This window comes from Mycobacterium sp. Root135, assembly GCF_001426545.1.
Lineage (GTDB): Bacteria > Actinomycetota > Actinomycetes > Mycobacteriales > Mycobacteriaceae > Mycobacterium.
Genome location: NZ_LMEZ01000001.1, coordinates 808,034 through 1,523,872, shown reverse-complemented (window position 1 = coordinate 1,523,872; position 715,839 = coordinate 808,034). Strand labels below are relative to the sequence as shown.

695 protein-coding genes, 7 tRNA genes, 1 other RNA gene and 3 pseudogenes are annotated in these 715,839 nt (G+C 67.8%); 461 read left to right on the top strand and 245 right to left on the bottom strand.

The window, feature by feature from the left end:
* A partial coding sequence (locus ASD37_RS07380; RefSeq protein WP_156720729.1) for a DUF222 domain-containing protein occupies positions 1-572 on the bottom strand: 572 nt, incomplete at its 3' end.
* Positions 573-606: 34 nt separating this feature from the next.
* Here ASD37_RS07380 and ASD37_RS07375 point away from each other — a divergent pair.
* On the top strand, positions 607-1,014 hold the full coding sequence (locus ASD37_RS07375; protein WP_056550053.1) for a PPOX class F420-dependent oxidoreductase: 408 nt from the start codon (positions 607-609) through the stop codon (positions 1,012-1,014).
* Positions 1,015-1,024: 10 nt separating this feature from the next.
* Here ASD37_RS07375 and ASD37_RS07370 read toward each other — a convergent pair whose 3' ends face one another.
* Entirely contained in the window at positions 1,025-2,389 is a 1,365-nt protein-coding gene (locus ASD37_RS07370; RefSeq protein ID WP_056549521.1) for an FAD-dependent oxidoreductase, read from the bottom strand.
* A 122-nt stretch (positions 2,390-2,511) separates the two neighbouring features.
* On the opposite strand from ASD37_RS07370, the gene prfB reads away from it, so the two are divergent.
* From prfB to ssrA, 10 genes are all read left to right on the top strand, one after another.
* Complete coding sequence (gene prfB / locus ASD37_RS07365; protein ID WP_056549520.1) at positions 2,512-3,618, top strand: peptide chain release factor 2; 1,107 nt, start codon at positions 2,512-2,514, stop codon at positions 3,616-3,618.
* Entirely contained in the window at positions 3,608-4,579 is a 972-nt protein-coding gene (locus ASD37_RS07360; RefSeq protein WP_056549518.1) for a mechanosensitive ion channel family protein, read from the top strand. The genes prfB and ASD37_RS07360 overlap by 11 nt, the downstream gene beginning before the upstream one ends.
* Positions 4,576-5,115 carry a hypothetical protein gene (locus tag ASD37_RS07355; RefSeq protein WP_235567989.1) on the top strand — a complete coding sequence of 180 codons (540 nt, stop codon included), beginning with the start codon at positions 4,576-4,578 and terminating at the stop codon, positions 5,113-5,115. Before ASD37_RS07360 ends, ASD37_RS07355 begins: the two co-directional genes overlap by 4 nt.
* 41 nt (positions 5,116-5,156) lie before the next feature.
* The gene (gene ftsE / locus ASD37_RS07350) at positions 5,157-5,846 is read left to right on the top strand and encodes a cell division ATP-binding protein FtsE (RefSeq protein ID WP_056549516.1); all 690 of its coding nucleotides are present in this window, start codon (positions 5,157-5,159) and stop codon (positions 5,844-5,846) included.
* Entirely contained in the window at positions 5,847-6,743 is an 897-nt protein-coding gene (ftsX, locus tag ASD37_RS07345; protein WP_056549514.1) for a permease-like cell division protein FtsX, read from the top strand.
* Positions 6,744-6,745: 2 nt separating this feature from the next.
* On the top strand, positions 6,746-7,246 hold the full coding sequence (gene smpB / locus ASD37_RS07340; protein ID WP_056549511.1) for an SsrA-binding protein SmpB: 501 nt from the start codon (positions 6,746-6,748) through the stop codon (positions 7,244-7,246).
* A gap of 8 nt (positions 7,247-7,254) precedes the next feature.
* Positions 7,255-8,088, top strand: a complete 834-nt coding sequence (locus ASD37_RS07335; RefSeq protein WP_082569966.1) for an EamA family transporter — start codon at positions 7,255-7,257, stop codon at positions 8,086-8,088.
* A 51-nt stretch (positions 8,089-8,139) separates the two neighbouring features.
* Positions 8,140-9,372, top strand: coding sequence for an AAA family ATPase (locus tag ASD37_RS07330; RefSeq protein WP_056549509.1), 1,233 nt, complete (start codon positions 8,140-8,142; stop codon positions 9,370-9,372).
* Entirely contained in the window at positions 9,369-10,400 is a 1,032-nt protein-coding gene (locus tag ASD37_RS07325) for a tetratricopeptide repeat protein (RefSeq protein WP_056549507.1), read from the top strand. Before ASD37_RS07330 ends, ASD37_RS07325 begins: the two co-directional genes overlap by 4 nt.
* Positions 10,401-10,504: 104 nt before the next feature.
* Positions 10,505-10,873, top strand: a transfer-messenger RNA (tmRNA) gene (gene ssrA / locus ASD37_RS30850).
* A gap of 50 nt (positions 10,874-10,923) precedes the next feature.
* Here ssrA and ASD37_RS07320 read toward each other — a convergent pair.
* Positions 10,924-12,108, bottom strand: a complete 1,185-nt coding sequence (locus ASD37_RS07320; protein WP_056549503.1) for a 4-hydroxybenzoate 3-monooxygenase — start codon at positions 12,106-12,108, stop codon at positions 10,924-10,926.
* Between the two features lie 70 nt (positions 12,109-12,178).
* Entirely contained in the window at positions 12,179-14,242 is a 2,064-nt protein-coding gene (locus tag ASD37_RS07315; RefSeq protein ID WP_156720776.1) for an FUSC family protein, read from the bottom strand.
* Between the two features lie 135 nt (positions 14,243-14,377).
* Here ASD37_RS07315 and ASD37_RS07310 point away from each other — a divergent pair, with 135 nt between their 5' ends.
* On the top strand, positions 14,378-15,151 hold the full coding sequence (locus ASD37_RS07310) for an SDR family NAD(P)-dependent oxidoreductase (protein ID WP_056550048.1): 774 nt from the start codon (positions 14,378-14,380) through the stop codon (positions 15,149-15,151).
* A 32-nt stretch (positions 15,152-15,183) separates the two neighbouring features.
* On the opposite strand, the gene ASD37_RS32500 is transcribed toward ASD37_RS07310, so the two are convergent.
* Genes ASD37_RS32500 through ASD37_RS07300 form a run of 3 tightly spaced genes read right to left on the bottom strand, consistent with a single transcriptional unit; the run spans position 15,184 to position 17,136 of the window.
* Complete coding sequence (locus ASD37_RS32500; protein ID WP_255354807.1) at positions 15,184-15,306, bottom strand: hypothetical protein; 123 nt, start codon at positions 15,304-15,306, stop codon at positions 15,184-15,186.
* Positions 15,307-15,364: 58 nt separating this feature from the next.
* Positions 15,365-16,060, bottom strand: a complete 696-nt coding sequence (locus tag ASD37_RS07305; RefSeq protein WP_056549499.1) for a helix-turn-helix domain-containing protein — start codon at positions 16,058-16,060, stop codon at positions 15,365-15,367.
* Positions 16,051-17,136 (bottom strand): substrate-binding domain-containing protein, encoded by a 1,086-nt coding sequence (locus ASD37_RS07300; RefSeq protein ID WP_082569965.1) that lies wholly within the window; start codon positions 17,134-17,136, stop codon positions 16,051-16,053. The genes ASD37_RS07305 and ASD37_RS07300 overlap by 10 nt, the downstream gene beginning before the upstream one ends.
* Positions 17,137-17,346: 210 nt before the next feature.
* Between ASD37_RS07300 and ASD37_RS07295 the strand changes: the two genes are divergently transcribed.
* From ASD37_RS07295 to ASD37_RS07260, 8 genes are all read left to right on the top strand, one after another.
* Positions 17,347-18,399, top strand: coding sequence for an autoinducer 2 ABC transporter substrate-binding protein (locus ASD37_RS07295; RefSeq protein WP_056549495.1), 1,053 nt, complete (start codon positions 17,347-17,349; stop codon positions 18,397-18,399).
* A gap of 30 nt (positions 18,400-18,429) precedes the next feature.
* The gene (locus tag ASD37_RS07290; protein ID WP_056550045.1) at positions 18,430-19,941 is read left to right on the top strand and encodes a sugar ABC transporter ATP-binding protein; all 1,512 of its coding nucleotides are present in this window, start codon (positions 18,430-18,432) and stop codon (positions 19,939-19,941) included.
* A complete protein-coding gene (locus ASD37_RS07285; RefSeq protein ID WP_082569964.1) occupies positions 19,938-20,960 on the top strand; it encodes an ABC transporter permease in 1,023 nt (340 codons plus the stop codon). Before ASD37_RS07290 ends, ASD37_RS07285 begins: the two co-directional genes overlap by 4 nt.
* The gene (locus tag ASD37_RS07280) at positions 20,957-22,039 is read left to right on the top strand and encodes an ABC transporter permease (RefSeq protein ID WP_082569963.1); all 1,083 of its coding nucleotides are present in this window, start codon (positions 20,957-20,959) and stop codon (positions 22,037-22,039) included. The genes ASD37_RS07285 and ASD37_RS07280 overlap by 4 nt, the downstream gene beginning before the upstream one ends.
* 25 nt (positions 22,040-22,064) lie before the next feature.
* On the top strand, positions 22,065-22,832 hold the full coding sequence (locus tag ASD37_RS07275; RefSeq protein ID WP_056549493.1) for an SDR family NAD(P)-dependent oxidoreductase: 768 nt from the start codon (positions 22,065-22,067) through the stop codon (positions 22,830-22,832).
* Between the two features lie 128 nt (positions 22,833-22,960).
* The gene (locus tag ASD37_RS07270; RefSeq protein ID WP_200959755.1) at positions 22,961-25,090 is read left to right on the top strand and encodes an alkaline phosphatase family protein; all 2,130 of its coding nucleotides are present in this window, start codon (positions 22,961-22,963) and stop codon (positions 25,088-25,090) included.
* 113 nt (positions 25,091-25,203) lie between these two features.
* Entirely contained in the window at positions 25,204-25,425 is a 222-nt protein-coding gene (locus ASD37_RS07265) for a hypothetical protein (protein WP_056549489.1), read from the top strand.
* Between the two features lie 41 nt (positions 25,426-25,466).
* Positions 25,467-25,727, top strand: a complete 261-nt coding sequence (locus ASD37_RS07260; protein WP_056549488.1) for a hypothetical protein — start codon at positions 25,467-25,469, stop codon at positions 25,725-25,727.
* A gap of 4 nt (positions 25,728-25,731) precedes the next feature.
* Here the strand turns inward: ASD37_RS07260 and ASD37_RS07255 are convergent, their stop codons facing one another.
* Complete coding sequence (locus ASD37_RS07255; protein ID WP_235567987.1) at positions 25,732-26,559, bottom strand: aminoglycoside phosphotransferase family protein; 828 nt, start codon at positions 26,557-26,559, stop codon at positions 25,732-25,734.
* A gap of 97 nt (positions 26,560-26,656) precedes the next feature.
* Here ASD37_RS07255 and ASD37_RS07250 point away from each other — a divergent pair, with 97 nt between their 5' ends.
* From ASD37_RS07250 to ASD37_RS31945, 7 genes are all read left to right on the top strand, one after another.
* Positions 26,657-27,415, top strand: a complete 759-nt coding sequence (locus ASD37_RS07250; RefSeq protein WP_056549483.1) for an SDR family oxidoreductase — start codon at positions 26,657-26,659, stop codon at positions 27,413-27,415.
* A gap of 66 nt (positions 27,416-27,481) precedes the next feature.
* Positions 27,482-30,265 (top strand): AAA family ATPase, encoded by a 2,784-nt coding sequence (locus ASD37_RS07245; RefSeq protein ID WP_056549481.1) that lies wholly within the window; start codon positions 27,482-27,484, stop codon positions 30,263-30,265.
* Between the two features lie 102 nt (positions 30,266-30,367).
* Positions 30,368-31,036 (top strand): nitroreductase family protein, encoded by a 669-nt coding sequence (locus ASD37_RS07240; RefSeq protein WP_056549478.1) that lies wholly within the window; start codon positions 30,368-30,370, stop codon positions 31,034-31,036.
* Between the two features lie 115 nt (positions 31,037-31,151).
* Positions 31,152-31,739, top strand: coding sequence for a sigma-70 family RNA polymerase sigma factor (locus ASD37_RS07235; RefSeq protein WP_056549476.1), 588 nt, complete (start codon positions 31,152-31,154; stop codon positions 31,737-31,739).
* Positions 31,740-31,782: 43 nt separating this feature from the next.
* Positions 31,783-32,274 (top strand): MarR family winged helix-turn-helix transcriptional regulator, encoded by a 492-nt coding sequence (locus ASD37_RS07230; RefSeq protein ID WP_056549474.1) that lies wholly within the window; start codon positions 31,783-31,785, stop codon positions 32,272-32,274.
* 20 nt (positions 32,275-32,294) lie between these two features.
* The gene (locus ASD37_RS07225) at positions 32,295-32,711 is read left to right on the top strand and encodes a DUF5313 domain-containing protein (protein ID WP_056550035.1); all 417 of its coding nucleotides are present in this window, start codon (positions 32,295-32,297) and stop codon (positions 32,709-32,711) included.
* Positions 32,712-32,750: 39 nt separating this feature from the next.
* Positions 32,751-32,897 (top strand): hypothetical protein, encoded by a 147-nt coding sequence (locus ASD37_RS31945; RefSeq protein WP_200959754.1) that lies wholly within the window; start codon positions 32,751-32,753, stop codon positions 32,895-32,897.
* A gap of 13 nt (positions 32,898-32,910) precedes the next feature.
* Here ASD37_RS31945 and ASD37_RS07220 read toward each other — a convergent pair whose 3' ends face one another.
* Positions 32,911-34,005 carry a spore photoproduct lyase family protein gene (locus ASD37_RS07220; protein ID WP_056549472.1) on the bottom strand — a complete coding sequence of 365 codons (1,095 nt, stop codon included), beginning with the start codon at positions 34,003-34,005 and terminating at the stop codon, positions 32,911-32,913.
* 74 nt (positions 34,006-34,079) lie between these two features.
* On the opposite strand from ASD37_RS07220, the gene ASD37_RS07215 reads away from it, so the two are divergent.
* Positions 34,080-35,426 (top strand): APC family permease, encoded by a 1,347-nt coding sequence (locus ASD37_RS07215; protein ID WP_370072432.1) that lies wholly within the window; start codon positions 34,080-34,082, stop codon positions 35,424-35,426.
* 4 nt (positions 35,427-35,430) lie between these two features.
* Here ASD37_RS07215 and ASD37_RS07210 read toward each other — a convergent pair whose 3' ends face one another.
* Genes ASD37_RS07210 through ASD37_RS07200 form a run of 3 tightly spaced genes read right to left on the bottom strand, consistent with a single transcriptional unit; the run spans position 35,431 to position 37,807 of the window.
* A complete protein-coding gene (locus ASD37_RS07210) occupies positions 35,431-36,102 on the bottom strand; it encodes a S9 family peptidase (protein WP_056549468.1) in 672 nt (223 codons plus the stop codon).
* A gap of 18 nt (positions 36,103-36,120) precedes the next feature.
* Entirely contained in the window at positions 36,121-36,627 is a 507-nt protein-coding gene (locus tag ASD37_RS07205; RefSeq protein WP_056550032.1) for a nuclear transport factor 2 family protein, read from the bottom strand.
* Between the two features lie 25 nt (positions 36,628-36,652).
* Positions 36,653-37,807, bottom strand: a complete 1,155-nt coding sequence (locus tag ASD37_RS07200) for an LLM class flavin-dependent oxidoreductase (protein WP_056550029.1) — start codon at positions 37,805-37,807, stop codon at positions 36,653-36,655.
* 159 nt (positions 37,808-37,966) lie between these two features.
* Between ASD37_RS07200 and ASD37_RS07195 the strand changes: the two genes are divergently transcribed.
* Positions 37,967-38,905, top strand: a complete 939-nt coding sequence (locus ASD37_RS07195; RefSeq protein WP_370072430.1) for a PHB depolymerase family esterase — start codon at positions 37,967-37,969, stop codon at positions 38,903-38,905.
* Positions 38,906-38,911: 6 nt separating this feature from the next.
* Here the strand turns inward: ASD37_RS07195 and ASD37_RS07190 are convergent, their stop codons facing one another.
* Positions 38,912-39,409, bottom strand: a complete 498-nt coding sequence (locus tag ASD37_RS07190) for a DUF302 domain-containing protein (protein ID WP_056550021.1) — start codon at positions 39,407-39,409, stop codon at positions 38,912-38,914.
* An 89-nt stretch (positions 39,410-39,498) separates the two neighbouring features.
* On the opposite strand from ASD37_RS07190, the gene ASD37_RS07185 reads away from it, so the two are divergent.
* The 3 genes from ASD37_RS07185 to ASD37_RS07175 all read left to right on the top strand — a co-directional run bounded on the left by ASD37_RS07185 (position 39,499) and on the right by ASD37_RS07175 (position 42,240).
* Complete coding sequence (locus tag ASD37_RS07185; RefSeq protein WP_056549466.1) at positions 39,499-40,038, top strand: TIGR00730 family Rossman fold protein; 540 nt, start codon at positions 39,499-39,501, stop codon at positions 40,036-40,038.
* 15 nt (positions 40,039-40,053) lie between these two features.
* On the top strand, positions 40,054-40,935 hold the full coding sequence (locus ASD37_RS07180) for a LysR family transcriptional regulator (RefSeq protein ID WP_056549464.1): 882 nt from the start codon (positions 40,054-40,056) through the stop codon (positions 40,933-40,935).
* A gap of 90 nt (positions 40,936-41,025) precedes the next feature.
* Positions 41,026-42,240, top strand: a complete 1,215-nt coding sequence (locus ASD37_RS07175) for an MFS transporter (RefSeq protein ID WP_056549462.1) — start codon at positions 41,026-41,028, stop codon at positions 42,238-42,240.
* Positions 42,241-42,242: 2 nt separating this feature from the next.
* Here ASD37_RS07175 and ASD37_RS07170 read toward each other — a convergent pair whose 3' ends face one another.
* On the bottom strand, positions 42,243-43,799 hold the full coding sequence (locus ASD37_RS07170) for a PTS transporter subunit EIIC (protein ID WP_056549460.1): 1,557 nt from the start codon (positions 43,797-43,799) through the stop codon (positions 42,243-42,245).
* 115 nt (positions 43,800-43,914) lie between these two features.
* Here ASD37_RS07170 and ASD37_RS07165 point away from each other — a divergent pair, with 115 nt between their 5' ends.
* From ASD37_RS07165 to nagA, 3 genes are read left to right on the top strand one after another with little or no spacing between them, the layout of a single operon-like run.
* Positions 43,915-44,385 (top strand): PTS glucose transporter subunit IIA, encoded by a 471-nt coding sequence (locus tag ASD37_RS07165; protein WP_056549458.1) that lies wholly within the window; start codon positions 43,915-43,917, stop codon positions 44,383-44,385.
* On the top strand, positions 44,386-45,171 hold the full coding sequence (nagB, locus tag ASD37_RS07160) for a glucosamine-6-phosphate deaminase (protein WP_056549456.1): 786 nt from the start codon (positions 44,386-44,388) through the stop codon (positions 45,169-45,171).
* Complete coding sequence (gene nagA, locus ASD37_RS07155) at positions 45,172-46,317, top strand: N-acetylglucosamine-6-phosphate deacetylase (protein ID WP_056549454.1); 1,146 nt, start codon at positions 45,172-45,174, stop codon at positions 46,315-46,317.
* On the opposite strand, the gene ASD37_RS07150 is transcribed toward nagA, so the two are convergent.
* Positions 46,255-47,598, bottom strand: a complete 1,344-nt coding sequence (locus tag ASD37_RS07150; RefSeq protein WP_056549452.1) for an MFS transporter — start codon at positions 47,596-47,598, stop codon at positions 46,255-46,257. The two genes, nagA and ASD37_RS07150, sit on opposite strands and share 63 nt — an antisense overlap.
* A gap of 142 nt (positions 47,599-47,740) precedes the next feature.
* Between ASD37_RS07150 and ASD37_RS07145 the strand changes: the two genes are divergently transcribed.
* From ASD37_RS07145 to ASD37_RS07105, 9 genes are all read left to right on the top strand, one after another.
* On the top strand, positions 47,741-49,108 hold the full coding sequence (locus tag ASD37_RS07145) for an acetamidase/formamidase family protein (protein WP_056549450.1): 1,368 nt from the start codon (positions 47,741-47,743) through the stop codon (positions 49,106-49,108).
* Between the two features lie 82 nt (positions 49,109-49,190).
* Positions 49,191-50,459 (top strand): hypothetical protein, encoded by a 1,269-nt coding sequence (locus ASD37_RS07140; protein WP_235567986.1) that lies wholly within the window; start codon positions 49,191-49,193, stop codon positions 50,457-50,459.
* Positions 50,456-51,418 carry a glutamate ABC transporter substrate-binding protein gene (locus tag ASD37_RS07135; protein WP_056549448.1) on the top strand — a complete coding sequence of 321 codons (963 nt, stop codon included), beginning with the start codon at positions 50,456-50,458 and terminating at the stop codon, positions 51,416-51,418. Before ASD37_RS07140 ends, ASD37_RS07135 begins: the two co-directional genes overlap by 4 nt.
* Positions 51,419-51,423: 5 nt before the next feature.
* Positions 51,424-52,563 carry a hypothetical protein gene (locus tag ASD37_RS07130; RefSeq protein WP_056549446.1) on the top strand — a complete coding sequence of 380 codons (1,140 nt, stop codon included), beginning with the start codon at positions 51,424-51,426 and terminating at the stop codon, positions 52,561-52,563.
* Positions 52,560-54,776 (top strand): serine/threonine-protein kinase, encoded by a 2,217-nt coding sequence (locus ASD37_RS07125; protein WP_056549444.1) that lies wholly within the window; start codon positions 52,560-52,562, stop codon positions 54,774-54,776. The genes ASD37_RS07130 and ASD37_RS07125 overlap by 4 nt, the downstream gene beginning before the upstream one ends.
* Entirely contained in the window at positions 54,773-55,798 is a 1,026-nt protein-coding gene (locus tag ASD37_RS07120; protein ID WP_056549442.1) for a PP2C family serine/threonine-protein phosphatase, read from the top strand. The genes ASD37_RS07125 and ASD37_RS07120 overlap by 4 nt, the downstream gene beginning before the upstream one ends.
* Positions 55,795-57,099 carry a VWA domain-containing protein gene (locus ASD37_RS07115; RefSeq protein ID WP_056549440.1) on the top strand — a complete coding sequence of 435 codons (1,305 nt, stop codon included), beginning with the start codon at positions 55,795-55,797 and terminating at the stop codon, positions 57,097-57,099. The genes ASD37_RS07120 and ASD37_RS07115 overlap by 4 nt, the downstream gene beginning before the upstream one ends.
* Positions 57,099-57,710, top strand: a complete 612-nt coding sequence (locus ASD37_RS07110) for an FHA domain-containing protein (RefSeq protein ID WP_056549438.1) — start codon at positions 57,099-57,101, stop codon at positions 57,708-57,710. The genes ASD37_RS07115 and ASD37_RS07110 overlap by 1 nt, the downstream gene beginning before the upstream one ends.
* 123 nt (positions 57,711-57,833) lie before the next feature.
* Positions 57,834-59,186, top strand: a complete 1,353-nt coding sequence (locus tag ASD37_RS07105; RefSeq protein WP_056550013.1) for a cell wall metabolism sensor histidine kinase WalK — start codon at positions 57,834-57,836, stop codon at positions 59,184-59,186.
* Between the two features lie 467 nt (positions 59,187-59,653).
* Here ASD37_RS07105 and ASD37_RS07100 read toward each other — a convergent pair whose 3' ends face one another.
* Positions 59,654-60,118, bottom strand: a complete 465-nt coding sequence (locus tag ASD37_RS07100; protein ID WP_056549436.1) for a hypothetical protein — start codon at positions 60,116-60,118, stop codon at positions 59,654-59,656.
* Between ASD37_RS07100 and ASD37_RS07095 the strand changes: the two genes are divergently transcribed.
* On the top strand, positions 60,111-62,816 hold the full coding sequence (locus ASD37_RS07095) for an Ig-like domain-containing protein (protein WP_156720727.1): 2,706 nt from the start codon (positions 60,111-60,113) through the stop codon (positions 62,814-62,816). The genes ASD37_RS07100 and ASD37_RS07095 overlap by 8 nt on opposite strands.
* A gap of 31 nt (positions 62,817-62,847) precedes the next feature.
* Here ASD37_RS07095 and ASD37_RS07090 read toward each other — a convergent pair whose 3' ends face one another.
* A complete protein-coding gene (locus ASD37_RS07090) occupies positions 62,848-64,161 on the bottom strand; it encodes a carboxylesterase family protein (protein WP_235567985.1) in 1,314 nt (437 codons plus the stop codon).
* A gap of 78 nt (positions 64,162-64,239) precedes the next feature.
* On the opposite strand from ASD37_RS07090, the gene ASD37_RS07085 reads away from it, so the two are divergent.
* Positions 64,240-65,661 carry a DUF2252 domain-containing protein gene (locus ASD37_RS07085; protein ID WP_056549432.1) on the top strand — a complete coding sequence of 474 codons (1,422 nt, stop codon included), beginning with the start codon at positions 64,240-64,242 and terminating at the stop codon, positions 65,659-65,661.
* Between the two features lie 10 nt (positions 65,662-65,671).
* On the opposite strand, the gene ASD37_RS07080 is transcribed toward ASD37_RS07085, so the two are convergent.
* Positions 65,672-65,971 carry a DUF4193 domain-containing protein gene (locus ASD37_RS07080; RefSeq protein WP_056549430.1) on the bottom strand — a complete coding sequence of 100 codons (300 nt, stop codon included), beginning with the start codon at positions 65,969-65,971 and terminating at the stop codon, positions 65,672-65,674.
* Between the two features lie 356 nt (positions 65,972-66,327).
* Here ASD37_RS07080 and ASD37_RS07075 point away from each other — a divergent pair, with 356 nt between their 5' ends.
* Positions 66,328-66,822, top strand: coding sequence for an RNA polymerase sigma factor (locus ASD37_RS07075; protein ID WP_056549428.1), 495 nt, complete (start codon positions 66,328-66,330; stop codon positions 66,820-66,822).
* Positions 66,815-67,375: a methylated-DNA--[protein]-cysteine S-methyltransferase gene (locus ASD37_RS07070; protein ID WP_056549426.1), complete on the top strand. Its 561-nt coding sequence runs from the start codon at positions 66,815-66,817 to the stop codon at positions 67,373-67,375. Before ASD37_RS07075 ends, ASD37_RS07070 begins: the two co-directional genes overlap by 8 nt.
* Here ASD37_RS07070 and ASD37_RS07065 read toward each other — a convergent pair whose 3' ends face one another.
* Together ASD37_RS07065 and ASD37_RS07060 are read right to left on the bottom strand one after the other, a co-directional pair.
* Positions 67,376-67,975 (bottom strand): 3'-5' exonuclease, encoded by a 600-nt coding sequence (locus ASD37_RS07065; RefSeq protein ID WP_056549424.1) that lies wholly within the window; start codon positions 67,973-67,975, stop codon positions 67,376-67,378. It lies immediately after the preceding gene.
* Positions 67,976-68,030: 55 nt separating this feature from the next.
* On the bottom strand, positions 68,031-69,863 hold the full coding sequence (locus tag ASD37_RS07060) for a putative nucleotidyltransferase substrate binding domain-containing protein (RefSeq protein WP_056549422.1): 1,833 nt from the start codon (positions 69,861-69,863) through the stop codon (positions 68,031-68,033).
* 162 nt (positions 69,864-70,025) lie between these two features.
* On the opposite strand from ASD37_RS07060, the gene treS reads away from it, so the two are divergent.
* Positions 70,026-72,254 carry a maltose alpha-D-glucosyltransferase gene (gene treS, locus ASD37_RS07055; RefSeq protein WP_056549420.1) on the top strand — a complete coding sequence of 743 codons (2,229 nt, stop codon included), beginning with the start codon at positions 70,026-70,028 and terminating at the stop codon, positions 72,252-72,254.
* Positions 72,255-72,257: 3 nt separating this feature from the next.
* On the opposite strand, the gene ASD37_RS07050 is transcribed toward treS, so the two are convergent.
* Genes ASD37_RS07050 through ASD37_RS07040 form a run of 3 tightly spaced genes read right to left on the bottom strand, consistent with a single transcriptional unit; the run spans position 72,258 to position 73,633 of the window.
* Positions 72,258-72,752 carry a hypothetical protein gene (locus ASD37_RS07050; protein WP_056549419.1) on the bottom strand — a complete coding sequence of 165 codons (495 nt, stop codon included), beginning with the start codon at positions 72,750-72,752 and terminating at the stop codon, positions 72,258-72,260.
* Positions 72,753-72,774: 22 nt separating this feature from the next.
* Positions 72,775-73,422: a hypothetical protein gene (locus ASD37_RS07045; protein ID WP_056549417.1), complete on the bottom strand. Its 648-nt coding sequence runs from the start codon at positions 73,420-73,422 to the stop codon at positions 72,775-72,777.
* A 7-nt stretch (positions 73,423-73,429) separates the two neighbouring features.
* Positions 73,430-73,633 (bottom strand): hypothetical protein, encoded by a 204-nt coding sequence (locus tag ASD37_RS07040; RefSeq protein ID WP_056549415.1) that lies wholly within the window; start codon positions 73,631-73,633, stop codon positions 73,430-73,432.
* Positions 73,634-73,669: 36 nt separating this feature from the next.
* Here ASD37_RS07040 and ASD37_RS07035 point away from each other — a divergent pair, with 36 nt between their 5' ends.
* From ASD37_RS07035 to ASD37_RS07005, 7 genes are all read left to right on the top strand, one after another.
* The gene (locus tag ASD37_RS07035) at positions 73,670-74,095 is read left to right on the top strand and encodes a hypothetical protein (RefSeq protein ID WP_056549407.1); all 426 of its coding nucleotides are present in this window, start codon (positions 73,670-73,672) and stop codon (positions 74,093-74,095) included.
* 42 nt (positions 74,096-74,137) lie between these two features.
* Positions 74,138-74,620: a CrcB family protein gene (locus ASD37_RS07030; RefSeq protein WP_056550010.1), complete on the top strand. Its 483-nt coding sequence runs from the start codon at positions 74,138-74,140 to the stop codon at positions 74,618-74,620.
* Positions 74,617-74,985: a fluoride efflux transporter CrcB gene (gene crcB, locus ASD37_RS07025; protein ID WP_056549405.1), complete on the top strand. Its 369-nt coding sequence runs from the start codon at positions 74,617-74,619 to the stop codon at positions 74,983-74,985. Before ASD37_RS07030 ends, crcB begins: the two co-directional genes overlap by 4 nt.
* 56 nt (positions 74,986-75,041) lie before the next feature.
* Positions 75,042-76,703: a phosphoglucomutase (alpha-D-glucose-1,6-bisphosphate-dependent) gene (pgm, locus tag ASD37_RS07020; RefSeq protein ID WP_056549403.1), complete on the top strand. Its 1,662-nt coding sequence runs from the start codon at positions 75,042-75,044 to the stop codon at positions 76,701-76,703.
* The gene (locus tag ASD37_RS07015) at positions 76,700-77,965 is read left to right on the top strand and encodes an MFS transporter (protein ID WP_056549401.1); all 1,266 of its coding nucleotides are present in this window, start codon (positions 76,700-76,702) and stop codon (positions 77,963-77,965) included. The genes pgm and ASD37_RS07015 overlap by 4 nt, the downstream gene beginning before the upstream one ends.
* Before the next feature lie 54 nt (positions 77,966-78,019).
* Positions 78,020-78,092, top strand: a tRNA-Ala gene (locus tag ASD37_RS07010).
* 90 nt (positions 78,093-78,182) lie between these two features.
* Entirely contained in the window at positions 78,183-78,620 is a 438-nt protein-coding gene (locus tag ASD37_RS07005) for a hypothetical protein (protein ID WP_056549399.1), read from the top strand.
* Between the two features lie 49 nt (positions 78,621-78,669).
* Here ASD37_RS07005 and ASD37_RS07000 read toward each other — a convergent pair whose 3' ends face one another.
* Positions 78,670-79,317, bottom strand: a complete 648-nt coding sequence (locus ASD37_RS07000) for a CYTH domain-containing protein (RefSeq protein WP_056549397.1) — start codon at positions 79,315-79,317, stop codon at positions 78,670-78,672.
* 95 nt (positions 79,318-79,412) lie between these two features.
* Positions 79,413-80,360: an alpha/beta fold hydrolase gene (locus ASD37_RS06995; RefSeq protein WP_056549395.1), complete on the bottom strand. Its 948-nt coding sequence runs from the start codon at positions 80,358-80,360 to the stop codon at positions 79,413-79,415.
* Between the two features lie 149 nt (positions 80,361-80,509).
* On the opposite strand from ASD37_RS06995, the gene ASD37_RS06990 reads away from it, so the two are divergent.
* From ASD37_RS06990 to ASD37_RS06980, 3 genes are all read left to right on the top strand, one after another.
* Complete coding sequence (locus tag ASD37_RS06990) at positions 80,510-81,391, top strand: cutinase family protein (protein ID WP_056549393.1); 882 nt, start codon at positions 80,510-80,512, stop codon at positions 81,389-81,391.
* Positions 81,392-81,625: 234 nt separating this feature from the next.
* Positions 81,626-82,375, top strand: coding sequence for a phosphatase PAP2 family protein (locus ASD37_RS06985; RefSeq protein WP_056549391.1), 750 nt, complete (start codon positions 81,626-81,628; stop codon positions 82,373-82,375).
* A 509-nt stretch (positions 82,376-82,884) separates the two neighbouring features.
* Positions 82,885-83,997: a hypothetical protein gene (locus ASD37_RS06980; RefSeq protein WP_156720726.1), complete on the top strand. Its 1,113-nt coding sequence runs from the start codon at positions 82,885-82,887 to the stop codon at positions 83,995-83,997.
* Between the two features lie 370 nt (positions 83,998-84,367).
* On the opposite strand, the gene ASD37_RS06975 is transcribed toward ASD37_RS06980, so the two are convergent.
* Both ASD37_RS06975 and ASD37_RS06970 read right to left on the bottom strand, forming a co-directional pair.
* Complete coding sequence (locus ASD37_RS06975) at positions 84,368-84,712, bottom strand: heme-binding protein (protein ID WP_056550007.1); 345 nt, start codon at positions 84,710-84,712, stop codon at positions 84,368-84,370.
* 44 nt (positions 84,713-84,756) lie between these two features.
* Complete coding sequence (locus ASD37_RS06970; protein ID WP_056549387.1) at positions 84,757-85,056, bottom strand: hypothetical protein; 300 nt, start codon at positions 85,054-85,056, stop codon at positions 84,757-84,759.
* Between the two features lie 277 nt (positions 85,057-85,333).
* On the opposite strand from ASD37_RS06970, the gene ASD37_RS06965 reads away from it, so the two are divergent.
* Genes ASD37_RS06965 through ASD37_RS06955 form a run of 3 tightly spaced genes read left to right on the top strand, consistent with a single transcriptional unit; the run spans position 85,334 to position 88,241 of the window.
* Complete coding sequence (locus ASD37_RS06965) at positions 85,334-85,894, top strand: hypothetical protein (RefSeq protein WP_056549386.1); 561 nt, start codon at positions 85,334-85,336, stop codon at positions 85,892-85,894.
* Positions 85,895-87,214: a hypothetical protein gene (locus ASD37_RS06960; protein ID WP_056549384.1), complete on the top strand. Its 1,320-nt coding sequence runs from the start codon at positions 85,895-85,897 to the stop codon at positions 87,212-87,214.
* 10 nt (positions 87,215-87,224) lie between these two features.
* A complete protein-coding gene (locus tag ASD37_RS06955) occupies positions 87,225-88,241 on the top strand; it encodes a hypothetical protein (protein ID WP_056549382.1) in 1,017 nt (338 codons plus the stop codon).
* A gap of 30 nt (positions 88,242-88,271) precedes the next feature.
* On the opposite strand, the gene ASD37_RS06950 is transcribed toward ASD37_RS06955, so the two are convergent.
* Positions 88,272-89,063 carry a DUF4239 domain-containing protein gene (locus tag ASD37_RS06950; RefSeq protein ID WP_056549380.1) on the bottom strand — a complete coding sequence of 264 codons (792 nt, stop codon included), beginning with the start codon at positions 89,061-89,063 and terminating at the stop codon, positions 88,272-88,274.
* Between the two features lie 652 nt (positions 89,064-89,715).
* Positions 89,716-90,078 (bottom strand): hypothetical protein, encoded by a 363-nt coding sequence (locus ASD37_RS06945; protein ID WP_056549378.1) that lies wholly within the window; start codon positions 90,076-90,078, stop codon positions 89,716-89,718.
* A 557-nt stretch (positions 90,079-90,635) separates the two neighbouring features.
* Here ASD37_RS06945 and ASD37_RS30845 point away from each other — a divergent pair.
* A complete protein-coding gene (locus tag ASD37_RS30845) occupies positions 90,636-91,913 on the top strand; it encodes an EAL domain-containing protein (protein WP_162253227.1) in 1,278 nt (425 codons plus the stop codon).
* Between the two features lie 55 nt (positions 91,914-91,968).
* Here the strand turns inward: ASD37_RS30845 and ASD37_RS06935 are convergent, their stop codons facing one another.
* A complete protein-coding gene (locus tag ASD37_RS06935; protein WP_056549376.1) occupies positions 91,969-93,591 on the bottom strand; it encodes a CdaR family transcriptional regulator in 1,623 nt (540 codons plus the stop codon).
* Between the two features lie 122 nt (positions 93,592-93,713).
* Here ASD37_RS06935 and lysA point away from each other — a divergent pair, with 122 nt between their 5' ends.
* From lysA to ASD37_RS06915, 4 genes are read left to right on the top strand one after another with little or no spacing between them, the layout of a single operon-like run.
* Positions 93,714-95,015, top strand: a complete 1,302-nt coding sequence (lysA, locus tag ASD37_RS06930; RefSeq protein ID WP_200959753.1) for a diaminopimelate decarboxylase — start codon at positions 93,714-93,716, stop codon at positions 95,013-95,015.
* Positions 95,016-95,073: 58 nt separating this feature from the next.
* Entirely contained in the window at positions 95,074-96,018 is a 945-nt protein-coding gene (locus ASD37_RS06925; RefSeq protein WP_200959752.1) for an ABC transporter substrate-binding protein, read from the top strand.
* Positions 96,005-97,006 carry an amino acid ABC transporter permease gene (locus tag ASD37_RS06920; protein ID WP_082569959.1) on the top strand — a complete coding sequence of 334 codons (1,002 nt, stop codon included), beginning with the start codon at positions 96,005-96,007 and terminating at the stop codon, positions 97,004-97,006. The genes ASD37_RS06925 and ASD37_RS06920 overlap by 14 nt, the downstream gene beginning before the upstream one ends.
* Positions 97,003-97,800: an amino acid ABC transporter ATP-binding protein gene (locus ASD37_RS06915; protein WP_304438703.1), complete on the top strand. Its 798-nt coding sequence runs from the start codon at positions 97,003-97,005 to the stop codon at positions 97,798-97,800. Before ASD37_RS06920 ends, ASD37_RS06915 begins: the two co-directional genes overlap by 4 nt.
* Positions 97,801-97,922: 122 nt before the next feature.
* Here the strand turns inward: ASD37_RS06915 and ASD37_RS06910 are convergent, their stop codons facing one another.
* The gene (locus ASD37_RS06910; RefSeq protein WP_056549374.1) at positions 97,923-98,294 is read right to left on the bottom strand and encodes a hypothetical protein; all 372 of its coding nucleotides are present in this window, start codon (positions 98,292-98,294) and stop codon (positions 97,923-97,925) included.
* A 110-nt stretch (positions 98,295-98,404) separates the two neighbouring features.
* Here ASD37_RS06910 and ASD37_RS06905 point away from each other — a divergent pair, with 110 nt between their 5' ends.
* Complete coding sequence (locus ASD37_RS06905) at positions 98,405-98,629, top strand: hypothetical protein (RefSeq protein WP_056549372.1); 225 nt, start codon at positions 98,405-98,407, stop codon at positions 98,627-98,629.
* A gap of 117 nt (positions 98,630-98,746) precedes the next feature.
* On the opposite strand, the gene ASD37_RS06900 is transcribed toward ASD37_RS06905, so the two are convergent.
* The gene (locus tag ASD37_RS06900) at positions 98,747-99,715 is read right to left on the bottom strand and encodes a polysaccharide pyruvyl transferase family protein (RefSeq protein WP_235567983.1); all 969 of its coding nucleotides are present in this window, start codon (positions 99,713-99,715) and stop codon (positions 98,747-98,749) included.
* Between the two features lie 70 nt (positions 99,716-99,785).
* On the opposite strand from ASD37_RS06900, the gene ASD37_RS06895 reads away from it, so the two are divergent.
* From ASD37_RS06895 to ASD37_RS06880, 4 genes are all read left to right on the top strand, one after another.
* Positions 99,786-100,730 (top strand): glycosyltransferase family 2 protein, encoded by a 945-nt coding sequence (locus ASD37_RS06895; RefSeq protein WP_082569958.1) that lies wholly within the window; start codon positions 99,786-99,788, stop codon positions 100,728-100,730.
* A gap of 101 nt (positions 100,731-100,831) precedes the next feature.
* Positions 100,832-101,404, top strand: a complete 573-nt coding sequence (locus tag ASD37_RS06890) for a TetR/AcrR family transcriptional regulator (RefSeq protein WP_056549370.1) — start codon at positions 100,832-100,834, stop codon at positions 101,402-101,404.
* Positions 101,405-101,531: 127 nt separating this feature from the next.
* A complete protein-coding gene (locus ASD37_RS31355) occupies positions 101,532-101,900 on the top strand; it encodes a hypothetical protein (protein ID WP_056549368.1) in 369 nt (122 codons plus the stop codon).
* Positions 101,900-102,322 carry an ester cyclase gene (locus ASD37_RS06880; RefSeq protein ID WP_056549365.1) on the top strand — a complete coding sequence of 141 codons (423 nt, stop codon included), beginning with the start codon at positions 101,900-101,902 and terminating at the stop codon, positions 102,320-102,322. The genes ASD37_RS31355 and ASD37_RS06880 overlap by 1 nt, the downstream gene beginning before the upstream one ends.
* Positions 102,323-102,345: 23 nt before the next feature.
* On the opposite strand, the gene ASD37_RS30840 is transcribed toward ASD37_RS06880, so the two are convergent.
* Positions 102,346-102,501 (bottom strand): hypothetical protein, encoded by a 156-nt coding sequence (locus ASD37_RS30840; protein WP_235567982.1) that lies wholly within the window; start codon positions 102,499-102,501, stop codon positions 102,346-102,348.
* 150 nt (positions 102,502-102,651) lie between these two features.
* Here ASD37_RS30840 and ASD37_RS06875 point away from each other — a divergent pair, with 150 nt between their 5' ends.
* Positions 102,652-102,891 (top strand): hypothetical protein, encoded by a 240-nt coding sequence (locus tag ASD37_RS06875; protein ID WP_056549363.1) that lies wholly within the window; start codon positions 102,652-102,654, stop codon positions 102,889-102,891.
* Positions 102,888-103,898 carry a hypothetical protein gene (locus ASD37_RS06870; protein WP_056549361.1) on the top strand — a complete coding sequence of 337 codons (1,011 nt, stop codon included), beginning with the start codon at positions 102,888-102,890 and terminating at the stop codon, positions 103,896-103,898. Before ASD37_RS06875 ends, ASD37_RS06870 begins: the two co-directional genes overlap by 4 nt.
* On the opposite strand, the gene ASD37_RS06865 is transcribed toward ASD37_RS06870, so the two are convergent.
* On the bottom strand, positions 103,876-104,562 hold the full coding sequence (locus ASD37_RS06865; protein ID WP_056549359.1) for an HD domain-containing protein: 687 nt from the start codon (positions 104,560-104,562) through the stop codon (positions 103,876-103,878). The two genes, ASD37_RS06870 and ASD37_RS06865, sit on opposite strands and share 23 nt — an antisense overlap.
* 98 nt (positions 104,563-104,660) lie before the next feature.
* Here ASD37_RS06865 and ASD37_RS06860 point away from each other — a divergent pair, with 98 nt between their 5' ends.
* On the top strand, positions 104,661-105,662 hold the full coding sequence (locus ASD37_RS06860) for a GlxA family transcriptional regulator (protein WP_056549356.1): 1,002 nt from the start codon (positions 104,661-104,663) through the stop codon (positions 105,660-105,662).
* On the opposite strand, the gene ASD37_RS06855 is transcribed toward ASD37_RS06860, so the two are convergent.
* Complete coding sequence (locus ASD37_RS06855) at positions 105,634-106,260, bottom strand: hypothetical protein (RefSeq protein ID WP_156720725.1); 627 nt, start codon at positions 106,258-106,260, stop codon at positions 105,634-105,636. The two genes, ASD37_RS06860 and ASD37_RS06855, sit on opposite strands and share 29 nt — an antisense overlap.
* Positions 106,261-106,408: 148 nt before the next feature.
* Between ASD37_RS06855 and ASD37_RS06850 the strand changes: the two genes are divergently transcribed.
* Positions 106,409-106,909, top strand: a complete 501-nt coding sequence (locus ASD37_RS06850; RefSeq protein WP_082570011.1) for a hypothetical protein — start codon at positions 106,409-106,411, stop codon at positions 106,907-106,909.
* A complete protein-coding gene (locus ASD37_RS06845; RefSeq protein ID WP_056549353.1) occupies positions 106,906-108,276 on the top strand; it encodes a hypothetical protein in 1,371 nt (456 codons plus the stop codon). The genes ASD37_RS06850 and ASD37_RS06845 overlap by 4 nt, the downstream gene beginning before the upstream one ends.
* Before the next feature lie 7 nt (positions 108,277-108,283).
* Here ASD37_RS06845 and ASD37_RS06840 read toward each other — a convergent pair whose 3' ends face one another.
* Positions 108,284-109,945, bottom strand: a complete 1,662-nt coding sequence (locus ASD37_RS06840) for a sigma-54-dependent Fis family transcriptional regulator (protein ID WP_304438702.1) — start codon at positions 109,943-109,945, stop codon at positions 108,284-108,286.
* Between the two features lie 331 nt (positions 109,946-110,276).
* Between ASD37_RS06840 and ASD37_RS06835 the strand changes: the two genes are divergently transcribed.
* From ASD37_RS06835 to ASD37_RS06800, 8 genes are all read left to right on the top strand, one after another.
* Entirely contained in the window at positions 110,277-111,902 is a 1,626-nt protein-coding gene (locus ASD37_RS06835) for a methane monooxygenase (protein ID WP_056549349.1), read from the top strand.
* 73 nt (positions 111,903-111,975) lie between these two features.
* Positions 111,976-113,022, top strand: coding sequence for an FAD-binding oxidoreductase (locus ASD37_RS06830; RefSeq protein WP_056549347.1), 1,047 nt, complete (start codon positions 111,976-111,978; stop codon positions 113,020-113,022).
* 24 nt (positions 113,023-113,046) lie between these two features.
* Complete coding sequence (locus ASD37_RS06825) at positions 113,047-114,153, top strand: aromatic/alkene monooxygenase hydroxylase subunit beta (protein WP_056549345.1); 1,107 nt, start codon at positions 113,047-113,049, stop codon at positions 114,151-114,153.
* Positions 114,150-114,506: a propane 2-monooxygenase effector subunit MimD gene (mimD, locus tag ASD37_RS06820; RefSeq protein ID WP_056549343.1), complete on the top strand. Its 357-nt coding sequence runs from the start codon at positions 114,150-114,152 to the stop codon at positions 114,504-114,506. Before ASD37_RS06825 ends, mimD begins: the two co-directional genes overlap by 4 nt.
* A complete protein-coding gene (locus ASD37_RS06815; RefSeq protein WP_056549341.1) occupies positions 114,503-115,549 on the top strand; it encodes a zinc-binding dehydrogenase in 1,047 nt (348 codons plus the stop codon). Before mimD ends, ASD37_RS06815 begins: the two co-directional genes overlap by 4 nt.
* 35 nt (positions 115,550-115,584) lie before the next feature.
* On the top strand, positions 115,585-115,848 hold the full coding sequence (locus ASD37_RS06810) for a hypothetical protein (RefSeq protein WP_056549339.1): 264 nt from the start codon (positions 115,585-115,587) through the stop codon (positions 115,846-115,848).
* A gap of 32 nt (positions 115,849-115,880) precedes the next feature.
* Positions 115,881-117,527, top strand: a complete 1,647-nt coding sequence (gene groL, locus ASD37_RS06805; protein WP_056549337.1) for a chaperonin GroEL — start codon at positions 115,881-115,883, stop codon at positions 117,525-117,527.
* A 369-nt stretch (positions 117,528-117,896) separates the two neighbouring features.
* Positions 117,897-119,480 (top strand): Na+/H+ antiporter, encoded by a 1,584-nt coding sequence (locus ASD37_RS06800; protein WP_056549335.1) that lies wholly within the window; start codon positions 117,897-117,899, stop codon positions 119,478-119,480.
* Between the two features lie 9 nt (positions 119,481-119,489).
* On the opposite strand, the gene ASD37_RS06795 is transcribed toward ASD37_RS06800, so the two are convergent.
* Together ASD37_RS06795 and ASD37_RS06790 are read right to left on the bottom strand one after the other, a co-directional pair.
* Positions 119,490-120,926: a DHA2 family efflux MFS transporter permease subunit gene (locus tag ASD37_RS06795; RefSeq protein WP_056549333.1), complete on the bottom strand. Its 1,437-nt coding sequence runs from the start codon at positions 120,924-120,926 to the stop codon at positions 119,490-119,492.
* 58 nt (positions 120,927-120,984) lie between these two features.
* Positions 120,985-123,717 carry an AAA family ATPase gene (locus ASD37_RS06790; protein WP_235567981.1) on the bottom strand — a complete coding sequence of 911 codons (2,733 nt, stop codon included), beginning with the start codon at positions 123,715-123,717 and terminating at the stop codon, positions 120,985-120,987.
* Positions 123,718-123,772: 55 nt separating this feature from the next.
* Here ASD37_RS06790 and ASD37_RS06785 point away from each other — a divergent pair, with 55 nt between their 5' ends.
* The 7 genes from ASD37_RS06785 to ASD37_RS06755 all read left to right on the top strand — a co-directional run bounded on the left by ASD37_RS06785 (position 123,773) and on the right by ASD37_RS06755 (position 129,778).
* Positions 123,773-124,225 (top strand): helix-turn-helix domain-containing protein, encoded by a 453-nt coding sequence (locus ASD37_RS06785; protein WP_056549329.1) that lies wholly within the window; start codon positions 123,773-123,775, stop codon positions 124,223-124,225.
* Between the two features lie 62 nt (positions 124,226-124,287).
* Entirely contained in the window at positions 124,288-125,151 is an 864-nt protein-coding gene (locus ASD37_RS06780; protein WP_056549327.1) for an alpha/beta fold hydrolase, read from the top strand.
* A 10-nt stretch (positions 125,152-125,161) separates the two neighbouring features.
* A complete protein-coding gene (locus ASD37_RS06775) occupies positions 125,162-125,881 on the top strand; it encodes a hypothetical protein (RefSeq protein WP_056549325.1) in 720 nt (239 codons plus the stop codon).
* Between the two features lie 14 nt (positions 125,882-125,895).
* On the top strand, positions 125,896-126,729 hold the full coding sequence (locus ASD37_RS06770; protein ID WP_056549323.1) for an alpha/beta fold hydrolase: 834 nt from the start codon (positions 125,896-125,898) through the stop codon (positions 126,727-126,729).
* Positions 126,726-127,592: an MBL fold metallo-hydrolase gene (locus ASD37_RS06765; protein ID WP_056549321.1), complete on the top strand. Its 867-nt coding sequence runs from the start codon at positions 126,726-126,728 to the stop codon at positions 127,590-127,592. The genes ASD37_RS06770 and ASD37_RS06765 overlap by 4 nt, the downstream gene beginning before the upstream one ends.
* Before the next feature lie 13 nt (positions 127,593-127,605).
* On the top strand, positions 127,606-128,997 hold the full coding sequence (locus ASD37_RS06760) for an FAD-dependent oxidoreductase (RefSeq protein ID WP_056549319.1): 1,392 nt from the start codon (positions 127,606-127,608) through the stop codon (positions 128,995-128,997).
* Positions 128,998-129,061: 64 nt separating this feature from the next.
* Positions 129,062-129,778, top strand: coding sequence for an MgtC/SapB family protein (locus tag ASD37_RS06755; RefSeq protein ID WP_056549316.1), 717 nt, complete (start codon positions 129,062-129,064; stop codon positions 129,776-129,778).
* 39 nt (positions 129,779-129,817) lie between these two features.
* Here ASD37_RS06755 and ASD37_RS06750 read toward each other — a convergent pair whose 3' ends face one another.
* The gene (locus tag ASD37_RS06750; protein WP_056549314.1) at positions 129,818-131,437 is read right to left on the bottom strand and encodes an alkaline phosphatase D family protein; all 1,620 of its coding nucleotides are present in this window, start codon (positions 131,435-131,437) and stop codon (positions 129,818-129,820) included.
* Between the two features lie 126 nt (positions 131,438-131,563).
* Between ASD37_RS06750 and ASD37_RS06745 the strand changes: the two genes are divergently transcribed.
* Entirely contained in the window at positions 131,564-131,761 is a 198-nt protein-coding gene (locus ASD37_RS06745) for a three-helix bundle dimerization domain-containing protein (protein WP_235567980.1), read from the top strand.
* A 3-nt stretch (positions 131,762-131,764) separates the two neighbouring features.
* Here the strand turns inward: ASD37_RS06745 and ASD37_RS06740 are convergent, their stop codons facing one another.
* Complete coding sequence (locus tag ASD37_RS06740; RefSeq protein ID WP_056549310.1) at positions 131,765-132,667, bottom strand: hypothetical protein; 903 nt, start codon at positions 132,665-132,667, stop codon at positions 131,765-131,767.
* A 97-nt stretch (positions 132,668-132,764) separates the two neighbouring features.
* On the opposite strand from ASD37_RS06740, the gene ASD37_RS06735 reads away from it, so the two are divergent.
* Positions 132,765-133,574 carry an adenylate/guanylate cyclase domain-containing protein gene (locus ASD37_RS06735; protein ID WP_056549308.1) on the top strand — a complete coding sequence of 270 codons (810 nt, stop codon included), beginning with the start codon at positions 132,765-132,767 and terminating at the stop codon, positions 133,572-133,574.
* On the opposite strand, the gene ASD37_RS06730 is transcribed toward ASD37_RS06735, so the two are convergent.
* Complete coding sequence (locus ASD37_RS06730) at positions 133,541-135,091, bottom strand: AMP-binding protein (RefSeq protein ID WP_082569956.1); 1,551 nt, start codon at positions 135,089-135,091, stop codon at positions 133,541-133,543. The genes ASD37_RS06735 and ASD37_RS06730 overlap by 34 nt on opposite strands.
* Before the next feature lie 29 nt (positions 135,092-135,120).
* On the bottom strand, positions 135,121-135,429 hold the full coding sequence (locus ASD37_RS06725) for a WhiB family transcriptional regulator (RefSeq protein WP_082569955.1): 309 nt from the start codon (positions 135,427-135,429) through the stop codon (positions 135,121-135,123).
* Between the two features lie 98 nt (positions 135,430-135,527).
* Here ASD37_RS06725 and ASD37_RS31815 point away from each other — a divergent pair, with 98 nt between their 5' ends.
* Positions 135,528-136,157, top strand: a complete 630-nt coding sequence (locus tag ASD37_RS31815; RefSeq protein ID WP_056549306.1) for a TetR/AcrR family transcriptional regulator — start codon at positions 135,528-135,530, stop codon at positions 136,155-136,157.
* Between the two features lie 4 nt (positions 136,158-136,161).
* Here ASD37_RS31815 and ASD37_RS32160 read toward each other — a convergent pair whose 3' ends face one another.
* From ASD37_RS32160 to ASD37_RS06700, 5 genes are all read right to left on the bottom strand, one after another.
* Positions 136,162-136,512, bottom strand: a complete 351-nt coding sequence (locus ASD37_RS32160) for an EamA family transporter (RefSeq protein ID WP_235567979.1) — start codon at positions 136,510-136,512, stop codon at positions 136,162-136,164.
* Positions 136,509-137,009, bottom strand: a complete 501-nt coding sequence (locus ASD37_RS32155; protein ID WP_235567978.1) for a DMT family transporter — start codon at positions 137,007-137,009, stop codon at positions 136,509-136,511. The genes ASD37_RS32160 and ASD37_RS32155 overlap by 4 nt, the downstream gene beginning before the upstream one ends.
* 29 nt (positions 137,010-137,038) lie before the next feature.
* Positions 137,039-138,163, bottom strand: a complete 1,125-nt coding sequence (locus ASD37_RS06710) for an acyl-CoA dehydrogenase family protein (protein WP_056549304.1) — start codon at positions 138,161-138,163, stop codon at positions 137,039-137,041.
* The gene (locus ASD37_RS06705; RefSeq protein ID WP_056549302.1) at positions 138,163-139,395 is read right to left on the bottom strand and encodes an acyl-CoA dehydrogenase family protein; all 1,233 of its coding nucleotides are present in this window, start codon (positions 139,393-139,395) and stop codon (positions 138,163-138,165) included. The genes ASD37_RS06710 and ASD37_RS06705 overlap by 1 nt, the downstream gene beginning before the upstream one ends.
* A 77-nt stretch (positions 139,396-139,472) precedes the next feature.
* Positions 139,473-140,123, bottom strand: coding sequence for a ScbR family autoregulator-binding transcription factor (locus ASD37_RS06700; protein ID WP_056549299.1), 651 nt, complete (start codon positions 140,121-140,123; stop codon positions 139,473-139,475).
* Positions 140,124-140,653: 530 nt separating this feature from the next.
* Between ASD37_RS06700 and ASD37_RS06695 the strand changes: the two genes are divergently transcribed.
* The gene (locus ASD37_RS06695) at positions 140,654-141,619 is read left to right on the top strand and encodes a hypothetical protein (protein WP_056549298.1); all 966 of its coding nucleotides are present in this window, start codon (positions 140,654-140,656) and stop codon (positions 141,617-141,619) included.
* Here ASD37_RS06695 and ASD37_RS06690 read toward each other — a convergent pair.
* The 3 genes from ASD37_RS06690 to ASD37_RS31345 all read right to left on the bottom strand — a co-directional run bounded on the left by ASD37_RS06690 (position 141,566) and on the right by ASD37_RS31345 (position 146,314).
* Positions 141,566-143,359, bottom strand: coding sequence for an EAL domain-containing protein (locus tag ASD37_RS06690; protein ID WP_056549296.1), 1,794 nt, complete (start codon positions 143,357-143,359; stop codon positions 141,566-141,568). The two genes, ASD37_RS06695 and ASD37_RS06690, sit on opposite strands and share 54 nt — an antisense overlap.
* A 67-nt stretch (positions 143,360-143,426) precedes the next feature.
* On the bottom strand, positions 143,427-145,577 hold the full coding sequence (locus ASD37_RS06685; RefSeq protein ID WP_056549294.1) for an Rv1355c family protein: 2,151 nt from the start codon (positions 145,575-145,577) through the stop codon (positions 143,427-143,429).
* The gene (locus tag ASD37_RS31345; protein WP_056549293.1) at positions 145,574-146,314 is read right to left on the bottom strand and encodes a hypothetical protein; all 741 of its coding nucleotides are present in this window, start codon (positions 146,312-146,314) and stop codon (positions 145,574-145,576) included. Before ASD37_RS31345 ends, ASD37_RS06685 begins: the two co-directional genes overlap by 4 nt.
* A gap of 376 nt (positions 146,315-146,690) precedes the next feature.
* Between ASD37_RS31345 and ASD37_RS06675 the strand changes: the two genes are divergently transcribed.
* Positions 146,691-147,143 (top strand): MaoC family dehydratase, encoded by a 453-nt coding sequence (locus ASD37_RS06675; protein ID WP_056549291.1) that lies wholly within the window; start codon positions 146,691-146,693, stop codon positions 147,141-147,143.
* Between the two features lie 9 nt (positions 147,144-147,152).
* Here the strand turns inward: ASD37_RS06675 and ASD37_RS06670 are convergent, their stop codons facing one another.
* Entirely contained in the window at positions 147,153-148,334 is a 1,182-nt protein-coding gene (locus ASD37_RS06670) for an acyl-CoA dehydrogenase family protein (protein WP_056549289.1), read from the bottom strand.
* A gap of 99 nt (positions 148,335-148,433) precedes the next feature.
* Here ASD37_RS06670 and fabG point away from each other — a divergent pair, with 99 nt between their 5' ends.
* From fabG to ASD37_RS06640, 6 genes are all read left to right on the top strand, one after another.
* Positions 148,434-149,174 carry a 3-oxoacyl-ACP reductase FabG gene (gene fabG / locus ASD37_RS06665; RefSeq protein ID WP_056549287.1) on the top strand — a complete coding sequence of 247 codons (741 nt, stop codon included), beginning with the start codon at positions 148,434-148,436 and terminating at the stop codon, positions 149,172-149,174.
* On the top strand, positions 149,174-150,400 hold the full coding sequence (locus tag ASD37_RS06660; RefSeq protein ID WP_056549285.1) for an acetyl-CoA C-acetyltransferase: 1,227 nt from the start codon (positions 149,174-149,176) through the stop codon (positions 150,398-150,400). Before fabG ends, ASD37_RS06660 begins: the two co-directional genes overlap by 1 nt.
* Positions 150,397-151,590 (top strand): acyl-CoA dehydrogenase family protein, encoded by a 1,194-nt coding sequence (locus ASD37_RS06655; protein ID WP_056549283.1) that lies wholly within the window; start codon positions 150,397-150,399, stop codon positions 151,588-151,590. The genes ASD37_RS06660 and ASD37_RS06655 overlap by 4 nt, the downstream gene beginning before the upstream one ends.
* Positions 151,574-152,281, top strand: a complete 708-nt coding sequence (locus tag ASD37_RS06650) for a GntR family transcriptional regulator (RefSeq protein ID WP_056549281.1) — start codon at positions 151,574-151,576, stop codon at positions 152,279-152,281. The genes ASD37_RS06655 and ASD37_RS06650 overlap by 17 nt, the downstream gene beginning before the upstream one ends.
* 63 nt (positions 152,282-152,344) lie before the next feature.
* Positions 152,345-153,106, top strand: coding sequence for a crotonase/enoyl-CoA hydratase family protein (locus ASD37_RS06645; protein ID WP_056549279.1), 762 nt, complete (start codon positions 152,345-152,347; stop codon positions 153,104-153,106).
* 1 nt (position 153,107) lies between these two features.
* Positions 153,108-154,151 carry a TIGR03857 family LLM class F420-dependent oxidoreductase gene (locus ASD37_RS06640; protein ID WP_056549277.1) on the top strand — a complete coding sequence of 348 codons (1,044 nt, stop codon included), beginning with the start codon at positions 153,108-153,110 and terminating at the stop codon, positions 154,149-154,151.
* Here the strand turns inward: ASD37_RS06640 and ASD37_RS06635 are convergent.
* The 6 genes from ASD37_RS06635 to ASD37_RS06615 all read right to left on the bottom strand — a co-directional run bounded on the left by ASD37_RS06635 (position 154,126) and on the right by ASD37_RS06615 (position 160,350).
* Positions 154,126-154,368: a sigma factor-like helix-turn-helix DNA-binding protein gene (locus tag ASD37_RS06635; RefSeq protein ID WP_056549276.1), complete on the bottom strand. Its 243-nt coding sequence runs from the start codon at positions 154,366-154,368 to the stop codon at positions 154,126-154,128. The two genes, ASD37_RS06640 and ASD37_RS06635, sit on opposite strands and share 26 nt — an antisense overlap.
* Positions 154,369-154,411: 43 nt before the next feature.
* Positions 154,412-154,915: an isoprenylcysteine carboxyl methyltransferase family protein gene (locus tag ASD37_RS06630; protein WP_056549273.1), complete on the bottom strand. Its 504-nt coding sequence runs from the start codon at positions 154,913-154,915 to the stop codon at positions 154,412-154,414.
* Between the two features lie 6 nt (positions 154,916-154,921).
* Entirely contained in the window at positions 154,922-156,025 is a 1,104-nt protein-coding gene (locus tag ASD37_RS06625) for a 3-oxoacyl-[acyl-carrier-protein] synthase III C-terminal domain-containing protein (RefSeq protein WP_082569953.1), read from the bottom strand.
* A 220-nt stretch (positions 156,026-156,245) separates the two neighbouring features.
* Positions 156,246-156,377 carry a CstA-like transporter-associated (seleno)protein gene (locus ASD37_RS30835; RefSeq protein ID WP_370072393.1) on the bottom strand — a complete coding sequence of 44 codons (132 nt, stop codon included), beginning with the start codon at positions 156,375-156,377 and terminating at the stop codon, positions 156,246-156,248.
* Positions 156,377-158,686: a carbon starvation CstA family protein gene (locus ASD37_RS06620; protein WP_056549271.1), complete on the bottom strand. Its 2,310-nt coding sequence runs from the start codon at positions 158,684-158,686 to the stop codon at positions 156,377-156,379. Before ASD37_RS06620 ends, ASD37_RS30835 begins: the two co-directional genes overlap by 1 nt.
* An 83-nt stretch (positions 158,687-158,769) precedes the next feature.
* Entirely contained in the window at positions 158,770-160,350 is a 1,581-nt protein-coding gene (locus ASD37_RS06615) for an ATP-dependent DNA ligase (protein WP_056549269.1), read from the bottom strand.
* Positions 160,351-160,476: 126 nt separating this feature from the next.
* Here ASD37_RS06615 and ASD37_RS06610 point away from each other — a divergent pair, with 126 nt between their 5' ends.
* On the top strand, positions 160,477-161,478 hold the full coding sequence (locus ASD37_RS06610; protein WP_056549977.1) for a VWA domain-containing protein: 1,002 nt from the start codon (positions 160,477-160,479) through the stop codon (positions 161,476-161,478).
* On the top strand, positions 161,475-162,485 hold the full coding sequence (locus tag ASD37_RS06605; RefSeq protein WP_056549267.1) for a VWA domain-containing protein: 1,011 nt from the start codon (positions 161,475-161,477) through the stop codon (positions 162,483-162,485). Before ASD37_RS06610 ends, ASD37_RS06605 begins: the two co-directional genes overlap by 4 nt.
* A gap of 10 nt (positions 162,486-162,495) precedes the next feature.
* On the opposite strand, the gene ASD37_RS06600 is transcribed toward ASD37_RS06605, so the two are convergent.
* Positions 162,496-164,040 carry a molybdopterin-dependent oxidoreductase gene (locus ASD37_RS06600; protein WP_056549265.1) on the bottom strand — a complete coding sequence of 515 codons (1,545 nt, stop codon included), beginning with the start codon at positions 164,038-164,040 and terminating at the stop codon, positions 162,496-162,498.
* A 134-nt stretch (positions 164,041-164,174) separates the two neighbouring features.
* Here ASD37_RS06600 and poxB point away from each other — a divergent pair, with 134 nt between their 5' ends.
* The 4 genes from poxB (at position 164,175) to ASD37_RS06580 (ending at position 169,367) form a co-directional block, all read left to right on the top strand.
* Positions 164,175-165,911: a ubiquinone-dependent pyruvate dehydrogenase gene (poxB, locus tag ASD37_RS06595; protein ID WP_056549263.1), complete on the top strand. Its 1,737-nt coding sequence runs from the start codon at positions 164,175-164,177 to the stop codon at positions 165,909-165,911.
* A 48-nt stretch (positions 165,912-165,959) separates the two neighbouring features.
* Positions 165,960-167,327 (top strand): neutral zinc metallopeptidase, encoded by a 1,368-nt coding sequence (locus tag ASD37_RS06590; protein WP_056549260.1) that lies wholly within the window; start codon positions 165,960-165,962, stop codon positions 167,325-167,327.
* Positions 167,328-167,550: 223 nt separating this feature from the next.
* Entirely contained in the window at positions 167,551-168,234 is a 684-nt protein-coding gene (locus ASD37_RS06585; protein ID WP_056549259.1) for a cutinase family protein, read from the top strand.
* 77 nt (positions 168,235-168,311) lie between these two features.
* Entirely contained in the window at positions 168,312-169,367 is a 1,056-nt protein-coding gene (locus tag ASD37_RS06580) for a phosphotransferase family protein (RefSeq protein ID WP_156720724.1), read from the top strand.
* A gap of 22 nt (positions 169,368-169,389) precedes the next feature.
* On the opposite strand, the gene ASD37_RS06575 is transcribed toward ASD37_RS06580, so the two are convergent.
* Positions 169,390-170,142, bottom strand: coding sequence for a sulfite exporter TauE/SafE family protein (locus tag ASD37_RS06575; protein WP_200959751.1), 753 nt, complete (start codon positions 170,140-170,142; stop codon positions 169,390-169,392).
* A 190-nt stretch (positions 170,143-170,332) separates the two neighbouring features.
* On the opposite strand from ASD37_RS06575, the gene ASD37_RS06570 reads away from it, so the two are divergent.
* From ASD37_RS06570 to ASD37_RS06560, 3 genes are all read left to right on the top strand, one after another.
* Complete coding sequence (locus ASD37_RS06570) at positions 170,333-170,839, top strand: hypothetical protein (protein WP_056549255.1); 507 nt, start codon at positions 170,333-170,335, stop codon at positions 170,837-170,839.
* A 50-nt stretch (positions 170,840-170,889) separates the two neighbouring features.
* A complete protein-coding gene (locus ASD37_RS06565; protein WP_056549253.1) occupies positions 170,890-171,468 on the top strand; it encodes a TetR/AcrR family transcriptional regulator in 579 nt (192 codons plus the stop codon).
* A gap of 76 nt (positions 171,469-171,544) precedes the next feature.
* On the top strand, positions 171,545-172,114 hold the full coding sequence (locus tag ASD37_RS06560) for a hypothetical protein (protein WP_056549251.1): 570 nt from the start codon (positions 171,545-171,547) through the stop codon (positions 172,112-172,114).
* Here ASD37_RS06560 and ASD37_RS06555 read toward each other — a convergent pair.
* A complete protein-coding gene (locus ASD37_RS06555) occupies positions 172,111-173,592 on the bottom strand; it encodes a cytochrome P450 (RefSeq protein ID WP_056549242.1) in 1,482 nt (493 codons plus the stop codon). The two genes, ASD37_RS06560 and ASD37_RS06555, sit on opposite strands and share 4 nt — an antisense overlap.
* Positions 173,593-173,715: 123 nt before the next feature.
* Here ASD37_RS06555 and ASD37_RS06550 point away from each other — a divergent pair, with 123 nt between their 5' ends.
* Entirely contained in the window at positions 173,716-174,360 is a 645-nt protein-coding gene (locus tag ASD37_RS06550; RefSeq protein ID WP_056549971.1) for a TetR/AcrR family transcriptional regulator, read from the top strand.
* Here ASD37_RS06550 and ASD37_RS06545 read toward each other — a convergent pair.
* Positions 174,357-174,800: a helix-turn-helix domain-containing protein gene (locus tag ASD37_RS06545; protein WP_056549241.1), complete on the bottom strand. Its 444-nt coding sequence runs from the start codon at positions 174,798-174,800 to the stop codon at positions 174,357-174,359. The two genes, ASD37_RS06550 and ASD37_RS06545, sit on opposite strands and share 4 nt — an antisense overlap.
* Before the next feature lie 58 nt (positions 174,801-174,858).
* Between ASD37_RS06545 and ASD37_RS06540 the strand changes: the two genes are divergently transcribed.
* Together ASD37_RS06540 and ASD37_RS06535 are read left to right on the top strand one after the other, a co-directional pair.
* Positions 174,859-175,728, top strand: a complete 870-nt coding sequence (locus tag ASD37_RS06540) for an NAD(P)H-binding protein (RefSeq protein ID WP_056549239.1) — start codon at positions 174,859-174,861, stop codon at positions 175,726-175,728.
* 10 nt (positions 175,729-175,738) lie between these two features.
* On the top strand, positions 175,739-176,605 hold the full coding sequence (locus ASD37_RS06535) for an SDR family oxidoreductase (protein WP_056549237.1): 867 nt from the start codon (positions 175,739-175,741) through the stop codon (positions 176,603-176,605).
* On the opposite strand, the gene phoA is transcribed toward ASD37_RS06535, so the two are convergent.
* From phoA to ASD37_RS06515, 4 genes are all read right to left on the bottom strand, one after another.
* Positions 176,592-178,061, bottom strand: a complete 1,470-nt coding sequence (phoA, locus tag ASD37_RS06530; RefSeq protein WP_056549968.1) for an alkaline phosphatase — start codon at positions 178,059-178,061, stop codon at positions 176,592-176,594. The two genes, ASD37_RS06535 and phoA, sit on opposite strands and share 14 nt — an antisense overlap.
* Positions 178,062-178,202: 141 nt before the next feature.
* Positions 178,203-179,351: an AAA family ATPase gene (locus ASD37_RS06525; protein WP_056549235.1), complete on the bottom strand. Its 1,149-nt coding sequence runs from the start codon at positions 179,349-179,351 to the stop codon at positions 178,203-178,205.
* A gap of 10 nt (positions 179,352-179,361) precedes the next feature.
* On the bottom strand, positions 179,362-180,414 hold the full coding sequence (locus ASD37_RS06520) for a DNA polymerase IV (RefSeq protein ID WP_056549233.1): 1,053 nt from the start codon (positions 180,412-180,414) through the stop codon (positions 179,362-179,364).
* 6 nt (positions 180,415-180,420) lie between these two features.
* Complete coding sequence (locus tag ASD37_RS06515; RefSeq protein ID WP_056549231.1) at positions 180,421-181,029, bottom strand: TetR/AcrR family transcriptional regulator; 609 nt, start codon at positions 181,027-181,029, stop codon at positions 180,421-180,423.
* A gap of 94 nt (positions 181,030-181,123) precedes the next feature.
* Here ASD37_RS06515 and ASD37_RS06510 point away from each other — a divergent pair, with 94 nt between their 5' ends.
* The 4 genes from ASD37_RS06510 (at position 181,124) to nrdE (ending at position 185,102) form a co-directional block, all read left to right on the top strand.
* Positions 181,124-181,666, top strand: a complete 543-nt coding sequence (locus ASD37_RS06510; protein WP_056549229.1) for an NAD(P)H-dependent oxidoreductase — start codon at positions 181,124-181,126, stop codon at positions 181,664-181,666.
* Positions 181,667-182,245: 579 nt separating this feature from the next.
* Positions 182,246-182,488, top strand: coding sequence for a redoxin NrdH (locus ASD37_RS06505; protein WP_056549227.1), 243 nt, complete (start codon positions 182,246-182,248; stop codon positions 182,486-182,488).
* 35 nt (positions 182,489-182,523) lie between these two features.
* The gene (nrdI, locus tag ASD37_RS06500) at positions 182,524-182,967 is read left to right on the top strand and encodes a class Ib ribonucleoside-diphosphate reductase assembly flavoprotein NrdI (protein WP_056549218.1); all 444 of its coding nucleotides are present in this window, start codon (positions 182,524-182,526) and stop codon (positions 182,965-182,967) included.
* On the top strand, positions 182,937-185,102 hold the full coding sequence (gene nrdE / locus ASD37_RS06495; protein WP_082569951.1) for a class 1b ribonucleoside-diphosphate reductase subunit alpha: 2,166 nt from the start codon (positions 182,937-182,939) through the stop codon (positions 185,100-185,102). Before nrdI ends, nrdE begins: the two co-directional genes overlap by 31 nt.
* Before the next feature lie 85 nt (positions 185,103-185,187).
* Here nrdE and ASD37_RS06490 read toward each other — a convergent pair whose 3' ends face one another.
* Positions 185,188-185,574 carry a DUF5997 family protein gene (locus ASD37_RS06490; RefSeq protein WP_056549214.1) on the bottom strand — a complete coding sequence of 129 codons (387 nt, stop codon included), beginning with the start codon at positions 185,572-185,574 and terminating at the stop codon, positions 185,188-185,190.
* 29 nt (positions 185,575-185,603) lie between these two features.
* Between ASD37_RS06490 and ASD37_RS06485 the strand changes: the two genes are divergently transcribed.
* The 3 genes from ASD37_RS06485 to ASD37_RS06475 all read left to right on the top strand — a co-directional run bounded on the left by ASD37_RS06485 (position 185,604) and on the right by ASD37_RS06475 (position 188,029).
* Positions 185,604-186,326 (top strand): LysR substrate-binding domain-containing protein, encoded by a 723-nt coding sequence (locus tag ASD37_RS06485; protein WP_056549212.1) that lies wholly within the window; start codon positions 185,604-185,606, stop codon positions 186,324-186,326.
* Positions 186,327-186,393: 67 nt separating this feature from the next.
* Entirely contained in the window at positions 186,394-187,227 is an 834-nt protein-coding gene (locus ASD37_RS06480) for a GNAT family N-acetyltransferase (protein WP_056549210.1), read from the top strand.
* A gap of 34 nt (positions 187,228-187,261) precedes the next feature.
* A complete protein-coding gene (locus ASD37_RS06475; protein ID WP_200959750.1) occupies positions 187,262-188,029 on the top strand; it encodes an SDR family NAD(P)-dependent oxidoreductase in 768 nt (255 codons plus the stop codon).
* Between the two features lie 79 nt (positions 188,030-188,108).
* On the opposite strand, the gene ASD37_RS06470 is transcribed toward ASD37_RS06475, so the two are convergent.
* The gene (locus ASD37_RS06470) at positions 188,109-189,293 is read right to left on the bottom strand and encodes an NAD(P)/FAD-dependent oxidoreductase (RefSeq protein WP_056549206.1); all 1,185 of its coding nucleotides are present in this window, start codon (positions 189,291-189,293) and stop codon (positions 188,109-188,111) included.
* A 131-nt stretch (positions 189,294-189,424) separates the two neighbouring features.
* On the opposite strand from ASD37_RS06470, the gene ASD37_RS06465 reads away from it, so the two are divergent.
* From ASD37_RS06465 to nrdF, 3 genes are all read left to right on the top strand, one after another.
* Positions 189,425-190,162: a TetR/AcrR family transcriptional regulator gene (locus ASD37_RS06465; RefSeq protein ID WP_056549204.1), complete on the top strand. Its 738-nt coding sequence runs from the start codon at positions 189,425-189,427 to the stop codon at positions 190,160-190,162.
* Positions 190,163-190,197: 35 nt separating this feature from the next.
* The gene (locus ASD37_RS06460; RefSeq protein ID WP_056549201.1) at positions 190,198-191,712 is read left to right on the top strand and encodes an NAD(P)/FAD-dependent oxidoreductase; all 1,515 of its coding nucleotides are present in this window, start codon (positions 190,198-190,200) and stop codon (positions 191,710-191,712) included.
* A 113-nt stretch (positions 191,713-191,825) separates the two neighbouring features.
* On the top strand, positions 191,826-192,788 hold the full coding sequence (gene nrdF, locus ASD37_RS06455; RefSeq protein WP_056549964.1) for a class 1b ribonucleoside-diphosphate reductase subunit beta: 963 nt from the start codon (positions 191,826-191,828) through the stop codon (positions 192,786-192,788).
* Here nrdF and ASD37_RS06450 read toward each other — a convergent pair.
* The 4 genes from ASD37_RS06450 to ASD37_RS06435 form a co-directional block, all read right to left on the bottom strand.
* On the bottom strand, positions 192,785-193,312 hold the full coding sequence (locus ASD37_RS06450) for a cytochrome b (RefSeq protein ID WP_056549199.1): 528 nt from the start codon (positions 193,310-193,312) through the stop codon (positions 192,785-192,787). The two genes, nrdF and ASD37_RS06450, sit on opposite strands and share 4 nt — an antisense overlap.
* The gene (locus ASD37_RS06445) at positions 193,309-194,400 is read right to left on the bottom strand and encodes a catalase family peroxidase (protein WP_056549197.1); all 1,092 of its coding nucleotides are present in this window, start codon (positions 194,398-194,400) and stop codon (positions 193,309-193,311) included. Before ASD37_RS06445 ends, ASD37_RS06450 begins: the two co-directional genes overlap by 4 nt.
* A gap of 83 nt (positions 194,401-194,483) precedes the next feature.
* Complete coding sequence (locus tag ASD37_RS06440) at positions 194,484-195,503, bottom strand: Gfo/Idh/MocA family protein (protein ID WP_056549195.1); 1,020 nt, start codon at positions 195,501-195,503, stop codon at positions 194,484-194,486.
* 12 nt (positions 195,504-195,515) lie between these two features.
* Positions 195,516-196,421, bottom strand: a complete 906-nt coding sequence (locus ASD37_RS06435) for a sugar phosphate isomerase/epimerase (RefSeq protein WP_056549193.1) — start codon at positions 196,419-196,421, stop codon at positions 195,516-195,518.
* Between the two features lie 127 nt (positions 196,422-196,548).
* On the opposite strand from ASD37_RS06435, the gene ASD37_RS06430 reads away from it, so the two are divergent.
* From ASD37_RS06430 to ASD37_RS06425, 3 genes are all read left to right on the top strand, one after another.
* The gene (locus ASD37_RS06430) at positions 196,549-197,547 is read left to right on the top strand and encodes a LacI family DNA-binding transcriptional regulator (protein ID WP_056549960.1); all 999 of its coding nucleotides are present in this window, start codon (positions 196,549-196,551) and stop codon (positions 197,545-197,547) included.
* A gap of 111 nt (positions 197,548-197,658) precedes the next feature.
* Positions 197,659-197,790: a hypothetical protein gene (locus tag ASD37_RS32495; protein WP_255354801.1), complete on the top strand. Its 132-nt coding sequence runs from the start codon at positions 197,659-197,661 to the stop codon at positions 197,788-197,790.
* Positions 197,790-197,999: a hypothetical protein gene (locus tag ASD37_RS06425; RefSeq protein ID WP_056549191.1), complete on the top strand. Its 210-nt coding sequence runs from the start codon at positions 197,790-197,792 to the stop codon at positions 197,997-197,999. Before ASD37_RS32495 ends, ASD37_RS06425 begins: the two co-directional genes overlap by 1 nt.
* Positions 198,000-198,011: 12 nt before the next feature.
* On the opposite strand, the gene ASD37_RS06420 is transcribed toward ASD37_RS06425, so the two are convergent.
* Positions 198,012-198,770 (bottom strand): YoaK family protein, encoded by a 759-nt coding sequence (locus ASD37_RS06420; RefSeq protein WP_056549189.1) that lies wholly within the window; start codon positions 198,768-198,770, stop codon positions 198,012-198,014.
* Positions 198,771-199,004: 234 nt separating this feature from the next.
* The gene (locus ASD37_RS06415; protein ID WP_056549187.1) at positions 199,005-200,603 is read right to left on the bottom strand and encodes an APC family permease; all 1,599 of its coding nucleotides are present in this window, start codon (positions 200,601-200,603) and stop codon (positions 199,005-199,007) included.
* 157 nt (positions 200,604-200,760) lie between these two features.
* On the opposite strand from ASD37_RS06415, the gene ASD37_RS06410 reads away from it, so the two are divergent.
* Entirely contained in the window at positions 200,761-201,114 is a 354-nt protein-coding gene (locus tag ASD37_RS06410) for a DUF3349 domain-containing protein (RefSeq protein WP_056549958.1), read from the top strand.
* Positions 201,115-201,165: 51 nt separating this feature from the next.
* Here ASD37_RS06410 and ASD37_RS06405 read toward each other — a convergent pair whose 3' ends face one another.
* Complete coding sequence (locus ASD37_RS06405; RefSeq protein WP_056549185.1) at positions 201,166-202,215, bottom strand: NAD(P)-dependent alcohol dehydrogenase; 1,050 nt, start codon at positions 202,213-202,215, stop codon at positions 201,166-201,168.
* A gap of 377 nt (positions 202,216-202,592) precedes the next feature.
* On the opposite strand from ASD37_RS06405, the gene ASD37_RS06400 reads away from it, so the two are divergent.
* The 4 genes from ASD37_RS06400 to atzF are packed head-to-tail and all read left to right on the top strand — an operon-like array spanning position 202,593 to position 209,531.
* Positions 202,593-203,474 carry an urea amidolyase associated protein UAAP1 gene (locus ASD37_RS06400; protein ID WP_156720722.1) on the top strand — a complete coding sequence of 294 codons (882 nt, stop codon included), beginning with the start codon at positions 202,593-202,595 and terminating at the stop codon, positions 203,472-203,474.
* Entirely contained in the window at positions 203,471-204,130 is a 660-nt protein-coding gene (locus ASD37_RS06395; RefSeq protein WP_082569949.1) for an urea amidolyase associated protein UAAP2, read from the top strand. Before ASD37_RS06400 ends, ASD37_RS06395 begins: the two co-directional genes overlap by 4 nt.
* Entirely contained in the window at positions 204,127-207,792 is a 3,666-nt protein-coding gene (gene uca, locus ASD37_RS06390; protein WP_056549179.1) for an urea carboxylase, read from the top strand. The genes ASD37_RS06395 and uca overlap by 4 nt, the downstream gene beginning before the upstream one ends.
* The gene (atzF, locus tag ASD37_RS06385) at positions 207,792-209,531 is read left to right on the top strand and encodes an allophanate hydrolase (protein WP_056549177.1); all 1,740 of its coding nucleotides are present in this window, start codon (positions 207,792-207,794) and stop codon (positions 209,529-209,531) included. The genes uca and atzF overlap by 1 nt, the downstream gene beginning before the upstream one ends.
* Here atzF and ASD37_RS06380 read toward each other — a convergent pair.
* A complete protein-coding gene (locus tag ASD37_RS06380; RefSeq protein ID WP_056549955.1) occupies positions 209,501-210,190 on the bottom strand; it encodes a TetR/AcrR family transcriptional regulator in 690 nt (229 codons plus the stop codon). The two genes, atzF and ASD37_RS06380, sit on opposite strands and share 31 nt — an antisense overlap.
* A gap of 216 nt (positions 210,191-210,406) precedes the next feature.
* Between ASD37_RS06380 and ASD37_RS06375 the strand changes: the two genes are divergently transcribed.
* From ASD37_RS06375 to ASD37_RS06330, 10 genes are all read left to right on the top strand, one after another.
* Complete coding sequence (locus ASD37_RS06375; RefSeq protein ID WP_056549176.1) at positions 210,407-212,422, top strand: ABC transporter ATP-binding protein; 2,016 nt, start codon at positions 210,407-210,409, stop codon at positions 212,420-212,422.
* Entirely contained in the window at positions 212,422-213,297 is an 876-nt protein-coding gene (locus ASD37_RS06370) for an ABC transporter permease (protein WP_056549174.1), read from the top strand. Before ASD37_RS06375 ends, ASD37_RS06370 begins: the two co-directional genes overlap by 1 nt.
* Before the next feature lie 120 nt (positions 213,298-213,417).
* Positions 213,418-214,422, top strand: a complete 1,005-nt coding sequence (locus ASD37_RS06365) for an ABC transporter permease (RefSeq protein WP_056549172.1) — start codon at positions 213,418-213,420, stop codon at positions 214,420-214,422.
* Positions 214,423-215,070 carry a cysteine hydrolase family protein gene (locus ASD37_RS06360; protein ID WP_056549170.1) on the top strand — a complete coding sequence of 216 codons (648 nt, stop codon included), beginning with the start codon at positions 214,423-214,425 and terminating at the stop codon, positions 215,068-215,070. It begins immediately after the preceding gene.
* Positions 215,067-216,647 (top strand): ABC transporter substrate-binding protein, encoded by a 1,581-nt coding sequence (locus ASD37_RS06355; RefSeq protein WP_056549168.1) that lies wholly within the window; start codon positions 215,067-215,069, stop codon positions 216,645-216,647. The genes ASD37_RS06360 and ASD37_RS06355 overlap by 4 nt, the downstream gene beginning before the upstream one ends.
* Complete coding sequence (locus tag ASD37_RS06350) at positions 216,647-217,492, top strand: N-acyl homoserine lactonase family protein (protein ID WP_056549166.1); 846 nt, start codon at positions 216,647-216,649, stop codon at positions 217,490-217,492. Before ASD37_RS06355 ends, ASD37_RS06350 begins: the two co-directional genes overlap by 1 nt.
* Positions 217,493-217,504: 12 nt before the next feature.
* Positions 217,505-218,023 carry a hypothetical protein gene (locus tag ASD37_RS06345; RefSeq protein WP_235567977.1) on the top strand — a complete coding sequence of 173 codons (519 nt, stop codon included), beginning with the start codon at positions 217,505-217,507 and terminating at the stop codon, positions 218,021-218,023.
* Positions 218,020-219,066 (top strand): isopenicillin N synthase family oxygenase, encoded by a 1,047-nt coding sequence (locus ASD37_RS06340; RefSeq protein ID WP_056549162.1) that lies wholly within the window; start codon positions 218,020-218,022, stop codon positions 219,064-219,066. The genes ASD37_RS06345 and ASD37_RS06340 overlap by 4 nt, the downstream gene beginning before the upstream one ends.
* A 52-nt stretch (positions 219,067-219,118) precedes the next feature.
* The gene (locus ASD37_RS06335; RefSeq protein WP_056549160.1) at positions 219,119-220,699 is read left to right on the top strand and encodes an ABC transporter substrate-binding protein; all 1,581 of its coding nucleotides are present in this window, start codon (positions 219,119-219,121) and stop codon (positions 220,697-220,699) included.
* Complete coding sequence (locus tag ASD37_RS06330) at positions 220,699-221,535, top strand: N-acyl homoserine lactonase family protein (RefSeq protein ID WP_056549158.1); 837 nt, start codon at positions 220,699-220,701, stop codon at positions 221,533-221,535. The genes ASD37_RS06335 and ASD37_RS06330 overlap by 1 nt, the downstream gene beginning before the upstream one ends.
* Before the next feature lie 8 nt (positions 221,536-221,543).
* Here ASD37_RS06330 and ASD37_RS06325 read toward each other — a convergent pair whose 3' ends face one another.
* Complete coding sequence (locus ASD37_RS06325) at positions 221,544-222,614, bottom strand: ABC transporter substrate-binding protein (RefSeq protein WP_056549156.1); 1,071 nt, start codon at positions 222,612-222,614, stop codon at positions 221,544-221,546.
* 221 nt (positions 222,615-222,835) lie between these two features.
* On the opposite strand from ASD37_RS06325, the gene ctaD reads away from it, so the two are divergent.
* Positions 222,836-224,581, top strand: coding sequence for a cytochrome c oxidase subunit I (gene ctaD / locus ASD37_RS06320; RefSeq protein ID WP_056549952.1), 1,746 nt, complete (start codon positions 222,836-222,838; stop codon positions 224,579-224,581).
* 27 nt (positions 224,582-224,608) lie between these two features.
* Complete coding sequence (gene serB, locus ASD37_RS06315) at positions 224,609-225,844, top strand: phosphoserine phosphatase SerB (protein WP_056549154.1); 1,236 nt, start codon at positions 224,609-224,611, stop codon at positions 225,842-225,844.
* Positions 225,845-225,848: 4 nt separating this feature from the next.
* On the opposite strand, the gene ASD37_RS06310 is transcribed toward serB, so the two are convergent.
* Positions 225,849-227,303 carry a PLP-dependent aminotransferase family protein gene (locus ASD37_RS06310; RefSeq protein ID WP_056549151.1) on the bottom strand — a complete coding sequence of 485 codons (1,455 nt, stop codon included), beginning with the start codon at positions 227,301-227,303 and terminating at the stop codon, positions 225,849-225,851.
* A gap of 86 nt (positions 227,304-227,389) precedes the next feature.
* On the opposite strand from ASD37_RS06310, the gene ASD37_RS31810 reads away from it, so the two are divergent.
* From ASD37_RS31810 to ASD37_RS06275, 8 genes are all read left to right on the top strand, one after another.
* Positions 227,390-227,530 carry a hypothetical protein gene (locus ASD37_RS31810; protein WP_162253204.1) on the top strand — a complete coding sequence of 47 codons (141 nt, stop codon included), beginning with the start codon at positions 227,390-227,392 and terminating at the stop codon, positions 227,528-227,530.
* Positions 227,527-228,225 (top strand): YitT family protein, encoded by a 699-nt coding sequence (locus ASD37_RS06305; protein ID WP_056549150.1) that lies wholly within the window; start codon positions 227,527-227,529, stop codon positions 228,223-228,225. The genes ASD37_RS31810 and ASD37_RS06305 overlap by 4 nt, the downstream gene beginning before the upstream one ends.
* Positions 228,162-229,028, top strand: coding sequence for an ABC transporter ATP-binding protein (locus tag ASD37_RS06300; protein WP_056549148.1), 867 nt, complete (start codon positions 228,162-228,164; stop codon positions 229,026-229,028). Before ASD37_RS06305 ends, ASD37_RS06300 begins: the two co-directional genes overlap by 64 nt.
* A gap of 50 nt (positions 229,029-229,078) precedes the next feature.
* Positions 229,079-229,870, top strand: a complete 792-nt coding sequence (locus ASD37_RS06295) for an NUDIX hydrolase (protein ID WP_056549949.1) — start codon at positions 229,079-229,081, stop codon at positions 229,868-229,870.
* Entirely contained in the window at positions 229,867-230,514 is a 648-nt protein-coding gene (locus tag ASD37_RS06290) for an enoyl-CoA hydratase-related protein (RefSeq protein ID WP_056549145.1), read from the top strand. The genes ASD37_RS06295 and ASD37_RS06290 overlap by 4 nt, the downstream gene beginning before the upstream one ends.
* A 10-nt stretch (positions 230,515-230,524) precedes the next feature.
* Positions 230,525-231,499: a class I SAM-dependent methyltransferase gene (locus tag ASD37_RS06285; RefSeq protein ID WP_056549144.1), complete on the top strand. Its 975-nt coding sequence runs from the start codon at positions 230,525-230,527 to the stop codon at positions 231,497-231,499.
* Complete coding sequence (locus ASD37_RS06280) at positions 231,433-232,686, top strand: class I SAM-dependent methyltransferase (RefSeq protein ID WP_162253226.1); 1,254 nt, start codon at positions 231,433-231,435, stop codon at positions 232,684-232,686. Before ASD37_RS06285 ends, ASD37_RS06280 begins: the two co-directional genes overlap by 67 nt.
* Before the next feature lie 62 nt (positions 232,687-232,748).
* Positions 232,749-233,444, top strand: coding sequence for an esterase (locus tag ASD37_RS06275; protein ID WP_056549142.1), 696 nt, complete (start codon positions 232,749-232,751; stop codon positions 233,442-233,444).
* A 3-nt stretch (positions 233,445-233,447) separates the two neighbouring features.
* Here the strand turns inward: ASD37_RS06275 and ASD37_RS06270 are convergent, their stop codons facing one another.
* A complete protein-coding gene (locus tag ASD37_RS06270; RefSeq protein WP_082569948.1) occupies positions 233,448-234,749 on the bottom strand; it encodes a PQQ-binding-like beta-propeller repeat protein in 1,302 nt (433 codons plus the stop codon).
* 112 nt (positions 234,750-234,861) lie between these two features.
* Here ASD37_RS06270 and ASD37_RS06265 point away from each other — a divergent pair, with 112 nt between their 5' ends.
* Positions 234,862-235,599 (top strand): acyltransferase, encoded by a 738-nt coding sequence (locus ASD37_RS06265; protein WP_056549138.1) that lies wholly within the window; start codon positions 234,862-234,864, stop codon positions 235,597-235,599.
* Here ASD37_RS06265 and ASD37_RS06260 read toward each other — a convergent pair.
* The 3 genes from ASD37_RS06260 to ASD37_RS06250 all read right to left on the bottom strand — a co-directional run bounded on the left by ASD37_RS06260 (position 235,596) and on the right by ASD37_RS06250 (position 239,324).
* The gene (locus ASD37_RS06260; RefSeq protein ID WP_056549943.1) at positions 235,596-236,822 is read right to left on the bottom strand and encodes a glycosyltransferase family 4 protein; all 1,227 of its coding nucleotides are present in this window, start codon (positions 236,820-236,822) and stop codon (positions 235,596-235,598) included. The two genes, ASD37_RS06265 and ASD37_RS06260, sit on opposite strands and share 4 nt — an antisense overlap.
* A 106-nt stretch (positions 236,823-236,928) precedes the next feature.
* Entirely contained in the window at positions 236,929-238,470 is a 1,542-nt protein-coding gene (locus ASD37_RS06255; RefSeq protein ID WP_056549136.1) for a glycoside hydrolase family 57 protein, read from the bottom strand.
* A 56-nt stretch (positions 238,471-238,526) separates the two neighbouring features.
* Positions 238,527-239,324, bottom strand: a complete 798-nt coding sequence (locus ASD37_RS06250) for a bifunctional 2-polyprenyl-6-hydroxyphenol methylase/3-demethylubiquinol 3-O-methyltransferase UbiG (protein WP_056549134.1) — start codon at positions 239,322-239,324, stop codon at positions 238,527-238,529.
* A gap of 207 nt (positions 239,325-239,531) precedes the next feature.
* Between ASD37_RS06250 and ASD37_RS06245 the strand changes: the two genes are divergently transcribed.
* The 7 genes from ASD37_RS06245 (at position 239,532) to ASD37_RS06215 (ending at position 246,242) form a co-directional block, all read left to right on the top strand.
* Positions 239,532-240,326: an electron transfer flavoprotein subunit beta/FixA family protein gene (locus ASD37_RS06245; protein ID WP_056549132.1), complete on the top strand. Its 795-nt coding sequence runs from the start codon at positions 239,532-239,534 to the stop codon at positions 240,324-240,326.
* A 52-nt stretch (positions 240,327-240,378) separates the two neighbouring features.
* The gene (locus ASD37_RS06240) at positions 240,379-241,335 is read left to right on the top strand and encodes an electron transfer flavoprotein subunit alpha/FixB family protein (RefSeq protein ID WP_056549130.1); all 957 of its coding nucleotides are present in this window, start codon (positions 240,379-240,381) and stop codon (positions 241,333-241,335) included.
* Between the two features lie 155 nt (positions 241,336-241,490).
* Positions 241,491-242,234 carry an SDR family oxidoreductase gene (locus ASD37_RS06235; protein WP_056549128.1) on the top strand — a complete coding sequence of 248 codons (744 nt, stop codon included), beginning with the start codon at positions 241,491-241,493 and terminating at the stop codon, positions 242,232-242,234.
* Positions 242,231-242,962: an SDR family NAD(P)-dependent oxidoreductase gene (locus tag ASD37_RS06230; RefSeq protein WP_056549126.1), complete on the top strand. Its 732-nt coding sequence runs from the start codon at positions 242,231-242,233 to the stop codon at positions 242,960-242,962. The genes ASD37_RS06235 and ASD37_RS06230 overlap by 4 nt, the downstream gene beginning before the upstream one ends.
* A 19-nt stretch (positions 242,963-242,981) precedes the next feature.
* Complete coding sequence (locus ASD37_RS06225; protein ID WP_082569947.1) at positions 242,982-243,401, top strand: cupin domain-containing protein; 420 nt, start codon at positions 242,982-242,984, stop codon at positions 243,399-243,401.
* Positions 243,402-243,430: 29 nt separating this feature from the next.
* Positions 243,431-244,909 (top strand): FGGY-family carbohydrate kinase, encoded by a 1,479-nt coding sequence (locus ASD37_RS06220; protein WP_056549124.1) that lies wholly within the window; start codon positions 243,431-243,433, stop codon positions 244,907-244,909.
* A gap of 28 nt (positions 244,910-244,937) precedes the next feature.
* Entirely contained in the window at positions 244,938-246,242 is a 1,305-nt protein-coding gene (locus tag ASD37_RS06215) for an HNH endonuclease signature motif containing protein (RefSeq protein ID WP_056549122.1), read from the top strand.
* 37 nt (positions 246,243-246,279) lie between these two features.
* Here the strand turns inward: ASD37_RS06215 and ASD37_RS06210 are convergent, their stop codons facing one another.
* Complete coding sequence (locus ASD37_RS06210) at positions 246,280-247,272, bottom strand: Lrp/AsnC family transcriptional regulator (RefSeq protein WP_056549120.1); 993 nt, start codon at positions 247,270-247,272, stop codon at positions 246,280-246,282.
* Positions 247,273-247,370: 98 nt separating this feature from the next.
* On the opposite strand from ASD37_RS06210, the gene ASD37_RS06205 reads away from it, so the two are divergent.
* Complete coding sequence (locus ASD37_RS06205) at positions 247,371-248,123, top strand: SDR family oxidoreductase (protein ID WP_056549117.1); 753 nt, start codon at positions 247,371-247,373, stop codon at positions 248,121-248,123.
* Entirely contained in the window at positions 248,120-248,977 is an 858-nt protein-coding gene (locus ASD37_RS06200; RefSeq protein ID WP_056549115.1) for an LLM class flavin-dependent oxidoreductase, read from the top strand. The genes ASD37_RS06205 and ASD37_RS06200 overlap by 4 nt, the downstream gene beginning before the upstream one ends.
* Positions 248,978-248,984: 7 nt before the next feature.
* On the opposite strand, the gene ASD37_RS06195 is transcribed toward ASD37_RS06200, so the two are convergent.
* Positions 248,985-250,013: a sugar-binding transcriptional regulator gene (locus ASD37_RS06195; RefSeq protein WP_056549113.1), complete on the bottom strand. Its 1,029-nt coding sequence runs from the start codon at positions 250,011-250,013 to the stop codon at positions 248,985-248,987.
* A gap of 131 nt (positions 250,014-250,144) precedes the next feature.
* Between ASD37_RS06195 and eltD the strand changes: the two genes are divergently transcribed.
* The 13 genes from eltD to mnmA all read left to right on the top strand — a co-directional run bounded on the left by eltD (position 250,145) and on the right by mnmA (position 264,789).
* Positions 250,145-251,233 (top strand): erythritol/L-threitol dehyrogenase, encoded by a 1,089-nt coding sequence (gene eltD / locus ASD37_RS06190; RefSeq protein ID WP_056549111.1) that lies wholly within the window; start codon positions 250,145-250,147, stop codon positions 251,231-251,233.
* 38 nt (positions 251,234-251,271) lie between these two features.
* Entirely contained in the window at positions 251,272-252,720 is a 1,449-nt protein-coding gene (locus tag ASD37_RS06185) for an extracellular solute-binding protein (RefSeq protein ID WP_056549109.1), read from the top strand.
* 14 nt (positions 252,721-252,734) lie between these two features.
* Entirely contained in the window at positions 252,735-253,691 is a 957-nt protein-coding gene (locus ASD37_RS06180) for a carbohydrate ABC transporter permease (RefSeq protein WP_056549107.1), read from the top strand.
* A gap of 3 nt (positions 253,692-253,694) precedes the next feature.
* Entirely contained in the window at positions 253,695-254,594 is a 900-nt protein-coding gene (locus ASD37_RS06175; RefSeq protein WP_056549105.1) for a carbohydrate ABC transporter permease, read from the top strand.
* A complete protein-coding gene (locus ASD37_RS06170; RefSeq protein ID WP_056549103.1) occupies positions 254,594-255,721 on the top strand; it encodes an ABC transporter ATP-binding protein in 1,128 nt (375 codons plus the stop codon). The genes ASD37_RS06175 and ASD37_RS06170 overlap by 1 nt, the downstream gene beginning before the upstream one ends.
* Positions 255,718-256,860: an ABC transporter ATP-binding protein gene (locus ASD37_RS06165; protein ID WP_056549101.1), complete on the top strand. Its 1,143-nt coding sequence runs from the start codon at positions 255,718-255,720 to the stop codon at positions 256,858-256,860. The genes ASD37_RS06170 and ASD37_RS06165 overlap by 4 nt, the downstream gene beginning before the upstream one ends.
* Positions 256,857-258,602: a dihydroxyacetone kinase family protein gene (locus ASD37_RS06160; protein WP_056549098.1), complete on the top strand. Its 1,746-nt coding sequence runs from the start codon at positions 256,857-256,859 to the stop codon at positions 258,600-258,602. The genes ASD37_RS06165 and ASD37_RS06160 overlap by 4 nt, the downstream gene beginning before the upstream one ends.
* Positions 258,599-259,069, top strand: a complete 471-nt coding sequence (locus tag ASD37_RS06155) for a ribose-5-phosphate isomerase (protein ID WP_056549096.1) — start codon at positions 258,599-258,601, stop codon at positions 259,067-259,069. Before ASD37_RS06160 ends, ASD37_RS06155 begins: the two co-directional genes overlap by 4 nt.
* Positions 259,070-259,388: 319 nt before the next feature.
* Entirely contained in the window at positions 259,389-260,678 is a 1,290-nt protein-coding gene (locus tag ASD37_RS06150) for a hypothetical protein (protein ID WP_056549094.1), read from the top strand.
* Positions 260,679-260,793: 115 nt separating this feature from the next.
* A complete protein-coding gene (locus ASD37_RS06145) occupies positions 260,794-261,639 on the top strand; it encodes a GNAT family N-acetyltransferase (RefSeq protein ID WP_056549936.1) in 846 nt (281 codons plus the stop codon).
* Entirely contained in the window at positions 261,636-262,487 is an 852-nt protein-coding gene (locus tag ASD37_RS06140) for a 1-acyl-sn-glycerol-3-phosphate acyltransferase (protein ID WP_235567976.1), read from the top strand. The genes ASD37_RS06145 and ASD37_RS06140 overlap by 4 nt, the downstream gene beginning before the upstream one ends.
* Before the next feature lie 33 nt (positions 262,488-262,520).
* Positions 262,521-263,705, top strand: a complete 1,185-nt coding sequence (locus ASD37_RS06135) for a cysteine desulfurase family protein (RefSeq protein WP_056549090.1) — start codon at positions 262,521-262,523, stop codon at positions 263,703-263,705.
* A gap of 1 nt (position 263,706) precedes the next feature.
* Positions 263,707-264,789 carry a tRNA 2-thiouridine(34) synthase MnmA gene (gene mnmA, locus ASD37_RS06130; RefSeq protein WP_056549087.1) on the top strand — a complete coding sequence of 361 codons (1,083 nt, stop codon included), beginning with the start codon at positions 263,707-263,709 and terminating at the stop codon, positions 264,787-264,789.
* Here the strand turns inward: mnmA and ASD37_RS06125 are convergent.
* Positions 264,786-265,424 carry a sensor domain-containing protein gene (locus tag ASD37_RS06125; RefSeq protein ID WP_056549934.1) on the bottom strand — a complete coding sequence of 213 codons (639 nt, stop codon included), beginning with the start codon at positions 265,422-265,424 and terminating at the stop codon, positions 264,786-264,788. The two genes, mnmA and ASD37_RS06125, sit on opposite strands and share 4 nt — an antisense overlap.
* Positions 265,425-265,470: 46 nt before the next feature.
* Between ASD37_RS06125 and ASD37_RS06120 the strand changes: the two genes are divergently transcribed.
* From ASD37_RS06120 to ASD37_RS06110, 3 genes are read left to right on the top strand one after another with little or no spacing between them, the layout of a single operon-like run.
* Positions 265,471-266,481 (top strand): methionine synthase, encoded by a 1,011-nt coding sequence (locus ASD37_RS06120; RefSeq protein WP_056549084.1) that lies wholly within the window; start codon positions 265,471-265,473, stop codon positions 266,479-266,481.
* A 37-nt stretch (positions 266,482-266,518) separates the two neighbouring features.
* Positions 266,519-267,400, top strand: coding sequence for a hypothetical protein (locus tag ASD37_RS06115; RefSeq protein ID WP_056549083.1), 882 nt, complete (start codon positions 266,519-266,521; stop codon positions 267,398-267,400).
* A 54-nt stretch (positions 267,401-267,454) separates the two neighbouring features.
* A complete protein-coding gene (locus ASD37_RS06110) occupies positions 267,455-267,751 on the top strand; it encodes a hypothetical protein (protein WP_156720721.1) in 297 nt (98 codons plus the stop codon).
* Here the strand turns inward: ASD37_RS06110 and ASD37_RS06105 are convergent.
* Positions 267,740-269,344, bottom strand: a complete 1,605-nt coding sequence (locus tag ASD37_RS06105; protein ID WP_056549079.1) for a 4-coumarate--CoA ligase family protein — start codon at positions 269,342-269,344, stop codon at positions 267,740-267,742. The two genes, ASD37_RS06110 and ASD37_RS06105, sit on opposite strands and share 12 nt — an antisense overlap.
* A 655-nt stretch (positions 269,345-269,999) precedes the next feature.
* Positions 270,000-270,425 (bottom strand): MmcQ/YjbR family DNA-binding protein, encoded by a 426-nt coding sequence (locus tag ASD37_RS06100; protein ID WP_156720720.1) that lies wholly within the window; start codon positions 270,423-270,425, stop codon positions 270,000-270,002.
* 143 nt (positions 270,426-270,568) lie between these two features.
* On the opposite strand from ASD37_RS06100, the gene ligA reads away from it, so the two are divergent.
* Positions 270,569-272,635 carry an NAD-dependent DNA ligase LigA gene (ligA, locus tag ASD37_RS06095; protein WP_162253225.1) on the top strand — a complete coding sequence of 689 codons (2,067 nt, stop codon included), beginning with the start codon at positions 270,569-270,571 and terminating at the stop codon, positions 272,633-272,635.
* A 50-nt stretch (positions 272,636-272,685) separates the two neighbouring features.
* Positions 272,686-272,943: a hypothetical protein gene (locus ASD37_RS06090; protein WP_056549075.1), complete on the top strand. Its 258-nt coding sequence runs from the start codon at positions 272,686-272,688 to the stop codon at positions 272,941-272,943.
* A gap of 4 nt (positions 272,944-272,947) precedes the next feature.
* Here the strand turns inward: ASD37_RS06090 and ASD37_RS06085 are convergent, their stop codons facing one another.
* Positions 272,948-273,607, bottom strand: a complete 660-nt coding sequence (locus ASD37_RS06085) for a hypothetical protein (protein ID WP_056549929.1) — start codon at positions 273,605-273,607, stop codon at positions 272,948-272,950.
* 111 nt (positions 273,608-273,718) lie between these two features.
* On the opposite strand from ASD37_RS06085, the gene gatC reads away from it, so the two are divergent.
* The 4 genes from gatC to gatB all read left to right on the top strand — a co-directional run bounded on the left by gatC (position 273,719) and on the right by gatB (position 278,191).
* Complete coding sequence (gatC, locus tag ASD37_RS06080; RefSeq protein WP_056549927.1) at positions 273,719-274,015, top strand: Asp-tRNA(Asn)/Glu-tRNA(Gln) amidotransferase subunit GatC; 297 nt, start codon at positions 273,719-273,721, stop codon at positions 274,013-274,015.
* Complete coding sequence (gene gatA / locus ASD37_RS06075; RefSeq protein WP_162253224.1) at positions 274,015-275,499, top strand: Asp-tRNA(Asn)/Glu-tRNA(Gln) amidotransferase subunit GatA; 1,485 nt, start codon at positions 274,015-274,017, stop codon at positions 275,497-275,499. Before gatC ends, gatA begins: the two co-directional genes overlap by 1 nt.
* 43 nt (positions 275,500-275,542) lie before the next feature.
* Positions 275,543-276,574, top strand: coding sequence for an ATP-dependent 6-phosphofructokinase (locus ASD37_RS06070; protein ID WP_056549073.1), 1,032 nt, complete (start codon positions 275,543-275,545; stop codon positions 276,572-276,574).
* Between the two features lie 105 nt (positions 276,575-276,679).
* Positions 276,680-278,191: an Asp-tRNA(Asn)/Glu-tRNA(Gln) amidotransferase subunit GatB gene (gatB, locus tag ASD37_RS06065; protein WP_056549071.1), complete on the top strand. Its 1,512-nt coding sequence runs from the start codon at positions 276,680-276,682 to the stop codon at positions 278,189-278,191.
* A 45-nt stretch (positions 278,192-278,236) separates the two neighbouring features.
* Here the strand turns inward: gatB and ASD37_RS06060 are convergent, their stop codons facing one another.
* Positions 278,237-279,358 carry a PQQ-dependent sugar dehydrogenase gene (locus tag ASD37_RS06060; RefSeq protein WP_056549070.1) on the bottom strand — a complete coding sequence of 374 codons (1,122 nt, stop codon included), beginning with the start codon at positions 279,356-279,358 and terminating at the stop codon, positions 278,237-278,239.
* A gap of 137 nt (positions 279,359-279,495) precedes the next feature.
* On the opposite strand from ASD37_RS06060, the gene ASD37_RS06055 reads away from it, so the two are divergent.
* Positions 279,496-280,329: a DoxX family protein gene (locus ASD37_RS06055; protein WP_056549068.1), complete on the top strand. Its 834-nt coding sequence runs from the start codon at positions 279,496-279,498 to the stop codon at positions 280,327-280,329.
* A 3-nt stretch (positions 280,330-280,332) separates the two neighbouring features.
* Here ASD37_RS06055 and ASD37_RS06050 read toward each other — a convergent pair whose 3' ends face one another.
* Entirely contained in the window at positions 280,333-280,674 is a 342-nt protein-coding gene (locus ASD37_RS06050) for a PH domain-containing protein (RefSeq protein ID WP_200959775.1), read from the bottom strand.
* 364 nt (positions 280,675-281,038) lie between these two features.
* Between ASD37_RS06050 and ASD37_RS06045 the strand changes: the two genes are divergently transcribed.
* From ASD37_RS06045 to ilvC, 3 genes are all read left to right on the top strand, one after another.
* Positions 281,039-282,898 carry an acetolactate synthase large subunit gene (locus ASD37_RS06045; RefSeq protein ID WP_056549066.1) on the top strand — a complete coding sequence of 620 codons (1,860 nt, stop codon included), beginning with the start codon at positions 281,039-281,041 and terminating at the stop codon, positions 282,896-282,898.
* Positions 282,898-283,404 (top strand): acetolactate synthase small subunit, encoded by a 507-nt coding sequence (ilvN, locus tag ASD37_RS06040; RefSeq protein WP_056549064.1) that lies wholly within the window; start codon positions 282,898-282,900, stop codon positions 283,402-283,404. Before ASD37_RS06045 ends, ilvN begins: the two co-directional genes overlap by 1 nt.
* A gap of 64 nt (positions 283,405-283,468) precedes the next feature.
* Positions 283,469-284,470: a ketol-acid reductoisomerase gene (gene ilvC / locus ASD37_RS06035; protein WP_200959774.1), complete on the top strand. Its 1,002-nt coding sequence runs from the start codon at positions 283,469-283,471 to the stop codon at positions 284,468-284,470.
* 56 nt (positions 284,471-284,526) lie between these two features.
* Here ilvC and ASD37_RS06030 read toward each other — a convergent pair whose 3' ends face one another.
* Complete coding sequence (locus ASD37_RS06030; RefSeq protein WP_056549060.1) at positions 284,527-285,192, bottom strand: alpha/beta fold hydrolase; 666 nt, start codon at positions 285,190-285,192, stop codon at positions 284,527-284,529.
* Positions 285,189-286,619 carry an NAD(P)/FAD-dependent oxidoreductase gene (locus ASD37_RS06025; RefSeq protein ID WP_082569944.1) on the bottom strand — a complete coding sequence of 477 codons (1,431 nt, stop codon included), beginning with the start codon at positions 286,617-286,619 and terminating at the stop codon, positions 285,189-285,191. Before ASD37_RS06025 ends, ASD37_RS06030 begins: the two co-directional genes overlap by 4 nt.
* A 30-nt stretch (positions 286,620-286,649) precedes the next feature.
* Between ASD37_RS06025 and serA the strand changes: the two genes are divergently transcribed.
* The 7 genes from serA to ASD37_RS05990 all read left to right on the top strand — a co-directional run bounded on the left by serA (position 286,650) and on the right by ASD37_RS05990 (position 293,441).
* The gene (gene serA, locus ASD37_RS06020) at positions 286,650-288,236 is read left to right on the top strand and encodes a phosphoglycerate dehydrogenase (RefSeq protein WP_056549055.1); all 1,587 of its coding nucleotides are present in this window, start codon (positions 286,650-286,652) and stop codon (positions 288,234-288,236) included.
* Positions 288,233-289,240 (top strand): 3-isopropylmalate dehydrogenase, encoded by a 1,008-nt coding sequence (locus tag ASD37_RS06015; protein WP_056549053.1) that lies wholly within the window; start codon positions 288,233-288,235, stop codon positions 289,238-289,240. The genes serA and ASD37_RS06015 overlap by 4 nt, the downstream gene beginning before the upstream one ends.
* 90 nt (positions 289,241-289,330) lie before the next feature.
* Complete coding sequence (locus ASD37_RS06010) at positions 289,331-290,053, top strand: GNAT family N-acetyltransferase (RefSeq protein ID WP_056549051.1); 723 nt, start codon at positions 289,331-289,333, stop codon at positions 290,051-290,053.
* Positions 290,054-290,058: 5 nt separating this feature from the next.
* Entirely contained in the window at positions 290,059-291,015 is a 957-nt protein-coding gene (locus tag ASD37_RS06005; protein ID WP_056549921.1) for an amino acid ABC transporter permease, read from the top strand.
* Positions 291,012-291,776, top strand: coding sequence for an amino acid ABC transporter ATP-binding protein (locus tag ASD37_RS06000; protein WP_056549049.1), 765 nt, complete (start codon positions 291,012-291,014; stop codon positions 291,774-291,776). Before ASD37_RS06005 ends, ASD37_RS06000 begins: the two co-directional genes overlap by 4 nt.
* 33 nt (positions 291,777-291,809) lie before the next feature.
* Positions 291,810-292,778: an ABC transporter substrate-binding protein gene (locus tag ASD37_RS05995; protein ID WP_056549046.1), complete on the top strand. Its 969-nt coding sequence runs from the start codon at positions 291,810-291,812 to the stop codon at positions 292,776-292,778.
* 51 nt (positions 292,779-292,829) lie between these two features.
* Complete coding sequence (locus tag ASD37_RS05990) at positions 292,830-293,441, top strand: hypothetical protein (RefSeq protein ID WP_235567975.1); 612 nt, start codon at positions 292,830-292,832, stop codon at positions 293,439-293,441.
* Here ASD37_RS05990 and ASD37_RS05985 read toward each other — a convergent pair.
* Both ASD37_RS05985 and ASD37_RS05980 read right to left on the bottom strand, forming a co-directional pair.
* A complete protein-coding gene (locus tag ASD37_RS05985; protein ID WP_056549038.1) occupies positions 293,423-294,628 on the bottom strand; it encodes an MFS transporter in 1,206 nt (401 codons plus the stop codon). The two genes, ASD37_RS05990 and ASD37_RS05985, sit on opposite strands and share 19 nt — an antisense overlap.
* Positions 294,629-294,748: 120 nt before the next feature.
* A complete protein-coding gene (locus ASD37_RS05980; RefSeq protein WP_056549036.1) occupies positions 294,749-296,194 on the bottom strand; it encodes a hypothetical protein in 1,446 nt (481 codons plus the stop codon).
* Between the two features lie 392 nt (positions 296,195-296,586).
* Here ASD37_RS05980 and ASD37_RS05975 point away from each other — a divergent pair, with 392 nt between their 5' ends.
* The 4 genes from ASD37_RS05975 (at position 296,587) to ASD37_RS05960 (ending at position 299,228) form a co-directional block, all read left to right on the top strand.
* The gene (locus tag ASD37_RS05975; protein WP_056549034.1) at positions 296,587-297,378 is read left to right on the top strand and encodes a fumarylacetoacetate hydrolase family protein; all 792 of its coding nucleotides are present in this window, start codon (positions 296,587-296,589) and stop codon (positions 297,376-297,378) included.
* A gap of 23 nt (positions 297,379-297,401) precedes the next feature.
* The gene (gene gltX / locus ASD37_RS05970) at positions 297,402-298,880 is read left to right on the top strand and encodes a glutamate--tRNA ligase (RefSeq protein ID WP_056549032.1); all 1,479 of its coding nucleotides are present in this window, start codon (positions 297,402-297,404) and stop codon (positions 298,878-298,880) included.
* Positions 298,881-298,997: 117 nt separating this feature from the next.
* A tRNA-Gln gene (locus ASD37_RS05965) sits at positions 298,998-299,072 on the top strand.
* A gap of 83 nt (positions 299,073-299,155) precedes the next feature.
* A tRNA-Glu gene (locus tag ASD37_RS05960) sits at positions 299,156-299,228 on the top strand.
* Positions 299,229-299,286: 58 nt separating this feature from the next.
* On the opposite strand, the gene ASD37_RS05955 is transcribed toward ASD37_RS05960, so the two are convergent.
* Entirely contained in the window at positions 299,287-299,988 is a 702-nt protein-coding gene (locus tag ASD37_RS05955; protein WP_056549028.1) for an IclR family transcriptional regulator, read from the bottom strand.
* A 104-nt stretch (positions 299,989-300,092) separates the two neighbouring features.
* Between ASD37_RS05955 and leuC the strand changes: the two genes are divergently transcribed.
* The 3 genes from leuC (at position 300,093) to ASD37_RS05940 (ending at position 303,063) form a co-directional block, all read left to right on the top strand.
* On the top strand, positions 300,093-301,535 hold the full coding sequence (leuC, locus tag ASD37_RS05950; RefSeq protein WP_082570010.1) for a 3-isopropylmalate dehydratase large subunit: 1,443 nt from the start codon (positions 300,093-300,095) through the stop codon (positions 301,533-301,535).
* Positions 301,536-301,544: 9 nt separating this feature from the next.
* Positions 301,545-302,138 (top strand): 3-isopropylmalate dehydratase small subunit, encoded by a 594-nt coding sequence (gene leuD, locus ASD37_RS05945; protein ID WP_056549023.1) that lies wholly within the window; start codon positions 301,545-301,547, stop codon positions 302,136-302,138.
* Between the two features lie 202 nt (positions 302,139-302,340).
* Positions 302,341-303,063 carry an HU family DNA-binding protein gene (locus ASD37_RS05940; protein ID WP_056549019.1) on the top strand — a complete coding sequence of 241 codons (723 nt, stop codon included), beginning with the start codon at positions 302,341-302,343 and terminating at the stop codon, positions 303,061-303,063.
* A gap of 74 nt (positions 303,064-303,137) precedes the next feature.
* Here ASD37_RS05940 and ASD37_RS05935 read toward each other — a convergent pair whose 3' ends face one another.
* The 3 genes from ASD37_RS05935 to cofC all read right to left on the bottom strand — a co-directional run bounded on the left by ASD37_RS05935 (position 303,138) and on the right by cofC (position 306,996).
* A complete protein-coding gene (locus tag ASD37_RS05935) occupies positions 303,138-304,073 on the bottom strand; it encodes an NUDIX hydrolase (RefSeq protein WP_056549017.1) in 936 nt (311 codons plus the stop codon).
* 66 nt (positions 304,074-304,139) lie between these two features.
* The gene (locus ASD37_RS05930; protein WP_056549917.1) at positions 304,140-306,302 is read right to left on the bottom strand and encodes an RNA degradosome polyphosphate kinase; all 2,163 of its coding nucleotides are present in this window, start codon (positions 306,300-306,302) and stop codon (positions 304,140-304,142) included.
* Positions 306,303-306,336: 34 nt separating this feature from the next.
* Complete coding sequence (gene cofC / locus ASD37_RS05925; protein ID WP_156720719.1) at positions 306,337-306,996, bottom strand: 2-phospho-L-lactate guanylyltransferase; 660 nt, start codon at positions 306,994-306,996, stop codon at positions 306,337-306,339.
* Positions 306,997-307,050: 54 nt separating this feature from the next.
* Between cofC and ASD37_RS05920 the strand changes: the two genes are divergently transcribed.
* Genes ASD37_RS05920 through ASD37_RS05910 form a run of 3 tightly spaced genes read left to right on the top strand, consistent with a single transcriptional unit; the run spans position 307,051 to position 310,273 of the window.
* A complete protein-coding gene (locus ASD37_RS05920) occupies positions 307,051-308,031 on the top strand; it encodes an NAD(P)H-dependent glycerol-3-phosphate dehydrogenase (protein ID WP_056549013.1) in 981 nt (326 codons plus the stop codon).
* Positions 308,032-308,035: 4 nt separating this feature from the next.
* Positions 308,036-309,139, top strand: a complete 1,104-nt coding sequence (locus ASD37_RS05915; protein ID WP_056549011.1) for a cystathionine gamma-lyase — start codon at positions 308,036-308,038, stop codon at positions 309,137-309,139.
* A gap of 18 nt (positions 309,140-309,157) precedes the next feature.
* Complete coding sequence (locus ASD37_RS05910) at positions 309,158-310,273, top strand: D-alanine--D-alanine ligase family protein (protein WP_056549010.1); 1,116 nt, start codon at positions 309,158-309,160, stop codon at positions 310,271-310,273.
* On the opposite strand, the gene ASD37_RS05905 is transcribed toward ASD37_RS05910, so the two are convergent.
* Positions 310,270-310,857, bottom strand: a complete 588-nt coding sequence (locus ASD37_RS05905; RefSeq protein ID WP_056549915.1) for a DUF3515 domain-containing protein — start codon at positions 310,855-310,857, stop codon at positions 310,270-310,272. The genes ASD37_RS05910 and ASD37_RS05905 overlap by 4 nt on opposite strands.
* A 9-nt stretch (positions 310,858-310,866) precedes the next feature.
* Positions 310,867-311,109, bottom strand: a complete 243-nt coding sequence (locus ASD37_RS05900; RefSeq protein WP_056549007.1) for an Lrp/AsnC ligand binding domain-containing protein — start codon at positions 311,107-311,109, stop codon at positions 310,867-310,869.
* Positions 311,110-311,208: 99 nt separating this feature from the next.
* On the opposite strand from ASD37_RS05900, the gene ASD37_RS05895 reads away from it, so the two are divergent.
* Both ASD37_RS05895 and ASD37_RS05890 read left to right on the top strand, forming a co-directional pair.
* Complete coding sequence (locus tag ASD37_RS05895) at positions 311,209-312,165, top strand: thiamine-phosphate kinase (protein WP_056549005.1); 957 nt, start codon at positions 311,209-311,211, stop codon at positions 312,163-312,165.
* A 28-nt stretch (positions 312,166-312,193) separates the two neighbouring features.
* Complete coding sequence (locus tag ASD37_RS05890) at positions 312,194-312,877, top strand: uracil-DNA glycosylase (protein WP_056549003.1); 684 nt, start codon at positions 312,194-312,196, stop codon at positions 312,875-312,877.
* A gap of 97 nt (positions 312,878-312,974) precedes the next feature.
* On the opposite strand, the gene rpmB is transcribed toward ASD37_RS05890, so the two are convergent.
* Positions 312,975-313,169 (bottom strand): 50S ribosomal protein L28, encoded by a 195-nt coding sequence (rpmB, locus tag ASD37_RS30830; RefSeq protein ID WP_079926245.1) that lies wholly within the window; start codon positions 313,167-313,169, stop codon positions 312,975-312,977.
* 215 nt (positions 313,170-313,384) lie between these two features.
* Here rpmB and ASD37_RS05885 point away from each other — a divergent pair, with 215 nt between their 5' ends.
* Genes ASD37_RS05885 through ASD37_RS05875 form a run of 3 tightly spaced genes read left to right on the top strand, consistent with a single transcriptional unit; the run spans position 313,385 to position 317,985 of the window.
* Complete coding sequence (locus ASD37_RS05885; RefSeq protein ID WP_056549001.1) at positions 313,385-315,025, top strand: DAK2 domain-containing protein; 1,641 nt, start codon at positions 313,385-313,387, stop codon at positions 315,023-315,025.
* Positions 315,026-317,275 (top strand): ATP-dependent DNA helicase RecG, encoded by a 2,250-nt coding sequence (recG, locus tag ASD37_RS05880; protein WP_056548998.1) that lies wholly within the window; start codon positions 315,026-315,028, stop codon positions 317,273-317,275. It begins immediately after the preceding gene.
* Positions 317,272-317,985 carry an HNH endonuclease family protein gene (locus ASD37_RS05875; RefSeq protein WP_056548996.1) on the top strand — a complete coding sequence of 238 codons (714 nt, stop codon included), beginning with the start codon at positions 317,272-317,274 and terminating at the stop codon, positions 317,983-317,985. The genes recG and ASD37_RS05875 overlap by 4 nt, the downstream gene beginning before the upstream one ends.
* On the opposite strand, the gene ASD37_RS05870 is transcribed toward ASD37_RS05875, so the two are convergent.
* Both ASD37_RS05870 and ASD37_RS05865 read right to left on the bottom strand, forming a co-directional pair.
* On the bottom strand, positions 317,982-318,818 hold the full coding sequence (locus tag ASD37_RS05870; protein ID WP_056548994.1) for an aldo/keto reductase: 837 nt from the start codon (positions 318,816-318,818) through the stop codon (positions 317,982-317,984). The two genes, ASD37_RS05875 and ASD37_RS05870, sit on opposite strands and share 4 nt — an antisense overlap.
* Before the next feature lie 5 nt (positions 318,819-318,823).
* Positions 318,824-319,681 carry an aldo/keto reductase gene (locus ASD37_RS05865; protein WP_056548993.1) on the bottom strand — a complete coding sequence of 286 codons (858 nt, stop codon included), beginning with the start codon at positions 319,679-319,681 and terminating at the stop codon, positions 318,824-318,826.
* Between ASD37_RS05865 and ASD37_RS05860 the strand changes: the two genes are divergently transcribed.
* The 19 genes from ASD37_RS05860 to ASD37_RS05770 all read left to right on the top strand — a co-directional run bounded on the left by ASD37_RS05860 (position 319,680) and on the right by ASD37_RS05770 (position 342,975).
* Positions 319,680-320,834, top strand: coding sequence for an alpha/beta hydrolase (locus ASD37_RS05860; RefSeq protein WP_056548991.1), 1,155 nt, complete (start codon positions 319,680-319,682; stop codon positions 320,832-320,834). The genes ASD37_RS05865 and ASD37_RS05860 overlap by 2 nt on opposite strands.
* A 47-nt stretch (positions 320,835-320,881) precedes the next feature.
* Positions 320,882-321,703 carry a thioredoxin domain-containing protein gene (locus ASD37_RS05855; RefSeq protein WP_056548989.1) on the top strand — a complete coding sequence of 274 codons (822 nt, stop codon included), beginning with the start codon at positions 320,882-320,884 and terminating at the stop codon, positions 321,701-321,703.
* Positions 321,700-322,329, top strand: coding sequence for a vitamin K epoxide reductase family protein (locus ASD37_RS05850; protein ID WP_056548986.1), 630 nt, complete (start codon positions 321,700-321,702; stop codon positions 322,327-322,329). The genes ASD37_RS05855 and ASD37_RS05850 overlap by 4 nt, the downstream gene beginning before the upstream one ends.
* Before the next feature lie 36 nt (positions 322,330-322,365).
* On the top strand, positions 322,366-325,755 hold the full coding sequence (locus ASD37_RS05845) for a pyruvate carboxylase (RefSeq protein ID WP_056548984.1): 3,390 nt from the start codon (positions 322,366-322,368) through the stop codon (positions 325,753-325,755).
* A complete protein-coding gene (gene rsmD, locus ASD37_RS05840; RefSeq protein ID WP_082570009.1) occupies positions 325,752-326,324 on the top strand; it encodes a 16S rRNA (guanine(966)-N(2))-methyltransferase RsmD in 573 nt (190 codons plus the stop codon). Before ASD37_RS05845 ends, rsmD begins: the two co-directional genes overlap by 4 nt.
* Positions 326,325-326,335: 11 nt before the next feature.
* Entirely contained in the window at positions 326,336-326,815 is a 480-nt protein-coding gene (gene coaD, locus ASD37_RS05835) for a pantetheine-phosphate adenylyltransferase (RefSeq protein WP_056548980.1), read from the top strand.
* A gap of 191 nt (positions 326,816-327,006) precedes the next feature.
* Positions 327,007-327,744: a cell division protein SepIVA gene (sepIVA, locus tag ASD37_RS05830; protein ID WP_056548977.1), complete on the top strand. Its 738-nt coding sequence runs from the start codon at positions 327,007-327,009 to the stop codon at positions 327,742-327,744.
* Between the two features lie 66 nt (positions 327,745-327,810).
* Complete coding sequence (locus tag ASD37_RS05825) at positions 327,811-328,449, top strand: DUF177 domain-containing protein (RefSeq protein WP_056548976.1); 639 nt, start codon at positions 327,811-327,813, stop codon at positions 328,447-328,449.
* Complete coding sequence (rnc, locus tag ASD37_RS05820; protein ID WP_056548974.1) at positions 328,446-329,192, top strand: ribonuclease III; 747 nt, start codon at positions 328,446-328,448, stop codon at positions 329,190-329,192. The genes ASD37_RS05825 and rnc overlap by 4 nt, the downstream gene beginning before the upstream one ends.
* Complete coding sequence (gene mutM, locus ASD37_RS05815; protein ID WP_056548972.1) at positions 329,185-330,048, top strand: bifunctional DNA-formamidopyrimidine glycosylase/DNA-(apurinic or apyrimidinic site) lyase; 864 nt, start codon at positions 329,185-329,187, stop codon at positions 330,046-330,048. Before rnc ends, mutM begins: the two co-directional genes overlap by 8 nt.
* A 28-nt stretch (positions 330,049-330,076) precedes the next feature.
* Positions 330,077-330,484, top strand: coding sequence for an OsmC family protein (locus ASD37_RS05810; protein ID WP_056548970.1), 408 nt, complete (start codon positions 330,077-330,079; stop codon positions 330,482-330,484).
* The gene (locus tag ASD37_RS05805; protein ID WP_056548968.1) at positions 330,481-330,759 is read left to right on the top strand and encodes an acylphosphatase; all 279 of its coding nucleotides are present in this window, start codon (positions 330,481-330,483) and stop codon (positions 330,757-330,759) included. The genes ASD37_RS05810 and ASD37_RS05805 overlap by 4 nt, the downstream gene beginning before the upstream one ends.
* Positions 330,760-330,785: 26 nt before the next feature.
* Entirely contained in the window at positions 330,786-334,382 is a 3,597-nt protein-coding gene (gene smc / locus ASD37_RS05800) for a chromosome segregation protein SMC (RefSeq protein WP_056548966.1), read from the top strand.
* A 36-nt stretch (positions 334,383-334,418) separates the two neighbouring features.
* Positions 334,419-335,825 carry a signal recognition particle-docking protein FtsY gene (gene ftsY, locus ASD37_RS05795; protein WP_056548964.1) on the top strand — a complete coding sequence of 469 codons (1,407 nt, stop codon included), beginning with the start codon at positions 334,419-334,421 and terminating at the stop codon, positions 335,823-335,825.
* Positions 335,826-335,983: 158 nt separating this feature from the next.
* Positions 335,984-337,318 (top strand): ammonium transporter, encoded by a 1,335-nt coding sequence (locus tag ASD37_RS05790; protein ID WP_162253223.1) that lies wholly within the window; start codon positions 335,984-335,986, stop codon positions 337,316-337,318.
* 51 nt (positions 337,319-337,369) lie between these two features.
* Positions 337,370-337,708 carry a P-II family nitrogen regulator gene (locus ASD37_RS05785; RefSeq protein WP_056548960.1) on the top strand — a complete coding sequence of 113 codons (339 nt, stop codon included), beginning with the start codon at positions 337,370-337,372 and terminating at the stop codon, positions 337,706-337,708.
* A 90-nt stretch (positions 337,709-337,798) separates the two neighbouring features.
* Positions 337,799-340,306 (top strand): [protein-PII] uridylyltransferase, encoded by a 2,508-nt coding sequence (locus tag ASD37_RS05780; protein WP_056548958.1) that lies wholly within the window; start codon positions 337,799-337,801, stop codon positions 340,304-340,306.
* A 24-nt stretch (positions 340,307-340,330) separates the two neighbouring features.
* Positions 340,331-341,905: a signal recognition particle protein gene (gene ffh / locus ASD37_RS05775; RefSeq protein WP_056548957.1), complete on the top strand. Its 1,575-nt coding sequence runs from the start codon at positions 340,331-340,333 to the stop codon at positions 341,903-341,905.
* Between the two features lie 2 nt (positions 341,906-341,907).
* Positions 341,908-342,975 carry an amidohydrolase family protein gene (locus ASD37_RS05770; protein ID WP_056548955.1) on the top strand — a complete coding sequence of 356 codons (1,068 nt, stop codon included), beginning with the start codon at positions 341,908-341,910 and terminating at the stop codon, positions 342,973-342,975.
* Here the strand turns inward: ASD37_RS05770 and ASD37_RS05765 are convergent.
* Complete coding sequence (locus ASD37_RS05765; RefSeq protein WP_056548953.1) at positions 342,972-344,591, bottom strand: sulfite reductase flavoprotein subunit alpha; 1,620 nt, start codon at positions 344,589-344,591, stop codon at positions 342,972-342,974. The two genes, ASD37_RS05770 and ASD37_RS05765, sit on opposite strands and share 4 nt — an antisense overlap.
* A 108-nt stretch (positions 344,592-344,699) precedes the next feature.
* Positions 344,700-345,299 carry a TetR/AcrR family transcriptional regulator gene (locus tag ASD37_RS05760; protein WP_056548952.1) on the bottom strand — a complete coding sequence of 200 codons (600 nt, stop codon included), beginning with the start codon at positions 345,297-345,299 and terminating at the stop codon, positions 344,700-344,702.
* A gap of 104 nt (positions 345,300-345,403) precedes the next feature.
* Between ASD37_RS05760 and ASD37_RS05755 the strand changes: the two genes are divergently transcribed.
* Both ASD37_RS05755 and ASD37_RS05750 read left to right on the top strand, forming a co-directional pair.
* Entirely contained in the window at positions 345,404-346,840 is a 1,437-nt protein-coding gene (locus tag ASD37_RS05755; RefSeq protein ID WP_056548951.1) for an APC family permease, read from the top strand.
* A complete protein-coding gene (locus tag ASD37_RS05750) occupies positions 346,837-348,531 on the top strand; it encodes an amidohydrolase (protein ID WP_056548950.1) in 1,695 nt (564 codons plus the stop codon). Before ASD37_RS05755 ends, ASD37_RS05750 begins: the two co-directional genes overlap by 4 nt.
* 8 nt (positions 348,532-348,539) lie before the next feature.
* On the opposite strand, the gene ASD37_RS05745 is transcribed toward ASD37_RS05750, so the two are convergent.
* Together ASD37_RS05745 and ASD37_RS05740 are read right to left on the bottom strand one after the other, a co-directional pair.
* On the bottom strand, positions 348,540-349,364 hold the full coding sequence (locus tag ASD37_RS05745) for a D-alanyl-D-alanine carboxypeptidase family protein (RefSeq protein WP_056548949.1): 825 nt from the start codon (positions 349,362-349,364) through the stop codon (positions 348,540-348,542).
* A 146-nt stretch (positions 349,365-349,510) separates the two neighbouring features.
* The gene (locus ASD37_RS05740; RefSeq protein WP_056548943.1) at positions 349,511-350,398 is read right to left on the bottom strand and encodes a D-alanyl-D-alanine carboxypeptidase family protein; all 888 of its coding nucleotides are present in this window, start codon (positions 350,396-350,398) and stop codon (positions 349,511-349,513) included.
* Positions 350,399-350,531: 133 nt separating this feature from the next.
* Between ASD37_RS05740 and ASD37_RS05735 the strand changes: the two genes are divergently transcribed.
* The 8 genes from ASD37_RS05735 to trmD all read left to right on the top strand — a co-directional run bounded on the left by ASD37_RS05735 (position 350,532) and on the right by trmD (position 357,971).
* Positions 350,532-352,343 carry an N-acetylglutaminylglutamine amidotransferase gene (locus ASD37_RS05735; RefSeq protein WP_056549913.1) on the top strand — a complete coding sequence of 604 codons (1,812 nt, stop codon included), beginning with the start codon at positions 350,532-350,534 and terminating at the stop codon, positions 352,341-352,343.
* A 2-nt stretch (positions 352,344-352,345) separates the two neighbouring features.
* Positions 352,346-354,046: an N-acetylglutaminylglutamine synthetase gene (gene ngg, locus ASD37_RS05730; RefSeq protein ID WP_056548940.1), complete on the top strand. Its 1,701-nt coding sequence runs from the start codon at positions 352,346-352,348 to the stop codon at positions 354,044-354,046.
* An 89-nt stretch (positions 354,047-354,135) separates the two neighbouring features.
* Complete coding sequence (locus ASD37_RS05725) at positions 354,136-355,353, top strand: osmoprotectant NAGGN system M42 family peptidase (protein ID WP_056548938.1); 1,218 nt, start codon at positions 354,136-354,138, stop codon at positions 355,351-355,353.
* A gap of 40 nt (positions 355,354-355,393) precedes the next feature.
* Positions 355,394-355,810 (top strand): nuclear transport factor 2 family protein, encoded by a 417-nt coding sequence (locus ASD37_RS05720; protein ID WP_056548936.1) that lies wholly within the window; start codon positions 355,394-355,396, stop codon positions 355,808-355,810.
* A 199-nt stretch (positions 355,811-356,009) separates the two neighbouring features.
* A complete protein-coding gene (gene rpsP, locus ASD37_RS05715) occupies positions 356,010-356,486 on the top strand; it encodes a 30S ribosomal protein S16 (protein ID WP_056548934.1) in 477 nt (158 codons plus the stop codon).
* Complete coding sequence (locus tag ASD37_RS05710; protein ID WP_056548932.1) at positions 356,483-356,725, top strand: RNA-binding protein; 243 nt, start codon at positions 356,483-356,485, stop codon at positions 356,723-356,725. The genes rpsP and ASD37_RS05710 overlap by 4 nt, the downstream gene beginning before the upstream one ends.
* A gap of 22 nt (positions 356,726-356,747) precedes the next feature.
* The gene (gene rimM / locus ASD37_RS05705; RefSeq protein WP_056548930.1) at positions 356,748-357,278 is read left to right on the top strand and encodes a ribosome maturation factor RimM; all 531 of its coding nucleotides are present in this window, start codon (positions 356,748-356,750) and stop codon (positions 357,276-357,278) included.
* A 9-nt stretch (positions 357,279-357,287) separates the two neighbouring features.
* The gene (trmD, locus tag ASD37_RS05700; RefSeq protein ID WP_056548928.1) at positions 357,288-357,971 is read left to right on the top strand and encodes a tRNA (guanosine(37)-N1)-methyltransferase TrmD; all 684 of its coding nucleotides are present in this window, start codon (positions 357,288-357,290) and stop codon (positions 357,969-357,971) included.
* A 6-nt stretch (positions 357,972-357,977) separates the two neighbouring features.
* Here trmD and ASD37_RS05695 read toward each other — a convergent pair whose 3' ends face one another.
* On the bottom strand, positions 357,978-358,919 hold the full coding sequence (locus tag ASD37_RS05695; protein ID WP_056548926.1) for a hypothetical protein: 942 nt from the start codon (positions 358,917-358,919) through the stop codon (positions 357,978-357,980).
* Positions 358,920-359,226: 307 nt separating this feature from the next.
* Between ASD37_RS05695 and rplS the strand changes: the two genes are divergently transcribed.
* The 8 genes from rplS (at position 359,227) to ASD37_RS05655 (ending at position 365,097) form a co-directional block, all read left to right on the top strand.
* Positions 359,227-359,568: a 50S ribosomal protein L19 gene (gene rplS / locus ASD37_RS05690; protein ID WP_056548924.1), complete on the top strand. Its 342-nt coding sequence runs from the start codon at positions 359,227-359,229 to the stop codon at positions 359,566-359,568.
* A gap of 86 nt (positions 359,569-359,654) precedes the next feature.
* A complete protein-coding gene (gene lepB / locus ASD37_RS05685) occupies positions 359,655-360,467 on the top strand; it encodes a signal peptidase I (RefSeq protein WP_056549911.1) in 813 nt (270 codons plus the stop codon).
* Between the two features lie 8 nt (positions 360,468-360,475).
* Positions 360,476-361,159, top strand: a complete 684-nt coding sequence (locus ASD37_RS05680; RefSeq protein ID WP_056548922.1) for a ribonuclease HII — start codon at positions 360,476-360,478, stop codon at positions 361,157-361,159.
* 41 nt (positions 361,160-361,200) lie between these two features.
* The gene (locus ASD37_RS05675; protein ID WP_024450376.1) at positions 361,201-361,506 is read left to right on the top strand and encodes a DUF2469 domain-containing protein; all 306 of its coding nucleotides are present in this window, start codon (positions 361,201-361,203) and stop codon (positions 361,504-361,506) included.
* Position 361,507: 1 nt separating this feature from the next.
* The gene (locus tag ASD37_RS05670) at positions 361,508-362,311 is read left to right on the top strand and encodes an SDR family NAD(P)-dependent oxidoreductase (protein WP_056548920.1); all 804 of its coding nucleotides are present in this window, start codon (positions 361,508-361,510) and stop codon (positions 362,309-362,311) included.
* A gap of 4 nt (positions 362,312-362,315) precedes the next feature.
* Positions 362,316-363,089 carry an HAD-IIA family hydrolase gene (locus ASD37_RS05665; RefSeq protein ID WP_056548919.1) on the top strand — a complete coding sequence of 258 codons (774 nt, stop codon included), beginning with the start codon at positions 362,316-362,318 and terminating at the stop codon, positions 363,087-363,089.
* Positions 363,086-364,294: a CoA transferase gene (locus ASD37_RS05660; RefSeq protein ID WP_370072477.1), complete on the top strand. Its 1,209-nt coding sequence runs from the start codon at positions 363,086-363,088 to the stop codon at positions 364,292-364,294. The genes ASD37_RS05665 and ASD37_RS05660 overlap by 4 nt, the downstream gene beginning before the upstream one ends.
* Positions 364,291-365,097, top strand: a complete 807-nt coding sequence (locus tag ASD37_RS05655; protein WP_056548915.1) for an acyl-CoA thioesterase II — start codon at positions 364,291-364,293, stop codon at positions 365,095-365,097. The genes ASD37_RS05660 and ASD37_RS05655 overlap by 4 nt, the downstream gene beginning before the upstream one ends.
* Here the strand turns inward: ASD37_RS05655 and ASD37_RS05650 are convergent.
* The 4 genes from ASD37_RS05650 to ASD37_RS05635 are packed head-to-tail and all read right to left on the bottom strand — an operon-like array spanning position 365,075 to position 371,201.
* The gene (locus tag ASD37_RS05650) at positions 365,075-367,558 is read right to left on the bottom strand and encodes an AMP-binding protein (protein WP_056548913.1); all 2,484 of its coding nucleotides are present in this window, start codon (positions 367,556-367,558) and stop codon (positions 365,075-365,077) included. The genes ASD37_RS05655 and ASD37_RS05650 overlap by 23 nt on opposite strands.
* The gene (locus ASD37_RS05645) at positions 367,558-368,610 is read right to left on the bottom strand and encodes an ABC transporter ATP-binding protein (protein ID WP_056548911.1); all 1,053 of its coding nucleotides are present in this window, start codon (positions 368,608-368,610) and stop codon (positions 367,558-367,560) included. The genes ASD37_RS05650 and ASD37_RS05645 overlap by 1 nt, the downstream gene beginning before the upstream one ends.
* Positions 368,607-370,169 (bottom strand): iron ABC transporter permease, encoded by a 1,563-nt coding sequence (locus tag ASD37_RS05640; RefSeq protein ID WP_056548909.1) that lies wholly within the window; start codon positions 370,167-370,169, stop codon positions 368,607-368,609. Before ASD37_RS05640 ends, ASD37_RS05645 begins: the two co-directional genes overlap by 4 nt.
* Positions 370,170-370,181: 12 nt before the next feature.
* Complete coding sequence (locus ASD37_RS05635) at positions 370,182-371,201, bottom strand: iron ABC transporter substrate-binding protein (protein WP_056549903.1); 1,020 nt, start codon at positions 371,199-371,201, stop codon at positions 370,182-370,184.
* A 172-nt stretch (positions 371,202-371,373) separates the two neighbouring features.
* On the opposite strand from ASD37_RS05635, the gene ASD37_RS05630 reads away from it, so the two are divergent.
* Positions 371,374-371,766: a heme-binding protein gene (locus ASD37_RS05630; protein ID WP_056548907.1), complete on the top strand. Its 393-nt coding sequence runs from the start codon at positions 371,374-371,376 to the stop codon at positions 371,764-371,766.
* A gap of 10 nt (positions 371,767-371,776) precedes the next feature.
* Here ASD37_RS05630 and ASD37_RS05625 read toward each other — a convergent pair whose 3' ends face one another.
* Positions 371,777-372,370, bottom strand: coding sequence for a TetR/AcrR family transcriptional regulator (locus ASD37_RS05625; protein WP_056548904.1), 594 nt, complete (start codon positions 372,368-372,370; stop codon positions 371,777-371,779).
* An 88-nt stretch (positions 372,371-372,458) separates the two neighbouring features.
* On the opposite strand from ASD37_RS05625, the gene ASD37_RS05620 reads away from it, so the two are divergent.
* Complete coding sequence (locus ASD37_RS05620; RefSeq protein WP_056548902.1) at positions 372,459-373,505, top strand: aldo/keto reductase; 1,047 nt, start codon at positions 372,459-372,461, stop codon at positions 373,503-373,505.
* A gap of 108 nt (positions 373,506-373,613) precedes the next feature.
* Positions 373,614-374,687, top strand: a complete 1,074-nt coding sequence (locus tag ASD37_RS05615) for a hypothetical protein (protein WP_056549900.1) — start codon at positions 373,614-373,616, stop codon at positions 374,685-374,687.
* 15 nt (positions 374,688-374,702) lie between these two features.
* On the opposite strand, the gene ASD37_RS05610 is transcribed toward ASD37_RS05615, so the two are convergent.
* Entirely contained in the window at positions 374,703-375,317 is a 615-nt protein-coding gene (locus ASD37_RS05610; protein ID WP_056549898.1) for a hypothetical protein, read from the bottom strand.
* Between the two features lie 110 nt (positions 375,318-375,427).
* On the opposite strand from ASD37_RS05610, the gene ASD37_RS05605 reads away from it, so the two are divergent.
* The 9 genes from ASD37_RS05605 (at position 375,428) to ASD37_RS05565 (ending at position 385,754) form a co-directional block, all read left to right on the top strand.
* Positions 375,428-375,799, top strand: a complete 372-nt coding sequence (locus tag ASD37_RS05605) for a YraN family protein (protein ID WP_056549897.1) — start codon at positions 375,428-375,430, stop codon at positions 375,797-375,799.
* Positions 375,799-377,310 (top strand): YifB family Mg chelatase-like AAA ATPase, encoded by a 1,512-nt coding sequence (locus tag ASD37_RS05600; RefSeq protein ID WP_056548899.1) that lies wholly within the window; start codon positions 375,799-375,801, stop codon positions 377,308-377,310. The genes ASD37_RS05605 and ASD37_RS05600 overlap by 1 nt, the downstream gene beginning before the upstream one ends.
* Positions 377,307-378,431, top strand: coding sequence for a DNA-processing protein DprA (gene dprA, locus ASD37_RS05595; protein WP_056548897.1), 1,125 nt, complete (start codon positions 377,307-377,309; stop codon positions 378,429-378,431). The genes ASD37_RS05600 and dprA overlap by 4 nt, the downstream gene beginning before the upstream one ends.
* Positions 378,432-378,547: 116 nt before the next feature.
* Complete coding sequence (locus tag ASD37_RS05590; protein ID WP_056548895.1) at positions 378,548-380,413, top strand: fatty acyl-AMP ligase; 1,866 nt, start codon at positions 378,548-378,550, stop codon at positions 380,411-380,413.
* 24 nt (positions 380,414-380,437) lie between these two features.
* On the top strand, positions 380,438-381,478 hold the full coding sequence (locus ASD37_RS05585) for a cellulase family glycosylhydrolase (protein WP_056548893.1): 1,041 nt from the start codon (positions 380,438-380,440) through the stop codon (positions 381,476-381,478).
* A 66-nt stretch (positions 381,479-381,544) separates the two neighbouring features.
* Entirely contained in the window at positions 381,545-382,393 is an 849-nt protein-coding gene (locus tag ASD37_RS05580; protein ID WP_056548891.1) for a siderophore-interacting protein, read from the top strand.
* Between the two features lie 23 nt (positions 382,394-382,416).
* Positions 382,417-383,595 carry an alpha-hydroxy-acid oxidizing protein gene (locus ASD37_RS05575; protein WP_056548888.1) on the top strand — a complete coding sequence of 393 codons (1,179 nt, stop codon included), beginning with the start codon at positions 382,417-382,419 and terminating at the stop codon, positions 383,593-383,595.
* Positions 383,592-384,749, top strand: coding sequence for a zinc-binding dehydrogenase (locus ASD37_RS05570; protein WP_056548886.1), 1,158 nt, complete (start codon positions 383,592-383,594; stop codon positions 384,747-384,749). The genes ASD37_RS05575 and ASD37_RS05570 overlap by 4 nt, the downstream gene beginning before the upstream one ends.
* 117 nt (positions 384,750-384,866) lie before the next feature.
* Positions 384,867-385,754 (top strand): tyrosine recombinase XerC, encoded by an 888-nt coding sequence (locus ASD37_RS05565; protein WP_370072474.1) that lies wholly within the window; start codon positions 384,867-384,869, stop codon positions 385,752-385,754.
* Here the strand turns inward: ASD37_RS05565 and ASD37_RS05560 are convergent.
* Positions 385,702-386,226, bottom strand: a complete 525-nt coding sequence (locus ASD37_RS05560) for a M23 family metallopeptidase (protein ID WP_056548884.1) — start codon at positions 386,224-386,226, stop codon at positions 385,702-385,704. The genes ASD37_RS05565 and ASD37_RS05560 overlap by 53 nt on opposite strands.
* 310 nt (positions 386,227-386,536) lie before the next feature.
* On the opposite strand from ASD37_RS05560, the gene rpsB reads away from it, so the two are divergent.
* The 8 genes from rpsB to ASD37_RS05520 all read left to right on the top strand — a co-directional run bounded on the left by rpsB (position 386,537) and on the right by ASD37_RS05520 (position 395,963).
* A complete protein-coding gene (gene rpsB, locus ASD37_RS05555; protein WP_056548882.1) occupies positions 386,537-387,376 on the top strand; it encodes a 30S ribosomal protein S2 in 840 nt (279 codons plus the stop codon).
* A gap of 10 nt (positions 387,377-387,386) precedes the next feature.
* Positions 387,387-388,202, top strand: coding sequence for a translation elongation factor Ts (gene tsf / locus ASD37_RS05550; RefSeq protein ID WP_056548880.1), 816 nt, complete (start codon positions 387,387-387,389; stop codon positions 388,200-388,202).
* A gap of 114 nt (positions 388,203-388,316) precedes the next feature.
* Complete coding sequence (locus ASD37_RS05545; protein WP_056548878.1) at positions 388,317-389,759, top strand: amidase; 1,443 nt, start codon at positions 388,317-388,319, stop codon at positions 389,757-389,759.
* Positions 389,760-389,909: 150 nt separating this feature from the next.
* Complete coding sequence (locus tag ASD37_RS05540) at positions 389,910-391,073, top strand: ABC transporter permease (protein WP_235567974.1); 1,164 nt, start codon at positions 389,910-389,912, stop codon at positions 391,071-391,073.
* Between the two features lie 2 nt (positions 391,074-391,075).
* Positions 391,076-391,642, top strand: a complete 567-nt coding sequence (locus ASD37_RS05535) for an FtsX-like permease family protein (RefSeq protein ID WP_056548874.1) — start codon at positions 391,076-391,078, stop codon at positions 391,640-391,642.
* A 3-nt stretch (positions 391,643-391,645) separates the two neighbouring features.
* Positions 391,646-392,386 carry an ABC transporter ATP-binding protein gene (locus ASD37_RS05530; RefSeq protein WP_056548872.1) on the top strand — a complete coding sequence of 247 codons (741 nt, stop codon included), beginning with the start codon at positions 391,646-391,648 and terminating at the stop codon, positions 392,384-392,386.
* Between the two features lie 90 nt (positions 392,387-392,476).
* Positions 392,477-393,943 (top strand): APC family permease, encoded by a 1,467-nt coding sequence (locus ASD37_RS05525; protein ID WP_156720766.1) that lies wholly within the window; start codon positions 392,477-392,479, stop codon positions 393,941-393,943.
* 4 nt (positions 393,944-393,947) lie between these two features.
* Positions 393,948-395,963 carry a primary-amine oxidase gene (locus ASD37_RS05520; RefSeq protein WP_056548868.1) on the top strand — a complete coding sequence of 672 codons (2,016 nt, stop codon included), beginning with the start codon at positions 393,948-393,950 and terminating at the stop codon, positions 395,961-395,963.
* Between the two features lie 13 nt (positions 395,964-395,976).
* Here the strand turns inward: ASD37_RS05520 and ASD37_RS05515 are convergent, their stop codons facing one another.
* Positions 395,977-396,393 carry a MarR family winged helix-turn-helix transcriptional regulator gene (locus ASD37_RS05515; protein ID WP_056548866.1) on the bottom strand — a complete coding sequence of 139 codons (417 nt, stop codon included), beginning with the start codon at positions 396,391-396,393 and terminating at the stop codon, positions 395,977-395,979.
* Between the two features lie 46 nt (positions 396,394-396,439).
* On the opposite strand from ASD37_RS05515, the gene ASD37_RS05510 reads away from it, so the two are divergent.
* From ASD37_RS05510 to ASD37_RS05495, 4 genes are all read left to right on the top strand, one after another.
* The gene (locus tag ASD37_RS05510) at positions 396,440-397,126 is read left to right on the top strand and encodes a class I SAM-dependent methyltransferase (protein ID WP_056548862.1); all 687 of its coding nucleotides are present in this window, start codon (positions 396,440-396,442) and stop codon (positions 397,124-397,126) included.
* A gap of 75 nt (positions 397,127-397,201) precedes the next feature.
* Positions 397,202-397,942: a UMP kinase gene (gene pyrH / locus ASD37_RS05505; RefSeq protein WP_056548859.1), complete on the top strand. Its 741-nt coding sequence runs from the start codon at positions 397,202-397,204 to the stop codon at positions 397,940-397,942.
* A 36-nt stretch (positions 397,943-397,978) separates the two neighbouring features.
* A complete protein-coding gene (frr, locus tag ASD37_RS05500; RefSeq protein WP_056548857.1) occupies positions 397,979-398,536 on the top strand; it encodes a ribosome recycling factor in 558 nt (185 codons plus the stop codon).
* A gap of 33 nt (positions 398,537-398,569) precedes the next feature.
* Positions 398,570-399,448, top strand: coding sequence for a phosphatidate cytidylyltransferase (locus ASD37_RS05495; RefSeq protein WP_056548854.1), 879 nt, complete (start codon positions 398,570-398,572; stop codon positions 399,446-399,448).
* On the opposite strand, the gene ASD37_RS05490 is transcribed toward ASD37_RS05495, so the two are convergent.
* Positions 399,359-400,300: a DMT family transporter gene (locus ASD37_RS05490; RefSeq protein WP_200959771.1), complete on the bottom strand. Its 942-nt coding sequence runs from the start codon at positions 400,298-400,300 to the stop codon at positions 399,359-399,361. The two genes, ASD37_RS05495 and ASD37_RS05490, sit on opposite strands and share 90 nt — an antisense overlap.
* Before the next feature lie 176 nt (positions 400,301-400,476).
* Between ASD37_RS05490 and ASD37_RS05485 the strand changes: the two genes are divergently transcribed.
* The 3 genes from ASD37_RS05485 to ASD37_RS05475 are packed head-to-tail and all read left to right on the top strand — an operon-like array spanning position 400,477 to position 403,889.
* Positions 400,477-401,328 (top strand): LysR substrate-binding domain-containing protein, encoded by an 852-nt coding sequence (locus ASD37_RS05485; RefSeq protein WP_056548852.1) that lies wholly within the window; start codon positions 400,477-400,479, stop codon positions 401,326-401,328.
* Positions 401,329-401,342: 14 nt separating this feature from the next.
* Complete coding sequence (rlmN, locus tag ASD37_RS05480) at positions 401,343-402,434, top strand: 23S rRNA (adenine(2503)-C(2))-methyltransferase RlmN (protein ID WP_056549891.1); 1,092 nt, start codon at positions 401,343-401,345, stop codon at positions 402,432-402,434.
* A gap of 15 nt (positions 402,435-402,449) precedes the next feature.
* Complete coding sequence (locus ASD37_RS05475) at positions 402,450-403,889, top strand: wax ester/triacylglycerol synthase family O-acyltransferase (RefSeq protein WP_056548850.1); 1,440 nt, start codon at positions 402,450-402,452, stop codon at positions 403,887-403,889.
* Here the strand turns inward: ASD37_RS05475 and ASD37_RS05470 are convergent.
* Together ASD37_RS05470 and ASD37_RS05465 are read right to left on the bottom strand one after the other, a co-directional pair.
* The gene (locus ASD37_RS05470) at positions 403,886-404,140 is read right to left on the bottom strand and encodes a DUF2631 domain-containing protein (RefSeq protein WP_056548848.1); all 255 of its coding nucleotides are present in this window, start codon (positions 404,138-404,140) and stop codon (positions 403,886-403,888) included. The genes ASD37_RS05475 and ASD37_RS05470 overlap by 4 nt on opposite strands.
* Before the next feature lie 61 nt (positions 404,141-404,201).
* Positions 404,202-405,494, bottom strand: a complete 1,293-nt coding sequence (locus ASD37_RS05465) for a deoxyribodipyrimidine photo-lyase (protein ID WP_056548846.1) — start codon at positions 405,492-405,494, stop codon at positions 404,202-404,204.
* A 90-nt stretch (positions 405,495-405,584) separates the two neighbouring features.
* Here ASD37_RS05465 and puuE point away from each other — a divergent pair, with 90 nt between their 5' ends.
* The 3 genes and pseudogenes from puuE to ASD37_RS31940 form a co-directional block, all read left to right on the top strand.
* The gene (gene puuE / locus ASD37_RS05460; RefSeq protein ID WP_056548844.1) at positions 405,585-406,505 is read left to right on the top strand and encodes an allantoinase PuuE; all 921 of its coding nucleotides are present in this window, start codon (positions 405,585-405,587) and stop codon (positions 406,503-406,505) included.
* Between the two features lie 202 nt (positions 406,506-406,707).
* Positions 406,708-407,367 (top strand): annotated as a pseudogene (locus ASD37_RS32150) (DUF222 domain-containing protein); the annotation flags it as partial.
* A 1-nt stretch (position 407,368) separates the two neighbouring features.
* On the top strand, positions 407,369-408,382 hold a 1,014-nt coding region (locus tag ASD37_RS31940; RefSeq protein WP_235567973.1), incomplete at its 5' end, for an HNH endonuclease signature motif containing protein.
* A 65-nt stretch (positions 408,383-408,447) separates the two neighbouring features.
* On the opposite strand, the gene ASD37_RS05445 is transcribed toward ASD37_RS31940, so the two are convergent.
* Together ASD37_RS05445 and ASD37_RS05440 are read right to left on the bottom strand one after the other, a co-directional pair.
* Positions 408,448-409,059, bottom strand: a complete 612-nt coding sequence (locus ASD37_RS05445) for a fasciclin domain-containing protein (protein ID WP_056548839.1) — start codon at positions 409,057-409,059, stop codon at positions 408,448-408,450.
* A 105-nt stretch (positions 409,060-409,164) separates the two neighbouring features.
* The gene (locus tag ASD37_RS05440) at positions 409,165-409,857 is read right to left on the bottom strand and encodes a fasciclin domain-containing protein (protein WP_056548837.1); all 693 of its coding nucleotides are present in this window, start codon (positions 409,855-409,857) and stop codon (positions 409,165-409,167) included.
* A gap of 161 nt (positions 409,858-410,018) precedes the next feature.
* On the opposite strand from ASD37_RS05440, the gene dxr reads away from it, so the two are divergent.
* The 11 genes from dxr to ASD37_RS05385 all read left to right on the top strand — a co-directional run bounded on the left by dxr (position 410,019) and on the right by ASD37_RS05385 (position 424,085).
* Complete coding sequence (gene dxr, locus ASD37_RS05435) at positions 410,019-411,191, top strand: 1-deoxy-D-xylulose-5-phosphate reductoisomerase (RefSeq protein ID WP_056548835.1); 1,173 nt, start codon at positions 410,019-410,021, stop codon at positions 411,189-411,191.
* A complete protein-coding gene (locus ASD37_RS05430) occupies positions 411,188-412,417 on the top strand; it encodes an RIP metalloprotease (protein WP_056548832.1) in 1,230 nt (409 codons plus the stop codon). The genes dxr and ASD37_RS05430 overlap by 4 nt, the downstream gene beginning before the upstream one ends.
* A 19-nt stretch (positions 412,418-412,436) precedes the next feature.
* Positions 412,437-413,588: a flavodoxin-dependent (E)-4-hydroxy-3-methylbut-2-enyl-diphosphate synthase gene (gene ispG / locus ASD37_RS05425; RefSeq protein ID WP_056548830.1), complete on the top strand. Its 1,152-nt coding sequence runs from the start codon at positions 412,437-412,439 to the stop codon at positions 413,586-413,588.
* Between the two features lie 50 nt (positions 413,589-413,638).
* Positions 413,639-414,493: a GNAT family N-acetyltransferase gene (locus ASD37_RS05420; RefSeq protein WP_056548828.1), complete on the top strand. Its 855-nt coding sequence runs from the start codon at positions 413,639-413,641 to the stop codon at positions 414,491-414,493.
* An 85-nt stretch (positions 414,494-414,578) separates the two neighbouring features.
* A complete protein-coding gene (locus ASD37_RS05415; protein WP_056548825.1) occupies positions 414,579-416,402 on the top strand; it encodes a penicillin-binding transpeptidase domain-containing protein in 1,824 nt (607 codons plus the stop codon).
* Between the two features lie 35 nt (positions 416,403-416,437).
* Positions 416,438-417,028, top strand: coding sequence for a DUF1707 domain-containing protein (locus tag ASD37_RS05410; RefSeq protein WP_056549890.1), 591 nt, complete (start codon positions 416,438-416,440; stop codon positions 417,026-417,028).
* A gap of 13 nt (positions 417,029-417,041) precedes the next feature.
* The gene (map, locus tag ASD37_RS05405) at positions 417,042-417,902 is read left to right on the top strand and encodes a type I methionyl aminopeptidase (RefSeq protein ID WP_056548823.1); all 861 of its coding nucleotides are present in this window, start codon (positions 417,042-417,044) and stop codon (positions 417,900-417,902) included.
* A complete protein-coding gene (locus tag ASD37_RS05400; protein ID WP_056548820.1) occupies positions 417,899-419,389 on the top strand; it encodes a cobyric acid synthase in 1,491 nt (496 codons plus the stop codon). The genes map and ASD37_RS05400 overlap by 4 nt, the downstream gene beginning before the upstream one ends.
* 13 nt (positions 419,390-419,402) lie before the next feature.
* Positions 419,403-420,065: a hypothetical protein gene (locus ASD37_RS05395; RefSeq protein ID WP_056548818.1), complete on the top strand. Its 663-nt coding sequence runs from the start codon at positions 419,403-419,405 to the stop codon at positions 420,063-420,065.
* A gap of 63 nt (positions 420,066-420,128) precedes the next feature.
* Entirely contained in the window at positions 420,129-420,689 is a 561-nt protein-coding gene (locus ASD37_RS05390) for an alpha/beta fold hydrolase (RefSeq protein ID WP_056548817.1), read from the top strand.
* 45 nt (positions 420,690-420,734) lie between these two features.
* Entirely contained in the window at positions 420,735-424,085 is a 3,351-nt protein-coding gene (locus ASD37_RS05385; RefSeq protein WP_056548813.1) for a DEAD/DEAH box helicase, read from the top strand.
* Between the two features lie 83 nt (positions 424,086-424,168).
* On the opposite strand, the gene ASD37_RS05380 is transcribed toward ASD37_RS05385, so the two are convergent.
* The gene (locus tag ASD37_RS05380; protein WP_056548811.1) at positions 424,169-425,737 is read right to left on the bottom strand and encodes an amino acid permease; all 1,569 of its coding nucleotides are present in this window, start codon (positions 425,735-425,737) and stop codon (positions 424,169-424,171) included.
* A 184-nt stretch (positions 425,738-425,921) separates the two neighbouring features.
* On the opposite strand from ASD37_RS05380, the gene ASD37_RS05375 reads away from it, so the two are divergent.
* From ASD37_RS05375 to ASD37_RS05345, 7 genes are all read left to right on the top strand, one after another.
* Positions 425,922-427,274, top strand: coding sequence for a glutamine synthetase family protein (locus tag ASD37_RS05375; protein WP_056548810.1), 1,353 nt, complete (start codon positions 425,922-425,924; stop codon positions 427,272-427,274).
* Positions 427,255-428,016, top strand: coding sequence for a gamma-glutamyl-gamma-aminobutyrate hydrolase family protein (locus ASD37_RS05370; protein ID WP_056548808.1), 762 nt, complete (start codon positions 427,255-427,257; stop codon positions 428,014-428,016). Before ASD37_RS05375 ends, ASD37_RS05370 begins: the two co-directional genes overlap by 20 nt.
* Positions 428,013-429,377: an aldehyde dehydrogenase gene (locus ASD37_RS05365; RefSeq protein WP_056548805.1), complete on the top strand. Its 1,365-nt coding sequence runs from the start codon at positions 428,013-428,015 to the stop codon at positions 429,375-429,377. Before ASD37_RS05370 ends, ASD37_RS05365 begins: the two co-directional genes overlap by 4 nt.
* A complete protein-coding gene (locus ASD37_RS05360; protein ID WP_056548803.1) occupies positions 429,378-430,151 on the top strand; it encodes a 3-oxoacyl-ACP reductase in 774 nt (257 codons plus the stop codon). It begins immediately after the preceding gene.
* Between the two features lie 5 nt (positions 430,152-430,156).
* A complete protein-coding gene (locus tag ASD37_RS05355; RefSeq protein WP_056548802.1) occupies positions 430,157-430,915 on the top strand; it encodes a FadR/GntR family transcriptional regulator in 759 nt (252 codons plus the stop codon).
* Positions 430,916-430,947: 32 nt separating this feature from the next.
* Positions 430,948-431,274: a helix-turn-helix transcriptional regulator gene (locus ASD37_RS05350; protein WP_056548798.1), complete on the top strand. Its 327-nt coding sequence runs from the start codon at positions 430,948-430,950 to the stop codon at positions 431,272-431,274.
* 83 nt (positions 431,275-431,357) lie between these two features.
* On the top strand, positions 431,358-432,467 hold the full coding sequence (locus ASD37_RS05345) for a HoxN/HupN/NixA family nickel/cobalt transporter (RefSeq protein ID WP_370072472.1): 1,110 nt from the start codon (positions 431,358-431,360) through the stop codon (positions 432,465-432,467).
* On the opposite strand, the gene ASD37_RS05340 is transcribed toward ASD37_RS05345, so the two are convergent.
* From ASD37_RS05340 to ASD37_RS05325, 4 genes are all read right to left on the bottom strand, one after another.
* Positions 432,452-433,246, bottom strand: a complete 795-nt coding sequence (locus tag ASD37_RS05340; protein ID WP_056548795.1) for a phosphodiesterase — start codon at positions 433,244-433,246, stop codon at positions 432,452-432,454. The genes ASD37_RS05345 and ASD37_RS05340 overlap by 16 nt on opposite strands.
* Positions 433,247-433,320: 74 nt before the next feature.
* On the bottom strand, positions 433,321-433,941 hold the full coding sequence (locus ASD37_RS05335) for a superoxide dismutase (protein WP_056548793.1): 621 nt from the start codon (positions 433,939-433,941) through the stop codon (positions 433,321-433,323).
* A gap of 196 nt (positions 433,942-434,137) precedes the next feature.
* The gene (mtr, locus tag ASD37_RS05330; protein ID WP_056548791.1) at positions 434,138-435,541 is read right to left on the bottom strand and encodes a mycothione reductase; all 1,404 of its coding nucleotides are present in this window, start codon (positions 435,539-435,541) and stop codon (positions 434,138-434,140) included.
* Positions 435,542-435,545: 4 nt separating this feature from the next.
* The gene (locus ASD37_RS05325; protein WP_056548789.1) at positions 435,546-436,592 is read right to left on the bottom strand and encodes an alpha/beta hydrolase; all 1,047 of its coding nucleotides are present in this window, start codon (positions 436,590-436,592) and stop codon (positions 435,546-435,548) included.
* A 147-nt stretch (positions 436,593-436,739) separates the two neighbouring features.
* Between ASD37_RS05325 and mqo the strand changes: the two genes are divergently transcribed.
* Genes mqo through ASD37_RS05290 form a run of 7 tightly spaced genes read left to right on the top strand, consistent with a single transcriptional unit; the run spans position 436,740 to position 445,541 of the window.
* Positions 436,740-438,245, top strand: coding sequence for a malate dehydrogenase (quinone) (gene mqo, locus ASD37_RS05320; RefSeq protein WP_056548787.1), 1,506 nt, complete (start codon positions 436,740-436,742; stop codon positions 438,243-438,245).
* A 10-nt stretch (positions 438,246-438,255) separates the two neighbouring features.
* On the top strand, positions 438,256-438,723 hold the full coding sequence (locus ASD37_RS05315) for a GNAT family N-acetyltransferase (protein ID WP_056548785.1): 468 nt from the start codon (positions 438,256-438,258) through the stop codon (positions 438,721-438,723).
* Between the two features lie 6 nt (positions 438,724-438,729).
* Positions 438,730-440,673, top strand: a complete 1,944-nt coding sequence (locus tag ASD37_RS05310) for a magnesium chelatase subunit D family protein (RefSeq protein WP_056548782.1) — start codon at positions 438,730-438,732, stop codon at positions 440,671-440,673.
* 22 nt (positions 440,674-440,695) lie between these two features.
* Positions 440,696-441,310 carry a cob(I)yrinic acid a,c-diamide adenosyltransferase gene (cobO, locus tag ASD37_RS05305; RefSeq protein ID WP_056548780.1) on the top strand — a complete coding sequence of 205 codons (615 nt, stop codon included), beginning with the start codon at positions 440,696-440,698 and terminating at the stop codon, positions 441,308-441,310.
* Entirely contained in the window at positions 441,307-442,686 is a 1,380-nt protein-coding gene (locus tag ASD37_RS05300; protein WP_056548778.1) for a cobyrinate a,c-diamide synthase, read from the top strand. The genes cobO and ASD37_RS05300 overlap by 4 nt, the downstream gene beginning before the upstream one ends.
* Before the next feature lie 35 nt (positions 442,687-442,721).
* Positions 442,722-443,930: a uroporphyrinogen-III C-methyltransferase gene (cobA, locus tag ASD37_RS05295; RefSeq protein WP_056548776.1), complete on the top strand. Its 1,209-nt coding sequence runs from the start codon at positions 442,722-442,724 to the stop codon at positions 443,928-443,930.
* A gap of 33 nt (positions 443,931-443,963) precedes the next feature.
* Positions 443,964-445,541, top strand: a complete 1,578-nt coding sequence (locus ASD37_RS05290) for an MFS transporter (RefSeq protein ID WP_056548774.1) — start codon at positions 443,964-443,966, stop codon at positions 445,539-445,541.
* Here the strand turns inward: ASD37_RS05290 and ASD37_RS05285 are convergent.
* A complete protein-coding gene (locus tag ASD37_RS05285; protein ID WP_056548772.1) occupies positions 445,538-446,458 on the bottom strand; it encodes a LysR family transcriptional regulator in 921 nt (306 codons plus the stop codon). The two genes, ASD37_RS05290 and ASD37_RS05285, sit on opposite strands and share 4 nt — an antisense overlap.
* A gap of 129 nt (positions 446,459-446,587) precedes the next feature.
* Between ASD37_RS05285 and ASD37_RS05280 the strand changes: the two genes are divergently transcribed.
* Genes ASD37_RS05280 through ASD37_RS05265 form a run of 4 tightly spaced genes read left to right on the top strand, consistent with a single transcriptional unit; the run spans position 446,588 to position 451,440 of the window.
* On the top strand, positions 446,588-447,424 hold the full coding sequence (locus ASD37_RS05280; RefSeq protein WP_056548769.1) for an SDR family oxidoreductase: 837 nt from the start codon (positions 446,588-446,590) through the stop codon (positions 447,422-447,424).
* A 10-nt stretch (positions 447,425-447,434) separates the two neighbouring features.
* Positions 447,435-448,940, top strand: a complete 1,506-nt coding sequence (locus tag ASD37_RS05275) for an MFS transporter (RefSeq protein ID WP_056549888.1) — start codon at positions 447,435-447,437, stop codon at positions 448,938-448,940.
* A gap of 37 nt (positions 448,941-448,977) precedes the next feature.
* Positions 448,978-449,655 carry a VOC family protein gene (locus tag ASD37_RS05270; RefSeq protein ID WP_056548767.1) on the top strand — a complete coding sequence of 226 codons (678 nt, stop codon included), beginning with the start codon at positions 448,978-448,980 and terminating at the stop codon, positions 449,653-449,655.
* A 27-nt stretch (positions 449,656-449,682) separates the two neighbouring features.
* Positions 449,683-451,440, top strand: a complete 1,758-nt coding sequence (locus tag ASD37_RS05265) for a proline--tRNA ligase (RefSeq protein ID WP_056548766.1) — start codon at positions 449,683-449,685, stop codon at positions 451,438-451,440.
* On the opposite strand, the gene ASD37_RS05260 is transcribed toward ASD37_RS05265, so the two are convergent.
* On the bottom strand, positions 451,441-451,914 hold the full coding sequence (locus ASD37_RS05260) for a ferritin-like domain-containing protein (protein WP_056548764.1): 474 nt from the start codon (positions 451,912-451,914) through the stop codon (positions 451,441-451,443).
* Positions 451,911-452,441: a hypothetical protein gene (locus tag ASD37_RS05255; RefSeq protein ID WP_056548762.1), complete on the bottom strand. Its 531-nt coding sequence runs from the start codon at positions 452,439-452,441 to the stop codon at positions 451,911-451,913. Before ASD37_RS05255 ends, ASD37_RS05260 begins: the two co-directional genes overlap by 4 nt.
* 166 nt (positions 452,442-452,607) lie before the next feature.
* Here ASD37_RS05255 and rimP point away from each other — a divergent pair, with 166 nt between their 5' ends.
* The 7 genes from rimP to ASD37_RS05220 all read left to right on the top strand — a co-directional run bounded on the left by rimP (position 452,608) and on the right by ASD37_RS05220 (position 460,350).
* Positions 452,608-453,156 carry a ribosome maturation factor RimP gene (gene rimP / locus ASD37_RS05250; protein ID WP_056548760.1) on the top strand — a complete coding sequence of 183 codons (549 nt, stop codon included), beginning with the start codon at positions 452,608-452,610 and terminating at the stop codon, positions 453,154-453,156.
* Positions 453,153-454,196 carry a transcription termination factor NusA gene (gene nusA / locus ASD37_RS05245; protein ID WP_056548758.1) on the top strand — a complete coding sequence of 348 codons (1,044 nt, stop codon included), beginning with the start codon at positions 453,153-453,155 and terminating at the stop codon, positions 454,194-454,196. The genes rimP and nusA overlap by 4 nt, the downstream gene beginning before the upstream one ends.
* A 160-nt stretch (positions 454,197-454,356) precedes the next feature.
* The gene (locus ASD37_RS05240; RefSeq protein ID WP_370072313.1) at positions 454,357-454,611 is read left to right on the top strand and encodes a YlxR family protein; all 255 of its coding nucleotides are present in this window, start codon (positions 454,357-454,359) and stop codon (positions 454,609-454,611) included.
* Positions 454,612-454,685: 74 nt separating this feature from the next.
* Positions 454,686-457,499 carry a translation initiation factor IF-2 gene (gene infB, locus ASD37_RS05235; RefSeq protein WP_082569940.1) on the top strand — a complete coding sequence of 938 codons (2,814 nt, stop codon included), beginning with the start codon at positions 454,686-454,688 and terminating at the stop codon, positions 457,497-457,499.
* A gap of 31 nt (positions 457,500-457,530) precedes the next feature.
* Positions 457,531-458,046, top strand: a complete 516-nt coding sequence (rbfA, locus tag ASD37_RS05230; protein ID WP_056548753.1) for a 30S ribosome-binding factor RbfA — start codon at positions 457,531-457,533, stop codon at positions 458,044-458,046.
* Positions 458,021-459,022: a bifunctional oligoribonuclease/PAP phosphatase NrnA gene (locus tag ASD37_RS05225; protein ID WP_056548751.1), complete on the top strand. Its 1,002-nt coding sequence runs from the start codon at positions 458,021-458,023 to the stop codon at positions 459,020-459,022. Before rbfA ends, ASD37_RS05225 begins: the two co-directional genes overlap by 26 nt.
* A 17-nt stretch (positions 459,023-459,039) precedes the next feature.
* Positions 459,040-460,350, top strand: coding sequence for an MATE family efflux transporter (locus ASD37_RS05220; protein WP_056548749.1), 1,311 nt, complete (start codon positions 459,040-459,042; stop codon positions 460,348-460,350).
* A 3-nt stretch (positions 460,351-460,353) separates the two neighbouring features.
* On the opposite strand, the gene ASD37_RS05215 is transcribed toward ASD37_RS05220, so the two are convergent.
* On the bottom strand, positions 460,354-462,033 hold the full coding sequence (locus ASD37_RS05215) for a sulfatase-like hydrolase/transferase (RefSeq protein WP_056548747.1): 1,680 nt from the start codon (positions 462,031-462,033) through the stop codon (positions 460,354-460,356).
* Complete coding sequence (locus ASD37_RS05210; protein WP_056548745.1) at positions 462,034-462,801, bottom strand: enoyl-CoA hydratase; 768 nt, start codon at positions 462,799-462,801, stop codon at positions 462,034-462,036. It lies immediately after the preceding gene.
* Positions 462,802-462,840: 39 nt separating this feature from the next.
* On the opposite strand from ASD37_RS05210, the gene ASD37_RS05205 reads away from it, so the two are divergent.
* Positions 462,841-463,107: a DUF2277 domain-containing protein gene (locus ASD37_RS05205; protein WP_056548744.1), complete on the top strand. Its 267-nt coding sequence runs from the start codon at positions 462,841-462,843 to the stop codon at positions 463,105-463,107.
* Entirely contained in the window at positions 463,104-463,652 is a 549-nt protein-coding gene (locus tag ASD37_RS05200) for a DUF1802 family protein (protein ID WP_056548742.1), read from the top strand. The genes ASD37_RS05205 and ASD37_RS05200 overlap by 4 nt, the downstream gene beginning before the upstream one ends.
* Here the strand turns inward: ASD37_RS05200 and ASD37_RS05195 are convergent.
* Both ASD37_RS05195 and ASD37_RS05190 read right to left on the bottom strand, forming a co-directional pair.
* Positions 463,641-465,293 (bottom strand): CocE/NonD family hydrolase, encoded by a 1,653-nt coding sequence (locus tag ASD37_RS05195; RefSeq protein ID WP_235567972.1) that lies wholly within the window; start codon positions 465,291-465,293, stop codon positions 463,641-463,643. The two genes, ASD37_RS05200 and ASD37_RS05195, sit on opposite strands and share 12 nt — an antisense overlap.
* A 31-nt stretch (positions 465,294-465,324) precedes the next feature.
* Positions 465,325-465,948, bottom strand: a complete 624-nt coding sequence (locus ASD37_RS05190) for a DUF3558 domain-containing protein (protein ID WP_056548740.1) — start codon at positions 465,946-465,948, stop codon at positions 465,325-465,327.
* 104 nt (positions 465,949-466,052) lie between these two features.
* Between ASD37_RS05190 and ASD37_RS05185 the strand changes: the two genes are divergently transcribed.
* Genes ASD37_RS05185 through truB form a run of 3 tightly spaced genes read left to right on the top strand, consistent with a single transcriptional unit; the run spans position 466,053 to position 468,603 of the window.
* Entirely contained in the window at positions 466,053-467,012 is a 960-nt protein-coding gene (locus ASD37_RS05185; protein ID WP_233165165.1) for a metallophosphoesterase, read from the top strand.
* On the top strand, positions 467,009-467,674 hold the full coding sequence (locus ASD37_RS05180) for a 4'-phosphopantetheinyl transferase (RefSeq protein WP_056548738.1): 666 nt from the start codon (positions 467,009-467,011) through the stop codon (positions 467,672-467,674). The genes ASD37_RS05185 and ASD37_RS05180 overlap by 4 nt, the downstream gene beginning before the upstream one ends.
* A complete protein-coding gene (gene truB, locus ASD37_RS05175) occupies positions 467,671-468,603 on the top strand; it encodes a tRNA pseudouridine(55) synthase TruB (protein WP_082569939.1) in 933 nt (310 codons plus the stop codon). Before ASD37_RS05180 ends, truB begins: the two co-directional genes overlap by 4 nt.
* Here the strand turns inward: truB and ASD37_RS05170 are convergent.
* Complete coding sequence (locus ASD37_RS05170) at positions 468,584-469,567, bottom strand: Brp/Blh family beta-carotene 15,15'-dioxygenase (protein ID WP_082569938.1); 984 nt, start codon at positions 469,565-469,567, stop codon at positions 468,584-468,586. The genes truB and ASD37_RS05170 overlap by 20 nt on opposite strands.
* 336 nt (positions 469,568-469,903) lie before the next feature.
* Here ASD37_RS05170 and ASD37_RS05165 point away from each other — a divergent pair, with 336 nt between their 5' ends.
* Complete coding sequence (locus ASD37_RS05165) at positions 469,904-470,911, top strand: bacteriorhodopsin-like (RefSeq protein WP_235567971.1); 1,008 nt, start codon at positions 469,904-469,906, stop codon at positions 470,909-470,911.
* A gap of 62 nt (positions 470,912-470,973) precedes the next feature.
* Here the strand turns inward: ASD37_RS05165 and mntR are convergent, their stop codons facing one another.
* Entirely contained in the window at positions 470,974-471,669 is a 696-nt protein-coding gene (mntR, locus tag ASD37_RS05160; protein WP_056548732.1) for a manganese-binding transcriptional regulator MntR, read from the bottom strand.
* An 82-nt stretch (positions 471,670-471,751) separates the two neighbouring features.
* Between mntR and ASD37_RS05155 the strand changes: the two genes are divergently transcribed.
* From ASD37_RS05155 to bla, 6 genes are all read left to right on the top strand, one after another.
* Positions 471,752-472,735, top strand: a complete 984-nt coding sequence (locus ASD37_RS05155) for a bifunctional riboflavin kinase/FAD synthetase (RefSeq protein WP_056548731.1) — start codon at positions 471,752-471,754, stop codon at positions 472,733-472,735.
* A 117-nt stretch (positions 472,736-472,852) separates the two neighbouring features.
* Complete coding sequence (gene rpsO, locus ASD37_RS05150; RefSeq protein WP_056548729.1) at positions 472,853-473,122, top strand: 30S ribosomal protein S15; 270 nt, start codon at positions 472,853-472,855, stop codon at positions 473,120-473,122.
* A gap of 49 nt (positions 473,123-473,171) precedes the next feature.
* Positions 473,172-473,618, top strand: a complete 447-nt coding sequence (locus ASD37_RS05145; protein WP_082570006.1) for a hypothetical protein — start codon at positions 473,172-473,174, stop codon at positions 473,616-473,618.
* Between the two features lie 300 nt (positions 473,619-473,918).
* Positions 473,919-476,222: a polyribonucleotide nucleotidyltransferase gene (locus ASD37_RS05140; RefSeq protein ID WP_056548727.1), complete on the top strand. Its 2,304-nt coding sequence runs from the start codon at positions 473,919-473,921 to the stop codon at positions 476,220-476,222.
* Positions 476,206-477,534: a pitrilysin family protein gene (locus ASD37_RS05135; RefSeq protein ID WP_056549877.1), complete on the top strand. Its 1,329-nt coding sequence runs from the start codon at positions 476,206-476,208 to the stop codon at positions 477,532-477,534. Before ASD37_RS05140 ends, ASD37_RS05135 begins: the two co-directional genes overlap by 17 nt.
* On the top strand, positions 477,534-478,445 hold the full coding sequence (gene bla / locus ASD37_RS05130; RefSeq protein WP_056548725.1) for a class A beta-lactamase: 912 nt from the start codon (positions 477,534-477,536) through the stop codon (positions 478,443-478,445). The genes ASD37_RS05135 and bla overlap by 1 nt, the downstream gene beginning before the upstream one ends.
* Here the strand turns inward: bla and ASD37_RS05125 are convergent.
* Together ASD37_RS05125 and ald are read right to left on the bottom strand one after the other, a co-directional pair.
* A complete protein-coding gene (locus tag ASD37_RS05125) occupies positions 478,442-479,008 on the bottom strand; it encodes a DUF4334 domain-containing protein (protein WP_056549875.1) in 567 nt (188 codons plus the stop codon). The two genes, bla and ASD37_RS05125, sit on opposite strands and share 4 nt — an antisense overlap.
* 86 nt (positions 479,009-479,094) lie before the next feature.
* Entirely contained in the window at positions 479,095-480,210 is a 1,116-nt protein-coding gene (ald, locus tag ASD37_RS05120; protein WP_056548723.1) for an alanine dehydrogenase, read from the bottom strand.
* 93 nt (positions 480,211-480,303) lie between these two features.
* Here ald and ASD37_RS05115 point away from each other — a divergent pair, with 93 nt between their 5' ends.
* Genes ASD37_RS05115 through ASD37_RS05090 form a run of 6 tightly spaced genes read left to right on the top strand, consistent with a single transcriptional unit; the run spans position 480,304 to position 483,925 of the window.
* A complete protein-coding gene (locus ASD37_RS05115; protein WP_056548721.1) occupies positions 480,304-480,819 on the top strand; it encodes an Lrp/AsnC family transcriptional regulator in 516 nt (171 codons plus the stop codon).
* Positions 480,816-481,724 carry a hypothetical protein gene (locus ASD37_RS05110; RefSeq protein ID WP_235567970.1) on the top strand — a complete coding sequence of 303 codons (909 nt, stop codon included), beginning with the start codon at positions 480,816-480,818 and terminating at the stop codon, positions 481,722-481,724. Before ASD37_RS05115 ends, ASD37_RS05110 begins: the two co-directional genes overlap by 4 nt.
* A 30-nt stretch (positions 481,725-481,754) precedes the next feature.
* Positions 481,755-482,489 carry a 4-hydroxy-tetrahydrodipicolinate reductase gene (dapB, locus tag ASD37_RS05105; RefSeq protein ID WP_056548718.1) on the top strand — a complete coding sequence of 245 codons (735 nt, stop codon included), beginning with the start codon at positions 481,755-481,757 and terminating at the stop codon, positions 482,487-482,489.
* A gap of 53 nt (positions 482,490-482,542) precedes the next feature.
* Positions 482,543-482,962: a hypothetical protein gene (locus tag ASD37_RS05100; protein ID WP_056549873.1), complete on the top strand. Its 420-nt coding sequence runs from the start codon at positions 482,543-482,545 to the stop codon at positions 482,960-482,962.
* Positions 482,963-483,012: 50 nt separating this feature from the next.
* On the top strand, positions 483,013-483,414 hold the full coding sequence (locus ASD37_RS05095) for a flavodoxin family protein (RefSeq protein ID WP_156720761.1): 402 nt from the start codon (positions 483,013-483,015) through the stop codon (positions 483,412-483,414).
* Positions 483,415-483,472: 58 nt separating this feature from the next.
* Positions 483,473-483,925, top strand: coding sequence for a hypothetical protein (locus tag ASD37_RS05090; protein WP_056548714.1), 453 nt, complete (start codon positions 483,473-483,475; stop codon positions 483,923-483,925).
* On the opposite strand, the gene ASD37_RS05085 is transcribed toward ASD37_RS05090, so the two are convergent.
* The 3 genes from ASD37_RS05085 to ASD37_RS05075 form a co-directional block, all read right to left on the bottom strand.
* The gene (locus ASD37_RS05085) at positions 483,919-484,833 is read right to left on the bottom strand and encodes a CoA ester lyase (protein ID WP_056548712.1); all 915 of its coding nucleotides are present in this window, start codon (positions 484,831-484,833) and stop codon (positions 483,919-483,921) included. The two genes, ASD37_RS05090 and ASD37_RS05085, sit on opposite strands and share 7 nt — an antisense overlap.
* Positions 484,834-484,887: 54 nt before the next feature.
* Entirely contained in the window at positions 484,888-485,628 is a 741-nt protein-coding gene (locus ASD37_RS05080; protein ID WP_056548710.1) for a dienelactone hydrolase family protein, read from the bottom strand.
* Between the two features lie 81 nt (positions 485,629-485,709).
* Positions 485,710-486,549, bottom strand: a complete 840-nt coding sequence (locus ASD37_RS05075) for an endonuclease domain-containing protein (protein ID WP_156720717.1) — start codon at positions 486,547-486,549, stop codon at positions 485,710-485,712.
* Positions 486,550-486,692: 143 nt separating this feature from the next.
* Here ASD37_RS05075 and ASD37_RS05070 point away from each other — a divergent pair, with 143 nt between their 5' ends.
* Genes ASD37_RS05070 through ASD37_RS05060 form a run of 3 tightly spaced genes read left to right on the top strand, consistent with a single transcriptional unit; the run spans position 486,693 to position 489,174 of the window.
* A complete protein-coding gene (locus ASD37_RS05070) occupies positions 486,693-487,493 on the top strand; it encodes a thymidylate synthase (protein WP_056548708.1) in 801 nt (266 codons plus the stop codon).
* On the top strand, positions 487,490-487,972 hold the full coding sequence (locus ASD37_RS05065) for a dihydrofolate reductase (protein WP_056548706.1): 483 nt from the start codon (positions 487,490-487,492) through the stop codon (positions 487,970-487,972). The genes ASD37_RS05070 and ASD37_RS05065 overlap by 4 nt, the downstream gene beginning before the upstream one ends.
* Positions 487,969-489,174 carry a winged helix-turn-helix domain-containing protein gene (locus ASD37_RS05060; RefSeq protein ID WP_056548703.1) on the top strand — a complete coding sequence of 402 codons (1,206 nt, stop codon included), beginning with the start codon at positions 487,969-487,971 and terminating at the stop codon, positions 489,172-489,174. The genes ASD37_RS05065 and ASD37_RS05060 overlap by 4 nt, the downstream gene beginning before the upstream one ends.
* Positions 489,175-489,286: 112 nt before the next feature.
* On the opposite strand, the gene ASD37_RS05055 is transcribed toward ASD37_RS05060, so the two are convergent.
* The 3 genes from ASD37_RS05055 to ASD37_RS05045 are packed head-to-tail and all read right to left on the bottom strand — an operon-like array spanning position 489,287 to position 492,200.
* A complete protein-coding gene (locus tag ASD37_RS05055; RefSeq protein ID WP_056548701.1) occupies positions 489,287-489,874 on the bottom strand; it encodes a nucleoside deaminase in 588 nt (195 codons plus the stop codon).
* Between the two features lie 20 nt (positions 489,875-489,894).
* Positions 489,895-491,292: an APC family permease gene (locus tag ASD37_RS05050; protein ID WP_056548699.1), complete on the bottom strand. Its 1,398-nt coding sequence runs from the start codon at positions 491,290-491,292 to the stop codon at positions 489,895-489,897.
* Positions 491,293-491,300: 8 nt separating this feature from the next.
* The gene (locus ASD37_RS05045; protein WP_235567969.1) at positions 491,301-492,200 is read right to left on the bottom strand and encodes a proline iminopeptidase-family hydrolase; all 900 of its coding nucleotides are present in this window, start codon (positions 492,198-492,200) and stop codon (positions 491,301-491,303) included.
* 89 nt (positions 492,201-492,289) lie between these two features.
* On the opposite strand from ASD37_RS05045, the gene ASD37_RS05040 reads away from it, so the two are divergent.
* From ASD37_RS05040 to ASD37_RS05030, 3 genes are read left to right on the top strand one after another with little or no spacing between them, the layout of a single operon-like run.
* Complete coding sequence (locus ASD37_RS05040) at positions 492,290-493,057, top strand: FadR/GntR family transcriptional regulator (RefSeq protein ID WP_056548695.1); 768 nt, start codon at positions 492,290-492,292, stop codon at positions 493,055-493,057.
* A gap of 46 nt (positions 493,058-493,103) precedes the next feature.
* A complete protein-coding gene (gene dapA, locus ASD37_RS05035; RefSeq protein WP_056548693.1) occupies positions 493,104-494,006 on the top strand; it encodes a 4-hydroxy-tetrahydrodipicolinate synthase in 903 nt (300 codons plus the stop codon).
* Entirely contained in the window at positions 494,003-495,679 is a 1,677-nt protein-coding gene (locus tag ASD37_RS05030) for a ribonuclease J (protein WP_056548691.1), read from the top strand. Before dapA ends, ASD37_RS05030 begins: the two co-directional genes overlap by 4 nt.
* A gap of 5 nt (positions 495,680-495,684) precedes the next feature.
* Here the strand turns inward: ASD37_RS05030 and ASD37_RS05025 are convergent, their stop codons facing one another.
* From ASD37_RS05025 to ASD37_RS05015, 3 genes are all read right to left on the bottom strand, one after another.
* On the bottom strand, positions 495,685-496,503 hold the full coding sequence (locus tag ASD37_RS05025; RefSeq protein ID WP_056548689.1) for a mycofactocin-coupled SDR family oxidoreductase: 819 nt from the start codon (positions 496,501-496,503) through the stop codon (positions 495,685-495,687).
* A 2-nt stretch (positions 496,504-496,505) separates the two neighbouring features.
* A complete protein-coding gene (locus tag ASD37_RS05020; RefSeq protein WP_056548687.1) occupies positions 496,506-496,820 on the bottom strand; it encodes a putative quinol monooxygenase in 315 nt (104 codons plus the stop codon).
* 75 nt (positions 496,821-496,895) lie between these two features.
* Positions 496,896-499,109, bottom strand: coding sequence for a SulP family inorganic anion transporter (locus ASD37_RS05015; RefSeq protein ID WP_370072297.1), 2,214 nt, complete (start codon positions 499,107-499,109; stop codon positions 496,896-496,898).
* A 141-nt stretch (positions 499,110-499,250) separates the two neighbouring features.
* Between ASD37_RS05015 and ASD37_RS05010 the strand changes: the two are divergent.
* A pseudogene (locus ASD37_RS05010) lies at positions 499,251-501,898 on the top strand (DNA translocase FtsK 4TM domain-containing protein).
* Positions 501,899-501,998: 100 nt separating this feature from the next.
* Positions 501,999-502,838 (top strand): hypothetical protein, encoded by an 840-nt coding sequence (locus tag ASD37_RS05005; protein WP_056548681.1) that lies wholly within the window; start codon positions 501,999-502,001, stop codon positions 502,836-502,838.
* Positions 502,839-502,889: 51 nt separating this feature from the next.
* On the opposite strand, the gene ASD37_RS05000 is transcribed toward ASD37_RS05005, so the two are convergent.
* Entirely contained in the window at positions 502,890-503,405 is a 516-nt protein-coding gene (locus ASD37_RS05000) for an amino-acid N-acetyltransferase (protein ID WP_056548679.1), read from the bottom strand.
* Between the two features lie 42 nt (positions 503,406-503,447).
* Here ASD37_RS05000 and pgsA (ASD37_RS04995) point away from each other — a divergent pair, with 42 nt between their 5' ends.
* The 4 genes from pgsA (ASD37_RS04995) (at position 503,448) to ASD37_RS04980 (ending at position 506,295) form a co-directional block, all read left to right on the top strand.
* Positions 503,448-504,029, top strand: a complete 582-nt coding sequence (gene pgsA / locus ASD37_RS04995; protein WP_056548677.1) for a CDP-diacylglycerol--glycerol-3-phosphate 3-phosphatidyltransferase — start codon at positions 503,448-503,450, stop codon at positions 504,027-504,029.
* Between the two features lie 113 nt (positions 504,030-504,142).
* Positions 504,143-504,478, top strand: a complete 336-nt coding sequence (clgR, locus tag ASD37_RS04990) for a transcriptional regulator ClgR (protein ID WP_056548668.1) — start codon at positions 504,143-504,145, stop codon at positions 504,476-504,478.
* Between the two features lie 162 nt (positions 504,479-504,640).
* Positions 504,641-505,453 carry a phage shock protein PspA gene (pspA, locus tag ASD37_RS04985; RefSeq protein ID WP_056548666.1) on the top strand — a complete coding sequence of 271 codons (813 nt, stop codon included), beginning with the start codon at positions 504,641-504,643 and terminating at the stop codon, positions 505,451-505,453.
* 20 nt (positions 505,454-505,473) lie between these two features.
* Positions 505,474-506,295 carry a hypothetical protein gene (locus tag ASD37_RS04980; protein WP_056548663.1) on the top strand — a complete coding sequence of 274 codons (822 nt, stop codon included), beginning with the start codon at positions 505,474-505,476 and terminating at the stop codon, positions 506,293-506,295.
* Between the two features lie 2 nt (positions 506,296-506,297).
* Here ASD37_RS04980 and ASD37_RS04975 read toward each other — a convergent pair whose 3' ends face one another.
* Both ASD37_RS04975 and ASD37_RS04970 read right to left on the bottom strand, forming a co-directional pair.
* The gene (locus ASD37_RS04975) at positions 506,298-506,714 is read right to left on the bottom strand and encodes a DUF5313 domain-containing protein (protein ID WP_056549869.1); all 417 of its coding nucleotides are present in this window, start codon (positions 506,712-506,714) and stop codon (positions 506,298-506,300) included.
* A gap of 8 nt (positions 506,715-506,722) precedes the next feature.
* Positions 506,723-507,160 carry a limonene-1,2-epoxide hydrolase family protein gene (locus tag ASD37_RS04970; protein WP_056548661.1) on the bottom strand — a complete coding sequence of 146 codons (438 nt, stop codon included), beginning with the start codon at positions 507,158-507,160 and terminating at the stop codon, positions 506,723-506,725.
* Between the two features lie 89 nt (positions 507,161-507,249).
* Here ASD37_RS04970 and ASD37_RS04965 point away from each other — a divergent pair, with 89 nt between their 5' ends.
* The 4 genes from ASD37_RS04965 (at position 507,250) to recX (ending at position 510,362) form a co-directional block, all read left to right on the top strand.
* The gene (locus ASD37_RS04965) at positions 507,250-508,425 is read left to right on the top strand and encodes a glycosyltransferase (RefSeq protein ID WP_056548659.1); all 1,176 of its coding nucleotides are present in this window, start codon (positions 507,250-507,252) and stop codon (positions 508,423-508,425) included.
* 10 nt (positions 508,426-508,435) lie between these two features.
* Entirely contained in the window at positions 508,436-508,630 is a 195-nt protein-coding gene (locus tag ASD37_RS04960; RefSeq protein WP_056549867.1) for a DUF3046 domain-containing protein, read from the top strand.
* 156 nt (positions 508,631-508,786) lie between these two features.
* Positions 508,787-509,842 carry a recombinase RecA gene (gene recA / locus ASD37_RS04955; protein ID WP_056548657.1) on the top strand — a complete coding sequence of 352 codons (1,056 nt, stop codon included), beginning with the start codon at positions 508,787-508,789 and terminating at the stop codon, positions 509,840-509,842.
* Entirely contained in the window at positions 509,808-510,362 is a 555-nt protein-coding gene (recX, locus tag ASD37_RS04950; protein WP_056548655.1) for a recombination regulator RecX, read from the top strand. Before recA ends, recX begins: the two co-directional genes overlap by 35 nt.
* Here recX and ASD37_RS04945 read toward each other — a convergent pair.
* A complete protein-coding gene (locus ASD37_RS04945) occupies positions 510,359-511,192 on the bottom strand; it encodes an oxidoreductase (protein ID WP_056548653.1) in 834 nt (277 codons plus the stop codon). The genes recX and ASD37_RS04945 overlap by 4 nt on opposite strands.
* A 142-nt stretch (positions 511,193-511,334) precedes the next feature.
* Between ASD37_RS04945 and ASD37_RS04940 the strand changes: the two genes are divergently transcribed.
* Positions 511,335-512,156 carry a helix-turn-helix domain-containing protein gene (locus ASD37_RS04940; RefSeq protein WP_056548651.1) on the top strand — a complete coding sequence of 274 codons (822 nt, stop codon included), beginning with the start codon at positions 511,335-511,337 and terminating at the stop codon, positions 512,154-512,156.
* A gap of 13 nt (positions 512,157-512,169) precedes the next feature.
* Here ASD37_RS04940 and ASD37_RS04935 read toward each other — a convergent pair whose 3' ends face one another.
* From ASD37_RS04935 to ASD37_RS04920, 4 genes are read right to left on the bottom strand one after another with little or no spacing between them, the layout of a single operon-like run.
* Positions 512,170-513,057 (bottom strand): amino acid ABC transporter permease, encoded by an 888-nt coding sequence (locus ASD37_RS04935; protein WP_056548649.1) that lies wholly within the window; start codon positions 513,055-513,057, stop codon positions 512,170-512,172.
* On the bottom strand, positions 513,054-513,734 hold the full coding sequence (locus ASD37_RS04930; protein ID WP_056548648.1) for an amino acid ABC transporter permease: 681 nt from the start codon (positions 513,732-513,734) through the stop codon (positions 513,054-513,056). Before ASD37_RS04930 ends, ASD37_RS04935 begins: the two co-directional genes overlap by 4 nt.
* A 28-nt stretch (positions 513,735-513,762) precedes the next feature.
* Positions 513,763-514,593 carry a glutamate ABC transporter substrate-binding protein gene (locus ASD37_RS04925; RefSeq protein ID WP_056548646.1) on the bottom strand — a complete coding sequence of 277 codons (831 nt, stop codon included), beginning with the start codon at positions 514,591-514,593 and terminating at the stop codon, positions 513,763-513,765.
* 28 nt (positions 514,594-514,621) lie between these two features.
* Positions 514,622-515,350, bottom strand: a complete 729-nt coding sequence (locus ASD37_RS04920; RefSeq protein WP_185934816.1) for an amino acid ABC transporter ATP-binding protein — start codon at positions 515,348-515,350, stop codon at positions 514,622-514,624.
* A 150-nt stretch (positions 515,351-515,500) separates the two neighbouring features.
* Between ASD37_RS04920 and ASD37_RS04915 the strand changes: the two genes are divergently transcribed.
* Both ASD37_RS04915 and ASD37_RS04910 read left to right on the top strand, forming a co-directional pair.
* Positions 515,501-517,084 (top strand): MiaB/RimO family radical SAM methylthiotransferase, encoded by a 1,584-nt coding sequence (locus ASD37_RS04915; protein ID WP_056548642.1) that lies wholly within the window; start codon positions 515,501-515,503, stop codon positions 517,082-517,084.
* Positions 517,081-517,701 carry a hypothetical protein gene (locus tag ASD37_RS04910; RefSeq protein WP_056549865.1) on the top strand — a complete coding sequence of 207 codons (621 nt, stop codon included), beginning with the start codon at positions 517,081-517,083 and terminating at the stop codon, positions 517,699-517,701. The genes ASD37_RS04915 and ASD37_RS04910 overlap by 4 nt, the downstream gene beginning before the upstream one ends.
* Here the strand turns inward: ASD37_RS04910 and ASD37_RS04905 are convergent.
* On the bottom strand, positions 517,698-519,032 hold the full coding sequence (locus ASD37_RS04905) for a DUF349 domain-containing protein (protein WP_082569937.1): 1,335 nt from the start codon (positions 519,030-519,032) through the stop codon (positions 517,698-517,700). The genes ASD37_RS04910 and ASD37_RS04905 overlap by 4 nt on opposite strands.
* A 191-nt stretch (positions 519,033-519,223) precedes the next feature.
* On the opposite strand from ASD37_RS04905, the gene ASD37_RS04900 reads away from it, so the two are divergent.
* The 5 genes from ASD37_RS04900 (at position 519,224) to ASD37_RS04880 (ending at position 524,851) form a co-directional block, all read left to right on the top strand.
* Entirely contained in the window at positions 519,224-519,928 is a 705-nt protein-coding gene (locus tag ASD37_RS04900) for a hypothetical protein (protein WP_056548640.1), read from the top strand.
* 2 nt (positions 519,929-519,930) lie between these two features.
* Complete coding sequence (gene miaA, locus ASD37_RS04895) at positions 519,931-520,845, top strand: tRNA (adenosine(37)-N6)-dimethylallyltransferase MiaA (RefSeq protein WP_056549861.1); 915 nt, start codon at positions 519,931-519,933, stop codon at positions 520,843-520,845.
* 4 nt (positions 520,846-520,849) lie between these two features.
* On the top strand, positions 520,850-521,728 hold the full coding sequence (dapF, locus tag ASD37_RS04890; protein ID WP_056548638.1) for a diaminopimelate epimerase: 879 nt from the start codon (positions 520,850-520,852) through the stop codon (positions 521,726-521,728).
* Positions 521,729-521,779: 51 nt separating this feature from the next.
* Entirely contained in the window at positions 521,780-523,177 is a 1,398-nt protein-coding gene (gene hflX, locus ASD37_RS04885) for a GTPase HflX (protein WP_056548636.1), read from the top strand.
* Positions 523,178-523,456: 279 nt separating this feature from the next.
* Positions 523,457-524,851: a DEAD/DEAH box helicase gene (locus ASD37_RS04880; RefSeq protein WP_056548633.1), complete on the top strand. Its 1,395-nt coding sequence runs from the start codon at positions 523,457-523,459 to the stop codon at positions 524,849-524,851.
* Between the two features lie 3 nt (positions 524,852-524,854).
* Here the strand turns inward: ASD37_RS04880 and ASD37_RS04875 are convergent, their stop codons facing one another.
* Positions 524,855-527,170, bottom strand: coding sequence for a molybdopterin guanine dinucleotide-containing S/N-oxide reductase (locus ASD37_RS04875; protein WP_056548632.1), 2,316 nt, complete (start codon positions 527,168-527,170; stop codon positions 524,855-524,857).
* Between the two features lie 133 nt (positions 527,171-527,303).
* On the opposite strand from ASD37_RS04875, the gene ASD37_RS04870 reads away from it, so the two are divergent.
* Entirely contained in the window at positions 527,304-528,464 is a 1,161-nt protein-coding gene (locus tag ASD37_RS04870; protein ID WP_056548630.1) for an acyl-CoA dehydrogenase family protein, read from the top strand.
* Positions 528,465-528,613: 149 nt separating this feature from the next.
* Complete coding sequence (locus ASD37_RS04865) at positions 528,614-530,632, top strand: LGFP repeat-containing protein (RefSeq protein ID WP_056548627.1); 2,019 nt, start codon at positions 528,614-528,616, stop codon at positions 530,630-530,632.
* Positions 530,633-530,642: 10 nt separating this feature from the next.
* Here ASD37_RS04865 and lexA read toward each other — a convergent pair whose 3' ends face one another.
* Entirely contained in the window at positions 530,643-531,311 is a 669-nt protein-coding gene (gene lexA / locus ASD37_RS04860) for a transcriptional repressor LexA (RefSeq protein WP_056548626.1), read from the bottom strand.
* 199 nt (positions 531,312-531,510) lie between these two features.
* Between lexA and ASD37_RS04855 the strand changes: the two genes are divergently transcribed.
* Both ASD37_RS04855 and nrdR read left to right on the top strand, forming a co-directional pair.
* Positions 531,511-531,966, top strand: a complete 456-nt coding sequence (locus tag ASD37_RS04855; RefSeq protein WP_056548624.1) for a LysM peptidoglycan-binding domain-containing protein — start codon at positions 531,511-531,513, stop codon at positions 531,964-531,966.
* Between the two features lie 86 nt (positions 531,967-532,052).
* Entirely contained in the window at positions 532,053-532,514 is a 462-nt protein-coding gene (gene nrdR, locus ASD37_RS04850) for a transcriptional regulator NrdR (protein WP_056548623.1), read from the top strand.
* Positions 532,515-532,518: 4 nt separating this feature from the next.
* Here the strand turns inward: nrdR and ASD37_RS04845 are convergent, their stop codons facing one another.
* The 3 genes from ASD37_RS04845 to ASD37_RS04835 are packed head-to-tail and all read right to left on the bottom strand — an operon-like array spanning position 532,519 to position 535,315.
* The gene (locus ASD37_RS04845) at positions 532,519-533,217 is read right to left on the bottom strand and encodes a PhzF family phenazine biosynthesis protein (protein WP_056548620.1); all 699 of its coding nucleotides are present in this window, start codon (positions 533,215-533,217) and stop codon (positions 532,519-532,521) included.
* A gap of 48 nt (positions 533,218-533,265) precedes the next feature.
* Positions 533,266-534,288 (bottom strand): alpha/beta fold hydrolase, encoded by a 1,023-nt coding sequence (locus ASD37_RS04840; RefSeq protein ID WP_056548618.1) that lies wholly within the window; start codon positions 534,286-534,288, stop codon positions 533,266-533,268.
* 43 nt (positions 534,289-534,331) lie between these two features.
* Positions 534,332-535,315 carry a proteasome assembly chaperone family protein gene (locus ASD37_RS04835; RefSeq protein ID WP_056548616.1) on the bottom strand — a complete coding sequence of 328 codons (984 nt, stop codon included), beginning with the start codon at positions 535,313-535,315 and terminating at the stop codon, positions 534,332-534,334.
* Between the two features lie 149 nt (positions 535,316-535,464).
* On the opposite strand from ASD37_RS04835, the gene ASD37_RS04830 reads away from it, so the two are divergent.
* Positions 535,465-536,286, top strand: a complete 822-nt coding sequence (locus tag ASD37_RS04830; RefSeq protein WP_056549860.1) for a serine protease — start codon at positions 535,465-535,467, stop codon at positions 536,284-536,286.
* Here ASD37_RS04830 and sthA read toward each other — a convergent pair whose 3' ends face one another.
* Positions 536,287-537,693 (bottom strand): Si-specific NAD(P)(+) transhydrogenase, encoded by a 1,407-nt coding sequence (gene sthA / locus ASD37_RS04825; protein ID WP_162253237.1) that lies wholly within the window; start codon positions 537,691-537,693, stop codon positions 536,287-536,289.
* A gap of 169 nt (positions 537,694-537,862) precedes the next feature.
* Between sthA and ASD37_RS04820 the strand changes: the two genes are divergently transcribed.
* The gene (locus ASD37_RS04820; protein WP_056548614.1) at positions 537,863-538,909 is read left to right on the top strand and encodes a DUF4192 domain-containing protein; all 1,047 of its coding nucleotides are present in this window, start codon (positions 537,863-537,865) and stop codon (positions 538,907-538,909) included.
* Here ASD37_RS04820 and ASD37_RS04815 read toward each other — a convergent pair.
* The 3 genes from ASD37_RS04815 to ASD37_RS04805 all read right to left on the bottom strand — a co-directional run bounded on the left by ASD37_RS04815 (position 538,906) and on the right by ASD37_RS04805 (position 541,240).
* On the bottom strand, positions 538,906-539,595 hold the full coding sequence (locus tag ASD37_RS04815) for a metal-dependent transcriptional regulator (RefSeq protein WP_056548612.1): 690 nt from the start codon (positions 539,593-539,595) through the stop codon (positions 538,906-538,908). The two genes, ASD37_RS04820 and ASD37_RS04815, sit on opposite strands and share 4 nt — an antisense overlap.
* A gap of 136 nt (positions 539,596-539,731) precedes the next feature.
* Positions 539,732-540,721: a sigma-70 family RNA polymerase sigma factor gene (locus tag ASD37_RS04810; RefSeq protein ID WP_255354794.1), complete on the bottom strand. Its 990-nt coding sequence runs from the start codon at positions 540,719-540,721 to the stop codon at positions 539,732-539,734.
* 120 nt (positions 540,722-540,841) lie between these two features.
* Complete coding sequence (locus ASD37_RS04805) at positions 540,842-541,240, bottom strand: DUF3099 domain-containing protein (RefSeq protein WP_156720714.1); 399 nt, start codon at positions 541,238-541,240, stop codon at positions 540,842-540,844.
* 77 nt (positions 541,241-541,317) lie between these two features.
* On the opposite strand from ASD37_RS04805, the gene ASD37_RS04800 reads away from it, so the two are divergent.
* The gene (locus ASD37_RS04800; protein ID WP_056548608.1) at positions 541,318-541,554 is read left to right on the top strand and encodes a DUF3039 domain-containing protein; all 237 of its coding nucleotides are present in this window, start codon (positions 541,318-541,320) and stop codon (positions 541,552-541,554) included.
* On the opposite strand, the gene ASD37_RS04795 is transcribed toward ASD37_RS04800, so the two are convergent.
* Both ASD37_RS04795 and ASD37_RS04790 read right to left on the bottom strand, forming a co-directional pair.
* Complete coding sequence (locus ASD37_RS04795) at positions 541,544-542,542, bottom strand: YihY/virulence factor BrkB family protein (RefSeq protein WP_056549854.1); 999 nt, start codon at positions 542,540-542,542, stop codon at positions 541,544-541,546. The two genes, ASD37_RS04800 and ASD37_RS04795, sit on opposite strands and share 11 nt — an antisense overlap.
* A 60-nt stretch (positions 542,543-542,602) precedes the next feature.
* Positions 542,603-542,794, bottom strand: a complete 192-nt coding sequence (locus ASD37_RS04790) for a hypothetical protein (protein WP_056548606.1) — start codon at positions 542,792-542,794, stop codon at positions 542,603-542,605.
* Positions 542,795-542,927: 133 nt separating this feature from the next.
* Between ASD37_RS04790 and ASD37_RS04785 the strand changes: the two genes are divergently transcribed.
* Positions 542,928-543,296, top strand: coding sequence for a DUF952 domain-containing protein (locus ASD37_RS04785; protein ID WP_056548604.1), 369 nt, complete (start codon positions 542,928-542,930; stop codon positions 543,294-543,296).
* Here ASD37_RS04785 and ASD37_RS04780 read toward each other — a convergent pair.
* Complete coding sequence (locus tag ASD37_RS04780; RefSeq protein ID WP_056548602.1) at positions 543,263-543,652, bottom strand: RidA family protein; 390 nt, start codon at positions 543,650-543,652, stop codon at positions 543,263-543,265. The two genes, ASD37_RS04785 and ASD37_RS04780, sit on opposite strands and share 34 nt — an antisense overlap.
* Before the next feature lie 21 nt (positions 543,653-543,673).
* Complete coding sequence (locus ASD37_RS04775) at positions 543,674-545,101, bottom strand: RNA polymerase sigma factor (RefSeq protein ID WP_082569936.1); 1,428 nt, start codon at positions 545,099-545,101, stop codon at positions 543,674-543,676.
* A gap of 345 nt (positions 545,102-545,446) precedes the next feature.
* Here ASD37_RS04775 and ASD37_RS04770 point away from each other — a divergent pair, with 345 nt between their 5' ends.
* Positions 545,447-548,209 (top strand): AAA family ATPase, encoded by a 2,763-nt coding sequence (locus ASD37_RS04770; protein WP_056548596.1) that lies wholly within the window; start codon positions 545,447-545,449, stop codon positions 548,207-548,209.
* Between the two features lie 9 nt (positions 548,210-548,218).
* Here the strand turns inward: ASD37_RS04770 and ppgK are convergent, their stop codons facing one another.
* Entirely contained in the window at positions 548,219-549,007 is a 789-nt protein-coding gene (gene ppgK, locus ASD37_RS04765; protein WP_056548594.1) for a polyphosphate--glucose phosphotransferase, read from the bottom strand.
* Between the two features lie 67 nt (positions 549,008-549,074).
* Between ppgK and ASD37_RS04760 the strand changes: the two genes are divergently transcribed.
* Positions 549,075-549,941, top strand: coding sequence for an inositol monophosphatase family protein (locus ASD37_RS04760; protein WP_056548592.1), 867 nt, complete (start codon positions 549,075-549,077; stop codon positions 549,939-549,941).
* 5 nt (positions 549,942-549,946) lie between these two features.
* Here the strand turns inward: ASD37_RS04760 and cei are convergent, their stop codons facing one another.
* Positions 549,947-550,597, bottom strand: coding sequence for an envelope integrity protein Cei (gene cei, locus ASD37_RS04755; protein WP_056548590.1), 651 nt, complete (start codon positions 550,595-550,597; stop codon positions 549,947-549,949).
* A gap of 171 nt (positions 550,598-550,768) precedes the next feature.
* On the opposite strand from cei, the gene ASD37_RS04750 reads away from it, so the two are divergent.
* The gene (locus tag ASD37_RS04750; RefSeq protein ID WP_056548588.1) at positions 550,769-551,071 is read left to right on the top strand and encodes a DUF4193 domain-containing protein; all 303 of its coding nucleotides are present in this window, start codon (positions 550,769-550,771) and stop codon (positions 551,069-551,071) included.
* Positions 551,072-551,075: 4 nt separating this feature from the next.
* Here ASD37_RS04750 and ASD37_RS04745 read toward each other — a convergent pair whose 3' ends face one another.
* On the bottom strand, positions 551,076-551,561 hold the full coding sequence (locus ASD37_RS04745; protein ID WP_056548586.1) for a DUF3093 domain-containing protein: 486 nt from the start codon (positions 551,559-551,561) through the stop codon (positions 551,076-551,078).
* 25 nt (positions 551,562-551,586) lie between these two features.
* On the opposite strand from ASD37_RS04745, the gene dut reads away from it, so the two are divergent.
* Positions 551,587-552,051, top strand: a complete 465-nt coding sequence (gene dut, locus ASD37_RS04740) for a dUTP diphosphatase (RefSeq protein WP_056549850.1) — start codon at positions 551,587-551,589, stop codon at positions 552,049-552,051.
* A complete protein-coding gene (locus ASD37_RS04735) occupies positions 552,051-552,818 on the top strand; it encodes a DUF3710 domain-containing protein (protein ID WP_056548584.1) in 768 nt (255 codons plus the stop codon). The genes dut and ASD37_RS04735 overlap by 1 nt, the downstream gene beginning before the upstream one ends.
* Before the next feature lie 7 nt (positions 552,819-552,825).
* Here ASD37_RS04735 and ASD37_RS04730 read toward each other — a convergent pair whose 3' ends face one another.
* Positions 552,826-553,524 (bottom strand): hypothetical protein, encoded by a 699-nt coding sequence (locus tag ASD37_RS04730; RefSeq protein WP_056548582.1) that lies wholly within the window; start codon positions 553,522-553,524, stop codon positions 552,826-552,828.
* Positions 553,525-553,698: 174 nt separating this feature from the next.
* Here ASD37_RS04730 and ASD37_RS04725 point away from each other — a divergent pair, with 174 nt between their 5' ends.
* The 3 genes from ASD37_RS04725 (at position 553,699) to ASD37_RS04715 (ending at position 556,240) form a co-directional block, all read left to right on the top strand.
* On the top strand, positions 553,699-554,070 hold the full coding sequence (locus ASD37_RS04725) for an OB-fold nucleic acid binding domain-containing protein (RefSeq protein ID WP_056548580.1): 372 nt from the start codon (positions 553,699-553,701) through the stop codon (positions 554,068-554,070).
* Between the two features lie 92 nt (positions 554,071-554,162).
* Complete coding sequence (locus ASD37_RS04720; protein ID WP_082570004.1) at positions 554,163-554,774, top strand: DUF3159 domain-containing protein; 612 nt, start codon at positions 554,163-554,165, stop codon at positions 554,772-554,774.
* Positions 554,771-556,240, top strand: a complete 1,470-nt coding sequence (locus ASD37_RS04715) for an MFS transporter (protein ID WP_255354812.1) — start codon at positions 554,771-554,773, stop codon at positions 556,238-556,240. The genes ASD37_RS04720 and ASD37_RS04715 overlap by 4 nt, the downstream gene beginning before the upstream one ends.
* Before the next feature lie 4 nt (positions 556,241-556,244).
* Here the strand turns inward: ASD37_RS04715 and ASD37_RS04710 are convergent, their stop codons facing one another.
* A complete protein-coding gene (locus tag ASD37_RS04710; RefSeq protein ID WP_056548576.1) occupies positions 556,245-556,904 on the bottom strand; it encodes a TrkA family potassium uptake protein in 660 nt (219 codons plus the stop codon).
* 18 nt (positions 556,905-556,922) lie between these two features.
* A complete protein-coding gene (locus tag ASD37_RS04705; RefSeq protein ID WP_082569935.1) occupies positions 556,923-557,597 on the bottom strand; it encodes a TrkA family potassium uptake protein in 675 nt (224 codons plus the stop codon).
* A 98-nt stretch (positions 557,598-557,695) separates the two neighbouring features.
* Between ASD37_RS04705 and ASD37_RS04700 the strand changes: the two genes are divergently transcribed.
* From ASD37_RS04700 to dxs, 5 genes are all read left to right on the top strand, one after another.
* Positions 557,696-559,687 carry an APC family permease gene (locus ASD37_RS04700; RefSeq protein WP_056548566.1) on the top strand — a complete coding sequence of 664 codons (1,992 nt, stop codon included), beginning with the start codon at positions 557,696-557,698 and terminating at the stop codon, positions 559,685-559,687.
* Between the two features lie 8 nt (positions 559,688-559,695).
* The gene (locus ASD37_RS04695) at positions 559,696-560,889 is read left to right on the top strand and encodes a class I SAM-dependent RNA methyltransferase (protein WP_056549845.1); all 1,194 of its coding nucleotides are present in this window, start codon (positions 559,696-559,698) and stop codon (positions 560,887-560,889) included.
* Positions 560,886-561,344 (top strand): AAA family ATPase, encoded by a 459-nt coding sequence (locus ASD37_RS04690; RefSeq protein ID WP_056549843.1) that lies wholly within the window; start codon positions 560,886-560,888, stop codon positions 561,342-561,344. Before ASD37_RS04695 ends, ASD37_RS04690 begins: the two co-directional genes overlap by 4 nt.
* A gap of 93 nt (positions 561,345-561,437) precedes the next feature.
* On the top strand, positions 561,438-562,709 hold the full coding sequence (gene nhaA / locus ASD37_RS04685) for a Na+/H+ antiporter NhaA (protein WP_056548565.1): 1,272 nt from the start codon (positions 561,438-561,440) through the stop codon (positions 562,707-562,709).
* 36 nt (positions 562,710-562,745) lie between these two features.
* Positions 562,746-564,659 carry a 1-deoxy-D-xylulose-5-phosphate synthase gene (gene dxs, locus ASD37_RS04680; protein WP_056548562.1) on the top strand — a complete coding sequence of 638 codons (1,914 nt, stop codon included), beginning with the start codon at positions 562,746-562,748 and terminating at the stop codon, positions 564,657-564,659.
* Here dxs and ASD37_RS04675 read toward each other — a convergent pair.
* Positions 564,640-565,593 (bottom strand): LysR family transcriptional regulator, encoded by a 954-nt coding sequence (locus ASD37_RS04675; protein WP_082569934.1) that lies wholly within the window; start codon positions 565,591-565,593, stop codon positions 564,640-564,642. The genes dxs and ASD37_RS04675 overlap by 20 nt on opposite strands.
* Before the next feature lie 60 nt (positions 565,594-565,653).
* Between ASD37_RS04675 and ASD37_RS04670 the strand changes: the two genes are divergently transcribed.
* Both ASD37_RS04670 and ASD37_RS04665 read left to right on the top strand, forming a co-directional pair.
* Positions 565,654-566,427, top strand: coding sequence for an SDR family oxidoreductase (locus ASD37_RS04670; protein WP_056549838.1), 774 nt, complete (start codon positions 565,654-565,656; stop codon positions 566,425-566,427).
* A 33-nt stretch (positions 566,428-566,460) separates the two neighbouring features.
* A complete protein-coding gene (locus tag ASD37_RS04665; RefSeq protein WP_056548560.1) occupies positions 566,461-567,363 on the top strand; it encodes an alpha/beta fold hydrolase in 903 nt (300 codons plus the stop codon).
* Between the two features lie 8 nt (positions 567,364-567,371).
* On the opposite strand, the gene ASD37_RS04660 is transcribed toward ASD37_RS04665, so the two are convergent.
* Genes ASD37_RS04660 through ASD37_RS04650 form a run of 3 tightly spaced genes read right to left on the bottom strand, consistent with a single transcriptional unit; the run spans position 567,372 to position 569,960 of the window.
* A complete protein-coding gene (locus ASD37_RS04660; protein WP_156720713.1) occupies positions 567,372-568,037 on the bottom strand; it encodes an NIPSNAP family protein in 666 nt (221 codons plus the stop codon).
* A gap of 20 nt (positions 568,038-568,057) precedes the next feature.
* Positions 568,058-569,377 carry a ribonuclease D gene (locus ASD37_RS04655; RefSeq protein WP_056548558.1) on the bottom strand — a complete coding sequence of 440 codons (1,320 nt, stop codon included), beginning with the start codon at positions 569,375-569,377 and terminating at the stop codon, positions 568,058-568,060.
* Position 569,378: 1 nt separating this feature from the next.
* Positions 569,379-569,960: a DUF3000 domain-containing protein gene (locus ASD37_RS04650; RefSeq protein ID WP_056548556.1), complete on the bottom strand. Its 582-nt coding sequence runs from the start codon at positions 569,958-569,960 to the stop codon at positions 569,379-569,381.
* Positions 569,961-570,038: 78 nt separating this feature from the next.
* Here ASD37_RS04650 and hemE point away from each other — a divergent pair, with 78 nt between their 5' ends.
* From hemE to ASD37_RS04630, 4 genes are all read left to right on the top strand, one after another.
* Positions 570,039-571,100 carry a uroporphyrinogen decarboxylase gene (gene hemE / locus ASD37_RS04645; protein WP_056548554.1) on the top strand — a complete coding sequence of 354 codons (1,062 nt, stop codon included), beginning with the start codon at positions 570,039-570,041 and terminating at the stop codon, positions 571,098-571,100.
* A complete protein-coding gene (locus ASD37_RS04640; RefSeq protein ID WP_056548552.1) occupies positions 571,097-572,467 on the top strand; it encodes a protoporphyrinogen oxidase in 1,371 nt (456 codons plus the stop codon). The genes hemE and ASD37_RS04640 overlap by 4 nt, the downstream gene beginning before the upstream one ends.
* A gap of 4 nt (positions 572,468-572,471) precedes the next feature.
* Positions 572,472-573,164 carry a hydrogen peroxide-dependent heme synthase gene (hemQ, locus tag ASD37_RS04635; RefSeq protein WP_056548550.1) on the top strand — a complete coding sequence of 231 codons (693 nt, stop codon included), beginning with the start codon at positions 572,472-572,474 and terminating at the stop codon, positions 573,162-573,164.
* A gap of 117 nt (positions 573,165-573,281) precedes the next feature.
* Entirely contained in the window at positions 573,282-575,597 is a 2,316-nt protein-coding gene (locus ASD37_RS04630; protein ID WP_056548549.1) for a bifunctional diguanylate cyclase/phosphodiesterase, read from the top strand.
* On the opposite strand, the gene msrB is transcribed toward ASD37_RS04630, so the two are convergent.
* The 4 genes from msrB to ASD37_RS04610 are packed head-to-tail and all read right to left on the bottom strand — an operon-like array spanning position 575,560 to position 579,671.
* Positions 575,560-575,967 carry a peptide-methionine (R)-S-oxide reductase MsrB gene (msrB, locus tag ASD37_RS04625; protein WP_056548546.1) on the bottom strand — a complete coding sequence of 136 codons (408 nt, stop codon included), beginning with the start codon at positions 575,965-575,967 and terminating at the stop codon, positions 575,560-575,562. The two genes, ASD37_RS04630 and msrB, sit on opposite strands and share 38 nt — an antisense overlap.
* Entirely contained in the window at positions 575,964-577,253 is a 1,290-nt protein-coding gene (gene aftC / locus ASD37_RS04620) for an arabinofuranan 3-O-arabinosyltransferase (RefSeq protein WP_056548543.1), read from the bottom strand. Before aftC ends, msrB begins: the two co-directional genes overlap by 4 nt.
* 20 nt (positions 577,254-577,273) lie before the next feature.
* On the bottom strand, positions 577,274-578,842 hold the full coding sequence (locus ASD37_RS04615; RefSeq protein WP_056549834.1) for an alpha/beta hydrolase: 1,569 nt from the start codon (positions 578,840-578,842) through the stop codon (positions 577,274-577,276).
* Positions 578,843-578,867: 25 nt separating this feature from the next.
* Positions 578,868-579,671, bottom strand: a complete 804-nt coding sequence (locus ASD37_RS04610) for a pyrimidine reductase family protein (protein WP_056549832.1) — start codon at positions 579,669-579,671, stop codon at positions 578,868-578,870.
* 25 nt (positions 579,672-579,696) lie between these two features.
* On the opposite strand from ASD37_RS04610, the gene zapE reads away from it, so the two are divergent.
* The gene (gene zapE, locus ASD37_RS04605; RefSeq protein WP_056548541.1) at positions 579,697-580,731 is read left to right on the top strand and encodes a cell division protein ZapE; all 1,035 of its coding nucleotides are present in this window, start codon (positions 579,697-579,699) and stop codon (positions 580,729-580,731) included.
* On the opposite strand, the gene ASD37_RS04600 is transcribed toward zapE, so the two are convergent.
* The 11 genes from ASD37_RS04600 to ASD37_RS04550 all read right to left on the bottom strand — a co-directional run bounded on the left by ASD37_RS04600 (position 580,728) and on the right by ASD37_RS04550 (position 585,732).
* Positions 580,728-581,264, bottom strand: a complete 537-nt coding sequence (locus tag ASD37_RS04600) for a GNAT family N-acetyltransferase (RefSeq protein WP_056548539.1) — start codon at positions 581,262-581,264, stop codon at positions 580,728-580,730. The two genes, zapE and ASD37_RS04600, sit on opposite strands and share 4 nt — an antisense overlap.
* Positions 581,265-581,271: 7 nt before the next feature.
* A complete protein-coding gene (locus tag ASD37_RS04595) occupies positions 581,272-581,772 on the bottom strand; it encodes a hypothetical protein (RefSeq protein WP_082570003.1) in 501 nt (166 codons plus the stop codon).
* Positions 581,773-581,820: 48 nt separating this feature from the next.
* A complete protein-coding gene (locus ASD37_RS04590; protein ID WP_056548535.1) occupies positions 581,821-582,243 on the bottom strand; it encodes a PPOX class F420-dependent oxidoreductase in 423 nt (140 codons plus the stop codon).
* 28 nt (positions 582,244-582,271) lie between these two features.
* Complete coding sequence (locus ASD37_RS04585) at positions 582,272-582,997, bottom strand: Clp protease N-terminal domain-containing protein (RefSeq protein ID WP_056548532.1); 726 nt, start codon at positions 582,995-582,997, stop codon at positions 582,272-582,274.
* A gap of 57 nt (positions 582,998-583,054) precedes the next feature.
* Positions 583,055-583,531: an SRPBCC family protein gene (locus ASD37_RS04580; RefSeq protein ID WP_056548529.1), complete on the bottom strand. Its 477-nt coding sequence runs from the start codon at positions 583,529-583,531 to the stop codon at positions 583,055-583,057.
* A 30-nt stretch (positions 583,532-583,561) separates the two neighbouring features.
* A complete protein-coding gene (locus ASD37_RS04575) occupies positions 583,562-584,062 on the bottom strand; it encodes a hypothetical protein (protein ID WP_370072271.1) in 501 nt (166 codons plus the stop codon).
* Between the two features lie 10 nt (positions 584,063-584,072).
* Positions 584,073-584,336, bottom strand: a complete 264-nt coding sequence (locus tag ASD37_RS04570; protein ID WP_056548527.1) for a hypothetical protein — start codon at positions 584,334-584,336, stop codon at positions 584,073-584,075.
* 141 nt (positions 584,337-584,477) lie between these two features.
* Positions 584,478-584,648 carry a CsbD family protein gene (locus ASD37_RS04565; protein ID WP_056549829.1) on the bottom strand — a complete coding sequence of 57 codons (171 nt, stop codon included), beginning with the start codon at positions 584,646-584,648 and terminating at the stop codon, positions 584,478-584,480.
* Positions 584,649-585,472: 824 nt separating this feature from the next.
* A tRNA-Val gene (locus ASD37_RS04560) sits at positions 585,473-585,547 on the bottom strand.
* A gap of 11 nt (positions 585,548-585,558) precedes the next feature.
* Positions 585,559-585,632, bottom strand: a tRNA-Cys gene (locus tag ASD37_RS04555).
* A 27-nt stretch (positions 585,633-585,659) separates the two neighbouring features.
* Positions 585,660-585,732: transfer RNA gene (locus ASD37_RS04550), tRNA-Gly, on the bottom strand.
* 558 nt (positions 585,733-586,290) lie between these two features.
* Between ASD37_RS04550 and ASD37_RS04545 the strand changes: the two genes are divergently transcribed.
* Positions 586,291-586,365, top strand: a tRNA-Val gene (locus tag ASD37_RS04545).
* Between the two features lie 110 nt (positions 586,366-586,475).
* Here the strand turns inward: ASD37_RS04545 and ASD37_RS04540 are convergent.
* Positions 586,476-587,387 (bottom strand): sterol desaturase family protein, encoded by a 912-nt coding sequence (locus tag ASD37_RS04540; RefSeq protein ID WP_056548525.1) that lies wholly within the window; start codon positions 587,385-587,387, stop codon positions 586,476-586,478.
* A gap of 434 nt (positions 587,388-587,821) precedes the next feature.
* On the opposite strand from ASD37_RS04540, the gene ASD37_RS04535 reads away from it, so the two are divergent.
* Positions 587,822-588,139, top strand: a complete 318-nt coding sequence (locus ASD37_RS04535; RefSeq protein ID WP_235567965.1) for a glyoxalase — start codon at positions 587,822-587,824, stop codon at positions 588,137-588,139.
* A 266-nt stretch (positions 588,140-588,405) separates the two neighbouring features.
* Here ASD37_RS04535 and ASD37_RS04530 read toward each other — a convergent pair whose 3' ends face one another.
* Positions 588,406-588,852, bottom strand: coding sequence for a MarR family winged helix-turn-helix transcriptional regulator (locus tag ASD37_RS04530; protein ID WP_235567964.1), 447 nt, complete (start codon positions 588,850-588,852; stop codon positions 588,406-588,408).
* 234 nt (positions 588,853-589,086) lie between these two features.
* Between ASD37_RS04530 and ASD37_RS04525 the strand changes: the two genes are divergently transcribed.
* Both ASD37_RS04525 and ASD37_RS04520 read left to right on the top strand, forming a co-directional pair.
* A complete protein-coding gene (locus tag ASD37_RS04525) occupies positions 589,087-589,632 on the top strand; it encodes a VOC family protein (RefSeq protein ID WP_056548522.1) in 546 nt (181 codons plus the stop codon).
* Between the two features lie 14 nt (positions 589,633-589,646).
* Positions 589,647-590,078, top strand: a complete 432-nt coding sequence (locus ASD37_RS04520; RefSeq protein WP_056549827.1) for a DoxX family protein — start codon at positions 589,647-589,649, stop codon at positions 590,076-590,078.
* Between the two features lie 226 nt (positions 590,079-590,304).
* Here ASD37_RS04520 and ASD37_RS04515 read toward each other — a convergent pair whose 3' ends face one another.
* Positions 590,305-590,979 carry a trimeric intracellular cation channel family protein gene (locus ASD37_RS04515; protein WP_056549825.1) on the bottom strand — a complete coding sequence of 225 codons (675 nt, stop codon included), beginning with the start codon at positions 590,977-590,979 and terminating at the stop codon, positions 590,305-590,307.
* A 124-nt stretch (positions 590,980-591,103) separates the two neighbouring features.
* Here ASD37_RS04515 and ASD37_RS04510 point away from each other — a divergent pair, with 124 nt between their 5' ends.
* The 6 genes from ASD37_RS04510 (at position 591,104) to ASD37_RS04485 (ending at position 597,614) form a co-directional block, all read left to right on the top strand.
* Positions 591,104-592,039 (top strand): AEC family transporter, encoded by a 936-nt coding sequence (locus tag ASD37_RS04510; RefSeq protein WP_056548520.1) that lies wholly within the window; start codon positions 591,104-591,106, stop codon positions 592,037-592,039.
* Positions 592,040-592,175: 136 nt separating this feature from the next.
* Positions 592,176-593,600 carry a GntP family permease gene (locus ASD37_RS04505; protein ID WP_056548517.1) on the top strand — a complete coding sequence of 475 codons (1,425 nt, stop codon included), beginning with the start codon at positions 592,176-592,178 and terminating at the stop codon, positions 593,598-593,600.
* A gap of 24 nt (positions 593,601-593,624) precedes the next feature.
* Positions 593,625-594,833: a CaiB/BaiF CoA-transferase family protein gene (locus ASD37_RS04500; RefSeq protein ID WP_056548515.1), complete on the top strand. Its 1,209-nt coding sequence runs from the start codon at positions 593,625-593,627 to the stop codon at positions 594,831-594,833.
* Entirely contained in the window at positions 594,830-595,804 is a 975-nt protein-coding gene (locus ASD37_RS04495) for a hydroxymethylglutaryl-CoA lyase (protein WP_056548513.1), read from the top strand. The genes ASD37_RS04500 and ASD37_RS04495 overlap by 4 nt, the downstream gene beginning before the upstream one ends.
* Complete coding sequence (locus ASD37_RS04490) at positions 595,794-596,789, top strand: D-glycerate dehydrogenase (RefSeq protein ID WP_056548511.1); 996 nt, start codon at positions 595,794-595,796, stop codon at positions 596,787-596,789. Before ASD37_RS04495 ends, ASD37_RS04490 begins: the two co-directional genes overlap by 11 nt.
* Positions 596,790-596,828: 39 nt before the next feature.
* Positions 596,829-597,614, top strand: a complete 786-nt coding sequence (locus ASD37_RS04485) for an IclR family transcriptional regulator (RefSeq protein WP_056548509.1) — start codon at positions 596,829-596,831, stop codon at positions 597,612-597,614.
* 74 nt (positions 597,615-597,688) lie between these two features.
* On the opposite strand, the gene ASD37_RS04480 is transcribed toward ASD37_RS04485, so the two are convergent.
* A complete protein-coding gene (locus ASD37_RS04480) occupies positions 597,689-599,446 on the bottom strand; it encodes a chloride channel protein (protein WP_056548507.1) in 1,758 nt (585 codons plus the stop codon).
* A gap of 117 nt (positions 599,447-599,563) precedes the next feature.
* Here ASD37_RS04480 and ASD37_RS04475 point away from each other — a divergent pair, with 117 nt between their 5' ends.
* A complete protein-coding gene (locus ASD37_RS04475) occupies positions 599,564-600,079 on the top strand; it encodes a hypothetical protein (RefSeq protein WP_056549824.1) in 516 nt (171 codons plus the stop codon).
* Positions 600,080-600,364: 285 nt separating this feature from the next.
* Here ASD37_RS04475 and ASD37_RS04470 read toward each other — a convergent pair whose 3' ends face one another.
* The 4 genes from ASD37_RS04470 to ASD37_RS04455 all read right to left on the bottom strand — a co-directional run bounded on the left by ASD37_RS04470 (position 600,365) and on the right by ASD37_RS04455 (position 604,449).
* Entirely contained in the window at positions 600,365-601,678 is a 1,314-nt protein-coding gene (locus ASD37_RS04470) for a DUF2254 domain-containing protein (protein WP_056549822.1), read from the bottom strand.
* 24 nt (positions 601,679-601,702) lie between these two features.
* On the bottom strand, positions 601,703-602,155 hold the full coding sequence (locus ASD37_RS04465; RefSeq protein ID WP_255354811.1) for a nitroreductase family deazaflavin-dependent oxidoreductase: 453 nt from the start codon (positions 602,153-602,155) through the stop codon (positions 601,703-601,705).
* 248 nt (positions 602,156-602,403) lie between these two features.
* Positions 602,404-603,324: a serine/threonine-protein kinase gene (locus ASD37_RS04460; protein ID WP_056548505.1), complete on the bottom strand. Its 921-nt coding sequence runs from the start codon at positions 603,322-603,324 to the stop codon at positions 602,404-602,406.
* A 129-nt stretch (positions 603,325-603,453) separates the two neighbouring features.
* Entirely contained in the window at positions 603,454-604,449 is a 996-nt protein-coding gene (locus ASD37_RS04455; RefSeq protein ID WP_056548503.1) for a cytochrome c oxidase assembly protein, read from the bottom strand.
* A 60-nt stretch (positions 604,450-604,509) separates the two neighbouring features.
* On the opposite strand from ASD37_RS04455, the gene ASD37_RS04450 reads away from it, so the two are divergent.
* Both ASD37_RS04450 and ASD37_RS04445 read left to right on the top strand, forming a co-directional pair.
* The gene (locus ASD37_RS04450; protein WP_056548501.1) at positions 604,510-605,001 is read left to right on the top strand and encodes a MarR family winged helix-turn-helix transcriptional regulator; all 492 of its coding nucleotides are present in this window, start codon (positions 604,510-604,512) and stop codon (positions 604,999-605,001) included.
* Positions 604,994-605,443: a hypothetical protein gene (locus tag ASD37_RS04445; RefSeq protein WP_156720711.1), complete on the top strand. Its 450-nt coding sequence runs from the start codon at positions 604,994-604,996 to the stop codon at positions 605,441-605,443. Before ASD37_RS04450 ends, ASD37_RS04445 begins: the two co-directional genes overlap by 8 nt.
* Positions 605,444-605,468: 25 nt before the next feature.
* On the opposite strand, the gene ASD37_RS04440 is transcribed toward ASD37_RS04445, so the two are convergent.
* Positions 605,469-606,818 (bottom strand): MFS transporter, encoded by a 1,350-nt coding sequence (locus ASD37_RS04440; RefSeq protein WP_082570001.1) that lies wholly within the window; start codon positions 606,816-606,818, stop codon positions 605,469-605,471.
* A 293-nt stretch (positions 606,819-607,111) separates the two neighbouring features.
* Between ASD37_RS04440 and cysK the strand changes: the two genes are divergently transcribed.
* Genes cysK through ASD37_RS04420 form a run of 4 tightly spaced genes read left to right on the top strand, consistent with a single transcriptional unit; the run spans position 607,112 to position 610,476 of the window.
* A complete protein-coding gene (gene cysK / locus ASD37_RS04435; RefSeq protein WP_056549817.1) occupies positions 607,112-608,047 on the top strand; it encodes a cysteine synthase A in 936 nt (311 codons plus the stop codon).
* 7 nt (positions 608,048-608,054) lie between these two features.
* A complete protein-coding gene (epsC, locus tag ASD37_RS04430) occupies positions 608,055-608,639 on the top strand; it encodes a serine O-acetyltransferase EpsC (protein WP_056548496.1) in 585 nt (194 codons plus the stop codon).
* 14 nt (positions 608,640-608,653) lie between these two features.
* Entirely contained in the window at positions 608,654-609,826 is a 1,173-nt protein-coding gene (locus tag ASD37_RS04425; RefSeq protein ID WP_056548494.1) for a sensor histidine kinase, read from the top strand.
* Positions 609,823-610,476 (top strand): response regulator transcription factor, encoded by a 654-nt coding sequence (locus ASD37_RS04420; protein ID WP_056549815.1) that lies wholly within the window; start codon positions 609,823-609,825, stop codon positions 610,474-610,476. The genes ASD37_RS04425 and ASD37_RS04420 overlap by 4 nt, the downstream gene beginning before the upstream one ends.
* On the opposite strand, the gene ASD37_RS04415 is transcribed toward ASD37_RS04420, so the two are convergent.
* The 4 genes from ASD37_RS04415 to ASD37_RS04400 form a co-directional block, all read right to left on the bottom strand.
* Positions 610,461-611,960, bottom strand: a complete 1,500-nt coding sequence (locus ASD37_RS04415; RefSeq protein ID WP_056548492.1) for a multicopper oxidase family protein — start codon at positions 611,958-611,960, stop codon at positions 610,461-610,463. The two genes, ASD37_RS04420 and ASD37_RS04415, sit on opposite strands and share 16 nt — an antisense overlap.
* Positions 611,961-612,111: 151 nt before the next feature.
* Positions 612,112-615,480 (bottom strand): ATP-binding protein, encoded by a 3,369-nt coding sequence (locus ASD37_RS04410; RefSeq protein ID WP_056548491.1) that lies wholly within the window; start codon positions 615,478-615,480, stop codon positions 612,112-612,114.
* Positions 615,473-616,195, bottom strand: coding sequence for a DUF4194 domain-containing protein (locus ASD37_RS04405; RefSeq protein ID WP_056548489.1), 723 nt, complete (start codon positions 616,193-616,195; stop codon positions 615,473-615,475). Before ASD37_RS04405 ends, ASD37_RS04410 begins: the two co-directional genes overlap by 8 nt.
* Positions 616,192-617,673, bottom strand: a complete 1,482-nt coding sequence (locus ASD37_RS04400; RefSeq protein ID WP_056548488.1) for a DUF3375 domain-containing protein — start codon at positions 617,671-617,673, stop codon at positions 616,192-616,194. The genes ASD37_RS04405 and ASD37_RS04400 overlap by 4 nt, the downstream gene beginning before the upstream one ends.
* A gap of 519 nt (positions 617,674-618,192) precedes the next feature.
* Here ASD37_RS04400 and ASD37_RS04395 point away from each other — a divergent pair.
* Complete coding sequence (locus ASD37_RS04395) at positions 618,193-618,900, top strand: TMEM165/GDT1 family protein (protein WP_056548485.1); 708 nt, start codon at positions 618,193-618,195, stop codon at positions 618,898-618,900.
* A 6-nt stretch (positions 618,901-618,906) separates the two neighbouring features.
* Here the strand turns inward: ASD37_RS04395 and ASD37_RS04390 are convergent, their stop codons facing one another.
* From ASD37_RS04390 to ASD37_RS04365, 6 genes are all read right to left on the bottom strand, one after another.
* Positions 618,907-620,775 carry a potassium transporter Kup gene (locus ASD37_RS04390; protein WP_082569999.1) on the bottom strand — a complete coding sequence of 623 codons (1,869 nt, stop codon included), beginning with the start codon at positions 620,773-620,775 and terminating at the stop codon, positions 618,907-618,909.
* A 146-nt stretch (positions 620,776-620,921) separates the two neighbouring features.
* The gene (locus ASD37_RS04385; protein WP_056548480.1) at positions 620,922-622,295 is read right to left on the bottom strand and encodes an NtaA/DmoA family FMN-dependent monooxygenase; all 1,374 of its coding nucleotides are present in this window, start codon (positions 622,293-622,295) and stop codon (positions 620,922-620,924) included.
* Positions 622,296-622,304: 9 nt separating this feature from the next.
* Positions 622,305-623,474 carry an LLM class flavin-dependent oxidoreductase gene (locus ASD37_RS04380; RefSeq protein ID WP_235567962.1) on the bottom strand — a complete coding sequence of 390 codons (1,170 nt, stop codon included), beginning with the start codon at positions 623,472-623,474 and terminating at the stop codon, positions 622,305-622,307.
* Positions 623,475-623,608: 134 nt separating this feature from the next.
* Positions 623,609-623,995 (bottom strand): DUF2237 family protein, encoded by a 387-nt coding sequence (locus ASD37_RS04375; protein WP_056548478.1) that lies wholly within the window; start codon positions 623,993-623,995, stop codon positions 623,609-623,611.
* A gap of 25 nt (positions 623,996-624,020) precedes the next feature.
* Positions 624,021-624,806 carry an MBL fold metallo-hydrolase gene (locus ASD37_RS04370; RefSeq protein ID WP_056548477.1) on the bottom strand — a complete coding sequence of 262 codons (786 nt, stop codon included), beginning with the start codon at positions 624,804-624,806 and terminating at the stop codon, positions 624,021-624,023.
* Positions 624,807-624,828: 22 nt separating this feature from the next.
* On the bottom strand, positions 624,829-625,326 hold the full coding sequence (locus ASD37_RS04365) for a DUF1990 domain-containing protein (RefSeq protein WP_056548472.1): 498 nt from the start codon (positions 625,324-625,326) through the stop codon (positions 624,829-624,831).
* Positions 625,327-625,363: 37 nt separating this feature from the next.
* Between ASD37_RS04365 and ASD37_RS04360 the strand changes: the two genes are divergently transcribed.
* The 12 genes from ASD37_RS04360 to pdxT all read left to right on the top strand — a co-directional run bounded on the left by ASD37_RS04360 (position 625,364) and on the right by pdxT (position 636,259).
* Positions 625,364-626,230, top strand: coding sequence for an aldo/keto reductase (locus tag ASD37_RS04360; protein WP_056548467.1), 867 nt, complete (start codon positions 625,364-625,366; stop codon positions 626,228-626,230).
* Between the two features lie 45 nt (positions 626,231-626,275).
* Entirely contained in the window at positions 626,276-626,902 is a 627-nt protein-coding gene (locus ASD37_RS04355; protein ID WP_056548465.1) for a PaaI family thioesterase, read from the top strand.
* A complete protein-coding gene (locus ASD37_RS04350; protein ID WP_056548463.1) occupies positions 626,899-627,321 on the top strand; it encodes a TIGR02611 family protein in 423 nt (140 codons plus the stop codon). Before ASD37_RS04355 ends, ASD37_RS04350 begins: the two co-directional genes overlap by 4 nt.
* 75 nt (positions 627,322-627,396) lie before the next feature.
* Positions 627,397-629,439 carry a threonine--tRNA ligase gene (gene thrS / locus ASD37_RS04345; protein ID WP_056548461.1) on the top strand — a complete coding sequence of 681 codons (2,043 nt, stop codon included), beginning with the start codon at positions 627,397-627,399 and terminating at the stop codon, positions 629,437-629,439.
* Positions 629,436-630,002 carry an HIT domain-containing protein gene (locus ASD37_RS04340; RefSeq protein WP_056548458.1) on the top strand — a complete coding sequence of 189 codons (567 nt, stop codon included), beginning with the start codon at positions 629,436-629,438 and terminating at the stop codon, positions 630,000-630,002. The genes thrS and ASD37_RS04340 overlap by 4 nt, the downstream gene beginning before the upstream one ends.
* Positions 629,999-630,673, top strand: coding sequence for a phosphatidylinositol phosphate synthase (gene pgsA, locus ASD37_RS04335; RefSeq protein WP_056549813.1), 675 nt, complete (start codon positions 629,999-630,001; stop codon positions 630,671-630,673). The genes ASD37_RS04340 and pgsA (ASD37_RS04335) overlap by 4 nt, the downstream gene beginning before the upstream one ends.
* Entirely contained in the window at positions 630,670-631,584 is a 915-nt protein-coding gene (locus tag ASD37_RS04330; protein ID WP_056548457.1) for a phosphatidylinositol mannoside acyltransferase, read from the top strand. The genes pgsA (ASD37_RS04335) and ASD37_RS04330 overlap by 4 nt, the downstream gene beginning before the upstream one ends.
* Positions 631,585-631,586: 2 nt before the next feature.
* On the top strand, positions 631,587-632,816 hold the full coding sequence (locus ASD37_RS04325) for a glycosyltransferase family 4 protein (RefSeq protein ID WP_082569932.1): 1,230 nt from the start codon (positions 631,587-631,589) through the stop codon (positions 632,814-632,816).
* The gene (locus tag ASD37_RS04320; protein ID WP_056548455.1) at positions 632,813-633,841 is read left to right on the top strand and encodes an NUDIX hydrolase; all 1,029 of its coding nucleotides are present in this window, start codon (positions 632,813-632,815) and stop codon (positions 633,839-633,841) included. Before ASD37_RS04325 ends, ASD37_RS04320 begins: the two co-directional genes overlap by 4 nt.
* A 78-nt stretch (positions 633,842-633,919) precedes the next feature.
* Entirely contained in the window at positions 633,920-634,819 is a 900-nt protein-coding gene (gene pdxS / locus ASD37_RS04315) for a pyridoxal 5'-phosphate synthase lyase subunit PdxS (RefSeq protein WP_200959747.1), read from the top strand.
* 10 nt (positions 634,820-634,829) lie between these two features.
* Positions 634,830-635,678, top strand: coding sequence for an acyl-CoA thioesterase II (gene tesB, locus ASD37_RS04310; RefSeq protein ID WP_056548450.1), 849 nt, complete (start codon positions 634,830-634,832; stop codon positions 635,676-635,678).
* Entirely contained in the window at positions 635,675-636,259 is a 585-nt protein-coding gene (pdxT, locus tag ASD37_RS04305) for a pyridoxal 5'-phosphate synthase glutaminase subunit PdxT (protein WP_056548448.1), read from the top strand. The genes tesB and pdxT overlap by 4 nt, the downstream gene beginning before the upstream one ends.
* On the opposite strand, the gene ASD37_RS04300 is transcribed toward pdxT, so the two are convergent.
* Positions 636,254-637,873 carry an HNH endonuclease signature motif containing protein gene (locus ASD37_RS04300; RefSeq protein ID WP_056548447.1) on the bottom strand — a complete coding sequence of 540 codons (1,620 nt, stop codon included), beginning with the start codon at positions 637,871-637,873 and terminating at the stop codon, positions 636,254-636,256. The two genes, pdxT and ASD37_RS04300, sit on opposite strands and share 6 nt — an antisense overlap.
* A 226-nt stretch (positions 637,874-638,099) precedes the next feature.
* On the opposite strand from ASD37_RS04300, the gene ASD37_RS04295 reads away from it, so the two are divergent.
* The gene (locus ASD37_RS04295) at positions 638,100-638,855 is read left to right on the top strand and encodes a YebC/PmpR family DNA-binding transcriptional regulator (protein ID WP_056548445.1); all 756 of its coding nucleotides are present in this window, start codon (positions 638,100-638,102) and stop codon (positions 638,853-638,855) included.
* A gap of 3 nt (positions 638,856-638,858) precedes the next feature.
* Here the strand turns inward: ASD37_RS04295 and ASD37_RS04290 are convergent, their stop codons facing one another.
* Complete coding sequence (locus ASD37_RS04290) at positions 638,859-639,515, bottom strand: NAD(P)H-binding protein (RefSeq protein WP_056548443.1); 657 nt, start codon at positions 639,513-639,515, stop codon at positions 638,859-638,861.
* Complete coding sequence (locus ASD37_RS04285; RefSeq protein ID WP_056548441.1) at positions 639,515-639,958, bottom strand: VOC family protein; 444 nt, start codon at positions 639,956-639,958, stop codon at positions 639,515-639,517. The genes ASD37_RS04290 and ASD37_RS04285 overlap by 1 nt, the downstream gene beginning before the upstream one ends.
* Positions 639,959-640,095: 137 nt before the next feature.
* Between ASD37_RS04285 and ruvC the strand changes: the two genes are divergently transcribed.
* Genes ruvC through ASD37_RS30820 form a run of 4 tightly spaced genes read left to right on the top strand, consistent with a single transcriptional unit; the run spans position 640,096 to position 642,721 of the window.
* Positions 640,096-640,650 carry a crossover junction endodeoxyribonuclease RuvC gene (gene ruvC / locus ASD37_RS04280; RefSeq protein WP_056548440.1) on the top strand — a complete coding sequence of 185 codons (555 nt, stop codon included), beginning with the start codon at positions 640,096-640,098 and terminating at the stop codon, positions 640,648-640,650.
* Positions 640,647-641,237: a Holliday junction branch migration protein RuvA gene (gene ruvA / locus ASD37_RS04275; protein ID WP_056548439.1), complete on the top strand. Its 591-nt coding sequence runs from the start codon at positions 640,647-640,649 to the stop codon at positions 641,235-641,237. Before ruvC ends, ruvA begins: the two co-directional genes overlap by 4 nt.
* Before the next feature lie 3 nt (positions 641,238-641,240).
* Entirely contained in the window at positions 641,241-642,308 is a 1,068-nt protein-coding gene (ruvB, locus tag ASD37_RS04270) for a Holliday junction branch migration DNA helicase RuvB (RefSeq protein WP_056548432.1), read from the top strand.
* Positions 642,309-642,334: 26 nt separating this feature from the next.
* Complete coding sequence (locus tag ASD37_RS30820; protein ID WP_082569931.1) at positions 642,335-642,721, top strand: DUF1304 domain-containing protein; 387 nt, start codon at positions 642,335-642,337, stop codon at positions 642,719-642,721.
* A gap of 32 nt (positions 642,722-642,753) precedes the next feature.
* Here ASD37_RS30820 and ASD37_RS04265 read toward each other — a convergent pair.
* A pseudogene (locus ASD37_RS04265) lies at positions 642,754-643,584 on the bottom strand (GGDEF domain-containing protein); the annotation flags it as partial.
* Positions 643,585-644,209: 625 nt separating this feature from the next.
* Here ASD37_RS04265 and ASD37_RS04260 point away from each other — a divergent pair.
* Positions 644,210-644,890: a hypothetical protein gene (locus ASD37_RS04260; protein ID WP_082569998.1), complete on the top strand. Its 681-nt coding sequence runs from the start codon at positions 644,210-644,212 to the stop codon at positions 644,888-644,890.
* Between the two features lie 8 nt (positions 644,891-644,898).
* Here the strand turns inward: ASD37_RS04260 and ASD37_RS04255 are convergent, their stop codons facing one another.
* Positions 644,899-646,332 (bottom strand): aminobutyraldehyde dehydrogenase, encoded by a 1,434-nt coding sequence (locus ASD37_RS04255; protein ID WP_056548430.1) that lies wholly within the window; start codon positions 646,330-646,332, stop codon positions 644,899-644,901.
* A 2-nt stretch (positions 646,333-646,334) separates the two neighbouring features.
* Positions 646,335-647,675 (bottom strand): 4-aminobutyrate--2-oxoglutarate transaminase, encoded by a 1,341-nt coding sequence (gene gabT / locus ASD37_RS04250; protein ID WP_056548428.1) that lies wholly within the window; start codon positions 647,673-647,675, stop codon positions 646,335-646,337.
* Positions 647,676-648,010: 335 nt separating this feature from the next.
* Between gabT and yajC the strand changes: the two genes are divergently transcribed.
* The 6 genes from yajC (at position 648,011) to ASD37_RS04220 (ending at position 656,233) form a co-directional block, all read left to right on the top strand.
* Positions 648,011-648,403: a preprotein translocase subunit YajC gene (yajC, locus tag ASD37_RS04245; protein WP_056548426.1), complete on the top strand. Its 393-nt coding sequence runs from the start codon at positions 648,011-648,013 to the stop codon at positions 648,401-648,403.
* A 69-nt stretch (positions 648,404-648,472) separates the two neighbouring features.
* A complete protein-coding gene (gene secD / locus ASD37_RS04240; RefSeq protein WP_056548424.1) occupies positions 648,473-650,311 on the top strand; it encodes a protein translocase subunit SecD in 1,839 nt (612 codons plus the stop codon).
* A 4-nt stretch (positions 650,312-650,315) separates the two neighbouring features.
* The gene (secF, locus tag ASD37_RS04235) at positions 650,316-651,599 is read left to right on the top strand and encodes a protein translocase subunit SecF (RefSeq protein ID WP_056548420.1); all 1,284 of its coding nucleotides are present in this window, start codon (positions 650,316-650,318) and stop codon (positions 651,597-651,599) included.
* A gap of 6 nt (positions 651,600-651,605) precedes the next feature.
* Positions 651,606-653,261 (top strand): ABC transporter substrate-binding protein, encoded by a 1,656-nt coding sequence (locus ASD37_RS04230; protein WP_056548419.1) that lies wholly within the window; start codon positions 651,606-651,608, stop codon positions 653,259-653,261.
* A gap of 10 nt (positions 653,262-653,271) precedes the next feature.
* On the top strand, positions 653,272-653,823 hold the full coding sequence (locus ASD37_RS04225) for an adenine phosphoribosyltransferase (RefSeq protein WP_056548411.1): 552 nt from the start codon (positions 653,272-653,274) through the stop codon (positions 653,821-653,823).
* A 103-nt stretch (positions 653,824-653,926) separates the two neighbouring features.
* The gene (locus ASD37_RS04220) at positions 653,927-656,233 is read left to right on the top strand and encodes a bifunctional (p)ppGpp synthetase/guanosine-3',5'-bis(diphosphate) 3'-pyrophosphohydrolase (protein ID WP_156720755.1); all 2,307 of its coding nucleotides are present in this window, start codon (positions 653,927-653,929) and stop codon (positions 656,231-656,233) included.
* An 85-nt stretch (positions 656,234-656,318) separates the two neighbouring features.
* On the opposite strand, the gene ASD37_RS04215 is transcribed toward ASD37_RS04220, so the two are convergent.
* A complete protein-coding gene (locus ASD37_RS04215) occupies positions 656,319-657,512 on the bottom strand; it encodes an MFS transporter (RefSeq protein ID WP_056548409.1) in 1,194 nt (397 codons plus the stop codon).
* A gap of 72 nt (positions 657,513-657,584) precedes the next feature.
* Between ASD37_RS04215 and ASD37_RS04210 the strand changes: the two genes are divergently transcribed.
* Positions 657,585-657,944 carry a helix-turn-helix transcriptional regulator gene (locus ASD37_RS04210; RefSeq protein ID WP_056548407.1) on the top strand — a complete coding sequence of 120 codons (360 nt, stop codon included), beginning with the start codon at positions 657,585-657,587 and terminating at the stop codon, positions 657,942-657,944.
* Here ASD37_RS04210 and ASD37_RS04205 read toward each other — a convergent pair.
* Both ASD37_RS04205 and ASD37_RS04200 read right to left on the bottom strand, forming a co-directional pair.
* On the bottom strand, positions 657,941-658,969 hold the full coding sequence (locus tag ASD37_RS04205) for a peptidylprolyl isomerase (protein WP_156720754.1): 1,029 nt from the start codon (positions 658,967-658,969) through the stop codon (positions 657,941-657,943). The two genes, ASD37_RS04210 and ASD37_RS04205, sit on opposite strands and share 4 nt — an antisense overlap.
* Before the next feature lie 27 nt (positions 658,970-658,996).
* Positions 658,997-659,893 (bottom strand): peptidylprolyl isomerase, encoded by an 897-nt coding sequence (locus tag ASD37_RS04200; RefSeq protein ID WP_056548401.1) that lies wholly within the window; start codon positions 659,891-659,893, stop codon positions 658,997-658,999.
* A 102-nt stretch (positions 659,894-659,995) separates the two neighbouring features.
* On the opposite strand from ASD37_RS04200, the gene ASD37_RS04195 reads away from it, so the two are divergent.
* From ASD37_RS04195 to ASD37_RS04180, 4 genes are read left to right on the top strand one after another with little or no spacing between them, the layout of a single operon-like run.
* Complete coding sequence (locus ASD37_RS04195; protein ID WP_056549809.1) at positions 659,996-660,658, top strand: MBL fold metallo-hydrolase; 663 nt, start codon at positions 659,996-659,998, stop codon at positions 660,656-660,658.
* Between the two features lie 16 nt (positions 660,659-660,674).
* A complete protein-coding gene (gene hisS, locus ASD37_RS04190) occupies positions 660,675-661,934 on the top strand; it encodes a histidine--tRNA ligase (protein WP_056549806.1) in 1,260 nt (419 codons plus the stop codon).
* Positions 661,935-661,948: 14 nt separating this feature from the next.
* Positions 661,949-662,380 carry a D-aminoacyl-tRNA deacylase gene (gene dtd / locus ASD37_RS04185; RefSeq protein WP_056548398.1) on the top strand — a complete coding sequence of 144 codons (432 nt, stop codon included), beginning with the start codon at positions 661,949-661,951 and terminating at the stop codon, positions 662,378-662,380.
* A gap of 48 nt (positions 662,381-662,428) precedes the next feature.
* On the top strand, positions 662,429-662,857 hold the full coding sequence (locus ASD37_RS04180) for a hypothetical protein (RefSeq protein ID WP_056549804.1): 429 nt from the start codon (positions 662,429-662,431) through the stop codon (positions 662,855-662,857).
* A gap of 159 nt (positions 662,858-663,016) precedes the next feature.
* Here ASD37_RS04180 and ASD37_RS04175 read toward each other — a convergent pair whose 3' ends face one another.
* Entirely contained in the window at positions 663,017-663,220 is a 204-nt protein-coding gene (locus tag ASD37_RS04175) for a cold-shock protein (RefSeq protein ID WP_056548397.1), read from the bottom strand.
* A 138-nt stretch (positions 663,221-663,358) separates the two neighbouring features.
* Between ASD37_RS04175 and ASD37_RS04170 the strand changes: the two genes are divergently transcribed.
* Together ASD37_RS04170 and ASD37_RS04165 are read left to right on the top strand one after the other, a co-directional pair.
* Positions 663,359-664,384, top strand: a complete 1,026-nt coding sequence (locus ASD37_RS04170; protein WP_056549802.1) for an Rv2578c family radical SAM protein — start codon at positions 663,359-663,361, stop codon at positions 664,382-664,384.
* 107 nt (positions 664,385-664,491) lie between these two features.
* Positions 664,492-664,695 (top strand): hypothetical protein, encoded by a 204-nt coding sequence (locus tag ASD37_RS04165; protein WP_056548395.1) that lies wholly within the window; start codon positions 664,492-664,494, stop codon positions 664,693-664,695.
* A 21-nt stretch (positions 664,696-664,716) separates the two neighbouring features.
* On the opposite strand, the gene ASD37_RS04160 is transcribed toward ASD37_RS04165, so the two are convergent.
* Together ASD37_RS04160 and ASD37_RS04155 are read right to left on the bottom strand one after the other, a co-directional pair.
* Positions 664,717-665,301: an RNA polymerase sigma factor gene (locus ASD37_RS04160; protein ID WP_056548392.1), complete on the bottom strand. Its 585-nt coding sequence runs from the start codon at positions 665,299-665,301 to the stop codon at positions 664,717-664,719.
* Positions 665,302-665,461: 160 nt separating this feature from the next.
* Positions 665,462-666,301, bottom strand: a complete 840-nt coding sequence (locus tag ASD37_RS04155; RefSeq protein ID WP_056549800.1) for a helix-turn-helix transcriptional regulator — start codon at positions 666,299-666,301, stop codon at positions 665,462-665,464.
* Positions 666,302-666,401: 100 nt separating this feature from the next.
* Between ASD37_RS04155 and ASD37_RS04150 the strand changes: the two genes are divergently transcribed.
* Complete coding sequence (locus ASD37_RS04150; protein WP_056548390.1) at positions 666,402-667,124, top strand: SDR family oxidoreductase; 723 nt, start codon at positions 666,402-666,404, stop codon at positions 667,122-667,124.
* Between the two features lie 42 nt (positions 667,125-667,166).
* Positions 667,167-667,922 carry an alpha/beta fold hydrolase gene (locus ASD37_RS04145; RefSeq protein WP_056548388.1) on the top strand — a complete coding sequence of 252 codons (756 nt, stop codon included), beginning with the start codon at positions 667,167-667,169 and terminating at the stop codon, positions 667,920-667,922.
* On the opposite strand, the gene ASD37_RS04140 is transcribed toward ASD37_RS04145, so the two are convergent.
* Genes ASD37_RS04140 through ASD37_RS04120 form a run of 5 tightly spaced genes read right to left on the bottom strand, consistent with a single transcriptional unit; the run spans position 667,919 to position 672,351 of the window.
* Positions 667,919-668,746, bottom strand: coding sequence for a mycofactocin-coupled SDR family oxidoreductase (locus tag ASD37_RS04140; protein WP_056548386.1), 828 nt, complete (start codon positions 668,744-668,746; stop codon positions 667,919-667,921). The two genes, ASD37_RS04145 and ASD37_RS04140, sit on opposite strands and share 4 nt — an antisense overlap.
* Positions 668,743-670,290 carry an NAD(P)/FAD-dependent oxidoreductase gene (locus tag ASD37_RS04135; protein ID WP_056548385.1) on the bottom strand — a complete coding sequence of 516 codons (1,548 nt, stop codon included), beginning with the start codon at positions 670,288-670,290 and terminating at the stop codon, positions 668,743-668,745. The genes ASD37_RS04140 and ASD37_RS04135 overlap by 4 nt, the downstream gene beginning before the upstream one ends.
* Positions 670,287-670,886, bottom strand: coding sequence for a TetR/AcrR family transcriptional regulator (locus ASD37_RS04130; RefSeq protein WP_056548384.1), 600 nt, complete (start codon positions 670,884-670,886; stop codon positions 670,287-670,289). The genes ASD37_RS04135 and ASD37_RS04130 overlap by 4 nt, the downstream gene beginning before the upstream one ends.
* Positions 670,887-670,927: 41 nt before the next feature.
* On the bottom strand, positions 670,928-671,455 hold the full coding sequence (locus ASD37_RS04125; protein ID WP_082569930.1) for a DinB family protein: 528 nt from the start codon (positions 671,453-671,455) through the stop codon (positions 670,928-670,930).
* Positions 671,452-672,351 carry a neutral zinc metallopeptidase gene (locus tag ASD37_RS04120; RefSeq protein ID WP_056549797.1) on the bottom strand — a complete coding sequence of 300 codons (900 nt, stop codon included), beginning with the start codon at positions 672,349-672,351 and terminating at the stop codon, positions 671,452-671,454. The genes ASD37_RS04125 and ASD37_RS04120 overlap by 4 nt, the downstream gene beginning before the upstream one ends.
* A gap of 75 nt (positions 672,352-672,426) precedes the next feature.
* Between ASD37_RS04120 and ASD37_RS04115 the strand changes: the two genes are divergently transcribed.
* Entirely contained in the window at positions 672,427-673,914 is a 1,488-nt protein-coding gene (locus ASD37_RS04115) for a carboxylesterase/lipase family protein (RefSeq protein ID WP_056548378.1), read from the top strand.
* On the opposite strand, the gene ASD37_RS04110 is transcribed toward ASD37_RS04115, so the two are convergent.
* Both ASD37_RS04110 and ASD37_RS04105 read right to left on the bottom strand, forming a co-directional pair.
* On the bottom strand, positions 673,883-674,407 hold the full coding sequence (locus ASD37_RS04110) for an SRPBCC family protein (protein WP_056548376.1): 525 nt from the start codon (positions 674,405-674,407) through the stop codon (positions 673,883-673,885). The two genes, ASD37_RS04115 and ASD37_RS04110, sit on opposite strands and share 32 nt — an antisense overlap.
* Positions 674,408-674,444: 37 nt before the next feature.
* Positions 674,445-675,344: an oxidoreductase gene (locus ASD37_RS04105; RefSeq protein ID WP_056548374.1), complete on the bottom strand. Its 900-nt coding sequence runs from the start codon at positions 675,342-675,344 to the stop codon at positions 674,445-674,447.
* Positions 675,345-675,410: 66 nt separating this feature from the next.
* Here ASD37_RS04105 and aspS point away from each other — a divergent pair, with 66 nt between their 5' ends.
* Positions 675,411-677,186: an aspartate--tRNA ligase gene (gene aspS / locus ASD37_RS04100; RefSeq protein ID WP_056548372.1), complete on the top strand. Its 1,776-nt coding sequence runs from the start codon at positions 675,411-675,413 to the stop codon at positions 677,184-677,186.
* Positions 677,183-677,635 (top strand): nitroreductase family deazaflavin-dependent oxidoreductase, encoded by a 453-nt coding sequence (locus tag ASD37_RS04095; RefSeq protein WP_056548370.1) that lies wholly within the window; start codon positions 677,183-677,185, stop codon positions 677,633-677,635. The genes aspS and ASD37_RS04095 overlap by 4 nt, the downstream gene beginning before the upstream one ends.
* A gap of 65 nt (positions 677,636-677,700) precedes the next feature.
* Here ASD37_RS04095 and ASD37_RS04090 read toward each other — a convergent pair whose 3' ends face one another.
* Together ASD37_RS04090 and ASD37_RS04085 are read right to left on the bottom strand one after the other, a co-directional pair.
* Entirely contained in the window at positions 677,701-678,120 is a 420-nt protein-coding gene (locus tag ASD37_RS04090; protein ID WP_056548369.1) for a hypothetical protein, read from the bottom strand.
* A 70-nt stretch (positions 678,121-678,190) separates the two neighbouring features.
* Positions 678,191-679,375, bottom strand: coding sequence for a thiolase family protein (locus ASD37_RS04085; RefSeq protein ID WP_056548368.1), 1,185 nt, complete (start codon positions 679,373-679,375; stop codon positions 678,191-678,193).
* Positions 679,376-679,471: 96 nt separating this feature from the next.
* On the opposite strand from ASD37_RS04085, the gene ASD37_RS04080 reads away from it, so the two are divergent.
* Positions 679,472-679,939: a helix-turn-helix domain-containing protein gene (locus tag ASD37_RS04080; protein ID WP_056548367.1), complete on the top strand. Its 468-nt coding sequence runs from the start codon at positions 679,472-679,474 to the stop codon at positions 679,937-679,939.
* On the opposite strand, the gene ASD37_RS04075 is transcribed toward ASD37_RS04080, so the two are convergent.
* The 8 genes from ASD37_RS04075 to ASD37_RS04040 form a co-directional block, all read right to left on the bottom strand.
* Positions 679,936-680,757 carry a BtpA/SgcQ family protein gene (locus tag ASD37_RS04075; protein ID WP_082569929.1) on the bottom strand — a complete coding sequence of 274 codons (822 nt, stop codon included), beginning with the start codon at positions 680,755-680,757 and terminating at the stop codon, positions 679,936-679,938. The genes ASD37_RS04080 and ASD37_RS04075 overlap by 4 nt on opposite strands.
* A 43-nt stretch (positions 680,758-680,800) precedes the next feature.
* The gene (locus ASD37_RS04070) at positions 680,801-681,574 is read right to left on the bottom strand and encodes an SDR family NAD(P)-dependent oxidoreductase (protein ID WP_056548365.1); all 774 of its coding nucleotides are present in this window, start codon (positions 681,572-681,574) and stop codon (positions 680,801-680,803) included.
* Positions 681,574-682,659, bottom strand: coding sequence for an ABC transporter ATP-binding protein (locus ASD37_RS04065; protein WP_056548363.1), 1,086 nt, complete (start codon positions 682,657-682,659; stop codon positions 681,574-681,576). The genes ASD37_RS04070 and ASD37_RS04065 overlap by 1 nt, the downstream gene beginning before the upstream one ends.
* 21 nt (positions 682,660-682,680) lie before the next feature.
* Entirely contained in the window at positions 682,681-683,496 is an 816-nt protein-coding gene (locus ASD37_RS04060; RefSeq protein WP_056548362.1) for a carbohydrate ABC transporter permease, read from the bottom strand.
* A complete protein-coding gene (locus tag ASD37_RS04055) occupies positions 683,493-684,344 on the bottom strand; it encodes a carbohydrate ABC transporter permease (protein WP_056548361.1) in 852 nt (283 codons plus the stop codon). Before ASD37_RS04055 ends, ASD37_RS04060 begins: the two co-directional genes overlap by 4 nt.
* 62 nt (positions 684,345-684,406) lie before the next feature.
* Positions 684,407-685,732, bottom strand: a complete 1,326-nt coding sequence (locus ASD37_RS04050) for an ABC transporter substrate-binding protein (protein ID WP_056548357.1) — start codon at positions 685,730-685,732, stop codon at positions 684,407-684,409.
* 32 nt (positions 685,733-685,764) lie between these two features.
* Positions 685,765-687,246, bottom strand: coding sequence for an FGGY-family carbohydrate kinase (locus tag ASD37_RS04045; protein ID WP_056548356.1), 1,482 nt, complete (start codon positions 687,244-687,246; stop codon positions 685,765-685,767).
* The gene (locus tag ASD37_RS04040; RefSeq protein WP_200959746.1) at positions 687,243-688,058 is read right to left on the bottom strand and encodes a DeoR/GlpR family DNA-binding transcription regulator; all 816 of its coding nucleotides are present in this window, start codon (positions 688,056-688,058) and stop codon (positions 687,243-687,245) included. The genes ASD37_RS04045 and ASD37_RS04040 overlap by 4 nt, the downstream gene beginning before the upstream one ends.
* Positions 688,059-688,214: 156 nt before the next feature.
* Here ASD37_RS04040 and ASD37_RS04035 point away from each other — a divergent pair, with 156 nt between their 5' ends.
* The 5 genes from ASD37_RS04035 to ASD37_RS04015 are packed head-to-tail and all read left to right on the top strand — an operon-like array spanning position 688,215 to position 697,197.
* Positions 688,215-689,144: a DUF389 domain-containing protein gene (locus ASD37_RS04035; protein WP_056549792.1), complete on the top strand. Its 930-nt coding sequence runs from the start codon at positions 688,215-688,217 to the stop codon at positions 689,142-689,144.
* A gap of 53 nt (positions 689,145-689,197) precedes the next feature.
* Positions 689,198-692,554, top strand: a complete 3,357-nt coding sequence (locus tag ASD37_RS04030; RefSeq protein ID WP_056548354.1) for a DUF2126 domain-containing protein — start codon at positions 689,198-689,200, stop codon at positions 692,552-692,554.
* The gene (locus ASD37_RS04025) at positions 692,554-695,235 is read left to right on the top strand and encodes a circularly permuted type 2 ATP-grasp protein (protein ID WP_082569928.1); all 2,682 of its coding nucleotides are present in this window, start codon (positions 692,554-692,556) and stop codon (positions 695,233-695,235) included. The genes ASD37_RS04030 and ASD37_RS04025 overlap by 1 nt, the downstream gene beginning before the upstream one ends.
* Positions 695,232-696,143, top strand: a complete 912-nt coding sequence (locus tag ASD37_RS04020) for a transglutaminase family protein (protein WP_056548347.1) — start codon at positions 695,232-695,234, stop codon at positions 696,141-696,143. Before ASD37_RS04025 ends, ASD37_RS04020 begins: the two co-directional genes overlap by 4 nt.
* Complete coding sequence (locus ASD37_RS04015) at positions 696,136-697,197, top strand: putative zinc-binding metallopeptidase (RefSeq protein ID WP_056548346.1); 1,062 nt, start codon at positions 696,136-696,138, stop codon at positions 697,195-697,197. Before ASD37_RS04020 ends, ASD37_RS04015 begins: the two co-directional genes overlap by 8 nt.
* Here ASD37_RS04015 and ASD37_RS04010 read toward each other — a convergent pair.
* Together ASD37_RS04010 and ASD37_RS04005 are read right to left on the bottom strand one after the other, a co-directional pair.
* Positions 697,194-698,219, bottom strand: coding sequence for an aldehyde reductase (locus ASD37_RS04010; protein ID WP_056548345.1), 1,026 nt, complete (start codon positions 698,217-698,219; stop codon positions 697,194-697,196). The genes ASD37_RS04015 and ASD37_RS04010 overlap by 4 nt on opposite strands.
* Complete coding sequence (locus tag ASD37_RS04005; protein WP_056548344.1) at positions 698,212-698,694, bottom strand: MerR family transcriptional regulator; 483 nt, start codon at positions 698,692-698,694, stop codon at positions 698,212-698,214. Before ASD37_RS04005 ends, ASD37_RS04010 begins: the two co-directional genes overlap by 8 nt.
* Positions 698,695-698,805: 111 nt before the next feature.
* Between ASD37_RS04005 and ASD37_RS04000 the strand changes: the two genes are divergently transcribed.
* From ASD37_RS04000 to ASD37_RS03990, 3 genes are read left to right on the top strand one after another with little or no spacing between them, the layout of a single operon-like run.
* The gene (locus ASD37_RS04000; protein ID WP_056549788.1) at positions 698,806-699,642 is read left to right on the top strand and encodes a DUF3097 domain-containing protein; all 837 of its coding nucleotides are present in this window, start codon (positions 698,806-698,808) and stop codon (positions 699,640-699,642) included.
* A gap of 37 nt (positions 699,643-699,679) precedes the next feature.
* Positions 699,680-700,096 carry a TM2 domain-containing protein gene (locus tag ASD37_RS32665; protein ID WP_082569927.1) on the top strand — a complete coding sequence of 139 codons (417 nt, stop codon included), beginning with the start codon at positions 699,680-699,682 and terminating at the stop codon, positions 700,094-700,096.
* Between the two features lie 17 nt (positions 700,097-700,113).
* Positions 700,114-701,445, top strand: a complete 1,332-nt coding sequence (locus tag ASD37_RS03990; protein ID WP_056548340.1) for a replication-associated recombination protein A — start codon at positions 700,114-700,116, stop codon at positions 701,443-701,445.
* Positions 701,446-701,506: 61 nt separating this feature from the next.
* Here ASD37_RS03990 and ASD37_RS03985 read toward each other — a convergent pair whose 3' ends face one another.
* Entirely contained in the window at positions 701,507-701,794 is a 288-nt protein-coding gene (locus ASD37_RS03985) for a GlsB/YeaQ/YmgE family stress response membrane protein (protein ID WP_056548339.1), read from the bottom strand.
* Positions 701,795-701,918: 124 nt separating this feature from the next.
* On the opposite strand from ASD37_RS03985, the gene ASD37_RS03980 reads away from it, so the two are divergent.
* The 11 genes from ASD37_RS03980 to aroQ all read left to right on the top strand — a co-directional run bounded on the left by ASD37_RS03980 (position 701,919) and on the right by aroQ (position 712,004).
* Positions 701,919-702,308 (top strand): secondary thiamine-phosphate synthase enzyme YjbQ, encoded by a 390-nt coding sequence (locus ASD37_RS03980; RefSeq protein WP_162253236.1) that lies wholly within the window; start codon positions 701,919-701,921, stop codon positions 702,306-702,308.
* A gap of 96 nt (positions 702,309-702,404) precedes the next feature.
* Positions 702,405-705,095, top strand: coding sequence for an alanine--tRNA ligase (alaS, locus tag ASD37_RS03975; protein WP_056548337.1), 2,691 nt, complete (start codon positions 702,405-702,407; stop codon positions 705,093-705,095).
* A gap of 5 nt (positions 705,096-705,100) precedes the next feature.
* Entirely contained in the window at positions 705,101-705,616 is a 516-nt protein-coding gene (gene ruvX, locus ASD37_RS03970; RefSeq protein ID WP_056548336.1) for a Holliday junction resolvase RuvX, read from the top strand.
* Complete coding sequence (mltG, locus tag ASD37_RS03965; RefSeq protein WP_056548329.1) at positions 705,609-706,862, top strand: endolytic transglycosylase MltG; 1,254 nt, start codon at positions 705,609-705,611, stop codon at positions 706,860-706,862. Before ruvX ends, mltG begins: the two co-directional genes overlap by 8 nt.
* A gap of 9 nt (positions 706,863-706,871) precedes the next feature.
* A complete protein-coding gene (locus ASD37_RS03960) occupies positions 706,872-707,660 on the top strand; it encodes a shikimate dehydrogenase (protein ID WP_056548328.1) in 789 nt (262 codons plus the stop codon).
* A gap of 9 nt (positions 707,661-707,669) precedes the next feature.
* Positions 707,670-708,107, top strand: a complete 438-nt coding sequence (locus ASD37_RS03955) for an A24 family peptidase (RefSeq protein WP_056548326.1) — start codon at positions 707,670-707,672, stop codon at positions 708,105-708,107.
* Between the two features lie 22 nt (positions 708,108-708,129).
* Positions 708,130-708,624: a GNAT family N-acetyltransferase gene (locus ASD37_RS03950; protein WP_056548324.1), complete on the top strand. Its 495-nt coding sequence runs from the start codon at positions 708,130-708,132 to the stop codon at positions 708,622-708,624.
* Between the two features lie 42 nt (positions 708,625-708,666).
* Positions 708,667-709,863 (top strand): chorismate synthase, encoded by a 1,197-nt coding sequence (gene aroC / locus ASD37_RS03945; RefSeq protein WP_056549786.1) that lies wholly within the window; start codon positions 708,667-708,669, stop codon positions 709,861-709,863.
* Positions 709,863-710,507, top strand: a complete 645-nt coding sequence (locus tag ASD37_RS03940; protein WP_056548322.1) for a shikimate kinase — start codon at positions 709,863-709,865, stop codon at positions 710,505-710,507. The genes aroC and ASD37_RS03940 overlap by 1 nt, the downstream gene beginning before the upstream one ends.
* Positions 710,500-711,579: a 3-dehydroquinate synthase gene (aroB, locus tag ASD37_RS03935; RefSeq protein ID WP_056548316.1), complete on the top strand. Its 1,080-nt coding sequence runs from the start codon at positions 710,500-710,502 to the stop codon at positions 711,577-711,579. Before ASD37_RS03940 ends, aroB begins: the two co-directional genes overlap by 8 nt.
* Complete coding sequence (gene aroQ / locus ASD37_RS03930; protein ID WP_056548314.1) at positions 711,576-712,004, top strand: type II 3-dehydroquinate dehydratase; 429 nt, start codon at positions 711,576-711,578, stop codon at positions 712,002-712,004. Before aroB ends, aroQ begins: the two co-directional genes overlap by 4 nt.
* Before the next feature lie 11 nt (positions 712,005-712,015).
* Here aroQ and ASD37_RS03925 read toward each other — a convergent pair whose 3' ends face one another.
* Positions 712,016-712,585: a B-4DMT family transporter gene (locus tag ASD37_RS03925; RefSeq protein WP_056548311.1), complete on the bottom strand. Its 570-nt coding sequence runs from the start codon at positions 712,583-712,585 to the stop codon at positions 712,016-712,018.
* A 33-nt stretch (positions 712,586-712,618) separates the two neighbouring features.
* Here ASD37_RS03925 and ASD37_RS03920 point away from each other — a divergent pair, with 33 nt between their 5' ends.
* Genes ASD37_RS03920 through nusB form a run of 3 tightly spaced genes read left to right on the top strand, consistent with a single transcriptional unit; the run spans position 712,619 to position 714,777 of the window.
* Positions 712,619-713,710 (top strand): aminopeptidase P family protein, encoded by a 1,092-nt coding sequence (locus tag ASD37_RS03920; protein WP_056548305.1) that lies wholly within the window; start codon positions 712,619-712,621, stop codon positions 713,708-713,710.
* A gap of 21 nt (positions 713,711-713,731) precedes the next feature.
* On the top strand, positions 713,732-714,295 hold the full coding sequence (gene efp, locus ASD37_RS03915) for an elongation factor P (RefSeq protein WP_056548303.1): 564 nt from the start codon (positions 713,732-713,734) through the stop codon (positions 714,293-714,295).
* Positions 714,296-714,297: 2 nt separating this feature from the next.
* The gene (gene nusB, locus ASD37_RS03910; RefSeq protein WP_056548301.1) at positions 714,298-714,777 is read left to right on the top strand and encodes a transcription antitermination factor NusB; all 480 of its coding nucleotides are present in this window, start codon (positions 714,298-714,300) and stop codon (positions 714,775-714,777) included.
* Positions 714,778-714,808: 31 nt separating this feature from the next.
* Here the strand turns inward: nusB and ASD37_RS03905 are convergent, their stop codons facing one another.
* On the bottom strand, positions 714,809-715,813 hold the full coding sequence (locus ASD37_RS03905; RefSeq protein WP_056548297.1) for an HNH endonuclease signature motif containing protein: 1,005 nt from the start codon (positions 715,811-715,813) through the stop codon (positions 714,809-714,811).
* Between the last annotated feature and the right edge of the window lie 26 nt (positions 715,814-715,839).

Sequence of the window (715,839 nt, the reverse complement as noted above, 5' to 3'; positions counted from 1 at the left end):
ACGCCTTGGGGCATGGGCAGCAGGGCGGTCACGTAGGTCATGTTGTCGGGGGCGGGTCGGACCCACACCGAGCGTTCGGTTTCGGCGCGGGCGGCGCGGTCGACGACGGCGTGGGGGTCGAGTTCGTAGGCGATGGCCTTGGCGTCGGCCTCGATGCGTTTGTCGCCCTTGCCCTCCAAACTGTTCTGATCGGCGCACATCCGGGCGTCCAACACCCGGCGGTCGGCGACGTCCAGACACGCCGATTCGCGCACGATCAGGGTGGCCCGCCATTCCGACAGCAGTCCGGCTTTCAGGGCGGCCAGGGTGTGGGGCATTTCGTTGACCAGGGCGCGGGCGAAGCCGAGATGCCGGCCGCCGCGGTTGGGGGAGTCACGCCGCGCCAGGGCGATTTCGCTGCCCAATCCCTTGCCGCGTGTGGCGGTGGGTATCCCGGCGGCGGCTTCCCGGGCCCGGCGGGTGGTGTCGAGTTGGGCGGTCAGGACTGCTTGTTCGGCGGCTGCGGTGGATTTGGCGCGTTCGAGCACGGCGATGCGGTCGATCAGCCCCGCCTCATCCATCGCGTCGAACATGTGTTCGATGGTACTCCGGGTGTATGACAAGTGCATGTCCCAACCACTTCCCGAAGGCCTGCTCGAACTCCTGCGCAAGCCCAGCCCGTGTTTCATCGCGACCCTGATGCCGGACGGGTCGCCTCAGCTGACCGAAACCTGGGTGACCACCGACGGCGAGAACATCGTCATCAACATCGTCGACGGCATGCAGAAGGCGCGAAACATCGCTCGGGATCCGCGCGTCGCCGTCAACGTGGTCAACCCCGAGAACGTGTACGGCTACTACGCCGTTCGTGGCCGCGTGGTGAAGACGACCACCGAGGGCGGGCGCGAGAGCATTGAAGAACTGTCGCAGAAGTATCTCGGCATTCCGTACCCCAACTTCAGCGGGAACCCGAACGAGACCCGGGTGGTGATCACCATCGAGGCCGATTCGGTGAACTCACCCCAGCGGGGCTAGCTGATCGTCGTCAGCCGTGCCCAATCCGCAAGAACTCCGCCACATTGCTCAACTTCACCCGCGGCCGACCCAACGGCCCGCCGGTGTTCCGTTCGTGGGCGTCGATCAACTTCCAATGGTCGTTGGTGACGAGGTGAGGCTGGCGGGACAGCAGCCATTCGAGCGTGTCCTCGCGATCGTCGGCCAGGTCGACCGCCGCAAGATCTGCCAGCAGGGTCTCGACGGTCGCCGCCGAGTCCTTCTTGTTGCTCCCGATGACACCTGACGGACCACGCTTGATCCACCCGACGACGTAGGAGTTGCGAGTCCCGTCGACGCGGCCGTCGGTGTGCGGAATGGTGCCCGACCGCTCGTCGAACGGCAGCCCCGGCGTGGGAACGCCGCGGTAGCCGACGGCACGGACCACCAACTGGGCGGGGAGTTCCTCACGCGCGCCCGTGTCCTTGGCCACCCGGCGACCCCCGTCGTCCACCAACTCGTTGCGGCCGAGCACGATCGAGGTGACCCGGTCGTCGCCCTTGATCTCGATCGGCGAGGTGTGGAACCGGAACACGATGCGCCGCTTGGCTCCGCGCGGAGCCTGGTCCGCATACGAGCGCAATACCTTGACGTTCTGCCTGACGGTCTTGCCCGCCGCCTCGAGGTCCTCGTCGGAAATGGCTGCGAAGTCCGCCGGGTCGACGATCACGTCCACGTCGGCCATCGCCTCGAGATCACCGAGCTCCCGCAACTCCAGCGTGGTGAAGGTGGCCTGCAGCGGACCGCGGCGCCCGAGCACCACCACCTCCTCGACGCCCCGCGCGTGCAGCAACTCCAACGCGTGGTTGGCGATGTCGGTGTTGGCCAGCGCGTCGGGATCGCTGACCAGGATGCGGGCGACGTCGAGTGCCACGTTGCCGTTGCCGACCACCACGGCGCGCCCGGTCGTCAGGTCCGGTGTCATCTCCTCGAAGTGCGGGTGGGCGTTGTACCAACCGACGAAGTCGACCGCCGCGACGCTGCCGGGCAGGTCCTCGCCCGGGATGCCGAGCGGGCGATCGGCCTGGGCGCCCACGGCGTAGATGACCGCGTCGTAGCGGTCGGCCAACTCCTCGGTCTGGACGTCCTCACCCACCCGGATGTTGCCGAAGAAGCGGAAGCGAGGGTCGCTCGCCACCTTCTCGAACTGGGCACTGATGGTCTTGATCTTCGGGTGGTCGGGGGCCACCCCGGACCGCACCAGGCCCCACGGGGTCGGCAACATTTCCAGCACGTCGACGCGTACGTCCCTGGGATCGTCGCCGTCTGCCGTGGAGTCCGCGAACTTCAGCAGCGACGCGGCGGCAAAGTAGCCAGAGGGGCCGGAACCCACGATCGCCACGTGATATGGACGCATCTAATAGTCCTCCAAGAGGAAGCCGGGGAGGCCCGGAAACGCGCAAGGGGCTGTCGCGTCGTCACCGGGCTGGTTACCAAGCCGATGCTAGACCCGGACAGCTGTCGGTAACCTGATCTCCCGTGGATCCCGACCGGCAAGAAGACATCGCCTCGCTCGACACGACTCTGACGACCGTGGAGCGGGTGCTCGACGTCGACGGGCTGCGCGACCGCATCACCACGTTGGAGGACGCGGCGTCCGATCCGAAGCTCTGGGACGACCAAACCCGCGCCCAAAAGGTCACCAGCGAGCTGTCGCACGCGCAGAGCGAACTGCGCCGCGTCGAGGAGTTGAGGCAGCGGCTCGACGACCTCCCGATCATGTACGAACTCGCCGCCGAGGAGGGCGGGGAGGACGCGTTGACCGACGTCAACGTCGAGCTGGACAAGCTGCGCGAGGACATCGCCGCGATGGAGGTCCGCACCCTGCTGTCGGGGGAGTACGACGAGCGCGAGGCCGTCGTGACCATCCGATCCGGTGCCGGCGGCATCGACGCCGCCGACTGGGCGGAGATGCTGATGCGGATGTACATCCGCTGGGCCGAGAAGCACAACTACGGCGTCGAGGTCTTCGACACGTCCTACGCCGAAGAGGCCGGGATCAAGAGCGCCACGTTCGCGGTGCACGCGCCGTACGCCTACGGCACGCTCTCGGTCGAGCAGGGCACGCACCGACTGGTTCGGATCAGCCCGTTCGACAACCAGAGCAGGCGTCAGACGTCCTTCGCCGACGTCGAGGTGCTGCCCGTCGTCGACACCGCCGACCACATCGACATCCCCGACGGTGACGTCCGCGTCGACGTCTACCGGTCCAGCGGCCCCGGCGGGCAGTCGGTCAACACCACCGACTCGGCCGTTCGACTGACCCACATCCCCAGCGGTATCGTCGTCACTTGCCAGAACGAGAAGTCGCAGTTGCAGAACAAGGTGTCGGCAATGCGAGTTCTCCAGGCAAAGTTGCTGGAGCGCAAGCGGCTCGAAGAGCGCGCCGAGATGGACGCGTTGAAGAACGACGGCGGCAGTTCGTGGGGCAACCAGATGCGCTCCTACGTCCTGCATCCGTATCAAATGGTCAAGGATTTGCGTAACGACTACGAAGTCGGCAATCCGGCCGCGGTACTCGACGGCGACATCGACGGATTCCTGGAGGCGGGAATCCGTTGGCGCAATAGGAAAGATGACGACTAAAACGTATTTGGCAATCAGTTGGGCCAACAGTTGGCACGACTTCTGGCGCGGTGACATCGGCGAGTGGATCATCACGCGCGGTCTCCGGATCGTCATGCTGGTCCTCGCTGCGATCTTGGCGGCCCGGTTCGTCCAGTGGACGGCACGAAGGATCACCCGCCGCATCGACGCCGACTTCCGCGAGAGCGACGCTCTGGTGCGGTCGGAGACCACCAAACACCGCCAGGCCGTCGCCTCGGTGATCTCCTGGGTCACGATCGCGCTGTTGTGCGTCGTCGTCATCGTCGAGATCACCGACATCGTGGCGATACCGGTGGGGTCACTGGTCGCTCCCGCGGCCGTCCTCGGCGCCGCGCTGGGTTTCGGCGCGCAACGCGTGGTGCAGGACCTGTTGTCGGGGTTCTTCATCATCACCGAGAAGCAGTACGGCTTCGGCGACCTGGTCGCCCTGACCGTCGCCGGGATCGCGCTGCCCGCCGAGGGCACAGTCGAGGACGTCACGCTGCGGGTCACGAAGCTGCGGTCGAGTGAGGGCGAGGTGTTCACGATCCCGAACGGTCAGATCGTCAAGACCGTCAACCAATCCAAGGACTGGGCCAGAGCCGTCGTGGACATCCCGGTACCGACCACTTCGGACCTCAACAAGGTCAACGAGGTGCTGCACCACGTCTGCGACGAGGCGATGCAGGACAAGCAGATGGCCGCGTTGATGCTCGACAAGCCGATGCTGATGGGCGTGGAGAGCATCGAGTTGGACACGGTGAATCTGCGGATGGTGGCGCGAACGTTGCCGGGCAAGCAGTTCGAAGTGGGTCGGCAGCTGCGCGTGCTCGTCGTCGCCGCCCTACGTCGCGCGGGCATCGCCAGCCCTGCCGAATCGTCTCCCACGGTCGGCGCGCTGTCGCCGACGGCGACGTCGGCGATCGCCGAAGACCCACAGAACGGGGGTCGCGACAAGTGAAGTTCAACTTCCACTTCCGCAAGGAGGGCGAGGGCCGCGAGTGGCCGGCGTACCTGCCTGGAGGTCGCGTGCGCACGTCGACTGCCGCCCTCATCGTCGCCTTCTGCTTCACCTGGTGGCTGCATTCGACCTACGCCCCGCCGCCGCCGGCAGCCTCGGAGCCCACCCAGGTGGTGCCGCCGGGTTTCGTCCCCGACCCGGAGTACACCTGGGTGCCGCGCACCAACGTCGAGCGCCCGAAGACGACCTACAGCACGCCGAGGACCTCGAGGACCGAGACGTCGACGACGGTGTCAACGTCCCCGACGGAGACCACCAGCGGCACGGAGACCCCCACCACGACCGCACCCGAGACGGCGACGACCGTCGTCGACCCCGACGGGCCTGGTCCGCTCCCGGCGACGACCCTGACACAGACCCCGATCACGTCGCCGGGGCAGCCGGTGCCGAACCGTTCGGGCACGTCCACCACCACGACGACGGAGATCCTGCCGGGCATCACGCTGCCCGTTCTGGTGCCCCCGCCACCCGGGTAGTCGGGGGCTCCAACTCGACACGGCTACACTGGCGTGCCGTGATGATCACCCTCGACCACGTGAGCAAACAGTACAAATCCTCGGCACGGCCAGCTCTGGACAACGTCTCGCTCAAGATCGAAAAAGGTGAGTTCGTCTTCCTCATCGGGCCGTCCGGATCGGGCAAGTCGACGTTCATGCGGCTGCTGCTCGCCGAGGACACCCCGACGCACGGCGACATTCAGGTCTCGAAGTTTCACGTCAACAAGCTGTCCAGCCGGCACATCCCCGGTTTGCGCCAGGTCCTCGGATGCGTGTTCCAGGACTTCCGCCTGCTGCAGCAGAAGACGGTCTTCGAGAACGTCGCCTTCGCGCTCGAGGTGATCGGCAAGCGGGCCGACGTCATCAACCGGGTGGTGCCCGACGTCCTCGAGATGGTGGGTCTGTCCGGCAAGGCGAACCGCCTGCCCAGTGAGCTGTCGGGTGGTGAACAGCAGCGCGTCGCCATCGCGCGCGCGTTCGTCAACCGGCCGCTGGTGCTGCTGGCCGACGAACCGACCGGCAACCTGGATCCCGAGACCAGCAAGGACATCATGGATCTGCTCGAGCGGATCAACCGCACCGGGACGACCGTGTTGATGGCGACCCACGACCATCACATCGTCGACTCGATGCGCCAGCGAGTCATCGAGCTCGAGCTGGGACGACTGATCCGCGACGAACAGCGCGGTGTCTACGGAATGGATCGCTAAGTGCGCTTCGGCTTTCTCGTCAACGAAGTCCTGACAGGGCTTCGTCGCAACGTCACCATGACGGTCGCCATGATCTTGACGACCGCCATCTCCATCGGTCTGTTCGGCGGCGGCCTGCTCGTCGTCCGCCTCGCCGACAGCTCGAAGGGCATTTACCTGGACCGCGTCGAGAGTCAGGTCTTCCTGACCAACGACATCTCGGCCAACGACCCGACCTGCGACGCGGATGCGTGCAAGGCGGTACGCAAGCAGATCGAGGACCGCACCGACGTGAAGTCGGTTCGGTTCCTCAACCAGAGCGACGCATACGACGACGCAATCAAGAAGTTCCCGCAATATAAAGACGTTGCGGGTAAGGACGCCTTTCCCGCATCATTCGTGGTGAAGCTCGACAACCCCGAGCAACACAAGGACTTCGACGACGCCCTCAAGAAACAGCCCGGTGTGCTCAACGTGCTGAATCAGAAGGACCTCATCGACAGGCTCTTCGCGGTGCTCGACGGGTTGAGTGCGGCGGCGTTCGCGATCGCCTTGGTTCAGGCCGTCGGTGCAATTCTGCTGATAGCCAACATGGTTCAGGTCGCGGCCTACACCCGAAGAACGGAGATCGGCATCATGCGCCTGGTGGGTGCAAGTCGCTGGTACACGCAGCTGCCGTTCCTCGTCGAGGCCATGCTCGCCGCGTTCATCGGCGTGGTGATCGCGATCGCGGGGCTGATTCTGGTGCGAGCGTTGTTCCTGGAGAAGGCGCTGCGGCAGTTCTACGACGCCAACCTGATTGCCCAGGTCGACTACAAGGACGTCCTCTACTTCAGCGCGCCCATCATGCTGTTCCTCGGTTTGGCGATGTCCGGCGTCACGGCCTACGTCACCCTGCGGCTGTACGTGCGGCGCTAGCTGTGGCCAAGAAGTCGGCCGCCGAGGTCAAGAAGCACCGCAACAACCAGGTGGTGGCCACCAATCGCAGGGCGCGGCACAATTATTCGATCCTCGAGACGTTCGAAGCCGGGGTGGCGCTGGTGGGCACCGAGGTGAAGAGCCTCCGCGAGGGCCAGGCCTCGCTGGCCGACTCCTTCGCGACGGTCGACGACGGTGAAGTGTGGCTCCGCAACCTGCACATCCCCGAGTATCACCACGGCTCGTGGACAAACCACGCACCGCGGCGTAACCGGAAACTGCTGATGCACCGCACCCAGATCGACAATCTGATCGGCAAGATCAGGGACGGCAACCTCTCGCTGGTGCCCCTGTCGCTCTACTTCACCGAGGGCAAGGTCAAGGTCGAACTGGCCTTGGCGCGAGGCAAGCAGGCGCACGACAAGCGTCAGGATCTGGCGAGACGTGACGCCGATCGGGAAGTGATTCGTGAACTAGGCAGGCGCTCCAAAGGCATGACCTGATCGGGGTCCTGTTAGCCCTGGTGTCCGGAATCGGATACGGGGTGAGCGACTTCGTCGGAGGTTTGGCGTCACGGCGGGTCGCCGCGCTGCGCGTGGTGCTGGTGTCCTACCCCGTGGCGCTGGTGTTGTTGACCTCGATCTCCTTCGTCGTCGGTGGGCACGTGACGACGCCCGCAATCGTGTGGGGCGGTCTGTGCGGTCTCAGCCAGGCGTTCGGGGTGTGGTGGTTCTACGCCGCGCTCGGGGCCGGTCCAATGTCGTTGGTGTCACCCCTGACGGCGATCCTGGTTGCCGGAGTGCCCATCGTCGCGGGCGTGCTGCTTGGGGAGCGGCCAAGCCTGCTGGCCTACACGGGCATCGGGCTGGCGTTGATCGCGGTCGTGTTGGTGAGTCGCGAAGAGCGCGGCGAGGATTCGACCGCCCAGCGCTTCACCGCGAAGGTGGCGTGGCTGACTCTCGGCGCCGGCCTCGCGTTCGGGCTGAACTTCGTGTCGATCGACCAGGCGCCCCATGACGCGGGGCTCTGGCCGCTGGCGTTCGCCCGGCTGTCGGCGACTCTGATGGTCGTCGCGATAGCGGCGGTGTCGAGGAACTTGGCCGTGCCGTCCGGGGTGCCGCTGCGGTTGGCCTTGGCGGCCGGGGTGTTGGACACCGTCGCCAACGTGGCGATGCTCCTTGCGCTGCAGGCGTCGTTGCTGTCGCTGACCAGTGTTCTCATCTCGTTATATCCCGCGGGCACGGTCCTGCTCGCGCTGGTGGTATTGAAGGAGAAGGTGACGCGGTGGCAGGCGGCGGGAATGGTGCTGGCCCTCGCCGCGGTCGGCTTGATCGCCGCAGGGTAGGGCGCGTCGCGGTCAGTAGGATCGAGCGTGCGCGAGCGAAGGGGGTGCGGGATGGCGAGTGACGCCGTGATCCGCGAGTTGACGGCGGCCGTTCAGCGAAGCCCCGAGGCCGTCGAACTGAGACTGCACCTCGTCGACCTCCTGATTCAGCAGGGCAATGTCACCGAGGCGCTCACCCACTGCAGCGCCGCCCTGGCGCAGGATGCCTCCAACGCCGCGGCGCTGACCCTGCTGCAGCGGTGCACCGCCGCACTGGCGACGGGCAGCGCACCCGAGACCCCGGCGGTACGCCCGAATTCGGAGTTCAACTGGTCGGCTGCCGAGGAAGAGGTGTCCGACATCATCGGCCCCGCCTTCGTCGACGGTGCCGCCGAGACCGTCGACGGTGAGTCCGACGCCGACTTCGACGTCGTCCGGCGCAGCGACGTCACCCTCGCCGACGTCGCGGGGATGGAGGCGGTCAAGCAGCGGCTCGACGTGTCACTGCTCGGTCCGATCCGCAATCCCGAACTGATGCGCGCCTACAAGGTCAACGCCCGCGGTGGGTTGTTGATGTACGGCCCGCCCGGGTGCGGCAAGACGTATCTGGCCAGAGCGGTGGCAGGTGAGCTCGGGGCCAACTTCTACGCCGTCGGCATCGCCGACGTCCTGCAACATTGGCTGGGCGACAGCGAGCGGGCGCTGGCCCGCATCTTCGACACCGCCCGCCGAAATGCGCCGTGCGTGTTGTTCTTCGATGAAGTGGACGCCCTCGGACAGCGGCGCGCGGCGTTGAGCAACAGCTCGGGCCTCCGCGTCGTGGTCAATGCGCTTCTCGCCGAACTGGATACCGCCACGTCCGCCAACGACGGGGTGTACGTCCTTGCGGCGACGAACATGCCGTGGGACGTCGACCCCGCCCTGCGCAGGCCGGGCCGTTTCGACCGGATGATCTTCGTGGGTTTGCCGGACGCGGAGGCGCGCGCCGCGATCGTGCGGATGAATCTTCGCGACCGGCCGGTCGAGCGCATCGATCCGGCCTCCGTCGCGAAGCGGACCGACGGCTTCTCGGGAGCCGACATCGCCCACGTCTGCGACACCGCAACGCAACTGGCGATGGCGGCCTCGTTGCGCGCCGGAGAGGTGCGTCCGGTGCGCATGAGCGACGTCGACGCGGCGCTGCTGCAGATCCGCCCGAGCGCGGGCCCATGGTTCGACACCGCCCGAAACGTCGTCGAATTCGCCAACGGTGACGGTACCTACGACGAGTTGGCGAACTACTTGCGCCGCAAGAAGATGCGTTGACCGCTGCCGGTGACACCGATGGGGCGGTCGCTCTGGCCACCGCCTACGCCGATGCCCGCAACCACGCCCGCGCCGAACAGGTCTTGCGGGACGCACTCGTCACGTCCCCCGACAACGCGGTGCTGTTGGCCAACCTGGCAAGGGTCCAGGTTCTCTCCAAGCAGTACGACGACGCCGCCCGGAATGCCTATGCCGCACTGGCCATTTCGCCCGAGTACGGCTTTGCCATCCGGATCTACGCGATCGCGCTCGACGCGATGGGGTGGGTGGACCAGGCGCTCTACATGGCCTGGCGCGGGGTTGCCCTGCAGCCGCACGACCGCGTCGCCCACTTCGTCTACGCCGAGCTGCTGCTGAAGGTCGGTCGACCTCAAGACGCCCTGGTGGTCGTGGGAGAGGCGTTGCGGCTGGACCCAACCAGCGCGGACAGTCATGTGCTGCGCGGCCAGATCCTGGCCAGGCTCGGGATGTCCGAGGAGTCGACGGCTGCGTACGAGGAGGCGCTGCAACTCGATCCGACCAACGCGTCGGCCGTCCACAACATCGGCGTCAACCGACTCGCCCGCAGCAAGTGGTCGGCCGCGATGAGTGGTTTCCTCGGGGCGGCGAGGCTCGACCCCGGTCTCGGCGACCTGGCGCGCCGCAACATCGGCATCGCCCTGGCCCGACTCCTCCGGTTCGCGACGGTGGGTGTGCTGGCGCTGGGCTGGCTGATCCTGGTGAGCACCCCTGCCATTGGTCAGGGCGCCACATTGACTGTGGGACACCGCATTGCGATCGGCGTTGGCACATTGGCGTTGACGGTGTATGCGGGATGGTTGAGCCGCGTCGTACCGATGCGCACGTGGCGCTCGACACTGCGAACCCAGCACTCGCTCGCGCTCCGGGTGGCGTTGCTCGCCTGTGCGATCCCGCTCGGCCTCGTCGCGGTATTCGGTGACGGGTTGACGGTGCCCGGGGTCGTCGGCACGGCCCTGGTCTTGGCAGCCGTCGTCGTCGCCGTGATCGGGCGCTTCGCGGGAGGCTAGTGCCCGATCCCACCTCAAGGCGGCGACTGGCGGGAATTAATCGCTGGGCATCCGCGCTGAAGGCGGTACGATGAACGTCCTGCTGAAGTCCGGCAGGGGTGCGAGGGGCTGAACGGTTTCGACATCGCGCATCGAATCAAGGGAAGCGTGCCGGTGCAGGCAAGAGACCACCGTAAGCGTCGCTGCAACCAATTAAGCGCCGATTCCAATCAGCGCGACTACGCCCTCGCTGCCTAAGCGACGGTGTGTCCGTCAGACCGAGAGAGCCCTCGACTCGGACCCTGGCGTCATCTAGAGGGACAAACCCATACGTCCGGTCGCGGGATGTACGGGGACATCAAACAGCGACTGGGATCGTCATCTCGTCTTGTTCGCGTGAACGAGAGATCCAAGTAGAGACATAGCGGACTGCGCACGGAGAAGCCTTGAGGGAATGCCGTTGGACCCGGGTTCGATTCCCGGCAGCTCCACCGGAACGACGAACGGGCCAGGACGAAAGTCCTGGCCCGTTTTCGTATGGTCGTCACGTGCTCGGCCAGCCCGTGTACCCCTCGGCGAGGTAGGTGCGACCGGCCTCCGAGGACACCAGGGTGCGAAGCTCGCCGAGTTGGCGTTGCTCGTCGAAGTCCGAGGCGTCGGCGGCGTTGTGGAGCATCGTGGTCATCCAGTAGGAGAAGTGCTGGGCCTTCCACACCCGAGACAACGCACGCTCGGTGTAGGTGTCCAGTGCGTCGTCGCCGCCGTCGCCCAGGGCGCGTTCGACGACTTCGGAGAGCAGGCGGACGTCCGACAGCGCGAGGTTGAGACCCTTGGCTCCGGTGGGTGGGACGGTGTGGGCGGCGTCGCCGGCGAGGACGAGGCGGCCATGGCGCATCGGCGTCTGCACGAAGCTGCGAAATGGCAACACCGTGCGCTGGAGGACCGCCCCCTCCTTGAGCTGGAAGCCGTCCGTTCCGCGTAGGCGGGTCTGAAGTTGATCCCAGATGCGGTCGTCGGACCAGTCGTCGGGATCTTCGGCGGCATCGCACTGGAAGTACATGCGCTGCACCTCCTCGGTGCGCTGGCTGATCAGCGCGAAACCCTCGGGTGCACGGGTGTACACGAGTTCGGATGCACTGGGCGGGGCCTGAACAAGGATGCCGAACCACGCGAATGGGTACTCGCGAACGTATTGCCGGGCACCGGCGATCATGGTCCGGCAGATGCTGCGAGACCCGTCGGCCCCCACGACGAGGTCGGCGGTGATCTCGTGTCGCGTGCCGTCGGCGTCGACGTAGCGGACGGTGGGAGTGTCGAGGAACCCCGTCACCTCGGTGTCGGAGACCCCGTACCGCAGATCACCGTGGTCGCGGGTGCGGGCGCGGTGGAGGTCGACGAACACCTCGGTCTGCGGATAGAGCCAGCACGACGCGCCGACGAGGTCCTGGAAGTCGATCCGGTGGCTCGCGCCGTCGAAACGCAGCTCGATGCCCTCGTGCTCCGACCCTTCGCGCAGCACCCGGTCGGAGACTCCGGACTCGACCAGCAGGCGCACGCTGTCCCGCTCGAGGATGCCTGCGCGGTGGGTGGTGGCGATGTGGTCGACGGTCCGGTGGTCGACGACGACGCTGTCGATGCCCGCGACGTGCAGCAGGTGGGACAGCATCAGCCCGGCGGGGCCACCGCCCACGATCGCCACTCGTGTTCTGGTGGTGTCGAGCTTGGTCATGGCGCCTCCGTTTCGACGTGACTACCCGGGACGGTGCCAGGCGAAGCGCCCCCAGGTCGACGCTGGCCCGTCACACCCGCGCCGTCACCTCGAGCAGGGCGCGGTCGAGGTTGCTCAGCGCCCGGATGGCGCCACGGACCGGTCCCGGCGGGACGTCCGCCGTGCCCGCCACGCTCAGGACCACCGCGTTGGTCGACTTCTCCGTGCGCTCGACTCCGGCGCCGTCGACCACCCGCTTCACCGAGTCGATGGTGTCGCAGACGTGCGCGGCGGCCTCGTGCAGCGCGGCCACCGTCGCCTCGGGAGGAGTGGTGTCGGCGTCGGCCCGGGCCGCGTTGACGCCCGCTCGGGCCAGCGCATGGGCCGAGCGGTTGCTCACCTGCAGCCCGCGCAGCAGGCGTTGGACGCCGCGCCGGCTGCGTACGGCGGGTCCCATCTGCAGCGGCTTGCCCGCCGTGACGACGGCCTGCAGCGCGTTGTCGAGCCGTCGGGTCTCGGCAACCAGGTCGGTGTCGCCGCCGGGGGCCGCCACCGACGCGATCGCCACGTCGATCAGGTCGGTCATCTTGTGCAGGTAGTCGTCGACCTTCTCCACGAATGTGGAGCGCGTGCCGGTGGAGAAGATGAAGTACGCGGACGCGATGCCGACCACGCCGCCGACCGCGGTCTCGGCGATGCGCAACTCCAACACTTCGACGCTGAAGTCGCCGAGCAGTCCGTACAGCATCGCCAACAGCACGGTGACGAAGAACGTCAACCACGCATAGGCCACCGTGACGAGGTAGAACGCGCAGAACACGCACGTCACCAGCAGCAGCATCTGCACCAGCGGGTGGTGCCCGACCAGGGTGGCAAGCAGGACGCCCGCCACGACGCCGGCGATGGTGCCCACGATGCGGTGCCCGACGCGGGTCAGGATCTCACCGCGCGTCGACACCCCGGTGAACACCAGGAACGCTGTCAGCACCGCCCAGTACCACCGATCGGGGGAGACCAGTTCACCGAGGATGGTCGCCGCGCTGGTGGCCACCGCGACCTGGATGGCCGCCTTGGTGCTGGGGTTGAGCCCGGTGTCGGCGTCGTCGTCCGGTGTCTCGGGCTCGGGTTCGACGGGGTCGGAGGCGCCGAGCGCGTTGGTGGTGATGTGGTGCAGCGCCAGGTGCGCCTGGGCGACGCGGAAGGCCACGACGGTCGCGATGCCTTCGGTGCCCGACAGGTCGGCGCGGTCCGACGCGGCCGCCGCACTCTTGCGGGCGGCCCGGAGTTGCTCCTCGGAGGGGTGGGTCCAGAGGCACACCCGCACGGCGGCGACCGCGTCCTGGAGGCCGCGGGGCCACGAGCTGGCGGGGCCAAGCGACCACAGCATGCTCGCCAGTTGTTCCATGGCGATCTGCGCGTCGAACACCTTCAGGGCCAGATCGTCACTGGTGACGTTCAGCGACTGGGCGGCGTCGTGACGGTCGAGCCAGTCGTCGATCATCAGCGCGGTCTCACCCAGGCGGTCCAACCGGCGGCGCAGCACCACGAGGTCGAACTCGTCGCGGTCGGTGGCGACGTCCAGCACCGCCGTCGACGCGCCGCGCAGCGCCCGCACCAGACGGCGCACCTCGACGGCCGGCCGGTCCGGCAGGATCAGCGTGCGCACCAGCAGGGTGGATCCGATGCCAATCGCGATCGCGACGGCGAGCACCGGAATCTGACTCGGCGTGGCGCGCAGGAACAGCGCGAAGAAGTACGAGATGAACGCGACCATTCCCAGGGCGTTGCCGCGGGGTCCGAAGCGGCGGACCCATACCGCGCCGAAGAGGACGGTGATGAAGCCGACGTCGGCCACCTTGCCGAAGTGGCTCAACGTCGCCGCCAGCGACACGGCGGCCACGGCCGGGAAGAAGAGCAGCAGCGTGGTGACCACCCGGCTGTGCTGCTGACGGTCCTTGACCGCGGCCGCGGACTGCATCGCCACGATCGTGCCGAGCATGGCCACCGTGATCGGCTGGCCGGCGAGAGTGATGAATCCGTAGGACGCGCTAAGGGCCAGGACGAGCGCCAGTGTGGTCGTCGCGGCGCTGCGGAACCGCAGGCGACCGGGATCGGAGTCGACCAGCAATCTCCTGACGGCGCCTCGAACAGCCATCAGGTGCATCGGTCGATTGTGCGGCACGCACCTGTTCATAGTGCGAGGGGCAAAGCACGGACACCGCGGGCCTGCGGTGACACGATGGCGTACCCCAACGCGACCAGCGATGGACCGACCGCGATGGGACACCCCGTGACACGACGACAAGGCCGCCTCAGTGGGAAGTCCGCCGTGATCACCGGCGCAGCGTTCGGCATCGGTCGGGCGACCGCCGAGCTGTTCGCCCACGAGGGCGCGCGGCTGACCCTGACCGACATCCAGGGCGACCCGCTTCTCGCGCTGGCCGACGAACTGCGCAACGCCGGTGTCGAGGTCGAGACCGTCGTCGGCGACGTCTCGGTCGAGGACGACGCGCGGCGAATGATCGGGGCGGCGACGGACCGCTTCGGACGGCTCGACGTGCTGGTGGCCAACGCCGGCGTCATCCCGCTCGGCGACGTGATGGAGATGACCGCCGCCGACTGGGACCAGGTGATGGCCGTCGACGGCCGCGGCATGTTCCTCACCTGTAAGTACGCAATCGAGGCCATGCTGCGGACCGGCAGCGGTGCCATCGTCTGCCTCTCGTCGATCTCCGGTCTGGCGGGGCAGAAGCGCCAAGCCGCCTACGGGCCTGCCAAGTTCATCGCCACCGGCCTGACCAAGCACCTGGCCGTCGAGTGGGCCGACCGAGGAATCAGGGTCAACGCCGTCGCCCCTGGCACGATCCGGACCGACGCGGTCAAGCGCATCCCGGAGCTGCCCGGCGGCGCGGAGTACCTCGCGGAGATCGAAGCCATGCACCCGATGGGCCGCCTCGGCGAACCGGGCGAAGTGGCAAGCGCCATCGTCTTTCTCGCCTCCGACGAGGCCTCCTTCATCACCGGCGCCGTGTTGCCGGTCGACGGGGGATACCTCGCGCAGTAGGGGTTGTCCTGCGCCTGGTCGTCAACGAGCCGTCACGACGACGTCGTCGTGGTGGTGGGCATCTGCTCGGTCGTGGTCGTGATCCCACCGCCGGAGCCGTCGCCACACGCGACCAAGGTCATCGACGCGATGAGCGCCACCAGTGCCATTCGCATGGAATGGACGCTATCGGGGAGCGGCCAAGATCACTACGGGCCACCGCTCGATCGCGCGTCAGTAGGCGTTCGTCGCGGCGTTGAGCGCTCGGGCAGCCTTCAGCGTCGACGGTTCGGGCCAGCGGTCGGGCACGTGCAGCGTCAGCGCAAACCCGGTGCCGGGCACCGAACAGGCGAGCTGCCGCCCCATCTGAGGGGACTGCGACTCGTAGACCTTTCGGCGGTGGCGGTGTCGCAACTGTAGGCAGCGCTCGACGTCGCCGTCGGTCAAGCCGAGATGGGCTGCCGCTGCGGACACGGCGTCGGTCGCCCCCTCGGGTGACATCGCCGAGAGGATGGCGGCCGCACCGGCACAGCTCGCGGCAGGGGCGCGTTGCCCCGGCCGCGGCGTCAACGGCAGCGGCAGCCGTCCGAGATGGACGTCGACGAAGACGACCTGATTGCCGAACAGTCGCACCAGTGAGATCGTGTGCCCGTCGAGATCCGGGGTGGCACAGGCGCGAAAGAGGTTGTGCGCGAGGGCATTGGGATCGGAGAGGTCCGACCACCGCTTACCCATGTGAAGGTCGCCGTCGGCTCCTCGGGCGACGAAGCCCACCTCCTCCAGGGTGCTCAGCAGATCGGCGATCGAACTCTTCGGCAGGCCGAGCAATCCGATCAACGCCGCGGGGGTGGTGGCGGCGCCCGAGGAGACGGCGTCGAGGATGCGGGCGCCCCGGTGTACCGCCGGGGTCCGTGAACCGTCTATCCCCACGGTTGGTACCTCTCGACGTTGTGCGCGTCGATCAACTTCGGCGCGAGGTAGCGCGACCTCCTGGCGACGTGCGCCCCACTGTGCAGCGCGACGCCGATGTCCATCGCGGTCCGCACCAACGCAGGCGGATCCTGGGTGGCGGTGGCGATGATCGGTCCGCCCGAGCGGATTTCGTCGATGGCCCCCTTGGCTCCGTCGACCCCGACGATCGGCACGGACAGCTTGCGACCGCGCAGCACGCCCGAGATGCCGATGGCGATCTGGTCGTTGGCCGCGAAGAAGCCGTCGACCGTGGCGTGGGCAGCCAGGATCTCCTTCGCGGCTCGTCGGCCCGACCTGGCATCCAGCTCGCCGTAACTCGTTGCCACCACGTCGATTCCGGGATGTTGCCCGACGGCGGCGAGGAAGCCGGCGATGCGGTCGGAGTTGGCGGTGATCGATATCCCGCCGACCACGGCCACGCGGCCCCGCCCGTCGAGGGCGGTCGCCAGGGCGGACCCGGCGAGGAAGCCCGCCTTGGTGTTGTCGGTCGCCACGACGGCGTCCGCGCCCCTGACCGCCGACCCGAGGGCCACCACGGGGATGCGCGCCGCGCGGGCCTGCGCGCACGCCTCCTCGAGGCCGTCGGTGGCCACCGGCTCGATGAGTACCAAATCCACACCGGCGCTGACGAAGTCGAGGATCCGCTGCGACTGGTTGGCCGTGCTCTCCTTCGCGGTGTGCACGTGGAGCCGCGCGCCGAGCCGGTCGGCCTCGGTGTGCAGGGCGTCTATCTCGGCGAGGAAGAAACTCTCGTCGACCGGATAGCTGAACCCGATGTCGTGGATGGGCCAACTGTGCGCCCGCGCCGCCGACGCCAATTCGAACAGATGGGGACCCAGCGCGTAGGTGCCGTCGACGCCACGCACCAGCAGGGCCTCATGAGTCAGGGCATGGCAGATGCCCATCACGCTGCTCTTGGGGAACCCCGTCCGGGACGCCAAGTCGGCAAGCGTCATCGGTTGACCCATGTCGCTGATTGCTTGGAGGACGACCGCGGCACGGGCCAACGCGGGCACGCGTCCTGGCTCCGCCATCGGCTCACCATAAGCGATGTGGCACTGGCGAAGACCGCAAATCACGATGCGGCTGCGCTGCTGGGAAGTTGTTGACAACGCCACGAGGCGGTGCTTAGTGTGTGTTTCATCACTCGACGCTGAGTTCGATATATGAAACGGCGCCGGTGTTCGCCTGCCCGGGTAGGTCTCGGGCGAGGTGGTTCTCGCCCCAGGCCGAAGGATGAGTCGATGCCGATTTCCCAGCGTTTCGTCGGAGTGATCAGCGTGGCCTTGGCCATGGCGATGGTCACCGGCGGTTGTACGAAGAAGAACGACGAGCCGGCGCCGGCAACGGGTGGCGGCAGCTCGTCGCAGGCCGCCTCCGGTGACAAGGTCAAGGTCGCCTTCGTACCCAAGCTGCAGGGATCGCCCTACTTCGAGGCGATGGACACCGGTGCCAAGCAAGCCGCCGCCGACTTGGGCAACATCGAATGGCTGTACCAGGGCCCCACGTCGGCCGACGCCGCCGCCCAGGCACAGATCGTCCGGTCCTTCATTCAGCAGAAGGTCGACGTCCTCGTCGTCGCACCGAACGACCCCGACTCGATGGCACCGCTGATGAAGCAGGCCCAAGATGCCGGCATCAAGGTCATGACCGCCGACACCGACGCGCCCAACTCGGTGCGCGAGGCCTTCGTCAACCAGGCCACCGCCGAGGGCATCGGCAACAAGACCGCTGAGACGCTGATGACGGCGATGGGCGGAAAGGGCAAGTGGGCCATCGTGTCCTGCGGCGAGACGGCCGAGAACCTGAACTCCTGGATCGCCGCCGAGAAGGCCTACGTCTCGGCCAAGTACCCCGAAGCCGAACTGGTCGACGTCGTGTACTCGGGTGAGGATCAGGCCAAGGGAACGCAGATGGCCACCGACCTGATGAGCGCACACCCCGACCTCAAGGGTCTGCTCGGGCAGTGCACCACCTCCGCCGTCGGTGTGGCGCAGGCGGTCAAGGACGCCGGCAAGATCGGTCAGGTCTTCTCCGTCGGAATCGGCACACCGAAGTCGATGGCGCCGTACCTCGCGGACAAGTCCTCGTCCGGTTCGATTCTGTGGAACGTGGCAAACCTGGGCTACCTGACCGCATGGGCCGGCCAGCAGCTCGCCAGCGGCAAGACCTTCGAGGCCGACAACAAGGTCAACGACCAGATGACCGACGTCAAGTGGGACGAGGCCAGCAAGACCCTCGTGCTGGGTGAGCCGCTGCTGATCACCACCGAGAACGTCGGTCAGTTCGATTACTGACCTGCCGATCCTCGCCCCCGGGAGGCGTTGATGTCGCAGGAGTCGCGACTGAGCCTCACCGGGGTGGTCAAGAGCTACGGTGCGGTCAAGGCCATCAGGCACGCGGACTTCGAGGTCCAGGCCGGCCAGATTCACGCCCTGGTGGGGGAGAACGGCGCAGGCAAGTCCACGCTGATCAAGATCATCTCCGGCGCCACGATGCCCGACGCCGGCTCCGTCACCTACGACGGTGAGGCGGTGACGATCGCGTCCACCAACGACGCGATCGCACTGGGCATCGCGACGGTGTACCAAGAGCCCCAACTGTTCAGCGAACTCACCGTCGCGGAGAACGTGTTCATGGGCCGCGAGATGGTCACCCGTGGCCGGGTCGACTGGGCGGCCCAGAACGAGAAGGTCGTCAACCTGCTCGAGGCGCTCGGCTTACCCGCCAAGCTCTCGACCGCCGTCGTCGGCAACCTCTCGGTGGCCACCCAGCAGCAGGTGTCCATCGCGAAGGCGTTGGCGGGCAAGTGCGGTGTTCTCATTCTCGACGAACCGTCGGCCATTCTGACCGACGCCGAGATCGACGTGCTGTTCGAGATCATCCGGCGACTCGCCGCCGACGGCGTGGCGATCATCTACATCTCGCACCGGCTCGACGAGATCGTCAAGATCGCCGACCAGGTCACCGTGATGCGCGACGGCAGCACCATCGGCACCCATCCCATCCAGGACATGTCAGTGCGGCGCATCGCCGAACTGATGGTGGGAGAAGCTCTTTCAGATCACGCAGGTCCCAGAACCGTGCCTCGGGGCGAACCCGTCCTCGAGTTGAAGTCCCTCGCGCGAGCCGGGGCCTTTCACGACGTGAGCCTGCAACTGCGGTCCGGCGAGATCCTCGGCCTGTACGGGCTGGTGGGCTCCGGCGTCGCCGAGATCGCCGCGTGCATCTACGGACTGGACAAGGCCAGCGCGGGCGACATCGTGATCGAAGGTCGTGCGGTGGCGCCCAAGTCACCGCGCGAGGCGGCCGAGGCGGGAATCGCGCTGCTGCCGGCCAACCGCAAGACCGAGGGGATGTTCTCCTTCCAGTCCATCGCGTTCAACGTGTCGATCGGTCACCTGCAACGCTTTTCGTGGGGCAAGGCGTTCGTCGACCGACGTCGTGAACGCACCACGGTCAAGGACCTGATGAAGCGGCTCGCGGTTCGCGCTTCGGACGAGAACCAGAACGTCGGAGACCTCTCGGGTGGCAACGCGCAGAAGGTGATGCTGGCCCGACAACTGGTCGAACGGCCCAAGCTGCTGCTGTTGGCCGAGCCCACCCAGGGTGTCGACATCGGGGCCAAGGAGGAGATCCACCGCATCATCACCGATCTCGCCGACAACGGCACCGCGGTTCTCGTCGTCACCTCCGATCTGCAGGAGGCGCTGCGCATCGCCGACCGACTGCTGGTGGTGCGCACGGGTTCCATTGCCGCGGAGTTCGGTCCGGACGCCAAGCAGGTCGACGTCCTGGCCGCAGCCGCAGGCGACCGCGAAGGGACGGCCACCGCGTGACCACCTCGACCGACCCCCACGCCGACCCGACCGCCGCCCCCCTCAAGACCCGTGGGCGGGTGCTTCCCTCGCCGGTGACCCCCGCCGAGATCGCGCTGGTAGCCGTCATCGTCGTGCTGTGGATCGGCCTGGCCTTCGCGACCCCCGCATTCCTCAGCGCAGGCTCGATCGTCCCGCTCCTCGTCGAGATGGCGCCGGTGGCGCTTATCGGCATCGGCATGACGTTCATCATCATCACCGGCGGCATCGACGTCTCGGTCGGCGGCGCGATCATGGTCTGCTCGGTGATCACCGGAAAACTGATGCGGGACCACGCATTACCCGTGTGGTGGTGCCTGGTCGTGGCGATCGGCACCGGAGCCGTCCTCGGTCTGGTCAACGGTGCCCTCATCGCCTACGGCCGAGTGCACGCCATCATCATCACCTTCGGCACGGCGAATCTGTTCCTCTTCATCGGCCTTCAGATCTTCGCCTCACAACCGATTTCCGGCATGCCCAACACGCTGGCCTGGTTCGGGCGGGGAGTCGACGGCCGAACACTCGCCATCCCACACAGTTTCGCGATCACCGTCATCTTGGCCGCCATCGCCTGGTGGTACCTGCGGCATACCCCGGGCGGCCGGCACTTCTTCGGTGTCGGCGGCGATCCGGTCGCCGCTCGACTGGCCGGCATCCGGGTGCAGCGCCGCATCCTCGTCGCCTACGTGATCACCGGCGTCCTCGTCGGCCTCGCGTCGATCTTCACATTGGCCAAGGGCACCTCGAACCTCGACCAGTCGGTCGGGTCGGGCCAGGAACTCGCCGTAATCGCCGCCGTGGTCATCGGCGGAACTTCCATCATGGGCGGCCGCGGTTCAGTGCTCGGGACGGTGCTGGGTGCGCTCCTGGTGCAGACCGTGAAATCGGGTGTCACCCAGTTGGGTTGGCCCTCACAGCTGTCCGACCTGTTCGTCGGGATCTTCATCGTCGTCGCGGTGGGAACCGATCTCGTCCGCCGACGTGCCAGGAGAGACCCATGAGCGTCGAGACACCCGCCCCGGCCGCGGAGAAGCCCGCGACGCGCAGTCCCGTGGACCGGATCGTCGAAGCGGTTCTGACGCAGCGCATCGTGTTGCTCGGCGTCCTTATCGTCGTGGTCGTCGCGTGGTTGTCGTACATGAGCGCCAACGGGTACCTCTCCGGCGACTACGACTTCGACTACATGTCGGCCACCCTCATCGACGCAGTTCCGTTGGCGCTGCTGGGATTCGCCGAACTCGTCGTCATCGTGTCCGGTCGCGGCGGCATCGACCTGTCGGTCGGCGCCATGGTGTCGTTGGTCGGAATGATCTTCGGCTTCGCCTACGGCAAGTGGGGTTGGCCCCTGCTGGCCGCCGTTCTGCTGGCCGTCGTCGCCGGTGCCGTGCTGGGCGCTGTCAACGGATTCCTGGTGGCCCGCATCGGCTTTCCCGCGCTGATCGCGACGTTGGCGACTTATTACGCATACAAGTCCATCGCCCTGGTGATCAACGACCAGAAGCCGATCAACAGTCCGCAGATTCAGGACCTCTACACCCTCACCGGTTCGGTGAGCGTTCCGATCATCGGCGACTACGTCCCCGACGTACCCCTCGGCGTGTTCACCTTCTTGGTTCCGGTCCTGGTGGTGTTGTGGTTGGCGTTGGGCCGCGGCACGTTTGGCCGGCGACTCTACGGTGTCGGAACCAACGACGTCGCCGCCCGCTGGGCCGGGGTCGACGTTCCAGGCACCCGGATGCGCGCCTACGTCACCTCCGGAGTGTTGTCCGGCCTGGTGGCGGTCTACATCACCGCCGAATTCGCCTCGGCGCGGCCCGATTCCGGCACGGCGGGCAACGGGCTGGCCCTGCCTGCGATCACCATCGCCGTCCTCGGCGGGGTGGCCATCACCGGCGGCGTCGGGCGGTTGGCCGGTGTCCTGCTCGCCACGCTCCTCATCGTGTGGCTCAACGCCGGCATCATCCTGTACTTCGAGGGCAACACCGGCACCCAGTTCCAATTGCTCGCCCTCGGTGTCGTCCTCATCGTGGCCGCTCTGCTCAACGGACTGACCACACGACGATTCCGCGGCGGCGATTAGCTCGCCAAGAAATGGAGAAGACCACATGACCGTTCTCGACGCATTCTCGTTGACCGGCAAGCGCGCCCTGGTCACCGGGGGCAACCGCGGCCTTGGGCTGGCATTCGTGCGCGGCCTCGCCGAGGCGGGTGCCGACGTCGTGTTCGTCTCTCGCGACGCCGACCGCAACGCCGCCGCCGTCGCCGAATTGGCTCGGGACGGCCTCGACGTCAAGGCCTTCGAGGTCGACATCACCGCACAGGACGGTCCCGACGCGGCCATCGAAGGCGCCGTCGAGCGGCTGGGTGGGCTCGATCTGCTGCTCAACAACGCCGGTCTTGCCCTCCACAAGCCTGCACTGGAGATCACCGACGACGAGTGGGACTTGGTCTTCGACGTGAACACACGGTCGCTGTGGCGGCTCAGCCAGCGCGCGGGTGCGTACATGAAGGACCACGGCGGCGGCAACATCCTCAACGTGGGCTCGATCAGTTCGCTCATCGTCAACCGGCCGCAGTGGCAGCCGTCGTACAACGCGTCTAAGGCCGCGGTGCATCAGCTGACCAAGTCGTTGGCCGCCGAGTGGGCGCCGTACGGCATCAGGGTCAACGCGATCGCCCCCGGATACGTCAAGACCGAGATGGCGCCGGTCGACAAACCCGAATTCCGTCAGCACTGGATCGAGGACGCGCCGATGAAGCGGTACGCGCTTCCCGAGGAGATCGCGCCGACGGTGGTCTACATGGCATCCGACGCCTCGTCGTTCATGACGGGTTCGGTCGTCGTCATCGACGGCGGCTACACCGTTTACTGACCCACGTACGACTTCCTCGATTCCGGGGTGGTCGGCAGCCCCACTCGCGTAATTTTCGCCACAGTGAATTGACGGCGAAGGCGCAGCAAGTTGGCAGCCGACGCCGCGGCGAAACGGAGGACACCGTCGTGGGTCATGCCAGGTACATCGGCCGGGTCGGAGCGCTTGCCGTCACGCTCGGGGTGGGAGTGGCGATGGCCACCACCCCGGGACTCGCCTACGCCCAACCAGCCTCGGACTCGTCGTCGTCGAGCGAATCCCCGCCCTCGGCAAGCGCCGGCGCACCGTCGACCAAGGAAACTACCGGTCCGGGTACCGCGACGGGGCCCAAGAAGCCGACGTCGGTCACCGCGGGCACCGGCAAATCTGGGACGCACGGTAATTCGACGGCGGACGACCCCAAGGCCGACGAGCCGAAGGGCGACGACGCCAAGGGTGACGAGCCCAAGGCGGCCGAACCGAAGGCTGACGAGCCGAAGGACGTCGACCCCAAGCCCGTAGACGACAGCCCGCCAGTCGTCGTCGACGACGACGATCCGGAAGTCGTTCCGGCGCCAGAGGTTACGGTCGGGCAGCCGGCGTCGACCGGCTCGAAGAACGAGCACCAAGTCGTCACTTCGACGAAGACCCGCGACGTCACGACGGCCGTCGCCCCGGCAAGCGCGGCCCACCAGCAGTCGAAGACGGTGAGTCGCACCGCCGCGGTCGACACTTCCACGCCGGCCTCCACCACGAGGGCGTCGCTCGTGTCGGCACCAACCCCGACTGTCGCCGCGGCGGCGGTGACGGCCCTCGCGCCCGTCGTCGCACCACGACCGCAGACCCTGGTGACGGCGATCGCCGACTTCGTCGACGCACTGTTCCGACCGCTGCTCAATCCGGTCAACGGTTCGCCGTTCCAGATTCCCATCCTGTCAGCGGTGTTGTCGTTGGTGCGCAACGAGTTCGAGCGGGTGTTCGCCCCGCGCCCCGCGCGGGTGAGCTCGCAGCCGGTGGTCACCCAGGTCGACCCCACCACGCAGCACGTCCTGGTCATCGGCGTCGACGGGACCAACCTGAGCAGAATCCTGGCCGACCCCGAGAACGAGAACTTCCTCGACCTGATGCAGCACAGCACGACTGCCGCGTCGAGCATCGTCGGGCACACCACCATCTCCAACCCGTCCTGGACGTCGATCCTGACCGGGGTGTGGGGTGAGCGGACGGGCGTGATCAACAACGTCTTCACGCCATGGACCTACGACAAGTGGCCCACGGTGTTCGACCAACTCGAGGGGATCGACCGCGACATCAAGACGATGACCGTGGCCAACTGGAACGTCATCAACGCCATCTCGGGCGCGGGCAAGTATGGGGCCGACGTCAACACCTTCGTGTCGCAGGTCCCAGGCGACAAGAACTGGATCGACACCGACGACGCCGTGGCCAACGAGACGATCGCCGCGCTGACGGCCGCCGACACGCCCAACTTCCTCTTCTCCTACTTCGTCGGGGTCGACGAGAACGGGCACATGTACGGCGGCGCGTCGGAGGAATACAAGTTGGCCATTCAGAACATGGATGACAACCTCGGTCTGATCCGGGCCGCGATCGCCGCCCGAGAGGCAATGGGGGAGGACTGGACCGTCATCGTCGTCACCGATCACGGTCATCAGCCTCAGGTGGGCTTCGGGCACGGCTTCCAATCACCGGACGAGACGGCGACTTTCGTCATCGCCAACGGCGGCGCCTTCGCCGAAGGCAACGTCAACTCGGAGTACGAGATCGTCGACACGACGCCGACAGTGGTGAGCCTGTTCGGTGGCACGCCGAGGCCGGGGTCCGACGGTGTGCCCCTGACGTCACTCGGCGGCGGAAGCACGCATCCGGACGACGTGAAGGCGGCGTTGCTCGCCGCGATCGCGCAGAACGACTACCCCGACCTCGTCACCAATCTGGCGCTGGGGATCCGCACGATCTTCGCCACGATTCCGTACTACGTCTACACGTTTGGCAACGACAGCGCCGCGGGCGTGCCGGGTTTCCTGGTGGTGCCGGTGAAGGTCTTCTTCGACGGTCTGTACGTGATCACCAACGTTCCCGCCCAGATCGTCGCCTTCCTGACCGGTGTCAGCGGCGCCCGAATCTTCCCCATCCTGCCGCCTGCCCAGCCGATGTTCCCGCCGTCTGAGGGGGCCACCCTGGTGGGCGCACTGGTCTGCGGCGGCGGGTCGGGAGTCCCCGCGGACGCCTGGTGCGGCGCAGAGAGCGTTGCGTAAAACCCCACTGGTAGAAAGCGCCTCGGGTGAACGGGTTTGAAGCGAGCGCTTACGTGGAACCTACTTACCTAGAGTAACGAACTGTTGCTCGACGACTCTAGGAGAAGCCACACATGAAGATCTTCGCCGTCATCGGAGGAAGCGCCGCCGTCACCGCCGCCGCCATCGGAATCGCCGTCCTGCAGGGGCCCGCGAGCAGCGGCGCCGTCGCAGGCGACATGGAGACCGGAGTGACCATGACCCAGTCCTCGCCTGCGCCGACGCAGATGTCGGTCGCCCCCCAGATCACGGGTCCGGCCGCGCTGCCGCCCGAGGAGCAGGGCCTTCCCGGCTGATTCGGTCGATACCGCGGGCGCCATGCGGTAGGCAGTAACGCATGGACGCACGAAGCGAATTGACGGTGTTCGGTCAGCAGTACGACACGCCAGACGGCGCGACCGTCATCGCGGTGTCGAAACCCGTCGGCGTCTTCGTCGTCAAGGACGGCAAGCCCATCTGGTCACCGGCGACGGACGACACCCGCATGGCGATGATGGGAATCCTCGTCGGGTTGCTCGCAACGCTGCTGGCCGGGGTTGCCATGGTCCGCAGGCCGCCGTGGCCCGACCTGCACGGCGAGGTGTCCAAGCACCTCTAGCCGGTCAATCCTGAACGGCCTTGGCGAGCGCGACGTACTTGGTGAGTTCGGCTGGGCCGGAAGTGGATTGGCCGACGAGCGCGCGCACCGCCTGATGGACCACGCGGACCAGGACCCACGCCCGGGCGCGCGCCTCGTCGAGACCCGCCGCTTCGACGAGAGCGTAGAAGCGCGTGCGAACACCGGCGCGGACGTATCCCTCGAGCTCGTCCCAGCGGTGCCACAGCATGGGGGCGATCTCGAAGTGCGGGTCACCGTTGAGGGGTTTGGGTCCGATCACCGACCACGGTTCCCGATCGCCGGCGAGCACCTTCCGGTAGTGCAGATCGCCATGCAGAACGACGCCGGCGTCGTGGTCTGACGTCAGCTCGCGCGCCGCGGCGATCGCCTGCTCCACCAGCCGATGAGGGATGGGCGCGCCGCGCGGCAGGTCCTCGAAGTCACGAACCCACTGTTCGACAACGGTTGCCAGGGAACGCAATTGGGGCAGAGCTGGAACGTGAATTCGCCGGTACAGTGCCGCCACCACCTCGCAGGCCTCGACGTCCCACAGGGTGTCGAGGCTCTGTGTGCTTAGCCGCTCCACCAGCAGGGCGCGGCGATGCGGGTCGGCCCGTAGCAGGCGAACCGCCCCGACACCGCCCCAGCGTCGAAGCGCGAGGTGCTCGTGTTCGGACTCGACGTTGGGCGAGGCGAGCTTGAGGACCGCTGGCGCGCCATCCGACGTGCGCACGGCCACCACGGTTGACGCGGACCCCTGCGTCACCGGTCCGTCGACGGTGAGCTCCCATTCGTCGAACTGGCTCTGGACGCCGGGTGGGAGGTCGGTCACCCTCGAATGGTGGCACGGGTGGCGGGATGAATCCGCGTCGTCCCATCCGTTCTGACGGTCGAACACGTGTCGTCGTCGGACCAGGAAGAGGCCCATTGTGAAGATCGTCGTCGTCGGAGGAACCGGGCAGGTGGGCTCGAAGCTGGTCAAGACGTTGACCGCCGACGGCCACGAGGCCGTGGCCGCCGCGCCGTCGACCGGCGTCGACTCCCTGACCGGTGAGGGCTTGGCGGAGGCGCTTGCCGGCGCGGCGGCGGTGGTCGACGTGTCGAACTCGCCGTCCACCGAAGACGACGCCGCGATGGACTTCTTCCGCCGGTCGACCACCCACCTGCTGGAGGCGGAGGCCGACGCGCGCGTCGGCCATCACGTGATGTTGTCGGTGGTGGGCACCGACCGCTTGGCGCCGCAGAGCGGTTACTCCAGGGCGAAGTCGACGCAGGAGGGTCTCGTCGCCGCGGGTCCGATCCCGTACACGATCGTGCGGGCGACGCAGTTCTTCGAATTCCTCAGGACCATCGCCGACTCGGCGACGGTGGACGCGACGGTGCGGTTGCCTGCCGTGCTGATTCGGCCGATGGCCGCCGTCGACGTCGCACGCGCGCTCGCCGTCGCCACGCTCGGCGATCCGCGCAACGGCATCCTGGAGGTCGGAGGACCGCGGGAATTCTTGCTGCCGGACCTGATTCGGACGGCGCTCACCGCACGCGGCGACGCCCGTCAGGTGATCGCCGACGCCACGGCGACGTACCTGGGGCTCGCCGTCGACGAGCGGACGCTGCTACCCGGCGAGGCGGCCGTCGCCCACGACGTTCGCTTCGAGGACTGGATCATCGAAACGGCGGCCAAGGGTTAGTCGGTCCTCGACGCGTCGCTACGATCGGCGGGCAAGAGGGTTCACTCGAAACAGACGCGGTGATAGATGTCGGGCAAGGATCTGCGCGGGCGCGCCGGTGAATGCGCGACGCTGCGGCAGGTGTTGTCGAGCGTCCGATCCGCGGAGAGCCGGGCGCTCGTCATTCGCGGCGAGGCGGGGGTTGGCAAGTCGGCGTTGGTGGACTTCGTCATCGGTGAGGCCGATGGCTTCCAGCTGGTCCAGGTGGCCGGTGTGGAATCCGACATGGAGCTTGCGTACGCGGGGCTGCAGCAGCTGTGCGCGCCCCTGATGGATCGCGCCGACGAAGTGCCAGAGCCGCAACGTGAGGCGCTCTCGGTGGCCTTCGGCAGAGGAGTCGGACCCGCGCCCGACCGCTTCCTCGTCGGGTTGGCGGTGCTCAGTCTGATGGCGGCGGCGGCCACCGATCGACCGGTTCTCTGTGTCGTCGACGACGCGCAGTGGCTCGACCAGGTGTCGGTCCAAACCCTCGGTTTCGTCGCGCGTCGCCTGATGGCCGAGCCGGTCGCCATGATCTTCGCGGTGCGCGACGGCGTCGCCGACGTCCTCGAGGGTTTGCCCGAACTGAGGGTCGGCGGCCTCTCCGACGCCGAGGCGCGCGAGCTGCTCGAATCGGTGGTCATCGGCAAGATCGACGCGCGCGTGCGCGACCGCATCGTGGCGGAAACGCGTGGCATTCCGCTGGCGCTGCTGGAGGTGCCGCGCAACGTCTCCGCCGCCGAGCTGGCCGGCGGCTTCGGGACGACGGTCCGGCGGGCGTCCGCTGGTCAGATCGAAGACGGCTTCCTCAGACGCATTCAGGCGTTGCCCGCGTCGACGCGGCGGCTGCTGCTCGTCGCCGCGGCCGAGCCGGTGGGGGATGCCGCCCTGTTTCTTCGCGCTGCGGCGCGGCTGGGGATCCCAGTCGACGCCCTCGCGCCTGCCGAAGCTGCGGGCGTGATCGAATTCGGCAGGCGCATGCGGTTTCAGCATCCGTTGATGCGGTCGGCCGCCTACCGTGCCGCCGACCTGACCGAGCGTCGGGAGATCCACGGGGCGCTGGCCGATGCCACCGATCCAGAGGCGGCGCCCGACCGTCGGGCGTGGCACGCCGCGAACGCCGCGTCGGGACCGGACGATGCCGTGGCCGCCGAACTGGAGACCTCCGCGGGGCGCGCCCAAAGCCGAGGCGGTGTGTCGGCGGCCGCCACGTTCCTGGAGCGTGCGGCGGTGCTGACCTCCGATCCGGTCCTGCGCGGCGCGCGGGCCATCGCCGCCGCCCAGGCCAAACGGGAAGCGGCGGCACCCGACGCGGCCTACGAGCTGCTCGCGATCGCCGAACTGGGACCGCTGACGGCGCTCCAACGGGCTCACATCGCCCGGATGCGCGCCCAAATGGAGTTCACCAGCAGTCGCGCCGGTGAGCCGGGTGCGTCGACGGCGGCCGACGCCGCGTCGCAACTGCTCAGTGCCGCAACACGACTCGACGGCCTCGCCGACGACGTGGCGCGGGAGACCTACTTCGAGGCGCTCACCGCGGCCATGTACGCGGGTCGGCTCGGTGAGCCGGGCATGCTGTCGACGGTGGCGCGGGCGGGCCGGGTCGCCGTCGGCCGCGTCGCGGAGCTGCAGCGTCCGATCGACTTCCTGTTGAGCGGCATGACCTCTCGAATCCTCGACGGTCCCGGTGCCGGTGCCGAACACATGCGGTCGGCGCTGGAGTTATGGAACGTTCACGGCGGCAACGACACTGGGCAGGCCGTGCAATGGCCGTTCCCGATCGCCCAGGAATCTGCCGCGCACGAGCTGTGGGACGACGCGGTGCTTCAGCAGATTGCGACCGACACGGTGCGCCGGGCCCGCGACACCGGCGCGTTGGCCGTGCTGCCGCCTGCGCTCGTCTATCGGGCCGGTGTGCACGTGTACACCGGTGAATTCGGCATGGCTCAGACGCTCATCGAGGAGGCCAACGCCATCACCGCGGCCACGGGTTACACGCCGGTGAAGTACCACTCCCTGAACCTTGCGGCGTGGCGGGGCGACCCCGACGAAGCCGTCGGCAGGTTGGCCGCCGCCGCTGCGGACGGAATCGCAAGGGGCGAAGGGCGACTCGTCGGCGTCAGCCGGTTTACCTCCGCGGTCCTCTTCAACGGGCTCGGACGCTACGAAGAGGCGCTGGCCGCGGCCCGCGAGTGCTGCGAGTACGAAGACCTCGGGTTCTACGGGTGGAGCCTGTTCGAATTGGTCGAGGCGGCAGCGCATGTGGGTGATCGCGAATCCGGTTCGTCGGCTCTGGCCCTCATCGAGCAGAGGCCAGGTGTCAGTGGCACCGACTGGGGATTGGGCATGGTGGCTGCCGCCCGGGCGCTCTTGGCCCCCGACGAGCATGCCGAAGGGTTCTTCGAGGAAGCCGTCGAGCGCCTCGACCGCGCCAGCGCATCGCTGCACGGTGCGCGGGCCAGGTTGTCCTACGGCGAGTGGCTCCGGCGGGCGAATCGCCGCATCGACGCCCGCAAGCAGCTGAACGTCGCGCACGCGGCGTTCACCCGGATGGGTGCCGCGGCCTTCGCCGAGCGGACTCGGCGCGAGCTGGTCGCCACCGGGGAGAAGGTGCGCAAGCGCAGCCCGAGCGACAAGGCCAGCGCCAGCGGCGAGTTGACGGCCCAGGAAACGCAGATTGCCAGGTTGGCCGGCGACGGGCTCACCAATCAGGAGATCGGCGCCCAGCTGTTCATCAGCACCCACACCGTGGAATGGCATCTGCGCAAGGTGTTCGTCAAGCTCGACATCTCCTCGCGTCGGCAGTTGCGGACCATCTCCTGGGCGAGCTAGACCCGGGTCCGTAGTCCGCCGGGAACCACGAATCGCCAAGGGTTCGCCCCCGCCCTCGCCGAGCCACGCTGAAGTCAGTCTCCACGAGGAAGGGCGATTGCGATGGACGTATACGAGGCGGTCACCAGCCGACGGTCGGTCCGCGGCTTCACAGACCAACCCGTTTCCAGGGACGTGCTCGAACGAGTCCTGAACGCGGCGGCATGGGCGCCGTCCGGGTCGAACATTCAACCGTGGCACCTGTACGTGGTGACTGGCGAAACGCTGACCTCCTTGAAGAAGGCTGCGACCGAGCGGGTGGCCGCCGGCGAGCCCTGGGACGAGCGCGAATACGTGATGTACCCGCCGGCGCTGCACTCGCCGTACCGGGAGCGACGGGCGGCGTTCGGCAGGGAGCGCTACAGCGCACTCGGGGTAGCCCGTGAGGACTGGGAGGCCAGGGCCCGGGCGGCGATCGCCAACTGGGACTGCTTCGGCGCGCCGGCCGCGTTGTTCTGTTACGTCGACCGGGAATTGGGCCTGCCGCAATGGTCGGACCTCGGGATGTACCTGCAGACGGTCATGCTGCTGCTGAGGGCCGAGGGGCTGCACAGTTGCCCGCAGATGGCGTGGTCACAAGTTCGGACCACCGTGGCCGACGTGCTGTCGCCGCCACCGGAGCTGGTCTTGTTCTGCGGCATGTCGATCGGCTACGAGGACCAGGCGGTGACGTACGTCAGGACGGGCCGAGAACCCCTCGAGACCACGGTGACGTTCGTCGACCCCTGGTAGTTCCACCACGGACGGTGACGCGGTGCGACTACGGGGTTTCAAGGGTTCGGTTCCCTCTCCCGACCGTGATTCTGAGGATGCACCTTCAGCGACACCGAACAGGGGACCTCTCGTCATGACCATTGCCACCGCCGAAGTTCGCGAGGAGTCCGACGCGGAACTGGCCGAGCGCTTCGCCCGCGACGCGCTCCCTCTGTTCGACGCCCTTGGTCGACGCGCGCGTCGGCTGACGCTGAGCGACGCCGATGCCGAAGATCTGTTGCAGGACACGCTGTTGCACGGCTACCGGGGGTTCCGGTCGTTTGAGCCCGGCACCAATCTGAAGGCGTGGCTGTTCCGTATCCAGTACCACCGGTGGATCAGTGCGCACCGCTACAAGCAGCGGCGCCCAATGGAGGTGACCGTGGACGACGTGGGCGAGTACGAGTCGGCCACTGGTCTGCCCTCGGCCGAGGACGACGTCTTGGAGATGCTGTCGGACAACGACATTCGACGTGCACTTGCGGCGTTGCCGGACGGTACTCGCACGGTCATGTATTACGCCGGGGTCGAGGGGTACACGTACGCCGAGACCGCGGCGATGATGAACATCCCGATCGGCACCGTGATGTCCCGGGTGTCGCGCGGCAGGCAGCGCCTGCGCGTTGCGCTCGCTCATCTCGATCACGGTCAGGCGGCATACGTGCAGCGGCGGAGTGCTTGACGACACATTGTTAGTGCCCTAACTATTTGTGTACGATTCAAATATGAACTCTCCGGCCACGGTGGACGTCGACCCGCTGGCGCTCGAACGCCAGGTCTGCTTCGCACTGGCCGTCACCAACCGCGCCGTCCTGGCCGTCTACCGACCGCTTCTGGAGCCGCTCGGTCTGACCCACCCGCAGTACCTGGTGATGCTGGCGCTCTGGGATCACCAGAAGGCGGCGTCGGGGGAGGCGCCCGCCCTGTCGGTGAAGCGGATCGCCGCGGCGCTGCAGTTGGACTCGGCCACGCTGTCGCCGATGCTCAAGCGCCTCGAGGCCATCGGCCTGGTCACCCGCAAGAAGAGCGCGGTCGACGAGCGCGCGACCGACGTCGAGCTGACCTCGGCCGGCGCCGCACTGCGGGCGAGGGCGCTGGAGATCCCGCCCGCGGTCGTCGCTCGACTCGGGGTGGAGCTGCCCGAATTAGAAGAACTTCACCGCGTCCTGACGCGAATCAACGTGGCCGCGTTGGCGGCCGGCGCGCTCGACGCCTGAACCGAAAGATGGGAGCCACCATGAACGACGCCCGACCGACGCCGTTGCAGTACGTCGCCTATTCCTACGGGCGGCGCCTACCACCGTCCATGCGCAACTGGGTGGCCGAGGACCTCGCGGGCGAGGGCGCAGTTCGCAGGCACGTCCTGCGGATGGCGATCCCGCCGCTGCTCGTGCTCGCCCCGCTGTGGCTGCTGCCCGCGTCGCTCTACGTGCACCTGGAGATGACGGCGCCGATCTACATCTGGGCCATCCTGATGTCACTGGCGCTGAACAAGGTGTGGCGCCGCCACCGCCTCGTGCAGCACGACCTGGACCCGACGTTGGTCGACGCGCTCAGGCGCCGCAAGGACTCCCGTCTCCACGAGGACTACGCCGCGCGCTTCGGCCCTCGGCCGGACTCCGCGAAGTGGCAGTCCAACAGCAGCCCCTTCTAGGCGCGGTTGAAGTTCGGTCGGCAGGGGCATCTGGTTCTCATGGCCGAGAAGCACGAGAAGAACGACGACCACACCGACGCGGCAGAGCCGCCGCCGGGACCTGCCGACCATGGTCGCACCGGCGGCATGGCCACCCGCGAGGTGGCCCCGGACGTCGTGAAGCGGTCGGACGAATCGGCTGAATGATGGCCTGGACGTCCTACGTCCAGTACAGGATTCGGGCCATCGGCAGCGTTTCGGCAAGCGCGGACCCGAACCACGACCGCAGCTCTGCCATGGTGTCCTTCGGATAGACGTACTTCGCGGAGCCGTACTTGCCGAACTTGCGCGTGCGGGCCTCCTCGTCCATCTCCAACTTGGTGCGCGGGTACCACCCCAGGAGCACGTCCTTGCTCGTCTCGGTGAAGCGGTGCGTGATGCACTCCACCGTCAGGTCGAGGTCGGGGACGTCGGCCACGGCGGCGGCGACGTCGCGCAGCAGTGATCCGTAGGCCTCGCGCCAGTCGGGCACCGGCATGATGGGAGCGATTGTCAGGCCCACCCGGTAGCCATGGCGGGCCAGCTCCTGGAGCGCCGAAATGCGTTGCGGCAGACGCGCGGTGCCGCCTTCGAAGCGGTTGGCGACCTCCTCGGCGTTGACCGAGATCCGAACTCGCGTGCGGCCGGCGTGCGGCAGCGCGAGAAGGGGTGCGACGTCGTCGTACTTCGTGGTGAACCGCAGCCCCACCGGGCCCGGCCAGTCGTGGGTTCCGACATGGGCGATCGTCGTCGACAGCGACCCGGTGAGGTGTTCGATCGCGAGAGGGTCGGTGTAGCAGGAGGCTTCGAACGTAGTGCCCTCCGCCGAGCGCTCCGTCGAGGCCGAGGTGACGGTTCCGTGCCCGACCTTGTCGTCCATCGCGGCGAGGATCTCGGGAAGGTTCGCATACACCCGGGTGATCGGCGGGCCCGAGAGCGAGCCGGCCAGATAGCAGTACTGACAGTGGCCCGGGCAGCCTTCGGCCAGGTCGATCCGCCAGTCGGCGCTCGGCGGAATCGGTTGCAGCCGGCGCTTGCTCGGCGGTGCCACGACGACGGCGAGCGTTCGCTTGGCCAGTGCGTAGGTGGCGCGGTCGTCGTCTGCGCGCAACGACGGCAGCCGGTCGCCGGAGAGCACGTCGACGTCGGCCACGCCCGCGGCCTCGCATCGCGCGATGATCGCCGCGCCGTGCGGCAATTCGGAGGCCGACCGGGTCACCAGCACGCGGGCTGGGGTCCAGAGGGTGGGTGTGGCAGATGCGGTCTTCGTCGCCATCCCGCCCACGGTAACCCGACTTTCCGCAGGGGCGAACATGCTTGCGCGGCGCGCGAGCGGGTATCACGCCGAACATGACTGAGCGGATGACCGAGACCCGGGCGGGTGACGACGATCTGGACGGCGGGCCGCTCAAGCGCGGCATCACCGGGCCGCTGCTGTTCCTGTTCATACTCGGCGACGTCCTCGGTGCCGGCATCTACGCCCTGATGGGGGTGCTCTCCAAAGACGTTGGCGGTGCGCTGTGGGCGCCCCTGCTGGTGGCGCTGTTGCTGGCCCTGCTCACGGCCGGGTCCTATGCCGAACTGGTCACCAAGTACCCGAAGGCCGGCGGCGCCGCGGTGTTCGCCGAGCGGGCCTTCCGCCGGCCGATGGTGTCGTTCCTCGTCGGTTTCAGCATGCTCGCCGCCGGCGTGACCAGCGCCGCTGGTCTGGCGCTGGCCTTCGCCGGTGACTACCTGCGCACGTTCGTCGACGTGCCCGCGGTGCCTGCGGCCATGGTGTTCCTGCTGTTGGTCGCGGCGCTCAACGCCAGGGGCATCAGCGAAAGCGTCAAGAGCAACGTCGTCATGACGGTCATCGAACTGTCCGGTCTGCTGATCGTGATCGTCGTGGTGGCGGTCATGGTCGGCGGCGGCCGCGGTGACGTCGGGCGCGTGACGGAGTTCCCCGACGGCGCCACGCCCGCGCTGGCGGTGCTGAGCGGAGCGATCGTGGCCTATTACTCCTTCGTCGGATTCGAGACGTCGGCCAACGTCATCGAGGAGGTCCGCAACCCCCAAAAGGTCTATCCGACGGCACTCTTCGGGGCGCTCCTCACCGCGGGCGTCGTCTACGTACTGGTCGGGATCGCCAGTGCGACGGCCCTGTCGCCCGACGAACTGGGCGAGTCCTCGGGCCCGCTGCTGGCCGTCGTCGGCGCCTCGGATGTCGGCATTCCCGATTGGGTGTTCAGCGCCATCGCCCTCGTCGCCGTCGCCAACGGAGCGCTGCTCACCATGATCATGTCGAGCCGGCTGTCCTACGGGATGGCCGAGCAGGGGCTACTTCCCGCCGTGCTGGCCAGAGTGCTGCCCAATCGACGGACGCCGTGGGTCGCGATCGTCTCGACGACGGTGGTCGCGATGCTGCTGACCCTCGCCGGTGACCTGTCCACGCTCGCCGAGACCGTGGTGCTGCTGCTGTTGTTCGTCTTCATCTCGACCAACGTGGCGGTGCTGGTGTTGCGGCGAGACACCGTCGAGCACGACCACTTTCGGGTGTGGACGGTGGTACCGGTGCTCGGCGTCGGGTCGTGCATCCTGTTGCTCACTCAGCAGGACGCGAAGGTGTGGCTGTTCGGCGCGATACTGCTGGCGGTGGGTGCGGTGCTCTACCTGGTGGCACGGGTGGCCACCCGGCACTCGGGGACGAGGGCGTAGCCGGTCAGCGTCCCGCCGCGAGGGCGATTCGCGCGGCGACGTCGGCGGCAACGCCCAGCGTCGAGGGATCGTCGGACGGTTCGTAGCGGTCGTGGGTCGCGTCGTAGCGGGCACCGGCGATCGATCCGTGGTCGGCGTCGAGCTCCACCACCTCTGCGGGCCAACCGAATTCGCCGAGCTTGGCCGCGAACGTCGTCGAGACGGTGATGGGCACGACGTCGTCGTGCAGGCCGTGCAGCAGCGTGAAGGACCCGGTCGGTCCGCCGTCGAGACCGTCGAGGAGGGAGCCGCCCGAGATCGGGTCGGTGGCACCGAAGGCGCCGGCGAGGCAGACGGTGTGGCCGACGCGCATGCCTACGGCATTGGACTGGATCGTCAACCCGGCCGCGGCGAGACCTCCCATCGACCATCCGACCACCACCAAATCGTCGGCATTGGTGGCGCTGTCCCGCGCAAACGCTGCCGAACCGAGCAGGTCGGAGCGGCCGCCGTCGTCGGCGTGGGAGTTCCAGTCGGGGACCACGACGGCGAGGCGGTGGCTGGCGATCGCCTCGGCAAGTGGCCGCAGCGCGGCCCGTGAGTCGGTCTGCATGCCGTGCCACAGCAGGACGGTGGGGTCTGACGGGTCGCCGTATAGGTCGACCGAACGCCCCGGCGCGTATTCGACGGTTCTCATGGGGGTGGTGTTCCCCGCTCAGCGAGAGCCAAGCAGCGAGAAGAATTGGTGCGACGGGTCGTTGGGGCCGGGGCTGCCGCGCGGGGTGTCCCTGGTGATCGGGTGACCGAACTCCACCGGTGACGGATCGTCGACGCGTGCCCAGTCGGTGACGATGACCCGTTCGGAGATCCGCCACGTGCCGTCGCGCTTGCGGTACTTGTCGAGATAGCGGCCGCCGACGGTGACGTCGACGTCGCGGGCACCGGCGATCAGCGTGTGGGTCGCGACCGTGTAGATCTCACCCTCGGCCGTGTCCCCGCTTACGGCGAAGTTCACGGTGGTGACGTGGTGCTGCATGGCGCGGAGGTGGGGACGCGCGGCGGCGAGCCCGCCGATGAAGTCGTCGACCGACCCGGTCGAGAACGCGCCGTGGGCGTCGGTGGCGTCGTGGCGATAGAGGTCCCTCAGCGCGTCGAGGTCGCCGCGGTCGACGGCGCGGCAGTAGGCGTGGACGAGCCGGGTGAGCTGGTGCTCGTCGAGCATCTCCTGCAGCAGTGGATCCACCTGGTCAGGCTTGCTTGGCGGATTGTTCGGCGGCGTGGTCCTCGATCGCCTTGCCGATCGCGTGCGCGGCGCGGTCCATGAACTCCGTCCCGCTGGACAGCACCCAGTCCCGGGAGGCGACCGGGGCGGCGAGTTGACCGGTGAAGTGCGGCATCACGTACTCGGCGAAGAGTTCGTAACTCTTGAGCTTCGCCGCGGGTGGCGCCCAGTCGTGGTCGAAGAGCAGGAACGCCCCGAACCCGCCGTCGCTCGCCTCGACGAGTTCGGAGATCTTGGCCACCGCGTCCTCGGGCGTGCCGATCACCGCGAAGCCGGACTCCCGGTTGTTGGCGAGGATCTCGGCGACGGTGTCGCCCTGCACCGGGCCGGCGGGCAGCAGATGCTTGAAGTACTGGGAGAACTCGACGATGCCGTGCTCGACGTCGCGCTCGGCCTGCTCGCGGGTTTCAGCCAGGTGCATCGGCCCGACGAGGCGCCACTTCGACCGATCGGCGACGTGACCATGTTCGAGGGCGACGTCCTCCCACGTCTTCCAGTGTTGGGCAAGCAGATCCATGCCCTGGCGCGCCGTCGCGGCGATCGACAACATGCCGACGCCGTGCTTGCCTGCGCCGCGCGGTCCGGTCGGTGAGAACGACGCCGCCACCGCAACGTCGAAACATGGCTCGCTGTAGGGCTTCAACTGAAGGCGTGCGTCTTGCAGGGTGAAGCCGTCGGTGTGCATGGTGACCGTTTCGCCGCGCAGCAGTCGCATGATCGCGTCGAGGCTCTGCTCCATTCGCGGGCGCTGCGCGTCGGCGGGAATGCCGAGCATGTGGGCATCGGAGGTCAGCTGCCCCGGCCCGCATCCGAGCATCACCCGGCCGCGGGTCAGGTGGTCGAGCAGGACCATCCGGTCGGCCAGCATCAAGGGATGGTGGTACGGCAACGAGCTGACGCCGGTGCCGAGTTTGATGTGCTTGGTTCGCTCGGCGGCGACACCGATGAAGACTTCGGGGGAGGAGATGATCTCGAACCCGGCGGAATGATGTTCGCCAATCCACGCCTCGGCGAAGCCCAGTCGGTCCATCGCCACGATCAGGTCGAGGTCCCGCTCGATGGCGAGCGTCGGGTTTTGCCCGACCGGGTGGAAGGGGGCCATGAAGCTTCCGAAGCGCATCGGCCCATTCTTGCCCGACGGCACCGGCCTCACGTGGGGTTTCGGGCCGCCCGGCCACGGTCGACGTTTCAACGTCGTTGCTGGCGGTAACGCGAGGCGGTGCCGAATTCCGGCCAGGTCCCTCAAGTTCACCCGTCGTCCAACTTTGCCATCGACACTGTGCAGGTGCTCGCATCGACCAGGACGGCCCTCGTACGTCTGACAGCCATCGCATCCGTTCTCGGCTGCGCCCTCCTTGGATTCGTCGGGACCGCGTCGGCGTTCCCCGGTGGCGACGTCCGGGGTGACATGTCGTTCGGTGGGCTGCAGCGGACCTACCTGGTGCACGCCCCGAGCGGTGTCGACCGGCCCGCCGGGCTGGTGATCAACCTGCACGGCGCCGGCAGCGACGGGGCGGGCCAGGCGGCGAGCACCAACTACGGCGCGGCGGCCGACGCGCTCGGCTTCGTCGTCGCGTACCCCGACGGCGTCGACCAGAGTTGGGCCGACGGGCGCGGTGCCTCGATCCCCGATCGTCAGGGGGTCGACGACGTCGGATTCCTGACGGCGCTGGTCGACCGGCTCGCCCGTGACTACGGCATCCCGCCGGGGCGCGTGTTCGCCACCGGAATGTCGGCCGGCGGCTTCATGGCCACCCGGCTCGCGTGCGACCGGGCCGACGTCTTTTCGGCGGTGGCACCGGTGGCGGCCACGCTGGGGTCCGGCGTTGCCTGCAATCCGTCCCGCCCGGTGTCGGTGCTGGCCTTCAACGGCACCGCCGATCCCGTCGTGCCGTTCGCCGGCGGTGGCATGGTGGGCCGCGGCGGACCCAGCGACATCCTCGCCGCGCCTGCGTTGTCGGCGCGCTTCCGTGACGTCGACCGCTGCGCGAGCGCCCCGGTCGAGGACGAATTGCCCAGCGTTGGTGACGGCACGTCGGTGCGACGGTTCAGCGCGGTCGGATGTGCCGACGGCACCGCCGTCGTCCTGCTGCAGATCAACGGCGGCGGGCACACCTGGCCCACCGGCAACTTCGCCCTGCCCGGCGCGGGGCCGACCACCACGGCGACCAACGCGTCGCTGGCCAGCGCGCAGTTCTTCGCCGCCCACGGCAGGTAGGTCGGTTTAGGACTCCGTGATCGACGCGGCCAGGGCCGCGAGCTTCGTGTCGAGTGCGACGGCGGCCTCGAGCAGCGGCGGATTGGGTTCGATCACCATCAACGAGGACGGGCGGACGTAGGTCAGGGCGCTGCGGTCGCCTTCTTCCTCGGTGAGCAGCAGTTCGACCGGGGCGAACAGACCAGCCGTGACGTCGTGTCGAATCATCGTGATGGCGATCAGCGGATTCCCGATGATCACGCGCAAAACGTGGCGGTCGATTCCGGCCTTCGTGATCCACCCACCGTGGTCGAAGGACGCGAAGAGCATGAAGCCGTGGGGTCCGACGAACTCTTGGACTTCTCGTTCGTAGGACGCCCAGTCGTCGTGGCGCTGCGCAATGGCCTCGATCGGCACGGGTTGGCGGCCCACGTCGGCCAGCAGTGCGTCGACCAGCGAGGCGAAGTTCCTCGTGCTGTCGAAGCGCAATCTCACTCCGGTGAAGGGGATCTCCACTCCGGTCATGTCGGCCACCTCTCGTTCGTCGTGCTCAGTCTAGGTATGGTAGACAATATTCAGCTGTGAAGTTGGTGTATGCCCGGCATACTGGGCCCGTGAAGATCTGCGTCTTCCTCTCCGCCGCCGACCTCGACGAGCGGTACACCACCCCGGCCCGGGAATTCGGCGAGCTGATCGGGGCGGGCGGTCACACCCTGGTCTGGGGTGGCTCCGACACCGGGCTGATGAAGGTCGTCGCCGACGGCGTGCACGCCACCGGCGGCCGGCTTGTCGGCGTGTCCGTCGAGTTCCTGCGCGCCAAGGCGCGGGCCGACGCCGACGAGATGGTGTTCGCCGCCGACCTCGCCGAACGAAAGGCGTTGCTGCTGGCCGGATGTGACGCCGTCGTCGTGATGGTCGGCGGGCTGGGGACACTCGACGAGGCGACCGAGATCCTGGAACTGCGCAAGCACGGCTTCCACGCCAAGCCGGTGGTGCTGCTCAACACCGCGGGCTTCTACGACGGGCTCGCCCAGCAACTCGCGAGGATGGACGCCGACGGATTCCTGCCGATCCCGTCCGCCCAGCTGGTCTACGTCGCACCCGACGGGGCCAGTGCGATTGCCCATCTCGAGGAGTCCGTGGAGGCGCCGTAAGGCTATCGTCGGGCGGTGCGCCTCGAGGAACTGCAGTGGTTCGTCACTCTCGCCGAGACCGAACACGTCACGGAGGCGGCCGCCGAGCTGAGGGTTAGTCAGCCGACGCTGTCCCGTGCCCTGGCCCGATTCGAGGACCAAGCCGGCACACCCCTGTTCGACCGCGTCAACCGGCGCCTGCGGCTCAACGCCTACGGGCAGATCATGCTCGAGCACGCGCAGCGCAGCATCGCCGAAATGCAGTCGGCGCGCGATCGCATTGCCGCACTGCGCAACCCGGACAGCGGTCGGGTGCGGCTGGCCTTCCTGCATTCCCTCGCGAGCTGGTATGTGCCGGAACAACTTCGACGGTTTCGGGATGCCGTGCCCGGAATTGGCTTCGACCTGTTCCAGGGACCCGCGCACGAGATCACCGACCGCGTCCTCACCGGTCGAGCCGACCTCGCGATCACCGCCCCACGCCCCGACCCCTCCGACTTCACCTGGCGGCGGCTCTACGTGGAGCGACTGTGCCTAGCCGTCCCGCCGGGGCACCGGCTCGCCACCCGAACCAGAATGCGGCTCTCGGCGGCGGCCGGCGAGCCGTTCGTGGCCCTGGCCGAGCAGTACGGGCTGCGTCAGGTCACCGACGAACTCTGCGCCGAAGAGGGGCTGACCCCGGACATCGTGTTCGAGGCCACCGAGATTCCGACGATGGAGGGGCTGGTCGCCGCGGGGTTCGGCGTCGCCGTGGTGCCGGTGCCTCGCGACGACGCGGGTTCGACCAAGACCGTCCACGTGGCGCTGACCAACGGGGGAGCCAAGCGTGAGGTGGGGCTGGTGTGGGAGCGCGACCGCCCGTTGTCTCCGCCGGCCCGTCGATTCTCGGACTTCCTCGTCGCCTGGGAGCAGCCTTGACCCGCTGACGAGCGATGATGTGTTCGACGTATGGAGTTGACCAATTACATGCATTGGACACATGGCACGGGCGTTCCTACGGTAGTTCGAGTGTCTATCGAACAATGCGCCGCGCCGCGATGGGCGGGACATAGCCGCGGCTCGGCCGAGTACGGGCGACTGTTGGCCGCGCTCTTCTTCGCCGGGGTGGCGACGTTCGCACAGCTCTACTCGCCGCAGGCGGTGCTGCCGCTCATCGCGGGCGGGCTGCACATCGGTGCCGCCGACGTCGCGCTGACGATCTCGGCGTCGACCGTGGGATTGGCGCTCGGCGTCATTCCCTGGTCGACGCTTGCCGACCGCATCGGGCGGGTCAAGGCGATGACGATCTCCGTCAGCGTCGCCACCACCGTCGGGCTCCTGGTTCCCTTCGCGCCGACCTACGAGGCGTTGCTCGCCGGGCGCTTCGTCGAGGGACTGTTCGTCGGCGGGGTGCCCGCCATCGCGGTCGCGTATCTCACCGAGGAGATCGACCCGGCGCACGCAGCGCGGGCCGCCGGAACCTTCGTCGCAGGCACCACCATCGGCGGTCTTCTCGGACGACTGGTGGCCAGTCCCGTGGCGGAATTCGCCGGCTGGCGTGGGGGAGTGTTCACCGTCGCGGCGCTGTGCGGTTGCGCCGCACTGGCATTCGTCAAGCTCGCGCCCGCACCACGCGGCTTCGTTCCCCGTCGAGGAACGGGACCCGAGGGGACGCTCGTCCACCGGTTGGCGGCCAACCTGCGCTCACCCCGTCAGCTCGCCCTGTTCGCCCAGGGATTCCTGCTGATGGGCGGCTTCGTCGCGCTCTACAACTTCCTGGGGTTCCGGCTGACCGGTGCGCCGTTCTTCCTGCCGTCGTTCCTGGTCAGCCTGGTGTTCCTGGCCTACCTGGCCGGCACCTGGGCGTCGTCTCGCGCCGGGGCCGAGGCCACCCGCTTCGGCCGCAAACGCGTCCTGCTGGTCTCCGTCGCGATCATGGTCACCGGCGTCGCAATCACCCTGAGCGACAACGTGATCGCGGTCCTCGTCGGTCTGGTGGTCGCGACGGCCGGGTTCTTCGGGGCGCATTCCATCGCCTCGGGGTGGACCGGGCAGTCGGCACCCGTCGGCAAGGCGCAGGCGTCCTCCCTCTACAACCTCTTCTACTACGGCGGCTCCAGCGTCATCGGCTGGTTCGGCGGAGTGGCGTTCGACCGGTACGGCTGGACCGCCGTCGCCGCCACGATCCTGGCGCTGGCGATCGCCGCAGCCGCCATCGCCGCGCTCGTCCTGCCCAAGGACTAGCGCTAGAGCACGTCCTTGATGTCGTTCTTCAGCGCCTCGGCCTGCGTGCCGAACACGGCCTGGACGTTGTTGCCGACCTCGATGACACCGGCGGCGCCGAGAGCCTTCAACTGCGCCTGGTCCACCTTCGACGGATCGGCCACCTCCATCCGCAGCCGCGTGATGCAGGCGTCGACGTTGACCAGGTTTTCCCGGCCGCCGAACGCCGTGATGAGCTTCTCGGCCGTGCTCTCGGTCGTGGCAACCGACCCGCCCGCCGTCACGGTCGTCGCGGAAGTGTCACCCTCCCCGAGGTTGGCGCGCTCCTCCGCCTCGAACTCGAGCTCCGGCTCGCGACCGGGAGTCCGCATGTTCCACTTCGTGATCGCGAACCGGAACAGCACGTAGTAGAGGACGAAGAACACCACACCCATGCCGATGAGCAGCGGAATGTTCTTCGCCGCGGGAGCCGTGCCGTAGAGCAGCAGGTCGATCAACCCCGCGGAGAACGAGAAGCCCAGATGGATGTCGAGTAGGTAGGCGATCGCCAGGGACAGCCCGGTGAGGACGGCGTGCACGACGTACAGCGGGAACGCCACGAACATGAACGCGAACTCGAGCGGTTCGGTGACGCCGGTCAGGAACGCGGTCAACGCGGCTGCCGACAGGATGCCGACCGCGACCTTGCGTTGCTTCTTGTTTGCGACGTGGATCATGGCAAGTGCCGCCGCGGGCAGGCCGAACATCAGGATGGGGTAGAAGCCCGACGTGAGGAGCCCCGCCGACGGGTCGCCTGCCGCGAAGCGAGTCAGCTCGCCGGTGACGACCTTTCCGTCCGGGGTCTGGTAGTCGCCGTAGATGAACCAGACGAACGAGTTGACGATGTGGTGCAAGCCAAGGGGAATCAGCATGCGGTTGGCGAATCCGTAGATGAATGCGCCGATGGCTCCCGAGCCGCCGATGAACTTGCCAAGACCGGTCAGGCCCGCGTCGAACAGCGGGTAGCAGTAGCTCATCGCGAAGGCGAGGAACAGGCAGGCCAGGGACACCACGATCGGGACGAAGCGCCGACCCCCGAAGAAGCCGAGATACGAAGGCAATTGGATGGTGTGGTACTTGTCGAACAGATACGCGGTGAGCAGGCCGACCAGGATTCCGGCAAACACGCTGTAGTTGATCTGTGCTTGCTCGCCCGCCTTGTCGACCTCACCCGCCAGCACGATCGGCGACATCGTCTTGAACACCGCCTGCACGACCAGGTACCCGACGACGGCGGCCAGCGCCGTCGACCCGTCGGCCTTCTTGGCGAACCCGATCGCGACGCCGACTGCGAACAGCAGCGGCAGGTTGCTGAAGATCGCGTCGCCCGCCGCGGTCATCGCCTGGAAGAACGGTCCGATGACCGGAGCCTTGATGCTGCCAAGCAGGTCGTCCTGGCCGAGACGGAGCAGGATGCCCGCCGCGGGCAACACCGCGATGGGAAGCATCAAACTCTTGCCGAGTCGCTGCAGTTGCGCGAAGCCGGGGATTCGCATACCCGACTTCGTTTGTGATCCTTGGGATTTCGTCGTACCGCTCATGTCAGGTCACCCTCCTCTGCCGGCCATGCCGGCCACCGCCAAAGCTGCGGGGAAGCCTAGACGAGAACGCATGAACACGAGACCCGGTTGCGCCGGTACTCGTATTGTTGAGCAGATGAGCACCACACACGTCCTCGCACCGGTCGCCGGGCGCGCGGTATCCCTGCAGGATGTTCCCGACCCGGTCTTCTCCCAGGGCATGGTCGGATACGGCGCCGCCGTCGAGCCACCGCACGAGGTCACCGAGGCGATCGCACCGGTCGGCGGCAAGCTGCTGAAGTTGCTCCCGCACGCCTTCGTCGTCCTGACGCCGGACAACGTGGGCGTCCTGGTGCACCTCGGCCTGGACACCGTCGCTCTCAAGGGCGAGGGCTTCACGGCGCACGCCACCGAGGGCGACGTCGTCACCGCCGGTCAACTCGTCATCACCTACGACGTCCCGGCGATCGTGGCCAAGGGACTCAACCCGATCGTCCCCGTCGTGATCATGGACGAACGCGAAGCGGACAACGTCGTCGCCGCGGAAGCCGTCCTGGAAGGCGCCGACATCCTGGCCGGCGCACACCTTTTCACCGCCAACAAGTAAATGGAAGTCGTCATCTGCCGCGACGCCACGGAGATCGGTGGCATCGCCGCCGACGCGATCGGTGCCCTGCTGACGAGGAAGCCCGAGGCCGTCCTCGGGCTGGCCACCGGATCGTCGCCACTGGCGATCTACGACGAACTGGCGGTGCGCTGCGACGGCGGGCTCCTGTCGTTCGCCCGCGCTCGCGGGTTCACCCTCGACGAGTACGTCGGCCTGCCCGCCGACCACCCCGAGCGGTACCGCAACGTCATCGACCAGGTGTTCACCTCCCGCGTCGACTTCGCGCCCGGTGCCGTGTCGAGTCCCGACGGCGGGGCGGACGACATCCCGGCCGCCTGCGCGGCGTACGAGGCCGCGATCGCGGCTGCCGGCGGGGTCGACCTGCAGATCCTCGGAATCGGCACTGACGGGCACATCGCCTTCAACGAGCCGGGATCGTCGTTGGCGTCCCGCACCCGTATCAAGACGCTGACCCGGCAGACCCGCGTCGACAACGCGCGGTTCTTCGGTGACGACGTCGAATCGGTGCCGACGCACTGCCTGACCCAAGGGCTCGGGACCATCATGGAGGCCCGGCACCTGATCCTGGTGGCGACGGGTCGCAGCAAGGCCGAGGCGGTCCACCATCTGGTCGAGGGTGCGGTCAGCGCCATGTGGCCGGCGACCATCCTGCAGCACCACCCGCACGTCACGGTGCTTCTCGACGACGCCGCCGCGCGCCGGCTCCAATTGGTCGACTACTACCGCGAGACGTACCGCTCGAAGCCCGGATGGCAGGGCATCTGAGTGCTGATCACCGCCGACACCCTGCTCACCGGCCGAGAGCTGTTGCGGCCCGGCTGGATTGACGTCTCCGAAGGAGTGGTCCTGGCCGTCGGCGGTGGTCCGGCGCCGCGAGCCGCCGACTACGACCTTGGCGCGGCCACGGTGGTTCCCGGCTTCGTCGACACCCACCTGCACGGTGGCGGGGGAGCCAACTTCACCTCGGCCACCCCTGAGGAGACCGCGACCGCCGTCGGGGTGCATCGCCGGCACGGCACCACCGCCGTCGTCGCGTCTCTGGTCACCGCCGGATCCGACGAATTGCTCAGGCAGGTAACGGAATTGGCCGGCGACGTCCGGTCCGGCGTGATCGACGGCATCCACCTCGAAGGCCCATGGTTGTCGACCAAGCGGTGCGGCGCCCACCAGCCGTCGTTGATGCGCGACCCGGATCCCGACGAGATCGACCGCGTGCTGGCGGCGGGCGGAGGAGCCGTCCGGATGGTCACCATCGCCCCCGAGCGCGACGGTGCGCTGGCGGCCATCGGTCAGCTCGTCGCGGCGGGGGTGGTGGCCGCGGTCGGTCACACCGAGGCGACCTACGAGCAGACACGGGCCGCGATCGCCGCCGGGGCGACCGTCGGCACCCACTTGTTCAACGCGATGCGTCCCGTCGACCGCCGCGAGCCGGGGCCCGTCGTCGCGCTCCTCGAAGATCCGCGTGTGACCGTCGAGCTGATCACCGACGGCGTCCACGTCGCCCCCGCGATCTACCGCCACGTCACCCGCAGCGTCGGACCCGACCGGGTGTCGCTGGTGAGCGACGCGATGGCGGCGACCGGAATGGCCGACGGCCGCTACCACCTTGGGCCGCTGGCCGTTGACGTCGTCTCTCGCGTCGCGTCGGTGGCGGGCACGGACACCATCGCCGGAAGCACGGCGACGATGGACCGGGTGTTCCGATTTGCCGTCCAGCACTGCGGGTTACCGCGAGACGAGGCGCTTGAGCTGGCCGTGCGGCAGTCCTCGCTCAATCCGGCCAGGGCGCTTGGCCTTTCAGTCGACGGGCTGGTCCCCGGCGCGAAAGCCGATGTGGCGGTCCTTGACTCAGATCTTCGGGTGGTCGGGGTGCTGTACCGGGGCTCCTGGGCCCTCGACCCCGCTTGCTAGCGGCCGGTTCGCCGTCTCCCGCATGGTGAGCACCGTCGCGAGGGTCACCACCGCTGCCACGATCACGTAGTAGGCCGGTGCGACGGCGTTGCCGGTCCGGTCGGTCAGCCAGGTCGCCACATACGGTGCGGTGCCGCCGAACAGGGCGACCGAGACGTTGTAGCCGATCGAGTAGCCGGTGGACCGCACCCGGGTGGCGAACAACTCGGCGCCCGCGGCCAGCGACGCCGACACGAACACCGCCTCCAAGGCGGCCAATCCCGCGTGGGCGGCGATGGCCGCCCCCAGGGAGCCGGCGTTGAGCAGGATGAACAGCGGGTAGGCGAACACCGCGAATCCGACGGCGCCTGCGATCAACAACGGTTTGCGGCCGATCCGGTCCGACAATGCCGCCAGCGGCAGGATCAGCAGCAGCGCCGCGACGCTGGCCACGGTGATCGAGACGAAGGCGTCGGTCTTGGTGAACCCGAGGGTCTTCGTGAAGTAGGTGGGCAGATACGTGAACACCACGTAGAAGCCGACGTTGTGGACGACGACCAGGCCGATGATCTGCAAGATGGGCCGCCACGCCGTCCGCACTGCCTCCCGCAGTGGGGATTCGGCAACGTCGCCCGAGTCCTGCAGCCGTTCGAATTCGGGGGTGTCCCGCAGGCGCAGCCGGATGTACAACCCGACGACGCCGAGGACGCCGGCGATGAGGAACGGAATGCGCCACCCGTAGGCGTTCATCGCATCCTCGGACAGGATCGCCTCCAGCGCGGTGACGGTCACCGATCCCAGCAGGAAGCCGACCACCACCGACCACACCAGGAAGGCGACGACGAGCCCGCGGTGCCGCGTCGGGGCGAATTCGGCGAGAAAGCATGCCCCACTGCCGTATTCGCCGCCAGCGGAGAACCCTTGCACGCAACGCAGCAGCACCAGCAGCACCGGCGCCGCAACCCCGATCGTGTCGAAACTCGGTATCAGACCGATGCCCAAGGTGGACAACGACATCAGGACCACCACGATCGCCAGCACCCGCTTGCGACCGATCCGGTCGCCGAGCGGGCCGAAGAAGAAGCCGCCGAGGGGGCGCATGAAGAAGGCCACCGCGAACACCGCGAACGTGCTGAGCAGTGCGGCGGTGCCGTCGACGGACGGAAAGAACTTCTCGGCGATGTAGGTGGCCAGAAAGCCGTAGATCGCAAAGTCGTACCACTCGACGGTGTTGCCGATGCCCGCTCCGACGATGGCCTGACGAAGCGAGCCCGGCTCGACCTCTCGTGTCGCTGTGCTCATGCTCCTTGGTTCCCACGCGCGGCGTCGGATAACCCCCAACCGAGGGTCGTCGCGAGTCGTTACTTCCCAGCAACTTCCCAGAAACGCACCCGGGGAACCCGTACCGGTAACGCTTCGCCCTTCGACGAGCTGGGAGCTCTACATGACCGATTCACTGGCCGAACACGCCGCCGAGACCATCGCCCGCGGCATCGGCCGTAGGGGGTTCGCGCAGGCGGTGGCCGGAGTCTTCGCCGGCGTGGGCATCGCAGGCACCGCGGCAGCGTGCTCGTCGGCGAGCGGGGGTGGCAGCGGTGGCACACCGTCGAGCCCGGCGGCGCAGGGCAACGGTCCGATCCTTCAGCCGGGCAGCGGGGACAGGCCCGGCGACCACTATCTGAGCTCAGAGGTCGACCAGGTGCTGTGGGGCTACGTGCCGACCGTCGAGTCGCGGCCGGTGCTGCAGATGCGCTCCGGTCAGACCGTCACCGTCGACACGGTGTCGCACGAGGGAATCCTCGAGGACCAGGGCCGAAATCCCGTCGAGTACTTCGGTTCTCACGGCGTTGCGGAGGCCGACGTCCTTCGTGACGCGGTGGACATCGCCTCGGGATACGACCGCACGCCCCGAAACTTCGACGTCGACGGCCCGCACGTCGTCACCGGCCCGATATTCGTCGAGGGCGCCCGACCGGGCGACGTGTTGAAGATCGAGACCCTCGAAGCGACCCCCAGAGTCCCATACGGCGTGGTGTCGAGCCGCCACGGCAAGGGTGCGCTCGGAGCGACCGCCGGCGGGGCGGCGCCGGCGGGCATCTCACTCGAGGAGGTCATGCCACCCCCGGCCACCGATGGGAGGAAGACCAAGAACCCGGCCGAGTACGGCAACGTCTCCACCTTCACCGCCGTCGAGGACGGCCACGGTGTCATGCCGTTCGGCAATGCCGCCGTTCGCTTTCCGCTTCGGCCGTTCATGGGGATGATGGGCGTCGCCTACGCCAGCGCTCCCGGCCTGACGTCGCCCAATGCCAACTCGATCCCACCCACCCTCGGTGGCGGAAACATCGACATCGGTCTGCTCGGTCCCGGCTCGACGTTCTATCTGCCCGTGTTCGCCGACGGCGCGCTGTTCTACGTCGGCGATCCCCACCTGGCAATGGGCGACGGAGAAGTCGCGCTGACGGCGATGGAGGGGGCCCTGCGCGGCACCTTCCGGTTGACGGTCTGCAAGAAGGGCAGTGGCGATGCCCCGTCGGTCGCCTACGGGTACCCCTTCGCCGAGAACGCGGATGCCTGGATCCCGATCGGATTGTCCGATCCCGACGGTGCGGTCAACGGCCAAGGCAACGACCTGAACGTCGCGATGCGACGCGCCGTCGTCAACGCGTTGAACTTCCTCCAAGACGACCGGGGCATGGATCGTCCGACCGCATACGCCTACCTGTCGGCCGCGGCGAACTTCTCCGTGAGCCAGGTGGTCGACAAGACCGTCGGTGTTCACGCGCAGATCCTCAAGGCCCACTTTGGATAGCTCGCGTTGACGACGGCGAATATCGTTCTACCTCCGAGCCGCTGACCGCCTGCGGTTACGATCGCGGCTGGGGGTGAACGACATGACCACGACGCACACACCGGCGCCCATGCTGGACGCCCAGACGTCCGAGGGATGGCTGCGGCGCTTCGCCCGCACCACCCCCGGCGTGATCGGTCTGATTGCCGTGATCGTCGCGGCATCGTGTGTCGTGGCCGGCGTGGTTCTCGGCGGCCAGCTCGACAGCCGGATCGCGAAGGGCAACGCCGTTCTCGACCATTCCGAGCCATTCGCCTACAACGCGCAAAAGCTCTACGCCGCACTTTCGGCCGCCGATGCCGCCGCGGCGACCGAGTACCTTTCCGGCGGGCTCGAGACGGCGCCGATGCGGTCGCGCTACCAGCAGGCCCTCGCCGACGCCGCCGAGGCGTTGACCGACGCGACGCTGGGGGCCAGTGACGGGCAGACACGTACCGCGTTGGCGCAGATTTCGGCTGAATTGGCCGCATACACCGGTCAGGTCGAGTCGGCGCGGGCCAACAACCGGCAAGGCTTCGCGGTCGGGGCCGCGTACTTCCGGGAGGCATCCTCGTCGATGCAGACCTCGATGCTTCCCAGTGCCGAGCGGGTGTACACGGGAGCCCTTGCGGCGGTCGACGAGGACCAGAAGGCGGTGGCGTCGCTGCCGGTCGTCGGGCTTGTCCTGCTGCTGATCGTGTTGGTGCTGATCGCCGTCGGCTCGCTGATCCTGGTCGGGCGCACCAACCGGCAGTTCAACAGGGGTCTGATCGCCGCGACGATCGCGGTCGTGTTGGTGGCGGCGTGGGTCGTGGTGGCCAACGTGTTCGTGGCCAACAGCATCGAGGCAAGCCGAACGCAGGGGACGGCGCGATTCGAGCAGCTAGCGAACGCCCGCGTCATCGCCCAGAAGGCCAGAACCGAGGAGACGCTGCAGTTGATCTCGCGGGGTGACATCACCGCGGGGGAGAAGTCCTTCGGCGACCGCATCGGCCAGCTGACCGCCTTGCTCGAGGACGAAAACGCGGCTGGCAGCGTCGCCGCGTGGACCGCCAGTCACGGCAAGCAGGTCGAGCTCTACCAGGGCGGTGACTATCCCGGCGCGCTCGCCCAGGCGATCGGACCCGATCCGAGCGCGTCGGCCGCGTTGTTCGCGAGCATCGAGACCAGCCTGAACGACGCCATCGAACAGACCCGCACCACGCTGCGCGACGACGTCTCCGCCGCGGGAACTCGCCTGTCGTGGAGTCCCACCGGCACATTGGTGCTGATGGTGATCGCCGCGGCGGCCGCCGTCGTCGGGCTGTGGCCGCGGCTCAAGGAGTTCCTGTGAAGGCGCGGATCGCCGTGGCGCTCGTCGTGCTCGCGCTCACCTCTGGCTGCGGATCTCCCGAGGCGCCGCAGGCGGTCACCGTCACGCCCGTCAACGCCATGCCGGGCGGTGCCGAGGAAATCGACACCGCGCCGGCCGCAGGCAACGCGGACTGCGACAGGGAGGCGAGCCTTCGCCCCGGTCCGCAGCCCGCGCCTGGCGCGATGCCACCGGGCTCGACGATGGCGAACATCCTTGCGCGCGGCCGTCTCATCGTCGGCGTGGACCAATCCACCAACCTGTTCGGCTCCCGCAATCCGGCCACCGGTCAGCTCGAGGGTTTCGACGTCGACCTCGCTCGCGAACTGGCTCGCAGCATCTTCGGCGACCCCAATCGGGTCGACCTGCGGGTGGTCACCGCGGCACAACGGGAGACCGCGCTGCAGGAGGACCAGGTCGACCTGGTGGTCCGCACGTACTCGATCACCTGCGACCGCAAGAAGAAGGTCGCCTTCTCCACGCCCTACTACGTCGCCAAGCAGCGGATCCTCGCGACGAAGAACTCCGGGATCCGAACTGCCGCAGACCTTTCCGGCAAACGGGTGTGCGCGGTGAAGGGGACGACGTCCCTGGCCGCGTTGTTCGGCCTCGACCCGCGGCCGACGATCTACGGCGTCGGGCAGTGGACCGACTGCCTCGTGATGGTGCAGCAGGGCCAGGTCGACGCGATCAGCACCGACGACGTCGTGCTCTCCGGATTGTTGGCGCAGGACCGAAGGAACCTGGAGTTGGTCGGCGCCAGCATCGGCGACGAGCCCTATGGGGTGGGCGTCAAACTGGAGAACCAGGACCTGGTGCGCTTCGTCAACGGTGCGCTGGACCAGATGCGCGAGGACGGCACGTGGGAGCGGCTCTATCAGGCCAACCTGCAACAGGTCGCGCCCTCGCCTGGCCCGCCGACCGCGCGGTATCAGGACTGACGACGATGCTGACCACCGAGGAGATCGACCGCGAACTCCGGGCGCGCACCGATGAGGTGACCGCGGCCTCGGCGACCCTGCTCGAGCTCGACAACCACCCCGGCCTGCAGCACGTCCGGCGCTATCCGCCTGCCGGCGAGACGGCCCGGCGGTGGGCCGAGGTGGAGACGTCCCTCGACGGGTTGTGGCAGGACGTGGGACGGATGACGTCGATTCTGGACTCTGCCAAGGCCCTGCGGGCCCGACGGTCCAAGCTCGACGATGACGAGCGCCGCGAGTTGACCAGATGGCTGATGGACCGCCCGCTGGAGGTCTCCCGCGAGCGAATCCCCTTGGCGCAGCGCGTGATCACCGGACCCGGTGAGACCGTCGACTGCGTCGGACTCGCCGACATGGCAGCCCACCTGCGCGACGCATACCCCGCGGTCGTGGAGTTCCTCGACGACGTCGACGGCGTCAACGCGCTGATCGTCGACCGGCTGGCGCCGTTGCAACAGCGCCTTGACGAGGCGGGTGCGACCTTCCCGAAGGGGGTCGCCGACCTGTTGGCGGTGTCGGCGACGGACCCGCTGTCGCTGCGCCCCGAGGACGTCGAGGCGCGCATCCGGGTGATCGCCACCGAGGTCGACCGTAGATCGTCCGAGCTCACCGAACTGGCTGCGCTGCGGTCCAATTGGGCCACGGCACTCGGCGAGACCGCAGCGCAACTCGACACGTTGCGAGAGGGGGTCGACCGGCTGGCGGAGGTGCGCGCGAAGGTCGAGCGCGACGTGATCTCTGGTCCGCTCCCGGTGCACGCCGACGTGGAGCCGACCCTGCGCGCGGAGTTCGGTGCGATCACCTCAGAGGACCCGGCCGCGCTGCGGTCGCTTCGAGGGCGAATCGCGGCAGCGCTACGAGTCGTCGCCGAGGAGGAGGAACTGGCCCAGGGACTGTTGGACCGCCGCATGGAACTGAAGGGCCGGCTCACCGCCTATCAGGCGAAGGCCGCCAGGCTCGACCTCGGCGAGGATCGAGACCTGTTGGCGTGCAGCCGAATCGCCTCCGGTTTACTGCACAGGCAGCCGTGCGACCTGCGCGAGGTGACCAGGGCGGTCGCGGCCTACCAGGAGCTGCTCGTCGAGAAACAGGGGAGCCTGAGATGACCTGCACCGAACCTGGCTGCACCGGCACCGTGGTCGACGGGTACTGCGACGTCTGCGGTACCGCGCCGCCCGCACCGGGATCCACTCCCGCGCCACCGCCCGTGCAGTCGAAGGCCACTGCGGCGAGTCGGCCCACCGCCAGGTCGAAGGGCACGGCTCGGACCGGATCGTCTCGGTCGTCAAGCACGCGGGGCCGCCTCGGCGCCGGCGTGGTCACCATCCCGAGGATTCCGAAGGGAGACCCGGCCGCAGCCATCCTGGCCGACCCCAAGGTGCCCGAGGGCAGCCGGTTCTGTGGCAACACCGACTGCGGCAAGCCCGTCGGCCGCAGCGCCGACGGTAATCCGGGTCGGGTCGAAGGCTTCTGCACCCAGTGCGGCACCCGATACTCGTTCGTACCCAAGCTGTCTCGCGGCGACGTCGTCGGTGGTCAGTACGAAGTGCAGGGTGCCATCGCACACGGTGGTCTCGGCTGGATCTACCTCGCCGTCGACCGCAACGTGCACAACCGCTGGGTCGTCCTCAAGGGCCTGATCAACTCCACCGACGCCGACGCGATGGCCGCTGCCGCCGCCGAGGTCCTCACGCTGTCCGAGGTCGAACATCCGAACATCGTCCGGATCTACAACTTCGTCGAACACCTTGACGTGGGGGCCACGGCCCCCGTCGGGTACATCGTCATGGAGTACGTCGGCGGCACGTCGCTCAAGCAGATCCGCAAGGCCCGCAACGCCCCACTGCCGCCAGACCAGGCCGTCGCCTACCTCGTCGAGATCGCCCCCGCCGTCGCCTACCTGCACGCCCAGGGCCTGGCCTACTGTGACTTCAAGCCGGACAACGTGATGCAGACCGACGAGCAACTGAAGTTGATCGACCTCGGTGCCGTCATCGCGATGGACGACGAGGAGAGCGCCATCTTCGGCACCGCCGGCTATCAGGCGCCGGAGATCGCCCAAACCGGCCCCACCGTCGCAAGCGACGTCTACACCGTCGGGCGCACCCTCGCCGTCCTGGTGATGGACGTGCCGCAGGAACACGGCCGCTTCGTCGACCAGTTGCCGGGTCCCGCCGTCGTGCCGGTACTTGCGAAGTACGAGTCGCTGTACCGCGCCATCCTTCGGGCGACCGACGTCGACCCGCTGCGCCGGTTCTCCTCGATGGAGGAAATGGCCGACCAACTCACCGGCGTCCTGCACGAAATCGCCTCCACGGACACGGGAATCGCGCAGCCGCGGCAGTCGACCTACTTCAGCCCCCAGCGCGAGGTCTACGGCGCCGGTCGGGACGTGCCGGTGAAGCCGGCCAGGGTCATCGCCGCGCTGCCCGTCCCCGTCGTCGACCCGACCGATTCGGGTGCCGCGCTGCTCGCGACCACCAGCGGAACCCCGCCCGCAAAACTCGAATACGCCCTGGACCTCGCCCGCGGTGGCACCAATCAGGGTCAGAGCACGTCGGTCGAGATTCCGCTGCGCCTGGTGCGCGCGTCGTTGGAGCTGGGCGCCCCCGACAAGGCCAGGGCCCGTCTCGCCGAGCTCGAGCCGGTCGTCGCAGGGGACTGGCGGCTGCTGTGGTACAGCGCGCAGTGCGCCCTTCTCGAAGGCGAATTCGACAAGGCCGCAGCCGATTTCGACACCGTCCTGGCCACGCTGCCTGGCGAACTGGCACCCAAGTTGGCGCTCGCCGCCACCGCCGAGCTGCGCGGCGCCCGCGAGGACGCCCAGCGGTACTACGAGATGGTGTGGCGGACCGACCACGGCTACGTCAGCGCCGCCTTTGGTCTGGCCAGGCAGCGAGAGCTGGCCGGTGACCGGGCCGGCGCCGTCGCGGCCCTCGATCAGATACCCGCTGCCTCTTCACATTTCACCGATGCCGGTGCTGCCGCGATCGAGATCGTGCTCGAGGGACGCACCGCGAAGAATCTCGACGAGCAGACATTGGTCGACGTCGACCGGAGGGCCAGCGCCCTGAACCTGGAATCCACCGCCAAGCGGGCGCTGATCCGGCTGCGCGTGCTCGGCGCGGCCCTCGGATGGCTGGAGGATGGCCAGCACACCACGATCCCGCGTCTGCTCGGCGCGGACTTCACCGTGGCGGGGTTGCGCGCCGGGATGGAGCGCTGTTATCGCGATCTGGCCCGCGAGTCGTCGGGGATGTGGGAGCGCATCGAGTTGGTGGAGAAGGCCAACGCGATCAGACCGAGGACGCGGGTATGACTGGGGCGCCGGGGACGTGCTCCGCGTGTGCGGCACCGGTGGGGGCGTCGGACCGGTTCTGTGAGGGTTGCGGCGGGCCACTCTTCGAGGTGCCCAAGCCGATCTTCGACCGCGTGGCCATCCCGCGACCGGTACCGCTCGAGGGAGCGTGCGCCGACTGCGGCAACGACGCGTTCTCCGACGGTTACTGCACCGCGTGCGGTCACCGCCGCGCCGCACCCGACCGCGACGAGGCGCAGCTGGGGGCGATGGCGCTCGTCACCGACCGCGGCCTGCTCCACTCGCGCAACGAGGACGCCGCGGCGGCGGGAACGGTCACCGGCGTTCCCGGCCGACTGGAGGCGTTCGCGGTCGTGGTATGTGACGGCGTCTCGACCTCCGGTGAGCCGCAGGTGGCGTCGGCTGCCGCGTCCAAGGCGGGCGTCGAGGGCATGCTGGCGGAGTTGGCCGACGCGGGCACGACCCGCGCGGCGGTCGTCGCGGGGCTCGCCGCCGCGACCAGGGCGGCCGCCGACGCCGCGACGGGCCTCGACCCGCAGAATGCCCCGTCGTGTACCTACACCGGTGCGGCCGTCGTGTCGAAGGGCGAACGTGCCGTGGAGATCACGGTGGGCAACGTGGGGGACAGCCGGGCCTATTGGCTGCCCGAATCGCCGGGACCGGCGCGGCAGCTCACGCTCGACGACTCGGTGTCCCAGGAACTGATGACGGCTGGCGCCGCACCCGATTCGGAGCTGGTGCAGCGGGGCGCGCACACCATCACCCGATGGCTGGGCGCCGACGCCGAGGCGCAGCCGTGGGCGGAGTCGAGCGTGCAGACCCTCACCGTCACGGGCCCAGGAACGCTGCTGCTGTGTTCGGACGGATTGTGGAACTACCTGCCCGACGCCGCCGACATCGCCCGATTCTGCTCGGGCGTCGACCCGGCGGCGGCGGCACGCGCACTCACCGACTTCGCCATTCAGGCCGGCGGCAACGACAACATCACCGTCGCAGTGATTCCGATCGGAGCAAACACATGAGTTCAGCTGGGCAAGAGGGCGTCCCGGGATTTTCCGTAGACGTCGACCACAACCCGTACCTGCCCGAGGGGTCCGGAACGGTCGACGCGATCGTCAGCATCACCGTGGGCAGCGACACCGCGGTCGACGCCGCCCCCACCGAACGCGTCGAGGCGATCATCGTCGACTGCTCGACGTCGATGCTCAAGCCCGCGGGCAAGTTCGACGGCGCCAAGCGCGCCACCGTGGCCGCAATCGACGAACTCAGCGACGGGACGTACTTCATCGTCGTCGCCGGAACCGCAAGCGCCGCACCGGTCTACCCGCTGGACGGGGTGCCGACGCAGGCGAACGCGGCGACCAAGGCGGAGGCGGCCAGGGTGGTCGACGGTCTGTGGCCCAACGGCGGCACCGCGATGGGCACCTGGCTCGCCTACGTCCGCGACATCGTCGGCCAATACCCGGGAGCGCTCACCCACGCGATCCTGTTGACCGACGGCAAGGACGAGCACGAGACGCCGGAGCAGCTACAGCAGGAGATCGCGCTGAGCGTCGGGCGGTTCACCTGCGACTGCCGTGGAGTGGGAACCGCATGGCGCGTCGACGAATTGCGTTCCATCTCCTCGGCGTTGATGGGCACCGTGGACATCGTCGCCGACGCCGACGACCTCGCCGAGGACTTCGCGGCGATGATGCGCACGTCGATGGGCAAGTCGATACCCGACCTGACCCTGCGGGTCTGGACGCCCGCGGGCGCCACCGTCGAATTCGTCAAGCAGGTCGCCCCGACCGTCGAGGACCTGACCCACCGGCGGGTGGAGGTGAGTGCGCAGATCGGGGAGTACCCGCTCGGCTCGTGGGGAGCCGAGGATCGCGACTACCACGTCCAGGTCGCCGTCGAACCCGCTGCGGCAGGCAAGGAGAAGCTGGCAGCCAGGATGACCGTCGTCGCAGGCGACCAGGTCCTCGGGCAGGGTCTCGTCAACGCGTTGTGGACGGCCGAGGTGGCGTTGTCGGCGAGGATCAACCGTCGGGTGGCGCACTACACCGGGCAGGCGGAGTTGGCCGACGCCGTGCAGCAGGGTCTGGCGGCGCGTCGTGACGGCGACGTGGCGACCGCGACGGCCAAACTGCAACGCGCCATGGAGTTGGCCGTGGAGTCGGGCAACGACGACAAGGTGGCCGAACTCGGCAAGGTCATCGACGTCGACGAGCGGACCGGAACGGCCCGGCTCAAACGTGAGGTGGCGGCGGCCGACGAGATGGCGCTCGACGCGCGGTCGACGAAGACCGCCCGAGTGCGGAAGGAGAACCCCGCCTGATGGCGATCTGCGCAGAGGGACATACCTCGACTGCCCAGGACTACTGCGACGTGTGCGGGGCGCCGATCGGGTCGCCTGCCGCGCCGGCGCCCGCAGCCGGGGCGAAGACCTGCCCCGCGTGCGGGGCCTCGGTCAGCGGACGGTTCTGCGAGACGTGCGGCCACGACTCGGCGCTGCCCGCTCCTGCGACGCCCGTCCAGGGGGCGGTGAGCTGGACCGCGGTCGTGACGGCCGACCGGGCGTTCTACGACCGCGTGGTGGCCCGCGGTGGGCCCGACACCGTCGACTTCCCGCAGTTCTTCCCCGAACGCCGGATCGCCCTGCAGAACGACACCGCGTTGATCGGACGGCACAACCGCGACCAGGGCGTGACGCCGGAGGTCGACCTCGGGCTGCAGCCCGCCGACCGTGGCGTGTCCACCCAGCACGCGGTGCTGCGGATCCGTGACACCGGGCCGACGATCACCGACCTCGGCTCCACCAACGGCACCAGCCTCAACGAGAGCGAGGATCTGCTGGGTGAGGGCGTGGAGACTCCTCTCGCCGACGGCGACCGCATCCACGTCGGCGCCTGGACCACCATCACGATCACGACGGACCCGGGTCAGTAACCTGGTGCACGTGTTGATCGACGATCTGCCTGCCCGACTAACCCCGCAGGTCACCGCAGGGCTTGTCGTGCGGCTTCGCTAGTGGAACTCAACGACCGCGTCTACCGGCTGCTTGGGCCACTGATTCGCGTGCTGTCGCTGCGCGCGATCGTCGTCACCTCGGCCCTGTCGGTCATCATCCTGGTCGTCGTGCTCGGCACCTGGGTGTGGGTGGGCGTGACCGACGACCAGTACAGCCAGCTCGACCGTCGGCTCGACTCGGTGAGCAGCCTCGGCGACGTCAGCAATCTGCTGAGCAGCACGCCCAACACCGACGTTCGTCAGCCCAAGCCCGACGGCAACGTGGTCCGCACCGCTCGCATCGGCGGCATCACCGTCTCGGTGCCGAACGACGTCGTCCTGCCCGAACTCGCCGACGGGTACGCCACCACCGAGATCGACGGCGTGCAGTACCGGGTGCGCACGTTCGCGGCGGGTGTCGGCTCGATCGCGCTTGGTGCGCCGCTGGCCGAGACGCAGCACCGGATCGACGAACTGCACCTGAGAGTCCTGCTGATCTGCAGTGGCGTGATCGCCGGAACCGTGTTGGTCGGCTGGGTGATCTCGTTGCTGATGATCGTGCCGTTCCGGTTGCTTGCCCAGCAGGCCCGCGCCATCAACGCCCAATCGATGCCCGACGAGGTTCAGGTGCGCGGCGTGCGCGAGGCCGTCGAGATCGCCGAGGCGGTGGAGGGCATGCTCGCCCGCATCGGCACCGAGCAGCAGCGGACCAAGGCCGCGCTGGAGTCCGCGCGCGACTTCGCCGCCGTCGCGTCCCACGAGCTGCGGACCCCGCTGACGGCGATGCGCACCAACCTGGAGGTGCTGTCCACCCTGGACCTCGCCGCCGAACAGCGCGACGAAGTCATCAGCGACGTGGTGCGCACGCAGGGCAGGATCGAGGCGACGCTGACGGCTCTGGAACGCCTGGCCCAGGGTGAGCTCACCACGGCCGACGACTTCGTCTCCTTCGACGTCACCGAGATGCTCGACCGCGCGGCCCACGACGCCCAGCGCGTCTATCCCGACCTCCGCGTCACCCTCGCGCCGTCGCCGTCCAAGCTGATCGTGGGGCTGCCCGCCGGTCTTCGTCTGGTGATCGACAACGCGATCGCCAACGCCGTCAAACACGGTGACGCCACGGAGATTCGCCTCAGCGTGGTGAGCTCGGTGGCGGGAGTCGAGATTGCCGTCGACGACAACGGCGCCGGTGTTCCCGAGGACGAGCGCGCCGCGGTGTTCGAACGCTTCGCCCGCGGCACCACCGCCTCGAGGTCGGGCTCGGGACTGGGTCTGGCCCTCGTCGCCCAGCAGGCCGAATTGCACGGTGGCTCAGCGGAACTCGACGTCAGCCCACTCGGCGGTGCCCGGTTGTTGCTTCGGTTGCCGAGCCAGGAGTCGAAGTGGGACGGCGTGTTGACGCCGTCGCCGGCCTAGTCCTCGACCTAACCGGTGGCAAGAGGGATCCCAAGTGGCCGCAAGGAGGATTGAGTGGGGCGGCAAGTGCACGCGCTCACGTCCCTGGCGGGACACCGTCGGGGACGGTTCAGGTCGACGACGATGTCCGAGATCGACTGTCTGAGAAGAACCTTGAGTGCCGCGCGCAGGACCCCTGAATGCAGTGAGGTCGCCGCACTGCTCGACGTGATGGCGGGCATCCATTCCCGGCACCTAAGCACGACTGCCACCTGAGGCTCCACAGCCCCACGACAGTTTCAGTCGGAGCTGGACGAGAGCCGACACCACTGGCGTCCCGCCGGAAGGAGTCGATGCGGATTGGGTGTTTGCTGCGCGCCCGCCGAGAGCTTTCGCTATCGTCAATTAGTCCCGGGGGGATCCGGGGAGGTGTCGGCCGCGAAGCCGACCTGGTGATCGTCGTGGACGTCGGGGGAGCTGTCGGTGAACTACGCCCAGTATGTGGGTCGTGTCGGTGCGTTGGCCGTCGCGTTGGGAATCGGGGCGGCCGTGTCTGCCAGTCCCGTCGCCTGGGCTGACGGAGATGCCCCGTCGGTGAACTCGTCTGCGTCGTCGGATGCGTCCTCGCACACCGCGTCGGGTTCGGGGGCCGGTGCGACGTCGGCGGCCGGACAGGGGGGACGACCCACAGGTGGTACGTCCGCTGCGTCCGGCACGGCCACTCGATCCGACACCGCAGGAAGGGCCAAAACGCCGCGGGCGGAATCGAAACCGGTCTCCGAACCTGCCACCGCCCACCCAAGGACCGCGGCCGACACCGACGACGACGACGCTCCCGCTCCACGGTCGGAGTCGCCGAATCCACCGAATGACCGCCCGGTCAGCACCGGGTCGACGCCGGTCACCGCCCCCGTCGTCGCGGTGACCCCGTCACCCCCCGATCCCGTGCTCACACCCTCGACACCCGTTGTGCAGCCCGTCGACCCCAAGGCCCCGGGGACCGAGGTCGTCGACCCACCCGTGGCACCCATTCCGGAGACAGTGCACACCGAACCCGTGGTCGCGGCGACCCCCAACCGGGGCCTGCACGACGAAACCCGACGCGAAGCGCAGACGCCCGCGACGTCGACCCGTGCGCTGACGGGTTCTCCCGCGGCGTCGACGAACACCGACACGCAGCCACGTACCGCGGCCGCGTTCCGTGCGGGTGTGACGTCGGAGGGTCAGCTCGCCGCGTCGTCGTCGGCCGTCCAGGTGGCGGCCGCCGCGATCGGTGTCGCGGCCGTGACGCCGGCCGCGGTGACACCACAGGTGCCGTCGCTGCCCCAGATGGTGCTCGACACCGTCCGAGGTGTGGTCGGTGCGATCTTGGCGCCGTTCGCCAATCCGCTTCCCGTCACGCCCGACTCGTCCCCGCTGCTGCTGATGGTGGAGTGGTTCAGGCGGACCGCGGTGGGGGCCTTCTACAACCGGGCACCGGTGGCCTCGCCGCTGCAGATCGGTGAAGACGCCGGCGGCCGGGTGACCGGCGTCGTCGGTGCCACCGATCCGGACGGCGACCCGCTGACCTATGCGCTGGCCCAGGGGCCCACACATGGCAGCGTCGTGGTTCACCGTGACGGCACCTACACCTTCACGCCTGATGCCGCGTTGGCGCGCGACGGCGGCACCGACACCTTCACCGTCACCGTCAGGGACCAAGGTGTGCGGCTGTTGAGTCAGGCCGGGGTGACGACGGTCTCGGTGGGCGTGCAGGTTGGCGCGGGGGATGCCTTGGGCGTCAACGGAACACCTTTCGCGGTGGCGGTGAGCCGGGACGGGAAGCGCGCCTACGTCACCGACACGGCCAACAGCCGCGTCTCGGTGCTCGACATCGCGACCCGCTCGGTGATCGGCTCCATCGCGGTGGGCGGCGGCCCCGCGGGCATCGCGGTCGCCGACGACGGCCGCGCCTACGTGGTCAACTCCGCCGACGGCACCGTCACGGTCTTCGACACCGCGACCAACGCCGTCGTGCGCCCGTACGTGTACGTCGGCAGCGGCGCCACCGGCATTGCGGTCAACGCCACGGGGACCCGCGTCGTGGTGGCCAACGGCAACGAAGACTCGGTGTCGGTGATCGACACGGGCACTTACGGCGTCACCCGTGTGGTGGTCGGCGACGGACCCTACGGTGTCGCAATCAGCGGAAACCGGGCGTTGATCACCAACGAATACGACGACACCGTGAGCGTGCTGGATCTGACCACCAATACCGTGACCGCGACGATCGCCGTTGGGGACGCTCCCACCGGGATCGCCGCGGCAGGCAACCGCGCGGTGGTCACCAACGCCGGCTCGACGATGACCCCCGATGACGGCACCGTCTCGATCATCGACCTGGACACCCTGACGGTGATCGGTTCGCCGATCGCGGCAGGGGATTCGCCGGTGGCGGTGGTCATCGACGCCACCGGAACCCGCGCCTACGTCGCGGACATGGAGAAGTCGACGGTCTCGGTGCTCGACATCGCCACCGGCGTGTTCGCCGACGACGAGTTGGCCGTCGCCGGTGGCACAACGGGTTTGGCGCTGGGCGGCGACGGGAGCCTTTACACCGCGGGTTACCTCCAGGGCGCCATCGACCCGGTCGACGTCGGCGCACCCCACACGATCGTCGTCGACACCGCAGCCCTCGCCTCGGCCACCGCCGCGACGCCGACCGCCGCCGCGCAGGAATGGTCCACGGTCACCAAGGGATTCGACCTGTTCAACGACACGTCCCAGAACGTGGTCCTCACCTACGAGGGTGACGGTCGCCCCAATGGTGGTGGCCCCGCCGAAGGCACCGTCCTGGCCCCCGGAGCCCACCTGCACCTGGAAATACCGGGGAACTTCTTCGCTAAGAGCGTCAGGGTCGTCCTGACCAGCCCCACCCAGGAAACCTGGACGATCCACATGCCTGCTCGAAACTTTTTCGGCTACATCGCCCACCACGTTTGGATCACGCACTCCGGCGGCACGGGCACATATGAGCCAATCGACCCCTACGACCGGACCGCCTGGCAAGCCGTAGAAAAAGGCTTGTTTGATCTAGTGGATTTCTCTGACAGGACGACAGCCCGGGTCCTCGACGCGCCGAACACCACGAAGACCCTCGACGCCGGTGATCCCGACGCGGCGTCGATCCTCGGCGCGTGCGCCAAGGATTCGCGGGCGACCTGCGCGTTCACCCCGGTCGGCAACCCGACCTCCGAGTGGTCGCAGTGGCAACCAGCCCTCACCCGCGACGGCACGCCCGCCCAGTACGTCAACGGGGGCCAGCAGAACACGCCTCGCTCCTTCGACGTCGTCCACACTGCCGTCTCCCACGCATCGGACGGACTCGGGGTGAGAACCGGTCTGGCGTTGGCGAACTCCGTCGCCACCATCAAGACCCCAACAGGCCAACCACTTTCGACAACCAACACCTATACCGGGACCACCCCCACATACGACGTCCCTGCGAACACCTCGGTGCAAGTGCTGACCCGGGCACCGCTGCTGCGCTACGTCGGCAGTATGACGGTCACGGTGGGCAACTCCGTCATCACCGTCACCAACATCACCTACGACGTCCCCGATCCCAGTCGCGCACTGGACTTCTCGACGAAACTCACCCCCACGAGATGAGCCCATCGGCGTGACGTCCGCGTGTCCTGGCTTAGTTGCAGGCGAGGTCGCCAGGAAGCCGTAGGTCCTCGTCGACGTCGTCACGCCTGCCCTTGGCGAAATCGCACCAGAGCCGGCGCATCCGCGGCCCTAGCTCGCCGAGTGCCCGCCGGGGATCGGCGCCGAGCATGGGAGCGCGGGACCAGGCGTCGAATGTGCCCATCAGAAAGGGAAGTTCGATGCAATGGCACGCTCCGAGGGGGCTGCCCTTTGGGTGCCAATCGAACACGTAGGTCGTGGCGCGACCGCCGTCGAGCCGGTGCTGTTTGGCGAAAGCCGCAGCCGGACCGGCGAATAGACGAGCGGTGGCAGTGGCTCCGAGCGCTCGCTGCGCCGTCGAGCCGACCAGCGGTGCGTCAATCCGTGGGTTGAGCATCACGAAGGGTCGGGCGTCGTCGGTCGTCGTGCCGATCATCACGGGGATGCGCCCGGCCACCTCGCGGCGCCGCGCGTCCACCTCGTCTTCGGACGGCAGTGGGTGATGTCCCGACTGCGGTCCGAACGGCATCTGCGCACTCGTCCCGAAGGCGGCGGCTGCCGCGGCGACGGTGCCCTGGGCGACCAGCAGATCCTGAGTGGCAAGAGTGTCCGGCCGGGGCCCGAGCGCGCCGCGTCCGGCCTCGCCCATGGCGCTGCTCATCGCCGCCCGGCCGCGCTGCACGCCCAGCGGCGCGCTCTGCAGGATGGCCCGACGGAACAGGTCCTCGACGCCGTCGGCGACCATAAGCCATGAGACCGAGTCGGCTCCGGCGGATTGGCCCACGATGGTCACGTTCTCCGGATCGCCACCGAAGCCGCCGATGTTCTCCCTGACCCACCGCAGTGCGGCGATCTGGTCGAGCAGGCCCAGGTTCGCCGGTGCCACGCCGTCGATCGCGAGGTAGCCGAAGATGCCGAGCCGATAGTTCACCGTGACGGTGACGACGTCGCCCTCGTCGGCCATGGCCGTCATGTCGTAGATGGACTCCTGGCCGCTGCCCGTGACGTAGGCGCCGCCGTGGAAGAACACCATCACCGGCTTGGCGGTGCCGTCGGGCAGCGGTGCGACGACGTCCAGCACCAGACAGTCCTCGTCCTGTGCCAGCACGGGTGCCGGCGGTCCGACGACGAACACGAGCCGCGACGGCAGCTGCGGGCAGGCCGGTCCTGCCGTCGTCGCCTCGACGACCCCGTCGGACACCGGCACCGGAACGCACGGCTCGAAGCGGTGCGCCGTGGCGTACCGCAGTCCGCGGGCGCGAATCGTCCTGCCGTCGCGGAGAACCCGAAAACGTCCACGGGGAAGCGTGACTACCTGGTGATCCACTGAGTCGTCCATAGCCGTGCCCGAGCCTACGGGGCATCTCGCCACCTCCGGTGCCCAGCGGTCGTACGATTCCTACCAATGGACGGCGTGGGAACGACCAGTGGGCACACCGTCCTGGCGCAAGCCGACGGTGCCATGTATCGATCACTGCGCCAGCAGTCGGTGACCAGAGCCGAGCGCTACGCCCTCGGCAAGAGTCTGCGAAAGTCCGTGCCGCGCAGTTCGTTGGCCGACTGGTCGGTGCCGCCGAACCGACCCGACCCCGTCGACCTGATCAACGCCAGCCACCGCGGCAGGGTCGACCGCCTGATTCCGGTACGGGTTGGCCGCATGGTCGAGTCGCCGTACGGGTTCCTGCGCGGCACGGCGGTGGTGATGGCGGAGGACGTGGCCCGGCTGCCGTCGACCGGCATCATGCCCGTCGTCTGTGGCGACTCTCACCTCGGCAACTTCGGCTTCTACGCCTCCCCGGAGCGGGACTTGGTGATCGACCTCAACGACTTCGACGAAGCCCACCCCGGTGGGTGGGAGTGGGATCTGCGCCGATTGGTGGCCAGCATCTGGGTCGCCGGTCGGCACAACGGCACCTCCGAGGAACACTGCGGCGCCTCCGCCCAATCGTGCGTGGCGTCCTATCGCCAGGAACTGCGCCGGCTCGCCGACCTGCCACTGTTCACCCGGTCGTTCGAGCGGCTCGACGTCGACCGGCTCGCGGCCCAGACGGAGGGACCTCTCCAGGCGCAGGTTGCCAGGGCTGCGCAGCGGGCGCGCCACCGCACCGGGGACCGCGCCCTGCCGCGCTTCACCCACCAGGTCGAAGGCAAGCGCCGAATCGTGGAGGAACCGCCCCTCATCACGCGGCCTGAACCGCTGGAGGCCGAACTGCTGGCCGAGGCGCTCGACCGGTACCTGGAGACGCTGCCGTCGTATTGGCGGCGCGTCCTCGGTGGATACACGCTGGTCGACGTCGCGCACAAGGTCGTCGGGGTGGGCAGCGTCGGGCTGCGCGCCTACGTGGCCCTACTGGAGGGATCCTCGGCCGAGGACGTGGTCTTCCTGCAGCTCAAGCAGGCTCGCCGGTCGGTTCTCGCGCGCTACGTGCACGGTGATTCGGCCTGGCACGCGCATCAGGGCCAGCGCGTCGTGGAGTACCAGCAGTCGCTGCAGACCGTCAGCGACCCGTTGCTGGGCTGGACGACGATGGGCGGACTGCAGTACTACGTCAGGCAGTTCAGGAACATGAAGGGACGAATCCCGCTGGATTCGATGGACGCGTCCGCACTCACCGACTACGCGGGAGTGGTGGGCCAACTGCTGGCCAAGGGACATGCGCGGACCAGCGGTGCGTCGATGATTGCCGGGTACATGGGAAAGTCGAGCCGGGTGGACGACGCGTTGTGCGCGTTCGCCAGGCGCTACGCGGATCAGACCGAAGCGGACCACGCCACGCTGGTCGCCGCGGTCGACCGGGGACTGCTCCCCGTCGAGCGCGGCGTCTAGCGAAGGTAGCTCAGGCGCAGTCGGCGCAGATCATGTTGTCGCCGACCTGGCGGGCCAGGCGGTGACTGTGCTGAACCAGGAAGCAACTGGAGCAGGTGAACTCGTCGCGCTGCTTGGGGACGACCCGAACGGTGAACTCCTCACCGGAGAGATCGGCGCCAGGAAGTTCGAAGTCCTCTAGTTCCTCGCCGTCGTCGACGTCGAGCACGGCGGTCGCGGCGTCATTGCGACGTCCGGCCAGCTGCTCGAGCGATTCGTCTGCGACGTCATCGGTTTCCTTCTGGCGGGGTGCGTCGTAATCAGTGGCCATTTTTGTCCTTTCGAGTCCAGTGCCGGCGTCACGACAACGTGGACGGTGGGCAGCTTGTTCCCGTCTCCCGACGGGATCAAACGCCCACCTTCTATTTCACCTCGACGCAGGTACATACATCAGCTGATTCTCGGTGCGGGCTCGGGCTCGCGCCCTGCTCGTCGAGTTCAGTTCGAGGACACAGTACGGTCCGATCGAACGGATCGTTGCACGCCGCGTCGAAACAGACGGTTACGTCTGTCCGAGTGACGCCATCGCACGGCTCGACCTCACGTTCCCGGGGCCGCGAACGTCTTCCCTCTGAGACCGATTTTCGAGGAGGGGACCATGCCAGCCGCAGATCAGAACCCGTCACCATGGGACGCGTGACGGGGAAGCGGGCCTTCGAAGCGGTCGTGGTCGAACACGGGCCGACGGTCCTGCGCGTGTGCCGGGCGGTCGTGGGGTTCGCCGAGGCCGACGACGCGTGGTCGGAGACCTTCCTGTCGGCGCTGAAGGCCTACCCGGACCTGCCGGTCGACGCCAACGTGGAGGCCTGGTTGGTGACGATCGCCCACCGCAAGGCCGTCGACGCCGTTCGCTCCAGGGCGCGCCGCGCCATCCCGACCGATCAGGTGCCCGACCGGGCCCGCCCACCGGAGCCGGACCGCGACGACGATCTCGCCGCCGCGCTGGCACTGCTGCCCGACAAGCAGCGGCACGCCGTCGCCTATCACCACCTGGCCGGTCTGCCCTATGCGGAGGTGGCCGCCATTCTCGGCGGCAGTACCGATGCCGCCCGACGAGCCGCCGCCGACGGTATTGCAGCGCTCAGACGAACCTATCCACTGATGGAGAACCGCGATGAATGACATGTCCGCCCTGCACGCTCGACTCGCCGCCGCTGCCGAACGCGACGGGGTGCTCGACGTCGCCTATCGAATCGTCGACGGCCCCGTGGGCGCCCTGCTGGTCGCGGCCACCGAGCTCGGTCTCGTCCGGGTCGCCTTCGCCGTCGAGGACCACGACGCCGTGCTCCAGGGTCTTGCCGATCGGGTGAGCCCACGCATCCTGCGCACGCCCCGCCGGCTCGACGCCGTCGCCCAGCAGCTCGACGAGTACTTCGCCGGTGCCAGGACGAGCTTCGACGTGCCGCTGGACTGGCGGTTGTCGGCGGGGTTCCGCAGCACCGTCCTGCACCACCTTCCCGAGATCGCCTACGGGCACACCGCCAGCTATGCCGCGGTGGCCCAGCTGGCGGGCAACCCCAAGGCGGTTCGCGCGGTGGGCAGTGCGTGTGCGACGAATCCGCTGCCCGTCGTCGTGCCGTGTCACCGCGTCGTGCGCAGTGACGGTGCCATGGGCGGTTACCTCGGCGGTACCGACGCCAAGCGCACTCTGCTCGCCCTGGAGGGTGCAGCCTGATTAGCTTGGGGCCGAGGACATCTCGAGCAGGGTCGCGGTGGTCAGGGTGCGGCCGTTCTCCAGCTGGCTCGCCAACGCGATGAACAGGCTCGCCGTGGTCACCGCGTCGCCGAGTGCGTGATGAGGTGAGTGGACGGGAAGTCCGAGCGCGGTGGTGGCGTACTCCAACGAAATCGACTGTCCGCGTTCGAGTTCGACGTCCAGGACACGCTGGGCCAGCGCCGCGGTGTCGACGATCGAACTGGTGAACGGCAGATAGGAATGCCGGAATGCCTTGCGCAGGAACGAGCGCTCCACCCAGGCGCAGTGCGCCACCACGGGATGGTCGCCGATCAACGCGTCGAGGGTGGCCACGCAGTCCAGTAGGGGAGGGGCGCCCTCGAGGTCCTGAGTGCGAAGACCGTGGAACTTCACCGAGGTTCCCGGCACGTCGTGCGGCACGTTGACCAGCCCGTACACCGATTCCGACGTCCGGACACGGCCGCCCCGGACGGGCACCGCGCCGTAGGACACGATGTGGTCGTGGCGTGGATCGAGGCCGGTCGTCTCCAGGTCGATCACGACGAACGAGTCCGTGCGCCAGTCGACGTCGGCGGGCATCGACCGTCGTGGTCGGTGCGCGCGGAACCGACGGGTCCACTCGATCACCGTGGCGTCACAGCCCCTCGTACCCAAACCACTTGCGGCTCAGCCGGTCCTGAATGCCGTTGATCGTCCGGAACGCGGCGCGGAGGTGGCGTCGCTCCAGCGGGTCGAGCGTCGCGGGGTCGATGGCGGACGCGACCGGCCGGCCCGCCTTGATCGCGGCGACCTGACTGTCGAACACCAAGTGGTAGAAGAGGCTGAACGCACCCGACAGCGCGTCTGCCTCGTCGGCGGTGAGGAGCCCACTGCGATGAGCCCGTTCCAGCCGTTGCGGCGTGGAACCCGTTGGATCACCGGTGCGTTGGGACAGCGCACGGGCGAGCGACGCCACCGGGCGCAGGCCGGCCTTCTTCAGATTCAGGTGGTTCTTCTGCTCGCCGAAGTGCTCGACGACGAACCCCCTGACGAATCCGCTCGGCGGACGGTCTTGCATGGAGAAGCGGCTCAACGCTCGGGTGAAGGCGTCCCTGCCGACACCGCCGACCAACGCGGCGCGCAGCGGTCGAATTAGCACCGGCCGGGTGATGGGGCGGGCGTCGAGGACGGTCGAGGCCATCAGCAGGTAGTCGACGTTGTCGGGGTTGGCGCGCCACAGGTCGGCGATCTCGCGCCACTGCCGCTGCGATCGGTTGAACAGCGGCGTCGACGCATTCAGGCCCTGTGGGCACGGTGCGAGACCGCACCGGCCGAGCGCGTCGACCAGCGGCACGGTGGCGGCGGCGACCTCGTCGCGCGTCGGCACGGGGTTCCCAGCCTCCCGGACCGCCCACGCCAGCGCGGTGTCGACGTCGGAGTTGGGCAACGGCTCGCGCCTGCCCAACGAGCCCATCAGCATCCACGAGCAATCTAGGTCCGCCAAAGGCGATGTGGTGGTGTGCAATTCGACCACCTTGCGGAAGATCGACTCGATCATCGCCGACAGCAGCGCGCCGAGGTGTTCGACGGGCACGCCGGCGTCCCACAGTTCGACCGTCGTGGGGGTCAGCAGTCGGCACGCATCGACGAGGTCGTCCATCGTGGATGCCGCGGCGACGGCCGAGCGGATCACCAACGGGTTGCGCACTTCGGCGGCCGCCATGTCGACCACCCGGACCACCCCGATCGCGGTGCCGACGGCGTCGACGACGACGAGGTGGTGGATGTCGTGCTCGACCATGAACAGGTACGCGGTGCTCACGGTCCGGTCGACGCTCATGGCGATCGCCGGGGTGCTGGCGATGGCCGAGATGGGCGCGTCCACGCCGACCTCACCGGTCGCGACCCGGCGGCGGAAGTCGTCGTCGGTGACGATGCCGATCTGCCCGCCCCGCCGGAACAGCGCGCACGACCGGCCCGCAGCGGTCATCAGTTCGGCGACGGTGCGGATGGTGTCGTCGGCGTCGCACCACGTGATCGGGTGGGCGACGTCGCCGATCGGGCGCTCCAACCGGGCGAACGACTCACCCGAGCTGAACAGCCGCTCCCTGGCGACCAGGCCGCCGTAGTGCGCGAACCGAAGCCGGTCGGGGTGGGCAAGCAGGGTGCGGGGGTCGGGGAGTCGGTAGCAGAGGGTGTCCTCGACGGCACGGACCTGCAGCGGTGGCGGCAGGCCCGAGAGCACCGAGATGTGGCCGAAGGTCTCACCGGCGCCGAGCACGTCGGTGCTGCGGCCGCGGTCGACGATCTCGACGGCGCCGACCCTGATGACGTACAGACAATCGAGGGGCGCCGCGTCGGCTTCGACGATCACGGTGCCCGCGGTGAAGTACTCGACGTCGACGGCACTGGCGAGCCGGTGCAGATCGTCGTCGTCGAGGCGGTCGTACGGCGACTGCTCTCCGAGGAACTCGAGGAACTCCTTCACCGGGGGATCGTTGCACGGTTGGTCGGCCGGGGCGCCGCAGTCGGCTGCGCCGCCTAGATTGGGGGAGCCCTAGTTTCAAGATTCGGCCAACGGCTATACGGCGGCAGGCGGGCCACGGTGTGCGTCACGGGTCCAGGCAGTCAACGAGTGGTGAGGAAGTAGATGACGGACACAGCAAGTGAGGATCCGACGCGCGAGCCAACCGAGATCACCTACGACGAACACTTGCACCCGGCGCGGCCACGCACGCTGCGCTTCCGCCCCCGCGTCAAGGCCCCCTTCGCGCGGCATTCCGTTGCGCGGGACGGCGAAGCGACCGCCGACAACCCGGCCTATGTGAAGTGGCTGTTGTCAGAGTCGATGCTGTCGGACGCCAACGAGATCAGCCAGCAATTCTCCGGCCAGGGGTCGATGTGGCAGAACCCCTTCGCCAACCCCAACCCGCGTGGCGCCGTGACCGCGGCGTCGGTGTGGTTCACCGCGTATCCGCTGTCGCTGATCACCCGGCCGGACGAGTCGTTCCTGACGGCGATGGCCGACGAGGAGATGTGGAAGGCGTTCGCCGAGATCGGCATCGACGGCGTGCACACCGGGCCCGTCAAGCGCGCGGGCGGCATTTCGGGGTGGGAGTACACCCCCAGCGTCGACGGTCACTTCGACCGCATCAGCACCCAGATCGACCCCGCATTCGGAACCGAGGAAGAGTTCCGCAAGATGTGCGCGACGGCCAACTGGTACGGCGGCACCATCATCGACGACGTCGTGCCTGGTCACACCGGTAAGGGTGCCGACTTCCGGCTGGCCGAGATGCACTACGCCGACTACCCGGGGATTTACCACATGGTGGAGATCGACCCGAGGGACTGGCACGAGCTGCCGGAAACCCCCGAGGGTGCGGATTCGGTGAACATCGACGCGGCAACCGAGGAATGGCTGGACAAGGCCGGGTACATCATCGGCCGGCTGCAACGGGTGATCTTCTTCGCCGAGGGCGTGAAGGAAACCAACTGGAGCGTCACGCGGCCCGTCGTCGGCGTCGACGGCGTCGAACGTCGCTGGGTGTACCTGCACTACTTCAAGGACGGGCAGCCGTCGATCAACTGGCTCGACCCCACGTTCGCGGGCATGCGGATGGTGATGGGCGACGCCCTGCACTCGCTGACCGACCTCGGAACGGGCGCGCTGCGACTCGACGCCAACGGATTCCTCGGAGTGGAGAAGAGCGCCGCCGAGGGCAGCCCGGCCTGGTCGGAAGGGCACCCGCTGTCGGAGGCGGCCAACCACCTGATCGCCAGCATGGTGCGCAAGGTGGGTGGGTTCACCTTCCAGGAGCTGAACCTGACCATCGACGACATCCGCGAGGTCGGGGAGGCCGGCGCCGACCTGTCCTACGACTTCATCAACCGCCCCGCCTACCAGCACGCCCTCGCGACCGGCGACACCGAGTTCCTGCGGTTGACGCTGCGGACGTCGATCGAGCTCGGCGTCGACCCGGCGTCGTTGATCCACGCGCTGCAGAACCACGACGAGCTGACCTACGAGCTGGTCCACTGGTCCACCGGGCACCGCGACGACGTCTACACCTACAAGGGCGAGGAGATCACCGGCGAGGAGCTCGGCGAATCGGTTCGCCAAGACCTCCTCACCGCGCTCACCGGCGAGAAGGCCCCGTACAACCTGGTCTTCACCACCAACGGCATCGCGTCGACGACCGCCACCGTGGTCGCCGCGGCGTTGGGCGTCACCGATCTCGACGACATCGTCGACGTCGACCCGATCCGCCGCGCGCATCTGCTGCTGGCCATGTTCAACGCCCTGCAGCCGGGAGTGTTCGCGCTGTCGGGGTGGGACATGTGCGGCATGTTGACGTTGCCGTCGAGTGAGGTCGCAGAGCTGATGCGCGGCGGCGACACCCGATGGATCCACCGCGCCGGGCACGACCTGATGGGCGTCAACGAGCGGGCGACACGGTCGATGGCGGGGATGCCGCGCGGCCGGAGCCTGTACGGGTCCATCCCCGAGCAGCTCGCCGACGAGACGAGTTTCCTACGCCAGCTGCAGGCGATCCTGCGGGTGCGTTCGCACTACGGCATCGCGACCAGCGTGCAGGTCGACATCCCCGAGGTGTCGCAAAAGGGCATGCTGGTGCTCGTCCATCAGCTCGAGGACCCCAGCCAGCATCAGCTGACGATCCTCAACTTCGCCAACGAGGACATCGCGGGCACCGTGCGGTCCGAGCACCTTCCGCCCGGCAGCCACGTGATGGACATGTTCACCGGCAAGACCGTGGGAACGGTCGACGACCTGCACAGCTTCGCGCTGGAGATGCCACGACACCACGGCATGTCGCTGCTGGTCGAGGCGGCCGTGGTGGAGGACGACGCGCAGTAGGGGTCAGCGCCGGGCGGGCACCGTCAGAGCGCTGCCGTCGGAGGCTTCGAGCAGGCAGATCACGGTACTCGGATTGGGGTTCGACGACGTCCGGTTCTGGTTGGAGTCGACGAGGTAGGTGACGCCGAAGGTGCCGCTGCCGACCGGTTCGCCGGTGTACTCGGTGAAAGCCTCGTTGCACTTGCGACCGGCGACGTCCGTGATGGCGGTGTTGACGGCCAGCGGCGCCCGCAGGTAGACCTCGGCGTGGTGTGGCGACGAGCAGTCGACGACGGCGACGACGATCACGGTCGGGTCGACCGGTGGCGGGTCGGCCAGACAGTCACCGGCGTCGAGGTCGAACCAGTTCACGGGGCGCGCGGCCGGTGGGGAGGTCGTGGTCGTGCCCGTGGTGCCGGTGGCCGGTGGCGCCGACGGCGTGGCGACGGGCGGTTCGGCGGGCGGGGAGCACCCGGCGAGGAGTGCGACGGCGACGAGGCAGCCGTACCGAACGATCACGTCGACCTCCTTCGCGCCGAGATTACGTAATGCAGGCGTCGCTCGTGGCGGGCACGCCGCAGGCGGCGGCGAACTGCCGAGGGGTGAGGCCGTCCGCCGAGTTCATGTCGCAGGCGCCGAAGGGCGGCGCACCGTCGGGCAACGTGGTCCCGTTCCCGTATCGCTCACCGTTCGTGTACTGGTGGGCGACCTTGCCGGGGTAGTCGGGGTTGCTTCCGTAGGCGGCGACCACCAGGCGGATTCCCTCCGGCTTCACCGGCCACAGCCGGTTCAGGTCGCCGACGTTGCCGTATCCGATGACCCGTCGTGGGCTGCCCAACCAGTCGGCGACGGCCCAGTAGGCCCGGTTGACGCCGTCGGATTGGTCGCCGGTGATCTGCCCGCCCCAGGTCTCCACGTCGACCATCACGGCCATCCGCGGGTGCGGTTCGCCGACCATGTCCTTCAGCACGGCGACGGTGCGGCGCCAGTTGGGCCGCCAGACGAAGTAGACGATGAAGAACTCGAGTTCGCGTGCATCGCAACGCCTTCGGCACCACGGGTAGTTCACGTGCCAGTTGCGGTCGCGATGGTCGCCGTCGTTGGAGCGGATGCAGAGGACCCGGTGCGGATAGCCGTCGTCGACTGGCACCTGCCATTCGGACACGTCGGCGTAGACGGTGTCCGGCATGGGGCGTTCAGACCCGACCGTCGCGGACGAATTCGAGCAGGCGCTCGTCGTCAGAGGTGAAGCGGTCGACTTCCTCGCCGCCGTCGCACCTCAGCAGCGCGATCGTGACGCCCTGAGCCGTCCGCGCCACCACGTCCCAGATGGCGCCGGCGTCCTGCCAGCGAATGAACTCGGCCACGTAGTCGCGGTCCTTGGCGGATCCACCATGCATCCCTCCACCATCGCATCCCTGTCGTAGGCTGCCGCGGTGGACACGGGCACCAGGTGGGCGATCGCGGCGGCGTTCGTATGGCTTGGCATGGTGTTGGCGATCTCGTTCGTCGAGGCGCCGCTGAAGTTCCGTGCACCCGGTGTCACCCTGCGCATCGGCCTTGGCATAGGCCGGTTGGTCTTCCGCGCGCTGAACGTCTTCGAGTACGTCTTCGCCATGGTGATCGCGGCGGCGCTCTTCAGCCACGAGACCTCGACGTCGCTCAACATCGCGCTGTGCGTCGCGGTGGGCGCGTTGCTCACCCAGACCATCGTCGTGCGGCCGCTGCTGTCGCGTCACAGCACGGCCGTGCTGGAGGGGGACGAGGGGCGGCGGTCGAAGGCGCACCTCGCCTACGTGGCGCTCGAACTCGTCAAGGTGATCGGCCTGGTCTGGACCGGCGTCGTGCTGGTTGACGGATGAGTTGTACTGTGGCGCTGTGCTTTCTGGCGGGTGGGTAGGGTCGTGAACCGTCCGGACTCGCACTCCGAGCTGCCGTCTGACCCCGACGTCGCAGCGCGATCGAGCAGGCCGCTGCACCTGCGCCCGTCGTCGTTGGCGTGGGTGTTCGCCGGTGGTGTCGTCGGTACCGCGCTGAGGTACTACGGCGAACTGCTGCTGCCGCACGACGGGGCGGCGTGGCCGTGGGCGACCTTCCTGATCAACCTCGCCGGGGCGTTCGTCTTGGGGGCCCTGCTGGAAGCGCTGGCCCGGCTGGGCGACGACTCGGGCTGGCGGCTGCGGGCCCGACTCTGCGCAGGGACGGGAGGGTGCGGTGCCTTCACCACCTACAGCACCTTCGCCTTGGAGGCGGTGCTATTGACCAGGCACGGGCACCTCGGCACGGCGATCGCCTACGGCGTGGTCAGCGTCGTCGGCGGACTCCTCACCGCGTGGCTTGGCATCGTGGCCTCCTCTGCCGTGCACCACCGGCGGGCACGGTCGTGATCGTCGCGCTCACCCTCCTCGCCGGGGCCACCGGAGCCGTGACGCGGTTCCTGCTCGACTCGTCGGTCAAGCGCCGGTGGAAGTCGACGTTCCCGTGGGCGACGGTGTTCATCAACGTCACCGGGTCGCTGTTGCTTGGAGTGTTGGCGGGCCTCGTGCTCTTCGCGGGGCAGCCGGCCGTGTGGCAGACCGTGATCGGCACCGGATTCTGCGGCGGCTACACGACTTTCAGCACCGCGAGCTTCGAAACGGTTCGGTTGGTGCAACAGAAGCGGGCCGGCTTGGCCCTGGTCAACGCGTTGGGTTCGTTGGTCTTGTCGGTCGCCGGGTGCGCCGCAGGCCTCCTGGCGGTGTGGGCGCTCTAGGCGAATTCTTGGCGACGCGGACGTGCGCGGCCCAGCGAAGGGGCAGAATCACATTCATGGCTGCCAACCCCCGTGCCGGACAACCGGCGCTTCCCGAAGACCTGATCGACGTGGCCCAGGTGGTCACCGCCTATTACTCGGTGGTGCCCGACCCCGAGGACGTCAACCAGCAGGTGACCTTCGGGACGTCGGGGCATCGTGGGTCGAGCCTCGACGCGGCGTTCAACGAAGCGCACATCCTCGCCACGACGCAGGCCATCGTCGAGTACCGCGCGTCGCAGGGCACCACGGGACCGCTGTTCATCGGCCGCGACACGCACGCGCTGTCCGAGCCGGCCTGGGTGTCCGCGCTGGAGGTGCTGGCCGCCAACGACGTCGTGGCGATGATCGACGGTGCCGACCGGTACACGCCGACGCCGGCGGTCAGCCACGCGATCCTGCAGTTCAACCGGGGTCGCGGCTCCGGTAGTTCGTCCTCCTCGCGTGCGGGTGACCTCGCCGACGGCATCGTCGTCACCCCGTCGCACAACCCGCCGCGCGACGGTGGTTTCAAGTACAACCCGCCCAACGGCGGTCCCGCCGACACCGATGCGACCGGGGTAATCGCCAAGCGCGCCAACGAGATTCTGCGTGGCGGCCTCGTCGACGTGAAGAGGGTCCCGCTCGCGCAGGCGCTGAAGATCGCCGAGCGTCACGACTACATGAACGCCTACGTCGACGACCTGCCGAACATCGTCGACATCCACGCCATCCGCGCCCAGGAGATCAGGATCGGTGCCGACCCCCTCGGTGGCGCCAGCGTCGACTACTGGGGCGCCATCGCCGAGCGGCACAAGTTGAATCTCACCGTGGTCAACCCACTGGTCGACGCCACGTTTCGGTTCATGACGCTCGACACCGACGGCAAGATCCGGATGGACTGCAGCTCGCCGAATGCGATGACGAGTCTCTTGGGCAAGATCGGCGACTACCAGATCGCCACCGGTAACGACACAGACTCCGACCGGCACGGCATCGTCACCCCCGACGGCGGCTTGATGAACCCGAACCACTACCTCGCCGTCGCGATCGATTACCTGTACACGCACCGGCCGAACTGGCCCGGGTCCACCGCCGTCGGCAAGACCGCGGTGAGCAGCTCGATCATCGACCGGGTGGTCGACGGCCTCGGTCGCAAGCTGGTCGAGGTGCCCGTCGGGTTCAAGTGGTTCGTCGACGGATTGATCGGCGGCACAATCGGATTCGGTGGGGAGGAGAGCGCGGGTGCGTCGTTCCTCCGCAACGACGGGTCGGTGTGGACCACCGACAAGGACGGCATCATCCTGGCGCTGCTGGCCTCGGAGATCCTCGCCGTGACCGGGTCGACCCCCTCGCAGCGCTACGCCGAGATTGCGGAGAAGTACGGGGCGCCGACCTACGCCCGCGTCGACGCCCCCGCCAATCGGGAGCAGAAGGCGCGCCTGGCCAAGCTGTCGCCGGAGCAGGTGAGCGCGACCGAATTGGCCGGCGAAACGATCACCGCGAAGCTGACCACCGCACCGGGCAACGGAGCCCCGCTTGGCGGGCTCAAGGTCACCACCGAGAACGCGTGGTTCGCGGCGCGGCCGTCCGGCACCGAGGACGTCTACAAGATCTACGCCGAGTCGTTCAAGGGCCCGGAGCATCTGGCCGAGGTGCAGGAGGCGGCCCGCGAGGTGGTGAATACAGTCATAGCGTGAGTTCCGACGCGGAGGCAGACTGTCAGACTCCCGTAAAGGAGAAGCTCCCAAGCGAAGTCTGGGTGCTGATCTTCTGCAACGTGATCGTCGCCCTCGGGTACGGGGTGGTGGCGCCGGTCTTGCCGCAGTACGCCCGCAACTTCGGCGTCAGCATCAGCGCGGCGACGTTCGTGATCACGGCGTTCGCCCTGATGCGCCTGGTGGGCGCGCCGCCCGCGGGTCTGCTGGTGCAGAAGCTGGGGGAGCGACGGGTCTACGTCTCCGGGCTGCTGATCGTCGCGCTGTCCACCGGCGCCTGCGCGTTCGCCCAGACCTATTGGCAGCTGCTGGCGTTCCGGTCGCTGGGTGGGCTTGGCTCGGCGATGTTCACCGTCTCGTCGCTCGGCCTGATGATCAGGATCTCCCCGGCCAACGCGCGAGGCCGGGTGTCGGGGATGTTCACCTCGGCCTTTCTCGTCGGCTCGGTCGGTGGGCCCGTGTTGGGCAGCCTGACGGTCGGTTTCGGACTGTCGATGCCGTTCGTCATCTACGGCGTCGCGCTGCTGATTGCGGCCGGTGTCGTCCTGGTGGTGCTGCGCACGTCGTCGCTCGCGGTGGCGAACGAGCAGACCGAGGCGGCCCTCAGCGTCCGCGCGGCCCTGCGCAACCCCGCCTACCGGGCCGCCCTGGCGTCGAACTTCGCGACCGGATGGTCGGCGTTCGGCCTGCGGGTGGCGCTGGTCCCGCTGTTCGTCGTGGAGGTGTTGCACCGAGGCGCCGGGATCGCCGGGCTGGCGCTGGCGACCTTCGCCATCGGAAACGTGTCGGTGGTGATCGTCAGCGGCTACCTGTCCGACCGGGTGGGCCGACGCATCCCGCTGTTGATCGGGCTTCCGGTGGCCGCGGTGACGACCGTCCTCGTCGGCTTCACGACGTCGCTGCCGCTGTTCCTGGCCGCCGCCTTCGTAACCGGAGCGGCAACGGGCATCTTCATCGCGCCGCAGCAGGCGGCGGTGGCCGACATCGTGGGCAGCAAGGCGCGCGGCGGGACGGCCGTGGCGACGTTCCAGATGACGTCGGACTTCGGGGCCATCCTCGGCTCGCTGGCGGTCGGCCAGATCGCGCAGTACCTGTCCTACGGGTCGGCGTTCGCCTTCAGCGGCGCCATCCTGCTGGCCGCGGCGGTGTTCTGGATCTTCGCGCCAGAGACCCGGCCGAGGACCAATGCGGAGCACACCGAGGCCCGGCCGCTGGGTCCCGACGCTGGTGGCGACGTCCCCTGACGTGCCGTTTTGAACCTGAAGTGCTCATTGGTGTACCGTCGACCAGCACGACGAGGGGCTATGGCGCAGTTGGTAGCGCACCACACTGGCAGTGTGGGGGTCAGGGGTTCGAATCCCCTTAGCTCCACAGTCAAGAAGCCCGTTCCGACTCAGGTCGGAGCGGGCTTTTTCGTTTCCCCGGGCTAACGTCTGAGCCGCGGCAGGCGATGGTTGGGTCATGCGGCCCTTTCGTTTTGCCTGCGCGCTTGCCGTCGTCCTGGTTGGCTCGTCGCCGTGGATGGCGTCGGCCCACGCCGACGCCTTCGCAGAACTGCCCCGGGTGCCGGTGGCGGCCTCCCAGAGCTGCGGCGGTGACGTCGGGGCCGAGGCCGAGGTGGCGTTGGTGCAGACCGGTGACCGCGTCGAGAACGGAGTGCGTGCGGTAATCCACTACGACGCTGGGGTCTACGACGGCTCGTGCGCGCTGACTGTGACGGCGGCGTGGACGAATCTGGACACCGGCGCGTCGGGAAGCGGTCCCATCCGCGCGGTCTCGACGATCGACGGGCACTACGGTTTCATCGGTTATGCCAACACCACGTTCGCGACGGGTCGCGGCACCGTCGTCGTCACCTTCAGTTCGCACCCGGGTGCCGAATTGACGATCACGACCTGAGTGCCGTTGCAGGCGGACTCGTGGAGCGAGGCGCAGGCTGGCACGATCCTCACAGCCTCGGCTGGCTGCCCTCGACTTCGTTGATGCCGAGGTTGTCGACGAATCGGGGCCCGCTCTGCGACAGCTCTTTACGGTAATTGGCGGCCCAGTCGCCGAATGGGTGATGCGCGAGATACTCGTTGCGAAACCGGTCGTCCTCGGAGACCTCGGTGACGCAGAACGCGGGGATCGTCAGGTCGACCACCGGGGCGTTGCGCTCGACCTCGGCCAGCAAGAGAGGAGCGTTGCGGCCGAGGAACCGGTCGACGATCCAGCCGTCCTCGCCGAGCCACGCCGAGTAGCGAATCTTGGTGATGACATGGTCTGCGCGCGAGATGATCTGACCGGCGACGACCGGGTCGAGTTCGCGTTCGGCTTCGTAGCGGGTGCCGCCGGCGGCCGGGCCCTTGGCGGTCATGGTTCCGATCGCGTCGGCGTCGTCTGAAAGGCTCGTGGCGTCGACGAGACCGTTCGGAGAAGCATCGAAGTCGACGGGGGCGGGGCACTGCAGTCGTACGCGCACCGCGTATCCGTCGGCGGCGAACAGGTAGGCCTGCACGATCAATTCGGGCTGCGGATCGAGGGCAGTGACAGCGGGCATCTCGCGGACGTAGAACTTCCGCTCGAATTCGAAATCGCCGACATCGGACTCTGACATCTCCCGACGTTAGCGCCTTGACACCCCGATCGTTCGCAGGCAGTGCCGTGGCCACAGGCGAATAGTCTTGCGCGGCAACGCGGCCACCTCGCGAATTAGGTCGGCGTCGGCGCACCGATGAACTCCACACCGGCAGTGATCGCGGGTCGGTGGCGAAGGATCCGGTAGTGAGCCAACCGCCCGAGTCCCTTCGTCGTCAGCAGTCGCGCGTCCGGCCACGTCGCAGCGAGTCGCTGGCTGGCCGCGTACGGCGCATCGGGGTCATCCGGATCGTGAATGACGAGCAGCGGCGGGTAGCCGGCGAGGCGGCCGACGTGCTCCATGTTGGTCTCGTGCAGCGGCATTCCGATTCGCTTCTCCAAGCGGCGCTGCAGCCCGGCCCGAATACGGCGGCCGAAGTCGTGCCGCGCCGCGAACAAATCCAAGTACAGGGGGAAGTCGCCCATCGGTGAGAGCAGAACCAACCGCCCGACGCAGGCGCCTTCGGCCGCCGCGCACACCGTGGCATTTCCGCCGAGCGAATGGGCCACCACCGCATGGGCCGACCCGTGTGCCTCGATCACAGCCTTGATCGCCGCAGCGCACTCGACCGACGTGGTCCGTCCCGGCGCCAGCTCGCCGGGGTCGGATTCGTTGTGGCTCGGCAGGTCGAACGCGATGACGCGGTACCCGGCTGCCACCAGTGGCTTGATGAACATGGCCAGATGCGGACGGCGGCCGCCCCAGCCGTGGACCAGATAGACCGGCGGTCCCTCGCCCCATTCCTCGCCGACGACCCGGTGCCCATCCCAGGACGCCTCAAGCGGCTTGCCCGGCGGCACACCCGGCGGCAGCCGTAGAGCCGACTCCATGACGGGCGGTGTGCACCACAACTCCACCGCCCATCGAGAGCCCAGGCCGGGTGCGAGCCGTTCGAGCACGCGGAAACGCCTACGGACGTCGTCGGCGACCGGAGGAAGAATCTCCGAGCCGACGACGTCAAGTGGGGGTATCGCACCCTCCGGGGCCGACTCCGAGGCTCGGCCGGATTTCCGTTCAGTCATGGCCGACGATTGGGTCGAGTGGTGGCACGCGGCGACCCTAGCAGCGTGCCGAGGCGGCTCTGGTCTCACGGGGCGCCTCAAGTTCGCTGAGGCGAACGTCAATTGTTGGAAGTAACGCATTCCCGCTGACAGCGCGTATTATCTGCCGGATGCGAAACTATCGCCGGCGTAGCTCGCAGACGACGAAATCCCGTTTGGCGGGTGGCGGCGCTGCGGCGCTGGTGATTGCTGCGGCACAGCAGTGGATTCCCGGTGCCGCGCCAGTTGCGTCCGCCGCCGACTGCGCCGACGCCGAGGTGGTCTTTGCCCGGGGCACGGACGAGCCGAAGGGCATCGGCCAGGTCGGCTCTGCCTTCGTCGACTCGCTGCGCGCGCAGGCCGCCGGCATGAACATCACGACGTACGCGGTGGATTACGACGCGGGCAAGCTCCAGCTGGGCAGCGGCGACGGCGCCAAGGACGCGATCAAGCACATCAAAACCATGGCGGCCTCGTGCCCCGACACCAAGATCGTGTTGGGTGGCTACTCCCAGGGGGCGAACGTCGTCAACATCGTCGCCGGCAATCCCATCGTCGGAATCGCGTGGGGGCCAGCTCTCCCGTCGTCATTGGCGGAAAACGTCGCAGCGATTGCGACCTTCGGCAATGTCGCCAACCGCTCGGGTACCAAGCTGCCGTCCCAGTCTGCGATGTTCACCGGTAAGGCGATCGATCTGTGCAACCCAACGGATCCGATCTGTCACGCGGGTGAGGGCAATGCATGGAGCGGGCACACCGATGGCTACGTCCCGGTGTACACCACGCAGGCTGCGGTATTCGCGGCGTCGACGTTGGTGGCCGGGTCGAGCTTGGCCGTGCCGGGGTTCGGGCCACCCACGGCTAATGGGCAGCTGCCGGGGTCTGACGCGACCCCGCCCGGGTACGGCGTGCCGGCCCCAATTTACGCGTCGCAGCCGCAGGGTTCAGACCACCTGCCGCCCGGCTACGTCCCGTCTGCGCCCGACCCCACCTTCGTGAGCGGCTTGCCGTGAGGCTCTGCTCTCACCGGAGAACTGATGCCACTGTTCGACCTTCCGACTGCACAGAGATCTGAAGTCGACGGCCTGGAAGTGACGCCAACTCTTCGAGGTCTTTGACTATTTCGTGGACCCGCACGGACTATGCCCAGAATTCAGGTCCGGTCCGTTTTGTCGTGCCCGTCGAACGGGGCTGTCTCGGTTGGTGGCAGAAGCGAGCGAGGCCGGGCCACGCCGCGATCGTGCACAATGATCGCCATCAACATCATCGAGACCGCACTGATCGTTGCGGCTGCAATTCTCATCGCCGCGGCCCTTCGTAGCAGGGGCAGTGCGGGGATGTTGCTGCTATCCGCAGGACTACTCAGCGTCCTGATAGTGCTGGCGCTGCAGATCAATTCGGAGTGGATGACCGATCTCGACACGTCGGTCCGGAAGTGGTTCACCACCCATGAGGGAAGCAAAGGTCCGCGAAACGCGGCGCGACAACTCTTCGCCTTCATTGGACGGCCACTACATGTCGCGATTGCCGCAGTAGTAAGCGGAATGCTGCTGGCCTGGAGAGCGCGATCCCCCTTGCGGGCCGTTGTCGTCATCGGAGTGGTGGGCACGGGAGCTGTCCTCGAGCGGGTATTCAAGGCGCTGGTCACACGGACACCCGACAACCTCTCCAAGCTGTACGACGCGTCACCGCAAGACTTGGCACAGATCGCTGAACACGCTCACACCTTCCCATCGGGCCATGTCATTGGTGCCGCAACATTGCTGGGCATGATTGCGGTGTGCGCTTCCGTTGGGCGTCGGCTCGCTGTGAGAACGACATGGGCTGCCTTCGTTCTGTTCGGTGTGCTGTTCGTTGCCGCACTTACGCTCTTCGTTCGCGCGCACCTTTTCGCCGACGTCATCGGAGGAATGGCCCTCGGTGGGTCAATAGTCGCCGCAGGCGCTGCCCTCATCAGTGCCCTGCATCCAATCGAACGTAGAACGCACCCACACTAGGTAGGTGACCGCATGTCCAGGGACGAGGCTTACCGTTCTGACCACGGAGTACACCCACCGCGTCCCCGCCGTCCGCGCGCCGTCGGCCCGCCGGGTGCTGATTGGTCGTCGCACGACGGGGCTAGCCGTTGCCGTCCCGGGTTTGGCGCTTGGCGGGAGCTCGGTTCAGGTGCGACCCGTCGCGTTCGCAAAGTCGTGCGCCTCTACGGCTTTCGCGAGCGAATTTGGGCGCGTAGCGTCAATTAACTAGCGGATACGCCACTTCTCTTCAATGGAGCAGCAGAATGGCCGACCTCATTTACATCACCATCCCGCGGCAACGATTCAGGGACGGCCTCGCGTGCGTCGCGGTGAGCGGACTGCTTGCCGGAGCCGCCTTCGGGTTGGCGCCCCCGGCAAACGCGACCTGCGCGTCGTTCTTCGGCCTCGGAAACAGCGCGGAATGCACGAGCACCTTGTTCAGCGTCGCATTCGCCATCGGGAACGGTGCGACCGCCCACGCCGACGGGGTGTTGGGTGCCTCGTTTGCCATTGGTACCGCTGCGGCAGCAACCTCGAGTGGCGCGCTCACCCTGGCGTCCGCCGTTGGCAACAACGTCACCGCAGATGCCCAGGGGTTGTTTGGCACCGCCTTGAGCCTCGGCGGCGACGGCAACAACGTGCAGGCCGGTGCTGCGGGATCGATATTCACCGTGGCGGCCAACATTCTCGGCAGTAACAACAACGTGTCGGCGTTGGGCGGCTTTTCCAACCGGGCGATCAACATCGGCGGTGACGACAACACCGTCACGACGCAAGGCAGCTCATTCAACTTTGCTCGCAACATCTTTGGCAGCAACAACACCGTGGCCACCACGGGGGGTTACGGAAACGCGGCTCAAAACATCCTTGGGAATGGCAACACCGTCACGCAACAGGGCGGCGAATTGAATACGGCCACGAACTTCCTCGGCAACGGAAACAGCGTGTCCACTACCGGCGGCTACGGAAACCTGGCGCGAAATCGGTTCGGTGACGACAACGACGTGTCCACTCAGGGCGGATATGCAGACCTCGCCAGCAACCTGCTGGGCACCGGCAACACCGTTACGTCCCGCGGCGGTTACTTCAACGGCGCACGAAACATCGGTGGCAACGGAAACACGCTGACCGTCGGTGGCCCCGGGAGCAACCTGAATCTCGTCGTCAACGTGGGAGGTGGCGGCAACACCATCACCGCCGGTGGGCCCGGCAGCTTGAACGCTGGATTCAACGTGCTTGGTTCCAACAACCAAGTATCAGCGGGTCCTGGGCCGTTCGCACTTGCAGGCACGATCTTGCGGGATGGGCTCTCCGTCACCAAGAACGGCCCTGGCATCGCGATCAACGACGTTCGGGTGGGTGGAGCGTCCGCGACAAGGAGCCAGACCGGTGCCAGTACGAACGGGGCACGTACCAACGGCGCGAGTGCGAACAGCACGCGCGCCGACAGCGCGAGCGCCAACGGGCCGGCAAAGCCGAAGAACAACAAGCAGACAACGACGAAGAGCAACAAGCAGCAGGCGAACAAATCATCCGGGGGGACAAGGGCAACCGGAGGAAGCGGTAACACCGGGGGACCGCGGGGGCATCGGGAAAAGTAGCGCGAACGAGGGTCCACGACCTATGCGGACCAACTGAGAGCGGTCGCGGTCTCTGCCGTCATTCGCCATCCGGGAATCACTCGAGATTGGCCAATGAATGGGTTTCAACGTCCAATCCGCATACGCAGCAAAAGGATTCACCAAAGCTAGCCCGATTCACGTACGGAATCCGATGTACAGATCGGCCTAGCCCACACTGATGATTCGCGTGTTGCGCATTGTGGTCAGAATTAACCGTCCCGCTTGGCCGTCCGGCCGCGTTTGATCGCCCCTGCGGTTCAACTGCATTCAGGGGCTCGGGATGGCCCACCGCGTCCTGTAGTCGTCCTGCGCGATCCAGGCTTCAAGTGGCGGCCTGGGCGTCGAGGTACTAGCCCATGGGCATCTCGGGCATGGGCGCATTACAGCGATCGCGGAAGTCCGCCGCTGCCTGTCGAACAGCCTTGAGCTCGTCGCTCACCTGGGGGTTCGCCTGGAAGTAAGCCTCGACTTCCGAGGTCATTTGATCGCGCGGCTTGCCCTTGAGTCCGGTGAAGAATGCGTTCACGTCAGGGTGGGTGAAGAGGTAGGACGACGTGCCGGCCGAGACGCCGGACATGACGCCGGCGAGGTCGGCTGCCGTGCAGTTGGGCGGATCTGCCGCGGCGACTGCCGACGTCCCTGCGAGCACTGCTCCGGCGATGACGCCGGCGCTGATGATATGACGGATGAACATGGTGGGCTCCTTCTCGATTCGGTTGCGGGACAAGGGTTCTGGTGTCATCGGCGAGGTCCGATACCGCCTGGACGCCCCGGGCCACCCGGGCCACCGATGCCGATGCCCGGATCCCAGATCACGTCGACGCCCCAGTCGTCGTCGCAGTACCACGGATCGGCGCAGTACGAGGGGTAGGCCGCCGAGGGCGGCGTCGGGCCGCCACCGCGAACGTCGCCCTGGGCGCAGACGGTGGCGTAACCGGCGTTGGTGCAGTCCGCCACGGCGGGTGATGCGGAGAGCACGCTGACGGGTATGAGGGCCATGGCCAGCCCCAGGCATGGATAGTGGCTCAACGATCGCATGGTTACGCCTCCAGAACTGGTGGCCCGCCGTTTGCCGTCGTCGTTGTCGGTACGACCGAACCGCTGTCGCGGAGATTAGTCCGCTCTCCAGGCGTCGGGGCGTTATTGAACACTTCGGTGCGCTCGTCGAATTCCGTTGGTGTTCATTCAAGATATGTGCATCGGTAATGGCGCCGAATTACGACGACATTCGTTCGGTGCCTCGTGTCGAAACCCAACCACAGCCCGTCAGCCCGGTGCTACCGTCGCTCGTCTAATCCGTGAAGGGAGCCCGGAAATGGCGGCACACGAGCAGGCATGGACGTCACCGGCGGCCCTGGCAATTCCTCGGGAAGGCTACTTCGAGTTGGAACGGGGCCGGTACGGCCCAACGTATCCGAGGACGCCTGCCTGCCACGGGTTCTCCATCATCGCCAAGGTGAAGGACGGTGAAGAAGACGCAATCCGGGCTTACGGTAAAACGATCGAAGAAACCATCGCGGCAAGCCCGGAGGCGTTGGCACCGCTCAAGTTGCATTACTTGCGCTGGAATCTCTTCGACGTCGGTTCGGGCCTTCACTTCCAGTACATGGGCATCTTCGACACCGACTTCGACAAATACACCGAGGACGCGGTTCAGCTGTTCAGCGCCACGGGCATCACGACCATCTTCACCAAACTCGAGGGATTCCCCGAGGACTGGAAGGAAAATCCCGAGGCCTTCATCAAATTCGTCCGCGATCACCAGGTTCCCAGCTTCCTGGAATACGGCGAGTACCCGTACGTCACCGCCGACGAGATCAAGAAGGCTCTGCGCTTGAAGGCCGCTTTCTCCACCATGCTCGATCAGATGCAATAGATGCTTGAAGTCAACGACATTCAGCACCTTCTGCTGACGCGGACTCCGGCCATCACCGGTCGCTACGAGTTCTTGACATTCGACACTCCCGAAGGCGGCCGCGCATGGTTGTCGGTGATGGCGGGATTGGTCCAGTCCGCCGCGGACGTGCAGGCCACCGTCGAGGAGGCCGATCGTTGGATCAGCGTGGCGTTGACGTGGAATGGGCTGCGTGCGCTGGGGCTACCCGAGGAGTCGCTCACAACGTTCCCCGACGCCTTCCGGGAGGGCATGACGTCGCGGTCGAAAATTCTCGGCGACACCGGCCGCAACGCCCCCGAAAACTGGGTTGGCGGTCTCGCCGGCGATGACGTGCACGCCATCGCCATCCTGTTCTCCCGCACCGACGAACAGTGCCGCATCTCCATCGCCAACCACGATGAGCTACTCGCCCAGACGGACGGGGTTCGTAGTTTGTCGCATCTCGACCTCAACGCGAGTCCACCGTTCAACTACGCGCACGATCACTTTGGCTACCGGGACCGTCTGTCGCAACCGGTGATGAAGGGCTCGGGCGAGGAGCCCACTCCCGGCTCGGGCGCGGCGCTGGAGCCGGGTGAGTTCATCCTCGGGTATCCCGACGAGAACGGTCCGGTGGGCGACCTTCCGCAGCCGGAGGTCTTGGCGCGCAACGGAAGCTACATGGCGTACCGGCGCCTGGAGGAGCACGTCGCGGTGTTTCGCGAGTATCTGCGCGAGAACTCGGAAACGTCGGCGGACGAAGACTTGCTCGCGGCCAAGTTCATGGGCCGCTGGCGCAGCGGCGCTCCGCTGGTGCTGGCGCCCGAGGCCGATGATCCGGAGTTGGGCGCAGACCCGATGCGCAACAACGACTTCAACTACAAGGAGATGGATCCCCACGGCTATGCGTGTCCACTCGGGTCGCACGCCCGAAGATTGAACCCGCGCGACACCGCGCACTACATGAACCGGCGACGGATGATCCGGCGGGGAGCGACTTACGGACCGGCGCTGCCGGAGGGTGCCCCCGACGACGGCGAGGCGCGCGGCATTGCGGCGTTCATCATCTGCGCCGATCTGGTTCGCCAGTTCGAATTCGCGCAGAACGTGTGGATCAACGACAAGGCCTTCCACGAACTCGGCAACGAGCACGATCCGATCGCCGGTGCCCAGGACGGGGCGCTGGACTTCACCGTCCCGAAGCGGCCGATTCGCAAGGTGCACAAGGGCATTCCTGCCTTCACCAGCCTGACGGGCGGGGCCTACTTCTTCCTGCCGGGGTTGAGCGCCATCCGGTACCTCGCTGCGCTCGGAGAATGAAGGACCCATCATGACGGCTCTCCCGACGGCGCGCACCTACAACCAAGCCCACCTAGGCCGTCCCCACAATGGGGGCAGGCGCGTCAGCATCTATTGGACGTGGAGTTATCCCTGGGAGTCGCAGCGCGATCCGGCCTCGATGGAGAACCGGTTCTCCACGATCACCGAAGTCCGCAACGTGCTGTGGCCGGTCTACGAGACGCCCGAGTACGACGCGGCGCACTTCTTGCAGGGCATCGCGGGAACGTTGGAACTGTTCCATCGGTCCACCCTTGCCTTTCAGGACTTGGCGGAGGAAACCACGGGCCATCCCGTCGCGGTTTTTCAGCGCATCGATCAAGCGGGTTACAAGCTACCCATCGACGAACGCATCCTGGCCGACACCGACACCCTCTTGGTCTTCGGTCTCGATCACCTACTGGGCCAAGAGGACGCCGCGCCCGAGGAGATCGCGGCGATCACCGAGTGGCTCAAGCGCGACGGCACCTGCCTGCTGCTGGCACCGCATCACGACGTCGGCTTCACCGACGACTTCGCGCAACGTCAGATGGAGTATGAACACCACGGCGACCGATTGGTGCCCCGTCAACAGCGGTTCAGCGCGTACACCCGGTCCCTGATGAAGGCGCTCGACGTGCCCGTGCACAACGTCTGGGGACTTCGGCCCGCCGTGGTCAACGGCACCAAGGAGATCGCGCCGCTCACCGGCTTTCGCGATCTCGACGGTGCCCAATTGTTGAACGACGTCACCACCTTCAACTTTCACCCCCACCTACCGCACTATGAACTCACCGCACCGGAGAGCGACGACTTGCGGGTGCTCGGACGTCAACTGGTCGACCCGGACCGGCCGCACCCCTTCACCGAGGCGGGCAACACCGAGTTCAACGCCTTGATCTGGATGCCACCCAGGGGCGCTCGTGCCGGTGACATGGTCCTGATCGACTCGACGCACTTCACCACGTTGTTCGGCGGCACCGACAGCCTGCGAAGCTTGTGGCGCAACCTTGCCACGATGCGCAAATAGCGATGAGTGCGCGACTGAGGCTGGGCGTGATCACGTACGACGGTCGATCGCGTCGAAGACGCTTAGTGCTTGGCTGAACGGGGCGGAGGTGACGCCTAGCTGGTTCCCGAAGGGGTGGTCGAGCCAGAAGACGATGAACAGCAGCAAGCCGAGCAGGACGGCGACTGCGCTCAGCAGTCCAAAGTGTGCACGCAGGCTCCCCAACCGCATGAAACCGCCGAGCCCCAGCAGTACGACGCCGCCGAAAATCAGTCCCGTCCACAGCAAGCCGGGTATGCGCGGTTGGGCGTCCAAGATTCGCTCACTGCGCTGCGACGCCAATGTGCTCAGCTGGTCGAGGAACTTCTGACTCATCGGATTGGACGCCACGGTGGACGACTGGCCGCCGAGCACCCTGTACATGTCGTCGAGGGCGCTGCCCGCGCCTTCGGTGGTCATGCCGGCGCGGATTGCGTCTTCCCATTCGGGGCCCTGGACTGCCTTTGCGTATGCGCGGAGCATTTCCCGCATCTGTCCCTGCTCGGGGGCTGGCATTCCGATGGTCTGCCGGTACATCGTCGTAAGCGTCGACGCCTCGTTGGAGACGTTGGTGGCCGCGGAGGAGAACTGTTCCCACCCGACCACGATTGTGAATCCGAGCAACGCGCCGTAGACGAGCCCGACACAGGTCATGAACGGCGACAGCGCCCCGTTGTGGCCTTCGTTCACCGATTTCGGAAGGGTGCGATTCGCCAGCCACATACTGGCTGCCGCGATGAACATGGACGCGAAGAGCGCCAAGCCCAGTAGAAACCAAAGCCCGGTCGTGCCGAAGTCGCCCATGAGATACCCCCACCTGTCGGACGCCAGACACATGCCGTGGATGGCCGCCCTCTCTGGCAGCGGATACCCGATAAGCGCGACGAATTCACCTCAGCCTCAACGGCCTTCAAACTTGGGTAGTACTGCCCGTCGGCCACGATGTCTGCGCATGCCGCGAGCGCGACCGACGCGGCTGGCACTCGTTTTGCGGGATTCTTGGATGGCTTGCCGAACAGTTGCTCGATAGCAGTCTTCGCAGTGGGGTCAAGTCCGGGTGTCCCCAGCAACCAGTCACGCAGCTCGAACGCGTGTCGGCAAAACTGTCGTAGTGGGTCGGTGGATTCCAGACGATCACTGATGTTGGTGTCCTCCACGGTTGCTCGGAGGTCCACGAAGGAACGCCATAGGCGTTCGCTCTCGTCCCGCCAAGTCTCGTCGAGCACTTCGCGAGCATATGTCGGACGTTGACCACATTTCTGACGACGACGCTGACGGCAGTTGCGCGCTGAGCTACCTCCACAACACGACGTCCGGACTGCTCAACAGCGTGTTCACGTGGCAAGCCCGCTCCTGGCAGTGTGGGGGTCAGGGGTTCGAATCCCCTTGGCTCCACTCCGGCGCGCCGACGAGAAGGCCGGGCCCGTCACATACGCCGACTGATTGCCGTCGGGAACTACTGGCCGTAGGTGTAGCGCAGGTTTGCGTGGATCAACGTGTTGATCCGCTTGCGCATGTGACCGGTCAAGCTGTCGTCGGGCGCCGGCTCGTCGACGGTCAGCGTCCAGCGGAGGTTGGTGCCTTGACCAGTACCTTCCTGCAGCACGTCGAAGGTGATCCGTGCGTCCGGCCGCCGCGGCCACAACGAGGACCACCTCACGTAAGTCGGCTTCCGGGATTCCTGCACGACGGGCGGCATCTCGTCGTCGAGTAGGTTCAGCCATGGCCGGGCGGCACTGCGGTTCGGCACGGTGAGATCTTCGAACACCACGTGCGGCGGTGCGGGAAGGCCCCGCCTCCGGGATCCGACCTCGGTCATCGACCCAGCGTGGCACTGCGTCGCGGCGGGCGCGAGCGAGTTTCGTCGCGGTGCCAGCGAAACGAAAGTTTGAGCGGCCGGTGCACCACCTGCCTTTGTGGTCGGTTCACGGTGGTGAAGGTCCGACGGTACTTAGTCCCAATGATTCAGTGCGAGTGTCGAATTGACGCTGGCGGTAGCTTGGCACATCGGTGATGCGCAGACGCGAGTCGCTCGCCAAGCACGGGTGGCGCGGAAGCTGCTGCAGCCTTGGGGATTTCGAGGTTTCAACCCGTCGCGCTGGGGCGGCGTCGCCCGTGATCAAGGCAGTGCGGGTCACCCCGGGGTAGTCCACAGTTCGTCCGGGGTGTGACGGCGCGCTGCGCGCCGCCCGTTGCTGCAGCGTCCTTCACGGGCCGAAGGCTGTCGTTTTACAAGGTGATTTGCTTGTTGCACGACGTTGCCGCCGACGAATTGCGTAACCTGAGTGAGACCTGTGACGCCGCGGGCTTCGCTAAACCTCGGCTCACAACAGCACTACTTCCAGCGGGTCGTGGCCGATGTGGAGGAATGGCGCAATGGATCAGCTGGTACGCGCACTGACCACCTCGATGGATCCAGCGGCTTTGATGGTTCGCGTCGCCGAGCAAGCGTGTGCGTTCATGGCCAATGCCGATGGCGCAGCGATAGCCCTGCTTCGCGCCTCCGACAATGCCTACGTGACGGTGTCCGCCAGCGGCGTGCTGGCGCCCGCCATGGGCTTCGTAATCTCGAAGGACCATAGTGTGCAAGGCATTGCTGCGCAGGAGAAGCAGCCGCTCCTGGTGCACGATTCGTCGACCGACACCCGGCTGTCGCACGGCGTCCGGGCGCTCAACAAACAGTGGGGCACTCGATCATGGGCGGTGATTCCGTTGATAAACAACGACCAAGCCATGGGTTCTCTGATGCTCGCCGCGACAGACCCGGGTGCCTTCACTGCGACGGACATCGATCCGATGGTTGCGGTCAGCGACTTTGTTTCGGCGTTGATCGTCAGCCAGTCGGAGCTCTCGACACTGCTGACCCACGCGATGGTCGACGGCCGAGACCGTGCGGAGCGAGCCTTCACGGCTCGTTTCGTCACATCGGTGATGGTGCCGGAGGCAGTCGAGACCGAGGGACACCAGGTTCGACTGGACGCCCTGCTCGCGCAGCCCGACGTCCTTCGCGTGGCGTTCCAGCCCATCGTGCACCTGGCGAGTTGCGCGACGATCGCCTACGAAGGGTTGGCGCGCTTTCCGGCACCGTCGGAGCTGACCCCGGCGCAGTGGTTCAGCACGGCGCGCCGCCTGGGTCGGGGCCTCGATCTCGAATATGCGGCGCTGCGTGCGGTCGTGGCCGCCGCTCGCGGCATCCCGATCGATTGTCCGGTCGCGGTCAATCTGAGTCCAACTGCTGCACTGGACGAGTCGATCCAGGAGTTCCTGCTAGCCCAAGATCGAAGATTGGTCGTTGAAATCACCGAACACGAGCCGTTTCCCGACGGCCTTGCCGCGGGCCTGACACGCCTGCGCGAACACGGTATCGGCCTAGCGGTCGACGATGCAGGTGCCGGTTATGCCAGCTTCACTCAATTGCTACGACTCCGCCCTGACTTCATCAAGATCGACGGTGAGCTGATTGCCGACATCGACAATGATCCGGCCAAGCGAGCCATAGCCACCGCGCTCACCTCGCTTGGTGTGGAGATGAACGCGACGATGGTCGCTGAAGCGGTGGAAACCGCAGGCCAGCTCCAGGCCCTGATTCATCTCGGTATCGAGTACGGCCAGGGCTATCACCTCGGCATGCCCAAAAGCCTTGATAAGCAATAGCATCGGAGATCGTCGTGGTCCAAGGGCCTGCCGACGGAAACCGTTGGCGGACTTCCTACGGCCTACCGTCGCGGCCGTCTTGACTGGGTGCGAGACGCAGCTGGAGCCAGGTGGTGAGGATGTCGTCGGGGTATCCGAGAGGTACGCCGAAGCCAACTGCGGCCCGTCGTAGTCGATAGCGCAGCGTGTTGGGGTGAATGTTGAGTTGTCGGGCGGTCTCGGCGACGTCGCCCAATGCGCCGAAGTAGGTACACAGGGTCGACCGGTACTCCGTGCCTCGAGCTCGGTCGTGGTCGAGCAGAGCCTGGACTCCGGAATGGAGCGGAGTCTCGTTGCGGGCGAACTCGCGGCCGAGAGTGGTCAGCAGTATCTGGGCGTAGATGTCGGTGGCGGTGGCAACGGACGGCGCAGAGTCGACGGATCCGATGACGGCGAGTATCTGGTCCACCTCGCGGCGCAGTCGGTGTAGCGCGGAGGGTCCTCGCCCCGCGGAACTGATGGCGGCGTGAGCTGGATGGCCGAGGCGCGCCTCCACCGCCTTCGACGCACCGGTGGCCACCCGGCGGGGCGTCTCGTCGTCGCGCACGGAGGGGAACAGCACGTAGACGGTGCGGCCGATGGCGACGCAGGAGACGTTCGTCAAGAAGACGCCGCAGTACTGCTCTACTGCCGTGGTCAGCTGGGGGAGCAGGGGCGGGGGCCCGCCTCCGGCGGGGAAGGTGAACCCCACCACGACCGATGGCACGTCGGCGGCCATGCCGAACCGAGTTGCCGTTGCGGCGAGCGAACCGTGCCCCTCGAGCAGCGACCTCAGCCATTCCGCCCGCAACTGCCGTTCGACGTCGACCGCGCTTTGGGCTTGGAGGATGTGAATGGCCGCGAGCCGGCACGCGTCCTGCAGCGCGGTCTCACCCTCGGGTCCGACGGGCTGGTCGGCCTCGATCACCCAGATCGACCCGACCGGTTGACGGCCGGCCCGGACCGCGACCGCGCACCGTGGCAACTCTCCGTCGGTGTGGTCGTAGGGGAAGTGGAGCACCCCGTCGGCGAGTAGGAGTTCGCGGTACTGCCTGATGTTCTTGTCCATGTCGGGGACGCGGCGGGCCAGGATTCCGATCCGGCGCATCCGGTCTACCTTGTGCTCCTCCAGGTTGGAGTAGGCCAGCACGTTGCGATCGAGGTCCTCGATCGCGACCGCTCCCTTCAGTGCCGTGGCGATCGCGTTGGCGAGTACGAACAGGTCGCCACTGCCGGCGGCGTTGGGGTGGTCATTCCGCGAGTGGCTGCTGGTCACGGACACGATCAGCCGGTCCAGGTGCCGCCAGGAAACCGCCTCGTCGACGACCAAGAGGGCGATGCCCGCGGTCCTTGCTGCGTCGGCGACATCGTGGAGCGGTTGCTCTCTCGCCTTGACCACCAGGGCCGAGTAACCACGCTTGGCGGCAGCCGGCATCGTGGTGCTGACCTGCGGGGAATCGGGTGCGAGGCCCACCATGAGCAGCACACCGCCGGGGCTGTCGGGTAGTTCGTCCATCGGGTCGAAGATCACCGGCCCACTGGCGATGTTCCCGAGCCCGACGGCGGTGGGCACGGCACGAATCACGACGGTGCCCAAGGTGTGAACCAAGTCCCCGACGGTGAGTGCCGACGGTCCTCGGCGCCCGGGAAGCTCATCCATTCGGCCAGATTAATCGAGCTGGACTTGGCCGAACGCACAACTGTCTCCCGGAGTTGCGGCGCACAGACTTCTCACAGCAGGTCGAGACCACCCCGTCGACGCCCGAGACACCGAAGGACATCGTGAGCACCACCGAATCACCCCGTCTTACCCCCGCTGACGTCCTTGGCGTCTTTCCCGAGGAATCGGGCCTCACCGAGACAGGTGAACTCACCATCGGCGGCTGCAGTGTCAGCCAACTGGCCGAGGAATTCGGCACCCCCGCCTATGTCGTCGACGAGCAGGGTCTGCGTCGCCAGGTCCGACGTTTCGTCGACGGGTTGGCCAGCCGCTGGCCGCGTTCAACGGTGCTGTTCGCGTCGAAATCGCTTCCGGCCGTTGCCATGTACGCGATCGCCCAGTCCGAGGGACTCGGCGTCGACGTCGCCGGCGGCGGCGAGCTGATGATGGCGCTGGCGGCAGGTGTCGACCCGGCCCGCATCTACATGCACGGGAACGCCAAGTCCGATGCCGAGATCGACATGGCACTGCAGGCGGGAATCCGATGCATCATCGTGGACAACCTGGACGAGCTCGCGCGACTGGAGGCACTGACCACCCGGCCGCAGTCCGTGATGATCCGGTTGACGCCGGGAATCGACCCGCGGACCCACGCCTCACAGGCCACCGGCGGCACTGACTCGAAGTTCGGGCTGCCCCGCGAACAGGTGGAGTTGGCGGCGAAGCGCATTGCGGCGCACCCCTTTCTGAGCTTGGAGGGCATCCATGTTCACATCGGTTCCCAGGTGCTGGAGACCGAGCCGTTCGCCGACGCGGTGAAGACGGTCGCCGATTTGGGGCCCTTCGAGACCTACGACATCGGCGGCGGATTGGGTGTCCAGTACACCGAGGACCAACCGGCGCCGAGTGTGGAGCAGTACCTCGACGCCGTGGTGGACGCGGCACGCGCACATCTGCCGGCCGGGGCACGGTTGATCATCGAGCCAGGGCGCTCCCTGGTCGCTCGTGCTGGCGTCTCCCTCTACCGCGTCAACGCGGTCAAGCACACCGGTAAGACGTTCGTCGCCGTGGACGGTGGAATGGCGGACAACTTGGACATCGCGCTGACGGGCCAGCGCTATCACGCCGTCGTCGCGACCACCATGGACCGCGTACCGGACACGGTCTGCGACGTCGTCGGCCGCCAGTGTGAATCCGGGGACCTGATGGTGGGTGGAGCCAAGTTGGTCGACCCGAAGGTCGGCGACCTCGTGGTCATTCCCGTGACCGGGGCCTACAGCTACACGATGGCCAACCACTACAACGGCGCCCCGATCCCGCCGATCGTCTTCTGCGCGGACGGCAAGGCCTCGCTGGCCGCCCGTCGAGAGACCTACGAAGACATGTTGCAAACACACCAACCGGCCTTCACCCGCCAATGGTGAAGTCTCTCAGCCGATTACATGTCCGAACCGCGAACCATCACCATGAAGGAGACCGACCATGACGACAACGAAGAGATTCCGCACCCGTTTTCTTGGCAGCACCGTGTTGATGGGTGCCGCGACCGCGCTCGTCTTGTCGGGGTGCTCCGGTGGCGGATCGAGTCCGGCGACCAGCACGGAAACTAGTTCGAGCACGTCGGCCCAAGTCGACGCCGCGGCGGCGGCGCTGTTGCCCGCCAAGTACAAGGAGTCGGGGATCAACGTCGCCGCCGACATGCCCAACCCGCCGATGGAGATGCTGGACGAGAACCAGAACCCGACGGGCTTCGACTACGACCTCGCCCAGGCACTCGGTGCCAAGCTCGGGGTGAAGTTCACGTTCGTCCAGCAGACCTTCGACACCGCGGTGCCTTCGCTGCAGGCAGGCAAGCACGACATCATCATGGCCGGCATGAACGACACCGTCGAGCGTCAGAAAGTGCTCGACTTCGTCGACTACTTCCACGCTGGATTCGTGATCGTGGTGCAGAAGGGCAATCCGGAGAACATCACCCGGATTCTGGATCTCTGTGGCAAGAACGTCGCGGTCCAGAAGTCGACCGTGCAGGGGGAGCTGCTCGAGGGCTATGCCGACAAGTGCAAGGCAGCGGGTGCCGGACCGATCAACCTCGTCCAGCTCCCGACCGAACTGGACGCCCAGACCGCCGTGCGTTCCAACAAGGCGGTCGCCGACGTCGTCGACGCCTCGGTGGGGACCTATGCAGCCGAAACTGCCGGTGATGGTCAGATCTTCGAGCTCGTCAAGGACGTAGAGCACCCGGGTGGATACAACCCCGTCTACACCGGAATCGGGCTGCTCAAGGGCAACGACGACCTGGCAAAGGCCCTCAACATGGCTCTGCAATCGGTGATGGACGACGGCACGTACGCGAAGCTCCTGGACAAGTACAAGCTGTCGGACTTTGCGATCGACAAGGCCGGGATCAACCGTGCCTCGGAGTGACCTCACCGACTACGGCACCTCAGGAAAACCGCCACCGGTAGACCTCGGCTCGCTACCGGCGGCCGACGGTGAGGACGACGACGACATCGTCGCGCTACCCCTGCGACACACGTGGCGGTGGGTCGCGGCCGGTGTGTTGGGGCTTGGGTTCGTCTGGTTGGCGTCGTCGCTGTGGAACAACGAGAACGTCGACCACGGCACGATCGCCAAATTCATGTTCAGCGATCAGATCGTGCACGGCGCCGTGTTGACGATCGTCCTGACCTTTCTGGCGATGGTGCTGTCGACCATCCTCGGGGTCGTCCTCGCCCTCATGCGGCTCTCGAGCAACCCGGTGTTGAGTGGCCTGGCTTGGCTCTACATCTGGGTATTCCGCGGCACCCCGCTGCTAGTGCAGATCGTCTTCTGGGGTTACTTGGGCTTGTTGTACAAACAGATCAGCCTTGGCGTGCCGTTCACCGACTTCACGGTGTTTGCCATCGACACGAACACCCTCATCCCCGCGTTCGTCGCCGGTGTCATCGCGTTGACGACCAATCAGGCCGCATACACCGCCGAAATCGTGCGGGCGGGAATGCTTTCGGTAGACCCGGGGCAGAAAGAAGCCGCGTACTCCCTGGGCATGACGCCGTTGTTCTGTCTGCTCAAGGTCGAACTTCCCCAGGCGATGCGAGTGATCATCCCGCCAATGGGCAACGAAACCATCTCCATGCTCAAGGACACCGCGTTGCTGAGTTTGATCGCGGTACTCGAGCTCTACACCGTCGCCGAGCGCATTTCGGCACAGAACCTGCGCCAAGTCGAGTTGTTGGTGGTGGTCAGTTGCTGGTATCTGGTTTTGACATCTGTGTTGTCGGTCCCGCAGTACTACCTGGAGCGGCGCTTCGGCCGCGGAAGCCGCGTGCTCGGCCCGACACCGGTCGGACGTGTCGTGGCCCTTCTGCGCCGGCAGCCCAAGCCGCGGGTAACAGACAAGGAGTCGCTATGACCGTCACCGACAGCGGCAGCGTGCAGGCGCCTGAAGAACCGCTGCTCACCGCGCGGCGGGTGCGCAAGCGCTTCGGCAAGGTCGACGTCCTCAAGGGCATCACCCTGAGCGTGGCCAAGGGGGAGGTGATGTGCCTGCTCGGCCCCTCGGGATCAGGCAAGTCGACGTTCCTGCGCTGCATCAACCACCTTGAAACCATCGACGGTGGGCGCATCAACTTCGACGGTGAGTTGATCGGCTACACCCAGCGAAAGGGGGCACTGCAGGAGATGACTCCGCGCGAGGTCGCCCGGCAGCGGCGTGGAATCGGCATGGTGTTCCAGCGGTTCAACCTGTTCCCTCACCTGACCGCGCTGGAGAATGTGACCGCGGCACCGATCGGCATCCGCAAGATCCCGAAGACCAAGGCGATCGCCGAAGCCCGGGAACTGCTCGACCAGGTAGGACTGGCCGACTTCGCTCACGCGCACCCTGCGCAACTGTCCGGAGGACAGCAGCAGCGCGTCGCGATCGCCCGGGCCCTTGCCATGGAGCCGAAACTGATGCTGTTCGACGAACCAACCTCGGCGCTGGACCCCGAACTGGTGGGGGACGTGCTCGACGTCATGCAGAAACTGGCCAAGAGCGGGATGACCATGGTGGTGGTCACCCACGAGATCGGGTTCGCCCGCGGTGTCGCCGACAGCATCGTCTTCATGGACGAAGGCGTAGTGGTCGAGTCCGGCCCGCCGAGCGAGATTCTCCGCAGTCCACGACATCAGCGCACCAAGGCATTCCTCGACAGCGTGATGTAGTGGTCTGGCCGGCGGACTGACCTGGGAGCGCGCTGCCGAGTCGCTGAATGGCGTGTCAACGGATGGTCTGTCGGACGGGTAACCTCCAGCCGCGTGGGGATGCGGATCAGTAAGTGGCAGCACTACATATCCGTTCGAGGGTTGTTGATGACCGCACTGGTCGTCGCGACGGCGGCCATCGTGGCGGTGACCATCTGGTACCCGCGAAGCGCGCCGACCGATGCGCCCGATGAGAAGTACCCACCTTCGGCGACGTCCGCGCCCCAGATAACGCCATCGCCTGAGGTGGCGCCGCCAGCAGCGCCGATCGCCGTGTCGACGCCCGCCCCTGCGGTCGAGGTTCCCACCACCACTGCGTCGGAGACGTACACCCCGACATATGTTCCGCCGCCGGTGGTGAGCGAGGCCCCCACGACCACCGCGCCGTCCACCACCGGCACCCCGTCGCCAAGTGCGGCACCGACTACTCGATCGCGCCCAAAGACGAACGTCACACGTTCCGACAATCCTTACCACGTGCCGACGTTCACCGGTGTGCCCAAACCGTAGGTCGGCCCCCAACCGAAAACGTTTGACCATAGGTGTTCTCGGCTAAGTTTCATTCATGCGAAACCTGCTGAGCCGTTCGACCTTCTTGGCCATTCCCATCGTCGCGGTGTCCTTGCTGAGTGCAGGCACCGGTTCGGCGGATCCCCTCAACTGTGTGAACGGACAGTTCTGGGATCCCATCACCAACACCTGCCAGACGCCGCGTCCGGCGGAAGACTGTGCGCCCGGTCAGTACTGGAACGCGCTGTCCAACGTCTGCCGGCCGCTGGGTCAGCTTTAAATCAATCGAAAACCGGCGCTACTCTTGCCCGTTCGTGAAGCGCCCGACGTACGGCCCGTGTGTTGCGTCGTGAATTTCACACGCGAGACCGGCGCCGGTGGCTGCCAGCCACTCGGACTAGGTAGCGGACCGACGGTTCGTCAGATCGGCCAGGGCAGCCTCGGCGTCACGCCAGGTCGGGACGAACGTCGCCGTCGGCGACTCATGTGTCCAGGCGTCCCAGAGCGCACGCACCTTGCCGTACCGGTCGTTGACGACAATGTGCTCGATCCCGCACAGCGTGGCAATGACATGGCCGTGCAGTCGGTCGGTGACCAGGATGCGCCCTCGAGAAAGCATCTGAATTGCCCATTGCAGGTTTTGCTGCGCAAACCGATTCGCCATCGTCGGGCCGAGGCTGCGCGCCGGTAACTTGTCGGCCACGGTCACCGCGGTCCGCATGACGTTGCGACGACTGAGGACAGCCGTCTTGTTCCAGTCGACCGTTGGGCGTCCCGACTCCCGCTCGGCCGCGGCCTCGTCGTCCTGGCGCGCCTGCAGCACAACGTCTTCGGACGGGGCATCCCGCTCGAGTCTTCCCAGCGCGAAGGCAGTGTCCGGAACGAGTGCGATTCGGCAGTCGAATTCGCTCTGCGCGATCGCCAGCGACCGGTGGTCGCGGACGAGAAGGGTGAAGTCGGGGTGGCTCCCGATTGCCCGCTTCATTCGCTCGACGATGTTCGAATTCGCTAGTTCTAGCGATTGAGGCATCTGCACGATCGGTCGATTGGGAAAGTCGTTCAGAATTTGAATTCGCAATTCGTCGTGGTGCGGGTAGAGACCGCCAAAATTGCCGCCGCCATTGATGACAATCGGGCCTGCCGCATTCAACTTGTCGCGCCGATACGTCGACGACGACGTCGTCGATCTCACCTCGATGTCGAACGCCTCCGCGACTTTGAGGCATCCGAGCCAGATCGCATGATCACCGCAGTTGAAGTGGTGCGGAAAGTCGGCCAGATCCCACTCGGGTGCGTCGGCGAAGATCGGCTCTAGGCCATTGAGCAGGGTGCTCCGAGTTCGCTCGACAAGATCAGTCAAGATCAACCTTTTCCATTCGCAGAGATATCACCCGTAGGTCGGCGGACAGCAGGTTCACATTGTATTCTCACTTGCCATGGAGGGTGGGGTGGACATCAGCGTGGTCATACCGGTCCGCAACGGGGGGGATTACATAGGGAAGCAGCTCAACGCGCTATTGGCGCAGAAGTCATTCGCAAAGTTTGAAGTCGTGGTTGCCGACAACGGCTCGACGGACGACACCGCTCAGATCGTGCAGAAGGTCGTGAGTTGCGACACGCGGGTGCGCCTGGTGGACGCCTCTCGCGGCGTCGGAGTCAACGTCCCCCGAAACGTGGGCGTTCGGGCCGCCCGAGGCAGCCGCATCCTGCTGACCGACGCCGACGACGTAGTCCATGCCGGCTGGATCCAGGCGTACTGGAAGGCGTTCCGCAACGGCGCTCACACGGCTGGCGGCTCACTGCACCGCGTTCTCGCCGACGGCACGGTGTTGGCCAAGGAGTCCAAGCTCTACACGTGCAGAATGTCGGAGAGCGCCTACGCGAACGGTACGAACTGCGGGTTCACCCGCGAGGCGTATGACGCCGTTGGCGGCTTCGACGAGAACTTGGCCGGCGGCGGCGACGAGATCGACTTCTTTGCGCGCACCTCGCGAATCGGCTACCGAATGACCCTCGTCCCAGACGCCGTCGTCGACAAGCTGCAGCACACCGACCTGTCGAAGGTCTTCCACCAACACTTCAACTTCGGCCGTGGCGAGGTCAGCGTGGCCAAGAAGTTCCGGCCGCGGATGGTCTGCTCGCCGGTCGCTGCGGTCGCGGGCGTGCAAGCCGCCATCTGGTTCCTGCTGTGGGCCACTGTCGGACGAGTGCCTCGCGTGCGGCGCAAGGCCGTCATGATGTTGGGACTGTCCTTGGGAATCTTGGTCGAGGAAACCCGCGCCCTTTCCGAGGTGGCGGAGCAGCACGTGTCGCGTCCTCCTGCACCAGGAGGCGCGATCGCCCCTTGGGCGAATCGGTCGCAGAGTTCACAGATCGCCTGATCGTCTCCTCCTATGTCCTGGAATCGGCCGACGTGGCCCGTGTGTCGAGTCGCGATTCGCACACGCGGGACCAATGATGTCCTGGTCCGTACCATGACCCCATGGCACGACCGCCGGAGTTCGACCGCGCACAGGCGTTGGTCAAGGCCCTACATCTGTTCTGGGGCAAGGGCTATGAACGCACGACGGTCCGCGATCTGACCGAAGCGATGGGCATCTCTGCGCCCAGTTTGTACAACTCCTTCGGGGGCAAGAAGGAGCTGTTCGACGAGGCCGTCGCCGAATACACCGATTCGCCGATGCGCGTCATCCCTCCTGGCCTGCAGGAACGGACCGCACGGGCCGTCTTCGCCAAGATCCTCGACATCGCCATTCGCGAGTACTGCAGCGACACTCAACCCCGCGGGTGTCTCGTCATCTCCGACCCGGTGCTGATCGACGAGCGCGAACTGGGCCGCGAGGCGATCCGAAAGCGCTTGCAGCAGGCCCACGATGACTGCGATCTGCCCGCCGACGCCAGCGTGGGCGCACTCACCGACTACGTCGACGTCGTCCTGCGTGGGTTGTCCGCCATCGCGCGTGACGGTGCCGACGCCGACGCCATGCGCGCCGCGGCGGACGTGGCACTGCGGGCGTGGCCGCGAGCACGGCGCCGGGCGACGCGCGACTCCTGAGTCGACGCGGACTGCCCGCCCCGCCCTGCCGACGCCCGCAGGGTATGGTTTTGTCAGTGTTGTTACAGAACTCGTCGGGCGCCGCTCGTGCCTCGTCCGCCACCATCGCAGGAGGACCGCAGAACCCATGACCGCCTCTATCGAAGAGCTCATGCACGACAACCTCCTTGCGGTATTCAACGAGCGTGACGACGCCAAGCGCCAAGCCGCCGAGCGGCGAACCTACGCGGCCGACGTGAACTGGACCGACGCCGAAGGTGTCATCACCGGTCACGACGCCTTGGAAGCCAAATGCGTTGGCCTGCAGACGGGTATCGGCAGTCTCCAGTTCGAATCCGTCGGCCCGGTCCACGTTTTGCCCGGTTTCGGCTACCTCGCCTGGCAGCTCGTCGACCCCGCCGGGGGCGATCCGGCGATGACGGGATTCGACGCCGCGGTCGTCAAGGGCGGGGTGATCACCGACCTGTGGACAGTTCTGATCCCAACGCAGCAGTAGTGAGTGGCCCAGCCGACGTCGTCCGCCGCAACGTCGAGGCGGTGCAGAACGGCGGTGACTTCGCCGTCTTCGACGAGATCTTCGCCGACGACTTCGTCGACCACACGCCGCAACAGGGGGTACCGGCCGACAAGGACGGCGTCCGAATGCTCTACACCGGACTACGCGCCGCCTTCGCCGACTTTCATGCCGAAATCCATTGGCAGACAGTCGAGGACGACGAGGTAACCACATTCAAGACCTATCATGGTACTCACGCCGGCGACTTCCTCGGGGTGCCCGCCACCGGCCGGAAAATCCAGTTCGACACCATCGACGTCTTCCGCGTCCGTGACGGCAGACTCGTCGACCACTGGCGTATCGCCGACTTGCTCGGACTGCTGATCCAGCTCGGCCGGCTGTCGGCCGACACCGCCCTCTGACCGCGCAGTGTGTTTGGGTTCCTTTAGGTGAGCTGATCGTCGCTCGCGCGGTGGGCGCCTTGCGTGTCGGGGAGTTCGTGCCTTCCGTTACTGACGCTACGCCGACGCCACCACAGCGTGATCGCGCCGAGCGCCACCACCCCGGACAGCACCAGCGCCGGCCCCACTAGCGCCTGCACCAGCCAGATGCGTCGCTGAGTTCTTGTGACCGTTCATCGAGCGTTCCGCAGTCGGGTCAGCGATTCCATGCGTCGCGTGTTGCCCGTCTTGGTCATGGGGAAACCTAGCCGGACCATGACGACGCCCGGCGACGATGGTAGGAATCTGACGTGACGGAGACGAATGCAGACGGTGGCGCGGTGGCCGCTCAAGCCCTTGCCGAGACGCTCGGCGAGGAGCCGCCCGCCGCGGTCGGCGCCCTCCCGGACGAGGTTCTGACTCGGCTGGCCGGTCAGATCGAGGACGCCAGCCGCCGGCAGGCCGCGGCGATGGAGGCCGGGGTCAAGTCGGCGCTCAAGGGCGTCCCGCTGCCGTTGCGCCGCGTGGTCCGCAAGGCGCTGCTCGGATGACGGCGCCGCGTCCCGAGCTGGTCGCCATCGGCCGGGTCTTGGGCGTCGAAGTCGACGAGTTACACGGTCTGGACGGGGTTTCCGAAGACGACCTGCGCGTGCTCCACGGCCAGATCGCCAATCGCCTGTCCGCCGACAAGCGTCGGAGATTCGCCCGCGTTGCCGCGCTTGCGCAGTCGATTCCCGGTCCGATCGCGGGGCGGCTGGCCGAGAAGTTTCTGCCACCGGCGGGGGGTGCGCTTGCCGCGGAGTTGCTCGAGCCTGCCAAGGCGCGCGACCTCGTCGGGCGGGTGTCTCTTGCCTACCTGGGGGACCTGGCGATCGCGTTGGACCCGGTGCGCGCGCAGGACGTCGTGCGGGCGATCCCGGCGGCGCGGGTCGGTGAGGTCGCGCAGGAGCTGTTCAGTCGAAAGGAGTACGCGGCGATGGCGCGATTCGTCGGGGCCGTCGAGGTGGACGCGCTGTTCGCGACCCTCGGCGTCGCGACGCCCCACGACCTCCTCGCCGTGGTGCCGCTGTTGACCTGGAACGACAACCTGGATCGGGTCATCGCCGAGCTCCCCGAGGAGCAGATCCAGCAGATCGCTGCCGACCTCGACGCCGGCGAACTCGCCGAGTTGGCGCTTGCGCTGGACCCACACCGGTTCGGGCCCATCGTGTCGGCTGTGCCGGTGGGCACGGTCGCCGACATCGCGAGCGCTCTGCTCGAGCGCGGCGAATACGCGGCGATGGCTGGATTCGCCGGTGTGATAACTCCCGAGATGCTTTGTGCCGCAGTCGATCAGGCCACCGACGGTCAACTCGCCGGTGTGGTGGCCGCGGTCGCCTCCGGGGAGATGTGGGCGGAGTTCGACCACCTCGTCGAGGGGCTCGACGACCGAGGTCGCGGCCGACTGCGCACCGTTCTCGGGGCCGCACCGCCCGACGCGTTCGCCCGGCTGCAGGCAGGTGGCCCACTCGGCGCCGAGGCCACCGAACTGGTCATCACTGCGGCCGCTCTGCGCTGACCGCGGCGCGATCGTTCCACCCCGCCGCCTCGACGAGGTCCCACCAGCTGACTGGCGCCTTCTCCGGATACACGAGTGCGTGCACCTGGGCCGGGAAGGTCAACGGGGGAGCCTTGGCCGGATTGCGATCCGCTTGCCGGGCAATGATTTCGACGAGCGCGGAGCCGAGGTCGTGACGCGGCCAGGCGGCGTGCACGCGATCGGCGAAGCCCGCGGGAAGCGCGTCGCGGAGGGTGCCGACGATGTCGGTTGAGATGCCCATCTGTGCGGCGGCCGGAATGGGTCCGAACCGGTGGGCCATCCCGACGCTGGTGTGCAGCGCGATGGCCGTCCAGACGGCCTCGATCCGAGTCGCGTCGACGTCATGCGTTCTGAGGAACCCTGCGGCAGCGTCCGCCCCGTCGACCTCGAAGCGCTGATCGCCGTTCGCGTGATCGGTGGCGCCGAGGTCGTGCAGGACGCAGGCGAGGAAGAGCAATTCGTCGTCGTGATCGTCGGGTATTGCGCTGGTGCTCAACAACTCCCGGGCGAAGAGGTAGCTGCGGACGGTGTGGTTGTAGACGACGTCGGGGGAGACGTCGTACGACAGTTGGCGCGCCGCGACTGCGACTGCTGAATCGGGCAGTCCGAAGCCTGCGGCGGACGTGTCGTCGGGGATGGTCACGTGGGGCCTCTCGTCGATGGCGTGCTGACCCAACTGTGCGGTGCCGCGGCAACAATGGCGAGTGGCCAGATAGCCTCATGTCGCTAAGATCTGGCCACATGATCGTCTGCGTCCTGGGAAGCGAGCAGGTACTCGGCTTCGAGCTGATGATTCCCGGGCAGGTGTTCGGGATGGCCAACGTGGCGTTGGCCGAACTCGGGTGCGAGAAGCCGCGCTACGACGTCCGCATCTGCGCCGAGAACCGTGCGTTCAGCACGACCACGGACTGGGGTGCGGTCGACATCCGGACACCGTTCGGCCTCGAGGAAGTCGCCACCGCCGATGTCGTCATCGTGCCGGGCACCAAGAACTTCCTCGAACCGCCCGCTCCCGTGATTCTGGAGGCGCTGCGCGCGGCATTCGACGGCGGGGCGCGCATCGGCGCGATCTGCGTCGGGGCGTTCGTCCTCGCCGCCACTGGACTTCTCGACGGGAGACGGGTCACCACTCACTGGCAGTGGGCCGACCACTTGGCGCGACGCCATCCCGAGATCGACGTCACCCCTGCCGCGATGTTCGTCGACGACGGACGCATCCTTTCCTCTGCCGGCGTGGCCGCTGGCCTGGACCTGTGCCTGCACCTCATCCGTCAGGACGCCGGACCCGAACTGGCGGGCCGCACCGCCAGGCGGTTGGTGTTGCCCAGCTGGCGCGCGGGAGGGCAAGCCCAGTACGTGGAGTCGACGGTGCCACAAGATGATTCGCTGCCGCTTCGGGCAACCATTCGGTGGATGCAGGAGAACGCGTTCGAGCCCCTAGATCTTCAGGGCATCGCGCGCCACGCCTCGATGAGCGTGCGTAGTCTCAACCGGCACTTCCGCGATCAACTCGGAACCACTCCGCTGACGCTGCTGCTGCAGATGCGGGTCGACCGCGCGCGCCACTTGCTCGAATCGACGACGCTACCGATGAACCGCGTCGCCGAGCAGTCCGGATTCGCCTCGCATGCCTCGCTGCGCCACCACTTCGTCCGCGCCGTCGGAGTCCCGCCGCACAAATATCGGTCCAGCTACGTGAGCGACGACGCCGCCGTCAGTCGACGGCGGGCAGGCCCGCTCTGAGGGCAACGGTCTGCTTCTGTCCGATGTCGATCACCGTGTCGAGCGGCGTCACCGCCCCGAGCGTGGAGTAGAAGTCGATGCGGACGAGCGCCCGGTCCTGCCGAAAGACCAGTGCCGTGGCCGATTTGGTGCCGTCGGGGGTGACGCCGCTGACCGCGACCCCGGCGTCTCCGACGGGGACCGGCACGGGAGGTTCGCTCGAGGTGACGGTCTTGAGGTTGGCGATCGCCTTCGGAAGCTCGACGGGTGCGGCTGACGCCTCGTCGAGCAGGACGATCGTGGTTCCCACGGCGTTCGTGCCGTCATTGCTCGTGAGCATCACCTCGGCACCCGGAATGCCCGAGGGGTTCAGCGTCGCCGGCTGAGGCACCGAGTAGCCCGCGTTGGGGAGCACCATGTCTTGGGGCTGCAGCAGCAGGTCGCGATAGTCGTAGGGCTTCGGGGCGGCGGTCGTCGTGGGTGTGGTCGTCGTGGTGGCGGCCGTCGGCAGGCCGACTGGCGACGACACCGGTGGTTGACCGGCGCAACCGGCGAGGAGTGCGACGGCCGCAATCGGCGACGCGGCGAGCCCAATCCATGGGGCTTTCGGCGGGATCACGGTCGCCAGCATCGCACGTCGGGTGGTGGCGCGCCGCCTCGGTCCACGAGCGGTTGCCACCGGGATTGCCGTCACCGCACCGGCGAAGCAGTGCGAGACTTACACGGTGCAGTACGTGCCGCCTATCGGCGTTTTGGGAGATCTTCCGGTGCGCGACTTCGTCGTCTCGCCTGGCTTTGCCGGGCTCATGGCATTGGTGGCCGCGATCGTCGCGGGCGGTGCCGTCCTCCATTCGTCGAGACGAGCCCGTCAGCGATTCGAGCAGCGGCGTGACGAGCAGGACCGCCGCCACGATCGCGCCCGCGACGAGGCGGACAAGGCTCTGGCGTGGGAGCGGTGGCAGTGGGTGGTCGAGAACGCAGGGCTCGAGCCCGCGGTGAGCGAGGGCGCCACCCTCGGGCTCGGGCCCGCGGTGACCCTGGAGCTGCTGGGTGGTTTGCTCCGCGACGCCGACCGGCTCGGCGACGAGACCCTGGCCAGGGCGGTGGCGGTCTACCAGGAGCAGCTGGTGCTGGTGCTGGCACAGCAGGCAGGTCCGGTGTCCGACGTCGCGGCGACTACCGCGCCGACGTCAGAGCCTGAAACAACCGCCCTTCCAACGCAATCCGAACCGGTACGGGAAAGTAGTGGAGGTCGTCGACGCCGATGACGACTACTCGTCAACACATCGAGGACCTCGACGTCGACCGGTGGGCGACGTTGACGCGACGCGCGGCGGCGGACGCAGTCGCAACCGCCGAGCGGCTGGGGATGCAGCCACGCGCCGAAACGGTCGCCTTGGCTGCGATGAGTGAGCGTGACCTGGTTCGACACCGTGAGCGCAACGGGACACCCGTACCTCGCAGGTCGCTCGCGATGCAGGTCGTCGAGGCCGATCATCTGCGCAGCGTGGCCGAGGAGCGGGCGCGCGTGGCGCATCAGGGCCGGCTGGACGCCGAGGCGGCGGCCTCGCTCGCGCGCGCCGAAGCCGAGGAATCGGCCCGCGCTGCCGCGGTTGCGGGTGAGCGGGTCCGCGCGGTGGAGGCGGAGTCCGCACGCAAGGACGCCGAAAGCAGGGCGGAGCGGGCGGCCGATCAGAAGGCGACCCTGCAGGCGCGAACGGAAGTCGAACGGGTCCACGCTGCTGCGGCGGCGGAGGCGGTTGCGGCGGAGGAGAAGGTTCGCGCCGCGGAAACGCGTGCCGCCGAGCGGAGCGCCGAGCGGACGGCCGAACGAGCGGCCGGCGAGGAAGCCGCCCAGCTACTGCACGCCGAGATCGAGCGCGCCCGCGCCGATGCGGCGGCCGAGGTGGCGGCAGCCGAGGAGAAGGCTCGAGCGGCGGAGGCACGTGCCGCTGAACGGAGCGCCGAGCGGGCTGCCGAGCGGGCGACGGCGGAGGAAGCCGTGCAGCGGGTGCGCCACGAGTTGGAGAAGGTGCGCTCGGAGGCGGCCGCCGAGGTGGCGGCGGCGCGCGGGAAGGCGACCGCTGACGTGGCCGCCGCGCGCGAAGTTGCCGAAGCCGAGACCGACGCCGCGCAGAAGGCTGCCGCCGCCGAAGTCGCCCGCTGGGAGGAGCACGCCCGTGACATGGAGCGGTGGGCGCGAGCCGAAGTGTCGACCCAGCTGTTGACGATTCCCGTCCCGCCGTTCGAAGTGCGGTCGCGCGCCGGGTCCGTCGAGAGCACCATCGACACGCTCTATCAGATCGACCACGTGCTGGAGGTCGCACTGAACGGCGGCAAGTCGTCGTTCGTGCCCGACCGCGACTTCACGCTGAACCTGATCTTGAAGGTGCAGGAGCAGGCCGAGGAGGTACCGCGTGAATTGGCGGCCTTGATCACGCGGTACTCCGATGAAGCTCAGGTGGCTGCGGCCGCCGGCTATGCCGTGGCCGCCGGGGACGCCTTTCGCGCGCTTCTTCAGCGCGTCGACGCCGCCGTCCACCGGCTGGGAACGCGCTTCCGCAGTCCCGATGCGGAGATCATCGAGGGTGCGACCGCCATGCTCGCCGACCTACGGGCGAAGGGCGTGTACTAGACCGCGGTCACACGTCGATGCCGAAGTCCTTGATCTTGCGGTAAATCGTCGCGCGGGACATGCCGAGGGCCTTCGCGGCTTCGGCCTTGTTGCGGTCGTTCTCCGAGAGGCTTCGTACGATCGCGTCGCGTTCGATTGCTTCGAGGCGGGTGAGCTTGCGCCTGCTCACCGAGCGGCACTCGTTGGGGAGCTGGTCGATGCCGATGACGCCGGAGCGTTGACGGGTTACCGTCTGCGCCAATACGTTACGCAACTGTGCGATGTTGCCAGGCCACGGCAGCCGGCTCAGCTGCCGCATCGCCGCGGAGTCCAGGCGGGCCTGCCCGGGCGTCAGGTCCGCAAGCAGCATGGGGACGAGTTGTTCGAGATCTTCGATCCTGTGGCGCAGGGCCGGGATCGTCACGGTGTGGGTGAAGAACGGCAGCACTAGCGCGTCCACGAGTGGTGAGTTCCGCTCGGAGCTCGTCGTGGCGGCGATCCACCCTCGGCCCGCGCGCGCCTGCATCACGGCGGCCAGCGGCTCGAGCACCTCGTCGCCGAGCTCGTCGACGTTGGCGACGATGACCGCGAAGTCGGAGGAGTCGGTCTCCGATTCGAACGCGGCGACGAAGTCGTCGGCGCTGCCGAAGTCGTCTTCGCGCAGGATGGCGACACTGCGCTCGGGGGAGACGAACTGTGCGACCGATTGCCCGAGTTGCGTTCTCCCCGAGCCCCGTTCTCCTTCGAGCACCACCCATTCCCGGTCGCGGTAGCACCGTTCGACCTGCTGACAGCTACGGCGGAACGAGCTGCTTCGCCCGGCCAGACCGGGCACCGACTGGCCGCCTCCTCGGACCGGGGTGCTCGCGGTGACGTGCACCGAGACGTGGAACACCACGCTGTCGTTGCGGATCCCGACGGCGATGCGGTCGGCCACCGATATCTTCACCGACACACCGCTGGGCAGGGAGGCGACGGTGGTCGACGTCAACGAGGCGCGGGTCATGTCCGCCGCATGGTCGAGAAGCACCGTCTGATCGGCCGCGTCGAGCGTTTGGCGGAGGTAGGGATTCATCAGCACGACGTCGCCACCGATCGCCAGGACTCCGGCGGGATAGCGACGACTCTGCTTGAGATAGGCGTCGAGCAACGCCGTCTCGGTTTCGTTCTTCGCCGCATTCATGCGGTCCTCGATCTGGCTGCCCGCGCTCTTGGCGAGGACGAAGAGCAGCGGATCGGCCTTGTCCGCCCAGCAGGTCAGGTCGATGACGCCGACGATGCGCCGGGTGATGGGTTCGCGGATGGGCGAGCCGGCACATGCGAGGCGACCCAGGGTTCCTACGTAGTGCTCGCTGCCTTGGATAAACGCCGGCCGCCCGGTCTCCAGGGCGGTTCCGATGCCGTTGGTGCCGGCGAATTCCTCGGCGTAGCTGTATCCCCGTGCCAGGCGCACGTCGTCGAGCATTCGCTCGATGGTGGAATTCGGCGCGATTCGGTCGAGGATGAGGCCGTCGGCCGAGGTCAGGACGACGCTCACCGCCTGCTCGGAGAGATCGTCGGCGATGCGCCGCAGAATCGGTGCCGCGGCATGTGCCAGCGGGGTGTCGGTGTCGGGGTCACGCAGGTAGGGCAACTCGACACGGTCGGGGTGGACGTGGAGCTCGCGCGACCGGCGCCACGAACTGAGCACGTTCGGCCTTACGGCGTCTTCGTTCAACGGTCCGGCGGTTAGGAACTGTTCTCGGGCTCGGCTGGCGTCTAGCACGATGTCGTCATCTTTGACCACGGTGGCTGTACCTCGGTCCTGCTTTGGGCTGCATCGAAGTCTATGGACGATCGCAGGTCATGGCGTCTCATTTTGAGATTTCTCGTCCGCCGCGGGGGCCGGCGTCGGGTGCTGCTCACGCCGATGTGATCTGAGTCTCAAAGTGAGACCCATATGGGGCTCGTCACAGGGTTCCATCGGTGACGCGTCGTCCCCAGCCCGGCGGATGACTGGCCCATCTATCAGGAGACTCACGTTGAGTAGACAAAGCCTGACCAAGGCACACGCGAAGATCAGTGAACTGACCTGGGAGCCGACGTTCGCCACGCCGGCCACCCGTTTCGGCACCGACTACACCTTCGAGAAGGCTCCGAAGAAGGATCCGCTCAAGCAGATCATGCGGTCCTACTTCTCGATGGAGGAGGAGAAGGACAACCGCGTCTACGGCGCGATGGACGGCGCGATCCGCGGAAACATGTTCCGGCAGGTGCAGCAGCGCTGGCTGGAATGGCAGAAGCTGTTCCTGTCGATCATCCCGTTCCCCGAAATCTCGGCGGCGCGGGCGATGCCGATGGCCATCGACGCGGTACCCAACCCCGAGATCCACAACGGGCTGGCCGTGCAGATGATCGACGAGGTACGGCACTCGACGATTCAGATGAATCTCAAGAAGCTGTACATGAACAACTACATCGACCCGGCCGGGTTCGACATGACCGAGAAGGCCTTCGCGAACAACTACGCGGGCACCATCGGCAGGCAGTTCGGTGAGGGGTTCATCACCGGTGACGCGATCACCGCGGCGAACATCTACCTCACCGTCGTCGCCGAAACCGCCTTCACCAACACCCTCTTCGTGGCCATGCCCGACGAGGCGGCGGCCAACGGCGACTACCTGCTGCCGACGGTGTTCCACTCGGTGCAGTCCGACGAGTCCCGGCACATCTCCAACGGCTACTCGATCCTGCTGATGGCGTTGGCCGACGAACGCAACCGTCCGCTGCTGGAGCGCGATCTGCGCTACGCCTGGTGGAACAACCACTGCGTGGTGGACGCCGCCATCGGCACGTTCATCGAATACGGCACCAAGGACCGTCGCAAGGACCGTGAAAGCTACGCCGAGATGTGGCGACGCTGGATCTACGACGACTACTACCGCAGTTACCTTCTGCCGCTGGAGAAGTACGGCCTGACCATCCCGCACGACCTGGTCGAGGAGGCGTGGAAGCGCATCACCGAGAAGGGCTACGTGCACGAGGTCGCCCGGTTCTTCGCGACCGGCTGGCCGGTCAACTACTGGCGCATCGACACGATGACCGACACCGACTTCGAGTGGTTCGAGCACAAGTACCCGGGTTGGTACTCGAAGTACGGCAAGTGGTGGGAGGCCTACAACCGCCTCGCCTACCCCGGCCGCAACAAGCCCATCGCGTTCGAAGAGGTCGGCTACGAGTACCCGCACCGCTGCTGGACGTGCATGGTGCCCGCACTGATCCGCGAGGACATGATCGTCGAGAAGGTCGACGGGCAGTGGAAGACGTACTGCTCGGAGACCTGCTACTGGACCGACGCCGTCGCCTTCCGTAGCGAGTACGAAGGCCGCGACACCCCGAACATGGGGCGTCTCACCGGCTTCCGTGAGTGGGAGACGCTGCACCACGGCAAAGACCTCGCCGACATCGTCTCCGATCTCGGTTACGTCCGTGACGACGGAAGGACACTCGTCGGTCAGCCGCACCTCAACCTGGATCCGTCGAAGATGTGGACCCTGGACGACGTGCGCGGCAACACGTTCAACAGCCCCAACGTGCTGCTGAACCAGATGTCGGACGCCGAACGCGAAGCACACGTCGCGGCTTACCGCGCCGGCGCAACGGTCTAATCCACACGATTTGTGGAGTGTGAGCCGCGCTCCCCGCGGCTCACACTCCACAAATCCCCGCAAAGGAGCCTTCATGGCGGATTCACACAAGATCACGTTCGAGCCCGTCAACCTCGAGATGGAAGTCAACGAGGACGAGAACATTCTCGACGCCGCCTTCCGCCAGGGCATCCACCTCATGCACGGGTGCCGCGAAGGCCGCTGCTCGGCCTGCAAGTCCTACGTTCTCGACGGCGAGATTCAGATGGAGAACTACTCCACCTTCGCCTGCAACGACTCCGAGGTCGACGACGGCTTCGTGCTGCTGTGCCGCTCACATGCGTTCAGCGACTGCACCATTGAGCTGCTCAACTTCGACGAGGACGAGCTCCTCGGCGGGATCCCCATCCAGGACGTCCGCACCCAGGTGCTGGCCGTGGAGGCCATGACGCGCGACATCGTGTCGCTGCGGCTCAAGCCGGTCGAACCCGGCAAGTTCGACTTCAAGCCCGGCCAGTATGCCGACGTGCACATCCCCGGCACCGACGAGCACCGCTCTTTTTCGATGGCCACCACGCAGGCGTCGACCGATCAGGTCGAGTTCCTGATCAAGAAGTACCCCGGCGGCAAGTTCTCCGCGCTGCTGGACGGCGACGTCAAGGTCGGCGACGAGATCGCCATCACCGGCCCCTACGGTTCGTTCACGCTCAAGGACGGCCACGTGCTTCCGGTTGTCTGCATCGGCGGCGGCGCAGGCATGGCCCCGATCCTGTCGCTGCTGCGCCACATGCACGAAACCGAGAACACCCGGCCGGTGCGGTTCTACTATGGCGCACGCACCGCCACCGATCTGTTCTACCTCGACGAGATTCTGGAATTGGTCAAGGGGCTCAACGACTTCCGGTTCATCGCCTGCCTGTCGGAATCCGCCGAGGGAACCGTGCACGACGGTGTCACGGTGGAGGAGGGCATGGTCACCGACGTCGTCGCCCGCCACGAAGAGGCGATCGCCAAGACCGAGGTGTACCTCTGTGGCCCGCCGCCGATGGTCGACGCGGCGCTGGTCTTCCTCGAGGCCAATTCCGTCCCCAAGGACCAAGTCTTCTACGACAGCTTCACCAGCCCGCTCTTCGATCAGTAGACAGCCCACCCGAAAGGAATTTTGATGTCAGCCCCCGAAAAGCCCAAGGAACGCAGCTTTCCCAAGATCGAGTTCACCGACTCCGAAGCCGGAGCCAAGGTGTTCCCAAGTTCCAAGAGCCGCAACTACTCCTACTTCAAGCCGGCCAAGCTGCGCGCCACCATGTACGAAGACGTCACCGTCGACGTGCAGCCCGACCCCGACCGTCACCTCAGCCAGGGCTGGGTCTACGGCTTCGGTGACGGCCCCGGGGGTTACCCCAAGGACTGGACCACCGCCAAGTCCTCCAATTGGCACGCGTTCCTCGACCCGAACGAGGAATGGAATCAGACGATCTTCCGCAACAACGCCGCGGTCGTGCGTCAGGTCGAGTTGTGCCTCAAGAACGCCAAGCGGGCGCGGGTGTACGACAGCTGGAACTCGGCCTGGTTGACCTTCATCGAACGCAACGTCGGAGCGTGGATGCACGCCGAGAACGGGCTGGCGCTGCACGTCTTCACCTCCATCCAGCGATCGGGTCCGACGAACATGATCAACACCGCGGTGGCCGTCAACGCCGCACACAAGATGCGCTTCGCCCAGGACCTCGCGTTGTTCAACCTGGACCTCTCCGAGGCCACCGACGCGTTCGACGGAAGCGCCCACAAGGCGGTGTGGCAGGAGGCGCCCGAGTGGCAGCCGATCCGCAAGGTCGTCGAAGAGCTGACCGCAGTGGGGGATTGGTGCCAACTGCTGTTCGCCACCAACATCGTCTTCGAACAGCTGGTCGGTTCGTTGTTCCGCAGCGAGCTGGTCATGCAGATCGCGGCCCGCAACGGCGACTACATCACCCCGACCATCGTGGGCACCGGTGAGCACGACTACGACCGCGACCTCAACTACACCCGGAACCTGTTCCGGCTGCTGACCCGCGACGAAGAGTTCGGTGCCGCGAACAAGGCCCTGTTCGCCGAGTGGCTGGACATCTGGGTGCCGCGCTGCCTGGAGGCCGCCCGTGCGCTGCAACCGATCTGGTCGACTCCGGCCGACAAGGCGGTGACCTTCGCCTCCAGCTTCGACGCCGCGATCGCCAAGTTCACCGCCCTGCTGCAAGAAATCGAGCTCGACATCCCCGAGGAGTTGTCCAAGTGACCATGCAATTCGGCTCAGCCACCGAGTTTTCCAACATGTGCGGCGTCACCCTGATGAACACGCCGATCGGCCGTGTCGTCGCCGAGGTGATGGGCGCCAAGGAAGGCGTCGAACTCACCGAATACCCGTCGATGATCCGCGTCGACGGTGTGAAGCTGCTGAACTTCGACTACGACGAACTCACCGAGGCCCTCGGCGAGGAGTTCGACGGCTCGATCTTCGAGGAGATCAGCTCCACGCACTACGGACGGATGGTGCATCTCGACGACAAGACCATCCTGTTCGCCAGCCCCGAGGACGCCGCCGAGTACATCGGCTTCGACCTCACCGCGACGTCGGGCGAATCTTCGTGAAGGCGCTGGTGTTCCACGGCCCGGGTTCGAAGTCGTGGACCGACGTTCCAGACGCGCAGTTGGTCGACCCGACCGACGTCGTGGTCCGCGTCGACACGACGACGATTTGTGGGACCGACCTCCACATCCTCAAGGGCGACGTCCCGGCGGTCACCGCCGGGCGCGTCCTTGGACACGAGGCCGTGGGAACCATCACCGAAATAGGTTCGGCCGTAACCGATTTGAAGGTTGACGACCGGGTTTTGGTGCCTGCCATCACCACCTGTGGCAAATGTGGACCGTGCCGCTCCGCGATGCCGTCGCACTGTGCGACGGTCGGTGGGATCGGCTGGATCTTCGGTCACCTGGTCGACGGCACTCAGGCCGAGCTGGTGCGGGTGCCGTATGCCGAGACCAGCGTGCACGTGCTGCCCGAGACGGTGACCAACGAGGAGGCGATCTTCCTGGCCGACGTCCTTCCCACGGGCTTTGAAATGGGCGTGCAGAATGCGGCCGTCAAGCCGGGGGACTCGGTCGTGGTGGTCGGCGCCGGGCCCATCGGGCTGGCCGCGATCAAGACGGCCGGGTTGTACGGTGCCGCAACGGTCATCGCCGTGGACATCTCGGAGTCCCGGCTCAAGCGGTCGATCTCGTTTGGTGCGGACATGACGATCAACAGTGAGCGTGAAGACGTTCGGGCGCGTGTCCTGGAGATGACCAACGGCCTCGGCGCGAACGTCGCCATCGAAGCCGTCGGCATACCCGAGACGTTCGACGTGTGCACCGAGTTGGTGCGTCCCGGCGGTCGCATCGCCAACGTCGGTGTTCACGGAAAGCCGGTGACGTTCCACCTGGAAGACCTGTGGATCAAGAACATCACGTTGACGACCGGTCTGGTCAACGGAACCACGGTGGGCACCCTCCTGGAACTGTTGGCGCACGGGAAGATCGACGCCGGAGCATTCGGCACCCATTCCTTCCAACTCGACCAGATGGTCGACGCGTACGAGGTGTTCGCCAATGCCGACACCCACGACGCCTTGAAGGTCGTCATCTCCCGGTAGCCCGTCACAGTCTCGCCACGAAGGAACAGCCCATCATGAACGCACGTGACGAATGCTCCGTCGACGACGAGTCGTCCTGGCTCTCTATGCACGCCGCGGCGATGGAACGAGCCATCACGGAACTGCTGAGGCAGAAACCCATGGACGTCGACCGCATTGGGCACCTGCTGCTGCGCGACCTACCCGAGGGCGGCGAGAAGGTGGCACTTCTGCGTTGCCGGTTTGCGATCGGGTTGAGCAACTGTCCCAACAGCAGGGTGCTGATAGGCGACCGCGCCCGCGCCATCCTCACCCCCTGACATACCCCTCAACCGAAAAGGAATTCATCGCCATGGCCAAGGAACTTCGCTTCAACTCAGACGCCCGTGCCCGGCTCGAGCAGGGCGTCAACGCCCTCGCCGACGCGGTCAAGGTCACCATCGGACCCAAGGGCCGCAACGCCATCCTCGAGAAGCTGACCGGTCCGCCCACCATCACCAACGACGGTGTCACGATCGCCAGGGAGATTCAGCTGCGCGACCCGTTCGCCAACATGGGCGCCCAGTTGGTGAAGGAGGTGGCGATGAAGACCAACGGACGGGTCGGCGACGGCACCACCACCGCAACGGTTCTCGCGCAGGCCATGGTGCGGGAGGGGCTGCGCGCGGTGGAGGCCGGGGCCAACCCGATGCGGGTGCGACGCGGCATCGAACGTGCGGTTCCGGTCGTCGTCGAGGCGTTGCGCGAGAACACCGTTCAGGTTCGGGTCGGCGATCTGCATCGCATCGCCTCCCTGGCCGCCAGCGACGACGAGGCCATCGGCGACGTCATCTCCCGCGCCATCGAGCACGTCGGACTGAACGGTGTGGTCACCACCGACGAAAGCGACGTCCCGGGCATGGACGTCAGCGTCGTCGACGGCATCGGATTCGACCACGGCTACATCTCCGGCTACATGATCACCGATCAAGAGCGCATGGAAGCCGTGCTCGACAACCCGTTGATCCTGTTGACCAACAAGAAGATCAGCCAGGTTCAAGAGATCATGCCGACCATCGAGGTGGCCAAGCGCGCTGATCGACCGCTGCTGGTCGTCGCCGAGGACGTCGACGGTCCGGCGCTGCAACTCCTCGTCGGCGGGAACATGCACAAGACCATGCAGTCGGTCGTCGTGCGCGCACCCGGCTTCGGTCATCGTCGCGTTGCCGAGCTCGAGGACCTCGCGGTGGCGCTTGGCGGGCACGTCATCGCCAAGGACACCGGCATCGAACTCAGCGAGATCACGCGCGAACACCTCGGGTCGTGTGACCGGGTCACCGCCACCGAGGACGACACCACCCTCATCGGAGCGCACGGCGAGCAGCACATGGTCGACGCGCGAGTCGCCCAACTCGAGATGCAGCGTGAGCGCGCCAAGCTGGACGCCGATCAGGACATGCTCGACGTCCGCATCGCACGGCTGACCGGCCGGGTCGCGGTCATCCGCGTCGGCGGTGCGACGAGCGTGGAGCTCAAGGAACGCATGCTGCGCGTCGAAGATGCGCTGGCGGCCACCCGGGCCGCCCTGGAGGCGGGCATCGTCGCCGGCGGTGGCACCGCGCTGGCTCAGGCGCACCGCGCGTTGAGCATGACGGAGCTGGTCGGGGACGAGGCCGTCGGGCGTGACGTGGTGCGCCGCGCCTTGGCCGAGCCCCTGCGGTGGATCGCCATCAACGCGGGATTCGAAGGTGACGACGTCGTGGACGTCGTCGTCGACCTCCCGCTCGGACATGGCTTCAACGCCATGTCGGGCGAATACGGCGACATGTTCGACGAGGGCATCATCGACCCGTTCAAGGTCACCCGCGCGGCGCTGGAGAGTGCGGCATCCATTGCCGCACTGCTGATCACGACGGAGACCGCGATCGTGGAGGAGATCATCGGCCAACCCGGCTCGATCATGGCCCCCGGGTTCGGGGACCTCGCAGAGGGCATGGTCCGCCCGTCGAACATCTACTAGGCGGCGGTGCCGATCTCCTAGAAGGGGACGGCGCTGGCCAAAGAACCTGAGGTGCACCCCGCTGCCCTGCCTGGCTCGCGGGGTGCACTTCGGCATGGGTCCGTCCAGCTCTCCGGACCGCGCGATCTTGGCTGATGCCTGGCTACAGGTCTGCCTAGAGACAGTTTGATGCCGACATCCGTCATGGGAAGGGGGCGTACGGGCCGCGATAGCGCTTGTCCGCGAACGTGATTCCGTGGGTTCGACCCGGCCATCGGGTGTCGCCGTCCCTCAGAGGGCCTGCGATATCTGGCTGTTCCGAGCGCTTCAATGCCGCGTGCACGATGATGCCAAGGAAGACCTTGCCGGATCGCTGGAAAGGGGCATGCCGTGAACCACGTCGAGGTGTTCGTCACCGGATTGCTGCTGGTCGTCGCGGCACTGGGGGCGCTGGCCTGCAGGCTCTCGGTGCCGTACCCCATCATGCTGGTCATCGGGGGTGCTGCGATCGGGTTCATCCACGGGTTGCCCGAGATCACGCTCGACCCGGAACTCGTTCTCGCGTTGTTCCTGCCGCCACTGCTGTACAAATCGGCGATCTACGCCAACTTCGACGACTTCCGAACCAACCTTCGTGGCTTGACGTTGAGCACCGTGGTTCTGGTGCTCGTCACGATGGCCGGTGTCGCGGCGGCCGCGCACGCGATGATCCCCGGGATGTCGTGGCAAACCGCGTTCGTGTTGGGCGCCATCCTTTCTCCAACGGATCCGGTGGCGGCCGCGACGATCATGCACCGACTCAACGCCCCCCGCCGGCTCGTCAGCAGCATCGAGGGCGAGGGGTTGTTCAACGACGCGACCGCGCTGGTCGCCTATCGCGTTGCGGTCGCCGCCACTGTCGCGGGGGCGTTCTCGCTCGCCGAGGCCGGCCTGCGATTCGTCTTCGGGGTGGTCGCCGGTGTGGCCATTGGCGTGGCGGTTGGATTGGTGTCGGCGTGGGTCCGTCGGCACATCAGCGACCCGCAGATCAGCGTCACCATCTCGTTGCTCACCGGCTACGCGGCGTTCCTCCCGGCCCAGGCCGTCGACGCGTCGGGCGTGCTCGCGACGGTCGCCGCCGGCATCGTCATGGCGATTCGCAGCCCGGAGGTGCTCGACGCCCGGCCACGACTGCAGGGTTATTTCGTCTGGGACATCGTCGACTTTCTCATCAACGCAACGCTATTCGTGATGACGGGGCTCCAGCTTCGGACGATCGTCGCGGGCCTCGACGACTATCCAGTTGGCGCGCTCGCCGGGTACGCCCTAGTCGTGACGGCGGCCGTGGTGCTCATTCGGCTGGCATGGTTCTTCGCCGTTCCCTCGATCACCGGCGTCGTCGACCGTGGGTCGGGGTCTCCGCAGCGGCGCCTCAGTGCGTCATGGCGAATGATCATGGCTTGGAGCGGCATGCGTGGAGCGGTGTCGCTGGCCGTCGCGCTGGCCATCCCGCTCACCGTCGGCGACGGATCGGCATTTCCACAGCGCGACCTCATTCTGTTTCTGACATTTGCGGTCATCTTCTTCACCCTCGTCGTACAAGGGCTCACGCTGCCCGCCCTGGTCCGCCGCCTCGACTCGGACGACGACGAGCCGGACACCGAGGAAGAGATCAGAGCCCGGTTGGTAGCCGCCAAGGCGGCGCTGTCCCAGATCGACGCGCTCGGCGCCGAGGAGTGGACCAGGGACGACACCACTCAACGCATGCGGGGCGTCTACGACTACCGGGCCCGCCGCTTTGCCGCCCGACTCGGCAAGATCGAAGACGACGGCTACGAGGATCGGTCGCAGGCGTACCAGGAGATGGTGCGGCTGGTCTTGCAGGCGCAGCGGGACGCGCTCCTGACGATGCGCCGGGAGGGGCGGCTGTCCAATGAGACCTTCAACCGCATCCTTCGAGATCTCGACCTAGAAGAGTCGCGACTCGAGGCCTGATGGACCCTCCTAGTGCGTCGGGGTACCGGTAGCGGGCAACGGGCGCGTCGCGGTGAAGAACGACAGCACGACGGCGACGGCGCCGATCGCCGCCGCGGTGACGAAGGCGGCGTGCACGCCGGGCATGTCTGGCGCGCCACCTGAGGTCGACGCCTTGGCCATCACCGTCACGAACAACGCGGTGCCCGCGGCGCCGGCGACCTGTTGCAGGGTCGTCATGATGGCGCTGCCGTGCGAGTACAAGCGGTCGGGGAGTGCGCTGAGCGCGTCCGTCATCAGCGGGGTGAACATTGCCGACAGTCCCACCATCATGACGGTTTGCAGCGCGACGAGTTCCCAGACCGGCGTGGCCGCGGACATCGTTGCGAATCCACACAGCGACAGGAACAGCATGATCGAACCGGGGACGACGAGTCGTCGAGCGCCGTGCCGGTCGAATATTCGCCCGACCAAGGGCCCCGCCAGGCCCATCAACAGTCCGCCGGGCAGGCTCGTCAGGCCGGCAATCAACGCGCTCTTGCCCAGCACGTCCTGCACGTAGAGCGGCACCATGATGATCGCGCCGAACAGCCCGGTGAAACCGATGACCACCAGGGCCACCGACACCGAGAACCGGCGGTAGGTGAACGGCCGCAGATCGAGGAACGCGCGGTCGACCCGCTGCAATCGCAGCTGCCGCGCGCCGAACAACGCCATCGCGACCGCACCGGCGCAGAGCGGCACCCACGCCGGAACTGCCGGGCCGTCGGCACCGGAGGCCCCCAGTTCGGACAGCCCGAACACCAAGCCCGCGAACGCGATCGCCGACAGCGGCACCGAGACGGGATCGATCGGGGTGGGATGCTCCCGGTCGTCGGCGACGCGCAGCCACATCCACCCGGCGAGAAGCCCCAGCAACGCGATGGGCAGCACGATCCAGAACATCCACCGCCAGTTCAACGATCCGAGGATGAAACCGGACAGGGTAGGCCCAACGGCGGGTGCTACGGCGATGACGATGGAGATGGTGCCCATGGTCTGCCCGCGTCGGTCGGCAGGGATCAGCTTCATGACGGTCGTCATCAGAAGCGGCACCATGACGGCGGTACCGCATGCCTGCACGATGCGGCCGCCCAGTAGAACGGTGAAACCAGGTGCCAGCGCCGCGACCAGGGTGCCCACGCAGAACAGCGACATCGCCGCCATGAAGATGTTCCGCACCGGGAAGCGCTGCAGTAGCGATCCCGACATCGGGATCACCACGGCCATGGTCAGCAGGAAACCACTGGTCAGCCATTGCGCGGTTCGGGCGGCGATGTCCAGGTCGACGATCAACACGGGCAGCGCGACGCTCATGATCGTCTCGTTGAGGATCATGACGAATGCGGAGAACACCAGCAGCGCGATGACGACACCCGCACTGGGCAGCGCCTTCGGCCGAACCACGGATCGTTCTCGGGTACTCACTGCACACTCCCTGGATGACGGCACGTTGGTTAGTGCGGCTACCCAGGGTAGGCGTGGATCATCGCTCGGGGCCAACGGCCGCGTCGGCGCGGTCGCCGAGCGCGGCGGGCAACTGATTGCGGCGCGTGATCCCCAGCTTCGGAAACACCTTGTACAGGTGGGCCGCCACGGTGCGGTGCGACAGGTAGATGCGGTCGGCGATCTCCCGGTTGGTCATGCCCGAGGCGGCCAGATGGGCGATCTGCAGTTCCTGGGAAGTCAGGATGCCCGCCGCCCCGCTGCCGGCCCGAGACGGCGACGCGGCGACGCCGGCCGCACGCAGTTCACGCGCGGCACGGTCGGCGAAGGGCGTCGTCCCGGCGGTGTCGAAGGCGGTGAAGGCGACCGAGAGGTGCGCACGGGCATCCACGATGCGACGGCGGCGACGCAGCCATTCTCCGTAGAGCAGATGCGAGCGGGCCACCTCCAGGTCGGCTGCGGGGCCGTGGGTGGCGGCCAGCGACGCGGTGAAGTGGTCGTCGGCCTCGGAGTCGGTCCGAGCGACCAGCGCGTGGGCTCGGTGAACCAGGAAGCTTTGCACACCAAGCGCTTTGGCTTGCTCCGCGGTGTCGGCGACCAGTGCTCGGACCGTCTCCTGGCGGCCGCACCCGGCCGCCGCCTCGGCGACGTCGGCGATCGCCCAGCGCTTGCTGGTGCGATGTAGCGACATCTTCGACAGATGGTCGACGGCTTCGGCGTGGTTCCCCTCGCACAGCGCCGCAAAGCCGGCTGCCCAGTGGACGTCGTCGTGCCACAGCATCGTGGGGTCCCCGGCCAACCATCGGCGGGCACGGTCGAGCGTGTGTCGCGCCCGCTCCTGCTGCCCCTGCCACGCCTGGGCCCGGGCGAGAATCGCCGCGGCCGACCCGGACGTCATTGGAAGATTCATTGCCTCGGCCATGTGTAGAGCGTTCTCCGCGCTCGTCGCGGCCGCCCGAATCCTGCCCTGTGTCAACAGAATGTTCGCTTCACCGCGCAACCCCTCGCACTCGTTGGCCGGTGAGCCACTCGTGCGAGCCAGCCGTTGCACGTGGCCGTAGCAGCGCAGTGCGCTGTCCCGATCGGCGACCGCCTCGGCGGCCATCCCCAGCGACAGCAAGAGCAGCGGCTGGTCTTCGACCTCGGTGATCAGTTGCGGCAGTCCCGCTCGAATTCGCGCGCCGTGGCCGACGTCGTCGACCAACGCCAGACCGATGGTGAGCAGTGGGTCCGAAGAATCGGCGACGCGTCGAATGGCGGCGACGACGTCCAGGCGCGATTCTTCCGACAAGCCGTGCATTCGGCATTCGATTGCCGCCGCCCACAACAGTTCCCGCTGCCGCGAATCACCGTCGACCTGCTTGCCGGCCAGCGAGACCAGTTCGCTCGCCGCCGGCCCGGGGATCGCGGCGGTCGCGTTGAGGACGAACCGGGTGATCGCCAGCTGGGCGTCGACGGCGCCCGACGCGATGAGCGGTTCGGCCTCCTGCAGGATCCTGATGGCCTCCTCGATGAGACCCGCACTGCGCGCCACGTCTGCGGCGGTGGCCAAGCGTTCGACGCGACGGTCCAGGTCGGGGGTCAGGATCGCCGCGCGCCGCAACGCCGCAGCGGCCTCCGCGCCGGCACCGCGGGCCCTGGCGCGATCCGAGGCCCGCTCGAGGTCGGCGGCCACGTGCTCGTCCGGCCCGAACGCCGCCTCGGCCCGATGCCAGGCCGCGCTGGTCGGATTCGTCACCGCGCCGGCCAATGCCCGGTGCACCAGCGACCGCGACGACAGTGTTGCGGCGCCGTAGGCGGCGGACCTGATCAGAGGATGGCGCACCCGAATGACGCCCCCGCGCAGCGCGATCAAGCCGGACGCCTCCAACGGGACGAGGGTCTCGGCGAAGTTCATTCCGAGAGACGTTGCTGCGCCGTCGATTTCGGTGACGAGGCCGTCGCTGGCCGAGATCAGCAGCAGAAGCAGCCGACTTTGGTCGGACAGGGTCTCAAGCTGGGTCAGGAAGGCGCGCTCCACGCGACGGCTGGTTGGCAGTGGCTCGCCGGCGAAGAGCGCGCCGTCGGCGCCGTGCTCGCCGAGCGTCGCTGCCAGTTCGATGACTGCAAGGGGATTGCCGTCGGCCTGTTCGAGGACGCGCCGTCGGGCGTAGGCGTCGACCACCCGAGGCGCCGCCTCCAGCGTCGTGGCGAGCAGCTCGGCGGCCTGGTCGCAGGGGAGCGGCCCCAACGACAGGCGGGGCAACCCGTCCAGCGGCGGTGTCGAACCGTCCAGCGGCGTTCGCACGGCGCACAGCATCATCAGCGGGGCGTTGGTCAGCCGGCGGGCGACGAAGGTCAGCACGTCGAGGGTCGACTGGTCCAGCCACTGGGCGTCGTCGACGATCAGCAGGAGGCGTCGGCGACTGGCCGCTTCCTCGAGAAGTCCGAGGACCGCCAGGCCGACCAGGAGCCGGTCCGGCGCAGGACCGTCCGCGAGCCCGAAGGCGGTCAGCAGGGCCGACTTCTGGCGTGGTGGCAGGGCGGAGACGTCGGTCAGCAACGGATGGACGAGTTCGTGCAGCCCGGCGAACCCGATCTCGGTGTGGCTCTGCACCCCGGAGCAGCCGAGCCGGCCGTACCCGTTGACGCTGGCCCAGCGGGTGGCCGCGTCGAGCAGCGTTGACTTGCCGATCCCGGCGTCGCCGTCCACGACCAGTGCCGCCCCACGGGTGGAGACCGCCGCGAGCGACTCGGTGACCTCGGCGAGTTCGGTCGCCCGGCCCACTGTCACCTGGCCGAAGTTACCAGAGCTGAGTTTGGCGTGCCAACCCAGTTAGGATGCGGAGATGCGACGTGACGCCTGGTCTGAGAACGTGTGTCCGATCGCGCGCACGATGTCGGTTCTGGGGCAACCGTGGGCCATCCTGATCCTTCGCGAGGCGTTCCTGGGGCGATCCCGGTTCTCGGAGTTCCGCGAACAGCTCGGAGTCGCGTCCGACGTCCTGAGCGCCCGACTGGGCGAGCTGGTGGCCGCCGACGTCCTCGAGGTGGTCGACTACCAGGTGGCCGGTGACCGCAGGCGCAGCCGGTACGTGCTGACCACCGCGGGGCAGGACCTGATCTCCGTCGTCGCCGCGATCGGGCAGTGGGGACACGTGCACCGCGCCAGGGCCGACAGCAGCGACTACCGCTTCGTCGAGGCCGACACCGGCGAGCCCGTCGGTGTCGCATTCCGCCGCCGGGACGGTCAACGCGTGCGATCCTCCGACGTCACCCTGGTGGACCGCACCACCACCTAGCGCGCTCGACGACAGTCATCTGACGGATACCCGCCGCGGGCGTGACCCGTCATCGTCGTCGTATGACGATTACGACTGAACGCACCACCACGGCGGACGCGCCCAACCTGCGCGTCGACGTCGCCGGTGACACCTTGGCGTACCGACGCTTCGGCACACCGTCGACGTCCCTTCCGCCCTTGGTGCTGCTGCAACACTTCCGCGGCAACCTCGACTACTGGGACCCCGCGCTGCTCGACGTCCTCGCCGCCGACCGGGAAGTGATCACCGTCGACCTGCCCGGCGTTGGAGGATCCACGGGCACCACGCCGGTCGACGTCGGAGACATGGCCCGCGACGCACTGCGATTCGTCGACGCCCTGGGCCTCAAGACCATTGACGTGCTTGGCTTTTCCCTTGGCGGGCACATCGCCCAGGAGATTGCCCTGGTGCGGCCCCGGCTGCCTCGCCGCCTCGTGCTGGCAGGCACCGCACCGCAGGGCGCCCCGGATCTGCACCGCTGGTCCGACGACGTCTACGAATACGCCTGCGGCGACGGGATCACCCCGGAGAACTTCCTGGCGCTGTTCTTCTCCGGCTCCGAGACCAGCGTCCAGCGGGGCTGGGAGTACCTGGCCCGCACCCATGCCCGCACCGACGACCGCGACCCCGAGACCACGCTGGCGTGCCGCGACGCCCAGTATCAGGCGCTGATGACATGGGGGATTCCGGAAAGCTCCAAGCTCGAACGGCTTTCGGCCATCACGCAGCCGACGCTGGTCGCCAACGGCGACAACGACACCATGATGTCGACGAAGAACAGCCACCTGCTCGCCGAGCGGATCCGCGGGGCGCAACTGCGCATCTATCCCGACTCCGGCCACGGCTTCCTCGACCAATACCCGGCCGACTTCGGCCATCACATCCGCCAGTTCCTCGGACGCTGAAGGGCTCGTCATGACAGACCTACTCACCAAGACGCTGCAGGCCTACGGGGGCCGCGACCGCTGGAACCAACTGACGTCGATCAGCGCGCACAAGCGCTTCGGCGGTGCGATCTGGGACATCAAACAGGTCCCGGGAATCGTCGACGACGGTGAGGTCACGGTGTGGGTGAAGGACCAGCGCACCTCGCTGCGACCGTTCACCGCGCCCGACCTCAAGACCGCCTACACCCCGGACCGGGTGGGCATCGAGACGCTGGACGGCGACGTCGTCGAGGCACTCGAGGACCCGCGCTCCTCGTTCGACGGCCATGCCCTCGAAACACCCTGGACCACATTGCAACTGGCCTACTTCACCGGATACGCCATGTGGACGTACACGGTCGAGCCGTTCAACCTGCTGCTGCCCGGCGTACACACCGAAGAGGGCGAGCCGTGGACCGAGGACGGCAAGCGGTGGCGACGGTTGCACGTGGACTACCCCGACACCGTCGCCACCCACAGCCCGCACCAGGTGCTCTACGTCGACGACGACGGCTTGATCCGGCGCCGCGACTACCAGGTCGACATCGCAGGCGGATCGCCTGCAGCGCACTATGTCTCGGACTTCGACGAGGTCGACGGCGTCGTCATACCGCGTACCCGGATGATCTACGTCCGCGACCAGGACAACCACCCGATCCCCGAACAACTCGTCGTTTCCATCGAACTCACCGACCTCGTGGTCGACTAACAAGGGACTCCAGCATGTCCAGCCTTCTCTCGGCCCAGGCCGAGGACCGTTACGTCGACGGACCCCTCGGCGAGCGCTTCCACTACCGCCGCTTCGGCACGGGCGGCGACGTGCCGCTCGTGCTCTGCATGCGGCTGCGCGGAACCGTCGACCACTGGGACCCCGAGCTTCTCGACGCCCTCGCGGCCACGCGAGAGGTCGTCGTCTTCGACAACCGGGGGACCAACGCCTCCACCGGCACCGCGCCGACCACCGTCGGCGGGCTCGCCGAGGGCGGCATCGCCTTCATCCGGGCGCTCGGTCTCGACCGGGTCGACGTCATGGGCTGGTCGCTCGGCGGCATCGTCGCTCAGGGCATCACCCTCGGTGCGCCAGAATTGGTGCGCCGCTTGATCGTCGCCGGCAGCACGCCGGCGGGTGTGCCCGACCAGCCCAAGCCCTCGGCGAAGGTCGGCGAGATCCTCACCCACGCCGTCAACGACGACGAGGACTACCTGCACCTGTTCTTCCCGGAGACCGAGCGTGCCAGGGCAGCTGGCTTGGCGTCGTTGCGGCGCTTGGACGTTCGGCTCGACGCGTCGGGCGCCGCGGTTCAGGACGACACCTACCGTGGCCAACTCACCGCCGTCGCCACGTTCGCCGGATTCTACGACCGCCTCGGTGAGCTGACGCTGCCCGTCCTGGTCGCCAACGGCGCCCACGACGTGATGATCAACTCCCATGCCACGTACGTCATGTCGCAGAAGCTGCCCGACGCCAAGGTCGTGCTCTACAGCGACGCCGGCCACGGGTTTCTCTTCCAGCACGTCGAGGACTTCGCCCACGAAGTCGACCGCTTCCTGCGATGAGCACCCCCGAAGCGCTGACCCTCGACGTCTTCACGTCGGACTACAAGCCAATCTCGCACGGCGGGGTCACCGGCTGGGACCCGAGCCGGCAGGCCACCTGGCCGGCGACCACCGCCACGCTGATCAGCGGACCGCGTACCGCGGTGCTCGTCGACGCCCTGCTGACCACCTCCGAGGGTGAGCGCTTGGCCCGGTGGGTGCCGGAGACGACAGCGGCGGACCTCGACCTGGTCTACGTCACGCACGGCCACGCCGATCACTTCTTCGGCGCCGGGCCGCTGCTCGCTCGGTTCCCTGCGGCCCGCCTGGTGTCGCGGCCCGAGGTCGTCGACGAGGCTCGACTGCAGACGACCGACGCGTCGATTGCCACCTGGAATTCGTGGTTCGACGGCCAATTCGACACGACGGCAACCGTTCCCGAGGCATACTCCGGCGACGCCGTCGACCTCGACGGCCACCCGTTGCGACTGATCGCCGTCGGCGGCGCCGACGGCGTCACCGGAACCGTCGTCCACGTCCCGGACCTGGACGTCGTCGTCAGCGGGGACATCGCCTACAACGGCGTCCACATGTGGCTGTGGGGGTCGACGCCCGAGAGTCGCGCCCGATGGCTGGCGTCTTTGGACGCATTGGAGGCACTGAGACCGCGGACGATCATCGCCGGGCACCGCGACCCCGGGGCACCCGACGATGACGCCCACCGCATCCTCGACCAATCCCGCCAGTACCTCCACGACTTCGACCGCGCCGTCACCGAGGCGGGTACACCCGCCGGCGTCGTGGACGCCATGCTGGCGACGTACGCCGATCTCGGCAATCCCTACACGCTGTACGCGGCAGCGATGACACAGTTTCCGTCATGACCAGGAGAGCAGCATGAGCGAAGACGACGACCGTTCCATCACGGCCGACCTTGCCGTGATCGGATTCGGCAAGGGCGCCAAGACCCTGGCCTCCACCCTCGGACGGCAGGGCAAGCGCGTGGTGATGATCGAGCAGTCCGCGCAGATGTACGGCGGCACGTGTATCAACATCGGCTGCGTCCCGACGAAGTCCCTTGTCTACCAAGCTGAACAACTCACTGAACGCAGCCCTGCCGCCTACCGCCGGGCGGTGGAGAACGAACTCGCCCTGACCGCCAAGCTCCGGGCGGACAACTTCGCCATGCTCGACGGCATCGAGTCGGTCTCGGTGCTCACCGGCCGGGCCGAATTCGTCGACCCGCACACCGTGAAGGTCACCCTCGTCGACGGCGGCGGCGCGGTGGTCGTCTCCGCCGAGCACCTCGTCGTCAGCACCGGGTCCGAACCCCGCATCCCGGACGTTCCCGGCCTGGCGGACAGCGGCGTGATGGTCACCAGCACCGATCTGCTCGCGACGCCGGAACTGCCCCGCCGTCTCGTGGTCCTCGGTGGCGGCTACGTCGGTCTCGAGTTCGCGGCCATGTACGCCGCCTACGGCTCGGAGGTCACGGTGCTCGAACGCCACTCCGAAATCCTGGGCCAGGAAGACGACGACGTCGCGGCGTGCGCCCGGGACCTGTTGCGCGAGAACGGCGTCACCGTCGTCACCGACGCCGAGGTCCACGAGGTGGGCACGGGTGGGGACGCACCGGCGACGGTGACCTATTACCGCCACGGTGCACTCGAAACGGTCGACGCCGACGTCATCCTGGCCGCCGCGGGTCGGCGGCCGGTCACCGACGGGCTGCGGTTGGACGCGGCGGGTATCGACGTGACCGACGCCGGGGCGGTGGCAGTCGACGACCACCTGCGCACCAGCCAGCCCCACGTCTTCGCGATGGGCGACGTCAACGGCGGACCGCAGTTCACCTACGTCTCCCTCGACGACTACCGCATCGTGCTCGACCAACTCGTCGGATCCGGCACCCGCAGCACGACGGATCGAAAGGCGGTGCCCTACACGCTCTTCATGACGCCGCCGCTGGCGCGAGTGGGCCTCACCGAACACGACGCCCGTGCGTCCGGGCGGCGGGTGCGCGTCGCAGCGTTGCCCGTCGCGTCGATGGCGACGGTGCCGCGGGCGCGCATCGTCGGCGAGGCCCGCGGAATGATGAAGGTCGTCGTGGACGCCGACGACGACGCCATCCTGGGCGCGGCCCTGCTCAGCTACGACTCCCACGAGGTGATCAACGTGGTGTCCCTGGCGATGCGCCACGGCATCACCGCCACGCAACTGCGCGACGAGATCTACACCCACCCGTCCATGACCGAGGCGTTCAACCAGCTCCTCGGCGCACTCGCCTGAGCCGTCGACTGCCGCCGTGCGTGTCCCACCGCCGAACGGCCGTCAGGGGTGAAGAATTCGACGCATGTTGGCCGTCGACTTGTTGACCAGGGTGGGATTGGCGACGGTGCTCGGTGTCGCGATCGGCTTCGAACGGCAGTGGCGCTCGAGGATGGCCGGTCTGCAGACGATGGCGTTGGTCAGCATGGGGTCGGCGCTGTTCTTGATCCTCAGTGCCTACAGCTTCGACCAGACCGGTGACCGACTGCGCGTCGCGGCGCAAATAGTCTCGGGGGTCGGGTTTCTCGGCGCCGGCGTCATCATGAAACAGGGGCTGTCGGTGACGGGACTCAACACCGCCGCGACCTTGTGGGCGACCGCAGCGGTCGGGGCGTTGGCAGGAGCCTGGATGTGGCGAGAGGCCCTCGCGGGCACCGCCATCGTCGTGGCCGGAAACTGGTTCCTGCAACCACTGGGCGCGAGGATGGACCGCGCACACTCGAAGCGGCGTGACGCGACTCCCGCCGACTACGTCCTCGAGGTCGTGTGTCAACGGGCCGTGGAGGAGGAGCTCAGAGTCCTCATCTCCGAGGCGCTGCCGCCGAACGAGTTTCAACTACGCGGGATTCAGGTGAGCCGGGCGCAGGGCCCGGACACGGTGCAGTTGCAGGCCGAGTTCGCGACCGCGGCCCGTGACGACGACAGTGCCGTCGCCGCCGTTCGCGCACTGAGCGGGCAGTCGGGAGTCACGTCGGTGCGCTGGAGCATCGCCCATGAAGGCGCGGCCGACTGGACACGGTGACGTGGTCGCCATTCAGCCGGTGTGAGGTCGGTCGCCACCTCATCCAGTGAGAGAGACCCGCGCGACCTCGTCGAGTGAATCCGAACCGCGGGGTTGTTCGAAGACGGCTTCCGCGTCGCGGCCCGACGTCTGCAGAGTGGCGAGGGTGTTGCCGAACAGGGGTCCGTTGACGTCACGCCACGCGAACGGCAATGGGGGACAACCGTTGCGCCGCGCCCAACGTCTGGTGAGGCGGGCAAGTCGTTGCGACCAACCAAGTTTGAAGACGGGCTTGACGAACCACGGTACGTAGTTGTGCACCGGTGAGCACACCAGCTGATGGACGCGCGCGTGTGCGGCCGGAATGTCGGCGCGTGCCACGTAGCTGTGGTGGACGTCGCCGGAGAGCACTGACACCGTCGCCGGGGCACCCGAGTCGCGGGTGGCGACGTCGACGATGAGGTGGCTCAGGTCCAGAAAGGACTGAGCGAACGCCGCCCAGTGTTCGAAGTCCGCCGTCTGACGCACGGTTTCGCCGAGCTTGCCGCGCCAACCCGGCCGGTTGGCCGCGCGCTCGTTGACCATCTGCATGTCACCGATCGCAGGCGGCAGCAGCCACGGCAGCGACGACCCGATGATCAGGTGGTCCACTGCGTCGAGCCCGTCGTTGACGTGCTCCTTCAGCCAGGCGAACTCTCTGTTGCCAAACATCTTTCGGTCACCGGAATCCAGGATCCGGGCGTTGCGGGAATCGACCATGATCAAGCGGCTGCGGCCCAGGTCCCACCGGTAGCTGAAACGCAGACCCTTGTCGTCGTCGACCTCGGCGTCGGCTCGGTCGGCGAGGTCGACCAGGAGCGGCCAGACGTCGCCCTCGGCGGCGAGCACCTTCTGAAAGTCCTCGTCGTCCGCCAGCTCGCTCGGGCTGAGATTGCCGAGGTGTTGGTAGACCCAGTACGACGCCAGCCCCGACCGGATCCGATCCCGCCACCACGGCTTCGCGTTGACCTCCTTGCGCCAGGCGCCGGAGGTGTTCCAGTCGTCCCTGATGTCGTGGTCGTCGAAGATCATCGCGGTCGGGATCGTCGACAGGATCCACCGGATCTCCGGGTCGCCCCAGGTGTGCCGGTAGAGGCCTTCGTATTCGTTGAAGGTCACCACCTCGTCCGGGGGGCGGTGACCGCCGGACCGGCGCCCGGCCAGGTGACGGCGAGCCTCGGGGGTGAGCTCGTCGGCGTAGACCTGGTCACCCAACAGCACCAGCGCGTCGGGCCACTCGTCGGTCGGTATGGACGGCAACCTCGAGGCGTAGCAGTCAAGGGCGTCGAGGCCCAGCTTGTCGTCGAGCTTGGCGTCGCCGGTCTTCGGATAGCGGCATGACCCGAAGATGATGCGCAGACCATCGTTCGCGGTGTGCCCCCGCGTCCTGATGACACTTGGCGGGAAGGTGGCGTCCGGCTCCGGCCAGACCTGTTCACCGTCGACGTGGACCTGGTACTCGTTGACCGAACCCGACTCGAGACCGTCGACCATGACCATCGCGTAGTGGCAGCCCTGCACCTCGAACGTCTCGGCCGTACACCCGAGCACTTCCACCACGCCCGACGAGTGTGTTTGAACCCACACGGTCGCAGTCGTCTCGCCAACGTGGCGCAGGACCGGGCCCAGCAGCAGTGACATCCGACCAGCCTAGGCGCGCACCGCGACACGGCCCTCGTCAGCAGGCTGAAGCGTCACCTGTCAATGTGATGTGAAACGTTTCAACGCAGTTGACCGGCGGGTGAACGCAGTGCCAACATTGCGGGCGTGGAGTCGAATGAACGGGCCGTCATTTCGCAGCTGGTCGACCGTCTGAGGGCCAGTTACCCGGACGTGTCACCCGAGAGGGTGACGATGGTCGTCGAGCACCAGCACGCGGAGTTCGACGGCAGCCGAGTTCGCGACTTCATTCCCCTGTTCGTCGAGCGCCGCGCACGTCGCGAGCTCGCCACCGCGCGCGGCTGACCGTCAGCGCTGCTCCAGAACTGGGGCCGCCTGGTCGCTCTCGGCCGCACCGAACAGCGCCACCGCGATCGCTCCGCCGACTGCGCCAACGAACGCGATGACCACCAGCCAGCCCAATCCTGGCGCCGAGCTGTCACCCAGAAGCAGCACGCCCACGATGCCGGGCACCACCGTCTCGCCGGCAACCAGCGCGGCGGACGCGCCGGTGACCGAACCGATCTGCAACGCGACGGTGAACAGGTAGAAGCCGCCAACCCCGGCGATCACGGCCGCCCACGCAGCGGGGTCGGCCAGGACGACTGTGGGTTGGAACGGGTCGACTCCTGCCACGACGCGTACCGCGACGGCCATCGCCCCGAACAGAACGCCTGCGACGAGGCCGGCGGCGACCGCCCCGCGGGCGCCGAGCACACGGATCAGACCGAGACCGATGGCGACCATCACGACCGAAAACGCCAACACGCCCCAGTGCACTGCCGCGCCGGGCACGTCCTCGCCGATGTGCCCGGAGGTGAATCCCAGCACGCACAGGGAGATGACCACCGTGGCGATTGCCACCCAATCACGCAGGCGCAGGCGAACTTTCAACACGATGACACCGAGTACGGCCGTCACGACGAGGTTGGCGCTCATGATCGTCTGGGACAGGAACAGCGGGATCAGCCTCGCCGAGACCACGCTCCCCACGAAGCCGAGGCCGTCGAGTGCCATCCCGGCGAGGAACGCAGGCGTCAGCGCGGCACGCACCGTCGCGGCAAGGGAGGGCGCACCGGTCGCCGTCGTCGAGCCGACCGTTCCGCGAGCGGCGTCCTTGGCGGCGGCACTGCGGGCGCCGTAGGCCTGCAGCACCGACGCCGTGCCGTAGCCGAAGCACGCGACCAGCGCCGCCACCAGACCGATCAGCACCGGTCGCCTCCGTTGATAGCAGTCACCCGTGCAGTATCCAGCAGCGAGCCCCGCCGCCGCGCCGATTGGGAGGCCTCGCGACGGCTACCATCGCGCAGTGACGCAACTCGCTCTGTGGATCGCCCTTGGAGTCGCGCTCTCGGCCGTCGTCACCCTCGGGGTCCTGCTCATCGTGTCGTCGCGCCGGCTCTCGGACGTTCGACGGAAGCTGGAGCGCGCCCAGCGGGCCACGCCGAGGGTTCGGCGCAGGCGCAAGGGTCTGGCGCCATTCGCCATCCGCACGACGTGGAAGACCGCGGAGATGTTGCGCACCAAGGGTGTTGGTGCCGTCGTTCGCAACTCGATCGAAGATCTGGCGGGGTGGGCCAGCGTCGAGCGGCCCGACCTGGCACGGCTCGCCGCCGACGGACACGTCGTCGTGGTGTTCTCCGACATCGAGGGGTCGACGGAGCGAAACGAGGCCTTGGGGGACCGCGAATGGGTGGCGCTGCTCCAACGTCACGAACGCCTGGTGCGCAGGTCGGTCGACGAGCACCGCGGTCACGTCGTCAAGAATCAGGGCGACGGCTTCATGCTCGCGTTCGCCGACCCCACCGGTGCGCTGCGCTGTTGCATCGACGTGCAGCGGGAGCTGGCCCGGCATCCAGATCGATGGCAGAACATCAAGGTGCGCATGGGGATTCACATGGGGGAGTCCGTGCGGCGGGGCGACGACCTGTTCGGTCTCAACGTCGCGATGGCGGCCAGAATTGCCGGGCACGCGGACGGCGGCGAAATCCTCATCAGCGAGGTCGTCCGCGACGCGGTCGCACACACCGACGGCATCGGCGTGACGTCAGCCGAGGTGGTGGAGTTCAAGGGCTTCAGCGGCACCTACGAGGTGTTCCCGGTCGTAATCGCCGATTGACCCGAGTCGCCGTGCGCGCCCACCTCGCGACGTGCGTGGGTCCGGACGACGTCCTTCGCGACCTTCCCGTTGGGCGTCAGTGGCAGCGATTCCACGAACAGAACGTGCCGTGGTCGTTTGAACGCCGCCAGATTCGCGCGGACGTGGGCGACCAGTTCGTCGCGGGTCGGCGCGCTTCCGCGCCGCGCCACCACGACCGCGCAGACCGCCTCACCCCAGTACTCGTCGGCGACGCCCACCACCGCGACCTGGTCGACGTCCGGGTGGCCGGACAGCACGTCCTCCACCTCACGGGATGAAACGTTCTCGCCGCCGGTGATGACGACGTCCTTGCTGCGGTCGACGACCACCAACCGGCCATCGGCGTCGACGCGGCCCACGTCGCCGGTGGGCAGCCAGCCGTCGACCGTCGCCGGCGTGAGCCCCGGCCAGTAACCGGCCGTGACCTGCCCGCCGCGGACCAGGATCTCACCGACCTCGCCGCCCGCGATGCGAACCTCGACCTCGTCGTGCGGCCGGCCTGCGGTCGCGAGGATCGAGGTGTCCCCGCTGGCACCGGCGCGGTGGTCGGCGGGACCGAGAAACGTTATGTTGCCTGCGGTTTCGGTCATGCCGTAGCCCTGGTGGAAGTCGACGTCGAGCCGGGCGAGCGCGCGTCGCAGGAGGTCGGCGGGGATGGCCGCGGAGCCGTAGGACACGTCGCGCAACGTGGGTAGCTGCGTTCCCGTCTCCTCGAGGTGGGCGAGCAGCGAATGCAGCATCGTGGGAGCCAACGAACACGACGTCACGCGATGGGCGAGAACCGCGGCGACGAACTCGTCGGCGCGGAAGGTGGCGACGGGCAGCACCGTGGAACGCGCATGGTGGTGGACCAGCATGTTGTAACCCGCGATGTGGCACATCGGAAACGGCAGCAGGTAGACGCCGCCTGGTCGGACCGACCGGCCCGCGACGGTGCCGCGCACCGCGGTGGTGACGGAGCGGTGCGTGTGCAGTACGCCCTTCGGTGTTCCCGTCGAGCCACTGGTGAACAGGAGCCACGCGGGGTCGTCGGGGTGGACCCGCTCCTCGGCTGATAACGAGTCATGAACGGCGCGTTGCCAACTCGGGTCGTCGAACGTCACCACCTCGCTGACCGACGGCACTTTCCGGGTCAGCGGTGCCAGCGCGTCGAGGTATCGGGCGTCACCGACGAGGATCGTCGGTTCCGCCGATGCCAGTTGCCCGATCTGCTCGCGCGCGCTCAACCGTTGGTTGATCAGCGTCAGCACGCGTCCTGACCGGGGGACGCCGTAGTACAGCCGGGCGTAGGACGCGCCGTTGTCCGCGATGACGGCCACCCGGTCGCCGCGGTGGGTACGTTCGCTCACCCAGGCGGCCACCGACCGGACCTGGCGGTCGAACTCCTCGAACGTGACACCGCCGCCGTCAAGGGTGACGATCGCCCGCCGGTCGGGTGTGGCGGCAGCGGCCGACGACACCAATTCGTGAATGAGGTCGATCCGCGCGCCAGTCATCGCGCCGAAGGATATCCGCGTCGGCGCCTCTACCCGGTGCGGACCGGGAAACCGTGCCGAGTGGCCAGGGAGCCCAGCTGCTTCAGGGCGAACCGGCGGCCGCGCCCCTCGCCGGGGATCAGCACGCCCGCCCACACACCCTCGGCGCCAGGGGTCCGGCATGCCTCCTGAGCGCACAACCAGCGCCGCGGGCAGGCCCGACACAGCGCCTTTGCGCCGTCGTCGGGTGCGGTGGTCCACCGGTCGGGGTCGTCGGCGCACGGGAATCCTGAATGCGGAGCGGTCGCCCCCCGCTCGCGCAGCCCCACTTCGGCGATGGGTCGTCCATATGTCTGCATGGTTTGGCCCTCCGTCTCGTACCTATTGCCCGCTTACCCATTCGTGACAATACGTATGTATTGGTCTGACGATACATACGTATTGCTACGGTTGGCCAGTGACGTCCGTCTCGGAGACCGCGGAGATCGGCCACGTCGGCCCGTCGAGTGCCGAACGGATCCGGGAAGCCGCCCTGGCGAACTTCGCGGTGCACGGCACTGCGTCGACGTCGTTGCGGTCGGTCGCCGCCACCGCGGGGGTCTCCCTCGGGATGGTGCAGCACCACTTCGCGACGAAGTCAGGCCTGATACAGGCAGTCGACGACTACGTCGTGTCGCTGGTGATCGGAGGGATGGCGCAGCCCATTCCGGAACCGCCCGCCGACTCGATCACCGACATCGGATCGAGGGTCAGCAAGCTCATTGCCGAACATCCCGACGTCGCCGCCTACGTCAGCAGGGCGATGGTCGACGGCAGTCCCCTCGGGGTGACGCTCTTCGACGCCCTGATGGAGGTCGGCATGGCCCGGTGGAAGCTGCGAGCCGAACGCGGCGAGGTGCGTCCCGACGTCGACCTGACCTGGGCGACCATCAACGCGGTCGTACTCGCGGTCGGCGGGATCAGCCTCCGCGCCCACGTGAACCGCCACCTTCCCGAGCCGCTGACCTCACCCAACCAACTGCAGCGGTGGCAAGCGGCCACCGACGACCTGCTGCGTGAGGGACTGGCCAAACGCGCCGACGAATGACGTCTCAGCGCGGCGCCGCCGGCTCGGCCGACGGGCCCAGTCGTCGGGTGGCCAACACCGAACCACCGAGGATCAGCGCCAATCCCGCCAGATTCCACGGCGTGAGCGGTTCGTCGAGCACGATGACCCCCGCCGCCAATGCGACGGCGGGGTTGACGTAGGTGAACACCAGCGCGCGGGTGGGCCCGACCTCCCTGATGAGCGCGAAGAAGACGATGAACGCGAGAGCCGTGCAGACGACGGCCAGGGTCGCCAGGGCAAGCAGCACTCGCGTGGACGGCATCTCCGAGGGCCAGGTCGCGGCCGCGGGGCCGGCGTACACGACGGCCGCGACGCCGAGGCAGGCCGCGGTCATGGGCAAGGCCGGGACGTCGGCGAGGTGGCGAGCCGCGACGAGGGGGCGATCGCGTAACACGTTGCCACCAAGAGGACTTCGACGACGGGCCACGCGCTACCGCCGGTCATCTCCGGCCCGGCCAACACCGCGACACCCGCCAATCCGACGCCGAGCCCGGCAATTCGCTTGCCGCCAAGTCGTCGTTCGCCCCCGGTCAGCCTGTCGAGCACCGCGGCGATGATGGGGGAGGCCGCGATGAGAAGACCGGTGAGGGAGCTGGAGATGTGCCGTTCGGCGTCGGAGAGCATCAACCAGGCCGCCACGATTTCGAAGAAGGCGAAGACCAGCACCGGTTTCCAGCATCGCAGCACCGGTGTCCACGCCGCACGGGACAGCGCCAGCGGAATCAGCACGACGGCACCAATGGCGGTGCGCGCGAAGACGAGAACGGGCGCCGAGACGCCCTCGACCGCAATCTTGATCAACAGATACGGAATTCCCCAGATCACGCTCATCGCTGCGAAGAGCAGCCACCCCCGGGCAGTCACCGCCGCGTGAGCTGGGCGTAGCGCGTGACGTGGTGATCGGTGGTGCCGTATTCGAACTGCACGGCGGTGAGGCGCTTGAAGTAGTGCCCGATCGCCAACTCCTCCGTCATGCCCATTCCGCCGTGCAGCTGTACGGCGTTCTGACCGACGAACCTGGCCGCTCTGCCGATGGTGGCCTTGGCCGCCGACACGGCCCGCGCGCGCGTCGCCGGCTCGGCGCCGAGGTTGAGTGTCGCGAGGTACACCGCCGCGGCGGACTGTTCGAGCTCCATGTGCATGTCGACCATGCGGTGCTGCAACGCTTGGAAACTTCCGATCGGCTGGCCGAATTGGTGGCGCTGCTTGGCGTAGTCGACGGTGTCGGCGACCACGCGCCGCATGGCGCCGACGGCCTCGGCGCACACCGCCGCGGCGCCCTCGTCGCGGGCCTGCGCCAGCGACGGCCAGGCCTGCCCCTCCTGACCGAGCAGCGCGTCGTCCGGAAGCCGCAGATCGTCGAGGACGAGGTCCGCCGCGCGGCGGTCATCGACGGTTCGGAAGGCGTGCATCTCGAGGCCACGCTCGACGGCCGCGACCTCGGCGAGGAACAGTGACACGCCGCTTTCCGTGCGCGCCGTGATGACGAGGTGCGTCGCGATGGGTGCGCCGAGCACCATCATCTTCGTCCCCGAGAGCGTCCAACCGGTTCCGTCGCGGTGCGCGGTCGTCGCGACGTCGAGCCATCGATCACCCGACTGCTCCTCGGCTGCGGCGAGGCCGACGACCGCCTGGCCGGCGGCGATGCGTTCGACCACCTGGGTGGCCGCCTGGCCGCCCGCCCTGAGCAACAGTCCGGCGGCGACGACGGCGGTGTCGACGTAGGGCTCGACGACGAGTGCGTGGCCAAGCGACTCGGCGATGACCATGACCTCGACGGGTCCGCCGCCGCTACCTCCGACCCGCTCGGGCAAAGCCGCGCCCAGAATGCCCAGATCGTCGGCGAAGGCGCGCCACATGTCGGGCTGCCAGCCGGCGCCGGTCTTGGCGGCCGCCCGGCTCCGGTCGAGGTCGTAGCGGGTGGCGAGGAACCTGTCGAGACCGGTGCGGAGCATCTCTTGTTCGTCGGAGAGTCTGAAGTCCATTACAGCCCCAACGCTGCCTTGGCGAGGATGTTGCGCTGAATCTCGTTGCTGCCGGCGTAGATCGAGCCGGCTCGGTCGTTGAGGTAGCGCAGTGGAGCCACGGCCTGCCACGGTTCGCCGCCGACGTAGCCGTCGGGTGGTGGTTCGTACTGGGCGATTGGTCCGCCCGGTCGGGTGGCGTGAGGTTGGTAGGCGCGGCCCCGCGGGCCGGCGGCCTCCATCGCCAACTCGGTGAGTGTCTGACTGAGTTCGGTCGAGAGGATCTTCAGCATCGAGGACGCCGAGCCGGGATGGCCGCCGTTCGCCAGGGTGGCCAGGACGCGGTATTCGAGTACTTCCAGAACGTCGATGCGGATGCGGGCCTCGGCGAGCTTCCGTGAGAACGCGGGATCGTCGACCAGCCAGTCACCGTCCGGGCCGGGCTGCGCGGTCGCGGCGGCGGTCACCTCCTCGGCCATGACCTGCAGCGCTGGCGCGCTGGCACCGCCACCCCGCTCGAACTCGAGGAGGTACTTGGCGACGGTCCAGCCGTCGTCGATCTTGCCGACGACGTTGGTCTTGGGCACGCGGACCTCGTCGAAGAACACCTGGTTCTGTATCTCTTCACCGGACGTCATCACCAGCGGCCGGACGTCGACGCCGGGGGAGGTCATCTCGAGGAGCACGAACGTAATGCCCTGCTGCTTCTTGCCGCTACGCGAGGTGCGTACGAGGGCGAACATCCAATTCGCCTCCCTGGCATGCGTCGTCCAGATCTTGCTGCCCGTGCAGACGAGGTCCTCGCCGTCGTCGACCGCCGACATGGACAGGGCGGCGAGGTCGGATCCGGCCTCCGGTTCCGAATAGCCCTGGCAGAAGAACACCTCGCCGGTGAGGATGCGGGGCAGGAAGTAGTCCTTCTGGGCCTCGGTGCCGAACTTGACGATCGCATGCGCCACCATCCGAATTCCCATGGGCGACAACGGTGGAGCTCCTGCGAGGGTGGACTCGCGACTGAAGACGTAGTGCTGGGTCAGGCTCCAGTCGCACCCGCCGTACTCGACGGGCCACGCTGGCGCGGCCCAGCCGCGGTCGTGCAGGATTCGCTGCCACGTGAGGCTGGCCTCGTGGTCGCTGTAGACACTGGTCATCAGGCGCCCGGACTGTCGTAGCTCCGGGGTCAGCTTCTCGTCGAGGAAGTTGCGCACCTCGTCGCGGAAGGCGATGTCGGTTGGCGACCACAGAAGGTCCACTGCTGTCCTCCGTCGTTGGATGAGGTTCAGCAGACAGTAAACCTAGTTACCCAACTACGGTCGTGCCCGGGTATGCGTCAGGGCGTCTGAGGCTGCCGCGCCGCTTGGCGGGCCAGGAACTCCCGGTAGTAGCCCAGCGACTCGTCGGTGATGATGGCGGGCAACAGCAATTCCCAGTTCCGAACGAAACGGGTGCGTAGATCGGTCCCGTCGGCCAAGGCGCTCGACAACAATTCGCCGCCCATCATCCCGGCGACGATGCTGTTGCTGGTGGACTCGGGGTCGAGGTCTGCCCGGAGGTCGCCCTCCGCCGTGGCTGCCCTGAGTCGTTCGGTGAGTTCGTCGACGAACAATTTCAGGGTGCTCTTTGCGGCGGGATTGAAGCTGCCGAAGGTGCGCAGGAGACGTGCCCCCGCCCTGGCAACTCTGTCGTTACTCAATACATCAGTCATCACGAAGGACCCGTGGAGGATGTTCTCCATGCCGGGCGACCCCGAACGTCCCGCTTCGCGAAATGCGCCGACGAGGCTTTCCGAACCCTCTTCGATGATCGCGGTAGCCAAGGCTTCCTTGGAATCGAAGTGGTAGTAGAGAGCGCCCTTGGTCAGTTCGGCACGTTCGATGATGTCGCCCAAGCCGGCAGCCGGATATCCGATCTCGTTGATCAGGTCGACGGCCGAGTCGATGATCTTCCTACGTGTCGCCTCGGATCGAGCCTGGCGCACCATGTTTCTTGAACTCCTCCGTCGATCCGTCCAGCCCGTGAGCGCTGGACGGGATCATAGTTCGTTCGCCTCCGACTGGTCGGCATCCCCATCTGAGGTGCCGCCCGGCCATCTGGAAAACGCCAGTCAATCGAGTGTGCGAGTCGGTCCGGGATCACGAGGCCCGTGAGGGCCGGAGTCATCCGATGATCTGCTCGGCGCGTTAGAGATTACCCGTCTGGCGCCGTTCGACGGACATCTCGGCGCCGCGTGGTGGGTTCTAGCACGGTTCGCGGGCGGCCGGGCCGTGTCGTTCAGACCGGGTGGGCAAACTTCTTCGTCGTACTGCATTTCGTTACAAAAGTATGTAAAGTACGGGCCGTGGCGACTTTCGGTCTGAATTTTGCGCTCCGTGTTTCCGGTTCCGCCGGACACGCGCAACCGTCGTGCCAGGGAGTTCCAACTCGGAAAGTGTGTGCTCCAGAAGACCGTCTCCGGCGAGGCGTGGCACATCTTCAGCCAACCGACCAGCCAATACGGAGTATGTAACGCCTATGTGGGATTTGGAAGTCGACATCGCGGTCATCGGAGCGGGCATCGGGGGTCTCGCCAACGCCATTGCGGCAGTGGACGCAGGGGGCGAGGTACTGGTGGCCAACTCCGTTCCAGAGAGATCAGCTGTTCCAGGCGCACGACCCGTTCCACTGGCGCCCCAACTGGGTCACTCACCCGTTGCGCTGCGTGAGCGCGTCGCCGCCGGTTGGCTGCTGCGCGACACACTCGACCTCGAGACCAACGAGTACCTCGCCGCAGTCGGTGAAGACATCACCGATTCCGCGATCGATCCTGGCAACGGAGCGGTTCCTCGTCGGAGCGCCCGCAATCTGTCGTCCGACGAGGCCTACCGTCAACCCGTCGAGACGTTCGTCGGGGCGCGTCTGACGGGATGGGCCGCGCAGTGCGTCGCCTCCCCGTACGGCTTGCTCTACACGAGCATGCGTGATTGGCGCTCCACCACCATGAAGTCCGCCAACGGCGAGTCCGTCGAGGCGTTGTCGATCGGCGCGATCGATTGGGCCGACGGTTTCGGCGACGGCGCGCTTCGGCAGTGGCTGACGGCGGAAGCGTTGAAACGTGACATCGAGGTCGAGGCCGAGACCCGGTTCGAGAGAATCGTGTTCGAGGAGGGCGTCATCGCCGGCGTGGTCTTGTCGACCGAGGACGGCCCGCTCGCGGTGCGGACCCGGGCGGGAATCACCTTCGCTCCCAGCGACCAGGACCCCGCCGCGGGTGAGCTCGTAGGAGTCCCCGAGGAGCGACTGCAGGTGTGCCTCGTCGGTCGGACCGCGAGTCGGTTCGGGCGCGTCGAGCTCTTGGACACCGAACCTGCCGCGCCGTCACGCCCGACGTGTACCGGTTCACGTCGTCAGGTGCGCGACGGCTTGCACGACGCGAGGCAACAGGCTCTAGAGGGTTGGCGGTGCGGGAAAGTGCACGGCTACCCGCCCCTTGGCCAGTAGCGAGGCCATGTCCTCGCCGCTGAGCGGTCGGGAAAGAAGGAAGCCCTGCGCCCGGTGACAGCCGTGGCGTAGCAGCGTCTCTGCGGCGGTGACCGTTTCCACGCCCTCGGCGACCAGCTCCAGTTCGAAGGCCTCGGCGAGAGCGATGACCGCGCGGACGATCGCAAGGTCGTCCGGATTCTCCCCGAGGTCCGCGACGAAGCTCCGATCGATCTTCAGGACGTCGACCGGCAGGGACTTCAGGTGGGACAGCACACTGAAACCGGTGCCGAAATCGTCGATCGCCACCTTCACGCCGACGTCTCTGAGGGCCGCCAGAGTGATGCTCGTCGCTTCCAGGTCCTGAACCACCACGGTCTCGGTGATCTCGAGACATACCGACCCGGGATCGAGACCGAACTCTCGCATCACCGCCGCGACGGTCTCCGCAAACCCGTCGGTGACCAGCTGGACCGGTGAGACGTTGACCCTCAGGACGATTCCCTCGGCGACACCGAGAGCGCGCCACCTGGCGAACTCCTCGCATGCCGTTCTGAGTACCCAGCGCCCCAAGTCGCCGGCCAGGTTGATCGACTCGGCGACGGCGATGAAAACGGCGGGGGACAACAACCCGCGGGTGGGGTGATTCCACCGGACCAACGCCTCGGTCGCGAGGATGTCGCCGGTACGCATGTCGACCTCTGGGAGGTACTGGAGGAACAGCGCGCCGTTCTCGATCACCTCCTGCAGGTGGAGTTCGATGTCGTTGCGGTAGTCGGTGCGTAGGGACATCTCGTCGGAGAACACCGCGACCTGGTTGCCACCGGCCGCCTTCGCCTCGAGCACCGCTTGATCGGCCCGGCGGAGCAGATCCGACGTGGAGTCCCGGCCCGGTTCGCCAAGCGCGACGCCGATGCTGACGGTTCTGGTCAACATTTCGCCGCCCACCGGGACGCGTTCGCCGACGATCGTCAACAACTGGTTCGCGAGCTGTTCGGCGTCGACCGCCGACATCGGCGTGGAGGGTATGACGACGAACTCGTCACCGCCGAGGCGTGCGATCACGCCGGCGTCGTCGATGCAGCGCTGCAACCGTTCGGCGATCACCCGGATGAACCAGTCGCCGACGTTGTGACCGAGGTAGTCGTTGACTGTCTTCAGCCGGTCGAGATCCAGGTACAGGGCCGAAACCGGGCCAGGCTGGCCGGCTTTGAGCCGTTCTTCGAGATGGTCGAGAAGCGCGCGGCGATTGTGGAGGCCAGTGAGGTCGTCGTGTTCGGCCAGATACCGAAGGCGCTCCTCGGCTTGCACCCGGGCCTGCACCTGGGCGAAGAGCGACGCTATCGCCTCCAAGGCGTTGAGCTCGGCGGGGTTCCACTCCCGATCGCCGATCTTGACGAACCCGAGAACCCCGGTGGTGACGTCGCCCGACCAGAGGGGCGCGGCCGCCATCGAGGTCTGGGGGATGTTGCGCCCCTCCTCGATCCGCTTCTGGTAGTCGTCGTTCTCGGGTCGGAAGACCATCGGCGTCTTGACGTGCTCTGCCAACGCGAACACCGGATCGGCGTCCTTGTAGTAGACGACCCGCAACGGGTCGGGATCGGGCACGTCCGGTCGAACCGGCCACTCCGCGATCAGGATCGACGCGCGAATGGAGTGGTCGTTGTACCGCAGGAAGCTGATGTCGACGTCGAAGTACTTCACCAGGACGGCGAGCACTTCCTGAGACACAAGGGGCGAGGTCGCCGCGTTCGCCGCCATCAGCCGGACGGCAACAGTCGTCACCAGCCGTTCAAGGCTCAGGGGCGTACTTTCGGCGGACACTGGATCAGGGTAGCGGTGCCCCGTCGAAATCGATGGAGCGCCGGCGGCTCCGGACCGTCGCGGGTCCCGCGATCGATAGCCGAAGAACCAAGATCAACGATTCGTCCGGGTCGCCGTCGCCGTCGACCACCCTGCGGAACCGGGCTTGCAGCGCTGCCAATTCCTTGGCGTGCTTGGGCGAGACGTCCTGCAGTTCCTCGTCGTTCGTCGCGTAGATGAATGGCGGTGAGATCGGCTGAACCGCGAGCCCGAGTTCCTGGGCGGTGATCCACGTCGCCTCCACCGCCGAGCCGCCTCGTGCGTAGTCGGCGAGGTCGCGCCCCTGCACGGAGACGACCGCCACCGCCGAACTCGCCTTGAGGCCAGCGGCGGTGTCGTCGCCGAGGATGGCTCCGGCATCCCACTCCGACAGTTCCGCCATGACGTCTGGCCGGCGGACGATCTCGAGGGCCAGGTCGCCCCTGGCGCCCAGTTCGAGGCTCGTCACGTCGATACCCGTGTCGGGGTCTGCGTCGCCCGGCCACCTCAGCTCGGACACCATCTCCTCGTGCAGTCTCGAGGTCAGGTAACGAATCCGGTCGGCCGAGGCGAAGACGTCCGCGATCTCGTCGATCTCGGCGCGTGACACGACGACACGCAATTGGGCGCCTTCACGCCGCGCACTCTCGGCCAACTGGTCGACGACGTGCGGGGGCAACGGCGTTCCCGTGCCGCGGACGCGGTTGGTCTCGCGACGGAGCATCGCGTCGTAGGACACCGCCGGTGTCTCGGCGGCGCCTTCGGTGAGCCGGATCCGCGCCACGAGCGGGGCTTCCGGTGCGGTCGTGGTGAAGTCGACCTCACTCTGGAATCCGCGCGCCGCTGCGGCGACCCGAGAGTTGTATGCGGCGGCACCAACGGCGACTGCGCTGCCGCGCATTCCGACGTCGATGGTCGACGTCCGCTCGGGATCCAGTCGGATGGTGACGGCGTCGTCGGCCGCATGCATGGTCCACGGCTGGACGTTGCCACCCGACGGTGCGCGGGACGCGGCCGTGAGAATCGAGGTCAGCAGATCACCGTCGTGCACAGAAATCGATGCGGCGGAATGCGTTTCGCGCTCGGCATTCTCCGGCGGTGGCAGGGCCTTGCCAAGGCCGTCGAGGGCGGCGGCGGCGTCCAAGCGAACCCGTCCCGACGAAAGCGGTTCGCCGAGGCCGATTCTCCGCACGGCTTCGGCGATTGGACCCGCTCCAAGGGTCACGTCGCCTGCGACCTGTGGCCAGGTGGCGACGGCATGGCCCACCTCGAGCAGCGATGCGGCCGCGCGCGCGGACAGCCCGCTGACCTCGATGAGGCGGAGTACGTAGGGAACCTTGTCGTGAGAGCTCAAGCCCGTCAGCATGTCTGGGTCGACGTCGCCGAGTAGGCCGTGGAAGACGGGTCGGTCGGGTTCGAGATCGAAGCGTTCGACGTCGACGAGGCCCCGGTCGCTGGTTGCCATGAGGACGGGCAAACGATGGGCCTTGGCCGCCTGCCGGATGCGGACCTTCAGGTCGAGTGAGTCGCATTCCTCGACGACGACGTCGAGCCCGTCGAGGAAGTGCTCGAGGTTGTCGGCGGTGACGCCCTCCTGGGCCGTGCGCACCGCGAGATACGGGTCCAGTTCCGCGATCCGGCGCGCGGCCACGACGGTCTTGTTCACCCCGAGGTCGAAGAGACTGGCTGGTACGCGGTTCAGATTGGACAGCTCGAGCTCGTCGAAGTCGGCGAGGCGCATCTCGCCGCACAGGCCCTGCATGGCGAGGGTGTGTGCGATGACGTGACCGGCACTGAGTCCGACGACGCCGACCACCAAGTGGCTCAACCGATCTTGTTCCTCGGAGGTGATCAGGTTTCGGTTGCGGTCCAGTCGAAGTCGACGGAACGACCGAGGGCCAAGGATCTTCACCACCGCGCGACGCCACGGGTAGTAGGCGAACCGAGGTGCCTCGGCCAGGATCTCGGAATCCAGCGGGGGCCGGAGCCGGTTCAGCGACGCGCTCTGATTCGGCCAGGAGTCCACGAACTCGACGGTCGGGTCGGCGCGGAGCTCGGCCAGCAGGCGGGCGTCCCCATCCTGCGTGGCATCCAGGATCTGGGCGGCACTCGAGGAAACGTCGGCTACGTCCGTCACAGGGCGGCCGCGCGGCCGACCAGCTGCGCCTCGGCCTGTGTCGACACGATGCTCATCTCCCGGAGGATCTTCGGAATCTGATCGGGGGCAGCATGATTGGCGAACGTTCGCCGGTCGTACCACATCATCTTCGTACGGTACCTCTCGTCGGGATACGGTGTGGCCGGTATGGGGGCAACCACGGCTCCCGAGGTACGCCACCTCTCCAGGATGTGCGGGGCGGACGTCGCCATGCAGAACTGGATCTCCAACAATGTCATGGCGTGGAACGGCGTGCGCGCCAGTGCCGTGGAAATGCGTCGCGCCTTGTCGCGGTCGTCCGTTGTCCACGCCGTCTTCATCTCCAGCACGCCGAACGGAACGCGGTCGTCGATCATCTTGCGGACGGCGGCGAGGCCCGGCTGCCCGGCCCATTCGACCGTGGCGTGCGAATCGTCAGCGGACAGGAGCGGCCCCTTGGCGCGCAGCCCGCCGATGACCCGTCCCGTCGAGTCCAGCGTCGCCCAGAACATGGCCGTGTCGGAACCCTCCTTCACGGCGTCGACGTCGATGGCGCGCTCGACGCCGTGGCGTCGGTAGCTCTCGACGGCGCCGCGAAGGTATTCGTCCCAGAGCTCGGGATCGGTATCCGGTCGCGACAGCACGGTGGTGACTTCGGCGTCGGAGTCCCACCAACTGATGTTGTCGGTGATTCCGCAGTCGGCCGTGATGCCGAATTCAAGCGGCTGGGGGTGCATTTTGGCCTCATTCGTTAGGCGACCTACGAGGGGGATATCGTTGCTGGCCGCAGTACGTGCAGTGGGGGATTTTGAGAAACTCGAATTAAGTATCAGTCCCACGATGTCGCTATCCCAGCTAGGTTTTCGAAGTTTTCTGAAGATCGCCGCGACGGCGCTTAGCTGGCAAAACGCGTGGCTAATCGTGCCCGTATAACGGCAGAATCAAATATTGACGTCCGTGCTGGCCATCGGCGGGAGATGACGATTTTGCGGAATTGCTGATCAATTCTGGGCAACTAACTGCGTATCTTTGCCATTGTCTTCGGGTGGGGTAGAACGTATTGGACAATGGGTGCCGGCTTTCGCCGGGTGAGCCCCGGCAAGAGGAGAGAACGTGAAAGTCTTCCAAGATCTCGACGAGTTTGCGGCGGCTCAGGGGAGTCAGTTCGGACCCACGGAGTGGTTACGGATCGACCAAGACCGTGTGGACCTATTCGCTGACGCCACAGACGATCACCAGTGGATTCACGTGGATCCCGAGCGGGCGAAGGACGGCCCGTTCGGCGCGACGATCGCCCATGGCCTGCTGACGCTGTCGCTGTTGCCGCACTTCTCGCATCAGCTCTACCGGGTCGACAACGTCAAGCTGGCCGTGAACTACGGCTACAACAAAGTGAGATTCATCACTCCGGTCAAGGTGGGGGCGAACATCCGGGCGCGCGGCGAGATCACGGTGATCGATCGCCTCGAGGGAGCCATTCAGGCCACCACCACGATCACGGTCGAGATCGAGGGTACGTCGAAGCCCGCTGCGGTGGCCGAGTCGATCGTTCGCTACGTGGCTTGACCTGGGGGCCTATGGCTTTCGTTGCGCGGCCTTGACGAGGCCGCCGCCGATGATCAGGCGCTGAATCTCGCTGGTGCCCTCGTAGAGGCGTAGCAGTCGAACGTCCCGGTAGATTCGCTCTACCGGGACGTCGCGCATGTAGCCGGCCCCGCCGTGCACCTGCACGGCGATATCCGCCACCTTGCCCACCATTTCGGTGCAGAACAGCTTCGCCGTCGACGGCGCGATCCGGCGGTCCTCGTCGGTCAGCCACATCCTGGCGGCATCGCGAACGAGCGCGCGGCCCGCCATGACGCCGGTCTGCATGTCCGCGATCATCGCTTGGACGAGTTGGAACGTGCCGATCGGCGTACCACCCTGAGTTGCCGTGGCGGCGTAGGAAACCGACTCGTCGAGGGCTCGTTGGGCGGCGCCGACGGAGAGCGCCGCGATGTGAATGCGACCGCGCGCAAGAGATGTCATCGCGGCTCGATACCCCACGTCGACTGCTCCGCCGACCAGCGCGTCGTCTCCGACCCGCACCCCGTCGAGGGTGACGTCGGCCGTCCAAGCCCCCTCTTGGCCCATCTTGGCGTCCTTGGCGCCAACCTCGACGCCCGCCGCGTCGGCGGGTACCAGGAACACCGCGATTCCCGGGCCGTCGTCGTCGGCGGGGCGGGTTCGAGCGAAGACGATGAACAGGTTGGCCGTCGGCGCGTTGGTGATGTACTGCTTGGTTCCGCTGATCACCCAGGCATCGCCGTCGCGAATGGCCTTGGTGCGCAACCCCGCCGGGTTCGATCCCGCTCCCGGCTCGGTCAGCGCGAAGGACGCGACGACGTCACCAGAAGCGATGTCGCCGAGCCAGCGCGCCTTCTGGTCCTCGGTGCCGAAGCCGACGAGGACTTGCCCCGCAATGCCGTTGTTGGTGCCGAACATCGACCGCAACGCCAACGTGGTGTAGCCGAGCTCCATCGCCATCTCGACGTCCTGGGCGATGTTCAGTCCGAGTCCGCCCCACTGCTGGGGGATCGCGTAACCGAAGAGTCCCATGGCCTTGGTCTGGTCGCGGATGTCGTCTGGTATCCGGTCGGCGTTCATGATCTCGAGCTCGCGGGGCATCACGACGGATCGGACGAATTCGCGGGTGGCGTCGAGGATGTCCCGGAAGTCGTGATCGCCGACCTCGGGGGTGATCGCCGGATCTGCCATGCGTCGTCGTCTCCTGGCCGGGGTGGGTGCGTTGCCTCAACAAATATCATATTTTATGTTTGACATCTGGACCGGCTTCACGACAGGACGGGGCATCGAATGCCATTGCTCGACGGACGAACCGCGGTGGTCACCGGCGGCGCACAGGGAATCGGCTTCGCCATCGCCGAGCGCTACGTGGCCGAAGGTGCCCGGGTGGTGCTCGGCGACCTCGACCTCGCGGCGACCGAGGCCGCCGTCGAGAGACTCGGTGGTCGCGACGTTGCCGCCGCGGTCCGGTGCGACGTCACCGACGCCGCCTCGGTCGAGGGGTTGATCAACACCGCAGTGGCCGTGTTCGGCGGTCTCGACGTGATGGTGAACAACGCGGGCATCACCCGCGACGCCACGATGCGCAAGATGACCGAGGAGCAGTTCGACCAGGTGATCTCCGTGCACCTCAAGGGCACCTGGAACGGAACCCGTAAGGCCGCAGACGTGATGCGGGAGAACAAGAGTGGTGCCATCGTCAACATCTCGTCCATCTCCGGCAAGGTGGGACTGGTGGGTCAAACCAACTACTCGGCAGCCAAGGCGGGCATAGTCGGCCTGACCAAGGCCGCGGCCAAGGAGGTCGCGCACCTCGGCGTCCGGATCAACGCCATCCAGCCCGGCCTCATCCGCTCGGCGATGACGGAGGCCATGCCGCAACGCATTTGGGATTCCAAGCTCGCCGAGATCCCCATGGCGCGGGCCGGGGAGCCGGCGGAGGTCGCCAACGTCGCCCTCTTCCTCGCCTCGGATCTGTCGTCGTACATGACCGGCACCGTGCTCGAAGTCACCGGAGGCAGGCACATCTGATGGTCACCGTCGCCGGCCAGGCCGTGATCTGCGAACCCGTCCGCACCCCGATCGGACGCTACGGCGGCATGTTCGCATCCCTTACCGCGGTCGACCTCGGTGTCGCCGCCCTGCGCGGTCTGCTGGAGCGCACGGGCGTGGCGCCCGACGCCGTCGAGGACGTCATCCTCGGGCACTGCTATCCGAGCATGGAAGCACCGGCCATCGGCCGCGTCGTGGCACTCGACGCTGGTCTGCCGGTGACGGTGCCCGGCATGCAACTCGACCGGCGTTGTGGATCGGGCCTGCAGGCAGTGATCCAGGCCTGCATGCAGGTGGCGACCGGGCAGAACGACCTCGTTGTCGCCGGCGGCGCCGAATCGATGAGCAACGCGGTGTTCCACTCGACCGACATGCGGTGGGGCGGAGCGCGTGGCGGGGTGACGGTGCACGACGCCCTCGCTCGGGGCCGGACCACCGCCGGTGGCCGGGACCATCCGGTGCCCGGCGGCATGATCGAGACCGCCGAGAATCTGCGCAGACAATACGGAATCGGCCGCGAGGAGCAGGACGAGTTGGCCGTGACATCGCATCGGCGGGCCGTCGCCGCGCAGCAGTCCGGCCTGCTGGCAGAGGAGATCATCCCGGTCACCGTGACCAGCCGCCGGGGTGTGCAGGTGGTCGACGCCGACGAGCATCCGCGGGCGGACACCTCGGTGGAGTCGTTGGGAACGCTGAAACCGATTCTGGTGAAACATGATCCAGAATCCACCGTGACGGCGGGCAACGCCAGCGGGCAGAACGACGCGGCGTCGATGTGTGTCGTCGCGACTGCGGAGAAGGCCGCCGAGTTGGGGTTGAGGCCGTTGGTGCGACTGGTGTCCTGGGGCGTCGCGGGAGTGCCGCCACAGCTGATGGGGATCGGCCCGGTGCCCGCGACGGCAGTGGCGCTGGCCAAGGCCGGCCTCACCCTTGCCGACCTCGACCTCGTCGAACTGAACGAGGCGTTCGCCGCGCAGGCGCTTGCGGTGATGCGCGAGTGGAGCTTCACCACCAAGGATTTGGAGCGAACCAACGTCAGGGGCTCAGGAATTTCGCTCGGCCACCCGGTGGGGGCGACCGGAGGCCGCATGCTCGCGACGCTCGCCCGCGAGCTGTACCGGCGCGACGGGCGATACGGGCTGGAGACCATGTGCATCGGCGGGGGACAGGGCCTCGCCGCCGTCTTCGAGAGGGTCCCGGCATGACGCGCATTGCACAGACGGCGGGACTCACCGACGTCCAGGCTGAAATCGTCTCGACCGTACGCGAATTCGTGGACCGAGCGGTCATCCCCAACGCCCAGGCACTCGAGCATGCCGACGCCTACCCCCAGGCCATCGTCGACGAGATGGCCGAGATGGGCCTGTTCGGGTTGATGATCCCGGAGGAATACGGCGGCCTCGGCGAGTCACTGCTCACCTACGCACTGTGCGTCGAGGAATTGGCCCGCGGCTGGATGAGCGTGTCCGGCGTGGTCAACACGCACTTCATCGTCGCCTACATGATCCGCCAGCACGGCACCGACGAGCAGAAGCGGCGCTTCCTGCCGCGGATGGCGACGGGAGAGGTGCGCGGAGCGTTCTCGATGTCCGAACCGGAACTGGGCTCCGACGTCGCGGCGATCCGCACCAGGGGGGTTCGCGACGCCGCCGGTGGCTACACCGTCACCGGGCAGAAGATGTGGCTGACCAACGGCGGCAGCTCCACTCTCGTTGCGGCGCTGGTGAAGACCGACGAGGGGGCCGACAAGCCGCATCGCAACCTGACGGCATTCCTGATCGAGAAGCCAGCAGGCTTCGGTGAGGTGCTGCCCGGTCTCGTCATCCCCGGCAAGCTCGACAAGATGGGCTACAAGGGCATCGACACCACCGAGTTGATCTTCGACGGCTACCACGCCGACGACGCCGACGTGCTTGGTGAGCTACCCGGTCAAGGCTTCTTCCAGATGATGGACGGCGTCGAAGTGGGCCGCGTCAACGTGGCTGCCCGGGCCTGCGGGGTCGGCATCCGAGCGTTCGAACTCGCCATTCGGTATGCCCAGCAGCGCCGCACCTTCGGCAAGCCCATCGCCGAGCACCAGGCCATCGCGTTTCAGTTGGCCGAGATGGCCACCAAGGTCGAGGCCGCCCATCTGATGATGGTCAACGCCGCCCGCCTGAAGGATTCCGGCGAGCGCAACGACGTCGCGGCGGGAATGGCGAAATACCTTGCCAGCGAATACTGTTCGGAGGTGACCGAGCAGAGTTTCCGGATCCACGGCGGCTACGGTTACTCCAAGGAATACGAAGTCGAGCGGTTGATGCGCGACGCGCCCTTCCTCCTGATCGGCGAGGGCACCAGCGAAATCCAGAAGACCATCATCAGCAAGAGCTTGTTGCGTGAGTACGAACTCTGAGCCGCACTTCGCGCCCCGTCCGCAATTGTCCGACGACGTCGCGCGTTTCGTCCGGCGACGAATCTTCGACGGCACGTGTCGTGCGGGGGAGTACCTGAGGCTCGACCAGCTGGCAGCCGACCTCGGCATCAGCGTGACGCCGGTGCGTGAGGCTCTACTGAACCTTTGTTCCGAGGGGCTGTTGGTGCAGCAGCCGCGACGGGGGTTCATGGTGCTGGAGTTGACGGCCCGCGACGTGGCCGACGTGGCCAACGTGCAGGCCTTCATCGGCGGTGAACTCGCGGCCCGTGCCGCAGAGAACGTCACCGGCGAACAACTCGCCGAGTTGCGGGCCATTCAGGGCGAACTCGAAAGGGCTTATCTGGGAGTCGATTTGGAGCGGACGGTGCGGCTCAACCACGAGTTCCACCGGTTGGTCAACGTGGTCGGCGATTCGCCCAAGCTCACCCAGTTCATGTCCGGCATCACGCGGTACGCACCGGAGTCGGTCTTCCCGACCCTGTCCGGGTGGCCCAAGCAGTCCACGAAGGATCATCGCCGCGTCATCGCCGCGTTGGAGCGGGGCGACGGCGACGCCGCACGGTCGGCCATGGCCGAACACTTCACCGGCGGCGTCACGCCGCTGACCGAGCACCTCGTCGAACGCGGGGTCATCGTGGCGGTCGACCCCGACACGGAGAACGCCACCTGACCGTCGATTGCTCGTGTTTATAGTGACCGTGTAGATCGCTTTCCAAAGGACAAGAGGGGCAACGTGGCCGACGAAGTTCTGACCGAGCGCCAAGGGCGCACACTCGTCATAACGATCAACCGGCCCGAGGCGCGCAACGCCTTCAACCTGGCGGTCGCCCAGGGCCTCGCGGACGCAATGGACCAATTGGACGACACCGCCGAACTGTCGGTCGCCATCGTTACCGGAGCCGGCGGAAACTTCTGCGCGGGAATGGATCTCAAGGCCTTCATGGCCGGCGAGGTACCGTCGATCCCCGGCCGCGGCATCGGGTTCACCGAACGCCCGCCTCGCAAACCGGTGATCGCGGCCGTGGAGGGTTACGCGCTCGCCGGCGGTACCGAGATCGTGTTGGCGACCGACCTGGTCGTCGCCTCGAAGGTCGCGAAGTTCGGCATCCCGGAAGTCAAGCGCGGCTTGGTGGCCGCGGGCGGCGGTCTGCTGCGACTGCCGCACCGCATCCCGTATCAGAAGGCCCTCGAGCTGGCGCTCACCGGCGAGAGCTTCACCGCCGAGCAGGCAGCTCAGTGGGGTTTCGTCAACGTGCTCACCGAACCCGGTGAGGCCCTCGCGGGGGCGTTGGCGCTCGCCGAACGCATTTCGGCCAACGGGCCGCTGGCCGTGGCGGCGACCAAGGAGATCATCGTCAAGTCCGCCGGGTGGACCGAAGAGGAGATGTGGTCCAAGCAGCGGGAGCTGATCAAGCCGGTGTTCGCGTCCAAGGACGCCATGGAGGGCGCTACGGCGTTCGCCGAGAAGCGGGCGCCGAACTGGACCGGCGCCTGAGGTGACCGATCGGGTACTGGACGAACTGGGCTACTACCTGTTGGCCGGTGCCGGCGGGGTAGGTCCTGCGGCACTGATGGACGAGGCCCGCCGCGGAGAGGAACTGGGCTTCGGAACGGCGTTCATCTCCGAGCGGTGGAACGTCAAGGAAGCCTCGTCCCTGGTCGGTGCGGCATGCGCGGTGACCAGCCGCATGCAAATCGCCACGGCGGCAACCAATCACAACACCCGCCACCCGCTGATCACCGGATCTTGGGCGACCACCATGCACCGATTGTCCGGCGGGCGCTTCACCCTCGGCATCGGTCGTGGGATCGCGGCGATGTACGACGCGTTCGGTGTGCCCGCGGTGACGACGGCCCAGATGGAGGACTTCGCGCAGGTGATGCGCAAGCTGTGGCACGGCGAGGTGGTGCTCGACCACGACGGTCCGATCGGCAAGTATCGCGTTCTCTTCCTCGACCCCGACTTCGACGAGGACATCAGGCTGGGCCTGGTGGCCTTTGGCCCGCAGACGCTGGCCCTTGGGGGACGCGCGTTCGACGACGTCATCCTGCACACCTACTTCACGCCCGAAACCCTGCAGCGCAGCGTGCGGACGGTCAAGGACGCCGCCGAGAAGGCCGGCCGCGACCCGGACACCGTCAAGGTGTGGTCGTGCTTCGCCACCGTCGGTGATCACCTTCCCGAGGAGTTGCGGCTGAAGAAGACCGTGGCGCGACTGGCCACCTACCTTCAGGGCTACGGCGACCTGCTGGTGTCCACCAACGGGTGGGATCCTGCTGTGCTGAAACGTTTTCGAGAAGATCCGGTCGTGACGTCGGTACCCGGTGGGATCGACCACAAGGCAACGGCCGAACAGATCGAGCACATCGCCACGCTCCTGCCCGAGGAGTGGCTCGAACCGTCGGCGACCGGTACGGCGCAACAGTGCGCCGACCGGATTCGCAAGGAATTCGACTACGGCGCCGATGCGCTGATCATGCATGGCGCCACTCCCGACGAGCTGGAGCCGATCGTCACGGCATACCGGGCGGGCAACTAGCGGCGTGCCCGAGCAGGCGCCGCATCGCGTCGTGCAGGCGAAGCTTCACCACCTCGGACGACAGACCGAAGTCGCCGGCAATCCGCTCGACCGACCACCTCAGCGACGACGCGCAGAACAGGATCTCCCGCTCGTCGACCGGTAGGCCTGTCATCGCCGTGGCGAGTCGTCGTGGGTCCATGCCCTTCAGCGTGCCCGCCGATGCGAGCCGCGTCATGGGGGCTAGCCGCCATTGTCGAACGTCACACCGTCGGACCCGGTCATGCGTAGCCGAGTGCCTTGTTCTCGATTCGGATCCTCGTGTTGAGCATCAAGGCGTTCGCCGCGGTGAACACGACCGCGGTGACCCAGGCCGAGTGCATCAGGGGAAGCGCCGCCACTTCGGCCACCACCGCCGTGTAGTTGGGATGGTGCAACCACTTGTACGGTCCCCGTCGCACCAGCGGAGCGCCGGGGATCACGATGACACGGGGATTCCAGTGCTTGCCGAGGACCGTGGCGCACCACCAGCGGGTGATGGTGCTCGCGACGACGACGAGCAGCATCGGCCAGCCGAGCCACGGGATGAACGGGCGGTGCAGTGCCCACACCTCCGCGACGCAACAGACCAGAAGCAGCGTGTGCATCGTCGTCATCACCGGGTAGTGGCCGCGGCCGAACTCGCGGCCGCCCTGAGCGAGCGACCATTCGGCGTTGCGGCGGGAGACGATCAGCTCGACCACTCGCTCGAGCGCGATCGCCAGAATGAACAGGTAGTAGTACATGGCCGCCTACCAGCTCAGCAGGAGCAGTTCGAAGCTGAAACCCGGCCCCATCGCCAGCATCACGCCCAGCGAGCCCCTCGACGGTGGTGCGGCGAGGGTACGCCCGAGCACGTCCAAGACCGACCCCGACGAGATGTTGCCGTGCTCCCGCATCGAATCCCAGCTGTGGTTGAGCGCTTCAGACGGCATGCCGATCGCGTTCCCGATCGCGTCGATGACCCGTGGGCCACCGGGGTGGCAGATCCACGTGGAGATGTCGTCGGTCGACAGGCCATGGTCGGCGAGGAAGCGTTCGACCTCGTCGCGCAGATGGAGGTCGGCCATCTTGGGCACGTCCTTTGACAACACCAGCCCGAATCCGCTGGAGCTGATGTTCCAGCCCATGACGTCCACCGTGTCGGGGATGAGCCTGCTCCTGGTGGCCAGGACCGCCGGGCCCGATCCGACGGTCGGCACGTGGCGCGCGTGGTTGGCGCCGGTCGCGATCACCGATGCGGCGCCGTCGCCGAACAGACACACTCCGATCAGGGCAGGTATCGAGGTGTCGTCGTGCTGCAGTGTCAGCGAACACAACTCGACTGACACCAGGGCGGCGACGTGGCCGGGAAAACCGCGAAGGTAGTCGTGGACGCGGGCCATTCCCGCTGCCCCGGCAACGCAGCCGAGGCCGAACAACGGGATGCGCTTCACGTCGGGCCGCAGACCGACCTTCGTCGCGACCCTGGCGTCGATCGTCGGCACCGCCACCCCTGTGCTCGACACCATCACGATGGCGTCCACCTCTTCCGGTCGGAGGTCCGCGGCCTCGAGCGACGACAGCAGTGCCTGCGCGGCCAACTCCGTGGCGACCTCGACGTAGGCGTCGTTCGCCTCGGTGAAGCCACTCATCGTCGGATAGCGGGACAGGGGGATTGCGAGGTTGCGATGGCTCACTCCGCTCGTCTGCGCGAAGCGCATGAACTCGGGGCCGTTGACCTTGGTGAGCTCGCGCGCCACGTCCGCCTGGTCGTAGCGGTACGGCCCGAAGGCGACGCCGGTTCCCGCGATCGTCGGTGCGCCAATCCTGCTGACGCCGAGAAGGTCTGATTCGAATTGCGTTTCATTGGTCATACACGTCTTCACGTAGCCCATGCACTCGCCGGTTCGACGGCAGCGGCCATTGTGAAGCTAAACACCATCGCGCCCGAGCGGGAATAACGGCGGCGCTGACGAATCCAATTCCTTTGCAAGGTAACCGAATTCGAGGGCGCACCATAGCCGCTTCGCCACTGCGCGCACTGGCATTGGGCTGCCGGTTTCATCGGAGTACGCTGGTGTGTCGCTGTGGGTTTCAGCAGCAGCGCGGTTCTACTGCGCTGGTGCGATACCGCATCCGCCAGTAGTCGCGCTCCGACATCACCGGTTCCCCGGGATGGGTGCGAGACCGATGCGCCACGTAGCGCCGATAGTGGTTGTCGCCCATCAGTGTGCTGCAGTACCAACCGATCTGACGGCCGGTCCGTGTGACCCGGGAGGTAAGGCGTCCCATTGCTTCTGCACCTCCTTCTCGGCAGCGGTCGGGATCATGCCCGACGGTGCGAAGATCCGCGACGGCACCGGCTCGTCGGCACTGAGGGGTGAGCCACCGCCGCGGATGGCCTTGAGCGCCACGACGACTCCCGCGGCCACCACGATGACGACCAGCACGGCGAAGACGATGGACAGCGTGCCCTGGATGAACGTGTTGCGGATGACGGCGTCGAGCTGGTCGGAGTTCTTCGCCGCGCCCAGTGCCGTCTTGCCCGCGTCCCTGGCGTCGCGGTACTGGAAGTGCTGCGTCCAGTAGCCCAGCTTCGGGTCGCTGGAGAAGATCTTCTGCCACGACGCGGTCATCGTCACGATCAGGTCCCACGCCAGCGGAACGCCGGGAATCCACGCCCACTTCAGCAACCCGCGTTTGATCACCACCACGGTGACCAACGTCAGGGCGATGGCGGCGAGCAACTGGTTCGCGATGCCGAACAGCGGGAAGAGCGTGTTGATTCCGCCGAGGGGGTCGGTGACACCCATCAGAAGAATGCTGCCCCAGGCGGCCACCACGATGACGCTGCAGCTCCATGCGCCGATGCGCCAGCTCGGATTGCGCAACTTCTTCAGCGGCCCACCGAGATTGGCGAGCCCGTCGGACAACATGAACCGGGCGACCCGAGTGCCTGCGTCCACGGTGGTGAGGATGAACAGCGCTTCGAACATGATCGCGAAGTGATACCAGAACGCCTTGAGGCCCGTGCCGCCGAAGACCTGGTGCAGCACCTCGGACATGCCGAACGCCAGCGTCGGCGCACCGCCCGTGCGCGACACGATCGACTCCTCGCCGACGCTCCTGGCCGCCTCGTTGATCTCGTCACCCGTGATCGGGGCACCGGACAGTCCGAGACCGTTGACGTAGTCGGCGGCCGTTTGAGCCGTGGTGCCGGTCTGCGCGGTGGGTGCGTTGATCGCAAAGTAGAGGTGCTGGTTGAGGATGGCCGCGGTGATGAGCGCCATGATCGCGACGAACGACTCGGTGAGCATGCCGCCGTAGCCGATCAGCCGCATCTGGCTCTCCTTCTCCAGGAGCTTGGGCGTGGTGCCCGAGGAGATCAGGGCGTGGAAGCCCGACAGTGCGCCGCAGGCGATCGTGATGAACAGGAACGGGAACAGCGACCCGGCGAACACCGGTCCGGTGCCACTGGAGGCGAACGTGGATATCGCCGGGGCCTCCATGATGGGGCGGGCAATGAGGATGCCGACCGCCAACAGGACGATCGTGCCGACCTTCATGAACGTCGACAGGTAGTCGCGCGGCGCCAGCAACAGCCACACCGGCAGCACCGATGCGGCGAGTCCGTACGCGATGATGCACCACGACAACGTCACCTTGGACAGGGTGAACCAGTCCGTGCCCCAGGCGGTTTCGGCGACCCAGCCGCCGGCCACCACCGCGAGCAGCAGCAGCACGACACCGATCAGGGACACCTCCGACACCCGGCCCGGTCGCAGGAAACGGAGGTAGATGCCCATGAAGAGGGCGATCGGAATGGTCATCGAGATGGAGAACACACCCCACGGGCTCTCCGCCAGCGCCCCGACCACGACGAGGGCCAGGACGGCCAGCAGGATCACCATGATCACCAGCACGCCGACGATCGCGGCGACGCCACCGACGGTGCCCAGCTCGTCACGCGCCATCTGCCCGAGCGAGCGGCCGCGGCGGCGCACCGAGATCGACAGCACCAGATAGTCCTGCACGCAGCCGGCGAAGACCGCGCCGACGATGATCCAGATGGTGCCGGGGAGATAGCCCATCTGCATGGCGAGGACGGGACCGACCAGGGGGCCCGCACCCGCGATCGCCGCGAAGTGATGACCGAACAGAACCCGCCGATCGGTCGGCATGTAGTCGGTGCCGTTCTCGAACACCTCGGCCGGGGTCGCGTTGTCGTCGCGCGGCGTCACGATCTTCATTTCGATGAGCCGGGCGTAGAACCGGTACCCGATGACGTAGGTACACACGGCGGCGACCACGAACCAGACCGCGCTCACCGTCTCGCCGCGGAAGAAGGCGATCACCGCCCAGGCGACGGCTCCGAGCAGCGCAATGATCGCAAAGACGATCTTGTGCTTCGTCGTGATGGGGGACCGGTCGACGATCGCCACGGGCGGCAGATCGGCTTCGGTGCGGACGTAGGTGATGTTGCCGTCGGTGTCCTCGAGGCGGCCCGAGGCTGCGGGTACGGGGGGTGAGGCCATGGGTCGATCCTTTCACCGTGGGGAGCGCGGTTTGGCGGAATGCCGCCATTGGGTCGGCTCCGGAGTGTTCTACGTCTGCGCGCTCAAATGCGTTCGTGCAGCATGCGCACGGCGTCTACCGTGTCGGCTTCGGCGGCGGTCTTGTCGTCGCGGTACCTCAGCACGCGCGCGAAGCGCAGTGCCATTCCGCCGGGGTATCGGCTGGAGGTCTGTACGCCGTCCAGGGCGATCTCGACGACCTGTTCGGGGCGCAGCTTGACGACGCCGCTGGCGGAGCCGGCAATTCGGCCTGAGTCGTCGGTCGGGCCGTCCGCCAATTCGAGGAATCTTGCCGTCTGCCAGGCCAGCATCTCGTCGGTCATGCCCTTGAAGGTCTTGCCGAGCATCACGAAGCCGCCGGTGGCCGGGTCGCGGGCGCCGAGGTGGATGTTGGACAGCTTGCCCGAGCGCCGGCCCGAGCCCCATTCCACCGCCAACACCACGAGGTCGAGGGTGTGCACCGGTTTGACCTTGAGCCAACCCGCCCCGCGACGCCCCGCCTCGTACGGCGCCGTCGGCGACTTCGCCATCACCCCCTCGTGACCCGCGGCCAACGTCGCCGCCAGAAAGTCCGCCGCGGCCGCACCGTCGGACGTCACGAGCCGGTCGACCCGCTGTGCGGCGGGAACGATCGCGTCGAGGGCGGCGTGGCGCTCGACCGTCGGCAGGTCGAGCAGGTCGTCGCCGTCGAGGTGCAGCAGGTCGAAGAAGAACACCGACAGCGATTGGGCGGCCCGCTCCGCGTCGAGCCCGGCCTTGCCCCCGCCGCGCCCGAACCGCGACGCCGTCACCTGGAAGCGGTGGGGCCTGCCGTCGGGCCGCAGCGCGATCGCCTCGGCGTCGGCGATGAACGAGGTGACCGGCAGCGCGAGCGCCGCCGCCACGACCTCCGGCAGGCGGGCGGTGACGTCGTCGAGGCTTCGGGTGTAGACCGACACGGCGTCGCCCGCGCGGTGGATCTGGACGCGGGCGCCGTCGAGCTTGGCTTCGAAGATCGCCGTCCCGCCGAGCCCGCCGAGGGCGTCGTCCACGCCGGTCGCAGGCTGGGCGAGCATCGGACCAACCGGGCGGCCGACCTGGAGCACGAACTCCGCGAGTGCGGCCCGTCCCTCGGTCAGGACGGCCGACGCGACGATCGGCAGGTCGCCGCTCAGCATCGCGGCGCGCCGCACGTCGGCGGCGGGGACCCCTGCTGCCTTGGCCACGGCGTCCGCCATCACGCCGACCAGGGCGCCCTGGCGCAACTCGCCGCTGAGTAGGCGCTTCAGGAACGTTTGCTCGGTGTCGGTGGCGGCGGAGAAGAGTGCGGACAACGACTCCGACCGTCGGCCCTGCGAGCCCTTTCCGGAGACGAGTCCGATCTCGGTGAACGCGGCGTGCACACCGGACACCGTCAGGGACGCCTCCGCGGCCGGCGGCGGCAAGGACCGCAGCGCGGCCCAGCCGACCCCGATCTGGCGCTGCGGCAAGTCACCGGACAGCCAGGCGACCACGACGGCGACGAGCGTGGGATCGCCGTCTGCGGCAGCGGCGGTCAGCACGTCCGCGATGCGGGCGATCTTGGCCGTTCGCGCCGAGACGGCCCCAACCTCGGCGGACGTGACGGCGACCTCGACGAGCAACACGTGACCAGCCTGACACGCGGGTATGACACCGCCACACTTTCGTCCAAGCAACATCGCAGCCGACGGTCAGGAAGCCACGCCACACTCGCTGCTACTCGACCGACTCCCGACCGAAGGACGCCCGTGCTGACCTTGCCCGTGATTGGCGTGATCACGTGGACGGGGTTCGAGCACCCCTGGCTGTTCCTGTTCGCTCTGGTACCGCTGGCCCTGCTGGCGCTCTACGTCGTGACGCAGGCGCGGAGGCGACGGCGGGTGGCTCGCTTCGTCGGCGCCGCACCCACGGCCGCGGCGTCGGTGCGGTGGCGCCACGTGCCGCTCGGTCTCACACTGGTTGGCCTGGTGGCGTTGACCGTCGCACTGGCCGGGCCGACCCGTGACGTCCGGATACCGCGCAACCGGGCCGTCATCATGCTCGTCGTCGACGTGTCGCAATCCATGCGGGCCACCGACGTCGACCCCACCCGGCTCGTCGCCGCGGAACAGGCGGCCAAGCAGTTCGCCGGCGGCCTGACACCGGGAATCAACCTGGGGCTCATCGCCTTTGCGGGCAACGCCAACCTGCTGGTGGCGCCAAGTCCCGACCATCAGGCCACGATCACCGCACTCGACAAGTTGCAAACGGCCGACCGGACGGCGACGGGCGAGGCCATCTTCACCGCGTTGGAGTCCATCGCCACGGTCGGGGCCGTCCTCAGCACCGACGGCGACACCTCGCCGCCGCCCGCCCGCATCGTGCTGCTGTCCGACGGCGACGAGAACGTCCCCGGTGACCCGAGCGACCCGCGCGGCGCCTACACGGCGGCGCGCTACGCGAAGGACCAGGGCGTGCCGGTCTCGACCATCGCCTTCGGCACCTCCGGCGGCTACGTCGACCTGAACGACGAACGACTTCCGGTCCCGGTTGGCAAGGAGACGATGACCCAGATCGCGCAGCTCTCGGGCGGTCAGACCTACACCGCCACCAACGTCGAGCAACTGAACCAAAGTTACGAATCGGTCCAGCGGCAGATCGGCTTTCAGGTCTTGCCAGGCCCGGCCGGCGACGGTTGGGTGCGCCTGGCGGTGCTCTTCGCGACCGTCGCCGCCGTGCTCGCCCTCGTGGTCAACCGGCGGCTTCCGACATGACGCTGCCGTTCCTCGGTCCGCTGGCCCTCTCGGGGTTCGCGCACGCCTGGTACTTCCTCTACCTGCTGGTCGTACTCGGGCTGGTCGCGGCCTACGTCGTCGTCCAGTTCGGTCGTCATCGCCGCGTGCTGCGGTTCGCCAACATGGAACTCCTGCAGCGCGTTGCGCCCGCGGCACCTCGCCGCCGATGGCGTCACGTCCCGGCGATTCTGTTGGTGATCTCGTTGGCCACGTTGGCTGTTGCGCTCGCGGCGCCGACCCGCGACGTGCGGATCCCGCGCAACCGGGCGGTCGTGATGTTGGTGATCGACGTGTCTGAGTCGATGGTCGCCACCGACGTGCCGCCCAGCCGGTTGGCCGCGGCCAAGGAAGCGGGCAAGCAGTTCGCCGAGGAACTGACACCCGGAATCAGCTTGGGGTTGGTCGCCTTTGGCGGAAGCGCGACACTGCTGGTCTCGCCGACGACGAACCGTGCCGCCATGACGGCGGCGATAGACGGTCTGAAACCCGAGGAACGCACCGCGACCGGTGAGGGCATCTTCACGGCGCTGCAGGCCATCGCCAGCGTCGACGCCGTGATGGGTGGCGGCGACACGCCCGCACCCGCCCACATCGTCTTGGAATCCGACGGGGCGGAGACGATTCCGCGAAACCCCGACGAACCCCGCGGTGCCTACACCGCGGCCCGTTCGGCCAAGGATCAAGGCGTGGCCATCTCGACGATCTCCTTCGGTACCCCCGACGGCGTCGTCGGCATCGACGGGGAACAGGTTCCGGTACCGGTCGACGACGCGACGCTGCAACACATCACCGACATCTCCGGCGGTCAGACCTTCCACGCGGGCAACCTCGACGAGTTGAAGAAGGCGTATGCGGCCCTACAGCAGCAGATCGGCTACGAGACGATTCGCGGTGACGCCAGCCAAGCGTGGGTCCGCCTCGGGGCGTTGTTGATGGCGGCCGCCGTGCTGGCTTCGGTGCTCACCAATCAGCGGGTGCCGGTCTGACCGGTCGGTCTCACTGCACGTCGAAGGACACCGTGTGCCAGCCGGTCGCGCCGTCGGGTACGACGTCTGCTTCGTCCGGGGTCTGGACCGTGCCGGTGGAATCGGTGGCCCGCACGGCGATCTCGTGCGGTCCCGGGGTCTCGGCCTGCCACGGAAAGCTCCACAGCCGCCACGTGTCGTTCGAGTAGCTCGCCCCGAGTTGGGCAGGCTGCCATGGTCCGTCGTCGACGCGCACCTCGACGGCCTTGATGCCGCGGTGCTGGGCCCACGCCACGCCGCCGAACGTGGTGGCGCCCCTTGGCACTTCGGCACCCTGGCGGGGTACGTCGATCCTCGACTCGGTCTTGATCGGTCCGCGGGCCGACCATCCGAGCTTGGTCCAGTACGCCTCGGCGCGGTCGAAGCGCGTGAGTTCCAGATCGGCCAGCCACTTGGTCGCCGAGACGTAGCCGTAAAGGCCGGGCACCACCAGGCGGGCGGGGTAGCCGTGCTCGGTGGGCAGTGGTGCGTCGTTCATGCCGATGGCGAGCAGGGAATCACGCTGATCGGTCAGCGCCTCGACCGGCGTCCCCGCGGTGAAGCCGTCGATTGAGGTCGAGAGCACCATGTCGGCGTCGGCGTGAATGCCGACCTCCGCCAACAGGTCTCGAACCCGGTATCCGGTCCACTTGGCGTTCGAGATGAGATCGCCGCCCACCGGATTGGACACGCACGTCAACGTCACGATCTGTTCGACGAGCTGGAATCGCTGCAGGTCGTCGAAGCTCAGCGTGACCTCGCGGTCGACCATCCCGTGGATCCGCAGCCGCCAGTCGCCGCGGCTGACCTGGGGCACGCTCAGCGCGGTGTCGATCCGGTAGAAGTCTGCGTTCGGCGTGATGAACGGGGTCTGGGTGAAGCCGGCGGGCTGCACGCCGGGCGGAATCACCGGCGCGGGTGTGCCCTTCGGTGTCGGAAGCGTGAAGGCGGTGCGATCGTCGGCCACCGACGAGTTCAGCCGGTTGAGCAGGGCGCCCGCGACGCCCGTCACGGCGCCGGCGCCGATCAGCCCGAACGTCACCATGGACAGGCGTCGGCCGCGGTCGGGCTCGGCCGATGACGATCCGTCGGCGGCGTCCGGCGCGGCGAAGTGGCCTGCGACCAGCCAGCGCAACACCAGCACGCCGCACACGGTGCCGATCAGTGTCGGCACCACGTCGACCGGCGTGGCTCCGGCACGGCTCACCACGGCGGCACATCCGAGCACACCGGCCACCACGATCGCGACGCTGCCGACCGGTCGTCGGCGCGTCTCGTACTGCGCCGTGATGGCCGCGATCACCGCGACGACCACCAGCACGACGATCGACAGCGCCAGTTTGTCGGACGTGCCGAACGACTGGATCGCCCATTCCTTGACGGGGCCTGGCGTGAGGTCGACGACCGCGGAGCCGACTGCGGTCCGCGAATCGGCATGCGGGCCGAACGCCACCGCGGTGAGCTGGGCCACGCCCAGAGCGACCGCCGCGGCGGCGACACCGATCCAGGGGCTTGGACGTGTTGCCGTTTCGACCATCCCGCCAAGCTACCGACTGCGCCGCCCATGGGTCTTACCGCGCCGTGACGTCCCCCCGCTAGGGTGATTTTTGGCGCGGAAACCGTGGCCGCGCGAACGTTTCCGCGCCCGAAATCGTAGGGGGAAGGGGCCCGATGGCCACCATCGCGACTCAGATCATCACCGCATTGGTACGCAGCGGTGTGCGACGCGTGTACGGGCTGCCCGGGGACAGCCTCAACGGGTTCACCGACGCCATTCGGCGGAACGACGACGTCAGCTGGGAGCACGTGCGCCACGAGGAGACGGCCGCGTTCGCCGCGGCCGCGGACGCCGCACTGACCGGTCAGCTGGCCGTCTGCGCGGGTAGTTGTGGACCCGGCAACCTGCACCTCGTCAACGGGCTCTTCGACGCGCAGCGCTCACGGGTGCCCGTGCTGGCGATCGCCGCCCACATTCCGCGCAGCGAGATCGGCTCGGAGTACTTCCAGGAGACTCACCCGCAGGACCTCTTCTCCGAGTGCAGCGTGTACTGCGAACTCGTCAGCACGCCGGAGATGGCGCCCCGCATCATCGAGATGGCGATGCGCGCCGCGATCGAGGAGAACGGCGTCGCAGTCGTCGTCGTCCCCGGTGAGATCTTCCTCGCCCACGCCGTCGAGTCCGGGTGGCTGACCAAGCCGATGCTGCCAACCCGCTCAGTGGTGCGACCCGACGACGAGAGTCTGCGTCGGGCCGCCGACATCCTCAACGCGGGGGAGCGCGTCACCATCCTGGCCGGCGCGGGCGCCGCGGGCGCGCACGACGAGCTCGTCCAGCTGGCGAGCACGCTGAACGCTCCGGTCGTCCACGCGTTGCGAGGCAAGGAATTCGTCGAATACGACAACCCGTACGACGTCGGCATGACGGGCCTGCTGGGATTCACCTCGGGGTACAAGGCGATCAAGGAAGCCGACACCCTGCTGATGCTGGGCACCGACTTTCCGTATCAGCAGTTCTATCCGGACCATGCCCGCATCGTGCAGGTCGACGTGCGTGGCCGAAACCTGGGTCGCCGCACGCCAATCGACCTCGGCTTGGTCGGAACCGTCGCAGACACGGCGACCGCCTTGCAGCCGCTGCTGACCACGAAGACCTCGCGCGAGCACCTCGACCGGTCGCTCCGTCACTACGCGAAGACGCGCAAGACGATGGACGGGTTGGCCGTCAACGACCGCGACAAGACCCCCATCCGACCGGAATATCTTGCCGCTCTTGCCGATCGGCTGGCGACCGACGACGCGGTGTTCACCGTCGACGTCGGCTCCCCGGTGGTGTGGGCGGCCAGATACCTCCGGATGAACGGCAAGCGCAGACTCGTCGGCTCGTTCAACCACGGCACCATGGCGTGTGCGTTGCCGCACGCCATCGGCGCACAGACCGCGTTTCCAGATCGGCAGGTGGTGGCGTTCGCCGGCGACGGCGGCCTGACCATGCTGTTCGGTGAGCTCATCACGCTGTTGCAGAACCGCCTTCCGGTCAAGGTCGTCGTCTTCAACAACTCCTCCCTCAACTTCGTCGAGCTCGAGATGAAGGCGGCGGGCATCGTCAACTACGGCACCGAGCTCGTCAACCCGGACTTCGCCGCCGTGGGCCGTGCGATGGGGGCCTTCGGTCGCAGGGTCGAGCACCCCGGCGAACTGGAGCAGGCGTTGACCGACGCCTTCGCCCACGACGGCCCGGCGATCGTCGACGTCGTGACGGCTCGCCAGGAGCTGTCCATTCCGCCCGCCATCAGCGCGGAACAGGCCAAGGGCTTCTCGCTGTATGCGATTAGGACGATCATGGCCGGGCGTGCCGATGAGTTGCTCGACCTGGTCACAACGAACGTGTCTCGACGTCTCCTGGACTGATCAGGCTGGGGTCTTCCGGAAATGGCGCACTGCCGCTAATGTTTGCGCATGTTCAAGATCGTGATGTCTGCGGCGGCTACGGTGATGCTGGTCGCGGGGTGCGGCGGTGGCGTGAAGCCCGAGGTTCCCAGCCCGACGGCGGGCGCGGTGAAGCCGGACGCCAGCAGCATCACGATCGAGGGCGACTCGTCGGCTGCGGTGAACAAGCTCGCCATGGAGGCCATCGCAGACCTTCAGACGTATTGGTCTGAGGAGTTTCCGAAGCTCTACGGTCAGGACTACAAACCCGTCGAGGGTGGGTTGTACGCCCTGACGCCGGATTCGGAGTCGGGGCCCGCCTGCGCCGACAACTACGGCGACGTCGAGGGCAACGCGTTCTACTGCAAACTCGACGACTCGGTGGCGTGGGACGCCGCCGGCCTGTTGCCCGACCTGCAGAAGAAGTACGGCGACTTCGTCATCCCGGTGGTTCTCGCGCACGAGTGGGGCCATGCCATGCAGCAGCGCTCGGGCTTCTTCGATCAGAACGAACTGACGGTCAGTTCGGAGCTGCAGGCCGATTGCTTCGCCGGGGGTTGGGCCAAACATGCCCAGGCCGACAAGGTCTTCGAGGTGACGGGCGCGGACTTGGACAAATCGCTGGCGGGCATCCTGGATCTGCGCGACACCCCGGGTACCAACGCTCAAGACCCGTCGGCGCATGGCAGCGGCTTCGACAGGGTCAGCGCGTTCCAGGACGGCTACGACAACGGCGCCGAGAAGTGCAAGGGGTACGCGGACGGTGAACCCATGGTGCTCGAGCTGCCCTTCAACGACGCCGAGGACGAGGCGAGCGAGGGCAACGCCCCATACGACACCATCGCCAACGGGGTGCCCTACGACCTCGAGGACTACTGGAGTCAGGTCTACCCCGAGCTGACCCAGGGCAAGGCGTGGACGCCCCTGGCGCCGCAGCAGCCCTTCGACCCGTCGAGCCCACCGACGTGCGGCGGGCAATCGGCGGAGGGCTACGCGTTGTTCTATTGCGTACCAGAGGATTACGTCGGTTGGGACAACATGGACGCGATGCCCGCGATCTACGACGAAGGCGGCGACTATGCGTTCGCGACGTTACTCGCCACCCAGTGGGGGCTGGCGGCGCTCAGCCGGCTTGGCGACGAGTCCGACGAGTTGACCTCGACCGCACGCGGTGATTGCCTCGCCGGCTCGTACACCGCGAGCGTCATCCTCTACAACCGCGAGGCCACCAGCACCTATCACATTTCACCGGGTGACCTCGACGAGGGAATCAAGGCGCTGCTGCTCTTCCGCGGTGAAGGCGACGTCGACCGCCAGGGAGCGGGATTCGACCGGACCCGGGCGTTCCGGGCCGGCGTCATCGACGGCGCGGAGGGCTGTCTTTCCTACCAGGCGTAGCGGATCGGCCTAGACCGGGCGGGACCAGCACGCTGCCGTCGACGCCTATCCGACGTCGCGCTGCAGCGGTGCCCGGTCAAGTGGCAGTATCTCCTGGTGGTCGCCACGAGGCTGTGAGTTCTCGCTCACACTTCCCGCCGTGATTACCGGTATGGAATTCGGTGCGCGATTATGAAGTTCTGCTAAATAATTGCGTGACCGAAGACCATCTAAGGGGGACTCCATGTCCGTTCAGTCGAAGTCGTACGTGCTGCTGGCGGGCATGGCCACGGGAGGGCTCGTCGGCGCCGGCCTGATCGGACTCGGCGTTCCGACCGCGTCGGCCGCGCCGCGATGCTCCGACGTCGAGGTGGTGTTCGCCCGCGGCACCGACGAACCCGTCGGAGTCGGTCGCGAGGGTCAGGCGTTCATCGACTCGCTCAAGGGCAACCTCAGGGGCAAGACGGTCGGCGTCTACGCCGTGAACTACCCGGCCGACCACGACTTCTTGCAGGCCACCGCCGGCGCCGCCGACGCCGCCGCGCACGTCCAGTTGACGACGTCGACCTGTCCGAACACCAAGATCGTGCTCGGCGGCTACTCCCAGGGAGCCGCCGTGATCGACGGCATCACCGGTGATCCGGCCCGGTTGTTCGGGCTCGGCCAGCCGATGCCGCCCGAGGTGGCGGATCACGTGGCCGCCGTGGCCGTGTTCGGCAACCCCCTCAACCGTTTCGGCGGTCCGCTCACGGCGCTGAGCCCGCTCTACGGCGCCAAGACCATCGACCTGTGCAACGGTGCCGATCCGGTGTGCTCGCCGGGCGAAGACCGCCCCGCGCACAGCCAGTACGTCGAGGCCGGATTGACCAGCCAGGCAGCGGCATTCGCCGCCGATCGGGTCAGGTCGTTCGTTCCCCCTGGCGTCTAGGCGTGTAACACGCAGCGGTGCAACGACTTCGGCCGAATCGCTGGTAAGACTGGGGCGGGGCGGCGACGATGTCAGGCATGGCCGACGACGTCCCGACCCTGACCGACGCCGACCAGCTGGCGCTGCGGGACTGGGTTCGGCGGACTGGCCTCGGCTCCCGGGTGACCGACGTGGAGCCGCTGACCGGGGGCAGTCAGAACATCGTGGTGCGCCTGCGAGTCGACGATCGTCCGATGGTGCTGCGGCGCCCACCCCTGCACCCGCGTCCGACGAGCGACAAGACCATGCTGCGCGAGATCGCCGTCTTGCAGACTCTCGCCGACACCGGGGTCCCGCATCCGGCATTCATCGCAGGCTGTGAGGATCTCGACGTTCTCGGCGTCGTGTTCTACCTCATGGAGGAGGTTGACGGCTTCAACCCCGGCAACGAGATGGCGCAGCCCTACGTCGACGACCCGGCGTTTCGGCACGACGTCGGGCCCGCCTACGCCGCCAGCCTGGCCCGGCTCGGCAACGTCGCCTGGGAGGGCAGCCCGCTTGCCGCGCTGCGCAGGCCCGGTTCCTTTCTGGCGCGCCAGGTTCCACAATTCCTCGGGCTGCTGCAGAGCTACCGTCACGACGCCTACGACCCAGCGTCGCTGGCCGACGTGCCTCGGTTGGCGACGTGGCTGGAGGACAACCGGCCCGACGACGGCGAACCGGGCGTCATGCACGGTGACGCCCATCTGAACAACGTGCTGTTGCGTCGGGACCGGCCCGAGCTGGCGGCGTTCATCGATTGGGAGATGTGCACGATCGGTGAGCCGTTGCTCGACTTGGGGTGGATGCTGGTCTGCTGGCCGGCCGAGCCCAACACCATCGACGCGGGCTCGGAACTGGCTGCCCTCGGGGGCCTCGCGAGCCGCGCGGAACTGGTCGAGGCCTACGCCGCGGCGGGTGGTCGGCGCACCCCCCGGCTGGACTGGTTCAAGGCCCTGGCCTGTTTCAAGCTCGGCGTCGTCATAGAAGGCACGTGGTCGCGGTATCTGGCCGGGCAGGCCAGCTTGGAGGCCGGACAGCGGCTGCATGCGTCGGCGGAGTCGCTGATCGAGCTCGGCGTCCGGGTGAGCAAGGGTGACGACCCATTCGTGTGACGGCGGCGTGTGACGCCGGCGCCTAGCGGTAGGCGTCGACGCCGAGCTTGACGGCCAACGCCATTCCCGCGACGGCGATGGCGAGACGCAGCGGCCGCGACGGTGCCCGTCGCACGATGGGTGGGCCCAACCGCGAGCCGAGGAGGCAGCCGAGGCCGAGCGGAACCACGGCCAGCCAGTAGACGGGTGCAAACACGATGAAGATCAGCGCCGCAACGCCGTTGGCGACCCCGAGGACGACGTTCTTGGTGGCGTTGGCCTTGGCCAGCGACTCACTGCCCGTGCGCAGGAACAGGGCGAGCATCAGCACACCCGCCGCGGCGCCGAAGAATCCGCCGTACAGGCAGATGGCCAACAGGGCGACGCTCTCCACCACGACCCGGGCGACGCCACGACGAGGTTCGGCGACGCGGTCGCGCTGGGGCAGGGCGATCACGACCGCCGACACCGCAAGCAGGATCGGCACGACGTCCTCGAAGCCTTCGGCAGGCACCGACAGGAGCAGCGCCGCACCACCCGCGCCGCCGAGCACCGCCAGCGGGACGAGCCGCAGCAGGGCCGACCGTTGGCCGCGCAGTTCGGGTATCGACCCTGCGACGGACCCGACGCCGTTGAACACCAGGGCCACGGTGTTGGTGACGTTCGCCGTCACCGGGGGCAACCCAATCAGCAGGAGCGCGGGATAGGTGGTGAGGGACGCCAACCCGGCGATGCTGCCGCACAGCCCGCCAACGACCCCGGCCGCGAAGAGCACCACGGCATGCCACCAACTCATATGGTCATCGGCGATGAACCTTAGTAGACGACGAAAGGGCTTGCGTCCCACGGTGGGGGAGGCCTAACATCGGCTCCGTGCCGAAGCGACTCGTAGTAACAACCCGCAGCGGGGTCTGATCCAGACCGACCCCTCGCTGTGGGTCGTTGTTACACCGTCGGTCGATTCCTCGCATCAGAGAGACCGGCACATGTCCACCAAGTCCTTCACCGCTTCGTCCTTCACCGCTTCCGCTCTGCCCGCGCCGTCGTTCGCGGCGCACGTTCACATGCCGTTGCCTCGGGAGTTGCGCGACGACGCGGCGTCGATGACGCATGACGCCTTCCTCGCGCGGTACGCGCCGTCGTCGGGCCCAGTGCGGCTCGGCCACTGGCAATGCACCGACCTCGACCGGCCAGCCAGCCTGCTGGGTGCGCAGGCACGGAACTTCCAGGCCACGATGGCCGTCGGCGATCGCATCGGCACGTCCACCGCCGCAGCCAGCGGTCCCATCTCCGCACTGACCGCGATGCTCCACGGGCGTGGCGTCTCACTCGAGATCGAGGCCTTTCATCAGCTTCCCGCCATGGGCGGCACGGCGACGTTCATCCGTGGCACCGACGGTGTCGGCGAGGAGTGGGCCATGGGCTGGTCGGACGACGCCACCCAGTCGGCTTTGCGCGCAGTGATTGCGTGCGCCAACCTGCTCTCCGCGTGAAGCGGGCCGACGTTTGACGTGTCTATCTACTAGTAGGTAGATTGACGGTCATGACGGCGACCACCGAGGACGACATCCTGCGCAGTGCCAGGGCCCTGCTGGTCGGTGGTGGTTACAACGGCTTCAGTTACGCCGACGTCGCCACGTCGGTCGGCATCCGAAAGGCCAGCATTCACTACTACTTTCCGACCAAGGTCGACCTGGTCAGCAGGTTGGTAGCGCGGTATCGGGAGGAAGCCGAGGCGGGGTTCGCCGACATGGCAAGCCAGCACCCCGACCCGCTCGACCAGTTGCGGGCCTACGTCGGATTCTGGTCGGACTGCATTCTCGACGGCACCAACACCTTCTGCCTTTGTGCGCTTCTCGCCACCCAGATCCCCGTCTTGCCGGAGGCGGTCGTGGCCGAAGTGCGTGCGTACTTCGCGATGCTGTCGACGTGGCTCGCCGCGGTTCTCGACAACGGTTGCAGGCAAGGAACTTTCACACTGAACGACACCCCGGCAGCCGAGGCCGAGAAGTTCATGGCCGCCGTCCACGGTGCGATGCTCTCCGCCCGTGCATACGGCGACGGCAAGGTCTTCGCCTTGGTCACCGAGCCCCTGTTGGACGGGCTGACGGCACGCCGCTGAGCTAACCCCGCACCACCCGAACCGACCGCCCTCGTCGCCGACGCATGGCGCGACCCCGCATGGAAGGAACACGCCAATGACCGAACGAGTGCTCGAGGACCGTAGGACCGACGGACGGCGCTGGCTCACCACGTATTACCTTGCGCGAGCGGCATTCTCCGTCGTCTGGGTGGCCGTCGCCTTCACCGTGGCCGCCGACATGCCGGTGCTCGCCGGTGTGCTCCTGGTGCTCTATCCCGCCTGGGATGCCGCGGCCAACGTCGAGGACGCCCGACGCAACGGGGGATTGCGGCACAACCCCACCCAATCCCTCAACGCGATCGTCAGCGCCGCGACCACCGCCGCGGTGGCAGTCGCGCTCGGGATGAGCATGTACGCGGTCCTCGGCGTGTTCGGAGTCTGGGCCACCCTCTCGGGCCTCTTCCAGCTCGGCACGGGACTGCGCCGCTGGAAAACCGTTGGCGCCCAATGGGCGATGGTGCTCAGCGGGGCCCAGTCCGCCGTCGTCGGCGGTACCTTCCTCGTCAAGGCCAACGGGTCCGTCGTCCCCGGTATCGCCGACGTCGCACCCTATGCAGGCTTCGGCGCGTTCTACTTCATGGTGTCGGCGCTCTGGATCGTGGTGTCCGACCGCCGGCGCGGCTAGCGCAGCGGCCGCAGGATGATCGGCATGCCGTCCATCGGCACGGGCATGCCGCCGTAGTCCCACCTCTGCTCGCGACCGGGGTGCGCCAGCTCCAGCTGGTACTTGCGCAGCAGCCGGTGCATGATGACCTTGACCTCGAGCTGACCGAACATCATGCCGATGCACTTGTGCGACCCGCCGCCGAAGGGCGTGAACGCGAACCGATGCTTCTTGTGTTCGTTGCGGGGCTCGGCGAACCGGTCGGGGTCGAACTTCATCGGGTCGGTCCAGAACTCCGGAAGCCGGTGGTTCAGTCCCGGGTACGCAATCACGTTGGTGCCCTTGGGAATGTGGTAGCCGAGCAGATCGGTGTCGCGGACCGCCCGTCGCATGGCCCACTGCACCGGCGTCACCAACCGCATCGACTCGTTCATGACGAGGTCGAGCGACTCGAGCTTCTCGAGCGATTCGATGTCGACTGGTCCGTCGCCGAGGCGGTCGGACTCGTCGCGGCAACGGTCCTGCCACTCGGGGTTGGCGGCCAGGTAGTAGGCCATGGTGGTTGCCGTCGACGTCGAGGTGTCATGGGCGGCCATCATCGTGAAGATCATGTGGTTGACGATGTCCTCGTCGGAGAACTTGTTGCCGTCCTCGTCCTCGGTCTGACACAGGACGGTCAGCAGATCCGAACCCTCTGCGCCGCGACGTTCCTTCACTCGGGCCGCGAAGTAGTTCTCCAGCAGCTTGCGCGCCTGCAGGCCACGCCACCAGGTGAAGGGCGGGACGCCGGTGCGGATGATCGCGTTGCCGGCGCGGACGACCGTGGTGAAGGCGTTGTTGACCTTGGTGACGAGTTCGTGGTCGGTGCCCGGCTCGTGGCCCATGAACACCATCGAGGCGATGTCGAGGGTCATCTGCTTCATCGCCGGGTAGAGCAGGAAACGCGGGTCGTTGGCCACCCAGTCGTTGGCGATCACCTTGGAGACCACCTTGTCGACCTGCTCGGTGTAGCCAACGAGACGGGTGCGGACGAAGGCCTCTTGCATGATCCGGCGGTGGAACATGTGCTCTTCGAAGTCGAGAAGCATCAGGCCGCGGTGGAAGAACGGCCCGATGACCGGGACCCAGCCCTCCTGGGAGAAGTCCTTGTTGCGGTTGGTGTAGATCGCCTGCGCGGCGTCGGGTCCCAGTGCCGTGACCGCGGCCAGGGCCGGGGAGTCGGCGTAGTAGATCGGACCCTTGTTCTTGTAGATGTGCATGAGGTATTCGGGTCCGCCGCGGAACATCTCGATGATGTGGCCGACGACCGGCAGCCCTCCGTCACCCATCACGGGCTTGAGGCCGCTGCCTACGGGCGGCTCCGCCAGGGGCTTCTGCGGAAAGTCGGTGCGGAGCAGCTTGCGCTCGAGTGCGCCCATCCCAGGGAAGTTGTTGATCGACGGCGTGAAGCGGCGCTTCGCTTGATCTCGCAAGTACTCCGGGGTGCTGATGGTCGCCATTGGCATGCTCCTGGGCTGAAGGACGTCTGTGGTCGATGTCACTGACCTAACTCATCCTGTCCGTCCTACTTGACGCATGTCAAGTTTTGATCTGGCGTGGCGTCGGTGCAAAGGTTGTACGCGATGACCGCCGAATCCGCCCCCAGTGAGGCCCGCAGAAGCCGCGGTGACCGGCAACGTGAGGCCATCCTCAACGCCGTTCACGAGTTGCTGCGCGAAAAGCCGTTCTCGGAGCTGTCCGTCAGCACCATCAGCGACCGCGCCGGCGTGGCCCGATCGGGCTTCTACTTCTACTTCGACTCCAAGTACTCGGTGCTCGCGCAGATGCTCGCCGAGGCCATGCAGGAACTCGAGGAGCTGACCCACTACTTCGCTCCGCGGGGCGCCGACGAGTCCACCGCCTCGTTCGCCAAGCGGATGGTCGGCAGTGCCGCACTCGTGTACGTCCACAACGATCCGGTCATGTCGGCCTGCAACTCGGCCCGCAGCACCGATGCCGAGATCCGCGAGATCCTCGATCAGCAGCTGGGGTCGGTGATCGACCAGATCGTGAAGATCGTCGAGGACGAGGCGAAGGCGGGGACGGCGCACCCGATTTCCGACGACGTGCCGACGTTGGTGAGAACTCTGGCCGCCACGACCGGCTCCACCCTGTCTGGTGACACGGCCTTCGTCGGCGCCGATCGCGACATTCCGCGCGCGGTCGAGGTCCTCGAACGGCTGTGGCTGTACTCCCTGTGGGGCGGCGGGAGCCTGTCCGGCGGCTAACCGTCGTTCGGCTGGTCGTCCAGTGCGTCGTACTCTCGTCGTGCCGACGCGACGTCGGACGCGTGTGTGAACGACCACGTCGTCAGTTCGGTGAGAACGCCCTGCAGGCCGTGGCCCAGTGCCGTCAGCTCGTAGTCGACCCGCGGCGGCACCACCGGATGGACCGTTCTGGTGATCAACCCGTCGCGTTCCAGTCCGCGCAGTGTCCTGGTGAGCATCCGCTGTGAGACCAGCCCGATGGAGCGCTTGAGTTCCATGAACCGCATGGGCCCGGCGCCCAGCAGCGAGATGACCAGGACCGACCACTTGTCGCCAATGCGGTCGAGAACGTCGCGCACCGGACACGCTCCGAACAGTTCGTCCGGCGGCAACTCCAGCAGAGCGGCAAGGGACCCGGTTACTTCCGTGTGCCGGACTGACGCCAAAGTGCCTTCTTGCATCCCGACTCCCGGTCTCAGACGATGTGGTCAGTATCAAACGATAACCGAGGAGCAACCAATGACCACGATCGGAATCACCGGAGCCGCAGGCGCGTTGGGGCGGCGCACGGCTCAGTACGTCCTCGCGTCCCACCCCGCCGATCAGGTGGTGTTGTTCAGCCGGTCACCCGACGCGCTCGCCGACGCCGGCGCGGCGACCCGGTTCGCCGACTTCGACCAACCCGACGGCCTGGCGGACGCCTTCGTCGGCGTCGACGTCCTCCTGTTGATCTCCACCGACGCGGTCGGGCGCAGACGCGCGCAGCACGAGGCGGCCGTCGCGGCGGCCGCCAAGGCCGGGGTGACGCGCCTGGTGTACACCTCGATGCCGAACGCGGACGGTGACTTTCCCGCGAGGCTGCGTCCGCTGTCCGACGACCATGTGGCGACCGAGCGCGCATTGCACGCGGCGGGCCCCGCCTGGACCATCCTGCGAAACGCGCTCTACCTCGAAGCGGTCGGCACCGGCTGGGCGCAGGCCGTGGCAACTGGAAGCCTGGTCACCAACAACGGCACGGGCAGACACGCCCCCGTCACCCGCGACGACTGCGCGGCGGCCGCTGCCGCGGTCCTCCTCGGCGACGGCCACGACGCCAAGTGCTACGACGTCGCCGGAGCGCGACTGCTCGACGACCGCGCGATCGCGACGGCGCTCGGCGAACACCACGGTCGACCGGTCGACGTCGCGACCGTCTCAGACGAGGCCTACCGCGACGGACTCGTCGCCGCCGGTTTGCCCGCCGAACTCGCCGACGTGCTGACCGGATTCGGCGAGACGATCCGCGCTGGCCTGCTGGAGACGCCACTGGGCGACTTCGAGGCGTTGACCGGCCGTCCGCCCGTCACGATCGAAGAATTCCTCGCCGGGACCGAACGGGGTAGCCGGTAGGGTCGCCACCATGGTTCACAGCTACGCGGGCAAGCGATGTTTCCTTACCGGCGCAGCGAGTGGAATCGGTCGTGCGACGGCGCTGAAGCTGGCCGCCGACGGCGCTGAACTCTTCCTGACCGACCGCAACGCCGAGGGGCTCGCCGAGACGGTCGCCGACGCGCGTGCGCTCGGCGCCACGGTGACGGCTCATCGTGCACTCGACGTCTCCGACTACGACGCGGTGGCCGCGTTCGCCGCCGAGGTCCACGAGGCCATCGGTGGACCGACGCCCGCAGTGGACGTGGTGATGAACATCGCCGGGATCTCCGCATGGGGCACCGTCAGCCACCTGACCCATCGGCACTGGGAGTCGCTGATCTCGGTCAACCTGATGGGGCCCATCCACGTCATCGAAAGCTTGGTTCCCGCAATGGTTCTCGCCCGTCGGGGCGGGCACGTCGTCAACGTGTCCTCGGCCGCCGGGTTGGTGGCCCTGCCGTGGCACGCGGCCTACAGCGCCAGCAAGTACGGCCTCCGCGGTCTGTCGGAGGTGCTGCGGTTCGACCTCGCCAGGCACCGCATCGGGGTGTCCGTCGTCGTCCCAGGAGCGGTCAAGACACCCATGGTGCAGAGCGTCGACATCGTGGGCGTAGACCGCGACCATCCGCAGGTGCAGAAGTGGGTGGAGCGGTTCAGTGGCCACGCGGTGTCGCCGGAGGTGGTCGCGGACAAGATCCTTCGCGGCGTCGCCCGCAACCGGTATCTCATCTACACCTCCGCCGACATCCGCGCGCTGTACGCGTTCAAGCGGGTGGCCTGGTGGCCGTACAGCGTCGCCATGCGCCGGGTGAACGTGATCTTCACCCGAGCGCTGCGACCCTCTAAGGCCGGTTGAGGCCAAGCGCGTCGGTCATGGTGAAGAAGAGGTCCGTCTGATCGGTCAGAGCCACGACGTTGGCAGCGCGTGGGCCGAAGGCGGCGATCCGCAACTGCGTCCCGGTGTGACCCTGGTCTTCGATCCCCACGTCGGCTGACGTGCCGTAGCTGACCAGCATCTCGGCGTCGTCGGCGGTGGTGAGAAGGCGGGTGAGGCCGGGATACATGATGTCGCGGACTCTTTCGACGGGCTGCTTGGTGTCCTCGGCGATGCCCTGCAGATCCTCCTCGGTGTACGGCTCGGCGATCTGACTGGTGTGGGCGTGGTCGGCCGTCGCGATCACCAGCGTGTTGCCGTCCTTCTTCGCGAACTCCAGCGCCGCCTGCACGGCTTCGTCGAAGGCCACCGTCTCGCCGATCTGGCCGCACGGGTCAGCGGCGTGGTCGCGCTTGTCGATCGACGCGCTTTCGACCTGGAGGAAGAAGCCCTTGTCCTTGCCCTTGTCGCTGCCGGAGAGCAGATCGATCGACTTGTTCGTCATGGCAGCCAACGTGGGCACCTCGGCGCCGCGCTCGGGGTTGTCGGTGCACCTCGCCGCGGGCTGAAGGTAGCCCTGCCGGACGGCGGCGGGACCGGTCCAGCTGACCGGCAGGTTGCCGTCGGCGAACAGGCCCAGCAGCGGGGCGTCCTTGTCGGCCTTGGTGATCGAGTTCAATTCGTCTGCGGTGCGGACCATGTGGAAGCCGCGTTCCTTCGCCTGCGCCTCAAGGGTCTTGCCCTTGAAGTCGCCACCGTTGGCGGTTTGGGCGAAGGTCTCGGCGCCGCCGCCCATCGTGATGTCCGGTCGCGTCGCCAGCAATTGTTCGGTCACCGAGCCGAGCCCGCCCCTTTCGAGGGCCTCCGACTTGCAGTCCTCGGCTATTTCCTTGGGGCCGTAGCAATCTCGTTCGGTGATGTGCGAGAACAACGCCGCGGGGGTGGCGTCCTGGATCTCGGACGTGGTGATGTCGCCGGTCGCACGACCCTGAGCGATCGCGAGTTCGAGGATGGTCTTCTGCGGGGCACCCTTGACGTCGATTCCGAGTGCGCCGTTGTACGTCTTGGTTCCGGTGGACCAGCCCGTTGCGCTGGCCGCGGAGTCGGTGACGTAGTTGGGCTTGCCGTTCTTTTGCAGCGCGTAGGTGGTGTACTGGCCCGTCAGCGGCAGCGCGTCGAGTCCTGCGAAGAAGCCACCCGCCCCCTTCTCGTAGTTGCGTGCCAGGGTGATCTCCGAGTCGCCCATGCCGTCGCCGATCAACAGGATCACGTTCTTTGCGCCGGAGGCGTTCACCGCGTTGCGGATGGCCTCACTCTGGTCGCCGTCGACCCGGCGGGCGCCTCCGTTGGTCGCAAGATCTCCGGTGGCGGCGCGCGTGACTCCATCGCCGTTGGACGCCTTCTCGGTGTCGCTACTGCAGGCCGCCAGTGGCAACATCGCCACCGCACCGACCGCCAGTGCCACCTTGAGAACAACTCTCTTCGCCACCCGTGTCTCCTCGTTCGCCGTGTAGTGCCTGGCAGATTGAACGGGACCCCGGTTAACGGACGCTTATGCCGTGACGAACAACGCGAGCCGTCAGCGCTTGCCCCATTCCCACGGCGGCGTGGTGAGCAGCGTCTGGCCGGCGACGCGCGTCTCACCCCACTCCTTGTAGAGCTCGATCTCGCTGGCGTCGTCGACGTCCAGATGTCGGCGCATCATCTGCGAGTGTGTGACGACCACGACCTGGGTGGCGGCCGCCGCGGCGCGGATCATCGAGGCCAGCGGCGCCACCAGGTCGGGATGCAATGAGGTCTCCGGCTCGTTGAGCACCATCAGCGAGGGCGGCCGCGGGCTGAGAAGCGCTGCCCCCCAGAGCAGGAAACGCAGTGTGCCGTCCGACAATTCGGCCGCGCGCAGCGGTCTCAACATGCCGGGTTGGCGCAGTTGCAGCTCGAAGAGCCCGTCGTGCACCGCGACGGACACCTCGGCCCCGTCGAAGGCGTCGGCGACGGCCCGCTGTAGGTCGCCGGAGCCCAGCTCGAGGATCGTCTGGACCGCGGCAGCCAGATCGCCGCCGTCATCGGACAGCACCGGCGTCCTGGTGCCGATCCGTGGTCGTCGCGCCGGTGCGTCGGCGTCGACGCGGAACCCGTCGTAGAACCGCCAGTCGCGCAGTCGATCGCGTACGGCGGCGAGCTCGGGTAGCGCGTATTCGGCGAGGACACTTCGGTAGGTGGTCAGCGCGCGCGTGAGCTCGGTGAAGCCGCGCCCGGCGTCGTCGGCAACCTCGGCGTAGTCACCACCCCGACGGACCAGTGCGGCGCTTGGTCGCAGTCGTGGACCGGCGAACACGATCTCCCGCTTGATCTCGGGATCGCGCGCGAACAACGACTTGGGGCCGGCGTACTGCGGCAGGCCGAGGTCGATCAGATAGCCGAGATCGTCTGAGGAGAAACCGAGTTCGAGGGCGACGGGCCGCATGCGCGTGGTGCCCTGCACTTCGCCGGCACGTCGCGCGCCGGTGGGATTCTCCGGGCCTGCCCACAGCACCGACTCCAGCCCGCCTTCGCGGGCCAGCGAGCCGATCACCTCCCCGCGGCCGCAGTCGGCGAGGAGTTTCAGCGCCCGGTACACCGAGGACTTGCCCGTGCCGTTCGCGCCGGTGACGACCGTCAAGCCCGTCAGGGGGATCACGACCTCGCGCATCGAGCGGTAGCCCCGGATGGCGACGGTGTGCAACATGCTGACGAGGTTAGGTGGGGGCGGTGACGTTCGTGGCGTCCGGCATCGTCAGTTCGAGGCGAACACCGAGCAGACGTACGGGCCGATCCAGCTCGAACCGGTCGAACACCGAGAGTGCGGTGTCGCGGATGACGGACTCGTCGGTGCCCGGGGCTGCGAGCTTGCGGATCTTGGTTCTGGTGAAGAACGTCGAGGTGCGCACGGTGACGGCGACCCTGGCCACCGTGCGGCCCTGCTCGACGACCTCGGCGAGGGTCTCGCGGGCCAGTTCGACGATGGCCGCGTCCATCTCGGCGCGTTCGGTGAGGTCCTCGGCGAAGGTGACCACGTGGCTGCGCGACCTGGGCACCCAGGGTTCGGTGCTGACGGTGGCGTCTCCACCGCCCTTGGCCAGCAACAGGATCCACAACCCCGTGCTGGGACCGAACGTCGACACCAGGAGCTCCGCGTCGGCGGCGGCAAGGTCGCCCACGGTGATGATGCCAAGGGCGGCAAGTCGTTTCGCGGTCTTGGGGCCGACTCCCCAGAGTTGGTCGACGCCCCGATCGCCCATTACGGCCATCCAGTTGTCGTCGTCGAGGCGGTAGACCCCCGCCGGCTTGCCGAATCCGGTCGCGACCTTGGCCCGTTGCTTGTTGTCGCTTATCCCGACCGAGCACGAGAGGCCCGTCTGCGCCTCGACCACCTGGCGGATATTCATCGCGAGCTCGTGGGGATCGGCGACGTCGGCGCCGAGGTACGCCTCGTCCCAACCCCACACCTCGAGGGGATGACCGAGGTCGCGGAGCAGTCCCATCACCTCGTCGGAGGCCGCGTCGTAAGCGGTGGGATCCGACGGAAGGAACGTCGCCTCGGGGCACTTGCGGGCGGCCACCCGCAGCGGCATGCCCGCGTGCACGCCGCGCTCGCGCGCCTCATAGGACGCGCAGGTGACCACCTTGCGCGGTTCGGTCGGGTCGCCGTTGCCGCCGACGATCACCGGCAGGCCGACGAGCTCGGGGCGCCGCCGCAGTTCGACCGACGCGAGGAACTGGTCGAGGTCGACGTGTAGCACCCACGCCATGGGGCACTAGCTCCCGCAGAGCTTGCGCGCCAAGCTCTCCCACGCGTCACCCTGTCGATCGAGATCGTGCCCGACATCCTCGACCTGATGGGTGACGTAGTCGGGGTCCAGAAGCGACAGCAGCGCCTGTGTTTGCGCGTCGAGATCGCCGGTGGTGCCCGCGGAGGCGAGAAGCATGCGGACGTGGGTGCGGTGCAGGGTGGCGGGTGCGTTGAAGCGCATGTGCGGATCGGTGTTGGCGTCGGCGAGCAGGACGCGGTGATGCCAGACGAACCGCAGTCGGTCGCGTCCGTAGGCGATCAGCCTGGTCAGCGGGGGAGCGCCGGGCCCCAGCGGCGGGGGACCGAACATGAAGGCCGCTTGTTCGGTCTTCTCGGCCTCGTCGAGGAGTACGACCATCAGACCGGCGCGGCTGCCGAAGCGGCGGAACAGGGTGCCCTTGCCGACGCCCGCGGCATTGGCGACGTCGTCCATGGTGACGGTGTCGGCGCCGCGTTCTTCGATCAGGCGGCGGGCGGCGGCCAGTAGCAGCGCGCGGTTGCGGGCGGCGTCACCGCGCTCGACCGGCGCCGAATCGGTGACCGGTAGTCCGATCAGGCCGTCGCCGATGCTCATCCCTGCACTTTACGTCAGCCGGAATCAATCGGACTGCGGTCCAGTTGAGCTGTGAGAGGATCGTGGCGAATCAACCGAAGGGAGCTCTACGGACATGACAGACGTGAAGGTTTTGGTACTGGTCGGCAGCCTGCGGGCGGCCTCGCTGAACCGGCAATTGGCCGAAGTGGCGAGCGAGACGGCTCCAGCGGGTGTGTCGCTGCAACTGTTCGACCGGTTGGGCGACCTGCCGTTCTACAACGAGGACGTCGACGGCGACGGCGTGGCCGAGGTCGTGCAGGCGCTGCGCCTGGCCGCGGCGGAAGCGGATGCCGCGCTGGTCGTGACGCCGGAGTACAACGGCAGCATCCCGGGTGTGCTGAAGAACGCGATCGACTGGCTGTCGCGGCCCTACGGTGCCGGGGCGCTCAACGGCAAGCCGTTGGCCGTCATCGGCACGGCGCTCGGCCAGTACGGCGGAGTCTGGGCGCACGACGAGACGCGCAAGTCCTTTGGCGTGGCGGGACCCAAGGTCGTCGAGGACGTGAAGCTGTCGCTGCCGGCGGGGATCTTCGACGGCAAGCACCCGCGGGAGAACGCCGACGTGGTCCAGCAGGTCCGTGAAGTGGTGGAGAAGTTGACCGCCGAAGTCGGCTGACGGCGCTTCACCACGACCAGGCCGCCGGCGAGCCCCGAAAGGGGTTCGCCGGCGGTTTCGTCGTCTACGGGTGTCCCGTGGTGTGCTCGCCCGGGGTGGACATGGCCACTCACCTTGCATCCACTGACTCCGTGGTGGCCGTTTCTCGCGCTTTGCTACTCGACTGAGGAACCACCCCCGTTTCCGGACCGCTGAGGGAGAGCGTTCGCTTCGCGTCTGCCGGGACGCGTTCGACTAACAGGGAGGGGCGTTCCACTAACAGGAACGGGCGTCGTTGTGAATAACACGCCGGAAATTCCGCGACACACCGCAACGACCAGGCGAAATTTCATTTGTGTCATTAGGGCCATCTTGTATGTGCTCTACTAGTTGGACACAACATCTAGTGCCAAGCAACGAAGCGTCACAGGCTCAACTCAGGACTAGTTCATCCGCCCCAGCCGGGAAGTCATCCCTTCGGTGAGGTGTTGAACATATTGATGATTGCGCCAAGATGAGGTCTTGTCGGTGCCGTGCGAGACGCTTGTGTAGGAGACACGCCACATGCTTGATCATCGTTTCGCTGAGGGGAGCCCACCAATGACCGTCACCGTCTACACCAAGCCCGCATGCGTCCAGTGCAACGCCACCTACAAGGCGCTCGACAAGCAGGGCGTCGCCTACGACGTCGTGGACATCACCGAGGTGCCCGAGGCGCGTGACTACGTCATGGCGCTGGGTTACCTGCAGGCCCCCGTCGTGGTCGCGGGCAACGACCACTGGTCGGGCTTCCGTCCGGACCGGATCAAGCAGCTGTCCGGCGCCGTCGCAGCCACGGCGTAACAGAGAAGAACCCGGCGGGTAGGAGAGGAGACGTGATGGGGAGTCTCGTCTACTTCTCCAGCGTCTCGGAGAACACGCACCGCTTCGTCGAGAAGCTGGAGCTGCCCGCGATCCGCATCCCGCTCCGCGACCGCATCCAGGTGACCGAACCGTACGTGCTGGTTCTGCCCACCTACGGCGGCGGACACGCCAACGGACCCGATCCGGACGCCGGCGGTTACGTCCCCAAGCAAGTCATCGCCTTTCTGAACGACGAACACAACCGATCGTTGATCCGCGGCGTCATCGCCGCGGGCAACACCAACTTCGGTGCCGAATTCGGCTACGCCGGTGACGTCGTCTCACGCAAGTGCGGCGTCCCCTACCTCTATCGCTTCGAACTCATGGGCACCACGGACGACGTCTTCGCCGTCCGCGCGGGGCTTGCCGATTTCTGGAAGGACCAGACGTGTCACCAACCGTCACTGCAGAACCTGTAACCACCGGAGTCCACGCACTCCCGGGCGAGACCGACTACCACGCGCTCAACGCGATGCTGAACCTGTACGACAAGGACGGCAAGATCCAGTTCGACAAGGATCGCGAAGCCGCCAACCAGTACTTCTTGCAGCACGTCAACCAGAACACCGTCTTCTTCCACAACCAGGACGAGAAGCTCGACTACCTGGTGCAGAAGGAGTACTACGAGCGCGAGGTGCTCGACCAGTACTCGCGCAACTTCGTGAAGTCGCTGCTGGACCGCGCGTACGCCAAGAAGTTCCGCTTCCCGACGTTCCTCGGCGCGTTCAAGTACTACACGTCCTACACGCTGAAGACGTTCGACGGTAAGCGCTACCTCGAGCGTTTCGAGGACCGCGTCGTCATGGTGTCGCTGACGCTGGCCGCCGGCGACACGACGTTGGCCGAGCAGCTCGTCGACGAGATCATCGACGGCCGATTCCAGCCGGCCACCCCGACGTTCCTCAACTCCGGCAAGAAACAGCGCGGCGAGCCCGTCAGCTGCTTCCTGCTGCGCATCGAGGACAACATGGAGTCCATCGGGCGTTCCATCAACTCGGCGCTGCAGTTGTCCAAGCGTGGTGGCGGAGTTGCGTTGCTGCTGAGCAACATTCGCGAGCACGGTGCACCGATCAAGAACATCGAGAACCAGAGCTCGGGTGTCATCCCGATCATGAAGCTGCTGGAGGATTCGTTCTCCTACGCCAACCAGCTGGGCGCCCGTCAGGGTGCCGGCGCGGTGTATCTGCAGGCGCATCATCCCGACATATACCGCTTCCTCGACACCAAGCGTGAGAACGCCGACGAGAAGATCCGCATCAAGACGCTGTCCCTCGGCGTCGTCATCCCGGACATCACGTTCGAGCTGGCGAAGAAGAACGAGGACATGTACCTCTTCTCGCCGTACGACGTCGAGAAGGTCTACGGCGTTCCGTTCGCCGACATCGCCATCACCGAGAAGTACTACGAGATGGTCGACGATGCACGGATTCGCAAGACCAAGATCAAGGCGCGGGAGTTCTTCCAGACCCTCGCCGAGCTGCAGTTCGAGTCCGGTTACCCGTACATCATGTACGAGGACACGGTGAACCGGGCCAACCCGATCGAGGGCCGGATCACCCACAGCAACCTGTGCTCGGAGATCCTCCAGGTGTCGACGCCCTCGGAATTCAACGACGATCTGTCGTATTCCAAGGTGGGCAAGGACATCTCGTGCAACCTCGGGTCACTCAACATCGCCAAGACGATGGACTCGCCGGACTTCGCCCAGACCATCGAGGTCGCGATCCGCGGACTCACCGCGGTCAGCGACCAGACCCACATCTGGTCGGTGCCGTCGATCGAGCAGGGCAACAACGACTCTCACGCCATCGGGCTGGGGCAGATGAACCTGCACGGGTACCTGGCTCGCGAGCGGATCATGTACGGCTCCGAAGAGGGCATCGACTTCACCAACATCTACTTCTACGCGGTGCTCTTCCACGCACTGCGGGCGAGCAACCGCATCGCGATGGAGCGCGGCACGCGCTTCGGTGGGTTCGAGAAGTCGAAGTACGCGTCGGGGGAGTTCTTCGACAAGTACACCGAGCAGGCGTGGGAGCCGGCGACCGAACGTGTGCGGGAGTTGTTCGCCAAGGCCGACATCCACATCCCGACCCAGGACGACTGGCGGAGCTTGAAGGAGTCGGTGCAGACGCACGGCATCTACAACCAGAACCTGCAGGCCGTGCCGCCGACGGGGTCGATTTCCTACATCAACTACTCGACGTCGTCGATCCACCCGGTGCCGTCGCGGATCGAGATCCGCAAGGAAGGCAAGATCGGCCGGGCGTACTACCCGGCGCCGTATCTGACCAACGACAATCTCGAGTTCTACCAGGACGCATACGAGATCGGCTACGAGAAGATCATCGACACCTACGCCGCGGCCACCCAGCACGTGGACCAGGGCCTGTCGCTGACGCTGTTCTTCAAGGACACCGCCACTACGCGTGAGGTGAACAAGGCCCAGATCTACGCCTGGCGCAAGGGCATCAAGACGCTGTACTACATCCGCCTACGCCAGATGGCGTTGGAGGGGACTGAGGTGGAGGGTTGCGTCAGCTGCATGTTGTGACGCACCACCGCCGAAAGTGAATCTGGCGACGCATCTCTCGCGAGTTGCGTCGCCATTTTCACGTTCGGGGGTCGACCAGTTGGGATCAGCCCTCGCGCGCCTGATCCTCGTGCAGCGCCTTCACGCGTCGCTCCTCGCGCAGCACGGCCTGGAAGCTCTCGCGTTCGGCGACCAGCCAGTCGGGCTTCTCCTCGAGCAGCGCGGTGATCTGCTCGGTGGTGAGCGCCTCGGTCACGCCGCCGCGCGCCAGACCGGCGATCGAGACACCCAGCTTCAGGGCCACCAAGTTCTTCGGGTGCGGCCCGTTCTTGCGGAGATCCTTGAGCCACTGCGGCGGATCCTCCTGCAGGGCGGCGAGCTCGGACCGGGTGATCGCGTTCTCCTGGAACTCCGCGGGCGTCGCCGGCAGGTACACGTCGAGCTTCTTCGCCGCGGTGGCGGGTTTCATGGATTGCGCGTTCGGCCTGCTCATGATGCAGAGCCTATCGGTAGCCTGAGGCCGTGGCTTCATCCTCGCCGTCCTCGCTCACAGTGGGGTACGTCCCCGGTGTGACACCTGCGAAGTGGGCCCGAACCTGGGCGGACCGCCATCCCGACATCCGGTTGCAACTGCAGACCGTCGACGCGGCCGGCGCCGTCGATGCTGTGCGGTCCGGTGACGTGGACGTGGCGTTGCTTCGGCCGCGGGTCGACACGTCCGGCGTGGCCCTCATCGGTCTCTACGACGAGACGACCGTCGTCGTGGTGCCGACCGATCACCTGCTCACCGCCGCGGACACGGTCACCGTGGCGGACCTCGACGGCGAGCCGGTGCTTCGCCCGCTCGACGACGTCGTCACCTGGCCGACGCCGCCGGGCGTCCCGGTCGAGCACCGGCCCGAAACCGTACAAGACGCAACGGAACTGGTGGCGGCCGGCGTCGGAGTGCTCGTCGTCCCACAGTCGCTGGCACGGCTACACCACCGCAAGGACCTCACCTACCGCCCGATCGCCGACGCGCCCACCTGTCCCGTGGCCCTCGCCATCCCCGAGGGCGAGCAGTCGGCATTGGTGGCCGAGTTCATCGGCATCGTGCGCGGCCGCAAACCCAGTTCGTCGCGCGGGCAAGCCGAACCGGCGCCGAAGCGCACCGCGCGGGAGAAGACGCTCGCCAAGCAGGCCGCGCGCGCCGCCGCCGGCAAGATTGCCCGCAAGCCGGGTCCGACCAAGCGCGGTCGAGGCTGACGCGCGGCGCGCCAAACGGCCGATAAATCAGTGGAATTAGCGCGCCGAGTGCTTCACCCTCGTAGGCATGAACGTTCACCTGTACGCGACGCCGGACGGCTTCGGCCCGGTGGCCCGCTGGGTGTACCGCCGGGACCCGGTCCGGTTCACCACCGAGCTGACCACCCTGCGCACCTCCGCGTGGCCGGCTGGTCACCTGCTGCTGGCCGCTCATGACTGCGACGGTGCCGTGGGCGCCGCTCTGCAGATGAGGGATTCGGTGCTGCTGGTCAACGGGCTGCCGCCCACCTTGGCCAAGGAGTCGGCCGCCGCGCTCGCACCCGTGCGCAGCGATCTGCCCGCGATCCGCGGAACACCAAGTACCGCAGCGGCATTCAGTCAAGCATGGGCTGAAGCCACCGGCGCGACCGTCACGACCTCGTTCGAGGAGACGCTGTACCGCCTCGGCGACCTGGTCCCACCGGTCGGTGTCGCCGGTGAGCCGCGGGTTGCCGACGACCATGACACCGACCTGCTCGCCGGGTGGTTCGACGCGTTCTTCGTCGAGGCGTTCGACGCGACGCCCGATCCAGCGGCCCGGCGCGGCGTGTTCCGCGATGTCGCCGACGCGGGCTGGCGGGTGGTGCTGTGGACCGTCGACGGTGAGCCGGTCGCCATGGCTCGCGTGCACGGTTGCCTGATGGGGATGTCGCGGATCGGTCCGGTGTACACCGCGCCGCAGCACCGGGGCAACGGCTACGGCGCCGCGGTCACCGCGCAGGCGGTGCGGCAGGCCTGGAGTCGGGGTGCGCGTGACGTGGTGCTGTTCGCCGACGACGCCAACCCGGTGTCCAACGGGGTCTACCGGCGGCTCGGCTTCGTGCCCGTCGGGGAGAACGTGCAGTACGCGTTCACGGCGTAGCCCGTACCACGGCACGTCGGCCAAGATGGGTTCAATGGACTCCACTTTGGCAGGACGCGTGGCACTGGTGACCGGAGGCGGGCGCGGCCTCGGCCTGGCGATGGCCGAGGCCGTCGCCCGGGCGGGGGCCAGGGTCGCCCTCCTCGACGTGCGCGACGAAGTCCACAACGCGGACGCCCAGCTGGGCGCCGCCACCGGCACCGACGTCGTCGGGGTAACCGCCGACGTCACCGACGAGGCGTCGGTCGAGGCGGCCTTCGCCGAGGTCGCCGATCGCCTGGGGGTCGTCGACGCCTTGGTCAACGCGGCTGGGGTGGCGGACACCACCAGCGCCATGGACATCACCCCCGAGCGGTTCCGTTGGATCGTCGACGTCAACCTGACGGGGACGTTCCTGGTGTGCCGGGCATTCGCGCGGCGCCTGGTCGACGCCGGTCAGACCGGCTCTGCCGTCACGATCGCCTCGATGTCGAGCCTGCGGGTGAACCGCCCGCAAGACCAGGCCGCCTACAACGCGTCCAAGGCCGGCGTCGCGATGCTGACCAAGAGCCTCGCGGTGGAGTGGCTGCCGCTGGGAATCCGGCTCAACTCGATCTCGCCGGGCTACTTCGCATCGGAGCAGACGCTCGGCGTGCCGCGGAACTCACCGGAGCAATTCGCCGAGTGGATGGCGCACACGCCGGTGGGCCGGATGGGGGAGCCGCACGAGCTCGGCCCGCTCGCGGTCTACCTGCTAAGTGACGCGTCGGCGTACGTCGTCGGCCAGTCGATCGTCATCGACGGCGGCTACACCGCCCTCTGACGCGTCGCGGTGTGACTCCCGCGACGCGTCATCGGAGTGTCGCGTCGTGAAATTCACACTCGGCGGGACGGACCCAGGCTTACTTCACCTTGTGCTGCGGGCCCTGTTCCTTCTTGTACAGCGACTTGAGCATGCGGTCGCGGAAGAACGCGTTGTCGATCAGCTTGATGCCGTTGTTCGCAACGGCGGGGATGCCCGCGAGCTTGTGGAAGTAGCGGCCACGCCGGTACTCCTTGCCCCAGGCGGCTTCCATCCGCTGCGCGTAGTTGGTGAAGTCGTCCGGCCCACCGTTGGTCAGGGCCGCGATCGCACACTCACCCGCGGCGAGGCCTGATTCGAGCGCCTTCGAGATGCCCGCACCCGAGGCCGGCTTGCCCGCACCGAGCGAGTCGCCGGTGAAGAGGACGCCCGGACGCCACGGCGGCCACGCGGTGAAGCCCATCGGCAACCGCCAGGCCCGCACCAACTTGTCCTTCTTGAGCTCCTCGATCGGCGGCAGGCCCCACTCGCGGGGCAGCGTCTGCATGAACTCGCCCATGAACTGGGTGGCGTTGATCTTCTGCCAGTCCTTGTAGCTGTTGACGTAGCCGAGGCCGATGTTGATGCGGCCACCACCGAACGGGAACACCCACGCGTAGCCCGGCAGTTGGTCGCCGTTGAACTTGAGGTTGAGATAGATGTCGAGGGAATCGGAGTCTGGCTTGTTGGCCGGCATCTCGGCGCGGATCGCGATCGCCGAATAGCCGTTGTACTCCGAGTCGATCTTCAGGGCTCGCTTGATGGGGGAGTAGGCGCCGTCGGCCGCGATGACCGCGTCGCCGTAGACCTTCTCGCCGCCCTTGAGGACTACGCCGACGACGCGCCCGGTGGCGTCGAGCTCGGGACCCGTCACCTCACATGACTGCCGGATCTCGGCGCCTGCGTTCTCGGCGTGCTTAAGCAGCAAAGTGTCCAGGACGGGCCGGGGTGCGACGTAGCCGTGGTTCGGCATCCCGGGGCGGGTCGGGAACGACAGCTCCCACTGCGACGGGCTGAAGACCGTCACCCGGTTGACCCGGTGGAACTTGTCGACCTCCTCGGCGAGGCCCATCTTCTGGAGGTAGCTGACCGCGCGAGCGGTCAAACCGTCGCCGCACGGCTTGTCGCGCGGGAACTCGGCCTTGTCCAGGACGACTACCTTGGCACCCGTCTGGGCTGCCTGCCATGCTGCGGCGGCGCCGGACGGCCCTCCGCCGGCAATCACCAGGTCGTACCGCTGCGTCATGAGTCTCGTCTCGTATAGCTGGGGTATATCGGCTCCAGATGCTACCCGCGCGGGGCGGCTGACACGTGCCGCGCGCGGGGCGACGGCGCGGTCTTGGCAGGTCAGCACCGTTCAGCTTGTACAGTGAGTCCGTGCGCAGACCCTCTCGGCCCGTTCCGGGCACCCCGCCGGGAGTGAAGGTCGACGCCCGTAGCGAGCGTTGGCGTGAGCATCGCAAGAAGGTCCGCGCCGAGATCGTCGACGCGGCATTCCGCGCGATCGACAAGCTCGGTCCCGAGCTGTCGCTGCGCGAGATCGCCGAAGAGGCGGGCACCGCCAAGCCGAAGATCTACCGGCACTTCACCGACAAGGCCGACCTGTTCCAGGCGATCGGTGAGCGACTGCGAGACATGTTGTGGGCGGCCATCATTCCCGCGATCGACGTCGGTACCGATCCGGCCCGCGAGGTGATCTTCCGCAGCGTCGAGAAGTACGTCCACCTGGTCGACGAACATCCCAACGTGTGCCGGTTCCTGATCCAGGGGCGATTCGCCGAGCAGACCGAGGCGATGCGGGCCCTCAACGAGGGGCGCGACGTCACCTTGGCGATGGCTGCGATGTTCAACGACGAACTCCGCGAAATGGAACTCGACGGGGCGGCGATGGAATTGGCCGCGTTCACGACGTTCGGCTCCGCTGCGGCGGCCACCGAGTGGTGGCTCGGTCCCGGGCCGGACAGCCCCCGACGGATGCCGCCGGAGCAGTTCGTGGCGCACATGACGACGATGATGATGGCGGCCATCTACGGCACGTGTGAGCTGATCGGCATCAAGATCGATCCCGCCCTTCCGCTGCACGAGGGTGTCCGCCGCCGCGAGACTGTGGCCTGATACCCGGTACCTGCGTTCCCAGGTATCGTGGCGGCATGACCATTGCCGAAGAGGCGGGCGCCGTTGCGGCGCAGAAGAGCCCCGTCCGCACCCGTGCCGTCATCATCGGCAGTGGCTTCTCCGGCCTCGGGATGGCGATCGCGCTGCAGAAGCAGGGCTTCGGCTTCGAGGACTTCGTCATCCTCGAGAAGGCCGACGACATCGGCGGCACCTGGCGGGACAACACCTACCCAGGCTGCGCCTGCGACATCCCGTCGCACATGTACTCCTTCTCGTTCGAGCCCAAGCCCGACTGGACCCACATGTGGTCCCTGCAGCCCGAGATCTTCGACTACCTCAAGGGCGTCGCCGAGAAGTACGGCTTGCGCCGGTACGTCCGGTTCAACTCCCGGGTCGAGCGGGCCACGTGGGACGACGCCGAGATGCGGTGGCACGTGTTCACCGCCGACGGGCAGGAGTACGTCGCCCAGTTCCTCGTCTCGGGGGCCGGCGCGCTGCACATCCCGCTGATCCCCGAGATCGAGGGCGCCGACGAATTCAGCGGCGCCGCATTCCATTCCGCGCAGTGGGACCACTCGGTCGACATCACCGGCAAGCGGGTTGCCGTCATCGGCACCGGCGCCAGCGCCATCCAGCTCGTCCCCGAGATCGTCAAGGACGTCGCCGAACTTCAGGTCTACCAACGCACGCCACCATGGGTGATGCCGCGCCCCAACAACGCACTGCCGGAATGGGTGCGGCGGACGTTCACCGAGGTGCCCGGTACCAGGGCCGCGATGCGGGTGGCGATCTACTGGCTGCACGAGGTGGTCGGCTTCGGCATGACCAAGCAGCCCGAGTTGCTCAGAATCGGTGCGCTGCTTGGCAAGTGGAACATTCGACGGTCGGTCAAGGACAAGGCGTTGCGCCGCAAGCTGACTCCCGACTACCGGGCCGGGTGCAAGCGAATCCTCAACTCCGACACCTACTACCGCGGCATCGCCAACCCCAAGACCCAGGTGATCACCGAACGCATCACGAGGATGACGCGCGACGGCATCGTCACGTTCGACGGCGTGGAGCACCCGGTCGACGTGGTGGTGTTCGCGACCGGCTTCCACGTCACCGACTCGTACTCCTACGTCGACGTCACCGGGCCCGGCGGCGAGGACCTGGTGGACCGGTGGAACCGCGAGGGCGTCGAGGCGCACCGCGGCGTGGCGGTCGCCGACATGCCGAACTTGTTCTTCCTGCTCGGTCCCAACACCGGCCTCGGCCACAACTCGGTGGTGTTCATGATCGAGGCCCAGATCCGGTACGTCGCCCAGGCGATCGCCGCGGTCGACAAGTCCGGTGCCCAGGCGGTGGCGCCGACACGCGCCGCGCAAGACGCGTTCAACGGCGACCTGCAGGACGGCCTGGCCAAGACGGTGTGGAACACCGGGGGGTGCCGCAGCTGGTACCTGGACTCCCACGGCGTCAACCGGGTGCTGTGGAGCGGCATGACCTGGCAGTACTGGCTGGCGACCAGGCGGTTCAAGCGCTCGGAGTACCGATTCATCGGACGCTGACCACGACACGCCAACCACAAGTGGTTGTGCTGCCACGCGTTGTCACACCCCAGTTGTAGTGTCATGGGAGCTCATCGCAACGCATCGAATTGGGGTTCACAGTGTCTGATGGAATCAAGTTGATCGACCGGGTCTCCGCCATCAACTGGAACCGCGTTCCCGACGAGAAGGACGCCGAGGTCTGGGAACGCCTGACCGGCAACTTCTGGCTGCCGGAGAAGGTTCCGGTGTCCAACGACATCCCGTCCTGGGGCACGCTGAACGAGCACGAGAAGCAGCTGACCATGCGGGTGTTCACCGGCCTGACGCTGCTGGACACCATCCAGGGCACCGTCGGCGCCGTGAGCCTGATCCCCGACGCGATCACGCCGCACGAGGAAGCCGTCTACACCAACATCGCGTTCATGGAGTCGGTGCACGCCAAGAGCTACAGCAACATCTTCTCGACGCTGTGCTCGACGGTCGACATCGACGAGGCGTTCCGCTGGTCGGAGGAAAACCCGAACCTGCAGCGCAAGGCCGAGATCGTGATGAACTTCTACAAGGGCGACGATCCGCTCAAGCGCAAGGTCGCCTCCACACTTCTGGAGAGCTTCCTGTTCTACTCCGGCTTCTACCTGCCGATGTACTGGAGCAGCCGCGCCAAGCTCACCAACACCGCCGACATGATCCGGCTGATCATCCGCGACGAGGCCGTGCACGGGTACTACATCGGCTACAAGTTCCAGAAGGGTCTGGCGCTGGCCGACGAGGCGCGCAAGGCCGAGCTGAAGGACTACACCTACGAGCTGCTCTTCGAGCTCTACGACAACGAGGTCGAGTACACCCAGGACCTGTACGACGGGGTCGGGCTCACCGAGGACGTCAAGAAGTTCCTGCGCTACAACGCCAACAAGGCCTTGATGAACCTCGGCTACGAGGCGCTGTTCCCCAAGGACGAGACCGACGTCAACCCGGCGATCCTGTCGGCGTTGAGCCCCAACGCCGACGAGAACCACGACTTCTTCTCCGGCTCGGGGTCGAGCTACGTCATCGGTAAGGCCGTCAACACCACCGACGAGGACTGGGACTTCTAGCCCCGACCGAACGTCATCCGCGAGAGCATCCGGTCTCGCAGCGTCAGCGTGTGAAGTAGCACGGCGCTGACGTGCGCGATGATGACGACCACCAACAGGTACGCCAGTACCGAATGCGTCTGCCGCAGCAGGAAGAACGTGTCGGCGTCGGCGGGTGCGATGCGCGGCAGCCGCAGCGAGCCGAACACCTTCACGGGCAGGCCCTCCGCGGACACCATCGCCCAGCCGACGAGCGGTTGCGCCAGCAGCAGCGCGTACATCGACAGCTCCGACCCGACGACGAGTTTGTGCTCGAACCCGCTGACGGTGTCCGGCAGCGGGGGAGTGCGATGGGTGAACCGGTTGGCCGCGCGGATCACGACGATCGCCAGGATGGCGACGCCCAACGTCATGTGCACGCCCACCAACGCCGCGTAGGACCCCAGCGAATTCACCATCACGAACCCGACGAGCAGCGCGGTGAACACCAGAATCGCGGTGAGCCAGTGCAACACTCGCGTTCGGAGCGGGAAGCGGGTTGTCATGACACGTCTCCGACCTGGATGGCTGACGCCGACTTCGGTTCGCCGGTGCGAGCCCGGTAGGACGCCGCGTACACCGAGGACCGGGCGCTCAGCAGCGGGTCGTCGGTGGGTTCGATGCCCGGCGGGAGGACCAGGGGGTCGAAGTTGACGTCGCGGGCGTTGCCCGGCGCTTCGGTCTCCGCAGCGGTCAGGGTGAGTGTTCCGGCGTCGACGACCCGCCGGTCGGGCGGCCACGGCAGCGTGGCGTCCGTCAACGGGTCCGACGGTTCGCCGACCACCAGGTGCAGTCGCCAACTGAGTGGGCCCGCCCGCAGTTGACGAACCAGCGCGTCGAACAGCCCGTCGTCACCCGCCTTCGAGGGCAGCGCCGCTTGCATCGGCTGGAACGACCACCGCACCGGGGTGCGGTGGCCGGCGGCGTCGACGAGAAAGAACGCGTTCAGGCTCGAGAAGGTGCTGTCGGCGAAACCCGTTGTCGGAGGGTGCTTCTTGATGACGGCCATCGCGGCCGCGGTCTCCGGGTGCTCGGCGAGGAAGGTGGCCATCGCCGCGGGATCGGGCTTGCCGGTGCCGGCGACGGTCTTCGACGCCAGGGTCCGGTCGTAGAACCCGCGTGGCGTATTGTCCGGAAAGACAGGCAGATTCAGCATGGCGGTGCGCCATTGGCCGGGGCCTGGCAGGCCGAATGCCAACCCGAGACCGCGCCCAGTCGACGGCGCATCGGCCATGAACGGGTTGCCGCCGGCCAACGAGAACCGGCCCGTCACGACCGTCCGTCCCGAGCCGAAGACCGCGGCCGACGACAACTCGGCCCCGTTGCCGTTGCCGTCGAAGTAGCCGGTGACGGCCACGCCCTTGGCATGGTTCTTGCGGAAGCCGGGATGATTGCCGTAGACGGTGCGGAACGCGTCGATGAACGTCTGCCGGGTGAACGCACCGCCGCCGCCGACCCACCCGTTCGCGAATGCGACGGAGCCGAGGTCGACGGCGACGAACGCGCCGACGGCACCGAGCCCGGCCACAATCGAACGCCGGGTGACCGTGGTGCCGCGCCAGTTCACCACGGGTTTGGAGCGATCTCCAGCCATTCCCTCATCATTCGAGCCCGCCGCCGCGCTGTAATCACCGCTAGCCGCCGCCCCGCCCCCCTGCTAGCAGGGGGGTCTCGAGGTCAGGCGCCCGTGATCGAGTCGCGCGACACCATCTCCACGGCGACGGGCAGGCCCGACTCGAGCGAGGCGACGCCGGCCGCGCACACGGCCGCCGCGGCGTACCCGTCCCACGCGCCAGGGCCATCGACGTTCACCCCGGAGCGGACGGCGTCGACCCAGCGTTGGATCTCCACGTCGTAGGCCGGGCCGAACCGTTCCTTGAAGCTGGGCGTGATCTGACCGCCCCAGTGCCCCGGGGCGCTCTTGCGCACCAACCCGACGTCGAGACCGATCATGGCGCTGCCACGCTCGCCGACGACCTCGGTGCGGACTTCGTAGGCGACGCCGGTGGTGACGAACACCTCGACGTCGACGTGCTTGCCGGAGGCGGTCTGGAAGATGGCGATCTGTGGATCTTGAAGACCCTGGGGCGCATTGGGATTGGCGGCGGGCTTGATCACCTGGATCGAGGTGATCTCCTCGTCGAACAGAAAGCGCGTCACGTCCACCTCGTGCACCAGTGAGTCCTTGACGATCATCGAACTGTCGAAGTTCGGCGGCACCTCGGCATTGCGGTGCACGCAGTGCATGACCAGTGGCGTGCCGAGCTCGCCACCGCCAAGCAGTCCCTTCAGCGCCACGTACTCGGCGTCGAAGCGGCGCATGAAACCGACCTGGATCAACCGCTTTCCGAGCTCGGCCTCGCGCTTGACCACCTCCAGTGACGTCGCCACGTCGGTGGTCAGCGGCTTCTCGCACATCACCGGCTTGCCGTGTTCCAGGCAGGCGAGCAGCTGCTTCTCGTGGGTGGTGCCGGGGGTGGCGAGGATGACGGCGTCGACGTCTCCGTCGGCGATCGCGTCGAGGGGATCGGCGACCGCGCGGCAGCCGGGGATGGTCGCGGCGAGCCGCTCGGCCTTCTCGGTCACGAAGTCGTTGACGACGGTGACCCGGGCACCGGCGATTCTGGAACCGATGCGTGCGACGTGGTCGGCACCCATCATTCCGACGCCGAGGACGGCAATTCTCAAGTCAGACATGCTCTTGCACTCCTAGCTGAAGCGAACGGACGGTACGCCACACGACCCGAGATAGTTCCGGGTGCGCTGCGCGATGGGGAGGGGTGCGTCGACGGCGCAGGGGTACATGTCCTGCTCGACGATCGCGAACACGTCGATGCCGAGGCGGTCGATCGCGGCCAGCAGCGGCGGCATGTCGGGGATGCCCAGTGGCGGCTCGGTCATGGCGCCGAGTTTGACGGCCTCGCCGAACGGCAGATCCTCGGCCTCGACCTTGGCGCGCACCACCGGGTCGACCTGCTTGAGGTGCAGGTAGCCGATGCGCTCGGGGGCCCGTTCGATGATGGCGATGTTGTCACCGCCGCAGTAGCTGATGTGCCCCGTGTCCAGGCACAGGTTGACGAACTCGCCGTCGGTGCCGTCGAGGAAGCGGTAGACGTTCTCCTCGGTGTCGACGTGGCTGTCGGCGTGCGGATGGTATTGCGCACGGACGCCGTACTTTTCGAACATGGCCTTGCCCAGCTCGTTCATGCCGGTGGTCTTCTTGGCCCACTGCTCTTCTGTCAGGTTGCGGTCCTCGAGCACGGCGCCGGTGGCAGGGTCGCGCCACATCTCGGGGATGACGACGACGTGCTTGCCGCCGACGGCCGCGGTGAGCTTGGCGACGTCCTCGATCTGCGTCCACACGGAGTCCCACGAATCGTCCTGGTGCAGGTGCTCGAACACCGTGCCGGCCGACAACTTGAGGTTGCGCGCGGCCAGTTCGTCGGACAGCTTCGCCGGGTCGGTGGGCAGATAGCCGAAGGGGCCCAACTCGATCCATTCGTAGCCCGAGGCGGCGACCTCGTCCAGGAAGCGGGTGTAGGGGGTCTGGTTTGGGTCGTCGGGAAACCAGACGCCCCAGGAGTCGGGGGCCGATCCGACCAGGATGCTGCTCATCGTGGTGCCAGTCCTTTCGGTGCTAAAGCGCGTTAGTAACGCGCGTGAGGTCTACTATGAACGCGACGACCGAGACGTGTCAAGCGTCACAGTGAGGGGACTGCCCGTGGCCACCCAGCGACCGACCATGGCTGACGTCGCCGTGCGCGCCGGGGTGTCACGGACGTTGGTGTCGTTCATCCTCAGCGGCAAACCCGGCGCGAGTGAGGACACCCGTCGTCGGGTGCTCGAGGTCGCCGACGAGATCGGCTACCGCCCGGACTCGGCAGCGCAACTGCTGGCCCGCGGCCGAAGTCGGACGGTCGGCGTCCTGATGGACATTCGGCAGCCATTTCACGCCGAGATGGTCACCGACGTCTACCCGGCCGCCGAAGGCGTGGGCTACGACGTCCTGTTGACGGCCAACTTGCCCGACCGTGACGAAGGGGAGTCCGTCGAGTCCTTGATCAGCCATCGGTGCGGCGGGCTCATCCTCCTCGGTCCGACGTCGGATCGCCTTGCGCTGCAGCGCTTCACCGAACGTCTGCCCGTGGTCGTGGTTGGCGCCGACGTGACCGGCAAGCCGCTGGTTCGCGGGATGAGTTCGGTGCGCACCGCCGACGCCAAGGGGATCCGTCAGGCCGTGGACTACCTGGTGGAACTCGGTCATCGCGACATCGCCCACGTCGACGGGGGCGGCGGCCCAGGTTCGGCCGAGCGGCGACGTGCCTACCGCGCCGCGATGCGCAGTCACGGGCTGGATGCCGTCGCCCGGGTGGTCGCCGGCGCCCACACCGAGGAAGCCGGTGCCCACGCGGCGCGGACGATGCTCGCGGAATCGCCGCTGCCGACGGCGATCCTGGCGAGCAACGACCGATGTGCGCTCGGCTTGCTCGACGTGTTCACCCGGTCCGGGGTGCAGGTGCCGTCGGAGCTGTCCCTGATCGGGTTCGACGACAGCCGCCTGTCGGACTACCCGCTGATCGACCTGACGACGGTGCATCAGGACGCGTCGGGCCTCGCCAAACACGCGGTGCGACTGGCGGTTCAGATGATGGAGGACGAGAGTGGCGACCTTCACGACGACGTCGTCCTCGAACCGAAGTTGGTGGTGCGCGGCACCACCGGAAGTCCTCGGGCCTCGTAACCATGGCTGGTGAGCTCGCGTGGCGGCCGGGCGTGTTCGGCGGCGCAGTGGTCGGCGGACTGTTCTGGGGTTTGGTCGCGGCGGTGACGGTCGGCGCGCCAGGGGGCGACGTTGGCCACGTTCGGTGGCCACCGCATCCCGCGCACGGTCGGCCTGATGCTGCTGGTCGGACCAACGGGCGGGTGGCTGGTGTTCGCGTCGCTGGTCGTGCAGAGCCAGCTGTTCGGCTGGGGGATGGTCTGATGTCGTATGAGGTCGACCGCGCCATGTCTCGTCGCGGCAGGGAGCCCGGAACGCCGTTGACGCTACTGGGATTCGGGCTCGGCTTGCTGGCGATGTCGCCGGGTGCGGTGCTCTACTACCGGATCTTCGCGCCGGTGGCCGAAGGGGCGTTCGCGGCGGCGCTGTTCGGCATCGTCGCGGTCGTCGTCTTCGCGGTCGGGATCAGCTGAGTCCGGCCGGGCCTAACGGCGGGGCTGCCCTGCCGGGAGCACCACCGTAGGCGGGGCGTCGGGAGCGGCGTCCGGTTGGGGTGCCGAGTCGTTGAGCACCAGTGGGCTGGTGGGCCGCAGCAGCGTCATGACAAGAGCGATCCCCGCCAGGGCGCCGGCGAGAGCCGCGGGCGCCAGGAACGCCGCCTCTCCGAAGTGGTGTTGCAGCACGCCGCCGCAGACCGCGCCCGCCGTGAGGCCCGCCCACAGCGGGCCTTGAATCCAGAATGACGGCGCAGGCTTGTGCAGGAGGATGTTCGCCAGCCCGGCGCCGAACCTGATGACTGTGCCGGTCACGTAGGTCAGTGCCAGGCTTCGGCCTGCCTCGTCCTGGAGGGTCGCGTTCTGCAGGCCGAGGGCCAGCACGACGGGGTAGGCGTGCAGCGGCACGGCGTCGGGGCCTTGGGGCATGACGAGCCCGACGGTGAGCAGCAGCGCCGTGATGACCAGCAGAGTGGACAGCCGCCACGGCCCGGACCACGCGGCAATCAGGGTGCCGAGAAAGGCGCCGAAGCAGAACAGCGCGATGACCGAGCCGAAGCGGGCCACGCCCACCCAGTCGAGGGAGCTGGCCGCCTCGCCGAACCGAGTGGTGTTGCCGCTCATGAAGGACATGAACAGCTGGCCGTATTCGAGGAAGCCGATGGTGTCCGCGACACCGGCGACCACGGCGAGGCTGACGGCGAAGAAGATTCTCGTCGTGTCGTCGGCCGGAAATGCCTTGCTTGCCATGGTGTCCTTTGGTCGAGACGTGCGGGCACCCAGTCGCGCCGAGACCCCTGTAGCCGATCCCGTGCAGACGGAAACATAGAGCGGCGCCGGACAATTGGCAGCACCTGTCATTTGAGGTCTCGAAAGGGGTTGCGCACCAACGTTTGACGCCGACGGCAATTGTGGTGAAACCAGAGATCCCCGCACGCCGCGGCGTGCGGGGATCTCGGTTGGAGCGATGTCAGGTCAGGCAGGTCAGGCGTCGCTGCGCTCGTGCGCATCCTCCATGACCGTGCGGCCGATCTCGGCGTACACGGCCGGCTTGGTGGTACGCAACCACACCGCGTACCCGAGGCCGATCGCGAAGACCGCCAGGATCATGTACGGAGCTGCCTTGAACACGTCGGACTTGGCGGCGAGTCCCGCCGCGAATTCACGGTTGTCCCAGAGCAGCCACACCACGTACAGCATCGCCAGACCGCCGACCAACGGGCACAGCAGCGTGGTGATCACGTTGCCGCGGTGGGTCTTCTTGACCCAGAAGAACCAGATGACCGCCGCCGAGCAGATGGCCTGCACCAGCAGGATCGCCGCGGTGCCGATCAGTGCCAGCAGACCGTAGACGTTGACGTAGGGCACCAGGGTGGGGGTGTCGACCGGCGTGCCGTCGGCGTCGGGAACCTGGACCGCGGTGAAGAACGCGAACGACAGCACGATCAGCAGCGTGATGACGCTCTGAATCGTAGAGGCGATGTACGGCGAGCCGTGCTTGGGGTGCGTGCCGCCGACGGTTGCCTTGATCTTCTCCGACGGGACCTCGCGGCCAAGTGCGTACAGGTAGCGCGACGCGGCGTTGTGGAAGGCCAGCGCGCAGGCGAAGGAGCCGATCACCAGCAGACCCTTGTAGACGTCGAGCAGTACGCCACCGAGGTTGGTCTGGACCAGGTTGAAGAACAGGTCGAGAGGCGAAGCGCTGATGGAGGTTTCGACGGACGTCTTGGCGCCGTTGCCGGCGATCACCATGGCCGAGATGAACGTGTAGAACAGGCCGAGACCGACCACCGCGATGATGGTGGCCCTCGGGATGATCTTCTTCGGGTTGCGCGACTCCTCGCCGTACACCGCGGTCGTCTCGAAGCCGACCCACGACCAGAATGCGAAGAACAGGCCGATGGCCATCGATCCCGCCGCAGCGGCCGTGCCGAACGCACCGGCCGGCAGGCTCTCGAAGGCGTTGTTGAGAAGCACCGTCTGGTCCAGCATCATGCCGTCGGGACCGCCGCCGGAGAAGATGACCGAGAACGCGAGGGCGAGCAGGATCAGCACCTCGGCGGTGAGCGTGATGCCGAGAATGGCTGCGGTGAGGCTGATGTCGAAGTAGCACAGCGCGGCGATGGCGACGATCGCGATCACGGCGATCACGGCCCACGGGACGTCGACGTTGAAGATGGTCTTGAGGGCGTCGTTGGCGAAGTACGCGCAACCGCCGATCAACGACCCCTCGAACACCACGTAGGCGAACGTGGCGAGCATTCCGCTTGCCATGCCCCACGTCTGCCCGAGGCCGTGGGAGATGAAGCCGTAGAACGCGCCCGTGGTGGTGATGTGGCGAGCCATCGCGACGTACCCGAGGGCGAACAGGGTCAGGATGATCGTCGCGAACAGGAATCCGGCCGGTGCGCCGAGCCCGTTGCCAAACCCGACGGCAATGGGCACGTTGCCCGTCATCGCGGTGATCGGCGCGGCATTGGCGACGGCCATGAAGATGACCGCGACGATGCCGATGGACCCCTTCTTCAGGCCGGTTGCCCGGACCTCCGCCGGATCATCGGTAGTTGCGGAATCGGCACCCACTAGGGCCTCCAAGCTTCGGAATCAACGCAAAATGACGTCCGCGACGCTGCGGTCTGTTCCAGAGCGTCGCACCCACCACCGGATCCGACAACTCGAACGGCGAAGTCGACCGTCGAGAGTGCTGGTGATCGAGGGTCTCAGCCTCGAGACTGGGGCCGTGACAATCACCAATCTGCTGACGTCGATTCTGAATTGGCTCCGGGCCGGCTACCCGGAAGGGGTGCCGGGGCCCGACCGGGTGCCTTTGCTGGCGTTGCTGCGCGCGACGCCGCTCACCGAGGAACAGATCAAGGAGGTCGTCGGCAACCTCACAGCCGCGCACTCGCCCGCCGTCACGGACGGTGGCATCGCGGTCGACGAGATCGAGCACTTCATCACCGACGTCACTCACCACGACGCGGGCCCGGAGAACGTGCGCCGGGTCGCCGCCAAGCTCGCGGCGGCGGGGTGGCCGCTGTCCGGCATCGGCGATTCGGCACCGGACGACGAAGCGGCCCAAGCCCCGGGATGACATCCGGAGGGCTTGGGCCGCAACGTGTGTGGAGCTAGTTGACGCCTGCGATCACAGGGTCGAGGTGTCGATGACGAAGCGGTACCGCACGTCGCTGGCGAGCACGCGCTCGTAGGCCTCGTTGACGTAGTCGGCCGCGATGACCTCGATCTCGGGCGCGATGTCGTGCTCGGCGCAGAAGTCGAGCATCTCCTGGGTCTCGGGGATGCCGCCGATCATCGAACCGGACAGGCTGCGGCGCTGCGCACCGAGAGGGAAGAACGGCACCACCATCGGCTTCTCCGGCGCACCCACCTCGACCAGCGTGCCGTCGGTGGCCAGCAGGCCCATGTACGCGGCGAGGTCGAGAGTTGCCGACACCGTGTTGACGATCAGGTCGAACTTGCCCGCCAGCTTGGTGAAGGTGTCCGGGTCGCTGGTGGCGTAGTACTCGTCCGCGCCGAGGCGCAGGCCGTCCTCCATCTTCTTGAGTGACTGGCTCAAGACCGTGACCTCGGCGCCCATCGCGTGCGCGATCTTGACGCCCATGTGGCCGAGGCCGCCGAGTCCGACGATGGCGACCTTCTTGCCGGGTCCCGCGCCCCAGTGGTGCAGCGGGGAGAACAGTGTGATGCCGGCGCACAGCAGGGGAGCGGCCTTGTCCAGCGGGATGCTGTCCGGGATGCGCAGGACGTAGTTCTCGTCGACGACGATGGCCTGGCTGTAGCCGCCGTAGGTCGGGGTGCCGTCACGCTCGGTCGCGTTGTAGGTGCCGACCATGCCGCCCTTGCCGGTGCAGTACTGCTGCAGACCGGCCTGGCAGTTGTCGCACTCACGGCAGGAGTCGACGAAGCAGCCGACGCCGACGTGGTCGCCGACCTTGTACTTGGTGACCTCGGGGCCGACCTCGGTCACGACGCCGGCGATTTCGTGGCCCGCGACGACCGGGTAGTTGGGCTGGCCCCACTCGGCCTTGACGGTATGGATGTCGGAGTGACAGATACCGGCGAACTTGATGTCGAATGCCACGTCGTGCGGGCCGACGTCACGGCGCTCGATGGTGGTCTTGGTCAGCGGCTCGGTCGCCGAGGTGGCGGCGATGGCGGAAACAGTCGTAGTCATCTTTTCTTCGTACCCTCTTGTCGTCTCGTGCAAGCGTTCGTCGCCGCCAGTCGTGGCGGCGGCACCAGAATTGGGCGCGCCGTTGCGCCCCCGTGAGTGCCAACCGGGTCCGGCGATGGATTAATCCTCAGCCCGAGTAATTCACAGCTGGGGATTCTCCGCGGCGGGTTTTCCGATGCTCGGCACCCACCTCGATCCAACCATGTCGCGGGGGCGACCCGGTACTCGTCACACGCCGGTCACATGCGCAGCCTGTTGTTAACCAGCCACCTGGGATCGGTTACACCGCGGCAACCACCAACGGCGGCAGGCCGAGAAAACTGTCACCTGACAGATATGTCGGTGGACGACCGACGCCACGAGCCCATGGAGTAGCAGTGACCAGCCACGTGCGCGACTCGCACCACAGCGACCATCCGGATACCGCCACGACCGCGGGCGCCAAGGCGCACGCGAGGGCCCAGCACGGCCGGACCGCCGACGCCATGCGCCACGTCCCGGCGACGAGCAGTCCGACGACACCCGGAGAAGTGCCGGCAACCAGCCTGCTGTGGTCGGAAACGGTTGCGCCAGGCGGATATTCGACCGCCGTACTGGCCCGTGGCACGCGCATCCGGTTGACCGACCTCGACGGCGACGCATGCGCACACCTCCTGATCCACCGCGCCGACGGTCCGCACGAGCGCCTCAACGTCGCCGACACCGTGAAGGTGCCCTGGCAGGCCTACCTCGGAACGGGACATCCCTTGCTCAGTGGGTTCGGACGGGTGCTGGCGACCGTCGTCGCCGACACCTCCGGACGCCACGACGCCCTCGCAGGCACCACCACTCGCGACGGAAACCACGCACGCTACGGCGCGGGGGCTCCCGAATCCGCGTCACCGGCAGGGCGTGAGCTGTTGCTGCTGGCGGCCCTCAAGAACGGCCTCGGACCGCGTGACCTGCCGCCGTCCCCGTCGTTCTTCAAGGGGGTGCGGGTGAATTCCGACGGTGCGTTCGAGTGGCAGGGCTCCGCGGGCGCCGGCGCCTACGTCGACCTGCTCCTCCACGTCGACGCGATCGTCTCCCTGGCCAATACGGCGCATCCGTTGGACCCACGTCCTGAGTTCACGTGTTCGGCCCTGCGGATGCACGCGTGGCCCGCCGAGGACGATCTCGACCTGCTGATCAGCGGTGACCTGGTGGGGCCCCTGCGTCCCGAGCACCTGCAGGCCGCCGCCAACACCGACGCCGACCTGACCGCCCGAGGAGTCCTGTGAACGCCCCTACCGCAGTGGAGTACGCCCCCCTGGTGGCCGGCCCCGTCGTCCTCGACGAAGAGGTCGACGCGCGCGCCGCGTGGTCGGCCGTCGTCGCCGCCGGTGACGTGCTGACGATCGTCGACCTCGCAGGCAACCAGGCCGTCGACTGTCTGCTCTACTCCGCCGCCGACACCAGCGTCCGCTACAGCGCCTCGGAGACCATCGCCCGCCAGGGCGGCATCGTGCTGACCACCGGATCGGTGTTGCGGGCCGACACCGGGGCCGCGTTGATGACCGTCGTCGGCGACGAGGTCGGCGTGCACGACACCCTCGGCGGCGCCTGCTCCAAGGAGTCCAACACGCTGCGCTACGGCCAGCACACCCGCGCCCAGCACGGGTGCATGGAGAACTTCCTGCTCGAGGGCTCCCGCCACGGACTCGGCGCGAAAGACCTTGCCAGCAACATCAACTGGTTCATGAACGTCCCGGTGGACCCCGACGGCGCACTCGGCATCGTCGACGGACTGTCGGCACCTGGCAAGCGGGTCGCCCTGCGCGCGGACGTCGACGTGCTGGTGCTCGTCTCCAACTGCCCGCAGGTCAACAATCCGTGCAACGCGTTCAACCCGACGCCGGTCCGCATGATCGTCACCCGGCCGGGTGAGGCGGCGTGACCGACAGCGTTCTGATCGCCAACCGCGGCGAGATCGCCGTCCGCCTGGTGCGCTCCGCGAAGCTGCTGGGCCTGCGCACGGTCGCAGTGTTCTCCGACGCCGACCGCGGCGCCCCCCACGTGCGCCTCGCCGACGACGCTGTCCGGTTGGGTCCCGCGGCGCCCAGTGAGAGCTACCTCCGCGTCGACGCGCTGGTGGCCGCCGCGTCCGCGACGGGTGTGGACATGATTCACCCCGGCTACGGATTCCTCTCCGAGGACGCCGATTTCGCGACGGCGGTCGAGGCGGCAGGCATGGCCTTCGTCGGGCCGACCCCGCACCAACTGCGCATCTTCGGCACCAAGCACACCGCAAGGGCCGCGGCCCGCGCCGCCGGGGTTCCCGTGTTTCCGGGGTCCGAATTGCTCGACGACGCCGCGGCGGCCCGTGCCGCTGCGGCCGAAATCGGCTACCCAGTGATGCTGAAGGCGACCGGCGGTGGTGGTGGCATCGGCATGCAGGTGTGCCGGGACGACGCCGAACTCAGGGCGGCCTTCGACCGGGTGTCCCGGCTGGCCGCCCGCAGCTTCGGCTCCGCCGGGGTGTTCGTCGAACGCTTCGTCGACGACGCCCGCCACGTCGAAGTCCAGATCTTCGGCGACGGTGCCGGCCGCGTGGTTTCCCTCGGTGACCGTGACTGCTCCCTGCAGCGTCGGAACCAGAAGGTGATCGAAGAGGCGCCAGCGCCAGCACTTCCGGAAGCGGTTCGCGCCCAGCTGCATTCGTCCTCACGGGCGCTGGCAGCCTCGGTGGACTACCGCTCCGCGGGCACGGTCGAGTTCGTCTACGACCCGCGCCGCGAGGAGGCGTCCTTCCTCGAGGTCAACGCGCGTCTCCAGGTCGAGCATCCCGTGACCGAGGCGGTCACCGGCGTCGACTTGGCGGCGTGGATGTTTCGGCTCGCCCGCGGTGAGGCCGACGTGCTGGCACCGCACCTCGAGCCGGGCGCCAACGTCGGGTCCGTGCCGGTGCGCGGTCACGCGGTGGAGGCGCGGGTGTACGCCGAGGACCCCTCGCGCGACTACCGCCCGAGCACCGGAACCCTCGTAGCCGTGCACTTTCCCGACGCCGTGGCGGGTGACCCCGCGCCGCGCGTCGACGCCTGGGTCGAGTCGGGCACCGAGGTCACGGCCTCCTATGATCCGTTGCTGGCGAAGGTAATCACCGCAGGCACCGACCGCGACGAGGCATTCGACCGGCTCGGCAGGGCTTTGGACACCACCGTCCTTCAGGGCATCGAAGTCAACGTCGGACTTCTTCGCGCGGCGCTGACGCTGGCCGACGTGCGGGCCGCCCGGCACCACACCGGGACGCTGGCCGGCGTCGTCGACCCGCGGCCGCGCATCACCGTCGAGAGCCCCGGACTGTCGACGACCGTGCAGGACCTCCCCGGACGGGTCGGCCTGTGGAGCGTCGGCGTCCCCCCGAGCGGACCGATGGACGACGTCTCCTTCCGGCTGGGCAACCGCGCCCTCGGAAACGCCGAGGGCGCACCGGGTCTGGAGTGCACCGCGTCGGGACCGACGCTGCGCGTGACGCATCCGACGACGTTCTGCGTCACCGGTGCCGACTGCCCGGTCACGGTCGACGACGCGCCCGTGCCGATGTGGGAGCCGGTCGACGTCCCCGCCGGCGGAGTGCTCACCATCGGCGCCGCCGAGACCGCCGGACTGCGCACCTACGTCCTCGTCGAGGGCGGGTTCGACGTGCCGGCCTACCTCGGCAGTGCGTCGACGTTCACCCTCGGACGCTTCGGCGGTCACGGCGGCCGCCACCTGGTGGTCGGCGACGTCCTGCGCGCAGTTCCGGTCACCTCGGCCGACCCGAAAGGTGCCGTCCCGCTTGACCTTCGGCCAGCCATGCCGTCGGAGTGGGAACTGGCGGTCACCGAGGGCCCGCATGGCGCCCCGGAGTTCTTCACCCGCGAGGACATGGACACGCTGTACTCGGCCGACTACGTGGTGCACTTCAACTCGGCCCGTACGGGGGTTCGGCTCGAGGGACCCCGCCCGAAGTGGGCGCGTCCCGACGGCGGCGAGGCGGGCCTGCACCCCTCCAACATCCACGACACCGCCTACTCGGTCGGCGCTCTCGACTTCACCGGGGACACCCCGATCCTGCTGGGTCCGGACGGGCCCAGCCTCGGCGGGTTCGTGTGCCCGGTGACGGTGGTGGCCGGCGAGCGGTGGAAACTCGGGCAGCTGCGGCCCGGGGACACGGTCCGGTTCGTTCCGATCCGGGCGGTCGACGCGCCGTCCCGAGCGGAGGTGGGCGCCGAACGCCTTGCCGCGAACCCTCGGGTTCGGCGCACCGAACGCGACGGTGACGACGGCGTCCTGCGCCGCCGCGACGGCGGGGACGCACCCGCCGTCACCTATCGCCGCAGCGGTGACGACAACGTGCTGATCGAATACGGGGACATGGTGCTCGACCTCGCGCTGCGTGCCAGGGTGCACGCACTCGAGGAGCGCCTCCAATCCAGTTCCGTGGCAGGCATTCTCGACCTCACCCCGGGGATCAGATCCCTTCAGGTGCACCTGAATCCCGACGTCCTCTCGGTGGACCGGCTGCTCGGCCTGCTCGCCGAACTCGAGGACGACCTTCCCGCGACGTCGGAACTGGTGGTGCCGAGCCGGTCGGTACGGCTGCCGCTGAGCTGGGACGACCCCGCGACCAGGGAGGCCATCGCGCGCTACACCTCCGGGGTGCGCGACGACGCCCCGTGGTGCCCGTCCAACATCGAATTCATCCGCAGGATCAACGGTTTGGCGAGCCAGGACGACGTCATGGCGACGGTGTTCTCGGCCGAGTACCTCACCCTCGGCCTCGGCGACGTCTACCTCGGCGCGCCCGTCGCCACCCCGCTCGATCCGCGACACCGGCTGGTGACCACCAAGTACAACCCGGCCCGCACCTGGACCGCGGAGAACTCGGTCGGCATCGGTGGCGCCTACCTGTGCATCTACGGCATGGAGGGGCCCGGCGGATACCAATTCGTCGGCAGGACCACCCAGGTGTGGAGCCGCTACCGGCACACCCCGCCCTTCGAGCCGGGCAGCCCGTGGTTGTTGCGGTTCTTCGACCGCATCTCCTGGTACCCGGTGACGGCAGAGGAGCTACTGGACCTGCGGGCGGACATGGCCGCCGGGCGAGGGTCGGTCGACATCACCGACGGCACGTTCTCCCTTGCCGACCACGAGCGGTTCCTGGCCGACAACGCCGACTCGATCGCCGAGTTCCGCGCCGTCCAGGCCACGGCGTTCGCCGCCGAACGCGCCGCGTGGACGGCGGCAGGGGAGTTCGACCGGGCCGAGCGCGCCGAGTCCCGGGTTGCGGTGACGACGACCGACCTCGTCCTCGACCACGACGAACGACGGGTGGACGCGCCGTTCTCGTCCAGCGTGTGGAAGGTCGACGTCGCCGTCGGCGACCACGTGGTGGCAGGTCAGGCGCTGCTCGCATTGGAGGCGATGAAGATGGAGACCGTGCTGACCGCACCCGCGGACGGGATCGTGACGCGGGTATTGGTCGAGGCGGGAAACCAGGTCGACCCGGGAACTCCGCTCGTCGTGGTGGGAGACCAGGCCCCGGTCGAAACTACGGTGACGGGAGTGCCGGCGTGATGAGTGCAGTGCAACGGGTTCGGGCGGCCTACGCCGCGATCGAGGCGGCCGACCGGCCCGAGGTGTGGATCTTCCTGCGCCCCATCGCCGATGCTCTCGTCGACGCCGAAACCGTCGACGCGGCGGTACTTGCCGGCGCAGACCTTCCGCTCGCCGGACTCACCGCCGCGGTGAAGAACAACGTCGACGTGGCGGGCCTGGCCACCACCGCCGGCTGCCCGTCGTTCGCGACGACACCCGCGACCGACGACGCGGTCGTCGTCGCCAGGTTGCGCGCCGCGGGTGCAGTGGTGATCGGCGCGACCAATCTCGACCAGTTCGCCACCGGCCTGGTCGGCACGCGCAGTCCCCATGGCGCCGTTCGGGATTCGCGGCGGCCAGACCGCATCTCGGGTGGATCGAGCTCGGGGTCCGCCGTCGCGGTCGCCCTAGGTCTCGTCGACGTGGCCCTGGGCACCGACACCGCCGGGTCGGGTCGGGTGCCCGCCGCGCTGCAGGGCATCGTCGGCATCAAGCCCACCTACGGCGTCGTGCCGACCGACGGAGTCGTCCCCGCCTGTCTGTCCTACGACTGCGTGACGGTGTTCGCGAGGAATCTCGACACCGCGGACGCGGCGATGGGCGTGATCGCCGGTGCGGCGCGCCCGTTTCCGCCCGACGCACCACTGGCCGCGCGGGAGATCCCGACGGTCGCCGTGCCCCGCGAACTTCCCGGTCTTTCGGCGCAGTGGCAGGAGGCGTTTCGCGCCGCCAGGGCCCGGCTCGAAGCCCGCGGCGTGGTGATTCGGGAGATCGACCTCTCGGCGTTCCTCGCTGCCGCCCGACTGCTGTACGACGGGGGACTGGTCGCCGAACGCCACGACGCCGTCGGTGAGTTCGTCGACGCCCACCGCGCGGAGGTGGATCCGACCGTCGGAGCCATCATCTCGGCGGCGGGTGACGTGTCGGCGACCACGCTGCTGCGGGACCGCCGCCGACTCGCCGAGCTCACCGAGGTCGCGTCGGCGACGCTGGGTGACTGCGACGCGCTCCTGATTCCCACGACCACCGGGCACCCCACCCTCGCCGAGGTCGCCGCCGACCCGGTCGGCGTCAACTCCCGGCTGGGTACGTACACCAACTTCTGCAACCTGATGGACATGTGCGCCGTGGCGGTGCCGTCCGGGACCGCAGGCGACGACCAGTTCGGCGTGTCGGTGATCGCCCGATCGGGTGCCGACGCGGTTGCCCTCGACGTCGCCCGGCTGGTCGTGTCGCCGACGCCGTCCGTCGCGCTCCCCGGAGCGGCGTCGACGGCGGGCCCGTCGACCGACCGACCGTGGCCGACGTTCGCCGGCGCCGACGCGACGATCCTGATGGTCGTCGGCGCTCATCTTCGCGGACAGCCGTTGGCATTTCAGCTGGAGGACCGCGGTGCCCGGTGGCTGGGAGCTGCGTTGACCGCCCCGGTGTACCGGCTGGCACGCCTGGACACCAGTCCGCCGAAGCCCGGCCTGGTGCGGGTCGGGGCCGACGAGGGCGCCAGCATTGGCGGCGAGCTGTGGTTGGTGGGCACGGCGATGCTCGGCGACTTCCTGGCCGCTCTGCCTGCGCCGATGTCCCTGGGCCGGGTCGCGTTGGCCGACGGCACCGAGGTCGTCGGCTTCGGATGCGCGCTGGAGGCATGGCGAGCCGGCGAGGACATCACCCACCACGGCGACTGGCCGACCTATCTGAGCAGTGTCTCCGCGCTGGTGTAGCGCTCGATGAGCGCACTGGTGCGCTCCCGCAGCGCCGGCGTGTCCCGGTCGGATACGCCGAGGACGCGCAGGCAGGCGTCGGCCACGTGGATCGGGAGTTCCACGCGTTCGTCACCTGGCGGCACCGACCACATGTTGACCAGGGACTCGACCAACCGAAATGGCAGGTCCGCGGCGGCCACGTGCACACCGGTCGCGGCAATGACGGCCTGACTCAACGCCAGGTAGTGCAGCCGTAGCCGCTCGCGGTCCGACCAGAACGACTCGAGGCCGGCTCCCCGGAGTTCGGGCAGCAGGTACAGCGCGCCGAGGTTCCAGCGACCGGCGAGCAGTTGGTCCCCGTCGAAGGCGGCCAGGGCGTGCAGGTGTTCGTTGGCACTCAGCGCCGGCTCGGCGCCGAGCAGGCTCGGGATGAATGCCAGTGTGGGACTGACGGTTTGCCCGAGCAGCGCGCAGAGGATGTCGTCCTTGGTCTTGAAGTAGTGGTACAGCGACGCCTGGCGGATTCCGACCGACTCCGCAATGGACCTCGTCGAGGTGGCGGTGTACCCCAGGGTGGTGAAGAGTTCACCTGCGGCGTCGAGGATCTCGTCACGCGCGGTGAGGCCGGGACGCTTCTGGTCGTGATGGCGGGGGCGACCGGCCCTGGCGAGCGGCATGACCCCATCGTGGACCATCGCGAGCCGAAATTGGGCATGTCCCCATGTTTCTGTCACACGACAGAAACGCGCGACACCCATCGGTTACCTACGCCGTCGTTTGGTTACGCCAGCGACACCCACGGGGATGGCGCGACCGGAAAACTGTCAGTTGACAGGCGAGTGGCCCACGGACGTGCCGCTGTACCGCCGACCTCGACACCTACTGGAGCTCACATGGGCATCGCTGTTTCCGAAGGGGCTGCCATCACCGACGTCGCCACACCGACGGTGCCAACGATGGCGAATCCCGTCGCGGCCGTCGACGACCTTCACGTGACCTTTCGGCGCAACGGCCGCGACGTGCACGCCCTGCGCGGGGTGTCGTTGCAGATCGCGCCGGGAGAGATCCTCGGTCTGGTCGGCGAATCGGGTTCGGGTAAAAGCGTTCTCGGGTTCAGCATGCTTGGGTTGCTGCCCGCCCACACCCAGATCGACGGCACCGTCACCGTCGCCGGATCCGACATGGTCCACGGCGACGACAAGGCCATCCGCAACGTTCGTCGCCTCGACCTCGGCGCGGTGTTCCAGGATCCGATGACCTCACTGAACCCCACCATGCGGATCGGCAAGCAGGTCGCCGAGGCGGCGGGCAGTGACGAGGAGGCGCTGCGACTGCTCACCGCCGTCGGCATTCCAGAACCAGGACGACGGATGCGGGCCTACCCGCACGAACTCTCCGGTGGCCTGCGTCAGCGCGTGATGATCGCGATCGCGATCGCGGGTGATCCGGATCTGATCATCGCCGATGAACCGACCACGGCACTGGACGTCACGGTGCAGGCCCAGGTGCTGCGACTGCTGGCGCGGCTTCGCGACGAGATCGGCTGCAGCATCGTGTTCATCACTCACGACCTCGGCGTCGCCGCGCAGATCTCGGATCGCATCGCCGTGCTCTATGCGGGCCGCATCGCCGAGATCGGGCCGACGGCAGCGGTTCTCGGCGCGCCGGCGCATCCCTACACACACGGACTTCTTCGGTCACGCCTCACCCTGAATACGGCACGCGACCGCAAACTGGCCGCACTCGCCGGTTCGGTGCCAAGCGCGGTGTCTCCGCTGCCCGGATGTGCGTTCGAACCCCGGTGCACGATCTCGCGCGAGGAATGCACGACCGCACCTCCCGACCCGGTCTCGGTCGCAGACGACCGCACCAGCGCATGCATCCTCCCCCTGGAGGAGATCGTGAAGGATCTCGGCGCCGTGTCCACCACCTCTCCTGCGACCCACGGGCCCTTCCCCGAGGCCGACGAGCGCGAGGAGATGCCGCCCTCGGTGGTGCTGCGCGACGTCACCAAGACGTTCTCGGTGACGAAGCGCTGGCTGGATCGCTCCGCAGGAGGGGGCAAACTCCAAGCGCTGCGCGGTGTTTCGCTGCGTGTCGCACACGGCGAGTCGGTGGCCCTCGTCGGCGAGAGCGGTTCGGGAAAGTCGACGCTGCTGCGCGCAATTGCCGGTCTCGAGAAGCCGACCTCCGGTCAGGTGGAACTGGTCGAGGGGCAGCGGCCACAGATGGTGTTCCAGGACGCCGGCGCCTCGTTGACGCCGTGGCTGTCGGTCGGTGAACTGATCTCCGAACGGCTCAGCGGGTCGGGCCTGTCACGGTCCCAACGGCGCGACGCGGTCGTCGAGGTGCTCGAGCGGGTCGGCCTGCCCGCCGAGGTCGCCAAGTCCAGGGCAGGTCAACTGTCCGGTGGTCAACGGCAACGAGTCTCGCTGGCGCGGGCCACCGTGGTACCGCCGTCGGTGCTGCTGTGTGACGAACCGACCAGCGCGCTCGACGTGTCGCTGGCCGCCTCGGTGCTGAACCTGATCGGAGATCTACGACGCAGCCTCGACATGTCGGTGGTCTTCGTGACCCACGACCTGTCGGTGGCCCGCGTCGTCGCCGACCGGATCGCCGTGATGTATCTGGGCAGGATCGTCGAGATCGGACCGGCCGAACGGGTCATCGGCGATCCTGCGCATCCGTACACGCAGGCACTCGTCGACTCGATCCCGGACCTCGGACGCGAATCCCGCGTCCTGCCAGGCGAACCCGCCAGTCCACTGTCACCCCCGACCGGATGTGCGTTCCATCCCCGGTGCTCGATCTCAGTCGACGCCTGCAGCGGATCCGAACTCGACGTCCGGCTCGAAGGTGTCCCCGGCAACCCGCACCAAGTGGCGTGCATCGAAAGGCGAGCGGTCTGATGGCAATTGCGACGGCGGCTCCACCGTCGGTACCGCTGGTGCGTGGGCGCCAGCGCAGGATCCTGTCCCTGCAGTCCCGCTCGACGGTGCTCAACTGGGCCGGTTTCTCCCTGATCTTCGTGGTCACGCTCGTCGCGATCGCCGTACCGCTGCTGGCTCCGCACGATCCGCTGGTCCCCGTCGGCATGCCGCTGCAGGCACCCGGCAAGGAGGGCTTCCTCCTTGGCAGTGACAGCATCGGCCGCGACATCCTGTCGCGAGTGCTCTACGGCATCCGCTCGAGTTGGTTCGCAGCGTTGGTCGTGGTGGCCGTCGGGCTGCTATTCGGCGGTCTGATCGGCTTGATCGCCGGCGCGACCGGAGGCTGGGTCGACTCGGTGCTCATGCGCATCACCGACGGCTTCCTGTCGCTGCCCGCCCCGGTGCTGGCCATCGCCGTGGTCGCCGCGCTCGGTCCAAGTTTCGTCCACACACTGGTGGCGGTGTCGATCGTGTGGTGGCCGTTCTACGCGCGGCTGGTCCGCGGCGAGGTGGCCAGGCTGGCCGCCCGTCCCCACGTCGAAGCCGCACGACTGGCTGGCGTCAACCGCTTTCGGCTCGCACGACGACATCTGCTTCCCGGTGCGGTGCCCAATGCGGTAGTGGCCGCCAGCCTAGACATCGGCACGCTGATCCTCACCCTCGCCGCGCTGTCGTTCCTCGGCCTCGGGCAGTCCGCCCCGGCGGCCGAACTCGGCGCCGACTCGGCCCGCAACCTGAGTTACTTCCTCCAGCAGTGGTGGATTCCGGTGATGCCCGGGTTGGGCGTCCTGGTGCTGGCACTGATCGGAAACATCGCGGGTGACAGCCTGCGCAACCTGATGAAGACGAGTTAGGCCAATGAACGCATTCGAACCGTTCCGGGGCTCCTCGCGTCGTGCCGAACGTGACACCACTGCGACTTCAACGGTCGATTCTCGCAATGGCGTCACGTTGGGCGCGGCAGGAGGTACCCGATGAAGACCTTCATCGCGGCACGCATCGGTGCCACGGCGGCGATCCTGATCGCCCTGACCGGGGTGATGTTCCTGCTGCAGCACATCTCCCCGATGGATCCGGTAAAGGCGCAACTTGGCGCGCAGGCGTCGGCGCAGGCCGTGGCCGCCCGGCGGGAGGCGCTCGGACTCAACGAGCCTGTGTTGGTGCAGTTTTGGCACTACCTGACCGGCGCCATGACTGGCGATCTCGGCACGTCGTTCCGCACCCGCCACGGCGTCGCGTCCGACCTCGGCACGTTCTTTCCGGCCACCCTGGAGCTGGCGCTCTACGGCCTGGCCTTCGCGTTGGTGCTGGCCGTGCTGCTGGCCTTCAGCACGACGTTGAAGTGGCGTGGCGCAGGCATCCTGCGCGCCGTCCTGTTCACCGGGTCGTCGGCGCCGATGTTCCTGCTCGGCATCCTTGGGTTGATCGTGTTCTACAAGGAGTTGGGCTGGGTACCGGCCAACGGTCGGATCGCCATCGCCAACCCGCCCACCGGGCCGACCGGACTGCTCACCGTGGATGGCTTGCTGCACGGGCGATTCGACGTCGCAGCCGACGCCTTCCATCACCTGATCCTGCCGGCACTGGTCATCGCGATCGGCCCCGCCGTCGCCATCGGGCGTGTCCTGCGCAGCAGCCTGCTCGGTGACATCGACAGCGACTACGCCAGGACGGCCCGGGCCAAGGGATTGCCGGAGGGCAAGATCCTGGCCCGCCACGTGCTGCGCAACTCCGTCGGTTCAGCGCTGTCGATGACGGGTCTGCAAGTAGGACTGATGTTCTCGGGCGTGCTGGTCGTCGAGCAGGTGTTCGGCTGGCCGGGCATCGGGCAGTACATCGCCCAGAGCATCCCCGTCGCGGACTTCCCGGCCATCGCCGGTGTGACCCTGATGCTCGGGGCCCTCTACGTCTTCATCAACACGGCGGTGGACCTCATGCAGGCCGCAGCTGATCCACGTATCGCCACAACAGGAGGTTAAGTGCCGAAACAGCCACTCATCGTGGGAAACCCGGTGTTCGTCGTCGTCGACATGCAGGAGGGCGGTGGCCTGCCCGCAGACGAGATGGGAATCGCCGTCATGCCCGGGAACGCCGAGCGCGTCGCGGTCGCCGAGCGGCTGCTCGCCGCGGCGCGCGCCGCGGACATCCCGGTGGTGTTCTTCCAGGAGGTGCACCGGCCCAACGGCGTCGACTTCGGCCGCGAGCTCGACGGCGTCGAGGGCGTGCACTGCGTGGAGGGACAGCGCGGCACCGACCTCGAGCCGACGCTGCGACCGGTGCTCGACGGATCACGGAACGAATTCCACCTCGTCAAGCGGCGCTACTCCGGGTTCATCGGCACCGAATTCGACATCGTGCTCCGCGGCCTCAAGGCCGACACGCTGATCCTCGTCGGCGGTCTCACCGACGTCTGCGTGCACTACACCTTCGCCGACGCCCACCAGCGCGACTACTACGTACGCGTGGTCACCGACTGCGTCGGCGGGTCCTCGCAGTACCGGCACGACGCGGCACTGGACGCGATGGAGTATCTGCAGACCGGTGCGCTCCGCACCAGTGACGAGATCCTCACCGCGTTCCACGAGCTGGCCGCTCACGCTCCCGCACTCGAAGACGCCACCCGATGACCACCAGACTCCGCGCCATGGCGGCCGTCGCCGCGGTGGCCGTGGTCGCGTTGACCGCCTGTGGCGGTTCGGATTCGGGCACCAGCACACCGAATGCCGCGCCGACCGACAAGGTGCTGCACCTGTCGTTCCTGCAGGATCCGGGGCAGCCGCCGGACCCCGACATCTTCTACGCGGGGCAGGGCCTGCTGCTGACGACCAACACCTACGAGGGTCTGCTGCAGTACAAGGCGGGCACCGAGAAGCCGGAACTGGAACCGCTTCTCGCCACCGAGTGGACCGCGTCCCCGGACAACAAGGTGTTCACCTTCAAGCTGCGCGAGGGCGTGAAGTTCCACGACGGGACGCCGTTCACCTCGGCGGCGGTGAAGGCGTCGTTCGACCGTCGGCTCGCCGTGAACCAGGGTCCCGCCTACATGGTGGCCGACGTCGAATCGGTTACCACCCAGGGTGATTACGGCGTCACCGTCACGCTGAAGGCGCCGAACTCGGCGTTCCTGGACTACCTGGCCTGCGCGTACGGGCCGCGGATGCTCAGTCCCGAGGGGCTGAAGAAGAACGCGGGCACCGACAACGCTCAGGGCTATCTGACCAACCACGACCTGGGCACCGGGCCGTTCACGCTGACCGCGGCCGAGGTCGGATCGCGTTATGCGCTCGAGGCGTACCCGGACTACTGGGGCCCCAAGCCCTACTTCGAGAAGGTCGAGATCCCGGTCATCACCGACGTCTCGGCGCAGCAGTTGCAGTTCAACAACGGTCAGGTCGCCGCGATCCTGCACGACCTGCCGTCCTCGGCCGTGCAGTCCTATCTCGACAACAAGTCGTTCGCGAACTACTCACTGCCGACCATGATGTCGAACTACCTGTACGTCAACCCGCACAAGGGGATGATGACCGACGCCAAGAACCGCACCGCCGTCCTGCAGGCGATCGACGTGGACGAACTCGTCAAGCAGACGTACTTCGGGCGCGGCAAGGTCGCCGAGCAGATCTACCCGCCCAACGTGATGGACCCGCAGTACGCGAAGCAGTCCGTGCCGCATGACCCGTCGTTGCTGACGGCTCTGGCGGCCAGCCTGCCGGCCGACCAGAAGAACGTCAGCATCGGCTACGACTCGAGCAACCCCGACAACCAGTTGGTGAGCAACCTGATTCAGACTCAGCTGGCCGCGGCCGGCCTGACGGCCAAGGTGCAGGCGTACCCGACGTCGGAGACCTTCGGCTGGGTCGGAACCGACGGCCAGACTGCTCCGGAGATCTTCGTGGCGTTGGCGTGGCCGGATGCGCCGTCGCCCTACACCTGGGGTCACATCTCTTGGGACGCGACGGGCGGGTTGAACTACCTGGGCTGCTCCGCGCCGCCGGTGACCGAGGCGCTCGCCAAGGGTCTGCCGGACGGGTCGCCCGATGCGTTCTCCCAAGCCGGCCTCGAGGCGGTCAAGACGGGTTGCTGGCTGAACATCGCCAGTGTCAACGACTTCGTGGTGGCCCAGCCGTGGCTCAAGGGCGTCGAGCAAGCCCACGTCGTGACCAATCCGAACTCGCTGCGCCTCGCCGCGCTGTCGGTGGGCTGATGGCCGGGCTGACGCGCAAGAGCGGTGTCCGCAGGATAGTGCTATTCACGCTGGGCTGGGAGGATCTGCCGAAGTCGGTGTCGGTGTACGGCGCCCCGGAGGAGCAGTTCCGGTGCCCCGTGCCCGGGGTGCTGCTGCAGACCGACGGCGGTTGGGTGCTGCTCGACACCGGGTTCAACACCGCGTTGATCCGTGATCCGGCCCTGCACCGAAGGTACTTCCCCTCGATGGAGTATCAGCCGCTGCTACCCGGTCCCGGTGAGCCGATCGAGGAGTCGCTGCTCGAGATTGGCGTGGACATCGACGACATCCATCTCGTCGCGCTGTCGCACCTGCACGTCGACCACGCTGGGGGACTGAAACTGTTCGCCGGCAAGGTGCCCGTGCACGCGCAGCGTCGTGAGTTGGAGTACGGACTGTCGAATCATCCAGAGCCCGAACGCAATGCGATCTTCCGGGTGGACTTCGACGATCCGAGCATCGACTGGCGTCTGGCGGACGGGGAGGCCGAGATCGCACCAGGCATCACCGCGGTGCCGACCTACGGGCACACCCCTGGCCACCAGAGCTTCGTCGTGGAACTCGACGAATCGGTGACCGGGGGTGAGGGTGCAGAGGGGTATGTGTTCGCCTTCGATGCCGCCGACCTGACGGAGAACATCGAGCACGAGCGGGCCATCGGCGGTTACATCGACGTGGAACCGGAGGAGACCATCGAGCCGATCCGCCGGCTCAAGGAACTCGCGGCGCGCAAGGGGTATCCGTTGATTCCCGGGCACGACCCGCACGTGTGGCCGGAGATGACGACCCACTTCCACGAGCGCTTCGGCCCGGTAACGGCGTAGATGGACGTCTTGATGGCCGAGTGCACCGGGCTGTGGCGGCGCACCCTTCTCGTCGGCGCCGACGGATCGCGGGACTCCGGCGGCGACGTTCGGTGGCTCCAGGGCATCACCGCCTACGTCGACTCCCGGGGTTTTGCCGGCCCACTTCACCAGCGTGACAACGTCTTCGAGTGGCATCGTGACGTCGACCTCGAACCGCCGGGCCCGTTTCCCGACGCCGGGGCCATGCACTGGGACGGCGACGTCCTCGTCGAGACCGGCGTTCACGAGGACTACTCCGAACACTGGGTGCGCGACGCGGACTCGGCCGGTCCGTGCGCAGCGGCCTTCCTGCGATCTCCCGACGGCGCACGCGGACTGCTGATGCGCGTCGGAGATCTCTTCGGTTGGGCAGGTGCGGGTTCGGTGGTGATCGGTGCGCTCGGCGGGGTGGAGTGGACGAATCTACGAATAGCGCCATCGGATGACCACGTCGACGCCGTCGGCCAGCGATGGAGCGTCGAACTACGCGAAGGGAAGTCAATCTCATGACCGGCATGACCTCATTCACCTCGGTGCCGATCGTCGACGTCGGCGGCCTGCGATCGCCGGACCCGGCCGAGCGTGACCGGGTATCGGCCGAAATCGGTCGGGCGGCAGGCGAAGTCGGGTTCTTCTACGTCAGTGGTTCCGGCATCGACGAGTCGATGTTCGACCGCATGCTCGACGCCACCAAGGAGTTCTTCGCGCTGCCGTTCGAGGAGAAGATGCGAAGCTACATCGGCCTTTCCCGCTGTCATCGCGGCTACGTGCCGATCGGCGAGGAGGGCGTCGAAACCGCCGCGGACGCCGTGCCCGACCTCAAGGAGGCGTTCGACACCGCGCTCGACCTGCCCGCCGACGATCCCGACTATCTCTCGGGAAACCCGATGCTCGGTCCGAACGCGTGGCCGGACCTGCCGGGCTTCGCCAAGGCCGTGACCGACTACTACGAGGCGGTGCTCGAGGTCGGGCATCTGCTGCTGCGGGCGTTCGCCGTTGCCCTGGGGGAGGATCCGGAGGTTTTCACCCGGCACGCCACCAAGACCCCGAGCCAACTGCGACTGGTGCACTATCCGTACAACCCCGACGCACGGGACGGACTCGGCATCGGGGCTCACACCGACTACGAGTGCTTCACGCTGCTGAAGCCGACCGCACCCGGGCTCGAGGTGCTCAACGGGGCCGGGCAGTGGATCGACGTCCCTCCGGTGCCGGGAACCTTCGTCGTGAACATCGGCGACCTGCTCGAGTTGTGGACCAGCGGTGCGTTCGTCGCGACCAGCCACCGCGTCCGGAAAGTCGCCGAGGAGCGCTACTCGTTCCCACTCTTCTTCAACGTCGACTACGACACCGAGGTGAAGCCACTGCCGCAGTTCGTCTCTCCCGGCACGCCGCAACGCCCGCCGTTGAAGGCGGGGGAGCACCTGTTCGCCCAGACCGCACAGAGTTTCGCGTACCTGCGGCAGCGCGTCGAGAGCGGTGAGCTGGTGCTGCCCGAGGGGTCGCTGCAGCTCAATCAGTTCGGCCAGCAGGCGCTGTTGGGAGTGGAGTGACCCGCGTGCCCTACCCCTTCACCGCCGACCACATTCTCGAAGGAGCCATCCGATGACCACCAAGTTCCGCGCCATTGCAGCCATCGCCGCAACCGTCGTCCTCGGACTGACCGCTTGTGGCGGTTCGGATTCCGGCAGCGGCACACCGAATGCCGCACCGACCGACAAGGTGCTGCACCTGTCGTTCCTGCAGGATCCGGGGCAGCCGCCGGACCCCGACGTGTACTACGCCGGGCAGGGCCTGCTGCTGACCACCAACACCTACGAGGGTCTGCTGCAGTACAAGGGGGGTACCGACAAGCCGGAACTGGAACCACTGCTGGCCACGGAGTGGACGGCCTCACCCGACAACAAGGTGTTCACCTTCAAGCTGCGTGAAGGGGTCAAGTTCCACGACGGCACGCCGTTCACCTCGGCGGCGGTGAAGGCCTCGTTCGACCGCAGGCTCGCCGTGAACCAGGGTCCCGCCTACATGGTGGCCGACGTCGATTCGATTACCACACAGGGTGATTACGGCGTCACCATCAATCTGAAGGCGCCGAACTCGGCATTCCTGGACTACCTGGCCTGTCCCTACGGGCCGCGGATGCTCAGCCCCGAGGGACTGACGAAGAACGGCGGCACGGACCACGCGCAGACGTACCTGACCAACCACGACCTCGGCACCGGACCGTTCACGCTGACCGCCGCCGAGGTGGGCTCCAAGTACGAACTGACCGCCTTCGGCGACTACTGGGGCACCAAGCCCTACTTCGAGAAGGTCGAGCTCCCGGTCATCACCGACGTCTCGGCGCAGCAGTTGCAGTTCAACAACGGCCAGATCGCCGCAATTCTGCACGATCTACCGTCCTCGGCGGTGCAGTCCTACCTGGACAACAAGGCCTTCACCAACTACTCGCTGCCGACGATGATGTCGAACTACGTCTACGTCAACCAGCGCAAGGGCATGATGACCGACGCCAAGAACCGCACCGCCGTGCTGCAGGCCATCGACGTCGACGAACTCGTCAAGCAGACGTACTTCGGGCGCGGCAAGAGAGCCGAGCAGATCTACCCGCCGAACATGATGGCAGCCGAGTACGGCAAGCAGTCGATCACCCACGACCCGTCGGTGCTGACCGGCATCGCCGCGAACTTGCCCGCCGACCAGAAGACCGTCACCATCGGCTACGACTCCAGCAATCCCGATAATCAGTTGATCAGCAACCTGATTCAGACGCAGCTGGCCGCGGCCGGGCTCGACGCCAAGGTGCAGGCCTATCCGACATCGGAGATCTACGGCTGGGTCGGCGGCGACGGACAGGGCGCGCCGGAGATCATGACCTACCTCGGCTGGCCGGACGCACCCTCGCCGTACACCTGGGGCCACATCTCGTGGGACGCCGACGGTGGCCTGAACTTCTTCGGATGCTCGGCACCGGCGGTCACCGAGGCCCTCAACAAGGGTCTGCCCAACGCCACCGCTGCGGACTACTCGACCGCCGGACTGGAAGCCGTCAAGACCGGCTGCTGGTTGAACGTCGCCGACGTCAACGACTTCATGGTGGCCCAGCCCTGGCTCAAGGGGATGGAACAGGCCCACGTGGTGACCAACCCGAATTCGCTTCGGCTCGCCGCGCTTTCGGTAGGCTGATGACGACGCTGGTCCGCCCGAGCGGTGTGCGCCGGATCATCCTGCTGACGTTGGGCTGGGAGGAACTGCCGAAAGCGGTGTCGGTGTACGGCGCCCCGCCAGAGGAGCGGATGCGGGAACCGGTGCCAGGGGTGCTGTTGCAGACCGACGGCGGCTGGGTGTTGCTCGACACCGGGTTCAACGCCGCCCTGGTGCGGGATCCGGCGTTCCACCGGAGGTTCTTCCCGACGGTCGAATACCGCCCGGTGCTGCCGGGTCCCGGSGAGCCGATCGAGCAACGGCTGGCCGAGGTGGGGGTGGACTTCGACGCCATCCACACCGTGGCCGTCAGCCACCTGCACCACGACCATGCCGGCGGACTCAAGCTGTTCGCCGGCAAGGTTCCCGTGCACGCGCAGCGCCGTGAACTCGAGTACGGGTTGTCCAATCACCCAGAGCCCGAACGCAATGCGATCGTCCGGGTGGACTTCGACGACCCGAACATCGAGTGGCGTCTGGCCGACGGGGAGGCCGAGATCGCGCCGGGGATCACCGCGATACCGACCTACGGGCACACCCCTGGCCACCAGAGCTTCATGGTGGAAATCGACGAAACTTGCGGCGGTGACGGGTTCGTGTTCGCGTTCGATGCCGCCGACCTCACCGAGAACATCGAACACGAACTCGCCATCGGTGGATTCATCGACGTCGAGCCGGAGGAGACCGTTGAGCCGATCCGCCGGCTCAAGGAACTCGCGGCGCGCAAGGGGTATCCGTTGATCCCCGGGCACGATCCGCACGTGTGGCCGGAGTTGACGACCCACTTCCACGAGCGCTTCGGCCCGGTCACGGCATAGGTGACCAGTTAGTTGATCGGGGCGTTGACGACCGCGAGGTCGGCCAAGATGCCGCGGGCGGCGACGATGCCCTCCCCGGTCTGCCACACCTCGTCGTTCACGATGAACACGCGGTTGTCGCGCACCGCGGACAGCTTCTTCCACGCCTCGCTCTCGAGAACCTCCGGAGCGCGAGCCTTGGCCGCGGGTGAGTCGAAGGACAGGAAGACGACGTCTCCGTCGGCGGCCGAGAAGTCCGTCGACTTGGACACCTCGGACGTGCCGACCTCGACGTAGGGCTTGTCCTTGAACCGCTGCGTCGCCGGACGGTCGGCACCGACGGCGCCGAGCACGGCCGCCGGGAAGTCGTCGATGCCGAAGATCCGCAGGGTGTTCTCCGTCAGCTGCACGACCGACACCTGATAGTGGGTGGCGTCGTTGTCGGCGCCGGTCTTGTCCGCGGCCCGTTCGAAGTCGTCGACCAGCTGGTTGGCGGCGCCGGCGCGGCCGGTGGCGGCACCGACGGTGCGCAGGGTGTCCTGCCAACCGGGGCCGGGAGCGCCGGTGAAGACGGTCGGGGCGATCGCCGACAGCTCGCCGTACGCCTCCGGCGTCAAAGCCTGCGAACCGAGGATGAGGTCCGGGTTCGCGGCCTTGACCGCCCCGAGGTCCGGTGCCGAGCTGTTGCCGGCCGCAGGGACGTCGTGGACCACCGTACCGAGGTAGGACGGCTGGCCAGTTGACCCGTCCCGCGGGGCGGCGACCACGATGCGCGATTGAAGGCCAAGCGCACACAGGGCGTCGAGCTGGTCACCGGAGAGCACGGCGATGCGCTGCGCGTCCGGAGGTACCTCGGTGGTTCCCGCCGCGTGCCGAACCTCGCGCGTCGGCGGGTCGTCGAGGGGAGCCGGATCGGGGGCGCACGATTCGTCGGGTCGGCGTTGATTGCCCAGGACGCCGGCCCCGGCGATCCGCGTCGTGCTGGTGACCAGAGACGTGGCGTCCGTATTGCCAGGTTGCTCGGGCGAGTCCCCGCAGCCGCTGGCCAGCGTCGCCACGAGTGCCGTGGTGACAGCTGCTGCGGCCGCGATCGGACCCATTCGCGAGCTCAGGAACGCCACGCCGCAGACGGTACCAAGTCGCGGGCCGCATGCCCGCCCACCGACCGCTTCCAGGGCGTTCGAGCCTGGTCACGCGACGTCGGCCGGAGAGTTCTTACCAAATACGACACTTTGTAGGACCCATGGCGCGACACCGCCCGGCGGGGGATAAGATTGCCAACGAACCTTCGGGTTCGCCCGTCGATATTATGGAGGACCTGTTGGTAGCCGAAGCGCCCCCAATCGGAGAACTCGAGGCACGCCGTCCGTTCCCGGCGCGAATGGGTCCCAAGGGCAACCTGATCTACAAGCTGGTGACCACCACCGATCACAAGTTGATCGGCATGATGTATTGCGTCGCCTGCTTCATCTTCTTCTTCATCGGTGGACTGATGGCGCTGTTCATGCGCGCCGAGCTGGCGATGCCCGGCCTGCAGTTCCTCAGCAACGAGCAGTACAACCAGCTGTTCACCATGCACGGCACGGTGATGCTGCTGTTCTACGCGACCCCGATCGTGTTTGGCTTCGCCAACCTGGTGCTCCCGCTGCAGATCGGCGCGCCCGACGTGGCGTTCCCGCGGCTCAACGCCTTCTCGTTCTGGCTGTTCCTGTTCGGTGCGTTGATCGCCATCGCCGGGTTCATCACTCCCGGTGGTGCCGCTGACTTCGGCTGGACCGCGTACTCGCCTCTGACCGACGCCATCCACTCGCCCGGCGCGGGTGGTGACCTGTGGATCATGGGTCTGGCCGTCGGTGGTCTCGGCACCATCCTCGGTGGCGTCAACATGATCACGACCGTGGTGTGCATGCGCGCCCCCGGCATGACGATGTTCCGGATGCCGATCTTCACCTGGAACATCCTGGTGACGTCGATCCTGGTGCTGCTGGCCTTCCCGCTGCTGACCGCGGCGCTCTTCGGTCTGGCTGCCGACCGCCACCTCGGCGCGCACATCTACGACCCGGCCAACGGCGGTGTACTGCTGTGGCAGCACCTGTTCTGGTTCTTCGGTCACCCCGAGGTGTACATCATCGCGTTGCCGTTCTTCGGCATCGTCTCGGAGATCTTCCCGGTGTTCAGCCGCAAGCCGATCTTCGGATACACCACGCTGATCTACGCGACGCTGGCCATCGCGGCCCTGTCGGTCGCCGTGTGGGCGCACCACATGTACGCGACGGGTGCCGTACTCCTTCCTTTCTTTTCCTTCATGACGTTCCTGATCGCCGTTCCGACGGGCATCAAGTTCTTCAACTGGATCGGCACGATGTGGAAGGGGCAGTTGACCTTCGAGACCCCGATGTTGTTCTCGGTCGGCTTCCTCGTCACGTTCCTGCTCGGTGGCCTGTCCGGCGTGCTGCTCGCCAGCCCGCCCCTGGACTTCCACGTCACCGACTCGTACTTCGTCATCGCGCACTTCCACTACGTGCTCTTCGGCACCATCGTGTTCGCCACCTACGCGGGCATCTACTTCTGGTTCCCGAAGATGACTGGCCGCCTGCTCGACGAGCGCCTGGGCAAGCTGCACTTCTGGTTGACGTTCATCGGCTTCCACACCACCTTCCTGGTGCAGCACTGGGTGGGCGACGAGGGCATGCCCCGTCGCTACGCCGACTACCTGCCCAGCGACGGCTTCACCACGCTCAACATCGTCTCGACGATCGGTGCGTTCATCCTCGGCATCTCGACGATCCCGTTCGTCTGGAACGTGTTCAAGTCGTGGCGCTACGGAGAGCCCGTCGTGGTCGACGACCCGTGGGGTTACGGCAACTCCCTGGAGTGGGCCACCAGCTGCCCGCCGCCGCGGCACAACTTCACCGAGCTGCCCCGGATCCGTTCGGAGCGACCGGCATTCGAGTTGCACTACCCGCACATGGTCGAGCGGATGCGGGCCGAGGCCCACATCGGTGGCGGACCGCACCCGTCGGGTGGTGACGTCACGGAGATCGACGACGTCCAGGTCCGTACCTGATCGAGTCGTAGAGCGCCGTTCGCAAGAATGACTACGTCAAGTGTGTCGGTGTTGATCACCGTCACCGGAGTCGATCAGCCAGGTGTCACGTCGGCCCTCTTCGAGGTGTTGTCGCGCCACAAGGTCGACCTGTTGAACGTCGAGCAGGTCGTAATCCGCAACCGGCTGACCCTCGGTGTGCTGGTTGCCGGTCCCGACGACATCGCCGGGGGAGCGCAGCTTCGCGACGAGGTCACCTCGGCGATTCAAGCCGTGGGCCTCGACGTCACCATCGAACGCAGTGACGACCTTGCGGTGCTCGAGGAGCCGTCGACGCACACCATCGTCGTGCTCGGTCGACCGATCACGGCCGAGGCCTTCGGGGTGGTGGCCAGAGAAGTCGCCACGCTTGGGGTCAACATCGACTTCATCCGCGGCGTGTCCGACTATCCCGTCACCGGCCTGGAACTGCGGGTCTCGGTACCGCCGGGTGGCGCCTACGGTCAGCTGCAGACGGCGTTGGCGCGGGTGGCCGCTGCCGAGGGCGTCGACATCGCGCTCGAGGACTACAGCCTGTCGCGACGGGCCAAGCGGCTCATCGTGTTCGACGTCGACTCGACGCTGATCCAGGGTGAAGTCATCGAGATGCTCGCCGAGCGGGCCGGTGCGCTGGCCGCGGTGGCCGAGGTGACGGAAGCGGCGATGCGTGGCGAACTGGACTTCGCCGAGTCGTTGCACAAGCGTGTGGCGACACTGGCCGGGTTACCCGCCTCGGTGCTCGACGAGGTCGCCGATCAGATCGAGCTGACCGCCGGGGCGCGGACGACGATCCGCACGCTTCGCCGGCTGGGTTACTACTGCGGCATCGTCTCCGGTGGCTTCCGTCAGGTGATCGAGCCACTGGCACACGATCTGATGATGGACTTCGTGGCCGCCAACGAACTCGAGATCGTCGACGGCAAGCTCACCGGGCGCGTCGTCGGCGAGGTGGTGGACCGGCCGGGAAAGGCCAAGGCGCTGAGGAACTTCGCCCAGCAGGTCGGCGTCCCGATGGAACAGACCGTGGCCGTCGGCGACGGCGCCAACGACATCGACATGCTCGCCGCGGCGGGCCTCGGCGTGGCGTTCAACGCCAAGCCCGCGCTGCGCGAGGTGGCCGACGCGTCGCTGAGTCACCCGTACCTCGACACCGTGCTGTTCATCCTCGGGGTGACGCGCGGGGAGATCGAAGCTGCCGACGCGGTCGACGGGACACTGCGCCGCGTCGATATCCCCGACGACTAGAACGTCAGACCACCACCGCGCCGACGTCCGCGCCCGCCGGCCCCGTTCCGGTCACGCTGCGCCAGGCCCTGGCGAGAAGTTCGACGGCTTCAGTGAGTTGGTCATCGGGCAGCGTGTAGGGCACCCGGATGAACCTCTCCAAGGTGCCGTCGACCCCGAACCTGGGGCCAGGCGGAATCTCGAGACCCATCCGCGAGGCCGCCGCCGACAGCGCCGTGCTCATGGGCGCGGGCAGCCGTACCCAGAGCGACATTCCGCCCCGGCTCGGATCGGGCCGCCAGTCGGGTAGGTGCTCCTCGAGCAGGTCGAGAAGAAGCGCCCGTCGCCCGCGCAGGATGTCGCGCCGTTCGGGAAGCAAGTCGTCGGCCATGGCGAGAAGCCTTGCGGCGGCAAGCTGTTCGACGATCGGGGTGCCCATGTCGACGGACGGTCGCATCGCGCCGATGGTGGTCAGCGCACTACGTTCGGCGCGAATCCAACCGATGCGCAGACCGCCCCAGCACGACTTCGACATCGAGCCGACGGTCAGCACCAGATCGCGCCGCGTGGTCATCGACGCCGCGAACGGCGGCGGCACCGCTTCGTCGAGCCACATGTCGGTGATGGTCTCGTCGACGATGGTCCGGGTGCGTGTTTCGGCGATGATCTGAGCAAGGCGTCGTCGGCCCTCGGGGGGCAGCGTCATCCCCGTCGGATTGTGGTTGTCCGGAATCAGGTAGGCGAGGTTCGGTGAAAGTTGGCGCACCGCAGCGTCTATCGCGTCGAGCTCCCAGCCGTGATGGGTCATCGCCACCGGGACGGGTCGTAAACCCTTGGTGGCCATCGTCGCAAGCGCTCCGTGATAGGTCGGCTGCTCGACGAGCACCCTGTCGCCCGGCTGGGTGTAGGTCGCCATGATGAGCCCGATGGCGTGTAGCGCACCCGTGGTCACCACGATCTCGTCGGGATCGGTGGGAAGACCTCGCCGACAATATCTTTCGGCGATGGCCTCACGCAGGGGCGTGACGCCGACGAGTTCGATGCCGATGTCGTGCAGGTACGGCGTGACCTGTTCGGCGGCCTCGACGAACGCGCGGGACACTGCGGCGGCCGGTGCGGCAAGGGTCGCGGCGGCCAGGTTCGCCGACGCCGTTCCGACGATGGTGGGCGTGGTGACCGCCGCCGACACGGGCAGCGCCGTCGTGCTTCGCGCGCCCTGACGGCCCCTGAGGTAGCCGTCCTCGCGCATCTGGGTGTACGCCGCGGTGACCGTCGTCCGCGACACGCGCAGGGCGTCGGCGAGTGCCCGCTCGCTGGGCAATTGCGCGCCGACCGGGAGTCGGCCGTCGACGATCAGCATCCGGAGGCCGTCGGACAGGCCCTGGTAGGCAGGTCCGCTGGCGCTGGAGGTACGCCAGTTGCCCAGTTCGCGGGCCAAGAGGTCCACATTGAGCCGTCGCCGCGCCAGTTCCACACTCATCGGAGCCAGTTTGCCCCAACTGGATATTGATGGCAAGGCCAGTTGTGGTCGAACATTGGCGTATGGCACAACACTGGACCTCAAGAATGACCCGCAAAGCACGTGAGTTGGGCCGGGTCTACCGCAACTCGCCACGGATCGGCGACTTCGTCGCGGAGGACTCGGACTCGCGCCGGATCCGCGCCGACCTCGACGCCATCCGCGCCCGATTCCCCGACCACGCGTGAAGCGCGGCTTCGCGCGTGGGGCGGCGCTGCTGGTCGGCCTGATCGGGTACGGCTTCTCGATGGCCGTCATGGTGCGCTCCGGGCTCGGCCTGGACCCGTGGGACGTGTTCCACCAGGGCCTGGCCAACCGCACCGGCATGACGATCGGGATCGCGACGGCCGTGGTCGGCGTCGCCGTGCTACTCGCCTGGATCCCGCTGCGGAACCGGCCGGGCGTCGGCACCGTCGCCAACGTCGTCGTCATCGCGATCACCGTGGACGCCGCACTGGCCTTCCTGCCCGAGCCGACCGGCTTGCCGGCTCGCATCGCGATGATGCTCGGCGCGGTGCTGCTGAACGCCGTCAGCACCGTCCTCTACATCGGCGCCGGCCTCGGACCAGGACCGCGTGACGGTCTGATGACGGGCCTGGTCGCCCGCACGGGGCTCTCGGTCCGACTGGTCCGCACGTCCATCGAGGCGACCGTCCTGGTCATCGGGTGGCTGCTCGGCGGCACCGTCGGCATCGGCACCGTCGTGTACGCATTCGGCATCGGCCCGCTGGTGCAGGTGACCCTGCGGGTCACACCGCAACGGTGGCTCGCCGTGAGCGGTTGGGCCGTCGTCGCACCTGGCCTGACTACGATGGGCGAGTGCCAGCCGACCCCAGCGACCGAGAAGGCTCCGCAGAACCCCAGGTCGACCCAGACCTGCTGATCGACTTCGCCAAGATCACGCTGCGACGCGGCGGGAAGACCCTCGTCGGACCCGTCACCTGGGCAGTCGAACTCGACGAGCGCTGGGTCGTCATCGGCCCCAACGGAGCGGGGAAGACGTCGCTGCTGCGCATCGCGGCCGCCATGGAACACCCGTCCACCGGCACCGCGTACGTGCTCGGCGAGCGACTTGGCAGGACCGACATGTCGGAGCTTCGGGCCCGCGTCGGGCTGAGCAGCTCGGCGCTGGGGCAACGGATCCCCGACGACGAGGTGGTGCGCGACGTCGTGGTGTCCGCCGGGTACGCCGTGCTCGGGCGCTGGCGTGAGAAGTACGACGACGTCGACTACGCGCAGGCCGTCGACATGCTGGAAAGCCTTGGCGCAGAACATCTCGCGGAACGCACCTACGGCACCCTCTCGGAGGGCGAGCGCAAGCGGGTGCTGATCGCACGGTCGCTGATGATCGATCCGGAACTGCTGCTGCTCGACGAACCGGCCGCCGGTCTCGACCTCGGCGGGCGCGAGGAACTGGTCTCCCGGCTCACCGATCTGGCCGCCGACCCCGACGCCCCCGCCATCGTGCTCGTCACCCACCACGTCGAGGAGATCCCGCCGGGCTTCAGCCACTGTCTGCTGCTGTCCGAGGGTGCGGTCGTCGCGTCGGGGCTGCTGACCGACGTGCTCACCTCCGACAATCTGTCCAAGGCGTTCGGGCAGTCGATCGCGCTCGACGTGATCGACGGCCGCTACTTCGCGCGCCGCACCCGCAGTCGCGCAGCGCACCGAAGGAGAGCCTTGTGAGCCCCGTGGCTGACGCCGATCCGCTCGTTCCGAGACCGGCAGCCACGGTCATGCTCCTTCGGGAGGGCCGCGACGCCCACGCCGACGGCATCGAGGTCTTCCTGATGCGCAGGCACGCCGCGATGGAGTTCGTGGCCGGCGTGATGGTGTTTCCGGGAGGCGGGGTCGACGAGCGCGACCGCGGAGCCGACATCGCGTGGTTCGGCCCCGAACCGTCGTGGTGGGCCGAACGCCTCAACGTCGACGTCGACCTGGCCGAGGCGCTGGTCTGCGCCGCCGCCCGCGAGACGTTCGAGGAGTCGGGCGTCCTGTTCGCGGGGCCGGCCGACGATCCCGACCAGATCGTCGGCGACGCCTCGGTCTACGGCGAGGCCAGGGCCGCGCTGGCCAACAATTCACTGTCGTTCGCCGACTTCCTTCGCGCGGAGAACCTGGTCCTTCGGGCCGACCTGCTTCGGCCGTGGGCCAACTGGGTGACGCCCAAGGAGGAGCGCACCCGGCGTTACGACACCTACTTCTTCGTCGGGGCCCTCCCCGAGGGGCAGCGCGCCGACGGCGAGAACACCGAGACCGACCAGGCGGCGTGGGTGACCCCGCAGGCAGGTCTCGACGACTTCGCGCAGGGCCGGTCCTTCCTGCTGCCGCCCACGTGGACCCAACTCGACTCGCTCAACGGGCACACCGTCGCCGAGGTGCTGGCGGTGGAGCGCACGATCGAGACCGTCGAGCCCCACCTCGCAGCGGACAAGGACACCGGCAACTGGCAGATCGAGTTCTTCGACAGCGGCCGCTACAACGCGGCACGCAACCAACGAGGACCAGCCGGATACGACAAGTCGTGAGGGAATTCGTCAGCGTGCACGCCACGGACGGCGTCGGCACGCTGGTGCTGTCACGGCCGCCGACGAACACCCTGACCCGACAGATGTGCCGTGAGATCGGCTCGGCCGCAGCCGAACTCGGTGAGCGCACCGACGTGGCCGCCGTCGTCGTCTTCGGGGGACACGAGATCTTCTCGGCCGGGGTGGACGTAGGAGAGGCGCGCACCATCGGCGCCGATGCAGCCGCCGTCGCCGCGGCGGTGGCACTGCGCGCGGTCGCCGACGTCTCCAAACCCACGGTCGCCGCCGTCACCGGCTACGCGCTCGGCAGCGGGCTGACCCTTGCCCTCGCCGCGGATTGGCGCATCGGCGGTGACAACGTCAAGTGGGGCGCGACGCAGATCCTCGACGGGCTGGCACCGTCGCACGACGACGCGGAGCTCCTGGCACGGGCGATCGGCGACGCCCACGCCAAGGAACTGGCGTTCACCGGGCGCTTCGCTCACGCCAAGGAGGCCCTCGAGCTCGGTCTGGTCGACGAGTTGGTGGCCCCCGACCACGTCTACGACTCCGCCGTGGCGTGGGCCCGGAGATTCGTGGACGTGCCGCCCGAGGCGCTGGCGGCCGCCAAGGCGGCATTTCGCCCGGCCTCACCGGGCCGTTAGGCTGCCCTACATGACGAGTACCGACCGCGAGCCGGCCCCCAACCCGCACGCCACGGCCGAGGAAGTCGAGGCGGCCCGCCACGACACCAAGCTGGCGCAGGTGCTGTACCACGACTGGGAAGCCGAGACCTACGACGACAAGTGGTCGATCTCCTATGACCAGCGCTGCATCGACTACGCACGGGGTCGCTTCGACGCCATCGTGCCCGACGAGCTGCAGCGCGAACTGCCCTACGACCGGGCGCTCGAACTCGGCTGCGGAACCGGTTTCTTCCTGCTGAACCTGGTGCAGTCCGGGGTGGCCCGCCGCGGCTCGGTCACCGACCTGTCGCCCGGCATGGTCAAGGTGGCGGTTCGCAACGGTCAGGGACTCGGGCTGGACATCGACGGCAAGGTCGCCGACGCCGAGGGCATCCCCTACGAGGACGACACGTTCGACCTGGTGGTCGGCCACGCCGTGCTGCACCACATCCCCGACGTGGAGCTGTCGCTGCGCGAGGTCGTGCGAGTGCTCAAGCCCGGCGGACGGTTCGTCTTTGCGGGCGAGCCCACCACCAAGGGCAACGTGTACGCGCGCAACCTGTCGACGCTGACCTGGCGCGCCGCCACGACCGTCACGAAGCTGCCGGGGCTCGACGGGTGGCGCCGCCCCCAGGAGGAACTCGACGAGTCCTCGCGCGCGGCGGCCCTCGAGGCGATCGTCGACCTGCACACCTTCGAGCCGGGCGACCTGGAACGCATGGCCACCAACGCCGGCGCAGTCGACGTGCGCACCGCCAGTGAGGAATTCACCGCGGCGATGCTCGGCTGGCCGATCCGGACCTTCGAGGCGTCAGTGCCTCCCGGCCGATTGGGTTGGGGCTGGGCGAGGTTCGCGTTCAAGAGCTGGACCTCGCTGAGCTGGGTCGACGCCAACGTGTGGCGTCACGTCGTGCCGAAGGGCTGGTTCTACAACGTCATGATCACCGGGGTCAAGCCGTCCTGAAGGGTGGCGGCCTTGGCTTCACCCTCGACGACGTCGCGTACCTCGGTGGCGACGAGGGCGGCGCAGCGCTCGCCGAGGTCGACGCGCTCGCGCTGACCGACGCCAGCCGTATCTCCGACATCGCCTCCGCGCGTGCGCGTTTCGGTGACCGGGCGGCCGTCCTGGTCGAGACGACGTTGCTGCGACGCAAGGCCAAGGTCAAGTTTCCGCACGCGGGTCAGTGGCTGTTCACCGGCGAGGCGCTCGAGCAGTCCACCGCCGCCGCGGTGGCCGCGCACCGCGCCGACCGGCTGACGGGTCGCGCCGTGCACGACGTGACGTGTTCCGTCGGAACCGAACTCGCCGCACTGCGCGACCGCGCTGACCAGGTCGTCGGCAGCGACCTCGACGAGGTGCGCGTGGCCATGGCCCGGCACAACGTCGGGCGGGACGGCTCGACGGTCCTGCTGTGCCGCGCCGACGCGCTCGCCCCCGTCACCCGTGACACCACCGTCGTCGCCGACCCGGCGCGACGCAGTGGTGGACGTCGCACGTTCGACCCACGCGACTACACCCCGGCCCTCGACGAACTGCTCGAGGTCTACGCCGACCGCGACCTCGTGGTGAAGTGCGCGCCGGGAATCGATTTCGACCAGGTCCGCCGATTGGGCTTCGACGGCGAGATCGAGGTGACGTCGCTGGGCGGCGGAGTCCGGGAGGCGTGCCTGTGGTCGCCGGGGTTGGGCACGCCGGGGGTGACCCGCCGCGCCACCATCCTGGACCGGGCCGAGGAGATCACCGACGCCGAGTCCGACGACTGTGCGGTCGCCGTGCCGGGCCGCTGGATCGTCGACCCCGACGGCGCGGTGGTCAGGGCGGGACTCGTGCGGCACTACGGCGCGCGGCACGGACTGTGGCAACTCGACCCGGCGATCGCCTACCTCTCCGGTGACGAACTACCCACCGGCGTCCGGGGATTCGAGGTGATGGCCGAATTCGGTCTCACCGAACGCACCCTGCGACAAGAACTATCGGCCCGTGACGTCGGCGCGCTCGAGATCCTCGTCCGAGGCGTCTCGGTGGACCCCGACGAACTGCGTACCCGGTTGCGCCTGCGGGGATCGCAGCGGCTCTCCCTGGTGATCACCCGAATCGGCGCAGGAAGCGCAAGCCGGTCGGTGGTCTATCTGTGCAGGCCGTCCCGGTGAGGCCGCGGGTAGGGTGGCGTCGTCGGCGCCAGTGCCGCACATCGACGGAGGGTTCTCGACAGATGCGCATGTCCACACTGGCGGTGTCCATTTCGGCGGCCGCCGTGCTCGGTTGGTCGGGCATTGCGGTTGCCTCCGCGGCGCCGCCTAAGTGCACCGACCTCAACGGTGTCGTCGACGCCAACCAGATCTGTCAGATCCAGGTCACCGACCCCGGATACTCGGTGAACATCAGCTACCCGGTCGACTATCCGGATGCACAGCCAGTGTTCGACTACGTCAAGCAGACCCGCGACGGTTTCCTCAACGTGGCCAAGATCCCCGACTTCCGGATGATGCCGTACGAGTTGGACACCACGGAAACGAAATTCACGTCGGGCGTCCCGCCGAAGGGCACTCAGAGCGTGGTGTTCAAGACCTACCAGGGCGTCGGCGGCGCCCACCCGACGACGTACTACAAGTCCTTCAACTGGAACACCGGCGCTGGCAAGCCGATGACGATAGACAACCTCTTCAAGGCAGGCACCGCGCCCTACCCGGTCATCCTTCCGCTGGTTCAGGCCGAAGTGGACAAGCAACTTGGCCAGCCGGTGACGATCTCACCCGGGGACGGTCTCGACCCGTCGAAGTACCAGAACTTCGCCGTCACCGACGACTCGCTCATCTTCTTCTTCAGCCAGGGTGACGTGTTGCCAGAGGCCGCCGGCGCGTTGCAGGTCGCGATACCCCGCGGCCCGGTCGACGCCATGATCGCCTGACGCTCAGGCAGGGGCGAAGCCGAACACCCGACCGTCACTCGTGGCGGCGACGACGCGGCGGTCATGACCGATCGACACCCCGACCGGGTACCCGGACGCGCCGGGCATTGGATAGCTGTTGAGCGTGTGGCCGTCGGCGGGGTCGAACACCAGCAGCGCCATGCCCTCACCGTCGCGCGTCACCGTGTACGCGGCCGACGCTCCGCCGAGGCTGGACGTAGAGAGCGGTTCGACGTCGTCACGCGTCCACGCCACCTCCCCGCGGTCACCGTCGTCCTTGACGGCGACCAGCTTGGTTTCCGGGCCACCGCCGGACACGATCAGGCCGTCCGGTGACACCGACGGCGGGGTCTGCGGCTGGAAGTTCAGCGGCACCGACCACTTCGCCGTGCCGTCCTCGGTGTTCAGCGCCCACAGACGTCCGTCGCGTCCGTTGACGTAGGCCGTTGCGCCGTCGGCCGACAGCACCGGGCTGCCGAGCGGGCCACCGGCAACCGCGGTGCTGGTCCAGTCCCTCGCCAGCAGCGGCGTCTGGCCCGGCCGATAGCGCAGGCCCACCACTTCTGGGGCGGGGGCGTCGGGCTGCCACAGCGTCATCACCACGGCGCCCGTCGCAGCCGAGAACGCCGGCGCGGCCGCCACCGGGCACAGCGGCCTACCCGCCTGACAGTCGGCGAGCCCGCGTTCGGAATCCTTCGGGTCGACGCCCTCCACCAGATCCAACGCCGTGCCGACGACGTTGCCGCGGTGCGCGTCGTAGACCAGAACCTGCCCGAGGTGCGTCACCACCAGCAGTTCGCCGGGGGACAGCAGTCGCGGCGTCTGCGGCAGCCCGATCACCGGGTTGCGCCAGCGGATCCACTGGGTCGACGGGAAGGACATGATGGCGCCGGGCTGCCCGACGTACAGGTTGTCGAAGCCGTCGAACAGAGGGCTGGAGATGCCGCCGCCCTGCCAGAGCCTGCTGCACCAGCGTTGGCGTGCCCTGTTGTCGTTCTCCCAGACCATCAGCGAGCAGCCGCCCGCGGTCTGGGCGTTGACGGCGAGGTAGTCGCCCGAGCCGATGGCGACCTGTGACTCCACCTGCCCCTTGACCGACCGGATCCAGTCGAGGCGGAGTGTCCCCGCACCGTCGACCGGCGAATAGCTGCTGTTGGCCGCGTTGCCGTATTGGGCGGACCAGCCGTCGGCGGGATGGGCTTCCACCCACGCGTCGGTGTTGCCGCACGAGCTCGTCCCAAGCGTCACCAGTACCGCTACCGCCACGGCTGCGACGCGGCGCACGGTCATTCCAGGAGCAGACATCGAGTCCCGACACTATCGGAGAGCAGCCAGCGGACGCCGCGAGCGGAGCACCCCGGGAATGTCGCACGGAGGCCAGCAGCCCAGATGAGGTGCTCAAGTAGGCTGTGCCGCCATGACCACGATGTGGGGCGCCCCCATCCACAAGCGCTGGCGGGGCTCGCGATTGAGGGATCCCCGCCAGGCCCGGTTCCTCACGATGGAGTCGCTGCGGTGGGTGCTCGCAAACAAGGCCTACTCACCCTGGTACCTGGTGCGGTACGTCCGACTGCTGAAGTTCAAGCTCGCCAACCCGCACATCGTCACGCGCGGCATGGTGTTCCTCGGCAAGGGCGTCGAGATTCAGGCGACTCCCGAGCTCTCCTACATGGAGATCGGGCGATGGGTCCACATCGGAGACAAGAACACCATCCGCTGCCACGAAGGCTCGTTGCGCATCGGCGACAAGGTGGTCCTCGGTCGTGACAACGTCATCAACACCTACCTCGACATCGAGTTGGGCGACTCGGTGCTCATGGCGGACTGGTGCTACGTCTGCGACTTCGACCATCGGATGGACAGCATCGAACTGCCGATCAAGGACCAGGGCATCGTCAAGGCGCCGGTGCGCATCGGGCCGGACACCTGGGTCGCCACCAAGGTGACGGTGCTGCGCGGCACCAGCGTCGGCCGCGGTTGCGTGCTGGGCGCCCACGCGGTGGTCAAGGGCGAGATCCCGGACTTCTCCATCGCGGTCGGCTCGCCGGCCAAGGTCGTCAAGAACCGCAAGCTGTCGTGGGAGACCTCGGCCGCGCAGCGCGCGGAACTGGCGGCAGCGCTCGCCGACATCGAACGCAAGAAGTCGGCGCGCTAGCCTCTGTCGGGCAAGGGGTGCTCGACGATGAGCGCTCGCCGATGTGGTTCTCGCTCACCGCGTTTCGCCGCGAGGTAGACCTGTGCGGTCTCGGCGGCCACCGTGTGCCAGTCGAACGCCGAGTCGAGGCGTTTGCGGGCTGCCACGGCGTGCCGCTGGGCGGCTCTGGGATCGTCGAGCACCGCGCGGACGGCATCGGCAAGGGCCGCCACGTCACGCGGTGGGAAGGACCGGCCCGTCTTGCCGTCGATGACCGCCTCGCCGAGTCCGCCGACGTTCGACGTCACCAGGGGAGCGCCGGTCGCGGCCGCTTCCAGTGCGACGATGCCGAACGGTTCGTAGTGGCTGGGCAGCACGGCGGCGTCGCAGGCGTGGAGGAGCGCGACGAGTTGCTCGTGGTCGACGCGGCCGACGAAGTCGACGGCCTTGAGCACCTTGTGCTTTCGCGCCTGCTCGAGTAGCCAGTCCTGCTGGGTGCCGTCCCCGGCGATGGTCAGCGTGGTCCCGGGATGAGTCTTCCTGATGCGCGGCAGCGCGGCGATGGCGTCGTGCACGCCCTTCTCGTACTCCAGGCGGCCGAGGTAGAGCAGCCGGGCAGGACCACGTCGAGCGGTCCGGCGCGCGAAGGGCCACAGGCCCGCGTCGATGCCGTTGCGGATGACCCGCGACTCGGAAAGGCCGGGGCCGAACAGTTCGGTTATTTCGTCGCCCATCGACGCCGAACACGTGATGAGCGAGTCGGATTCGCGCACCAGCCACGACTCCACCGCGTGCACCTGGCGGCTGATCTTGCCCGACACCCAGCCCGAGTGCCGCCCCGCCTCGGTCGCGTGGATCGTCGAGACCAGCGGCACGTCGAAGTGTTCGGCCAGTGCGATCGCCGGATGGGCGACCAGCCAGTCGTGCGCGTGGACCACGTCGGGGCGCCACTTCAGCGCCAGCCCGGCGCGCACCATCGAGTGACCCATCGCCAGCGTCCACGCCATCATGTCGGTGGCGAACACGAACTCGTGGGGGTCCTCGGCCGCGGCGATTACGCGCACGCCCTCGCTGACGTCGTCGCCGGTGGGGTGGGTGCTGGGGTCGGTGCCGGTTGGCCGCCTGCTGAGGACGACGACCTCGTGGCCAGCCTCTGCCAACGCGGTAGCGAGGTGGTGGACGTGGCGGCCGAGACCGCCGATGACCACCGGGGGGTACTCCCACGAGATGAGAAGGACCTTCACGACGGCCCCACCCACCGCGCGAGCGTGAGCAAAGTGGGATTCCTGGACGGCGTGTCGGCCGCAGACACGCACGCTCGCGGAAGGCGCGGGAGAAGGAAGCGGGCGGTCATCGGGGGAGTCGTCTGGCGTCGAGGGCACCGAACAATCCGTCGGCCCGATTCCAGTTGCCCGCAAGGCGTTCGGCGTGCTCGCGGCGGCCCGCCGCCAGTGCGTCGGCGATCTCGCGGGTGGCGTGGGCGTGAAGATGCGCACGGTAGCGGGCGTACTCGGCGGCGGTGTCCTTGCTGACCATGAACGGCCAGTCGCTGGACACCGTGAGCAACGCCTCGCGCAGGATCTGGTCGGCGACGACGTCGCGCGGAGTCGGCGCCCCGACGACCGCGTGCTGGGTCAGCGCCTTGTCCACCGTCGCAAGGGCGGTGTCGACGACTTCGGCGTTGAGCCGAACCAGGTCCGACACCTGCTCGCCATTCCACACCTGCCAATTCTTGCCGGAACCCCAAGAGCTGGGCGGCAATTCGACGGACTCGCCGACGAAGCCGTCGGCGATGGCGTCGGACAGCGTGCCGACGCGGATCCCGGCCTCTGGCAGGGCCCGCAGCACCCGCTCGAGCCACACCGGGCCCTCGTGCCACCAGTGCCCGAAGAGTTCGGTGTCGAACGCCGCGACGACGTGGGCCGGTCTCCCGATGCGCTCCGATTCCGAGGTCAGCCTGCGGCGGACCGCGTCGACGAAGTCGGCGACGTGGACGTCGACGGCGTTATCGGCACGCTCGGGCTCGTAGGCGGCCTTGTCGTCGGACGGCACCGCGCGCCCGGTGACCCGGGCCGGCTTGAGACCGGTGAGGTGGTCGTAGGTGTGGAAGTCGCGGTATGCGGCGTGGCCCGGATAGCCCGACTTCGGTGACCACACCCGGTAGCTCACCTTGAGGTCGCGTCCGAACGCGACGACACCCGAGTCGGTGACCGGCCGGCCAAGCGCGGTGTCGCCGTGCAGCGTTGGACCGTCGACCATGAAGTGGGTCACCCCGGCGGCGGCGTACTCGTGCTCGAGCCCTGGTGCATACGCACACTCGGGTGCCCAGATGCCCTGGGGGACATGGGCGAAGCGTTGTCCGGCGTCGGCAAGACCCTCGCGAAGGGCGAATTCGCGCAACCGCGGGTGCAGCAGCGGTTGGAACGGATGGGCCAACGGCCCGCCGAGCAGCTCGACGGCGTCGGCGTCGACGAGTTGGCGCAGCAACGGGCTGCCGCCGTGTCGCCAGTTTGCCGAGAAGTCTTCGAGCGCCCGGCCGGCTTCCTCGTATTCACGAATGCCGAAGGCACGTAACGCGTCCGGTGCCGCGTATCCGCTTCCGCTTCCGCTTCCGCTGCGTCGAACCGCTGCCTCTTGGCCGCGGAGCTGCCAGTTCGCCAACCAACTCTGCATGCCGACCAGCGAGTAGGGGTCGTCCAGCTGCGCGGTGACCACGGGCGTCATGCCGAGGGTGAGCAGGTGGCTGCGTCCTTCGTCGGACAGTCGGCGCAGCAGGCCCATCAGCGGCAGATAGGCGGTGGCCCAAGACTGGTAGAGCCATTCCTCGCCGACCGGCCACCGACCGTGGTGTGCCAGCCAGGGCAGGTGAGTGTGGAGGACGAGCGTGAACATGCCCGGGACGGGCTCCGGAGGGCAGGAGCGAAGCGACCCGGGAAGGGGCTCTGCGCTCACGGTCGCACCGCGATGGCCACCAGATCCAGGCTCTCGTCGATCGCGCGCTCGTTGGCGTCGAGCAGGTCGAAGTCGTCGCTGCGGACCGCCGCGACGTCGGCCAGCAGGTCGGCCGGCCACGGTGCGTTGGCGACGGCCCTGGCGATCTGCGCGTCGATGATCGAGCCGCCGTGCCGGGCGTCGAGCTCGACGAGACGGGCGCCGTGGAAGACGCCGAGCATCGCCTCGACGCGGAAGCCGGACGCGGTCAACAGTTCGGTGAGCTCCGCGGCGTTCAGTTCGCGGGTGTGGAACGGGTTGATCGGGGTGTCGCGGCCGGGGGAGAACGTGATCCGGTTGGGCGTCGACATCAGCAGCATCCCCGACGGACGCAGCACGCGAGCGCACTCGTCGACGAACTGGCCCTGGTCCCAAAGGTGTTCGATGACTTGGAAGTTCACCACGACGTCGACGGAGCCGTCCTCGAGCGGCAATTCGGCCAGGTTTCCCTGGCGCATGTCGACGCGGGGGTAGCGCGCGCGGACGTGCGCCACGGCGGAGTCGTCGTAGTCGAGACCGATGACATGGGTGGCCACGATGGCGATCAGGTCGGCGCCGTAGCCCTCACCGGAGCCGGCCTCGAGTACGACGCGGTCGACGCAGCGATCCAGCAGCCGTTGGTACACCACTTCGTGCCGGCGGAACCAGTAATTCTCCTCGGCCAACCCGGGGATGGTGCGCTCCCCGGTCAGAGGAAGCGAGTCCACGTTCGGTAGCGCGGAATCGGATGGTTCGGGCTGGGTAAATGTGCTCATTGCCAACGCAGGCTAACCCAGCTATGGCCATTGTCACTTGTTCGCAAGGTTCATAAGCCGGTGGGAGGGGGCAGAAGGTTAGACAACACCAGTTAAGGTGAGGGTGCATACCGCCCCAAGTTACTGACTAGTAACCTGATGGCTGTTGTATCAATCGTGATATGGGCAGGCCGGCTGAGGCCTCATCGAGGAGGACGAACCACACTCATGACGAACATCGTGGTCCTGATTAAACAGGTTCCTGATTACGAGGATCGGCATCTCACCGACGGTGACTGGACCCTTGACCGGGCCGGCAGCGATCCGGTGCTGGACGAGATCAACGAGAAGGCCGTCGAGGTCGCGCTGCAGCTCAAGGAGAAGCACGCGGACGCCGACTACAAGGTGGTCGTGCTGACCGCGGGCCCGGCCAGCGCCGAGACGGCGATCCGCCGGGCACTGTCCATGGGTGCCGACTCGGCCTACCACCTCGTCGACGACGGGCTGCACGGCTCCGACATCGTCCAGACGTCGTGGGCGCTGGCGCGGTCGCTCGGCCAGATCGAGGACATCGGCGTTGTCATCGCCGGCAACGAAACCAGCGACGGCGTCGGTGGCGCCGTTCCTGCGATCCTCGCCCAGTTCCTTGGTCTGCCGCAGCTGACGTCGATGCGCAGCATCGACATCGCCGACGGCAAGGTCACCGGCGAGCGTGAGACCGACGACGGCATCTTCGGTCTCGAGGCGACGCTTCCCGCGATCGTCAGCATCAACGAGAAGATCGTCGACGACGCCCGCTTCCCCTCGTTCAAGGGCATCATGGCGGCCAAGAAGAAGCCCGTCGAGAACCTGTCGCTGGCTGGCATCGGCGTCGAAGCCGACGAGGTCGGTGGACAGTACGCCGGGTCGACCGTGGTGTCGGCCACCCCGAAGCCGCCGAAGACCGCAGGCGAGAAGGTCACCGACGAGGGCGAGGGCGGCAAGCAGATCGCCGACTACCTGGTCGCCCAGAAGCTCCTCTGAGCTCCGTCGACCCGTCCCAGACCCACACTTCCTAGAGAGCGATCGAGAACCAATGGCTGAAGTACTCGTGCTCGTCGAGCACGCTGAAGGAAATCTGAAGAACGTCACCGGAGAGCTCATCACCGCGGCCCGTGCGCTGGGTGAGCCCTCTGCCGTCGTCATCGGTGCGCCGGGAACGGCGGACAAGCTGACCGATGCGCTCAAGGCGCTCGGCGCGGCGAAGATCTACGTCGCCGAGTCCGACGTCGTCGAGCAGTACCTCGTCACCCCCAAGGTCGACGTCCTCAACTCGCTCGTCGAGTCGGCGTCGCCGGTGGCGGTCGTCGTGGTCGCCAGTGCCGAGGGCAAGGAGGTCGCCGGACGCGTCGCGGCCGAGACCGGCTCGGGCGTGCTCATGGACCTGATCGGCATCAAGGAAGGCCCCATCGGGGTCCACTCCATCTTCGGCGGTGCGTACACCACCGACGCGAAGGCCGAAGGCGACGGACCCGTCCTCGCGCTGCGTCCGGGTGCCGTCGAGTCCGAGCCCGTCGCCGGTGCAGGTGAAGTGGTCACCGTCGAGGTGCCCGCACCTGCGGAGAACGCCACGAAGATCACCTCGCGTCAGCCGGCGCAGAAGAGTGCGCGTCCCGAGTTGAGCGAAGCCAAGATCGTCGTCGCAGGCGGCCGTGGCGTCGGCAGCAAGGAGAACTTCAACGTCGTCGAGGAACTCGCCGACGCGTTCGGTGGCGCCGTCGGTGCCTCCCGCGCCGCGGTGGACTCCGGCTTCTACGAAGGTCAGTTCCAGATCGGCCAGACCGGCAAGACGGTCTCGCCGCAGCTGTACCTGGCCCTCGGCATCTCGGGTGCCATCCAGCACCGCGCGGGCATGCAGACGTCGAAGACCATCGTCGCCGTGAACAAGGACGAGGAAGCTCCGATCTTCGAGATCGCCGACTACGGCATCGTGGGCGACCTGTTCAAGGTCTCCCCGCAGCTGACCGACGCGGTCAAGGCTCGCAAGGGCTAAGTTCCCAACGCTCTACGCAAACCCCGGTGCACCTGGTGCACCGGGGTTTTGCGTTGTCGGGACCCGTGCGTTCCCAGGACTACGGACTTTCCAGGGCTCGAGTGGCGTCGGCCGGTGCGAGAGTCGACTCATCACATCGAGAGAGGGGTTCGGCAATGAGGGTCACAGTCATCGGGGCCACCGGCCAGGTCGGTTCGAAGGTCGTCGAGCTGCTGCGCGAGCAGGGGCATGACGTCGTCCCGGCATCCCGGGAGACTGGCGCCGACGTACTCACCGGCGCCGGACTGGTCGAGGCGCTCACCGGCGCCCAGGTGTTGGTCGACGTGGTGAACTCGCCGTCGTTCGACGACGATCCGGTGCTGAAGTTCTTCACCGCCTCGTCGGCCAACCTGGTCGCCGCGGCGAAGGAGACCGGCGTCGGGCACTACGTCGCACTGTCGATCGTCGGCGTGGACGGATTGCCCGACAGCGGATACATGCGCGCGAAGGTGGTGCAGGAGAAGACGATCACCGCATCGGGTCTGCCCTACACGATCGTGCGGGCCACCCAGTTCCAGGAGTTCGCCGAAGCCATCACCGGATCCCTGGTCGTCGACGGCGAGGTGCGCGCGCCGGACGCACTCATTCAGCCGATCGCGGCCGCCGACGTCTCGGACGCCGTCGCCAAGGCCGCGGTTGCCACGCCAGTCGACGGGATCGTCGACGTCGGAGGACCCGAGAAGCTGTCGTTCGCCGACATGGCGCGGGCGGTCCTCGCGAACCAAGGCGCCGACACCCCCGTCGTCGTCGACCCCTCGGCCACCTACTTCGGCACCCACGTCGAGCAGGACAGTCTGGTCACCGGATCGGGTGCGACCCTGGCTCCAACCCACTTCGCCGACTGGCTTGCCTCCCGATGAGCCAGGGGGAGCTCAGCGGCCGGACGGCGCTGGTCACCGGCGGCACCGCCGGCATCGGGTTGGAGTCGGCCCGGCTGCTCGCCGAGGCGGGCGCCGCGGTGACGATCACCGGCCGCGACGTCGAGCGCGGAGAGAAGGCACTCGCCGCCATCGGCCTCGGTGTCCGGTTCGTCGCCGCCGACCTTTCCGACCTGGACTCGGTGGCATCGCTGGCCCGGCAATGCGGTGACGTCGACGTCCTGGTGAACAACGCCGCGAGCTTTCCCGGCGCGTCGACCGTAGACCAGGACCCGGCTTCCTTCGAGCGGACGTTCGACACCAACGTCCGTGGGGCGTACTTCCTGGTCGCCGCCGTGGCGCCGGGCATGCTGGCCCGCGGCAGCGGCAGCATCGTCAACGTCACCTCCATGGTCGCCTTCAAGGGGGTGGCCGGGGCCTCGACCTACAGCGCCTCGAAGGCGGCCCTCGAATCGCTGACCCGAACGTGGGCCGCGGAGTTCGGGTCTCGTCACGTCCGGGTCAACAGCGTCGCACCAGGGCCGACGGCCACCGAGGGCGTCGTCGCCGAATGGGGCGAGACCAACGAACAACTCGGCCGCGCCCTGCCGCTGGGCCGGACCGCCGACCCGCGCGAGATTGCCGAGGCGGTGTTGTTCCTCGCATCGCCGAGGTCGAGTTTCGTCACCGGTTCCACCCTGCACGCCGACGGCGGCGGCGCAGCCGTCTGACCCTCCGAAGGAGACCACCATGCACGACATGACGACGTCCGACGGGACCACGAGTCCCCTTACCGTGATCCAAAGCGTCACACCGCCGTTCATCCCGCAGAACGCCGACGTGATGACCGTGATCATCGAATGGCCGGCCGGCAGCCCCGGGGCCCGACCTCACCGTCACCCCGGTGGTCCCGCCTTCGGATACGTCCTCGAAGGCGAGATGCTGTTCGAGCTCGAGGGTGAGGCGCCGCGAGTGATCAAGGCGGGCGAGGCCTTTTGGGAGCCGGGTGGTGACGTCATCCACTATTCGGACGCCAACAACCGCACCGATGGACCGCTGCGCTTCGTGGTCAACATGCTGTGCGTACCGGGCCAGCCCATGCTCGTCTACGTCGAGCCCGAGGAGCTCGAACGGTTGAAGGACCGGCGGGTGCCCCGCGCACTGCCCTGACCATTCGGGCGCAGACGTAGGGTTGCGCCGTGGACCTGCTTCTCGGAATCGACATGGGCACCGGAAGCACGAAGGGCGTCCTGGTGGACACCGCGGGGGTCGTGCTGGCCTCGGCCACGATCACCCATTCGATGAGCCTGCCCCGGCCGGGATGGGCCGAAGTCGACGCCGAGGCGACGTGGTGGCGCGAGGTCTGCGAGATCAGCAACCGGCTGGTGCGCGAGATGCCCTCGGGGTCGAGCCTGGCCGCCATGTGCGTCAGCGGAGTTGGCCCGTGCCTCGTGCTCTGCGACGACGATCTGAACCCGCTCCGGCCGGCCATCCTCTACGGAATCGACACCCGGGCGACCGCCGAAATCCAGGCTCTGACCGAGGAATTCGGTGCCGACGAGATTCTGCAACGGGCGGGAACGCTGCTGTCGAGTCAGGCGGTGGGGCCCAAGCTGGAATGGGTGCGACGCCACGAGCCGGAGGTATTCGGCCGGGCGACGGGGTGGTACGGGTCGAATTCCTACATCGCGGCCAAGCTCACCGGTGAATATGCGATAGACCATCACACGGCCAGTCAGTGCGATCCGCTCTACGCGACCAGTGCCTTCGAGTGGAACGTCGAATGGGCCACCCGGATCTGCGGGCACCTGCCGCTGCCCCGCTTGGTGTGGCCCCACGAGGTGGTCGGACGCGTGCAGGGCGACGCCGCGGCCGCCACCGGCGTCCCACGGGGCACACCGGTGGTGGCCGGCACCGTGGACGCCTACGCCGAGGCGTTCTCGGTCGGTGTCCGCAACACCGGCGACCAGATGCTGATGTACGGCTCGACGATGTTTCTGGTGCAGATCATCGACGAGTACCACAGTGATCCCGCGCTGTGGACGACCGCGGGCATCGACCGTGGATCGTTGGCGTTGGCGGCGGGAACGTCGACGGCGGGCACCATGATCGGCTGGCTGCAGTCCGTCACCGGCGGTGCGCCGTTGGACGAACTGACGGCCGAGGCGGCGGCGGTTCCCGCGGGCTGTGAGGGCCTGATGGCACTGCCGTACTTGGCGGGGGAGCGGACCCCGGTGTTCGACCCAATCGCGCGGGGACTGTTCGCCGGTCTGACGCTGCGCCACGGCCGCGGGCATCTGTTTCGGGCGGCCTACGAGGGAATTGGCTTCGGGGTCAGGCAGATTCTGGAGATGTTCGACGACGCGCACACCGGACGCCGCACCGTGGCCGTCGGAGGCGGCCTGCGCAGCCCGATCTGGGCGCAGGCGGTCAGCGACATCACCGGCCGTCCGCAACTGGTTGCCGAGCAGGGGATCGGCGCCAGCTACGGCGACGCCCTCATGGCAGCGATCGGCGTGGAACTGGTTGCACCGGAGACGGATTGGGCCAAGATCACCCACGAAATCACCCCGAACCCGGCCAATCGCGGGCTGTATGACGAGCTGTACGGCACGTGGCGCGGGCTGTATCCGGCCACCAAGGATCTGATGCACGCGCTTGGCGAGCTCGGGAGTTGATGTCGGACCCCGCTTCTATGATGGTGGTATGTCCACGGCGACAGCGTCTTTGAGCTCGAAGGAGCGCTTGGACGTGTTGTTCTCCGAGATGGAAGAACTCGCTGGGCAGCGCAATGCGATCGACAGTCGGTTGGTGGAGATCGCCGCGGAGATCGAGGGTGACGGGATCTGGGGTGCGACCGGCTGCCGGTCGGTCCCGGCGTTGGTGGCCTGGAAGTTGGGTGTGTCCCCGCACAACGCGGAGACGATCGTGACTGCCGCGCGGCGGTTGGAGGAGTTTCCGCGTTGTGCGGCGATGATGCGCGACGGCCAGTTGTCGTTGGATCAGGTCGCTGTGATTGCCGAGCGGGCCGGGGCGGGGTCCGACGAGCATTACGCGCAGTTGGCGTCGGTGGCGACGGTGACGCAGCTGCGGATGGCGATCAAGTTGGAGCCGCGGCCCAAACCGGACCGCAAGCCTGAGCCGGAGCGGTCGGTCCGCAAGACCGTCGGGGAGACCCACACGACGTATCGGATCACGCTGCCGAAGCTCGAGGCCGCGAAGTTCGACACCGCCATGGATTCGCATCGCGACGCCTTGGTCGCGGAGTGGAAGCGCGACCACGCCGGCGATGCTGATATCGCTACCGATATCGAAGCTGGCGAGGTGTTCGGCGGGGCCCGGCATGGCGAGAACCCCGAGGGTCCGTCGGTGCAGGTGACGCCGTTCCCGAACGCCGCGGATGCGTTGATGAGTCTGGTGGAGGCCGGGTGGGACGCCGATGTGGCACGTCGGCCGCATGGGCAGCACACCACCGTGGTGGTGCATCTGGACGTCGAAAGCCGCAACGCTGCTCTGCATCTGGGGTCGTTCCTGTCCGAGGAGGACCGCCGGTATTTGATGTGTGAGGCGGACTGCGAGGTCTGGTTGGAACGCCACGGTCAAGTGATCGGGTCCGGGCGGGCGACCCGCCAGATCAGCCGCCGGCTGCGCCGCGCGCTCGAGCATCGGGACCGCTGCTGTGTGGTCCCCGGGTGCGGGGCGACCCGCGGATTGCACGCCCATCACCTCCGGCATTGGGAGGACGGCGGCGCGACTGAGCTCGACAACCTGGTCCTGCTGTGTCCGTTCCATCACCGGTTGCATCACAGTGGCGGCATTACCGTCACCGGGCCGGCCGGGAACCTGGTCGTGACCGACGCCGACGGCAAGACCCTCCACCCGGGATCACTGGCCCGGCCACCGACTCAACCCCGGCCATCGGTGAAGCCATGTCGCGGCCCGTTGGGGGAACGGGCTGAATGGTGGTGGTGCACACCGTTCGAACCGCAACCACCACCGTCGGACGACTGACGGGTCACGTGCCAATGGCGTTGGTGGACAACGTCGGTCACGCGTACGCGTTCATCAGCCGCCCGCGCGAGATCAAGGACGCCGTCTGCTTGAGACGTTGGGCGCGAATGCTCACGTCGTAGCCGCCCACGTGCTCCACGGCGGCGAACTCACCGGACAGATAGCCGTAGAGATGTTGGACGTCGCGGCAAATGGCGATGGCCATGAGGTTGTTTCGACCGCTGATGGCGGCCACGGACGCGATCTCGGCGTGTGCCGCGATCTGCTGCCCGACGCTGTCGAGGTGTTGCGGCGTCGTCGTCAGCCAGATCATCGCGTTGAGCTCGAAGCCGAGGCGTTGGGGCAGGACGTCGAGGTCGTAGGTCAGCGTGCCCGCGGCCTCGAGTGCGGCGAGGCGGCGTGCGACGCGAGGCGTGGACCAGCCGGTCTCCTGGGCCAGGCGCGAGTGGGGTGCGCGGCCGTCTGCGGCCAGCGCGTCGAAGAGCGGCTGATCCTCGGCTGTCGGCGCGGCGGGTCGAACGGTGGGCGACGGCGGGGTGGATCGCTGCAGGATGTGATGAACCTGGTCGGCGTCCAGGGTGTGGCCGTATGCGGTCCACGGTTCGGTGCCCGCCTCACCGAACGTGTGGAGGATCAGGTCGATGTCGAGGTCGATCACCGACGTGGTGCGCGGCAATCGCCCGAGTAGTCCCTCGGGGCCCTCGGTCAGCGGTGCACGCACGACGAAGACCAGTTCGCTCCAGCCCGAAAGGATGTTGGCGTGAGTCACTTCTGGCCGCCGTACCAGCGCCTCGGCGAGGCGGGGGATGTCATCGGGCTTGGCGTGGACACGGACCACCCACTGGGCCTCACCGTGCACCCTCGGGTTCAGCAGGCCGACGACCCGCAACGCCCCGTCGCGCCGTAGCCGGTGGTAGCGGCGGGCGACCGTCTGTTCGGGTGCGTCGACCGTGTCGGCGACGAGACGGAACGAGGCCCTTGGTGACAATTGCAGGGCGTGAATGATTTGGCCGTCAAGCACGTCGATCATGCGGATAACACTACGGGCGCTGCGCCATCGTGAAGATTGTCGGCCATTCTCCGGCTATCAGTCGCTGATCGTCACCCCACCCGGCCATTCTCGAGAGCATGCGTCTAACGAACAACACGATCCTCATCACCGGCGGCGGCAGCGGTATCGGTGAAGGTCTCGCCGTCGCCCTGCATCGGGCAGGCAACCAGGTCGTCATCGCGGGTCGCCGCCAGGACGCACTGGAATCCGTTGCCCGTCGGCACCCAGGTATCGCGTGCCTTCCGGTGGATCAGAGCGACGCGGGTGCCGTTCGCGACTTCGCCGAGGAGGTCGTGCGGCGACATCCGCGGTTGAACGTGTTGATCAACAACGCGGGAATCATGCGTACCGAAGATCTGCGGGCCCCGGATCCCGATGTCATCGGCGACGTGATCTCGACGAACCTGCTCGGCCCGCTTCTGCTGACCGCGCATCTGCTGCCCGCGCTGAGGCGCAGGCCGTCCGCGTTGATCGTGAACGTCACCTCGTCCCTTGCCTTCGTACCGAAGGCTGGCCTCCCCACCTACTGTGCCACCAAGGCGGCGATGCACTCCTACACAGAATCCCTGCGATTCCAATTGCGGGACAGCCCGATTCGGGTGATCGAGATTCCTCCTCCCCGGGTCTACACCGACGGGACCGCGGACGACGACTACGGGGTGGGGGTCGAGGGGTTCGTCCGCGACGTCGTTTCGCTGCTGGCCTCGCGTCCCGAGGCCGATGAGGTCGTCGTCGACGCAGCTACGCCGCTGCGGTTCGCCGAACGCCGTGGTGACTACCAAAAGGTCTATGCAGCAGTCAATTGCGAGGAATCGAAGGGAACCCAATGAAGATTGGAATCGGATTGCCCAACCACGTCGCCGGAGTCGACGGCACGCTGGTCGTCGAGTGCGCGCGCCGGGCCGAGCAGCGCGGATTCGACGCCGTGACGACGATCGACCGTTTGATCTACCCGAGCCTCGACTCGGTCACCACGCTGGCGCTGGCCGCAGGTGCCACCTCGACAGTCGGCCTGGTGACCAACATTCTGCTGGCCCCGCTCTACCCGCCGGTCCTTCTCGCCAAGCAGTTGGCGACCCTGTCGGACGCCTCCGGCGGCCGGCTCGTTCTCGGGGTCGGAGTCGGTGCGCGACCCGACGACTACCGCGGCGCGGGGGTCGAGTTCGATTCTCGCGGAGCGATTCTCGACGACGCCGTGACCGTCTGGCGGGAGGTCTGGTCGGGTGCGCCGTTCGACGGTGGGGCGGCGCTGTGCCCGGCTCCGGTGACCATCCCCGTGCTGTTCGGCGGGAAGGGGAAGCCGACGTTGCGGAGGGTGGCCACGCTCGGTGACGGCTGGGCCGGTGGCGCGGTGCGTGACTACGAGACCCAGGCGTCCTTCGCCGAGCAGCTTCGCACTCGTTGGCACGAGGCGGGCCGCGCGGGCCGCCCTCTGATGCAGACGTCGGTGAACTTCGCGCTCGGTGACGGTTCCGTCGTGGCCGACGGTCGGCGAAACCTGGGCGCGTACTACGGAAACAAGCCGGATTACGCGGCGCTCAACGTCGCGGACATGGTGGACACGCCCGCGGATGCCCACGGCACCGTGCAGCGGTATCGCGACATGGGCTTCGACCAGTTGTTGTTCCATCCGAGTGTGGCCTCGCTGGATCAGGTCGACCGGCTCGCCGACGCCGTGCTGTAGCCGACAATCAGTCGGCGAGCGTGGGACTGGTCAGGATGTCGTTGGCCGTTCCGGGGTCGGTGACCAGGCGGTTGAAGTAGCCGCCGCGAGCGCCGGCGATGATGGAGTCGACCTTCTCCTTGCCGATGGCCACGGCGATGGTCGCCGGAATGTGGCGCAGCACTTCGAGTTCCACGGCGATCAAGCGGTCGCCGTCCTCGAACTCGACCGGCCGACCGTCCCGGTCGTAGAAACGCGAGCAGACGTCGCCGACGGCGGAGCGCAGCGACGTCGAACCCGTCGGGACGAATCGGGGGATGTCCGAGCGCGTCAGCGGTGGTGCGCCGATGCCCATCAGCGCACACCGGGCGTGAGGCCAAAGATGCAGCACCCGTTGAATACTCGGATCGTTCAGCAGCGACTGGTACAGCTCGACGCCGGGCAGGCCGGGGGCGAAGAGGTAGTTCGCCCGGCCGCCGATGCGGTTGGCGACCAGGCGGGTGATCTCGTTGGTCTGATACCACTCCTCGGGCTGATCATTGCCGCCGACGGTCGGAGCGACCACGACGCCGGGCAACGGGGTCAGCTCGCACTGGGCGACCTCGTACACCGTGCGCCCCGACGACACCAGGAGCACGTCGCCCGGTAGGAGCCCTGCCTCGCCGAGCGCCCTCGCCACCGCCGGTGCGAGTACCCGCCCCATGACGTCGACGACGGAGCGACCGGAGGTGGGGGTCGGGAGCTGCGCGCTGAGGTAGACCGACGTGATGTTGAGCGCGCGGGCCAGCCGATCGGCCAGGTCGCCCGTGCGCGCCTCGGCGGGCGGCACCACCTCGATGCGGACGATGCCCTGTCGCTTGGCTTCGGACAGCAACCTGCTGACGGTGGCGCGGCTAGTGCCGAGTTGTTCGGCCACCTCGGCCTGGGTGGCGTCGTCCTCGTAGTACAGCCGGGCGGCCGCGTAGAGAAGCGAGGCCGCGAAGTGACTGGCCTCGCCGTCCTGCGGGCTGGCGTCGACCGATTGGTTCGCCGGCATGGGCTGAGCCGACCTGGGCATGCAGGAAGTATGGCACCGCTCTCGCAACCCTGCACATATGTTCTGAAGGGAATCTTGCTGAACATTCGTTCTGGACAAATGTGCACGCTCTCGATAATGTGACCTCAGCCACAGCCGAAGGAGCCTTTGACATGCCCGAACAAATCCCCGAGAAGATGCAGGCCGTCGTCTGTCACGGACCGAACGACTACCGACTCGAGGAGGTCGCGGTTCCGGAGCGCAAGCCAGGCGAAGCGCTCGTCCGTGTCGAGGCCGTCGGCATCTGCGCCAGCGACCTGAAGTGCTACCACGGCGCCGCCAAGTTCTGGGGCGACGAGAACCGCCCCGCCTGGACCGAGACGATGGTCATCCCCGGCCACGAATTCGTCGGCCGCGTCGTCGAACTCGACGACGCAGCGGCAAGCCGGTGGGGCATCGCCGTCGGCGACCGGGTGACCTCCGAGCAGATCGTGCCGTGCTGGGAGTGCCGCTTCTGCAAGCGCGGCCAGTACCACATGTGCCAACCCCACGACCTCTACGGTTTCAAGCGCCGCACCCCCGGCGCGATGGCCGGGTATATGACCTACCCGGTGGAAGCGTTGGTGCACAAGATCTCCGGCGACATCCCGCCCGCACACGCCGCCTTCGTCGAGCCGCTGTCCTGCTCGCTGCACGCCGTCGAACGCGCGCAGATCACCTTCGAGGACACCGTCGTGGTGGCCGGTTGCGGACCCATCGGACTCGGCATGATCGCCGGGGCGAGGGCCAAGAACCCGATGCACGTCATCGCGCTGGACATGGCGCCCGAGAAGCTCGCGCTCGCCAAGAAGTGCGGTGCCGACATCACGATCAACATCGCCGAGGAAGACGTCGAGAAGATCGTCAAGGATCTCACCGACGGCTACGGGGCCGACGTGTACATCGAGGGCACCGGGCACCCGTCCGCCGTGCCGCAGGGGCTCAACGCGCTGCGCAAGCTGGGCCGCTACGTCGAGTACGGCGTCTTCGGCAGCGACGTCACGGTCGACTGGAGCATCATCAGCGACGACAAGGAACTCGACGTCCTCGGCGCCCACCTCGGGCCGTACTGCTGGCCGGCCGCCATCAAGATGATCGAGTCCGGCGTGCTGCCCCTCGACGAAATCTGCACCCACCAACTTCCGCTGAGCGAATTCCAGAAGGGCTTGGACCTCGTCGGCAGCGGCAAGGAGTCGGTCAAGGTCTCCCTGATCCCGGCGTAGTCCGACATCCCCCGCAGGATCCCACGAAGGACACGAAGATGAGTCGAGATCGCAGCGCAGGCATTTTCCGGGCCGGCCCGGGTGGCCCCCAGATGTCGCGACGAAACATGTTGGCGGCGTTGGGCGTTGCCGGAGCCGCCGCGGCCAGCCTGCCCGTGCTGAGCGCCTGCGGCGTCGGCGGCAAGGCCAGCGCCCCCAACGGGGCGTCGGCGGTGACCGGTGGCTTCGACTGGAAGAAGGCGTCCGGGCAGACGCTGAACATCCTTCAGACGCCGCACCCGTATCAGCTGTCGTATCAACCGCTGCTCGCGGAGTTCAGCGAGCTCACCGGGATCACGGTGAACGTCGACCTGGTGCCAGAGGCCGACTACTTCACCAAGCTGAACACCGAACTGGCCGGCGGCTCGGGTAAGCACGACGCGTTCATGCTCGGCGCCTACTTCATCTGGCAGTACGGCCCCCCTGGCTGGATCGAAGACCTCAACCCGTGGCTGCAGAACAGCTCGGCCACCAGTGCCGAGTACGACTTCGAGGACATCTTCGAGGGTCTGCGAACCTCCACCCGATGGGACTTCGTCAACGGCAACCCGTTGGGGACCGGCGGTCAGTGGGCCATCCCGTGGGGGTTCGAGAACAACGTCGTCGCCTACAACAAGCGCATCTTCGACGAGAAGGGCATCACCAAGCTGCCCGACAACCTCGACGACTTCATCCAGCTCGCCGTAGACCTGACCGATCGCTCGGAGAACCGCTACGGAATCTCCACCCGCGGCTCGAAGTCCTGGGCCACGATCCACCCCGGCTTCATGACGCAGTACAGCCGCGAAGGTGCGGTCGACTACACGTTCAACGGTTCGGAACTCATCGCCGAGATGGACAGTGACAAGGCGATCGACTTCACCAAGAAGTGGATCGACATGCAGCACCAGGCCGGGCCGACGTCGTGGACGACCTACGACTACCCCAACGCCACCGGCGATCTCGGCGACGGCAAGGCGATGATGGTGTTCGACGCCGACAGTGCCACCTACCCGAAGAACAAGCCGGGGGCGAGCAAGGAAGCGGGCAACATCGCCTGGTATGCCGGGCCCGCCGGAGCGGACGGCAACTACAAGACCAACCTGTGGACGTGGAGTTGGGCGATGAGCGCCAACTCCCGAAACAAGCTGCCCGCCTGGCTGTTCATCCAGTGGGCCACCGGCAAGGAGGCGATGAACAAGGCCGTCGAAGGCGGCACGTACGCCGACCCGGTGCGAAAGTCGGTGTTCGACACCACGTTCAAGCGGGTCGCCGCCGACCAGTTCGGTTACCTGGAGGCCTTCGAGACCGTGATCGGTCAGTCGAAGATTCAGTTCACCCCGCAGAAGAAGTTCTTCGACACCACGCAGAACTGGGCCGTAGCCCTGCAGGACATCTACGGCGGTGACGACGCCGCGTCGCGCCTACGCAGCCTCGCCAAGACCAACACCTCCAAGGTCAACCTCTAGGAGTTCTGGCAGTCATGACCACGCAAACCCCCAAGGCGCCGGCGACTTCGCCGGAACAGCCTGCCGCCGCGCAGCGGCGCAACGTGCCCGAGGTGCCGACCTGGCGCCGCAAGCTCCGTCCCTACCTCCTGTCGATTCCCGCGCTCGTGATCGTCGTCGGAATCCTCTACCCCTTCTTCGTGGGCGCCTACTACGCCTTCCTCAACTACGCGGCGGTCAACCCGAACCCGCACTTCGTGTGGTTCGACAACTTCAAATCCGTTCTCGGTGACCAGGTGTTCTGGTACAGCGTGCGCACGACGGCCATCTTCGCCGTCCTCGCCACCTTGGTCGAGACCGTGCTCGGAGTGGGCCTGGCGCTGCTGCTGAACCGCTCGAGCATCATCGGCAAGATCTTCGAGAAGGTGTTGATCCTGCCCTTGATGATCGCCCCCGTGATCGCGGGCGTGATTTGGAAGCTGATGTTCAACCCGCAGTTCGGCGTCCTGAACCACGTTCTGGGACTTGGCAACACCTTCGACTGGTTGTCCAGCGGCAACGCCCTGTTCTCGGTGATACTGGTCGACTTGTGGATCTTCACGCCGTTCGTGGCGATTCTGGTGCTGGCCGGCATCCGGTCCCTGCCGAAGGAGCCGTTCGAGGCGTCCGAGGTCGACGGAGCCAGTTGGTTCTTCATGTTCCGCAAGCTGATGCTCCCGATGCTGTGGCCGTACATCCTGGTCGCCGTCATCTTCCGGTTCATGGACAACCTCAAGGTGTTCGACCACATCTACGTGCTGACCGCCGGCGGTCCCGGCGTGGCCACCCGGACCCTGCAGATCGGCGCGTTCGAGGACTCGATCATCAACCTCGACTACTCCCGCGGCAGCACCTACATGCTGCTGCTCTGGATCATCGTGTTCATCACCGCGCGCTACCTCGTAAGCGTGCTCGGCAAGGCGCAGCGTCGTGCTGCGGGAGCGGAGTCCTAGCTCATGGCACCCAAGACACTCACGAAGTTCAAGCCCACCCGAACCGAACTGCTGCCCGGGCAGAAGCGCCTCGGTGTCGGGTCGGTGGTCGCCGACGTCGCAGTGGTCGGCTGGTTCGTGTTCTCGTTGTTCCCCATCGTGTGGATGGTCATCCTGGCGTTGAAGAACGCCGAGGAGCAGACCACCACGTACTTCCAGTTCAGCCCGAGCTGGTCGAACTTCGCCACCGTGTTGTCGGACAAGGGAACCCAGATGACCAGCGTCGACTTCAAGTCGGCGATGCTGACCAGCTTGATCAACTGCGGCGGTGCCGTCATCGTCTCGCTGGTCATCGGCATCCCTGCGGCGTACGCGGCGGGCCGCTGGAAGTACAAGGGCAGCAACGACCTGATGTTCCAGATGCTGTCGTTCCGGTTCGCGCCAGAGCTCATGGTCATCGTCCCGCTGTTCGTGATCTACAACCAGATCGGACTCTTCGACACCAAGGTCGGAATGATCTGGGTGCTGCAGCTGGTCACCATGCCGCTGGTGGTGTGGATCCTGCGGTCCTACTTCGAGGACCTGCCGGAGGACTTGGAGCAGGCGGCACTGCTCGACGGCTACAGCCGCACCAGGGCATTCGTCATGGTGGCGCTGCCGATCGTGCGTCCGGGTATTGCGGCTGCTGCCCTGCTCGCCTTCATCTTCGCCTGGAACAACTACGTCTTCCCGCTGATCCTGGCCGACAGCAACGCGGGCACCGTGACCGTCGCCATCACCAAGTTCCTCGGCGGCGGCGGACAGGCGTACTACAACCTCACCGCGGCGGCAGCCATCATCGCCGCCCTGCCACCACTCATACTTGCGCTCACCATCCAGAGATATCTGGTGCGGGGCCTGTCCTTTGGGGCGGTGAAAGCCTGATGGCCACCGTATCGCTCAACGGTTTGTCCAAGTCCTACGGAAGGACGGAGGCGGTGCGCGACCTCTCGGTCGACATCGCAGACGGCGAGTTCTTCGTCATCCTCGGCCCCAGTGGGGCGGGGAAGACGACGACGCTGAAGTCGATAGCCGGCCTGGTCGACGTCGACGGCGGGTCGGTGACGATCGGCGGCAACGACGTCACCCTGGTGGAGCCCTACCACCGCAACGTGGCGATGGCCTTCGAGAGCTACGCGCTCTACCCGCAGAAGACGGTCAGCGAGAACCTCGCCTCGCCGTTGAAGTCGGGGCGGACGGGCAAGTACACCGACGCGCAGCAAAAGGAGCGCATCGACCAGGTCACCACCACCCTCGGAATCAACCATCTGCTCAAGCGTTTTCCGCGGGAACTGTCCAACGGTCAGCGGCAGCGGGTGGCGCTTGGTCGGGTGCTGGTGCGGCCCGCCGACGTCTACCTGCTCGACGAACCGCTCAGCCACCTCGACGCGAAGCTGCGGGCGGCGATGCGGGCCGAGCTCAAGCAGCTCGGCGCCATGTCGAAGACCACGACGGTCTACGTCACCCACGACTACCAGGAGGCACTTGCCCTTGGGGACCGCATCGCGGTGCTGCGGGAGGGTTCGCTGGTTCAGATCGGCACGCCGGAGGAGATCTGGCGTAGTCCCGCCGACACCTTCGTCGCCCGTGCGCTCGGTCAGCCGGAGATCAACCTGTTCGACGGTGAGGTCGAGGACGGCCGAATCCGGCTCGGCGGCGGCGCGTTCGACGTGCCGGTGCCCGCCGGGGTCGACGTCCGTGGGGGAGACCGCGTGCGAGTCGGTCTGCGGCCCTGCGACATTCACGTCATCGGGAGTGCCAGCCAGGACGGCTCCGCGCCGAGGCTGACTGGCACGGTCACCCTCGCCGAGCGGCTCGGTCGCAACATCGAGCTGACGGTGGACATGGGAGGCGAGCAGCTGATCGTGCTGTCCTCCGGACGCGAGGGCGTCGAGGAGGGCGGCCGGGTCTCGATGACCATGGCCGAGCAGGACGTTCACGTGTTCGCCGCGGGTGAGGGCGACACGCGACGATTGGGCGCGGATAACGAGAGCTTGGAGACAGCACGGTGACTACCAAGACCACGACCACCACGACGGCGGCCCCCGAGACCACCACCGCCCAAAGCCTCACCCTGACCGACCTGGTGAAGACCTACATGGCCAAGGGCCGGGAGAGCTTCGCCGCGGTGAAGGGGATCAACCTCGACATCGCACCGGGTGAGCTGATCGCCCTGCTGGGGCCCTCGGGCTGCGGCAAGACCACGACGCTGCGGATGATCGCCGGGTTGGAGACCGTGACCAGCGGCTCCATCAAGATTGGCGATCGGGAGATCTCGCAGTTGCCGGCGTCCAAGCGGGGAATCGGCGTCGGCTTCGAGAGTTATGCGCTGTACCCGCCGATGTCGGTGCGCGAGAACCTGCTGTACGGACTGAAGGCCCGCAAGGTCAAGGGTGCCGAGCAGATGGTGTCGTCGATCAGCACCCGGCTGGAGATGGACGATCTGATGGACCTGCGCCCCGCGGGGCTGTCCAGCGGCCAGAAGCAGCGGGTGGCGCTGGCCCGTGCGCTGGTGCGCAACCCACCGGTCCTGCTGCTCGACGAGCCGCTGAGCCACCTGGACGCCTCCGCCCGCCAGCGGGTGCGGCGGGAATTGAAGGTACTGCAAAGGGAATTCGGCTACACCACGATCGTGGTCACCCACGACCAGGTCGAGGCGCTGTCGTTGGCCGATCGCCTCGCCGTGATGGATGCCGGCGTGGTTCAACAGTTCGGCACCCCCGACGAGGTGTTCGACGACCCGGCAAATCTGTTCGTCGCCCAGTTCGTCGGCGAACCGCAGATCAACGTGGTCCACGGTGTGGCGAGATCCGACGGTGGCCGGGTCAGGGTCGAGATCGGCTCGGGCGCAGGGTCGTTGGAGACGACGGTGACCGGTGTGGCCGACGGCACCGAGGTCGCGGTGGGCATTCGCCCGCAGGACGCCACGATGTCGGCCGCTCAGGGGACGGGGTTGCAGACCACCGTGGCGTACTTCGAGCACCTCCTCGAGTTCGGCCTCGCCACCACCACGGTGGCAGGCGTCGAGGACGGCATCGTCGTACAGACGCCCGCCCAGGAACGCTACGAGCCCGAGCAGAAGGTCGTCATCGGTGCGCCGCCGGAGCGGGTGTACCTTTTCGACACCGACACGGGAGAGCGATTGCGATGACGAAGCTGTTCAACGACCCTGCCCGGTTCACCGAGGACATGCTGGTGGGGTTCCTCGACGCCAATTCCTCGTACGTCACGGGTGTCCCCGGTGGAGTGGTACGGGCGAACCAGACTCCGCCGGGCAAGGTCGCCGTCGTGATCGGCGGCGGGTCCGGGCACTACCCGGCGTTCTGCGGGACGGTCGGGCCGGGCTTTGCCGACGGTGCGGTGGTCGGCAACATCTTCACCTCGCCGTCCGCCGAGGACGCCGCGTCGGTGGCGCGCGCCGCTCACGGTGACGCGGGCGTTCTGCTCACCACCGGCAACTACGCCGGCGACGTGATGAACTTCGGCCTCGCCGTCACCCAACTCCGCGGTGAGGGAATCGACGCACATTACTTCGCGGTGACCGACGACATCGCCAGTGCGCCGGCGGGGGAGGAAGCCAAGAGGCGCGGTATCGCAGGCGATTTCACCGTGTTCAAGTGCGCCTCGGCGGCCGCGGAGGACGGCCTGGACATCGCAGGCGTCATCCGTGTCGCGGAGGCCTCCAACGCCGCCACCAGAACCCTCGGCGTCGCATTCGACGGGTGCACGCTGCCCGGCGCGGACTCCCCGCTGTTCACGGTGCCCGACAAGCAGATGGGCGTCGGCCTCGGCATCCACGGGGAGCCGGGGGTGCGCGACGAGCCGATGCCGTCGGCCGCCGACCTCGCGGTGACCCTCGTCGACGGCGTGCTCGACGACCAGCCGAAGACCGATTCCCGGCGAATTGCGGTGATCCTCAACGGACTTGGCCGCACGAAGTACGAAGAGCTGTTCGTCGTGTGGGGCACGGCGTCGCGACTGCTGCGGGAACGCGGCTACGAGATCGTCGACCCCGAGGTCGGCGAACTGGTCACCAGCCTCGACATGGCCGGCTGCTCGCTGACGGTGATGTGGCTCGACGACGAACTCGAGAAGTACTGGACGGCACCCGCCGACAGCCCGGCATACCGCAAGGGCGTTGCGGCGCAATCGGGTTCCGGTGAGCGACGCAGCGATGCCGCCGCGGACGCGGCCGCCCCCGAGCGGGACGTGTCGGCGCTCGCCGACGACGACGGACGGTCTGGTGGGCGTTTCGTGGTCAAGGCGCTCGACGCCGTTGCGGGCATGCTCGCCGGTGTCGAAGACGAACTGGGTCGCATCGACGCCGTGGCCGGTGACGGCGACCACGGTCGCGGCATGGTCAAGGGATCGTCGGCGGCCCGCGCCGCGGGGTCCGCTGCCGCCAAGGGTGGAGCGGGCCAAGGTTCCGTCCTCGCGGCGGCGGGTCGGGAGTGGGCCGCGAAGGCGGGCGGCACGTCCGGAGTCTTGTGGGGCGCGTTGCTGACTGCCGTCGGTGCCCGCGTCGGCGACACCGGCCGGCCGGACTCGGAGACCGTCGCGGCGGCCATGCGCGACGGGTACGACGCCCTCATCCAGCTCGGCGGTGCCTCGCCGGGGGACAAGACGATGCTCGACGCCATGCTGCCGTTCGTCGAGGAGTTGCAGCGTCGGGTCACCGACGGCGAGTCGTGGCAGACTTCGTGGCGGGCCGCCGCCGAGAAGGCCACGGACGCCGCTCGCGCGACCGCAGAGATGCGACCGAAGGTCGGCAGGGCCCGACCGCTCGCGGAGCGCAGCGTCGGAACCCCCGATGCCGGTGCGACGTCGTTGGCGATGATCGCCCACACCGTCGCCGATTGCTTCGCACGTAAATCCGAGGGAGAGACTCAATGACCGGACTACGGATCGTCGTCGGTTGCGACGACGCGGGATCTGAATACAAGGAAGCACTCAAGGCGGACCTGCAGGCCGACGACCGCGTGTCCGAGGTCGTCGACGTCGGTGTCGGCACCGACGAACACACGGCGTACCCACACGTCGCAGTCGCCGCGGCCCGGCTCGTCGCCGAGGGCAAGGCCGACCGTGCGCTGCTGGTGTGCGGGACCGGTCTGGGCGTGGCGATCAGCGCCAACAAGGTGCCAGGAATCCGGGCGGTCACCGCACACGACGGGTTCTCCGTCGAGCGGTCCGTGCTGTCGAACGACGCGCAGGTGCTGTGCTTCGGACAGCGGGTGATCGGGCTCGAGCTGGCCCGCCGACTGGCCCGCGAATGGCTCGGCTACGAGTTCGATCCGACCAGCGCCTCGGCCGACAAGGTCAACGCGATTTGCGGATACGAATCCGAGTCCGTTGCGCGCTGATTTCCGTCGCTGGCAGTTTGCGCCCAAATTGGCTACGGCAGTCACGGGCCGTTTTGACTTTTTCCCGACGTCTAGCTGGACTTTCGGTGCCGCGGTCGAAACTCAGCGACCAACGGCGACGCTGACGTGCGGAACGGTCTGCCGAAGCGGCAGGCAACTCGGCGGGGCAAGCGTGAACGAGTTGTTTGCCGACGGTAGTCACGGCAGCCAATTCACGGCACAATCACGGTAGCTGGCCTCAATGATGTGGAACGATTGTCGTTGATTGCCCAACATGCGGGCGGCTAGCTGCGAAGGGGAGGTCGCTTTGTCAACGCACATGCGCATTGCAGCGACCCTTGGCGTGCTCTCGACCAGTTTCATGATCGCCGGCGCGGGTGGCGCGGTCGCGTCAGCCGACACGGAAGCCGCCAGCACGACCACCGGCACGTCCGCCGGCCCCACCCGCGACCCGGTCAGGACGTTCGCCGACAACGTGCGCAAGGCCGTCGAGAACTCGCTGCACGGCACGGTTCAAGGGGTCACCGGCACGCTGAGCACCTTGACCAAGCCGGGTCACCTCCCGTCGAGCATCCCCGCGTCGCCCAAGACGACGTTCGGCGGCAGCCCCACGGTGTTCGGCAGCAGCCCGGAAACCACCCCGGTTACCGAGGCCACGACGGAGACCCCGTCAGACGTCCCGGCCGTAGATCCCGCACCCACCCAGGAACCGGCTCCGCCCGTGCCGGCGCCCGTCGTCACGGTGCCCACCATCCCGACGGCGCCGACGGCACCCGCCGTCGACCCCAAGCCGGTGAAGCGTCCAGTCCAGCCCGTCACGAAGGCCGTCACGTCCGTCACGTCCTTGGCCACCTCGGTCTTCGCGGTGCCCGGCGTCGTCGCGTCGCTGCCCACCTCGGCCACGCCGGTGACTGACTTCCTGGCCTCGATCCAAAACGTGTTCACCTCCGCCGGTGACGCGGGCGCCTCACTCACCGCGCTCCCGTCCGACCTCGCAGGACTCCTCCTCCCCGGTGTCTACGGGACGACCCCGTCCATCGGTGCGTCGACCGGCCTGAGCCGGCCGAACAGAGTTCCTGCGCCCACGCCAGGGACGCCCGTGTGGTCCGCGCTGCCCGAACTCCCAGGGCTGGCCCTGGCGCCGAGCCAACCCGACGTGACCGCACCCGCCGCTCCGGTGACTCCGATGGACGTGGTCGCGATCAGCGGCCCGGTCATCAGCCCCGTCGCCGAGACACCGCCGGCGAGCATCCCGGAGCCGTCCGGCAAGAGCGACGTACTGACGCAGGTGGAACACGCCATCGGCGCGTTCGTCGCCACGGTGTCGTTGACCGCGCTGGCCGCCGTCGCGCTACCAGGGCTCCTCGGACTGCTCACCACCTGCGCCGCCGGCATTCGAGTTGGCTACCGGCAAGCCAAGGTGGCGTCGACGCTCCCGCACACGGCCATCTCGAGGTTCGTCGGCTCCGGGCCAATCGGTGTCGTGCGCTCCAGCTCCCAGGTCGAGATGCGTTCGCGCGTACCCCGTGTCGTCCGTCGCGCCCCGGTTCCCGCGGAACGCACCACCGAGCGCACCGGCACCCTGCGGCTGCTCGACAAGGCCGTCTGACCGCCGCCTCGCGGCCCATCGGCACCACCCCCGAGGACAACTCGTCACCTGGCGTGCATTGACACGTCACGCTGTGATTGCTCAGCCGCTGTCCAGCTGAAGCACCGTGGCCGCCATGAGCACCGCCTCCGTACTCATCGCCGCTGATCAACCCACCGCCGGATCGTCCAACGCCTCGGCGACGACGCCGCGCTACACCCTTCTGCTGTCCACCGACCCCGCCCTCGTCGACGACGCCCAACGCCTCCGTCACGAGGTGTTCACCTCCGAGCCGGGGTTCGACCTCGTCGGCGGCGTCGACGGCCGGGACTCCGATCGCTTCGACGAATACTGCGACCACCTCCTGGTCAGGGAAGACCACTCCGGCGAACTCGTCGGCTGCTACCGGATGCTGCCGCCGCCCGGTGCGATCGCCGCCGGCGGGCTCTACAGCGCCACCGAGTTCGACGTCGGCGAGCTCGACGCGTTGCGCCCGTCCCTCGTCGAGATGGGGCGCGCAGTGGTGCGCGAGGACCACCGCAACGGCGGCGTCGTCCTGCTGATGTGGGCGGGCATTCTGGCCTACCTCGACCGCAGCGGATACGACTACGTCACCGGCTGCGTGTCGGTGCCCGTGCAGGGCACCCCCGAGGAAACCCCTGGCTCCCACATCCGCGCCGTTCGCGACTTCGTGCGCAAGCGCCACGCGTCGCCCTTCACCGTCCACCCGCATCGACCGGTCGTCCTGGACGGCAAGGGACTCGACGACATCGAGCCGCCCGCGCGGACCACCCTCCCGCCGCTGATGCGCGGCTACCTCCGACTGGGCGCCGAGGTGTGCGGAGACCCGGCCCACGACCCCGATTTCGGCGTCGGCGACTTCCCGGCGCTGCTCGACAAGCGCAACGCCGACGTCCGCTACCTGCAGCGGCTGCGCTCGGTGTCCCAGGCCAGCGAGATGTCCGACGGGATGGGCCGATGAGCAGTCATATGGTCGTCGAAAGTCCCTGGCTGCCAAGGGCGTCGTGCGACGCGTCGTGCGTCCGCTGCGACACGGTCCAGGGGGCCCGCCGCATCGTGGTGGCCGTGCGCACGTCAGTCCGCGTCGTGTGCGCGCTGCTGGTGCTGCCCACCGCGGTCCTGCTCGCGCTGCCCCTGCCCGGCAAGGCGCGGGCCCAGCGCCTGTACTGCCGGCTGATGCTGCGCTGCCTCGGCGTCCGGGTGAGCACCTCGGGCGGTCCCATTCGCAACCTCAGTGGCGTGCTGGTCGTCAGCGGTCACGTGTCCTGGGTCGACGTATTCGTCATCGGCGCGGTGCTGCCCGGCTCGTTCGTCGCCAGGGCGGACTTGGTCGAGTGGCCCGGGCTGGGCGCGCTCGCCCGCCTCATGAAGGTGATCCCGATCGAGCGAGCCAGCCTGCGTCGACTGCCCGAGGTCGTCCGCACCGTGGCCGACCGGCTGTCCAGCGGGCAGACGGTCGTCGCGTTCCCCGAGGGGACGACGTGGTGCGGCGTCGCCTACGGCACCTTTCGACCTGCGATGTTCCAAGGGGCCGTCGACGCCGGACGGCCGGTACAGCCGCTGCGGCTGACCTATCACCACCGGGACGGGCAGCCGTCGACCATCCCCGCCTTCATCGGCGACGACTCGCTGCTGGAGTCGGTGCGACGGGTCGTCACCGCCCGCCTCACCGTGTGCCAGGTGCGGGTCCAGTCGTTGCAGCTGCCGGGGGACGATCGTCGCGACCTGGCGGCCAGATGCGAGGCCGCGGTGCGCGGGGAAACGCTGCTCGAGGCCCGGCCGGTCCACGGGCGTGCGCTGGTCGCCTGACACCTACCGCCCTGCCGGTATCCTTGACGGGCCATGACCGCCGCCTACCTGGATCACGCCGCCACCACCCCGATGCATCCCGCCGCCGTCGAGGCGATGACGGCGGCCTTGGCGACGGTCGGCAACGCATCGTCGCTGCACACCACGGGTCGAGCGGCCCGGCGCCGGATGGAAGAGGCGCGCGAGACGCTGGCCGGGCTCCTCGGCGCACGGCCGTCGGAAATCATCTTCACCGCGGGCGGCACCGAGAGTGACAACCTCGGGGTCAAGGGCATCTTCTGGGCCCGCCGCGACGCCGAACCCAAGCGTCGGCGGATCATCACCTCACCGGTCGAGCACCACGCGATCCTCGACGCGGTGGAGTGGCTCGTACAGCACGAGGGCGCCGAAGTGACCTGGCTGCCCGTCAACGCCGACGGAGCGGTCGCCACGACCGCACTCCGGGAGGCGTTGGAGACTCACGACGACGTCGCACTTGTGACGGTCATGTGGGCCAACAACGAAGTCGGCACCATCATGCCGATCGCCGAATTGGCCGCCATCGCCGCCGAATTCGACGTACCGATGCACAGTGACGCCATCCAGGCCGTCGGTCAGCTGCCAGTCGACTTCGCGGCCAGCGGACTGTCGGCGATGAGCATCGCCGCCCACAAGTTCGGCGGCCCGACCGGTGCCGGCGCCCTGCTGCTGCGTCGCGACACGGCGTGTGTGCCGCTGCTGCACGGCGGCGGCCAGGAGCGCGACGTCCGCTCCGGCACCCCGGACGTCGCCGGTGCGGTGGCGATGGCCGCGGCAGCCCAGGTGGCAGTCGACGGCCTCGACGCCAACCGTGCGCGGATATCGGCGTTGCGGGACAAGCTCGTCGACGGCGTGATGGCCTCGATGGACGACGTCGACCTCAACGGCGCCGACGGGGACGCGCGACTGCCGGGCAACACCCACTTCACCTTTCGCGGCTGCGAGGGAGACGCGCTGTTGATGTTGTTGGACGCCAAGGGAATCGAGTGTTCCACCGGTTCGGCGTGTACGGCAGGCGTCGCGCAGCCGTCACACGTCCTGATCGCCATGGGCGCCGACCCCAAGATTGCGCGCGGTTCTCTCCGATTCTCGTTGGGGCACACCAGCACTGACGCCGACGTCGACGCCGTCCTGGCCGTCCTACCCGCGGCGGTGGACCGGGCTCGACAGGCCGCGTTGGCCAGTGCGGGACGGAAGTAGCATGCGCGTCCTCGTTGCGATGAGCGGTGGCGTCGACTCCTCGGTGGCCGCCGCGCGGATGGTCGACGCCGGCCACGACGTCGTCGGGGTCCACCTGGCACTGTCGTCGGCGCCCGGCACGCTGCGCACCGGCTCCCGCGGGTGCTGCTCGAAGGAAGACGCGGGTGACGCCCGGCGCGTCGCCGACATCCTCGACATCCCGTTCTACGTCTGGGACTTCGCCGACCGCTTCAAGGAAGACGTGATCGACGACTTCGTCGCGTCCTACGCGCGCGGCGAGACCCCGAACCCGTGTGTGCGGTGCAACGAGAAGGTCAAGTTCTCGGCACTCTCGGCCCGCGCGCTCGCGCTGGGCTTCGACGCGCTGGCCACCGGCCACTACGCCCGCCTCGGCGACGGCCGCCTGCGCCGCGCCGTCGACGGCGACAAGGATCAGTCCTACGTCCTCGGCGTGCTCAACGCCGACCAGCTGGCGACGGCCATCTTCCCGATCGGGGACACCCCCAAGCCACGCATTCGTGAAGAGGCCGCCGAGCGTGGCCTCGCCGTGGCAGGCAAGCCGGACAGCCACGACATCTGCTTCATCCCGTCGGGGGACACCAAGGCGTTCCTCGGCGCGCGGATCGGCATCCGTCGCGGTTCCGTCGTCGACGCGGGCGGCACCGTCCTCGCCGAGCACGACGGCGTGCACGGGTTCACGATCGGGCAGCGCAAGGGTCTCGGCATCGAAGGACCCGGTCCCGACGGCCTCCCCAGATACGTGACGGCGATCGACGCGGAGAGCGGCACCGTGCACGTCGGCGGCGCGAGCGATCTCGACGTGTGGCGTCTGGTCGGCGAGCGGCCGGTGTTCACGTCCGGGTCGCCGCTGGACGGACCCGTGGAGTGCGAGGTTCAGGTCCGCGCACACGGGGGCATCGCGGAGGCCGTCGTCGAGGTCCGCGACGGCACCCTGGTCGCCGCCCTGCGTAGCCCACTGCGGGGTGTCGCGACCGGTCAGACGATGGTGCTATACCGCCCGGACCCCCAGGGGGACGAGGTCCTCGCGAGCGCGACGATCGCCGTCGCCGACCGGCAGCGCTAGCCGGGGATTCGTTCCAGGATGTTGGTCATCACGATGTCGGGCACGGACGGCGGATACGCGCAGAACGTGACCTCGACGAGTACCACCGACTTCAGCCGGTAGTCGCGGCCACATTCACTGCTGGTTCGGGTGCGGATGGCATCGGGTTCCGCCGTCCACTCGCCGACGTACCCGGCGGTCGACGATCCGCACGCGTCGACCCGTTCGACAAGGCCGTCGAAGGCCCCGCGTGCCGTCGCGACGTCCCGGTACGCCCCCGCGCCCTGCGAGATCAGTGCTCCCTCTGGCGGGTTTTGGTAGGTCGTCTTGTGGAAGTCCTCGAGTTCGGGTCCGAACGTCTGCGTCTCGGCGAAGAGCCATGCGCACTGGGGTGGGACGCGGTCGGCCAGCACGCCGACGTCGACCGGGAACCTGCCGTCCATGCTGGGGACGACCGTGAGATCGTCGCCGCCACCGGTGATCGCCCGCATCCGGGTCTTGTCGAGCAGCACGTCGTCCGCGTCGACGGGGGACCGTGACGGTTCGTCGAAACCCGGCGCAGAGGCCACGGGGGCGCCGGCGACGGTGGTGGTGCACCCGACCGCGAGCACGGCCGCGCAGAGCGTCAGCAGCACCTTCGGGGGAGACGCGGACATGCTCGACGGTAACTCGTCCACACGGCGATCGAATAGTGTTGGCCGCGTGAGCGTTTTCGCCGCGGCAACCGGCATCGGATCTTGGCCAGGCACGACGGCGCGTCAGGCCGCCGAAGTGGTGGTCGGTGAGCTGCACACGCTGACCCACCTCGTCGAGTTGCCCGCCCGCGGGGTGGGCGCCGACCTGATCGGTCGTTCCGGAGCCCTGCTCGTCGACGTCGGCATCGACACCGTGCCCCGCGGTTACCGGCTGGCCCCCGGTCGAAGCTCCGCCCTGCGCCGCGCGGTGAGCCTGCTCGACGAGGACGTCGACGCCCTCGAAGAGGCTTGGGAGCGGGCCGGTTTGCGGGGCGGTTCGCGCACCGTCAAGGTGCAGGCGCCTGGTCCGATCACGTTGGCGGCGCACCTCGAATTGCCCAACGGACACCGCGCGATCACCGACCGCGGTGCAGTGCGCGACCTTGCGGCGAGTCTCGCCGAAGGCATTGCGCTGCACCGGTCCGAGCTCGCTCGTCGGCTCGACGTGCCGGTCGTGGTCCAACTCGACGAGCCGACACTGCCTGCCGCACTGGCCGGCCGCCTGACCGGGGTGACGAGCTTCTCGCCGGTGCATCCAGTCGACGAAGCGGTGGCGCAGAGCCTTCTCGACGGGTGTGTCGAGAGGATCGGCGGCGACGTCGCGCTGCACTGCTGCGCTCCGGACCTTCCGTGGAAGATGTTGCAGCGCAGCGGTTTGGCTGCCATCTCGGTCGACGTCGGCACACTGACCGCAGCGGACCTCGACGGTATCGGCGAGTTCGTGGAATCGGGTCGGGTGGTGATGCTGGGGGTGATCCCGGTGCAGGCGCCGGACCGCCCAACCTCGCCGCAGGCGGTGGCCAAGGCGGCGGCGTCGATCACCGACCGACTGGGCTTCTCCCGCGAGGTGCTGCGCGACCGCACCGGCGTCACCCCGGCGTGCGGCCTCGCCGGCGCGACCGAGGAGTGGGCACGTACCGCCGTCGAGTTGGCGCAGAAGGTTGCCGATGAGATCGACCAGGATCCCAGCGCGGCGTAAGGTTTGCTCAGTTACACCCGATCGGTCGAGGAGAACGGTGGCCAAGTCGACGATGCGCCTCGCGGCCGGTGTTGCCGTCGCGTTGGCGATCACCGTGGCCGGTGGTCCCGGCGCGGTCCTTGCCGCTGCGGCTCCCGGGTCGTCGGGGTCGTCCCCTGGCCACTCGCGCGACGGTGGTCATTCGCGGTCGGATTCTCGCGGTGACGGCGGTGGCTCCCGCGGCCCTCGACACGACCCGGGTTCCCGGCACGACTCAGGCCCTCGACACGACTCAGGCCCTCGACACGACTCAGGCCCTCGACACGACTCAGGCCCTCGGCACGATCGCGGCCCGCGCGGTGGCGATCCGCGTGACCGAGACGAACGCGGCTACCCCCGCGGCGAGCGCCCAGAGGACGTCCCCGACGTCGTCGAGACACCGGTCCCCAACGTCAACGAGACACCGCCGCCGACGGTGTCGCGCGGAGTCGCCCCCGCTCCGTCACTCGCTCCCGAGATCGAAGCGACCGCGCCCCAGAAGCCCGTGCGAACGGGGCGTGCCGGAGTCCGGCCCGTCGCGCCCGCGGCGGCGGTCGTCGCGCCGCGCGTCGTCTTCGGCAACGGACGGACACCGGAGGCACACGTCGAGCCGAGTCTCGCGCCCAGACAACGGCTTTCCGCGGCGGTGATCCCTCGGCCACTCACGCCGGTTGCCCCGCCCGCTGCGGCGCCTCAGCCCATGACCGAGCAAGCCGTGTCCGTACCGGAGCCACGATCCAAGCCGCCAGCGGCGGTGCTGTGGGCGACGGTGAAGCCGACCTGGCCCACCGGCGCGATCTTCGGCATCGCCGGCTTGCTGCTGGCGCCGATCGCGGGGATGTGGCTGGGACGCCGACAGGCACACGCGGCCAAGTCGGCGTCACAGCTCGTCAGTCGCTAGCCGCCCAGTTCGGAACGAACCTTCGGTGTTGCCCCGTTGGGTACGGTCGTGGACGTGACCGACACACAGGACCCGTCATCGCCGTCCACCTGGGTCAGGCGAGCCCTTGAGTTCCGTGCATCGGGCGACGTCGAGAACGCCAAGATGACGAGCCTTCGAGGTGCGAAGCGGGCGCGAAACGACCCCAAGATCCCAGAGCGCTGGGCTGCCGCGCTGTCCACCTTGGACCAGGCCGAGTTGGATCAGCATCTCCACGACGACGCCACGAGCCAGCAACGTCTCGACGACGCGTTGACTGCGGCACTCGAGGGGCTAGACGAGGCCGCCGAGGTGTACGGCCTACTGTCTTAGATCCTTCCGCAGGATCTTGCCCGACGCGGACTTCGGAATCGCGTCGATGAACGCCACCTGCCGAACCTTCTTGTAGGGGGCGACGTGCTCGGCGACGAAGTCCATCACCTCGCGTTCGGTCAGCTCGGCGCCGGATACCTTGACCACGAACGCCTTTGGGATCTCTTCGCCCGACGCCGAGTCGGTGACGCCGATGACGGCGGCATCGGCGACGGCGGGGTGGGTGAGCAGCATCGCTTCGAGTTCGGCGGGCGGCACCTGATAGCCCTTGTACTTGATGAGTTCCTTGAGCCGGTCGACGATGTAGACGCACCCCGACGAGTCGACGCGGGCCACGTCGCCGGTGTGCAGGAACCCGTCGTCGTCGATGGTCGACCGAGTGGCCTCCTCGTTGCCGAGATACCCGGGCATCACGTTGGGACCCTTGAACCAGAGCTCACCGGTTTCGCTGAGTCCCGATGCGGGCGGGTCGATTTCTGCGCCGGACTCGTCGACGATCTTGCTGACGGCGTTCGGCACGGTCCACCCACACGAGCTCAACGGAGCCACGGTGCCGATGAGCTCCTTGCCGCCGTCGAAGGGGGTGACGTGGCTGACGGGGCTGAGCTCGCTCATCCCGTAGCCCTGCACCACCTGGCAGCCGAGCCGCTTTCGGACGGCGCTGCCGAGTTCCTCGTCAAGCGGTGCCGCGCCCGACATGATGCCGCGCAGACTGGACAGGTCGTATTGCTCGACGAGTGGATGCTTGGCCAGCGCGACGGCGACCGGGGGAGCGATGAAGGCGTAGGTGCACCGGTGCGTCTGGATGTTGCCGAGGAACTCCGTCAGGTCGAAGCTCGGCATGATGACCAGGCGCGCGCGGGCATGCATCGCCGCATTGAGAAGCACGGTCATGCCGTAGATGTGGAAGAACGGGAGCACCGCGAGGATGCGGTCGTCGGCGCGCATTCCTTGGAGCGGACGGATCTGCGCGACGTTGGCCGCGAGATTGCGGTGGGTAAGCATCACGCCCTTCGGATTGCCCGTCGTCCCCGAGCTGTAGGGCAGGACCGCCAGGTGGGTCGACGGGTCGAAGGTCACCTCCGGCGCGGGCAGTGCGGGGCCGAGCAGGTCGTCGGCGTTGGGATGGCCGTCGGCGGCTTCTCCTGGACCGTCGAGCACGACGACCCTGTCGGCGGTCAGTCCGATCGAGGCGGCGCCGTCGGCTGCCTGGGCCACCAGCGGTGTCACCGTGACGAGCATCGACGCCTTCGCGTCGGTCAGCTGCTTGGCGATGTCCTTCGCGGTGAACAACGCATTGATGGTGGTGGCGGTGGCGCCGGCCCGCAGAATCCCGTGAAACGCGATCGCGAACGCCGAGCTGTTGGGGGCCAAAAGACCGACGACGTCGCCGACGCCAACGCCGCGGGCAGCAAGGGCTCCGGCGAACGCGTCGACGCGCGAAGTCATCTCGCGGTACGTCGTCTCGACACCGGTCTTGGCGTCCACCAAGGCGATGCGGTCGGCGTCCGCGTCGTCGAGGTCGGCGAACAGGTAGTCGTAGAGGCTGGTGGTGGGAACGTGGACCTGGGGGAAGGGGCTCGAGAAACTCATCGTGCCTCCGATCGAACCACGGCCAGCTGCGAACCGGTCGGCGTTCGGTGCGCCACGGCGTGCCCAACCCGGGAGGCCCGTGACAGTGGACCCTCCCCCCAGAGGCCCACTGCCACGGAGGTCGGCTCGGAAAGCGAATCCTCCGTGCGCTGAAGCTACCCGAGGAAAAGGCGCGTCACCAAGACTTTTAGATGACGAATTTCCGGTGCCAGAAATTCGGCGGAATGGTCGGTTTTTTTTAGATCTTGATTGAATTCGCCGGGTATTCATGGTGTTTGACACCGGCAATGTCCACGGAACTCGAATGGGTGCCGTCACCGCTCGGTTACGGCGAATCATCCGGTGCCGCGCGCGTGTCATTCAGAACATAACTGCCCAGGCTGCCTTCAGGCGTCGTGCCTGCGTGGGCTTGTGTCCTACGCACGGCGGATTTGCGAATCGGGCTCGCATTGGTCGACGCGTCGACACAGCAATCGTGGTCTCGTCGTCGCAGTGGCGGAAGAATCCGCGCCGCTGTGATCGCAGCACTTACCTGACACGGAGTGCATCATTCGCCATTTCGTCGCGTTGCGGCGACGGCGTTCGGCGCCGGTCAGACATCGCTGCCAAAGAATTTCCACCGACGAAACAATCGACGTACGCAATGGTGTCGCAATCAGCGGCGGCGACGCCATTCTTCGGTGATCGGTCGCTCGTCGAGGGCGGCGATCATGCGTTTCGGCGCGACGAGCCGATAGGACGCGTCGACGAGCTCGCACACCTCGTCCCAGTCGACGGACGCCACGGTGAAGTCGAGGCCGAGCCAGCCAGCCACCCCCACGTAGGCCGGGTAGAAGAACCGCTCGTCGCGCAGAAGTGCTGCGCGGTCGGAATCGTCGACCTTGACCATCACGCAGTGGGGGACGGTGACCATGTCCCCGGTCTCCTTCGAACTGCCGCCGTACATCGCGAACATCTTGGTGACGAAGAACGCCGGCCTGCCGTGCGAAACCTTCTCGTTGGCGCCGGGGAACGCGAGCGCAATCGCGCGCAGCTCGGCGAGTCCCGGATCGTCGTCGTCGAACACGGGCGGGTGCGGCACGCCGCCAGCCTATCGCCGGAACAACGCCCTGGGGCTTGATTCACGTTGTCCGACAACACGTTCCCCGCGGCACGGTGACACGGTTGGCCAGCGTCGCCCCGAGTGGGGCGGACGTGTCGGAGCTCTCCGATAACCTCACCAAGGTGAGCTCACCTGATGCCGACGTCCGTCGCGAATGGCAACAGCTGGCCGACGACGTACGCGGTCACCAGTTCCGCTACTACGTCAAGGACGCACCCATCGTGTCCGACGGGGAGTTCGACAAGCTGCTCGGTGAACTGAACGCCCTCGAGGAGCGCTACCCCGAGCTGCGGACACCCGATTCCCCGACACAGCTCGTCGGGGGCGCGGGTTTTGCGACCGACTTCAGTGCGGCCGACCACCTCGAACGAATGCTGAGCCTCGACAACGTATTCAACCCCGAGGAACTGGTGGCCTGGGCGGCACGGTTGACCAGTGAAATCGGCGCCGACCCCGAGTTTCTGTGCGAACTGAAGATCGACGGCGTGGCGCTCGCGTTGGTGTACCGCGACGGCGTGCTGGTCCGCGCCGCCACCCGCGGTGACGGACGCACCGGCGAGGACGTGACGCTGAACGCACGCACCATCACCGACATCCCGGAACGGCTGACGCCAAGCGACGAGCACCCGATCCCGAAGGTGCTCGAGGTGCGTGGCGAGGTGTTCTTCCGCCTCACCGACTTCGAAGACCTCAACGCCGGGTTGGTGGCCGACGGCAAGGCGCCGTTCGCCAACCCGCGCAACAGTGCCGCCGGTTCCCTGCGGCAGAAGAACCCCGCGGTGACGGCGCGGCGCAAACTGCACATGATCTGCCACGGTCTCGGACGCATCGAGAGCACGGCGGGTTTGCCGTTCACCACCCTTCATGGCGCGTACCTCGCGCTGAAGGCCTGGGGACTGCCGGTGTCGGACCACACCACGCGCGTCACCGGCATCGACGCGGTCGCCGAGCGGGTCGTCTACTGGGGTGAGCACCGCCACGACGTCGAGCACGAGATCGACGGGTTGGTCGTCAAACTCGACGACGTCGCGCTGCAACGGCGGCTTGGTGCGACGTCACGCGCGCCGCGGTGGGCGATCGCCTACAAGTATCCGCCGGAGGAAGCCACCACCAAGCTGCTCGACATCCGGGTCAACGTCGGTCGCACCGGGCGCGTCACGCCGTTCGCCTACATGGAACCGGTGAAGATCGCCGGGTCGACGGTCGGGCTGGCGACGCTGCACAACGGCTCCGAGGTCAAGCGCAAGGGCGTTCTCATCGGAGACACGGTGGTGATCCGCAAGGCGGGCGACGTCATCCCCGAGGTCCTCGGCCCGGTGGTGGAGGTGCGGGACGGCACCGAGCGCGAGTTCGAGATGCCGACGAACTGTCCCGAGTGCGGCACCACGCTCGCCCCCGCCAAGGAGGGCGACGCCGACATCAGGTGCCCCAACTCGAGGACCTGTCCGGCGCAGCTCCGTGAGCGGGTGTTTCACGTGGCCGGACGCGGCGCATTCGACATCGAAGGACTCGGCTACGAAGCCGCGACCGCACTGCTGCAGTCGGGCGTGATCACCGACGAGGGCGACCTGTTCGACCTGACCGAGGACGACCTGCTGCGCACCGAGTTGTTCAACGTCAAGGGCGGGGTGATCTCGGCCAACGGAAAGCGGTTGCTCGCCAACCTGGACAAGGCCAAGCAGCAGCCGCTGTGGCGCGTGCTGGTGGCACTGTCGATCCGGCACGTCGGGCCGACCGCGGCCAGGGCGCTGGCCGGGGAGTTCGGCAGCCTCGAGGCCATCGAGGCCGCAACCGAGGAGCAACTGGCGGCCAGCGAGGGCGTGGGTCCGACGATCGCCGCCGCGGTGATCGACTGGTTCACCGTCGACTGGCACCGCGCCATCGTCGACAAGTGGCGCGCGGCTGGCGTGCGGATGCAGGACGAACGCGACGAGAGCGTCGTGCGGACGTTGGAGGGCCTGTCGATCGTGGTGACCGGATCGCTGCCGGGGTTCTCGCGCGACGAGGCCAAGGAAGCCATTCTGGCGCGTGGCGGCAAGGCGGCCGGCTCGGTCTCCAAGAAGACCGCCTACGTGGTGGCGGGCGACGCGCCGGGCTCCAAGTACGACAAGGCGATCGAGCTCGGTGTGCCCCTGCTCGACGAGGACGGTTTCCGACGACTGCTGGAGAACGGTCCCGACCAGGATTGATCGCGGGCGTCCGGGGAATGTCTTCGGAAACGACGACGAGAGGACCGACGATGGCGGCGATTTGCGACACCTGCGGCAACCACTACGACAAGGCGTTCACCGTGACGTGGGCCGACGGCCGCACCGCGACGTTCGACAGCGTGGAATGCGCCGCAGCTCGACTGGCTTCCGAATGTGCGCACTGTGGGTGCCGCATTCTGGGCCACGGCATCGAGACCGAGGACGCGATCTTCTGCTGCGCGCACTGTGCTCGCAAGGACAGCAACGCCGACGTCAACGACCGCTATCCCGTGCCTGCCGGCGGCTGACGCCCTAGCGCAGGATCGTCGCGACGATGCCGCTGAGGTAGCCCAACCGGGCCACCTCGGACGGCCGGAAGGCGGGCCCGCCGGGGCGGCCGAGGACGACCGCGGTGTCGTGGTCACCAAGGGGTGCGGCGGCCAACGTGGTGTCGAAGTCCCGCCACACCTGCGGAATCCACTCGGCGGTGCCGTCGAGAGCCTCGGCGTGCTGTAGCGGAAGCCACGGCGCGGAGGTGGCCACGGTCTCGGGGACGCCGTGGCTGCCCGCCACCATCTGAACCCCGTCGGCACCGAGTCGCATGACCATGCACCAGCCGACGCGTAGGACCTTGGGAGCCTCGTCCACCAGAACCTGCAGCTTGCTCTGCTTGCCGGGTGCGGCCGCGATGTGGTCGATCAACTCCAGCTCGCGGTGGGCCTCCAGCAGACCGGTGTGCGGTCGGATGCTGTCGACGTAGACACCGGTGAGCTTCTCGGCGGCGGTGATGAGCATGTCGGGCATGGCGCCCAGCGGGAGCTCGACGACCAGGTCGTCGACGGCGTAACCGGCGGTGCGTTCCACGACGTCGAGGGACAGAATGTCCGCACCGACCGAGCCCAGCGCCACGGCGAGGGACCCCAGGCTGCCCGGCCTGTCCTCCAACTCGACCCGCAGCAGATATGACGGCACGGGCAACACTGTTTCACGGAGGGCGGGAGCGGAGCGACTCGAAAGCCGTACCGTGGCGCTCCCGGCAGGCTCCGGCGCGGCCGTGCACCGCGATGACTAGGCTTCGGTGTCGTGTCGCAGATCTCGCGGGACGACGTCGCCCACCTGGCACGTCTGGCCCGTCTCACCCTGACCGACGGCGAACTGAGAAGTTTCGCCGGCCAACTCGACGCCATTCTGGAGCACGTCGGCCGGATTCAGGCGGTCGACGTGACCGGCGTGGAGGCCACCGACAACCCACTGAAGGACGTCAACGTGACCCGGCCCGATGCCGTCGTGCCCAGCCTCACCCAGGAGCAGGCGCTGTCGAGTGCTCCCAACGCCGTCGACGGCCGGTTCGCGGTACCGCGCATCCTCGGGGAGGAATAGTGAGCGACTTGATTCGCCTCGACGCGGCCACCCTCGGCGCCAAGATCGCCGCCAAGGAGGTCAGCTCGACCGAGGTCGTCACGGCGCACCTCGAGCAGATCGCCAGCACCGACGGCGAATACCATGCGTTCCTGCACGTCGCGGGCGATGCCGCCCTGGAAGAGGCGGCCAAGGTCGACGCCGCGGTGGCCGCCGGCGACACGTTGCCGTCGCCGCTGGCCGGCGTCCCGCTGGCGCTCAAGGACGTCTTCACCACGGTCGACATGCCCACCACCTGCGGTTCGAAGATCCTCGAGGGCTGGCGTTCGCCGTACGACGCGACGGTCACCGCGCGGCTTCGGGCGGCGGGCATCCCGATCCTCGGCAAGACCAACATGGACGAGTTCGCGATGGGCAGCTCGACCGAGAACTCCGCCTACGGTCCGACTCGCAACCCGTGGGACGTCGAGCGCGTGCCCGGCGGCTCCGGCGGTGGCAGCGCCGCGGCGCTCGCCGCGTTCCAGGCGCCGCTGGCCATCGGCTCCGACACCGGCGGCTCCATCCGTCAACCGGCCGCCCTGACCGCCACCGTCGGCGTCAAGCCGACGTACGGAACGGTCTCGCGGTACGGGCTCATCGCCTGCGCCTCGTCGCTGGACCAGGGCGGACCGTGCGCGCGCACCGTCCTCGACACCGCGCTTCTGCATCAGGTCATCGCCGGCCACGACGCCCGCGACTCGACCTCGGTCGACGCCAAGGTGCCCGACGTCGTCGCCGCGGCACGGGCGGGTGCGGTGGGTGACCTCACCGGTGTCCGCGTCGGCGTCGTCAAGCAGCTGCGCAGCGGCGAGGGTTACCAGCCCGCGGTGTTGGATTCCTTCAACGCCGCGGTCGAGCAGCTCACCGCACTGGGTGCCGAGGTCAGCGAGGTCGACTGCCCGAACCTCGACTATTCGATGGCGGCCTACTACCTGATTCTGCCGTCGGAGGTCTCGAGCAACCTCGCCCGCTTCGACGCGATGCGCTACGGGCTGCGCGTCGGCGACGACGGCACACACAGTGCCGAAGAGGTGATGGCCATGACCCGGGCCGCCGGTTTCGGTCCAGAAGTCAAGCGCCGCATCATGATTGGCACCTACGCCCTGTCGGCGGGTTACTACGACGCCTACTACAACCAGGCGCAAAAGGTACGCACGCTGATCGCCCAGGATCTGGAGCGGGCCTATCAGAGCGTCGACGTCCTGGTCTCGCCGGCGACACCGACGACGGCGTTCCGTCTCGGTGAGAAGGTCGACGACCCGCTCGCGATGTACCTCTTCGACCTGTGCACGCTGCCGCTGAACCTGGCCGGGCACTGCGGAATGTCGGTCCCGTCGGGGCTCGCCGCGGACGACGGATTGCCCGTCGGCCTGCAGATCATGGCGCCAGCACTCGCCGACGACCGGCTCTACCGCGTCGGTGCGGCCTACGAGGTGGCCCGCGGTGCGCTGCCGTCGGCGATCTGACGGGGGAAGATAGGGGCATGCGCACGCGAGGAGCAGTGAGTTAATGCGGATTGGAGTGCTCACCGGAGGTGGCGACTGCCCCGGGCTGAACGCCGTCATCAGGGCCGTCGTGCGGACGTGCGACGTCCGGTACAACTCGTCGGTCGTCGGGTTCCTCGACGGTTGGCGGGGTCTGATGGAGGATCGCCGCATTCAGCTCGCCAACGACGATCGCAACGACCGTCTGCTCACCAAGGGCGGCACCATCCTCGGAACCGCACGGGTCAACCCCGACAAATTGCTCGCCGGCCTGGACCAGATCAAGCAGACGATGGAAGACAACGGGATCGACGTGTTGATCCCGATCGGCGGCGAGGGCACGCTCACGGCGGCGCACTGGCTGTCGGAGGAGAACGTGCCCGTCGTCGGCGTCCCGAAGACCATCGACAACGACATCGACTGCACCGACGTGACCTTCGGTCACGACACGGCGCTCCAAGTGGCTACCGACGCGATCGACCGGCTGCACAGCACGGCGGAATCCCACCAGCGGGTGATGCTCGTCGAGGTGATGGGCCGCCACGCGGGGTGGATCGCGCTGAACGCCGGGTTGGCCTCCGGCGCGCACATGACCCTCATCCCTGAGCAGCCCTTCGACGTCGAAGAGGTCTGCCGGCTCATCAAGCAACGCTTCGTCCGCGGTGATTCGCACTTCATTTGCGTGGTCGCCGAGGGGGCGAAGCCAGCCGAGGGCACGATGCAAATTCGTGACGGCGGAATCGACGAGTTCGGCCACGTGAAGTTCACCGGCGTGGCGCACCAGTTGGGCGTCGAGATCGAGAAGCGGATCAAGAAGGAAGTACGGACGACCGTGCTGGGCCACGTCCAGCGCGGCGGTACCCCGACCGCCTACGACCGGGTGCTTGCCACCCGGTTCGGCGTCAACGCCGCCGACGCAGCGCACTCCGGTGAGTACGGGATGATGGTGTCGCTGCGTGGTCAGGAGATCGGCCGGGTCCCGCTGGCCGAGGCCGTCAAGCAGTTGAAGCTGGTGCCGCAGGGCCGGTACGACGACGCCGCCGAGTTCTTCGGCTGACCTCGCCTTCCCCGCGAGCAGACATAAATGGCCCTCGATGAGCCATTTTCAGGGCCTCTTGTGTCTGCTCGCGAGGAGAGCCGACCAACTAACTAGGATCGAATCATGACTGTCGCCACCGCCGAACTCATCGACTACGACGAGGTCATCTCGCGCTACGACCCCGTGATGGGCATGGAGGTCCACGTCGAACTGTCGACGGCGACCAAGATGTTCTGCGGGTGTGCGAACAACTTCGGCGCCGAACCGAACACCAACGTCTGCCCGACGTGCCTCGGACTGCCAGGCGCGCTGCCGGTGGTCAACGTCGCCGCCGTGGAGTCCGCGATCCGCATCGGCCTCGCGCTGAACTGTTCCATCGCCCCGTGGGGCCGCTTCGCGCGCAAGAACTACTTCTACCCGGACCAGCCGAAGAACTACCAGATCAGCCAGTACGACGAGCCCATCGCCGTCGACGGCTACCTGGACGTTCCCCTCGACGACGGCACCACGTGGCGGGTGGAGATCGAGCGCGCGCACATGGAGGAGGACACGGGCAAGCTGACGCACCTCGGCAGTGCCACGGGCCGCATCGCGGGCGCCACCACGTCGCTGCTCGACTTCAACCGGGCCGGTGTTCCCCTTGTCGAGATCGTCACCAGGCCCATCGAGGGTGCGGGTGAGCGAGCCCCCGAGATCGCCCGCTCGTATGTGACGGCGCTGCGAGATCTGTTGCGCGGCTTGGACGTATCCGACGTCCGGATGGATCAGGGTTCGATGCGCTGCGACGCGAACCTGTCCCTCAAGCTCACCGGCGCCCCCGAATTCGGTACCCGCACCGAGACGAAGAACGTCAACTCGCTCAAGAGCGTCGAGGTGGCCGTCCGCTACGAAATGCGCAGGCAGGCAGCCATTCTCGACGCAGGCGGCGAGATCATCCAGGAGACCAGGCACTTCCACGAGGACGGGTACACCAGCGCCGGACGCCGCAAGGAGACCGCGGAGGACTACCGGTACTTCCCCGAGCCCGACCTCGAGCCGGTCGCGCCGAGCCCCGAACTCGTCGAACGGCTGCGGGCCACCATCCCCGAGCTGCCGTGGCTGCAACGCAACAGGATTCAGCAGGACTGGGGCATCTCCGACGAGGTGATGCGCGACCTGGTGAACAACGGCGTCATCGATTTGGTCACCGCGACGGTCGCCGAGGGCGCCTCGAGTGAGGCCGCAAGGGCGCTCTGGGGCAACTTCCTGGTCGAGAAGGCCAACGAAGCAGGGGTGACGGCAGCCGAATTGGCCATCACGCCCAAGCAGGTCGCCGCGGTGGTGAAGCTGATCGACGAGGGCAAGCTGTCGAACAAGTTGGCGCGTCAGGTGATCGAGGGCGTGCTCGCCGGCGAGGGTGAACCCGAGCAGGTGATGACCGACCGCGGATTGGCCGTCGTGCGCGACGACTCGGTGATCCAAGCCGCCATCGATCAAGCTCTCGAGGCGCACCCCGACATCGCGGACAAGATTCGCGGCGGCAAGGTGCAGGCTGCCGGCGCCGTGGTCGGCGCCGTCATGAAGGCCACCAAGGGTCAGGCCGACGCGGCGCGGGTCAGGGAACTGGTGCTGGCCGCCTGCGGCCAGCAAGGCTGACGGACGCGCCGGCCCCAGTGCCGGGGCCGGGGCCGACCCGGCGGCTCAGGTGTTCTCCGCGTTGGTGCGGGGGAATCCGCCACCCTGCGGGAAGAGCGGGAACACGACGTCGTCGACCTTGTCGGCGTCACCGGAGGTCCGGTTGATCGTGCCACCCCAGACGTTGCCGTCCGGTGAGAGCTTCAGGGCCCACGCGTGCCCGTGCGTGTCCTGACGGACCACCTCCGGGTCGCCGGTGACGGCGCCGGTGTCGGGTGCCATGCGGATGGCGACGGTCTGCTTGGTGTTGACCATGTTGACCAGGACGCTGCCGTCGGTGACGGCGCACCCGGCGATCCCCGGCTTGTCCGGCCACGTCCACACCGTGGACACGACGGAGTCCTTGGTGATGCGCTGCAGCCGGTCACCGGTCGGTGTCCGATCGGTGACGTATTGGGAACCGTCCGCCCGGTCGATGCAGAGCCCGCCGGCGCCGCCGATTCCGCTGAGCGCGGTCGTCGGGGGAGCCTGGTCCACGGTCGTCGGCTGTTCGATGCGGATCAGCTTGCCGGCCAGCGAACTTGGATCCGATGCCTGGGCGGGGTCCCCGGCGTCGCCGGTGAGCAGTTCCAGCGTCGTGGGGCTGGTGAACATCAGCGCGCCCATGTTGTTGGTGGCGCCCTTCGGGATGCCGGTCAGAATCGGCTTGGGGACGTCGCCGTCGGCGATGCGCACGATGCGGTTGTCCGACGGCGTGCTGACGTAGGCGTACATCAGCTTGTCCTGCGAGTACGTGGGGGAGAGCACGATGTCCATCAGCCCGCCGTCACCGGACGGGTCGACGGGAATCACCAGCTTGACCTTGGGTTCTGCGTTGGTGGCGATCTCCTTGACCGCGCCGGTCGTCCGCTCTGCCACCAGTGCCGACTTGCTGTCCGGGCCCATGATCAGACCGCTGGTGCTCTCCAGGCAGCCCTGCATCACGCCCTTCGCGTCGCAGACCTTGGGGAAGGGCTGCGCGGGTAGCGGCGGCGGTGGGGGTGGCTCCTCGCTAGGGGGAGGACCCATCTCGGGCTGGGTGGTGAACGGTTGGGACTGGTTGTCGTCGAACCGGGCGCAGCCCGACCCGACCAGCAACGCCGCACACAGCAGCACCAGCACACGTCGCGTCGGCCGCTGCACACTCATGCCCGCCAGATTACGGATCGCCAGGCAGTGCGCGCCACGTCGGTGGTCGGTCGCGTGGTCACGGCTTGGGCAAGATCGGTGCAAATGCGCCGCGCCAATCCACGATTCGCAGGTAACTAGCACTTACGCTGGGAAACGTGACCAGTACTTCTCACGATCCGCGCGCGTGGCAGAGACCTGAAGACTCCGCCGCGCGTCCTGCGTCGGCGCGCCTGGTCGACCCGGAGGACGACCTCCCCTCATCGACCTATGCGGGCGACTTCGAGACCACCGCCATCCCGCGGTACGACTCGAACACGCCCAACCCCGAGCATTCCGGCTACGGACTGCTCAACGACCCCGAGCCGCTGCCGTATGTCCAACCCGCGAACAGGCACCCGGCGCAGCCGGCCGAGCCGACCGAGATCGAACCGGACACGGGCTTCGGCACGTCGGAGCAGGCGGGCCGCCGGGGTACCCAGGACCTCGGCTTGATGGTGCTCCGCGTCGGCCTCGGCGCCCTGCTGATCGCACACGGTCTGCAGAAGGCGTTCGGGTTGTGGGGTGGCCAGGGCCTCAACGGTTTTCAGCAGTCACTGGTGGACATGGGCTACCAGCACGCCAACATCCTGACCTACGTCGGCGTCGCCGGCCAGATCGGCGCCGGCGTGCTCTTGGTACTCGGACTGTTCACCCCGGTGGCCGCCGCCGGAGCGGTCGCCTACCTGATCAACGCCCTGCTGGCCGCCGTCGCGGCGCAACCGGATCGCGGCTACTTCACGTTCTTCCTGCCCGACGGGCACGAGTACCTCGTCATGCTGCTGGTGCTCGCCGCCGCCCTGGTGCTGACGGGACCGGGCAAGTACGGCTTCGACGCAGGTCGTGGCTGGTCGCGGCGCCCGTTCGTGGGATCGGGCGTGGCCCTGGTGCTCGGCATCGGCGTCGGCATCGGCGTGTGGGTGCTGCTCAACGGCGCCAATCCGCTCGCCTGAGACCTACTCGTACGGGTTGGGCACCCGGCCGTCGGTGGCGGCCGTCAACTGCGGCAGCGTCGCGAACGTGACCGCTGGCAGTCTGACGTCGGAGCCGTCCTTGAGATGCGCCGACGCCCATGCGCTGCGGTCGAAGCGCAAGCCGTCGACGTCCTCCCATTGAACCGTCTTGCTGCTGACCAGCGAGCGGGCGGTGACGGTGTCGCGGTCCGCGGTGGTGCGGTACCGGGCGACCGCGAACGACGCCGCGATCGGTAGAACCAACAGCACGGCAAACCACGTGGGATTGGCGAGCACCATGGCCATGACTCCCAGCGTCAGGAAGCCGACCGCGAAGTGGGCCATCGGCGAAATCCTGATGACGACCGGGGCCGGGGACGCGGAAGCGGAGGAAGGGCTCACGTGGTCATCTTCCCAGTCATCTGCGGACCGGTGACCGTCGCCCCGTTCCTCGCCCACGGGCGGAGACGACGGAATTTGACCTTTGAGCAGTATGGAGGCTACCGTCGCGGGTATGAAGACCGTCTCGATTCTCGTAGTACTTGGTTCGCGCGTTGGAGCGTAACCCGACTGAGTAACCAGTCAGAGCCTACGAGCCGACGCGCAACCCTCGTGCAGCATCCGCTGACGGGGGTTTTTTGTTGCCCGAGAACATGATTAGAACCGCACCCCAGACCCGCACCACCCCAATGAGGACGTAGAGGACATCGTGAGCGCACCGACCACGCGACCACCGGAACCGGGCACCCGAGCCAACGGCACGCCGGCAGTTGCAAACCCGCCCGCACCGCAGCCCAGAAAGGTTGCCCCGGAACAGATGACGGGCGCTCAGGCCGTCATCCGCTCGCTCGAAGAACTCGACGTCGACGTCATCTTCGGCATCCCCGGCGGCGCGGTTCTGCCGGTCTACGATCCGCTGTTCGACTCGGTGAAGCTCCGGCACGTGCTGGTCCGTCACGAGCAGGGCGCCGGACACGCGGCCAGCGGATACGCCCACGCCACCGGCAAGGTCGGCGTGATGATGGCCACCTCGGGTCCCGGTGCGACCAACCTCGTCACCCCGCTGGCCGACGCGCAGATGGACTCCATTCCCGTCGTCGCGATCACCGGTCAGGTCGGCCGCGCACTCATCGGCACCGACGCCTTCCAGGAAGCCGACATCTCGGGCATCACGATGCCGATCACCAAGCACAACTTCCTGGTTCGCAACGGCGACGAGATCGCCCAGCAGATGGCCGAGGCGTTCCACATCGCACGGTCGGGCCGTCCCGGCGCCGTCCTGGTGGACATCCCCAAGGACGTGCTGCAGGCGCAGTGCACGTTCAGCTGGCCGCCGAAGATCGACCTGCCCGGCTACAAGCCGAACACCCGGCCGCACAGCAGGCAGGTGCGCGAGGCCGCCAAGCTGATCGCGGCGGCCAGCAAGCCGGTGCTGTACGTCGGCGGCGGCGTGATCCGCGGGGAGGCCTCCGCCGAACTGCTGGAGCTCGCCAACCTGACCGGCATCCCGGTGGTCACCACGCTGATGGCGCGCGGCGCGTTCCCCGACAGCCACCCGCAGAACCTCGGCATGCCGGGCATGCACGGCACCGTGGCGGCCGTCGGCGCCCTGCAGAAGAGCGACCTGCTGATCGCCCTTGGCACGCGCTTCGACGACCGCGTGACCGGCAAACTGGACTCGTTCGCCCCCGACGCGAAGGTGATCCACGCTGACATCGACCCGGCGGAGATCGGCAAGAACCGCAATGCCGACGTGCCGATCGTGGGTGACGTGAAGAACGTGATCTCCGATCTGCTCGACGCGCTGCGGCGCGACGGCACCTCTGCGGACACGTTGGACCTGGACGACTGGTGGACCTACCTCAACGGCGTCCGGTCGACGTTCCCGTTGAGCTACGGACCGCAGAGCGACGGCAGCCTAAGCCCCGAGTTCGTCATCGAATCCCTCGGCCGGATCGCCGGGCCGGACGCGGTGTACGTGGCGGGCGTTGGGCAGCACCAGATGTGGGCCGCTCAGTTCATCAAGTACGAGAATCCCAAGACGTGGCTCAACTCCGGTGGTCTCGGCACGATGGGGTACGCCGTGCCCGCCGCCATGGGTGCGAAGTTCGCCCGGCCCGAGGCCGAGGTGTGGGCCATCGACGGTGACGGTTGCTTCCAGATGACGAACCAGGAGCTGGCGACCTGTGCCGTCGAGGGCGCACCGATCAAGGTGGCGTTGATCAACAACGGCAACCTCGGCATGGTGCGGCAATGGCAGACGCTGTTCTACGAACAGCGCTACAGCCAGACCAACCTGTCCACGCACAGCCATCGCATCCCCGACTTCGTCAAGTTGGCCGAGGCGTTGGGTTGCGTCGGATTGCGTTGTGAGCGAGCCGAAGACGTCGAGGACGTCATCAACCAGGCGCGGGCGATCAACGACCGTCCGGTGGTGATCGACTTCATCGTCGGCGCCGACGCCCAGGTGTGGCCGATGGTGGCCGCGGGCATGAGCAACGATCAGATCGAAGCGGCCAGGGGAATCCGGCCGTTGTTCGACGATCAGGGCAACGAGGGACACGCCTAATGGCCATCAAGACCCACACGCTTTCGGTGCTCGTCGAGGACAAGCCGGGCGTGCTCGCACGCGTGGCGTCGTTGTTCTCGCGGCGCGGCTTCAACATTCAGTCGCTGGCCGTCGGTGCCACCGAACAGAAGAACCTGTCCCGGATGACGATCGTCGTCTCGGTCGAGGACTTCCCGCTCGAGCAGATCACCAAGCAGCTCAACAAGCTGATCAACGTGATCAAGATCGTCGAGCAGGACGAGGACAATTCGGTCTCTCGGGAACTGGCGCTGATCAAGGTCCGCGCCGACGCGGCCACCCGCGGGCAGATCATCGAAGCGGTGAACCTGTTCCGGGCCAAGGTCGTCGACGTGTCGGCCGAGTCGCTGGTGGTCGAGGCCACCGGAACGCCTGGCAAGCTGGAGGCGCTGTTGGCGCTCCTCGAGCCCTACGGCATACGAGAGATCGCACAGTCCGGCATGGTGACGCTCGCCCGCGGACCCCGCGGCATCTCAGGCGTCAAGTAGTCAACCGTTCGCAACGAAGTACAGACCAGGAAGAGCAAGGTGGCATTACACAATGGCAGTTGAGATGTTCTACGACGACGACGCAGACCTGTCGATCATCCAGGGACGCAAGGTCGCCGTCATCGGCTACGGCAGCCAGGGGCATGCGCATTCGCTGTCGCTGCGTGACTCGGGCGTCGAGGTGAAGGTCGGCCTCAAGGAGGGCTCCAAGTCCCGCGACAAGGTGACCGAGCAGGGCCTCGAGGTCGACACGCCCGCCGAGGTCGCCAAGTGGGCCGACGTGATCATGCTGCTCGCGCCCGACACCGCGCAGGCAGAGATCTTCAAGAACGACATCGAGCCGAACCTGGTGGCGGGCAACGCCCTGTTCTTCGGTCACGGCCTGAACATCCACTTCGACCTGATCGAGCCGTCCGACGACATCACCGTCGGCATGGTCGCCCCGAAGGGACCGGGCCACCTGGTCCGCCGTCAGTTCGTCGACGGCAAGGGCGTGCCCTGCCTGATCGCCGTCGACCAGGACCCCACTGGCGAGGGCCAGGCGCTCGCGCTGTCCTACGCCGCAGCCATCGGCGGTGCCCGGGCCGGCGTCATCAAGACGACGTTCAAGGAAGAGACCGAGACCGACCTCTTCGGTGAGCAGGCCGTATTGTGCGGCGGCACCGAGGAATTGGTGAAGGTTGGCTTCGAGGTCATGGTCGAGGCGGGCTACGCCCCCGAGATGGCCTACTTCGAGGTGCTGCACGAGCTCAAGCTGATCGTCGACCTGATGTACGAGGGCGGCATCGCCCGGATGAACTACTCGGTGTCCGACACCGCGGAGTTCGGCGGCTACGTGTCCGGTCCCCGTGTCATCGACGCCGACACCAAGGAGCGGATGCGCGGCATCCTCAAGGACATCCAGGACGGCACGTTCGTCAAGGCGCTCGTCGCCAACGTCGAAGGTGGCAACAAGCGGCTCGAGAAGCTTCGCGCGGAGAACGCCGAGCACCCGATCGAGGTCACCGGCAAGAAGCTGCGCGACCTGATGAGCTGGGTCGACCGGCCGATCACCGAAACCGCTTAGCACCACACGATTTCGGCGCGCTCAACCGCGATCCAGCGCGGTTGAGCGCGCCGAAGTCATGTCGGGGCCAGGAGGCGGTCGGTCAATTCGACCGGATGCGACAGCATCGCCATGTGCCCGCCGGGGGTGCGCTCGGGTTCGACGCCCAACCGGTCGGCGACGACGCCGGCCATGAAGTCCGCAGGGAAGAACCTGTCGTCGGCGAACAGCACGAACCGTGTCGCGATCCGGGGAAGCTCCGACGCCGGCCACGGTGCGACCGTCGGCGTATCCGACTGGCCGCGTGGCACTTCCTCGGCGACGACCGCGGGGTCGACGCCGTTGTAGTACAGCTCGTTCTCGTCGTCGAGGTCGTACCCGCCGGCCAGGGCCGCCGCTCGTTGGGCGGCAACGCAATTGGTGGCGCCCCACCAGTCGGCGGGCCGCTCGCCCGGCCGGGGAATCATGGCCGAGACGTAGATCAGCGCCGACGCCCCCACCCGGGTGCACGCGAGCGCCCCGGTGAAGCCACCGAAGGAATGGGCGACGACGACAGGCGGCTCGCCGTCGTCGAGATGCCGGGCCAGCACGGCGTCGGCATAGGTGTCGAGGTCGGCCGAATCGTCCTCGCATGGCAGGTCGACGGCGATCCCGTGATGCCCCCGACGGTCCAGCTCGTCGACCACGAAGCGCCAGCACGACGGATCGCACGCGGCACCGGGCACCAGAAGGAAGGTCGTCACGGCGCCAGGCTGGGAAGCGTCGTGAGTCCGAACTCGCGGCGCAGCACGGTGCGCGCCGCGTAGTAGCCGGCCATGCCGTGCACGCCCGTCCCCGGCGGCGTGGCCGACGAACAGAGGTACGCCTTCGGGATCGGCGTGGTCCACGGGTCGAGGCGCAGCGTCGGGCCGATCATGGCGCCGAACAGCGTTGCGCCGCCGACGATGATGTCGCCGCCGACGTAATTGGCATTGTGGCGCGACATGTGGGCGGCCGGAACACAGCGCGCCGCCACCACCAGGTCCCGGAAGCCGGGCGCGGCCCGCTCGAACATGGCGGTGATCGTCTCCACCAGATCGGCCGTCGACCCCGACGGGACGTGCGCGTACGTCCACAGAGGCCGCCGTCCCTGCGCGTCGACGCGGGACGGATCTGACACGTGCGGCAGGGACGCCAGCGTCATCGGCCACTCGGCATGGCGACCCGCGTTGACCTCGCGTTCGGCCAAGGCCATCTGTGCCCGGCTCCCACCCATGTGCACCGTCGACGCCTGCCCGACGCGCTCGTCGAGCCACGGAATCTCACCGGAGAGGACGAAGTCGACCTTGCACACGCCGGGTCCGAACTTGTAGCGGCGCAACGCCTTTGCGTACCGGGGCGGAACGGCGTCCCCGTAGACGTCCAGCAGAGCCGTCGGCGCGGTGTCGTAGACGACCACACCCGCCGGGGGAGTGGTCACCGGCTCGCCGACCACCACCTCCCCGCCATGTGCGCGCAGGTCGGCAATGAGTGCGTCGGCGATCGTCTGGGTGCCGCCCACCGGCACGGGCCAGCCCGCCGTATGCGCCACCGTGCCGAGCATCAACCCGGCCCCGCTGTTGACCGGGGACGGCATCGGCGAAATGGCATGCGCGCCAACCCCGGTGAACAACGCCCGCGCGTCCTCGCCGCGGAGCACCCCCCACGCCGGGCTGCCCTGGGCCAGCACCCTCAGCCCCGTGCGAACCGTCGTCACCAGGTCCGGCGGCAGCGAGCGCTTGTCGCCCAGGAAGAAGCCGAGGACGCCGTCGGCGTGCTCGACCAACGGGCCGAACAGCCGCCGCCACGACTTGCCCTCGTCGAGTTCGGCGCACGTCCGGTCCAGGGAGCGGTAGGCGACCGCCGCGGGCCTGCCGGGCAGCGGATTGGCGTAGGAGATCTCGGGGGCCGTCAGCTGCACCCCGCGCGCCGCGAGGTCGAACTCGGCGAAGAACGGTGACGCGACCCCCAGCGGGTGCACGGCCGAGCAGACGTCGTGACTGACGCCGGGATATTCGGGATCGGGCATCGTCCGCGCCCCGCCGCCAGCGGTGGGTTGCGCCTCCACGACGCGGACGCGCAGGCCGGCCCTTGCGCAGATGACCGCCGCGCTCAGCCCGTTGGGTCCACTACCGACGACCGTGACGTCCATCAACCAATTAGAGCCCACTACTCTGTTCGCGTGAGCCTGCCCGTTGTTTTGATTGCCGACAAACTTGCCGAATCGACAGTTGCCGCCCTGGGAGACCAGGTCGAGGTCCGCTGGGTCGACGGCCCCGACCGCGAAAAGCTGCTTGCCGCGGTCCCAGAAGCCGACGCCCTGCTGGTGCGCTCGGCGACGACGGTGGACGCCGAGGTCATCGCCGCGGCCCCCAAGTTGAAGATCGTCGCCCGCGCCGGCGTAGGGCTCGACAACGTCGACGTCGACGCCGCGACCGCACGTGGCGTGCTCGTCGTCAACGCACCGACGTCGAACATCCACAGCGCCGCCGAGCACGCGATTGCCCTGATGCTGGCCGCAGCCCGGCAGATTCCCGCCGCCGACGCGACACTGCGCGAGCACACCTGGAAGCGATCCAAGTTCTCCGGTGTGGAGATCTTCGGCAAGACGGTCGGTGTGGTCGGGCTCGGCCGCATCGGACAGCTCGTCGCGCAGCGGCTAGCCGCGTTCGGCGCTCACATCACCGCGTATGACCCCTACGTCTCGCAGGCCCGCGCCGCGCAGCTCGGCATCGAGCTGCTGACGCTCGACGAGCTGCTCGGACGCGCCGACTTCATCTCCGTGCACCTGCCCAAGACCAAGGAGACTGCCGGCCTGATCGGCACCGAGGCGCTGGCCAAGACCAAGCCCGGCGTCATCATCGTCAACGCCGCCCGCGGCGGACTGATCGACGAGCACGCCCTGGCCGACGCGATCAAGAGCGGCCACGTCCGCGGCGCCGGACTCGACGTCTTCTCCACCGAACCGTGCACCGACAGCCCGCTGTTCGAGCTGCCCGAGGTCGTCGTCACCCCGCACCTCGGGGCGTCCACCGCCGAAGCGCAGGACCGCGCGGGCACCGACGTCGCGGCCAGCGTGCGGCTGGCACTGGCAGGCGAGTTCGTTCCCGACGCCGTCAACGTCGGCGGCGGCGTCGTCGGCGAGGAAGTCGCCCCATGGCTGGACCTGGTGCGCAAGCTGGGGCTGCTGGTGGGCGCGCTGTCCGCCGAGCTGCCCACCAACCTGTCCGTCCAGGTCCGCGGCGAGCTGGCGTCCGAAGAGGTCGGCGTCCTGAAGCTCTCGGCGTTGCGCGGGCTGTTCTCCGCCGTCATCGAAGACCAGGTGACGTTCGTGAACGCGCCGTCGTTGGCCGCCGAGCGCGGTGTCGAGGCCGCCATCACCACGGCCCCGGAAAGTCCCAACCACCGCAGCGTCGTCGACGTGCGTGCAGTCGCCGCCGACGGGTCGATCGTCAACGTGGCAGGCACCCTGTCGGGCCCACAGCAGGTGGAGAAGATCGTCCAGATCAACGAGCGCAACCTCGACCTGCGCGCCGAGGGCGTGAACCTCATTGTCAACTACAGCGACGTGCCAGGGGCGCTCGGCACCATCGGTACCAGGTTGGGCAGTGCCGGGGTCAACATCCTCGCCGCGCAACTCAGCCAGGACGCCGACGGTGACGGCGCGACGATCATGCTGCGGTTGGACCGCCAGGTGCCCGGCGACGTACTCGCCGCGCTCGGCGCCGACGTCAGCGCCACGACGATGGAATTGGTGGACCTGTCATGAGATTGGCCGTCATCGCCGGCGACGGCATCGGACCCGAGGTCGTCGACGAAGCGCTCAAGGTGCTCGACGTCGTCACCCCCGGGGTGGACAAGACCACCTACGACGTCGGCGCCCGCCGCTACCACGCCACGGGTGAGGTCATGCCCGACGGCCTGGTCGACGAACTGCGCACCCACGACGCAATCCTGTTGGGCGCCATCGGCGATCCGTCGGTGCCCAGCGGCGTGCTCGAGCGCGGGCTGCTGCTGCGCATGCGGTTCGAGCTCGACCACCACGTCAACCTTCGCCCGTCGAAGCTGCACGCCGGGGTCAGCAGCCCGCTGGGTGAGGTGGACCTCGACTTCCTGGTCGTCCGCGAGGGCACCGAGGGCCCGTACACCGGCAACGGTGGTGCGATCCGCGTCGGCACGCCGCACGAGGTGGCCACCGAGGTCAGCCTGAACACCGCGTTCGGCGTCGAGCGCGTGGTGCGCGACGCGTTCGCGCGGGCGTCCAAGCGGCGCAAGCACCTGACCCTGGTGCACAAGACCAACGTGCTGGCGTTCGCCGGCAAGCTGTGGTCGCGCATCGTCGATGAAGTGGGCCGGGAGTTCCCCGACGTCGAGGTCGCCTACCAGCACGTCGACGCCGCCACGATCCACATGGTCACCGACCCGGGGCGCTTCGACGTGATCGTCACCGACAACCTGTTCGGCGACATCATCACCGACCTCGCGGCAGCGGTGTCCGGTGGCATCGGGCTGGCCGCCAGCGGCAACATCGACGCGACGGGAACCAACCCGTCGATGTTCGAGCCGGTGCACGGCAGCGCGCCGGACATTGCGGGCAAGGGCATCGCCGACCCCACCGCGGCGGTCATGTCGGTCGCCCTGCTCTTGGCGCATCTGGGCGAGGACGCCGCGGCAGCACGGGTCGACGCCGCGGTGGCCAAGCACCTCGCCACGCTCGACGGCGCGAAGCTCTCCACCTCCGAGACCGGCGACCGCATCGTCGGTCTGCTCTGACCTGATGGCCAGATACTCAGGCTGATCCAAAGGGTGGCTGTGGACCATCCCTGCTCCTAACGTCGACGTGTCCGACGCGAGGAGTATCGATTGACCACGGAAACCGTTCGCACGTACCGCGATTCGGCGCTTCACCCGCTCGACGACCCGATCCGGTCGTCGTTGCGGGGTGCGCACGCACGGTTTGCGGTCTGGTCCGGCCGCATCGCCAGGTACGACCAGGAGGTGGCGGGCTTCATCGGCCATCCGCCCCACCTCGACGAGGGGGACTGGGCCGATCTGGCGGCGTTGACCGGTCCGTCGGCCGAGGCGTCGCTGCGCGGTGCGCACGTGCCGCCCGCCGACTGGGAGGTGCTCGACCACATCGGGTCGGTGCAGCTCGACGGCACGAACGTCGACGTGGCTACCGACCCGGACGTGGTGGTCCTCGGATCCGACGACGTGCCGCAGATGTTGGACCTGGTCGCCCGCACCGAACCCGGTCCGTTCCGTAAGCGGACGATCGAGATGGGGACCTATCTCGGATTCCTCGACGAGGGCCGGCTGGTCGCACTGGCCGGTGAACGCATGCACCCCGACGGGTGGACCGAGATCAGCGCCGTGTGCACCGACCCGCGGTACCGCAAGCGTGGTCTGAGCACCCGGTTGGTGCGGGCGGTGGGACATGGAATCCGCGCTCGAGGGGAGATCCCGTTCCTGCACGCCAGGGCCGACAACCACACGGCCATCAGGCTTTACGAGTCGTTGGGCTTCACCCTTCGGCAGCGTTCGGTGCTGACCCGGGTTCGCACTCCAGGGGACGGTCGGCAGTGACCGCCGTGGCTCCGAGCGCGACCGGCACGGCGGTCGACGACGATCGGGGGATCGTCGCCGAATCCCTTCTCGTGGCCCGCACCTGGCATCCCTGGCGCTGGGTGATCGGCACCGCGACGCTCGTGGTCGTCGCCCAGTTCGTCCACGGTCTGGCCACCAATGCGGGGTGGGACTGGGGCACGTTCGCGCAGTACTTCACGGCGAAATCGGTGATGGCCGCACTGTGGCTGACGATCCAGCTGACGTTCTGGGGCACCCTGATCGGCTTCGCGCTGGGGATCGCGCTTGCGGCCGCCCGGTTGTCGCACAACCCCGTGCTGCAGGTGATTTCGTGGTTCTACGTGTGGGCGTTTCGCTCCATTCCGCTGATCGTGCAACTGCTGTTCTGGTTCAACATCGCCTACCTGTATCCGACGCTGAGCGTCGGAGTCCCGTTCGGGCCCGCCTTCTTCACCGTCGACGTCAACGGCGTCATCAGCGGTTCGACGGCGGCCATCATCGGCCTGGCCTTGCATCAGGCCGCGTATTCGGCCGAGATCGTCCGCGCCGGGATCATCTCCGTGGACCAGGGGCAGCTCGAGGCAGCGGCTGCGCTCGGCATCCCCAAGCGCCGAGAGTTCTTCAAGATCGTTCTCCCGCAGGCCATGCGGGGCATCCTGCCCAACGCGGCCAACGAGGTGATCTCGTTGTTCAAGGGGACGTCGATCGTGTCGGTGATGGCGATTGCGGAACTCTTCTATCAGGTTCAGGTGATCTACGGGCGCAGCGGCCGAGTCGTGCCGCTGCTCATGGTGGCCACCGTCTGGTACATCGTCCTCACGTCGCTGCTGTCGATCGTGCAGTTCTACGTCGAGCGCCACTACGCCAGGGGCGCGCTGCGGACGATTCCGCTCACCCCGGTCCAGAAGCTACGCAGGAGGCTTGCGGCCCTTCCCCTTTCGCCGCGCGGAGCGACCCGATGACCGGCTTCGCGGTCGAGGCGCGTGGCGTACGTAAGTCCTACGGCACGCTCGAGGTCCTCAAGGGTGTGGACCTGACCGTCCGTCCCGGCGAGGTCACCGCGATCCTGGGGCCGTCGGGTTCGGGGAAGTCGACGCTGCTGCGCGTGCTCAACCACCTCGAGAAGGTCGACGCGGGTCTGGTGCGGGTCGACGGCGAACTGGTGGGCTACCGGATCAAGGGCCGCAAGCTGCACGAGCTCGCACCGCGCGAAATCCTTCGACAGCGCAGTCAGATCGGCTTCGTGTTCCAGAACTTCAACCTGTTTCCACACCTGACCGTGCTCGAAAACGTCATGGAGGCGCCCGTTTCCGCTCAGCGGCGGCGCCGCGACGAGGTCGAGGCGGAGGCCCTCGAGTTGCTCGAGCGCGTGGGCGTGGGGGACAAGGCCCACGATTATCCGCGGCGGCTCTCGGGCGGCCAACAGCAGCGGGTGGCGATCGCCCGCGCACTCGCGTTGCGCCCCAAGGTCATCCTCTTCGACGAACCCACCTCCGCACTCGATCCCGAGTTGGTCGGGGAGGTGCTCGAAGTCATCCGCCAACTGGCCGGCGACGGCGCGACGCTCGTCATCGTCACCCACGAGGTCGGCTTCGCACGGGAGGTCGCCGACACCGTCGTGTTCATGGACGGCGGCCTCGTCGTCGAGCAGGGCTCACCCGAGGCGGTCTTCGACCGTCCCTCCAACGCCAGGACCAGAGAGTTCTTGTCCCACGTCCTCTGATTCTCCAGATCGGTCACTCCAGAAAGCAGAACCTTGAGAACATTTCGCGCTGCCACCGCCGTCGCCGCCGCGTTGGCGGCCGTCACCTTGCTGGCCACCTCGTGCAGCGAGCCGACCGTCGGCGACACCGTGACCGCGGACAACGGTCAGACGTTCGACCTCACCCCGGAGCAGAAGGGGCGCATCGAGACCGACAAGGTGGACTCGATCGCGGCGCTGGTTCCGGCGGCGATCCGCGACCGCGGCGTCCTGCGCGTCACCGCCAACGTCGGGTCGACTCCGCCGCTGGACTTCTACGCCAGCGACAACGCCACCATCGTCGGCAGCGAGGTGGACGTCGCGCATCTGGTCGGGGACGTCCTCGGGTTGAAGGTCGAGAACACCAATGCCGACTGGGCGCAGAACTTCGTGCGGATCGACTCGGGGGAGGCCGACGCGTTCATCTCCAACGTGACGGTGACCGAGGAGCGCAAGGAGAAGTACGACTTCGCGACCTACCGGTTGGACAACCTCGCGCTGGAGGCGTCGGCCGACTCGACGTGGACCTACCACGACCGAAAGGACATCGCGGGCAAGCGGATCGGCGTCACCTCGGGCACCAACCAGGAGCAGTTGTTGGTCGACTGGAACGCCCAGAATGCGGCCGACGGGCTGAAGCCGGCGGAGATCGTCTACTACCAGAACAACGCCGACTACTACCTCGCGTTGGCCTCCAAACGACTCGACGGGTATCTGGGCCCGAACCCGTCGGCGGTGTATCACTCCGCCAGCGCGAAGGAGACGAAGATTCTCGCGACGTACTCCGGTGGCGGTGACGCGCTCCAGGGCGAGATCGCCGTTCTGACCAAGAAGGACAACGGCTTGATTCAGGCGGTCAACCAGGCCGTCAACCACGTGATCCAGAACGGCACATACCGCAAGGCCCTCGATCGTTGGGGTCTCGGCGGTGAGGCGGTCCCGCAGTCGGAGATCAATCCGCCGGGGCTGCCGAAGAAGTCGTGACGACGGTGACTGCGCACCGGTTCGCGGGGAGTGCGATGTAGGTTCGGCGTCATGGTGACGCCCAGGCTGCCGTCGATGGTGACGCTCACCCACCAATGCTGGCTGTTCGTCGTCGGATCGGCGTTCTTCGCAGCCGCCACGATGCCCGGCGTGGCCGCCGTGGCCGGTGCCGGTGCGGCCAACGCGCTCTGCTTCGTCGGCTCGTGGTTCTTCACCAGCGCGGCGTGGATTCAACTGGTCCTGTCTAGGCCCGAGGGCAGTCCCGAGTGGCGTTCGGCCGCCGTCCAATTCGGCGGCACCGTCCTGTTCAACGTCAGCACCGGCGCGTCGGTGTGGGCGCACGAGGTGATGGCCGAGCGACGGCTGGTGTGGGCGCCGGACGCGACGGGATCGCTGGCCTTCCTGGTCAGTGCCGCGATCGGGGTCGTCGCCGTCACGGCGAGCGTCGGTGGCTGGCAGCCGGCATCCCGTGACTGGCAGGCCCAGTGGGTCAACATGATCGGCTGCATCGCCTTCGCCGCGAGCGCGGTCGGGGCGTTCGTCTACCGGACCGGAAGCGTCGCCGACGTGGCGCTCGCCAACCTCGGCACGTTCCTCGGGGCGCTGTGCTTTCTGGCCGCCGCGCTGCTGGTGCTGCCGCGACGTCAGGTGGTCGGCGGCTGATTCCGCAGCGGGTCGGCGGCGACGGGCACGAGAGGTAGTGCAATCAACGGGAAGAGCGCGCACACGGCGAATGCCAGCGGGTAACCCGCCACGGTGATCAGGGCGCCGAACGCCGGGGGCACGATCCCCGTCGTCAGCAACTGGGCCGTGTTCTGGGTGCCTAGCGCCCGGCCGCTCCAGAACGGGCCCGCGATTTCGGCGATCGCGGTGAACGCGAGGCCGTTGTCGGACACCGTGACAACCGATGCGATCACGATCAAAGCGACGGACAGCGGTGAGTGCATCAGGTCCGTGACGGCGAGAAGACCCATCGCAACCGATGCCCCGATGGCGATGGTCCGGATCGGCTGCAGGCGTGATCCGCTCGTGTCGGACCATCGGCCCGCGGCGATCCGGCCTGCGGCGCCGAGCACCTGAGCGACGGTGACCAATGCGCCTGCGGACACCGCTGACCATCCGCGGTCCGCCATCAACCACACCAGGGTGAACGTCCACACCAGGCTTTGCGGCGTGACGAGCAACACGGATACGGCATGGATGCGCCACAGCGTCGACGAGCCGCGATAGGGATTGGCAAGCGTGTCGGCGTGTGCTTCCGCGCGCGGAGGCCGTGGTGGATCGAGCACGCCGATCGCGCTGACGACCGCCGCCGCGGCGCAGGCGATCGCAGGGAACAGCAGAGCCGCTGAGACTCCCTTGGCCTCGGCCAGCTGGGGAATCACCAACGCTCCCATGCCAACTCCGAGTGGGGTTGCGGTCTGGCGGATGCCCATCACGAGGCCGCGTTGGTGTGGCGGGAACCACCCGACCACGAGACGACCGCTGGCGGAATTGCTGCTCGCCGCTGCCATGCCCCCGATGAACAGGAAGATGCCGACCGTGACCAGCGAGTGCGAGAGGGCGGCGGCGAAGGCGGCGGCCGCGGTCAGTGCCGAACCGACGCCGAGCACGAGGCGTTCGCCGAACCTGTCGACGACGTAGCCCCACGCGATCAGAGTGACGACCATGCCGAAGCTGGGCAACGCGGAGACCAGGCCCGCTTCTGCGAGGTCGAGGCCCTGTTCGGTGTGCAGCGTCGGGATCAAGAACGCCACCCCGTTGATGAAGATGTTGGCGCACAAGGTCGCGGTCAGAGCGATCACCAACATCGACCATCGGCGTGCGGTCCCGAGCGTGGGTGCGGACATGTCCCCATCGTGGCACGGCAATCTCACGATGCCGAATCACCATCTCACTTGATGAGATTAGGAAATGAGAATGCCCCTCCTCCGCTGGCTGCGGAGAAGGGGCATTCGGTAGGCGTGAGGTCAGCTCGCGCTGGACGCTCCCGAGCCCTCAGAGCCCGAGCTGGCTGATCCCGCAGAGGAGTCCTTCTTCGAGCTGGCTGGCTTGCCGGTGCTGCCGGTCGACGCGGACGTCGACGTGGTGGCGTCGGACGAGGCGCTCGAGGACGACGAGCTCGTGGCCGACGCGCTGGAGGACGACGGTGCCTTGTCGTCATTGGACGACTTGGTGCTCGTCGGCTTGGTGCTCGGCTTGGAACTCGTCGAGGTGCTCGACTCGGTGCCGGCCGACTCGGTGCTCGACGAGGTACCGGCCGATTCGCTTTCGCCCTTGGTGGTGTCGCCAGCCGATTCGGCAGGCGTGCTTGCCGCCGGTTCCGTCGCGGCGGTGACCGGCTCGGTGGCCGTCGTCGGCTCCGTGGTCGGCTCGGTGGTGACCGCGACCGGTTCGGTGACGACGGGTGCCGTCGGGGCGGTCGTGACGTCGGTCGCGGCCTCCGTGGCGGGTTCCGTCGTGACGCTGGCCGTCGTCGCGCCGGTCTTGGCTGCCGTGTCGCCGACCTGAGCTGCGTCCGTCGGTGCTTCCGCCAGGCTGATCAACTTGGCGGAGCTCGGCAGGCTTGCCGCGGATGCCGCGGGTGGCACGGCCGAACTCAGAGCCGCGGCGAAGGTCTTCCGCACGTCCAGCAGGGCGGCAATCAATCCCGAGCCGAACCCACCCTCGACCAAGGGGCTGAAGATCCCGGTCGTGAACTGGGGCGGGTACCCGTTGAGGAAGGCGTTCGTCACGATGGCGGGGATGTTGGCGAGGGCGCTGAGTGCACCCGCCACGTCTCCCTTCCTGGCCGCGTCGATGACGGCCTGGCCGGCATCTCCAAACGAGTAGACCGCGCCGGCGATCGGAGAGATCGCGGCAAGGCCGATTGGCAGGAGTGCGTTCGGAATGGCGGCGACGACGTTGGCGAAGCGCTGGGCGCCGTCGGTGATGATCGACGTCGCCCCGATCAGGCTGATCGCCGGCCCCAGGATGAGCCCGATCCCGGCCTGGAAAAGGGTGCCGACTGCTGCGCTGAACTGCCCGGCGGCGAGCTGTTGAGCTGCCAGCAGAGTGGCCGCCGGCAGCGCGGCGACTTGGGACCCGAGTACGCCCACCGTGCCCTCGAGGGCCGTCGCCAGAGTGGAGGCGTTGGCCAGTTGGTTCTTCAGGAGCTGCGCCAGGATCGGGGCCGGATCGTCCTGGAACTGCGTGCCGAGCGCCGCCACGTTGGCGAAGGTGGTCTGGACGACGGTCACCCATTCGGCGATCGGGTTCGCCAGCGCCGCGAGCTGTACCTCGGCCGAGGATACGTGGATCGCCGGCAGGTGGATCTCTGGCGGCGGCACCGCGAGCGGTGCGGCGATGAGGGCGCTGGCGCCCACCACCGCGACACCGGCCGTGAGGTAAGACCGAACCGCTACGTGCACTGACATTTTTCTCCCTTTGTCGAACGGACCCCCGTGGCCAGGACCGTAGCGGAACTTACCAACGAGTAAGCACGAAATGGGCGACCAATTTTTTCTGCGAATTGATTGCATGTGATCGTTCCGTGATTGGCGAGATGCCCGTTCATGTAGCTGGTAGAGGTGGCGTGGATGCCTGTATCCCGACGCTGAATGGTCTCTTCTACGAGGTTGTGGGCAGTCCAATTGGCGGCGAACTTACTCGGCGGTAATGAGGGCGGGTTTGCTGGAACTGTCGCCGACGATAATTTAGCCGCAGGTTTCTGCGCGAGATTCTGGCGAAGATTCCGGCGGCCGGACGGATCCGTGAACTGGCTCGCGACGATGCGGGCCGCGGTGGCCGGTGTCCTAGGCTGTGAAAAATGCGCCTCGGTCGAATTGCCAGTCCAGACGGGGTCGCCTTCGTGAGCATCGAGGGTGACGTCGAGAACGGTGCCTTGGAGGCACGAGCCCGCGAAATCGCGGAGCATCCGTTCGGCACTCCCACCTTCACCGGGAGGTCGTGGCCGCTCGCCGACGTGCGACTTCTCGCCCCCATCCTCGCCAGCAAGGTGGTGTGCATGGGCAAGAACTACGCCGCCCATGCCGCCGAGATGGGCGGCGTGGCCCCGGAGGACCCGGTGATCTTCCTCAAGCCGAACACCGCGATCATCGGGCCGAACGTGCCCATTCAGCTGCCCGCCGACGCCCATCCCGTGCACCACGAGGGGGAGTTGGCCGCCGTCATCGGCCGGCCGTGCAAGGACGTTCCCGCGTCGAAGGCCGCCGAGAACATCCTCGGCTACACCATCGCCAACGACGTTTCGGCGCGTGACCAACAGAAGAAGGACGGCCAGTGGATGCGTGCCAAGGGGCACGACACCTTCTGCCCGGTCGGGCCGTGGATCGACACCGACGTCAACCCCTTCGACCTCGATCTGCGCACCGAGGTCAACGGCCAGGTTCGGCAACACAGCCGAACCTCGTTGATGATTCACGACATCGGCGCCATCATCGAGTGGGCCTCGTCGGTGATGACCCTGTTGCCCGGTGACCTGATCCTGACCGGGACGCCCGAGGGCGTCGGGCCCATCGAAGACGGTGACACGGTCAGCATCACGATCGAGGGAATCGGAACTCTCACCAATCCCGTTGTCCGCAAGGGTAAGTCATGACACCGCGGACGCGAGGAGCAGAGATGACCTCCGTCGGTGGTGAGGTACGGGTCCGGTTCTGCCCCTCGCCGACGGGCACCCCGCACGTAGGGCTGGTGCGGACGGCGCTGTTCAACTGGGCCTATGCGCGCCACACCGGGGGCACGTTCGTGTTCCGCATCGAGGACACCGATGCCGCGCGGGACAGCGCGGAGAGCTACGCCGCCATCCTCGACGCCCTGCGGTGGCTTGGACTCGACTGGGACGAAGGCCCGGAGATCGGCGGACCGTATGCGCCGTACCGGCAGTCCGAGCGCAGCGAGCTGTACCGCGACGTCATCGCCCGCCTGCTCGCCGCCGGTGAGGTGTACGAGGCCTATTCGACGGCCGAGGAGGTCGAGGCCCGCCACGTCGCCGCAGGCCGAAATCCGAAGTTGGGCTACGACAACCACGATCGCGACCTCTCCGACGAGGACCGGGCCCGCTTCACCGCCGAAGGGCGCAAGCCCGTCCTACGGCTCCGGATGCCCGACGAGGACATCACGTGGACCGACCTCGTGCGGGGCCCGACGACGTTCGCCGCGGGCGTCGTACCCGACTTCGCGATCACCCGCGGTAACGGGGATCCGCTGTACACGTTGGTCAACCCGGTGGACGACGCGCTGATGAAGATCACCCACGTCCTTCGCGGGGAGGACATTCTGCCGTCGACTCCTCGGCAGATCGCGTTGTACCGGGCGCTGATTCGCATCGGAGTCGCCGACCGCGTTCCCGAATTTGCGCACCTGCCAAGTGTTCTCGGTGACGGAAACAAGAAGCTGTCGAAGCGCGATCCGCAGGCGAATCTCTTCCTGCACCGCGATCGGGGCTTCATCCCCGAAGGCCTGCTGAACTATCTGGCGTTGTTGGGCTGGGGAATCGCCGACGATCACGACCTCTTCAGTCTCGACGAGATGGTGGCCGCCTTCGACGTCGCGAACGTCAACTCCAATCCGGCTCGCTTCGACCAGAAGAAGGCCGACGCGATCAACGCCGAACACATCAGAATGCTCGACGTCGCAGACTTCACCGCTCGGCTCCGCGACTACTTCGTGGTGCACGGCCACGACACCGGTTTGGACGACGCCCGCTTCGCCGAGGCAGCCGCTCTGGTGCAGACGCGCATCGTGGTGCTCGGCGACGCGTGGGATCTGTTGAAGTTCTTCGACGAGGCGTCCTACGGGCTCGACGAGAAGTCCGCCGCCAAGGAATTGCGTGCCGAGGCCGTACCGGTGCTCGACGCGGCGCTGGAAGGGCTGCAGGCCGTAGGTGACTGGACCACCGCGGGCATCGAGGCGGCGTTGAAGGCGGCGCTGCTGGACGGCCTCGAACTGAAGCCGCGCAAGGCGTTCGGCCCGATTCGGGTGGCGGTCACCGGTTCGTCAGTCAGCCCGCCGCTGTTCGAGTCGATGGAATTGCTTGGTCGAGACCGCAGCCTGGCGAGGTTGCGCGGCGGGCGCGACCACGCTGCCGCCCAGGCGTGAAATCGAGCGCCGAAATCTTTGGTAGTGTGCTCGTCGGTCGGTGATTGCACACGCTGGTTCGCCCCAGCGGGTGTTTGACGGCCACGACGTCTATGACCAGCGGTTATGGACGGCAATTGGGGTATGGTGTAATTGGCAACACAGCGGTTTCTGGTACCGCCATTCTAGGTTCGAGTCCTGGTACCCCAGCCAATTCCGGTAGCTCCGGAGTCGGTGTCGGCTGATTAGGTCGACGTAGTCACCTGAGCTATGCTGACCAACCGGAATTAGTTCTAGCCCCCGTCGTCTAGCGGCCTAGGACGCCGCCCTCTCACGGCGGTAGCGTGGGTTCGAATCCCATCGGGGGTACACACGATAAAGGCGCCTACCTTGGTAGGCGCCTTTCGTCGTCCTCGGGTGTCGGCGCTTACAGCCGACGGGTGAGCGCCTCGGATGCGGCGAGTAGGTCCGCCGCCCACCGCGCGCCGGGCCGCCGTCCCATTCGGTCGATCGGCCCCGACACCGAGATGGCGGCCACCACGTCGCCGCGGGCGTCACGCACCGGCGCCGAGACGCTCGCCACGCCGGGTTCTCGTTCGGCCGCGCTCTGCGCCCAGCCTCGCTTGCGCACCTCCGTCAGGGTGCGGTCGGTGAACATGGCCGTTGGGAGCACGGCCTGCTGGGTCGCGGGGTCGCTGTAGGCGAGGAGCACCTTGGCTCCCGAGCCCGCCGTCATGGGCAGGCGGGTGCCGACGGGGACGGTGTCGCGCAGGCCGGCAGGCGGCTCGAGAGCGACCACACAGACCCGCGACAGACCTTCCCGTCGGTACAACTGCACGCTCTCGCCGGTGATCTCGCGAAGCTTGGGCAGGACGGCCGTGCTCGCCGCGAGCAGTGGATCGTCGACCCGCCCGGCGAGTTCGTTCAGTGCCGGACCCAGACACCACCTGCCGTCGGCGTCGCGGGCCAGCAGTCGGTGGACTTCGAGGCCCGCGGCGAGTCGGTGGGCGGTGGCCCGTGGCAGTCCCGTGCGGTCGCACAGATCGGCGAGCCCACAGGGTGACTCGGCGATGACGTGCAGTACGCCCACCGCTTTGTCGAGCACGCCGATACCGCTATCCTGTCTCATAGGGAGATACTAGCGTCTCGAATAATGAGATGCCCCGCAACTGAGATCCAGTGCGACGGCCGCAGCGCCCTCTGCGACGTCGCCCGGAGGGATGAAAGATGGTCATGACTGGAACCCCAGGCACACCACGCACCATGGCAGAGAAGGTTTGGGCCGACCACGTCGTGTCCGCCGGCGCGGGAGAAGACGCCGCGCGTGAGCCCGACCTCATCTACATCGACCTGCACCTCGTCCACGAGGTGACCAGTCCGCAGGCGTTCGACGGACTTCGGTTGGCGGGACGGCCAGTTCGCCGCACCGACCTGACCATCGCCACCGAGGACCACAACGTCCCGACGCTCGACATCGACAAGCCGATCGCCGACCCGATCTCACGCACCCAGGTCGAGACGTTGCGCCGCAACTGCGCCGAATTCGGCGTCCGCCTCTATCCGATGGGCGACGTCGAGCAGGGCATCGTGCACATCATCGGCCCGCAGCTCGGCCTTACCCAACCGGGTATGACGGTCGTCTGCGGCGACAGTCACACCTCGACCCACGGTGCGTTCGGCGCGCTCGCGATGGGCATCGGCACCTCCGAGGTCGAGCACGTGCTCGCCACGCAGACGTTGCCGCTGCGCCCCTTTAGGACGATGGCGGTCAACGTCGACGGCGTCTTGCCGCCCGGCACCAGCGCCAAGGACGTCATCCTGGCCGTGATCGCGAAGATCGGAACCGGCGGCGGCCAGGGCTACGTCATCGAATACCGCGGCAGCGCCATCGAAGCCCTGTCGATGGAGGGCCGGATGACGATCTGCAACATGAGCATCGAAGCTGGCGCGCGGGCCGGCATGGTCGCGCCCGACGAGACCACGTTCGCCTATCTCGAGGGCCGCCCGCACGCCCCCGTGGGCGCCGACTGGGACGCCGCCGTCGAGGCGTGGAGGCAGTTGCGCACAGACGACGGAGCCGAATTCGACACCGAGGTGTACCTGGACGCAGCGGAACTGAGCCCGTTCGTCACCTGGGGAACCAACCCCGGCCAGGGCGTCCCACTGAGCGCTGCGGTCCCCGATCCAGAACTGATGTTCGACGATGGCGAGCGCCAGTCGGCCGAGAAGGCGTTGGCCTACATGGATCTTCAGCCGGGCACCGCGATGCGCGACATCGCGATCGACACCGTCTTCGTCGGCTCCTGCACCAACGGACGCATCGAAGATCTTCGGGTCGTCGCCGACATCCTGCGGGACAGGAAGATCGCCGACGGGATGAGGATGCTCATCGTGCCGGGATCCATGAAGGTCCGCGTTCAGGCGGAATCCGAAGGCCTGGGCGAGATCTTCACCACTGCGGGTGCCGAGTGGCGACAGGCCGGCTGCTCGATGTGCCTTGGCATGAATCCCGATCAGCTTGCGCCGGGGGAGCGTTGCGCTGCGACGTCGAACCGAAACTTCGAAGGGCGCCAAGGCAAGGGCGGCCGCACCCACCTGGTGTCGCCAGCGGTGGCCGCGGCGACAGCCGTGCGCGGAACCCTGTCCTCGCCCGCCGACCTTCCCCAGAATCGCTAGGAGACAGTCATGGAAGCCTTCCGTACCCACACCGGGATCGGCGTTCCCCTGCGTCGGACCAACGTCGACACCGACCAGATCATCCCCGCGGTCTACCTGAAGCGGGTCACCCGAACGGGTTTCGAGGACGGCCTGTTCGCCGCGTGGCGCAACGACCCGTCGTTCGTCCTGAACCTCCCACCCTTCGACAAGGGCTCGGTTCTGGTGGCGGGCCCCGACTTCGGCACCGGGTCGTCCCGCGAGCACGCCGTGTGGGCGCTCATGGATTTCGGATTCCGGGTGGTGATCTCGTCCCGGTTCGCCGACATCTTCCGCGGGAATTCGGGCAAGGCGGGCCTTTTGGCCGCCGAAGTCGCCCAAGACGATGTGGAAATCCTGTGGAAGTTGATCGAGCAGCAACCGGGGCTGGAAATCACTGTGAACCTGGAAGATCGAAGCATCCACGCGGGAACGGTCATGGTGCCGTTCAGGATTGACGACTACACCGCATGGCGACTGCTCGAGGGCCTCGACGATATAGGCCTTACGCTGCGGAAACAGGATGACATTACGGCGTTCGAGGAGCGGCGGCCGAGCTGGAAGCCGCGCACCGTTCCGGTGTAACGGAGGGCTGGGCGGGGCCGAAATCCTGCCCAGCAAGCCCGTTTTGGGACCGCCGTACCACCGGTGGTGTGGGGCAACCCGATTGCCGAATTTGATGCCAGCTATTCCTGAAATTGGGCGTGGCTCTTGGAAATCAGGCGTCCGAAGGATTACCGTAGCTCTCAGTTGGCTCAAGGTGGGCCACAGGCTTCGGAGGTTTTGCATGAACAAGGCAGAGCTCATCGACGTCCTCACGGACAAGTTGGGCACCGATCGTCGGCAGGCCACTGCCGCCGTGGAGAACGTCGTCGACACCATCGTGCGTGCCGTCCACAAGGGCGACAGCGTCACCATCACCGGCTTCGGCGTGTTCGAGCAGCGTCGCCGCGCCGCCCGTGTTGCGCGAAATCCGCGCACCGGTGAGACCGTCAAGGTCAAGCCGACGTCCGTCCCGGCATTCCGCCCAGGGGCACAGTTCAAGGCCGTTGTGTCTGGCGCACAGCGTCTCCCGTCGGAAGGCCCCGCCGTAAAGCGCGGTGCCACAGCTGCACCCGCGAAGCGGACTGCGGCCAAGAAGGCAGTCAAGAAGGCTGCCACCAAGGCTCCGGCCAAGAAGACCGTCGCCACCAAGGCGGCTCCGGTCAAGAAGGCCACCGCCACCAAGGCGCCGGCCAAGAAGACCGCTGCCACCAAGGCTCCGGCCAAGACCGCCGCCACCAAGGCGCCGGCCAAGAAGACCGTCGCCACCAAGGCGCCGGCCAAGAAGACCACCGCCACCAAGGCGTCGGCCAAGAAGGCCACCGCCACCAAGGCGCCGGCCAAGAAGACCACCGCCACCAAGGCGGCTCCGGTCAAGAAGGCTGCCGCCACCAAGGCGCCGGCCAAGAAGACCGTCGCCACCAAGGCGCCCGCGAAGAAGGCCCCCGCCAAGAAGGGCCGTAAGTAGCAGCATTTCCGGAATCAGTTCCGGTACAAGGCACGCCGTGGATCGCTCAGATCCACGGCGTGTCTGCGTGTGGACTACCTGTCGGCGGCCAAGGGGCTGCCGATGTGATCGGCGGCAATCAACGTCTCGCCCACCAGCGACAGCACCCACGTGCTGCCCTTGCGGTTGCGTGACTTGTCCGGTCGCACCCCGTCGCGGTCGCACCACCACGCGATGAGATCCGGAATGACCTTGCCCTGCGAGCAGATCACCGGCGTGCCGTCGGATGTCGCGATCTCGAGAAGGCGCCGTCGCGCCGGCCCGTGACCGTCGGCGTACGCCTCCTCGGTCAGCGTGGGCTCGTCGTGGATCGGGACGCCCAACTCCTCGGCCAGCGGGCCGACCGTCTGGTGACAGCGCACCCTCGGGGCGGCGTGAACCTCGGTGGCGCCGAACGCCAACAGCTGCCCCACCAGAGACTCAGCCTGCGCGCGACCGTGCTTGTCCAGTGGCCGGTTGCGGTCGTCGCCCTTGTACCTGGCCTTGCTGCCCGCGGTACCGTGCCGGACGACCAACACCGTGCGGGTGTCGGCGGGCTTCTTGGCGAAGCAGCGCAGCACCTTCCGATCATGGGGATACTGCAGTCGTTTGAGCGCCTGCGCGGGGGACAACCAGACGAGCTCGTCGACCTCGTCGTTCGGGGCGAAATCACCACCCACGGCGCGGGCGGCCCAGTACCGCACGTGCTTGACGCCGGACTCGAGGGGATAGCTGACCGCCGCGAGTCGCCGACCCAACTCCGATGCGTACCCGGTCTCCTCGAGGACTTCCCGCACCGCGGTCACCGGTTCGGTCTCACCGGGATCCACCTTGCCCTTGGGCAGCGACCAGTCGTCGTAACGCGGTCGGTGCACCACCGCGACCAGTGGCGCGGCGACGTCATTGGAGCCGTCCACGTCCGGGCGCCACAACACCGCGCCCGCCGCGGACGTCACCTTCGTGGCCGCCGACGACGGCGATTTCTTCGTCACCTCAACTCCTGCAACTCATTCGGGGACGCGACGGTCAGAAGGTGGCCCTCGGGTGACCAGTCGACGTCACGGATGCCGGTGACGTTCCATCAGCGACACCTGGTGGTCCCGCACCGTCTGACCCGCGTGCGGCGACGCGGTCCAGTGACCGTCGGAACCGAGTTCCCAGCACCTGGTGGTCGGATCCATCGCCGACTCGAAGACGTCGTTGAGTTGATCGGCCAACCTCGGATCCTTCACCTGTGCCATCACCTCGACGCGACGGTCCAGATTACGATGCATCATGTCGGCGCTGCCGATCCAGAATTCGTCGATGGCGCGGAAGTGAATAATCCGTGAATGTTCAAGGAACCGCCCGAGAATCGACCGGACCGTGACGTTCTCCGAGAATCCCTGGACGCCTGGCCGGAGCGCACAAATTCCGCGGACCACGACCTCCACCGGCACGCCGGCCTGCGACGCCCGGTAGAGCGCGTCGATCACCTGCTCGTCGACGAGCGCGTTGGCCTTCACCCTGATCCGCGCGTCGGCCCCGTCCCGGTGTGCCGCGATCTCCCGCTCGATGCGCTCGACGATGCCCCGACGGACGCCGTACGGAGCGACCAGGAGGTTGCGGTAGGACACCTTGCGGGAGTAGCCGGTAAGGGAATTGAAGAGATCGGTGAGATCGGCGCCGATGTCGGGCGACGCCGTCAACAACCCCACGTCTTCGTAGAGTCGAGAGGTCTTGGGGTTGTAGTTGCCCGTCCCGATGTGGCAGTAGCGCCTGATGGTCGAGCCCTCGCGGCGCACGACGAGGCATGTCTTGCAATGGGTCTTGAGGCCGATCAGGCCGTACACCACGTGGACGCCCGCCTGCTCGAGTGCGCGGGCCCACTTGATGTTGGCCTGCTCGTCGAAGCGGGCCTTGATCTCGACCAGCGCCACGACCTGCTTGCCTGCCTCGGCGGCGTCGATGAGCGCACTGACGATCGGCGAATCACCGGACGTCCGGTACAGCGTCTGCTTGATGGCGAGCACATTCGGATCCGCGGCCGCCTGCTCGATGAAGCGCTGGACCGTCGTGGAGAACGAGTCGTACGGGTGGTGGACCAACACGTCGCCGTCACGCAGCGTCGCGAAAATGCTCTTGGGCGTTTCCCGCTCGCCGAACGCGGGAGGCGTCGCCGGCACGAACGGCGGGTCCTTGAGCTTGGGTCGGTCCACTCCGTAGATCTGCCACAGTGACGACAGATCGAGGAGGCCGGGCACCTCGATCACGTCACCGGGGTGGACGTCGAGCTCACGCAGCAGAAGCTCGAGCATGTTCTCGGTCATGTCGTCGGCGACTTCCAGCCGCACGGGCGAACCGAAGCGGCGACGCGCGAGTTCGCGTTCCAGGGCCTGAAGGAGATCTTCGTCGCGGTCCTCTTCGACCTCGAAGTCGGCGTTGCGCGTGATGCGGAAGGCGTGATGCTCCACGACCTCCAGCCCAGGGAACAGCACCGAGAGGAAGGCCGAGATGAGCTCCTCCATCGGAAGGAACCGGATGGCCGCGCCACCTTCGCGAGGACCGAGTTCGACGAACCGGTCGACGTTGTCGGGAACCTTGACTCGAGCGAAGTGCTGCGTGCCGTCCTCGGGCTGTTTGACGGTGACCGCGAGGTTCAGGCTCAACCCGCTGACGAAGGGGAACGGGTGCGCGGGGTCGACGGCCAGCGGAGTGAGGACCGGGAAAACCTGTTCGTGGAAGTACACCGACAGCCGCGCGCGTTCGTCGTCGTCGAGCTGAGCCCACGTCACCACGATGATGCCCTCGTCGGCGAGCGCGGGTCGCACCGCTTCCATGAACACCTTGGCGTGCCTGCTGGCCAACTGCTGCGTGCGCTCGCCGATGCGGCGTAGCTGCTCGCGGGGCGACAACCCGTCAGCCGAGCGAACCGACAGTCCCATCTCGTCGCGGCGCTTGAGGCCGGCGACGCGAACCATGTAGAACTCGTCGAGATTCGACGAGAAGATCGCCAGGAACTTGGCCCGCTCCAGCAGCGCCAGAGAGGGATCGGCCGCGAGGGCGAGAACGCGCGAGTTGAAGTCGAGCCAACTCAATTCGCGGTTGAGGTAGCGGTCGTCGGGCAGGGCCTCCGACCCCGAGGGGTCGACCGAGCCCGTGGTGGTGGCCGGCGGGGCGTCGGGCGTGTTGCCGTCCGATGTCCAGCCCGCGTTGGAAGGTCGTGTCTCGGCTTCGGTCACAGAGGAGATCATCCCCTATGTCCGGTCGGGCGTGCTAGGTGCCGCCGACTGTGTTCTTCGTGAGCGCCCCCACTCCGAGGCCGAGGGCGGTCGCGAGATCGTCGGGTGTGTCGATGTCGCAGCGCAGCCCCGGCCACCGGCCCGTCAGCTCGACTGCTCTCGAATCCTTGTGTCGCCGTGCGGAATCCGTGCCCAATACCGATGCCAGCGGGACGCCGAATGCGAAGAGAGCCGAGGTGCCCGTGCCGTGCCGGTCACTGACGAAGCTGCGCTGGTGGTGGCGAGCCTGTGCGATGGCCTCGGCGAGCTCGCGTGGTTGCAGCGCAGGCAAATCGCCTTGCAGCACGCCCACGTTCGGGGTCTCGGCGCGGATCGCCGCCTCGGTGACCGAGATCGCGTTGTTCAGCGGGTCGGGGTGGCCCGCGGGGGTCGGGTCGACGAAGACGTGGGCGCCGAGCTCGCGGACGGCCTCGGCGGCGACGGGGTCGGGGGTCACCACGGTGATGGTGCGCACCGCCATCACCGACGACGCAGCGGTGATGGTGTCGAGCAGCATGGCCAGCACGACGCCCTCACGGTCGCCGGGGGAGAACGCCGAGGCGAGGCGCGTCTTCGCGTCGCTGAGTCGCTTGACGGCGATGATCAGCCCGAGGTTGGCCGTTCGCACGCTGCTGGGACCGCTCATGCCCGTCATCCTGCCAGCAGCGCAAGTCAGGCTAGATTTGTTCCCGTGGTCAAAGCAGCGGTGATGGGTGCTGGCGCGTGGGGCACCGCGCTGGCCAAGGTGCTCGCCGATGCGGGCAACGACGTCACGCTGTGGACGCGGCGGACCGAATTGGCCGACGAGATCAACGACACCCACCGCAACACCGGCTACATCGGTGACGTCCAACTGCCCGCGTCGATCCGCGCGACCGGTGACGCCGCCGACGCGCTCGACGGTGCCTGCACCGTCCTTCTGGCCGTGCCGTCGCAGACGCTGCGCGTCAACCTCGAGCCGTGGCGCGAGCACATCGGCGCCGACACCACGCTGGTGAGCGTCGCCAAGGGCATCGAGTTGAACACCCTGCTGCGGATGAGTCAGGTAATCGTCCAGGTGACCGGTGTCGACCCGTCCCGGGTCGCCGTCGTGACCGGTCCCAACCTCGCCAGCGAGGTCCTCGACGAGCAGCCCGCCGCCACTGTCGTCGCCTGCACCGACTCGGGCCGCGCGGTCGCGCTGCAACGGGCCTTCTCCACCGGCTACTTCCGGCCGTACACCAACTCCGACGTCGTCGGCGCCGAGATCGGCGGTGCGTGCAAGAACGTCATCGCTCTGGCCAGTGGCATGGCGGCGGGCGTGGGACTGGGGGAGAACACCGCGGCGGCGATCATCACCCGCGGGCTCGCCGAGATCATGCGACTCGGACTTGCGCTGGGCGCCAAGGGCGCCACACTCGCCGGCCTCGCCGGTGTCGGCGACCTGGTGGCCACGTGCACCTCGCCCCAGTCCCGCAACCGGGCGTTCGGCGCGCGCCTCGGCCGGGGTGGAACGATGGAGTCCGCGCTGCGCGACGCGGGCGGGCACGTCGCGGAGGGCGTCACCTCCTGTCAGTCGGTGCTCGCGCTGGCCGACAGCTACGACGTCGAGATGCCGCTGACCGACGCGGTGCACCGGGTCTGCCACAAGGGGCTTTCGGTCGACGAGGCGGTGGCCCTGCTGCTCGGTCGAAGCACGAAACCGGAGTGACGCCATGAACGGTCGATACGGAGATTCCACTCGCAGCGTCAGAGCCGCTGCCTCCCAGCATGTTCCGGGCCAGCCCGTGGCGTCCCCGCCGGTTCCCGTCTCGGCCTACCACCTGTCGGCCGACGAATCCCAGCCCATGGACACCTACGGCCGCAGCTCCAATCCGACCTGGCGGCAACTGGAGTCGGCGCTCGCGGAGCTCGAGGGCGCGACCTCGGCGCTGTCGTTCGGGTCGGGGATGGCGGCCATCACCTCGGTGCTGCGCGTCGTCGTCAAGCCGGGCATGACCCTGGTGGTTCCCTCCGACGGCTACTACCAGGTGCGCCTCTACGCAACGGAGTACCTGGCCCCGCTCGGCGTCACGGTTCACCAGGTTCGCGCCGCCGACATGTGCGCGGCGGCCGAGTCCGCCGACGTCGTCGTCGCGGAGACGCCCGTCAACCCGACGCTCGACGTCGTCGACCTGCATGCACTGGGGATCATCTGCCGCAGCCGCGGCGCCACCCTGGTCGTCGACAACACCGCACCGACTCCGCTTGGGCAGCAACCGCTTTCACTCGGAGCCGACCTGGTGGTCGCCAGCGCCACCAAGGCGCTCTCCGGGCACAGCGACCTGCTCGCCGGGTACGTCGCGAGCTGTCACGCCGACGTGATGGCGGCCGTCGAACGCGAACGGCTGTTGGCCGGCGCCATCCTCGGCCCGTTCGAGGCGTGGCTGGCGCTGCGCAGCCTCGGCAGCGCCGGGTTGCGCTTCGAGCGTCAGTGTCACAACGCCCTCGCGATGGCGCTGATGCTGCGCGACCATCCCGCGGTGCGGTCGGTGCGATACCCCGGGCTGCCAGAAGACCCGGCCCACGCGGTGGCGTGCACGCAGATGCGGCGCTTCGGTGGCCTCGTCTCGTTCGAACTGTCCGACGCCGCCGCCGTGCACCGGCTGGTCGAACGCAGCGCCCTGGTGGTCGCCGCCACCAGTTTCGGCGGTCTCCATACATCGGTGGACCGGCGGGCACGCTGGGGCGATCCCGTTGCCGACGGGTTCGTGCGGATGTCGCTCGGCATCGAGGACACCGACGATCTGATCGCCGACATCACCGCTGCACTGGCCTAGCGGTAGCCTCTCTAGGTTGTGACTTCCAGCTCGAGCCCCCGTGTCCGCGTCGCCGTCGTCTACGGCGGACGAAGCTCAGAGCACGCCATCTCGTGCGTTTCGGCTGGCAGCATCCTGCGCAACCTCGACCCGGACCGCTTCGAGGTGGTCGCCGTCGGCATCACACCCGAGGGATCGTGGGTGCTCACCGACGGTGGGCACGAGTCGCTCGCCATCACCGACGGCCAGCTCCCCGAGGTCACGGCTGCGACGGGCACGGCCCTTGCGCTTGCCGCCGACCCGGGCCGGCGCGGCCAACTGGTGTCCCTCGGTGAGGGGCCTGGTGACGTCCTCGCCTCCGTCGACGTCGTCTTCCCGGTGCTGCACGGTCCGTACGGCGAGGACGGCACGATTCAGGGGCTGCTCGAACTCGCCGGGGTGCCTTACGTCGGCGCAGGCGTCCTGGCCAGCGCGGCAGGCATGGACAAGGAGTTCACCAAGAAACTCCTCGCCGCCGAAGGATTGCCCATCGGTGACCAGGTGGTGTTGCGCGCCCACGACGAGACGCTCGACCTGGACGCCCGTGAGCGGCTCGGCCTGCCGGTGTTCGTCAAACCCGCTCGCGGCGGTTCCTCGATCGGCGTCAGCCGGGTCACCGAGTGGGACGACCTCGACGCGGCCATCGCCAACGCGCGCCGCCACGATCCCAAGGTGATCGTCGAGGCCGCGGTGCCCGGTCGCGAATTGGAGTGCGGCGTCCTGGAATTCCCCGACGGTCGCGTCGAGGCCAGCACCGTCGGCGAGATCCGGGTGGCCGGTGTCCGTGGTCGCGAGGACGCGTTCTACGACTTCGCCACCAAATACCTCGAAGACGCGGCCGAGCTCGACGTGCCAGCCAAGATCGACGACGACATCGCCGACGAGATACGGCAATTGGCGATCAGGGCCTTCCGCGCCATCGACTGTCAGGGGCTGGCCCGCGTCGACTTCTTCCTGACCGACGACGGTCCGGTGATCAACGAGATCAACACCATGCCGGGGTTCACCACCATCTCGATGTACCCGAGGATGTGGGCCGCCAGCGGCGTGGACTACCCGACGCTGTTGGCCGCCATGGTCGACACGGCGGTGGCACGGGGCATCGGACTGCGCTAGCGGACCGGTCCAGGATCGGGCACGACCGCGGGCATCGCCTTGGCCACCGCCCTCGAGAGAAGTTGGATCGGCGTCGGCCCCGACCCCTCGGGCAGCGTCAACGCGACGTAGACCGGCCGATCCACGGCAACCCAGGTGGTGCGGTCGACCCCGGGAATGCGGAACCAGAGCACGTCGTCGACCGCCTGCAGTGGCGCGCTCGCCGAGAAGTCGTCGGGCCTGCCGATCCCGCACCGCAGGACGACGAGATCGCTGCCTGGTTCGCTCTGCCACGCCGCCGCACTGGCGGGCGCGGGTGCCATCGCCTCGGCCCGATGGTAGTCGTCGAGGTCGTCGGGAAGGTCCTTCATCAAGGCCTTGCAGCCGTCGCTGTCGGCTTGGGGGGCCGGCGCCGCGGCGATGGCGACGGGACCCGGTACGGGAGCCGCCTCCCTGGTGGCCGCAAACGCGAGAACGGCGACGACCGCCGCGACCGCGACGGCGACCGCCGCGATGATGACCCGACGGGACGGACCGTCGGAGGCAGCCTCGGGTGCCGGCTGCTGATCGGGCGTCGGATCGGGCGTCGAATCGGGCTCGGTCACCACTGCACTCTAGGAGTGCGCCCCGTCGGCGATTGGACAGGTCAGGGTGCGGGTGATCCCGGTCACCCCTTGCACACTGGGAACCACCACCGACTGCAACTCCGACGCCGTCGCCGCCGCCACGCGCACCACGACGTCGTAGGGGCCCGTCACGTACTCCGACGACGACACCCCGGCCAACGCCGCGAGTTGCTTGGCGACGACCTCGGCGCGACCCACCTCGGTCTGAATCAGCATGAATGCCTCGACCACTCGCGCCGTCCTCCGTTCGGGCTGCATAGACTCCACGCCGCAGGGACCAAACGTACCGCAGGTCGCGCCGGTGTTCAGGACACGCAACCAAGGGGTGACATGGCTGACGACGAGCGCGCCGAGACGCTGGCCGACCTCGGCGAGTTCACGGTGATCGACCGCCTCGTCGAAGGACGCGTGCACCCGCCGAGCGTCCTCGTCGGTCCCGGTGACGACGCCGCGGTGGTGACGGCGCCCGACGGTCGCGTCGTGGTGTCGACGGACATGTTGGTCGAGGGCAGGCACTTTCGGCTGGATTGGTCGACGCCGCACGACATCGGGCGCAAGGCGATCGCCCAGAACGCCGCCGACATCGAGGCGATGGGAGGCACCGCGACGTCGTTCGTCGTCGGCTTCGGCGCTCCCGGCGCCACCCTCGGGGCCGACGCCGAAGCGCTCTCCGACGGGCTGTGGACGGAGGCAGGCACGTTCGGGGCGAGCATCGTCGGAGGAGATCTGGTCGCCGCGCCGCAGTGGGTCATCTCGGTGACCGTGCTCGGTGACCTGGAGGGCAGGCCGGCCGTGCTGCTCAGCGGCGCCCGACCGGGCGACACCGTGGCCGTCGTCGGCGACCTCGGGCGGTCGGCGGCCGGATACGCCCTCCTGCGCAACGCAATCACCGACTTCGCCGAACTGCGGCGCAGGCACCTGGTCCCGGCGGTGCCCTACGGGCAGGGGCGGGTTGCCGCCGACGCCGGCGCGACCGCGATGACGGACGTCTCGGACGGGCTGCTGGCCGACCTGCGCCACGTCGCCGACGCGTCCGCGGTCGGTATCGACGTGTCCCGAGACGCACTCGGTGCCGATCGCGACGCCGTCGCGTCGGCCGCCGCGGCGACGGGGGAGGACCCGTGGAGTCTGGTGCTCGGCGGGGGCGAGGACCACGCGCTCGTCGCGACGTTCCCCGCGGCCGTGCCCGACGGCTGGCGAGAGATCGGCGTCGTCATCGAGGGGCCGCCGCGGGTGCTGGTCGACGGGGCCGAGTGGACCGGCCAGGGGGGCTGGCGGTCGTTCTGACCCCGCCAGCACGCTAGGTTGACCTCTCGTGACTGCGCGCCCCCTCTCAGAACTCGTCGACCCCGGCTGGGCCACTGCCCTCGAGCCAGTCGAAGACCAGGTCGCCCAGATGGGCGAGTTCCTCAGATCCGAAATCGCGGCCGGACAGCGCTACCTGCCCGCCGGGGAAAACGTGCTGCGCGCCTTCACCTTTCCCCTTGACCGGGTGCGCGTGCTCATCGTCGGCCAGGACCCGTACCCGACTCCCGGGCACGCCGTTGGCTTGAGCTTCTCGGTGGCGCCCGACGTACGTCCGCTGCCGCGCAGCCTCGACAACATCTTCAAGGAGTACGCCACCGACCTCGGCCATCCCGCGCCGAGTTGCGGTGACCTGTCGCCGTGGGCGGACCAGGGCGTGATGATGCTCAACAGGGTGCTGACGGTGCGATCGGGTACCCCGGCGTCACATCGTGGCAAGGGCTGGGAAGCGGTCACCGAGTGCGCGATTCGCGCCTTGGTGGCCCGACCCACGCCCATGGTGGCGGTGCTCTGGGGCCGGGACGCGCAGACGTTGAAGCCGATGCTGACGGGTACGCATTGCGCGATCATCGAGTCGGTTCATCCGTCGCCGCTGTCGGCGTCGCGTGGATTCTTCGGCTCGCGGCCGTTCAGCCGCGCGAACGAATTGCTGGCCGAGCTCGGCGGAGAGCCGATCGACTGGCGCCTGCCCTAGAGCGACGCAGCACACGATCGAGTGTGCTGCGAGATCGCGATCCGACGGGTCGGGACGATCTCACCGCACACTCGACGGTGAAGTGGTGGAGCGGCAATCAGCCGCGCGCGACCTTGCCTGCCTTGATGCAGGAGGTACAAGCGTTGATGCGCTTCTTGTTTCCGCCGGGGCGGGAGACGGCGTGCACCGTCTGAATGTTCGGGTCCCACCGACGGTTCGTCCGACGATGGGAGTGCGACACCGACTTACCGAAGCCGGGGCCCTTTCCGCAGACATCGCAAACCGCAGCCATGTGAAACTCCTTGATCGGAACTGGGGGCCAACAACCGCAACCGCGGGTGACCCAACAACCTGACCAGGATACCGGCCGCCCCTGGTATCGCCAAAACGGTGTCCACCGACGCGGTTCCTCGTGCATGGCGACGACGGCGTCGGGGGCTCGTCGGACACACTGGCTAGGCTGACGCGCACGTGGCCGCGTTGGGTCGAGGGAGAGGCGGTTGGGGCATGTCCGCACGCCGGCTCGACGCCACCGCGTTGAACGAGTGGGCGCACACCGCCGTCAACCACCTCATCGCCAGGACCGACGAAATCAACCGCCTCAACGTGTTCCCCGTCGCCGACGCGGACACCGGAACCAACATGCTGTTCACCATGCGGGCGGCCGGTGCCAGGGCAGAGTCGCTGCGCACCACCGACGTGGCGGGGGTCGCGGCCGCCCTGGCCGAGGGCGCGCTCCAGGGGGCCAGGGGCAACTCCGGGGTGATCCTCTCCCAAATTCTGCGCGGTCTTGCCGACGTCGCGGGCGGTGCCGCCGACGAGCGAGACGGGGTGCTGGCCGACGTCGACGGACCGCTGCTCGCCTCGGCGCTACGGCACGCGGTCGTGCTCGCCGACGCCTCCGTCGGCCAGGCGGTACCCGGCACCATCGTCTCGGTTCTCGCCGCCGCCGCGAGCGCAGCGGAGGGCGCCGCCGACTCGGGAGCTGGGGGCGCGGCCGACGTCGCCGACGTGGTCGCCACCGCCGCCGACGCCGCGGTGGTCGCGCTCGAGAAGACCACCGAGCAGCTCGACGTACTTGCCGACGCGGGCGTCGTCGACGCCGGCGGTCGCGGACTGCTCGTCCTGCTCGACGCCATGACCGCCACCCTCACCGGGCACACTCCGCACCGCGCGACCTACGAACGTTCCGGCCCCGACGTCGCGCCCACCGACGTTACGGCCGCAGCCCCACCTCAGTTCGAGGTGATGTACCTCGTCGACGGCTGCGACCAGGACGGCCTGGACGGTCTCCGCCTGCGCCTCGAGCAGCTCGGAGATTCGGTGACCATCGCCGCGTCCGGAACCGACGGCCGCTATTCGGTGCACGTACACACCGACGACGCCGGCGGTGCCGTCGAGGTGGGCCTTGGTGTCGGCACCCCCAGTCGAATCCAGATCACCGCGCTCTCCGGCTCGGGGTCCCACCCGTCCGGTGGCTGGACCCGCGACCGGGCAGTCCTCGCCGTCGTCGACGGCGACGGCGCGTCGGCCCTGTTCGAGGGCGAGGGCGCCCACGTCCTTCGCCAGGACGCCGACGCTGCGATCAGCGCCAAACAACTGCTTCGCGCGCTGATCGACGCGGGAGCCGCTCAAATCCTGGTGCTGCCCAACGGCTACGTCGCCGCCGAGGAACTGGTGGCAGGGTGCACCGCGGCGATCGGTTGGGGCATCGACGTGGTGCCCGTGCCCGCGGGCTCGATGGTCCAGGGGCTGGCGGCGCTGGCCGTCCACGACGCCACCCGGCAAGCCGTCGACGACGGTTACACGATGGCCCGCGCAGCTGCGGGGGCCAGAAGCGGATCGGTGCGGGTGGCAACTGAGAAGGCCTTGACGTGGGCTGGCGCGTGCCACCCCGGCGACGGCCTGGCCATCTCCGGTGACGAGGTGCTGATCGTCGCGCGTGACGTGACCGCCGCTGGCGCGGGTCTGATCGACCTGTTGCTCGGGGCCGGAGGCGAACTCGTCACGGTCCTCACCGGCGACGGGGTCGACCCCGCGGTGGGCGCCGCGCTGCGGGACCACGTGCACCAACACCACCTCGGTGCCGAGCTGGTGACCTACCAGACGGGCCACCGAGGCGACGCGCTGTTGATTGGAGTGGAGTAGATGGTCGCCCTCACCGACAAGCTGGACCGCGTCATCGGCGCCAAGTCCGCCAAGCCGCTGGAGGAGCACCTCGGCCTCCGTACGGTCGACGACCTGTTGCGGCACTACCCGCGCGCCTACAGCCACGGCATGTCGGTGCTCGAGGAGGGCTGGGAGCCCCCGCAGGAGGGTGACCACGTCACCTTCGTCGACGAGATCGCCAAGGCCGACGTCCGCTGGACCAACCGGCAGCCCAAGCGCGAATTCCTGGTCGTAACCCTGGCGAACCGCAAGCCCAAGGTCACCGCCACCTTCTTCAACGCGAAGTTCAGCAAGAACATCCTCGTCGCGGGCACCCGGCTGATGCTGTCCGGCGAGGTCGGATTCTTCAACGGCATGATGCAGTTGACGCATCCGGCGTTCCTGGTGCTCGAGGGAACCGGCCAGGGCAAGGGCAGCAGGTCGCTCGCCAAGATCGCCGAGACCTCGCGCGCGACCGACGGGGACGTGCTGCTGTCGGCCTTCGAGCGGGACTTCTTTCCCATCTACCCGGCCTCGGCCAAGGTGCAGAGCTGGGACCTCTACGCGTGCGTTCGTCAGGTCTTCGACGTGCTGGACCCCATCGAGGATCCGTTACCGGAATCCGTTCGAGAGCAGTGGGGTTTGATCTCCGAGGACGAGGCGTTGCGGGCGATCCACCTCGCCGAGCGCGAAGAGGACAGGGAGTTCGCCCGCGAGCGGCTGGCGTTCGACGAGGCCGTCGGGCTGCAGTGGGCGTTGGTGGAACGTCGGCACGGCGAGCTGAGCGAGACCGGGCCGTCGGCGCCGCCGCGGGCCGGGGGAATGGCTGACGCACTCGGTCGGCAGTTGCCATTCGATCTCACCGAGGGTCAGCGCGAGGTTCTCGACGTCCTCACCGTCGAACTCGCCGACACCAAGCCGATGCACCGGATGCTGCAGGGTGAAGTCGGCTCTGGCAAGACGATCGTCTCGGTGCTGGCAATGGCGCAGATGGTCGACGCCGGATATCAGTGCGCGCTGTTGGCTCCCACGGAAGTGCTTGCCGTTCAGCACTTCCGGTCGATCCGCGACGTACTGGGTCCGCTGGCCTCGGGTGGGGAGCTCGGCGGGCTGGACGGCGCGACCAGGGTGGCGCTGTTGACCGGGTCGATGACCGCGGCACAGAAGCGCGACGTGCGCAACGAGGTGGCCAGCGGCGAGGCGGGCATCGTCATCGGCACCCACGCGCTGCTGCAGGACGCCGTCGAATTTCGAAATCTGGGCATGGTCGTCGTCGACGAGCAGCACCGGTTCGGCGTCGAACAGCGAGATCGACTGCGCGCCAAGGCGGTCGCCGGAATCACCCCGCATCTCTTGGTCATGACGGCGACGCCGATTCCGCGGACGGTCGCGCTCACCGTCTACGGCGACCTCGAAACGTCGGTTCTCCGGGAGCTGCCACGGGGTAGGCAACCGATCGCCACCAACACGGTCTTCATCGGCCAAAAACCTGCGTGGCTGCAACGGGCGTGGCAGCGCATCATCGAGGAGGTCGACGCCGGTCGGCAGGCCTACGTCGTCGCGTCGCGCATCGACGAGAATGACGGTGCTGCAAAGGATTCCGGAAAGAAGAAACGGGCGGCCAGTGAGGCGGGCCCGCCGGTCACCTCCGTCGTCGAACTGTTCGAGAAGCTCGGCGCCGGCCCGCTGAGCGGCCTGCGGCTCGGACTCATGCACGGCAGGCTCCCCGCCGAGGAGAAGGACGCCGTGATGATGGCCTTCCGCGCGGGCGAGGTCGACGTGCTGGTGTGCACCACCGTGATCGAAGTGGGCGTCGACGTGCCCAACGCCACCGTCATGGTCGTGATGGACGCCGACCGGTTCGGCATCAGCCAACTGCACCAGCTGCGAGGCCGGATCGGCCGCGGCCAGCACCCCAGCCTCTGTCTGCTGGCGACCAACGTCGGCGAGGAGTCCAAGGCGGGCGCGCGACTGAAGGCCGTCGCCTCCACCCAGGACGGCTTCATACTCGCCGACCTCGACCTGCAGGAGCGGCGCGAGGGCGACGTGCTTGGGCTCAGCCAGTCGGGCCGGCCCATCACGTTGAGGATGCTGTCACTGGCCGAGCATCGCAACATCATCGAAGCCGCCCGGGCGTTCGCCGAGACCGTCTACGACGCCGACCCCAAACTTCTCGACCACCGCGGAATCGCCACGCTGGCAGCGCCATTCGCCGAGACCGAGCGCGTCGAGTACCTGGACAAGGCGTGAAGAAGCCCGCCTGGCTGATCGTCGCGGTGGCGCTGGCCGTCTTCGTCGCCGTCCAGGTCAGGACCGCAGCCGACCGCGAAGACCGGTTCGTCGCCGGAGCCGACGTGCCCACCGTGGCGGCCGGGGTCGACGTCCTCGTGGGTATTCCGCTGATTCCCGAACGCGTACGCGGACAAGACTATCGGCGAGCGGCCTTCGGCGACGCCTGGACCGACGACACCACCGCACCCGGTGGTCACAACGGCTGTGACACCCGCAACGACATCCTCGACCGCGACCTCGTCGACAAGACCTTCACGGCAATCTCGCGCTGTCCCACCGCGGTCGCCACCGGCACGCTGTACGACCCGTACACCAACCAAACCGTGGCGTTCACCAGAGGCAACCAAGTAGGGGCATCGGTGCAGATCGACCACATCGTCCCGCTGGCGCTGGCCTGGGACCTCGGCGCCCGCGGCTGGACCGACGACATGCGCCGACGGTTCGCCAACGATCCCGCCAATCTGCTTGCGGTACAAGGCAAGGCGAACCAGGACAAGAGCGACTCCGAACCAGCCGACTGGATGCCGCCGAACCACGCGTTCTGGTGCCAGTACGCGGTGCAGTTCGTCGCCGTGCTCCGGGGTTACGCGCTGCCGATCGACGATCGGTCGGCGGTGGTGCTGCGCGACGCGGCGGGAACGTGCCCCGTCGGGCCAGCTCCTGCCTAGGTGCCGGTGTAGGTGGCCGGGTCGGGCCGGAAGCGGGTGCCCTCGTCGAGCCCGTTGAGCGCGTCCATGTGCTTGGTCGTGAGCTCGAACTCGAACACGTCGGCGTTCTCCACGATGCGCTTCGGCGTGGCCGAGCGGGGGATCACGACGTTGCCGAGCTGCAGGCTCCACCGGATCAGCACCTGGGCCGGTGACTTGCCGTACTCGGCGGCGATCGACGTCACGGTCGGATTGTCGAGCAGGCGCCCGACGCCCAGCGGCCCGTAGGCCTCGGTGACGATGTCGTGCTCGGCGTTGGTCGCGCGCAGCGCCGCCTGGTTGAGCAGCGGATGCAGCTCGATCTGGTTGATCGCGGGCGCGACGTAGGACAGCTCGATGACGTTGGACAGGTCCTCTGCGGAGAAGTTGCAGACGCCGATCGACTTGGCGAGGCCGTCCTCGCGCAGCTTCAGCAGACCGCCCCAGCTGTGCATGTACACGCCGGGGTCCCCGCCAGGCCAGTGAATGAGGTAGGCGTCGACGTAGTCCGTCCCGAGGCGCTCAAGGCTGGCCCCGCACGCGTCCACCGCGGCCCGGAAACCCTGGTCGGCGGTTGCCAGCTTCGTCGTGACGAAGATCTCCGCGCGAGGGATGCCCGATGCGGCGATGGCGCGCCCCACCGCCGCCTCGTTGCCGTAGGCCGCCGCGGTGTCGATCAGCCGCACGCCGATCTCCAGCGCGGTCGACACGGCGCGTTCGGTTTCGGCGTCGTTCAACTCGCCGACACCGATCCCGAGTGCCGGGATGCTGTTCTCGTCGTTGAGTGCCACCGCTGGAATTGCCGCCGAGGTCATGTCACCTACCCTGTGAAGTTGAAAGTCCGTGGATCGGGACCCAGTCGAGTCCCGTCTTCGAGCGATGCGATGGACGCCATGTCCGATTCGTCGAGTGCGAAGTCGAACACGTCGAAGTTGCTCGCAATCCTGTCGGGGTTCACCGATTTCGGGATGACGATATTACCGAGCTGGACGTGCCACCTAATCAGCACCTGCGCTGGCGTTTTTCCCTTGGCGTCGGCAATGCCGACGACGGTCGCGTTCTCCAGCAGAGATCCCTGGCCCAGCGGGCTCCACGCCTCGGTGGCGATTCCCAACGTGGCGTGCACCTCACGCAGCTCCTGCTGCGGGAGAAGCGGATGCAATTCGATCTGGTTGACCGCAGGCACGATGCCGGTCGCGTCGATCAGGGTGCTCAGGTGTTCGGGCTGGAAGTTGCTCACGCCGATCGAGCGAATTCGCCCCTCGTCACGCAGGTGGGCGAAGGCCTTGAACGTGTCGACGAAGGCGTTGACCTCGGGAAGCGGCCAATGCACGAGGTAGAGGTCCAGGTAGTCCAGGCCCAGCTTCTCCATGCTCGTGTCGAACGCCCGCAGCGTCGTGTCGTACCCCTGGTCGGCGTTCCACAGCTTGGTGACGACGTAGACGTCGTCCCTGGCCAGGCCCGCGCTCGCCGCGCCGGCGAGCGCGTGGCCCACCTCCGCTTCGTTGCCGTACGCCGCGGCCGTGTCGACGTGCCGATAGCCTGCGTCCAGCGCGGCGCTGACGGCGCGTTCGGTCTCACCGGCCGGGGTCTGCCACACTCCCAGGCCGATGGTGGGGATCGAATGCCCGTCGTTGAGCGCGACCGAGGGAACCGACGTGTTCGAAGGAGAAGCCATGACGGGAAGTCTGCCAGCCGTACCTGTGCCGCACGCGGAGGCTGCGCGTCCCGGGCCGGCCCGGCTGGCGTTCACCAACGCCTCCAGTCGGGTGATGCTGCGGCTTCTGCCGCACCTCCCGGACGTCGTCAAGCGGCTCCTGCTGGGGCGTCGGACCATCACGATCGACGGCAACACCCTGGACACGACGCTGCAGTTCATGCTCGCTGCGCAGCGTTCGGCGGGCATCAACGGTCTGGTGGCCAGCAGCGACGTCCTCGTCGCCCGGTCCCAGCTACGCACGCTGTCGGCGATGATCGACGCCGGCATCACCGTCGGCGTCCGCGACGATGCGATCCCGGGACCGGCGGGGCCGCTGCCGGTGCGGCACTACACCCCGGTCGACGTGCCGACCGGTGCACCGGGGTCGGATGGCTCCTCGCGCGAGCGCTCGTCGGCACCCCTGCTGGTCTTCTATCACGGCGGCGGCTTCGTCGTCGGCGACCTCGACACCCACGACGCGCTGTGCCGGTTGCTCTGCCGCGACGCCGGCGTCCACGTGATGGCGGTCGACTACCGGCTTGCCCCCGAGCATCCCGCACCCGCCGCAGTCGACGACTGCTACGCCGCGTACCGCTGGGCGCTGGACCACGCCGCCGAACTCGGCGCCGACCCCTCCCGGGTGGCCGTCGGCGGCGACAGCGCCGGCGGCAACCTCTCGGCGGTGGTGTCTCAACTGGCACGCAACGACGGGATCGCCCTACCCGCGTTGCAGGTGCTGCTCTACCCGGCGACCGACTTCAGCAGCGACACCAGGTCCAAGACCCTGTTCGCGGACGGCTTCTTCCTGACCAAGACGGACATGGACTGGTTCAGGGACAACTACCTGGCCGGGTCCGCCCTCGACGTGGACGACCCGCGCATCTCGCCGCTGCTGGCCGAGGACCTGTCGGGACTGCCGCCGGCGATGGTCCTCACGGGCGGGTTCGACCCGCTGCGCGACGAAGGCAACCAGTATGCCGAGGCGCTCGCCGCGGCCGGCGTCGCCGTCGACCATCGACAATTCGGCCCCGTGGTGCACGCCTTCGCCAACTTCTTTCCGCTCGGTGGCGCCAGCGCCACCGCCACCGCGGAGGTCGTTTCGGCTGTTCGGGCGCACCTGAGCCGGGCCTGACGGAGCAGCTGAGTCCGACCGCTAAAGAGCGCCGGTACCCTAGTGCCGTGTCCACGAAACCGAAGAAGACCGCCAGCTACGACCTGAAGGCTGCCGACCGCAAGCGCAACGTGATGATCCAGGTCGGACTCACCGCGGTCGTGGTCATCTTCGCCGTGGCTCTGGTCGCCTACATCGTCACCTCCGGCAGTACGAAGCCCGCAGGTGGCGAGGCGAAGTCGATCCGCGTGGCGACCAGCAACGTGATCACCAAGGAGGGCACCACCGAGCCGAAGGCCGTGGTGTCGTTGTACGAGGACTTCCTCTGCCCGGTGTGCGGTCGATTCGAGCAGCAGTTCGGGCCCACCATCAGCAAGCTGATCGACAGCGGCGCGATCGCCACCGACTTCTACATGGTCGCGATCCTGGACCGCCCGGCGAACCAGAACTACTCGTCGCGGTCCGGTGCGGCCGCCTACTGCGTCGCCGATGAGGACACCACCCCGGACAAGGAGGTGTTCCGGCGCTTCCACGCGGCGATGTACGCCCAGCAGCCGAGTGAGACGGGCACCACCTTCCCGACCAATGCGCAGTTGATCGAGACCGCTCGCCAAGCCGGAGTCGTCGGCAAGGTGCCGGAGTGCATCAACAACGGCCGCTACCTCGACATGGTGAAGGGGCTGGCCTCCGCGACCACCGTCACCGGCACGCCGACGGTGCGCATCAACGGCGAGGACTACAAGTTCTCGACGCCCGACGCCCTGGTGGCGAAGGTCAAGGAAATCGTCGGCGACATCCCCGGCGTCACCGCCGCACCTGCCGCGCAGGCCCCGATTCAGCCGGCCCCCGCGCCCGCCCCGGCGCCGGCGACCCCCACCACCACCAGATGACGGCGACCGCTGCGGACGAAACCGCGTCGGACCTGCCGGCGGGGTCCGGATCCGGTGTGCGGGTGAGAACGCCAAGCGCAATCTGGGTGCTGATCGCCGGAGCCGTGGGCCTCACCGCGGCGCTGACGCTGACGATCGAAAAGATCGAACTGCTCATCGACCCCGCGTACGTCCCCTCGTGCAGCATCAACCCGGTGCTGTCCTGCGGTTCGGTGATGGTCACCCCGCAGGCGTCGGAATTCGGTTTTCCGAACTCGTTGCTCGGCATCGTGGCCTTCAGCGTCGTCGTCGTCGCCGGCGTGCTGGCGGTCGCCAAAGTGCGGCTGCCGCAATGGTTTTGGGTAGGCCTCGCCGTCGGAACGTTGCTCGGCGCCGTCTTCGTCCACTGGCTGATCTACCAAAGCCTGTACGTCATCGGGGCGCTCTGCCCGTACTGCATGGTGGTGTGGACGATGACGATCCCGCTGTTGGTGGTGGTGTCGTCGATCGCCCTGCGGCCGCTGGCAGGCAACGCCTTTGCGCGTGCCGTGTATCAGTGGCGATGGTCGCTGGTCGCGTTGTGGTTCACCGGACTGATCCTGCTGATCGTCATTCGATTTTGGGCGTACTGGTCGACGTTGATCTAGACCGGCGCCGGCGGGTAGCGCGTTAGGGTATCGCGCGTGATCTCCAAACTCCTGGTAGCCAATCGCGGTGAGATTGCCATTCGGGCATTCCGTGCGGCGTATGAAATGAACATCGCGACCGTTGCGGTGTACGCCTACGAAGACCGCAATTCGCCTCACCGGTTGAAGGCCGACGAGTCCTATCAGATTGGCGAGCCGGGACACCCCGTGCGCTCGTATCTGTCGATCGACGAGATCATCCGCGTCGCCCGCCACGCGGGTGCCGACGCGGTGTACCCGGGGTATGGCTTCCTGTCGGAGAACCCCGAACTCGCGGCCGCCTGCGCCGAGGCGGGCATCACCTTCGTCGGCCCCGGTGCCCACGTGCTGGAGCTGACGGGAAACAAGTCCCGCGCGATCGCCGCGGCGCGCGACGCGGGCCTGCCCGTGCTTGCGTCGTCGGTACCGTCGGCCTCGGTGGACGACCTCGTCGCCGCGTCGGCCGACATGGCATTCCCGCTGTTCGTCAAGGCGGTGTCCGGAGGCGGTGGCCGCGGCATGCGGCGGGTGACCGATCCCGATGCGCTGGCCGAGGCGATCGAGGCCGCCAGCCGCGAGGCCGAGTCGGCGTTCGGCGATCCGATGGTTTACCTCGAGCAGGCGGTGCTCAACCCCCGTCACATCGAGGTGCAGATCCTTGCCGACACCAAGGGCAACGTCATCCATCTCTACGAGCGTGACTGCAGCGTGCAGCGGCGGCATCAGAAGGTGATCGAACTCGCGCCGGCCCCCAACCTGCCAGAAGAGTTGCGCGACAAGATGTGTGCGGATGCGGTCGCCTTCGCTCGGCAGATCGGCTACACGTGTGCGGGCACCGTGGAGTTCCTGCTCGACGAGCGCGGCAACCACGTGTTCATCGAACTGAACCCGCGGATCCAGGTGGAACACACCGTCACCGAGGAGATCACCGACGTCGACCTGGTCGCCAGCCAGTTGCGCATCGCCGCGGGGGAGACGCTGGCCGACCTTGGGCTGAGCCAGGATTCGATTCGAGTGCGGGGTGCGGCCATGCAGTGCCGTATCACCACCGAGGACCCGGCCAAGGGTTTCCGGCCCGACACCGGACGCATCACCGGTTACCGGTCGCCGGGTGGCGCGGGCATCCGGTTGGACGGCGGCACCACCCTCGGTGCGGAGATCGGCGCGCACTTCGACTCGATGCTGGTCAAGATGACGACCCGGGGTCGCGACTTCAGCACCGCGGTCACGCGTGCCAGGCGAGGGCTTGCCGAATTCCGGATTCGCGGGGTCTCGACGAACATCCCGTTCCTGCAAGCGGTCGTCGACGATCCCGACTTCCGCGCGGGCCGGGTCACCACGTCGTTCATCGACGAACGCCCCCAGTTGCTGACCGCTCACGTCTCAGCCGACCGCGGTACGAAGATGATCAACTACCTCGCCGAGGTGACGGTCAACTCGCCCTACGGCAGCCGGGACCGGGTCTACCCGCAGGACAAGTTGCCGGACGTCGAGATCAGGGACACCGAGTCGACTCCACCCCCCGGCAGCAGGCAACGGCTTCTCGAGTTGGGCCCGGAGGGCTTCGCGGCGTGGCTGCGGGACTCGCCTGCGGTGGGCGTCACCGACACCACCTTCCGCGACGCCCATCAGTCGCTTCTCGCCACCCGGGTGCGGACCTCCGGTCTGCTGGCGGTGGCACCGTACATCGCGAGGATGACCCCCGAGTTGCTGTCGCTGGAGTGCTGGGGTGGCGCGACCTACGACGTTGCGCTGAGGTTCCTCAAGGAGGATCCCTGGGAGCGGCTGGCGGCGCTGCGCGAGGTGGTACCCAACATCTGTCTGCAGATGCTGCTGCGGGGTCGCAACACCGTCGGGTACACGCCGTACCCGGAGACCGTGACCGCGGCCTTCGTCGAGGAGGCCACGGCCACCGGCATCGACATCTACCGAATCTTCGACGCGCTCAACAACGTTGAATCGATGCGACCGGCGATCGACGCCGTCCGGGAAACCGGCACGGCGGTCGCCGAGGTGGCGCTGTGTTACGCCGGTGACCTGTCCGATCCGGGTGAAACGCTGTACACGCTGGACTACTACCTGAGGCTCGCCGAGCAGATCGTCGATGCCGGTGCGCACGTGCTGGCGATCAAGGACATGGCCGGTCTGCTGCGGGCACCCGCGGCGACGACGTTGGTCTCGGCGCTGCGCAGCCGGTTCGACCTGCCGGTGCACGTGCACACCCACGACACGCCAGGTGGGCAGTTGGCGACCTACACCGCGGCGTGGCAGGCGGGCGCCAGTGCGGTCGACGGCGCGGCGGCGCCGTTGGCGGGCACCACCAGTCAGCCGGCGCTGTCCTCGATCGTCGCCGCGGCGATGCACACCCCGTACGACACCGGACTCGCGCTGCGCAACGTATGCGACTTGGAGCCGTACTGGGAGTCGCTGCGAAAGGTGTACGCGCCCTTCGAATCTGGGTTGCCGGCTCCGACGGGGCGGGTGTACAGCCACGAGATCCCCGGCGGTCAGCTGTCCAACCTGCGCCAGCAGGCCAACGCGCTCGGCCTCGGCAATCGGTTCGAGGACGTCGAAAACGCTTATGCCGGCGCCGACAAGGTGCTGGGCCATCTGGTCAAGGTCACGCCGTCGTCGAAGGTCGTCGGCGATCTGGCGCTCGCCCTCGTCGGCGCGGGCGCCACGGCCGAGGAATTCGCTGCCGACCCGGCCACGTTCGACATCCCCGACTCGGTCATCGGATTCCTGCGCGGCGACCTCGGTGATCCGCCCGGCGGCTGGCCGGAGCCGTTGCGCACCAAGGCGTTGGCCGGACGTTCGCCCGCCAAGCCGGCCGAGGAACTCAGCGCAGAGGACGAGGCACTGCTTGCCGAGCCGGGCGCGGTCCGCCAGCGGACGCTGAATCGACTGCTGTTCCCCGGGCCGACAAGGGAATTCGAGGAGCACCGCGAGGTGTACGGCGACACCTCGCGGTTGTCGGCCAACCAGTTCTTCTACGGCCTGCGCTACGGCGACGAGCACCGCATCCAGATCGACCGCGGCGTCGACCTCATCATCGGGCTGGAGGCCATCTCCGAGCCCGACGAGCGCGGGATGCGGACCGTGATGTGCATTCTGAACGGGCAGCTGCGACCGGTCGTGGTGCGCGACGAGAGCATCGCCGACACCGTGCCTGCCGCCGAGAAGGCCGATCGGAAGAACGCCGACCACGTCGCGGCGCCGTTCGCCGGCGTGGTGACGATCAACGTCGAGGCCGGTGCCTCCGTCGAGGCGGGGGAGACGATCGCGACGATCGAGGCCATGAAGATGGAGGCGGCGATCACCGCCCCCAAGGCGGGTACCGTCGAACGCGTGGCGGTCTCGGCGACGGCGCAGGTCGAGGGTGGGGATCTGTTGGCGGTGATTTCCTGACGCGGATCATCGGCGGTCGGTTCGGAGGGCGTCGGCTGGCGGTGCCGCAGGGGCGTTCCGGGACGGGCACCCGACCCACCACCGACCGAGTCCGCGAGTCGTTGTTCAACGTGCTGGCGGCTCGGCTCGACTTCTCGGGCCTGACGGTTCTCGACCTGTACGCGGGGTCGGGTGCCCTTGGGCTGGAAGCGCTTTCGCGTGGCGCGACGACCGCCGTCTTCGTCGAGGCCGACCGGCGCGCGGCAGCCGTCATCGCCGAGAACGTCAAAGCCCTTGGTGCGACGGGTGCCGCGGTGCGGTGCGGCTCCGTCGCGTCGGTGCTCGCCGCCGGTGCCAACCGATCGGCCGACCTGGTGTTCGCCGATCCGCCGTACGAGGTGTCGTCGGCCGACGTGGCGGCGGTGCTCTCGGCGTTGACCGACAAGGGCTGGGTGGCGCCCGGCGCCGTCGCGGTGCTCGAGCGCCCGGCGTCGGCGGCCGCGGTGGCGTGGCCGGCCGGCTGGGTGGCAGGGCGGGAGCGCCGCTACGGAGACACCCGCCTTGAGTTCGGCGAAGTCGAGATCGCGTAGCGTCGTCGCACATGAGTGGCGCCGTATGCCCAGGCTCGTTCGACCCCGTCACCCTCGGCCACGTCGACGTGTTCGAGCGGGCGGCAGCGCAGTTCGACGAGGTCGTCGTCGCCGTGCTGGTCAACCCCAAGAAGTCGGGGATGTTCACCGCCGACGAGCGCATGGAGTTGATTTGCGAGTCGACGACGCACCTGCCGAACGTGCGGGTGGAGAGCGGCACCGGGCTGGTCGTCGACTTCGTGACCTCGCGTGGGATGTCGGCCATCGTCAAGGGGCTGCGGTCGGGAACCGACTTCGAATACGAGCTGCAGATGGCGCAGATGAACAAGCACGTCTCAGGGGTGGACACGTTCTTCGTCGCCACCAACCCGCGGTTCTCCTTCGTGTCGTCGTCGCTTGCCAAGGAGGTCGCGGCGCTCGGGGGCGACGTGTCGGAGTTGCTGCCGGAACCGGTCAACGCCGCGTTGCGGTCCAAGCTCGCCGCCCGCTGACCTGACGGCACCTTCCGCCGCGCCGAGTGTGCGGCCAGATCGCGCACTTCGGCGTGATCGCGATCTCACAGCACACTCGACGGGGGAAGCGGCGTGGCGGTGAATGCGCAACTCACCGGCGTGGCGTACCGAGTCACACGAGTAACACCAGGCACACTGGTAACGACCAACTAGGCCGGGAGGGTATTGCCGTGTACCGAGTATTTGAGGCGCTTGACGAGCTCGGAGCCATCGTCGAGGAAGCCCGCGGTGTGCCGATGACGGCTGGCTGCATGGTTCCCCGAGGCGACGTGCTCGAGCTGCTGGACGACATCAAGGACGCCATCCCCGGCGAACTCGACGACGCCCAGGACGTGCTCGACGCCCGCGACGGCATGTTGCGCGACGCGAAGGCGCACGCCGACTCGATGGTCGCCACGGCCACCGCGGAGGCCGATTCGCTGCTCAACCACTCCCGTGGCGAGGCCGACCGCATTCTCGCCGACGCCAAGGCGCAGGCCGACCGCATGGTGGGCGAGGCACGCCAGCACAGCGAACGCATGGTCGGCGAGGCCCGCGAAGAGGCCAACCGCATCATGTCGACCGCCAAGCGCGAGTACGAAGCCAGCACCGGACGAGCCAAGGCCGAAGCCGACCGCCTGATCGAGAACGGCAACCTCTCCTACGAGAAGGCCGTCCAAGAGGGCATCAAGGAACAGCAGCGACTCGTCTCGCAGACCGAGATCGTGCAGACCGCGACGTCGGAGGCGACCCGCCTGATCGACACCGCCCACGCCGAAGCCGACCGGCTCCGCGGGGAATGCGACATCTACGTCGACAGCAAGCTGGCCGAGTTCGAGGACTACCTCAACGGCACGCTGCGCTCCGTCGGACGTGGACGTCACCAACTGCGCACCGCAGCTGGCACGCACGACTACGCCCAACGGTAGACACGCCGGAACCACCCGCCCCGATCGGATTCGGGGCGGGTGGGACCACCGCCGTAAGATCGACGAATGGCCGGAAAGTCGAAGCAAGGTGCCCGTGGCATCACCAGGGGCGGCCACCAATCGCCCTTCATTCTGGACATTTCGCGGCTGGGCATGCGGCCCGGTTCGATGATCACGTTCGCCGAGACGGTCTCCTCGCCGTCGCGCATCGGCATCGAGCTGATCGCCATCCCCGAGGGCGCCCCCGTCGACCTCGACCTGCGCCTCGAGTCCGTGTCCGAAGGCGTCCTGGTCAGCGGGACGGTCTCGGCGCCGACCAGCGGTGAGTGCGCCCGCTGCCTGACCCCGGTGACGGGAGACGTCGAGATCTACCTCACCGAACTGTTCGCCTACCCCGACAGCGCCACCGAGGCCACCACCGACGACGACGACGAAGTCGGGCGCGTGGTCGACGACACCGTCAACCTCGAGCAGCACATCATCGACGCCGTCGGCATGCAGCTGCCCTTTTCGCCGGTGTGCCGTGACGACTGCCCAGGACTGTGCCCGGAGTGCGGGGTACCACTGGCGGATTTCGAGAACTCAGATGGTTCCGCAGCCGAGCCGCACGGCCACGACGTCATCGACCCCAGGTGGGCCAAGCTCGCGGCGATGAAGCCCGTCGAGGAGGAGCGGACGGATCCGGACGCCGGGGGTCGCGAGTGACGGTCGACCGGACCCCGCTGCTCGAAGCGCTCGGCGTCGACCTGCCCGACGATCTGCTCACCCTCGCCCTCACCCACCGCAGTTACGCCTACGAAGCAGGCGGCCTGCCCACCAACGAGCGGCTCGAGTTCCTCGGCGACGCCGTGCTCGGATTGGTGATCACGGCCGAGATCTTCGTCAAGTACCCCGATCGCAGCGAAGGCGAGCTGGCCAAGCTGAAGTCCGCGGTGGTGAACACCCAGGCGCTGGCCAAGATCGCCAGGACCTTGACCCCCGACGGCCTCGGCGCCTACCTCCTACTCGGTCGCGGCGAGGTCGGCAGTGGCGGCGCGCACAAGGCCAACCTGCTGGCCGACGCGGTCGAATCGCTCCTTGGGGCGACGTACGTCCAGCACGGTCACGAGGTCGCCGGCGACGTCGTCATCCGCCTGTTCTCCGACGTGCTCGAGTCCGCGGCGAACCTCGGCGCGGGTCTCGACTGGAAGACCAGCCTGCAGGAGCTGGCGGCGGCCCGCAGATTGGGCGTGCCCGCCTACGTCATCGCCTCCAGCGGCCCCGAACACGACAAGCACTTCACCGCCAGGGCCGTCGTGGGAGTCGAGGACTACGGCCACGGCGAGGGACGGACCAAGAAGGAGGCCGAGCAGCAGGCGGCCGCCGCGGCCTACAAGGCGATCGAGGCGCTGGGCACCGACGCGTTCGCCGACGTCCTCGCCGCGGGCAAGCCCGAGCGGGATGCCTGAGCTACCCGAGGTCGAGGTCGTCCGTCGTGGCCTCGACGCCCACGTCGTCGGCCGCACGATCACCGCGGTCCGGGTCAACCATCCCCGCGCGGTCCGCCGCCACGAGGAAGGCCCCGCCGACCTGACGGCGCGCCTGCTCGACAACGTCGTGACCGGCACCGGCAGGCGCGGGAAGTACCTGTGGCTGACCCTCGGCAGCGGCGACGCCCTGGTGGTCCACCTCGGCATGAGCGGGCAGATGCTGCTCGGCGAGGTCGCGAAGGCCGAACACCTGCGCGTCGCCACCCTGCTCGACGACGGAACGGCGTTGAGCTTCGTCGACCAGCGGACCTTCGGCGGCTGGATGCTGGCCGACCTGGTCACCGTCGACGGGACCGAGGTGCCCGTGCCGGTCGCCCACGTCGCGCGCGATCCGCTCGACCCGCTGTTCGACCGGGCTGCGGTGGTAAAGGTGTTGCGGGGCAAGCACTCCGAGATCAAGCGTCAACTGCTCGACCAAACGGTGGTGTCCGGCATCGGCAACATCTACGCCGACGAGTCCCTGTGGCGGGCCAAGGTCAACGGCGCGCGCATCGCGGAGACGTTGACCAAGCCGACCCTGACCGCCCTGCTCGACCACGCCGCCGACGTCATGACCGACGCGCTCGGCCAAGGCGGCACGTCGTTCGACTCGTTGTACGTCAACGTCAACGGCGAGTCGGGCTACTTCGACCGGTCGCTGGACGCCTACGGCCGCGAGGGCGAGCCGTGCCGACGCTGCGGCGCGGTCATGATGCGCGACAAGTTCATGAACCGGTCGTCGTTCTACTGCCCACGGTGCCAGCCGAAACCACGCCAGCCACGACCACGCACCTGACCACCGAGTACCGCCGAGAGGGAATCGCATGACAGATCTATGGGTGGAGCGCACCGGAGTGCGCCGCTACACCGGGCACAGCAGCCGAGGCGCCGAGGTGCTCGTCGGCTCCGAGGACGTCGACGGTGTGTTCACCCCGGGTGAGCTCCTCAAGATCGCGTTGGCGGCATGCAGCGGCATGAGCAGCGACCATCCGCTGCGCACCCGCCTCGGTGACGACTACGCGGCCACCATTCACGTGTCGGGCCCCGCCGACCGCGAGCGGGAGCTCTACCCGCTGCTCGAGGAGAAGCTCGAACTCGACCTCTCCGCGCTGTCCGAGGACGAGATCCGGAAGCTCGTCGTCGTGGTCGAGCGGTCGATCGACAAGGTGTGCACCGTCGGCCGCACGCTCAAGGAGGGCACCGAGGTCACGTTCGAGGTCACTCCGACGTGAGCGACGACGTCCGCCTCAGCGCGTGGGTTCACGGCCGAGTGCAGGGCGTGGGGTTCCGCTGGTGGACGCGGTCGCGAGCGCTTGAACTCGGGCTGACGGGTTTTGCGGCGAACAAGGAGGACGGTCGCGTGCACGTCGTCGCCCGTGGCCCCCGCGCGTCGTGTGAGCGGCTGCTCGAACTGCTGCGGGGTGGCACCACCCCTGGCAGCGTCGACCTGGTCGTCGAGGACTGGTCCGAGCCCGGCGATCCGATCGAGGGCTTCACCGAGCGATAGCAACCTCGCAGGTAAGCTCGCACGTCATGCATCTGAAGAGTCTGACGCTGAAGGGCTTCAAGTCCTTCGCTTCGCCGACGACTCTTCGCTTCGAACCGGGCATCACCTGTGTCGTCGGCCCCAACGGGTCGGGTAAGTCCAACGTCGTCGACGCCCTCACCTGGGTGATGGGCGAGCAGGGCGCTAAGACCCTGCGCGGCGGCAAGATGGAAGACGTCATCTTCGCGGGTACGTCGTCACGGGCGCCGCTGGGTCGCGCCGAGGTCACCCTGACCATCGACAACTCCGACAACGCCCTGCCGATCGAGTACTCCGAGGTGTCGATCACCCGTCGGGTGTTCCGCGACGGCGCAGGCGAATACGAGATCAACGGCAATAGCTGCCGGCTGATGGACGTGCAAGAACTGCTGAGCGACTCCGGCATCGGCCGTGAGATGCACGTCATCGTCGGCCAGGGCAAGCTCTCCGAGATCCTCGAGTCGCGCCCAGAGGACCGCCGCGCGTTCATCGAGGAAGCCGCCGGCGTGCTCAAGCACCGCAAGCGCAAGGAAAAGGCGGTCCGCAAGCTCGACTCGATGTCGGCAAACCTCAACCGCCTCACCGACCTGACCAGCGAGCTTCGACGTCAGCTCAAGCCCCTGGGCCGCCAGGCCGAGATGGCCCGGCGGGCGCAGACCATCCAGGCCGATCTGCGCGACGCGCGGCTGCGGCTGGCCGCCGACGACCTGGTTGCCCGGCGCACCGAGTTCAACGACACCAATCAGGCCGAGACGACGCTGCGTCGTGAGCACGACGAGATCAGCACCCGCCTGGAGATCGCGACGGTCGAGCTGTCGACCCACGAGAGCGCGGTGTCGAGCCTGAGTGGCCGAGCCGAGGCCGCGCAGCAGACGTGGTTTCGGCTGTCGGCGCTCGCCGAACGCGTCAGCGCCACCGTGCGGATCGCCAGCGAGCGGACCCAACTCTTGGACGCCGACGTCGAGGCATCGCTGGGCCCCGACCCCGACGAACTCGACGCCGAGGCCGAGATGGTCGCCGAGCACGAGCAGGAGCTGCTCTTCGAGCTCGCGGAGTGCAGGGACCGTCAGGAGGCGGCGCGCGCGGAGCTCAGTGAGCGTGAGCGCCTCGCGGCCGAGGCCGAACGCGCGCACCTCGCCGCCGCCCGTGCGGAAGCCGACCGCCGCGAAGGACTGGCCAGGCTCTCCGGCCAGGTCGACACCATGCGCACCCGCGTCGAGTCGATCGACGAGGGCGTGGCCCGCCTCACGGTGAGCCTCGAAGAGTCCGCGCTGCGCGTTGAGCAGTCGAGGATGGACTTCGAGAACGTGCAGAGCCGAGTCGCCGAGCTCGACGCAGGAGAAGTCGGCCTCGACGATCAGCACGATCGCACCGTCGCCGCCCTGCGCCAAGCCGACGAGCGGGTGTCCGAACTGCAGGCCGCCGAACGCGCCGCCGAACGTCGGGTGGCGTCGCTGCTGGCGCGCATCGACGCGTTGGCGGTCGGCCTGGACCGCAGGGACGGCGCCGCGTGGCTGCAGGAGAACCACGACGGTTCGGGACTGCTCGGCTCGGTGGCGAAGATGTTGCGGGTGCGCTCGGGGTACGAGGCGGCGGTCGCGGCCGTGCTCGGTTCGGCAGCCGACGCGGTGGCGGCCGAGAGCTTCGGCGCGGCGCGCTCAGCCGTGGCGGCACTGAAGGCGGCCGACGGCGGACGCGCCGCCATCGTTCTCGGTGACTGGCCCGAAACGCCAGCGCTGCAAGCGAAGTCGGACCGTGACCTGCCCGCCGACACCGTCTGGGCCGTCGACCTCGTCGAGCCGGTGGAGCGGCTTCGCGGTGCCACCGCCGCCATGCTCGCCGACGTCGTCGTGGTGCCCGATCTGACCGCCGCACTGGACCTGGTGGCGGCCCGCCCCGAGCTGCGGGCGGTGACCACCGACGGCGATCTGGTCGGTGCGGGGTGGCTCACCGGCGGCTCCGACCGCAAGCCCAGCACCCTGGAGATCACCGGCGAGATCGACAAGGCCCGCGCGGAGCTGGAGGCGTCCGAGCGGCAGGTTTCGGAGCTGTCCGCGGCGCTGTCGGGTGCGCTCGCCGAGCAGGAGTCCCGCCGCGACGCCGCCGAGGACGCCCTCGCGGCACTCAACGAATCCGACGCCGCCATCTCGGCGATCTACGAGCAACTCGGCAGGCTCGGCCAGGAGGCCAGGGCCGCCGAAAGCGAATGGCAGCGGCTCAACGGTCAGCGAAACGAGCTCGAAGCCGGCCGGATGAAGACCGTCGAGGAGATGACCGCCCTCGAGGAGCGGCTGCGCAACGCCCAAGAGGTGCCGACCTACGACTCCGAGCCCGTCGACCGTCACGAGTCGGTGGCCGCCGCCGACGCCGCGAGGACCGCCGAGTTCGAGGCGCGGCTGGCGGTGCGAACCGCGGAGGAGCGCGCGAATGCCGTTCGCGGGCGGGCAGATTCGCTCCGTCGTGCGGCCACGGCCGAACGCGAGGCGCGACTGCGTGCGCAACGGGCGCGCGTTGCGCGGGAGCATGCGGCCGCGGTGGCAGCGGCGGTCGCGGAGTCGGGGCGCTTGGTCGCCGCGCGGTTGGCTGTCGCGGTCGCCGTGGCCGGTCGCACCAGGGACGCCCTGGCCACCGAGCGCAGCCATCGCGCCGAAGCGCTCGACCTGGTGCGCCACGAGGTCAACGAACTCAACGCCAGGATCACCGCGCTGACCGACTCCCTGCACCGCGACGAGGTCGCCAAGGCCCAAGCGGCGCTGCGCATCGAACAACTCGAACAGCACGCGCTCGAACAGTTCGGCATGGCCACCGACGACCTCATCGCGGAGTACGGCCCCAACGTTCCGCTTCCGCCGACGGAGCTGGAGATGGCCGAGTACGAGCAGGCCAAGGAGCGCGGCGAGCAGGTGACCGCTCCCGCACCGATGCCGTTCGACCGTCCCACCCAGGAGCGGCGGGCCAAGAAGGCCGAGCGCGAACTCGGCGAGCTGGGCAGGGTGAACCCCCTTGCGCTCGAGGAGTTCGCGGCGCTCGAAGAGCGCTACAACTTCCTCTCCACCCAGTTGGAGGACGTCAAGGGAGCCCGCAAGGACCTGCTCGACGTGATCACCGACGTCGACGACCGCATCCTTCAGGTCTTCGCCGAGGCGTACGCCGACGTGGAGCGTGAGTTCACCCAGGTGTTCGCCACGCTGTTCCCCGGTGGCGAAGGGCGCTTGGTGCTGACCAATCCCGCCGACATGCTGACCACGGGCATCGAGGTCGAAGCCCGGCCACCCGGCAAGAAGATCAAGCGGCTGTCCCTGCTGTCCGGCGGCGAGAAGTCGCTCACGGCGGTCGCGATGCTCGTCGCGATCTTCCGGGCCCGGCCGTCACCCTTCTACGTAATGGACGAGGTCGAGGCCGCTCTCGACGACGTCAACCTTCGGCGGCTGATCAGCCTCTTCGAGCAACTTCGCGAAGTGTCGCAGCTCATCGTCATCACCCACCAGAAGCCGACGATGGAGATCGCGGACGCCCTGTACGGCGTCACGATGCGCGAGGACGGCATCACCACGGTGATCTCGCAGCGGATGCGCGGCCAGGAACTCGTCACCACCACTACCTGACTCAGGCCGGGGAACCCACCCTGAGAGAATGACCCGGTGACTCAAGGTCAGCTGTTAGGTCTCTACATCGCCCTCGCGGCGATCGCCGTCCTCATCCTGGTTGCACTCGTCGTGGGGCTGGTGAGATACCGGCGGCGACGGATCAGCCTGTCGTCCACGGACACGACGGCGCTGGAGAAGCCCGTCGACAAGTCCGGCGGGTACACGGCGTCGTCCACGATCTCGTTCACCGAAGCCCCGGCCAAGGGCACGGTCGCACCACCCCCGACGAAACCCAAGAACCTGCTGGACGTGGAGGGTCTCCCCGCCGTCGGGGACGACGCGACGATTCCGCGCGACGCGCCGAAGCGGTCGATCTCCGAGGTGCAGCTGCCGGAGCCGCCAGCCCCCGAGGCTCCAGCTGCCGAAGCCAAGGCCCCCGAGGTCGAGACGCCAGAAGCCGAGGTTGAGGCTCCGACTGTCGAAGCGCCTCCCGAGGCGCCCGCCGAGCCCGCCGTCGTCCTTCCCGAGATCGACCCGATCGCCCCGACCGACGGCCGGCTGGAACGCCTGCGCGGGCGGCTGTCCAAGTCGCAGAACGCGCTCGGCCGCAGCATGCTCGGGCTGCTCGGCGGCGGTGACCTCGACGAAGACTCCTGGGAGGAGATCGAGGACACCCTCCTGGTCGCCGACCTCGGCCCGGTGGTCACCGAATCCGTGGTCACGGCGCTGCGCGCCAAGATGGCCGCGGCCAGCGTCCGCTCCGAGGCCGACGCCAGGGCCGTCCTGCGGGAGGTTCTGATCAACGAACTGCGTCCCGACATGGACCGCTCGATCAGGGCGCTGCCGCATGCCGACAAGCCCTCGGTCCTGCTGATCGTCGGGGTCAACGGGACGGGCAAGACGACGACCGTCGGCAAGCTCGCGCGTGTCCTCGTCGCCGACGGGCGTCGCGTCGTGCTCGGTGCCGCCGACACGTTCCGCGCCGCGGCCGCCGACCAGTTGCAGAGCTGGGGGTCCCGCGTCGGCGCCGAGGTGGTGCGTGGCCCCGAGGGAGCCGATCCCGCGTCGGTGGCGTTCGACGCCGTCGACCACGGCATCGCCACCGGCGCCGACGTCGTCGTCGTCGACACGGCGGGCCGCCTGCACACCAAGACCGGCCTGATGGACGAGCTCGGCAAGGTCAAGCGGGTGGTGTCCAAGCGTGCCGTCGTCGACGAGGTCCTTCTCGTGCTGGACGCCACGATCGGGCAGAACAGCCTGCCGCAGGCGCGGGTCTTCGCCGAGGTCGTCGACATCACCGGCGTCGTCCTGACGAAGCTCGACGGTACGGCGAAGGGCGGCATCGTCTTTCGCGTGCAGCAGGAGCTCGGCGTGCCCGTGAAGCTGGTCGGGCTCGGGGAGGGCCCCGACGACTTGGCACCGTTCGAACCCGCCGCCTTCGTCGACGCGCTCCTCGGCTAACGCCTCTGACGAGGCGGTTAACCGCGACGAAACGCAATCGCCCGATCCGTTCACATCCGCGAAACACGGGCGGCTCATCCGCGAAACAACGAGTGCGCATTGTCTTGGCCTAGGTCATCGGTGACTAACCGTGGCATGGGCGAAGGAGGAAACTGGGAGTGGACGGATTTCCGATAATGGGTGCGCCGGATACCGGCGACACGGCATGGATGTTGGCCAGCGCCGCACTCGTGCTGTTGATGACACCCGGACTGGCCTTCTTCTACGGCGGCATGGTTCGCGCCAAGGGTGTGCTGAACATGCTCATGATGAGCATCAGCTCCATGGGCGTGGTCACGGTGCTGTGGGCGCTGTACGGCTACTCGATGGCATTCGGCAACGACAAGTTCAACTTCGTCGGTGACCCCACGCAGTACTGGGGACTCAAGGGAATCATCGGCGGTAACGCCTCGGCGGCCGTGGTCGCCGATCCCAGCGCCGGGGTGGAAGCCGCTGACGCCGTGAACATTCCGCTGGCCGGAACCATCCCGATGTCGGTCTTCGTGGCCTTCCAGCTGATGTTCGCCATCATCACCGTCGCCCTCATCTCCGGCGCCGTTGCCGACCGCCTGAAGTTCAGCGGCTGGCTGCTGTTCTCGGGCCTGTGGGTCACGGTCGTCTACTTCCCGGTCGCACACTGGGTCTTCGCGTTCGACGGCTTCACCGGTGAGACGGGCGGCTGGATCGCCAACAAACTCGCCGCGGTCGACTTCGCCGGTGGTACCGCGGTTCACATCAACGCGGGCACGGCCGGTTTGGTGCTCGCGATCATCCTCGGCAAGCGCAAGGGCTGGCCCGGATCGCCGATGCGGCCGCACAACCTGCCCTTCGTGATGTTGGGCGCGGGCCTGCTGTGGTTCGGCTGGTACGGGTTCAACGCCGGATCTGCCGTCGGCTCAGGCGGTTTGGCTGGTGCGACGTTCGTCACCACGACGGTCGCCACCGCTGCCGCCATGCTGGCCTGGTTGCTCACGGAGAAGATCCGCGACGGACACGCCACCTCGCTCGGCGCGGCGTCGGGCATCGTGGCAGGCCTGGTCGCCATCACCCCGTCCTGCTCGTCGGTCAACGTCGTTGGCGCACTGGTGATCGGCGTCGTCGCAGGCGTGCTGTGCGCGCTGGCGGTCGGACTCAAGTTCAAGCTGGGCTTCGACGACTCGCTCGACGTCGTCGGCGTGCACCTCGTCGGTGGTCTGGCCGGCACGTTGCTGGTCGGCCTGGTCGCCGCTCCGGAGACGGGTGCCGGAGTCGCGGGCCTGTTCTACGGCGGCGGTTTCGACCAGCTGTGGCGGCAGGCAGTCGGAGCGGGTGCGGTCCTGCTGTACTCGGCGATCGGCACTGCCATCGTGGCCTATATCGTCAAGTTCACGATCGGGCTGCGACTGGACGAAGAGGAAGAGCACAACGGCATCGACGAGGCCGAGCATGCGGAAACGGCTTATGAACTCGCGTGACCGGGAAATAATCACAGGTGCAAAGAGTTTTCCGGAAAGGACTCTGACTAAATGAAGCTGATCACGGCGATCGTCAAGCCGTTCACCCTCGAGGACGTCAAGACTGGTCTCGAGCAGGCGGGCATCCTCGGGATGACCGTCAGCGAGGTACAGGGCTACGGCAGGCAGAAGGGCCACACCGAGGTGTACCGAGGTGCGGAGTACTCGGTGGACTTCGTGCCGAAGGTGCGGGTCGAGGTTCTGGTGGACGAGTCCGCCGTCGACAAGGTGGTGGACGTCATCGTCCAGGCCGCCCGTACGGGCAAGATCGGCGACGGCAAGGTGTGGGTCAGCCCGGTCGACACGGTGGTGCGAGTTCGCACCGGTGAGCGTGGGGCCGACGCCATTTGACGTCAGAACGGTGATCTAGGCGTCGTCTCCCGGACACGCATCGAGTCAGTGGTAAGTCGTTGATCGACAGTACGTCCGGGGAGGACCGAGATGACCAAGCAGACACCAGATCCCGCCTCAGGCGCCTCTCGTTGGGTGGCGCCTGCGGCGGGATCGTCGCGTCCGGCCAAGGATTTGGCCACCGCGGCGGAGCAGCTGCTGACCGGCGGCGCGCGACTGGACTCGGCGGCGCTGCGTGACGCGCTGCTCGATCTGCACGAATTCTGGCTCACCACAAAGGCTGCCGAGATCGGCATCACGGCCACCAGTGGCTTCGCGATCGTCGCCACCGGCGGACTGGGTCGCGGTGAGCTGCTGCCGTACTCGGACCTGGACCTGACCCTCGTCCATGACGACATGCCACGTGACGTGGTGTCCCAGGTTGCCGAGCTGCTCTGGTACCCGTTGTGGGATGCCAACATTCACATCGACCACAGCGTCCGTACCGTACCGGAGGCGCTGAAGGTCGCGAGCGAGGACATGTCGGCGGGCCTCGCCATGCTCGACGCGCGACACATCGCCGGTGACGCCGACCTGTCGGCGCTGTTGGTCGGCGGCGCACGCCGTCAGTGGCGCACCGGGATCGCGCCGAGGTTCGAAGAACTCGTCGCACACACGCGATCTCGCTGGGACCGCAGCGGCCAGATCGCCCACCGCGCCGAACCCGACCTGAAGAACGGCCGCGGAGGTCTGCGCGACGTTCAACTGCTCAACGCACTGGCCATCGCGCAGCTGGCCGACGCATATCCAAGCCGGTCGCTGGCCTCGCCGACCGGGTCGCTGGGTGACGCGCACCTCGCCCTGCTCAACGTGCGCACCGAACTGCATCGCGTCTCACGCCGCGGCAGGGAGATGCTGCTGGCGCAGTACGCCGACGAAATTGGCGCCGCCCTGCACATCGGCGACCGATTCGACCTCGCCCGCATGCTCAGCGACGCCGCCCGCACCATCAGCTACTACGTCGACTCCGGCATCCGCACCGCATCGAATGCGTTGCCGCGCCGTGGTTTGAAGGTCCTGCGCCGCCCCGTGCGTCGTCCGGTCGACGAGGGCGTCATCGAGTACGGCGGGGAAGTCATGCTGGCCCGCGACGCCCGCCCCGAGCGCGATCCCGGCCTCATCCTGCGCGTCGCGGCCGCGTCGGCGACCACGGGTCTGCCGATGTCGTCGTCGACGCTCAGCAGGCTGGCCGAGGCTGCACCCGAACTGCGCACCCCGTGGCCCCGGCAGGCGCTCAAGGACCTGCTGGTGATGCTGGCCGCAGGCGCGGCCACCGTCTCCACCATCGAAGCGCTGGATCGAACGGGGTTGTGGGGCAGGCTCTTTCCCGAATGGGGGGCGGTGCGGGACCTCCCGCCCCGCGACGTCGTCCACATCTGGACCGTCGACCGCCACCTCGTCGAAACGATCTCGCGCGCAAGCGCGTTCACCACTCGCGTGTCGCGGCCCGACCTGCTGGTGCTCGGCGCACTCGCCCACGACATCGGCAAGGGCCGCGGCGGCGACCACAGCGTCATCGGTGCGGATCTGGCGGTCCAGATCGGCACCCGGCTAGGGCTGTGGCCGTCCGACGTCGCGCTGTTGTCGAAGATGGTGCGCTACCACCTTCTCCTTCCGGACACCGCAACCCGACGCGACCTGCAGGACCCCAAGGTGATCGCGTCGGTCGTCGACGCGCTCGACGGAGACCCCGTGCTCCTCGAGCTGCTGCACGCGCTGGCCGAGGCGGATTCGCTGGCCACCGGGCCCGGTGTGTGGGGGGACTGGAAGGCGTCGCTGATTGGCGACCTGGTGCGCCGCTGCCGGCTGGTCATGGCGGGGGAGCCGCTCCCGACGCCCGATCCCATTGACCCGCGGCATGTTTCGTTGGCCGCCGATCGCGGCGTGCACGTCGAGTTGACGGCGTCGGACAGTCCGCACGTCTTCGACGTCGTGATGATCGCGCCCGACCGTCGCGGTCTGCTCTCCAAGGCCGCCGGGGTGCTGGCGCTCAACTCGCTGCGGGTGCACTCGGCGTCGGTCACCATCCACGAGGGTGTCGCGATCACCACCTTCGTCGTCTCGCCGCACTTCGGTGCACCACCGGCCGCCGAGCTGCTTCGCGAACAGTTCGTCCTCGCCTTGGGTGGCGACCTGGACGTCATCGGCTCGCTGGAACGCCGGGATCGCGAGACCGCCACCGTCAACACCACGAGGGCTGGAGACATCCCCGACGCCGTGCCGATCAACGCGCCCGCGCCGCCGCGGATCCTCTGGTTCGACGGCACGTCGCCCGGCGAGTTCGTCCTCCAGATCCGCAGCACTGACCGGGCGGGCCTGCTGGCCAGGCTCACGGCCGTCGTCGAACGCGACGGCGTCGACATCGCCTGGGCGAAGGTCACGACGCTGGGGTCGACGGTCGTGGACGCCTTCGGCATCGTGGTGCCCGCGCTGGCCGCCGACGAGGAGGCCGGGGATGTGACCCGCGACGTTTCGGAGGCGCGCAAGGAACTGGAGCGCGACCTCTACGCCGTGCTTCCCACGCCGAGCCCGCCAAAGGCAGTGCCGGAGGCCAGTTAGTGGGCCGCCAGCTAGGCTAACCACGTGTTTGAATCGCTTTCCGACCGATTGACCGGGGCCCTATCCGGCCTGCGTGGCAAGGGTCGGCTCACCGAAGCCGACATCGACGCCACCGCGCGCGAGATTCGCCTGGCCCTACTAGAGGCCGACGTCTCGCTTGCCGTCGTGCGGGCCTTCATCGCCCGCGTCAAGGACCGCGCCAAGGGTGCCGAGGTGTCGGGTGCACTGAACCCGGCCCAGCAGGTCGTCAAGATCGTCAACGACGAACTCGTCGGCATCCTCGGTGGCGAGACCCGCAAGCTGGCCTACGCCAAGACGCCACCCACGGTCGTCATGCTCGCCGGCCTGCAGGGTTCCGGTAAGACGACCCTGGCGGGCAAGCTCGCCAAGTGGTTCAAGACCCAGGGCCACACCCCGCTTCTGGTGGCGTGCGACCTGCAGCGCCCCGGCGCGGTCAACCAGCTTCAGATCGTGGGTCAGCGCGCCGGTGTCGACGTCTTCGCGCCGAACCCTGGCGTGTCACCGGGCGGCTCCGACATCGCGGCGATCAAGCCCGAGGATCCCGTGGCCGTCGCCGCGGCCGGTCTCGCGGAGGCCAAGGCCAAGCACTACGACGTCGTCATCGTCGACACCGCGGGCCGGCTCGGCATCGACGAGGAGTTGATGAGCCAGGCGGCCGCGATCCGTGACGCCGTCAACCCCGACGAGGTGCTGTTCGTCCTCGACTCGATGATCGGCCAGGACGCCGTGACCACCGCGGAGGCCTTCCGCGAGGGCGTCGGCTTCACCGGTGTGGTGCTGACCAAGCTCGACGGCGACGCCCGAGGTGGCGCCGCGCTCTCCGTCCGCGAGATCACCGGCGTGCCGATCCTGTTCGCCTCCGACGGCGAGAAGCTCGACGACTTCGACGTCTTCCACCCCGACCGGATGGCCAGCCGCATCCTCGGCATGGGTGACGTCCTCACGCTCATCGAGCAGGCCGAGCAGGTCTTCGACGCCGAGAAGGCCGAGGCCGCCGCCGCCAAGATCGGCTCCGGTGAGCTCACCCTCGAGGACTTCCTCGAGCAGATGCTGATGATCCGGAAGATGGGTCCGATCGGCAACCTGCTTGGCATGCTGCCCGGCGCCGGTCAGATGAAGGACGCCCTGGCCGCGGTCGACGACTCCCAGCTCGACCGGGTGCAGGCCATCATCCGCGGCATGACGCCCGCCGAGCGGGCCGACCCGAAGATCATCAACGCCTCGCGGCGGCTGCGCATCGCCAACGGTTCCGGTGTCGCGGTGGCCGAGGTCAACTCGCTCGTCGACCGGTTCTTCGAGGCCCGGAAGATGATGTCGCAGATGGCCGGTCAGATGGGAATGCCGTTCGCGCGCAAGGGTTCCTCCTCGCGCAAGGCCGCCAAGGGCAAGAACAAGCAGGCCGGAAAGAAGAAGGGCAACCGGGGACCCACACCGCCCAAGACGCCGAATCCCTTGGGCGCCGGTGGCATGCCCGCCGGTTTCCCGGACCTGTCCAACATGCCGAAGGGGCTCGACGAGTTGCCTCCGGGTCTGGCCAACTTCGATCTGTCCAAGCTGAAGTTCCCCGGCCAGAAGTAGCGTTGCGTCTTCGTTTTCGCGGTCGCGGGCTTCCCGACGGGGAGCCCGTCGAGTGGTGGGTGATCGACGGAACGCTGAGTGCCGAGCCCGTCGCCGACGCCGTGACGGTCGTCGATGGTGGGTGGATCATCCCCGGGCTCGTCGACGCGCACTGTCACGTCGGGCTTGGTGCCGACGGGCCGACGGAGTTCGACGAAGCGGTCGCCCAGGCCGAGACGGAACGCGACGCCGGCGCCCTGCTGCTGCGCGACGCGGGCTCGCCGGTCGACACCCGCAGCTTGGACGATCGCGACGACCTGCCCCGCATCATCCGGGCGGGCCGTCACATAGCTCGGCCGAAGCGCTACATTCCGCGGCTTCCGATCGACGTCGAGGACGAATCGCAGCTGCCTGCCGTGGTCGCCGAGCAGGCTCGCTGGGGCGACGGCTGGGTGAAGCTGGTGGGGGACTGGATCGACAGGGGCGTCGGCGATCTCGCGCCGCTGTGGTCAGGCGACGTGCTGGTCGAGGCCATCGCCGCCGCACACGCCGAGGGTGCCCGGGTGACCGCGCACGTGTTCGGGGAGGACGCGCTGCCCGGGTTGGTCAACGCGGGCATCGACTGCATCGAGCACGGCACCGGCATCACCGACGACGTCATCGCCATGATGCTCGAGCACGGCACCGCGCTGGTGCCCACGCTGATCAACATCGAGAACTTTCCCGGCATCGCCGACGCCGCGGCGAAGTACCCGACCTACGCCAAGCACATGCGAGACCTCTACGCCTCTTGCCCGGCGCGGGTGGCTGCCGCGCACGACGCCGGGGTGCCGATCTACGCGGGGACCGACGCCGGAAGCACGGTCGCCCACGGACGGATCGCCGACGAGGTCGCCGCGTTGGCAACCATCGGCATGAGCGCAACCGATGCCCTCGGGGCAGCGTGCTGGGATGCCAGGGCTTGGCTGGGCAGGCCCGCGCTGGAGCACGGGGCGTCGGCCGATCTGGTCTGCTACACCGAGGATCCGCGCGAGCCGGGCGTGCTCGACCACCCGGACGTGATCGTCCTGCGCGGCCGCGTGTACCGCTAGTAGACGTCCCGCACGTAGCGGTGGCTCTTGACGAGGTCGTTGACGTAGGCGTGCGCCGATTCCGCATCCAGGTCACCCTCGGCCGCAACGATGCGGTGCAACGTCTCGTTGACGTCCTTGGCCATCCGCTTCTCGTCGCCGCAGACGTAGACGTAGGCGCCGTCCTGGAGCCAACCGAACAGCTCCGCCGAGTTCTCCCACATGCGTTGCTGCACATACTCCTTCGGGCCGTCATCGGGACGGTCGCGGGAGAACGCGAGATCGAGTCTGGTCAGCGTCCCCGACTCGACGAAGCCCTCCAACTCCTCGCCGTAGAGGAAGTCCGTCGCGCGGCGACGGTCCCCGAAGAACAGCCACGACCGCCCCGGGGCCGCGGTGGCTCGGCGCTCCTGAAGGAAGGCGCGGAACGGTGCGATCCCTGTGCCGGGGCCGATCATGACGATCGGAACGTCGGCCGCGGGCAGGCGGAACGTGTGGTTCGGTCGCAGATGAACTGCAACCACGTCGCCGCGATCGGCGAGGAAGGTCGACGCCACCCCGCCGTGGCGGCGAACCCCGGCGTCGTAGCGCACGGTCGCCACCGTCAGATGCACGTGGTCGGGGTGAACCAATGGGCTCGACGCAATCGAGTAGTCGCGGAACTGCAACGGACGCAACGTGTCCAGCAGTTCGTCGACCGTGACGTCGGCCAGCTCCAGTAGGTCGAGGACGTCCTTGCCGTAGGCCCATGAACCAGGGGCGGCCACCGCGTCGGCACTCAGCGCGCCCGCGGCCTCGGTGTCCGCCGTCCTCGCCGCGACCAGGGACTGAAGGGCGCGCGACGGCGTGCGGATCTCGAAGCGCTCGGCCAGCAGCACTCCGAGCGGCTCGTCGTGGTCGGCGATGGCGTGGTCGCGGCCGACGCCGAAGTGCGCCAGGATCGCGTCGACGAGGTCGGGATCGTTCGTCACGTGCACGGCAATGGAATCGCCTGCGGAGTAGTCGATTTCGCATCCGGTGAGGTCGAGTTCGTAGTGGCGGACCTCCCTGTCGGACTGCGGAGACGTCAACCGCCGATTCACGACGAGGCGCGCGTCGACTGGTAGGTGGCGGTCGCGACTCGGCGGCGGGGAGACTTCCGGCGGTGCCGTCGCCGTCGCCGTCGCCGACGGGGTGCGGGTGCTCTGCAACAGCTTGACCAGGTCGGTGGTCCAGGCCCGCGCGGGTTGCTCGTAGGAACCGTCGACGTCGACGCGATCGATCAGCCTGGTGGCGCCGAGGGCCTCGAGCCGTTCGTCGATCAGTTTGCCTGCGTTGCAGAAGAATTCGTAGGAGATGTCGCCGAGCGCCAACACCGCGAAGCTCAGGTGCTCCAGTCGCGCGGCGTCGTCGGCGCTGAGAGCCTCCCAGAACAACTCGGCGTTGTCGGGGAACTCACCCTCGCCGAACGTCGAACAGACCACCACGAAGTGGGTGGCCGACTGAAGCTCGGCGACGTCGAGCTGGTTCAACTCGACGGCTTGGGCATCGACGCCGATGGTCGCAACGGTCTCGGCGAACGTCATGGCGGCGTCCTCGGCGTTTCCCATGTCGGTACCGAAGGCGACGAGCAGCGAAAAGTCGCGTTGGCCGGTCACGGTGGCTCCCTGGTCGAGGGCGCGGTCAGCCCGCGCCGATGAGATTAGGGTGACCTTAGTTGACGGCGGAGGGCCGTGGGGGCCTACCCGCGCCGGCGCGATTGCCGGCTAACCGGGGGCGCAGCCGAGTTGGGTGGCGACTGCGCGCATCGCAGCCTCCGCGGACTCCACCGTGACGAGCGCGTTGCCCGCGACGACGTGCAGACCGTAGGCGTCCTCGAGCGCCACGAAGTTCATGGCGAGGACGTCGTCGGTCAGAGCGGGGGTGAAGACGCCGCTGCATCGACCCTCGGCGAAGATTCCACGGTAGGTGTCCATCTGACGCAGGTACATCCGCTGGACGAGGTCGTCGTGAAGGGCGGAATTGCCTGCCAGCACGTCGAATTCGTACAGGATGCGCATCAGTGCGTCGTCGGGGCCGCTCGGAAGACCCGCCGCGATCGCGGTGCCGAGTTTGGCCCGCGGGTCGTCGGTGGCCGCGACCAACCGATCGCGTTGGTCGCAGAATCGCTCCACTCCGGCCGCGTGCGCCTCCACGAGGAGTGCGTCGAGGTCGTCGTAGTAGTAGAGCACCGTGCCCCTGCTGAGGCCGGCCTGCAGGGCGACGTCGGTCAGCGACAGCGAACGTAGCCCGTGCTTCTTGCCGGCGCTGTAGGTCGCCTCGATGAGGGCTTGGCGGCGGGCTCCCTGATTACGCGGACGGGCCATGGGGTTGACAGTAATCGACGTCACATGTCAACCTCCTGATCATTCTTCGACAACAACGTCAAAGAATTCCGGCGAGCCCGGGCCCTACCAACGGGGACCACGACATGACCCACGCGACGCCGCCGACCGCGGCCGACACATCGCCTCCAGCCGACGCGCCGACCTACGACGGAACGCTGTCCCGGTCACTGGGAGTCGGCGGCAACGTGCTCATCACGTTGTCCGGAATCTCGCCCGCCTCCAGCGTCTTCGTGCTGGGAGGTGCCGCACTCGGTGCCTATGGCACTGGCGTGTTCTGGGGCTTCGCCATCGCAGGCGTGATCAGCATCCTCATCGCCTACTGCTACGCCGAGCTGGCATCGCGCCATCCGGTCGCCGGCGGCGACTACTCGCTGGTAAGTCGTACCCTCGGACCATCCGCCGGAGTGGCCGTCTTCTTCGTCGGGTTGGTTACCCTGCCCCTAATAGTGGCGGTCTTCGCGCTAGGGGTGGCGGACTACCTGGGCGTCGCGATCGGCGGACTGGACCCGGTGTGGACGGCCGTCGTCGTCACGCTGCTGGCCACGGGAACCGCGTGCCTCAACATCCGGACCAATGCCTGGGTGACTGGAGCATTCCTGTTCATCGAGATGGCCGCGCTCGCACTGCTCTCGATTCTCGGTCTGGTGCACGTCGAACGACCGATCACCGCATTGTTCGACCCGCAGGCCCTCGACGCCGCCACCGGTGGTCTGGCGCCGCTGGGCATCGCCGGGCTGGTCATCGCCGTCACCCAGGGGATCTTCTCGTTCAACGGATATGGCGGTGCGGTGTACTTCGCCGAGGAGACGAAGAACGCCCGACGCACCATCGCCAGAGCGGTGTTGTGGAGTGCGGTCATCACCATTCTCGCGGAGATCATCCCGCTGACCGCGATCCTTCTCGGTACCGGTTCACTCGCGGATCTCTTCGGCGCGGACCTGCCGGTCGAGGCGTTCCTCGACGAGCGCGCCGGTCATGCCGTCACCGTCTTCGTCTTCGTCTCGATCGCACTGGCGATCGTCAACGCCATCATCGCTATCGCCCTGCAGTCCGGCCGACTGCTGTTCGCGGCGGCTCGCGACCAAGCCCTGCCGCAGGCGATCGCCGCGCCCCTCACCCGGGTCTCGGAGACCGCCAAGATGCCGTGGGTGGCCACCCTCGTGATGGGCGTGTTCGCCGTCGGCGGATGCCTGATTCCCGTGGACCTCCTGCTCAACGCCACGGGGTCGACGCTGGCCTTCAGCTATGGGTTCATCGCGCTGTCGGCGATCGTGATGCGGCGCACGTCGGGCCGGACCGGCTATTCGATGCCGCTCTGGCCGCTGCCGCCCGTCGTCGCGCTCGTCGCGATCGCGGCGATCTTCGTAATGGGACTGCTCGACCCCACCCAGTGGCCAAGTCTGGGCATCGCCGTCGGCATCGTCGCGGCCGGGTACCTGTACTACTTCGGGTATCTGCGCAGCCGCGCCGGCACCCATCTGCTGCTGCTCGAGGTCCACGACGAGGAGGCCGACCGATGACCGATCTCCTCCTCACCGGGGCGCGCGTCCGCACGTTCGACGCCGCAGCGCCGTGGGCCGAAGCGGTCGGCGTCACCGACGGGCGGATCAGCTACGTCGGAACCGCGGCGGACGCACCGGTCGCAGCGCGCCGTATCGAGGCGCCGGGCCGGTTGATCACCCCCGGCATCGTCGACGGCCACAACCACCTGCTCTTGGGCTTCGACGAGGACGCGGTATCCCTCGAAGGCGCCCACGATCTCATCGAGGTGCGCCGACGAATCGGTGAATTCTCCACGCGCCGAACCGATCTCGGGTGGATCTGTGCCGAGAACGCGGTGTATTCGATCGTCGAGGGTCGGCGTCCCAATGCCGCCGACCTCGACGGGCTCACCGACAAGCCCATCTTCGTCACCACCTATGACCAGCACTCGGTCTGGCTCAACCGCGCCGCACTCGCCGTGCTCGGCATCGCGAATGGCGTCGACGTCGCATGGGGACGCCCCGAACGCGACGAGTCGGGCGAGCCGACCGGCTGGGTGACCGACTTCTACACCAGCGCGATGACGGAGGCTGGCCTCGCCGCACTGCAGGCCGACATCCCGATGTACTCGCCGGAACGCCGGTACCGCAAGCTCCGGTCCAGCATGCGGATGGCCACCGCGCTGGGAATCACCACCGTGGTCGAACCCCAGGTGCCGCTTGCCGAGTTGCCGCTGTTCGAGCGCGCTTTGGCCGAGGGCGTCCTGACCTCACGGGTGATCGCAGCGCTGTTCCATCCGGTGGGTGCCGACGGCGGCTTCCGTCAGCGCCTTCGCGACGCCGTGGACGGTGCCGGCGCCGACCCGATGCTGCGGCTCGGCCCGGTGAAGCTGTACGCCGACGACGTGATCGAGCCGCACACGGCGCTGATGCTCGAGGAGTATGCCAATCGGCCCGGCGTTCGCGGGCGTCCCAGCTATCCCGGGCGCGAATTGGTCGGCGTGCTGGGCGAACTCGACCGGATGGGCTTCCAGACCCACACCCATGCCACCGGCGACGCTGGGATCCGGCTGACGCTCGACGCGATCGAGCAGGCCGCCAGGGCCAACGGAACGCGCGACCGCCGGCACGGCATCGTGCACGTCGAGTGCCTGCATCCCGACGACCTGCCACGCTTCCGGGCGTTGGGGGTAACCGCGGCCATGCAGCCTCGGCACTGTTCGCCGGATCTGGTCGCCGGTACCTGGATGGAGAACGTGGGCGAGCGGCGGTGGAACCGCGCGTGGCGGTTCCGTAGCCTCCTCGATTCCGGTGCGACGGTTGCCTTTTCGAGTGACTGGCAGGTCGGTGAGATGGATCCGCTGGTCGGCGTCTACTCGGCCGCCACCCGGGCCGGACTCGACGGATCGGATTCGTGGACGCCTGACGAGCGCGTCGGCTTCGACCGGGCTCTGGAGGCGTATACGGTCCACGGCGCCCGCGCCTGGCACCTCGAGAACGACCGGGGTCGGATCGCGGTCGGCATGCTGGCCGACCTGGTGGTGTGGTCCGGTGATCTGTACGGCCACGAGCAGTCACCGACCGGGCTGCTCGACCAGCACGCCGAGCTGACCATGGTCGGCGGAAAGACCGTCCACTCCGCGGGCGCACTCGTCGACCGGATCGGGCCGGAGCTGCCGGAGGATCCCGTCAGCGCGGGCACGGCAACTCAGCACGTGCACTGTCACTGACGTCGGGCTCACGCCGGCTGGCTGAAGCCCCAGTCGAGCAGGCCGACCGCTTGCGGGTACAGATCACCGGTGCCGTACATCTGCACGACAACCAGGCGACGGTTTCCGCGTTGTGCGGCACCCACATACGTCTTGCGCGCAAGGCTGGTGAAGCCGGTCTTGCCGCCGAGGTCACCGGGATAGCGGGCAAGCAGCTCGTTCTGAGCGGTAAGCGTCTTGCCGGGGAACTGCGCCGTCGGCTGGCGAAGGATGGTGGCGAGCACCGGGTTGGCCAGGGCCGCACGGAAGATCAGCGCCAGGTCGAACGGTGTGGTGGAGGATTCCCACCCCGGCCCGTCGAGTCCCGACGGCGACCCCGCCCTGGTGCTGCGTGCGCCCAATTGCTGGGCCTTGGCGTTCATTCTCGCGACGGCGGCCCGTTGACCTCCGAGCATGTCGGCCAGCATGTTGGCCGCGTCATTGCCCGACACCATCAGCAGACCCTCGAGCAGCTGGCGGGTGGTGTAGGGCTGGCCGGGTGTCAGGCCGACGCACGAGCATTCGACGCGGTCGTGCGAGGCATTGGCCCTGGCAAAGGAATTCGGGTTGAGGTGGTCCACGACGACGAGCGCCAGCAGCGTCTTGATGGTGCTCGCCGGGGCGTAGGAACCGGTCGGATTCTTCGCGGCCAGGATGCGGCCGGTGTCCATGTCGGCGACCAGCCAGGCTTGCGCGGGACCGTCGGGCGGGGCGACGACCGCTCCCGCCGGCGCGGCATCGGGGAGCGCCGATGCCAGCGGCGCCGTCAGCGCCGAGGTGAGGGCGAGGACTGTCGCCGCGAACAGTCTTCGCACGCCGTGAGCGTATGGAGCGAAGAACTCGTCCTGCGCGCGATCAGGTCTCCGTCGCGTCTCGTTCGCTCGCCGACACTCCGCTTGTTGACGCCGACCTCGGCGTGTCGCGTCAACAACCGTACTTTCGGCGTTCTAGGCGCACCGTTCTACAGCGTGCCGATCCCCGCTGATTCGTCCTGAGCGAAGCCCCAGTCGAGCAGGCCGGAGGCCTGATCCCAGTAGGTCGGCCCACCCTCGACGACGAGGCCGTACATCATCGCGACCACCAGCCGCTTGCCGTCGCGCGCAGCGGCGCCGACGAACGTCTTGCGGGCGGGGTCGGTGAACCCGGTCTTGCCGCCGAGCATGCCCGGGTAGCGGCCCAGCAACTCGTCCTGGTTGAACAGCGTGACGGGCCCGTTGGCGCCGGGGAACGTCGCAGTTGGCGACGACGTGATCGCGGTGAACACCGGGTTCTGCAGCGCCGCGCGGAACAGGACGGCCAGGTCGTGCGGTGTCGTGTACCCGTCGACACCCGGCCCGTCCAGGCCGGACGGCGAGCCGGCGCGGGTCCCGGTGGCGCCGAGCTGCAGCGCCTTGGCGTTCATCTTGGCCACGGCCACATCGGTGCCGCCAAGCATGTGCGCCAGGGTGTTCGCGGCGTCGTTGCCGGAGACCAGCAGCAGCCCGTCGAGCAGCTCCTGGGTGGTGTAGACGTGGCCAGCCGTCACCCCGACGCAGTTGCACTCCGCCGAGGCGTCGGCCTGGGTGGCGACCACCGAGGCGTCGAGCGGCAGCTCGTCGAGGACTACCAGCGCCAGCAACACCTTGATGGTGCTGGCGGGTGGATGGGTGACGTACTCGTCGCGGCCGGCGAGGATCTGACCGGAGTCGAGGTCGGCGACGATCCAGGCAGGCGCCGGTCCGGAGGGAATCCGGGCGGCGCCGACCGGGGCGACGTCGACGTCAGCCGCGGCGACGGCGGTGTCGAACACCAGTGAGCAGGGGAGGAGCGCCGCGATGGAAACCGCGATGGCGCCGAAGAGCCGAACCATGGCCGCCGAGCCTACTGACCGCCGCTGGGGTGACCCGGGCCACGGTGGTGTTTGACGGCCGCGCACTTTGGCTACCCATGGGCCGCTCGCGAACCCCCAACCACCCACTGACACGACCAAGGAGTCGATCACCATTTGTGGCATTGCCGGCGAAATAGCCAAGGGCCGCCCGGCCGATCTTGCTGCCATCGGCGCAATGACGGACTGCATGGTGCCCCGCGGTCCCGACGGCGGCGGTGCGTGGTCGAGCGGCGGAGTTGCCTTCGGCCACCGCAGGCTGGCGATCATCGACCTGTCGAGCAGCGGCCACCAGCCCATGCACGACCCCGAACTCGGCCTCACCGTCGCGTTCAACGGCTGCATCTACAACTACCCCGAGCTCAGGCAAGAGCTGCTCGGCAAGGGCCACCGCTTCTTCTCCCACAGCGACACCGAGGTCATCCTCAAGGGCTATCGGGAATGGGGTGAACGCGTCGTCGACCACCTCAAGGGAATGTTCGCCTTCGCGGTCGCCGAGACCACCACCGGACGGGTCGTGCTGGCCCGCGACCGCCTCGGCGTCAAACCCCTCTACTGGAGCGAGGTCGACGAGGGTGGCGGCACGGGCGCCATCCGGTTCGCGTCGTCACTGCCCGCCCTGGTGGCCGCAGGCGGGGTGGACACCGACCTGGATCCGGTCGCGCTCAACCACTACCTGAGCTTCCACTCCGTCGTGCCAGCGCCACGGACCATCCTCAAGGGCGTTCGCAAGCTCGAGCCGGGCACCATCATGCGCATCGAGCCAGACGGCACCAGGACGACGCACACCTACTGGGAGCCGGTGTTCGAGCGCTCCGCCGAACGCGCCAACTGGTCGGAGGTCGACTGGCAGGAGGCGATCCTCGGCTCGCTCAGGACTGCGGTCGAACGACGCCTCGTCGCCGACGTCCCCGTCGGGTGCCTGTTGTCCGGCGGTCTGGACTCCAGCCTGATCGTCGGGCTCCTGGCCGAGGCCGGCCAGCACGGGCTGGCGACCTTCTCCATCGGCTTCGAGGCCGCAGGCGGTGAGGAGGGCGACGAGTTCAAGTACTCCGACGTCATCGCCAGGCATTACGGCACCGACCACCACCAGATCCGCATCGACACCGCCCGCATGTTGCCCGCGCTGACCGACACCATCGGCGCGATGAGCGAGCCGATGGTGAGCCACGACTGCGTCGCCTTCTACCTGCTGTCCCAGGAGGTCAGCAAGCACGTCAAGGTGGTGCAGTCCGGCCAGGGTGCCGACGAGATCTTCGCCGGCTACCACTGGTACCCGCCGATGGCGCACGCCGCGAACGACGACGTCGACGCCGCGCTCGGGCGCTATCGCACGGCGTTCTTCGACCGCGACCACGCCGGTCTCGACGAATTGCTTTCTCCTGCCTGGCATCTCGACGCCGACGTCGCCGGTGAGTTCGTCCGCGACCACTTCGCCCACCCGGGCGCCGCCACCGCCACCGACCGCGCCCTGCGGCTGGACACCACGGTGATGCTCGTCGACGACCCGGTCAAGCGCGTCGACAACATGACGATGGCGTGGGGGTTGGAGGGCCGGGTGCCGTTCCTCGACCACGAGCTCGTCGAGCTCGCCGCGACGTGCCCGCCGGAGCTCAAGACCGCCTACGACGGCAAGGGCGTCCTCAAGGAGGCGGCCCGCAAGGTGATCCCCCACGAGGTCATCGACCGGCCCAAGGGGTACTTCCCGGTTCCTGCGCTCAAGCACCTCCAGGGGCCGTACCTCGACCTGGTGAAGGACGCCTTGCAGAGTTCCGCCGCCCGTGACCGTGGACTGTTCGCACCCGCCGCGGTCGACCGGATGCTTGCCGACCCCAACGGGAACCTGACGCCGCTGCGCGGAAACCCGTTGTGGCAGATCGGTTTGTTGGAACTCTGGCTGGCCCGCCACGTCGACGGGGTCAAGTGACCATGACGGTGGTCCAGGACCTCGGCTGGGGGCGCCTGGTGTTCGGGCAGACGTGTGAGGATCCCGAACAGTTCGGCACCGCACTCCGCGCCGAAGCAAGCGGGCGGCGCGACATCGGGATGTACCTCGACGCCCCGCACGTCTTCGTCGCCCTGCACCCGCAGGAGTTCTTCATCGACCCGAGCTTCACCTACCGGATCGATCTGACGAAGCCGTTGGACTACGAGCCCGCCCCGGTCCCCGGTCTGTCGGTGCGCTCGGTTGCGACGGTCGAGGACTGCGCCGCGATCAACCAGATCTACCTGCAGTGCCGCATGGTCCCCGCCGACGTCGACCTGATGTGGAACAACAGCCAGCACGAGCCACACATGGTGTATCTGGTCGTCACCGACGACGACACGGGCGCCGTCGTCGGCACCGTCACCGGCATCGACCACGCCCAACTGTTCGGCGACGACGAGAACGGTTCCAGCCTTTGGTGTCTGGCGGTGGACCCGACGGTGTCCCGGCCGGGGGTCGGGGGACTGCTCGTCCGGTCGCTCATCGAGGAGTTCATCCGGCGCGGACGCCGTCAGATGGACCTGTCGGTGCTGCACGACAACGAAGGCGCGATCGCACTGTACGAGCGGATGGGCTTCATCCGCGTGCCCGTCCTCGGCATCAAGCGCAAGAACGCGATCAACGAAAAGCTCTTCGCGCCAGCCAAGTCCGAAGAAGAACTGTCGCAGCTCAACCCCTACGCCCGCATCATCGCCGACGAAGCGATCCTGCGGGGCATCGCCGTGCAGGTGCTCGACGCCAAGGGCGGCTACCTCAAGCTCACCCACGGCGGCACCAGCGTCGTGACGCGGGAGTCGCTGTCCGAGCTGACCAACGCCGTCGCGATGAGCCGGTGCGACGACAAGCGCGTCGCCCGCCGCGTCGTCGCCGAAGCGGGAATCAGGGTGCCCAAGGGGCATTCGGTCACCTTCTCCGACGAGGACCACGAGTTCCTTAGGGAGGTGGGGTCGGTGGTGGTGAAGCCCGTCCGCGGCGAACAGGGCGCGGGCATCACCGTCGGCGTGACGCGGCCCGAGGACCTGGACCGCGCCGTCGAGTTCGCCGCCGAGCAGTGCCCCGACGTCCTGCTCGAAGAGCTTTGTCCCGGTGAGGATCTGCGCATCGTCGTCATCAACGGCAAGGTGATCGCCGCGGCGCTGCGACGCCCACCCGAGGTCGTCGGCAGCGGTGACCACTCCATCCGGCAACTCGTCGAGGCGCAAAGCCGCCGCCGTGCGGCGGCGACCCACGGCGAGTCGGTGATTCCCGTCGACGACCTCACCGTCGAGACCGTGCGCGAGGCGGGTTTCGACCTCGACGACGTGCTGCCGCTCAACGAGCGGCTGACGGTGCGGCGTACGGCCAATCTGCACACCGGCGGCACCATCCGCGACGTGACGGACGACTTGAATCCGGTTCTCGCCAAGGTCGCGGTCGACGCGGCCGACGCGATCGGCATCCCGGTCACGGGGATCGACCTGATCGTGCCGTCCGTCGAAGGCGATGAGTACGTCTTCATCGAGGCGAACGAACGCCCCGGGTTGGCCAATCACGAACCGCGGCCGACGGCGCAGGCGTTCGTGGACCTGCTCTTTCCTCGGACGGCCGCGACGCCGTGGGCGTGGCAGCCCACCCCCGTCCCCGGACATGACGCGCAGGACTGACGTCGCTAAGCTCCCGGCCCGACGACGAACGAGACCCACGACCTTGGAAGGCAACCTTGACTGACCTCGCGACCACGCCCGCCGCACGGATGAGCGCCGACGACCGCAGCTGGATGGTCGACACGCTGCTCGCCCTGCTGCAGACCCCTAGCCCGTCGGGCCGGACGGACGCGGTGATGCAGTTGATCGGTGGCATCCTCGACGAGCTCGGCGTGCCGTTCACGCTGACGCGCCGCGGCGCGCTGACCGCGGAACTGCCAGGAAAGTCGGCCACCACCGACCGGGCGATCGTCGTGCACGCCGACACCATCGGCTGCATGGTCCGCGACCTCAAGGACAACGGGCGCCTCGAGCTGATCCCGGTCGGCACCTTCTCCGCGCGCTTCGCCGCAGGTGCCAGGGTGCGCATCTTCACCGACGACAGCGACGACTTCATCACCGGAACGGTCATGCCGCTCAAGGCATCTGGGCACGCCTACGGCGACGAGATCGACACTCAGCCCACCGACTGGGAGCACGTCGAGGTCCGCGTCGACCGCAACGTGTCGACCCGCGAGGACCTGGTGAAGATCGGGCTCAACGTCGGCGACTTCGTCGCGTTCATCACCAGCCCGGAACTCACCGAGGACGGCTTCATCGTCTCGCGCCACCTCGACGGCAAGGCGGGTGTTGCCGTCGCCCTCGCGCTGGCGAAGAACGTGATGGAGGACAAGATCGTCCTGCCGCACCGCACCACCATCATGGTCACCATCACCGAAGAGGTGGGCCACGGCGCCAGCAGCGGACTGCCGCCCGACGTCGCCGAGCTGGTGTCGGTCGACAACGCCGTCTGCGCGCCCGGTCAGCATTCGCTCGAGCACGGCGTCACCATCCCGATGGCCGACCTGCACGGGCCCTTCGACTATCACCTCACCCGCGGGCTGCTGCGTCTGGCCAAGGAAAAGGGAATTGCCCACGCGCGGGACATCTTTCGGTTCTACCGGTCCGACGCGGCGGCGGCGATCGAAGCGGGTGCCAACACCAGGGCGGCGCTTGTCGCGTTTGGGTTGGACGGCAGCCACGGCTGGGAGCGCAGCCACCTCGATTCGTTGGAGGCGTGCTACCTGCTGCTGGAGAGTTGGCTCGAGACGCCGCTGACGTTCGAGGCGTGGGACGCCAAACCCTCTGGCAAGCTCCGCGACTTCCCGTCGTCGATGCAGCCCGCACCCAGCGAGCAGTGGGTCCCGCTGTCCCGTGGCGACCACACCGAGCCGGGCGACGTGTCGCCGGGGGAGCACTGGCCGCCGTCGGAGGGTCCGCAGGCCTAAACCGTCCTACTCGGCCGGGTCGAGGTGTTCAATCGAACCCATGCTGAGTCTGGAAGAGATCTCCGACCGCCTCGAAATCCAACAGCTCCTCGTCGACTACTCCACCGCGATCGACACGCGGCGGTTCGACGACCTGGACCTGGTGTTCACCCCGGACGCCTACATCGACTACCGCGCGATGGGCGGAATCGACGGCACCTTTGCGGACGTGAAGAAGTGGTTGTCGGAGGTGCTGCCGAACTTCCCGGCGTACTCGCATCTGATCGGCAACTTCGACGTCAAGGTCTCGGGCGACGAGGCCACCTCGCGGATCCTGTGCTTCAACCCGATGAAGCTCGGTGACGACGGCCAGATCCTGTTCTGCGGGCTCTGGTACGACGACGAGTTCGTGAGGACGGCCGACGGATGGCGCATGAGACGGCGCGTCGAGACGAAGTGCTTCGACCGCATCGTCTGACGCGATTTCCGCCGATGGGGCGTGGTCTGGCAGAATGGGCGGCTGTCTGACGGGCGACCCCGGTTCGACGCGAGATCTGGCATCTGCCACTCGCTCGATGCGCTGCCCGTCGGTCACACACGCAAGGCAAAACCGGACCGGGCAATCCGCCCGCGTCGCTGAATTGCCAGCGTGGCAATCACAGGAGAAGTCGTTTCACATGGCTGTCAAGATCAAGCTCGCCCGCTTCGGCAAGATTCGCAACCCCCAGTACCGCATCTCGGTCGCCGACGCGCGTAACCGCCGCGACGGTCGCGCCATCGAGGTCATCGGCAAGTACCACCCGAAGGAAGATCCCAGCTTCATCGAGATCGACTCCGAGCGTGCGCAGTACTGGCTCAGCGTGGGCGCGCAGCCCACCGAGCCCGTCCTCGCGCTGCTGAAGATCACCGGTGACTGGCAGAAGTTCAAGGGCCTGCCGGGCGCCGAGGGCACCCTGCGCGTCAAGGAGCCCAAGGTCAGCAAGCTGGACCTGTTCAACGCCGCTCTCGCCGCCGCCGACGACGCCCCCACGGGTGACGCGACCACGGCCAAGAAGAAGAAGGCGCCTGCCAAGAAGGCCGACGACGCCGCGCCGGCTGCTGAAGCCGCCGAGGCACCCGCCGACGCCGCAGTCGCCGACGCCGCCACCGAATGAGCACTGTCGTCGTCGACGCCGTCGAGCACCTGGTGCGTGGCATCGTCGACAACCCCGATGACGTCAGGGTCGACCTGGTAACCAATCGTCGTGGGCGCACCGTCGAGGTGCATGTGCACCCCGACGACCTCGGCAAGGTCATCGGCCGTGGTGGCCGCACTGCGACGGCGCTGCGGACGTTGGTCGCCGGCATCGGCGGCCGCGGCATCCGCGTCGACGTGGTGGACACGGATCAATAGAAGCTCAGTAGGCAACTCGACCATGGACCTCGTCGTCGGACGTGTCGTCAAGGCGCACGGTATCGGCGGCGAGGTCGTCGTCGATGTCCGGACCGACGATCCCTACGAGCGCTTCGCACCGGGCAGCACCCTGCGGGCCAGGGCGCGGGACAAGACGGAGCGACGCCTCGTCGTCGACTCGATGCGCGAACACAGTGGGCGGCTGCTGGTGCGCCTGGAGGGCGTCGCGAGTCGTGACGCCGCGGATGCGTTGCGTGGCAGCCTCTTCATCGTCGACGTGGCGGATCTACCCCCGATCGAGGATCCCGACGAGTTCTACGACCACCAGCTCGAAGGCCTCCGCGTGCGCACCACGGCCGGTCTCGACGTGGGCACCGTCGCCGAGGTGCTGCACACCGCGGCGGGGGAGATCCTGGCGGTCCGTCCCACCGAGGGCGAGGGCCCGGAGATCCTGGTCCCGTTCGTCGGCGCCATCGTGACCGCGGTGTCGCTTGAGGACGGCGTCGTCGAGATCGACCCGCCCGACGGCCTGCTGGACCTGGACTCGATCTAGTGCGACGCCATGCGTGTTGACGTCCTCACCATCTTTCCCGACTATCTCGCCCCTCTGCGGCAGTCGTTGCCCGGCAAGGCAATCGACAACGGCATCATCGAGATGGCCGTCCACGACCTCCGGCACTGGACCTACGACGTGCACCACTCGGTGGACGACTCTCCGTACGGTGGCGGCCCCGGCATGGTCATGAAGGCACCCGTGTGGGGTGAGGCTCTCGACGAAGTCTGCACACCCGACACGCTTCTCGTCGTCCCGACCCCGGCGGGCAGGCCCTTCCGTCAGGCCGACGCGCAGCGGTGGAGCACCGAGGCGCATCTGGTCTTCGCGTGCGGCCGCTACGAGGGCATCGACCAGCGGGTGGTCGACGACGCCGCACGCAGGATGCGCGTCGAGGAGGTGTCCATCGGCGATTACGTCCTGGCCGGTGGGGAATCCGCGACCCTGGTCATGATCGAGGCCGTCGTCCGGCTTCTCCCTGACGTGCTCGGCAATCCCGTGTCCCATCAAGACGATTCACACTCCGACGGCCTGCTCGAGGGCCCCAGCTACACCAGGCCGCCCAGCTGGCGCGGACTCGACGTGCCGCCCGTGCTGCTGTCCGGGAATCACGGCAAGGTGGCCGAGTGGCGCCGCGAGCAGTCGTTGCAGCGCACCCGCGAACGCCGACCAGATCTGTTGCCCGAGAACTAGACGCGCCTAGATGCGGCCGCCCGGGAACATCGTCTTGACCGCCTGCGTGATGGTCTCGCGTGCGGTGGCGGAATTGGCGGCCTGCATCGACGCGATCACCATGACGTAGCGGCGGTCAGGCCCGATCACGCCGGTCGACAGGTGCATCCAGTCGGATCCGATGCAGCACATCCAGCCTTGCTTGACCGCAACGGGTTCGGCGAAGAGTCCGTCTGGAATGCCGAACCGCTGCGGGTACACGCCTCCGGGTTGGGTGCCGTCGAGGGCGAGCGGGGCCGACTGCGCCAGGTTGGCCAGGATGACGTTGGCCTGCTCGGGTGGAAGGCCGCCGGTGCCGGACATCATCATGTCGTAGTAGCGCACCAGGTCGGCCGCGGTGCTGATGGTGTTCCACCACCGACCGTTGCTCGGCGGTCGCGTCGACGCCAACCCGTAGCGGGCCGCGACGCGCGTCACGATGGCGTTGCCTCCGCTGCGGTTCCAGAAGACCTCGGCCGCGCTGTCGTCGGACTGGCGCAGCATCCGGTCGAAGTTGACGTGGTCCTCGGGGGAGAGCTGGGTCTGACCCTTGGACACCTGCAGCAGCAGGTCGTCGGCGATGAAGAGCTTGACCACCGAGGCGATCGCGATGGTCGTCGAGTTTCCGTTGGACACCATCTGGCCGGTGTTGCGGTCCAAGACCAACGCCGTGATGTCGGCCCCGTCGTCGGCAGCCGCGGTCGTGGCCTGCCGTTCCCTCATCTCGAGTCCGCTGAACGCGGCGGCCGGCTCGTCGGGCGGGGCCTCGGGCAGGGGTGCCATGCTGCCCAACGGGGCGACGACGGTGAGTGCAGGCGTGGCGGGGTCTGGCGGGGTGCCGTACACCTTGGCCTCGCAGCCCGAGGCGACCGTGACGACCGTCGCCGTGAGCGCAGTGACCATCAGCAGCTTGGACGGCTGCCGGAACATGGCTCTCCCTGGAAGATTGCGGTGGACGACTGCGGTGGATATGTGGACCCAACCCTAACCGCTCCACATGCGCCACGCGTCCGCAGCGGAGTGGGAGACTCGGTGCTCAACGGCTCAGGATTTCGCCGTTACTCGCCCCATCTGGCACAATCGAGCAGTTGCCTACGCACGGCGGGGATGAGTCGTCCCCACCTGGTGCGAGAAGCGCGAAGACCACGGTCCGGTGACACGTCGCACGTCGACGTGATGCCCACGGCCGCAACCGAGATCACGATTACATGATCCGAACAACGAGGAAGTGTCACCGATGAACACCCTGGACTTCATCGACCAGCCGTCGCTCCGCGACGACATCCCAGCCTTTGGTCCTGGCGACACCGTGAACGTTCACGTGAAGGTCATCGAGGGTTCCAAGGAGCGCGTCCAGGTCTTCAAGGGCGTCGTGCTCCGTAGGCAGGGCGGCGGAGTCCGGGAGACCTTCACCGTGCGCAAGGAGAGCTACGGCGTCGGCGTCGAGCGCACCTTCCCGCTGCACTCCCCGAACATCGACCACATCGACGTCGTCACCCGCGGTGACGTGCGCCGCGCGAAGCTGTACTACCTGCGCGAACTGCGTGGCAAGAAGGCCAAGATCAAGGAAAAGCGCTGATCGTCGCCGGTGGCGCGCCCGGACGGGTGTGACGGTTGGACCCCGAGCAGCGCGGCGCCGAGCGCCGCGCTGACTACTCTGATGACGTGACCGGATCCGCCGAGGCCCCCGACGCCGCCGATAAAGACATCGTCGATCAAGATGAGGTCGTCGAGGATCCGCCGAAGAAGCGCGGCGCCGTCCGAGAAGCCGCCATCCTTCTCAGCATTGCGCTGGTCCTGTACTACGTGATGTTGACGTTCATCGCCCGGCCGTACCTGATTCCGTCGGAGTCGATGGAGCCGACGCTGCACGGCTGCGCCGGCTGCGTCGGCGATCGAATCATGGTCGACAAGGTCACCTACGACTTCTCGACCCCGGAGCCGGGTGACGTCATCGTCTTCAAGGGCCCGCCGGCGTGGAACATCGGCTACAAGTCGATCCGCTCCGACAGCACCCCGATTCGGTACCTGCAGAACACGCTGTCCTTCATCGGCTTCGTGCCTCCGGATGAGAACGACCTCGTCAAGCGTGTCATCGCGACCGGCGGCCAAACGGTCGAGTGCCGCGCCGCCACCGGGCTGACCGTCGACGGCAAGAAGCTCAACGAGCCGTACCTCGACGTCAACACGATGATGGCCGACCCGTCGATCTACCCCTGCCTCGGCAACGAGTTCGGTCCGGTGAAGGTGCCGGAGAACCGCTTGTGGGTGATGGGGGACAACCGCACGCACTCGGCCGACTCGCGCGCCCACTGCACCAATTTGCCTGCGGACGCTCAGAAGGGTCTGCTGTGCACCGGCGACCCGATGGCGGGCACGGTTCCCGTCGACAACGTGATCGGCAAGGCGCGCTTCATCGCCTGGCCGCCCGGTCGCTGGGGCAGCGTCTCGGCCGTCAACCCGCAGACCTCGCAGTAGGAGCCCTCTTGCCGGCGACCTGGCCGCCTCGAGCCGTCATCCGCAAGTCCGCGGGGTTGCGCACGATCGAATCCGCCCTCTACCGGGGTGGGTTGGGTCCGGTGGCCGGCGTCGACGAGGTGGGACGGGGCGCGTGCGCCGGTCCGCTCGTCGTCGCGGCCTGCGTGCTTGGACCCAATCGGTTGGAGAGCCTGGCGGCGCTCGACGACTCGAAGAAGCTCAACGAACGCGAACGCGAACGACTCTTCCCGTTGATCCGCCGCTATGCGCTGGCCTACCACGTGGTCTTCATCCCGTCGACGGAAGTCGACCGGCGAGGTGTGCACGTCGCCAACATCGAGGGCATGCGCCGCGCCGTGGCTGGGCTGCCGCTTCGGCCGGGTTACGTTCTGAGCGACGGCTTTCGGGTACCGGGGCTGCCGATGCCGTCGCTGCCGGTGGTCGGTGGTGACGCCGCGGCGGCCTGCATTGCGGCCGCCAGCGTGCTCGCCAAGGTCAGCAGGGACCGGCTGATGGTGCAGATGGAGTCGAGCCATCCCGGGTACGGCTTCGCCGTGCACAAGGGATACAGCACGCCGTTTCACACCGCGGCGTTGGCGGAGCGGGGGCCCTGTAGCGAGCACCGGTTCTCGTTCGTCAACGTGCGTCGGCTGTCGGTTGGGGAGGCCGGGCAGCATGCCGAAATCAGCTGAGGAAAGATGTACATCACACCGAACGAAGGACCACTGAACCGATGAGTGCCGAAGATCTCGAGAAGTACGAAACCGAGATGGAGCTCTCGCTGTACCGCGAATACAAGGACATCGTGGGGCAGTTCAGTTACGTCGTGGAGACCGAGCGCCGGTTCTACCTCGCGAACAGCGTCGAGCTGGTGCCGCGCAACGCCGACGGCGAGGTCTACTTCGAGCTCCGGTTGGCCGACGCGTGGGTGTGGGACATGTACCGACCGGCCCGCTTCGTCAAGCAGGTCCGGGTGATCACGTTCAAGGACGTGAACATCGAAGAGGTCGAGAAGCCCGAGCTGCGGCTCCCCGACTGACGTGCCCACCCAGCCCACTGCCGTCGTCACCGGGGCCAGCCGAGGCGCCGGCCGCGGTATCGCCACCGCGCTGCTGTCGGCGGGGTGGCGGGTCTATCTGACCGGGCGGACGATCACCGACTCGGGTGACGGCGGCATCCCGGTCACCGTCGACCACCGCGACGACGCCCAGGTCGCCGCGCTGTTCGAGCGAGTGGCCGACGAATGCGGTTCGCTTGAGCTCTTGGTCAACAACGCCGCGGCGATCAGTGATCGGCTGACCTCGTCGAAACCGTTCTGGGAGAAGCCACTCGAGTTGGGCGACGTGCTCGACGTCGGGCTGCGCTCGTCCTACGTCGCGTCGTGGCACGCCGCGCGGCTGATGGCGCCGCACCGCCGCGGGTTGATCGTGTTCACCTCGTCGCCGGGTTCTGTGGTCTACATGCATGGCCCCGCGTACGGCGCGCAAAAGGCCGGCGTCGACAAGATGGCTGCCGACATGGCGGTCGACTTCGAGGGCACCGGCGTGACGACCCTGTCGATCTGGATGGGCATCCTGCTGACCGAGAAATTCCGCAGCGCCTTCGACGGCCACCCCGACGCGCTCGCCGAGACGGCCAAGCACGCCGAGACACCCGAATTCACCGGGCACCTCGTCGACGCGCTGTGGCGCGACCCGCAGCTCGGCGAACTCAGTGGTACGACCGTGATCGGCGCCGAGCTCGCGATTCGCTATGGCATCACCGACGCCGACGGCCGCCAACCCCCGTCGCACCGGGCGACGTTCGGGGCGCCTCGGGAACCGAGCGGCGTCGTCGTACGCTGAGACGATGCGATCAGCACCGGAGTCCTGGCTCACCGACATGGACGGCGTCCTCGTCCACGAGGAACGTGCCCTCCCTGGGGCCGCCGAGTTCCTTCAGCGACTGGCGGAGAAGAAGCGGCCCTTCCTCGTGCTGACCAACAACTCGATCTTCACCCCGCGCGACCTCGCGGCCCGACTTCTGCGCTCCGGCCTCGAGGTGCCGGAGGAGGCGATCTGGACCTCGGCCCTGGCGACCGCCGCGTTCCTGCACGACCAGTTGCCCGGCGGATCCGCCTATGTCATCGGCGAGGCCGGCCTGACGACGGCGTTGCACGAGGTGGGCTACACGCTGACCGACACCGGGCCCGACTTCGTGGTCCTCGGCGAAACTCGGACGTACTCGTTCGAGGCGATCACGAAGGCCATCCGGCTGATCGGTGGCGGCGCCCGCTTCATCGCCACCAACCCCGACGTGACCGGTCCGTCGGCGGAGGGGCCGACGCCGGCCACCGGCTCCGTCGCGGCGCTCATCACCAAGGCCACCGGCCGGGAGCCGTACTTCGTCGGCAAGCCGAACCCGATGATGTTCCGCAGTGCACTCAACCGCATCGAGGCGCACTCGGAGAGCACCTTCATGGTCGGGGACCGGATGGACACCGACGTCGTCGCGGGCATCGAAGCGGGGTTGGAGACCATCCTGGTGCTCACCGGGTCGACGACCGTGGCCGACATCCAGAAGTACCCGTTCCGGCCGAGCCGGGTTCTCGACTCCATCGCCGACGCCGTCGAGCTCATCTGACCGTGACGGTTCGGGATGCCGCCAGGCCGTTGGCCGGAGTGCGGATCGTCGAGATCTCCAGTTTCGTCGCGGTGCCGTTGGCCGGCATGACGCTGGCCCAATTGGGTGCGGAGGTGATCCGCGTCGACCCCGTCGGTGGCGCCGCCGACTATCACCGGTGGCCGGTGACCGCCGACGGCGAGAGCATCTACTGGGCCGGGCTGAACAAGGGCAAGCTGTCGGCGGCGGTGGACGTCCGGTCTGCCGCCGGCCAGGAGCTGATCACCCGGCTCGTCGTCGACTGCGGCATTCTGATCACCAATGTCGCCGGGCGCCAATGGCATTCGTACGAGGAGCTGGTGAAGCTCCGGCCCGACCTCATTCACGTCGAGGTGTCGGGGCGCGCCGACGGCGGTACGGGGGTCGACTACACCGTCAACGCCGGGGTTGGCTTTCCGTTGGTGACGGGGTCGCCGGGATCCACCGCCCCGGTGAACCACGTGCTGCCCGCCTGGGATGTCGCCTGCGGGCTGTACGTGGCGCTGGCGGTGACGGCTTCCCTGCGGCACCGCGACGCCACCGGGGAGGGGCAGCGCGTCGGGATACCCCTGGAGAACGTCGCCCTTGCCACGGCGGGCAATCTGAGTTTCTTGACCGAGGTGATGGTCAACGGGGTGGCACGCGAACGCATCGGCAACTCGATCTACGGGCAGTACGGCCAGACGTTCGTCAGCGGCGACGGGGTGTCGTTCATGGTCGTCGCGCTGACCGGGCGGCACTTCCGTGACCTGGCACAGCTGACCGGGACGACTAAAGCCGTTGCCGCGCTTGGTGATGCGCTTGGCGCCGACTTCGGCGACGAGGGGCAGCGGTACCGTTACCGCGACGCGCTGACGGGATTGTTCACGGTGTGGTTCACCGATCACACCGCCGAGGAGATCGGCGCCGCGCTGTCGACGACGGCGGTGCTGTGGGAGCGCTACCGCACGTTCGCCGAGACCGCGAGCGACCCGAAGGTGACCGACAACCCGTTGTTCAGCGCACTCGACCAGCCGCGCATCGGAACTCATCTGGCGCCGGGGCTGCCGTTGCAAGTCGACGGCGCCTACCGGCCCGCAGTGCCGGCGCCCGCGCTCGGCGACCACACTGCGGAGGTGCTTCGGGATCGGCTTGGCTTGTCCGAGGACGAGATTCGCCTGCTGACCGAGGCGGGCACCGTCTCGTGAGCGCGTTGCTTCGGCTGCTCGACGTCAGGTCGGGCGAATCCGACGATTCGTGGATCGGCGCCGCCAGCGGTCCCGAGGGCAAGCGCGCGTTCGGTGGTCAGTTCATGGGACAGTCGCTGGCGGCCGCCGCCCGCACGGTCGAGCCAGCCAAGCGCCCCGTCAACATGCATCTGCAGTTCCTGCGCGGCGGTGAGGCCGGCGGCGACGTCGACTACTCCGTGGAGCGCGTCTTCGACGGCAGGACCGCCTCGGCCCGCCGGGTGGTCTCGCGGCAGGCGGACCGCGTGATCACGGTGGCCAGCGTCTCGTTCTCGCTGCCGCTCGCCGGACCGGAACACGGCCACGTCGAGGCGTTGCCGGCGGATCCCGAGACCCTGCCGCGAACGGGGCCGCCGGGGCCTGCTCCGTCGATGCCGTTGGACGAGATCGACATTCGCGTCGTCGACGACCGGTCGACGGGGGAGTTCGTCAGACGACTGTGGTGGCGGGTCTTGGTGCCGGTTCCCGATGATCCGCTGCTGCACGACGTGATCGCGGCCTACGTGTGCGACGTCTACATGATCGATCCGGCCCTGCAGGTGCACGGCCACTCGATGGTCGCCCGCACCCATCGCAGCGGCACCACGGACTCGTCGATCTGGTTTCACCGCCCGGTGCGCGCGGACCGGTGGAACCTGCTGGAGACCAGGTCGCCCGCGGCGGCGCGGGGTCGGGGCGTCATCACCGGAAGCCTGATCGGGGCGGACGGCGGCATCGCGGCGACCGTGGTGCAGGAGGGCCTCATCGCCGAGCGGGAACGGTAGCCCTCGCGCCGACCGGCCGAGCGCCGACGAGGCGAATCCGTCTGCGCGCCATGGTCAGAAGCGTCGTCAGTACCACCCCGACGACGAGGGATGCGACCACGCCAAGCAGGCGGTGTTCCCCGAAAAGCGGATACACCTGGTAGTGCACCAGATAGATCAGGAGCGACGCCTCGGCGAGGACGCCCGCCGCCACGGTGAACGCCGACGGGCAGCGGATGGCGGGCAGCCAGATCAGCAACGCCAAGCCGGTGAACACCAGCAGTTCCCGGTTCGGGTTGCCGAAGTAGCCGACGATCCCGACGGCGAGCATCGCGGTGACGGCCGCGCGCTGCCAGACGGTCGTGGCCTTCGACGCGGCCCAGCCGATGGCGAAGAACCAGAAGGCGAGCATGGTGAACCACGCCTCGCGACCCATGCCGAAACCGTCGAAGCGGACCGCCAAACCCACTGCGACGAACGCACACGCCCACGCGAACGGCCGACGTCGTTCCAGCCGGTCGGCGATGGGCGTCGCGCACACCACCGCCAACGCCACCAGAATCCAGACCACGACTTCGACGAACCACAGCCTGCCTGCGGTCCTGCTGTCGTCAGGGCCGAGGAACTTGTTGGCCAGCAGCAGGTTCGACGCGGTGTAGTCGTCGGTGATCACCAACGCGATGGCCACCCAGGCGACCGCGGGCCCGGCGATCCACGCGATGGTGTTCACCAGGTGTCTGGTGCGTTGGGCGCGGGGCAACGGGGTCAGGCAGAACCGCCCGAAGTTGTAGCCGGCGATGCCCAGCAGCACGTGGGCACCGCCCCACAGCGTGAACAGCCCGGCGTGCGAACCGACGACCAGGACGATGGCGACGGCCCGCAAGGCGACGCTGGTCTCCAGCGTGGTGCCCCACCACCGGCGGCTTCTCCTGGTCGCCTCAAGATCGCGCAGAGGCAGCCGCGGCCAGTCGGCGGGCAGATGTCCGAGCGCACGCTCCAGGCGCACCGACATCGCCACGTACGACAGCGAGTTCCCGCCGAGGTCGACGAAACTGGCCCGCGGGTCTACCGACGCGGCGTCGAGGTGGAGGACGTCGGCGAAGAGACCACGAAGGTCCGCGACGTCGTGCTCCGTCGCGGCGGTGCGATCGGCCAGCGCGCGGACGCCGGGAAGGTCGGGTTTGCCCGACGGCAGCCTCGGGATCTCGTCGACGTCGAGAACGCGGATGGCCGAGCGGGGAAGCCCGGAGGCGTCGGCGGCGAGGAGCGCGACGTCGCACCCCGGGGGACGGTCGGTCGCCGCCACCAACAGGGCGCCGTCGCCCTCGGCGCAGACCGCCGTCACCCCGGCGTTCTGCAGGGCGGTCTCGACGCGTTGCAGGTCGATGCGCAGACCGTAGAGCTTGACGAACCGGCTGATCCGCCCGACCACCTCGTAGAGGCCGTCGGGGCGCCGACGCGCGAGGTCGCCGGTGTGAAGGGCGTCGACGGTGTGGCCGGCCGCGAGGTCGTCGGGGGTGTGCGCGTAACCCATCATCACGCCGGGGCCGCGGTAGACCAGCTCACCCGTCTCGTCGGTTGAATGCGCCGTCGGAGCCAGATCGAACGCGCCACCGGGGATGGGCACCCCGATCGAGGTCGGGTTGTCATGGGCGAGTTCCGGTGGCAGATAGGCCATTCGGGCGGTCGCCTCGGTGGCGCCGTACATCACGAACAGTTGCCAGCCGCGCCGTCGACCGAGCTCGGCGTACCGGCGGACCGCGTCGGGGGCGAGCCTGCCGCCGGCCTGGGTGACGTAGCGCAGGTGCGGCAGCGACATGTCGTCGAACCCGATGCGGTCCAACAGGTCGAAGGTGTGCGGGACGCCCGCGAACGTCGTCCCGCGGTGCGCGCGCATGAGGTCCCAGAATCCGTCGTCGACTACCGAGTCGTCGGTGAGGATGAGGCCGGCGCCACGCAGCAGGTGGCTGTGGACCACCGAGAGGCCGTAGCAATAGGACAGGGGCAACGTCGTCGCGGCCCTGTCGGTGTGGCGGATGTCGAGGTAGGTCGCAATGGCCTCGGCGTTGGAGGCCAGATTGGTCGTCGACAGTCGCACCAGCTTCGGTGACCCGGTGCTGCCGGAGGTGGACAGCAGCAGCGCGAGATCGGGATGGAGTTCGTGGGTGGGACGGTGGCGGTGCAGCACCGTGCCGTCGCGGATGATCACGTCGGGGTCGTAGGCGTCGACCATCGCGGTGTGGTCGGCCCCGGCGGGGACGGGCAGCACGACGTGGCCACCGGCGAGCGCGCCGAGGTAGTTCACCAGGGTGTCGACGTCGTTGCGGGTCTCGAGCAGGACCAGTCTGCGCCGAGAGCCGAGATCCGACGCGCTGGCCGCGACGTGGTCGGCGAGCTCGCGGTAGGACAGCCGCCGGTCGACGGTCAGCAGCGCGGAATCGTCGCCGCGCGAGGCGAGGTGCTCGACGAGTCGGCCGAACATCACGGCCGCTCGTCGAGTGTTGCCGCGGTCCCGACGACGTCGACGCGGACCTTGGCGTCGACCGTCGGCGGATCGAGCCCGTGCTGGCGGACGGTGATCGGTTCGCCCCCGCCGACGTCGACGACGAGGAGCACGTCGTGCCCACGGAATTCCGACGACAGCACCGTGCCGACGCCCGCACCGTGGTCGCCGTCGGACACGGTGGTCGCGACGAGTTGTTCGGGCCGCAGCACGAGGGTCGCGGACCCGTCGGCGGCGCCGTCCCGCACGGGCACCCGGCCCAGCGAGCACTCGGCGACGCGCGCGGTGATCGTGGCGGGCAACAGCACGCAGTCCCCAAGGAACCGGGCGGTGAACTCGTCACCTGGCGTGAAGTAGACCTGTTGCGGGGTACCGACTTTGGTGAACCGGCCGCCGCGCATTACGGCGACCTGGTCGGCGATGGACAGGGCTTCCTCCTGATCGTGGGTGACCAGGAGTGTCGTCACCCCTGCTTCGGCGAGAAGCTGTGCGACGGCCTTGCGGGTGGACGCACGCAGGCCGGTGTCGAGCGCGCTGAACGGTTCGTCGAGCAGCATCAGGGCGGGTTCGCGGGCGAGCGCGCGAGCCAGTGCCACCCGCTGTTGCTGGCCACCCGAGAGTTGGTGCGGCCGGCGGCGCGCCATGTCCGCGTCGAGGGACACCGTGGCGAGCAGTTCTGCGACCCGGGCGCGGGTGCTGCGGGCACTGCCGTTCAACCCGTAGGCGATGTTCTGTCCGACGGTGAGGTGCGGGAACAGGGCGCCGTCCTGCGCGACGTAGCCGACGTCCCTGCGGTGCGCCGGGATGCAGTCGTCGGCGTCGGCGACGGTGCGTCCGGCGATGGAGATGGTGCCGGCGTCGGGTGTCTCGAACCCCGCGACCAGGCGCAGCAGCGTCGTCTTGCCGCAGCCCGACGCGCCGACGACCGCCGTGACCGTACCCGCAGGCACGCTCAGGTCGACGCCGTGCAGAATCCGATTGCCATCGAATTGCTTTGCCAGACCGGTGATCTCGAGTGCGCCGCCGGTCACAATGCGGCCGCCTTCGTGGACTGCCGGAACAGCACGAGCGTCACCGGCACGGACAGGGCCACCAGCAGCAGCGCGTACGGGGCGGCTGCCGCGTAGTCCAGCTCGCTGCTCAGTGACCAGAACCGCATCGCCAACGTGCTGGTGCCCGTCGGGGCCAGCAGCAGGGTGGCGGTCAGCTCGGTGGCAACCGCGACGAACACCAGTGACGCACCCGCCGCGGCGGCCGGAGCGCTGAGCCGCAGTGTGATTCGCAGGAGCGTTCGGGTGGGGGACACGCCAAGCGATCGCGACGCCTCCTCGATTCCCGGGGGAATCTGAGCCAGGCCGGATCGCAGGTTGACCATCGCGCGGGGCATGAACAGCAGCACGTACGCCGCCAGCACGAGCGTGACGGTTTGGTAGAGAGGCGGTGCGACGCGGATGGCCACGGTGACCAGGGCCAGGGCGGTGACGATCCCCGGCATGGAGCTGGTGACGAAGTTGGAACCCTCCACGAACCGGGCGAACACTCCGCGGTACCGCACCGCAACCCAGGCGAAGGGGAAGGCGAGCACGGTCGTCGCCACCGCGGCCACCGCCGCCAGACCCGCGGTCTGGACGGTCGCGGACGCGATCTCGCCGTCGGTCCAGACGCTCGGGCCGCCGATCCACAGCCAGCGGGCGATGGTCCAGACGGGCACTCCGAGCGCCAGCACGGCGAGGACAAGGAGTGCCGACAACGCGGGAATCGCCTTGCCCGCCAACCGATGCGGCGAGAGGCGACGGGCAGCGCCGGAGCCCACTCGGGCATACCTCGCGGTGCCGCGGGCGGCCGCCTCGCCGACCAGCAGCACCAGGCAGAGTAGGACCAGAACACCCGCGAGGGTGCTGCCCGCCGCGCCGTTGAACGTGGCCTGGAACTGTTCGAAGATGGCCGTGGTCAGGGTGGGGAAGCGCAGCATCGCGAACGCACCGTATTCGGCCAGCAGGTGCACGCCGATCAACAGTCCGCCGCCGAGGATCGCGAGGCGCAACTGGGGGAGGACCACCCGCCAGAAGGCGCCAGCCGGGCTGGAGCCCAGCGCCCGTGCCGATTCCTCCATGGCGGGGTCGAGCCTGCGCAGCGTCGCCGACGCGGGCACGTAGACGAAGGGGAAGTAGGACGTCGTCGCGACCAGGATTCCGGCCCAGAAGCCGTGCAACGACGGCACCACGCTGACCCACGCATAGCTGTTGACGAACGCCGGCACCGCCAGTGGCGCGACGAGCAGCGGCCGCCACAGCGAGCGCCCCGGCACGTCGGTGCGCTCCACCAGCCAGGCCGCACCGACGCCGACTACCACGCACAGCGGCACCGTCACCACGACGAGTCCGATTGTGTTGACCAGTAATTCGACCACCCGCGGGCGGGCGACGAGTGCGTAGACCTCCGACGGTCCGGTGGCGACCACCGACCAGACGACGTAGCCCAGCGGCACGAAGGTCGCCGCGACGACGATCGCGACGGCGCCGACGAGGACCGGCCCTGGCCGCTCGACGGATGCCGGGCGGCGCGCCGCCGCGACCGTGTCGGTGATCACCTACCGCACCATCTAGAGCAGGCCGGCCGTCGTCATCAGGTCGGTGACCTTCTTGGAGTCGAGGTCCGACGGGTTGACCGCGGGGGCCTGCAGGTCGGCCAGCGGTACCAGCGCCGGGTTGGCGGGCACGCCACTGGCGACCGGGTATTCGAACGAGGTGCCCTTCTCGAGCACCTCCTGGCCTGCCTTGCTGGTGACGAACGCGAGGAACTTCTGGGCGTCGTCCTTCTTCTTGCTCGAATTCAGAACGCCGCCACCGGAAATCGAGACGAACGCACCTGGATCCTGGTTACGGAAGTAGTGCAGAGCGGTGTTGCCGCTGATCTCCTTGGTCTTGGCCTGATCGCGGAACCAGTAGTAGTGGTAGATGACGCCGCCGTCGACCTCGCCTGCGTTGACCGCCCGCAGTGTCGCGATGTTGTCCTGGAAGATCTCTGCGCCCGACTTCATCCCGGCCAGCCATGCTGCCGTCGCGGGCTCCCCGGTGAGGTCGAGGATGGCCGCCACGATGGCCTGGAAGTCCGGCTTGACGGGCGGCGCGCCCCAGCGGCCCTTCCACTCCGGCTTCTCGAGATCCATGATCGACTTGGGCAGTTGGGCCTCGGTGAGCTTGGACGTGTTGTACGCGAAGACGGTGGTGCGCGCGGCGACGCCGGTCCACTTGTTGGTGGCGGGCCGATACTGCGCGGGTACCTGCGCGACGGTCGCGGGGTCGACGTCGGCGAACAGGCCCGCCTTCTCGACGGCGGCCATGGCGGGTGAGTTCTCGGTGAGGATGACGTCGGCGGGCGACGAGGCGCCCTCGGCGATCAGCTGGTTGCCCAGTTCGGTGTCCCCGCCCTGGCGGTAGGTGACCTTGATGCCGGTCTCCTTGGTGAAGGCCTCGATCCACTCCTTGGTCAACGACTCGTGCTGGGCGTTGTAGATCAACAGCCCGTCGGACTCGTCGGATGCCGACGAGCACGCCGTCGCGCTCGCGACGAGGACGACGGCGGTCAGCAGGACGCCGATCCGCCTCCAAGGTGATCGCATCGAGTACATCCCTTCCGCGCAGGTCGTGGCCCGGCAGTCGTCGAGTGAGGCTTGCCTAAGCAACATACCTGGGCGAATCGGGGAGAAGTTCGGTTGCCAGGACGACGGGTTGGCAATTCTGTACGTTGGCTGAGACACGGCAGGCCCGGCTCGACATCCAAAGGACCCACCCATGAATCTCTTTGCCACCACCTTGCGTCGCAGTGCCACCGGGATCGTCGGCGCGTGTGCGATCGGGATCGTCGCCGCGGGTGTCGGCATCCTTCCAACGGCTGGCGCAGCGCCATGCAAGGCCAGTGGATTCGCCGCGACGGCCAGCGGCGTGTTGGGTTCGGCGGGTGCCTACCTGGATGCACATCCGCCTGCCGACGACGTGCTGACCGCAGCGGCCAGCCAACCGCCGGAGGTGGCGCGGGCGTCGGTGCGCGGTTACTTCCTGGCCCATCCCGGCGAGTTCCTCGACCTGCAGCGAATCGTGCAGCCACTCAAGGACGTCAAGGCTCAGTGCGGCGTCGACCTGTCGCCGAGTCAGTTGGCCTCGTTGTTCGAGGCGCTGGCGGAGTAGCTCGCGCGGCTCACGGGCCGAAGACACCGGCGTCCACGCCGGCCATGGTCAGGGCCACCGACCGTCGAACGTCGGCGGCCGTGATCGGGGCCGTGTCGGTCATGAAGCGGTAGTACAGCGGCGCCGACAGGTGCCGGATCACCTCGCGCGCGTCCATGCCGTCCGGGGCCTCGCCGCGTTCGACGGCGTCGGCGACGACGTGTGACACCTCGTCGACGCGCTTGCGGTAGAAGGCAGCCAGGGCGTTGGCAGTGGTCGGGTCGCAGGTGGCGGTGGCGATGATCGCCTTGAACAGCGGGCCTTGGCGCGGGTCGGTCAACGTGCGCCGGATCAGTTTCGCGGCGGACAGCAGGTCGGTGGACAGCGATCCGGTGGCTGGATGCGGCGACGAGGTGTCCGCCATGTCGACCAGCAGGTCAGCGACGAGTGCCGCAACCGTTCCCCAGCGCCGGTAGACGGTCGACTTGCCGACCCCGGCCCGCTCGGCGACCGCGGCCAATTCGACGCCCCCGAGGCCGGATTCGACGAGTAGGTCGGCGGTGGCGCGCAAGACCGCGTCCCTGACGGCGGCGGTGCGGCCGCCAGGTCTGGTCACGGCGGTCATGCGCCCATCATAACGGGACTGCAGTGTCGTTAAGAACGGATGGGTGTTAACCTCACTAACGGGAACATCGTCTCGTTAAGGAGTGGAAGTGGAATATCGACAGGTGGGCGACTCGGGACTGGTCGTCTCCGAATTGAGCTTTGGTGCAGCGACATTCGGGGGCCGAGGCGACTTCTTCGAAGCGTGGGGGTCCATCGACGTCGACGAGGCGCGCCGCATGGTCGACGCGTGTCTGGACGCCGGCATCACGCTGTTCGACACGGCCGACGTCTACTCCGACGGCGCGTCCGAGGAGGTGCTCGGGGCCGCGTTGAAGGGCAGGCGCGACCAGGTGCTGATCTCGACGAAGGCCGGACTGCCGGTCGGTGCCGGACCCGGCCAGGCGGGAACGTCGCGCTCGCGGCTCGTCGAGGCGGTGGAGAGCGCCCTGCGTCGCCTTGGCACCGACCACGTCGACCTCTTCCAACTGCACGCCTACGACGCGCACACACCGGTCGACGAAGTGCTCGACACCCTCGACCGTCTCATCGGCCAGGGCAAGATCCGATACGCCGGGGTGTCCAACTTCTCGGGATGGCAGCTGATGAAGTCGCTGTCGGCCGCGGACGCCGCGCACCGGTCGCGGTACGTCGCGCACCAGGTGTACTACTCGCTGATCGGGCGGGACTACGAGTGGGAACTGATGCCCCTTGCCGTCGACCAGGGCGTGGGCGCCCTGGTGTGGAGCCCGCTGGGCTGGGGACGGCTGACCGGCCGCATTCGGCGCGGTGCGGCGGTGCCAGAACGCAGCAGGCTGCACGCGACGGCCGACGCGGGACCACACGTCGACGAGGCCCTGCTGTTCGACGTCGTCGACGAACTCGACGCGATTGCCGAGGAGACCGGGCGGTCGGTTCCCCAGGTGGCGCTGAACTGGCTGCTGCGGCGGCCGACCGTGTCGTCGGTCATCGTCGGCGCGCGGGACGCCGCCCAACTGACCGAGAACCTCGGAGCCGTGGGGTGGGCGCTGAGCGACGAGCAGATCGCGCGGCTCGACGCGGTGAGCGCCAGGGAAGCGCCGTACCCGTACTTCCCCTACCACCGCCAGGACGGCTTCGCCCGGCTCAACCCGCCGATGTTCGCGCGGACCCGGTGACCGGGTCGACGCCGAATAGACATCGTCGGTGTCAGTTCGTAGCCTTGCCCGGGGACGTAGACGGCCGGGCCAGGAGTGGTCCCCGAACGAAGGATCGTGACAATCCGCGTGACCGGGGTCCGCCAATCTCTGCGGCGAACGACGTGCGGTCTCGTGGCCGGACTCCTCGTGGCGATAGCGGTCACGGGTGAAGTCAACGCCGACCCGGCAGCCGATGCGTTGGCCAAGCTCGACGAGCTGTCCCAGCAGGCCGTGCAGACTCGCGAGGCCGTCACCGCAGCCCAGCGCGACGTCGACGCCAAACTGGCCGAGCAGGCCGCGGCCGCCGACCGCCACCGTGCCGACCTGACGGCTCTCGAAGCCGCCAACACTGAGCTGGCGCCCCATCAGGCCGCGCTCGACCGGGTGGCGGTGATGAACTACACCAGCGGGAGCAACGGTCAGTTCGCGGCGGTGTTGACCGCGACGTCCCCGCAACAGCTGATCGACCAATTGTCCCTGCAGCGGACGGTGGCCGCCGGGATCGCCGATCAGTTGGCCGACTTCCGATCGGCACGGGAGCGTGCGTCCGCCGCGGCCCAGGCGTCGGAGAAGTCGGCCGCCGGTGCCAGCGCCGCAGCCGAATCGGCCGCCGCCGTGCGCGAAGAGCTGCAGGGCAAGTGGAAGGAACTGCTGCGTCAGATCGCGGCCGCGGAAGCGCAGTATTCGGTGTTGACGCCGCAGCAACAGGCAGTCGTCGACAACGCGATTCCGGCGATTGCCGCGATGCCTGGACTACCGCCCGGCGACGTCGCGCCGCCGCCCGAGGTCGCCGTCGCAGACCTTCCCGAGGCGTTGCCGGTTGGCGTGGCGTCTGAGGTGGGCTTGCAGCCCAACACGATTCTGGCCGCCAGGGCCGTCAGCGCGCGCTTCCCCCAGATCTCGGCCATCGACGGGGTCCGCCCGGACTCCAAGCCGTGGCATCCCAGCGGTCTGGCGATCGACATCATGATTCCCAACCCCGAGAGTGCCGAGGGCATCGCGCTCGGAAACGAGATCCTCGCCTTCGCGATGAGCAACACCGGCCGGTTCGGAATCCAGGACGTGATCTGGCGCGGCACCTATTACACGCCCGCCGGTCCGCAGGCCTCGGGTTACGGCCACTTCGACCACGTGCACATCACCACCACGCCACGCGGCTGAGCGCGTTCGCGGACCCTACGCGGGCAGATCGGTGTACTGAAGCGTGAATCCGTCTGCGCTGAAGGTGAATCCGTTGCCGGACACCTCGCTGGCGCAGGAGATGCCGGTGGCCTCCTGCACGTTGCAGCGGAATCCGGACACGATCAAGACCTTGCCGAACGGAAGGATCGCCGCCGGGCCGGGAACGAGCGAATAGCCAGGAGCGGCGAGCGCGGCGAAGCCGGGATCGCCCAGCCGTCCCACCTGGAGGGCGTTCGGCGCGTCGTCGGTGCCGTCTGGCCCCGGCACGGTGTCGGGCGCCCCCTTGATCGGGATCGTCGACCCGGTCGAGGACTGACACCCTGCCGCGATGCGCGGCACGATCGCACACACCCACCGCTTGCTGGGGCTGGTGAAGTAGTAGGCGGTCTGTCCGTCTGCCTGGGGTGCGGCGTAGTCGAAGGCGTTGACGAGGGCGTCGTTGGTCGGGCGGTTCGCCAGCGGGGGTGGCGGCGTGGTGCTGGTTTCGACGGTGGGCCGGGGCTCGTCGGTGTTCACCACGGTCCCGGAGTCGCAGGCCACACCCGTCAGCGCGGCCACCGCGAGCGGCAGTGCGGACAAGAGGGCCCGGTGGTGAGGTCGGCTTGCCATGGCGCACATCATGGCACGACGGTTTTTGACGCCTGTGGATGAATCGGCGTCTGTGGATGACGTCGTGATTTCTCGAGTTGGCTGTCGGTGCGGACTCGCACGGTGGGGTCATGACGGAAACGTGGACTCGGGCCCAGATCGGCGCTCTCGGTGAGCAACTTGCGGTCGACCATCTGACGGCGCAGGGGCTGACGGTGTTGGCCCGCAACTGGCGATGCCGGTACGGCGAGCTGGACGTGATCGCCGTGGATGCCGCGGCCGGTGCGGTGGTGTTCGTGGAGGTGAAGACGCGCACCAGCGACCGCTTCGGTGGCGTCGAGCAGGCGGTGACGCCGCAGAAGGTCAGGCGGTTGCGCCGGTTGGCGGGCCTGTGGTTGGCCGGCCAGGACCGCGGCTGGTCGAAGGTGCGCATCGACGTCGTCGGCGTCCGCATCGGGCGTGGCCCGACGCCGGAGATCACCCACCTTCGGGCGGTGGGGTGATGACGCTGGGACGGGCGTATTCGGTCGCGGTCCGCGGGGTGGACGGCACGATCGTGGAGATCGAGGCGGACATCACCAACGGGCTGCCGGGGGTGCACCTCGTCGGGCTGCCCGACGCGGCGCTGCAGGAATCCCGCGACCGGGTGCGGGCGGCAATCACCAACTGCGGCAACGAATGGCCGCAGACCCGACTGACGTTGGCCCTGTCGCCGGCCACCCTGCCCAAGATGGGTTCGGTATACGACATCGCCTTGGCGATGGCCGTGATCTCGGCGGAGAAGAAGACGTCCTGGGCGCGCTTGGACAAGACGGTGTTGCTCGGTGAGCTGGCCCTCGACGGGCGCGTCCGACCGGTCAAGGGCGTACTGCCCGCGGTGTTGGCCGCCAAGCGGGAGGGCTGGCCGTCGGTCGTGGTGCCGATCGACAACCTGGCCGAGGCCAGTCTGGTCGACGGCATCGAGGTGTGGGGAGCCAGGACGCTGCGACAGGTGCAGGCGTGGTCGACGGGCAAGGGCGCCCTCGACGACCGCGTGGTCGAGGTGGAGGCCGAGGAGCAACCGATCGCCGATCTCGCCGACGTCGTCGGCCAGACCCACGCCAGGTTCGCCGTCGAGGTCGCCGCCGCCGGTGCCCACCACCTGCTGCTGACCGGTCCGCCGGGGGTTGGCAAGACGATGCTGGCGCAACGGCTTCCCGGTCTGTTGCCTCCCCTCACCCATGACGAGTCACTCGAGGTCACGGCCATCCACTCGGTGGCTGGTCTGCTGTCGGGCCGCACGCCTCTGATCACCAGGCCGGTGTTGGTCGCACCGCACCACACGTCCACCGTCGCCGCTATGGTGGGCGGCGGATCTGGTCTTGCTCGCCCAGGGGCGGTGAGCCGCGCGCACCGCGGAGTGCTCTTCCTCGACGAGTGCGCCGAGATCGGCTCCAGCGTGCTCGAAGCCCTGCGAACGCCGTTGGAGGACGGCGAGATTCGGCTGGCCCGCCGAGACGGGGTTGCACAGTACCCCGCCCGATTTCAGCTGGTGATGGCCGCCAACCCGTGTCCGTGCGCACCGGCGAGGTCCAGTGACTGTGTCTGTCCGGCTGTCGTCAAGCGGCGGTATCTCGGCAAGTTGTCCGGACCACTGATGGATCGCGTGGATCTGCGGGTGGAAGTGCATCCGGTTCCCTCTGGCGCGATCGGATCCGAGGAAGGGGAGTCCACGGCCGTGGTGCGCGGTCGGGTGGCCGCGGCCCGTGACGCAGCGGCGGCGAGGTGGGCGCCCTACGGAGTGCGCACCAACGCCGAGGTCGCCGGACCGTTGCTGAGGCGCCGGTTCCGTCTCGACCGGACTGTGATGGCGCCGCTGCGATCCGCCCTCGACAAGGGTGATCTGAGCGTCCGTGGCGTCGACCGGACTCTGCGTGTCGCGTGGACGCTCGCCGACCTGAAGGGCCGCACGATGCCCGTGCTGGAAGACGTCAACACCGCGCTGAGCTTCCGGCAGGACGGAGGTGCGCGATGACCGACGAGAACGAGGCCTGGGCCTACCTGTCGCGAGTCGTCGAGCCGCCGTCCCGGGAGTTGTCGGCCTTCGTGGCGGACGTCGGACCCGTCGAGGCGGCGGCACGGATCAAGTGTGGTGGGTTGAAGGACGAGAAGCTGCAGCGGATCACCGAGGCGCGTCGCGACGTCGACTGTGCAGCAGAGGATTTGGAGGCACTCGCCCGGTTGGGAGGTCGGCTGGTCACCCCCGACGACCCTGACTGGCCGCTGCTGGCCTTCACGTCGTTCAGGGGGACACCGGTGTGTGACCGGCCGGCCGGTGTCGCGCCGATGGTGTTGTGGGTGATCGGGGAGGACTCGCTGGCGGACGTGGCCGAGCGTTCCTGCGCCATCGTGGGAACGCGCGCGGCAACGATGTACGGCGAGCATCAGGCCGCTGACCTGGCCGCCGGACTCGCGGAACGTGACGTGGCCGTCGTCTCGGGTGGCGCGTTCGGGATCGACGGTGTCGCCCACCGGGCGACGCTCGGCGCCGAGGGTCTCACGGTCGCGGTGCTGGCGGGTGGGATCGACGTGCCCTACCCGGCCGCGCACACCGCGATGCTGCGCCGGGTCGCCGAGCAGGGCCTGCTGGTCAGCGAATATCCGCCGGGCGTGCGGCCGGCACGCCACCGGTTCCTCACCCGCAACCGCCTGGTTGCCGCCCTCTCCGGTGCGACGGTGGTGGTCGAGGCGGGGTTGCGCAGCGGCGCAGCCAACACCGCCGGTTGGGCGGAGGCCCTCGGCCGTCCGGTCTGCGCCTATCCAGGCCCGGTGACGTCGTCTGCCTCGGCGGGGTGCCACGTGCTGATCAGGAACGGCGCATTGCTCGTGACGCGCGTCGAGGAGGTCGTCGAAGTGGTCGGCGCCGCCGGCGAGCTGGCGCCTGAACCGGGCCGGCCGACCTCGCCACTGGACGGCCTCACCGACGTCGAGCTGCGCACCTACGACGCCTTGCCCGCCCGCGGTGCCCGCACCGTCGACGAGCTTGCGGTGGCCGCCGGTCTGCCACCGACCGAATTGCTGGGCCCGCTGGCGACATTGGAGCTCGCCGGTCTGGTGCGACGGCAAGAGGGGAGGTGGCGGATCGTGCCGCGGTGAATGCAGTTGCGGGGTCGGTAAGCCTATGAGACCAAGTCGTTGCCATGGGCTCTACGTGACGAGCGACACAGGGATTCTGGTCATCCAAAGGTTAGCCACTCTACTATTGTCGGCCTATGGGTCGGGAAGCCTTGCAGGACAACATTGATCAATCCGAGAGTGCCCTCGGCGACTTTCTGGACGCCGAAGGCAATGTCGCGATCCCCGATGGGGTGACGCTGATTTCGCACTTGGACCGCAACACACGTGAGCTCGGCGGCACGCCGGCGTACCGGTTTCTGGACTACTCCCGTGAGGACGACGGATCGGCGATCGAACTGACCTGGACCGAACTCGGGGATCGGGTGCGAGCCGTCGCAGGTCGGCTCCAGCAGGTGACCACGCCGGGGGAGCGCGTGGCGATCCTGGCTCCTCAGGGTCTCGACTACGTGGTGGGCTTCTTCGCCGCGGTCCAGGCGGGGTGCATCGCCGTGCCGCTGTTCGCACCCGAATTCGCGGGCCAGGCCGAACGGCTCGAATCGGTGATCGCCGACGCGACTCCCTCGGTGATCCTGACGACGAGCCCAGCCGCAGAATCGATTACGACATTTGTCCGCAAGCGTCCTCGGAGCCTCCGCCCACGAATCATTGCCGTCGACGCCGTCCCCGACACGGTCGGCGACCTGTTCAGCCCCGTGCACCTGGCCACCGACGACATCGCCTATCTGCAGTACACCTCCGGGTCGACGCGCGCCCCGGCCGGCGTCGAGATCAGCCACCGGGCCGTGTGTACCAACGTCGCCCAGATGATTCTCGCCGGTGGGCTCGACACCGACATCCGCAGTGTGAGTTGGCTGCCACTCCACCACGACATGGGCCTCGTGATGATCATGTTCCCGGCCTTGTGCGGAGGACACATCACCCTGATGTCACCGCAAGCCTTCGTGCGGCGACCGCGCCGGTGGATCAAGGCACTTGCGGACGAGGGTGCCCACGGTCGAACCTTCGCGGCCGCACCCAATTTCGCGTTCGCGCTCGCCGCCCAGCGCGGGCTGCCCGCCGCGGGTGAAGCCCTCGACCTCAGCAACGTGGTCGGGTTGCTCAACGGATCGGAGCCGGTCACGCCGACGGCCGTCGACCAGTTCGTCGCGGCGTTCGCCCCGTACGGCCTGGCCCGCAGCGCCATCAAGCCGTCCTACGGCATGGCCGAAGCGACGCTGTCGGTCGCCAGCATCGCCCCGGACGCCGAGCCGACCGCGATCTTCCTCGACCGCGAGGCGCTGTCGGCGGGCCGGGCCGTTCCGGTGGACCCCGCCGCACCGAACGGCGTCGCCCACGTCTCCTGCGGTCAGATGGTGCGTAGCCAGTGGGGCGCGATCGTCGACCCCGAGCACGGTTCGGAGCTGGCCGACGGGTCCATCGGCGAAATCTGGTTGCACGGCAACAACATCGGGGGCGGCTACTGGCGCAGGGAACTCGAGACCGAGCAGACGTTTCGCAACAAGCTGCTGGTGCGGTTGGCGAGCGGCAGCCACGCCGAGGGAGCCCCGCACGACGGCCTCTGGTTGCGAACCGGTGACCTCGGCGTCTACCTCGACGGCGAGCTCTACCTCACGGGCCGCATGAAGGACCTCATCATCGTCGACGGCCGCAACCACTATCCGCAGGACATCGAGGCGACCGTCTCGGAGAGCTCGCGGGTGGTCCGGTCCGGCTACGTCGCCGCCTTCACCGTGCCCGCCGACGTGCTTCCTCATCGGCCCGCGCACGACTCCGGCGAACGAGTGGTGATCGTCGCCGAACGCGCCGCCGGGGCGGGGCGCGTGGAACATGCCGCCGTGGTCGCCGACATCACCGCAGCGGTGGCGCGCCGTCACGCCGTCGCCGTCGCGGACGTGCGGATCGTTGCCGCGGGCTCGATCGACCGCACCACCAGCGGCAAACTGGCGCGCCAAGCCTGCCGCGCCTCCTATCTCGCGGACCTGCCGTCGACCTCTGGTTGAGCGGGGCTCCGGTAAGTTGACCGCATGCGCGGCGTCGGAACGTGGGGCCGCTGCCTTTCCGTAATGGTCCTGGTCGTCACGATGACCGTCGCCGGTTGTCGCACCGCCGACGCCGAGCCCGTGGTGCCCGCCGACGGCTACGGATTCAGCGTCGGCGCCTCCCAAATTTGGATGAGCGCCGAGGACGCGGACCGCGAACTCGACGCGGCCGCACTGACCAACGCACGCTGGATGAGGGTGCACGTCGACTGGCACGCCGTCGAGAGGGTCAAGGGCGAATACGACTGGGGCTACGTGGATCACTGGATCGACGGCGCCCGCGCCAGGGGGATGCGGGTCCTCGGCCTGATCACCAACACCCCGGACTGGGCCAAGGCCCCCGGCACTGCGCTGTACGCGCCTCCGATAGACCCGGACGACTACGCGACGTTCGCGGCTGCCGTCGCCAAGCGCTACCGCGACCGCGTGACCGACTGGGAACTGTGGAACGAACCGAACCTGCCTCGGTTCCTCGGCTTCGCCGAAAGTCGCGCCGCCGTCTACGTCGGCCTGCTGAAGGCCGCCTACCCGGCGATCAAGGCGGTGCAGCCCAACAGCACCGTCATCTCGGCGGGGCTCAGCCCCGCCGTCGGCGTCGACGGGCCTGCGAACTTCCTCAACGACATGTACGTCAACGGCGCGAAGGGCTACTTCGACGCAGTTGCCATGCATCCCTACGTCTTTCCCACCGGCCTGGCCGCCGACCCGGACAACGCGTGGTCCGACCTTGCACGCGCCCACGACGTCATGACGCTCAACGGCGACGGCGACAAGAAGGTGTGGATGACCGAGTTTGGGGCGCCCACCTCCGATCCCGCCGCTGAGGGCGTCAGCCAGCAGGAGCAGGCCACGCAGATCCTCGACGTGCTCGCGGGACTGGCCGCCGCGGGGTGGGCCGGGCCGGCGTTCATCTACAGCATTCGCGACGTCGACACCGCCAACCCCGGCAATCGCGAGGACAACTTCGGCGCCCTGCTGACGACGGACTTCCAGCCCAAGTTCACCGCCGGAGTGCTCGCGCGGTAGCCGGCCACCCGACGTCGCCCGCTCGTATAGTCGAAGGCGCCAACCGACGAATGCAAAGAGGTGACTGTGGCAGGCCGTCCGATCCACACCTTAGACGTGGTGCGCAGCGAACAGCTGACGCCCCACATGATCCGAGTGGTTCTCGGCGGGGGCTTCACCACGTTCACTCCCACCGACTTCACCGACTCCTACGTCAAGATCGTGTTGCCACGGTCGGGAACCGACGTCTCCACGCTCCCGACGCCGCTGACCCTCGACAGCTTCAAGGAGCTGCCCGACGAGTACCAGCCCGTCGTCAGGACCTACACGGTCCGCAAGGTCGACCGCGAACGCGGCGAGATCAGCATCGACTTCGTCGTCCACGGCGAGCACGGTGTTGCGGGTCCCTGGGCGGCGTCGGTCAAGCCGGGCGACCCCGCCTACCTGATGGGTCCCAGCGGCGCCTATTCGCCCGACCCCGCCGCCGACTGGCACCTGCTGGCAGGTGACGAGTCGGGGCTGCCCGCGATCAGCGCCGCACTCGAGGCGATGGCGCCGGACGCCGTCGGCTTCGTCTTCGTGGAGGTCAGTGGCCCCGACGACGAGATCGAGTTGGTGGCCCCCGAGGGCGTCCAGATTCGCTGGCTCTACCGCGGCGGTCGCGCCGACCTGGTCCCCGAGGACCGCGCCGGTGACCAGGCACCTCTGATCGAGGCCGTCAAGGAAGTCCTGTGGCGGCCCGGTCAGGTGCAGGTCTTCATCCACGGCGAGGCCCAAGCCGTCATGCACAACCTGCGGTCCTACATCCGCAAGGAGCGCGGCGTCGAGGCGAAGTGGGCGTCGATATCCGGGTACTGGCGGCGCGGTCGCACCGAGGAGACCTTCCGGCAATGGAAGGCCGAGCTGGCGAAAGCGGAGTCTCAGTCCGCCGGTTGAGCCCGGGCTGGCAGGCTTAGGCCATGGCATTCGGTGACTATCAGCTCGAGATCTACCTCCAGGGGCTTTCCGGAGTTCTGCCGTCGTACCCGATGGCGTTCGCCGAACTGGAGGCCAAGGCCCAGGCCGCCATGTCCCCGTCACTGTGGTCCTACGTCGCCGGCGGTGCGGGCGACGAGCGCACGCAGCGGGTCAACGTCACGGCGTTCGAACGCTGGGGCCTGGTGCCGCGAATGTTCGTCGGCGCCAAGGAACGTGACGTCTCGGTCGACCTGTTCGGGATGACACTGCCGTCGCCGCTGTTCATGGCGCCCGTCGGGGTCATCGGTTTGTGCGCGCAGGACGGTCACGGTGACCTGGCGGCGGCGCGGGCGGCCGCCCGCACCGGGGTTCCGATGATCACGTCGACGTTGACGGCCGACCCCTTGGAGGAGGTGGCCGCCGAGTTCGGTGACACCCCCGGCTTCTTTCAGCTCTACACGCCAACCGATCGTGACCTGGCGGCCAGCCTGGTCTCTCGGGCCGAGGCTGCCGGCTACAAGGGAATCGTCGTCACGTTGGACACGTGGATTCCCGGCTGGCGCCCGCGTGACCTTTCGACGTCGAACTTCCCGCAGCTGCGCGGGCACTGCCTGTCGAACTACACCAGCGATCCGGTCTTCCGCGCCTCACTGGCGCAGACCCCCGAGGAGAACCCACAGGCCGCGATCCTGAAGTGGATCTCGGTGTTCGGAAACTCGTTGTCCTGGAACGACTTGCCGTGGTTGAGATCGTTGACGTCGCTCCCGCTTCTCGTCAAGGGCATTCAGCATCCCGACGACGTCCGCAGGGCGGTCGACGGCGGAGTCGACGGCATCTACTGCAGCAATCACGGTGGGCGACAGGCCAACGGGGGACTGCCGGCGATCGACTGCCTGCCTGATGTCGTCGAGGCAGCCGACGGGGTGCCGGTGCTGTTCGACTCCGGCATCCGCAGCGGCGCCGACGCCGTGAAGGCACTCGCGCTTGGCGCGACGGCGGTGGGCGTCGGACGGCCGTACGCCTACGGCATGGCCCTCGGCGGCGCCGACGGCGTGGTGCACGTCCTGCGATCCCTGCTTGCCGAGGTGGACCTCATCATGGCCATCGACGGGTATCCCTCGCTCGACGACCTGGTGCCGGATGCGCTACGGCGCGTCGAGTCGGCGGGAGTGTCCCGATGAGGGCGGTGCGTTGCCTCGACGGCAACCTGGAGGTCGTCGACGTTGACGAGCCGCAGCCGCAGAAGGGGCAACTCGTCCTCGACGTGAATCGCTGTGGCATATGCGGTTCCGACCTGCACGCCCGCCACCACGCCGGTGAGCTCGAAGACGTCATGAAGGCGGTGGGCTACGAGGACTTCATGCGGGCCGACACCCCCGTCGTGATGGGCCACGAGTTCTCCGGCGAAGTCGCCGAGCGGGGACGTGGGGTCGCCAAGGAATTCAAGGTGGGGACGCTCGTCGTCTCGTTTCCCCTGGTGCGCGCCGCAGGCGGGGTGCACCTGACCGGGTTGTCACCGTTGGCGCCCGGCGGCTACGCCGAGCGGGTGCTCGCCGAGGCCGCGATGAGCTTCGTCGTGCCCAACGGGCTGTCGGCCGACGTCGCCGCCCTCACCGAGCCGATGGCGGTGGCCCTGCACGCGGTGCGCCGCAGCGAGATCGGCAAGGGTGACGTCGCGATCGTGATCGGCTGCGGTCCGGTCGGGTTGGCCGTGATCAGTCACCTCAAGGCCTCCGGGGTAAAGACCGTCGTCGCGAGTGACTTCTCCTCCGGCAGAAGGGCTCTCGCGACGAAGTGCGGTGCCGACGTCGTGGTCGACCCGGCCGTCGACTCACCGTACGAACGCGCCGGGAGCAAGGGCATGATCACCAGAGCGCCCGCCCTCTACGAACTGGGGATGGGCTCGATGGAGAAGCTGCGCAACCTTCCCGGGTGGTCACACGTGTACCGTGCCGCCGACGCCCTTGGCGCGGCAGGCCCGAAGCGGCCGGTGATCTTCGAGTGCGTCGGCGTACCGGGGATGATCGACGGCATCGTGGGCGCCGCACCGCTGAATTCGCGTGTCGTCGTGGTCGGCGTCTGCATGGGCGAAGACAAGCTGCGTCCCGCGATGGCGATCAGCAAGGAAGTCGACCTTCGCTTCGTATTCGGTTACACGCCACTGGAATTCCGCGACACCCTGCACATGCTGGCCGACGGCAAGGTCGACGGTTCGCCACTGCTGACCGGCACCGTCGGGTTGGACGGAGTGGAGGCGGCGTTCGACGCCCTTGGTGATCCGGAGACCCACGCCAAGATCATGATCGACCCGGCGAGTGCCGCGGTAGCGCCCTAATTGGTCCGCCGAGACCGGCAGCATCACCGTGTGGTCTCGAATCGGCGACACGAACCGCACGACGAGGCGACGCATCGAGCGGTCTGCGACGGTAGGGGAGTGGCCGTGGCAGTCGAGGTGGTGTTCGAGGAGTTCGACGAATACCTCGCGTTGCAACGCGGCCGTTCGGAGCACACCCGCCGCGCCTATCTCGGTGATCTGCGCTCGTTGTTCGCCTTTCTCGGCGAGCAGCCGTCGTTGGACCGTCTCACGCTCCCGGTGTTGAGGTCGTGGCTCTCCGCGCAGGCCGCGTCGGGGACCGCGCGCACGACGCTAGCGCGCAGAACCTCGGCGGTGAAGACGTTCACCGCATGGGCCTTGCGGCGTGGGCTGATCGAGAGCGATCCCGCGGCACGCCTGCAGGTGCCACGGTCGCGTCGTTCCCTGCCAGCCGTGCTGCGTCAGGACCAAGCGCTTGACGCCATGAACGCCGCCACGTCCGGCGCTCAGCAGGGCGATCCGATGGCGCTGAGGGACCGGCTGATCGTCGAGACGTTGTATGCCACGGGCATTCGCGTCAGCGAGCTGTGCGGTCTCGACGTCGACGACGTGGACACCGGGCAGCGGGTCCTGCGCGTGCTCGGCAAGGGTGACAAGCAACGCACGGTTCCGTTCGGCGAGCCCGTGCTTCGGGCCTTCACCTCGTGGCTAACCGACGGCAGGCCCGCATTGGCCACATCGACCTCGGGTGCGGCACTTCTGCTCGGCGCCAGGGGCGGGCGCATCGACCCGCGCCAGGCCCGCACCGTCGTGCACCAGACCATGGCCGCCGTCGACGGCGCCCCCGACATCGGCCCGCACGGTTTGCGGCACAGCGCGGCGACGCACCTGCTCGAGGGTGGGGCAGATCTCCGCGTCGTCCAAGAGCTCCTCGGTCACTCGTCGTTGGCGACCACGCAGCTCTACACCCACGTCACGGTGGCGCGCCTACGAGCGGTGCACGACCAGGCCCACCCAAGGGCTTGAGTCGAACGGGAGTGGTGACGACGAGGCCCAGCGGGTCGACGTAATCGGCACGCGACGCCGGACCCCACATCGCACCCCAGTGCAGGCACGCCGCGGCACCACAGCCCGGATGGCCGGCGACCACGGCGCCGACCGCGGTTCCCGCGTCGACCAGCTGTCCCGCGCGTACCACCGCGTCCACCGGTTCGTAGGTGGTGCGCAGACCGCCGGGGTGCGCGATCGAGACGAGCGGTCGTCCAGCCAGCTCACCGGCGAAAACGACCGTGCCGGACGCGGCGGCGTAGACCGTCTGACCCGTCGCGGCGGCGAGGTCGACGCCGCGGTGCCCGCGGTTCCAGTTCGGCGCGGGTGCGTCGAACGCCCTGACCACGGCCGGTCTCGGTCGCAGCGGCCAGTCCAGTCGGTCCGCGACGGCGCCCGCAGGTACGGCGGTGAGCAAGCCGATCGCCGTCAACGTCGCAAGTAGTCTCATCGCGCCAGTTCAGCGTGCGAATCGGCGCCAGGGATAGCCGTCAACCGGCATCTGTGGATGAAACGACGACTGTGGACGGCCGCGTGGCAAGAGCACGCATGTCAACGGTGTAAACTCAGTCCCGCAATCCGTGTAAGCGGGTTGACTTCGCGCGCCCGTGCCGCAGCCCCGTACTTCCAGGGTTGCACGCGCATGCCGGTTGGTCCCATGTTGGGGAGTTCCTCGACACGGGTCCGGTATGCAACGGCCGCCAGGGTTTGGCATCACCCGATGCCGGACGACAACCGACTGAAGAAGGACAAAGCCAATCATGGCTGTCGTAACAATGAAGCAGCTGCTTGACAGCGGCGCGCACTTCGGGCACCAGACCCGCCGTTGGAATCCCAAGATGAAGCGATTCATCTTCACGGACCGCAACGGCATCTACATCATCGACTTGCAGCAGACGCTGACGTTCATCGACACGGCGTACGAGTTCGTCAAGGAAACCGTCGCCCACGGCGGCAGCATCATGTTCGTCGGTACCAAGAAGCAGGCGCAGGAGTCCATCGCCGACGAGGCAACCCGTGTCGGGATGCCCTTCGTCAACCAGCGCTGGCTCGGTGGCATGCTCACCAACTTCCAGACCGTGCACAAGCGCCTTCAGCGGATGAAGGAGCTGGAGGCCATGGAGCAGACCGGTGGCTTCGAGGGTCGCACCAAGAAGGAAATCTTGATGCTGACGCGCGAGAAGAACAAGCTCGAGCGCAGCCTCGGTGGTATCCGGGACATGCAGAAGGTGCCCTCGGCGATCTGGATCGTCGACACCAACAAGGAGCACCTCGCGGTCGCGGAAGCGCGCAAGCTGAACATCCCGATCCTTGCGATCCTGGACACCAACTGCGATCCCGACCTGGTCGACTACCCGATCCCGGGTAACGACGACGCGATCCGCTCGGCCGCGCTGCTCACCAAGGTGATCGCCTCCGCGGTCGCCGAGGGGCTCAAGGCCCGCTCGGGTGCCGGCGCCGACAAGGGTGCCGCCGAGGGTGCTGCCGAGCCGTTGGCGGAGTGGGAGCAGGAACTGCTCGCCACCGCCACCGCACCGGCGGCTGCTGCTCCCGTCGAGGCGGCGCCGGTCGCCACCGAGACGCCCACTGAATCTTCGTAGGAGAGAGAAATTGGCGAACTACACCGCTGCCGACGTCAAGCGACTTCGGGAGCTGACCGGCTCGGGCATGCTCGACTGCAAGAACGCCCTTGTCGAAGCCGATGGTGACTTCGAGCGGGCCGTCGAGGTCCTGCGCATCAAGGGTGCCAAGGACGTCGGCAAGCGCGCCGAGCGTGCGACGGCCGAAGGTCTGGTCGCCGCCAAGGGTGGCGCACTGATCGAACTGAACTCGGAAACGGACTTCGTCGCGAAGAACGAAGAGTTCCAGTCCGTCGCCGCGCAGATCGTCAACGCCGCTGCCGAGTCCAAGGCAGCCGACGTCGACGCACTGAAGGCCGCGAAGATCGGCGACAAGACCGTCGAGCAGGTCATCGCCGACCTCTCGGCCAAGATCGGCGAGAAGCTCGAACTTCGTCGCGTCGCCTACTTCGACGGCACGGTCGAGGCGTACCTGCACAAGCGGTCGTCCGACCTCCCGCCCGCGGTCGGCGTCCTCGTCGAGTACACCGGTGGCAACCCCGAGGTCGCGCACGCCGTGGCCCTGCAGGTTGCGTCGATGAAGGCCAAGTACCTCACGCGTGAGGACGTCCCCGCCGAAGCCGTCGCCAACGAGCGTCGCATCGCCGAGGAAACCGCTCGCGAAGAGGGCAAGCCCGAGCAAGCCATGCAGAAGATCATCGAAGGCCGCTTGACCGGCTACTTCAAGGACGTCGTCCTTCTGGAGCAGTCGGCCATCTCCGATGACAAGAAGAGCGTCAAGGCTCTGACCGAGGATGCAGGGTTGACCGTCACGCGGTTCGTCCGGTTCGAGGTCGGCCGCTCCTAGGCGCAACGACTTGAGCGACGCACCAATCGCTCAGCTAGGGAGACCCCGCGTCTCCGCCGGTGATCCCGGTGGACGCGGGGTTTCTCTGTATCCGGGCATTGCTAGCGTCGGGGGATGACCTTGGTTTCGGCATTCGACGACGACGCACTCGGACGACTGGACGCGGTAGGCGTCACCGAGGCCATCCGGTCGGGTGCCGTGTCGCGGATGGAGGTCGTCGAGGCGGCGATCGCCCGCACCGAGAAGGTCAACCATCACCTGAACGGTCTGGCCTACGAGGCCTTCGACGCGGCTCGCGTCCGCGCCGCGGCAAGAACCCCCTACGGCGGCTTCTTCGACGGGGTGCCGACCTACGTCAAGGACAACGCCGCCGTGGAGGGCATGCCGACGATGGAGGGCACCGACGCATGGGAGCCGCGGCCCGAGCTCGCCAACGGCGACTTCGCGCGGACCTACTTGGCGACGGGCCTGGTCGCGCTCGGCAAGACCCAGATGTCGGAGTTCGGCTTCAGTGCCGTCGCCGAACATGCCCGGCTCGGCGCGGTCCGCAATCCCTGGAACACCGACCACACCGCAGGGGCGTCGTCGTCGGGCTCCGGGGCGTTCGTGGCCGCGGGTGTGGTCCCGATCGCGCACGCCAACGACGGCGGGGGGTCGATCCGCATCCCCGCGGCATGCAACGGTCTGGTGGGACTCAAGCCGTCGCGCGGCCGACTGCCCCTGGACGCCGACATGCGCCAGATGCCGATCCGGATCGTCGCCAACGGGGTGGTGACCCGGTCGGTCCGTGACACCGCCGCCTTCTATCGGGAGGCCGAGAACGTCTGGCGCAACCCAAAGCTCGAGCCGATCGGCGACGTGACGCGGCCGGGACGGGCGCGGCTGCGCGTGGCGGTGTTCACCAAGTCCGTCAAACGCGAGTGCAGCCCCGAGGTTCGTGATCACACGCTCCGCACCGCTGCGCTGCTGGAGAGTTTGGGCCACCACGTCGAATACCTCGACGCACCGCCGGTGCCGGAGTCCTTCATCGACGACTTCTTGCTCTACTGGGCGCTGCTGTCGTTCGCCTTGGTCCGGGGCGGCAAGAGTCGGTTCGGTGCCACGTTCGACCGCGCCAAACTCGACAACCTCACCCTCGGATTGGAGGGCTTCGCGGCGGCCAATCTGCACCGGCTTCCGGCGGCAATCGCCAGGCTGGCGACGCTGCGTCGCCGGATGCTGAGCCGGGTGCGGGACTACGACGTGTTGTTGACGCCGACCTTGGCCGACGTGCCGCCGCGTGTCGGGCACCTGGATCCGTCTGCGGACTACGACCAGATCATCGAGCGGTTGGTGGACTGGGTGGCGTTCACGCCGCTGCAGAACGTCACGGGTGACCCAGCAATCTCCTTGCCGCTGAACCACTCCGCCGAGGGGCTGCCCGTCGGCATGATGTTCAGCGCACGTCTGGGTCGCGAGACGACGCTGCTGGGACTCGCCTACGAGCTGGAGGCGGCCGTGCCGTTCCGTTTCGTAGCGGACGGCATCGGTGCGGAATCCGACGTTCAATTACCCTGATAGGCAAAGTTTCCCGTTTTCCGTCACCCAGACGTCGACGAAATCCGTTGTGGGGCGCGACACAACACCGTAATCGGACTTAGGTCGAGTTAACCTTCCGGACATCACCGGTGGCAACCGAAGAAACACGGCGAGCTGAACATCGCCTGTGTGGACCCCACTGCATCGACGACCGTCCGAGGACCGGCGATCGCCACTGCGCCCGGGAATACCTTCGGGTACCTGGTCCGGTTCGCGTTGGCGAACATTCGTCGTCGACCGGAGCGGTTCGTGCTCTCCGTCCTCGGCATCGCACTGGCGATCGCATGCGTCACCATCGTCCGAACCATCTCCTCGAGCTTCGCCATCACCGGTGCCGACTCGGTGACCGACGTGCTCGGCGGTGCCCAACTGTGGGCGGTACCCGCCGCCGGTGTGCACTTCGATCCGGACGCGCAAGCGTTGGTCGCCGACGGACCTGCGCCCGAACTGGCACTGCCCGCCGGGTGGACCGGCGTTCACACCTTGTCCGGCGTGACCGAGGTCAAGGGCGACGCCGTCTCGCTTCGCAGTAGTGACGAAATACCCTCGGGTCAAACCACTCTGGGGTCGGCGCTGGCCGAACGGCTCGGCGTCGCCCCCGGTGACCGGGTGGAGATCGGCGGTCAGAGCCTGGTCGTCGGCGTCGACGGGGACAGCCAATCCGCCATCGTCTCGGCCGACCTCGCCCGGTCCATCGTCGGTGAAAAGGGGTGGTGGACGGTGTTCGCCCCCGACGGCCGGGAGAAGGACCGCACCCTCGCGCAGACATTCGGGGCGGCGACGGGACTGCCGTTCACCTCCGACCCCGCGGTGCTGCCCGACGCCGGTGGCCACGGTCTGATCTACGACACCGTCGGCGGCAGCGGGCCGCTGACCTTCGAGCAGAAGTTCTCGGCGCTGTTCTCCGGCAAGGTGACCAGCTCCACGCTCGGTCTGATTTCGACCATCGGACTCGGACTCGGCTTCGTCATCGCGGTGTCGTCGTTCCTGGCCGCCGTTCAGGAACGCAAGCGCGAATTCGGCATCATGTCGAGCATCGGGCTCGCCGACGAGGTGCTGTACTTCTTCCTCGTCGAGTCGGCCGTCGTCTTCGTGGTCGCCTACCTGGTCGGCATCGCCGGTGCGGGAGCCGCAGTGGCGCTGGTGATTCCGGGCATCGCGACACCGACCGCGTGGCTCCAGGCCTCGGCGATGGTCGCCGCGTTCCTGCCCGCCATGGCGATCGTCGGGGCGCTCGTACCGGTGCACCGGCTGTTGCAGCAGCGACCCGTCGACCTGTTGGGGGACCGCTAACGATGTTGACCAAAGGCCTGGCCTACGGCTGGCTCGCCGCGCGCCGACGGATCGGCGAGATGATCCTGCCGGTCGTCACCACGGCCACGGGTGCCTTCCTGGTGGTGCTGGTATTCGGGATGCAGGACGGCATTCGGGCGCAGTCCGCGTCGCTCGGACATGCCGACGAGATCGGACGGGCCGTCATCCTCATCTCGGTGACCGTCCTGCTGGTCGGCGTCGTCGAGGTCGCCGTGGCCACCACCAGGACGGTTGCCCACCGCACCAGGGAACTCGGCGTACTCGGCGCCAACGGAGTGCCGCGCACCCCCGTCGTCGCCGCACTGCTCGTCGAACCGTTGGTGGCAGCCGTGCTCGGCGCGGTGGTCGGTGCGGCACTGGCCGGTGCCGTCGCCATGGTGCTTGGGGCAACGGGTTTCGTCCCCACCGGCGTCGCCGTCGGCGGATTGCTTCTCGGCGGGGGCATCGCCGTGGTCGTCAGCATCGTCGCCGCGCTGGTCACCAGCGTCGTGCCCACGTGGACCGCAGCGTCGCGGCCACCCATTCGCTCGCTCTCCGGTGGAGGTTGATTCATGACGGTCGTCAACGACGAGAACACTGAGGTCGACGCCGAAGTGGTGGCCACGGCCACCGCACCGACGTCGCCGGTGATCGAGGTCTCCGACGTGTGGAAGCTGCACAAGCTGGGCGACGAGGTGGTCAAGGCCCTCGTCGCCGCCGACCTGCGGGTAATGCCAGGTGAGTTCGTCTGCCTGATGGGGCCCAGTGGAAGCGGAAAGTCCACGCTGCTCAACATCATCGGCGGACTGGACCGCCCCACCAAGGGCTCGGTGTCGGTCGCGGGCAAGGACACCGGGCAGCTCACCGAGAGCCAGTTCGCCGCGCTGCGACACGACACCATCGGCTTCATCTTCCAGAGCTACAACCTGATCCCCTTTTTGTCGGCCGTCGAGAACGTCGAACTTCCCTTGATGTTCGAGCCGTATGACCGGAAGGCGTTGCGCAAGAGGGCAATGGAACTCCTCGAGCTGGTCGGCCTTAGCCACCGGGTGCACCACCAGCCGACCAAGATGTCCGGAGGTGAACAGCAGCGTACGGCCATCGCGCGCTCGCTGATCAGCAATCCGACGTTGGTCCTCGCCGACGAGCCGACGGCGAACCTGGACCACAAGACGGGCGAGACGGTCGTGCGCATGCTGCGCGACCTGTGCTCGACCATGGGCGTCACCGTCGTCGCCAGCACCCATGACCCGATCGTCGCCGAGGAGGCCAGTCGGGTCGTCCGGATGCGAGACGGTCAGATCGTCAGCTGATTCGCCTAACCCGACGAAATCGAAGGAACCACTGTGACTCAAGAGATGGAAGCCGCGCGGCCGTCGGGCACCGCCGATCGCGACGCGTTGATGACGACGGAGCTCGTCCCCGAACAGATTCTGCCCAAGGTGATGAGCACGTTCGGCCTTACCGCGGCCTACGTGTTCATCATCTGCTGGGTGACGGGGTCCTCGGTGATGGCCGCGGGTGGCTGGACGGCGATCCCCATGTGGGTGCTCGGCATCGTCAGCTTCCTGGTGCCCGCAGGCATGGCCGTCGTCGAACTCGGCAACCTGTGGCCCGGCCAGGGTGGGGTGTACATCTGGGCGCACAGAACCATGGGTGAAACCTGGGGATTCGTCGGCGGTTACCTGTCCTGGGTACCGGTGATCCTCAACGCGGCGTCCTCGCCCGCGGTGGTGCTGCAGTTCCTGCTGCTGGCCTTCCACACCGAGCTGGGGCTGACGACCAGCATCATCCTGCAGCTGGTGATCCTCTGGACGGTCGTCGGTCTGGCGCTGGCGAAGCTCGCCGCCAACCAGAAGATCATGAACGTCGTGTTCGTCGTCTACGGCGTGCTGACGCTGACGATCTTCGTCTGCGGTCTGCTGTTCGCGGTCAAGAACGGCTCGGCCACGCCGTTCGACTGGCACGAGGCGACGGTGCCGAACTTCGCCGTCGCGGGCTTCCTCTACGGCACGGTGCTGCTGTACCTGCTCGGAGTCGAAACCCCGTACAACATGGGCGCCGAGTTCCTCTCGGTGCGCAAGAGCGGGCCGAAGATGATCCTGTGGGGCTCGACTGCGCTGGTGGCGATCTATCTGCTGACCACACTGGGCACCATGATGGCGCTGCCCGGCGATCAGATCGACCCCGTCACGGGTGTCATCGGCGCCCTGGGCATGTCCGGCTTCCCGGGCTTGATGGAGATCTGCGCCGTCGTGCTGGCCGGCATCATCATCGTGGCGCTGATGACCTACCAGGTCGCCTACTCACGACTGATCTTCGTCTCCGGCCTCGAGCGGCACCTGCCGCGCATCTTCACCCACCTCAATCCGCGCACCCGAAACCCGGTGACGGCCATCCTCATTCAGGGTGTGCTCTCCTCGCTGATCCTGGTCGGGCTGTACTCGCAGAGCAGCATGGCGAACGTGACCATCTACCTGCAGGGCGGTCTGAGCACCGTCTGGCTGCTGTCCGGCTTCTTCTTCCTGATCCCCGTGGTCATCGCGCGTAAGAAGTACGCCGACCGCTACGAGAACGAGAAGTTCTGGCGGATCCCCGGCGGCATGGTCGGCGTGTGGATCGTCGTCGTCGTCGGCACCATCGCCACGATCGGCGGCGTGTACTACTCGTTCGTGACACCCTGGATCGACGTGCCGCAGTCCACCTGGATGACCTGGGTCGGCGGGATCAGCCTCGGCATGTTCGCCCTCGGCCTGATCGTGTTCGTGTTCGGCAAGCGCTCGGCCCGCAAGGTGAGCAAGGAGGACTCGCTGGCGCACCTGGCGGTCTTCGACCTCAAGAAGTCCGAAACAACCACCGACGGAGTCTGAACCGATGACACTGGACAGCACCACTCGCAACGCCGACGCCACCGGGGGCGCCACCGGCTATCCGTTGGACCCACTGACGGGCGACGAGATCCAAGCCGCGGCGGCGATCGTGATGGCCTCCGAATACGCCTCGCCGACATTGAAGTTCGTGATGATCCAGCTGGCGGAGCCGGCAAAGACCGCCGAGCTGACGTTCGCCGGCGCCGACGTACCCCGCTGCGCCTTCGCCACCATGTACGACGCCGCGGCGAAGCTGATCTACGAGGCGGTCGTCGACCTGGGCGCCAGCATGGTCGAGTCGTGGAAGGCCATACCCGGCCGCTTCCCGTCCTACCTGGTCGAGCACATGACCGGAGTGGAGGAGAAGGTCCGCGAGGATCCGCGGTGGCAGGAGGCGATGCGCAAGCGTGGCATCACCGACTTCAGCCTGGCGATGATCGACCCGTGGCCGGCCGGTTACTACGGTGCCCTCGACCACTACGACAACTCGCCGCTGGTCTGCCGGCCGCTGACGTTCATGCGCGCGGCGCCGTCCGAACACGGTTACGCGCGGCCCGTCGAGGGCCTGATCGTCACGTTCGACCTCGACGCCATGGTGGTCGTCGACGTCGAGGACCACGGTGTCGTCCCGATGCCGCCGACCGCGGGCAACTACGACGAGCGGTTCATGTTCGACCCGAACAACCGGCCGGCGTTCACCGAATTCCGGTCCGACGTCAAGCCGATCGAGATCACCCAGCCCGAGGGCCCCAGCTTCACCGTCGACGGGTGGCAGGTCACGTGGCAGAAGTGGTCGCTGCGCATCGGATTCAACCCGCGCGAGGGCCTCACGCTGCACGAGGTGACCTACACCGACCGTGGTGAGACCAGACCGATCATGTACCGCGGGTCGTTGTCGGAGATGGTGGTGCCCTATGGCGACACCTCGCCGACGCACTGGAACAAGAACGTCTTCGACATGGGCGAGGTCGGAATGGGCTTCTCGGCCAACCCGTTGACGTTGGGCTGCGACTGTCTCGGCGAGATCCACTACTTCGACGGCACGGTCAACGACTCCGACGGCAACCCCGTCACGATCCCGAACGCCATCTGCATGCACGAGGAGGACTACGGGATCTCCTGGAAGCACACCGACTTTCGCACCGGCGAGGTGGAGGTGCGGCGCTCGCGGCGGTTGGTCGTGTCGATGATCTGCACCGTCGGCAACTACGAGTACGGATTCTTCTGGTACTTCTACAACGACGCGTCGATCGAGGTCGAGGTCAAGCTGTCCGGCGTGCTCACCACCGGCTCGATCGCCGAGGGTGAGGTGCCGCGGTGGGGCAAGCTCGTCGCCCCTGGTGTCTACGGACCGAACCATCAGCACTTCTTCAACTTCCGGCTCGACATGAGCGTCGACGGTCCGGGAAACAGTGTGTACGAGGTGGATTCGATCCCCGAACCCGATCCGGCACTCAACCCGCACCACAACGCGTGGATCACCCAGGACACCCTGGTGGCGTCGGAGGCCGAAGGTGCCCGTGACTGGGACTGGAAGACGGGCCGCTACTGGAAGATCACCAACCCGTCGAAGAAGAACGAACTCGGCAGCCCGACGGCCTACAAGCTGGTGCCCAAGGACATCGTGCCCGTCATGGTGCAGGAGGGTTCCTACATCTACGACCGGGCACGGTTCATTCAGCACAACCTGTGGGTGACGAAGTACGACGAGGCGGAGAAGTTCGCCGCGGGGGACTACATGTACCAGTCCGCCGACGCGCAGGGCCTGCCGGAGTTCGTCGCCGACGACGCGCCGCTCGAGGACACCGACGTGGTGCTCTGGTACACCCTGGGCGCCCACCACGTGGTCCGGCCGGAGGACTGGCCCGTAATGCCCTGTGCGTACACGGGATTCCACCTCAAGCCGATCGGCTTCTTCGACGGCAACCCGGCACTGGACATTCCGCCGACGCCGCCGAAGGCGTGCCACGGTGCGCACCACGCGGGGCTGCCCGTTGCGGAGCGGGCGCTGGAGTCCTAGCTGGTCAGTACACCTAGCCCAGTTCGGCGAGCAGGCGCCGGAAGTGACGCCGGTCCTGCTCGCTCAACGGCGCCAACACCTTTCGCTCGGCCTCGCGCACGCCTGGGTCGACGTCGACGAGCAGCGCGACGCCGTCCTTCGTCAGCTCCGCGGGCAGGGACCGGCCCGCCGCCACGGTGGCGGGGCGGGTTACCAGGCCGCGGTCCTGAAGGCCGCGGAGCACCATGTTCATCGCCTGCGGCGAGACGTTGGCGTCGCGCGCCAGTTCGGCGTTGGACCGCCCGGGCGAGTGCGACAGGATCCGCATGCAGATGTATTGCGGGAAGGACAGATCGAGCGGTTCGAGCACGCCGGCGATGACTTCGGTGCGCAGGGCGGCGGCGACCCGGACGAGGAGCATGCCAAGCGGTTGGTCGTCGCGTGCGCTCATGTCAACTATCTTGACACATATCAACTAGGTTGATAAGCATGACGGTATGAGCAATCCACTCGAAGTCATGTTCGACGCCGCCTACCGGGGCGAGGCGGAGCAATTGGGTCTCGGCACCAAGCCGCCGTGGAGCATCGGTGAGCCACAACCCGAGATCGCTGCGCTCATCGACGCCGGCAAGTTCCACGGCGACGTGCTCGACGCCGGCTGCGGCGAGGCCGCGACCGCCATCGCGCTCGCCGAACGCGGCTTCACCACCGTCGGGCTCGACCAGTCCGCGACCGCGATCGACATGGCGCGCGCCGAGGCCGCCCGACGCGGCCTGACCAACGCCACCTTCGACGTCGCCGACATCAGCGCGTTCACCGGATACGACGGACGCTTCGGCACCGTCGTCGACTGCACGCTGTTCCACTCCATGCCGGTCGAACTGCGCGACGGCTATCAGCAGTCGATCGTCCGCGCCGCCGCGCCCGGCGCGTCGTACTACGTCTTGGTGTTCGACCGTGCCGGGATGCCCGAGGACGTCCCGATGAACCCCGTCACCGACGAGGAACTGCGCGACGCGGTGTCGAAGTACTGGGTCGTCGACGACGTCCGGCCTGCCCGCATCCACGCCACCGCCGCTCGGAATCCCGCCGCGTCGGCCGAATTCGCCGGCTCGGGCGTCCGCGACGAGGGCAACGGCCGCATGTCGATGCCCGCATGGCTGCTCTCGGCGCATCTGGGTTAGCACTTACCCCTTCGCTCCTCCCGTCGAGCCGTTTGGCAGGATTGGGGACACTCGCGTGCGGACCGAAGGAGTGTCATGGCGGAAACGGTCCTGGCGGACCCAGCTGAGCAGCCGGGCTATTCGCGCGTCCTGCTCAAATTGGGCGGCGAGATGTTCGGCGGGGGACAGGTCGGCCTCGACCCCGACGTGGTCGCCCTGGTGGCCCGGCAAATCGCCGAAGTGGTGCGTGGCGGCGTGCACGTCGCAGTGGTCATCGGCGGAGGAAACTTCTTCCGCGGTGCCCAGCTCCAGCAGCGTGGCATGGAGCGCAGCCGCTCCGACTACATGGGCATGCTCGGCACCGTGATGAACAGCCTTGCGCTGCAAGACTTCCTGGAGAAGGAAGGCATCGACACCCGGGTGCAGACCGCCATCACCATGGGCCAGGTCGCCGAGCCATACATCCCCGGTCGCGCCCGTCGGCATCTGGAGAAGGGGCGTGTCGTCATCTTTGGCGCCGGCATGGGCCTGCCCTACTTCTCGACCGACACCACGGCCGCGCAACGTGCGCTCGAGATCGGCGCCGACGTCGTCTTGATGGCCAAGGCGGTCGACGGCGTCTACACCGACGACCCACGGACGAACCCGGACGCCGAGCTGCTCAAGACCATCACCCACCGGGAAGTCATCGACCGCGGCCTGCAGGTGGCCGACGCGACGGCGTTCAGCCTCTGCATGGACAACCGCATGCCGATCCTGGTGTTCAACCTGCTCGTCGACGGGAATATCGCCCGTGCGGTGGCGGGTGAGAAGATTGGGACGCTGGTCACCACCTAACGGGTGGGACGAGCGACAGCGACGGGAGAATATGAAGTGATCGACGAAACCCTCTTCGAAGCCGAGGAGAAGATGGAGAAGGCGGTCTCGGTCGCTCGGGACGACCTGTCGTCCATCCGCACCGGTCGCGCCAATCCCGGCATGTTCAACCGGATCAAGATCGAGTACTACGGCTCGCCGACGCCGATCACCCAGCTCTCCAGCATCAACGTGCCGGAAGCCCGGCTCGTCGTCATCAAGCCCTACGAGGCGAACCAGTTGCGCCCCATCGAGGATGCGATCCGCAACTCCGATCTCGGTGTCAACCCGGGCAACGACGGCAACGTCATCAGGATCTCGATCCCACAGCTGACCGAGGAACGCCGCCGCGAACTGGTCAAGCAGGCCAAGGGCAAGGGCGAGGACGCCAAGGTCACCGTGCGCAACATCCGCCGCAAAGCCATGGAAGAGCTCGCACGCATCAAGAAGGACGGCGAGGCCGGCGAGGACGAGGTCGGGCGCGCGGAGAAGGACCTCGACAAGAGCACCCAGACCTACACCGCCCAGATCGACGACCTGGTGAAGCACAAAGAAGGCGAGCTGCTGGAGGTCTAGGTCGCAGTAGACCTGACCTTCAGCAACAGCACGGTGGCAGACACCGACACGGCCTCCACCGACGGAGCCGGGACACCCGAGCCCACGAAGAAGGCGGGCCGGGCGGGACGCAACCTCCCCGCCGCCATCGGGGTAGGAGCGTTCCTCGGCTTCGGCGTCATCGCGATTCTGGTGTTCGCGCCGTTGGGCTGGGTTCCTGTCGTGGCCCTCGCGATGGCGGTCGCCACCCACGAGGTCGTGAAGCGACTGCGGACGGCGGGATACTCGATCCCGATCGTCCCGCTGCTCGTCGGCGGTCAGGCCATGGTGTGGTTGACGTGGCCCTTCGGCCCCGCCGGCGCCCTTGGCGCGTTCGGTGCCACGGTCGTGGTCTGCATGATCTGGCGGTTGCTCTCCGGTGGCATGAAGAACGCCCCGGTGAACTATCTGCGCGACGTCACCACGACCATCTTCCTGGCCGCCTGGATTCCGCTGTTCGGGGCGTTCGGCGTGCTGCTGGTCTATCCGGAGGACGGCCGCTGGCGCGTGCTCTGCCTGATGCTCGGCGTCGTCTTCTCCGACATCGGTGGCTATGCCGCAGGGGTCCTGTTCGGCAAGCACCCGATGGTGCCGGCGATCAGCCCGAAGAAGTCCTGGGAGGGCTTTGCCGGGTCGCTGATCTTCGGGACCGCCGCGTCGGTGCTGGCCGTGACCTTCCTGCTGGAGAAGCCGGCCTGGGTCGGCATTCCGCTGGGACTGATGCTCGTCATCACCGGCACGCTCGGCGACCTCATCGAGTCTCAGGTCAAGCGCGACCTGGGCATCAAGGACATGGGTACGCTGCTACCCGGCCACGGCGGGCTGATGGACCGGCTCGACTCGGTCCTCCCGTCGGCTGTCGCGACGTGGGTCGTCCTGACGCTTCTTGCGTGACGCCCGCGAGTTGAGCCAGCAGGCCACCGCTCCCAGCACCAGACCCACCCCGACACCGACGTCCACCCGCTGTCCCAGCATCAGCCAGGACAGCACGCCCGCCACGGCGGGGATCACGCAGAACAACATGGACACCGCCGCGGCGCCGTGCAGGTTGATCGCCCGCACGTACAGCGAGACGCCAAGGGTCGCGTTGAGCAGCACCACGCCGGCCACCGCGAACGCGGCCTTCGTCGGATCGTGCACCGCGAATGGCGTCGTGACCGTGAGGGCAACTGCCGGTATGAGCGCGACCACGTTCTGCACGGCGGTCGAGGCGCGGAAGTCGACGTCGGCGCAGAACCGCTGCTGGTAGACCCCGCCGGCCGCCAGCCCGACCAGTGCGACCAGGAGCAGCAGCACGGCGGGGTCGACGCCTCGCTCGGAGATCAGCCGACTGGCGCAGGCCGCGAGCACCGCGACGACGCCGAGCACCAGCGCCAGGATTCGCAGCGGCGTGAGGCGGTCCTTGAGGAACGCCGCAGCGAGCATCGCGGTGGCAACGGGATTCATCGCGACGACGACGGCGCACAGGACGGCGGGCGCCCCATGCTGGATGGCCAGATAGAGCGCACAGAACTGCACCGCCTGCATCAGCAGACCCGTGACGGCGACGTGCCCGAGCACGCGCCCCCTCGGCCAGCTCACCTTGGCCAGCGCGGCCCACGACCCGAGGATCACCCCGGCCAAACCGAAGCGAAAGGCCAGCACGGCCATCGGGGTCATCGCGTTGACCGCCATGTTGCCGATCGGGTAGCCGAGCGCATAGAAGAACGTCACGGCCACCGTCGTTTGGATCGGCATGCGCTGCATCGGCATGCGGGTGGGGGTCATGGACCCATCGTGCGGACGGCCGTCGACGGCGTCCAACGAATATCGCTGATCGCATTCGATCGCCTGTGCTGATCGATTGGCCGTGGAAGCGCGACGAAGAGTCAGTGAAAACGCTTGTCTTTGATCGTCGGTGCTGATCGGAGTACCTTGGCAGCGTGAGTCAGGTCTTGGACATCGCGCCGCTGCGCAGCGTGGTCGCCGTCGCCGACTGTGGTGGATTTCACCGTGCCGCGACCGTTCTGCACCTCACCCAGTCCGCCGTCAGCCAGCACGTCCGGCGGGTCGAGGCAGTCGTCGGGGGACCGGTCGTCGAGAAGTCCGGTCGTGGCGTCGCCTTCACCGAGCTGGGCCATCGTCTGCTCGCCCACGCACGGACCATCCTCGCCGCGCACGACGCCGCCCTCACCGATCTCGGTGCGGCCGAGGAACGCGTGCTGGTGATCGGCGCCACCGAGCACGGCGCCGACGTCATGCTGCCCGGACTGACCGGCGCGCTGGGCAAGCGGTTGCCCGAGTGGCGGCTGCGATTTCGGCTCGACCGCAACGTGACGCTCGCCGACGCGATCGACCACGGTTCCCTCGACCTGGCGGTGATGCTCGACGGTTCCGGGCTGGACCCGGCAAATGCCTCGGGAGTCGTTGCGCTGAAGTGGATTTCGGGCCGAACCTTCGCGATGCCGGCGGGCGATCCGCTGCCGGTGGTGATGTTCTCCGAACCGTGCACGCTGCGCGAGCCGACGTTCGCCGCACTGGATCGCATCGGCGTCCCGTACCGGATCGCCGCCGAGAGCTCCAATCTGGCCGGCCTGTTCGCGGCAGTCCGTTCCGGTCTCGGCGTTGCGCTGCTGCCCATGATCGGACGACTCCCCGACGGGCTGTGCCTCGCCGAGGGGCTACCACCTACCAGCCGGGCGACGGTGTGCGTGCGGGGCCGGGCCGGCGTCGACGCCGACGCCTTGGCCGCCGTCGACCGAGCCGTCCGTGACGTTTTGAGTGAGCAGGGCTGATAATGAGCGGGACCATGAAACTTCCACTGGTGTTCGATGCGCCCAAACGCGGGAAGCCGCCGCGCCACTTCGCCGACCTCGACGACGACGCCCGCGGCGTTGCCGTCGCCGAGCTCGGACTGCCCGCCTTCCGCGGCAAGCAGTTGGCGAATCAGTACTTTGGCAGGCTGATCGCCGACCCACAGGCCATGACCGATCTGCCGGCCGCGACTCGCGACCAGGTCGCGGAGACGTTGTTCCCGCGTCTGCTCGACGTGGTGCGCTCCGTCGAGTGCGACAACGCGGAGACCAGGAAGACGCTGTGGCGCGCGAACGACGGCACCACGATCGAATCGGTGCTGATGCGATATCCGAACCGCAGCACGCTGTGCCTGTCGTCTCAGGCCGGGTGTGGCATGGCCTGCCCGTTCTGCGCCACCGGGCAAGGCGGCTTGACCAGAAACCTCAGCACCGCGGAGATTCTCGAACAGGTCCGCGCCGCAGCAGCCGTGATGCGCGACGATCACGACGGGCGACTGTCGAACATCGTCTTCATGGGCATGGGTGAACCGCTGGCCAACTACAACCGCGTGCTCGCCGCGGTCAAGCGCATCATCGCGCCTGCGCCGCACGGGTTCGGCATCTCGGCGCGCTCGGTCACGGTGTCGACCGTCGGGCTCGCACCGGCCATCCGCAAGCTGGCCGACGAACGGCTCGGGGTGACGTTGGCACTGTCTCTGCACGCCCCCGACGACGAGCTCCGCGACACGCTGGTACCGGTGAACAACAAGTGGAACGTCGGCGAAGTGCTCGACGCCGCACGGTATTACGCCGACGAGACCGGACGCCGCGTGTCGATCGAGTACGCGCTCATCCGCGACGTCAACGATCAGCCGTGGCGCGGCGACCTGCTCGGCAAGAAGCTGCACGGCGCGCTTGGGCCGCTGGTCCACGTCAACGTCATCCCGCTCAACCCGACCCCGGGCTCGAAGTGGGACGCCAGTCCCAAGCCGGCCGAGCGAGAGTTCGTCAGGCGGGTCCGCGAACGCGGCGTGTCCTGTACCGTGCGCGATACCCGAGGTCGTGAAATTGCCGCTGCCTGCGGCCAACTCGCCGCGGAGGGCTAGCGAATCGAGGGAGCGATGAGACGGCTCAACGGCGTGGACGCCTTGCTGCTGTACACCGAGGCCCCCGAGATTCACATGCACACCCTGAAGATCGGCATCCTCGACGTCTCCGAACTCGAGGGCGGATTCACCTACGAGCTGTTCCGTCGGGTGGCAGAGCCGCGGCTGCGTGCCCTGACCCCGCTGCGCTACCAACTCGTCGATGTCCCGATGAGGTTCCACCACCCCATGTGGACCGAGAATGCGGACGTCGACTTCGACTACCACGTCCGCCGGGTGTCGGTGCCCGCGCCGGGAGGGCGACGCGAACTCGACCAACTGATCGGCGAAATCGCAGGCACCCCACTGGATCGCAGTCGCCCGCTGTGGGAGATGTATGTCGCAGAGGGTCTCGTCGGTGACCGCGTCGCGATCATCCACAAGGTCCACCACGTGCTGGCCGACGGCGTCGCCTCGGCGAATCAGATGGGCTGGGCCATCCAGGCCGAGCCGCCCGAATTCCCGGCAAAGGCAATCCACACCGAGGAACGAGAGCGTACGACGGGCGGACTGATGCTGGCCGCCAGCCGCGACCACGCCCGCCAAATTTGGCGGTTGCCCGCGCTCCTCGCCGAAACCGCCCGCGGCGTCTCGCGAGTGCGCCGTCGCACCAAGGAACGTGGCAGCCACCCCGGCCTGGCGCCCAACTTCGCCCCGCCGCCAAGTTTCCTCAACCACGTCGTCTCCCCGACGCGCCGATTCGCGACCGCGCCGTTGGCCTTGGCTGACGTCAAGGAGACGGCGAAGACCCTCGGGGTGACGGTCAACGACGTCGTCCTCGCGACCGTCGCCGGTGCGCTGCGCGAGCTGCTACTGAAGTACGACGGCGCCGCCGACGCGCCCCTGATCGCCGGGGTGCCCGTCAGCTACGGCGACCCGGATCGGTTGGCGGGCAACGAGTTCACCTATATGACTCCGTCACTGGCCGTCCACGTCGCCGATCCTGTCGAACGAGTTCGATTGACGGCGACGGCCACGGCGATCGCCAAGGAGAACAATCACCTGCTCGGCCCCAAGCTGATCCCCACGTGGTTGAACTTCCTGCCACCTGCGATGGCACCGCCGGCCTTCCGCTGGCAGTCCAAGCGGATGGAATCCAGCATGATCTTCAACCTGACGGTCTCCAACGTGCCAGGACCGAGGGAGCGAGATTCGTTCGGGGGAGCGGTGATCAGCGAGATCTACTCCGTCGGCCCACTGGTCGCCGGAAGCGGCATGAACGTGACGGTGTGGAGTTACGTCGACCAACTCAACGTCTCTGTGCTGACCGACGATCTGACGACGGACGACCCGCACGAGGTGACCGACGCAATGTTCCGATCCTTCGTCGAACTGCGCAGCGCGGCCGGACTGTCCGACGTGCTCACCGACGTTGGCGACGCCATGCCCCTCGCGGAGGCGACGGTATCGGGCTAGCGGGTCCAGCCGCGACGGCGCATCCACCAGTCGCGGATCACGATCGTCCAGATCACCAGCGCGAAGCCGACCAGGAAGATGTCCTCGACGTGCCCGACGTGGTTGCCGCGAAGCATGGCGAGCATGAAGAAGCCGGCGAGGATGCCGCCGATCTGGTTCACCCGATGACTCTGCTTCGACCAACCCCAGTTCGCCGACGGCACGTCCTCGACGTCAACGCCGGTATGCCGTTCGACCTCGGTGTTCGCCACGCTAGCTCCTCAGGGGGTCCGGTCAACTCCGCTCATTCTGGCATACGACGACACGTCGTACTTAGCGGACGGCCTCGTATCGCCGTAGTGCCTCGATGCGTTCGGCGGCGTGGTCGACCATCGGCTCGGGGTAGTCGCCGCCGCCGAACTCCGGTACCCACCGTTTGACGTAGGCACCGTCGGGATCGAACTTGTTGCCCTGGGTGGTCGGGTTGAACACCCGGAAGTACGGCGCGGCGTCGGTACCGCAACCCGCGGCCCACTGCCAGCCGTGCTGATTGCTCGCCATGTCACCGTCGGTGAGTTGCTCGAGGAACCAGCGGGCGCCCCACTGCCACGGCAGGTGCAGATCCTTCACCAGGAACGACGCGGTGATCATCCGCACGCGGTTGTGCATGAACCCGGTCTCCGCCAGTTGGCGCATGCCGGCGTCCACGATCGGGAAACCCGTCTTGCCCGCCTTCCACGTCTCGAAGCGCTTCTTGGCGTCTTGGTCGTCGTCGACCTCTATGCGGTCGAAGTTCTTGTTCCAGTTCCACCACGTGCTCTCGGGCCACGAGTACACGACGTTGGCGTAGAAGTCCCGGAACGCAAGCTCACGCAGATAGGCCTGCGCGCCGGCGCCGCCCCCAAGATCGGCGGCCATCGTCCGCGGATGGATGGTGCCGAACTTGAGGTGCGCCGACATCCGGCTGGTGCCGTCGTGATCCGGCCGGTTGCGGTCGTCGGCGTAGTCCTCCACCGTCGAGGAGACGAACGCCTTCCACGCCTTCCGTGCCGCGGCCTCACCGGCTGGGTGGTCCAGCTCGGCGTCACCGGCGGGGACGTCGACGCCACCGCCCACGTCGGCCGGGTCGACCCAGCGTGCCGTCTTCGCGCTGGTGCGAGCGGGTGCGCGCCAGCCGTGCGCCTTCCACGCCGAGTAGAACGGCGTGAAGACCTTGTACGGCGTGCCGTCGTCCTTCGTCACGCGCCCGGGGGAGACCAGGTAGGGCGATCCGGACGGCTCCAGCGGTACCTCGCCCAGCGCCTCGCGGACGGCCTCGTCCCGCCGCAGCCCGAACGGGAAGTAGTCACCCGACACGTGAACGGACGTGGCCTCGATCTTCTTCACCAAGGCGGGGATGCACTCCTCGGCCCGTCCCTCGACGACCAACAATCTGCCGTCGAGCCCGTCGCGCAGCTCTCGCAGTGAGTCGTACAGATACTGCAGCCGCCGGGAGCCCGACGACGCCTTCAGGCGCGGGTCGAGCACGTAGCAAGCGAGGACTTCCTGATCGTCCTTCGCGGCGTCGAGCAACGCGGGCAGATCGTGCAGGCGAAGGTCGCGCCGGAACCACAGCAACGTTGGCATGCCCCTGATCTTCCCCGTAGTGCGCCGTGGAAAAACGTTCAGGTGGACGCTCGTCAGGAATCCGTAGGGATTCGCTGCGACAATCCCACCATGACGCCGACCGCCGACGACTATCCCCGCGACATGGGCGGGTATGGGCAGAATCCTCCGCATCCGCACTGGCCGGGCGGCGCCAACATCGCCCTGCAGTTCGTCCTCAACTATGAGGAGGGCGGTGAGAACAACGTCCTGCACGGCGACGAGTCGTCCGAGACGTTTCTGTCCGAAATCGTTGGGGCGCAGGCATTTCCGAATCGTCACATGAGCATGGAGTCGCTATACGAGTACGGTTCGAGGGCCGGTTTGTGGCGGGTGCTGAGGATGTTCGACGACCGTCGACTGCCGTTGACCATCTTCGGTGTCGCGACGGCGTTGGCACGCAACCCCGAGGCGGTGGCGGCCTTTCTTGCGCGCGGTGACGAGATCGCCTGCCACGGCCTGAAGTGGCGCAGCTACCAGCAGATCGACGCCGACGTCGAACGCGCCGACATGGCCGAGGCGGTCCGCATCCTGACCGAGTTGACCGGCGAGGCCCCGCTGGGCTGGTACACCGGTCGGGATTCCCCTCGCACTCGCGAGCTCGTCGTCGACCACGGCGGGTTCCTGTACGACTCGGATTCCTACGCAGACGACCTGCCCTACTGGACTCGGGTGGCGGGTCACGACCACCTCGTCGTGCCGTACACGTTGGACACCAACGACATGAAGTACGTGTCCGCCAGTGGATTTCCCTCCGGTGACGAGTTCTTCACCTATCTGCGTGACGCGTTCGACGTGCTGTACGCCGAGGGCGTCGCGGGGGCCCCGAAGATGCTGTCGGTCGGCTTGCACTGTCGGCTCGTCGGCCGGCCCGCCCGGATCGCCGCGTTGGGACGGTTCCTCGACCACGTGCAGGTCCACGACGGAGTGTGGGTGGCCCGCCGGGTCGACGTCGCGCGGCACTGGATCGAGAACTTCCCGCCTGGCGCCTGACGCTTCAGTCGGTGAAGGTAGTGGGAACGGGTGAGGAAGCCGCTCTGCAGACGCTGGTGGACTGTCGGCGCCGATATCGTGGTGGACGGTGGGACCATCAAGACGATCTACCAATGACCTTGTGGCACCGACTGTTTGGAGTTATCCACAGGCTGGTTTTAGGGTCTGTCGCCTGTCGGTGTGCGGCGGTAGAGTCGCAAATATGTTCGAATCGTTGGTGGCCACCACGACCGGCACTTCCGGTGCCGGTGCGGTGGAGTCGTGGTCGCGGGTGGAGTCCGCTGCCTGCGCCCGTCGTGTCGCGGCGATGGCCGCCATGTTCCAGACCGCCCGTGCCGCGGACGGGGCGGATGAGCGGGACCTGTGGTGCACCGACACCTGGGACGCCGTCGCCTCCCACATCGGCGTCGCCCAGCGCATCACCCATGGCGCCGCGTCCAACCAACTCCTCATCGCCGTGGCACTGCACGAACGGTTCCCACTGGTTGCGGCGGTGTTCGCCGAGGGACTGATCACGTATCAGTTGGTGCGGATCGTGGTGCAGCGCGGCGCCCTGGTCGTCGACCCCTCGGCCCTGCACGAACTCGACCGACTGCTGGCCGAGGCGCTGGGCACCCGGGAGCCGATGTCGGTGGGCACTCTTGAGAAGACCGTGGATGCGTTCGTCGCCCAGGTTGACCCGCATGCCGTGCACCGCACCGAGACTCGGGCGCGGGGCCGGTCGGTGGACGTCGGGGAGGACGACGGCAGCGGAATGGCCACGGTGTTTGCGACTTTGTTCGCCACCGACGCGAAGGCCTTCGACGCGCGGTTGAGCGCGATCGCCAAGACCGTGTGCCCCGCCGATCCCCGGACCAAGGACNACTTTGTTCGCCACCGACGCGAAGGCCTTCGACGCGCGGTTGAGCGCGATCGCCAAGACCGTGTGCCCCGCCGATCCCCGGACCAAGGACCAACGCCGAGCAGACGCCATCGGAGCCATCTCCCACGGCAACGACCGCCTGGCCTGCCTCTGCAACACCGACGACTGCCCCGCAGGTGAGAACCCACCCTCCACCGGGGTGGTCGTCTACGTAATCGCGAGCGCGGACACCCTCCGCGAACCCGAAGCACCAGCCCCACCGCCACCTGCACCCGAGCCCACCGTTCCCGACCCCGAGGACGCAGAGCAGTCCACCGACGTGAACGATGCTGCGACAGTTGATACCTCAAACGAGCGCACCGCCCTCGACGGCGAACCCCCGGCCATGTTCACCAGGCCGCTGCGTGAACTGACGCTCACCGAAGCCCTCACCCCCACCCCGGGTCGGCTGGCCAACCTGCGACCCGCCGCCCTGATGGGTGGACAGTTCCTCCCCGGCGCCATCGCCTGCCGCGCCACTGTCGGGGCGACCATCACCACGATCGTGCACCCCGGCCAAGCGCCACCCGAACCGCGATACCGACCCTCGAAAAGGCTGGCCGACTTCGTCCGCTGCCGCGACCTGACCTGCCGCTTCCCGGGCTGCAAAGTGCCGGCCACGAATTGTGACGTCGACCATACGATTCCATGGCCCTACGGGCCGACCGCTGCATCCAACTTGAAATGCCCAAGCCGAAGACATCACTTGCTCAAAACGTTCTGGGGCGGCCAAAGTGGTTGGCGCGAACAGCAACTCGACGACGGCACCGTCATCTGGACTGCGCCCGACGGCCGCACCTACATCACCACACCGGGTAGCCGCCTGCTGTTCCCCGAACTGTCCAAACCCACCGCAACGGTTCAGGCGAGCCGGATGCCCACGGCACACGCATCCGGGCTGACCATGCCACGCCGCAAGACCACCCGCGCCCAAGACCGCGCCAGACGCGTCCAACGGGAACGCGAGACATGTTGAGCACCAACGCAAACGGGGCGGCCCAGGCCGAAGCCTGGACCGCCCCGTCGGCGGAGCGCTGGTGCTTACATCGCCGGAGGAGCAGGCGGCATCAGCACGGTGTCGATCATGTAGACCGTCGCGTTGGCGGTCTGCACGCCACCGCACACCAGGCCGGCGTCGTTGACCTTGAGCTCAGGGCCCATGCCAGTCACGGTGACCTCGCCACCCTCGACCGTCTTGTGCGTGCCGACGACCTGCTCGGGGCTCAGCCGTCCCGGCACCACGTGGTAGGTCAGGATGCTGGTCAGAAGGGGAGCGTCGACCTTGAGCTTGTCGATGGTCGCGGGATCGATCTTCTTGAACGCGTCATCGGTCGGCGCGAACACCGTGAACTCGCCGCTGTTGAGCGTGTCCACCAGGTTCACCGCCGGGTTCAGCTGACCGGACACGGCCGCGGTCAACGTGGTGAGCATCGGGTTGTTCGAGGCGGCAACTGCGACGGGATCCATCGACATGCCCTGCACCGAACCGGGGCCGGTCGGAACTTCCTTGGCGTACGCGGCACAGCTGTTGCCGACGAGGCCCTCGGCCGGGGCGGCCTGCGCGATGCCCGTGGAGGTGAGCAGTCCGGCGACGGCCAACGCTGCGATGGAGGTGCCGGTGACGGCCTTCTTGGTCTTCTCGGTCAGTTTCATGCGATTCAACTTTCTTCGTTGGTGAAGCAGACACGGGTGGTGTCCCGCTGCAAGAACGGGGGTTGTGCACCGGGACACCGCCCGTGGGTTCTGTTGCAGCCGTTGTTACTTGGCCGGGGGCATCATGACGGTGTCGACCATGTACACGGTCGCGTTGGCGGTCTTGACGCCACCGCACACCAGGCCGGACTTGTCGAACTTCAGCGCCTCGCCCGCACCGGTGATGTCGACCTCTGCACCTTCGACGGTCTTGTGCTTGCCCGCGACCTGCGCGGGGCTCAGCTGGCCGGGAATCACGTGGTAAGTCAGGATGCTGGTCAGCAACGGGGCGTCGGTCTTCAGCTTCTCCAGCGTGGCCGCGTCGATCTTGGCGAACGCGTCGTCGGTCGGCGCGATCACGGTGAATTCGCCACCGTTGAGGGTGTCGACGAGGTTCACGCCGGGGTTGAGCTTGCCGGAGACCGCGGCGGTCAGGGTGGTGAGCATCGGGTTGTTCGACGCGGCAGTGGCGACCGGGTCCTGCGCCATGCCCGCAACGGAGCCGGCGCCCTCGGGGACCTGTGCGGCATAGCCGGCGCAGCCGGGGCCGACCAAGTCGGCGGCCGGGTCGGCGGCACCGGTCATCGGGGCGGCGCTCGAGGTCGTGCTGCTCATCACGCTGGAGGACATGCTGCTGGCGCCGCTCGAGACGCTGCTTGCGGTGTTGCTGGCGGTCTCGCTAGAACAGGCGGACGTTGCGAGGATGGCCGCTGCGGCCAGGCCTGCTGCCGCGAAGGCCTTGCGCTGAGTCGAGTTCATGACGTGATCACTCCAATGTGTCAGGGACGGCCTGTGCCGCCGTCCTCATGGGGCATTCGCGGTGATGGTGATCACGGATTGGCTGTCAGGTTGCTCGTCATATTGGCGTCACATTCGATCGGCGCTTCGTCACCCGCCGGGGCAGGCGGCACAATGGACCGGTGACTCGGGATCGTGTGCGCGTACTGGTACTTGGCAGCACCGGTTCCATCGGCACGCAGGCACTCGAGGTGATCGCCGCCAATCCCGACCGGTTCGAGGTCGTCGGGCTGGCTGCCGGTGGCGGCAACCCCGACCTGTTGGCCCGCCAGCGGGCTGAGACCGGCGTCGCCAACGTCGCCGTGGCGTCGGCCAAGGCTGCCGACCAGATCGGCGACGTCACCTACGTCGGTGACGACGCGGCGACGCACCTGGTCGAGAACACCGAAGCCGACGTCGTCCTCAACGCACTCGTCGGTGCGCTGGGTCTGCGCCCGACCCTTGCCGCCCTCGAATCCGGCGCCCGGTTGGCCCTTGCCAACAAGGAGTCGTTGATCGCGGGCGGCCCGCTGGTGTTGAAGGCGGCCAAGCCGGGCCAGATCGTGCCCGTGGACTCCGAGCACTCCGCGTTGGCGCAATGCCTGCGCGGCGGTGCCCCCGACGAGGTCGCGCGGCTGGTCCTGACCGCATCGGGTGGTCCGTTCCGAGGCTGGTCGGCCGCCGATCTCGAGGACGTCACCCCGGAACAGGCCGGTGCCCATCCCACGTGGTCGATGGGCCCGATGAACACGCTCAACTCGGCCTCGCTGGTCAACAAGGGGCTCGAGCTGATCGAGACGCACCTCCTGTTCGGCGTGCCCTACGAGCGCATCGACGTCGTGGTCCATCCGCAGTCGATCGTGCACTCGATGGTCACCTTCGTCGACGGCTCCACCCTCGCCCAGGCGAGCCCCCCCGACATGAAGCTGCCCATCGCCCTGGCGCTCGGGTGGCCGGCGCGCGTCCCCGGTGCGGCGTCTGCGTGCGACTTCACGACGGCGTCCACGTGGGAATTCGAACCGTTGGATGACGCCGTCTTCCCCGCCGTGGCGCTCGCGCGCGAGGCGGGCACCAGGGGCGGTTGCCTGACGGCGGTCTACAACGCCGCCAACGAAGAGGCAGCTGAAGCGTTCCTTGCCGGGCGGATCCGATTTCCCGCGATCGTCCGGATCGTCGGCGACGTGCTGCGCGCTGCGGACCAGTGGTCTGCGGAACCGGCTACCGTGGACGACGTACTCGCCGCTCAGGACTGGGCCAGGGACAGGGCCGGCATCGCGGTCGAGAACGCAGCACGGGAGGTCGTAGCAACCAGATGATGTTCGCACTGGGCATTGTGCTGTTCGCACTGGCCATCTTGGTGTCGGTGGCGCTGCACGAATGCGGTCACATGTGGGTGGCGCGCGCCACCGGAATGAAGGTGCGCCGCTACTTCGTCGGATTCGGACCGACCGTGTGGTCGACGAAGCGCCGCAACCGGCTCGGGTACACCGAGTACGGACTGAAGGCCATTCCGGCTGGCGGCTTCTGCGACATCGCGGGCATGACGTCGGTCGAGGAGCTCGCCCCCGAGGACCGCCCGTACGCCATGTTCCGCCAGAAGGTGTGGAAGCGGGTCGCGGTGCTGCTCGCGGGCCCCGCGATGAACTTCGTGATCGGCCTGGTGCTGATCTACGGCATCGCCATCATCTGGGGACTGCCCAACCTGCACCCGCCCACCGCCGCCATCGTCGGCGAGACGTCCTGCGTGTCGTCCGAGGTCACCAAGGGCAAGCTGGGGGAGTGCACCGGCCCAGGCCCGGCGGCGCAGGCAGGCATCAGAGCTGGCGACACGGTCGTCAAGGTCGGCGACACCGACGTGAAGACCTTCGAACAGATGGTCGCCGCCGTGCGCAAGCTCAACGCACCGACGCCATTCGTCGTGGAGCGCACCGAGAACGGGCGCTCCGAGGAGTTCACCACCACCGTCGACGTCACCAAGGCCCAGCGCTGGACCAAGGAGGGCAACGGCGCCCCAACCGAGGTCGGTGCGGTCGGCATCGCAGGCGCCCAGTTCGGGCCGACGCAGTACAACCCGCTCTCGGCGGTGCCGGGGACCGTCGCCTTCACCGGCGACCTGATGGTCGAACTCGGCAAGTCGCTTGCCAAGATTCCCACCAAGATCGGGGCGCTGTGGACGTCCATCGGCGGCGGTGAACGGGATCCGGAGACGCCCATCAGCGTGGTCGGCGCCAGCATCATCGGCGGCGACACAGTGGACGCCGGACTGTGGGTGGCGTTCTGGTTCTTCTTGGCGCAACTGAACTTCGTCCTCGGTGCGATCAACCTGCTGCCGCTGCTGCCCTTCGACGGTGGCCACATCGCGATTGCCGTGTACGAGAAGCTCCGCAATATGATTCGTTCGGCGCGCGGCAAGGTTGCCGCCGCCCCGGTGAACTACCTCAAGCTGATGCCCGCCACCTACGTCGTGCTCGTCATCGTGGGTGGCTACATGCTGCTGACCGTCACCGCTGACCTGGTCAACCCGATCAGGCTGTTCCAATAGTCTTCAGAAAGAAGTCATCATGACCGTCGGTCTGGGTTTGCCAGTACCGCCCCCGCCGACGCTGGCTCCCCGTCGCAAGACGCGTCAGCTGATGGTGGGCAACGTGGGCGTCGGCAGCGACTACCCGATCGCCGTGCAGTCGATGTGCACCACCAAGACTCACGACATCAACTCCACGCTGCAGCAGATCGCCGAACTGACCGCGTCCGGCTGCGACATCGTGCGCGTGGCCTGTCCCCGGCAGGAGGACGCCGACGCGCTGTCGGTGATCGCCAAGAAGGCGAACATCCCGGTGATCGCCGACATCCACTTTCAGCCGAAGTACATCTTCGCCGCCATCGACGCCGGGTGTGCCGCCGTTCGCGTAAACCCCGGAAACATCAAGGAGTTCGACGGCAGGGTCAAGGAGGTGGCCAAGGCTGCCGGTGCCGCGGGCATCCCCATCCGGATCGGTGTCAACGCGGGCTCGCTCGACCCGCGGCTGATGAAGAAGTACGGCAAGGCCACGCCCGAGGCGCTGGTGGAGTCGGCGCTGTGGGAGGCGTCGCTGTTCGAGGAGCACGGCTTCGGCGACATCAAGATCAGCGTCAAGCACAACGACCCCGTCATCATGGTGGCCGCCTACGAGCAGCTCGCGGCGCAATGCGACTACCCGCTGCACCTCGGCGTCACCGAAGCCGGGCCCGCGTTCCAGGGCACCATCAAGTCGGCCGTCGCATTCGGCGCGCTGCTGTCGAAGGGCATCGGCGACACCATCCGGGTCTCGTTGTCGGCGCCGCCGGTCGAGGAGATCAAGGTCGGCAACCAGATCCTGGAATCGCTGAATCTGCGTCCCCGCGGGCTGGAGATCGTGTCCTGCCCGTCGTGCGGCCGCGCCCAGGTCGACGTGTACACCCTGGCCAACGAGGTGTCGGCGGGCCTGGAGGGCATGGACATTCCGTTGCGAGTGGCGGTGATGGGCTGCGTCGTCAACGGACCGGGTGAGGCCCGTGAGGCCGATCTCGGCGTCGCCTCCGGCAACGGCAAGGGTCAGATCTTCGTCAAGGGCGAAGTGATCAAGACGGTGCCCGAGCAGATGATCGTCGAGACACTCATCGAAGAGGCGATGAAGATTGCCGCCGAACGTGGTTTGGATGATGCCAGCGGCGCGCCCGTTGTGACCGTAAGCTGAACCATGACCCTGTGAGCAGGGTCACCGCCGCCGGCTCGTAGAAGGTCCAGATGTCCGCACCCCCACTGTTTCGCCTCGCCGACGAGCGACGCGTGACGGTGGTGCGCGACGCCTCGATGGTGCGTCGCGTGCTCGACGAAGATCCCGTCGGCTCCTGCATGGTGGCGTCCCGGGTGGCCGACCACGGGGTGGACCCGACGTCGATCGGCGGCGAGATGTGGACGCGTCGCCGCCCGAGCGACTCGCTGTGCTTCGCCGGGGCGAACCTGATTCCGTTGCGCGGCGAGGTGTCCGACTTGGTGGCCTTCGCGGACAAGGCGATGAGCACACCGCGCCGGTGCTCGTCTCTGGTGGGCCGGACCGAACTGGTCATGCCGATGTGGCAGCGCCTCGAAAGGGCGTGGGGGCCCGCGCGTGACGTGCGCGACCACCAACCGCTGATGGCACTGTCCAGCCCGCCACAGTGCGTCGTCGACCCGCAGGTGCGCCCGGTACGCATCGAGGAGCTCGACGCCTACCTCGTCGCGGCGATCGAGATGTTCATCGGTGAGGTCGGCGTCGACCCTCGGGTGGGGGACGGCGGCCGCGGTTACCGGCGTCGCGTCGCCGGCCTGATCACCGCGGGTCGGGCCTGGGCCCGCTTCGAGCACGGTCAGGTGGTCTTCAAGGCCGAGGTCGGGTCGCAGTCGCCTGCCGTCGGCCAAATCCAAGGTGTGTGGGTGCATCCCGACTGGCGCGGCCGCGGGCTCGGCATTGCAGGCACCGCGGCGCTGGCCCGTGCGGTCGTCCGCAGTGGGCGGACCGCCAGCCTCTACGTCAACGGCTACAACACGATTGCCCGTGCCACCTACGCGCGGATCGGTTTCGCCGAGGTGGGCACGTTCGCGACCGTGCTGCTCGACTGATCACGGGGACATCCCCAGCCAATTACGTTCCGGTCTCGGTGCGCCTCCGGGTGTTGAACCGCGACGGCTTCTAACATCAGTCTCAATGGCAACACGAACCTCATCCGCATCACGAGTCACTGGTCTCCTCACGGTCCTCGCGGTGATGGCGGCCGCCGGCGGACTCAGCGCCTGCACGCCACGGCCCAACGGGCCCGAACCGGTGGCGACGGCGTTCTTCACCGCGCTCGCCAAGGGGGACACCGGCGCCGCCGCCGACTTCAGTGACCACCCCGCCGTCGCCAGGGCGGCCCTGAACGAAGCCTGGGCCGGCCTACAGGCGACCAAGCTCGACGCGCAAATCCTCGGATCGAAGTACGCCGAGGACACCGGCAGCATCGCCTACCGCTACACCTGGCACCTTCCGAAGAACCGCACCTGGACCTACGACGGCCGGCTGAACATGGTCCGTGACGAGGGCCGTTGGGAAGTCCGTTGGAGCGCAACGGGTTTGCACCCGAGCCTCGGGGAGAACCAGACCCTTGCCCTGCGCGCCGACGCCCCGCCCCGCGCATCGGTCAACGAACGCGGCGGCAGCGACGTGCTCCGGCCGGGATTCCTGTACAACTACGCGCTCGACGCGAAGGCCGCAGGCGGCGACCTCATGCCGACGGCCAGGATCGTCGCCGACACGCTGCGCCGCTTCGACCCGACCATGGACGCCCAGCGCCTGGCCGAGACGGCGAGCTCGTCGGCGACCCCGCTGAACCTCGTCACGCTGCGGCAGGCCGACCGCGACGCCGTGGCGCCCGCGATCGGCAACCTGCCCGGCGTCGTCATCACCCCGCATGCCGAACTGCTCCCCGTCGACGACCGATTCGCCCCCGACATCATCAACCAGGTCAAGAAGTCGGTGTCCGACGAGCTCGACGGCCAGGCGGGCTGGCGCGTGGTTAGCGTCAACCAGAACGGCGCCGACGTCGACGTACTCGACGAAACCCCCGGCGCCCCAGCACCTTCGGTGACCATCAGCCTCGACCGGGCGGTTCAGGACGCCGCCCAGGACGCCGTCGACATGGTCGGCAGAAAGGCGATGATCGTCGCGATCAAGCCGTCCACCGGCGAGATCCTTGCCGTCGCCCAGAACGCCGCCGCCGACGCCGACGGACCCGCCGCCACCACGGGTCTGTACCCGCCGGGGTCGACGTTCAAGATCGTCACCGCGGGTGCGGCGATCGACCGCGACATGGCGACGCCCAACACCCTTCTCGGCTGCCCCGGCCACATCGACATCGGGCAGCGGACCATCCCCAACTACGGCGGCTTCGACCTTGGCACCGTGCCGATGTCGCGCGCCTTCGCCAACTCCTGCAACACCACCTTCGCCGAGCTGGCCAGCCGGATGCCGCCACGGGGTCTGACCACCGCGGCCGCGCAATACGGCATCGGGACCGACTACGTCGTCGACGGGATCACGACCGTCACCGGATCCGTCCCCCCGACGGTGAACCTGACCGAACGCACCGAGGACGGCTTCGGCCAGGGCCGCGTGCTCGTCAGCCCCTTCGGCATGGCGCTGGCCGCGGCGACGGTCGCCGCGGGAAAGACGCCGGTGCCCCAACTCATCGTGGGCAGGCACACCGAAGTGTCGGGTGACGCTCCCACCATCACCGAGAAGATGGTCGACGGATTGCGTCCGATGATGCAGCTCGTCGTGACCAACGGCACGGCGAAGGACCTCAACGGCAGTGGCGACGTCCGCGGCAAGACGGGTGAGGCCGAATTCGACGGCGGTTCGCACGCCTGGTTCGCCGGCTACCGCGGCGACCTCGCGTTCGCCGCGCTGATCGTCGGCGGCGGTAGCTCCGAGTTCGCCGTGCGGATGTGCCGGGACATGCTCAACGGAATGCCACCGGACTACCTGTCCTGAGTAGCCTGGTCCTGGCGAAGGGACGGGCAGTGATCATGAGCAGCAACTCCGAGATCTTTGGTAGCGAAGGCCTGGTGCTCCGCATCTCCGACGCGGACCGCAACGGCACGTTGCGCCGCCTGCACAACGCGGTGGCGCTCGGGCTGATCGACATCGACGAGTTCGAAGAACGGTCGGCCGCGGTCTCGCAGGCCCGGCTGCACTCCGAACTCGCCGCGCTCGTCGAGGACCTGCCCGGGCCCGGCGCGATCGTCACGACCGCGACCGACCGGGTCGAACTCCGGGGTGTGCTCGGCTCGCTGAAACGCCAGGGCGAGTGGATCGTGCCGACCCGGTTGTCGCTGGTGCGGCGCATGGGCTCGGTCGACCTCGACCTCACCAGGGCGCGGTTCGCCGGACCGATCGTCGTGATCGAACTCGACATGAAGTTCGGGTCGGTGGACATCCGGCTGCCCGACGGGGCGAGCGCGTCGATCGACGACGTCGAAGTGGTCGTCGGCAGTGCCCGCGACCACCGCAAGGACGCACCCGCCGAGGGGTCGCCGCACGTCATCCTCACCGGCCGAGCCTTCTGCGGTTCCGTCGACGTCCGCGGACCGCGAAAGTCGCTGTTCGGCAGGGGTTAGTTAGGCTGGGACGATGTCCGTTCGCACCGCACTCCGCCCCGGTGAGCTCTCCCCGACGCTCCCGGTGCCCAAGTCGATCTCGCGCCCCGAATACGCCTGGAAGTCCAGCGTGCAGGAGGGCTCCGAGCCGTGGGTTCAGACGCCAGACATAATCGAGCGGATGCGCGTCGCCGGTCGCATCGCGGCCAACGCGCTCGCCGAGGCGGGCAAGGCGGTCGCACCCGGTGTCACCACCGATCAGTTGGACCGCATCGCCCACGACTACATGGTCGACCACGGGGCGTACCCCTCGACGCTTGGTTACAAGAGCTTCCCCAAGTCCTGCTGCACGTCGCTCAACGAGGTCATCTGCCACGGCATCCCCGACTCGACGGTCGTCCAGGACGGCGACATCGTCAACATCGACGTGACCGCCTACATCGACGGCGTCCACGGCGACACCAACGCCACCTTCCTCGCCGGCGAGGTGTCCGAGGAACACCGACTGCTCGTCGAGCGCACCCACGAGGCAACCATGCGGGCGATCAAGGCCGTCAAGCCCGGCAGACAATTGTCCGTCGTCGGCCGCGTCATCGAGGCATACGCGAACCGGTTCGGCTACAACGTCGTTCGTGACTTCACCGGCCACGGCATCGGCACCACGTTCCACAACGGACTGGTGGTCCTGCACTACGACCAGCCCGCGGTCGACACCGTGCTCGAACCCGGCATGACCTTCACCATCGAACCCATGATCAACCTCGGTGCGCTCGACTACGAAATCTGGGACGACGGCTGGACGGTCGCCACGGTGGACAAGAAGTGGACCGCACAGTTCGAGCACACCCTGGTGGTCACCGACGACGGCGCCGAGATCCTGACGCTCCCGGAGTGACCGGCGCACTGCTGGTCGCAGGCACCACCTCCGACGCAGGCAAGTCGACGGTCGTCGCCGGCCTCTGTCGACTGTTGGCGCGCAAGGGTATTCGCGTTGCGCCGTTCAAGGCGCAGAACATGTCCAACAATTCGGCCGTCACGGTCGAGGGCGGTGAGATCGGTCGCGCCCAGGCCATGCAGGCCAGGGCGGCGGGCCTCGAGCCGAGCGTGCGATTCAACCCCGTCCTGCTGAAACCGGGTGGGGACCGGACCTCACAGCTGGTGGTGATGGGCCAGGTCGTCGGCACGGTCGCCGCGGGTGACTACTTCCACCATCGCGCCATGCTCGCCAAGGTGGTCAACGACCAACTCGACTCCCTGAGAAGCGAATTCGACGTCGTCATCTGCGAGGGCGCCGGCTCACCCGCCGAAATCAACCTGCGCGCAACCGATCTCGCCAACATGGGGCTGGCGCGGGCGGCGGACCTCCCGGTGATCGTGGTCGGTGACATCGACCGCGGCGGGGTGCTGGCGCACTTCTTCGGCACCGTCGCGGTGCTCGAACCCGACGACCAGCGGCTCATCGCGGGCTTCGTGGTCAACAAGTTCCGCGGCGACCCTGCCCTGCTGGCACCCGGCCTGGACCAACTCGAGCGACTGTCCGGGCGGCCCACCTACGGCGTCGTCCCGTACGACGACGGTCTGTGGCTCGACGCGGAGGACTCGCTGTCGGTCCAATCCCACCGGATCGTGGGGATACCCGAGCAAGCGCGAGGCACCGACACGCTGCGGGTCGCGGCCATACGGCTGCCCCGCATCTCCAACTCCACCGACGTCGAGGCGCTGGCGTGTGAGCCGGGCGTGGTGGTCCGGTGGGTCGCCGACGTCGCGGACCTGGCCGACGCCGACGTCGTCGTCCTGCCGGGAAGCAAGGCCACGGTGTCGGACCTGGAGTGGCTGCGAGAGCGCGGACTCGCCGACGGCGTCCTCGCGCACGCGGCGTCCGGGCGCGCCGTCGTCGGCATCTGCGGAGGGTTCCAAATGCTGTGCAGGACCGTCGACGACCCGGTCGAGTCGCGCCTGGGACGCGTCGAGGGGCTCGGCCTACTGGACGCCGACATCGTCTTCGTCACGGACAAGACCCTGAAGCACTGGGAGACGCCGTTGCGCGGGTACGAGATTCACCACGGTCAGGTGGCACGGACGTCCGAGGACTCCTGGCTCGACGTCGGCATCCGGCGCGGCGCCGTGTACGGCACGCACTGGCACGGCTTGTTCGACAACGACGACGTGCGACGCCAATGGCTTACCGACGCCGCCACGGCGGCCGACCGGCGCGGTTTCGTCGTCGCCGACGACGTCGACGTCACCGGCCGGCGTGACGCCCAACTCGACGCGATGGCCGACCTGCTCGCCGAACACCTCGACCTCGACGCGGTGACGGATCTGCTGGCTGGGGGTGCGCCGTCGCGCCCCGTGATCACCTCGCACCTCGACCGTCGCTGAGTAGCCTTCAAGGATGGGATTGGCGTCCAAGGCAGTCGTCATCGCGAGCGCAACGGTCGTGTCCCTGTCCGGCTGCGCCGTCGAGGGCACCCCGACGTGGCCGGGTGCGCGACTGAACGCCACGTTGCCGACCGCCGAGGACTTCCCGCCCGGTGTCCGGTTCGACCGCGTCGTCGAGCAACAAGGCACCCCCGACGGAGCGGACCGGCCGCCGGCGATGGAGTCCGAACCCGAGGGGTGCGCCGACGGGTTGACCAAGGACATCGCGGCGTCGGTCGAGCGCGGGCCGGGAAGCTCCGCGAAGTACAACGTGTCCTACGACGGAGCACGGATCGTGATGACGGTCTTGGTGGCCGCCTTGGACCTGCGTCGCCTCGAAGCCACGGCGGCCCGCTGTGAGCTGTACGTGACCTACTTCGACAAGGCGTCGGAGCCGATCCTGATGACGACCACCAAGATGGAGTCGTCGCGCGCGCAGTCGCTGACCTATCAGCAGACCATGCAGTTGCAGGGCGAGGAGAGCAGCGTCTACTTCACGTTCGAGAACGTCGGCGAGTGGGGAATGTTCGGCATCGCGTTCCCGACCCCGGATTCCACCATCCCGGTCAAAGGGTCGCTGCCGCAAACGTTTTTGGACGTGACCGCCAAGCAGGCCGAGCGGCTGAGGCAACCCTGAGGGTTGGGTTGCAAGGCCGTGAAAACCCGACTGAACACGATCAGACCCCTGTAGCGTGGCGCAATGCCATCGACCGTGCTCACCGTCGACGGGTTTCCCGCGACAGTCGACGTGTCCGGCCCCGAGAAGGGGTCGGTCGTCGTCCTGCTGGGGGCCGCGCAAGGGCCGGCGGCCTACGACGCGATCTGCGAACGCCTGCACACGGCATCGCTGCGGACGGTGGTCATCGCGCCCGATCCGCGGCTGAGCCCCAAGTCCGTCGTCGGGATCCTCGACTCCGTCGGGGTGCGGTGGGCGCTTCTGGTGGGCGACCGGGTCGGGGGAGAACTGGCCTGGGAGTTGGCCGCCACCCGGCTTGACCGGTTCATCGGGTTGGTCGTCGTCGACCGCGGGCATCCGCGCGTGCCGGATCAGGCGGGCGACGTCCGAGACGAGCACTGCCCGCCCGTCGAGGTGAACACCACCGCGCTGGTGAGTTCGCCCGCGGCGCGCACCGTGGCCAAGGCCAGTCAGCGATACGTCTACGGCGACTACCGCATCGTGGAGTTGCTCGGTCGCCGCAACGCGCAGGAGTCCACGGCCCAACTGGCCGCCGAGATCGTGCTGCGCACCAGCACCTGGTGAGTTGGTCGCCGACGCAGTGTCGGCGGTCGTCACTATCCTCTGTCCATGGTGCCGCCACTCGGCTTCGTCCTCAACATCGGTGAGTTGGTCGCCGAGTTCGGTTCGGCGACGGTCAGTCGTGGCACCCGGTACGCCGACCTCGGACGGGTCAGCGACGCCGACTGGAACGAGGACGGTCTCGAGCTCACCGGCCTCTGTTCGGGTTCGGACGGCCATCGGTATCAGGTGGCCGCCGGATTCCAGCGCTCTGGTGACGATCTTCGGCTGGTGTGGGCCGAGTGCTCGTGCCCGGTGGGGGTCTACTGCAAGCACGCTGTCGCGCTGCTGCTGACGGCGTCGTCCAACCATCAGTCGCCTCCGCCCGCCGTCGACCGTTGGCGCACCGTGCTGACCAAGATGCTCGACGAGTTGGCGCCGATGGGTACCGAGGATGCCGCGCCGATGGGCCTGGAGTTCTCCATCTCGCCACCGACTCGCTATCGCCCGCGTGCCGAGATCGCGCTGCGCCCCGTCACCGTCGGCAAGCGCGGCACCTGGATCAGGACCGGGGTCAACTGGCAACGGTTGTCCTACCACGCCGCCGCAGGCGAGTTCGACCGCGGACAGTACGACGCCTTGCGCGCCCTGGTCAGCGACGCCCAGCGGTCCGGCATCGTGCCGATCAACGACGTCATGACGATTTCCCGTGTGCCGTCCGGCTTTTGGTCTCGGCTGACCGACGCGATGGACGCCGGGGTTACCATCGTCGCCCACGCCGGGAGCGGGTTGACCGGGGTCGACCTCGTCAAGAGCGCTCAGCTGCGGCTCGACTTCGTCTCCGACGACGCGGGTGGCGCGACGATGACGGTCGCGATGGTCGTCGACGGTGAGCGCTGCCCGACCGACGACGTCGGTCTCATCGGATCGCCCGTGCCGCACGGGATGTACACGATCGTCGACGGCGTGCTCCGGCTTGGCCGGTTCGACCCGGTGCCCGGGCGCACGACGCTGGACCTCGTCCTCCGCAGGGAGGTGCTGCACATTCCCGCCGACATGGTGCCGGAGTTCTCGTTGGAGGTCCTTCCCCGGTTGGCCGACGTCACGCAGGTGGACGTGCAGGACGGCCTGTTCACCCCGCCGACGATCAGTGGGCCGACGGCGGTGCTGACGCTGAAGTCCACCTCGGGCGGCATGCGCGCGTACTGGACCACCCGCTACCTGGTGAACGACCGCCACCACGAGTTCGAGCCGGGGTCCGTCGCGCAGCGCACGGGCTACCGGAACGGCGACGCCGAAACCCTGATGTGGGACGCGGTGCTCCCCGCGTTGCGAGCCGTCGCGTCGGCCTCGCGGACCTGGAAGCAACAAGCCGCACACCACCTTCAGCAGCTGGCCAAGCGGACCCTCTTCGCTGCGCTGATCGACGAGATGACCGCGGTCGCGCGGTCCAACGATGCCGTCACTGCCGCCGCGGCCGCGTCGCCCGCCACCCTGCTTTCGGGGGTCGACCTCACCCTGACCGAGGCGGCGGTGCTCGTCGGCGAGGTGCTGCCCGCCCTGGACTGCCGGGACGACTTCGTCCTCGACGTGGACCTGAGCGTGCCCAACTTCCGTGCCGCCGAGAGCGCACCTCAGCTGCAGTTCGGCAGCGGTGACGACGAGCCGGTCCGCAACGACTGGTTCGACCTTGGCATCTCGCTGACGATCGACGGCCAGGAGGTGTCCATCGCCTCGGTCATCGCCGAATTGGCAATGGGCGCAACGCACATGCTTCTGCCCAACGGCGTCTACTTCCGGCTGGACACGCCGGAACTCCTGCGCCTGCGGGAACTGATCGACGAGGCCCGCGCGCTCGGCGAGATCGACGGCGACCGGGTGAACGCGGGCTCCCACAACGTCACCCTGTGGGAGGAACTGCTGGCCCTCGGCGTGGTCGACGAACAACTCGCCGGCTGGCAGGAGAGCCTGGCGATGCGGACCGCCGCGCGCCCGCCCGTGCCGGTCGAGGTGCCCGTCGGTCTCGACGCGACGCTGCGCGACTACCAGCTCGACGGCCTGAGCTGGTTGTCGTTCCTGTGGGACAACCAGCTGGGTGGGGTGTTGGCCGACGACATGGGGCTCGGCAAGACCGTGCAGACCCTCGCCCTGATCGCCCGCGTCGCCGAGCAGGGGCCGCGGAGATTCCTGGTCGTCGCGCCGACGAGCGTCGTCACCAACTGGGTTGCCGAGTGTGGCCGTTTCACACCGGGTTTGACGGCGGTGGCGGTGACCAGCACCGAGGCCCGATCGGGGACGTCGCTGGCCGAGCGAGCGGCGACCGCCGACATCGTGGTCACCTCCTATGCCATCCTGCGCATCGACTTCGAGGCGTACGCCGGAATCGACTGGGCGGGAGTGATTCTCGACGAGGCGCAGTTCGTGAAGAATCACAACAGCAAGACCCATCAGTGCGTGCGACGGTTGGACGCCCGTTTCAAGCTCGCCATCACCGGCACGCCGATGGAGAACAACTTGATGGAGCTGTGGTCGCTGTTGTCGATCACCGCCCCCGGCCTGTTTCCGTCGCCGGCGGTCTTCACCCAGCACTTCCGCAAGCCGATCGAATCGGGTACCGACCGGGAACGGCTCGCCGTTCTGCGCCGGCGCATCAAGCCGATGATGCTGCGGCGCACCAAGGGGCAGGTCGCAGGTGAGCTACCGCCGAAGCAGGAGCAGGTCCTCGCGCTCGACCTCGGCCCGAAGCATCGACGGATCTACGACACCCACATGGCCCGCGAGCGGCAGAAAGTGCTTGGGCTGCTTGGTGATTGGGAGAGGAACCGCTTCCAGATCCTGCGGTCGCTGACACTGCTGAGGCAGCTCAGCCTCCACGTCGGGTTGGTCGACGAGTCGAAGATGGACGTCGCGGCGGCCAAGGTCGACTTCCTGGTCGAGCAGCTGCCCGAGTTGGTGGCCGAAGGGCACAGCGCGCTGGTGTTCAGCCAGTTCACCGGCTTCCTCGCGATCCTGCGCAGCCATCTGGACGCCGTCGGGGTGCGGTACAGCTATCTAGACGGGTCGTCGAGTTCGCAACAGCGGGATCAGGCGATCAACGACTTCAGGGCGGGTGTCAACCAGGTGTTCCTGATCAGCCTGAAGGCGGGCGGTTTTGGGCTCAACCTCACCGAGGCCGACTACTGCTTCATCTGCGATCCGTGGTGGAATCCTGCCGCCGAGGCTCAGGCCGTCGACCGGACGCACCGCATCGGCCAGACGCGTCCGGTCACCGTCTACCGGCTCGTCTCGGAGGGCACCATCGAAGAGAAGGTCGTCGCGCTGCAGAACCGAAAGCGCGAACTGTTCGCCGCCGTCGTCGACGAGGGCGACGTCTTCGGGACGGCCCTCACCGACGCCGACGTTCGAGAACTGTTCGGCTAGTTCGTCATCCGGTCACAGCACCGGGCCCCTCGGCGGTGACGCACGAGGGGCCCGGGGGTCTGTCGCCGAAGCGGATGAGCGGTCTAGGTGAGGTCGAGTTCCTCGGCGACGGTGGTCACCTGCTTGATGGGTCCGGTGAACCACTTCTTCACCGACACGTGCCAGTAGATGAACAGCAGGATCAGCACGCCGCCGACGAGCAGTGGGGTGTAGTTGACGAACTTCCACTCGAAGCTCGGGTCCCACGGCATGCCGCCCAACGAGGTCGGGAACATGGCGATGATCGAGGTGACGATGATCTCGACGAGCGCGACCGGCGCCATCCACTTGTGGTGACCGCGCAGATTCCACTTGCCGACGGGGAACGAATCCCCGGCCTTCCAGCGGTAGTAGATCGGCACCGCGAAGCACAGGTAAAGACCTACGACGCCGATGGAGACGACGGCGAAGAAGGCGACCGGCACGGGTGCGCCGTTGATGTCGACCTGGACCAGCGCCGGCAGCGTGATGATCGCCGCGATGACGGCGGTGACGATCACGCCGTTGGCCGGGATCTTGTTCTTGCTGACCTTGGACCACAGCTGGTGACCTGGCACGGCGCGGTCGCGGCTGAACGCGAAGAGCATCCGTGAACTGCTGGTCTGGCAGGCGGTGGTGCAGAACAGCTGACCGGCCGTCGAGATGAGCAGCACGACACCCACCCACGGCGAGTCCATCGCCTGGCTGAAGATCACCGCGACCGCGCCGCCGCCCGCCGACACCGCGTCGGAGTCGTTCACGGCGAAGAGGAAGGTGAGCAGCAGGATCCAGCCGCCGATGGCCGAGTAGAAGATGGAGCGCCAAATGCCCTTGGCCGCACCGTCGGCCGCGCTCTTGGTCTCCTCGGAAAGGTGCGCCGACGCGTCGTAGCCGGTGATCGTGTACTGGGTGAGGATTGCCGAAATCGGCAGCACGAAGAGCAGCCACCCCACACCGGAGGTGGCGCCGCCGAACATGCCGGTGTTGTTGATGGTCTTGGCGAAGACGTCCGACAGGCTGGCGTGCTGTTCGGGCACCACGATCAGGATGGCGATGACGATGGTCGCGCCCGCCACGTGCCACCAGACCGAGATGTTGTTGATGACCGCGAGCAGGTGCGAGGAGAAGATGTTGACGGTCGCGGAGAGCGCCAGGATGACGAGGAAGATGACGAAGACCCTCGTCAGGCTGTAGCCGGCCAGCCACGTCTCGCTGAACGTGCCGAGGGTGAGGTCGAGGAACGTCGCCGCGCCGTAGGCCACCGATGCGAGGATGGCGATCAGCCCGATGAGATTCAGCCAGCCCGTGTAGAAGCCGGCCTTGGCGCCGCCCAGCTTGCTCGCCCACCAGTAGATGCCGCCGGAGGTGGGGTACGCCGATACCAGTTCGGACATGCAGAGTCCGATGATGAGGATGAACAGCGAGACAATCGGCCAGCCCCAGGCGATGGCGGCGGGGCCGCCGTTGTTCCAGCCGAGGCCGAACGAGGTGAAGCAGCCCGCCAGGATCGAGATGATCGAGAACGAGATGGCGAAGTTGCTGAAGCTTGACCAGTTGCGGTTGAGCTCTTGGGTGTAGCCGAGTGATGCGAGGTGCTTTTCGTCGTCAGACAGTTCTTCGTGACCCTCTGGCACGGTATTTCTCCTTCTCGGGGCAGCGCCCAAGAGGGCGCTCACTGGTAGGGAGAATAGAGCCGCAATGGTCTGGTGTCCTACCTTTGGCGGTGACGGTCGTGTAAATCTATGACCGAAACGCGCGGTGATCCGCTTCCAATGGTTGACTCACACCCATGTTCGTCGGTTTTGAGAGGCAGGGCAGATGACGTTGGAGCTCTCCGAGTTGAAGAAGATGGTCGCCGAGCACGAGGTCGACACCGTCATCGTCGCGTTCACCGACATGCAGGGGCGGTTGACCGGCAAACGGATCTCCGCGCGCCTGTTCGTCGACGACGTGATCGCTCACGGCGCCGAGTGTTGCAACTACCTGCTCGCGGTCGACGTCGACATGAACACCGTCGACGGATACAAGATGTCGAGCTGGGAAGCCGGCTACGGCGACATGGTGATGACGCCGGACTTCTCCACGTTGCGCCGAATCCCGTGGCTGCCCGCCACCGCGCTGGTGATGGCCGACCTCGGCTGGCACGACGGCTCGCCGGTGGGTCCGGCGCCGCGCGGAATCCTGCGTACGCAGCTCGACCGGCTGGCGCAGCGGGGAATGACCGCCGTCGCAGCCACCGAACTCGAGTTCATCGTGTTCGACGACTCCTACCGCGAGGCCTGGGCCAAGGGCTACACCAAGCTGACGGCCGCCACGGACTACAACATCGACTACAACATGCTGGCGTCCACGCGGATGGAGCCGTTGCTGCGCGACATCCGCAACGGCATGGAGGGCGCGGGCCTCTACTGCGAGGGCGTCAAGGGCGAGTGCAACCTTGGTCAGCAGGAGATCGGCTTCCGCTACGACGACGCGCTGGTCACCTGCGACAACCACACGATCTACAAGAACGGCGCCAAGGAAATCGCCGACCAGCACGGCAAGAGCCTGACCTTCATGGCGAAGTTCGACGAGCGGGAGGGCAACAGCTGCCACATCCACCTGTCGTTCCGCGGTGAGGACGGGTCGGCCGTGTTCGCCGACGACGACGATCCGCTCGGCATGTCGCCGATGTTCCGCAGCTTCGTCGCCGGTCAGCTCGCCACGCTGCGTGAACTGACGCTGTTCTACGCACCGAACGTCAACTCCTACAAGCGATTCGTCGACGGCAGCTTCGCCCCGACCGCCGTCGCGTGGGGCATGGACAACCGCACCTGCGCCCTGCGGGTGGTCGGCCATGGCCACGGAATGCGGATGGAGTGCCGCGCGCCGGGCGGTGACGTCAACCAGTACCTCGCCGTCTCGGCGCTGATCGCCGGCGGCTTGCACGGCATCGACCAGCAGCTCGAGTTGCCCGAGGCGTGTGCAGGCAACGCGTATACGAGTGGCGCCGAACGACTTCCGACCACGCTTGCCGAGGCGGCCGAGCTGTTCGAGTCCTCCACGGTGGCACGCGAGGCATTCGGCGACGACGTCGTCGAGCACTACCTGAACAACGCCCGCGTCGAGCTGAAGGCGTTCAACTCGGCGGTGACCGACTGGGAGAGGCGCCGTGGCTTCGAACGGCTCTAGACCTGCAGTCGGTCTGACCACCTATCTGCAGCAGGCCCAGACGGGGGTTTGGGACGTGCGGGCCAGCTTCCTGCCCGCCGTCTACGTCGAGGGCGTCACGTCCGCGGGTGGCATCGCGATGCTGCTTCCGCCGCAGCCGGTCGACGACGACGTCGTCGACCGCGTGCTGGACGGTCTCGACGGCTTGGTGGTCACCGGTGGCCGCGACGTCGACCCCGCCCGATACGGCCAAGAAGCGCACGAGCGCACCGACGAGCCGGCGCTGGACCGCGACGCGTGGGAATTCGCCCTGGTGCGAGGCGCTTTGGCGCGCAACCTGCCCCTGCTGGGCATCTGCCGCGGCGCGCAGGTCCTCAACGTGGCACTCGGCGGCACCCTGCATCAACACCTGCCCGACGTGGTCGGGCACTACCAGCACCAGCTGGGCAACGCCGTGTTCAGCACCTCGAAGATTCAGACCGTGCCGGGGACCCGGCTCGCCGCGCTGATCGGCACGACCACCGACGCCCAGTGCTACCACCACCAGGCCATCGCCGAGCTCGGCACGGGGCTGATGGCGAGTGCCTGGGATCCGGACGGCGTCATCGAGGCCGTCGAAAAGCACGGCGACGCCTTCGTCGTGGCCGTTCAGTGGCACCCGGAGGAGCGGCTCGACGACCTGCGTTTGTTCGCCGGCGTCGTCGAGGCCGCCGCGGAATACGCATCGAAGAAGCATTCAACGTTGGAGAGGAATAGCGCGTGAGCACGTCCACACTGATCAACCCGGCGACGGAGGAGGTGCTGCGCACCGTCGAGCTGCTCGACGTACCCGCCGTCGACGACGCGGTGGCGCGCGCCAAGTCCGCCCAGAAGACGTGGGCCAAGCTGGCGCCTGCCGAGCGGGCCGCCGCGCTGCGCTCGTTCGCCGCGGTGGTCGACGCCCACGTCGACGAGTTGGCCGCGCTGGAAGTCGCCAACTCCGGGCACGTGATCGGCAACGCCGAGTGGGAGGCCGGTCACGTCCGCGACGTGCTGCAGTTCTACTCGGCCAGCCCGGAACGCATGTCCGGCAAGCAGATTCCCGTCGCCGGTGGTCTCGACGTCACGTTCAACGAGCCCCTCGGGGTCGTCGCGGTCATCGCCCCGTGGAACTTCCCGATGACCATCGCGTCGTGGGGCTTCGTGCCTGCCCTCGCCGCGGGCAACGCCGTCCTGGTCAAGCCGGCCGAGATCACCCCGCTGACCACGATGCGGCTGGCGGAGCTTGGCCTCGAGGCGGGCCTTCCCGACGGGCTCTTCCAGGTGCTGCCCGGCAAGGGCTCGGTCGTGGGGGAGCGGTTCATCAGCCACCCCGACGTCCGCAAGATCGTCTTCACCGGTTCCACCGAGGTGGGCGTGAAGGTGATGGCGGGTGCGGCCCAGCAGGTCAAGCGGGTGACGCTGGAGCTCGGCGGCAAGAGCGCCAACATCGTCTTCGACGACTGCGATCTGGAGAAGGCCGCCGCCACCGCGCCGTACGGCGTGTTCGACAACGCCGGCCAGGACTGCTGTGCACGTAGCCGAATCCTGGTGCAGCGCAACGTCTACGACCGGTTCATGGAGCTCCTCGAGCCCGCGGTCAAGGGAGTCGTGGTCGGTGACCCGACGTCACGGGACAGTGAGATGGGACCGCTGGTGTCGCGGCCACACTTCGACACCGTGTCGTCCTACGTCCCCGACGGCGCACCGGTGGCTTTCCGCGGCTCGGCTCCCGAGGGGCCCGGATATTGGTTCCCGCCAACGGTTCTCACCCCGCAGCGCTCCGACCGCACCGTGACCGAGGAGATCTTCGGACCCGTCGTCACCGTGCTGCCGTTCGACGACGAGGCCGACGCGATCGAACTCGCCAACGACAGCCCCTACGGCCTGTCCGGCTCCATCTGGACCGACAACCTGTCGCGGGCGATGCGGGTGTCGCGTGCGGTGGAATCCGGCAACCTGTCGGTGAACTCGCACTCGTCGGTCCGCTACAACACACCGTTCGGCGGCTTCAAGCAGTCGGGACTCGGGCGCGAGCTCGGACCGGACGCGCCGCTGCACTTCACCGAAACCAAGAACGTCTTCTTTGCGATTGGAGAGCTGTAGATGGATCTGACCCAGCGGCTGGCGGGCAAGGTCGCCGTCATCACCGGCGGCGCCAGCGGTATCGGTCTCGCGACCGCCAAGCGGATGCGGGCCGAGGGCGCGACGATCGTGATCGGCGACATCGACCCCACTTCCGGCAAGAGCGTCGCAGCAGACCTCAACGGCACCTTCGTCCAGGTCGACGTGTCCGACCAGGCGGCCGTCGACAACCTGTTCGACACTGCCGCCGAGACCCACGGCTCGGTCGACATCGCGTTCAACAACGCGGGCATCAGCCCACCGGAGGACGACCTGATCGAGGTCACCGGCATCGACGCGTGGGACCGCGTGCAGGACATCAACCTCAAGTCGGTGTTCTTCTGCTGCAAGGCCGCGCTGCGACACATGGTCCCGGCGCAGAAGGGTTCGATCGTCAACACGGCGTCGTTCGTCGCGGTCAACGGATCGGCGACGTCGCAGATCTCCTACACCGCGTCCAAGGGCGGCGTGCTCGCGATGTCTCGGGAGCTCGGCATCCAGTACGCACGGCAGGGCATTCGGGTCAACGCGCTGTGCCCAGGCCCGGTGAACACCCCACTGCTGCAAGAACTCTTCGCGAAGGACCCGGAGCGCGCCGCGCGCCGCCTGATCCACGTGCCGATGGGACGGTTCGCCGAGCCCGACGAACTGGCTGCTGCCGTCACGTTCCTGGCCAGTGACGACGCGTCGTTCATCACCGGGTCGACGTTCCTCGTCGACGGCGGCATCACCGGCCATTACGTCACGCCGCTGTAGATGACATGACAGCCCACCCCACACCGGATCCGCAGCCAGCCAGCGAGTGCCCCGCCGCGGAGGCGGCATCGACGTCACTGCTGCGTCCGGTTCGGCTGGGCAACGCCTTCGAGGACACCGTGGGGCGCTTGCTCGAAACCATCCGACTCGGCTTGTTGGAGCCGGGTGAGTCGCTGCCGCCGGAACGGGAACTCGCCGCCCGGCTCGGGGTGAGTCGCGACACCGTGCGCGACGCCATCAGGTCGTTGTCCGACGCCGGATACCTGGTGTCGCGCCGCGGTCGATACGGCGGCACGTTCCTGGCCGACGACCTGCCGGCCCCCAGCGCGGACGGGGTGCGGTTCAGTCGCGCGGACATCGACGACACCTTGCGGCTGCGCGAGGTGCTGGAGGTGGGGGCGGCCCGGATGGCGGCGGGCCGGACGTTGGCCGCCACCGAACGCGAAACCCTCTGGGCCCGGCTGGCGGACGTTCGGGGCGCCGCGCTGGAGGACTACCGGCGGCTGGATTCCCGGTTGCATCTCGCGATCGCCGAGGCGGCAGGGGCGCCGTCGCTGGTGCCTCTGGTCGCCGACAACCGGATGCGGCTCAACGAACTGCTGGACCACATCCCGTTGCTCGCGCGCAACATCGTCCACTCCGACGAGCAGCACGAGGCGATCGTGATGGCGATCCTGGCCGGGGACGTCGACGGCGCCGCCGAGACCATGGCGGCGCACGTGTGGGGATCGGCGGCGCTGCTGCACGGGTTCCTGGACAGCTAGTAGTCGGCCAGCCGGTCGACTAAGTTGCAGGCATGGAAGCTGGCGGCGAGGCGATCGTGCGACGTGCGTCGTCGGCGCTGTCCGACGTCGACATCAGCGGCTGGACCCTGCGATTCGACCTGCTGTCCGATCCCAACCGGCTGGAGATCCTGCTCAGCCTGCACCGGGCCCCGGGTATTTGCGTGAGCGACCTGGCCGCCGTGGTGGGCCGTTCGGAGAATTCCGTGTCCCAGGCACTGCGGGTGCTCCGCCAGCAGGGGTGGGTGAGCAGCACCCGGGTCGGGCGGTCGGTGGCATACCGGCTCGACGACGAGATCGTCCACGATCTGTTGCACTGGATAGGCGCCGCGCACGGTTGACCTGCCCATCCGGGTAGTCCGTCGACCTGAACATCTGTACAGCTAGACAGGCGTGCGGACGCCCCCATAGGCTCGACCGCGTGATCCTCGGTACGTCGTCGGAGTCCCCGCCCAGCCCGACCGTGGTGGGCAGGTTGTATCGGTCGGACTGGTTGTCCATCGCAGGCATGAGTGCCGTCGTCGTCTTCCTCCACGTGTTCGGTTGGGGGGTGTTGGTCTTCGGCGTCGCCCCGCAGCACATCACCTTGGGCTCCACCGGCGTGTTCGGTGTGGGCCTGGGCCTGACCGCCTATCTGCTCGGGGTGCGGCACGCCTTCGACGCCGACCACATCGCGGTCATCGACAACACCACCCGCAAGCTGGTGGGCGAAGGCAAGCGGTCGCTGTCCACCGGTTTCTGGTTCTCCCTTGGGCACTCGAGTGTGGTGTTCGGGCTGGCGTTCCTGTTGGCCCTCGGCGTCAAGGCGCTCATCGGGCCGGTCCAGGACGAGAATTCCTCGATGCTGCAGACCCTCGGCCTGATCGGCTCCCTGGTGGCAGGCACGTTCCTCATCCTGATCGGACTGACCAACCTGTTCGCCGTCGTCGGCATCGCAAAGGTGTTCCGCGAGATGCGGACCGGTGAGTTCGACGAGGCCGAGCTGGAACGTCAACTCAACAGTCGCGGCTTCCTCGCCCGGCTGCTCGGGCGCGTGATGCGACGGGTCAGCAAGCCGTGGCACCTGTACCCGGTGGGCTTGCTGATGGGGCTCGGCTTCGACACCGCCACGCAGGTGGCCCTGCTGGTGCTCGCCGCGGGCACGGCGGCCTTCACGCTGCCCTGGTACGCGATCCTGGTGCTGCCCGTACTGTTCGCGGCCGGCATGAGCCTGTTCGACGCCGCCGACGGAGTGTTCATGGCGAAGGCCTACGGGTGGGCGTTCCTCAAGCCGATCCGCAAGGTGTACTACAACCTGACCATCACGCTGCTGTCGGTGTTCGTCGCCCTGGTGATCGGCGGCATCGTGCTCATCGGCCTGCTGGTCGACCGGCTCGGCATCGAGTCGGGGCCGTTGGCGTTCATCGGCTCGGCGGACCTGGAGTTCGTCGGCTTCACCATCGTGGGCTTGTTCGTGCTGGTGTGGGTGATCGCTCTCGCGGTGTGGCGCTTCGGGCGCATCGAAGAACGCTGGGAGTCTCAGGCGAACGGATAGGGGCCCGCGAAGTCCCCGAGCTGCCTGGCGTGGCTCGTCATCCCGTCCTGCTCGTCCCAGAGGTGCAGCAGGTACCCACGTGGTCCGTCGTGGCTGGAGGGTTGCGCCGACGCCGCGAGTTGAAGGTCGATCTGCGTCGTGGTGCTCGGGCACGTGACGATCACCGTTCGCGCCCAGCGTCTGACCATGGACCGGTGGACGTGTCCGCACACCACGATCTCGACGTTCGGTGCGCGTTCGACGACGGCACGAAGCTCGGCGCCCTCGAAGTACCGGTACTCGTCCAGGTACGGGATGCCGCTGACGAACGGGTGGTGGTGAAGCATGATCAGCGTCGGCTTCTCGGTGTCCTGCGCGAGCGTCGCGCCCAACCACTCCAGGCCGGCGTCGTCGAGGTGTCCGTGATGAAGGCCCGGCACCGTGGAATCCAAACCGATGATGCGCACCGGATGGTCGTCGACGCAGTAGTGCAGCGGTCCACGACGAGGTAGGTAGTCGTGGTCGGCGAACGCCGCCCGGAAGTTCTCGCGATCATCGTGGTTGCCGGGGATGACGAGGAACGGAATGGGAAGCGCCAGAAGGACTTCCCGGACGTTCTCGTACTCGGCCGGCTCGCCGTGGTCGACCAGATCTCCGGTGATCAGCACCAGATCCGGGCGGCGGTCCAGGGTCAGCACGTGTTCGACCGCCGCCGCGAGGCCGGCGTTGGAGTCCACCACCCCGTGATAGAGCTCGCCCTTGGGCCGGACATGGGGATCCGACAGTTGCGCAATCAGCACGCTGCCGCCTCGACGCCGTTCATGGGAACCACCTTCACACGACGGCGGCCGGGCGGCAGCGCAACTGCCGTGCGCTAGAAGATCAGGCCCCGAGCCTTGGTGGTGGCTCCTGCGAACCGGTCCTGGACGTCGGCCCAGTTGACGACGTTCCAGAAGGCCTTGACGTAGTCGGCCTTCACGTTCTTGTACTGCAGGTAGTAGGCGTGCTCCCACATGTCGACCTGCAGCAGGGGGATGATGCCCAGCGGCACGTTGGCTTGCTGGTCGTAGAGCTGGAAGGTGAGCAGTCGCTGGCCAAGGGTGTCGAAGCCGAGCACCGCCCAGCCCGAACCCTGCAACCCGTTGGCGGCTGCGGTGAACTGGGCCCGGAACTTGTCGAAGGAGCCGAACTGGTCGTCGATCGCGGCGGCCAGTTCGCCGGTGGGCTTGTCACCGCCGTTGGGGGACAGGTTCTTCCACCAGATGGAGTGGTTGACGTGGCCGCCGAGGTGGAACGCCAGGTTCTTCTCGTTTCCGAAGATTGCGGCGTGGTCGTCGTTGGCGCGCGCCTCTTCGAGCTTGGCGACGGCGTCGTTGACACCCTTGACGTAGGTTGCGTGGTGCTTACCGTGGTGAATCTCGTTGATCTCGCCGGAGATGTGAGGTTCGAGCGCTCCGTAGTCGTAACCAAGATCGGGTAGGGCGTACTCGGCCATGCAATTCCCTTCTCGCAATGCGTGTTCCGTGCACCACGAAGCCTAGGGGCGAAAAGCCTCATCTGTCCAACTGTTCATGTGTTCACGTGATAGCCTGAAAATGCGAGGTCGGGCCGTGAGTTGGCGTTGTGGAAGCATCTGAACCGACTCAACACCGAGCGGGAGTTGGCGTCACGGCCCGACCCGCGCCAACGGTCTAGCCCTGCACCAGCCCGAGGAGAGCGTTCTCGATGACCTCCGGCAGCGCCGGATGGATCCAATACTGGTTCTCGGCAACCTCTTTGGCGGTCTGCCCAAAGGTCATCGCCTGAATCACCGGCTGGATGATCGACGACGCCTGGTGCCCCATGACGTGGGCGCCGAGGATCTTGCCGGTCGCCCGGTCGCCGACCAGCTTGACGATCCCGTGCTCGTCCTCCATCGCCCAGCCGTAGGCAGTGTCGCCAAACTTCTGCACCTTGGTCACCACGTCGTAGCCCTCGGCCCTGGCTTCGTCCTCGGTCATGCCCACCATCGCGATCTGGGGATCGGTGAACACCGCCGACGGCACGAAGCGGTGATCGGAGGCGCGCATCGACTCGGTGTCGTCCCAGTCGAGCAGCAGATTGTGCCGCACGACCCGCATCTCGTGGTTGGCGACGTGCTTGAGCTGATACGCCGACGAGACGTCGCCGAGCGCGAAGACGCCACGCGCGGAAGTCCTTTGGTACTGGTCGACGACCACCATGCCCGAGTCGTCGACCTCGACGCCTGCCAGCTCCGCGTCGAGCTGATCTCCGTTCGGCACCCGCCCTGTGGCGACCAACAGCATGTCGGCCTCGATGGTCTTGCCGTCGTCGAGCTCGAGTACGCAGCCGCCAACGCGCTGCTGCACGCCGACCACGTTCTCGTGGGTGCGCAGATCCCACTTCGCCGTGGCGAGGTCGGTGAACGGATGGCAGATCGACTCGTCGCAGTGGGTCAACAGACCGTCACCGCGGACCACGATCGTGACGCGCACGCCCAAGGCGGAGAAGACGTGCGCGAACTCCGCAGCCACGAAACCGCCGCCCACGATCACCAAGTGCTCGGGAAGCTCGGCAATCCGCATCACGTCGTCACTGGTGTGGTACTTGACGCCGCACTCGGCGATGGCAGGCGGAACGTGCACCCGCGAGCCCGCGGCGATGACCACCTTGTCGGCGGTGAACTCGTCGCCGTCGTCGGTGCGCAACGTGTACCGGCCGTCGGCCTGCGTGGGCCCGAACCTGGTGTGGCTGGCGTACACCCGCACGTTGGGCAGGCCGCGCTTGTATCGTTCCCCGCCCGCCGCGATCGGGTCGATGCGGCGATCGAAGACGCGGTCGACGATGTCGGACCACCGGACCTTGTCGATCGTCGAGTCGATGCCGTATCGGGCACTGTGCCGGATGGTCTCGGCGACCTCGGCGGCGTAGACGAACATCTTGGTGGGAATGCACCCGACGTTGAGGCAAGTGCCACCGAAGGTGCCCTGCTCGCAGATCGCCACCCGCATGTCGCCGTAGCTGGGGTCGACGCCGGGGTCGGGGATGCTGTTGCCAGAACCCGTGCCGATGATTGCCAGATCGAAGTGTTCCACGTGCCTAGTCCCGTCCGAGATTCGTTGTCGTGCTCCGAGAATCGGAGCCCAGGTAGTCGTCGAGCCAACGCGCCAGCTCTTGGTACGCGGCCGCGCGCGGCTCGGCCAGCGACAGGAAGACGTCGTGTTTGGCGTCGGTGATCGGCGCGACGGTCTGACGGTTCCCGACACAGCCCGCCCAGCGCGCGATCTGTGCAACGTCGAGGACGGCATCCCCGCGCTGGATCGCCTCCGGATGGGGGGCTTCGGCGACGGAATGGTCCGACCGCAGCAGCAGATTGGGCACTCCGACGTCGAGGCCGCGGTGCAGCTTGGCCTGACCACGCCGGATCGCGTTGATCCAGCCGAACGTGACGGGGAACCCGCCGAGCGGCTTCAGGTCGAGGTCGTAGTCGAATTCGCCTGCGTAGTCGCGATGCAGCGTGGTGCCGTAGCCGCCGGGGGTCGGCTTGCGGATCACCTGCCGCTTGCGGAGCCGGGCCAGCGCGATCAGCGCCGCCGACGTCGGAGCGGTGCGCAGGATCGCCGGCCCGTGCAGGTCGAAGAACGGGCTGTTGAGCACCAGCCCGCCGATGTGCGCCGCCTGCCCGCGCTGCCGGAGCCGGTCCAGCCACAGGGTGGCGATCAGCCCGCCGGCCGAGTGCCCGTAGACGCAGACCCGAGGCGGTTCGGCGGGGGAGTCGACGGTGTCGCGAGCGATCAGCTCCAGCGCGCGATCCAGTTCACCGTCGTAGCGGGCCAGGTCGGTGGTGAAGTGCGGCGTCTGCCCCTCCCGGCGCGAACGGCCGCACTTGTGCAGATCCAACGCGTAGAACCGGAAACCGCGATCTCCGAAGTGGTCGGCCAGTTCGGTGTTGAAGAAGTAGTCGGTGTACCCGTGCAGAGCCAACACCGCATGCGGGCCGCCGCCGGCCTCGCCGCGCCGGACCAGGGTCGCGAACAACTGACCCTCGCCGTCCGGATCGGGGCCGAGCGACAGGGTTTGCTGCCAGTACCCGGGAAGTACGTCGGGCTCCCACACGGGCTCCTCGCCGGGTTCCCTCGGTGTCACGACGTCAACTCTAGGCGGCGGTCGACCTGCCACGGCGGGGCGGCAGGGGTGTCGGCCGACGGAATGCGCCCGACGTGCAGGGGATAACCTGAAGAAATTGAAAGCCGTGACGAGCGGAGTTCGCGACCACGAAGGGTCCAGGATCACGTGTCTGAGGTAGCCAAGACCGACGTCGTGCTGGTGGGGGCGGGCATCATGAGTGCCACGCTCGCCACTCTGCTCAAGCTCATGGAGCCCGAGTGGTCCATCACGCTCGTGGAGCGGCTCGACGGTGCCGCCGCCGAGAGCAGCGATCCGTGGAACAACGCCGGTACGGGGCACTCCGCGTTGTGTGAGTTGAACTACACCCCGCAGCGCGCCGACGGCACGGTCGAGATCGCCAAGGCCGTCACCGTCAACGAGCAATTCCAGGTGTCGCGCCAGTTCTGGGCCCACGCGGTGGAGAACGGCGTCATCCCGGACGTCCGCAGCTTCCTCAACCCCATCCCGCACGTCAGCTTCGTGCACGGCGCCAAGCATCTCGAGTACCTCAAGCGCCGCCGCGAGACGCTGGTGGCCAACCCGCTGTTCGCGACGATGGAGTACATCGACTCCCGCGACGAGTTCGCGCGTCGCCTGCCCCTGATGGCCGCCAAGCGGGACTTCTCCGAGCCCGTCGCGCTGAACTGGACCCAGGACGGCACCGACGTCAACTTCGGTTCCCTGACGCGGCAGCTCATCGGCTACGCCGTCGAAGGCGGCATGACTACCCTGTTCGGCCACGAGGTGCGTGACCTCGCCAAGGAATCCGACGGCAGCTGGACGCTCAAGGTCACCAACCGGCGCACCCACCAAAAGCGCAAGATCAACGCCAAGTTCGTGTTCGTCGGCGCCGGTGGCGGCGCCCTCCCGCTGCTGCAGAAGTCGGGTATCGAGGAGGCCAAGGGCTTCGGCGGCTTCCCGGTCGGCGGCCAGTGGCTGCGTACCGGGAACCACGAGTTAGCCGCCCAGCACCAGGCCAAGGTCTACGGAGCCCCGCCGCTGGGCGCTCCGCCGATGTCCGTGCCGCACTTGGACACCCGCATCATCAACGGCCGGTCGTACCTGTTGTTCGGCCCGTTCGCCGGGTGGTCGCCCAAGTTCCTCAAGCAGGGCAAGGTCACCGATCTGCCCTTCTCGGTCAAGCCCAACAACCTCGGCTCGATGCTCGGCGTCGGCCTCACCGAGATGAGCCTGGTCAAGTACCTGGTGGGTCAGCTGGCGCTCAGCGAAGCCGACCGCGTCGACGCGCTTCGTGAATTCGCGCCCGGTGCAATCGATTCCGATTGGGAGCTCGACATCGCGGGACAGCGCGTCCAGGTGATCCGGAAGAAGGGCGCCGGTGGCGTGCTGGAGTTCGGTACCACGGTGCTCTCGGCGGCCGACGGCAGCATCGCCGGGCTGCTCGGTGCGTCGCCTGGCGCGTCGACGGCCGTTCCGGCGATGTTCGACGTCCTGGAACGCTGCTTCCCCGACCGGTTCCCGTCGTGGCAGCCCAAGATCAAGGAAATGGTGCCGTCGTTCGGCACCCAGTTGTCCGGCGAGCCCAAGCTCTTTGGCGAAGTCTGGGACTGGGGCACCAAGGTGCTCAAGCTCGACCACAAGGCCACGGACGTGCCCGCGGTTCCCGTATGACGGTGGCGCCGTGACCATCTCGCCGCGCCGTAGCTGGGCGAAGGACCTGGACGCCGCGACGCTCTACGAACTGCTGAAGCTTCGGGTCGAGGTGTTCGTCGTCGAGCAGGCCACGCCGTATCCCGAGCTGGACGGACGCGACCTGCTTGCCGAGACGCGACACTTCTGGCTCGAGGGTGCCGACGGCAAGGTGGTCTCCACCCTGCGGTTGATGGAGGAACATCCCGGCGGGGAGAAGGTCTTTCGGATCGGTCGGGTGTGTACCAGGCGAAGCGATCGAGGCCACGGCCACACCAGCCGGCTCATGCAGGCCGCACTCGCCGAGGTCGGCGACGACCCCTGCCGCATCGACGCCCAGACCTACCTCGTGGACATGTACGCCAAGCACGGCTTCGTCCCCGACGGCGACGAGTACCTCGACGACGGGATTCCGCACCTCCCCATGTTGCGGCGCAGCGGTCTTCATGGGGCAAGCTGAGAGGCGATGACGACTTCACTTCCGACGCCATATCCCTTCTCCGCACTCGTCGGCCAGGACCAGCTAAGGCTGGCGCTCATTCTGTGCGCGGTGCGGCCCGAGATCGGCGGCGTGCTGATCCGCGGGGAGAAGGGGACGGCCAAGTCGACTGCGGTGCGGGCGTTGGCATCCGTGCTCGCCGACGTCGACGAGGGAGCTCGTCTCGTCGAGCTGCCGATCGGCGCCACGGAGGACAGGGTCGTCGGATCGCTGGACCTTCAGCGCGTGCTCCGCGACGGCGAGCACGCGTTCTCGCCCGGCCTGCTGGCGCGGGCGCACGGCGGCGTGCTGTACGTCGACGAGGTCAACCTGTTGCACGACCATCTGGTCGACGTGCTGCTCGACGCCGCGGCGATGGGCCGGGTGCACGTCGAGCGTGACGGCGTCTCGCACAGCCACGAGGCGAAGTTCATGCTCGTCGGCACCATGAACCCAGAAGAGGGTGAGCTGCGGCCTCAGCTGCTGGACCGATTTGGCCTGACCGTCGACGTCCGCGCGTCCCGCGACGTGGACACCAGGGTCGAGGTGATCCGTCGTCGCATGGACTTCGAAGCCGATCCCGACGGTTTCGCCGCCCGATACGCTGACGGCGACGTCGACCTGGCCCGTCGCATCGCCCTTGCCCGGGCGATGGTGTCCTCGATCGTGTTGCCGGACAACGAGTTACGTCGCATCGCAGCGCTGTGCGCGTCGTTCGACGTGGACGGGATGCGCGCTGACCTGGTGGTGGCGCGGACTGCGGTGGCGCATGCCGCGTGGCGTGGGGCCTGGGCGAGCGAAGCGACGGGGGAAATCGTGTCGCGCGTCGAGGAGCAGGACGTCCGCGTCGCCGCCGAACTCGCGCTGCCGCACCGCCGCCGCCGCGACCCGTTCGACGACCCGGGGCTGGATCAAGACCGGCTCGACGAGGCGATGAGCCAGGCCGGCGAGGCCGCCGACGAGCCCGCGCCGGACCCCCAGTCCGGAGCGGACCACGAGCCCGAGCCCGAGCCCGACCCGCCGGGTGGCGGCGGGGGAGAGGCGCCGGAGTCCTCCGAAGCCGAGGCGTCGAGTGGCTCTGCGAAGCAGCGCAATTCGCCGTCCTCCACGCCCCGACCCAACGACGCGCCCGCGGCCACGTTCCGGGCGAAGGCACTGGTGGTGCCCGGAGTCGGCGAGGGTGCTCCCGGCCGTCGATCCCGCGCCCGCAACCGCACCGGCACACCGATCGCCGCGACCGACGATCCACAGGCCGGTCACGGGCTGCACGTCTTCGGCACCCTGCTGGCCGCCGCCGAACGTCAAACCCGACCGGGCCGGCCACGGCTTGGCCCCGCCGATCTGCGCCGTTCGATCCGCGAGGGCAGGGAAGGCAACCTGGTGATCTTCCTCGTCGACGCGTCGGGGTCGATGGCGGCGCGGGACCGGCTTTCGGCCGTCGGCGGCGCGACCATGTCGCTGCTTCGCGACGCCTATCAGCGCCGCGACAAGGTCGCCGTCATCACCTTCCGCGGCGCCGAGGCGCAGGTGTTGCTTCCGCCGACCACGTCGGTCCACATCGCGGGCAGGCGTTTGGCCCGCTTCGACACCGGCGGCAAGACGCCACTGGCCCAGGGGTTGCTCGCGGCCAAGGACGTGGTGGTCAGGGAGAAGGCGCGCGACCGCGCGCGCCGCAGTCTGGTGGTGGTCCTGACCGACGGCAGGGCGACCGGCGGACCCGACCCGCTCGGACGAGCCCGCACCGCGGCGGCGATGCTGCTGGCGGAGGGCGCGGCGGCCGTGGTGGTCGACTGCGAAACCTCCTATGTCCGTTTGGATTTGGCCCAAGTGCTGGCCGCCCAGCTTGAAGCGCCCACGGTTCGGCTTGCCGAGCTGCGCGCGGACGGTCTGACCCGGTTGGTCCGATCGCATTCCGGCGATCGCGCCGCCTGATTCGTCACGGAGGAGATGTTCCATGCCACAGGGTCAACCAGTCGCCGTCCCGGCCGACGGTCTGACGACGAGGGTTCGTCGCAACGCCCCGTTGTTGGCCGTCCACACCGGCCCCGGCAAGGGCAAGTCCACCGCGGCGTTCGGGATGGCGCTGCGCGCGTGGAACCAGGGCTTCGACATCGGCGTCTTCCAGTTCGTCAAGAGCGCGAAGTGGAAGGTGGGCGAGGAGTCCGCATTTCGTGAACTCGGCCGCCTGCACGAGGAGCACGGCGCCGGCGGCCCGGTGGAGTGGCACAAGATGGGCTCGGGATGGTCGTGGTCCAGGAAGCCCGGGTCGGAGGTGGACCACGCCACCGCGGCGGCCGACGGCTGGGCCGAGATTGCGCGCCGCTTGGCCGACGAGCGCCACGACTTCTACGTGCTCGACGAGTTCACCTACCCACTGAAGTGGGGGTGGGTCGACACCGATGAAGTGGTCGAGGTCCTCGTCAACCGGCCCGGCAGGCAACACGTCGTCATCACCGGCCGCGACGCCCCGCAGCGACTGCTGGACGCCGCCGACCTGGTGACCGAGATGACGAAGGTCAAGCACCCCATGGACGCCGGGCGCAAGGGTCAGCGCGGTATCGAGTGGTGAGCACACCGGCCGTCGTCATCGCCGCACCGTCCTCGGGCAGCGGCAAGACCACCGTGGCAACCGGGCTGATGGGCGCGTTCCGCAGGGCAGGCCGCACCGTCGCACCGTTCAAGGTCGGTCCCGACTTCATCGACCCCGGCTACCACGCACTCGCCTCCGGTCGGCCGGGGCGCAACCTCGATCCCGTCCTGGTCGGCGAGGACCTGATCGGCCCGCTCTTCCGCCACGGCAGCGACGACGCCGACCTCGCGGTGGTGGAGGGCGTGATGGGGCTGTTCGACGGCCGCATCGACCCCAACGCCACCGGGCTCGCCCGCGGGTCGACCGCCCAGGTCGCCGGTCTGCTCGGCGCGCCGGTGATCCTGCTGGTCGACGCGCGCGGGCAGAGTCACAGCATCGGTGCGGTGGTACACGGGTTCTCGACGTTCGACAGCTCGGTCCACCTCGCCGGCGTCATCCTCAACCGGGTCGGCTCGCCCCGGCACGAGGCGGTTCTGCGACAGGGCTGCGAGCAGGCCGGGGTTCCGGTGTTCGGGGCCATCCCGCGGGCCGACGCATTGGCCGTGCCGTCACGGCATCTCGGCCTGGTGACCGCCACCGAACACGGCAGGCACGCCGTCGCCGCCGTCGAGGCGATGACCACCCTGGTGGCCAAGCACGTCGACCTCGCCGCGGTGGCCGCCGTTGCCCGGTCCCACGTCGCCGCCGAGCCGTGGACGCCGACGATCGCCGAACCCTGCGCCGGTCGCGTCACCGTGGCGCTGGCCGCGGGGCGCGCGTTCACCTTCGGCTACCCCGAGCACGCCGAGTTGCTCGCCGCCGCAGGCGCGGACGTCGTCGCGTTCGACCCCTTGACCGATCCGCTGCCGCACGACACCGACGCGCTGGTGATCCCCGGCGGCTTCCCCGAACAGTTCACCGCGGAGCTCTCCGACAACGAGGTGGTCCGGCGGCAGATCAGGGACCTCGCGAGCCGCGGTGCGCCGATCCACGCGGAATGCGCAGGCCTGACCTACCTGGTCGACGACCTCGACGGGCACCCGATGTGTGGCGTGGTGCCCGGCAGCGCCCGGTTCACCGAGCGACTAACCCTGGGCTACCGCGACGCGGTCGCACTAGGGGACTCGTCCGTGCATCTGGCCGGCGCCCGGGTGGTCGGACACGAATTCCACCGCACCGCCGTCACGTTCGCCGGACAATACGAACCCGCCTGGGGTTTCCGCGACGGCACGGGCGCCTCGGTCACAGACGGCGCAGTCACCGGCGGGGTCCACGCCGCCTACCTCCACGCACATGCGGCGGCGCACCCGCTGGCGGCCACCCGGTTCGTCGCTGCGGCGGAGTCGCGTATCAGCGGAAGTGGCCGCAACCTCTAAGCTCGCCGGGTGGTGCGCACGCGAGGAGCGAGGAATTGACTGAGAACGCCTACCTCGTCGGCCTGCGCCTGAACGGCAAGCGGGTCGTCGTCGTCGGTGGCGGAAGCGTCGCGCAACGGCGGATCCCGCTGCTGCTGGCCAACGGCGCCGACGTGCACGTCATCGCCCGTGCGGCGACGCCCGCGGTCGAGGCGTTCGACGGAATCACCCTCGTGCTGCGCGACTTCCAACCCGGTGACCTCGAGGGTGCCTGGTACGCACTCGCCGCGACCGACGACCCCGCGGTGAACGCGGCGATCGTCGCCGAGGCCGAACGGCTCCGCATCTTCTGCGTCCGGGCCGACGTCGCCCGCGACGGCACCGCGGTGACGCCGGCGTCGTTCGAATACGACGGCCTGAGCGTCGGTGTCCTGGCCAGCGGCGAACACCGCCGCTCCGCGGCCATCCGGTCCGCCATCCACGAGGCCTTGCAGACGGGTGTGATCGCGTCCTCCGCCGAGGTCGGCTCGCCCGGCACGCAATACGCCGGCGTCGCCCTCGTCGGCGGTGGACCCGGCGACCCCGAACTCATCACGGTGCGCGGGCGCAGGATGCTCGCCCAGGCCGACGTCGTGGTCGCCGACCGCCTGGCACCCCAGGAACTGATCGCCGAATTGGCGCCGCACGTCGAGGTCATCGACGCCGCGAAGATTCCCTACGGCCGCTACATGGCCCAGGACGCGATCAACGCCGTCCTGATCGACCGCGCCAAGGCGGGCAAGTTCGTCGTGCGGCTCAAGGGCGGCGATCCGTACGTCTTCGCGCGCGGTCACGAGGAGCTGCTGGCCTGTGTCGAGGCCGGCATTCCGGTCACCGTGGTGCCCGGTGTGACAAGTGCCATAGCGGTCCCTGCGGCGGCGGGCGTTCCCGTCACCCACCGCGGGGTCACCCACGAGTTCGTGGTGGTCAGCGGCCACCTTGCGCCGGGGCACCCCGAATCGTTAGTGAATTGGGATGCGCTGGCCGCGCTGTCCGGCACAATCGTGCTGCTGATGGCCGTCGAGCGGATCGAACTCTTCGCGAAGGTTCTGCTGGAAGGCGGCCGACCAGCGGAGACGCCGGTTCTGGTGGTTCAGCACGGCACCACGGCCGCCCAGCGAACCCTGCGCACCACGCTGGCCGACGCGCCGGAACACATCCGCGCGGACGGTATTCGACCTCCCGCAATCATCGTGATCGGGGCTGTCGCGGGCTTCGCCACTTAAAGGGTTCTTAAGATTACTGTAAGGTAACCCGATATGACGGCTCCCAACGACGCAGCCCGCGCCGCCGCCGAGCGTGATGCGGGAGATGCCGAACGAGCTCTGCCCATACCGATCACGCCGACGCAGATCGTCAAGAGCAGCTGGTATCCCGAATGGCTCCCGTCGCGCCGTTTCATCGCCGCGGTCATCGCCATCGGTGGCATGCAGCTGCTGGCCACGATGGACAGCACCGTCGCGATCGTCGCGCTCCCCAAGATCCAGGACGAGCTGAACCTGTCCGACGCCGGGCGTAGCTGGGTCATCACCGCCTACGTGCTGACCTTCGGTGGCTTGATGCTGCTCGGCGGGCGACTCGGCGACACCATCGGCCGCAAACGCACCTTCATCGTCGGTGTCGCGCTGTTCACCATCGCCTCCATCCTCTGCGGCGTGGCGTGGGACGAGACCACCCTGGTCATCGCCAGACTCGCCCAAGGCGTCGGCGCAGCCATCGCGTCGCCCACCGGCCTTGCCCTGATCGCGACCACGTTCCCGAAGGGCCCGGCCCGCAACACCGCAACGGCGGTGTTCGCCGCCATGACCGGCGTCGGCTCGGTGATGGGGCTCGTCGTCGGCGGCGCGCTGACCGAATTCTCCTGGCGCTGGGCATTCCTGGTGAACGTCCCGGTCGGTCTGCTGATGATCTACCTGGCCCGCCGAACCTTGAGCGAAACGCACCGCGAACGGATGAAGCTCGACGCCACGGGCGCCATCCTGGCGACGCTGGCGTGCACCGCGGCGGTGTTCGGTTTCTCGATGGGCCCGGAGAAGGGGTGGTCCGCGCCGCTGACGCTGGGTTCGTGTCTGGCGGCGTTCGTCCTGTTCGGCGCCTTCCTCTTCGTCGAGCGCACCGCGGTCAACCCCGTCGTCCCATTCAGTCTCTTCCGCGACCGCAACCGGGTCGCCACGTTCGCCGCGGTATTCCTCGGCGGCGGCATCATGTTCACGCTGACCGTGCTGATCGGCCTGTACGTGCAGGACATCATGGGCTACAGCGCCCTTCGCGCCGGCATCGGCTTCATCCCGTTCGTCATCGCACTCGGCATCGGCCTTGGCCTGTCGTCCTACCTGGTGTCGATCCTGCCGCCGCGCGTCCTGGTGATCATCGGTGGCGTCTTCGTCCTCGCGGCCATGCTCTACGGGTCAACGCTCAACGGCGACATCCCGTACTTCCCGAACCTCGTCATCCCGATCACGGTCGGCGGCTTCGGCATCGGCATGATCGTCGTGCCGCTCACGGTGTCGGCCATCGCCGGCGTCGCGATCGACGAGATCGGTCCGGTCTCGGCCATCGCGCTGATGCTGCAAAGCCTCGGCGGCCCCGTGGTGCTGGCCGTCATCCAGGCGGTCATCACGTCGCGGACGCTGTACCTCGGTGGCACCACCGGACCCGTCAAGAACATGAACGACGCCCAGATGCACGCCCTCGACCAGGGCTATACCTACGGTCTGCTGTGGGTCGCCGCCGTGGCCATCATCGTCGGCGTCGTGGCGCTCTTCATCGGCTACACCGCGCAGCAGGTCGCCCAGGCTCAGGAAGTCAAGGAAGCGATCGACGCCGGCGAGATCTAGGCCGACCGCGCCGGTTCGGGGCGGATGCCGTCACCGGCGACGACCAACGCCGCCACCGCAGCACGCGCGGCGTCACCCGGTTCGGGCCTCGTGACCGCGAGGGTGACGCGGCCCAGCCAGCTCGGGTCCTCGACGCGGACGGTCGTCACGCCTTCGGGCACCGACGGAGCGGCCAGCTCGGGTAGCAGGCAGATGCCGAGCCCGGCGGCCACCATCCCCAGCCGGGCCTGCCAGCCCTTGGTCCGCAGCGCGACCACCGGATCGGTCAGCGTCGGCCAGGCCCCGAACTGCGGGTCACCGGCGTGCCCGTCGCCGACCACCCAGGGTGCGCCCTCCAGCGCGCGGACCGGCACCGTCGCCGCCGAGCCGAGCCGATGCCCAACGGGAACCGCGACGCAGAGGTCACCCGCGAACACCTGGCGGACTGCCAACCCGGTGAGGTCGTAGTCCTCGAGGCCCGTTCCCGACCCGATGACGGCGACCGTCACCCGTCCGGCGCGCACCTCGCGAAGCAGTGCCGGGGTCGACGCCTCGGTCAGTCGCACCTCCAGGCCGGGGTGTTCGCCTGCCAGTCGGGCGATGGCGCGCGGCGCGAGAACCGCGGCGGCCGCCGGGAACACGCCCAATCGCACGCGACCCGCGAGCCGGTCGCCCAGCCCGTCGAGATCGCGCCGCAGCGCGTCGACGTCGGCCAGGATGCGGCCGGCGCGGGCGACGACCGCCGCCCCGGCGGCACTGGGACTGACGCCGCGCGCGTTTCGCACGAACAACGGCACGCCGGCGGCGGCCTCCATCGCGGCGACCTGGCGCGAGATGGCGGGCTGCGAATAGCCCAGTGACCGGGCGGCCGCGGTGAACGACCCGAGCGTCGCCACCTCACGGACCACGCGCAGCCGCGCCAGGGTCATGTCGTCCATGGCGTCAGCCTAGCCATGCGTGAGCCGTATGGCAGCCATCGGAAACCGTCATGCACGTTATGGATTGCCGACGGCGCTTCGATGGTTGACACGACCGACAGCGCAACGCGACAAAGAGGAGAAAGACACATGCCCAAGACCTGGTTCATCGTCGGAGCATCACGCGGCATGGGACGCGAACTGGCCGAACAACTGCTGGCCCGTGGGGATCACGTCGCCGCGACGGTCCGCGACACCGACCACGTCGCCGACCTCGCCGACCGCTACGGCGACGCGTTCTGGGTGCGGGCGCTCGACGTGACCGACCCCGCCGCCGTCCGCGCCGTCACCGACGAGGTATTCGCGTCCCACGCCCGGGTCGACGTCGTGGTCGCCAACGCGGGCTACGGAGTGTTCGGCGTCGCCGAAGACCTCACCGACGCGCAGATCGACTCGATGATCGCCACCAACCTCACCGGATCGATCCACCTCGCCAAGGCGGCCGTACCGCACCTGCGCTCCCAGGGCGGCGGCCTGTTGATGCAGATGTCGAGCATGGGCGCGATCATCGCCTTTCCCGCCTTCTCGCTCTATCACGTCACCAAGTGGGGCATCGAGGGCTTCTACGAGGCGCTGGCCCAGGAGGTGGAGCCGTTCGGCATCCGGACCACGCTGGTCGAGCCGGGCGTCGTCCGCACCGGCTTCTTCGACGCCGCGACGCGGATACCGGTAAGCGCGCCGTACCGAGGTGGCCCGGCGGATACGCCGGCGCCGACGATCGACGACATGGTCGACAGCCAGGAGAAGACGGTGGCGGCCATGATCCGGGCGGGCGACTCGGCCGATCCGCCGCGCCGGCTGGTGCTGGGATCCGACGCCTGGCAGTTGGTGACCGACGCGTTGCGCGGCCGCCTCGACGAACTGACCGCACAGCGCGCCAACGCGGCCACCGCCGACATCGGTTTCACGATCGGCCCCTCTGGGTAGGGTGTCGGCAATGTCTGCCGCGGGTGGTACCTCAGGTTCGACGGAGAATTCGACCGCGCCCTTGTCGTCGTCGGTGCTCGGAATCGCGATCGTCGCCATCACGGGCATGCAGCTCATGTCGACCCTCGACGGCACGATCGTCATCGTCGCCTTGCCACGCATGCAGGCCGATCTCGACCTGTCCGACGCTGGCAAGAGTTGGGTGATCACCGCCTACGTGCTGGCGTTCGGCGGGTTGCTGCTGCTCGGCGGTCGGGTGGGCGACGCGATCGGGCAGAAGCGCGCCTTCCTCTCCGGCGTCGGGGTCTTCACCATCGCCTCGCTGATCTGCGGCCTGGCGGGCGACGAGTTCACGCTCATCGCCGCGCGCGCCCTGCAGGGCATCGGAGCGGCCGTCGCGGCGCCGACCGGCCTTGCGCTCATCGCCACGACCTACGCCGTCGGACACGCGCGCAACCAGGCCATGGCCGTCTCGGCGGGCATGCAGGCCATCGGGTCGGTGATGGGGCTGGTGCTCGGCGGGCTGCTGACGGTCATCTCGTGGCGGCTGGCGTTCCTGATGAACGTCCCGATCGGCATCGTCATCATCGTCATCGCGTGGCTGCGGATCGGCGAGACGCATCACGAGCGGCTCAAGCTGGACATCACCGGCGCCCTGCTGGCCACGCTGGGCTGTACGTCGGCGGTGTTGGTGTTCACCCAGGGACCACCGCGCGGCTGGGTGGACCCGTGGGTGATCGGCGCGGCCGTCGCGTCGATCGTCTTCTTCGTGTCCTTCCTCTTCGCCGAGCGCACCGCCGAGAATCCGCTGGTGCCGTTCTCGGTCTTCAACGACCGCAATCGGGTGATGACGTTCACCGCGTGGTTCCTCGGCGGCGGCGTGCTGCTCACCGTCACGGTGATGGTCGGCCTGCTCGCGCAGGACGTGCTCGGCTACTCCGCGCTGCGGGCCGGCGTGTGCTTCCTGCCGTTCGCCGTCGCGGTCGGCGTCGGCAACGTATTGGCCACCAAGCTGGCGCCCAGGATCGCGCCGCGCTGGCTGATCATCGGCGGCGGAATCTACGTACTCGCGGCCATGCTCTACGGCTCCACGTTGGACCGCAGCATCCCGTACTTCCCGAACCTGTTCATCCCGATTGTTCTCGGCGGCTTCGGCATCGGCATCATCTCGGTAATCCTGCCGCTGTGCGCGGTCGCGGGGGTCGGGCCGCGCGAGATCGGTCCCGTGTCGGCGATCACGCTGATGGTGCAGAACCTCGGCGGACCGCTGGTGCTGGTCGCCATCATGGCGGTGCAAACCTCCCGGACGCTGTACCTCGGGGGCACCACCGGCCCCGTCAAGAACATGACGCCCACCCAACTCGACGCGCTCGGAGCCGGCTACACCTACTCCCTGCTGTGGGTGGCGGGCATCTCGATCCTGGTCGGCGTCGCCGCGTTCTGGATCGGCTTCTCCGCCCGCGACATCGCCCGTGCCCAGCACACGAAGGAAGCCGTGGAGGCGGGCGAGCTGTAGCGGGCGGGCTGTCGGGGGGTCGCGTTAGCGTGGCCCCATGACCGAGCCGCTCACCCGCCAACGCATCTCCGACGTGGTCGACCCGCTGGGCTGGCGGCTCATCCTCGGCGTCGCCGTGACCCACGTGCGGGTGCCCACCTTGGCCGCCGCAGCCGAGGCCGCCGCGGTGGCGATCTCGACCGACGGTGTCGACGGGCACCTCACCGTCGACCTCCACGCCGACCGGGTCGTCCTGCGGATGCACACCATCGACGCCGGCTCGGTGACCGAGCCCGACCTCGAGCTGGTCGCGCGCGTGACCGAGGCGCTTTCCGACCGCGGGCTGCGCGCGCAGCCGGGCGACGACGACGTGGCGCCGCAGACCTTCGAGATCGCGGTCGACGCTCTCGACATCGCCCTGATCAGGCCGTTCTGGCAGGCGGTGACCGGCTACGTCGACGAGCCAGGCCCGCCGGATCTGCCCGACGGTGGCCTCCAGGACCCGCTCCGCCGCGGACCCACCATTTGGTTCCAGCAGATGGACGCACCCCGTCCCCAACGCAACCGAATCCACCTCGACGTCGACGTTCCGCCCGAACTGGCCCGGCCCCGCGTCGACGCGGCGCTGGCGGCGGGCGGCACGTTGAAGTCCGACGCCGCCGCCCCCGCGTTCTGGGTGCTGGCCGACGCCGAGGGCAACGAGGTGTGCATATGCACGTGGCAGGGTCGGGACTAGCCGCGCGGGTAGATAAGGTTGTCGGCTGTGATCACCCGCATGTCCGAACTGTTCCTACGCACGCTGCGCGACGACCCCGCCGACGCCGAGGTGCCCAGCCACAAGCTGCTCATCAGAGCCGGTTACATCCGGCCGATCGGACCGGGGTTGTACAGCTGGCTGCCCCTCGGGCTGCGCGTGTTCCGGAAGATCGAGCAGGTCATCCGCGAGGAGATGAATGCCATTGGCGGACAAGAGATCCTGCTACCGGCCCTGCTCCCGCGCGCACCGTACGAGACCACGAATCGGTGGACCGAGTACGGCGCGGGCCTCTTCCGCCTCAAGGACCGCCGCGGCAACGACTACCTGCTCGGGCCCACCCACGAGGAGATCTTCGCCCTCACCGTGAAGGGGGAGTACTCCTCCTACAAGGACTTCCCGCTGCGGCTCTACCAAATCCAGACCAAGTACCGGGACGAGGCGCGGCCGAGGGCCGGGATCCTGCGCGGGCGCGAGTTCGTGATGAAGGACTCCTACTCGTTCGACGTCGACGACGACGGCCTCAAGGCCGCCTACCACGCCCACCGCGAGGCCTACCAGCGAATCTTCGCGCGGCTGGGCGTCAAGTACGTCGTCGTATCGGCGGTGTCGGGCGCGATGGGCGGCAGCGCGTCGGAGGAGTTCCTCGCCGAGAGCGAGGTCGGGGAGGACACCTACGTCCGCTGCCTGGAATCCGGGTACGCGGCCAACGTGGAGGCCGTGATCACCCAGCGGCCCGAGTCGCTGCCCGTCAATGGGCTGCCCGAGCCGGTCGTCCACGACACGGAGAACACCCCGACCATCGCGACGCTGGTCGACTGGGCCAACGGAGCCAACCTGCCCGAGTTCGCGGGTCGCACCGTGGTGGCCGCCGACACACTCAAGAACGTGTTGCTGAAGGTGCGCCAGCCGGGCGGCGAGTGGGAGCTGTTGGCGATCGGCGTGCCCGGTGACCGCGAGGTCGACGACAAGAGACTGGGTGCGGCCCTCGACCCGGCCGAGTACGTCATGCTGCCAGCCGAGGACTTTCCCAAGTACCCGTTCCTGGTCAAGGGGTACATCGGTCCGAAGGCGTTGTTGGCCAACGGTGTTCGCTTCCTGGTCGACCCGCGGGTGGTGGACGGAACCGCTTGGATCACCGGAGCCGACGAGGACGGAAAGCACGTCGTCGGCCTGGTGGCGGGACGGGACTTCGTGCCCGACGGCACCATCGAGGCCGCCGAGGTGCGTGACGGCGATCCGTCGCCGGACGGTGCGGGCCCGCTGGTCTCGGCACGCGGTATCGAGATCGGCCACATCTTCCAGCTCGGCCGCAAGTACGCCGACGCCTTCACCGTCGACGTGCTCGGCGAGAACGGCAAGCCGTTGCGGCTGACGATGGGTTCCTACGGCATCGGCGTGTCACGAATGGTCGCCGTCATCGCCGAGCAGAGCCACGACGACATCGGCTTGCGCTGGCCCTCGTCGGTGTCGCCCTTCGACGTGCACGTCGTCATCGCCAACAAGGACGACGACGCCCGCACCGGGGCAACGGAACTCGCGCAGCAACTCGACCTGCTCGGGCTGGAACCCCTTCTCGACGACCGCAAGATGTCGCCGGGGGTCAAGTTCAAGGACGCCGAACTACTCGGCGTGCCGTGGCTCGTCGTGGTCGGACGCGGCTGGGCCAACGGTGTCGTCGAGCTGCGAAACCGGTTCAGCGGCGAGGTAGAGGAGATCGCCGTCGACGGTGCGGCTGCGACCATCGCCGGCAAGTTGGCCGGTTAGTCAGTCGTTGCCGCCGGGGAAGGCGACGGTGGTCGGCTCGACGCCGAGAACCGCTCGCCACCTGGCGGCCGACACCGCGGCGCGGGTCAGCGCGGTGACGGCCAGTTCGCGGTCGTCGCCGGCGGTGGCCTGCTCGAGCACTGCGCGCCACGCCACCGCGGAGTCCTCCTCCATCCGGACGGCGAGCTTCGCCGCGCCCGTGGGGTCGTCGACGACGAACGGCAGCTGGTAGCCGAGCGCCGGGATCGGGGGCGTCACCTTGCGCTCGGCGAGCCGGTGAATCCCCTCTTCGCGCAGTTCGCGGTGTCCCGCAAGGGAATTGGACACCAGCTGATTGGAGTCAGGCGTCGAATGCGCCGACACCAGGCCGTAGCCGTAGATGACTCCGTGTTCGACGGTGACCGCGTCGAACAGTGCGGCGTCGGCGGCGTCCGACGGGCGGGACGGGGACGGCGCGGGGTCTGGGGAGGTCATGACGTCACCCCGGACGTGGCGAGGGCGACCGTGGCCGCGGCCGTGCACGCCGCGGCGATCGAGCCGAGCAGTCCGGCCCGGTACCCCGACTGCTGCGTCGCCAAAAGGCTGGCGCCGTCGGCGGACTGCTTGAGTGCGGCGACCACGTCCGCGGCGGTGGGTGGCTTGGGGGGCGGACCCGACGTCGTCGGAGTGGTGGACGTCGACGATGCAGTGGTCGACGCCGACGTGGTGGGTGCCTCACCGGAGATTCTGGTGATCTCGTCGGTGAGGGCCCGAGCGTGGGCAGCCCGCTGGTCGGCAACGGCCGACAGTGCCGCCGCGATCGTGGGTGTAGCCGCTGCCGCGGCGTTGCCCGCCAGCTGACCGTCGTCGCGGGCTCGCTCCAGCGCACCGATCAGGGCGTCGACGTCCTTGACGGGCGGGGTCGATCCGCAGGCCGTAGCCACGGTGCCCCCCAGCAGGGCCAACGCCGTGGCGCCGACGAGCACGCGCCGCCTGCTGACGGTGGGAAGGGTGCTCGGCACATCGACATCCTGCCATCCCGCTCGCGCGGGCTCGTCTGGGCTCGACCGCGGTCGTCTCGCCGAACGTTTGCCAAGAGTGGCCCCTCGGCTGGCGTATCCTTGACACTCGGTTCCGCGCAACGCTTGGCGGGATCGCGTCCATACAACTCAAGACGAGGAGCTCACCGTGGCATCGGAGAATCCGCTACGGTCTGCGCGGTTGCCGTCCCCGGAGCAGGTGACCGAGCTGCTCGAAGGCGCGTTCGGCCGCGCCGGATACGACGTCGACGACGTCGTCGTCGAGGCCGCCGCCCGCCCCCCACGCATCGTGGTGATCGCCGATGGTGACGGTGGACTGAACCTGGACGCCCTCGGCGAGCTGTCACGGTTGGCCTCCGAACTGCTCGACCAGATCACACCTGACGAAGCCACCTACGTGCTGGAAGTCACGTCGCGCGGAGTGGACCGACCGTTGACCACCGAGCGACACTTTCGCCGTGCCCACGGGCGCAAGGTCGAGGTGACGTTGACCGACGGCTCTCAGGTGGTCGGGCGGTTGGGGGAACCGGGTGACGGTGTCCTGCGACTCGTCGTCGCCAACCGTGGCGCCAAACCCAAGATTCGCGAACTTTCCATCGACGACGTCGCCAATGCCGTTGTCCAGGTGGAATTCTCACCACCGAACCCGCTCGAGCTCGAGCTGGCCGGGGTGTCTGTTGAGGAGGTTGAAGAGTGAACATCGACATGGGTGCGCTGCATGCCATCGAAGTGGACCGGGGGATTCCGGTCGACGAACTGCTCGAGACCATCAAGTCCGCGCTGCTGACCGCCTACCGGCACACCCAGGGGCACGAAGCCGCCGCGCGCATCGACATCGACCGCAAGAGCGGCATCGTCAAGGTGATGGCGAGGGAGACCGACGACGACGGCAACCTGGTCAGCGAATGGGACGACACCCCTGAGGGATTCGGCCGGGTCGCGGCCACCACCGCGCGCCAGGTGATGCTGCAGCGGTTCCGCGACGCCGAGAACGAACGGATGTTCGGCGAGTTCTCGGCGCGCGAAGGCGACATCGTCGGCGGCGTGGTGCAGCGTGACGCCAGGGAGAACACCCGCGGCAACGTCGTCGTGCGCCTCGGAACCGAGGCGAAGGGTTCCGAGGGAGTCATCAGGCCCGCCGAACAGGTGCCGGGGGAGTCCTACACGCACGGCGATCGGGTGCGCTGCTACGTCATCGGCGTGACTCGCGGTGCGCGGGAACCGAAGATCGAGCTGTCGCGCACCCACCCGAACCTGGTGCGGAAGCTGTTCTCGCTGGAAGTGCCCGAGATCGCGGACAACTCCGTGGAGATCGCCGCGGTCGCCCGCGAGGCGGGCCACCGGTCCAAGATCGCGGTCAGGTCGCGGGTCGCCGGCCTCAACGCCAAGGGCGCCTGCATCGGGCCCATGGGGCAGCGGGTGCGCAACGTGATGAGCGAGTTGTCCGGCGAGAAGATCGACATCATCGACTTCGACGAGGACCCGGCGCGATACGTCGCCAACGCACTGTCACCGGCCAAGGTCGTGTCGGTGTCGGTGATCGACGAAGCCGCAAGAGCCGCCCGCGTCGTCGTCCCCGACTTCCAACTGTCGCTGGCGATCGGCAAGGAAGGTCAGAACGCCCGGTTGGCCGCCCGACTGACCGGATGGCGCATCGACATCCGCAGTGACGCGGAACCAGCACCCGCACCCGCCCCCGAGAAAGAGGCGCCCCACGGCGCCTCTCGCGAGGGGTAGTTGGCACGCGTTTCTTTCTGCGGTGATCGTGACGGTAGACTGAACCGTGATCCAGCGCGAGAGTTCGGCCCACCGCGCGCGGCAGCACAAAAGTCCCGAAGGACCAGTGCGAACGTGTGTGGGATGCCGAAAGCGTGAGCTGGCCGCCGATTTGCTTCGAGTGGCCGCTGTTGACGATGGAGACGGTGAATCCGCCGTCACCGTCGACGCAGCGGGTAATCTGCCTGGGCGGGGTGCATGGCTGCACTCCGACGAGCAGTGTCTGCAGGTGGCAATCAAGCGGCGAGCATTCGCTCGAGCGTTGCGCATCACCGGTTCGCCGAACACCTCCGCGGTGGTCGAGTTCTTCACCAGAAACGAAGACTCGGTCCGCCCGGCAACAGAACAGGTAGTCAAGAACATGAGCACACCGTGAAGTTCCGATGACCATGCGTCATAGCTAAACCCGAGGCGCGGCCCACTGCTGTCGCCTCCTAGACAGGAGATGTAGTGGCAGGCAAGGCCCGCGTGCACGAGTTGGCTAAAGAGCTCGGTGTCACCAGCAAGGAAGTTCTCGCCCGGCTGAGCGAGCAAGGCGAATTCGTCAAATCAGCATCCTCGACCGTCGAAGCGCCCGTCGCGCGACGGCTCCGTGAGGCATTGGGTGGCGGCTCCAAGCCCGCCGCCCCCAAGGCGGCCCCCGCCGCACCCAAGGCACCCGCCGCCGACGCGTCGGCCAACGGTGGCTCCACCAGCTCGGCACCCAAGCCCGGAGGGCCACGGCCCGCCGCGCCGAAACCGCAGGCCGCACCCGAGCCGCCGCCGGCACCACCGGCGCCCCCGGTCGTCGTGCCCGAGGTCGTCGCACCGCAGGCCCAGCCGCAGGCCGAGGCCGCAGCTCCCGCTGCAGCCGCCGCCCCGGAAGCGCCCACCGCACCTGCAACCCCCGCAGGCCCCACCCCGGGTCCGCGGCCGGGTCCGGCCCCCAAGCCCGCAGGCCGCGCACCCCGCGTCGGCAACAACCCGTTCTCCACCCAGGTGCCCGTCGAACGGCCAGCGCCGCGCCCGCCCCAGGGTGCAGCCGGCCCGCCTCGTCCGGGTGGCCCCCCGCGCCCAGGTGGCGGACCCCGTCCGGGTGCGACCCCCGGCAACATGCCTCCCCGCCCGCCCGGCGCACGGCCAGGTGCGGCCGGTCGTCCCGGCGGACCTCGCCCCGGCCCGGGTGCTCGTGGTCCCGGCGCTGGCGGCGGTCGTCCCGGTGGTCCTCCCGGTGCAGGTGGCGGCGGTAACTACCGCGGTGGCGGCGCCGGTGGCGCCGGTGCCCCCGGTGGGGCACCCGCCGGTGGTTTCCGTGGTCGCCCAGGTGGCGGTGGCGGCGGCGGTGGCCGTCCCGGTCAGCGCGGTGGCGCGGCCGGTGCATTCGGTCGTCCCGGTGGCGCGGTTCGCCGTGGCCGTAAGTCGAAGCGGGCAAAACGCGCCGAATACGAAAACATGCAGGCGCCGGTCGTCGGCGGCGTGCGGTTGCCGCACGGCAACGGCGAGACCATCCGGTTGGCCCGTGGCGCGTCGCTGGTGGACTTCGCCGACAAGATCAACGCCAACCCGGCCGCACTGGTCCAAGCGCTGTTCAACCTCGGTGAAATGGTCACCGCTACGCAGTCGGTAGGCGACGAGACCCTCGAGCTGCTCGGCGGCGAGATGAACTACGTCGTGCAGGTCGTGTCCCCGGAGGACGAGGACCGCGAGCTGCTGTCGTCGTTCGACCTCACCTATGGCGAGGACGATGGCGACGAGGACGATCTCGAGTTCCGTCCGCCGGTCGTGACCGTCATGGGTCACGTCGACCACGGCAAGACGCGACTGCTGGACACGATCCGCAACGCCACCGTCCGCGAGGGCGAGGCCGGCGGAATCACCCAGCACATCGGTGCCTACCAGGTCCTCACCGAACTGGACGGCAACGAGCGACTGGTCACCTTCATCGACACGCCGGGCCACGAGGCGTTCACCGCCATGCGTGCCCGTGGTGCGAAGGCCACCGACATCGCCATCCTGGTGGTCGCCGCCGACGACGGCGTCATGCCGCAGACGGTGGAAGCCATCAACCACGCGCAAGCGGCCGACGTGCCGATCGTGGTGGCGGTCAACAAGATCGACAAGGAAGGCGCCGACCCGGCCAAGATCCGGGCGCAGCTGACCGAGTACAACCTGGTGGCGGAGGAGTACGGCGGCGACACCATGTTCGTCGACATCTCGGCCAAGCAGGGCACCAACATCGACGCGCTGCTGGAAGCGGTGCTGTTGACGGCGGATGCCTCGCTGGACCTGCGGGCGAACCCCGACATGGAGGCCCAGGGCGTCGCGATCGAAGCGCACCTCGACCGGGGCCGTGGTCCCGTGGCAACCGTGCTCATTGCGCGCGGCACGCTGCGGGTCGGCGACTCGATCGTCGCAGGCGACGCCTACGGCCGCGTCCGGCGCATGGTGGACGAGCACGGCGAGGACGTCATCGAGGCGACCCCGTCGCGGCCCGTCCAGGTCATCGGTTTCACGTCGGTGCCGGGCGCCGGTGACAACCTGCTCGTCGTCGACGAGGACCGGATCGCTCGTCAGATCGCCGATCGACGCAGTGCGCGCAAGCGCAACGCGCTGGCCGCGCGCTCTCGCAAGCGCATCAGCCTCGACGATCTCGACGCAGCGTTGCGGGAGACCAGCCAGCTGAACCTGATCCTGAAGGGCGACAACTCCGGCACCGTCGAGGCGCTGGAGGAGGCCTTGCTGGGCATCGAGATCGGCGACGAAGTCGAACTGCGCGTCATCGACCGCGGTGTCGGTGGCGTCACCGAGACCAACGTCAACCTGGCGTCGGCGTCGAACGCGATCATCATCGGCTTCAACGTTCGTGCGGAGGGCAAGGCCACCGAGCTGGCCAACCGCGAGGGCGTCGACATCCGGTACTACTCGGTGATCTACCAGGCGATCGACGAGATCCAGGCAGCGCTCAAGGGCATGCTCAAGCCGGTCTACGAGGAGAAGGAGCTCGGCCGCGCCGAGATCCGGGCGATCTTCCGGTCGTCGAAGGTCGGCAACATCGCCGGCTGCCTCGTCACCTCGGGCCTCATTCGCCGCAACGCGAAGGCACGCCTCATCCGCGACAACGTCGTGGTGGCCGAGACGGTCACCATCTCCTCGCTCAAGCGGGAGAAGGACGACGTCACCGAGGTGCGTGACGGTTACGAGTGTGGTCTGACCGTGACGTACAACGACATCAAGGAAGGCGACGTCATCGAGGCGTACGAGCTCGTCGAGAAGGCGCGCACGTAGATGGCCGACGAGCGCTTGCGCGAGGAGAACTGTGGTTGACGAGGGCCGGGCGCGCAAGCTGTCCAAGCGCATCGCCACCATCGTCGCCTCGGTGATCGAGTTCGAGATCAAGGATCCGCCCCTGGCCTTCGTGACCATCACGGACACGAAGGTCACGGGCGACCTCCACGATGCGACGGTGTTCTACACGGTTCGCGGCGACACCCTCGCCGACGAACCGGACTACGAGGGTGCGGCACTGGCATTGGAACGTGCCAAGGGCGTGCTGCGCTCCAAGGTCGGGGCCGGCACGGGTGTCCGATTCACGCCGACGTTGACGTTCGTCCTCGACAAGCTGCCCGACGTGGCACGCGACATGGAGGACCTGCTGGCGCGTGCGCGGCAGGCGGACGCCGACGTGGCGCGGATTCGGCAGGGTGCCACTCCGGCTGGCGACCCGGACCCGTACCGTGTGACGGGGGCGGAGGAAGCAGGCGGGGGACCCGAGGACAACACCGACGTGCTCGACCCTGAGGACACCTATGACCACGATCGACCCGAAGACTGAGCTAACTCGGTCATCGTTGCGCGTCGATGGGCGAGGAGCTGCAGAGCTGCTCGACGCGGCGGATTCGGTCAGCGTGGTGTGCCACGTCTTCCCGGACGCCGACACCATCGGTGCCGGTCTGGCCTTGGCGCTGGTGCTGGAGCGGTCGGGCAAGCGGGTCGAGGTCGGCTTCGCCACGCCGTCGAACCTTCCCGAGTCGCTGCAGTCGCTGCCCGGTGGGCATCTGCTCGTCGACCCCGGCGAGATGCGCGACGACAGCGACCTCGTGGTCACGGTCGACGTTCCGAGCGTGAATCGGCTCGGTGGGTTGTGCGCGCTCGCCGAATCCGGCCGCGAGGTGTTGGTGATCGACCACCACGCCTCCAACGAACTGTTCGGCACGGCCAACTACGTCGACCCGTCCGCCGACTCGACGACCATGCTGGTCGCCGAGCTTCTGGACGTGTGGGGCAAGCCGCTCGACGAGCGGGTCGCCCATTGTCTGTACGCCGGTCTCACGACCGACACCGGATCGTTTCGGTGGGCGAGCGCGCGGGCGCACGAGCTGGCCGCCCGGCTCCTGGAACTTGGGGTCGACAATGCTTCGATCAGTCGTCGCCTGCTGGACACCCATCCGTTCTCCTGGCTCCCGATGCTGTCGCGGGTACTGGGATCGGCGCAGCTGATTCCCGAGGCCGCGGCCGGTCGCGGCCTGGTGTATGCCGTTGTCGGACACCGGGAATGGCGTGCGGCCGGGCTCGAGGAAGTCGAGAGCGTCGTCGACATCGTGCGCACGACGTCCCAAGCCGAGGTCGCTGCGGTGTTCAAGGAGATCGAGCCACAGAAGTGGACGGTGTCCATGCGCGCCAAGTCCGAAGTCGACCTGGCTGCGATCGCGAGTGGTTTCGGCGGCGGTGGTCACCGGCTCGCCGCCGGGTACTCCGCGACCGGTCCGGTGGAGTCCGTGGTGAAGGCGCTGACCGATGCCCTTGGCTGAGGCCCTCAGCGGGCGCATTGGCTGAACCGGTCACCGGGCGCCGCATCGCCGGTTTGGCGTTGCCCGCGCTCGGGGTGCTCGCCGCGGAGCCTCTCTATCTTCTGTTCGACCTGGCCGTGGTGGGCCGTCTCGGCGCGGTCGCCCTGGCGGGTCTGGCCATCGGCGGGTTGATCCTGTCCCTGCTGTCCTCCCAGCTGACGTTCCTGTCCTACGGCACGACGGCGCGGGCCGCCCGCTTCTTCGGGGCCGGTGACCGCGAGTCGGCCGTCGGTGAGGGAGTGCAGGCCACCTGGCTGGCGGTGGCGCTCGGCACGGTCGTCATCGCGGTGGTTCAGGCGGCCGCGGTCCCGATCCTCGCGGTGATCGCCGACGGCGGCGAGATCGCCGACATGGCGTTGCCGTGGGTTCGGATCGCCATCTTCGGGGCGCCCGCGATCCTGATCTCCCTCGCAGGCAACGGATGGATGCGCGGCGTGCAGGACACCGCGCGGCCACTGCGGTACGTGGTCGCGGGCTTCGCGCTGTCCGCGGTGCTGTGCCCGACGTTGGTGTACGGATGGCTGGGGATGCCCCGGCTGGGGTTGAGCGGTTCGGCGGTGGCCAACGTGGCCGGCCAATGGCTGGCCGGGCTGTTGTTCTGCCGGGCGCTGTTGGCCGAAGGGGTACCGCTGCGGTTCGACCTCGCGGTGCTGCGGGCGCAGGTGGTGATGGGACGCGACCTGGTGGTGCGCACGTTGGCGTTCCAGGCGTGCTTCGTCTCGGCCGCCGCGGTGGCGGCCCGGTTCGGCGCCGCGGCCGTCGCCGCCCATCAGGTGGTCCTGCAGCTGTGGAGTTTCCTTGCGCTGGTGCTGGATTCGCTGGCGATCGCGGCGCAGTCCTTGGTCGGGGCGGCGCTCGGGGCCGGTCTGCTGGCGCATGCCAAGTCGGTCGCGTGGCGGGTGACGATCTTCTCGACGGTCGCCGCGGCGGCGCTGGCCGCTGTGTTCGCGGTGGGGTCGTCGGCCTTGCCCCGGCTGTTCACCTCCGACGACTCGGTGCTGGACGCCATCGGGGTGCCGTGGTGGTTCCTGGTGGCGCAGTTGCCGATCGCCGGGGTGGTGTTCGCGCTCGACGGGGTGTTGCTCGGCGCGGGTGACGCCAGGTTCATGAGGAACGCGACCCTGGCCAGTGCGCTCGTCGGCTTCCTGCCGTTGATCTGGCTGTCGCTGATCTACGGATGGGGTTTGGTCGGCATCTGGTCGGGCTTGACCACCTTCATGCTGCTGCGTCTGGTCTTCGTGGGGTGGCGCGCATTCTCGGGTCGCTGGCTGGTGCCGGGCGCGGCCTGACGGTCACCCTCCGCGCGCCGCGGTCACCTTCTGCATGTTCGCCAGCCCGAGTTCCTGGGCCTCGTGCAGCGCCGCGGGCAGCGGCGCCTCGATCTCGGCGCGCACTTCCCCGTCGAGAAGTCCCTGCAGTTTCTGCTGCAAGGGGCTTCGCCCGGCCAGGTTCTCGACCTCTCGCAGACCGTCCGGGTTCGAATAGTCGTACAACTCGCGTTCGACCTCGCGGGATGCGTCGACGGTCGTGCCACCATGCTTCCAATGGGAGTAGACGCCGAACTTCGCCGACGGGGTGCGGACGGCGACGATGTGGCTTGGCGCGTTGGTGGGGACTTCGCCGGATGTCCTCCCGGGCGCCTGGGCGGCGGGCATACCGGCCGCGGTCATCATGGCGGCCATCTCCTCCACGGCGATGTCGTCGGTGACGTGTGCGATCCACGGCCGACCGCGCGCGGCCGGGTTCGCAGCGATCCCGGCGATGTCCGCGCGACTCGCCAGGTGGGCGTTGCGCGGATCGGCGCGCCACCCGTTTCCGCCGGCACCGATCGTCAGCAACAGCGGCGCGAGGTCCACGCTGGACGTCAACTGCGTGCGTACCTCGCCGGGGGACGGTGTTAGCCGACCGGAGGGGTCCCGAACGTAGAGCGGCACCCGGATGCCCTCTTCGTAGATGGCGGCGCCCTTGCCGCGCATGCCGTGGGAGCCGCCGTATTCGCCGTGGTCGGAGGTGAAGACGACGACGGTGTTGCGGTCGACGTCGGGGCGGGAGGCCAACGTGTCGAGCACCCGGCCGATCTGGCGGTCGACCTGCTGCTGCAGCCACAGGTAGACGTCCAGGCCGCGGGCCCACTGCCTCTCGACGTCGGGGCCGGCGTACGGAAGGGCGCCGGCCAGAAGTGGCGCGACGAAGTCGACGTAGTCGACCTGCAGTCGTGGCTTGCCGCGTCGCGCAAGGTCCTCCGGCGTCTCGAAGTTTGGCGGCTTCGCAGAGAAGACCCGCGGAACGTCCTCGGGCAGCGGCGTCTTCGGCCACCACATGATGTCGTGCGGGTTGACCAGCGAGACCGTCGTGCACCAGGGGCCCTCGCCGGCGTGCGCGTCGAACCACTCGACGAACTGGTCGGTGATGCCGGGATCTCGACGCAAGCCTTGATTGGGTGCGCCGTTGGGGGAGGGGTAGGTGCCGCCGGAGAACCCGTGTGCGTCCAGGCCGTCGAGGGTGGTGTCGGCGGCCGCCCCGAGATGCCACTTGCCCCACCACCACGTCCGGTAGCCCTGGTTGCGCAGCATCGTTCCCCAGGTGGGGAATTGGGGCGCGAGGCTCGATTCGGTGGGGCCGTCGCCGGTGTACAGGCAGCCGGTTTGGTGCGAGTAGAGCCCGGTGGTGAGCACTCCTCGCGACGGCGTGCAGGCGTTGGAGGCGGTGTAGTGCGCGTCGAAGGACACGCTGCTCTGCCGCAGCCGGCTCAGGTTGGGCAGGAGCGCGTCGAGATCGCCAGTGCCAGGGAACCATTGGGGTGCCCGCATCTGGTCGACCACGACGACGAGGATGTTCGGCTTGTCACCCCCTGCTGCGGTGGCGTCGGTTCGGCCTGGCCGCGCGAGCAATTCGTAGCCAGTGAGGGCGGCGGCCCCGCCCGCGACGACGGCGCCACCCGTGAGCAGCGTCCGACGGCTGATCGGCGACACTCAGCGGACCTGGGTGCGGCCGCGCTCCAGCACCTCGGCCCTACTGGAGGCGATGTCGTCTCCGGTCGCCACCGCCATCCACTGCCTGGCCGACGCCGCCTCGATCCACAGACCCGCACCGGTCTGCGATTCGTCGATGCGGTGATAGGACGCCAGCAGGGCCTGCACGGCCTTCCGGTTGTTGCCGACGATGGATGCCGCTACCGCCCGCGCCGCCGGCACGAGCTGGTCGTGGGCGACGACCTCGGTGACCAGGCCGGCCCGCAGCGCGTCGTCGGCGGACAGGTAGTCACCGGTCAGGCTCATGCGGCGGGCCATCCCGACGCCGACCTTCTGCGGCAGCCGCACGCTCAGGCCCCACGTCGGCAGCAGCCCGACTCGGGCGTGGGTGTCGGCGAACCGCGCGTTCTCCGAGGCGATCAGGACGTCGCAGTACAGCGCCAGCTCGAGGCCGCCGGTGACCGCCGCCCCGTTGATCGCCCCGATGACGGGGGTGCTCATCGCGGGCCACTTGGGCGAGATGTCGGGAAGCTCGGTGGTGTCGCCAAGTTCCTTGAGGTCAAGACCCGCGCAGAAGACGGGGTCGGCACCGGTGAGGATGACGACGTCGACCGCGTCGTCGGCCTCCGCCTCGTGCAGCGCCGCGTAGAACCGCGTGCGCAGTTCCAAGGACAGGGCGTTGCGGGCCTGCGGCCGATTCAGGGTCAGCGTGCGGACCCGGTCGGTGGTGTCGACCAGCAGGACGGGTTCGGCTTCGGGGCTCGGCATGGCTTCACCGTATCGAGCGGTCGTCCTATCGTTGACGGCATGTGCCGGAACATCACCGAGTTGCGCGGCCTCGAACCGTCGGCGACGGCCGAGGAGATCGAGGCCGCATCACGTCAGTACGTCCGCAAGGTCAGCGGCGTCACGCGGCCCACCGCGGCCAACACCGAGGCCTTCGAGGCCGCGGTCGCCGAGGTGACCGCCACGACGACGCGGTTGCTCAACGCGTTGCCGCCGCGCCGTCAGCCGCCGAAGACGGTGCCGCCGCTGCGCCGCCCCGAGGTCCGCGCCCGGCTCGCCGCGACGTGACCGCGCCTGCGCTCAAGGAGTGGGGCGCGGCCGTACTCGCCATGCTCGACGGCAGGCAGACGGTGCTGCTGCGCAAGGGCGGCATCCACGAGAAGCGGTTCGACGTCGCGGCGAGCGACTTCGTGTTCTTCCCCACGGTTGCGCACGGCCACGCCGAGCGCGTCCGACCCGAGCACCGCGATCTGCTCGAGGCGGCCGCACCGGACAGCACCGAGGACGAGGTGGTGCTCCGAGCGGGCGCGAAAGTCGTTGCCGCCGTTGCCGTCGACCGGCCGGACGGGCTCGACGAACTGGCCGACACCCACATCTGGACGGCGGAGTCGGTGCGGTCGGACCGGCTCGACTTCCGGCCGAGGCATCGGCTGACGGTTCTGGTGGTCCAAGCGCGCCCGCTGCTCAAGCCGGTGCGACTACGCCGGGACCCGTCCTACGCGGGGTGCAAGAGTTGGGTCGACGTGCCGGTGTCGACGGGCTGGGGTGATCCCGTGCACGACGACGCGGTCTTGGCCGCGGTCGTCGAGCGGGTCAGGGCGTTAGTGGGCTGACGGTGGCCGTGGTCCCGCAGGCAGCACCAGCCGCGACACGCCGCCGGCGCCGTGGTGGACGGTGTGTCGCTGGGTTCTGATCGTCGTTCCCGAGATCGGCGGTTCGTCGGTGCCGAGATTGCGTACGAATCGCGGATGGGATCCGCCCGCGACCATGACCCGTAGCCGGGATCCTGCCGGAAACCTGTGGGCCACGGCGTCGAGGGTGAGCTTGACGACTCCGGAATCGGTTGTCTGCCTGATGAATCCGTCGGTCACGTTGGTCGACCGGCCGTCCGCGTCGACCTGACTCAGTCGGACGAAGACGTCGTTGTACGGGTTGTCGCAGGAATGGGCCAGCTCGACCACAGGGGTGCCGACGAGGTACAGGTCGGCGGTGAGCGGAACCCCGGTGAAGTCGAGGACGTCGGGGCGCGTCGCCAAGGGCGTGTCGTCGCGGTAGCCGCCCTCCGGGGAGAGCAGTCGGCCCCCGATGGTCGGGGTCGGGTCGGCGGGGTCGAAGACGAACGTCGACGCCGGTGCGGTCTCGTCCGGTGCGACGTCGGAGAGCCGGTGCCCGGAGTGCAGGTACGCCACGTGCTCGGGCATCGCGGGCGGCCAGGTGTCCAGTTCGAGCCAGTCGTCGCCGTCGACGTGGGCCCGCACCCGGGTTCGGGCGGGGGCCGGCTTGCCGCCAAGGTGTTCGTCGAGCCAAGCCAGCGACTCTCGGAGGACTCGCGGGGCGCCCTTCGTCATCACCTCGGTGTGCGTCCACGGGCCGACCGTCAGAGCCGTCGTCACGTCCCGCCCGCGCAGGTGCGCGAACTGGGTCAGGGTCTGGTCGAGGAACAGGTCCTGCCAGCCGCTGAACAGCAGCACCGGCACGTCGACGCGGTCGAGCGCATCGGTCAGCCGCAGGGGTTCCCAAAACGGGTCTTGGCGATCCGGGTGTTCCACCCAGGACTCCCACCACGGCGCCCCGCCGCCGAGCAACGTCCGTCCGGAGGCGCCCATCGGCACCTGGTTGGCGGTACGGGCGACCCGCCGCCGGGACCGGCCCTGCTGCAGCGCGCCGAGGAGTCGACTCCCGTCCTCCTGGTGCGACATCATGTCGCTCCACCCGAGGAAGTCGTTGACGGTGAACGAGCCGGTGCCCCAGGCGGACTGGCTGAAGTCGTGGGGTCCGACGCTGATGATCGCCGCCGTCATCTCCGGTGGCGGGTCCATCAGCAGGGCCCACTGGGTGAACCCGAGGTAGGACAGCCCGATGGTGGCGAACGTCCCGGTGAACCAGACCTGGTTGCGCAGCCACTCGACGGTGTCCGCGCCGTCGGCCACCTCGTGGATCATCGGGGTGAATTCGCCGCCGGACCCGAACGTGCCGCGCACGCTCTGGATCACCACGTGGTACCCGCGGGCGGCGTAGACGGCGCCGAACAGGCTGGAGAAGGGGAACGACCGGCCGTACGGGCAGCGCACGAGCAGGGTGCCCGAAGGGGCGCCGGTCCGTGGCGCGTAGTGGTCGGCGACGAGGTCGACGCCGTCGCGCATCGGCACCGGCAATCCGCGCAGCACGGTGTAGTCCGTGGTCGGCGGGGGGAGGTGGAGGAGTCGGCTCAGGGCGTGCGAGGCGACGTTCTTGGTGCTCAGTCGTGAAGCCACGCCAGCCACGTTACGCACCGGGGTGAGGCGCTCAGAACTTGTAGAACGGCACCAGCTGCTGGGCGCGCTGCAGGTTGGTTTGCATGCAGTCGACGTCGTCGGCGCTGTACGTCGGGGAGTAGAACAGCGATTGCTGCAGCACGCCGTAGCTGGTGTCGAAGGCGATCATGCAGCTGAACCAGAAGCGGTTGTTGCGGTCCGACGGCTTGAGGATCCAGTACTGCGCAGCGCGGTGGCCGGCGATGTCCATCTCGACGGCGTCGGCGGGCAGGGTCTGCTCGTAGGTTCGCCAGACGAACGCCTCGACGGCCATTTGGTAGTTGCCCGCGTCGAAATGGCAGCGCAGGCCGTCTTCGTGCTCGGGCGGAGTGAAACCGAGCCCGAGGCCGTTGACGACGTCGATCGGAATGTCTTCGCACGGATCGAACGGGCGGGGGTCGACGGTTTCGACGACGGGCCACTTGATGCTGCTGGAGACCCCGCTCAGGGGTGCCGACGTGGACCTCAGCTCGACGGATCCGGTGTCCTGCGCGGTGATGGGATTGGCCTGCCACACCACGATGACGGCCGCCAGCAGGGCGCACAATGCCGAAAACAGGCGCATCTTTCCGACCACGCCACCCACCTTCGGGTCACTCGTGCGCTCGTTGTCCATTGCCGGGAGTGTACAAGTTCCCGACGGTCGCCAGGGCCGGAAATCAGAACATGTTCTAGTTGCCGGGCGAGCACCCCGCCGTGGCGCACGTAGGCTGGTCCGTTGTGTCTCCGCTGTCACAGGACCGTCGCCATCCCACGCTCTGGGCGATCAGCGATCTCCACATCGGCCATACCGGCAACAAACCCGTCACCGAGTCGCTTCATCCGTCGTCCCCGGACGACTGGTTGATCGTCGCGGGGGACGTCGCCGAACGGACCGACGAGATTCGGTGGTCGTTGGATCTGCTGCGAAAACGGTTCGCCAAGGTCATCTGGGTGCCGGGCAACCACGAGCTGTGGACCACCGCCAAGGACCCGATGCAGATCTTCGGCAAGGCGCGCTACGACTACCTGGTCAACATGTGCGACGAGATGGGCATCGTCACCCCCGAGCACCCCTTCCCGGTGTGGAACGACGAGGGCGGCCCGGCGACGATCGTCCCGATGTTCCTGCTCTACGACTACTCGTTCCTGCCGGAGGGCACGGCGACGAAGGCCGAGGGGCTGGCGATCGCCCGCGAGCGCAACGTGGTCGGCACCGACGAGTTCCTGCTGTCCGCCGAGCCGTACGCCACCCGCGACGCGTGGTGCCGCGAGCGGGTCAAGCTGACACGCGAGAAGCTCGAGGACCTCGACTGGTTGACGCCGTCGATTCTGGTCAACCACTTCCCGCTGGTGCGCGAGCCCTGCGAGGCCATGTACTACCCGGAGTTCGCGCTGTGGTGCGGCACCACGGCCACCAAGGATTGGCACACGCGATACAACGCGCTGTGCTCGGTCTACGGGCATCTGCACATCCCGCGCACCACGTGGTACGACGGCGTGCGATTCGAGGAGGTGTCGGTCGGTTACCCGCGGGAGTGGCGCCGCCGCAAGCCGTATCGGTGGATGCGCCAAATCCTGCCCGACCCGAAGTACCCGCCCGGCTATCTCAACGACTTCGGCGGTCACTTCGAGGTCACCCCGGACATGCGGGCCCACGCGGAGAAGATGCAGGAGCGGATCAGGAGTAAGCGAGCATGACGGGCAAGTTGCTGTCCACCGTTCTGCCCTCGCTGCTCGCGTCGGCCGAGTTGTACGGTGACCCGGCCGATTTGGCGCCGCTGCCCGAGGAGGAGCCGCTGATCGCGCGCTCGGTGGCCAAGCGGCGCAACGAATTCGTGACGGTGCGGTACTGCGCCCGTCAGGCGCTCGGCGATCTCGGACTGCCCCCCGTGCCCATCCTCAAGGGCGACAAGGGCGAACCGTGCTGGCCCGACGGGGTGGTCGGCAGCCTGACGCACTGCGAGGGGTTTCGCGGCGCCGTGGTGGGTCGGACGGCCGAGGTCCGTTCCGTAGGCATCGACGCCGAACCGCATGCCGTGCTACCCAAGGGCGTGCTCGACGCCATCAGCCTGCCCGCCGAACGCAGCGAGCTGAGCGGGCTGCCCGGTGGTGCGCACTGGGATCGAGTGTTGTTCTGCGCCAAGGAGGCGACCTACAAGGCGTGGTTCCCGCTGACGCATCGGTGGTTGGGGTTCGAGGACGCGCACATCACCTTCACCGTCGACGGTTCGGGACGTACGGGCAGCTTCGAGTCGAAGATCCTCGTCGACCCGCGGGCCGAGTCCGGGCCCCCGCTGACCGCGTTGTCGGGTCGCTGGTCGGTCGGTGACGGCCTGGTGTTGACGGCGATCGTGCTGTGAGCGGTGCGGCGGGCAGGAGCGCAGCGACCGGGGGATCGGTACAGCCCGGACTGGTGATCGTCGACAAACCCGCCGGGATGACGAGCCACGACGTGGTGGGGCGCTGCCGGCGACTCTTCGGCACCCGCAAGGTTGGGCACGCCGGCACGTTGGATCCGATGGCCACCGGAGTCCTGGTGGTGGGCATCGAGCGCGCCACCAAGATCCTCGGGCTGCTGACCGCGACGGACAAGTCGTATTCGGCCACCATTCGGCTGGGTCAGACCACCTCCACCGAGGACGCCGAAGGTGAAGTGCTGGAGACGGTTTCGGCCGATCACGTGTCGGACTCGGGCGTCGAGGCGGCCGTCGGCGTCCTGCGCGGGGAGATCGACCAGATTCCGTCTTCCGTCAGCGCCATCAAGGTCGACGGTCAGCGCGCCTACAAGTTGGCCCGCGAGGGCAGGACCGTCGAGTTGGCTGCGCGACGGGTGCGGATCTCCCGGTTCGACGTCGTCGCCGTTCGCCGCACGCCGGAGGTTGCGGCCGGCTTCGTCGACGTCGACGTCGAGGTCGACTGCTCGTCGGGCACCTACATTCGGGCGTTGGCGCGTGACGTCGGCGCCGGCCTCGGCGTCGGTGGGCACCTGACCGCGCTGCGCCGCACCACGGTCGGCCGCTACGGGCTGGGGGAGGCGCACACCCTCGAGGCGTTGGCCGAATCCCCGCGGCTCAGCTACTCGTTGGACGAGGCGTGCCTGCTGGGCTTCCCGCGCCGGGAGTTGACCGACGCGGAGTCCGACGCCGCGTCGAACGGAAGGGCGCTGGCACCGGCCGGCGTCGACGGCGTGTACGCGGCGACGGCGTCGGACGGTCGCGTCATCGCCCTGCTCGCCGACGACGGGTCGCGGACCAAGTCGGTCGTGGTGATCAGGCCGTCGACGCTGTAGGCGTCGTCGGGGCAATCCGTCGATGGTGGTCGAGTACTGCCACGACGACCACATGCGGAAAGGTCAGCGCAAGCAGCACGGATACGCCCGTCATGACGACGCCGACGTCGGACCGGTAGGCAAACAAGACGGCGAGCACGATGAAGGCCGCGGTAGTGGGCAGAGCGGCCGCTCGGAGGAATGCCCCTAACTGCAATCGAATTGGTTGACCGGCAGCGAGAGCATCCATGAGCCGGGCGGTGTGCCGCAGGGCGTGCCAGAGACCGAAGTACACGCCGAAGGCCGCGAATATGGGCACGAAGAGGAACAGTGTCAGCACGGCAAGCAACTCGGCCGCCTCGAGCACCCGTCCCCGCGATGCGAGGTGAACTGCTGAGGCGGCGCACATCACGACGACCGTCGTGGTGGCCCACTGCGTCGGGACCGCACTCACCCAGTCGACGAGGCTGGGTAGCAGCGGCCGCATCGCGGACCGGCCCTCGACCGACCACAGTGGCAGGACCACGACGACCGACCCGTGGGCGAGCGTTCTCCACCATCCGTCGCGCAGTCGCGGAACCACGCGGCCACTGCGCTCCGCCGCGTATGTCGTCTCAGCCCAGCCGAAGTGCAAGGCCGACACGACGAGGAACGTGGCGAAGCTGAGATCGGGAGCCCGCAACGTCGCCAGGCTCGCGACCGCGGCGATCACGACGTAGACGGCGACGACCAGCGCAAGTCGACGTGGCTCTTGCCAGCGGCGCGACGCCAGCCCAGGCACCAGATGGTCCATCGCGCCGTGCGGCACACCGACGATGATTCCGACGGCGGCGACGATCGGCGACACGGACTCCAGGCCGGCGCGGTCGAACCACGCCCATCCGACGATGACCGCCACGGCACCCAGGCTGAGGATGGTCACCCGCCGGTCGAGGGCGTGCGCCATTGGCGACGTTCGGGTCCGCTCACCCGCCGCTGCCGTCATCTCGGCCGCGAAGGGGTGACGACGATGTCTTGATGGGGTCGCACCATCGCGACATTACGCCTGACCCTGCCGTGTGCATACTGCCAATCCTCCTGTCGCGCAGTCGAATAGCCATCGGTCCCCGGCTGCTGGGTAAATGTGACGTAATGACGTCGCACGTCACCATTGCGTAATGACGGTCCGGATTGACGCGGGTGTAACGTCACGAATGTTGGGGTTACAGCCACCTCCCGAATCGCCACAAGTCAGCGGCGACAACGGAATCCGTAACAACAGTGGAATTGACCGGGGCTGTTCCCAAGGTCGGACGAGGGTGCTCAGGCGTGACGAGACTTCATGCTCGCCGGCTCGCCGAGATCGTCGTCGGTGGTTTCACTGACGGCCGACCGCGGCATCCGACTCCAAACTGCCTTGCCCGGGGACGCCCAAGGGCGTGCCGCATCACGGTTACTCGCGCGAAATATGTTCTGCCACAGAAAGACTGAGATGATTCCCGAACAGTTATCCCAAGGCCAGTTCGATACGGTCTACAACCTCCTGTCCCTCGTCATCGCGGCCCAGTTGTTCACGACGATCTACCTGCTCGTCGTCCAGCCTCGAGTGCTGCCGCGTTACCGGCAGGCGCTCGTGGTGGCGGCCATCGTGTGCGGGATCGCCGCGTACCACTACTTCCGGATCTTCGATTCCTTCAAGCACGCGTTCGTCACCGACGCCGCAGGCGGACGCGGGACCTATACGCAGGCAGCCGGCGCGTCGTTCAACGAGGGCTACCGCTATGTGGACTGGTTCCTGACCGTGCCGTTGCTTCTGGTCGAGCTCGTGGTGGTGCTGGCCTTGGCGAAGAAGTTGCAGGCCTCGTTGCTTCTGCGCTTGATCCCGGCTTCGGCGTTGATGATCGCCCTCGGCTACCCGGGTGAGATCAGCGGAGACAACCTGACGCGCAACGTGTTCGGGCTGCTGTCGACGATTCCGTTCCTCTACATCCTGTACGTACTGTTCGTCGAGCTGACCCGTTCCTTGGATCGTCAGCCGCCGGCGGTCCGTTCGACCGTCAGCCGACTGCGCATCCTGTTGTTCGCGACCTGGGGTGTGTACCCGATTGCCTACCTCTTGCCGCTACTGGGCATGAACGGTGCCGACGCATGGGTCGGGAAGCAGGCGGGCTACTCGATCGCCGACATTCTGGCCAAGGCGCTCTACGGCCTGCTCATCTACCGGATCGCGCGCCTCAAGTCGTTCGCCGACGATCCGGCGTTCGCCGAAGTGGAGGGCGGTCACGACCATGGCCTGGAAGAAGTGCGCGTGAGCCAGGATCCGTCCGACCCGGTGACGGTCGGCCGCTAGGGTTCCGGGTTCAGGTGGCCGCAGCGCTCCTCTCGGGGGGCTCTGCGGCCATTGCCGTTCGGCTAGATGACCCAGATCGCTTCTGCGGCAGGGTTTCCCAGGTCGACGGTGGTGGCGGCGGCCGCGCCGCCCGGCCGTTGCACGCCAACCGAGATCATGCCTGCGAAGTCGCGGCGGGCCAGCACCGTCAGCCGGGAGTCCAGGCTGATGCCGACGCTGTCGAAGTAGCGAAGCATCTCGGGGTCGGCGTCGGAGATGCGGGCCACCGTGGCGGCGTCGCCGTCCCGGCACATCGACAACTGCCGGGCATCCGGTGCAGGCACCCTGCCGTCGGCAGCGGGGATCGGGTCGCCGTGCGGGTCGCGGGTGGGGAAGCCCAGCTTGGCGTCGATGCGGTCAAGCATCCGGTCGGACACGGCGTGCTCGAGCACTTCGGCCTCGTCGTGCACCTCGTCCCAGCCGTACCCGAGTTCACGCACCAGGAAGGTCTCCATCAACCGGTGGCGGCGCACCATCGCCAGGGCGGCAAGGCGACCGGCGTCGGTGAGCGTCACGGCGCCGTACTTCTCGTGGTCGACCAGGCCCTGATCGGCGAGCTTGCGGATGGATTCCGACGCCGTGCTGGCCGACACTCCGATGCGCTCGGCCAGCATCTTGGTGCTGACCTTGTCGACCGACCACTCCTGCGCGGTCCAGATCACCTTCAGGTAGTCCTGGGCAACCGAAGACAAGTCTCGTGCGGTGTCGTCGGAGCTCATAATCACAGGAGTTTAGGCAATCCGCCGCCCGTCCGGGCATCTGACGGTGCCAGCCGCACCGACGCGTCGTAGGCTTGCCGTCGTGCAGCGCTGGCGGGGCCAAGACGAGATCCCCACGGACTGGGGCAGGTGTGTCGTCACGATCGGTGTGTTCGACGGTGTCCACCGAGGGCACGCCGAACTGATCAACCACGCGGTGAAGGCGGGCCGGTCCCGTGGCGTGCCGACGGTGCTGATGACCTTCGACCCCCACCCGATGGAAGTCGTGTTCCCCGGTAATCACCCGGCTCAGCTCACGACGCTGACCCGACGCGCCGAACTCGTCGAGGAGATGGGCGTCGACGTGTTCCTGGTCATGCCGTTCACCTCCGACTTCATGAAGCTGACCCCCGAGCGGTACATCCACGAGCTGCTCGTCGAGCGGCTGCACGTCGTCGAGGTCGTGGTCGGCGAGAACTTCACCTTCGGCAAGAAGGCCGGCGGCAACGTGACGATGCTTCGCAAGGCCGGCGAGCGGGCTGGGTTCGCGGTGGAGAGCCTGTCGCTGGTGCACGAGGTGTCCGACACCGATCGCGACGGGAGCGTCACCTTCTCGTCGACCTACATTCGGTCGTGCGTCGACGCCGGTGACGTCGTCGCCGCGGCCGAGGCGCTTGGCAGACCCCACCGCGTCGAGGGCGTCGTCGTGCGCGGCGACGGGCGGGGCAAGGGCCTGGGATATCCGACCGCCAACGTCGCACCGCCGATGTACTCGGCGATCCCCGCCGACGGCGTCTACGCCGCCTGGTTCACCGTGCTCGGGCACGGACCCGTGATGGGCACCGTCACCCCCGGCAAGCGCTATCAGGCGGCGGTGTCGGTCGGCACGAATCCCACCTTCTCCGGCCGCACCAGGACCGTGGAGGCCTACGTCCTGGACACCGAGGCCGATCTGTACGGCCAGCACGTCGCCGTCGACTTCGTGTCGCGCATCCGCGGGCAGGAGAAGTTCGGATCGGTCGACGACCTCGTGGTGGCGATGGATCGCGACACCCTGCGGGCCCGCGCGGTCCTCGCCGACTCCTAGACGATTCGGTTCGCGCGGCGCAGCGCTGTTAGACTCCCCGGCGACCCAGCGTGTGCTGCAGTTCGCGGCGGCCTCGCCTTTGACGTAATTCGCGAACCGATGGATGGAGTTTGTTTCATGTCGCTCACCACAGAGCAGAAAAAAGAAATCCTCGGCCAGTACGGCCTGCACGAGACGGACACCGGTTCGCCGGAAGCCCAGGTCGCCATGCTGACCAAGCGCATCTCCGATCTCACCGAGCATCTGAAGATGCACAAGCACGATCACCACTCGCGTCGTGGGCTGCTGCTGCTCGTCGGCCGCCGTCGTCGTCTGCTCAAGTACATCGCCGCGGTCGACGTTGCGCGGTACCGCTCGCTGATCGAGCGCCTGGGCCTGCGCCGCTAGTCTCGCAAGTCTTCACGTGAAGACCCTGCTCGCCGTCATCGCCACGGCGATGACGGTGGCGGGGTGTTCGTCCGCGGCAGCCGCCGACATCCAGGTAGGGGACTGCCTGAAGGTCGGCGGCCCGCCGGACCGACCGGAAACCGCCCGAGTGCAGTGCGGCAGCCCGGAGTCCAACTTCCGCGTCGTCGACGTAGTCCAAAAGACCGACGACTGTCCGATGGACGTCGACACGTATTACTCGATGCGCAGTTCCTTCAGTGGATCTGGTTCGACGATCTGCATGGACGTCGACTGGGTGGTCGGTGGCTGCATGAGCATCGACCCCGAGAACGGCCGCGACCCCGTGCGGGTCGACTGCAACGACCGGGCCGCGCCGAATCGCCAACGCGCCACCCAGATCATGCGCGAGGTCGCCAACGTCGACCAGTGCGCCACCGGCATCGGCTACGCCTACGACGTGCGCCAGTTCACGGTGTGCGTCGAAGACGTCTCCTAATGGCAAGCCGCCTGCGGGTTCGATGATTGCCGCGGTGTAACATGAACGTGTTTTGAGCCTGTTCTGGCTCGAACGTCGGTGCGGTTCGCGCATATCCGCGGGCACCGTTCCAGTGCGTCACCGGCAGGACCCGTCTTCGAATGGGCGGTCTTCGGTAGTGGCTGCCGGAGCCCCGCGAAAGGGGCGGCTCCGACCGCTTCGATCGACGGCCGTCGGCATTTCCCGGGTTCTCGTGCGTGACGCGCGAAAAAAGGGGTGCGAACCAGCACCACACGAGAACCAAAGAGGCCTGACACACGTATGTCTGCAACTGAAATCGAAGACGGCGTCTTCGAATCCACCGCCGTGATCGACAACGGGACCTTCGGCACCCGCACCATTCGCTTCGAGACCGGCCGGCTGGCCAAGCAGGCCGCCGGCGCCGTCGTCGCCTACCTCGACGACGAGACCATGCTGCTGAGCGCCACCACGGCCAGCAAGCAGCCCAAGGATCACTTCGACTTCTTCCCGCTGACCATCGACGTCGAAGAGCGCATGTACGCCGCGGGACGCATCCCCGGTTCGTTCTTCCGTCGCGAGGGCCGTCCCTCCACCGACGCGATCCTGACCTGCCGCCTGATCGACCGGCCGCTGCGCCCGACCTTCATCTCGGGTCTGCGCAACGAGATTCAGGTCGTCGTCACCATCCTGAGCCTTGATCCCAAGGACCTGTACGACGTGCTGGCCATCAACGCCGCATCCGCGTCCACCCAGATCTCGGGCATCCCGTTCTCCGGTCCCGTCGGCGGCGTGCGCGTCGCGCTCATCCCCTCTCCTGAAAACAGCGCAGGCCAGTGGGTCGCCTTCCCGACCGTCGAGCAGCTCGAAGGCGCCGTGTTCGACATGGTCGTCGCCGGTCGCAAGGCGGGCGACGACGTCGCCATCATGATGGTCGAGGCCGAGGCCACCGACCGGGTCATCGAGCTCATCGCCGGTGGCGCGGGTGCGCCCACCGAGGCCGTCGTGGCCGAAGGCCTCGAAGCCGCCAAGCCGTTCATCGCCGCCCTGTGCGACGCACAGAAGGAGCTGGCCGACAGCGCCGCCAAGCCGGTCGCCGACTACCCGGTGTTCCCGGACTACCAGGACGACGTGTTCTACGCGGTGTCCTCGGTGGCCACCGACGAGCTGTCCAAGGCGCTCACCATCGCCGGCAAGGAAGAGCGCGACGAGCGCAGCAACCAGATCAAGGTCGAGGTGCTGGAGCGCCTCGCCGAGACCTACGCCGGTCGCGAGAAGGAAATCGGCGCCGCGTTCCGCTCGCTGACCAAGAAGCTGGTCCGCCAGCGCATCCTGACCGACCACTTCCGCATCGACGGTCGCGGCATCACCGACATCCGCGCGCTGTCGGCCGAGGTCGCCGTCATCCCGCGTGCGCACGGCAGCGCCCTGTTCGAGCGTGGCGAGACCCAGATCATGGGCGTCACCACCCTCGACATGGTCAAGATGGCGCAGCAGATCGACTCGCTCGGACCGGAAACGTCCAAGCGCTACATGCACCACTACAACTTCCCGCCGTACTCGACCGGTGAAACCGGCCGCGTCGGCTCGCCGAAGCGTCGCGAGATCGGCCACGGAGCGCTCGCCGAGCGCGCCCTGATGCCGGTGTTGCCGAGCATCGAGGAGTTCCCGTACGCCATCCGCCAGGTGTCGGAGGCGCTGAGCTCCAACGGCTCGACGTCGATGGGCTCGGTATGTGCCTCGACCCTGTCGCTGCTGAACGCCGGTGTGCCGCTGAAGGCGCCGGTCGCCGGTATCGCGATGGGCCTGGTCTCCGATGACGTCGAGGTCGACGGCAAGACCGAGCGTCGCTTCGTCACCCTGACCGACATCCTCGGCGCCGAGGACGCGTTCGGCGACATGGACTTCAAGTGCGCAGGCACCAAGGACTTCGTCACCGCGCTGCAGCTCGACACCAAGCTCGACGGCATCCCGTCCAAGGTCCTGGCCGGTGCGCTGGCGCAGGCCAAGGATGCGCGCATCACGATTCTCGAGGTCATGGCCGAGGCCATCGACGAGCCCGACGAGATGAGCCTGTACGCACCGCGGATCACCACGATCAAGGTGCCGATCGACAAGATCGGCGAGGTCATCGGGCCCAAGGGCAAGATGATCAACTCGATCACCGAGCAGACGGGTGCCTCGATCTCGATCGAGGACGACGGCACCGTGTTCGTGGGCGCCTCCAACGGCGAATCGGCTCAGGCCGCGATCGACTTGATCAACGCGATCGCCAACCCGCAGCTGCCCAAGATCGGGGAGCGGTTCCTCGGAACCGTCGTCAAGACCACTGATTTCGGTGCGTTCGTGTCGCTGCTGCCCGGTCGCGACGGCCTGGTGCACATCTCGAAGCTGGGTCGCGGCAAGCGGATCAACAAGGTCGAGGACGTCTGCAAGGTCGGCGACAAGCTCCGCGTGGAGATCGCCGACATCGACAACCGCGGCAAGATCTCGCTGGTGCTGGTTGCCGAAGACTCTGACGCAGCCGAGGCTTCTCCCGCCCCGGCCGACGACGCTGCCGTCTCGACGGACACGGGTGCCGAACCCGCAGATGCCGCGACCAACTGATTCATCGCTCCCCGCGTCCGCGGGGGCAACCAACCACGTTCGCCGCAGCACACTGGCGGGTGGGCTCCGGGTAGTCACGGAGTTCGTCCCGTCGGTGCGCTCGGCGTCCGTGGGGGTGTGGGTGGGTGTCGGGTCACGCGACGAAGGTCATAGCGTGGCCGGCGCCGCCCATTTCCTCGAACATCTGCTGTTCAAGTCGACGCCGACGCGCTCGGCGGTCCAGATCGCTCAGGCCGTCGACGCCGTCGGCGGCGAGTTGAACGCCTTCACCGCGCGCGAGCACACCTGTTACTACGCGCACGTCCTCGACACCGATCTCGAGTTGGCCGTCGACCTGGTCGCCGACGTGGTGCTCCGGGGCAGATGTGCCAGTGACGACGTCGAGGTCGAGCGTGACGTCGTCCTCGAGGAAATCGCCATGCGCGACGACGATCCCGAGGACACCCTCGGGGACGTCTTCCTGTCGGCGATGTTCGGGGACCATCCGGTGGGCCGTCCGGTGATCGGCAGCGTCGAATCGATTTCGACGATGACCAGGACGCAGCTGCATTCGTTCCACGTGCGGCGCTACACACCGGAACGCATGGTCGTCGCGGTGGCGGGCAACGTCGACCACGATGAGGTGGTGGCGTTGGTCAAGGAGCACTTCGGTCCGCGACTGCGCTCCAACCGCGAACCCGTGGCGCCCCGCAAGGGCACCGGTCGGGTGCCGGGCCGGCCGAGCCTGCAACTGGTCAACCGCGACGGCGAACAGACGCACGTGTTCCTCGGCGTGCGGACCCCCGGCAGGCACTGGAACCACCGATGGGCGCTTTCGGTGCTCAACAGTGCTCTCGGTGGGGGGCTGAGTTCGCGTCTGTTCCAACAGATTCGGGAGACACGCGGGCTTGCCTACTCCGTCTACTCCAGCATCGACACCTTCTCCGACGCCGGAGCGCTGTCGGTGTACGCCGCCTGTCTGCCGGAGCGTTTCGACGAGGTGACCCAGGTCGCCTCGGACGTGCTGGCCGAGGTGGCAAGGGACGGGATCACCGAAGCCGAGTGCCGAATTGCCAAGGGCTCGTTGCGCGGTGGCCTGGTGCTTGGCTTGGAGGACTCCGGCTCGCGCATGCATCGCATCGGACGCAGTGAGCTGAACTTCGGCACGCACCGCAGCATCGACGAGACGTTGGCCTTGATCGACGCCGTCAACCTTGACGAGGTGAACGCGGTGGCCAAGCAACTCTTGGCCCGGCCGTACGGCGCCGCCGTACTGGGGCCGCACCGGTCGAAGAAGTCACTGCCGCAAGCACTTCGGTCGATCGCCGGCTGATGGGACCAAGCATCTCGCGGCGCGGACTGTTGGTCGGCGTCGGGGCCGCTGCGGGTCTGGCGGCGTGTGCGGCGACGCCGACGCAGGCCGAGCCGCCACCGTCTTCCGACCCCAAACCGGCTGTCGCCGACGGCATCGTGGCACTCGAGAATCGCTTCGACGCGTTCGTCGGGGTCTGGGCCGCCGACCTGGACAACGGCAGGCAGGTCGCCAACCGCGCCGACGATCCGTTCGCCATGTGCTCGACGTTCAAGGCGTACGCGGCGGGCAGGGTGCTGCAGAAGGATCAGGCCGGAGCGCTGCACCTGACCGATGCGGTGACGATCGAAGCGGGTGATCTGGTGGAGAATTCGCCGATCACCGAGACACGGGTCGGTCAGAACATGACGATCGGCGAACTGTGCGAGGCGACGCTGCAACGCAGCGACAACACCGCCGGAAACTGGTTGCTGCGCATCATCGGTGGGCCGTCCGCGGTCACCACCTTCGCGCGCACGATTGGCGACGACCGGACCCGGCTGGACCGGTGGGAGACCGACGTGAACTCCGCCGTCCCCGGTGATCCGCGTGACACCAGCTCGCCGCGTGCGCTCGGCGCCGGGTACCAGCGGCTGCTGACGGGCGACGTCTTGGACGCCCCGCACCGAGACCAACTCGAGCGGTGGATGCGCGGCAATCAGACCTCGAGCCTGCGCGCTGGCCTACCGGAGGGGTGGACCAGTGCCGACAAGACCGGCGGCGGCTCCTACGGCAGCACCAATGACGTGGGTGTCGTCTACGGCCCGGACGGTCGACGTGCCCTGCTGTCGATCATGACCAGGTCGCGGACCGACGACCCCGACGCCCACGACCTACGGTCGCTCGTCGCCGAGGTCACCACACTGGTACTTCCGTACCTGTCAGCGGGCTAACCGACCCGCAGCGACTCGTCGCGCCGGAGCACGAAGAAGTACGGGCGGGCCGACCCGCGCAGGTCCATGGCGCCCATCACGGTCTCGGAGCCCGGCGCGTCGTCGAGCAACCGGAACACGTCGTTGATCGGCAGTTGGTCGTAGACCATGGTGGCGGTGTCGACGCCGCGGTAACGCGTCGTGCGCAGCCGCGCCTTGGGTGCGGTGGTGCCCAGCACCGGCTTCAGCTTGGCGATCGCGCCGGCGAAGTTGCGGCTCTTGAGTCCCGGGACGCGGGTGGCCACGCCGAGCCCGCCGAAGGCCAGCGCCGGGTTCAGCGCCCACAGTGCCGAACCGTCGGCCGTCGGAAACAGCAGGGGATGGACGGTCTCGGCGTCGACGAACTGCTTGCCCCACCATCCGCTGGCGGCCAGCATGCCGTCCAGCGGGTGGTTCGTGGGCAGCTCGGCGCCGTGCCACGTCCCGATCATGAAGCCCGGTTCGACGGCGGGTGCGGCGTCGTAGATCGCCAACGCCTCGGTCGTCGTGGTGGGCGCATCGGGCAGAACGTCGGTGAGCAGCATGCCCACAGCTTACTTGACAGGTGTCAAGTTCAACCACCTCCCGGCTGGCACCGTGACGGCACCAGCCGGGGCGTGGTGGAGACGACTTAGACCAGCAACCCGGCCGGATCGGTGAAGGGCAGTCCCAGGTCTGCGGCGACCTGCTCGGAGACGAGTGCGCCCTCGTGGGTCGAAAGACCCTTGGCCAGAGCAGAATCCGCGGCGCAGGCGGCCTTCCAGCCCTTGTCGGCGAGCTTGACCACGTACGGCATCGTCGCGTTGGTCAGGGCGAAGGTCGACGTGCGGGGGACTGCGCCCGGCATGTTGGCCACGCAGTAGAAGACCGTGTCGTGGACGGCGAACGTCGGATCGTCGTGCGTCGTCGGACGCGAGTCCTCGAAGCAACCACCCTGGTCGATCGCGATGTCCACCAGGACGGCACCCGCCTTCATGCCTGCGACGGTCGAGTTGGTGACCAGCTTGGGAGCCTTGGCGCCGGGGACCAGCACCGCGCCGATGACCAGGTCGGCCTGCTTGACGGCCTCTTCGAGCTCCAGCGCCGACGAGTACCGGGTCTCGATGGCGCCGCCGTACTCGGCGTCGATCTTGCGCAGCGTGTTGACGTTCAGGTCGAACACGGTGACGTGTGCGCCCATGCCCCATGCGACGGCGGCAGCGTTGTCGCCCGCCATGCCGCCGCCGATGACGACGACCTTGGCCGGGGCGACGCCGGGGACGCCGCCCATGAGCACGCCGCGGCCGCCCTGGGTGCGCATCAGGTGGTAGGCGCCCACCTGTGCGGAGAGTCGGCCGGCGACCTCGCTCATCGGGGCCAGCAGCGGCAGCGCGTTGTCGGGGGTCTGCACCGTCTCGTACGCGATCGAGGTGGTGCCCGAGGCCATCAGAGCGTCGGTGCACGGCCGCGACGCGGCGAGGTGGAGATAGGTGAAGAGCGTCTGGCCCTTCCGCATCCGGCCGTATTCGGCCTCGATGGGCTCCTTGACCTTGAGCAGCAGGTCGGCGTCGGCCCAGACCGCGTCCGCGGACTCGACGGTCTGCGCGCCGGCGGCCTTGAAGTCGCCGTCGGTGATCGCCGAGCCCTCGCCCGCACCGGCCTGGACGAGTACCTCATGGCCGCGGCGGGTCAGTTCCGCCACCCCGGCCGGGGTGATGGCCACCCGGTACTCGTTGTTCTTGATCTCGGTCGGGATTCCGACGCGCATGACAGCTCCTCAGGTCGTTGTCTGTTGGTTGAATTGTGAAGAACGTACGAATGCATGGCAACAAGTTCGTCATAGATTCGATAAAGTCGCTCCATGTCAGAACGATCTTCGAAGATGACCGCTTCAGGCCCCCAGCCGTCGAAGAATGTTCAACCCGCCGAACTGGACGCCACCGACCGACGTCTCCTGACCGCGCTGCACGGTGACGCGCGGCTGTCGAACACCGCGTTGGCGGACCTCGTCGGGATCGCGCCGTCGACCTGTCACGGCCGGGTCCGGCGCCTCCAAGAGATCGGCGTCATCCGCGGTTTTCACGCCGACGTCGACCCGGCGGCAATCGGGCTGCCGATGCAGGCGATGATCTCGGTAAGTCTCCAGGCGAACGCCCGAGGCAAGATCGGCAGCTTCATCCAGAACATCCGGACGCGCCCCCAGGTGATGGACGTCTACTTCCTCGCCGGTGCCGACGACTTCCTCCTCCACGTCGCCGCGCGCGACACCGACGACCTCCGGTCCTTCGTCGTGGAGAACCTCAACTCCGACGCCGACGTGGCGGGGACCCAGACGTCGCTGATCTTCGAGCACCTCCGAGGGGCGTCCCCGCTGTGAGTGCCGGCGGGCAGGAGCGGAGCGACCGGGCGATCAATACCGAGGACGACATCGGACGGCTATACGGCGTCGACCCGGCCGAGTTCACCGAGCTACGCAAGGAACTGGTGGCCGAGGCCAAGAAGCGCGGCGACCGCGACGCCGCCCGGGCCATCGGCGCAGCGCGGCGGCCGACGACGGCGGCGTGGGTGGTCAACGCCCTCGTCCGCGCCGACGAGACCGCCACGAGCAGGCTCGACGAGATCGGCCAGCACCTGCGTGCCGCGCACGCGGCGATGGACGGCGCGAAGATCCGCGAACTGTCTGGCGCGCAACGAAAACTGCTCGACGAACTGGTGCGAACCGGATTCGCCGCGGCCGCGGTCTCGCACCCGTCGGCCGCTCTGCGCGACGACGTCGTCGGCACGCTGCAGGCCGCCGTCGCCGATCCCGACGTCGCAGCCCGGCTCGGACGGTTGGAGAAGGCCGAAAGGTGGTCGGGTTTCGGCGAATTCGGTTCGGTCACCGCGGTCGGTCCCGCTCCAAAGGTCAAGGTCAAGGTCAAGGTCAATGCACCCCCGACGCCACCGCCGGCACCCGACCAGCGGGAGGTGGACGCGGCCCGTGACCGCGTCGAATCGGCGCGTCGCGACGTGCTGACCGCCGAACAGGCGACGGCCACGGCCGGCGAGACGCTCGCCGATCGGGCCGCCGCGCTCGCCACCGCGCGCCGACGGTACGAGAAGGTCCTCGAGACGCTCAGCGCCGCCGAACGTGCGCTGAGCCTCGCGGACGCCGATCACGCCGAGGCGGAGCGAGAGGCCCAGGCCGCCTCGGACGCGTTTCGGGCCGCCTCGTCGGCCCTCACCGACGCCGAGGAGGACCTCCGGCGATTGGCCGCCAGCACCGACGACGACGGCTCGTAGCCGCCGAGCGCGGCGAAGTAGGCTGCCCCCATGCGAGTGGGAGTGCTGGGTGCCAAGGGCAAGGTCGGAGCGACGATCGTCGGCGCCGTCGAGGCCGCCGACGACTTGACGTTCTCGGTCGGGGTCGACGCAGGCGATCCGTTGACCCTCTTCACCGACAGTCAGACCGAGGTCGTCGTCGACTTCACCCATCCGGACGTCGTGATGGACAACCTCGAATTCCTGATCGGCGCCGGCGTCAACGCCGTGGTCGGGACCACCGGGTTCACCGACGAGCGCATCGCGCAGGTCAGGTCCTGGCTCGCCGACAGGCCCGACGTCTCGGTGCTGATCGCGCCGAACTTCGCGATCGGCGCGGTCTTGTCGATGGAGTTTGCGCGGCAGGCGGCGCGTTTCTTCGAGTCCGCCGAAGTCATCGAACTGCACCACCCGTTCAAGGCCGACGCACCGTCGGGCACGGCCACCCGTACGGCCCAGATGATCGCCGAGGCGCGAAAGGGGTTGCCGCCCAGCCCCGACGCGACCAGCACCGGCATCGAGGGTGCGCGCGGCGCCGACGTCGACGGCGTCCGAGTGCATTCGGTGCGACTGGCCGGCCTCGTCGCCCATCAAGAGGTGCTGTTTGGGACCATGGGGGAGACGCTGACCATCCGCCACGACAGCCTGGACCGGACGTCCTTCGTGCCGGGGGTATTGCTGGGCGTGCGCAACGTCGCCGACCATCGCGGGCTGACGATCGGCATCGAACCCCTCATGGGATTGTGACGAGCAAGAGCGAGGGCTCACGGGCGCTGCGCATCCAGGTCCTGATCGGCTTCATGTGCGTGGCGATGTTGGTGTACTTCGTGCTGCTGGGCCGCGCCGGTGTGCTTCTCGTCGCCTCGGGTCGGCCCGCCGCGATCGGGCTCGGCCTCGCCATCTTCCTGCTCCCGGTGGTCGGCCTCTGGGCGCTGATCGCCACGCTCCGTGCGGGTTTCGCCCACCAGCGGCTGGCCCGGCTGGCACGCGAGCAGGACATGGAACTCGACGTCGACGCGCTTCCGCGCAGGCCGTCGGGGCGCATCGAGCGCGAGGCGGCCGACCAACTGTTCGACGCCGTGCGCGCCGAGGTCGAGGAACACCCCGACGACTGGGTGCGGTGGTATCGGCTGGCGCGCGCCTACGACTACGCCGGTGACCGGGGTCGCGCCAGGGAGACGATGAAGAAGGCCGTCGCGATGCAGGAGCAGCGGTCGTGAGCAAGACGCTGCTGATCCTGCACCACACCCCGTCGCCGCATACCCAGGAGATGTTCGAGGCGGTGCTGGCCGGCGCCACCACACCCGAGGTCGAGGGCGTCGACGTCGTCCGGCGGCCGGCGTTGACGGTGTCGCCGACCGACGTGCTGGAGGCGGACGGCTATCTGCTCGGCACCCCCGCCAACCTCGGTTACATGAGCGGCGCTCTCAAGCACGCGTTCGACGTTTGCTATTACCCGTGCCTGGACACGACGCGCGGGCGGCCGTTCGGCATGTACCTGCACGGCAACGAGGGCACCGAGGGCGCCGAACGGGGCGTCACCGCCATCACCACCGGACTCGGATGGGTGAAAGCCGCTGAGTACGTGCTGGTTTCGGGCCGCCCGACGAAGGCCGACCTCGAGGCGTGTTGGGAGCTCGGAGCGACGGTGGCGGCTCAGTTGACGCAGTGACGTCACACGATCGGGCCACGTCGACCGTTACGCTCATGGCCTGACGGAGGAGACGATCATGCCTGGTTTCGCCGAACTTGCGCTCGCGGGAGCGCCGATCGCCGGCGGCGCACTTCTCGGCGTCGTCGCGGGCAACTTCCGCGGGCCAGACGTCAGGGCCCTGATCAACCAGGACATGGACCTTCTGGAACGACTCCCGCCGGAGCAGAGCGAGCGTCGCGCCGAACTGCAACGCGTGATCGACATCCGCGTCGACGACCTGATCGCCGGCGTCGACAAGAGCCGATCGCTGCTGGAACTCGCGCAGTCCTACCGAGGGAACTGGCGCGACATCGTGGTGTTCATTTGTGCGGTGCTGTTCACCATCGTGTGGTGGAACGTCAGCCACAGCCGTAGCAACTGGCTGGTCATGTTCGTCGTGATGATCGTGGTGTCGGTCGCCGCCGCGGTGTACGCCGGACGCGGAATAGTCCGCGCCATAGCGTCATTCACGCGGCACCGAGATCAGTAGTGGTAGGTGTCCGACGGCGCCGGCACGTGATCGGGGTCGTCGCCGTACTCCGATGAATGAATGCCGTAGGCCTTCGCCAGATCGAGGATCTTGGTTGCCCGCGCGATGCGCGGCAGGTCCGAGCCGTTGCGGATCTCGCCGCCGTCGCGCTGGAATTCTTCGAAGAACTCGTTCGCCCAACTGATTTCGTCGGGGGAGGGGGACAGGCCTTCGTTGACCGCCGGACACTGCTCCGGGGTCAGGCAGATCTTGCCGGTCATGCCGAACTCGACGGAGACGGCGCTGGCCTCGATGAGCTTCAGCGCGCTCGACCCGATGGTCGGGCCGTCGATGGCGCTGGGCAGATGCGCGGCCTTCGCGGCGATGGTGAAGCGCGACCGCGCGTACGCCAGGGTGGCCGGGTTGTCACCGAATCCGGTGTCGCGGCGGAAGTCGCCGATGCCGAACGCGAGCCGGAACGTCCCCTTCGTCGCGGCGATCTCGGTGATCCGCTCCAAACCGCGGGCGGTCTCGACCAGGGCGACGATCGGCACGTCCGGCAACCGCTTCGCGGTCTCGATGACGTGGTCAACGGATTCGACCATCGCCAACATCACCCCGCCCACCGACGTGGTGGCCAACATGTCGAGGTCGTCGGCCCACCACCGGGTGCCGAACCCGTTGACGCGCACCCAGTCGTCGTTGCCCGAGGTCAGCCACGCACGCACGTTCTCGCGGGCGGCGTCCTTGTCCTTCGGTGCCACGGCGTCCTCGATGTCGAGGACGACGATGTCGGCGCGCGAGTGCGCGGCAGGCGCGAAGCGCTCCGGCTGTGCGCCGTTGACCAGCAACCAGCTTCTGGCGAGCACCGGGTCGATGCGAAACCCTGGGTCGGACGGATCGGATTCGGCGGAGGCTTGGTCGTACACGGGTCAATGGTCGCCTACGCCGCTACGACTAGGCAAAACGGCCCCGCCGTGGCGTCAGCCGAGCTTGGATCCGAAGAAGCGCTCCATCGCGTCCCAGTGCCGTTGGGCGGCGTCGGCGTCGTAGACCGCGGCGTGGTCGGACACCGCGAAACCGTGTGCGGCCGGGTAGGTCTCGATCGTGTGCTCGACGTTCGCAGCCGTCAGCGCCTTCTCGAGGGTCTCGGCCTGCTCGGGAGTGAACGAGCCGTCGTCCTCGGCGCCCGCCACGTACACCGCGGCACTGATCTGGTCGGCCAGCAGGTGCGGGCTGCCGGGGTCGTCGGAGGCCAACCCGCCGCCGTGGAACGACATCGCCGCCGCCACCCGATCGGGGACCCGCCCCGCGACGATGAGAGAGGTGCGGCCGCCCATGCAGTAGCCGGTGGTGCCGAACGTCGTGCCGGTGACCTCCGGCCGCGACTCGAGGTAGTCGAAGAACGCCGCGGCGTCGTCGGCCATCTTGTCGGGGGTGACACTGCCCATCATCGACATCACCCGGTTGCGCTCATCGGGGTCGCTGAACGCGGTGTTCAAGTCGAACGGTGCGTACTCGCCGTGGCGGTAGTAGACGTCGGGCACCAGCACGGCGTAACCGTAGTCGGCCAGCTTCTGGGCCATCTCGTCGAACACCGGGCGACGGCTCCCGGCGTCGGGATACATGACGATTCCCGGCCATGGTCCGTCGCCGACGGGCGTCGCGAGCGTGACCCGACACGTTCCGTCGGGCGTGGTGATGGTGTCTGTGATCGAGGGCATGGCTTCCGTTCTACCCTGCGCTCCTGACGATCACGCGTTGAGACGGCACTGGTGGCGGGGAAGTGCGAGTGTCGTTCGCCGTCAGCGCAGTCTCAACCCCCACGCCTGGCGCACGCGGTGCACGATCTCGGCCCGGCGGTGCTCCGCGACCACGCGTACGACCGTCCAGCCGACCGCGTTGACGTACTCCAACCGGATGATGTCCCTGGAGTAAACGGGCCGGTCGGTGTGGTGCCTGCCGTCATATTCGACGGCGACCATGACGTCTTCCCACCCCATGTCCAGGTAGTAGCGCGGGAGGCCATCGGGCGCTCGAACCGGTATCTGAGTCTGCGGCCGGGGAAGGCCTGCGTCCATCAGCATCAGCCGTATCCGCGTTTCCTGCGGCGACTCGGCGCCCGCGTCGACGAGGTCGAGCACCCGATCCAATTGCCGAAGGCCCTTGACGTGTGGATGGCGCAGCGCCAACTCCTGCACGTCAGCCACCTTGAAGTGGGTGGCCCTCGCCAACGAGTCCAGCCTGGCCACCGCCCGACCCACCGGCCCCCGACACCCCAGGTCGAATGCCGTGCGATCGGGGGTCGTGACCGCCATGGCTCCGTGTCGTCCAACCTCTGGCTCGAGGAGGGTGTCGTTGCGGGTCACGACACCCGTCGGCGGTCGATGGTTGGCCCAGTTCAGCTCGATCGGGACGTCGTCGTCGACCCACCTGGCTCCCAGCATCGCCGACGCCGCCAGACCCTTGACGACGCCCTCGCGCCCAGACCACAGCCAGGCCGCGACGGTTCTGTCCTCGAGCGTGAGGACAGACCGCTTGGCTGCGTACACGTCGGGCAGCACCCGGCGGTAGAACGTCCGGAGTTCGTGGCGGGTGAGCACCCCGCGCGCCAGTGCCTCGCTCCCGACGAAGACTCGCTCCACGAGCCGCAGAGTGGCATGTTCGAGGAGGTCGACGCTTGATTCATCCACAGGCACGTCGAGGCGGCGTTGGCGGCGGGGAAGTGCGAGTGACTCACGCCCGGAGTGCCGTCTCAATTGTCGGCCCCTGCCCCTAAACTGGCTCCGTGCCGATTCCCACGCCGTACGAGGACCTACTGCGACTGGTTCTCGAGACGGGGACTCCCAAGGCCGACCGCACCGGTACCGGCACCCGCAGTTTGTTCGGACACCAACTGCGCTACGACCTGGCCGACGGGTTTCCGTTGATCACCACCAAGAAGGTGCATCTCAAGTCGGTCGTCTACGAGCTGCTGTGGTTCCTGCGCGGTGATTCCAACGTCCGCTGGCTGCAGGAGCACGGTGTGACCATTTGGGACGAATGGGCAAGTCCGACAGGTGAACTCGGACCGGTCTACGGAGTGCAATGGCGCTCCTGGCCGACGCCGTCTGGGGAGCACGTCGACCAGATCAGCAATGCCCTCGAGCTGCTCAAGCGCGATCCCGATTCCCGTCGCAACATCGTCTCGGCATGGAACGTGGGCGAAATCCCGCAGATGGCGCTGCCGCCGTGCCACGCGTTCTTCCAGTTCTACGTCGCCGACGGAAAACTGTCCTGCCAGCTGTATCAGCGCAGCGCGGACCTCTTCCTCGGCGTGCCGTTCAACATCGCCAGCTACGCGCTGCTGACCCACATGATGGCCGCCCAGGCAGGTCTCGGGGTGGGGGAGTTCGTCTGGACGGGTGGGGATTGCCACGTCTACGACAACCACGTCGACCAGGTCCGGCTGCAGCTGAGCCGTGACCCGCGCCCGTATCCGGAACTCGTTCTGGCGCCGCGTGATTCGATCTTCGACTACACCTACGACGACGTCGCGATCGTCAACTATGACCCGCATCCGGGGATCAAGGCCCCCGTCGCCGTATGAGTATCGGTCTGATCTGGGCTCAATCGACGAGTGGAGTCATCGGGCGCGCCAACGGCATCCCGTGGCGGCTGCCCGAGGACCAGGCGCGCTTCAAGGAGCTCACCCTCGGGCATGCCGTCGTCATGGGTCGGCTGACGTGGGAGTCGCTGCCCGCGAAGGTGCGACCGCTTCCGGGGCGCAGAAATGTCGTGGTCACCAGGCAAGCCGACTTCGTGGCAGAGGGTGCGACGGTGGTGGGCAGCCTGGAGGACGGGCTGATAGGCGATGACACCTGGGTGATCGGCGGGGCGCAGATCTACGCGCTGGCGCTGCCGCTGGCGACGCGCTGCGAGGTCACCGAGGTCGACGTGGCGCTGACTCGTGAGGACGACGACGCCGTGGCGCCCGAGCTCGACGAGGCCTGGGTCGGCACCGCGGGAGACTGGTTGACCAGCGCGTCGGGTTTGCGGTATCGCTTCTCGAGCTACGTCCGGGCGTGAAGCTCACCAGCGGTCAGGCGCGCCGGGTTGCCGTTGCAGCTCAGGGGTTCGCGGAGCCCAAACCCGTTGGCCCCGTGACGCGATCGCACCTACGCCGGTTGGTCTCCCGGATTCAGGTGCTGCAACTGGACTCGGTCTCGGTTGCCGTGCGCGCGCACTACGCACCCATCTTCAGCCGGCTCGGACCGTATGACCGCGGCGTGCTGGAGCGAGCGGCGTGGAGTCACTCGGCACGGTCACCCCGTCTGCTGGTCGAGTACTGGGCGCACGAGGCGGCCCTGATGGCGGTCGACGACTGGCCCCTGCTGCGCTGGCGCATGCGCGAGTACGCCGACGGCAGGTGGGGCAAGGAGATCGTCCGCAAGAACCGGCAGTTGGCCGCCGACGTGGTTGCCGCGGTCGCCGAGCTCGGCCCGTCGACGGCCGGGCAGATCGAGGCTCATCTGGCGGCCGAACCGCGTGGGCGCAAGGGGCCGTGGTGGGACCGCAGCGACACCAAGTGGGTGGCCGAGGCGCTGTTCGCGTCCGGCACGTTGACGACCGGCACGCGGATCGGGTTCGCCAGGCACTACGACCTGAGTGAGCGGGTGTTGCCGCCGGAAGTGTTCGCCCGCGAGGTGACCGATGCCGATGCGATCCGCGAGCTGGTGCTGCGCTCGGCGACCGCCTTGGGTGTCGCCACCGAGACCGACATCCGCGACTACTTCCGGCTGGGCGCCGGGCAGGCGAAACCCGTCATCGCCGACCTGGTCGCCGAGGGTGAGCTCGAGGCCGTGGAGGTCGACGGGTGGACGGCGCCGGCCTATCTCAGGGCCGGCCAGGTGGTGCCCCGGGTCACTCGCGGGACGGCGCTGCTGTGTCCGTTCGACCCGCTCATCTTCTTCCGGCCGCGGGTCGAGCGGCTGTTCGACTTCCATTACCGCATTGAGATCTACGTGCCAGAACCCAAGCGTCAGTTCGGGTATTACGTTTGGCCGTTCCTTCTCGACGGGGAACTCGTCGGGCGCGTCGACCTGAAGGCCGACCGCATCCGTGGGGCGCTGCTGGTGCCGGGGGCGTTCCTCGAGCCGGGACGGGACGCCGACCGGGTGGCCGAGGCGCTCGCGAGCGAGTTGCGGACGATGGCGACGTGGTTGGGGCTCGAGGACGTCGTGGTTGGGGAGCGTGGCGACCTCGCCGAGGCGCTGCGGCGCCGGCTATAGGGCCCAGGCCGGCTCTGGTGGTGACACGTCGCCGTAGGGCGTCAACGAACGATGACGATCGTCAACGAACGATGACGCCTTCCAGTGCGATGTCACCCCGAAGCGGCGTCAGTCAGTTCAGCGGAATGTCGTTGTCGCCCTTCGTCTCCTGATACCGGTCCGACAGCGCGGCGTAGCGCTCCTTGATCCGCGAGGTCTGCGCCCGCAACTCCGACCGCAACGGCTCGTCCTCGGACTCGACGAGGTCGGCCAGCGAATACGCCGTCCAGAACGCGTTGGAGCGCCGATAGGCGCCGGGCTCCAGACCGAAGAGCTCCTTGAGGATCACCAGGTCGTGGGGGATGGCGAAGCTGTCGCGCGAATCCTCGTGACTGTAGAAGTAGTAATAGTTGTCGAACCCCGCCCAGGTGATCGCCGACATGCACAGCGTGCACGGCTCGTGGGTGGTGAGGAACACCAGCTCGGACGTGGGTGGGCGGTCGGTGAGCTCGTAGAACTGGTTGAGGGTGTTGATCTCACCGTGCAGCAGCGGATTGTCGGTCTCGTCGTTGGTGCCCGCGACGACGAGCGACAGGTCCGACTTGCGCAGGATCGCCGCGCCGAACACCTTGTTGCCCGCGGCGACGCCCCGCTCGGTCAGGGGCAGGACGTCGTCGTCGATGACGGCGAGCAGGCGAGCGGCGATCGTCTTGGCTGGCATGGCTCACCCTAAGCCAGATGTCAGTGCGTCGCCTTCTCCTCCGGCAGTTCCGGGACGCCCTTGCCCCGGAAGACGTTGACGCCGAAGACGATCGCGCCGATGACGAGCCACACCAGGCCGCCGATCTTGGCCAGTGAATCGGCGTTGATCAACACGTAGCCGATGATCAGGAAGCCCAGGGTCGGCACCACCAGGTGCAGCAGGTAGTTCTTCGACTTCTGGCGGCCCAGGTAGTACCAGACCACCGAGACGTGCAGCAAACAGAAGCCGAACAGCGCACCGAAGTTGACCAGTGACGAGATCAGGCCGATCTGGCCGACGAAGAACAGCACCAGCACCAGGCTCAGGGCGCTGACCACGAGGATGGCCGCGATGGGCACCTTGCGGCTGCTGATCTTCGACAGGAAGCTGGGCAGCTGGCCGTCGCGGCTCATCGAGTACAGCAGGCGGCTCGTCGCGGCTTGGGCGGCCATTGCGTTCGCGAAGCCCACGGCCATCACGTTGACCGCGAAGAACGCGTTCATCCAGCCCGTGTTGGACGCCGCCTGGACGAGGGTGAAGAACGCGTTGCCCGCCTCGTCGTCGCTGAAGGATTCGCGACCGCCGGCGAGCAGGCTCGCCAGCCAGGTCTGGGTGATGAACAGGAACGCGACCACGAACAGTGCGATGATCATCGCCCGGCCTGCGGGGTTCTTGCGCCCCGTCGACTCCTCTGCCAGCGTCGAAATGCCGTCGAAGCCAAGGAAGCTCAGTACCGCGATCGAGAGTGCGGTCGCGATCAGGGGCGCGGTGACGGTGCTCGAGTCCCAGATCGGCAGGGTGCTCCAGCCGACGTTGGGGAGGGACTGTCCGTTGATGGCGCGCACCGCGATGACGACGAAGACCACCACGAAGACCAGTTCGATCGCGAGGAAGATTCGGTTGGCGATCTTCAGCAGGCTGATCCCGGCGAGGTTGATGATGGTGTTGACGATGACGAACACGATCGCCCACACCCACCGCGGACTGTTGGGGAACAGCCCGACCATCGACTCGGCGGCGAAGACGTACAGCAGCGTCGGCACCAGCAGGTAGTCCAGCAGGATTGCCCAGCCCGCGAAGAAGCCGACGCTGGGATGGATGCCGCGACCGACGTAGGAGAACACCGAGCCGGCCAGCGGGAACGACTTCGCCATCTGCGAGTAGGCCAGTGCGGTGAAGATCATGGCGATCAGGCCGATGAGGTAGACCAGCGGCACCATGCCGGAAGCGCTGTTGTACACCGTGCCGAAGATGGCCCACGGCGCGATCGGCACCATGAAGACCAACCCGTAGACCAGCAGGTCGACAGTGGAGACCGAGCGGTTGAGTTCCTGTGTATAACCGAATGATTCGAGGCTGCGCTGCCCGTGCTCGGGCTGCGTGTCGGAGTTGACCATGCGGGTTCCTATCGGTCGTGTTCGGCGAGGAATGAGGCGATGACCGCCCGAAATTCGGTTGGCTGTTCGAGGTGGGTGCAGTGGCTGGCGCCGGCGAAGACGTGTTCGCGCGCGTCGGGTATTAGGTCGACGAACGGTTTCCACGTGGCGGGCGTGGCCTCGTCGAATTCGCCGGCGACCACCAGCGTCGGGACCGTGATCTGGTCGAGCCGGTCTTCGACGGACCACGACTTCAGCGTGCCGAGAACGTGGAACTCGTTGGGGCCGTTCATGGTGTGGTACACCGTCGGCTCTGCTTCCATTTGGGCTTCGCTGTCGAGGAAGTCCTGGGGTGTAGGCGTCAGACGGCAGACGTGGCGCCGGTAGAACTCCTGCGTCGCGGCGAGGTACTCCGGGTCGGTGACGGTGCCCGCAGCCTCGTGGCGGTCGAGTGCTCGCTGGGTGTCCTCGGGCAGTTCGGACCGGAGCAGGGCGGCGGCGGCCATCCACAACTCCATCGACGCGGGCGAGTTGCAGATCGACAGCGACACCACGCCGTCGGGCTGTCGCACGGCGATTTCGGCGCCGAGCATGCCACCCCACGACTGGCCGAGGACGTGGTAGCGCTCGACGCCCAATGTCGAACGGACGGCGTGGAATTCGTCGACGAACAACGCGGGGGTCCAGAAGTCGCGCGGCGCATCGGGCAGATGCGTGCTGCGGCCGCAGCCGATCTGGTCGTAGTGGATGACGTCACGGCCGGTCTCGTCGGCGAGTTCGGCGATGTTGCGCACGTAGTCGTGCGCCATCCCCGGACCGCCGTGCAGGACGAACAACGGAAGGGCGTCGGGTCGAGGGGTGTCGGGGCGGCTGATCTGAACCCACGTCTCACCGTCGAGGAAGGGCACCATCTGTGTCTGGACGAGCATGGCGCTCAGCATGTACCCACAATGGTCTCGCTGCAAGACCAATCGAAGGGAATTAACATTCTCGTATCGACGACTGGGGGAGCGCACCGATGGCCGAACATGCCGCCGTGCCGCCCTCGGGGCTGCTCGCCCAACAACTCGACATGCCGACACGGGTCGACGAGATCACCGATCGGCTCGTCACCGCCATCGCGATCGGGGAGTATCTGCCCGGCGCGCGGCTACCGGTCGAACGCGACCTTGCCGCCGCGCTGGGCGTCGGGCGCATGACGGTGCGCGCCGCACTGGCACGGTTGGTCGACCGCGGTTTGCTCGAGACGCGCCGCGGCCGCGGCGGCGGGTCCTACGTCGTCGACCAGTGGCCCGAGTCGTCCACCGACGCGGTGCGTCGCACGCTGGCGATGCGACTCGGTGAACTGCGGGACCGGTGTGACGCCATTGCCCGACTGCACGGCGCGGTGTGCCGGGCCGCGGCCGACGCCAGGACGGCCGCCGACGTCGAGCAACTCCGAGCCGCGTTGGAGGCCTACCGGACCGCGGACAGCGGCTTCGCCGCCCAGCAGGCGGACAGCCGACTGCACCTGGCGATCATGGACACCGCCCACAACGCGGTGCTCAAGCAGGTGCTCGTCGACCTCGAGTCTTCCGTCAGCATCGGCGCCCCGGCACACCTGTGGGGGGAGCCAAGCACCATGCGCGAGATGGAATTGCGGTCGCTCCACGAGCACGAGGAGTTGGTCGACGCGATCGCCGACGGCCGCTCAGACGACGCCGATGCGGTGGCCCGAGCCCACGTCGGCATCGACTTCGAGCTCATCTCCTCCGCGATGCGGCGCGCAGGCGTGCTCGACGAGTAGCACCGCTGCTCGTGATCGCCGGGGTCGAGCGGGTAATCTCAACCGCGTGACCACCAGCGGATTCGATGTCAGCGCCCGTCTGGGCACCGTGCTGACGGCCATGGTGACGCCGTTCGGCCCGGACGGCACGATAGACCTGGCCGTCGCAAAGAAGCTCGCCAACCACCTCGTCGACGCGGGATGCGACGGTCTGGTGGTCTCGGGGACCACCGGCGAATCGCCGACGACGACCGACTCGGAGAAGCTCGCGTTGCTCGGCGCCGTGCTCGAGGCGGTGGGGGATCGCGCCAGGGTGATCGCCGGAGCAGGCTCCTACGACACCGCGCACAGCGTGCACCTCGCCAAGGCATGTGAAGCCGAGGGCGCCCACGGCCTCCTGGTCGTGACGCCCTATTACTCACGGCCGCCGCAAGCCGGACTGGTCGCCCACTTCACCGCCGTCGCCGACGCCACCGCGCTGCCGAACGTGCTCTACGACATCCCGCCCCGCTCGATGGTCCCGATCGAATGGGACACCGTCCGGGCGATCGCACCCCATCCGAACATCGTCGCCATCAAGGACGCCAAGGGCGACCTCCACGGTGGCGCGATGATCATGGCCGAGACCGGGTTGGCCTACTACTCCGGTGACGACGCGCTGAACCTGCCGTGGCTGGCCATGGGCGCGACCGGATTCATCAGCGTGTGGGGCCACCTCGCGGCGAGTCAGCTGCGAGACATGTTGTCCGCCTTCACCTCCGGGGATCTGGCGACGGCACGCAAGATTCACGTCAGTCTCGGAACACTCAACGACGCCCAGAACCGTCTCGGCGGCGTCACCATGGCAAAGACAGGACTCGAGTTGTTGGGCTTCACCACTGGGGATCCGCGGCTTCCGCAGATTCCCGCAACGAGCGCGCAGATCGACGCGCTGGAGGCAGACATGCGGACAGCCGGCGTACTCCGATGACCACCGAACTAACCCCGCCCGGCCCCTTGGCGCCCGGCGGACTGAGAGTCACCGCGCTCGGTGGCATCAGCGAAATCGGCCGCAACATGACCGTTCTCGAGCACCTCGGGCGCCTGCTCATCATCGACTGCGGGGTGCTCTTCCCCGGTCACGACGAGCCCGGGGTCGACCTGATCCTGCCGGACCTGCGGCACATCGAGGGTCGCCTCGACGACATCGAGGCGCTGGTCGTCACGCACGCCCACGAAGACCACATCGGTGCCATTCCGCACCTGCTCAAGCTGCGGCCCGACATCCCCGTCGTCGGATCGAAGTTCACCCTGGCGCTGATTGCCGCGAAGTGCCGCGAACACCGCATCAAGCCGGTCTTCGTCGAGGTCGCCGAGAAGCAGAGCAGCAACCACGGCGTATTCGAATGCGAGTACTTCGCGGTCAACCACTCGATTCCCGACGCGCTCGCCATCGCCGTCTACACCGGCGCAGGCACGCTGTTGCACACCGGTGACATCAAGCTCGACCAGCTGCCGCTCGACGGCAGGCCCACCGATCTGCCCGGCATGTCGCGGCTCGGTGACGCCGGCGTCGACCTGTTCCTGTGCGATTCGACGAACGCGGAAATCCCCGGCGTCGGACCGTCGGAGAGCGAAATCGGGCCCAACATGCACCGCCTGATCCGTGGCGCCGAGGGTCGCGTCATCGTCGCGTGCTTCGCCTCCAACGTCGCTCGCGTGCAGCAGATCGTCGACGCGTCAGTGGCCCTCGGGCGCAAGGTGTCCTTCGTCGGCAGATCCATGGTGCGCAACATGGGGATTGCCAAGGATCTCGGCTTCCTCAACGTCGGTGACGACGACGTGGTCGACATCGCCGCCGCCGAAATGCTGCCCGCGGACCGGATCACCCTCGTCACCACCGGAACCCAGGGCGAGACGATGGCCGCGCTGTCGCGGATGTCGCGCGGTGAACACCGCAGCATCACGCTGACCCGGGGCGATCTGATCATCATGTCCTCGTCGCAGATCCCCGGCAACGAGGAGGCCATCTTCGACGTGCTGGACTCGCTGGCCAAGATCGGCGTCCGCGTCGTCACCAACGGCCAAGTGCGCGTTCACGTTTCGGGCCACGCCTACGCGGGGGAGCTCCTGTTCCTCTACAACGGGGTGCGTCCGCGCAACGTCATGCCGGTGCACGGAACCTGGCGACACATGCGCGCCAACGCCGCGCTGGCCGCGAGTTCCGGTGTGCCCGAGGAGAACATCGTGCTCGCCGAGAACGGCGTCAGCGTCGACCTCGTCAAGGGTCGGGCGACGATCTCCGGTGCGGTGCCCGTCGGCAAGATGTTCGTCGACGGTCTGGTCACCGGCGACGTCGGTGACGCCACCCTCGGTGAGAGGCTGGTGCTGTCGTCCGGTTTCATCGCCGTCACCATCGTGCTGAACCGGGCCACCGGCAAGATCGCCGGGCCGGTGCACCTGCAGTCCAAGGGCTTCTCCGAAGACCCCAAGGCCCTCGAGCCGGTCACCCGCCTCGTCGAGGAAGCGCTCCAAGCGCTCGTCAAGGACAAGGTCACCGACCCGACCCGGTTCGCCCAGGCCGCCCGGCGTTCCGTCGGCAAGTGGGTGGCCGAGAAGTACCGCCGCCAGCCGATGATCGTGCCGACGGTTCTGGAGATCTAGGGCCGTCAGCGCTTGTTGACGTAACCGTCGTCGACCGGCAGGGCCACGCCGGTGATGTGCTTGCCGGAATCGGCGACCAGCCAGGCCACGGTGTCGGCGATGACCTCCGGCTCGACGGTCTCCATGTTGGCGATACTGGCCATCGTCAGGTCGCCCTCGTTGCCGCCGGTCATGTCGGCCAGCCACTTTCGGGTGAATTCGTTGTCCACCATCGGTGTCCGGACGCCGGCCGGGTGGATCGAATTCACCCGAATGTTTTGCGGCGACAGCAAGTTCGCGTACGACCGCATCAGGCCGACCACCCCGTGCTTGGCGGCTGCGTATCCGATGGAGCCGGCGAACGGGGAGCCGAGGCCCACCAACCCCATCACCGAGCTGATGAGAACGATGGCACCGCCGTTGCCCGCCTTGATCATCGGCCGCATCGCGACGTCCACCGTGTGGTGGACGCCGGTGAGGTTGACGTCGATGACGTCGTGCCAGGCGTTTTCGTCCGCCATGGGGGCGATGCCCGCATTGGCGACGACGATGTCGAGTCGGCCGCCGAGTTCGTCGACTCCCGATCGCAACGCGGTCTTGAGCGCCGCGCGGTCACGTACGTCGGCTTGCAGGGCCACGATGCGGGATCCGGTGTCCTCCACCAGTTTTACGGTGGCAGCGAGATCGTCGGGAGTGGCCATCGGGTAGGGGACCGACGCGATCTGGTCGCAGAGGTCGACGGCGATGACGTCGGCGCCCTCCGACGCCAGCTTCACCGCGTGGGCGCGGCCTTGCCCGCGGGCCGCGCCGGTGATGAACGCGACCTTGCCCTCGAGGGATCCCATCGCTAGGGACGCAGCTGACCCTTGGCGGGATCGCCGGCGACGACCGGCTGCAGCATCTTGATGTCCGGGGCGCCAGCGAGATGCTCGCCGATGGCGCCGAAGAGCGCGCCGATCGCGGGGGCGGTGCCGTGCGTCTTGAGCGCTTCCTCGTCGGCCCACTGCTCGACGAAGACGAACGTGCCGTCGGCCTCGTGCAGGGAGTACAGCTCGCAGCCTGGCTCGGAATGGACCGCTTCGATCGCCTGGGTGCAGGCGTCGCGGACCGCGTCGACGGACTCGGGCTTGGCGGTCAAGGTGGCGACGACGACGACGGGCATTCAGGACTCCTCATCGAGTGGGTTCGGCACCGAGTGGGCTCGGCCCCGATTCACACTACCCAGCTGAGGCGGGCGTCAACGGACTACCTCCCGAAGCCCGTCGAAGTGCGCAGTGCCCTGGTTGATCTCGACGATGTCGGCCGCACCCACCAGATACAGCTTTGCGGAAGCCAATTCGAGGAAAAGCCCGGCCACGGTGACGGACCCCTCCGCAAGCCGCGGTGCGACGAGCGGGTGTTCCTGCAGCGTCTGCATCTGGATCGCCACGTTGACGACGCTGAGTTGGTCGGCGGTGTCGAAGCCAGCGTCGGCGGCGGCCCTGGCCACCGGGTGACCGTCCCGCAGGGCCGTCAGGCTGGGGTGGCCGTGGTCGAGCCAGCGGCCGATCGCCCCGTCGGCGCTGCCGTCCAAGAGGTCGTGCATCGCCTCGCATCCGGAGTGCCCGCAGACCGCGATCGTGTGTACCGACAGGCGTTCGAGGGCGTAGCTGAGCGCCGACTCGACCGACGCGTCGGCCGATCCGCCGGGGACCAGGTTGCCCACGTTGCGGACGTTGAGCAGTTCACCGGGGCCACTGTCGGTGAGCAGGTTCGGCAGGATCCTGGCGTCGGCACACGTCAGCAGCATCGTGTGGGGGCTGTGTTCGTCGTCCGAGCCGAACCGCTCGCGCAGGAGAGGCGCGACCCCGTTGCTGTACCTGTCGACGCCGCCGGCGAGGTGCGGGGGCCAGATCAGTCGGAGTGCCGAGATGACGCGCCTGCCCTCGGTGTTGCGTTTCGGCGGCCGGTCGTGGGCGAATTCCATGCGCGCCGTGCCGGTTTCGGTGACCGTCACCTCGTCGCCCGAGGCGCGGCGCTGACGGATCCACTCCTGGATGGTGTCCATCGCCGCATGGTCGAGGTAGTCGACGTTCAGGTCGACGAACGTGTCGGCTCCGCTCGGAATCGAGTCGAACGCTGCGGTCAGCCTGGGCAGCGCGAGGAACGTGCACGAGCCCGTGATCGCCACGTGCCACCGATCGGGTGCGCCGTCGGCCGACCTTTCGGTGAGGTCCTCGACGACGATGCTCACGCGGATGATCCGCCACGCCGCGATGCCGACGGCCAGCACCAGTCCGATCAGCACCCCTTCGAGCAGGTTGAGGAAGACCACCGCCGTCAGCGTGACGCCGTAGATCAGCAGTTCGCCGGTGCGGCGGGCGAGGTCGATGTGCGCCAGTTTCACCAGCTGGACGCCGATGACGATGAGCAGACCGGCCAACGCGGCGTTCGGGATCATCTCGACGACGCCGACCAGGAAGACCGAGAAGAGCAGGAGCCAGACGCCGTGCAGCGCGGCCGATGCGCGAGTCTTGGCGCCTGCCGAGACGTTGGTGGAGCTACGGACGATGACGCCGGTGATGGGCAGACCACCCAGCAGGCCGGAGGACACGTTGGCCGTGCCCTGGCCGAGCAGCTCACGGTTGAAGTCGGTCCGCGGTCCGTCGTGCATCTTGTCGACCGCGCTTGCCGACAGCAGACTCTCCACGCTGGCGATCAGGGCGACGGTCAGGACTGCGATTGCGATTGCCGACCAGCTGCCCTCGGGCATCGTGGGCAGGCCGATGGCGTCGACCACCGATTCGTCGAGGCTGATGCGGTCGGTGCGGAGGCCCGGCAGGTAGCTGACCGCCGTCGCGACCACCACGGCGACGAGTGCGCCGGGAACGATGCGCAGCGCACGGGGAACGAAGCGCCAGGTCAGCATGATGGCGATCACCAATCCGCCGACGAGCACCTCGGACCATTGCGGCGCGAGCAGCTGAGCGGGCAGCGCCGTCAGGTTGCCCCACGCGTTGCTCCGCGGTCCGCCGCCGAGCAGGACGTGGACCTGCTGCAGGGCAATGGTGATGCCGATGCCGGCGAGCATGGCGTGGACGACGATGGGCGCGATGGCCAGGGCCGCGCGGGCGATCCGGCTGAGGCCCAGAAGGATCTGCAGCACGCCTGCGGCCGCGGTGATGGCGCACGTCGCCTTCCAGCCGAATTGCGCGACCAGTTCGGCGACCACGACGGTGAGTCCGGCGGCCGGTCCGCTGACCTGTAGTGGTGAGCCGCCGACGGCCGCACACACGATTCCGCCGACGATGGCCGCGATGAGCCCTGCGACGACGGGTGCGCCGGAGGCGACGGCGATGCCGATCGACAGCGGAAGTGCCACCAGGAACACCACCAGTGACGCTGGAATGTCGTAACGAAAGACGTTGTGTAACAAAGGCTTAACATCATGGGTTTTGGCCGATGGGTTCACCGTGTCGAGAGTACCGACGACAACGGATTCCGTCGTGACGAGCCTGGGTGACGCTGGCCACGTTTGGCATCTGTGCTGGCGGGAGGCCATATGCGGGGCCTACGGTTTTCGTCGTGCCATAGTTAGCTATTTGTTACCTGTGTGGCTAATGGTGAATCTGGGGTTGGTGCGACTAGTCTTTCCCCATGGCTAGTAAGACCGCCGCCCGCTCGGGAGCTCGTTCTAGCAGCTCAAAGCCCCGAGCGCGCACGACGCGCCCCGCCGCCCCGCGGCGAAAGCCCGCGCCACGACGCAATCCCTCCCCGGTTGCCGCTGCCGGCTCCGCGATCGGCAAGGGGGCGCGCGCCAGTTGGCTGATGTTGGCCAAGGGCGCGGGATCCACGGCGCGGTCGGTGGGACGAGCCCGTGAACTCGAGCCGGGGCACCGCCGTGACGGCATCGCACTCGCCCTGCTCGCGCTGTCGGTCGTGCTTGCCGCGAGCTCGTGGTTCGACGCGGCCCGACCTGTTGGCGGGTGGATCGACTCCGTCGTCCGTACCGTCATCGGCTCCGCGGTGGTGCTGCTACCGATTGCCCTGATCGCGGTCGCGATTCTGCTGATGCGCACCGAACCTCACCCCGAGGTGCGGCCCCGGCTCGTCCTGGGCACCGCCATGATCACGCTGCCGGTGCTCGGCCTGTGGCATCTGTGGTCGGGCGCGCCCATGGACTCCGCGGACCGGCAGCGCGTCGCGGGCTTCGTCGGCTTCGCGATCGGCGGACCGCTGTCCGACGGCCTGACGCCATGGATCGCCACGCCGCTGTTGATCATCGGCATCCTGTTCGGCCTGCTTCTGGTGACCGGCACGACGATTCGCGAAGTGCCCGGCGTGATTCAGGGCGCGTTCATGGGCGCCTACCGCGGCGACACCTACGACGACGACGAGTACGACGACGCCGACTACGACGACGACTATCCCGCCGCCCGCGCCGACGATCTCTCCGACGGCTACTACGACGACCCGGCGTCGACCCGCGCCGACGAGGCGCAGTGGCCGGGCGCGCCCCGTTCCGGCGGGCAGGAGCGAAGCGACCCGGGGAGTAGATCCGGATCGGCGACGGTCCCGGTGAGTCGACTCGGCACGCCCATGGACAACTACCCGTTGGACGAGCCGCTCGCCGACGAGACGCCCACTGCGCCCGAGCCGAAGGCCCGGCCCAAGCGCAAGAAGCCGGAGGCCCCGGCGCCGGCGCCGGTGCCCGTCGCCGAGGAGGCCCTCTCGCTCGACCGCGTCGTCGAGGGGCCGTACAACCTTCCGTCGCTCGACCTGCTGGTCGCCGGTGATCCGCCGAAGCTCCGCAGCGCGGCCAACGACAAGATGATCGAGGTCATCCAGTCGGTGCTCGACCAGTTCAAGGTCGACGCCGCGGTGACCGGCTGCACCCGCGGTCCGACCGTCACCCGCTACGAGGTGGAACTCGGGCCCGGCGTCAAGGTCGAGAAGATCACCGCGCTGCAGAAGAACATCGCCTACGCGGTGGCCACCGAGAGCGTCCGCATGCTCGCCCCGATCCCCGGCAAGTCCGCCGTCGGCATCGAGGTGCCCAACACCGACCGCGAAATGGTCCGGCTGGCCGACGTCCTGACCGCGCCGACCACCCGCCGCGACCACCACCCGCTGGTGATCGGCCTCGGCAAGGACATCGAGGGCAACTTCGTCTCGGCGAACCTGGCCAAGATGCCGCACCTGCTGGTCGCCGGTTCCACCGGGTCCGGCAAGTCCAGCTTCGTCAACTCGATGCTGGTCTCGTTGCTCTCGAGGGCCACGCCGGAAGAGGTCAGGATGATCCTGATCGACCCGAAGATGGTGGAACTCACGCCGTACGAAGGCATTCCGCACCTCATCACGCCCATCGTCACGCAGCCGAAGAAGGCCGCCGCCGCGCTCGCCTGGCTCGTCGAGGAGATGGAGCAGCGGTACCAGGACATGCAGGCCAACAAGGTCCGCCACATCGACGACTTCAACAAGAACGTGAAGTCCGGGGTCATCACGGCCCCGCTGGGCAGCGAGCGGGTCTACAAGACCTACCCGTACATCATCGCCATCGTCGACGAGCTCGCCGACCTCATGATGACCGCCCCGCGTGACGTCGAAGACGCCATCGTGCGCATCACCCAGAAGGCGCGCGCCGCAGGCATCCACCTGATCCTGGCCACGCAGCGGCCGTCGGTCGACGTCGTCACCGGCCTCATCAAGACCAACGTGCCGTCCCGCCTGGCGTTCGCGACGTCGTCGCTGACCGACAGCCGGGTCATCCTGGACCAGCCGGGCGCCGAGAAGCTCATCGGCATGGGCGACGGGCTGTTCCTGCCGATGGGCGCCAACAAGCCCGTCCGGTTCCAGGGCGCCTACATCAGCGACGAGGAGATCTACGCCGTCGTCGCCGCCTGCAAGGACCAGGCCGAGCCCGATTACACCGAGGGCGTCACCGCCGCCAAGCCGGGCGGCGAGCGCACCGACGTCGACCCCGACATCGGTGACGACATGGACGTCTTCCTGCAGGCCGTCGAGTTGGTCGTCTCGTCGCAGTTCGGCTCGACGTCGATGTTGCAGCGCAAGCTGCGCGTCGGCTTCGCCAAGGCGGGGCGTCTGATGGACCTGATGGAGACCCGTCAGATCGTCGGGCCGTCCGAGGGTTCCAAGGCGCGCGAAGTCCTCGTCAAGCCCGACGAACTGGCCGGCACGCTGATGCTGATTCGCGGCGGCGCGGACGCCAACGGAGCCGACGCCGACGACGACGAGGGCTGAGCTGCAACGCCGAACGTGAGCCCACTGCGACGTGCGGGCCGGATTCTCGCAGTGGCGTCACGTTCGGCGCGGTGTCGGATGGTGTCGGCACACTGCCGCCATGGGGGAGCCGTTCGTTGGTAGTGAGTCGGTGGCCGCGGGCCGCCTGACGCCGTACCAGCTTCGGAGCACGTGCGTAGCGATCCATCGCGACGTCTACATTCCGAGAGGTTCCGAGCTGACCGCGGTGACCCGCGCGCGGGCGGCGTGGTTGTGGTCGGGGCGTGCGGGAATCGTCGCCGGGCAGTCGGCTGCTGCGTTGCATGGCGCAAAGTGGGTCGACGACCGGGCATCGGCGCAGCTGCTGTATCCCAATCGGCGGCCTCCCGAAGGAATCACCACCTGGTCGGATCGATTCGAAGACGACGAGACGTCGCTCGTCGACGGAGTTCGCGTGACGACGCCGGCGCGGACGGCGCTCGACATTGCCTGCCGCTACCCACGTGGCCGGGCGGTCGCGGCGATCGACTCACTGGCGCGCGCCACCAAGCTCAAGGTGGCCGACGTCGAGTTGCTCGCCGAGCGTCATCGCGGACGGCGGGGCATTCGCGCCGCGGCCGACGTACTCGCCCTCGTGGACGCGGGCGCCGAGTCGCCGCAGGAGACCAGGGTGCGCCTGGTCCTCGTCGCGGCAGGCTTTCCGAGTCCGGAGACCCAGATTCCGGTGTACGACGAGTGGGGGCAGCTCGTGGCGGTCCTCGACATGGGTTGGCGGGACATCAAGGTGGGGGTCGACTACGACGGTAAGCATCATCGGATGACCCGCAGTCAATTCGCGAGGGACATCAGGCGCCACGCCGACGTGACCGAACTCGGGTGGGACGACGTTCGGATTACTGCCGAGGACGCGGACGGCGCGATAATAGGCCGGGTCGGGCGGGCCCGAGACCGCCGAACGTGAGCCCACTGCGACTTGCGGGTCGAATTCTCGCAGTGGCGTCACGTTCGGCGCTCAGAGCGTCAGCAGCATCCTCGTGTTGCCCAAGATGTTGGGCTTGACGTAGGACAGGTCGAGGAATTCGGCGACGCCGATGTCGTAGGAACGGCGCATCTCGTCGTACACCTCGGCCGTCACCGGGGTGCCTTCGATCTCCTGGAAACCGTGGCTGCCGAAGAACTCGGTCTCGAAGGTGAGCACGAAGATCCTCTGCAGCCGCAACTCCCTTGCGACGTCGAGCAATCGCGCCACGACGGCGTGCCCGACGCCGCGCCCCTGCATCCGGGGGTGTGCAGCCACGGTGCGTACCTCGCCGAGATCGGCCCACAGCACGTGCAGAGCCCCGCAGCCCACCAACTCGTCTTCCAGTTCGGCGACCCAGAACTCCTGGACCGCCTCGTAGAGGGTGACGAGATTCTTCTCCAACAGGATCTTTCCCGCGTAGACGTCGACCAACGACTTGATCGCTGGAACGTCCGACGTGCGGGCCCGACGAACCACGAGATCGTCGTTTAGAGGCGCTCCAGTCACAGCAGTGAGGGTATCGGTTTGGTCTACCGATATTCTGGTCACGTGCCGGGTCAGTCAGATGTCGATCCGTTGACCCCGCGCGTGAGTGTGGTCAACGTCGCCAACGCGCTCACTGGTGTGCGCATCGTGCTCGTTCCGGTGTTCCTCGCGGCCCTGTTCGTCGGTGACGGCCACGAATCATATTGGCGAGTGGTCGCTTTCATCATCTTCACCGTGGCGGTGATCACCGACCGGTTCGACGGCGCCATCGCGCGCAGCTACGGCATGATCACGGAGTTCGGCAAGCTCGCCGACCCGATCGCCGACAAGGCGTTGATCGGGGCCGCACTCGTCGGTCTCAGCATTCTTGGCGACCTGCCGTGGTGGGTCACCATTCTGATCTTGGTCCGCGAAGTCGGCGTGACGATTCTGCGGCTCGTCGTCATCCGCAGCGGCGTGATCCCGGCAAGCCGGGGCGGCAAGCTCAAGACGCTCGTCCAGTCCGTGGCGATCGGCCTGTTCGTCCTTCCCCTGGACGGGGCGTGGCTGACGGGGGCCTGGGTGTTCATGTGGGCCGCGATCGTGCTGACCGTCCTCACCGGCGCGGATTACCTGCTCTCGGCAGTGCGCGGCGTTCGAACGTGACGTACGGAGCTTTCGGGCGGCTTTCGGGAACCAATCCGGCAGCCGCGGGCGTTCTGGTTGATAGTGATACCGAATAGATCTGCAACCACGTCCTTCGTTGTGAGGAGACCGCGATGACGACATTGCTTCGCGAAGTGATCGGCGACGTCTTGCGTCAGGCCCGGCTCTCGCAGGGGCGGACGCTGCGAGAAGTGTCCGACGACGCCCGCGTCAGCCTCGGCTACCTGTCCGAGGTGGAGCGGGGCCGCAAGGAAGCCTCCAGTGAGCTGCTCAGTGCCATCTGCGGTGCCCTGGAGGTCCCGCTGTCCCGCGTGCTGACCGACGCGGGCCAGACCATGGAGCGCCGCGAACGGGTCGCCGCTCGACCGGTCGCCACCGCCAGCGGTGCCACCATCGACTACTCGACGCGCGTCGTGATTCCGCAGGCCGTGTCGATGGCGGTGGCCTGAGCGCGTCCGATCAGCTCTGCCACGCCGGAAACGCGAGCGGGGGTGTGGCGATCTGCGTGCAACCGATAAGTTGGCAGGTAGCGAATACTTACGCACGTCGGTGAGCTCCCCGCACGGGACGGGCACACTGGACTTACTCCAACACGAAGGCGGAACGTACTGATGGCCAACCCGTTCACCAAGGCGTGGAAGTACCTCATGGCCCTGTTCAGCTCCAAGGTCGACGAGTACGCCGACCCGAAGGTGCAGATTCAGCAGGCCATCGAGGAAGCGCAGCGGCAACACCAGGGGCTGACTCAGCAGGCGGCGTCGGTGATCGGCAACCAGCGTCAGCTCGAGATGCGGCTCAACCGCCAGCTGGCCGACATCGAAAAGCTTCAGGTCAACGTGCGTCAGGCCCTGACGCTGGCCGACCAGGCCGCGACGTCGGGTGACGCCGCGAAGGCGACCGAGTACACCAACGCGGCCGAGGCGTTCGCCGCGCAGCTCGTCACCGCCGAACAGAGCGTCGAAGACCTCAAGACTCTGCACGATCAGGCACTGCAGGCGGCCGGTCAGGCCAAGAAGGCCGTCGAGCAGAACGCGATGGTGTTGCAGCAGAAGATCGCCGAGCGCAGCAAGCTGCTGAGCCAGCTGGAGCAGGCGAAGATGCAGGAACAGGTCAGCGCCTCGTTGCGGTCGATGAGTGAGATCTCGGCGCCGGGAAGCACGCCCAGCCTCGACGAGGTCAGGGACAAGATCGAACGCCGCTACGCGAACGCCATGGGCTCCGCCGAGCTCGCCCAGAACTCGGTTCAGGGACGCATGATGGAGATTCAGCAGGCCAGCGTCCAGATGGCCGGGCATTCGCGACTCGAGCAGATCCGCGCCTCCATGCGCGGCGACGCGCTGCCGTCGGGTGACGCCACCGCGACACCGGCCGCGCCCGCGACCAACCCGCCGGCGGCGACGCCGGAAAACCCGCTCTCGCAATAGTTCTCGAAGGTAGGTGGCCCATGGCAGCGGAACCTCGGACCGGACGAGTCGAGGGTTGGCGCATGCTGGTGCAGCGTGGCGTCGACACCGCGGCCGAATTCTCCGACGTGGTTGCCCAGCGACTGGGCGCCGCCTCCGACCCTCGGGCCAAGCTGCTGCGCAAGCGTCGGTGGGCACTCCGAGCCACGGTGTTCTTCGCGTTCTCCACTGGTCTGTGGATTGCGGTTACCGGGGTTCTCGCCTCGTGGGATGTCATCCCCGCCTGGGTGTTGCCCATCCCGGCCAGCATCGCCGTCGGCGCGGCGTTCCTGGCCACCTTGACGTTCCTTCGCTGGCGGTGGCTCAAGCGCTCGCCACTGCCACCGGAGCGCCGGGTGCGGCGGCTACCGCCGTGGGGTTCGGCGGCCCGGCAACCGATCGCCGCCCTGAATTCGGCTGAGCGGGGCCTGTTCTCCCTACTCGGCGTGATGGAGCGCGGCAACATGCTGCCCGCCGACGAACTGCGCGACGTCGTCGACGCCGCCAATCAGACCTCGGCGACCATGACGGCGACGGCCAACGAAGTCGTGTCGATGGAGAAGGCCGCCACCGCTGCTCCCCAGTCGCGCGCGCATCTGAGCCCGACGATCAGGGCCTTCACCGCCCAACTCGACAGCGGGGTCCGGCAGTACAACGAAATGGTCGAGGCCGCAGCGCGATTGGTGTCCGCGGCCAACTCCGGGTCGATGTCGAGCTCGCCGATGTCAGCCCAGCGTCAACGCCACGAGTTGGGCAACGCGACGGACCGACTGGCCGGCTGGGCGCAGGCCTTCGACGAACTCGGGCACCTGCGCGGCGCCTGAGATCAGACGGCGCTGCTGCTCGGCGGACCCGAGCGGGGTCCGTACTTCTCGGCGTACGCGTCGTGGATGTGGGCGTCGCGCTGACGGTTGCGATAGTCGACGAGGCTGGTGTCCAACCCGTGCTTACGCAGCATGTGGCGGCGCCACACCTTGTTCAGCGCATGCGAGAAGAAGATGAACGGGATCAGGATGGGCACCGTCGTCGACAGGTGCAGATACAACGACATCGGCACGATCCAGAACGGTGTCAGGATCAGCACCGCCGGCACGACCATCCGCAACATCATGCGTCGCGTCGCGCCAGGACCGGCGAGGTCGTCGGCCACCCACTGACGCATGGAGTTGGGCAGCCGCTTGCCGTAGCAATAGCCGATGTACTGCAAGACGCCGGGCTTGGCAGGCCCAGCTTCATTGGACACGTCGTTCGTCACAGCGAGGGACGCAACGCCGGAACCGCGAGCCCCACGACCCCTCGCACGGTGGCCTTGAACATGTCGAGGAAGTCGAAGTAGTCCCGCCACAACGTGATTCGGCCGTCGTGCACCTCGAAGGCGCCGCACACCCAGAACTGCAGCCGTAGTGACCCGAACACCAGAACGTCGGTGCGTTCGGTGAGCACCGACGTGCCCTCGGCGGCGATGCGATGGAACTTCACCTCGAAGCCGACGCGGCCCTGACCGCTGCGAAGCAGTTTGACGATGCGCTCCCGGCCGGTGATGGTCGGCAGACCGACGTTCTGCCACTTGACGTCGTCGGCGAGCAGCGAGTCCGCGGTGTCGAAGTCCTCGTTCTGCACCGCGAACAGAAACCGCTCGACGAGTGCCTTGGTGTCGACCGCGGGCACGGTCGAAGTCTGGTCTGTCATGGCCTCACAATAGTCCTCGGGACAGCCCTCGGGACTCGTCGATCACCTCGCGAGCGCTGGTCACCGGGCGGCTGTGACAGGGTGGTGCGATGCGCGTGGCTGTGGTGGCGGGACCCGATCCCGGCCACGCCTTTCCCGCCATCGCGATGTGCCTGAAGTTCCTGGCCGCCGGTGACGAGCCGACGCTGCTGACCGGTGCTCAATGGTTGGACGTGGCCAGGGAGCAGGGTGTCGACTCCGCGCTGCTGGCCGGTCTGGACCCCGTCGACGGCGACGACGACGCCGACTCGGGTGCCAAGCTGCATCGGCGGGCGGCGCGGATGGCCGTCCTCAACCGGCCCGGTCTCGAGGACCTGAAACTCGACCTGGTGGTCTCCGACGTCATCACCTCCTGCGGGGGGATGGCCGCGGAGATGCTCGGCGTGCCGTGGGTGGAGCTGAACCCGCACCCGCTGTACCTGCCGTCGACGGGCCTGCCGCCGCTGGGAAGCGGGCTGGCACCCGGCGTGGGTGTGCGAGGTCGGTTGCGCGACGCGGCGATGAGAGCGCTGACCGCACGGTCGTGGCGAGTGGGACAGCGGCAACGTTCGGCGGCGCGCGTCGAGATCGGTCTGTCGCCGACGGATCCCGGCCCGGTGCGGCGACTGATCGCCACCCTGCCCGCGCTGGAGGTGCCGCGTCCGGACTGGCCCGCGGAGGCCGTCGTCGTCGGACCCTTGCACTTCGAGCCGACGTCCGCGGTGCTCGACGTTCCCGACGACACCGGCCCGGTGATCGTCGTCGCCCCGTCGACCGCGGTGACGGGCACACAGGGCCTGGCCGAGGTGGCACTCGAGGCGCTGGTGCCAGGCCGTACGGTGCCGACCGGCGCGCGGGTGGTGGTGTCGCGGCTGGCCGGTCGAGACGGCGCCGCCGTGCCGCCGTGGGCCGTCGTCGGGCTCGGTCGTCAGGACGAACTGCTGTCCCACGCCGACGTGGTGATCGGCGGGGGCGGGCACGGACTGGTGGCCAAGGCGCTCCTCGCGGGGGTGCCAATGGTGGTGGTGCCCGGTGGGGGAGACCAGTGGGAAATCGCCAATCGCGTTGCGCGCCAAGGCAGTGGCCGCTTGGTTAGGCCGCTGACGGCCGGGGCGCTGACCGCGGCCGTTGACGACGTCCTGTCGTCGCCTGGCTACCGGGAACGGGCCCGTCGGGCGGGTGAGAGCATCGCCGACGTCGCCGATCCGGTACGGGTGTGCCACGACGCGCTCGCGCGGTCTCGGTAAGTTGGTGGGCGTGCGGCTGACGGAATTCCACGAGCTCGTCCACGGCCAGTTCGGCCGGGTGCGGGGCGCCTCGCTGCTCGTCGACCACGTGCTGAGCGGTGTCGGTGGTCGTACCGCCGTCCAGGCGATCGAAGCGGGGATCGATCCTCGCGAGGTGTGGCGGGCCCTGTGTGCCGACTTCGACGTGCCCCGCGACCAGTGGTGACTCACTAGCCGAACGACGCACCGGCGTGTCCACTTGAATCGAACAGGTGTTCGTCTACTGTGAGCGGTGTTCGACGGGAATGTCGGTGGTCTGTTCTAGCGTCACGGCCAACCGATCGGAACCGATCGAGAACTCACCAGGACGGAGACGACCACCATGGCACCACAGGCCCCAGATCGCGAGAAGGCTCTCGAGCTAGCGCTCGCCCAGATCGAGAAGAGTCACGGCAAGGGATCGGTGATGCGACTCGGCGAAGAGGTGCGTCAGCCGATCTCGGTCATCCCGACGGGATCGATTGCCCTGGACGTGGCGCTCGGCATCGGCGGGCTGCCCCGCGGCCGCGTCGTCGAGATCTACGGACCGGAATCCTCGGGTAAGACCACCGTCGCGCTGCACGCGGTCGCCAACGCGCAGGCCGCGGGCGGCATCGCGGCGTTCATCGACGCCGAGCACGCGCTGGATCCGGACTACGCCAAGAGGCTGGGCGTCGACACCGATTCGCTGCTGGTGTCGCAGCCGGACACCGGTGAGCAGGCCCTCGAGATCGCCGACATGCTGATCAGGTCCGGCGCGCTCGACATCCTGGTCATCGACTCGGTGGCCGCCCTGGTGCCCCGCGCCGAGATCGAGGGTGAGATGGGCGACAGCCACGTCGGTCTGCAGGCCCGCCTGATGAGCCAGGCCCTGCGCAAGATCACCGGCGCCCTGAGCAACTCGAACACCACGGCGATCTTCATCAACCAGCTCCGCGAGAAGATCGGTGTGATGTTCGGTTCGCCCGAAACCACCACCGGCGGAAAGGCGCTGAAGTTCTACGCCTCCATCCGGTTGGACGTGCGCCGCATCGAGACCCTCAAGGACGGCACCGACGCGGTCGGCAACCGCACCCGCTGCAAGGTCGTCAAGAACAAGATGGCGCCGCCCTTCAAGCAGGCCGAGTTCGACATCCTCTACGGCAAGGGCATCTCCAAGGAGGGCTCGCTCATCGACATGGGTGTCGAGCACGGCTTCGTGCGCAAGTCCGGCTCCTGGTTCACCTACGAGGGTGAGCAGTTGGGTCAGGGCAAGGAGAACGCTCGCAACTTCCTGCTCCAGAACCCCGAAGTGGCCAACGAGATCGAGAAGAAGATCAAGGAAAAGCTCGGCATCGGTGCCGTGCTGACCGACGACGCCAGCAATGACAAAGCCCTGCCCGCCCCAGTCGACTTCTGAGTCGGACGACGAGCAGACGCAGGATCCTCGCGAACGCGAGGAGCAGGCACGCAACGTGTGCCTGCGTCTGCTCACCGTGCGGGCTCGGACCCGGGCCGAGCTGGCTGAGCGGCTGACCAAGCGCGGGTTTCCCGACGACGTCTGTGAGCGAGTGCTGGATCGGCTCGCGACGGTCGGTCTGGTCGACGACCAGGACTTCGCCCAACAGTGGGTGCGGTCCCGTCACGTCAACGCCGGAAAGGGCAAGCGCGCCTTGGCTGCCGAATTGCGCACCAAGGGCGTCGACGACGACCTGATCGCCGAAGCGCTGGCCGACGTCGACGCCGATGCCGAAAGGGTCCGCGCCGAGCAACTCGTCGCCGAGAAACTGCGGCGGGAGCGGCTAGACGACGACACCGACTACACGCGGGTGACGCGCCGGCTGGTCAGCATGCTGGCCCGCCGGGGTTACTCGCAGTCGATGGCCTTCGACGTCGTCAAGGTGGCGCTGGCCGGCGAGCAGGAGCGTCGCCGGGTCTAGCCGTCGAAGTCCGCCGACAGGCTGACGGTCCGCCAGGTTTCCTGGTCGTGCGCAGTCCGCGCCAGCTTGGCCGCGACCTCCTCGAAGGCATTGGCACCCAACTGAATCCGCTCAGGCAGATCCTGACGGTCAGCCAGGTCGACGATGATCTTCGCGGCTTTTAACGGGTCGCCCTGTTGGCCGTAATTGGAGTCATTCGCCCAGATGCGTGCCGCGCCGGCGGTCGAGGCGTAATCCTCGATGACGTCGTGGGTGAACGCGAGGCTGCTGCCGTCGAGGAAGTTCGTCCGGAATGGACCCGGTTCGATCGCCACTGATCGGATGCCCAGTGGCGCCAACTCGTGCGTCATCGCCTCGGACAACGCTTCGACGGCGAACTTCGTCGCCGCATAGGCGCCCCACCCCGGCCAGGCCACGAACCCGCCAACCGACGAGAGGTTGACCACCAAACCCGTGCCGCGGGAGCGCATGTGGGGGAGCACGGCTCTGGTGATGGCCAACAGGCCGAACACGTTGACGTCGAAGATCGCGCGGATCTCCTCGTCCGAGGTTTCCTCGACACTCCCCACCAGGCCGCGACCGGCGTTGTTGACCAGGGCGTCGACGTGGCCAAAGCGCGCGATGGCCGCGTCGACCGCGGCGGTGATCTGAGCCGGGTCGCCGACGTCCATGGCGACGGCGAGCAGCCGGTCCTCGGCATCCGGAATGGCGTCCAGGACGGCCTGCGGATTGCGGGCCGAGGCGACGACGCTGTCGCCCCGGCTGAGTGCTTCGCGGGTGATCTCCAGTCCAAAGCCACGCGATGCTCCGGTGATGAACCACACTGTCATGTCAAATCCCTTCGTTGCGGTGAGTCGTCCTGCACAACGTGTGGGCAACGGCGGTCGACGCCGGCTGGTGAGCCTCGCTGAACCTAGGTCTGGCAGAACCAGGTTCGGGTCGTCGAGCCACCGGTTCGGCGATAATGGCGACATGACCACCCGCGAAGAGGAAATCGGAGAATTCCTGCGGTCCCGCCGGGCTCGTCTGACGCCCGCCGAGGTCGGGCTTACTGCGTCGCGCAACGGCCGACGAGTGGCGGGCCTGCGTCGCGAGGAACTGGCATTGCTCGCCGGCGTCAGTCCCGACTACTACGCCCGCCTCGAACAGGGCCGAGCCACGAACGTCTCCGCACAAGTGCTCGACGCGGTCTCGGCGGCGCTGCGTCTCAGTGCATTGGAACGCAGCCATCTGGCGTCCCTGATGAGGCCGACCGAGACGCCGCCGGAGGTACCGCGGGTCCGTCCCGCGCTCCGTGCCATGGTCGCCGCCCTCGATCCGATTCCGGCTGTCCTCCATGGTCCGCGCCTGGAAGTCGTGGCCATGAACGACGCCGCGGCGACGCTCATCGACGACTTCTCGGCAATGCCCCTACCGCAGCGCAACATGGTTCGGTGGATGTTTCTCAACCCCGCGGCGCGCACGCGCTACCCCGACTGGGCAGACGTCGTCGCGCAGATGGTCGCGATCTTGCGGGTGGCGGGTGGACGTGACGCAGCCGATCCTCACCTGAGTCGATTGGTCGACGAGTTGTCCTCGCTGTCAAGTGAATTCAAGAAGTGCTGGGCGACCCGGGAACTCTTCGAGCACACCCACGGCCCCAAGCGCTTCCATCACGAGGCTGTCGGCACGATGACGCTCAACTACGAAACGCTGCACCTGCCGGCAGATCCGGGGCTGTCCCTGATTCTGTACACCGCCGCGGCGGGGTCGCCGTCGGAGGCGAGGTTGCAGGAGCTGCTCGCCACACGGTGACCGTCGGGCAACCCTAGATGGTCCCGCCGGCGCCCGCCCCGAACGTGCCCTGGGTGACGGGCGCGACGTGCAACGGTTCGGGTCCGCGCTTGGAGCGGCGCAGCCGGCCTTCGAGCCACGTCGCGAACGCGCCGAGGCTGAAGTTCACGCAGATCATCAGCAAGGCGATGACGATCAAGGCGGGAACGTAGTTGCCGTAAGCCGATCCGACCTGTGTGCCTTGGCGCACCATCTCCAGGAACGTGATCTGGTAGCCGATCGCGGTGTCCTTGAGCACGACGACCATCTGCGACACCAACACCGGCAGCATCGAGGTGACCGCCTGCGGAAGCAGGATGGACCGCATGATTTGACCCCACTGCAGCCCCAGCGCCTCGGCGGCCTCGGACTGCCCGCGGGGTAGGGCGTTGACGCCTGCACGGACGATCTCGGCGATCACCGCGCCGTTGTACAGCGTCAAACCCGTGATGACGCCGGCCAGTGCCAGGTACTTCGACGGGAACACGTCGTAGGTTGCGTACAGGAAGTACGCGAAGATCATCATGATCAGCACGGGGACGGCCCTGAAGAACTCCACGACCACCGCGCAGACCCGCCGGATCCCGTTGTGATGGGACAGCCGGCCGATTCCGAGCAGGAAACCCAGCAGTAGTGCCAAGACGATCGACACGGCCGCCGCGGTCAACGTGCCCTGCACGCCCGGCAACACGTAGGTCTTCCAGAGGTTGGCCGTCAGGAACGGCTCCCACTTGGCGGCCGTCAGCTGGCCCTTGGCCTCCAGCTGCGTGTAGACCACCCATGCCACGGCCAGCACCAGCACCACCGTGACGGCGCTGATGAAGCGGTTGCGAATCCGGGCGCGTGGGCCCGGGGCGTCGAACAGAACTGATGCGCCGCTCACCGGGCAACCGCCAATCGTCTACCCAACCAACCGAACAACAGACCCAACGGCAACGTCAAGATCACGAAGCCCAACGCGAAGATCGCCCCGATGGTGGCCAGCGCCGCGGTGTTCTCGATCATCTCCTTCATCAACAACGCCGCCTCGGCGACACCGATGGCCGACGCGATCGTGGTGTTCTTCGTCAACGCGATGAGCACCGAACCCAGTGGGATGACCACCGCGCGAAATGCCTGCGGCAGCATCACCATTCGCAGGTTCTGGCCGAAGGTGAACCCCAGCGACCTGGCCGCCTCGGCCTGTCCGAGCGGCACGGTGTTCACCCCGGCCCGCACCGTCTCACACACGAACGCCGCGGTGTAGACGGTGAGGCCGAGAACCGCCAACCTGAAGTTGCTGTCCTCGATCGAGGTCCTCGACTGGGAGTCGACCAGGGTCACTCCCAGCGTCTGGGCCAGACCGAACGAGCAGAACAAGATGATCAGGGTCAACGGCGTGTTGCGCACCACGTTCACATACGTGGTGCCCACCCAGTTGAGCATCGGCACCGGTGCCAGCCGCATCGCGGCCAGCACCGTGCCGAGGATCAACGCTCCGACGGCTGAGAACACCGTCAACTGGATGGTGGTCCAGAACGCTTCGAAGATCTGGTCCTGATATTCGGAGAAGATCTCCACGTGGTCTCCGCTGCGCTAGGGCTTCAGGTCACTTGGCGAGTGCCGGCGGCGTCGGCGTCGCGATGCCCGCGGGTCCGAGGTTCTTCTCGAACGCCTTCGCCCAATCTCCGTCGGCCTCCATCTTCGTGACGGCGTCGCTGATCTTCTTCTGCAGGTCGGCGTCGTCCTTCTTCAGGCCGATTCCGTAGTTCTCCTCGGAGAACGGCTGCCCGACGATCTTGAACGTGCCGGGGCTTTGCGCTGCGTACCCGGCGAGGATGACCTCATCGGTGGTGACCGCGTCGATCGCGCCGTTCTTCAGCGCCTCGATGCACGCCGAGTACGTGTCGTACTGCTGCAGCTGCACGCCGGGGTACTTGTCCTTGATGCGCTGGGCGGGCGTCGAACCCGACACCGAACACAGCTTCTTGTTGTTCTGCAGCGAATCGGGGCCGGTGATGTCGGTGTTGTCGGCCTTGACCAGCAGGCTCTGACCGGTGACCAGGTAGGGGCCGACGAACGCGACCTTCTCCTTGCGGGCGTCGGTGATCGAGTAGGTCGCGGCGATGAACTTGACCTGATCGTTCTGGATCAGCGTCTCGCGCTGGGCGGACGGTGATTCCTTCCACTCGATCTTGTCGGGGGTGAAGCCGAGCTGGCCGGCGACGTAGGTGGCGACGTCCACGTCGAAGCCGCTCATCGTTCCGTCGGGGTTCTTCAACCCCAGACCGGGCTGGTCGAACTTGGTGCCGATGACGATCTTGCCGTCGTCACCACCGCCGGAACTGCCGCCGCACGCGGTGACCGAGAGCGGGAGGACGACCGCGAGCGCCAGGGCGGCGGCCACCCTGAATCGAAGAGACGGCTTGCTAGAGGGCACAGCTTTATTCCTTTCGCCGGAGCGTTGGTTAGTGGTTGAGGATCTTGCCGAGGAAGTCCTTGGCGCGCTCGGATTTGGGGTTGGAGAAGAACTCCTGGGGTTCGGCGTCTTCGACGATCGCGCCGTCGGCCATGAAGATGATCCGGTTGGACGCGCGGCGGGCGAAGCCCATCTCGTGGGTCACCACCACCATCGTCATGCCCTCTTCGGCGAGGGACGACATCACGGCCAGCACCTCGTTGATCATCTCGGGGTCGAGCGCGCTGGTGGGCTCGTCGAACAGCATCACCTTGGGGTTCATCGCCAAGGACCGTGCGATCGCCACTCGCTGCTGCTGACCGCCGGACAGTTGGGCGGGGTACTTGTCGGCCTGGTTGGCGATCCCGACACGCTCCAGCAGCGACATCGCCGCCGCGTGCGCCTCGTCCTTGGACGACTTGCGCACCTTCATCGGGGCCAGGGTCACGTTCTGCAGAATCGTCTTGTGCGCGAACAGGTTGAACGACTGGAACACCATGCCGACGTCCGACCGCAGCTGCGCGAGCTTGCGGCCTTCCTCGGGCAGCTTCTCGCCGTCGATCGCGATGGTGCCCGAATCGATCGGCTCGAGTCGATTGATGGTGCGGCACAACGTCGACTTGCCTGAACCCGACGGGCCCAGCACGACCACGACCTGGCCGCGGTCCACCTCGAGGTTGATGTCCTTGAGGACGTGAAGACTTCCGAAATGCTTGTTGACGCCTTGAATTGAGATCATCGGCACGGACGTCGGAGTCGGCGGAGGAGCGTCCGCCTCCGACTGGTCGGTCTGCATGCGCACAGACCTTACCCAGGGAACGACCAGCTGGCAGGGCTCTGGGCAATCCGGGGAATTTGGCTGCCGCTGGGCCCGCCGTACCATTGGAGGGTGACTTCGACGGTGGCCAGTGGTGCGCCGGTGCGTACCTTCCAGGTCCGCACCTACGGCTGCCAGATGAACGTGCACGATTCCGAGCGCCTAGTGGGCCTGCTCGAACAGGCGGGCTACCAGCGGGCGGAGGACGGCGTCGACGCCGACGTCGTCGTGTTCAACACCTGCGCGGTGCGCGAGAACGCCGACAACAAGCTGTACGGCAACATCAGCCACCTGGTGCCGCGCAAGGAAGCCAACCCCGACATGCAGATCGCCGTGGGTGGCTGCCTGGCGCAAAAGGACCGCGACGCCGTGCTGAAGCGGGCACCGTGGGTCGACGTGGTCTTCGGCACCCACAACATTGGCTCGCTTCCGGCGTTGTTGGACCGGGCGAGGCACAACAGGGTGGCTCAGGTCGAGATCGTCGAATCGTTGAAGGAGTTCCCATCAACGCTGCCGGCGTCACGCGAATCCGCTTACGCCGCTTGGGTTTCGATCTCGGTCGGCTGCAACAACACCTGCACGTTCTGCATCGTGCCGTCGCTGCGGGGCAAGGAGACCGACCGCCGGCCCGGTGACGTGCTCGCCGAGGTGCAGTCCCTGGTCGACCAAGGCGTGCTCGAGGTCACCCTTCTCGGGCAGAACGTCAACGCCTACGGCGTGTCGTTCGCCACGGACGAGCGCTTGCGCGAGGACCGGACGACTTGGGACGAGCGCTTGCGCGAGGACCCGACGATGTGGGAGGACCTGCCCACCGACCGCGGCGCCTTCGCAAAGCTGTTGCGCGCCTGCGGACGCATCGACGGCCTGGAGCGGGTGCGGTTCACCTCGCCGCACCCGGCCGAGTTCACCGACGACGTCATCGAGGCGATGGCGACCACCCCGAACGTGTGCCCCACACTGCACATGCCGCTGCAATCCGGCTCGGACCGCATCCTCAAGGCCATGCGGCGGTCCTACCGGGCCGAGCGGTATCTCGGCATCATCGACCGCGTGCGGGCCGCCATCCCGCACGCCGCCATCACCACCGACGTGATCGTCGGGTTCCCCGGCGAGACCGAAGAGGACTTCGCCGCCACCCTCGACGTGGTCGAAAGATCGCGCTTCGCCACCGCTTTCACGTTCCAGTACTCCAAGCGGCCAGGCACTCCCGCCGCCGAGCTTCCAGATCAACTACCGAAGGCCGTCGTGCAAGAGAGATACATGCGTCTGGTGGAACTCCAAGAGCGAATCTCGCTCGAGGAGAACATCGCCCAGATCGGTACCAACGTCGAACTCCTGGTCGCCACGGGGGAGGGCCGCAAGGACGTCGCCACCGCGAGGATGTCCGGGCGGGCCCGCGACGGACGACTGGTCCACTTCGCGCCCGGCGAGCGGGACATCCGGCCCGGCGACGTCGTCACCACCACCGTGACCGGTGCCGCGCCACATCACCTCATCGCCGACGCCGTCCTCCTCGGCCACCGTCGCACCAGGGCCGGTGACACCCACGAGGCCGGCCGCAAGGTCACGACGGGCGCCGCGACGTCCGTCGGTCTCGGCTTGCCCCGCATCGGCATGCCACCCGCACAGCCCGTCACGGCGGGGTGCAGCCGATGAGCCGCGAGAAGCGCAACGAGCCGGGATTCGACGACTTCAAGGGCGACCTCGAAGACGCCGAACGCCGGGTGGCCCGGGAAATCGACCCTGGCGCACGGGCTTTGGTCGTCGCCATCCTGGTCTTCGTCATCTTGCTGTCGTTTGTGCTGCCCCACACCGGCGGTGCCCGCGGTCTCGACGTCCTGGTCGGCTCCGACGCCGCGGTCCGGGAAGCGATCGCGCTGCCCTCACGCGTCTTCACGTGGCTGATCCTGGTCTTCAGCGTCGGGTTCTCGATCCTCGCGCTGCTGACCCGCCGCTGGGGTCTGGCGTGGATCGCGCTCGCCGGGTCGGCCGTCGCGTGTCCCATCGGAATGCTGGCGGTGTGGTCACGCCAAACGGTCGCCGAGCCACATCCGGGGCCCGGCCTCGGCCTGATCATCGCGTGGATTGCGGTGATCCTGCTGTCGTTCCACTGGGCGAGGGTGGTCTGGTCGCGCACGGCGGTCCAGCTGGCCGCCGAAGCGGAACGACGCAAGCTGGCCACCGAACGGCAGGGCAAGACTCTGCTGGACCTCGACGACCGCCCCGACCAGGGAATCGGCCCCGCGAGGCCGACGCCCGAGTCGGGTCTCTAGCGCTTCTTGCCGAGCGCCGCGACCGCGGCCTCGGCCCATTCCCGCCACTGCGTGGCGCTGGCCCTGGCCTGCTCGGCGTCCTTGGTGCGACCGGCGGCCTCGGCCTTGACGGCCTGCTGCTCGTACTGTTCGGCGCGCAACCTGAACTGGTCGGCCCTGGCCTGAGCCTCCGGGTCGGCGCCACCGCCGGTGGACGCGGTGTCGCGGACCTTCTTCTCGACGGCCTTCATGCGACGTTCGAACTCGGGGGCCCGCTCACGCGGAACCTTGCCGACGTCGTCCCACTTGGTGCCGATGCTGCGCAGCGCGGCCCTGGCGGCCTCGGCGTTGGACAGGTCGATGGCCTCGGCCTCGGCGAGCAGCGCCTCCTTGGTCACGGCGTTCGCCTCGAACTCCGCGTCCCGCTCGGCGTTGACGGCGTTGCGCGCCTTGAAGAACTTGTCCTGGGCGGCCTTGAACCGCTTCCAGAGGGCGTCGTCGACGTCCTTGGCGGCCCGGCCCGCCGCCTTCCATTCGGTCAGCATGTCGCGGAACGTGGACGCGGTGGCGCCCCAGTCGGTCGAGTCGGCCAGCTGCTCGGCGCGTTCGCACAGCGCCTCCTTGGCCTGACGGGTGCCGACGCGCTCGCGGTCGAGCTCGGCGAAGTGCGAGCCACGGCGCCGGTTGAACGTCTCGCGGGCCGCCGAGTAGCGCTTCCACAGCGCGTCGTCGGTCTTGCGGTCCAGGCCCGTGACGGTGCGCCACTCGTCGAGGATCTCGCGCAGCCGGTCGCCGGCGGACTTCCACTGCGTCGCGTTGGCGGCGATGTCCTCGGCCTCCGCGGCCAGGGTCTCCTTGCGCGCGGTCTGCGCGGCGCGGTGCTCGTCGCGCTTCTGCCGTTCTTCGGCGGCATGGGAGTCGGCCTGCTCGACGATCGCGGCGAGGCGGGCCGCCAGGGCGTCGACGTCGCCGAGGACCGACGCCGTCGGCAAGGTCTCGGCGAGCGCGGCGGCGGCAGACTTGATCTTGCGGGCGTCCCCGGTGCCGGAGGCGAGCCGGCGTTCCATCAGCGCCACCTCGGTCGCTAGGTCGTCGTAGCGGCGCCCGAAGTGTGCGTAGGCGGCCTCGTGCTCACCGGCCTGCCACGAGCCGACGACGCGCTCGCCGTCGGCGGTGGTCAGCCACACCGTGCCGTCGTCGTCGACGCGGCCGAACCGGTGCGGGTCGCCAGTCGGCGGCACCACCACGGCGGCCGGTGCGGCGCCGGGCCGCGGAGCGGGGCGCGGAGGTCCTGGCCTGGGCACGGGCTTGGGTGCGGGCTTGGGTGCTTCGCTTGATTCGCTGGTGGTCATGTTCTCGAACCTCGTGCCCTCCGCGTGGGTGACCCACGCTCCTGCCGCGCAACGCGGCGCCTGTTAGCGGTGCTCCTGATGGCTTGCTCCACCCGACATTGAAACAGGTCGGGCGCGAGCATGCCCACGGCTTTGCACGAGCAGTTGCCCTCGGCGGGTTCCCCGGCCACCGGACTGGCTAGCGTGAAGGCGTGCTCACCGCCATCGCCCTCGTTCCGTCGGCGCCCGTCCTGGTACCCGAATTGGCCACCGGCGCGGCCGCTGAGCTGCAGGATCTGTCGGCGGCGGTGGCGCAGGCGGCTGCCGAGCTGCCCGACCGCTGGTTCGTCGTCGGCGTCGGCGCCGCCGACAACGTGATCGGACCGGGAACGGTCGGAACCTTCGGTGGCTACGGCGTCGACGTGAGCGTGTCACTGTCGGAACGGACCGGAGCCGCCGCTCCGAAGCCCCTTCCGCTGTGCGCCCTCGTCGCCGGCTGGGTGCGCACGACGTACGCCCCGTCGGCCAGCGCCGAGGTGTGGGTCTACGCCGCCGACCACACCCTCGACGCCGCCCTCGCCAGGGGCCGGGCTCTGCGCGCCGAGGCCGACGCGGCCCCCGAGCCCGTCGGCGTCCTGGTGGTCGCGGACGGGGCGAACACGCTCACGGCGTCGGCACCCGGCGGCTACGACCCCGCGTCCATCCCTGTGCAGGCGGCGTTGGACGACGCGCTGGCCGCGGGCGACGTCGACGCGTTGACCCGGCTGCCCGATGGGATCGTGGGCCGGGTGGCGTTCCAGGTGCTTGCCGGCCTGCTCGGGACGTCGACCTGGCAGACGCGCGAGCTGTACCGCGGTGCCCCCTACGGCGTGGGATACACCGTCGAGGCGTGGCGACCCGGGGCGTCGGGACAGTGACGATTCGCCCCATCGCCGTCATCGGGCCGACCGGGACGGGCAAGAGTGCCCTGGCGCTGGACCTGGCCGAGCGGCTGGGCGGTGAGATCGTCAACGCCGACGCCATGCAGCTCTACCGCGGGATGGACGTCGGCACCGCGAAGCTGCCGGTCGCCGAGCGGCGCGGGATCCCGCACCACCAGCTCGACGTGCTCGACGTCACCGAGACCGCGACGGTCGGCCGGTATCAGGGCGCCGCCACCGGCGACGTCGAGGCCATCCTCGGCCGCGGGGCGGTACCGCTGATCGTCGGCGGGTCGATGTTGTACGTCCAATCCCTGCTCGACGAGTGGGCGTTCCCGGCAACCGACCCCGACGTGCGGGCGCGCTGGGAGGCCAGGCTCGCCGACGTCGGCGTCGCCGCCCTGCACCAGGAGCTGGCCGTCGTCGACGCCGATGGGGCCGCGTCGATCCTGCCGACCGACGGCCGTCGCATCGTGCGTGCACTGGAGGTGGTGGAGCTGACCGGTCAACCGTTCGCCGCGAGCGCACCCACGATCGGCGAACCCCGCTGGGACACCGTGATCATCGGATTGGATTGGGACACCGAACGTCTCGACGAACGGCTGCAGCGCAGAACCGACGCGATGTTCGACGACGGTCTCGTCGACGAGGTGACGGCACTGCGGGAACGCGGCCTCCGCGAGGGGGTCACGGCCTCGCGTGCCCTGGGCTACGCGCAGGTGCTTGACGCACTCGCCGACGGGGGAGGGGACGCCGCGATCGCCGAGGCTAGGGAACGCACCTTCATCGGGACCAGACGCTACGTGCGCAGGCAACGCTCGTGGTTCCGCCGCGACCACCGCACGCATTGGCTCGACGGGTCCGACCCCGACAACGTCGACGCCGTCCTCCGAATATGCCAACACGTATCCTGAACAGGTGATGTTCGCGAAGGGGCACGGTACGGAGAACGACTTCGTCGTGCTGCCCGACGTCGGTGCCCGCCTGGCGCTGACCCCGGACGCCGTGTCGGCGCTGTGCGACCGCCGCCGCGGTCTCGGAGCCGACGGCGTCCTGAGGGTCACCACGGCCGACGCCGCCCTGGCCGCCGGGGTGTTCGACCGGACGCCCGAGGGCCTCGGGGCGGACGACTGGTACATGGACTACCGCAACGCCGACGGATCCGTCGCCCAGATGTGCGGCAACGGGGTCCGCGTGTTCGCCCACTACCTGCGGGTCAGCGGGCTCGAACAGCGCGACGAGTTCGTCGTCGGCTCGTTGGCAGGCCCGCGCCAGGTCGTCCTGCGCGACGTCACGGACCTGTCGGCCGACGTCACGGTGGACATGGGCAAGGCCAATCAGTTCGGTACCGGATCGGCCGTCGTCGGGGGAGCGGGTGGACGTGAGTTCCACGGACTGGCCGTCGACGTCGGAAATCCCCACCTCGCCTGCGTCGACGGGACCCTGACCGACGCGGAACTCGCCGCCCTCGACGTCGCCGCGCCGGTGTCGTTCGACGCCGCGCAATTCCCCGACGGCGTGAACGTCGAGGTGCTGACCGCCCCGGTCGACGGCCGCGTGACGATGCGCGTACACGAGCGCGGAGTTGGCGAAACCCGTTCCTGCGGAACGGGAACCGTCGCCGCCGCGGTCGCGGCGCTGCGCCACCAGGGCGCCGAGACGGGCACCCTCGCCGTGCGGATACCCGGTGGCCAGGTCACCGTGACGATCACCGACACCACCAGCTATCTGCGCGGACCATCGGTGATGGTGGCCCAGGGCGAGCTGTCCGACGACTGGTGGCGAGCCCAGCTGTGAAAAATATTCGAATGCGTGACACCACCTAAAAGGGGCAATATCTCCAACCACATGACAACTCCCAGACTGCCCAGCACGGGCGAACTCGACCTCGACGACCGTTCGGCGCTACGCCGGGTCGCCGGCCTCTCGACCGAGCTGACCGACGTCACCGAAGTCGAATACCGCCAGCTCCGGCTCGAACGAGTGGTCCTCGTCGGCGTCTGGACCGACGGCACCGCCGCCGACGCCGACGCCAGCATGGCCGAACTGGCCGCGCTCGCCGAGACGGCGGGATCCGAGGTGCTCGAAGGCATGGTGCAGCGCCGCGACAAACCCGACGCGGGAACCTACATCGGCTCCGGCAAGGCGAAGGAGCTCCGCGACGTCGTCGTGGCCACCGGCGCCGACACCGTCATCTGCGACGGCGAGCTGACCCCAGGACAGCTCAACGCGCTCGAGAAGGCCGTCAAGGTCAAGGTCGTCGACCGCACCGCGCTGATCCTCGACATCTTCGCCCAGCACGCCACCTCCGCGGAGGGCAAGGCGCAGGTCGCCTTCGCCCAAATGGAGTACATGCTGCCGAGGCTGCGCGGCTGGGGCGAGTCGATGTCACGGCAGGGCGGTGGCGCGGGCGGCAGCGGTGGCGGCGTGGGCACCCGCGGACCCGGCGAGACGAAGATCGAGACCGATCGACGCCGGATCCGCGAACGAATGTCCAAGCTACGTCGCGAAATCAAGGACATGAAGAAGATCCGCGACACCCAGCGCGGACGCCGGCTGCGCAGCGACGCGGCGTCGATAGCCATCGTCGGCTACACCAACGCAGGCAAGTCCAGTCTGCTCAACGCGCTCACCGGCGCCGGGGTGCTCGTCGAGAACGCACTGTTCGCCACCCTCGAACCCACCACGCGCCGTGGACATCTCGAAGACGGCAGGCCCTTCGTCCTTACCGACACCGTGGGATTCGTCCGCCATCTGCCGACCCAGTTGGTCGAGGCGTTCCGGTCCACGCTCGAGGAAGTCGTCGACGCCGAACTGTTGATCCACGTGATCGACGGCTCCGACGTGAACCCGCTGGCTCAGGTCAACGCGGTCCGCGAGGTGGTCAACGAGGTGGTACGCGAGTACGACATCGCGCCTCCGCCAGAGTTGTTGGTGGTCAACAAGACTGACGCCGCGACGGGTTTCGGGCTGGCGCAGTTGCGCCGCGCGCTGCCCGACGCCGTGTTCGTCTCGGCCCACACCGGTGACGGGCTCGACCAGTTGCGTAGTCGGATGAGCGAGATGGTGGAGCCCACCGACCTCACCGTCGACGTCACGATCCCGTACGACCGTGGCGAACTCATCGCGCGGATGCACGCCGAGGGACGGGTCGACGCTACCGAGCACACCGAAACCGGCACGCGGATGAAGGCGCGCGTACCGGCGGCACTCGCGGCCGCGCTTGCCGACTTCGTCACGTTGTAGGCCGCCACGGCGGTAACGACCCGGGAGTGCGGTAGAGTTCGAGTCAATGTTGGCGTCGCCTCGCGCCGTCAACACGTCGTGGAACGCTCGATCTTCCCGGTGCCTTCAGCCACAGTGACGTGGCTCACTGCATTCCGGCGATCAGTGCATTGCACTAGCTCTTCTCGCGGCGATCGATATTGCCCACCGGCAATCTCGCCCATCGAGCCCCGTATTCGCCTGACCCCTTTCGTCTAGCGCAGACGCGGCCGCACCCATGCCGGAAAGGCACTTTCACACATGACTTCAGCATTGCCCGGAGAACCCACCTTCGAATCCCTCGGTGTTCCGGAACGCGTCAGCCGCGTCCTCGCCGACCAGGGCATCGCCAGCCCGTTCCCGATCCAGACCGGCACCCTGCCGGACACGCTCGCCGGTCGCGACGTGCTGGGTCGCGGAAAGACCGGCAGCGGAAAGACGCTCGCCTTCTCCATCCCGCTGGTCGCGCGCCTCGCCGGCGGACAGCGTCGCCCGTCCAAGCCGACCGGTCTGGTCCTGGCGCCCACCCGTGAGCTCGCCACCCAGATCACGGCCGTCATCGAGCCGTTGGCCGCCGCGCTCGGCATGAACGTCACCACCATCTTCGGTGGCGTGTCGCAGAGCCGTCAGGTGTCCGCGCTGCGCGCCGGCGTCGACATCGTCGTCGCCTGCCCCGGCCGGCTCGAAGACCTGATGAAGCAGCGCCACATCGCGCTGGACGCCGTGCAGATCACCGTGCTCGACGAGGCCGACCACATGGCCGACCTCGGCTTCCTGCCCGGCGTGACGCGCATCCTGGCCGCCACCCCGCCCAACGGACAGCGGCTGCTCTTCTCGGCCACCCTGGACAACGGCGTCGACAAGCTCGTCAACCGCTTCCTGCACAACCCCGTCACCCACTCGGTCGACGAGGTCGACGCGCCGCCGGTTGCCATGACACACCACGTCTTTCACGTCTCCGGCGCAGCCGAGAAGTCGCAGCTGGTGCACCTGCTCGCCTCGGGTACCGGTCGTCGAATCCTGTTCATGCGCACCAAGCATCAGGCGCGCAAGCTCGCCAAGCAGCTCACCGACGCGGGAGTTCCGTCAGTCGACCTGCACGGCAACCTGTCTCAGCCGGCCCGCGACCGCAACCTCGCGGCCTTCAGCTCGGGTGACGCACGCGTTCTCGTCGCGACCGACATCGCCGCGCGCGGCGTCCACGTCGACGACGTCCAGCTGGTCGTGCACGTCGACCCGCCCGTCGAGCACAAGGCGTACCTGCACCGCTCCGGTCGTACCGCGCGTGCCGGCAGCGCAGGCGACGTCGTGACCGTGGTCCTGCCCGAGCAGCGCAGGGACACCCAGCAGTTGCTGCGCAAGGCCGGCATCACGGCGGCGCCGCAACAGGTGCGTGCCGACTCGGCGAGCGTCATCGAGCTCGTCGGCGAAATCGCACCGCACCGCGAGCCCCCCGTGCGTCCGGCCACGCCGCCGTCGCGTGGTGGTGGCGGCGGAGGCCGCAGCACCGGTGGCTCCGGCCGCGGCAACGGCTCCCCGTTCCGCGGCAACGCTGCCGGTGGTCGACCGGGTGCCTCCAGCGGTGGCGCCCGTCGCGGCGGCGGTCCCCGTCGCCCCAGGTCCGCCGGCTCGGGTCGGGCCCAGACCAGCTCCTAGCGTTTAGCGTTCGACCGTCGGGCGGCCATTCGGTCGCCCGACGATCGTCGGCGGCTCGTGTGCCCGCACCGGCGGCAACGGTCGGTCGAACTTCTCGACCTCCACCAGCACGTGAGCGCCGGTGCAGCCCTTGGCCAACGACGACGTTCCGACGTCCGCGGTGAGGACGTTGGGGTTGCCGTGCACGCACATCGCGTCCGGGTCGGCCGGATCTTCTGGGTCATACCAGGCGCCGGTCGACAACTGGACGACACCGCGGCGCAGCCCGTCGTCGACGACGACGCCGGCCAGGCACGACCCGCGGTCGTTGAACACCCGCACCACCTCGCCGGCGGACACGCCGCGACTCCTGGCGTCGTCGGGATGCATGCGAATGGGTTCGCGCCCCTGAATCTTCGAGTCCAGGCTGGTCTTGCCGCCGTCGAGTTGCCCGTGCAACCGCGTCGCAGGTTGATTGGCCAGCAGATGCAGCGGATACGCCGCTGCGCGCGGACCGCTCAACCACTCCTGCGGCTCGTACCACGTGGGATGACCCGCGCAGTCGTCGTAGCCGAATCCGTCGATGTCGTCGGAGAAGATCTCGATGCGCCCACTGGGGGTTGCGAGTCGGTGGGCGACCGGGTCGGCCCGGAAGTCGGCAAGCAGCGAGAGTCCGGTGTCGGTGGGTAGCACCAGGTGCCCCGCTGCCCAGAACTCGTCGAACGTCGGCACCTCGAAATCGACCTCTGCCGACCACTTTTCGTACAGGTGCACCAGCCACTCGCCTGCGGTGCGCCCCTCGGTGAACTGGTCGCCGAAACCCAGCCGACGGGCCATCGCCGCGAACGTCGCGTAGTCGTCGCGTGACTGCGCGTACGGCTCGGCAAGGGCGGGCATCGCCATCAACCGCGGATCGTTGCGCGAACCCGAGTAGTCGTCGCGTTCGAAGGGCGTGGTGGACGGTACGACGACGTCGGCGTGCTTGGCCATCGCCGTCCAGTAGGGGTCGTGCACCACCACGGTGTCGACCCGCCCCAGCGCCCGCCGCAGCCGGGGGAGATTCTGGTGATGGTGGAACGGGTTGCCGCCCGCCCAGTACACGCACTTGACGTCCGGATAGGTGAGCGTGCGGCCGTTGTAGTCGAACTGCTCGCCGGGGTGAAGCAACATGTCGCTGACCGCGGCCACCGGGATGAAGGTCTCGACGGGATTGGCGCCTTGGGGAAACGTTGGCAACCGGCAGCGGATCGGTGCCATGCCGACTTCGTTCTGCGAGCCGTAGCCGTGGCCGAAACCGCCTCCCGGCACCCCGATCTGACCGAGCATCGCGGCGAGCGTCAGCCCCATCCAGGGAGCTTGTTCGCCGTAGCGGACCCGCTGCAGCGACCAGCTCACCATCACCATCGTGCGTGAGTCGGCCATCCGGCGGGCCAGCGCGACCAGGGTCTCGGCGGGCAGTCCGCTGATCTCGGCCGCCCACCCCGGCGACTTGGCGACGCCGTCGTCGAGGCCAAGGAGGTACCGCTCGAACCGTGAATAGCCCGTGCAATGCGTGGCGAGGAATTCGCGGTCGGCCAGCCCCTCGGTGGCCAGGACGTGCGCCAGGCCCAGCATGATGGCGACGTCAGTCCCCGGTATCGGTGCCAACCACTCGCAGTCGCCGGTGGTGTCGTCCCGCAACGGGCTGATCGACACGATCCGTCCGCCTCGGTCACGCAGCCGTTGCAACGCGCCCCGGGTCGGGTGCTCGGTGGTGCCGCCTGCGTTGACGGCCGAGTTCTTCACCCCGACTCCGCCGAAGCTCACGATCAGCTCGGTGTCCTCGGCGACGACGTCCCATGCCGTGGAGCGTTGGAAGAGGTCGTCGTGGGTGCCGACGACGCGCGGCATGATGACACCGGTCGCGCCCAGGCTGTAGGAGTGACGCGAGAAGGTGTATCCGCCAAGCAGTTTCAGGAACCTGTGCACCTGACTCTGGGCGTGGTGGAAGCGGCCGGCGCTGGCCCATCCGTAGGACCCGCCGTAGATCGCCTCGTTGCCGTGCACGTCGACGATGCGGCGAAGTTCGTCGGCGAGGCGTTCGGTGAGCTCGTCCCAGGACACCGCGACGAACTCGTCGGACCCGCGCCGGGAGGTGGGGCCGGGACCGTCCTGGAGCCAACCGCGGCGGATGGCGGGCGTCTCGACCCGCGACCGGTGCCGAATCGAGCCGGCGAGATTGCCGAGTAGCGGTGACGGGTCGGCGTCGGCGGCGAACGGCGCAACCGAGGCGATGTCGCCGTCGCGGACGTCGGCGGTGAACGCACCCCAGTGGGTGAGTGACGTCGAAGGCTTCGCCATTGCGCCGATCTTAAGGTGCCGCGCCGCCGCACGAGGGCGCACCGTCGCGCCACGCGGTCGACGGGTGTCAACCATCCGGTTGGGTGGTATATCGTCGATGGCAAATCCCGCTTCGCCGATCCGGAGGTCATCCATGGGCGCCGTCAAGTACGACCGCACGATGTTCGAGCCAGAGCACGACATGTTCCGCGAGTCCTACCGCGGGTTCCTGGAGCGCCACGTCGCGCCGTTCCACGACGAGTGGGAGAAGAACAAGATCGTCGACCGGCAGGTGTGGCTGGAGGCAGGCAAGCAGGGCTTCCTCGGCATGGCCGTGCCCGAGGAGTACGGCGGCGGCGGCAACGACGACTTCCGCTACAACGTCATCGTCACCGAGGAGACCTCCGCCGGCCGCTACAGCGGACTGGGATTCTCGCTGCAGAACGACGTCATGGCGCCCTACTTCCTGCGCTTGACCACCGAGGAGCAGAAGCAGCGCTGGCTGCCCGGGTTCTGTTCCGGCGAATACATCACGGCCATCGCCATGACCGAGCCCGGCACCGGCAGCGACCTGCAGGGCATCAAGACCCGCGCCGTCAAGCAGGAGGACGGCAGCTGGATCCTCAACGGTTCGAAGACGTTCATCACCAACGGCATTCACGCCGACCTCGTCATCGTCGTCGCGTGCACCGATCCCGAGAAGGGCGCCCTCGGCTTCTCGCTGCTGGTCGTCGAGCGCGGAATGGCAGGCTTCGAGCGCGGCCGCCACCTCGACAAGATCGGTCTCGAAGCGCAGGACACCGCTGAGTTGTCGTTCACCGACGTGCACGTGCCCGCCGAGAACCTGCTCGGCGAGGAGGGGTCCGGCTTCGTCTACCTGATGCAGAACCTTCCCCAGGAACGCATCAGCATCGCCGTCATGGCCGCCGCCGGAATGGAAGCCGTTCTCGACCAGACGCTGCAGTACACCAAGGACCGCAAGGCGTTCGGCAAGCCCATCGGCAGCTTCCAGAACAGCAGGTTCCTGCTGGCCGAACTGGCGACCGAGGCCACGGTGGTGCGCATCATGGTCGACGACTTCGTCAAACTGCACCTCGACGAGAAGCTGACCGTCGAGCAGGCCGCCATGGCGAAGTGGTACGCCACCGAGGCCCAGGTGAAGCTCAACGACCGTTGCCTGCAGCTGCACGGCGGCTACGGCTACATGCGCGAATACCCGGTGGCGCGGGCCTTCCTCGACGCCCGCATCCAGACGATCTACGGCGGAACGACGGAGATCATGAAGGAAATCATCGGCAGGAGCCTGGGCGTCTAAGCGTCCCGACCACCCCGTGTTCGACCGGCCCGTTGGCGCGACACAGTGTCCGACGGGTTGGATATCCCTCAAGATGGACGTCGACTGACGCAGAGTTGACGCACGCGGAACTCACAGGAGTTCGGCGCAGCTGCTTGGGAGGACACGCAATGACGGGGCTTGGAACCCGGCTGGGCAAGACGATCGGGCGCGCAGGCATCGCCGTCGTCGCGGCGATGGCTGCCGTCCTGCTCGTCGCACCCCTCGCGGCAGCGACGCCGGATGGCGACGCCGACGCCGCCATCACGCAAGCCTGGGACGGGGGAGGCGGACCCACCGGACCGCTCGGCATCAAGGACGGTGGCGTCTATCCGATCGGAGCTGGCTTCGGTCAGAACTTCGCAGGCGGCAAGATCTTCTTCACCCCCGAGACCGGTGCGCACGCCATGAGCGGGGCGATCCTCGACGAGTATCAGGCGTTGGGCGGTCCCGCCGACGGCGACCTGGGCTTTCCCACGATCGACGAGGGCGACGGCAAGGCGCCCGGCAGCCGGAACACGACCTTCAGCGCGGCCGATCGGCCGGTGATCTTCTGGACGCCGGACACCGGCGCCCGGGTGGTTCGGGGTGCCGTCAACGCCGCCTGGGACAAGCTGGGCGGTTCGGCCGGTGTGCTCGGCGTCCCGACCGACGACGAGGCGTACAGCGGCGACGAGGTCAGCCAGACGTTTTCCGGTGGCCAGGTCACGTGGAACCGGAAGACGAACGCGTTCACCACCGCGCCGCCCGAGCTGGCCGAGCAACTCGCCGGACTCGAGATCCCCGGCGACGTGACGACCGCCATTGCCGGGGCACGCCGTGCCGCGGGCGGTCCGCTCGGGCCGTTGGGTGCTGCCGACGGCGAGCAGTACGCCATCGGATCCGACGGCGCCGGACAGAACTACGCCGGCGGCAAGATCTTCTACAGCCCGGCGACGGGCGCCAACGTCCTGACCGGCCAGGTGCTGGCCAAGTACGACAGCGTCGGCGGACCCGAGGGTGATCTCGGATTCCCCACCGGCAACGAGACCGACGGCGGCCTGGCGCCGATGAGCAAGATCGCCAGCTTCGCCGCCGCCGACAAGCCGGTGATCTTCTGGACGCCGGACTTCGGCGCCGTGATCGTCCGCGGGGCGATGAACGCGGCCTGGACGAAGCTCGGCGGTGCGACCGGAGAGCTCGGCGCGCCCACCGCCGACCAGGCGGAGAACGGGGACGTCGTCACCCAGAAGTTCAATGGCGGTGCGATCTCGTGGAACAAGACCACCAACCAGTTCACCACCGAGCCTGCCGGTCTGCAGTCCCAGCTGACGGGGCTCGAGGTGCCGGGTGCCGCGTCGCCGGAGGCGCCAGCCGCCACGGCCGCGGGCTCCGACGACGGCTCGCAGTGGTTCCGCCCCAGCTGGTGGTGGCTGCTCGGCATCGTGCCCGTCCTCGTTCTGATCGGGGTCGTGACGGCCGCGGTTCTGCTGAATCGGCGTCGTCGTGACGACCGCGCACCGCTGGACGAGTTTGACGACGACTATGAGGACGACGACTACCTCGACGACGAGTCCGGGCCAATCCCGCTCGGCGAGCGCGGGTCGAACGACCCGCAACGCGGTTGGGCGATGCCAGCCGACGAGCATGGTGACCTCCCCGCGGCGGACCGCGACGACACGTCCGACGGTTACGTGGCCGATCTGGCGGCCGATCAGGACGCCATCGACACGGCACCGACGCCCATCGTCAGTGCGACCGACGACGAACCGGACGCGCCGTGGTTCTCCGACCTCGACGAGCCGGATCCCGTCATCACGGCCGAGTCCGTCGCGGCCGCCGATCCGGTCGACGACGCCGATCCCGTCGTCGACGAGACGGTGGCGATCGCGCAACACGAACCCGAACCCGAACCCGAACCCGAATTCGACAGCGGACCGCCCAGCGGCCGGCACGCGGCCATCCACCTCGACGAGCCCGTCGTGGCCGAGCCGTCGCTGCGCATCGCCAGCGGCGAGGGTCGGGACGCCCCGAGCGGATATCCGATCAAGGCCGACACCAAGACTGGGCTGTACTGGACACCCGACAGTGGTGGCTACGACGACGTCCAGCCCGAAATCTGGTTTGCCAGTGAAGAATTCGCGCTGACGAACGGTTTCGCGAAGGGCTGAGCGGCCGGGCCTAGATCTTGCGGATCACGGTGACGACCTTGCCGAGGATGGCCGCGTCGTTGCCGGGAATCGGGTCGAAGGCCGGGTTGTGAGGCATCAGCCACACCTGACCGCCGGTGCGCTTGAAGGTCTTCACCGTGGCTTCCCCGTCGATCATCGCGGCGACGATGTCGCCGTTGTCGGCGACGTTCTGCTGCCGGATGACGACCCAGTCGCCGTCGCAGATCGCCGCGTCCACCATCGATTCGCCGACCACCTTGAGCAGGAACAGGGAACCCTCGCCGACCAATTCCTTCGGTAGCGGGAAGACGTCTTCGACGGCCTCCTCCGCCAGGATCGGTCCGCCGGCGGCGATGCGTCCCAGCACGGGGACGAAGGTGGGCACCGGTAGCGCGTCGGACCCGGCGACGTCGGTGGTGACGGTCGGCGCCGGCAGCCGGGACGGGTCGTCGACCGCCCGGACGTCGACGGCGCGCGGGCGGTTGGCGTCGCGACGCAGGTACCCCTTCCGCTCCAGAGTGCGGAGCTGGTGGGCGACCGACGACGTCGAGGTGAGACCGACGGCGTCGCCGATCTCGCGGATGCTCGGCGGGTATCCGCGGGTCATCACCGAGCTCCGGATGACCTCCAGGATGGTGCGCTGACGTTCGGTCAGAACCGTCTCGTTGCTGTCACTCATGGCGCCGAATCTAGTCCTCCCTCGCGGGAGAATCAAACATGTGTTCGAGGCGTGTCGCGCATTCCGTGACTTGTCGGTACTTGTCGGAGGGTGCCGCTAGCGTTTGCAACAGTTCGATCACGTGTTCTAGTCATCGAACACTTGAGCGATTACCATTCGAACACAAGAGCGAATCAACACCACTGGAAAGGCCCGCGAGATGACGATCATCACCCGAGAAGACCCCACCGACCTCGTCGTGCGCCCCATGCGGCCGGTGCGGCGCACGGCGGCCGCGGCACGGCGCGGCCCGCAGCCCCATCGGCCCGCGGGCGCACCGCTCAACTACCGGGGTACCGGGGTGCTGATGTCGCGGGCCTCCAACCGTCGCAAGAAGGTCACGCCGCTGACCACCGTCGTCCTGGCCCTCGTCGCCGCCGGCATCACGGTGTGGCTCGGGTTGGTCGCCGAAATGGCGACCCCGGAGTCGCCCGCGACCATTCCGCCGCGGCTTGCCGTGGTTCAGGTTCAGGCCGGCGAGTCGCTGGAGCAGTTGGCGCAGCGGATTGCACCCGACGCGTCGGTGGGGTCCGTCGTCGACGAGATCCGCGACCTGAACGAGTTGAAGACGGCCGCCGTCGACGCCGGGCAGACGCTCATCGCGCCGGTTGGGTGATCCGCGGCATGCGCCGTCAAACTGGCTGCCGTGCGACGGTACGCTCGTATGCGTCCCTTGTAGGTACGTGCGGCGAAGGAGCGGAGATGCACTGTCCGTTCTGTCGTAACCCGGATTCACGGGTCGTGGACTCCCGCGAAGCCGATGAGGGCCAGGCGATTCGACGTCGGCGGTCGTGCCCTGAGTGTGGGCGTCGCTTCACCACCGTGGAGACCGCCGTGCTCGCCGTCGTCAAGCGCAGCGGGGTCACCGAGCCGTTCAGCCGCGAGAAGGTCATCAAGGGCGTGCGGCGTGCCTGTCAGGGCCGCGACGTCGACGACGACGCGCTGAACCTGCTGGCGCAGCAGGTAGAGGATGCCGTACGGGCCGCAGGCTCGCCGGAGATCCCAAGCAATGAGGTTGGCCTGGCAATCCTGGGCCCGCTGCGCGATCTCGACGAGGTCGCGTACCTGAGATTCGCTTCGGTGTACCGGTCGTTCTCCTCGGCTGATGACTTCGAACGCGAGATCGAGGCGCTGCGGGCACACCGCGGCGTGCCGTCGAACTGACGCGTTAGTCGAGCCGCCGGACGCCGTCGTCGACGACGCGGCCCGCGACCGTCACCCATCCGTCCGCGCTCCACCCCGTGCGCAGCTCCGAACCCTTGCCCTGTGTGATGACGAGGTCGCGGCTGAGGTGGTCGGTGATGCGAACGGCGCCGGCACCCGTCGCCTCGTCCTCCGGAATTCCCAGGTCGCTGGCGAACATTCGCGACCTAATCGTTCCCTCACCCTCGTCGATCCAGGCCCAGACGTAGTGCTCGGCCGCATCCCGATAGTCGTCGGGATCGGCGTCGAGTACGTCGTCGACCGAGGCCATGTCGTAGATGGCGAAGTCCGGCGCCCAGTCGGCGCGCCCGGTGATCACGGTGAACTCGCCGTCGGCGTGGTTGTCGTAGGCGACGCGCACGACGCCCGCTGGCACCTGAAGCGTGTTGACGGGGGTGCCGCGATCCTTCAACCACCACGACGCGCCGACCGTGGGGTGCCCGGCGAACGGCAATTCCAGTGTCGGGGTGAAGATGTGCGCCGTCGTGGTCTGCGTGTCCGGCGCCGGAAGGTCGACGAATATCGTTTCGCTGTAACCCAATTCGGCGGCGACTCGCTGCCGGTCCGCAGGTGCCACCAGGCTGGCGTCCACGACGCCGAGGGGATTGCCATACTCGCCGTCCGCGTTGGTGAAGACCCGCAGCACGGTCACGTCCAATGCCATCCTTCGATGCTCGCACACCCGACGGCTTGAGTGGCGGGGTGGCCTAAGTCAGGTGGCGCTGCGCTCGTCGGCTCCCAGTGCGTCGAGCACCGCGACGCGGGAGTCGATGGATCCGGTGAGACCGTCTTCGCTGACCCCGGCGCGCAACAGGTTGCGCAGCGCATCCTGGTCGTAGACGGCGGGATCGGTGGCGCCGATGAACTTTTCGACGATTTCCACGAAGCGGTCGGGATCGTCGTGGAACGGGAAGTGTCCGGATCCCTCGAAGACCTCGAGTTGGGCACCCGGCATCGCGGTGTGGGCCATGCGCGCATGGCTGACGGGGATCACCGAATCTTGTGAACCCCAAATCAATTGCACGGGAACGGATTCGGTCAAATAACATCGATCGAGCATGGTGACCACCTGCCCGCGCCAGTCCACCACCGCGCGCAGTGTTCTGGCAAAGGCGGAGGACGCCGTCGGCTCCGGCAGATCGGCCAGAATCCGCAACATGTCCGGGATGTCGCGTCCGACGCCGGTCGAACCGAGCAGCGAACCGCCAAGGCGCCCCACCACCTGCAGAGCCGGCAGGACGAGCGGAAGCCGCAGCAGCGCCAATGCCTCGGTGCCCAGCGGCAGCGACGCGATGCGGAGTGCGACGTTGACGTCCTTGGTCACCCCGCCGGACCCGACGAGGATCAGCCGATCCACCAACTGAGGAAACTGATAGGCGAACTGCATCGCGACGCCGCCGCCGAGCGAGTGGCCCACGACGGTGACCCGCTCGACGTCGAGCACGCTGAGAAGGTCGCGCATGCCGTTGGCGTACGCGGCGACCGAGTAGTCGGCGCGGGGCTTGTCGGACTTGCCGTGGCCCAGCAGGTCCGGTGCGATCACCGTGAACCTCTGCGCAAGCTTCGACTGCACGGTGCTCCACGTGGTGGAGTTGTCTCCGATCCCGTGAATCAACAGGATCACCGGACCGGATCCGGCGATGCGGTATGCACGCCGGTACCCGTGAATGGTCTTGTAGTGCAGCGTCGGGGTGAGCTCGCGAACGGGTCGCAGGTTGGGCTTTCGCTCGGTCACGATTACCAACTTCGTCGTCGGGGGCCCTGGTCAGGCGGCCCTGTCAAGACCGGGTGTCGCCGTCCCCGCCAGTGGAGTCGTCTCCGGCCTGCTCGGCGAGGAACCGCTCGAATTCGGCACCGAGTTCATCGCCGCTTGGCAAATCCTCGTCACGCGCCAGCAACGACCGGTTCTCCTGGGCAGCAACGAAAGCATCGTACTGGTGCTCCAGCGCCGTCACCACTTGAGCGACCTCGTCGCTGGACGAGACCTGTTCGTTGATCTTGGTGTGGACCTCCATGCCCGCCTCGGCGAGTTGGTCGAGGGGCAGACGCAGGGACGCAGTCTTGGCAACCTGTTCCAGCAGCGCCTCGGCCGCCGGCGGGTAGTCCGTCTGGGCCAGGTAGTGGGGCACGTGCACCGTGTAGCCCACGGCGTCGTGACCGTGTTGCGTCATCCGGTACTCGAGCAGGTTCGACACACTGGCAGGCACCTGGACCTCGCCCACCCACGGCTGGTGTTCGGCGATCAGCTCCTTGTCGGTGGAGTGCGCGGTCATCGTGATCGGACGTGTGTGGGGCACCGCCATCGGAATGGTGCCGAGACCGATGACCTGACGCACGTCGAGCCGTTCGGCCAACAGCCGCACCGCAGTGATGAACCGCTCCCACCGAAGGTCGGGCTCGAGACCCGCAAGCAACAGGAACGGGGTGCCGACGCTGTCGTGCAGCGCGTAGAGGTTGAGCTCGGGATTGTCGTAGTGCGTGAAGTGGTCGGTCTTGAACGTCATCAGGGGCCTACGGGAGCGATAGTCCAGCAGTTCGTCGATTGCGAACGAGGCGACCAGCTCGGTGTCCAACGAGTCCTTGAGGTGCGCGGCCGCGATCTTGATGACGTGCCCGGCGTCGGAGAACCCCTCCAGCGCATGGATCATCACCGGCCCGCGGCCGTCTTCCGACGACAGCTGGGGAGCGGGGAACTCGAGTTCGTAGATCCCGGTGTGCTCCGGTTGGTAGTGCTGCCCTGGATTATCTGGGTGATCAGCCATGCGGCCTCGCCTCCTAGTGACCTCTAGTGTCCCGCACTTCGCGAATGTTGCGACCGGGACCCCACGCTTACCGTGGAACACCGACCGGCGGTGAACCCATTCCGGCAGCCGCTGCCGCGGACGGATTCATCGGGCAAGATCGGATGATCATGCGCCACGCCAGGTTCCTTCTGCTCGCCACCGTGGCGGTCCTGGCGACGGCATGTGGCGAGCCCGGCACCCAGCAACGGGCGGCCTCGACCTCGACCTCGACCTCGTCGACGTCGACGGCGGCCGCGACGTCGCGTACGCCCGCCGTCGCGGCGACCGTCACGGCTCGGCCTTCGGCACCGAACCCACGCGTCGGTGCGATCTTCCTCGACGGTCAGTCGTTGCATACCTGCTCGGCGTCGGTGGTGCATTCGACAACGGCCGACCTGATCTTGACCGCTGCGCACTGTCTGGCCGCCGGCGTCGAGGCGTGGTTCGTGCCGGGCTTCGACGAAAGTGCTACACCGCAGGAGTTTTGGCACGTCGACGAGGTGTACCTGGACCCTCGTTGGATGGCAGACCAGGATCCGCTCGCCGACTTCGCCGTCGCCAGGGTGAGTCGACAAGACGACGGGTCCGTCGAGAGCACCGTCGGCGGGGGATTGACGGTGGGGTCGACGCCGCAGCCGGGGACCGACGTCGCGGTGACCGGTTACGGGCTGGGCGTCGGGGGACCTCCGGTCGGATGCACGGCACGTGTCAGCCTCGACCGCGGATATCCGGAAATTCGGTGCGCCGGCCTGGTCGACGGCACCAGCGGGTCGCCGTGGCTGGCCGGCACCACGGTGGTCGGGATCACCGGGGGTCTCGACGGCGGCGGTTGCGACGAGACCGTGTCCTACACCCCGCCCTTCGGCGACGACATCGTGCAATTGCTCGCGAGGGCCGAAGCTGGCGGTCCGGCCGACGACGCGCCGTCGGCCTTCGCAGACGACTGCTGATCAGGCCTTGAACTGGCTCAACGCGCGCAGCTTGTTCATCACGTCGAGTGCGGCGACCTTGTAGGCCTCCGAGAACGTCGGGTAGTTGAACACCGCGTCGACCAGATACTCGACCGTTCCGCCGCAGCCCATCACCGCTTGTCCGATGTGCACCATCTCGGTGGCGTTGGTGCCGAAGATGTGGACGCCGAGGAGCTTCAAGTCCTCGGTGGACACCAGGAGCTTGAGCATGCCGTAGGAATCGCCCGCAATTTGGCCGCGGGCCAGCTCGCGGTAACGAGACACCCCAACCTCGTAGGGAATGGAATCCTTGGTCAGGTCGACCTCGCTGGCGCCCACGTAGGACACCTCGGGGATGGAGTAGATGCCGATCGGCTGGAGCTCCGTCATGGCCTTACAGGGCTCGCCGAACGCGTGGTAGGCCGCCAACCGGCCCTGGTCCATCGACGTCGCGGCCAGCGCGGGGAACCCGATGACGTCACCGACGGCGTAGATGTGGTCGACCTTGGTCTGGTAGTCGTCGTCGACGAAGATGCGGCCGCGGGCGTCGGCCTCCAGCCCGGCGGCCTCCAGGTTGAGGTGCTCGGTTTGGCCCTGCCTGCCTGCGGAGTACATCACGGTCTCCGCCGGAATCTGCTTGCCGCTGGCGAGGGTGGTGAGGGTGCCCGTGGAGCCGACGTCGACGGCGGTGACCTCCTCGCCGAAGCGGAAGGTGACGGCGAGGTCGCGTAGGTGGAAGCGCAGGGCCTCGACGATTTCGGGGTCGCAGAAGTCCAGCATCGTGGGTCGCTTCTCCACGACGGTGACCTTGGTGCCGAGAGCGGCGAACATCGACGCGTACTCGATGCCGATCACCCCGGCGCCGACGACCACCATCGACGTCGGAATGGTCTTGAGGTCGAGGATTCCGTCGGAGTCCAGCACCCGGGAGTCGTCGAATTCGACCCCCGAGGGCCGTAGCGGCTTGGTGCCGGTGGCGATGACGACGTTGCGGCCCGACACCGAGACGCTCTCGGCGCGGCTGGGATCCTCGACCTGCACGGTGTGGGCGTCGACGAAGCGGGCGTGCCCGACGTACAGCTCGACCCGGTTGCGCAGCAACTGCGAGCGGACGACGTCGATCTCGCGGCCGATGACGTGCTGCGTGCGGGCCAGCAGGTCGGCGGGCGTGATCTTCTCCTTGACGCGGTAGCTGGCGCCGTACAACTCGCGCTGGCTCATCCCGGTGAGGTACACCACGGCCTCACGGAGCGTCTTGGACGGGATGGTGCCGGTGTTGACGCAGACGCCGCCGAGCATGAGACCGCGTTCGATCACGGCGACGCTCTTGCCCAGCTTGGCCGCGGCGATGGCCGCCTTCTGCCCGCCGGGGCCGGAGCCGATGACGACGAGGTCGTATTCCTGCATGGAACCCATGGGGAACAGGTGTACGCCGCCCGGCGCCATCTTGCATGGCGAGTACGTCAACAGCGGGTGAACAACGCCGGTCATCCCCAGACGTCACTTCATCCACAGCGGCCCGTGCCGTCGGACCGCGAGGACGGAAACCGTGGGTGGGTGCTGAGAGGTTCTGCCCATGACGACTTTCAAAGCCTCCGACTTCCGCCCGAACAGCCCAGCGGCGTTGATCGCCGCCCTACCGGCCGTCCTCGGCTTCGTGCCCGAACACTCCCTGGTGCTGGTGACCTTCGAGGACGACGAGTTGGGCTGCGTGATGCGCGTGGACCTGACGGGCGAGCTCGACGACTCCCTCGCCCACCTGGTCGACGTCGCCGCCACCAACGGACCCGACTCGGTCGTAGCCGTGATCGTCGACGAAGACGGCGCTGCGTGCCGCATGTGCCTCGACGAGCACCGGTTGTTGGCCGACGTGTTGGCCCGGCACTTGGACGACCGGTGCGTCGAACTGCTCGCCGCCTACGTCGTCGACCGCTTGGAGGAGGGTGGGCAGTGGCACCGCGTCGACGGCGAGCCGGGGGCGGGCGCAGTCGACGACCCCATGTCGTCGCCCATGGCCGCGGCCGCCGTGCTCGAGGGGCGTCGCCTCTATGCGCGGCGCGCGGAGTTGCAGGCGGTCGTCGCGGTCGACCCGGTGCGCGCCGAGGGGCTGCGGACGGCGATGCTGCTCGCCGAGCACGACGGTGAGCTCCGGCCCGACGTCGACGCGCGCCGCGACGTCGAACACGCGCTCGCGGTGGCCCGCGGCCTGTCCGAGGGAATGGTCCCCGAAGACGACGACCTCGCCGCGGTGGGCTGCGCCATAGCGGACACTCGCGTCAGGGACACCCTGTACGCGCTCGCCGTCGGGCGGGAGGCCGACCGGGCCGAAACGCTGTGGGCGTTGTTGGCGCGGACGCTACCCGACCCGTGGCGGGTGGAAGCGCTGGTGCTGCTTGCGTTTTCGGCCTACGCGCGCGGCGACGGCCCACTCGCCGGCGTGTCGCTCGAAGCGGCGCTGCGCAGCGACGGTGGCCACCGGATGGCGGTCATGCTGGATCAAGCGTTGCAATCCGGCATGAGACCGGACCAGATCCGCGAACTCGCGCAGACCGGGTACCGGTTGGCCAAACGACTGGGGGTGCGCCTGCCGCCGCGTCAAGGCGTCGGCAAGCGGGCCGGTTAGACCTTCTCCACCCTGACGGCGTGTGCCATGTGGTGGGGGAGTTCGACCTGTTCGTGGCCGGGGATCACGATCAGCACGCTGCCGTGGTCGCTGACCTGCACGGTCACCCGGGCATCGGGCACCACGCCGGCGTCCTTGAGTCGAGCGATCAACTCGACGTCGCCCTGGACGTGTTCGGTGAGCTGGCGGACCCGGACGGCGACGGGGAAGCCCGTCGGCAGCTCGGTGAGTCGCACCAGGCTGACGTCGTCGACTTCCGACGTCGGGACGCCCAGCTCGGAAAGGCCCGGAATCGGGTTGCCGAACGGCGAGGTGGTCGGGTTGTCCAAGACCTGGACGAGGCGCCGCTCGACGTCCTCGCTCATGACGTGTTCCCAACGGCACGCCTCGGCGTGCACTTCTTCCCACGGCAGCCCGATGACGTCGACCAGCAGTCGCTCGGCCAACCGGTGCTTGCGCATCACCGACACGGCCAGGGCGCGGCCCTTGTCGGTCAGTTCGAGGTGGCGGTCGCCGGCCACGTGCAGCAGCCCGTCGCGCTCCATGCGGGAGACGGTCTGACTCACGGTCGGACCGCTCTGCTCAAGCCGTTCGGCGATTCGGGCACGCAGCGGCACCACGCCCTCTTCTTCGAGGTCGTAGATGGTCCGCAGGTACATCTCGGTGGTATCGATCAAATCGTTCATTCGCAGCCCTCCGTTGCATTGCGAGTCTACCGGTCATGGCGCCTGAACTGGGACGCAGCATGGCCGGGACCAGATGAACGGCGCGATGCCCGCCGCAGGCGCGGCGGGCATCGCATCGTCGTCGCAGCAGTTGGGGCTAGCTGGCGTAGGAGCGCAGCCGCTCGGCGCGGTCGCCGTGGCGCAACTTGGCCATGACTTCGCGTTCGATCTGGCGCACCCGCTCCCGCGAGAGTCCAAACAGCTTGCCGATCTGGTCGAGCGTCCGCGGCTGGCCGTCGTCCAGACCGAACCGCAGCCGGATCACCTGCTGCTCGCGCTCGTCGAGGGTAGCCAGCACGTGCCGGATGTCGGTGTGCAGGAGCTCGGAGATGACCGCGTTCTCGGCCGACATCGCCTCCGAATCCTCGATGAAGTCGCCGAGGGGTGCTTCCTCGTCGCTGCCGACGGGCATGTCAAGGCTCACCGGGTCCCGGCTGTGCGACAGCAGGTCGGCGATCTTCTCGGCCGGAATGCCGGATTCCTCCGCGAGCTCCTCGTCGCTGGCGTCCCGCCCGAGGTTCTGGTGCATTTCGCGCTTGATCCTGGCGAGCTTGTTGACCTGCTCGACCAGGTGAACGGGCAGACGGATGGTGCGGCTCTGATCGGCCATGCCACGGGTGATCGCCTGCCGGATCCACCACGTCGCATAGGTGGAGAACTTGAATCCCTTGGCGTAGTCGAACTTCTCCATCGCGCGGATGAGCCCGAGGTTGCCCTCCTGGATCAGGTCGAGCAGCGGCATGCCACGCCCGGTGTAGCGCTTGGCGAGCGACACCACCAGCCGCAGGTTGGCCTCCAGCAAGTGGCGGCGGGCCGCCTCGCCGTCGCGAACCACCGCTGCCAGCTCTCGTTTGCGGTTCTCGCCAAGTCGCTTCTTGGTGTCGAGAATATGTCGCGCATAAAGCCCGGCTTCGATGCGTTTGGCGAGTTCAACCTCGTCTGCCGCGTTCAGCAAGGCAGTCTTGCCGATGCCGTTCAGATACACGCGCACCAAGTCTGCGGCTGGGCTCTGGGAGTCCAGATCGGAATCGATGCGGCTTGCGGTGGCGTTTGCCATTACGGCCTCCTGCTCTGCTGGAACTGTCATGAGCTACAACGCTCGTCTGGTTCCAAGAGTTCCCGCGGGCCGCCGGTTTCACACCTTCTGACCTGCACTTATCGGCCGTTGACCTGAGATTCTCCTGAGAATGCGGAAAGAAGGCTCAGATCAGGGAACGTCGCGGTGCCATTCGGCCGACTCGGGTTGCGGCGCGGGGCGGACGCGCGCCTGCAGGGCGGGGCGCTCGGCGGTGGGGAACAGGGGAATGCGGCCCTTGTCCTGGTAGCGCCGCGGTTCTTCGGCCTTGCGCGGAGGTCGGTCGTTGGCGATCAGCACGGCGATCCACGGAAGCGGGATGGACGCCACCAGAATCGCCAGCGAGATAAGTCCGTTGTGCCAAATTCCGTACGCGAGCGCGGCGCCAAGGAGTGCGGGAACTCGCCACGACATGATCTTGAGGTACTTGCGTACCCTTTCGCGGTGCTGCTCTTCGTAGGGCTGCGCCGCGCGCGTGATGAGAACCGGTCGACCATCGTCGTCGAAACTCAGCTCTGGGCCGTGTTTCATGACTCCACTGTTCCACAGATCGGGCGTCATCAATCGGTCCGGTTTCTTACAGATCGCTTCCCGGGCACAATGACTGCATGGACACCCAGACCATCGAGCGCCCCGACACCGACGAACGCGTCGACGACGGGACGGATGACGACACTCCCAAGGTCTTCCACTACGTCAAGAAGGACAAGATCGTCCAGAGTGCCGTCGAAGGCACCCACGTCGTCGCCCTCTGCGGCGAGGTGTTTCCCGTGACCAAGTCGGCCAAGCCGGGGTCACCGGTGTGCGCCGACTGCAAGCGCATCTACGAGCAGCTCAAGAAATAGTTCTCGGGCGGTCGGCGGACGGCGCGTCTGCGCTCGCTGACGCGCGTCGATCCTTCGTGTCGCCGTTGCGCTCGTCGGCCTTGTCCTCCAGCCAGCCCATCAGTCGCTTGGCGTGGGTGTCGGGGGCGGGCCACTCCTCCTGAATTGCGGCGTTGAGCTCGGCTCCCATCATGATGGAGAAGCCGAGGAAGAACGCGAACAGCAGGAAGGCGATCGGTGTCGCCAGGGCGCCGTAGGTGTAGCCGGTCCCGGTGATCCACGTCAGGTACACCCGCAGCCCCAGCGTGGCCACCAGGAAGACGATCGCCGCCAGCATCGCTCCGTAGACGAGTCGGTGCGACGGCAGCGGCCGGGGCAACGCCACCCGGTAGAGGATGGTGATCGCGATCACCAGGGCGATGAAGAGCACGGGGTAGTAGCCGTAGCTCAGGATGTACTGCCAGTTCTCCGGTATGTGCTCGGCGATCTTCATGGGCCCGATCGCCAGCAGCGGCGCCGTGGCGATGATGAACACCAATCCGATGACGTACAGGCCGAGCGCGTAGAAGCGCTGTCGCACCGGGTGTCGCAGCTCGGTCTGATCGTGCGCCTCGACGACGGCGTCGACGAAGGCCGACACTGCCGAGGACCCCGCCCACAGCGAGATGACGAAGCCAAGCGACACCACCTCGCCGCGCGCCCCCGCCACGATGTCGGACACCGTCGGCGCGATGATCTCGTTGACCACGTTGCTCGAGAACAGGTTTCCCGCGGTACTGACCAAACGATCTTCGATGGTCTGCAAGGTGTTCGGACCGAACAGCGGCGCGATGTAGGCCAAGCTACCGAGCATTCCCAGGAGCAGCGGCGGCAGCGACAATGCGCTCCAAAACGCTGCCGCCGCCGACTCCGAGAAGATCGAGTCGTCCCAACTCTTGCCAAGCGTGCGCTTCAAAACGGGCCAGGCATGGCGTCGGGACGGCTTGGCCGGCGTGTGCTCGTCGTTCATGACCACACCAGCATTCACGACCGCGCAATTTCGTGCGCGGGGTGGTGGCTCAGTGAAGGGTTACGAATCGACCTTGCTGGTCTCCAGCACGGCGGCGAGCTCGACCAACTTGGCCTCGTGCTCGTTTGCGTGATGCTGGCAGAACAACAGGACAGCACCTGACGGCAGTTTCGCGACGACTCGGGCGGCGGCGCCGCATCGGTCGCAGCGATCAGCCCGGGTCAGCTCAGGGCTGGTCAGAGTTGCGTTCATGGCGCCTCCTCCATATCTGCTACGTGCTTTCTTCCACTCTGTCAGACGTTTTCACTTCCGGCCTTGTTCCCCGGTCGTTAACCGGTGTGTCGTGTCTCACGCGCCGAACGTTTCGGCCGGGCACACTGACGGCATGGGTCCGACGCCGCGCGAGCTGCTCCATCTGTGTACCTCCGACGAGTGGGATGCCGCGGCGGCGGTCGGCGAGAGGCGGCCTCCGTCGCTGGATGCTCAAGGCTTCGTGCATCTTTCGTCGCCCGAGCAGGTGCATCTTCCCGCGAACCGGTTGTACGCGGGCCAACGCGACATGGTCGTGTTGCGACTCGATCCGCGACTCTTGAGCGACCCGGTGCGGTGGGAACCCGGCGTGCCGACCGATCCGGAATCGATGACCTTCCCGCATTTGTACGGCCCGCTCCCCGTCGCGGCTGTGACCAGTGTCACGCCGTATCTGCCTGGACCCAACGGTCACTTCCCGCCGTGGGATCCGTCCAACAGGTAGGCGTCGACCTCGATTTCGACGTACATGTCGGCGGCGACGAGCGCCGAGACCTCGACCATGGTCGCCACGGGCAGGACGGTGCCGAACACCTCCGCGTGCACCGCACCGACCTCGCGCCACGACGCGATGTCGGTGACGAACATGCGCGTGCGGACTACGTCGTCTAGGGACGCGCCGACTTCGCCGAGCGCAATCGCAATGCGCCGAAAGGCCTCTCGCGCCTGAGCGGCGACGTCAGGCCCCGGCGCGGTGGTCCCCGCGACGACGACGAACGGTCCCGTCCTGACGACGCGCGAGTACGCCACTGCTGCCTCGAAGGGCGAACCCGACGACACGTTTACGCGATGTGTCGTCACCAGACCACCAACACGCGTCGGCTAGTCGAGGTAGTCGCGCAGCACCTGTGAGCGGCTCGGGTGACGCAACTTCGACATCGTCTTGCTCTCGATCTGACGGATCCGCTCGCGCGTGACGCCGTAGACCTGGCCGATCTCGTCGAGGGTGCGGGGCTGACCGTCGGTCAGGCCGAAACGCAGCCGGACGACGCCTGCCTCACGCTCGGAGAGCGTCTCCAACACCGACTGCAGCTGATCCTGCAGGAGGGTGAAGGACACGGCGTCCACGGCCACGACGGCCTCGGAGTCCTCGATGAAGTCGCCGAGCTGGCTGTCGCCCTCGTCGCCGATGGTCTGGTCGAGGGAGATCGGCTCACGCGCGTACTGCTGGATCTCCAGCACCTTCTCCGGCGTGATGTCCATTTCCTTGGCGAGCTCTTCCGGCGTGGGCTCACGGCCCAGGTCCTGAAGCAGCTCACGCTGGATGCGGCCGAGCTTGTTGATGACCTCGACCATGTGCACCGGGATGCGGATGGTGCGGGCCTGGTCGGCCATGGCGCGGGTGATGGCCTGACGGATCCACCACGTCGCGTACGTCGAGAACTTGTAACCCTTGGTGTAGTCGAACTTCTCGACCGCGCGGATCAAGCCGAGGTTGCCCTCCTGGATGAGATCCAGGAACGCCATGCCGCGGCCGGTGTAGCGCTTGGCCAGCGAGACGACGAGGCGCAGGTTGGCCTCGAGCAGGTGGTTCTTCGCCTTGTCGCCGTCGCGGCAGATCCAGAGGTAGTCACGCCGCTGCGCGGTGGTGAGCTTCTCGCCCGCCTCGGCGAACTCGGTCATCTTCTGCGTGCAGTAGAGGCCGGCCTCGATGCGCTTGGCGAGCTCGACTTCTTCCTCCGCGTTGAGCAGTGCGACCTTGCCGATCTGCTTCAGGTATGCCCGCACCGAGTCCGCGGAGGCGGTGAGCTCGGCGTCCTTGCGGGCCTGCCGCAGCGCCTCGGACTCTTCCTCGTCCCAGACGAAATCGCCGGAGGCCTTGTCCTTTTCGGACGGCTCGGAGATGTCCTCGTCGTCCGCGCCGTCCTTGGCAGCCTTCGGGTCGACGACAGCCGCACCCTCGACGGCGACCTCGTCGACCTCTACGACCTCCAGGTCTTCGAGTTCGACGTCGGCTTCGAGCTCCTCGTCGGGTTCGGCTTCGAGATCGTCACCGGCGTCCTGGACGTCGCCCGAGGCAATCTCGTCGCCGTCGGTCTTCTTGGCCCGCGGGCCGGCCGCCTTCTTGGCGGGAGCCTTCGCGGCCCGCTTGGCGGGCGCGGTACCGCTGGCTGCCTTCGCCGCCGCCTTCTTGGCGGGAGCCTTGGTGACGGTGCGCTTCACCGGCTCCTCTATCGCCGGGCTTACCTTCGTCGCTGCCACGTGCACCCCTTCGGTCTTGCGAGACTCGGTAGCGTGGGCGTGCGCCACCGTAAAACGTCGACTGTCTGTTGATGGCGTTTGTTATCTGCGTGGATACCTGCCGCCATCCGTGATGAGGCCGCCGTTGACCATTGTAACGACAGAGTGGGCAACTGCCGCTACGAGCGGTAAATTGACCGTCTGGCGAGCCGCTTTCGGTGCGGGCTTACCCGTAGTGCGACGAGGGACTGGCTACGACAGCCACTCCATTGCCACGATCGGGCCGTCCCGGGAACGTTTCGTGCTGATGTCCGCCGTGTCAACCGGCGTGACAACAGTGAAGTCGGGCACACCACCGAAAACTGATTCTCTCTAGTCCGCGCAATTGCATTTGCTAGCTGCAATGATGGGGACGTGCCTGTGGCAACGGTGAGTCGCTCGGCGGAGCGCCAAGCGGTCGACGACCTGCTCGGCGTCGCCGGCATGGCGCCGTCCGCCCTGGTGATCGCGGGGGAGCCGGGCATCGGCAAGACCACCCTGTGGCTCTACGGCGTGGAGCGGGCCCGCGAGCATGGCTTCCGGGTGCTGTCCACGCGCGCCGATGAAGCGGAGTCCGTCCTTGCCTACGCCGCGATCGCCGACCTTCTGCAGGACGTCGAGCCGGAGGTGCTCGCAGGACTGCCCGAACTTCAACGCGTGGCACTGGACCGGGTCCTCCTTCGGACGGGCAGCGAGGGGCCGCCCACCGATCAGCGGGTGACGGGGTCGGCGGTGGCGGCGGTCCTCACGGCGATGGCAGCCCGCCAGCCGATCCTGCTGGCCGTCGACGACGTCCAGTGGCTGGATGTGTCGAGCCAGGCGGCGCTGGCATTCGCCGCGCGCCGGCTGACCGGCCGCGTCGGCCTGCTGCTAACCGGCCGCGCGCACGCCACCGAACCCGACCCGGCCGACTGGTTGCATCTGCAGACGCCGGACGCCGTCACACGGGTCCGAGTCGGCCCGCTGAGCCTTCGGGCGCTGCACACCATGATCTTGGAGCGCTTCGGCAAGGCGTTTCCCCGGCCGACGATGGTGCGCATCGCCGAGGTGTCCGGCGGGAACCCGTTCTACGCGCTGGAACTGGCCCGCGGCGTCGACGGCCGATCGTCGGTCGGCGACGCGGTACTTCCGAGCACGCTGACCGAACTGGTGCGGCTGCGCACCGAACACTTCGACGGCCAGGTCGGCGACATGTTGCTCGCCGCCTGCTCTGTCGGCGACGCGACGGTCGACCTCCTCGCCGCCGCTACCGGGTTGGCAACAGGGCGTGTCGTCGAACTGCTCGAAGGGCCCGAACGCGAGGGCATCGTCCGAATCGACGGCAACAGCGTGGTGTTCGCCCACCCCCTGCTGGCCCGCGGCATCTACACCCACGCCGGTCCTGCCCGCCGCCGTCGGATGCACCGGGCCCTGGCCGCCGTCGAGGACCGGCCCGAACTCAAGGCCCGCCACATGGCGCTGGGTGCCGCGAGTGCCGAGCCGGCCACCCTGCACGCCCTCGACGACGCCGCCGCGGCCGCCGTGGGTCGTGGGGCCGCGGCCGCCGCCGCGGATCTCTACGAACTGGCCATCGGTCTCGGAGGTGACACGCCCACTCGTCGGCTCAGCGCGGCCGAACAACACCTACGGGCGGGTGAGACGCGTCGCGCCCGCCGGATGATCGAGCCGGTGGTCGACGGATTCCCCGTCGGAGGGGTCCGCGCCGCCGCGCTGAACCTGCTCGGTGCGGCTCGAATGTCCGAGCACGACTACGCGGGCGCGCTCCCGTTGCTCGACGAGGCCGTCAACCAGGCGGTCGACGATCCGGCGTTGTCGGTCAAGGCGAAGTTGCTGCACTCCCGGGCCCGTTCGATGACCGGTGACCAGGAGGCGGCGCGGATCGAGGCGAAGTCCGCCGTCGTCCACGCCGAACGGCTTGGGGACGCCAAGCTCCTCAGCCAGGCGCTGTCGCTGACCGTGATGCTCGACTGCGCACACGGTCTCCGGCGAGACGGGGCCGCCCTGGCCCGCGCGCTGGAACTCGAGGTGCCCGATCCCGACGTCGCGGCGCACTGCCGGGCCAGTGTCGTCGACGCCGTGACGATGTCGTGGACGGGGGGCCTCGAGGAGGCGCTCGCCGGTCTGATCGCCGCCCGCAGACGGTGCGTCGAGATGGGCTCCGACGCGGACCTGGTGTTCGTCTCGGGTCACCTCGCGATGGTCTACACCTGGCTGGGGCGCTACTCGGTGGCCGCGGACGTGGCCCAGGACATGGTGCGGCGGGGGGAGAACCTCGGCGGCGGCTACCCGGTGGTCGTCGGTCGGACCCAACGCGCCCTCGCATCGGCATATCTGGGCCGGGAGCGCACCGTTCGTGACGACGCACGGGTGGCGATCGCCGGAGCGCATCAGTGCGGGGCGCCGTTCCTGACCATGCGGCCGCTGATCGCACTCGGCTTCCTCGAGGTGTCACTGGGCAACTACGAGATGGCCCTAAAGGTGTTGCAGCCCTTGCTTGCCGAGCGCGAGGACGGCGACGCGCGAGGCATCTTCCCGGTGTCGTACGTACCGGACGCCGTCGAGGCCATGGTTGCGCTCGGTCGACTGGACGAGGCGACGCCGTTGGTCGAGGCCATGGAATTGCACGGCGCCGAGCTGGATCGGCCGTGGATGCTGGCTGCCGGTGCCCGCGGGCGAAGCATGCTGCAGGCGGCCGCCGGTGATCTCGTCGACGCCGAGGACACCCTTCGGCGGGCACTGGTGCAGCACGACAGGCTGCCGATGCCGTTCGAGCGGGCGCGCACACAGTTGTTCCTCGGCCAGGTGTTGCGCCGCCAGCGCAAGAAGAACCTGGCGGCTGCCACGCTTCGCGAATCGTTCGAGACGTGCGGTGAATTGGGCATGCCGTTGTGGGCCAACAGGGTTGGCGCGGAGCTCAAGCGCACGGACGCTCCGCGGACGAATCACTCCGAGCTGACCGCGTCGGAACTGCGGGTGGCGAGGTTGGCGGCGGCGGGCAAGACCAACAAGGACATTGCGACGGCCCTGTTCATCAGCCCGAAGACCGTCGAGCACAACCTCAGCAGCGTCTACCGGAAACTTGCCGTCCGCACCCGTTCGGAACTGGCCAGTCGGGCCGGCGTGCTCGGCGAGGAGTAGGGGCGCGCCTCAGCGCTGAGCAACCTCGGCGGCCATGGCGGCGCCGACGATGCCCGCTTCGTTCTGCAGCGCAGCCGCAACCACGGGGGTTCTGTTCTGCAGCAACGGAATCCACTTGTCGGCCTTGCGGCTGATGCCGCCACCGGCGATGAACAGGTCCGGCCAGATGGCGTTCTCGACGGCGATGAGCACCTTGGTGACTTCCTTGGTCCAGCGCTCGTAGCTCCAGTCCTTGGCTTCCTTGATCGACGACGCGGCGCGGTGCTCGGCTTCCTTGCCGCCGACCTCCAAGTGCCCGAACTCGGTGTTGGGTAGCAGCACCCCGTTGTGGATCACCGCCGAACCGATGCCGGTGCCGAAGGTCAGCAGGACGATCACCCCGGTGTTGTCCTTGCCGGCGCCGAACTTCTCCTCGGCCAGCCCTGCCGCGTCGGCGTCGTTGAGAACGGTGACCTTCCTACCGCCGAGGGCGGCGCTGATCACTTCCTGGGCGTTGATGCCGATCCAGCCCTTGTCGACGTTGGCTGCCGTCTGCACGATTCCGTCGGTGACGACGCCGGGGTAGGTGACACCGAGCCCACCCTCCCAGCCGAACTTCTCGACGACCTCGGCGATGGTCTTCGCCACGGAGTCGGGCGTCGATGGCTGCGGCGTCGGAAGCTTGAAGCGTTCACCGATCAACTGGCCGGTGTCGAGGTCGACGATGCCGCCCTTCACCCCGCTTCCGCCGACGTCGACGCCGAAACCGCGGCGTGAGGAGCCGTCGTCGTTCGAGCTGGAGGGGGAAGTTTCAGTCATTGAGCGCTCCTCTGGGAGAGGCCGACAGGTGCGACGCCAACCACACACTAGTGCCTCGCCACGAGCGATGTGTTGCGATGGGAGGGTGACCGACGACCATGATCCGGGCCGCCTTCGGGCCGTCGCCGAACTGCTCGCGGAGGAGGCCGCCGCCTTCGTCCGACGCCGCCGCGCCGAGGTTTTCGGCGCCGGTTCGTCCGCTGACGCGGCCGCCGCGACCCGCACCAAGAGCACTCCGACCGACCCCGTCACGATCGTCGACACCGAGACCGAGCGGCTGCTGCGGAACCGACTTGCCGAGCTGCGACCCGGAGATCCGATCGTCGGGGAGGAGGAGGGCGGCTCGGCCGCCGGCCTTCCTGGCAGGCCGACGTGGGTCCTCGACCCGATCGACGGGACGGTCAACTTCGTCTACGACATCGAGGCGTATGCGGTGTCGATCGGCGTGCAGGTCGACGGGCGGTCGGTGGCGGGCGCCGTCGCGAACGTCGCGACGGGGGAGATCTTCTCCGCCGCTCGGGGCGCCGGCTCCCACGTGCGGCGCGACGGAGCGTCGACGCAGCTGCGCTGCAACCCCGTCGACGACGTCTCGATGGCGTTGGTGGGCACCGGTTTCGGATACGCGCCGGAGCGACGTCTGGTGCAGGCCGAGGTGCTGGCCCGGCTGATACCCGACGTCCGCGACGTGCGGCGGATCGGCTCGTGCGCGCTGGACCTGTGCATGGTAGCGGCCGGTCGCCTGGACGCGTACTACGAGCTGGGCGTCAACGTGTGGGACTGGGCCGCGGGCGCGCTGATCGCCGAGGAGGCCGGTGCCCGGTTGCACCTGCCGCCGATCGAGGAGGCCGCGGGGGAGGCCAGTCTGATCGTCGCCGCGGCGCCGGGGATCGCCGCGGAGTTCGACGAGGTCCTGCGCCGGGCCGGCGCATTCTGACCGGTTCAGCAGGCGGCGGTGTGGATCTTCTTCAGTAGCGCCGAGTCGGCGGGCTGGGTGGCGTCGGGGCGCAGGCTCGCGAGCACCGCGTCGATGTCGTCGTTGTGGCTGACGTCGGAGAACTCGGTGCCGATCGCCAGGTCGACGGTGTCGTCAGGGCGCTGATCCTGGAAGAGTTCGGTGCAGGGAGTGACGAGCCACAGCGCGGCGGCGGCGGCGCGCCCGGACGGCCCGAACCGGATCTGGCCCTGGCACGCCAACCGGGTGTTCTCGTAGACGGTGTCGTTGCCTGCGGTGGGCGGGGCGTAGCCCAGATCGCGCAGTGCGCCGGCCACCTCTCCGGCTTGCCCGCCCTGGCCGCTGGCGTTGAGCACGCGGATCTTCGTGTCGGCGAGCTTCGCCGGGGTGACGTCCATCATGGTTGCGGGGGTCACCGGTTCGCCGAGGGCGGTCTGGGTGGCGTCGGCCATCGGGGGCGGCGGGTTGCACGCAGCCTGTTGCCGCACGTCGGGGGTCTGGTTGAACGCGACGACCCAGACCGTCAGCGTCACGACGGCAAGTGCCACCATGAGGACGATGCCGGGAATGACGTTCCTTCGGCGGAACGGGCGACCGTGTTTGTCGAACGCCGTACCCGAGGTGATCTGCGCTACCACCCCTGCACTGTAAGGCCAGGGCCCGTCACCGGTCGCCACCAGGTCTTTTCCGGTGTGATATAACTCACAATCAATCCGGCGCCCTGGCGGGCACGAATCGTTGGGTGGATGCGTTCTGCGCTGGTACAAAGCTCTGTCGCACCACGACGGAACGATGAGGAGGGGAGCAGGATGGCTACCGACTACGACGCACCACGGCGCACCGAGACCGACGACGTTTCCGAAGATTCGCTCGAGGAACTGAAGGCCCGGCGCAACGAAGCTCAATCGGCGGTCGTCGACGTAGACGAGTCCGAATCCGCCGAGTCCTTCGAGTTGCCGGGGGCTGATCTCTCCGGCGAGGAACTGTCGGTTCGGGTCGTCCCCAAGCAGGCCGACGAGTTCACCTGCTCCAGCTGCTTCCTCGTGCACCACCGCAGCCGCCTGGCCAGCGAAAAGGGCGGCATGATGGTCTGCACCGACTGCGCGGCCTGACCGGTCAGCTGCGCAACGCCGCCAACACGCGGTCCGGTCGACGGCAACTCACCAACCAATACGGCGTCGGGTCGTCCGGATCGTCGAGCACGACGAGGATCATCGGCTTGATCCACGCGCGGTGAACCACGTACGCCGCCGGATCGAGCTGACGGCCGAGTGCCGCCGACTTCGCCGACTTGGGTACCTCGGCCGACCTCGAAATCACTCCGACGGGCAGATGGGCCGCACCGACCCACAGCTCGGTCCCGGATCCGTCGTCGGACGTGCTGACCACGCGCACGTCCACCCGTCCCAGCCACACCAGCACCGCCACCGCGACCGGCAACAGCAGGGCGTACGGCACCCAGTCGGGGAGTGACCGAACGCCCAGGTTCACCTCGTAGGCGATGATGACGGCCAGCAGGAATGCGGGCAGGCACCACCACAGCGGAACTCTCAGTCGCTCTTGGTAGCGCACCGTTTCGGTGGCTGCGCGCGTATCGGACACCCGGCCAAGAGTAATCTCCGTGGTCGTGTCCACCTCTCTGGCGGTCGTGCGGCTGGACCGCGACCTGCCCCTGCCCACCCGGGCGCACGCCGGCGACGCCGGCGTCGACCTCTACAGCGCAGTCGACATCGTGCTCACCCCCGGCCGGCGTGCCTTGGTTCCCACCGGGATCGCCGTCGCCATCCCCTTCGGGATGGTGGGTCTGATCCATCCGAGATCGGGACTCGCCACGCGCGTTGGGCTTTCGATCGTCAACACCCCCGGTACGGTCGACGCGGGTTACCGAGGCGAAATCAAGGTGACGCTCATCAATCTCGACCCCGAGGAGCCGATCATCGTGCGACGCGGCGACCGCATCGCGCAGCTCCTCGTTCAGCGGGTCGAACTACCCGAGTTGGTCGAGGTCACGTCGTTCGACGAGGCCGGGCTGGCTGACACCACCCGTGGCGCAGGCGGCCACGGTTCCTCCGGCGGACACGAGAGTTTGTGATGGCATTCGGTAAGCGCAAGAGCGGCGACGAGAAGACCCCCGGCACGGAGTCCTCGGACCTCGCGCCCCCCGTCGCCGACGACGACCTCGACGGTCCCTTCGACATCGAGGACTTCGACGACCCCGAGACGGCGCTGGTGGGTCGACACGATCTCGGCGCCGTACTGATCCCGGAGAACGAAGCCGCCGAACTCGCCGTCGAGGTCAACCAGCAGGGCGTGCCGACCATGGCGTGGATGGTGACGTCGAACGGACGCTACAACGTCACGGCCTACGCGGCGCCCAAGGCGGGGGGCCTGTGGCGCGAGGTGGTCACCGAGGTCGCCGATTCACTGCGCAACGAATCGGCCGAGGTCAACATCGAGGACGGGCCGTGGGGACGTGAGGTCGTCGGGCACATGACGAACGGTCCCGAGCCCGTGGTGATGCGGTTCATCGGCGTGGACGGCTACCGCTGGATGGTGCGCGGCGCCGCGGTCGGTTCGCCGGAGAACGCCGAGGCCATCGCCCGCGATCTACGAAATGCGCTGTCCGACACCGTCGTCAAGCGTGGTGACACGCCACAGCCGGTTCGCAACATGCTTCCACTGCAGCTGTCTGAGTCGCTCGTCGCGCGGCTGCGAGCCAGGGCCGAACAGATGATGGCGGAGCAGGCGCGCCTAGCCGGCCAGGAGTACGTGCCACAGCCGCCACCGCCAGAGCCGGCGGCGCGCCGCAGTGAGCAGGGCACGGCGATGCAGCAGCTCCGCACGATCACGGGCGGCTAGCGCCGGCTCAGAGCTCCATCAGCGCGCTCACGCACGCCGTCCCGAGAATGCCGGGGTCGGCGCCGAGTTCGTCGAGGGTGAAGGTGCGCAGAGCGGCCGCGGGAGCCGCGGCCGCCCATTCGACCGCCACGTCCAGCGGGTGGATCGGATCGTCGGTGGCGGCCGCAATGCCCATCGGGACCACGAGCCTCCCCAACTCCGCGGCCGTCGGAGCGACGTAGCGGGCGGCGGTGTCCATGGCGTCGGGAAGGTCGGGCCACTGACCGACCCACGACCGGGTGAGTTCGGCGCTCAACCACGGTGGGCTGGAGTCCCGCATCTGGCTGATCGCCGACGCCAGCCCGTCGCGCCGCAGCACGCCCGCCGAGTAGTGGGCGGCCTGCGCGGCCGTCGCGGTCTCCGGCGAGCCCGTCCACGCGGGCAGGCCGGCGAGAACCGCGACCGCGGCGGTGGGGTTCGCGAGCGCCCAAGACGCGGCCACGGCGGCGCCGATCGAAATTCCGCCGACGGCGATCGGACCCTGCCGTGCAGCGTCGTCCAAGGCCTCCACGTACCCCTCGACGAGCCGGGACGGCTGGGGCGCCGGAGTCACCACCACGGCGCCGACCTCGTGCAGGGCGTCGCAGAATGCGCGGTAGACGTAGTCGTCGTCGGATCCGGTGCCTGGCAACAACACCACCGAGACGCCGCGAAGGGTGACGGCCATCGTTCGATCGTGCCGTGTGCGTCAAATCACGTCCACGCGGTAGGACTGGAATGATCGGCGAAAGGGTAACCGTCCAACCTGTGCGCCACGTGGCAAATCGGAACCAAGAGGTCTACCGTGGCGTTGGTTAAGAGGTGGGTCAACGGGTGATCCACCACTTGGGTAGGAGAGACCATGGCTACGGCCGAAGGTTATCTACGTCGGCTGACGCGTCGGCTCACGGAGGACCCCGAACAGCAGGACGTCGAGGAACTCAGTGACGAAGCCGCGAACACCGGCGCACAAAAGGCCATCGACTGTCGGCGCGGCCAAGAAGTGACGATGGTCGGCACACTGCGGTGTGTCGAGACCAACGCCAAGGGATGCGCGGGCGGCGTCCGCGCCGAATTGTTCGACGGCACCGATGCGGTGATGTTGGTCTGGCTGGGCCAGCGCCGCATCGCGGGCATCGAGTCGGGCCGTACGTTGCGGGTGCACGGCCGTCTCGGCAAGCTCGAGAACGGCACGAAGGCGATCTACAACCCGCACTACGAGATTCAGAAGTGACCCACCCCGATACGGGGTCGGCGGACGAGATCGAGGCCGTAGCGCCCGATGAACCCGAGAACAAGCTGAATGCTCAGGCCATCCTGGCGCAGATGGGCGGTGTCAGCGGCCTGATCTATTCGTCGCTGCCCGTCCTGGTGTTCGTCCCCGTGTCGTCGTTGTTCGGCCTGAAGTGGGCCATCGCCGCGGCACTGGGCGTGGCCACGCTGATCCTGGTGTGGCGCCTGGCGCGCCGGGAGACGTTGCAACCGGCGATATCCGGGTTCTTCGCCGTCGGGGTCAGCGCCGGAATCGCGTACCTGGTCGGCGAGTCCAAGGGCTACTTCCTGCTGGGCATCTGGTCCTCGCTGGTGTACGCGGGCGTCTTCGCCATCTCGGTCGTCATCCGGCGACCAATCGTCGGCTACGCCTGGGGTTGGGTCAACGGGCGTGATCGCGACTGGCGGGGCGTCCGCCGCGCGTTGACGGCGTTCGACATCGCGACGTGTGTGTGGGCCCTGGTGTTCGGCGCCCGTTTCCTGGTGCAGAACCGCCTCTATGACGAGGACCAGACCGGGTTGCTCGGGGTCGCGCGCATCGCCATGGGCTGGCCGTTGACGGCCGTCGCCGCACTGGTCACCTATCTCGCGATCCGGGCCGCCCAGCGAGCCCTTCACGCCGCCGAGAACGCGGCACCGCACGCCGAAGAAGCGCGCGCCGACTGACCACCGCCCCGCGCCACGACGCGACCGATCGAACGCTGATAGCGGTTGCGGTACTGGCGTCGTTCGTCGCCTTCCTCGACGGGTCGGTGGTGAACCTGGCGCTGCCGGCGATCGCGGCTGACTTCGGCGGCGGGCTGGCTCTTCAGCAATGGGTCGTCGACGGTTATCTGCTGGCTCTCGGTGCGCTCATCCTGGTCGCCGGCGCCGTGTCCGACCAGTTCGGGAGGCTGGCGGTGCTGAGGACCGGGTTGGCCGTGTTCGCGGTCGCGTCCCTGCTGTGTGCACTCGCCCCGACCGGCTGGATCCTCGTCGCGGCGCGCTGCCTGCAGGGAGTCGGCGCGGCCTTCCTGGTGCCGAGCTCGCTGGCGATGATCAACTCCCGCTTCACCGGGGCGCGCCAAGCCGCCGCGATCGGCACCTGGACGGCGTGGACGGGCACGGCGTTCGTGGTCGGACCGCCGCTGGGCGGGCTGCTGGTGGACGCGTTGAACTGGCGGTGGGTATTCGGAATCAACGTGCTGCCGCTGGCCGTCACGCTGTATCTGGCGACGCGGCTTCCCAAGGAGGACGCCAACGCGGGGCGGTCCGGACGCGTCGACGTCGGGGGAGCCGCGTTGTGTGCCACCGGGCTCACCGGCGCGGTGTATGCGCTCATCGAGCAGCAGCGACTCGGTCCTACCCATCCCGCGGTGGTCGCCGGGTTCGTTCTCGGCGTGACGTGTCTGGTCGCCTTCCCGTTCTGGGAGCGGCGCGTGCCGAACCCGATCATGCCGCTGGGACTGTTCGCCTCACGCAACTTCGCGGTCGGAAATCTGGCGACGGTGTTCCTCTACGCCGCGGTCTCCCTCGGCTTGTTGCTGGTTGCGCTTTTCCTGCAGGAGACGGCTGGAATGTCGGCGGCCCTCGCCGGGCTCGCGACGCTGCCGCTTCCGGTGTTGTCGTTCTTCCTGGCCCGCCGGTTCGGATCCTTGGCGGGAACGCACGGGCCGCGGGTCTTCATGGCCGTCGGCCCCCTGATTGCCGCGGCCGGCTTCCTGCTGATGACGACGGCGCGCGCGCCGTTCGACTTCTGGACCCAGATGTTGCCGGGTCTGATCGTCTTCGGAGTGGGCCTGTCGGTCACGGTGTCCCCGTTGACGGCGGCGGTCCTCGCGGCCGTCGACCCGGCGCAGAGCGGTATCGGCTCCGCGGTCAACAACGCGGTGTCGCGGGTGGCCGGGCTGATCGCGGTGGCGTTCACCGGCGTGATCGTCGGGGCCGGCGCGACCGCGTCGTCGACGGCCATGGACTTCGCCGGCTTCCGGGCGGGCGCCGTCGTGGTGGCGGTGCTGTTCGCCGTCGCCGGGGTGGTCTCCGGGATCGGAATCAGCAACCGGCAGTGCGACATGGGTCTGGTGTCACCGGAGGCGTCGGCACGCTGTCACGACCGCGTGACGCCGCCGCCCGCCCTCGCTGCGTCCGACTGACCGCTCAGCGCGGGTGGAGCAGCAGCTCGCGCAGCTGATCCTCGACCTCGTCGGTGGTGACGAACAACAGCTCGTCGCCGCCTTCGAGCGGTTCGTCGTTCTCGGGGACGATCACGCGGGCACCCCGCAGGATCGTCACGAGAGCCGCGTCGCGGGGGAGATCCAGCCGCTTGACGGCCTTGCCGCCCCACGGCGTGTCGTCGGGCAGGGTGATCTCGACGAGGTTGGCCTGCCCCTTGCGGAAACTCATCAGGCGGACCAGGTCACCGACCGACACCGCCTCCTCGACCAGGGACGCCAGCATCCTCGGCGTCGACACCGCGACGTCGACTCCCCACGCCTCGTCGAACAGCCACTCGTTGCGGGGGTCGTTGACCCGCGCCACCACCCGCGCCACTGCGAACTCGGTCTTGGCCAGCAGGCTCAGCACCACGTTGGCCTTGTCGTCACCCGTTGCGGCGATGACGACGTCGAACTCCTCGAGCCCGACGGCTTCGAGCAGCGACAGCTCGCAGGCGTCACCGAGGCGCCAGTGCGCGGTCGGGATTGCCTCGGCGTCGATGTGATCGGGGTTGCGCTCCAGCAGCGTGACGTCGTGGGCCTCGACGAGTTCCCTGGCGATGGACCGGCCGACGGCGCCGGCCCCTGCGATGGCGACCTTCACTGTGCCCCTCCTGATCGGTCACGCATCGTCGGCGTCTTCGCCTGGCGGGAGTGCGGCGATGGCCATGGCCTCGGCGACGTGGCCGGAGATGGCAGCCATGTAGACCTGATCACTGGCCTGGATGACGGTCTTCTTGTCGGGGAGCAACCCGGTGCCAAAGCGGATCATGAACGCCACGCGTCCGCCGGTCACCGACTCGAGCGCCGTCACCCGCCGGCCTACCCAGCCCTCGTGCAACGGGAGTTCCGCGACGGCGACGTTGCCCGACGGGTCACGCCACTTGGTGGTCTCGCTCTCGCGGGTCAGGACGTTGAGCAGTCGGTCCGTGGTCCACGGCACCGTCGCCACCGTCGGGATGCCCAGCCGCTCGTAGACGGCGGCACGCTTCGCGTCGTAGATGCGGGCGACGACGCGCTCCACACCGAAGGTTTCGCGCGCGACTCGCGCGGAGATGATGTTGGAATTGTCACCCGACGAGACGGCGGCGAACGCACCCGCGCCCTCGATGCCGGACCGCAGCAGCACTTCCCGGTCGAAGCCCATCCCGAGAACGCGCTCACCTGGGAATTCGGGGGACAGGCGGTGAAAGGCGGTGCCATCACGGTCGATAACGGCAACTTCATGGCCAATTCGGGCCAAGCCATCGGCCAGCGACGCGCCTACTCGGCCGCATCCCATTACGACTACACGCACGCGTCGATCCTCCCAGTGGTTCGGCAGAAACGGAATGTGGCGAACCTGCGCACTCGGAACGCTACAGCCATTCACCCGTGCGCTTACTCTTGGCTCTCGTGTCCAAGCTTTCGACCGCTACTCGCCGGTTGCTACTGGGTAGACCCTTCCGCAGCGACGCCATGGGGCACACGTTGCTGCCCAAGCGAATCGCGCTGCCCGTGTTCGCCTCCGACGCCCTGTCGTCGGTGGCTTACGCACCGGAGGAAATCTTCCTGGTGCTGTCGGTCGCCGGCCTCAGCGCCTACACGATGGCGCCGTGGATAGGCCTTGCCGTCGCGGCGGTGATGCTCGTCGTCATCGCGAGCTACCGCCAGAACGTGCACGCATATCCGTCCGGCGGCGGTGACTACGAGGTGGTGACCACCAACCTGGGTCCGACCGCGGGGTTGACGGTGGCCAGCGCGCTTCTCGTCGACTACGTGCTGACCGTAGCGGTGTCGATGGCGTCGGCGATGTCCAACATCGGCTCCGCGGTGCCGTTCATCGCGCAGCACAAGGTGCTGTTCGCCGTCGCCGCCATCTTGATTCTGGCGTCGCTGAACTTGCGCGGCATCCGCGAGTCCGGCACGGCGTTCGCGATCCCGACCTACGCCTTCATGATCGGCATGTACGTCATGGTCGGTTGGGGGTTGTTCCAGATCTTCGTGTTGGACGATCACCTACAGGCCGAGACGGCGAATTTCACCGTGAAGTCCGAACACGGTGACGTCCTAGGTTTTGCGATGGTGTTCCTGGTGGCGCGGGCGTTCTCGTCGGGTTGTGCGGCGCTGACCGGAGTCGAGGCCATCAGCAACGGGGTGCCGGCATTCAAGAAGCCGAAATCGCGCAACGCGGCGTCGACCCTGCTGCTGCTCGGCGGTATCGCGGTGTCGCTGTTCATGGGAATCATCGTGTTGGCCAAGGAAACCGGGGCCAAGGTGGTCGACAGCGTCGAGCAGTTGGGTGGCGCCCCCGCGGGGTATCACCCCAAGACGTTGATCGCGCAGTTGGCCGACGCGGTGTTCCACGACTTTCCGGTGGGCCTGTACCTGATCGCGGGGGTGACGGCACTGATCCTGGTGTTGGCCGCCAACACCGCCTTCAACGGGTTTCCGGTGCTCGGGTCGATTCTGGCCCAGGACCGCTACCTGCCCCGCCAGTTGCACACTCGCGGTGACCGGTTGGCGTTCTCCAACGGCATTCTCTTCCTCGCCTTCGCGGCCATCGCATTCGTGGTGGCCTTCAACGCCGAGGTGACCGCGCTGATTCAGCTCTACATCGTCGGCGTATTCGTCAGCTTCACGCTGAGCCAGATCGGCATGGTCCGGCACTGGACCCGGCTGCTGCGCGTCGAGACCGACGCCATCCAGCGGCGCAGGATGTACCGGTCCCGCATCATCAACGCGATCGGTCTGCTGTGCACCGGCGCCGTTCTGGTGGTGGTCGTCGTCACCAAGTTCCGCGCCGGCGCGTGGATCGCAATCCTGGCCATGGGCGCGCTGTTTGGCATCATGAAGTTGATCCACAAGCACTACGCCACGGTCTCGACGGAGCTGGAGGCCCGCGCCGCCGAGGAGGGCGACGTGGTGTTGCCCAGCCGCAACCACGCCATCGTGTTGGTGTCCAACTTGCACTTGCCGACCAAGCGGGCGTTGGCCTACGCCAGGGCCACTCGACCCGACGTCCTGGAGGCGATCACGGTGAACGTCGACGACGAAGAGGCACACGCGTTGGTGCACAAGTGGGAGGACAGCGACGTGACCGTGCCGTTGAAGGTCATCGCGTCGCCATACCGCGAAATCACCAGGCCCATACTGAGTTACGTCCAGCGGATCATCAAGGATTCGCCACGCACCGTCGTCACCGTCTTCATCCCGGAGTACGTCGTCGGGCACTGGTGGGAGCAGGTGTTGCACAACCAGAGTGCGCTCCGGCTCAAGGGGCGACTGCTCTTCGAGCCCAACGTGATGGTGACGTCCGTGCCGTGGCAGCTGAGTTCCTCGGAGCGGCTCAAGGTCATCGACGAGCAGCCGGCACCCGGCGACGCGCGACGCGGGTTCCTCAAGTGAGCGCCCAGATGCTGACCCTGACCGTGGGCCCGCCCGCCAACGGCGGCAGCTGCGTGGCCCGTCACGACGACGGTCGCGTCGTATTCGTGCGGTACGCCCTGCCCGGCGAGGTGGTATTGGCCCGCGTCACCTCCGAACGCGGAAGTCATTGGCACGCAGAGGCCGTCGAGATTCTGGAAGCGTCACCCGACCGCGTCGACTCGATCTGCCACATCGCGGGCGTCGACGGGTCTGGCTGCTGCGACCTCGCCTTCGCGGCACCGGAGGCCGCCCGCCGACTCAAGGGTGACGTGGTGGCCAACCAGCTGGAGCGCCTCGGCGGTCACACCTGGGAGGGTGCGGCCGAAGAGGTCGGGACGACCGGTGCGATGGGATGGCGCACGCGGGTGCGGCTGGACGTCGCCGCCTCAGGGCCACAGGCCGGGCACGCGGGCTTCCACCGTTACCACAGCACTGAATTGGTGACCGATCTGTCGTGCGCTCAGGTGCCCGACGGCATGTTGGCTGGCCTGGACGGCGCGAAGTGGCCGCCCGGTGCGCAACTGCACGTGGTGCTCGACGATCAGGGGGCTCGACACGTCGTGCAGACGGGTCCGCGCTCCAACCGCAAGGCCTCGACACGGGTGGTCGAAGGGTCCTACGAGGCGACCCAGCGGGTCGGGGACCGGACGTGGAACGTGCCGGTCACCGCGTTCTGGCAGGCGCACCGCGACGCCGCGCCGACCTACAGCGCGCTGATCGAGGCCTGGGTCCGGCTGGACGCGGGCATGACCGCATGGGACTTGTACGGCGGCGCAGGCGTTTTCGCCGCGACGCTGGCCGAGGCGGTGGGGCCGACGGGGCACGTGCTGAGCGTCGACACCTCGCGCGGTTCGGCCAAGGCGGCGCGGACCGCTCTCGCCGACCTCGGCTGGGTGGAGGTGCTCACCGAGTCGGTGCGTCGTGCCCTCACCACGCAGCGTCGGCGCGCCGACGTCGCCGTGCTGGATCCGCCGCGCACCGGTGCCGGACGTGAGGTGATCGACCTGCTGGCCGCGGCCGAAGTGCCCCGGATCGTGCACATCGGTTGTGAGGCAGCATCATTCGCGCGCGACGTCGGCATCTACCGAGGGCACGGGTACGCGGTGGAACAGATCCGGGTGTTCGACTCCTTCCCGCTGACCCATCACGTCGAGTGCGTCGCGGTGCTGTCCCGCGCGTGAAGCGAGTTCTGGTGACCGGCATGTCGGGCACGGGAAAGTCCACGCTGCTGGCCGAATTGGCCCGCCGCGGGTACTGGACCGTGGACACCGACTACGGTGACTACTTCGAGACGGTCGACGGCGAGTCGCTCTGGATCGAGTCACGGATCGACGCGCTGCTGTCGGTCGACGACCCGCGCGGACTCTTGGTCATCGCGGGCACCACTCGCAACCAGGTGACGTTCTATCCTCGGTTCGACCACGTCGTACTCCTCAGTGCCCCTGCGGAATTGATCGTCGAGAGGTTGCGGGTGCGCACCGGCAACTCCTTCGGCCGGTCGCCGGCCGAGATGGCCGCGGTGCTGGCCGACCTCGCCGAGGTCGAGCCGTTGCTTCGTGCCTCGGCGACCCTCGAGATCGTGACGACCATGCCGGTCGCCGACGTCGCCGACGCGGTGGTGGCGCACGTTTCGTAGGCGACGTGGCGGCCGCGGGCTAAGGTAGACCGCGGTGTGCCGGGAAGTCTGGTCGGCGGTCGTCCTACGCTGCCCAACACCCGGGGGAAAACAATGTCCAACGCCACCGCACGACTCTTCAGCCGCGGCTCGTGGCCGGAGGCGAGTCGCGTCTCGGAAGTCCTGCGCCGCGAGACCGTCGGCGGCATGTTGCTGCTGGCCGCGGCCGGCGCTGCGCTGGTGTGGGCGAATTCGCCGTGGGCGTCCACGTACCGCGCGGTATCCGAATTCACCGTCGGACCGGAGAGCCTGCACCTTCGTCTGAGCGTCGCATCATGGGCGGCGGACGGTTTGCTGGCGATCTTCTTCTTCGTCGTCGGCCTCGAACTCAAGAGGGAGTTCGTCGCGGGGGATCTGCGTGACCCTGCGCGGGCCGCCCTTCCGATCGCCGCCGCGATCGGCGGGATGATCGTGCCGGCCGCGATCTTCATCGGGGTGAACCTCGCCGCAGGCGATCGGGAGAACCTCGGTGGGTGGGCGGTGCCAATCGCCACCGACATCGCCTTCGCCCTTGCGGTCCTGGCCGTGGTGTCGACGCACCTTCCGACGGCCCTCCGCACGTTCCTGCTGACCCTCGCCGTGATGGACGACCTGCTGGCGATCATCGTCATCGCCGCGTTCTACACCGACCACCTCGCTCTCGGGCCGCTGGCGTTGGCGCTGGTGCCGGGTGGACTGTTCGCCGTTGCCGTCCAGCGTGGGCTGATCCGTTGGTGGATCCTGCTACCGCTCGCCGCGTCCACGTGGGCGCTGGTTCACGCCAGTGGCATTCACGCCACGGTGGCCGGCGTCGTGCTCGGGTTCACGGTGCCCGTCCTCGGGCGTCACGCGTGCGCCGAACACTTCGAGCATCGACTGCGGCCCGTCTCGGCCGGCGTGGCCGTGCCGGTGTTCGCCTTCTTCGCCGCGGGGGTGACGGTCGGGGGTCTGGCGGGCCTGGCCGACGGGCTGCGCCATCCCGTCACCGTCGGCGTCATGGCCGGCTTGGTGCTCGGCAAACCGCTCGGTGTGTTCATCACCACATTTCTGCTCGCGAAGTTCACCAGGGCCACGCTCGACGACGACCTGGCCTGGCGCGACGTGCTCGGCGTCGCGCTGCTGGCAGGCATCGGATTCACCGTGTCGTTGCTCATCGGCGAGCTGGCCTTTGGTTACGGCACCGTGACGGGTGCCGACGCCAAGATCGGCGTGCTGGTCGGGTCGCTGGTGGCGGGGGCGTTGGCGTCCGTCGTCCTGGTCAGCCGCAATGCGGCGCACCGGCGCATTCACGAGCGGGAAACCGTGGATGCCGACGGTGACGGCGTGCCCGACGTGTACGAGCCTTGACGGGCCCGATCACGTCCCCGTGCGTAAACTGAGCTGATGCTTTCTGAGATCCGCGGTCCCGCTGATCTGCAGCACCTGTCGCAGTCACAGATGAAGGATCTCGCACTCGAGATTCGTGAATTCCTGATTCACAAGGTTGCTGCCACCGGCGGACATCTCGGCCCCAACCTGGGCGTCGTCGAACTGACGCTCGCCCTGCACCGGGTGTTCGACTCGCCGCACGATCCGATCATCTTCGACACCGGTCATCAGGCCTACGTCCACAAGATGCTGACGGGACGCTGCGCCGACTTCGACAACCTCCGCAAGAAGGACGGGCTGTCGGGTTACCCGTCGCGCAGCGAGAGCGAGCACGACTGGGTCGAGTCCAGTCACGCCAGCACGGCGCTGTCCTATGCCGACGGGTTGGCCAAGGCCTTCGAGCTCAGCGGCCATCGCAACCGTCACGTGGTCGCCGTCGTCGGTGACGGCGCGCTGACCGGCGGGATGTGCTGGGAGGCGCTCAACAACATCGCGACCTCACGTCGGCCGGTCATCATCGTCGTCAACGACAACGGCCGCAGCTACGCACCCACCATCGGCGGGTTCGCCGACCACCTCGCCGGCCTTCGCCTGCAACCCGGTTACGAACGGCTACTGGAGGAGGGCCGCAAGGCCGTCCGCGGTCTGCCGCTCATCGGCGAGGTTTGCTACCAGTGCATGCACAGCGTCAAGGCAGGCATCAAGGACGCCCTGTCGCCGCAGGTGATGTTCACCGATCTCGGCCTCAAGTACGTCGGTCCGATCGACGGCCACGACGAGCACGCCGTCGAGGCGGCGCTGCGACATGCGCGTGGCTTCAACGCCCCGGTGATCGTCCACGTCGCCACCCGCAAGGGCATGGGGTACGGACCCGCCGAGTCCGACGAGGCCGAGCAGATGCACTCGACGGGGATCATCGACCCACAGACCGGGCTCGCGACGTCGGTCGCGGCCCCCGGGTGGACGTCGGTGTTCTCCGACGAACTGATCAAACGGGCCGCCAAGCGTCGCGACGTCGTCGCGATCACGGCCGCGATGCCGGGCCCCACCGGGCTCAGCGCGTTCCGCAAGCGGTTCCCGGACCGCTTCTTCGACGTCGGCATCGCCGAGCAGCACGCCATGACCTCGGCCGCCGGGCTCGCCATGGGCGGCATGCACCCGGTGGTGGCGATCTACTCGACGTTCCTCAACCGGGCGTTCGACCAGATGATGATGGACGTTGCGCTGCACCGTCTTCCGGTGACGATCGTGCTCGACCGCGCCGGCGTGACGGGACCCGACGGCGCCAGCCACAACGGGGTCTGGGACATGTCGATCCTCGGCGTCGTGCCGGGCATGCGGGTCGCGGCTCCCCGTGACGCCGCTCGCCTGCGGGAGGAACTCGGCGAAGCCCTCGACGTCAAGGACGGCCCCACCGCGATCCGGTTCCCGAAGGGCGACGTCGGCGAGGACATTCCCGCCGTCGAGCGCCGCGACGGAGTCGACGTGCTGGCCGTTCCTGCCGACGGGCTGTCCCAGGACGTCCTGCTGGTGGCGGTCGGTTCCTTCGCCTCGATGGCGTTGTCGGTCGCCGAGCGGCTCCGCAACCAGGGCATCGGCGTCACGGTCGTCGACCCGCGCTGGGTGCTCCCGGTGCCGGAGATGCTTGGTCCGCTCGCCGCGTCGCACAAGTTGGTCGTCACGTTGGAGGACCACGGCCTGCACGGCGGCATCGGTTCGGCGGTGTCGGCTGCGTTGCGGCGCAACGAGATCGACGTGCCCTGCCGCGACCTCGGCGTCCCGCAGCAGTTCCAGGACCATGCCTCGCGCAAGGAGGTGCTCGCCGAGTTGGGCCTGACCGATCAGAACATCGCCCGTCAGGTCACCGGGTGGGTGGCCGCGCTCGGCAGCTCGATCGGCGAGTCCGAGGTCAGCGGCCGGGTCGACTAGGTCCCGGTCCCGCCAGCAGGACGGCGCGGGGTTCGGAGATCGTGTGGGGGAGCCACAGCGCCTGAATCGGCACCATCGGCGGGTCGGCCAGAGCCAGTACCTCGACGCGACCGCCCAACGCGGGGCCTGCCGGTGTGGTGAGGAACGCGACCCAGTCGTTGCCGATGACGGCGGCGGCCGGCGGGGTGCCCTGCATCGAATGCACGGTCAGACTGGGTTCGACGCCCGCTCTGCGGCATGCCGCCACCAGGAAGTCGGTATAGAACGAGAATGTCGGCGGCGCCCACACCACTAGCCCGTAGGCGGCGGCGTCGGCCAGCGTGGGCCGTTCCCGACCGGCGAGTGGATGTCCGGCCCGAACCGCGACCCGAAGCTCGTCGTATCCGATGACGGCGGCCGCGAGATCGGGGGGTGTGGTGGCGCCACGGCGGAGGCCGACGTCGACCGACCGGTCGAGCAGGCCCCGGTGCATGTCGTCGACGAACATCTGCCGCGCCGTCACCGACAGGTCGGGGAGCGCGGCTCGCACCGGCTCGACGACCGCGAACACCTCTTCCGCGCTGATCGCCGGAGAATGGCCGACCACGAAGGGCGGTTGACGTCCATGGGCCGTGTGTCGGGTGGCGTCGGCGAGACCGGCGACGGCGGCAAGGACGACGGGTGCCCCCTGGCGTAGGCGACGTCCCGCCTCGGTCAGCACCAGCCGACGCCCGCGGCGGTCGAACAAGTCGACCCCGAGACTCTTCTCCAATTGGCGCATCGCGCTGCTGAGCGCCTGTTGAGTCAGACGCAGTTGGTCGGCCGCCTCGGTCAGGTTCTCGTGGTCGGTCACCGCGACGAACTGCGCCAAGCGGTTCAGGTCCAGTGGCGGACCGGGGTCACGCTCGAAGGACAATGAATGCTTGTCGTTCGACCAGTTTTCGGTGTTGGTCATTTGTGTTGATCCTGCCCTACGTTCACCGTGCAGCGAGCCCGCCGAACGAAGGACGTCACCGTGACCGACCACAGCATCGAAGGCAAGACCGTACTCATCGCCGGCGGCGCGAAGAACCTCGGCGGGTTGATCGCCCGCGACCTGGCCGCCAAGGGCGTGGCAGCCATCGCGATCCACTACAACAGTGACGCCACCAAGGCGGCGGCCGAGGACACCGTCGCGGCCGTCGAGTCGGCGGGCGTTACCGCTCACGCCTTCCAGGGCGACCTGACCAGCGCCGCCGCCGTGGCCGAACTCTTCGAGCGGGCCAAGGCAGCCATGGGATCGGTCGACATCGCGATCAACACCACCGGAATGGTGATCAAGAAACCCATCGCCGAGGTCACCGAGGCCGACTACGACACGATCTTCGCGATCAACTCCAAGGCGGCGTTCTTCTTCATTCAGCAAGCGGGCCAACACCTTTCCGACGGCGGCAAGCTGATCACCATCGTCACGTCCCTGCTGGCGGCCTACATCGGGTCCTACTCCGTCTACGCGGGATCCAAGGCCCCGGTGGAACACTTCACCCGGGCGGCGGCCAAGGAGTTCGGCGCACGTGGCATCTCCGTCGTCGCCGTGGCGCCGGGGCCGATGGAGACGCCGTTCTTCTACGGCCAGGAAGACGAGGAGTCGGCGAAGTACAACCAGAACGCCGCCGACCTGTCGAAGTTCACCGCGACGGGACTGACCGATCCCCACGACATCGTCCCCCTGGTCCGCTTCCTCGTCGGCGAGGGTTGGTGGATCACGGGGCAGACGCTGCTCGCCAACGGCGGCTACACCACCCGGTAGGGAAAGGGGTCGCCCACTGCATAGGCTTCGCCCATGGATGCCGAACTGGAGCACTGGAAGACCACCGGTCAGTACTTCGACTACCTGGGTTTCGACGTGTTCTACCGCGTCGAGGGCGCCGGCCCGGCCCTACTCCTGATCCACGGGTATCCGTTCAGTTCCTTTGATTGGTCGCTGATCTGGCCGACGCTGACGCAGCGGTTCACCGTGATCGCGCCGGACATGCTTGGTATGGGCTTCTCGGACAAACCCGTGGCATACGAGTACTCCGTGCCCGACCACGCCGACATGCACGAGGCGCTACTGCATCAGCTGGGGATCGACTCCTTCCACGTCTTGGCGCACGACCTTGGCGACTCCGTCGGCCAGGAGTTGCTCGCACGGTACGAGGCAGGTGACAACGCCTACGGAGTGCCGGTGATCGAGTCGATCACCTGGCTCAACGGCGGCCTGTTCAACGAGTCGTACACGCCCCGACTGGTGCAGAAGCTGATGTCACGAACACCGTTGGGCGACATGGTGAGTCGGTTCCAGGGCAGCGCGGTGGCCCGGCGCGTCGTGGACCGCACCCTCGACGAGTTGTTCGGGCAGAACACCAAGCCGACGCCCCGGCAGCTCGATCGGTTTCACCAAATCATGGACTACAACGACGGCACGCGGGTGAGCCACAAGGTGGGCAGGTTCGTCACCGACCGCTACCGGTACCGCAACCGTTGGATCCGGGCCATGCGGGAGACTGCCGTGCCGATGCGACTGATCGACGGTCCGAGCGACCCCAATTCGGGCCGGCACATGGCGCAGCGCTACCTCGAGGTGATTCCCAATCCCGACGTCGTGATGCTCGCCGACGACATCGCGCACTGGCCGCAGATCGAGGCTCCCGAGGACGTCCTTCGGCTTTTCTTGGCGCACGTGGACCGGGTCGCCGCACTCTGACGTCTGCCTCAGTGCAGCGGTGAGCCGGGCAGCGGCCAGGCCATCGTCGACGTGGCCTCCATGATGTGCTCTGGTCCGCCGGGCGGCGGCCAGTCCCCGGCCTCGTACAGCCGGCGCCGGACCGCGACCCGCTCGTCGAGCCCCGGGAACGGCCAGATGTGGACGATGCGGGCCGGTCCGTCGAGTGCGTACATGACGACCGAGACCGGGTCGACGCGGTGGCGGACGGGGAGCTTGACCCGCCACCCGGCGATCGTCGCAGGCAGCCCGCCGGGCAGAAGGTGGTAGTCCCGGATTTCGTAGACCGCACCGAAGGCCCCGGTGACCACCCTCGGCATGAAGGGGAACGGGGCAAAGCCGTTCATAGTCAGATCGGTGAGGTGCGCACCGGCGCCGAAGGGGACGGGACTGTGGGCGGCCCGCATCCGCTCGGCGGCCAGCGCGGCGTCGTCGTCGAACTCGCGCAGGACGTAGACCCGGCCGAGCACGCCATGCTCGGCTTCCCAGCAACCCAGCAGCCGACCCCGTGACTCCGGGGCCTGCAACCAGCCGTCGACTCCGTCCTTGGCGGCCGCGGCGTCCGGCAGGCGGAAGGCCACCGTGGTCAGCTCGTAGCGAATCTTCTGGTCAGACGGGTCGACCTCGTCCCCGGTGATGGTCGCGGGCTGGTCCACGGTGCTCCTGTCGGCAGCGACTACGACTCCTGGGGATCCTGGGCAGCCGTCGGTGTCTCCACGGCTGTCAACGCCTCGGTCAGCACCGGCACCGTCAACTCCCGCTGCCACGGCCGCGCACCGGCCTCCGCCAGGAACGCGTCGATCACCGTCGCCGCGTTGCCGATCGGCTGCCAGTCCCACACCAGCCGGCGCACCAGGTCGGGTGTCAGCAGATTCTCGGTTGGCACCGAAAGCCGTTGGGACAGTGCGGCGAGTCCGGCACGGACGCGGTCGAGACGTTCGGCGGCCTCTGGCTTGCGTCGGCTCCACCGCACCGCAGGGGGCGGCCCGGTGACCGGCTCGGACGCCGTCGGAACGTCGTCGGTGGTGCGGGCGCGCGCCAGCGCGTCCAGCCACACGCCGGCACTGCGGCGCTGGCGTGAGCCGCCGAAGACGGGCAGCGCCACCAGCCTCTCGACGGTGTCGGGATTGACCGTGGCGGCGTTGATGATGGCGGCGTCGGGCAGGATGCGTCCCGGCGCGATGTCTCGGCGCTGCGCGATGTGGTCGCGCGTCGTCCAAAGTTCCCGAACGGCGGCCAGCGTCCGAGGGTTCTTGACCTTGTGGATACCCGAGGTCTTGCGCCAGCGGTCCCGCCGCGTCGGCGAGGCGACGTAGGTGCGCAGGTGCTCGAATTCCTCTGCCGCCCAACGGGTCTTGCCTTGAGCCTCCAGTTCGGCGGCGACCGCCGCGCGCAGTTCGAGCAGTACCTCGACGTCCAGCGCCGCGTAGTTGAGCCACTCCGACGGAAGGGGGCGCTGGGACCAGTCCGCAGCGCCGTGCCCCTTCACCAGGTGCAGTCCGAGAAGTCGTTGCACCATTGCCGCCAGATTGACCCTGTCGAATCCTGCCAGCCGGCCCGCCAGCTCGGTGTCGTACAACTGGGGCGGCACCATTCCCAGCTCGGCCAGACACGGCAGGTCCTGGTCGGCGGCGTGCAGGATCCACTCGTCGGTGTCCAGCACGTCTGCCAGTGGCGCCATCACCATCAGCGGGTCTTCGCCGTGGTTGACCGGGTCGATCAGGACCGAGCCCGCGCCCGCCCGCCGAATTTGAATCAGATAGGCGCGGTTGGAGTAGCGGAAGCCCGAGGCGCGCTCGGCGTCGATTGCGAACGGGCCGTGCCCCGACACCAGCAGTTCGGCGGCAGCCAGGATCTGGTCGGACGTGACGGCCAGCTCGGGTACGCCGTCGGCAGGGGACAGTAGCGGGGTCGCCTCGACTTCGGGCTCGACGGCGTCTTGCTCGGCCGTCGTCTCGTCGGGGCCGGCGTCCCCGGCATCGAAACCTTCAGTCATGTCAGGCGCGCGTGCGAGCGGCGAGGTCGGTGACCCCGGCCGGTGGGAGGCCCGCGGCGTGCTCCAGCACTTCGCAGAAGGCCTGCACGTGCGGTCCCAGTTCGAGGTTGGTCGCGGTCCACGATGCGCGCAGCTCCAATTGGTGGGCCCGTGGCGGGCCCGAGATGTCGCCGTACCGCACCGACGTCGTCGCCGTCACGGTGCCGCCGAGGGCGGTGACGTGGTCGTCGTGTTCGGCGAGCGCGTCGACCAGCCAGCTCCAGGCCACTTCGGGAAGTAGGGGGTCGACGGCTTCGGTGGAGTCCAGGTCGGCCTGGATGTAGGCCACCAGACGCATCGTGCCGTCCCAGGCCTCCTCGCCCTCGGGGTCGTGAAGGAGGATCAGGCGGCCGAAGGCGTCGCCGTCGGACCGCTCGGGGACGACGGTGGTTTCGGGATGGCGAACCTCTGCGCCGAGGGCATAGCTGTACGGCGCCAGTCGCTGAGGCGGCCGGATCGGGCCGAGCTCGATCTCGGGCCGGACGGTGGTGGCATTCATTGCCTCCACCGCTGCCCGGAACTGAGCCGGCTCGACGGTGGTCATGGGGTTTGACGCTAGCTGATTCGGGGATGGGGCAGCGAAGGCGCGCCGAAGTGTTACTGCATGGCAGCATGGGTGGCGATGAGTACCCGTCGTGACCTGCCAGAGTCGCCCTATCTGACCGCGGCCGCAGGCCGTAAGCCAAGCCGTGTGCCCGTGTGGTTCATGCGACAGGCCGGCCGATCCCTTCCCGAGTACCGGGCGTTGCGGGCAAAGAGCACGATGATGCAGGCGTGCTTCGACGCCGAGCTGATCACCGAGATCACCCTGCAGCCGGTGCGTCGCCACGGCGTCGACGCGGCGATCCTGTTCTCCGACATCGTGGTTCCGCTGCGTGCGGCGGGCGTCGACGTCGACATCGTCCCCGACGTCGGGCCGGTGATCGCCGCGCCGATCCGGACCGCGGCCGACGTGACGTCGCTGACCCCGCTGGATCGTGACGCGGTCGCGCCCGTCGCGGATGCGATCGCGCTGTTGACCGCGGCGCTGGGTGACGTGCCGCTGATCGGCTTCGCCGGAGCTCCCTTCACCCTGGCGTCCTACCTGGTCGAGGGCGGTCCCAGCCGCAACCACGAGCGCACCAAGGCGATGATGCTCGGTGAATCCGACACCTGGCACGCCCTGATGACGGCTCTCACCGACGTGACCATCGGCTTCCTCAAGACGCAGTTGGACGCCGGCGTCGACGCGATCCAGCTGTTCGACTCCTGGGCGGGCACGCTGTCGTTGGCCGACTACCGGACCTACGTGCTGCCGCACAGCTCGCGGGTGTTCGAGACCCTCGCCGGCGAGGGAGTGCCCATGACGCACTTCGGGGTCGGCACGGCCGAGTTGCTTGGCGCCATGTCGGAAGCGGTGTCGGTGGGGGACCAGCCCGTGGTCGGCGTCGACTGGCGGACGTCGCTGACCGACGCCGCCGGCCGGGTCCGTCCGGGCTGCGCGCTGCAGGGCAATCTCGATCCGGTGGTTCTGCTTGCGGGCTGGCCGGTGGTCGAGCGTGCGGTCCGCAACGTGGTTGAGGACGGCCGGCGCGCCGTCGACGCCGGCGCCACCGGACACGTCTTCAACCTGGGGCACGGCGTGCTTCCGCCGACCGACCCCGGCGTCATCACCGAGGCGGTGGCGCTGGTGCACGCGTTGTGAGTGCCGCCCACTCGCCGCCTTCCTATTGTGTTGTCGGAGGCGGCATTTCGGGTTTGGTCGCCGCGTATCGGCTGCGCGTCGCCGCGGGCTCGGAGGCGTCGATCACGCTCTTCGATCCTGCCGATCGCCTCGGTGGGGCGTTGCGCACGGAGCGCATCGGCGGTCAGTTGGTGGACGTCGGAGCCGAGGCGTTCGTGGCGCGGCGCCCGGAGGTGTCGGCTCTGCTGGCGGAGTTGGGGCTGGCCGACAGGAAGATTGGCACCACGGGGGTCCGGCCGCTGATCTTCAGCGAGGGACGTCTGCATCCGATGCCACAGGGCACGCTGCAGGGGATCCCGGCCCAGGCCTCGTCGATGGCCGGGCTCGTCGACGGCGCGACGGTGGCGCGGATCGCCGACGAACCCTCGCGACCGTTCTCATGGCGCCCCGGCGCGGATCCCACCGTCGCGGAGCTGATCGGCGACCGCTTCGGTCCGCAGGTGGTGACGCGGTCGGTGGATCCGCTGTTGGGGGGCGTCTACGCCGGCTCGTCGGCGACCATTGGCCTCAGGGCGGCCGCTCCGACGCTGGCGGCCGCCCTTGATCGTGGGGCCCGCACTCTGACCGACGCGGTCCGCGAGGCACTGCCTCCGCCGATGCCCGGATCGGTGTTCGGAGCGGTCGACGGCGGCTACGCGGTGCTGCTCGACGCGTTGGCGCGGCAGGCCCGGCTCGACTGGGTGCACGCCGGGGTGAAGCAGGTCAGTCGCGACGGCCGGGGGTGGGCGCTGGTCGACGACGAGGGCGGGCACTGGCATGCCGACGGCGTGGTGCTCGCGGTGCCTGCGCCTCGGCTGCCGGCGTTGATCGACGGTGTGGCACCGAAGTCTGCCGCTGCGGCGCGGCGCATTCAGACGGCGTCGTCGGCGCTGGTCGTGCTCGCGCTGCCGGGTGGGACGCCGTTGCCCGAGCAGTCGGGCGTGCTGGTCGCCGGTGGTGAACGGCTCAACTCGAAGGCGATGACGCTGACGTCCCGCAAGTGGGGACGCCGGGGCAACGTGGAACTGGTGCGGTTGTCGTTCGGCCGGTTTGGCGACTCCCTTGCCCGCGACGTCGGGGACGAGGAGCTGCTGAGGTGGGCTGCCGAGGACCTGTCGACGGTGTTCGGGGTTGTGTCGGACCCGGTGGACTGCCACGTCCAGCGCTGGATGGACGCGCTGCCGCAGTACGGGCCTGGGCACGCCGGGCTGGTCGCCGAGCTGCGCTCGGGTTTGCCGCCGACGTTGGTGGTCGCGGGGGCGTACCTGGACGGCATCGGGGTGCCCGCCTGTGTGGGATCCGCCACCAAGGCGGTGGCGGCGTTGACGACGTCGGGCGTGGCACGATAGCGGTATGGCGAAGCTGGACTACGACACCCTGAATTCGATGACGAGATACATGATGATCTCGGTGTTCGCGGTACAGCCGGAGGAGCTGGGCGACGATCGCTCGGCCGTCGTCGACGAGACCACGACGTTCCTCAAGCAACAAGAAGCGGACGGCGTCGTGGTGCGCGGGATGTACGACGTGGCGGGCTTCCGGGCTGACGCCGACTACATGATCTGGACGCACGCCGAGCGCGTGGAAGACCTGCAGAAGACGTACTCGTCGTTCCGGCGGACGTCCCTCGGCCGGGTCAGCGAGCCGGTGTGGAGCGTGGTGGCGTTGCACCGGCCCGCGGAGTTCAACAAGAGTCACGTTCCCGCGTTCATCGCTGGCGAGGACCCCGGCGACTACGTGTGCGTCTATCCGTTCGTCCGGTCGCTGGAGTGGTACCTGCTGCCCGACGACGAGCGTCGCAAGATGCTCGTCGAGCATGGGATGGCGGGGCGCGAGTACCCGGACGTGCGCGCCAACACGGTGCCCGCGTTCGCGCTCGGCGACTACGAGTGGATTCTGGCCTTCGAGGGGCCGGACCTGGGCCGCATCGTCGAGTTGATGTGGAAGTTGCGCTACACCGACGCCCGCAAGCACGTGCGCGAGGAGACGCCGTTCTTCACGGGGCCGCGCGTCGGCGTCGAGGAGCTCGTCGCACGACTGCCGTGAGTGCCACGGCGGTTTGCTCGCACTGCAGCCGGTAGCCCCGCAGACCGAACTATCTGCCAGGTCAATTTTCGGGTGATTCGCGTTTCATACCCTTTCCCTGTTTGCTAGCATCGCCCGATGGGCAAGACCGCACTAGTGGTGGCGACGGTTGCCGTGGTCGGAGCCCTGCTCTCGGTGTGGATGGTCGTCGGTTGGGACGTCGAGCCAGCCGTCACCATCGTGTCGAACGCCTCCAGCGTCGTGTTCGCTGTGTTCGCCACGGTGTGCGCAGCCCGCGCGGCCCTGCACTCCGCCGGCCGTAAGCGGTTCGCCTGGCTGAGCGTCGGCGTCGGCGTCGGGGGTTGGATGGCCGGTTCGCTCGTGTGGGGATATCTCGAGATGGCGACCGACGTCCCGCCGTTCCCCTCGCTCGCCGACGTCGGCTACCTGATGTTTCCGGTTGGAGCCTGTATTGGGCTGGCTGCCTATCCCGTCGGGCACGTCGGGCATTCACGCACCCGATTGGTGCTCGACGGATTGATCGCGGCCGCGGCGCTGTTCCAGATCTCGTGGGTGCTGGTGCTGCGCGACGCGTACGAGGCTGGTGACGGCGATCGTTTCGCGTTTGGGTTGTCGCTGGCCTACCCGGTGTGCGACTTCGTCGTCATCACGGTGGCGGTCCTCGTCCAGTCGAGAGCGCGCGCCGGGCAGCGGCGGACGACGTCGTTCCTGACCGCTGGTGTCATCCTGATGGCGTTGTCGGACAGTGCGTTCGTCTACCTCACCGCGGCCGAGGAGTACGAGGACCTGATCGGTCGACTCGTCGACGTCGGCTACCTGGTGGGACTACTCGTCATCGGGGCGGCGGCGCTTCTCGCGGTGGACGAGCCCGCGACGGAAACGTCGACGTTGCGGGTGCCGTCGCGATGGGTGTTGTGTCTGCCCTACGTCCCGATCGCGATAGCCGCCGCGGTGTGCGCTCCGACGAATCTGCAGCAGCCGGGAATGGCCGCGCTGTTCTTTCCGACGGTGGTCTTGGTCGTCGCGGTGCTGCTGCGGCAATTCCTGGTCGTCAGGGAGAATCGCCGACTCCTGGACCTGGTCGCGGAGCAGGCGTTGCGAGACCCGTTGACGGGGTTGGCGAATCGTGCGCTGTTCAACGACCGGCTGTCCCACGCCATGCAGTTGCACGTCCGCGACCGGCAACCGGTGGCCGTGTTGTCGTTGGACCTCGACGACTTCAAGCTCGTCAACGACAACCTCGGTCATCCGGCCGGCGACCAGTTGCTGGTGCTCGCGGCGCAACGGATCCTCGGTTGTGTGCGCGCCGGTGACACGGTGGCCCGGGTGGGTGGTGACGAGTTCGCGGTGCTGCTGGAGGGCAAGACCGAACACTCCCGACAGGTGGCACGGCGGCTCATGGCCTCGTTCGACGACCAGTTCGTCATCGACGGCCATGATCTGTTGCTGCGGCCCAGCATTGGACTCGCGGCGACCGGCGACGACGCGGACGTCTCGGCCGAGGCGCTGTTGAAGCACGCCGACCTGGCGATGTACTCCGCCAAGCGGTCGCGCACGGGTGGGGTGCACACCTTCGACCCGGAGATGACGCGGACTCGGCCCAAGGGGACCGGCAAGGTGGGCAATGCCGGAACGAGCACGGTGCGACTGCTCGGCCAACTGCGCAACACGATCGACCATGCCGGGCTAAGTCTGGTCTACCAACCCAAGTTCAGGCTGCATGACGGTGAATTCGTCGGTGTCGAGGCTCTGGTCCGTTGGCCCCATCCGGAACGCGGACTGCTCGGTCCTGACAAGTTCCTTCCCTTGGTCCGCGAGTACGGGTTGATGAGGTCGCTGACCGATCTGGTGGTCGAGCAGGCGCTCGACGACGTGGCCCGGTGGAAGGCCAACGGTGTCCGGGTGCCCGTGGCGGTCAACATGTTCGCGCCGTCGCTGGGCGATCTGGAGTTGCCGAAGCGCATTCTGCGCTCGCTCGACGAGCGTGACATCAGCCCGGACTTGTTGACCATCGAGATCACCGAAGACCTTTTGCTCGACGACGTCGACCGGACCCGGCAGGTGCTCGACTCGCTGCGGGGACGCGGAACGCGCGTGGCGATCGACGATTTCGGCAGCGGCTACTCGGCGCTCGGGTACCTGTGCGAGTTGCCGATCGACGAGGTCAAGCTCGACCGGCAGTTCATCGCCCCGATCGTGGACGACGCGCGTGCGGCGGCCGTCGTCCGTGCCGTGGTGGACCTGGCGCACGAGCTCGGCATGACGGTGGTCGCCGAGGGCGTGGAGAACGAAGACACCGCGACGATGCTTGGGAACTACGGGTGCGACGTGGCGCAGGGGTTTCACTTCAGTCGGCCGCTCGCCGGCGCCGATCTGTGTGGCCTGCTGCGCAGGCTTACGTCGAAGGAACCAGCTTCATCGAAATCGAGTTGATGCAGTACCGCTGATCGGTCGGGGTGGGGTACCCCTCGCCTTCGAAGACGTGACCGAGGTGGCTGTGGCAGCTGGCGCACAGGACTTCGACGCGATGCATGCCACCCGAGTCGTCGGTCTTCAAGATGACGGCGTCCGAGTCGGCCGGGTCGAAGAAAGACGGCCAGCCGCAATGAGATTCGAATTTCTCGGTGCTACGGAAGATCTCCGCACCGCACGCCCGGCACTGGTAGACGCCCTCGGTCTCGGTGTCGGTGTACTCGCCGACGAAGGGGCGCTCGGTACCGGCCTGACGCAGCACGGCGAACTCCTGGGGCGAGAGCTTCTTACGCCATTCGTCGTCGGTCAGTTGGACTTTCGGGACGGTCATCCCTCCACGCTAGCGCGGTCCCGATCGGTCGTCATCCATGGCGGGTCGATGCCGTCCTCGAGCCGGCCGTCGGCCTTGGCCTCGAGGTACCGGAAGTACAGCACGCAGAACACGACGATCAGCATCAGCGACCAGCCGTAGGTGATCTTCATGTACTCCAGGAAGCGGCCGGTGCTCGGCCAGTGCCCCAGCAGCCAGCGGTCCATCGTCATGAAGCCGTAGATTGCCAGCCAGGCCGGCCAGTTGCGGATCACCGAGTTGGGGAGCACCACCGTCATCAGGAACGGGAACAGCATCATCGAGTAGTAGCCCTGGCCAAGCGAAGTCACCAGGAACGTCGTGATCAACAAGACGCCGGACGAGGTCACCATCCAGAACAGCTGGTCGCGTTCGCGGTAGTAGCGGTACAGCAGCCAGAGGCTGGCGACTGCCAGCGCCAGGAAGCCCACTCGCAGCAGCAGAATCAGCCACGTCGGGAGACCGTAGTAGATCCCGTTGCCCTGAATGGAGCTGTTGAAGTAGTCGCGCACCGAGAAGATGTAGGGCACCGTGTTGCGCACGAACCCCATCGGGTCGCTGACCAAGGGCCATGCGGCGACGTTGAACAGCAGCGGCACGCCGAAGGCGGGCACCAGTGGGCGCCACTGTCGGTTGAGCACCGGAAGCAGCAGCAGGGGGGCCAGGGAGGGTTTGACGACGAGTGTGAGCCCGATGGCGAGGCCGGCGAGCCACTGGTGGTTGACCTTGCCGCTGAGCAGCCACCGAAGGAACAGCACCTCGCCGAGGAGGACGCAGCCGTTGATGTTGGTGAACACCAGCGTGCTGGTGACGCTCTCGGTGCAGAACATCGCCAACAGCAGGGCCGGTGCGGCGACCGAGGCCAACGAGAACTTGAACAGCCGCAGCAGGAAGTACGCGGCCAGCAGGATGGCGATGGTGTTGAAGGTGATGAACCAGTACCGCGAGGCGTCGACCGGCAGGTAGCCGAATGGCGCCAGGAGCAGTGTCCCGCCGGGCGGGTACAGGTAGTGCGGGTCCACCTGGTCGAAGTGCTCGTTGTAGATGTCGAGCCCGAGCTTGAAGTTGATGACCGCGCGGTAGACGGGGCCGAAGTCGTCGGTGATGTAGCCGTTGGTGGCCAGCACGTAGCTGCGATGGACGATCGACAGGATCGCCACGGGCCACAGCACCGAGCGCAGAACGTGCGCGACATTCGGCGGTGAGGTGCGGGGTCGGAATGCGTTCGTCAACAACGTGTCAGGTGCCGCCACCAGCGCACCGTACACCGGTGGCCGCGGGCGTCGAGCTAGGCGGGGCAGTACGTGTCGGTGTCGGGAACCTTGCCGGTGCCGAGGTAGGACAGCACCGGTGGGACGGCGCACGTGGAGTAGATGCTGGCTCCGTGGCCGACGCCCTGCCACATCACGCGTCGGTTGGCGGCGCCGGAGTTGATGATGGTCGCCGCGACGGCGGCCACCCCTTCGTTGCCGACGATCGGGTCGTTCTGTACGCCGAGGAGCAGCACGGGAATCTTGAGGTTCTGCGGGTCGGGTGGCGTCGAACCGCTGGGCCAGGCAAGGCAATTGACCATGTCGAGGGCGCCGACGGTGCCGAATTCGGGGTAGAGCTTTCCCCATCCGACGACGAGCTCGCGCACGCGGTCCGGGGTGGGGCGGTTGAGCGCGTCGCTGCAGCCGTTGACGAATTGACCGTCGGTCTCGCGTTGTGTCGCGGCCTGGTTGATCAGCGTGTTGAGCCCGGCGACGTCACCGCTGCGGGCCGCGGCGAGGGTGGTGGCCAGCGCCGCGGTCGACGACACGAAGTCGCCGCGCGGGAAGGCTAGCGCGGTGGCGATGGCGTCGGTGAGGGCGGCCACCGAGGCGCCCGCCGGGCCGGTGCCTTGACGCGCGGCCTCGAGCATGGCGTCGATCGCGCCCTTCGGATCGGGGCCGAGCGCGCAGCCGGAGGCGACGCACTGCGAGGCGAACGCGGTGAGCGCGGCCTGCTGACCCTTGACCTTCTGTTCGGCTCTTGCCTCGGCGGCGATGCCGAGGGGTAACGGGGAGTCGAGTACCAGCCGCGACACCTTGTTGGGGTGCGAGCCCGCGTAGGCGAGGGCGACCTGTGCGCCGTTGCCGACGCCGAGCAGGGCGAGCGTCGGAACGTCCCAGGTGCTGCGCAGGCGTTCGAGATCCTCTGCGGCGTGTGCGTTGTCGTAGGACGAGTCGCCGGGGGCGATGGTGTCGGTGCAGCTCTGGGTGGCCGTCTGGACGACGGCGCTGAGGTTGGCGACGGGGTCGTTGCCCGATTCGAACTGCGCCTGGTCGAGCATCTCCTGGCGGCTGAACAGATCGCGGCAGTCCAAGGCGCCCGACAGGCCGATGCCGCGGCGGTCGACGGCGACGATCGGGTTGGTCTTCAGTACGTCGGCGCCGCCGCGGGACAGCCACACCGGCAGCTGCGTCGAGGACGGGAGGTCGCTGCCGGTCGTCATCACCAGTGGGCCGGCGTCCGCCGGGGTGGCCGTCGACTTGGCGCGGACGACACCGATGGTGAGCGTTCCCGTGGCGCCGTTGATCGAGTCGACGTCGGCGTCGTAGGTGGCGCAGTCGAGGCTCACGCCTGCGACGGCGGGGACGGAGGCCGCGGCGAACGTCCTTGACGTGCAGTCGCGCCACGTCAGATCGTTCTTGGGCGCCTCGACCTTGGGAGGTCCCGCGGCGACCGGTGTGGTCTCGGGGGCGCCTTGGGGTCCGGCGCCCGCGTCGGTGGCGAAGCGGGGGTTGGCGGCGAGTCCCGGCGCGCATCCGGCCAGGACGACAGCCGCGACGACGGGCGAACAGAGGGCCCTGAGCAGCTGAGGATGCCGACGCATGGTGACCACATTAGCGATCGACGAGCTACTCCCCGGCCAGCCCGTCCCTGACGTACCGCGTGTAGAGATAGCCCTCGTCGTCGGTCAGCAGGTGGCTTCGACGCATCCGGGTGTGGGCTTCCCCCGACCCCGAGGCGATGCGGCGGGCCGCGCCGCCGACCAGGATCGGTGCAATCGTGACGCACAGTTCGTCGAGCAGGTCGTCTTCGGTGAGCAGGCTGATCAGCGACGGCCCGCCTTCGGACAGCACTCGTCGCAGGCCCCGCTCAGCGAAGATCGCGAGTACCACCGCGGGGTCGACGCGGTCGGTGTGGGCTCCGGACGCGTCGAGGACCTCGGCGGTCGAGCCGAAGCGTGCGCGGGCCTCCGGCGCCGTCTCGCGGCAGGTCATGATCATCGGAGGGACTTCGGTGCGGGTGAAGATCCTGGCGTCGTGCTCGAAGTCGGCGGCGTGGGTGACGATGGCGATCGGGGGGACCTCGGTCTGGCCTCGGCCTTGCCGTTCGCGGCGCTCGGCCAGCGACATCTGCGCACCGGAGTAGTTCTCGATGCGCACGGTGGAGGCGCCGACGAGGATGACGTCGGCCTCCTGCCTCATGCGGGAGAACAGGGCCCGGTCACCGGGGCCGGCGAGACCGCCGGCCTTGCCGTCGTCGGTGGCGCCGCCGTCGAGGCTGGAGATCATGTTGGCCCGCACCCAGCAGCGCTCGAGGTTCTCCGGGTAGGAGTAGAACGCCGCGAGCCGTCCGTCGTCGGTGTCGAACGTGCTGCCCAGGGGGCCTAGCTCTGTGAGCTGAGTCGCAGCATTGGGATCGGACACGTTGACCATTGCAGCACGTCGATACAGTTCCTTCATGTCTGGGGCCAGCGTCGTCGACCATCTCACCGATCGCCATCCGAAGGTGACACCTGAACGACTGGTCGCGGGGCTGGTGCCGCCGCCCACGTTTGCCGACGTCTCCTTCGACACCTACCGGCCGGATCCGGGTGAGCCGTCGCAGACTGCGGCCGTGCAGAAGTGTCGCGACTTCTGTGAGCAGGCCGTGCAGCGCCGTGCCGGCAAGAAGAAGTTGTTCGGCAAGCGAGAGGTGTTGCCGGGGGTCGGGGTGTACCTCGACGGTGGTTTCGGCGTCGGCAAGACGCACCTGTTGGCGTCGACGTACTACGCGCTCAGCGCCGCCGACGCCGGTCCCGCGGCGTTCGCGACGTTCGGTGAACTGACGCAGTTGGCTGGCGTCTTCGGGTTTCTCGAGTGCATCGAGTTGCTCTCGGAGTACGTGGTGGTGTGCATCGACGAATTCGAGCTCGACGATCCGGGGAACACGACGCTGATCTCGCGACTGCTCTCGGCTCTGGTGGAGCGAGGGGTGTCGGTGGCGGCGACGTCCAACACGTTGCCCGAACAGCTTGGCGAGGGCAGGTTCGCGGCGCAGGACTTTCTGCGTGAAATCAACACGCTGGCAGGTATTTTCACTACGGTGCGGATCGAGGGTCCGGACTATCGGCACCGCGACCTGCCGCCGGCGCCCGTGCCGCCGTCCGACGACGAGGTGCGTGACGAGGCCGCCGGAGTGAGTGGTGCGACGCTCGACGACTTCGACGCGCTGTGCGCGCATCTGGCGACGATGCACCCGTCGAGGTACCAGGCCCTGATCGAGGGCGTCGCGCAAGTGTTCATCACCGGGGTGCATCCGCTCGACGACCAGAGCGTCGCGCTACGGCTGGTGTCGCTGACCGACCGGCTCTACGACGCGGGCATCCCGGTGGTGGCGTCGGGGACCAAGCTCGACACCGTCTTCAGCGACGAGATGTTGGCGGGTGGGTTCCGCAAGAAGTACCTGCGCGCGACGTCGCGTCTGTTGGCGCTGACGGCCGCGGGACGCGACTAGCCCGACCGCGGGCGCACCATCACGTAGTCGTTTTCGATGTGGCCGCCCAGTCGGAACGTCTTGGTGCCGCTGATCGCGAAGCCGTGCTTGGCGTAGAAGCGTTGGGCGCGTTGGTTTTCCTGGTTGACGCCTAGCCAGACGCAGGCCGCGCCCAGCGCGCGGGCCGTGTCGAGCGCAGTGGCCATGAGGGCCGCCGAGACGCCGGCGCCGTGCGCGTCGGGCAGCACGTACATCTTGGACAGTTCGACGGCCGGTCGCAGGGGCACCGCCCGTTGGACGTCGGGGTCGGCGATCACCCCGTGAATCAGCATGGCGTACCCCGACATTCGGCGGTCCTCGCGTGCGGTGAGGATTACCCGTTCCGGGTCGGCGAGGTACTCGCCGAAGCGTTCCGTGGAGAGGTTCTCGGCGATGAAGGCGGCGACGTCGTCGGCGCCGGTCGACGGCGGGCACGCCAGCGGGAAGGTGCGGGCCGCGACGTCGGCGAGTTCGGTCAGATCGGCCTCGGCGGCCGGTGTCACCTCGACGGTCATCCGAGGGTCAGTAGAGATTCCACTGGGCAAGGTGGGTGCCGGTGGCCTTGTCGAGGAGCACGACGTTGGTGACGAGGTCGCGGTAGACGTCCCAATAGACGCCGCCGGTGACGGTGGAGCCGGGGGGTGCGTTCTGCAGCATGGCGCGGAGGTCGTCGGGGACGTCGGTGTTGCGCGGCTTGTAGGCGTCGGCGATCGGCGTGACGCCCTCGAAGTCGAAGAAGAGCGAGGTGATGTACGGGTTGGGTGCCTTGATCACGTGGACGGTGACGTTGGCGCGGTACACCTGGTAGCGCGGTCCGCGTGGGGGATAGCCGAAGCCCGGTGGCACGTCGACCAGGTCGACGCTGGTGACGGCGACGTCGGCGACGACGTTCATGTAGGCCACGTGCAGAACGTCACCCAGCCTTCCGATGGGGGCGACCGCCGCGGCTTCTGGCGCGGGTGAGGCGAGAACCCCAGCCGTGACCGCCACTCCGGCAACCATCATCGTGAACCAGCGACGCATGCCTCGCATGATTGCACACCGGTTGGTTGCCGAGGGGACGATCGGTCCTCAGGACGCCCAGGGGCCGATGCCGCCGACCTTCTCGATGCGGATCCGCGTCAGTAGGCCGGCGGGGGAGTTGGGCGGTGGGAAGTGCTCGCTGGAGCCAAGCATGGCCTCGGCCAGCTCGGTGAGGAGTTCGGGGGCGCCGCCCTCGACGATGCGCGCCGTTCCGGTGATCGACAGGTAGGGGGCTTGCTGCCCGGGCGGTGTCGGGCCGATGATGGTGACGGCGACGCGTCCGTCGCGTCGGATGTTGCGGGTCTTCTTGTAGTCGCTGAGGTGTGCGCTGACCAGTTCGTCACCGTCGGGCGTGGACTGCAACGCGACCCAGACCACCGACACTTGCGGGCTGCCGTCGGGGTTGAGGGTGACGAGTGTGGCGTCGGCGCCGGAACCGATCAGTGCACGGGCGGATTCGTCGAGGTTCATGACTTCTTGTACCGCATCGGTGCGCGTTTCATTCCCGTTCGGTGTTCGTCAGGGAGTTCAGCGCCCCGACGATCTCGGATTCGACGCCCTGCTTGTCGAGGCCGAGGGTGTGCAGGGGCCCGTCTTCGGCTTCGTCTTCGAGCAGGGCGAGCAGGATGTGCTCGGTGCCGATGTAGTTGTGCCCCAGACGAAGTGCTTCACGGAAGGTGAGTTCGAGGACCTTCTTCGCGGGTCCGTTGAACGGAACCAGCGCGGGAACATCGTCGGCCCTTGGGGGCAGGGGTGCGGCCTTGGCTGCGGCGTCGGCGTCGACGCCGTGCGAGGCCAGCAGGTGCGCGGCCAGTGATGCCGGGTCGCTGAACAATCCGAGCAGGAGGTGCGCCGGGGTGATCTCGTCGTTGCCTGCGGCGTGTGCCTTGTTCTGTGATTCGACGACGACGTTGCGCGCCCGCGGGGTGAACCTGTTGAAGCCGTCGTTCGGGTTGAGGGTGCCGGTGTCGGTCCGCGGCACGAAGCGCTTCTGGGCGGCTTGTTTGGTGACGCCCATGCACTTGCCGATCTCGGTCCAGGAGGCGCCCGAGCGTCGGGCCTGGTCGACGAAGTGGCCGATGAGGTGGTCGGCGATGTCGCCGAGGGCTTCGGCGGTGAGGACGGCGTCCTGGAGTTGGTCGAGCGGCTCGTCGTGCACGGTTCTGATCGCGGTGATGAGGTCGTCGAGACGGACGGGGTGGTGGATCTTCAGTTGGTCGCTCATACGTCAACCGTAGGTTGACGGAATCGCTTCGTCAACCTCGGGTTGACGACAGAAAGGCTATCCGCGGGGGTAGCCCCGGCGGACCGTGCGGTCCAGAATGCCGAGCGTGCCGCGCAGCGCCGCTTCGGAGATGACGGGGAAGATGCCCGCGTCGCGCCACTTCTGGTGGATGTCGGACCAGTCGTAGTACGACGTGACGAGCGTTGCGTCGCCGTCGGGTTCGAGGCGGTACCCGTATACGTGGCCGATCGGAGGCTCGATCTTGCCGAGGATCGTCCAGGCGATCAGCCGATCCTTCTCGTAATCGGTGATGGACACTGTGACGTCGTACTTGCCCATCGGAAAGTCGTTCAGCGCTTCGCGATCCATGTGGACGACGAAGCTGTCGCCGCTGGCGGTGACGACGTCGCCGTCGGCATCCTGCAGCATTCCGGTCGCGTCGATGGCGATGTGCCCCTGCGGATCGCAGAGGACGGCGAACACGTCCGCCGGGGGTGCGGCGATGGTGCGTTGGACTTCGATGCGGTCGGCCATGACGTCGATCGTGTCAGACGCCGACGCGGGCTACGGCGGCGGAGCTTGTCCCGATGCCGCGGCCCTGGCGTTGAGCTGTGCCATGTAGGCCTGCAATTGCAGGCCGGCCAACGCGGGGCCAAGCCCGGAGGCCTGGGGCGGGGGAGGTGCGTCGCTGAGCTGCCAGGGCTGGCAGCCGTTGGTCTTGAACGACTGGTCGGTGGGGTCGATGACGACGGTCTGCGGCTTCTTGGTCAGGGCGTTGTCGAGGGTGGCTCCGTCGGCGCCGAGGCGCTTCCAGAAGCACGTGCCGTCGCCGACCGGGCCCGCGGAGTTGTAGACGCCGGGAACGATGTCGGTGCCCACTGCATAGGTGCCGTCGGCGTCGACCGAGGTCTTGAGTGCGGGTGCGGCTCCGTTTGCAGGTGCCGCGGCCGTGGTGGGGGCTGGGGTCGGTGTCGGCGTCGTCGGGTCGGCGGCGGCCACCCCGGGTAGAGCGCCCATGACCGTAACGGCCAGCGCTGCTGCGGTCGCCACCTTCTTCACCCACATGCCCGACAGCTTAGACCGTCTTTGCAAATGGATGGCCGTCGTGGGACGTGATGTTCGTCGTCCGCGGCGCCGTCGACCCGGTCGTGACCCGCGACAGGGCCGCGATCAGTTCGATGGCCAGGTACTGGCCGACGGCCACGGCGAACACCGGCCACAGGGCGCCGGCCACGATGCCCAGCCCTCGCGAACGCCCGGCCCTGGCGGCGTTGAACACGGCTAACGACGACGTCAGCATCCACCCGATGAGGTAGCCGTACAGCAGTACACCGGTCACTTGTCCCCTGAACGTCGCCCCCCGGCGAATTTACTCTTGGGTAAGTTAGACCGCCGTGGCGGCGCCGTCAAGTGTCGGACGCAGACGCGAATCGCCCCGCTGCCGCAGGGACAACGGGCCGAATCGATGTTGTCTAAGGGACTACTTGAAGGCGTCCTTGACCTTTTCGCCGGCGTCCTTGAGGTTCGCCTTGACCTGGTCGACCTTGCCTTCGTTCTCGGTGCTCTTGTCACCGGTCGCCTTGCCGGATGCTTCCTTGGCCTGGCCGCCCAAGTCCTCGACCTTGTTCTTCGCCTTGTCCAAAGCACTCATGACAATCAACTCCTCATCGGTGTGAATCACGTCCGGTCCACTGTCCGAACCTGTGTCAGGAGTGCCCACCAACGGCCAACTCCGAAACATCACGAGGCCTGGTTCACAGAATCGAACTGAGGCAACCGGGCACCGACGACACCGCGCGTCGTCCGCGGCAAGGGTTGGGGGTTTGGGACGCCTTTGGCGGTTCGGGGGGGAGGTGAACCGCCAAAGGCTTGGAAATCCGCAATGGGGGGACTGCGGATGTCCCGCCGTCCACCGTACGCGATATCTCGTGAAACGATTCAAAAGGTACGTATGGTTCGCTGTGGGCTGACCGGGTCCCTGTAGGGGGCCGTGGTGTGCATGGGTGGCGGCAAAGCGTAGACCGGCGCGGCCGAGGTATCGCCGCGACACGGTTGGACCACGTGCCATACCGATTGGCACGACGTTGCCTGCGACGACGCCACTCCGGAGTGGTGGACTTGGTAGTCGAACCCCGACCGCGGCGGCTAGTGACAGCGAACACGACGGGGCGCGGCCGCACGGCGTTTCCGGCAACAAGATCAAAGTCTGACGTGCACGTTAATAGTTGGGTTCGCGGTGACACGGGCGCGGCTGGTGGGATACCGCAACGGCGCATCGTTCGCCTACGAATGCCGTTGATTCGTCGGGCAACGAGTTTTCTTCGTCCCGTCGAGCGCGGGAATCGGCGCTTGGCAACAACATGACTTGCCGCGCTGTCGGGTGCCGAGAAGATAGTCGGAGATAGTGGGAAGAGCCCAGATCTGCTCGTGTGGCCGTCCGTACGCGTGGGAGCATTGGCGGCGTACGGTGAAACGTGGTGCGCGATACTGGGATTGAACCAGTGACCTCTTCCGTGTCAGGGAAGCGCTCTCCCGCTGAGCTAATCGCGCGGGACCCATCTTGGAGGTGGAGACGGGAATCGAACCCGTGTGCACGGCTTTGCAGGCCGTTGCCTCACCACTCGGCCACTCCACCGCTGGGGTTGATGCGTCTGCACCATCGAGCGGACGACGGGATTCGAACCCGCGACCCCAACCTTGGCAAGGTTGTGCGCTACCAACTGCGCCACGTCCGCGTGCTTCGAGCGAGTTCGTCGCTCTATGCGAAGCACGACGATAGTGCATCGAAGCTCGGCACCACAAATCCCGACGCCACGGCCTGATCTTGGTCGTTTCGGGCCCTCGATTTGGCCGCGTCTTCGCTGCAACGATTTCGCCGTTCGCGGCCGTGATCCGCTCGATGCGACGCCGCCCTCGGCGGCCCGACGGAAATATGTTGCGGATCAAAAGATTCGGCAGGCGCGAGCGGATCGTGATCTTGTGCGCCTCCAGGACCGCACGCGGTACACCGGTTGCGGTCGTGTCGAAGCCGGCCATTCGGGCCGGCGCCAGACCGGCGCCCTGGCGCCCGTCCAGCCTTGCGGTGAGCTTCTGGGCGACGGGTCAGCCGGGCGGGGTCGGTGGACCGCGAATGCGCGGACCGTCGCTCGAGACTGGTCCAGTGAGGCACGGGTCAGCCGGCATGGTCGGATGGCAGCCCGGCGACGGCGAAAGGTGCTCGCCGATTCCGGGCCTGGCCCCCGTGCGTGATAATGTTCGTCGTCGTTCACCGGTGATTTGGCCGGTGCACCCACGGTCTCGTAGCTCAGTGGGAGAGCGTCCGCCTCACACGCGGAAGGTCGCTGGTTCGATACCAGCCGGGACCACCACCAAAACCGCAGAGCAGTCGCGGTCTGCGCAAGGCGTGCGAGTTCTTTCTGCGCACCTTTGCCGGTTCGGCGCAGGTGCTTAGTCGCCGTCATCCCTCCTCATCACCCCGCTAGCGAAACCTCTGGTAGGTGCTCAACGGCCTTCGCGGCGTCATCACCGCGTCGCGGGGACGCCAGCCTGGGGGAGCGAAGACGTAGGCGAGTCGCTCTCGCCACGACGTGGTGCGTCGTACGTCTGCGACGATGCGTGCGTACTCGCCGTATTGAATCTGAATGATCCCTTCACCGGACTGCTTTGTTTCGAAGAGCCCGTATTCGGGATGGCAGTCGCCGTCGACGATGGTGCCGAACATCCGGTCCCAGACGATGAGGATGCCGCCGTAGTTCTTGTCGAGGTGCTCCGGGCGACGACTGTGGTGAATGCGGTGATGGGCCGGGGTGTTGAACAGGAACTCGATGAGACGCGGCAGCTTTCCCACCAGTTCTGTGTGGAGGAAGAACTGATAGATCATGTTGAACCCGTACGCGACGTAGATGGTCCAGGGTGCAAATCCCAACAGCGGCAACGGCATCCAGAACAACGCCTCTGACCACGGATTCCATTTGAGTCGCACGGCACTACTGAAGTTGAAGGATTCACTCGAATGGTGCGCGCGGTGCCCGGCCCATCCGATGCGCACTCGGTGGGAAAAGCGATGATTGCAATACCAGGTCAAGTCGACTGCGATGAGCAACACGAGCCACGTCCACCACGACGTGGTGGGCAGCTGCCAGGGTGCAAGCTCTACGTACAGCACTGAAAAGGCAACCAATGTCGCGAGTTTGAAGACGAACATGAATGCCAACGATCCCAAGCCCATCATGATGCTCAACCGAGCCTCGGGCCGAACGTATCCGGCTGTTTGCCGGGCGTCGCTGCGCAGGGCGGCCGCCTCGATGGCCATGCTGATGACGAACACGGGCAGCGCGTACACCACGGGGTTCTGAATCTGATCCCAGAATTCCGTTGCTACCTGTTCCATCGCTTTACGTTCACGACCCATCGTGTTTGTAGTGCGTGCATGGCGGGATCTGGACCACGTATGAGTGAGCCGACGGTAGACCAATACTCAATCGTGCTGCAGCGACACCACAATGACGTCATTCTTTCGTCCGAAGTCACACACCGGCACATGTCTCGTCTCGACACCGAGGATGACGAACGCGCTGACATTCGTCGCACCCGCCTGGTTAGCCATCGCAACTGATGGCGAGACACGTCGCAGTGCTGATCGAAGAATCTTTCGGCAAAGACCGCGAGCTCGGTCGGTGAACTCGACGAGGACCCCGGCTTTGGTGAGCGGCGCCGGCTGTCTGATCCAAGCCGTTGACACAGCTACTAGGCGTCGTCAGTGCTAGAGAAGGCAGCCAACATCGGCCGCCGATCAGTTCGCAAGCCCGGGCCAGTCATAGTGGCATGACCGACATGCTCTTCACCGCCCTCCACTGCGTCGCGGTACCCGTCACCGATCAGGAACGCACGAAGCTCGTGTTCGAGGAGATCGGCTTCACCACGACGATGGACGCTGAACTGCAGCCGGGCTTCCGTTGGATCGAGCTGGCTCCACCCGGCGGTGGCACGTCGATCTCGCTCGTCATGACCGGAGACGAATTGCCGACTGGTGTCGACACGGGCATCCGACTGCTGACTCCTGACGCGCGAGCCGCCCATGTCGAGCTCACCGCGAAGGGACTCGAAGTGGGGAGCTCCTGGATTGGGACTCGGTGCCTCTGATGTTCAGTTTCCGCGACATCGACGGTAACCGTTTGTACGTCAGTCAAGGCGACTGACGTACCCGGCAACGGGCCGACTTCCCAGACCCCTTCAGAGCGCGGGTACGTCGACGGCGTGATGTCGCGATCAGCCGGCATCTGGTGGCAGGCCGCTATTTGCCAATCGCCGGATCTCATTCGACGGTGACCCAGGATTGCCCCCATGCGTGTAAACGAGCGCGGCGGCAGGGGCGAGCAGGGATGAATGGCGCCGCCGGGCCGGATCGTCTAGTCGTAGCGGTGGTAGGTCGCAGCCATCGAACCGTCGGGGTCGATTCGCCCAAGGATGGCATCGGCTATGGCGTTGAGTTGAGCCACCTGCTCGGCGGTCAGTGCATCGATGACGTTCTCTCGGACGTTGGCCACGTGCCCCGGCGCGGCCTGGCGGAGTTTGCGCCAGCCCGCCGCGGTCAGGCGCGCATTGGTTGCGCGAGCATCGTCCGGGGACGGGATGCGTTCGACCAGGCCGCGGCCCTCGAGTCGTGTGACGACGTGAGACAGCCGAGGCGGAGTCGAGTTCGTCTGGGCCGCAAGCGCACTCATGCGTAGTGTCCGTTTGGGGGCCTCCGACAGCATCGCGAGAACGAGGTATTCGAAGTGCATCAGTCCCGCGTCGCGCCTCAACTGGGTGTCGAGCAAACCAGGTAGCAACTCCAGAATTGTCGCAAGCCTCACCCACGCAGCCTGCTCAGCCCTGTCCAACCCGTCGCCGCTCACGCCACCAGTATCGCACCGCAGGTTGTAGCTACAAGGATGACGGCGCGGCCCGCCGGTGCCGGGTGGCCGAGGTGTTTCCGACGCCTTGAGGGACAACCGCTGTTCATTTGATTGTATCTACAACAACTGTGCTAGCGTCTTCTGTTGTACCTACAACAACCTCGCTCTGCGGGTACGTCACGAAGGAGCTCGATGACCGTCTCGCCTGTCCGCCTCAATCATGCGGTGCTCTTCGTGGCCGATCTCGACCGCGCCGTCCGCTTCTACACCGAGACGTTCGGGATGAATCTGGTCAGTCGTGAAGCGGGCGTCAACGGTGCGTTCCTTCGGCTGCCCCGCTCAGGCAATCACCACGACCTGGGCCTGTTCGGCATTCCCGGGGCAGTTCCTCCAGCTCGCCGCTCGGTGGGGCTCTACCACTTGGCGTGGCAGCTGGACACGGTCGACGAACTGGTGCAGTTCCGCCAGATCCTGCTCGATGCGCGCGCTTTCACTGGCGAATCGAGTCATGGCGCGACCAAGAGCGTCTACGGCGTCGACCCCGACGGCAATCAGTTCGAAGTCATGTGGATGCTCCCGCGTGCCGAGTGGGGCGTCTACGAGAGCGCCGCTGTCATCGAAAAGCTAGATCTGTCAAACGAATTCGACACCTGGTCTGGCACCCGCACTGCGGGCGACATCGTGCACGACGAGAAATCCCGACCAACGCCGGTCGACCAACCGCAGTCAACGATATGAAGGAGATCCAACCCATGCCAAACGACCTCGACGGCCGACTGAATCCGCACGCGCCTGCAATCCTGAGTCTGTTCCGCGTCATCTTCGGGCTGTTGTTCCTTTGCCACGCCAGCGCACACCTCTTCGGGTGGCCGCAAGGCCCCGCCGCGGCAGTCGGGATGTGGCCGTACTTCTACGCCGGCATCCTCGAGCTCGTCACGGGCGTGCTGATCACGCTGGGGTTGTTCACTCGGGTCGCCGCCTTCGTGGCCTCCGGCGTCATGGCATTCGCGTTCTTTGCCCAACACGTTCCGGCCGGCGGCATCATTCCGATGGTCAACAACGGCGAACCAGCCGTCCTGTACTGCTTTGCATTCTTGTTGCTGGTCTTCACCGGCGGCGGGGCCTTCGCTCTCGACGCCCGCCGTTCCAGCACGTCGGTCGCCGGGCAGCGGAGCCGCGTCTAAGTCATCGGTTCGGGCCAGGGTGTCGCGCGCTGGCCCGAACCGTGGGGTTGGTGGATTCTCACCCGACGGTTGCGGGCTCTGCCTCTCGGGTCAGCCGCTCGTTGACGGCCGGGATGACGCGGTCCACCGTGTACTGAAATCCGTTCGGATCCGGAATCCACTGACTGGCCTGGGAACTGAGCCCACCAGCGGAAGTCGCGAATCAGCGGAGAGTTCGTAGCCAGCGCTAATTTGCCTCTCGTCGGCGGGTGCGAAGCCGCCGGGGAGTAGGCCAGACCACCTGTTCGGGCAGTATCCAGCGTCGCCATCGTGCAAGCAGACATAGCAGAGCCCCCACCGCGGTCGAAACAATCAGCGCCAGTTGTGGATTGGTGGCGTGTTGGACCGCGACGAGCGTTGCGCTGGCGATGACGGCGCACGTCGCATAGAGGGTGTTGCCGCCGAAGATCGTCGGCACCGCACCCACCGCGACGTCGCGAATGACGCCACCGCCTACTGCGGTCACCGTGCCCAGCAGAATGGCTGGCAACCAACCCAATCCAGCGGACAGCGTCTTCTGTGCGCCGACGGCGGCCCAGCAGCCCAGGGCGAGCGCGTCTACCAAGGGGAACGAGCGATCCCAGATGCGACCTTCGAAGCGCACCGCGAACGCCACCGCGGCACCGATTAGGGCCGTCGTGAGGTAAAGGTAGTTCGTCAACGCCACGGGCGTGCCCTGCTGCAGCAAGGTGTCGCGGATCAGTCCGCCACCCAGGCCCGACACGATCGCCAGGGCGGCGAAGCCGACGGGGTCGAATCCGTAGCGGCGCGCCACGGCACCACCGAGCAGTGCGTTGGCGAATACGCCGACCAGGTCCAGGGTGCCCACCAGGACCGGAACCGATGTGTATGCCGTCGACATCAGACCCACCTCCTCGTCGGACCGACCCTAGCGCCGCTCCCGGTACCAGAGGGGCGCACCGTCCTCTCGTAGTCTCGGTCATCGGCGCCCCGGCATGACTCGTGCGGCATGGGCGCGAGGACCAATGGGGAGGACGTTCGTGCTGGCGGTACTTCAGGCGTTTGCGCTGATCGCCGTGGTGGTCGGGGTGGGCGGCGTCGTCGGCCGCACCGGGGTGCTGGGTGACAACGCCCGAATGGTGCTCAACCGCACGGCGTTTCACGTCGGTGTTCCGGCGTTGATGTTGATCACCCTCGCCGACACCGCCCCGGCGAAGATCTTCTCCCCGGCCCTGTTGATCTCCGCGATCACGGCGTTGACCGTCTTCGGGGCGTACTTCGCCATTGCCAGCCGGATCTTGCGCCGACCGCGAGGCGAGTCCGCCATCGGCGCGTCGGCGGCTTCGGTGGTGAACGCCGGAAACCTCGGCCTACCACTGAGCACGTACGTGTTCGGCAGCACCACCGAGGTGTCGTCGATCATCCTGCTCCAGTACGTCGTCCTGGTGCCGATGATCCTGGCGATTCTTGACTCCGAGTCCACCGAGCCGCGCTCGGTCGGGCACCGGCTCAAGGCGTTGATCACCACCCCGATCATCGCCGCCAGCGCGGTCGGCATCCTGTTGGCGGTCACCGGGGTCGACTTGCCTCCGCTGCTGCACGACCCGTTGGAATTGATGGCGGATCTGACGATCCCGACCGTCCTGCTCGCGTTCGGGATCACGCTGGCCGCACCCGCGGACCGTCCGCCACGACCGCCGCGGGTCGACGTCGTCCTCTCCGTGCTCTGCAAGAACGTGGCGATGCCGGTGTTGGCTTATGTGTTGGCGCGCTTCTGCTTTCACCTCGACGGGGATCAGGTCATGCTCGTCACCGTGCTCGCCGCCCTGCCCGCGGCACAGAACATCAACACCTATGCCGCGGTGTATCGCCGCGGCGAAGGTCTGGCGCGCGACGCCACCCTCCTGAGCACGGTGCTGTCGGTGCCCATCATCGTGGGCGTCGTCGCGCTCGTCGGCTAGTTTCGGTCCGCTATTGCTTATATTGTGAGTAGGTGCCCATAATATGAGTGAGCCGTAGCTCACACCGCCTTCGTTCTGTGATGTGACCCACCGGCCTCGACATTCATAGAAGTGAGTCCTGGAACGGAGTGCATCCATGTCCGATACCGCAGTCGTGGTCAACACCGCGGTCGCGATCCTCGCCGTGGTGGTGATGATCGTCCGGTTCAAGCTGAACCCCGTCGTCTCGCTGGTGATCGGGTCGGCCTACCTCGGGTTGGCCGTGGGCCTCGGGGTCGAGGAGACCATCAAGGCCATCACCGGCGGCTTCGGCGAGATCATGGCCGACGTCGGCCTGCTGATCGCCTTCGGTGTGTTGATGGGGGCCATCCTGCAGCAGACCGGCGCGTTCCAACGCCTCGTCGAACTCCTGTTGCGCATCTTCGGCCCGAAGCGCATGCCGTACGCGTTGTCGTTGACCATCGCGACCGCGCTGCAATCGATCTTCCTCGACGTGCTGCTGGTGATGAGCGCCCCGTTGGCCCGCAACCTGGCCAAGCGGATCGGCAAGAACGGATTGCCGCGCATCGCGACGGCGATGGCCATCTCCCTGGAGTGCGGCATCGTCATGATGGTGCCCGGCGTGGCCTCCCTGGCCCTGGCCGGTCTGCTCGAAGTGCCGCTGGGCAAGATGCTGTTGTTCGGCTTCTGCCTCATCATTCCCACCGTCATGATTTCGGTGGCGATCATGTCATTCCTGTTCAACCACGGGTGGTGGGACGCCGAGCGCGACGAATCTCCCTTCCTCGGGGACGAACCCGACTCGGGTGCACCCATCCAGCAGCCCACGGGCGACGCGGAGAGCGACGAGGGCACGACCGCCTCGTCCGCCGGCACGGGCAGCGTGGCGGTCAAGTCCCAGGCACCGACCCGCGCCCACACCTCGCTGCTGCTGCTGTTCGCCCCAATGCTGACCGCGCTGCTACTCATCGCCACCGGCGCGATCCTCGACGCCGTCGACGTCCACCACCCCGTCGTCGCATTCCTGTCCTCGCCGGTGATCGCGCTGCTGATCGGCCTCGTCGGTACCAGCTTCGTCGGTCGCTACGCCCTTGGCGCGGAGCCGATCCAGAAGGCGTTCGCCACCGGGTTCAAGGAAAGCGGGCAGATCCTCATCCTGACGGGGGTTGGCGGTTCACTCGCCGCGACCATCAAGGCCGCCGGGCTTGGCGACATTCTCGGGGACTACTTCACCGCCAACACGGCGGCCCCGCTGCTCGTGGTGTGGGTGATCGCCGCGGCGCTGCACGTCGCGGTCGGGTCGGTCACCATCTCCGCCATCACATCCGCGGGCATCCTGGCGCCGGTGGTGCCGCTGCTCGGCTTGGACCCCGTGCTGGTCGCACTCGCCGCCGGTGCAGGCTCCCTGTTCGCCGTCCACGTCACCAGCAACACCTTCTGGCTGCTGCAGTCGCTGCTCGGCCAGTCCACCCGCGGCGCGCTCAAGACCGTCACCGTGGGAGTGTCCGTCGCCTCGGTCGTCGCGATCCTGCTCATCCTGCCCGCCAGCCTGCTGTTCTGACACGCGAATCAACGAGGAAAAGCCATGACTCACAACGATGTTCGCCCCCTCGACGGAATCCGGGTGCTCGAGCTAGGCAATTACATCGCCGCCCCCACCGCGGGCCGCATGCTCGCCGACTTCGGCGCCGAGGTCATCAAGGTGGAGCGGCCCGTCACCGGCGACGAACTTCGCAACTGGCGGTTGTACTCCGGTGACACCTCGATGCTCTACCGCACGATCAATCGCAACAAGAAGTCCATCGTGCTCGACCTGAAGACCGAACGGGGCCGGGACATCGTGCTCGACCTGGTCGCGCACTGCGACGTCGTGTTGGAGAACTTCCGGCCCGGCACCCTCGAGAAGTGGGGTCTTGGCCCGGCGGTTCTCGACGAGGCCAACCCCGACCTCGTCATCACGCGGATCTCGGCGTTCGGCCAGACCGGCCCGATGTCCCAGCGCCCCGGATTCGCCGCCGTCGCAGAGGCATTCGGTGGTCTACGGGAACTGGTCGGGGACCCCGACCGCCCGCCGGTGCGCACCGGGGTGTCCATCGGCGACTCGATCGCCGGCATCTATGCCGCCTTCGGCACGGTCATGGCGCTGTTCCAACGCGAACGCACCACCGTGCCTCTCGACCAGCGCATCGTCGACGTCGCCCTCAACGAATCCATCCTGGCGGTCATGGAATCACTGGTTCCGGACTACCTCGCCTACGGGGTCACCCGCGAGCGTGTCGGGGGACGGATGGAAGGCATCGCCCCCAGCAGTGCCTATCCCTGCAACGACGGCACCAGCATCATCGTCGCCGGCAACGGCGACGCCATCTACCAGCGCTACATGACGACCATCGGACGACCCGACCTCGCCGTCGACCCCGATCTGCAGACCAACGCCGGACGCTGGTTGCGCCGCGACGAACTCGACGCCGCAATCGGGCAGTGGTCGAGCCAACTCAGCCGTGACGAGGCGCTGAAGATCCTCGACGAGGCCGGCGTCCCGTCGGGTCCCATCTACACCGCCGCCGACATCTGCGACGACGCACAGTACGAGGCGCGCAACATGATTCAGCACTTCGACGTCGACACCGGCGAGACGGAACCGAAGAGCGTTGGGTTCACCGGCATCGTTCCGGTCATCGGCGGCAAGTCCCTTCCGATCCGCAGCGTCGGACCGGACCTCGGCGAGCACACCCACGACGTGCTGTCCAACCTGTTGCACCTCACCGACGACCAGATCGGAGCGCTCTCGTGACCACCGTCGAGCCCCGCCCCTACACGCCCCGCGCGGAGGTGCGCGACGTGACACTTCGCGACGGTCTGCAGCTGACGTCCAAGATGATGCCGACCCAGCTCAAGGTCGACGTCATCCGCGAGCTGCTGGCACTCGGGATGCCCAGCCTGGAGATCGGCTCCATGGCCCGCGGCGATCTCGTTCCACCGCTGGCCGACACCCTCGACGTCGTCGCCGCACTCACACCTGAGGAGCTCGACAGGTGCTGGGTCTGGGTCGCGACCCCGCGCCACGTCGAGAAGGCGGCCGCTGCCGGTGCGCGGCGTTTCCAGTACTGCCTGTCGGCGTCGGACTCCCACAACAAGGCGAACATCGGTCGCGACACCGAAACCAGCGTTGCGGCAATGCCCGGCGCGATCCGGATTGCCCACGAGGTGGGGGGCTCCATCCAGCTGTGCATCGCCACCGCCTTCACCTGCCCCTTCGAAGGGATCACCGATCCGCAGCGGGTCCTGGCGATCGCCGCGGACCCGCGAACCCGCGGTGCCGAGCACATCGTGGTCTGCGACACCATTGGACAGGCCATCCCGACCCAGGTCGCCGATCTGGTCTCGGCGCTGCGGGTCGCACAACCGCAGCAACGCTTGGTGTTTCACGGACACGACACCTGGGGGCTGGGCGTTGCCAACACCCTCGCTGCGATCGACGCAGGCGCCACCATGGTCGACGGATCCCTCGGTGGCCTCGGCGGCTGCCCGTTCGCACCCGGCGCCAGCGGCAACACCGCGACCGAAGATCTGCTCTTCGCGCTGCGTCCCGACTGGATCACCCCGAAGACGCTGACCGGGATCGTGGAGCTCTCCGAGCGCATCCTCGCCGACATCGGTGAGTCGAACCGATCCAAGACCGTCCAGGGTGCCCGCTCGTCGGCGACGGCGTTTCCCTGGGTCATCGGAGACCCGGAGAAGGTAGGGCAGTCCGATGGCGCATAGCCCTGCGTTCCTCGTCACCTACCCGATACCCGAGGTCGGAATGACGGCGTTACGCGCCGCCGGCCGGGTCCACGTCCCCACCAAGCCGCCGACGCCGCAGGACCTCCGGAAGCTCTGCAGTTCAGGCGAATTCGACGTCGTCGTCGCACAACTCGGTGATCGCTTCGACGCCGCCCTGCTGGCCGACGCCAAGGTGACCGGCATCTCGAACTACGCCGTCGGATACGACAACGTCGACGTGGTCGCGGCCACCGCCAGTGGCATCGTGGTGGGCAACACCCCCGGTGTTCTGACTGACGCCACCGCCGACCTCGCGATGTTGCTCATCCTCGCCACTGCGCGCCGGGCGGTCGAGGCGGATCACTTTGTCCGCTCGGGGAAATGGGCGGGATGGCGTCCAGAACTACTTCTGGGACAGGACATTTCGGGCGCCACGCTGGGCCTCGTCGGATTCGGCCGAATCGCCAGGGCCACCGCGACACGTGCTGCCGCCTTCGGCATGGACGTCACGTTCTGTTCTCACCCACCAGCGGGCCGGGCAGTCGCCGACGCCGAAGTTGCGGCATTGCCGTTCCCGGCGCGACAGGTGGGCTGGCCCGAACTCGTCGAGACCAGCGATTTCCTGTCCGTGCACGTGCCGCTGGCCGACAGCACCCGTCACCTCGTCGACGGTGACGTGCTGTCGTCGATGAAACCGACCGCCATGCTGGTCAACACCGCGCGTGGCCCGGTGGTCGACGAAGCCGCCCTCGTCTCGGCGCTGCGCAACGGAACCATCGCGGCTGCCGGACTCGACGTGTACGAGAACGAGCCGCACCTGGCACCCGGTCTGACCGAGCTACCCAACGTCGTCCTGCTGCCTCACCTCGGCAGCGCGACGGTGCAGGTCAGAGATCGCATGGCGGACCTGTGCGCCGCCAATGCCATCGCCATGGCAGCGGGGCACCTTCCTCCGCACTGCGTCAATCCCGCGGCCTGGCAGTGAGAGTCTGCGGCGAGCAGCGGCGACGGTAGATTCCTCGGCATGGGAAACGGCGAGGCGGACTCCTCGGGGAAGCAACAAACGCTGCTGGTGTTGAACAAGATCACCGAGATCTTGAATGCGTTCACGTTGACTCGCCCGGCGATGACGCTGGGGGAGATACAACAGGCGACGGGCCTGCCCACCTCGACCGTGCAGCGGTTGGTGAGCAACATGGTGTCCCAGGGCATGCTCGACCGCGTCGGCGACCACATCCGCATCGGCATCCGGATGTCCTACTGGGCGGCCACGGCCCGCAAGGACGTCGACGTCCTCGCCGTCGTCAATCCGGTGCTCAAGGAGATCCGAGACAAGACCACCGAGACCGCATGCTTCTTCACCGTCGAGCAGAACTTCCGAGTCTGCATCGCCGTCGCCGAGACCCAGCACGCGCTGCGGCGAGAGATGTACGTAGGCAAGGTGATACCGCTGCACGTCGGCTCGGCGTCACGCGTGCTCCTGGCCTGGAACCCGGTGTTGGCCGACCACGTCCTGAACGCGCCTCTCGAGCAGTTGGCGGATCGAACGGTCACCAGCGCCGACGAACTGCGCACGCTGATCGCCCACACCAAGTCCGACGGCTACGCCATCACCGCGGGCGAGCGCGACGACTCGGCGTCTGGCCTCTCAGCCCCCGTATTCGACTCCGCGGGCGACCTTCTCGGTGCGGTGACGATCAGCGGTCCCACGCTGCGGATGCCGCAGCAACGGTGCGAGGAATGGATAGACTTGCTCGTTGGCTACGCCGAACAAATCACCCGCACGCTCGGTGGCAGACCACCGCACTGAGCGCCCGTGACCGGTCGCTACTCGTCGGCCGCCCACGAGACCACGGAACGCGTGTGACGAATGTGCGGAGTCGGCTACCCGCCGCGGTGGCCGGTGTCGGGATGCATTGTGGCCAAGACTGTTTCGTAGGTGACCCAGCCGGTCACCGCAGCCCCGTCGGCGCCGAGTATTGGTACACCGGTGCCCGCGTAGCCGCGTAGGGCGGACAGTATTTCTCGGGGTGAACTGTCCATGTCAACGGCAGCAGGGCGTTGCACCAGTTCGGCAACGGTCTCGGGAGGGTCGGGGTCGTCGAGTGCCTGAGCGACGTCCTGAGCGGTCACGCAGCCCAGGTATTCGTGATGGTCGCCGGTCACGGGGACGATGGCCAGGGAGCTGGTCGACAGCTTCGCCGCGGCGGCGGCGAGCGCAGTGTGCGCGGGCATCGATTCGGGCGGCGGCTGCGCGAGATCGGCGGCGGTGAAGGACATTGGCGGGATGGGTGTTTCGAGACGGACGCCGCGTCGCCAAAGTTTGGAGGTGTAGATGGTTTGTGCGGAGAGCAAGTGTCCCGTCCCGGTCGCCATCACGACTGCCGCCATCAGCGGGAGGATGATGGAGTACTCGCCGGTCAGTTCGAACAGGATGACCACCGCGGTGATGGGTGCTCCGGTGGCGCCGCCGAGGGCGGCGCCCATGCCAATCAGCCCGTAGGCGCCCGCCGACTCCGTGACGCCGGGAAGTGCAGCGTTCACGATGGTGCCGAATGCCGTGCCGGCCATGGCGCCGATGAAGAGGGTGGGCGCGAAGACACCACCGGATCCGCCGATGCCGATCGTCAAACTGGTGGCGACCATCTTGCCGACCATGAGCAACAGCAGAAAGCCGATGACGTACTTTCCCTCCACGGCATTCTCTAGGACGGGATACCCGACGCCGTACATCTGGGGCAGGGTGAGCAGCAGCGCGCCCAGCACCAGGCCGCCGGCCGCCGGCCGCGCCCACTCGGGTCCGCGCCACAGCCAGTCGCATGCGTCCTCGATCAGGTAGAGGATCTTGGAGAACGCCACGCCGACGATTCCCACCCCGACTCCGAGTGCGCCGTAGAGCAGGTATTCCACCGGGTTTCGCACCGCGAAGGTCGGCAACGACAGGAACGGATGGTCGCCCAGCAGGGCCCGCCCGACGACGTCGGCGGTGACGCTGGACAGCACCACCGCACCGAAGGATTCGGCGGCGAAGTTGCGCAGGATCAGTTCCATGGCGAAGAACGCCCCGGCCAGCGGCGCGTTGAACGTCGCCGAGATGCCGGCTGCGGCGCCGCAGGCGACCAGTAGGCGCACTCGATTGGTGTCCAAGCGCAGCAGCTGGGCGACGGTCGATCCGGCGGCTGATCCGATCTGGACGATGGGTCCCTCCCGTCCCACGGAGCCCCCGCCGCCGATGCACAGTGCCGAGGCCAGCGCTTTCACCACCGTCACCTGCGGCGCGATCCGTCCACCGCGGTGGGAGACCGCGTACATCACCTCGGGAACTCCGTGACCGCGAGCCTCTGGCGCGAACCGGTCCACGATGGGTCCGTACACGGCCCCGGCGACCACGGGTGCGAGCAACAGGAACCAGACTCCCAGCCACGGCCAGTGCGCGCTCGGTACCCGGCCGAGTCCCGAGTAGTCGTCGTATCCGGTGAACATCTTCGTGAAAGTCGTTATGAGCCAGCGGAACCCGACGGCGCCGAGCCCGGTCAATGCGCCGACGGCGACGGCGAGGGGGACAAGGGAGGAGGGGCTGCCGCGCAACCAGCTTCGAAGAGAACGGGGGCGTGGCACCGCAGAGATGCTGACGGAGCTCATGCTAGCAGTATGCAACAGTTGCGCTGTGCGTCGTTAAATGGGTACCTTTGGGCGAACCGGACATGCGGCCGTCGCCATCGGAGCACTCGTGGCGGACGCCAACCGAAAGGCGGCGTGATGCCGACGCAGTCGCATTCGCGAAGTTGCGCGGACCTCGGCTGCATCGCCGCGGTCGCCATGCTGGCGGTCGGCTGCGGGGAGGGGCCGGTGCTGGACTCATCCAACCGCGGTTCGGGTTCCCACACGACGGGCACGACGGTGGAGAATGCCGCCATCGTCCCGTCATTCCTCGACCGTAGGTGTGCAATCCAGTTGAACACCGGCGGCGAGCTTCGGCTCACGATCACCAACAGCCGCCCCGATGCGACCGAGCGTTTCCTTGGGTTGTCGACGAGCGCGACGACGCTGGGGCATGTGATGGCCGCCGTGGACGTTCCGCCCAAGTCGACCGTCGGCATTGGCCAGCCGAGCGCTCAGCCCACCGGCCCCGGCAGCCTTCCGGCCATCCAATTGGCGACGCTGGATCCGGACTTGCGACCAGCCATGTCGGCCGACGTCACCTTCCATTTCCAGCTGGCCGGTGACATCACGATGCCGGTGCCGATCGAGGCCTGTCCAACCCAGGTGCAGTGACGGATCGCATCCGTTGCGTCGTCGAAGGGTGTCAGGGGCGGCTGCCGCGAACCGTAGTCCAAGCGCGACAGGAGTTTCGGCGCCTGACACGTCTGTGTTGAGCGGTCCGAGCGCAACGGTGAGCATGTGGTCGGCAGTGGTGGGCGGTCGTCGCCCGACGACGAGGTCACCGTGCCACGACGAACGACCGACTGAACCTTCGCGGGCAGGAAGACGCCGAAATCCAGCGCCCACGGGATGACCACGCCATCGACAGGGGCAGTGTGAGCGCGTGCAGCACGGCGGTCATGATGCGTCCCTCGTGACGCGGTGGGCGATCGCCTCCTCGACGCGGGTCGCGGCGAACTCCAGTTGACGTCGCTCGGTCTCGTCGAAGTCCGCTCTCCGGACAGTGTTTCGGGTCCGGTCAAGTTGGTCACGGACCACGGTGTGGTCATCGAGATGCCAGCTGAGCTCGGCAAGCAGGTTGAACAGACGTGTCATCACCTGCGGGTCCGTGGAGCCGTAGCGGCGCGGTTGGCCGATCGCAGCATCGACGATTTCGTCGAAGCTGGGCCGGCGAAGAAACACTCGCGCCTCGTCGTCGCGGTCGTGCAGCACGACCGATCTGAGGTCGCGTCCGGCGAGTTGGCACAGGATGGCCGAGATATGACCCAGCGCATGGACCGCCGTCGTGGGATCGTTGATCCCAGGTGACAGCGCCTTGTTGGCGACGTCGGTGAGCTGGCGCAACCCGTAGCCGACGTCTTGGGCGCCGGTACGCTCGTAGCCGATCCCGATGGTGCTGCGGACGGCAGCTTGTAGTCGGTCAACGGCATCGGTGTCGAGATCGCCGTCGCCGGTCCAAGCGACACCGATCGGTACTCCTTCCACGAGTGAATCGCCGGGGTGGCTGTCGATGATCAGGAAAGCGTCGACTTCGGTTGCGGCCGAGATCAATTGCCGAATATTGATGCCGGTCAGAAATCCGGACGAGGGTGCGAAAAGCGTCGACGCGTTCGGGGGAGGCGTGGGCAGCGGCGGTTGCGGTTTGGCGTCGGCCAGGGGGACGGTGGCGTTGCGCAACGTGGCGTTGGCGTCTTCGTGAACCTCACGCAGCATCGTCTCGACCCGGATCTGTCGGGCGAGATGGGCCAGGAACAGCACGAGTCCCAGGACGCTGACGAGGCCGAACAAGAACGCGACCGTCACCGATATCCGAGGGACGAACCCCGCGCCGGTGTCGCTGCTGCGGATCGCCCGTAAGACGGTCAGCGAGTAAGTGAACGTGGACAGGAACAGCGCGAGCGTTGCCTGAACGAAGACGTCGCTGGTAAACGTGCGCAGCAGCCGCGGCGAGAACTGGCTGCTGGCCAACTGCAGGGTGACGACGGTCAGCGAGAACGTCAGCGACGTCACGGTGATGAGCGAACTCGAGATGGCGTCGAGCAGGGTTCGCGCGGCGCCAGCGTCACCTCCGAACAGCAGAGTCGAGAACCACGCGGGCAGTTGATCGTCGACGCGCGCGTCCAAATGGGGCAAAGCCACGGCAGCCACGACGGCGAGGACGATGCCTGCGACGGGCAGCGGCCACAACTGGGTACGGACCGTGTCGCGCACGGAGGCAAGGATTGGACTCACCGTTCAGCTCTCCTGACGTCGGTCACCATCGTTGCCCAGGTCGACGGCGAACATCGGCAATTGGGGCTCGTCGGTGCCCGTTGCCGACTGCAGCGCGCCCTGCAGTCGGCGCCATGCCGCGGGGTGATGTTCCGCGTAACGGGACAACGCCGCTTGGGACTCCTCAGTGGAGAGCAACCTGGCGACGGCGGGAACGTCGCGTCGACGGCCCACGCTGACGCGCACGCGGGGTTCGGCGAGCAGGTTTCGGTACCACTGCGCCGCCTCGCCGAAGCCGGACACGATGAGGTAGCGGTCCGGTCGAGGGTGCTCGACGACCTCCAGCACGACGTAGCGAGCGATCCCGCTGCGACGGCCACGATGCTGCAAGAGCAGCATGCGCTGGCCGAAGAGGCACCCAAACCCGAACCGGTATAGGGACACTGGTGCACGGACGAGCCACCGTGTTCGCAGCATTCGACCGGCAAGGGTTGACATGCGATTCGTCGTGCAGATCTCGTCACCGTCCTCCGTAGTCGGCACTCTTGCGGCGTCCTCGCGCGAGCGTCGTGCGCGGCCACTCTCCGTCGTCTCTGTCGACTCGAGGACGCAATGCACCATTGCAGTATGCAACAGTTGTTCGCGTGCAATCATCTGTGGGCGGGAAGTTCGAACCCATGAGGCCGCGCCGACTCTGGATCGGAGTGCACCTCAGGGCTCGCCAATCAGTTGCGGCGCAACCCTTTCAGGTGACGAAGCACTCGGATCGCCGCCGATGGGCGTCCGCCGGTCGAACTGGCCGGCCGATGGACGGGCCGACGCGCGGCGGCGATCTCCTCGGCGAACTCCGTCCCGTTCGCCGGTCGTTGCAGAGGATCCTTCCGCAGACCCCGCGCAATGAGCGCCTTGAGTGGTTCGCCGGCAAAGTCAGGCAACGGGGTGGGCTCATCCTCCATGTGGCTCATTGCCACCGACAGCGGATCCCGGTCCGCGAATGGCGCTGTGCCGGTGATCATTTCGTACCCGACGACCGCTAGGGAGTAGACGTCGCTGGCCGCGGTGGCGGCGTCGCCGCGAATTTGCTCCGGCGACATGTACCGCGCCGTTCCCATCACGGTTCCGATGTGGGTCAGGGTGGCCTCGCCGAGTACTCGTACGATGCCGAAGTCGGTGAGCTTTGCGGCGCCGTCCTTGGTGACCAGGATGTTGCTCGGTTTGACGTCGCGATGAATCACCCCGGCTGAGTGGGCGTGCCCGAGGGCGCGGGCGATGCCCTCCAACACGCTCAGCGATCGCCCCGGCGGCAGCCGCTCGGATCGGTGGATCACTGCGCTGAGGGACTCACCCCGGATGAACTCGGTCGCCAGGTAGGTAGTGGTTCGTCCGCCATGGGGTGAGGGGACGTGGCCGTAGTCGACGAAGCGAGCGATGCCGGGATGCTCGAGCGCTGCAATCGTGTCGGCTTCCCGGCGGAAGCGCGCTTGGGTGACGACGTCTTCGGAGACCTCGTCGCGCAGGATCTTGAGAGCGACGAGGTCCTTCGTCCGCAAGTCTGTCGTCTCCCAGACCTGGCCAGTGCCACCGAATCCGACCAGTCGTCTCAGCTTGAAGCGGTCGGCGATCACGAGCCCAGCCATGAGCGTCATGGCAGTGCGTCCTTCCGGCCGGGTCGATGACCGCGACCCGCCGTGTGAACAGGGGGGCGGGCGCCACTCACGGTATCGCAGTGGGGCTGCCCAGAAGTGCGGTTGGCTCGTCGTGCGTCGAGCCTTCCGTCACCGCGCTCGGCCGTGGCGGGCGGCGTCGTGCAGCGCAGCAAGGCGGGCGTTGTAGGCCGCGAGCGCCGCCTCGTCGTCGTCCATGTCGACCGAGCCGTCCGACGTCGAATCTGCACCGAGGGTCGCACCCCTGCGGACGCCGTCCAACCACGGCCCGAGGCTGGCGCCGCCCCGGTCACCCTTGGCAACCCACCGGCCGCCGACGACGACCATGAGAACCATCATCAAACCGTCACCGCCGAACCACATGATCGCTCCCGCGGTCGCCTGGTCGACCAGGGCGGAGGGCCCCCAATCCCGCGACGCCGCGTATGCCGGTGCCAGGGACGTGCTGGTCATCATCAGCATGATCCCGACCAAGGTGTCGGGGAACATGCAGACGGCGAGCACGACGAATCTGAGCAGATGGGCCAGCGGCGGATCGGAGGTGAGTTCGTCGCCGACCAGGGGGAGCAGCAGGAGGTATCCGGCGACGAGGTAGAGGACGAGTTCGCCGTCGTGTATCCACTCGTGTCGGCTCATCGCCTCTTGAAAGCCGGTGAGATGGGTGAGCACCAGAACCGCGGCATAGAGCGGCACCGTGAGACGGGGCGAGATCAGCCATCGAAACGTTCGCCCGCGTCGGATCCGGTCGACGCGGGCGCCGACGAGCGGGCCACCAGCGTCGTGGATCAGACGAATCGGCTGCGCCCACACGAGCAGGGCCGGCACCACGGTGATGAGCACCAGATGCACGATCATGTGCACCCAGAACAGGTGATGCGAATAGACGGCCGGCGGACCGTTGACCACCAAGACCAGGAGCACGGCGGCACCCACGGCCGACGACGTACGCAAGGGCGCCCACCGCTGTCCGCGTCTGCGCAGTCCGATGAGCAAGGACGAATAGGCCGCCACGGCCAGGAGGATCAGCAGATCGGCCACCGGCGACGCCATCCAAGCCGTCACCACGGCGGTGAGATCGGCCGGTGGCGCCGCGTCCATGTTCACCATTGCAGTATGCAACAGTTGCTCATAACCTCATGCGAGGTCGGATTCGGACGGAGGAACCACATGCCGCCACACGGTGCCACCGACGCTCAGGATTCGGTGGATGCGATCACCGACGCTCTTCTGACCGCATCGCGTCTACTGGTCGCCATCTCGGCGCGCTCCATCGCCGAGAACGACGAGACGCTGACGATCGCGCAGTTCAGAACGCTGGTGCTCCTGGCGACCCGCGGGCCCGTCAACCTGGCCACCCTGGCCGGCCTCCTCGACGTGCAACCGTCGACCACCGGGAGGATGGTCGACCGGCTGGTCGGGGCTGGCCTGGTCGACCGACGGCCGAATCCGCAATCTCGGCGCGAATTGGTGGTCAACCTCACCGATCGGGGCAGCCAGGTGGTCGCCGCAGTCACCGACGAGCGGCGTCGAGTACTCGCCGAAACAGTCGCCAAGATGCCCGCCGAGGAACGACACGGTCTGGTCCGTGCACTCACTGCGTTCACGCGCGCGGGTGGCGAACCCGCCGTCCTGTCGGGAAGCGACGGCTTCCTTGTCTGACTCCCTGCCTACCCGGGCACTCGCCGTCGGCGCACTGACGGCGTGCCTGCTCAGCGCCTGTTCGAGCACTCTGCCGGGGTACCCACCTCCGGCGTCGTCGGCCGAGGCCCGTCCCTCGGCCATGGCAGCGACGGCCACCCGTGGCGGCGAGCTCGGCGCTCTGAGCGCCCGCGGCGTCGTCAGTGCTTTGGCGGCGGCCGGATTCCAGGCTCCCAACGCCGTGGACACCACCGCCCAAGAATGTCCTGCCAGTGGGTGTGAACAATCGGTGGTGACCGACACCGTGCGCGTGAAGTCCTTCGGCACCACGGCGCGCGCGCAGAACTTCGCGGCGGCCCGTGATCTCTTCCAGCTCGAGACGATCGTCGTCGAATTCGCGCCGCCACTGTCCGAGCAGGACCGGGCCCGCTATCGCGCCGAGCTCGAGGTACTCGTTCGTTGACGGCAACGGGTTTCCCGACGCCCGACTACCCCACAGCCGGCGGTGTGGTTGGCATCGTGACCACGGCGACCGCAGTGATTGCCGCGACCACCAGAACCCCGACGAACACGGCGGCGGAGCCGGCTTGGATGGCGTCCGGTCCGATGGCGTGGATGTCGCCCGCGCCGAAGATCGAGTTGGCGATCGCACCGAAGACGGCGACCCCGATCGCGCTGCCCAACGAGCGGGCGAACATGTTGTTTCCCGTCACGACGCCGCGTTCGTCCCACTCGACGCTGGACTGGGCGGCGATCAACGTGGGCACCGCCAGCAGCCCCATGCCGCCACCGATGACGAAGCACGCGATCGCCGTCAAGGCGACGTTCGGGGCGTGCACCGTCGCCACCAAGGCCGCCGCCCCGACGATCACCAACGCCGCGCCGCCGACCGAAGTCCTCTTGAAACCCCAACGCAAGTAAAACTTTCCGGCGATGCTCGCCGTCGCCGGCCAGCCCACCGTCAACGCGGCCAGCGCGAGGCCCGCGACGATGGGTTCAACCCCGAGGGAGCCCTCCAGGAAGGTTGGGACGTAGGAGGTCAGCCCCATCAGAATGGCGCCGACGCCGAATGCCACGATCGTCGTCGCACACAGCAGCCGACGGGAGAAGACCCACAGCGGCATGATCGGCTCGGGCGCCCGACGCTCCACCAACACGAACGCCACCAGCAACACGACACCGGCCGTGAACGCGCCGATGCTCGGCGCCGACTTCCAGGCCCAACTCTGACCGCCGCCGAGAACGCCCAGGACCAACGCCGTCATCGCCGACGCCAGCAGCAGCGCGCCAAGGGAGTCGACCGACCGGTGCCGCCGCGTGACCGTCTCGTGGAAGTGCCGGTTGAACATCCAGGCCGCCACCAGGCACAGGGGGATGTTGATCAGGAACACGCCACGCCAGATCCCCAACTGCGAGAACGCTCCGCCGAGCATGGGGCCGACCACCGAGGACACCGCCCACACGCTGGCGAGGTAGCCCTGCACCCTGGCGCGCTCGGCCACGGTGTAGACATCGCCGACGATGGTGATCGCGGTGGGCTGCACCGCACCGGCACCCAGGCCCTGCACCGCTCGAAACGCGATGAGGGCCAGCATGTTCCACGACACGGCACAGAGGATCGACCCGAGCAGGAACAGGCCGATGCCGAACAGCATGACCGGTTTGCGGCCGAAGACGTCGGACAGCTTCGCGTAGATCGGCGTGGTGACGGCCTGGCCGAGCAGGTACGCGGAGAACAGCCACGGAAACTGGTGAAAGCCGCCCAACTCGCCGACGATGGACGGCACCGCCGTCGCCAACACCGTCGAGTCCACGGCCACCAGGCCCGTGCTCAGCATCACCGAAATGAGAAGAGGTCCGCGTTCGGACCGGAATCCGACCGCGGTAGTCGACGTCGCGGTCACAGTCGACTAGTCCGTGTACTCAACGCCTGAAGCTCCTCTGGTCCCGTGCCGGCACGACCCGCGCAACGTGATCCGGATGCCCGCCAACAGAGGAACGTACGCGCCGAGCCTGGCACCAATCTGTGGGGGTGAATGCGTGCCCTGGTGGCCGCACCCGCGGGTGTTGGGGAGCACGCATAAACTCGAACGAGGTGCCGGTGCCGACCGGCCACGACGAAGGGTCAGCCATGGGCAGGATCTACGAGAACGTCAGCGAGCTGGTCGGGCGCACCCCGCTCGTCCGGCTGAACCGGTTGACTGATGGGCTCGGCGCGCAGGTCGTGGCCAAACTGGAGTTCTACAACCCCGCCAACAGCGTCAAGGACCGCATCGGCGTTGCGATCATCGACGCCGCCGAGAAGTCCGGAGAGCTCAAGCCCGGCGGCACGATCGTCGAAGCCACCAGCGGCAACACCGGCATCGCGCTGGCCATGGTCGGTGCGGCGCGCGGGTACAAGGTGATCCTGACGATGCCGGAGACCATGTCCACCGAGCGCCGGGTGATGCTGCGCGCCTACGGCGCCGAGATCGTCCTCACCCCTGGGTCCGAGGGCATGGCCGGCGCCGTGGCGAGGGCCAAGCAAATCATCTCCGAAACCGAGAACGCGGTGGCGGCCAACCAATTCGCCAACCCCGCGAACCCGGAGATCCACCGGGTAACCACCGCCGAGGAGGTGTGGGACGACACCGACGGCAAGGTCGACATCTTCGTCGCCGGAATCGGCACCGGCGGCACCATCAGTGGTGTCGGACCCGTCCTGAAGGCCCGCAAGCCCGGCGTGCAGATCGTCGGCGTCGAGCCGATCGACTCACCGCTGCTGACCAAGGGCGAGGCAGGCCCGCACAAGATCCAGGGCATCGGCGCGAACTTCATCCCCGAGATCCTCGACCGCGAGAGCTACGACGAGATCATCGACGTCACCCTCGACGACTCCGTCAGGGTCGCGCGCGAACTCGGCACCGAGGAGGGCATCCTCGGCGGCATCTCCTCTGGCGCCATCATCTGGGCGGCACTGGAACTGGCGAAGCGGCCGGAGAACGCCGGCAAGTTGATCGTCGCGATCGTCTGCGACTTCGGCGAGCGCTACATCTCCACCGTGCTGTTCGACCACATCAGGGATTGACCGCCACGTGACCCTGCTGTCGACCCTGCACGAGGACCTTCGGAACGCCCGGGCGCACGACCCCGCCTCACGCGGGGACGTCGAGAACGCCCTCGTCTACTCCGGACTGCACGCCATCTGGTCCTACCGGCTAGCCCACCGACTGTGGGCGAAGCCGGCGCTGCGCGGGCCCGCCCGAATCCTGACGCAGCTGACGCGCTTCCTCACCGGCATCGAGATCCATCCCGGGGCGACCATCGGGCGGCGGTTCTTCATCGACCACGGCATGGGCGTGGTGATCGGCGAAACCGCCGAGGTCGGCGACGACGTCATGATCTATCACGGTGTGACGCTTGGCGGTCGGACCATGCAACAGGTCAAGCGCCATCCCACGATTGGTCATCGGGTCACCATCGGCGCGGGCGCCAAGATTCTCGGCCCGCTGACCGTCGGCGACGACAGCGCGATCGGGGCCAACGCGGTCGTGACGCGCGACGTGCCCGCGGGATCCATCGCGACCGGCATCCCCGCCGTCGTGCGGGTACGCACGGAGAAGCAGCGGGAAGAGGGCGTCGACCCGACGTATTACATCGACCCCGCGATGTACATCTGAAGATCGAGCCTGCGATGACGTCGCACGCCGCCCGGGTCTGGTGGGGCATGCGGCTTGCGCCACTGCTGTTGGTGCCGGTGATGTTGGCGGCGAGCACGTTCCCCGGTCGGTTCCACGTATCGGCCGCCTACTGGGTACTCGCGGTTGCGGCCGCCGTCACCTTCGCCGCGGGCAGGTGGTGGCCCGTCGCGGCGTCGCTTCTGCTGTCGGCACTGGCGGTGCCGTTGTTCGCCGCCGAGGCTTGGGGTGTGTCGGGCCTGGTGCCCTACCTCGGCGCCGTGGCCGTCGCCGACGTCGCGGCGCGAAGCGACCGGAACCGGCCGGTCGTCGTGGTGACGGGGGCGTGGTTGGCGGCACTGCTGCTGGGCAACTGGTTGGACGCCCACGCCGCTCTTTGGAGTGCCACCAACGCGGTGACGCTCGTCGCCGGTGTCGGCCTGCCGATTCTGCTCGGCCTCTATCTTCGTGGCCAGCGGCGCCTTGCGACCACCCTTCGAGAGCGGGTTGCCGATGCCGAATCTCGAAGGCTGGCAAGGGAAGTCGCCGTACGCGCCGATGAGCGCACGGCCATGGCGCGCGAGCTGCACGACCTCGTCGCGCATCACATGGCGTCGATCGTGGTGCGGATTGGCGTCGCCGAGCACGTGCTCGAGGATTTGGATCCGCGGGTGGTCACGGTGCTCGCCGACGTGCACTCCACGGCCGCGGACGCGCTCGCCGACATCCGCCGGCTGCAGACAGCGCTGCGTGATCCGGTTCTCGGTGAGATCGCCATGATCGAACCCGGGGCGGTGTGGGCCGAGGTCGACGCCGCCGTCGCGCGGGCCCGTGCCGCCGGGTTCACCGTCGTCTCGCGGATCGACCGTCAACCGGTCGGACTGGATGCGATCGCGCGGCTCACCCTGCTGCGCGTGACGCAGGAGGCGCTCACCAACGTGATGAAGCACGCGGATCCGTCGACGCCCGTGGAGGTGGACGTCGAGCGACGCGATGACGGCGTCTCGGTTCGCGTCGTCAGTGGCGTCGTGCCGGGCTCGTCGACGTCGGTCGAGGGGCACGGGGTCATCGGGATGACGGAACGGCTGGACCGCGTCGGCGGCCGATTCGAGGTCCGGCGGACTTCACGCGACTGGGTGGTCGAGGCGTGGCTGCCGACGTCCCCAACCTCCGCGGAGGTGCCGCGATGACGGCGATCCGCGTGCTGATCGTCGACGACCAGAGGCTGGTTCGGGCGGGGCTGCGCATGCTGTGCGAGTCGACGCCGGACCTCGACGTGGTCGGGGAGGCCTCCGACGGCGAGCAGGCGGTGAAGTCTGCACTCGAACTGCTTCCTGACGTCATCCTGATGGATCTGAGGATGCCGGGGCTGGACGGCATCGAAGCCACTCGCCTCGTCACGTCGGCCCGGCCGGAGTCGAAGGTGTTGGCGCTCACCACCTTCGACGACGACGCCCACCTGTATCCGGCGCTCGCCGCCGGCGCGGCGGGATTCCTGGTCAAGGACACCAGTCCGGCGGAGCTGGTCGACGCGATCCGTCGCACGGCGCGTGGGGACTACTCGCTGTCGCCGCACCTGTTGCGGCGGTTGGTCGCCAGGGCCACCGATGCCGAGGCCGCCGACGCGGCCACGCCCACCGGACCACCCGCAGACCCGCTCACCGCACGGGAGCTCGACGTCCTACCCCTGGTCGTCGAGGGGTTGTCCAACCAGGAGATCGCCGATCGACTCCATCTGGGCGTGACCACGGTGAAGACCCACGTCGCCAACCTGATGGAGAAGACCGGATCGGCCAACCGAGTTCAATTGGCAGTCCACGGGTTTCAGCGCATGGCGTGACCGGGCATCTCCATCTGCTTCGGCGCCGGCTCGTCGCCGGGTGCGAGGACGAGGAACTGGCCCATCATCCCCTGATCCTCGTGCATGGCGAGGTGGCAGTGGTACATGTACGGGTTGGTCTGGTCGGTGTATTCCGAGAACCGAAGCGCGAGCCGAAACCGTTGTCCCGGAGGGGTGTACACGGTGTCCTTGTAACCCGACAGCGCGGCGGGGGGCGGTTTCCCGTCGACGTCGAGGATCCGGAACTGGGTGTCGTGGACGTGGAAGTTGTGTGGCCAGTCGTCGACGTTGCGCACGGCCCAGATCTCGTCGGTGTCGACCGTGCTGCAGAAGTCGACGCGGTCCATGTCCATCCGAGAAGAGTTGATCATGTGCCACTGCAGATCGAACGACCTCGCCGTGTGCGTCGGAGATGTCGCGGGCTCGGGGAGGTGCGTCAGGATCGCAGGCAGGGCTGCGCTCGCGACCAGTGCCCGGTGCGGCCGGAGCTCGAGGACGTCGAAGGAGTCGTCGACGCCGAACCGGTGGGCCTTCCGGGAGGGCAGGCCCGCCCGATCCTCGATCGGGAAGGACCGCAGCAACGCCGGGATCCCGGGGCTTACCGCGACGACGATCTCGACCCGCTCACCGGGGCTCAGCTGAACGCGTCGGGCGGAGACCGGCTCGGCCAGCAGGCCTCCGTCACTGGCGACCAGGTGGAACTCGAGACCGTCGGCGAACCCCAGGTTGTACAGTCTGCCGCCGGAGCCGTTCAGGATGCGGAGCCGAATCCTCTCCGACCGCACCGGAAGATAAGCCCCCGCAATGCCGTTGGTGACGATCGTGTCGCCGAGCAGGCCGACGTCCGTCGCATCGGACTCGTCAAGAGCGCCGGTGCCGGTGAACTTGCGGTCCTGAATGATCAGTGGAATGTCGTCGATGCCGTAGTCGTGGGGCAGTGCCTCCGGTGAGGCGTCGTCGTCCACGATGAACAGGCCGGCGAGTCCCCGGTACAGGTGCTTCTCCGTCTCGCCGTGCGGATGTGGGTGGTACCACAGCGTGGCCGCGGGCTGTCGAATCGTCCAGGCCGGGCGCCAGCGTCCGGCGGGGGCGACGGTCTGATGCGGGCCGCCGTCGCACCGGGCAGGCAGATGCATGCCGTGCCAGTGCACGGTGGTGGGGACGGGCAGTGCGTTCTCGAACTCCACTGCGACGGCTTCTCCGTCACGCGCACGCAGGGTGGGTCCGAGAATCGAGCCGTTGTAACCCCATGTGGCCGTGGTCGTTCCGGCGACGATCGAGGTAGCGCCCGGTGCGGCCCGCAGCCTGAAGGTTCTGGTGCCGTCGCCGTCGACGGTCGAGTCCGCCAGCGGTGGGATGGGCAGCGGGCGGCGACGGACCTCGTCGTCCGTCGGTGGGCGCGGCGTTGCCGTCGCCGAGCACGACAACGCGAAGGGGCTCGCCGCGAGACCGATGAGGAATCGTCGGCGAGAGGGGGATGGCACGGTTTTCCTCCGAAGGCTGGGGGTCGTCGAGCTGACCCTTCGAGTCTTCGGTGTGGGTGCGCCGACCGAATCAGTCGACGGGCCGCGGATTCTCGGCCCCGACTCCTCCGTCCGGCCCTTGCGTCGAGTGAATCGTTCTGGTACCCGGGAGTCAGACGGTTGCAGGCACCCGTGCCGCGGCGGCCGAGGCCATCATGTCCTGCCGCAGTGCGGTGAAGTCCGAGATGGTCTTGGTCGCGACCGTCGCGACCGGCCTGGCGTTGCGGCCGGTGGCGTCGGCCTTGGACACCATCACCACGCTGTCGATGTAGGGCTGGATGGTGGTGGCGTTCTGCACGGTCGCGACGATGACGAGCTGGAAGCCGAACTTGCGGAACGCCTGCAACGCCTGCTGCGCGAACTGCGGATCGGACTTGGAGAACGCCTCGTCGAGCATCAGCTGTGCGAAAACCGGCCGGTTGTCGGTACTTTCGGGATTCGCCAGGTTGAAGCTCAGCGCACCGGCGAGGCAGAAGGCCATCAGCTTCTCCTGCTCGCCACCGGAGTTGTCGCCGGCGTTGCTGTGCGTGCGGATCAGCTCCTCGGTATGGGTGTCCCACTCGGCACAGTCGAACGTGAACCGGTTGCGCACGTCGAGCGCGTCGCGGGTCCACGCCTTGTCCTCGGGCGCGGTGGACGCCAGTCGGTTGCGCAGTCGCAGGATGTCGGCGTACTGGTCGAGGATCGCCTGCTTGTCGCCAAGTCCGACCTCGGCGATTCGCCGTGAGATGGCCTTCACGATGTCGGTGAGCTCCGCGACGGCGGTCAGACTGCGCGGGGTGGCCCGCAGCGTCAGCCGGGTGCCGCGGTTGAACTCCACGGCACCGAGGCCAGTGTTCACCCGCTTGATCTGCTCGCTGATGCGCCGCGTTTCCTGCTCCGCGACCCGATGCAGGGTGAGGATCGCATCGGGTGCCTGCTCGGTGACGAGCCGCATCATCCGCTCGTAGGCCTCGGGAAGCTCGCGCTCGTCGATGTGGCGACACAGCGCCACGTAGTCGTGCACGCGCTCGTCGAAGGCGTCGCTGTCGTTGGGGATGGCGTCGGGGAACGCCGTGTCGAAGGTGTTGAGGATGCGGGCGAGCTCGTCGTAGGAACGCCTGCGACTCTCGCGGAGCTGTTCCCGCTCGCGGCGGATCGCCGTGAACACCGCATCCCGGTGCGGTTCGGGGTTGAGCAGCTCCAACGTCACCGGCACGTCGCTCGCGTAGCGGTTCAGCAGGTCGGTCAACGGCTCCGACACGAACGCCGGTGTGAGGCGTTCGACCAGTTCGAGCAGCCGGGTCCGCCTCGAGTCGAGGTCGTCGCGGCGGGTCTGGATCGTCCCGCGGCGCGTCATGAGCGACTGGATCTGGTCCCAGCACTCGTCGGCCCGCGCGTTGAGGGCCTCGATGTCGGGATGTTCGGCGATCAGCAGCTCGTACTGGTCGCGGAGCCGTTCGGCGTGCCCGTCGGCGGACTCGGTGTCGACCTGGTTCCACTGTGGGAACTGTTCGCAGATCGCCTTGCACGCCGCGGCGCGGTCGCGCCACTGCTGGCGTTCCGCGGCGATGGCGTCGGCGGCGCTGCGAGCCTGGTGGTAGGCCTCCTCGGCGGCGGCCAAGTCGACGGTCAGCGCGTCGATCTTGGCTGCGACGTCACCCTGGAAGATGTAGTCGGCCTGTCGAAGTGGGCGCCTGTCGTCCTTGATCGACAGCCGGTCGGAGTCCTTGTACAAGCCCGTGTCGGTGACCGCTCGCCGAAAGCGGGGGAAGACGTCCGGGACGTCGACGCAGACGTGGTCGCCGGCGGCGGTGACGACGTCGGCCGCTTCGGCGGCACAGGGGTGCTTGGCGTCGACGACGAAGAGCTTGCCCGCCAACGTGTTTGGTTCGGCGTCCACCGGTGGCGCGCCGACGAACTTTGCGCGGACGTGATGCAGCTGCAGCCGCCCGCCCATGTTGGTGTCGTTGACGAATCGGAGCACTGCCGCATGGTGGCTGTCGGGTACGAGCAGCCGCAGTCCCACGCCGCGCAGCACCTTCTCCACCGCGACGCGCCAGCGACTGTGTTCGGGCCGCAGGTCCATCAGCTCGGCGATGTAGGGCAGTTCACTCGACTCGACGCCGACCGCGGCGCAGATGTGGTCGCGCATGGTGATGGCCGACTCGGGCAGTGCCGACCCGACGTGCTCCACCCGGCGCAGTTCCTTGGTCGCGTCGTCGCGGGCGATCCTCGCGAGCTTCTGCGCGTACTCGGCGTCGGTGGAGGCCTCCCGGCCACGGTCCAGCTTGGCGAGCAGTTCGTTGGCCTGGGCGCTGAGTTCCTCACGCAGGTTCCAGAACTCGTCGGCGGTGTCCGGGACGTCGACGTCGTGCGGAGCGAGCATCGCCTCGTAGGCGGCCCTGCGGCGGGAGACCTCCTCGGCCTGCGCCTCGGCCGCGGCGACCTGGGACTGCAGCGGCCCGATGCTGGAGCTGGACCCACTGATCTGCGCGTTGAGCGAATCAGCTTCGGCCTTGGCGAGATTCAGCGACCGGGTGACGTCCTCGTACTCGTTGCCGAGTTGGTCGATGGTGGTGTCGAGCTGGTCGATCTGCGTCGGTGCCTGTGCCAGCCGGAGGTGGTCGGTGTAGGCCCTCACCATCGGTGCGTCGACGAGGTCGATGATGCCGAGGTCGGACGACTCCGAGCCGTAGCGCAACTGGATCTTCTCGATGTCGCCGAGAATCTTTCGCTTGCGCTGCGCGACGGCGAGCAACTCGCGGGCGTCGACCAGCGGGTCGATCTGCTTGAGTGCGTCGGGAAGACGGGTGAGGCTGGCGGGCTCGTCGAGCATGAACTCGCGGACGAACTGCTCGAGTCCGCCAACGCTCTTCAGCGACTTGGCCTTTCCGAGCAGCTGCTGGGCGGCGTCGGAGGCGCGGATGCCGATGGTCGCGTAGAGCTGAGCGAGATACTGCGACTCGACCTTCGTGGAGAAGCGCCAATTGTCCTTGAACACGCCCGCGTCGAAGCGGCTCGAGGCCCACCGGTTGCAGACGTCTTCGATGTCGCGGTCGCCGTCGGCCAGGACGAACCGGCTCGAGGAGTCCGAACGCGATTCTCCGGTAAGCCATTTCAGCACCAGACCGGTCACCGCGCGGCCGGTGTTGCTGGTGTAGGTGACCGCCACGGCGGACCATGCGGCGCCGTCGCCGCGCAGGTACATGACCTTGCTGGCGCCCGCCTCGCTGCGCTGCCCCCAGGCTCCGCGGACGTACTTGTCGACGGTGCGGCGCCCCGCGCTGGAGCCGGCCGCGGAGTTGTCACCGGAGGCGTTGAAGTTACGCCTGTTGAACGGCAGGAATCCCAGCGAAATCGCGTCCAGCAGTGACGATTTGCCGCTGCCGGACGCACCGGCGATCAAGGCGCCGCCTTCGCTGAACGGGATGGAGTGGTACCCGTCGAACACGCCCCAGTTGACGACCTGAAGGCGGGACAGGTGGAATTGCTCAGACATCGAGTGTCACGTCCACTTCGCTCGGCAGACCCGTGCTGCCACCGCTGAGGAGCAACTCGAACTGTTGTTGTAATTCGGTGATCACCGACGCCGTCATGACGGCGGTGATGACGGGACTGACGGTGTAGCTGTCCTCGTCGTCGCGACTCTTGCGCAGAATTTCCAAGGAGGCCAGCCGCGCGATCGCGCCGTCGATCCTGGCGGTGAACGTGACGACGTCGCGGTCGACGTCGTTGAGCACGCCGGCGAACAAGCCGTGCACTTCGTCGCGGCTGATCAGGACGCTTTGGTCGCCCGAGGCGCGCATCATCTGCGCCAGGTGCAGAGCCAGGATCGAGTCGTAGGTGCCCAGCGGTTCGCGGCGCAACAGCTTGACCCCGCGTGCGGATTCGTACCGGGCCTGTTCGACGAACGCGACGTCACCCGCCTCGGAGACCCCCTCGATCACCTTCAGGACGAGGTCCAGTTCGGAGAGTCGGACGGTGAGTTGACTGCGGTACTCCAGCACCCACGTGTAGAGGTCGCGCTCGGTCTCGGCACTGATGTAGCGCCGGGTCAGCAGGTGTTGCAACGCCCAGCACGCGCGGTCGGGCAGCTCGCTGACGTCGCCGTCGAAGCGTGGCTTGCGCTGGTGTGGTGCCCGGGCGGCCTGGTCGACCTCAGGCAGCGACGAAAACCCGGCGTAGTCATGGGCGCCAGGTTCGTCCGGGCTCACGACGCTGCTCCCAGCAGGCTGGAGATCGGTTCGGTGAACATCAGGTGTGGAACCTCCATTTCACGGTCGCGTCCGTCCAGGGACTGGAAGCGGACCGTGACGGATTCGGACGCCCCGACGGTGTCGGGCTGTTTGAGTGCCCAGGACCAGAGCACGATGACGTGGCCCAGGTACGCGGCGTCGAGCATCTCGACGGCGGCGGGCAAGGACAGTGGGCCTTCTGTGATCGCGGTGTTGATGAGCTCGGACATGGCGGGTGCGTCGACCTGCGTGGTGAGCGCGGAGAAGCTGGACAGGTCCACGTCGGTGCTCGCGGTCTGGGCGGGTCGCGGGTTGGACAGGTCGCCGATGCGGAAGCTCAGCGCACCCACCGAGCTGATCGCGTGCCGGGCCAACGGCAACTCGAGGTCGATCCGGGAGTCGGTCAGGGAGGACTTCAGCAGGGCGCGCGCGGCGCCGATGGCCTCGTTGAGCTGACGGGCCACGCCGCGGCTCTGTTCGAGGGTGCCGAACGCGGTGAACCTCTTCACCCGTTGCGCGCAGCGCTGCTGGATGCGTTCGACCTCGTCGATCTGGTGCCCGACCAACTCGAAGAAGCTGGCCATCACCCTGCGCAGGGCCGGGTCCAGCGCAGGCAGCGCCTCGGCGACGGCCGCGACGTCGGCTTCGAATTCCGCGCGCTGATCGGGGTCGTTGATCATCCGCAGGAAGGCGCGGTGCGAGTCGCGGCCCTTGGAGTCCCAGGCGGCCTGGTAGTCGGCGTACATCTGGCGCTGCCGGTCGCGGTACTCGAGATTGGTGTCGATGGGCTCGTCCAGGGCGGCGGTGGCCTGCTCGATCATCGTTCCGTACTGGCCGATGTCGGTGATCAGCCGCTCCATCTGCAGGGCGATGGCGCGGGCTTCGTCGTAGACGTCGGTCAGGTCGGGCTCGGGACGGGCCACGTCGTCGTCACCGCGCTCGAGGGCCTCCAGCGCGACGTGCAGCGCGGCGATCTCGGATTCGATGCTGGCCCGCATGCGGTCGGGGTCGTTGCCGACGCGCAGGGCCACCTGCTTGAGCCGCGAGGCGATGCCGTTGATGGAGCCGCCGGTGGCGATGGTGTCCTTGCGACGCATGCTGCGGAGGAAGTCCAACGCCCGGCGGGCGTCCTGGGTCAGGTAGCAGAGGTTGCGTTCGACGCCCGCGCGCTGGTCGGCGACGCGGTGCAGCCACCCCTGGCTGGCCCACGACTTGATCAGGGCGAGGCCGGATTGCTCGCCGCCCGGGCGGCCCAGCTCGTCGAGGTCGCGTTCCAGTCGGACCACCAGGTCGGTCTCGCCGACCACGCCGTCGCTGAGGTGGCGTTCCATCAACGTGCCGTACACCCCGAGGTTGAGCGTCGCCAACAGTCGGATGGTCGGCGAACCCTGGATGTCGCGGTTGACGTCGAGGAGCTCGGCTGCCGACGCGAAGGATGCAGCCGCGGCGTCGTCCACCTGATGTCCTCCTCGTTGTCTTCCGTCGACGGTCCAAGATAGGGCTTCAAGATAGGGCACGCCGCCGACGGGGCTCCGCGGGACGCGCAGGCGCGGGCCGACCGTCGTGCCAGTCTGCGCCACATGGGTCTCAGCCGTCGCAGTAGCCCCACCGAGCACGTGCGTGACCGCTCCCGAAGTCCGGCGGAACCGTGGCCGTGACGGCCGTTGCGGCTTTGCCGACCGCCGAGATCCGGGTGGCCGAACTTTTTTGGCCGTGGTTCCCAAACTTATTGAGGGCGTTGGGTTTTCGATCACAGCGAGTTGCGCCGCCAGGTGGCCGACGGGTACCGTGGCGGCAACGAAGGGGAGTAGCCCCCAATCTGGCAGTCGACATGCTGGCAGCGCTCGCGCCGCCCGGTTGCCAGGACCGGTCCACCGACCGGTGGGCGAGACCTTCGGCCGCTGTGACCATTGGGTTCGTCGGCCGGAGGCACGTAATACGTACCCCCGCGACACCCACCGATCAAGGAGTGATGGGTGCTCGCCGCTCTGCTGCTCAGCTTCGCCGTCATCTTCGTCGCCGAAATGGGCGACAAGTCTCAACTGATGGCGATGATGTTCGCGCTTCGCTACAAGTGGTGGGTGGTGCTGGCCGCGATCACCGCGGCGACCACCCTCGTGCACGTCCTGTCGGTCGCCATCGGTCACTACCTCGGTGCCGCCCTGCCGACGCATCTGCTCGGCATCATCGCCGGATCGATGTTCGTCTTCTTCGCCATGTGGACCCTGCGCGGCGACAAGCTCACCGACGCCGACGCCACCCGGGCCCAAAAGGCCACGGCGCCAGCGTTCTTCGTCGTCATGTCCGCCTTCGTGCTCGCCGAGCTCGGCGACAAGACGATGATCGCGACGATCACCCTCGCCGCCGATCACGACTGGATCGGCGTCTGGATCGGCTCGACCCTCGGCATGGTCGCCGCCGACGGGCTCGCGATCGTGGTCGGCGCGGTCGCGGGAAAGCACCTGCCCGAGAGGCTGATTCAGATCTCTGCCGCCGCCCTGTTCCTCCTCTTCGGCGTCTACATGCTGCTGGAGAACGTCTTCCCTGGGATGCCCGTCGCGCTGATCGTCGCGGGAGCGCTTGGCGCCGTCGCGGTGGTCGCCTTGATCCTGCGGGCCCTGCCGGAACGGTTGCGCCCTCCGGTGCTGCGGACGCAACCGTCCCCGGTTCCGCAGAACTCCTGACAGACCTCAGAATTCGATGCGCGAACCCATGACCACCGTCCGGTCGTGGGGCAGGTGGAAGAAGTCTGCCGCGTCGGCCGTGAGGTAGGACGTCGCGATGAACAACCGCTTGCGCCACGGCGCCATGGTGGGCTCCGGTCCGGTGTCGAGTTCCAGCTTGGACAAGAAGTAGGACGCCGTGTCCACGTCGATCAGCCCTTCGGTCTCCTCCGGGGTGAGCAGCCGCAGCGCTGCGGGGACGTCCGAGGGCTCCATGTAGCCGAATCGTGCCGTCACGTGCACGATTCCGTCCTGGCCGGATCCGAGCGGGTCGACGGTGGTCCGTTGGTCCTCGGGGATGCGCGGCACCGGCTCGGTCTCGATGGTCATGATCACGACGTGGTCGTGGCGCACGTGGCTGTGTTCGACGTTGGCGCGCATCGCCAGCGGTGCCGTCTCCATCCCGCGGTTGAGGAACACCGCGGTGCCGGGGACCCGGGACAGGGGCGGCTCGTAGTGCGAGAGCCCGGCGATGAATTCCGGCAAGGGGCCCTCGGCCCGTTCCCGCGCCGCCGTGACGAGCATGCGCCCACGCTCCCACGTCATCATGACCGTCCACGCCGCGACGGCGATCAGCAGCGGCAGCCAGGCCCCGTGCACCAGTTTGGTCAGGTTGGCGGCCAGGAACAGCGCGTCGACGAGCAACAGCGCACCGCCGCCGACGACGACCATCCAGAGCGGCGTACCCCACCGCGTCCTGGCCAGGTAGAAGAACAACAGCGTGACGATGGTGATGGTCCCGATGACCGCCATTCCGTAGGCGTAGGCGAGCTTGGCCGAACTCTCGAAGGCGAACACCAGGATCAACACCGACACCATCAACATCCAGTTGATCGCCGGAACGTACACCTGCCCGTAGGCCGATGCCGACGTGTGCACGATGCGCAGCCGGGGAAGCAGCCCGAGTTTCGCGGCCTGCGAGGCGACCGAGAACGCCCCGGTGATCACGGCTTGGGACGCGATGATGGTGGCCGCGGTGGCGAGCAACACCATCGGCAGCCGCGCCCACCCGGGGAGCAGCAGGAAGAACGGTGCACTGATGTTGCGTTCGTCGCCGATGATCAGCGCGCCCTGACCGAAGTAGTTGAGCACGCACGCGGGCAGGACGATGAAGAGCCACGCCAGCGTGATCGGCCGTCGACCGAAGTGACCCATGTCGGCGTAGAGCGCCTCGGCACCGGTGACGGCGAGGACGACCGCCGCCAGCGCGAAGAACGCAATGTGGAAGTGCCCGAACACGAACGACAGCGCATAGGTGGGGGAGATCGCCTTCAGGATCTCCGGATGGTCGACGATTCCCGCGACGCCGAAGGCGCCGATGGACACGAACCACAGGATCATCACCGGGCCGAAGAATCGGCCCACCTTGGCCGTGCCGTGGCGCTGAACCATGAACAGGCACACGATGATCACCGCGGTGATCGGCACGATCCAGTCCTGGAGATCCGGGGTGACGACCTTGATGCCCTCGATTGCCGAGAGCACCGAGATCGCCGGGGTGATCATGCTGTCGCCGAAGAAGAGCGACGCCCCGAACAACCCCAGCGCCGCAAGTGCCGCCGCGGTCCGTCGACCACGAGACGCCGCCCCGTGCTTGAGCATCGTGATGAGCGCCATGATGCCGCCCTCACCGTCGTTGTCGGCCCGCATCACCAGGGTGATGTAGGTCAGCGTGACGATGATCATCACCGACCAGAAGATCAGGGAGACAATGCCGTACACGTTGTCGACGCTGACCGGTACCGGGTGCGGGTCCGCGGGGTCGAACAACGTCTGCAGGGTGTAGATCGGGCTGGTGCCGATGTCACCGAAGACCACCCCGAGCGCGCCGAGCACCAGTGCGGCCCGAAACGGCGGGGTGTGGTTGGTGCCAGCCGGCTGAGGAGGTGACGTCCTGGCTTCGGAGTTCGTCTGCACCGCGGTGTCCTTGCTTCAGGCCGGCAAACTCCGATCGTAAACCGCGGCCCGCGGGAAGCTGCGCCTCACACGGCGGACGCCGTGTCCTCGATCCTGGCGGGTGCCGACAACCCGAGGTGCTCGCGCAACGTCGTGCCCTCGTAGTCGGACCGGAACGTCCCGCGCTCCTGCAGCAGCGGCACCACCCGGTCGACGAACGCGTCGAGACCACCGGGTGTGACATGCGGGACCAGGATGAAACCGTCGCTGGCATCGGCCTGGACCAGGTAGTCGATCCGGTCGGCGACGGTCTGCGGCGACCCGACGAAGTTCTGCCGGCCGGTGACCTCCACGATCAGCTCCCGGGACGTCAGCCCCTCGGCCTCGGCCCTGGCCCGCCATTCGTGCGCCGTCGCGACGGGGTCGCGGTGCATCCGCACGCTGGCCCTGCCGCGGGCGATCGTGTTCTCGCCGACCAGCGGGTCCACCGCGGGCAGCGGACCGTCGGGGTCGTGATCGGAGAGGTCGCGGTTCCACAGCTGTTCGAGGAACTTGATCGCGGTCTGCGGTGACACCTGCGCCAGCCGCACCTCGTGCGCGAGCTCCGCCGCCTCGGCGTCGGTGTCGCCGAGCACGAACGTCGCCGCGGGCAGGATCAGCAGTTGATCGTGCCGACGGCCGTACGTGGCGAGCCGGCCCTTGACGTCGGCGTAGAACGCCTGCCCGTCCTCCAGGGTGCCGTGCCGGGAGAAGATGGCATCGGCTGAGGCGGCGGCGAATTCACGACCGTGGTCGGAGTCGCCGGCCTGGAAGATGACCGGCCTGCCCTGTGGACTGCGGGGAACGTTGAACCGGCCGCTGATGTCGAAGTGCTCGTCGGAGTACGCGAACGACCCGGCGGACGCGTCGTCGAGGAAGACGCCGCCGTCCTTGTCGGCGACGACCTCGTCACCGCGCCAGGAGTCGAACAGCGTGTGGGTTGCGGCGAGGAAGCTCTCCGCGCGCTGGTATCGCTGGTCTTCGGCGAGGTAGCCGCCGCGACGAAAGTTCTCTCCGGTGAACGCATCCCACGACGTGACGACGTTCCACGCGGCCCGCCCGTCGGAGAGGTGGTCGAGCGACGCGAACTGCCGTGCAACCTCGTACGGCTCGTTGAAGGTCGAGTTGATCGTGCCCGTCAGCCCGAGGCGGTCCGTCACGGCGGCGAGGGCGGCCAAGACCGTGAACGTGTCCGGCCGGCCCACGACGTCCAGGTCGTAGATCTCGCCGCCCTGCTCGCGCAGGCGCAACCCCTCGGCAAGGAACATGAAGTCGAACTTGCCACGCTCGGCGGTCTGGGCGAAGTGGACGAACGAACTGAAGTCGATGTGGCTGCCGGAGGCGGGGTCGCTCCACACCGTGGTGTTGTTCACGCCGGGGAAGTGTGCGGCGAGGTGAATCTGCTTGAGTGGCTTGGTCATCGCGAAGTCCTAAGAGGTGGCGGCGGTCGAGTACCGGTTGGCGGGTCGGGACAACCCGAGTGACTCACGAAGGCTGTTGCCGGCATACGAGGCGTGGAACAGGCCTCTGGCACGCAGTTCCGGGACCAGCCCGTCGGTGATCTGGAGCAGGTCGTGCGGCAGCGACGCCGGCCGCAACCGGAACCCGTCGGCCCCCGCGTCGTGCCACTGCACCAGCAGGTCGGCCAGCTCTGCCGGCGTCCCCGTGAAGATTTCGGCGTCGCTCCGAAGCGCCCGTCCCGCGACCTCGTCGAGCCGGTCCCGGCGGGATCGTGCCGCCGCGGCCGTGTCGTCGAGGACCACCACGAGGTCGGCGAAGACCCGCACCGGCGACCGGTCACCCCGGTACCCGGCAATCGTCTCGACGATCGTCGTCGTCTCCGCGGCGTCGTGCGGGGTGACGAATCCGACGTCGGCGCTCGAGGCGATGAGTCGGTACGCCGCGTCGACGTGACCGAGCGCGGCGACGATCGGCTGCCCCTGTGGCGGCCTCGGGGTGATCGACGGGCCCTTCACCGAGAACCATGGTCCCTCGAAGTCGACGTAATGCAGTTTGGTGCGGTCGACGAAGCGCCCGGTGGTCACGTCGCGGATTTCCGCGTCGTCCTCCCAGCTGTCCCACAGCCGGCGGAGAACCTCGACGTAATCGACTGCCTCGCTGAGCAAGTCGGGGTCGGGAAGGGTTCGACGACCGAAGTGCCCTGCGGCCTCGGGGTTCGCCGACACCTGGATCCGCACGCCGGCGCGGCCCGAGCTGACGTAGTCGAGGGTCGCGACGGCCTTCGACGCGTGAAAGGGCTCGGTATGGGTGGCGATCACCGTCGGCACCAACCCGATGTGACGGGTGCGGGGTGCGACCCGCGCGGCGATCAGGGTGGCGTCGAGGCGGCCCCGCACGCGGTCGGTTCGGTCGTCGACGCGCAGCGGGTGCTCGGACTGCATTGCCATCCCGTCCTCGACGGTGACGAAGTCCAGCAGGCCGCGTTCGGCCTCGGCGACCAGGTCGGTCCAATAGCCGGCCGTCAGCAGGTCGGCGGGACGGGCGTCGGGCTCCCGCCAGGACGCGGGATGCCATCCCGTCCCGTCGAGTGCGACGGCGAGATGAAGTCGATCGGAGCTACCGGGCACGGACGTTCTCACTTTCGGTCACGGTCACCAGCACAACGCCCCCGCGCGCTCGGGGCATTCCTGCGGGCTCAGTGTTGGCCTCGAGTTTCCGCAGGCGAAGAGATCGGCGCACGGTGATGCGAAGTCACGGCGCCGACCCCGGACAGCTAGAGGCCGCCGAGGTCGTCGGGCACGTCGACGGCGTGCTCACGCAGCACCTCGAGCGGCACCACGTCGAGGGTGCGTTCATGACTGGCGGCCAGCACCACCGGTGCGGCGAAGCCATCCCGTTGCGCGCGTAGCCAATTCGGGGCGGTGACGCACCACCGGTCACCAGGGACCAGGCCGGGGAACCGATATTGCGGCATCGGCGTGGTCAGATCGTTGCCGATGCTGCGCTGGTGGTCGAGGAACTCGGAGGTCACGACGGCGCAGATGGTGTGCACGCCCACGTCCTCGGGACCCGACGAACAACAGCCGTCACGCTGGAACCCGGTGAGCGGATCGGTACCGCACTGGTCCAGAGGGCCACCGAGGACGTTGCGATCAGGCATGCCGTCAGTATCGCGCACCCGCCGGCTAAACGGCGGTGGCGATCGCGTTGGCGAGCAACCTCGGGTCGTGGGCCGAGACGATCAACAGCTTGGGATCGCGGTGCGCGTACAGCTCTGCGAGGCGGGAGTGGTTGTCGTGCACCGCCTTTCGGTCATAGGCGACGAGCTTCTCGGAGACCTTCAGCCCCCACGGGACGCGGGACCGGCCGTCGAGGGTTCCTTCGTAGTAGAAGGCGTCGCCGCAATGGAGCACCCAGCGGTGGCCGGCGTCGACCGCGACACAGGCATGCCCACGCGTGTGGCCGGGCAGCGAGACGAGAACGATGCCCGGCGCGATCGAGTCGAGTTCCTTGGCTGCGGCGAAGCCGCGCCACTTCTCGCCGGTCGGTTCGTGCTCCACGATGTGCGGTCCGTGCGCCCACTGGGCGGGCCGGAAGCGAAACCTGTCACTGCGCGTCGGTTCCCTCATGGCGCCGAGGGCCTCCGCGGCAGTGACGTGAATCGTGGCGTCGGGGAAGTCGGAGATGCCGCCCACGTGGTCGACGTCGAAGTGCGTCGCGACGACGTGGCGGACGTCGGTGCGACTGAAGCCGAGTGCCTCCACCTGGCGGACTGCCGTCTCCGCGACGTCGAAGCGCGGCCGGATCACCCGCTGCGACGGGCCGAGGCGACGCGGATCCGCACAGTCGCGCAGGCCAAATCCCGAGTCGACGAGGACCAGGCCGTTGTCCGTCTCGAGCAACAACACGTGGCAGATCGTCGGTGCGCCGGGGGAGTCCATCGTCCCGCAGTTGAGGTGGTGCACCTTCACGATTCGTTCACCCTCCCTTGGCTCACAGCGCCCGAAGATACCGCCCGCTCACCACCCGCTGCATCAGCGAGGTGAACGGCCCGGCGAGTTTGCTCCACCAGGTGCCGTGCCGGGAGAACGCGCTGATCTCGGCGTGGACCGTCTCGTCGCCGGGGTCGTACCGGACGGCGAACAGTTCTTCCCCGGTCTCGGCGTGCCCCGGCAGCGTGCCGTACGCGAAGCCGCGGCGATTGGGTTCGTCGACGACGTGGACCACCCGACACGGCGCCCGCACCGGGCCGAGCCCGACGACGACCTCCGACCCGACGGCGGCCACCTCCGTCGTCGCGTCCACCCGCAGCCCGGCACCGCGGAGCATGCCCCACCGCATCACCTCCGCGGCGGCCTCCTCGAATCTCGTCCGCCCATGGCCGATCACCGCCGAGGCGCTCAGATGCCGGTACCCGGCAGGCGGCGGGCCAGCCGTGGCGCCGACCTCCGGGTAGGTGAACGGGAGTCCCGCGAGGTCGCTCGATTTCACCAACCCACCATGCCATTTCAGCGGTACCGTCGATCACGTGACCACGCAACCCGTCGCTCAAGCATCTGGAACGTTCACCATCGGTGGCGATCTCACCGTCCATCGGTTGGGATTTGGCACCATGCGTCTGACCGGCAACGGCATCTGGGGCCCGCCCGACGACCGTGCCGAAGCCATCCGCGTCCTGCGCCGCGCCGTCGAACTCGGCATCGACTTCTTCGACACCGCCAACTCCTACGGCCCGTACGTGGCCGAGGAACTCATCCGCGAAGCGCTGCATCCCTATCGCGACGACCTGGTCGTCGCCACCAAGGCCGGGCTGCTGCGGACCGGCGAGAACGAGTGGACGCCGCTCGGCTTCCCCGCGTATCTGCGCCAGGAAGTGGAGATGAGCCTGCGCCGGCTCGGCACCGACCGCATCGACCTCTTCCAGCTGCACCGCATCGACTCCAAGTTCCCCGCCGAGGATCAGGTGGGTGAGCTCGCCGCGCTGCAGAAGGAGGGCAAGATCCGGCACATCGGGCTGTCCGAGATCACCGTCTACCAGCTGGCGGCGGCGCAGAAGGTCACTCCGATCGCTTCGGTGCAGAACCGCTACAACATGGCCGAGCGCGGCGCCGACCCACTCTTGGAAGCCTGTGAAGCGCAGAACATCGCCTTCATCCCGTGGGCGCCGCTGGGCTCCGGGCCGCTGGTCGCCGACGGTGGCCCGCTGCAGCGCATCGCCTCCGAACACCGCATCAAGCCCTCTCAGCTGGCCGTGGCGTGGCTGCTGAAGCGGTCGCCCGTCATGATCCCGATCCCCGGCACGTCCCGCGTCGCGCACCTCGACGAGAACGTGTCGGCCGCCGAGGTCACGCTCACCGACGAGGAGTTCGCCGCGCTCAGCAAGCCCGAGCAGTAGGAACCGGGTACGCCCCGGCCACCACGCAGGCAATACGGTGAGCGGGTGGCCCCCGACCCCCAAGACCTGAAGTCCGGCGGCGGGTTCAACCCGCCGGTGCCGACCACCAGCGGCGGCCCCGACTACGGTCGGTTCGTCGAGGCCGTCCGCACGCTCCAGGATCTGACCCGTGGAGCCGACGCTCCCGACGACGTCGTGACGCAGGCGGCTGACCTGATCGAGAACGTCAACGCGCTGCTGGCGCCGTACGACGCCGACGAGTGGCGGTCGCCGTCGGGGCGGCGGATGGACCTCCCCAACCGGGGCAACATCATGCAGGTGCCGGTGAACCTGAGGGTCACCGACGACAACAGGGTCGGCGGGACGGCGCGTTTCCGCCGGTTCCATCTGGGCCGCAACGGGGCGGTCCACGGTGGTGCGCTGGCACTGCTGTTCGACTCGCTGCTTGGCTACACCGCGTTCAAGCTCAGCGAGAGCCCGCGGCAACGCACCGCATTCCTGCACGTCGACTACCGCAAGATCGTGCCGGTGGAGAAGGAGTTACGAGTGGACGCCGGAATCGACCGGATCGACGGGCGGAAGATCTTCCTCACCGGCCGCCTCCTGGACGGCGACACCGTGCTGTGCGAAGCCGAGGCCCTGTTCCTGACGCTGCTGCCAGGACAACCATGAGCACGTTCAACGACGCCAAGCGCCGCTGGGCGAGTTGGCGAGACGGGCTTCGCGAGCGACCCGCCTACGACCTCACCTACCGAATCGTGGTCGGCGTGGTGGGCCTGGCGGTGTTGGGCCTTGGCATCGTCGCGATCCCTTACCCGGGGCCGGGATGGGCAATCGTCTTCCTCGGACTCGGCATCCTGGCGAGCGAATTCGAATGGGCCCATCGACTCCTGCGCTACACCAAGGAGCGATACGACCGGGTGATGGACTGGTTCAAGGCCCAGGGCCTGTGGGTGCAGGTGCTCGGTTTCGTCCTCACCGCGGCGGTCGTGATCGCCACGCTGTGGTTGTTCGGGGCCCTCAGCTTCGTCGCCGGGCTGTTCGGTGTCGAGCAGCCGTGGCTGAAGAGTCCCGTCGGCCTGGGGTCTTGAGCGTTCACCCCCACACCCACCCCGATACCATGGTCGCGTCCAACGCGCCGTACCCGCTTACGAGGAGACCCACTGATGACCGCCGTCGCCAGCATTGCCCCAGCAGCCCCGATCCGGGTCGCTGCCGGGACCACGGCCGGCGCGGCGGTACGTGACGCCGGGCTGCCCAGCCGAGGAGCCTCCGACGCGATCGTCGTCGTCCGTGACGCCGACGGCCAGCTGCGAGATCTCTCGTGGACACCCGACGTCGACGCAGAGGTGACCCCGGTCGCCGCCAACACCGAGGACGGACGCAGCGTCATCCGGCACTCGGCGGCACACGTCCTCGCCCAGGCGGTCCAGGGCCTGTTTCCCGAGGCGAAGTTGGGCATCGGCCCGCCCATCACCGACGGCTTCTACTACGACTTCGAGGTGCCCCGGGCCTTTACCCCGGAGGATCTTGCCGCGCTGGAGAAGCGCATGCAGAAGATCGTCAAGGACGGCCAACTGTTCGACCGCCGCGTGTACTCGTCGAAGGACGAGGCCCGTGAGGACCTCGCCGACGAGCCGTACAAGCTCGAACTGATCGACGACAAGTCCGGCGACCCGGACGTCATGGAAGTGGGCGGCACCGAGCTCACCGCCTACGACAACCTGAATCCTCGCACCAGGGAACGCATCTGGGGCGACCTATGCCGCGGTCCGCACATCCCGACCACCAAGTACATCCCCGCGTTCAAGCTCACCCGCAGCTCGGCCGCCTACTGGCGGGGCAACCAGGCCAATGCCAGCCTGCAGCGCATCTACGGCACCGCATGGGAATCGCAGGAGGCGCTGGATGCGCACCTCGAGCTGATCGAGCAGGCGCTGCTCCGCGATCACCGCAAGCTCGGCGTCGAACTGGATCTGTTCAGCTTCCCCGACGAGCTGGGCTCCGGGCTGCCGGTCTTCCACCCCAAGGGCGGCATCATTCGGCGTGAGCTCGAGGACTACTCGCGTCGCAAGCACGAGCAGGCGGGCTACGAGTTCGTCAACACCCCGCACATCACCAAGGAGCACCTCTACATCACCTCGGGCCACCTCGAGTGGTACGCCGACGGCATGTTCCCTCCGATGCACGTCGACGAGGAACTCAACGAGGACGGCACGGTGCGCAAGCCCGGCCAGAACTACTACCTCAAGCCGATGAACTGCCCGATGCACCACCTGATCTACCGGGCACGCGGACGCTCCTACCGCGAACTTCCGTTGCGGCTCTTCGAGTTCGGCTCGGTGTACCGCTACGAGAAGTCCGGTGTCGTGCACGGCCTGACCCGGGTGCGCGGCATGACCCAGGACGACTCCCACATCTACACCACCCGCGAGCAGATGCGCGACGAGCTCAGTTCCTTGCTGCGCTTCGTTCTTGACCTGCTCGCCGACTACGGTCTCGACGACTACTACCTTGAGTTGTCCACCAAGGACCCCGACAAGTACGTCGGCTCCGACGACGACTGGGAAGAGGCCACCGAGACGCTCCGGGAGGTCGCCGAGGCATCCGGGTTGGACCTGGTGCCCGACCCGGGCGGCGCGGCGTTCTACGGTCCGAAGATCTCGGTCCAGGTCAAGGACGCCCTCGGACGGACCTGGCAGATGTCCACCATCCAGTTGGACTTCAACATGCCGGAGCGCTTCGAGCTGGAATACACCGCGGCCGACGGCAGCAGGCAGCGGCCGGTGCTGATCCACCGCGCACTCTTCGGGTCGATCGAACGGTTCTTCGGGGTGTTGACCGAGCACTACGCCGGCGCCTTCCCGGCCTGGCTGGCACCGGTCCAGGTGGTCGGCATCCCCGTCGCGGACGCCTTCGTGCCGTACCTGGAAGACGTTGCCGCCCAACTGAAGGCAAGGGGTGTCCGGGTCGAGGTGGACGCCAGCGACGACCGGATGGCGAAGAAGATCGTCAACCAGACCAACCAGAAGGTGCCGTTCATGCTGCTCGCGGGCGAACGCGACGTCGAAGCGGGTGCGGTGAGCTTCCGGTTCGGCGACCGCACCCAGATCAACGGCGTTCCGCGCGACGTGGCGGTCGACGCCATCGTCGACTGGATCGCCCGACGCGAGAATGCTGCTCCGACAGCGGAACTGGTCACGGTGTGACAGGGGACCCGGAGAACACGATCACCGACCGCGGGGTCGGCGATCCCGACCACCTTCAGCGGCTGTGGACGCCGCACCGGATGAACTACATCGCCGAGGCGAAGACGTCCGGCGGTTTGGCTGGATCGGCCGGGTCGTCGGAACCGTTCACCGACATCCCCGCGATGTCGGACGAGGACGGTCTGGTGGTGGCACGCGGCGAACTCGTCTACGCGGTGCTGAACCTGTACCCGTACAACCCCGGCCACCTGATGGTGGTGCCGTACCGCAGGGTCTCCGAACTCGAAGACCTCACCGATGCGGAGAGCGCCGAGCTGATGGCGTTCACCCAGAAGGCGATTCGGGTCATGAAGACCGTCTCCCGGCCGCACGGCTTCAACGTCGGCCTCAACCTCGGACACTCGGCGGGCGGTAGCCTCGCCGAGCATTTGCACATGCACGTCGTGCCGCGGTGGGGTGGGGACGCCAACTTCATCACGATCATCGGCGACTCGAAGATCATCCCGCAGTTGCTCCGCGACACCCGCCAGCTGCTGGCAGACGAGTGGGCGGCGCAGTCGTGAGCGACTTCTACCTCTTGACCAGGGCGGCGTACGCCAAGCTGAGCCGCCCGGTGGCCAAGGCGTCGCTGCGCATGGGTTTGACCCCCGACAGCATCACGATCATCGGGACAGCCGGGACCGTGATCGCGGCACTGACGCTGTTCCCGATCGGGCAGTTGTGGTGGGGTGCGTTCGCGGTCTTCGTCTTCGTCCTCGCCGACATGCTCGACGGTGCGATGGCGCGTGAGCGCGGGTTCAGCACCGCGTTCGGAGGCGTTCTCGACGCGACGTGTGACCGGGTCAGCGACGGCGCCGTCTTCTGTGGTCTGTTGTGGTGGGCCACCTTTGGAATCCACAGCACGTCACTAGCGGTGGCGACGATGATCTCGCTGGTCACCTCGCAGGTGATCTCCTACGTCAAGGCCAGGGCCGAGGCCAACGGTCTCAAGGGCGACGGCGGATTCATCGAACGACCCGAGCGGCTCATCATCGTGCTGCTCGGTGCGGGTCTGTCCGGGGTGTCGTTCCTGCACGTCCCGTGGCTCCTCGAGGTCGCCATGTGGGCCCTGGCCGTCGCCAGCATCGTCACGCTGGGACAACGGCTGCACTCCGTGCGCACCTCTCCAGGCGCGACGGAACCGATGCGGGCCACGCCGCCGCCGAACGACTCCGAAGAGCCGAGCGAGCGGTGATCGGGGACCAGCTGTCGGACCTCGGCTACGCCGCCGGCTGGCGGCTGGTGCGCGCGATGCCGGAGTTCGCCGCCCGCAACGCCTTCCAGGCCGGGGCGCTGTACGCCGCACGTGGCGGCGGCCCCGAACAGCTGCGCAAGAACCTCGCCAGGGTCGTCGGAGTCGCACCGGCCGACGTGCCGGACGACCTGATCCGCGCGTCGTTGGCGTCCTACGCCCGCTATTGGCGGGAGGCGTTCCGGCTGCCGTCGATGGATCACCGGGTGCTGGCCCACGAGCTCGACGAGGCAGCCGTCGGCGGTGAGCACGTCGCCGCGGCGCTCGACGCGGGCCGCGGCGCGATCTTGGCGCTGCCGCACAGCGGCAACTGGGACATGGCCGGGGTGTGGCTGACCAACACCCACGGCCGGTTCGCGACAGTGGCCGAGCGCCTCAAACCCGAGTCGCTCTACAAGCGGTTCCTGGACTACCGGGAAAGCCTCGGGTTCGAGGTCCTGCCGCTGACCGGCGGCGCCCGGCCACCCTTCGAGGTCTTGGCCGAGCGGCTGCGCGGAAACGGGCTGGTGTGCTTGATGTCCGACCGCGACCTGACCAAGTCCGGCGTAGGCGTCGACCTCTTCGGGGAACCGACGAGGTTGCCTGCGGGACCCGCCAAGCTGGCGATGGCGACCGGTGCCGCGCTGCTGCCCGTGCACTCGTACTACGAACCCGACGTGACGGTCACCGCGATCAGCGCACCGCTGGACACCTCCTCGGGTGACGTCACGGCGGTGACGCAGACCTTGGCCGACCAGTTCGGCGCCAACATCGCCGCCCACCCCGCCGACTGGCACATGCTGCAGCCGCAGTGGATCGCCGACTTGTCGAAGGAGCGCCGGGCCCGGCTCCAGCAATCCGGCGGCGGTCAGTAGCCATGCGGATCGGAATGGTGTGCCCGTACTCGTTCGACGTGCCGGGCGGCGTGCAAGCGCACGTGCTGCAGCTCGCCGAGGTGATGCGCGGATACGGACATCACGTGAGCGTCCTGGCACCGTCGTCACCGGGGGCAAAGCTGCCCGACTACGTCGTCTCCGGTGGCAAGGCGATCCCCATTCCGTACAACGGATCGGTCGCGCGGCTACGGTTCGGCCCCGCCACCCATCGCATGGTGAAGAGGTGGCTCGTCGACGGTGACTTCGACGTGCTGCACATTCACGAGCCGAACGCACCGAGCCTTTCCATGCTGGCGCTGATGATCGCCGAGGGCCCGATCGTCGCCACGTTCCACACGTCGACCACGAAGTCGTTGACGCTCAGCGTGTTTCAGGGCATCCTGCGGCCCTGGCACGAGAAGATCGTCGGCCGCATCGCGGTGTCCGACCTCGCCAGGCGCTGGCAGATGGAAGCGCTCGGCTCCGACGCCGTCGAAATCCCCAACGGCGTCGACGTCGAGTCGTTCGCCTCGGCCCCCGTCCTGGACGGTTACCCCCGGCCGGGTCGGTCGGTGCTGTTCCTCGGACGCTTCGACGAACCGCGCAAGGGGATGGCCGTCCTGCTCGGGGCGTTGCCCGCCCTGGTCGAGTCGTTCCCCGACCTCGAAGTCCTCGTCGTGGGCCGCGGCGACGAGGAGGAGCTGGCCGAGGAGGCCGGCGACCTGGCCGGGCACCTGCGCTTCCTGGGGCTCGTCGACGACGCCGGAAAGGCGTCGGCGATGCGCAGCGCCGACGTGTACTGCGCGCCCAACACCGGCGGAGAGAGCTTCGGCATCGTGCTGGTCGAGGCGATGGCCGCAGGCACGGCCGTGGTGGCCAGCGACCTCGACGCGTTCCGGCGGGTGCTCGACGACGGCGCGGCCGGACGGCTGGTCCCCGTCGAGGACTCCGAGGCACTGGCCGCAGCGCTCGTCGACGTCCTCGGCGACGACGCCGCGCGCCGGCAATACGTGGAGGCCGGAAGCAGGGCAGTGCGACGCTACGACTGGTCGGTCGTCGCGCAGGAAATCCTGCGGGTCTACGAAACAGTGGCGGGAGCCGGTGTGAAGGTGCGCGTCGAAGGCACGACGGGCAACGGGGACTCGACCGTCAGCCGCAAGCCGCCGGGCCGCCGGGCCGCCAGGGCCAGCGCGAAGGCCGCCGAACGTGAAGAGGCGAAGGACATGGCGTGATCACCTGGCTGGTCGTCGTCGCCCTCGCCCTGCTGGCAGCGGTGCTGCTGGTCGGCGGCATCTGGGCGTTCCAGACCGCCCACCGGCTGGACCGACTGCACGTGCGGTACGACCTGTCGTGGCAGGCGCTCGACGGCATCCTGGCCCGCCGCGCCGTCGTCGCCCGCGCGGTGGCGACCGACGCCTACGGCAACGGCCCCGCAGGCAGGCAGCTGGCCGCACTGGCCGACGCCGCCGAGCGGGCGCCGCGCAACGCCAGGGAGGCCGCCGAGAACGAACTGTCGACGGCGTTGGCTGCCGTCGACCCGGCGTCGCTGCCGGTGGCGCTGGTCGCGGAGATGGCCGACGCCGAGGCGCGCGTGCTGCTCGGGCGGCGCTTTCACAACGACGCCGTCCGCGACACCCTTGCTCTGCGCGAACGCGCCCTGGTGCGATGGCTGCACCTCGGCGGAACCGCCCCGATGCCAACCTATTTCGAGATCGCCGAACGCGCCGCCCAGCGCTCCTTCGGCCAGCAGGTCTACCAGCGCACGTCGGCCCGCATCGTGCTGCTCGACGAGTTGGGCTACGTCCTGCTGTTCTGCGGCTCCGACCCGGCCACCGAATCGGCGCCACGCTGGTGGTTCACCGTGGGCGGTGGCGTCGAGCCAGGGGAGTCACTTCCCGACGCGGCCGTTCGCGAACTTGCCGAGGAGACGGGGCTGCGCGTCAGCAAGGCCGACCTGATCGGGCCGGTGTGGAAGCGCGACGCCGTCTTCGACTTCAACGGTTCGGTGATCCGCAGCGAGGAGATGTTCTTCGTCTACCGCACCCTGAGGTTCGAACCGTCGACCTCGGATTTCACGCCGCTGGAGACCCGGACCATCCACGGGCACCGCTGGTGCGACGAGGACACCATCGCCGAGCTCGTCGACGGTGGGGAGACGGTGTATCCGCTACAGCTCGGAGAGTTGCTCGCCGAGGCCAACGCCATGGCCGCTCCGGGGTCGACCGGGCCGGCGAGACAGCTGCAATCGATCAGATGACGGCCGAAGCCAACTGCGGATCAAGGCGATTTGGCCCGGCCACTAGACTGTTTTCGTACTTATTTGGAGGAGATTGACGTGGATTCCCTTGAAACACCGTTGACAGGCACCGCTCGCGTGAAGCGCGGCATGGCCGAAATGCTCAAGGGCGGCGTCATCATGGACGTCGTCACCCCCGAGCAGGCCCGCATCGCCGAGGCCGCGGGCGCCGTCGCGGTGATGGCGCTCGAGCGCGTGCCCGCCGACATCCGCGCTCAGGGCGGCGTGTCGCGGATGAGCGACCCCGACATGATCGAGGGCATCATCGCGGCGGTGACCATTCCGGTCATGGCGAAGGCGCGCATCGGGCATTTCGTTGAGGCGCAGATCCTGCAGAGCCTCGGGGTGGACTACGTCGACGAATCCGAAGTGCTCACACCGGCGGACTACACCAACCACATCGACAAGTGGAAGTTCACCGTGCCGTTCGTGTGCGGTGCGACCAACCTCGGTGAAGCGCTCCGTCGCATCAGCGAGGGCGCGGCCATGATTCGCTCCAAGGGCGAGGCGGGCACCGGTGACGTCTCCAACGCCACCACACACATGCGCAAGATCGGCGGCGAGATCCGCCGGTTGACCTCCTTGTCGGAGGACGAGCTGTACGTCGCGGCCAAGGAGTTGCAGGCGCCGTATGACCTGGTGGTCGAGGTGGCGCGGGCGGGCAAGCTGCCCGTGACGCTGTTCACCGCCGGTGGCATCGCCACCCCGGCCGACGCCGCGATGATGATGCAGCTGGGTGCCGAGGGCGTCTTCGTCGGATCGGGCATCTTCAAGTCGGGCAACCCCGAGGAGCGCGGCGCGGCGATCGTGAAGGCCACCACCTTCTTCGACGACCCGGACGTGCTGGCCAAGGTGTCGCGCGGATTGGGCGAGGCGATGGTCGGAATCAACGTGGAGGACATCGCGCAGCCTCATCGGCTCGCCGAGCGCGGCTGGTAATACACGCCCCATGTCGATCGAAGAGATCCTCGACCTGGAGCAGATCGAGGTCAACATCTATCGCGGCGGCGTGTTCAGCCCCGAATCCGGGTTCCTGCAGCGCACTTTCGGCGGCCACGTCGCCGGTCAGTCGCTGGTGTCGGCGGTGCGCACCGTCGACCCGAAGTTTCAGGTGCACTCGCTGCATGGTTACTTCCTCAAGGGCGGCGACGCACGCACGCCCACGGTGTACAGCGTCGAGCGCATCCGTGACGGCGGATCGTTCTGCACCCGCCGGGTGAGCGCCATCCAGCACGGCGAGACCATTTTCTCGATGTCGGCGTCTTTCCAGTCCGATCAGAGCGGCATCGAGCACCAGGACGCCATGCCGACGGCACCGCCGCCGGACGACATCCCGGACTTCAAGTCGGCGAGTCGCGTGTTCGACGACGCCAGCTTCCGGCAGTTCGACGAGTGGGACGTGCGGATCGTGCCGCGCGACCAGATGAACTTCCTGCCGGGCAAGGCCTCGCAGCAGCAGGTGTGGTTTCGGCACCGCGACCCGCTGCCAGACGACCCGGTGCTGCACATCTGTGCGCTCGCGTACCTGAGCGACCTGACGTTGCTCGGTTCGGCCCAGGTCAACCATCCCGAGGAGCGCAAGCACCTCATGGTGGCCTCCCTGGATCACGCCATGTGGTTCATGCGTCAGTTCCGGGCTGACGAGTGGCTCCTCTACGACCAGTCCTCGCCGTCGGCCTGTGGTGGCCGTTCGTTGACGGAGGGGAAGCTGTACAACCGGTACGGCGAGATGGTCGCGTCGGTGATGCAGGAGGGGTTGACCCGCTACGTTCGCGACTTCACCCCGCCGGCCACGTGACGGTGCGCGTCGGTGTCCTCGCCCTCCAGGGCGACACCAGGGAGCATCTGGCCGCGTTGTCCGAAGCGGGCGCCGACGCGATTACCGTGCGGCGGCTTGCCGAGTTGGATTCCGTCGACGCATTGGTGATTCCTGGTGGCGAGTCGACGGCGATGAGCAAGTTGCTGCGCGACTTCGAGTTGTTGGAGCCGCTGCGGGCCCGGTTGGCCGACGGCATGCCCGCGTACGGGTCGTGTGCCGGGATGATCCTGCTGGCCAGCGAGATCGCCGACGCCGGTGTGCCGGGTCGCGAGGCGCTGCCGCTCGGTGGGATCGACATGACGGTGCGGCGCAACGCCTTTGGACGCCAAGTCGACTCCTTCGAGGAGGACGTCGCGTTCGACGGTCTCGACGGGTCGATGCACGCGGTGTTCATCAGGGCGCCCTGGGTCGAACGGGTCGGGCCGTCGGTCGAGGTGTTGGCGCGCGCCGGCGGACATCCGGTCGCGGTGCGTCAGGGCAGAACCCTCGCGACGGCGTTCCACCCGGAGATGACGGGCGACCGTCGCGTGCACCGCCTCTTCGTCGACTCCCTCTCATAGTCCGGCCTCCTCTTCGTTGAGTGTGCGTTCGGCGTGAATGCGACGGGCGCGGTCGTGGGCGCGGGTTGTCTTGCGCCGCGGCATGGTCAGTCCTGCGGTGTGGGCGGCGGGTGTGCCGGCCGTGACCGCCGGTCCGGTGGGTGCGCAGAGTTCTGGGAACAGCAGTCGGCTGCCCGGCGCGGTGGTGTGCGTTCGGCCGTCAGGCGCGGTCCAGATGATCGTGCCGTCGTCGAGTTGGCTGTCGCGCCAACCGTTCTCACCACCCCAGAACGTTTTGAGAAGATGGTGTCGGCGGCATAGACATTTCAGATTCGAGGCTTGGGTCGCCCCGCATGGCCACGGAATCGAATGGTCCAAATCGCAATTGGCAGCGGGTTCGTGGCAGCCCGGGAAGCGGCACGTTTGGTCGCGGCTGCGGACGAAGGCGGCCAGCTTCTTCGACGGTCGGTAGTGCGGTTCGGGTGGGACCAGTCCGGGGTGCACGATCGGGATCAGGGTGGCTCCAACGGCGGCGCGGCACGCGATCGACCCGGGTAGGAGTTGCCCGCCCATCATCGCTGCGGGTCGGATACCGGCGAAGAATCCCGGGGCGGGGGTGAGCGACTCGGTCAGGGTGAGCTCCCGCAGCGGCTTGGTGAACAGTGCCGGGGGTTCGCCGTCGAGTGCTTCGCTTTCTGTTGCGGGGGTGGGGGTTTCGGTGGGCTCGGTGTCCTCGTTGAGTTCCGGGGCATCGTCGGCCCAGTCGGTGGGGGAGTCTGGTGCGGGCGCGGGGTCCGACTCGGTGGCTGGCGGACTGACCGTGTCGGCGTGGGCGACGACGTAGACCACCACCCCCGTCGAGGGTGGATTCTTGGCGGCGGGACAGTCCTCGGCCCCGCAGAGGCAGGCCAGTCGGTCGTTGCCATGGGTGAGAGCGCCGATGGCATCGGCGCGGCGTTGGTCGAGGGTGCGAGGGTCGTCGCGGCAGACGGTGCGAGCGAGTGCGTCGATGCGGGCGTCGAAGGCATGTGCGTCGAAGGCATGTGCGTCGTGGGCGAAGAGGGTCGCGAACACCTGGGCCAGTCCGCTGGCGTCGTCGACCACGACGTCGACGGATCGGTCGCGGGCCTTGGTGCGGGTGCGGCGTTCGGCGTGCGGGTCGTGCTGGGCGATCAGCGAATCGAGGGTCCGGGCGGCCTCGTGCAGCGACATCGCTTGCCCCGACCGCAGGGCAGTGGCGATGGCGGCGTCGACGGTGTGCAGGGCGCCGGCGTCGCGGATGAGAGCCCCGCGGGTGATGATTAGCCGGGCCATGGCGTAGGTAATCAGCCCGTCGGCGAACACGGCGGCGACCTGAGGGAAGCGGTCGCGCAGCGCGAGGGCCGTGAGCAGGAAGCCTTCGGTGGTGCCCTTGGACGTGCGTTGGGTGGCGCCGATCTCGGCGATGACCGCATCCCAGTTGTCGAGGCACCACTGGTCTCGGCTGGCGGAGTCGGATGCGGCGTAGGCGCGATCGAGGATGGTGAGCATCGCGGCCAACCGGCGGGCACAGGCGGCGTTTTCGACTCGGGTCCACGCATCGACGGCCGTAGCGCCGGATGCGCCGGTCGTAGCGGTGACCAATGAGTCGAACATACTTTCGACTTTAGGCTGATCCTTGACGCATATTGGCAGAAAGCAGCAGCTCAGGGCCGATCTGTGGATGAATCACCCACTGTGTATGAAACCCCGGAAATGTCTGACCCGTGTGCGCGTCGATCGCAACCAGGCGAGGCCATCCCGGGAGCCCCCAACGTCCACGTAGACTCGACGATCAGACTTCTCCGTTGAGCCGAGACATTCGAAAGCGAGCAGTACCTGCATGAGCGGCCATTCCAAGTGGGCCACCACCAAGCACCAGAAGGCTGTCAAAGATGCGCGCCGCGGCAAGGAGTTTGCGCGGCTGATCAAGAACATCGAAGTGGCAGCCCGGACCGGTGGCGGTGACCCGTCGGGCAACCCGACGCTGTTCGACGCCATTGCGAAGGCGAAGAAGACGTCGGTCCCCAACGACAACATCGAGCGGGCCCGCAAGCGCGGCGGTGGTGAAGAGGCGGGTGGCGCCGACTGGCAGCCCATCACCTACGAGGGCTACGGGCCAAACGGTGTGGCCGTGCTGATCGAATGTCTCACCGACAACAAGAACCGCGCGGCCAGCGAGGTGCGCATTGCGATGACCCGCAACGGCGGCAACATGGCCGACCCCGGATCGGTGTCGTACCTGTTCACCCGCAAGGGTGTCGTGACGTTGGAGAAGAACGGCCTGTCCGAGGACGACGTCTTGACGGCGGTTCTCGACGCGGGCGCTGAGGACGTCGTCGACAACGGCGACACCTTCGAGATCGTCTCCGAGCCCACCGACCTGGTGGCCGTCCGCACGGCGCTGCAGGACGCCGGCATCGAATACGACTCCGCCGACGCGAGCTTCCAGCCCTCGGTGTCGGTGCCGGTCGACGTCGAGGGCGCCCGCAAGGTGCTCAAGCTGGTGGACGCCCTCGAGGACAGCGACGACGTGCAGGACGTCTGGACCAACGTCGAAATCTCCGACGAGGTCGCCGCCCAGCTCGACGAGGACTGACCGCTAGGGCGTCAGGACGGTGATGGCTTCCGCGATCGACATGTCGCCGGAGATCAGTTCGAACGTCACTCCGCCGGTCGCGGGTGCGTCGAGCAGCGCCACCAGCATCGCCGCGACGTCGGCGCGCGGGATGGTTCCGCGTCCCGTCGACTCTGCGATGCGCACGCGATCCGTTGCCGGGTCGTCGGTGAGGCCGCCGGGCCGGACGATGGTGGTGTTGAGCCCGGAACGTCCGCGGACCGCGTCGTCGGCGGCCGCCTTGGCTGCGAGATACGCGGTGAAGACCGGATCATCACCGGCGGCCGGTTCGTCGGCCCCCATGGCGGACACCATCAGATAGCGGCCGACTCCGGCTGCCTCGGCGGCGTCGGCCAGCAGGATGGCGGCGTCACGGTCGACCGTGGTCTTGCGGTCGACTCCGCTGCCCGGGCCCGCGCCCGCGGCGAACACCACGGCGTCCGCCCCGCGAAGATGACCGGCGACCTCGTCGACGGTGGCGTTCTCCAGGTCGACGACGACCGCCTCCGCGCCAACGGATTCGAGGTCACCGGCCTGCTTGGGATTGCGGATCAGGCCGACCGCCGAGTCGCCGCGCTCGGCGAGCAGACGTTCGAGGATCAGGGCGATCTTGCCGTGTCCGCCGGCAATGACTACGCGCATCAGTTGGTTCCCTCCGTCGCAAAGACCTGTGAATCGTCGGCGAATGCCTTGAATTCCAACGCGTTTCCCGCCGGGTCGCGCAGAAACATCGTCCACTGTTCGCCGGGTTTGCCCTCGAAGCGCAGGTACGGCTCGATGACGAACTCGGTGTCATTGGTCCTTAGCCGTTCGGCGAGCCGGTGAAACTCGGCGACCGACAGCAGCAGCCCGAAATGGGGGACCGGCACGTCGTGGCCGTCGACCGGATTGTGCGCGCCGGCTGGTCCGGCGGGAGCCAAATGGGTGACGAGCTGGTGGCCGTGCAGATTCCAGTCGACCCAGGATTCCGCGCTGCGGCCCTGATCGAGTTGCAGCACGGTGCCGTAGAAGTGGCGGGCTGCGTCGAGGTCGTCGACGGGGACGGCCAGATGGAAGCGGGGGATGGGGGAGTCGAGAACGGTCACCTCTCCAAGCTAGCCCGAGCGAGGAACCCGCCGATCTCCGTCGCGGGCGTGTCCCTAACCGTCAACGTCGGCGCGGACCACTAAGGTATCGAACAGCTGTTCGGGCCACGGGCGGCATTCGTCGCAAGGGAGTCGCAGTGCGGGTGATGGGTGTCGACCCTGGGCTGACGCGATGCGGGCTCTCGGTCATCGAGAGCGGCCGCGGTCGCCAGGTGATCGCATTGGACGTCGACGTCGTCCGCACCCCATCGGACCAACCTCTGCAGAAGCGGCTGCTGACCATCAGCGACACCGTCGAGCACTGGCTCGACACCCACCGGCCGGACGTGCTCGCGATCGAGCGGGTCTTCGCCAACAACAACGCGAACACCGCGATGGGCACCGCGCAGGCAGGCGGGGTCATCGCCTTGGCCGCCGCCAGGCGGGACATCGACGTTCACTTCCACACGCCAAGCGAGGTCAAGGCGGCCGTCACCGGAAACGGGCGCGCCGACAAGGCGCAGGTCACCGAGATGGTCACCAGAATCCTTGCGCTGCAAGCCAAGCCGACGCCGGCCGACGCCGCCGACGCGCTGGCGCTCGCCATCTGTCACTGCTGGCGGGCGCCGATGATCGCCAGGATGGCCGAAGCCGAGGCGATGGCTGCCGAACAGCGCCGCAAGTACAAGGCCAAGCTGAAGGCGGCGACGTGATCGCCTCGGTGCGCGGCGAGGTCCTCGACATCGCCCTCGACCACGCCGTCATCGAAGCGGCCGGCGTCGGATACAAGGTGATGACGACGCCGACCACGTTGGCGACGTTGCGACGCGGTACCGAGGCGCGGCTCATCACCGCGATGATCGTGCGCGAGGATTCGATGACGCTGTACGGGTTCGCCGACGCCGAATCGCGAGACCTGTTCACCATCCTGCTCTCCGTCTCCGGTGTCGGCCCGAAGATCGGGCTGGCCACCCTCGCCGTTTACGACGCCCAGACCCTGCGGCAAGCGCTGGCCGACGGTGACGTCACCGCGCTGACCAGGGTGCCCGGCATCGGCAAGCGGGGCGCCGAGCGCATGGTCCTCGAGTTGAGGGACAAGATCGGGTCGGTGGTGACGGCCGGTGGAGCCACGGCCGTCGGTGGCCACGCCATCCGCGGACTCGTCGTCGAAGCCCTTGTCGGACTTGGCTTTCCGATCAAGCAGGCCGAGGACGCCACCGACAAGGTGCTCGCCGCGGACCCGGAGGTCACGACTTCGAGCGCGCTGCGTGCCGCGCTGTCGATGCTGGGGAAGAATTAGCACGTGGGCCGCTTCGACGAGGACGAACACGAAGACACCACCGACCGCGAGGTGTCCGCCGCGCTGACGGTCGGGGAGGGCGACGTCGACGCCAGCCTGCGGCCCCGCACTCTCAACGAATTCATCGGCCAACCGCGGGTCCGCGAACAGTTGCAGCTGGTGCTCGAGGGCGCCAAGAACCGCGGTGGCACCCCGGACCACATCCTGCTGTCAGGGCCGCCCGGGCTCGGCAAGACGTCACTGGCCATGATCATCGCGGCCGAGCTCGGCACGTCGCTACGTCTCACCTCGGGCCCCGCGCTGGAGCGCGCCGGTGACCTGGCCGCCATGCTGTCGAACCTCGTCGAGCACGACGTCCTCTTCATCGACGAGATCCACCGGATCGCCCGACCTGCCGAGGAGATGCTGTACCTCGCCATGGAGGACTTCCGCGTCGACGTCGTCGTCGGGAAGGGCCCGGGCGCCACGTCCATTCCGCTCGAGGTCGCACCGTTCACGCTGGTCGGCGCCACCACCAGATCAGGCGCGCTCACGGGCCCGCTTCGCGACCGCTTCGGGTTCACCGCCCACATGGACTTCTACGAACCCGCCGAACTCGAACGGGTGTTGGTGCGCTCGGCGGGGATTCTCGGAATCGGTGTCGGTGCCGACGCCGCCTCGGAGATCGCCAGGCGCTCGCGTGGCACGCCGCGCATCGCCAACCGGCTGTTGCGCCGGGTCCGCGACTACGCCGAGGTCCGCGCGGACGGCGTCATCACCCGCGACGTCGCAAAGGCGGCACTCGCGGTCTACGACGTCGACGAGCTCGGTCTCGACCGGCTCGACAGGGCGGTGCTCACGGCGTTGACCCGCAGTTTCGGCGGCGGCCCGGTCGGGGTGTCGACGCTTGCGGTCGCCGTCGGCGAAGAGGCGACGACCGTCGAAGAGGTGTGTGAGCCGTTTCTGGTGCGGGCGGGCATGATTGCGCGGACCCCGCGTGGCAGGGTGGCGACCGCTCAGGCTTGGATGCATCTGGGCATGACGCCGCCGAGCGGCGTGATGGGCCTCGGGCAACAGCCCCTCTACGACTAGCCGACCGAACGGATTCAACGAAAAACATGACCACTGCCGGTGTGATCTTCGCGGGACTGGCCGCTCTACTGCACGTCTACATCTGGATTCTGGAGTCGTTCCGGTGGACGGCGCCGCGTACCCGGGCGGCCTTCGGCACGTCGGCCGAGGAAGCGGAGACCACCAAGCTGATGGCCTTCAACCAGGGCTTCTACAACCTCTTCTTGGCGGTCGTCACCTTCGTCGGGGTGGCGTTCACGATCTCCGGTGGCACGCGGGTCGGCGCTGCGCTGCTCTTCGCGGGTGTCGGATCGATGTTGGCCGCGGCCGCCGTGCTCCTGGCGTCCGCTCCGGACAAGGCACGCTCCGCCGTCGTCCAGGGAACGTTCCCGTTGGTGGCCGTGGCGCTGCTCGCCATCGGCTTCTCGACGTAGGTCTCCTGCGGGTGGCCGACGACGTGGATGCGGTTGCCACCCGACCGCTTGGCCCGGTACATCGCCCGATCCGCCGATTCCACCAGGCAGTCCACGTGCGTGATGAGGTCTCGCGACGGCACCCGGTAGAGCGACGCGCTGGCTACGCCAATGCTGGCGGTGACCCTCATGGGTGCGTGAGCGATCTCGCGGCGGATCCGCTCGGCGAGGCCGATGGCGTCCTTGCGATCGCCTGACACCGCGACGACGAACTCCTCGCCGCCGATTCGCGCGGCGATGGAGTCGCCGCGGCGGATGTGCCGCAGGATGCCGCCGACCACGACCAGGGTCTGATCGCCCGCCGCGTGCCCGGCGGTGTCGTTGATGCGCTTGAAGTCGTCGAGGTCGACCATCACCACGGTCAGATGGGCCGCGCCGTCTCGGCTCGACTCGGCGGCAAGGATGCGGACCGACCGTCTGAAGGCTCGTCGATTGGGCAGGTCCGTAAGGGGGTCGATGTCCGAATTGAGCGCGTCGATGCCCAGGGTGCGAACCAGAACCTGGACGCAGAACGGCACGGCGAAGATGGTGATGCCGAGGACCAGCAGCTTGCTGGCGGCCAAGGGGAGATCCCCGGCGCTCGCGATCTCCGCGGCGCAGGCGAGCGCGGTGCCGACGGCGGCCGCCACGGTCAACGCCAGATACCGGGCGGTGTGGAAGAAGGCGGCGTATCCGGCGAGCGCGGCAAAGACGGTCGCGCCATGGATTCCGGTGCCCGGTCGGCCGCCGACTAGGCAGGTCGCGGCGATCAAGACGTTGGCCACGATGACGAATGCGGCGGATTGTCTCCGATTGGGCCACCTCGCCAACCACAGTGCCGCCATCACCACACAACCCACGGCGATGACGATCGAGGCCACCCTGCCAGCAGTGGCCTGCGGTCCTGCGGGCGTGAACAACATGAGCACCGGCACCACGCCAAGCACGAGGACGATGGTCGCCATCATGTGACGGGTGAATCGTTGGAGGTTGCGGACGGCCAGGTATGCAGACAGCCACTGATAGTGATCGGGCTGCCGCCACCATCGGCACATCCAGTCCACTTTGCCTGTACGCCCTTGCCATTCGTGTGCCTCAGCCGTCACGGCGTGGCCTCAGCTCCGGTGACGAACTCCCCAGCCGGATCGTACAAGAACGCGGGACAGTTTGCCGGAGGTCGGCGAGATCCTGCCAGTGGATCGGTGGGCGGACGGTGTCCCCATGGATCCGCCGCGCACGGCGCAGTCGGGTCCGTCGACGAATCGCACATGGTGAGAAACCGAATGCGTCGTTGCCGACAGTGCCCCTGCGACATCCCGGCGACCCGGTGCCAGGCGCGGGGAGCGGGACCGATGGGTCGTCGCCTCGGTCAGAGCTACCTTCGCTGGGGTCGCCAAAACGATTCGTCGGCGACCAATTCGTTAGGTCGCCGTGAACATGGGTACTCCAGCGCCGAACGAGGAGGTCGACATGTCACGGGTCGTTTCGGATGAGGCGGTGCACGGCGGCAAGATGCGCATCCCACGCAGCCGCGGTGCGGCCAGTGGGTTGCTCGTCGTCCTGTTGGGTCTGTGGGGTGCGCTGGTGCCATTCGTCGGGCCCGCATTCGACTTCGCGTACAACCCCGACCAGGGCTCGGAGTGGAGCAGCGCCCGAGGTTGGCTCGAGGTGCTGCCGGGTGTCGTCGCCGTCGTCGGAGGGCTCCTGCTGGTGCGCTCCCGCAACCGCGCCACGGCAATGCTCGGCGGGTGGCTCAGCGTCGTCGCAGGCGCCTGGTTCGTCGTCGGGCGGGTGATGGCCACGACCCTGACCATCGGCGAGATCGGGCGTCCGGTCGCCGAGAACGACATCAAGGCGGCCTGGCTGGAGCTGACGTACTTCTACGGACTCGGCGCGCTGATCATCTTCCTCGGCGCAATGGGGCTGGGACGGTTGTCGGTGCGCAGCGCGCGCGACGTCGGTTACGCCCAGCGCGTGGCCGCCGATCGCGTCGAGTACGCCGACGCAGGCGATCAGCCGACCACGGTGTTCCCGGCGACCGGGCCGACGTCGACCAATCAGACGTACCCCCGGGGCGCGGATGTTCCGCGGCGCAGCTGGCGGGACCGGTTCAAGCGCCGCGGTCAGAAGGACACCCTGGTCGGTCGGTAGGGGCCGAACTAGCCGGTGTAGACCATCACGTGCTTGATGCGGGTGTAGTCCTCGAGTCCGTACATCGACAGATCCTTGCCGTGACCCGATGACTTGAAGCCGCCGTGCGGCATCTCCGCGACCAGCGGAATGTGGGTGTTGATCCACACGCAGCCGAAGTCCAGCGCGTTGGACACGCGAATGGCGGTGGACACGTCCTTCGTCCAGACCGACGAGGCGAGCGCGAACTCCACGCCGTTCGCCTTCTCGAGGGCGTCGTCCTCGTCTGTGAAGGACTGCACCGTGATGACGGGTCCGAACACCTCGGTCTGTACCAACCGGTCGTCCTGCCTCACTCTGGCGATGACGGTCGGTGCGACGTAGAAGCCCGTGTCGCCCTGCCGATGTCCACCGGCCGCGACGGTGGCGTGGTCGGGGACGTCGTCGAAGAAGCCGAGAACGCGTTCCATGTGGTCGACGTTGTTGACCGGCGGAACCCAGGCCTCCTCGTCGCCGGCGGCTCGACCGAACGTGGTCAAGGCCTTGCCGGCCTGTTCGGCCAGCGCCGCGGTCAGCTCGTCGACCACGGAGGCGTGCGCGAGCACCCTGGTGGCCGCGGTGCAGTCCTGTCCGGCGTTGAAGTAGCCGGCAGCCGCGATGCCTTCGGCCGCCGCGACGAGGTCGGCGTCGCCGAACACGATCACCGGTGCCTTGCCGCCCAGTTCGAGGTGCGTGCGCTTCAGGTGGCCGCCTGCGCTGACGGCAACCGCCCGGCCCGCCGCCACCGATCCGGTGATCGACACCATTGCGGGGGTCGGGTGGGCGACGACGGAGGCACCGGTGACGCGGTCACCGGTCACGACGTTCAGTACCCCGGGCGGGAAGTGCTTGGCCGCCAACTCGGCGAGCATGACGGTGGTGACGGGCGTGGTGTCGCTGGGCTTGATCACCACGGTGTTGCCTGCCGCGACGGCCGGGCAGAACTTCCAGACCGCCATCATCATCGGGTAGTTCCACGGCGCCACCTGACCGATCACGCCGACGGGCTCGCGCCGGATCCACGACGTGTGGTCAGGCATGTACTCGCCGGCCGACTTGCCCTCGAGAATCCTTGCCGCACCGGCGAAGAACCGAATCTGGTCGACCATCGGCGGAATCTCCTCCGCCCTGGTGACGTGGTCCGGCTTGCCGGTGTTGCGCCCCTCGGCGGCCACCAGGTCGTCGGCTGCGCGTTCCACCTCGTCGGCGAAGTCGAGAAGTGCCTTCTGCCGAACCGACGGGGTGGTGCGCTTCCAGTCCTTGAACGCCTTCGCCGCCGCGGCGTAGGCGTCGTCGACGTCCTGCTGGTTGGACACGGGCGCCGTGCCGTACCGCTCACCGGTGGTGGGGTCGACCAACGGCATCGTCGCGCCGCTCACCGAGTCGACGGGTTCACCGCCGATGAAGTTCCTGACCGTGGTCATGGTCAGAGGTCTTTGAGGACCAGAGCGAGAACGTCGAGACCTTCCTCGAGAAGTTCGTCACTGATCGTCAGCGGCGGCAGGAAGCGCAGCACGTTTCCGTAAGTGCCACAAGACAATACGATCACGCCAGCGGCGTGCGCACCGGCGCACAGGGCCTTGGTCAGCTCCGCGTCGGGCTCGTTGGTGCCGGACTTGACCAACTCAACGGCGATCATCGCGCCGCGACCACGCACGTCACCGAGACGGTCGTCGTCGGCCTGCATCCGACCGAGGCGCTCCTTCATGAAGACCTCGATCTCGCGAGCGCGGGCGACCATGCCCTCGCTCTCGATCGTCTCGATCGTCGCAAGCGCGGCGGCGCAGGCGATCGGGTTTCCGCCGTAGGTGCCGCCAAGGCCACCGACGTGGGGCGCGTCCATGATCTCGGCGCGGCCGGTCACGGCAGCCAGCGGCAGTCCGTCGGCGATGCCCTTGGCGGTGACGATGAGGTCGGGTTCGACGCCGTCGTGCTCGCAGGCGAACATCGCGCCGGTCCGGGCGAAGCCCGACTGCACCTCGTCGGCGATGAACACCACGTCGTTCTTGCGGCACCAGTCGAGCAGGGTCGGAAGGAAGCCCTCGGCGGGAACGATGAACCCGCCTTCGCCCTGGACCGGCTCGATGATGATCGCGGCCAGGTTGGCGGCGCCCACCTGCTTGTCGATGACGTTGATGGCCCGCTTGGCGGCCAGCTCGCCGTCGGTCGCCATCTCCTTGCCGAACTCCGCGTCGCGGTAGGGGTAGGACATCGGCGCGCGGTACACCTCGGGCGCGAACGGACCGAAGCCGTGCTTGTAGGGCATCGACTTGGCGGTGAGGGCCATCGTCAGGTTGGTCCGGCCGTGGTACGCGTGGTCGAACGCGACGACGGCCTGCTTGCCGGTGTAGGTGCGCGCGATCTTGACCGCGTTTTCGACGGCTTCCGAACCCGAGTTGAACAGCGCCGACCGCGCCTCACCGGCGACGGGGGTCAGCCGGTTGAGGTGCTCGCACACGGCGACGTATCCCTCGTAGGGGGTGACCATGAAGCAGGTGTGGGTGAACTGCTGGGCTTGGGCGGCGACGGCCTCGACGACGCGAGGGGAGGCGTTTCCGACGGTGGTGACGGCGATGCCGGACCCCAGGTCGATCAGCCGGTTGCCGTCGACGTCTTCGACGATGCCGCCACCCGCACGGGCGGCGTAGACCTGCATGGTGTTGCCGATGCCACGCGCGACGGCACCGGACTTGCGGGCGATCAACGCCGACGACTTGGGGCCGGGGATCGCGGTGGCGAGGTGGCGGCTTTGTTCGATGGTGCTCACGTCATGACTCCTGCAAACGAAGAGGGGGAGGAGACGCCGGAACGTCTGGGCGAAGCCTAGTCGCCGCGACGGCCGACGTGAACGGAAACCTCGGCACGTGCCCGGTGTGACGGTCGGATTCATGCCCCGGGGACCCGTTCGTGCACGCTTTCGGCGCTCCGCGGCGTTCGGCACGACGGAATGAGCGATTAGCGCCACTAAGTGCCCTGACGTCGTGACGGGGCAGGTCCGCGGCCGGTCCGGGTAATGGCACACTGGTCGGTGACTAGGCCCCCGTGTAATTGCATCCTTTCCGGGGAGCCACGACCGAAATCGATACGAAAGTCAGAGTTGACATGGATCTCGCCATCTTCGTCCCACTGCTCGTCGTCATGGGCGCGTTCATGTTCTTCGCGTCCCGTAAGCAAAAGAAGGCCATGCAGGCGACCATCAACCTGCACGACTCGCTGGCGGTCGGCGACGAGATCATGACCACGGCCGGGCTCTACGGCACCATCGCCGCCGTCTCCGATTCCAAGGTCGACGTCGAGATTGCGCCCGGCGTGGTGGTCACCATGCTGAAGCTCGCCGTCAAGGAAAAGACCGTGGTCGACGAGGACGAATACGACGCCGACGAGTACGAGGACGACGACACCGTCGTGGCCGAGGAGTCGACGGCTCACGAACTCGACCGACCCGGCACCGGCACCGAGGTCAAGTCCGACCCGGACCGTCTCACCAAAGACTGACGGCTGAGCACACAGCGCAACCACGTACTCTTTGCGGGTTGACGTACCGATCTGAGGAGAACCAAGAACGTGGCATCGCCTTCGGCGCCGGTGCATCCCTACCGTTACCTGACGCTTTTTCTGGTTCTACTCATCGGTGCATATCTGCTGGTGTTTCTGACCGGAGACAAGCAACCGAAGCCCAAGCTGGGCATCGATCTGCAGGGCGGCACCCGCGTAACCCTGACCGCCCGCACCCCGGACGGCACCCGACCAACTCGTGAATCCCTCCTGCAGGCGCAGGAGATCATCACCTCCCGCGTCGACGGGCTCGGCGTATCCGGCTCCGAGGTCGTCGTCGACGGCGACAACCTCGTCATCACGGTGCCGGGCAACGACGGCAACGAGGCACGCAACCTCGGCCAGACGGCGCGGCTGTACATCCGCCCCGTCGTCCACGCCATCCCCGCGGGGCAAGCGCCACCACCGCCAGGTCAAACGCCGGTCGGCGCGCCGGGAGCGCCCGGTGGCTTGCCGGGAGCCCCCGGTGGTCTGCCAGGTCAGCCTGGGATGCCGCCGGGCATGCCGCCCCTCATCTCGCCCGCCGAGCCCGGCCTACCGATCGCGCCGCCCAGCCAGGACGGCGGTGGCGTAGCGCCGCCCGCAGGAGCACCGGCACCCGCCGAACCCGCACCCCAGCCGCGGCCCTATCCCGAGGAACCGGCGCCGACTCCCGCGCCGACGCCAGGACCTGCACCGGCACCCGGCGCGCCCGCTCCCGGCGGTCCCGCCGCGCCCAATCCGAACCCCAAGGGGGCGGATCTGGCGCAACGCATCTCCGACGAGAAAGCGCTGCGGCAGAGCGCGGACCAGCAGATCCAGCTCCTGGCTCTGCAGTTCCAGGCCACTCGCTGCAACGACGAGGACATCCTGGCCGGAAACGACGATCCCAACCTCCCCTTGGTGACCTGCTCGCAGGACCACAAGGAGGTGTATCTGCTCGACAAGTCGATCATCAGCGGCGAGCAGATCGAGAGCGCGTCCTCCGGTCTCGACCAGCAGCGCGGCGAGTACGTCGTCGACCTGCAGTTCAAGGGTGAGGGTTCCGACATCTGGGCCAACTTCACCGCAGCCAACGTGGGAACGCAGACCGCGTTCACCCTCGACTCGCAGGTGGTCAGCGCCCCGCAGATCAACGAGGCGATTCCCGGTGGGCGCACCCAGATCACCGGCAACTTCACCCAGGACTCCGCCCGTGAACTCGCCAACGTGCTGAAGTACGGCTCGTTGCCGCTGTCGTTCGAGTCCTCCGAGGCGGACACCGTCTCGGCGACCCTCGGGCTGACGTCGCTGCGGGCCGGCCTCATCGCCGGTGCGATCGGCCTTGGGCTGGTGCTGCTGTATTCGCTTCTGTACTACCGAGTGCTCGGACTGCTGACGGCGCTGTCGCTGGTGGCCTCCGGTGCGATGGTCTACGCGATCCTGGTGCTGCTCGGCAGGTACATCGGCTACACGCTCGACCTGGCCGGTATCGCCGGTCTGATCATCGGCATCGGCACCACCGCCGACTCGTTCGTGGTGTTCTTCGAACGCATCAAGGACGAGATCCGGGAGGGCCGCTCCTTCCGGTCGGCCGTGCCACGAGGCTGGGCCCGCGCCCGCAAGACGATTCTGTCCGGCAACGCGGTCAGCTTCCTGGCCGCCGCGGTGCTCTACGTCCTCGCCGTCGGACAGGTCAAGGGCTTCGCGTTCACCCTCGGCCTGACCACCATCCTCGACGTCGTCGTGGTGTTCCTGGTGACCTGGCCGCTGGTGTTCCTCGCGTCCAAGTCGGTGATGTTGTCCAAGCCGGCATTCAACGGCCTCGGTGCGGTGCAGCAGATTGCCCGCGAACGCCGGGCCGCCGCCACGTCAGCGGGAGGGAGGTAGCGACATGGCCAAGCATGAATCCAAGAACGACGTCGACGACGTGACCGACGACGTGACTTCGCTCGAACTCGACGACTCGGCCGCCCAGGAATTGGGCACCGCCGGCGCGGGCGGACCTCAACACAATTTCTTCGTCCGCCTCTACACGGGTACCGGCGCGTTCGACGTCGTCGGCAAGCGCAAGCTGTGGTTCGGCATCAGCGGTGCAATCGTCCTGGTCTGCCTCGTCAGCATCGCCATCCGTGGTTTCACCTTCGGCATCGACTTCGAGGGCGGCACCAAGGTCTCGATGCCCGCGGCGGGTGCACAGGGTCAGGTGACGACGCAGCAGGTCGAGGACGTCTTCAACAAGACGCTCGGCGGCACTCCGGAGTCGGTGGTGCAGGTCGGCAACGGCGCATCCGCCACCATCCAGATCCGTACCGAGAAGCTGAGCAACCCGGACAACGAGAAGCTCCGCACGGCGCTGTTCGAGGCGTTCCAGCCCAAGGCGGCCGACGGTCAGCCCAGCAAGGCCGAGGTCAGCAGTTCGGACGTGTCCTCGACCTGGGGTGACCAGATCACCAAGAAGGCGCTCATCGCGCTGGTGGTCTTCCTGGTGCTCGTCGCCGCGTACATCGCGGTCCGCTACGAGCGGTACATGGCGGCGGCGTCGCTGGCGGCGCTGGTGTTCGACCTCGCGGTGACGGCCGGGGTCTACTCCCTGGTCGGATTCGAGGTCACCCCTGCCACGGTGATCGGTCTTCTGACCATTCTCGGCTTCTCGCTGTACGACACGGTCATCGTGTTCGACAAGGTCGAGGAGAACGTGCACGGGTTCGAACACACCACCCGCAGGACCTTCGCCGAGCAGGCCAACCTCGCGATCAACCAGACGTTCATGCGGTCGATCAACACCAGCCTCATCTCGGTGCTGCCGATCCTTGCGCTGATCGTCGTGGCGGTCTGGTTGCTGGGTGTGGGCACCCTGCAGGACCTCGCGGTGGTGCAGCTGGTCGGCGTCGTCGTCGGCACGTACTCGTCGATCTTCTTCGCGACGCCGCTTCTGGTGGCGATGCGGGAGCGCACCGAGTTGGTCAAGGCGCACACCCGTCGGGTGAACAACCGGCGCAAGGGCCGGAGTTCGGCTCCGGTGGACTCGGCGGGGGATCCCGTCGACTCGGCGACCAATGCCGAGCCCGAGAAGGTGTCCGTCGCGGCGACTCCCGCCCCCGAGAAGCCGGTTCCCGGTGCCAAGCCGAGCCGTCCCACCGGTAGGCCGTCGGGTAAGCGGAACACCAGGCGGTAAGCCTCGATGATCGCCCGACCCCGGCGGGTCTCGATCCTGGCGGCAGTGATGTCGCTGGTCGGCTGCCTCGGCTTGTCGTCCTGCGCGAGCGGACCCGCCGACGAGGTGAACTACGCCGTCGACGGCACCCTGGTCACCTACAACACCAACACGGTGACCGGGGCCGCCTCGGCGGGACCGCAGGCCTTCGCGCGCGTCCTGACCGGGTTCAACTATCACGGGCCCGAGGGGCAGGTCGTCGGCGACCGCGACTTCGGCACCATCTCGGTGGTGGGGCGCGCGCCGCTGCTGCTGGACTACGTGATCAGCGACGACGCCGTGTACTCCGACGGCAAACCCGTCACGTGTGACGACATGGTGCTGGCGTGGGCGGCGCAGTCCGGCCGGTTCCCCGGCTTCGACGCCGCCAGCCGGGCCGGGTACGGCGACGTGGCCGACGTCGACTGCGCTCCCGGGCAGAAGAAGGCCAGGGTGTCGTTCGCCCAGGACCGCGGGTTCGTCGACTACGGGCAGCTGTTCGCGGCGACGGCGATGATGCCGTCGCATGTCATCGCCGACGAACTCGGCGCGGGTGACGGCGCGGTGACCGCCGCGATCCAAGCGGGCGACCTGCCGAGGATCGAGCGCATCGCCCAGCTGTGGAACACCATCTGGAACCTGAGCCCCGACCTGGATCTGAAGCGCTTCCCGTCGTCGGGGCCGTACAAGCTCAGCTCGGTCGGCGACGACGGTGCCGTCGTGCTGGTGGCCAACGACAAGTGGTGGGGCGCAATGCCCGTCACCGGCAAGATCACCGTGTGGCCGCGCGGCGCAGACGTCCAGGAGAAGGTGAACGCGGGTGACTACGACGTCGTGGACATCGCGGCGGGGTCCTCGGGCGCACTGAACCTGCCCGACGACTTCGTGCGGACCGACAGCCCGTCGGCGGGCATCGAACAGTTGATCTTCGCGCCGAGCGGGCCGCTGCTGAACCCGGCTGCGCGCCGCGCGGTTGCGCTGTGCACGCCGCGGGACGCGATTGCCAAGAACGCGGAGGTGCCGGTGTCCAACAGCCGCTTGAATCCGACTGCGGAGGACTCGATGACCGCCGCCGAGAACGCGGCGGAGGGCGGCCGGTTCAGCACGTCGAATCCCGTGGCGGCGCGAGAGGCGATCGGTGGCAACCCGCTGACGGTTCGCATCGGCTACCAGAGCCCGAACGCGCGACTGGCGGCGACCGTCGGTGCGATCGCGAAGGCATGCGAGCCGGCGGGCATCAAGGTCACCGACGCGGCGTCGGACGGCATCGGCCCGGACTCGTTGCGGCAGAACCAGATTGACGTGCTACTCGCCAGCACGGGCGGTGCGGCAGGCAGCGGGTCGACCGGTTCGTCGGCGATGGACGCCTACGACCTGTTCAGCGGCAACGGCAACAACCTGTCGGGGTACGCGAACGAGCAGGTCGACGGCGTCATCGGCGCACTGGCCGTGACGGCCGACCCCAAGGAGTTCGCCCGGCTGCTCGGCGAGGGTGCACCCGTACTGTGGGACGACATGCCCACTCTGCCGTTGTACCGTCAGCAACGAACTCTGCTGGCGTCGACGAAGATGGCGGCCGTGAACAGCAGTCCGACGCGATGGGGTGCAGGGTGGAACATGGACCGTTGGGCCTTGGGTCGATGAGCGAGGGTCGATGAGCGGGGGGTCGGCGAACGGCTCCACCACCGACGTCTCGGCGGTGATCGAGTCGTTGATGCGCGAGGTTCCCGACTTCCCGGAGCCTGGGATCCAGTTCAAGGATCTGACCCCGGTGCTCGCCGACGCGCGCGGCTTGGCCGTGGTGACCGACGCGCTTGCCGACGCGGCAGGTGACGTGGACCTCGTGGCGGGCATCGACGCGCGCGGCTTCCTGTTGGGTGCCGCGGTCGCGATCCGCCTTGGCACGGGCGTGCTGGCGATCCGCAAGGGCGGCAAGCTGCCGCCGCCGGTGCACGGCGAGACCTACGATCTCGAATACGGCACCGCGACGCTCGAAATTCCGGCCGACGGAATGGATTTGACGGGTCTGCGCGTTCTGCTGGTGGACGACGTGCTCGCGACTGGTGGCACGCTCGCCGCGGCGGCCAAGCTGCTGCGGACCGGTGGCGCGACCCTCACGAACACCGCGGTCGTGTTGGAGCTCGCGGCGCTCGCCGGCCGCGCGAAACTGCCAGACCTGGCAGTCACCAGCCTGTACGTGGTGTGATGCGAACAGTTGCGGGGCCGACGGGGATATCCTCGACGAGTACCGGCATGGGCAGGAGGTGAGCGCGGTGGCCGACGATCATGCCTTGACGCAAACGCAGCCGATGCCCGTCATCACCCCGGACGCGGTCGCGCCCGAGGCCAAGAGCTCCTCCAGCGCATCCCGACGAGTTCGGGCCAGGCTCGCCCGGCGGATGACCTCACAGCGCAGCGCGGTGAACCCGGTCCTCGAACCATTGGTTGCGGTGCACCGCGAGGTCTACCCGAAGGCCGACCTGGCACTGCTGCAGCGCGCCTACGAGGTGGCCGAGAAGCGGCACGCCGACCAGTTGCGTCGCTCCGGTGACCCGTACATCACCCACCCCTTGGCGGTGGCCAACATCCTCGCCGAACTGGGCATGGACACCACGACGCTCGTCGCCGCGCTGCTGCACGACACCGTGGAGGACACCGGCTACTCCCTCGAGGCGTTGACCACCGACTTCGGGGTCGAGGTCGGCCACCTGGTGGACGGCGTCACCAAGCTCGACAAGGTGGTTCTCGGCAACGCCGCCGAGGGCGAGACGATCCGCAAGATGATCATCGCGATGGCTCGTGACCCGCGGGTGTTGGTGATCAAGGTCGCCGACCGGCTGCACAACATGCGCACCATGCGCTTCCTGCCGCCGGAGAAGCAGGCCCGCAAGGCCCGCGAGACGTTGGAAGTGATTGCGCCGCTTGCCCATCGGCTCGGCATGGCGACGGTCAAGTGGGAGCTCGAGGATCTGTCGTTCGCGATCCTGCACCCGAAGAAGTACGACGAGATCGTGCGGCTGGTCGCCGACCGCGCCCCGTCGCGGGACACCTATCTGGCCAAGGTGCGTGCCGAGATCGCCAACACCGTGAACTCGTCGAAGATCAACGCCACCGTCGAGGGCAGGCCGAAGCACTACTGGTCGATCTATCAGAAGATGATCGTCAAGGGCCGCGACTTCGACGAGATCCACGACCTGGTCGGCGTGCGCATCCTGTGCGACGAGATCCGCGACTGCTACGCCGCCGTCGGTGCGGTGCACTCGCTGTGGCAGCCGATGGCGGGCCGGTTCAAGGACTACATCGCCCAGCCGCGCTACGGCGTGTACCAGTCGCTGCACACCACGGTGGTCGGGCCCGAAGGCAAGCCGCTGGAGGTGCAGATTCGCACCCGCGACATGCACCGCACCGCCGAGTACGGCATCGCCGCGCACTGGCGGTACAAGGAAGCCAAGGGCCGCAACGGCATTCCGGCCAACAACGCCGCCGCCGAGCTCGACGACATGGCGTGGATGCGTCAGCTGCTCGACTGGCAGCGGGAAGCCGCCGACCCGGGTGAGTTCCTCGAGTCGCTGCGCTACGACCTCGCCGTGCAGGAGATCTTCGTCTTCACCCCCAAGGGTGACGTGGTGACGCTGCCGACCGGGTCGACGCCCGTGGACTTCGCCTACGCGGTGCACACCGAGGTCGGTCACCGCTGCATCGGAGCGCGGGTCAACGGTCGCCTGGTGGCGCTGGAGCGCAAGCTCGAAAACGGCGAAGTGGTCGAGGTGTTCACCTCCAAGGCGCTCAACGCCGGGCCGTCGCGGGACTGGCAGACCTTCGTCGTGTCCCCGCGGGCCAAGGCCAAGATCCGGCAGTGGTTCGCCAAGGAGCGTCGCGAGGAAGCCCTCGAATCGGGTAAGGACTCCATCGCCAGGGAAGTCCGCCGCGGTGGTCTTCCGTTGCAGCGCTTGATGAATGCCGAGTCGATGGCGGCGTTGGCTCGGGAGCTGCGCTACGTCGACGTGTCGTCGCTGTACACCGCGGTCGGTGAGGGGCACGTCTCGGCGCGGCACGTCGTGCAGCGGTTGGTCGCCCAACTCGGTGGGGACGAGGAAGCCGAGAACGAGATCGCCGAGCGGTCGACGCCGGCGACCATGCCGGTGCGGCAGCGCACCAGCGAGGACGTCGGTGTCGCGGTTCCCGGTGCGCCGGGCGTGCTGACCAAGTTGGCGAAGTGCTGTACCCCGGTGCCGGGGGACAACATCCTCGGCTTCGTCACCCGGGGCGGCGGCGTCAGCGTGCACCGCACCGACTGCACGAACGCGACGTCGCTGGAAGCGCAGTCCGAACGCATCATCGACGTCAAGTGGGCGCCGTCCCCGTCGTCGGTGTTCCTCGTCGCCATTCAGGTGGAAGCCCTCGACCGGCATCGGCTGCTGTCCGACGTGACGCGCGTGCTCGCCGACGAGAAGGTCAACATCCTCTCGGCGTCGGTGGCGACGTCCAACGACCGGGTGGCGATCAGCCGGTTCACCTTCGAGATGGGCGACCCCAAGCACCTCGGTCACGTGCTGAACGTCGTCCGCAACGTGGAGGGCGTCTACGACGTCTACCGCGTGACGTCCGCCGCCTGACCCCAACCCCACCCCGGCCGAACGTGGACTTTTGTCACGCGTTTCGTCGTTGCGGCGTGGACTAAGTCCACACTCGGCGGGGGTACTAGCGACGGCGCGAGCTGATCGCGCCGACGCCGGCGGCGGCCAGGCACGCTGCGGCCACGGCGTAGGCGAACCACGGGAACACCTCGCCGAGCGGCCAGCGGGTCGCGGCCCAGCCCGCGGCGATGGTCGGCACGGTCATGGCGCCGTAGGCCATCAGGTAGAACGCCGACATCGTCTCGCCGCGGCGGTTGGCGGGCACGACGTGGGACAGGTGGCGCAGGGAACCGCCGAAGCCGAGCCCGAAGGTCGCGCCGAGGAACGCGGCGGCGACGAGCACCAACGGCCAACTGTGCGTCGCCAGGACGGGCACGGTGAGGATGAGGGCGATCGCCATGCCGACGTCGCCGATGATGGCCGACCGCCGGGCTGGTATCCGGGTCGAGAAGAGCTGGGCCATGGCCGCGGCGAATGCCGTCGTCCCGACCACCGCGCCGCCGAACACCAGGTTGTGGACGTGGGTCTGCTGGGCCGCCAGTGACGGGTAGAGCGAGAGCAGGACGCCGAGAACCGACCACGACGCGGTGGCGCCGAGGGCGGCGAACCAGAAGTCGGCGCGGATCTCGGGTGGTACGGCGGGTTTGGCGATGCGGATGGGACCGCGGGTGCGTGAGAGGTGTGGCTCGCGCAGCGCGACGAGGCCGATGCCGAGGACGGCGCAGAGCACCGCGACGATCGCGTACGGGGTGCGCATCGGATGCGGCGCGTACTGCGCCAGCACCGCCGAGCCAACGATCGCGACCGTCATGCCGATGTTGAAGGCGACCCCGCTGAGCTGACCGGAACGGACTCCGTGGTCGGGCCGCAGGTCAAGCAGGGCTGCCGCGCCGGCCACCACGATCGAGCCGACGGCGGCGCCGTGGATGACCCTGGCGAGCATCAGCATCGCCATGCCGTCGGCGAGCAGGAAGATGCCGAGTCCGACGATCATCGCCACCACGGCGCCGAGCAGCACGGGCTTGCGACCGATGACGTCGGAGACCTTGCCTGCGACCAGGACGGCGGCGAGTGCGGCGACCGCGTAGACCGCGAAGACCAAGGTCGTGGACAGCGGGGAGAGGTGCCACTGCTCCTCGTACATGCCGTACAGCGGCGCGGGCAGGCCCGAGACTCCGAGCGCGACGCCGCTCAGGATGAGCAGCAGGGAGTAGGCCCCGCGCTGCGTCTGGGCGGTGCGCGGTGCGGAGGCGACCACTGCCACGAATCCTCCTCGGGCGGACGACGAGTTCGACGAACGTCGAACTCGGTCAAGGGTACGCTCGGTTCGATGAACGTCGAACCGGCAGTGGGGGAGAACACGGTCGAGTCGCCGTTTCCGACGTTCCCCGTCGCCGGCGTCCAGCAGCTTTTGGCCGCGCTCGCCGACCCGGTACGTCTGGAAATGGTCCGACGCTTGATGAATGGCGGCGGGCCGATGGTCTGCTCGGCGCTGTACGACGGCATCAACAAGTCCACGGCGACGCACCACTTCACGATCCTGCGCGAGGCGGGGATCACCGAGCGCTTGGCGATCGACGGGCACACGGTGCTGCGATTGCGGGTCGAACCGGTCGACGCCGAAGTGCCCGGCCTCCTCGGATCGATCGTCGAGAAGGCCAACCGCGAACTGGGCGCGCCCGGCTCCTAGTCGAGTCGGATCGACCCGACGGTCACGTCGACTGCGGGCTTGCCGTCGTCGCCGCCGTCCTTGACGCCACCCGCGGCGATCCGGTCGACGACGGCGAGGCCGGTCTCGTCGACCGTGCCGAACACCGTGTACGTCGGGGGCATCTCGGAGTCCGCGTAGACGATGAAGAACTGGCTGCCGTTGGTGCCCTGTCCGGAATTCGCCATCGCGAGGGTGCCCCGCGGATAGATGACGGTGGACTGCAGCGCCGGGTCGGCGAGCCGGTACTGATTGGTCGGGTACTCGTTGGGGAATCGGTAGCCCGGTCCTCCGTCGCCGTCACCCGTCGGATCGCCGCACTGCAGCACGCCAAGGGTGCTCGACGTGGTCAGCCGGTGACACGGCGTCTTGTCGTAGAACCCCTGCTGGGCCAGGCTGACGAAGTTGTTGACCGTGCAGGGCGCCTTGCCGTTGTCCAAGCTGACGCCGATGGCACCGTCATTGGTGACGACGGTGGCCTCGACGGTCTCCGGGGTGGTGGGGATGCGTCCCGTCCGCGGCGGGGTCACCGGCTTGCTGGCCGGCTCGGTGGTGGCCGGGTACTGGCAGTTGGACCCGAGCGTCGCCGACGGCTTGAACGGCGGCAGTGGCTGCCCCGGTGGCGCGGCCGAGACGCCCGGCGAGCCCGAACGCGAGCGGTTGGGGTCGAAGTCCTCGGCGAACCGGATCAGCAGACCGGCCAAGACCACGGTGGCGACGACGGCCACGACGGTCAACACCGCCACCACGTAACTGATCACCAGCCCGGCGACCGCAAGGCCGTGACCACCTTCGCGGGACTTCTTGATCTGCGACAGGGACACGTGCCCGAAGACGATGCCCAGCGGGAAGAACAGGAACGCGCAGATCAGCGACGCGATCGCCAACCCGTTGGTGCTTTGCGGTGTCGGTGGCGGCCCGTAACTAGGAGGTCCGTAACCAGGAGGTCCGGGCACCGGGCCCGACGGCAATGGCGGGTACTCCCCGTAGGGCGGGGGAGGCGGGATGGTCACTGCGGTCGGCCCGGTCCGGCGTCAGTCCAGTTGGAGCGACTTGATTTGAACGGGCGTCTTCGGAGCGCCGTCGTCGGCACCGCGATCGCCGGGCACCACGCCGCCCGCGGCGATCTTGTCGAGTGTCGCCAGACCCGTCGCGTCGATCGTGCCGAACGCGGTGTAGTTCGGGGGCAGCTGAGAATCCTTGAACACCAGGAAGAACTGGCTTCCGTTGGACCCGGGTGCGCCCGTGTTGGCCATCGCCAACGTGCCGCGGGGGTACACCACCGGCGACTGCAGGGCCGGGTCGTCGGGCCGGTACTGGTTGGTCGGGTACTCGTTGACGAAGCCGTAGCCGGGACCGCCGGTGCCCTTGCCGGTCGGATCCCCGCACTGCAGGACCGACAGGCCTGGCGACGTGGTCAGCCGGTGACAGGGGGTGTCGTTGAAGTAGCCCTGCTGTGCGAGGCTGGCGAAGCTGTTGACCGTGCACGGCGCCTTCGCATTGTCGAGCTGCAGCCCGAGGTTGCCCTCCGAGGTCGTCATGGAGGCGCTGATCTGCGCCGGATCCGTCGGCACCTTGCCAGAACGCGGTGGGTTGTTCTTCTTGCTGGCGGGCTCGCCCTGCGAGGCCGGGTACTGGCAATCGGAGCCAAGGCCTGCCGGGGCGACGAACGGCGGAAGACCGCCGCCAGCCGGAGGCGGCGTTGGCTCGGCGGCACTCGTCGGCGACGGCGTGTCGGCAGAGGCCTGCGTGTCGGAGTCCTTGCTGGTCAAGATCACCGTTGCGACGACGGCGCCGATGACGAGCACTACTCCCGCCGCGGAACCGATGATGGTGAAGAGGCGTCGCTTGCGCTCCTGGGCGGCGCGGCGCTCGAGCTGCCGCTCCAGTTTGCGCTTGGCCGTTTCCCGCCGCTGTTCGTTCGTCGGCACCGCGAAGTCCTCCTCGTGTTCGTGATCGGCAACGAGTGTGCCAGCAATGTCTGAGAAGAGGCCCTGCGACCCGCGAAAGGGGTGGATGGGAAACTGGTCGGCGTGTTCCTCACAGGGTTTCCGGCAGGCATGTTGCAGTGCAACTGCTACGTGCTGGCCCCGAAGCAGGGTGCCGATGCGATCGTCGTCGACCCCGGCCAGCGGGCGATGGCGCCGCTGCGCAAGATCCTCGACGAGAACCGGCTGACCCCGGCCGCCGTCCTGCTGACCCACGGTCACGTCGACCACATGTGGTCGGCGCAGAAGGTCGGCGACACCTACGGGTGCCCGGTGTTCATCCATCCCGAGGACCGGGAGATGCTCACCGACCCCATCAAGGGCTTGGGGCCAAGGCTGGCTCAGCTGGCGCTGTCGACGATGTTCCGCGAACCCCGCCAGGTGGTCGAGCTGGACCGCGACGGCGACAAGATCGAGCTGGGTGGCATCACCGTCACCGTCGACCACACGCCGGGCCACACCAGGGGGTCGGTGGTGTTTCGGGTGTCGCCGGGTGCTATCGGCGACCTGGCGTTCACCGGTGACACACTGTTCAAGCAGTCGATCGGGCGTACCGATCTCTACGGCGGCAGCGGGCGCGACCTGCTGACGTCGATCGTGTCAAAACTGTTGGTGCTCGACGACGACACCGTGGTACTACCTGGGCACGGTCCCAAGACCACGATCGGCGCCGAGCGTCGCACCAACCCGTTCCTCGAAGGAATCTGACTGAAATGTGCCGCACGTGAGTGACTTTCAGGCGCCCAAGGGCGTCCCGGACTACCTTCCGCCGGAGTCGGCGCAGTTCGTGGCTGTTCGCGACGGATTGCTCGACGCCGCCCGCCGGGCCGGCTACGGCCACGTCGAGTTGCCGATCTTCGAGGACACCGCCCTGTTCGCACGTGGTGTCGGCGAGTCGACCGACGTCGTCAGCAAGGAGATGTACACCTTCGCCGATCGTGGCGACCGGTCGGTGACGCTGCGGCCAGAGGGCACCGCGGGTGTCATGCGCGCCGTCATCGAGCACAACCTCGACCGCGGCCAGCTGCCCGTCAAACTGCGCTACTCGGGGCCGTTCTTCCGCTACGAGCGACCGCAGGCCGGGCGATACCGTCAGCTGCAGCAGGTCGGCGTCGAAGCGATCGGGGTCGACGATCCGGCGCTGGACGCCGAGGTGATCGCCATCGCCGACGAGGGATTCCGCTCGCTCGGCCTCGACGGGTTCCGGCTGGAGCTCACCTCCCTCGGCGACGAGACGTGCCGTCCGCAGTACCGGGAGTTGTTGCAGCAGTTCCTCTTCACGCTCGACTTGGACGAAGAAACACAGCGACGCGCTCAGTTGAACCCGCTGCGCGTGCTCGACGACAAGCGCCCGCACGTGCGTGAAATGACGGCCGCGGCACCGCTGATGCTCGACCACCTGTCCGACGTCGCCAAGCAGCACTTCGACACGGTGCTCGCCCACCTGGACGCGTTGGGCGTGCCGTACGTGATCAACCCGCGGATGGTGCGTGGCTTGGACTACTACACCAAGACGACCTTCGAGTTCGTCCACGACGGGCTCGGCGCGCAGTCGGGCATCGGCGGAGGTGGCCGCTACGACGGTCTGATGAAACAGCTTGGTGGCCAAGATCTCTCGGGCATCGGCTTCGGCCTCGGCGTCGACCGCACGGTGCTGGCGTTGGCGGCCGAGGGCAAGACCGTCGGGGAGACCGCCCGCGTCGAGGTGTTCTGCGTTCCGCTCGGCGACGCGGCGAAGTTGGCGCTGGCGACGGTGGCCGGTGAACTGCGTGCGGCAGGCCTTCGGGTCGACGTCGCCTACGGTGACCGGGGACTCAAGGGCGCAATGCGGGCGGCCGACCGGTCCGGTGCGCGGATCGCCTTGGTGGCGGGTGACCGGGACGTCGAGGCGGGCACCGTGGGTGTGAAGGACCTCGGAACGGGGGAGCAGGTCGACATTCGATCCGACGCCGTCGTGGCCGAGGTTCGCTCCCGACTGGCCTGACGCCCGGAGCGAGCGTGCGAGTCCTTGTGCAGCGGGTGACGTCGGCTCGGGTCGTGGTGGACGGCGTGTCGGTCGGGGAGATTCACCCCGACGGGCAGGGACTCGTCGCGTTGGTAGGTGTCACGCACGACGACGACGCGGACGTCGCTTCGCGGATGGCCGACAAGCTGTGGCGGCTGCGCATCCTCGACGGCGAACTGTCGTCCGCCGACGTGGGCGCGCCGATCCTCGTCGTCAGTCAGTTCACCCTTTATGCCAACACCGTCAAGGGCAGACGGCCGTCCTGGAACGCCGCCGCACCCCGCGCGGTCGCCGAACCGGTGGTGTCGGCCTTCTCCGATGCACTGCGGCGCCTCGGAGCGCACGTCGAGACGGGGGTCTTCGGCGCCGACATGGCCGTCGAACTCGTCAACGACGGCCCGGTGACGCTGATGCTGGAGCTCTGACCGCCTCCGCGGTGTAACGGTCCGGTACCGTTCGACGATGTGATGATCATGCGAAAAGCGACAAGCAAGATCGGGGCAGCCTTCGGTATGGCGGCGCTGGTGGCCGCCGCAGGGCTGGCCTCACCGGCCACTTCGAACGCCGAACCCGCAGGTCACCAGGTTCGATACACCCTGGTCTCGGCGGGTGACGCGGAATTCGACCTCTTCTATCTGGTCAATCAGCCGGCGGACAAGGCGGCGTACAACGCCGATTCCTACGCGTATCTGAAGAAGGACGAAATCACCCTGGCGGCCGGTGTGCCGTGGGTGTTCGAAACCACGCTCGCCGACCCGCAGTGGGCGATCCTCACGGTCAGCAGCACCACTCACGGTGGTCGCGCGGCGCCGAACCCGCACTGCGACATCGCCGTCGACGGTCAGGTCGCCGTGCAGCAGGACGCGCCGTACAACCTGCAGTGCCAGCTCGGTCAGTGGTAATCAACTCCTAGCGCTTCGGACGCGGCGGCCCACATTAGTGGTCGTCGCGTCCGATTGCGTTGTGGGAGTTCATCGTTCAGGCCGCGTCTATCTCAAGGGGCCTAGAACGGACTATGGGCTGGCAAGGTTTGCACCTTGCCAGCCCATAGAAGGAAGTTCTTAGATCGCGGTAACTCCGGTGGCCTGGGGGCCCTTCGCACCTTGTCCGACATCGAACTGAACCCGCTGAGCCTCTTCCAGCGAGCGGTAGCCGCCGCCTTGGATCTCAGAGTAGTGGACGAAGACATCCGGGGAGCCGTCGTCGGGGGCGATAAAGCCGAAGCCCTTTTCGCTGTTGAACCATTTCACAGTTCCCTGTGCCATACTATTTTACTTCTTTCATCAGGAGCGGATGTGTCTTACACCCGTAGGAAAGTCTACTGCACAAACCGCCGCGTATCTCACTAAAGATCGCCAATTTTGCGGATTGACTTTCAGATCGAACGTATGTTCGCATTGAACATGCGCTGGGACGGGCAAGGTGTCGAGGTCGACGACGGGGCATTGCCCGGTCTGCAACGCATCGGTTTCACGCGATCCGTCCGAACGCCGCAGTTCGAGGGCCTGACGTTCCACGAGATCGTGTGCAAATCCGCGCTGAACAAGGTGCCGAACGCCAGCAAGCTGCCCTTCAAGTACACCGTCAACGGTTACCGCGGCTGCAGTCACGCGTGTCGGTATTGCTTCGCCAGGCCCACCCACGAATATCTCGACTTCGACAGCGGCAGGGACTTCGACACCCAGGTCGTGGTCAAGACCAACGTCGTCGAGGTGCTGCGCAAGGAGTTGGCGCGTCCGTCGTGGACACGCGAGACGGTGGCGCTTGGCACGAACACCGATCCCTACCAACGTGCCGAGGGACGATATGCCCTGATGCCGGGAATCATTGGTGCGCTTGCTCATTCGGGTACGCCGTTCTCGATCCTCACCAAGGGCACGCTGTTGCGGCGAGACCTGGCGCTGATCGTCGACGCCGCCGATTCCGTCGAGGTCAGCGTGGCGGTCTCGCTGGCGGTTGGGGACCCCGACCTGCACGCGGATCTGGAACCCGGCACGCCGTCACCGCGCGCTCGGCTCGAGTTGATCCGGGCGATCAGCGAGGCCGGCCTGAATTGTCACGTGATGATTGCCCCGGTGCTGCCGATGATGACCGATTCCGTCGAGCACCTCGACGGATTGCTGGGGCGGGTCGCCTCTGCGGGCGCCGCCAGTGCGACGGTGTTCGGGCTGCATCTGCGCGGGTCGACCCGCGGCTGGTTCATGGATTGGCTGGCACAATCGCGGCCCGACCTGATCGGGCACTACCGCCAGTTGTACCGCCAGGGTGCCTACCTGCCGAAGAGCTATCGCGACGAACTGCGTGAGCGCGCCGCGCCGCTGCTCACCAAGCACGGGTTGGCGGGCGACCACCGGTCCTTCCGGCTGGCGACCACGCCGACGTCGACACCGCCCCGCGTCGTGGCGGAGCTGCAGCCCACGCTGTTCTGACGCCTTCACCCATCTCCACGAGATCTCCAAGCAATCACGTTGTCTGAGCGGCAAATTGGTGTGCACGCCCGACTGTGGCGCGTCGCCCAATACCGACAGGAACGCGTGTGGATCCTCTCGACCCGAACCCCCGGACTCGACGATGCCTGGGCGCGGCCGCACCGATCGTCGGCGCCGCGGTTGAAATCGTCGGCATCGCAACGTCACCGGTGATTGCCGCATGGCTGGCCGCCCACTACGGACTCCCCGTCGTCGGCGTGTACTTCGTCCTGGCGGCCGGCGTGAGCGTCGTGATCTCGCTGATCACGTGACCAGGATGCGACGAACGCGCACTAGGCGGCGCGTCGTGGGACCTGTCCCGCGGCGCCGTCGATCTTGGTGAGTGCGCGCCGTAATGCATGCCTGCTGCGGTGCATTCTGGTGAGCACCGTGTTGGTCGACACCCCGAGGAGTTCGGCGGCGTCTCGGCACAGCATGTCGCCGACGACGACGTGAAAGACGGTGGCGCGCATCTCCTCCGACAGTCCGGTCAGTGCCGTCATCAGTTCGGGATCCATCTCGTCGCGCAGCAGTTCGTCCTCGGCGGACGAGCAGGTGTGCCCATCGGCGACCGCAGGACGGTGGTCGACGTCGGTCATGTCGGCCAACAGCACCTCGGGACGAAGTTTCGCCGATCGGCAGGTGCTGAACCACGTGTTCCTCATGATGGTGAACAACCACGCCTTGAGGAACGTCTCCGGTTGGAGCCTGCCGTACGCCTTGAAGGCCTTCAGCATCGTGTCCTGGACGAGATCCTCGGCATCGGGTGAGTTTCTGGTCAGACTCACCGCGTACCGGTGCAACTCGGCCCGCAACGGCGCAACGTCTTCGTCGAATGATCCGGTGAGGCGATTCGGGACCGGTGGGGTGGCTGTCATGAATCCAATAGTGGTCGTCGGCGGATGGCCCCACGTGAAGATTCCATGGAGATTATATAAAGGTCGACGCGCGTGCCGTCCAGCCAACTGACAGCGTGGTGTGACCCGGGTTACGCTTCAGTGCAACGCAATTGGGTGACTGGCAATTCTCGAGCGCAGGCTACTCTCCGACGGTCGCCGACAACGATCCCAGCAGGCTCAGGGCGTCGGCACTTGGGGAGCCGGGCTCGGCGTGATAGACGACGAGCTCCTGCCCCGGAGTGGACCGGACGTCGAACGCCTGCATCGTCAGTGTGATCTTCCCGATGTCCGCGTGCTGGAAACGCTTCTCGCGCAGACTCTTTCCTCGAACGTCATGGCCGCGCCACAGGTCGGCGAACTCTGGGAACTCGGTCAGCATCCGAGACAACACTTCGCGCACGCGAGGATCGTTCGGATGCCGTCCGTGGTTGAGCCGGAAGCCTGCGACGGCGTCGGCGGCGACGTCGCCCCAGTCCACGTAGAACGACCGGGCGAGCGGGTCGCCGAATACCACCTCGAGCAGATTGTCGGAGTGTGGCCAGCCGCCAAAGAGCACGTCTGCCATGGTGTTTGCCGCCAGCACGTCGTAGGCGAGGTCGTAGATCAGGGCCGGGTTGTGTGGCCAGGCGGCCATCAGGGTCACCAGTGCGGGGTCGACCGCAGTGGAGGTGGGAGCCGCCGCGGTGATCGCGGCACCGGCGAGCCGGAAGAGGTGGTCGCGGGCGTCGTCGGTCAACTGCAACGCTCCGGCGATGGCGGAGACGACCTCTGGCGAAGGATGACGTTCGCGGCCCTGCTCCAGCCGGGTGTAGTAGTCCGGGCTGACGCCGGCGAGAAGGGCGACTTCTTCTCGCCGCAGTCCCGGCACCCGGCGCCGCCGCCGTGAGTGCGGACCCAGCCCGACGTCGTCCGGGGTGACCTGGGCGCGGCGAGCACGCAGAAAGGCGCCGAGAGCGGCCCCCTGGCGAGATTCCGGCATGTCCCCACGGTACGGAATGCGCACCCGCTCAGCCTGGGTGTGTCGCACCCAGGTTGCACGCGGCCTTCCTGACGCGCGCCGTCGTCGGCAGGGTGGTGACATGACCACCAACCATCAGAAGATCGCCTTCGTCACCGGTGCCAGCAGCGGCATCGGACGGGCGATCACCAAGCGTCTCGCCGCCGACGGTCACCACGTGATCGCGGCCGCCCGACGGACCGATCTGCTCGACGAGGTCGCCGCGAGCACCGACGGCGTCGAGACGTGCGCCCTCGACGTGACCGACCTCGACGCGGTGCGGGCCGCCGTGACCGCCACCGTGGAACGCCACGGCAGGCTCGACGTGTTCGTCGCCAATGCGGGCGTCATGCCGCTCTCGCGCCTGGACGCCGGTCTGGTGGACCAGTGGAACCACATGATCGACGTCAACGTCCGCGGGCTGCTGCACGGGATCGCCGCGGTGTCGGGCCCGTTCGCCGAACGGGGGAGCGGCCACTTCGTCACGATCGCCTCCATCGGCGCGCACGGGGTGACTCCTACGGCGGCGGTCTACTGCGGCACCAAGTACGCGGCGTGGGCGATCACCGAGGGCCTGCGGCTGGAGTCGCCCCCTGGCATTCGCGTCACCACCGTCTCGCCCGGCGTCGTGGAATCCGAACTCGCCGACACCATCACCGATCCCATTGCGCGACAGGCCATGTCGGAGTACCGGCGACACGCCATCCCGGCATCGGCGATCGCCGACGCCGTTGCGTTCGCGGTCTCGCAACCGCCCGAGGTCGACGTCAACGAGATCGTGGTGCGTCCCGCGAGTCAGCGCTGAGGGCGCTGCGCAGGACTACTCTTCGGGCATGGTGATGCAACGATGACCGTCGTCTTGGTCCACGGCGTGCCGGAGAACGCCGCTGTGTGGGATCTGCTCGTCGACGAGTTGGCCGCGCTGGGCGAGTCCGAGGTCCGCCGGTTGTCGCCGCCGGGATTCGGGGCACCGGTTCCCGACGGCTTCGCGGCCACGATGGACGGCTACCGCGAGTGGCTGATCGCCGAACTCGAGTCGGTGGACGGGCCCGTCGACCTCGTCGGGCACGACTGGGGTGGCGGCCACGTCCTGAACGTCGTCATGGCCCGGCCCGACCTGGTGCGGACCTGGGTGTCGGACGTTCCCGGCATCTTCGACGCCGACTATGTCTGGCATGACCTCGCCCAGGCCTGGCAGACACCGGAGGTCGGAGAGGCGGCGGTGGCCGACTTCACCTCGATGACCGATGCCGAACGCGCCGAATTCCTCGTCGGTGCGGGCATGTCCGCCGACGTGGCCGCCCGGGTGTCTCCTGCCGGTGACGAGGCGATGGGCCGGTCGATCCTCACCCTGTATCGGTCGGCGGCACAGCCCGTCCCGGCGGCCGCGGGGGCGAATCTCCAGGCCGCTGCCGCCCGGCCCGGTCTCGCACTGCTGCCCACCGAGGACCACTTCGTGGGCACCGACGAGCAGAAGCGTCGCGCCGCCGCCCGCGCCGGTGCCCGGGTCGAAGTGCTCGACGGGCTCGGCCACTGGTGGATGACTCAGGATCCGGCCGTCGCCGCGCGGGTGCTCGTCGACTTCTGGTCAGCGAACCGCTAGATCTTCAAATAGCCCTTGTCCGCAGGAATTTGGGCGGCCGTCACCAATGACGACGCGTCGCTCGCGAGCCACACCACCACGTCGGAGATCAGGTTCGGTGCGGCCAACGAGTCGGTTGGCAGGGCGCCGGGGGAGTAACTGTGGATGAAGTTCGGGTGTTCGGCGAACATCTCGTACATCGAGACGTCGTTGCCCATCGGGGTGTCCGTGCCGTACGGATGCACCGAATTCACCCGGATCCCGAACTCGCCCAGCTCGACGGCAAGTGAATTGGTCAGACCCACGACGCCGAACTTGGACGCGCAGTAGTGCCCGCAGCCGGGGACGGCCTTGATGCCAGCCGCCGAGCTGACGTTGACGATCGACCCGCCGTTGCCCGCGGCGATCATCGCGGGCACGGTGGCCCGGATCGTGTTCCACACTCCGGTGAGATTGGTGTCGATGGTCTCCTGCCACTGCTGGGCCGAGATCTCCCACAGCCGGCCCCAATTCAGCACGCCGGCGTTGGCCACCACCACGTCGAGGCGGCCGAACTGCTCGACGCCCTCGGCCACGACGCGCTGCTGTCCCTCGCCGTCGCGGACGTCGACCTCCTTGGCGAGGATCTTGCGGCCCTCGCCTTCGACCAAGCTGACGGTCTCCGCGAGGTCCTGCGGCGTCGCCGGTTCGTAGCCGTTGCTGGCCGCGACCGGTCCGCAGGCGTCGATCGCGATGACGTCGGCTCCGGCCCGAGCCAACCGCACGCAGTGCGACCGCCCCTGGCCGCGGGCGGCCCCGGTGACGTAGGCGACCTTGCCAGCCAACGGCTGATCGGAACTGCTCATGCGGGTTGCTCCTTCGGTGGCGTGCTCATCCGATAGTCGCTCAGCGGTGACCGCCGCGCGAAACGTCTTGAGCCGGTGATGGTTTGGGGCCGGTGGTACACCGTGTCGCGCTGCGAGTTCACGAAGTAGGTGTTGAGTGCGGGATTGCACTCGGTGAAGTACAGCCGCGCGGTCTTGCCGCGGCGTTCCATCAGCGCGTTCCATCGGTCGAACGCGTCCTGGCTGACCTCGGCGACCTGCTTGCCCCGTCTGCGGGTCTCGTCGACGATCCGGACGGCGTGCAGTGCGGTCGTCTCGACGAAGTCAGGCCAGGCGAAGCCGACGAAGCCGAGCGGCCCGACGATCTCCCACCGGTTGGGCAACCGGGGGTGTGCCGTCCCGGCGTACGCCCGAAGACCGTGGCTGCGGTAGTACTCGGCGAGGTCGAACCCGTTGGCGCCCAGCACCGTTCCGGCTCGGTAGGTCTCGGGGTCGGTCCACAGCTCGTAGCCGGTCGCCACCACGATGAGGTCCGCGGGATGGTCGACGCCGTCGACCGTGCGCACGCCACCGGGGGTGACGCGCTCGATGGGCGTGGTGATCAGATGTGTCGTCGGATCGTTGAGCGCGGTGAGGAACGCGCTGGAGATGACGGGTCGCTTGGCCATGATGCCGTAGCGCGGCACCAGGGCTCGCCGAGTCCGGGGGTCCTTGACGACCGCTCGCAGCAGCAGCCGGTACAGGGCCCGGCAGTAGGCGTCGTAGAAGGGCATGAGGCGCACGAGCATGCGGTCGGGGAGACGGGAGAACACGTGCACGATGGGCGCGATCATCGCGACGTCCATCAGGGTGCGGCCCGCGGCGTTGACCGCGGCGACGACACCGGGCACGCGCAGCGCCCGCCGCATCAGCGGCGGGATGTCGAAGTCGACCTTGGGGAGCACCCACGCCGGAGTGCGTTGGTAGACGTCGAGATTCGCGGCCTCGGCGGACAGCGCGGCGGCGATCTGCACACCGCTGGACCCGGTGCCGATGACGGCGATGCGCTTGCCGCGGGTGTCGTAGGAGTCGTCCCAGGCGTTGGGTCGCAGGATGGTTCCGGTGAAGTCCTCGAGGCCCTCGACGCCGACCGTGTCCTTCGCGTTGACGTAGCCGCCCACCGAACTGATGAGGAAGCGGGCGGTGAGCTGTGGTTGGTCGCGGATGGTCAGTCGCCACAGGCCTGCGGCGTCGTCCCACTGCTGGCGTACCACCTCGGTGCCCGTCCGCAGCCGCGGATAGAGGTTCAGCCGGGTCGCGGTGTCGCGCAGGTAACCCTGGATCTCCGGGCCGGGTGCGAACAGGCGTGACCAGTCCGAATTGGGCGCGAAGGACAGCTGGTACCACAGGGTGGGGATGTCAACGGCGAGGCCGGGGTAGTGGTTGTCCCGCCAGGTCCCGCCGACGTCGTCGCCACGCTCGAGGATGACGAAGTCGTCGATTCCCTTGCCCTGCAATTGGTGTGCGGCGGCGATGCCGCCCGGCCCCGCGCCGATGACTACGACCTCGAAGTCGGGCTCACTCACTGGGCACCTCCGGTGAGCCCGGCCACGACGTGATCGGTGACGAAACGTCGTACTGCCCTTGGGCTGTCGAGGTTGACGCCCATGGGTGGCAGCAGTTCGAAGCTGAACAGGATGCGCACGATCCACTCGCCTGCCCGCGCGGGATCCGTGGACTGGGCGACTTCGTGGTTCCCCTTGGCGGCCTTGACCAGCGGCTTCCACAGGTCGACGGCCCGCCGCATCAGGTCGTCACCGCTGTTGCGGAGCAGCAGTAGCAGGATGCTCTCGTTGACGCCGCGCGGCGTCACGTGGTCCGAGCGCTGGCGATGCGCGCAAATCAGCACCGCGGCTGCCCCGACCTGTTCGGCGAGGGTGTCGTGGCGGTCCACCTCGGTGGCCATGGCGTCGACGAACGTCGACGCAAGGTGCTCAAGGGCGATCCTGATGGCGTTGTCACGGCTGCCGAGGGCGTTGTGCACCGTGCCGCGGGACACCTCGGCGGCCTCCGCGACTGCCGTGAGGCTGAATTGGCGTGGGCCCAAGCGGCGCAACGTGTCGGCGTTGGCAGCCAAAAGCGTCGCGGACACCGGCCGAGCAGGTGCCGCTCCCTCGCGCATTTGAACACATTAGCGATATGTGTTCAATGCGGTCAATGGTCTCAGCGGTGGGGGGTGACGTCCCAGGTGTGGTGCACGACGTCGTGCAGGTGGTAGAGCGCGATGGTCGCGACCGTGAATTCGCTTCCGTTGCTTCGCAGTCCACACCGAGACCACGCATCGGTGGGGACGGAGTCGTACACGTCGGCGACGTCTGCCGCCGCCTGCGCCAACTCGTCGGCCACGACCGAGGGATCCTGGGAGGCGTAGTCGTCGGCCACGGCGGTCTCGTCCTGATCCCAGTTCGGGAACCGAGGGTCTATCTCGGTGAGCATCAAGCGGACGCGTTCGGCGAAGATGCGGTGCACGTCGCGGATGTGGCAGCCGTACTCGAGCACCGACCACACGCCCGCGTTTGGGCGATCGATGACCGACGCTCCCGCCAGCCTCGCCACCCAGCCGTCGGCGTCACGCCGAATCCGCCCGGCGACGTCGTCCGGACGGGTCGACCCTGCGTCGTAGCCGCAGTCCGGACACGGTTCGCCGAGAACCCAGGTCCAGTCCTTGGTGTCGGGTTCGATCCCGGTCACTCGTGCAGATCCGTTGCAGAGAAGGTGTCGCACTTCTGCGGATCACCGGTGCGGTACCCCTCGGTGAACCAGTACTGCCGGGCGGCCGACGAGCCGTGCGTCCACGACTCCGGGTTGACCTGGCCGCCTGAGGACTGCTGAATGCGGTCGTCGCCCACCGACGACGCCGCCGACAGCGCGTCTTCAATGTCCTTGTCGGTCAAGGGCTGCAGGAAGGTCACGTCGGTGCCCTCCTGCTTGGTGATCGCCGCGTAGTGCGCCCAGACCCCGGCGTAGCAGTCGGCCTGCAATTCGGTGCGCACCCCGTTGCCCTCGGCTCCACCCGGTCCTTCCTGCGCCCGCCCCAGGTTGCCCTGCAGGTCCTGCACGTGGTGCCCGAATTCGTGGGCGACGACGTACTCCTGGGCGAGCGGACCACCGCTGGAACCGAACTGCTGCACCAACACGTCGAAGAACGAGGTGTCGAAGTAGGCGGTCTGGTCGCCCGGGCAATAGAACGGGCCGACGTCGGTGGTGGCCGGGCCGCACGCGGTGCTGACGTTGTCGCTGAACAGCCGGATCTTGGGCCGGGTGTAGTCGGGCATCAACTGCGACCACACGCCGTCGACGGAGTTGCCCGTCGCGATGATGCGGCACCCGAGGATGTCGTTGGCGTCCTTGCCCGTCTTGCACTGGCTGGTGTCGAATCCCGGGGCCTCGACACCCTGCTGGTTCGACTGCCCCGCGCCCTGCTGGGGGAGAACGGTGCCCGGGTCGACGCCCAGAAACAGCGCGATGACCACGATGACCAGACCGCCGATGCCGCCGCCGACCGCGAGGCCGCGACCGCCGCCACCCCCACCGCCGCTGGACGACGTGGTGCTCGTGTCGATCCGCATACCCTCGTTGAAGGTCATCTTCACCCCGTCCGTCGACACCGCCGATGGCTCCCGTTTCAGCCGGGTTCAGCTTCCCACACTACGATTCGTGCGGTGGCCGCCCAGCGCGAAACCGTTCACGATCCGACTGTCGCGCACACCGTCCACGGAACGTTGCGCGGCACCACCGAGGGTGGCGTCAACGTGTGGCGGGGCGTGGCGTACGCCGAACAACCCGTCGGGCAGCGGCGCTTCCAAGCGCCGGCCCCCCTGGTGCCGTGGAGTGGCATCCGCGACGCCGTCGAGCATGGGCCACTGCCACCGCAGGGTCGGTCGTTCGTCGGCGGCGGACGGGACGACCCAAAGATCCGTGACGAGGCCTGTCTGACGCTGACGGTGTGGTCGCCCGATCCCGGGGCCAGCCTGCCGGTGATGGTGTGGATTCCCGGCGGCGCGTTCGTCTACGGGGCCGGACAACTGCAGCTGTACAACGGAAACAGATTGGCGGCCAACGGGAACGTCGTCGTGGTGAACGTGACGTACCGCCTCGGCGTCTTCGGCGGCTTCGAACTCGGTGACCTCGGCCCCGGCTTCGACGACAACCTCGCGCTGCGCGACCAGGTGGCGGCCCTGCGATGGGTGCGCGACAACATCGCCTCGTTCGGCGGCGATCCGGACCACGTCACCGTCTTCGGCGAGTCGGCAGGCGCGACGTCGGTGTTGGCGTTGTTGGCCAGCCCGCTCGCCGACGGACTGTTCTCCCGCGCGATCGCCCAGAGTCCGGCGCTGCCGTTGATCGCCGACAGGGAGACCCGCGCCAGGCAGGCCCGGGCCTTCGTCGACCGATTGGGGGTGACGGTCGACGAGGTGAAGTCGTTGCCGCAGCGCCGACTTCGTCGTGCCGCCGGACAACTGCAGGGCGAGAGCGCAGCGAACACACCGACGTTGGCGTACGGGTTGACCCACGGCGTGGACTCCCTGCCGTGGCACCCGGTCGACGCCGCGCGGCGGGGCGCGGTGTCGGCGATCCCCCTGATCGTGGGGACCAACAGCCACGAGGCGTCGATGTTCGCCTGGGGCAAGCCGCCCATGCTGCCGACCACCCCGCCCATGGTCGAGGCGTACGTCGCCAGGGCGGCGCCGGAGGCGAGGGATCGGCTGCTCGCCGCCTATCCGGACTATCCGCGCCGCCGCGCCTTGATCGCCTTCGGTTCCGACACGATGTTCTGCGCTCCCACGTGGGCATTCGCCGACGCGTACAGCGCGCATGCGCCGACCTACGTCTACCGCTTCGACCATGCGGCGTGGAGCTTGCGGTTGCTGGGACTCGGCGCCACGCATGGCAGCGAGATCGTGCACGTTCAGCACAGCTACGGCTCGTACCTGGGCCGCAAGGTGCACCCGTTGGGCAGGCGCGTGCAACCGTCGGTCGGACGTCGCATGCAAAGGACGTGGCTCGACTTCGCGACGACCGACCTCGACGAGGACTGGCCGCGCTACGACGCGGGCTCCCGTCGTACCCGGGTGATCAGGTCGACCAGGGACGACACCGTCGCCGACCCCGATGCGGTCAGGCGCGCGGCGTGGGAGGGACTGTACTGAAACGCCTTTGGGCGTAGCGGTCGAGGTTGTGCAGGAACCGCTGGAACATCCAGGCCATCACCGGTTTGCCGACCAAGACGCCGATCCGAGCCGCGATGCCGTTGGGCTTCATGGCCATCACCCAGGTGAGGTGGCAGCCCCGCGGCGTCCGCACCACCCGGTAGTCCTCGGCGAATGCCGAGATCGAGCCGGAGGTGCTCTCGTTGAACCGAAAGGCCATGCGGGAGTGCGGTTCCCAGGCCAGGAACTCCTCGTGGCCGCTGATGCCGCCGCGCATGTCGACCGTGCGCGTCGTGCCGACGCCCCGCGGCTCCGGGCTGGTCCACGTCACCTTGGTGATCACGGTCGCCCAGTGCGGCCACGACTCGGCGTCCCCGAGCACCTCGAAGAGTTGTTCCGGGGTGATCGCGAGGTCGACGGTGCTGACGAACCGGAACGGGGCGTCGTCGACGAAGGTCAGGTCGACCCGTTCACAGGGGTAGGTCTTGGCCATGGGTAGACACTCTAGGGCGAGGTGTCTACCCGGTGGGTCACCCGGGTCCGTCGCTCGCGGCGGCGAGCAGCGGGACCACCAGGTCGCTGATGGGTGTGGCCACCCCGTGCAGAGCGCCCTTGCGGGCGACGACGCCGTTGCGCACGTCCCACTCCAGCGGCCTGCCCTGTTCGCGGTCGGTCAGGATCGAGGTCGTCAGATCCTCGGGCAAGCCGGCGAACAGGCCCACGGTCTCCTCGATCACCTCGTCGTCGAGTCGGGCGCCTTCCGCCCGCGCCACGGCCAGGCACTCGGCGAGGTAGGCGCGGCCCAGGGCGGCGACGTCGTCGCGGCGGAACATCCCCGAGCGACGACCCGTCAGGACCATCAGCCCGGCCACGGCGTTGGTCAGCAGCTTGCGCCAGGCGTCGTCCAGGAACGACGGGCTGCACTCCACCGTCAGCGACGGCCCTCGCAACACCTCGGCCAGCGCGCGGGCCGCCTCGTCGTCGGGAAGCACCACCCGCACCGGGGTGCGAAGTCGGATCCACCCGTCCGGCTGGGACTGCGCCGAGAACCACACCGCACAGGGCACGACGGTGCCCGCCGGGCAGTGGCGGCCGACGCGCTCCACCTGCTCGACGCCGTTCTGCATCACGCACACGATCGTGTCGACGCCGCACAACCGTTCGAGCCAGACCGCCGCAGCCTCGTTCTGGGTGTCCTTGACGGCGAGGATCACCACGTCGAACGGCCCGTCGACCGACGCGGGATCGGTGCGCACCGGGTCGGGGATGACGACGGGCTCGCCGCCGAGGATGCCGGCGTCGGGTCTGACCTCGACCGACGCCCGCTCAGTGCGACCGCACACCACGACGCGGTGACCGGCGGCGTGCAACAACGCCGCGACAGTCGAGCCGATGGCGCCTGGACCCACGACTGCAATGGAAGGGCTCATTTCCGCCAGGCTAGCCACCACTACACTGTGGCAGTCCTCTCGTCAGGCAATTCCCAGGGAGTTTTCGTGTTGCGCAGTCATGCCGCCGGTTCGTTGCGGTCCTCCGATACCGGCCAGAAGGTCACTTTGGCCGGATGGGTCGCACGTCGGCGTGATCACGGGGGAGTCATCTTCATCGATCTGCGAGACGATTCGGGCGTCGCCCAGGTCGTGTTCCGCGATGCGGGCGTCCTCGAGCAGGCCCACCGGCTGCGGTCCGAGTTCTGCGTCCTGGTCGAAGGCGTCGTCGAGGCCAGGCCCGAGGGCAACGCCAACGCAGACATAGCCACCGGCGACATCGAGGTCAACGCCACGGCGCTGACCGTGCTCAGTGAGTGCGCGCCGCTTCCGTTCCAGCTCGACGAGACCCCCGGGGAGGAAGCCCGGCTCAAGTACCGCTACCTCGACCTGCGCCGCGAGGGACCGGGCCGCGCACTTCGCTTGCGCTCCAAGGTCAACGCCGCCGCGCGTGCGGTGCTCGCCGGCCACGACTTCGTCGAGATCGAGACGCCGACGCTGACCAGGTCGACTCCCGAGGGCGCCCGCGACTTCCTGGTGCCTGCGCGGCTCCAGCCGGGCTCGTTCTACGCGTTGCCGCAGAGCCCGCAGCTGTTCAAGCAGTTGCTGATGGTGGCGGGCATGGAGCGCTACTACCAAATCGCGCGTTGTTACCGCGACGAGGACTTCCGCGCCGACCGGCAGCCCGAGTTCACCCAGCTCGACGTCGAGATGAGCTTCGTCGACCCCGACGACGTGATGGCAGTGTCCGAAGAGGTGCTCAAGGCACTCTGGGCGCTCGTCGGCTACGACCTGCCGACGCCGATTCCGCGCATCACCTACGCCGACGCGATGCGCCGGTTTGGGTCCGACAAGCCCGATCTCAGGTTCGGTCTCGAGCTCGTCGACTGCACGGAGTACTTCTCCGACACCACCTTTCGGGTCTTTCAGGCGCCCCACGTCGGTGCCGTCGTCATGCCGGGCGGTGCGTCCCAGCCGCGTCGCACCCTCGACGGATGGCAGGAGTTCGCCAAGCAGCGCGGCCACAAGGGCCTGGCGTACGTCCTGCTCGCCGAGGACGGCACGCTCGGCGGTCCGGTCGCCAAGAACCTGACCGACGCCGAGCGCGACGGCCTGGCCGCCCATGTCGGCGCCAAGCCGGGGGACTGCATCTTCTTCGCGGCCGGCCCGGTCAAGGCGGCCCGCGCGTTGCTTGGCGCGACGCGCATCGAGGTCGCCAAGCGGCTGGACATGATCGATCCCGCCGCGTGGGCGTTCACCTGGGTCGTCGACTGGCCCTTGTTCGAAGCCGCCGACGACGCCACCGCGTCCGGTGACGTCGCCGTCGGATCGGGCGCCTGGACCGCGGTGCACCACGCGTTCACCTCGCCCAAGCCCGAGTCGGAGTCGACCTTCGACACCGATCCGGGCAGCGCACTGGCGAATGCCTACGACATCGTCTGCAACGGCAACGAGATCGGCGGCGGATCGATCCGCATCCATCGTCGCGACGTCCAGGAACGGGTGTTCGCGATGATGGGCATCGACCACGCCGAGGCGCAGGACAAGTTCGGATTTCTCTTGGACGCCTTCACCTTTGGCGCGCCGCCGCACGGCGGCATCGCCTTCGGTTGGGATCGCATCACAGCCCTGCTCGCGGGCACCGACTCGATCCGCGAGGTCATCGCGTTCCCGAAGTCCGGCGGCGGCGTCGACCCGCTGACCGACGCACCCGCGCCGATCACCGCGCAACAGCGCAAGGAATCGGGAATAGACGCCAAGCCGAAGAAGTCTGAAGTGGAATGACAGAGGACTTCGACAAGAACAAGCTCGTCAACGACACGGCTGCCCTCGACGACTTCAACCGCGGCGTGGTGGCGGAGTTTCGGGCCAACGGCGGCAAGGTGGGCGGCCCCTTCGAGGGCGGCGACCTGCTGCTGCTGCACACCACGGGCGCAAAGTCGGGTCAGCCGCGGCTGTCCCCGCTGGCGTACCTGACGGTCGACGGGAAGATGTTGATCGTGGGGTCCTACGCGGGGGCCCCGAAGGACCCGGCGTGGGTGCACAACCTGCGGGCCAAGTCGCGTGCGCACGTCGAGGTCGGCACCGAGGCCTACGACGTGGTCGTGCGGGAGTTGCCCGGCGACGAACGGGACGCCACGTATCCCAAGATCACCGCGGTGGCGCCGGTCTTTGCCGAGTACCAGACGAAAACCACCCGCGAGATTCCGCTGTTCGAAATCACGCGCGCCTGACGCGACTTCGGCGCGCCCACCCGCGGTGATCGCGGATGTGCGCGCCGAAGACGGTGCGGTGTCGCTCAGTTGCGGCCTGGGCTGCCCGGGTTTCCTTGCGGTCCTGCGTTGTCGCCCGGCATCGAGTCGCCGGTCGGCGGGCTCGGCGTGCGCACGGTGGTCTCCGTGGCGGAGTTGCCGCCGCTGACCGTCTGACTCGGGCCGCCACTTTCGGGGGCCGTCGTCGGTGCCGTACTGGCCGGCGCCCCACCAGCGCCGGCACCACCCGAAGCGCCGCTCGTCGTCGTGGGTGCCGGTGAGACCGACGTGCTGGCGCCGACGGACGGCGGTGAGGTGCTGGCCGGAGTGCTGCTGGCAGGGGTGGTGGCCGAGACGCTGGTCTCGGTGGTCTTGTCGTCGCTGCCACAGCCCGACAGCAGCGCAATCGTGGCGGCGGAGGACAGGACGAATAGGCCGAGGCGGCCCGCGCGTTGAGAGTTGTTCACAGCGGCGGGTTTTCCCTGACCCCGTGGCCACAAAACCACGGGGCGACCGACGTCACGAATGCGTCAGCGATCAGAGGCGTTCGATGATGGTGGCATTCGCCATGCCGCCGCCCTCGCACATCGTCTGCAGGGCGTACCGCCCGCCACGCTGTTCGAGTGCGTTGACCATGGTGGTCATGATGCGGGCGCCGCTGGCGCCGAGCGGGTGGCCGATGGCGATCGCACCGCCGTTGACGTTGGTCTTGGCCAGATCGGCTCCAGTGTCGCGAGCCCAGGCCAGCACGACCGGTGCGAAGGCCTCGTTGACTTCGAACAGGTCGATGTCGGCCAGTGTCAACCCGGCGCGGGCGAGCACCTTCTCGGTCGCCGGAATGACGCCGGTCAGCATGTACAGCGGGTCGGAGCCGACGACCGTCGTGGTGTGGATCCGCGCCAGCGGGCGTAGGCCGAGCCTGCGGGCGGCGGCCCCGCTGGTGATCATCACCGCGGCACTGCCGTCGGACAGCGGCGACGAGTTGCCCGGCGTGATCTCCCAGTTGATCTGTGGGAACCGCTGCGAGTACGCCTCGTTGAAGAAAACGGGTCGCAGGCCGGCCAGGGTGTCGACCGTGGTGCCGGGCCGGATGATCTCGTCGGTGGACAGGCCGGCAATCGGCGCCAGCTCCTTGTCGAAGAGTCCGTCCTTGGTGGCGCGGGCGGCCTTCTCGTGGCTGCTCGCGGAGAATTCGTCGAGCTCGGTGCGGGAGAGTCCCCACTTGGCGGCGATCAGTTCGGCGCTGATGCCCTGGGGCACCAGGCCTTCCGGATACCGCTCGGCCATCCCTGCGCCGAAGGGGTCACTGCCGGGGAGGATCGAGCTGCCCATGACCACCCGCGACATCGATTCGACGCCGCCGGCGATCACGACGTCGTAGGCCCCGGCGATGACGCCTTGCGCCGCGAAACTGATTGCCTGCTGGCTACTTCCGCACTGACGGTCGACCGTGGTGCCGGGCACGCTCTCGGGGAAGCCGGCCCCGAGGAGGGCGTTGCGGGCGATGTTCATGGACTGGTCGCCGACCTGGGTGACGGCGCCCGCGATGACGTCGTCCACCTGGGCGGGGTCGACGCCGGTGCGTTCGACGATTTCGCGCAGGCTGTGGGCGAGCAGGTCCACGGGAAGCACGCCGTGTAGCGCGCCGTTGGCCTTGCCCTTGCCGACGGGGGTGCGGACGGCGCCGACGATGACGGCGTCGCGATCCGAATAGTCAGACATGGTGTTCTCCTCGAGACTCGTCGCTGAGTACTACTATCTATACTTAGATTTAACACCTCGGTATAGTTCAAACAACCCAGCTAAGGAGTGACGTCCATGACAGTCCTGCAAGGCCGGCTCGCCGACCGCGACACGTGGTCGCCGGTGGGGCGCTGCCCAGTCGAGAAGACGATGGGCCTGGTGGGCACCAAGTCGGCGATGCTCATCATGCGTGAGGCCTTCTACGGCACCACCCGCTTCGACGACTTCGCCCGCCGCGTCGGCATCACCAAGGCGGCCACGTCCGCACGTCTCTCCGAACTCGTCGACGCCGGACTGCTCGCCAAGCAGCCATATCAGGAACCCGGCCAGCGCAGCCGAGACGAATACGTCCTCACCGCACAGGGCACGGCGTTCATGCCCGTCGTGATGGCGATGTTCGAATGGGGCCGAGGTTACTTCGACGACACCCGGCTACGGCTGTCGCACCAGGGCTGCGGCGCCGAGGCGACCGTCGAAATCCGTTGTGCCGACGGTCACCACGTGCCGCCCAAGGAGTTGGCGGTGCGCGTCGCGGGACGCTAGGCGAGCTGCTCCCGGAACTTCTTTGCCTCACTCATGAGCTCTTCGACGCGCGTCCGATCGGCCCGGTTCTCGAAGACGCCGTCCTTCTTGAAGTAGGTGCCGACGATTGCACCGTCGGCAATGTCGAGTTGGTCGCCCACGTTCTCGGCGCGCACGCCCGTGTTCACGAACACCGGTACCGCGCCCGCGGCCGCCTTCACCACCTTCAGCGCCTCGGCGTCGGTCGGCGCACCGGCGGTCGCACCGGACACGCAGATCGCATCGGGCAGCGTCGCGAACACGGTCGTGCGCGTGATGGCGGCAAGGTCGCGTGCGGCGAGATAGGTCGCCGACTCGGGAACGATGTTGAAGAACAGCTTCACGTCGGCGCCGCCGACGCGCGCGCGGTGGCGTGCGACCTCGCCGACGTTGGTGTCCCAGAGGCCGAAGTCGCTGGCATAGACGCCGGTGAAGATCTCGCGGACGAACTTCGCGCCAGTCGCGACGGCAAGGTCGATCGAGGCCCGGCCGTCCCACAGCACGTTGACTCCGTAGGGCACCTCGAACGCCGGTAGCAGCTCACCGATGATCCTGGCCATCGAGATCGCGGTGATGGGTTCGGTCTTGGTGAGGTACGGCAGGCTGAACTCGTTGGACACCATCACGCCGTCGACGCCGCCGGCCTGCAGCTCGTCGAGTTCCTCGCGGGCCCGTCGGACGACGGCGGCGATGCCACCCGCGCTGTCGTATGCGGGATCGCCGGGCAGGGCGGCGAGATGAAGCATGGCGATGACGGGCTTCTTCGTGGCGAAGACGTCGTCGAGCCAGGTGGTGCTCACTGGTGTACCTCTTTCATTCGAGTTGTCGTGCGGGCTGTTGCGGCTAGTCCATGTAGGCGCCGCCGTTGACGGCGAGCGCCTCACCCGTGATGAACCGGGCGTCGGGGGAGAGGAGGAACGCGACCGACTTCGCAACGTCCTCGGGTTGCTCGAGTCGGCGCAGCGGGGTGTCGGCAATCATCATGGCACGGACGCCGTTGGTCGACGTGCCGCGCAATTGGGCTTCCCACTCCAATTCCCTTGACTGCATTGGTGTTTCGACGTATCCGGGGCAGACGCAGTTGACGGTGATTCCGTATTCCCCGAGTTCGTACGCCATCGCCTGGGTGAGTCCCACCACGCCAAACTTCGATGCGACGTAGTCGGACAGGAACGGCACCCGGCCCTGCTTTCCCGCCATCGACGCGGTGTTGACGATGGCGCCCGCCGTGCCGCTGCGCACCATCGCCCGTGCGGCGGCCTGACCGCAGACGAACACGCCCTTGAGGTTGACGTCCATCGTCTGGTCGTACCTGGCGATGGGTGCGTCGAGAAAGCTGTGCATGAACGAGATGCCGGCGTTGCTGACCCAGGCGTCGAGGCCCAGGCGATCGGTCACGTCGAAGGCGACCCCGGCCGCGTCCTCCGGCGAGCTGACGTTCAGCACCGCCGACTCGTGTCGGACGCCCTCGGCGTCGGGCAACGACTCGGCGACCCTACTGGCCGACTCGCCGTTCACGTCGGTCACCACGACCCGCCAGGACCGCTCGGCCAGGGTGAAGGCGATGGCTCGCCCGATACCGCTGCCTGCGCCGGTGACTACGACTGTCTTGGTCATCAGTGACGTCTCTCTCGGTGGTTGTCGTCGCCGACGATGCGTCGGCCGGTCTGTGCGTCGAAGACATGGACGGAGCCCGGTCGGGCCGACAGCGTGACCGTGGCCCCCTCGGTGATGCCCGACATTCGGGCGGTCTCGACGACGCTGGTCAACTCGGTTCCCCTCGCGTCGATCGTCACGATGGCCCGGGGGCCGAGGAGTTCGACCAACGTCACCGTGGCGTCGCCGTCTTCGGCTGCCGTCGGGATCAGGTCGTCGGGACGCACCCCCAGCGTGACGGTGCCGCCGGCGACGTTCTGCGTGACCGAGAACGCGAAACCACTTGGCAGCGTGAAGCTCCCGTCGGCGAGCTCGCCGTCGAGCAGGTTCATCTTGGGGCTGCCGACGAACGAGGCGACGAAGGTGTCGACCGGGGCGTCGTACACCTCCAGCGGGGTACCGACCTGGGCGGCACACCCGTCGCGCATCACCACCATGCGGTCCGAGAGCGTCATCGCCTCCTCCTGGTCGTGAGTGACGTAGAGGCAGGTGATGCCGAGCCGACGCTGAATCTGCAGCAGTTCGGTGCGGGTTTCGACGCGAAGTTTCGCGTCGAGGTTGCTCAGCGGTTCGTCGAACAGGAAGACCGACGGTTCCCGGATGATCGCCCGCCCGATCGCCACCCGCTGCTGCTGACCGCCGCTGAGGTCCTTTGGCTTGCGCGCCATCAGCTTTCCCAGGCCCAGGGACTCCGCCACCGCGTCGGCTCTGGTGAGCGCTTCGGCGCGTGGCACCTTCGAGGCTCGCAGGGGGAAGGCGATGTTCTCCCGCACGCTGAGGTGGGGGTAGAGCGCGTAGTTCTGAAACACCATGGCGATGTCGCGATCGCGCGGTTGAAGGTGGGTGACGTCGCGGTCGCCGATGGTGATGGTGCCCGAGGTCACGGACTCGAGGCCGGCCAGCATGCGCAGCGACGTGGACTTGCCGCAGCCCGACGGGCCGACCAGAACGGTGAACGACCCGTCGGGCAGCTCCAGGTTCAGATCGCTGACCACGGGTATCGAACCGTAGGACTTGGTGAGGTGGGTGAATCGGACTTCTGCCATGAGTGCTTGGCGACCTACCTTCTAGAACTTCACCGCGCCACCGCTGATCCCCTGCACCAGCTTGCGCTGGATGAAGAAGCTCGCGATGACGACGGGGACGACGGCGATCAGGATGGCGGCACTCATGGAGCCGATCTGAACACCACGGAACGTGTTGAAGCCGGCGATGGCCACCGGCAGGATGGCGGCCTTGCCAGGCGCCAGGATCAAACCGTAGAAGAGGTCGTTCCACGACAGGGTGAACCCGAAGATGGCCGCGGCGCCCATCCCAGGGAAGACCTGCGGCAGAACGACGAGGCGGAAGGCCTGGAAGCGGCCGAAGCCGTCCACCTGGGCCTGCTCCTCCAACGATCGGGGCACCGCCTCGAAGAACCCGATCAGGAACCACGTCACCACCGGCAGAACGAAACTCAGGTGCGCGAAGATCACGGGGACGAGGGTGTCGTTGAGCCGCAGGGCGTAGGCCATCGTCAGGAACGGGAACACCAGCACCGCCGGCGGAAGCACCTGGGCGGCAAGCATTCCGAACCGCGTTGCCGTGCCACCGGCGCGGAACCGCGCGATGGCGTAGGCACCCATGCTGCCGACCACGACGCTGATGCCCACCGTGACGAGCGCGACGACGGCGCTGCGCCCCGCGGCGGACAGGATGCCGGACTCCAGCACGTTGCGCCAGGCGTCCAGGGTGGGGGTGAAGGACAGCAGGAACGGATCGTTGAGCTGCTCCGGGTTCTTGAAGCTGGCCAGCGCGATCCACGCGATCGGAAACAGCACCGAGATGCCCGCCGCCCACAGCAGAGCCACCCGGCAAATCGTCAGGGCCAGTGAACTTCTCATGACTGCTTGGCCTTGTCCATCCGGCGGAACGCGACGACGATGATCGTCAGCACTACCAGCAGCACCACGAACGCCATCGACGACGCCGATCCAAGACGGAAGAACTGGATCCCGGTCTGGTAGATGAAGTACTGCAGCGTTTGGGTCTCGGTGCCCGGTCCGCCGCGGGTGGTGGCGAAGACGTATTCGAAGACCTTCATGGCGTCGAGGCAGCGCAGCAGCACCGCCACGACCAGTACCGGCGCCAGCAGCGGCAGCGTGACACGGCGCAGCACGTACCAACCGCTCGCGCCGTCCACCCTGGCCGCCTCGAGTGGCTCCTTGGGGATGGACTCGAGACCGGCGAGCAACAGCAGCACCATGAACGGAGTCCACTGCCAGACGTCGATGAAGGCGATGGTGAACAGTGCGCGACCCGGCCCGAAGAAGTCGTAGTCGAGGCCGACGGCGTGCAAGAGGTGCGGGATGGCGCCGATCTGATCGTTGAGCAGGAACCGGAAGATCAACCCGACGGCGATCGGGGTGATGAACATCGGCGCCAGGAGCATCGACCGGGTGAGATCGCTTGCCCAGCGCTGCTTTTGCAGCGACAGCGCGATGGCGAGACCGATCAGCAACTCCATTCCGACGGCCACCGCGACGAACAGCGCCGTGGTGCCGAACGCCTGCCAGAACGCGGCGTCGCCAAACGTGGCGGCGTAGTTGTCGGCACCGACCAGTCTCGGAGCGCCGCGACTGGTCAACTTGTAGTCGGTGACACTCAGGTAGAACGCGTAGCCGAGGGGGAAGCCGACCACCCCGACGAAGAGAGCGACTAGGGGGGCGACCATGCCATGTTTGAACGTCACGGTCGTCGTCGCTCCTTTCGTGGGATGGTCGGCTTCATACGGGCTGGCCCCGGGGGGACGGGTCAGCCCTGGATCTTCTCGGCGGCGGCCTGTGCTGCCGCCAGTGCGTCGTCGACGCTCTTGGTGCCGGCGACCGCCTCGTTGAGTTCGGTTCCAACGGCCTGGATCATCTCCTCACCACTGGGACCCTGGCTGAGCGGCGCGGCGTTGCCGAGCATCTTCTCGACGGTCTTGTAGTAGTCGGCGCCGAGCGGACCGTTCAGAACCGCAGGATCCTGCAGGGTGCTCTGCCGGATGGCGGCGCCACCCTTCTCGGTGCGCTGGACGTCGTGTGCCTTGGACGTGAGCCAGGACGTGAACGCCCACGCCGCGTCGGCCGCACCCGAGTTGGCCGGAATCGACCAACTCCACGAGCCGAGGACCTGCTTGCCGCCGGGGATCTCGGCCAGTTTGTACTTGCCCGCCGAGGGACCCGAGCCGGGTGCGTTGAGCGCGGGCAGGTTCCAGTTGTAGCTGATCATCGACGCGGCCTGATCGCTGGAGACCGACCGGAACGCCTCGTCGAAGGCCCAGTTCAGGCTGTTCGGCGGCGCGGCGGTCTTGTACGTGTCGATGTACGCGTTCAGGGCCTGCTTCGCCTGTGGGGTGTTCAGCGTCGGCTTGCCGTCGGGGCCGTAGATGGAACCGCCCGCGGCGAACAGCCAGTTGCCCCACTCCTCGAAGATCTTGTAGCCCCGCTGGGGTTGCATCGCGATCCCCGCACGGTCGTCGACCTTGAGCGCCTTGGAGGTGCTGACCAATTCGTCGAGGGTCGTGGGCACGGGGAGCTTGGCGGCGGTCAGATCGTCGGTGTTGTAGAGGTAGCCGAGCGCGTAGTTGTAGAACGGTACGCCGTACTTCACTCCGTCGACTTCTGTGATGTCGGTGAGCGGCTTGAAGAAGTCGGCGGCGTCGTAGTCGGGGGTGCCGTCGATACGAGAATCCAACGGCTGCAGGAAGTTCGCCTTGGCGAAGTCCACCATCCACGGGTTGTCGACGATGATGAGGTCATACGTCGGCGAGGACGACTGGAACGACGACACCAGCTTGTCGCGCATCTGGTCATACGTCAGGGTCTCGATGTCGACCTTGACGTTCGGATACTCCTTGTTGAACTCCGGCACCATCGCCTTGACGACGTCGGTGTCGGGCACGTTCTCCATGAGGATGCGGACCGTTCCCGAGACGTCCTTCCCGACGTCGCCGTTGCCCGTGGCCTGAGGCTGCTCGGGGCCTCCGCTGCCCGCGCAGGCACTGAGCATCAGGGTGAGGACCGCCAGTAGCGCGAGGACGGGCGCAGGCAGGACTGGCCGCCTCCGCCGTGGTGTCGGGGGAGTCGTTGACTTCATGTGCGGCACAGTTCCTTTCACTTGTCGAATTCTCATCGGGGACTTCTCGCCATCGCGTGTGAGATGGGCGTCATCGCAGTTCCAAGGCGGCGCCAGTTCGCGTATGCGTCGTCGTAGATCGCTCGTCGGTTTGGGTCTGGGACGACGGGTGGGTCGAAGGTGACGAATCGGGCGGCGTCGGACCAGTCGTCGAGAGCGCCCACGCCGACTGCGGCGATCACCGCGGCGCCGAGCGAGGCGCCGGGATGTCCTCGGACGGGCCGCATCTCGATGCCAAGGACGTCGGCGTGGATCTGCTTCCACAGCGTGGACTTCGACCCGCCGTTGGTGATCATCACCCGGCGTAGCGCGATGCCGATGTCGGTGAAGACGTCGACGTGGTGCCGGAACCCGAAGGCGATCGCCTCCAAGACCGACCGATAGAGGTCGGCGCGGCCGTGGCCCAGGTGCATGCCGGCGAACACGCCGCGGAGATCGGGGTCGTGCAGCGGGCTCTTCTCGCCGAGGAAGTACGGCAGGCACAGCACCTCCGCCGGTGCGGTGGCGGCGGCTTCGTCGTCGAGTTCGGCGAGATCGGCACCGCCGACGAGCGTTTGAAACCACCGGATCAGGCTGCCGCTGGTAGCCATGCACCCGTTCGGCAGCCAGTGTCCCGGGACGGGATGGGCGTCCAGGTAGAGGCGTTCGTCGACGACGCGGGTGTCACTGGCGACCAGGATGTCTCCGGCGCCGCCGAGTTTGACCAGTGCGTCACCGGGTTCGTTGACCCCGGCAGCGAATGCGGACAGGACGTGGTCGGCGCCCCCGACGACCAGTGCCGTACCTGCGGCCAAACCGGTCGAACGTGCTGCCGCGCTGCTCAATTCGCCGACCTTGGTCCCGGGTCGGTGGACGGGAGCCAGCATGCCCGCATCGAAGTCTGCGGCCGCGAGAACGGGTTCCGCGAGGTCGCCGTCGATGGTGAACAGCCCCGACTCGAGCGCCCAGTTCTGCTCGACGTGGACGTCGGCGCCCAAGGCCGTCAGCACCCAGTCGTAGGAGCCGACGACGTGCGCCGTGCGCTCGTAGACGTCTGGCTCGTGCGTGCGCAACCACGCGATGGTGGGCGCCACCGACTGCTGGGTCAGCGCGGACCCCGTCATCGTCACCAGGTCGACGCCCGCCAGCGCCCGTGCGAGGTCGGCAACTTCACGGTGTGCCCTGGCGTCGTTCTGGAGGATTGCGGGGCGCAACGGCTGACCGCGGTCGTCGAGTGCCACGACGGCCGGCACCATGCCCGTGACGGCGATCGCCGTCACCGACTCGCCCTTGATTCCGCTCGTGTGCAACGCCTCTTGGATGGAGTCGACCACGTTGCGGTGCCACTGGGCGGGATGTGCTTCGGCGTACCCCGGGCCCGGTGAGTGCAGCGCGGTCTCACGCGAGGCTTGCGCGACGATGCCGAGGTCGGTGTCGAAGATCACCGTCTTGGTGCCCGTGGTGCCGACGTCGATGCCGATCGTCCTGCTGCTCATAGTGATTCGACCTCCGCAGCGGCGGCGTCCAATCCGTCGACGCAGACGACCTCGACGCCTTCCTTGCGAGCGGCGACCAGGGTCGGGTGTTGGGGGTCGCCGTCGGTGATGATGACGTGGATGTCGCCAAGCGCGGCGATGCTGGTGAAGGTGACTCTGCCGAGCTTGCTCCGGTCGGCGGCGACGATCACCCGGTCGGCCCGCGCGATGGCGGCGCGCTTCACCCTGCTGTCGGCCTGGTGGTAATCGGAGATGCCGCGAAGACCGTCGATGCCGGCCACACCCATCACGAATGTGTCGCAGTTGTATTGGGAGAGGGTGTCTTCGGCCGCGGGACCAATCAGGCTGAGCTCGCTGGGGCGCAGCTCCCCACCGGTGAGCACGACGGTGGTGTCGGCTTCGTCGACCAGTTCCAACGCGGCGAGCACGCTGGGGGTGAGAACGGTCAAACCGAGGCGGCGCCCACGGAGGGACTGCGCCACCGCCAGTGCGGTACTCCCGGAGTCGAGGATCAGCGTCTCGCCGGGCCCGATGAGTTCGGCCACTGCATCGGCGATGTGGCGCTTCTCCTCTGCGGCGTTGGCGATCCGGGTCTCGAATGTCGGTTCGCTGTCCTTGCCCTTCAAGGCGATGGCCCCGCCGACCACCCGACGGACGACGCCAAGCGCCTCCAATGCCTCCATGTCGCGCCGGATCGTCATCTCGGAGACGTCGAACTCGGCAGCCAAGTCGGCGTAGCCGACCTCCCGCTCAGCGCTTACCCGCTCTTCGATCCGCGTCCGCCGCGCCTTGGCGTCCACGTTCAGCCACACACAGACTGTGCAATTTTCACAGCTTTGATCTCCGGATTTCGAAACATCTGGCGGAAACAGCAACTGGAGTGTGAATTTACAACACGATCGTGTGGAGTGCCCACATTTAGCGTCAGTTCGTTTCACGTCCGTCGTGTACGGGCTAACGTGCGCCCCGTGCTGCACTTGCGCGTCATCGCGCCGGAGGACCTTCGCGACGAGGTGATCGACATCCTCCGCGGGGAGGTCGGCGTGGCGAACCTGCTGCTCTATCCAGGCGCCGCACTCGATCCCGTCGGCGACGAGATCACCGCCGACGTCGCGCGCGAATGCGCCAACGGCCTCATCCGCCAACTCAAGGCCCTCGACGTCCAGCATCGCGGCGCCATCACCCTCGAAGTCCTCGACACGGTGCTGTCCACCCGCGCGCACCGGGCCGAGGACGAGGCGGTCGGAGATCCCGCCGACGCGTTGCTGTGGGACGAACTGATCGGGCGAACCCGCGAGGAGTCCACCCTGTCGGTCACCTTCGTGTTGTTTCTCACCCTGGCGTGTCTGATCGCCGCGATCGGCGCTTTGACCGACTCGACCGTCACCGTGGTCGGTGCAATGGTGCTGGGTCCCGAATTCGGCCCACTTGCCGCCATCGCGGTAGCCATGGTGCAAAGACGGTGGGACCTGGCGCGGCGGGCGCTGCTGGCCCTCGCCGTCGGCTTCCCGGTGGCAATGGCGTTCACCGCCGCGGCAACGTTGGCCGGCCACGCACTGGGCTGGATCAGCCTCGACACCGTGCGACGACTTACCGAGGTGGACTTCATCTTCCAGGTTGGACCCATCTCCTTCGTCGTGGCACTGCTGGCAGGCGCGGCGGGCATGTTGTCGTTGGTCTCGGCAAAGTCGGCGGCGCTCGTCGGGGTCTTCATCTCCGTCACCACGGTCCCCGCGGCCGGATTCGCCGTCGTGGCGGCGATCCTGGGGGACTGGGACGTCGCCGCCAAGTCGGCGCTCCAACTCGTGGTCAACCTGGTCGGCATCGTCGTTGCCGGTGTCCTCGTTCTGATCTTGCGCCCCAAGGGCACCCTGATCGCCCGCGTCGCCCAGGGCTGACTGCACCCCTTCGACGATGCACCCCCCGTCCGGGTGTGGTGGGATCAACGCCTATGGGAATCAAGGTGGGGCTGGAACATCGGACCAGTTACACGTTCGACCGGCTGGTAGAAGTTCATCCGCACGTCGTCCGTCTTCGTCCTGCGCCGCACTCGCGCACCCCGATCGAGGCGTATTCGCTGCAGGTCGAGCCTGCCGATCACTTCGTGAACTGGCAGCAGGACGCGTTCGGCAACTTCCTCGCCCGGCTGGTGTTTCCTACTCGGACGCGTGAATTGACGATCACCGTCGGCCTCATCGCCGACCTGAAGGTCATCAACCCCTTCGACTTCTTCATCGAGGACTTCGCCGAGACGTGGCCCTTCCAATATCCGAAGGCGCTGCTGGAGGATCTCAAGCCGTACCTGCGGCCGGTCGACGAGGATGGCGACGGCTCCGGTCCCGGCGAGCTCGCCAAGGACTGGGTCAGGAACTTCAGCGTTCGTCCGGGCACCCGCACCATCGACTTCCTCGTCGCGCTCAACGGTGCGATCAACGCCGACGTGGGTTACAGCGTCCGCATGGAGGCCGGTGTGCAGACACCGGACCACACCCTGCAGACCGCCATCGGATCCTGCCGCGACTCGGCCTGGTTGATGGTGTCGGTGCTGCGCCAGATGGGTCTGGCCGCCCGGTTCGTCTCGGGCTACCTGGTTCAGTTGACGTCGGACGTCAAGGCGTTGGACGGTCCGTCGGGGCCCGTCGCCGACTTCACCGACCTGCACGCCTGGACCGAGGTCTACATCCCCGGCGCGGGCTGGATCGGTCTGGACCCGACCTCGGCGCTGTTCGCCGGTGAAGGCCACATCCCGCTGTCGGCGACGCCGCATCCGGCGTCGGCCGCGCCGATCACCGGGGCCACCGACCCGTGCGGGGTGACGCTCGACTTCTCCAACCTCGTCACCCGGGTGCACGAGGACCCCCGCGTCACGCTGCCGTACACACCCGCCGCATGGGACTCCATCGTCGACCTTGGCGCCGCAGTCGACGCCCGGATGGCTGCGGCCGACGTCCGGTTGACCATGGGCGGCGAGCCGACGTTCGTCTCGATCGACAACCAGGTCGACCCGGAGTGGACCACCGACGCCGACGGACCCCACAAACGCGAACGGGCCTCGGCCTTGGCCGCCAGGCTCAAGGAAATCTGGGCGCCGCAGGGGCTGGTGCAGCGATCGCAGGGGAAGTGGTATCCCGGAGAACCGTTGCCGCGCTGGCAGATCATGCTGCACTGGCGGGCCGACGGTCAGCCGCTGTGGACCAACCCCGCGCTCCTCGCCGACCCGTGGTCCGAGTCTCCCGCCGACCCGGTGCCCGCCGATTCGGCACTGCGGGTCCTCGGTGCCGTGGCCGCCGGGCTCGGGCTGCCCGATTCGCAGGTTCGACCCGCCTTCGAGGACGCACTCGGCCAGTTGGCCGCCGCGGTTCGGCAGCCCGCGGGTGAGCCGGTCGCCGGCGGTGACGACCTCGAGTCCGACACGCCCGACGCCAGGGCGAATCTGCTGACCCGGTTGGACCAGTCGGTCACCGAGCCGAGTGCATACGTCTTGCCGCTGCACCGCCGGGAGGACGAAACCGGTTGGGCCAGCGCGGACTGGCAGTTCCGGCGGGGACGCATCGTCCTGCTGTCCGGCGACTCACCTGCCGGCTTGCGCCTGCCGCTGGACGCCGTCAGCTGGAAGCCACCCCGCGCCTCGCACGAAGCGGACCCCCTTGCTCCTCGCGGCAAGCTTCTCGACGACGACTCAGAGGACGTCGAACCCGAAGTCGAAGAGGCCGACGGCGCCCCCATCACCGCGATGGTCGCCGAGGTCCGCGACGGGGTGCTCTACGTCTTCCTTCCGCCGACCGAGGAACTCGAACACTTCGTCGACGTGGTGACGCGTCTTGAGGCGGCGGCCGCCGAGGCGAACTGCCCGTTGGTTCTCGAGGGTTACGGGCCCCCGTCCGACGAGCGCCTGACGACGATGTCGGTGACACCAGACCCCGGCGTCATCGAGGTCAACGTCGCCCCGACCACCAGCTTCGCCGAGCAGCGGCAACAACTCGAAACCCTTTACGAGCAGGCACGACTCACGCGCCTGTCCACCGAGTCGTTCGACGTCGACGGCACCCATGGCGGTACCGGCGGCGGCAACCACATCACCCTCGGCGGCATCACGCCCGCCGAGTCCCCGATGCTTCGGCGGCCCGACCTCCTGGTGTCGATGCTCACCTATTGGCAGCGCCACCCGGCCCTGTCCTATCTGTTCTCCGGACGCTTCATCGGCACCACCTCGCAGGCGCCGCGCGTCGACGAGGGCCGCCCGGATTCGCTGTACGAGTTGGAGATCGCGTTCGCCGAGATCGCCCGCCTCACAGCGGATCTTGAAAGCGACGACACCTCCATGCTGGAACATGGTCGCTCCGCAAGCTCCGCTCCGTGGATCACCGACCGCGCCCTCCGCCACCTCCTCACCGACATCACCGGCAACACCCACCGCGCCGAGTTCTGCATCGACAAGCTCTACAGCCCGGACAGCGCACGGGGTCGGCTGGGGTTGTTGGAGCTCCGCGGCTTCGAGATGCCACCGCACTTCCAGATGGCGATGGTCCAGTCGCTGCTGGTGCGCTCCCTGGTGTCGTGGTTCTGGGACAAGCCGCTGCGCGCCCCGCTGATCCGCCACGGCGCCAACCTCCACGGCCGATACCTGTTGCCGCACTTCATCATTCAGGACATCGCCGATGTCGCGGCCGATCTTCGTGCGCACGGCATCGCTTTCGACACCAGCTGGCTCGACCCCTTCACGGAGTTCCGCTTCCCACGTGTCGGCACGGCCGTGTTCGACGGTGTCGAGATCGAACTTCGCGGCGCGATCGAACCGTGGAACGTCCTCGGCGAGGAGTCGACCGCCGGCGGCACGGCCCGCTACGTCGACTCCTCCATCGAACGCCTACAGGTCCGCCTGATCGGGGCCGACCGCGACAGGTACGTCGTCACGGCCAACGGATACCCCATCCCGTTGCTGGCGACCGGCAACGGCGACGTCCAGGTCGGCGGCGTCCGCTACCGGGCGTGGCAACCGCCGAGCGCACTGCATCCCTCCATCACCGTCGACGACCCACTGCGGTTCGAGCTCATCGACCTCGCCACCGGGACGTCGCGGGGCGGTTGCACGTACCACGTCAGCCACCCCGGCGGCCGGTCCTACGACAACCCTCCCGTCAACGCGGTCGAAGCGGAATCGCGACGGGGGCGACGGTTCGAGGCCACCGGATTCACCCCCGGTCACGTCGACGTGTCCGACATTCGGGAGAAACAGGCCCGTCAGTCCACCGACGTGGGCGCGCCGGGCATCGTGGATCTGCGTCGGGTGCGTACCGTGCTGCGGTGATGGTCTTACGCACCAGCGGCCCGCCGGAGCCCACATCCGCCGTCTCCGGTCTCGGCTTCGCTGCTGAGACCGGTGCCGCTGACCTGTTGGCGAAATACGGGGCCGCTCGCGCCCAGGAGTCGCTCTTCGACGTCCGCGGGGCAGCCGGCGGCGGCTACGACGAGTTCGTCGACTCGGCCGGTGGCGTCCGACCGGCCTGGCAGGAGATGGCCGAATGCGTCGTCGAACGCGGCCAATTCGGCCTCGAACGGTTGCGTTCGGTGGTCAGCAGCCTCGTCGACAACGACGGCATCACCTTCGTCCAGGTGGACCATCCCGGTGACGCCGTCACCCATGGGGACGGCACCCAGGTGCCCGGTCCGTGGCATCTCGACCCACTGCCCATGGTCGTCTCCTCGGCGGACTGGGAAACGCTCGAAGCCGGTCTGGTGCAACGGTCGCGGTTGATGGACGCCGTGTTGACCGACCTCTACGGAGCCCGCCGGTCGATCACCAGCGGCGTGCTGCCGCCACAGCTGCTGTTCTCCCACCCCGGTTACATCCGGGCCGCCCGCGGCATCGAGGTGCCCGGTAGGCATCAGTTGTTCATGCACGGGGTCGACGTCAGCCGCGACGGATCCGGGGAGTTCCGCGTCAACGCCGACTGGACGCAGGCGCCGTCGGGCGCCGGGTACGCCCTCGCCGACCGACGGGTGGTCGCGCACGCGTTCCCCGAACTCTACGAACGCATCGCCCCGCGGCCGGCGTCACCCTGGGCACAGGCGTTGCGACTGGCACTGATCGACGCCGCCCCCGAGGCCGCCGAACAACCCGTGGTGGTCGTTCTCAGCCCGGGAATCCACTCCGAGACGGCATTCGACCAGGCCTACTTGGCCAGCGTGCTTGGCTTTCCCCTCGTCGAGAATGCCGATCTGGTGGTGCGTGACGGCAAGCTGTGGATGCGGTCGCTCGGCACGCTCAAACGCGTCGACGTGGTTCTGCGCCGGGTCGACGCCGCGTACGCCGACCCGCTCGACCTGAGGTCGGATTCGCGGCTCGGTGTCGTCGGCCTCGTCGAGGTGCTGCGACGCGGTGCGGTCACCGTCGTCAACACCCTCGGCAGCGGAATCTTGGAAAGCCCAGGCGTGCAACGGTTCCTGCCGCAACTGTCCGAGCTCCTCGTCGGCGAAGCGCCGCAGTTGACCACGGCGCCGATGTACTGGGGTGGCGTCGACGTCGAACGCTCGCATCTACTGAGTCACCTCCCGACACTGCTGATTAGACCGGTGACCGGTGGCGAACCCATCGTCGGACCCGCGCTGACCACCGAGGAGCGCGACAACCTGGCGGCGCGGATCGGTGCGACCCCGTGGCAGTGGGTCGGTCAGGAACTGCCGCAGTTCTCCTCGGCGCCCACCGCGCATTCACCCAACGGCTTGTCGCCGGGCAGCACGGGCATGCGGTTGTTCACCGTCGCCCAGCGCGGGGGATACGCCCCGATGGAAGGCGGTCTCGGCTACCTGCTCGAGCCGGGCAACGCCGCCTACCGGATGAACACCCTTGCGGCGAAGGACGTCTGGGTCAGGTCTCCGACCAGGGTGACCGCCGAACGCACGGTGGCCCCCTCGGTGGATCTGCCGTCGATCACCCCGAGCCCGACCCGCGCGGTCAGCTCGCCGCGCGTGTTGTCGGACCTGTTTTGGCTGGGGCGCTACTGCGAACGGGCCGAGAACATGGCCAGACTGCTCAGCGTCACCCGCGAGCGTCACCACGAGTTCCGCTATCGCCAGGACATGCCGGGCAGCGAGTGCGTCCCCGTTTTGTTGGCGGCGCTCGGGCGGATCACGGGTACCGACACCGGTGCCTCCGACGACGCCGCGGAGATGATCGCCATCGCGCCGACGACGCTGTGGGCGTTGACCGCCGACCGGCGGCGCGCCGGATCGCTGGCACAGTCGGTGGAGCGGCTGGGGTCGGCCGCCCGCGCGGTCCGCGACCAAATGTCGAACGACACCTGGATGGTGCTTGCAGCGATCGACCGTGCCGTGCTTCGGCATTCGGCGATGCCACCGGATTCCCACACCGAGGGTGACGGCTACTTGGCAACTGCGCACAGCCAGACGCTGGCGGGAATGTTGGCGATGTCGGGCGTGGCGGCGGAGTCGATGGTGCGCGACGTCGGCTGGACGATGATGGACATCGGCAAGCGCATCGAGCGGGGCATCTGGCTGACCGCCCTGATGCGGGCCACGCTCACCACGGCGCGCAGTCGTGGGGCCGAGCAGACGATCACCGAGTCGACGTTGGTGGCGTGTGAGTCGTCCGTCATCTATCGCAGGCGCACGCTCGGCAAGGTGAGTGTGGCTGCGGTGGCGGATCTGCTGTTGTTCGACGAGGAGAACCCGCGCTCGTTGGCGTACCAATTCGAACGGTTGCGGGTGGACCTCAAGGCGCTTCCTTCCTCGTCGGGATCCACCGGCCCCGAACGGCTCGTCGACGAGGTCGGGGCGCGGCTGCGGCGGCTCGACCCCGACGACCTCGAGGACGTCAGCGACGGCGTGCGGCCCGAGCTCGACGGTCTGCTGGGCGGCATCCACAAAGATCTTCGGGAGCTGTCCCGTCGCATCACCGCAACGCATCTGTCGCTTCCCGGTGGGATGCAACCCATCTGGGGCCCCGACGAGAGGCGGGCCATGCCATGACCTCCGTGGTGGGGACGAGGGCCTACGAGATCACCCATCGGACGATGTACACCTACTCCGACGACGTGACGAGCTCCTACGGACGTGGCTTCCTCACGCCGCGGGACACGGCCATGCAGCGGTGCGTGTCCCACGAATTGCTGATCGACCCCGAGGCGTCCGACCGGTCGACGAGCCGCGACGGCTACGGCAACGTCAGCTCGTACTTCCACGTCACCGAACGACATCGGGCCTTGACCATCACCAGTCACTCGGTGGTCGAGGTCGACCCGCCGCCTGCCGAGTTGTACACCGGGGGAGCGGCACTCGCGCCGTGGGAGATCTCTCGCCCGGTCGGCACCGACGGCGCCCTGGCCGTCGAGTTCACCCTCGATCTGCAGAAGCCCGAGATCACCGACGCCGTCCGCGACTACGCCGCGCCCAGCTTTCCGCCCGGCCGGCCGCTCGTCGAGGTGCTCCGCGACTTGAACGCCAGGATCAACCACGACTTCACCTATCGGTCGGGTTCGACGACCATCTCGACCAGGGTCGCGGAAGTTTTGGTGGCCCGTGAAGGGGTATGCCAGGACTTCGCGCGGCTTGCGATAGCTTGCCTGCGCTCCAACGGTCTCGCCGCCAGCTACGTCTCCGGCTATCTCGCGACGGACCCACCTCCTGGAAGGGAACGCATGGTCGGGATCGACGCGACGCACGCCTGGGCGTCGGTGTGGACACCGCAGAACCAGTGGTTCGGATTCGACCCCACCAACGACGCGCTCGTCGACGAGCGGTACGTGGTAGCAGGTTTCGGCCGTGACTACGCCGACGTCCCACCACTGCGCGGCATCATCTACACCGACTCCGAGAGCAGCAAGATCGACGTGTCCGTCGACGTGGCCCCACTGGTCGGAGGAGTCGCCGGTGCGTGACTTCATCTGTCCCAACTGCGGGCAGCACCTGGCCTTCGAGAACTCGGTGTGCCTGTCGTGCCGCAGCCGCCTCGGCTTCTCCCTCGACGAGATGGCCTTCCTGGTCATCGCGTCGGGTGAGGAGAGCGAGCACGGCGGCGCCGTCGACGCCAGCGAGTACCGACTGTGTGCCAATCTGCATGCCGCCAAGTGCAATTGGCTGGTCAAGGTGGCTCCCGTTCCGCAGCTGTGCACGTCGTGCGCACTGACCAGGATGCGGCCCAACGACGCCGACACGCAGGCGATGGCCGCGTTCGCGATCGCCGAGAGGGCCAAGCGCCGGCTGATCGTCGAGCTCGTCGACCTGAAGCTTCCCATCGTCGGTCGCGACGTCGACCCCAACTACGGGCTGGCGTTCGACCTGCTGTCCAGCGCGATGGAGAAGGTGTTCACCGGACACGAGAACGGCGTCATCACCCTCGACCTCGCCGAGGGGGACGACGTCCACCGCGAGCAGCTGCGGATCGCGATGGCCGAGCCGTATCGCACTCTGCTCGGGCACTTCCGTCACGAGATCGGGCATTACTACTACTACCGACTGGTGGGAGTGGCACCCGAGTACCAGGAACGGGCCCGAGAACTGTTCGGCAACGCCGAGGCGGACTACCAGGCCGCACTCGACCGGCACTACAGCGAAGGCGCACCGCCGGGCTGGGAGCGCGACTACGTGTCGTCCTACGCCACCATGCACCCCGCCGAGGACTGGGCGGAAACCTTCGCGCACTACCTGCACATCCGCGACACCCTGGACACCGCCGCGGCCTTCAGCTTCGCCCCGGCCGGGGCGACCTTCGAGCGAAGGAACCTGGGGCCCAGCGGTTTCGACGCCATCATCGACCTGTGGCTCCCGCTGTCGTGGGCGCTGAACATGGTCAACAGGTCCATGGGCCACGACGACCTGTACCCGTTCGTACTGCCCGCGAAGGTGCTCGAGAAGATGCGGTTCATCCACACCGTGATCGACGAGGTCACCTCCGACCCGGTCAAGCTCGCCGCGGCCAGGGGTACCGACTAGCGTCCGACGAGATCGCCGTCGAGCAGGCTTTGGGCCGTGTCGACCAGCGTGTCGGCCACCGGACGAGGTTGCCAGCCAAGCAGTTCGGTGGCCTTGGTGGCCGATATTCGCTTCGGCTCGCCGAGCAGTCCGGCCAGTTCGCGCAGCGAGGGCACGAACCGGGCTCCCGTCCGCACCACCCAGTCGGGCGCCGTCAGCCGGGGCACGCGACGTCCCGCGGTACCCAGTCGAGACCGCAACGTCGCGGCGGTCTCCGGGAACGACACGGGCTGACCGGCCGCGGCCAGGAATCTCTCGCCGATTGCCCGTGGATGCTCCAACGCGATGACGTGCAGATCGGCGACGTCACGCACGTCGACCACCGCGAAGGACGCGTGCGGCAACAACGGTGGTCGACCGTTGAGCAGTCCCTTCACGATCTGCACCGACGTCGCAAGGTTCCTCCCGAGGACGGGGCCGAAGATGCCGACCGGGTTGACCACCGTCAGCTCGACGTCGTTGGCGGCGGCGAACTCCCACGCGTCGCGCTCGGCGAGCGTCTTGGACTTCACGTAGGGGGAGTTGGGTGCGGCGGCGTCGGTCCAGTCGCCCTCGTCATACGGCTCGCCCGTGGGTTTCGGGCTGTACCCGACGGCCGCGAACGACGAGGTCAGCACGATCCGTCGGATCCCGGCGGCGGAGGCGGCGCGCAGCACCCGCAGGGTGCCCTCGCGGGCAGGCACGATGACGTCGTCCTCGTTCTCCGGTTGGCGGGCGGGGAACGGCGACGCCACGTGGAGGACGGCGTCGCAGCCGTCGACCGCTGCGGTCCAGCCGTCGTCGAAGGTGAGGTCGGCCGCGACGAACTCCAGCGCGGCGTCGTCCGACGCCAGCCCGAGCGCGGCCCGCACGCCGGCTTCGCGGCCGAGCGAGCGAACCGTCGTGCGAACGCGGTAGCCACCTGACAGCAGTCGCAGGATGACGTGTCCGGCAAGGAATCCCGAGCCGCCGGTGACCAGGACCAGTCGCCGATGCTCAGCCATGGGTGGTCGCCGCCTCGTCCTCGAGCAGGCGGGCACCGAGGTCGAGGACCGTCTCGACGATCTCGCGTTCGGCTGCCACGTCACCGGCCTCCCTGGCGGCCCACATTTGCGCCTTGGCCGTGACGTAACGCTCCCGCAGCTGCAGCCGGGCGATCTCGTCGCGCAACCTCACCGCGTGCGCGTCGAACAGCATGCGTTGGTCGGCGGTCGCCTCGGCGCCGCGCCTGGTGTTGGCGACGTACCGCCTGATGTCCGCGACCGACATGCCGCTCCCGCGTAGACAACTCAGCGACTCGACGGCGCCGACGAGGTCGGCCGGGTAGCGCCGGTGGCCGCTGCTGGGATCCCTGGGCACCGCCTCGATGAGGCCGATGCGCTCGTAGTACCGCAGGGCCGACTCGGCAAGCCCCGTGCGGCGCGAGACCTGCTGGATGGTGAGGTCGCGATCAGCCGTCGCGACCGTGTCGATGGTCATGACGTCAGTGTGCCGAACTTGAAGCGCTTCAAGTCAAGCCTCGGTCACCGATCGGTCACGGAGTCGGCGCGGCAGCCGACGGCCGTGGCGATCGTTCCTAGGCTCGTCTGCGTGAAAGATCGATACGGCTCCGACATTCTGGCCAGGGACCCGCATGCTGCGCGGCGGGTGCGGTCCACCGAGATGGCGGCCGACGTCGGCCTGGTCGTCGAGGACGTCGAGACCGGCTACGTCGGCGCCATCGTGCGGGTCGAGTACGGCCGGATGGTGCTCGAGGACTTCGACGGTCACCGGCGCCCCTTCACCGTGGGTCCCGGATTCCTGGTCGACGGCAAGCCGGTGATCCTGACCCCGCCGAAGGCCAAGGCCCCCGCGGCGCCCACCCGGACGGCATCGGGTTCGGTCGCCGTCGCGAACGCCCGCGCCCGAACGGCTCTTGCCAGCCGCATCTACGTCGAGGGGCGCCACGACGCCGAACTCGTCGAGCAGGTCTGGGGCGCCGACCTCCGCGTCGAGGGCGTCGTCGTCGAATACCTCGGCGGCGTCGACGATCTCGCGGCCATCGTGGCGGACTTCGACCCCGGCCCTGGTCGCAGGCTCGGCGTTCTCGTCGACCACTTGGTTACCGGATCGAAGGAGGCGCGCATCGCCGACTCGGTTCGTCGGGGCCCCGGCGGGGGGAACACCCTGGTCGTGGGTCATCCCTACGTCGACGTGTGGCAAGCGGTGAAACCTGCCCGGCTGGGCCTCGAGAAGTGGCCCGTCGTCCCGCGCAGCGTGGAGTGGAAGCACGGCATCTGCGACGCGCTGGGGTGGCCGCACGCGACCCAGGCCGACATCGCGGCCGCGTGGCGTCGCATTCGCGGGAGGGTGCGGGACTGGAACGACTTGGAGCCCGCGCTGATCGGCCGTGTCGAAGAACTGATCGACTTCGTCACCACTGGTTAGTGGTGGACGCCGCCCCGGTAATGACATCATCCGTGGCATGTCAGTGCCTCCGCCTCCGCCGCCGTCCGATTCGAACCCCCCGTACCCGCCGCCGTACGGTTCGGATCCGTTCCTTCCGCCGCCGGTCAGCGGCTACGGGGGCTACCCGCCGCCACCTCCTCAGTACGGAGCGCAGTACGGCGGCTACCCGCCGCCGTACCCCGGGCAGTTCGGCGTTGACCCCTGGGGTAGGCCGCTGTCGGACAAGAGCAAGATGGTCGCCGGGCTGCTGCAGATCTTCCTCGGCACCTTCGGCATCGGCCGCTTTTACCTCGGCTACAACGGCATTGCCGTTGCCCAGCTCGCGGTGAGCCTGCTGACCTGTGGCATCGGAGCGATCTGGCCATTCGTCGACGGCATCCTGATCCTGCTCGGCAAGGTGCAAGACCCCAGCGGACGGCCACTGCGCGAGTGAAGTGGTAAGCCTGTCCCGTGGCTGATGGTCTGTTCGACGTGGCTCCCGAGCCGGGCGAGGGTGAAGGCATTCCCGGTGGGGGACCGTCGTCCCCGCTTGCCGTTCGGATGCGGCCGTCCGGACTCGACGAAGTCGTCGGCCAGGACCACCTGCTGCGGGACGGCTCACCCCTGCGGCGGCTCGTCGACGGGTCGGGTGCGGCGTCGGTCATCCTGTACGGCCCGCCGGGCACCGGTAAGACGACGCTCGCGTCGCTGATCTCCCGGGCGACGGGGCGCCGCTTCGAGGCGCTCTCGGCGTTGTCGGCGGGGGTCAAGGACGTTCGCGCCGTGATCGACGTTGCCCGACGGGCGGCGGTGCACGGCAAGCAGACCGTGCTGTTCATCGACGAGGTACACCGGTTCTCCAAGACTCAGCAGGACGCGTTGCTCGCGGCCGTGGAGAACCGCGTCGTGCTCTTGGTGGCCGCGACGACGGAGAACCCGTCGTTCTCCGTCGTGGCGCCGCTGCTGTCGCGCTCGCTGATCCTTCAGCTGCAGCCGCTGGGCGCCGACGCGGTGCGAGCCGTCGTCGAACGGGCCGTCGCCGATCCGCGCGGCCTCGGCGGGTCGGTGTCCGTCGACCCCGACGCGGTCGAGCTCCTGGTCCAACTGGCGGCAGGTGACGCCCGGCGTGCGCTGACCGCGTTGGAGGTTGCGGCCGAGGCCGGTGACCGCGTGACCGTAGAGGTGATCGAGCAGTCGTTGGACAAGGCCGCCGTCCGCTACGACCGTGACGGCGACCAGCACTACGACGTCGTCAGCGCCTTCATCAAGTCGGTGCGCGGATCCGACGTCGACGCCGCACTGCACTACCTCGCGCGGATGCTGACTGCGGGGGAGGACCCGCGCTTCATCGCGCGGCGGTTGACGATCCTCGCCAGTGAGGACGTCGGAATGGCCGACCCGTCGGCCTTGCTCACCGCCGTGGCCGCCGCGCAGACCGTGCAGCTGATCGGGATGCCGGAGGCGCAGCTGACCCTGGCCCACGCCACGGTGCACCTGGCGACCGCACCCAAGTCGAACGCGGTGACGATGGCGCTTGCGGCGGCGATGGGGGACATCAAGGCAGGCAAGGCGGGGTTGGTGCCGCCGCATCTGCGCGACGGTCATTACTCGGGTGCGGCCGCGCTCGGCAACGCCCAGGGCTACTCGTACCCCCACGACGACCCGGATGGCATTGTGGCGCAACAGTATTCTCCCGACGACCTGGTCGGCGTGGACTACTACCGGCCCACGACGCACGGCGCGGAACGCGACATCGCCGGGCGCCTCGACAAGTTGCGCGCGATTCTCCGCAGACGGCGCTAGCCCCAAAACGCACTCAGGGCCGCGATTCTCGTCGAATCGCGGCCCTAAATGTTCTAGCGGACTAGCGGCGCAGAGTGCCCGTACGGCGTCGGCCCATCAGGCCGGCCACCAGGGCCACGCCGAGGGCGGCCACGATGACCTGGACGAGCAGTTCCATCCAGTCGATGCCGTTGGTTGCGGTCGGGATGCCGAGCTGACGGGCCAGCCAGGTGCCGATGAGGGCCGACACGATGCCGACGAGGATCGTGACGAGCAACCCGATGGGCTGCTTGCCTGGGAGGACCAGCCTGCCGAGCAGGCCGATGATGGCGCCGATGACGATAGCGGTGATGATGCCAGTGGGAGTCATTGCGGATCACTTTCGTCGGGGTATGCGAGGTGCGTTGAGCTGGAACGGGAGTACCCCCGCGGGGCACCAATAAACGTGGCCGTGAATAACGGTGCGACGTAATCTCGGGTGCGTGAACACCGAGTTGATCGACGTCGACACCTCCCGCCGCCGCACCGTGGACCTGACCGACACCGTCCGCACCTTCTGCGCGTCGCGCGGGGACGGTTTGTGCAACGTCTTCGTGCCGCACGCCACGGCCGGCATCGCCATCCTCGAGACCGGGGCCGGGTCCGACGACGACCTCGTCGACGCACTGGAACGACTGCTGCCGCGCGACGATCGCTATCGCCATTCCCACGGTTCCCCAGGCCACGGCGCCGACCACGTGCTGCCCGGGATCGTGGCGCCGTCGGTCACGATCCCCGTTCAGGCGGGGCAACCACTGCTCGGCACCTGGCAGAGCGTGGTGCTGGTCGACTTGAACAGGGACAACCCGCGCCGCAACGTCCGCATCACCTTCATCGAGGGTTGAGCCGCGCCCTTGCCAGGTTGATCGTGATGGGCCGGTAGTGTGATGCGGTCGAGAATCGGCACCGGCAAGACCCCCATTGATTAAGGACAGCAGCACGTGCAGACACACGAGATCAGGAAGCGCTTCCTCGATCACTTCGTGAACGCGGGCCACACCGAGGTGCCAAGCGCATCGGTCATCCTCGACGATCCGAACCTGTTGTTCGTCAACGCAGGCATGGTCCAGTTCGTGCCGTACTTCCTCGGTCAGCAGAAGCCACCGTGGGACCGGGCGACCAGCGTGCAGAAGTGCATCCGCACCCCGGACATCGACGAAGTCGGCATCACCACCCGCCACAACACCTTCTTCCAGATGGCAGGCAACTTCTCCTTCGGCGACTACTTCAAGAAGGGCGCCATCGAGTTCGCCTGGACGTTGCTGACCAATCCCCAGGATCAGGGCGGCTACGGCTTCGACCCCGAAACACTGTGGGCGACGGTCTATCTGGACGACGACGAGGCCATCACCCTGTGGCAGGAGGTCGCCGGACTGCCGCTGGAGCGCATCCAGCGCCGTGGCATGGCCGACAACTACTGGTCGATGGGCATCCCCGGCCCGTGCGGTCCGTCCTCGGAGATCTACGTCGACCGCGGACCCGAATACGGCGTCGACGGCGGCCCGGAGGCCAACGAGGACCGCTACATCGAAATCTGGAACCTCGTCTTCATGCAGAACGAGCGGGGTGAGGGCACCGGCAAGTCCGACTTCGAGATCCTCGGCCCGCTGCCGCGCCAGAACATCGACACCGGCATGGGCGTCGAGCGCGTCGCCTGCCTGTTGCAGGGCGTCGACAACGTCTACGAGACCGACCTCATGCGCCCGGTCATCGACCTCGTCGCCGGCATCGCCCCGCGGGGATACGGTGCGGGCAGCCACGAAGACGACGTCCGCTACCGCATCATCGCCGACCACAGTCGCACCGCGGCGATCATCATCGGCGACGGCGTCACCCCGGGCAACGACGGCCGCGGCTACGTTCTGCGCCGACTGCTCCGCCGGGTCATCCGCTCGGCCAAGCTGCTCGGCATCGACACCCCGATCATGGGCGAGTTGATGACGTGCGTCCGGGACGCGATGGGTCCGTCGTACCCCGACCTGGTCACGGACTTCGACCGGATCAACCGGATCGCGATCGCCGAGGAGACGGCGTTCAACCGCACGCTGGCCTCCGGCTCGCGCCTGTTCGACGATGCGGCCACGTCCACCAAGGCATCTGGCGTGTCGGTGCTGTCCGGCGCCGATGCCTTCGCACTGCACGACACCTACGGCTTCCCGATCGAACTCACCCTGGAGATGGCGGCCGAAACCGGCCTGACCGTCGACGAGGAGGGCTTCCGCGGGCTGATGGCCGAGCAGCGCCAGCGCGCCAAGGCCGACGCCGCCGCCCGCAAGCACGCCCACGCCGACCTGTCGGCGTACCGCGAGCTCGTCGACGCCGGCGCGACGGAGTTCACCGGCTTCGACGAATTGACCTCCGAGGCAAGGATTCTCGGGATCTTCGTCGACGGCAAGCGGGTGCCGGTCGTCGCGCATGACGGCAACTCCGCCGAACGCGTCGAACTGGTCCTGGACCGCACCCCGCTCTACGCCGAGTCCGGCGGGCAGATCGCCGACATCGGGTCCATCAGTGGTGTTGGCGCCTCCGGGACGTCCAAGGCCGCCGTCACCGACGTGCAGAAGATCGCCAAGACGCTGTTCGTGCACCGGGTCAACGTCGAGTCGGGCGAATTCGTCGAGGGCGACACCATCGTCGCCAGCGTCGACCCCACCTGGCGCCACGGCGCCACCCAGGGCCACACCGGCACGCACATGGTGCACGCAGCGCTGCGACAGGTGTTGGGCCCCAACGCCGTTCAGGCCGGTTCGCTGAACCGGCCTGGCTACCTGCGATTCGACTTCAACTGGCAGGGCGCGCTCAGCGACGACCAGCGCGAGCAGATCGAGGTAGTCACCAACGAGGCCGTCCAAGCCGACTACGCGGTCAACACCATGTACACCAAGCTGGAGAAGGCCAAGGCCATGGGCGCGATGGCGCTCTTCGGCGAGGCCTACCCCGAGGACGTCCGGCTCGTCGAGATCGGCGGGCCCTTCTCACTCGAGCTGTGCGGCGGTACGCACGTACACAACTCCGCCCAGATCGGACCGGTGACGATCCTCGGCGAATCCTCCGTGGGTTCCGGCATCCGTCGCGTCGAGGCGTACGTCGGGCTCGACTCGTTCAAGTACCTGGCCAAGGAACGCGCGCTGCTCGCCGGCTTGGCGTCGTCGCTGAAGGTGCCGTCGGAGGAAGTTCCCGCCCGCGTCGCCACCCTCGTCGAACGCCTCAAGGTCGCCGAGAAGGAACTCGACCGGTCCCGGTTGGCCAACGCCAGGGCGGCCGCAGCCGACGCCGCCGCTGGCGCCGAGCTCGTCGGTAAGGTGCGTGTCGTGGCACAGCGCATGGCCGGCGGCGTCTCGGCCGCGGATCTGCGCAGCCTGGTCGGCGACGTCAAGGGCAAGCTCGGAGCCGAGCCAGGCGTCGTCGCATTGGTCGCCGAGGGCGAGGGCGACACGGTGCCGTTCATCGTCGCCGTCAACCCGGCCGCGCAAGACCTCGGGCTCAGCGCAAACGACCTCGTCAAGGTGCTCGGCGGGCCACTCAACGGCCGCGGCGGCGGAAAGGCCGACCTGGCGCAGGGCTCGGGCAGCGGGGCGTCCAACGTCGACGCGGCGCTGTCGGCACTGCTGGCAGAGATCGCCCGGAGCTGACGTCGGTGACCGACACCGACGACCGTCAGCCCGACAGGCCCGGTGGCGACGACCCCGGACGAGGACGACGGCTCGGAGTCGACGTCGGCACCGTGCGGATCGGCGTGGCCACCAGTGACCCCGACGGGATCCTGGCGACGCCGGTCGAAACGGTGGCCCGGGACCGAAGGGACGTCAAGGGCAAGCACATCCGCCGCTTGGCGCAACTGGCCGAACAACTCGAAGCCGTGGAGGTCGTCGTCGGCCTGCCACGCACACTCGCCGACCGCACCGGGCCGTCGGCACTGGATGCGATTGCCGTCGCCGACGCACTCGCCGCCAGGATCGCCCCGGTTCCGGTACGGCTGTCCGACGAGAGGCTGACCACCGTGACCGCGCAGCGGTCACTGCGGGAGGCCGGCATCCGCGCGAAGGGACAGAAATCGATGATCGACCAGGTGGCCGCCGTCGGCATCCTGCAGACCTGGCTGGACCAGCGGCGAGACGTGCTGGCCAAGAGCAGCGGAGCGGCCGATGCCTGACGAGTGGGCTCGCGACCGCCCGGAGCCCGAAGCCGTCGGCCGGCCCCGCCGGACGATGAGTCGCACCGAGCGGGCCCGCGCCAACCGCAACCGTCGGCGGCGCAGGCACCTCACCATGCTCTCGGTCACCGTCCTGCTGGCCCTCGTCGTCGGGGTCGTCTTCCTCGGCTCCCGGGTGTGGCACGGAATGTTCGGCACGCCGACCGATTACCAGGGTGACGGCGTCAAGGACGTCGTCGTGCAGGTTCACAACGGCGACTCCACCACCGCGATCGGCAAGACCCTGCAGGACGGCGGCGTCGTCGCCACGTCCCAGGCCTTCGTCGACGCCGCGGCCGGCAACGCGTCCATCTCGGCCATCCAGCCGGGTTTCTACAAGGTGCGCACCGAGATCCCGGCCGCGAACGCCGTCACCCGGCTCGCGGACCCCCAAAACCGGGTCGGCCGGCTCACGATTCCCGAGGGGCGTCAGCTCGACGACATCGCCGACGTCAAGACCAGCGCGGTGACCAAGGGCGTCTTCTCGCTGATCGCCGACGCGACGTGCGTCGACCTGGACGGGGACAAGTCGTGCGGCGTCAAGGCCGACGACCTGAAGAACGCCGCGACTGCGGCCGACCCCGCGGCACTGGCGATTCCCACGTGGGCGCTCGAGCCCGTCAAGGCGCTGGGCGCCGACCACCGGCGCATCGAGGGGCTCATCGCCCCCGGCACCTGGAACATCGACCCGTCGGCGGCCGCCCCCGACATCCTGGCGACGCTGATCGGCGCCAGTGCCACGCAGTACGAGCAGAACGGTCTGCTCGCGGCAGGCAACGCCGAGAACCTGACGCCGTACGAAGTCCTGATCGTGGCGTCGCTCGTCCAGCGGGAGTCGAAGCCGCAGGACTTCGCGAAGGTCGCCAGGGTGATCTACAACCGGCTGATCGCCCCCGATCACCGCCGCCTCGAGTTCGACTCGACGGTCAACTATTCGCTGGACCGGCAAGAGGTCGCCACCACCGACGCCGACCGCGGCAGGGACACGCCGTGGAACACCTATGTGCGCGAAGGACTTCCGGCCACTCCGATCTGTGCGCCCGGGCAGCCCGCGCTCGCCGCGGCGGAGAATCCCGAACCCGGGGACTGGCTGTACTTCGTCACCGTCGACATGCAGGGCGGCACCCTGTTCACCCGCGACTACCAGCAGCACCTGGCCAACATCGAGATCGCGAGACGCAACGGTGTGCTCGACAGCGCACGATGAGCCCACACGATGAGTTCTAGGGCGGCCGTCCTCGGCTCGCCGATCACGCACTCCCGGTCACCGCAACTACACCTGGCGGCCTACCGTGCGCTCGGATTGGCCGACTGGACCTACGAGCGCATCGAGTGCACCGCGGCCGATCTGCCCCCGCTGGTCGCCGGGTTCGGGCCCGAGTGGGTGGGGTTGTCGGTGACGATGCCCGGCAAGTTCGCCGCGTTGCGGTTCGCCGACGAGCGGACCGCCCGTGCGGAACTCGTCGGCTCGGCCAACACCCTCGTCAGGACGGCCTCGGGGTGGCTGGCGGACAACACCGACGTCGACGGGGTGACCGGTGCCCTCGGTCGGACGACGACCGTCGAGACGGCTGCGGTGCTCGGCGCGGGCGGGACGGCGCCAGCGGCCGTCGTGGCGCTGGCCGAGCTTGGCGCTCGAGACGTCTCGATCGTCGCCCGCAACCGCGACAAGGCCGACGCGCTGGTCCAACTCGGAACGCGACTCGGCGTCGATGCCCGCTGGGTGGAGCTGGGCACCCCGATCGCGGGTCTCGACGTCGTAATCAGCACCATTCCCGCCGACGTCGCCGCGCAGTACGCCGACACCGTCGACGCCGCAGCGGTACTTCTCGACGCGATCTACGACCCCTGGCCGACGCCACTGGCCAGAGCCGTCGACGCCCGCGGTGGCCGAGTGGTCAGCGGTCTGGAGATGCTGCTGAACCAGGCGTTCGCCCAAGTCGAACGATTCACCGGCCAGCCCGCACCGAAAGAGGCGATGATCGCCGCCCTTGGCCGAACCTAGGCTCGTCCCATGGGGTGGATCGGTCTGGGTGCCGCCGTCGCGTGGCTGGTGGCGTTGACCGTCTACGACGTGCGGCAGCGTCGGCTGCCCAACGCGTTGACCCTGCCCGGCGCGGTGGCGGTACTCGTCGTCGCGGCGCTGGCCGGGCGCGGCACCGCGGCGCTTCTCGGCGGGGTCGCGCTGGCGGCGCTGTACCTCCTCGTCCACCTGATTGCGCCCGCGGCGATGGGCGCGGGCGACGTGAAGTTGGCGCTCGGCCTTGGCGCCCTGACGGGTGCGTTCGGAAGCGACGCGTGGGTCATCGCGGCGGTGGGGGCTCCGCTGCTGACCGCGTTGTGGGGCCTGGTCGTCCTCCGGTCGGGCCGGGACCGGGGGCGGGTCACCGTGCCGCACGGGCCGTCGATGTGCGTGGCGACGGCGGCCGCGGTTGCCATGGTGATCACCTGATCGCCAGGTCCTACCGTTGGGCATGCCGACCCGCACCGCCAACTGCGACGACCTGGCCGCCGTGGCCGAGATCTACGCCCACTACGTCCTGACCAGCATCGCGACCTTCGAGCTCGAGCCACCGGACGACGCCGAGTGGCGACGCCGCTTCGACGCGATCGTCGGGGCCGGGTTGCCGTTCTTGGTCACCGAACGCGACGGCGTAGTCGCCGGGTACGCCTACTGCGCGCCGTGGAAGGTCAGGCCTGCCTATGCAGGCACCGTCGAAGACTCGGTTTACGTGTCGCCGTCGGCCGTCGGGCAGGGGTGCGGCACCGAGTTGATGCGCGAACTCCTCGTCGCCTGTCGCGCGGCGGGGCTCCGCGAGGTGATCGCGGTGATTGCCGACACCGGCGATCCCGCCTCGGTCGAACTGCATCGCGGGTTCGGCTTCACCGACGCGGGCCGGCTCGTTCGGGTCGGCGAGAAGCACGGTCGACGGGTCGACACGTTGCTGTTGCAGCGCAGCCTGGCGTGACGGATTACCTCAGGTCGGGGGCGCCATGGGAAGATGGGACGCGTGTTGCGATGGACCACAGCTGGTGAATCACACGGCCGCGCGCTGGTAGCGATGGTCGAAGGAATGGTGGCCGGTCTCGAGGTCACCACGGCAGACATTGCCGCCGAATTGAAGAGGCGCAGGCTCGGCTACGGGCGAGGCGCCCGGATGAAGTTCGAGGCCGACGCCGTCACGGTGCTGACGGGGGTCCGCCACGGTCTGACGCTCGGCGGCCCCATCGCCGTCGAGATCGGCAACACCGAATGGCCCAAGTGGGAAACGGTGATGGCGTCGGACCCGGTCGACCCGGCCGACCTCGACGGTGCGCGCAACGCCCCGCTGACCCGGCCACGGCCCGGCCACGCCGACTATGCAGGCATGCTGAAGTACGGCTTCGACGACGCCCGCCCGGTCCTGGAGCGGGCCAGCGCCCGCGAGACCGCGGCCCGAGTCGCCGCAGGCACCATCGCCAGGGCGTTCCTGCGCCAGGCGCTCGGTGTCGAGGTGCTGTCCCACGTCATCTCGATCGGCGCGTCCACCCCCTACGACGGCCCGCCGCCGCTGCCAGCAGACTTGGCCCGCATCGACGAAAGCCCCGTGCGGGCATTCGACGAAGCCTCCGAGAAGTCGATGATCGCCGAGATCGAGGCGGCCAAGAAGGACGGTGACACCCTCGGTGGCGTCGTCGAAGTGGTCGTCAGCGGCCTGCCCATCGGATTGGGTTCGTTCACCAGCGGCGACAACCGGCTCGACAGCCAACTGGCGGCGGCCGTCATGGGCATCCAGGCCATCAAGGGCGTCGAAATCGGCGACGGCTTCGAAACCGCCCGCCGCCGCGGCAGTGTCGCCCACGACGAGATCTACCCCGGCCCAGACGGGGCGATGCGGTCGACGAACCGCGCGGGCGGTCTCGAGGGCGGGATGACCAACGGCCAACCGGTGCGCGTGCGCGCGGCGATGAAGCCGATCTCGACGGTTCCGAAGGCGTTGGCCACCATCGACATGACCACCGGCGAAGAGGCCGTCGCAATCCACCAGCGTTCCGACGTGTGCGCGGTGCCCGCGGCCGGCGTCGTCGTCGAGACGATGGTGGCACTGGTCCTGGCGCGCGCCGCTCTCGAGAAGTTCGGTGGCGACTCGCTTTCCGAGACCAAGGCCAACGTCGACGCATACCTGGCCTCGATCTCCGCGCGAGATGCCGCACGGGCGACGGGCTGATGGCACCCCTGGCCGTGCTGGTGGGCATGCCCGGATCGGGCAAGTCCACCATCGGGCGCCGACTGGCCAGGGCTCTGGACGTTCCACTGCTGGACACCGACGCCAAGATCGTCGAGACCACCGGCCGCACCATCGCCGACATCTTCCGCGAGGGTGAGCCGGAGTTTCGGCGCATCGAGGCCGACGTTGTGTGCGCCGCCCTCGCCGAACACGACGGCGTCGTGTCCCTCGGTGGTGGCGCGATCACCACGCCACGCGTGCGAGAAGCGCTGGCGGGACACACCGTCGTCTACCTGGAAATCAGTGCGGCCGAAGGCGTTCGACGCACCTCGGGCGGCGCCACCAGGCCGCTGCTGGCCGGCGTCGACCCCGGAGAGCGCTTCCGGGAACTGATGACTCAGCGCGTGCCGCTGTACCGACAGATCGCCACCATGCGCATCAACACCAACCGCCGCAACCCCGGGGCCGTCGTCCGCCACATCGTGGCGAAGCTGGAATCCGCGAACGGCGACCGTCAGCAGCCGCGGCGGCGCCGCCGGTCGGCGTGGCGCAGACTGCCCACCGTTCTCAACCCAGCACCCACCACAGAGGCCCCGCCCAGTCCTGCGGCGTTGGCCCGTCGAGCAGAGGCGCGCAATGACTGAACCCGTGACCGTGAACGTTCTCGTCGACCGGCCCTACCCGGTGATCATCGGGACGGGGTTGCTCGAGGACCTCGGCCGCGTTCTCGACGGACGCCACAGGGTGGCGATCCTGCACCAGCCGGTCCTCAACGCGACCGCTGAGTCGATCCGAGCGCACTTGTCGGAGAAGGGAATCGACGCCCATCGCATCGAGATCCCGGACGCCGAGGCGGGCAAGGAGCTTCCCGTCGTCGGCTTCATCTGGGACGTGTTGGGCCGCATCGGCATTGGGCGCCAAGACGCCATCGTCAGCCTCGGTGGCGGCGCGGCGACCGACGTCAGCGGCTTCGCGGCGGCCACGTGGCTCCGGGGCGTCGACGTCGTGCACGTGCCGACGACGCTTCTCGGAATGGTCGACGCGGCCGTCGGCGGCAAGACCGGCATCAACACCGACGCCGGCAAGAACCTGGTCGGCTCATTCCATCAGCCGCTTGCGGTCCTGGTGGACCTTGCGACGCTGGAATCGTTGCCGCGCAACGAGATCGTGGCCGGGATGGCCGAGATCGTGAAGGCCGGCTTCATCGCCGACCCGAAGATCCTCGACCTCATCGAGGCCGATCCCGAGGCAGCCCTCGATCCGACGGGTTCGGTGCTGCCCGAACTCATCCGGCGTGCCGTCACGGTCAAGGCTGAGGTCGTCGCAGTCGACGAGAAGGAATCGCAGCTGCGCGAGATCCTCAACTACGGACACACCTTGGCTCACGCCATCGAGCGCCGGGAGCGGTATCGCTGGCGCCACGGTGCCGCCGTGTCGGTTGGCCTGGTGTTCGCGGCCGAATTGGGCAGGCTCGCAGGACGACTCGACGACGAGACCGCCGACCGGCACCGGTCGATACTCACCGCGCTCGGCCTCCCGGTGACCTACGACGCCGACGCGCTGCCGCAACTGCTCGAGTACATGGCAGGCGACAAGAAGACCCGCTCCGGCGTGCTGCGCTTCGTGGTGCTCGAAGGCTTGGCCAAGCCTGGCCGGTTGGAGGGCCCCGACCCGGCGCTGCTGGTGGCCGCGTACTCGGAGATCGGTACCCGATGACCAACGTCAACGTCTTCAACGGACCCAACCTGGGCCGGCTCGGCAAGCGCCAACCCGAGGTCTACGGCAGCACCACCCACGACGATCTGGTGGCGCTCATCGAACGCGAAGCCGCCGAGCTGGGCCTGACGGTCGTCGTACGGCAGACCGACAGTGAGGCCGAGCTGCTGGGCTGGGTGCACGCGGCTGCCGACGCGAAGGAGCCCGTCGTGCTCAACGCGGGGGCGCTGACCCACACGTCTGTCGCGCTGCGGGACGCGTGCGCCGAGCTGACGGCCCCTCTGATCGAGGTGCACATCTCGAACGTGCACACGCGCGAAGAGTTTCGGCATCACTCGTACCTGAGTGGAGTCGCGACCGGTGTGATCGTCGGTCTCGGCGTCCAGGGTTATCTGCTGGCGCTGCGCTATCTCGCCGGCCGCTAGGAGCTAGGGAGCTAGGAGCGCTCTTCGACCTTGGTCGGGGCGGTCTCACCGGCGGGAACGCTGGCGGTCTCCTCGTCGCGGTCGTCACGAACGGCCTCGAAGACGTCGGTGTCGGCGCGGTCGCGGTCACTGTCGGCAGCGCTGTAGCGCTGCACCGGCGGTGCCTTGCGGTCGACGAGCCCACGACCCAGGGCCACGCCCGCGATGGCGAAGACGAACATCAGCAGCGCGGTGAACGCGGCGAAGGTCGTGACCTCGTTGAGCAGCCCTTGGGCGTACAGGTTCTCGTAGAACAGCGAGATGAACCATGCGACGAAGCCGCTGACGATGCCCGCGAAGAGGCCGCCGACGAGCCACGTCATCGCCAGATCGCCACGGCGGTCGGGATCGGGGTTGGCCCGCGCGTCGGCCCGGCCGTCGGCCAGACCCCACACGAACGCGGCGATTGCGTACACGGCGACCAGCAGAATGCTGATCCACAGCGCCTGACTTTCCATCAGGTTGATCAGGGCTCCCTGAAGCAATCGGATGATGACCATCAGGGCAGCGAACACCAGTCCGCGCAGCAACCACTTACTCATGAGGGCACAGCGTAGCGAGTACCGTCATGCGCTGTGACGATTTCCCAGCGCAGGGCGCGCCTGCGTCGCCGATTGGCCGCCGCCGACCTGGACGCAATGTTGGTAACGGACCTGGTCAACGTCCGGTACCTGTCGGGGTTCACCGGTTCGAATGCGGCGTTGCTGATTCGCGTCGACGACGACGTTCCGGTGTTGGCGACCGACGGGCGGTACGTCACGCAGGCCGCGCAGCAGTCTCCCGACGCCGAGGTGGTCATCGAACGCGCGTGCGCGCCGCATCTGGCGGCGGCCGCGGCGGGCCGTGGTGTGCGGCGGCTGGGGTTCGAGAGCCACGTCGTGACGGTCGACAACCACGCCCTGATGGTGAAGGCCGCCGGTGACGTCGAGCTGGTGCGGGCCGCCGGCGCGGTGGAGGCGCTCCGAGAGGTCAAGGACGCGGGGGAGATCGCCCTGCTGCGGCTGGCGTGCGAGGCGGCCGACGCGGCGCTCGCCGACCTGGTCGCCGCCGGTGGGCTGCGAGCTGGACGGACCGAGAAGGAGGTCGGTCGCGACCTGGAGTCGCGGATGCTGGACCACGGCGCCGACGGGGTGTCCTTCGAGACCATCGTCGCGACGGGTGCGAACTCGGCGATTCCACACCATCGCCCGACCGACGCCGAACTCGCTGCGGGCGACTTCGTCAAGATCGACTTCGGCGCGCTGGTCGCCGGATACCACTCGGACATGACGCGGACGTTCGTATTGGCACCCGTCGCGCAGTGGCAGATTGACGTGTACGACCTGGTGGCGACCGCTCAGCGCCGTGGCCGGGAGGCTCTGGCGCCCGGTGTGTCGCTGTCCGGGGTGGACGGGGCTTCGCGGCAGGTCATCGCCGATGCGGGCTTCGCCGAGAACTTCGGGCACGGCCTCGGACACGGGGTTGGGCTGGAGATCCATGAAGCGCCGGGAATTAGTGCGTCGTCCGCCGGTACACTGCTTGCTGGCTCTGCTGTGACCGTGGAGCCCGGTGTCTATCTGCCCGGCCGTGGTGGCGTCCGCATTGAGGACACGCTGGTCGTGGGCAGTGATGACAAACCCGCACCCGAGTTGCTGACCCGGTTCCCCAAGGAACTGGCGATTCTCTAAAAGGCTAGGAGTAGTACCCCCGTGGCATCGACCGCCGACTTCAAGAATGGGCTCGTCCTCCAGATCGACGGCCAGCTGTGGCAGATCACCGAGTTTCAGCACGTCAAGCCGGGCAAGGGTCCCGCGTTCGTGCGTACCAAGCTCAAGAACGTGCTGTCCGGCAAGGTCGTCGACAAGACGTACAACGCGGGTGTGAAGGTGGAGACCGCGACGGTCGACCGCCGCGACACCACGTACCTCTACCGTGACGGCACCGACTTCGTGTTTATGGACGCCCAGGACTTCGAGCAGCACCCCCTGCCGGAGACGCTGGTCGGCGACGCGGCCAACTACCTCCTCGAAGGCATGCCCGTCCAGGTCGCGTTCAACGAAGGCGCACCGCTCTACGTCGAATTGCCGGTCACCGTGGAATTGATCGTGTCCCACACCGACCCCGGCCTGCAGGGCGACCGCTCCAGCGCGGGCACCAAGCCCGCCACCATGGAGACGGGCGCCCAGATCAACGTGCCGCTGTTCATCAACACCGGTGACAAGCTCAAGGTCGACTCCCGCGACGGCAGTTACCTCGGTCGCGTCAATGGCTGACCATGCCTGACCGTCGCGGTGACCACGGTCGCCACAAAGCGCGCAAGCGTGCCGTCGACTTGCTGTTCGAGGCGGAGGCTCGCGGGTTGACGCCCGCCGAGATCGCCGAGGGCAGGACCACGTTGGCCGCGAGCGATTCCGAGCTGTCCACGCTGAACCCGTACACCGTGACGGTGGCGCGCGGCGTCACCGAGCACGCCGCGCACGTCGACGACCTGATCTCCGCCCACCTGCAGGGGTGGACGCTGGACCGCTTGCCCGCGGTGGACCGCGCGGTGCTGCGGGTCGCGGTGTGGGAGCTGCTCTACGCCGAGGACGTGCCGGAGCCTGTCGCGGTCGACGAGGCCGTGGAGCTGGCCAAGAGTTTGTCCACCGACGAGTCGCCAGGCTTCGTCAACGGCGTCCTCGGTCAGGTCATGCTGGTGACTCCTCAGATTCGTGCGGCTGCCGCCGCGGTTCGAAGCACTCCCGAGGTCTCCTAGCCCTAGGCCAGCGCACCTGTTTGCGGCGTGTTCATGGCGTCGAGTGCACATCTTCGGTGTCGCTACCAATCTCAGTTCCGCGTTCGCGTTGTATGCGGTTGGCGCGGTCTTGGGCGCGGGTGGTCTTGCGGCGTGGCATGGTCAGCCCGGCGGTGTGCGGCGTAGGAGTGCCGTTGGCGACCACTGTCGCGGTGGGTTCGCTGAGTTCGGGGAAGAGCAGGCGGCTGCCCGGTGTGGTGACGTATCGCCGGTCGTCGGGTGCGGTCCAGATGATGGTGCCGTCGTCGAGTTGCTCGTCGCGCCAACCACTTTGGCCACCCCAGAACGTTTTGAGCAAGTGATGTCTTCGGCATAGGCATTTCAGGTTGGATGCGGCCGTCGGCCCGTAGGGCCACGGAATCGTATGGTCGACATCACAATTCGTTGCCGGCACTTTGCAGCCCGGGAAGCGGCAGGTCATGTCGCGGCAACGGACGAAGTCGGCCAGCTTCTTGGAGGGTCGGTAGCGGGGTTCCGGTGGTGCTTGTCCGGGGTGCACGATCGCGGTGATGGTGGCCCCGACCGTGGCGCGGCAGGCGATCGCCCCGGGGAGGAACTGTCCACCCATCAGGGCGGCGGGCCGCAGGTTGGCCAGCCGACCCGGGGTGGGGGTGAGGGCTTCAGTGAGCGTCAGCTCGCGCAGCGGCTTGCTGAACATGGCCGGGGCGTAGCCGTCGAGGGCGGTGGGCTCGCTTGACTCCGCCGGTGCCGCAGCCTCATTCGGCTCGTCAGACGTCGGCGGCTCACTGGGTACGTCGGGTGTCGGCGCAGGCGGCGGTGAAGCGGGCGCGGGCCGTTCGTCGAGGGTGTCCGCGCTCGCGATCACGTAGACCACCACCCCGGTCGAGGGTGGGTTCTCACCTGCGGGGCAGTCGTCGGCGTCGCAGAGGCAGGCCAGGCGGTCGTTGCCGTGAGATATGGCGCCGATGGCGTCGGCGCGACGTTGGTCCTTGGTCCGGGGATCGGCCGGGCACGCGGTGTCGGCGACCGCACTCAACCGGGCGTCGAAGGCCTTGGCATCGG

Coding starts and splice junctions, on each gene's coding strand:
- ASD37_RS07375 (WP_056550053.1), top strand. CDS start 607: ATGTCCCAACCACTTCCCGAAGGCCTGCTCGAACTCCTGCGCAAGCCC.
- ASD37_RS07370 (WP_056549521.1), bottom strand. CDS start 2,389: ATGCGTCCATATCACGTGGCGATCGTGGGTTCCGGCCCCTCTGGCTAC.
- ASD37_RS07360 (WP_056549518.1), top strand. CDS start 3,608: ATGACGACTAAAACGTATTTGGCAATCAGTTGGGCCAACAGTTGGCAC.
- ftsE (WP_056549516.1), top strand. CDS start 5,157: ATGATCACCCTCGACCACGTGAGCAAACAGTACAAATCCTCGGCACGG.
- ASD37_RS07330 (WP_056549509.1), top strand. CDS start 8,140: ATGGCGAGTGACGCCGTGATCCGCGAGTTGACGGCGGCCGTTCAGCGA.
- ASD37_RS07320 (WP_056549503.1), bottom strand. CDS start 12,108: ATGACCAAGCTCGACACCACCAGAACACGAGTGGCGATCGTGGGCGGT.
- ASD37_RS07315 (WP_156720776.1), bottom strand. CDS start 14,242: ATGGCTGTTCGAGGCGCCGTCAGGAGATTGCTGGTCGACTCCGATCCC.
- ASD37_RS32500 (WP_255354807.1), bottom strand. CDS start 15,306: ATGCGAATGGCACTGGTGGCGCTCATCGCGTCGATGACCTTGGTCGCG.
- ASD37_RS07300 (WP_082569965.1), bottom strand. CDS start 17,136: ATGGCGGAGCCAGGACGCGTGCCCGCGTTGGCCCGTGCCGCGGTCGTC.
- ASD37_RS07295 (WP_056549495.1), top strand. CDS start 17,347: ATGCCGATTTCCCAGCGTTTCGTCGGAGTGATCAGCGTGGCCTTGGCC.
- ASD37_RS07290 (WP_056550045.1), top strand. CDS start 18,430: ATGTCGCAGGAGTCGCGACTGAGCCTCACCGGGGTGGTCAAGAGCTAC.
- ASD37_RS07280 (WP_082569963.1), top strand. CDS start 20,957: ATGAGCGTCGAGACACCCGCCCCGGCCGCGGAGAAGCCCGCGACGCGC.
- ASD37_RS07275 (WP_056549493.1), top strand. CDS start 22,065: ATGACCGTTCTCGACGCATTCTCGTTGACCGGCAAGCGCGCCCTGGTC.
- ASD37_RS07265 (WP_056549489.1), top strand. CDS start 25,204: ATGAAGATCTTCGCCGTCATCGGAGGAAGCGCCGCCGTCACCGCCGCC.
- ASD37_RS07260 (WP_056549488.1), top strand. CDS start 25,467: ATGGACGCACGAAGCGAATTGACGGTGTTCGGTCAGCAGTACGACACG.
- ASD37_RS07245 (WP_056549481.1), top strand. CDS start 27,482: ATGTCGGGCAAGGATCTGCGCGGGCGCGCCGGTGAATGCGCGACGCTG.
- ASD37_RS07240 (WP_056549478.1), top strand. CDS start 30,368: ATGGACGTATACGAGGCGGTCACCAGCCGACGGTCGGTCCGCGGCTTC.
- ASD37_RS07235 (WP_056549476.1), top strand. CDS start 31,152: ATGACCATTGCCACCGCCGAAGTTCGCGAGGAGTCCGACGCGGAACTG.
- ASD37_RS07230 (WP_056549474.1), top strand. CDS start 31,783: ATGAACTCTCCGGCCACGGTGGACGTCGACCCGCTGGCGCTCGAACGC.
- ASD37_RS07225 (WP_056550035.1), top strand. CDS start 32,295: ATGAACGACGCCCGACCGACGCCGTTGCAGTACGTCGCCTATTCCTAC.
- ASD37_RS31945 (WP_200959754.1), top strand. CDS start 32,751: ATGGCCGAGAAGCACGAGAAGAACGACGACCACACCGACGCGGCAGAG.
- ASD37_RS07220 (WP_056549472.1), bottom strand. CDS start 34,005: ATGGCGACGAAGACCGCATCTGCCACACCCACCCTCTGGACCCCAGCC.
- ASD37_RS07215 (WP_370072432.1), top strand. CDS start 34,080: ATGACTGAGCGGATGACCGAGACCCGGGCGGGTGACGACGATCTGGAC.
- ASD37_RS07210 (WP_056549468.1), bottom strand. CDS start 36,102: ATGAGAACCGTCGAATACGCGCCGGGGCGTTCGGTCGACCTATACGGC.
- ASD37_RS07205 (WP_056550032.1), bottom strand. CDS start 36,627: ATGCTCGACGAGCACCAGCTCACCCGGCTCGTCCACGCCTACTGCCGC.
- ASD37_RS07200 (WP_056550029.1), bottom strand. CDS start 37,807: ATGCGCTTCGGAAGCTTCATGGCCCCCTTCCACCCGGTCGGGCAAAAC.
- ASD37_RS07190 (WP_056550021.1), bottom strand. CDS start 39,409: ATGACCGGAGTGGAGATCCCCTTCACCGGAGTGAGATTGCGCTTCGAC.
- ASD37_RS07170 (WP_056549460.1), bottom strand. CDS start 43,799: ATGAGCGGTACGACGAAATCCCAAGGATCACAAACGAAGTCGGGTATG.
- ASD37_RS07165 (WP_056549458.1), top strand. CDS start 43,915: ATGAGCACCACACACGTCCTCGCACCGGTCGCCGGGCGCGCGGTATCC.
- nagB (WP_056549456.1), top strand. CDS start 44,386: ATGGAAGTCGTCATCTGCCGCGACGCCACGGAGATCGGTGGCATCGCC.
- ASD37_RS07150 (WP_056549452.1), bottom strand. CDS start 47,598: ATGAGCACAGCGACACGAGAGGTCGAGCCGGGCTCGCTTCGTCAGGCC.
- ASD37_RS07145 (WP_056549450.1), top strand. CDS start 47,741: ATGACCGATTCACTGGCCGAACACGCCGCCGAGACCATCGCCCGCGGC.
- ASD37_RS07140 (WP_235567986.1), top strand. CDS start 49,191: ATGACCACGACGCACACACCGGCGCCCATGCTGGACGCCCAGACGTCC.
- ASD37_RS07130 (WP_056549446.1), top strand. CDS start 51,424: ATGCTGACCACCGAGGAGATCGACCGCGAACTCCGGGCGCGCACCGAT.
- ASD37_RS07125 (WP_056549444.1), top strand. CDS start 52,560: ATGACCTGCACCGAACCTGGCTGCACCGGCACCGTGGTCGACGGGTAC.
- ASD37_RS07120 (WP_056549442.1), top strand. CDS start 54,773: ATGACTGGGGCGCCGGGGACGTGCTCCGCGTGTGCGGCACCGGTGGGG.
- ASD37_RS07115 (WP_056549440.1), top strand. CDS start 55,795: ATGAGTTCAGCTGGGCAAGAGGGCGTCCCGGGATTTTCCGTAGACGTC.
- ASD37_RS07110 (WP_056549438.1), top strand. CDS start 57,099: ATGGCGATCTGCGCAGAGGGACATACCTCGACTGCCCAGGACTACTGC.
- ASD37_RS07085 (WP_056549432.1), top strand. CDS start 64,240: ATGGACGGCGTGGGAACGACCAGTGGGCACACCGTCCTGGCGCAAGCC.
- ASD37_RS07080 (WP_056549430.1), bottom strand. CDS start 65,971: ATGGCCACTGATTACGACGCACCCCGCCAGAAGGAAACCGATGACGTC.
- ASD37_RS07075 (WP_056549428.1), top strand. CDS start 66,328: ATGGGACGCGTGACGGGGAAGCGGGCCTTCGAAGCGGTCGTGGTCGAA.
- ASD37_RS07070 (WP_056549426.1), top strand. CDS start 66,815: ATGAATGACATGTCCGCCCTGCACGCTCGACTCGCCGCCGCTGCCGAA.
- ASD37_RS07065 (WP_056549424.1), bottom strand. CDS start 67,975: ATGCCCGCCGACGTCGACTGGCGCACGGACTCGTTCGTCGTGATCGAC.
- treS (WP_056549420.1), top strand. CDS start 70,026: ATGACGGACACAGCAAGTGAGGATCCGACGCGCGAGCCAACCGAGATC.
- ASD37_RS07045 (WP_056549417.1), bottom strand. CDS start 73,422: ATGCCGGACACCGTCTACGCCGACGTGTCCGAATGGCAGGTGCCAGTC.
- ASD37_RS07040 (WP_056549415.1), bottom strand. CDS start 73,633: ATGCATGGTGGATCCGCCAAGGACCGCGACTACGTGGCCGAGTTCATT.
- pgm (WP_056549403.1), top strand. CDS start 75,042: ATGGCTGCCAACCCCCGTGCCGGACAACCGGCGCTTCCCGAAGACCTG.
- ASD37_RS07005 (WP_056549399.1), top strand. CDS start 78,183: ATGCGGCCCTTTCGTTTTGCCTGCGCGCTTGCCGTCGTCCTGGTTGGC.
- ASD37_RS07000 (WP_056549397.1), bottom strand. CDS start 79,317: ATGTCAGAGTCCGATGTCGGCGATTTCGAATTCGAGCGGAAGTTCTAC.
- ASD37_RS06995 (WP_056549395.1), bottom strand. CDS start 80,360: ATGACTGAACGGAAATCCGGCCGAGCCTCGGAGTCGGCCCCGGAGGGT.
- ASD37_RS06990 (WP_056549393.1), top strand. CDS start 80,510: ATGCGAAACTATCGCCGGCGTAGCTCGCAGACGACGAAATCCCGTTTG.
- ASD37_RS06985 (WP_056549391.1), top strand. CDS start 81,626: ATGATCGCCATCAACATCATCGAGACCGCACTGATCGTTGCGGCTGCA.
- ASD37_RS06975 (WP_056550007.1), bottom strand. CDS start 84,712: ATGTTCATCCGTCATATCATCAGCGCCGGCGTCATCGCCGGAGCAGTG.
- ASD37_RS06970 (WP_056549387.1), bottom strand. CDS start 85,056: ATGCGATCGTTGAGCCACTATCCATGCCTGGGGCTGGCCATGGCCCTC.
- ASD37_RS06965 (WP_056549386.1), top strand. CDS start 85,334: ATGGCGGCACACGAGCAGGCATGGACGTCACCGGCGGCCCTGGCAATT.
- ASD37_RS06960 (WP_056549384.1), top strand. CDS start 85,895: ATGCTTGAAGTCAACGACATTCAGCACCTTCTGCTGACGCGGACTCCG.
- ASD37_RS06955 (WP_056549382.1), top strand. CDS start 87,225: ATGACGGCTCTCCCGACGGCGCGCACCTACAACCAAGCCCACCTAGGC.
- ASD37_RS06950 (WP_056549380.1), bottom strand. CDS start 89,063: ATGGGCGACTTCGGCACGACCGGGCTTTGGTTTCTACTGGGCTTGGCG.
- ASD37_RS06945 (WP_056549378.1), bottom strand. CDS start 90,078: ATGACCGAGGTCGGATCCCGGAGGCGGGGCCTTCCCGCACCGCCGCAC.
- ASD37_RS30845 (WP_162253227.1), top strand. CDS start 90,636: ATGGATCAGCTGGTACGCGCACTGACCACCTCGATGGATCCAGCGGCT.
- ASD37_RS06935 (WP_056549376.1), bottom strand. CDS start 93,591: ATGGATGAGCTTCCCGGGCGCCGAGGACCGTCGGCACTCACCGTCGGG.
- ASD37_RS06925 (WP_200959752.1), top strand. CDS start 95,074: ATGACGACAACGAAGAGATTCCGCACCCGTTTTCTTGGCAGCACCGTG.
- ASD37_RS06915 (WP_304438703.1), top strand. CDS start 97,003: ATGACCGTCACCGACAGCGGCAGCGTGCAGGCGCCTGAAGAACCGCTG.
- ASD37_RS06905 (WP_056549372.1), top strand. CDS start 98,405: ATGCGAAACCTGCTGAGCCGTTCGACCTTCTTGGCCATTCCCATCGTC.
- ASD37_RS06895 (WP_082569958.1), top strand. CDS start 99,786: ATGGAGGGTGGGGTGGACATCAGCGTGGTCATACCGGTCCGCAACGGG.
- ASD37_RS06890 (WP_056549370.1), top strand. CDS start 100,832: ATGGCACGACCGCCGGAGTTCGACCGCGCACAGGCGTTGGTCAAGGCC.
- ASD37_RS31355 (WP_056549368.1), top strand. CDS start 101,532: ATGACCGCCTCTATCGAAGAGCTCATGCACGACAACCTCCTTGCGGTA.
- ASD37_RS06870 (WP_056549361.1), top strand. CDS start 102,888: ATGACGGCGCCGCGTCCCGAGCTGGTCGCCATCGGCCGGGTCTTGGGC.
- ASD37_RS06860 (WP_056549356.1), top strand. CDS start 104,661: ATGATCGTCTGCGTCCTGGGAAGCGAGCAGGTACTCGGCTTCGAGCTG.
- ASD37_RS06845 (WP_056549353.1), top strand. CDS start 106,906: ATGACGACTACTCGTCAACACATCGAGGACCTCGACGTCGACCGGTGG.
- ASD37_RS06830 (WP_056549347.1), top strand. CDS start 111,976: ATGGCGGATTCACACAAGATCACGTTCGAGCCCGTCAACCTCGAGATG.
- ASD37_RS06825 (WP_056549345.1), top strand. CDS start 113,047: ATGTCAGCCCCCGAAAAGCCCAAGGAACGCAGCTTTCCCAAGATCGAG.
- ASD37_RS06810 (WP_056549339.1), top strand. CDS start 115,585: ATGAACGCACGTGACGAATGCTCCGTCGACGACGAGTCGTCCTGGCTC.
- groL (WP_056549337.1), top strand. CDS start 115,881: ATGGCCAAGGAACTTCGCTTCAACTCAGACGCCCGTGCCCGGCTCGAG.
- ASD37_RS06785 (WP_056549329.1), top strand. CDS start 123,773: ATGCGACGTGACGCCTGGTCTGAGAACGTGTGTCCGATCGCGCGCACG.
- ASD37_RS06780 (WP_056549327.1), top strand. CDS start 124,288: ATGACGATTACGACTGAACGCACCACCACGGCGGACGCGCCCAACCTG.
- ASD37_RS06775 (WP_056549325.1), top strand. CDS start 125,162: ATGACAGACCTACTCACCAAGACGCTGCAGGCCTACGGGGGCCGCGAC.
- ASD37_RS06770 (WP_056549323.1), top strand. CDS start 125,896: ATGTCCAGCCTTCTCTCGGCCCAGGCCGAGGACCGTTACGTCGACGGA.
- ASD37_RS06765 (WP_056549321.1), top strand. CDS start 126,726: ATGAGCACCCCCGAAGCGCTGACCCTCGACGTCTTCACGTCGGACTAC.
- ASD37_RS06760 (WP_056549319.1), top strand. CDS start 127,606: ATGAGCGAAGACGACGACCGTTCCATCACGGCCGACCTTGCCGTGATC.
- ASD37_RS06755 (WP_056549316.1), top strand. CDS start 129,062: ATGTTGGCCGTCGACTTGTTGACCAGGGTGGGATTGGCGACGGTGCTC.
- ASD37_RS06750 (WP_056549314.1), bottom strand. CDS start 131,437: ATGTCACTGCTGCTGGGCCCGGTCCTGCGCCACGTTGGCGAGACGACT.
- ASD37_RS06730 (WP_082569956.1), bottom strand. CDS start 135,091: ATGACTGGCGCGCGGATCGACCTCATTCACGAATTGGTGTCGTCGGCC.
- ASD37_RS06725 (WP_082569955.1), bottom strand. CDS start 135,429: ATGCAGACATATGGACGACCCATCGCCGAAGTGGGGCTGCGCGAGCGG.
- ASD37_RS32160 (WP_235567979.1), bottom strand. CDS start 136,512: ATGACCGCGGCCTGCCTCGGCGTCGCGGCCGTCGTGTACGCCGGCCCC.
- ASD37_RS32155 (WP_235567978.1), bottom strand. CDS start 137,009: ATGAGCGTGATCTGGGGAATTCCGTATCTGTTGATCAAGATTGCGGTC.
- ASD37_RS06710 (WP_056549304.1), bottom strand. CDS start 138,163: ATGGACTTCAGACTCTCCGACGAACAAGAGATGCTCCGCACCGGTCTC.
- ASD37_RS06700 (WP_056549299.1), bottom strand. CDS start 140,123: ATGGTGCGCCAGGCTCGATCCGAGGCGACACGTAGGAAGATCATCGAC.
- ASD37_RS06695 (WP_056549298.1), top strand. CDS start 140,654: ATGTGGGATTTGGAAGTCGACATCGCGGTCATCGGAGCGGGCATCGGG.
- ASD37_RS06690 (WP_056549296.1), bottom strand. CDS start 143,359: ATGGCGGCGAACGCGGCGACCTCGCCCCTTGTGTCTCAGGAAGTGCTC.
- ASD37_RS31345 (WP_056549293.1), bottom strand. CDS start 146,314: ATGCACCCCCAGCCGCTTGAATTCGGCATCACGGCCGACTGCGGAATC.
- ASD37_RS06670 (WP_056549289.1), bottom strand. CDS start 148,334: ATGGCAGATCCGGCGATCACCCCCGAGGTCGGCGATCACGACTTCCGG.
- fabG (WP_056549287.1), top strand. CDS start 148,434: ATGCCATTGCTCGACGGACGAACCGCGGTGGTCACCGGCGGCGCACAG.
- ASD37_RS06660 (WP_056549285.1), top strand. CDS start 149,174: ATGGTCACCGTCGCCGGCCAGGCCGTGATCTGCGAACCCGTCCGCACC.
- ASD37_RS06655 (WP_056549283.1), top strand. CDS start 150,397: ATGACGCGCATTGCACAGACGGCGGGACTCACCGACGTCCAGGCTGAA.
- ASD37_RS06635 (WP_056549276.1), bottom strand. CDS start 154,368: ATGACGCGGCTCGCATCGGCGGGCACGCTGAAGGGCATGGACCCACGA.
- ASD37_RS06630 (WP_056549273.1), bottom strand. CDS start 154,915: ATGTACTACTACCTGTTCATTCTGGCGATCGCGCTCGAGCGAGTGGTC.
- ASD37_RS06625 (WP_082569953.1), bottom strand. CDS start 156,025: ATGACCAATGAAACGCAATTCGAATCAGACCTTCTCGGCGTCAGCAGG.
- ASD37_RS30835 (WP_370072393.1), bottom strand. CDS start 156,377: ATGGGCGACAACCACTATCGGCGCTACGTGGCGCATCGGTCTCGCACC.
- ASD37_RS06620 (WP_056549271.1), bottom strand. CDS start 158,686: ATGGCCTCACCCCCCGTACCCGCAGCCTCGGGCCGCCTCGAGGACACC.
- ASD37_RS06605 (WP_056549267.1), top strand. CDS start 161,475: ATGACGCTGCCGTTCCTCGGTCCGCTGGCCCTCTCGGGGTTCGCGCAC.
- ASD37_RS06600 (WP_056549265.1), bottom strand. CDS start 164,040: ATGGTCGAAACGGCAACACGTCCAAGCCCCTGGATCGGTGTCGCCGCC.
- poxB (WP_056549263.1), top strand. CDS start 164,175: ATGGCCACCATCGCGACTCAGATCATCACCGCATTGGTACGCAGCGGT.
- ASD37_RS06590 (WP_056549260.1), top strand. CDS start 165,960: ATGTTCAAGATCGTGATGTCTGCGGCGGCTACGGTGATGCTGGTCGCG.
- ASD37_RS06585 (WP_056549259.1), top strand. CDS start 167,551: ATGTCCGTTCAGTCGAAGTCGTACGTGCTGCTGGCGGGCATGGCCACG.
- ASD37_RS06580 (WP_156720724.1), top strand. CDS start 168,312: ATGGCCGACGACGTCCCGACCCTGACCGACGCCGACCAGCTGGCGCTG.
- ASD37_RS06575 (WP_200959751.1), bottom strand. CDS start 170,142: ATGAGTTGGTGGCATGCCGTGGTGCTCTTCGCGGCCGGGGTCGTTGGC.
- ASD37_RS06570 (WP_056549255.1), top strand. CDS start 170,333: ATGTCCACCAAGTCCTTCACCGCTTCGTCCTTCACCGCTTCCGCTCTG.
- ASD37_RS06565 (WP_056549253.1), top strand. CDS start 170,890: ATGACGGCGACCACCGAGGACGACATCCTGCGCAGTGCCAGGGCCCTG.
- ASD37_RS06560 (WP_056549251.1), top strand. CDS start 171,545: ATGACCGAACGAGTGCTCGAGGACCGTAGGACCGACGGACGGCGCTGG.
- ASD37_RS06555 (WP_056549242.1), bottom strand. CDS start 173,592: ATGGCGACCATCAGCACCCCGGAGTACTTGCGAGATCAAGCGAAGCGC.
- ASD37_RS06550 (WP_056549971.1), top strand. CDS start 173,716: ATGACCGCCGAATCCGCCCCCAGTGAGGCCCGCAGAAGCCGCGGTGAC.
- ASD37_RS06545 (WP_056549241.1), bottom strand. CDS start 174,800: ATGCAAGAAGGCACTTTGGCGTCAGTCCGGCACACGGAAGTAACCGGG.
- ASD37_RS06540 (WP_056549239.1), top strand. CDS start 174,859: ATGACCACGATCGGAATCACCGGAGCCGCAGGCGCGTTGGGGCGGCGC.
- ASD37_RS06535 (WP_056549237.1), top strand. CDS start 175,739: ATGGTTCACAGCTACGCGGGCAAGCGATGTTTCCTTACCGGCGCAGCG.
- phoA (WP_056549968.1), bottom strand. CDS start 178,061: ATGTTGCCACTGGCGGCCTGCAGTAGCGACACCGAGAAGGCGTCCAAC.
- ASD37_RS06525 (WP_056549235.1), bottom strand. CDS start 179,351: ATGTTGCACACCGTCGCCATCCGGGGCTACCGCTCGATGCGCGAGGTC.
- ASD37_RS06520 (WP_056549233.1), bottom strand. CDS start 180,414: ATGGCGTGGGTGCTACACGTCGACCTCGACCAGTTCCTCGCGTCGGTC.
- ASD37_RS06515 (WP_056549231.1), bottom strand. CDS start 181,029: ATGAGCATCGGCGACGGCCTGATCGGACTACCGGTCACCGATTCGGCG.
- ASD37_RS06510 (WP_056549229.1), top strand. CDS start 181,124: ATGACAGACGTGAAGGTTTTGGTACTGGTCGGCAGCCTGCGGGCGGCC.
- ASD37_RS06505 (WP_056549227.1), top strand. CDS start 182,246: ATGACCGTCACCGTCTACACCAAGCCCGCATGCGTCCAGTGCAACGCC.
- nrdI (WP_056549218.1), top strand. CDS start 182,524: ATGGGGAGTCTCGTCTACTTCTCCAGCGTCTCGGAGAACACGCACCGC.
- ASD37_RS06490 (WP_056549214.1), bottom strand. CDS start 185,574: ATGAGCAGGCCGAACGCGCAATCCATGAAACCCGCCACCGCGGCGAAG.
- ASD37_RS06480 (WP_056549210.1), top strand. CDS start 186,394: ATGAACGTTCACCTGTACGCGACGCCGGACGGCTTCGGCCCGGTGGCC.
- ASD37_RS06475 (WP_200959750.1), top strand. CDS start 187,262: ATGGACTCCACTTTGGCAGGACGCGTGGCACTGGTGACCGGAGGCGGG.
- ASD37_RS06470 (WP_056549206.1), bottom strand. CDS start 189,293: ATGACGCAGCGGTACGACCTGGTGATTGCCGGCGGAGGGCCGTCCGGC.
- ASD37_RS06460 (WP_056549201.1), top strand. CDS start 190,198: ATGACCATTGCCGAAGAGGCGGGCGCCGTTGCGGCGCAGAAGAGCCCC.
- ASD37_RS06450 (WP_056549199.1), bottom strand. CDS start 193,312: ATGACAACCCGCTTCCCGCTCCGAACGCGAGTGTTGCACTGGCTCACC.
- ASD37_RS06445 (WP_056549197.1), bottom strand. CDS start 194,400: ATGGCTGGAGATCGCTCCAAACCCGTGGTGAACTGGCGCGGCACCACG.
- ASD37_RS06440 (WP_056549195.1), bottom strand. CDS start 195,503: ATGTCTGACTTGAGAATTGCCGTCCTCGGCGTCGGAATGATGGGTGCC.
- ASD37_RS06435 (WP_056549193.1), bottom strand. CDS start 196,421: ATGAGCAGCATCCTGGTCGGATCGGCCCCCGACTCCTGGGGCGTCTGG.
- ASD37_RS06430 (WP_056549960.1), top strand. CDS start 196,549: ATGGCTGACGTCGCCGTGCGCGCCGGGGTGTCACGGACGTTGGTGTCG.
- ASD37_RS06425 (WP_056549191.1), top strand. CDS start 197,790: ATGTCGTATGAGGTCGACCGCGCCATGTCTCGTCGCGGCAGGGAGCCC.
- ASD37_RS06420 (WP_056549189.1), bottom strand. CDS start 198,770: ATGGCAAGCAAGGCATTTCCGGCCGACGACACGACGAGAATCTTCTTC.
- ASD37_RS06405 (WP_056549185.1), bottom strand. CDS start 202,215: ATGACTACGACTGTTTCCGCCATCGCCGCCACCTCGGCGACCGAGCCG.
- atzF (WP_056549177.1), top strand. CDS start 207,792: ATGAGTGCAGTGCAACGGGTTCGGGCGGCCTACGCCGCGATCGAGGCG.
- ASD37_RS06380 (WP_056549955.1), bottom strand. CDS start 210,190: ATGCCGCTCGCCAGGGCCGGTCGCCCCCGCCATCACGACCAGAAGCGT.
- ASD37_RS06375 (WP_056549176.1), top strand. CDS start 210,407: ATGGGCATCGCTGTTTCCGAAGGGGCTGCCATCACCGACGTCGCCACA.
- ASD37_RS06370 (WP_056549174.1), top strand. CDS start 212,422: ATGGCAATTGCGACGGCGGCTCCACCGTCGGTACCGCTGGTGCGTGGG.
- ASD37_RS06365 (WP_056549172.1), top strand. CDS start 213,418: ATGAAGACCTTCATCGCGGCACGCATCGGTGCCACGGCGGCGATCCTG.
- ASD37_RS06355 (WP_056549168.1), top strand. CDS start 215,067: ATGACCACCAGACTCCGCGCCATGGCGGCCGTCGCCGCGGTGGCCGTG.
- ASD37_RS06350 (WP_056549166.1), top strand. CDS start 216,647: ATGGCCGGGCTGACGCGCAAGAGCGGTGTCCGCAGGATAGTGCTATTC.
- ASD37_RS06345 (WP_235567977.1), top strand. CDS start 217,505: ATGGCCGAGTGCACCGGGCTGTGGCGGCGCACCCTTCTCGTCGGCGCC.
- ASD37_RS06340 (WP_056549162.1), top strand. CDS start 218,020: ATGACCGGCATGACCTCATTCACCTCGGTGCCGATCGTCGACGTCGGC.
- ASD37_RS06335 (WP_056549160.1), top strand. CDS start 219,119: ATGACCACCAAGTTCCGCGCCATTGCAGCCATCGCCGCAACCGTCGTC.
- ASD37_RS06325 (WP_056549156.1), bottom strand. CDS start 222,614: ATGGGTCCGATCGCGGCCGCAGCAGCTGTCACCACGGCACTCGTGGCG.
- serB (WP_056549154.1), top strand. CDS start 224,609: ATGACTACGTCAAGTGTGTCGGTGTTGATCACCGTCACCGGAGTCGAT.
- ASD37_RS06310 (WP_056549151.1), bottom strand. CDS start 227,303: ATGAGTGTGGAACTGGCGCGGCGACGGCTCAATGTGGACCTCTTGGCC.
- ASD37_RS31810 (WP_162253204.1), top strand. CDS start 227,390: ATGACCCGCAAAGCACGTGAGTTGGGCCGGGTCTACCGCAACTCGCCA.
- ASD37_RS06295 (WP_056549949.1), top strand. CDS start 229,079: ATGCTCCTTCGGGAGGGCCGCGACGCCCACGCCGACGGCATCGAGGTC.
- ASD37_RS06285 (WP_056549144.1), top strand. CDS start 230,525: ATGACGAGTACCGACCGCGAGCCGGCCCCCAACCCGCACGCCACGGCC.
- ASD37_RS06275 (WP_056549142.1), top strand. CDS start 232,749: ATGCGCATGTCCACACTGGCGGTGTCCATTTCGGCGGCCGCCGTGCTC.
- ASD37_RS06270 (WP_082569948.1), bottom strand. CDS start 234,749: ATGTCTGCTCCTGGAATGACCGTGCGCCGCGTCGCAGCCGTGGCGGTA.
- ASD37_RS06265 (WP_056549138.1), top strand. CDS start 234,862: ATGACCACGATGTGGGGCGCCCCCATCCACAAGCGCTGGCGGGGCTCG.
- ASD37_RS06255 (WP_056549136.1), bottom strand. CDS start 238,470: ATGTTCACGCTCGTCCTCCACACTCACCTGCCCTGGCTGGCACACCAC.
- ASD37_RS06250 (WP_056549134.1), bottom strand. CDS start 239,324: ATGAGCACATTTACCCAGCCCGAACCATCCGATTCCGCGCTACCGAAC.
- ASD37_RS06245 (WP_056549132.1), top strand. CDS start 239,532: ATGACGAACATCGTGGTCCTGATTAAACAGGTTCCTGATTACGAGGAT.
- ASD37_RS06240 (WP_056549130.1), top strand. CDS start 240,379: ATGGCTGAAGTACTCGTGCTCGTCGAGCACGCTGAAGGAAATCTGAAG.
- ASD37_RS06235 (WP_056549128.1), top strand. CDS start 241,491: ATGAGGGTCACAGTCATCGGGGCCACCGGCCAGGTCGGTTCGAAGGTC.
- ASD37_RS06230 (WP_056549126.1), top strand. CDS start 242,231: ATGAGCCAGGGGGAGCTCAGCGGCCGGACGGCGCTGGTCACCGGCGGC.
- ASD37_RS06225 (WP_082569947.1), top strand. CDS start 242,982: ATGCACGACATGACGACGTCCGACGGGACCACGAGTCCCCTTACCGTG.
- ASD37_RS06215 (WP_056549122.1), top strand. CDS start 244,938: ATGTCCACGGCGACAGCGTCTTTGAGCTCGAAGGAGCGCTTGGACGTG.
- ASD37_RS06210 (WP_056549120.1), bottom strand. CDS start 247,272: ATGATCGACGTGCTTGACGGCCAAATCATTCACGCCCTGCAATTGTCA.
- ASD37_RS06205 (WP_056549117.1), top strand. CDS start 247,371: ATGCGTCTAACGAACAACACGATCCTCATCACCGGCGGCGGCAGCGGT.
- ASD37_RS06200 (WP_056549115.1), top strand. CDS start 248,120: ATGAAGATTGGAATCGGATTGCCCAACCACGTCGCCGGAGTCGACGGC.
- ASD37_RS06195 (WP_056549113.1), bottom strand. CDS start 250,013: ATGCCCAGGTCGGCTCAGCCCATGCCGGCGAACCAATCGGTCGACGCC.
- eltD (WP_056549111.1), top strand. CDS start 250,145: ATGCCCGAACAAATCCCCGAGAAGATGCAGGCCGTCGTCTGTCACGGA.
- ASD37_RS06185 (WP_056549109.1), top strand. CDS start 251,272: ATGAGTCGAGATCGCAGCGCAGGCATTTTCCGGGCCGGCCCGGGTGGC.
- ASD37_RS06180 (WP_056549107.1), top strand. CDS start 252,735: ATGACCACGCAAACCCCCAAGGCGCCGGCGACTTCGCCGGAACAGCCT.
- ASD37_RS06175 (WP_056549105.1), top strand. CDS start 253,695: ATGGCACCCAAGACACTCACGAAGTTCAAGCCCACCCGAACCGAACTG.
- ASD37_RS06170 (WP_056549103.1), top strand. CDS start 254,594: ATGGCCACCGTATCGCTCAACGGTTTGTCCAAGTCCTACGGAAGGACG.
- ASD37_RS06160 (WP_056549098.1), top strand. CDS start 256,857: ATGACGAAGCTGTTCAACGACCCTGCCCGGTTCACCGAGGACATGCTG.
- ASD37_RS06155 (WP_056549096.1), top strand. CDS start 258,599: ATGACCGGACTACGGATCGTCGTCGGTTGCGACGACGCGGGATCTGAA.
- ASD37_RS06150 (WP_056549094.1), top strand. CDS start 259,389: ATGCGCATTGCAGCGACCCTTGGCGTGCTCTCGACCAGTTTCATGATC.
- ASD37_RS06145 (WP_056549936.1), top strand. CDS start 260,794: ATGAGCACCGCCTCCGTACTCATCGCCGCTGATCAACCCACCGCCGGA.
- ASD37_RS06140 (WP_235567976.1), top strand. CDS start 261,636: ATGAGCAGTCATATGGTCGTCGAAAGTCCCTGGCTGCCAAGGGCGTCG.
- ASD37_RS06135 (WP_056549090.1), top strand. CDS start 262,521: ATGACCGCCGCCTACCTGGATCACGCCGCCACCACCCCGATGCATCCC.
- mnmA (WP_056549087.1), top strand. CDS start 263,707: ATGCGCGTCCTCGTTGCGATGAGCGGTGGCGTCGACTCCTCGGTGGCC.
- ASD37_RS06125 (WP_056549934.1), bottom strand. CDS start 265,424: ATGTCCGCGTCTCCCCCGAAGGTGCTGCTGACGCTCTGCGCGGCCGTG.
- ASD37_RS06105 (WP_056549079.1), bottom strand. CDS start 269,344: ATGAGTTTCTCGAGCCCCTTCCCCCAGGTCCACGTTCCCACCACCAGC.
- ASD37_RS06090 (WP_056549075.1), top strand. CDS start 272,686: ATGGCGGCGATTTGCGACACCTGCGGCAACCACTACGACAAGGCGTTC.
- ASD37_RS06070 (WP_056549073.1), top strand. CDS start 275,543: ATGCGGATTGGAGTGCTCACCGGAGGTGGCGACTGCCCCGGGCTGAAC.
- gatB (WP_056549071.1), top strand. CDS start 276,680: ATGACTGTCGCCACCGCCGAACTCATCGACTACGACGAGGTCATCTCG.
- ASD37_RS06060 (WP_056549070.1), bottom strand. CDS start 279,358: ATGAGTGTGCAGCGGCCGACGCGACGTGTGCTGGTGCTGCTGTGTGCG.
- ASD37_RS06050 (WP_200959775.1), bottom strand. CDS start 280,674: ATGGCCCACTTCGCGGTCGGCTTCCTGACGCTGGGAGTCATGGCCATG.
- ilvN (WP_056549064.1), top strand. CDS start 282,898: ATGGCCATCAAGACCCACACGCTTTCGGTGCTCGTCGAGGACAAGCCG.
- ilvC (WP_200959774.1), top strand. CDS start 283,469: ATGTTCTACGACGACGACGCAGACCTGTCGATCATCCAGGGACGCAAG.
- ASD37_RS06025 (WP_082569944.1), bottom strand. CDS start 286,619: ATGGACGTCACGGTCGTCGGTAGTGGACCCAACGGGCTGAGCGCGGCG.
- ASD37_RS06015 (WP_056549053.1), top strand. CDS start 288,233: ATGAGATTGGCCGTCATCGCCGGCGACGGCATCGGACCCGAGGTCGTC.
- ASD37_RS06000 (WP_056549049.1), top strand. CDS start 291,012: ATGACCGGCTTCGCGGTCGAGGCGCGTGGCGTACGTAAGTCCTACGGC.
- ASD37_RS05990 (WP_235567975.1), top strand. CDS start 292,830: ATGGTGACGCCCAGGCTGCCGTCGATGGTGACGCTCACCCACCAATGC.
- ASD37_RS05985 (WP_056549038.1), bottom strand. CDS start 294,628: ATGTCCGCACCCACGCTCGGGACCGCACGCCGATGGTCGATGTTGGTG.
- ASD37_RS05980 (WP_056549036.1), bottom strand. CDS start 296,194: ATGTCAGTGCACGTAGCGGTTCGGTCTTACCTCACGGCCGGTGTCGCG.
- ASD37_RS05975 (WP_056549034.1), top strand. CDS start 296,587: ATGCGCCTCGGTCGAATTGCCAGTCCAGACGGGGTCGCCTTCGTGAGC.
- gltX (WP_056549032.1), top strand. CDS start 297,402: ATGACCTCCGTCGGTGGTGAGGTACGGGTCCGGTTCTGCCCCTCGCCG.
- ASD37_RS05955 (WP_056549028.1), bottom strand. CDS start 299,988: ATGAGACAGGATAGCGGTATCGGCGTGCTCGACAAAGCGGTGGGCGTA.
- leuC (WP_082570010.1), top strand. CDS start 300,093: ATGACTGGAACCCCAGGCACACCACGCACCATGGCAGAGAAGGTTTGG.
- leuD (WP_056549023.1), top strand. CDS start 301,545: ATGGAAGCCTTCCGTACCCACACCGGGATCGGCGTTCCCCTGCGTCGG.
- ASD37_RS05940 (WP_056549019.1), top strand. CDS start 302,341: ATGAACAAGGCAGAGCTCATCGACGTCCTCACGGACAAGTTGGGCACC.
- cofC (WP_156720719.1), bottom strand. CDS start 306,996: ATGACGGGCATGAGCGGTCCCAGCAGCGTGCGAACGGCCAACCTCGGG.
- ASD37_RS05920 (WP_056549013.1), top strand. CDS start 307,051: ATGGGTGCTGGCGCGTGGGGCACCGCGCTGGCCAAGGTGCTCGCCGAT.
- ASD37_RS05915 (WP_056549011.1), top strand. CDS start 308,036: ATGAACGGTCGATACGGAGATTCCACTCGCAGCGTCAGAGCCGCTGCC.
- ASD37_RS05895 (WP_056549005.1), top strand. CDS start 311,209: ATGGCTGACGACGAGCGCGCCGAGACGCTGGCCGACCTCGGCGAGTTC.
- rpmB (WP_079926245.1), bottom strand. CDS start 313,169: ATGGCTGCGGTTTGCGATGTCTGCGGAAAGGGCCCCGGCTTCGGTAAG.
- ASD37_RS05885 (WP_056549001.1), top strand. CDS start 313,385: ATGTCCGCACGCCGGCTCGACGCCACCGCGTTGAACGAGTGGGCGCAC.
- recG (WP_056548998.1), top strand. CDS start 315,026: ATGGTCGCCCTCACCGACAAGCTGGACCGCGTCATCGGCGCCAAGTCC.
- ASD37_RS05870 (WP_056548994.1), bottom strand. CDS start 318,818: ATGACCTCGGCGGCAATTCCAGCGGTGGCACTCAACGACGAGAACAGC.
- ASD37_RS05860 (WP_056548991.1), top strand. CDS start 319,680: ATGACGGGAAGTCTGCCAGCCGTACCTGTGCCGCACGCGGAGGCTGCG.
- ASD37_RS05865 (WP_056548993.1), bottom strand. CDS start 319,681: ATGGCTTCTCCTTCGAACACGTCGGTTCCCTCGGTCGCGCTCAACGAC.
- ASD37_RS05850 (WP_056548986.1), top strand. CDS start 321,700: ATGACGGCGACCGCTGCGGACGAAACCGCGTCGGACCTGCCGGCGGGG.
- coaD (WP_056548980.1), top strand. CDS start 326,336: ATGAGTGGCGCCGTATGCCCAGGCTCGTTCGACCCCGTCACCCTCGGC.
- ASD37_RS05825 (WP_056548976.1), top strand. CDS start 327,811: ATGGCCGGAAAGTCGAAGCAAGGTGCCCGTGGCATCACCAGGGGCGGC.
- mutM (WP_056548972.1), top strand. CDS start 329,185: ATGCCTGAGCTACCCGAGGTCGAGGTCGTCCGTCGTGGCCTCGACGCC.
- ASD37_RS05810 (WP_056548970.1), top strand. CDS start 330,077: ATGACAGATCTATGGGTGGAGCGCACCGGAGTGCGCCGCTACACCGGG.
- smc (WP_056548966.1), top strand. CDS start 330,786: ATGCATCTGAAGAGTCTGACGCTGAAGGGCTTCAAGTCCTTCGCTTCG.
- ASD37_RS05785 (WP_056548960.1), top strand. CDS start 337,370: ATGAAGCTGATCACGGCGATCGTCAAGCCGTTCACCCTCGAGGACGTC.
- ASD37_RS05780 (WP_056548958.1), top strand. CDS start 337,799: ATGACCAAGCAGACACCAGATCCCGCCTCAGGCGCCTCTCGTTGGGTG.
- ASD37_RS05760 (WP_056548952.1), bottom strand. CDS start 345,299: ATGGCCCGTCCGCGTAATCAGGGAGCCCGCCGCCAAGCCCTCATCGAG.
- ASD37_RS05755 (WP_056548951.1), top strand. CDS start 345,404: ATGACCCACGCGACGCCGCCGACCGCGGCCGACACATCGCCTCCAGCC.
- ASD37_RS05750 (WP_056548950.1), top strand. CDS start 346,837: ATGACCGATCTCCTCCTCACCGGGGCGCGCGTCCGCACGTTCGACGCC.
- ASD37_RS05740 (WP_056548943.1), bottom strand. CDS start 350,398: ATGGTTCGGCTCTTCGGCGCCATCGCGGTTTCCATCGCGGCGCTCCTC.
- ngg (WP_056548940.1), top strand. CDS start 352,346: ATGACGGTGGTCCAGGACCTCGGCTGGGGGCGCCTGGTGTTCGGGCAG.
- ASD37_RS05725 (WP_056548938.1), top strand. CDS start 354,136: ATGAGCGCCGACGACCGCAGCTGGATGGTCGACACGCTGCTCGCCCTG.
- ASD37_RS05720 (WP_056548936.1), top strand. CDS start 355,394: ATGCTGAGTCTGGAAGAGATCTCCGACCGCCTCGAAATCCAACAGCTC.
- rpsP (WP_056548934.1), top strand. CDS start 356,010: ATGGCTGTCAAGATCAAGCTCGCCCGCTTCGGCAAGATTCGCAACCCC.
- ASD37_RS05710 (WP_056548932.1), top strand. CDS start 356,483: ATGAGCACTGTCGTCGTCGACGCCGTCGAGCACCTGGTGCGTGGCATC.
- rimM (WP_056548930.1), top strand. CDS start 356,748: ATGGACCTCGTCGTCGGACGTGTCGTCAAGGCGCACGGTATCGGCGGC.
- trmD (WP_056548928.1), top strand. CDS start 357,288: ATGCGTGTTGACGTCCTCACCATCTTTCCCGACTATCTCGCCCCTCTG.
- ASD37_RS05695 (WP_056548926.1), bottom strand. CDS start 358,919: ATGTTCCGGCAGCCGTCCAAGCTGCTGATGGTCACTGCGCTCACGGCG.
- rplS (WP_056548924.1), top strand. CDS start 359,227: ATGAACACCCTGGACTTCATCGACCAGCCGTCGCTCCGCGACGACATC.
- ASD37_RS05675 (WP_024450376.1), top strand. CDS start 361,201: ATGAGTGCCGAAGATCTCGAGAAGTACGAAACCGAGATGGAGCTCTCG.
- ASD37_RS05665 (WP_056548919.1), top strand. CDS start 362,316: ATGCGATCAGCACCGGAGTCCTGGCTCACCGACATGGACGGCGTCCTC.
- ASD37_RS05650 (WP_056548913.1), bottom strand. CDS start 367,558: ATGTTCGGCCGACTCGTCGAGCACCTCGCCTCGCGCGGCGACGATTCC.
- ASD37_RS05635 (WP_056549903.1), bottom strand. CDS start 371,201: ATGCGATCACCTTGGAGGCGGATCGGCGTCCTGCTGACCGCCGTCGTC.
- ASD37_RS05630 (WP_056548907.1), top strand. CDS start 371,374: ATGAATCTCTTTGCCACCACCTTGCGTCGCAGTGCCACCGGGATCGTC.
- ASD37_RS05625 (WP_056548904.1), bottom strand. CDS start 372,370: ATGACCGCCGTGACCAGACCTGGCGGCCGCACCGCCGCCGTCAGGGAC.
- ASD37_RS05610 (WP_056549898.1), bottom strand. CDS start 375,317: ATGGCAAGCCGACCTCACCACCGGGCCCTCTTGTCCGCACTGCCGCTC.
- ASD37_RS05605 (WP_056549897.1), top strand. CDS start 375,428: ATGACGGAAACGTGGACTCGGGCCCAGATCGGCGCTCTCGGTGAGCAA.
- ASD37_RS05600 (WP_056548899.1), top strand. CDS start 375,799: ATGACGCTGGGACGGGCGTATTCGGTCGCGGTCCGCGGGGTGGACGGC.
- dprA (WP_056548897.1), top strand. CDS start 377,307: ATGACCGACGAGAACGAGGCCTGGGCCTACCTGTCGCGAGTCGTCGAG.
- ASD37_RS05590 (WP_056548895.1), top strand. CDS start 378,548: ATGGGTCGGGAAGCCTTGCAGGACAACATTGATCAATCCGAGAGTGCC.
- ASD37_RS05585 (WP_056548893.1), top strand. CDS start 380,438: ATGCGCGGCGTCGGAACGTGGGGCCGCTGCCTTTCCGTAATGGTCCTG.
- ASD37_RS05575 (WP_056548888.1), top strand. CDS start 382,417: ATGGCATTCGGTGACTATCAGCTCGAGATCTACCTCCAGGGGCTTTCC.
- ASD37_RS05570 (WP_056548886.1), top strand. CDS start 383,592: ATGAGGGCGGTGCGTTGCCTCGACGGCAACCTGGAGGTCGTCGACGTT.
- ASD37_RS05560 (WP_056548884.1), bottom strand. CDS start 386,226: ATGAGACTACTTGCGACGTTGACGGCGATCGGCTTGCTCACCGCCGTA.
- rpsB (WP_056548882.1), top strand. CDS start 386,537: ATGGCTGTCGTAACAATGAAGCAGCTGCTTGACAGCGGCGCGCACTTC.
- ASD37_RS05545 (WP_056548878.1), top strand. CDS start 388,317: ATGACCTTGGTTTCGGCATTCGACGACGACGCACTCGGACGACTGGAC.
- ASD37_RS05535 (WP_056548874.1), top strand. CDS start 391,076: ATGTTGACCAAAGGCCTGGCCTACGGCTGGCTCGCCGCGCGCCGACGG.
- ASD37_RS05530 (WP_056548872.1), top strand. CDS start 391,646: ATGACGGTCGTCAACGACGAGAACACTGAGGTCGACGCCGAAGTGGTG.
- ASD37_RS05525 (WP_156720766.1), top strand. CDS start 392,477: ATGACGACGGAGCTCGTCCCCGAACAGATTCTGCCCAAGGTGATGAGC.
- ASD37_RS05520 (WP_056548868.1), top strand. CDS start 393,948: ATGACACTGGACAGCACCACTCGCAACGCCGACGCCACCGGGGGCGCC.
- ASD37_RS05515 (WP_056548866.1), bottom strand. CDS start 396,393: ATGAGCGCACGCGACGACCAACCGCTTGGCATGCTCCTCGTCCGGGTC.
- ASD37_RS05510 (WP_056548862.1), top strand. CDS start 396,440: ATGAGCAATCCACTCGAAGTCATGTTCGACGCCGCCTACCGGGGCGAG.
- pyrH (WP_056548859.1), top strand. CDS start 397,202: ATGGCGGAAACGGTCCTGGCGGACCCAGCTGAGCAGCCGGGCTATTCG.
- ASD37_RS05490 (WP_200959771.1), bottom strand. CDS start 400,300: ATGCAGCGCATGCCGATCCAAACGACGGTGGCCGTGACGTTCTTCTAT.
- rlmN (WP_056549891.1), top strand. CDS start 401,343: ATGAAACTTCCACTGGTGTTCGATGCGCCCAAACGCGGGAAGCCGCCG.
- ASD37_RS05475 (WP_056548850.1), top strand. CDS start 402,450: ATGAGACGGCTCAACGGCGTGGACGCCTTGCTGCTGTACACCGAGGCC.
- ASD37_RS05465 (WP_056548846.1), bottom strand. CDS start 405,494: ATGCCAACGTTGCTGTGGTTCCGGCGCGACCTTCGCCTGCACGATCTG.
- puuE (WP_056548844.1), top strand. CDS start 405,585: ATGACGCCGACCGCCGACGACTATCCCCGCGACATGGGCGGGTATGGG.
- ASD37_RS05445 (WP_056548839.1), bottom strand. CDS start 409,059: ATGAAACTGACCGAGAAGACCAAGAAGGCCGTCACCGGCACCTCCATC.
- ASD37_RS05440 (WP_056548837.1), bottom strand. CDS start 409,857: ATGAACTCGACTCAGCGCAAGGCCTTCGCGGCAGCAGGCCTGGCCGCA.
- ASD37_RS05430 (WP_056548832.1), top strand. CDS start 411,188: ATGATGTTCGCACTGGGCATTGTGCTGTTCGCACTGGCCATCTTGGTG.
- ispG (WP_056548830.1), top strand. CDS start 412,437: ATGACCGTCGGTCTGGGTTTGCCAGTACCGCCCCCGCCGACGCTGGCT.
- ASD37_RS05420 (WP_056548828.1), top strand. CDS start 413,639: ATGTCCGCACCCCCACTGTTTCGCCTCGCCGACGAGCGACGCGTGACG.
- ASD37_RS05415 (WP_056548825.1), top strand. CDS start 414,579: ATGGCAACACGAACCTCATCCGCATCACGAGTCACTGGTCTCCTCACG.
- ASD37_RS05410 (WP_056549890.1), top strand. CDS start 416,438: ATGAGCAGCAACTCCGAGATCTTTGGTAGCGAAGGCCTGGTGCTCCGC.
- map (WP_056548823.1), top strand. CDS start 417,042: ATGTCCGTTCGCACCGCACTCCGCCCCGGTGAGCTCTCCCCGACGCTC.
- ASD37_RS05395 (WP_056548818.1), top strand. CDS start 419,403: ATGGGATTGGCGTCCAAGGCAGTCGTCATCGCGAGCGCAACGGTCGTG.
- ASD37_RS05390 (WP_056548817.1), top strand. CDS start 420,129: ATGCCATCGACCGTGCTCACCGTCGACGGGTTTCCCGCGACAGTCGAC.
- ASD37_RS05385 (WP_056548813.1), top strand. CDS start 420,735: ATGGTGCCGCCACTCGGCTTCGTCCTCAACATCGGTGAGTTGGTCGCC.
- ASD37_RS05375 (WP_056548810.1), top strand. CDS start 425,922: ATGACGTTGGAGCTCTCCGAGTTGAAGAAGATGGTCGCCGAGCACGAG.
- ASD37_RS05360 (WP_056548803.1), top strand. CDS start 429,378: ATGGATCTGACCCAGCGGCTGGCGGGCAAGGTCGCCGTCATCACCGGC.
- ASD37_RS05355 (WP_056548802.1), top strand. CDS start 430,157: ATGACAGCCCACCCCACACCGGATCCGCAGCCAGCCAGCGAGTGCCCC.
- ASD37_RS05350 (WP_056548798.1), top strand. CDS start 430,948: ATGGAAGCTGGCGGCGAGGCGATCGTGCGACGTGCGTCGTCGGCGCTG.
- ASD37_RS05335 (WP_056548793.1), bottom strand. CDS start 433,941: ATGGCCGAGTACGCCCTACCCGATCTTGGTTACGACTACGGAGCGCTC.
- ASD37_RS05310 (WP_056548782.1), top strand. CDS start 438,730: ATGACGACTTCACTTCCGACGCCATATCCCTTCTCCGCACTCGTCGGC.
- cobO (WP_056548780.1), top strand. CDS start 440,696: ATGCCACAGGGTCAACCAGTCGCCGTCCCGGCCGACGGTCTGACGACG.
- ASD37_RS05290 (WP_056548774.1), top strand. CDS start 443,964: ATGACGGCTCCCAACGACGCAGCCCGCGCCGCCGCCGAGCGTGATGCG.
- ASD37_RS05285 (WP_056548772.1), bottom strand. CDS start 446,458: ATGGACGACATGACCCTGGCGCGGCTGCGCGTGGTCCGTGAGGTGGCG.
- ASD37_RS05280 (WP_056548769.1), top strand. CDS start 446,588: ATGCCCAAGACCTGGTTCATCGTCGGAGCATCACGCGGCATGGGACGC.
- ASD37_RS05275 (WP_056549888.1), top strand. CDS start 447,435: ATGTCTGCCGCGGGTGGTACCTCAGGTTCGACGGAGAATTCGACCGCG.
- ASD37_RS05270 (WP_056548767.1), top strand. CDS start 448,978: ATGACCGAGCCGCTCACCCGCCAACGCATCTCCGACGTGGTCGACCCG.
- ASD37_RS05260 (WP_056548764.1), bottom strand. CDS start 451,914: ATGACCTCCCCAGACCCCGCGCCGTCCCCGTCCCGCCCGTCGGACGCC.
- ASD37_RS05225 (WP_056548751.1), top strand. CDS start 458,021: ATGACCACGATCGACCCGAAGACTGAGCTAACTCGGTCATCGTTGCGC.
- ASD37_RS05210 (WP_056548745.1), bottom strand. CDS start 462,801: ATGCCGAGCCCCGAAGCCGAACCCGTCCTGCTGGTCGACACCACCGAC.
- ASD37_RS05205 (WP_056548744.1), top strand. CDS start 462,841: ATGTGCCGGAACATCACCGAGTTGCGCGGCCTCGAACCGTCGGCGACG.
- ASD37_RS05190 (WP_056548740.1), bottom strand. CDS start 465,948: ATGGACAACGAGCGCACGAGTGACCCGAAGGTGGGTGGCGTGGTCGGA.
- ASD37_RS05180 (WP_056548738.1), top strand. CDS start 467,009: ATGACGGGCAAGTTGCTGTCCACCGTTCTGCCCTCGCTGCTCGCGTCG.
- ASD37_RS05170 (WP_082569938.1), bottom strand. CDS start 469,567: ATGACGGCAGCGGCGGGTGAGCGGACCCGAACGTCGCCAATGGCGCAC.
- ASD37_RS05165 (WP_235567971.1), top strand. CDS start 469,904: ATGCTCGCCGGCTCGCCGAGATCGTCGTCGGTGGTTTCACTGACGGCC.
- mntR (WP_056548732.1), bottom strand. CDS start 471,669: ATGAGCTCCGACGACACCGCACGAGACTTGTCTTCGGTTGCCCAGGAC.
- rpsO (WP_056548729.1), top strand. CDS start 472,853: ATGTCGCTCACCACAGAGCAGAAAAAAGAAATCCTCGGCCAGTACGGC.
- ASD37_RS05145 (WP_082570006.1), top strand. CDS start 473,172: ATGACGGTGGCGGGGTGTTCGTCCGCGGCAGCCGCCGACATCCAGGTA.
- ASD37_RS05140 (WP_056548727.1), top strand. CDS start 473,919: ATGTCTGCAACTGAAATCGAAGACGGCGTCTTCGAATCCACCGCCGTG.
- ASD37_RS05135 (WP_056549877.1), top strand. CDS start 476,206: ATGCCGCGACCAACTGATTCATCGCTCCCCGCGTCCGCGGGGGCAACC.
- bla (WP_056548725.1), top strand. CDS start 477,534: ATGGGACCAAGCATCTCGCGGCGCGGACTGTTGGTCGGCGTCGGGGCC.
- ASD37_RS05125 (WP_056549875.1), bottom strand. CDS start 479,008: ATGCTGCTCACCGACGTTCTGCCCGATGCGCCCACCACGACGACCGAG.
- ald (WP_056548723.1), bottom strand. CDS start 480,210: ATGCGCGTCGGAATCCCGACCGAGATCAAGAACAACGAGTACCGGGTG.
- ASD37_RS05115 (WP_056548721.1), top strand. CDS start 480,304: ATGTCAGAACGATCTTCGAAGATGACCGCTTCAGGCCCCCAGCCGTCG.
- dapB (WP_056548718.1), top strand. CDS start 481,755: ATGCGAGTGGGAGTGCTGGGTGCCAAGGGCAAGGTCGGAGCGACGATC.
- ASD37_RS05100 (WP_056549873.1), top strand. CDS start 482,543: ATGTGCGTGGCGATGTTGGTGTACTTCGTGCTGCTGGGCCGCGCCGGT.
- ASD37_RS05095 (WP_156720761.1), top strand. CDS start 483,013: ATGTTCGAGGCGGTGCTGGCCGGCGCCACCACACCCGAGGTCGAGGGC.
- ASD37_RS05090 (WP_056548714.1), top strand. CDS start 483,473: ATGCCTGGTTTCGCCGAACTTGCGCTCGCGGGAGCGCCGATCGCCGGC.
- ASD37_RS05080 (WP_056548710.1), bottom strand. CDS start 485,628: ATGCCCTCGATCACAGACACCATCACCACGCCCGACGGAACGTGTCGG.
- ASD37_RS05065 (WP_056548706.1), top strand. CDS start 487,490: ATGAGTATCGGTCTGATCTGGGCTCAATCGACGAGTGGAGTCATCGGG.
- ASD37_RS05055 (WP_056548701.1), bottom strand. CDS start 489,874: ATGCCAGCCAAGACGATCGCCGCTCGCCTGCTCGCCGTCATCGACGAC.
- ASD37_RS05050 (WP_056548699.1), bottom strand. CDS start 491,292: ATGGTCAACTCCGACACGCAGCCCGAGCACGGGCAGCGCAGCCTCGAA.
- ASD37_RS05045 (WP_235567969.1), bottom strand. CDS start 492,200: ATGCTCGTCCAGACACAGATGGTGCCCTTCCTCGACGGTGAGACGTGG.
- ASD37_RS05040 (WP_056548695.1), top strand. CDS start 492,290: ATGGCCGAACATGCCGCCGTGCCGCCCTCGGGGCTGCTCGCCCAACAA.
- ASD37_RS05030 (WP_056548691.1), top strand. CDS start 494,003: ATGACCACCGAACTAACCCCGCCCGGCCCCTTGGCGCCCGGCGGACTG.
- ASD37_RS05025 (WP_056548689.1), bottom strand. CDS start 496,503: ATGGGATCCCTCGAGGGCAAGGTCGCGTTCATCACCGGCGCGGCCCGC.
- ASD37_RS05020 (WP_056548687.1), bottom strand. CDS start 496,820: ATGCCCGTCGTCGTCGTCGCCACCTTGACCGCCAAGCCCGAGTCCGTC.
- ASD37_RS05005 (WP_056548681.1), top strand. CDS start 501,999: ATGGGGGAGCCGTTCGTTGGTAGTGAGTCGGTGGCCGCGGGCCGCCTG.
- clgR (WP_056548668.1), top strand. CDS start 504,143: ATGACGACATTGCTTCGCGAAGTGATCGGCGACGTCTTGCGTCAGGCC.
- pspA (WP_056548666.1), top strand. CDS start 504,641: ATGGCCAACCCGTTCACCAAGGCGTGGAAGTACCTCATGGCCCTGTTC.
- ASD37_RS04980 (WP_056548663.1), top strand. CDS start 505,474: ATGGCAGCGGAACCTCGGACCGGACGAGTCGAGGGTTGGCGCATGCTG.
- ASD37_RS04970 (WP_056548661.1), bottom strand. CDS start 507,160: ATGACAGACCAGACTTCGACCGTGCCCGCGGTCGACACCAAGGCACTC.
- ASD37_RS04965 (WP_056548659.1), top strand. CDS start 507,250: ATGCGCGTGGCTGTGGTGGCGGGACCCGATCCCGGCCACGCCTTTCCC.
- recA (WP_056548657.1), top strand. CDS start 508,787: ATGGCACCACAGGCCCCAGATCGCGAGAAGGCTCTCGAGCTAGCGCTC.
- recX (WP_056548655.1), top strand. CDS start 509,808: ATGACAAAGCCCTGCCCGCCCCAGTCGACTTCTGAGTCGGACGACGAG.
- ASD37_RS04945 (WP_056548653.1), bottom strand. CDS start 511,192: ATGACAGTGTGGTTCATCACCGGAGCATCGCGTGGCTTTGGACTGGAG.
- ASD37_RS04940 (WP_056548651.1), top strand. CDS start 511,335: ATGACCACCCGCGAAGAGGAAATCGGAGAATTCCTGCGGTCCCGCCGG.
- ASD37_RS04920 (WP_185934816.1), bottom strand. CDS start 515,350: ATGATCTCAATTCAAGGCGTCAACAAGCATTTCGGAAGTCTTCACGTC.
- ASD37_RS04910 (WP_056549865.1), top strand. CDS start 517,081: ATGAGCCGCGAGAAGCGCAACGAGCCGGGATTCGACGACTTCAAGGGC.
- ASD37_RS04905 (WP_082569937.1), bottom strand. CDS start 519,032: ATGACCACCAGCGAATCAAGCGAAGCACCCAAGCCCGCACCCAAGCCC.
- hflX (WP_056548636.1), top strand. CDS start 521,780: ATGACAACTCCCAGACTGCCCAGCACGGGCGAACTCGACCTCGACGAC.
- ASD37_RS04880 (WP_056548633.1), top strand. CDS start 523,457: ATGACTTCAGCATTGCCCGGAGAACCCACCTTCGAATCCCTCGGTGTT.
- ASD37_RS04875 (WP_056548632.1), bottom strand. CDS start 527,170: ATGGCGAAGCCTTCGACGTCACTCACCCACTGGGGTGCGTTCACCGCC.
- ASD37_RS04870 (WP_056548630.1), top strand. CDS start 527,304: ATGGGCGCCGTCAAGTACGACCGCACGATGTTCGAGCCAGAGCACGAC.
- ASD37_RS04865 (WP_056548627.1), top strand. CDS start 528,614: ATGACGGGGCTTGGAACCCGGCTGGGCAAGACGATCGGGCGCGCAGGC.
- lexA (WP_056548626.1), bottom strand. CDS start 531,311: ATGAGTGACAGCAACGAGACGGTTCTGACCGAACGTCAGCGCACCATC.
- ASD37_RS04855 (WP_056548624.1), top strand. CDS start 531,511: ATGACGATCATCACCCGAGAAGACCCCACCGACCTCGTCGTGCGCCCC.
- nrdR (WP_056548623.1), top strand. CDS start 532,053: ATGCACTGTCCGTTCTGTCGTAACCCGGATTCACGGGTCGTGGACTCC.
- ASD37_RS04845 (WP_056548620.1), bottom strand. CDS start 533,217: ATGGCATTGGACGTGACCGTGCTGCGGGTCTTCACCAACGCGGACGGC.
- ASD37_RS04835 (WP_056548616.1), bottom strand. CDS start 535,315: ATGGCTGATCACCCAGATAATCCAGGGCAGCACTACCAACCGGAGCAC.
- ASD37_RS04830 (WP_056549860.1), top strand. CDS start 535,465: ATGCGCCACGCCAGGTTCCTTCTGCTCGCCACCGTGGCGGTCCTGGCG.
- sthA (WP_162253237.1), bottom strand. CDS start 537,693: ATGCAGGAATACGACCTCGTCGTCATCGGCTCCGGCCCCGGCGGGCAG.
- ASD37_RS04820 (WP_056548614.1), top strand. CDS start 537,863: ATGACGACTTTCAAAGCCTCCGACTTCCGCCCGAACAGCCCAGCGGCG.
- ASD37_RS04815 (WP_056548612.1), bottom strand. CDS start 539,595: ATGAACGATTTGATCGATACCACCGAGATGTACCTGCGGACCATCTAC.
- ASD37_RS04810 (WP_255354794.1), bottom strand. CDS start 540,721: ATGACAGTTCCAGCAGAGCAGGAGGCCGTAATGGCAAACGCCACCGCA.
- ASD37_RS04805 (WP_156720714.1), bottom strand. CDS start 541,240: ATGAAACACGGCCCAGAGCTGAGTTTCGACGACGATGGTCGACCGGTT.
- ASD37_RS04800 (WP_056548608.1), top strand. CDS start 541,318: ATGGACACCCAGACCATCGAGCGCCCCGACACCGACGAACGCGTCGAC.
- ASD37_RS04795 (WP_056549854.1), bottom strand. CDS start 542,542: ATGAACGACGAGCACACGCCGGCCAAGCCGTCCCGACGCCATGCCTGG.
- ASD37_RS04790 (WP_056548606.1), bottom strand. CDS start 542,794: ATGAACGCAACTCTGACCAGCCCTGAGCTGACCCGGGCTGATCGCTGC.
- ASD37_RS04785 (WP_056548604.1), top strand. CDS start 542,928: ATGGGTCCGACGCCGCGCGAGCTGCTCCATCTGTGTACCTCCGACGAG.
- ppgK (WP_056548594.1), bottom strand. CDS start 549,007: ATGACTGAAACTTCCCCCTCCAGCTCGAACGACGACGGCTCCTCACGC.
- ASD37_RS04760 (WP_056548592.1), top strand. CDS start 549,075: ATGTGTTGCGATGGGAGGGTGACCGACGACCATGATCCGGGCCGCCTT.
- ASD37_RS04750 (WP_056548588.1), top strand. CDS start 550,769: ATGGCTACCGACTACGACGCACCACGGCGCACCGAGACCGACGACGTT.
- ASD37_RS04735 (WP_056548584.1), top strand. CDS start 552,051: ATGGCATTCGGTAAGCGCAAGAGCGGCGACGAGAAGACCCCCGGCACG.
- ASD37_RS04730 (WP_056548582.1), bottom strand. CDS start 553,524: ATGGCCGTCACCCTTCGCGGCGTCTCGGTGGTGTTGTTGCCAGGCACC.
- ASD37_RS04725 (WP_056548580.1), top strand. CDS start 553,699: ATGGCTACGGCCGAAGGTTATCTACGTCGGCTGACGCGTCGGCTCACG.
- ASD37_RS04720 (WP_082570004.1), top strand. CDS start 554,163: ATGGGCGGTGTCAGCGGCCTGATCTATTCGTCGCTGCCCGTCCTGGTG.
- ASD37_RS04695 (WP_056549845.1), top strand. CDS start 559,696: ATGCTGACCCTGACCGTGGGCCCGCCCGCCAACGGCGGCAGCTGCGTG.
- nhaA (WP_056548565.1), top strand. CDS start 561,438: ATGTCCAACGCCACCGCACGACTCTTCAGCCGCGGCTCGTGGCCGGAG.
- dxs (WP_056548562.1), top strand. CDS start 562,746: ATGCTTTCTGAGATCCGCGGTCCCGCTGATCTGCAGCACCTGTCGCAG.
- ASD37_RS04675 (WP_082569934.1), bottom strand. CDS start 565,593: ATGACCAACACCGAAAACTGGTCGAACGACAAGCATTCATTGTCCTTC.
- ASD37_RS04665 (WP_056548560.1), top strand. CDS start 566,461: ATGGATGCCGAACTGGAGCACTGGAAGACCACCGGTCAGTACTTCGAC.
- ASD37_RS04655 (WP_056548558.1), bottom strand. CDS start 569,377: ATGACTGAAGGTTTCGATGCCGGGGACGCCGGCCCCGACGAGACGACG.
- ASD37_RS04650 (WP_056548556.1), bottom strand. CDS start 569,960: ATGACCACCGTCGAGCCGGCTCAGTTCCGGGCAGCGGTGGAGGCAATG.
- hemE (WP_056548554.1), top strand. CDS start 570,039: ATGAGTACCCGTCGTGACCTGCCAGAGTCGCCCTATCTGACCGCGGCC.
- hemQ (WP_056548550.1), top strand. CDS start 572,472: ATGGCGAAGCTGGACTACGACACCCTGAATTCGATGACGAGATACATG.
- ASD37_RS04630 (WP_056548549.1), top strand. CDS start 573,282: ATGGGCAAGACCGCACTAGTGGTGGCGACGGTTGCCGTGGTCGGAGCC.
- msrB (WP_056548546.1), bottom strand. CDS start 575,967: ATGACCGTCCCGAAAGTCCAACTGACCGACGACGAATGGCGTAAGAAG.
- ASD37_RS04615 (WP_056549834.1), bottom strand. CDS start 578,842: ATGCGTCGGCATCCTCAGCTGCTCAGGGCCCTCTGTTCGCCCGTCGTC.
- ASD37_RS04610 (WP_056549832.1), bottom strand. CDS start 579,671: ATGGTCAACGTGTCCGATCCCAATGCTGCGACTCAGCTCACAGAGCTA.
- zapE (WP_056548541.1), top strand. CDS start 579,697: ATGTCTGGGGCCAGCGTCGTCGACCATCTCACCGATCGCCATCCGAAG.
- ASD37_RS04600 (WP_056548539.1), bottom strand. CDS start 581,264: ATGACCGTCGAGGTGACACCGGCCGCCGAGGCCGATCTGACCGAACTC.
- ASD37_RS04595 (WP_082570003.1), bottom strand. CDS start 581,772: ATGCGTCGCTGGTTCACGATGATGGTTGCCGGAGTGGCGGTCACGGCT.
- ASD37_RS04590 (WP_056548535.1), bottom strand. CDS start 582,243: ATGAACCTCGACGAATCCGCCCGTGCACTGATCGGTTCCGGCGCCGAC.
- ASD37_RS04585 (WP_056548532.1), bottom strand. CDS start 582,997: ATGAGCGACCAACTGAAGATCCACCACCCCGTCCGTCTCGACGACCTC.
- ASD37_RS04580 (WP_056548529.1), bottom strand. CDS start 583,531: ATGGCCGACCGCATCGAAGTCCAACGCACCATCGCCGCACCCCCGGCG.
- ASD37_RS04575 (WP_370072271.1), bottom strand. CDS start 584,062: ATGTGGGTGAAGAAGGTGGCGACCGCAGCAGCGCTGGCCGTTACGGTC.
- ASD37_RS04565 (WP_056549829.1), bottom strand. CDS start 584,648: ATGAGTGCTTTGGACAAGGCGAAGAACAAGGTCGAGGACTTGGGCGGC.
- ASD37_RS04540 (WP_056548525.1), bottom strand. CDS start 587,387: ATGGAACAGGTAGCAACGGAATTCTGGGATCAGATTCAGAACCCCGTG.
- ASD37_RS04535 (WP_235567965.1), top strand. CDS start 587,822: ATGACCGACATGCTCTTCACCGCCCTCCACTGCGTCGCGGTACCCGTC.
- ASD37_RS04525 (WP_056548522.1), top strand. CDS start 589,087: ATGACCGTCTCGCCTGTCCGCCTCAATCATGCGGTGCTCTTCGTGGCC.
- ASD37_RS04520 (WP_056549827.1), top strand. CDS start 589,647: ATGCCAAACGACCTCGACGGCCGACTGAATCCGCACGCGCCTGCAATC.
- ASD37_RS04515 (WP_056549825.1), bottom strand. CDS start 590,979: ATGTCGACGGCATACACATCGGTTCCGGTCCTGGTGGGCACCCTGGAC.
- ASD37_RS04510 (WP_056548520.1), top strand. CDS start 591,104: ATGGGGAGGACGTTCGTGCTGGCGGTACTTCAGGCGTTTGCGCTGATC.
- ASD37_RS04505 (WP_056548517.1), top strand. CDS start 592,176: ATGTCCGATACCGCAGTCGTGGTCAACACCGCGGTCGCGATCCTCGCC.
- ASD37_RS04500 (WP_056548515.1), top strand. CDS start 593,625: ATGACTCACAACGATGTTCGCCCCCTCGACGGAATCCGGGTGCTCGAG.
- ASD37_RS04490 (WP_056548511.1), top strand. CDS start 595,794: ATGGCGCATAGCCCTGCGTTCCTCGTCACCTACCCGATACCCGAGGTC.
- ASD37_RS04485 (WP_056548509.1), top strand. CDS start 596,829: ATGGGAAACGGCGAGGCGGACTCCTCGGGGAAGCAACAAACGCTGCTG.
- ASD37_RS04480 (WP_056548507.1), bottom strand. CDS start 599,446: ATGAGCTCCGTCAGCATCTCTGCGGTGCCACGCCCCCGTTCTCTTCGA.
- ASD37_RS04475 (WP_056549824.1), top strand. CDS start 599,564: ATGCCGACGCAGTCGCATTCGCGAAGTTGCGCGGACCTCGGCTGCATC.
- ASD37_RS04465 (WP_255354811.1), bottom strand. CDS start 602,155: ATGCTGCGAACACGGTGGCTCGTCCGTGCACCAGTGTCCCTATACCGG.
- ASD37_RS04460 (WP_056548505.1), bottom strand. CDS start 603,324: ATGACGCTCATGGCTGGGCTCGTGATCGCCGACCGCTTCAAGCTGAGA.
- ASD37_RS04455 (WP_056548503.1), bottom strand. CDS start 604,449: ATGGTGAACATGGACGCGGCGCCACCGGCCGATCTCACCGCCGTGGTG.
- ASD37_RS04450 (WP_056548501.1), top strand. CDS start 604,510: ATGCCGCCACACGGTGCCACCGACGCTCAGGATTCGGTGGATGCGATC.
- ASD37_RS04440 (WP_082570001.1), bottom strand. CDS start 606,818: ATGCTGAGCACGGGCCTGGTGGCCGTGGACTCGACGGTGTTGGCGACG.
- cysK (WP_056549817.1), top strand. CDS start 607,112: ATGGGCAGGATCTACGAGAACGTCAGCGAGCTGGTCGGGCGCACCCCG.
- ASD37_RS04425 (WP_056548494.1), top strand. CDS start 608,654: ATGACGTCGCACGCCGCCCGGGTCTGGTGGGGCATGCGGCTTGCGCCA.
- ASD37_RS04420 (WP_056549815.1), top strand. CDS start 609,823: ATGACGGCGATCCGCGTGCTGATCGTCGACGACCAGAGGCTGGTTCGG.
- ASD37_RS04410 (WP_056548491.1), bottom strand. CDS start 615,480: ATGTCTGAGCAATTCCACCTGTCCCGCCTTCAGGTCGTCAACTGGGGC.
- ASD37_RS04385 (WP_056548480.1), bottom strand. CDS start 622,295: ATGACCAAGCCACTCAAGCAGATTCACCTCGCCGCACACTTCCCCGGC.
- ASD37_RS04375 (WP_056548478.1), bottom strand. CDS start 623,995: ATGCCTGATCGCAACGTCCTCGGTGGCCCTCTGGACCAGTGCGGTACC.
- ASD37_RS04350 (WP_056548463.1), top strand. CDS start 626,899: ATGAGCACGTTCAACGACGCCAAGCGCCGCTGGGCGAGTTGGCGAGAC.
- thrS (WP_056548461.1), top strand. CDS start 627,397: ATGACCGCCGTCGCCAGCATTGCCCCAGCAGCCCCGATCCGGGTCGCT.
- ASD37_RS04325 (WP_082569932.1), top strand. CDS start 631,587: ATGCGGATCGGAATGGTGTGCCCGTACTCGTTCGACGTGCCGGGCGGC.
- tesB (WP_056548450.1), top strand. CDS start 634,830: ATGTCGATCGAAGAGATCCTCGACCTGGAGCAGATCGAGGTCAACATC.
- ASD37_RS04300 (WP_056548447.1), bottom strand. CDS start 637,873: ATGTTCGACTCATTGGTCACCGCTACGACCGGCGCATCCGGCGCTACG.
- ASD37_RS04295 (WP_056548445.1), top strand. CDS start 638,100: ATGAGCGGCCATTCCAAGTGGGCCACCACCAAGCACCAGAAGGCTGTC.
- ASD37_RS04290 (WP_056548443.1), bottom strand. CDS start 639,515: ATGCGCGTAGTCATTGCCGGCGGACACGGCAAGATCGCCCTGATCCTC.
- ASD37_RS30820 (WP_082569931.1), top strand. CDS start 642,335: ATGACCACTGCCGGTGTGATCTTCGCGGGACTGGCCGCTCTACTGCAC.
- ASD37_RS04260 (WP_082569998.1), top strand. CDS start 644,210: ATGTCACGGGTCGTTTCGGATGAGGCGGTGCACGGCGGCAAGATGCGC.
- ASD37_RS04255 (WP_056548430.1), bottom strand. CDS start 646,332: ATGACCACGGTCAGGAACTTCATCGGCGGTGAACCCGTCGACTCGGTG.
- yajC (WP_056548426.1), top strand. CDS start 648,011: ATGGATCTCGCCATCTTCGTCCCACTGCTCGTCGTCATGGGCGCGTTC.
- secF (WP_056548420.1), top strand. CDS start 650,316: ATGGCCAAGCATGAATCCAAGAACGACGTCGACGACGTGACCGACGAC.
- ASD37_RS04230 (WP_056548419.1), top strand. CDS start 651,606: ATGATCGCCCGACCCCGGCGGGTCTCGATCCTGGCGGCAGTGATGTCG.
- ASD37_RS04225 (WP_056548411.1), top strand. CDS start 653,272: ATGAGCGGGGGGTCGGCGAACGGCTCCACCACCGACGTCTCGGCGGTG.
- ASD37_RS04220 (WP_156720755.1), top strand. CDS start 653,927: ATGCCCGTCATCACCCCGGACGCGGTCGCGCCCGAGGCCAAGAGCTCC.
- ASD37_RS04210 (WP_056548407.1), top strand. CDS start 657,585: ATGAACGTCGAACCGGCAGTGGGGGAGAACACGGTCGAGTCGCCGTTT.
- ASD37_RS04180 (WP_056549804.1), top strand. CDS start 662,429: ATGCGAAAAGCGACAAGCAAGATCGGGGCAGCCTTCGGTATGGCGGCG.
- ASD37_RS04175 (WP_056548397.1), bottom strand. CDS start 663,220: ATGGCACAGGGAACTGTGAAATGGTTCAACAGCGAAAAGGGCTTCGGC.
- ASD37_RS04170 (WP_056549802.1), top strand. CDS start 663,359: ATGCGCTGGGACGGGCAAGGTGTCGAGGTCGACGACGGGGCATTGCCC.
- ASD37_RS04160 (WP_056548392.1), bottom strand. CDS start 665,301: ATGACAGCCACCCCACCGGTCCCGAATCGCCTCACCGGATCATTCGAC.
- ASD37_RS04155 (WP_056549800.1), bottom strand. CDS start 666,301: ATGCCGGAATCTCGCCAGGGGGCCGCTCTCGGCGCCTTTCTGCGTGCT.
- ASD37_RS04150 (WP_056548390.1), top strand. CDS start 666,402: ATGACCACCAACCATCAGAAGATCGCCTTCGTCACCGGTGCCAGCAGC.
- ASD37_RS04145 (WP_056548388.1), top strand. CDS start 667,167: ATGACCGTCGTCTTGGTCCACGGCGTGCCGGAGAACGCCGCTGTGTGG.
- ASD37_RS04140 (WP_056548386.1), bottom strand. CDS start 668,746: ATGAGCAGTTCCGATCAGCCGTTGGCTGGCAAGGTCGCCTACGTCACC.
- ASD37_RS04130 (WP_056548384.1), bottom strand. CDS start 670,886: ATGCGCGAGGGAGCGGCACCTGCTCGGCCGGTGTCCGCGACGCTTTTG.
- ASD37_RS04120 (WP_056549797.1), bottom strand. CDS start 672,351: ATGACCTTCAACGAGGGTATGCGGATCGACACGAGCACCACGTCGTCC.
- ASD37_RS04110 (WP_056548376.1), bottom strand. CDS start 674,407: ATGGCCAAGACCTACCCCTGTGAACGGGTCGACCTGACCTTCGTCGAC.
- ASD37_RS04105 (WP_056548374.1), bottom strand. CDS start 675,344: ATGAGCCCTTCCATTGCAGTCGTGGGTCCAGGCGCCATCGGCTCGACT.
- ASD37_RS04095 (WP_056548370.1), top strand. CDS start 677,183: ATGACAGAGGACTTCGACAAGAACAAGCTCGTCAACGACACGGCTGCC.
- ASD37_RS04085 (WP_056548368.1), bottom strand. CDS start 679,375: ATGTCTGACTATTCGGATCGCGACGCCGTCATCGTCGGCGCCGTCCGC.
- ASD37_RS04080 (WP_056548367.1), top strand. CDS start 679,472: ATGACAGTCCTGCAAGGCCGGCTCGCCGACCGCGACACGTGGTCGCCG.
- ASD37_RS04070 (WP_056548365.1), bottom strand. CDS start 681,574: ATGACCAAGACAGTCGTAGTCACCGGCGCAGGCAGCGGTATCGGGCGA.
- ASD37_RS04065 (WP_056548363.1), bottom strand. CDS start 682,659: ATGGCAGAAGTCCGATTCACCCACCTCACCAAGTCCTACGGTTCGATA.
- ASD37_RS04060 (WP_056548362.1), bottom strand. CDS start 683,496: ATGAGAAGTTCACTGGCCCTGACGATTTGCCGGGTGGCTCTGCTGTGG.
- ASD37_RS04050 (WP_056548357.1), bottom strand. CDS start 685,732: ATGAAGTCAACGACTCCCCCGACACCACGGCGGAGGCGGCCAGTCCTG.
- ASD37_RS04045 (WP_056548356.1), bottom strand. CDS start 687,246: ATGAGCAGCAGGACGATCGGCATCGACGTCGGCACCACGGGCACCAAG.
- ASD37_RS04030 (WP_056548354.1), top strand. CDS start 689,198: ATGGGAATCAAGGTGGGGCTGGAACATCGGACCAGTTACACGTTCGAC.
- ASD37_RS04025 (WP_082569928.1), top strand. CDS start 692,554: ATGGTCTTACGCACCAGCGGCCCGCCGGAGCCCACATCCGCCGTCTCC.
- ASD37_RS04020 (WP_056548347.1), top strand. CDS start 695,232: ATGACCTCCGTGGTGGGGACGAGGGCCTACGAGATCACCCATCGGACG.
- ASD37_RS04010 (WP_056548345.1), bottom strand. CDS start 698,219: ATGGCTGAGCATCGGCGACTGGTCCTGGTCACCGGCGGCTCGGGATTC.
- ASD37_RS04005 (WP_056548344.1), bottom strand. CDS start 698,694: ATGACCATCGACACGGTCGCGACGGCTGATCGCGACCTCACCATCCAG.
- ASD37_RS32665 (WP_082569927.1), top strand. CDS start 699,680: ATGTCAGTGCCTCCGCCTCCGCCGCCGTCCGATTCGAACCCCCCGTAC.
- ASD37_RS03985 (WP_056548339.1), bottom strand. CDS start 701,794: ATGACTCCCACTGGCATCATCACCGCTATCGTCATCGGCGCCATCATC.
- mltG (WP_056548329.1), top strand. CDS start 705,609: ATGCCTGACGAGTGGGCTCGCGACCGCCCGGAGCCCGAAGCCGTCGGC.
- ASD37_RS03960 (WP_056548328.1), top strand. CDS start 706,872: ATGAGTTCTAGGGCGGCCGTCCTCGGCTCGCCGATCACGCACTCCCGG.
- ASD37_RS03955 (WP_056548326.1), top strand. CDS start 707,670: ATGGGGTGGATCGGTCTGGGTGCCGCCGTCGCGTGGCTGGTGGCGTTG.
- ASD37_RS03950 (WP_056548324.1), top strand. CDS start 708,130: ATGCCGACCCGCACCGCCAACTGCGACGACCTGGCCGCCGTGGCCGAG.
- ASD37_RS03940 (WP_056548322.1), top strand. CDS start 709,863: ATGGCACCCCTGGCCGTGCTGGTGGGCATGCCCGGATCGGGCAAGTCC.
- aroB (WP_056548316.1), top strand. CDS start 710,500: ATGACTGAACCCGTGACCGTGAACGTTCTCGTCGACCGGCCCTACCCG.
- aroQ (WP_056548314.1), top strand. CDS start 711,576: ATGACCAACGTCAACGTCTTCAACGGACCCAACCTGGGCCGGCTCGGC.
- ASD37_RS03925 (WP_056548311.1), bottom strand. CDS start 712,585: ATGAGTAAGTGGTTGCTGCGCGGACTGGTGTTCGCTGCCCTGATGGTC.
- nusB (WP_056548301.1), top strand. CDS start 714,298: ATGCCTGACCGTCGCGGTGACCACGGTCGCCACAAAGCGCGCAAGCGT.